Here is a 676,207-nt window from a genome sequence, read left to right as displayed (position 1 = left end):
ATCAGGAGTTCCTGGCGTTCCTGCGTCAACTCGACCGCGCCTACCCGGAGGTTGACCTGCACTTGGTGATGGACAACTACGCGACCCACAAGACCCCGGCGGTGAAGGTGTGGCTGGCACAGCATCCGCGGTTCCACGTGCACTTCACCCCGACGTCCGGATCCTGGCTCAACCTCGTGGAAGTCTGGTTCGGGATCATCGACCGGCAGGCCATCCGCCGTGGTGTCTTTACATCTGTCAAGGACCTCAATGCCAAGATTCGCCAGTTCATCACGGGCTGGAACGACCGCAAACACCCGTTCGTCTGGACTAAAACTCCCGAACAGATCCTCGCGAAAGCGAACCCTAAACCAACTTCAGAAACGCGACACTAGACAGTGTTGACGAAAACTGTCAATATCGTCGTCCCGGTCGAGGAGGCCGGGTCGGGTCCGTAGGCTCAGGCCATGAGCAGCAAGAAACCCTCCGGCAAGAGCGGCAGCAAGAGCGCGTCCAAGAGCGGTGCCAAGAGCGGTGCGAAGAAGAAGGACCTCCTGCCCAGCGGTCTGGAGAAGCTGCCGAAGAAGGCCTACGAGGCCGAGCTCGAGCGGCTGCAGGCGGAGCTGGTCGAGATGCAGGCCTGGCTCCGGGAGACCGGCAACCGGATGGTGGTGGTCTTCGAGGGGCGCGACGCCGCGGGCAAGGGCTCGGCCATCAAGCGGATCACGCAGTACCTCAACCCGAGGCACGCCCGGATCGTGGCATTGCCCGCCCCGACGGAGGTGCACAAGACGCAGTGGTACTTCCAGCGCTACATCGAGCACCTGCCGGCGGCCGGGGAGATCGTGATCTTCGACCGGTCCTGGTACAACCGGGCCGGGGTGGAGCGGGTGATGGGTTTCTGCACACCCGACGAGTACCGGCGGTTCCTGCACCAGGCTCCGATCTTCGAGCGGCTGCTGGTGGAGGACGGGATCATGCTCCGCAAGTACTGGTTCTCCGTGTCCGACGAGGAGCAGGAGCGCCGGTTCCGGTCGCGCCATGACGACCCGATGCGCCGCTGGAAGCTCTCGCCGATGGACCTGGAGTCCATCACCCGGTGGGAGGACTACAGCCGGGCCAAGGACGAGATGTTCGTCCACACCGACATCCCCGAGGCGCCGTGGTTCACGGTCGAGTCCGAGGACAAGAAGCGCTCGCGGATTAACGTCATCTCGCACCTGCTGTCGACCGTGCCGTGGGAGAAGCTCGACCCGCCGGAGCTGGAGATCCCCGAGCGGCCGAAGGGTGCGGACTCGAGCTACGACCGCCCGCCGCGCGAAGAGTTCAGGTACGTGCCGGACGTGGCCTCGCAGTTGTTGGAGGGCTGAGGCGGCGGGCCCGCATCGGGGGCAGTGAAGTAGGAATTCCTAGTATCCGTGCGACGGTCGGTGGGCGGCCTGACACTATGGGGTCATGAGCGAATTCGTCAGCAGCCGGCGTGATGGCCGGATACAGCACATCGTCCTGGACCGCCCCAAGGCCCTGAACTCGCTGGACCTGTCCATGTGCCGGGCCCTGCACACGGCGCTGGACCAGGCGTCCAAGGACGAGGACGTCGAGGCCGTCGTCACCACCAGCACCTCGGAGAAGGCGTTCTGTGCGGGTGGCGACATCCGCGCGCTGCGCGACGCCGCGGCGGCCGGTGAGCACGAGAGGAACCACGAGTTCTTCTCCGAGGAGTACGCGATGGATCTGGCGTACCACACGCACCGCGTCCCCACGGTCGCCGTGATCCACGGGGTGGCCATGGGCGGAGGCCTGGGAGTCTCGATCAACGGTTCGCACCGCGTGGTGACCAAGAAGGTCATGATGGCCATGCCGGAGACGGCGATCGGCTTCATCCCGGACGTCGGCGCCAGCCACTTCCTTCCGCGCCTGTGCGGCGGCGGCGCACGCGGCCTGGCCGTGGCGATCTACCTGGGCACGACGGGCGTGCGGATGAACTCCGCCGACGCCCTCTTCACCGGCCTGGCCACCCACCTGATCGACGACGACGAGCGCAACGCCTTCGTCGACGCCGTCGCTGCCATCGGCTTGGCCGACGCGCTGAAGAGGTTCGGTCTCGAGCGCGCCGAGGCGGGGGAGTCCGCCGTCGAGGCCCGTATCGAGCGCATCGAGGACGTCTTCTCCCGCGACACCGCGCAGGAGATGATCGCGGCGCTGGAGTCCGGTGAGCAGGACGAGTGGGCCACGTCCACTCTCGAGATGTTGCGGTCGCACTGCCCCACGTCGATCGTCGCCACCATCGAGCTGCTGCGCGCCGGGGCGAAGGCGGAGGACCTGCGGGAGTGCCTGGACAACGAGCTGGCCCTGGGCGCCTGGATCACCGCCCGCCCGGACTTCGTCGAGGGCGTGCGGGCCGTCGTGATCGACAAGGACCGCAACCCCACCTGGGATCCGGCGGATCTCGATTCGGTGGACGTCGACGCCATCCGTTCGGCGCTCGCCGGGAGCTGAGCGGTTTCTCCGCGGACTGATCGGGATACGCTGAGCGGCGTCCGGCGCACGGGGCGCCGCTCGTGAGGAGCGTCATGACTAGCAGCGGAGACAACGTGGGCCCTCCGGCGGCGCCGACGCCGGAGGCGCTCGCCCCCCACGAGGAACCCAAGGGCTGGGGCATCGCCGGCGTCACGGCGGTGTCCCTCGCGGCCCTGTTCGTGGTGGTGTGGGGACTGTCCGAACATGCGAGTCTGCTGATGCCGGCGTTTCTGGCGCTGAACCTGGTCATCGCCGCCCAGCCCCTGCAGCGGCTGCTGCAGCGGGCCGGGCTGCCCCGCTGGGGGGCGATGATCATCGTCCTGCTGGTGCTCTACCTGCTGCTGGCCGCGCTGGTCGGGATGCTGGTGTGGGCATTGTGGGTCGCAGCCGAGGAGATCCCGCAGTACCAGGACAAGTTCATCGAGCTGTACGAGCAGACGATCGCGTTCCTCGGCACTTTCGGCGTGAGCGAGGATCAGGTCACCTCGAGCCTCCAGGGCGTGGACCCCACCACGATCGTCGGTACCCTGCAGAACGTCGCCGGTCAGTTGTCCTCGGCCGGCGGTCAGCTCACCGTCCTGGTCATCGCGCTGACGTTCCTCGTGTTCGACGTCCCCGGCATCACGAGGCGTCGCGCGGTGATCGCCCGGCAGCGGCCCCGGCTCGCCGACGCCCTCGGGTCGTTCACCGACGGCGTGAAGTCGTACTGGATCGTCTCCACGGTCTTCGGCCTCATCGTGGCCGTGATCGACACGGTGGCCCTGATGATCCTCGGCGTGCCGCTGGCGCTGGTGTGGGGCGTGCTCGCGTTCGTCACCAACTACATCCCCAACATCGGCTTCGTGCTGGGGCTGGTACCGCCGGCACTGTTCGCGCTGCTCACCGGGGGGCCGGTCGAGGCCATCTGGGTGGTGGTGATCTACAGCGTCGTCAACCTGGTCATGCAGAGCTTCATCCAGCCCAAGTTCACGGGCGACGCCGTGGGGCTGACCCCCACCGTGACGTTCTTGTCGTTGGTGTTCTGGTCGGCGATCGCCGGTGCGCTGGGCGCGATCCTCGCCGTCCCGCTGACGCTGGCGGTCAAGGCGTTTCTCGTGGACGCCGACCCCCGGATGGCCTGGCTCTCCACGTTCCTCACGACCCCGGACGCGGACGCCAAGCGGGACCGGCGGCGCGCGGCGCGGCTGGAGGCGGCCCACGAGGGGTAGGTCCCGCCGGCGTCGGCACCAGCCGGTGGACCCTGGCGGCCCCGCGGTCAGTCGCCCGTCTCGTCCTCTCCGACGCGGGTGAAGGTGCCCAGGCCGTTGCCGTCGAGGAGATCCACGGTCACCGTGTCGCCGTCGACGGTGACGCTGCCGCGGGAGCCGGGCGGCCAGTTCTCACCGACCGGGCTCACGGCGAAGGTGTCGCCGTCCCAGTGTTCGAGCGGCCAGACCTGCGGCCCCGGGCCCACGTCCAGCGCGAGTGAGGGGCCCGCGACCGGCGGGGCGTCCGAAACCGGGTCGTCCGATCCCCGGTCAGCCTGTGAGGCGACGCGGCGGATCTCGATCTCGCCGAAGTAGTCGTTGCGGTAGACGCCCACCAGCTCATCCGCCGGGCGCGGCGGTGCGGGGGCGGAGGGTTGCCGAGTGGAGACCAGGTCGCCGACGGGGGCCAGCAGTGGGCCGAACGCCTCGCCGTACAGCTCCCGCCACTTCAGGGTGGGGTCGCCGAACTGCGCGTAGTCCGCGAAGCGCGAATTGATGGTCTCCGCCACCCCGACGGGCGAGGCGTTGGTCAGGGTGATGATGCCGAGGTCCAGCGACGGCATCATGAGCATCGCCGTCCCGGCGCCGAGCGCGAACGCCCCGGAGTGACTCCACTCGACGCGGCCGGAGGAACTGGTGGAGATGTTGAACCCGTAGCCGTAGGTCCCGGTCCGGTCCGCCGCGGACTGCGGGGGTGAGGACACGGCCTGCGGGGTCAGAGCCTGTCGGAGTGCGTCGGAGGGGACGACCTGCGAGCCGCCGGGCCCGGCGCCGTCGGCGAGCACCATCGACATCCACCGCGCCATGTCCGTGACCGACGAGCTCAGGCCCCCCGCGGGGGCCTGGGCGTCCGGGTCACGCGCGGGATCGGCCGGGACCCAGTCGCCGGACGACTCGCCCGACTCGTCGGCGGCGGCGCGGACGTGGCCGACGACGCGGTTGTCGCGGTCGAGGAGGTCTTCGTAGGAGTAGGAGGTGTCGTCCATGTCGAGGGGGTCGAAGAGCCGCTCGCGGGCCAGCTCCGGCCACGGGGTGCCGGCCGAAACGGCCACGGCTTCGGCTCCGGCGGTGAGCCCGAAGTTGGTGTACGCGTACGAGGCGCGGAACGGCTCCAGCGGCAGGTGGCGCAGGCCGTGCAGGATCGCCGGGCGGTCGTACCCGAGGTCCTCCAGGTCGTCGCCCGCGTGCTCGGGCAACCCGGAGCGGTGCGCGAACAGGTCGCCCACCGTCACGTCGGCGGTCACGCCCGGATCGGACAGGGCGAACCACGGGAGGTGCTCGCGCACGGGAGTCGACCAGTCGACCTCACCCGCAGCGGTCTCCGCGGCCACGACGGTGGCGCTGACCGGCTTGGAGACCGACGCCATGGGGAACACCGTCCGCGCGTCGACCTCCTCGCCGGTCTCGGTGCTGCGCACGCCGAACCCCTCGGCCAACGCCACCTCGCCACCGTGCACCACCGCCACTGCGACGCCCGGGATGCCCGAGGCCTCGAGCTCCTCCTCGACGATGTCGGTCACCTTGCCGATCGCGTACTCGACCCGGTCCTCCGAGACCTCCAGTCCGGAGTAGGCCGCGGGACTCTGGCCGGGCTCCGGGTCGGGGACCGGGGTGCCGCACGCCGAGGCGGACAGGGCCACGGTGAGCCCGAGCGCCGCTGCTCCGGCGATCCGCGGGCGCCGCGAGCGACGGGGAGGGGACGGGTCCGGGGTCATTGCCTCAGATTAGTCGTCCGGCGCCGCGAATCGCCGCAACAGCGCAGGACGAGCCGGTGGTCAGCGCGCCCGTTCCCAGTTGGCGGTCCACGCCTCGGCGCCGCCCATGAGCTGACGCTCCAGCTCGGCCCGGTCGGGCCCGGCGCGGTGCAGCACGTCGGCGGCCCAATCGGCGTAGAGGCCGTACTGGGCGACCCCGTCGGTGTTGAGGTCGTACACGCGGTCACCGAACCGCCACCGGTCCATCACCTCGCCGCTGGGCGCGGTGAACGGGTACACGAGCGGGTCGCTCGCCGCGCTCGGCAGGGGCTCGGCGAGGGCGGCCAGGCCGTTGACGTCGGAGCCGAAGCCGTAGCCGGTGAACGGCCGGGCGGCGCCGGCGGTGTTCGTGCGCCACTGCTCGAGGAAGCCGGTCTCGAAGTTCTCGGTGGCCTCGGCGGGCCAGGCGAACGCGGCCACGAACCCGCCCTGCTCGTGGACCCGGCGAGTGTTGCCCTGCGTGGCCCAGGCGTGGTCCACGACCAGGCCTGTGTACCCAGCCTCAGCGGCGATGTCGAGGGTGCGGTGGGCGGTCTTGACGCCCATGTGGTCGATGTTGATCACCATGCCGCGGGCCATCATCCCGCGGATCGCGTGCTCGCCCAGCGGCGTCAGCCCGCGCACGTTGCACAGCGGGGCCTCGGGGTAGACGGGCAGTGCCGCGCCCGCCGGGGCGTCCGAGGAGGCCACCGTCAGGCCGTCGGCGACGGGCGTGGAGGCCAGGGGTTGGGCGTGGTCGGCGTCGGGACCGGCGCACGGCTCGGTCTCCCAGAACCGCTGGGTGCCCAGTTTGTTGCCGATGTTGACCGCGAGGCCGGCCAGTTCCTCGTCCATGCGGGCGCCACCGAGGGCGTTGTCGAACTTGTGTACCGGGAACACGGTCGACACGCCCCACGAGGCGAACTCGTCGAGACCCCGGTCGATGTCCTCGGTCGTGCACATCGGCACGTCGTCGACCACCCGGCACCCGAACGGCTCGGATGCCTCGACGCCCAGCGTGACCGCGAGTTTCCCGTCCGCTGCGATGGCGCGGACGTCCTCCGGCGAGCGGGCGATCCGGAACCAGCCCCGCCCGGGACCGCCGTGCTCGGCGTCGATGTGGGCCTCCATCCGCTCGAGGTAGTCCACCTGCCGGCGCAGCTGCGCCATCTCGTCGCACGGGGAGCGCGCGGGCACCCCGATCCCGGCGAGGGCCTCGCAGAGCACGCGGTTGGCCACCAGATGGTTGGTGAGCACCCGCAGTCCACCGCGCCACGCCCGCTCTATACCGGTGTAGTAGGCCTGTTCGTGCAGTTGGGACTCGTGCGACGGCCACTGCGCGAAGGTGGGGAAGCCCTGGGTCCCGCCGGGCAGGGCGGTGCCCCCGAGAACCGATTCGAGCAACGCGAAGTGCCCGGTGCCCGAGTGGCTCGGACAGTCCGCCAGCGCCTCGCCGAGGCCGCCGGGGGAGAACGGCTCGCCGCAGCGCAGGGCCCCGCCGAACGCCTGCGACGCCGCGAGGTGCGCGTGGGCGTCGACCATGCCGCTGATGGGGGAGCCGTCGGTCGGGGTCGCCGCCCGGGTCGGTGCGGTGTTCAGGGGGGCGAGTAGGGCGACGACGACGAGGAGTGCCGTCGCGGCCCACGCACGGCCTCCGGGATGTGCTGCCCTCGTCGTCGTGTCTTGTGCCGCCATGGCGTGACACTAATCCCACTCCTCGGGCAGGGGAGGGCGTTTCGCCCGGCCGGCGGGTCGGCCGGCCGGCCGGGCAGGGCTCGCGTCAGAGCTGGCGCGCCACCTCGGAGGCGACCAGGTCGAGGTGGTCCAGGTCGGACATGTCGAGCACCTGCAGGTAGATGCGCCGGGCACCGATCGCCGCGTACCGGCCGATCGTGTCCACGACCTCGTCCGGGGTCCCGGCGGCGCCGTTGGCCCGCAGTTCGTCGACCTCGCGGTTGATGGCGTCCGCCCGCCGGGCGACCTGCGCCTCGTCGCGCCCGCAGCACAAGACGAGCGCCGCCGAGCGGATGATCTCCTCGGGGGCGCGGCCGCGCGCGGCGCAGGCCTCGTCGACCCGTCGGTACTGCGTCGCCACGGTGTCGAGGTCGGCGAACGGCACGTTGAACTCGTCGGCGAACCGGGCGGCCAGCGCCGGGGTCCGCTTCCTGCCGTGACCGCCGACGATCACCGGTGGGCGCTGCTGCACGGGCTTGGGCAGGCCGGGGGAGTCCAGCATTTCCATACGCTTCCCGTGGACGGAGACCGTCTCGCCTGCGGGCGTGGACCAGAAGCTCTCCAGTGCCCCGAGGGTGTCCTCCAGCAGGTCGAACCGCTCGCCCTGCGGCGGGAAGGGGATGCCGTAGGCGGTGTGCTCGTCGGCGTACCAGCCGGCGCCGAGTCCCACGTCGAGGCGGCCACCGGACATCTCGTCGACCTGGGCCATCGAGATCGCCAGCGGGCCCGGGTGGCGGAACGTCACCGAGGTGAGCAGCGTGCCGAGCCGGATGGTCGAGGTCTCGCGGGCCAGGGCGGCGAGGGTCAGCCACGCGTCGGTGGGGCCGGGCAGTCCGCTGATGTCGCCCATCTTGAGGTAGTGGTCCGACCGGAAGAAGGCCTCGTAGCCGAGGTCTTCCGCCGCGCGGGCGACGGCGAGCTGGTCGGCATACGTCGCGCCCTGCTGGGGCTCGACGAAGACGCGGAGGCTGACCGAGGGGTCGGCTCCGGGAGAGGGCGTGGCTGCGGTGGCTGCGGGATCTGCTGGCATGACTCCCAGGATGCCCGTCCGGCGGGCGGGCAGGCTAGTTGGTGTCGGCGACCAGCGGCTCGATGGTGAGGTGTTCCATCTCCTTGGTGATGTACTGCAGCCGCCACTTGTCACCGAACAGGGCCAACAGTTCGCCGTCGGTGCGCTGGAAGACCTCGACCCCGCGCTGGCGGCCGAGTTCGCCGGCCGACTCGGCGTCGGTGCGGCGGGCGATCGTGTACGGCAGGTTGTCCACCACGACCTCGACGTTGAACTCGGCCTTCATCCGGGCCGTGACCACCTCGAACTGCATGGGGCCGACCGCGGCCATGACCGGGTTGGCGTCGCCGCGGGTGTCGTTGCGCAGGATCTGCACCACGCCCTCGGCGGCCAGCTGGTCGATGGCCTTGCGGAACTGCTTGTACTTGCCCAGTGACTGGGCGCGGACCACCGCGAAGTGCTCGGGGGCGAACTGCGGGATCGGCGGGAACTGCACCTTCCTACCGCTGTAGAGGGTGTCGCCGGGGGCGAGGGCCGTGGCGTTGACCAGGCCCACCACGTCGCCGGGGTAGGCGGTCTCCACGGTGGTGCGGTCGCGGCCGAACACCGTCAGCGCGTACTTGGTGGTGAACGGCTTGCCCGTCTGGGCGTGCTGGACCACCATGCCGCGCTCGAACTCGCCGGAGACCACGCGCATGAACGCCAGGCGGTCGCGGTGCGCGGCATCCATGCCGGCCTGGACCTTGAACACCATGGCGGAGAACGGCTCCGAGGTCTTGCGGGGCTCGCCCGAGACGGTCGGCCACTCGCGCGGCGGCGGGGCCAACTCGACGAGCGCGTCGAGGATCTGGTGGACACCGAAGTTGAGCATCGCCGAGGCGAAGATCACCGGGCTGGTCTCACCGGCCAGGTATAGCTCCTGGTCGTGGTCCTGGCCCATCGCCGAGAGCAGCTCGGACTCCTCGACCGCGGTCTCCCACACGTCGCCCTCACGCTCGGCGGCGGTGTCCGGGTCGTAGTGCTCCTCGGGGGCGATCGTCGACCCGCCGGCGGTGCGGGTGAAGTGCACGTACTCCTCGGGGGCGCCGTCGTCGCCGCGCCGCAGCAGGCCGCGGTAGTCGCCGGCGATGCCCACGGGCATGAACAGGGGGGTGGGCACGAGGCCGATCTGCTCGGTGATCTCGTCGAGCAGTTCGAGCGGCGCCCGGCCGGGCCGGTCCCACTTGTTGATCACCGTGATGATCGGCAGACCGTTGTGCTTGCACACCTGGAAGAGCTTGAGGGTCTGCGGCTCGAGACCCTTGGCGGCGTCGATGAGCATGACCGCCGCGTCGACCGCGGTGAGGACGCGGTAGGTGTCCTCGGAGAAGTCGGCGTGGCCGGGGGTGTCGACCAGGTTGATGACGTACGGGTCGTCGCCGGGGTTCGAGCCCTCCGGTGCGTAGGTGAACTGCAGCGCGGTGGAGCTGACGGAGATGCCGCGGGCCTTCTCCATCTCCATCCAGTCCGACACTGTCGAGCGGCGGCCCGACTTGCCGTGGACGGCGCCGGCCTCGGTGATCACCCGGGCGTGCAGCGCGAGCGCCTCCGTGAGCGTGGACTTGCCGGCGTCCGGATGGGCGATCACCGCGAAGGTCCTGCGGCGCGCGACTTCGGATGTGACGTCCCCGGCGGCGTCCGCACCCGTGGCGTGCCCGCCCGTTCCGGTGTCCTCGGCGGTCTCGGTCACGCGCACTCCTTCTGGCAGTCGACGGCCCTCGTCGTCGTCATCCAGCGTACGTCCGCCCACGGGTGAGCACACAATCCGGCGGTGTGACCCGCGAGGTCGGTGTGGTGCGTGAAACGCGAGGTCAGGCGCGGCGCCGGCGGGGATCGAGCGCGCCGGTCGATAGCTTTCGTAACGAGTGAGCGTGCCCCGACCGATGAACCGTGAACGACGCTACGCGCGGCCGGGTGTCGTACCCGGTCGCTACGGTGCGCACGAGCCGCGTCGGACGACGCGCAGAGGCGGGGACTGGAATGGGCGAGGGCAGTGACCGGCACGAGCTGGAGGAGCGCAGGGCCGCGCTCCGGCGGCTGCTGCCCGTGGTCGAGCGGTTGCGCGGGCTGGACGGCGTGACGTGGGCGGGCGGCCAGCGGCACCGCAACGGCGTGTATCTGGTGCGGTACCCGACCTACGACGAGGACACCCTGGCCGTGATGGAGGCGTTCGGCGGGGGCGTGCTCACCCGGCACGGGTACCTCGACGAGTTGGAGCGGCGCGGGTTGTCGGACGGCTCGCTCACCGACCTCACCGGGCTGGCCGAGCGGTCGGACGAGGACCTGACCCGCGCGCTGCTCACCTGGGTGGTCCGGTCCGAGCGGTTCGTCGACGGTGCGATCGCGGAGTCGCTGACGGAGGGATCGCTCGTGGCGCTTCTCGACCGGCTGCAGGAGCTCTATGAACTGTGACGTTGCTGAACTGTGATGTCCACGCCGGGCGCCGCGGGTCAGGGCCGGTCGCGCAGGGCGGCGAGGTAGCGGCGGGTGATCCGCTCCTGTTCGAGTCGGGCGATGGGTGCACCCAGCCGGGCGAGCAGGGTGGCGTGCGCGGATTCACCGGTGAGGGTGAGGGCGACGGCGTCGGTGACGGAATCGTGCCGGACGAGGAACGTCTCCCATCCGCGCTCGGGGTGGCCGGGTAGGGCGCGGTAGGTGAACCCCCGCGCGTCGGGGCGGTCAACGACCTCCGTGACCTCGCAGGGCGCGGCCAGTCGCAGCCACGCCCCGGGGCCTGATCGCGGCCGGAGGATGACGGTGCGGCCGGGGGTGGCGGGCCCGGTGGCGACGACGACGAGGCCCGCCCGCCGGTGCAGGTCCCAGCTGACGAGTGCTGCACTCGCGCGGCGGAAGAGATCGGCACCGGAGCCCAGGTGGGCCTCGCGCTCGAACCGCCGGGAGCGCGTCACGCGGAGTGGACCTGGTTCTGGGCCGTCTCCAGCCCGTGCTTGAGGAGGAGTTCCACGGCGTCGGCGGCGTCCTGGATGAGGAACGGCACATCGGGTTGCTCGAGCTTGGAGAAGCGCTTGAGTACGAAGTCAGCCACCGCCATGCGGCCCGGCGGACGGCCGACCCCGGCGCGGACGCGGATGTAGTCGCGGGTGCCGAGGGAGCCGGACAGCGAGCGCAGGCCGTTGTGGCCGCCCTCGCCGCCGCCGCGCTTGAGGCGGACCTGTCCGAAGTCGATGTCGATCTCGTCGTGGATCACGATGATGTCGGTGGGCGTGACCGAGAAGTACTTGGCGACCGCGGCGACAGGCCCGCCCGAGAGGTTCATGTAGCTGCGGGGGCGGGCCAGGACCACGGGCTTGTCGGCGAGCCGGGTCTGGGCGATCTCGCAGTTGGTCCGCTTGTGGGTGGAGAAGCTCGCCGGCATCGGCAGGGCGCGGGACGCCAACTCCTGCAGGACGTTCCAGCCGATGTTGTGGCGGGTGCCCTCGTAGTCGGGTCCGGGGTTGGCCAGACCCACGATGAGCGTGGGGCCGGGCGTGGGGCCGGGCGTGGAAGCGGTAGTCACGGGCCCATGATCCCAGACGGCGCCGGCCCGCCCGGGCGCACCTGTCCGATCAGTTCCGCAGCTCGGTGCGGGCGGTGTCGAGGACGGCGGCGGTGAGGGCGTCGAGGTCGGGTGACTGCAATTTCCAGTGCTGCCAGAACAGGGGGACGTCGAGGAAGTGGTCGGGGGAGACGTCCACGATCTCGCCGGAGACCAGCCACGGGGTGGCGAGGTGCTCGGGGATCAAGCCCCAGCCCAGCCCGGCGACGATCGCCCGGACGTGATCGTGCGAGCTGGGGATGAAGTGCCGCGGCCCGGTGGGTTCCCGGCGGGCCAGGCGGCGATAGTGGTTGTTCTGGTGGCCGTCGCTGCGGTCGAAGTCGACGATGGGCGCCCGGCCGAGCGCGGCGGTGGTCGAGCCGTCACGCAGGTGCCGGGCGACGAACCCGGGGCTCGCGCAGGCCAGGTACCGCATGGATCCCAGGGGCTGCGAGCGGCAACCCTGGACCGGCCGGGACTGGCTGGTCACCGCGGCCATCACCTCGCCGCGCCGCAGCAACTCGCTGGACAGGGACTCGTCCTCGCGGCGGATGTCGAAGACCACCCGGCCGGCCGCGTGGACCTCGGTCATGGCATCGAGGAACCAGGTCGCCAGCGAGTCGGAGTTGCACGCCACGGCCAAGATCACGTGTTCCTGGGCCGACGCTGGGTCGTCGAGTTCGCCGGCGAGGGATTCCTCGAGGTGGAGCATCTGCCGCGCAGTGCGCAGCACGATCTCGCCGGAGGCGGTGGCGGAGATCGGCCGCTCGCGACGGACGAGGATCCGTCCCGCGGACTCCTCGAGTGCGCGGACCCGCTGGGACACCGCCGACTGGGTGATGTGCAGGTGGGCGGCGGCGGCCTCGAACGAGCCGAGGTCCACGACGGCGGCGAGGGTGCGGAGGTGGTCCAGCTGCAGGGTGTTCATAAGCATGGCTAATGTTAGTGCAGAAAGTGCAGTGGCACTACTGATGAAACCGGGCCTACGGTGACGTCGTGACCGCTACTTCCACACTTCTCATGGGCGTCGGCATGGGCCTCGGGCTCATCGCCGCCGTCGGCGCGCAGAACGCCTACGTCCTCCAGCGTTCGATCCGTGGCGATGTGGCGATGGTTCCCATCGTGGCCTTCTGCGTGATGTCCGAGGCCGCGCTCATCCTGCTCGGGGTGGCGGGCGTGGGGGTGCTCATCGAATCGGCGCCGGCGGCGATCACGGTCATGAAGTGGATCGGGGTCGTGTTCCTGCTGGCCTACGGGGCGTTCGCCGCGTCCCGCGCGATCCGGCCCGGCGACGGGTTGCAGGTCGACGGCAACGCGCGGGTCCCGTCGACGCTCGGGGCGCTGGCGGCGTGCGCGGCGTTCACCTGGCTCAACCCGCACGCCTACCTCGACTGCGTGGTGTTCCTCGGCACGCTCGCCAACCAACAGGGGACCGACCTGCGCTGGGTGTTCGCGGCCGGGGCCTTCATCGCGGGCGTGCTGTGGTTCTCGCTCATCGGGTTCGGTGGCAAGGCGTTGCGGGGGCTGTTCGCCAGGCCCGGGGCGTGGCGGGTGCTCGACGCCGGCATCGCCGTGATGATGCTGGTCCTGGCGATCGGCCTCGTCCGCGGCTGATGCCGAGCCCTCGGCGTGGAGGGGCCGGGCCGGCGAAATACGGGACGGGCCCGGCACGACGCTGTGGTCGTTCCGGGCCCGTGGCCGGGTGCCGCCGGTCAGGCGGCGTCCGCGTGATTCACGCGGGGGAGGATCAGCCCTCCTCGGCGGCCTTCGCGGCGTCCTCGGCGGCCTCGCCCTGGGGCGCAGCCTCCTCGTCTTCCTCGAGGTCGGACTCGGACGGCGCCTCGATCACGTTGACCAGCAGGGTCTCCGGGTCGGAGACCAGCGTGGCGCCGGCGGGAAGCGTGATGTCGGCGGCGGTGAACTGGGTGCCGGCCTCGACGTCCTCCACCGAGAGCGTGAACTCCTCGGGGATGTCGGTGGCCTCGACCTCGATCTCGATGTAGTCGGCGTCCGTCGTGACCAGGGTGCCGGGGGCGGCCTCACCCTCGAGGACGACGTAGACCTCGACGACGACCTTCTCGCCCTTGCGCACGACGAGAAGGTCGGTGTGCTCGATGATGCGGGTCAGCGGGTGCACGTCGATCTGCTTGGGCAGCGCGAGCTGCTCCTCGCCCTCGATGTCGAGGGTGAGCAGGGAGTTGGTGCCGTGCGCGCGGAGGACGGCGGCGAACTCGAGCGCGTCGAGCAGCAGGTGGCGGGGCTCGGTGTGGTGGCCGTACAGCACCGCGGGGACCTTGCCCTCACGACGGGCGCGGCGGGCGGAGCCCTTGCCGAACTCGGTGCGGGTGGAGGTCTTGAGGTTGTTGATTTCCTTGGCCATGACTGCCTTTTCGTCGGGTGGGAGAGCGGGACGCCCTGCGGGTGATGACCTCCTCGGCGATCGAGACGATCGCCGGGCCGGTCCACCGGGACCACGCCGACAATGATCGCGTCGATAACGGAGTAACCCGGGTTGATGCGGGTCCTCCCTCGCCGAGATGACCCGACCAGCCTAGCGCCGAGGGGTGCGGGGCCCAAAATCGCGTCGAGCCCGCCGCTCTCGGATGAGAGCGCAGCGGGCTCGACGCAGGCGAGGCGCCGTCAGCGATGGGACGTCAGAGGATCTCCTCGACCGCCGCCGTGGGACGCGCGAGGCGGGTGCCCTTGTCGGTGACGACGAAGGGCCGCTCGATGAGCCGGGGGTGGGCGACCATCGCGGCGAGCAGGTCGTCATCCGAGGCGTCGATGAGGCCGAGCTCGGTGAACTCGGCTTCCTTGACCCGCACCGCCTCCCGCACCGTCAGGCCGGCGTCGGCGATGAGGGTGCGCAGCTGCTCGACGTCCGGGGGAGTGTCGAGATACTTGATGACCGTCGGCTCCACACCCCGCTCGCGAAGCAGCTCCAGCGCCTGCCGGGACTTGGAGCAGCGGGGGTTGTGGTAGATCGTGGCGCGCCCCGCCGGGTCCGCGGTCATGTCAGGCGTTCCCGTTGAAGAGGCTGGTCACCGACCCGTTCTCGAAGACCTCGTGGATGGTCCGGGCCAGCAGCGGCGCGATGGACAGCACGGTGAGGTTCTCGAACCGCTTCTCCGGCGGGATCGGCAGCGTGTCGGTGGTGATGACCTCCTTGGCCCCGCAGTTGGCGAGACGCTCGGCGGCCGGATCGGAGAAGATGCCGTGGGTGGTGGCGATGATGACGTCGCCGGCACCGGCGTCCTTGAGGACCTTGACGGCGCCGGCGATGGTGCCACCGGTGTCGATCATGTCGTCCATCAGGACGCAGGTCTTGCCCTCTACGTCACCGACCACGCGGTTGGACTTCACCTGGTTGGGCACGTTGGGATCGCGGGTCTTGTGGACGAACGCGAGCGGCGCGCCGTCGAGGGCGTCGGCCCACTTCTCGCCCACCTTGACGCGGCCGGCGTCGGGGGAGACCACGACGATGTTGTCCGTCCCGTAGTGCTGCCGGACGTAGTCCGAGAGCTGGCCCTGGGCGTGCATGTGGTCCACGGGACCGTCGAAGAAGCCCTGGATCTGGTCGGTGTGCAGGTCGACCGTGATGATGCGGTCCGCGCCGGCGGCCTTGAGCAGGTCCGCGATGAGACGGGCCGAGATCGGCTCGCGGCCGCGGTGCTTCTTGTCCTGCCGCGCGTACGGGTAGAACGGCAGGACAGCGGTGATCCGCTTGGCGCTTCCCCGCTTGAGCGCGTCGATCATGATGAGCTGCTCCATGATCCACTTGTTCAGCGGCGCCGGGGCACTCTGCAGCACGAACGCATCACAGCCGCGGACGGACTCCTCGAAGCGGACGAAGATCTCGCCGTTGGCGAAGTCCCTGGCGGTCTGGGGGGTGACCTCGACGCCCAGTTCGGCGGCGACCTGGTCGGAGAGTTCGGGGTGCGCGCGCCCCGCGAAAAACATCAGGTTCTTCTGGTTGTCGATCCACTCGCTCACTGCGTGAGTCCGTCCTTCTGGGAGTCGTTCCGGGCACGACGGGCGGCCTCTGCCGAACCGGAATCGGGCCGGTTCTCGATCACCCAGTCGTCGATGTTCCTCTGTCGTCCGCCCGAGACCGCGAGGGCTCCGGGTGGGACGTCGTCCTTGATCACGGTACCCGCGCCCGAATAGGCCCCGTCTCCGACGGTCACAGGTGCGACGAACATGGTGTCCGAACCGGTGCGGCAGTGATCGCCGATCACTGTACGGTTCTTGTTCACCCCGTCGTAATTGACGAACACGCTCGACGCCCCGATGTTGGTGTGCTCGCCGATCGTCGCGTCGCCCACGTAGGTCAGGTGCGGCACCTTGGTGTTCGCCCCGATCGTCGACTTCTTGACCTCGACGAACGTGCCGATCTTGCTCCGCTCGCCCAGGTCCGCCTCGGGCCGCAGGTAGGCGAACGGGCCCACCTCCGCGCCAGCCCCGATTGTGGCGCGCACCGCATGTGAACGCACGACCGTGGCGCCCTCGCCGACCACGGTGTCCTGCAGCGTGGTGTCCGGTCCGACGGTCGCACCGTCGCCGATCTCGGTGGCGCCCGTCAGATGGGTGCCCGGCAGGATCGTCACGTCGCGGCCCGTGGCCACGCCGACGTCGAGCCACGTGCTGGACGGGTCGACGATCGTCGCGCCGCCCCGCATCGCCGACTCGCAGAGGCGACGGTTCATCTCGCCGGCCAGGGCTGCGAGCTGCACGCGATCATTGACGCCCGCGACCAGATCGGGGTCCTCGACACGGTGCCCGCGGATGAGGCCGTTGTCGCGCCGCGCGAGCTGGATGACGTCGGTGAGGTACAGCTCGCCCTGCGAATTGTCCGTGCCCAGCTGCCCGAGCTTGTCCCGCAGGACGAGGGCGTCGAAGGCGTAGATGCCGGAGTTGACCTCGTCGATCGCCCGCTCGTCCTCCGAGGCGTCCTTGTGCTCGACGATCCGCAGCACCTCGCCGTCGTCGTTCCTCACGATGCGGCCGTACCCCGTGGGGTCGGGCGCCGTCGACGTCAGGACGGTGACCGCGGCGCGCGGTCGCAGGTCGTGGCGCGTCACGACCTCGCGCAGGGTGTCGGCGTCGAGCAGGGGGATGTCCGAGGTGGTGACGAGCACGGTGCCCGAGAAGTCGGCGGGCAGTCCCGACATGCCGGCCGCCACGGCGTCGCCCGTCCCGTTCTGCTCCTCCTGCACCGCGGTGGAGACCGGAACGCCGAGCTCGGCCGACAACTCGTCGACCGCCGCCGAGACCTGGTCGCGCTGATGGCCGACGACCACGACGATCGCGTCCGGTTCGAGCCCCGCCGCGGCGTGCAGTGCGTGGCCGAGCATCGTCCGCCCGCACACCCGGTGCAGCATCTTGGGCGTGGCGCTCTTCATGCGGGTGCCGGAGCCGGCGGCCAGGACGATGACCGCGGTCTGCGTGTGTTCGGGCGCTGAACGGTCGGTCTCGGGTGTGGTCATCAAGTCTCCTCGGCGCGCGGCGCGCACGGTGGTGGTGATGGATGGGTCCGGGTACGTCCGGCGAGCGGACAGGGTCCCAAGGCGGACAGAGCCCCAAGGATAGAGGGTGACTCCGACGATTCGAACCGTCTTGAGGCGGAGTAGCCTGCCCCGCGTGTCAGTCCTGAGGCGCCAGTTGGCGGATACGCGGCCACTGCGGCAGCCGGACTTCCGCAGGCTGTGGCTCGCCAACATCGTCACGGTCATCGGGGCGCAGTTGTCGATCGTCGCGGTGCCGCAGCAGGTCTTCGAGATCACCCGCAGCTCTGCGTATGTGGGGCTCACCGGCGTGTTCGCGCTGGTGCCGCTCGTGGTGTTCGGCCTGTGGGGCGGTGCGCTGGCCGACGCCCTCGACCGGCGTCGCCTGCTCATGGTCACCACCACCGGGCTGATCGTGACCTCACTGCTGTTCTGGGCGCAGGCCGCGGCGGGCAACCGGAACGTCTGGGTGGTGATGGTGCTCCTGTCCGTGCAGCAGGCGTTCTTCGCGGTCAACCAGCCCACCCGCTCGGCGATCATCCCCCGGATCGTCCCCTCCGACCAGCTGGCCTCCGCCTCGGCCCTGAACATGACCGTGATGCAGTTCGGGGCGATCGTCGGGCCCCTGTCCGCGGGCATCCTCATCCCGGTCCTGGGACTGTCCACGATGTACCTGTTCACCGCCGTCGCGCTTCTGGCCACCCTGTACGCGGTGTTCCGGCTCCCGCCGCAGCCGGTGGCGGGGGAGCGGGGGTCGGTGGGGCTGCGGTCGGTGATCGACGGGTTCGCGTACCTGGCCACCCGCCGCATCCTCCTGGCCTCGTTCCTCGTGGACATCGTCGCGATGGTCTTCGGCATGCCGCGGGCACTGTTCCCGCAGATCGCCACCGAGTCCTTCGGCGACCCCGCGACGGGCGGGACCGCCCTCGGTCTGTTGTTCGCCGCGATGAGCGTGGGCGCCGTGGCCGGCGGGGTGTTCTCCGGGTGGATCCCTCGCGTGCGCCGGCAGGGCCTGGCGGTGCTGGTGTGCGTGGCGCTGTGGGGCGCGGCGATGGTCGCGTTCGGGGTGTTCGTGGGCGCGGCCTCGCCCGGCGGCTCCGCGTGGTGGCTGTGGCTGGCGCTCGCCGCGCTCGCGTTCGGCGGAGCCGTCGACATGATCTCGGCCGCGTTCCGCCAGGCGATCCTGCTGGATTCGGCCACCGACGAGATGCGCGGCCGTCTGCAGGGCGTGTTCATCGTGGTCGTGGCCGGTGGCCCGCGGATCGGCGACGTCGCGCACGGCGTGGCGGCGGCCTCGGTCGGCACGGCGGTCGCCGCGTCGGGTGGTGGCGTGCTGGTGGTGATCGGCGTGGTGATCTGCGCGATCGCTTTCCCGGCGTTCTTGCGCTACACCGTCCGCAGCGCGGTCGAGCGGAGCACCAAGGGTTAGACCGCCGGGTACTGCTCGCGGCGCAGGAACCGCGCCAGGTGCACCGCGTTGGACGACAGCGTGGTGATGGTCGAGGCCACGGCCGACGGCGTGGAGTCGAGGTCCTTGTAGTCCACCGGGTTCATGGCCTCGTTGTTCCAGTAGGTGCAGCCCTGCGCCGGGATCGTGAACCCGATGTCGTTGAGGCCCTGGAACATGTCGGCGACGATCTTGTGCGCGCCGTCCTCGTTGCCCACCACCGCGACCACGGCGACCTTGCCGAACATCGCGGGACGGCCCTCGTCGTCGGCGGCCGACAGCTGCGCGTCGAGACGCTCCAGCACCCGCTGCGCGATGCTGGACGGATTGCCGAGCCACGTCGGCGTGGACAACACGAGGACGTCGGCGGTTCGGACCTTCTCGAGGATGGCGGGCCACTCGTCGCCGTCGCCCATGTCGTCGTCGACCCCCGGACGGACGTCGAAGTCCGCGACCCGGACGGTCTCCCCGGTCACGCCGTGACCGGCGAGTTCGTCGAGGACCTGCCGGGCGATGAGGTCGCTGCTCGACTCGGCGGGCGAGGCCTTGAGCGAGCACACCAGGGCGAGTGCCTTGAGATCGGTGTCCATACCCGGACGATAGGACCACCCCACCCGCCGGACAACCGGTTCCGCGGGCCCGCGCCACCATGACCGGTGGAGGGCCGCGGGTGCGCCCCCTACGGTGGGGCCACTACGGCTGACGAGCGGAAGGGGCACGCGTATGACCACGGACAGGACGGTGGCCGACCTCGTCGTCGAACGACTGGTGGCCTGGGACGTCGAACGGATCTACGGCTACGCCGGAGACGGCAACAACCCCCTGCTCGGAGCGCTGCGCCGCTCCGACATCGCCCCGGCGTTCGGGCGCGCTCGGCACGAGGAGTCCGCCGCGTTCATGGCGGTGGCCGACGCCAAGTACTCGGGCGCGGTCGGCGTGGTGACCTCCACGCAGGGCCCCGGCGCGATGCACCTGATCAACGGGCTGTACGACGCCAAACTCGACAGCGTGCCGGTGGTGGCCCTGGTCGCGCAGCAGCACACCAGCGTGCTCGGCTCCGGCTACCAGCAGGAGATCAACCTCGGCAACGTGTTCGCGGACGTCGCCGGCCCGTACCTGCAGACCGTCGCGTCGGCCGAGCAGGTGCCGCTGGTGGTCGACCGGGCGTTCCGGTCCGCGCTCACGCACCGCACGCCGGTGGTGGTGATCCTTCCCCACGACGTGCAGAACGCGCCCGGGCCGGAGCTGGGCGAGGACCTCGGCCAGGAGCACGGGGTGGTGGTCACCGCTCCCGAGTGGACGCACGGGGTCACCGTCCCGCGCGATGACGACGTGGCGCGCGCGGTGGAGGTGCTCGACGCGGGGGAGCGGATCGCGATCCTCGCGGGGCGCGGCGCGGCCGGGGCCCAGGGCGAGCTCATGGAACTCGCGGACCGGCTGGGCGCCGGCGTGACGATGAGCCTGTTGGGCAAGCCGTACGTCGACGAATCGTCGCCGCTGGTGGGTGGGACCATGGGGCATCTGGGGACGACGGCGAGCGCGCGCATCCTCCAGAACTGCGACACCCTCCTGATCGTCGGTTCGAACGACCCCTGGACGGAGTTCTACCCGGAGCCCGGGCAGGCGCGGGCCGTGCAGATCGACCTGGACCCGGTACACCTGGCGAACCGGTACCCGATCGAGGTGGGCCTGGTCGGCGATGCCGCGCCCGCGCTGCGTGAGCTGCTCGGGCGGGTGGCCGGGAAGGACCGCTCCGCCTGGCGTCGCGACGTCGAGAAGTGGGTGCGCCAGTGGCGGGAGATCTCCCGGATGCGCTCCGAGGTGCCCGCACGCGGACTCAACCCCGAGCTGGTCGCCCGGCGGCTGGCCGACCACATACCGCACGACGCGCGCCTCGCCGTGGACGTGGGCAGCAGTGTCTACCACTACGTGCGTCAGATGGACCTGCCCACCTCCGTGCCCGCGCACCTGTCGTCGACGCTGGCCTCGATGGGCTGCGGTATCCCGTACGCGATCGCCGCCAAGGCCGCCGCACCCGCCAAGCCGGTGGCCGTGCTGGCCGGCGACGGCGCGGTGCAGATGCTCGGTATCAACGAGCTGATCACCGTGGCCGAGGCGTGGCCCGCCTGGGAGGACCCGACCATGGTGATCGTGGTGCTCAGCAACCGCGATCTGGCAGAGGTGAGCTGGGAGCAGCGGGAGAGCGAGTCGCAGCCGCGGTTCGCGCGGTCGCAGGAGGTGCCGGAGTTCGACATGGCCGCCTACGCCGAGCTGCTCGGCCTGCGGGGGATCCGGGTCGAGGACCCCGACCAGCTGGCGCCGGCGCTGGAGGAGGCGTTCTCCGCGGACCGGCCCACGGTCATCGACGCGATCACCGATCCGGACGTCCCGCTGCTGCCGCCGTTTCCGCACGGCCGCGAGATGCTCGAGTCGATGCGTACCGGCCTGCAGGCCGAGGGCGCCGCGGGCGAGCACGCCCTCGATCTACTGGAGACATATGCACGGATGGAGAAGGAGCGGTTCACGTGACGGGGACAAACGGACCAGGCCAGCCCGACGAGCCTGACTTCCGGCCCGACGCCGAGGTGGAGCGCACGCCGCGTCGCTCGCGGCAGCCCGCGCTGGCGGTGCTGGCAGTGGTGGCGATCCTGCTGCTCGTGCTGGCGGTGGGGATCTTCGGCGGGATCTTCTAGTACGCCGAAGACCCCCGGGCTACTGCGCGATCCGGATGACCGACCGTAGGACCGTGCCTTCGCGCAGCCGGTCGTACGCGGCCGCGCAGTCGTCTAGGGGCACGACTTCGCTGACGTAGCGTACGGCCATCCTCCTCGGCTCGAAAAGGAAGCGGCGGGAAACCTTGGGCGGTTCAAGGGCGAGGGCTGATCGTTTGCGCAGGTCACAAGTGGCTACATTGTGGGCTACAGTGCCCCGCCCGGGGGAGGTTGCGGGGCGCAAGCTGACGACCGCTTGCGGTGCTGGTGGCGGCAGGTTACCGGCTAGTGGCTCCCCCGCCAGGACTCGAACCTGAAATGCCTGAACCAAAATCAGGAGTGTTGCCAATTACACCATGGGGGAACGGCCCGCGCGCGGGCCACTCCCCAGTCTGGCATACGAGCACGGCCCCACTGCCGCCTACCTGTTCCCGGATGGGTGGCCTGGCCGGTAGCAGCCCACACGGGGGAGTCCGACCCCCTGATCGGTCGGCCGCGTTCACTGCTCCGACTAGGCTTTTCCGTCGAGGGAGGCGACACCACATGACAGGTCAGTCGGAAATGACGCCGGCGCCGCGTACCAGGATGTCAGCGGCGAAACGCCGGCAGCAGTTGGTCGAGGTGGGCCGTCGGATTTTCGCCGAGTACGGCTACGACGCGGCCACTGTCGAGGAGATCGCGTCGGTCGCAGGCGTGTCCAAGCCGGTCGTCTACGAGCACTTCGGCGGCAAGGAGGGCCTGTACGCGGTGGTGTGTGACCGCGAGCTGGCCTATCTGGGTGCCGAGATCACCGAGGCATTGGAGGGCGAGGGGTCGCGCCGCCGCATCGAGCGCGCCGCGATGGCGCTGCTTCGCTACGTGGAGGAGCGCACCGACGGGTTCCGGATCCTGGTGCGTGATTCGTCGCTGAACAACGGTGGCTCGTACTCGACGCTGCTCAACGATGCCACGGCCAGTGTCACCTACATCCTCGAGGAGGAGTTCGTGGCTCGCGGGTTCGACCCGATCACCACGAACGTCTATGCCCAGGCCCTGGTCGGCATGGTCTCCGGCACCGCGCAATGGTGGCTTGATGAGCGGACTCCGCCCAAGGAGGAGGTGGCCGCGCATATCGTCAATCTCTGCTTCAACGGCCTGTCGCACCTCGATCCCGCGCCGTCGCTCGAGTCAGGTGTCATGGCGAAATACTCCAGCCGCAGTCATCCGGCCGGCGACTCGGCCGGGCGCGATCTGCGCCCGGGGCCGGCTCGGCCCTGAGCGCAGAGAACGAAGCCCCCGCGGCCCTCGAATAGCGGGCAGCGGGGGCATCCGTGTCAGCAGGTTCGGCAGTAACGGCCTGCCTGAACGGTCGGCCCGAGAATCAGACCTCGTCGGCCACCGGGGCGCTCGAGAGCTTGGCGGCATCGCTGCGTAAACGGAACGAGACGGCGATCATGATCAAACCGACGATCACGCCGAACCAACCGGCGAACGGCAGGAAATTCTCGATGGTCGACGGCCCGAACAGCGCCAGGCCGAGTCCCACCACGGCGATCACAACGCCGACCGCACCCATAATCCACGCGTTGGCGACGACGGTCCGGAGGGTGGACGCGCCGTAGGCCAGCAACGCACCGGAGGCGATCAGCCAGATCGCGAAGAGCAGCACCAGCGCGGTCACGGTGATGGACGGCCAGAACAGCACGACCAGGCCGAGCACGATGAAGAGCGCGCCGGCCCCGATGAACAGGCTCGAGGAGCCACTGTGCCCGCGCAACCCCAGTCCCGTGGTGATGGTCATGGCGCCGTCGGCGATCGCGAACGCCGCCACGAGGAACACGGCGAGCGTGAGGCTCGAGCCGGGGGCGACCAGCGCGGTGATGCCGAGTACGAGCGCCAGGACACCGCGAATCAGCTGGACCCACCAGTTACGGGTGAGGGACGTGATCATTGCTTCCACCTCTCTGTCAGCGGGCTCTCAGCCCGTACGCCTAGTGATCATGCCCGTAATTCGGATCTACGGCAGTCCACTGTGAGGCATTGGACTCTAGTAGGTATCCGCCGGTGTGCGCGGGTGCCGGCAGCGCGCGCCGGTGCCTGCGGGTGACCGCCGACGCCGGTGGGAGCGCAGGGCGAGGCCGCCAGATCAGAGGTTGGCGAAGAAGTCCGCCCAGTAGAAGTCCCAGAAAGCCCACAGGATGATCCCGGCGACGGCCAGGTACCAGATCACGACGGGTACGAGGTGCCAGCTCTGCAGCACCCGCACCCAGCCGGCGCGGGTGAGCTTGCCCAGCACGTGCAGCAGCGTGTACCAGAACATGGGGATGGTGGCCGCCCACACCACCATGCACCACGGGCACAGGACCTGGATCTGGAAGATCGACTGGTAGGCCAGCCAGTGGACGAATCCGGCGGCGAACGTCAGCCCGAGCAGCGCACCCACCCAGTACCAGCGCGGGAACCGCACACCCGTGGCGGCGGCGACGCCGATCGCGATCACGATGCCGAACCCGATCAGCCCGATGAACGGGTTGGGGAACCCGAACGCCGCCCCCTGCTCGGAGTTGATGACGCTCTTGCAGCTCATGAGGATGGAGAAGTTGCACGCCGGCGTGTAGTCCGGGTTCTCCAGCAGCCGGATCTTGTCCAGGCTGAGCTGGAACGACGCGACCAGCGCGAGGGCCGAGCCGAGGGTGAGGAGCACGCCGATCCACCGGTCGGTGAACACGCGCGCGCCGATCGTGTCGTGGGCGGCGTCGTCGGCGGTGGCCGCGGCGGGGGAGATCGTCACCGGGCCGGCGGGGGCGCCCGTGGGGTCGTCGTGGGGGGCGTCTGAGGTCTCGCGCATGCGGCAAGCATACCGATGGCCGATCAGCCCGCGCGCTCCTGCGACGGTGGACGCTGCCCTTGGTGGCCGCGGGAGTGGTCGGCGTAGAACCGCATGTGCGCTGCGGCCGCCGCGTCCCAGGTCAGCGAGGCGGCCAGAGTGCTGCCGTCCCGGGCCCTGACGGGATCGGGGGAGAGTGCCGACTCCAGGCGGTCGGCGAGCTCAGGGATGGACGCGGCGTACTCCACGCAGGTGCCGAACACCTCTCGGAGGATCGGCAGGTCGCGGGCGACCACCGGCCGGCCGGCCGCGAGCGCCTCCATGGCGGCCAGCCCGAAGCCCTCCTTGGTGGAGGGGAAGGCGAAGACGTCGCACGCCGCGACGAGGCCTGGCAGGTCTCCCTCCGGTACCACCCCGAGGACGACGGGGTCGATCCCCAGCTCCACGCACCGCCGGTCGAAGCGCGCGCGGTAGTCGCGGTAGTCGAACAGGGTCTCCCCGCCGGCAAAGACGAGCGAGAGGTCCGGACGCCTCCGGCGCATCAGCGCGAACGCCTCGAGGAGATCGATGCTGCCCTTGCGGGGTTCGATGCCGCCGACGGCCAGCACGTACGGGCCGAGGTCGCTGCGCCACCGTTCGCGGGCGGAGACCGCCCCGGCCCCCTGGCCAGCGACCTGCGCGAAGCGGGCGTGGTCCACGCCGTTGGGGATCACCGTGGGGGACAGTCCCCACCCCCGCCGGACCTCGGTGGCGACGGCGTCGGAGACGCACACGTGCGCGTAGGGGGTGGTGATGGCCTTCTCGTGGCAGTCCACCAGTACGGGGGTGGTGAAGTCGTCGAGGTGGTGGATGGTGCGGATGCACCGGCCGACGGCGTTGGCGCTGATGCAGTCCTGGGCGTGGACGATGTCGAAGCCGTCCGGATCGACGAACTCGCGCAGGGTGGCGATCGAGCGCACGATGCGGTCGGTGACGGACTCGCCTGGGCGATCCGGGAACGGTGCGAGACGGACAGTGACGGCGGGGTCGACCTCTCGGAAGAAGCCGGCATCCGCGCCGCGGGCCAGCGAGTACACCGTCACGGCGGCTCCGGTCCGGGCCAGCGCCTCGGCCAGGTGCAGGGTGTGGACCACGCCTCCGCGCGGTCGGGTCGAGTAGGTGAGCAGGGCTATGCGCACGGCGGGTCCCCTTGCGGTGGCGGCGTGTAGGTCTCGGGTCGTCGCTCCGCGAGGTGGTTGAGGACCCTCCTTGATCGGCGGAGCTTCGTGTCGAGGTCCACCTCGACCCTCGCGATCCCGCCCTTGGACCGGGTGGCCGCGAGGACCTCGCCGCCGGGCCCCACGACCTTGGCCTGGCCGAGGAAGCGGAGGGAGCCCATGACTCCGGTCTGGTTGGAGGCCACCACGAACACCTGGTTCTCGGCGGCCCGCGCGCAGTCGTAGAGGTCGAACAGCCGGGATTGACGGTCCGCGGGGAGTCGCGCGGCGCGGTCGGTCACGCTGGCGGGCCACGCGGACAGGGTGGCCACCACCTGGGCGCCATCGAGGGCGAGCGATCGCGCCGACTCGGGGAAGGTCTTGTCGTAGTCGATGAGCATCCCCAGGCGCCCGACCGGGGTGTCGAACGCGCGGAACGTCTCCCCGGCGGCGTAGTGGGTGCCCTCGTCCACGGGCTGGTGGACCTTCCGGTGGACGCCGAGCACCCCGTCGCCGGTCAGGCAGACGGCGGTGTTGTAGCGCGTCCCGTCTCCGGCCTCGGTGTACCCGATGCAGACGGTCATGTCCCCCGCGGCGGCGGCGATGGCGGCCAGCTCCGGGCCGTCGGGATCGAGCGCCGGCGGGAGGGTCTCGGTCGAGGGCGAACGCAGGTCGCCGAGGTAGCCGCCGAGGGTCGCGTGCGGGAAGACGAGCAGGTCCACGCCGTCGCGGGCGGCGGCGTCGATGATCCCGACGGCCTTGCCGACGCACCGCGGGAGATCCCGTCCGAAGTTCCCGGCCAGCGCCCCCAGGGTCACCGTGCGCATCAGGCGGGGCCCAGCCCCGTGACGGTGCCGGCGACGGCGACGGTCACCTCGCCGTCGGGCCACCGCAGCCTCACCCCGGGCTCGGCGGTGAGGCGACCGCACGCCGCGCTGACCGCCGGCCCCGCGGGTGACGGGGCGGGGGCACGGTCCGTGGTGAGCATGGCGTAGCCCGGGAAGCAGGTGAGCCAGGCGCCGACGCTCGCCCCCCGGGGGCGCGGAATCGCAGCGACGTCGAGTTGGGCACCGGTCCCGGAGGCCTCGGCCAGCATTCCCGCCGTGCCGACGATCCCGGCCATGCTCACGTCCTTGGCGGCGGCGGGTGCGATCTGCGCCACGTGCCCGGAGAGCAGTCGAAGCTCCTCGGAGGTCCGGCTGCTGGAGGAGTCCCACTGCCGCTCGTGGTAGCCCGGGCGCCAGGAACCACCGAGGTCTGCGGTGAGGGACAGGGTGTGGCCGACGCGCCCGCCTCCGGCGGGGACCGGCCGGGAGGTGCGCCCGAGCGCGGTCACCGACAGCGCGGACGGGACACCGACCTGCGTGTGGCCGCCGAGCACGGGTACACCCCAGGCCGCGGCGGCCGCGGCCACGCCCTTGACGATCCGCTCGAGATGGGAGCTGGTCGGCGCGGCGACGGCGTCCAGCAGCCCCACGGGGTCGGCGCCCATGGCCGAGAGATCGCCGAGGTTGACCAGGACCGAACACCACCCCGCCCACTCGGGGTCACGCTCGACCATCGAGGGGAGGATGGCGTCGCACGCCGCGATGAGATCGGTGCCCGGCACCGGCGCCCCGTCGTCACCGCGGAACCCGGTCGCACCGAGGCCACCGGGCTGCCCGGCGAACGGGGACAGGAGTCCCGACAGCAGGGACTTGGTGGAGTCGGCGAGGCGCTGGATCCGGTCGACCGGCCACCTCATCCGGCGGTGGGCGCGACCGGCGACGACCGGCCCCGCCCCGGTGTCGACCCACCCCAGGGAGGTGAACAGCGGCGAGTAGCGGTCCTGGACGGTGGCGTCGAACCGCAGCACACCTCGGGCCTCCACGTGCGCGCAGGCGGAGCGGATCAGGGCTGGGCCGATGCCGCCGGAATGGGCAGTGTCGGCCACGACGAGTCGGCTGCCGGACCACCACCCGATGTCCGGCTGCGCGCACGGCGCGATCCGGACGCCGCCGAGGACCGTGCCGTCGGGGGCGACGGAGACGAGCACCAGAGTGCGGGGATCGGAGTCCACCTCGTCGAGGTCGCTCACGGTGAAGAGCCCCTGGCGGAGTACGAACTCCTCGTGCCGGAGCCGGTGGTAGGCGGCGACGGTACGTGGATCCTCGGCGATCCGCACCACCGGGCCCGGCTCCGCGCGGCGGCCTCCCGCGAGGAGGGACGCGGCGGCCGAGCCCAGGACGGACTCCACCGTGCGGGTCCGGCCCGGAAGGGCGGGGCCGGTGAGGTCTCGGATTTCGAGCATCGTCTCAGCCCCCGACCGACTGCAGCACGCTGCACGCCCCGCACGCCGCGCAGCCGGCCCGCTGGTCGGCCCCGGCCATCCCGATGCGCTCCAGGTGCGCGCCCACCTCGCGGCTGATGTACTCCACGCGTCGCTGATCGGGGGCGGGTGCCCCGTCGACGTCGACGGCCAGCGTCCCCGACTGGGGGCGGTACGGGACGATGAACGGATAGATGCCCGACTCGGCCAACTCCTTGGCCCCGGTGATCAGCTCGTCGGGGTCCTCGCCGAGTCCCACGAGCAGGTAGGTCGAGACCTGGTTGCGTCCGAACACGCGGACCGCCTCGTCCCACGCGGCCCGGTACTCCGCCAGGGGCACTGACGACTTGCCGGGCATCCACCGCCGGCGGGCGTCGTCGTCGAGCGACTCGACGTGGATGCCGATCGCGTCGGCACCGGCGTCGCGGAGGTCGGTGAGGACCGCCAGGTCGGCGGGTGGCTCGCACTGGACCTGGATCGGCAGCTCCGGGACCGCCTTTTTGACGGCGCGGACGCAGCGGGCCAGGTGGGCGGCTCCGCGGTCGCGGCCCGCCGAGGTCCCGGTGGTCATGACCATCTGGGTGATCCCGTCCAGGTCCACGGCGGCACGGGCGACCTCGGCAAGTTGCTCGGGTTGCTTGACTGGCACCGTCGTGCCCGCGCGCAGCGACTCCTCGATCGAGCAGAACCGGCAGCGCTCCTCCCGGCGGTAGCGGATGCAGGTTTGCACCACCGTCGTGGCCAGGACGTCCCGGCCGTGGAGGCGCGCGATCTTCTCGTAGGGCACCCCGTCGGAGGTCGTGCGGTCGTAGAACCGGGGTCGGCCGATCGCGGAGATCTCCAGCCCGGTGTCGACGCCGTCACGCAGGACCCGGTCGCCGTCGAAGACGAAGGGGCTGTCGGGATTGCGGGGGATCGCCGCGTCGCGCCCGGAGACGACGAGGTGCCCGTCGTCGCTGGGTCCCGCGCCCCCACTGCGGTGCAACGGAGGGGTGCCCCGGATGCCGAGGAGGGCCAGGTCGACCCGGGTCGAGGTGGATGCCCCGGTGGTGGAGGTGGTCATGATGCCTGTTCCTCTCTGGTGGCGTGACTGCGGGCGATGATGCCCTTGGCCAGGTGGGCCGCGTCGCGGTCGATGCCGAGGAAGCGGCCGGAGCCCCAGGTGTGCATCCAGGGCAGGCCGATGAACGACAGGCCGGGGACCTCCGTCACGCCGCGGGTCTGCATGGGGTGGCCGGCGCCGTCGAACGCGCTGGCCTCGATCCAGCGGTAGTCGGGCCGGTAGCCGATCGCCCAGATGATCGTGGTGATGCCCTCCGCGGCGAGGTCGAGTGACGTCGGGTCGGCCTCGGGCGCCCACACCGGCTCGTACCGCGACGGCGGCGGGGCGTCGATCCCGTGTGCGTCGATGTGTCGGTCGATGTCCGCGCAAATGGAGTTGTACACGCGGTCCGCGGAGTCCAGGGCGTCGGTCAGCGTCGGAGCGAAGCGCAGCCCGGAGTCCCGGCCCGAGGTGAGCGTGCCGTACAACCGCATGCCCTCTGCGGCGAAGCGCCGCAGGTCCACATCGCGTCCGCCGTCGCGGCCGGTGACGTAGTGGTTGGTCTTCTCTTGCGCGGCTTTGCCTCCGGGGTACTGCTGTGCTGGGGTGTCGTACAGGCCCATGCCCGCGAGCCAGGTCATGCAGTCCCGGCCCCGGTAGAACCGCGCGACCCGCGGGGCGCCCCCCACGGCCACGTGGACCCGGCGCCCGGCCAGGTGCAGGTCCTCGGCGATCTGAGCGCCGGACTGGCCGGAGCCCACCACAAGGACCGCGCCCTCGTCCAGCTGATCGGGGTTGCGGTATTGCTCGGAGTGCAGCTGCGTCACCGCGGGGTCGAGGAACGAAGCGTAGGGCGGGATCACGGGGACCGGGTAGCCGCCGGTAGCCACCACCACCTCGTCCGCGGTGATGGTCCGCTCGCCGATCGGCCCGGCGAGGGTCACCTCGAAGCCGGTGCCGGTCCGGCGGAGCCGGGTGGCCGCCGTGTGCTCGGCGAGCGGCGGGTCGAAGGTCTCCAGCCACCCGTGCAGCCACTCGACCACCTGGTCACGGGTCATGAACCCGTCGGGATCGGGGCCCTCGTAGTGGTAGCCCGGCAGTCGGCAGTGCCAGTTGGGCGTGACGAGCGTGAACGAGTCCCACCGGGTGTCGGCCCAGGCGTGGACGGCGGTCTGCTTCTCCACCACCAGGTGGTCGACACCCGCAGTGCCGAGGTGGTGGCTCACCGACAGTCCGGCCTGGCCGCCGCCGATGACGAGCACCGGGACATGGGCGACGGGGGAGACCTGCGTGGGGTTCATGGGTGCTCCTGGGGGTCCGGGGCGACGGATCGGAGGTCCGGCGCGGGGGGCTGGGACGCGGAAGGCAGCGGGGGGTGCATGGAGACGACCTCGACGAGGGCGTCCCCGGGGTGGACCCGGGACGCGGAGGCCACCTGGGCGGCGGTGTCCGCAGCGGAGCTACACAGGAAGCCGTAGCGCGCGCGGACCCGCTCGCCCGCCTCGGTGAGCCCGTCGGTGGCCCGGCGGCGGAACTCGGCCACGCTGAGGCGGTCGCCGACAGTGAGGTGATCGTGGATCACCAGACTGGGGGAGTAGTAGTCCCGGACCGTCCCGTCGGGCCACCGGACGGCGAAGCTCATCTCAGGCACTGGCGAGCGTCCTCTCCTCGGCCGGGTCGCTGACCTCGACCAGCGACCCGTAGACGTCGGGGCGCCGATCGCGCAGGTGGAACATCCCGGCGCGCATGGCCGCGAAGGTCCCCGCCACGTCGACCTCGGCGACCGCCAGGCCCTCGTCGAGGGTGGTGGTGGCCAGGATGTTCCCGCCGGGGTCGACGATCTTGGCGTTGCCGACATACCGCAGGGACCCGAAAGTCCCCGCCTGGTTGGAGGCCACCCAGAACACCTGGTTGTCCAACGCCCGTGCGGAATCGAAGAGGTTGAACCGGTAGGTCCAGCGGTCCTCCTGGAGGTTGGCGGCGGTCGCGGTACGTGCCGCCGGCCACGCGGACAGGGAGGCGATGATCTCGGCGCCCTGCAGTGCCATGACGCGCGCGGCCTCGGGGAACGCCTTGTCGTAACAGATCTGCAGGCCCACCCGCCCGACCGGAGTGTCGAACACCCGGTAGTCGCCGCCGGAGGCGTAGGACATGTTCTCCCCGAGGGGCTGGTGCACCTTGCGGTAGGTGCCGTAGACGCAGGTTCCGTCGAGGACAGCGGCCGCGTTGTAGCGGCTCACCCCGTCGTCGTCGAGTTCGCAGAACCCGATGGCCACCACCAGGTCTCCGATGATCTCCTGCACGCGGGCGATCTCGGGGCCGTCGAGTCGGATGGCGGGGGGCAGCGAGCCGGCGGTGGAGACGGTGTCACCGTGGTTGCCGAGGCTCGAGAGGTAGCCCCCGATGGCTGCCTCGGGAAAGACCAGGAAGTCGACGCCGCTCTCGCGGGCGATCCCCGTGTAGTGGGCGATGGTCCGGTAGTTCTCTTCCAGGTCGCGGCCGAAGTTGGCGGCGACCGAGCCGATGGTCGTCATGACGTCAGACCATGTAGGTGGAGTTGATGATCGCGCCCTTACGGGCGTAGTGGATCAGGGCGTCCTGCACGTCGAGCGGGTGCGCGGGAATCACGCCCTCGATCAGGTCCTCCTCGCGACCGCCGTGGAGTCCGAGCCCGAAGCGGCAGCAGAACACCGTCCCGCCCTCGGAGATGAACGACTCGAGGGACTCGTTGATGTTCTGCTCGCCGGGGAAGCCGGAGTCCCCGGTGGTCGGGAATCCGCGGGTGGCCAGGCAGTTGATCGCGCCGGGCCCGTAGAAGTAGATGGCCGACTCGAATCCCTTGCGCAGCGCGCGGGTGGCCTGGAGGACGGCGACGAAGGAGACGGAGGACTCGTGTGCGATGCCATGCACGAGCGTGAAGTACGACTCCCCCTCCTCGGCCTTGTAGTCCGGGAAGATCTTGGTGCCGCCGTAGATGTTGGTGCCCTTGGGCAGCGACGGGTGCGGGATCTCCTTGAGGGAGGCGGCGATGTTCTCGGTGATGGTGGTGTCGAACTCGGGCATGGTCGGCTCCTCGGGCACGAGGCCACCGGAGGGGTTCCGGTGACATGGCAGCGAGTACACGCCCGCACCGTTACCGTTGCGTGTCGGTCTGTTACCGGGTGGTTGCGATTGGAACAACGCATCCGTCGCCGACGAAACATTGCGACCGACGCCGCCACCCGGGGGTGGCACTGAGGCGGCTCTGCGCCACGACCGGGTGCGGCACCGTGGCGGCACCACGGGGGTCCTGAGGCTGCTCCGCGCAGCCCGTGGAGTCGCCCCCGCGCTCCGGCGCCGGATGCCGATTACACTGGTGCTTTCCGTGCGGCCACGTCCGCCGCGCCCACCCCACCTGGAGGACTCACACGCGTGACCACCACTGTCAGCAGCCCCACTACCGCCGCGCTGTCCGGTCTGGCCGGTGCGGTCATCTCCAACCCGGCGCTGGCCGATCTGCGCGCGAGCCTGGGCCGCGACACCGCCGTGGTGCGCGCGCCGGAGTCGCTGCGGCCGTTCCTGGTGGGTGCGCTGGCCGAGTGCGCGCCGCTGCTGGTGGTCACCGCCACCGAGCGCGAGTGCGAGGAGCTCGCCGACGAGCTGTCGGGGATGTACGACGGCGAGGTGGCGCAGTTCCCGAGCTGGGAGACGTTGCCGCACGAGCGTCTGTCGCCGGCGGCCGACACGATCGGTCGCCGCCTCGAGGTGCTGTCCGCCGTGATGGCCGGACGGGCGCCGAGGATCATCGTCGCGGCGGCGCGATCGGTGGTGCAGCCCATCTCCCCGGCGGCCGCCCGCCGCGAGCCCGTGCGCCTGACCCGGGGCGCCGAGGTCGACCCGACCGACCTCATGGCCCACCTGGCCGAGTTCGCCTACACCCGCGAGGACATGGTCGCCCGCCGGGGTGACATCGCCGTGCGCGGCGGCATCGTGGACGTCTTCCCGACCACGGCCGACCATCCCCTGCGCATAGAGTTCGACGGCGACGAGATCGCCGAGATCCGCGAGTTCTCCGTCGCCGACCAGCGTTCGCTGCCCGACGGCGAGGTCGAGCAGGTCGTGCTGTACCCGTGCCGCGAGCTGTTGCTCGACGACGACGTCCGCGCCCGGGCCGGTCAGCTGGCCGCCGAGCACCGCGCCAACTCGACGCTGGCCGAGCTGCTGGACTCGCTGGCCGAGGGCATCCCGCGCGACGGCATGGAGGCCCTGACCTCCGTGCTCGTGCCGGGCGAGATGGCCACCCTGCCGATGCTCATGCCCGCCGACACCCGTGTCGTGGTGTGCGACCCGGACAAGGTGCGCCGCCGCGCCGCCGACCTCGCCTCGGCGGGCCGTGAGTTCCTCGAGGCCTCGTGGACCGCCGCGACCATGGGCGGCGACGCCCCCGTCGACAGCGAGACCCTGGACCTGTCCGGCTCGGGCTACCGCACCTTCTCCGCCGTGCGCGACGAGGCCACCGAGGCGGGCCGCGCCTGGTGGCAGCTCGTCCCGCCCGGATTCCTCACCGACCCCGAGGACGGCCTCGTGGTGACCGTCGAGGCCGGCGACCCGCCCGCCCCGCGCGGCAAGGACTCCGAGATGGAGGCCACGTTCGTGCGGCTGCGCGCGCTCGTCGGCGCCGGCGGCCGGGCCGCGATGGTCGTCCCCGGCCACGGCACCGTCGCCCGCATCCTGGAACGCCTGTCCGAGGCCGAGGTCCCCGCCACCGCCGCGACGCCCGGCGCCGAGCCCGCCGACGGACTCGTGTCGGTCTACGAGGCTGTCCTGCACGGCGGGTTCTCGCTCACCACCGGCGCTGGCGCCGCCGGGGTGGCCGATGACCTCGTCGTCGTCTCCGAAACGGACCTCACCGGCAACCGCCTCGGCTCCACCACCCGCCCCAAGGCCCGCCACTCCAAGCGCCGCAACCAGGTCGACCCGCTGGCACTGAAGGCCGGCGACTGGGTGGTGCACGACCAGCACGGCATCGGCAAGTTCGTGGAGATGGTCGAGCGGCAGGTGCGCGGTGGCGACGGCTCCTCACGGCGCGAATACCTGGTCATCGAGTACGCGCCCGGCAAGCGCGGCGCGGCCGGGGACCGGCTCTACGTGCCCATGGAGTCGCTCGGGCAGCTCAGCCGCTACGTCGGCGGCGAAGCCCCGACGCTGTCCAAGATGGGCGGCGCCGACTGGCAGAACACCAAGCGCAAGGCCCGCAAGGCCGTCCGCGAGATCGCGACCGAGCTGGTCCAGCTGTACGCCAAGCGGCAGTCCGCGCCCGGGCGCGCCTTCGGCCCCGACACCCCGTGGCAGCGCGAGATGGAGGACGCGTTCCCCTTCACCGAGACCGTCGACCAGCTCACGGCGATCGAGGACGTCAAGGGCGACATGGAGAAGACCGCCCCCATGGACCGCGTGGTGGTGGGCGACGTCGGCTACGGCAAGACCGAGGTCGCCGTGCGCGCCGCGTTCAAGGCCGTGCAGGACGGCACCCAGGTCGCGGTGCTGGTGCCGACCACGCTGCTCGCGCAGCAGCACCTGGCCACGTTCGCCGAGCGGATGACCGGTTTCCCCGTGACGATCCGTGGACTGAGCCGCTTCACCTCCGACGCCGAGGCCAAGAAGATCCTCGCCGGGCTGGCGGACGGGACAGTGGACGTGGTGATCGGCACGCACCGGCTGCTCGCGACGGGCGTGCGGTGGAAGAACCTCGGCCTGGTGATCGTGGACGAGGAGCAGCGCTTCGGCGTGGAGCACAAGGAGCACATCACCTCCCTGCGCACCCACGTAGATGTGCTCACCATGTCCGCCACCCCGATCCCGCGAACCCTGGAGATGTCGCTCGCTGGCATCCGCGAGATGAGCCAGATCCTCACCCCGCCCGAGGAGCGCCTGCCCGTGCTGACGTACGTGGGCGCGCACTCGGACAAGCACGTCGCCGCCGCCATCCGGCGCGAGCTGCTGCGCGAGGGGCAGATCTTCTACGTCCACAACCGCGTGCGGACCATCGACTCCACCGCCGCGAAGATCCGCGACCTGGTGCCCGAGGCGCGCGTCGTGGTGGCGCACGGGCAGATGGGGGAGGAGCAGCTCGAACAGACCGTCGGCGGGTTCTGGAACCGCGAGTACGACGTGCTGGTGTGCACGACCATCGTCGAGACCGGCCTGGACATCTCCAACGCCAACACCCTCATCGTGGACCGCTCCGACCAGCTGGGCCTGTCGCAGATGCACCAGCTGCGAGGCCGCGTGGGCCGGTCACGGGAGCGCGGGTACGCCTACTTCCTCTACGACCCGGAGAAGCCGCTCACCGAGACCGCGTACGACCGGCTCGCGACGATCGCGCAGAACAACGACCTCGGTGCCGGCATGGCCGTGGCGATGAAGGACCTCGAGCTGCGTGGCGCCGGCAACGTGCTGGGCGCGGAGCAGTCGGGGCACATCGCGGGCGTCGGGTTCGACCTCTACATCCGTCTCGTGGGCGAGGCGGTGGAGGCGTACCGCGCGGTGGCCGACGGGGAGAAGGTGGAGGTCGAGGAGGAGGTCGGTGAGATCCGCATCGAGCTGCCCGTCGACGCGTACATCCCCGTGGAGTACGTCGACGGCGACCGGCTCCGGCTCGAGGCGTACCGCAAGCTGTCGCAGGCGCGGGAGGCCGCCGACATCGACGCCGTGGTCGAGGAGCTGCTCGACCGCTACGGGCCGCTACCCGCCGAGGCCCGCCGCGTGGTGTCCGTCTCGCGGCTGCGGTTGGTCGCGCAGAAGTACCGGGTCCGCGAGATCGTCCTGGCCGGCTCTCGCCTGCGCGTGGGCCCGCTCGACCTGCTGGACTCGCAGCAGATGCGGCTCAAGCGCATGTACCCGGCCGCCCAGTACCGGGCCACGCAGAAGACCGTGCTGCTCCCGCTGCCCAAGGCGGCCGGCGCGCGTGCGGGTGCCGGTGGGGAGAAGGCGCGCGACGACGAGATGCTGCAGTACGCCGCCGACTTCCTCACGGCGATGGCCGGGGATCCGGAGGGGTCGAACCCGGTGATCCAGCCGGAGACGGTGCCCGCGCGATGAGCCCGGGCGGCGGGCGGCCCGCCTCCGACGCGGACCCCGGCGGCGCGGCGCGCGGCCACAGTGGCCCCGGCGGCGCCCGCGGCCCCAGTGGCCCCAGTGGCCCCGGTGGCGCCGGCGGCCCCGGTGGCGCCGGCGGCGCCCGCGATCCCCGCCGAGAAGAGGATTTCGCACGAGTCCACTCGACCGATACGGGCGAAACCCTCTTCTCGACGGGCGGCGGCGACCGGCTGGCCGAGGCCGTCGAGGTTATGGCCCGCATCCGCCGCGACGGCGAGTGGGAGTCCGCCCAGACCCACGCCTCGCTCCTGCCGTACCTGCTCGAGGAGTCGTGGGAGCTGGTCGACGCGGTGGCCGACGGCGACCGCGACGAGCTGGTCTCCGAGCTCGGCGACCTGCTGCTCCAGGTGCTGTTCCACGCCGCGATCGGGGCCGAGCGGGACGAGTCGCCGTTCGACGTGCAGGACGTGGCCGGGGCGCTGCTCGACAAGCTCCGACGCCGGGCACCGTACTGGTTCACCGACGGGCCCGGTCGTGGGCTCGGGGCCCTCGATGCCGCCGAGCAGGACCGACTGTGGCAGGAGGCCAAGGCCGCCGAGCGCGCCGGTCGCCCGCCGCGCGGTGTGGTCGAGGGGATCTCCTGGGACATGCCCGCGCTGGCACTGGGGCAGAAGGTTCTCGAGCGCGTCCGGTCGGCCGGGATCCCCGACGATCTCGTGCCCGATCGGATGCGCGTCGTCCACGTCGATGCCGGGGGGTTGTTCCACGCCGCCGCCCACTCCGCCGACGAGGCCTCCGACGCCGACGGCTCCGGCTCGGCGGAGGTCGAGTATCGACGGGTGGTCCGCGAGTTCGCCGAGACCGTCAGGGCCGCGGAGTCGCGGCTGCCCGTGCCCGCGGCCGAGGCCGGCGCGGATGAGTGGCGTGCCGCGTGGCACCGCCGCACCGACCGGCACTGATCCACACCTCGGGAACACCCGCCTCCCGCACGCCGCCGACCAGCCCGCCGCCGACCCGCCCACGGGTGCGCCCGGCCGAGGGGCGTCCTCGCAGTCACCTGCTGAGGGATGTGAGCTCACTCTTAAGTTGACGGCGCTCGGTTCGCGGAGCGCACACTCGCCGGGGTCGACGGCTGCCGGTTGATCTTGAGTCGTCGGCGCAGGCAGGCACCGCAATGTTTGCGTCTATCCGCAACTTTCTGGGCCTCACTGATCTGGCAACATTCATCCACAACGTTCCCTGAGTATCGGCCTCGGTGGAGGGGGCCGTTTGGGGTTTCCCTCCATCCCGAAGCGGGGTTGTGGGCCGTCAATGGGTGGGAGCCGACTCCGTTTTGGATCTCCGGACAACGGCCGTGGCCTCGCCGATTCTCAGTTTCCCGTCAGGGTTCTCTATGCTGGGCCCGTTGTTCTGACAATAAAAGAGAGAAAGGCAGATATGGATTTGCTCGGCTCTCCCGCGCTGAGTGCGACTGCGCTTGTATTGCTACTGCTGCTGTTCTACGGCGGCACCATGGTCATGTCCATGCGGATCGCGCGCAAGGACGAGAACGCTGACAACTACATGACGGCCGGTCACCGGATCGGATTCGGCATCTCGGCGGCGTCGATGACGGCCACCTGGATCTGGGCCTCGTCGATGTACGCCTCGGTCAACTCCGGCTAACTCTACGGTGTGTCGGGACCGATCCACTACGGGCTCTGGGGTGCCCTGATGATCCTGTTCATCTACCCCTTCGGTCGACGCATCCGTAAGGTCGCGCCCCAGGCTCACACCCTGGCCGAGGTCATGTTCGCGCGCCACGGGCGCTCCTCCCAGCTGATGCTGGCCGGCTCCAACATCCTGGGCTCGGTCATCTCGCTGACGTCGAACTTCATCGCCGGTGGCGCCCTGATCGCCATGCTCAGCCCGTTCAGCTTCATGCAGGGCATCATCGTGATCGCCGCCGGTGTGCTGCTCTACACACTGTGGTCCGGCTTCCGCGCCTCGGTGCTCACGGACTTCGCCCAGGTGCTGGCCATGCTCGGCGCGGTCATCATCATCGTGCCGTCGATGTTCTTCTTCCTCGGCGGTGTCGAGGTGTTCTCGAGCGGTGCGGCCAACCTGACCCCGCAGCAGAGCAACTTCTTCTCCTCGGACGCGTTCCTCAACCAGGGCGCGCCCTACATCGCGGCCGTGCTGGCTTACGCGATCGGCAACCAGACCATCGCCCAGCGCCTGTTCGCGGTGCGCGAGGACCTGATCAAGCCGACCTTCATCACGGCGACGATCGGCTACGGCGCCACGATCATCGGCATCGGCATGGTGGGCGTGCTCGCCCTGTACGCGGGTATCGATCCCGTGGACGGCGACCCCAACAACATCCTGCCGCAGGTGGCCGCTGAGTACCTGCCGGGCGTCCTGGTCGCGGTGTTCTTCATCATGATCATCGGGTCGCTCTCGTCGACCGCGGACTCCGACCTGTCGGCCATGTCGTCGATCGCCATGACCGACGTCTACGGACAGAGCCTGCGCAGCAAGGGCAAGGTCCCCAATCCGCGCACGATGCTCATCGTGGGCCGGCTCACGATGGTCCTCGCCACCGCTGCGGCCCTGGTGTTCGCCAACATCCGGTTCAACATCCTGGACCTGCTGGTCTTCGTGGGTGCTCTGTGGGGTGCCCTGGTGTTCCCGGTGATCGCGAGCTTCTACTGGAAGAAGGTCACCAACATGGCCTTCACCGTGTCCGTGCTCGCGGCGCTCGCGGTGTTCCTGCCGACCCGTTTCGGTGCGATCCCGGACAGCGGCGTGCTCGCGTACGGCATCGAGGCGCTGGCAGTGGTCGGCGTGGGCGTGGTGCTCGGGCTGATGGTCTTCGGGTTCTTCGGCCTGCGCCCGGCGCTGGTCGTCGGCGCGGTCGCGGCCCTGGGCAGTGCGCCGTTCATCTTCGGCTTCCTGCGTGACTACGACACCCTGACCGCTTCGCTCGTGGCGTACGCGGTGAGCACGATCGTCTGTGCCGCGATGTCCTTCCGTAGCTCGATGGACTTCGACTTCGCCAAGATCGCCGCCCGCACCGCCGACTACGACACGGCGGAATCGGCGGAGGCCCTCGAGGCGCAGTCCGACGACGACGGCCGCGACCAGAACGTCCGAACCGATGACGACGACGACGACCTCGTCCGCGTCTAGGAAGGAAGGCAGCTGACAATGACACCGATCCTTCTCACGATCTACGTCCTGATCTGGCCCGTCATCGTGGCCGGCGTCCTCGCCGTCCTCGTCCGTGGCTTCGTCAAGGAGGCCGCCGAGGCCAGGCGCGAAGGCGACCCGATCATCTAGCCGATGCTCTCGGGGCGTACTTCCGTCATACTCGGAGGGGTAGAAGTTCTCTCTTCCAGACTTGGAGTGTGTGAAACACCCTGATGGGTACCCCCTCGAACAGGCCCGGGTCGTGTGACGACCCGGGCCTGAGACGTGTCCAGCGAGTTCGTCCCCTGCCCGCGCTGTCGTCAGGTGAGCCCGGCCGAGGGGAGGCGGGGAGATGGGCGTGACGATCCTGACGCTGCTCCTGGGGATCGTGGTGATCCTCGCGATCATCGCGGCGAACGGCTACTTCGTGGCGCAGGAGTTCGCCTACATGTCCGTCGACCGGAACCGGCTCTCGGCCAGGGCCGAGGCGGGGGACAAGGCCGCCAGCCGTGCGCTCAAGGTCACCAGGCGGACGTCGTTCATGCTCTCGGGCGCCCAGCTCGGGATCACGGTCACGGGCCTGCTCGTGGGCTACGTGGCCGAACCCCTCGTCGGGGAGTCGCTGGGGGAGCTGCTGGGTGGCGCCGGCGTTCCGGCTGCGGTCAGCGTGACGATCGGCACGACCCTGGCACTCGTCGTGGCGACCGTGGTGCAGATGATCTTCGGCGAGCTGTATCCCAAGAACCTGGCCATCGCCAATCCCGAACCCCTCGCGCGGGGCCTGGCCCGCTCCACGACCGCCTACCTCACGGTGTTCGGGTGGCTGATCGTGGTGTTCGACCGCGCGGCCAACCTGATCCTGCGCATGGTCGGCGTCAAGCCGGTGGAGGATCTGGACTCCACCGCCACCGCAGAGGACCTCGAGCGGATCGTCGCGGATGCGCGGGAGAGCGGAAATCTGCCGGAGAACCTCTCGGTCCTCCTCGATCGGATCCTGGACTTCCCGGAGCGGACGGTGGAGCACGCGATGGTGCCGAGGCCGCAGACCGGGGTAGTCACACCGGGCGCCAGTATCGGTGAGGTCCGTCAGCTGATGGCCACCGGTCACACGCGATATCCCGTCGTCACCGAGGATCAGGAGCCGGTCGGGGTGGTCGAGCTGGCTGACCTGCTGCGTGGCGGGATCGACGAGAACGCGGCGGTGTCCGAACTGATGCGGCCCGCCGTGGTGGTGCCCTCGCTGATGTCCCTGCCCGACGCCCTGCGCACGCTGACGCGCTCACGTGCCCAGCTGGCCGCGGTCGTCGACGAGTACGGCGGGTTCGCGGGAGTGCTGACCATCGAGGATCTCGCCGAGGAGCTGGTCGGCGAACTGACCGATGAGCACGATGTCGAGCCGGAGTCCGTCATCGCCGTCGAGGAGGACGGATGCTGGCGGATGGACGGCGACGTTCACGTCGACGAGGCCGAGAGGGCGCTCGGACGCGAACTCCCGCACGGCGACTACGAGACGGTGGCCGGACTGGCCATCGCGATCCACGGCGAGCTGCCGGAGGTGGGGCGGATCGTGACGGTCGAGCTGCCGATCGACCCGCGGGACCTGATCTCCGCGAACCCGGAGCAGTTCGCGTTGGAGATCGAGGTCCTCGAGGTGGAACGACTGGTGCCCAGCGAACTGCGGATGCGGTTGGTCGAAGTGCGCGGAAGCGGCTCCGACGAGGGACACCCCAGCGTCCCCGACGAGAAGGGTGATGCACTGTGATGGACAACCCGCTGGTGGTGACGGCGGTGACCGTCGCCCTGATCGTGCTGACCGCGTTCTTCGTGGTGATCGAGTTCGCGCTGCTGGGGGCGCGCCAGCACCGCCTGGAGAAGGATGCGGAGTCCAGCGCCTCGGCCCGCGCGGCGCTGCGGGGGATGAACGAGCTGACCATCATGCTCGCCGGTGCCCAGCTCGGGATCACGGCGTGCACGTTCGCCCTGGGCGCGGTGACCAAGCCGGCGGTGGACGGGTGGCTCGGCCCGGTGTTCTCCTCGTGGGGCGCGCCGGCCCAGCTCGCCGGCGGCGTGGCGTTTGCACTGTCACTGCTGTTCGTGACGTTCCTGCACCTGGTGGTGGGTGAGATGGCCCCCAAGTCGTGGGCGATCGCCCACCCTGAGTTCGCTGCCAAGTTCATCGGTCTGCCCGCCCGGGGATTCATCTGGATTTTCCGGCCGCTGCTGCGCTGGGTCAATGCGATGGCCAACAGGCTGGTCCTGGCCAGTGGTGTGACCCCGGTCGAACGCGCGGCAGTGGGCGGGCAGGACGCGGAGACCATCCGCCAGCTCGTCGAGCACTCGACCGAGACCGGTGCGCTCTCCGAGTCGTTCAGCTCGCCGCTGTCCGGGGCGCTGGGGCTGGAGGACCTGGACGTGGGCGAACTGGTGGACGGCTCCCGTGAGCCCACCGCGGTCCCCGCCGGTGGCACGGTGGCCCAGGTCCAGCAGGCGGCCGCCCGAACCGGGCACATGCGGATCCTGGTGATGGACGACGTCTCGTCCACCCCGGGGGTCGTGCACGTTCGCGACACGTTGATGGAACCCGAGGACGCCCCGGTCGGCCCCCTCACCCGGCCGGTGATGACGCTCGATGTGCGCACGCCGGTGTACGAGGCGCTGGGCGTCGCGCGGGAGCGCAGCGAGCAGCTCGCGGTGGTCCTGGACGAGGGCAGGATCGTCGGCGTGATCACCATCGCCGACATCCTGCGGCACCTCATGCCGGAGGATCCGGCTCCCGTCGGCTGAGGGCGTCCGGACCCGGGGCTGAGGACGCTCAGGCCAGCAGTGAGGCGTCGACCTCGTCCCACGAGCTGGCGCCGCTCAGCGACATGGTGAGGTCGATCTCGGCGAGCAGGTTGTCGAGCACCTCGCCGACGCCGTGTTCGCCGGCGATGGCCAGCCCGTAGACGTGGGGCCGGCCGATCGTCACCGCGTTCGCGCCGCACGCCATGGCCTTGACGACGTCGGTGCCGTTGCGGATGCCGGAGTCGAGCAGCAGTGTCGGCTCCGGGCCGACCGCCTCGCGGATCCGGACGAGGGCGTCGAGGGTGCCGATCGACCCGTCGACCTGGCGACCGCCGTGGTTGGACACCATGACCGCGTCGACACCGGCGTCGAACGCCTGCCGGGCATCGTCGGGGTGCAGGACGCCCTTGAGGACGATCGGCAGCCTCGTCCGGTCCCGCAGGGTCGCCAGGTGGTCCCAGCTCAGTGCCGGGTTGGAGAACGTGTCGAGGAACGTCTGCACGGCGGCACGGGTCTCGGGGGCGCGCAGGTTCTCCCGCGTCGAACCCGGGTGGTTGCGCGCCATCTCGAGCAGCGTCAGCGCCGCCTGCGGGGTGACCTTGACGGCATCGGCGTCCGCGCTGGCACCCGCCGCGGCCTCGCGCTCGACCCGCTCGGCGACCAACTGCCGGAAACGCGGGTCCGAGGTGTACTGCGCTATTCCGACGCCGCGGGTGAACGGCAGCGAACCGAGGTCGAGGTCCCACGGCCGCCAACCGAGGGTGGTGGTGTCGAGCGTGACGACCAGAGCCCCGGCGTCGATCGCCTCGGCGCGGGCGATGAAGCTGTCGACCAGTTGCTCGTCGCTACTCCAGTACAGCTGGAACCAGCGGGGGCTGTCCTGCATCGCCGCGGCCGTGGCCTCCATGGGCGACGAACCCTGCGAGGAGAAGATGTACGGCAGTCCGCAGCGGGCGGCGGCCCGGCCGACCATGACGTCGGCGTCGCGACGGATGAGTCCGGCGGCGCCGATCGGGGCGACCAGGACGGGCGCGGGGAGCGTCTGCCCGAGCACCGTGGTGGAGATGTCGCGCCGGGAGGTGTTGCGGAGCATGCGTGGCACCAGCCGACGGCGGTCGAAGGCCTCGCGGTTGGCGGCCATCGTCTGCCCCGAGCCGGCTCCTCCGTAGACGTAGGCCCAGGCCTTCTTCCCGCCGGGTCGTCGCAAGAGCGCGCGGCGGGCGGCGGCTTCGAGCTTCTCCGCGCCGGTCGGCACCGCGGGGGTGATCCCGGAGACTCCGGAGCGGTAGATGATGTTCTGGCGCGCGCGGCCGAGGGTGTCTGTGATGGGGGTCACGAAGTCTGCCGTCATAGCCGTGAGCGTACTGAGGCCTTCGTCGCGTGCGCGGAGGAGGTGCTGCCCGGCGGGTCTACTCCGCGCGTCCGTCGGGCCGGTCGGACCGGTCCGCGCTGTCGACGGGCCGACGGACCATGGCGGTCGAGGACTGACCGGGCAGCGTCGGCACGGAGCCCACTGCCTCGAACCCGAACCGCTCGTAGAGGCGACGGCTCGCCGGGGTGGTGGATTCGAGGAACGCCAGCGGGTTCGCGGAGTGGTCGACGACCCTCAGGCGGTGCTCCAGCAGTGCCGATCCGACGCCCTTGCCGCGGGCTCGGGGACCGGTGCCGATGTCGCGGATGTACCAGTGCGGTTCGGTGGGCCGGTAGGCCTCGATCTGGAGGGTGTGCCGGGCACCGCGGCCCAGGGGGAGCCGGCCCAGCGTCCACAGGGCCGCACCGGAGATCGCTCGCCGGGCGGTCCCCAGAGCGCCGGGGGCGGCAGGGGGCTGCCACAGGACCGCTCCGACGACACGGCCGTCGTCCATCGCGACGTCGACCCACTGGGGGTGTCGCCGCACCCGGCGGAGGTAGTACGAGGTGAGTTTGGTGTGCCGGGTCTCGTCCTCGGGCAGCGTGACCGACCATGCGGGGTCGTCGCGGAACGCGTCGCTGAGGATGCGGGCGATCGCGGGCGCGTCGGCACGCGTGGCGGTTCGGACGGTGACCATGGGCGGGCTCCTGGCGGGTGCGGGTCGGGTGCGGCGTCGGGCTCTTACGTCAGGTGCGCCGTGGTCAGACAGGTGAGGTCGTCGTCGCCGGTGGCGATCGGCACCGTCGAGGACTTTCCGTCGTGCTCGACGGTGAGGGTGCCGGTGAGGTCGCGGGGGAGCCACAGGCCGACGAACCCGTTGTCGTAGGCCGTGCGGGTCTCGTCGACGACCGTCCGCCCCGTCTCGTCGGTCACGGTGATGTCGACGGGCTCGCCGGCCATCTCGCCGAGGCAGGTCGTCAGACTGTGGAAGAGACAGTCATGGGTCTGGTCCTCGTAGGGCGCGACGGACAGGTAGAACTGCTCGTCCGGCATCGGCAGGGTCGCGATGGAGCCGCCGGCGGTGTCGGTGAGGACGAGCTCGGTCGGCTGGACCGAGGCGAGGAGGGTGGTGGGGCGCTCGGCGACGGGCATCGTGTCGAGGTGCTCGATCACCCCGCGGGCGTCCATATCGGCCAGCCCGTTCTGGTCGAGGACCTCGGTCGCCTCGGCCTGGCTCGACTCGCTCTGGTTCTGCCCGCTGGGGCTCTGGTCCGCCTGGTCCGATTGTGTGGTGCCACAGGCGGAGAGGGTGAGCCAGCTCGCGGTGACGACCGCGGCGAGGGCCCGGCGACGGAAACGAGGGGTGGTGGTCATTGCTGGGCGGGCTCCTTGTCGGGTATCACGCTGTCGGGTATCACGCCGTCGGGTGTCGCGTGGCCGGTCAGGCCTCACATCGCCGCGAGCATCTCACGCATGCGCGCGATCTCCTGCTGCTGGGTGTCGATGATCGACCGGGCCAGGGCGACGGTCGGCGGGTAGGTGCCGTCCGCCACCTCCCCCTGTGCCATGTCGATGGCGCCCTCGTGGTGGGCGATCATCTGCTCCAGGTACAGCCGCGCGGCGTCGGTGCCCTCGGCGTCGAACAACTGCTGGAGCTCGTCGGCGGAGAGCATGCCGTCCATCATCGACATGTCGTTGCCCATCACGGGCATGCCGCCGCCACCGTGGCCCCGGTGGCCGTCGCGCGGGCCGGGCGGTTGTCCCCACTGGTCGAGCCAGGTCGTCATCTGATCGATCTCGGGACCCTGTTCGGCCTTGATCTTCTCGGCGAGGGCTGTGGTGTCGGCGGGGATGTCTGATTTGGCCAGGATGATGTCGCTCATCTCGATCGCCTGCTCGTGGTGCGGGATCATCATCCGCACGAACATGACGTCGGCGGCCGAGCGCTCACCCTCATCGGCGGGAGCGTCGGCGCCGGGATCGGCCGGGGCGTTCGTGCCGGACTCCGCGCTGGCGTCGGCGGAGGTGCCGGCCGGGGCAGCCGCGGTCGCGGTGTCGTCCCCGCCCCCGCTGCATGCGGTCAGGGCCAGCGCGGACGCGGTCACGGCGGCGGAGACCAGGAGCGTCGTGCGGGTCATGGCGGGTGGCCTCTCCTCGGGGATCGGTAGGCGTGCTCAGCCCAGGGTATGCAGTATTGCGAGTCCGAGCGCCCCGCACGCCGCGGCGACGAGCAGGGAGGCGAGCGTGCCGATGATGAATCGCTCGCTCACCGCGGGGTTCTCGCGGATCTCGGGGTATCGGCCGAGGGCCTTGATGGCCACGACCACCGCGGCGAGCTCGAAGCGCCCGGCGAGGATGGCCGCGGTGAGTCCGACGCGTTCGAGGATCCCGATCCACATCCCCCCGCGCAGGACCTCGCGGACAGCCGGGGCGGGATCGTCTCGTCGGCGCATCACCGGGGTTCGCGCGTCACCGCTGACCTCGATGGTCGGGGGTTCGGGCACCCGTGCCGAGCGCAGGACGAGCGACGCGACGGGAGAACCGAGCGCGGCGGAGGCGATCAGGCTCAGCGCGACGACGATCGCGACCAGGATCCAGGCGGGCCAGCTGCTCATCGGTCGGCCTTCCCACGCGCGCCGTTCGTGGCCTTACCGCGTTGGCCGCTCGCCGGGCTGCCGGCCCCGCCCACGGCCGCGTCGTGTGCGCCGCCGAGCAACCGGTCGAGCACGGGGTACGCGGCGCGCTCCTCGCGGATCTGCGACAGCCGCAGCGCCCCGGTGACCGAGGCGGGCGTGATGCCCAACTCCTCGGCGGCGGCGACCTGGGTGGGGGAGCGGTCGACGGCGTCCACCACCCGCCACTGCGCGTCGGTGCGTCCGAGCACGAGTGGCGCCACCAGTGCCCACACCGCCTCGCAGTCGGCGGCCCACGCCGTCGCCGAGCCGCGGTCGTCCCGCGATCCGGGGTCGCCCGGCACCCGTATGGCCACCGAGCCGGGGAGGCCCTTCGCGGCGTCGACGGCGTCGCGGGCGGCGAGATAGGCGGCCCCGCGTCCGGCTCTGGTCCCGGAGGAGTAGGACTCGTCGTCGACCTCCCCCGCCCCGACACCGCAGTGCCAGTCACCTTCGCGCAGGGCGACGAGCAGCGCCGACCGCACCGCGGCAGGGTCGTCGAGCAGGCCCTGGACTTCGTCTCCGGCCGTGCGCTCGAACGCGGCCGCGGTCGGGATGTCCGCCAGTGCGTCGATCAGGGCGGGTACCCGGTCGGCGCTGCTGCGGCTGCGGCGTTGGTCGATGGTCACCACGTACATGGGGCGATCGTGCCACACACCGCCGACATAAGGCGAAAACACCTAAAGCTGCCGAATTAGCCATTGTCGGCTAATGGTGCGAACTGAGGCGTTCGGGCCTCACGCACGCGCGCCGTCTCCGCAGGTGCCGAGGGGATCCGCGCCGCCCGCAGCCCGTTGAGGATCACGATGACCTCGGCGATCTCGTGGACCAGGACCACCGCGGCGAGACCGAGGACGCCGGTGACAGCCAGCGGGACCAGGGCCGTGATGAGGACCAGTGAGAGGACGATGTTCTGGTTGATGATCCGGCCGCCCCGCCGGGCGTGGGCGAGTGCGCGGGGCAGGAGCCGCAGGTCGGTGCCGGTGAAGGCCACGTCCGCGGACTCGATGGCGGCGTCGGATCCGGCTGCGCCCATGGCGATCCCGACGTCTGCGGTCGCGAGCGCCGGGGCGTCGTTGATGCCGTCGCCGATCATCGCCGTGGGCCGGGACCGGGCCAGTTCGGCGACCGCATCGGCCTTGTCCGCGGGCGAGAGGTCGGCGCGTATGTCGCCGATGCCGGCCTGCGCGCCGAGAGCGGACGCGGTGCGTGGGTTGTCGCCGGTCAGCATGCTCACGCCGATGCGGTGGTCGGCCAGGGTGGCGACGACGACGAGGGCCTCGGGCCGCAACTCGTCGCGGATGCCGATGGCGCCGATCGGGCGGCCGTCGCGGTGGACCACCACCACGGTCATGCCCTCGTGCTCAAGGGCCGTGAGCTGGTCGGTGAGCTCCCCGGCCGCGAGCCGGCGCGGTGATCCCACGGTGACGAGGTGGCCGTCGACGGTGCCGCAGATCCCGTGCCCGGCGGACTCCTCGACGTGCTCGGCGTCTGCGATTCCCGGCGCGGAGACCCGCGGGTCTGCCGGGTCCTGCCGGGAGGCCCCGGCGAGGGCGGCGGAGGTGATGGCGGCCGCCAGCGGGTGGGTGCTGTGGCCCTCGACGGCCGCGGCCAGGGACAGCACCTCGGACTCGCTGGTGCCCGGGGTGGTGGGGACGCGGACGACCGAGGGCTCGTTGCGGGTGAGGGTCCCGGTCTTGTCCATCGCGAGGTGACGGATGGTGCCGAGCCGTTCGAACGCCGCCCCGGACTTCACGACGACACCGAACCGGCTGGCCGCGCCGATCGCGGAGACCACGGTGACGGGCACCGAGATCGCCAGTGCGCAGGGCGAGGCGGCGACCAGGACGATCAGCGCGCGGGTGATCCACAGCTCCGGGTCGCCGAGCAGTGAGCCGAGGCCCGCGACGAGCAGGGCCAGCACGAGGACCCCGGGGATCAGCGGGCGGGCGATCCGGTCGGCGAGGCGGGCCCGGTCGCCCTTCTCGGTCTGGGCGCGCTCGACGAGGCCGACGATCGTGGTGAGCGTGTTGTCGGTGCCCGGGGCGGTGGTGGTGAGGTCGAGGAGGCCGGAGGTGTTGATCGAACCGGCGAGGACGCGGTCGCCGGGCGTGACCTCGACGGGGATCGACTCGCCCGTGACCGCGGAGGCGTCGACGCTGCTACGGCCGCGGGCCACGATCCCGTCGGTGGCGACGCGCTCGCCCGGGGCCACGACGAGCATCTGGTCGACACGAAGCTCGGCGGTGGGGATCTCGATGGTGCGGGCACCCCGGCGGACGGTGGCGGTGTCCGGGACCAGCGTCAGCAGGGAACGCAGGCCGGAGCGGGCGCGGTCCATCGCCTTGTCCTCGAGCGCCTCGGCGATCGAGTAGAGGAAGGCCAGGGCTGCGGCCTCCTCGACGTAGCCGAGGATCACGGCGCCCACGGCGCTGATGGTCATGAGCAACCCGATGCCGAGCCGGCCGCTGGTGAGCAGCCCGCGGATCGCTGCCGGGGCGAACGTCGACCCGCCGAGCAGCAGGCCGATCCAGAACAGGGCCTGGCCGGCCGGTCCGGCTCCCGACCACTCTGCCCCCCACCACTCTGCCGCGAGGCCCGAGACGAACGCGACGCCGGACGCGGCCGGGATGAGGACCGCCGGGTCCTTCCACCACGGTCGATCCTTCTCCTCGGGGTCGGCGGGCGCCGGCGCCTCGCAGCCGCACGCGGAGGTCATGACGCCGCGCACGTGGGGCAGTCGGAGACCGCGCACTCGGCGTCGCGGTCCACGGCGAGTGTGATGTCGAGCAGCGCGGTGAGTGCGGCCTCGAGGTGCGGGTCGGCGATCTCGTAGCGCATCTGCCGCCCCTCGGGCGCGGCCACGGCGATCCCGCAGTCCCGCAGGCACCCGAGGTGGTTGGAGACGTTGGGCCGGGTCAGTTCGAGTTCGCGGGCGAGGTCGGCCGGGTACCGGGGCCCCTCGAGCAGGCACAGCAGGATCCGGGACCGGGTGGGGTCGGCCATCGCGCGGCCGAGCCGATGCATCACGTCGAGGCGGGTGGCACGCGTCAGCATACGCTGAACTGTACAACGCACGCTGAACTGACGTTGAGCCACCAGGCGCTGTCTGGCCTCCTCGCCGCCATAGCCCGCCGACAAGAGGAATTCGTGCACCCGTCTCTCGGGCGATACGCGCGAAATCCTCTGCTCGGCAGGCAGGCAGGCAGGCAGGCAGGCAGGCAGGCAGGCAGGCAGGCGGGAGGGCAGGCGGGCGCGGGTCGGGGCGGGCCCCTCGGGGGAGTCCGGCGTCAGGTGGTGGCGGGGCGGCCGATGTCGGGCCGGGAGTCGCCGAAGGTCTCCTTGCGCTCGCGGGCCCGAACTTTCTCGCCCCACGACTCGAGCCGGGCCCGGCCCCACGGCGTGCGGTAGCGCAGGGTGTTGAGCGGGACGAGGTAGGCGTGCGCCCACGGCGGCCGGACGGGCAGGCCGAACTCGCGCATCGACTCACGTCCCAGCAGCATGGTGAGCATGCTCAGCAGTCGCTCGTGGCCGATGCGGGCGCGCAGGCGAGGGAAGGGGCCGCTGCGATGCCGGGTGCGCTGCGCCTCGACCAGCGCCTGCGTGAGCTGCGGGCCCGCCTCGGACAGCCCGGCCTGCGCCAGGAGGATGTGGTAGTTGATGCGGTGGCGTTCGCTCTCGCGCTCGACGAGGAAGTCGTCGTCGACCCCGAGCAGCCAGCCGACGTAGCGCCACACGTGCATGACGTCGGCCGAGTCCTGTCGGCTCACCGGCACGCCGAGCGTCCGCACGCCCAGCAGGACCACGGCGTCGAACAGGCCCAGGGTGGCGGCGAGGTCGCTCTGGTTGATCGGCAGGCCCCAGTGGCCCGTGTCCCAGCGGGGCTCCATGGCGTGGTTGACCACCGCGTGCATCGCCCGCACGTGGCCGGTCAGTCGCCAGGCCTCGCCGCCCGGGCGCAGCCCGTCGGGGATCGACAGCGACATGGTCCAGTGGCTGGTCTCGGCCAGGCGACGCAGGGTCGTGTTGCCGGTCAGCCCGCCGGTGGCCACGAGCAGGTCGGTGGGGCCGCCGAAGCGGTAGCCGCCGATGAGCGAGAGCTGCAGCAGGATGTCGGCGGCGTTCTGGCCCAGCCGCAGGTAGACCTTCTGGCCGCGCTCGATCCTGGCCCAGTCGACCCAGTCCGGGGTGTCCTCGAGCCGCGCGATGTACTCGCGCAGGACGGGCGCGGTGTCCTCGGGCAGGCCGGCCGAGCCGGAGTGCAGCGCCTCGTCGAGCTGGCGGCGGGTCACCGCGCCGGGCTCGCCCGAGCGCAGGCGCATCGCGACGGCCAGCCTGTTGCCGAGCTCGTCGCGTTCGAGGTAGCCGCGGCCGAGGCGGTCCATGAGTTGCTCGTCGACCTCGTCCACGCGCGCGACGGCCTTGAGAGTGCGGCCGATGCGGCGGGAGCGGTCCTCGGCTTCGCGGAAGCGCGTGGGGTACGGCGGGGCGGGTTCGCCGGCCGGCGAACCGGTGGCGGTGGTGGGGCGTTCAGGCGTCACGGTCATGACATGACTATGACGCGAGTTTTTACTCGCATACAATTCGTGTCTATGAGAAGGGTGCCCAAGCAGGCGAGATCCCGCGCGATGGTGGAGCGGATCGTGGAGGCTGCTCGCGTTGTGCTCGTGCGCGACGGCTACGAGTCGTTCACCACCAACCGCGTCGCCGACGAGGCGGAGGTCAGCCCCGGCTCGCTGTACCAGTACTTCCCGGACAAATCCGCGCTGGTCGCGGTGGTCATGGACCGGTGGTCGGCGGAGATCTCCGACCGGGTCGCGGCATCGCTCTCGGCCGCGGGCCCGGTCGACGTGAAGAGCCTGGCGGCGGCCCGGTCGATCGCCGACGCCCTGCTCACCGCGCTCGAGGCCGACGCCGGACTGCTGCGCATCATGTGGGAGGAGCTGCCCGCGGTGCGGCACCGGGCGGCGCAGCACGCCCTCGAACAGCGGGTCCGCGAACTGTTGGCGGTCTACCTCGCGGCCGCCGGCGCCACGAGCGGGGACCCGGCGGCCCGGGCGTGGGTGATCGTCATGGCCGTGGAGAACATCGCCGTCCGCTGGGTCCTCGACCAGCCCGCCATCAGCCGCGACGCCCTGCTGGACGAGCTCACCTCGCTGGCCGGGGGATTCGGTGGGCGCGGCTGACACGGTCGCCCGCCGCTGACATCGGCGCCCGCAGCTGCCCGGACGCGCGAGGCTCCGGCCCGCCGGGAATCAGGGGATACCCCGACGCGCTGCGCGAGACCGCTCGGGCAGACTTGAGCGCGATGCCCACCCTGACCCCCCGCGCCACCGCGAGTCTCGCGGGCCTGGTCGCCGTTGCCGTGTTGTCGTCGTCGTGCTCCTATGGGCCCACCCGCGAGGCGCCGACCCCCATCCCCCCGGGCATTCCGCCTGCCGCCGGCGCCCCGGTGCCGAGCGTCGACATCAACGCGCCCGGTCGCACCTCCGACCAGCTGCGCGAGTGGGCGGCGGGACTCAACGAGCCGATGAACATCCCCGTCGCCGCGCTCGCCGCCTACGGCAACGCCGCCGAGACCATGCGGCAGACCCGACCCGAGTGCAACCTCGCCTGGACGACGCTCGCCGGGATCGGGCACGTGGAGACGCGGCACGGCCGGTACCGCGGGGCGTCATTGAGTGACGACGGCTACGCGCTCCCGCCGATCATCGGCATCAAACTCGACGGCTCGCCCGGCTTCGCCGACATCCCCGACACCGACGGCGGCGAGCTGGACGGCGACACCGAGAACGACCGGGCCGTCGGGCCGATGCAGTTCATCCCCGAATCGTGGCGCAAGTACGGCGTCGACGCCAACGGAGACGGGCGCGCCGATCCGAACCAGATCGACGACGCCGCCGTGTCCGCCGCGCGCCTGCTGTGCACGAACGGGGGAGACCTCTCGCAGGCCGAGAACTGGCAGCGGGCCGTGCTGTCCTACAACGCGTCGCGCGAATACGTCATGGACGTGCGCGACGCGGCGGCCGCCTACTCGGTGGGGACGACCGCGCCGTAGGCGGGCGGCGCCGTCCGCGCGACGTGGCCTGCGGGCGACGGAATCACGACCTGTGCCGTGGCCGGGCCGGGCTTCGAGAGCCGGCGGGGCGGGTTGGCGCCGATTCGCCCCGCCGGAGTCGATCTGCCCTCCGGCCCGCCGTGACGCGCCTCGTATTTCGTTCCACGCGCGGGCTCCCTGGGGCGCATCGCAATCTGAGGGGCAGATCGTGGGCCGGGCAGATCGTGGGCCGGGCAGATCGCGGGCCGGGAGGGCTGCCCGCGGCGGGCGATCTGGCAGCTGAGGTGTGGGCGCCACTGCGTGGGCGCCGCGAACTACGCTGCTGAGTCGGCCGAGTTTGCAGGCGATCACCAACGGCGGGAGTCCCACACCCATGTCAGCACCGACGTCGACGCGCCGGCAGTCCGCGGGCGCCCCGACCCCGGCGAATGCGCCGACCACCGCCAACGGGCTCCTGCTGCGCGCGGTCCGGCGCCGCCGGCACCTGGTGGTCCCCGGCCTGGTGCTCATGACCCTGTGGCAGTTGTGTGAGGCGCTGGTGCCCATCGCGATCGGCGTGATCGTCGACGTCGCGATCATCCCGCTCGACCGGTGGGCCCTGCTGTGGTCGGTCGTCGGGCTCATCGCGTTGTTCACCGTGCTCAGCCTCGGCTACCGGTTCGGCGCCCGGATGAGCAACCGGGCCCTGCAAGAGGAGGCGCACGATCTGCGGGTCGAGGTGACGCGGGTGCCGCTGACCCGGCGGCGAGCGATGGACGGTGCGAGCTCGGGCGACGTGCTCTCGGTGTGCTCGGCCGATGCCGATGTGGCCGCGTTGGTCTTCCGGCAGATCGCGCTGGGCGGGTCGGCGGTGATCAGCATCGTGGGGATCTCGGTCTACCTGTTGTGGACCGACTGGCTGGTCGGGCTCATCGTGCTCATCGGCGTCCCGCTCAGCCTGGTGTTGGTGGCCCTGCCCAGCCGCACCATCTCCCGGCACAGCACCGCCCAGCAGGCCGCGATCGGGCGGGCGAGCAGCCGCGCGACCGACATCATGGCGGGCCTGCGCGTGCTCAAGGCAGGCGGCGGGGAGCGCTGGGCCGCTGAGCAGTACCGCACGGCGTCCGAGGAGGCGGCCGCGGCGGGGATCGTCACCGCCGAGCGGACGGGGCGGGTCCAGGGGATCGGCTCGCTCGGGATGGCCGTGGTCCTGGCGCTGGTGCTGCTGGCCGCCGGCTACCGCGTCCTGGCCGGGGAGATGGAGATCGGCACGCTCGTCTCCGTGGTGGGCGTGGCCGTCTTCTTTGAGGAGCCGGTGCGGATGATCACCCAGATGGTGTCGATCTCCGCCCGGTCCCACGGCGCGGCGCAGCGGCTCGTCGACCTGCTGGGGTCGGCGCCGGTCGACGACTCCGGCGACGAGGTCCCCGCGGGGGTGCGGTTGGAGGTGCGCGGGCTGGCGCTGCCCGATGGTCGCTCCCTCGACTTGGAGGTCGCCGAGGGGGAGGTCGTCGCTCTCGTGGCCGATCAGCCCGCCGCCGCGAACGCCGTCGTCCTGGCGATCGCCGGGCACGGCGACGGGGCCGACGCCGTCCTGGTGGGCGGGCACCGACGCAGTCACCTGGCACCCGCCATCGCCGAGCATCTCGTCGCCGCGCCGCACCGCGTGGACCTGTTCGTCGGCACCATCCGTTCCAACATCGCGATGAAGCACGACGGCCCGGGGGTCGGCGGTTCGGGACATGGCGGCCCGGGGGACGACGACGAGCTCCGTGAGCCCGGTGCCGGTGGCGAGGCCGCCACCCCGATCTCCCATGAGGTCCTGCGCGCCTCGGCCGTCGCGGAGATCATCGAGCACCTGCCCGACGGGCTCGACCACGCGGTGCAGGAAGGCGGCCGGAACCTCTCCGGCGGTCAGCGCCAGCGGATCGCGCTCGCCCGCGCCCTCCACGCCGACCCGGACGTGCTGGTGCTCCACGAACCGACCAGTGCGGTCGACGCCGTCACCGAGTGGGAGATCGCCCAGGCCGTCCGCCGACTGCGGACGAGTCGGCCGCGGCAGGCCACGCTGATCGTCACGTCGTCGCCGCCGTTCCTCGCGACCGCCGATCGGGTGGTCCACCTGCCCCGCAGCGGCGAGGCGCGCTCGGGCACCCACCTCGAGCTGCGCGAGGCGTCGGCCTCCTACCGGACGGCGGTCGACCGATGAGCACAACCGAGACGGGGACGACCCGCGGGATGACGAACACCACCACCGCCACCGCCACCGCCACCACCGCCACCGCCGCGGACGGCCCGGACGCGGCAGGATCCTCCGGCGCGCTGCCGCTGGCGACGGGCCGCGAGTCCCTTGCTGTTCTCTGGCCGCTGCTCCGGCAGCGGCGCGGGTACCTGACGCTGGTGTGCCTGGCCGGGCTGATCGGATCCGTGGCGGGCCTCGTCGCGCCGTGGGTGATCGGCCGGCTCGTCGACGACCTGCCCGGCAGCGAGGACTACACCGCCGTGTGGATCGGCGCGGGCGCGATCGCCGTGGCCGGCGTCGTGGGCGCGGGCTGCACCTGGGCTGGCCAGGCCTGGCTCGCCCGGCTGACCGAACCTACAGTCGCCCGGCTGCGCGAGATGGTGATGGACCGCTCCCTGCGCCTGGGCGCGGCGCAGATGGAGACGACCGAGACCGGCGACCTCGTCTCCCGCGTCGCGGAGGACGCCCGCGAGATCAGCCAGGCCGCCACCGCCGTCATCCCGCTGGTCGTGCAGTCGGCGTTCACGGTGATCGTGTCCGGGGTGGGGCTGGCCACGGTCGACTGGCGCCTCGGGCTGGTGGGGCTGCTCGCGCTGCCGATGTACTGGACGACCCTGCGCTGGTACCTGCCCCGGTCCGGCCCCGTCTATGCCGCCGAGCGCGCCGCCTTCGGCACCCGGGCCAGCCGTCTCCTCGGGGGCATCTCCGGGTCCCGCACCCTGCACGCCTACGACGCCCAGGACTCCGAGCTGGAGCGGATCACCGCCTCCTCCGCCCGCGCCCGGGACCTGTCCATCCAGGTGTTCCACTTCGTCACCCGAGCCTTCAGCCGCAACAACCGCGCCGAGGTCACCGTCCTCGGGCTGCTGCTGGTCGTGGGGTTCTTCCTCGTGGACTCCGGCGCCATCACCGCCGGTGCCGTGACGACCGCCGCGTTGCTGTTCCATCGGCTGTTCAACCCGATCGGTGCGCTGGTCGGCATGGTCGATCAGGTCCACTCCGCCGGAGCCTCGCTGGTGCGGATGGTCGGAGTCATCACCATGCCCGTGCCCGAGCGCACCGCCGCGCTGCACTCCACCGCCGCCGGGGCCGGCCCGCTCGAGCTCACCGGCATCACGCACACCTATGGAGAGGGCGCTCCGGCACTCATCGACGTCGACCTGACGCTCGCGCCCGGCGAGGTGGTCGCGGTGGTCGGATCCACGGGCGCCGGCAAGAGCACGCTCGCGCTGGTCGCCGCCGGCTCGGTGGTTCCGACGCGGGGGAGTGCGCGACTGGGTGGGGTCCCGCTGACCGACGTCGACCCGGTGGAGCTGCGGCAGCACGTCACGATGGTCTCGCAAGAGGTGCACACCTTCGCGACCACCGTGGTCGAGAACGTCCGCGCGCCCCGGCCCGAGGCCGGCCTCGCCGAGGTCCGCGCCGCGCTGCGGACCGTCGGCGCGGACTGGGTCGACGCCCTGCCCGACGGCATCGACACCCTCATCGGCGAGGGCGGGCACGCGCTCGATCCCATGCAGAGTCAGATGATTGCCCTGGCCCGCGTCGAGCTGGCCGACCCGGACGTCGTGATCCTCGACGAGGCCACCGCCGAGGCCGGGTCCGCCGGAGCCCGTCGCCTCGACGCGGCTGCCGCTGCGGTGCTCCGCGACCGGGCGGGTCTGGTGGTGGCGCACCGGCTGAGCCAGGCTGAGGCCGCCGACCGCATCCTGGTGATGGACCACGGCCGGATCGTCGAATCCGGCACGCACGACGAGCTGCTCCGGGCGGACGGGCGGTACGCCGAGCTCAGCCGGGCGTGGTTCGGGGCGTGAGGTCGGTAGGTGGCGGACTGCGATGCCGGTGGTGGTGCGCGCGCCGCGAAGGGTGACGACATCCACGGCCGCAGCGGCCGGCCGGTGAAGAGTACGGACTCTGCGGCTCGAACAGAGCCGTGCTCACGTGGCTCGCGGTTCGCAGGAGCAGCGCCCGGCTGTCAGCGCGCCTAACCGAGCTCGTCCGCCACTCGGACGGCGGGGATCCAGTCGATCCCGAACACCCGCGCCACCTCGGAGAAGGTGGAGGCGTCCGCATCCGTGCTGGTCGCCGAGGCGATGAGACGGGACAGCATTACCGTCCCGGCCCGCTCCTCGATCGTGCCGGCCGCCGCCAGGAGCGACCAGGCGCAGACCTGATGGTTCCGGTGTGCGCGGCCCATCGTCTGCTCGGCCAGGAGGCCCGAGTAGCGGGCCTGGTGGAAGAAGCCCCTGCGCGGGGTGGCGGTCGCGAACGAGCCGTCGGCGAACTGCTCCCGGGCCTGCAGGTTGATCGCGGTGGGGGTGTTGAACACCACCACCGGCGCCTCGCCTCGCTGGAACCGCATCCGCTCGGACTCGGCCTGCGGGTTCGAGCCGTAGATCCGTGCGACCGGGATCCCGTCGGCCTCGAGCAACTCGGCCACCGGGTGCGCGGCGGTGGACACCATCTCGGTGGCGATCAGCACCTGGTAGCCGCGCTCGAGTTCGGCCTTCGCCGCCGCGACCGTGTGCTCGACCCGGATCATCGATGCCTTCTGGCGCAGCCGAACCAACGCAGCCAGCCCGCGGGCGACGTTGTTGCCAGTCCGGGCCAGCTGCATCTCCCGCTGGAAGTCGCCCCACTCCAGCTCGTAGGCACGCCACTGGTCCGGGGTCAGCTCCACCAGGTCCACATCAAACGGAGGCGGGCCCCACGGCGCTGACCGGGTGAGCATCAGCGGCGGATCGTGCCGCAGCAGGATGTCGCGCACGTCGCTGATCGCGGCCTGCTGCGTCGGTAGCGACTCCTTGGCCTCCGCGGTCCACGTCCACTTGCCGTACGAGGTCTCCAGGGGCACGCCCCGCTCGGACAGGGCCCGCCCGAAGTCCGACCACGCGGCCGGGGAATCGTCGTGGACCTGCGCGTACAGCGTCGACAGGTATCCCCATTCGCCCGGGTGATGGCCCGGGGTCGCGGTGATCGACAGCACGAACGGGGCCTTCTCGTGAGGGCCGTCCATGCGGGTTAGACGCCGCATGTAGCTGGTGCGCTTGCTGGCGTGCCGGAACTGGTGGGCCTCGTCGATCACCGCGACGTCGACCTTGAGCCGCGGGCGGCCGTTCCGGGCCATGAGTTTGCCGAGGCTGTCGGAGGACATGATGATCCACCGGAGGCCGTCATCGCCCAGCGCGGCGATGGTGCGACGCCATGACGGGATGGTGATGCGGGCCGGCCGGTCCACCGTCACCAGGACCGTGTGTGCGCCGCGCATCTTGGCGATGGCTTTCGCCGCGGCCACCGCCACCAGGGTCTTGCCGGTGCCCACATCGTTCGCCAGGTGGACCTGCCGAAACTGCTGCTCGGCGGCCATGGTGATCGCGTCCACGTCCGCGCGCTGCTCGGGTCGGAGCGTCATCGGGGCGGCGGTCGCGCCGGGGCCCTCGGTGCCGTTGAGCTCGTCCTCCTGCCACCGCAGGTAGGAGTACGGCTTGCTGGCGTAGGGGTCCAGCACCTCGGGCAGCGAGGTGCCGACGTACGCGTGCGCGGTGAGCGACTTGTAGTAGGTCACCCCGGCCGGCATCCCGCCGCCGAGCCCGCCCCACGGGAGCTCCAGCAGCCACACCCGCTGCCCGGGCGGGATCGTCGGAACCGCCGTCGCCGCGGTGGTCTTCTTCTTCGACGTCGTGCGCTTGGCGCTGGGCTTCTTCGCCGACGTCGTCCGCGTGGAGGTCGTCTTCCGCTTTTTGGTCGTCGAGCGCGAGGACCGGGTCGCCATCAGATCGCTGCCCTGGTGCGGGCGGGGATGGCGACGGGTGAGTCCACAGCATTCTCCTGGATTGTCCTGGTGGGGCCTGGCTCACTCTATGGGCTGGGTACCGCCGGTATCCGGACATCCTCAGCCGCCGAGGCGGGCGTGAGCACCGCGAGGCTGGGCACGAGTCCGCGTGACGTAAGCGAAGCCTGAGTACGTTTACGACGACTACCCGCTCCGGCCAAGTTTCCGGGCGCGGTCCGACGCGAGTGGGGCGCGGGGTCGCTCTGGCACCCCATGGTTGGCATGTTCGACCGGAGAGGCGTGCATTGCCGCCAAAGCCCGAGGGGCGCGCAACGCGACCGGCAAAGTCGCACAGCTACTCGTAATCGGGAACCAACGAACGGTGCAAGACGAAGTTGACGCCGAGCGGTCTAGCAACTTCCTTGTCGCGCTCTCGAACCACAGCCAGTCAGGTCCGGCGGACACGAAGGGACGAACCAGGTCTTACTTGTTGCCCTGCGAGTGAGGACCACCGCGATGGCCGCTAGGCTCGAAGCGGCAGCTTACTTCTGGCGGAGGCCTTTCTGGGAAGTCATTCGGCCCCTTCGTTGCTGGCTTCCTCTTGCTGCAATCGTACGATCCTGTGGTCGAAGTTCTCTTCTACCTGGCGGCTTAGCTCGGCTTCGATTGAGAAACGAATCTGTATATTCGTCGCCAAAAGTTGGAGATCGCTATGGAGAATCGCAAGCGCGGCGCCGTGGGTGGCAGCCGCCCCGTACTCGACCATCAGCGCTTTCACTTCCGCATCGGTGGGCCTTTGATTGACTTTCACATCCCAGTTGAGCGCGACGTCGACTTCGGATTGAACATTCCCGCTCTTTAACCAGAACCGGAGACGAAAGGAGACCATCTCAGGCGAGATCACGACGCCCCACTGGAACTGGGCACCGTCTACACGTTCGACATGGTCGCGCTGGAGTTCAGCGTCTTCTTGGTCCATTGGAATGGTGCGTACCAGGCTGGAGCGATGAGAAATAACCTGCAGCGAGGTGTTCTCGAGCTTCTCCAGCGCGGCAGCCGCTACAGGACTCAGCATGTGGCGGCGCCCCACCTCTTGCGCGAAGCAGTGGGTCGAGCGGGCGCTGGTTCGGCACTCACCACAGTGTCAACCCATTTTGACGTCTCCGGGAACTCATCAACGTCTCTGCGATCTAACTCGGCGTCCAGGTGCAGGATAGCGCCGATGGCGTGCGCGTAGCGGACCACGGTATCGAGACGTGGCGCGCTGTCGAACTTCTCAAACCGCGATACAAATGATCTGTCGATCCCCATTCGTTCAGCCACCTCAGTTTGACTGAGCTCCGCTTCGCGGCGTAGTTCGACCAAACGGCGCAGAAAGGCTCGCTCTTCACGTCGGAGCGCGATCCCCCGGGCCTCTTCGCCAGACCCATCTGAACCCGGTGTGGTATTGATCACCCTCAGAGCCACTGTCAGCCCCCTTCTTCTGCCCGTCAGGGCGTGTGCCTTCTCAGGCGGTATGTGCTCAATAGTGCATCAGTGTGACACTGTTGGCACACCCCTGGGGGGCGAACGTGACGTAAACGTCACAGTACTGGGTACGACCAGCCCTGCCCATCGAAGAGTTCCTTCACCCTCGCCATAGCCTCGCTGATCTGGGCGTCCTGGGCACTCGGCGACCTCTTATGGGTCTCCTTGTAGCCAGCGTGCACCAGGACGACAATGTCGGGGGTGTTGGTCGGCTCGGAGAAGTACAGCCTGTGGTGGCGCCGGTAGAGCGTTCCGTCCGATGTCCTCTTGTTCTTGCCCAACGCCTTGAACTCGCCCACCCACGGCATGCTAGGCGTTCTGAGGCGTTCCCCGAGGGGCGCTGAGTAGTGCGCAGCATCATCCAGCGGGTAGCCGTCTTCGTCGCGGATGTGGCTCAGGCCGCCTCCGCGGATCGCTTCGAACATTTGATCGTAGACGGTCCAGGCCATGAGATCGTTCCTCCTCAGGGCCTTCAGGTAGTCGTCTACTGGATCATCGATTTGTATCTGACATCGACCGCGAAGACAGTTTGGCTGGTAGGCGCTCAATCAGAACACCGCCGAGGCACCCGAAGTGCGGACTCGGCGACTATGCCAGCGCGCTCGATCGGCCTGTGGCTCGCTGGACGGGGTATGGCGTGGCAGGGCCGACGCGAACTGCTCATCCGCTGCTATCCCACTCTCTACCCGAGCTGTCGAGTGTCAAAACCCCGTATCAGTGGCCCGAAGTTGGCGGCGCTCTCACCCCCTAGAAATACCATTGCAGGCTAGGTTCCGGTTCTCGCATGTAAAGATCAGTGCGCCACGCGGATGACGGCCCATTAGAGGATCCCTGTTCGCCCAGGCTACCCGGCCGGCAGCGATCAGCAGGGCGGCGACCGGGGAGCGTGCGTCCACTGCCCCCGGCGCCGCCTCGGCACGCCGCGGAGGGGCTCGTGGAACAATGGCCAGCGGACTGCGCCCGCCTAGCGGCGCCGGCCACGCACACGAACCCACGAACTTCCCCCAAGGAGCACAGATGGCGCTTATCGAGCAGGTCGGAGCCCGGGAGATCCTCGATTCGCGAGGCAACCCCACCGTCGAGGTGGAGGTGCTTCTGGACGACGGCTCGTTCGGCCGCGCCGCCGTGCCGTCAGGCGCGTCGACGGGCGCCCACGAGGCCGTGGAGCTGCGCGACGAGGACGAGCGCTACATGGGGAAGGGCGTCACCAAGGCCGTCGAGGCCGTACTGGACGTCCTCGCCCCCGCCGTCATCGGCATCCCCGCCGAGGACCAGCGCGTGGTGGACGAGGCCCTCCTCGACGCCGACGGCACCCCCAACAAGTCGACCGTCGGCGCCAACGCCGTCCTCGGTGTCTCGCTGGCCGTGGCCCGCGCCGCGGCCGAGTCCTCGGGCCTCGAGCTGTACCGCTTCATCGGCGGTGCGAATGCCCACGTGCTGCCCGTGCCGATGATGAACATCCTCAACGGTGGCGCCCACGCCGACTCGGGCGTCGACGTCCAGGAGTTCATGATCGCCCCCATCGGCGCGCCCACGTTCCGTGAGGCCCTGCGCATGGGCACCGAGGTGTACCACCACCTCAAGACCGTCATCAAGGACCGTGGCCTGTCCACCGGCTTGGGCGACGAGGGCGGGTTCGCGCCCTCGGTTGAGTCCACCACCGCCGCACTCGACCTCATCGCCGAGGCCATCGAGAAAGCCGGCTACTCGCTCGGCACCGACGTCGCGCTCGCGCTGGACGTCGCGGCCACCGAGTTCTACTCCGGCGGCAAGTACCACTTCGAGGGCAAGCAGCTCTCCGCCGCCGAGATGGCCGACGTCTACGCCGAGCTCGTCAACAAGTACGCGCTGGTCTCCATCGAGGACCCGCTCGACGAGGACGACTGGGACGGCTGGAAGACCCTGACCGACATGATCGGCGACAAGGTCCAGCTGGTCGGCGACGACCTCTTTGTCACCAACCCGCAGCGCCTGGCCGAGGGCATCGAGAAAGGTCTGGCCAACGCCCTGCTGGTCAAGGTCAACCAGATCGGCACCCTCACCGAGACGCTGGACGCCGTGGACCTGGCCCACCGCAACCGCTACACCTCGATGATGTCGCACCGCTCCGGCGAGACCGAGGACACGACCATCGCCGACCTCGCCGTGGCCTGCAACTGTGGCCAGATCAAGACCGGCGCCCCGGCCCGCTCCGAGCGCGTGGCCAAGTACAACCAGCTGCTGCGCATCGAGGAAATGCTCGGCGACGCCGCCCGGTACGCCGGCGCCGAGGCGTTCCCGCGCTTCTCCGCCTGACGGCACCAACACCGCCCGTCGGCAGGTCAACGCTGACGGGCACGTAGTCGGAAAGGAAAGCGCATGGCCCGCCCGCCCCGCCCCTCGGACCGCCGGGGAGACGCACGCGATCGTGCGGCATCCCGGCGGCCCGGGGAGGCGTCGGGCGCCATCCGTCGCCGCGCGAACGGGACGGGCCGTGGGACCGCGGCGGACCGGGGGAGCAGCACTGGCCGCGGACCGGGTGCCGTCGGCCGCGACGGGGTCGATGGGCGGACGGGAGCCGACCAGCCCGCCGACCCCACCCGCCGGGAGCCGACCCGCCGGCGGACGCCGAGCCGCGAACGGGACCGGCCCGTCCCGGCCTCTGCCCGCTCCGGCCGGGTTGGCACCACCGCGCATCCGGAGGCCCACCGCCTCACCACGCGCACGGACCTGTCCGACACCCTGCTGGGCCCGCGGAACTACACCCCGCGGCGGATCGGACTCCTCGCCGTCGTCGCCATCATCCTGCTCGTCACCGTGTCGTTCCCGCTGCGCAATCACTACCAGTTCTTGCGCGACGAGAAGACCGTGGCGCAGGAGCGGGCCGCGCTGGAGGCGACGATCGCCGAGCTCGAGGCCGAGGAGCAGATGCTCTCGGACCCCGCGTACATCGAGCAGCAGGCCCGCATCCGCTTTGGCGCCGTGAAGCCGGGGGAGACCCCGTACCGCGTGTCCATGGTCGACCCGATCGAGCAGGCCGTGGCCGAGCAGAAGGCCGCCGAGCTGGCGGCGCAGCCGTGGCAGACGCGCGTGTGGAACTCCATCGCCGAGCCCGCCGACCCGATCATGCCGGAGGACTCGGCGGTGCTCGAGGGCACGTCCATCCCCGGCGGCCCCGACACCCCGCCGGTGCCGGTCGTGCCCGGCGTGCCCGGCGCCGATGACCCCGCCGCCCCCATCCCGGGCGGCGTCCAAGATCAATCACAGGAGGACCCCCCAGCGTGAGCGCCGAGCAGAGCGTGTCCAGCGAAGACCTCGACGCGATCCAGGCCCAGTTGGGCCGGCCGCCGCGGGGCGTGTTGGAGGTGTCCTACCGCAGCCCCGACGGCCAGCCCGGGGTGGTCAAGACCGCGCCGCGGCTGGAGGACGGCACCCCGTTCCCCACGCTGTACTACCTCACCGATCCGCGGCTCACCGCCGAGGCGAGTCGGCAGGAGTCCGCGGGGATCATGAGGGGGATGACGACGAGGTTGGCCCAGGAGCCCGAGTTGGCCGCCAACTATGTGCAGGCGCACGAGCGGTTCCTCGCCAAGCGCAACGAGATCGAGGACCTGGGCACCGACTTCAGCGGGGGCGGCATGCCCGAGCGCGTCAAGTGCCTACACGTGCTGATGGCGTACGCGCTCGCGGAGGGGCCGGGCGTGGTCTGGCTGGGCGACGAGTCCGTGGCGCTGGCCTGCGAGGCCGGGCTGCGCGGCACGGCGCTGCCGGAGGACTGGCCGACCCCCGAGGAGCTGGGCGTGCCCGACTACCTCGCGATGGACGAGCAGTGACCACCAATGCGCCGGGTAGCCCCGGCTCGGCTGGCTCCGGCGCCGTGCGCGTCGGGGCGATCGACTGCGGCACCAACTCCATCCGGTTGCTCGTCGCCGCGGGCGTCCCCGGCGAGGCCGGACTCACCGACGTCACGCGGGAGATGCGGATCATCCGGCTCGGCGAGGGCGTCGACGCGACCGGGCGACTCTCGGACGGGGCGCTGTCTCGCTGCCGCACCGCCCTGACGGACTACACGGCCACGATGGCTGAGCTCGGCGTGGAGTCGGTGCGCATGGTCGCCACCTCCGCCACCCGCGACGCCCGCAACAAGGACGAGTTCTTCGGTATGACCGCGGAGGTGCTCGGTCGGCACTTCCCAGGCGCGCAGGCCGAGGTGATCTCCGGGCAGACCGAGGCCGAGCTGACCTTCGCCGGCGGGGTGTCGGACCTTTCGCCCGCCGACGGGCCGTTCGTCGTGACCGACCTCGGCGGCGGCTCCACGGAGATCGTGGTGGGCGAGCTCGTCGGCGGCCAGGTGCAGCTGCTGGGCTCGCGCAGCCTGGACATCGGGTGCGTGCGGATCACCGAGCGGGTGCTGCACTCGGATCCGCCCACTGCGGCCGAGATCGCCGAGGCTCGGGCCGTGATCACCGACGCGCTGGCCGAGGCCGGCGACGTGCCGGTGGGACGCGCTGCCCGCTGGGTGGGCGTGGCTGGCACCTTCACGACGCTCTCGGCGTTGGCTCAGAACCTGGGGGAGTACGACCCGCAGAAGATCCACGGCAGCGTCATCCCGCTGGAGCGGATGCGCGAGGTGTGCGACCGTCTGGTGGCGTCCTCGGTGGCCGAGCGCCGCAACTTGGGGCCGATGCACCCGGGTCGCGCGGACGTGATCGGCGGGGGCTCCATTGTGGTCCAGGCACTGTGTGATGTGATGGCAGAGCGCGCCGGGTTGACCGAGCTCACGGTGAGTGAGAAGGACATCCTGGACGGCATCGCGATGTCGGTGCTGACCCGCTTGGCCGGGTAGCGTCAGCCCGGCGCTCCACGCGTCGCCCGGCCCCGCTCAGGCGGGTCGTTACCCCCCATAGCCCAATTGGCAGAGGCAGACGGCTTAAAACCGTCAAAGTGTCGGTTCGAGTCCGACTGGGGGGACCGACACCCACGACTTCAGAATAGGGTAACTTTCTTGCTGGAAGTTTGTAGCCACGACGCGAGGCCGCGAACAATTCAGGAGTGGGGACCCGCGAAGTCCTCGTGGTACATCTATCCGCGGAGTATTCTGGCTTTCTCCTGAGGTACATCGTCGAACCTTCGAGGTGCTGGAATTGAGCCCAACCTCACGTTTCAGACCGGGGCCGCCGACGGAACCGCGAGGTTTAGTACCGTAGGTTTCCGTAGGAGCTGGCAGCTTCGCTATCTTTCGAAGGCCGCTGGTCGCCCTGGCCGAGTGGATCTTTAGCTTCGCAAACCACCGACAAGGAAACCCCGCCCGCATGAGCACGTCAAAGGCCCAGCGCCTCGAACTGACTTGGTTCAACAAGGACAAGGCCCTGATTCCGACCGAGAACGGGAGGTACGGTTACTCTTGGGTCTCACCGCAGGATCCGCGCTACTGCCAGATTCGGCCCCTAGTTCTTGGCGAGACCGTGAATGGCGTGCAGGCCTCGAAGCAGGAGGGTGTGGTGTACTCCGCTCGGGCGGATCTGGAGCCGACGACGGGGAATCTTCTCATTAACGGTGAGTCCGGAGATGTCCTGGAGGCGCTGACACGAGTCCCTGAGCTGGCGGACCAGTACCTGGGAAAGGTGAAGCTGTGCTACATAGACCCGCCGTTCAACACCGAGAAGACCTTCGAGCACTACGAGGATAACCTGGAGCACTCAATCTGGCTCACGATGATGAGGGACAGACTGCTTCACATCAAGAAGCTACTGTCCCCTGATGGCTCCATTTGGGTGCACTTGGATGATTCCGAGAACCACCGGATGCGGGTGCTGCTGGACGAGGTGTTCGGGGCAGAGAACTTCGTGGCGGAGGTCGTTTGGCAGAAGGCAGATTCCCCACGATCTGATGGCGGGAAGATTTCGATTGATCAAGACGTCATTCTTGTCTTCGGAAGGTCTGCCAAGTTCTATGCAAAGAGACTCCCTCGCCTTGCCTCCCGGGATGCTCTCTACAAGTCGCCGGATGGCGATCCTGAGCGGTGGGTGTCGGGAGACCCCGCCGCCCCAGGGGCTGATCGAGGTTCTCGCCAGCACCCGGGCGTGTACGGAATACAGAATCCGGTCACGGGAGAAATGGTGTACCCGGCCAGAGGGAGAGTCTGGTCAAATACCCAGGCCGACGTTCTGAAAATGCTTGGAAAAACCACCGACTACCGGCCTTGTGAGGCCGACCTGAATCAGCGGGCCCAAGCGACCGGGATTGCACTCGAACGTTTGAGGGCGGATGTTCCCGACCTCGTTTTAGCCGGACCACGGCTCACCGGTGATGACATATACCGAGGTCGCGTGCTTCCCCGGCTCTACTTCACGAAGGGTGGGTCAGGCGGGTTGAAGATGAAGAAGTACCTCTCAGAGATTGCGCCGGATCGGGCCACCCAGTCGTGGTGGACAAAGGAAGACGTCGGTCATAATCGGGGAGCGAAGAAAGAACTAAGAGCGCTATTCCCCGAGCAAAATCCGTTCGCAACACCGAAGCCTGAACGGCTTCTAGAACGAGTAATCCACGTGGCCACGAATCCGAGCGACATTGTGCTCGATGTGTTCGCCGGGTCGGGTACGACGGCGGCAGTCGCCCACAAGATGGGTCGCCGGTGGGTGACGTGCGAGTTGCTGGAGTCGAATTTCTCGCAGTTCACCCTCCCCCGGTTGACGAAGGTCATTCACGGCGAGGACCCGGGCGGGATCACAACCACCGCTGGGGAGCGAGTGGACGCGACCGAGGACGGCCTGCCGGAGGGAATGGAGGCATCCGAGGCGTTTTCTCTGACTCAAGCACTAGGGAAGATCGCTGAAGTTGTCGCAGCTCCTGTCGACCTGGCCAAAGTGGTCGGAGCCGCTGTGCGCGCTGACTCCAAGACCGGCGAGCCAGTGCTGGGTGCTGATGAGGCCAAGGAGTTGCGCCGACTCATGCGCAAGCTCGCCACGTCGGAGGCCGACAACACTGACTTCTTGCCCCTTGTCCGTAAGGCCGCAGGCGACCAGCTCAAGACTCGTAAGTCGCCGGACATAGTCAACTGGCGCGGCGGTGGCAGTTTCCGCGTCGCCCATCTCGCGCCCGAGTGCTTTGACTACGAACCTGAGCTGGGCCTGGTCACGTTAACGTCCGCCGCCCTCGAGGGTGACAACCTGGAGCGGTCGGTCGCCGCACACCTGAGCTTCCACCTCACACCGGAGCACCCAGTGTTCACCGGGATCCGGGGACGGACCAGGTTGGTCGTGATGCGCTCCGCTGCCACTCCTGAACTGGTCGCAGAGATCGCCACGCACATTGGGGACGACGAGAAGATGGTCATCGCCGCGACGGCAGTCGACCCAGATACGGCGCAGGCGCTGCGTAACGCCCGCAAGGGCAGCCGCGTCCTGCACATCCCCGCCGACTTGTTCCGCGTTGACGAGATCGAGGACTGAGTTGATGATCCCGAACTTCCACTTCGATTCTGAGCTGGTCGATGAGATCGCCAGCGACTTCGATCTGCGTGGGCCGAACCGTGAGGCGCTGAAGGTACTGGTTGAACACCTGGCAGGCGACTTCGAGCCAGCGGTTCCTCAGGTGATGGACATGGCCACCGGTGCAGGCAAGACCTTCTTGATGGCTTCGTTCATCGAGTACATCCGCCGCGTCACCGGGCGGGCTGAGGTCATGGTCGTCACGCCTGGCCTAGTGGTGCAGAACAAGACGATCGCGAACTTCACCGAGGGAAATCGCAAGTACATTCCGGGTGCCGATCTGTCCCCGAAGGTGATCACCCCGGACAACTACATCACCGAGATCCAGCAAAGTCTCCACGACCAGGATCTGGGAGGTGAGCGCCGTGCCGAGGTATTCGTGTTTAACATCCAACAGCTCACCGCCCCATCAAGCTTGGACGGTGCGACGACCGAGGGGAAGGATGCGGAGCGACGAGGCATCCGGAAGCACAACGAGTTCGCGGGAGTGCTATACGACCAGCTCGCCGCCAACGACGACTTGGTGCTCATCGCCGACGAGCACCACCTCTACGGACCTAAAGCTCCGGTGTTCAACGCCGCTATCCGAGACCTCAAACCAGCTGCAGTCATCGGTCTGACCGCGACTGCTGATGCCGGTGATGAAGTCATCCACCGCTACCCACTGCACCAGGCGATCAAGGACCAGCACGTCAAGGTTCCGATCATCGCCTATCGCAAGGGCGGCTACGGCGAGCTGGGCGAGCACCAGCAGCTCCGCGACGCGGTCACCCTGCTCAAGGGCAAGGAGCAGGCTTACGCGGCGTACTTGGCCGAGAATCCTGGCGCCCCGGCGGTGCATCCTTTGCTGTTCGTGGTCTGCGCCGATATCGCGCACGCCATCGAGGTCTCAGAGAAGCTCCGCACGCCCGAGTTCTTCGGCGCCCCCACTGCAGTCCTCCAGGTCACCTCGGACAATATGACCCCAGAGGTGGAGCGGCTCCTGGCCACCCTCGACCGGCCCGAGACCCCGGTGCGCGCCGTGGTGAGCGTGAACAAGCTCAAGGAGGGCTGGGACGTGAAGAACATCGCGGTCATGGTCACTCTTCGCGCCATGGATTCGCAGGTGCTCACGCAGCAGACAATGGGGCGCGGACTACGGCTCCCGTTCGGCTACTGGGTCGACGACGATTCGATCAACGAGCTGGAAATCGTTGCCCACGAGTCGTTCCGCAAGCTCCTAGACGCCGAGAATGTCCTGCGCTCGTTCGGCCTGCTCGACGCAGTGCCCGAGACTGCGGAGCGCCACAAGGTCGTTCGCACCGATGACATGGTTAGCGAAGGCGCCGGCTCGTCCGCGGGTTCCTCCGGCAGCGCAGAGGAGCGGACCTTCGAAGGGAACAATGCCCAGACCCCTGGCCCCGGCGCGCCGGACGCCGAAGGTGAGGTCACAGAAGGCGATGCTGACAGCGCGACTGAGGTCAAGATCGGCGGACGCGAGGGTGTGAGCGCGAAGCAGATCGGCGGGGACGGACCTGGTGACATCCAGAAGCCTCCGCCTCCGTCTGCGCGGGAGTGGGTGCAGGTGCGCGACCACCTGGCCGGGCGCACGTTCACCTTTCCACGCTCGACCATGCGTCGCGTAGACGCGCTCTTCGAGCTGGACGACATCTCCGACGCCGAGGTAGAGGGCGCCGCGAAGTCCATCACTGCCGAGGGGGCGCGCATGGAGCGGGTGGCGCTCGACCCGAACGTGGTCGCTGGCAAGATTCTGACGCGCTCCCTGGTTCAGGCCGACGTGGAGGCGCTGACGACCAGCCGGGAGAACGTTGAGGCCGAGCTGCTTCGACAGCTCTTCGCCCTGCGCGGGATCACGCAGACTTCCGAGAACATCATCTATGCCCGTGGGCACCTCATTCCCCGTCTGCTCGACGCCGCGCCCATCACCAATTGGTCGGTGAAGGCGCTAGCCTCTGCGGTGGTCGTTCTGGCGGACTTAATTGCGCGCAAGACCGCTGAATACCGCAACAGCCTGAAAGTAACGGTCTACCTGGATCCGCTGGAGCTTCCAGTAGATAAGGGCTACTACCTGCGCCAGGGACAGACCATCAAAGATCGGGCGCTGGTGGACAGCCGTGCCGCGTTCATTGTGAATCAGCATTACGGGCAGTGGAACAGCTCGTTGTTCACTTCCGAGTCCTTTGACTCTTACTCGGGCGAGTTCAGGCTGGCCGAGCTTCTCGACACCTCCCCGCAGATCCAGTGGTGGAAGCGCCTTTACAAGCACCTCGACGACGCCTACGTCTCCTACTCACTCGACCGCCGTTACTACCCCGACTTTGCCGCCGAGGACGCCGACGGACGAATCTGGATCATCGAGGGCAAATCCGACTCTGGGCGCGATGATGACGAGGTCCAACGCAAGCGCGACGCTGCCGAGAAGACAATCCGCCGACTACGGACCGACGATAAGTTCAGCGGCAAGTCCTACGGTTACCTCATCGGCTACGAGAGCGACATCGCCTCATCGGACTCGTGGTCGGATCTGCGAGCCAAGGCCAAGCCAGTGACGACCTAGCCCAATCAACATGAGAAGCCAACCATGTCGTAGGCCAATCTCGCTATGAACAAGGCGCGCCCTCGGCGTTTTACCGCGTAAAGATGGCTTATGGTGGGTCCTGGGGTGTTCGATGCGTGGTGTTGGAACCAGCATCGTCACCCGCCCCCAGACCCCTATATCTTGTGCCTGACCGCGTCACGGGCGAACCCCCTAACGCACTTCGGATCGGGAAGGGCTAGCAAACGGTTACCCCAGGTGGGCGTCAATACTGTTGGAGCAGGCTGCGACGCGCCAACCCCGGAAAATACACCTAAGTTATGCAAATTCCGTCATACTTAAGTCATGATCGGGGCCCGAGTGTGACTCATCCACCCTTGTTGCCGACTGGTTCAAGGTCCGCGCATGCAGCAATTGCTGGCTACGAGTACCAGTTCGACAGGACGGCATTGGCACTCTTGGCCGCCGCCCACACGGACGTCGTGCACATCGAGGGGATTGAGGACATCGACCTTCATGCACCGCAAGCTAGCGAAGCTGTCCAAGTTAAGTACTTGGCTGGGCAGAAGTACGCTTCTCCGAAGAGCCTGCGTGAGCCGATTCGTTTAATGCTCGATCATTACAAGACCGGAGCTCGCTGGAATTACGTCCTGTACATCCATTTCAGCGATTTTGGCAATATGCCGGATCGTCTTGATGTCGCGCAGGTAAAGCAAAGCCTGACCAAGAAGACGCGCGATGAGGGGACGGTCGAGTATTTCGTGGGTGTCCACGATGCCGACCTGGAAGACTTCTGCTCGCGCTTGCGAATAATCCGTGGCGATGCGTTTGAAACGCAGGAGACCGCTCTGATTGACGCTCTCCGAGTGGCGATGGACTGCGATGGCGACGAAGTCCTGGCGATTTACATAGCAAAAGTTCGTGAGTTTATTCACGAGCGTGCAAGGAGTGATGACCCCTCAGTCAGAACTGTCACGCGGCACGAACTAATTGATTCGCTGACCGTCAAAGACTTCCTTTTCGATAAATGGCAGATGCAAAAGATCGGAGCAGACCGGTACCTGGCGGCACAAAAACGGAAGCTGCGTTCGAGCAATTTCCATGACCCCACGAAAAAGCGAGCCGTTTACTTGGAGATCTGTGAGAACAGTCTTGATGAGACCGTGCGGCTGTGTGAAGCACTAGCGGGCAAACAGCTAGGACGCCTGAAGAGCGCACATCCTTGGACGGTAATTGTCGAGGGTGCCCCTGATATCGTCCGAAGACTCAAGGTCGGGCTCGTCCGATCCGATATCGCCTTCAACGACGGTCATGAAGATCTAGAATTCCAATCGCAAGCCTTCACTGAACCTCCGATTATCAACACGCGCGGCGCAGGGGACAAGATACAGCGATCCTCCTTTGTCTTGCGGCTTGTCACCCAAAAGAGCTTCCGAGTACTGACTCCGACACAATTCAAGATTTCTCGACTCGTCTCGATCGGCGACGAACAGGCTTGGATGAACGGGGCGGCGGACCAGGTGATCACCTTGCGCCATTTTGAACCAGCCGCATACAGGCAGCTCATGGAGGAAATTGCATGAATATGAACGAAATGGCAAAGGTCGTCGCCGTTGGTCCTGACTTGATCGAGATCGAAGTAAGCTCTACCGCGGCTTACGCGGAGCTCGAAGAGAAGATTCAAATTGGAAGCTATCTGGAAATTTCCGATGACAAGGATTCGACGCTAGTTGCAGTTGTCCAAGGTTTTCGGATAAAGGACACTATCGGGGGCGAAGAGGTCCAGACAGAACCCAAATTCGTCCTTTCACTACAGCCGGTGGGCAGGCTGGACGGCGGCGTGTTTACGCGTGGTGGCAAGCAGATTACGATCCCGCCCCAGAACGTCTCGATCGCCGGCAAGGATCTGCTCGAGAATATATATAGTTCGGTCGACGAAAATGACCAATTTTCATTCGGCAGCTTGGTTCAGGACAACGAAGTGCGTGTCGCGCTACACGGAGATAAGTTTTTCGGGAAACATATCGGGGTCGTGGGATCCACGGGGTCCGGTAAATCATCCACCGTCGCCGCGATTCTGCAAGAAGGACTGCGAGCAGGGGGCGCTACACGGGCCCCTGGTGTTCTAAACAATTCGCACATCATCATCTTTGATATCCACGGTGAGTATGCGCCCGCTTTCCCGAATGCGCGTGTCATCGGAGCGGAGGAAATCAAGCTGCCTTACTGGTTGATGAACGCAGAGGAGCTTGAGGAAATGTTCATCGAGAGCAACGAACAGAACTCGCACAATCAGGTCTCGCAGTTTCGTAATGCGGTCATCGCGAACAAGCAACGGAACAATCCTCATATTGACCCAGTGCGGGTTTCTTACGATTCCCCGGTTTACTTCTCGCTCGAAGGAGTGACAAATTACCTACACAACCTCAACTCAGAGATGGTCAGCAAAGCCCCCAACGAGAGTGGCCCGAAAGCTAAAGATATTGGTCTAATTGCGAACCGTGAAGATTACTACTTCGATCGCCGACTGGATTTTGTCGATGCGTCTCAAACCTCGGCGACGAAGGCGACTGGGGGGCCCTTCGCCGGAGAATTCAACCGCTTCCTCATGCGACTTGAAACCCGAAAGAACGATCATCGATTGGATTTCTTGCTCGCTCCGAGAAAAGATGATGGAAGTGAGTATAAGACCGAAGAGTTTGCCGACCTGCTCGAGCAGTTTATGGGATACGGGGATGAGAATAGCAATGTCACAATTATTGACCTGAGCGGCATCCCGTTCGACGTCCTCAGCGTTGTCGTATCGCTCATTACCCGCCTAATATTTACCTTTAGTTTCCATTTCAAGAAGTTGCACGTGGGCGGTGAGTCTGAACTTCCTTATTTACTCGTCTACGAAGAGGCACATAACTACGTGCCTCGGAGCGAGGGCTCAAAGTACGGATCAGTCAAAAGGGCTATTGAGCGAGTAGCTAAGGAAGGCAGGAAGTACGGTATCTCATTGATGATCGTCAGTCAGAGACCTTCGGAAATTTCCGAGACAGTGTTCTCGCAGTGCAACAATTTCGTAGCGATGCGTCTCACCAATCCGAACGATCAGCACTATGTCAAGCGATTGTTGCCCGACAACTTGGCGGCTATCACGGATTCGTTGGCTTCCCTCGAGCAGAGGGAGGCCATCTTAATCGGAGATGCTGTCGCGCTTCCTTCGCTAACGAAAATCGATGAAATCAGCGACAAACCCGCCTCCAGCGACGTCAGATTTCACAAAGAGTGGAAGAAAGACTGGTTCGCGGATGCATTCAAGGGTGTCGTTGAACGATGGAGGGACTAGTGTCGCGTTTCTGAAGTTGGTTTAGGGTTCGCTTTCGCGAGGATCTGTTCGGGAGTTTTAGTCCAGACGAACGGGTGTTTGCGGTCGTTCCAGCCCGTGATGAACTGGCGAATCTTGGCATTGAGGTCCTTGACGGATGTAAAGACACCACGGCGGATGGCCTGCCGGTCAATGATCCCGAACCAGACTTCCACGAGGTTGAGCCAGGATCCGGACGTCGGGGTGAAGTGCACGTGGAACCGCGGATGCTGTGCCAGCCACACCTTCACCGCCGGGGTCTTGTGGGTCGCGTAGTTGTCCATCACCAAGTGCAGGTCAACCTCCGGGTAGGCGCGGTCGAGTTGACGCAGGAACGCCAGGAACTCCTGATGGCGATGCTTCGGCTTGACCGCACCGGTGACGTGCCCGGTCGCAATGTCCAACGCAGCGAACAGAGTCGTGGTGCCGTGCCGCTTGTAATCGTGGGTGTGCCTTTCGATGCTCCCGGTGCGCATCGGCAGCATCGGCGCGGTCCTATCCAGCGCCTGGATCTGACTCTTCTCATCAACACACAACACGATCGCGTTGTCCGGTGGCGCCAAGTACAACCCCACCACGTCGGTGACCTTCGCGACCAGTTCGGGATCGGTGGAGAACTTGAACGTTCCGGCCCGCCAAGGCTGCACCCCGAACTTGCGCCACGCCCTGGCCACGGTGGCGTTACCGATCTTCAGATGATCCGCCAGCAGGCGTGAGGACCAGTGCGTCACCCCGTACTTCTTCGGCGGAGGAGTCAACGTCGTGGTGATGATCTTCTGGTCATCTATCCGCTTCGGCCGGCCAGAGCGCGACTCGTCGAACAGGCCCGCGATCCCATCCGCCTCATACCTGCCTCGCCACTTCCACACCGTCGTCGGCGTCGTTCGCTCCCGGTCAGCGATCCGAGAGTTCGCCTGACCTTCCGCCGCGAGCAGGATGATCCGCGCCCGCATCGCCAACCCCGATTGGATCGACGTTGACCGCGTCCACGACTCCAACTCCTCGCGGTCACCATCACGAAGAATCAAAGCCGGAGCTGGGCTATTGGGCATAACCCATTCTCCCAAACGCCCAAGCATTTAGTAACTAACGACACGCGACACTAGAGCCTTAGCAATCTGCTGCGACTAGCGTTCGGCAAGCGGATGGATAGTGCTCGCTCATGGGAGGATCTATTCCTACGCGGGGGAGGTGCTCACCAAGCTTGTCTCACGATCAGGTTGGCAACAAACGTTCTCGGCAGGACGATTGCCCTAGTTGCGACCCTTGGCGGGAATGCCAGCGTTGCTGGGGCTGCGCCAGGCACCCTGGTCAGCTGACCGGGTCCCCTCCGCCCTCGCCCCGCCGCGCCCTCCTCACCCCCCACTCCTAGACTGTCCCCTCGGCGCACGAGCCGCCGTCAGGGACCGTCCACCCACACCGAGGAGCCCCACGTGGAGTACGCGCAGATCGAGGCGCTGCGCGAGCGGCATCCCGCCTGGCGGATGCTGCGCGCCACGCACGCGCCGCTGCTGCTCACGGTGCTGGGCCGGTTCTTCGTGGAGGAGGGCCGTGGCGCCAGCTCGGAGGGGGAGCTGGTGGCGGCGCTGGACGACCAGCTGTACGCCATCAACGCCCAGGATCGACGGAACCCGCGGTTCCTGCGCACTGCGGCCGAGTACCTGGCGGACTGGGCCGGCCCGGAGGCGGGCTTCCTGCGCCGCTTCTACCCGCTGGGCGCGGACGAGATCCACTACGACGCCACCCCGGCCCTGGAGAAGGCCTACGCCTGGGTGCAGGGCCTTGCCGAGACCTCGTTCGTGGGCACCGAGTCGCGCCTGCAGACCGCGGTGGACCTGCTGCGTCAGATCGCCCAGGGCACCGAGTCCGACCCCGCCAAGCGGCTGGACCAGCTCGAGCGCCGCAAGCAGGACATCGAGCGGGAGATCGACCAGCTGCGCCAGGACCCGAACTCCGGCCTGCTGGACCGCACCGCGGTGCGTGAGCGCTACCAGCAGTTCGCCACCACCGCCCGCGAGTTGCTGGCCGATTTCCGCCAGGTGGAGGAGAACTTCCGCGCCCTGGACCGCTCGGCGCGCGAACGCATCGCCACGTGGCAGGGCAGCAAGGGCGAGCTGCTGGCGGAGCTGGTGCACGGCCGCAGCATGATCGACTCCTCCGACCAGGGCCGCAGCTTCCAGGCCTTCTACGACCTGCTGCTGTCCACCTCGGGCCAGGAGGAGCTGTCCATGCTGCTCGAGCGCCTCACCGGCATCGACGAGCTCGGCGCGGACCGGCGTCTGCGCACCGTGCACCACGGCTGGGCGGAGGCCGCGGAGCGCACCCAGCAGACGGTCCGCAACATCTCCGAGCAGCTGCGCCGCTTCACCGACGACCAGGTGTGGCTGGAGAACCGCCGGGTACTGGACCTGGTGCGCCAGATCGAGACCTCGGCGCTGCAGGTCCGCGAGGGCGAGCTGCCGGACCTCGGGCTGGAGCTGGAGGAGACTGCCGTCGACGTCGCCCTGCCCACCGATCGTCCGCTGTTCACCGCCCGGCCCGCCGCGGAGGTCAACAGTCTGCTCGATCCTGTGGACACCGAGGAGGTCGACACCTCGGTGCTGACCGACCAGGTCGTCGTCGACCCCGCACGCCTGGCCTCCCGCATCCGGGCGCTGATCCCGGTCCGCGGCACCGCCCGCCTAAAGGACATCGTCACCATGTACCCCCTGCAGCACGGGGCGGCCGAGATCGTCGGCTACCTGGCGCTCAAGGACGACGACCTCGAGGTGACCACCAACGAGCACGAGGAGACCGAGCTACTGGTCTAGGGAATCGGGCGAACCAGCTTGTCCCGCACCGCCTTGGTCAGCCGCACATACCCGCCGGTGTCTGAATCGCGTATCCAGGTCCGCGGGCCGGCCTTCGGCAGCCCCCGGGCTGCGAGCGTCCTGGGGTCCGGCCGGTACCAGTTGGTCACCCGGATGTCTTTGACGACGTGGACGATGTCCGGTTGTCCGTCGGGCGGGACCGAGGCCAGCGCGCCACCGATGTCGGGCGCGGTAATGGGATCTGAGCCCCATAGGTTCACCGCGGCGACGGCGACCGGGCCCATGGCGCCACCCACCTCGTACACCACGGCCAGGTCTACCTCGGGCAGATCCCCGAGTGCGTCGGCGACCTGGATCGGGTAGACGGGACCATGCTCGGTGTGGACGACCGAGCTCGCTGAGCCGAGCAGCCAGAAGTCGCCGTCCCTGTCACGCTCGAAGATGTCATTGGTCGACACCCACGTGTCGCCGGGGCGGAACACCCCACGGAGTTGGCGCGCGGAAGCGTCCAATCCGAGCCTGGGCCGGGCGAGAAGTACGCCGGGTGCGTCGACCTCACTGGGTATGGCGAAGCCATCGGGGCCGGCGAGGATCGCGCCGGTGTCGGGATCGACCTCGACGAGACGCACGTCGGCGGTGCCGGGCAGTGGACGTCCGCGCGCGCCCGGCTTGGAGGTGGTGAGGTTGGCCAGGACCACATCGGACTCGGTACCGGCATAGAACTCAAGGACCCGCGTGCCCGGGTAGCGGTCCAGGACCCGCCGCCACAGACCACGGGGCATGCCTGACCCCATGAAGAGTGAGAGTGTCGGGAGCGTCTCGCGCGGATGCACTGGCCCGCGCACCAACTCGCGCATCATCGCCCAGGTGTAGGACACCACCGTCACGCCGTAGCGGCGGATCTCCTCGTCGAAGGTAGCCGGATCGAAACCGCGGGAGAGCGCGATTCGGGCTCCTCCCGCCACGGCGCCGCCGACGGTCGTGAGCAGCCCCGATGGGTGGTGGAGAGGGCTGAGGCAGTAGACGGTGGACTCGGTGGTGAGACGCGCGGCGCTGGCGGTGCCGAACGCGGACGCCGCCCACCGGTGATTGGTGATGAGCTTGGTCTGCCACGTGCCCGTGGAGCGGGTGAAGAACACAAAGGCCAGGTCGCCCCCTCGGCCGGGATTCGGCCGGTACCAGCGGGGCAACTCCACCGCCTCGGGGTCGATGCGCTCAAGGTCGACGACGTCCTCGCCGAGGTCCGCAGGCAGGTCCCGCTCACCGCCACCACCGCCGAGCACGAGCGCCCGCGCTCCGGCATCGGTGACCTTGGACGCGTGCTCGGGGTCGGCGACCACGTCGGTCACGGAACTGAGCTGGAGGAGTTCGGGCAAGGACTGGGAGGGGGGCAGCAGCACGGCCACGGCACCGAGACGCGACAGTGCGGCGATCGCGACCAGCGCCGAGGGCCGCGTCTCCATGACCACGCCGACGTGGTCGCCCTGGCGCACGCCGACCGTGATGAGGCCCTTGACCACGTTCGTGATCCGGGTGTCGACGGCCGAGTACGTGTGGACGCGGTCGGAGAAGAGGAAGCACGCGTCGTTCGGCTGGTTCCGGGCGCGTTCGGCGATGATCTTGGCGAACGAGATCCGGGTCGCGGGCTGGATCTGCCCCAGCCGGATAAGACGCGGTGCCGCGCGCACCGCCTCGTATCCGACGGCTCGCGTCGTCCGCAGGGCGCCCAAGGCGAGCTGCCCCGCACCGCGCACCACGCCGACCCCGAGTCCGGCGGCCTGGAACGCCCCGTCCGCCGCGAGCATGATCGCTTTGGTGGGGGAGGAGTCGATGACGGTGTCGGGGTCGACCTCGGTAATGCCGTCCGGTCGAGTCCCTCGGTCTTCGATCCAGTCGACCCACTTGGCGACGGTGGGCCACGTCAGCGAGGCGGCGGTCGAGCCCACGACGAGGCCGAAGTGCCCGGCGCGGACCGGAAAATCGTAGACATCGGCCGCGGGAGCGACGGACGCGATCTTGCGGACGCCGGCCGGGACGCCGATCTCGTCGACCTCGCCGAAGACGGCGAGGACGGGGCAGGTGATGTCGGCGAGGGAGACGACGTGGTCGCCGACGACGAAGCCGCCGACCATCATTCGGTTCTGGACGATCACCTGCTGCAACATGTCGACGAGCGCCGGGCCGGACCAGGCGACGAATCCCTCGCCCCCGATGAAGCGGCGCTGCCGTTCGTGGCCGAGGAGTGCTTCGCGGTTGTGGAGCTGGCGCAGGAAGTCCACCTGCGAACGGGCGGTCTTGATCGGATCGAGCAGACGGAACGCCGTCGAGGCCAACCACCCGGGCAGTGGGCGTTCGTTGAAGACGTAGTCGGCGACGAGGCGTGCGATGGTGACGACCACCTGCTCGGGAATGCCGAGCGGGGCGTTGCCGCGCCAGTCGACGGGCGAACCGAACGTCACGATGCTCTCCAGGTCGCGTGAGCGTCGGTAGGCCGCGGCCTGGTAGCAGAACATGCCGCCCTGGCTGTACCCACCGAGATGCACCGAACGGCCGGTGGCCGCGGTGACGAGGTCGACGGCGTCGCTCACGGCTACCACGTGGTCGGTGAGAGTGCGCTCGAGACCGCCGGTCTCGAGGTCCGGGGCGCCGAAGTCGATCACCCACGGGTCCATGCCGGCCTCGTGCAGCGCGGCCACTGCGCTGGTCGAGGGGGACACGTCCCAGACCTCCGCGGAGATCATCATCGGGGGAACGAGCACAATCGGCGGCCGCGGCGGCTCGTCCTCATCGATGTGGACGCTTCGGCCAGCGTCCCCCGCCGCCGGCGGGTAGTAGCGGCGCAGCCGGAACATCGGGCGCCGTGCGACGATCTCGAACGGAGATTGCTCTTCGTCTGTCTGAAGGCCGCCGAAACGCACGACTTCGACCGCGTTCAGGACGAACGACGTCGCTGTCTTGAGCGCGGCCGAGACGATGTCATGGTTGGGCGGCATGGTGCTTCCGAGGGTAGAGGGTGCGGCACGGGCACCGAGACGATCCAGCGGATAGCCCAGCGGGGGAACCCGCCCGCCGTGCCGACGTTGTCGTCGTCGTCCCTTCCACCCCGGCGACCACCACGCACCGCCCCAAAAACTGGAACCTGTTATAGACACCCGTCAACTCGGGCGTATCATCGTCGACGTGACGACCCTCACCGCTTTCCCTCGCCTCATGTCGCCCGGCCGCATCGGCCACATGGAGACGCCCAACCGCATCGTCCTGCCCGCGATGGACATGAACGTGTCCGAGGACGGCGAGATCGAGCAGCGGGAGATCGACCACTACGTCGCCCGCGCCGCCGGCGGCGCCGGGCTGATCATCACCGGCGCGTGCGCGATCGCGTTCCCGGTGGGCGCGGCGTCGTTGAAGGAGCCGGGCCTGTCGGATCACAAGTACATCCCGGGCCTCAAGGCGCTGGCCGACGCGGTGCACGCGGCCGGGTCCAAGCTGTGCGTGCAGTCCACGCACCACGGCAAGGTCGCGCGCGTGGACATCGCCAACGACCGCCCCCTCATCGCGCCGAGCACCCCGGACTACGACTACGACTACTCCGCCCTGGCCGACAGCACGGGCGAGGAGCTGGGTCGGATGGGCGCGGCGACCGGCGGCAAGAAGACGGTGTACAAGGAGATGGACCACGCCGACATCGCGTGGCTCATCGAGACGTGGGCCGACGCCGCCGAGCGGATCGCCAAGGCCGGCGCGGACGCGATCGAGATCCACGTGGCGCACGGCTACATCCTGGGCGTGTTCCTCAACCGCCGCGACAACCTGCGCACCGATGAGTACGGCGGGTCGCTGGCCAACCGGGCGCGGCTGACGTGCGAGGTCATCGCCGCGGTCAAGGCGCGGGTGGGCGACACGCTCGCCGTGCTGGTGCGCGTGTCCGGTGAGGAGTACGGCCAGGAGGGCGGGCTGACCCTGCCCGAGGCCACCGAGGCCGCGGTGCTGTTCGAGCGCGCGGGCGCCGACGCCATCCACGTGACCGGCTGGGGCCGCAACCCCTTCGACAACTTCACCGACGGCCCCCTCCCGGACACGATCGGCGCGTACGTGGACAACGCCGCGGCCATCAAGAAGGCCGTGTCGATCCCCGTCATCGCCGTGGGTCGCATGTTGCCGGAGGTGGCGGAAAAGGCGATCGACGACGACAAGGTCGACTTCGCCGCCATGGGCCGGCAGTTGCTCGCCGATCCGAACCTGCCCAACAAGTTGGCCGCCGGCACGCCGGAGCGCGTGCGCCCGTGCATCAACTGCTACCTCTGCGTGGCCGAGAACTTCTTCGACGACACCCCGTTCTGCGCGGTGAACCCGGCGCTCGGCAACGAGACCCTGCTGCCGCTGACGCCCGCACCCACGCGCGAGCACGTCGTGGTGGTGGGCGCCGGACCCGCCGGCCTCGAGTCGGCCCTGGTCCTGACCGAGCGTGGGCACCGTGTCACCGTGCTGGACAAGGCCGACCGCCTCGGCGGCACCATGTGGTTCTCCACCCTCACCACTCCCGACAATGAGCCGCTCATCCGCTTCTTCGAGGCTGAGATCAAACGACTGGGCATCGACGTGCGGCTGAAGGCCGAAGCCACGGTCGAGTCGATCCGCGCCCTCGGCGCCGACCGGGTGATCGTCGCGACCGGCGCCAAGCGTCCGGCCCCGGCCATCCCCGGCGGCGACCTTCCGCACGTGCATACCGGCGATTCGCTGCGCGCCACCATGCTGGGTACCGCCACCGCCGACGAGGCCGGGTTCTTCCTGCGGACCGTCGGGCGGCTGGGCAGACTCTCGACCATCACCAAGAGGCCGGCGTGGATTCGTCGATTGACCAAGATCGCACTGCCGATGGGCAAGAACGTCGTGGTGATCGGCGGCTCGCTGGTGGGCCTGGAGCTCGCGGAGTTCCTCGCCGAGCGCGGCCGCAAGGTCACCCTCCTGCACGAGTCTCAGCAGCTCGGGTTGCCGCTGGCTATGCCGCGCCGCTGGACTGCGGTGCGCCACGCCAAGGAGCACGGCGTCGACATCCAGCGCCGGGTGAAGGTCAGCCACATCACCGAGTCGACGGTGGCCTGGACCGATGCCAAGGGTCGCGCCCAGTCCGCCGCTGCCGACATGGTGATCTACGCCGACGGCACCACGGCCGCGGCCCCGCTAGCCGACGATCTCCGCGCCGCCGGCATCGACTGCGAGGTCATCGGCGACGCCGGCGAGGTGGGCTACATCCACGGCGCCATCCACTCGGCGTGGAAGGCCGTGGCGCAGGGCTGACCCCGATCTCTGGTCGAAAGCGGCCCATCGCACCCCAGTGGCCGTGGGCCCTGGCCACAGTCCGAATCCGCGCGTGAAAGCGAGAACAGCCGTTGACCCTGACTCTGGATACCCTGCCCGTGCGCCGCGGTGCGCGACCCGCGACGACCCCGTCGAACCCGCACACCCAGCTCGAGCAGATCGCCCCACCGGAACTGCAGGACATGGCGCGTGACCACGCCCTGTCTCTGCCTGGGGTGCGGCGAGGCGTGAGCACGGTGTCCGTTCCCGGTTCGGTGGCGTTCTACCTCGATTCACCCGTCGCGGCGCCCGCCCTGCCGGACCTGCTCGGGGGCGAATGGGGGCATATTCACCCGGCAACGGACGGCAGTCTGCACCTGAACGTCCCGACGGGCGTCGCGGAGAAGCTGATCGCGGCGGGCTGGGCGGAGTATCACAGTCTGGTGGGCAAGGGATATCTGCCGCCGATCGTGATCATGGTCTACGGGCCCCGCGACGAGGACGAGCTCGCCGTGGTCCGGTTCGCCATCGAGCAGAGCTACCTGGCGGCCGGCGGTTCGCTGGAGTAGCCGGGCCCGACGATTCGCCCCTCGGGCGGCGGAGGCCTCGGCACTCTCTGAGCTCGATGCGGACGGCGAGCACCAGGTTCTGGGTTTCGGCGGCGGCGAAGTCCTCGTCGGAAGACAGGGTTGAACTCTCGGCGAGGGATAGGCCCGGCCGTACCCTCCCGACGATTTGGAACCCTGTCGGACTGCACGTACTGTCGGTGAGGCAATCGACGCGGGGTGGAGCAGCTCGGTAGCTCGCTGGGCTCATAACCCAGAGGTCGCAGGTTCAAATCCTGTCCCCGCTACACACGCACTCGAGCCCGGTTCCCTGATGGGGGAGCCGGGCTCGAGTGCTTTCCGCGCCCCGGGCCCCGATCGACCGACGAGCGGAGGCGGTCAGAGCTGGGCAATAAGAGACGACTACGGCGCGCGAGCTCGTGCGGGAGTCCGAAGACGGCCTGTGACCTGGGGTGCCCTGCACGGGGCGTTCAGGGCACCCCTGGTCAGCGGCCTGGCGCTACGCCGCGAAGAGAAACCACACCCAGAGCCCGGCGGCGGCGACCGCAGCGAAGGACACTATCGCGGCGAGCGCACTGGAGAGCGTCACCTGTCCCCGCCGCTTGCCGCGGATTCTCATCACCACGACGCCGACGAGAGCCCCGAGTGCCATCGCCGGGAAAACCGGGGCGCTGACGTTCTCGGCCCCGTGAGTAGCGATCTGCCACGCCGTCCATGCGGTCGTGAGGAGAAAGAGGATCCCGTAGGTGCCCGCGAGCGCCGCGAACGTCTTCTTTCTCAACGCTGTGCCTCCTCCGGTCTGTCCCAGGCCTGAGTGACGCTAACAGTGCCGGGTCGGTGCCTTACGGCAATGCGGACGAATCGTGAGTCCGCCCACGGGTCTATCCATTCTGCTTGCCGCTGTGTCTGCCGACTGATGGCCTCTTCTGTTCTTGGGGCCGTCGGCTCGCTCAGGCGCCTCTATAGTGCGGCAATGGGGCCCGACGAATCTTCTGAGAAGTCACTCGATGCCGGACGCATGGGCAAAGCCGCGGAGCTGCTCGTCGCTGCCACCTGCATCCTGCAGTCCCGCGCAAAACTCAACGTGTCGACGTCGATCATCGACGACGAGGGCGTCGACCTGGTCTTTCACCTGCGCGAACACACCGCCACTCTGGCCGTCCAAGTCAAAGCGCGAATGTCGGATGGCGCAGTAGTTTAACGGGGGCGTTTCCAGGCCCACGTCCGCGACTCGTCCTTCTACCCTCGCAGCGACCTGGACATGCTGTTCGTCTACGTGAACGTGACGCGGGGCTCGATCGAGCAGTCATGGATGGTGCCGAGCCCCGTCTTCGAAGCGAACACCACTGTGAACGCACGGGGTCGGCGCGTCTTCTCGACGTCGATGTCCGCCGAGAGTGGCGACAAGTGGTCGAAGTACAGGCTCGCGGAAGGCGGGTTGGCTCCCCGGGTGGTGCAGCGTCTGAAGTCAGGCGACCTATGATCGCCCGGTGGCGATTCCGGCGACGGCGGGACAGGCGGTAGAGCGCATGGGTCTTCCGTCAGCTAATGCAGCCGATATTCTGAGGCTATGACGAGCACCGCCCCGACTCCCGAATCGCTCGCCGTGCGTGAGCTCATCGAGGCGCGTCGAGACGAGTTCCGAGCCCTCCTTGCCAAGTACGCTGCGACGAATCCGATGCTGTTCGGATCAGTCGCCCGTGGTACTGCGAACGGCGGGAGCGACGTGGACATCCTGGTCGATATGGACCCAGCCGACGGCAACCTCCTCATGCGAGCCTCCGGCTTATTGGAGGAAGTTCGTACGCTCTTCGGTCGCGAGGACATCGACATCTTCCCCGAGCAGTTGCTCAAGCGACCGATAGCTGAAACGGCGCTCGCCGACGCCGTAGCGCTATGAGTCGCGATTCCGGTCGGCGTATCGACGACATTCTGAACGCTATCGATCGATGCCAGCAGTACGTCCGCAGGCTGGACGACGACGCTGACGACCTCGTCCTCATGGCTGAGGACGCCATCGAACGGAACCTGCAGATAATCGGCGAGGCTGCGAATCACCTTCCACAACACGTAAGAGATGCACACCCGGAGATCGGCTGGCCGCAGATCCGTGGCTTCCGCAATATCCTGGTACATCGATACTTCGGGGTAGAACCGGAAGTTGTCCGCGACGTTGTGGTCACCTACCTCCCTCCTCTCGCCGCTGCCCTGAAGACGCACACACGCGGTTCGAATCAAGACGGCGCTCAGGGGTAAGAACGACCAACTGCTTCGTCGCCCGCGTCATCGCCACGTAGTGGTCGACTGCACCGGTGACGCCCGAGCCGAACGAACCCGGGTCGACAAGGACCACCAGGTCGAATTCGAGGCCCTTGGCCTGCTCGGCCCGCAGCGAGCGGACGCGGTCGGAACCGCTGAAGTCGGGGACGGTAGCGCCGGTCGCACAGATGATGCCGACCGTGCCCTCGGAGTGGGTGGCGAGCCACCCGTCGATCACGTGCTGGAGCTCGTCGATGCGGTCGTACTGGACGGGGATCCCGCTGCGGCGCACAGACTCGGGCACGTTGGCGTCGGGCCGCACCGACCGGATCACCGGAGCGGCGGCCTCCATGACCTCGGCGGGGGTGCGGTAATTGATGCTCAAGTGCACGGAAGTGATGCGGGCGGGGGAGAGGCCGATGCGTTCCAGTCGCTCGGGCCAGGATTCGTCGAAGTCGCGGCGGGACTGCGCGCAATCGCCGACCACCGTGAGGCTGCCCGAGGGGCAGCGGCGCAGGATCATCCGCCACTCGGCATCGGTGAGTTCTTGCGCCTCGTCGACGATGATGTGCCCAAACGGTCCTACGAGGCGGGCCGCGCTAGTAGTCGGTTCGTCGTCGGGTGACGTATCGAGCAGAGCCTCCTGCAGGTCGGCGTGGCGGAGCATGGGGGAGACGCCCTCGGGGTCGTCGTCGGCGGCGATGAGGTCGTCGATCACCAGCTGGCGCCTCGCGAGTTCTGTGGATCGCTCGGCCCGGCGACGCTGAGCCCTGCGCGCCCTGTCGGAGTTGCCCAGCCGGTGGTGGGCCGCGTCCAAGAGCGGCAGGTCCGCATTGGTCCATGTGTCGGGCACGGGTCGGTGAAGGAGTTGCAGCTGCTCGGGGGTCAGCCACGGTGCGCACAGGCGCAGGTACGCCGGGACGGTCCACAGGTCCCCGACAAGATCGGTGGCGTTGATCATCGGCCATGCCCGGTACAGGGCACGGTGCAGGTCCGGGTGTGCTGCGAGCTCTGCGCGGAGGATGTCCGCCGGCACGCCACCGCCTGCACTGTTATGGAGGGCCCGGTCAACGAGGATCTCGGCGAGCGTTTCGCGGATCTGCGGGTGAGCTTCGTTGTGTGGTGTGCCGTCCTCCACGGAGGCGAATGCCTCGGCCCAGTCGGCCGGCGTCAGGCGCAGGTCCAGCCACTCGGTCTGCATCACCATCGACTGCTCGGGCGGCTGCTCGTAGAAGCGCACCGCGGCCTCGATCGTCTCGACCATGCGGAGCTCTGACTTCAGTCGGGCGACCTCGGGATCGGGTTCGTCGGGCAGTCCGCCGGGCGGTGCCGCGATCGTCCCGCCGAGCGCGGCGACGCCGAGATCGGCCACGGTCGCCGTCTGCACGCTGTGCTCACCGAGGGAGGGGAGTACATCCGCCACGTAGTCCAGATACGGCCGGTGCGGCCCGACGAGGAGCAGGTTGCCGCGCCGCAGCCCGGTACGCGACTGTTCGTGGAGCAGGTAGGCCGCCCGGTGCAGGGCCACGACGGTCTTGCCGGTGCCGGGTCCGCCGTCCACGATGAGGGCTCCCCGGGAGTCCGCGCGGATGATGGCGTCCTGATCGGCCTGGATCGTGGTGAGCACATCCCGCATTCGGCCGGTCCGCGCCTCGGACAAGCTCGAGACGAACGCCGAGAGGTCGTCGGGGCTGACGTGAGCGAAGACCTCGTCGTCGTCGCCAAAAACCTCATCCCAGTAGTCCACGATGTGCCCGCCCGACCACCGGTACCGACGGCGATACGTCACGCCCCTCGGATCGGCGAGCGTCGCGGCGAAGAACGGCTCGGCGGCCGGGGCGCGCCAGTCCACGAGGAGGGGAGTGCCGGCCGCATCGGTGAGGCCGATGCGGCCCACGTACACCGGCGCGGACCCGGTCTGGTGGTGGTCGGGGTGGTGCGAGTCGGGGGCGGCGGGGTCTGACATGGCCACGGCGTAGTGGCCGATGCACACGTCCAGCCCGAACCGGCGCAGCGTGGCGAGCTCGGCGACCAGGCGGCGGATGTCGGCGTCGCGCTCGATGGTCTGGGCGCCCCGGCCGGCCGGGTCGCGGCGGCGGGCGTCCAGACGGGCGGACAGTAACACGACCTTCTGGTCGAGGGCGCGGGAGACGGCGGCGAGGTGGCGCTCGTCGGCGGCGATGTGCGCCGGGTCAGCCTTGTGGGCGAGGTGATCGGGGAGGGCGAAGATGCCGGGTGCCTCGGGGGACATGGCGACAGTGTGCGCCCCCACCGGGGTCTTGCCGCAAGGCCCCCTACCAGCTATAACTTGAGAAGGGGAGGCAATCAGAGTCCACGTTCGGGACTGGCGTGAGTGGATACTTCGGGGTCAGCTCTGAGTTTGGCTGAATCCTGCCCGCAAGTCGTGAGCGATGTCGGAGACATCGAGGTGGGAATCGCTTGCGCGGATCACCAGATCGTAGGCCGCGTCATCGCCGGCCACCCATATCGCCCCGAGGTTTCGGAAGTAGATCAGTTCGACAGCGATCCACGCACATCGCTTGTTGCCGTCGACAAGCGAGTGATTGCGGCAGAATGAGTCCAGAATCGATGCGGCCTTGTCGTGGATGCTTGGATACTGTTCGGCCCCGAACAGGGTCGTTCGGGGCCGTTCGACCGAACTCTGCAGAAGCCCCATGTCACGCACCTCAGGATGCTCAGGGTAGATCGCCGCGTAGGTCCGGAAAATGTCGATGATCTCAGGCGTCCAGATCACTGACATTCCCGAGACGGTCCAGTAGCGGCTTGCTGTTTCTGGCGATATGGGCGATGGCGTCATCCATAGAGCGCAGGCCCTGCTCGTCAAGCCCGCGCTTGATCTGTTCGGTGACGAAGCCGCTGACCTGCCCGGAGGGGACGGCTTCTGCAAGTCGACGGTCCACATCGTCAGGGATACTGATGAGTCGCTTCGCCACAATTGCCTCCTTAGACGAATATACAGAGTATATACGTGGTGGGGTTGTGGGCAAGGCGCTCTTACGCGCCAGCCTCATGGGCGCCATGTCGGAGGCCACTCCTAGACTGTCGGCACCGAGGAACCCCGACCCGAGTACCGCAGACCCGAGGAGAACGCGTGGACTACGCCCAGATCGAGGCGCTGCGCGAGCGGCACCCCGCCTGGCGGATGCTGCGCGCCACCCACGCGCCGCTGCTGCTGTCGTTCCTCGGGCGCTTCTTCGTGGACGAGGGGCGAGGCGCGAGCCCGGAGGGGCAACTCATCGACGCTCTGGACGACCAGCTCTACCAGCTCAACGCGGACGATCCGGACCATCCGCGGTTCCCGCGATCGGCTTCCGACTACCTCGCCGAATGGGCGGCGCCCGAGTCCGGTTTCCTGCGCCGCTTCTACCCGCTGGGCACCGACGAAATCCACTACGACGCCACCCCGGCGCTGGAGAAGGCCTACGCGTGGGTCCAGAGTCTGGCGGAGCGGTCCTTCGTCGGAACCGAATCGCGGCTGCAGACCGCAGTCGAGTTACTCCGGCAGATCGCTCAGGGCACCGAGGCCGACCCGGCGGTGCGGCTGGACGAGCTGGAGCGGCGCAAGCGGGAGATCGAGCGGGAGATCGAACAGATCAACCAGGACCCGGAGGCCGGACTGCTCGACATGACGGCCGTGCGCGATCGCTACCAACAGTTCGCCTCCACCGCCCGCGAGCTGCTCGCCGACTTCCGCGAGGTCGAGGAAAACTTCCGCGCGCTCGACCGGTCCGCCCGCGAACGCATCGCCACCTGGGAGGGGAGCAAAGGTGAGCTGCTGGCGGAGCTCGTCAGCGGGCGCAGCCGCATCGACTCCTCCGACCAGGGCCGCAGCTTCCAAGCGTTCTACGACCTGCTGCTGTCGGGGTCCAGTCAGGAGGAACTGTCCACGCTCCTCGAGCGGCTCACCTCGATCGAGGAGCTGGGGGCGGATCGCCGCATCCGCACCGTGCACCACAGCTGGGCCGAGGCCGCCGAACGCACCCAGCTGACGGTGCGGCAGATCTCCGAGCAACTCCGCCGGTTCACCGACGACCAGATCTGGCTGGAGAACCGTCGCGTCCTGGACCTGGTCCGCGAGATCGAGGGCACCGCGCTGCGTCTGCGTGACGGCGCCTCACCCGGCTTCGGGCTGGAGCTGGAGGAGACGAGCGTCGAGATCTCCCTGCCCACCGAACGACCCCTGCACAGTGTGCGGCCCGCCGCCGAGGTGGATAGCCTCCTGCCGCCGGCGGAGCAGGAGGACGTGGACACTTCCGTGCTGACCGACCAGGTGATCGTCGATCCCGCCAGGCTCGCCGCCCGACTGCGCTCCCTCATCCCGGCGCGCGGCACGGCACTGCTCGAGGACATCATCGATATGTACCCGGTCGAGCACGGCGCCGCGGAACTCGTCGGCTACCTGGCGTTGGATCATGACGAGCTCGAGGTGACCACCGACGAGCGTGAGGAGACGGTGATCGAGTACGACGAGGCCGGACGAACGATGCGGGCGCGCATGCCGCGGGTGGAGGTGAAGCGCCGGTGACACCGGAGGAACGCGCGATCGCGACCAGCGCCATCCGACTCATGCAGGGAGTCGTCTACCAGGAATCCGACGCGTGGGGTGACCTCCTGCGTCACCGGGGCGCCGTGCGCGACCACTTCGCCGTAGTGGGACTGGACGTCGTTATTGACGACGACGAGGGCTACGCCTACCTACGCACCGCAGAGACTCCCGACGGCGAGGAGGCGCTCCCACGCGTGATCAGACGCCGGGCGCTGACCTACTCCGACAGCCTCCTGTTGGTGCTGCTGCGCAAGAGGCTCGTAGAGTTCGAGTCGGCGGGCGGCCAAGGCCAGTTGGTGCTCACCCACGAGGAGATCGTGGAGATGGTCCAGCTCTTCCTGGCCCGCAGCACAGACGAGGCCCGCACGCTCAAACAGGTCGAGACCTCCATCAACCGGCTGGTCACCATGGGTTTCCTCCGCCAACTCCGGGGACGCAAGGACACCTGGGAGGTGCGCAGGATCCTCAAGGCCTACGTGGACGCCGAGACCCTGTCCGACTTCTCGGCCAAGCTCGCCGAGTACGCCGACGCGGTTGCCGGAAATGGGGAGGACGGCGATGAGTGATGGCCTGTTCTCCGCCGTCGCGCTCGAGACGAGCGGACGCCCCGGCTTCCGGCTGGCCCGGCTCGAGGTACTCAACTGGGGGACCTTCGACTCCCGGGTCTGGCAGTTGGATCCGGGCGGCGAGACCCTGCTGCTGACCGGAGACATCGGCAGCGGCAAATCCACGCTTGTCGACGCGGTGAGCACCCTCATGCTCCCGTCGCATCGGATCGACTACAACAAGGCCGCCGGCGCCGCGCGCAAGGAGCGCACCCTCCGGTCGTACGTCGAGGGCCATCACAAGACCGAGCGGAACGAGGCCACCGGCAGTGTCCGCCCGGTGGCGCTGCGGGACCGGCGTTCGTACTCGGTGATCCTCGGCGTCTTCGTCAACGAGGGATACAGCGACGAGGTGACCCTCGCCCAGGTGTTCCAGCAGCAGGACACCACGGGCCAGCCGTGGCGTCGCTTTGTCACCGCCAACAGGGCCCTGTCGATCGAGGCCGACTTCGCCGACTTCGGGTCGGACCTGAATGTCCTGCTCAAGCGGTTGCGCTCGGGCGGGGCGACGGTGGAGAAGGACTTCCCGACCTACGGGCGCACCATGCGCCGCCTGTTGGGGATCCGCTCCGAGCAGGCGATGGAACTGTTCCACCAGACCATCTCCATGAAGGCCGTCGGCGACCTCAACGACTTCGTCCGCACCCACATGCTCGAGCCGGCCGATGCGTCCGAGCGCATCGAGGGAATCATCCGGCACTTCGAGGACCTCACCCGCGCCTACGACGCCGTCCAGCGGGCCCGGGCACAGCTCGAGGCGCTGGAACCGCTGGTCCGGTCGATAAACAAGTACGACGCCGCCCTCGAACGCCGGGGGAGTCTCCACGAGGAACGCGTGGCGATCCGGCCGTACTTCGCCGAGCTACGGATAGAGCTGCGGCAGGCCGAGATCGACCGGATCGGCGTGGACGTCGAGGCCGCGACCGCCCGACTGGAGCAGATGCGGGCAGAGGCTGCGGACCTTGTCGCCGAGCGGGATCAGCTCGTCACCGCCCGCGCGGAGGCGGGCGGCAACCGCGTCGGGGAGCTGGAACGGGAGGCCCGGCAGGCGGGGGAGCACGCCGACGACCGGCTCCGCCGGCGGGAGCTGTTCGACGACGCCGTCGCCGGGGCAGGGCTGGACCCGGTCGGCGACGCCACCGGGTTCGCCGACCTCGCCGCCCACGTCACCCGTCGACGGTCGGAGCTCGAGGCCGAGGCCGCCGAGCTCAAGAGCCGGTACGACGCGTTGGTGCTGGACCACGGGGAGCAGAAGAAGCAGCTGCGTGAGGTGCAGGAGGAGCTGGACAGTCTCGCCGGCCGTCGGAGCAACCTGCCGGCCGAGCAGTTGCAGCTCCGCGCCGACCTGTGCGCGGAGCTCGGTGTGGACCAGGCGGACCTGCCGTTCGCGGGCGAGCTGCTCGACGTAGCCGAGGAGTACACGGAGTGGCGCGGCGCTGCCGAGCGCGTGCTGCGCGGATTCGCCGTCTCCCTGCTGGTGCCTCAGCGGCACTACGCCGATGTCGCCCGGTGGGTCAACGATCGTCGTCTGACCGCCCGGCGCTCCGACGGGCGCACGGTGGGTGTCCGCCTGCAGTACGAGCGGGTCCCGGACAGACACGTCTCGCTGCAGCGCCCGCAGATCGAGGGTCTGTTGCTGGCGGACACCATCGAGATCGCCGACACGCCCCTACGCGGGTACCTGTACAAGGAGTTGTTCGCCCGCGCGGACCACCGCTGCGCGGACACCCTGGAGGAGTTCCGGGCCGCAGAGCGCGCGGTGACCCGCGAGGGGCAGGTCCGGTCCCGCGACCGGCACGTCAAGGACGACCGGCAGTCGGCGACCGACCCGCGGGGCTGGGTGCTGGGCTGGCGCAACGAGCAGAAGGTCGCCGCTTTGCAGGAGCGTCGCGCGCAGCTCGACTCCGCGGTAGCCGAGCTGGGCACCCGACTCGAGGCCGCGTCCCGCGACCAGAAAGAGGCGGGTGCACGGCACACCGCGCTCGCGCGCCTGGCCGACTACCCGTCGTGGCGGGATCTGGACTGGGAGGAGGCCCGGGCCCGCGCCGAGGCCGCCGACGCAGAACGACGCCGCCTGGTCGAGGGCAGCAGCGAGCTCGCCGAGATCGATCGACGGCTCGCGGACGTCGACGAGCGGGTCCGCGTCCTGGGGGTCGACGAACGAGCGCTGGCAGACAAACACAGTCGGTGGCAGAGCCGCATCGAGCACGAGACCGAACAGATGCAGAACGACCAGCGCGGTCTCGACGAGCTGGACGAGGCGATCCGTGAGGCGGCCCGGGCCGTATACCCGCGCCTGCGCGACCGGCAGGGCCGCGCCGGGTCGGTCAAGGCGATGGCGACGAGCGCGGACGAGGCCCACCGGCAGGAGCGGGCGTTGTCCGACGCGATCGACTCCGAGACCGACCGCACCCAGCGTGAGCTCAACGGCTATACCACCAGCATCCAGCAGGCCATGGCCGAGATCCGGCGGCGGTGGCCCGAGCAGACCACCGAGATGGACGCCTCGGTTGACGCACGCGACGAGTACGTGCGGTTCCACGACCGTGTGGCCGGCGACGACCTGCCACGGTTCGTGGACGAGTTCGAGGACCAGCTGCGCAAGAACACCATCCGCGAGCTCGCCGGCTTCCACAACTGGCTCCTGCGCCAGGCCGACGAGATCGGCCAGAAGGTCGAGAAGATCAACGAGGCGCTCGGAGCGATCGACTTCAATCCCGGGAGGTACATCCGGCTGGACCGCGAGAACACGGTCAACCAGGACGTCCGGCAGTTCCGCGCGGACCTGCGGGCCGTCACCGACGACGCGCTCGGCGGTGGAGACGACCAGTACTCCGAACGGCGCTACCAGGACGTGCGCGCGATCCTCGAGCGCCTCCGCGGTCGCGAGGGGCACAGCGAGACCGACCGGACCTGGCGGTCCCGCGTGACCGACGTGCGCAACTGGTACACCTTCTCCGCCTCCGAGCGGGGCCGCGAGACCGACGAGGAGTGGGAGCACTACCGCGACTCGGACGGCAAATCGGGTGGACAGAAGGAGAAGCTCGCCTACACGATCCTGGCCGCCTCGCTCGCGTACCAGTTCGGGCTGGAGTGGGGCGCGGACAAGGCCCGCGACTTCCGGTTCGCGGTGATCGACGAGGCGTTCGGCCGCGGCTCGGATGCCTCCACCCGCTACGCCCTCGAGCTGTTCGCCAAACTCGGTATCCAGTTGCTCATCGTGACGCCGCTGCAGAAGGTGCACGTGATCGCGCCGTACGTCCGGTCCATCGGCTACGTGGACAATGTCGAGGGGCGGTACTCGCGGCTGGTCATGATGTCCACCGAGGAGTACCACCGGCAGAGCAGCGGTAACTGATGGCCGCTGCGACGCGCAGGTGGGCCACACCGGAGACCGTCCGCGACAAGGTGCGGCGCCGCTGGGACGACGGCACCCTGCTCCGGACGTTGGCCGAGGACCAACCAGTGGCGCCCATCGAGGTCCCACTCGCTGGACCCCGGGCCTCCGAGATCGGAGACCGACTCGGCGAGATCCAGGACTGGATCGGGGCGCTCGAGGCAGGCAGCCGCGGCGGTGCGCGCTACGAACTGCGGTACAAGACGATCGGCGGCCGGGCGGTCGGGCGCAACCAGATCCCGACGCATGCCGTGGTGTCCCGGCTGGCGCAGGCCTGGGACCTGCTGGGCGTCCGCGCGCAGGTAGTTGCTTTCGAGCAGATGATGCTTTCGGCCCCAGACCAGCGCGTACGTGAGTGGGTGCTCGCGAGGCCGGTCCCCGCGCTCGGCCACCACGCGGAGTGGTCCCAGCTCCTGACGGCCTACCGGTGGCTCGATGCCGCGCGGGGGAGCGGGAAGTACCTGCGGCAGATCGACGCCCCGGGCGTGGACACCAAGTTCGTGGAGGCCCGCAGGTCGGTGCTCGCCGACCTGCTCGGCGTCTCGCGTCAGGCCGGGCCGTTCCTGACCGACCTCGGGCTGCGCACCAAACCGGAGCACGTGCGGATCCGCCTCGCCGCGTCCATCGCCCCGATCCCTGTCTCGGAGCTGAGCGTGCGGGTGGGCGAGCTCGACGACCTCGACGTGCGATTCACTACAGCCGTCGTGGTGGAGAATGAGATCACCTACCTCACGCTTCCCGTGCCCGCCGACGGGGTGGTGATCTGGGGCAAGGGCTTCGACGTGGCGCGTCTCGGGCGGTGGGCGGCACTGCAGGAGGCGGAGGTGCACTACTGGGGCGACCTCGACACGCACGGTTTCGCGATCCTGCACCGGCTGCGGACCCACCTCCCGCACACCAGGTCCTTCCTGATGGACTCGGAGACCCTGCACGCCCATCGCGACCGGTGGGGACGGGAAAGCTCCCCGACCAACGCCACACTCGATCTGCTGACCGCCGGTGAGGCCGCCGTCTACGACGACCTCGTCTCCGATCGCTTCGGCGAGCAGGTCCGCCTGGAACAGGAGCGAGTCAACTGGGCCTGGACGCTGGATCGGCTGCCCTACGACTGGTCCTGAGCGTAGGGCGCCTCCACCGCGTCACACCCCGGGCGCGCGGGCCTCGACGACCCAGGTTCCGGCGCCCAGACGGACCTCGCCGTCGGTGACATGTTCACCCAGCGCGGCCGCGGCCGCAGCGACAGCGGAGTCGCGGGCATCGGGGTTGGCGGCCATCGCCATCATGGCCTGGGGGTTCTGTTCCAGCGCCTGCCGGGCGAGTTGTTCGAGGCGGTCGGCGGGGCCGAGGGTGACCTCGTCGGGGCCGGGGTTCACCTCGACAGACTCGAAGCCGGCGGTCTCCAGGACACTGCGCACGCGGTCCGGGTCGGCGAACGAGAACGGTCCCGGCGCGCCCGGCGGAGGCACGGGGGCACCGCCGAGCCGGGCCAACGCGGCGCCGGTGGGGACCGTGATGAACGGGTTCGCGGCGGGCGCGGCAAAGCAGACGAACGCGAGCCGGCCGCCCGGTTCGAGGGCCGCCCGGACGGCGGAGAACGCCACCTCGGGGCGGTCGAAGAACATCACGCCCATCCGCGAGAACGCGGCGTCGAACAGGCCGGGCAACGGCTCGCTCTCCACGTCGAGGGCGAGGAACTCGACGTTCTCCGCGCCCGTCTCGTCCACCAGGCGAGCCTGCGCGCACTCGGTCATCGGTCGCGACACGTCCACGCCGACCACCGACCCGTCCGGGCGCACTCGGCGTCCGATTTCCAACGTCGTTGTCCCGGTCCCGCACCCGATGTCCAGCACCCGCTGCGGTGGGCCGAGGTCCAGGCGGTCGAGGGCCGCGCGACCGAGCGGCTCGAGAATCGTGTCGTACGCGAGCGCATTGCGCACCCACGACTGCCCGACGGGACCACTCCAGAGGTCGGCCTGCGATGCACTCATGATGAGCTCCAATGCCTCGACTCCCATCGTAGAACCGAGGCAGGGAGACCGGAACCCTGAAGGCAGCGGCACCACACTCACAGGGCACGCGACTCTCCACAGGCTGCCCTGCCGGGGACCGTCGCGCGGGCGAGGACGCCGCCGACGGGTGTGACGCTGTCGGCCATGCACATCGCCACACCACTGACCGGCACCCGCTACGGCACGGTGCTCCGCCAAGCCCTCGCCCTCGTTCGCGCCGGGGACTACCGCGCTCGCCGAATCACTCTGACGGGAGCGCCCGGGGTCTTCGCCGACAGGACCGCGATCGTCACTCCCCATCGCGACAACTCCGGCAAGTTCGATGCCGACGATTTCGCGGCCCAGCTCTACGCGCTTGCCCACGGCATCCCCTCCGACACGGCCACCTACACCGACGGCTACTTCGTCAGCGGGGGACGGATGTACTCGGCCCGGGCCGAGGCGTATGAGATCGACTGGCCGTGACTGTTCGGCGGCGGAACTGAGACACTGGGTGCGGCCCGGTTCGCGGGCAACTTGCCCCCGCGCGTCATTCCTCCCCACGGTCGAGTGCGCGCCCGTCCGAAGGACTCACGTGTCTTCTCTTCTCCCTCACCCGGACCGCCCGTGACCACTGTCAGCTGGCGCGAGAAGGGCGAGGACCGCGCCGCCGGGTGGCGCTCGGAGAACGGCGCGGCGCCGCCGCGGGACATCGTGGTGATCCACGACGACATCGCCGCGGACAAGGCGCTTCGGATGATCCGGCGGGGCACCGGGCTGCTGTGGCGGGGCGACTTCCACAACGCCCGCCAACTCATGCGGGCCATTGACCGGCGTCTGAAGAAGCGCGAGGCCCGGGCGCCGCAGAGCTCCGAGCCCGGGGAGGTGTTCCTGGCCAACCGGAAGGCACGCGCGCAGCGGGCGGAGACGCTGGGAAAGGTCCTCATCCCACTGGAGCAGGACTACTCGGTTCGGCTGCGCCGGGCGCCCGACGTGAGCGACGCCTGCACCCATGCCTACGGGCCGCCGACCCACAACGGCAACGACTCGACCGGTCGGGACACGCTGGTCTCGCTGCCCGAGCTCCTCGGCGTCATCAGCGCCTACGAGTGGCACCTGGGCGGCAGCGAGGTGGCCGCGTTGGGGGCTCGGATCCATCCCGCCTACGGCGTGTTCGCCCCCACCCGAGACGAGTACATCGACCTGGTCGCCGACGCCCCCTGGCCGCAGGGCGTCGAGGATGCGATCGTGTGGGACATCGGCACCGGAACCGGCGTGCTCGCGGCCGTCCTGGCCCGGCGCGGGGCCCGGCAGGTCGTGGCGTCCGACATCAACCCGCGCGCTGTGCAGTGCGCGCGCGACAACGTGGGTCGGCTGGGGTGGGCCGACCGGGTGGACGTGGTGGAGGCCGATCTGTGGCCTTATGGGGACGACGACGAGGTGGGCGACTCCCGGCGGGCCGACGTGGTGGTGTGCAACCCGCCGTGGATTCCCGGTCATCCGACCTCGGCACTGGAGCAGGGGATCTACGACCCGGGCTCGGACGTGCTGGGCCGCTTCCTGGACGGGCTCGCGCAGCACCTCACGCCGCGGGGCGAAGGGTGGCTGATCCTGTCCGACCTCGCCGAGCAGCTCGGGCTGCGCAGCCGCGACGAATTCCTGCAGCGCATTACCGACGCCGGGCTGACCGTGATCGGCACTCACGAGACGACGCCCCGACACTCGCGCGCATCTGACACTGACGATCCACTCCACGCGGCGCGCTCACAGGAGCGCACGATCCTGTGGCGGCTGGGGGCGAGGCGGGACACGTAGAAGCGAATCACCTAGTAGCGAAACACCTCACGGGGGCGGCGCCCACCGAACGCCCAGACCAGCGCGTGCACCGCGAGTAACGGGGCGATGAGCACCACCGCGCCCCAGCCCGTGGTGGCGACGGGCACCCAGTCGTCCCACGACGCGCGCATGGCGGCGAGGAAGTCGCCGCGCTCGGGATCGGTCTGTTCGGGTGCGCCGTGCCCGGGGGCGGCGAGCTCGGGGTCGTCGTGTGGAGAGCCCGCCCACAGCCCTTCAATGTCAGAGCTGCCCGCCGCCAGTGGGAAGTCGGTGGGCCGAGCGGACTGCGAGGCGGAGTGCATGACAGGGGTTCGTCACCCAGGGGTGCCCGGATGGCCGGTTCGGCCGAGCGAGCAGTCGGCGGGTCTCCGGCGGCAGTGGAGCACCTCGTCGTCGTCGCACTTACCCCGCCACCACGGCGATTCCGGAACGTAGGCTGGCGGCGCCCGCACCCCACCCGAGGCCGAGGATGCCATGGACAGCATGACGGACAGGTCGGCTCCCGCCGCTGGCGGCGGACATCCCACCGAGGGCGAGCGCGCACCCCAGCTCCCACCCGGGCCCCGGCTACCCAGGCCAGTCCAGGGGGTGGGCTTCGGGATCGCCCGGCGGGAGACTCTCCGACTTCTGCACCAGCGGTACGGCACCGCGTTCACCGTGCACCTCCCCATCTACGGGCGCGCGGTGGTGATCTCGGACCCCGCGCTCGCCAAGGAGCTGTTCACCGCCCCGCAGGAGTCGCTGACCAACGTCGACCCCAACCTGGGCCGGGTCCTGGGGGAGAACTCGATGTTCGCGCTCGAGGGCGCCGACCACCGCCGGCGCCGGAAACTGCTCACGCCGCCACTGCACGGCAGACGCATCAAGGCCTACGAGGCGATCGTCGAGGAGGAGACCCGTCGCGAGCTCGACTCGTGGGTCGCCGGTCGACCGTTCGCCTCCATGCCCTCGATGACCCGCATCACGTTGGACGTCATCCTCCGGACCGTGTTCGGCGCCCGGGACGACGAGCTCGACACCCTGCGCCGCGTCATCCCGCCCATGGTCGAGGCAGGCTCGGCGGTGGTGATCACCCCGGAGCTGCCGGCACGGCTCGGCACGGTGGGCCCGCGCGCCCGGTTCGCCCGATACAAGACGGTGTACGACGAGGCGATCGGCGCCCTCATCACCCGGGGGCGCCGCGACGACCGGCTCGACGAGCGCGACGACATCCTCGCGATGATGCTGCAGAGCACCTACGACGACGGATCGTCCATGACGGATGACGAGATCCGCGACGAGCTCACCGCACTCCTCGTGGCCGGGCACGAGACCACGGCGACGACACTCGCCTGGGCGCTGGAGCGGCTCAGCCGCACCCCCGCGGTGCTACGCGAGCTGGTCGCCGAGGTCGATGCCGGGGGAACCGACTACCGCAGCGCCACGATCCTCGAGGTCCAGCGCAGCCGGCCGGTGATCGATCTCGCCGGACGCAACGTGCAGGTCCCGCACCTCGACCTGGGCCCGTGGCGGATCCCACGCGGGTACAACGTGCTGGTCGCGATCTCGCTACTGCACGACGACAGCACGCACTTCGCCGAACCCGAACGCTTCGACCCGACCCGCTTCCTCGGCACCACGCCACCGCCGGCGTGGCTGCCGTTCGGCGGCGGGACCCGGCGGTGCATCGGGGCGGCGTTCGCGGCCATGGAGATGGATGTCGTGTTGCGCACCGTGCTGAGCATGTACGAGATCGTCCCCACGACCGAGCCTGACGAGAAATGGCATTCGCGGGGGGTCGCGTTCGCACCCCGTCGCGGCGGGCGGATCACCGTCCGGCGTCGGTGACGCTAGTCGGACGGCGCCGGTGAGGCGGCGGCGTCCCGGGGATTGGCCTCCGGGGCCCTCGACTTCTGCCACGGCCACCGGCCCGAGATCTCCAGCTCCAACGACCAACTGAGGAAGGTCCTGATCACGACGATCGCCGCCAACACCGCCACGCTCTCCAGCGTCGGGGTCACCGCGACCGTCTTGATAATGTCCGCCGCCACCAGGATCTCCAGCCCCAACAGGATCGACCGACCGAGGAACCGGCGGAAGTGCCGGTAGGTGTCCGGCTGCCGGCTGAGCAGGCGCCACCCCGCGATGACCGTGGCCGCCACGATGCCGATGACGATCGCCGCCACCCCGAGCGCATCGATCACCTCGCCGACCGCCTCGATGTACTCCTTGGAAGGCACCCTGGACTCCTCTCACCCGGATCCGCACCGGGGCGACCCGGACGGCGTTGTCCGACGAGCCTAGGGGGACCCCCGCCGTGCGCCCGGGCGTTCGCCGATCTCGTAACCAGTTGCACTGAGACGGGTCTTGGGTACGTTTGTGGCCCACCGCCCTGGATTGATCGGCCCACGCAGATCGAACCCGCGCCTACTCGAGGAGGCACCGCACTTGCAGACGCCTACCGCAGAATCGACCACCGGAGCCACGGACCTTCGTCCGAACCCGACCCACGACCCCAACGAGCACCTGCGCGATCCCGACAAGGGATACGTCGCACTGCTGGGCTGGGTACCCAACGCCATCGACGCGCTCGACAAGTTCGACCGCCGCTACGTCGTGGTGGCACCGCCCTGGGCCGAGGAATACTGCAGTCAGCACCAGATCCCGTACGTCCCGTGGGACTTCGAGCGGCTCAACGACCGGTCCATGGAGATCGCCGAGACGCTGCAGGACATGGGCGTCGACGTGGCGATCCCGCTGTTCGAGGAGACCGTCGAGTGGGCGGGCGCCATCAACTCGATGCTGCTCGACAACCCCACCCTGTACGGGCAGTCGCTGCTGCTGCGGGACAAGGCGCTGATGAAGCGGCGCGCCCAGCTCGGCGGGATCCGCGTGGGCATCTTCGAGGAGGCGCACGAGCGGGACGACGTGATCCGGTTCCTCAAGCGCGTCAACCAGACCCTGCTCAAGCTCGACGGCGACCCCAACGACCCGATCCACCTCAAGGCCTTCGACAAGGCCGGGTGCCTCGGCCACCGCGTCATCCGCACGCCCGACGAGGTCGACACGATCCCCGAGGAGGAGTTCCCCGTCCTCATGGAGTCCCACCTCGACGGCTGGGAGTTCGCCGTGGAGGCCTGGGTGCACAACGGGAAGATCGTGTTCCTCAACATCTCCGAGTACGTCACGCTCGGCTACTCGGTGTTCGTGCCGGCCTCGCCAGAGCTGGAGAAGTACCGCCCGGAGATCACCCGGCAGATCGAGAAGCTCATCAAGACCTTCGACATCAAGTTCGGGTTCGTCCACCCCGAGTACTTCGTCACCAGCGACGGCGAGATGTACTTCGGCGAGGTCGCCTACCGGCCGCCGGGGTTCAAGGTCTTCGAACTGCTCGAGCGGACCTACGGGTTCAACGCCTACCAGGGCCTGGTGCTGGCGTTCGACCCCAAGACCACCGAGGACGAGATCGCGGCGTTCTTCCCGCGCGAGGTGGTCGACGCGAAGGGGCACGCCGGGTGCTTCGGCGTCTACCCGCGGCGACGGGTCGTCTCCACGCTCGAGATCCCGGAAGCCACAGAGGACCACGAGTACTTCGAGTCCCACGAGCTCACCGCACCGGTCGAGGAGACGGTTACCAAGCGCACCGCCTTCGGCACCCACTGGGGCCTGGTCTACTTCTTCGGCGACGACGCCTACGAGATGCGATCGGTCCTGCGCAACCAGGAGGACCTCGACTTCTACGTGTGACGCCTCGGCCGGGACCTGCCCGCGGGTACGGTACCGGCGGGCGGACGTGGAACGACCTGGGATGACCAGGCACGGCCTGGGACGGCCTGGGACGGCCTGGCACGACGCGGCACGACTCAGCGGCGAGAGACGGAGAGTGGATCGAAGTGGGAAACGACGAGCCCGGCGCGACGCGGGTCCTGGACAAACGGGTCGCCTCCCTGGCCGACGCGATCAGGGGGCTCGCCGAGGCCGGTGACGTGACCAAGTCGTCGCGTCTGCGGCGCGTGCTGGACGGGGCCCGGTTGGTGCTGCTCCAGGACGGGGGAGCCGGGGCCGTGCAGGCGATGGCCCGGGAGCTCGAGGCCGCCGGGATCTTCGAGGGCACCGACTGGGACTCGCCGGCGGCGCTGATCCCGGCCCTGAGCGTCGGCACGCTCCGCAGCTCCGACTCCGACAAGGTCGTCACCGAGATCGTCAGCGACCTGCGGCTGACGGCCGTGGCGCAGGGTCAGTACGAGCACCCCGAGGTGACGGCAGAGCAGGCGCGCCAGCACCTCGCCGAGGTGCTCGCCAACAACGCCTCACTGCTGTTCACCGTGGCCACCGAGGCCGAGCGCACGCAACAGGGCCGGATGGCGACCGTCACCCGCGCGGCCCTGGCGCACATCGCCTCGGAGATCGGCCTCGACGGCGTGCTCGACCAACTGGTCGAGGAGATCTGGCGCATCCTGCGCCAACGCCCCATCCAGGTGGACCAGATCAAGCAGACCATCACCCAGATCTCGATCGCCCGTCAGGACCCGCAGCTGGGCACCAGCGGCGGCGGCGTGGGCATCGACCGGCTCATCAGCAGCATCTACGGCACCACAGAGGCCAGCCGCGAGGACCCCGGCGTGGACGTCTACCTCTCCCGACTGGAGTCCATGGACGAGGGGACCCTGCAGTACGAGGCGGCCGGGTTCGCGCGGTCAATGCACGACACCGGCCTGGTGTCGCCGTACCACCCGGTGCTCGTGCGGTTCCTGCGGGAGAAGGGCAGCTTCCTGCTGAGCGAGGCGCTCGGGCTGTCCAGCACGGGCCGGGAGAGCCTGCTGTGCTTCCACGGTCTGGTCGACGCCCTGATCGACGCGGCCGTGCACCCCGAGACCGCGCAGTCCGTCTACGGGTTGGCGTTGCTGCTCGAGCGGGGGATCCTCTTCCAGCCGCCCGCGGCCCCCGCGCTGTGGCGGCTGCTGGCACTGCCGCTGTCCGGCTACGCGGCCGAGCGGCTCGCCCTCTCGTGCGGCCCCGCCCACGAGGGGCGCGTCTGGCTTCTCGCCGGGACGCTGTCGATGCTCGGTCAGCCGCTGGGCGTGGGGCAGGGCGACAACCCCACCTGCCAGTCCGCCCGGGCGCTGTCGATGTGGGCGTACAACGACCCCGACTACCTGCTGCAGATCATCGCGTGGGCGGCGCGCGACAACGAGGTGGTCATGCACTTCGAGGGCCGGCCGATCTCCTCCCGCGAACTCGACGCGGGCCTGGCCACCACGCTGCCGGTGGACCTCGACCCCGTGTCGCTGCTCGTGGTGCCGCACCTGGACCGGATCTACGCCGAGATGGGCCGCCTGTGCTCGGACCGCCCGGGCGACCCCCACCGGTGGGTCAACCCCGAGTTCCACGGCTGGTGGTCCGCCCGCGGCTTCAGCATCAACGTGGACGTCGAGTCCGGCAGGCTGACCGGGGTCGAGGACTTCCTGCGGCACTTCTACGGCAGCTACCACCCGTTCCACAACGGCAACCAGCCGCTCATCCACCCGCAGCCCGCCGGCGTCGCCGTCACCGATTCCTCCGCGCGGTTCGTCGGGTGGCACGCCATCACCATCCTGCGGGTCGCGCTGGACCCGGACGAGACCATGCGCGTCTACTTCTTCAACCCCAACAACGACAGCGGGCAGGACTGGGGCAACGGCGTGGTGGTGAGCACCGCCGGCAACGGCGAGCGTTTCGGTGAGTCGTCGCTGCCGTTCGAGGAGTTCGCCTCGCGGCTGTACATCTTCCACTTCGACGCCCTCGAGCCCGGCGAGACCGAGACCGTCTCCGCGGAGGAGATCGCCCGGGTGACCGGGCTGATCCACGGCAGTTGGGGCGCCGACCGACTACCGGAGATCTGAGGACTGCCGCGGCGCGAGGCGAGAGCGGCGTGAGGCGGCCCGACGCCGGGGTGCCGAGTGGATGCGCTGCGGGAATGGTCCAATCCGCGCACACAACTGCCGACAAGGTGTGCAGAGAGGACGCACAGGCCTGAGAGTGGGCGTGAGGGAGAGCATGCGCGCGAGCATGGAGTGGATGGAGCGGCACCAGGTGTCGCTCTACCTGGCGGGGCTCGTCCTGGGCGGCCTCGTCGGGTTGCTCGCGCCCGCGGTGGCCGGCCCGGCGGAGCTCGCGATCCAGCCCGTGCTCGCGCTGCTGCTGTACGCGACGTTCCTCGGCATCCCGTTCGCGCGCATCGGCGGGGCGTTCCGTGACGGGCGCTTCCTGGGCACGATCCTCGCGGTCAACTTTCTGCTGGTGCCGCCGATCGTCTGGCTGCTGACGCGGATCGTCGCCCACGACCGGGTGCTCCTGGTGGGCGTGTTGTTCGTCCTGCTGACCCCGTGTATCGACTACGTCCTCGTGTTTGCCGGCCTCGCCGGGGCCGACGTGCACCGACTCCTGGCCGCGACCCCGCTGCTCATGCTCGTGCAGATGGTGCTGCTGCCGCTGTACCTGTGGCTGTTCATCGGACCCGGGTTCGTCGATGCCGTGGAGTTCGACCCGTTCGTGCGGGCGTTCGTCCTGCTCATCGCGCTGCCCCTCGCTGGCGCGGCGCTGACGCAGTTCGTCGCCGGCCGCGGTGGGCCCGCCCGGGCCGGCCGCGTCAGCCGAGTCGGTCAGGCGGCGGAGCAGGGCGCGGCCGCGGCGATGGTCCCGCTCATGGTCGCCACGCTCGCGCTCGTGGTCGCCTCCCAGATCAGCGCGGTCAGCGAGCGGCTCGGCGCGCTGATGCAGGTGGTCCCGGTGTACGTGGCGTTCGTCATGGTCATGGTGCCGGTGGGCATGGCGGCCGGGCGGCTGGCGGGCCTCGATGTGCCGGGCAGGCGGGCGATCGCGTTCAGTGGCGCGACCCGAAATTCCCTGGTCGTCCTCCCGCTGGTCCTGGCACTGCCCTCGGCGTTCGATCTGGCGGCCCTCGTCGTCGTCACCCAGACCCTCGTCGAGCTCGTCGCCATGGTCGTCCTCGTCCGGCTCGTCCCGCGACTCATCCCCGAGGTAACGCCGGTCACTTGACGGGCGTCGGGCGCGTGGTTCCGGTAGCTTCATAGGGTTCCCGTGCGCGACTCCGCCGGCGCCGGATTCTGCTCTCTGCTCACACCGCAATCCCAGAGGACGACCGTGACGTCTGAAGTCTCCGCCACCCCCCATTCCGCACAGGCGGCCCGGGCCCCGCAGGCCTCCCCGCCGATGCCCGCCGCCACCGTGCGGCTCATCGCCCTGCTCGTCGGCGCCGCGTTCGTGGTGATCCTCAACGAGACCATCATGTCCGTGGCACTGCCCGAGCTCATGGGTGAGTTCGCGGTCACCGCCGCCACCGCGCAGTGGCTGACCACCGCGTTCATGCTCACGATGGCCGTGGTCATCCCGTTCACCGGGTGGCTGCTCGTGCGCCTGCCGCTGCGGTCCGTGTTCGTCATCGCGATGAGCACGTTCACCGCGGGCACCCTGCTGGCGTCGCTGGCCATGGTGTTCCCCATGCTCGTCGCCGGCCGGGTCGTCCAGGCGGTCGGCACCGCCATCATGATCCCGCTGCTCATGACCACCGTGCTCAACGTGGTTCCCGCCGACCGTCGCGGCCGCACCATGGGCGTCATCTCCATCGTGATCGCCGTCGCCCCGGCCATCGGCCCCACCGTGGGTGGCCTGGTGCTCGACGTGCTCAGCTGGCGCTGGATGTTCTGGTCCGTGCTGCCCATCGGTGTGCTGGCACTCGTGGCCGGAGCGGTGCTGATCCGCAACGTCACCGAGCCCCGGCGCATCCCGCTCGACATCCTCTCCGGCGTCCTCTCGGCGATCGGCTTCGCCGGCCTCATCTTCGGCCTCAGCTCGATCGGCGAGGCCGCCAGCGACAACGCCCTCATCTCGCCGTGGATCCCCGTGGCGATCGGCGTGGTCGCCCTGGCCGTGTTCGTCTGGCGCCAGCTCTCGCTCAAGGATTACGCGCTGCTCGACGTGCGGGCGTTCGCGTTCCCGACGTTCACCGTGAGCCTGGCCCTCATGCTCATCTCGATGATGTCGCTGTTCGGCACCCTCATCCTGCTGCCGCTCTACATGCAGCAGGTCGTGGGCACCAGCACCCTGAACTCCGGGCTGGCGCTGCTGCCCGGCGGCCTGATCATGGGGGTGCTCGGCTGGTTCGTCGGCCGCGCGTTCGACCGGATCGGCCCCCGGCCGCTCATCATCCCCGGCTCCATCCTCGCGTCCGCCGGCCTGTGGGGGATGTACACGTTCTTCTCCGCCGACAGCTCACTGGTCACGGTCGTCCTCTGGCACATCGTGCTCAGCGTGGGCCTGGCGTTCCTCTTCTCGCCGCTCATGACCTCCGCGCTCGGCTCCCTGCCGCCGCACCTGTACTCGCACGGCTCGGCGTTGCTCAACACCCTGCAGCAGGTCGCCGCCGCCGCGGGCACGGCGCTGTTCATCACCGTCATGACGCTGGGCATCGTCTCCGGCGCCGAGTCAGGCCTGGGCGACGTCGCCGCGCAGATGACCGGCGTCCACAACGCACTGCTGCTGGGCGCGTGCATCTCGCTCATCACCGTCGTCGGCGTGTGGTTCGTCCGCAACAGCGCGCAGACCGAGGGGCCGGCGGCGCGGGCGTCCGACGAGGTGGCGGCGGAGGCGTAGGCGCGACCCCCCTGCTCTGCGGCGTCCATCGCGCCCCCTTCTCGACCTGCCGCCCGCGTGTATGCCTCTCCGAGGGGCACGGGTCGGCCAGACTGGGGTCCGACGTTCAGTTCCGGGGGATCGGCGACCGACGGAGGCGAGTGCCATGACGCAGCAGGGCGGCCGGGATGACGACGGAGGCGTGGATTCGACCCGGGAGGCGTCGACCGGCGGCCCCACGCCGCCCCCGGTGTCGCGAAGGCGCATCGGCTTCGGCCTCCTGGGTGCCCTCGCCGGCGCGGTCGTTGTAGCGCTCCTCGTCCTGGGAGGTGTCGCCGCCCTCGGTGGTCACGACGATCCCGCCAAATCCGCCGAGCCCACCGCGTCCGTAGAGCCCACCGCGTCCGCCTCGGACCGGGCAGGGGGAGAGGCGGCGGACCCGCCGCCCCAGCCGTCGGAGGCGGAAGAGATGACCGCGCCGGCGCCGGGGGAGTCGAGCCCCGAGCAGGCCGGTCGCCCCGTCACCTCGGAGGCGCCCCGCCCCTGGTCGGCGTCCGAGGCAGCCCCGGACGGTGGTACCTACGCCGGGGTCGTGACCCAGCGCGGGTCCCAGCGACCCGACACGGACTACTCGGTGATCATGACCTTCACCTCGGCTGGGTCGTACGTCGACTATTCGACGCTCGGGTGCACCGGCACGCTCCGCCCGACCGGGGACGTCGACGGCGCCCGCGTCTACCAGGAGACGATCACCTCGGGGCCCTGCGACCAGGGCGGAACCTGGTACGTGACCCGCCAGGACGCGACCACCGTCACCGCCGTGCGCCGCCCCGCGGCCGGCGACGATGTGGTGGAGGGGCAGCTCACTCGGTGAGCCGGGCACGGCCGTCGAGCGTGCCGACCACCGACGACGGCCTTCCCTCGGACGTACGATCGCCGCCACAGTACCGACCGCGAGGAGTTGACGACGTGAAGCTGTCCATCGTCGACCTGGGCACGGTCGCGCCCGGCACCACCGAGAAGGACGCGCTCGCCGACAGTCTGGAAGCCGCACGGCAGGCCGAAACGGCGGGATACCACCGGATCTGGTTTGCCGAACACCACCTGAGTCGCTCGGGTGCCTCGCACCATCCGGAGCTGCTCATCGCCGCGGCGTCGGCCGTCACCTCCCGGATCCGGCTGGGATCCGGGGCGGTGCTGATGAACCACTACAGCCCGTTCAAGGTCGCCGAGATGTTCAAGCAGCTGGAGGCGATGGCGCCCGGCCGCATCGACCTCGGCATGGGTCGAGCCACCGCGGGTCCGGTGCTGGACGCCGCGCTCCAGCAGAACCGCCAGCACCCGGCACAGGCCGATCACCAGCAGCAGATCCTGGAAACCCTGGCCTGGCTCTACGAGAGCTTCCCCGCGGACCACCCGTTCGCCGAGCACCCGCTCATGACAACCGTCCCCGACATCCCGCAGACCTGGCTGCTGGGCTCCAGCCCCAACGGCTCGAACCTCGCGGCGGGGCTCGGGATCGGCTACACCTTCGCCGGTTTCATCAACCCCGCCGGCGCCGCGCCGGCGCTGCGCCACTACCGCGAGACCTTCACGCCGCAGGGCTTCGGGCTCGAGTCGCCGAGGGCGATCCTCGCCGTCAACGTGGCGGTGGGCGAGACGACCGCCGACGGACTGCACCTGGCGGGTTCGCCCAAGGGCTTCTACGCACGCCTGGGCAGGGCCGGCCGCAAGGCAGGGTCGGTCATGGTGCCCACCCCGGACGAGGCCGCCGCCGAGATGTCCCCGGCGGAGACGGACGAACCGGTCACCATCACCGACGGCCGCTGGCCCCGGTTCGTGGCGGGCGGCCCGGCCGACGTTCGCGCCACCCTGGAGCAGATGATCGCCGAGAGCGGGGCCGACGAGGTCATGATCCAGGACCTTATCGCCGACCCCGCCGACCGCCGGCGCTCACGCGAACTCCTCGCCCGAGAGTTCGGCCTGGCCACGCTGTGAGCTCTACCCTCAGGGCATGAAGGTCGATCTGACGGTCCTGGCCATCCCGGCGTTCGTCGGGGCGATGGCGGCCGAATACGCGTGGCAGAAGCGCAACCCGGCCGTCGGGGAGCGGGCGGGGGACTACGAGTTCGCCGACACCATGGCGAGCCTCTCGATGGGCGTGGGAAGTCTGCTCGCCCCCTACATCTCCGCCACGGTGCTCTCGCCGCTCACCCCGCGGACAGGCCGATTCGCGAAAGGCGTGATGGGCCTGTCCCTCGGGGCGGCGGCCGTGGCCACCGCCGGAGACGTTCTCCGACGCCATCGCGGGTCGGGTCTGGCCGAGGCGGGGTCGTTGTCGTCGTCGTCCTCCGGCCCCGGTCCCGACGCAGACGGTGCCACCGGCGCGGCGGTCCCTCCCGCCCTGCGTCGGATCACTGGCGGTTCTGCGGTGACCGCCGTGGCCTCGACCGTGGTGATGGTCTCCACGCTGTGGAGCGCGCAGACCGCGAGCTCGCGGCTCTTCCGGACGTCCCCGCTTGACCTGGGGTCCGGGCCGCTGGCGTACGCGGTAGGGATCCTCGGTTGGGACCTCATCTACTACTGCAACCACCGCCTCGCCCACGAATCGCGCTGGCTCTGGGCCATGCACGTCGTGCATCACTCGAGCGAGCGCTACAACCTGTCGACGGCGCTGCGCCAGCCCGTCGCCGAGGCGCTGACGATCTACGTGCCGTACGGGTTGCTCTCGCTGCTCGGGGTGCGGCCGGCGATCGTCATGGACGCCCGCGCGATCAACCTCATCTACCAGTTCTGGGTCCACACCGAGGCGGTGCGGTCGATCGGGCCGCTGGAGAAGGTGCTCAACTCGCCCTCGCACCACCGCGTGCACCACGGCAGCAACCGGCGGTACCTCGACCGCAACCACGGCAGCATCCTCATCATCTGGGACCGGCTGTTCGGTACCTACGAACCCGAGCGCGAGGACGTGGTCTACGGGCTGACCACCAACATCGACACGTTCAACCCGCTACGGATCGCCACGCATGAATGGGTCGCGATCGGGCGCGACATCTTCCGCGCGCAGACCTGGCGCGACCGCGCGGGGTACCTGGTGCGCGGGCCGGGGTGGGCCGGGGCGCGGAGGGCGTAGGGCCGCGGCGCGGGCGGACTCAGACGAGTCGGCGACCGACCATCCCGGCGGCATCGTCGAGCACCGCCCGGAACAGGGCGTCGTCGCGCAGTTCGAACCAACCCAGCGCCGCCCCGAACATCAGCGTCATCGCCTGCTCGGCCACCAGCACCACGTCGGCGTCCCACCGCAGGCCCGCACGCTCGGCCAGGCTGCTGAGCAGGGTCACGATGATCCGTCGGTACTCCTGGTGGGACTGCGCGGCGAGAGCCCGCAGCTGCTCGTCGCGGGCCGCCATCAAAGACAACTCGAAGTAGGCGATCTCCGTCTTCGGATCGGCGAGGACGGAATCCGCGTAGGCCGCGAAGAGCTCGGCCACGGCGGCGGTCACGTCGTCGGGTCCGTGTACCGGCCGGTCCTGCTGCGTCTGGACCAGGTCCGACAGGTGCGTCAGGTCCAGACGCAGCACCGAACGCATCAGCTCGTCCTTCGATGAGAACGCGTAGTGGACGGACCCGTGGGGCACCCCGGCCTCCTTCGCCAGGGCCCGCGTCGTGAGCGCCCACGCCCCGTCCCGCGCCATTACCGTCACCGCGGTCTCGGTGAGTTCCCGGCGGCGCTGTTCGATCGGGACCTGTGCTCGGCGAGAGTCAGCCACGGTTCACCTCCGACGCGGCGGAGTCCGCCCGCGCGGCTGGTGGCACGTATGGAAGGTTCGCCTCCGGCCCTCGCGCGGACGTGGCTGCTGCGGCGTCGTGCGCCTCTACCGGCGCCACCCCGGCCGCACCGGCCGCTCCGGCCGCTCGCGACTCCGAGCGCAGGCCACGCCAGGCCAGTATTAGAGTGATCGCCGCCGTCCCGATACCGATCGCGGCCACGAGATCCATGCCCGCCAGGAAGGCGGAATCGGCGATCTCCAGCAGACGAGCGCCGCCGCCGGGCAGCGTCTCCGCGACCTCGTGGGCACCCGCCAGGGTCTGGGAGGCGGCGATCGCGGAGTCGGCATCCATGCCGGGCAGGGTAGCGGTCTCGACCACGCGGCTCGAGTACACGGCCATCCCCGCGGTGCCGAGTACGGCGGTGCCCATCGCGCCGCCGAACTCGTAGCCGGTCTCGGAGATCGCCGCGGCGGCGCCGGCGCGGTCACTCGGGGCGGCAGTGAGGATGACGTCGTTCGTGAGGGGCTCGGCCAGGCCCACGCCGATGCCGAACAGGGCCGACAGGAGCGTGTAGAGGAGCATCGTCTCGGCGGTGTCCAACCGGGTGCCGATGACGAACCCGACGATCACGAGGGACAGGCCCGTCATGATCACGGTGCGCACCGAGACCGTTCGCGCCAGCACCGGGGCCAGCAGGGTGCCGACGACGGCGGCCACCGCGAGCGGCAGCATCCAGAGACCGGCCTCGGCCGAGCCCATGCCGCGCACGAGCATGAGGTATTGCGGGAGGAAGAACATCAGCCCCATGAACGCGAACACCGAGATCACGTTGATCGACACCGCCGAGGAGAACGCGAAGTTCCCGAACAGGGTCACGTCGATCATGGGGTTCTCGCGGCGGCGCTGACGGGACACGAACCAGACCAGCGCGGCAGCACCCAGAACGAAGGCGACGAGCACCGCCCCGTCGATTCCCTTCACACCGGTCTTGAGGGCGTAGACCAGGGAGATCATTCCCGCGATCGAGAGGATGACGGAGGTCGGGTCGAACGGGCCCGGGTTGGGGTCCTTCGCCTCGGGGAGCAGGAACGGGGCGGTCAGGAGGAACAGCGCGATGACCGGGACGTTCAGGAGGAAGACCGAGCCCCACCACAAATTCTCCAGCAGCAGCCCGCCGACCAGGGGGCCCAGTGCGGCGCCGCCGGAGAACGCGGTGGCCCATACGGCGATGGCGGTGCGTCGCTCGGTGCGGTCCGGGAAGATCGCGCGGATCAGTCCGAGCGTGGAGGGCATGAGGGTCGCGCCGCCGATGCCGAGCAGCGCACGGCCGACGATCAGCATCTCCGGACTGGTGGAGAACGCGGCCACGAGGGAGGCGACGCCGAACAGGGGTGCGCCGATCATGAGGATCCGTTTGCGGCCGATCCGGTCTCCGAGTGAGCCCGTGAAGATCAGCAGGCCCGCGAGCAGGAACGAGTAGAGGTCGATGATCCAGAGCAGTTGGTTCGACGTCGGCCGCAGGTCTGCGGACAGCGCGGGCACGGCGATGCCGAGCACGGACATGTCGATCGAGATCAGCAGAACGGGAAGGACGAGGACGAGCAGGGCCGTCCAGCGGCGTGCGGGGGACACGAGTGCCTCTCCAGGGCGGTCGGACTGCGGGCGGTCTGCACGCAGCGATGCCGGGGAGATCCGCACCCGGCGAAGACCATCCTGACACGGGGTTGGCCACCTGGCCAACCTGTTTTGGCCAGGTGGCCAGAACTGTGGGGCGTGCCACCGTCGGGAACGCTCGCGGTTCGCCCACTTGGGTCATTCCGCTGCCGTCTGCCGGGGTACTTCCTAGGGTTCACCCATGAGCGGACGCGCGGAATGGGCAGGGCATCCGACGATCATCCGGAGGGCGCTTCCGCTGCTGCTGGCGCTCGTCCTCGCCGTGGCGGTGGCCCCGCAGCTGCAGCCGAGCGCAGCGGCCCAGCCCGGTGGGCGACCGGCCGCACCGGGCTCCGGCTTCCACTGGGGCGTCGCCACGTCGGGCTTCCAGGTGGAGGGCTCGAACCCGGACTCCAACTGGAAGCGGTATGTCGACGCGACCTCGGCGACGGGTCAGACCGACCCGGTGGGTAACGCGGTGGACTTTTGGAACCGCTATGAGGAGGACATCGCCAACGCCGCGGCGATGGGCGTGAACACCTTCCGGCTGAGCGTGGAGTGGGCGCGGATCGAGCCCACGCCGGGGGAGTACGACGACGAGGCCCTCAGACACTACGACCGGATCATCGACACGGTCCGCCGACATGGCATGACCCCCATGATCACGATGGTGCACTTCGTCTACCCCGGGTGGCTGGCCGACCGGGGCGGGATGCTCGCGGACAACGCGGTGGAATCGTTCGGCCGCTTCGCCGACCTCATCACCGACCGGTGGGCCGGCGCCGGCACCATGTGGGTGACGTTCAACGAGCCGCTGGTGTTCTTCAAACACGAGATGACCATCGGCCGGGTCGCCTTCACCGACTTCTCCCGCTTCCTCGACACCATCGAGGCCGCCCACCGGCTCGGCTACGCTGCCGCCCACCGGGCCGACCCGGCCGCGATGGTCACCATGAACGAGGCCTATCTACCCATGGCCACCGAGTTCACCGACACGCTGATCGGGGACAGGGTGGCCGACGTCGTGGACTACGTGGGCATCGACTACTACTACGGTGTCGCGCTGAACAACCTCACCGCCATCAACGCGGCGTGGGACGACTTCGCGGCCGTGCGACCGCAGCCGGAGGGTATCTACGAGGCGATCGCGCACTACGCGAACGCCTACCCGGGCAAGCCGATCTACATCGTCGAGAACGGGATGCCGACTCTCAACGATGGGCGCGCAGACGGGATCGAGCGGGGCGACTTCCTGCGCGACACGGTCTTCTGGCTGCAGCGGGCCGCGGCGGACGGCTACCCGGTGATCGGCTACAACCACTGGTCACTGGTCGACAACTACGAATGGGGCGACTACTCGGCGCGGTTCGGGCTGTATCGGGTGGACGTGCTCACCGACCCGACGCTGACACGCCAACCCACGTCGGGCGTCGACGCCTACCGCGAGGTCATCGCGGGCGGGGGAGTGTCCGACGGATACCGTCCGGTGCTGCCGTCTGCGTGGTGTTCGCTGGCCACGATCCCGGACAGCTGCATCGGGCCGGTGTCGGCAGAAGGGCCCTTGACGACGCTGGCAGGGCGATAACAGGATCGACCTCACACGCGATTTCCCTAGTGGACCCGCCCGTTGACGACGAGAGGACCGATGAGATGTTTCCCGCTGGCTCGATCGAGAATCCGCTGCGTTTTCTGTTCGGCCCCGGGCCGGATGAGCCCGCGTGCCTCGCTCTCACACCGGAGTGCATGGGCCTGATCCCGTACTTCGCGGCCCGTTTCGGTATCCCCAGCTGACGAGCCCCGACTGACGAGCCCCGACTGACGGCCCCCGGCCGACGACTCCCGATAGTCCCTGTCCGAAACGCCCCGATCCGCCCGTCGGATTTTCTTCTGCGCGCGGGGGCCGCTGCGTGGATCGACATTCGAGGGGCGGATCGAATGCAGGTCGAAATCCGAGGGGCGGATCGAATGCAGGTCGAAATCCGAGGGGCGGATCGAATGCGGATCGAATTCCGCCAGGCTCGACGGCGGCGGCGGCCGGGACTACCTGCTGAACATCTTGGCGAAGAAGCCGTCCTTGACGGCGGGGACATCGGACTCGTGGCCCGGGCAGCGGTCGGCCTTGGGCACGCCGGCCATCACCTGGTCGACGTGCATTCCGCATCCGGCCCAGGTGGTCTTGCCGCACTTCTTGCAGGTGGCGGGACGGCACATGATGAGACTCCTCAGGGGGTGGGGTTGTCGTCGGCGTGAATCGCGCCGACCGCCGGCCGATGATCCGACTGGCTGATGCCCCGAGATTACATACCCCTAGGGGTATCGGTCAACCCTGCCGGTTCGGCACGCCCTGCACCTGCGGCGTGGGCGGGGTGGTCGACCTCGTCGTCGTCGTTCCCGTCGGGGCTCACCCCCGCCGGCGTCCAGCCCGGCTCACCAGTCGCCGCGGGTCAAGCCGTCGCCCCATTCCCGCGCGCGCTCCAGTTCGCCGGGTAGAAGCGGGCCCTCGTAGCCGTCCACGTAGAAGGTCTCGGGATCCGTCACGGGGTGGCAGCCGAGCTTGCGCAGCTTCTTGGCGGCCCTTTTGCCTGCATGGCCGGGGAGGTCGGGGTGGCGGACGTGGGTGTCGAGGGTGGCCACCGCGAAGGAGGCGGGCCCGGCGGCGTCGAGCCACTCGCGCACTCCCGACGGGATCAGCTCGCCGCCGCGGGTGTGGGCGTCCTCGCGGGTGCCGTCGCGGGGTAGCCCGAACGCGTGGGTCGGCGCGCCCACCACGAGCAGGTCCACCGTGAGTTCGGCGAGCGGCGGCGCTTCGTGGGCGGCCACCACCTCGGCGGTCAGGTGAGGGGACAGGCCGTCGCTGGTGCAGCTCGTCGGGGAGTTCTCGCGGCGCATCGTGACCGGGGAGTGGGCGGCCGGGGAGAAGATGCCCGGCGTCCGGGAGTTGGCGGCCGATCTCGGCGTCAACCCCAACACCGCCCAGCGGGCCCTCGCGGAACTGGAACGGCTCGAACTGTGCCGGTCCGAGCGGGCCACCGGGCGGTTCGTCACGCAGGACGAAGAACGGATCGACGAGGTCCGCGCCGACCTCGCCACCGACGCCGCCGACGCCTTCATCCGGCGCGTCCGCGGCCTGGGAATGGCGCACGACAAAGCCCGAACGCTGCTCGACCACAGATGGGACACCCATGAACACACCACTACCGATGAGCACGACGGAGGTGCCTGACATGAGCGCCACCGATCATGCCTCCACCGCGAGCCCCGCCACTACACTCGTTGAGGCCACCGGGCTCCGCATGACGTACGGCGCCACCACCGCTCTCGACGGCCTGGACATGGCCCTGGCCCCGGGGCAGATCGTGGGCCTGCTGGGCGAGAACGGCTGCGGCAAGACCACGCTGCTCAAGATCCTCGCCGGCGTCCTGGCCGGGTACTCCGGCGACGTGCGGATCGCCGGTCACGTCCCCGGTCCGGAGTCCAAGGCACTGGTGTCCTACCTGCCCGATACCAGCTTCCTCCCCGACGCCGCGCGGGTGAGCTACTGCCTCGAGCTGTACACGGACTTCTTCGCCGATTTCCAGCCCGAGAAGGCGCGCGACCTCATCGGCTTCTTCGGCCTGAGCGAGTCCGCGCGGCTCAAGCAGATGTCCAAGGGCATGCGCGAGAAGGTCCAGATCGCACTGGCCATGTCCCGCGACGCGCGCGTGTTCCTCCTCGACGAGCCCATCTCGGGCGTCGACCCGGCCGCGCGTCAGGTGATCCTCGACGGGATCGTACGCAACCTCTCCGAGGACTCGCTCCTGCTCATCACCACCCACCTCGTCCACGACCTCGAGCCGATCCTCGACGCCGCCGTCATGATGCGCCACGGCCGCGTCCTGCTCTCCGGCGACGCCGACGACCTCCGCGGCAGCCGCGGCGCCAGCCTCGACCAGATCTTCAGGGAGACCTACCGATGACCGCGACGACGACAACACTCCTCAAGCACGAGTGGCTGCGCACGCGCGGTCCGCTCGCGACCCTCTTCGGGTTGATCGCGCTGGTCGGCGTGCTGGGCAGCCTGCTCGGTGCCTCGGGATGGCCGCTGTTGTCCGAGCTCGGGCTGGCCGCGGGCATGCTCGCAGCGGTCGTGGCGGTCCCGGCCGTCCAGTTGGCCCTCGCCGCCGACTACTGGCGCTCCGGCTACGGCCGGACGGGGTACTTCACGCACTCGATCCCGGTGCGCGGGGCCCGCATCTTCCGGGCCAAGCTGGCGTGGACGATGCTCGCCTCGCTGGCGGCGATCGTCCTGACCCTCGTGCTGGCGCTGCTGGCGTGGTGGGCGAACTCGCAGCGGTCCGGGGGCTCCGCGCCGTCGTGGTCGACGCTGACCGAGGCGTGGTCCACGGTCACGGCCGTGACCCCGGGGTGGATGATCGCCGCCGGGTTGGCACTGGTGCTGGCCTGGTTCCTCGTCTGGCCGGTGTACTACTACTTCGCCGTCTCGGTGGGGCACGAGCGGCGACTGGCCGGACTCGGTGCCGGCGGGCCCGTGGTGGTGTTCGTCGCGGTCTACATCGCCAGCCAGGTCCTTGCCCTGCTCGGCATGCTCGTGATCCCGTTCGGGGTGGGGGAGGCAGAGGGCGAGACCCTGGGCCTCGTCCGGTTCGACCTTGTCGGCGAGCTCGCCGCGGGGCACACGACCAGCGAGGTCATGCCGGTCGGGTTCGTGGTCTCCCTGGTCGCGGTGGCGGCGTTCTGCCTCTGGCGCACCGCGCGATCGTGGAACCACAAGGTGGCGCTGGGGTAGTGGACCCTGCGCGGGGCCGACCCCGGTCTGGATAAGGGTTTCTTTGGCGGGCGGCACGCGGTGGAGTAGTGTTCACATCCTCACCGCGCGTCGTCCGTTGGCCGCCGCGGGCACCTCACCTCCCTCGAAAGACCGCGAGCATGCCGATCGTCCTGCCCTCCATGGCCCGTCCGACCCTGACCGAGCCCACCTACCTCACGCCTCCCGTCTGGAAGCCGGTCCTCGCCTGGGCCGGCCTGGTCATGGGCGGGATCATACTGGTGGGGGCGCTCGGAACGCTCGGCAGCGGCGTCCTCGAGTCGGTGGCGATGGCGCTCATCGGTCTGGCCATGGCCGTGGCGGGCGGGTGGTGGGTCTTCTGCGAGCGTGAGGACCGCACCCACGCCGAGGAGGACTTCCAACTCGACCGGCAGGCCGCTCTCGCCGCGCAGTCGATGTCCGGCTTCGTCGCCCCGGACGCGCTGAGCCCGCTGACCTGGAACACCCCGCTGCGCCCGTTCACCCGTCGCTGGCCGGTGGTCGGCTCCGTCTCGGTGGCCATGTTCATCGTCGGGGCGGCACTGATGCCCACCCCCGCGCCCACGCCGACCCCGGCCTCGAGCCCGGTGGCCGCGACCAGCACCGTCACCACCACGGCCCGGGCCGCGGCGCCGACGACCACCGTGACGCAGACCCCCACGAGTTCACCGGCCTCGGCGACCCCGGTCACGCCCGTCGCCGTCGAGTCGGAGTCCGCGCCCCGGCAGCCGGTGGCTCCCGAGCCCACGTACGCGCCCGCCCCGGTCCAGACGTACGCCCCGCCGCAGACCTACGCGCCCGCCCCGGTCGCCGAGCCGGTCCCGCAGGCGGCGTACTACGCCAACTGTTCGGCGGCCCGGGCCGCCGGCGTCGCGCCGCTGTACCGCGGGCAGCCGGGGTACGCCTCGAAACTGGACCGCGACGACGACGGTGTCGCCTGCGAATGATCCGCGGCGTCGGGGACCGCAGAATCGCTCGGCGCTGAAATCTTCGTCGTCGTCGTCGTTCCCGTGAGTCGTTCCGGGCCGGGCGAACGGATCGGGCAAGATGGGTATCGGCGCCGGGAACACACAGGTGAGCCCGCGCGTTGACTATGTACGAGTGATTCGTCGGTGACCCGGCGGGGACTCTCGACCAACGACCTTCCCCGACAATTCCGAAGGGACCTCGATGCGCACCAGTAGCAACCCGGTCTTCAGTTCACTGTCCACGGACAGTGCCCGCGGCGCCACCCATCTCGGTGGTGCCGGCCGTGGCGCCTTCCAGCAGGGCCAGTACGGCCAGCAGGGCTTCGGTGCCCAGGCCGGTTACGGTGCCCCGCAGGCGCACCCGCAGTTCGCCGCCGACACGCGGCCCATGACGATCGATGATGTGGTCGCGAAGACCGGCACGACCCTCGGTCTGCTCGCCATCGTCGGCACGATCTCCTTCTACCTGATCACGATGAACCCGGGGCTGCTGTTCCCGTTCATCCTGGTCGGCGGCATCGGCGGCCTGATCACCGTTCTGATCGCCACCTTCGCGCGCAAGATGGACTCCGCGCCCGTCACCCTGACCTACGGCGCCCTCGAGGGGCTGTTCGTCGGCGCGGCGACGTACCTGTTCACCATCGACCTGCAGGGGACCGGCGGTGTCCTCGGCGCGGTGGGTGCCGCGATCCTCGGCACCATCGGCGTCTTCGTGGGCATGCTGTTCGTCTACAAGACCGGCGCCGTGCGCGTGACGCCCAAGTTCACCCGCTTCATGTCCGCCGCGATCGTAGGCGTGCTGTTCGCGGCCCTGGGCAGCATCGTGCTGAGCCTGTTCACCGGCACCAACCCGCTCTACGACGGCGGCCCGATCGCGATCGGCTTCTCCCTCCTGGCCATCGGCCTGGCCGCGTTCAGCTTCCTGATGGACTTCGACAACGCCGACCGCCTCGTGCGCGCCGGTGCCCCGTCCAAGATGGCGTGGGGCGTCGCGCTCGGCCTCACGGTCACCCTGGTGTGGCTGTACGTCGAGATCCTCCGCCTCATGAGCTACTTCCGCGACTGACCGGCGCGCGCTGTAGCGCTGCCTGACTGATCAGGTCAGGTTCCGGCGAATCCCACGGCCCCGGCCCCCCGCGAGGGGAGCCGGGGTCGTCGGCATTTCGGGTGTGGCGGCGATGGGGTTCCGGCGGCGGCCGGCGTGCCCGGCCCGCCTCGTACACCCCGCGGGCGCCGCCGGGGTAGCCGGCTGCAAGACCAACGGCGAGAGCGCCCCGGGCACACTTCCTCGAGAGAAGCGTGCCCGGGGCGCTCGCAGTGCCGCGGGGTGGCGCGGGCTCAGGCCACGCCGGATGGGATCAGCTGAGGCGCTCGAGCACCATCGCCATGCCCTGGCCGCCGCCGACACACATGGTCTCGACGCCGAACTGCTTGTCCTCGGCCTGCAGGTTGTTGAGCAGCGACGCGGTGATGCGGGCGCCCGTCATACCGAAGGGGTGGCCGAGCGCGATGGCACCGCCGTTGATGTTGAGCTTGTCCTCCTCGATGCCGAGCTCGCGGGCCGAGCCGAGCACCTGCACGGCGAACGCCTCGTTGATCTCGAACAGGTCGATGTCGGAGATCGACTTGCCGGCGATCCGCAGGGCGTTCTTGACGGCCTCGATCGGGCCCAGGCCCATGATCTCGGGCGACAGGCCGGACACGCCGGTGGAGACGACGCGCGCGAGCGGGGTCAGGCCCAGCTCCTTGGCCTTGGTATCGGACATGATCACCAGGGCGGCAGCACCGTCGTTGAGCGGGCAGCAGTTGCCGGCCGCGATGGTGCCGTCGGGACGGAAGACCGGCTTGAGCTGCGAGATCTTCTCGTAGGTGGTGCCGGGCCGCGGGCCGTCGTCGGCGGAGACGACGGTGCCGTCGGGCATCGTCACCGGGGTGATCTCATTGGCGAAGTGGCCACGGTCGACGGCGGCCACGGCGCGCTCCTGCGAGCGCACGCCCCAGCGGTCCTGCTCCTCGCGGGTGATGCCGGTCATCTGGGCCACGTTCTCGGCGGTCTGGCCCATCGGGATGTACACGTCGGGCAGCAGGCCCTCGGCGCGCGGGTCGGTCCAGGTCTCGGCGCCGCCCTCTGCGCGCGTGGCGGTGCGGGCCTCGGCGTCGGCGAAGATCGGGTTGTGTGTGTCCGGCCAGTGGTCGGCGGTGCCCTTGGAGAAGTTGGAGACGGTCTCCACACCGGCGGAGATGAACACGTCACCCTCGCCGGCCTTGATCGCGTGCAGCGCCATACGGGTGGTCTGCAGCGAGGAGGAGCAGTAGCGGTTCACGGTGGTGCCCGGGACGGTGTCCAGGCCGGCGAGCACGGAGACGACACGGCCCATGTTGAAGCCCTGCTCGCCGCCCGGCAGGCCGCAGCCCAGCATGAGGTCGTCGATCTCGGTGGGGTCGAGCGCGGGGATCTTGTCCAGCGCGGCCCTGACCATCTGGGCAGTGAGGTCGTCGGAGCGGATGCCCACGAGGGAACCCTTGTTGGCGCGCCCGATGGGGGAACGGGCGTACGAGACGATCACGGCTTCCGGCATGGAAAGCTCCTTCGTTGCGGGTGAGTGCTGGTGTGGTCGGGTCAGTCCTGGGGATCCGGGTCGTCCCGCGTCGAGCGGGCCGGTGTCAGGATCCGGCTACGGCGTCGGAGGGTGTCCGCGGCCTAACGGGCCTCGCCCGTGCTCTCGGGGTCACCGTCCACGTCCTCATTATGCAGGAACGTGCTCCGGTCACCGTCGTCCGCATCCTCGTGAGTGCGGACGAAGTCGGTCAGGCGCTTGGTCAGCCGGGCCACCACGGACTCGCGGTGCTCGACGGGCGCGCCGGTGTCGGCAGTCTCGGCGGGCGCACCGGTGCCGGCGGTCGCGCCGGTGTCGGCAGTCTCGCCGGAGCTGCCGGAGACGGCGAGATCGGCGGCGCTCTCGGCGGCCTCAAGCGAGGCGGCGGCCTCCTCGGCATCGTGCGGCAGCTGCTCCTCGGGCACGTCCTCCCACACGCCCAGCGCCACGCACACGGCGGGCAGCAGCAGGCCGGCGGCGAGTTCGTATCCGGCCGAGTTGGGATGGAACCGGTCGGGCGAGAACAGGCTCTCGCCGCGACGGTGGAACTCGGGCGCGAGCGTCTCCGCCAGGGAGACGGGGATGCCGCCGGCCCTGCGGGCCTGCACGGCTTGCGCGCCGGCCAGGCGTCGGCTCAGGCCGGACATGACCGATCGCAACGGCTGGGGGACCGGCTTGATGATGCTCAGGTCGGGGCAGGTGCCCACGACGACGTGCGAACCGTTCTCCCGGAGCGCCCGCACCGCGTCGCCCACTCGCCGCGCCGAGGGACCGATCGCGTTGCGGGAGGTGATGTCGTTGCCGCCGACGAGGATCACCGAGATGTCGGGGTCGCCGTGCGCGATCTGCATCGCCTCGATCTGCCCGGGCAGTCCCTTGGACGTGGCGCCGACGATCGCCTTGATGCTCAGCCGCACGTCCCAGCCGGACTCCTCGGCCAGACCCCGCGCCAGCAGGACGCCGGGCAACTCGTCAGGGGAGTCGGCGCCGAGGCCGGCGGCGAGCGAGTCGCCGAAGATCATCATGTGCACATCGCACGTCATTCCGGGTCGCCACGGCTCGGGTGACCGGGCCCCGGGCCGGTAGAGCCCGTCGCCGGAGTAGGGCCGCGACGTCGGCTTGGGGATCACCCGGCGCGCGATCCGGGCCTGCTGCGTGAGCACCTCCTGGGCGCCGCGGAACGCCCCGACCGTGCCGACGGCAGCCAGCCCGAGGCTCATCCAGAGGCGTCGGGAGGCGTCGTCGGCGTCGGTCATCGGGCGTGTCGTCTCCCCTCTGGGTTGTGGTCGGACTCTGGGTTGTGGTCGAACTCTGCGTTGTGGTGGGACCCGGCGCTGTGGTGGGACCCGGCGTCGTGGCGTGAGCCCGTCCGGTGGCGTGCGGCGGACGGAGCGGCCAGCTCACGGGCGTGCTGGGCCAACTCGACGATAGCCCTCCTGCTCTCGGCCGGCCCGCGGGAGAGGTCGATCGGGTACTCCACGATCGAGATGTCGGTGTGGACGATCCGTCGGGGCTGGGGGGAATCGTCGCGCCGCTGGGCCGGGTAGACCAGGTACGCGCGGTCCACCCCGAGCGCGGTGCAGGCGGCCAACAGTCGGTAGTGCTCGGCGGCGCGGGCCCGGCGGTCCGTGGGATAGGTCGGGACGAACGTGGTGACGGGCTCGCCGTCGACCTCGTACACCAACCCCGTGCGCACGGAGATGTGGTCACCGTCGTCGGACGGCGCGCTGTGACGACCCGACGGCGCGTCGTCCGCCTCGGCACCGGAATCCAGGTTGACGACGGGGTTCTGCAGCAGCCGACCACCCCGGCCGTCGAGGGCGGCGGTCAGCTCGGCCTCCACGAAGCGTTCGAACAGTGCCGGCATCTCGGTGACGAAGGCCGCGGACGCGGCGTGGCCGTCCTCGACCTCCACCGAGATCCGTCGCACGATGCGGTCCGCCAACGCGAGCGCGTCCTGGTAGCGGGCGTTGAGCCTGCTGGGCGTCCACGCCGGCACGGGCGCGCCCTGGCCGATGAGCGTGGCGTCCGACAGGCGGGCGTCGACCATCGCCAGCCGGCGGCGGGTGGCATCGGGCAGCTCGGGCAGGAACTGCAGGCGGTGGGCGGCCGTGCGCAGGATGCGGTTCTCTGCGATGTCCGGGGTGAACTCGGAGTAGGTGACCTCGAGCGGGATGGTCATGCCCGGGTGGCGGCGGATCTGATCACCCAGTCGGATCCGGCCGCGCACGGTGGTCAGCGCCTCGTCCACCCTGCGGTACCCGCGCAGCAGCCCGGCGGACAGGGCCCGGTGCGCCAACCGGGCCATGGACTCGGCGACGGAGGTCCACAGCTCGTCGTCGTCCCTGGCCTGCACCGATGAGGACAGGAACGGGTCGTCGGCCGCGTGGTCGAGCAGGAAGAACAACTGCGTCAGGCCGAGGCTGGCGGCGGGCATGACCCGCACCGACAGACCTTCGACGCGGACCGAGCCCACCGCGCCGCAGGGGATGAGCCGCCACGTGTCGCGGCCGGCGGGCAGCACCTCCACGAGGCCGGTCTGCGACAGGTGCTGCGCACCCTCCCAGCTCAGGTTGACCAGTCGGCCGCGGCGGTCGAACTCGTCGAACTCGAGCGCCACCGGCGACGCCGGCGACTGTGCCGACGCCGGCGCGCCGGCGCGCGTCGGAGTCACGGTCACGCCCGCCCGATCTTGCGGCGCAACGCCGCGAGGCCGAACCGCTCGTGCACCTCGGCGCGGGTGAGCCGCCCGTAGTAGTGCTCCTCGAGCAGCGGGAGCAGGTCGAAGCGCCAGATCGCCTCGAGACCGCCCGGCTCGGTGGCCCGGTCCTTCATGAAGTACGACGGCCCGATCCGCAGGTCGCGGTCGGAGTCGTCGATCTCGGAGTTGAGCGCCTCGAGCAGCTCCGCGGGCTCGGTCGTCACGCCGCGCGCCTCGAGGTGGCGTCGGAGCACGCCGGCCACCGGCGGGGTGTCGGGGTGCAGTTCCATGAACGCGAAGCGTCGGCGGATGGCGGCGTCGACCATCGCGATCGACCGGTCGGCGGTGTTCATGGTCCCGATGATGAACAGGTTGCGCGGCAGCCGGAACGAGGTGTCGGGGGAGTACTGCGGCAGCACGGTCCGGTCCCGGTACTCCAGCAGGAAGTACATCTCGCCGAACACGCGGGCCAGGTCGGCGCGGTTCATCTCGTCGATGATGAGGAAGCTCGGGTGCTCGCGGCCCGACTCCGAGGTCGCCCGCGCGGCCTGGCGCCGCAGCGGCCCGGCCTGGAGAGCGAAGCCGGGCTGCCCGGACTCGGTGAGCGTGGGTCGGTAGCCCTCGAAGAAATCCTCGTAAGCGTAGCTGGGGTGGAACTGCACCAGCTGGACCCGGCTGGGGTCGTCGGGGCCGGCGAGGAAGCGGGCCAGTTCCTGGGCGAGGTAGGTCTTGCCGGTGCCGGGCGGGCCGTAGAACACGATCTGCTGACGCTGCTGCAGGGTGTCGACGATCTCCTGCAACTCCTCGCGGGGCATGTGCAGGCCGTCGGCCAGCTCATCGGTGACCTCGGGCAGGGTCGGCACCGCCCCGGCCGCGGGCGCCTCGGCGACCTGCGACTCCGCGGAGTGGCGCCCGGGGTGCATCGCCGAGAGCATCGCGTCCAGCCCGTCGGTGAGGTCGACGACCGTGCCGGGCTCGCCGATCAGCTCGGACAGGGGACTGGGCAGGGTCTCCAGGTCGAGGGTGACGGTGCTCCACAGCACCGAGCGCTCGAGTTGCTGTCCGCCGTCGTCGACGTAGCCGAGGTCGTCGGTGAGGGTGCCCAGATGCAGTTTGGCGTCGGCGACCGTGGTCACCACGTCCTGCGGGTTCATCCGGGACAGGAAGGTGTGCAGTTCGGCCGTGAGCTGGAACCGGGCCTGGTAGTCCAGGTGCGGATAACCCTGCTCGACGGCCTGGGACACCTCGAGCCGGCTGGCGTGCGCGGGGATCCGCGGCAGGTGCGAGGCGGGCAGCGCGATGCGGTTCTGGGCGACCCACTGGCCGGCCTGGCCGACGCCGCCGCGGCCGGGCCGCACGAGCCAGGCGCGCCGGGAGTGGTCGTCGCGGTGGCGCTGCCACTGGTTGGCCACGGAGCCGCGGTACCAGTCGACGGGCTGGCCGAGCTGCGCGGAGAGCACCTCGGAGATGCGGTGCAGGTCCTGGTCGATGTCCAGCTCGTCGATGCCAGACGGGCCGCCGATGAGGTCGGCGAACGCGTCGCGGATGCGGGTCTTGTGTTCGTGCTTGACGATCGGCTGGAAGTAGCCGGGCCACACGAGGTACTGGAGGCTGTAGCGGATGGCCCGCCAGTCACCGGGGGTGGAGCGGGCCGCGCGCTGGAACTCCCACGGGTCCGACAGCGCGGCGTCCCGGACGGACGCGTCGAGCTCCGCCCAGTGGATGACGAACGAGCACAGCCAGCGCAGGTGCTCGCGCATCTGCACGTTGAAACCCAGGCCCCCGGTGAGCGGGCCCTTCTCGCTGAGGACCTCGTCGAGATCGGCGGGGATCGCGGGCGCGTCCTCGATCCAGGAGAGCACGTCGCGGACGCGGCCGCGCTTGAGGCGGGCCGTGACCGTGGACAGGGGGAGCTGTTGGATGAAGAGCAGCTCGGCGGCGAGCAGGACCACGGGCCGTGGTGCGCCCTCGAGCTGGTCGTGCAGCGCCTGCATCACGGGGGAGCGTGTCGACCCGGGCGCCGCGCCGGCGGCCCCTTCCTCGGGGTCGGAGTCCAGACGGCGGGCCAGCTCCTCGGCCACCTCGGGCGTCCACGTGTAGAGGTCGTCCTCGAAGGGGGACTGACCGGTCCGCAGTGCCGGTCCCAGGACCCGCCCGGCCGCCGCTTCGATAGTCGGGGCCGGGCCGTGGGGCCTGTCCTGGGAACCGTCTGACACGTGGAACTCCTGCTACGCCGGGGCGGATTCGGGCCCGCCTGGAGGCGACCCGACATTCGTGAAGAACGTACCACCGGTCCCCGTCTTCAGCCGGTCAGCTGTGGTACGGCTCCGCGGTCACGATGGTGACGGCGACCTTCTTGCCGTTGGGGGCGGTGTACTCGCGGCTCTCCCCGTTCTTGGCGCCGAGGACGGCCTTGCCGAGCGGGGACTCGGGGGAGTAGATCTCGAGGTCGTCCTTGCCGGAGCCCTCGCCGCGGGTACCGATGAGGAAGGTCTCCTTGGTGTCCTCGTTGCCGTTGTAGTAGGCGCGGACGACGGAGCCGATGAGCGCGACACCGGACTCGGTGGGCGTCTCGCCGACCTGGGCGTTGGCCAGCAGGTCGTCGATGGTCCGGATGCGGGCCTCCTCCTGGCCCTGCTGCTCACGCGCGGCGTGGTAGCCGGCGTTCTCCTTGAGGTCGCCCTCCTCGCGCCGCTCGTTGATCTCGGCGGCGATGACCGGACGGTTGGCGATCAGCGCCTCCTTCTCGGCCATGAGGCGGTCGTACGATTCCTGGGTCAACCAGTGGACCTGGGTGTCGTTCGCCATGAGCGCACTCCAATCTGTTCGCGTGCGTGATGTAAGAAAAACACGGCCCCGCGAAAAAGGGAGCCGTGCTGAAGCGCCGATTCTAACACAGGCGCCGTGGCCCGCCGGCCGATACGCGCGGCCCTGACGGCCGCGCCGTCTGCGGCTCTACCTGCGCAGGTAGTCGGGGACGTCGTCACCACAGCCGTAGACGTCCGCGGCGAACGCGCGGGCGGTGGTGAAGATGGACGCGTCGATCTGGATCGTGGTGTTCTCCGACGGTGGGACGTACACCTCGCGTCGGCCGAGTTCGCCCTTCGACTCCTCCTGGGCCCGGATGATGCAGTAGGCGGGCGTGCCGGGCTCCTCGCGCGTCACGGTGAACGTCAGGTCGACCCGGGTCTCGTCGACGACCTCCACCCCGATCGCCTCACCGGTGATGTCCGGCGTCTGGTTGAGTCGCCACGTCGTGTAGACGCCGGCGACCACCAACCCGCCCACGAGCAGCGCCAGGATGACGGCGACGACCTTGCCGGTCAGGTTCGAGCCGCGGTCGGCGGTCGCGTACCGGTCCGCGGGCGGGCCCACGGGGGGCTGCGACGGGGCGTCCGACCTCGGCTCACTCATGGGAGCCAGGGTATCGGGGCACGCTGGCGGGGACGGCCGGGGGTCGCCGGCGGGCCCCGCCGGGGGCGGCGCCTGGGCCGACGCCCATAGAATGGTGCGGTCATCCACTCACGTGAGAAGAACGGCAGGTGCTCCCGATGGCCGGTCTGCGGCTGATGGCGGTCCACGCCCACCCCGACGACGAGTCGTCAAAGGGGTCGGCAACCATGGCCAGGTACGTCGCCGAGGGTGTCCACGTGCTGGTGGAGACGTGCACCGGGGGCGAGCGGGGCGACATCCTCAACCCCGCGATGGACCGCCCCGACATCGTCGCGGACCTGACGGGCGTCCGGGTGCGTGAGATGGCGCGCGCGGCCGACATCCTGGGGGTCGACCACCACTGGCTGGGATATGTGGACTCGGGGTTGCCGGAGGGTGACCCCACGCCACCCCTGCCGGAGGGATGTTTCGCCCTGGCCGACGACGACGAGGTCACCGAGTCCCTGGTCCGCAGGATCCGGGAGTTCCGTCCCCACGTGATGATCACCTACGACGAGAACGGTGGGTATCCCCATCCGGATCACCTGAAGGTGCACTCGGCGTCGATGGCCGCGTACGAGGCCGCCGCCGACCCCGCCCGGTATCCGGACGCCGGTGAGCCGTGGGCGATCGCCAAGGTCTACTACACCCACGGGTTCCCCAAGAGCCGCCTCCAGCTGCTGGACGACGAGCTGTTCGCCCGCGACGGTGTGCGCCACTTCGAGGAGTTCCTGTCGCGCTGGGGGGACCGCCCCGACATCATGGAGCGGGTCACCACGCGGGTCGAGTGCGCTGACTACTTCGAGCAGCGCAACTCGGCACTGCTGGCCCACGCCACCCAGATCGACCCCAACGGCTGGTTCTTCGCCGCACCCGTGGAGATGCAGCAGCGGGTGTGGCCCACCGAGGAGTTCGAGCTCGCCGCCAGCCGGGTGGGCTTTCCCGAGCTCGGTGAGGGAGAATACGAGACAGACCTGTTCGAGGGAGTCGACCCGTACGTCGCTCTCCCCGTCGGCCCGAGCACGAGTGAGGACCCACGATGATCACCCTGGGACCGGACGTCCAGATCCTGGCGTACCAGTCGGCGATGGTCCTCGCGCAGAACCAGTCGCCCGGTACGCCCGGGTACAACGACAACCCGGTGGGACCGGAGTTCGGCAAGGCATCGCCGATCGGTATCCCGGTGATCCTGCTGTTGCTCATCGCCACCGTGCTGCTCATCCGCAACATGAACAAGCACATCAAGAACCTGCCGGAGAGCTTCGACTCCGAGCATCCCGAGCCGGATCAGCTCGCGGACGAGGGCACCGACCGTGGCGCCGTCCCGCCCCTGGAGTCGACCGACGGGCAGCCCGACCCCCGCTGAGCCCGACCCCCGCTGAGCCCGCCCCCCGGCTGAGCCCGACCTCCGCTGAGCCCGCCCCCCGGCTGAGCCCGCCCCGAATCCAGCACACGGTCCGCCCCTCGGATGTCGATCCGCGTTGCGGGTCCCGCGGGCGGATCGACCTCCGAAGGGCGGACCGTGGTGAGGGCGAACCCGCCCGCCGGTTCAGCGGCCCAAGAGGTCGCCCATCGGAACGAAGTCGTTGAACTCGTCGTCGTCGGTCTTCCGTCCCCGGCCGGAGTCCGCGCGCGTCGGCGCCACCGCGCCGGCGGTGACCCCGGCGAACCGCAGCATGTAGTCCGACAGTTCGGTCCCCACTCGCGCGGTACGGGCGCGCAGCGAGTCCTCGTCGCCGTCGGTGGCCACGGCGCCGAAGTCCTCGGCCGCCGCGAACACGGTCGTGGGCACGATGTCGGCCTTGAGGTAGGCGAACATCGGCCGCAGGGCGTAGTCGACCGCCAGCGAGTGCCGCGCGGTTCCGCCGGTCGCGCCCAACGCCACCGGCACGCCGGCGATCGTGCCGGGTTCGATGACGTCGAACAGCGACTTGAACAGGCCCGAGAACGACTGGTTGTAGATGGGCGACACCGCGATCAGCCCGTCCGCCCGGCCGATCTCGTCGATCGCCGCGGCCAGTTTCTCCCCGGGGAACCTGGTGAAGGTGGCGTCGACGACCTCGTGCGCCAGTTCGCGGGCCTCGAGAACCGTCACGTCGACCCTCTGGCCGTGCCGCGCGAGCGCGTCGCGGGTCGCGGCGGTGAGCTGGTCGGCGAGCATCCGGGTGCTGGAGGGCACCGAGGTTCCGGCGGCGACGACGACGAGGTTGAGCGGCCGCCCGGCGGAGTGGCTGTTGTGGGGGTCGGTCACTTGGAGTCCTTCCCGGCCGGCGCCTCGGCGAGGCGGGCCTGGTTGAGGCGGGCGCGGGCCAGCGACTGCTCCTGGGCGAGCTGACCGCCCTCGGCGGTGAGTCCCGTCCAGTTGTCGCCGGTGCCGAAGCGGTACGCGTCGGAGTAGGCGGGGTCGCCGGCGGTGGCCAGGTCGGCGTCGCGGGCGGCGACCCGCCCGGCGTGGGTGGGCCCGTCCGGGACGTGGGCCGGGCGCAATGCGTCGAGTTCCCGCCGCAGGGTCGGCACGATCTCGGTGCCCAGGATCTCGATCTGCTCCAGCACGGTCTTGCGGGGCAGGCCGGCGTGGTCGATGAGGAACAGCTGACGCTGGTAGTCGCCCACGTGCTCGCGCATCGTCATGTATCGGTCGATGATCTGCTGCGGGGAGCCGACGGTCAGCGGGGTCTGGGCGGTGAAGTCCTCCAGTGACGGGCCGTGGCCGTAGACCGGGGCGTTGTCGAAGTAGGGGCGGAACTCGTTGACCGCGTCCTGGCTGTTGGCGCGGGCGAAGAACTGCCCGCCCAGGCCGACGATCGCCTGGTCCGCCGAGCCGTGACCGTAGTGCTCGTAGCGGCGGCGGTACAGCTCGACCATCTGCTTGGTGTGGTGGATCGGCCAGAAAATGTTGTTGTGGAAGAAGCCGTCGCCGTAGAACGCGGCCTGCTCGGCGATCTGCGGCGAGCGGATCGAGCCGTGCCACACGAAGGGCGCGACGCCGTCCAGCGGGCGCGGGGTCGAGGTGAACTGTTGGAGGGCCGTGCGGAACTTACCCTCCCAGTCCACGACGTCCTCGTGCCACAGGCGGTGGAGCAGTTCGTAGTTCTCGATCGCGATCGGCAGCCCCTGCCGGATGTCCTGACCGAACCACGGGTAGACCGGGCCGGTGTTGCCGCGGCCCATCGTCAGGTCGACCCGGCCGCCGGACAGGTGCTGCAGCATGGCGTAGTCCTCGGCGATCTTCACCGGGTCGTTGGTGGTGATCAGGGTGGTGGCCGTCGACAGGATGATCTCGGAGGTCCTGCCCGCGATGTAGCCCAGCGTCGTGGTGGGGGAGGACGTCACGAACGGCGGGTTGTGGTGTTCACCCAGCGCGAAGACGTCGAGGCCCACCTGCTCGGCCAGCGTGGCGTACTCGACGACGGCCTCCAGCCGCTCGTGCTCGGTGGGTATCCGCCCGGTGGTGGGGTCCGGGGTGATGTCGGCGATGCTGAAGATTCCGAACTGCATGATGGTGGCCTCTCGTCTGTTGGTGTCCCCATCTTAACTTGCTGACATGTCAAACAAAAGGGTGTGGGGCGGTATTCCCCCTCACATGGCGGGTGCCGTCCGGCCTGCTCCGGTGTGGACGGTTCCGCAGCCGCCCCTCGCGACGGCGTCTGGCCTGCGCAGCGGTGCACGCCAGACGCCATGGCGGGACGCGGCCGCGTCCTGGTCGAGCAGGCGCGGGAGCGACACGCCAGCCCCGCGGGCGACACGCCAGGCGCGGGAGCGGCTGTCGGGGTAGGGCTGCGAGGCGATTCCGGCCGGCCCGGGTCCGTCTGCTATCGTGTCCGGCATGTCGAACGCTCGCGCTTATTGGCGCTTTATGTGGGCTCCGGGTGGAGCCCGCGCCGCGAGCGCACGCGTCCGCTAGACGGACGTCTCGACACCCGGAGCCTAGAGGCGGTGACCACCATGGTCGCCGCCTTCCGCCTTTCCAGACGGCGGATCCGGGTGCGCGAGACACAGGGCACCGAAGAGATCACGGCACCCGGCCCGCCACGACCACATCGCCAGGAGTGCACAGCCGTGACCGTCACCGCCGAGAACCCCACCCAGACCGCCGACAGGCGAGTCCTGTCCTACTCCCCGCTGCCGACGCCGACCGAGATCCTCGGCGAGCTCCCGCTGGGCGAGGCCCGCGAGGCGCTGGTCGAGCGCAGTCGCGCCGAGGTCGCCGACGTGCTCGCCGGGCGCGACGACCGCCTCCTCGTGGTGGTCGGCCCGTGTTCGGTCCACGACACCGAGGCGGCTCTCGACTACGCGGCGCGACTCGCCGCGCTCGCCGCCGAGACGGCCGAGGACCTGCTGATCGTCATGCGTGTGTACTTCGAGAAGCCGCGCACCACCGTCGGGTGGAAAGGCCTCATCAACGACCCCGCGCTCGACGGGAGCTACGACATCCCGCGCGGCCTGCGCACCGCCCGCACCCTGCTGCTCGACGTGCTCGACCTGGGGCTACCCGTGGGGACCGAGTTCCTCGAGCCGACCAGCCCGCAGTACATCGCCGACGCCGTCTCGTGGGGCGCGATCGGCGCCCGCACCACGGAGAGCCAGGTACATCGTCAGCTGGTGTCCGGCCTGTCGATGCCGGTGGGCTTCAAGAACGGGACCGACGGCGAGGTCCAGGTCGCGGTCGACGGCTGCCGGTCGTCGGCGGCGCGGCACGTGTTCTTCGGCACCGACGCCGACGGCCGGGCCTCCGTCGTGGAGACCGCCGGCAACGCCGACTGCCACGTCATCCTCCGCGGCGGGACCGGTGGACCCAACCACGACGCCGAGTCCGTCGCGTCGGCCGTCGCGGCGGTCGGCAAGGTCGGCCTGCCCGGTCTGGTGATGGTGGACGCGAGCCACGCCAACTCGGGCAAGTCGCACGAGCGTCAGGCCGAGGTCGTGGCCGAGCTGGCCGAGCGGATCGGCGCGGGGGAGCAGGGCATCTCCGGACTGATGATCGAGAGCTTCCTCGAGCCCGGCGCCCAGTCCGTCGAGGCCGACGAGCTGGTGTACGGCCGGTCCGTGACGGACGCGTGCATCGGCTGGGACACCACCGCCGACAGCCTGCGCGCGCTCGCCGCGGCCGTCCGCCGGGGCCGACGAGGCTGACCGCCGCCACCCTCGCCGCCGGCCCCGCCGCGGCCCTCGCCGTCGGCCCCGCGCCCCTGTCGGCCCGGGGTCGGCGGCCCGAGGGGCACCACTGGGCGGGCGACGGCGCGCGGTACCCTTTCCGCGTGGCCGTCTCCTTCCCCCTGTACTCGCTGTACGAAGCGCGCCTCCGCGCCTCGTTGGACGAGTCGAGGCTGCCGAGGCACATCGCCGTGATGGCGGACGGGAACCGCCGGTGGGCACGCGAGGCGGGGTTCACCGACGTCGCGCACGGTCACCGGGCGGGCGCGGTCAAGATCGCCGAGATGCTGGGGTGGTGTGACGACCTCGGTGTGGACGTGGCCACCATCTACCTGCTCAGCACGGAGAACCTCGGTCGCGGTGCCGAGGAACTCGGAGAACTGCTGCAGATCATCGCGGACGTGGTGGACGAGATCACCGGCCCGGGGAAGAACTGGGAGGTCCGGATCGTCGGACGTCTCGAGGTACTGCCGGACTGGCTCGCCGAGCGACTGCGCCACGCCGAGCAGGTGAGCAGGGGCCGGCCGGGCGTCAAGGTCAACGTCGCGGTGGGGTACGGCGGCCGACAGGAGATCGCCGACGCCGCCCGCGAGCTGGTCCGGGAGCTGATCGACAAGGGCTGCAGCGGGCAGGAGCTGGTCGACGCGATCACCGTCGACGGCATCGGCGAGCACCTCTACACCTCGGGCCAGCCCGACCCGGACCTCGTGATCCGCACCTCCGGCGAGCAGCGGCTCTCGGGCTTCCTGCTGTGGCAGAGCGCGTATTCGGAAATCTGGTTCACCGAGGCGTACTGGCCGGCGTTCCGGCGGGTCGACTTCCTCCGGGCGATGCGCGAGTACGGAGCCCGCAACCGTCGGTTCGGTCAGTGATGGTCGGCGCGGAGGCGGAGCGCGGGCCGATCACCGTGGGCGAGGTGTTCACCGTCCGCGCCGTGTGCGTGGTGGACCAGCTGCTCGAGGTGCCCGGCCGGGTCGGCGTCACCGCGATCGACAAGCGGCCCGTCGACGGGCCCGTCCAGGTGCGCGAGTACGGCCTCCACGGCGACGTCCAGGCAGATCGCCAGCACCACGGCGGGGTGTGGAAGGCCGTCTACCTGCTCTCGGACTCCGACGTCGAGCAGTGGGAGCCCGAGTTCGGCGGCCCGATCCCGCCCGGGTACTTCGGCGAGAACCTTCGCGTGGCCGGGGTCGACACCTCGCAGTTGCAGATCGGCACCGTGCTGGAGGTGGGCCGCCTGCGCATGGAGGTCACGACGCCGCGGATCCCGTGTCAGACCTTCGGCCACCACGTGGGCAAGCCGCGCTGGGTGCGGCGCTTCACCGAGGGCGGGCGCCCGGGCGCGTACGCGCGGGTCCTCGCCGCGGGCCCCGTCGAGGCCGGGGACGAGATCCGGGTGGTCGCCGTGCCCACGCACGGGGTCACGATCGGGCGGGTCTTCGCAGGGGTCGACGACGACGAGGCCCGGCGGCTCCTCGACGAGTACGCGCTGTCCGACCTGGCGCCCAGTCTGGTCCGGAAGCTGGATCCGGCGACCGACGACAGGCCCGTGGACGCCGACTGACCGGGCCTGCGCCCGCGCGGGGTGGCTCGGCCGCGGAGTTGCCCAGCTGCAGAGTCGCTCAGCTGCAGAGTCGCTCAGTCGCGGGGCTCGGCCAGGTGGTCCCACACGTCGCCGGCGGTCGACCACACCTCGTGCGCCTCGGCCTCGGCGACGTCCGGCAGTCGGAACGCACCGCCGCCGCCGGCCGAAGTCGCCACCAGCGTCACCAGCCCGGCCCGGCGCTGGAACGGGGTGCGCCGCACGTTCCAGCCGAGGATCCCGTCGCGGTACAGGACATCGGTCCGTCTCAGGAGCGAACCCTTACGGACCGTGACCACCGTGCCGCCCACCGCGTGGCCGAGTCCGCGGTAGTTGTCGACCGCGGCCCACGCGGCGACCGTCCCACCGACCGCCGCCACGGTGACGGGAACCCACCACAGCCACGGCCACACGAGCGCGGGTACGAGGGCGATCCCGGCGAGGGCGAGGGTGGCGGCCACCGCGCGGACGGCTCGTCGTCGTCGCGCCACAGGCGGATGGGAGCGCAGCGCGTCCGGCCCCGGTGTGCCCGCCGCCGCCGTCTTCGCGGCCTCCGTCCTCACGGCTGCCGTGCCCGCCGCCGTACCCGGCACCGGTGTCCCGAGCATCTCCGCCGCCACGCCAGCCGCCACGTCGCGCGGCGAGGCCGGGACCAGCGCAGGGCTCTGCTTGGGCTTGCCGTTCTCGTCGTTGCCGATACCCACGCCGGTGGCGATCACGTCCAGCCGGGCGGCCCCGAGCGCGCGGAACCCCGGCGGCTCGTGCAGCGTGATGCCACGGACGCGTCGGCCGTCGAATGTCGCGTGCCGGCCCACGACCAGGCCTCGGCGAAGTTCGAGCGACCCGTCGCGGTGACGCTCGAGGCGCATGCCCCACCAGTTCTCCACGAACAGCACCGTGGCGGCGACTGTCCCGATGGCCAGGGTCAGGGCCACCACGCCGATGGCGAGGACGGGCAACGGCAGCCCGCCGACGCGGTCCCAGACCCACTCCAGCACCGCCGGCACCGCGTTGAACCAGTCGGCCACCTGGAGCACGATGCCGAAGCCCACCAGGCCGAACACCGGCGTCATGAGGCTGGCCGGGGCGTAGCGGACCCACCGGGGATCGAGGCGGGCGAGTTCGTGCGTGTCCGCGTCGGCGCGGTCGGCCAGCAGGCGGCGGCGCAGGATTTCGGCCTCGGCGCGGTCGAGGGCGGCCAACGTCATCCTCGACCCGTCTGTCTCACCGCTGGCCAGCTTGAGGGTGGCGATACCGAGGCGACGCTGGACGACGTCGGCGGTGATCTCCACGTTGCGGACCCGGTGCGTCGACAGTGACGACGTGGTGCTCGACAGGAAGCGGACCCGGCGCTCGATCCGGTGGGTGTCTACGCGGTAGCGGGTCACCGTCAGGCGGGCGGACTCGGCGATCGCGGTGGCGACGGTTCCGACTACCACCCCGCCCACCGTCCAGAGGAGTACCCAGCCGATGGCCAGGCCGCCCACCAGCATGCCGATCGCCGTCGGCACCGCCGCGGCGACGAGTGCCGCGGCGACCACCACGGTCGTGGAGGTGATCGTCCGACGGTCCAGCGGCAGCCAGTCGTCATGGCCCGCGCCGGCCGAGTGGTCCGCGCCCGCGGGGCCGTCCGGACCGGCGAGGTCGGAGGGGTGGTGCGGGCCGCCCGGATCGGCCGGGCCGGTCATGTGGCGTCCCGCTGATCGTCCTCGGCGAGGAGGGTGAGGCGGTCGGCCATCTCCTCGGCCTGCGTGGCGTCGAGGGCGCTGATGCGCACCGCGCCCTTCGACGAGGCGGTGGTGACCACGACGGTGGCGAGGCCGAACTGTCGTTGGAGCGGGCCGCGGGTCTTGTCGACGGTCTGGACGCGCGACAGGGGAGCCGCCCGCCACTCCTCCCAGAACAGTCCACTACGGCTGTAGACGGCGGTGTCGGTGGCCTCCCAGCGGTGGATCGCCCACCGCACCCGGGGCACCACTACCAGCGCCGCTGCTGTCAGCAACGCCCACCCGGCGGTGGCGAGGAGCATCCACGGGCCCACGATCAGCGTCGATGCCGCCAGCACGAGCAGCGGCCCGACCATCCACAGGGCGACCTGCGCCGTCCACCACCGCCGGCACCGGGGATCGACCCGTTCCCGAGGCGGACGGAGGCCGAGTTGAGTCGCATTCACGGCTCCACCCTAAGCCGATTATGGGACGCTGAACCCCATGGGACTCCTCCGGCGATACCGGGCGACCGGCGCAGACCTGCCCTTCGGCGATCCGCTCCGCGCACACGACGTGGCCATGGAGGGGTACTTCCTCCGCGTCACCGACCGGGAGCGCGGGCGCGTCGTGATCGCCCTCATCGGGGTCAACCGGGGACCCGACGGGCACTGGGCGACGCTCGGGCTCGCCTCCGATGAGGCGCCGATCCCGATCGAGGCCGGTGGATCGCGCCGGGACGGAGACGGGGGCTCTTCGTTGTCGTCGTCTTTCTCCTCGTCGTCCTCGTTGTCGTCCACCCTGCGCCTCATGGCCGCGCCCGACGGCTGGGCCGACCCGGACCGGATCGGCGCCCGCTCCGGCGAACTGTTCGAGTACCGACCCGACGGGGTCCGCGTGGACATGGGGGAGGGCGCTCGCCTGCACGTGAACATCACCGACCCGGTGCAGTGGCCGCACCACGCCGTCGGCGGTTCGAGCATCTTCCAGTCCGTCCCCGCCCTCAACCAGTACTGGCACCCCTGGCTGCTCGGCGGCCGCGCTTCTGGGTGGGCCGAACTCGACGGTGAGCACTGGGAGTTCGACGGCGCCGAGGTGTACGGCGAGAAGAACTGGGGCGCCGAGGGCTTCCCCGACTCGTGGTGGTGGGGCCAGGCGCAGGCGTTCTCCGAGCCGAACACGTGCGTGGCGTTCGCCGGCGGGCAGATCCACTCCGGGCCGCTGCGCACCGAGGTGACCGCAGTTGTCGTGCGACTGCCCGGCGGGAAGGTCATCCGGCTGGGCAACCCGGTCGTCTCGCCGGTCCGCGCCGAGGTGACCGACGAGCGGTGGGAGTTCGAGGGCCGCGGTTACGGCTGGCAGGTCCGGATCAGCGGGCGTTCGCCCCTGGACCGCGCGCACGTGCTGCCGGTCCCGCTGCCGTCGGAGAAGCGGAACTCCGCCGGGTCGATCGAACACCTCGCGGGCGAGCTCGAGGTGGAGGTGCGCCGGCACGGCCGACTGGTGTGGTCGGACCGCAGCGCCCTGGCCGCGCTCGAACACGGCGGGCTCGACCGCGCCGAGGCCGAGCTGCGGCGGCGTGGCGTCCCAGAGGGGGAGACGGGCACGCCGCCGCTCTAGATCTTGCGCAGGCGCAGCCGCTGGATGGAGTGGTCCGAGTTCTTACGGAGCACCAGCGTCGCGCGCGGCCGGGTGGGCAGGATGTTCTCCACCAGGTTCGGCCGGTTGATCGACGTCCAGATCTCGCGGGCGGCGAGCCGGGCCGCCTTGTCGGACAGGTCGGCGTAGTGCGCGAAGTGCGAGTTGGGGTTGGAGAACGACGTGCTCCGCAGTTCGAGGAAGCGCTCGACGTACCACTGCTCGATGTCCTCGATCCGCGCATCGACGTAGAGCGAGAAGTCGAACAGGTCCGAGACCATGAGGCGCGGACCCGTCTGCAGGACGTTGAGGCCCTCCACGATGAGGATGTCGGGTCGGCGGACCTCGATGAACTCGCCGGGCACGATGTCGTACTTGGTGTGTGAGTACACCGGCGCGCGCACGACCGGGGCTCCGGATTTGACCTCGGTGACGAACCGCAGCAGCGCGCGCCGGTCGTACGACTCGGGGTAGCCCTTGCGGTGCATCAGTCCGCGCCGCTGGAGTTCGCGGTTGGGGTGAAGGAAGCCGTCGGTGGTGATGAGGTCCACCCGGGGGTGGGAGTCCCAGCGGGTGAGCAGCGCGCGCAGCACACGGGCGGAGGTGGACTTGCCGACCGCCACCGATCCGGCCACGCCGATCACGAACGGCATGGGGGCGTCCACGGTCTCGCCGAGGAACAGATTGGTCGACTGGAACAACCGCTGTCTGGCGGATACCTGCAGGTGGATGAGCCGGCTCAGCGGCAGGTAGATCTCCGCGATCTCGTCGAGGTCGAGGTGTTCGCCCAGGCCCCGGAGGCCCTCGAGGTCCTGTTCGGTGAGCACCATGGGCATCGCACGCCGCAGGCGCCGCCAGCTCCGACGGTCGAACTCGACGTACGGCGTGTAGTCGCCGGCTTGTCTGCTCACGGTTCCCGATTGTGGCAGGTGGCCACGGGGGAGGGGGTGTCAGGGTGGCGTGGCACTAGACTGACGACGACGAGACGAGCCGTGGCCCCACACGATTCGTACGAAGTGCAAAGCCCACGTGCGAGGAGCAACGATGACCGACCCGAACACCGACGTGTTCACCGCCTCCCTGACCGAGCTCGATCCGGAGGTCGCCGAGGCGATGGCCGGCGAGCTCGCCCGACAGCGAGACACGCTCGAGATGATCGCGTCGGAGAACTTCGTGCCGCGTTCGGTCCTGCAGGCGCAGGGCTCCGTGCTCACGAACAAGTACGCCGAGGGGTACCCGGGTCGCCGTTACTACGGCGGCTGCGAGCACGTGGACGTGGTGGAGAACCTGGCTCGTGACCGCGCGAAGGAGGTCTTCGGCGCCAAGTACGCGAACGTCCAGCCGCACGCCGGTGCCCAGGCCAATGCCGCGGTGCTCATGGCGCTCGCGAAGCCGGGGTCCAAGATCATGGGCCTATCGCTCGCCCACGGCGGGCATCTCACGCACGGCATGAAGCTCAACTTCTCCGGCCAGCTCTACGAGGTCGCCGCCTACGAGGTGGATCCGGAGACCATGCAGGTCAACATGGACACCGTCCGCGAGATGGCGCTGGCGGAGAAGCCGGATGTCATCATCGCCGGCTGGTCGGCCTACCCGCGGACCCTGGATTTCGCGAAGTTCCGCGAGATCGCCGACGAGGTCGGCGCCAAGCTGTGGGTGGACATGGCCCACTTTGCCGGCCTGGTCGCCGCCGGCCTGCACCCGAGCCCCGTCCCGCACGCCGACGTCGTCTCCACGACCGTCCACAAGACGCTCGGCGGGCCGCGCTCCGGCATGATCCTCACCAACGACCTCGAGCTGTTCAAGAGGCTCAACTCGTCGGTGTTCCCGGGCCAGCAGGGCGGCCCGCTCATGCACGCGATCGCCGCCAAGGCCACCGCCATGAAGATCGCCGGGACGGAGCAGTTCCGCGAGCGTCAGCAGCGCACGATCGAGGGTGCCCAGATCCTCGCCGAGCGGCTCACCGCCCAGGATTGCCGGGACGCCGGCGTCTCCGTCCTCACCGGCGGCACGGACGTGCACCTCGTCCTGGTGGACCTGCGTGACTCCGAGCTCGACGGCCAGCAGGCGGAGGACCTCCTCCACGAGGTCGGGATCACGGTGAACCGCAACGCGGTGCCGTTCGACCCGCGTCCGCCGATGGTGACCTCCGGCCTGCGGATCGGCACGCCCGCCCTGGCCACCCGCGGGTTCGAAGCCGAGGACTTCCGCGAGGTCGCGGACATCATCGGCACCGCGCTGGCCGCGGGGACGGGCGCCGACGTCACCGCCCTGCGTGAACGCGTGTCCGCGCTGGCCGCGTCGAAGCCGCTGTACGAGGGTCTCGAGGACTGGAAGATCCTGGGCTGAGGCGGGTCGAGAAAACGACAGGCGGGGGCCGATGACCGACGAGAACACGGGCAACGGCCCCCGTCTACGGGTTGGCTACGTCCCCGGTGTCCAGCCGGACAAGTGGCTCGCGCGGTGGCGCGAGCGCAATCCACGCGTGCCGATCTCGGCCCGACGCACCGGTGACCCGTGGGCGGAGCTCGCGGACTCCGCCGGCGACGACGGCTTCGACGTGATCTTCCTCCGTGAACCCGACGACGCGCCGCGCTCGGCGCCGGCCGGACTGCTCCGGGTCCCGCTGTACACCGAGATGATGGCCGTGCTCGCCGAGAAGGACCACGAGCTCGCCGCCTTCGACTCGCTGGGGATCGCCGACCTCGAGGGGGAGCGGTGGGTCGAGCCGGTGGATCCGATCACGGCGACGCCCGACGAGGTGTCCGCCGCGGTGGACCTCGTCGCCGCCGGCGTGGGGCTGCTCGTTCTGCCGGCGCCGTACGCGCGGTCGCTGAGTCGGCGCGACGTGGTGGCGCGGCCCGTCGACGGGGTCCCCGCGACCCGGATGGGCATCGCCTGGTCACCTGAGCGGGAGAGCGACGAGTTGATCGACGAGTTCGTGGGGATCGTGCGGGGTCGCAGGGCGGGCACCTCGCGCGGAGCGGGCGAGCCCCCGCGCGAGAAACGGACCGCGAAGGAGAAGGCCGCCGCCAAGGCGAAGGCCCGCGCCGAACGTGCGCCGAAGCCGGTGGGTCGGGGGCAGCGCAGACGCTGACCGGGTGGGTCTCAGCCGCGTGCGGCGCCGTCGATCCCAGCCGCGTGCGGCGCCGTCGACCTCAGCCGCGTGCCGCGCCGACCATCCCGCGGGCGAACTCGAGGTGGCGGGCGACGACGTCGTCGGCCGACAGCGGCCCGTCTGGCCGGTACCAGGACGCGATCGACACACACAGTGAGGCGATGGCGCGGGCCGCGTCCTCGGGGTGGGCGCAGGAGAACTCCCCGGAGTCGACACCGGCGCGGATGGCGTCCTCGAGCATCTTCTGCTGCGCATCGCGCTGCGCGATGTGGCGTGCGCGCACGTCCGGGTCCATGCTGCGCATCTCGGTGGACGCCACGAACGCGTGGTCGCGCCGTGCCATGTGGAAGCGGGCGAGGCACTCCACGATGTTCTCGAACCTGGTGACGGTGCGGTCGCCGGCGTCGTCGGCCGCGGCCTGCGTATGCGTGAGCATTTCCGCCATGGCCTGGTCGACGACCGCTGCGAGGATGGCCTGCTTCGATCGGTAGTGATGATAGAGGCCCGGGACGGACAACCCGGCGGCCTCGGCGATCGACCGGATCGAGGCACCGTGATACCCGTGCCTTGCGAAGACCACCAGGGCCGCGCGGAGCGGAGGGGAGAGTTCGTCGGTGCCGAACTCGCGCCACTGCGCCAACGTCGCGGCCTCCAACGTCGCGGTCTCCTCACTCATCGTCACAACACTAGCCACCCTTCGCTTGACACCAGTTGTGGTGTGGGTAACACTATGGCACACCGAGCGATCGATCGGTCGGTGAACCGCACAACAATCGTGAACGAGAGGAGCGAGGATGAGCCAGGAAGACCCACGGCCGTGGCGCACGTTGTACCCACCGGGCCTCGACGAGAGCCTCGTGACGCGGCAGTCGACGCTAGTGGACGCCTGGCGTGAGCGAGTCGACTCCTCGCCGGACAGGGCGGCCGTCGCCTACTTCGACACCACGCTGTCGGCCCGCGAGGTCGACGCGATGGCGGATGCGCTCGCCACCGCACTGCAGGTCCGGGGGGTGGCGCCGGGTGACCGCGTCGGCATCCACCTGCAGAACATCCCGCAGTACGCGCTGGCGATGCTGGCGCTGTGGAAGATCGGCGCCGCCGCCGTGGTGCTCAACCCGATGTACTTCGGCCGGGAACTCAGGCTGCCCGTGGAGGACTCCGGTGCCGTGGGGATCATCGCCACCGACCGGGACGCCACGGCGATCCGCGACGCCGTGAGCGGTACGGACGTCGCATGGGTCGTCAGTACGAGCGAGCGCGACCTGCAGACCCGGAACGACCCCCGCGCGTTCGGCGACGACCAGCAGGTCGAGCCCTCGCCGGACGGCGACCTGATCTCCCTGATCCGCGAGTTCGAGGGACGCACCCCGGAGCCGGCGGAGGTCACCCCCGACGACCTCGCGCTTCTCACCTACACCTCGGGAACCACCGGGCCGCCCAAGGGGGCGATGAACTCGCATGCCAACGTCATCGCGGTCGCGCGGAGCTTCGCCGACTTCGTGGATCTCGTCCCGGGCGACGTGGTGCTGGCGATCGCCCCGCTGTTCCACATCACCGGCGCCGTCATCAACGCCACCGTCGCGCTGATCACCGACTCCACCCTCGTCTTCGCCGGACGTTTCCGGCCCGGCGTCATGCTCGACGCGTTCCGCGAACACGGGGTCACCTTCACCATCGGATCCATCACCGCCTACAACGCGCTCATGCGCCTCGACGAGGCGGGACCGGAGCACTTCGCGTCGGTCAAGACCCTCTACAGCGGGGGCGCGCCCATCCCGCCGTCGACGGTCGAGCGCTTCGCGGAGCGGTTCGGCCACTACATCCACAACGGATACGGCATGACCGAGACGACCTCCGGGGTCATCGCGGTGCCGCCCGGGTCGCGGGCGCCGGTCGACGAGACCAGCGGCACCCTGTCCATCGGCGTGCCGCTGCCGGGGATCGGCGCCGAGGTCGTCGGCGTCGACGACCAGCCGGTCGCCCCGGGCGAACAGGGCGAGCTCGTCCTGTCGGGACCGCAGATCGTGTCCGGCTACTGGCGCAACGAGGCCGCTACGGCCTCGACCATGCCCGGCGGCCGGCTGCACACCGGCGATGTCGCTGTCATGGACGCCGACGGCTGGGTGTACCTCGTGGACCGCCTCAAGGACCAGATCAACGCCTCCGGTTACAAGGTCTGGCCGCGGGAGGTCGAGGACGCCCTGTACGAGCACGACGCGGTGTTCGAGGCCGCCGTCGTGGGACTGCCGGACGAGTACCGCGGCGAGAAGGTCGTCGCGTTCGTCTCGCTCAAGGCCGGGCGGACGGCGACCGAGGACGAGCTGATCGCGTTCGCCTCGGATCGGCTCGCCGCCTACAAGCGGCCGGGCGAGGTCCACGTCGTCGGCGAGCTCCCCAAAACCCAGACCGGAAAGATCCGCCGTCGCGAACTCCGCGACGAACACACCCCCTCCCACTCCTCCACTCCCACCGAAGGGAACTGACATGGCCGAGGCCACCATCGACCCCGACGACCGCGGGCGGGCCGGCGCCACCGCCGCCACCGCCGCCACTGCCGCCACCGCAGCCCCACACCAGTCCGACAAGGCGAACCGTGGCAGCGTCCGCTCGTTGGCCGCCAGTACCACCGGGCAGCTGTTCGAGTGGTACGAGTGGACGGCCTATGCGGTCTTCGCCCCGTACATCGCCGCGGTGATGTTCAACAACGAGAACCCGGTCTCGGCGCTGCTGGCCACGTTCGCCGTCTTCGCGGTCGGGTTCCTCATGCGCCCGCTGGGCGGGATCGTCTTCGGCCGGATCGCGGACGTGCGCGGACGCAAGTTCGTCCTCATCACCACCATGCTCATGATGGCCGGCGCCAGCTTGCTCATCGGCCTGCTCCCGAGCTACGAGACGCTCGGGATCTTCGCCTCGGCGTTGCTGCTCCTGTGCCGCATGATCCAGGGCTTCGCCCACGGTGGCGAGTCGGCCACCGCCTACAGCTACGTCGCCGAGATCGCACCGCCGCACCGTCGCGGCATGTGGGGCAGCCTCGTGTTCGTCGCCATCATGGGCGGCACCGTGATCGCCTACGGCATCGGCGGCGGCATCACCGCCGTGCTCTCCGAGTCCGCCGTCGGCGAGTGGGGCTGGCGCGTGCCATTCCTGCTCGGCGCCGTGTTCGCGCTGTTCGTGCTGTACCTGCGGTCCGGCATGGAGGAGTCCGACGTCTTCGACAAGGCCGCCGAGGCCGCCGCCGCCGACCCGACCTCCCCGGTCGCCACGTTCTCGCGCCGCAAGCTCGCCGGTGCCATCGCGCTGGTCGTGGCCATGGTCTCCGGCATCACCGTCGCGCACTACACCTGGAGCTCCTACGCCTCGACGTTCGCCATCACGCAGCGTGACATGGACTCGGAGGCCGCGTTCTGGGCGATCTTCGGCAGCCAGCTCATCGCCCTGTGCACCCTCCCGCTGTGGGGTCTGCTCTCGGACCACATCGGCCGGCGCCCGGTCATCTTCATCTTCGCCATCGGCACGATCATCACCACGCCGATGCTCATGGGGATGATCGACGACCGCCCGTGGACGCTGTTCCTCGCCTCGCTCGTCGCCATGACCCTGGTCGCGGCCGCCGGCTCGATCCTGTCCTCCTTCATGTCGGAGGCGTTCCCCACCAAGATGCGCACGGCGGGCATCGGGTTCGCGTACTCCCTGTCCGTCGCGGTGTTCGGCGGCAGTGCGCCGTACCTCAACGCCCAGTTCATCGAGTGGGATCTGTACTGGATGATCAGCGCCTACATCATCGCCCTCTGCGTGGCGACGATGGTCGCGACCGCCTTCATGAAGGAGACCCGGGGTCACGACCTGCACCGTGTCGGCCACAACTGAGCGTCGGCCACAACTGATCCACCCGAACCGCCCGCCCGGTCGCCCATCAACCGCGAGGATCCACGCCATGACCACTTCATCGTCCGAGTCCACGGGACTGTCCGTCGACCAGTTGCTCCGCCCCGACGTCGTGGGGCCGAAGATCGCCGAGGCCACCGGTGACCAGGCCTGGGCGGACTTCGACGCCGACCTCATCGCCGGTGGCAAGTCCAACCTCACGTTCACGCTCCGCTCCGACGCGGGGGAGCTGATCCTGCGGCGACCGCCGACGGGCGAGCTGCTGCCCAGCGCGCACGACATGGGCCGCGAGGCGCGGATCCAGCTCGGGTTGGCGGACACGGACGTGCCGGTCGCGAAGGTGGTGCTCAATGAGACCACCGGTGAGGACCTGGGCGTGCCGTACTACGTGATGGAGAAGGTGGTCGGCCACGTCATCCGTGACGCGTTGCCGGCGGGCTTCGCCGAGTCCGACGACGACAAGGCGGCCATGGCGGACGCCCAGATCGACGCGATGGTCGCGCTTCACGCCGTGGACCAGAACGCGGTGGGCCTGGGGGATCTCGGCCGCCCGGACGGCTATCTGGAGCGGCAGTTGCGGCGCTGGCTCGGGCAATCCGAGAAGGCGTCCGACTCCGTTCGAGCCGACCGGTTGCCCGACCTGGCCGCCCGTCTCGGTCAGAGCATGCCCACCTCGCCGTCGTCGCGGATCATCCACGGTGACTACCGGCTCGACAACTACGTCGTCGACCCCGACGACCCGGGCCGCATCAAGGCGATCCTCGACTGGGAGCTGTCCACCCTCGGAGATCCGGTCGCCGACCTCGCGCAGACGGTTCTGTACTGGGGTGACCCGGATGGGCCGACGGTGCCGCTCATCCCCAGCATCACCACCGAACCGGGCTGGCCCGGACCGCAGCGGCTGCTCGACCGGTACTGCGCGGCCACCGGCACCGATCCGTCCCACATGCCGTGGTACCTGGCGTTCGCCACGTTCAAGTTCGCGGCGATCGCCCAGGGCGTGGCGACGCGCTCCGAGGCCGGTGACATGGCCGGTCAGAACTTCGGCGACATCGGCCCGCAGATCCGCGAGCTGGTCGACCACGGCCACTCGATCCTCGACTCCAGGAAGGTCACCAACTGATGGCTGAGTCCACCTCCGGCACGCCGGTATCCGCAGCGCCCACCCCGGTCGATCCCCGGACGGGTCCGCAGGCCGCGCTGCCCGTGCTCGACCGCTTCCGGCTGGACGGCCGCGTCGTGGTGATCACGGGCTCGTCGTCGGGGCTCGGGGCCGGCTTCGCGCGGGCCCTGTCCTCGGCAGGCGCCACGGTCGTGCTGGCCGCCCGACGCCGCGAGCGGCTCGACGCCCTCGCCGAGGAACTGCGTGCCGCCGGCGGCACCGCCTCGACCGTGGCGTGCGACGTCGCGGACCCCGAGGCGTGTGCGGCGATGGTCCGCGACACGATGGACACCCACGGACGCATCGACGTGCTGGTCAACAACGCCGGCATCGGGACCGCCGTGCCCGCGCTCAAGGAGACCCCCGAGCAGTTCCGCGGGGTGGTGGACGTCAACCTGAACGGCGCCTACTGGGCCGCCAAGGAGTGCGCGGCCGTCATGGAGCCGGGCGCGAGCATCGTGAACGTCGCGAGCGTCCTGGGCCTGACCGCCGGCTTCGCACCGCAGGCCGCCTACTCGGCGACCAAGGCGGCCGTGCTCGGACTGACCCGCGACCTCGCCGCGCAGTGGGGCAGCCGCCGCGGTATCCGCGTCAACGCGCTGGCCCCCGGGTACTTCGCCTCCGAGATGACCGACGAGATCCCGGAAAAGATGCTCGCGGACATCACCGGCAGCACGATCTTCGGCCGACTGGGGCTCCAGCCCGAGCTCGACTCCGCGCTGCTTTTCCTCGCCTCCGACGCATCATCGTTCATCACCGGGACCACGCTCGTGGTCGACGGTGGGATGACTATGCATTGAACCGACTCAGCACTGAACCAACTCAGCACTGACGCAGGCACCACTTCACTCATCCCGCCCGCGGCGGGCCGCCGCGGCACGCTTCTACAGGAGTAATGACATGGAATTCGCTCACAGTCAGCGCAGCATCGAGCTGCAGGAGAATATGTGGGAGTTCATGCGGGAGCACGTCTTCCCCGCCGAGCCCGTCTGGGCCGAGTACCTGCGTGAGCACGGGGACAACGCCTACCCGCCGGTCATGGAGGACCTCAAGGCCGAGGCCCGGCGCCGTGGGCTGTGGAACCTCTTCCTGCCCGAGTGGTCCGGGATCTCCAACCTCGAGTTCGCCGCCGTCTCGGAGATCACGGGGTGGTCGCCCGTCATCGCCCCGGAGGCGATCAACTCTCAGGCCCCGGACACCGGGAACATGGAGACCTTCCACCTGTTCGGCACCGACGAGCAGAAGGCGAAGTACCTCGAGCCGCTCAAGGAGGGCAGGATCCGCTCGGCGTACGCCATGACCGAGCCCGATGTCGCGTCCTCCGACGCCACGAACATCCAGACCGTGATCCGTCGCGAGGGCGACGAGTACGTGATCAACGGTCGCAAGTGGTGGATCACCGGCATCGCCGACACCCGCTGCGAGATCCTCATCGTCATGGGCAAGACCGACGAGTCTGCCGAGACCCACCGGCAGCAGTCGATGGTCCTCGTGCCCCGCGACACCCCGGGCCTGACCATCGAGCGCAACCTGCCGCTGTTCGGATACCAGGACCAGCACGGTCACTGTGAGATCGTGTTCTCCGACGTGCGGGTGCCCGTGTCGAATCTCCTCGGCGAGGAGGGCGCCGGGTTCGCGATCGCCCAGGCCCGTCTCGGGCCGGGCCGCATCCACCACGCGATGCGCGCCATCGGCATGGCCGAGCGGGCGCTGGCCCTGATGGTCGACCGCGCCAAGTCCCGGCACGCGTTCGGTGGGTCGCTGGCGAGCCAGGGCGTGGTGCAGGAGCACATCGCCAACTCGCGCATCGAGATCGACCAGGCGCGGCTGCAGGTGCAGCACTGCGCCTGGATGATCGACACCGTCGGCGCCAAGGAGGCGCGGTTCGAGATCTCCGCCATCAAGGTGATCGCCCCGCAGGTCGCCTGTGCCGTGATCGACCGGGCCATCGAGATCTTCGGCGGCGCCGGCGTCTCCGGCGACACCCCGCTGGCGTACTTCTACGCCTGGGCGCGCGCGCTGCGGATCGTCGACGGACCGGACGCCGTCCACCGTCGCACCATCGCGCGCGGAGAGCTGAAGAAGACCCCGCCGTACGTCGGATAAAACTAGGATGTCCCAGTAACGGTCGGTGCCGCCCGGCGCCGGGACCGCAGAGACAAGGAAGTGCAGAACATGGGTGCAGTAATCGTGGAGGCCGTGCGCAGCGCGGTGGGCAAGCGCAAGGGTGGACTGGCCGGGGTGCATCCCGCCGATCTGTCGGGGACCGTTCTCACGGCGCTGGCCGAGCGCGCCGGGATCGACGGATCGATCGTCGAGGACGTCATCTGGGGTTGTGTCACCCAGGCCGGGGAGCAGGCCGGGGACATCGCCCGGACCGCCGCCCTGTCGGCGGGATGGCCGGAGACGGTCAACGGCGTGACGATCGACCGGCAGTGTGGCTCGTCGCAGCAGGCGCTGAGTTTCGCGGTGGCCGTGGTGGAGGCAGGCTTCCACGACGTGGTGGTGGCCGGCGGCGTCGAGTCGATGACGCGGGTGCCGATGGGCTCGCACGTCTCCTCCGAGTCGTTCCCCTACGGTCAGGCGTTCCTCGACCGCTACGACGGCACGGCCCCCAACCAGGGCGTCGGTGCCGAGATGATCGCCGAGCGGTGGGGCTTTGACCGCACCCAGCTCGACGAGTTCGCCGTGGCGTCGCACGAGAAGGCCGCCGCCGCGCAGGACGCCGGGTTCTTCGCCGGGCACATCGTGCCGGTGACCACCCCGGACGGCGTCTTCGACACCGACCAGGGCATCCGCCGCGGCAGCACCGTCGAGGGGCTGGCCGGGCTCAAGACCCCGTTCAAGGAAGACGGCGTGATCCACGCCGGCAACGCCTCGCAGATCTCGGACGGCGCCGCGGCGATCCTCGTGATGAGCGAGGAGGCGGCCGCCAAGTACGGGTGCACCCCGATCGCGCGGGTGCACACCGCCACGCTCGCCGGTGACGACCCGGTCATCATGCTCACCGCTCCGATCCCCGCCACCGCCAAGGCGCTGGCCAAGTCCGGACTGTCCATCGACGACATCGGCGTGTACGAGGTCAACGAGGCGTTCGCGTCCGTGCCGATGGCGTGGCTGGCCGAGACCGGGGCGGACCCGGCGAAGCTCAACCCGAACGGCGGCGCCATCGCCCTCGGGCACCCGCTCGGTGGCTCCGGCGCCCGGATCTTCGCCGACCTCGTCCATCACATGAAGAACGAGGGCATCAAGTACGGCCTGCAGACGATGTGTGAGGGCGGCGGCCAGGCCAACGCCACCATCATCGAACTGCTCTGATCCGAGCCCCCACCGGGCAGCCGCGCGAGCGGCTGCCATTGGAGACACAGCCGCTCCCGACGATGGCGTCTGGCGTGCGCAGATGCGCAGGCCGGCGTTCAGCGTCGGGGGCGGCTGTGTTGTGGGCATACAGGCGCTCGTGCGGCTGCGGGCAGGGGCGCGCGCGGATGCCGCCGGGTGCGCGGGCGGCTCAGTCGCCGGGTGCGCGGGCGGCTCAGTCGCCGGTGAGGACTACTGCGCGGCCGAGCACCTCGCCACGGTCGAGGGCCTCGTAGGTCTCCGGTGCCTCGGTCAGCGGCACCCGGCGGGAGATCATCCCGCTCAGGTCGAGTTTCCCGGCGGCCAGCAGTCGGATGAGCGCCGGCACGTCCTGCCGGGCGCGCGCGCCGTAGGAGCCCTTGATCTGGATCTTGCGACGCACGATGCGGGCCAGGTCCACGTCGAGCGTGGTGCCCGCGGGGGGGATGCCCACGACCACGACCCGCCCGCCCTCGCGGGCGATGTCGGTCGCCTGCCGGGTGGTGGCCGCCGACCCCAGCGCCTCGAAGGCGACGTCCACCCCGCGTCCGCCGGTGATCTCCATGATCGCCTCGGTGGCGTCGGCCTCACGCGAGTTGACGGTGTGGGTGGCGCCCATGCGGCGCGCGAGGGCGAGCTTGTCGTCGTCCACGTCGATCGCGATCACCGACTCCGCGCCACTGACCGCCGACAGCTGGACGATGTTCTGACCGACCCCACCGACCGCCACCACCGCAACGGATTCCCCGGTCCGGACGTCGCCCACGTTGCGGACCGCTCCGTAGGCGGTGAACATCGAACACCCGAGGATGGCGGAATCGGTGAGGTCGAGCTGCTCGGGGAGGGCGAACACCGCGGTGGCGGGCGTGACGCTGTACTCGGCCAGCCCGCCCATCGAGTACATGGACAACGGTTCGCCGGAGGCCCGGTGCAGGCGCGTCTCGCCGTCGTACAGGGTGCCGCGCAGGCGGTTGTACTCGAAGAACGTGGAGCAGATGTCCTCCATGCCGCGGGCGCAGTTCTCGCACGATCCGCACGGCATGATGAACGAGCCGACCACCCGGTCGCCGGGCCGGACGTGGGTGACCCCGGCGCCGACCTCGGCGACGACGCCGGAGATCTCGTGGCCCAGGACTCCCGGCAGCGGGAACCCGACCTCGCCCTTCATCACGTGCAGGTCCGTGTGGCAGACCCCGCAGGCGTGGTTGTGGACCAGGACCTCGCCGGCGCGCGGTTCCGGGATCGGGATGTCCTCGATCACCAGCGGGGACCCGGTCTCAACGCACACCGCAGCTCTCATGGGGCCGACTGTACGCAGCGTTCAGCGGCCGAGGAGCTCGTCCGAGATGATCCGCATCTGGATTTCGCTAGTGCCCTCGAAGATCCTGGTGAGGCGGGCGTCGCGCCAGTGCCGTTCCACCTGAAAGTCGGTGGTGTAGCCGGCACCCCCGTGGATCTGGACGCCCTGCGACGTGACCCGCTCGGCCATCTCGGTGGCCACGAGCTTGCACATGGCGGCCTCGAGCGAACACCGCCGTCCCGAGTCGATCGCGGTGGCCACCGAGTACATGAGCTGACGCGCGGCTTCGATGTCCGCGGCCATCTTGGCGATCTCGAAGCGCAGATACTGGAACTGGCCGATCGGCTGACCGAACTGCTCCCGGGTGGCGACGTAGGCGATCGAGTCCTCCAGTGCGGCGCGGGCGAGTCCGATCGCGCGGGCCGCGGTGTGGGCACGCCCCACTTCGAGACCGGACACCGCCATGTAGAAGCCCTTGCCCTCCTCGCCGAGCAGCGACGACGCGGGGATCCGGAAGTCGTCGAAGGACAACTCCCAGGTCTGCCAGCCGAAGTAACCGATCTTGCGGACCGGGTTGCCGCTGATGCCGGAGGGGAAGGAGCCGCGCTCCTTCTCCACCAGGAAGGTCGAGATGCCCCGGTGCGGCTTGTCCGGGTCGCGGTCCGGATCGGTGCGGGCGAACAGGACGAGGTAGTCGGCCTGGTCGGCGTAGGTGCACCACATCTTGGTCCCGTTGATCACCCAGGCGTCGCCGTCGCGGACGGCGCGGCACGAGATGTTGGCGACGTCGGATCCCGCCTCGGCCTCCGAGAGCGCGTACGCACCCAGCCATTCGCCGCGGGCGACGCGGGGGAGCAGGCGGGCCTGCTGCTCGGCGGTGAACCCTCCGCCCATGCCGTTTCCCCGCGCGAGCAGACCGGACACCGACAGCCACCCGCGGGCCAGCTCTTCGGCGACCAGGCAGTACTCGAAGACGCCCAGTCCCAGGCCGCCGTGCTCCTCGTCGATCATGATCCCGAAGAAGCCCATGTCGGCCATCTTCTGCCGTAGCTCGTCCGGGATGTCGCCTTTCTCCGGGTCCAGGCGGTTCGCGACCGGGAGGACCTCTCTGGCGGTGAAGTCGCGTGCGAGGTCCCTGATCGCGAGGCGCTCCTCCGTGAGGTAGACGGGAACGTCCTCGCGGGCGGTGGGTTTGTGGGTCATCCGGATCGTCCTCCCGGTGTGAGTCGGTCGTTGTCCGCGCCGAGGGAGGGCGCCGGGCCCGTGGCGAGGTGGTCCCCGTCGAACGTCGCCGGATACGCGGCGGCCAGATAGGGGCCGATGCCGGGTTGGTCGAGGCGGGAGAAGAGGGGGTTGGCCTCGAGTTCGCCCTCCGAGACGACCTCGGCGAACGTGCGGTAGCGCTCGTGCAGCACCACCGAGTCGTCCAGGGCCCGCGCGACCTCGTCGGTGGTGTGGGCGGAGAACCAGCGGGCGAACAGTGCGGCGAGGACCTCGCGATAGGAGTAGCGGTCGGACTCTTCCGTGAAGTCGGCGCCGGTCGCGGTCTCGAGCGCGTCGACGGCCTCCCGGGTGCCCGTGAGGCGGGCCAGGTCGTGGAAGTGCCGGGCGGTCAGGGCGACGATCATGAACCGACCGCCGTCGCAGGTGGTGAAGTCCGTGCCGAAGGTCCCGTAGACGTGATTGCCCACGGCAGGCCGCGACGACCCGTCGAGCTGTGGTTCGGTGAGGTACCCGAGTGTCCCCGCGGTGGCCAGCGCGACGTCGTCGAGGGGCAGGACGATCCGCCGCCCGCGGCCGGTCCGCTCACGTTCGCGGACGGCGGCCACCACGGCCAGCGCCGCGTGCAGTCCGGCGGCCAGGTCCCAGGCCGGCAGGGCGTGGTTGACGACGCGGCCCGAGCCGGGGCCGGTGATGGCGGGGAAACCGAGGGCGGCGTTGACGGTGTAGTCGACCGCCGGGCGGCCATCGCGGCGACCGAGGAGCTCCAGGCTGATGAGGTCGGGTCGGGATCCGGCCAGGACGTCGTGACTCATCCACGACCGCCCGCCCGAGTTCGTCACGAGGATCCCCCCACCCTCGCCGGGCGCGGTGACGAGCTCGCGGAACGCCCGCCGGCCGTCGTCGGAGCGCAGATCGAGAGTGACCGAGGCCTTGCCCCGGTTGAGCCCGGTCCAGTAGATCGACGTCCCGTCGGGCGCAAGGGGCCACCGGTTCACGTCCGCCGCGCCACCCACCGGGTCGACCCGGATGATCTCGGCGCCGAGCTGCGCCAGCGTGAGTCCGCACAAGGGTGAGGCGACGAAGCTTGAGAGCTCGACGACGCGGATCCCGTCCAGCGGTCGGGACGCGGAGGGCTCTGTCATCAACGGCTCCCGGTGGTGCGGCGGGCCGGTTGCCCCGCGGTGCAAATCCTGATAATAGTTTGAAGCATACAGCGTGGATTGTGTTCCGCGACACCCATCGCCGGCGGACAGGGGCGAGACCATGAGCGAGCAGCCGAGCAGCGCGACCCCCGTGGTCGACACAGACACGGAGGTCGACGCGGAAGACTTCGCGGCCATCCTCGCGACCACGCGTGAATACATCCGTTCGGTGGTCGTGCCCCGAGAGCGGGAGATCGCCGACACCGACGCGGTCCCCGACGACATCCGTGCAGACCTGGCCGACATGGGCTTGTTCGGGTACGCGATCCCACAGCAGTGGGGCGGGTTGGGCCTCGACCTGACCCAGGATGTCGAGTTGGCGATTGAGTTCGGCTACACGACGCTGGCCATGAGGTCGTTGTTCGGAACCAACAACGGGATCGCCGGCCAGGTTCTCGTGAACTTCGGCACCGACGCCCAGAAGGCTGAATGGCTCGAGCGGATCGCCTCCGGCGAGGTCATCGCCTCGTTCGCCCTGACCGAGGACGGCGCCGGCTCGAACCCCGCCGGGCTGACCACGAAGGCCGTGCGAGACGGCGGTGCGGGCAGTGAGGGCGGTGACTGGATCATCGACGGCACCAAGCGTTTCATCACCAACGCCCCGCTGGCGGATCTGTTCATCGTGTTCGCACGTACCCGTCCCGCCGATGCCGGCGGGACGGGGATCGCCGTGTTCCTCGTCCCGGCGGACGCCCCGGGCGTGAGTGTCGGCCCCAGGGACAAGAAAATGGGGCAGGAGGGCGCGTGGACCGCCGAGGTGGACTTCCGGGGTGTGCGCGTACCCGCCACCGCCCTGGTGGGGGGCGACGAGGACGCCGGGTACCGGGCGGCGATGACCTCGCTGGCCCGCGGCCGCATCCACATCGCCGCCGTCGCCGTGGGATCGGCGCAGCGGGCGCTCGACGAGTCGCTCGCCTTCGCGGCGACCACCACCCAGGGTGGCGAGGCCATCGGCGGGTTCCAACTGGTCCAGGGGATGCTCGCCGACCAGCAGACCGGCGTCATGGCGGGCCGTGCCCTCGTCCGCGAGGCCGCCGCCAAGTACGTCTCCGGCGAGGACCGCAGGATCGCCCCCTCGGTGGCCAAGCTGTACTGCACCGAGATGGTCGCCGACGTCGCGGACAAGGCGGTCCAGATCCACGGCGGCACGGGCTACATGCGGGGCGTGGCGGTGGAGCGGATCTACCGTGACGTCCGACTGCTCCGCCTGTACGAGGGCACGAGCGAGATCCAGCGCCTCATCATCGGCGGTGGCCTCGTGCGCGGGGCGATGCGGGACGCGGGTCCCCGGTGACCGCCGAGCCCCTTCCGCTGGCGGGTATCACCGTGGTCGCGGTGGAGCAGGCCGTCGCCGCGCCCCTGGCCACCCGGCACCTGGCCGACCTCGGCGCGCGCGTCATCAAGATCGAACGCCCGGGGGAGGGTGACTTCGCCCGCGCCTATGACGACGCCGTGCACGGGCTGGCCTCCCACTTCGTGTGGCTGGGCCGGGGCAAGGAGTCGATCGAACTCGACCTCGCCTCGCCGGGCGGCAGGGAGACCGCGCTGGCCCTGGTCGACCGGGCAGACGTGGTGATCAGCAACCTGGCGCCCGGGGCGATGGACCGGTTGGGATTCGGGGCGACGGCGCTACGTGAGCGACGGAAGGACCTCGTCGTCGTCACCATCTCCGGCTACGGAGACGGCGGTCCGTACACGGACCGCAAGGCCTACGACATGCTCGTGCAGGCCGAGTCCGGGCTGTGCTCGATCACCGGCACCCCCGAGGCCGCCGCCAAGACCGGGGTCCCGGTGTCCGACATCGCCACCGGGATGTACGCCCTGTCGGCGATCCAGTCGGCGCTCTTCCGGCGGGAACGGACCGGGCGCGGGGCCACCGTCGAGGTGTCCATGTTCGAGGCCACCGCCGAGTGGATGGGCCACCCCATGTACACCCGGATGTATGCGGGGAGACAGGTCGAGCGGATGGGACTGTCCCACGCGTCGATCTGCCCGTACGACGCGTTCCCGACCCGCGACGGGCAGGTGTTGATCGGCGTCCAGAACGACCGGGGATGGGCCGCGCTGGTGCGCGATGTGTTGGGGCGGCCGGAGTTGGTCGACGACGAAAGGTACGCCACCAACATCGCTCGCGTCGCCCGGAGGGCCGAGGTGGACGCGCTGATCGGCTCCCTGACCATGGGGTACGGCTCGGTGGAGCTGGCCGACCGGCTCGACGAGTTCGGCGTCCCGGCGGGGCGGCTCAACGACGTCGCCGGGCTGGTCGACCACCCGCAACTCGCGGCGCGGGATCGGTGGCGGGACGTCGAGACGCCCGCGGGTCCGGTCCGCGGTCTGCTCCCGCCGATGACCTTCACCGATGTAGAGCTGCCGATGGGGCCCGTTCCCGCACTGGGGCAGCACACCGACGCGATCCTGGCGGAACTGGGCGCGAACGCACGAGAAGAGGACACGCATCATGGGACTACTTGAGGGCAAGACCGCAGTCGTCACCGGGGCCGCGCGCGGCATCGGGTTGGAGATCGCCCGGACGTTCATCGACCAGGGCGCGCGGGTGGTGATCGGTGACATCGACGACGAGGCGGGCGCCGCGGCCGTCGCCGACCTGGGCGGGCAGGACACCGCGCGCTACGTCCACTGCGACGTCCGGGACGGAGCGGCGGTCGAGGCGATGATCGACGTGGCCGAGGGGGCGTTCGGGCCGCTGGGGGTGTTCGTCAACAACGCGGGCATCACCCGTGACGCGACCATGCGCAAGATGACCGAGCAGCAGTTCGACGACATCATCGCCATCCACCTCAAGGGCACGTGGAACGGCACCCGCGCCGCCGCCGGCCGGATGCGCGGGCACGGGGGAGGGGCGATCGTCAACATCTCGTCGATCTCCGGCAAGGTCGGTCTCGTCGGCCAGACCAACTACTCCGCAGCCAAGGCCGGGATCGTGGGGCTCACCAAGGCGGCGGCCAAGGAGGTGGCGTTCGCGGGGGTGCGCGTCAACGCGGTCCAGCCGGGGCTCATCCGCACCGCCATGACACTGGCCATGCCCGAGCACTTCTGGGAGGAGAAGTTGGCCGAGATCCCCATGGGGCGCGCAGCCGAGCCGAGCGAGGTCGCGCAGGTGGTGCTGTTCCTCGCCAGCGACATGTCCAGCTACATGACCGGCACCGTCCTGGAGGTCACGGGCGGGCGGCACATCTGAGTGTGCGGGACCGGGCCGCTCAGCCGAGGTCCCAGCGGATCGGCTGGGCGAGCTCGGAGTGGAACCGCTTCTCGAGGTACGTGGTGTGCTCGTCGATGTGCACGGACATCAGCCGGGAGGCGGTGTCCGCGTCGCGATCGGCGATCGCGGCGTAGATGTCCCCGTGGATGTCGCAGGTCAGTTCGCGCTGGCGCTTCGGGTAGCTGATCCCCATCGAGGCGCCGGCGATGAGGCCCGTCAGCGCGTCGAAGAGATACCCGAAGAGGGCGTTGCCGGAGCTCCAGGCGATGAGTTCGTGAAACAGCTCGGAGTGGGCCGAGAAGGCCGCCGGGTCGCCCAGTCGGTCCCGGGTCTGACGCAGGTTCTCCGCGAGTCGTTCCAGACCGGCGTCGTCGATCCGCGTGGTGGCCAGCCGCGCGATACCCGGCTCGAGGGCCGCGCGGGCCTCCATGATCGTCGAGAACGGGGCGTTCTCGAACTGCAGGAGCAGGCTCAGGCTGGCGGCGAGGGTGCCGCCGTCGGGCTGCTGCACGACCGGGCCGCCGCCCGGGCCGGGCTTGAGCATGATGACGCCCTGGAGCTCCAGGTAGCGCAGCGATTCCCGGAGGGTGCCGCGCCCGACCCCGTACTCCTCCAACATGAGGTGCTCGGGGGGCAGCCGGTCGCCGACGGTGTTCCCGCGGCGGGAGATGTCCTCGACGATCTGCTGGGCGACGAGCAGGGCCGTCTTCTTGGGCCTGCCGACCCCCGGGCGACCGCCGCCGCTGCCTGAACTCATGACAACCATCATCCCCGTCTCCCGGCTCAGGGCATGAGCACGGTGTAGGTCCAGTCCAGGTCGGGCGCGTCGCCGTCCTGCCGGTGCGCGGTCACGAGCGACCGGAGGTCGAGCGCCGTGCCACCGCCTGCCACCTCCACCGCAGCGCCCACCACGACGTCACTGCTCAGGGTGTCGCCCTCGCGGACCGGGCCGACGTGATCGCACGAGTGCCACCCGAGCACCGTGAGCATGGACGGCAGGGCGCGCGTGGCCTGCGAGAGCGCGAGTCCGATGGTGTGGCCGCCGTAGACCAACCGACCGGAGCCCGAGGCGCGGCCGTCGTGATGGGTCTCAGCGATGTTCATGGTCAGTCGCGCCAGCTCCGGCGCGTCGGACACCACGTCGGCGCCGGCGCGCAGGACGGTGCCGGCCGCGGGGATCGGCGAGAGTCCGCGCGGGAGCGCGGCTCGGTAGGCGTCGAGGTCCCAGCCCTGCGGCGTCGCCCACGGCTGCCGGTGGTCCCCGCCGATGGCCGACAGGTCGTCGTCGTGGACGCAGGACCCGGGATCGACACCCGGCGACAGCGGCAGCATCGCGCAGCGGTGGAAGTCCAGGACGGTCCGGCGGTCCTGGTCGGTGGTGGTGATCCGGAGTGCGGCCAGCCCGGTGGCCGCGCGGCCGGGTCTGGGGGAGTTGGTCCTGAGACCGACCACCTCGGTCCGCGTCGAGAGGGTGTCACCGATCCGGGGAGCCGTGAGTAGGCGCAGGCCCCGATAGAACAGGTTGGCCTTGACCCGGTGGGTCACCACGGTGGACTGACCGATCGCGATGTCGGTCACCAGCCCGGGGTGCGCCACCGCGGCGCCGGTGACCGCGTGGGCCAGGTGGCGGTCCAGGGGCAGGCGCAGGCGGTCACCGAGGACGGCCTGATGCGCGGCCGCCAGCCCGTCGGTCAGGGTGACCGCCGGGGCCGTGTCGACGACCTGTCCCACCTCGAGCTGGTCGAAGTAGGGGCCGCCGATCTCCACGACGGGCCCCTGCGGGGAGGGGTTCCCGGTCATCGCGGCCTCCTTCCGGCGCGGGTGGCGTGCGTCGCGCGGCAGCGCGCCCGACGGCTGACCGTTCACACTCTACACAAAACCATGCGCATCATTATTGACTATTGGGCGGTGCGTTGCGACGATGAGGTCCGGAGCCCGCCTGACCGGCGGATCGAAGTGACGACGACGACGAGGTGTTCTGCGTGCCGGACCTGAACGATGACGAGGCCTACCTCGTCGCGACCGTGCGTCGGTTCATCGATCGCGAGGTCAAGCCGTCCGTGCGCGAGATGGAACACGCGAACGAGTACCCCGAACGCTGGATCGAGCAGATGAAGGCGATCGGCATCTACGGCCTGGCGGTGCCCGAGGAATTCGGGGGGACGCCGGTCTCGATGCCGTGCTACGTCCGCATCACCGAGGAACTCGCCCGCGGGTGGATGTCACTCGCCGGCGCCATGGGCGGGCACACCGTGGTCGCCACACTGCTCGCCGAGTTCGGCACCGAGGAGCAGAAAGCCACCTACCTTCCCCGGTTGGCGACCGGTGAGATCCGGGCCACCATGGCGCTGACGGAGCCCGGCGGGGGATCCGATCTCCAGGCGATGACCACCACCGCCACGACTCAGGGCGAGGAGCTCGTGATCACGGGCACCAAGACGTGGATCTCCAACGCGCGACGCTCCGGCCTCATCGCTCTGCTGTGCAAGACCGACCCGTCCGCGACGCCCAGACACCAGGGCATCTCTATCGTCCTGGTCGAGCACGGTCCCGGACTGACGGTCTCCGAGGACCTGTCCAAACTCGGGTACAAGGGAGTCGAGACGTGCGAACTCGCCTTCGACGGGTACCGCACCCCCGCCTCCCGAATCCTCGGAGCAGAACCGGGTAGGGGCTTCGCGCAGATGATGAAGGGCCTGGAGACCGGCCGGATCCAGGTGGCCAGCCGCGCGCTGGGCGTCGCGGCCGCGGCGCTCGAGGACTCCCTCGCGTACGCGCAGCAACGCGAATCCTTCGGACAACCCATCTGGAAGCACCAGGCCGTCGGGCATCACCTGGCCGACATGGCCACCAAGCTCACCGCCGCCCGCCAGCTCACCCTGTTCGCCGCCGAGAAGGCCGACGCCGGCGAGCGCTGCGACATGGAGGCGGGGATGGCCAAGCTCTTCGCCTCCGAGGTGGGGATGGAGATCGCGCTCGACGCCGTCCGGATCCACGGCGGCTACGGGTACTCCACGGAGTACGACATCGAGCGGTACTTCCGCGACGCCCCGCTCATGATCGTGGGCGAGGGGACCAACGAGATCCAGCGCAACGTCATCGCATCGCAACTGGTGGCACGTGGCGGGTTGGAATGAGGAGAGGACTGTCATGAAGGTGTTCGAGGGGCTGGAGCAGCTCGAGGCCGAGCTCGGCCGGCATGTCGGGTACAGCGACTGGATGGAGATCACCCAGGAGCGCATCGACGCGTTCGCGGAGGCCACCGGGGACCACCAGTGGATCCACGTCGACCCGGCGCGGGCGGCCGAGGGACCGTACGGCCGCACCATCGCGCACGGGTACCTCACCCTGTCGCTGTTGCCGGTGCTCGGCGCCGAGGTCATGGAGATCCGGGGCTTCGCCATGATGATCAACTACGGGGTGGACAAGGTGCGGTTCCCCGCCCCGGTACCGGTCGGGTCACGGATCCGTGCGGGGATCGAGTTGACGTCGCTCCAGCGGAAGTCGTCGGGGGTGCAACTCAACAGTCTGGTGACCGTCGAGGTCGAGGGCTCCGACCGGCCGGCGGTCGTGGCCGAGACCGTGCGGATGATGGTCGAGTGAGGCGACAGGCGCCGGGGCCCGGATCCAGGATGGCCGAGGCGCTGGCCGACGTGGTGATCTGTGAACCCGTGCGGACCGCGGTGGGCCGCCGGGGCGGTGTCCTGGCGCCACTGCAGGCCGCCGACCTCGCCGCGGTCGCGATAGCCGGACTCGTCGACCGCACCGGCCTCGGAACGACGGACATCGACGACGTGATCCTGGGCCAGTGCTACCCCAACGGTGAGGCGCCCGCGATCGGGCGGGTGGCGGCACTCGATGCCGGGCTCGACATCAGCACGCCGGGGATCCAGATCGACCGCCGCTGCGGATCGGGACTTCAGGCCGTGCTCAACGCGGCGATGCAGGTCGCCGTCGGCGTGAGCGAGGTGGTGATCGCCGGTGGCGCGGAGTCGATGTCGAACAGTGAGTTCTACTCCCTGGGTCTGCGCGGCGGGGTCCGCAGCGACCGGGTCGAGTTCATCGACCGCATCGCTCGTGGCCGGGTGACCTCCGGCGGCCGCGACCACCCGGTGGCGGGCGGCATGCTCGAGACCGCCGAGAACCTCCGCGCGGAGTACTCCATCTCCCGGACGGAGCAGGACGAACTGGCGGCCGAGAGCCAGCGGCGCGCGATCGCCGCCCAGGACTCGGGGGTGTTCGACGAGGAGATCGTGCCGGTGCAGGTCCCTCAGCGGAAGGGAGAGCTCGTCGTCGTCGACACCGACGAACACCCCCGGCGAGGCGTCACGGCCGAGTCCCTCGCCGCACTGCGCCCCGTCCGCCTCCGCGTCGACCCCGGCGCGACGGTGACGGCCGGCAACGCGTCGGGGGAGAACGACGGCGCGGCGGTGTGCGTGGTGACCACCCGCGGTCGCGCCGAGGAGCTGGGGCTGCGCGCCTACGTCCGACCGCTCGGTTGGGCGGTGGCCGGCGTCCACCCCGCGCGGATGGGCATCGGCCCCGTTCCCGCGACGGCCCGGTTACTCCGGCAACTCGACCTGCGGCTGGCGGACTTCGACCTCATCGAACTCAACGAGGCGTTCGCCGCGCAGGTGCTCGCGTGCCTGCGGGAATGGGAGTCGGACCACGGGTTCACCGCCGCCGATCGCGAGCGGCTCAACGTCCACGGTTCCGGGATCTCGCTCGGGCATCCCGTCGGGGCCACCGGTACGCGCATCCTCACCACCATGGCGCGCGAACTGGCGCGCCGGGAGGGCCGGCTCGCCCTGGAGACGATGTGCCTCGGCGGTGGGCAGGGGCTGGCGGCGGCCTTCGAGCGGGTGGCGTGACGGGTCACCTGATATTTCACCCAGACTTAACTACAGGGATGTGATTCGGGCGTAGCGTCATCGGCAACGGTCGGTGGGGAAGCCGACCGTCGGGAGGTCCCAGCCGATGATCGTCTGTCTCGATCGGGAGGGGGCCGGCACCCGGCCCCGTCACCACCAGGTGACCTGGGCCGGCCGGTCCAACCCAACACGCTCGCGGGTGCCGCGGGCGAGGAGCGCGCCGTGACCGACACCGTACGTACCTACGTCCTCGACACCTCGGTTCTGCTGTCCGACCCGTGGGCCGTCACCCGCTTCGCCGAGCACCGCGTGGTGCTCCCCATCGCGGTCATCAGCGAGCTGGAGGGCAAACGCAATCATCCCGAGCTGGGCTACTTCGCGCGGGAGGCCCTCCGGCTGCTCGAGGACCTGCGGCTGCGGCACGGGCGCCTCGACGGCGACATCACCGTCACCGACGTCGGCGGCACCCTGCGGGTCGAGCTCAACCACACCGACCAGGCGGTGCTGCCGTCCGGATTCCGTGACACCGGCAACGACTCCCGGATCCTGGCGTGTGCGCTCAATCTGCGGGCCGAGGGCGCCGACACCGTGCTCGTGTCCAAGGACGTCCCCCTGCGGGTCAAGGCGGGTTCGGTGGGCCTGCCGGCCGACGAGTACCACGCCCAGGACGTCGTGCTGACCGGGTACAGCGGGGTCGCCGACCTGCCGGCCACCCAGGACCTCGTCGACACCCTGTTCTCGGAGGGCCGCGCGTCGGGCTTCGCAGCCCGGGCCGCGGGACTGGAGAGCGGGACCCCGGTGCACTGCGGCGTCCGCGTCCAGACCGAGTCGTCGTCGGCTCTGGCGCGCGTCGCCGACGACGGCGGGCTCCGGCTGGTCCGCGGCGACGTCGAGGTCTTCGGCCTGCGCGGCCGCTCGGCCGAGCAGCGCATCGCGATCGACTGCCTGTTGGACGAATCGATCGGGATCGTCTCCCTGGGCGGCCGCGCGGGCACCGGCAAATCGGCGCTGGCCCTGTGCGCGGGCCTCGAGTCGGTGCTGGAGCGGCGTCGTCACCGCAAGATCGTCGTGTTCCGCCCGCTGTACGCCGTGGGCGGGCAGGAACTGGGGTACCTGCCCGGCAGCGAGTCGGAGAAGATGTCGCCGTGGTCCCAGGCCGTGTTCGACACCCTCGAGGGACTGGTCAGCGAGAACGTCATCGACGAGGTCATGGACCGGGACATCCTCGAGGTGCTGCCGCTGACCCATATCCGCGGCAGGAGCCTGCACGACTCGTTCGTGATCGTCGACGAGGCGCAGTCGCTCGAGCGGAACGTGCTGCTCACCGTGCTCTCGCGGCTGGGGACCGGGTCGCGGGTCGTCCTCACCCACGACGTGGCCCAGCGGGACAACCTCCGTGTCGGTCGGCACGACGGCATCCAGGCCGTGGTGGAGAAGCTCAAGGGGCACCCACTGTTCGCCCACGTCACCCTCAACCGCTCGGAGCGTTCCGCCATCGCCGAACTCGTCACCACGATGCTGGAGGAATTCCACCCCGAGGGAGCTTCCGGGGAGCTGCGACGCATCCACGCCGCCTGACTGCAGGCTCCGGCGACCGTGGGATGATGCGGGTCCGGGCGAGCGAGCCCGGGCCCGCATCAAGCATGCCGTATCGGAGGTCTCCCATGTCCCGACGCTCGTCACCGGCGCCCGCGCTCTGGTTGATCACCGCCTGCATCCTGGGGCTGGCCGCGTGTGGCGAGCAGACCCCGGGCGGGATGCCGGCCGAGGCGCAGTCCCAGACCGCTACGGACCAGGGCGCTGCGGACCAGGTCGGTGCGGGCCAGACCGGTGCGGGCCAGACCGGCGCGGACCCGGGCGCGGCCGCTCCCGCCGCGGGGGCCGATGCGGACGACCCGATCGTGGTGAAGATCGGCGAGGAGGAGTTCCTCACGAACATGGCCATTTATCGCCGATATGACGACGCCAAGGAGACCCCGCTCGCGCTCGGGGCCCCGGTCGCCCCGGCAGAGGCGCTCGAGGGTGGCAAGAAGCAGGACTTCGCCGACGGGGCCATCTTCTGGTCACCGCAGACCGGTGCGCGGATCGTCCGCGGGCAGATCCTCGCCACCTACCGCGACAACGGCGGACCCGCCGGTCGGTTGGGGTGGCCGGTGAGCGACGAGATCGCCGAGGGCGAGGTCATCTACTCGGACTTCCAACGCGGACAGATCCGCCTCGAGGACCAGGCCATCCGGGTGGTCGAGCACTCCGGCTGACCCCGGAACGCGACGCGCCGCGGGCCGGGCGCGCCGAGCCCGGGCCGCGGCGCACATCGCGGTGCGCACTCATGGCGAGACCGTCGGGTCAGCGCTCGCGGTCGAGGCCCGTCATCCCCAGGACGTCGAGGCGCCGGTCGAGCTCGGACTCGGACAGTGGATCGGGGACGAAGCCGAGCGCGATGACGGCCTCGCGGATGGTGATCCCCTCGGCGAGGGCGTGCTTAGCGACCCGGGCGGCCTCCTCGTAGCCGATCGCCGAGTTCAGCGGCGTGACGATCGAGGGGGAGGACTCGGCGAGCCGCCGCATGCGATCGGTGTCCGGCTCGATCCCGTCGATGCAGCGCTCGGCGAACAGCGTGGACGAGTTCGCGAGGATCCGGACCGACTCGAGCACGTTGCGCGCCATCACCGGGATCGCGGTGTTGAGCTCGAAGGCACCGCTGGCCCCGGCCCACGCCACGGCCGCGTCGTTCCCCACGACCTGGGCGGCGACCTGCGCGACCGTCTCACACAGCACCGGGTTGACCTTGCCGGGCATGATCGACGACCCCGGCTGCAGGTCCGGAAGGTGGATCTCCGACAGCCCGGTCATGGGGCCCGACCCCATCCACCGGATGTCGTTCGCGATCTTGGTGAGCGAGACGGCGACGGAACGCAGGGCCCCGGACAGCTCGACAAGGCCGTCGCGGGCGGCTTGGGCCTCGAACGGATCCGCCGCCAGACGGAGCTCCTCCAGACCGGTGAGGGAGCGCAGCTCCTCGACCACAGCGGAGCCGAAGCCGTCGGGGGCGTTGAGGCCCGTGCCGGCGGCGGTTCCACCGATCGGCAACTCGCCGACACGGGGCAACGTCCCGCAGACGCGCTCGACCCCGGCGCGGATCTGCCGGGCGTATCCGGCGAACTCCTGTCCGAGCGTCACCGGCACGGCGTCCATCAGGTGGGTGCGCCCGGGCTTGACCACCTCGCGCCACTGACCGGCCTTGGTCTCGAAGGACTCGGCGAGGGTGTTCAGCGCGGGCACGAGATCGGCGATCACGACCTCCGTGGCCGCGACGTGGGTCGCCGTCGGGAAGGTGTCATTGGACGACTGTGACATGTTCACGTCGTCGTTGGGGTGCACGGTGACGCCCTCTGCCGCGCAGAGCGAGGCGATGACCTCGTTGGTGTTCATGTTGGAACTCGTGCCCGAGCCGGTCTGGAACACGTCGACGGGGAAGTGCTCGTCCAGTTCACCCTCGGCGATGCGGCCGGCTGCGGCGACGATCACGTCGACCTTGTCCCGGTCGAGCAGTCCCAGCCGACCGTTGACCGTCGCACAGGCGGACTTGAGCAGACCGAGCGCGCGGATCTGCGCTCGTTCGAGCCCGCTGCCCGAGACGGGGAAGTTCTCGACGGCACGCTGGGTCTGTGCCCGCCAGAGAGCGTCGACGGGGACCCGGACCTCGCCCATCGTGTCGTGTTCGATACGGAATTCAGTTTGATCGGCCATACCGGTCAGACTAGGCGCGCCCGCCGCACCGTGCAGGAGGACGGAAGCGGCGGGCGCGGGGTGCCGGGAGGGATCAGTTGCCGCCGGCGGCCTGGCCGTAGTTGACGGCGGAGAACTCGCGGAGCTTCTCCATCTTGTGGCGCCCCTCGACGTGGCGGACGGTGCCCGACTTGGACCGCATCACCAACGAGCGGGTGACGGCGCCGTTGGCGCGGTAGCTCACACCGCGGACCATGTCGCCGTTGGTGATGCCGGTGGCGGCGAAGAAGCAGTTGTCGCCCTTGACCAGATCGTCCGTGCCGAGGATCGCGTCGACGTCGAGTCCGGCGTCGACCGCCTTCTGGCGCTCCGCCTCGTCCTGCGGCCACAGCTGGCCCTGGATCTCGCCGCCCATGCACTTCAGCGCGCACGCGGTGATGATCCCCTCCGGGGTACCGCCGATGCCCATGAGCATGTCCACCGAACTGTCGTCGGAGGCCGCCGCCACACCGCCGGCGACGTCGCCGTCCATGATGAGCCGGACCTTGGCGCCCGCGGCCCGGATCTCGGCGATGAGCTCGGCGTGGCGCGGCCGGTCGAGCACGCACACCGTCATGTCCCCGACGTCGATGTTCTTGGCCTCCGCGACCGAGCGGATGTTCCACTCGGTGGACTTGGCGAGGTCGATCCTGCCCACGGCGTCCGGGCCCACGGCGATCTTGCGCATGTAGAACACGGCCGACGGATCGAACATCGACCCGCGCTCGGCGACGGCGATCACCGCGATCGAGTTGGGCCGACCCTCCGCCATGAGCCGCGTGCCGTCGATCGGGTCCACGGCCACGTCGACGGCCGGCCCCTCGCCGGTGCCGACCTTCTCACCGTTGTAGAGCATGGGCGCCTCGTCCTTCTCGCCCTCACCGATCACCACGACGCCATCCATGTCGACGGTCGAGATGAGCTCGCGCATCGCGTCCACCGCGGCACCGTCGCCACCGTTCTTGTCGCCACGACCGACCCACCGCCCGGCGGCCAGGGCGGCGGCCTCGGTCACACGGACCAGCTCCATTGCGAGGTTTCGATCGGGACGCTTGGTGGGTGACATAGGTGGTCTGGCTCCTCGTGAACGCTGGCTGGGGTTGTGGGTGGCACGGGCGCGACGGGGTCGCGCACGGCCGCGGTGGGGTGTCGGCGCCCATTGTTCCACCTCGGCCACCCCGCCGGGGGCCACGCGCCGGACTCTCCCCGGGTGGGTGGGATACTCGCAGGCGTGGCCGAGGCGAAACCGAGAATCCTGCAGGGCAACCGCGACATGTTCTGGTCGGTGGTGGTGCTCATGGTGATCTGCGGCGTCTTCGCCGGAGTGGCCGGACTGTGCACTTTCAGCCCGTCCGGCCCGCAGCAGGGACAGATCCCCGACTTCGACGCGCGGGCCTCGCTGGAACAGGACGCCCGGAGCCTGGACTTCCCGATCCGCTCGCCCGAGGTCCCGGAGGGGTGGACCCCCAACTCCGGCCGTGTCCAGGGCTTCGCCGGGACCACCTCCAGCCACGTCGGCTGGGTGACGGGCGAGCGCAGCTACATCGAACTCGTCCAGTCCGACGCCCCCGAGGACGCGTTCCGGTCACTCGGCGGTGGGCCGCGGCCCAGCCGGACCATGGTGCCCGTCTCCGGGCGCGAGTGGGCCGTCCTCACCGGGGACGACGTCCGGCCGGTGTGGGTGCTCGACCTCGAGGACGTCCGGGTGGCCGTCACCGGCTCCGCGCCGACGTCCGACTTCGAGGCACTCGCCGCCGCCGTTCAGGACGTCGAGCCGCTGCCCGCGCCGTAGACGCCCGGCGTGCCGTGCCCGCGGTGATCGCACCGGGGCGGCGGTAGGCGTTCGCGCCCGGCCGGGCGACGGGATCACCCCCGGCCGGAGTCGCCCTCGTCGTCGTCACCCAGGACGGCGTCGATGCGCGCACGCGCGCCGTCGAGGTGTTCGGTGCACCGCTCGGCGAGTTCCTCGCCCCGCTCCCACAACGCCAGTGAGGCGTCCAGATCCTGACCGCCGGCCTCGAGGATGCGGACCACCTCGATCAACTCGTCGCGGGCCTGCTCGTATCCCAGCTCGGAGACGGGGGTCTGCTCGTCGGACATCAGGACTGCTCCTCGGTCGGTTCGGTGGAAGGGGTGGGGCGGCCGGCGGCGGGTGTCGACCCGAGTGCCGCCGCGGAGATGGAGCCGTCGGAGACGCGGATCCGCAGCTGCGATCCGGGTGGGGCGTCGGCGATCGACGAGACCACCCGGCCGTCGTGACTCCCGGCGACGGACTGCACCACGGCATAGCCACGGGCCAGGGTGGCGGCGGGCCCGAGCGTGGTGAGACGCGCCGACAGGTGGCCCAGCGACGTGGACTCCGAGTCGATGATCCGGGTGATGTCGCGTCGGGCCGCGCGCAGTGCCTCGGCGACGATCTCCGCCCGCGACTCGACGATCCCGTACGGGTTCGCCATGCACGGCCGCGACCGCACGGCCGCCAGCTGGTTGCGCTCCCGGTCCACCCAACCGCGCAGCGCCCGGGCGGTACGGGACCGGGCCTCGGCGATACGACGACGCTCCTCGATCACGTCGGGCACGACCCGCTTGGCCGCATCGGTCGGGGTGGCCGCCCGCAGGTCGGCGACGAGATCCGACAACGGCGAGTCGGGCTCGTGGCCGATCGCGGAGACCACCGGGGTGCGGCACCGCGAGATCGCGCGGATGAGAGCCTCGTCGGAGAAGGGGAGCAGGTCCTCGACCGACCCGCCGCCGCGGGCGAGGATGATGACGTCGACGACGGGGTCGGCGTCGAGCTCGGCCAGCGCGTCCAGGATCTGGGGCACAGCCGACACCCCCTGCACCGGGGTGTTGCGCACGGCGAAACGCACGTCCGGCCAGCGGCCGCGGGCCACCTCCACGACGTCGCGTTCGGCGGCGCTCGCCCGACCGGTGATCAGGCCGACGCACGTGGGCAGGAACGGCAGGGGCCGCTTGAGTCGGGGATCGAACAGCCCCTCCGCCGACAGCGCCTGCTTGAGCCGCTCGATGCGGGCGAGGAGCTCGCCCACGCCCACCGGGCGGATCTCCGAAACCTGCAGGGAGAACGACCCGCGGCCCGTGTAGAAGCGGGGCGTCCCCCGCACGACCACCCGGCTGCCCTCGGTGACCGGCACCGGCGACTCCGAGATGAGCCTGGGCGGACACGTGAGCGTCAGCGAGTTGTCGACGGAGGGGTCACGCAGGGTGAGGAACGCGGTGCGAGTGCCGGGGCGCAGGCTCAGCTGGGTGATCTGACCCTCGACCCACACCGCCCCGAGCCGGTGGATCCACGCCGCTATCTGGTCCGAGACCACCCGGACCGGCCACGGCTGCTCGGCGCTGCTCGGCGTGCGCGGGGACGAGGCCGTCACGCGTCGCGGGGGGCGACGCGGCCGGTCGGCACGTCGGGGTCGTCGTCCCGGTCGCGGGCGGCTCTCGAGGACGACCCGTAGACCCGGTAGGACACGTCCAAGACCTCGTCGGGGTCGGCCTCGTCCTCGTCGAACGTCGCCCACTCCGGCTGGTCGGACCGCGCCGGGAACACCGAGGCGAGCACCTTGTCGCCCTTGACGGCCAGGTCCGTGAGGGTCTGACCGGCGTGGAGATAGGACTGGACCAGGCCGCCGGCGACCCGCACGGGGATCGCGGGCAGCGTGGTGACCGCCTCGACCGCACGGCCGGGCAGGGCCACGACACGCTCCGCCGCGGTGGCAGCGAGACCGATCGAGGCACGGGTCAGGAACAGGGGTCGGAGCATGCGGACCTCTCTGCCGGGGGGCGTGAAGGGAGGCGTAATGGTCGAAATCCAGTATGAACCGTACCCTGGGGACATGACCGAGCAGACCGACATGATCGCCGAACCGGCAACCAAGCGGGTACTTCTCGCGGAACCGCGCGGCTACTGTGCCGGCGTCGACCGAGCCGTCGAGACGGTCGAGAAAGCCCTGGCCAAGCACGGGGCGCCGCTGTACGTCCGTAAGGAGATCGTCCACAACAAGCACGTGGTCGAGTCGTTCACCGACCAGGGCGTGATCTTCGTCGACGAGACCGACGAGGTCCCGCACGGGGCGAACCTGGTGTTCTCCGCGCACGGCGTCTCGCCCGCCGTCCGGGAGAGCGCTCTCCAGCTCGAACTCAAGACGTTCGACGCCACCTGCCCCCTGGTGACCAAGGTCCACACCGAGGTCAAGCGCTTCGCGCGCGAGGGTTACCTCATCCTGCTGGTGGGCCACGAGGGCCACGAGGAGGTCGAGGGGACCGCCGGTGAGGCGCCCGACGTGGTGACGCTGGTCGACGGCCCCGAGTCCGTGGACGCGCTGGACATCCCCGTGGACACCGAGAAGCTGATCTGGCTCTCGCAGACCACGCTCAGCGTGGACGAGACCATGGAGACGGTGCGCCGCCTCAAGCAGAAGTACCCCACGCTCATCGACCCGCCGTCCGACGACATCTGCTACGCCACGCAGAACCGTCAGGTCGCGGTCAAGACCATGGCCCCGCAGTGCGACCTGGTGATCGTGGTGGGGTCACAGAACTCGTCCAACTCCGTGCGACTGGTGGAGGTCGCGCTGCAGGCGGGAGCCCGCGACGCGCACCTGGTGGACTACGCCAAGGAGATCGACACGTCCTGGTTCGAGGGCGTCACCACCGTCGGCGTGACCTCGGGCGCGTCCGTGCCGGAGATCCTCGTCCGCGGAGTGGTGGACCTGCTCGCCGACCACGGCTTCGGTGACGTCTCCACCGTCCGGACGGCGCAGGAGACCATCACGTTCTCGCTGCCCCGCGAACTGCGGGTTCCCAAGAAGGTCTGATACGCGCCCCCGCCCGACGGTAGGTGGCGGGGAGGACGCGGTAGCCGTCAGCGCCCCGTCGCACCCCGCCTCAACGGCGGGCGTGTGCCGGGGCGCTGCGCTGGATGGGCGGCGCCGCGGGGCGGGCGACCCGCGGCCGCGGCTCCAGCACCAGAGCACGGATCAGGGCGATCGCCACCACCACGACGGTCGTGGTGATCATCAGAGGGAAGCGGGTCGCCAGCGGCAGGATGATCGACACGAGCTGGGACCGCGAGAAGACGTCCGCGCCCGAACCGACCCCGGAGACGACGTAGACCAGCGGGACCAGCAGGGCCATGATGATCGGTGGCTGCACCCCCGCGACGAACACCGAGCGCCGCGCGACCGCGAGCACGGACACCACGCAGCCGAGGAAGAACGCGACCGTGAAGCCCGCGCCGAGGTCCCCGGAAACCGAGTCGATGGCCACGCCGGTCAGCGAGATCGCCACCGCCAGGAGGACCGCGGTCCAGGCAGGCAGCCCCCGCGTCGAGGACAGCACGGACCGCTCGTCCGCGGGTACCCGTCCACTCCTGCGTCTAGTCACGGGAGAAGACTCTAACCTCCCAGTCGGCGGGCGAGGAAACGGCCGAACCGCCGTAGCGGGTTGGGCTTCTCCGCCTCCTGCTCCTGCGGGGACGGGCGGTAGCCGTCGACCGCCTTCGGATCGACGGGGCCCGCCGCCGGCGGGGGTTCATCCGACAACCCCGGGGCGGCGGTGGTGGAGCCGCCGCCCACCTCGTCGTCGTCGGCCTCCACGGTGACCCCTGCGCCCGCACTGGTGGGGACCGGGCGCCGGGGCCCGGCGATGTCGGGGCGCTCGTCGATCATCCCGGCCATGATCGCGGTACTGCTCTTGCGCAGAGGTGCGAAGCGCGAGCTCGACAGCTCGGCGAGCCACGCGGTCAGACGTCCCTCGTCTGTCGCCGACGCCAGATCCGACGCGGTCACATCACCGGTACGCAGATCGATCTGCTCGTTGATGTAGCGCAGCGCGACCGCCAGTACCGCGAGGAGCGGGACGGCCAGGAACGCGCCGATGATGCCGAACAGCGTGCTACCCGCGGCCACGCCGAGCAGGATGACCCCCGGGTGCAGGTTCATCGCGCGCGACTGGACGATCGGCTGGAGAACGTTGCCCTCGAGCTGCTGCACCAGAATGATCACGACCAGGACGATGATCGCGGTCGTGAAGCCGTTGGCGACCAGGGCGATGAGGACTGCGAGCGCACCCGCGGTGAAGGCGCCGACGATGGGGATGAACCCGGCGATGAACGTGATGACGGCCAACGCCCACGCCAGCGGTACGCCCAGGATCACCAGAGCCAGACCGATGAGCACCGCGTCGACGAACGACACGATCGCCTGGGCGCGGATGTAGCCGCCGAGGGTGTTCCAGGCGCGGGTCAGGACCTCGGTCAGGTGACGGCCGGCGGTGCGCCCGGAGATGCGGCGGACGAACGGGAGGAACCTCGGCCCGTCCTTGATGAAGAAGAACGTCAGGACCAGAACCAGCACGAGGGTGATCACGAAGGACCCCACCGCGCTGACACCGCTGAACACACCCGAGGCGATCTGGTCACCGCGGTCCTGCAGGGTGGAGCTGAGCTGCTCGAGGACCCCGTCGAGCTGCTCGTCCCGGATGTTCAGCGGCGGTCCGCGCAACCAGTCCTGGACCTGGGTGATCGCCTCCGAGGTCTGGTCGGCGAGCTGCACGCTCTGCTCGACGATCGACGGGGCGATGAGGGCGACCACGCCCGAGACGAGGCCGAGTGACGCGATGATGGACAACAGCGAGGCCAGCGTCTTGGGGACCCTGTGCCGCACCATCCACCCCGTCGGCGGCCACAGCACCGTGGAGACGATGAGCGCCAACAGGATCGGGAGGATGCCGACCCACAGGGCGCCACCGATCCTCGATACCAACCAGCCCGCGACGAGAAGGATGGCCAGTCGCAGGGCCCAGTCGGTGACCCAGCGCCCGCCCAGTCCGATGAGGACGGAACGGTCGACGTGCTGCTCCTGGTCCTCGACGGGGGGACGCGGTTTCGGCTCGTCGGTCATGGGTCACATGATGTCAGAGGTCACGGTGGTGTGCTCCCTGACGAGGCGCCCGACGGCCGCGGGGGAGGAGCCGGGGTGCTGTCCGTAGACTGTGCCCTCGTGAGCCTCACCCTCGGAATCGTCGGACTGCCCAACGTCGGTAAGTCGACCCTGTTCAACGCCCTGACGAACAACGACGTCCTCGCGGCGAACTACCCGTTCGCCACCATCGAGCCCAACGTCGGCGTGGTCGATCTGCCGGACCCACGCCTGAACCGACTCGCGGAGATCTTCGGCTCCGAGCGGATCCTGCCCGCCGTCGTGTCGTTCGTCGACATCGCGGGCATCGTCAAGGGCGCCAGCACCGGTGAGGGGATGGGCAACAAGTTCCTCGCCAACATCCGTGAGGCCGACGCGATCTGCCAGGTCGTCCGCGTCTTCGACGACCCGGACGTCATCCACGTCGACGGCAAGGTCGACCCGATGGCCGACATCGAGGTGATCGCCACCGAGCTGATCCTGGCCGACCTGGAGACCATCGAGAAGGCGATCCCGCGGCTCGAGAAGGACTCGCGCAAGGACAAGTCCCTCGTGGCGTTGCTGGACGAGGTCCGCAAGGCGCAGGCCTTGCTCGAGGACGGTCGGACCCTGTTCAAGGCGCAGGACGAGGTCGACCGCGGGCTGCTGCGTGACCTGCACCTGATGACCGCCAAGCCGTTCCTCTACGTGTTCAACGCCGACGAGTCAGTGCTGACCAGCGAGTCGCGTCAGGCCGAACTCCGCGCCGCGGTCGCCCCCGCCGACGCGGTCTTCCTCGATGCGAAGGTCGAGGCCGAGCTGCTCGAACTGGACGAGGACGACGCCATGGAGCTGCTGGAGTCGATCGGCCAGCACGAGCCGGGCCTGAACTCGCTCGCCCGCGCCGGGTTCCACACCCTGGGCCTGCAGACCTACCTCACCGCCGGCCCCAAGGAGTCGCGCGCCTGGACAATCCGCAAGGGCGACACCGCCCCCAAGGCCGCCGGCGTGATCCACACGGACTTCGAGAAGGGCTTCATCAAGGCCGAAATCGTCTCCTTTGCCGACCTCGACGCCGCCGGGTCGATGGCCGCAGCCAAGGCCGCCGGCAAGGTGCGCATGGAGGGCAAGGACTACGTGATGGCCGACGGCGACGTGGTGGAGTTCCGGTTCAACGTGTGAGTCGGCCGGTCACCGAGCATGCATGCCGACGTTGACCACATTGCCTGATGCGTCGCGGTAGAAGAACCGGACGACGCCCCACTTCTCTGATCTGAGCCGGTGCACGATCTGGAGACCTGCCGCCACGGTGCGGTCGTACGCGGTCTGAACGTCGTCCACGAAGATTGAGACGTCTGGGTTCTCCGGGGCTTGTGTCATCGGCGGTGATCAGACTCAGACCGTCAGATCGGGAACGATGCGTTCGATGTTCATGACAGTACCATCGCCCTCCGCGATTCGCCGCACAAGAGAACGGTGTGTGCCGGGGCTCGGTGGGATGCGGGTTTACCACGCGGAAACCGGGACATCGCACACCTCGGTCCGGATCCGATCACGCGGAACCGCCGCGCCTCAGGAGGGCTTCCATGACCCGCTACCGCTACTTCGCAGCCTCGACCCTCGATGGGTTCCTGGCCGACGATGAGCACTCCCTGGCCTGGCTTTTCTAGCACGATATCGACGAGAACGGGCCGGGCAGCACCGCGGCGTTCCTCGTCGATGTGGGAGCCCAGGTCATGGGCTCGTCCACGTATATGTGGGTGCTCGAGCACGACCGTGAGTGGCTGCCGGAGATCCCCACCTTCGTGTTCACCCACCGCAGTCTGGAGGCGGCGAACGAACATGTCTCCTTCGTCGCCGGGGACCCTGTGGATCATCGCGGAGCTCTTGAATCCGCGGCCGGCGGCCGCGATGTGTGGGTGATGGGGGGTGGTGGCATCGCGGCAGAATTCGCGGGGGCCGGGATGCTCGACGAGGTGGTGGTCTCGATCGCGCCCGTGACCCTCGGTTCAGGAAAGCCGCTGTTCGGCGGTGCCTTCGATCTCCAACTCACGGGGTGCGAGCGGAACCGTGACTTCGTGGTGGTCCGGTACGACGTCCAGGGGCCACTGACAAGCCCTTGAAATTGCGCGCGGTTCAGCCCAGCTGACGTGATGAACGCGCGAGCTGTGCCACGGGGTCGCCCGGGATCCGGATGACTGAACCCTGGCTACCTCACTGCCTCGGTGAGGGACGCGGCAGAAATCTCCTCGCGAACGATGCGAGCGCCCGCGCTGAGCGCGCTCAACTTCGCGAGCGCGATGTCCCGTGGGAAGGGCGCCATCCCGCAGTTCGTACTCGGCAGGAGTTTGTCCGCGTCGACGAACCCGAGTGCCCGCCGGAGAGTGGCGGCGACCTCGTGCGGGGTCTCGACGCGCTCGTCTGCCACGTCGATCGCCCCGAGCATGACCTTCTTGCCCCGGACTAGCTCGACGAGGTCAATCGGGACACGAGAGTTGTGGCACTCCAGCGAGATGATGTCGATGCTGGACTGCTGCAGTAGTGGAAACGACTCCTCGTACTGTCGCCATTCCGACCCGAGGGAGGCCTTCCAGTCGGTGTTGGCCTTGATCCCGTAGCCGTAGCAGATGTGTACCGCGGTCTCCGCGCGGAGTCCCTCGGCTGCTCGTTCCAGTGCCGCCACGCCCCAGTCCTTCATCTCGTCGAAGTAGACGTTGAACGCGGGCTCGTCGAACTGGATGATGTCGACCCCCGCGGCCTCGAGATCTCGGGCCTCCTGGTTGAGGATCGTCGCGAACTCCCACGCCAACTTCTCACGGCTCTTGTAGTGGCCGTCGTAGAGCGTGTCGATCATCGTCATGGGGCCGGGGAGCGCCCACTTGATCGGCTGATCGGTCTGCTGCCGGAGGAACCTCGCGTCGTCGACGAACACGGGCTTTGAGCGGCTCACGTCGCCGATTACTGTGGGCACGCTCGCGTCGTAGCGGTTGCGGATCCGGACGGTCTCGCGCCGATCGAAGTCGACGCCGTCGAGATGCTCGATGAAGGTCGTGACGAAGTGCTGACGGGTCTGCTCGCCGTCGCTGACGATGTCGATGCCGCGGTTGCTCTGTTCGTGGGCTGCGATACGCAGCGCGTCCTGTTTGCCCTCGCTCAGCTCGTCGCCCTGCAACCGCCAGGGCGACCAGAGGACTTCAGGCTGGGCGAGCCACGAGGGCTTGGGCAGGCTGCCGACGGTGGACGTGGGCAGGATCCGGTTCATGGTCGACTTTCCTCCGGTGGTCATCCGACGAGAACGGCGTGGCGGGCGGCCCACTGCTCGAGGAGTTCTCGGTGCGGCTTGATGAAGTGTTCTTCCGTGTACGCGCCCTGCTTCTTCGCGAGCTGACTGCGCTCGTCACGGTCGTAGACAATCGGGGTGCGCGAGTAGTCCTGTTGATCCAAGGACGGCCGGTAGACGTCAGTTGCGGCCGAGTGCGCGTTGTAGATCTCCGGCCGATAGATCTTCTGGAACGTCTCCATGACGCTGATCGTGCCGATGAGCTGCAGGTCCGAGTAGTCGTTGAGCAGTTCGCCGCGGAAATAGAACGCGAGCGGGGCGACCCCGCCGGGTGGCATGAAGTACCTGACCTGGAGCCCCATCTTGTGAAAGTACTCGTCGGTCAACGAGTAGTCGTTCTGCTGGTACTCGGCGCCGAGGACCGGGTGCTGGTAACCGGTCCGGTGGTAGGTCCTGCTCGTCGACACGCTGATGCAGATCACGGGATCCACCTCGAATCGTTCCCCGTACGCCGCGGAGTCGAGAAAGTGCTGAAACAGCTTTCCGTGCAGGACACCGAAGTCGCTGGGCACGGTGAACTCGGAGCTTCCTTCATTGACCGACGGCAGCCGAACGCTGAAGTCGTAGTCGCGGACGTAGGACGAGAAATTGTTGCCCACGATGCCCGGCAGGCGGTGCCCGGTCTGGTGATCGACGATCTGGATATCCAGTACCTCGATCAGGGGGAACCCGTGATCGGCATCGTCCGTATAGAACTGCAGGTCCGCGGAGACGATCTCGAGTTCGACCGAATAGCGGTCCCCGGTCGGGTTATCCCGGCGTGCGAGGTCGTTGAATCGGTGGTTGATCATCGACAGGGTTCGGCGGAGATTCTGCTGCCGATGCTCGCCGCGAGCCAGGTTCGCGAAGTTCGTGGTGGTCCGAGAGCTCTCCGACGGAGAGTAGTTCTCGTCGAAGCGGGTGGTGGTGATGCTGAACGTGAGTTCGTTCGACATGTACGTCCAATTCAGGGCTTGGTCGGCCGGGCTCGGCGCTGCGGAAATTCTGTATCCCCATCCTGCAGTCCCAGTTCAGGTATCGGGTAACTAACGTTTGCTATGGATCTCTATAGGCTGTAGCTATGCGCCGGGAATCCAGAGGTATCACACTCCAGCAGCTGCACTACTTCATCGAGGTCGCCGCGGAGGGCTCGATCACCGGCGCTGCGGAGTTGCTCTACGTCGCCCAGCCGACCATGTCCGCCGCGATGAAGGACCTCGAATCCAGGGTGGGGCGCACCCTGCTTGCCCGGTCCGCCCGGGGAGTGACGCTGACCGACGAGGGCGCGGAATTCCTCGGCTACGCCCGACAGGTCGTCGAACAGATGTCGCTGCTGGAGCAGCGCTACCTCGGCCAGCCACCCTCACGGCGGTTGCTCGGGGTATCCGCACAGCACTACTCGTTCGTCGTGGAGGCGTTCATCCGGATGGTCAGGTCCGGCGACGCGGAGCAGTACGAGTTCTCGCTCCGGGAGACCCGCACGTGGGACATCATCGAGGACGTCCGGACACTCCGCAGTGAGGTGGGAGTCCTCTACCGGAATGACTTCAACCGCAAGGTCATCGACAAGCTGTTGCGGGACTCCGGGCTGGTGTTCCACCCGCTGTTCACGGCGACCCCGCACGTGTTCATCTCCCGGCAGAACCCCCTGGCCACCAGGGACCACGTCACGCTCGAGGATCTCGCAGACCTTCCGCGGCTGACGTTCGACCAGGGCGCGAACAACTCGTTCTACTTCGCCGAGGAGATCCTCTCCACACTCTCCAGTGCCCGGGAGATCCGGGTGTCCGACCGTGCGACCATCTTCAACCTCATGATCGGGCTGGACGGCTACACGATCTCGACCGGCATCATCAGTGACGACCTGGATCCCGAGATCGTCGCCATCCCCCTCGAAGTGGACCAGAGCATCGAGATCGGATGGATCAGCCACTCCGGAATCCCGCTCACCGAACAGGCGCAGCGCTACCTGGCCGAGATGCGGGCCGTCGTGGCCGACTACGGAATCGACCTGCTCGACGCCCGTGAACGCCCGGGCGGGCCTAGTCGGAGTCGGGACGTCGGCGGTTCTCCTTGATGGCACCGCGCCGGCTCTTGGCTTCCAGTCGGCGGCGCTGCGAACCCCGGGTCGGGCGCGTCGGTCGACGGGGACCCGCCGGGGCAACGGCCTCACGAAGAAGCCCGGCGAGACGGACGCGGGCCGCGGCCCGGTTCCGCCGCTGGGAACGCTCCTCGGAGGCCGCGATCGTCAGTACCGTGTCGTCGAGCTGAGAGGCGAGATTGCGCAGCACCCGGGCCCGCTGCGTCTCTTCGAGTGCAGTGGTGGTGGCGAGATCGAGGCTGAGCTGGACCCGCGAATCTGTGGTGTTGACGCCCTGGCCGCCGGGGCCGGAGGAGCGGGAGAACTGCTCGACGAGCTCGACCGCCGGGATCCGGAGGCCGTGTGGTGCCCCGGGCCCCGGCGCGATGAGCAGATCGTCCATGGTGTCATTGTCCCCGCTCGTCCTCAGGCGCCTTTCGCCGCAGAGTCAGTCGACCTCCAGCTCGTACACGCCAGAGGTGTCAGTGAACAGTGCGGTGTCACCGGGGCGGGCAACGGCAAGGAAATCGGCGCCCCACCGGAACCGGTCGGTGAACGAGCACACGTCCCAGATCTCGTGGTTGGCCGCGTCGTCCATGTACTCCTCGGATTCCAGTCCGGTCACCGATTCGATGCTGTCCCCGACGAACGTCACCCACCGCGGCGGGTGCTGGGCGTGCAGCTTCGACAGGAACACGGGCAATCCGCTCGCTCCACCGGATGCCACGGTGCTCTCCCGGGTCACGTCGAGGAGGGCATCGACGGATCCGGCGGCGTCGACCAGCGCATCCCAGCCGTTGGTCGCCGCGAACCCGGCTTCGGCATCGGTGAGCAGGCGAAGGGTGCGCATGTGTCCGACGACTGTGCCGCCCTCGGTACGGACCTCGTCAAATGTCGAGCCCCAGCGCGATCCCGTCGCCATGATCGCGGAGATCCCGGTGCCGTTGAGAAACGGGCCGTCGTTGCGCCACGGCGCCTCGACGGGTGGCACGCGCCGGTGGGCGGCGATGTCGTCACAGACGATCTACAGGGCGACCTGCGCCGCCCCCTGCTGACCGTCGAGAACCTCGACGGCGAGTTCGACCCGCTCACCCGAGTCGGTCGGGAGTCTGGACACGCCGGCGGTCATCACGGTGATCGGTCCGTTCGCAGGACACTTCTCGATGACCCGGACAGCGCCCCCGATCAGCTCGGGATACATCGAGGGATCCACCCCGAACGCATCGAAGACGTGCATCGGGAAAGCCTCGTCGGCGGTCATGGGCACAGTCTGGCAAGCGACCTGAAGCCCTGCAAGGTGTCGAGACCGGTGCGCCGAGCCGGGACGCGTGAAAAGGGGTGCCGGCAGCTGCAGCCGTTCGGGTCGACGTGGCCGCCGGTGAAGTCGTCGTCGTCAAAAAACATCGCGGCCACGGATTCCGGGTCCGGCGACAGCTACCCCTGATGCTCGAGACGGGACCTGCGTCGAAGGGACTTGGGGGTCCTGCGGAGGAACACCGCGTCGGACTCATCGAAGGTCTCGGCCGTCCGCGGATCCGCCAGCGCCCACCCCAGGTACAGGTGCGGCATGATCGACGGCTTACGCCACACCCACACGCCGCGCATCGGCTCACCGAAGATCTCCACGCCACTGATCACATCGCGCTCGGCGAAGCTGTCGCCGAGGCGGATGGCCCTGTCGCGCTGCGAGGCCTCCAGAACCTCGTCGATCCACGCCGTCACCGCGGCGCGCTGGCGGCGCAACACCTCGGGCGGCACGATCGTCATGAACAGCGCCACATACACAAGCACCGGCCGCAGCCACCACGCCGGAAGGGAGGAGTAGTTCCTGCGGACCTCGGCTGCGGTCCCTGACGGAGGGAGATCGGCCAGCGATGGCACCCACAGATCGGCCAGATCGGGCCGGCGGCCGAGACGGTCGAATATGCCTCGCGGATCGCACGGCCAGGAAGACTTTACAGCCGTCGAAACAGCCTCTCCGCAAGGGGAGAAGCATTGTAGGGCCTTCGAAGTGGTTCGGCCCGGCGGCTCAGTGGGATTCGTCGTAGAGGGCCCGGGCTTCGAGGACGCTGGGGAGCTCGGACTCGATGATCGCCGTCAGTTGCTGGAGCGGATCGGCGACCCGGAGGCCGAGCGGGGCGAGTGCATAGGTGACGTGCGGCGGGATAGTGCTGTGCACCGTGCGGACGACCATGCCATCCCGTTCGAGGTCGCCCAGAGTCTGGGAGAGCATCCGGTCGCTGATGCCGTCGACGCGGCGCCGGACCTCACTGAAGCGCAGGGGCTCGTCGGCCAGCCGTAGCGCCACGATCGTGAGCGCGCCCCACCGGCCGGTGAGGTGCTGCAGGGCTCCCCGGGATGAGCAGCCCCGGGCGAACACGTCGGCCGGGAGGGGCTCGTGGGGCGCGTGGTCAGGGGAGGTCATACCCGCCATCATGGCATACGTAATTGCTAACAAATGGGTTGCGCTAATAGAAAGTTAGTGGCAAAGTGGGTGACGAATCACCAACCAACTAACCCAAGGAGTTCTTCCCATGCGTATCGCAGTAACCGGAGCAACCGGCCATCTCGGCGGTCTGGTCATCGACTCTCTGCTCGCCCGCGGCGTCGAAGCGTCCGACATCGTCGCCGTGGTCCGTGACGAAGCAAAGGCGGAGCCCCTTGCCGCGAAGGGCCTGAAGCTCGGCGTCGCCTCCTATGAGGACGAGGCGGCACTCACCGAGGCGCTCGAGGGCGTCGATCGACTCGTCCTGGTATCGGGTAGTGAGGTGGGCCAGCGCCTCGCGCAGCACACCAACATCATCAATGCCGCCAAGGCCGCCGGGGTCTCGCTGATCGCCTACACCAGCCTGCTCAACCTCGACACCTCCGAGCTGGGCCTGGCCCCCGAGCATCGTGGCACCGAGAAGCTGCTCGCCGACAGTGGAATCGACCACGTCCTGCTCCGCAACGGCTGGTACTGGGAGAACTACGCGTCCGCGCTCGACTCGGGACGAGCGGTCGGAAAATTCTTCGGCGCTGCCGGCGATGCGAAGGTCTCAGGCGCGGCCCGTCGCGACTACGCGGAGGCCGCTGCGGTGGTGGTGACCACCGACGGGCACGTCGGCAAGGTGTATGAGCTCGCCGGAGCGCCGGCTGTGACCTACCCGGAGATCGCTGCCGCGGTGGGCACCGTGATCGGAGCCGATGTCCAGTACGTCAACCAGGCGGTCGGGGAGTACGGGGAGACCCTCAAGGGCTTCGGTCTGCCCGCCGAGGTCGCGGAGATGTTCGCCGGGATGGACCCGGTGATCGCCGGTGGCGCCCTCTACTCGGACAGCACCGACCTGCAGGACCTCATCGGGCGCCCGTCGACCTCCGTGGCGGAGGCTCTCTCGCAGGGATGACGTCCTCGACGTAGTGCCGCGATGGGTCGGTGGCCCGCGTGGTTCCCCGCTCCACTGATGCTGACGAACGATGACGGCCCCGCTTCCTCCATGGGAAGCGGGGCTGTTCTGCTGGTAGTTGCCGCAGGCGAGGTGGCGTGCGGGGAAGTCGCGCGGCCCACCGTGCAGCGCAATCGTCCTCTGTAACGTGCTGGGGGAGCAGCAGTCGGTTCGCGGCGACACCGGCGTGACAGAGATCGGCGGAAGCAGATGGCGTCCCAGCATCAGTGGAGTTCAGCGTTCGAATGGAACCCGCCGGCGACCCCCGCTGAGATCGCGCTGGCGGAAGACGAGCACGGAAGGCCACTACCCGCGGCCTACGTCGCACTGGTGACAGTGCACAACGGTGGATTCACCCCGAGCAGCCTGAGCATCCTCGAGGTGGAGGAGATCGTCCAGCGAAACGCGGACTATGAAGTGTCGGAGTACATGCCCGGATACCTCATGATCGGCGACGACGGAGGCGGTACGGCAATCCTGCTCAACGAGGGGGACGGGCGCATCTAAGAAGTCGACATGGGGGTCATGGACGAGAGTGAGGCGACGCTGAGTGCGCACTCGCTCGACGAACTCCTGGAGTTCGGCACGGGTCTTGCCGATCGGGGTCCCCGGGCCAGCTGACCTACCGGGATTCGGCTGGGTGCGGGTCAACGACTAGCGTCCAGGGAAGGTGGCGTCCAGAGCTGGTGACGAGAACCGGCGCCACCGCACACAGGAGGACTGAGTCATGAGTTTTTCCGTCTACCTCGCCGGTGAGATCCACACCGACTGGCGCGAGGAGATCAGGCGCGGTGCCGAAGCCGCCGGTCTGGATGTGGTGTTCACCGCCCCCGTCACCGACCATCCGGCCAGCGACGCCGCCGGGGACCATCTGGGGGAGACCGGGAACCAGTTCTGGCGCGACCACCAGTCGGCCAAGGTGAACTCCATCCGCACACGAACCCTGATCGAGCAGGCGGACATGGTGGTGGTCCGTTTCGGGGACAAGTACAAGCAGTGGAACGCCGCCTTTGACGCGGGCCACTGCGCGGCGCTCGGCAAGCCTTACGTGACTCTCCACGATGCCGACATCATCCACCCGCTCAAGGAGGTCGACGCCGAGGCACAGGCGTGGTGTACGACCACCGATCAGGTGGTGGAGACGCTGCAGTACATCCTCAAGCCCTGACCGGGCGGTGCTCCCCGTGCAGCCCGGCCGCGAAGACGGTGCAGTCGTGACGGGTCCTCCGGCGCCTGCCGGGAGCCCGCGACGTCCTTCCCCTATGGGCGGCGCTCGCCCGCGGCGCGAGGATCTGGCCCGGTTCGCCACCGATGACCCGGACGCGATGGACGATGTGCTGCCCGTCGCGCCGGCGCGTCTCCGACTGCTCATCGTGGGAATCAACCCCGGATTGTGGACCGCTGCGGTCAACGCGCCGTTCGCCCGCCCGGGGAACCGCTTCTGGCCCTCACTCCACCGTGCAGGTCTGACCGATGAGCTCGTGGACGCCTCCGCAGGACTCTCGGCCCCGGACGAACGTCAGCTCACCTCGCGAGGGATCGGGGTGACCAACCTCGTCGGTCGTGCCACCGCCAGGGCCGATGAACTCTCCCGCGATGAGCTCCGCGCCGGAGGGGAACGATTGATCTCGCGGGTCCGCGACCTGAGGCCCGGTCTCGTGGCGATCGTGGGGATCACCGCCTACCGGGCGGCCTTCGTGCAGCCGCGGGCGACCACGGGCCCACAGGATGCGTCTGCGATTCGAGGCTGGCCGGCCGGTGTGGCGCTCTGGGTGGTGCCCCAGCCGAGCGGATTGAACGCGCACGAGACCGTCGATTCGCTGGCCGGGTACTGGCAAGAGGTCTGGCGTGTCGTTGAGGGCACGGGTGGTGATCACGGCACCGATGCCCGAGGCATGACGCTGTGAGTCGAGGGTGGCCGGATATCTGTTCACCGGCCGTAAGCACCAGATCCGCGTGCATCTCCAGCACGCCGGGCACCCGATCGCCGGTGACGACCGATACGGGGATCCCCGCTTCAACACTGTCGTGGCCTCTCGCGGCCGCACGCGGCCTCCATCTGCACGCCGCGACGATGCTGATCCCGCTGCCGGACGGGACGGACCTGATCGTGTCTGCTCCGATGCCGGGTACCTGGGATCGGCTGCTCACCCGCGGTCTCTAGCCTTCGGGGTCTCGGGGAGGTCCCGAGGATCAGCAGGGGTCGATGTGTTCCGCCGTGATGGTGAGCAGCCGCGCATTGCCTCCGCGGGCCGCCTTGTCGCGGCACACGGCCACGGTGTCGTGTCCGTGGTCGGTGAAGATGGGATAGACACGGGCGCCGTCCAGGCTGCCGCGCAGCGAGGGGCACCGGCCCGGCATGGCGAACTCGGCACCCGGGTGACGGTCCACGAGCGCGGCGATGCCCTCCTGGGGACCGGATGACTCCACGTACGAGTCGAGGATGAGGATCCCCCTGCCGTCACACGGCGGAACGGAGGCGGTGACCAGAGCGCCCGAGGCCGTGCGGACCCCGCTGACCATACCGCTGGCACCCATGTAGCCCGATGGATGTCCGCTGGCGGCGGTCGTGGAGGACGACGATGTGGTGCCGGATCCGGAGTCGGGATGATTGGAGTAGTCCCGCTCCGCGAGCACCGTGCCCGCCGTAGTGATGGCCCGGCCCGGGCCGCTGATGGTGAACGAGTTGCCGCCGGAACTGCACTCCAGGGTGGCGGCGTCCGGCTTGGCGCACCGCAGGTCGCCGAACTCCACGGACTGACCGGTCTCGAGCCGGGCGGACACCGGCGGCACTCCCTCGACAAACGTATAGCGCAGTCCTGCCGGGCCGAGTTCCATAGCGCCGGGACGGCCCGGGAAATACTCGGTGAGATCCGGAGCCTCCGCCCCCGGCACACCGGTGCAGGTCACCGCCCCGCCCCCGGACACGCACAGGCCCACGTACTGACCGCCGGTGGAGCACTTCCACACATACGTTCCCGCATGGTGCTGCGAGGCGAGAGAGGAGGGATCGATACTGGTCAGCGCGTCGGGGACGGCGGCGGGGGAGGACGCCGTGACCGTGATGGTCTCCGTGGCGGAGGAGGATGACCCCTCGGCCTGTTCCGACGCGTCCTGTCCGACCTGCCCGGACGAACACCCCGCCACTAGCAGGAGCGCGCCCGACACCACCAAGGCTCTCGAATTCCGACACACCTTTCACACAGCTGACCGGGGAGCCGCTCCGCACCTCGGGAGGCAGGACCGAACTGCACTATCGCACAGCCCTGCGACACTCCGGCCCGGCTCCCGACCCTCCCGACGACAAGGGCAGCGACTGTTAGCCTGACCAGGCACTTTCCGAATCGTCGAGGAGGACACCCGTGGAACTGAGCATGGACAAGGGCGACCAGTTCGTCGAGCAGACGCAGTCACCGGAGGGAGCGGCCGCCTGGAAGCAGCAGTTGGACGAGTTCGCGCCGGGTGCCTCCGACTGGGTGGTGGGCGCGGTGTTCGGCGGCACCTACCAGCGGCCGGGGATCGAGTTGCGCGACCGTCAGATGCTCACCATGGCGGCCCTCGCGGCGATGGGCGGCACCGAGCCCCAGTTGACCGGGCACATCCGGACCGCGGTCGAGGTGGCCGGCATGACCAAGGAAGAGGTCGCCGAGTGTTTCGTGCACCTCATGCCGTACATCGGCGTGCCCAAGACCCTGGCTGCGATGCGGTGTCTGAGCTCGGCGTTCGGCGAGTGACATGAGCTGAGTCGTCGTCGTAGTCCTCGTCCCACGACACACCGCGCCCCCGTCGGATCACTCCGGCGGGGGCGCGGTGGGGTGGTGCGGGTTCAGCGGGAGATCAGGCGAAGGCGCTGTCGAGGTGGTCGTTGAGCGTCTTGCTCGGACGCATCGCAGCCTTCAGCTTCTCGGTGTCGGGCTGGTAGTAGCCGCCGAGATCGACCGAGTGGCCCTGGACAACCGTCAGCTCCTCGAGGATTCTGTCCTTGTCGGCGTCCAGCTTCTCGGCGAGCGGGGCGAACCGCGCTGCGAGCTCGGCGTCCTCGGTCTGCGCCGCCAGCTCCTGCGCCCAGTACAACGCCAGCCAGAACTGGCTGCCCCGGTTGTCGAGCTCGCCGGTCACGCGCGAGGGCGACTTGCCGTTCTCCAGCAGCTTGCCGGTCGCGGTGTCCAGCGCTTGGGCGAGGATGGTGGCCTTCGGGTTGTCGTACTTGCGACCGAGGTCGTCGAGGCTCGCACCGATCGCGAGGAACTCCCCGAGCGAATCCCAGCGCAAGTGGTTCTCCTCCACCAGCTGCTGGACGTGCTTCGGCGCGGAACCGCCGGCACCCGTCTCGTAGAGCCCACCGCCGGCCATGAGCGGCACGATCGAGAGCATCTTGGCACTGGTGCCCAGCTCGAGGATCGGGAACAGATCCGTGAGGTAGTCGCGCAGGATATTGCCGGTCACCGAGATGGTGTCCAGGCCGCGCCACGCGCGCTCGAGGGTGTAGCGCATGGCGCGCACCTGCGACATGATCTGGATGTCCAGGCCCTCGGTGTCGTGATCCTGGAGGTACTTGTTGACCAGCGTGATCAGGTTGTTCTCGTGCGGCCGGTACGGGTCGAGCCAGAAGACGGCGGGCATGCCGGAGGCGCGGGCACGGTCCACGGCGAGCTTGACCCAGTCACGGATCGGCGCGTCGTTGACAGTGCACATGCGCCAGATGTCGCCGGCCTCGACCTCCTGAGAGACCAGGACCTCACCGGTCGCGGCGTCGACGATGTTGGCCACGCCGCCGGTCTCGACCTCGAAGGTCTTGTCGTGGCTGCCGTACTCCTCGGCCTTCTGCGCCATGAGTCCGACGTTCGGCACGGTGCCCATGGTGGTGGGGTCGAACGCGCCGTTGGTCTTGCAGAAGTTGATGATCTCCTGGTAGATCCGCGCGAAGGTGGATTCCGGGATGACCGCCTTGGTGTCCTTCTTGCGGCCGTCGGCGCCGTACATCTTGCCGCCGATGCGGATCATCGCGGGCATGGAAGCGTCGACGATCACATCCGAGGGGGAGTGGAAGTTGGAGATGCCGCGGGCCGAGTCGACCATCGCGAGCTCCGGCCGCTGCTCGTGGCAGCGGTGCAGCTCCTCGATGATCTCTTCCTTCTTGGCCGAGGGCAGGGTGTCGATCTTTGCGTACAGGTCGCCCATGCCGTTGTTGACGTTGATGCCGAGCTCATCGAACAGCTCGCCGTACTTTTCGAAGGCGTCCTTGTAGAACACGCGGACGGCGTGCCCGAACACGATCGGGTGGCTCACCTTCATCATGGTGGCCTTGACGTGCAGAGAGAACATGACGCCGGTCTCCTTGGCGTCATTGAGTTGTTCCTCGTAGAACTCCAGCAGAGCCTTCTTGCTCATGAACATGGAGTCCACGACGGTGCCCTTCTGCAGCGGCACGGTCTTGAGGACCTCGGTCTTCCCGTCGGGCGTCACGACCTCCATGCGGGCATCGCAGTCACGGTCGAGGATGATCGACTTCTCGCCGGCGTAGAAGTCGCCGTGGGTCATGTGCGCGACGTGGGTCTGCGAGGCCATGGACCACTTGCCCATGGAGTGCGGGTTGGCCTTGGCGTACTCCTTGACGGCCTTCGGGGCACGACGGTCGGAGTTGCCCTGGCGTAGGACCGGGTTGACCGCACTTCCGAGGATGCCGGAGTACCGCTTGGCGGTCTCCTTCTCCTCGTCGGTCTGCGGGTCCCACGGGAAGTCGGGAATGTCGTAACCCTGCGACTGCAGCTCTGCGATCGCCTTGGTGAGCTGCGGGACGGAGGCGCTGATGTTGGGCAGCTTGATGATGTTGGTGTCCGGGTCCTGAGTCAGACGACCGAGCTCGGCAAGGTTGTCCTGCACCTTCTGCTCGTCGGTGAGTCGCTCGGGGAACGCTCCGAGGATGCGCGCGGCCACCGAGATGTCACTGGTCTCGACGGCGATACCGGCGGGCTCGGCAAAAGTGCGGAGGACCGGGAGGAACGCCTCGGTCGCGAGTCGCGGGGCCTCATCGGTGAGGGTGTAAATGATCTTCTGGGGACCTTGGGTCATGGATGTCGACTCTTCTCGTTTCGGGCTGATCGTGTTCTTGTGGAACTGCGCCATCTGGCCGCCCACCATCATCCCCCAGGTCGGACCGACGGTGTCGGAGCCCGGGCGGGCCGATGGGCGCCCCGTTCCGCGCGTACGGACCGGGAGTCGGGGACGGCCTCCCCTGCAGTGTGGTCCAACTCGCGCTCGCTCGCCGGGTTTCCCGACGTCGCTCACCCCGGTCGGGCCCGTTCTAGGCCGGGCCCGGAGTGCTGTCCACGGCCGTCGCCCGCCGGCCGGCGGACCATGCGGCCCACAGTCGGTGGTAGATCCCGCCGTGAGCGACCAGGTCGTCGTGGGTGCCGCGCTCGACGATCCGTCCGGAGTCCATCACGAGGATGATGTCCGCGCGAGAGGCCTGATCGAGCCGGTGGGCGATCACGAGGGAGGACCTGTCGCGGATGACCTCGTCGGCTGCGCGCTCCAACGCCTCCGCGCCCGCCGAGCCGGCCTCGGCCGTGGCCTCGTCCATGACGATGACGGCCGGATCGAGCAGGAGGACGCGGGCCAGGGCCAGCTGCTGCGCGGCGACCGGATCCAGCTGGAGCCCGCGCGCCCCGACGATCGTGTCGAGCCCCTCCGGCAGGCGCTCGAACCACGCGGAGGCGTTGACCCGGCGCAGCGCGTCGAGCAGCTCGTCGTCGGTGGCCTTGGGCCGGGCCAGGGTGAGGTCGTGGCGCAGGGTCCCCGAGAACACGTGGACCTCCTGGCTGACGGTGGCCAGACGAGCGATGCGCTCCCGATCGGACAGCGATGACACCGGGTAACCGTCGACGAGCACCTCGCCGGCATCCGGCATCAGGAGGCCCGCCAGCAGAGCGGCGACCGTAGTCTTGCCGGCGCCCGACGCACCGACGATCGCGACGGTCCGACCCGGTTCGATGGAGAAGCTGATGTCGCGCACCGCCCACGAGTCGCCGTAGCTGAAGCTCACATCGCGCAGGTCGACCCGGCCCTGCGGCGGCTCGACACCGCTGTCGGGCACCGGTACGGGCGGGTCCACGACCACGCCGACGATCCGGGACAGCGACGCGTAGCCCGACTGGACCACGTCCAGGATGCGCATGAAGGTCATGAGCGGACCCCGCAGGCGGATGATCATGAGCACCGCCCCGGTCACCGCGCCCACGGTGAGGGAGCCGGTGGCGACGAGGCGGTAGCCCACCGTGAGAGCGATCGCGAGCATGAGGAACTCGCCCACCAGCATCCAGACGTTGAGCACGAGCATCGTCGTGCGCGCTCGGATGCCCTTGCGCACCACGTCCCAGGAGGCGTTGCCGATCCGGGTGTGCATCCGGTCTTCGAGCGAGAAGGCGCGTACGGTCGCCCGGCCACGGATGGCCTCGAGGACCCGTCGCGCCCGCTCGGCCATTGCCGCGCGCTCCGCGGCGTAGCGGTCCGGGGCCTTGGCGAGGTAACGACGCGCGGCGAGGTAGTAGACGGGCGCGACGACGAGGGGGACGACGAGGAACTGCCAGTCCAGGGCGAACAGCGCGATCACTGTCGCCACGACCGTCAGGGCCGAGGTGGACAGCGTCGGGACGGTCTCGGTGACCGCCGAGGACAGTTCGGCCACGTCATCGGTGGACCGGCTGACGAGGTCGCCGGAGCCCGCGTCCTCCACCCGGTGGGTGGGCAGTCCGAGTGCGGTGCCGACCATGTCCTGCCGCAGGTTGGCGATCACCCGCTCGGACAGCCGGGCCACCAGGTAGAAGCCGGATGCGCTGAGCGCCGCGCCGCCGACCGCCGCCGCCAACAGCAGTCCGCCGATCTGCCACAGCGACCCCCCGCGTTCACCGGTGACCAGGTCCACGATCCGACCCATCAGCTGGGGGATGAGCACACCCGCGGTCGCCCCGAGGCTCAGCAGGATCAACGCCAGCGCCAGCCACCGCCCGGCGTGGCGGACCCGGGAGAGCTGCCTGGCCACCTCGCGACGGACCTGGCCCGCGGAGGCGACCGGAAACCTCAGGGCGGTGTCGGTCTTCAGGGGTGGTGTCGAACTCGTCGTCGTCATCCCTCGGCCCCCACGAGCAGACCCTCCGCGGTCTCGCGCAGTCGCCGTGCGGTCAGCCGCGCGTCCGCGACGGCGTTCCACGCCGGGGCCGGGCTGAAGACGATCGTGGTCTTCCCGATCCGCTCACGGGCGATGTTGTCCGCGAGGTTCTGTTCGGTCACCGAGTCCACAGCGGTGGTGGGGTCCTGCAGTACGAGTACCTCCGGGGCGAGCGCGACGGCACGCGCGAGGGCGACGCGCTGCCGCTGACCGCCCGAGAGCATCCGCCCGCTCTCACCGACCCGCTTGTCGGGGCCGTCGGGGATGTCGTCGCAGCAGGCGACCCGCAGGGCGTGTTCCGCCGCCGCGCGATCGGGGTGGACGTTGTCCGCCACGCTGCCGTCGAACAGGTCGGCGGCGTGGGGCACGACCGCCACCCGCGTGCGGGGCAGTGACTCGAGGAGGCGGATCAGCTCGGCGTCGGTGCCGTCGACGACCGTCAGGCCTGACGGAAGGGCGCGGATGAACCGCTCCGTGGTGGCGGCGTCGGCCTCCGAGATACGCTCGAAATCCGCGCCGAGCACCTCGCGTATCCGTCGGCCGGACGCCTCCGCCGACGCCCAGCGGGAGGCGATGTTGCGGCCGAACATGGTCATGGGGACCACGAGGAACTGGGTGAGGCCGACCACCGTGATCAGCTCGCCGATGGTGACGTGCCCGGCGAGCGCCAACGCGCCCGCCGCGATCCCGAGCGTGGACACGAAGACGGCTCCGGTCGCCTCGGTGGCGCCGTTGAGCCGTGCCTCGGCGGCGTCGGCGTGAACGGTCTTGCGGTAGGCGTCGTCCGACACCTCGTCGTAGCGCCTCCGGACGGTGACGATGGCGCCCAGGCCCTTGAGGATCCGCAGCCCCTGCACCACGTCGGTCGCGGTGGCCGCGGCCTGGGCGATCGCCTGCTGACGCGCCACCGACCGGCGCTGCAGCGGCCGCGCCACCCGAAGCGCCACGATGACCAACACCGGGCCGCCGACCAGGGTGGCCAGGCTCAGCCACGGGTTGATCGTGAACATCATCGCCGCGCCGTACGTGATGGCCGCCGCCTCGGCGACGGGCATCACGGTCATCATGACGATGTCCCCGACGCGCGTGGTGTCCGACGAGGCGATGGACAGCAGGCCGCCTGCGGTGCGTTCCCGGCCCGCGAACCCGCGCGGGTCCTGGATGCGGTCGGTGACCGCGGTGCGCAGGTCGTGGCTGACGAGTTGCTGACTGCGGACCAACATGAAGCGTGCGGTCCAGTTGGCGACCATCGCCACCAGGAACACGCAGGCGAGCACGCCGATCCATAACCAGAGCCGGTTCAGACGGCCGGTGGCGATCGCGTCGTCGACTGCACGGCCCACGACGACGGGGGTGAGCCCGTTGCAGAGAAATCCCACGGCCATGCCGCCGGAGGCGATGAAGCTCCACGGACGCTGGGACAACGCCACTTTGAGGGTCCACCGCGGTGAGTCGACGGCGGGCAGCTTCGACCGGCGGCCCCCGGGCCCGGGAAGCGCCGAGTAGTCGACGATGCTGCCCGTTCCCGGGGTCTGCGAGTTGTCGGGCACGAGGGTCGATGGTAGCGGCGGGACGCCGGGTTCCTGTCATCCGCGAGCGGTGGTCAGAGGCGGCTCACCGGGCCGCGTGCCGCCCACTCACGCGCGGCTGCCGTTGCGCGCGGCGCGGCCGCCGACGATCTCCACGGTGTCCACGTCCGCCACCCCCAGCGCCAGGAGCGCCTGCCCCGTCGCATCCAGCTCGTCCTCGATCGTTCGCAGCCAGCCCCGCACCACTTCGTCGGGGAGGCGGCGCCTGGCGGACAGGCCGACGACGAATCCGGGCGACGCGATGGCTGGCAGGACGGCCATCGCGTCGCGGCGCTCGTGCGATGTGCACAGCCAGTCCACGTCGCTGATGAGGATGGGGGCGGCAAGGCCGACGTCGTGTTCGTCGCACGGGAGGATGAGCATCGTGTTCCGGCCGCGGTCGTGGTGACCGAGGACGAGGTCGATCACGCCGGCGGCGAGCGGGGCGTCGTCGAGCGGGAGCGTGTTCCAGTTGTCGGGGAGGTCCTCGAATCTCATGCCCCGAGTCTCGGCGCTCCCGAGCGCCGGCGACAGCCCCGCGGCGCGTTCTGTGTAGCCGCCGGAACGCCCTGTGGATAAAGGGATCCGCGGGAACCCGGAGGTGGCCGGACGCGTCTGGTCAGGACTCGTGCCGGAACCCCACCTTGATGGTCACCTGCCAGTGGGCGACCGCCCCGCCGTCGAGCTTGCCGCGGACGGACTGGACCTCGAACCACTCGAGGTTCCGCAAGGTCTTCGACGCTTCCGCGACCGCGTTGGCGATGGCCTGGTCCGTTCCGTCCGGCGAGGAGCCGACGATCTCGGTGACGCTGTAGACGTGGTTCATGGTGACCTCCGGAGTGCGCGCGGCGATGTGTGATACGGGTCACTCTACGGTGGTCCGCGCGCTCGGCCACCGGCGTAGGGTCGGGAGGCGAAAGTTCCCGTTCCAGAGGAGGATCGAGATGCCCGACGTCCGTGCACAAGCAACTACGCTGGCCGAGCTCCACGAATCGGGTGAGCTGACGGTCCTGCCGACCGTGTGGGACACCTGGAGCGCCCGGGTCGCCGCCGATGCCGGCTTCAAGGGACTGACGGTGGGCAGCCACCCCGTCGCCGACGCGATCGGCAGCGCGGACGGGGAGAAGATGGACTTCTCCGAGTACCTGCACGTGGTCAAGCGGATCACGGACGCGGTGTCCGTTCCCGTCAGCGCGGACGTCGAGTCGGGCTACGGTCTCGACCCCGCCGAGTTGATCACCCGCCTGCTCGAGGCCGGGGCCGTCGGCGCGAACATCGAGGACGTCGTGCACCGCGAGGGCAAACGCGTCCGGGACCGTCAGGAGCACGCTGACTACATCGCCGCCGCTCGCCGCGCGGCTGATGACGCCGGGGTCCCCTTCGTCATCAACGGACGCACCGATGCCGTCAAGCTGGGAACGGACGTCTTCCCGGACCCGGTGGCGGAAGCCGAGGCCCGTATCGCGCTCATGGAAGATGCCGGAGCGCGATCGGTGTACCCGGTGGGCGTGACGACCGCCGATCAGCTGACGCGTCTCGTGCAGGCGGTGACGATCCCCGTCAACGCGACCGCCCATCCGGTGAGGGGACACGGCGCCGGCGACCTGGCGGCCCTGAAGAAACTCGGTGTGCGCCGGGTGTCCTTCGGCCCGCTCTGGCAGATGTGGCTCGCCGAGGCCTCCACCCACCGGTTCGCCGACTGGCTCCCGGAGAACGGCTGACGTCGCCGACCGGGCCGATCAGGCCGCGGGCCCGGTGCCAGGGTGAGACGGTGGAGGCATGGACACCCCTCCCGAACCCTCGCTGCCGGACACGAAAGACTGGACGACCGTTCTCGAGTCTGGCTGTGACGACTGTGGATACCGGCCTCACGACCCGGCTTTCACGAGCGACCGACTGGCTTCCGCCCGCGACCGGTGGCTCGCCGTCCTCCGGCGGACCGGGGTCGAGCGGCGACCGTCGCCGCGGGTGTGGTCGCCGCTGGAGTACGCGGGCCACTGCCGTGACCTCATCGAAGTCCTGGGGGACCGCATAGCGGCGATGCTCGACCGAGCCGAGCCGACCTACGACGATTTCGACGGCGAGGCGGCGGTCGTCGAGCACGGGTACTGGCGCAGCGACCCGGACGATCTCGCCCGCCGACTCGACGCCACCACCGCTCGGACGCTGAAGGTTCTCGACCGCGTCGGCCCCGCGGACCGGGACAGGACCGGTCGACGCGGCGACGGCTACGTCTTCACCATCGCCTCTCTGTGCCAGTACATCGTGCACGACGTCGAACACCATCTGGGTGACGTCGACGGGTGAGAACGCGCGGTCCCTGTTTTCCGCCCCGGGGCCTCGCGGGCGGGCTCGCCGACCGGCCCGTGGTCGGCGCCCACGCCGTCGCCCAGCGGCGTCACGCACCTGACGTTCCAGCGGCGTCGCTGACGGGGGCGTGTGTGAGGGTCCGGCGCGTGGCGAACCGTCGGGGCTCGCCGGTGACTGGGTCGGTGAACCCGAGCTCGCGGGCGAGGAGTTGCAGCGGCAGGTCGGGGTCGTCGGGGGCCTCGGGCAGCAGGTCGGGGTAGCGCCGGTCGCCGAGGATGGGGATCCCCAGCGCGGCGAGGTGCACGCGCAGTTGGTGGAGCCGCCCCGTGCGGGGCCGTAGGAGAGTCTGGACGACGAGCCGCCCTGAGGCGCTGTGTCCGGTCCGGAGCACGTCGACGAGGGTCTCGGAATTGGGCGGTAGCTCGGGGTGGAGGGTGACGCGCAGCTCGCCGCGCCGCGACCGGATGTGCTCGCGGTGGGTCACGGGTGGCGCCGCGCGTGTCGGGGCGGGCGGAGAACATGACCACCCCGGCGGTCTCGCGGTCGAGGCGGTGGATCGGCGTGATGTCGTCGTTGCCCAAGCGGGTGCGTAGCCGGACCAGTGCGGTCTCGCGCAGGAAGTGGCCGGACGGGGTGGTGGGGAGGAAGTGCGGTTTGTCGACGACGACGAGGTGGTCGTCCCGGTACAGGATCTCCTCCCGGTAGGGCAGGACGGTCTCGTCGGGCAGGTCGCGGTGGTACCAGACGAACTCGTGGGTGCCCAGCGGAGTGTGGTGGTCGATCGCCCGGCCGTCGGCGCCGACGATCTCCCCGGCGGGGATCCGGCGCCGCAGCTCGCCCGGGTCGAGGTGGTCGAACCTCGTCTCGATGTAGTCGGCGATGCCCGCCCACGGGCCGGCGGCGGGGACTCGCAGGCGGGTGGGGCTGACGCCGTCCCGGACCGGTAGAGGCGGCGGTGCGGGCACGGTCACACGTCCTGTCCGGTGACCGCCCGCGCCGGCAGGAAGTCGTTGTCGAGACGGCTCGGGACGTACATGGTGTGCTCGGACCCGACCCCGGCGCGGCGGACGACCGCGGAGAAGAACACCCGCGCGGCCGGCAGACACTCCACGCACTGCTGTCCGACCGGCGTGTGTTGATCCACGGGAGGATCGTGTCACGGTTGCGACCGGTCCGCAGCGGGCCGCGCGCCGAATAGGGTGGAGGTCGCCCGGCAGGAGCGATGCAGAGGCGAGAACGGTGTGGGGTGGGGAGATGGCGCAGCGCGAGGCCGGGTCGGACCCCGCCGCCGAGCCGTCGGCGGGGGACCCGCCGCTGGTCGGCCCGGTGCCCGCGCCCGGCCTGCACGTCATGACGTGGAACATCCGGCGGCCGGTGCCCGCTGCGCTCACCCGGCCGGCGGACCGGTGGCATCACCGGGCGCCGCGCGTGCGGGCGCTTCTCACATCCGAGCGACCGACCGTTCTGTGCGCGCAGGAGGTGGCCGCCCGACAATTCGCCACCGTGCTCGAGGCCCTCGGCCCGGGCTACGACCACGTCGGTCGTGGCCGCTCGGCGGACGGCGGGGGAGAGGCGTGTCCGATCTTCTTCGACGCGACCCGTCTCGAGCTGCTGGGCTGGGAACAGTCCGCCCTGTCGGACACGCCTCACCGTGCCGGGTCGGTGTCCTGGGGCAACCTGTTCCCCCGGGTGATGGTCGAGGTGCACCTTCGCGACCGGGTCACCGGTCACGACCTGCTGGTGGTCAACACACACCTCGACCCGCTGTCCGGCCGGTCCCGGCTGCGCTCCGCCCGTGCCCTCCTGGAGGTGGTGGCCGCACGGGGCCTGCCGGCCGTCGTGACGGGCGACTTCAACGCGGGCCCGTCGAGCCCGGCCGTGCGCGCACTCCTCTCGGACGGGGTACTGGTGGACAGTTGGCGGGTCGCCCGCGCCCGGCACAGCGAGCAGTGGGGCACCTACGCCGACTACCGGCGCCCGCGACGGGACGGCGCCCGGATCGACTGGATCCTCACCACTCCCGATCTCTCGGTCACCGACGCCGCGATCAATCCGCTCCGCCACGAGGGCGGGTGGCCCTCGGACCATCTGCCGGTGCACGCTGTGGTGCACCCGGCCGGCCCGGGCGATGAGGAGCACAATGGGCGGCGAGACGAGACGCGAGGACAGTGAGGAGCCCGACGGACGTGATCGACAACTTCCTGCGCCCCGCCGGGAGCGCATTCCAGACGGTGGCGGACGCCCTGCGCCTGCTCGGCGTCCTTAGCGTGGTCTCGGCCCTGCTGTTCCACGGGGTGACGGACGCCGCCATCGTGGCCTTCGCCCTACCCGGACTCATGCTGCCCCGGTTCCTCGGCATGCGCGCGTGGGCGGACGTCACCGTGTCGGCCACGCTGCTCGTGGCGGCGTGGAGCAACGTCGTGGACCTCTACCGAACCGTCTGGTGGTGGGACATCCCGATCCACTTCTTCCTGGCCGGCGCCCTGTCTGTGGTGGCGTACGTGTTCTGTGCGCACCGCGGGATCGTGCGGGCGCCGGGTGCCCGCGGGTTCACCGTCACCGGCGCGGTCGTGCTCACCACGGCGTTCGGGCTCGCGCTGGGCGCGATGTGGGAGATGGTCGAGTGGTTCGGCTACGCCTACCTCGCAGACGAGATATACGTGACCTACGAGGACACCGTCGGGGACTTGGCGGCGGGCGGACTCGGCGCGCTGCTCGCCGGCGTGCTCATGGCCCGTGGCCCAGAGCTGCTGCTCCCCGCGGCCACGCCGCCCGCCCGGCCGGCGCCCGCCTACCGGCACAGGTAGATCTCGGCCCGCCCGTCCCCGGAGCGAGCTGCGCCGTTCGCGACGAGAGCCGGCCTCGTCGTCGTCGCCGTACCCGCGCAGGCTCGAGGCGCGGCCCACACCACCATCGCGATCCGGAAGAGGGAGACGAGTTCGGTCGAGGAGGGCTCCGCGGCCGGGCCGGCAGGCGGTGTCGCCCGGCGTGGCGGCACCGGGTGACCGTGGGCGTTCGGCCCGCCGTGCCGCCCGTGCCAAGGTGGAAGCCATGACCTCCTCGCCGTGCACCCGCTCCGACGGTGACCCCCGCGCCCTGCCGGGGTTCCGGCGCACCTACGCGCCCGGCCGACTCACGGTCGGCCTCGGGTTCCCGATGCGGAGCCGGACCGACAGCGACGACGTCCACGACCCGGCGGCCCAGGTGCGCCTCGCACGGGCCGCCGAAGCCGGCGGTTTCGCCGCCCTCTACGTCCGTGACATCCCGCTGCGCGTGCCGTCCTTCGGCGACGTCGGTCAGGTCTACGACCCGTGGATCTACCTCACCCACATCGCCGCCCACACCTCGCGGATCGCGCTGGGCACCGCGGGCATCGTCCTGCCGGTGCGGCACCCACTGCACGTGGCCAAGTCCGCGTCCAGCGTCGACCGGCTGTCGGGCGGACGGTTCCTGCTGGGATTGGCGTCCGGCGACAGGCCCGAGGAGTTCCGCGCGTTCGGCCTCGAGCAGGGCGAGCGCGGTGAGCGGTTCCGCGAGAACCTCCGCGTGATGACGCACGCCCTGACCACCGAGATGCGCGGGATCCGGTGGTCCGGCGGATGGATGCACAGCGCGGACGTGGTGCCCAAGCCCAGCGCCGCGTCGGTGCCGACGATCATGATCGGCTCGTGTCAGCAGAGCGTGGCGTACCTCGCCGCCCACGGCGACGGGTGGATGACCTACCCGCGGGACTTCGACGTCCAGCGGCGCACGGTCGAGCAGTGGCGGGAGATGGTGGTCGCCGCGGCCGGGGGAGCCGGGAGCGACGGCGGTGGTGGGAACGAGGGCGGTGGGAACGACGGCGAGGTGTTCAAACCCTTCGCACAGTCGCTCCGCATCGACCTGGCGGAGAACCCCGACGAGACCGCCTCCCCGATCGACTTCGGTTTCCGGATCGGTCGTCGGCGACTGGTCGACCACCTGGAGGACCTGCGGGGGATCGGTGTCAACCACGTACAGCTGGGGCTGGGGGCCTGCCGCCGACCGGTCCTCGAGGTGATCGCCGAGTTGGCCGAGTACGTCGTGCCCGGTTTCCCCGCGCTCGACTGAACGGGATCCCCGGCCCGGGTCTGCCACACTCGGGAGATCACTGCGCCGCCCGCCGCCCCGGGGGCGGTCGTGCCCGTCGACGAGGGAGGCCCTGTGGGGATCTCGATCCTGTGGTTCCGACGTGATCTGCGGCTGACCGATCACCCCGCCCTCCTCGAGGCCGTCGCCTCCGGGGACGAGGTCCTGCCGGTCTTCGTCCGGGACCCCGCGCTGCTGCGGCGGGCCGGTGTACGGGCGGGGCGGTTGGCGGCCTCCCTCGCCGCGCTCTCGGGGGACACGGGCGGTGCACTGGTCGTGCGGACCGGAGACCCCGCCGAGGTGATCGCGGGGCTCGCCCGCGAGGTCGGCGCCGGCCGCGTCCACATCAGCCGGGAATCCACCCCCTACGGACGATGTCGCGACGACCGCGTACGCGCCGCACTCGACGCCGACGGTCGCGAACTGGTGACCACCGGGTCTCCCTACGCCGTCGGTCCGGGCCGGGTCCTGAGCGGCAGCGGGGAGCCGTACAAGGTCTTCACACCGTTCTCCCGCGCCTGGCACGAGCACGGGTGGCCCCCGCCCGGCGAGCGGCCCGACCACATCCCGTGGACCACCGCGTCCGGGGAAGGCCCACCTGAGGTCCCGGCACGAGCGGGCGGGACCGCAGCAGCGGGGGAGGCCGCGGCTCTCACCCGGTGGCGGGAGTTCCTCCACGACGATCTCCAGGCATACGACGAGCAGCGGGACCGACCGGACCTCGACACCACCAGTCGGTTGTCCGCGTACCTGAAGTACGGGGAGATCCACCCACGCACGATCCTGGCCGAACTCGCCGACCACCCGGCCGCGGGCGGGGAGGGAGCCCGCCGCTTCGTCACCGAACTCGCATGGCGTGAGTTCTACGCCGACGTCCTGTGGCACCGGCCACGATCCGCGTGGCGCGACCTGCGCGACCCGCTCGCGGGCATGCCCTACGACCACGGCCCCGGGGTGGAGGACCTCGTCGAGGCGTGGCGGCAGGGCCGGACCGGGTACCCGTTCGTCGACGCCGGGATGCGGCAACTACTCGCCGAAGGGTGGATGCACAACCGGGTGCGGATGGTCACGGCCAGTTTCCTCGTCAAGGACCTCCACGTCTGGTGGCCGGTCGGGGCGCGGCACTTCCTCGACCACCTCGTCGACGGTGATCTCGCCTCCAACAACCACGGGTGGCAGTGGGTGGCCGGCACGGGAACCGACGCCTCCCCGTACTTCCGGGTGTTCAACCCGGTGACTCAGGGGCGGAGATTCGACCCCGACGGGGAGTACGTCCGGCGATGGGTGCCCGAACTCGCTCACCTGTCCGGGGCCGCCGCCCACGAGCCGTGGCGCGCCCCGGGCGGCTACGACGGTGGCTACCCGTCGCCGATCGTCGACCACGCCGAGGAACGCCGCGAGGCCCTACGTCGGTACGACCTGGCCAGGGACGCCGATCGCTGACCGGGCCGTGGGGCCGCCGGCCGTCACGCCCGATCCGGGCCCCGCTCGATCGTCGGCCCCCCGGGAGGGTCCGAGGGCGCCGACCGCGGGGAGTGCCTAGGCTGGCCCCATGACCTCCGGCACCGACACCCCCCGCTCCGATAACACGACCACCGGCCGTGAGGCCGACATCAAGCCCCGAAGCCGCGATGTGACCGACGGCCTGGAGAAGACGGCCGCGCGCGGGATGCTGCGCGCCGTGGGAATGGGCGACGACGACTGGGTCAAGCCGCAGATCGGTGTGGCCTCCTCGTGGAACGAGATCACCCCGTGCAACCTCTCGCTCGACCGGCTGGCCAAGGCCGTCAAGGAGGGGACTCACGCCGGAGGCGGTTACCCGCTGGAGTTCGGCACCATCTCGGTGTCCGACGGCATCTCGATGGGCCACGAGGGGATGCACTTCTCGCTGGTCTCGCGTGAGGTGATCGCCGACAGCGTCGAGACCGTCATGAGCGCCGAGCGGCTCGACGGCTCTGTGCTGCTCGCCGGCTGCGACAAGTCCCTGCCCGGCATGCTCATGGCCGCTGCGCGGCTGGATCTGGCGAGCGTGTTTCTCTATGCCGGGTCCACCCTTCCCGGCTTCGCCAAGCTCTCCGACGGAACGGAGAAGCAGGTCACGATCATCGACGCCTTCGAGGCCGTCGGGGCCTGCTCGCGCGGTCTCATGAGCCGGGAGGACGTCGACACGATCGAGCGGTCCATCTGCCCGGGCGAGGGCGCGTGCGGCGGTATGTACACCGCCAACACGATGGCGAGCGCCGCCGAGGCGCTGGGTATGTCCCTGCCGGGCAGCGCGTCGCCGCCGGCCCCGGACCGCCGGCGCGACGACTACGCCAAGGCGAGCGGCGAGGCCGTGGTCGAACTGCTGCGGCAGGGCATCACCGCGCGCGACATCATGACCAAGGAGGCGTTCGAGAACGCGATCGCCGTCGTCATGGCCTTCGGTGGGTCCACCAACGCGGTCCTACACCTGCTCGCGATCGCCAGCGAGGCCGAGGTCGAACTGACCCTCGACGACTTCGCTCGCATCGGCGCCACGGTGCCGCATCTGGCCGACGTCAAGCCGTTCGGTGCCCACGTTATGACCGACGTGGACAAGATCGGTGGCGTCCCGGTGGTCATGCGGGCCCTGCTCGACGCCGGTCTGCTCCACGGCGACTGCCTCACCGTCACCGGCCGCACCGTCGCCGAGAACCTCGCCGACATCGCTCCGCCGGACCCGGACGGCAAGGTGCTCCGAGCGATGTCCGAGCCGATCCACCCGACCGGCGGGATCACGATCCTGCGCGGGTCGCTCGCCCCCGAGGGTGCGGTTGTCAAGTCCGCCGGTTTCGACTCCGACGTCTTCGAGGGCACCGCGCGCGTCTTCGAGCGCGAGCGCGCTGCCATGGATGCTCTCGAGGACGGGACCATCACGGCGGGCGATGTCGTCGTGATCCGCTACGAGGGTCCCAAGGGCGGGCCCGGTATGCGTGAGATGCTCGCCATCACCGGTGCGATCAAGGGCGCGGGCCTGGGCAAGGACGTCCTGCTCATGACCGACGGGCGCTTCTCTGGTGGCACGACCGGGCTGTGCGTCGGCCACATCGCCCCGGAGGCCGTTGACGGGGGACCGATCGCGTTCGTGAGGGACGGCGACCGGATCCGACTGGACGTCTCGCAGGGGGCCCTCGAGCTGCTGGTGGACGAGTCCGAACTGCGGTCCCGGCGCGAGGGGTGGGAGCCCCTGCCGCCGCGATACACCCGCGGCGTCCTCGCCAAGTACTCGAAGTTGGTGCAGTCGGCGTCCACCGGGGCGATCTGCCGCTGACCCCGGATGGCACGACGACACCCGGCCGCGGTTCTCTCGCGACCGGGTGTCTACCGGCCTCCGGGTCAGGCTGGTGTAACCCGAACACATTGCCCTCGGTGTCGAGGAAGTAGCCCTGCCAGGCCATTCCCGGGAGCGCGTGCGTGTCCAGCGCCACGGTGCCCCCGGCCGACAGGATCATCCGGGCGGTGGCATCGAAGTCCTCGCACCCCACGGTGAGCACGGCGCCCCGGACCGGCGCCCCGGCCGCGGGCGGATCGCCGGTCCGCTGCTTGATCGCGCCGTTGATGCCGGGGGCGTCCTCGGGTCCGGTGGTCACCCCGAAGTAGGGGCTCCCGGCGTACTCGCTCCAGTCCTCGAACGTCCAGCCCAGCGCGTCACCGTAGAACGTGCAGGCCCGGGCCGGGTCGGAGGCGTGGATCTCGAAATGGACCGGTCGGGACATGGCGGTCTCCTCATCGGGTCGCGGAAACCCAGGATATCGCCGCGCGGAATCGTCCGGCAGTACTCAGTCCAGAACCGTGCCGTCATCGAGATGGGACAGCGACCCGCCCTCGGGGCGCTCGCCGGTCGCCAGGTACACGACCCGGTTGGCGATGCTCACGGTGTGGTCGCCGAAACGCTCGTAGTAACGGGCGAGTAGGGCCAGGTCCACGGCCGCCACCGAACCGTGCGGCCAGTCCTCGGCGGAGATCTGCTTCATGAGGTCCGCGTGGAGGCGGTCGACGGCGTCGTCCTCGGCGTCCAGGGTGCGTGCCCTGTCCGCATCCTTCTCGACGAGCAGGGCGGTGAGCTCGCGGGCCATCCGACCGTCGTGCTGCGACAGTTCCCGGATGAGCGGGACGAGCGGGGCGGGCACCACGGGGAGCGGGTGGCGTCGGCGGGCGACCCGCGCGATGTGGCCGGCCAGCGCGGCCATGCGGGTGAAGTGCTCGACGATGTAGATCCCCGAGACCACCTGACGTAGGTCGCCGGCCACCGGGGACTCGAGCAGGAGAAGCTCGAACGCGTGCTGCTCACTGGCCTCACGGAGATCCTCCAGTTCCGCGGCGCCGTCGATCACCTCGATGGCGGCGAGTTCGTCGCCGTCGAGCAGTGCCGCGGTGGCTCGGTCGAGCAGGCGGATGTTGGTCTCGCAGAAGCGAACCAGCTGGTCCGAGAATTCATCGAGCTTGGAATGGAAGACAGTGCGCATGACACGACTGTAGTGCCGGTGCGGTAACGGACGGCTTCCGTTCTCCCACTGTTCACCGCGCCGCCCTCCGGAAAGGGGGACCCGGCCCGGGAATGAATAGACAGAACGGTCCCCGACCAGGGTCGCCAGCGGCTGGGAGCGCCTGACCCGGGTCGTCATCCCCGCGGTCCGGCCGGCGATCCTGGGCGGCATCCGCCTCGCGCTCGGGACGGCCTGGATCGTGTTGGTGCCCGCGGAGATGCTCGGTGTGCGGTCCGGCCTGGTTATCAGATCCTCAACGCCCGCGACCAGTTGGCCTACGACCAGGTCATGGCGGTGATCCTCGTGATCGGCATCCTCGGATTCGCGCTGGATGGGCTGTCACGGCTGGTTCTGCGCGACCGCGCCGCGCGCTGACGCTCGCGGCTGGCCCCGGCGGCCGGTGGTCGCGCAGCGCCCGGATCAGTTCGTCGTTCCTCGTGACCGACCGGCCCTGTGCTGCGGTCTAGGCCCTGCGCAGCTCGGAACGCAGGTGGTGGGTGAGGGGCTGGCCGACCGCTGCCATGGCGAACGTGGTGGTGATCCGGTCGTCGACGGTCTCGTAGCGGCGGTGCGTGGTGTCGACCTGCTTGGCGCTCGCACTGTTGTGCACGCGTGAGTGGAACTCCAGCACCAGGGCGTCCGCCTCGGCGACGAGCGTTCCCTCGCAGAGTTCGGTCTGCCCGGTGGGTTGGGACAGGACGAGCTCGGCCGTACCGTCACCCGGGACCCGGAGGTATCCGGTCTCGGTGTGCATGGGGGATCCGGTGGGGCTCCACGTGCGCTGCACGTAGTGCAGGAAGGGCTTGCCCACGTCGGTGAACGTGATCTCCTCGGTGTAGGTGAAGTCGTCGATCGTCGGGTACGAACCGGCCCCCTCGCCTCGCCAGGTGCCCAGCAGGGCGGCGACGGGGGTCAGGTTGGCGGCGGGCGTCGAGGCGGGATACATGGCGCGAGACTAGGCCATCGGTGACGCCGGCCGCGCGGGGTCAGCCATCCCAGACCGGTTCGCCGTGCTCGTCGAGCCGCAGGCCCTCGCTCGGACTGTGCTCGGTGATCTTTCCGGTGTGCATCAGGTGCCCCACGGGCAGACCGTGGACCGTGGCGACGACGTCGGCGACGATCCGACGATGGCAGCGCCACCACACCGACTCCGAGCACATGACCGCGACCTGTCGCGATCGGGCGTCGGCCACGACCCGATCGAGGGCGGCGCGGAATGCAGGGTCCCGGGTCCAGGCGCTGTAGGCGCGGAACGCCTCGACCCGCCACCAGGTGTCGGGGGAGGCCCGGCGCCGGTCGGCGGTGAGGCTGCGGCGGCCGCCGAGGTCCTCTTCCCAGCGGTAGTCGATCCCCGCCTCGCCGACGATCTCGGGCACCGCGCCCTTGGCTGCGGCGGAGTTCGCGCGGCTCCCGGGAAAGCGCCGGATGTCCACGAGGAGTTCGACGCCGGCGCCGGTGAGCAACCGTGCCAGCTCGTCGCGATCCAACCTGCCGTGCCCCACCGTGAACAGCATCAGTGGCCGGTGTCCTCTCCCGTCCTCGTTCGGGTCGCCCCGCCGTGGTCACCGCGCGCGCCCCCGGCGTCGGTGCCGGACCCGGCGTCGGAGTCGGCGTCCGCCCCGGCGTGCGACCCGGAGCTCCGTCGCGGGATCAGGTGCATGATCGCCACGACCACCGCGCCCACCGCGAGGCCGAAGACCAGTGCGCACGCCGTGTCGACGAGCCAGGCGAGTACCGCGCCGACGCCCGCGACGCCCGCCGCGGGCTCGGTCAGGACGTGTACGAGGTGGTACGGCCCCGTCACGCCGAGTTCGTCGAGCCCCACGAGGAGGATGTGGCCACCGACCCACAGCATGGCCAGCATGCCGACGAAGGAGATCACCTCGAGCACCGTCGGCATGGCCTTGACCAGACCGTGGCCGAACCGCTGCACACCCGGGGACTCCCTCCCCGCCAGGTGGAGGCCGACGTCGTCCATCTTCACGATCACCGCGACGACGCCGTAGACGAGCGCGGTGATGCCCAGCCCCACGACGACCAGGATGATCGCCCGGGACCAGAAGGACTCCGATGCGACCTCGTTGAGGGAGATCACCATGATCTCGGCGCTGAGGATGAAGTCGGTGGTCACGGCGCCGCGGACCATCTTCGCCTCGGCGTCCGGGCCCCGGTCCACGACGGGGGCGGCCTCCTCGTGGTGTCCGGAGACCCGCTCCCAAACCTTCTCCGCCCCCTCGAAGCAGAGGTAGAGCCCGCCCAGCATGAGGATCGGGGTGAGGATCCACGGCACGAACTGGCTGAGCAGGAGTGCGAAGACGATGATGATCGCCTTGTTGCCCAGTGACCCGATGGCGATCTTGCGGATCATGGGCAGTTCGCGGGACGGGTCGACGTCGCGGACGTACTGGGGGGTCACGGCGGTGTCGTCGACCACCACGCCGGCGGCCTTCACGCCGGCGCGGCCTGCGGCGGCGGCGACGTCGTCGGTACTGGCCGCTGCCATGCGCGCGAGCACCGCGACGTCATCGAGCAGGGCGGCGAGTCCACCGGCCATCACAGACCTCACTTCTCAACGGGCGGGGGGAACCCGCGGACGACAGGGCCGACCCCGGAGGGTCGGATCGTCACAGGGTAGCGCCGCGTCACTCGGTCGCGTCGAGGACCCAGCGCAGTGAGGAGACACCGGCGCGTCCCAATGCCCGTCCGAGTCCGCTGGATCCGAGCGGCCCGTCGGGGAGTTCGAGCATCGTCCGGGCCCACCCCGGCAGCGCCGCGACGGCTCCCTCCCGCAGCAGCGCGTAGGCGGGCCTGTCGGTCAGTCCCATCGGTGGTCCGTCGAGCAGGAAGTGGCGCGCGTCGAGCGCGGCGGGCGAGGCCTCGAGCTCCGGCCGGTACCCCTCCAACGCCGCGTCGAGGTCGCGCACGGTGAGGGGCACCTCCCCGGCGCCCATCATGAGCCCGGTTCTCGAGGCCTGTCGTACGTAGTCGTCTCGTTCGGCCGGCGTCAGCGGCTCGCGCCAGTAGAGGCGGTGGCATTCGAGGAAGCTCCAGATCTCGGCGACGTGGACCCAGCGCAGGAGGTGGGGGTCGCGGGCGTCGTAGGGGCGCCCCCGGTAGTCGGTGCCCAATACCGCGCGGTGCGCACCGTTGATCTCCCGGATGAGCCGGGAGGCGTCGGTGATCGTGCCGAAGGTCGTGGTGGCGATGAACTGCGAGGTGCGCTGGAGGCGCCCCCACGGGTCGCCGCGGTAGTCGCTGTGGTCGGCCACCCCGGCCATGGCCAGCGGGTGCAGGGACTGTAGGAGGAGTGCGGTGAGTCCGCCGGCGAACATGGAGGCGTCTCCGTTGACGCGGCAGATGGCGTCGTCGGGGGAGTTCCAGCGTTCGCCCTCGGAGTGCCAGATCTGCTGGCGTCTCGCGTCGGCGTCGTCACCCGCCACCCGGGAATGGACCACTAGGCCCACCCTGCGGCGGGCGCCGGTCAGGGCGCGGGACGCGGTCGTCGTCACCGTTGCCATGGTGGACACCCCGTCACGTGACGTGGTCGTCCGTGTCACCATACCCCTGGTACGGACGGGCCGCGCGGTATCGTCGCGACTGATGACCACGACGTCGACGTCCCTGTCCGGCCGCTCCCGTGTGCGCGGGGTGGCGGGCGTCGCCGCGGTCCTGGCCACGCTGGTCGCCATCAATCTCACCGCCAACCTGGCGGGTCTGCCCTTCCGCGAGTGGATCGTGCCGCTGGCCGTTCTCGTGCTGGTCGTGGTCGCCAAGGCGCGGTGGATGCGGTGGTCGGACCTGGGGCTGGCGGCGCGGCACATGCCCCGCGGGCTGGCGTACGGTCTCGCGGCGACGGTGCTGGTGGCGGCCGTGGTCACGGCCGGGTGCCTGATCCCGGCGACGAGCCCGTTCTTCCTGTCCGAGCGCTACTCGGACCTGCGCATGGCGGTGTTCTCGGCGCTCGTGCTGATCCCCCTGATGACGGTCCTGCCCGAGGAGCTCGCGTTCCGCGGGGTCCTGCAGGGGGCGCTCGAGCGGACCTTCGGCACCACGGGCGTGTTCGTGATCGGGTCATCGGCGTTCGGACTGTGGCACGTCACGTCGTCTCTCGGGCTCACGGCCGGCAACGCCGGCCTCGCACAGGTCTTCGGTACCGGTCTGGCGGGTCAGCTCGCGGGGATCGGCCTGGCGGTGACCGCGACCTCGGTGGCCGGGGCCGGGTTCATCTGGATCCGTCGCCGCAGCAGCAGCCTCCTGGCCCCGATCGGGTTGCACTGGGCGTTCAACGCCGTCGGGGCGCTCGCCGCAGCGCTCACGTGGCGCGCACTGGCCGGCTGATCACCGCCCACGTCGCCGCGACGACCAGGACGGCGCACGCCCCCATCACGACGAGCAGCGGGATCACCGAGTGCGGTCCGGCGAGTCCGGTGAGCGGGGAGACCACGGCGGCGAGTCCGAACTGGGCGGCGCCGAGGAGCGCCGATCCGGAGCCCGAGCGGCCCCGGGTGGCCTGCATGGACAGTGCCGCGGCGTTGGGCAGGACCAACCCGACGGACAGGGTGAGCAGGACGAACCCCACGGTGACCGGTGCCAACCCCAGGGTGCCGGCGGGGGAGAGGGCGACGACGACGACGAGGTGGACGATCGCCGTCACCATGCCCACCACGCCGGTGCGCATGATCTTCTCCGGGGCGAACCGGCCGATCAGCCGGGCGCCCGCGAGGTTCGAGACCAGGATCCCCAGCGCGTTGACGGTGAACGCCACCGAGTACGCGGTGGGGGACAGGCCCACCATGTCCTGGTAGATGAACGGGCTGGCGGAGATGTAGGCGAACAGGACGCCGAAGGTGAACACGAACACCGACACGCGCGCGATGAACGGGCCATGGGTGGCGACGCCCCGCATGTCCGACACGGTGGACAGCACACTCCCGGTACGGCGGGACGCGGCCGGGAGCGACTCCGGCACGGCGACGAGGACCCCGACGACCGTGATGGCGGACAGGCCGGCCAGTAGCCAGAACACGCTCCGCCAGCCGCCGAACGGCACGACCGCGCCGCCGATGAGCGGTGCGATGACCGGGGCGACGGACTGGATCGCCATGAGGGTGGCGAACGCCTTGGCCACGCCCGCACCGCGCCCGACGTCCACCACGACGGCCTTGCTCAGGACGATCCCGGCCGCACCGGCGAAGCCCTGCGCGACGCGTCCGAGCACCAGGATCCAGATGGACGGGGCCAGCGCGCACACCACTGCCGCGAGTGCGGTGCCCACCGAGCCCAGGACGAGCAGCGTCCGCCGCCCCACCCGGTCGGAGAGGGGCCCGATCACGAGCTGCCCCGCCGCCAGCGAGACCATGAACGCCGTGAGGGTGAGCTGGGCGGTGGAGGCCGTGATCCGGAACTCCTCGACGATCAGCGGCAGCGCGGGCAAATAGGTGTCGGTCGCGAACGGCCCGATCGCCCCGGTGAGCGCGAGTGCGAGGAGCATCGTGGCGGGCACCGACGCGGTGGGTGTGGGTGTGGGGATCGGCGGCACGGCGGAGGGTCGTCGTTCCGCAGACCTCATTCCCGCACCCCCGCGGCCTCCGCGGCACTGTCGGCCAGACCGACCCCGGTGCCCTCGAAGATGTGGAAGGCCACGTCCGCTCCCCGTGCGATGAGTTCGTCCCTCTCGTCGTCGTACTGGGCGACCACCGCGACGGTGCCCTCGAAGTCCCGCGCGTCCACCTGCTCGAGAGCGATGAGGTTCGAGCCGTGGAACGGCATGGCCAGCACGATGATGTCCACCTTCTCGTCGTTCACGCAGCGGTCCCAGAAGTCGTCGTCGGTCGCGTCGGCCTCGATCACGTGGACATCCTGCTCGCGGAGCCTGGCGACCTTCACGGGGTCGTTCTCCACGCCGACGACCGTCAGACCATACTCGTCGGCCAGACGGTCCCGCACCGCGCGGCCCACCCGGCCCACCCCCAGGACCAGCACCCGGGCGTGACCGATGTCGAGCGGGGCGTCCTCCGGGTGGGTGCGCTCGTCCCGCAGGGTGGGTACGAGCGAGGACAACCGCGCCACGAGCCGCGTCCCGCGGTGGTTGACCAGCGTCGAGATCACGAAGCTCGCGGCGACCGCGACCGACACCACCACTAGCCAGTCCTGCTCGACGAGACCCGCATCGACCCCGGTCGCGGTGACGATGAGCCCGAATTCCGAAAAATTGGCCAGCGCGAGGCCCGCCAGGATCGAGGTCCGTTTGCGCAGCCCGAACGCCGCCAGCACCAGGGTGAACACGGCGGCCTCCAGGGGGAGCAACACCACGAGCAGGAGGCCCAGCAACAGAGTCTCCGGGGTGGGGGTGACGTGGAGACCGATCGAGACGAAGAAACCCACGAGCAGTAGCTCGCGGAGGCCGAAGAGAGTGCGGGACAACTCGGCGGCGCGCGGATGCGAGGCGAGGAGGACCCCCACCACCATCGCCCCGAAGTCGCCCTTTATGCCGACGCTCTCGAACAACCAGTACCCCGGCACCAGCGCCATGGTGATCCCGAACAACGCCTGCAATTCGCCGTGACCCAGCCTGCTCCAGGCCCGGCGGACAAGCCACACCGCGGGGAGCAACAATGGCAACGCCAACGCCCACGGGCTCGGCGGGGCGCCCGTCATCGCCGTGAGGAACGCGACCGCAACCACGTCCTGCAGGACGAGGATGCCGATCGCGACCCGGCCGTAGAGGGTGTGGGCGTCGGACCGCACGTCGAGCACCTGGACGACGAAGACGGTGCTGGAGAACGACAGCGCGAAGCCGAGCAGGGCCACCACCTGCCAGTCCGCGCCGGCCAGCAACCGCACCCCGATGATGGACAGCATCCCCAGGAAGCCGGCGGTCAGTCCCGCGACAGCCAGGAGGTTGGCGGCCGTCGTGGCGAGGACCTCACGCCGCAGGAGCATCCGCACGTCGAGTTTGAGCCCGATGGTGAAGAGCAGGATCGTCACGCCGAGGTCGGCGAGCGAGTCCACCACGGGCAGGGCCTCGATGCCGGGCGCGTGGAGGATGAACCCCGAGGCCAGATAACCGATGAGGGTGGGCAGGCGCATCATCCGGGCGACGAACCCGCACCCGAACACCACGACGAGGTAGATCGCGACGGTCTCCACGGGTGCTACTCGCCCGGCGCGGTGGTCGTCACCGCACCTCGACGACCGGCCGACCGTCCAGGAACGCGATCGTGCCGTTCTCGAACGCCGAGATCCACCCGCCGTCGGTCGTCGTCTCGTCCGAGACGGGGAAGCCCAGCTCACCGGCGGGGCCGCCCGCCTCGCGGTAGGCGGCGAGGATCTCGCCCTGGACCACGAACGCGTTCCCGGACGGCGTGAGCACGATCGCCCCCCGCTCGAAGTCGGTGACCGAGCCGCCCTCCACAGCCGTCGGCGGCCCCGTCACCCGGCCGAGATCGCCCTGCTCGCCGCCGAGCTCGTTCCAGCGGTCCGCAACGGCCACCGGGATGTCGACGCCCGAGTCCGCGGGCCCCGGGACGGGGGTCGACCTCGTCGTCGTCGCCGTCTCCGTCGAGGACACCGGGGCGGCGGACTCACCGGCGCCGCCACCGTCGTCGGCGGAGCAGGCGACCAGACCGGCACCGAGGGTGACGGCGAGAGCGAGGGGGGCGAGGACACGCATGATCCTGTCCATGCCGGAGATCCTAGCCGCCCACCCGTCGGGCCCACCCCGCCCACCGCCGCCGCCGATGCCGAACCGTGATGACCGAGTCCTTTCCAGGGGCGCCGGGCCGGTGGACACTGGGAGCGGGCGACCTGTCCGACCGGGCGAGCCCCGGGAGGAGGCCGCGATGGCCGTGATGACCACGTGTCTGTGGTTCGCCACCCAGGCGGAGGAGGCCGCCGAGTTCTACTGCTCGGTGTTCCCCGACTCGCGCGTGGTCGCCGTGGACACCAGTCCCGTCGACACTCCCGGGCCGAGGGCGGGGGACGTGCTCACCGTGGAGTTCGAGCTCGACGGGCGGCCGTTCATCGCGCTCAACGGCGGCTCGGAACCCGAGTACACCGACGCGATCTCCCTGGAGATCCGGTGCGCCGACCAGGCGGAGATTGACCACTACTGGAACGGCCTGCTCGCGGGAGGGGGCCGTGAGGTGCAGTGCGGGTGGCTGATCGACCGCTTCGGAGTGCGGTGGCAGGTCGCGCCGCAGTCCCTCTACGACTTGTGGCGCGGCGAGGACCGGGAGGCGGCGGCGCGCGCGTTCGCGGTGATGATGGACATGGTGAAGCTGGACGTGGCGGCCATCGACGCGGCGGCTGCGGGCGCCGACGCCTGACTCGGACTCCCACCCGTCGCCCCTACGAAATTCGCTATTCGCATTCCGGATCCGCTACTCGATATGGAGTAGCGGATCCGGAAAACGAGTAGCAGATCTGCGGGAACCCGGGAACGCGGGAACGCGGGCAGGTCAGAGGCCGGGGCGCTTGCCGATCGTCAGCGTGACCTCGCCGGTGTGGGCGAAGAAGTCCTCGCCCTTGTCGTCCACCACGATGAAGGCGGGGAAGTCCTCGACATCGATCTTCCACACCGCCTCCATGCCGAGCTCCTCGTACTCGACGATCTCCACGTGCTTGATGCAGTCCTGCGCCAGACGCGCGGCCGGACCACCGATCGAGCCCAGGTAGAACCCGCCGTGGGTCGCGCACGCGTCGGTGACCTGCTTGGAGCGGTTGCCCTTGGCGAGCATCACCATGGATCCGCCCGCCGCCTGGAACTGCTCGACGTAGGAGTCCATCCGGCCGGCGGTGGTGGGCCCGAACGACCCCGACGGCATGCCCTCCGGCGTCTTGGCCGGTCCGGCGTAGTAGACGGGGTGGTCCTTGAGGTACTGCGGCATCTCCTCGCCGGCGTCGAGCCGCTCCTTGATCTTGGAGTGCGCGATATCGCGGGCCACGACCAGCGGACCGGTCAGGGACAGGCGGGTCTTGACCGGGTGCCTGCTCAGCTCGGCGAGGATCTCCGGCATCGGCTTGTTGAGGTCGATCCGCACCGCGGCGCCCTTGCCGGTGCCGGAGATGCCGTCGGTTGCGGCGTCGAGCTCCGCGTCCGTGGTGGTGGGCAGGAACCGGCCCGGGTCGAACTCGAGCTGCTCGAGGAACACGCCCTCCGGGGTGATCTTGGCCCTGGCCTGACGGTCCGCCGAGCAGGACACCGCGATCGCGACGGGCAGCGAGGCGCCGTGGCGGGGCAGGCGGACGACGCGGACGTCGTGGCAGAAGTACTTGCCGCCGAACTGCGCGCCGATCCCGATCTGCTGGGTGAGCTCGAAGACCTTCTCCTCGAGCCCGACGTCGCGGAAGCCACGCCCGGTCATCGCGCCCTCGCGGGGGAGCTCGTCCAGGTAGTGCGCCGAGGCGAGCTTGGCGGTCTTCAGCGCGAACTCCGCCGAGGTACCGCCCACGACGATCGCCAGGTGGTACGGCGGGCAGGCGGCCGTCCCGAGCGAGCGGATCTTCTCCTCGATGAACTGCATCATCCGGTCGGGGTTCAGGATCGCCTTGGTCTCCTGGTACAGGAACGACTTGTTGGCCGACCCGCCACCCTTCGCCATGAAGAGGAACTTGTAGGCGTTCTCGCCGCCCGGGGTGGTGTTGGCGCCGATCTCGATCTGCGCGGGCAGGTTGGACCCGGTGTTCTTCTCGTCCCACATGGTGAGGGGGGCGTTCTGCGAGTAGCGCAGATTGAGCCGGGTGAAGGCGTCGTACACGCCGCGGGCGACGGCCTTCTCGTCCGGACCGGGCGTGAGCACGTGCTGGCCGCGCTCGCCCTTGACGATGGCCGTACCGGTGTCCTGGCACATCGGGAGCACGCCGCCCGCGGCGATGTTGGCGTTCTTGAGCAGGTCCAGGGCGACGAACTTGTCGTTGTCGCTGGCCTCGGGGTCGTCGAGGATCTTGGCGACCTGGGCCAGGTGGTCACTACGGAGGTAGTGGGAGATGTCGTGCATCGCCGTCTCGGTGAGCAGACGGATGGCCTCGGGATCCACCCGCAGGAAGGTCATCCCGTCGGGGCCCTCGACCGTCGACACGCCCTCGGTGGTGAGGAGGCGGTACTCGGTGGTGTCCTCCCCGACGGGAAGAAGGTCCTCGTAGAGGAAGTCGGCCATCAGGGGCTCCTGGTTCTGGAGGTGGACAAACTTCCCCCAGGATAGTGGCCGGGGTCACGGGGTCAGAATCGGGTGTGGAGCAGGGGGACGAACCGGTACCCGCCATGCTCGGTCACATCGATGCCGTCATCGGTCCGGCGTACGCGGTGCATCACCCCGGCCCAGGGCGCCACCATGACGCCGTCCACGGTGAGCTGGTCGACGAGCTCCGAGGGGAGGTCGTCGGCCATCGCGGAGACGAGGATGCGGTCGAACGGGGCGAGGGAGGGGAGGCCCAGCGTCCCGGGCTCGGCGGGGTGGACACGTACCCAGGGTTGTCGTATCGCCGCCCGGGAGCGTTCGACCAGCTCGGGGACGAGTTCGACAGCGGACACGGAGGAATCGGGCCCCCCGAGTTCGCCGAGGATCGCCGAGGTCCACCCGCTGCCCGAGCCCACGTCGAGCACCCGCATCCCGGGGAACGGCTCGAGGAGCGAGAGCATCGCCGCGACCGTCGACGGCTGTGAGTTGGTCTGCCCGAACCCGATCGGTAGCGGGGCGTCGAGTTCGTGGTCGGCCACGACCTCCGGCGGGAGGAATCGACGGCGATCCTGCGCGCGCATCGCCGCCGGGATGCTCGGGGTGCTCACCGCGAGACCTCCTCCCGCCGGGCATGGCGGCGGGGCTGATCGCCCCGCCCGGGCTCTATGCCTCGCCGAGGACGCGCGTCTCGCCGTCGGGGTCGAGGTCGTCGATCTGGTCGCGGGGCTCCTCGGCGACGCCCTTGTCCTCGGGCTCCGCGGTGTCGACGTCGGGGCGCTCGGCAGACAGCTTCTCGTCGAGGGAGTCGTTCTCCTCGACGGGCTTCCACGACTCCGGCGCGTCGACGGTGAGGTCCTCACCGTCGGTCGAGATGGTGTCGGCGTCGAGTCCTTCGCTGCCGTCGAGCGTGTTCTCGTCGTAGTCGCCGTCGGTGTCCTGGTCGTACTCGCGTTCGGTGCTCATGCCGTCGATTGTGCGTCGTCCGCCAGCTCTTCGCATCCGGTCGCCCCATACCCCGGGGGAGCCGGAGAGCCACCCGCTAACCGAGGGCTGTGGGGCGGACGATGCTCTCCAAGTGAGGTAAGCCATACTTAAGACTTGCCCAGGAGCCGCGAGGGTGTTTAAGGTGAGCCTAACCTTCCGAACCAACCTTGGAGTGACATGAAGCGATTCCCCAAGATCGTCGCAGCGACGGCCGCCATCGCCCTGACCGGTGGCGCATTGACCGCCTGCGGGAGCTCGGATGCACAGTCCGCCGGGAACGAGGGTGAGGGGCCGACCCGCGTCGTGCTCACCAGCCACGCCGCGGCCGACACGCTGGATGAGCTCGATCTCGAGGATCGCGTCGTCGGCCTGGTCAAGACCGGGGTCTTCCCGGAGGCGCTGGACGCCTACGCGGGCGACGAGTACACGGACATCGGCAGCCTCAAGGAGCCGAAGATGGATGTGATCGCGGAACTGGGGCCCGACCTCATCCTGTTCGGCAACCGCACCCGCGCGATGGAGCCCGAGTTCGCCAAGATCTCCGACCAGGTGATCGCCGGCGACCCGGACACCGCCGAGACGATCGCCTCCAACCGCGCCAAGGTGGAGGAGATCGCCGCGCTGTTCGGGGCCGAGGACAAGGCCGCGGACGAGCTCGCCGAGATCGACGAGATGGTCACCGAGACCCGCGCCAAGGCCGAGGGCGCGGGCACGGCGCTGGTGCTCATGACCTCCGGTGGCAAGGTCACGGGGTACGGACCGGGTTCACGCTTCGACCTCATCTTCAACGAGCTCGGCATGACGCCCGCTGGTGAGCTCGAGTCCGAGGGCAGCCACGGCGCGCCGCTGAGCTGGGAGCAGATCGCCGAGCTGAACCCCGACCACGTCTTCGTCATCGACCGCGACGCCGCGATCGGCGCCGAGGGAGAGGCCGCGACCGCCCTGCTCGACAACCCGCTGTTCAACCGGACCAACGCCGCGACCAACGACAACGTCCACTTCCTGGACGGCCAGAACTGGTACCTCGTCGGAGGCGGCATCGGCGTCCTCGAGTCGATGATCGACGAGATCGACTCCGCCGTCTCCTGACGGTGGGAGTCCACTTCTCATGACGACGACCCTGGTCGAGCGCCGACCGCAGCGCACCTCGCTGTGGCCGGCGCTCGGCGTCGTCGCGCTCGTGCTCTCGCTCGTCGCGAGCGTGTTCGTCGGCGCGGCCGACATCACCGTGTGGGACGCGCTCACCGGCGGGCTCACCGAGGCGCACCGCGTCTATCTCGTCGAGGCCCGTCTGCCCCGCACCGCCGCCGCCGCCCTCGCGGGGGCGTCGCTGGCGATCGCCGGTCTGCTCATGCAGTTGCTCACCCGCAACCGCTTCGTCGAACCGTCGACCGCGGGGACCGTCGAATCGGCGGGGCTGGGCCTGGTGGTGGTGGCGATCATCGCACCGGGCGCCCCGATCGTGGCCAAGATGCTCGTGGCCATGGTGTTCGCGCTCGCCGGGACCGCCCTGTTCCTCGCCTGCATCCGTCGCGTCCCCGTCTCGGACTCCTTCGTGGTGCCGCTCGTCGGCATCATGCTCGGGTCCGTGATCGGGGCGGTCGCAGCCTTCCTGGCCCTGTCGCGCGACCTTCTCCAGATGCTCAACTCGTGGATGCTCGCCGACTTCTCGGCGGTCCTGGCCGGGCGGTACGAGCTGCTGTGGCTGGTGGCGGTCCTCGGTGTCCTCGCCTACATCGCCGCTGACCGCTTCACCGTGGCGGGCCTGGGTGAGGACGTCTCGACCGGTCTCGGGCTCGACCACAAGACCGTCGTCGCCGCCGGGATGGCGATCGTGGCGGCGGTCGCCGCCGTCGTCGTGGTCACCGTCGGTGCCCTCCCGCTCCTCGGGCTCGTCGTTCCCAACGTCGTCTCACGACTGGTGGGTGACGACGCCCGACGGGGCCTGCCCCTCGTGGCACTGCTCGGGGCGGTCACCGTCCTGATCTGCGACATGGTGGGCCGGTCGCTGCCCGGGCTGTTCGCCGGCGGCGCCCCCGGTGCCGGCGAGGTCCCCGTCGGGACGATCGTCGGGATCCTCGGCGGCGCCGTGTTCCTGGCCATGATGCTGAGAGGGGTGCGCAATGCCTGAGACCGCCATCCTCGTCGCACCGCCGGAGAGCCTCACCCGGGGGCGGACGAAAGCGGAGGCCGACCGCCGTCGACGGTGGATCGTGACCCTCGTGTGTGCTGTCGCGGCCATCGCGGCGCTCGCCGCACTCGTCCTCTCCGGGTTGCCGGACACCGTCGGTTCGAGGGCGTGGTCCTACTCCCTCGACCGACTGTCGCGCCACGCGGTGGCGATCGTTCTGGTCTCGGTCGCGGTCGGGGTCTCGACGGTGATCTTCCAGACCGTCACCGGCAACCGGATCCTCACGCCGGCGCTGATGGGTTTCGACTCGCTGTACCTGCTCATCCAGACCATGCTCGTGTTCTTCATGATCCCGCGCGATGCCGCCGTCATCGGGGGCCTGACGAGCGGCGGTCTCTCCGGGTTCCTCGGTCAGACCGCGATCATGGTGGTCGCGTCGACCTCGCTGTACCTGTGGCTGCTCGGCGGTCGGAGGACGGACATCCACCTGCTGCTGCTGGTGGGTGTGGTGTTCGGCGTGTTCTTCCGCTCCGCCTCCTCGTTCTTCCAGCGCCTGCTGGACCCGGCTGCCTACCTGCAGATCCAGGACGCCATGTTCGCGAGTTTCCGGGGCGTCCAACTCGACGTGCTCGTGGCGTGCGGGGTCATCGTGGTGGGCGGGCTGGTGGCCGTGGCGATCCTCGGTCGTCGACTCGACGTGATGCTGCTGGGGCGCGATCCCGCCGTCGCGCTCGGCGTCGACCACCGCCGGGTCACGATCGTGGTCCTGGTGGTGGTCTCCTTCCTGGTGTCCGCCTCCACGGCCCTGATCGGGCCGGTGATGTTCTTCGGGCTCATCGTCGCCAACGCGGCGTACGCCCTGCTCGGCACCACCCTGCACCGGTTCACCCTGCCGGTGGCCTCGCTGCTGGGCGTGATCGCCCTGGCTGGGGGCGAGATGGTCCTCGGCGCCCTCGGCGTCGAGTCCGCCCTGAGCATCGTCATCGAGTTCGCCGGCGGCCTGCTGTTCCTGTTCCTGCTCCTGACCAACCGCGCACGCTGAAAGAGAGGCACATCATGTCCCTTCTCCCGTTCCGACGCCGTGACGACCGATCCGGTGAGAACCGGTGGTCGGCCGGGTGCGGTATCGAGGCGCGGTCGGTGTGTTCGTCCTACGGCGACACCCGGGTCCTGCACGACGTGACCGCGTGCTTCGCGCACGGTGGCGTGACGTCTCTCATCGGGCCCAACGGCGCAGGGAAGTCGACGCTGCTGGGTGTCATGAGCCGGCTCCAGGCGGCGGATTCCGGAACGGTGCTCGTCGACGGCGTCGACGTGTCGGTCAACGGTGGGCGTGAGCTGGCCCGCCGCCTCGCGGTGCTCCGCCAGGAGAACGCCGTCTCCATCCGGCTCACCGTGCGGGAGCTGGTCGGATTCGGCCGGTTCCCCCACAACGGTGGCAGGCCCGGCCCGGACGACGCCGAGCACGTCGACTACGCCCTGGGGGCGATGGAACTCGAGGACCTCGCCGACCGGTATCTCGACGAGTTGTCCGGTGGCCAGCGCCAACGGGCGCACATAGCGATGGTGCTGGCACAGGACACGGACTACGTCCTGCTGGACGAGCCTCTGAACAACCTCGACCTCCGGCACGCCACCTCGATCATGCGGTTGCTGCGTCGCACCGCCGCGGAGCGGGGCAAGACCATCGTGCTCGTCATCCACGACATCAACATCGCCGCCGCCTATTCCGACCGGATCATCGCCATGAAGGACGGGCGGATCGTCTCCGACGGCACCCCGGCCGAGATCATGCGCACTGATGTCCTCAAGGCTGTCTACGACATGGAGATGCAGGTCGCCGAGGTCGCCGGGCGGTACGTGGCCCTGTACTTCGACGGGGAGGACGAGTTGGAGGAGTGTGGCGCGGCGTTGTCCACCGCCTGAGCCCACCGCCTGATCCACCGCCTGAGCCCACCGCCTGATCCACCGCCTGATCCGCCGCGGCCTGATCCGGTCTCACGGTGCCGGGCGACCGGTGGGATGACGCCGCAGTCCGGTTAGAGTGTCGTACTCGCAAGGGGTGGGTAGTCCCACGCCTGACCGGAGAGGAGACCTCGCATGGCGCCGCTGTCGGTCGTCACCATAGTCCTCGCAGGTGGAGCCGGTTCCCGGCTCCGTGCGCTCACCCGGGACCGGGCCAAGCCGGCCGTTCCCTACGGGGCCGGATACCAGCTGGTGGACTTCTCCCTGAGCAATGCCGCCAACTCGGGCCTGAGGGATGTCTGGGTGGTGCAGCAGTTCCATCCGGTGTCCCTGGGGTCCCATCTGCGGAGCGGCCGCCCGTGGGATCTCGACCGACTCGACGGCGGTCTGCTGGTGCTGCACCCGTCGCAGGGCACGGGCCGGGACGGTTTCCACTCGGGGACCGCGGACGCACTGTGGAAGCAGATCGAGCCCCTGCGCGAGGCGGCCCCGGACGTCACGGTCGTGGTCAGTGCGGACGCGGTGTACCGCCTCGACTACGACGAACTGGTCCGCGATCACCTGGACTCGTTCGCCGAGCTCACCATGGTCACCACTCGCGTGGCCCCCGAGGACGCCTCCCGCTACGGCGTGGTCCGGGTGGGCGAGGACGGGGCCGTCACCGAGTACCGCTACAAGCCGGACGATCCGGACGGCGACCTGATCTGCGCGGAGATCTTCGTCTTCAACACGACCGCCCTCATCAGCTACCTCGAGCGGGCCCACGAGGACGTCGTCACCGCCGGCGGCGCCGGGGACCTGGGCGACATCGGGGACAACATCCTGCCCGCCATGGTCGGGGCGGGGCACGCCCGGGAGTGGCGGCACGAGGGGTACTGGCGGGACGTGGGGACCGTCGAGTCCTACTGGGCCGGCCACATGGACCTCCTCGGCGAGTCCCCGGTCCACGAGCTGGACGTCCCGGGGTGGTCCCTGCGGACCGCGTCGGCCTTCAGCGGTCCCGCCCGGACCGGGGAGGCGGCGCAGGTCGTCGGGTCACTGCTCGGCCACGGCGCGGTGGTCCACGGGACGGTCGAGCATTCCGTCGTGGGGCCCGGGGCGGTCATCGAAGCGGGTGCGAGGGTCCGCGACAGTGTCATCCTGCCGGGTGCCGTGGTCCGGTCCGGTGCGCACGTGGAGACCGCGGTCGTCGATGCCGACGTGGACGTCCCTGTCGACGCGAGGATCGGCGAACGGCAGCCCGGTGCGACCGAGTCGACGGTGCGCGTCGCGCTGTTGGGCAGCGCCCCGGACGGACCCCGTCCGGCCGGGTTCGTGCTCGCCGCCGGCACGCTGGACCCACCCGATGACGACGACGAGGACCGCAGCGTCTGATCTGGTAGCGCTGGCCTACCCGTCGGAACCGGTCGTGGGTCGGCCACCTGGGCCGGGTTCCGGGGCTAGGCTCGGCTCCATGCGATTCGGACTGTTCCTGCCCCAGGGTTGGCGCCTCGACCTGGTCGACGTGCCGGCCGCCCGTCACTGGCCGGTCATCTCCGACCTGGCCGCCCGCGCGGACGCCGGGCCGTGGGAGTCGGTGTGGGTGTACGACCACATGCACACCGCGCCCCTCACCTCGACCGAGGCGACGCACGAGGCATGGAGCCTGATGTCGGCGCTCGGTGCGACCACCTCCCGGGTCCGGCTGGGTCAGATGTGCACGTGCCTCGGATACCGCAACCCGGCATTGCTGGCGAAGATCGCCGCGACGGTCGACCACATCTCCGGCGGCCGGGTGGAGATGGGGATCGGCGCGGGCTGGTACGAGCACGAATGGCGAGCGTACGGCTACGGATTCCCTTCCGCGGGTGAGCGGTTGGCCATGCTCGACGAGGGTGTGCGCATCCTGTCCGAGGCGTGGTCCGACGGTGTGGTCTCACTCGACGGCGAGCACTACCGGGTCGACGGGGCGATCGTGCAGCCGACGCCTCTGCAGGAGAGCGGCATACCCCTGTGGATCGCGGGCGGGGGCGAGCGCAAGACCCTCCGCACCGCCGCGAGGTACGCGGATTACACCAATTTCGACGGCACCGCCGAGGGCTTCGACCATAAGTCGAAGGTGCTGTTCGGGCACTGTCGGGACCTCGGTCGTGACCCGGCGGAAATCACCCGGACCGCGAACTACAACGTGGCGATCGGGGAGACCGAGAAGGACGTCGCGGATCGGCTGGCGTACCTGAAGGACCGGATGGCGACGCACGTCGGTGAGGACGAGGCAGAGCTTCAGCTCGGCGCGTACCGCGGGCTCCCGGCGGTGGGGACGCCGGAGCAGATCGTCGAGAAGCTGACCGAGCTCGAGGCGCTGGGAATGGAGTACGGCATTTTCTACTTCCCCGAGATCGCCACCGACACCTCCGGACTCGAGTTGTTCGAGCGCGAGGTCATCCCGGCCCTGTCCTGAAACCGCCGGGGTGTGTCACCGCACCGCGACGTCCGGAACTACGAGAGCAGGGGTCAGTGACGAGGAACGTCGAGTACGAGGAGCGTCCGGCCGAGACGGTCCTCGACCACATCACGCCGGGGATGCACGTCATCGTGCCCATCCAGAACGCCGCCCCACCCGCGCTGCTGCGGGCGCTGGACGCGGGGGCCGCCGGACTGGACGACGTGACGGTCCACCACATGGACCCCTGGGAGTCGCTGCCGTTCATGGAGGGGGCCTACCCGGGCAGGCTCCGGCATGTCGACTACTTCCTGGGTCGCGGGTCGCGGGAGAACTTCCACCGGGGCCACTGCGACCTCATCCCCGTCGATTTCGCGCAGGTGCCGGCCACGCTGCGCGAGTTCTCTCCTCCCGGTCTGGCGATCGCCACGGTGTCGGAGATCGACGAGCACGGTTTCTTCTCGATGGGCACGAACGCCGACTACGTGGCCTCGTTCATCGGCCAGGTGCCGTTCTTCGTCGAGGTCAACTCCCACATGCCCCGCACCTTCGGGCGCAACCACATCCACATCTCCCAGGTGGTGGGCGTGACCCGTAACGACACCCCGATGATCACCATGCAGGCGCCGCCACCGGGGGAGACGGACAACGCGATAGCGGACGTCATCGCCGAGCGTGTCCCCGACGGGGCCTGTCTCCAACTCGGGGTCGGCAGGTTGCCGAACGCATTCCTGTCCCGGCTGACGGATCACCGTCATCTGGGGATCCACACCGAGGCGTTGTCCGACGGGGTGATGGACCTCGTCGAGGCCGGGGTGATCGACGGGTCGCGCAAGACGGGGCGGCCGTTCAAGCACGTCACCACCTTCGCCCTCGGGTCGCAGCGACTCATGGACTGGCTCCACAACAACCCGTCTGTGGCGATGCTCCCCGTGGATATCGTCAACGACCCGAGGGTGATCGGCCAGGAGCACAATCTCTACTCGATCAACGCGACCAGCGAGGTGGACCTGTTCGGGCAGGCGGCCTCGGAGACCATCGGCGGCCGGTACTGGTCGGGGGCCGGGGGACAGGCGGACTTCGCCCGGGGCTGCACGTTCTCCCCGGGAGGCCACGGGTTCATCGTCACCCCGTCGCAGACCTCCGGGGGCGCCAGCAGGATCTCCCTGTCGCTCACGCCCGGCAGTCCGGTCACCACCCACAAGAACATCATCGAGAACGTCGTCACGGAATTCGGTATCGCGGAGCTGAGGGGCAAGTCGGTCGCCGGGCGGGCCGCGGCGCTGATCGCTGTGGCGCACCCGGATCACCGGGAGCGGCTCAGCCGGGAGGCGCGGGAGGCGGGACTGCTCCCGCGGGCTCACCACTAGTCGCCCCCGGGCGCCGGGCCGGTGCCGCGGGTGCCGGACGGGCGCCTGTCGGGTGCCGGGCGGTTGCCGCCGCAGGCGCGACCGGTGGCACCCGTCTGGGGGCGGGGTTACGTTCCAGACGCAACCCGACCCCTGAAAGGGAGGCAGCTGTGGACCCCATCATCTGGATCATCATCGGGGTGATCGCGCTGATCATCGTGATCGCGCTCATCGCGATGGCCGTCAAGAGCAGCAACCGGAAGAAGCTCACCGAGGCCGCGGAACTGCGGCGCAGCGCACGAGAACGCGAGCAGCAGCTCGAGCAGCAGGACGCGGTCGTCCGCGAGCAGGAGCACAGGGCGGGCGCGGCTGAGCAGGAGGCCCGTGCGAAGGCCGCCGAGGCCGACAAGCTCCGGGTGGAGGCCGAGCGGCAGCGCGGCACCGTCGACGAGCAGAAGCATGATGTCCGGCGGATGGAACAGACCGCCGAGAAGCTCGATCCCAAGGGTCGTGCTGATGACCTCGACCGCGGTCGCGACCACGGCGACCGGGGTCTCACGCACGATCGCGACCACGGTGGCGACCGGGGTCTCACGCACGATCGCGACAGGGGCGGTGACCTCACCCATGACCGCGACCGCGGTGGCGACCTCACCCATGATCACGACCGCGGTGCGTTGCGCGGCGACCGGGTCCCCGACGAGGGGAGTGGCCGTGGCACCGACCACGGAGGGATGGCCACCGGGACCGGTATGGGCTCGTCCGCCACTTCCGGGTCCGGTATCGACTCCGGTGACCGGGGCCGCCACGGAGCGGGCGCCGGGGCCGCCGGAGCACCCGGCGCCGGAGTGGGTGACGCCGGCGGGCGGCACGCCCGGACCGACGATGTCCCCGGTGGTTCTGATCCGCAGGCGAGGTCGGGGCACCGGACCGGGACGCCCGGCGACACCGTCGATCCGGACCGTCATCCTGACGACAAGCCGGGCATCGTGGACAAGATGCTGGGCCGGACCCGCGGGGATGAACCCCGCCACTGACCGGAGGAGGCCTCGCGCCTCGGAGCGGCCGCATCGATGAGGGGCCCGTGGGAGGAAGTTGTCCCTCGGGCCCTTCGTGTTGACCCCGTCGGCGGTGCGTCAGGCCGAGACGGCCACGGATCGACCGTTGAGCCCGCGAGCGCCGAACAACGGGCCGTACAGGATTCCGGCGATCAGGGCGCCGACGATCGGTGCCACCCAGAACAGCCACAGCTGGCCCGGTGCGCCGCCCCCGTTGAAGAACGCCACGGCCGTCGACCGTGCCGGGTTCACCGATGTGTTGGTGATCGGGATGGAGATGAGGTGGATGAGCGTCAGTGTGAGGCCGATGGCCGCGGGCGCGAAGCCGGCGGGGGCCCGGCGATCGGTGGCGCCGAGGATGACCCACACGAAGAGGGCCGTGAGCACGATCTCGATGAGCAGCGCAGAGAGCAGGCCGTAGCCGTCGGGCGAGTTGGCCCCGTAGCCGTTGGCGGCCATGCTGCCGGTGGCCTCGAATCCGTCCTTTCCGCTCGCCACGACGAGGATCAGCGCGCCCGCGACCAGACCCCCGACGACCTGACTGACGATGTAGATGGGCACTTTCGCCCAGGGAAGTCGGCCCGCGACCGCGGCGCCGATGGTCACAGCCGGGTTGAAGTGACCGCCCGAGATGTGCCCGAACGCGTACGCGCCGGTGAGGACCGTGAGCCCGAACGCGATCGCGACCCCGAGGTATCCCACGCCGACGGGGACGTCGCCGGTATCGGCGGTGGCGATCTGGACCGCCGCGAACACGGCGGTGCCGCAACCGCCGAGGACGAGCCAGAACGTGCCGATCAACTCGGCGGCGATGACCGCGATGATGGCCGGGGCGGTAGACGGGGTTGTCGGGGACGAATCAGACATGAGGTGACCTCCGGTCCTGGCCTCCGTGCGAACGGAGGAGCGGGAACTCCGGGCGTGGGTCCCTGCGCGCTACGCTAGCGCGCTCTATCGGCCCCAGAGAGGTTTCCGCCAGCCGGTGTGTGGCAGGGCCGGAAGGGCGGCCCGAGGGGATCAGGGTGCCAAGAGGTGAGGAAGCGCCTGCCCTGCGGTGGCCCGGACGTGGACCGAGACCTCGGAGCCGAGTCCCGAGGGGCCCGGGTTCACCTCGACCACCGGGATCCGGGCGTCGGCGGCGAGCCCGGGTAGTGACGCCGCGGGGTGGACCAGGCCGGAGGTGCCGACGACGAGCACCGCCGCGGCCGAGGTGACCGCGTCGACCGCAGCGTCCCAGGGCCGGCCCGGGAGCATCTCGCCGAACCACACCACGCCCGGTCGGGCGCGCCCGCCACACCGGTCGCAGTTCGGCGGGGTGAGGCGGTCGACGGGCTCGGCGGGAGGAGGGCCGACCTCCATCGGCGCGTCGCAGGTGTCGCAGCGGTGGGCGAACAGACTCCCGTGGACGTGGTGCACCCGGTTCGATCCGGCGCGCTCATGGAGGTCGTCGACGTTCTGCGTGACCACCACCACGTCACGGTGGGCCTGGGCGCGGGCCACCGCGACGTGCCCGGCATTCGGCTTTGCGCCCGAGACCAGGCGCTCGCGCCAGCGGTACCAGGCCCAGACGGTGTCCCGGTCACGTGCCCAGGCCTCCGGCGTGGCCAGTGCGGACGGGTCGTACCGCTCCCACAGGCCGGTCTGGGCGTCGCGGAAGGTGGGCACACCACTCTCGGCGCTCATCCCGGCGCCGCTGAGAACGACCAGAGGCCCATCGCCGGCGAGGGCGAGACGGGCCTCGGTCAGGTCCTGGTCGGCGACGGGGTGGGGCCCGCTACCGTCGGCGGTCACCGGACGAACGCGGTCCCCACCGTGGGGAAGGCGACGCAGTTGGCGGTCCCGCCCTCCTCCAGGTTCGTGGTGACGCCACCCTGCAGGAGCATGAGGACCTGGCCCGGGCCCGTGTCGGCGACACCGTTGACGGTGGCGGGGCCCCCCTCGTTGAGGCCGTTGTACCCGAGGACGGTGGTACCGCGACGGCCGTTGTTGACGTTGAACCAGTCGACGGTCATGGGCTGGGCTTGCTGGGCCGCGACACCCTCGGTGCCTAGGGCGGTGAAGATGAAGCCGAGATGGCCGGGGGCGATGCCGGGCAGCGGCAGATCGGCCGGGCCGGGCACGGCGGTCGCGGCACCGACGGCGGTCTGCTCACCGCCGATGCACCGCTGCATGATCGTGGGGTAGGCGAACTGCGCGATGACCGGGCCGTTCTCGGGAATCGGGGTGCCGGGTTCGCCGGTGCCGCGGAAGAACCCGACGGCACGGGCGATGGTGCCCCGGGTCTCCTCGGGGATCCACTGCTGCTTGGCGAGGTTCTCGATCGCCTGGAGCACGGGCTCGGTCGGGCGTCCCAGTTCGTCGAGCGACTGCGCGCTGGCGGTGGCGGGTGCGGCGAGACCGACCGCGACGGCGGCGACGGCCCCGAGACCGATGGTCCGGAACGAGGTCCTGAGCGAGTGGCGGATCACTGGCGAGTCCATTCTTCGGATGGGGCGGGCGGACCGGCGGACGGGCCGACCGGTCGACCGCTAGATATTCTCATAAGTGTCCCGAGTCACGGGCACCGGGAGTCGGGCAGACGCGCGTTCTGGTGCTGATGTTACAGAAGTTATACGTGATGTAAATAACACACAGGGCGTCCGCACTGTCGGGGTGGTCTCAGGATGGGGGAATCGTCCGGATCAGCGGGTAAAGTGGATCCGCACGCGCGCTCGACCGGACGCGCCTGTGGATCGCGGCTGACTAGCGCCGTCGATTCCCACCACCAGCCCGGCGGCCCACGAGCCGCCCCGGGCGCCCGTAAGCCTCCGAGGGAGAACCCAGCGTATGGCCTTGACCGAGTTCCGCAACGTCGCAATCGTCGCCCACGTTGACCACGGGAAGACGACACTCGTCGACGCGATGCTGCGCCAGTCCGGCGCGTTCGACGAACGCGCGGAGCTCGTGGACCGGGTCATGGACTCGGGCGACCTCGAGCGTGAGAAGGGCATCACGATCCTCGCCAAGAACACCTCCGTGCGGCGACACGGCGCGGGTGCCGGTGGCGCGGACCTCGTCTTCAACATCATCGACACCCCGGGTCACGCTGACTTCGGCGGCGAGGTCGAGCGTGGCCTGAACATGGTCGACGGGGTCGTCCTGCTCATCGACTCCTCCGAGGGGCCGCTGCCGCAGACCCGCTTCGTGCTCCGCAAGGCGCTCGCCGCCTCCCTGCCGGTCATCATCGTCGTCAACAAGACCGACCGGCCGGACGCGCGGATCGACGAGGTCGTCGAGGAGGCCCAGGACCTGCTCCTCGATCTCGCGGCCGATCTGGAGGACCCCGCCGCCCAGGCCGCCGCCGAGCACGCGCTCGAGCTGCCCGTGGTCTTCGCCTCCGGCCGCGCCGGCAAGGCGTCCACCACCCAGCCGGCCAACGGCCAGGAGCCGGAGGGGGAGAACCTCGACGAGCTGTTCGCGCTCCTCTACGACGTGATCCCCGCCCCCCGCGGGGACGCCGACGCCCCGCTGCAGGCCCACGTCACCAACCTGGACGCCTCCAACTTCCTCGGTCGCATCGGTCTGGTGCGCATCCACAACGGCCGGCTGCGCAAGGGGCAGCAGGTCGCGTGGATCCACAACCTGCCGGGCGGCGAGCAGGAGACCAAGTCCGTCAAGATCTCGGAGCTGCTCAAGACCGACGGTGTCGAGCGGGTGCCCACCGAGGAGGCCGTCGCCGGCGACATCGTCGCGGTCGCCGGTATCAGCGACATCATGATCGGTGACACGCTGGCGGATCCGGAGAACCCGGTCGCCCTCCCGGCCATCACGGTCGACGAGCCCGCCATCTCCATGACCATCGGCGTCAACACCTCGCCCCTGGCCGGCCGGAACGGCGGCAAGAAGCTCACCGCGCGCATGGTCAAGGCGCGCCTCGACCAGGAACTCGTGGGCAACGTCTCACTCAAGGTGCTCGACACCGAGCGGCCCGACGACTGGGAGGTGCAGGGTCGTGGCGAGATGGCGCTGTCCATCCTCGTCGAGACCATGCGCCGCGAGGGGTTCGAGCTCACCGTCGGCAAGCCGCAGGTGGTCACCAAGACGATCGACGGCAAGCTCCACGAGCCGTTCGAGCACATGACCATCGACGTCCCCGAGGAGCACCTCGGCGCGGTCACCCAGCTCATGGCCGCCCGCAAGGGCCGCATGGAGCAGATGAGCAATCACGGCTCCGGCTGGGTGCGCATGGAGTTCACCGTCCCCGCGCGCGGCCTCATCGGTTTCCGGACCACCTTCATGACCGATACCCGGGGTGCGGGGATCGCCAACTCGTACTCCGCCGGGTACGAGCCGTGGGCCGGGGAGATCCGGGCCCGGCACACCGGTTCGCTGGTCGCGGACCGTGCGGGCAAGGCGACCACGTTCGCGCTGCTCGGGTTGGCCGACCGCGGTGACTTCTTCATCGAGCCCGGCTCCGAGGTCTACGAGGGTGTCGTCGTGGGGGAGAACCCGCGCTCGGAGGACATGGACGTCAACATCACCAAGGAGAAGAAGCTCACGAACATGCGTGCGGCCTCCTCCGACGCCACCGAGACGCTGTCCAAGCACAAGAACCTCTCCCTCGAGGAGGCCATGGAGTTCTGTGCCGTCGACGAGTGTGTCGAGGTGGCCCCCGAGGTGGTCCGTGTGCGCAAGGTCCTGCTCACCGCCAACGAGCGGGCCAAGGCCCGCAGCCGGTCCAAGTCGCGCGACCAGCAGACGGTCGGCTAGACCGGAAACAGATGACGACGAGGGGGGCGTCGGTGCGCCGGCGGGGTGCCGCCGCGGTGTGCGCCGCGCTGGCCCTCGTCGTCGTCACCGGGTGCGTCGCCGACCCGCCCCCACCGGCGGTGGTGGGCGAGGAGCGCACCGACGGCGCGTCGGTCACCCTCACGGAGGACGGTCTCCTGCTCGCGCTGAACCGGGTGGACCCGGGGTTCAACCCGCACCTCCTGGCCGACCAGGGGGTGGACACCGACCTCGTGGCCTCGCTGCTGCTGCCCAGCGCGTTCGACCCGGGCCCCGGTGGCGAACAGACGCTCAACCGGGATCTCCTGGTCTCCGCCGCGCGGGTCCCCGGGGCCCCCTCGACCATCCGGTACACGATCGATCAGCAGGCTCAATGGTCTGACGGTGTCCCCGTCGCGGCGGAGGACTTCGAGTACCTCTGGCGGCAGATGACCACCCAGCCCGGCGTGGTCGATCCGGCCGGGTACGAGAGGATCGTGGAGGTCCGTTCCGGTGCGGGCGGCAAGGTCGTCGACGTGGAGTTCGACGTCGTGCCGGAGCACTGGCGGGGCCTGTTCACCCACCTCCTCCCCGCGCACATCCTCAAGGGTGCGCCCGACGGGTTCCAGGGCTCGATGCAGTTCCTGCCCGTGACGAGCGCGGGTCCGTTCATGATCCGCACGGCCGACATCGGCCGGGGGCAGATCGAATTCGTGCGCAACGACCGGTACTGGGCCCGCGCGCCCGAGGTCGACCAGATCGTCGTGCGACGCGCCACCGGAGCCGGCCAGCTCGGCGAGGCGCTGAGGGGCGGTCCCGGGGTGATGGCGATCGTCTCGGCGAACCCGGTGGCGGCAGACGTGGCCGCCACGGTCCCGGGAGTGACCACCGCGCCCCTGGAGAGCGCGGCCCAGCTCGAACTCGGGCTGAACACGGTCGCGCCGGCGGTGGCCGATCCGGCGGTCCGTCGCGCGGTGGCCGCGGCGATCGACCCCGAGGTGGTCGGGCGCATCGTCACGCGGGAGGCCGATCCGTCCGTGTCATCCTTCCCGTTCCCGGCGGGATCGGCCGACACCGTCACCGCTGACGCGGACGCCGTCGAGCGCGCGCTGGGCGACGCCGGCTTCACCCGCACGGGCACGCGGTGGCGACGTGACGGGGCCCCGCTCGCCGTGACCCTGGGGGTCGAGGGTGCGGACGAGCGGGCCGTGACCGCTGCCTACACCGTCGCCGACCAACTGCGCGCTGCGGGGATCGGCGCCCGGGTGTGGGAGCTGGACGCGACCGCCCTGTACGCGGACGCCCTCCCGCACGGGCTCGTCGACGGGGTCGTGGGCTGGCAGCGGACCGACGGACGGCCCGAGGTCGCCGCGGTGTCGCGCTTCGCCTGCGCGACCCCCCCGGCCGCCACCGGGACGACGACCGCGGCCCCGTCCCGCACGCCGACGACCGTGTCGAGCCTCATCCCGCCCGACCCGGACACGGGCGAGACCCCCGATCGACGGACGAGTGCCACCTCCACCGTCACCACGACGCCCACCACCCCCTCGCGCACACTCGGCCGCGGCGCGGCCGCGCGGGCCGGTGACGTCACCGGAGTCTGCGACCCCGAGCTCAACCGGGCGCTCGGCGTGGCGGAGCCGGGGGGGTCGTCCGGTCAGGGCGCCCCGCCCGCCCCGGGTGCCGTGACCGATCTCGCCGCCGCGGGCGACAGGGTCGCCGAACTGGCCCTGCGGGTGCCGCTCGTGCGGCCGGCCCTGCTGCTGGCGGCCGACGGGGTCGACGTGAGCGGGACGGAGCCGGCCCGCGACGACCCGGACCAGAGGCCGGCCACCGACGTGTTCGACACCGCACCCGCCTGGAGGAGGACCGGATGACACCGACCACCGCTACCCCGCCCGCCGACGGCGTGCGCGCCCTGTTCGTCCACGCCCATCCCGACGACGAGGCGATCACCACCGGCGGCACGATCGCCGCGCTGGTCGCCGCCGGTGCCGACGTCCGGGTCGTCACCTGCACGCTCGGGGAGGAGGGCGAGGTACTCGGCGAGGAGTTCGCCGGCCTCGTCGCGGACCGCGCCGACCAACTCGGCGGATACCGGATCGGCGAGCTGGCGGGCGCCCTGCGCGCCCTCGGGGTCGACCGAACCCGCTTCCTCGGCGGCGCCGGCCGGTGGCGCGACTCCGGGATGGCGGGGACCGCCTCGGCCGACCACCCGCGTGCGTTCGTGCGGTCGGGCAGGGAGGCGGTGGACGAGGTGGTGGCCGTCCTCGACGACTTCAGGCCCCATCTCGTGGTGACCTACGACCCGCGGGGCGGCTACGGCCACCCCGACCACATCCGGGCCCACGAGGTGGTGCACGCCGCCATCGAGGACGCCGCCCACCGGCCGGAGCGCGTGGCCTGGACGGTCACCGCGCGGTCGGAGACCACCCGGACCCACCCTGCGCCGCCCGCGCACCTGCGGCACCCGGAGTCCGGCGAACTGCCGTCCGTCCCGGACTCGAGGCTGACCCACCGCGTCCCGCTGGACGACGCCGACTACGCCGCCAAACTGGCCGCCCTGACCGGACACGCCACCCAGCTCGAGCTGGTGCCCGGCCCCGAGGGGGAGCCCTGGTTCCTCGCCCTGACCAACGGGGTCCTGCAGTCCGTCCCCCAGGTGGAGTGGTACATCGCCCGTGACCGCGCCGAGGACGACGGCCCGTACGTCACGTGCCCGGCCGGGTCCGCGCATCTGCTCGACGGGCTGGGCGGGGAGCGACCGTGACGGCCGCGGCGCAGGGCGCGCAGGGGGCCTCCGTGGTACCGCGTGCGCGGGCGGCTTCCGTCGCCGAGTTGGGGACTGCGCTGGTGCTGCTCGCGATCGGTGCGGTGGCAAGCTGCGTGCTCGCCTCGGCGTGGCTGACCATGTATGTCGGTCTCGTGCCGGTCCCGATCAGTGTCCTCGCCGCCGGGGCGTGGTCGCTGTTCCTGGTGTGGGTCGGGTCGATGTGGTCGCAGCGGAAGATCGTGGCGGCGTTCCCCGCCCTCGTCTGGATCCTCACGTTGGTCGCGATCAATCTGGGCCCCGGGGGAGACATGCCCGTGCCGATCGGACTGCGCGGGCTCGCGCTCCTGGTGTTCGGGGGTCTGGTCCCGCTGTGGATGGCCACGCTGTGGCCGTCACCCGCGTCGGACGCCCATCGACGGTGAGACACGGCCCCCGGGCTCTCCGGTGTGGTGCCACACGTCGGTGATCCCCGGCGTCAGCGCCTCGGCGAGCGCCCACGCCTCGTCGGCGTCGATGTCGACCACCGAGTAGACGCCGTTCCCGGCCGGTGTGGCCGCGGAGACGGTCGCGACGCGCGCCGTGCGCTGGAACACCGACTGGGTGACGGTCCAGCCGATGATCCCGTCCGCCTCGAGAACGGATCGCTTGGCGGTCCACGACCCGTTCGAGGTCACCAACACCTCCGGCAGTAGCGCGTGTCCGAGCATGCGGATACGGTCCACCGACAGCACCACGAAGAACACCAGTGCGGCGGGGATGCCCCAGTGCACCCAGATGTCCGCCGACGGGCCCGAGTCGATCCGCACCAGCACGATGATCCCGGCGACGATCCAGAACGGGAGCAGGCCCCGGGTGACCCGCCGACGGGAGGCCTTCCACGGGTGCCGCCGCAGCGGGACGGTCACCGGCGTCTCGTTTCCGAGGATGCGGATCGCCACCCGACGCACGTCCGCGATCGGCGCCTGCGGCAGCAGGGTCGACGCGGTGGCGCCCTTCTTGGTGCCGGTCATGATGGGTTCCAGCCGGCCGCCGCCGAGCATCCGCAGGTAGACCGGCAGCCGCATCTCCACGCCGCGCAACCGGGCCTTGTCGAGGGCGATGTGCTTGCGCCGCAGGATGCCGTTCTGGACGTAGAGCAGCTGGCCCCGGTCGGTCAGCGCGTACTTGCCGTACCGGATGGCGTAGGTGATGATCGCCAGCACCCCGGCGACCAGCCAGATCGCGACCCCCTTGCCGACGAACGCCCAGGGTTGCCCCAGTGAATCCAGCCAGTCGATGGTCCCCTCGACCACCGCCAGGTCCATGATGCGGTCGTGCATGTCGCCCATCTGCCAGGTGATGAGCCACAGGGAGAACAGCACGCCGAACCCGATGAAGGAGAACGGCGCGAACCGCGACCAGGTGACCTTCCACCGGGCGATGTCCTCGCCGTATTTCGATCCCCACTGCTCCTCGTCCTCCACGTCGAGCGAGGGGTCCATGGCGCGTCGGTGTTTGAGGAGCTCGTCCCGCAGCGGGTCGACGAGTGTGGTGTCGATGGCGTCGAGGCGGAACCGCTCGGCGTCCGACTTCCCGGAGTCGGCCCGCCCGGTCCCCACCTCCACGATCGAGACCTTGAGGACCCGGTGGAACAGGTCGGACTCGGTGTCGACGCTCCGGATGCGCTGACGGGCGACAGTGACCACCTGTCGACTGAAGAAGCCCTTCTTCAGGATGATGTGGGTGCGGCCGACCTGATAGCTGGTCGACAGCCACCGCAGGACACCGCTGAGGATCACCAGCGAGACCACGATAATCTCGAACCAGTAGTTGCTCCGGTTGGAGCCCAACCACAGGGAGATGAGGAACAGCGGGAGCAGGCGCGTGAGCATGCCCAGCGGATACACGAGCAGCATGCGCCAGGACAGGCGCTCCCAGGGAGCCTCCGGGTCGATCGTCTCGGTGACCGCGGGATCGTCGGTGTCGGAGACCTCCTCCGCCGGTTCGGCCGCCGTCACCCCGGCCGCCGTCACCCCGGGCGCCGTCTCGGGCCCGGTCACGTCCCGTCCTCCGAGTCCAGGTTGGCGATCGCGATGAGGTGCTGGGCCAGCGCCTCGGCGTCGGCCAGGTTGAGCCCCCGGATCTCCACCGTGCCCTGGGCGGACGCGGTGGAGGCGTTGACGGTCGCCAGGCCGAACCACCGCTCGAACAGGGTGCGCGTCGTGTACACGGTCTGCAGACGGGCCAGCGGCGCGATGCGGAACTGGGTGGTCCACCACCCCTTGCGTGAGCACACCGCCGTGTCCGAGACGTCCCACCGGGCCACGATGTATCGCCACCACGGCGCCACGACGATGCCCATGAACGCGAACGGCACCGTCACCGCCAGCGCCACCCAGTTCCAGAACGCCATGACGTTGTCGCCCCAGAAGAACCAGCCAACCTGCAGGCCCGCGAGGACCGCCCAGGACCAGATTCCCTCGATCACGAAGAGGAACGGTGTGCGCTTCTCGATCCGGTGCCGCGGCGCGGTGACCAGCACCCGGTTGTTCGTCAGCAGTGCATCGCCGGTGTCCGGCAGTTCGCCGCCCGCGTCCCGCTCGTCGAGCGCCGGGCGCGGTGCGCGGAGAGCGTGCGCACCCCCGTCGGCTGCGGCCGGGCTGGACACCAGGGGGTCCCCGTTCGTGCGGAGGGGGACTGCGTGATCGGGCATGACGGTAAGACTAGTGGGCGGGAGCACGCGTCAGGCCCCTGACCACCCGTGGAGCACCGGCCGCTCGCCACGCACGCGAGGTGGGGCATCATCACGGGCATGGATCACGCACCGAACCCCGCCGATCCCCGGCCCACGGCGTCGGCCGTGCGGCGCGCCCTGCGCCGGGCCTCCGACGGGCTCACCCTGGACGTCACCGAGGCTGCCGTGCTGCTCGCCGCGCGGGGCGAGGACCTGGCGCGGCTGACCTCCCTCGCCGCCGGCCGCCGGGACGCCCGCCTCGTCGACGAGGGGCGCCCCGGGGTGGTGACGTACTCCCGCAAGGTGTTCGTCCCGCTGACCCGCCTGTGCCGGGACCGCTGCCACTACTGCACGTTCGTCACAATCCCCGGCAAGCTCCGGGCGGCGGGCGAGGGCATGTTCCTCGACCCGGACGAGGTCATCGACCTGTGCCGCCGCGGCGCGGAGGCCGGGTGCAAGGAGGCCCTGTTCACGCTCGGCGACCGTCCGGAGGACCGGTGGCCCGAGGCCCGGGAATGGCTCGAGTCCCGCGGCTTCTCCTCGACGCTGGACTACGTGCGCGCGATGGCGATCCGGGTGCTCGAGGAGACCGGGCTGCTGCCGCACCTCAACCCGGGCGTGATGAGCTGGTCCGAACTGTCCACGCTCAAGCCGGTCGCCCCGTCGATGGGCATGATGCTCGAGACCACCGCGACCCGGTTGTTCACCACCCCGGGCGAGTGCCACCACGGCAGCCCGGACAAGGACCCGGCCGTCCGCCTGCGCACCCTCACCGACGCGGGCCGCCTCGCCGTGCCGTTCACCACCGGGATCCTCGTGGGGATCGGCGAGAACCGCACCGAGCGCGCCGAGAGCCTGCTCGCGCTGGCCGGGCTCGCCCGCGAGTTCGGTCACCTGCAGGAGGTGATCGTCCAGAACTTCCGCGCCAAGCCGGACACCGCGATGCGCGCCGCGGACGACGCGGACACCGACGAGTTCCTCGCCGCGATCGCCGTCGCCCGACTGGTGCTCGACCCGCGCGTGGCGGTCCAGGCCCCGCCCAACCTCGTCGACCGCGACGACGTGCTGGCCCTGATCGACGCCGGTGTGGACGATCTGGGCGGGATCTCTCCGCTCACCCCGGACCACGTCAACCCCGAGCGGCCGTGGCCGCACCTCGACGAGCTCACCGCCGACCTCGCCGCGCGCGGGTGGACGCTCACCGAACGACTCACCGCGCATCCCCGCTACGTCGGTGCGGGAGACGCGTGGATCGACCCGCGGGTGGCGGGCCACGTCCGTGCGCTGGCGGACCCGTCGAGCGGGCTCGCCGTGGTGGGGGACGACGACGAGGTGGTGCAGCCGCAGGGACGGCCCTGGCAGGAGCCCGACGACGACTGGGACTCGAGCGGACGGACCGATCTGCACACGGCGATCGACTCCGAGGGCCGCAATACGGACACCCGGTCGGACATCGGCGAGGCCTTCGGCAACTGGGACGTCATCCGGGCCCGCGCGGCGGAACTGGGGGCGGCGGCACTCGTCCCCGAGCGGGCCGACGCCGAGGTCGTGGCCGCGCTGCGCGCCGCCGAGGCGGACCCCGCCGGCCTCACCGATGAGCAGTACCTCGCGCTGGCCACCGCCACCGGGGACGGCCTGGCGGCCGTCGCGGGGCTCGCCGACCGGATCCGCGCGGACGTGGTGGGGGACACCGTCACCTACGTCGTCAACCGGAACATCAATTTCTCCAACATCTGCTACACCGGTTGCCGCTTCTGCGCCTTCGCCCAGCGCAAGGGTGATGCCGACGCGTTCTCGTTGTCCGCCGCCGAGGTCGCCGACCGCGCGTACGAGGCGTACGTATCCGGAGCGTCCGAGGTGTGCATGCAGGGTGGCATCGACCCGGACCTGCCGGTGTCCGGGTACGCCGACCTGGTCCGCGCGGTCAAGGAGCGGGTGCCGTCCATGCACGTGCACGCGTTCAGCCCCATGGAGATCTCCAACGGCGCCTCGCGGTCGGGCGTGGGGGTCCGGGAGTGGCTCACCGAGCTCCGTGCGGCGGGGCTGGACACCATCCCCGGTACCGCGGCGGAGATCCTCGACGACGAGGTGCGCTGGGTGCTGACCAAGGGCAAACTCCCCGCCTCCGAGTGGATCGACATCGTCACCACCGCCCACGAGGTGGGGCTGCGGTCGAGTTCGACGATGATGTACGGCCACGTGGACACCCCGCGCCACTGGGTGGCCCACCTGCGGACCCTCCGCGGGATCCAGGAACGCACGGGCGGCTTCACCGAGTTCGTCCCGCTGCCCTTCGTGCACCGCAGCGCGCCGCTGTACCTGGCCGGCGCCTCACGGCCCGGACCGACCCGGGAGGAGAACGTCGCGGTCCACGCCCTGGCCCGCATCATGCTGCACGGGGCGATCGACCACGTGCAGACGAGCTGGGTCAAGCTCGGGGTCGCGGGGACGCGGACCATGTTGCGATCCGGCGCCGACGACCTGGGCGGGACCCTGATGGAGGAGACCATCTCGCGGATGGCCGGCGCAGAGAACGGCTCGGCCAAGACCCCGGAGGAGATCGAGGAGATCGCCACCGGGATCGGACGCCCGGTCCGCCGTCGTGACACCGTCTACGGACCCGCCCACCGACCCGTCGGGGTGACCGTCGTCACATAGGTCGATCGGCTCGCGGGGCGGCTTCCGCATCCGCGTGGCCTGTGACATACCATTCAGGTCATACCGCTACGAGGAAGGTGGCTGACGTGACCTACACGATCGCAGAGCCGTGCGTCGACGTGATGGACAAGTCCTGCGTCGAGGAGTGTCCTGTCGACTGCATCTACGAGGGTGGACGGATGTTGTACATCCACCCCGACGAGTGCGTCGACTGCGGGGCGTGTGAGCCGGTCTGCCCCGTGGAGGCCATCTTCTACGAGGACGACGTCCCGGACGAGTGGACCGAGTACAACGCCGCGAACGCGGACTTCTTCGTCGAGCTCGGATCGCCGGGCGGCGCGGCCAAGGTCGGCAAGGTCGACTACGACCACCCGATGGTCAAGGCGCTCCCGCCCATGAACCAGGAGTGACCCCGGTGGTGTCGCGCCCGGAGCGTCGACCGCCCGGGCGCGCGCTCCCGGTGTTCCCCTGGGACACCCTCTCGGACGCCCGCTCGCGCGCCTCCGCCCACCCGGACGGTCTCGTCGACCTCACCGTCGGTACGCCCGTGGATCCGGTCGCCCCGGTGATCCGCGAGGCGCTCGCCGCAGGCTCGGACCGGCCCGGGTACCCCACGACCGTCGGCACCCCCGCTCTGCGGCGGGCCGCGGTTGACGCGCTGGAGCGCCGGTACGGCGTCACGGGGCTCACTCCCGACGCCGTGCTACCGGCGATCGGCACAAAAGAACTCATCGCGGGCCTGCCCGCCCAGCTCGGACTGGGGCCGGGCCACTCGGTCGTCGTGCCCGAGGTCGCCTACCCGACCTATGAGGTCGGCGCACTGCTGGCGGGGGCCACGGTGGTTCGCGCCGACTCGCTCATGCAGCTCGGCCCGTCCTCGCCGACGTTGCTGTACCTCAACTCACCGTCGAACCCCAGTGGCAAGGTGCTCGGCGTGGATCACCTGCGCAAGGTGGTCGGCTGGGCCCGCGACCGCGGCGTGATCGTGGCCTCCGACGAGTGTTACCTCGGACTGGTGTGGGAGGGCGAGGCGCCCTCGATCCTCGATCCGCGTGTCTGCGACGGCGACCACACCGGTCTCCTCGCACTGCACTCGCTGTCCAAGACCTCGAACCTCGCGTCCTACCGCGCCGGGTTCGTCGCCGGTGACCCCGGCCTGGTCGCCGAGCTGCTCGAGGTGCGCAAGCACGCCGGGATGATGATGCCGCTGCCCGTCCAGGCGGCCATGACGGTCGCCCTGGACGATGACGCCCACGAGGCCGAGCAGCGTGAGCGGTACCGGGCCCGCCGTGCACGCCTGCTGCCCGCGGTCGAGGCGGCCGGGTTCCGGATCGACCACTCCGAGGCCGGCCTGTACCTGTGGGCCAGCCGCGACGAGGCATGCCGCGACACCGTGGACTGGTTCGCCGAGCGCGGCGTGCTCGTCGCGCCGGGCGAGTTCTACGGGCCCGCCGGGGCGCGGCACGTCCGCATCGCGCTGACCGCCACCGACGCCACGGTGGACGAGGCCGTTCGCCGACTGGGCTGAGCAGGCCGCCCGCGTCACCCGGCGTCCCGCCTCGTCCGGTGTCCGGCGTCGCCCGGCCGCCCGCGTCGCCCGGCCGCCCCATAGAGAAGGACGTTCCGCGCACCCGCCTCTCGGGCGACCTGTGCGGAACGTCCTTATCGACGGGGGGTGACACCGCCGATGAGCGTCGGCGTCAGTCGTTGGAGTGGAGATCCGCGTTGAGCTCGACGCCCTCGCGCTTCCACGGCACCGCCTCGACGGCACCGGTCAGGGAGTTCCGGCGGAAGAGCAGGTTGTCCATGCCCGAGAGCTGGCCGGCCTTCACGGGCTCCCGCTCGGCCCAGGCGCCCGCCCGGACGTCCACCTTGGTGCCCGCGGTGACGTACAGTCCGGCCTCGACCACGCAGTCGTCGCCCAGCGAGATGCCGACACCCGAGTTGGCCCCGAGCAGGCAGCGCTCACCGATCGAGATGGTCTCCTTGCCGCCGCCGGAGAGCGTGCCCATGATGGAGGCGCCGCCGCCGACATCGGAATCGGTGCCGACCACGACACCCGCGGAGATGCGACCCTCGACCATCGACGCGCCCAGCGTGCCGGCGTTGAAGTTGACGAACCCCTCGTGCATGACCGTGGTGCCCTCGGCCAGGTGGGCGCCCAGGCGGACGCGGTCGGCGTCGGCGATGCGGACGCCCGACGGGACCACGTAGTCCACCATGCGCGGGAACTTGTCCACGCCGTACACCGTGACCGGGCCGCGGGCCCGCAGCTTGGCGCGCACCAGCTCGAAGCCCGGGACCGCGCACGGTCCGAAGTTGGTCCACACGACGTTGCTCAGCTTGCCGAACAAGCCGTCCATGTTCGCGAAGTGCGGCTTGATGAGGCGATGGCTGATCAGGTGGAGCCGGAGATAGGCGTCGTAGGCGTCGGACGGCGGCTGGGTCAGGTCCTCGATCTCCACCCGCACGGCCACCCTCTCGACCCCCCGGTCGGCGTCGGGGCCGGTCAGCGGCGACAGCTCGGCGGGTACCTCGTCGCCGGACAGCACCCGGTGACCGCCGGCGGACGCGGCGCCCAGCTCCGGCTCTGGGTACCACACGTCGAGAACGGTGTGGTCGGACGTCAGGGTGGCGATTCCGGTGGCCACGGCTCCATGTGCACTCATGGCCCCGATGCTAGCGGTCTGCCCCGACGGGCACGGGTCACGGGCAACTAGGGTGGGGGCCGTGACCGCCGCCCTCGATCTGACCGCCGACCCGGTCGACCTCACCCGCGCCCTCGTCGACATCCCCAGTCCCTCACGGGAGGAGGATGCGATCGCCGCCGCCGTACAGGCCGCTCTCGAGGCGACCGTCGCGGGCTTCACCGGGCCGGCCGCGGGCCGGACGGAGGTGATCCGGGACGGCAACCGGGTCCTCGCCCGTACCTCCCGGGGCCTCCCGACCCGGGTCGTGCTCGCCGGACACCTCGATACGGTCCCCCTGGCGGACAACGTCCCGTGCCGGGTCACCGGCGAGGGGACGGAAAGGGTCCTGCACGGGTGCGGGACAGTGGACATGAAGTCCGGGGACGCGGTGTTTCTGCACCTGTTCGCCGCGCTGGCGGACTCCGACGAGCTGGCGCACGACCTCACCCTGGTGCTCTACGACTGCGAGGAGATCGAGGCCACGGCCAACGGTCTGGGTGTCCTCGAACGCACGCACCGCGACTGGCTGACGGGGGATGTGGCGATCCTCGGCGAGCCGACCGGCGGGCTCATCGAGGCCGGCTGCCAGGGGACCCTGCGGATCCGGGTCCACGCCCGCGGCGTGCGGGCCCACTCGGCGCGGAGCTGGCTGGGCGACAACGCCGTGCACCGGCTCGCGCCGGTGTTGGGGGCGCTCGCGACCTATGAGGCCCGGTCGGTGGACATCGACGGGTGCGTCTACCGCGAGGGGCTGCAGGCCGTGCGGATGTCGGCGGGGGTCGCCGGCAACACGGTCCCGGACGAGGCCTGGCTCGACGTGAACTTCCGGTCGGCCCCGGACCGGGACACCGATGCCGCCCTCGCGCACGCCCTCGACGCCCTGGGGCTGACCGGTCTCCCACGTGTGACGGAAGGGGAGACCCCGCCCGCCGAGCCCGGTCTGTACTGGGAACTCACCGACCTCTCGCCGGGGGCGCTTCCCGGCCTGGGGGCCCCGGCTGCGGCGGAGCTCGTCCGCGCGGCCGGTGGGCGGGTCCGTGCGAAGTACGGGTGGACCGACGTGTCCCGTTTCGCGGCGCTGGGCATCCCGGCGGTCAACCTCGGCCCCGGCGACCCCGGCATGGCCCACAAGCGCGACGAGTACTGTCCGGCGGCACAGATCACCGAGGTCGGCAGGGTCCTGCGCGCCTACCTCACCAGCTAGGGCGGCGAGCGCCCCGGGATCGCCCACGTCCCGGGTACCGCCGCTCCCGGCCCACCCCCAGATCATCGAAGGAGACCCCGGCCCATGGCCCCCAACGACCCCGTGCACATGCGAGGCCCCGTCCTCGTCCGTCGTGAAAAGGGTGGCGAACACACCACCACCGACCAGCGGCTGCTGGACAAGAACCAGGACACCGACTGGCTGCACACCGACCCGTGGCGGGTGCTGCGTATCCAGAGCGAGTTCGTCAACGGATTCGGCGCACTGGCCGAACTGTCGGACGCCGTCAGCGTGTTCGGTTCGGCCCGCACCCGGCCCGGGGACCCGGCGTACGAGCAGGCCGTGGAGCTGGGCCGTGCACTGGTGGAGGCCGGTTACGCAGTCGTGACCGGTGGCGGGCCCGGACAGATGGAGGCGGCGAACAAGGGGGCGTGGGAGGCGGATGGTGAGTCTGTCGGTCTCGGGATCGAGCTGCCCCACGAGCAGGGCCTGAACAGGTGGGTGGACCTGGGTCTGCACTTCCGCTACTTCTTCATCCGCAAGACGATGTTCGTCAAGTACACGCAGGCCTTCGTGTGCACGCCGGGCGGGTTCGGCACCCTCGACGAGTTCTTCGAGGCCATCACCCTCGTCCAGACGGACAAGATCACGAGGTTCCCGATCGTGCTGCTCGGCGTGGACTTCTGGGCCCCGCTGACCGACTGGATCCGCGGCACGCTGGCGGAGGAGGGGATGATCTCCGCGTCCGACCCCGACCTGTTCCTGGTGACGGACTCCGTGGCGGAGACCGTGGAGTACATCCGCGAGGCCCACCACAGGGCGGCGCTGACGTCCGAGGAGCGGGAGGACCTGTACGGCGAGGAGCACCGCGGGGTCGAGCGGTGACGGCGCCGGTCGCCGGTCGTCGTGTCTGCGTCTATTGCGCCTCCTCCACCTACGACCCGGAGTTGCTGGCCATCGCGACGGACGTGGGGGAGGGCATCGCCCGACGCGGGTGGTCGCTCGTGTCGGGCGGCGGCAACGTCTCGATGATGGGTGCGCTCGCCGAGGCGGCCCGGGCCGGTGGTGCACGCACCGTCGGGGTGATCCCCGAGGGGCTGCGGGTCCGCGAGGTCGCCGACACCGCGGCCGACGAACTCGTCGTCGTCACCACCATGCGGGAACGCAAACGGGAGATGGAGGAGCGATCCGACGCGTTCCTCACCCTGCCCGGCGGGATCGGGACCATGGAGGAGATGTTCGAGATGTGGACCTCGGCCTCCCTTGGCTTCCACCACAAGCCGGTGGTGCTCTACGACCCGATCGGGTTCTACCGCCCCTTACTGGACTGGGTCCGAGGGTTGGCGGAAGCCGGATTGGTCAAACCCGAGGCGCTGGCGCGCCTGGTCGTGTGTGACGACCTCGAGGCCGCGCTCGACGCCTGTGGAGGTCGCCGGTGATCGCCGCCGGTCCAGGTGCCGGTCCGGCGCCGGCGCCCACACTGTGTGGCCGCCCGGTCCCGGTCGACCGCCCGCTGGTGATGGCGATCGTCAACCGCACCCCGGACTCCTTCTACGACCGCGGGGCCACGTTCACCGACACGGCGGCGATGGCCCGCGTCGACGAGGTGGTGGCGGCCGGCGCGGACATCCTCGACATCGGCGGCGTCAAGGCCGGGCCCGGCGACCTCGTCGACGCCGCGGAGGAGACCCGCAGGGTCGTGCCGTTCGTGCAGGCCGTGCGTGACCGTCACCCGGGCGTGGTGATCTCGATCGACACCTGGCGGGGCGAGGTCGCCCGGCGCGCGTTGGCGGCCGGGGCGGACCTGGTCAACGACACGTGGGCGGGTCACGACCCCGGCGTCCTCACCGCGGCGGGGGAGGCGGGAGCCGGGTTCGTCTGTTCCCACACGGGCGGAGCGGTGCCACGGACGCGGCCGTTCCGCGTGGGGTATGCCGATGTCGTGTGCGACGTCGTCGACGAACTCACGGCGGCCGCCGACCGCGCACTGGCGGCAGGCGTGCCGCCGGACGGCATCCTCATCGACCCCACCCACGACTTCGGCAAGAACACCTTCCACGGCCTCGAGTTGTTGCGACGGATGGACGAGATCGTGGCGGTCGGGCACCCGGTCCTCATGGCGCTGAGCAACAAGGACTTCATCGGCGAGACACTGGACGCGGGCGTGGACGACCGCGCGGAGGGCACCCTCGCGGCGACTTCGGTCGCGGCCTACCTCGGTGCACGGGTGTTCCGCACCCACGACGTCCCGGGGACGTTGCGCGCCCTCGAGATGGTGGCGTCGATCGTGGGGACGCGCCGACCTGCGCGAACCGTACGCGGCCTGGCCTGACTTGCCGCCCCGCCGCGGGCGGGCCGTGTGCCAGACTGGTCCCGGCGCTAGTCACTACAGGAGGGGAGCACCGGAATGCTCACCATCGTCGTCTACGTGGTCGTCACCCTGGTCGTCGCGGCGGGGTTGTTCGGGCTGTCGCTCGTGGTGTTCGGCCGTTCCGAGGTGTTGCCGCCCGTGACCCGGGACCACACGGTCACCAAGCTGCCGAACGGACCCCTCGTCGGAGACGATATCCGCTCGGTGCGATTCGGCATGTCGGCCCGTGGATACACCATGGCAGAGGTCGACTGGGCACTCGAGCAGGCCGCGGTCGAGATCGACCGGCTCCGGGCCCGGTTGGGCGAGGACGTCACCGTGGCCGGGGACGCCGCAGCGGACGGGGCGCAGAACGGGGTGGACGGTCGTCCCGCTACGGCGTCGGGACGCGGCCGGACGCGCTAGAATCGACACCATCCACTCAGCAGTACCGATCGTGGGCACGGGCGCCCGTACAGTGCGCCGCCCCGCGGACAAGGACGAAGGGAAACGACTCGATGGCGGCTATGAAGCCCAGGACCGGTGACGGACCGATGGAGGCGGCCAAGGAAGGCCGTGGGATCGTCATGCGCGTCCCTCTGGAGGGTGGCGGGCGTCTCGTCGTCGAGCTGACCCCCGATGAGGCGAAGTCGCTCAGCGAGGAGCTGTCGCAGGCCATCTCCTGATCTCTTCGCCCCACCGATGCCGGCGCATCCGACCCTCGTGGCGGGTGCGCCGACTCATATCCCGGAAGGTCCTCCCGATGTCCGCCGTCCCCGGCCGCCCACTGCCCTCGGTCCGTGTCGTCTCCGGTCCCGTCCCCGATGCCGCGCTGGCGGTCGTCACGCGCGCACCCGACCCCGGTCGCACGCCGCTGGGGCGCGCCGACGAGGCGCGGGTCTCCGTCCACGACGGGCGTCCGGTGGTCGAGGTCGAGTTGGACGACTCCACGCCCCGTCCGGGCTGGTCGGGGACGGTGGATCACGGTCTGGCTCACCGGCGGGTGGGCGCCGCGCTGGCCCGCCACGCACGGGACTCGCGGGCCAAGGGGCCGATGACCGTCGCCGTGCCCCGGGCCCTACCGGCGGACCGGGTAGGCGATCTGGTCATCGGGTACCTCCTGGGTGCGCGGGGCCAGGACGTCTTCGCCGCGGACCCCGCACCGGTCGTTCCCGATCTGGTCGTGGAGGTGGCGGCCGGTCCGGGCAGTGGCGACGACGACGAGGTGATCGTCGCCCGCGCGGTGGCGGCGGCCGAGGAGGCCGCCCGGGCCACGGCGATGGCGCGCGATCTCGCCGGGGCCCCCTCCGATCTGAAGACACCCGAGTGGCTGGTGGCCCGGATGGCCGAGGCGCTGGGCGCGGCGGGCATGCGGACCGAGGTCATCGAGGGAGACGGGCTGGTCTCCGGCGGGTTCGGCGGCGTGCTCGCGGTGGGCGGGGGCTCGGCGGCCGGCCCGCGCGTGCTGGTGGCCCGTCGCCCCGGTCCGGGCCCGCGGGTGCTGCTGGTGGGCAAGGGCATCACCTTCGACACCGGGGGGATCTCGGTCAAGCCCGCCGACGGGATGCATCTCATGCGTACGGACATGGCGGGCTCGGCCGCGGTCGTGGCGGCGGCCGCGGCGTTCTGTTCGGACGGGTCGCCCGGGTACGCCGACGTCGACCTGACCGTGGTGGTGCCCTCCGCCGAGAACATGCTGTCCGGTTCCGCCTACCGCCCGGGTGACGTCGTCACGCACGTGGGCGGAACGACGTCCGAGGTCACGAACACCGACGCGGAGGGCCGGATGGTCCTCGCCGACGCGCTCGCCCACGGCATCGCCGAATGCGACCCGGAGGTCGTCGTGGACGTGGCCACCCTCACGGGTGCGATGAAGGTCGCGCTGGGGATGCGCACGGGAGCGGTCATGGCGAACGACGACGACCTCGCCGACCGGGTCGCCGCGGCGGGGGCGGCGGCGGGGGAGCGATGGTGGCGGCTGCCGCTCCCCGACGATCTGCGCCCGGCGGTCCGCTCCGATATCGCCGACCGTCGGCAGGCACCCACGGGGCCGGGTGCCATCACCGCGGCGTTGTTCCTCGAGGGCTTCGTGGACGGTCGGCCGTGGGCGCACCTCGACATCGCGGGGCCGGCCCGCTCGTCCGAGGAGATCGATGAGGTCGGGCCGGTGGCCACGGGGTTCGCGACGCGCACGCTCATGGCGTTGCTCCGCGACCTCGCGGACCGGCCCCGCCCGTGAGTTCCTCCCCGTCAGCACCTGCGGGCTCGGGGCCGGCCGCCCTCGACCGCGTCGTGCCGCTTTTGCGCTGTCCGGTCTGCGGACGGGGTATGGAGGCCGTGGACCGGGCGGTGGTGTGCGCTGCCGGGCATTCGTTCGACCGGGCCCGGCAGGGGCACCTCAGCCTCTTCGGTCCCCGCGGCCGGCGCTTCCCCGGCGACGGAGCGGACCAGGTCGCGGCGCGCGACCTGGTCCTCGGCTCGGGACTGTTCGACCCCCTCGTGGCGATCCTCGCCGGAGTCGCCCGCGAGGTGTTCGCGCCCGGGACCGGCGGCGTCCACGCGGGACCGGCCCGGCCGGTGGTGCTCGAGCCCGGCGCCGGCACGGGCTTCTACCTCGCCGGTGTCGTCGACGCGCTGGCGGGGGCCGGGCGACCGGCCGGCGCGCTCGGGGTCGGCACGGAGATCTCCACCGCGGCGGCGCGCCGACTCGCCAGGGTCCACGATGACGTCGCGGCCCTGGTCGCGGACACCTGGGACGGACTCCCGCTCGCGGACGACTGCGTCGACCTGGTGCAGGTGGTCTTCGCCCCGAGGAACCCGGCGGAGTTCGCCCGGGTGCTCCGGCCGGGTGGCACGTTGGTCGTCGCCGTTCCCGGGCCGGGCCATCTCGAGCCGCTGCGTTCGGCCGGCGGCATGCTGGAGCCGGCCCCGGACAAGTCGGACCGCCTGGACGCGGACCTCGCCGACCACTTCCGCCCCGGCGAGGTGCGTACCGTCGACGTGCTCACCGAGGTCCCCGCCCCGGTGGCCGTGGACCTGGCGCTCATGGGGCCGAGCGGCGTCCACCTCGACAGGTCCGGGCTCGAGGCCCGATTGGGCCCGCAGGACCGCCCGGTCCGGATACACGTCGAGGTGCACACCTACCGGGCGCTGCCGGCCGGGAGGCCGCCTCCACGGCCGGGGGAGCCTCTACAGCAGTGAGGCGTACATCCGATGGGTCTGCTCGGCGATCGCCTCCCACGAGAACCGGGTACGGGCCCGCTCCTTGCCCGCCAGCCCCATCCGGGCGGCCTTGCCCGGGTCCGCCACCAGGTCGTTGACGGCAGCCGCGAGCCCGGCCTCGAATGCGTCGGTCGCGGATGCGTCGTAGTGGACGAGGGTGCCCGTCTCGCCGTCGACGACCACCTCGGGGATCCCGCCGACATCGGACGCCACGACCGCCGTGTCGCACGCCATCGCCTCCAGGTTGACGATGCCCAGTGGCTCGTAGACCGACGGGCAGGCGAAGACCGTCGCGGCGGAGAGGATCTCGATGACCTCCTCGCGCGGCAGCATGTCGCGCAGCCAGAACACACCGTCGCGGGTGGACTGCAGCTCCGCCACCAGCGACTCCATCTCGGCGGCGATCTCGGGGGTGTCCGGGGCGCCGGCGCACAGCACCAGCTGGGCGTCAGGGTGGAAGTCCCGGGCGGCGCGCACCAGGTGGGGCACGCCCTTCTGCCGGGTGATCCGTCCGACGAACGCCACGATCGGCCGGTCCGGGTCCACCCCGTTCCGGCGCAGGACCGAACCCTCGCCGGCGAAGGTCTCGACGGGTGACCACACGGAGGTGTCGATGCCGTTGAGGATCACGTGGATGCGGTCCGGGTCGATCTCGGGGTAGACGCGCAGGATCTCGTCCTTCATCCGGGCGCTCACCGCGACCACCGCGTCGGCTCCCGCGAAGGCGGTGCGCTCCGACCACGACGAGACCCGGTATCCACCGCCGAGCTGCTCGGCCTTCCACGGCCGGCTGGGTTCCAGTGAATGCGCGGACACGACGTGCGGGATGCCGTAGAGCTGCCCCGCGAGGTGCCCGGCGAGCCCCGTGTACCAGGTGTGGGAGTGGACGAGGTCCGCGCCCTCGGCCGCGACGCTCATGCGCAACCCGGCGGAGAGAGTCTGGATCGCGGGGTTGGCGTCCGCGCCCAACTCGGGATCCGGTCGGAAAGCGCGGGCGGTGTCGCGGTCGGCCCCCATGCACAGCACGTCCACCTCGCACAGCGGCCGTAGGTTGGCCACCAGTTCGGTCACGTGCACTCCGGCACCGCCGTAGACCTCCGGCGGGTACTCCCTCGTCATCATCGCTACTCGCACACCGGCCAAGGTAGTCGCTCGGGCCCCCGCCCGAGGCGTGCCCGGCGAACACAGCCCGACCGCGGGGTTACGGTTCGGTACTGGGCGGGGGCAAACCCCACGATGACCGGTCCGGGTGAGGGCGGAGTCGATACGGTGGGGGCGTGAGGAATCAGCCGCACGTCCTAGCAATCGTCCTCGCCGGTGGCGAGGGCAAGCGACTCTTCCCGCTCACGGCGGACCGGGCCAAACCCGCGGTGCCGTTCGGGGGGTCCTACCGTCTCATCGACTTCGTGCTCAGCAACCTCGTCAACGCGGGGTTCATGCAGATCTTCGTCCTCACCCAGTACAAGTCCCACTCGCTGGACCGCCACATCGCCCAGGTGTGGCACATGCGCGGGATGGGCGGCGAGTACGTCGCACCGGTCCCCGCCCAGCAACGTCTGGGCCCCCGCTGGTACACCGGGTCGGCCGACGCGATCCTGCAGTCGCTCAACCTGGTCTACGACGAGAAGCCGGACCACATCGTCGTGTTCGGCGCGGACCACGTGTACCGGATGGACCCCAGGCAGATGCTGGACCACCACATCTCCACCGGCGCCGCCGTGACCGTCGCGGGGATCCGCGTCCCGCGCAGCGAGGCGTTCGCGTTCGGCTGCATCGACGCCGGCGACGACGACCTGATCCGCGGCTGGGTCGAGAAGCCCTCCGACCCCCCGGGAACGCCGGATGATCCGGACGCGACCTTCGCCTCCATGGGCAACTACATCTTCACCACCGACGCCCTCATCGAGGCGCTCAAGGCGGACGCGGAGAAGCCCGACTCCACCCACGACATGGGCGGCGACATCATCCCGGCCCTCGTCGAGCAGGAGCGGGCCTACGTCTACGACTTCGCCCTGAACAACGTCCCCGGCGAGACGGAGCGCGATGCCGGGTACTGGCGCGACGTGGGCACCATCGACGCGTTCTACGACGCGCATATGGACCTGGTGTCGGTGCACCCCGTTTTCAACCTCTACAACTCCCTGTGGCCCATCCGGACCCAGCAGGACAACCTGCCGCCGGCGAAGTTCGTCAACGGCGGCATGTCCCAGGAGTCCATGGTCGGCTCGGGGACGATCGTCTCCGCCGCCACCGTGCGCAACTCGGTGTTGTCGAACAACGTCATCGTCGAGGACGGGGCGGTCGTCGAGGGCAGTGTCCTCATGCCGGGCGTCCGCATCGGTCGCGGGGCCGTGGTCCGCAAGGCGATCGTCGACAAGAACTGCCACATCGGCGACGGGGACCTGATCGGTGTGGATCACGAACGCGATCGCAGCCGGTTCCCGGTCAGCGCGGGCGGCGTGGTGAGCGTCGCCAAGAACACCACCACCTCACTGCCGGGTTGACCTCGCGCCCGGGGGGTGAACCCTCGGGAGGGGACGACCGCTCAGAGGGTGACCACGGTCAGGCCGGTCCCCACGGGGAGCACCGTGACGTGCGCGCGCTCGGGCAGCCCCGCGTCCTCGGGCAGCGGGGCGTGCTCACCCATCAGGACCAGCGCGCCGCCGGCGCGCAACAGCTGGTGGGATCGGGAGATTACGCGCGGCACCGAATGCGCCGGGACGTCCGCGACCACGAGGTCGTAGGCGCCGTCCGCGAGCTTGTCCGCCACCTCGAGCGGCCGGGCGGCGATGTAGCGGGCGGAGGAGGCGGGATGGCCCGCGCCGCGGACGGCCGATCGCGCCGCCTCGAGGTGATGCGGGTCGTCGGTGATGCAGGTGACCACGGTTCCGGAGCCGGGCGCGGCCGCCGCGAGGATCGCCAGAGCGGGGACTCCCGGCGCGGGGGTGATGCACACGGCGGCGCGGGTGCCGTTCAAGCGGGCCACCAGGCGGATCGCGTCCGCGGTCAGGGCGTCCGGCGAGGCGGCCCCGAGTTCCTCGGCCTCGGCCCGTGCGGAGGCGTAGAGCGAGTCGTCGACGAGGGCGGCGCTGCGTTGCGCCATCCCGTCGAGACCGGAGCGATCGGTGGCGGGGACATCAGAGGAATCGGACACCTGAGCAGCGTATCCCCGACCGGGGAGGCAGCGGTGACCAACGCGCGGTGATCGGATCGGTATCAGACTCTCAGGGCTGTCTCAGTACGCGTATACCGTGAGGACAGCCCCGTAGGGAAGGGTGGGCACACGTCGCGCCACGAGGGCGCGGCCACCACCGCGCGGGCTCCCACAGGCCCGGGCCGGAAGGCGGCGGCAGCGCATGTACTCACGAACCGTGCACGGGACGGCAATCGCACCGGTCGCCCTCGGCGAGGCGGCCGGGACCGCTCGTTTCGACGCCACCGGCGAGGCTACGGACATGCCGTCCTGGTCCGAGCTCGTCGCGCAGCACGGTGACCATGTCTACCGCCTGGCGTACCGCCTCTGCGGGAACGCCCACGACGCCGAGGACATCACCCAGGAGGCGTTCATCAGGGTGTTCCGCTCGCTGGACCGCTACAAGCCGGGGACCTTCGAGGGCTGGATGCACCGCATCGTCACCAACCTGTTCCTCGATTCCGCACGCCGGCGCGGGCGCATCCGCTTCGAGGCGCTGCCCGAGGACGCCGAAAGGGTGCCCGGTCGTGAACGCAGCCCGGAGCAGGTGATCTCGGAGGAGACGTTCGACCCCGTCCTGCAGACCGCGCTGGCCAACCTGTCCCCGGAGTTCCGCGCCGCCGTGGTCCTCAGTGACATCGAGGACCTCAGCTACGAGGAGGTCGGACGCATCCTGGGCGTGAAGATGGGCACGGTCAGGAGCCGGATCCACCGCGGACGGGCCGCGTTGCGTGCGGAACTCGAGGCGGCCGGGGTCACCGGCGCCCACCAGCGCATCGACTGATCCCTCGGGCGATCGGCACAACCCGCGTCCGTACCGGGAACAGCGGGTGGCGGTGCGGGAACCCTACGAGTACGCCGGACGTTGACACCTCGACGGGGACTCAGACGAGCCCACGAGATGACCGGAGAAGGGGAGGGGCGTGGACAGACACCTCCACGGACGCGGACCCGGCCCCGAGTTCACGCTGTCGTTCGACTCGGCGCGGAAAGTGGTCGACAGGACCGGCCCGCCCCGCGCCAGAGAGAGCTTCCTGTCCACCGACCACCTCTCCACGGAAGCCGCCGCAGCCTATGTCGACGGTCGGCTACCGCCCTCGGGGCAGTCCCGGGCCGACGCCCACCTGGCCCGGTGTCCGCACTGTCGTCGGGAGGTCGAGGACCAGCGTGAGGCACGCCGCGCACTGCGCGGATCCGGCCCCATCCAGATGCCCCGCGAACTCCTCGAACGGCTGCGGTCACTCGAGGACGCACCCGATCCGGTCACGCGGACGGGCCCCGATCCGGTGGCCGGGTCCGAGGAGACCCACGGTTGGTCGAGACTGCTTCGCCGGCTGTGGCGACGCGGCAACTAGGGTGGGCCGGGTGGAGGACGACACAGGCGCGCCCGGGCACACGGCGCGGGACGGGGAACCGGACCGCCCGCTTCGTGAACCCGCCCCGATCCATCGGCCGGCCGTGGGCGAGGACGAAGTCGCCCGGTTCGCCCGACCCGACGGTGTCACCGGTGGATTCGACCCGTCCCGAGTCGGTGCCGCCGCGCACCCCGGCCCGCTCCTCAGCAGCGACGCCGACCCGGCCCTCGAGCAGGCCTTCGCCCCGGCCCCCGGGACCGCGCGGGGCATCGAGCGGCATCCGGCGTGGCAGGACGAGTCCGAGGTTTCACCGCCGCCCGCTCCGGACCCGTGGCGCGACCCCGACGCCCCGGTCGGGTACGGCGCACCCGCAGTGCCCGCCACTGCCGACCACGAGCCGGTCGACCTGTCGGGCGCGGCCGGGGCCCCCGCTGCCAGGCTCTCGCTGTCCGAGGCACTGTTCGAACGTCGGCTGAGCAGTCAGGCCGTGGCCGGCGCGACCGCGGCCGTCGCCGTCGTCGCCCTCGTCGCGGGCGCCATCGGCGCCGTCGTGGCGGACTCCGCGCGCGTCCTCACCACCTCCACCGTCCGGATCGCCGACGCCCCGGAGAACGTCCTTCGATCCGACAACCCGATCGGTGAGGTCGCCCAGCGCGTCCAACCCGCCGTCGTCAACATCTCGGTGTCCACGGCGTCAGCCCAGGGGGAGGGCTCCGGCATCGTCATCGACCCACAGGGCTACATCGTGACGAACAACCACGTCGTCACCATGGACGGCGCCGCCGACCGCGCGGACATCGATGTCATCTTCCCCGACGGCTCCAGGGCCTCGGCCGAGATGGTGGGGCGTGACCCCGCCACCGACCTCGCGGTCCTCAAGGTCGACGACGTCCAGAACCTCACCGTCGCCACCCTGGGGGACTCGGACGACGTCCAGGTGGGGGAGCAGGTCATCGCCATCGGCTCGCCCCTCGGACTCGCCCGCACCGTCACCGAGGGCATCGTCTCGGCGACCCGGCGCCCGATCGCCCTCGGGGAGTCCACCTCGGACGGCGACGTGGTGATCGACGCGATCCAGACGGACGCCGCCATCAACCCCGGCAACTCCGGGGGACCGCTCATCGACGGGACCGGAGCGGTCATCGGTATCAACACCTCCATCTTCACCCAGTCCGGGGGTTCCATCGGTCTCGGCTTCGCCATCCCGGTCAACGACGTCCGCGAGATCGCGACGTCGCTCATGACCGACGGGGCGGTCCGCCACGCCACGATCGGCGTCAACGCCCGCAAGGCGGACAACGGGTCGGTGGAGGGCGCCGAGATCGTCAACGTGCGTGAGGGCTCGCCCGCCGAGGAGGGCGGACTCCGGGAAGGGGACGTCGTGACCAGGGTCGGTGACCGGCAGGTGCGTTCCTCCGATGAACTGGTGGTGGCCGTCCGTCGCGCCGGGGCGGACGTCGACGTCCCGGTCGAGGTCATCCGCGGTGGAACGCGGGTCGAACTGACCGTGCGCCCCGCGCTGGGCTGACCGGGGGCACCGGACGACTCGGGTTCCCACCGGTGAGCCCGGCGACGTATCCTGGCTGCGATGTTCACAAACGTGGGGTGGTCCGAGCTCCTGGTGCTCGGCGTGGTGGCGTTGGTGGTCCTGGGGCCCGAGCGCCTACCCGAGGCCGCCCGTTGGCTGGCCTCGGCGATCCGCAAGGTCCGTGAGTTCGCCAGCAACGCCCAGCAGCAGCTCAGGGACGACTACGGGACGGAGTTCGAGGAGTTCCGCGAGCCCCTCAAGCAGCTCAACGACCTGCGTGGGCTGAGTCCGCGCGCGATGGTCACCAAGCATCTCCTGGACGGTGACGACTCCCTGTTCTCCGGGGACTTCGGAGCCGCTGCGCCGGCGGGCGCTCCCGCGGTCGCCGCCGGGGCGGGAACCGCGGGAACGGCCTCCGCCGACCCCCGCCGGTCGACGGCGCCGCGGACCGCCGGCACCGCACCCGTCCGGGACACCCCGGCGCCGCCGCCCCCGTCATCGGGACCCGTGTGGGACAGCGACGCCACCTGACCCGCCCTCACGACCGGGCCCGGCGTCGCGTCCGGCCCGACCCGCGGCGGACAGACGGCACGAACGGCTGGGGGCTGAGCCCCCGGCCGTCGCCGTCCGTCAGAGGTGCCGGGTGGTATCGATCCCGAGGTTCATCCCCGCCAGGCCCCGGGGGCGCACGGCCAGACCGTCCGCGATCTCGCGGTATGCGCGCCCGGACGGCGAATCCGGCTCGGCGAGGACGATGGGCGTGCCCTCGTCCCCGTGCTCGCGCACGGCCTGCTCCAGGGGGACCTGACCGAGCAACGTGACGGGTGCACCGACCGAGCGGGACAGATTGGCCGCCACCTCGGCACCGCCACCGGTTCCGAAGACATCCATCCTGGTGCCGTCGGGCAGCTCGAGCCATGACATGTTCTCGATGACACCCGCGATGCGCTGACGGGTCTGCAGCGCGATCGATCCGGCCCGCTCGGCCACCTCTGCGGCAGCCTGCTGGGGCGTGGTGACCACGAGGATCTCCGCGGAGGGGATGAGCTGCGCGATCGAGATCGCCACATCGCCCGTGCCGGGGGGCAGGTCCATCAGCAGGACGTCGAGATCACCCCAGTAGACATCCGCGAGGAACTGCTGCAACGCCCGGTGGAGCATGGGCCCGCGCCACACCACCGGGGTGTTGCCCTTCGTGAACTGTGCGATCGAGATGACCTTCACGTCGTGCGCGACGGGCGGCAGGATCATCTGCTCCACCTGGGTCGGTCGCGCGTCGGTCCCCAGCATCCGCGGGATCGAGTGGCCGTAGATGTCGGCGTCCAGTACACCCACGGAGAGCCCCCGCGAGGCGAGGGCCGTGGCGAGGTTGACCGTCGCGGTGGACTTGCCGACCCCTCCCTTGCCCGAGGCGACCGCGTAGACGCGGGTCAGGTTGCCGGGCTGGGCGAACGGGATGACGGGCTCCGCGGCATCCCCGCGCAGATGCTTGCGCAGTTCGGTGCGCTGCTCGTCGCTCATCACGTCGAGCTCGACAGCGATCTCGCCGACGCCCGGGACGTCGGCCACCGCCGTGCGGACGCGGTCGGTGATGGTGTCCCGCATCGGACAGGTGGCGACGGTCAGGTAGATGCCGATGTCGACCCGGCCCGTGGCGGGGTCCACCTCGACACCCTTGACCATGCCGAGCTCCGTGAGCGGCTTCCGGATCTCCGGGTCGTCGACCTTCGCCAGGGCGGCCCGGATCAGTTCTTCGCTGGGTGCACTCATGATGCCCCGAGTCTAGGCGTCACGGCACCGGGTGACGATTCAGGCAGGCGGCGGCGGCACGCAGAACGGAGGTATGCAGGGCAACTCGATCACGGGCAAACCCGGTAACGCGGGAGCCGGGGGCGCCACCGCCGGAGGCGCCGGGCGTTCGGGCGACGGCGCCGGAGTCGGCGTCGCCGACGGCGAAGGGGAGGCGCTGGGCGCGGGCGGGGCCGGAGTCGTCGGGGGCTCGACCTCCGTGCAACCGGGCACCGGGGCCTCGGGCTCACCCGGAGCAACGGGCTCGGCTGCCTCGGTGGGCTCGCCCTCCCACCCCTCGGGGCATCGCTCGGGCGGCTCCGGGGGTTCGATGGTGGGTTCGGGCTGGTGGATCTCCGGCAGGTCCGACGGCAGCGGGACGGCGTTGACCGCATAGCCGTGGGCCCAGGCGTTCACGTTGGCGACATAGGCCAGCGAGTTGTTGTAGGCCAGGACCGCCCGGGTGCGGGCGGCGGGATCGGCCATCGATCCCCCCTGCCCACACAGGAGGGACGCCGCCGACAGCGCGCCGTCGTAGATGTTGTTCGGATCGGCCACCCCGTCGTCGTTGGCGTCGCGACCGAGACCGGCCCAGGTCGAGGGAATGAACTGCACGGGGCCCACCGCGCGGTCGAACTCCGCATCGCCGTCGAACCGGCCCCCGTCCGTGTCGGTGATGACGGCGGTTCCCGGAAGGCTCCCATCGAGGCGGGGGCCCAGGATGCGGCCGATGGTGTTGCCGTGGACGTCGAACCGACCACGTCCCTGGTTGGACTCGACCTGGCCGATACCGGCCAGGAGAGTCCAGTCCATCTCGCAGGCGGGCTTCTCCGCATCGAGGCGGTCCGCGGCGCGGTGATAGGCGTCGAGGGCGATGCCGGGGATGCCCAGCGGCCCGTCCGGGATGGTCGCCGGCTCGATGTGGGCGGCGCCGGGGTCCTCCGGTGCGGCCGGTTCCTCCTCCGGGGACGGCTCTGTGGTGCGGGAGGTGGCGGGAGCCTCGGTCACCGTCGGCGTGCTGGGCGCGTACTCGGCCAGCGGAGTGATGTCCGGCGGCGCGGGGCGACTGGTGTCCATGTTCAGTCCCACGGCCGACAGCACAGCGATCGCGCTGGCGGTAACGGCGGCACTGGTCAGAACCCGGCGATCGGCGTTGTGCGCAAAACGGCGCAAGACTTCCCCCTACGACTTCCCGGTCGGCCCAGCGAACGTGCTGCGCCCCACGACGTTCCGTCCCGGCCGAGGCTACCCCCGGCCCTTGACGTCTGAATCGGTTTTGTTGTGATCGGCGTTACACGTCCCGGGTTCGAGGCCGGAGAGGAGGGTCTCGATCCGCTCGACGGAATCACGGAGGTCGTCGAGCTCCCGCCGGAGGTAGTCGCGGGTGACCGTCTCACCGACGGAGAGCCGGACCGAGGCGAGTTCCCGGGCGAGGAACTCGGTGTCCGCCTTGGTCTGCGTGGCGCGGAGGCGATCCTCCCTGACGGACTCCTTGTCGCGGTCCTCCTGCCGGTTCTGTGCGAGCAGGATCAGCGGAGCGGCGTAGGCGGCCTGCGTCGAGAACGCGAGGTTGAGCAGGATGAAGGGATACGGGTCGAAGCGCAGGGCGACCACCGCGACGTTGATGATGATCCAGACGATCACGATGATCGTCTGGATCAGCAGATATGTGCCGGTCCCGAAGAACCGCGCGACGGACTCGCTGTAGCGGCCGACCGCGTCTGCGTCGAAGCTGATCCTCGGTCTGCGCGAGGTCACCGGCATCGAGAGCGAGGACCGCACGGTGGGCTCGCTCATCGGGTCGCCTCCCTGTCGTCGTGCAGGTCCATGTCCCGCCAGTCGTCCGGGAGGACATGGTCTAGCAGATCGTCGACCGCCACCGCGCCGAGCAGGTGTCCCTCGTCGTCGACCACCGGCCCGCACACGAGATTGTAGGTGGCGAAGAACCTGGTCACGGCGTCCGTCGAGTCGGACGGGCGCAGCGTGGACAGGCTGGTGTCGACGGTCTCGGCCACCATCATCGACGGCAGCTCCCGCAACAGCGCCTGGATGTGGACGCATCCGAGGTACTTGCCCGTCGGTGTCGCGGTGGGGGGCCTCACGACGAAGACGAGGCTGGCCAGGGCCGGGCTGAGGTCGGGGTTGCGGCAGTGGGCGAGGGCCTCGGCCACCGTCGTCTGCGGAGACAGGATGATCGGCTCGGGGGTCATGAGCCCGCCCGCGGTGTCCGCGTCGAACGTGAGCAGACGCCGGACGGGAGCCGAGTCCTCGGGGTTCATGCGTTCCAAGAATGACTCGGCGTCCTGCTCCGGCAACTCGCCGAGCAGATCGGCCACGTCGTCGGGGTCCATCGCCTCGAGCACGTCCGCCGCGCGCTCCAGCTCGAGCCGGGTGACGATCTCGGTCTGCTCGTCGTGGGGCAGTTCCTGCAGGATGTCGGCCAATCGCTCGTCGTCCAGTGTCCTGGCGACCTCCAGCCGACGGACCTCCGGCAGTTCCCGCAGGGCGTTCGCGACGTCGGCCGGGCGCATGTCGGCGTAGTGCTCGACCAGGCTCTCGGCACTGTGTTCCGGGGTGCCGATCGCGTCGTCGTCGAGTCCTCGGATCCGGCTCCACGGATGGATCGACACCTCGCCGCGGCGGCCGAGCGAGGCGCGCCCGCGTCGTGCGCGTACGGCGAGTCGGGAGACGAGCCAGTCCCTCGAGCGCTGACGCTCGATCTCCACGTCGACCACCTGGTAACGGATGTCCTTCTGGACACCGCCCGACTTCTCCGAACCGAGCTGGTCCCGCTCGACTCCGATCACGGAGTCGACCAACGCTCCCAGCACGAGGTTCTCCCCGGGTCGGGACTGGAACCGGTGCAGATTGATGGTTCCCGAGACCAGGGAGACGGACCGGGGGTCGATCGAGGCGACCCTGAGCATCGGCACGAATATCCTGCGACGCGTGGGCAGCTCGACCACGAGTCCGATCACCCGGGGGGGCTTGTGCCGCGACCGCATCGTCACCACGACGTCCCGGATCCGTCCGATGTCGTCCCCGTCAGGGCCGATCACCGGGAGTCCGGCTAGCCTGGCGACGAAGGCCTTGTTGAGGTTCGCCATGTCGACCAGGCTAGTCACCCACGGGCGGCGCCCGCCCGCCATATCGGACGTAAGGGAGTGCCACTCACGATGACCGCAGCCCCCCACGCGACACCCGCGCCATCGGAGGACGCCGCCGCGGCGCTCTCCGAACTCCGTGCCCGTCCCCGGCGCACGGTACTGGCCGTGCCCGGCAGCAGTGTCAAGATGATCGACAAGGCCAGGGGACTGCCGGTGGACGAGGTCTTCCTGGATCTCGAGGACGCGGTGGCGGGTCCCGCCAAGGAGGAGGCCCGCCAGAACGTGGTGGCCGCCCTGAACGGCGGGGACTTCGCCGCGCCCACGGTCGTGGTGCGCGTCAACGCGTGGGACACCGAGTACACGGTGCGGGACGTCACCGAGATAGTCGGTCGCGCGGGTGCCCGCGTCGACGCACTGTTGCTGCCGAAGGCGCGCTCCGCGGCGGAGGTCGTCGCCCTCGACCTGGTGCTGACCCAGGTCGAGAAGGCGGCGGGACTACCGGTCGGGCACATCGGCATCGAACCCCAGATCGAGGACGCCCTGGGGTTGACCAACATCGATCAGATCGCCACGGCCAGTCCCCGTGTCCTGACGCTGGTGTTCGGTCCGGCCGATTTCATGGCCTCCGTCGGGATGCGCACCCTCACGGTCGGGGAGCAACCGGAGGGTTACGCCCCGGGTGACGCCTACCACCACGTACTCATGACCATCCTCGTCGCCGCCCGCGCCCACGGCCTCCAGGCGATCGACGGGCCCTTCCTCAAGGTGCGGGACGTGGAGGGGTTCCGCCGGGCGGCCGCCCGCACCGCAGCACTCGGCTTCGACGGCAAGTGGGTGTTGCACCCGGCGCAGGTCGACGCGGGCAACGAGGTGTTCAGCCCCCGCCAGGAGGAGTTCGACCAGGCCGAGGCCATCCTCGAGGCCTACGCGCGGTCGACGTCCGTCGAGGGAGGTGCTCGCGGTGCGGTGATGTTCGGCGACGAGATGCTCGACGAGGCCAGTCGTAAGATGGCGCTGGTCGTGTCCGCGCGGGGTCGTGCGGGCGGGATGACCGTGACGGATCAGGCCGACGTGGGAACGGACCCGGAAGGACGGACATCATGAGCTCTCCCGTGAATCCGGCAGGCGGTAGGACCCGGGGTGGACAGACCCCGGGCCTGCCCACGCCGCCGACCGGTTGGGTGGTCGGGTCGTACCTCACCTACGCGCAGGCCCAGGCCGCGGTCGACCATCTCGCGGACGAGGAGTTCCCCGTCCACGAGGTCACGATCGTGGGAGTGGACCTGATGCAGGTCGAGCGGGTGACCGGCCGGCTCACATGGCCCAAGGTCCTGCTCGGTGGCCTGGCCACCGGCGCCTGGCTCGGGCTGTTCATCGGCCTGTTGCTCGGCATCTTCACGCAGCCCATGTGGGGAGTCGTCCTGACGGGCCTGGTGGGCGGGTCGGTGTTCGGTGTCGTCTCGGCCTCGCTGTCCTACGCGGCCACCCGCGGCAAGCGTGACTTCGCGTCCACCTCGCAGCTCGTCGCGGGACGGTACGACGTCCTGTGCGAGCCCGCCAACGCGGAACGGGTGCGCGACGAGCTCGCCCGCCTCGGGCTGAAGTAGTGCTGCCCGGCGATCCGACGAGCTCCTCGGACGTGCTCTCCGCGGTGCGGGCGCATCTGATCGAGCACCACGGCCCGGAGCCCCAGGAGGCGTCGGTGACATTCCTCGGCGCGTCACCGATCAGGATCCTGCGGTTCGTGGACATCGAGTCCGGCGTGGTGCGGTATGTCTCGCTGGGGTGCTCAGCCGAACCGATGGGGGACCCCTCGGCCCTCGTTCCCGACCCCACCGCGCCGCGGGCGGAGCTGAGTCTGATCCTGCGTGGCGGGGTGGACGGTCTGGTCCGCGCGCTGGCGGTGCTCGCGGCCGCACCCGCGGTGGAGGGCCTCGTCCTGTCGGAGGGAGCACTGATCGACCTGGGCGAGCCGCTCTGGCCGGGCGCGTCGTTCACGGGGGTCGTCCTGCGGGCTCCGGAGATCCCGGACGTGCCGTTGCCCGGTGACGCCGCGCCGGTCACCGTGTTCCGGGCCGTTCCGGTCACCCACACGGAGGCGGCGTGGGTACGGATGAAGGGCGCGGCGGAACTGGAGGAGGCGTGGGCGGAGGCAGGCATCGATGTCACCGATCCCGGGCGCTCGGCGGTCAACCCCGGGCTGAACCGCTGATCACAACCAGCGGTTCCGGCGAAACAGCAGGAAGAGCCCGGCGCACATCGCCACCATGATCCCCAGCACCACGAAGTACCCGTATCGCGCCTCGAGCTCCGGCATGTGGCGGAAATTCATGCCGTAGACGCCCGCGATCATCGTCGGTACGGCCGCGATGGCGACCCAGGCGGAGATCTTGCGCATGTCGGTGTTCTGTTGGATCCCGACGATCGCCGCCGCCGCGCTGACGAGCGAGGTACTCTGCTCGTCCAGGGTCGCGACCACCGCTGCCGCCTGTGCGTGGTGGTCCTGGACGTCGCGGAAGTAGTGGCGGGCCTCGGCAGGGACGAGGTCGAGATGATCGACCGACAGGCGTCGCAGGGGCGTGGTCAACGGCCCGATGACGTGTTTGAGTTCGAGTAGCTCCCGCTTGAGGACGTAGATCTGTTCGATGTCCACCCGGGTGCGCGGCGTGAAGAGCGCCGACTCGAGTTCGTCGATGTCCGCGGCCATCCCCTCGGCGGCCTCGATGTAGCTGTCGACGACACGGTCCGCCACGGCGTGCATCACCGCCGCCGGCCCGATCGCGAACCGTTCCGGGGAGTACCCGAGGGCGCCGACGAGGTCCGTGGGGGTGATCTGGTCCCCGTGACGGACGGTCACCAGGAAGTCCCGGCCCAGGACCACCATCAGCTCGCCGGTGGACACGATGTCGCTGACCTGCGTGACCGTCTCGTGGGCCAGGTACCGCACGGTCGACATGTTGAGCACGAGAGCGTCGTCGTAGGCCTCCAACTTGGGACGCTGCCGGCCACTGGTCGCGTCCTCGGTGATGAGCTCGTGCAGCCCCAGGTCCCGGGACAGCGCCTCCATCTGGTCGTGCCCCGGGGCGTCGAGGCTGATCCAGACGAAGCCTCGACCGCTGTCGCGCACGCGGCGGATCGCCTCCCGGTGCGGGACCCGGCCGCGTTCACCGACACCGTCGATGTAGACGACGCAGTCCACGGTCGCGTGGTGCGCCGACCCGGCCGGGCCTCGTGGCGTGGCATCTGCTCGGATTGTCGACGGCCGTCGTGGTGGGATCGCGGGCACCCGGTCCCCTTTCCTCGTCTCGCCTGACAATATCCGCCGTGCGGGCCCTCGGAGTGACGACCGGCGGGCGTGGCTGGGAGACTGTCTATCGAGGTGATCCGCGCCGACCGGCGCGGCCGGGGTGAGGAAGGGCGTGGTCGGATGCTGCGGACGGGGGATCGGGCGGGGCGGTGCGCGATGGTGCTCGCGGGGGTCGGCGCGATGGCACTGTCCGGCTGCCAGGCGCAGTCGTCGATCGTTCCCGCGCACCGGGACGATCCGGTGGTGGTCGTCGAGACCGCGTCCTTCGGCGAGGCCGAGATCGTCGGTCACATCTACGGCAACGCCCTGGTGCGCTCCGGGTCGCGGGTGACCGCCCGCCCGCAGTCCGGGACCCAGGACGAGGTCGTGGAGTCCGTGGTGACCGGGCAGGCGACGTTCACGATCGGGTTCACCGGTGAGTTGCTCCGGACGTTCGACGAGAACTCCACCGAGGTCGAGGCCGATGAGGTGTACACCGCCATGATCGCCGCCCTCCCGGAGGGCGTGACCGCGGCGGATCCGGCGCCCGCCGAGGACGCCCCCGTGTACGCGGTCACCCGGCACACCTCGGAATCGCGAGGCCTGCGGACGATGTCCGACCTGGCCGGGAGGTGCGGTGAGTTCACCCTCGGCGCACGCGAGGAGGCGCTCGCGGACCGGGAGCTCGCCACATCCGTCGGTACCACCTACGACTGCGGTTTCGGCCGTCGCGTGGCGCTGGGGCCCAACCCCCGCGCGGTGTTCGACGCCCTGCGGGAGGGGGAGATCGGGGTGGGTCTGGTCCAGTCGGCCGACCCCGTCCTCCATCCGGAGGACATCGTCGCGTTGGACGACGACGAAGCTGCAGTCCTCGCCCAGCACCTCGTGCCCGTGTTCCGCAAGGGCTCGCTCTCGGAGGATCAGCTCGCCCTGGTGAACCGCATCAGCGGGGAGCTGACCACCGAGGACGTCCGCGAGCTCCTGCTGGGGGTCGAATTCGGTTCCGCGACCCCCGTCGCCTTGGCGAACTACTGGTTGGACGAGCACGGTTACTGACCTCCGCGAGGGGTGGAACACGAGGAAGGGCCCGACCTGGTGGTCGGGCCCTTCCTCCTACGCGGTCACTCGAGGTCCGCGGTCCTCCGATTCGGCGGTCACTCGAACGCCTGGTCCACCAGCGCCTTCTGCTCGACGGCGTGGACCTTGCTCAGACCCGTCGAGGTCGCGGCCATCGGGCGACGCGAGACCCGCTTGAGGGGCGGGAAGTCGTCGATGCGCTCGGGCAGCTCCAGGGCGAGGAAGCTCCACGCTCCCTGGTTCGCCGGCTCCTCCTGCACCCACCGGACCTCGGTGAGGTTCGGGTAGTGGTCCAACGCCTCGCGCAGGCGGCGGTGCGGCACCGGGTGGATCTGTTCGACCCGGACGATCGCGATGTCGTCGCGGCCCTCCTTCTCCTGGCGGGCGGCGAGCTCGTAGTAGAGCTTGCCGGACACCAGCAGCATGGTCTTGACCTTGCCCGGGTCCTTCGAACCGTCGGCGAACGTCGGGTCGTCGAGGACCGAACGGAACTTGCCGTTGGTGAAGTCCGAGATCGCGCTGACGGCCTTCTTGTTTCGCAGCATCGACTTCGGCGTGAAGACCACCTGCGGCCGCTTGATGCCGTCGGTGGCATGACGACGCATGAGGTGGAAGTAGTTCGCCGGGGTCGACGGCTGCGCGACGGTCATCGAGCCCTCGGCACACAGCTGGAGGAACCGCTCGATGCGGCCGGACGTGTGGTCCGGGCCCATCCCCTCGTGCCCGTGCGGCAGGAGAAGGGTGACGGAGGACTTCTGACCCCACTTGGCCTCGCCGGAGGAGATGTACTCGTCGATGATGGTCTGCGCGCCGTTGACGAAGTCACCGAACTGCGCCTCCCACAGCACCAGTGCCTCCGGGTCCCCGACCGAGTAGCCGTACTCGAATCCGACGCCCGCGTACTCGGTGAGTGCGGAGTTCCACACCTCGAAGCGGCCCTCGGCGTCCTCGAGGTTCTGCAGGGGCGAGTAGGGCTCCGACGTGGTCTTGTCGACCACCACGGCGTGGCGTTGCGTGAAGGTTCCGCGTTGCGAGTCCTGACCTGCGAGACGCACGGTCCGGCCCTCCAGGACGAGGGAACCGATCGCCAGCAACTCGGCGAATGCCCAGTCGATGTTGCCGTTGTAGGCCATCTTCTGGCGCGCCTCGTAGACCGGCTTCACCCGTGAGTGGATGTGGAAGTCCGCGGGCAGGTTGCCGAAGGCGTCGCCGATGGCGTGGACGACCGACTCGTCCACCGCCGTCACCAGGCGCTTGGGCAGCGGCTGGTTGGGCAGGATCGACTCGGATGCCTTCACCGGGTGCTTCTCGAGCTCGCGGACCTCGTTGAAGACCCGCTCGAGCTGACCCTGGAAGTCGCGGAGAGCGTTCTCCGCCTCCTTCTCGGTGATGTCGCCGCGACCGACCAGATCCTCGGTGTAGGACTGACGGACGCTCTTCTTGTCGTCGATGACCTCGTACATCCGCGGCTGCGTCATCGACGGGTCGTCGGCCTCGTTGTGACCGCGACGGCGGTAGCAGACGAGGTCGATCACGACGTCCTTCTTGAACTGCTGGCGGAAGTCCATCGCCAGCCGGGCGACCCGCACGCAGGCCTCGGGATCGTCACCGTTCACGTGGAAGATCGGCGAGCCGATCATCTTGGCGACGTCCGTGGAGTACTGGCTGGAGCGCCCGGCCTCGGGCGCCGTGGTGAACCCGATCTGGTTGTTGACGACTATGTGGATCGTGCCGCCGGTTCGGTAACCGTCGATCTGGGAGAGGTTGAGCGTCTCCGCGACCACTCCCTGTCCGGCGAACGCCGCGTCACCGTGCAGCATGAGCGGCACGACCGGGTACTCGGAGCGCCATTCCGGGTCCTCGATGAGGTCCTGCTTGGCGCGGACGATTCCCTCCAGGACCGGATCGACGGCCTCGAGGTGCGACGGGTTGGCGGTGAGAGACACCTTGATCTCGTTCTCGCCGAACATCTGGTACTGGATGCCCTCGGCCCCGAGGTGGTACTTGACGTCACCCGACCCGTGTGCGGCCGAGGGGTCCATGTTGCCCTCGAACTCGGTGAAGATCTGCCGGTAGGGCTTGCCCACGATGTTGGCGAGCACGTTGAGCCGCCCGCGGTGGGGCATGCCGATCACGACCTCGTCGAGGCCGAACTCGGCGGCCTCGTCGATCACCGCGTCCATCATCGGGATGACGGACTCGGCGCCCTCGAGCGAGAAGCGCTTCTGGCCGACGTACTTGGTCTGCAGGAACGTCTCGAAGGCCTCCGCGGCGTTCACCTTGGACAGGATGTACTTCTGCTCGGCGACGGTCGGCTTGTCGTCGACCCCCTCGAGGCGCTCCTGGATCCACTGGCGCTGCTCGTTCTCGAGGATGTGGGTGTACTCGATACCGATCTTGCGGCAGTAGGCCGCGCGCAAGGCGGACAGTACGTCCCGCAACCGCATCTTGTCCTTGCCGACGAAACCGCCGACGGAGAACTTGCGGTCGAGGTCCCACAGGGTGAGCTCGTGGGAGTTGACGTCGAGGTCCGGGTGGAACGTGCGACGCCGCTTGGCGTGCTTCCCGTCGAGCGGGTCGATGTCGGCCATGAGGTGGCCGCGATCGCGGTAGGCGGCGATCAGCTCGAGGACGCGTGCGTCTTTGTCCACCCGCGGGTCGGTGATGTCCTGACGCCACCGGACCGGCTCGTAGGGGATGCCGAGGACGTCGAAGATCTCGTCGTAGAACTCGTCCGCGATCAGCAGACGGTGGATCTCACGCAGGAACTCGCCGGATTCGGCGCCCTGGATGATCCGGTGATCGTACGTGGAGGTGAGGGTGGTGATCTTTCCGATGGCGTTGTTGGCCAACTGCTCGTCGCTCGCGCCCTGGAACTCGGCGGGGTACTCCATCGCGCCCACGCCGAGAATGGCGCCCTGGCCCACGGTGAGGCGCGGGACCGAGTGCACCGTGCCGATACCGCCGGGGTTCGTCAGCGAGATCGTGACGCCGGAGAAATCGTCCATCGTCAGCTTGCCCTCGCGGGCGCGGGCGACGATGTCCTCATAGGCGTCGAGGAATCCGCGGAAGTCGAGCTTCTCGCAGTTGCGGATCGCGGCCACGACCAGGGACCGGCCGGCCTTGGTCTTCATGTCGATCGCCAGACCGAGGTTGATCCCGTTCGGGGTGACGACGTTCGGCTTGCCGTCGACCTCCTCGTAGTGGTTGTTCAGGTTCGGGTAGGCCTTGACGGCCTGGACCATGGCGTACCCGATGAGGTGGGTGAAGGAGATCTTCCCGCCGTGGGTGCGCTTGAGGTGGTTGTTGATGACCACCCGGTTGTCGACCATCAGTTTCGCCGGGACCGCGCGGACCGAGGTCGCGGTGGGGAGGGACAGCGACGCGTTCATGTTCTTGACGATCGCGTTGGCCGCGCCCCGGATGACCTTGCTCTCCTGCTCCGCGGGGGGCTCGTACTCCGGGCGTGACGGCTTCTTCGTCGCCGCGGTGTCGGACTTCTTCCGCGTCTCCGACTTGTGCTCCGGGGCGGGCACCCCTTCCCCGCGGGCCTTGCGCTTGGGCGAGGCGTCGGCAGCGGGCTTCGCCGCGATGTCCTTGGCGGACGCCTCGGGGGTGGAATCGTCGACGGTGATCTCGGACGGCTTCTTGTCTGATGTGACCGATTCCCCGCTGCTCCCACCTCCCGATCGGGGCCGGCTGCTCTTGCCGGATCTACCGCCCGAGCTGCCGGGGGAGGTGCCGTTGGTCGAGTCACCACCGGAGGAGGAGGCGGCCTCCGGGTTGGCGTCGAAGAACTCGTGCCAGGACTTGTCCACGGAGGACGGGTCCTTGGCGAACCGCTCGTACATCTCGTCTACGAGCCACTGGTTCTGTCCGAACTGTGAGACGTTGTTGCTCACGATCTCTTGGTGCCTCTCTGGTTCTGTGGTGGGTTTCACACGTCAATGGATCCAGGCTAGACCTTCTGCCCGCGCCGGGCTCTTCGATCTCACCTGACAGGGGGATGCCCCCGGCCCGTCACGGCCGGTTCACGTGGCGGGCCACGAGTCCGGTGGCGTGCCGAACGCGGCATCAGCGGTCTCCACGACCGTCCGCCCCAGCTTCCGGTTGCCCCATCCACCCACAGCGGCGCCGAGCCCCGCGGGTGCCAGTTTGCCCACGGCGAGCCCTGCCCGCTTCACGGCGAACTTCCTGACGAAGCGGGTCATCATCCGACGGTTGATCTCCTTCAGCCCGGGTACCCGGAGTGCACGGCCGGCCAACGAGCCGCCCGTGGCCGCCCCTCCCGACGAGCTGACCGCGTTGGCCAGGATGGCGGTGCCGGACGCACCCAACATGACTGTCATGACCAGCAGTTCCTCGTGCTCGTCGTGGCGGACGTCCACACCGTGGACCTCGGCCACGGCGAGCGTGTAGAACGCGGCGGCCTCGAGGAACACCAGCGACTCCGCGCCGATCGCGCCGAAGGCGACGATGGTTCCGAGACCCGGCACCGCGGCCGTGGCACCCACGGCCGCACCGGACGCGGTGACGGTGTTCAGGAACCGCGCGTCGAGACGCTCGCGGATCCGGGCCGGGCTCTCGTCCGGGTGATGGGCCCGGAGTGTGCGTACGTAGGCGCGGGCGGCACCGGTCTGGCTCCGGATCGCCCGGCGCAGGGCGGCAGTGATCACCCCCGCGGCCGGGCCGGAGACGTCGGATTCAGCGGGCACTCGATCGGGCACTGGGCACTCCTGGAGGTCAAGGCGGCGCGGGGGCGGGCCGGGCTCGAACCTCCACCGTACGTAAGGCGCGCGGGGTGGTGGCTCAGGGCAGCACACGCTCGGTGTAGTCGTTGCCGAAGACACGCTCCGGGTCGAGACGGTCACGGACGGACACGAAGTCGTCGAAGCGGTCCACCATGGCGGACAGGTCCTCCGCGGTGCGGGTGTGCATCTTTCCCCAGTGCGGTCGCCCGCCGGCGGCGAGGAAGATCCCTTCCGCGAGACGGAACAGTTCGGTGTGATCCATCAGGTGGTACTGGTGCACGGCGATGTAGCAGACCTCGCGCCCGTACGCCGTGGACATCCACACGTCGTCGGCGGCGGCGAACCGCACCTCCACGGGGAACGGGGTGACGATGCCGGAGCGGTCGATGGTGTCGCGGAGGTCGCGCAACACCCCGGCCGCCGCCGCGACGGGCACGGCGTACTCCATCTCCCGGAAGCGGACCCGCCGCGGCGAGGCGAAGACCCGGTAGCTCCGGTCGGTGAAGTCCCGTGCGGACAGAGCCCGTGAGGCGACCCGGTTGAGCCGGGGGGTCAGCGCCGGACGTCGGGTCGCGGCCCGGCACACCACGTCGAAGACCTCGTTGGAGAGGAGTTCGTCGCCGATCAGACCCCGGATGCGTCCCACCGGGTGCAGCTCGGCGTCCCCGGGCAACCGGGTGTTGCGTTTGACGTTGATCGCGTCGGTGTGGGGGAACCAGAAGAACTCGGCGTGGTCCGCGGAACGTGCGAAACCCTCCAGGTCCGCCAGTGCGGCGGTCAGGGTCCACGGACGCTCCTCGGCCTGCAGTGCGAAGGCCGGGACGCATCGGACCGTCATCTTGGTGATGATCCCCAGTGCGCCGATCCCGAGGCGGGCCGCCTCGAACACCTCGGGGTCGGATTCGCGGGAACAGGTGAGAACGGAACCGTCGGCGGTGACGAGCTGGAGGCCGACGACCGTGGCGGGCAGGCCCGGTGCCGCACATCCCGTGCCGTGGGTCCCGGTCGACACCGCCCCGGCGAGGGACTGTTCGGCGAAGTCCCCGAGGTTCGGCTGTGCCAGACCGAGCTCCCACAGCAGCGGTCCCAGTCGGTGCAACCGGGTACCCGCCCAGACGGTCACGTCCGCGCCGTCGACGCGACCGTCAGCACCACGGGTCGGCACGATCGATTCCACACCGGCGAGGTCGTCCAACGACACGAGCACGCCGTCCGTCGCGGCCGCCGGCGTGAAGGAATGGCCCGCGCCGACACACTTGACCCTGGTTCCGCGCTCGGCCGCCCGCGTGACCACGTCGCTCACCTCGGCGACGGTCGTCGGGAGCGACCGGCCCGAGGGAGAGGCCAGGACATTGCCGGCCCAGTTCTGCCAGGGGGCCACCGAGGTCGTCATGGCAGGAGAGGGTACCCGCGCGAGGCGGGGCGGGAGGCGGTCCTGGACCATCGACCCGGAGTGGGGGCGGACGCCCGGCACGCCGGGGGAGCGGGTGCGGTGAACGGTGTGCACGTCCACCTCGTCGTCGTACCATGGACGGGTGACCAGACGACTTCCTGCCGATCAGCGCCGGGCGCAACTCCTCCAGGCCGCCCTCGAGATCGCCGAACACGACGGACTGGGTGCGGTGACCGTCCGCGGCGTGGCCGAACGGGCGGGCGTGTCGCTGGGGGTCGTCCACTACTGCTACACGGATAAGGAAGAGCTTCTCCGCGAGGTCATCGGCGCCGTCAACTCGGAGGTCCACCAGGCCGCCCGGGCCTTCGTGAGCGTCGACTTCGATTCCGGGATCCGGGGCACCGAGGGCCTGCGGCGACGGCTGTACGAGGCGATCGACCTGATCTGGGCGGTGATCTCCGCATCGCCCGACCGGCAGCTCCTCACCTACGAGATCGTGTCGTACTCGCTGAGGACCCACGGGTTGCCCGAAGTCGGCCTGGCCCGCGACCAGCAGGAATCCAACGAGGCCATCGTGCGATCCGTACTCGAGCGCACGGCGCAGTCCGCCGACGTGCAGTGGGCGATGGGCCTCGACGACATGGTGCGCGTCGTCCTGTCGATCATCACCGGCATCAGCCTGCGGTGGCAGATCTACCGGAACGACGACGAGGCCAACGACCTCCTCCACCGGGCGGTCGACCTCGTCGTACGGGACGCGCGACCGGTCGACGGTGCCTAGCACGGAGGCGGGCGGCCTCCCCGTGGTCGTCGACGCACTCCGGGTCGCGACCGCGGGCCTCGACGCGCCCCTCGCCGCTCTGTACCTGCCGAGTCTGCGGGCGAACGTGGACGATCTACGCCGCCGGGCAGGGGGCACCAGGATCCGGGTCGCGAGCAAATCCGTGAGATCCCGAGGCGTGCTGCGGGAGGTGCTCGGCGACCGGCTGCGGGGCGACGATTCCGTCCACGGGATCATGGCCTACTCGCTCACCGAGGCGTTGTGGTTGGTGGAGTCGGGGTGCGACGACGTCCTGATGGGGTACCCCACCGTCGACCGCTCGGCTCTGGGGCGCCTCGGATCGGATCCGCAGGCGTTGGAGTACGTGACACTCATGATCGACCATCCGCGCCAGCTGGAGATCGCACGGGAGGCGGGGGCGTCCGGGGCGCGGGTATGCATCGACGTCGACTGCTCCCTCCGGCTCGGGCCCGTCCACCTGGGCGTGCGCCGCTCCCCGCTACGCGGACCGGACGACGTCGAGCCGCTGGTACGGCGGGCCGTCGCCACCGGCTTCCGCGTGGTGGGCGCGATGTTCTACGAGGCGCAGGTGGCCGGGGTGCCCGATGACGTACCGGGGATCGGCGTCGTCAAACGGCTCTCGATGCGGCGGCTGCGGGATGTGCGACCGGCGGTGGCGTCCACGATCGAGTCGATCACCGGGACACCGCCGGAGATCATCAACTCCGGGGGATCCGGGTCCGTCGCCGAGAGCGCCGGAGCGCCCGCCGTCACCGAGGTCACCGCGGGATCGGGACTGTACGTGCCGGGGCTGTTCGACGCCTATCGGACCTTCACCCCGCGGCCGGCGCTGCTGTTCGCACTGCCCGCCGTGCGGACGCCGGCCCGTGGTCTCACCACGTTCCTGTACGGGGGATACGTCGCGTCCGGCGTCCCGGGGCGCGACCGGCTCCCGGTGCCCGCCGCCCCGGCGGGGTTGCGATACCTCGGTCGGGAGGGGGCCGGAGAGGTCCAGACGCCCGTGCGGGGGCAGGTGGCCATCGGCGAGAGCGCATGGTGGCGTCACGCGAAGGCGGGGGAACTGTGCGAGCGGTTCGACACTCTCCACGTGGTGGACGAGACTGCTGACGGGCCCGTCGTGGTGGATCGCTGGCCCACCTACCGTGGTGAAGGGAAGTGTTTCGGATGACCGACGCCCAGCAGATGTCCGGGCAGGCGCGGGAGCGGATGCATGCCGAGGCCGTCGCGATCACGGCGGACCTCGTGTCGATCGACTCGACCAACACCGGTGACCCCGCGACGATCGGCGACGGCGAGACGAGGGTGTGCCGCCGGATCGCCGAGTACCTCGACGAGGTCGGCATCTCCAGCGAACTCGTGGAGTCTGTTCCCGGACGAGGGAGCCTGTTCGCCCGGGTCGAGGGAGCCGACCCGGACGCGGGCGGACTGGTCGTGCACGGACACGTCGACGTCGTCCCCGCGGTCGCCGAGGACTGGACCGTCCCGCCGTTCGCCGGTGAGATCCGCGACGGCTGGCTCTACGGACGAGGCACCGTCGACATGAAGAACATGATCGGCATGATGCTCGCGGTGGTCCGCCACTACCGCCGGGAGGGGATCGTGCCCCGGCGGCCGCTGCTGCTCGCGTTCTTCGCGGATGAGGAGGCCGCGGGGATCATGGGTGCCAAGTGGGTGGTCCGGGAGCGGCCCGAGATCTTCGACGGCATGACCCAGGCGCTCAGCGAGGTCGGGGGCTGGTCGGTACCGGTCGACGGCCGCCGCCTCTACCCGATCGCCGTCGCCGAGAAGGGCGTCGCCTGGGCCACGGTGACCGCACACGGGACCGCCGCACACGCGTCCCGCCCGACCGGGGACAACGCCGTCGCCGCGATCGCCGGGGCGGTTCATCGCGTGGCCGATCTCGACTTTCCGGTGCAGCCGACCGAGGCAAACACCGCGCTGGCCGCGGCGGTCGGTCGGCTGGCCGGAGGAAGCGGCGAGGTCGCCGAACTGCCGGATCGGCTCGAGGTCCTCGGGCACTTCGGGCCCCTCGTCTCCGCCTCGCTGTCCCACACCGCCTCACCGACGGTCCTGTCCGCCGGGTACAAGACCAACGTCATCCCCACCGAGGCACGCGCGGAGATCGACTGCAGAGTACTCCCCGGAGGTGAGGACACGTTCCGTGCCGAGATCGAGCAGGAGCTCGGCCCCGACGTGACGGTCGAGTGGATCTGGGAACCACCGATCGCCGCACCGGCCGACGCCCCGTTCGTGGAGGTGATCCGCGAGGCCGTCAGGCAATCCGACCCCGATGCCATGGTCGTGCCGTACCTGTTGCCCGCCAGCACGGACAACAAGCATCTGGCCCCGCTCGGGATCGACGGCTACGGGTTCGTCCCACTGCGCGTGCCCGACGAGTTCGACGTCTTCGGCCATTTCCACGCCGTGGACGAGCGGGTACCGGTGGACGCACTGCATTTCGGTGCCGACGTGCTCGCCCGAGTGCTCCGATCCGCGTGAGGGGCGCGCTCACCGGACATCCGACGCCGTCTGCGCGGACCCGCCTGCCCGCGGACGTCTGGGTCCTCGTCGCGGCCGCGTTCGCCGTGGCGATCGGCTACGGTCTGGTCGCCCCGGTGCTGCCGCAGTTCGCCCGCAGCTTCGACGTGTCGGTCACGGCGGCGTCGGTCATCGTCAGCGCATTCGCGTTCTTCAGGTTGGTGTTCGCGCCGGCCGGTGGGTTCCTCGTCGACAAACTCGGCGAGCGGTGGGTCTACATGTCCGGTCTCCTCATCGTGGTGGTCTCCACGTTGGCGACCGGGCTGGCGCAGAACTACTGGCAGCTCCTGGTCTTCCGCGGTCTCGGCGGTCTCGGGTCGACGATGTTCACGATCTCCGCGATGGCCCTGCTCACCAGATTGTCCCCGCCCGGCGCCCGGGGACGGATCGCCGGCCTGTACGCGACCGCGTTCCTCATCGGCAATATCGGCGGTCCGGTTCTGGGCGGATTGTTGGCGGGCTTCGGCATGCGCATCCCGTTCTTCGTCTACGCCGGCACGCTGCTGGTGGCGACCGGCGTGGTGGCGGTCTTCCTCCGCGGGGGCCGACGGCCCTCACCCGACGACGGGTCCCCCGAGCAGGAACCCCTCCCGGTCGCCGAGGCGCTACGGCACAGCGGGTACCGTGCCGCGCTGATCTCCAGCTTCGTCAACGGGTGGACCTCGTTCGGTGTGCGGGTCGCCATCGTCCCGCTGTTCGCCGCGGCCAACTTCGATGCCGGCGCCGGTATCGCCGGCACCGCGCTGGCGTCGTTCGCGGTGGGGACCGCCTCGGTGGTCTCCGCGGCCGGGTGGTTGTCCGACAGGTACGGGCGACGTCCGATGGTGATCCTGGGTCTGGTGATCTCCGGTGTCACCACCCTCGTCCTGGGCTGGTGTGACACCGTGCCGTTGCTCGTGGCGGCCTCGGTCATCGCCGGGATGGGCGCCGGGATCCTCAACCCGTCGCAACAGGCCGCTGTCGCGGACGTGATCGGCGCGGACCGGGCAGGCGGCAAGGTCCTCGCCACCTTCCAGATGGCCAGCGACTCCGGAGCGATCCTGGGACCGGTCGTGGTGGGGCTGGTGGTGGACCTGCTGGGCTACAAGGCGGGGTTCGCGGTGTCCGGTGTGCTCCTATTGGGGGCCGCGATCCCGTGGATCATCGCCGAGGAGACCCGTGAGGCCACGAACCCGGTGACCACGGGGGAGTGACCTGCGGCAGCCGTGTCGCTCAACAGCCCCCGGACGCCGTAGAATGTAAAACCTCATGGAGAACAACGACGAGGACCGTACCGCCACCGCCGGCGACGAGGTCGACACCGACGCCAGCAATCCCGAACCAGCCTCCGCCGCGGACAACGGCGCCGCGAACAATGGCGCCGCGAACAATGGCGCCGCGGACAACGGCGCTGCGGACACGGTCGCGCCCGCGCGCACCGGCGCCGCCGCCCCTGCAGCCGGCGGTGAGGACGAGCCCGAGGTGACGTTCGCCGACATGGGGCTGGCCCCCGCGGTCGCGCAGGCGGTCAGGGACGTGGGTTACGAAGTCCCCTCCGCCATCCAGGCCGCGACGATCCCGCTGGTCCTCGAGGGGCGTGACGTGGTCGGCCTGGCACAGACCGGCACCGGTAAGACCGCCGCGTTCGCGCTGCCCATCCTGTCGCTGATCGACCCGGCGGTGAAGAGCCCCCAGGCCCTCATCCTGGCGCCGACCCGAGAGCTCGCCCTCCAGGTCGCCGAGGCCTGTGTCACGTACTCGGCGAACATGCCGCAGGTGAACGTCTTGCCCATCTACGGCGGGCAGGCCTACGGCATCCAGCTCTCGGGGCTGCGGCGCGGTGCGCAGATCATCGTCGGCACCCCGGGGCGTGTGATCGACCACCTGAAGAAGGGCACGTTGGACCTGTCGGGTCTGCGGCACCTCGTCCTGGACGAGGCCGACGAGATGCTCGCGATGGGGTTCCAGGAGGACGTCGAGCGGATCCTGTCGGACACCCCGGAGACGACCCAGGTGGCCCTGTTCTCGGCGACCATGCCCGCCGCCATCCGGCGGATCTCGCAGAAGTACCTCACCAATCCGACCGAGGTGAAGGTGGCGTCGAAGACGTCGACCGCGCCGAACATCACGCAGCGCTACGTCCTGGTCAACCACCGGGACAAGCTCGACGCTCTGACGAGGATCTTCGAGGTCGAGGACTTCGACGCGATGATCCTGTTCGTCCGGACGAAGTCCGCCACCGAGGAGCTGGCAGAGCGACTCCGTGCACGGGGGTTCTCCGCCGCGCCCATCAACGGCGACATCCCGCAGAACCTGCGTGAGCGCACGATCGAGGCGCTGAAGGACGGTCGCACGGACATCCTCGTCGCCACCGACGTGGCCGCCCGGGGTCTCGACGTCCCCCGGATCAGCCATGTCGTCAACTACGACATCCCGCACGACACCGAGTCCTACATCCACCGGATCGGCCGGACCGGTCGCGCCGGTAGGAGCGGTGAGGCGCTGCTCTTCGTCACCCCGCGCGAGCGCCGGCTCCTCTCCCAGATCGAGCGGGCCACCCGCCAACCGTTGACCGAGATCCAGCTCCCGAGCGTGGACGACGTCAACGAGATGCGGATGGCCAAGTTCGCACAGTCGATCACCGAGAGCCTCGAGGACCCGAGCATCGCGCTCTTCCGCCGACTGGTGGAGGAGTACGCCTCCGAGCACTCGGTCTCGATGTCCGACATCGCCGCCGCTCTGGCGACCCAGTCGCGGAACTCGGACGACTTCCTCATGCGGGAGCCCGAGCGCCCGCCGCGCCGGGACGACCGTCGCGAGCGGCCGGCACGCGACTTCTCGGACGGGCCGCGTCCGTCGCGGTCGGGGAAGAACATGGGGCAGTACCGGATCGCCGTGGGTAAGCGGAACAACGTCAAGCCCGGCTCGATCATGGGCGCCCTGGCCAACGAGGCCGGGCTCCGGGGCGGTGACATCGGACGCATCTCGATCCGGTTCGACCACTCGATCGTCGAGCTGCCGGCGGATCTCCCCGCGGACCAGCTCAACTCGATGAAGGGAATCCGGGTCGGGGGTTCCGAGATCGACATCCGCCCCGACTCCGGCGCTCCGACGGGTCGTCCGTCGTCGTTCCGGGACGACAGGGGCGGCAAGCCGCGTGGCGGCGGACCCCGTCGCGATGACCGTGGCGACCGAGGTGACCGTGGTGACCGGCGCGGCGGCCGTGACGAGAAGCGCGACGACCGTGGGGGCTTCCGCCGCGGTGACGACGACCGCCGCGGTGGCGGGTTCCGCGGGCGTTCCGGCGGGGGCCCGGACCGCCACTGACGCCGGGCCCTACGGGCCGGTCGGGCACCGCCGGACCGCACCGGCGAGAGCGTCATGGTCGGCCCTCGTCACCGGCAGGCCGTAGGCGACGGCCGCGGTGAGGTACCGGGAGGCGTAGAAGCAGTGTCGACCGGGATCCGGGGGTAGCCAGTCCGCCGGGGTCGAGTCGCTCTTGCCGGTGTTGACCGACGCTGTGACGGCGAGCAGGTTCCGGTCGATGTCGTTGGCGAACGCGGCACGGCGCCCGGCCGGCCACGACCACGCCCCCAGGTCCCACGCCGCCGAGAGCGGGTAGACGTGGTCGACGTGGATGCCGCGCACCCCCGTGGTGCCCGCGTCGACGAGCCTGCCGGTGTACGGATCGGTCAGGACTCCGCCAGACACCTCGCACCGTGCCCCGGGTGTCCTGGTGCCGCCGACGAGGTCGCGGGCCAGGACATCGTGACGGGTGGAGCACCCGTTTCCGGCCCCCGGCGCCCCGGTCGTGTCACTCCAGGCCGGGCCGAACACGCACCCTGACGCGCCCGAGCAGTCCCGCTCGTACCCGGGAGCGGGGTTCCGCGACTCCACCACCTCGACCGCGTCGAGCAGTGCCTCCACCGCGTCCCGCGGTGGGCTGCCCGGGACGGAGCGGGGCGGTTGGCCGGACCACCACACGGCGGCCAGCACGCCGAGCACGACGAGGGCCAGGGCGAGCGCCCGGGGTGCGGGCGGCGGCACGACTCGGCCAGCAAGGTGCCTCCGGGTACGGGGATCATGGCTCACGCCTCGAGTCTGACGCGGGGGGTCGCCGGCTCCCGCCCGCCGAGGGGGGCGGCAGGGCGGGACTGTGGACAGGTGGGCGCCTGTGGACGGCGGCCTCGCCCGTACCTCTCAGGGGAGCACGCCGGCCCGCTGTCGGACCCACGTGCTTACATGTGCACGTGACCCCGACCGCCGCACCCCGACTACACGCCGTGTGGCAGTCCGGGGTCGTCGGCTTGTGGTGCGAGACGGGATTGCGTAGGCCGGTATCGATCGCCCCCGCCGCCGAGGTCACGGCTGTGGGCCGGGCCGGAGCCCCGCCGGAGGTGATCCGGTTCCTGGAGCGCTACTCGCTGACGCACCGGATCGGGGTTCGTGCCCCGGTCGAGGGCCGGGTCCGGACCGCGACGGTGCCGGGGATCCGGGTCTCGGTCGGCGCGGCGGTGGATCTGTGCGGGATGGTCGACGCCACCGACCACTGGGTCGGATCCGGGCTGCGGGCCCTCGCGGCGCTCTCGTCGGGCGTGGCCGCCTTCGTGCGTGCGGGGCACGTCGTCCCCGTCCTCGGCCGTTCGGAGGGCGCATGGGACGCGTCATGGACTCTCGCCGCCTCACCCGTGGTGTCGGCGTGGGCAGCGGAGAGCCTGTCCCGGTGCCACGGGCTGGTGGCGAACCGCGAGGACCTCGACCGACTACTCGCCGCCCTGGCGGACCAGCACGCGCGGATGGCCCTGGCGCCCCTGGCGGGCGATCGCCGGAGCGACCTGGGCACGGCCTTGATCACGGGCGGGGGCGTGACGTCCGGGGGCCAGGCGTTGGCGGAAGCGATCGGCGAATTCGGACGGGCGGCGGCGGCACGGGACGTCGAGGTGGTGTTCCGGATCGTCGAGCCGACCGGCGGTGACGACGAGGGCCCGGGCGATTCCGACGGCGGGGCCGGGCACGCCGCGCCCGGGGAGATCCTGTGGCGGCTGGAGACGCTGGTGCGCACGGGCAACGATTCCCTTCGGCCCTTCACCGAGCTGCCCGATACGTCGGCCGTGGGTGACGCGGTGCGCGACGTCGTCGACCGGGCGGTCCGGTCGTGGCCACCGCTGGGGCGTGCCACCCACACCGCCGGCAGTCCGGACCTGATGATGCCCACCGACCTGGTGGTGCAGTTGGTCGACGAGGGGGTGGAGGCACTACGGGGGAGAGGAGTCGAGATCCTCCTGCCGCGAGCCTGGACCAGGGTGCGGACCGCCGTCCGGGTCGCGGTCACGGAGCCGGGCACCGAGAACGTCGACTCGGGTCGCCGGCTCGGGCTCGATCAGCTGGCGGACGTGAACTGGGAGATGGTCGTCGACGACGTCCCCCTCGACCCCGCCGAGGCCCAGATGCTCCTCGACGCCGCGTCCGATCTGGTCAGGCTCCGCGGACAATGGGTCCGGGCGGACCCCGGTGCACTGCGTCGGGCGGCCCGCTTCCTCGCCGCGCGGCGCGGGGGGCGGGTCACGGCACCCGCACTGGTCGCCGCCCTGATGTCCGAGGAAGGCGAGGGCGTCGAGGTGGAGGCGCCCACGACCATCGACTGGATCCCCTCGTCGTCGTCGATCCCGGTCGACCTCCCACCCTGGTTCCGCGCCACGCTCCGTCCGTACCAACTGGAGGGGGTGCGGTGGTTGACCGCGCTGTCCAGCGCCGATGTCGGCGCCGTGCTGGCCGATGACATGGGGCTCGGAAAGACCATGCAGGTGCTCGCGCTCACCGCGTCCGAGCACGCGGCGGGCCGGACCGGCCCCACTCTCGTCGTGGCGCCGCTCACCCTGGTGGCCACCTGGGCCCGGGAGTCGGCGACGTTCGCCCCGGAGCTGCGGATCCACGTCCATCACGGACCGGCCCGCGAACGGGGTGACGACGCGGCCACACTACTCGGAGCCGCCGACCTCGTGCTGACCTCCTACGGGACGGCGTCCCGGGACGCGGAACTCCTCGCCCGGGTGGCCTGGCGGCGGCTGGTCGCCGACGAGGCCCAGACCATCAAGAACCCCTCCACCTCGGTCGCGCGCGCCGTCGTCTCGATCCCGGCGGAGCACCGGATCGCGCTGACCGGGACACCGGTGGAGAACCGGTTGGACGAGCTCCGCGCCGTCCTGGACTTCGCCAATCCGGGGATGTTGGGTTCGGCCAGCACCTTCCGTGCCCGGTTCGCGATCCCCATCGAGTCCCACCGCGACGAGGCCGCGGCATCGAGGCTCCGGGCACTCGCCGCACCGTTCGTGCTGCGCCGCCTCAAATCCGACCCCCGCGTGGTCGCCGATCTCCCGGACAAGCAACACATCAGGGTCGATTCGCCCCTGACCCGTGAGCAGGCGACCCTGTACCGGGCGGTCGTCGAGGACATGATGGAACAGGTCAAGGAGTCCGAGGGGGCCGCCCGCAAGGGCGCCATCCTCTCGGGGCTCACAGCCCTGAAGCAGGTGTGCAACCACCCCGCCCACTACCTCGGGGACGGGTCCGCACTCCTGCGCGGCGGCCGCCACCGTTCGGGCAAACTCGCCGCACTCGACGAGGTCCTCACCGAGATCCTCGACGCGGGGGAGAAGGTGCTGCTGTTCACCCAGTACCGGGCGTTCGGCGATCTGATCCTGCCCCTACTCGAGCGTCGGGCCGCCACCGCCGTGCCATTCCTGCACGGCGGGGTCACCGCGGCCGGACGGGCTCAGATGGTCGAGGAGTTCCAGGCATCGCACGGCCCACCGGTGATGCTCGCGTCGCTACGCGCGGGAGGGACCGGACTGACCCTCACCGAGGCCAACCACGTCGTACACCTGGATCGCTGGTGGAACCCGGCGGTGGAGAACCAGGCCACCGACCGGGTCCACCGCATCGGCCAGACCCGGGTGGTCCAGGTGCGCACGCTCGTCGCACCGGGCACGGTCGAGGACCGTATCGACGAACTCCTCGAAGCCAAGCGGGACCTCGCGGAGTTGACGCTGGGACCGTTGGCAGGCGCGCTGACCGAGCTCGCGGACGCGGACCTGGCGGCACTCGTCGAGTTCACCGACGTGGGGCGGGACGAACCGTGAGCGGCGAAGCGGGCATCCGGGCGAGGTCCCGGGCCGGGCAGTTCGGCGCACACATGTGGAGCAGACGCTGGGCGAGTGACATCGAATCCGGGGTCTCCCGGGGTGACGCCCACATGGCCCGACAGGACGCCCGCAAGGACAAGGTCCTCTCCCTGCACCACTCGGGCCGGTCGGTCCGGATCGACGTCGACGGGAGCAGACCGGAACCCTTCACAGTGGAGTTCACGTTCGCCCCGCTTGACGACACCGACTCCGACGCCCTGCGCACCGCCCTCAGGCGGGAGGAACGGGGCGTGCTCGGCGCCCTGGCCGGGGACTTCTCCGACACCGTCGGGTTCCTCCTCCTGCCCGCGGTGCACGGGGCAACCGCGTTCACCTGCCACTGTCCGGTGCAACCCGGCCCCTGCCGACACGTGCTGGCGGCCGCCTACATCATGGTCGAGTGGTGGGACTCCCGGCCGGAGGTGTTGTTCGAGCTCAGGGGTCTGCGACCCGAGCAACTCGGCGCCGTCCTCCGGGGCGGAGGGGACGACGACGAGGTGTCCTTCGACGTGGAGGAGGCGCTGTGGGGTGGTGAGCCGATCCTGCCGGCGTCGCCGTCACCCGGACCGGCCGGTCTCGAGGACCTGCTGGACGCGCCCGTCACCCGCAGGCTCGCCGCGGCGGCGACCAACGACGCGCTCGAGCAACTCCGGGTGGTGGCGGACCTCGAGGACTTCCTCGACGCGTTCGGCCGGTACCGACCGCGGTGAGGCGGGCCGCCGATGCGTAGCCTGTCGGACCCGCGTCCTACGATGCGGCCATGACCAACCCACGGGACGGCGACGCCATCCGATTCCTCCACTCAGCCGATTGGCAGCTCGGTATGACCCGGCGGTTCCTCGGAGACGAGTCCCAGGCCGTCTTCACGGCGGACAGGCTCGCGGCCGTGGAGGCACTCGGTGGGTTGGCGGAGCGACACGGGGCACAGTTCGTGGTGGTCGCGGGCGACGTGTTCGAGGACAACGCGGTGCCCCGGTCGGTGGTACTCCGCGCGGTCGAGGCCCTGTCCGCGTTCCCGGTGCCGGTGCTGGTGCTGCCGGGCAACCACGACCCACTGGACGTGTCCTCGGTGTTCCGGTGCAGGGACTTCTCCCCGGCGCTCGAGGGCGGGGCCGTCGTGGTCCTCGACGGTTCGGGCCCGGTCGAGGTCGTCCCCGGCGTCGAGGTGGTCGGCGTCCCGTGGACGTCCAAGCGCCCGGACCCATCGCGGTTACCGGCGCTTCTGGCGTCTCTCGAACCCACTGACTCCGTGCGGGTCCTCGTGGCGCACGGGGGTACCGACGAGATCTACGGCGGGCACTCCCCGTCGGTCGAGGCGATCGCCGTGGCTTCGCTCGAGGAGGCGACCGAGTCCCGCCGCCTGGACTACGTGGCGCTCGGGGACAGGCACTCGGTCACCCGCGTGGGCTCCGGCGGGCGCATCTGGTTCTCGGGGAGTCCGGAGACCACGGACTTCAACGACGTGGAGAAGGACTCCGGCAACGTCCTGCTGGTCGAGCTCGGTGGGAGAGATCCGTCGGGCGAGAGGCGAGCGTGCGAGGTCACCCCGCTGGCGACGGGCCGGTGGTCCTTCCTGGCGGTGGACGCGGAGATCGATACGGACGGGGACCTCGACTCCCTCGCCGAGCGGATCGAGGCGGTGCAGGACAAGCCGCGCACCGTGTTGAAACTCGGGCTGACCGGCACCGTCGGGGTGGCCCTGCGCGCGCGGATCGATGCGCTCCTGGAGACCTGGGACGCGGTGTTCGCCTCCGCGTTTCTGCGCCAGTCACGCACCCACCTCGTGGTCCGCGCGGAGGACTCGGACTTCACGGATCTCGTGGACGGGTACGCGGGCCGCGCGGTCGCGGACCTCGTCGACATGGCGGCCACCGGCGGGGTGGACGCCGAGGACGCCGGGCACGCCCTGAGCTTGCTGTACCGGCTCGTGGACGGGGGAACGCGATGATCCTGCACCGGTTGACGATCGAGGACTTCCGCGGGGTGGTGCGCGAGGAGGTCGACCTGCCCCCGCGTGGGGTGCTGGTGATCGAGGGCCCCAACGAGTCGGGGAAGACCAGCCTCATGGACGCCCTGGAGATGCTTCTCGAGCACAAGGCCTCGTCCGGGCGTGCCGAGATCAAGGCCGCCAGCCCTGTCGGCAGGGACGTTCCCGTGGTGGTGGAGGCCGAGTTCTCCGTCGACGGCGAACGGATGCGCTACCGCAAGGAGTTCGTCCGCGGCAAACGCACCTCCCTCGAGTTCCCGGGTTCGGCACGCACGGCGATGGCGGGAGACGACGCCCACGACTTCGTCCGCGACCTGTTGGACCGTCAGGTCGACAGGTCACTGTGGCGCGCCCTGCGCATAGCCCAGGACGAACCTCTGGGCCAGGTCGACGCGGCCAAGGGTATGGACTCTCTCCGCCGCGCGTTGGACGCCGCGGCGGGCGGTGAGGACCCGACCGGCGACGACTCGCTGGTCGAGCGCGTCGCCGAGGAACGCAATCGCTATCTCACTGCGCGGCGGGGCGAGCCGACCGGCGACCTGGCGCGGTCGGAGTCCCGGCTCATCGAGGCGCGGGCCGCGCTGTCCGAGGCACGGGCCCGGCACTCGGAACTCGACGCGGCGGTCGCGGACCACGAAGCCCGGTCCGCCGTCCATCGCGCGCGACTCGACTCGCTCGCCACGCTCGAGAAGGAAGTCGGGCGTCTCGAGGCCGCGGGCCGGGCAGTCGCGGACCTCAGAGGGGTCAGCGCATCCGCCGATGCCGAGGTCGACCGGGCGGTGGCCGCGCATGACGCCGCGCTGCGCGAGCAACGAGAGCGTCGGGAACTCATCGACAGGGCGATGACCGAACAGCGGAGGGAGACCGATCTGCGGGCGGCCGCCGCCACCGCGGCCGAGAGGCTGGAACCCGCCCAGCAGCGGGCCCGTCGGGCGAGGGCCGAACTGGAGGCGGCGGAGAAGCGAGTGATCCGGGCCCGCACCCGCCTCGATGCCGCACGCGCGGTCGAGGAGGGCGACCGCAGGCGTGCGGACCTCGAGCACCTGGAACGACTCCTCGGGATCCTGACAGAGGTGGGGGACGAGCTGCGCCGCAAGGAGGCGGAGCTCGCCGCGGTCGACGTCGCCGATGACTCGGTCGACGCCATCCGCCGCGCGGACGAGACGCTGCGGGAGGCCGTCATCCGGTCCGCAGCCAGTGCTCCCCGGGTGGAGATCACCGGTGAGGGCGAGTTCCGGGTCGGAGGGGAGGGACTCGACGCCTCTGCGGGGTGGACGCACGAGATCGTGGAGGACACCGTCTTCGAGATCGGGACGGTCTCGCTGACTGTCGTCCCCGCGGGTGACACGGACTCCGTCCGACGGGACGAGCAGTCCGCTCGCCTCCGGCTGGACCACCTTCTCGCGGAGCTCGGTGTGGAGAACCCCACGGAGGCGGAGGAACGCTCCCGGCGGGCGGGCGCCCTGCGTGCCGAGATCGAGGCACTGCGTCGACGGCGATCGGACCTCCTCGGCGGCGAGACGGCGGATGATCTCACCGCGAGGCGGGACGACCTGCGCTCACGGGTCCCGGCCGGGACCGTGCCGTCCGGCCAGGTCGCGGAGGGGCGGGAAGGCGGGGCCGTCGCGGAGGGGGAGGGCGATCCGGAGACCGAGTACGCCGCCGCGGAGGAATCGGTCGTCCGCTGCAGGGCGGAGGATCGCGCCGCATCCGCCGAGGCCGAAACACTCCGCACCGAGTACGCGACCCGTATCGCACTGGCAGACGAGGCAGCCGGCCGGCACAGTGAGTGCGGGGAGGCGCTGTCGGCCGCGCGTGACGCCGCCCCGGACCTCAGCCTCGAGGAGAGGGCGGGGGAGGCGCGCCTCCGGGCAGAGACCGCCCGTGGGAAGGCACGGGAGGCGAAGGCGGAATTGGACGAGGCGCTCGCCGACGCGCCGCCCGGTCTGCTGGACAACGCCCGGGCCTCACTGTCCTCACTGGCCGCCGAGGAACGCGAATCGGCTGCTGCCGTCGCCACGTCGATGGGCCGGGTCAACGCGATCGGCGACCAGGGCCGGCTCGAGGGGGTCGCTTCCGCCGAGCGCGAACTCGAGGCGGCGGAGAGGGAGAACGCCGCGCTGTGGCGCCGAGCCCGTGCGGCGGACCTGCTCCACCGCACACTCGCGGCGCGTCGATCGGAGGCTCTGCTCGCGTACCAGGCCCCGTTCCACAGGGCGGTCGTCGAACTCGGTTCCCTCGTGTACGGGCGTGACTTCGACGTCAGGCTCGGCGAGGATCTGACCATCCTGTCCAGGCGGGTCGGGGATGTGACCGTCGACTACGAATCGCTGTCCGGGGGCGCCAGGGAGCAGTTGGCGGTGATCGTCCGGATCGCCTGTGCGCGACTCGTCGGTGACGACGGCGTCCCCGTTTTCCTCGACGACACCATGGGTTATACGGATCCCTCTCGCCGACTCACCATGGGAGCGGTCATCGCCGCGGCTGCGGCGACGTCACAGGTCATCGTGCTCACGTGCGACCGCGCCCGGTTCGCGGGCATCGGGGGCGCACACACCCACGTCATGCAGAGGTCTGGCGCCGATCGCGAGTGAACGCCGTTGACGGCGGCGGGCGCCCCGGAGCGGTGGTGGAGGAATGCCGAGTGGGTCGTCGTGCTGTAATAGCCCCATGACGGAGACACGCTGGTTGAGCGATGAAGAGCAGCGCATGTGGCGCCGGTACCGCGATGTGAACCAACTGCTCGAACTCGCCATGGAGCGCCAACTCCAGCGGGACGCCTCGATGTCTCAATCCGATTACTCGGTTCTGGTGAGCCTCAGTGAGGCCGACAACCGGGGACTCCGGGCGAGGGAACTCGGCGCCGCACTCGGCTGGGACCGCAGCCGGGTCTCTCACCAGGTCCGGCGTATGGAGGGGCGCGGCCTGGTGGCCAAGGGAGAATGCGCGGAGGACGGTCGCGGGACCGTCGTCACCCTCACCGAGGCGGGCGCCCAGGCGATCGCGTCAGTGGCCCCCAAGCACGTCGAGAAGGTCCGGGAGTTGTTCATCGACGTGCTCTCCGAGCACGAGGTACTCGCACTCACCGACATCTACGAGCGAGTCGTCGACCGCATCGGTGAGGTGGACGGAATCACCCGGCCCACCTGACGCGGAGCGGGAGAGACGAGAAGGGCCCGGGCAACCGCCCGGGCCCTTCTCGTCTTGCTTGTGCCCCCGAAGGGAATCGAACCCCTGACCTTTGGTACCGGAAACCAACGCTCTATCCCCTGAGCTACGAGGGCGGGATACCGACCCTCACGGGCCGGAGGCCGCTCCAGCGGACACCCCGCACTGGCGGGGATCGCTCGAACAGCGAGACTGATCGTAGCACCGGCGGTCAGGCAGGGCCGCATCGGGCCCGTCGGGGCTCGGACGGGTCGCCCGGACAGACGTCCGATTCCCCCCGCGACGTGCCGACACCTAGGATAGGAAGACGTGACTCCCGCCGATCTCGCCGCCGTCATCCGCGCCGCCCTCATCTCCGTTCTCGCCGACCGCGGGGCCGACACGTCGGTCGTTCCGGAGTCGGTGACGGTGGAGCGGCCGCGCAACCCCGAGCACGGGGACTACGCGACGAACATCGCTCTCCAACTGGCCAAGAAGGTGGGGTCGGCCCCTCGCGAGTTGGCGCAGGATCTCGCGACCGCGCTGGTGGCCGACCCGGGCGTGGCCTCGGCCGAGATCGCCGGACCGGGGTTCCTCAACATCCGTCTCGATTCCGGGGCCCAGGGCTCGCTCGTTGCCACCGTGCTCTCCGCGGGCGAGGAGTACGGCAACGGGGGCGCGATGGCCGGCCGCCGGGTGAACCTGGAGTTCGTCTCCGCGAACCCTACCGGGCCCATTCACCTGGGCGGAACACGCTGGGCGGCGGTCGGTGACGCCCTCGGTCGTGTGCTCGAGGCCTCCGGCGCAGCGGTCACGCGTGAGTACTACTTCAACGACCACGGTGCGCAGATCGACCGCTTCAGCCGTTCGCTGGCCGCGGCTGCTCGCGGCGAGGCGACCCCCGAGGACGGCTACGCGGGGGCGTACATCCAGGACATCGCGTCGAACGTGGTCGCCGAGCACCCGGACGTGCTGGAGCAGCCGGAGTCCGAGGCCCTCGAGACGTTCCGAGCGTTCGGCGTGGACCTGATGTTCAGCCACATCAAGAACTCGCTGGCCGAGTTCGGAACCGTCTTCGACGTCTACACCCACGAGAACTCGATGTTCACCTCCGGTGCGGTGGACCGCGCGATCGAGACGCTCAAGGGCAACGGGAACCTCTACGAGTCCGAGGGCGCCTGGTGGCTCCGGTCCACCGCGTTCGGTGACGACAAGGACCGGGTCGTGCTCAAGTCCGACGGCGACGCCGCCTACATCGCCGGCGACATCGCCTACTTCCTGGACAAGCGCGAACGCGGCTTCGACCTGTGCATCTACATGCTGGGAGCCGACCACCACGGGTACATCGCCCGGCTCAAGGCCGCCGCAGCGGCCCTGGGCGATGACCCGGCGACGATCGAGGTGCTCATCGGTCAGATGGTCAACCTCGTCAGGGACGGCGCCCCGGTCAAGATGAGCAAGCGGGCGGGAACCGTCATCACGCTCGACGACCTCGTCGACGCCATCGGCGTCGATGCCGCGCGGTACGCGCTGATCCGGTCCTCGGTCGACCAGACGATGGACATCGACCTGGCGCTGTGGACGTCGGCGACGAACGACAACCCCGTCTTCTACGTGCAGTACGCGCACGCCCGTCTCTGCTCCCTGGCGCGCAACGCCGCCGATCTGGGGGTCACCCCCGAGGGCGCGGACCTGGCGCTGCTCACCGAGGTCCGGGAGGGTGCGCTCATCCGCACCATCGGTGAGTTCCCCCGGGTCGTCGCCAGCGCCGCGGACCTGCGCGAGCCCCACCGCATCGCGCGCTACGTCGAGGAGTTGGCCGCCGCGTATCACCGCTTCTACGACACCTGTCGTGTGCTGCCGATGGGTGACGAGGAGCCGGGCCCGCTGCACGCCGCCCGGTTCGCGTTGAGTACGGCCACCCGGCAGACCCTCGCGAACGGCCTCCGCCTGATCGGCGTCAGCGCACCGGAGAAGATGTGAGCGCCCACCCCGCCGGGGCCCGGCACGAGGTCCCGCACGCGCCGGGGATCGGTGAGCGGCCCGCCGACGCGAACGACGTCATGGCACTGGCGCCCTCCGTGTGGCCACGCGGTGCCGACCGGCGCGACGACGGAGTGGTGGAGTTCGCGGGTGTCACCGCGAGCGAGCTCGCCGCGGAGTTCGGTACGCCACTGTTCGTGATCGACGAGGACGATTTCCGCTCCCGGTGCCGCGAGATGGCGGAAGCGTTCGGCGGGGCGGACCGCGTGCACTACGCATCCAAGGCGTTCCTGACCACGGAGACTGCTCGCTGGGTCGCCGAGGAGGGGCTGGGGCTGGACGTCGCCTCGGGCGGCGAGCTCGCGATCGCGCTGAGGGCCGGGTTCCCGCCCGAACGGATCACCGTCCACGGAAACAACAAGTCAGCGGACGAGCTGCGCCTGGCCGTCCGCAGTGGCGTCGCCCACGTCGTGATCGACGCGATGTCGGAGATCGAGATCCTCGACCGGATCGCCGGTGAGGAGGGCGTCGTCCAGGACGTGTTCATCCGGGTCACGGTCGGCGTCGAGGCCCACACCCACGAGTTCATCGCGACCGCCCACGAGGACCAGAAGTTCGGCTTCTCGCTCGCGGGCGGTGCGGCGATGCAGGCCGTCCGCGCGGTGTTCGACGCGCCGAACATCCGGCTGACCGGGCTGCACAGTCACATCGGGTCCCAGATCTTCGACATCGACGGGTTCGAACTCGCGGCGCGACGGGTGATCGGACTGCTGCGCGAGATCGTCGACGAGTTCGGCGCCGAGCGGACAGCTCAGCTCGACCACCTCGATCTCGGCGGCGGTCTCGGCATCAGCTACGTCTCATCGGACGATCCGCCGCCGGTGGCCCAGTTGGCGGCGTCCCTGCGGGAGATCGTCGAGGGTTTCGCCCGGGATGCCGGCCTCGTCCCTCCGACGCTGGTCGTCGAGCCCGGTCGTGCCATCGCCGGCCCGGGCACGGTCACGCTGTACGAGGTGGGCGTGGTCAAGGACGTCGAGCTCGCGGGCGGGGAGAACCGGCGCTACATCAGTGTCGACGGCGGGATGAGTGACAACATCCGCACGGCCCTGTACGACGCCGTCTACGACGCCCGGCTGGTGGGACGCTCGTCAGACGCCGAGCCAGTGGTGTCCAGGCTGGTCGGCAAACACTGCGAAAGCGGCGACGTGGTGGTGCGCGACCTGTGGATGCCGGAGGACGTGGGTGGCGGTGACCTGGTGGCCGTCGCGGCCACGGGCGCATACTGCTACTCCATGTCGAGCCGATACAACATGATCGGGCGACCCGCCGTGGTGGCGGTGCGCGACGGGCGGGCACGATTGGTGCTGCGCCGTGAGACCCTGGACGATCTGACGAGCCTGGAGGTGGGACAGTGAGCGACGCAAGCGCGTCAGGCGTGCGACCCGTGGGGGTGGCGGTGCTCGGGATGGGCACCGTCGGATCCGAGGTCATCCGCTACATGACCGAGAACGCCGACGCACTAGCGGCCCGCATCGGCGCGCCCCTGGCCCTCCGCGGCGTGGCGGTGCGCGATCTCACAAAGGATCGCGGGCTCGATCCGGACCTGCTCACCGCGGACCCGTCGTCGTTGGTCGCGCGCGACGACGTCGACGTCGTCGTCGAGCTCATGGGCGGCATCGACGTGCCGCGTCCGCTCCTCCTCGAGGCGCTGCGCCACGGCAAGGCCGTGGTGACGGCCAACAAGGCGCTGCTCGCGGAGTACACGGACGAACTGGCGGCGGTGGCCGACTCCACGCACACCGATCTGTACTTCGAGGCGGCCGTGGCCGGTGCTATCCCGGTGATCGGCCCGCTGCGCCGATCGATGGCCGGCGACCAGGTGGAGCGCGTGCTGGGGATCGTCAACGGCACCACCAACTACATCCTGTCGGAGATGGGTTCGACCGGGGCCGACTACTCGGAGACCCTCGCGGAGGCCTCCCGTCTCGGGTACGCCGAGGCCGACCCCACGGCCGATGTCGAGGGGTATGACGCGGCCGCCAAGGCCGCCATCCTCGCGTCGATCGCGTTCCACAGCCGCGTCACCGCCGGGGATGTCTACCGCGAGGGCATCTCGCGGATCTCGCCGGACGACTTCGAGTCGGCCCGCGACATGGACTGCACCATCAAGCTGCTCGCCATCTGCGAGAAGCTCACCCAGTCGGACGGGTCCGAGGCCGTGTCGGCGCGCGTGTACCCGGCGCTGCTGCCCAACACCCACCCGCTCGCCACGGTGAACGGGGCGTTCAACGCCGTCGTCGTCGAGGCGGAGGCCGCCGGTCGACTCATGTTCTACGGTCAGGGTGCGGGAGGTTCCCCGACCGCCTCCGCGGTCCTGGGCGACATGGTCGCCGCCGCCCGCAACAAGGTCGGTGCGGGTCGCGCCCCGGGGGAGTCGACGTACGCCGATCTTCCGGTCGCCTCCATGGACGAGATCTCGACGCGCTATCACGTGCGCATGCGGGTCGCCGACAAGCCGGGCGTGCTCGCCCTCGTCGCCGCCGAGTTCTCGCGGCACGGCGTCTCCATCGCACAGGTGCGACAGACCGAGGTCGAACTGCCGGAGACCGAGCTCGACGATGTCGAGCCCTCCGCGGAGCTCACCGTCCTGACCCACCGGGCGTCGGAGCGCGCGCTCTCCGACACCGTGGCAGCACTGTCGGATCAGGACGCCGTCACGGCCATCACCAGCGTCATCCGTCTCGAGGGAGTGGACACCGAATGAGCAACACCCACCAGCCCGTGCACAGCCGGTGGCCCGGCCTCATCGAGGCCTACCGCGACCGACTCCCGATCGGGGACGACTGGGAGCCGGTGACGCTCTACGAGGGCGGGACCCCGCTCATTCGCGCGACCCACCTGTCCGCCGTGACGGGTTGCGAGGTGTACCTCAAGGTCGAGGGCCTCAACCCGACCGGATCCTTCAAGGACCGGGGCATGACGATGGCGGTGACGGATGCCAAGGCTCGCGGCCAGAAGGCCGTCCTCTGCGCGTCGACTGGCAACACGTCCGCATCGGCGGCCGCCTATGCCACCCGTGCCGGGATGGAGTGCGCCGTGCTCATCCCGCAGGGCAAGATCGCCGCCGGCAAGCTCGCCCAGGCCGTGATGCACGGGGCCACCATCATCCAGGTCGACGGCAACTTCGACGACTGCCTGGAGTTGGCCCGCAAGACCACCGCCACCTACGCCGAGATCGGGTTGGTCAACTCGGTCAACCCGGTCCGGATCGAGGGACAGAAGACGGCGGCGTTCGAGATCGTCGATGTTCTCGGGCGCGCCCCCGACCTGCACTTCCTGCCCGTCGGCAACGCGGGCAACATCACCGCGTACTGGAAGGGTTACACCGAGTACCACGCCGATGGGATCATCTCGTCCCGCCCGCGGATGATGGGTGTGCAGGCCGCCGGCGCCGCACCGCTGGTCGACGGCGCCCCGGTCAAGAACCCCGAGACCATCGCCACCGCCATCCGGATCGGCTCCCCGGCGTCGTGGGACGGCGCGGTGACCGCCCGCGACGAGTCCGGGGGGACGTTCCGCAAGCGCACCGACGAGCAGATCCTCGAGGCGTACCGCATGGTCGCCGGCAAGGATGCCGTCTATGTCGAGCCCGCCTCCGCGGCCTCGGTGGCGGGGTTGCTCGACGCGCACGCGGGCGGTGAGCTGGAGGCGGGACAGACCATCGTGTGCACCGTGACCGGCAACGGACTCAAGGACCCCGACACCGCCCTACTGGGGATGCCCGAGGTCGAGGCCATCCCGGTGGATCCGTCGGCCGTCGCCGGCGCCCTCGGCCTGCAGTGAGCGAGGTGAGCGGTCCCGGCCCGGAGGTCTTCGGCAGCTCGGGTGGGCACATCCTGCCGGTCGGGCGCACGGTCACGATCGAGGTACCGGCGTCCAGCGCGAACCTCGGGCCGGGTTTCGACGCTCTCGGGGTGGCCCTGGGGCTGTACGACACGATCACGGTGACCACGATCGACTCCGGCCTCGAGTTGGAGGTGTCGGGGGAGGGCGCCGGTCAGGTTCCCGAGGACGCCTCGCACCTGGTGGCCAAGGCCGTCGAGGCCGGGCTGCGTGCCGGTGGCGTGGGTGTGCCGGGCGTACGGATCTCCTGCCGGAACGCGATCCCGCACTCCCGCGGTCTCGGGTCGTCGGCGTCCGCCGCGGTCGGCGGACTGGTCGCGGCGAACGGTCTGATGGGCGGGGTGCTGACGAACGACCACCTGGTCCAGCTCTCGAGCGAGTTCGAGGGCCACCCGGACAACGCGGCGGCCAGTGTCCTCGGCGGGGTCGTGGTGTCGTGGACGGAGCGCTCGGCGACCGGCGTGCACTACCGTGCGGTCCGCATGGAGGTGGATCCCTCGATCGTCGCCACCGTTCTGGTGCCGTCCGAGACGTCGTCGACCGCGCAGACCCGCGGCCTGCTCCCGGCCACCGTCCCGCACGAGGACGCGGCCTTCAACGCGAGCCGCGCCGCGCTGATGTCGGTCGCGCTCGCGGCCCATCCGGAGTTCCTGCTGGCCGCGACCGAGGATCGGCTCCACCAGTCCTACCGGGCCCCGGCCCTGGTCGGCACCACCGAGTGGGTCACCAGACTGCGTGAGCGGGGTCTCGCGGCGACGGTCTCCGGCGCCGGCCCGACCGTGCTGGTGTTGGGCACCGACGGGTTGCCGACCGACCTGCGCGCCGATGCCGAGGCGCAGGGATGGACGGTGCTGGACCTGCAGATCGCGGACGGTGCCCGGGTCGTGGCCGGAGACTGACACCCGGTCGGGCGACGCCCCGTCCGATCGGTAGAGCGTCCCTTCGAGACCCCGTCGGAGGGATTCAGTCGGACGCCTCCGGGGCGATCGTCGTGATCTCGTAGTCGCCCGCGGCGTGGCGCGCCCGGATCCTGATCTTGTCGAACTTTCCGACCGTGGTCTGCGGGATGTGGTCGACGAAAGCCCAGTGATCCGGGCGCTTCCAGTTCTCCACGACGCCCTCGAGACCCTCCCAGAGGGCGCGGGCGGACGCGGTCGCCCCGGTCTTGAGCTGGACCAGGACGAGCGGCCGGTTGCCCCAGCGTTCGTCCGGGACACCGACCACGGCCACCTCTGCGACCCGGTCGTCGAGCAGGACCGCGTGTTCGAGTTCGACCGTCGAGATCAGTTCACCGCCGGAGGCGATGATGTCGTCGACCCGGTCCACCACGTCGAGGTAGCCCTTGGGGGAGATGCTGGCCACGTCCCCGGTGCGTAGCCATCCGTCGACGAAGCGATCGGAGGCCTCGTCGCCGAGGTAGCGGGCCGTCACCCACGGGCCGCGGATCTGGAGTTCGCCGACGGACCACCCGTTGTTGTGCTGGACCCGGCCGCCGTCCACGATGCGTGCCTTCACTCCGGCGGGGAACCGTCCCTGACCGAGCATCTGTGCGCGTCGCCGGGTCGCGGAGGAGTGGGGGTCCGGTCGCGCGAACGTCGCGATGGGGCTGGACTCGGTGAGTCCGTAGGCCTGCATGATCGTGACCCCGTGACGCTCGACGAACGCGTCGAACAGGGCCTCGGGGACGGGTGATCCGCCGACGAGGACCTCGCTGAGATGGCCGATCGGCTGCGGGTGGGTCTCCAGCCGCCGGAGGAGTCGTTGGAGGGTCGCCGGCGTGGTGGCCATCTTGTTCGGCCGGAACTCGCGGAGGAGGTCGGCCATGTCGTGCCCAGTGTTGATCACCCGACCCGGGCGGGGCCGGGCGGTGATGAGGCCGGCGCCGGTCATGAAGGCGGCGTACGGCAGTCCCCAGGACATGACGTGATACATCGGGACGGTCGTCAGGACGGTGTCGCCACTGCGCAGGGCGGCGCTCTCGGCCATGGACATCTGCATCGAGTGGAGCCAGATGGACCTGTGGGTGTAGGCCACGCCCTTGGAGGCGCCCGTGGTGCCGGAGGTGTAGGCGATCGCGGCGGCGGAGCGTTCGTCGAGGTCGGGCCACGGGTAGGTGGTGGGCTGGCCGTCGAGGAGGGCCTCGAGGGCGTGGACCTCCGCGCCGATGTCACCGCAGTCGGTGGGTATCCGACTGTCGACGACGACGAGGTGGCGCAGCGACTCGACCTGTGCGGCCACCGGGAGGACCGCGGGCAGCAGTACGGGGTCCACGAGGACGACTCCGACCCGGTTGTCGCTCAGGACGGAGACCATGAACTCCACTGATCGGAGGACGTTCACCGGGAGGGCGACCGCGCCCATCGCGGGGAGGGCGAACATCGCCTCGACGACCTCGGTGCGGCTGCCGGACAGGATGCCCACCACATCGCCGGGTCGTACCCCGAGCCCGGCGAGGGCGTGCGCGGTGGCGGCCGCGCGGGAGGCCAGCACGTCGTATCGCACCGGACGGGGTTCCAGGTCGCCGACGAATCCGGTGACAGTGGACCCACCGTGTCGTTCCGCCGCGTGCTCGAGGATCCGGGACACGAGCAGTGGCGTGTCCAGCATCGTTCCGAGCACGGTCACCTCCGAGGTCGTGTGGCCCTTGTCGTGTGCTGTACGTTACCGCCCGCATCCGACGCGGTGACCGCCAGTCGCGACTCGCGGAAGGGGGACCTGCGCGCGATCGGCCACAGAGTAGTATGCTTGCACCCAGCCACGGGCGCCCGGTCGTCCCAGCATTCCGAGTCAATCCTCGCAGCACCCTCCGCACCAGGTCGGTGTGGTGTGGATCGGACTCGGTGGGACAGGCCGATCGGCGAGTGGCGTACAGGGATCCCCACTATCGAGCGGTTCTCCCCTCACGAGGATCCCCCTCAGACGAAAGATCCGTGTCCGGCCACGTTGCCGCCACGGAAGGCCCCAGCGGCCACCCCGGGACGCCGAGTCCGCTTCCCGGACACCTGCTCGATGCGAGGCGGCGTACACCGCCCCGGCCCCGGGCCCAGAAAGGATCCCCGTGACCTCGACGGACACCACTTCCACGCCAGCACAGGGTGCCTCGCTGTCGGCGATGCGCCTCAACGACCTCAAGTCGCTGGCCCAGCAGATGGGCCTCAAAGGCCTGTCGGGTAAGCGCAAGGGCGACCTCGTCGCGATGATCGAGGGCGCCCGGGGTGGCAGGCCCGCGCCGGCCCGTGAGCCCGCCCCGAAGACCGCGCCCGCCCCGAAAACCGAACCCGCGGTGGCCGACGAGCCTGCGGCGAAGGCCGAGTCGGCTCCGGAGAAGACGCCGGACCGCGATGAGGCGTCTGCACGAGACGAGGCGTCTGCACGGAGCGGGGCGCCCGCCCCGCCGACCGAGTCCGGCCGACGGGATCGTGGCGACAGGGCCGGGGGCGGTGCGGAGAACCCCCGGGGCGGGTCGGATGACTCCGACTCCGGTCGCCAGGGGGACCGCTCCAGTCGCGAGGACGGCAACCGCGGTGGCGGGCAGCGTCAGGGGCGCAACCAGCAGAACCGGGATCAGCAGGGCGGCCGCAACCGCGATCAGCAGGGCGGCCGCAACGACCAGGGCAACCAGGGCGGCAACCGCGATCAGCAGGGCGGACGCAACGACCAGTCCGACCAGGGCGGCGGCGACAACGGCCCCCGCGGTGACGGTCAGAACCGTGATGACGACGGAGGGGGCCGCGGCCGTCGCAGCCGCCGGCGCCGCGAGCGCAATCGCGGCGGGGGGCGCCCGGCCGAGGGTGAGACGGAGGTGCGGGACGACGACGTCCTGCAGCCGGTCGCGGGCATCCTCGACGTGCTGGACAACTACGCGTTCGTCCGCACGTCCGGCTACCTGGCGGGACCCAACGACGTCTACGTCTCCATGAACATGATCCGTCGTCACGGCCTGCGTCGCGGTGACGCGATCACCGGCGCGGTGAAGATGCCCCGCGACGGCCAGAACGACGGCCAGGGCGGCGGCCAAGGCGGCGGCGGGGGCCAGGGTGGCGGCGGGGGCCAGGGTGGCGGCAAGAACCGTCAGAAGTTCAACCCGCTGGTCCGCATCGACACCGTCAACGGTGGCCCGGTTGACCAGGTCCGCAATCGCCCGGACTTCGCGAAGCTCACCCCGCTGTACCCCAACCAGCGACTGCGCCTCGAGACCGAGAAGAACATCATCTCGACCCGCGTGATCGACCTGATCATGCCGATCGGCAAGGGGCAGCGCGCGCTGATCGTCTCCCCGCCCAAGGCCGGTAAGACCACGATCCTGCAGAACATCGCCAACTCGATCGCGGTCAACAACCCGGAGTGCCACCTCATGGTCGTCCTCGTCGACGAGCGGCCGGAGGAGGTCACCGACATGCAGCGTTCGGTGAAGGGCGAGGTCATCGCCTCGACCTTCGACCGTCCGCCGTCGGACCACACCCAGGTCGCGGAGCTCGCGATCGAGCGGGCCAAGCGTCTGGTGGAGATGGGGCAGGACGTCGTCGTCCTCCTCGACTCCATCACGCGACTCGGCCGCGCCTACAACAACTCCTCGCCCGCCTCGGGTCGCATCCTGTCCGGCGGCGTCGACTCCACGGCCCTGTACCCGCCCAAGCGGTTCCTCGGCGCGGCGCGCAACATCGAGAACGGTGGATCGCTGACGATCATCTCCACCGCGATGGTGGAGACCGGCTCGGCCGGCGACACGGTGATCTTCGAGGAGTTCAAGGGCACCGGCAACGCCGAGCTCAAACTGGACCGTCGCATCGCCGAGCGGCGGGTGTTCCCCGCGGTCGACGTGGGACCCTCGGGGACGCGCAAGGAAGAGCTGCTCATGACCCCCGAGGAAGCCGGGATCATGCACAAGTTGCGCCGCGTGCTCTCGGGGCTGGACTCCCACCAGGCCATCGACCTGCTCATGTCGCAGTTGCGCAAGACCAACAACAACTACGAATTCCTGCTGCAGGTGGCCAAGACGACGCCCACCCTGCCGCAGGACGAGGAGTGACCGGGAGCGAGGGACGGTCGCCGTCCTCGATCGACGACGTCCTGGCCGAGTACGGGGGCCTCGAGACGCAGTTGTCCGACCCCGCTCTGCACGAGGACGCCACCGCCGCCCGCCGGGTGGGCAAACGCTTCGCCGAGCTCACCCCGATCGTGCAGTGTCACCGTGCGCTGGTGTCCACGCGCGAGGACGCCGCCGCGGCGCGGGAGCTCGCCGGCGACGATTCCTCGTTCGCCGGGGAGGCCGAGGAGCTGGAGGCTGAGGCGGCCGAGCTCGAGACTCGCCTGGCCGACCTGCTGGCGCCCCGCGACCCACACGATCCGGACGACGTGGTCATGGAGATCAAGTCGGGGGAGGGCGGCGAGGAGTCCGCACTGTTCGCCGCCGACCTCGCCCGCATGTACACGCGGTACGCCGAGAAACACGGATGGGTGATCGAGGTCCTCGGCCTCACGGAGTCCGACCTCGGCGGGTACAAGGACGCGACCTTCTCCATCCGGGCTCGCCAGCCGTCTCGCGACGGGGTGTGGTCCCGCCTCAAGTTCGAGGGCGGGGTGCACCGGGTCCAGCGGGTGCCGGTCACCGAGTCCCAGGGCCGGGTCCACACCTCGGCCGCGGGCGTGTTCGTCTACCCGGAGCCCGAGGACGTGGGTCCGGTCGAGATCGACGAGTCCGACCTGCGCATCGACGTCTACCGCTCATCCGGCAAGGGCGGGCAGGGCGTCAACACCACCGACTCCGCGGTGCGGATCACCCACCTGCCCACCGGCACGGTCGTCACGTGTCAGAACGAACGCAGTCAGCTGCAGAACAAGCAACGCGCGCTACAGGTGCTCGCGGCGCGACTCCAGGCCGCCGCCGAGGAGGCCGCCAACGCCGAGGCGTCTGAAGGCCGGGCCACCCAGGTCCGCACCGTCGACCGGTCGGAGCGCATCCGCACCTACAACTTCCCGGAGAACCGCATCGCCGACCACCGGGTGGGTTTCAAGGCGCACAACCTCGACGCGGTGCTCGACGGGGACCTCGACGCGGTGCTCGACGCCCTCGCCACCGAGGAACGGCGGCGACGAATGGAAGAGGCCTAGTCCATGAACCCGCGCCCGGCCGGGGTGACCGGGGTCGTGCGCTCGGCCGCGCAGGCGCTCGGTGCGGCGGGCGTCGACTCCGCGCACGTCGAGGCCCAGCTCATCTGTGCGCACGTGCTCGGCATCGACCGCACCCGGCTCATGCTCGCCGACGACCTCGACGCCGCCGCGGTGAGCGAGGTCGAGCGGATCGTCGCCGCCCGCGCCCGCGACCGGACCCCCCTGCAGTACCTGCTCGGCCGCGCGGTCTCCGGACGGCTCGAGTTGGCCGTCGGGCCGGGGGTGTTCATCCCGCGACCGGAGACCGAGTTGCTGGTCGAGTCGACGCTCGCGGCCCTGCCCGCACCGGGCCCCGGCCCCGGCCCGGTCGTGGTGGACCTCTGCGCCGGCAGCGGCACCCTCGCGTTGGAGATCGCCCACGCCCGGCCCGACGCCCGCGTCCACGCCGTCGAACTGTACGAGGCCGCGCTGGAGTGGCTGCGCCGCAACGCCGCCGAGCGCGCCGCCGCCGGGGACACCCCGATCGAGGTCCACCACGCCGACGCCACCGACGCCGACGTCTTCTCGCACCTGCGGGGCAGCGCCGCCGCTGTGGTGTCCAACCCCCCGTACATCCCGGTCACCGATGATCTCCCCGCCGACGTCCTCGCGCACGAGCCGGCGACGGCGCTGTTCGGGGGACGGGACGGCCTCGTCGTCGTCACCCCCCTCGTCGGCGTGGCCGCCGCCCTCCTCGTCCCGGGAGGGCACCTCGCCGTCGAGCACGACGACACCACCGGCGCCGCGGTCGCCGCGGTCGTGGCCGCGCAGGGGGGCTTCGGTACCGTGGAGCAGCACACCGACCTCGCCGGCCGACCGCGATTCGTCACCGCGACGCGACTCGACGCGGGCCACGACGACACACACGACGACGACCACGACGACGACAACGGCGACGACGACGACAACGACGACGACGACAAGGTCGACACGACAGTCCGGAAGGGGACCACCCGGTGACCATCACCTACGACTGCACCGAGGACACCGGCCGCGAGGTCGGTCTCAGTTCCGCTGCCGGCGCCCTGCGCTCGGGCCGGCTGGTCGTGACCCCCACCGACACGCTCTACGGCATCGCCGCCGATGCCTTCGACCCGGACGCGGTGGTCTCGCTGCTGTCCGCCAAGCGCCGTGGCCCGGACATGCCGGTGCCGGTCCTGGTCGGCTCGTGGGAGACCATCGACGGCCTCGTCGTGAGCACCCCGGCCGCCGCCCGCGACCTCATCCGCGCCTTCTGGCCGGGGGGCTTGAGTCTCATCGTGCACCAGGCACCGTCCCTGGGCTGGGACCTCGGCCAGACCCGCGGCACGGTCATGCTCCGGATGCCGCTGCACCCCGTCGCCATCGAACTCCTGCGCGAGGTCGGCCCGCTCGCGGTGTCCAGTGCCAACGTCTCCGGTCAACCGCCGGCCACCACCGTGGCCCAGGCCCGGGAGCAGCTCGGCGACTCGGTGGCCGTGTACCTCGACGGCGGCCCGTGTGCGATCGGCCAGCCCTCGACGATCGTCGACCTCACCGGGCCCGGTCCGCGCATCGTCCGCGAGGGCGCGGTGACCGCCGAGCGCGTGGGAGAGGTCCTCGGCGTCGACCCCGCGGTCCTGCACGGCTGAACCATGGGTGCCGGGGTCCCGTTCCGGGAGCTGCTGCTCATCGCGGTCACCGCCGGACTGGTCACCTTCGTCGTCACCGGTCTGGTCAGGGGAGTGGCACCCGCGATCGGCGGGCTCGCCTACCCGCGGGAGCGGGACGTGCACCAGGTCCCCACCCCCCGGCTCGGCGGGGTGGGCATCTTCACCGGGATGCTCATCGCCGTCTACCTCGCCGCGCAGCTGCCGGCCCTGAACCGGGCCTTCCCGCCCTTCGCCCCCGACGTGGAGGCCACCATCGTCGCCGGCGGGGTGATCGTGCTGGTGGGGATCGTGGACGACATCCTCGGGCTCGGGGCCGTCACCAAACTCGCGGGCCAGGCCGCCGCGGCCGGGGTCCTGGTCGCGATGGGCGTGTCGTGGACGCTGCTGTACATCCCCTTCGGGGACGGCAACATCCTCGTCCTCGACCAGCTCCAGGCCGGACTGCTCACGGTCGTGTTCACACTGACGATCGTCAACGCGATGAACTTCGTGGACGGACTCGACGGGCTCGCCGCCGGACTCGGGGCCATCGCGGCCACGGCGATCTGCGTGTTCTCCGTGGGCATCATGCTGGACCAGGGCGGGACCGTCGGGGCCTACCCGCCGGCACTGGTCACCGCGGTCCTGGCCGGGGCGCTCATCGGGTTCCTGCCCCACAATTTCCAACCCGCCCGGATCTTCATGGGCGACTCCGGGTCCATGCTGATCGGACTGGTCCTCGCCGCGGCCTCGACGAGCGCCTCCGGGAAGATCTCGCAGAGCCTGTACGGGCCCCAGGACATGATCGTCCTGCTCTCGCCGGTGATCGTGGTCGCGGCCGCGATGTTCGTGCCGATGCTCGACCTGGTCATGGCGGTGGTGCGGCGGGTCGGGGCCGGCCGTAGCCCCTTCGCACCCGACAAGATGCACCTGCACCACCGGCTGCTCGCGCTGGGGCACTCCCACCGGAGGGTCGCGCTGGTCATCTACGCGTGGGTCTCCCTCATCGCGTTCGGGGCCGTCGGGGCGACGATGCTGCCCACCGAGGTGATCGTCCCCGCGATCGCGGCCGGTCTCCTCTCCGTCCTGGCGGCGACCCTCGTCCCTCGCCTCCGCAGTTCGCGCGGGAAGCACCGGACGGCCGACGGGCCCCGATCCCCGGGCGACTAGGCTGCGGGGTATGGACGACACCCCCGGACACGACGCCCCCGGACACCAGGTCGAGAGCGCCCACACCATCGGACTACGCAGGGCGGTGACCCTCGGCGCCGCCGCGCTCGCCGTGCTCATGGTGATCAGCGCAGGGCTGTGGTGGGCGGTGGATGGTCGCTCCGGCCTGTGGGGCGCCCTGCTCGGGGCCGCGATCGGTGGCGTGTTCGTCCTCCTCACCGCGGTGGTGGTGATCGCCACGGCCCGAACCTCACCCCAGGTGACCGGAGCCGTCCTGTTGGGAACGTGGCTCCTCAAGCTCATTGTGGCGATCGGGGTCGTCGCGGCTCTCAAGCCGCTCGACTTCTACTCCAAGCCCGCGTTCGCCACGACCATCGTCGTGGCCATGGTCGTGGTCCTCGCGTCGGAGACGGTGGCCATTCTGCGCACGCGCGCCCCGTACGTGGAGCCCTGAGCTGGGATTTTCCGGCACTCCCGATCGGTCACGGACTGGTTTCGGAAAGATGTGGAGCTGATAACGGCGTGAGGTGCCCCCAGGGGTCCGCAGGGGATGGCCTTTGCTACGATGCTCTGCGGAGGGAAACCGGAAAAGGGCGCGGCGGTACACGCCGCGAGAATCCCCGGGCCCTCCCGGGTTCCGCAGGTCGGAACGAAACACTGGACATGACCACCGTCTCTGCAGGCGGCCCGAACAGGGGAGAGAGCGCTGAGCACGTCACTGCTGGCATTCAAGGGCGAGTTCCATCCGCCGTCACTAAATGACTTCTTCCCGCCGGCCGTGCTCTTCGAGGGGACTCCGTTCGCTCTGGACCGGCTGATGATCATCCGGCTGATCGCGGCGGCCGTCGTCGCGGTGCTGTTCTACCTGGCGATGCGCCGGTCGGCCGTCGTGCCGCGCGGACTGCAGAACGTCGGCGAGATCGCGCTGGACTTCGTCAAGAACAACATCTCGGACGAGATCATCGGGAAGAAGGACGGTGACCGGTTCCTCCCGGTCATCGCGACGATCTTCTTCCTCACGCTGTTCATGAACCTGCCCGCCGTGATCCCGGGCTTCAACATCTCGCCCAACGCGCGGATCGGCATGCCGCTGGTCATGGCCGCGGTCGCGTATGTGGTCTTCATCTATGCGGGAGCCAAGAAGTACGGCTTCTTCTCCTTCGTGGGCAAGTCGGTCGTCGTGCCGAACCTTCCCCCGGCGCTGCACCTGCTGGTCGTGCCGATCGAGTTCGTGTCGACCTTCATCCTGCGGCCGGCCACGCTGACCATCCGTCTGATGGCCAACATGCTGGCCGGGCACATCATGATCGTGCTGCTGTTCTCCGCCACGAACTTCTTCTTCTGGCAGTTCAACGGGTGGACCGCGGTCAGCCTCGTGACCATCATCGTGTCGGTGGCGTTCACGTTCTTCGAGCTGCTGGTGATCTTCCTGCAGGCGTACATCTTCGCGCTGCTCACCGCGGTGTACATCGACCTGTCGTTGCACGCCGACAGTCACTAAAAGACTTCCGGCGCCGCGAGCGCCGGGACACCCAGACCACACCGACGACCGAGTGCGGACATCCCGCACCGGCCATCTGAAAGGGAACGGAAACCCACATGGATATCGTCACTCTCGCCCAGGCAACCGAGACGACCGCCCGCGGTTACGGCGCCATCGGCTACGGCCTCGCCGCGATCGGCCCCGGCATCGGCATCGGCATCGTCGTCGGCAAGGCGATCGAGGGCATGGCCCGCCAGCCCGAGATGGCCGGCCAGCTGCGCACCACGATGTTCCTGGGCATCGCCTTCACCGAGGCCCTGGCGCTCATCGGTATCGTCACCGGCTTCATTTTCTGATCGCCGGCTGGCGAAGGTCAACGACATGAATCCGATCCACATTCTCGCCGCGAGCGAGACCGAGGGGCTCCCGCTGGAGGAGACGCCCAACGTCCTCTCGCCGGCGCTGTACGACATCGTCTGGTCGCTGATCCCGTTCGCTGTCGTCCTGTTCGTGTTCTGGAAGTTCGTCCTCCCGATGTTCAAGCGGGTCCTGGACGAGCGCACCCAGCGCATCGAGGGCGGCATCGAGAAGGCGGAGGCCGCACAGGCCGAGGCGAAGGCGGCCCTGAACAAGTACAACGCCCAGCTCGCCGAGGCGCGTGGCGAAGCCGCGAAGATCCGCGACGACGCGCGTGCGCAGGGGCAGCAGATCCTCGCCGACATGAAGGCGGAGGCCCAGGCCGAGAGCGACCGCATCGTCGCCGCCGGGCAGCAGCAGCTCGCCGCGCAGCGTCAGCAGATCGTCACGGAGCTCCGTGGCGACCTCGGACGCCAGTCGGTCGAGCTCGCCGAGCGGCTCATGGGTGAGCAGCTGTCCGATCCGGTCCGCCGTTCGGGCACCATCGACCGTTTCCTCGCCGACCTGGACAAGGTCGCCGGGGCGGGCCAGAAGTAAGGAAGAAGCAGACTATGCACGCAGCAAGCCGCGACGCCCTCGAGCAGTCCCGGTCGGTCCTGCAGTCCACGCTCTCCGCGAACCCGGCCGGGGGCGCCACGGGCGCCAAGGTCGGTGCCGAGCTCTTCCGGGTCGTCGACGTCCTGGAGGGTGACCGCTCCCTGCGTGTCGCCGTCGCGGACTCGTCCGCACCGGTCGAGGCCCGCGAGGACCTCGCCCGTTCGGTGTTCGGCTGGAAGATCGACGAGTCGACCCTCGCGGTCGTGCTTGCTGCGGTCGCACTGTCCTGGTCCACCCCGCGGGATCTCCGTGAGGGCCTCGTCACCCTCGGCCGGGAAGCGCTCCTGCTCTCGGCCCGGGAGCAGGGTCAGCTCGGGACGGTCGAGGACGAACTGTTCAGATTGGGCCGCATCGTCGCGGGCGACGCGGAGTTCGAGCAGGCTCTGTCCGACCGCACGACCACCACGGAGTCCAAGCGCGCACTCCTCGGTCATGTCCTCTACGGCAAGGTGACCGCGGTCACCGAGGCGCTCGCCGGGCAGGCGATCGCCCGGCCGGACGCCATGCCCGCCGACGATCTGGACGCGCTGTCCAGGCAGGCGGCCGAACTCCAGGGACAGTCGGTGGCCGTGGTCACCAGTGCCACGGAACTCACCACCGAGCAGCGGGCCGCACTCGAGGGCAAGCTCGCCGAGATCTACGGACGGGAGATGGCGGTCCACGTCCAGGTCGACCAAGCGGTCCTCGGCGGCATGGTGATCCGCGTCGGTGACGAGATCATCGACGGTTCCGTCGCCGGGCGGCTCTCGGCCGTACGACGGGCGCTTCCCTAGGCCTCGACACCCGACGAGCAACGGTCGCACTCGGTCGATGCTCACCTGACAAGACACATCCAGACCACACTTAGTGAGAGCAGGAATGACATGGCGGAGCTGACTATCTCCTCCGACGAGATCCGCAGTGCGATTGCGAATTACACCTCGACGGTCTCCAACGAGGCGTCGCGCGAGGAGGTCGGAATCGTCACCGACACGGGCGACGGTATCGCCCACATCAGCGGACTCCCGTCCGCGATGGCCAACGAGCTGCTGGAGTTCCCGGGCGGCATCCTCGGCGTCGCACTGAACCTCGAGGACCGCGAGATCGGTGCGGTCGTGCTCGGCAACTTCGATGAGATCGCCCAGGGCCAGGAGGTGCGTCGCACCGGGGAGGTCCTCTCCGTTCCGGTCGGCGACGGCTTCCTCGGTCGCGTCGTCAACCCGCTCGGGCAGCCCATCGACGGCCTCGGCGACATCGAGTCGGAAGGCACCCGCGCCCTCGAGCTGCAGGCGCCGTCCGTTCTGGAGCGCCAGCCGGTCGAGGAGCCCATGCAGACCGGCATCAAGGCCATCGACGCCATGACGCCGATCGGTCGCGGTCAGCGCCAGCTCATCATCGGTGACCGCAAGACGGGCAAGACCGCGGTCTGCATCGACGCGATCCTCAACCAGAAGGCCAACTGGGAGTCGGGCGACAAGACCAAGCAGCTCCGGTGCATCTACGTCGCGATCGGCCAGAAGGGCTCCACCATCGCGGGTGTCAAGGCGACGCTCGAGGAGAACGGCGCGATGGAGTACACCACCATCGTCGCCGCCCCCGCCTCTGACTCGGCCGGCTTCAAGTGGCTCGCGCCGTTCACCGGTTCGGCCATCGGGCAGCACTGGATGTACGACGGTGCGCACGTCCTGGTCGTGTTCGACGACCTGTCCAAGCAGGCCGACGCGTACCGCGCGATCTCGCTGCTGCTCCGTCGCCCCCCGGGTCGCGAGGCGTACCCCGGCGACGTCTTCTACCTGCACTCCCGCCTGCTCGAGCGGTGCGCCAAGCTCTCGGACGAGATGGGCGGTGGGTCGCTGACGGGTCTCCCGATCATCGAGACCAAGGCCAATGACGTCTCGGCGTTCATCCCGACCAACGTCATCTCGATCACCGACGGTCAGGTCTTCCTCGAGTCCGACCTGTTCAACCGCGGTGTGCGTCCGGCCGTCAACGTCGGTATCTCCGTCTCCCGAGTCGGCGGTGCCGCGCAGACCAAGGGCATGAAGAAGGTCTCCGGCTCGCTGCGTCTGGACCTGGCCGCGTACCGCGACCTTGAGTCGTTCGCGACGTTCGCGTCCGACCTCGACGCCGCCTCGAAGGCGCAGCTCGAGCGTGGCCAGCGTCTGGTCGAGATCCTCAAGCAGGACCAGAACTCGCCGGTCGCCGTGGAGGACCAGATCGTCTCGATCTACCTCGCCGGTGAGGGTTTCTACGACTCCGTCCCGGTCGAGGACGTCCGTCGCTTCGAGGGCGAGCTGCTCGAGACCCTGCGGCACTCCGCCTCCGACGTCTACAGCCAGATCGAGGGGGGAGCCGCGCTCTCCGACGAGTCCAAGTCGACCCTCGAGGCCAAGACCAACGAGTTCAAGGAGGGCTTCGTCGCCACCGACGGTTCCCGTGTGGTCAACGAGCCCGAGGCCGAGGCGCTGTCCGAGGACGAGATCGATCGTGAGAAGCTCACGGTCACCAAGAAGAAGGCCTGAGGCCTGCGATGACAGCCATCCGATTCAAGGTCGAGAGGAGAGTGATCCACGCCCATGGCCAACATGCGTGAACTACGCGACCGGATCAAGTCGGTCAACTCGACCAAGAAGATCACCAAGGCCCAGGAGCTGATCGCGACCTCGCAGATCTCCAAGGCCCAGGCCCGGGTCGCGGAGGCCAAGCCCTTCGCGGACCAGATCACCGCGATCCTCACCGATCTCGCGAGTGCCTCGTCGCTCAAGCACCCGATGCTCAACGAGCCGGAGAACCCGAAGCGGTCCGCCGTGCTGGTGGTGACCTCCGACCGGGGCATGTGTGGTGGTTACAACCACAACGTGCTCAAGGAGGCCGCCGAGCTCATCGCCTACCTCGAGAGCGAGGGGCGTGAGGTCGACATCTACGTGATGGGCAACAAGGGGATCGTGTACTACACGTTCCGCGAGGTCGAGCTCGCCGGTGCCTGGCACGGGCATTCGCAGAAGCCGGACTACCAGGAAGCGCGTCCGGCGTTTCAGCTCCTGTCGGCGGCTTTCAAGGCCGGCGGCGAGTCGACGTTCGACGCCTCCGAGTTCCTCGAGGGGGACGGCACGGACACCACCCGCAAGGGCGTCGACGAGGTCCACATCGTCTACACCCAGTTCAAGTCGATGCTCACGCAGACCCCGCGGGCGCGTCGACTGGCCCCGATCGAGACCGAGGTCGAGATCGAGGAGCTGGACCTGGGCGACGGCATGATGGACGACAGCCCCAGGTCGGAGTCCGAATTCAAGCCGGAGGTCTCCTTCGAGCCGGATGCGGACACCCTCCTGGACAACATCCTCCCGAGGTACATGTCGACCCGTGCCTTCGCCTCGCTCCTCGAGGCGGCGGCGTCGGAGTCGGCGGCACGACGGACCGCCATGAAGTCGGCGACCGACAACGCCACCGAGCTGGTGGAGGGCCTGAGCCGCGAGGCGAACCAGGCACGCCAGGCACAGATCACCCAGGAAATCAGCGAGATTGTCGGTGGCGCTGGTGCGCTCGCCGCTAGCGCAGGAAGTGACTAAGCAATGACCACAGCTGTTACCGATCAGAGCACGACGGGCACGGCCGGTCTCACCGGTCGGGTCGCCCGCGTCCTGGGTGCGGTCGTCGACGTGGAGTTCCCGCGCGGCGCCCTCCCGGCCCTCTTCAACGCCCTCACCGCCGAGATCACCCTCGCGGCGGTCGCCAAGACCGTGACGTTCGAGGTCGCCCAGCACCTGGGCGACAACATGGTGCGCTGCATCTCGATGCAGTCCACCGACGGACTCGTCCGCGGTGCCGAGGTGGTCGACTCCGGTCAGCCGATCTCGGTTCCGGTCGGCGACGTCGTCAAGGGCCACGTCTTCAACGCCCTGGGCGACTGCCTCGACGCGCCCGGCACCGGCCGGGACGGCGAGCAGTGGGGTATTCACCGCGAGCCGCCGGCCTTCGACCAGCTCGAGGGCAAGACCGAGATCCTCGAGACCGGCGTCAAGGTGATCGACCTGCTGACCCCGTACGTCAAGGGCGGCAAGATCGGTCTGTTCGGTGGTGCCGGTGTCGGCAAGACGGTGCTCATCCAGGAGATGATCACCCGTATCGCGCGTGAGTTCTCCGGTACGTCGGTGTTCGCCGGCGTCGGTGAGCGCACCCGTGAGGGCACCGACCTCTTCCTCGAGATGGAGGAGATGGGCGTCCTCCAGGACACCGCCCTGGTGTTCGGTCAGATGGACGAGCCGCCGGGGACGCGTATGCGCGTCGCCCTCTCGGCCCTCACCATGGCCGAGTACTTCCGCGACGTGCAGGGCCAGGACGTCCTCCTGTTCATCGACAACATCTTCCGCTTCACGCAGGCCGGTTCCGAGGTCTCGACGCTGCTCGGCCGCATGCCGTCCGCCGTCGGTTACCAGCCGACCCTCGCGGACGAGATGGGTCAGCTGCAGGAGCGAATCACCTCGACGCGTGGTCGCTCGATCACGTCGCTGCAGGCGATCTACGTCCCCGCCGACGACTACACCGACCCGGCGCCGGCCACGACGTTCGCCCACCTCGACGCCACCACGGAGCTCTCCCGCTCCATCGCGTCGAAGGGCATCTACCCGGCCGTCGACCCGCTCACCTCGACCTCTCGGATCCTCGAGCCGGGCATCGTGGGCGAGGAGCACTACCGCGTCGCCCAGGAGGTCATCCAGATCCTCCAGAAGTACAAGGAACTCCAAGACATCATCGCCATCCTCGGTATGGACGAGCTGTCCGAGGAGGACAAGGTCACGGTTCAGCGTGCCCGTCGCCTCGAGCGCTTCCTCGGCCAGAACTTCCTGGTCGCCGAGAAGTTCACCGGTCAGGTCGGTTCGGTCGTCCCGCTGTCGGACACCATCGAGGCGTTCGACAAGCTCTGCAAGGGCGAGCTGGACCACCTTCCGGAGCAGGCGTTCAACGGCATCGGCGGTCTCGACGATGTCGAGGCCAACGCCAAGAAGCTCTCCGGGAAGTGACGGTCGTCCATGGCTGAGATCGAAGTCGAGTTCGTCACCGTCGAGCGCAGGTTCTGGTCCGGGACCGCATCCATGGTGGTCGCCAAGACCAGCGAGGGTGAGATCGGTATCCAGGCCGGTCACGAGCCTCTGCTCGGTGAGCTGGATGCCGCCGGTACCGTCACGGTGTACACGGACGAGGGGCGCAAGGTCGCTGCCGTCCAGGGCGGCTTCCTGTCGGTGACCGCGAACAAGGTCAGCATCCTCGGGGAGTCCGCAGAGTGGTCGGACGCGATCGATCGCGCCGCCGCGGAGCGGCAGCTGTCCGAGGCCGGCGATGACGCCTCCGCCGCGGCCACCGCCCGGGGCCGACTCCTCGCCATCGAGAAGGCCGGCGCCTAGTACGCACGGTCCGCCCGTCACACACGGCCGCGACCGCCGGAAGGGGATGAGCAGAGTGACGGCTCCCATCGAGATCATTCTCGGGCTCGTCATCCTGCTCGTGCTCGTCCCGGTGGTCGCGGCCGTCGTGTATCGACTGGTCGTCGTGCGTCGTAATTCCACGTCGGTCCTCGTTCGCAGGGCCGGGGAGGATGCGTGGGGATACGGCGCCGTCCGGTACTCGGATACCGAGGTCGCGTTATACCGTCTGCTGAGCGTGAAGTTCGGTGCCGACGTGCGGTTGGACCGGCGGACCCTCGTGCTGGGCCCGCGTCGACAGCCCACCGGTCCGGAGCTCGACGTGGCAGAGGAGGGCGAGGTGATCGTTCCGTTCTCCGGACACGACCGCCGCGCCCGTCCGGTCGAAGGTGAACTCTGCGTGGCCCTCGCAAAACTGACCGGGATGCTCGCGTGGGTCGAGGCCTGCTCCACCGAGCAGGTCCGCCCCCGGCGTCCCCACCGCTGACACCATCCGCGCCGCGTGCCGGGGGCGGTGCCCGTACCCAGGAGGAACCGTTGCGTCTCGTCGTAGCCACGTGCCAGGTCGACTACGTCGGTCGCCTCACGGCTCATCTTCCGATGGCCCCGCGGTTGTTGCTGGTCAAGGCCGACGGGTCGGTGAGCGTCCACGCGGACGACCGTGCCTACAAGCCGCTCAACTGGATGACCCCACCCTGTTCCCTCGTGGAGGGAGATCACCCGGAGAACCCGGAGCAGCAGCTGTGGGTGGTGGAGAACAAGGCGGGGGAGCAGCTACGGATCACCGTCGCCGAGGTGCACCACGACTCCCGACACGAACTGGGCGTGGACCCGGGACTGGTGAAGGACGGCGTCGAGGCACACCTGCAGGAACTGCTCGCCGAGCACATCGAGACGCTCGGGCAGGGGTACAGCCTGGTCCGCCGGGAGTACATGACGGCGATCGGCCCCGTCGACATCCTCGGCCGCGACGGTACGGGGACGACGGTCGCCGTCGAGATCAAACGCCGCGGTGAGATCGACGGCGTGGAGCAGCTGACCCGCTATCTGGAACTGCTCAACCGCGACCCGTTGCTCGCGCCGGTCAGTGGGATCTTCGCCGCCCAGATCATCAAGCCCCAGGCGCGCACGCTTGCCGAGGTCCGCGGGATCCGATGCGTGACCCTGGACTACGACTCGCTGCGCGGGATCGAGTCCACCGATCTCCGACTCTTCTGACCGCAGGCCATCGCGATGCCCAGGCGACACCGACGCGGCGAAGCCGACCGGCCGCTACCGCCGCGGCACGGACTCGGGGGCTCGGCGCTCGAACCCGGGCCGGCCGGTGACCCCGATTCGTACCACGTACGGCGGATCCCCGGGGCCAGAGCGGGCAAGGACTACCGGTGCCCCGGTTGCGATCACCTGGTGATGTCCGGGACCGCGCACATCGTGGCGTGGCCGGACCGTCCCGGTGGAGACGAGGAACGTCGCCACTGGCACACGGGGTGCTGGTCCGGTCGTGGCCGGAGGGGGCTCACCCGTCGCTGGAGTTGAGGTCCGGTTCCTCCGGCAGGTCGTACTCCCCGTCGTCGTGCGCCCCGGGGATGGGTTCGAGTGTCGCCCGGATGGCGCCGAGCTCGTCCAGCACACGCTCGCGGAGCACGCGCAGGTCGTCCACATGCCGTCGTGCACGGGAGACCAGACGCTCCGCCCGGCGGCGGGCGTCGTCGACGAGCCGACGGGCCTCCTCCTCGGCCTCGCGACGCGTGGACTCCGCGGCCGCCAGCGAGGCGTCATGGCGTTGCGTTGCCGCGCGCAGCTCCTCGCTCCGGCGCAGATCCGAGGCCAGTCGGTGGTCCTCATCGATCTCGTGCCGCCGGCGCGCCGCCTCGTCGTCCAGTCGCCGGGCCTCTCGTTCCGCGGCGAGGATGATCTCCCGGGCGCGGGCGCGTGCCGCATCGAGGACGGACGAGTGCTCGGTGCGGGCCGCCTCGGCACTCCTGCGGACTTCGGCCAATTCGGCGCCCGCGGTCTCCCGTAGCCGCCACGCGTCCTCCTCGGCCTCCGCGCGAATCCGGTCGGCGGTGGCGTGCGCGGAGTCACGGATGGACTCCGCTTCGGCGGTGGCCAGCGAGAGCATCGTCGACAACCTGTCCGACATCTGACCGCTGGTCACGGGAGCCCGACCGAGTTCGGCGACCCTGGCCTCGAGGTGTGCCACCCGTGCTCGTTCCCGGTCTGCGTCCGCCGCGGCCCGCTCAGCCCGGGCGACGGCGGCATCCCGGTCAGCGCGCAGTACCCCCGTCTCCGTCTCGAGACGGGTGAGTGCTCCCATCACCTGCTCACGGTCAAATCCCTTGCGCACCACCGCGAAGGACTCCGCGGTGGTGGGTGACGTGTGCATGCTCGACATGTCCCCACCCTAGCGGCGGGAGCCGGGCGAGCGACTAGTGCTGCCCGTCGGCCGGCTCGACGAGCTCAAGGAGCACGCCGCCCGCGTCCTTGGGGTGGACGAAGTTGATCCGCGAGTCCGCGGTGCCCCTCTTGGGTGCCGGGTAGAGGACCCTGACGCCCCGGCCCGTGAGATGGGCGGTGATCGCGTCGATGTCGGTCACGCGGACGGCCATCTGCTGGATGCCGGGGCCGTTGCGGTCGATGAACCTGGCGATCGTGGAGGACTCGTCCAGGGGCGCGAGGATCTGCAACAGGGCGCTGCCATCGGGACGACGGGGGGAGCCGAGCATCGCCTCGCGCACGCCCTGCTCCTCGTTCACCTCCTCGTGGAGATTCTCCATTCCCAGGTTGTCGCGATACCAGGCCACGGCGGCGTCGAAGTCGGGGACCGCGACGCCGACGTGGTCGATCGCCACGACGAGCTCGGAGGGGAGGAGGGGCTGGCCTGCTGGGGTAGTCGTCATACCTCCCACGCTAGTCGGTCCCCACTCGCGGTAGTTTGGCCCCACAGTCTCATCCCCTCCATCGGAAGGTGTCCCATGACCGCCGACCCCACCCGTACCGTCATCGTCTCCGGCGCCCGCACCCCCTTCGGCCGGCTCCAGGGCGGACTGTCCTCGCTGTCCGCCCCGGAGCTGGGCGGCATCGCGATCAGTGCGGCCCTCGAGCGGGGCGGTGTGTCCCCGGAGGCCGTCGACCAGGTCATCATGGGGCAGGTGCTCTCGGCCGGAAACGGCCAGATGCCCGCGCGGCAGGCCTCGCTCGCCGCAGGTCTGCCCAAGCGTGTCGACGCCCTGAGCATCAACAAGATGTGTCTGTCCGGCCTGACGGCGATCGCCCTGGCGGACCAGGCGATCCGATCCGGCTACTCCGAGGTCGTCGTGGCCGGCGGTCAGGAGTCGATGTCCCAGGCCCCGCACCTGCTTCCCAAGAGTCGCAGCGGGTACAAGTACGGCTCGATCGAGGTGCTCGATCACATGGCGTACGACGGCCTGCACGACGTTCCGACCGACCAGCCGATGGGTGCGCTCACGGAGGCGCGCAACGTCGAGCTGGAGATCACCCGTGAGCACCAGGACGAGTTCGCGGCGATCTCCCACCAGCGCGCGGCCGCGGCGGCGAAGGAGGGGCGGTTCGCCGACGAGATCGTGCCGGTGACGGTCAAGGGCCGCAAGGGCGACACCGTCGTGGACACCGACGAGGGCGTGCGCGCCGACTCGACCCCCGAGTCGATGAGCAAGCTCCGTCCGGCCTTCTCGAAGGACGGGACCATCACCGCCGGTTCGTCGTCGCAGATCTCGGACGGCGCCTCGGCGACCATCATCACGTCCGCGGCCCGTGCCGAGGCCGAGGGCTGGCCCGTGCTCGCCGAGATCGTCGGCTACGGCACCGTCGCGGGCCCCGACTCGACCCTCCAGCACCAGCCCGCCGACGCGGTGCTGAACGCGTGCGAGCGGGCGGGAGTCGACGTCTCCGACATCGACCTGTTCGAGTTCAACGAGGCCTTCGCCTCCGTCGGACTGCACTCGACCCGCATGCTCGACCTGACCCCCGACAAGGTGAACGTGAACGGCGGCGCCATCTCGATCGGTCACCCGATCGGGGTGTCCGGCAACCGCGTGGTGCTGACCCTGGCCCTCGAGCTCGCACGCCGCGGCGGCGGGCTCGGAGCGGCTGCCCTGTGCGGCGGCGGCGGCCAGGGTGACGCCCTGATCATCCGGGTGCCCGCGGCCGGCTGACACCCCCGCGCGCCCGTCGTGGCAGGATCGGAGCCGTGACGAGACCAGGTAACCGACCCCCGTCCGCCGCCGAACAGAAGCTCGCGGCGTCGCTCGCAGGCGCCGTCGACCTGTCCGGTCTGAAGAAGCGGGCCGAGACCCGCCGGGGCGCGACCGAGACCGGTCGCGCCCCGGGGCAGGGCGGCCCGCCGCCGGGCTCCGGTCCGGCGGTCCTGGTGGAGGTGGACGAGGCCTCCTTCGAGCAGGAGGTCCTGGCCCGGTCCGCCCAGGTTCCCGTGATCCTCGAGCTGGTGTCCCAGCGGGCGCCGACCGCGCTGACCAGCCTGCTGGACGCACTGGCGATGGAGGCCGGCGGTCAGTGGGTCCATGCGACCGTCGACGTCGACGTCTCCCCGGGCATCGCGCAGGCGCTGCAGGCCCGGGCGGTGCCGACCGTGTACGCGGTGGCGGCGGGCCGCCCGCTCGCCGACTTCGAGGGTGAGCAGCCGGAGGAGGCCCTACGTCAGTGGCTCGCGGCCGTGCTCCGGGCGACCGAGGGCAAGTTGGGTGGGCCCGCACCGGACACCGACGACGTGGAGCCGGAGGAGCCCACCGACCCCGAGCGGGATGCCGCCGAGGACGCGCTCGCCGAGGGCGACCTGGCGGCCGCGGAGGAGCGCTTCACGGCGCTCGTGGACTCCCGCCCGGGAGAGCACTCCCTGGTGGAGGCGCTGCGCTACGTCCAGGCCTCTCGCCGCTCGGTGGAGGCGGCCGACACGGGCGAGGGGTCCGTCCCCGACGCCCTGCGGGCCGCCGACGCCGCCCTGGTGGGCGGCGAGTACGAGGCCGCGTTCGCGACGCTGGTGAACGCGATCCGTGTCCACGGTGGTGACGAGCGGGCCACGTTGCGTGCGCGCCTGCTCGAGCTCCTCGAGGCGCTGCCGGTGGACGATGCACGCGTGCTGGCCGCGCGCCGGGACCTCGCGAGCGCGCTCTACTGACGCTCGGCTCCCGGCCGCTCAGGCGCCCGCGATCTCCGTCGTCGTCGGTGCCGCGTGTCGGAACCACACGGTGGCGCGGGGGCCGACCGTGATCGCCGCGGAATAGGGCCGTCCGTGGTGGGGTGCCGGCTCGGCGTGGACACCGCCGAGGTTGCCCGCGCCCGAGCCCTCGTAGGCCGAGGCGTCGGTGTTGAGGATCTCCTCCCAGTACCCGTCCTCGGGGAGCCCGATGCGGTAATCGCCGAGTGCGGCGCCGGAGAAGTTGACCACGCACGCGACGGTGTTGCCGGCGTGGTCGGTCCGCAGGAAGGACAGCGTGTTGTGGGCGGCGTCGTTGGCGTCGATCCACGAGAAGCCGGAGGGGTCGTCGTCGAGCGACCACAGGCCGGGATTGTCGGCGTAGCGGGCGTTGAGGTCCCGCACGCAGGCGAGGATGCCACGGTGATACTCGCCCTCCCAGCCCTCGAGATTCTCCCAGGCGACACCCTTGTCGGCGTCCCACTCGGTGGTCTGCCCGAACTCGAGGCCCTGGAAGAGCAGCTTCTTGCCGGGGTGCGCCCACATGTAGGCGTACAGGCTGCGGATGCCGGCCGCACGGTCCCACGAGGTGCCGGGCATACGCTCCCACATCGATCCCTTGCCGTGGACCACCTCGTCGTGGCTCAGGGGGAGGACGAAGCGCTCGCTCCAGGCGTACATCATCGAGAAGGTGATCTCGCCGTGGTGGAAACCGCGGTAGATCGGGTCGAGCCCCACGTAGCGCAGGGTGTCGTTCATCCAGCCCATGTTCCACTTCATGGAGAACCCGAGGCCGCCCGTGTAGGTGGGCGACGTGACGCCGCCCCAGGACGTGGACTCCTCGGCCACGGTGAGGAAACCGGGGTGCTCCCGGGCCAAGGTGGCGTTGACCTCCTGGAGGAACGAGATGGCCTCGAGGTTCTCCCGTCCACCGTGGATGTTGGGGGTCCACTCGCCGGCCTCGCGGGAGTAGTCGAGGTAGAGCATCGAGGCCACGGCGTCCACCCGCAGTCCGTCGATGTGGAACTCCTCGGCCCAGTACAGGGCGTTGGCGACGAGGAAGTTGCGCACCTCGTGGCGGCCGAAGTCGAAGACGTAGGTGCCCCAGTCGGGCTGTTCGCCGCGTCGGGGGTCGGCGTGCTCGTAGAGCGGGGTGCCGTCGAACCGGCCGAGCGACCACTCGTCCTTGGGGAAGTGGGCGGGTACCCAGTCCACCAGGACTCCGATACCGCGGGAGTGGAGGTGATCGATGACGTAGCGCAGGTCGTCCGGGGTGCCGAACCGGCTGGTCGGGGCGAAGTACGACGAGACCTGGTAGCCCCACGAGCCGCCGAAGGGGTGCTCGGCGACCGGCATCAACTCCACGTGGGTGAACCCGGTCTCGATGATGTGGTCGGCGAGTTCGTGCGCGAACTCGCGGTAGTCGAGGCCGGGCCGCCAGGAGCCGACGTGGACCTCGAGGACGGTCATCGGGGAGTGCGAGTGGTCGCGGGTCGCGCGGGCGGCGATCCACTCGTCGTCGTTCCACTCGTAGCCGGAGGTGAACACCTTCGACCCGGTCGAGGGCGGCACCTCGGTGGCCACCGCCATGGGGTCGGCGTGGTCGATGGTCCGGCCGTCGGCCCCGCGGACGCAGTACTTGTAGACGGCGCCGTCGGCGACGTCGGGGACGAACAACTCCCACACCCCGGAGGACCCGATCGAGCGCATGGGCAGCGCGGTGGGATTCCATCCGCAGAAGTCGCCGACGACGCTCATCCCGCGGGCGTTGGGCGCCCACACGGCGAATGACGTGCCGGTGACCGGTCCGCCCGCGGTCTCGTAGGTGCGCACGTGGGCGCCGAGGACATCCCACAGTCGTTCGTGGCGCCCTTCGCCGATGAGGTGCAGGTCGACCTCGCCCAGCGTCGGGAGGAAGCGGTAGCCGTCCGCGACGGTGCGCGTGTGGCCGTCGGGGTAGCGGACCCGGAAACGGTAGTCGGGCACCTCCGTCTCGGGCACCGCCGCGTGGAACAGTCCGTCGCCGACCGGGGTCATGGGGACGGTGCGGTCGTCGAACACGATCTCCACCTCCACCGCGCCCGGCTGGACGGTGCGGACGACCGAGCCGTCGCCGTCGCGGTGCGCGCCGTAGACGGAGTGCGGGTCGTGGTGGGTGCCGGACCGGAGCCGGCCGAGGACGTCGTGCGGGATCGGCGTCGGTTCCGTGGGAGTGACGGGCCCGGGGGACGCGACGGGCGCCGTGGCCGGCGCGGGCGGTGTCGGTGACGGCGGTGACGGCGGTGATGAAGACAGCGGCGACGACGACGAGGGCGACGACGACGAGGTCTGCTCCGGCTGGAGCCGGTCGGTGGAGCGGTCCTTCTTCTTGTGCTGTGCCATGGCCGTTCGCCTCAATCCACGGTGTGCGTGCGGTAGGACAGTTCGACCCTACGTGCTTCGTCGCAGGGCGGGATCGCGATGATGTGTGCGACGGCGGTCCACGGCTCGAGCCGGACGTAGTTGCTCGACCCCCAGTGGAACTCGGAGCCCGTCACCTCGTCGCGGACGCTGAACCGGGCGTCGGCGTCGTACCCCAGGGCCGCCATGTCGAGGTGGAGGGTGCCCTCCTGGACGCCGAGGGAGTCCAGGGAGACCACCGTGAGAACGCAGTCTCCGGTGGCCGGGTCGACCTTGGAGTAGGCGATGATCTGGTCGTTGTCCACGTCGTGGAACGTCAGGGTGCGCAGCTGCTGCAGGGCGGGGTGCTCGCGGCGGACCCGGTTGAGGGTGCGCAGCCACGGGGCGAGCGACTGCCCGGCGGCCTCCGCGGCGGCGAAGTCACGGGGCCGCAGCTCGTACTTCTCCGAGTCGAGGTACTCCTCGCTGCCGTCGGCGACGGGCTGCCATTCGTAGAGCTCGTAGCCGGAGTACACGCCCCACGCGGGCGAGAGCGTCGCGGCGAGCACCGCCCGGATCGCGAACATCGCCGGGCCGCCACGTTGGAGCGACTCGTGGAGGATGTCCGGGGTGTTGGTGAACATGTTGGGGCGGGCCTCGTCGACGTGGGCTAGCAACTGCTCGCAGAACTCCATCAACTCGGCCTTCGTGGTCTTCCACGTGAAGTAGGTGTAGGACTGCGAGAACCCGCGCTTGGCCAGTCCGAACAGCCGGGCCGGCCGGGTGAAGGCCTCCGCCAGGAACAGCACGTCCGGCTCGGTCCGCTTCACCTCGCTGATGAGGCGGTTCCAGAAGTCGGCCGGCTTGGTGTGCGGGTTGTCCACCCGGAAGATCCGTACCCCGAGGGACGTCCACAGCCGGACGACACGCAGCACCTCGGCGTAGATGCCCTCGGGGTCGGTGTCGAAGTTGACCGGGTAGATGTCCTGGTACTTCTTGGGCGGGTTCTCGGCGTAGGCGATGTGCCCGTCGGGCAGCACGGTGAACCACTCGGGGTGTTCGGCGGCCCACGGGTGGTCGGGCGCGCACTGCAGGGCAAGGTCCAGTGCGACCTCGACGCCGCGCTCCCCGGCGTAGGTCACCAGGTCCCGGAAGTCGTCGACGGTGCCGAGGTCGGGGTGGACCGCGTCGTGTCCGCCCTCGGCGGAGCCGATGGCCCACGGTGACCCGACGTCGTCGGGCCCGGGGGTCAGGGTGTTGTTGCGGCCCTTGCGGTTGATCTCGCCGATGGGGTGGATCGGCGGCAGGTACACGACGTCGAACCCGAGGTCGGCCGCGTGATCGACGTAGGAGCGCGAGGTGGTGAACGTCCCGTGGATGGGACGGCCCTCGTCGTCCCACCCGCCGGTGGAGCGGGGGAAGAACTCGTACCAGGAGCTGAACTGCGCCTCGCGACGGTCCACCCACACGCGGTGGGTCTGACCCACGGTCACGAGTTCGCGGACGGGATCGGCGGCCAGCGCGGCCGCGACCTCGTCCGACAGCGCCGGGGCGGTCCGGGTGGCCGCGTCGCCCGGGCCGCGCAGCGCGGCGGCAGCCCCGGTCAGCAGGTCGACCCGGGCGGCGGCGCCGGCGACCGTCGCCCGGGCGATCGCGGTGTCGAGCACGCGGGCGCCCACCTCGAACTCGTTGCCCAGCTCGCCCGAGTCCAGGCCCGCGGCCATCTTCTTGACGATGCCGCTGCGCCACGTGGCGAACGGGTCGGACCACGCCTCCACCCGGAACGACCACATCCCCGCCACATCCGTGGGCAGCAGCGCGTGGACGGTGTCCGGCTCGGTGCCGGGCACCATCGTGGTGCGGGAGGACGCGCCGCCGGGTCGGCGGACGACCAGGCTGGCGGACAGGGCGTCGTGGCCCTCGCGCCAGACGATCGCGGAGACGGGCAGGATCTCCCCGACCACGGACTTGGACGGGAACCTCCCGCAGGAGACGAGGGGGCGGACCTCATCGATGGCCAGACGGTCGTTCACGTCGGTGCTCCTCTCGGCGGGTGGGCGCCGCGGTGGGCGGCGTCACCTCCACGACGCTAGCGAAGTCGGGCCGATCCTTCAGGGGTGCCCGAGTCGGCGTTCACCTGCACGGCCGTGTTCTTCGCCACCCGTCCTCCCGATTACCGGTTAGATGGGCGTCGTGAGCACCCTGATCGACATCGACCCCGACCTCGTCCTCGACCTCCGCGACGTCTCGCTCCGGCGGGACGGCACGTCCCTCGTGGGGCCCCTGTCCTGGCAGGTGGAACTGGACGAGAGGTGGGTGGTGCTCGGCCCCAACGGCGCGGGCAAGACCTCGTTGCTGCGGATCGCCTCGGCCCTGGAGTACCCGAGCACGGGGACGGCCGTCATCCTCGGGGAGCAGCTGGGCCGGACGGAGGTGACCGAGCTGCGCAGCCGTGTCGGCCTGTCGTCGGTCGCGGTGGCCGGTCGCATCCCCGGCGACGAGGTGGTGCAGGATCTGGTCATCTCCGCCGGATACGCCGTGCTGGGCCGCTGGCGGGAGAAGTACGACCCGGAGGATTTCGAGCGCGCCGCGGACACCCTCGAGTCGATCGGGGCGGAGCACCTGGCCGAGCGAACCTGGGGCACCCTCTCCGAGGGGGAGCGCAAGCGCGTGCTCATCGCCCGCGCCATGATGACCGATCCCGAACTGCTGCTTCTCGACGAGCCGGGGGCGGGGCTGGACCTGGGCGGCCGGGAGGACCTGGTCGCCCGCCTCGGGGACATGGCGATGGATCCGGACGCCCCCGCCACGGTCCTGGTCACCCACCACGTGGAGGAGATCCCCCCGGGGTTCACCCACGCCATGCTCCTGGCGGAGGGCGAGGTCACCGCGATGGGGCTGATCGACGAGGTGATCACCTCCGACAATCTCAGCAGGGCCTTCTCCCAGTCGATCGTCGTGGACGCGATCGACGGACGCTACTTCGCGCGCCGGGCGCGCCGCTCGGGCCGGCACCGGCGGGCACCCCGGGCATGACGGCACGTGAGGCTCCCGCGGCGTTCGCGCCGGAGGCCGTGCCGGTCCGCGAGGCCGCCACGGTCGCCCTGGTCCGCGACGCGCGGGTCGGCGGGGGAGTGGAGGTCTTCCTGCAGCACCGGGTGGCGACCATGCAGTTCGCCGCCGGGATGTCGGTGTTCCCCGGCGGAGGCGTCGAACCGCGGGACTACCACGGCACCCGCCCCTGGCGCGGGCCCGAGCCGGAGTGGTGGGCCGGGCGGTTCGGGATCGACGCGGACCGCGCCGCCGCGGCCGTCCGCGGGGTGGCGCGGGAACTGTTCGAGGAGACCGGGGTGCTGCTCGCCGAGCCGGCGACCGGGCCGGGAGCCGCCGCACCGGCCGACCCGCCGGGCCCCGGCGAGCGACGCGCACTCGACGCGGGGGAGGGCGACCTGGATTCGCTGCTCGCCGCGCACGGCCTGGTGCTGTCCGCGCACCTGCTGCGCCCGTGGGACCGGTGGACCACCCCGGTCGGACCCCCGCGCCGGTACGACACCCTGTTCTTCGTGGCGGCCCTGCCCCACGGCGTCGAGCCGGACGGCGGCACGACCGAGGCGCGCGCGACCGAGTGGATCCGCGCCGACGACGCCGCGCAGGCGGGGACCCTCGGCCGGCTCGGCATGCTGCGCCCGACCCTCGACGTGCTGTCCGATCTGGCCGCCGCCGCCGATGTCGACGAGGTCCTGGCCACCCCGCGGGCCATCGCTCCGGGCGGGAACTAACGTTGCGTCGGTGACCCCCGACGACCTGGAGTTCCTGCGCACCGCCGCCGGACGCGACCTGCTCGACCTCGCCGCCGGCCTGGCGTGGTCCCGCGCGGACCTCGTGGCCTCGACAGCGGCCGTCCGGCGCGCGGATCCCGTGCATGCGGCGGCGGCGATCGACGTCGTCACCGCCCGGGCGCGCGCGAGGGGTCGAATCCGGGGTGCCGGGGCGATGTTGCTCACCGACGAAGCCGTCCAGCAGGCCACCGCGTGGCCCGTCGCGGCCCTGCGGGCCGGGCGCCTGGCAGGACGGGACGTCCACGACGTCACCTGCTCCGTCGGCGCCGAGCTCACCGAACTCGTCCGGACGGCCGACCGGGTGATCGGCTCGGATCTGGATCCGGTCCGCGCGCGGATGGCGGCCCACAACGTCCCCGACGCACTCGTGTGCGTGGCCGACGCGCTCGCCCCGCCCAGCCGCGACGCCGTCCTGGTGGCGGACCCCGCCCGCCGGTCCGGGGGCCGTCGGGTCCACGACCCGGCGTGGCTCAGCCCGCCGCTGCCCGACCTGCTCGCCGTCGCCGCCGACCGCGATCACGTCATCAAGTGCGCCCCGGGCCTCGACACCTCGGTGCTCGACCATGCCGGGGAGGTCGAACTGGTGTCCCTCGACGGTTCGGTGCGGGAGGCGTGCCTGTGGTCGCCGGGACTGTCCGCGGGTGTGCGCCGCCGTGCGACCGTGGTGCGCACGGCCGCCGCCGACGCGGCCGGGCCGTGGGGACCACCGCGCCTCGTCGCGGACGGGGTAGCGGTCCACGTGGAGGAGGTGACCGACGGCGACGACGACGAGGTCGACGCCCACGAGGAGGCCGAGCGGTTCATCGTGGACCCCGACGGGGCGGTCGTCCGCGCCGGACTCGTGCGGCACTGGGCCCGCCGCCACGGGCTCCGTCAGCTCGACCCGAGGATCGCCCACCTGACCGGCCCGCGGATCCCGGACGGCTACACCGGGTTCGAGGTGCTCGAGAAGTGCAGGCTCGACCGCAAGCAGCTGCGCCGCGTGCTGCGTCAGCGCGACTGCGGGTCGCTGGAGATCCTCGTCCGCGGCGTCGACACCGACCCGGACGTGCTGCGACGCTCGCTCTCGCTCAACGGGTCACGGCCGTTGGCCCTGGTGGTGACCCGGATCGGCAGCTCCGCCGTGGTGTTCGTGTGCGGGCCGCGCACTGCTCACTCGAACACGTAGAGGGCGCCCACCGCGGTCGTCAGCGCGATCCGGCCGTCCGCGTCGACGCTGAGTCCCGAGACCGGGCCCGTCGCGGCGGGCACCTCGATCCGGTGGAGGGTGGCGCCGTCGGTGCCGTCGAGCAGGTGGACCGCGATGCCGGGCTCGTCGTCGGATCCGCCCGAGCGCACGGCCACCAGCACCCGCCCGTCCGGCGTCGCGGCGGGGTTGGTGAGCTGGCGCAGGTCGTCCCGGCGCCAGACCACCCGGCCGGTTCCGTCCTGCCCGCGAACGGCCACCACCGGCGCCGGGCCCGCGTCGTCGTCGTGGTCGTCGTCGGGTCCTCTCCACACGGTCGTCGTGCGACCGCCGCTGACCACGGTGCCGTCGGGCAACAGGGCGGGAGGCGTGTCCGGTCGGTACCCGACGGGGGCGGTCCACAGTGCCGTGCCGTCGGACGTCGAGTACGCGGCGAGATCGCCGTCGGCCGCGTGGACGTAGACCTCGTCCCGGTCGTTCGACAGCACCACCGGCGTCCCCAGGCGCCCGTCGGGCAGGGGTGCACGCCACAGCACGTCGAGGGCAGTGAACTCACCGGCGACCAGTCGCACCGCCACCAACTCCGGATCGTCGGCGCCCGGCGTCCACGCGGTGAGGTAGGCGGTGGCCGTGTCCGTGTCCACGGCCGCGGGGGCGGGGACCGGGCAACCCCGCGCGCCGGTCGCGCACCACGGGAGCCCGTACGCCGGGTCGTCCGTGGAGATGTCGCCGGCGATCCGCAGTTCGGGCGTGACGTCCAGACCGGTGTGGGCGTTGATCACCCGTGCCGCCCCCAGGTGCGACACGAGCAGCAGGTGGCGTCCGTCCAGCAACGTCACGGTCGTGGGCACGCCCCGGGTCGCGGCGGTCCATCGGTTCTCGCCCTCGGCCGTCAGGGCGCCGACCCCGCCGTAGAGGGGCACGAACAGCGAACCGCGCCCGTCGACTGTCGCGGTGATCCGCGGCCCGTCGGTCGGCAGGCGCAGACACCACCGCTTGCGGCCGTCGTCGGCGGTCAGTGCGAAGAGGTTGCACCCGCGCTCGGAGATCGTGGCCTGGAACGACGTGCCGATGCCGTCCGAGGAGGCCACGCCGACCGCGGGCGCACCGAGGGCGCGTGACCACAGCAGTCCGGGGGCGTCCGAGACCCCGGAGTGTGCGCGACCGGAGTTCGGCGGGCCACCCGCGAGCGAGGACCAGCTCGCGGCCTGGCCCAGGCGGGCGCCGCCGCTCTCCGTATCCGAGGCGCAGCCGGCGGCCACCCCCGCCGCCAGCGCGACGGCGACCAAGGCCCGCGCGGTGCGCGGTGTCAGTGCCGGTGTCGGTGCCGGTGCCACAGGTCCCCCCCGTCGAGTCGAGACAGTCACACGAGAGAGTAGTCCGCCGCCCGCCGCCCACCCGACCGGCGCTCCGACGTGGCGGACGCGGGGACCGACGGGCAGGGGTGCGGGGCGGGGGAATCACGGATCTCGGAGTGCACTCCGCGGCTACCGTGACGGGCATCACCCGTGCCCACGGAAGGCGGCCACACCCCGATGACAGCGAACTCCGGACTCGACACCGCGATCACCCCGCTGAGCTTCCTCGAGAAGGCCGCGCGCGTCTCACCCGACGCCACCGCGGTCGTCGACGGCCCGCGCCGTCAGACCTACGCCGAGTTCGCCGACCGGGCCACCCGGCTGGCCTCCCTGCTGAAGATGCGCGGCGTGGCGCGCGGTGACCGGGTGGGCGTCCTGGCGCCGAACTCGGCCGAGGCGCTGCTCGCGCAGTTCGGCGTCCCCCTCGCGGGCGGCGCCGTGGTCGCCCTCAACACCCGCCTCGCCCCGGCCGAGATCGCCTACATCGTGGAGCACGCCGGGATCGCCGTCCTCATCGCCGACGCGGAACTCCTCGCGGGGCTGGGCGACGAGGTCCCCGACGCGCTGCGTCTCGTCCTGGTCGCCCCGGACGCCGACGGCACGCAACCCGACCCGGCCCGCTTCGGCCCGCGCGCCGAGGCCATGGAGGACGCCCTCGCGTCCGCCTCCCCGCAGCCGGTCTCGTGGACGGTCGCCGACGAGGACTCCGTCATCGCGGTCAACTACACCTCCGGCACCACCGGCCGACCCAAGGGCGTCATGTACACGCACCGGGGCGCCTACCTCAACTCCCTCGGCGAGATCGTCACCCAGGGCCTGGACGCCGACTCGAAGTACCTCTGGACGCTGCCCATGTTCCACTGCAACGGGTGGTGCACGACCTGGGCGCTGACCGGTGCGATGGGGACCCACGTGTGTCTGCGCGCCGTCCGCGGGGACGAGATCTGGAGACTGTTCGACGACGAGGGGGTCAACCGCCTGGCCGGCGCACCAGCAGTGTTGTCCACCATCGCCGACGACCCGGCCGCCCGGCCGATCGACGGGATCCGCATGGTCACCGCCGGGGCCCCGCCCTCGCCGACCATCCTGCGCCGCTTCGAGGAGCTCGGCATCGACGTCACCCAGGTGTACGGACTGACCGAGACCTACGGCCCGTTCACGGTGTGCACCCCGCAGCCCGGATGGGCCGACCTGGACCCTGACGAGCGGGCCGGGCTCAAGTCGCGCCAGGGCGTCGCCATGATCCACGCCGACACCGTGCGTGTGGTCGAGCGCACCTCACCGGGGGAGAGTCGGCTGGTCGACGTCCCCGCCGACGGCGTGACCATGGGCGAGGTCGTCATGACCGGCAACGGGGTCATGAAGGGGTACTTCGGCGACCCCGAGGCCACGGCCACCGCGTTCGCCGGCGGGTGGTTCCACTCCGGCGACCTGGGCGTCATGCACCCGGACGGATACGTGCAACTGCTGGACCGCGCCAAGGACGTCGTGGTCTCCGGCGGCGAGAACATCTCCACCATCGAGGTCGAGCAGGCGGTCGTGTCCCACCCCGACGTGGTCGACTGCGCGGTCGTGTCCATGCCCGACGAGAAGTGGGGCGAGCGTCCCAAGGCCTACGTCGTGGTCCGGCCGGGCTCCACGCTCGACGAGGCCGCCGTGATCGAGCACTGCCGGACCAGGATCGCGCGCTACAAGGTGCCCGGTGCGGTGGAGTTGACCGAGGCCCTGCCCCGGACGTCGACCGGAAAGGTCCGCAAGAACGAACTGCGCGACGCCGCCTGGTCCGGCTGGGACAAGCGCATCAACTGAACCACCCGCCCCACCCGGTGGCCGCCGACCGGGCGCCGTGCCCCGCCACCGACCGCCCCGGCACCGTCACCGCGGCCACGGCCGCGTTATTGTGTCTGGCAGGACCACAATCCGGTGCGCCCGGTCTAGACGGGGGCGCACCCCGCCCCGACTCGCAGGAGGTCGACGCAGGCCCATGACGAACATCGTCGTACTGATCAAGCAGGTTCCCGACACCTATTCCGAGCGCAAGCTCACGGACGGGGACTACACCCTGGACCGCGAGGCCGCGGACGCGGTCCTGGACGAGATCAACGAGAAGGCCGTCGAGCAGGCGCTCCAGATCAAGGAGGCCCACGGCGGCGAGGTGACCGTCCTGTGCGCCGGTCCGGACCGCGCCACCGAGGCCATCCGCAAGGCCCTGTCCATGGGCGCCGACAAGGCCGTCCACCTCAACGACGAGGCCCTGCACGGTTCCGACGTCGTCCAGACCTCGTGGGCGCTGGCCAACGTGCTGGGCACCATCGAGGGCACCGAGCTGGTCATCGCCGGCAACGAGGCCACCGACGGCCGCATGGGTGCCGTCCCGGCCATCCTCGCCGAGTACCTCGGCCTCCCGCAGCTGACGCACATGCGCACCCTGGAGATCGCCGACGGCGTCGCCAAGGGCGAGCGTGAGACCGACGAGGGCATCTTCGAGGTCGAGGCCACCCTGCCGTGCGTCGTCTCCGTCGGCGAGAAGATCAACGAGCCGCGGTTCCCGTCCTTCAAGGGCATCATGGCCGCCAAGAAGAAGCCGGTCGAGTCCCTCACGCTGGCCGACGCCGGCGTCGAGGCCGCCCAGGTGGGCAAGGACAACGCCGCGTCCAGCGTCACCTCCGCGAGCCCCAAGCCGCCGCGCGCCGCCGGCGAGAAGGTCACCGACGAGGGCGAAGGCGGCAACGACGTCGCCAAGTACCTCGTGTCGCAGAAGCTCATCTGACGCGAACTCACCCCGACCGACTCATCCCAGTCTTTTTCAAGGAGAATCCACCATGGCTGAAGTCCTCGTCGCGGTCGAGCACGTCGACGGCGAACTCAAGAAGGTGTCCCTCGAGCTGCTGACCGCCGCTCGTGTCCTCGGAGAGCCCTCCGCGGTCGTCTTCGGTGAGACCGGCACCGCCGCCGCGCTCACCGATGCCCTCAAGGAGGCCGGCGCGGAGAAGATCTACGTCGCCGAGGGTGACGCGGTCCAAAACTACCTCGTCACCCCCAAGGTCGACGTCCTGGCCGGCCTCGCCGAGCAGGGTGCGGCCGCGATCGTCCTGGCCGCCACGTTCGAGGGCAAGGAGGTCGCGGGTCGTCTCGCGGCCCGCACCGGCTCCGGCACCCTGTGTGACGTCGTGGAGATCAAGTCCGACGGTTCGGCCGTCCACTCGATCTTCGGTGGCGCCTTCACCGTCGAGGCGACCGTCTCCGGCGAGACCCCGATCTACACGCTGCGTCCGGGCTCCGTCGAGGCCGCCCCGGCCGCCGGCGCCGGCGAGGTCGTCGAGGTGCAGGTCCCCGAGCCCGAGAACGCCGCCAAGGTCATCTCGCGCAACCCGATCGTGGGCGGCGACCGCCCCGAGCTCACCGAGGCGACCGTCGTCGTCTCAGGTGGTCGTGGCGTCGGCTCCGCGGACAACTTCGAGAAGGTCGTCGAGCCGCTCGCCGACTCGCTCAAGGCCGCCGTCGGCGCGTCGCGCGCCGCTGTGGACTCGGGCTACTACCCGGGCCAGTTCCAGGTCGGCCAGACCGGCAAGACCGTGTCGCCGCAGCTGTACATCGCCCTCGGTATCTCGGGCGCCATCCAGCACCGCGCCGGCATGCAGACGTCGAAGACCATCGTCGCCGTCAACAAGGACGAGGAGGCCCCGATCTTCGAGATCGCGGACTACGGCATCGTCGGCGACCTGTTCAACGTCGCCCCGCAGCTCACCGAGGCCATCAACGCTCGTAAGTGAGCAGGACGCACCGCGTCCACCAGCGTCGCCCGGACCCCGGCACCCCTGCGGTGCCGGGGTCCGGCGCGTTCGTGCGTATCCTTGCCAGCGATATGCCCACCACCCGCTCTGTGCACTATCTCGACCACGCCGCGACCACCCCGATGCGCGCGGCGGCCGTCGACGCCTACGCCGAGGCGTCCTCCTCGGTCGGCAACGCGTCCTCGCTCCACGGCTCCGGACGCCGCGCCCGCCGCCGCGTCGAGGAGGCCCGCGAGTCCCTCGCGCACCACCTCGGCTGTCGACCGTCCGAGGTGGTGTTCACCTCAGGCGGGACGGAGTCCGACAATCTCGCCGTTCTCGGGCAGGTGGGTGCCTCGGCGGGCGACGTGGTGGCCGTGGGGGCGACCGAGCACCACTCCGTCCTCGACGCCGCCGCCCACCTGGCGACCGACCGTGGCGGTCGGAAGGCCGTCCGGGTGTTGCCCGTGGACCCCCGCGGCGCCGTCACCCCGGCAACGGTCCGCGACCTCGCCGACGAGCTCGGCCCGCGACTGGCCCTCGTCGCGGTGATGCTCGGCAACAACGAGATCGGCACCCTCACGGATGTCGCGGCGGCGGCCGGCCCGGCCCGCGCGGTGGGCGCGGCCGTCCACACCGATGCCGTCCAGGCCGTCGGGCACGTCCCGGTCGACTTCTCCGCCCTGGGCGTGACCTCTCTCAGTCTCTCCGCGCACAAGTTCGGTGGACCGCTCGGCGTCGGTGCGTTGCTCCTCGACCGCGGTGCCGACTGCGTGCCGATCGGGTACGGGGGTGGCCAGGAGCGGGACCTGCGGTCCGGATCCGTGGACGTGCCGGGGGTCGTCGCGATGGCCGCCGCGCTCGAGGAAGCGGTCCGCGAGATGGAGTCCGAGTCCCGGCGTCTGAGCCGGTTGCGCGATCGGCTCGTCGCAGGTGTGCTCGCCGAGGTCCCCGGCGCGATCGCCAACGGGGGCGGGGAGCGCCTGCCGGGCATCGCCAACCTCACCTTCCCGGGTTGTTCCGGCGAGTCACTCATCCTGCTGCTCGACGCCGCGGGGATCGAATGCTCCACGGGCTCGGCCTGTACGGCCGGTGTGGCAGAGCCGAGTCACGTCCTGCTGGCCCTCGGTGCCGACGAGGCCGCTGCCCGCAGCAGTCTGCGCCTGAGCCTGGGGCACACCACCACAGAGGACGACGTCGACGCCGCCGTCGCGGCCATCGGGCCCGCGGCCGAACGCGCCCGCGTCGCCGGCCTCGGGCTCGCCCGTACCGGGATGGCCCGCACCGGGGTGGCCGCGTCATGAGGGTCCTCGCCGCCATGAGCGGGGGAGTGGACTCCGCCGTTGCCGCCGCCCGAGCCGTCGCCGCCGGACACGACGTCGTGGGCGTCCACCTCGCACTCAGCGCGGATCCGGCGACCCTGCGAACGGGTTCGCGCGGGTGCTGTTCGCGGGAGGACGCGGGGGACGCCCGCCGGGTCGCCGATCTGCTGGGCATCCCGTTCTACGTGTGGGATTTCGCCGAGCGCTTCCGTGCCGACGTGATCGACGACTTCGTCGAGTCCTACGCCCGAGGCGAGACCCCCAACCCGTGCCTCCGGTGCAACGAGCGGATCAAGTTCGAGGCCCTCCTCGACCGGGGCATGGCGCTCGGCTTCGACGCCGTCGCCACCGGCCACTACGCGCGGTTGTCGTCCGAGGAACTGCCCGACGGCACCCGACGGCCGGTCCTACGACGCGCCGTGGACGACGCCAAGGACCAGTCGTACGTCCTCGGCGTGCTCACCCCGGAGCAGCTCGCGCACTCGATGTTCCCCCTCGGGGATTCACTCAAGTCGCAGGTCCGCGCCGAGGCCGAGGCCGCCGGGCTGCCCGTCGCCTCCAAGCCCGACAGCCATGACATCTGCTTCATCCCCTCGGGCGACACCCGCGCCTTTCTCGGGGCGCGCATCGGCATGCGTCCCGGCGCTGTCGTCGACGCCGACACCGGCGACGAGCTCGGCCGCCACGAGGGCATCCACGGGTTCACCATCGGCCAGCGCAAGGGCCTCGGGGTCAGCGGACCCGCGGCGGACGGTCGCCCCCGCTACGTCACCGCGATCGACGCCGACAGTGGCACCGTCACCGTCGGTGGCGCGGACCATCTGCTCTCGTCCGGCATGACCGCGTCCTCGCCCTACTGGCTCGTCGACGACGACATCCACGAGACCGACTGCCTGGTGCAGATCCGCGCCCACGGCGAAGCGACCCCGGGCCACGTCCGCCGCCTCGGCGACGGACCGGATGCCCGGCTCGAGATCACGCTCGAGAAGCCGATCCGCGGCGTCGCCCCCGGGCAGGCCGCCGTGCTGTACCGGCCCGAACCGGACGGCGACCGCGTTCTGGGCAGCGGCACCATCTCCGCGTCCCGTCCGGCCGCGGGAACCGAGTGACGCCGGTGGGACCGTCCAGCACCGGGGCCGGCCCCATGCCCGGCACCGACCCGCGGGAATCGGCGCGGGTGATCATGGGGGAATGCCACGCGCTGCCGTTCCTGCCCGAGCTTCCGGATCGCGGCCCCGGGGCCGACCAGGTCGGCCGCACGCTGGCGATGCTCGCCGACCTGCCGGTCGACGTCTCGCCACGCGGATGGCGACTCGCCGACGCCCCGGGCCGCCTCGCCCGTCGTGCCGCCGACTTCCTCGACCGGGACGCCGACGCCCTCGAGGAGGCCGACGAGCGGGCCCGTGATCCCGAGGGGGACCCCGCCATCGACTCCCGCCGCCTGCAGGTCCGTGTGGTGGGCCCGTGGTCTCTCGCGGCCGGGGTGGAACTGCCCGGCGGATTCCCCGTGCTCAGCGATCGCGGCGCCCGGCGAGACCTGGCCGCCTCCCTGGCGGAGGGCGCGAGTGCGCGAGCCGTGCGGCTGGCGGGCCGGATAGGGGCAGGCGCACGGATCCTGGTGGACGAGCCCCTGCTCTGGCATGTCGCCGCCGGGACGGTCCGCTCGCCCAGCCGTCTCGACCCGATCGCGGCCGTCCCGCCCGATCGACTCGCCCTGTCGCTCTGCCGGTTCGCCGCTGCGCTCCGCGACGCCGGGGCCGCAGAGGTCCTGATCCGGCTCCCGGTCACCTCCGACCCTGGGGCACCTCCGGTCTGGGAGGTCGTCAGCGACCCCCCGCGGGGTGAGACGCCTCTCGACGGGGTGTGCCTGGCGACCGCGCCGCTGCACACAGCCCGGTCGCATGCCGCGCTGGATGCAGCCGGGACGGTCCTCGGTAACGGCGGGATCCTCCACCTGGAGGGTCTACCCGGCGGCGGCCCGCCGCCACGCACCGTGGCGGAGGCCGAGGACACCGCAGTGGGACTGCTGGCTCTGCTCGACCGACTGAGCGCGCCCAGGTACTCCACCCTGGACCGCGTCATCCTCACGCCCACCGCCGAGGAGACCTCGACCGGTGAGGGCCGAGCCGCGGCCGCCCTCCGGGGCGCCCGTCTGGTGGCCGAGACCACCCCGCGGGTGGCGGAGTAACAGACAACGCGGCGCTACAGCACTGCCATCGGCCAGAGGGTGTTGACGTCGGACGAGTCCTTGCCGGACCGCTCGAGGTACGCGACGAAGTCCCGCTGGCGCGTCTCGTGCCAGCTCGCCTGGCGCGCATTGACCTCCCGCCAGTCCGGACCCGACAACTCCGGCTGTCCGCCGAGCATCTTCCACGCCAGCCGGGCGGCGGCGAGCGCATCCGCCGCGGCCTCGTGGGCGCTGTCGAGTCGTACCCCGTGTAGACCGCACAGGGCCTCGAGCGTCCGCTTGCCTTTCCGGTAGGGATCCACCGCGCGGTCCACGACGTACGGGTCGATCACGGGTCCCAGAATCTCGAACGACGGGTCCCACCGGCGCAGGATCGTCAGGTCGTAGCAAGCGTTGAACACCACCAGCGTGCGTCCCTCGCCCCATCCGCGGCGGATGGCCGCCACCGTCTCGGCGATGACCTCGGCGTGGGGGCGGCCGTTCTCGCGGGCATGGGCCGTGGTGATGCCGTGGACCGCCGTCGCCCCCTCGGGAATCTCTATGCCCGGGTCGGCGAGCCAGTTCCGTTCCTTCTTGTGCTGCCCGTCTATCGCGATGAGGGCGGAGGAGACGACGTGGGCGGTCCGGGGGTCCGGGCCCGTGGTCTCGAGGTCGAACGCGAGCAGTCGGTTCCGGTCGATGGCGAGGGGTGGCTGTGTGTGGGTTGTCATGGGCTCACCGTAGGGCAGCGCTCCGACATCGAGGCCCTGCCCGGCATTACCCTGTCCTCGTGAGCCTTCCCGATGACACCAGTCAGCCCGTCGGCACGGGGGACATCCCGCCCGAGGTGCGGCAGGAGTGGACCGAGCTCGCGGAGACGGTCCGCGATCACCAGTTCCGCTACTACGTCAAGGACGCGCCCATCGTCTCCGACGCCGAGTTCGACCGGCTCTTCGAGGAGTTGCAGGCGCTCGAGGTGACGCACCCGGGGCTGCGGACCGCCGATTCGCCGACCCAACTGGTCGGCGGTGGCTTCTCGACGGATTTCGCCCCGGTCGAGCACCTCGAGCGGATGACCAGCCTGGACGACGTGTTCTCCGAGGAGGAGCTGCGCGACTGGGTCGCCTCCGCCGTCGAGCAGGCGGGAGTATCGGAGGACCGGCTGCCGTTCCTGTGCGAGGTCAAGATCGACGGGGTGGCCCTGGACCTGGTCTACCGCGACGGGAGGTTGGTCAGCGCCGCCACCCGCGGTGACGGGCGTACGGGGGAGGACGTGACCCTCAACGCGCGGACCATCGACGACATCCCGGTCACGCTCACCCCGTCGGACGACCGCCCGCTGCCTTCGCTCATCGAGGTGCGGGGCGAGGTGTTCTTCCGGCTCGAGGACTTCGCCGAGCTCAACGCTCGTCTCGTGGCCGAGGGCAAGGCACCGTTCGCCAACCCGCGCAACAGTGCGGCCGGGTCACTGCGCCAGAAGAACCCCGCCATCACCGCCCAACGTCGACTCGGCATGTACTGCCACGGTCTCGGCGCGGTCGAGGGCGCGACCTTCGAGAGCCTCCACGACGTCTACCTCGCCCTCGCCGAGTGGGGCCTGCCCGTCTCACCGCACACCGCGCCCGCCACCGGGGTGGAGGAGGTGGTCGAGCGGATGAGGTTCTGGGGTGAGCACCGCAGCGACCCCGAACACGAGATCGACGGTCTCGTCGTGAAGATCGACGACCGCGCGGTCCAACGGCGACTCGGTCAGACCTCCCGCGCGCCGCGGTGGGCGATCGCCTACAAGTACCCACCGGAGGAGGTCATGACGGAACTCCTGGACATCCGGGTCTCCGTCGGGCGCACCGGGCGGGTCACCCCCTTCGCCCACATGCAGCCGGTCACGGTCGCCGGTTCGACGGTCTCGTTGGCCACCCTCCACAACCAGACCGAGGTGATCCGCAAGGGCGTGTTGATCGGCGACACCGTGGTGATCCGCAAGGCCGGTGACGTGATCCCCGAGGTCCTCGGCCCGGTGGTCGAGCGGCGCGACGGCACCGAGCGCGAGTTCGTCTTCCCCGAACGTTGTCCGGAGTGCGATACGGTCCTGGCCCCGGCGAAGGAGGGCGACGCCGACTGGCGCTGCCCCAACCAGCGTTCGTGTCCCGCCCAGCTGCGGGAGCGGCTGTTCTATCTGGCCTCGCGCAACGCCCTGGACATCGAGGCGCTCGGGTACGAGGGCGCCTCGGATCTGCTGACCAGCGGGGTGCTGGTCAACGAGGCCGGACTGTTCGATCTCACCGAAGCCGACCTGCTCAGGACAGACCTCTACACCCGCGTCGACAAGGCCACCCGCAAGCAGATCGAGGCGGGGGCCGAACCCGAACGCACCGTGCTCACCGAGAACGGTCGCAAGCTGCTGGCCAACCTCGCCACCGCCCGGGACCGACCGCTCTGGCGGGTACTGGTCGCGCTGTCGATCCGACACGTGGGCCCCACGGCCGCGCGCGCCCTGGCGACCCGGTTCGGGACCATGGAGGCCATCCGCGCCGCGTCCGAGGAGGAACTGGCGGAGACGGACGGGGTCGGGTCGACCATCGCGGCCTCGGTGGTCGAGTGGTTCGACGTCGACTGGCACCGCGAGATCGTCGACCGCTGGACCGCCGCAGGTGTCTCGATGGCCGACGAGCGTGACGAATCGATCCCGCGGACGCTGGAGGGACTGACGATCGTGGCGACCGGCTCACTCGAGGGCTTCACGCGCGACGGCATCAAGGAGGCGATCATCGCTCGCGGCGGCAAGGCCTCCGGGTCGGTCTCCAAGAAGACCGACTACGTCGTGGTGGGCGACAACCCGGGGTCCAAAGCGGCCAAGGCCGAGGAGTTGGGCCTGACGATCCTGGACGAGGCCGGCTTCGTCGACCTGATGGACAACGGTCCGGCCGGGGCGGGGGAAGGGGACCTGGACCCGGAGGTGGACGCGGAACCGGAGCAGACCGACCCGTGACCCCGATGACGCCCCTCGTCCAGTTCCCCTGGCCGTTGTTCCTCGGAGCGGGCGTCGGTCTCGCGCTCGCGGTCGGTGTCTCCCTCCGTGGTCTGCGGAGCGAGCGTCGCCGGCGCATCCTCGCGGTGTCGGCCTCCGCCGTGGCGGGGGCATCGACCGGAGCGTTCGCCGGACTGGTGTGGCTCTGGGTCGGCCCGATGTCGAACCCGGTCTCCTGCCTCTACTCCTGTAACGAAGTCGCGCAGTTCCTGTCGAACGAACAGTTCCGTCAGATCGTCCTCATGACGGACCTGGCATGGGTCCTGCCGGTCACGGCGTTCCTCTTCGCGGCGGTCGCGGTGTGGCCGTGGCGACGCGGACCCCGCCGCTGACCGACATCCGTGCCGGACCGGCGTCGAGGGAGCGGCGGGCCCGCCCGGTCAGCCGGCGTCGAGGGACCGCAGGATCCCCGTGAGGTACCCCAGCCGAGCGACCTCGGACGGCCTGAACGAGGGACCGCCCGGTCGGCCCACCACGAGGATGTGTCCCGAGTTCAACGGCGCGGCCGCGAGCGAGGTGTCCATGGCCGTCCACTCCGCCGGCACGCCGTCGTCGTCGTCGTCCAGTGCGGTCACCCGCTCCAGGCCGCACAGCACGGAGACCTCGCCGCCCTCCCACATCGGTGCGGACTCGCCCCGCGCGATCAGACGGCACCGCGCGTCCGCGGTCACCTCCACGACCAGCGCCCAGCCGACGCGCAGCGCGGCCGGGAGCTCGTCGGCGAGCAGTTGGGAAGCCCCGGCACCCGCCCCGGCGACGGCGTCGATGAGTTCGAGTTCCCGATGCGCGTCGAGGATCCCGCCGAACGGCCGGAGGGAGTCCACCATCACGCCGTCCAGGCGCTCGGCGGCGGTGATGAGGGCGTCCGGGAAGGTGCCGTGCGGGACCTCCACGACGATGTCGTCGACGGCGACCCCGTCGAACCGGTCCACCACGTCGAGGCTGATGATGTCCGCGTCCACGGTCCCCAGCGCCACCGCGAGGGAGCCGAGACTGCCCGGTCGGTCGGGCAGCATGACACGGAGCAGATAAGACATGACGCCCATTGTGCCGCACGCATTCGGGCTGACTAGGCTGGGCCGGTACCGACCACGTCACGGAAAGGGGCAGGCACGTGACCTCGATCTCACGCGGGGACGTCGCGCATCTGGCCAGGCTCTCCCGCCTGGAACTGAGCGACTCCGAGCTGGACTCGTTCGCACAGCAGCTCACCGACATCCTCGACCACGTGCAGGCGGTGTCCGAGGTCGCCGCGGAGGACGTGCCCGCGATGAGCCACCCCACCGCGATCACCAACGTCTACCGCGACGACGTGGTCACGCCCGGCCTCACCCCGGAGCAGGCACTCGACCAGGCCCCGGCAGCCGACGAACAGCGCTTCGAGGTTCCGCAGATCCTGGGGGAGGACGCATGACCGAGCTCACCACCGCCACCGCCGCCGAGCTGGCCGGGCGGATCGCCGCGCGGGAGGTGTCCTCGGAGGAGGTCACCCGGGCGCACCTGGACCGTATCGACGAGGTCGACGGCGAGATCAACGCGTTCCTCCACGTGGGCGCGGACGAGGCTCTCCGGGCGGCCCAAGACGTCGACACCCGACTGGCGGCCGGCGAGGAGCTCGGACCCCTGGCGGGCGTGCCCATCGCCCTCAAGGACGTGTTCACCACCACCGACGCCCCCACCACCTGTGGCTCACGGATCCTCGAGGGTTACCGTTCGCCGTACGACGCCACGGTCACCGCGCGACTGCGCGAGGCGGGGATCCCGATCCTCGGCAAGACCAACATGGACGAGTTCGCCATGGGGTCGTCGACCGAGAACTCGGCCTACGGCCCCACCCGCAACCCGTGGGATCCGAGCCGCACCCCCGGTGGTTCCGGCGGTGGTTCGGCCGCGGCGCTGGCCTCGCACCAGGCCCCGATCGCCATCGGTACCGACACCGGCGGGTCGATCCGCCAGCCCGCCGCGCTCACCGCGACGGTCGGTGTCAAGCCCACCTACGGGACGGTCTCGCGCTACGGGCTCGTCGCCTGCGCGTCGTCGCTCGACCAGGGCGGGCCCTGCGGCCGCACGGTCGAGGACACCGCGCTGCTGCACCAGGTCATCGCGGGGCACGACCCGCGCGACTCGACGAGCCTCGACGTGGCGGTCCCGGACGTCGTCGCCGCCGCGCGTGAGGGCGCGAAGGGTGACCTGACGGGCCTGCGGGTGGGCGTGGTCACGGAGTTCTCCGGCGAGGGCTACCAGCCCGGCGTCGAGGAGTCGTTCCGCGGCGCGGTGGACACCCTGCGCGACCTGGGTGCCGAGATCGTCGAGGTCTCGTGCCCCAACTTCCGCTACGCGCTGCCCGCCTACTACCTCATCCTCCCGTCCGAGGTCTCCAGCAACCTGGCACGCTTCGACGCCATGCGCTACGGCCTGCGGACCGGTGACGGGTCGGCCGACCAGGTCATGGCCGCCAGCCGCGAGGCGGGCTTCGGCCCCGAGGTCAAGCGCCGCATCATGCTCGGCACCTACGCGCTGTCGGCCGGCTACTACGACGCGTTCTACGGTCAGGCCCAGAAGGTACGCACGCTGATCGCGCGCGACTTCGATGCCGCCTACGAAAAGGTCGACGTCCTGATCTCGCCGACCACGCCGACGACCGCGTTCCCGCTCGGGGACAAGGTGGAGGACCCGGTCGCGATGTACCAGTTCGACCTGTGCACCCTGCCGCTGAACCTGGCCGGTCACTGCGGGATGTCCGTGCCGTCCGGTCTGGTGGAGGGCCTGCCCGCCGGTCTGCAGATCATGGCACCGGCACTCGCCGACGACCGTCTCTACCGGGTCGGGGCCGCCTACGAGGCCGCGAGAGGCGCGATAGCGTGACGACCGTCCCCGAGAGGGACGCATGGAAGGCGCTCGCGGCACTCGTCATCGGGTTCTTCATGATCCTGGTGGACCAGACGATCGTGGCGGTGGCCACCGACGCGTTCGTCACCCAGCTCGGCGCCACGACCAACCAGGTCATCTGGGTGACCAGCGCGTATCTGCTCGCCTACGTGGTGCCGTTGCTGTTCACCGGTCGGCTGGGGGACCAGATCGGGCCGCGACGGGTGTCGATCTCGGGCCTGGTGCTGTTCACCGGCGCCTCCCTGTGGTGCGGGTTGGCGCCCGACATCGAGACCCTCATCGTGGCGCGGGTGTTCCAGGGATTCGGCGCGGCACTGCTCACCCCTCAGTCGCTCAGCGTCATCACGCGCGTGTTCGCACCCGCGCGCCGCGGCGCGGCCATGGGTGCGTGGGGTGCGGTCGCGGGTATCGCCTCCGTGGTGGGTCCGGTCTTCGGCGGGGTGCTCATCGACGCGTTCGACTGGCGGTGGATCTTCTTCGTCAACATCCCGTTCGGTGTCCTCGCGGTGGTGTTGGTATGGCTCTGGGTCCCTGTACTGGAGACGAGGTCGCGCTCGTATGACGTAGCCGGGATCGTCCTGTCGGCCGTGGGCATGTTCCTGCTGGTGTTCGGGATCCAGCAGGGCGAGGAACACGGATGGGGCGGGACCACCGCCGGGTTCATCGCGGCGGGCGTGGTGGGTCTCGCCGTGTTCGTGTGGTGGCAGTCCCGCGTCCGCACCGAGCCGCTCGTTCCTCTACGACTGTTCCGGGATCGCAACTTCTCGATCGGGACGTTCGGCGTCTCGACGATCGGCTTCGTCACCGCCGGAACGATGGTGCCGCTCATGTTCTACCTCCAGGGGGTCAAGGAACTCAGCCCGACCCGCGCGGGGATGATGTTGCTGCCCATGGCCCTGATCGCGGGTGTGCTGGCGCCGTTGGTCGGACGCTGGGCGGATCGTCTCGATCCGCGGATCTTCACGGGCATCGGGTACTTCTCGTATGCGGTCTCCCTGTTCTGGCTCGCGCTGGTGATGGATGCCCAGACCTCGATCCCCGTCCTGCTCGGTCCGATCGCCCTCATGGGGGTGGCCAACGGGTGTGTGTGGGCGCCGACGTCATCGACCGCGATGCGGCGCCTCGAATTGGCGTCGGCGGGCGCGGGCTCCGGTGTCTACAACACCACCCGCCAGGTCGGGGCGGTGCTGGGGTCCGCCGCGATCGGCGCGGTGGTACAGGCCCGGTTCGTGGCCCACGGTGACATCGGCCAGGCGGTGGCCGACGCGATGTTCCTCCCCGCTGTTGTCGTCCTGCTGGGAGGTCTGGCCACCATGGCGTTCCGTACCGGTGAACAGTCGGTGAGCCCGGGGCGGTGACCGCCGCGATGCGGGGCGGGCGGACCTAGACTGCGGGGTAACCGAGAGGAGCTCGACGTGCGTATAGGTGTACTGACCGCCGGCGGCGACTGTCCGGGACTCAACGCGGTCATCCGCGCTTTGGTCCGCACCGCCAACTCGGAGTACGACTCCCCGGTCCTGGGCTTCCAGGACGGGTGGTCCGGGCTGGTGAACGACCGTGCCGTGCCGCTGTTCGACGACGAGGGCATCGATCGCATCCTGCTCCGCGGTGGCACGATCCTCGGAACCGGCCGACTGAACCCCGACATCCTCACTGCGAGCCTGCCGGTCATCCGCCAGACCCTCGAGCGGCACGCGATCGACGCGCTCGTCGCGATCGGCGGAGACGGCACGCTCAAGGCGGCCCGCTGGCTGACCGAGAACGGCATCCCCGTGGTGGGGGTGCCCAAGACCATCGACAACGACGTCGGCGGCACCGATTACACCTTCGGCTTCGACACCGCCGTCTCGATCGCCTCCGATGCCATCGACCGGCTGCACACGACGGCGGAGTCGCACGAGCGGGTCATGCTCGTCGAGGTGATGGGCAGACATGCCGGCTGGATAGCCCTGCACGCGGGCCTGGCGTCCGGTGCGCACATGATCGTGATCCCCGAGGTCCCGTTCGACATCGACTACGTGTGCAAGGTGATGAAGCGCCGGTTCCAGATGGGGGAGGCGTACGGGATCTGCGTGGTGGCCGAGGGCGCGACGCCGGTCGAGGGTTCCGGCATGACGCTGCGCCGGGGCGGCACCGACCAGTTCGGCCACGAGGTGTTCACCGGGGTGGCCGACCAGATGGCCGCGGCGATCAAGGAGCGGATGAACCGCGACGTCCGGACGACCGTGCTCGGCCACATCCAGCGCGGCGGTACGCCGACCGCGTACGACCGCGTGCTCGCGACCCGTTTCGGGGTGCACGCGGCGCACGCCGCGCACCGGGGGGATTTCGGGCAGATCGTCGCGCTCCGTGGGGAGTCGATCGAGATGGTGCCGGTAGAGGACGCGGTCGCCGTGCTCAAGACCGTCCCGGAGGACCGCTACCGCGAGGCCGCATGCCTCTTCGGCTAGATTGTTCCGCATGGAGTTCACCGAGGTCGTGTCACGTTTCGATCCCGTCATGGGCATGGAGGTGCACGTAGAGCTGCACACCAACACCAAGATGTTCTGCGGGTGTCCCACCGCGTTCGGGGCGGATCCCAACACCCAGGTGTGTCCGGTGTGCATCGGTCTGCCGGGCGCGTTGCCGGTGGCCAACCGCCAGGCGGTGGAGTGGGCCATCAAGATCGGTCTGGCGCTGAACTGCTCGATCGCGCCGTACAGCAGGTTCGCGCGGAAGAACTACTTCTACCCGGACCAGCCGAAGAACTACCAGATCTCGCAGTACGACGAGCCCATCGCCCACGACGGGTACCTCGACGTGCAGCTCGAGGACGGCAGCACGTGGCGCGTGGAGGTCGAGCGCGCGCACATGGAGGAGGACACCGGCAAGTCCACCCACGTCGGATCCGCCACCGGCCGCATCCACGGCGCCACCCATTCGCTGCTCGACTTCAACCGGGCGGGTGTACCGCTCATCGAGATCGTCTCCAAGCCGATCGTCGGTGCAGGGGAGCGGGCGCCCGAGATCGCGCGCGCCTACGTCACGACGCTGCGTGATCTGCTCCGGAGCCTCGACGTGTCCGACGTCCGGATGGACCAGGGCTCGATGCGCTGCGATGCGAACGTCTCGTTGATGCCGAAGGGCGCCACCGAGTTCGGCACCCGCACCGAGACCAAGAATGTCAACTCCCTCCGCAGCGTCGAGATCGCGGTCCGCCACGAGATGTGCCGCCAGGCGGACGTGCTCACCGCGGGTGACGAGGTCGTGCTCGAGACCCGGCACTTCCACGAGTCGGACGGCACCACCACCTCCGGCCGGCCGAAGGAGTCGGCGGAGGACTACCGCTACTTCCCGGAGCCGGATCTCGCGCCCGTCGAGCCGACCGAGGAGCTCATCGAGGAGATCCGCGCGACACTGCCGGAGCTGCCGTGGGTGCGCCGCGCACGGGTCCAGGCGGACTGGGGCGTCTCGGACGAGGAGATGCGCGACCTCGTCAACGCCGGGGCCCTCGACCTGATCCTCGCCACGGTGGACGCGGGCGCACCGGCCGCCGAGGCCCGCTCGTGGTGGGTGTCGTACCTGACCCAGCAGTCCAACAAGCGTGGCGTCGCGCTCACCGAACTCGAGATCTCGCCGGTGCAGCTGGCGCGCGTGATCGAGTTGGTCGCCGAGGGCAAGCTCACCAACAAGCTCGGCCGCCAGGTCGTCGACGCCGTCCTCGACGGCGAGGGCGAGCCGGACCAGATCGTCGCCGACAAGGGCCTCGAGGTGGTGCGAGACGACTCGGCGCTGCAGAAGGCCGTCGACGACGCCCTGGCCGCGCAGCCCGACATCGCGGAGAAGATCCGTTCGGGCAAGGTCCAGGCCGCCGGAGCGATCGTCGGTGCCGTCATGAAGGCGACCCGCGGTCAGGCCGACCCGGCGCGCGTGAAAGAGCTGGTCATCGCGGCGTGCAACTGAAACTCGCACGGTAGCTGAATCGGCACGGTAGCGAAATCGGCACGGTACCTGAATCGGCACGGCCATCCACGCCGACCGACCAAGGCTATGCGGACTGATCGCCCTCGGTCGCGTCATCAGGGCGGAGTCGCCGTTCGGTGCCGGTGGCGTTCGGCCGGGTGGTGCCTGGCGGGTTGGTGAGGTGGCCGTCGTCGGCGGTGAGGCGGTCGAGGTGTTCTCGCCATTGGTGTTCGAGGATGTGGTTGCGTGCCTGGGCCAGGGGGCCGGTGGGGTTGGTGTGGTGTTCGTGGCCGGTTTCGGTGATGATGGTCAGCTCGCCGAGGGGGCCGGGGCGGTAGGCGCAGTGGCCGAAGGTCTTCTCGCGGTGGTGTTTGCGGCAGAGGCACATCAGGTTCCACTCGGCGGTGGGGCCGCCCAGTTCGGGGCGCCTGTGATCGAACGCGATGACGTGGTCGATTTCACAGTCGTGGGCGTCGACGGTGCATCCGGGGTGGCGGCAGGTCCCGTCGCGTAGTCGGATCCGTTCGGCCAGGGCCGGGGTGATGAAGTATTTGAGGGGTGCTTCGGGGGCGTCGAGGGTGCCGGGGGCGGGGTCGATGAGTTCGAACCGGACGGTGGCGTCGCCACCGGAGAGGATCTCCTCGCACAGCCAGTCGAAGCTGGCGTAGGCGCCGTTGACGAACTGGACCTGGTTGGGCAGTCCTTCGGCGATGGTGTTGATGACCGAGATGCGGACGGGCTTGTCGGTGCCCCATGAGGCGCCCAGCGGGGGCAGGTGGCCGCGGTCGCCGTCGACGGTGTTCGCGGTGTCCTCGGGGTGGTGTGCGGGGTCGGCGATGTCGGTGGTGTTGGGGTCGCCCAGGGCGATGAGGGCGTCGGCGCGGAGTTGGTTGCGGCTGCGGGGATGGCACAGGTCTGCGGCGGCACGGGCGGCGGCCTCGATGCGGCGGCGCAGCTTCTCGGCGTCGCCGGAGGGCAGGTTGGCCCACATGGAGGTCATGCCGTTGCGTCCGGGGCGGAACCGCACGGTCCGTTCTTCGGCGGCGGCGTCTGCGGCGTCCTGGGCGGCTTGTGGGGCGTGGCGTGCGACCGCGTTGTCGACGGAGGTGTCCAGTGCGGAGCGGCTGGGCCGGTGGCCGCCGGCAAGGGCCCGGGTGAGGCGGCCGATGACATCGGACTCGACGGCGCCGACGACCTCGTCGGGCACGCCGGCCAGGCGGCAGGCGGCGTCGATGGCGAGTTGCTCGGGCAGTAGGCCGCGTTCGAGGGCGCCCCGCAGTAGCGGGAGCCGGGTGTGGGCCTGGATGGCGGCGGTGACCAGGTGGCCGGCGTGCCAGCAGGTCAGTGACATGGCCGCGGCCAGGTGGTCGCGGGCCCGGCCGGCCGGATCCAGGCGGGCGTGGGCGGGGCGGGTGTCGTCTTGCGTGTCGCCGTGGGTGGCCTCGTCCAGGCGGCGGAAGCTCTCCACCAGCAGGTACGCGGCGTGCAGCCGCCTCGCCGCGGCGAGGTTCTGCGCCAGCGTCACCGACCGGGCCACCTCGCTGAGCGCTGACGCGTCCAACGACTCCAACGGCTCATCCACCGCGCGCAGCGCCCAGAAGTCGGAAGGGCTCATCGTCGTCACCAAGGCCCTCACCCCCATGCGCCAGGCATTCCGAATCGAATGTGTGTACTACCCTACCCGGGGTGTCGTATTGGCACAAGCGTTCGACGAGCTAGGTCCGGGCGTCGCCGCCACCACCGGACTGGGGGAGGATCACGGCCCGGTCATCGGTGGGCACCGGTGATGCACCATCCTTGTTGGTGGTGCCCGCCAGCAGGACCCCCTCGCCGACGACGGACAACCCGGTCAGCCGCCCGTACCGGCCCTCAGCCAGCGCCTCGGGCTGACCACGAGCCGCGCCGCCGGCGGTCTGGAGGGTGTCGACCCGCTCGGCGTCCGGGAGGGCGATGGCGAGCGTGCCCTCGGATGCGGCGCACCCACCGGCGGAACGCTGGTCCGGCCACGTCCACACCGTGCGATCCGGTGTCCGGATCGCCGCACCGCGGTCGGTGACCGTGGAGAGGAAGAGGTCCTCGCCGAGAGGACACAACGCCTGGATGCGCCCGAGGTCGCGTCCGATCACCTCGGGGTCCTCCGCGCGGCCGATCCCGGTGAACGTCGGGAACCGGACGACCTCGGAGCCGGCGCCGACGGTCAGGATGTCGTCGACGAACGCGAGGCCACCGCTGTCCGCGGGTGCGAGCTCCGCGACCGTGCGGGGGGCGTCGCCGCGCGCCAGTCGTTCGACCCGGGTGGGTCCGTCGCCGACGACGAGGAGATACACCAACCGGTCCTGGGCGAAATCCGGGGACGGCGCGACCGCGGCCACCCGACCGGACCGGGGATCCACTCTGCCGAACTGCTCGGGGTCCGCATCGGCGGAGACGATCTTCACCCCGCCCGTGGACTCGGCGACCAGCGCTCGCTCACCGAGCCCGGCCACCGCGACGGCCGGCTCGAGGCAGGTCGCGATGACGGCGGGGTCGGGATCGACGCAGGGGCCCGTCTCGGCCGGGGGCTCCGGCTCCCCGGGGCGCGACGTCGGGGGAGGGGTCGGTGCGCCGGGAGGGCTCGGCGGAGCGGCACCCATCCCCGGCCCGGCCGCGGGCGTGAACGGGTCCTCGAGGCGGTCGTCGAACCTCGCGCAACCGGACACGGCGACGGCCAGTGCCAGCAGCAGCGGGAGCGATCTCATGCCGACCAGACTACGGCGCGCCGTGTCCTTCAGCGTCCGCGCACCGGCATCGGCCTACAGTCGATCCGTGACTTCCTCAAAGCGCGGAGACGACGACGCCCGTACCGAGATCATCCACGACGTCGATTACCCGCTCGACGTCCCCAACGCCCAGGGCGCGGGCGCCGGTTCGCGGGGCGGCCCGGGGGACGGCGCGACCACCGCGTTCCCCGCGGCCGGGCGCACCGACTACTCGCAGTTCGCCGAGTCCGGGGGGTACGACGTGTCCTCGCCCCTGCCCTTCGGTGACCAGCCCACCACCATCGCGCCCGCGTCGCGGGACACGATCGGCCGCCGGGGAACGGCCGACTTCGGGCTGTTCGTCCTGAGACTGGCCGTGGGCGTCCTCCTCGCGATGCGGGGACTGCAGAAGCTCGTCGGACTGTTCGGCGGGCCCGGGATCGACGGGTTCACGCAGACTCTCACCGACTCCGGATTCGACCAGGCCCGCATCCTGGCGATCGCTGGCGGCGCCGTCGAACTGGTGGCGGGCGTCATGCTCGTGGTGGGACTCGCCACCCCGGTGGCGGCGGGCGGTCTGCTGGGGCTCATCGGACTGGGGATAGCGATCCGACTGACCGGGACCGACCCCATCCCCGTGCTGAGTGACACCACCCGCGGACTCGAGGTGTCGATCCTCTACGCCGCGGCACTGGTGACCCTCCTCTTCTCCGGACCGGGACGATGGTCCGCCGACCGCAAGTGGGCATGGTCCCACCGTCCCCGCTTCAGCGGCGTCGTGTGGGTGATCGTCGTGGCGGTCATCGCCGGTCTGGTGTGGTACTTCCTCAACGGCACCAATCCGCTGACCTCCTCAGCCGACAGCGCCCCGGTCACCGCGGGCTGAGAGCCCGGGAGCCGGGGCGCGCGGCCCTGACCAGGCGCGTCAGTCGGGCAGGATGCGCACGGCACCCTTGTCCGCCGAGGACGCCATCGAGGCGTACGCGCGGAGAGCGGTGGACACTTTCCGATCACGCTTGACCGGCCGCCACGGGAGAGGGCCCCTCTCGGCGCGGCGGCGGGACAGCTCGTCGTCGTCGACATCCACCGAGATGGACCGCGTGGCGACATCAATGGTCACGATGTCACCGTCACGCACCAGGCCGATCGGGCCGCCCGAGGCGGCCTCCGGTGCGATGTGACCGATGGACAGCCCGGACGACCCGCCCGAGAAGCGGCCGTCGGTGATGAGCGCGCATTTCGTCCCGAGGCCGGCACCCTTGATGAACGCCGTGGGGTGCAGCATCTCCTGCATCCCCGGACCGCCGGCCGGGCCCTCGAAGAGCACCACCAGCACCTCGCCGGCCTGCAGCGTCTTGTCCAGGATGACCGAGACGGCCTCCTCCTGGGACTCGACCACCCTGGCCGGACCGGAGAAGTGGAAACTGTCCTCGGACACGCCGGCGGTCTTGAAGACGGACCCGTCCGGCGCGATGTTCCCGCGCAGGACCGCGAGCCCGCCCTCCGCGGTCGCCGGGTGCTCGACCGAGTGGATACAGCCGTTCTCGGCGTCCGTGTCGAGCGACTCCCAGCGGTTGTCGGTCGAGAACGGCTCGATCGTCCGCACCCCGCCCGGGGCCGCGTGGAACAACTCGATCGCCTTCTCGGTCGCGGTGCCGCTGCGGATGTCCCAGTCCGCGACGTGCTGCTCGAGCGACGGGGAGTGGACCGAGTGGACGTCCGTCTCCAGCAGGCCCCCGCGGTACAGCTCGCCCAGGATCGCGGGAATGCCGCCGGCCCGGTGGACGTGCTCCATGTAGTAGTCCGAGTTGGGCGCGACCTTGGCCAGGCAGGGGATCCGGCGGGAGATCTGCTCGATGTCGCCCAGGTCGAAGTCGACCTCGCCCTCCTGCGCGGCGGCGAGGATGTGGAGCACGGTGTTTGTGGAGCCGCCCATCGCGACATCCAGCGCCATGGCGTTGGTGAAGGCGGACTTGGTGGCCACCGAACGGGGGAGTACCGAGTCGTCCCCGTCCCGGTAGTGGCGAGTGCACAGATCGACGATGACGCGGCCGGCCTCGGCGAACAGCTCACGCCGCGCACTGTGGGTGGCGAGGGTCGAACCGTTGCCGGGCAGCGACAGCCCCAGCGCCTCGGTGAGGCAGTTCATCGAGTTGGCGGTGAACATCCCGGAGCAGGACCCGCACGTCGGGCAGGCCGAGCGCTCGATGGCGTCCAGGCCCTCGTCGTCCACGGCCGAGTTGGCGGACGCGGAGATCGCCGTGATGAGGTCCGAGCCCGCCTTGACCACGCCGTCGACGACGACGGAGAACCCCGACTCCATCGGCCCGCCGGAGACGAACACGGTGGGGATGTTCAACCGCATCGCGGCGTTGAGCATGCCCGGGGTGATCTTGTCGCAGTTCGAGATGCACACCAGCGCGTCCGCCGTGTGGGCGTTGACCATGTACTCCACCGAGTCCGCGATGATCTCCCGGCTGGGCAGCGAGTAGAGCATGCCCGCGTGGCCCATCGCGATCCCGTCGTCCACCGCGATGGTGTGGAACTCGCGGGCCACGCCGCCCGACGCCGCGATCTGCTCGGCGACGATCTCACCGACGTTCTTCAGGTGGACGTGGCCCGGCACGAACTGGGTGTACGAGTTCGCGATCGCGATGATCGGCTTACCGAAGTCCGAGTCCGTCATGCCGGTCGCGCGCCAGAGGGCACGCGCCCCCGCGGCGTTGCGTCCGGCGGTACTGGTTCGTGACCTCAGGGGCGGCATGGGACCTCGCTCCGACTCGATGGGGAGGGCGCATTCCGGGGGTCGTGCCGTACGGGGCCGCGGTGTGCGCGCGCCCCGCGGCGACACCCGATCGCGCCGTGACCACCACACAATACGCCCCGATGTGGGTCTACTCTTCTCACGGTCGGCCATCCGGCCGGCCTCGACGTGACGCGAATGGGGATGGACATGACCGACTCCGGTCATACGGGTGGGCTACGTGAGTTCCTCTCGCACTCGGCGGGGGCGGTGGCCCTGGTCTGTGGACTGTTCTTCCTCCTGTCGTTCATGTACCTGGGGGGCACCGCGGATCCGCAGTCCCATGCGAGGTACATCCCCGTGGCGGTGGTGGACGAGGACGTCGCCGCGACCCTGGAGACCCCGATCGGTCCGCGTGGTCTCGACATGGGGTCGCGGATCACCGCGGGGCTGCTCCAGAACAACGACTGGGGGAGGGTCCGGCTGCACGTGGTGGATCCGGAGGCCGCCGAGGAGGGCCTCCGCGACGGCACGTACTTCGGTGCGGTCCGTATCCCACCCGAACTGAGCGGGCGGGTGGCCGGGCTCGTCGAGGCCGCGGCGACGGAGGCGGGCGACGCGGCGGGGCCACCCGAACGCGCCCGCATCTCACTCGAGTACTCGCCACGCGTGTCCATCGTCTCCGGTCAGGTCATGAACACCATGGCGGACGCGATGCAGGAGTCGTTCCACGACCGGATGGGGACCGAACTGCTGTCGCAGTCCCGGCTGCTGGCCGAGGCCGAGGGCAGGACCGTCGGCGCCGCGGCCGCGGTCGCGCTCTCCGATCCGGTGGCGATCGACGTCGTCGCGTGGAACCCGCTGCCGGACGGGGTGTCGAACGCGTCGCTCCCGATGTTCTACGCGCTGGTCGTGATCCTGGCGGGATTCACCGGGGCGATGATCATCTCCGCCCTCCTGGACGCCCGTCTCGGCTTCATCCCGCTGGAGATCGGGCCGGTGGCGCTCCATGTCCACGTGGCGCCGTTCGGGCGGCTCCAGACACTGGCCCGCAAGTGGGTGGTCACGCTGATCACGGCGCCGCTCGTCTCGGGGCTCGTCCTGTGGGTGGCGGACATCATCGGTGTCACCGGGTACGACCCGTGGCACATGTTCTGGTTCTCGAACCTGGTCATCGTCGCGGTCGGGGTGTGTGCGCACACGATCATCGCTGCTGTCGGCAACGCCGGTCTGCTCGTGAACCTCGTGGTGTTCGTGGTGCTGGGCATCCCCACCTCGGGCGGCGCCACCCCGACCGAGATGCTCCCGCGGGTGTTCGTGGCCATCGGGACACTGCAGCCGATGCACCAGGCCTACCTCGGGCTGCGGTCGATCATGTTCTTCGACTCCGGGTGGGAGGCGGGTCTCGGACACGCGGTCTGGGTCCTCGGCGGCTGGGCGGTCGCAGGACTCGTCGTGGGTGTGGCGGTCACCCTCGTCTACGAGCGGATGGGTATGCGACGCCAGGCCGTGGCCGACCGGGTCCCCGCCGGCCGCGGGGTGACCGGCGGAGCGGGAGGGTCAGGCGGACTCGGGTCCGCTCGCGGCGTACGGGTCGCGGATACGGCCACGGCTGGCGCCGGACAGCCGCGGGAGGTCGTGGAACGAGACCCCGCCCATCGGGAGTGACGTGTCAGAGGTGGTCACGAGCCGGGTGAACCCACGCTTGGGGAACATCACACCCCGGACCTCATCCCACGGCACGGACCGTCGGGAGCGCCAGGACGACAGGTGGACACCGTCCTCGTCCAGGCGGGTCCAGGTCCGGGCCACCCACCAACCGAAGGCGACGGGGAGCAGCACCAGCCAGCCCAGGGCGACGGGGTAGGACGTGACGGGCCAGAGGATCGCCAGCACGAAAATGGCGATGACGACGTACGACATCGGGTTGACCCGGAAGAGGGCGTGATCGCGGGGGCTCGACTCCGGGACGGGAGCTCTGAAAGGGGCACTCATGATGCCTCCAGTCTGGCATGGCCCACATAGTGGGATCGATGTTCCACGAGTTGACGCTGCCGTCGACCGCGGCCTAGTCTGGGCCTCGTGAACACCTGGAACGGTCTCGTACTCGGCCGGCGCGTCGGCGCCTGAGCCCTACCTGGCTTTCCGTCGACGCGCACCCTCGCCGGCCTTTCGTGGCCGACGGGGGTTTTTTGTTGCCGGGTCAGACCGCGGTCAGAGAAATCCACGATCACGGCCGACCACGAACCACGGCTCCACGACCAGCATGAAGGACAGTTGAAGTGAGCGCACCAACGGCACAGCCCGGACCCCGTCCGGGTGCAGAGCAGAAGGCCCGGTCCGCGGCCCCAGAGCGGATGACGGGGGCCCAGGCCGTCGTCCGGTCCCTCGAGGAGATCGGCACCGAGGTCGTCTTCGGCATCCCCGGCGGGGCCATCCTGCCGGTCTACGACCCGCTCTACGACTCGGCCAAGGTCCGGCACGTCCTGGTCCGGCACGAGCAGGGCGCCGGTCACGCAGCGACCGGCTACGCCCAGGCGACCGGAAGGGTCGGCGTCTGCATGGCGACCTCGGGCCCCGGCGCCACCAACCTGGTGACCCCGCTCGCGGACGCGCAGATGGACTCGGTCCCGATCGTGGCGATCACGGGTCAGGTCGGGACCGCACTCATCGGCACGGACGGTTTCCAGGAAGCCGACATCTCGGGCATCACCATGCCGATCACCAAGCACAACTTCCTCGTGTCCCACGGCGAGGACATCCCGCGGATGATCGCCGAGGCGTTCCACATCGCGCAGACCGGTCGCCCCGGTGCCGTGCTCGTGGACATCCCCAAGGACGTCCTGCAGGCCGAGATGACGTTCTCGTGGCCGCCGGAGATGAAGCTGCCCGGCTACCGGCCCGTCACCAAGCCGCACGGCAAGCAGATCCGTGAGGCCGCCCGGATGATCGGCAAGGCCAGGCGCCCGGTGCTGTATGTCGGCGGCGGCGTCATCAAGGCCGACGCCTCCGCGGAGCTCATGGCGCTCGCCGAGCTGACCGGCATCCCGGTCGTGACCACGCTCATGGCGCGCGGGGCGTTCCCGGACTCCCACCGGCTGCACTACGGCATGCCGGGGATGCACGGAACCGTCGCCGCCGTCGCGGCGCTGCAGCGGTCCGACCTGCTGGTCACCCTGGGCGCCCGGTTCGACGACCGGGTCACCGGTCGCCTCGACACCTTCGCCCCGGACGCGAAGGTCATCCACGCCGACATCGACCCGGCCGAGATCGGCAAGAACCGGGCCGTCGACGTGCCGATCGTCGGCGACATCAAGGAGGTCCTCGTCGAGCTCGTCGAGACGCTGCGCGGCGAGCACGAATCCGGCACGCTGGGCGAGCCGGCCGTGTGGGTCGGTGAGCTGGACGAGATCCGCAGCGAGTTCCCGCTGGGCTACGGCCCGCAGTCGGACGGCTCCCTGTCTCCCGAGTACGTCATCGAGCGGCTGAGCGCCGCCGCCGGCCCGGACGCCGTGTACTGCGCGGGCGTCGGCCAGCACCAGATGTGGGCGGCCCAGTTCGTCCAGTACGAGAAGCCGCGCACGTGGCTGAACTCGGGCGGCCTGGGGACCATGGGGTACGCGGTCCCCGCGGCGATGGGTGCCAAGTTCGGCCGTCAGGACGCCGAGGTGTGGGCCATCGACGGCGACGGCTGCTTCCAGATGACGAACCAGGAGCTGGCCACCTGCGCCATCGAGGGGGCGCCCATCAAGGTGGCGCTGATCAACAACGGCAACCTCGGCATGGTCCGTCAGTGGCAGACACTGTTCTACGAGGAGCGGTACTCGCAGACCGACCTGTCGACCCACTCCATGCACATCCCCGACTTCGTCAAGCTCGGCGAGGCCCTGGGCTGCGTGGCGCTGCGGTGTGAACGCGCCGAGGACGTCGACGACGTGATCGCACAGGCCCGCGCGATCAACGACCGCCCGGTCCTCATCGACTTCATCGTGGGCAAGGACGCCCAGGTGTGGCCGATGGTCGCGGCGGGCACGTCCAACGACGAGATCATGGCGGCCCGGGACATCCGGCCGCTGTTCGACGACACCGATTCCGTGGCGGACGACGCCGCGGACATCCACGAGGCGACCGAGCGGATCGACGCCGCGGTGATCGCCGCCGAGGAGGAGGACCAGTGAGCGCTCGCTCCCACACCCTGAGCGTGCTGGTGGAGGACAAGCCTGGCGTGCTCGCGCGCGTCTCGTCGCTGTTCTCCCGGCGCGGGTTCAATATCGAGTCGCTGGCCGTGGGCCCGACCGAGACCGAAGGCCTGTCGCGCATGACCATCGTCGTGAACGTCGAGGACTTCCCGCTCGAGCAGGTGACCAAACAGCTCAACAAGCTCGTCAACGTCATCAAGATCGTCGAGCAGGATCCGGCCGGCTCGGTGGCCCGCGAGCTCACTCTCGTCAAGGTCCGCGCCGACGCCACCAACCGCGGTCAGATCGTGGAGATCGCGAGTCTGTTCCGCGCACACATCGTGGACGTCTCACCCGAGTCGCTCACTCTCGAGGCCACGGGTACCCCCGACAAGCTCGACGCGCTGCTGCGGATGCTCGACGGCTACGGGATCCGCGAGATCGTGCAGTCCGGCATGGTCGCGCTCGGACGCGGCCCCAAGTCCATCAACACCACTCGATAGTCTCGACTCCTACACAAGTCTCGACTTCACGAAACAACACGAAGGGAATCCACCATGGCAGTGGAGATGTTCTACGACGACTCGGCGGATCTGTCGCTGATCCAGGGCCGCAAGGTCGCCGTCATCGGGTACGGCTCGCAGGGGCACGCGCACTCGCTCAGCCTGCGCGACTCCGGAGTCGAGGTCGCGATCGGCCTGCGTGAGGGCTCCAAGTCCCGCGCGAAGGCCGAAGAGGCCGGCCTCAAGGTCATGACCGCCGCCGAGGCCACCAAGTGGGCCGACGTCATCATGCTGCTCGCCCCCGACACCTCGCAGGCGCAGATCTTCACCGAGGACATCGAGCCCAACCTGAACGACGGCGACGCGCTGTTCTTCGGTCACGGCCTCAACATCCACTTCGGCCTCATCAAGCCGGCGGAGAACATCACCATCGCGATGGTCGCCCCCAAGGGCCCCGGTCACCTCGTGCGTCGTCAGTTCGTCGACGGCAAGGGCGTCCCGGCGCTCATCGCCGTGGAGCAGGACCCGAAGGGCGAGGGCGAGGCGCTCGCGCTGTCCTACGCGAAGGCGATCGGTGGCACCCGCGCGGGCGTCATCAAGACCACCTTCAAGGACGAGACCGAGACCGACCTGTTCGGTGAGCAGGCCGTGCTGTGCGGCGGCACCGAGGAGCTCGTCAAGACGGGCTTCGAGGTCATGGTCGAGGCCGGCTACGAGCCGGAGCTCGCCTACTTCGAGGTGCTCCACGAGCTCAAGCTCATCGTCGATCTCATGTACGAGGGCGGCATCGCGCGCATGAACTACTCGGTGTCCGACACCGCGGAGTTCGGCGGCTACCTCTCCGGCCCGCGGGTCATCGACGCCGGCACCAAGGAGCGCATGAGGGAGATCCTGTCCGACATCCAGGACGGCACCTTCACCAAGCGCCTCGTGGCCAACGTCGAGGGCGGCAATAAGGAGCTCGAGCAGCTCCGCAAGGAGAACGCCGAGCACCCGATCGAGGTCACCGGCCAGAAGCTGCGCGACCTCATGAGCTGGGTCGACCGGCCGATCACGGAGACTGCCTGAGGGTCCTCGGGTCCGACCCGGTGAAGCCCCTGTAGGGTCCACCGGGATCGATTCCCGACTTCAGCAGGAGGACCGCCGTGCGCCACTTCAACCGAGGAGTGGGTGCGGCGGTCCTCGCCGTTTCCCTGGTGGGGACGACCGTGGCGTGTACGTCCGACCCCGGTGACGGCGGACCGAGAACCGAAGCCGCCCCGGTGGAGGGCACGCGGGTCGCCGCCGACGCCGACGGGTCCGGCGTGGAGACCACGAGACTGCTCATCGAGTCCGCCCCGGTGGTCGTGGTGGCAGCCCCGGACGCCGCCGCGCAGGCGCGCGCCGCCTCCGTCGCGGTCGGGTTGCACGCACCGATGCTCACCGCCGTCGAGGGCGGGGACGCGGCATTGGCCGACGAGGTGTCGCGACTCGGCGCCGAGCGGGTGTTGCGGGTCGGGCAGGTGGCCTTCACACCCGACGACGGCGAGGTGGTCGACGCCCCGGGAGGTCGGCCGGAGCTCGAGGAGCTGACCGGGATCACGTTCGACTCCGAGGTCGAGGTCCCGCCGGGGCGGATCGACGACGTCACCGTCCACCAGGTGCCGGGTACGCCTGCGCTGATGACGGCCGGGGAGATCACCGCTGCCGACGGCGCGGGCGCGGCCCCCGATCCGTTCGACAGCGGCGAACCCGCATGGGACGGCGAGGGCGCACCCAGCGTGCTCGTGTACGACGAGACGCCGGTCGCGGCGGTCGCGACGGCAGTGGCCGTCGGGGCGGCGGTGTCCCACCTCCGTACCCCGGACCCGCGGGTCGACGGCGGGTCCGTGGAGGCGGTGCGGGACGCCGAGGCGGTCTACGCGCTCGGGCCCGGGTGGGGCACCGAGGACGAACTCGGGGACCGGGTGGAGAAGGCGCGGACGGTTCCCGAACTGCCGGGCGGCGGACAGCTGCTGTTCCCGGGCCGGCGGTTCGTGGCCGCCTACGGGTCGCCGATCACCCCTGCCCTGGGTATCCTCGGCGAGCAGGGCCCCGAGGAGAGCGTGGCGCGGGTTCAGCAGTTGGTCGGGGAGTACCAGCCGCACTCCCCGGAACCGGTCATCCCGGCGTTCGAGATCATCGCGACGGTCGCCTCGACGTCCGCCGGACCCGACGGCAACTTCACCAACGAGTGGGACCCGCAGGAGTTCGTCCCGCTGATCGACGCCATCACCGACGCCGGCGGGTACGCGGTGATCGACCTCCAGCCCGGCATGGCCGACCTCCTCGATCAGGCGAGGATCTTCGAGGAGTTGCTCACCCGCCCGAACGTCGGACTCGCGCTCGACCCCGAGTGGAAGCTCGAGCCGGGACAACAGCCGGGCGCGCAGATCGGGTCGGTGGACGCCGAGGAGATCAACCGGGTCACCGACTGGCTGGCGGACCTGACCCGGGACAGCGGAGGGCCACAGAAGCTCCTCATCCTCCACCAGTTCAGCATGGCTATGATCGACGACCGCGACCAGATCGACACCTCCAGGCCGGAGGTGTCAATCGTCCTGCACGCCGACGGTCACGGCACCCCGGACCTGAAGATGGAGACGTGGGACGTCCTGCGCAGCGGGCTGCCGTCCGGCATCCGGATGGCGTGGAAGAACTTCTATGACGAGGACACCCCCACGTTCACGCCCGAGCAGACCATGGCGGTCGAGCCCCGGCCGTGGTTCGTGTCCTACCAGTGATTCGCTTCCTACCAGCGAGTCGGTAACCCGCCGAGGATGCGCTCCGCCACGTGCTGCCCGGCCATGCCGTGCACGCCCGGGCCGGGAGGGGTCGAGCCGGAGGCGTGCCACACCCCGGGAATGCCGGTCGCGAACGGGTCGGCCCGCGGCACCGGGCGGGCGATGAGCCCCCGCAGGTCCACGCGTCCCGCCGCGATGTCCCCACCGGCGTTGTTGGCGTTGTGCTCGGCCATCCGGTCCGCGGGCGTGCAGTGGGCGGCCACGACCACGTCCCGCACCCCCGGCGCGACCGCCTCGAGCGCGGCGAGCACCTGCTCGGTCTGGTCACGGTCGGAGAACGCGGGCACGTGCGCGTAGGTCCACAGTGGACGTCGACCGTCCGGGGCGATTCGTCCCGGGTCGGTCACCCACGGCTGGGAGACGAGGATCATGGGCCGATCGGCGTGCCGACCGGCGGCGACCTCGCGCTCGGCGGCCGCGATGGCATGGGAATCCCCACCCAGGTGGACGGTGCCGGCGTCGGCGAGCCGGCCGTCGCGCCACGGAACCGGGCCAGACAGGACCAGGTCGACCTTCGCCGCGGCCCCGCCGACCGGCGCCTCCAGGAGTCTGCGTGCGCGGCGGGCCACGGCCGGAGAGGGCGAGGATGCCATGAGAATCTCGCCGAGGATCCGGGAGGACGTGTTGAAGACGACGTCCCGGGCGTCGAGCCGTGCCAGCGAATCCACGCCGACTCCGGTGCGGATCTCCCCCCCGGCATCCCGGATCGCCTCGGCCAGTGCGGCGGTGATGGCCCCGCTGCCGCTGACCGGCAGCGTCCAGCCGAGCGGCGAGTGGAGCAACGAGCCCAGGACGAGGCCGACCCCCGTCGCGGCCGGGGAGGACAGCGGGGTGATCGCGTGGGCCGAGATCCCGGACAGCAGCGTCCGCCCGTCCGGACCGAGGGGATCGCCGACCACACTGCGGGGATGGGCGCGGACGAACGCCGCGCCGAGTGCCGCGGTCGCCCCCACGGGCGGGACCGAGCGCTGATCGGACAGGGCGGTCGCCACGACGTCCTCCGCCCTGCGGCCCAGGGGGCCCATGAGCTTCCACCACCGGTCCGCCTCGGCGCGTGACCCCAGGCCCTCGGCGAGGGCGGCGGGGGAGGGGGCCGCGGGCACCACGATCGCGTCGCGGGCCGGCAGTGCGTGAGCCAGTTGAACGGGGGGAGTGAGCATCTCGACCCCGTGGGCCGGCAGGTCGAACCCACGGAAGAACGGGGATGCCCCCGCCATGGGGTGCACGGCCGAGCACGGATCCACCAGCAACCCGTTCACGACGTCCTCCGGGATGCCGGTCGCGATATCGCCCATCGGCAGGGTTCGGCACCCGCCACCGATGGTCTCCTGGGCCTCCAGCACCACCACCCGCCGCCCGGCCCGCGCACACAACAGCGCGGCAGCCAGGCCGTTGGGGCCGGAGCCCACCACGACGACGTCCGCACGCACGGTCCCGGACGCGCTCACTCGAAAACCGCCAGACCGTAGGCGCGTCGCAGTTGCTCCAGCAGGTCCTCCTGTGACCGGGCCTGGTCGGCCAGTCCCAGCAGCAGCCGGCCGGTGTCGGGACCGCCGGGCTCGTCGTCGTCGCCGCTGTCTTCGTCGTCGCTGCTGTCATCGTCGTCGCAGTTGTCGTCGTTGCTGACGTCGGGTTCCGCTCCGGACCTCCCGGCAGCGGACGCCGGGCCGTCCGCGACCCACGACGCGGCGAGCAACTCCCACATCGAGCGCTTCGCAACCACGAGGGTGCGCAGCGCCTCCAGGACCGCGAGCCGGGCCAGAGGATCGCGCACCACCGGGCCCACCGGCAGTGCGGTGAGGCTGACCGCGGCGGACCACCGCACCAGCCGACGGCCCGGGGCCCCCAGAGGTGAGAGCCCCGCCAACAGGCGGGCGGCGGTGTCGATCTCCTCCTCGAACTCCCGGCGCAGCGGAACCAACCGCACCCGGTCCTCCGGATCGACCGCACTGATGCAGCGGTCCAGGACGCTGCGCCCCACCGCGGCGCCGTACAGGTGGGCCCGCAGATACATCGCCACCGCCGTCGGGCCGCGTGCCGGGGCCAGCACGGGCAACCAGGGGTCGGGGAAGCGGACCCGCGGCTGGGCCGACCGGGGAGTGCGGGGCATCGGTGCTCCGTTCGTCGCGCGGCGGTGGTCACGTCGGGTCGCCGACCCTCGTCACGGTAGGCGTCCGGGCGCGTACCGGCCACTGCTCGGCGCCGGTGACAGGTGCCCTAGACTGGCCGTGCCCGAAATGACACCGAGGAGAACCCACTGTGACAGCATCCGGACGGCCCGTCGTCCTCATCGCCGACAAGCTCGCCCAGTCGACCGTCGACGCGCTCGGCGACGCCGTGGAGGTCCGCTGGGTGGACGGCCCGGATCGCCCCAAGCTGCTCGAGGCGATCGCCGACGCCGACGCACTGCTCGTGCGCTCGGCCACCACCGTCGACGCCGAGGTGCTCGCCGCCGCGCCGAACCTCAAGATCATCGGGCGCGCGGGCGTCGGCCTGGACAACGTCGAGATCCCCGCCGCCACCGAGCGCGGCGTCATGGTGGTCAACGCGCCCACCTCCAACATCCACTCGGCCGCCGAGCACGCGGTCGCGCTGCTCATGTCCGCCTGCCGCCAGATCCCGGCCGCGGACCGCACCCTGCGCGAGCACACCTGGAAGCGCAGTTCCTTCAACGGCGTCGAGCTGCTCGGCAAGACCGTCGGCGTCGTGGGCCTGGGCCGCATCGGCCAGCTCGTGGCGCAGCGACTCGCCGCCTTCGAGACCAACCTCATCGCCTACGACCCCTACCTGCCCGCCGCCCGCGCGGCGCAGCTGGGAATCGAGCTGGTCGACATCGACGAGCTGGTCTCCCGCGCCGACATCATCACGATGCACCTGCCCAAGACCAAGGAGACCGCCGGTCTCTTCGACGCCGAGCGGCTGGCCCGTGCCAAGGACGGCGTCGTGATCGTCAACGCCGCCCGCGGCGGTCTGATCGTCGAGGACGCGCTCGTCGACGCACTGAAGTCCGGCAAGGTCCGCTCCGCGGCGCTCGACGTGTTCGACACCGAGCCGTGCACCGACTCGCCGCTCTTCGATCTCGAGAACACCGTCGTCACGCCGCACCTCGGAGCCTCCACCAGCGAGGCGCAGGACCGCGCCGGCACCGACGTCGCCCGCAGTGTGCTGCTCGCCCTGCGCGGGGAGTTCGTCCCCGACGCCGTCAACGTCACCGGTGGTCCCGTCGGCGACGAGGTCGCACCCTGGCTCGACCTCGTCCGCAAGCTCGGACTGGTCGCCGGCCACCTGTGCCCGGGTATCCCGACGACCGTCCGGATCGACGTCGCCGGCGAGCTCGCATCCGAGCAGGTCGACGTCCTCGGGCTGGCCGCCCTGCGCGGCATGTTCTCCGCGATCACCGATGAGCCCGCGACCTTCGTCAACGTCGGCCAGATGGCCGAGCAGCGGGGGGTCACCCACTCGGTGGAGACCCACAGCGAGTCCAAGTCCTACCGCAGCACCGTCACCGTCACGGCCGTGGCCGCGGACGGCGCGTCGGCCGATGTCACCGGCACGCTGGCCGGCCTGGACCAGGTGCAGAAGATCGTCCGGATCAACGAGCGAGGGTTCGACCTGCGCGCCGAGGGCCAGAACCTGTTCGTGCACTACTCCGACCGCCCGGGCGTGCTCGGCAAGGTGGGCTCCATCCTCGGCGGGGAGGGCATCGACATCCAGGCCGCCGCACTGAGCCAGGACGCCTCCGGCGAGGGCGCGTCGCTGATCCTGCGGGTCGACCGCACGGTCGCCGAGCCGACCGTCGACCGGATCGTCTCCGAGCTCGACGCCACCGCGACCCAGATCAACCTGGTCTGAGCGGGGGCGACGACATCATGAAGCTCGCAGTCATCCCCGGCGACGGTATCGGCGTCGAGGTCACGGCCGAGGCACTGAAGGTGCTCGACGCGCTGGTCCCCGGTGTCGAGAAGACCGAATACGACCTCGGCGCGCGCCGGTACCTCCGCAACGGCGAGACCCTCACGGACGCGGACGTGGAGAGCCTCAAGGGCCACGACGCGATCCTGCTGGGTGCCATCGGTGATCCCCGCTCCGTGCCGGCCGGCGTGCTCGAGAGGGGCATGCTGCTCCCGCTGCGGTTCGCGCTCGACCACCACGTCAACCTGCGGCCCTCCCGGCTCTTCCCCGGGTCGGCGACCCCGCTGAAGGACCCGGGCGAGATCGACTTCGTCGTCGTCCGCGAGGGCACCGAGGGGCTCTACACCGGTAACGGCGGTGCGATCCGTGTGGGGACACCGCACGAGATCGGTACCGAGACCTCGGTCAACACCCGGTACGGCGTGGAGCGCGTGGTCCGCGACGCGTTCTCCCGTGCGCAGTCGCGTCGCAACAAGCTCACCCTGGTCCACAAGACCAACGTCCTCGTGAACGCCGGTGGGCTGTGGCAGCGCACCGTCGACGAGGTGGCTCCGGAGTTCCCCGGGGTCGAGGTGGACTACTGCCACATCGACGCCGCCACCATCTACATGGTCACCGATCCGTCCCGGTTCGACGTGATCGTCACCGACAACCTCTTCGGCGACATCATCACCGACCTCGCGGCCGCGGTCACCGGAGGCATCGGCACCGCGGCGTCGGGCAACATCGACGCCTCCGGGACCAACCCGTCCATGTTCGAGCCCGTCCACGGTTCGGCCCCGGACATCGCCGGACAGGGCAAGGCCGACCCCACCGCCGCCATCCTGTCCGTGGCACTGCTGCTGCGCCACCTCGGTCACACGGCCGAGGCAGATCGCGTGGAGGAGGCCGTCGAGGCCGACCTCGGCTCGCGCGGCGACGCCCCGATCGTCACCTCCGAGGTGGGCGACCGGATCGTCGCGGCCGTCAGCGGTTAGTCCACCGCCCCGCTGACCCCACGTGCGGACCCCGGCCCGCGGGTGTGAATCGTGAGAAGTGATCACACCGCGGGCCGTGGGCGTCCACAGTGGTGGAATGGACGTCGAACTCGCCGAGGTGCGGGACTTCCTCGCGCGCTGCGCTCCTTTCGACGAGCTGCCCGGAGAGGTGCTCGACCGCCTGCCCGCGCGGCTCAGTCAGCGCTACCACCGGCGGGGGACCGTCATCCTGGAGGCGGGGGACGCGAACGACACGCTCCACATCATCCGTACGGGCGCCGTCGAGGTGTGCGACCCGGACGGTGCCCTGCTCGACGCGCGCGACGAGGGTGACTGCTTCGGCTACTCGACGCTGACCCGTTCCGGCCCGTCGCGGTACCGCATGGAGGCGGTCGCGGACACCCTGCTGCTCGAGATGCCGCGCGAGGTGTTCGACGAGCTCGCGGCCGCCCACCCCGGTATCCGGGACTTCTTCGGTGCGCGGAGCGATCGGATCCGCCAGGACCTCGCCTCCGCCCGGGTCGCCGCGGCCGGGGGAGACCCCCTGAGCACACCGGTGGGCGATCTCCTCACCCGCGACGCGGTCACCACGGGGCCCGGGACCACCATCCTCGAGGCGGCGCAGATCATGTCGCGGGAACGCGTCTCCGCGCTGCTCGTGGTGGAGGACGGACGCGTGGTCGGCATCTTCACCGATCGCGACCTGCGCTCGAAGGTGGTCGCGGTCGGCGGTGACACCGCGGCGCCGGTGTCGACGATCATGACCCACGACCCGGTCTCGGTGGACGCCCGGACCCGCGCGTTCGACGCGACCCTGCTCCAGATCGAACGGGGCGTCCATCACCTGCCGGTGTGCGAGGAGGGCGCCCCCGCGGGCATGGTCACGAGCGGGGACCTGCTCCGCCTGGCGCAGGCGGACCCCGTCTATCTGGCCGCGCGGATCTCGCGGGCCCCCGACACCGAGACGGTGGCGGAACTGTCGGCCCGGTTGCTGCCGCTGGTCGGGGAGTTCATCCGGCGGGGCACCACGCCGCGGGATATCGGCCGGGTCGTCACCGCCACCGCCGACGCGGCGACGCGGCGCCTGATAGCGCTGGCGGAGGCCGAACTCGGACGGCCTCCCGTGCCGTACTGCTGGGTGGGACTCGGTTCCCAGGCCCGGGGTGAGCTCGGGGTGTCCAGCGACCAGGACAACGCGCTGATCCTCGACGACGGGGCAGGCGGGGTCCCCGGCTCCGACGAGTACTTCGCGGAGCTCGCCGACCGCGTCTGCACGGGACTCGACCGGGCGGGCTTCCCGCTCTGCCCCGGTGGGGTGATGGCGACCAACCCCCGGTGGCGCCGGACCTGCGCGGAGTGGGAGGGGACGGTACGGGACTGGGTCGGGGCCCCCGAGGCCGACGCGGTGCTGCACAGTCAGGTGTTCTTCGACCTCCGTCCCGTCCACGGTGAGAGCGGACTCGCCGCCCGCGTCCAGCGCGAGATGCTCGTCCGCTCGAAGGGCAGTCCGCGCTTCCAGGCGCATCTGGCCCGGATCGCGTGTGAGTGGCAACCACCGCTCGGCTTCCTCCGCGGGCTCGTCGTCGCGCGCCGGGGCGAGTACCGCAACACCCTGGACCTCAAGGCCGGGGGGATCGCACCCGTCGTCCAGATCGCGCGTCTGTACGCCCTGTCCGCGGGACTGGACGAGGTGTCGACCCTCGGCCGGCTCGACGCGGCGGCCACCGCCGGGGTGATCGCCCGCTCGGATGCCGAGAACCTCACCGAGGCGTTCCGGTTCCTGCGCGGGCTGGCCTTGCGCCACCACGCACGTCAGATCCAGGAGCACTCGGACCTCGACAACAACGTGGACCCGTCGACCCTCGGCACCAAGGACCGCCATCGGCTCCGGGCGGCGTTCCGGATCATCGCGGGAGCGCAGAGCGCGCTGCAGATCCGATACCGGGTCGGGCAGATGTGATGGTCCTGCCACGGCTGACCGCGGCCGGCCGCCGGAGGAGTGCCGCCCGCCGGGCCCCCGACGGGCCACTGCGGCGATTTCTGGAGACACCGCCGCCGGATCCGACCACTCCGCTCGAGGACCTGTCCCTCCTCGCGGTGGACGTCGAGACCACCGGGCTCGATCCCCGGCACGACCGGGTCCTGGCGGTGGGGTTCGTCCCCGTCGACGGGGACCGGATCGTCCTGGGCGGAGCGGGATCGGTGCTGCTGCGTCCCGATCACGGTCCGGACGACGACGACGGGGTGGGGCAGAGTGCCACCGTGCACGGACTCACGGACGACACGATGGCCACCGGGGAGGATGTCGAGGACGTCCTGGACCGGGTGTTCACGGCTCTGACCGGGCGGGTGTTGGTCGCGCACTACTGCCCGATAGAGGTCGACTTCCTGCGAGCGTTGTGTCGGCGCACGTTCGGCATCCGGCCACCACTGGAGTCCGTCGACACCCTGGAACTGCACCGGCGGGTCCTGGGCGGGGGCGTCGACATGGGCTTCACCGCCGACCCGTCGCCCGAGAGGCTGCGGCTCTGGGGTGCTCGCGAGAGGTACGGGTTACCGCAGTACCGCGCACACGACCCGCTGGTCGACGCCCTCGCCTGCGCCGAGCTGTACCTCGCACAGGTCACCGAGCTCCGCGACCGTGGGGCGCGAACGCTGCGGGACCTGCGGACCGCCTAGGATCGCGGGTATGCGTCTCGCCCGTATCGCCCACCCGCAGGGATTCGCCTTCGTCGAGGTCCGCGGAGACATGTCCGACCCGTCCTCGCTGACCTGTGCCGAGATCTCCGAGCACCCCTTCGGTACCCCCGAGTTCACCGGCCGCGAATGGCCGCTGGCCGACGTGCGTCTGCTCGCCCCGATCCTGGCCTCCAAGATCGTGTGCGTCGGTAAGAACTACGCCGACCACGCCGAGGAGATGGGGTCGGAGGCCCCGGCCGAGCCCCTGATCTTCCTCAAGCCCAACACGTCGGTCGTCGGCCCCGAGGCATCGATCGCCTACCCGCCGAGTTCGGAGCGGGTCGACCACGAGGGCGAGCTGGCCGTGGTGATCGGGCAGCCGTGCCGGGACGTCGCCGCCGCGCGGGCCCACGAGGTCATCCTCGGCTACACCTGCGCCAACGACGTCACCGCCCGCGACCAGCAGCTCTCGGACGGTCAGTGGACGCGGGGCAAGGGGTACGACACCTTCTGCCCGCTGGGTCCGTGGATCGTCACCGACCTGGACCCCAACGGGCTCGACGTCCGGGTCACCCTCACCCACCCCGACGGCACGTCCGAGGTACGGCAGGACGGCAACACCTCCCAGTTCATGCACACCGTCGGCGAGATCGTCGAGTACGTCAGCCGGGTCATGACCCTCCTTCCCGGCGATGTGATCCTCACGGGTACCCCGGCAGGGGTCGGCCCGATGCTGCCCGGCGACCGTGTGACGGTCGAGATCGAGGGCATCGGCTCGCTGACGAACCCCGTCGTCGACCGGTAGGTCCGGGCCACCGGCGCGGACCATCGCCCTAGGACGCTCCGAACGCCCTCAGGATGGTGCGGAGTTTGGCGCCGGTCTCGGCGACCTCGTCGTCGGGTTGCGAGTCCGCGACCAGGCCGCCGCCGGCCCAGGCGATCGCTCCCGACCGGTCCGCGTCGATCTCGGCGCACCGGATGGTGACCATCCAGTCGCCGTCTCCGCCGGCGTCCGACCACCCGACGGCCCCGGCGTAGAACCCCCGTTCCCCTTCTATCGCGGCGATGAGCCTCCGGGCCTCGTCCGTCGGTGTCCCGCACACCGCCGGCGTGGGGTGCACGGCGAGGGCGAGGTCCAGAGAGGTGGTGCGGGGGTCGGCGACACGGCCCCGGATACGGGTCCCGAGGTGCCACATCTCGCGGGTGGACGTGAGGGTGGGACGGTCGGGGATCTCCAGATCCGTGCACAGTGGTTGCAGGGCCCGTGCCAGCGACTCCACCACGAAGGCATGCTCCGAGGCGTCCTTGCCCGACGCCCGCAGGGCGCGGCCCGCGGCCTGGTCCGCGACAGGGTCGGTGGAGCGGGGCGCGGACCCTGCCAGCGGGTGGCATTCCACCAGATCGCCTCGGCGGCGGACGAGGAGTTCGGGGCTCGAGCCCACCAGGACCCGCCCGGCGTGGACCCCGCCGGCGGGGGAGAGGTCGACGAGGTAGCCGTCCGCCGCCGGGCTGGAGTCGATGAGTGCGGCGCACACCGCGTGGGGGTCGATGGGCTGATCGGCAGACAGCCGGACCGCCCTGGCCAGCACCACCTTGTCGATCTCGCCGGAGCGCACCCCCGCGATCGCGGTCGACACCCTGGCGCGGTGCTCCGAGGACGTGGGGATCTCCCGGGTGACGTGGGCGCGGGTGCGCATCCGGCGGAAGTAGGCGGGGGGCTCCAGTGGGCCGTCGACGCGGACCACCACGTCGGGTTCGACCAGAGCGGCGGGCGCGTCGGGCTCGAAACCGATCGCGCCCACGATCAGACCACTGGCGCCGGACCGCAGGGCCAGGGCCGCGTCCGCCGGATCCGTGAACGAGTTCAGGGCACCCTGGGTGCGCAGCGAGCCGGTCGGACGGGACAGCAGGAAGTCCGGGGCGGTCACCGGGCGTGCGACGTCGGGTTGGTGCCCAGACGCCACGGCACGCCTCCCTCGATTCGGACTCCTGCGTGGATCGCGCCTCCTCGGACGGCGGCCACGGGTACCCGCCGATCCTAGGCCGGTCCTCGCCGGGGGTGCGAGCCGGGACCGTCACTAGGATGGGCTCCATGACCGCCTCGAACGTCCGCGTCCGCTTCTGTCCGTCCCCCACCGGCACACCCCATGTGGGTCTCGTCCGTACGGCCCTGTTCAACTGGGCCCACGCCCGGCACACGGGTGGCACGTTTGTCTTCCGCATCGAGGACACCGACGCCGCCCGGGATTCGGAGGAGTCGTACCAGTCGCTCCTCGACGCCCTCCGGTGGCTGGGCCTCGACTGGGACGAGGGCCCCGAGGTGGGTGGCCCGTACGCGCCCTACCGCCAGTCCGAGCGGCGCGATCTGCACCTGGACGTGGTGCGCAGGCTGGTCGAGGCGGGGGAGGCGTACGAGTCGTTCTCCACCCCCGAGGAGGTCGAGGCCCGCCACCGGGCCGCCGGGCGGGACCCCAAACTCGGGTACGACGGGTTCGATCGCGACCTCACGGAGGACCAGAAGCAGGCGTTCCGTGACGAGGGGCGCGGCGCGGTGATCCGGTTGCGGATGCCGGACGAGGATCTCGCCTGGGACGACCTGGTCCGCGGGGAGACCGTGTTCAGGGCGGGCACCGTGCCGGACTTCGCGCTCACGCGGGCCAACGGGATCCCGCTCTACACGTTGGTCAATCCGGTCGACGACGCACTGATGAAGATCACCCACGTCCTCCGGGGCGAGGATCTGCTCAGCTCCACCCCCCGACAGATCGCCCTCTACCGTGCCCTGATGCGGATCGGGGTGGCGGATGACGTCCCCGCGTTCGGGCACCTGCCGTTCGTCATGGGCGACGGCAACAAGAAGCTGTCCAAGCGTGACCCCGAGTCGGATCTGTTCCTCCACCGCGACCGCGGGATGTTGCCGGAGGGGTTGCTCAACTACCTGGCCCTGCTCGGGTGGGGGCTGTCGGATGACCGCGACGTGTTCTCCCTGCAGGAGATGGTCGAGGCGTTCGACGTGCGCCAGGTGAACGCCAACCCGGCCCGCTTCGACCAGAAGAAGGCCGACGCGATCAACGCCGAGCACATCCGGCAGCTGCCGGCCGAGGAGTTCGCCCGCCGCCTGCGCGAGTACCTCGTCGCGCACCCCGACGAGGACGGAGTGACCCTGCCGGAGAGTTTCGACGCCCAGCGGTGGGCGATCGTGGCAGATCTCCTCCAGACCCGCATCGTCGTCCTGTCGGATGCGTGGAAGCTCATCCGGTTCCTCCTCGTGGACGAGGCCGGGTTCACCGTCGACGCCCAGTCTGCGGCCAAGAACCTCAAAGCGGAGTCCCGAGAGGTCGTGGACGCGGCGATCGCGGCGCTGGAAGCAGTCGAGGAGTGGACGACCCCGGCCATCGAGGCCGCACTGTCCGGCGCGCTGGTGGAGGACCGGGGCATCAAGCCGCGCAAGGCCTACGGGCCCGTGCGGGTGGCGGTCACGGGATCGCACATCTCGCCGCCGCTGTTCGAGTCGTTGGAGCTGCTCGGTCGGCAGGCCACACTGTCGCGGCTTAGGTCCGCGCCCGTCGCCGACTAGCTCGGGGTCCGGAAACAGACGGATTGACCAGGCGATTTGCTATTCACCCTCGGTGGTTTGATAGTCTCTTCGAGGCGCCCCGCGAGGGGCGGAAAAGTGAATGCAGTGGCCTATGGTGTAATTGGCAACACAGCGGTTTCTGGTACCGTCGTTCTAGGTTCGAGTCCTGGTAGGCCAGCTGAGCGCGTCGCAGCGCTCGCTACAGCGGATCCCACGCGGATCCGTGTCCTAGCCCCCGTCGTCTAGCGGCCTAGGACGCCGCCCTCTCACGGCGGTAGCGTGGGTTCGAATCCCATCGGGGGTACAGCAGAAGGCGCCCGGAGCACAACGCTCCGGGCGCCTTCCTCGTTGCGGGGGACGGGGGCGGATTTCAGGGGTCGCGGTCGGCCGTCGGCCCCCGCATTCGCGTCGCCGTTCAGGCCGGGGCCCGGACCGGCCCGGTCACCCTGCCCCGCCCCCGGAGGCGGATGAGATGGCGGGCGTGCTCGTCCAGTGCGTGGTCCTCGGCGGACACCGGGGCCCACCGGGGCACCGGGGTGGGTCTACCGTCCGGCCCGAGTGCCGCACAGACGGTCAGGCAGTGGGTGGTGAGCGTCCTCTCCGGAGAGGTGGCCTCTCCGGAGCTCACATGGACCGAGACGTGCATGGTCTCGTGACCCGTGTGCAGCAGACGGGCCTCCACCTCCACGACGTGGCCGATCTTCACCGGGTGGTAGAACCGGACACCGCCGGCGTACACCGAGGTGCAGGGGGTACCCGACCACCGGGTGGCGCAGAGGTTCGCCGCGTCGTCGATCCAGGACATGATGCGCCCGCCGTGCGCGTTGCCGCCCCAGTTGACGTCCCCGGGTGCCGCGAGGAACCGCAGGGTCGAACGAGGCGCTGTGCCCGCGGCGGAATAGGTCTGCTCCGCCATCGCCCGTTCGATGTCCTTGCGCAGCCCGATGCGCATGACAGCCTCGTCGGACTCGTGGACCTCCAGGCGGGACGCGGGCGTCCAGGGAGGTACGGGGGTGGGCGCGCCGTCGCGGACGGCGATGAAGACCACGAGGCACTCGGCGCAGTGCCGGTAGTCGAGCGTCACGGGATCGCAGGCCCGGACGTCGCACTGGATGTGCATCGACGTCGAACCCGTGTGGACGAGTCGGGCCGAGACCTCGATGAGTTCGCCGGAGACGACCGGGCGGGAGAAGCGGATGTTCCCGACATAGGCGGTGACGGCGTATCCGCCGGACCACCCCGCCGCCAGGGCGTAGGCGGCCTTGTCGATCCACTCGAGGATGCGGCCGGTGTGCACCTGCGTGCCCGTGCCGACATCGGTGGGCGCAGCGAGGAACCGCAGGACGGTCTGACGAGGTGTGGTCACGCTCCGCACGCTAGTGACGGCGCGTGACGGGACGGTTGCCGCGCGTACGGATTCCGTGACGGACTCCTCACCCCCGCGCCGACGGACGGTGAGCCGGGACGCGGGGGCGTGGGAGGAGGATCAGTCCACCGTCTCCTTGAGGGTGTCCTCGCGCACGAACAGCAGAAGCACCGTGGCGACCAGGATGAGCGGCACCACGACGTGGTAGATCGGCACCAACGCGTCGTTGTAGGAGCTGACGATCGCGTCGTGCAGGGGCCCGGGCAACGCGGCCAGGATCTCCGGGCTCATGGAGTTGGCCGCACCCGAACCGTTCGAGAAGGTCTCGGCCACCGCGGCGCCCTCGGGACCGAGTTCCGCGGCCGCGGCGGGGACCCGCTCGCCCATGAGATCGGCGAGCCGGCTGACGAACAGCGAACCCACGATCGCCGAACCCATGGTGCCGCCGATCTGGCGGAAGAAGTTGTTGGACGCCGTGGCGGTGCCGACCATCGTGATCGGGAAGGTGTTCTGCACGATCAGCACGAGCAGTTGCATGCACAATCCGAGACCGAAGCCGAACACGAACAGCACCACGCCCAGGTGCACCAGGGTGTCTCCGGCCTCCAGCGAACCGATGAGCCACAGGCCCGCGGCCATGATCACGGTGCCGACCACCGGGTACCACTTATATCGGCCGGTCCGGCTGACGATGTTGCCCACGATGATGGACGTGCCCATCATGCCGGCCATCATCGGCGTCATCATCAGTCCGGCGGCGGTGGGGCCGAGCCCGTGGACCATCTGGATGTAGGTGGGCAGGTACGCCATGCAGCCGAACATCGCGACACCGACCAGGAGCCCGGCGCCGGTCGAGAGCGAGAAGTTCCGCTCGGCGAACAACGTCATGGGGATCAGCGGGTGTTCCGAGCGCAACTCGACCAGGACGAACGCGACCGCGCACACGACGAACAGGGCGCCCATGCCGAGGATCATCGGGTCCGTCCAGTCGTACCGGTTACCGCCCCAGGAGGAGATGAGGATCAGAGCGGTGGTGCCGGTGGCCATGAGGACCGTGCCGGGCCAGTCGGTTCGTCGACCGGCGCCACGATTCGGCAGGCGGAGCCAGACCACGGCCACGACGAGGGCGACCAGGCAGACGGGGAGGTTGAACCACAGGGCCCAGCGCCAGCCGGGGCCCTCGGTGAAGAACCCGCCGAGCAGGGGCCCGAGGACGGAGGACAGTCCGAAGACGGCGCCCAGCACGCCCATGTACCGGCCGCGCTGCCGGGCGGGGACGACGTCGGCGACGATCGCCTGGGAGAGCACCATGAGACCACCGCCACCGAGGCCCTGGATCGCGCGGGCCACGATGAGCAGGTCGATGTCCCACGCCACCGCGCCCAGCAGCGAGCCCGCGGAGAACAGGAGGATCGCGGTCACGAAGAGCGGCTTGCGCCCGATCTGGTCGCCGAGTTTGCCGTAGACCGGCAGGCCGATCGTCATGGTGAGCAGGTAGACGGTGATGACCCAGCTCATCCTGTCGACCCCACCGAGGTCGGCCACGATGGTCGGCAGTGCCGTGGCGAAGATCATCTGCCCGAGGGAGACGATGAGCATCCCGAGCAGCAGGGAGGTGAACACCAGCGGCACGTTGTGGGTCACCGGCGCCGGTGACGCGGAGGTCGTGGCCCCCGGATCGGCGCCGGGGGAGGGCGCGGTAGTGCGGATATCGGTTTCGCTCATGCGGGACTCCCGGCGGTATGCCAGGCGGAGGGTGCGGTGGGCGCCGTGGCGGAGGGTGCGGTGGGTGCGGTGGTGTCGGGCGCGGTGGTGTCGGGTGCACCGGCGAGGAGGGCGAGTTGCCGCAGCGCGGTGGCGCAGTCGGCGTCGAGGTCCTCGAAGGTGGCCGAGTCGCGGGTGAGCCACGCGGACAGCCCGAGGTTCGCCGATGCCGCGACCAGTGCGACGCAGGCCCGGGCCTCGGCCTCGACGGCGACCCCGGCCAGCCGGCGCAGCGACGGGTGCCGGTCGAGGTGTGCGATGACCAGGTCGACCAGCCGGAGTTGGAATCGTGACGAGGCGGTCATGCGCGCGGCCGCCAGCCCGGGCTCGGCGCGGAAGATCGCCCGGCGACGCTGGGCCAGCGTGGCGGTCTGGTCCCTGTCGGCGGTGCGGGTCGCCGCGAAGGCGGCGAGGTAGAGACGGAGAAGCGCGTCGAGGAGTCCCTCGTCGCCGCGGTCGAGGAAGCGGTCGCGGTCGGCGTCGGTGACGTCCTCGGGGGTGGCGCCGATGACGGCCGCCTCCTTGGAGGGGACGTAGTTGAAGAACGTCCGCTTGGAGACCTCGGCGGCGGCGCAGATCTGGTCGACCGTGACCGCGTCGAAGCCGTACTCGAGCACCAGGGAGGTCGCCGCGTTCTCGATGGACACCATGGTCGCGCGACGCTTCCGGTCGCGCAGTGAGTCGGGGTCGGGAGGAGAGGACATGTCAGTCACGGTAGCCGTTGACTTCACCGAGTGCATCTTTGCACCCGGTGTACGGGGGTGAAGTCGCGATTTGGTTCACCGTCCACCGTCCGGATATACTGGTCGAGCGCCAAGCCCCCGTCGTCTAGCGGCCTAGGACGCCGCCCTCTCACGGCGGTAGCGTGGGTTCGAATCCCATCGGGGGTACCAGGGAGATGTCCCGGTTCGTCTGCAACGACGAGCCGGGACATCTCGCATTTGTGGCCGTGGCAGGATCACCGGGGTGACCTCTCGCCGTGACCTCCTCCGCCTGGCCGTCGGTGGCGGGTTGACCCTCGCGGGGCTCACCGCGTGCGGCCCGGGAGGGGGGTCGACGACGACGACGACACCGGCTCCGACGGCGAGCGACCCGCTGACTCCCCCCAGTCCGATCCGTACCCCCACACCGGACGCTCCGCCACGCCGCCTCATCGCGCTCTCCTCGGCCGACCTCGACGTCCTGCACGCCCTCGACCGTGAGCCCACCGCCGCGTGGGCCGTCGACGGGACGGGCCCGCGACCGTGGCGCGACCACCCGGCACCGCCGTCGCCGGAGTGGGACGGCCCCGGACTGCCGAGCCTGCGGTCGCTGCTGCCGTTCGGGGTGGACGCGTTCGTCCTGGTCGCGGCCGACGTCACCGGGCCCGAGCTCCGTGGGTACGAGCAGCTCGCCACGGTGATCGTCGACCCGCAGGGGAGACCCGGGTGGCGGGACCACCTCGATCTCGTGGCCGGGGCCGTCGACCGCGATCCCACCCCGGCAGCCGAGACGGCCAAGAAGGCGCTCGAGGAGTGGTCGGAGGGGCAGCGTCACCTCGGGGTGGACGCCCTCGTCGTCGTCATCGGCACCGGCGCGCGGCCCGACACCCCCGTCGCCACCCTCGCGGCGACGTCGCCACTCGGCGCCGAGATCCGTGCGCTGGGCTTCGACGTGGACTCGCGCCCCGACCCCGTTCCGTACCGGGACCTCCGGCGGCCGGGCGTGCAGGTGGTGCGGGTGGACCCGCGCGACGACGATCTCGTGGCCGCGGCGCGCCAACCCAGCGTGGCCAGCCTGCCATGGGCGCTCGAGCGGCTCACCCGCGGCCGGCGGCCCGCGTAGGGCCGGCGCGGCGGCGTCCCTGTCGACTAGAGCCGTTTGTGGATCGCATCGGCGGCGGCGAGCAGATCGGCCGCCCACTTCACGCCGGGGCGGCGACCGATGCGGTCGACCGGGCCCGACACGGAGATCGCGGCGACCACCGTACCGGCGGCATCCCGGATCGGCGCGGAGATCGAGGCCACGCCCGCCTCCCGCTCGGCGACCGACTGCGCCCAGCCGCGCCGCCGGACGTCGGCGAGCTGGCGCTCGGTGTACGTGGCGTCGGCGAGCAGGGTGCGCTGGGTGGCGGGGTCGGCCCACGCCGCCAACACCTTCGCGCCCGAGCCCCGTGTCATGGGCAGGATCGCCCCGACGGGCACCGTGTCCCGCAGTCCCGTCGGTGGTTCCGCGGAGGCCACACAGATCCGGCGGTCACCGTCGCGCCGGTACACCTGCACGCTCTCCTCGGTCACCTCGCGCAGGCGGGGCAGCACGGAGGACGCGGCCTCGGCCAGGGAGTCCGACACGTGCGCGGCGAGCTTGGCCAGACCGGGCCCCAGGCTCCACACCCCGGCGTCGTCACGGGAGAGGAGTTGGTGGATCTCGAGCCCCACCGCCAGCCGGTGGGCGGTCGCGCGAGGCAGGCCCGTCCGCTCGCAGAGGTCGGCCAGGACGCACGGTTGCTCGGCCACGGCGTGGAGCACCGTCATCGCTTTGTCGAGAACCCCGATCCCGCTATACTGTCTCACAGTTCGACTATATCGTCCTACATGGTGAGAATCCATCGGATCCCATCAGGACGTGGAGTGGAGGCGTGATGAACGAGACCGTGTCCGGCGGCACGCGACCGCGGACCCTGGCCGAGAAGGTCTGGGACGACCACGTGGTGGTCGAGGGCGAGGGCGAGGGCGGGTCCCGGGGGCCCGACCTGCTGTTCATCGATCTCCACCTCGTCCACGAGGTCACCAGCCCTCAGGCCTTCGACGGTCTCCGCCTGGCCGGACGCCGGCTCCGCCGCCCGGACCTGACCCTGGCGACCGAGGACCACAACGTCCCGACCGACATCGTCGGCGGCGCGGTCAACCTCATCGCCGACCAGACCTCGCGGATCCAGATCGAGACGCTGCGTTCCAACTGCGAGGAGTTCGGTGTCCGGCTGTACCCGATGGGCGACCTCGAGCAGGGGATCGTCCACGTCGTGGGTCCGCAACTCGGCCTGACCCAGCCGGGCATGACCGTGGTATGCGGTGACTCGCACACCTCGACGCACGGGGCGTTCGGTTCCATCGCGATGGGCATCGGCACCTCCGAGGTCGAGCACGTCATGGCCACCCAGACGCTGGCCCTGCGCCCGTTCAAGACCATGGCCGTCACCGTCACCGGCGAGCTGCAGCCCGGCGTCACCGCCAAGGACCTCATCTTGGCCGTCATCGCCCAGATCGGCACCGGCGGCGGGCAGGGCTACATCATCGAGTACCGCGGCGAGGCCATCGAGAAGCTGTCGATGGAGGCGCGGATGACCATCTGCAACATGAGCATCGAGGCCGGTGCCAGGGCCGGCATGGTCGCCCCGGACCAGATCACCTACGACTACCTGCGCGGTCGCCCGCACGCGCCCGCGGGTGACGAGTGGGACGAGGCCGTGCGGTACTGGGACGGGCTCCGGACCGACGAGGACGCGGTGTTCGACACCGAGGTCGTCATCGACGGTGCCGCCCTCACCCCCTTCGTCACGTGGGGCACCAACCCCGGCCAGGGCGTGCCCCTGGGTGCGGCCGTCCCCGACCCCGAGTCGTTCACGGACGAGAGCGCGCGCATCGCCGCCGAGAGCGCACTGGAGTACATGGACCTCGAGGCCGGCACCCCCATGCGGGACGTGCCGGTGGACGTCGTGTTCGTCGGCTCGTGCACCAACGGCCGCATCGAGGACCTGCGCGCCGTCGCCGAGGTCGTCGACGGTCACACGGTGGCCGACGGGGTCCGGATGCTCATCGTGCCGGGCTCGATGCGCGTGCGCGAACAGGCCGAGGCGGAGGGCCTGGACAAGGTCTTCACCGCCTTCGGCGCCGAATGGCGCCAACCCGGCTGCTCCATGTGCCTGGGCATGAACCCGGACTCGTTGCTGCCGGGCCAGCGGTGCGCGTCCACATCGAACCGCAATTTCGAGGGCCGCCAGGGTAAGGGGGCCCGCACCCATCTGGTCAGTCCGTCGGTCGCCGCGGCCACCGCGGTGCTCGGACACTTCGCCTCACCCGTCGACCTCGAGCCCGCGAAGGGGGCCTGACACCTCATGGAGCCGATCACCACCCACACCGGCATCGGCGCCCCGCTGCGCCGCTCCAACGTGGACACCGACCAGATCATCCCGGCCGAGTACCTCAAGCGCGTCACGCGCACCGGCTTCGAGGACGGACTCTTCTCCTCCTGGCGGGCGAAGGAGCCCGACTTCGTCCTCAACCGGGCGCCCTACGACCGCGCCTCCGTCCTGGTCGCCGGACCGGACTTCGGCACCGGGTCCTCGCGCGAGCACGCCGTGTGGGCCCTGATGGATTTCGGGTTCCGTGTGGTCATCTCCTCGCGGTTCGCCGACATCTTCCGCGGCAACTCGGGGAAGTCCGGTCTCGTGGCCGCCCAGGTCGAGCAGGAGAACGTCGAACTCCTGTGGAAGGTCATGGACGAGCGACCGGGTATCGAGCTGACCGTCGACCTGGGGTCGCGCACCGTCACGGCCGGTGACGTCACGGTACCGTTCGACATCGACGACAACACCCGGTGGCGTCTCATGGAGGGGCTCGACGACATCGGCCTCACGCTGCGCGAAGCCCACCGGATCGAGGAGTTCGAGAGTCGGCGGCCCGCGTTCAAGCCGGTCACGACCCCGCGCTGATCGTGGGATAAGAAGTCGTTTCGGAGCAACCTCCGAAACACCCCCGTGTGGCGAAACCATGTGAGTATGCTTATGTCTAGTTCGGCGCGGACAGGTACCGCGCCCGCATACCTCACCCGAAGGGGGATCCCCACGTGAACAAAGCCGACCTGATCGCCGAACTGGCGGACCGGATGGGCGGAGATCACCAACTCGCCACCGAGGCACTGGAGAACACTCTCGACATCATCGTCCGGACCGTCGCGTCCGGGGAATCCATCACCATCATGGGTTTCGGCATCTTCGAGAAGAAATCCCGTGCGGCCCGGGTCGCCCGTAACCCCCATACCGGCGAGTCGATCCCGGTACCGCCGACCCACTCACCGGTGTTCCGGCCGGGCCAGTACTTCAAGTCCGTCATCCAGGGCACCGAGTCGCTCCCCGAGGACCGGCTCGCCGCGAAGCGCTCCAGCTCCCACCAGTCGTTCGGGGGCCTGCGCAAGAATGGTGTGAACCACCGCGAGAAGGTCAGCTGACCGACCGGCCCGCTACCGCAGCTCAGAACAGCGGTAGCGGGCTGGGGTAGTAGTCGGCGTAGGTCGGCCGCGTGCCGTCGAACCCCAGGGCCCACACGCCGGCCTTCTTGGTGGCGGCCTCGCCGACGTCGATGTCGGTCGAGCCCGCCAGGTCCCGGATCATCCCGGGGATGGCGGTTCCCTGCGAGGACACCACGGCGACGCCGTCGCCCGGGGCGATCGCGGCCAGCCGGGCCACGGCGGCTGCCGGGTCGTCGAGGTACGCCTCGTCGCTCAGCGCCGGTTCGATCGCGATCCCCACCCCGAGCTCGTCCGCCAGTGGCGCGAGTGTCTGTTCGCACCGGACCCTGGGCGCGCTGTACAACCGGGTCACGCCGAACGCCCGGAGCATCGGCACGAGCATCTCGGCCTGCGCCCGTCCGGACTTGTCGAGGGGACGCAGGTCGTCGTTCCCGCTCCACTGGCTCCTGCTGCCGGCCTTGGCGTGCCGGACGACGAGCAGGGTCTTTCCCTCGGGCGGGGCCGCGCAGAAGCGGGTGAGGATCTTACGGTCCAACGGGTAGGAGACCAGATCCTTGGCCTGCTCCACTGGGAGCCACCGGATCTCGTCGACCTCCGAGTTCGGCTCGAAGGTCCCCTCGCGGGCCATCGCCGACCAGTACGTGACCTCCTTGCGGGTGTTCTCCTTGAGGGGGTAGCCGGTGGTGCCGATGCGGGACTGCAGGACGGCGGTGAATCCCGTCTCCTCGGCGATCTCGCGGACAGCGGTGACCGGCAACGATTCGCCCGCGTCGACCTTGCCCTTGGGCAGGGACCAGTCGTCGTAGCGCGGGCGGTGGACCACCGCACACAGGCGCGAGTCGCCGTCCGTGCGGTACAGGACCGCACCCGCCGCCGGCACCACCCGGACCGTGGCCTTCTTGCTCATCGGTCCCGGAATCCCGCGTGCAGGGAGGCCGACCGCTCCTGATGGTCGACCGACTCGGCCCAGTCCTCCGGGGCGGGCATACGGGCCCAGCTGGCGTCGTGCCGGAGATGGAAGCTGCGCGTGGCCGGATCGAGGGCCGAGTCGAAGATGCGGTGGATCTGGGCCTTGAGCCGGGGATCGGTGACGGTGACCATCACCTCTACGCGGCGGTCCAGATTGCGGTGCATCATGTCCGCACTGCCGATGAGGGCCTCGTCGGCGCCCCGGAAGTGCAGGATCCGGGAGTGCTCGAGGAAGCGCCCGAGAATCGAGCGGACGTGGATGTTCTCGCTCAGGCCGGGGACGCCCGCCCGGAGGGAACAGATGCCACGGACCACGATGTCGACCGGAACCCCGGCCTGGGATGCGCGGTACAGGGCATCGATGACCTGCTCGTCGACCAGGGCGTTCGCCTTGAGCCGGATACCGGCCTCGCGTCCCTCGGCGGCCAGCTCGATCTCGCGGTCGATCCGCTCGATGATCCCCGACCGGATGCCCTCCGGCGCCACGAGGAGGCGGCGGTACTTGCTCACGTTGGAGAACCCGGTCAGGTGGTTGAACAGATCCGTCAGGTCCGACACGACGTCCTCGTCGGCGGTGAACAGGCCGACGTCCTCGTACAGGCGCGCCGTCTTGGGGTTGTAGTTGCCGGTCCCGATGTGCGCGTAGCGCTGGAGCCGGTCGCCCTCCTTGCGCACCACGAGGCACGTCTTGCAGTGGGTCTTCAGGCCCAGGAGGCCGTACACGACGTGGACTCCGGCCTGCTCGAGCTCGCGGGCCCACCGGATGTTGTTCTGTTCGTCGAAACGGGCCTTGATCTCCACCAGCGCGACGACCTGTTTGCCGGCCGCGGCGGCATCGACCAGCGCGTTGACGATGGGGGAGTCGCCGGAGGTCCGGTACAGGGTCTGTTTGATCGCCAGGACGTCGTCGTCGGCAGCGGCCTGCTCGATGAACCGCTGGACCGTGGTGGCGAACGACTCGTAGGGGTGCTCGACGAGGACGTCGCCCTCCTGGAGGGAGGCGAAGATGTTGCGGGCCGTCTCCCTCTCACCGAACGCCGGGGGAGTGGCCGGCACCATGGGCGGGTCCTTGAGATCCGGCAGGTCCAGCCCGTGGATCTGCCAGAGCCCCGTGAGGTCCAGCAGGCCCGAGAACCGGATGACGTCGGCCGAGTCCACGTCGAGCTCACGCTGCAGGATGCGGAGCATCCGCGGGGTGGTGTCCTCCGCTATCTCCAGCCGCACGGCCGATCCGAAGCGCCGGCGGGCGAGTTCGCGCTCGAGTGCCTGCAGCAGGTCCTCGTCGCGGTCCTCCTCGACCTCCATGTCCGCGTTGCGGGTCACCCGGAACACGTGGTGCTCGACGACCTCCATGCCCTGGAACAGATCCTGGAGGTGCGCGGCGATGATGTCCTCGGCGGGGACGAACGCGTACTCGTCCGGACCGCCGCGGTCGACCCGGACGAAGCGCGGGACGTTGTGCGGGATCTTCACCCGGGCGAAGTGCTCCTGGCCCGAGTCCAGGTCGCGGATGATCACCGCGAGGTTCAGGCTCAGCCCGGAGATGTACGGGAACGGGTGGGCGGGATCCACAGCGAGGGGCGTGAGGACGGGGAAGATCGAGTTACGGAACAGCTCCGCGAGGGTGAAGCGTTCCTCGGCCGTGAGGTCGGCCCAGGGCAGGATCCGGATCCCGTGCTCCTCCAGCGCCGGCCGGATCTCGTCCTCGAACAGGCGGGTCTGTTCGTCGCACAGTTCCCGCGTCCGTCGGCTGATCCGGCCCAGCTGCTCGGCGGGGGTCTGGCCGTCCGCGGAGCGTACGGACAATCCCGTCTTGTCGCGGCGCTGGAGACCGGCCACGCGGACCATGTAGAACTCGTCGAGGTTCGAGGCGAAGATCGCGAGGAACTTGGCTCTCTCCAGCAGCGGGAGGTCCTTCTCCCCGGCGAGTGCGAGGACCCGGGCGTTGAAGTCGAGCCAGCTCAGTTCGCGGTTGAGGTAGCGGTCGCGGGGCCGGGGCAATCCCTGGAGGGCGGTCGGTTCGGCGGTCACGGGACCATTGTGGCCGATACCCCGGTCGCGTGGGCGAGGAGGCGGACGGAGGGGTCACGGAGGGCCCCGGCGGTGGCGGGACCGACGGACCGCCCCGGCAACCTCGCGAGATCCTCCGGGACGTCGACATCCCGGGCGGCGGCGGCCAGATCGCCCACCGCCGCGATCGGTACCGCGCCGCCCTCGTCGCGGTACCGGGCGGCCGAATCGACACCGAACCGGCAGACGCGGGGAGCGGGCGCGCCCGTCCAGAACACCATCGTGGTCCCGGCTCCGCGGTGGTCCGTGACCGTGGCGTGCGGGTGCCGGCCGGCGATGTCCAGGATCCGCGCGAGGTGCTCGGGTCGCAGTTCCGGGAGATCCGCCGCGACCACTCCGACCGGACCCGGGACGTCGGCGAGTGCGTTGTCCAGGGCGAAATTGAGGGGGTCACCGTGGCGGGGATCCGTACGGGCGGGTTCGTCGACGAACTCCGCCCCCGCCCCCGAGGCCAGTTCCTCCACACGGGGGTCGGCGGAGACGACGCGAACGCGGGCGACTCCCGGGGTCTCCCGGCAGGCGGCCAGGACGTCCACGGCCATCGCCACCACGAGAGCCCTCCTGCCGTCCGCGGTGAGTGCGGGCACCAACCGGCTCTTGGCGCGCTCGAGCGCCTTGACGGGGACGACGATCGTCCACCCGTCAGCCGTCGACCCGCCGTGCCCCGCTGTGCTCATCGCCCGCCATCCTGCCAGCCGGGCCTCACGAGCGTCCTCCGCCGGGTAGCGTTTGACCACGATCCGCCTGAGGGTGGCGGTCGGGAGCAGGTCGACGGTCGGGAGGCGATGATGGCGCGGATCGCGGTGATGGGTGCGGGGTCCTGGGGGACCGCGGTCGGCAAGGTTCTCGCCGACGCCGGATCCGAGGTCGTGATGTGGGCCCGTCGGGACGAGGTGGCAGCCGGGATCAACGACGCGCACTGCAACTCCAAATACCTCCCCGACATCGTGCTGCCGGCGACGGTCACCGCGTCGACCGACCCGGCGCGCGTCCTGGCCGGCGCCGAGGAGGTCGTGCTGGCGGTCCCGTCCCAGAGTCTGCGGGGCAACCTCGAGCACTGGGTCGACCACCTCGAGCCGGAGGCCGGGGTGATCTCGCTGGCCAAGGGCATCGAGACAGGGACCCTGATGCGCATCAGCGAGGTCGTCGCGGAGGTCACCGGGCTCGACGATCGCCGGATCGCCGCGCTGTCCGGCCCCAACCTCGCGAGGGAAATCGCGGAGGGGCAGCCCGCAGCGACCGTGATCGCCTGCACGGACGACGAGCGTGCGGCCCGGCTCCAGGACGCCTTCTCCACCCCCTACTTCCGCCCGTACACCAACACCGACGTCGTGGGCTGCGAGATCGGTGGCGCCACCAAGAACGTCATCGCCCTCGTGTGCGGCATCGCCACCGGGATGGGGCTGGGCGACAACACCATGGCCACCCTCGTCACCCGAGGGCTGGCCGAGACCACCAGGCTCGGCGTGGCGCTGGGCGCCAACCAAATGACCTTCGCGGGGCTGGCGGGCCTCGGGGACCTCGTGGCGACCTGCACCTCGCCCCTATCCCGCAACCGGACCTTCGGCGAGCGTCTGGGCAGGGGAGAGACCCTGGAACAGGCCCAGCAGGCCACCAACGGTCAGGTCGCCGAGGGGGTCAAGTCGTGCACGTCGATCCGCGAGCTGTCCCGTAGGGTCGGGGTGGAGATGCCGCTGACGGAGGCGATCCACGAGATCTGTCACGAGGGGGGCGACGCCGTCGAGGTGGCGGTGCGCCTCATGAGGCGGAGCACCAAGCCCGAGTAGCCTCGGCCCGGTGAATCGCATCACCGTTGCCGTCCTCTACGGCGGTCGCAGCTCGGAGCACTCCGTGAGCTGCGTCTCCGCCGGCGCCGTCATGTCGCACCTCGACCCCGCGATCTATGAGGTCATCCCCGTCGGGATCACCGAATCCGGGACGTGGACGCTCGGCCCGGAGGACGTGTCCGACCTGCGGATCGTCGATCGCAACATGCCGGTCGTCGACCCGCACCGCCCCGGGGTCGCACTGGGGCTGTCCACCGACGACCGCGGGGTGCTGCGGTTCTCGGGCGGCGACCGGGCCGGGGAGGAACTCGCTCGGGTGGACGTCGTCTTCCCCGTCATGCACGGCACCCACGCGGAGGACGGGACCGTCCAGGGTTTGCTCGAACTCTCGGGCATCCCCTATGTCGGCCCGGGCGTGTTCGCCAGTGCCGCCGGCATGGACAAGGAGTTCACCAAGGTCGTCCTCGGCGCAGCGGGCCTGCCGATCGGTCAGCAGGTCGTGCTCCGGCCGGGCACCGCGACGCTCCCGGCGCCGGACCTCGACCGCTTGGGGCTTCCCTTGTTCGTCAAGCCGGCCCGCGGCGGCTCGTCCATCGGCATCACCAAGGTGTCGCGGGCGGAGGAACTCGATGCGGCGATCACCGAGGCGCGACGCTTCGACCCGAAGGTGATCGTCGAGGCCGCGATCGTCGGACGCGAGGTCGAGTGCGGGGTCCTCGAGTACCCCGATGGCCGGGTGGAGGCGAGTCTGCCCGCCGAACTGCACATCCCCGGCGAGCCCACCGGCGGGGAGGGTGGGACCGAGGGGGACGCCTTCTACGATTTCGACACCAAGTACCTCGACGACGTGACCACCTTCGACCTGCCCGCCGACCTTTCGGACGAGGAGACCGGGCGACTGCGCGCACTGGCGGTGGAGGCGTTCCACGCGCTGGACGCCCGGGGGCTGAGTCGGGTGGACTTCTTCGTCACCGCCGACGGGCCGGTGATCAACGAGGTCAACACCATTCCCGGGTTCACCCCGATCTCCATGTACCCGCAGATGTGGGCGGCGACGGGCGTCGACTACCCGACCCTGCTCGACACCCTGGTGCGGACCGCACTCGCCCGCGGCTGAGACGGCCGCACCCCGGCCCCGTCGGCCGGGTCAGCCGATCGGTGCGGGGTCCGGCTCGACGGCCTCGAGGCTCGCGGTGAGCGCGTCGGAGAGATCCTGGATCGGGCCGGTTCCACTGCCGTCGGGCAGTGTCACCGCGACGAACTGCAGACGGTCGACGGCGACCCAGGTCGACGCGGTGACCGCCGGGTCCGGATCGGGCTCGTTGAACCACTGGACGCCGTTGACCTCCTGCAGGCCCACCCCCACCGTGAAGGTCGGCGGAGCCGGCAGTCCACAGCGGACGATCACCGGTTCGGCATCGGGCATCCGGTATGCCGCCGTCCCCTCCGGCGCCGGTTCGGCCAGAGCGACGCGGCCGGCCTCCCCGAGGGACTCCGGGAGCGACTCGATCAATGCGGCGCACTCGTCAGACCCGGCTCCGGGCGAGGGGATGGGCACCGCGGCCACCGGCTCGCTCGCGGCCGCCTCCGTGGCCTCCTCACCCACCGAGCGGAACAGCACCAAGACGACGGCGAGCATGACCAGCGGGACGACCACCGCGAGGACCACCACGATGGTCGACACGGGGACCGCCCGCGCACCCGGGGTACCGGTGTCCCGCGGGCCGGCGTCATACCGCCCGGCCGGGTCCGAATCCGTCGAAGCCACGTCGTGTCGTCCTTCCTCCCACGATCGGCCGCCGACTCAGGCGGCCGCTAACCTGACGGCAACGCTACAGACCCCCGCCGGTGTGCCCGGCGACGAGACACCACGGGAAGCAGAGGTGGCCGCCGTGTCCGACCGCGCCCTCACCGTCGCCGAGGCGGGCGAGGCCGCGGTGCTCGCCGTCCTGAGCGGCGCGGCCGGGCACGCCGTGGACGACCCGGTCGGCAACGGCGACGACGCCGCGGTCCTGGGACCCGCCGCCGCCACCGTGGTCACCACCGACATGCTCGTCGAGGGCACCCACTTCCGTCTCGACCTCACCGGCTGGGGCGACGTGGGCAGGCGCGCGGTGGCGCAGAACGTCTCCGACGTCCTGGCGATGGGGGCCGAGTGCACACGTGTCCTGGTCGCCCTCGCCGTACCGGCCGCGACGACGATGGGGCAGATCGCGGACCTTGCGGAGGGTGTTCACGGGGAGGCCGCGCGATCCGGCGCCGTCGTGGTCGGCGGGGATCTCACCAGAGCGGACCTCGTCGTCGTCGGCGTGACGGCGATCGGCACCCTCCCGGACGGCGCCCGCCCCCTGCGGATCGACGGGGCGGAGCCCGGCGACACGGTCGCGCTCACCGGCGCGCCCGGACGCTCGGCCGCCGGGCTGGCGCTGCTCCTGGCCGGGCACGCCGACGGCCCGCTCCAGCGGTCGCACCGGGTACCCGTACCGCCGATCGGCTCCGGCACCGCCGCCCGGCTCGCAGGCGCGCGGGCTCTCACCGACGTCAGCGACGGGCTGCTGCGCGACCTGTCGGGGCTCGCGCGGGCATCGGGCGTCGCGGCCGACCTCGTCACCGACGCGCTGCCCGTCGACCCGGTCCTGACCGAGGCCGCGGGAACACTGGGCGTCGCGGACCCCGGGCGTCAGGTGCTGGACTGGGTCCTCGACGGTGGCGAGGACCACGGACTGCTCGGGACGTTCCCACCCGGGGCGGTGATCCCGCCCGGGTTCACGGCGATCGGCACCGTCCGGTCGGGAGAACCCGGCCTGGTCACCCTCGACGGTGAGCCCCGCACGCCGGGAGGCTGGGACTCCGCCCGCGGCGCGAACTAGGGTGATCCGCATGGCTGTCTACGCACTGGGAGACCTCGAACCCGACATCGCACCCGACGCCTGGGTGCACCCCGATGCGGTGGTCATCGGCCGGGTGACACTCGGCGCCGGCGCCTCGGTGTGGCCCACCGCCGTCCTGCGCGGCGACTACGGGCGCATCGAGATCGGCGCGATGAGCAATATCCAGGACGGCACGATCGTCCACTGCACGGCCACCGAACCGACGATCATCGGTGAACACTGCGTGGTGGGCCACAACGCGCACATCGAGGGGGCCACCATCGGGAACGGCGTCCTCATCTCGTCGGGCTCGATCGTGCTCAACGGTTCCGTGATCGGGGACGGGGCGGTCGTGGCCGCCGGCTGCCTGGTCCCGCCCCGGTTCGACCTCCCCGCCCGCCGCATGGCGATGGGGACGCCGGCGAAGATCCGCGAGGGCGTCGAGGTGGACCCCGCGATGCTCGAGGGCAACACGCAGATGTACCACGACAACGCCATGCGCTACCGCGCCGACCTGCGTCGGCTCGACTGACCGGTGGACGACCGACACACCCCGCCCGCACCGTTGTCCGACCTCCTCGACCCCGGCTGGGCACGCGCGCTCGCGCCGGTCGAGGAACGGATCCACCGGATGGGTGATTTCCTCCGCGCCGAGAACGCGGCGGGCCGGGGGTACCTCCCCGCCGCCGACCGGGTGCTGCGCGCGTTCACCCAGCCGTTCGACGACGTGCGCGTGCTGATCGTGGGGCAGGACCCGTACCCGACGCCCGGCCACGCGGTCGGACTGAGTTTCGCGGTCGACGGCGACGTGCGTCCGCTCCCGCGAAGCCTGGTCAACATCTATCGCGAGTACACGGACGACCTGGGACTGGCGGCCCCCGGTCACGGCGACCTCGGGGCCTGGAGCCGTGCAGGGGTCCTGCTGCTCAACAGGGTGCTCACCGTCGCGCCCGGGGAGCCCGCCTCCCACCGTCGCAAGGGGTGGGAGGAGGTCACCGGGCGGGCGATCGAGGCCCTGGTCGAGCGGGATCGCCCGATGGTGGCGATCCTGTGGGGGCGCCATGCGCAGTCGCTGGCGCCGATGCTGGGGGACACCCCCGTGATCGCCTCCGCGCACCCGTCGCCGCTCTCGGCGTCGCGCGGGTTCTTCGGCTCACGGCCGTTCAGCCGCGCCGACGAGGAACTGAGGCGACTCGGTGCCGAGCCGATGGACTGGCGACTACCGGAGGATCCGCTGCAGATGTAGCGGACCCGGCCGGTCCACGACGTGGCGTTCCCGGCTCAGCCCCGTCCGAACTCCGGACGACGTTTGGCGACGAACGCATCCACGCCCTCGATGCCGTCCGGCGAGACGGCGAGGCGGGCGATCGACTCGCGCTCGGCGTCGAGCTGATCCGACAGCGTGGCGTTCTCGGAGGCACGCAGGAGCGCCTTCGCGGCGGCGTGGGATTCGCGCGGTCCGGCCGCGAGACGCACCGCCAGCGACCGGGCGGCCTCCCGGACGTCGCCGTCGACGAAGGTCGTGAGCAGGCCCAACTGGAAGGCTCGCTCACCGTCCATCGGCTCGTTGCCGAGGATGAACGCCCGCGCGGCGGGCTGACCGACCGCGCGCGGCAGGCGCCACGACATCCCTCCGTCCGGCGACAGCCCGATGCCCGGATACGCCGCAAGCAGTCGGGTGTCGGGCCCGCCGACCGAGAAGTCCGCGGCCATGGCCAGCGAGGCGCCGGCGCCGGCCGCCCACCCCGCGACCGCGGCGACCACGGGCACGGTCACCTCGTCGAGCATCCGGACGACCCCGTGCAGCCGGTCCGCGAGCTCCCGCACGTGCTCCGAACGGTCCTCGGCCGCGGCGAAGCCCGGGACGTTGCCGCCGTTGCAGAAATTCTTGCCCAGGCCCACCAGCAGGACCGACCCGGCGTCGATCTCGCCGTCGAGGAGCGCACGGAGGGCGATGGCCGCCTGATCGACCGCGTCGGAATCGAGTGAGTTGCCCTTGCCCTCCAGCGAGACCGGGAGCGTGAGTACCCCATCGGTGAGAGTGACGAGGGGGGTGGCGGTGAGGTCTGCGGTCATCGTGGTGCTCCCGGGTCGTGTCGGCCGTCTCGGCTAGTCGGACGGCTGTCGAGTGCAGAGGGTACTAGGCTTGGCCGGGCCGACAGGGAAGATGGCCGCAGGGGTGGGCGCGCGGTGAGGAGGGGTGATGACGCAGGAGTCGACACGTGTCGAGGAACGTCCGTCGACCCTCGACGCGCACGGGCTGCTCACGTGGGCCCGGCGGTGCGTCGAGCAGCTCGCCGCCCGCCGCGAGGAGATCAACGCCCTCAACGTCTTCCCGGTCCCCGACGCCGACACCGGAACGAACCTGCTCTACACCATGCGGGCGGCCGTGGACCGGGCCGAGGGCGAGGACGCGTGGATCTCCGAGGGCGGGGGCACCGCCGGCGCCCGCGAGATCGCCGTCGCGCTGGGCCACGGGGCCGTGCACGGTGCGCGGGGGAACTCCGGCGTGATCCTGTCGCAGGTGTTGCGGGCGGTCGGCGAGGCGGCGACCTTCACCGTGGTCGACGCCTCCACCTACCGGCGCGCACTGCGGACCGCGGTGACCCTCGTGGACCACGCGTTGAGCGAGCCGGTCGAGGGGACCATCGTCACGGTCCTGCGGGAGGCCGCGACCGCGGCCGGACGGTCCTCCGCCTCCTCGCTGGTCGAGGTGGCCCGCGTGGCCGCCGACGCCGGCGCCGAGGCGCTCGACAGGACCACGTCACAACTGCCCGCGCTGAGCAGGGCCGGCGTCGTCGACGCCGGCGGGCGTGGGCTGCTCGTCCTGCTGGACGCCATGGTCGAGATCCTGGCGGGTCAGACCCCCGAACGGCCGGACTACTTCATCCCGAAGGACGGCGCAGAGGCGTCGTCAACGCCCGGGCACGATACGGACGAACCGCACGAGGACGCCGGGACCCGCTACGAGGTGATGTACTCGCTCACCCACTCCGACGACGCGCGCGCCGACGAGTTGCGGACCGCACTCCGGATGGTGGGCGACAGCGTGGGTGTCGTCGGCGACGGTGGCTCCGGAGCCAACGCCAGGTGGGCGGTGCACGTCCACACCGACGACATCGGCGCCGCGATCGAGGCGGCCCTGTCGCTCGGGCGGGTCACCGAGATCCGGGTGACCGACATGCTCGACCCCGTGGGCGATCGACCCGGGCAGCACCGGGCCCACGGCGCCGGGGACCCGCACGGTTCGGACCCGCGAACCGGCGACCCCGGGCTGCGCAAGGTCGTCGCCATCGTGCCGGAGGGGCCGCTGGCCGACCTGTTCTCCGAGGCCGGGGCGGAGACCGTCGACCCGGGGGACGACGGGGAGGGCGTGATCGACGCAGTGCTCGCCGTCGACGCCGACGAGCTCCTCGTCCTCCCCAACGGCGAACTGTCCCGCGACCAGATCGGCGCCATCGACGCCGCGCTGCGCGACGGCGAGGGGCACGCACTGATCCTGCCGACCGGATCCGTGGTCCAGGGCCTGGCTGCCCTGGCGGTGCACGACCCCACGACCACGCTGTCGCTGGACGGGTTCTCCATGGCCGACGCCGCGGCCGGGACCCGGCACGCCCACCTGATCCGGGCGGAACAGGACGCGCTGACCCTGGTGGGTCGGTGCGCGGCCGGCGACCTGCTCGGCGTGGTGGGACACGACGTCGCCCTGATCGAGTCCGACGCGGTCGACGCGGTGTGTGCGCTCGTCGACCGGGTGCTGTCCTCCGGAGGCGAACTCGTCACCGTGCTGTTCGGTGACGCCTACGACGAGGCGGCGACCGAGTCGGCGCTGTCCCGCGTGCGGTCCCGCCACCCCGACATCGAGGTGGTCGGGTACGCCGCCGGCCCCGGGCGGGCCGTGGCCCACGTCGGGGTCGAATGACCTCTCTCGCCACCACCGACACCCCGCTCGCCGAGGTCCTCGACCCCGGGCTGGCGGACCGGATCACCGCGGCGTTCGGGCACCGCAGCGTCGGCGACCTGTTACACACCCTGCCGCGCCGCTACCGCCAGCACGGACAGCGCTACGACAAGCGGGAGCTCGTCGACGGCGAGCGTGTCACGGTGATCGGCAAGGTCACCACCGCGCAGGCCCGCAACTACCAGACGAAGCAGCGGCAGACGCGTGAGATGCTCACGCTGACGGTGGAGGACGGCGACACCACGTTCCGGGTCGTGTTCTTCGCCGGTCGCAAGATCAAGTTCATGCTGCCGGTGGGGACGCTGGCGATGTTCGACGGGACCGTCTCCCGCTTCCGCCGGTCACTTGACCTCAAGCATCCCGAGTTCCTCGTCCTGCGTCCGGTGACCGGCCCGGGCGGCCAGCTCAAGGGGTCCGGCGACCTCGCCGCGCTGGCCCGCCTGGCCGCGGAGATCGACGCCGAGGGCGGACCGAGCCTGTTCGACCGGCCACTGTTGCCCGTGTACGCCGCCAAGGAGGGGGTCACCTCCTGGGACCTGCTCGGCGCGGTGGTCACCGCCCTTCGGGCGTTGGTGCCGGTGGTCGACCCGCTCGATGACACGGTCCGGTCGGTGGCGGGCCTCATGGACCTCGACGAGGCACTTCGTAAGGCCCACCTACCCGAGAACTCCCGCGACAAGGATCGGGCCGGGTACCGGCTGCGCTTCGACGAGGCACTCGCGCTGCAGTTGCTGCTCGGCGCCAGGCGCCGGTTCGTCGCGCGGGACCCGGCGCCGGCCAGCCCGGTGCGCGGGGACGGGCTCCGCGCGGCCATGGAGGCCCGGATGCCGTTCGAGCTCACCGGCGGACAGGCGTCGGTACTGGAGGAGATCTCGGCGGACCTCACCCGTGATGAGCCCATGAACCGGCTCCTGCAGGGCGAGGTCGGCTCGGGCAAGACCGTGGTGGCGTTGTTGGCGATGCTCCAGGTGGTCGACGCCGGGCGGCAGTGCGTGATGCTGGCCCCCACCGAGGTCCTGGCGGTCCAGCACCACCGTTCACTGACGGCGATGCTCGGCGATCTCGGTGAGCGCGGCAGGTTGGGAGCGGGCGAGCAGGCCACCCGCGTGGTGCTGCTCACCGGGTCGATGTCCACGGCCCAGCGGCGCGCGGCCCTGCTCGACATCGTCACCGGGGAGGCCGGAATCATCGTGGGGACCCACGCGTTGATCCAGGACTCGGTGGACTTCTTCGACCTGGGACTGGTGGTGGTCGACGAACAGCACCGCTTCGGCGTCAGACAGCGTGATCGCCTTCGGGCCAAGGGACGGGCGGGCTTGGTGCCGCACCTGTTGGTGATGACCGCGACCCCGATCCCGCGGACCATCGCGATGACCGTGTTCGGGGACCTGGAGGTCTCCGAACTCCAGGAGCTCCCCGGTGGGCGTCGCCCCATTTCCACCTCCGTCGTCCCGGCGAGGGAGAAGCCGCGCTGGCTCGAGCGGACCTGGGAGCGGGTCCGCGAGGAGGTGGAGGCCGGCCATCGTGCGTACGTCGTGTGCGCCAGGATCGACGCCGACGACCCCGAGAAGGGCGGCGACAACAAGGGCGACGACAACAAGGGCGGCGACGACAACGCCGGCGACCGACCGCCGTTGGCCGCGGCCGTGCACCTGCACCAGCACCTCTCCACCGGGCCCCTGTCCGGACTGAGGATCGGACTCATGCACGGCCGACTCCCGCCGGAGGAGAAGGACGCCACCATGGCGGCGTTCGCGACCGGCGCACTCGACGTCCTCGTCTCCACGACCGTGATCGAGGTCGGCGTGGACGTTCCCCAGGCCACCGTCATGGTGGTCATGGATGCCGAGCGCTTCGGCGTGAGCCAGCTGCACCAGCTGCGTGGCCGCGTAGGCCGGGGTGGGCTGCCCGGCCTGTGCCTGCTGGTGACCAACTCCCGCACCGGGGGCCGCTCGATGGAGCGGCTCGACGCGGTGGCGGCCACGACGGACGGTTTCGTGCTCGCGCAGCTGGACCTGGTGCAGCGTCGCGAGGGCGACGTCCTCGGGGACGCACAGTCCGGTGCCCTTTCGGCGTTGCGGCTGCTGTCGGTGGTGGACGACGGTGAGGTGATCGAGATCGCCCGGCGCCACGCCGAACAGATCCTGGAGACCGACCCGGGGCTGCACGCTCATCCGGCGCTCGCGGAGCGGGTCCGCCGCCTGGCCGGCTCCGAGGAATCCGACTACCTGTTCAGATACTGACCCACGACCACAGGGAAGACATGACCCGCATCATCTCCGGCCGCCTGCGCGGGCTGTCGATCACCGTGCCGCCAGCCGGCACCAGGCCCACCACGGACCGCGTCCGCGAGGCGCTCTTCAGTGCCATCGGAAGCCGGGTCGACCTGGACGGAGCGGCCGTTCTCGACCTGTTCGCGGGCTCCGGCGCACTCGGGCTCGAGGCGGTCTCGAGGGGAGCCGACGTGGCGTGGTTCGTCGAGGAGAACCAGCGCGCGGTGGCGTGTCTGAAGAAGAACACGGCGGGCGCGTCGTCGTTGTCGTCGTCCTCGTCGTCGTACCCGCTCCGCCTCACCGTGAAGCGCGCGGCGTTGCCCGCCGCGGTCCGTGGCCGGTGCCCCGTCGAGGGCGGATTCCACCTCGTCCTGGCCGACCCCCCGTACGAGCGGTCCGCGGAGCTGGACGAACCGGTGCTGGACGCCCTGCTCGCCGGGGGGTGGCTCGCGGAGGACGCGCTCGTCGTGTGGGAGCGGTCGAAGCGGGACCCGGCCGTGCGGTGGCCGGGCGGGTACGAGGTCGTGTTCGAGCGCACCTACGGCGAGACCGCCGTGGAGATGGCCCGGCCTGTTGATACGGTCGGGCCATGACGACCGTCGTGTGCCCAGGTTCCTTCGATCCGGTGACCCTCGGGCACCTCGACATCATCCGGCGGGCCGCCGCTCTGTTCGACGACGTGATCGTCTGCGTGGTCGCCAACCCCAACAAGCAGGGCACCTTCTCGATCGACGAACGCAAGGCGATGATCGACGAGGTCTGCGCCGACATCCCCGGGGTGCGGGTGGACAGTTTCTACGGCCTGCTCGTGGACTACTGCCGCGATCAGGGTGCCACCGCCGTGATCAAGGGGCTGCGCGACTCCACCGACTACGACTACGAGTTGCCGATGGCCCACATGAACCGCTCGATCGCGGGGATCGACACCGTCTTCCTGCCCACCCGGGCCGACCTGGCGTTCGTCTCCTCGTCGCTGTGCCGCGAGGTCACCCGACTCGGCGGCGACGTCTCCCACCTGCTCCCGGAGCAGGTCGCCCGGGCCCTGAGGGAGCGCCTGGGCTGACGGGGAGGGGCGGGGCGCGGGGCGTCGGCCCGCCGGACCTGCCGGACACACCGCCCACGCACCGGCCCGGCGCCGTGGGTTGCGGGCACACTGGTGGGACAAGAGTGACGATCCGGTGAAGGGACGAGCGTGTACCGAGTGTTCCAGGCCCTCGATGAGCTGAACGCGATGATCGAGGACGCCCGCAGTCTGCCCATGACCGCGAACTGCGTGGTGCCCCGGCACGAATCCCTGCTGTTGCTCGACGACATCCGTGACTCGTTCCCCGGCGAACTCGACGACGCCCAGGACGTGCTGGACCAGCGCGACAGGGTGCTCGCGGAAGCCGATGCCACCGCCCGGGAGACGGTCGCCGCCGCCGATGCCGAGGCGGACCGCACCCTGCGTGAGGCGCGCGAGGACGCGGACGCCATGCTCGCCGACGCCAAGGCCCGCGCCGACCGGATGGTCGCCGAGGCGACCACCCACGCCGACGGGCTGGTGGGCGACGCCCGCGCCGAGTCGGCGGAGCTCCTCGACCGCTCGCGTCGGGACGCCGAGTCCACCACGAGCCGCGCCCGCGCCGAGGCCGACCGGCTCGTCGAACAGGCCAACGTCCTCTACGACCGCACGATCACCGAGGCCCGGCAGGAGCAGCAGCGGATGTTGTCCGAGTCCGAGGTCGTCCGCATCGCCGACGAGGAGGCCGCGCGGGTGCGGGACGCCGCGCACGCCGAGAGCGAGCGTCGGCGCGAGGAATGCGACGCCTACATCGACGAGAAGATGGCCCGGTTCGAGGAGTTCCTCGGCACCACGATGCGCACCGTCAGCCGGGGTCGCGAGGAACTGCACGGTGTCGCCCCGGTCGGGCGACGGGAGCCCACCGGTCGGCGGGGGGTCCGCGAGGACGAGCGCCCGGGCGACGGGTACGGGGACTACTGACGTCGGCGGGTAGTCTGCTGGGCGTGTCCACCACCTCCCGTACCCCCCGCCACGGCCGCCCTGCCGCCGATTCGCTCGTCCTCGACACCCGCGTCCTCGGACGCGCGCCCGGTTCGATGGAGCCGGTGCAGCGTGCCGCCGTACTGCCCTCGGCCATCGGCGTGGAGTTCATCCGGATCCCCGAGGGCTCCGAGGTGGACCTAGACCTCATGCTGACCTACGTCGACGAGGGTGTGCTGGTCACCGGTTCCGTCACCGGGCGGGCCGAGGTCGAGTGCGCACGCTGCCTGGGCGAGTTCTCCGCCCGGGTGGGCGTCGACCTGACCGACATGTTCGCCGCCGAGGGCACCGCCGCGGCCGAGGCCGCCGAACAGGATGAGGTCCGTCTCCTCGACGGCGACCTGCTCGACCTCGAGCCCGCGCTCGTCGACGCGTTCGGTCTGGAGTTCCCCATGTCGCCGACGTGCACCGACTACGGTCACGACGAGTGCATCAACCCCGACACCCCCGCTCCCGACGGCGTTTCCGGCGACGCCGAGGGCCGGATCGACCCGCGCTGGGCCGGGTTGGCGGAGAAGTTCGGGTCCACCGGAGCCGGCGATGCCGGTGAGGACCGCGCGTGACGGACCAGCCGTCGCCCCTGGACTCGGTCCTGGGGGTCGCACTCCCCGCCGACCTCGCCACCCAGGCGCTGACCCACAGGTCGTACGCCTATGAGCACGGCGGTCTGCCCCACAACGAGAGGTTGGAGTTCCTCGGCGACGCGGTGCTCGAGTTGGTCGTGACGGAGTACCTCTACACGGCGTACCCGGACCGTCCCGAGGGGGACCTCGCCAAGATCCGCGCGAGCCTGGTCAACACCTACGTCCTGGCCGACATCGCGCGCGAGATCGGCCCCGGCGGCCTGGGAGATCACCTGCGGCTCGGCCGCGGTGAGGAACTGACGGGTGGCCGCGACAAGCACTCGATCCTCGCCGACACCCTCGAGGCGGTGTTCGGGTCGGTTTATCTGACCCACGGGCTCGAGACGGCCCGGGGTCTGATCGAACGGATCATCGGCGACCGACTGCAGGTGGTCCCGCATCTGGGGGCGGCGCTCGATTGGAAGACCAGCCTGCAGGAGAAGTGCGCGTCGACGGGCAGGCCCAGGGTGCGGTACGAGATCACCTCGACCGGGCCGGACCACGACAAGACCTTCGCCGCGGTGGTGCTCGTGGGCGATGAGTCCCTGGGCGAGGGGACCGGACGCACCAAGAAAGAGGCCGAGCAGAAGGCCGCCGAGCAGGCGTGGTCCGCCCTGGACGGGACCACCCGCTGACGTGCCCGAGCTACCCGAGGTCGAGGTCGTCCGAAGGGGCCTGGCCGATCACGTCGTCGGGCGTGCGATCACGGCCGTGGAGGTCAGCGGCGCCCGCACCGCGCGTCGGCAGCCGGGCGGCGCCCCCGAGATCGTCGCGCGTCTGACCGGCCGCACCGTGAGCGGCGCCCGGCGTCGCGGCAAGTACCTGTGGCTCACCCTGGACTCCGACCACGCGGCGGGCGCGGACTGTCTGCTCGTGCACCTGGGGATGAGCGGTCAGATGTTGGTCACCGCCGGTGGTGCGCCGCCGGTACGCCACCTGCACGCTCGCGCCGAGCTCGACGACGGCACGGAGCTGCGGTTCGTCGATCAGCGGACGTTCGGCGGGTGGACCGTCGTGCCGCTGGCGGAGGCCCTCGACGGCACGGGGCAGCTCCTGCCCGCGCCGGCCGTCCACATCGCGGCGGACCCGTTCGAGCCCGGGTTCGACCCCCTCGCCGCCGCCCGGACGATCCGACGCCGGGACACCGAGATCAAGCGCCTCCTGCTGGATCAGACCGTGGTCTCGGGGATCGGCAACATCTACGCCGACGAGGCCTTGTGGCGCTCCGGTCTCCACGGCCGCCGGCGGTCCGGCGCCGTGACACTCCGCGCGGTGACCGGGGTCCTCGAGCACGCCCGCGAGGTGATGGCGGACGCGCTGGCGGCCGGCGGCACTTCGTTCGACGCGCTGTACGTCAACGTCAACGGCGCCTCGGGGTACTTCGATCGGTCCCTCGACGTCTACGGCCGGGCGGGGCTGCCGTGCGCGCGGTGTGGGACGGCCGTGGTGCGGGAGGACTTCATGAACCGCGGTTCGCACTTCTGCCCGGTCTGCCAGCCCGCGCCACGCCGGTCCCGCCCGCCACATCGGTCCCGCGCGCCGCGGCGGGGCTGAGGTGGCCCGCGGACCGGTCGTACGATGACCGCATGACTGAGTCGACGCCGCCCACCCACTCGCAGACGTCCACACCGGCAGCCCCGCAGGCGGCGCACCCCGCTCCCGATCTCCGTGTCGAACGCACCGGGACCCGACGCTACGTGGGGACATCTTCCCGGGGAGCCCGGGTCGAGATCGGCTCCGCCGACGTCGAGGGGGTCTTCACCCCGGGCGAGTTGCTCAAGATCGCGCTCGGAGCCTGCACGGCCATGGCCTCGGATTTCACGATCTCCCGCCGGCTGGGAGACGACTACGCCGCGACCGTCCGCGTCTCCGGTGACGCCGACCGCGAGAACGAGCGGTACCCGCTGCTGGAGGAGACCTACGAGCTCGACCTGTCGGGGCTCGACCCGGCCATGGCCGAGCGGCTGGTGGCGATGATCCGGCGCTCGGTGGACTCCGCGTGCACGGTCGGCCGGACGCTCACCGCGGGCACCGAGATCGAGCTGGGCTTCGAGACCGGGGGCGGCGAGGCATGAGCGCCCCGGGATCCGACCGGGTCCGGCTGGTCGCCTGGGTCCACGGCCGCGTCCAGGGCGTGGGCTTCCGTTGGTGGACCCGCAGCCGGGCACTCGAACTGGGGCTGAGCGGGTACGCGGCCAACAAGCCGGACGGGCGTGTCCACGTGGTGGCGGAGGGACCGGAGCCCGCGTGCCGTGACCTGTTGGAACTCCTCCGCGGCGGCGGGACCCCCGGCCACGTGGACCTCGTCGTCGACACCTGGGAGCCGGCCCGGGGCGGACTCCCGGGATTCGTCGAACGCTGACCTAGGATCGACAACCGTGTATCTCAAGTCGCTGACGCTCAAGGGCTTCAAGTCCTTCGCGGCGCCGACGACCCTGAGATTCGAACCCGGGATCTGCTGCGTGGTGGGGCCCAACGGGTCGGGCAAGTCAAACGTCGTCGACGCCCTGACCTGGGTCATGGGCGAGCACAGCGCCAAATCGCTGCGCGGCGGCAAGATGCAGGACGTCATCTTCGCGGGGACCGCGGGAAAGCAGCCGCTCGGCCGCGCCGAGGTCACCCTCACCCTGGACAACTCCGACGGCGTGCTGCCGATCGACTACGCCGAGGTGTCGATCACCCGCCGGATGTTCCGCGACGGCGCCGCGGAGTACGAGATCAACGGCGACCGCGCCCGACTCATGGACGTGCAGGAACTGCTCTCGGACTCGGGCATCGGCCGCGAGATGCACGTGATCGTCGGCCAGGGCAAGCTCGCCGAGATCCTCGAGTCCAAGCCGGAGGAGCGCCGGGCGTTCATCGAGGAGGCCGCCGGCATCCTCAAGCACCGGCGCCGCAAGGAGAAGGCCCAGCGCAAGCTCGCGGGGATGCAGGGCAACCTGGACCGGTTGAACGATCTCACCACCGAACTGCGGCGCCAGCTCAAGCCGCTGGGGCGGCAGGCCGAGGTCGCGCGCCGGGCGCAGACCATCCAGGCGGACCTGCGCGACGCCACGTTCCGCCTCGCCGCCGACGACCTCGTCACCCGTCGACGCGAGCTCGCGGATGCCGAGAGTGTCCGCTCCCGGTTGGCGGACCAGGTCGCGCAGGCGGTCGACCGCAGGGACGAGCTGGTGAGATCCATCGCAGACACCCAGGCCGAGCTCGATCGCCTGACCCCGGACGCCGACGCCGCGCAGCAGCGGTGGTTCGCCCTGTCGACGTTGGCGGAGCGGGCCCGCGCCACCGCCCGGATCGCCGCCGACCGCGCGCGGTCGCTCGCCGCCGAGGTCGCGGTGCACCACGGCACCGACCCGGACGAGCTCGATCGCCAGGCCGAGCGGGCCGCCGCGCACGAGGAGGAACTCGCCGCCCAGGTCGACGCCGCCGCCGAGAAGGCCCGTCTCGCGACGGAGGCGCTCGGACAGGCCGAGTCGGCGCTCGCCGCGCTCGAGGCGGAGCATCTCAAGGCCGTCCGGGCGATCGCGGACCGCCGGGAGGGCGTGGCCAGGCTCGCGGGCAAGGTCGAGACCCTCGCCGCGAGAGTGGAGTCCACCCAGGCGGAGATCGCGCGGGTGGACGCCGAGGCGGAGGTCGCGCGCACCGCCGTGGTCGACGCCGAGGCCGAGTTCGACGCCGTCCACGCCAGGGTGGGGGCGCACGAGCAGAGCGAGCGGACCCTCGACGAACACCTGGGGCGGGCCGAGCGCGCCCACCTGGCGGCACGGGCCCGGCTGGCGGAGTTGCAGGGGATCGAGCGGGAGGCCGACCAGCGGATCGCGCGGCTGGCCGCACGGATCGAGACGCTCGAGCAGAACAAGGGCGCCCGGGACGGCGCCGAGTGGGTCCTGCGGCATCTCGGGGCCGACGCCGTCGCCGGGACGGTGGGGGAGATGCTCGGCGTCCGCGACGGGTGGGAACGCGCCGTGGGGGTCGCACTCGGACCGGCCGTCGACGCGGTGGTCGTGGACACCTCCGTGGACCGGCGCCAGGTACTTGCGGCGTTGCGCGAGGCCGACGCGGGCCGGGCCGGTCTCGTGGGAGCCGGGGCGCCGGGTGGCGACTACCGCCTGGAGGTCGACCTGGTCGGCGGGGCACGCTGGGCGCTGGACGTGGTGGACGTCCCGGAGGACCTCGTGGCGGCGGTGACCGCACTGTTGGTCGATGTGGTCGTGGTCGACGACCTCGACGCCGCCCACGCCCAGGTCGAGGCGGACCGCCGCGTGCGCGCGGTGACCCGCGACGGGGAGCTGGCCGGCGCTGGGTGGACCGTGGGCGGGTCCGCGTCGAGGCGGACGGGGTTGGAGATCCAGTCGGCGATCGACGCCGCGGTTGTCGAGCGCGACGCCGTTCGGGCCGAGATCGAGACCACCCGCGCCGAGTTGGCCGGCGCGGCGGCCGAGGACACCGAGCGGGCGGACCGGTTCTCCGAGACGCTCGCCGCCATCAGCGAGTCCGACGCCGCGATCGAGGAGATCTACGCGGAGCTCGCCCGCATCGGCCAGCGACGCAGTCGCGCCGAGGCCGAGGTGCGGCGCCTGGAGCAGACCCGCCGGATCTCGGTGGACAAGCTCGACGCCGCGCGCGCCGAACACGCCGAGCTGACCGACCGACTCGCCAGGGCCGGGGACGACGACGAGGTCCGGCCACCCGAGGACGACGGGCGTGGTGCCGCGCAGGCCGCGGTGGCAGCGGCCCGGGCCGCGGAACTCGAGGCCAGGCTCGCCCACCGGTCGGCCGAGGAGCGGGCCGCCGGCGTCCGCGGCAGGTCGGCGTCCCTGCGGCGGGCAGCGCAGGCGGAGCGCGAGTCCCGGGCCCGGGCGGCCAGGGCGGCGGCGCAGCGGCGCCGCGGCGCGGAGGTCGCCGGCGTGGTCGATGAACTCAGCGGGCGGCTGCTCGCCCGGCTCGATGAACTCATCGCCGCCGCCGGGGCGGAGCGGGACCGGCTCTCGGCCGCGCGCGCCGAGGCCACCGCCGGTGTCGCCACGCTGCGCGGTGATCTCGCGGCCGCCGAGTCCGAGGTGTCGAGGCTCGGCGACGCCGCCCACCGCGACGAGATCGTCCGGGCGCAGCTCCAGGTCAAGGTCTCGGAGCTCGAGGCGGCGGTGCTCGAGCGTCACGGTATCGAACCGCAGGCCCTCGTCGAGGAGTACGGCCCCGACGTGGACCTGCCGCCGTCGGCGCTGGAGATGCAGGAGTACGAGGCCGCCCGCGAGCGCGGCGAGGACGTGACCCCGCCGCCGCCGATGCCGTTCGTGCGCGCCGAACAGGAACGTCGACTCAGGTCGGCGCAGAAGGACCTGGCCACCCTGGGCAAGGTCAACCCGCTGGCCTTGGAGGAATTCGCTGCCCTGGAGGAGCGCTACGCGTTCCTGTCCACCCAGCTCGACGACGTCAAGAAGGCGCGGTCCGACCTGGAGGGGGTGATCGACGACGTCGACGAGCGCATCGAACAGATCTTCACCGAGGCGTGGATCGACGTCGAACGCGAGTTCCGTGGTGTCTTCGCAACGCTCTTCCCCGGCGGCGAGGGGCGACTGATCCTCACCGAGCCGGAGGACATGCTCACCACCGGCATCGAGGTGGAGGCGCGACCACCGGGAAAGAAGGTGAAGCGGTTGTCGCTGCTGTCCGGCGGCGAGAAGTCGCTCACCGCGGTCGCCATGCTGGTGGCGATCTTCAAGGCCCGCCCCAGCCCGTTCTACGTCATGGACGAGGTCGAGGCCGCGCTCGACGACACCAACCTGCGGCGCCTCATCGGGCTGTTCGAGCAGCTGCGGGAGACCAGCCAGCTCATCGTCATCACCCACCAGAAACTCACCATGGACGTCGCCGACGTGCTCTACGGCGTGTCGATGCAGGGCGACGGCATCTCCAAGGTCATCTCCCAACGCATGCGCTGAGGATCACGAGCGCCGGAAGACCGCACGGAGCCGTTCTCGGTTGACCGCGCCGATCGCCCGAAGCGGGATCCCCGCCGGGCACACCCGCGAGCACTCCCCGTAGAGCGAGCAGGGCCCGAACTCCTCGTCGGCCGCGCCGACCATCTCGCGGGCACGGGCCGCGCGGTCGGCGCTCGCGACAGGCATGAGGGCGAGGTGCCCGAGTTTGGCCCCCACGAACAGATTGGCCGAGCCGTTGGGGCAGGCCGCCACACACGCCCCGCACCCGATGCAGGCCGCGAAGTCCAGTGCGGTCTCCGCCGTGTCGTGGCCCTGCAGTGTCGAGTCCGCGTCCGGGGCGGCGCCGGCCGGGATCCCCACGTAAGCCCCGGCCTCGATGACCCCGTCCAGGGCTGAGCGGTCCACCACCAGATCGCGGATGACCGGGAACACGGCGGCGCGAAGTGGTTCGATGCGCAGGGTATCCCCGTCTGAGTAGGAGCTCAGCCGCTGGTGGCATGACGGGGTGTTCTCCGCGGGACCGTGGGGGCGCCCGTCGACGGTGATCCCGCAGGCCCCGCAGATCCCCTCGCGGCAGTCGGAGTCGAACGCCACCGGTTCGACGCCCGCGTCCACCAGGTCGGCATTGAGTACGTCGAGCAGCTCCAGCACACTCATCTCCGGCCGGGCGTCGCCGACCTCGAACTCCTCGTACCGGCCGGTCTCGTCGGGTCCGGCCTGTCGCCAGACGCGCAGGGTGAGCCTCATCGGTAATCCCTCGCGGTGGGGGCGACCGCCGAGAACTCCAGCGGTTCGGCGTGGCGGGTGAACGACCGTCGCCCGCCAAGGTCATCGCCCTCGGAGGCCCAGGCGGAGGCGAAAGCCCACTTCACGTCATCACGCAGGGCCTCGCCGTCAGGCGTCTGGTGCTCGTCGCGGAAGTGGGCGCCGCACGACTCGTCCCGGTCCAGCGCATCCACGCACATCAGTTCCGCGAGTTCGAGGAAGTCGGCGACCCGCCCGGCCAGTTCGAGCACCTGGTTGAGGTGACCGCCCGTGCCCGTGACCCGCAGGTCGTTCCAGAACCGGGCCCGCAGGTCACGGATGCGCCCGAGCGCCCGGGTCAGGCCGTCGGCCGTCCGGGTGACGCCGCAGCCCGAGTAGAGGATCTCGCCGAGTTCACGGTGGAAGTGTTCGGGCCCGGTCGAGCCGCCCACGGCGAGCAGGTTCCGCACACGCGTCCGGGCGCGGGCCACGGCGGTGACGACCACCTCGTCGTCGTCACCGGGTAGGTCGTCCCCGAGGCGGGTGGCCAGGTGCGCCGGCACCGAGTACGGAAGGGTGAACCACCCGTCGACGCTCGCGCTGAGCAGGGAGTTCGCCCCTAGCCGGTTGGCACTGTGATAACCCCAGCCGCACTCGCCGCCCACGAAGAGGCCCGGGATCGAGGTCTGCAGGTCGAAGTCGCTCCACAGCCCGCCCATCGTGAAGTGGCACGTCGGGGCGATGCGCATGGGCACGGCGTACGGGTCCTCACCGGTGGCGTGCGCGTACATCTCGAAGAGGTTGCCGTAGCGCTCGGAGATCGTCCCGCGACCCTCGCGGGCCAGGGCGTCACGGAAGTCGAGGTACACGGAGTTGCGACGCGGCCCCACCCCTCGCCCCGCGCGGACCTGGGCGGTGATCGCCCGCGAGGCCACGTCGCGGGGAACGAGGTTGCCGAAGGCGGGATAACGGCGCTCGAGGAAGAAGTCGCGGTCGGCGTCGGGGATCTCGCCGGGGGCGCGGTCGTCGCCCTCTCGCCGCGGGACCCAGACGCGGCCGTCGTTGCGCAGCGACTCACTCATGAGGATCGTCTTGGCCTGCCAGTCGTTGTCCTTGGGTAGCGCGGTGGGGTGGAACTGCACGAACGACGGTGAGGCGAACAGGGCCCCCCGCTGGTGCGCGCGCCACACCGCCGAGGCGTTGGAGTGGATCGCGAGCGTGGAGTCGTGGAAGACGGTCCCGTAGCCGCCGGTCTCGAGGACGACCGCGTGCGCGGTCTCGGCCCGGGTGTGGCCGGACACCAGGTCGCGCACCACCACGCCGTGGCACCCCGAGTCGTCGACGACGAGGTCGAGCATCTCGTGGCGGGTGTGCAGCGTCACGGCGCCGGCACGGATCTGCCGCTGCAGGGCCGAGACTCCCGCGAGCTGGAGTTGTTGGCCGGTCTGCCCCCGGGAGTAGTAGGTGCGCGAGACCTGTACGCCGCCGAAGGACCGGGTGGACAGGACGCCGCCGTACTCGCGTGCGAACGGGGTCCCGATAGCGGAGAAGTGGTCGATCACCCGCGCGGATTCCTCGCCCAGCCGGAACGCCTCGGCCTCCCGCCCGCGGAAGTCCCCGCCCGAGACGGTGTCGGCGACGAACCGTGCCACGGAGTCGCCGTCCACGCGGCGGCCGCGGGCCGCGTTGATCCCGCCCTGGGCCGCGACGGAGTGCGCGCGCCGGGCGGCGTCGTGGTAAGTGAAGGCGGTGACCCGGTAACCGAGTTCGCCGAGGGCGGCCGCGGCGCCGGCGCCGGCCAGGCCCGTGCCGACCACCACCACGTGGAGACGGCGACGGTTGGCCGGGGCGACCAGACGATAGGCGTCGCGGCGCCTGCCCCACGCAGTGGCGGGGTCGCCCCCGGGCGTGCCCGAGCTCAGCACACCTCCCTGCCGTGCGTCTGGGACGAGGACGGGGGGCGGGATGAAGCTCATGACACCCATCCGGCCTGGACCGCGATCGGGATAGCGGCGTTGCCCAGCAGCACGGCCACCGCGGCGATCCCACCCACGGTCGTGATCACCGCCCGGCTCCGGACGCCGGTCACCCCGAGGTCGCCGGCCGTCGTGCGGACCCCGTGGGCGACGTGCAGTGCCAGCAGCACCATGGTGATGCCGTAGAACGCCGCGACCCAGGGCCGCGAGAAACTGGCGACCAGATTGGCGTACGCCGTACCGGGCTCGAACGCGTCCGACGCGGCGGGGGCGGTGCCCGTGGTCATGTCGAGGACGTGGAAGACCACGAACAGCAGCAGCACCACTCCGGAGAGCAGCATCGAGCGGGCGCCGAACGAGCCGGCCGTCAGCCCCGTCCGCCGGCGGTGCGGGCCCGCGGACGCGTGGGAGCGCCGCACCAACACCGCCGCGCACCAGACGTGCGCCACCAGACTCAGCACCAGCACGACGCGTAACGCCCACAGGACGCCTTCGTGGGGGACGAGGGGGTACAGCAGCGTCCGCAGCCACCCGGCGTAGGCGTCGAAACCCGACGCCCCGCCGAACACCTTGAGGTTGCCGACCATGTGCGCCACCACGAAGGCGGTGAAGAGTAGTCCCGTCGCCGCCATGATGGTCTTGGCGAGCCAGGTGGGCAGGGCCGGGGCCCGGCGGAGGGGGCTGCGGCGTACGGACGTACCCCCTGGCTGGGCGGCGAGCTCGACCACGTGGGCTCCTCCCCTGACGGCGACAGGCGCCAGTCTAGGTCCGCCACAGCCCCCCGGGACCGAGATGGCGACGGGTGCGGTCGGCCATACTGGGCACCGTGACTACCACCACCTGGATCATCATCGCCGTCGCCGCGGTGCTGCTGCTGGCCATCATCGCCCTCATCGTGGGTCTGCAGCTACGCAAGAAGCGGCAGATCTCCCTCACCAGGGCCGCCGAGCGCAAGGAACTCACCCGCGAGGAGCGCTCCGGCAACTATCAGGCCGGGACGGGATTCTCGTTCGCCCAGGGAGGAGGCGGCGCCACGGCGGCCCCCCCCAGGGAGCCGGTGCGCCGCGACCCGACGCCGCGGGAGGACCTGCCGCCGGCGACACCGGCCCCACGGCCGCCCGCGCCGTCGTCCCCTGCGACGGGGGCCGCCCCCGCGGCCGAGCCCGCGACCGCGCCGGATGCGGCGCCCGAGACGGCCGCACCCGCGCCCGAGACGGCCGCCCCCGCGCCCGAGCCGGACGTCGACCCCGGCCCGACGGAGGCCACCGAGGTCGTCGAGGCCGCCCCGGTCGAACCCGTCGTGGTCCCGCCCGAGGTGCCCGACGAGGAGATTCCGGCGCCCCCGGAGAAGGTCACCGGGACCCCGGAGCCGGTCGCCCCGGTCGAGCGCATCGACCCGGCCGCCGGCCGCCTCGACCGCCTGCGGGGACGCCTCGCGCGCTCGCAGAACTCCGTGGGCCAGGGTCTGCTGGGTCTCCTCGGCGCCGGCGATCTCGACGAGGACGCCTGGGAGGAGATCGAGGACACGCTGATCATGGCCGACCTCGGTTCGGCCACCACCGAGCTCGTCGTGGACCGCCTGCGGGCGGAGATCGCCACCCGACAGGTCCGCACAGAGGCCGAGGTGCGCGATCTGCTGCGGCAGACCCTCATCGACAACCTCCACCCTGAACTCGACCGCTCTCTGCGTGCGCTGCCGAACAACGGGACGCCGGCCGTCCTCCTCGTCGTCGGCGTCAACGGCACCGGCAAGACCACCACCACCGGCAAACTCGCCCGCGTCCTCGTCGCCGACGGTCGCGAGATCCTCCTCGGCGCGGCGGACACGTTCCGCGCCGCCGCCGCGGATCAGCTCCAGACCTGGGCCGAGCGGGTGGGCGCCGAGGTCGTCCGCGGCAAGGAGGGCGCCGATCCCGCCTCCGTCGCCTTCGACGCGGTGACCCGCGGGGTCGAGACCGGCGTGGACGCCGTGCTCGTGGACACCGCCGGTCGGCTCCACACCAAGACCGGGCTCATGGACGAGCTCGGCAAGGTCAAACGAGTGGTGGAGAAGAAGACCCCGGTCGACGAGGTGCTGCTGGTGATCGACGCCACCACCGGACAGAACGGGCTCATGCAGGCGCGTGTGTTCAAGGAGGTCGTCGACATCACCGGCGTCGTGCTCACCAAGCTCGACGGCACCGCCAAGGGCGGCATCGTGTTCCAGGTCCAGCACGAGTTGGGGGTGCCCGTGAAGCTCGTCGGACTGGGCGAGGGTGCCGACGACCTCGCACCGTTCACCCCCGAGGCGTTCGTCGACGCTCTGCTCGGCACGTAGGTCCCTGCGACGCCCGCCCGGTCGGCCAGGACACACGACCGGAACCGGGGGCCCGAGCGCGTTACAACCCCGAAACATCACCGCACATCCGGTGCAACACGACCAAGGAAATCTTCACGTCGACGGGGAGCGAAGAGTCGCTCACCACGTACGAGACGAGGAGGACCGCACCGTGATAGGTGACAGTGTCGCGTTGCTCGCCCAGGAGGCGACGCCGGAGATCGATACGGGAGACACGGCCTGGATGCTCATCGCAGCATCCCTGGTACTGCTCATGACGCCCGCCCTGGCGCTCTTCTACGGCGGCATGTCCCGGCAGAAGTCCGTGTTGAACATGATGATGATGTCGTTCGGCGCGATGGGCGTGGTCGGCGTGATCTACCTGCTGTGGGGTTGGTCGATGTCCTACGGCAGCGAATCGGTCCTGGGGCTGTTCGCCAACCCCTTCGAACTGTTCGGACTCTCCGGGGTGATCGGTGACGCCACCGAATGGATGGTCTCCGGATCCGGCGCCTATCCGCAGGTCGTCGACGTCGCCTTCCAGGTGACCTTCGCGATCATCACCGTCGCGCTCATCTCGGGTGCGATCGCCGAGCGCGCCCGGTTCGGCACCTGGCTCGCCTTCGTCGCCGTCTGGGTGACCCTGGCGTACTTCCCGCTCGCCCACATGGTGTGGGGCGGCGGACTGCTCTCGCACTCGGACAGCGGACTGGCGGCCATGATCTTCGGGACCGTGGACGACGGCGAGGGCGGGCTGACCGCCGCCGTGGCGCCCGTCGACTTCGCCGGCGGAACCGTCGTGCACATCAACGCCGGTATGGCCGCGCTCGTCCTGGTCCTGCTTGTCGGCAAGCGGCTCGAGTTCGGTCGCACCGCCTACCGCCCGCACAACCTGCCGCTGGTCATGCTCGGCGCCGCCCTGCTGTGGTTCGGCTGGTTCGGGTTCAACGCCGGTTCCGCGTTCGGTGCCAACGGCGCGGCGGGCCTGGCGTGGGTCAACACCACCGCCGCCACCGCCGCCGCGATGCTCGGCTGGCTCCTAGCGGAGCGTATCCGTGACGGCCACGCCACCAGCCTCGGTGCCGCCTCCGGCGTGGTCGCCGGCCTCGTGGCCATCACCCCCGCCGCCGGCTCCGTCCACCCGCTCGGCGCGATCGCCCTCGGTGCGATCGCTGGCGCGCTGTCCGCGCTCGCCGTCGGCCTCAAGCACCGCTTCGGCTACGACGACGCCCTGGACGTGGTGGGCGTGCACCTGGTGGCAGGACTGTGGGGCACCATCGCCATCGGCCTGTTCGCCACCGGCACCTTCGGAACGGACGCGGGAGTGTTCTACTCCGCGGACGGCTGGCGACTCCTGGTGGTCCAGATCGTGATCGCCGTGGCCGCCCTCGTGTTCACCGGCATCATGACCGCGATCGCCTGGGCGATCTGCCGGCCGCTCGGCTGGAGGATCGACAAGGCCGACGAGCAGGCGGGCATCGACGGTGCCCAGCACGCCGAGAGCGCGTACGAGGCCTCCACCAACGCGCTCATCCGCTGAGCCGACCACTTCGAAAGGAACCCACGACATGAAGCTCGTCACCGCGATCGTCAAACCGTTCACGATCGACGACGTCAAGGCAGCACTGGAGCAGGCCGGCATCCACGGCCTCACCATCAGCGAGGTCCAGGGATACGGACGCCAGAAGGGCCACACCGAGGTCTACCGCGGCGCCGAGTACGCCGTGGACTTCGTCCCCAAGATCAGGGTGGAGGTGGTGGTCGACGACGAGACCGCCGAGACCGCGGTCCAACTGATCGTCGACGCGGCCCGGACCGGCAAGATCGGCGACGGCAAGGTATGGGTGACCCCCGTCGAGAGCATCGTGCGCGTCCGCACCGGTGAGGAGGGCACGTCCGCGATCTGACCCTCCGGTAACGCCCGGCGCGCGGTCGCCCCGTCACAGGGGTGGCCGCGCGCCGTCGTGTGCGGCGGGCGCCTTGCTCGCCCGGTCCCGCGCACCCCGTGAGCACCCGTTCACAAAGGTGAAACCTGTACGCACCGAGGCGGTGACACGGAGGCGACATTCTGGACCCCGACGGATGAGGGAAGGGGAGTGCCATGGCGGTCACGGCGGACGGCGAGCGCGCCACGGCGCTGCGGGCGGGACGCGAGCGGATCCTCTCCGCCCCGCGCGAGAGCCTGCCCGCCGCGCCGTTGAGGGACGCCCTGTGTGAGCTCTACGAGATGGAGCTGGGGCGGCTCGCCGACGAGGCCGGGATCGGCCCGGGATCGGGGTTCGCCCTGATCGCCTTCGGCGGGTTGGGGCGCCGGGAGGTCCTGCCACACTCGGACCTCGACCTCGTCCTGGTCCACGAGCGGCGCCCGGACCGCGACGTGGGTGAGCTGGCCGACGCCCTGTGGTACCCGCTGTGGGACTCCGGGGTCGGACTCGACCACAGTGTCCGCACCGTCGACCAGTGCCTGGCCGTGGCCGCCGCCGACGTCTCGGTCGGGCTGAGCCTGCTGGACGCCCGCGTGATCGCGGGAGACGCGGACCTGGGAGCGTTGGTCGTGGACGGCGCGCGCCGGCAGTGGCGGGACCAGATCGCCTCCCGCTTCGACGATCTCGTCGACGCGGCGGCCGCCCGGCGGCACCGGGCGGGGGTGATCGCGCACCGCAGCGAACCCGACCTGAAGAACGGGGCCGGTGGGCTCCGAGACGCGCAGCTCGTCGCGGCCCTGGGCCTGGCCCACCTCAGCGACGGTCGGCCCGTGGTCCCGGGTGGGATGGCGCGCGCGCACCGGCTGGTGCTGGACGCCCGGACCGAATTACACCGGGTGAGCGGACGCCCCCGCGAGGTGCTGCACGCCGAGTACGGCGACGAGGTCGGCGAGGCGTTGGGCCTGGGGGACCGGTTCGATCTCGCCCGGGCGCTGAGCGACGCCTCCCGCACGATCGCGTTCACCGCGGACCAGGCCATCCGTGGCTCGTGCGCGGCGCTGTCCTCCCGGGGACTGACCGGCCTGCTGCGGAGGTCGCCTGTCCGTCGGCCCCTCGACGACGGGGTGGTGGAACACGCGGGGGAGGTGACGCTCGCCCGCGCGGCCCGCGTGGCCGACGACCCCTGGCTGGCGCTGCGGGTGGCCGCGGCCGCGGCCCGGTTCGGGCTGCCGATCGCGACCTCCACCCTCGGCGTCCTCGTCGAACGCTGCCCCGTCCCGGACGGTCAGTGGCCGGCGGAGGCCCTGTCCGACCTGCTCGTGCTCCTGGGCTCGGGTGAGGCGCAGATCCCCGTCCACGAGGCTCTCGACCGGTGCGGGTTGTGGGAACGGCTGCTACCGGAATGGTCGGGGGTGCGGGATCTGCCCGCCCGCGACCGGGCGCACATCTACACGGTCGACAGGCACCTGGTGCAGACGTCGGTGGAGGCGTCCCGCCTCACTACCTCCGTCGCACGGGCGGACCTCCTGCTGCTCGCGGCGCTTCTACACGACCTCGGGAAGAGCCGTGACGGCGACCACAGCGAGAACGGGGCGGACATGATCCGCCCGATCTGTGCCCGGATGGGCCTCGGCGGCCGTGACACCGAGACCTTGACGCGCATCGTCAGGCACCACCTGCTGCTCCCCGCGACCGCCGCGAGACGCGACCCCGCCGACCCCGCCACCGCGGAGGCCGTCCTCACCGCGCTGGACCGGGACGCCGCCGCCCTCGACGTGTTGGCCGCCCTCACCGAGGCGGACTCGCTCGCGACCGGGCCGACGGTCTGGACCACCGGACGTGCCGGGGCCCACGCCGCGCTCGTGGCGGCGTGCCGCAAGGCGCTCGGCCCCCGGCCCGCCGCGGTGCAGGCGCCGACTGTGAACGCCTCGCGGCGACACGGGCCACCGGATGTCGTGGTGGACCTCCGGGCGGCGGACTCCGGGACCACGCACGAGGTCACCCTCGTCGTCCCCGGTGGAGGACGTTCGCTGGCGGTGACCACGGAGGTCCTGGCCGCCCACCGGTTGGAGATCGTGGATGCGGAGATCGACCTCCGTCCGCCGGGCGGGATGCGCGCGAGGATGACGGTCTCGACCCGCTTCGGTGACCCGGTGGACGGCCGCGTGCTCCGGCAGGATCTGCGCCGGTCGATCGACTCCGGGCTCCCCGCGCCACTGCGCGCCGCGCTGTCCCGGGGGGCGGCGCTACCGATCGGACCCCCGCAGGCCAGATCCTCCGTCCTGATCTCCCACCGGACCGACGCCGACGGTGTGCTGATGGAGGTGCGGTCGGAGGACCGGCCCGGCCTGTTCGCCCGGGTGGTGTCCGCGATCATCGACGCCGGCGCCCGGATCGACTGGGTGGTGGTGCGCACCAGGGGAGCGGCCGTGGAGGACGTGTTCGCGCTCTCCGGCCCCGGAGCGGTCCTGAGTACGGCCGGTCAGGTGGAGGCGCTACTGCCGCGACGTGATCCCACGACGCCCGCCGTGGCGCATGCCGATACCCTGTGATCAGTCGTCGCCGACGACGCCGGGAACCGTGCGCGCTCCCGGGCCGCGAACCAGGGAGCTGTTGCCGTGTTCGAATCCTTGTCCGACCGCCTCACAGGTGCGCTCAAGGACCTGCGCGGAAAGGGTCGGCTCAACGATGCCGACATCGACGCGACGGCCCGTGAAATCCGTCTGGCGCTGCTCGAGGCCGACGTCGCCCTGCCGGTGGTGCGCGAGTTCATCTCCCGGGTCAAGGAGCGCGCCAAGGGCGCCGAGGTCTCCGAGGCGCTCAACCCCGCCCAGCAGGTCGTCAAGATCGTCGACGCCGAACTCACCGGCATCCTCGGCGGCGAGGAGCGGCGGATCGAGTTCGCCAAACAGCCCCCGACGGTCATCATGCTGGCGGGCCTGCAGGGCGCGGGTAAGACCACCCTGGCGGGCAAATTGGCGCACTGGCTCAAGGCGCAGGGGCACACACCGCTCCTGGTGGCCTGCGACCTGCAGCGACCCGGAGCAGTCGACCAGCTGCAGATCGTCGGTGAGCGTGCCGGCGTTCCCACCTTCGCCCCGCACCCCGGGACCTCCGTCGGGGGCGACGGTGAGGTGATCGGCGTCCAGGAGCCGGTGTCAGTGGCGCAGCGCGGACTGGCTCACGCCCGCGCCAAGATGCACGACGTCGTGATCGTCGACACCGCCGGTCGACTCGGCATCGACGAGGAGATGATGGCCCAGGCCCGGGGTATCCGGGACGCCGTCCAGCCCCACGAGACCTTCTTCGTCCTTGACGCGATGATCGGTCAGGACGCGGTGGTCACGGCCGAGGCCTTCCGTGAGGGCGTCGGCTTCACGGGTGTCGTTCTCACCAAGCTCGATGGCGACGCCCGGGGTGGCGCCGCGCTGAGCGTCCGCGAACTCACCGGGACGCCGATCATGTTCGCGTCCGACGGCGAGAAGCTCGAGGACTTCGACGTCTTCCACCCCGACCGCATGGCCAGCCGGATCCTCGGGATGGGCGATGTGCTCTCGCTCATCGAACAGGCGGAGACGGTCTTCGATGCGCAGGAGGCGGAGAAGACCGCCGCGAAGATCGGCTCCGGCGAGCTCACGCTCGAGGACTTCCTCGACCAGATGTTGATGATCCGCAAGATGGGGCCCATCGGGAACCTGCTGGGCATGCTGCCCGGCGGCAAGGAGATGAAGGCCGCCGTCGGGGACATCGACGAGAAGTACCTGGACCGCATCCAGGCGATCATCCGCGGCATGACCCCCGAGGAGCGCGCGGACCCGAAGATCATCAACGGCTCGCGCCGTCAGCGCATCGCTAACGGTTCGGGGGTCACGGTCACCGACGTCAACCAGTTGGTCGACCGGTTCTTCGAGGCCCGCAAGATGATGAGCCGCATGGCGGGCCAGATGGGAATGCCCGGGGCGGGACGCAAGAACCAGCGCAAGAGCAAGAAGGGCAAGGGCAAGGGCAAGGGAAAGGGCCGCGGTCCCACCCCGCCCAAGCAGCGGGGGATGATGCCCGGGGGGATGCCGGGGATGCCGCCCGGGATGCCCGGTATGCCGCCGGGCGGGATGCCCGACCTGTCCCAGTTGCCGCCCGGACTCGACCAGCTCCCGCCGGGGCTGGAGGGGATCGATCTCAACGACCTGAAGTTCCCCAAGCGCTGACCGGTCCGCCCGACGCGTCGATTGGTGCCCACCGTCCCGGACTGTCTAGACTGGTCCGCTGGACGCCGTCACCGGTGGACCCTCGTGGGTCCGTGCCGAACGGCGGTCACCCGGAAGGCGAAACCGGGCTCCCGCCAGCAGGGCGGGCGCCGCTGAATCGCCACGTGACCCGCAACAGAAAGCGAGACGCCTCATGGCCGTCAAGATCAAGCTCACCCGCCTCGGCAAGATCCGCAACCCGCAGTACCGGGTCGTCGTCGCCGACGCCCGCACCCGTCGCGACGGGCGCGCCATCGAGACCATTGGTCTCTACCGCCCCAAGGAGGAGCCGAGCTTCATCCAGATCGACTCCGAGCGCGCGCAGTACTGGCTCGGTGTCGGCGCCCTGCCCACCGAGGCCGTCGAGCAGCTGCTCAAGATCACCGGCGACTGGCAGAAGTTCAAGGGGATCGAGGGCGCCGAGGGCACTCTGAAGACCGCCGAGCCCAAGCCCTCGAAGCTGGACCTGTTCAACAAGGCCCTCGAGGACGCCCAGGGTGAGCCGTCCGCCGAGGCCATCACCGCCAAGCGCAAGGCCGAGAAGGCGAAGAAGGACGAGGCCAAGGAGGCCGCCAAGGCCGCCGAGTCCGGCGAGGGCGAGGCCGCGTCGGCTGACGCCGAGACCGCCGAGGCCTGAGACAGATGAATGACATGGTCGTCGACGCCGTCGACCACCTCGTCCGCGGAATCGTGTCGGACCCCGACGCGGTGTCCGTCCGGTCGAGTGGTGGTCGGCGCGGCACCGTGATCCGTGTGGCCGTCGCGCCCGAGGATCTCGGCCGTGTCATCGGACGGGGTGGCCGTACCGCCTCCGCGATCCGGACGATCGTTTCCGCTGTCGGCGGCGAAGGCATCCGGGTCGACGTGGTCGACACCGACCGCTGATCCCGCCCGTACACGTCGGCAATCGGAGGACCTGGACCATCATGGAGCTCGTCGTGGGACGCGTCGTCAAATCGCACGGCGTCCGCGGCGAACTGGTGGTGGAGGTTCGCACCGATTCCCCCGAGGAGCGATTCGCCGTCGGGACCCGACTCGTCGGGCGGATCGGTCGGGGCGATCGGGCCACCGACCGCGACGTCACCATTGAAGCCGCCCGGCACCACTCCGGGCGGCTTCTGGTGCGTGTGGAAGGCGTCGGCGATCGGGACACCGCGGACGCACTGCGCGGCATGCTGCTACTCGTCGACTCGGATGCGCTGGAGGATCCGGAGGACCCGGACGAGTACCACGACCATCAACTGGTGGGCCTGCGGGTGCTCGATACCTCGGGTGCCACCCTCGGCGAGGTGACCGAGATCGTGCACACCGCGGCCGGCGAACTCCTCGCCATCCGGCTGGCCGACGGAGGCGACGCACTGGTCCCGTTCGTCTCCGAGATGGTCCCCGAGGTGGACGTCGTCTTGCGGACGTGCGTCATCGACCCGCCGGAGGGGCTGCTCGACCTGGGGACGTCGTGACCGCTCGCCCCGATGGTGGGGGCGGTCCGCTCATGCACCTCGACGTCATCACCGTCTTCCCCGAATACCTCGCCCCGCTGCGGTTGGCGCTGATCGGTCGGGCCGCGGACCGGGGCATAGTCGACGTCGCCGTTCACGACCTCCGGGACTGGACCCACGACGTCCACAAGTCGGTCGACGACACCCCGTTCGGTGGTGGGCCGGGCATGGTCATGCGCCCGACGGTGTGGGGCGAGGCGCTGGACGACCTCGTGCCGCCGCCGGAGACGGCGAAGAGCGGGCCGGAGGACGAGGAGACCCGCCCACTCCTGATCGTCCCGACGCCCGCCGGACGACCGTTCTCCCAGGCCGACGCGCACCGCTACGCCCGTCGACGCCACCTGCTGTTCGCGTGCGGTCGCTACGAGGGGATAGACCAGCGGGTCGTCGACGAGGCGTCCACGCGGATGGACGTCGAAGAGGTCAGCATCGGCGACTACGTCCTCATCGGGGGCGAGGTGGCGGTGCTCGTCATCGCGGAGGCCGTCATCCGCCTCCTACCCGGGGTGCTGGGGAACCGGCGCAGCCATGAGGAAGACTCCTTCTCCGACGGCCTACTCGAGGGCCCCAGTTTCACCCGACCCGAGGTGTGGCGTCACCGACCGGTACCCGAGATCCTCAAGAGCGGTGATCACGCCAGGATCGCGCGGTGGCGCAGGGACGAGTCGCTGAGACGCACAGCCGAGCGGAGGCCCGACCTCCTCGGGTCGGCCGAGCTGGACAGGGCCGACCTGGCGACGCTCTCGGACTTCGGTTGGGTTCCTCCGTCCGGGTGATTTGGGTCCTCCGAGTAGCGGATGGCACACTAGCGAGGTTGACCTTCCGGGCACCACGTGTGTCCGCTGACGGTCGCGCTGATCCGGGGCACGAACCGGTCGTCCCGCCTGCGGGCGGGCGCCAGGGTCCTCTGTCCTCATTCCTGACATGCAAGGAACACAATGAACACTCTCGACTTCATCGAAAACAAGTCGCTCCGCGACGACATCCCGGACTTCCGCCCCGGCGACACGCTCGACGTGCACGTCAAGGTCATCGAGGGCTCGAAGGAGCGCGTCCAGGTCTTCAAGGGCGTCGTTATCCGTCGCCAGGGCGGTGGCGTCCGCGAGACCTTCACCGTCCGCAAGGTCTCGTTCGGCGTCGGCGTCGAGCGCACGTTCCCCGTGCACTCGCCCACGATCGACCGAATCGACGTCCTGGTCCGCGGCGACGTGCGTCGCGCGAAGCTGTACTACCTGCGTGCACTCCGTGGCAAGGCCGCGAAGATCAAGGAGAAGCGCTGACCGTGTAGAGCCGGACGGACTCGGCCGCCGTCGGCGGGCCGGGATCGACTACGCTCATCCGGGTGAGCAGCACCGATACGCCTGGACATGACGCCGCCGAGCCGGGGTCCCGTAACGACGGGGCCCCGGCTCGCGGCGTCGAGAAGAAGGGCCAGCCCTGGTACATCGAGATCCCGCTGCTGGTGGTGATCGCACTCGTCCTGGTGTTCGTCTTCCAGACCTTCGTCGGACGCGTCTACCAGATCCCGTCGGAGTCCATGGAACCCACCCTGCACGGCTGCGCGGGCTGCACGGGGGACCGCATCTTCGTCGACAAGATCACCTACCGGTTCGGAGACCCCGAACCCGGGGACGTGGTGGTCTTCGAGGGGCCCGATTCGTGGAACGAGGGCTACCAGTCCATCCGGTCGGACAATCAGGTCATCAGGACCCTGCAGAACATCGGCGGCGTGATCGGCATCGTCCCACCCGATCAGAACGACATGGTCAAGCGCGTCGTCGCGGTGGGGGGCCAAACCGTCGGGGGCTGCTCCCCGGATGGTGCACTGCTCGTCGACGGTCAGCCGCTGGACGAGCCGTACCTCAACGAGGCCCCCTCGCCGGCCGGGAACCCGCTCAACTGTGCCTTCGGACCGGTCACGGTCCCCGAAGGCAACTACTGGGTGATGGGGGACAACCGCGGTAACTCCGCGGACTCCCGCTTCCACATGGGTGACGAGTTGCAGGGAACCGTGCCCGAGGAGAACATCATCGGCAAGGTCCGGGCGATCATCCTCCCGTTCAGCCGGATCGGGACGGTGTCCTCCCCGGATATCAACGCGGGGTGAGCCGGGCACGACCGCAGCGGCCCCGGGATGTCGCCCTTCCCGGCCGGGTCCGGGTGACCCGTCGCGACGGCCGCCTGGCGTTGGAGGCAGCCCTCGCCCGTCGAGGTCTCGGCCCGGTCGCCGGTGTCGACGAGGCCGGACGCGGTTCCTGTGCGGGCCCACTGGTGGTGGCGGCCTGCGTGTTGGGGAACCGGCTCCACCCCGACCTGGCCGACCTGGATGACTCGAAGAAGCTCACCGCCGCCAGCCGTGAGCGACTGCACGACGTCATCCTGCGCAGGGCGTCGGCGGTGAGTGTGGTGGTGATCGAGCCGGACCGGATCGACATGCGCGGGATCCACCGGTGCAATCTGGAGGGGATGCGCCGGGCGGTCGCCGCCCTCGACCCGGTACCCGGTTTCGTGCTGACCGACGGCTTCGCGGTCGACGGGCTCGGATGTCAGTCCACGTCCGTGATCGGGGGTGATGCAGTGGTCGCATCCATCGCCGCCGCGAGTGTCCTCGCGAAGGTCACGCGGGATCGGATTATGGTGGACCTCGACTCGCGGTACCCGGGGTACGGTTTCGCCGCCCACAAGGGGTACAGCACCGTGAGTCACGCCAGGGCGATCGAGCAGCTCGGTCCCAGCGGCATCCATCGGATGTCGTACGCCAACGTCCGTCGCGCCGCGCAGGCGCATTCGAGGAGCAGCACGAGATGAGCGCCGAGGATCTGGAGAACTACGAGACCGAGATGGAGCTCTCGCTCTACCGCGAGTACCGCGACATCGTCGGCCAGTTCACCTACGTCGTCGAGACGGAGCGGCGCTTCTACCTCGCCAATGCCGTCGAGTTGATCCCCCGGTCGGCGGACGGCGAGGTCTACTTCGACGTGAGGATGTCCGACGCGTGGGTGTGGGACATGTACCGACCTGCTCGTTTCGTCAAGTACGTTCGGGTGCTGACCTTCAAGGACGTCAACATCGAGGAACTCGACAAGCCTGAATTGCGGCTCCCGGAGTAGCACCCGGCCCCCGTTCTCCACAGCCCGCGCCGCCTCCACAGGGCGCCCCCGGCCCGATCCGCGACCAGCGGGTCGGGCCGTTTCCGTCCGGCAGGGTGAGCCCCGGCGGGCCCGGACGGACCGGGCGGCCGGGGAGGGCTGGCGATGACGGGGGACGAGGCGGTGGGCGGCGAGGCGGCCGGGGGTGGTGTGGATCCCCGCCGACGGACGGGGCAACTCGGTGAGGACCACGCTGCGGGGTTGATGCAGGCCCGGGGTGGAGTGGTCATCAGCCGGAACTGGCGGTGCCGGGCCGGCGAGCTCGACCTGGTGGTGCTGGACGCCGCGGGGCGGCTGCGATTCGTCGAGGTCCGGGCGCGCACGGGTACGGGCTTCGGCACCCCCGCCGAGTCGGTGACCCCGGACAAGCAACGGCGATTGCGGCGACTGGCCGCCCACTGGCTCTCCGAGAACCCGGGCCGCTGGCGCCAGGTCTGCTTCGACGTGGTGGGCGTGGACCTGGCGGACCCGACTCGGCCCCGTCTCGAGCTGTTCGAGGACGTGCTGTAACCGTGGCGCTCGGTCGGACGTGGGCTGTCACACTGCAGGGAGTCGGTGGACAGTTGGTGGAGGTCGAGGCCGACGTGGGCCGCGGGTTGCCCGGGGTCAGCATCGTGGGGTTGCCGGACTCGGCGGTCTTGCAGGCGCGCGAGCGGATGCGGGCTGCGGTGGTCAACAGCGGACTGACCTGGCCTCCGGGCAAGGTCGTGCTGTCGCTGTCCCCGGCGGCGCTGCCGAAGAGGGGTTCGGGGTTCGACCTGTCGCTCGCGGTGGGGACGCTGACCGCGTCCGGAGAGCTGCCCGGGGCGGGATTCGACGGCACCCTGCTGGTGGGGGAGCTGGCGTTGGACGGTCGGGTCCGGTCGGTACGCGGGGTGCTTCCCGCCGTGCTCGCGGCGCGGGACGCCGGGTTGACCCGGGCGATCGTCCCCGCCGCGAACCTCGCGGAGGCCCGCCTGGTCAGTGGCATCGACACCGCAGGGGTGGACTCGCTCGCGATGCTCGCGGCGTGGTGCCGGGGTGCGGGCGTCCTGGTCACGGACGCCCCGGAGCCCCGCGCGGTGAACGGACGGTCCCACACCGATCTCGCCGAGGTGCACGGGCAGGACGACTGTCGGCGCGCAGTCGAGGTGGCCGCCGCCGGAGGGCACGCCGTGCTACTGCGCGGGGCCCCCGGGACCGGTAAGACCATGTTGGCCCGGCGGCTGCCGGGGTTGCTGCCGGACCTGGGGGAGCGGGACGCCCTCGAGGCGACTGCGATCCACTCGGTGATGGGGCGGCTCGCGGCGCGCGACCCGCTGCTACGCCGACCGCCGTTCGTGGCGCCCCACCACTCGGCCTCGGTGGCCGCCCTCGTCGGCGGGGGCAACAACGTCGCACGCCCTGGCGCGGCGACGCTCGCGCATCGTGGGGTGCTGTTCCTCGACGAATGCGCGGAGTTTCCCGGCCGGGTGCTGGACAGCCTCCGCACTCCACTCGAGGACGGCGAGGTGCGGATCGCCAGGCGCGACGGCATCTCCGTCTTCCCGGCCCGATTCCAGCTGGTGCTGGCGGCGAACGACTGCCCGTGTGGCAGTGCGCGGCCAGATGCCTGTAGCTGCACCCCCGACGCCCGGCGGCGCTACGGACGGTCGCTGACCGGGCCGTTGCGGGACCGGATCGACATCGCCGCACGGACGCTGCCGCTCGGGTCCGGGCTGTTCGCCGTGGAAGAGGGCGAGGACACCGCCGCGGTGCGGCAGAGGGTGTCGACGGCGAGGGAGGCCGCCGCCGAGAGATGGGCGGGTTGCCCGGAGGCCGCCGGGGCGCGGGCGAACGCCGAGGTTCCCGGCCGCGTCCTGCGATCGGTGTGGGGGCTCGATCGTCGGGCGCTGCACCCTCTGGACCGGGCCCTGGCGCACGGTGTGCTGTCACCGCGCGGGGTCGACCGGTGCCTGCGCCTCGCATGGACGGTCGCGGACCTGGACGGGGCCACGGTGCCGGGGGAACCGCACGTCGCGGAGGCGCTCGTGCTGAGGGGAGAGGAGTGATGCCGGTGGAACGGGAACAGGGATCGGTGGTGTCGTCGGAGGTGCGCGCGGCCTACGCCTATCTGGGCGCGGTGACCGAGCGCCCGACCGCGCAGCTGTGGGACCTGGTGGACTCGGTGGGGCCGGTGCGCGCGCGAGAGTTGATCCGCGCAGGCCGAGCCGGTGACGCGGTCGGCGCCCAGACCGAGGCACGGCGGGACCTCATCGACGGGAATCGATTGCTGGAGGCCGCCCACGAGGTGGACGCCCGGCTCATCGTGCCCGGTGACCCGGGCTGGCCGGGTTTCGCGCTCGAACCCCTGGACCGTCCGCGCGGCCGACGCCGCGCCGGGACGGGCGGGGTGCCCACCGCGTTGCGCCCGCTGGGGCTGTGGTGGCGTGGCCCCGCAGACCCGGGCCTGGTGCTGAGTAGGTCCGTCGCACTCGTCGGGACCAGGGCACCCACTTCGTACGGCCGGGCGGTGACCGCCGACCTGAGCGCCGGGGTGTCCGCCGAGGGGTTCACTGTCGTCTCGGGTGGGGCTTTCGGGGTCGACGCAGCGGCGCACCGCGCAGTCCTCGGTGTCAGCGGCGACACGATCGCGGTCCTAGCCGGTGGAGTGGATCGGCTCTACCCGCGCGGGAACGACGCGATGCTGCGCGAGGTCGCGGAGACCGGCGCGGTGATCTCCGCGCAGCCGCCCGGGACCGGGGTGACGCGGTATCGCTTCCTCGACCGGAACCGGATCATCGCGGCGCTGGCCGGCGCCTCCGTGGTGGTGGAGGCGGCTGCCCGAAGCGGCGCACTGAGTACGGCGGCGTGGGCCGCTGCGCTGGATCGCCCGGTCGGCGCGGTGCCGGGGCCGGTCACGTCTGTCGCCTCGGTCGGGTGTCACCTGCTGCTCCGGGAGCGGGGCGCCGTGCTGGTCTCACGCACGTCGGACGTTGTCGAGCTCGCAGGTCGGATGGGGGAGACGGTGCCGCCCCCCAGGGGTGAGCCCGGCGTGTGGGACGGGTTGGACGATGCGACCAGGCGGATCCTGGAGGCGCTGCCCACCTCGGGTGGTGCCGAACCCGCCGAGATCGCGGCTTCGGCGGGAATCGCACCCGTCACCGCGAGGGCGGTGCTCGGCCGGCTCCTGTCCTCCGGGGCGGCCGTACGGAGCCCGGAGGGGTGGCGCAGGTCTCCGGACGGCGGGGTGCAGATGAGTTTTCCCGTGTCGTGACCCCGCTTCGTGGCGGCGGTCGCACCGACTGTCCCGACACCACCGCCCGACACCACCGCCCGGCGGCCCGCACGGTCGCCCGCCCGGTCGCCCGCCCGGCGTGCTTGCGCCGCCTCGGCGCGGGGGAGACAATTGGTACCCATGGGACCGGTGAGCATGCCTGAGGGTGGTTGGGACACTCGGTCCGAGCCGTTCGGTGGCGTGGTCGACGACTTCGCGGACTACCTGCGCACAGCTCGCTCCCGGTCCGAGGCCACCGTCCGCTCCTACCGGGCGGACGTCCTCGGTCTGCTCGCCCACCTCGCCCACGAGATCGACGGACCCACCACCGCGGCGGACCTGCGCGGGGCGCTCACCCTCCCCGCGCTGCGCGGGTGGCTCGCCGCCCAGGTCGGTGCGGGGGCCGCCAGGTCGACCGTCGCCCGCCGTGTCGCGGCAGCCCGGTCCTTCAGCGGGTGGGCCGCACGGACCGGCCTCGTGACGGCGGATGTCGCGGCCCGGCTCGAGGCACCGCGCGCCCGTCGTCACCTGCCCGAGGTTCTCGACATCGACCAGGCGGCCGAGACGATCCGTACCACCGAGCTCGGCGCGGCCGAGGGGGACCCGATCGCCCTGCGAGACCGGGTGGTCGTGGAACTGCTCTACTCCTGCGGGATCCGGGTCGCCGAACTGTGCGGGCTCGACGTGGACGACGTCGACACCGAGCGCCGCCTGCTTCGCGTGGTGGGTAAGGGCGACCGCGAGCGCGCCGTCCCGTACGGCCCGCCCGCGGACCGGGCACTGCGTGCCTGGCTCGACGGCGGTCGGCCGACGTTGGCCACCGCCCGGTCCGGCCCGTCCCTGTTGCTCGGGGCGCGCGGTGGGCGACTCGACCCCAGGGCTGCGCGGCGGATCGTCAACGAGGTCACCGCCGCCACGCCGGGCGCCCCCCGGGTGTCGCCCCACGCGCTGAGGCACAGTTCGGCGACTCATCTGCTGGAAGGCGGCGCGGATCTACGGCATGTACAGGAACTCCTCGGTCACTCCACCCCGGCGACCACCCAGATCTACACGCACGTCTCGGCCGACCGCCTCCGCGCCGCCTACCGCGGGGCCCACCCCCGCGCCTGAGCGGAGAACGGGGCCCTGACGTCAGCCGGCCCCGTCTCCGGGTCGCGTGGGCTTGAGCCGGATCGGCCGTTCGGCGTCCGCGAGCAGTGAAAGCGGATCGACGTAGTCGTCGTCGTCGTCACCGGACGGGTCGCCGGAGGTCACACGGGCGCCCCAGTGCAGGCACGCCGAGGCCGGACACCCGGGGTGGCCGGCGAGGAGCCGGCCCACCTCCCCGCCCGCGATGACGCGATCACCGGCCCGGACGGTGGCACGCACCGGCTCGTAGGTGGTGCGAAGGCCGCCACCGTGGTCGATCGACAAGACGGGTCGACCTCCCACGGCCCCGGCGAACAGGACCGTCCCGTCCGCGGGCGCCAGCACCGGGGCGAGCACCGTGCCGACCAGATCGACCCCGCGGTGCCCCCGGAGCCATCGCCGGGCGGGCGGATCGAACGGGGTCGATACCGAGACCGGACCCGGCAGGGGGCTGCCCATGCCCACCCGTGACCCGAACGGCGCGGCGTCGGCCACGGGGACGAGGGCGAGGATCCCCGCTGCCAGGCCGGCACAGGCGCGGTGGCGGAGCCGTCGTCGATCGATCCGGTTTGACTGCATACCGTGAGTCCACCGCACGCACCCCGGAGCCGACCATGGGGGATCGGAACCTGTGGACAGGATGGACGACCATCCCCAGCAACCGCCGCACACGGGCATCCCCGGGAGCCGCCACGCACGGGACTCACCCGCGACCGCGGTTCGCGGCGGCCGGAACCCGCCCGGGGCGGGCCGCCTTGGAGGGGCGCGCCCGAGAGGTTATGCTTCCGGTGCGGTCGACTCTGCGTCGATCGACTTCGCGTGTCCTGCGGCAGCCCGGTTCCCGGGAGCCGCATCCGGGCCCCGGGGCCACGAGCCCCGGCCCCCCGGACGCCGGACCAGCAGGTGCCCCCGCCCGACGGGGGTCCGGCCCGGCGCGGACACCAGGGCCCACGGCCACCCGGCTCGTGGGCGGAACCCGATACACAGAAAGCGAGGACGAGGGCCTCGCGGTCCGGCTGCTTCCAAGCCGGACGAGCCCTCAACCCATCATGGCAGTCATCTCCATGAAGCAGCTGCTCGACGCAGGTGCCCACTTCGGCCACCAGACCCGCCGCTGGAACCCGAAGATGCGTCGGTTCATCTTCACCGACCGCAACGGCATCTACATCATCGACCTGCGGCAGACCCTGACGTACATCGACCAGGCGTACGAGTTCGTCAAGGAGTCCGTCGCCCACGGCGGCACCGTCTTGTTCGTCGGCACCAAGAAGCAGGCCCAGGAGGCCATCGCCGAGGAGGCCGCCAAGGTCGGCATGCCGTATGTCAACCAGCGTTGGCTGGGTGGCATGCTCACCAACTTCCAGACCGTGCACCAGCGGCTCGTCCGCCTCAAGGAGCTCGAGTCCATGGAGCAGTCGGGCGGATTCGAGGGTCGCACCAAGAAGGAGATCCTCATGCTCACGCGTGAGAAGAACAAGCTCGAGCGCACGCTCGGCGGTATGCGTGACATGAGCAAGGTCCCCTCCGTGGTGTGGGTCGTCGACACCAACAAGGAGCACATCGCCGTCGGCGAGGCCCGCAAGCTGAACATCCCGGTCGTCGCGCTGCTCGACACCAACTGCGACCCGGACGTCGTCGACTACCCGATCCCGGCGAACGACGACGCCATCCGCTCGGTCACCGTGCTGACCCGCGTCATCGCCTCCGCCGTCGCCGAGGGCCTCAAAGCCCGCTCGCAGGCCGGCAAGGCCACCGGCGAAGAGGCCGAGCCGCTCGCCGAGTGGGAGACCGAGCAGCTGGACCAGGTCACCGGCGCCGCCACGGCAGAGGGTGCCGAGGCACCCGCCGAGGTCACCGGCACCGAGTCCCCCGTAGCCGAGGCCCCCGAGGCCGACGCCCAGGAGATCGCGGCCGCCACCTCCGAGGCGCCGGCCACCGAGGCCTGATCCTCACCACCAGCTCGAGCACCGTCGGGCCCGGCCGCCCACGATCCCCACGGGGATCATCCGGGGGCCGGGCCCGAGGTGTCGGAGGCGGTGGGCGGACGATCCACCGACGCCCCGGCGTCTAGGGTGGAGGCGATCGCCCGCCGACCGAATCAGAACACTTTTCCGACAGATCACGAACCCCTTTAAGGAGGGTCGCCCCACCATGGCGAACTACACCGCTGCCGACGTCAAGCGTCTGCGTGAGCTCACCGGCTCCGGGATGATGGACTGCAAGAAGGCTCTGGAGGAGACCGACGGCGACTTCGACAAGGCCGTCGAGGTGCTGCGCATCAAGGGCGCCAAGGACGTGGGCAAGCGCGCCGAGCGCACCACGGCCGAGGGCCTGGTCGCCATCAAGGACGGCGTCATGATCGAGCTCAACTCCGAGACCGACTTCGTCGCCAAGAGCGCCGAGTTCATCGCGCTGGCCGACAAGATCGTCGAGGTCGCCGCGACCCAGGGCATCTCCGACCTCGACGCGCTGAACGCCGCCGAGCTCGACGGCACCACCGTGGCCGACTCGGTCGTGTCCTTCTCCGCCAAGTCCGGCGAGAAGCTCGTCCTGCGCCGCGTGGGCAAGCTCGACGGTCCCGTGGCCGTCTACCTCCACAAGCGCTCCTCCGACCTGCCGCCCGCCGTCGGCGTCATGGTCGCCTACTCCGGTGAGGGCGAGGCCGCCGAGGCCGCCGCCCGTTCCGCCGCGATGCAGGTCGCCGCTCTGAAGGCCCAGTACGTCTCCCGCGAGGACGTGCCCGCCGACATCGTCGCCAAGGAGCGCGAGATCGCCGAGGCCACCGCCCGCGAGGAGGGCAAGCCCGAGCAGGCGCTGCAGAAGATCGTCGAGGGACGCCTCAACGGCTTCTACAAGGATGTCTGTCTGCTCGACCAGCCGTCGGTGACCGACAACAAGAAGACCGTCGGCGCCCTGCTGGACGAGGCCGGCGTCAAGGTCTCGGCGTTCCTGCGTTTCGAGGTCGGCCAGGCCTGACCACGGCCCGAACCCGCCGTAGCGGGTTCCCGAACGACGGCGGTACCCGGTTTCCCGGGTACCGCCGTCGCCGTCTGCACGGTCGGGTGTGCCCGTACCCGGCGGGCTGGAGTGTGGCGGTCGTGGCGATAGGGCAGAATGAACCCGGTCCCACCACGGACCACACGCCACTCCGGCCAATCGATGTCGGGGGCGTGAACGCGCGCGACACGGGCTGGATCCGCCCGGGACGAGGAGAGGGATGACCGACCCGCGGGACGGCTACAAACGTGTGATGCTCAAGCTCGGCGGCGAGATGTTCGGCGGCGGCAGCGTGGGGATCGACCCGGACGTGGTGCAGTCCGTCGCCCGGCAGATCGCCGATGTCTCCCGGACGGGGGCGCAGATCGCGATCGTGATCGGCGGCGGCAATTTCTTCCGGGGTGCCCAGTTGCAGCAGCGCGGGCTCGACCGGGCGCGCAGCGACTACATGGGGATGCTCGGCACCGTCATGAACTGCCTGGCGCTGCAGGACTTCCTCGAGCAGGAGGGTGTGTCGACCCGCGTCCAGACCGCCATCCACATGGGGCAGGTCGCGGAGCCGTACATCCCCCTACGCGCCGAACGGCACCTGGAGAAGGGCCGCGTCGTGATCTTCGGGGCGGGGATGGGCATGCCCTACTTCTCGACCGATACCACCGCAGCCCAGCGCGCGCTGGAGATCAAGGCCGACGTGCTGCTCATGGCCAAGGCAGTGGACGGCGTCTACTCGGACGATCCCCGTACCAATCCCGACGCCGAGCTCTTCAGCCGCATCGAGCACCGCGAATGCCTCGAGCGGGGCCTGAAGGTGGCCGATGCCACCGCGTTCAGCCTGTGCATGGACAACGACATGCCCATCCTCGTCTTCAACCTTCTCACCGAGGGCAACATCGCGCGCGCCGTCGCCGGTGAGCAGATCGGGACGCTGGTGGCCAGCACGGCCTGACACGTCCTCGACCCGACCACTGACACCGACCCCAACGAAAAGGGACAGACATGATCGACGACACTCTGCTCGAGGCCGAGGACAAGATGGAGAAGGCGATCGAGCACGTTCGCGATGAGCTCTCAGCCATCCGCACCGGCCGCGCCAACCCGGGCATGTTCAACCGCGTGTTCTGTGAGTACTACGGCAGCATGACGCCCATCACCCAGATGGCGACCATCTCGGCACCCGAACCGCGCATGCTCATCATCAAGCCGTACGAGATGTCGCAGATCGGCCCGATCGAGAACGCCATCCGCAACTCGGATCTGGGCGTCAACCCGACCAACGACGGCCAGGTCCTCCGCGTGACCGTGCCGCAGCTCACCGAGGAGCGGCGCCGGGATCTGGTCAAGCAGGCCAAGGGCAAGGCCGAGGACGGTCGCATCGCCGTCCGAGGCGTCCGGCGTAAGGCGATGGACGAGCTCAAGCGCATCGACAAGGACGGCGAGGCCGGCGAGGACGAGGTCAACGCGGCGGAGAAGGAGCTGGACAAGCTCACCCAGCGGTTCGTCGGCGAGGTGGACGAACTCGTCAAGGCCAAGGAAGGCGACCTGATGGAGGTCTGACCTCCGCGACACCCATCACCCGACAACCGAGGAGTATGCCGTGGACCCCGCTCCCCAGGGCCCGCCCGGGCCCACCGCCGCGGCCGCCGCACCTCCGTCGCGCGCCGGCCGTGACCTGACCCGGGCGATCCCGGTCGGGGTCGGCCTGGGCGCGCTCGTGATCGCGAGTATCGCGTTCACCCCGCGCGCGTGGTACTTCGTCGCCGCCGGCGCCGTCGCCATCGGCACCTGGGAGGTGTTCAAACGCCTCCGCCAGGCCCGGTTCGCGCTTCCACTGTTCCCGCTGCTCGCAGGCGGGCAGGCGATGGTCTGGGCGGGTTACCTCACGGGAGCGGAAGGCGCGTTCGCCGCGTTCGCCGTCACCGGCGTGGTCGTCCTGGTCTGGCGTCTGCTCATGGCCGGTCTGACCACCGCACCGAAGAACTACATGCGCGACGTGTCGGTCGCGGTGTTCGTGTTGGTGTGGATCGCAGTTCCGGGAGCCCTCGGCGCGATGCTGTCGGACGGCGATTACGGCGCGCAACGGGTCGTGGCCCTCATCCTGCTGGTCGTGTGCTCCGACGTCGGGGGGTACGTGGCGGGGGTGCTCTTCGGGAAGCACCCCATGGCCCCGGCGATCAGCCCCAAGAAGTCCTGGGAGGGATTCGCCGGGTCGATCCTGTTCGCGACGGTCGGCGGCGCACTCGTGGTCGCCCTGCTCTTCGACGACAGCGTCTGGAAGGGCATCCTGCTCGGCGTCCTGACGGTCTTCACCGCGACGCTCGGTGATCTGGTGGAATCGCAGGTGAAGCGGGACCTCGGCATCAAGGACATGGGCACGCTCCTGCCGGGGCACGGCGGATTCTTGGACCGCCTCGACTCCGTGCTGCCCACCGCGGTCGTCGTCTGGGTCATCTTCACCTACGTCGTCCCGACCTGATCCGTCGACCACCTCCGTTGGCACGGGTGACGTCGGCACGGGGCGAAGCCGCGAAGTGAGCGGACCCTCCGACCCCGCGCCGGGTGCCGCGCGTCGGTGTCGTGAGTCAGTGTCGGGCGGTCAGTTTGCGCGCCTTACGTGCGCGCATCCGCAGCTGGAGGATCCGGAAGCCGGCGAACAGGGCCATGATCAACGCGCCGGCGATCGCGGCGAAGAGGATCAGCACCCCCAGCGGGAGGGTGAACTCCAACCCGAGAAAACGGACGTCTGTCGAGGTCGTGTTCTGCGCGATGAAGATCAACAGCAGGATGGTGACGAGCGCGCCCAGGACCAGACCCACCCACGCGGAGCCCAGAAGTCCCCCCGACGAATCGGGGACAGCATCCTGCTCGTGAGTGCGTGTCGCAGGGGTCGACTCGTCGGCGGGGACGAGGGTGGAGTCCGCGTGGGTGTCCTCGAGGGGGATCTCGTCGCGCCCCTCGACGGGGGCGGCGTGACGACGGTCTGTCGGGTCGTGTGATCGCTGTGCCATACCTGGACTGTATGCCCTGGCGGCGTCGGACGGCACCGCTCGCGATGTGTTGCGGTCGGCCGTTTCTGACACAATGGCCGCATCATGGCTGAACCTCTCCCGCTTGTTTTTGACGCCCCCCGCCGAGGGCTGCCCCCTCGTCACTTCGCCGACCTCGACGCCGACGGTCGCGAGGCGGCGATGGGTGAGCTCGGTGTTCCCGCATTCCGCGGCAAGCAGCTGGCCAACCAGTACTTCGGGCGCCTCGAGGCGGACACCCGCGAGATGACCGACCTGCCGGCCGGCCTGCGGGAGAAGGTCGGAGAGGAACTGTTCCCCTCGCTGACCTCGTCGCTACGACACGTCACCACCGACGAGGGCACCACGCGTAAGACCCTGTGGAAACTGCACGACGGTTCGTTGGTCGAGAGCGTTCTCATGCGCTACCCCGACCGGGCGACCGTGTGCATCTCGAGTCAGGCCGGCTGCGGGATGGCGTGCCCGTTCTGTGCGACGGGGCAGGGCGGTCTGCAACGTAACCTCTCGGCAGCTGAGATCCTCGAGCAGGTCAGGGTCGCCGCCCGCGCCATGCGCGACGGTGAGATCCCGGGCGGGCCGGGGCGACTGTCCAACGTCGTGTTCATGGGCATGGGGGAGCCGCTCGCCAACTACAAGCGCGTCATGACCGCCGTGCGCGGCATCATCGCCCCGCCGCCGTCGGGATTCGGTCTGTCGCAACGCGCGGTCACCGTGTCGACGGTGGGCCTGGTCCCCGCCATCCACAAGCTGGCAGAGGAGGGACTCCAGGTCACCCTGGCGGTGTCCCTGCACACCCCGGACGACGAACTCCGGGACACCCTGGTGCCCGTCAACAACCGGTGGCCGGTCTCCGAGGTCATGGACGCGGCCCGCCACTACGCCGATGCCACGGGGCGGCGGGTGTCCATCGAGTACGCGTTGATCCGTGACGTCAATGATCAGACCTGGCGGGGCGAGATGCTCGGTCGACTGCTCGCCCAGCGTCTCGGGCCCATGGCGCACGTGAACCTCATCCCGCTCAACCCGACGCCGGGCAGCGAGTGGGACGCCAGCCCCCGCCATCAGCAGGACGCCTTCGTCACCGCCGTTCGCGCGGCCGGGGTCTCGTGCACGGTGCGCGACACCCGCGGCCAGGAGATCGACGCGGCGTGTGGTCAGCTCGCGGCCGAGGGGTGAGCGCGGGGGAGTGACCGCTGCGGAGTGACCACGGGCGAGTGACCGCGAGGCCACCCACTGAGGGCTCCGGAAGAAGAGAAGGGCCGTCACCACTCCATCGAGCGGTGACGGCCCTTCCCGGGTCGACCGGGATCAGTGCCTGGCCGGCGCCCGGCCCTGCGGGTTCCGGGCCGCCTCGGCCCCTACGTGACCCGAGGCGGCGGCGCCGACCACCGCGTAGTGGTCCGAGGAGACCTCGAAGACACGGTTCCGCTTGAGGGTGTCGTCCTTCTTGGGCCGAAGCGACAGGAACATCCAGATCGCGAGGAACACGGCGACCGCCACCAGCCAGATGTCCTCCACCCGTCCGATGTGGTTGCCGAACAGCATGGCCAGCAGGAACAGGACGAAGAAGCCGCCCGTCACGAGGCCGACCTTCCTGCTGTGCTGGTGCCAGCCCCACTCGACCGAGGGCTCGTCGAGGGTGCTGATCCCGTCGACGACGATCTCCTTGCTGGTGTGGTGCCCGTCCGCGCTCATGCTCCCCGGTTCTCCTCACGGCTCGCTGGCAGCCCTGCGGGCCGCCGACATCGTGCCCAGTTTGTCACACGCCGTCCGGCGGTCGACGGGTAACCCGCCGGCCTCCGCCACACCGGGGGCCGCTGATGCGGCATCAGGTGGCTCCGGCGTGGACAATGGCGGGGTGACCACGCGCGTTCTCGTCCTCGGCAGTACCGGCTCGATCGGTACCCAGGCTCTCGAGGTGACCTCGGAGGCCGGACCCGGCCGTTTCGAGGTCGTCGGTCTGGCGGCCGGCGGTGGCCGGATCGATCTGCTGGCGGAGCAGATCCGCCGAACCGGCGTCCGGTTCGTCGCGGTGTCCGACCCGGCCGCGGCCGAGCGGATCCGGTCGGGGTTCCCGGAGGCGACGGTTCTCGAAGGTCCCGGGGCCGCGACCGAGCTCGTGGGGGCGGTGGAGGCCGACGTGGTGCTCAACGGAATCGACGGGTCCATCGGCCTCGGGCCGACCCTGGCCGCATTGCGTACGGGTGCGCGGCTGGCGCTGGCGAACAAGGAGTCACTCGTGGCCGGGGGCGCCCTCGTCACCGGCGCCGCGGCCCCGGGCCAGCTCATCCCCGTCGACTCCGAGCACTCTGCGATGGCGCAGTGTCTGCGGGCGGGGACGGCGGACGAGGTGGCGTCTCTGGTGTTGACCGCCTCCGGCGGGCCCTTCAGGGGCCGTACCCGCGCCGAACTGGAAGGTGTCACCGCGGAGCAGGCGCTGCAGCACCCCACGTGGGCGATGGGCAGGATGATCACCCTGAACTCCGCGACCCTGGTGAACAAGTCCCTGGAGCTCATCGAGGCACACTTGCTGTTCGGAGTTCCCTACGATCGGATCGACGTGACCGTCCACCCCCAGTCGGTGGTGCACTCGGCGGTGACCTTCGTCGACGGCGCGACCGTGGCGAAGGCCTCCCCGCCGTCGATGAAGCTGCCCATCGCGTTGGCCCTGGGGTGGCCGTCACGGATTCCCGGGGCGTCGATCCCGTTGGACTTCTCGCAGTCACACACCTGGACCTTCGAGCCGGTGGACTCCGAGACGTTCCCGGCGATCTCGGTGGCCCGGGCTGCGGGCGAGGCGGGGGGTCTGCGGACCGCGGTGTTCAACGCGGCCAACGAGGAGGCCGCCCCGGCGTTCCTGGACGGCCGGATCGGGTTCACCGCCATCGTCGACGTCGTGGCGGAGACCGTGGGCGCAGCCGATCAGTGGTCGTCCGATCCCCGTGATCCGGATGATGTCGCGGCGGCGGAGTCCTGGGCGCGGCGGTACGCCGCGGCCCTCGTCACGAGCCTGGAGGGCTGAGTCGTGCTGGTGTTCGGGATCGTGCTGTTCGCCCTCGGGATCATGGTGTCGATCGTGCTGCACGAGTACGGCCACATGCGGGTCGCGCTGTGGTCGGGGATGAGGGTTCGCAGGTTCTTCGTCGGGTTCGGTCCCACCCTGTGGTCGGTCCGGCGTGGTGGGATCGAGTACGGGCTCAAGGCGATCCCGCTCGGTGGGTTCTGTGACATCGCCGGGATGACCGCGTACGACGAACTGTCCCCGGAGGACGAACCGCGGGCGATGTGGCGCCAGGCCTGGTGGAAGCGCGTCGCGGTGTTGTTGGCCGGGCCCTTCATGAACGTCGTCCTGGCGATCGCGTTGTTCTACACGGTCGCCCTCGGTTGGGGCCTGGTGAACCGGGACGTCCAGCCGATTCCCACCGACCGCGTCGCGGCCGTCGTGGGGGACACCTGCGAGGGGGCGGACCGGTGCGGGACCGGGGTGGGTCCGGCCGGCGAGGCGGGGATCCTGCCGGGCGACCGGATCACGTCGGTCGACGGGGTGCCGGTGGTCAGTTGGGACGACCTGTCGACCGTGGTCTCGGCGCGGCCTGGTGAGACCGTGCCGGTGGCGGTGGAACGCGGCGGGGAGACGATCACGACGACGACGACGTTGACCTCAACGGGCGGGGACGGCGAGCAGCGGGGTGCGCTCGGGGTCCGACTCTCGCAGGACGGGATCCCCCGGGAGATCCTCGATGATCCGGCCTATCAGACCGTCAACACCTACGACGCCCTCAGCGCGGTGCCCGCGACCTTCGTCTTCACCGGGGAGATGGTCGAGGCGACCGTCGATGGGCTGATCTCGTTCCCGGCCAAGATCCCGGCGGTGGCCGCGTCGATCTTCGGGGGCGAGCGGGCGGACGACTCCCCGGTGTCCGTGGTGGGTGCCAGCTACATCGGCGGCCAGGCGGTCGAACAGGGTCTGTGGAGCCTGTTCCTGCTGTTCCTGGCCGGCCTCAACCTGTTCCTGGGGGCGTTCAACCTCGTGCCCCTGACCCCGTTCGACGGCGGCCACATCGCGGTGGTGTTCTACGAGAAGATCCGGGACGCCCTCCGCCGGTTGCGTGGCCTCGCGCCGGGCGGCCCGGCGGACTACGAAAAGCTGGCGCCACTGACGATGGGGGTGTTCGTACTCCTCATCGGCGTCTCCGCGATCGTGATCACCGCCGACTTCGTCAACCCGATCCTGCTGCCCGGCTGAGCCGGGCGCACACCCACCTCGCACCCGTGCCCGGTTACCCGGATAATGGGATGCGGGACCTGCGAGCACCCGGCTGGCAGCCCCTACGGAAGGCCTGAAGTGAACGACTCATCCTCGATCCCAGTGGGACTGGGCATGCCCGACGGCCCGCCGCCGGTCCTCGCGCCCCGGCGCACGACCCGGCAGCTGTTCGTGGGCCAGGTGGGCGTGGGCAGTGATCATCCGGTCTCGGTCCAGTCCATGACCACCACCAAGACCCACGACGTCAACTCCACCCTCCAGCAGATCGCCGAGCTCACGGCGTCCGGGTGCGACATCGTCCGCGTGGCGTGTCCCCGGCAGGAGGACGCCGACGCGCTGGAGACCATCGCACGCAAGTCCCCGATCCCCGTGATCGCGGACATCCACTTCCAGCCCAAGTACATCTTCGCGGCGATCGATGCCGGGTGTGCCGCGGTGCGCGTCAACCCGGGCAACATCAAGGAGTTCGACGGACGCGTCAAGGAGGTCGCCAAGGCCGCCGGTGACGCGGGCATCCCCATCCGGATCGGTGTCAACGCCGGGTCGCTGGACCCGCGCCTCTTGGCCAAGTACGGCAAGGCGACCCCGGAGGCGCTCGTCGAGTCGGCGATGTGGGAGGCCTCGTTGTTCGAGGAGCACGGCTTCGGCGACATCAAGATCTCGGTCAAGCACAACGACCCGGTGATCATGGTCGAGGCCTACCGCCGGCTCGCCGCGCAGACCGATTACCCGTTGCACCTCGGCGTGACCGAGGCCGGGCCCGCGTTCCAGGGCACGATCAAGTCGGCCGTGGCGTTCGGTGCACTGCTCTCCGAGGGGATCGGGGACACCATCCGGGTCTCCCTCTCCGCCCCGCCGGTGGAGGAGATCAAGGTCGGTACGCAGATCCTGCAGTCGCTGAACCTGCGTCCGCGCAAGCTCGAGATCGTCTCGTGCCCGTCGTGTGGCCGCGCCCAGGTGGACGTGTACAAGCTCGCCGACGAGGTCACGGCCGGACTCGAGGGGATGAGCGTCCCTTTGCGGGTGGCCGTCATGGGCTGCGTCGTCAACGGGCCCGGCGAGGCCCGTGAGGCCGATCTGGGTGTCGCGTCCGGAAACGGCAAGGGCCAGATCTTCGTCAAGGGCGAGGTCATCAAGACCGTGCCGGAGGCGATGATAGTGGAGACCCTCATCGAGGAGGCCATGCGGATCGCCGAGGAGATGGGCGAGCCCGTGGGAGACGCCGCCGAGGGCCAGGGGCCCCAGGTCAAGGTCACGCGATAGACCGTGACCGACACGGCTGCCCCGGAGGCCGGGCTCGGCGGGTGCCGGGCGGTCGGTCGGGGAGAGTCGCGGGCGCTCGGCGACGTGCTCGCCGCCGACCCGTTGGTGTCCGCGCCGGCGGCGGAGAAGTTCGCCTCGTCGGGTGTGGCCGCCGGCGCGGACGGACGGTTCCTCACCCTGGGTGGGCCCGAGCGGTCGCTCGTGTTCATCGGTAGTTCGGTGTTGCCGCTCCGGGGGGACCCCGCTGATCAGCGCGCTCTCGGTGACGCGGTGGCCCGACTGGGACTCGGGCCCATGTCGGTGCACGGTCGGCGCGACCTGGTCGCCGGCATGTGGCCGGCGCTGCGTGGACGTTGGGGCGAGGCCCGGGAGTACCGGGCGCACCAGTTCCTCATGGCGCTCGAGGGCCCGCTCGATCCGGCGCTCGTCCTGGACGGGATCCGGCCCGCGACCTTGGAGGAGTTCGAACCGGTGCTCGCCGCCGCCGCGGCGATGTACCGCGAGGAACTGCGCGCCGACCCGTTCGCCGTGGGCTCCGGGATACCGTTCCGTCGCCGCGTGGCGCGGTCCCTCGCGCGGGGGAGGACCTGGGTGGGGATCGACGACGGCGAGGTGGTCTTCAAGGCCGATGTCGCCGCGATCTCCCCGGAGGTCGCCCAGATCCAGGGCGTATGGGTCCACCGCGACCGGCGGGACGCCGGGCTGGGGTCCGGCGGTACCGCCGCGGTGTGCGCCGCCCTCCGCTCACGGGGGCTCCGACCTTCCCTGGTGGTGAACGGGTCGAACGGCGCGGCCCGCGCCGCTTATCGGCGGGTGGGCATGGTCGACTCCGTCGAGTACGCGACGGTCCTGCTGTGAGTCGGCTCGCAGCGCCACCCCGGGCGGGGTGGCGTCGGCCCGCCGACTGCGGGATCGGCGGCGCCTGTGGAAAAGTGGAGCACAGTCAGACCGCGGACCCCGGAAGGTTCAAACCGATGACAGACAGTGCGGCAGTGCGCGCCGTGGGCGGCTCCCTCCGGGGGAGGGCCGTGTGAGTACCCCGATGACAGCACCGGTCACCCGGGCGCCCGCGGCCGCGACGGGGCCGACGGTGGTGGCGCCGGTGACCACGACGGGCCCGGTACGGGACGCGGCTGTCGACCCGGGCTTCCGTTCGCTGCGGCCGGCCGACCGGGCCATGCGGCGTCTGCTCGGCGTCCGGGGCGTCGACCGCGAGGCCGGCTCCGGCGCCCACCGGGCGTTCCGGATCTCGGTGATGGTCTCGGCCGTTCGGTGCCTCATCACCTACCTCGCGATCCCGATTCTCGTGCCGCTGCTCAGCCTGTCCGGCTGGGTCGCGGCGCCCGTCGGTATCGCGTTGTGTGTGGTCGCCGTGGTGAACGGTGTGGTCAGCGTCCGCCGGTTCTGGGCGTCCGACCACGCCAAGCGCTGGATGTACACCGGCTTCATGGCGGTCGTGTTCGCGATCCTCGCCGTGGCGATGGTCTCCGAGTTCCACCGTCTGGGGGTGATCTGATGGATCCGCGACAGGACTCCGACCCCGGTGTGGACACCGCGGCTGACGAGACCGGCCCGGTGATGCCCGACGATTCCGGCCCGCCCGAGAACCGCGAACCCGGCCAGTCGTCCGCGGACGTGATCACGATGTGCCTGTTCGGGGCGATGGTGCTCATCGCCTCCGTGTGCTTCGTCATCTGGTGACCGGACCGGGGCGACCGGTCGCGCCGGGCGGGCCTATCCTGGGGGCATGACCACCTCCACCCGTCAGCCTCTCGTCCCAGGCGAACCCACCCCGATCCGGACCGTTCCCGAGTCGATCCCCCGGCCGGAGTACGTCTGGCGCGACAGCGTCGACGAGGCCAACGGGGAGCCGTGGATACAGCCGGCTGAGGTCATCGACGTGATGCGCGTGGCCTCCAGGCTGGCCGCGGACGCCCTCGTGCTCGCCGGCGAGGCGGTCGAGCCCGGCGTGACGACCGATGAGATCGACCGGGTCGTACACGAGTTCCTGTGCGACAACGGGGCCTACCCGTCGACCCTGGGGTACAAGTCGTTCCCCAAGTCGAGCTGTGTCTCGCTCAACGAGGTGATCTGCCACGGCATCCCCGACACCACGGTGATCCGTGACGGGGACATCGTCAACGTCGACGTCACGGCGTTCATTCACGGTGTCCACGGTGACACCAACGCGACGTTCCTGGCAGGGGACGTCAACGAGGAGGTCAGGCTCCTGGTCGAGCGCACGGAAGAGGCGATGAACCGGGGGATCAAGGCCATCCGACCCGGTCGCGAGGTCAACGTCATCGGGCGGGTCATCGAATCCTATGCCCGGCGTTTCGACTACACGGTCGTGCGGGAGTTCACCGGCCACGGTGTCGGCCCGACCTTCCACAACGGTCTGGTCGTGCTGCACTACGACGAGCCGTCCCGGACCGAGGTCCTCGAGCCGGGCATGACGTTGACAGTCGAACCGATGATCTCCCTCGGCGGGCCGGGCTTCGACGTCTGGGACGACGACTGGACCGTCACCACCGCGGACAAGGCGTGGACCGCCCAGTTCGAGCACACCGTCGTCGTCACCGAGGACGGATACGAGATCCTCACCCTGCCGTCCGGCTCCTGAGCGCGTCCGGTGCCAGCGGGCGCACCCGGCCGGTCGGGAAGAGTGTATGGACGATCGTCCTGATGTGCCCCTCGGTCGTGGACAATCCGGGGCATACTGTCCACCATGATCGATACCCCTCGCGGACCCGTGGAGCAGATCGACCTGGTGGTGGTGGGCGCCGGCTTCGGCGGCATCGCCATGGCCGACCGTCTGTTGGGGGAGGGGCGTGGCCGGGACTTCCTCGTCGTGGAGGCCGCGGACTCGGTGGGGGGCACCTGGCGCGACAACACCTACCCGGGGTGCGCCTGCGACGTCCCCACCGCTCTCTACTCGCTGTCCCGACACGCCCACCCCGGGTGGTCCCACTCGTTCGGGAGGCAACCAGAGATCCGGGCCTATCTCGAGTCCGTGACGGACCGCATCGGTCTCCGTGACCGACTCGTCACCTCCTGCGAGGTGACCGCGGCGGTGTGGGACACCGAGTCGGCGCACTGGGTCGTCGACACGAGCCGCGGGCGGATCCGGGCGCGCGATCTCGTGGTGGCCTCGGGGGCGCTGTCCGCCCCCTCGATCCCCCGGCTACCCGGTCTGGAGTCGTTCGAGGGCCAGGTGTTCCACTCCGCGAGGTGGCGCCACGACATCGCGCTCGAGGGCCGGAGGGTCGCCGTCGTCGGGACGGGGGCCTCCGCGGTCCAGTTCGTCCCCGAGATCGCCGGGCCCGCCGAGCACGTCACGGTCTTCCAGCGGACCCCGGGCTGGATCCTGCCCAGGCTGGACCGATCGATCTCCGGACGCCGTCAGCGGCTCTACCGACGCTTCCCGTTGGTACAGCGGCTGGTCCGGGGTCGTATCTACCTGGGGCGTGAGCTCTACGTCGTGGTGTTCACGCGAGCCCAGTTCCTCTTGCGGTTCTTCGAGTGGTTCGCACGGTTCTACCTCTTCCTCAAGGTGCGGGACCGCGGGATGCGCCGTGCGCTCACCCCCGACTTCTCGATCGGGTGCAAACGGGTGTTGCTCACCAGTCAGTGGCTCCCCGCCCTCAGCCGGTCCGATGTGACCCTGGTGTCCGGCGCGGCGTCGGCTGTCACCCCGCGCGGGCTCGTGGCCGACGACGGCACGGAGCATCCGGCGGACGTCATCATCTTCGGTACGGGCTTCCAGCCGACCGAGCCGCCCATCTCCCGCGTGATCACCGGCGCGGACGGGCGCACCCTCGCCGAGCACTGGGATGGCAGTCCGCGAGCGCACAACGGCATCACCGTGGCGGGGTTCCCCAACCTGTTCCTGCTGTACGGCCCCAACACCAACCTGGGGCACTCGTCGATCGTGTACATGCTCGAGTCCCAGGCTGATCACGTTCTGCGGTTGCTCGACCTCGCCGGGCGGGAGGCCCGACGCACCATCGAGGTCCGTCCGGAGGTGGAGGAGTCCTACGCCGCCCGGATGGACCGCGAACTGGCGCACACGGTGTGGAACCAGGGGGGCTGCTCGAGCTGGTACATCGACTCGCGGGGACGTAATTCCCTGCAGTGGCCGACGTTCACCTTCCGGTACCGCGAGCAGGTCCGCACCGTCGATCCGGACGACTTCGTCCTCGCCTGAGGCCGGCGGGGAGCGGGTGTCACGCGCCTCGCGGCCCCGCCCCCGATCGTCGGCCCACCGACGTCGCCCCCGGTCGTCTGCCTTCCGGCATCGTCCGGTAGCTAGAAGCCGCGGTCCGGGAAGTCCAGACCCAGCAATGCGTTCTCGACGACCTCGGCCATCGCCGGGTGGATCCAGTACTGCTTGCGCGCGAGGTCCGGCACCGTGATCTCGAACTCCATGGCCTGGATGAGGATCTGCACGAGAGACGGGGCGTGGGCGCCCATGAGGTGGGCGCCCAGGAGCAACCCGGTGGCGCGGTCGGCGATGAGCTTGCAGCACCCGACCGAGTCCTCCATCGCCCATCCGTACGCCACGTCGCCGTAGTCCTGGGTCTTCACGGTCACGTCGTACCCGGCCGCGCGGGCCTCTGCTTCCGTCAGCCCGACCGACGCGATCTGTGGCCAGCTGAACACCGCGTACGGCACGTGACTGTGGTGGAACGGCTGCAGGTTCTCCGGGTGGTTGAGGTTGTGGCCCAACACCCGCTGCTCGTGGTTGGCCACGTGCTTGAGCTGGAACGGCGAGCTCACGTCGCCCAGCGCCCAGACGCCCTCCGCCGTGGTGCGGCCGAACTCGTCCACGCGGACCCGCTCGCCGTCCATCTCCACCCCCGCCGCGTCCAAACCGAGCAGGTCCCCGTTCGGGGTCCGACCCGTGGCGACCAGCAGCGCGTCGCCTGCACAGGTCGACCCGTCCTCGAACGTGATCTCCACGCCCCGGCAGTCGTCACCGGTCGCGGTCATCGAGGTGACGTGCTGGCCGAGGCGGACGTCCCACCGTCCCCGGGCGGCGTCCGTGAACCGCTCGGCGAGTTCGCGGTCGAGGTGCTTGAGCAGTACGTCCGACCGGCCGATCACGGTGACCTCGACGCCCAGCGCGGAGAACACGTGCGCGAACTCGCAGGCGATGAATCCTGAGCCCTGGATGACCATGGATTTCGGCAACTCGGGGATCCGCATGACGTCGTCGCTGGTGTGGTACGCGATGCCGGCCCCGGTGACGATCTCGGGGATCGACGGCCGTGCCCCCGCAGCGATCACGACGGAGTCCGCGGTGATGATCTCGCCGGTCCCCGTGTCGATGGTGCGGGGGCCGACGAAGGTCGCGTGTCCGTCGAACACCGTGACGTTGTCGCAACGGTTGCGCCGGTAGTCCTCCCCGCTCGACGCGATCGGGTCGATCCGCCGGTCGAAGACCCGCGAGACGATGTCCGGCCAACGGACCCCGTCCAGCGTCGAATCGACACCGTAGGCGGACGAGTGCCGGATCGAGGTGGCCGTGTCGGCGGCGTAGACGAACATCTTGGTGGGGATGCAGCCGACGTTGAGGCAGGTGCCGCCGAACGTCCCCTTCTCGCAGATCACCACGGACTTGTCGGCGAACGATTCGTCGATCAGCGAGTTGCCGCTGCCCGTGCCGATGACGACCAGGTCGAAGTGGCGGGAGGGGGTCTGGGTCATGGGGTTCAGGACTCCTTGGTGTGTGAGGACAGGGTCTGGTCCAGCCAGCGCCCGAGATGGTCGAAGACCACCTCGAGGACGTCGGCGCGGGAGAGGAAGACGTCGTGCCGGGCACCCGGTACGGGGACGTCGGTGACGTCACGGGAGACACGGTCGGCGAAGCGCTCCATCGACCGGACGTCCAGGATCAGATCGGTGTCCACGTCGAGCACGGCGCCCCGTGGGCGGGCCCCGACCGACGACGCCGTCGAGCGGAGCAACAGAACCGGGAGCGGTAGGTCGACCCCGGACTGTAGCCGCTTCTGGGCGCGCCGGACCGCGGCCAGCCACCCCGCCCGCACACCCACCCCGCCGGGGGGCTTGAGCGTGGTGTCGAAGTGGAAGTCACCGTCGTGGTCGACGTGCGTGCTGATCACATACCGGTCCGAGGTGGGTAGCGGCAGTCGGTAGAAGGGCCGGAGGGATCCGAGCGTGCGGATGACGGGGTCCAGCACGGGGCGGGCGCGCTCCGGGACGTCGAGCTGGAACCACGGGGAGTTCAGCACCACCCCCACGACGGGGGCGAGAGCGCCCCTGTCGCGACGCCTGCCCAGCCACAACGGCACCACCAGCCCCCCGGTCGAGTGGGCGGCCACGAGGACCGGCGTTCCCGGGTGCTCGGAGACGATCACGTCGAGAGCCTGATCCAGCTCGTCGTCGTACCTCTCCAGGTCAGTGGTGAAGTGCGGTGTCAGACCTTCCCTCCGGGACCGGCCACATTTGCGCAGGTCGATCCCGTAGGTCGCGAACCCGCTCGACGCGAGGAACTCGGCGAGATGGGTGTGGAAGAAGTAGTCCGACAGGCCGTGGACGACCAGGACGACGCCGGTGGGCTCGGTCGGTGCGTCCTCGTGGCGGACGAGGGTCGCGGAGATCTCACCCTCACCGTCGGGATCGGCACCGAGAGGCAGGTCGCGCCGTGTGTACGACGGCCCCAGCAGATCCGGGGCCCACTGCGGGTCGGATCCGTCGGGGGCGCCGGGATCTGGAGAGGGCGTCGACACGACGACCACCCTAGTCCGGTGTGTCCCACGCCCGGCGCGGTGAGTAGTCTGACAACCCTGTGGGCGCGGGCCTGTCGGGACGACCCGCGTCGACGAGAGATTCGGGTCCACGACCAATGAGCGAGGGTAGCCGGTGACTTCAGACCAGGTGGCAAAGCACGGAACGACGGATGTGGCGCTCATCGGCGCGGGCACCATGAGCGCGACTCTGGGTGCCCTGCTGCGGCGGCTCCAACCGGACTGGGACATCCAGGTGTTCGAACGGCTCGAGGGGCCCGCACTGGAATCCTCCGACGCCTGGAACAACGCCGGCACCGGGCATTCCGCCCTCTGCGAGCTCAACTACTCGCCCAAGACCGCCGACGGCGACGTCGACATCACCAAGGCCGTCAGCGTCAACGAGAAGTTCCAGGTCTCCCGGCAGTTCTGGTCCTATGCGGTCGAGAACACCATCCTCGGCGACCCCACCGAGTGGATCCGCCCCGTCCCGCACATGAGCTTCGTGGCGGGCAAGGACGGTCAGGACTACCTCCGGAAGCGTTACGACAAGCTCGCCGGGCACCCACTCTTCCCGGGAATGGGTCACACCACCGACTTCTCCGAGCTGGAGCGGCTCGTTCCGCTCATGGCCCGCGGTCGCTCGCCCGAGCAGCCCTTCGCCCTGAGCCACTTCTCGAACGGCACCGACGTCAACTTCGGTGCGCTCACCCGGCAGCTCATCAAGTACCTCACCCGCACGGGCACCGAGGTGCACTACCAGAACCAGGTCAAGGACCTCGAGCGCAACAGTGACGGCAGCTGGCGGCTGACCGTGGCCAACCGGCACACCGGTGACGAACGCACCGTCGACGCCAAGTTCGTGTTCGTCGGCGCGGGTGGCGGTGCGCTGCACCTGCTCCAGAAGTCCGGCATCCCCGAGATCAAGGGCATCGGCGGCTTCCCCGTGGGCGGCCAGTGGCTGCGATGCACCAACCCCGAGCTCATCGAGCAGCACCAGGCGAAGGTCTACAGCCAGGCCTCCGTGGGCGCGCCGCCCATGTCGGTGCCGCACCTGGACACCCGCGTCATCGACGGCAAGAAGGGTCTGCTGTTCGGGCCGTTCGCCGGGTGGACCCCCAAGTTCCTCAAGATGGGCAGTTTCCTCGACCTGCCGTCGAGCATCCGGGCCGGGAACCTGCTGCCCATGGCCAATATCGGCCTCACCGAGATGAGCCTGGTCAAGTACCTCATCACGGAGCTCGCCAAGAACCACGGCGCCCGGGTCGACGCGTTGCGCGACTTCGTGCCGTCGGCCCGGGACGGGGAGTGGGAGAAGGTCGTCGCCGGTCAGCGCGTCCAGGTGATCAAGCCCAACGGGCGGGGCGGGACCCTGGAGTTCGGCACCGCGGTGGTCAACGCGGCGGACGGGTCCATCGCGGGCCTCCTCGGTGCGTCCCCGGGCGCGTCCACGGCCGTTGACGCCATGGTCGACGTGCTCAAGCGTTGCTTCCCGAGCCGGTTCGCGGAGTGGACCCCCGCCCTCGAGGAGATGATCCCCTCGCTCGGCCGGGATCTCGCTGCGGAGCCGTCGCTGTTCACCGAGCAGTTCGAGCGCTCGACCCGCACGCTGAAGCTCGACCAGAAGGCCTGACGGAACGACGCTGATCCGCCACCACGCACCATTCCTCATCCCCCGCTCACCCGACGTGGTGGCCGGGGGATGAGTCGTGTCACGGGCCGCGGGCCGAGGCCGGGGGCGAAGCCGTGGGCGGATAGGATCAGCGCCATGATCCGGCCTGTGAACCCGTACCCCGTCGGTCTGGACCTCGAAGGCCGTCGTGTCGTGGTGATCGGCGGAGGGTCCGTTGCGCAACGACGCATCCCCGTCCTGCTCGCGGCGGGTGCGGTAGTGCACCTCGTGAGCCCCGACGTCACGCCCACGCTTCAGGGACTCGTGGACGCCGGACGAATCTGGTGGGAGCCACGAGAGTACGAATCAGGCGATCTCGAGAATGCGTGGTACGTGGTCGCCGCGACGCGGAACTCCCTGGTCAACGCCCGGGTCGCGGCCGAGGCCGAGCAGAACCGCACCTTCTGCGTCCGGGCTGACGCCGTGACGTCGGGTTCCGCGGTGACCCCGGCGGTGGTCCGCAGGGGCGAGATGCTCGTCGCAGTTCTCACCGGCGACCGCGCGCGTACCGCCGAGGCCCGGGACGTGGTCGCGCGGGCGCTCAGCGACGCGGGGGCGGAGGCACCCGAGGTCGACGAGGCGCTCCGGGGCACGGTGGCGTTGGTCGGCGGCGGGCCGGGAGCCGACGATCTCATGACGGTGCGTGGACGTCGACTGCTCGCCCGCGCCGACGTGGTCGTGGCCGACCGTCTCGCTCCCCAGCGCCCGCTGGCCGAGCTGCGGGCGGACGTCGAGATCGTCGATGCGGCCAAGATCCCCTACGGACGGGCCATGGCACAGGACGCGATCAACGAGGTGCTGGTGGACCGGGCACGCGCCGGCAAGTTCGTGGTACGCCTCAAGGGCGGGGACCCGTTCCTCTACGGGCGTGGCTACGAGGAGGCGCAGGCGTGCGCGGAGGCGGGAGTGCCGTGCACGGTCGTGCCGGGCGTCTCCAGCGCCCTCGCCGTCCCGGCCCTCGCGGGGATTCCCGTGACCAACCGCGGGATGACACATGAACTGACGGTCGTGTCCGGGCACCTCCCGCCCGGACACCCGGGCTCCCTCATCGACTGGGACGCCCTCGCGCGCATGCGCGGGACCCTGGTCGTGTTGATGGGAGTCAGGAACTCTCCGGCGATCGCCGAGACGCTCATGGCGGGGGGCCGCTCGTCGGACACCCCCTCCGCGGTGATCGTCGACGGCAGTCTCGACGGGCAGTCGACCTTTCGTTGCACGCTCGGCACCCTGACCGAGACGCTGGAGACCCACGACGTCAGGCCCCCGGCCATCGTGGTGGTCGGCGACGTGGCCGGGTTGCCGCAGGCGCTGTCCACGGACCTGCGGCACCGCTGACCCGTTCCGGCGCCGGGCGTTGTGCGCGCCCCGTCAGGAACCGACTCGGCGCCGCTCGGTCAGGAAGACGTCCGAGAAGGTGGCCGGATCCTGACCGCGTAGGCGCGAGGTGTGGTCCTGCATGACCAGCCGCGCCGAACAGACGTTGCGGACAGCCACCAGCTCGACCTCGACGCCGGGGAGTTCCTCCGCCAGGCGGCGCGCGATCGCCAGTCCCTCGCGGTACCAGCCGACCGGATCGACGCCGTCGGTCCAGACGGGCACGCCGTAGCCGTAGCCGAGGAAACCGAGGGCGGCGCCGCTGTCGTCGACGCTGCTCCCGTAGTCCACGAATCCGCGTCGCCAGTCGTCATTCCATCGCAGGATCCGGCTCTCCAGGCCAGGGGTCAGTCCGAGGCTGCGAGGCGTGGCGAAGTCCATGAACCCTTCCCTGAGGCGGGGAGGCTGGTAGTAGGGGAGCCGTCCCGCCCACAGTCCCCACGTGACGCCGTACTCGGGCATGAGTCGGATCGTCGGCGTGCGGTCGGGGTCGGGTCCGTTCCCCGGCGTCCGCCAGCCCTCGGTGCGCACGTACTCGCCTCGCAGGGGGTGGACGTAGTCCAGTTGCTCGGCGGCCAGCTCACACAGGACATACCGCTCGGCGGTGCAGAACACCGCTCTTCCGGGCAGGCTCACCTCGAGCTGGTCGGCGAGCTCGTGGCCGCGGTCGAACCAGACCATCTCGTCGAAGCCCTCGCGCCACACGGGTTGGTCGACGGGGCGGTCGCCGAGATGGACGAAGTTCTCCTCCCATTCCTCGATCCACCCCTCGAGGTCGTCCCGCAGCTCGCCGGGGATGTCGAGGTCGGCGGCCACGCCCTGATCGTGTCGCCGATGTCCGGGCGGGAAGGCGGAGGACGAACCGAAGAGGTACGCCCCGTAGTACTGGACCGGGGACAGGCACAGACGGAGCAACGAGGCGAGCCCCGGCTCCTCCTGAAGCCGCCAGGCGGCGCGGGAACCGTGCGAGGGGAGGACCCGTGGTGTGGCGGGGACGGCGTCGGGATCGGGACTCGAACTCACGGCTCCGTGACCATGGTGAGAACCGTATCCGAGGTGCGCTCGAGGGTGTGCCCGGCCCGACGGGCTACCCGGAGGAGCGCGGCTACGTCACCCATCTCGGCCCGGGACGTGGCGAGCGTCCGGGCGAGGAGACCCTTGTGATGCTTGGAGAAGTGCGAGACCACCTTGCGGGTGCCGTCGGGGTAGTCGGTGACGACGTCGACGGTGATCGCCCCCGGGACCGGCCCCAGCTGGTGGTAACCGCCGGAGCGCAGGTCCACCACGAGGTCGTCGCGCCACCCCGTGGTGGCGGCGGTGAGTGCCGGCTTCCAGGTCGAACGCAGGGTACCCAGTCCGGGCAACTGCGTCCCGGCAGAGAGGCGGTAGTGCGGAATGGGGTCGGTCGCACCGAGCAGTCCGAAGAGGGCCGAGCCGATCCACAGTCGCGACTCCGCTCGTGACCGGGTGGCCGCGGTGAACGAGGCGGTGTCGAGGGCGTCGAAGAGGACGCCGGTGTAGCGGCTCAGCGCCGACGCGGTGGGGGAGGTCCACAGGTCGGCGTTCAGTGTCACCTCGTGGCCGAGTTTCTCACTCAGCCCGAGCGCGTCGCGAGCTGCCGCCGCCTCGCCAGAGCACAGCGAGACGAGGGAGTCGGCGACGGTGCGGCGGGTTTCCTCGAGCTCGGGGAGCGAGAGCGCGGCCAGGTCGAGCGGTTCCCCGGACCCGCCGACGGATTTGGTCTCGGAAGGGGACAGGAGGATACGCACCCGGCTCAGGGTACCGAGGCCACCGGTAGCCCCGACGGCGGGCGGTGGGTCCGCGAGCAGGGGCGGCTAGGCTGGTGCATCGTGATCACGCGTCTGTCCCGCCTTTTCCTGCGCACGCTCCGCGATGACCCGGCCGATGCCGAGGTCCTCAGCCACAAACTGCTGGTCCGCGCCGGGTACGTCCGCCGCGTCGCTCCCGGCGTGTACTCCTGGCTGCCGCTGGGTCTGCGCACCCTCCGCAGAGTCGAGCAGGTGGTGCGCGAGGAGATGAACGCCTTCGGCGCGCAGGAGATCACGCTGCCCGCACTCCTGCCGCGGGAACCGTACGAGACCACCGGACGGTGGACCGAGTACGGCCCGGCGTTGTTCCGGCTGAAGGACCGCAAGGGCAACGACATGATGCTCGGCCCCACCCACGAGGAGCTCTTCACGCTCACCGTGCAGGGCGAGTACTCCTCGTACAAGGACCTGCCCGTCACGCTGTACCAGATCCAGACCAAGTACCGCGACGAGGAGCGACCCCGCGCCGGGATCCTGCGCGGTCGCGAATTCGTCATGAAGGACTCGTACTCGTTCGACGTCGACGATGCCGGACTCGAACGCTCCTATCGGGCCCACCGAGAGGCGTACCGACGCATCTTCGACCGTCTCGGGATCGAGTACGTCATCTGTGCCGCCACCTCCGGTGCGATGGGGGGGTCCGCCTCCGAGGAGTTCCTCGCGGTCTCCGCGGCGGGAGAGGACACGTTCGTCCGCTCCACCGACGGAAGCTACGCGGCCAATGTCGAGGCCGTCATCACCCCCGCACCCCCCGCTCTCCCGATCGAGGGTTCGCCGCGCGCGGTCGTGCACGACACCCCGGACGCGCCGACCATCGAGGCGCTCGTCGCCTGGGCGAACTCCGCCGACCTGGGCCGGGAGGTGACCGCCGCGGACACCCTCAAGAACGTGTTGCTCAAGGTGCGTCAGCCCGGTCAGGACTGGGAGTTGCTGGCCGTGGGCCTACCGGGTGACCGTGAGGTCGACATGAAGCGGGTCGAGGCCGCGCTCGAGCCGGCGGAGGTCGAGCTCCTCGACGAGGCCGATTTCAAGGCCAACCCGTTCCTCGTCAAGGGGTACATCGGCCCGCGCGCGCTGCAGGAGAACGAGGTCCGCTACCTGGTCGACCCGCGGGTGGTCGACGGCACGGCGTGGATCACCGGAGCCGACGAGCCCGGCAAGCACGTGGTGGACCTGGTGTGCGGCCGTGACTTCACCCCGGACGGCACCATCGAGGTCGCCGAGGTGAGGGAGGGCGACCCGGCACCGGACGGGCACGGCACCCTGACCCTGGCGCGCGGGATCGAGATCGGCCACATCTTCCAGCTGGGCCGGAAGTACACCGACGCCTTCAAGTTCGACGTGCTGGGCGAGAACGGCAAGCCCGCGAGGGTGACCATGGGGTCGTACGGCATCGGGGTATCGCGTCTCGTGGCGGTACTCGCGGAGCAGTTCGCCGACGACAAGGGTCTGGTCTGGCCCGCCGAGGCCGCTCCCGCGGACGTCCACGTGGTGATCGCCAACAAGGACGATGCCGCGATCTCCGGTGCCGCGACCCTGGTGGAGGCCTTCGACCGCGCCCGACTCGAAGTGCTCTTCGACGACCGCAAGGCCTCGCCCGGTGTGAAGTTCAAGGATGCCGAGCTGATCGGTGTGCCGTGGGTGGTCGTGGTGGGTCGCGGCTGGTCCGAGGGAACAGTCGAGCTGCGCGAGCGCGCCACCGGTGAGGTGACCCAGGTGCCGGTGGACGGTGCCGCGGAGGAGATCGTCCGGTTGATCGGCCCCGGCCGCCCCTGAGCCTCAGGCCGGCGGCGGGAACCCGGGCAGCGCCTCGAACGGCGCTCCCGGGACCAGGGTCCTCCACCGTGCCAGTTGCACCGCCGCCGCGGTGAGGGCGTCCACGCAGAAACGCCGGGTCTCCGGCGTCCGGGCGAGGCCGAGTTCGACGCGCCAGGCCTCGCAACAGTCCGATTCGATCCGGATCGCCAGAAGGACGGGGGCGCCGGGGGCCTCCGGATCGGGGACGTAGCCGACCGGCGCGGGGGGCGATTCCGGCCACAGCAATTCGGCCGCGTCCCGACGGGCTCGATGAGCCGCGAGTTCACGCCTGACAGCTGCTCGGATGGACCCGTCCGCCCGGGCGAGGACGAGTCCGTACCCGTAGACCGCCGCGTCCTCGGCGGCCAATCCGACCGGGGCGCTCACGCGAGCTCCACCTCGACCGCTGCGGTGCACGCCGCCGAGACCGCGCCGGCGATCTCCGCCTCTGCCCCCTCGGTCGCCGCGGCCACACCGGCGGCGTCGGCCGCGTCCGCACGGAGGCGAGAGCGCACCTCGTCGGCGGGTGGGCACACCGGCGGGGCCGACGGCACAGGTGTCGGTGTGGCGTCGTCCTCCGGGCCTTCCACGATCGCGGTGAGCCGTTCCGCATGGACCCTCCGCACGTCGGCGATCCGTCGCAGGGCGTCCACCCGGTCGCCGTGGGAGGCGTCCGCGGCCGCGAGTTCGCGTGCGTCTCGTTCGGCGGCCTCGAGCAGGCCGAGCAGGGGATCGGGACGGTCGGTGACCGTGGGCAGGGCACAGCCACCGGCGACGGCGAGCCCGGCGACGCCGGCGGCCGCGACGGCGAACTGACGGCGCGAGAGGACGACGGGGGCGGAAGGGTGCACTCCGACATCCTGCCAGGGGTCGGAGAAGGGGGCGGCGAGGCGGTACAGTGATGCGGCCCGTCCGCGTCCCGGAACGGGATCCGCCAGCCCGCAGTCCAGGAGCACAGTGATCGTCCCCGAGCCCGACCGGGCCCATATACGCAAGGCGGTCTCGGACCGCAGCCTCGACCTGGAGGACATCCGGGAGGACACCCGTTCGTCCACGTGGCACGTGACGATCGTCGTGGACGGGGACTCCGGCGTCGCCCTCGACGATCTCGCCGAACTGTCCGTCGATCTCGACCCCCTCGCCGAGCAGTGGGGAGGGGCGGGCCAGCCGGTCACGCTGGAGGTCACCAGCAGGGGCGTCGACGCGCCGCTGGAGCACCCCCGGCACTGGCTCCGTGCCCGAGGACGCCAGGTCGACCTGCTCTACATCGACGGAGCCGAGGGACCGACCCGCGGGCGGATCGGAGACCTCGACGAGGACTCGGGGACCGTCCGCATCGTGTCGAGGGCGGGCCGGGGAACGAGAGTGGACTCGGTAGCGTTGGATCAGGTGGCCCGCGCCGTGATCCGGGTCGAGTTCCGGCCAGCTCCACAGCAGGAGCTGGACCTGTTGTCCGAACCGGAGAACCCCGGGCACGGCGTGCGAGAAGGAGAAAACCGTTGAACATCGACATGGCAGCGCTGAACATGCTGTCCCGAGAGCGCGAGATCCCGCTGGACGACCTCGTGCAGACTCTCGAAAACGCCCTGCTCACCGCCTACAAGCGAACCGAGGGCTCGCATCGGGTGGCCCGGATCGCGCTGGACCGCAAAGCGGGCACGGTCGCCGTCATGGCCGCCGAGGTGGACGAGGACGGCAACCGCATCGGGGAGTTCGACGCGACCCCCTCGGACTTCGGGCGGGTGGCCGCGGCGACGGCCCGGCAGATCATCCTCCAGCGTCTGCGCGAAGCCGAGACCGACCGCATCTACGGTGATCTCGTCACGAGAGAGGGCGAGGTGGTCAGTGGCGTCATCCAGTCCGACTCCCGCGCCAACGCCCGCGGGATGGTGGTCGTGCACATCGGACCCGAGAACGGGGGCACCGAGGGGACCATCGCCCCGGCCGAGCAGGTACCGGGCGAGAGCTACACGCACGGGGAGCGCATCAAGTGCCACGTGATCGGGGTGCACAAGGGACCCCACGGCGCCTCCGTCTCGCTCTCCCGCACCCACCCGGACCTGGTCCGGGGACTGTTCGCGCTCGAGGTCCCGGAGATCGACGACGGCTCGGTGCGGATCGCGGCGATCGCCCGTGAGGCCGGCCACCGGACGAAGATCGCGGTGGAATCCTCCGTCTCGGGACTCAACGCGAAGGGCGCCTGTATCGGGCCGAACGGGGCCCGTGTGCGCGCGGTCATGGCCGAACTCAACGACGAGAAGATCGACATCGTCGACTACGACGACGACCCGACGGTGTTCGTCGGCAACGCCCTGTCCCCGGCGAAGGTGATCTCTGTCACCGTCGCCGATGCCACCAACAGGGCGGCCCGCGTCGTCGTCCCCGACTACCAGCTGTCCCTGGCGATCGGGAAGGAAGGCCAGAACGCACGTCTGGCACACCGCCTGACCCAGTGGCGGATCGACATCCACAGCGACGCGGAGTGACGCGCTGCGCCGCCCGCCGCCACGCGGTCGGGCGCGCCGTTAGTGTCGACACGGCATTGTCTGTAGACTGATCAGTTGTCACAGTGACTTCACGTCCACCCGTCCACTCGGGCCGGGCGGCGAGAGACCGAGGTGGCCGGATGCAGGGACGCGAGGACCAGCGGTTCGGTACCGCCGAGGCCGCTGGTCCGATCAGGACCTGTGTCGGTTGCCGGGGTCGGGACTCCGATTCCCGACTGCTGCGGATCGTTCACGATCCGGAGACGGCCGCGCTCTCGCCCGATCCGCGCCGACGGGCGGTCGGACGAGGGGCCTGGGTGCATCGCGAACCGCGCTGCATCACGACAGCGCTCGACCGCAAGGCCTTCACCAGGGCCCTGCGGATCGCCGGGAACGTGTCCCAGGACGCGATCACGGAGGTACTCGAGGCACTACGCCTCGGGCGCGACACCACCCGCCGACCGCTCGGTTCGGCAGGGGGAGCACAAGAGAAGGAACGGACCAGACACGATGAGCACACCGTGAAGCTCCAGCGATGAACGTCCATCGAATGTAGACCGAGGTCGCGCGGCCAGCCCTGCCGTGGAGACCTCGCAGTGAGGAGAGCAGTGGCAGGCAAGCCCCGGGTACACGAGCTGGCAAAAGAGTTCGGTATCACCAGTAAAGAACTTCTGACGAAACTCCGCGATCAGGGAGAGTTCGTCAAATCCGCTTCCTCGACGTTGGAGGCCCCGGTCGTCCGGCGCCTGCGCGAGGCACATGCACCGGCAGGCGGCGACTCCGCTCCGGCCCCGTCCACGTCCGCAGGAGGCGCTGCGCCCAAGCCGGGTGCACCCTCCAAGCCGGCGCCGGGTCCCCGCCCGGGCGGGGACCCGCGCTCCGCGGCTCCCAAGCCCGCGGCCGGACCCACACCGGGCGCGAAGCCCGCGGCCCCCGCGCCGGCTCCCAAGCCGACCCCGGGTGCCAAGCCCGCGGCCCCCGCGGCCCCCGCGCCGGCTGCCAAGCCGGAGTCGGGTCCGACCCCGGGCGCCAAGCCCGGTTCCCAGCGTCCGAGCCCGGGGGCGACCCCCGGCGCGGCCGCCGCAGCATCCCGCCCGGCTCCCGGGCCGCGCGCGTCGGGGCCGAAGCCCGGCCCCAAGGCGCCTCGCGTCGGGAACAACCCGTACTCCAGCGGCACCACGCCCGCGCCGCGTCCGCAGGGCGGTCCCCGCCCGGCACCCGGCCAGGGTGGGCCCCGTCCCGGAGGCGCCCGTCCGGGCGCACCCGGTCAGGGTGGGCCCCGTCCCCCGCAGCGGTCGGGGGCACCGGGTCAGGGCGGTCCCCGTCCCAACCCCGGCAACATGCCGGCGCGTCCCAGCCCCGGTCAGATGCCGGGTCAGGTCGCGCGTCCCGCGGCGGGTCGCGGCCGTCCGGGTGGCCCAGGTGGCCGTCCGGGTGGTGGTGGTTTCCGTCCCGGTGGTGGTGGCGGTGCACCCGCAGCCGGCGGCGGCGGTTTCCGCGGTCGTCCCGGCGGCGGCAACCGTGGCCGCGGTGGTGCCGCAGGCGCGTTCGGTCGTCCCGGTGGCGCCCCGCGTCGTGGTCGCAAGTCGAAGCGGCAGAAGCGTCAGGAATACGATTCGATGCGGGCCCCGGAGGTCGGCGGCGTCCGGCTTCCCGACGGTCGCGGGCAGGTCCTGCGGCTGGCACAGGGTGCTTCGCTGAGCGATTTCGCGGACAAGATCGACGTCAATCCCGCGCAGCTGGTCCAGGCCCTGTTCAACCTGGGTGAAATGGTCACGGCGACGCAGTCGGTCACCCCGGAGACCCTCCAGCTCCTCGGTGAGGAGATGGGCTACAAGGTCCAGATCGTCAGCCCCGAGGACGAGGACCGCGAGCTGCTCGAGGCCTTCGACCTGTCCTTCGGCGAGGACGAGGGCGGCGAAGAGGATCTCGAGCGTCGTCCCCCGGTTGTCACCGTCATGGGTCACGTCGACCACGGCAAGACCCGACTGCTCGACAGCATCCGGTCGGCGAAGGTCGGCGAGGGTGAGGCCGGCGGCATCACCCAGCACATCGGTGCCTACCAGGTCACCGCGCCGGTCGACGGGGTCGAGCGCACGATCACCTTCATCGACACCCCGGGTCACGAGGCGTTCACCGCCATGCGTGCCCGCGGCGCCAAGTCGACCGACATCGCGATCATCGTGGTGGCGGCGGACGACGGCGTGATGCCGCAGACGGTCGAGGCGATCAACCACGCACAGGCGGCAGAGGTGCCGGTCGTGGTGGCGGTCAACAAGATCGACAAGGAGGGCGCGCAGCCCGACAAGATCCGCGGCCAGATGACCGAGTACGGCCTCGTGCCGGAGGAGTACGGTGGCGACACCATGTTCGTCGACATCTCCGCCAAGCAGAACCTGAACATCGATTCGCTGCTCGAGGCCGTCGTCCTGACCGCCGATGCGTCTCTCGACCTCCGTGCGAACCCGGACATGGACGCGCAGGGCGTCGCGATCGAGGCGCACCTCGACCGCGGTCGTGGGCCTGTGGCCACAGTGCTCATCCAGCGCGGCACGCTGCGGGTCGGCGACTCGATCGTCGCCGGCGACGCCTACGGTCGCGTCCGACGCATGGTCGACGAGCACGGCGAGGACGTCACCGAGGCGACACCGTCGCGTCCGGTCCAGGTCATCGGTCTGACCAGCGTCTGTGGCGCCGGTGACACCCTGATGGTGGTCGAGGAGGATCGGACCGCACGGCAGATCGCCGACCGTCGTAACGCGCGCAAGCGCAACGCGATGGCCGCCCGTAGCCGTCGCCGGATCAGCCTCGAGGACCTGGATTCGCATCTCAAGGAGACGAGCCAGCTCAACCTCGTCATCAAGGGTGACAACTCCGGTACGGTCGAGGCCCTCGAAGAAGCCCTCCTGGGGATCGAGATCGACGACGAGGTGCAGCTGCGCGTCATCGACCGCGGTGTCGGTGCCGTCACCGAGACGAACGTCAACCTGGCGGCGGCGTCCGACGCGGTGATCATCGGGTTCAACGTCCGAGCTGAGGGTAAGGCCACCGAGATGGCCAACCGTGAGGGCGTGGACATCCGCTACTACTCGATCATCTACCAGGCGATCGACGAGATCGAGGCTGCGCTCAAGGGCATGCTCAAGCCGATCTACGAGGAGAAGCAGCTCGGTCAGGCGGAGATCCGCCAGCTGTTCCGTTCGTCGAAGGTCGGCACGATCGCCGGTTGTATGGTGCTCGACGGCATCATGCGGCGTAACGCGAAGGCCCGCCTCATCCGCGACGGCAACGTCGTCCAGGAGGAGATGTCCGTCACGTCGCTGCGTCGCGAGAAGGACGACGTCACCGAGGTCCGCGAGGGCTTCGAGTGTGGTCTGACGGTGTCGTACTCCGACATCAAGATCGGTGACATCATCGAGACGTACGAGCTCGTCGAGAAGCCCCGCGACTGACGTCGCAGGGCACTGTCGTGGGGGCGGGTTCCGTGGGAGACGGACCTGCCCCCGCGGTGCGCTCGTCAACTCGTGACCGCCCAGCGGTCGCACCATGTCAAGGAGGATCGCCATGACCGGTAGGGGACGCGCGGGACGGCTCGGTAAGCGGATCGGCGAGATCGTCGCGACGGCTATCGAGCACGAGATCAAGGACCCACGCCTGGAGTTCGTCACGATCACCGATTCGAGGATCACCGCGGATCTGCGGGTGGCGACCCTGTATTACACGGTTCGTGGCGTGACCCTCGACGAGGAGCCGGACCACGAGGCCGCGGAGGCGGCGTTGACCGCCGCCCGGGGCCGCCTGCGCACGATGGTCGGTAAACAGACCGGGGTGAAGTTCACCCCGGAGTTGACCTTCGTGCTGGACTCGGTCCCGGACGCGGCGCGCCAGATGGAAGAGCTGCTCGCCAAGGCCCGGGCGCAGGACGAACAGGTCCGGCGCGTGGCCGAGGGGGCCCGCCCGGCGGGCGACGAGGACCCCTACCGCAAGCCGGAGGAGGCGGATCGGCCGGAGGACGACGATCGGTGACCGAACCGGTGGACGCCGCCGGCGCGGCGGACGTGTTGGCCCGTCACCGCGAGGTGACCGTGCTGTGCCACGTCCGCCCGGACGCGGATGCACTGGGTAGCTCCTCCGGTCTCGCCCGCGCGTTGCGTGCGCGGGGCGTAACCGTCCACAACTCGTTCGATCCCGGCCTCGTCCCGCAGGCGATGGGGGCCATCCCGGGTACCGACCGGGTGGTGCCCCTCGCGCAGGTCCCCGCCCATCGGGGTCTCGTCGTGACGTTGGACTGCGCGAGCCCGGACCGGGTGGGCCGGTGGGACCGGCTCGCCGACGCGGCATCAGAGGTCCTCGTCGTCGACCACCACCGGTCCAATCCGGGATTCGGTTCCCACATGCTGCTGGACCCGGACGCCGCGTCCACGGCGTCGCTCGTCCTGGACGTGCTCGACGCCGGCGGGTTCCCCGTGGACGCCGTGACGGCCACGAGCCTCTACGCCGGGCTCGTCACCGACACCGGATCCTTCCGTTGGGGCGGCGCGGACTCGCACGAGACCGCCCGACGACTGCTGGCCGCGGGCGCGGAGTCCACCGAACTCACACATGCCCTGCTCGACGCGCACTCGTTTGCCTGGCTGCGGGTGCTGGGCGGGCTGTTGACGACGGTGCGTCTGGAAGCCGACGCGGTGGGCGGGCGCGGATCGGTGTGGCTGGCCGTCCCGTACGAGGTGATCTCGGCAGCGGACGAGGACGACGTGGAGTCCCTCGTCTCGCATCTCCGCGGCGTCCGGGAGGCCCGGGTGGCGGTGCTGTTGAAGGAGTATCTCCCCGGCGAGTGGGCCGTCTCCCTCCGCTCGCGTCCCGGTGGCCCGGGCGCAGACGTCGTGGACGTCTCGGCCATCGCGACAGAGCTCGGGGGCGGCGGTCATCCGTCGGCCGCCGGCTGCACGATGCGCGGTGATGTGGAGACCATCAGCTCGAGGCTCCGTGAACTCCTCGGCTGACGTGACGCACACCGGGCCCGATCCGGCTGTCGGTCTGGGAGCGATCGGACGCCGACTCTGGTCGATCGCGCTGCCCGTCCTGCCCGTGTTGTCCGCCGAGCCCGTCTATCTCCTGGTCGACGGGATCATCGTCGGTCGCCAGGGACCGGAGGACCTGGCCGCGCTCGGCGTGGGAGCCCTCGTCCTCCTGGTACTGGGCACCCAGATGAACTTCCTGTCCTACGGGACCACCGCGCGATCGGCGCGGTTGCACGGGGCGGGCCGCCGCGGCGACGCCGTGGCCGAGGGGGTGCAGGCGACGTGGATCGCCGTCGCCGTCGGCGCGTTGGTGGTGGCCGTCGTACTGGCGTTGCGGGGCCCGATCACCCGGGTGCTCGCCGCGGACGCGGACGTGGCCGCCGGGGCGGCCGAGTGGCTCGGGGTCGCCGTGTGGGGCATCCCGTGCATCCTCGTGGCGTCGGCGGGTCATGGCTGGATGCGGGGCGTCCAGCGCCTGCGCACCCCGCTCGTGCTCGTCGGTGTGGGCATCGGCGTGTCGACCGCCGGGTGCGTGGTGCTGGTCCCCGGTCTGGGGCCGGCGCCGGCGTTGGGGTTGGTCGGGAGTGCCTGGGCGAACCTCGCGGGCCAACTGCTCATGGCCGCCGGTTTCCTCGTGGCGCTCGTCCTCGAGCGCCCGGGGTCGCTTCGGCCACGCCGCTCCGTGATCGTCAGCCAGCTCCGCATGGGCGTGGACCTGATCATCCGTACCGCGTCGTTCCAGATCACCTTCGCCGTCGCCACCTCTGCGGCAGCCGCCGCCGGGGTCGACTCGCTCGCGGCGCACCACCTCGCACAGCAATTGTGGGCGCTGTACTCGCTCGTGTTGGACTCGGTCGCGATCGCGGCCCAGTCGCTGGTAGGCGCCGCGCTCGGGGCCGGACTCGCCGCCCACGGCCGGGCGCTGGCACGAGCGGTGGTGGTGTGGTCACTGGGCCTGGGAGCGGGGCTCGCCCTGCTGACGGCCGTGTTCAGAGCACCCCTGGCAGCACTGTTGTCCGGGGATCCCGGGGTGGCCGACCGACTGGTCGTCGCCCTGATCGGGATGGCGGTGGTGGTGATCCCGGCAGCGGTGGTGTTCGGTCTCGACGGTGTGCTGCTGGGCGCCGGTGACGCGGCGTACCTGCGCACCAGCACCGTTGTCGCGGCGCTGCTGGGATTCCTGCCCGTGCTTCTCGTCACCCGGTACCTCGGGTGGGGGCTGCCGGGGATCTGGGTCGGGATGGGTGTGTTCGTCGGTCTCCGACTGATCGCCGTGGTGGCCCGGGTGCGCGGCGACCGGTGGATGGTGCTGGGGGCGCAGACGCCGGGCTCACGGGCCCTGCAGGAGGTGGACGGATGACCGACGGGGCGACGGGCGTGCAACCGAGCCTGCGCGCGGTGTCCGACCTGCACGTGGGACACCGGGGCAACGCGGACGTCGTGGACGAGATCCACCCCGCGCACCCGGGGGACTGGCTCATCGTCGCCGGTGACGTCGCGGAAAAGGTCGACCACGTCGTGGACGCGCTCGAGCGACTGGCGGCGCGTTTCGAACGGGTGATCTGGGCGCCCGGCAACCACGAGCTGTGGATCGGCCGCGACGACGCGGGGATGACGTCCACCACCAAGTACGACCGGCTGGTGGAGGCGTGCCGGGCCATCGGGGTCGACACCCCGGAGGACGAGTACCCCCTGTGGACCGGACCGGGCGGGCCCGCGTGGGTGGTGCCGATGTTCCTGTTCTACGACTACAGCTGGAGGCCCGTCGTGGGGCAGTCGCGGTCGGAGGCCCTGGCCGGTGCACGGGAGCGTCGCGTCGTGGCCTCGGACGAGTTCCTCATCGACCCCGCCCCCTACGGTGACGCGGTCGCCTGGTGTCGGGAACGTCTCGTGGGCACGACGACGCGGCTGGCCCGCCTCGATCCCGCGCACCAGACGGTGCTCGTCAACCACTGGCCGCTGCTGCGGGACCCCACCCGGGTCCTGCGGCACCCGGACTTCGCGCTGTGGTGCGGGACCGATCAGACCGCCGACTGGCACCGCCGGTACCGCGCCACCGCGGCCGTCTACGGGCACCTGCACATCCCGCGCACCACGGTCCACGACGGCGTGCGCTTCGAGGAGGTCTCCCTGGGATACCCGAGGGAGTGGAACGGGCGTGGGCGGCCCGATCCGCTCACCCGTCAGATCCTCCCGGCACCGGACGGTCCGCAGGTCCGGTGGATCCGCGACGAGGGTGGGCTGCCGAGGATCGCCCGTCCCGGTGACCCCGGCCCCTACCTGGAGGACGGGCGGTGATCGACGACCTGTTCCCGCCCGATGTGGTGGGGGTGACCGACGCCGAGCTGGGCCTGGACGACGCGGCGCTGTTGGCGTCGCTGTACCCGGTGGAGGTCGAGCAGATCGGGGCCGCCGTCGAGCGGCGGCGGATCGACTTCGCGGGCGCGCGTGCGTGTGCCCGGGAGGCCATGTCGAGGCTCGGCGTCCCCGTCGGCCCCGTCCTTCGCGGGGGTCGGGGCATGCCGGTGTGGCCGCCGGGCCTGGTGGGCACGCTCACGCACACGGAGGGCCTGCGGGCCGCCGCGCTGGCGCCGACCGCCCGCGTCCGGTCGCTCGGGCTGGACGTGGAACGACACGCACCGCTGGCCGCGGGCGTCCTCGAGGCCGTTTCCCTGCCCGATGAGGCGGCGTGGGTGCGTGCGGCCCGCGCCGAGGTCGCGGACATCGCCTGGGATGCGCTGCTGTTCACGGCGAAGGAGGCCACGTACAAGGCGTGGTTCCCGCTCACCCACCGGTGGTTGGGGTTCGGTGACGCACACATCACCCTGGTCCCGGACGGCGACGACGACGAGGTGGTCACCGGCACGCTGCGATCGCGGATCCTCATCGACGGCCATGCCGTGGACGGGGGGCCCGATCTGGTCGAGTTCCGGGGCCGCTGGGCCGTCCGGGACGGGTATGTGGCCTCGGCGATCGTGCTGCGACCCGCCGGGGTCGATAGCGTGGGCCCGTGACGCCGCGCAGACCCGACCCCCGCCCCGCTCCCGACCCCGGCCTGGTGGTCGTCGACAAGCCGGGGGGGATGAGCAGCCACGACGTCGTCGGACGGCTCCGGCGCTACTTCGCTACCCGCAAGGTCGGCCACGCCGGAACGCTCGACCCGATGGCCACCGGGGTGCTCGTCGTGGGCATCGAACGCGCCACCAAGATGCTCGGACTGCTGGCACTGGAGACCAAGTCCTACGAGGCCACCATCCGTCTCGGCCAGACCACGACCACGGACGACGCCGAGGGGGAGACCACCTCGACCACCGACGCCTCCGCCGTGACCGACGAGGCGATCGACGCGGCCGTCGCGGCCCTGACCGGGGAGATCGACCAGGTCCCGTCCGCGGTGAGCGCGATCAAGGTGGACGGGAGGCGGGCCTACGACCGCGTGCGGGCGGGGGAGGAGGTCGAGCTCCGGCCACGGCGGGTCACCGTCTCCCGGTTCGACGTGCTCGAGCGGACCCGCTCCGGCGCGGTGGTCGACCTCGTCGTCGTCGTCGACTGCTCCACCGGAACCTACATCCGCGCGCTCGCCCGGGACCTCGGCTCCGCACTCGAGGTCGGCGGTCACCTCACGGCGCTGCGCCGCACCCACGTCGGGCCGTTCGGTCTCGACGTGGCACGGACCCTCGACCAGCTGGAGACCGATCCGACGCTGTCGCTGGACCTCGACGCCGCCGCACTGACCGCGTTCCCCCGACGCGACATCGACGCCGACGAGGCGGAGGGACTGCGCCACGGCCGATGGCTCGAGGCCCGCGGTGACGCCGGGGTCGTCGCCGCCGTCGGGCCGGACGGCCGGGTCGCGGCGCTGGTCTCGGAATCGGGGCGGCGTGCCGCTCCGGTCGTGGTCATGCGCCCGGCGGGCCTGTGAACGCCGCGCGTAAGGTGGTCGCCGTGCAATTGTGGCGGACGTTCGACGAGATCGTGATCCCCGACGGCGGGACCTCCGTCGCCCTCGGCGTGTTCGACGGGCTCCACCGGGGTCATCGGAGCCTGGTGGACCGCGCCGTCGGCCACGGCCGGGACCTGGGCGCGAGTCCCGTCCTCGTGACGTTCGACCCCCACCCCGTCGAGGTCGTCAGGCCGGGGACCCACCCGTCGGTCCTCACCCCCCTGGAGCGGCGTGCCGAACTCGCGGGCGGGTTCGGGATCGACGCCGTGTTCGCGTTGCCGTTCGACCGCGAGATGGCGTCGTGGGAGCCCGACGAGTTCGTGGACCGGGTCCTCGTCCGCGGCCTACGGACCCGCGCGGTCACCGTGGGGCGGAACTTCACGTTCGGTCGACGCGCGGCAGGTACCACGGAGACCCTGCGCGATCTGTGCGCCGAACGCGGCATCGTCTGCGAGATCGTCGACCTGCTCGAGGCCGGGGGAGAGACCGTCTCCTCCAGCCGTATCCGCCGGTTGCTGTCCGAGGCCGACGTGGCCGGCGCCGCCGAGGTCCTCGGCCGACCGCACCGGGTCTCGGGCGTCGTGATCCACGGTGCCGGGCGCGGGGGGCGGGACCTGGGTTACCCCACCGCCAACCTCGACCTTCCCGAGTACACCGCCGTGCCCGTCGACGGCGTGTACGCCGGGTGGTTCACCGTGCTCGACGACGGCCCCGTCGACGGCACGATCCTCCCGGGACGGCGCTACCCGTCCGCGATCTCCGTCGGCACCAACCCGACGTTCGGGGACTCCGCCCGCAGCGTCGAGGCGTTCGTCCTGGACGAGTCGGCCGACCTGTACGGACGCCTGGCGGCGGTCGACTTCGTCGACCACGTCCGCGACATGGTCAAGTTCGCCTCCGTCGACGAGCTGCTCGTGGCCATGGACCGCGACGTCACCACGACCCGGACCGTGCTCGGTGCGGACGCCGACCGACCGTGACCTCGGATTGGGCCGACACGTCCGCGGACTGGTAACGTCTCGCGTCGGCCCTCCTGTGGTCCGCGGCGGCGGGGCCCAACATTCACGCGGACTGGAACAACCAGGAGTCACCATGGCGCTGAGCACCGAAGACAAGAAGGCCGTCCTGGCCGAGTACGGCCTCCACGAGACCGACACCGGCTCGCCCGAGGCCCAGATCGCCATGCTCACCAAGCGAATCTCCCAGCTCACCGAGCACCTCAAGACCCACCAGCACGACCACCACTCGCGGCGCGGCCTGCTCCTCATGGTCGGCCGTCGGCGTCGTCTGCTCAAGTACATCGCCAAGACCGACATCGCGCGCTACCGCTCGCTGATCGAGCGTCTCGGCCTGCGTCGCTGACGCACGACGACGACCGCGTCACCGACCCCGCCCGGTCCATCCGGGCGGGGTCGGTGCATTTCCGCGAACCGGGCCGCCGGGTGTCGGGGGCGTCACCCGCGCGCGCCCGGTGACCCGGACGGTTTTCCCTGATAGCCTCGGTGGAGCCGGTGCACACGTGCCGGGGTGGTCGACAGGTCCGATTGACGGTCCTCGGTAGTGGCCGCCGGAACCCGACGCCCGGGAGCATCAGCATCCGTGGCACGCGTTCCGGCCGCTTCGATCGAAGACCGAGGTCGAACCGGGACCCCCTGACGTGACGCCCGGTGGCCCCGGCGGGACGATTCCGCCGTGCGGCCCATGCACCCGACACGACAGGAAACACATGCCACAGATCACGGCCGTCGAGGTCGAAGACGGGGTCTTCGAGACCGTCGCGACCATCGACAACGGCGACTTCGGTCGCCGCGAGCTCCGCTTCGAGACCGGCCGGCTGGCCAAGCAGGCCGCCGGTGCGGTCGTCGCCTACCTCGACGACGACACCATGCTGCTGTCCGCCACCACGGCGGGCAAGCACCCCAAGGAGCACTTCGACTTCTTCCCCCTGACGGTGGACGTCGAGGAGCGGATGTACGCCGCGGGACGGATCCCCGGTTCGTTCTTCCGCCGCGAGGGGCGTCCCAGCACGGACGCCATCCTCACCTGCCGGCTCATCGACCGGCCGCTCCGCCCCACCTTCGCGGACGGGGTCCGCAACGAGGTCCAGGTCGTCGTGACAGTCATGAGCCTCGACCCCAAGGACCTGTACGACGTGGTGGCCATCAACGCCGCGTCCGCCTCCACCCAGCTGTCCGGCCTGCCCTTCTCGGGCCCGGTCGGCGGCGTGCGCGTCGCGCTCATCCCGACGGCCGCCGACCCGGCCGGCCAGTGGGTCGCCTTCCCGACCGTCGAGCAGCTCGACGACGCCGTGTTCGACATGGTCGTCGCCGGCCGCGTCGTCGGCTCCGGTGACACCGCCGATGTCGCGATCATGATGGTCGAGGCCGAGGCCACCGACGACGTGATCGAGAAGGTCGCCGGCGGCGCGCAGGCCCCCACCGAGGACGTCGTGGCCCGGGGCCTCGAGGCCGCCAAGCCGTTCATCGCCGAGCTGTGCGCCGCACAGCAGGCGCTGGCCGACGCCGCGCCCGGCACGCCGCGGGAGTTCCCGCTGTTCCCGCCGTACGCCGATGACGTCTACGCCGCCGTCGCCGAGATCGCCGAGACCAAGCTCGCCGAGATCATGCAGATCGCCGACAAGCAGGATCGCGACGTCGCGACCGACGAGCTCAAGGCGGCCGTCCTCGAGCAGCTCACCGAGCGGTTCTCCGACCGCCTCGGCCAGGTGGGGGCCGCGTTCAAGTCGCTGACCAAGAAGGTCGTGCGCCAGCGCATCCTCACCGACCACTTCCGGATCGACGGCCGGGGCACGCGGGACATCCGCGCGCTGTCCGCCGAGGTCGAGGTCATCCCGCGCGCCCACGGCTCGGCGCTGTTCGAGCGCGGTGAGACCCAGATCCTCGGCGTGACCACGCTCGACATGGTCAAGATGGCCCAGCAGATCGACTCGCTCGGGCCCGAGACCAGCAAGCGCTACATGCACCACTACAACTTCCCGCCGTACTCCACCGGTGAGACCGGTCGCGTGGGGTCGCCCAAGCGTCGCGAGATCGGCCACGGCGCGCTCGCCGAGCGCGCGCTCATGCCGGTCCTGCCGAGCGTCGAGGAGTTCCCCTACGCGATCCGCCAGGTCTCCGAGGCGCTCAGCTCCAACGGCTCCACCTCCATGGGCTCCGTCTGCGCCTCGACGCTGTCGCTGCTCAACGCGGGTGTGCCGCTCAAGGCCCCCGTCGCGGGTATCGCGATGGGCCTGGTCTCCGACGAGATCACGAACGAGGCCGGTGAGTCGGAACGACGTTTTGTCGCGCTGACGGACATCCTCGGGGCCGAGGACGCCTTCGGCGACATGGACTTCAAGGTCGCCGGCACGGGCATGTTCGTCACCGCGCTCCAGCTCGACACCAAGCTCGACGGCATCCCGTCCGAGGTGCTGGCCGGCGCGCTGACCCAGGCCCGCGAGGCCCGGCTCACCATCCTCGACGTGATGGCCGAGGCGATCGACGAGCCCGACGAGCTCAGCCCGTTCGCGCCCCGCATCATCGCGATCAAGGTCCCGGTCGACAAGATCGGCGAGGTCATCGGGCCCAAGGGCAAGATGATCAACTCGATCACCGAGGAGACCGGCGCGTCCGTCTCGATCGAGGACGACGGCACCGTGTACATCGGGGCCACGGACGGCGAGTCGGCCCAGGCCGCGATCGACAAGATCAACGCCATCGCCAACCCGCAGCTGCCCAAGGTCGGGGAGCGCTTCCTCGGTACGGTCGTGAAGACCGCCCCGTTCGGCGCCTTCCTCTCGCTGCTGCCGGGCCGCGACGGTCTGGTCCACATCTCCAAGCTGGGCCAGGGCAAGCGCGTCGGCAAGGTCGAGGACGTGGTCAACGTCGGCGACAAGATGCAGGTCGAGATCGCCGACATCGACAACCGCGGCAAGATCAGTCTCGTCCCGGTCGGTGACGACTCGGACGGCGGAGCCGACGCGGACTCCGGTACCGACGACTGAGACCCCGCCGGTCCGCCCCCCCACGGCGCCCGGCACCCCACGAGGCACGCACCCCGCGCGCGGGGTGCGTGCCTCGTTCGTCGACAGAAGGGAAGGACCGTGAACCCGACGATCCGCGTGGACCGGTCGATCCCGGGCGTGCGTGTGGTGACCGAGGACCTACCGTGGTGCCACACCGCGGCGGTCGGTGTCTGGATAGGGTCCGGATCCGCGGACGAGGGCCCCGGGGAACACGGCGCCGCGCACTTCCTGGAGCACGTCCTGTTCAAGCGCACCAGCTCGGCGTCCGGTCTGGAGTTGTCCCAGCGTATCGACCTGCTGGGTGGTGACCTCAACGCCTTCACGGGACGCGAGCACACCTGCTATCACGTCCACGTCCCCGCCGAGGGGCTGGACACCGCGGTGGACGTCCTGGTGGACGTCGTCGCCAACGGGTCCTGTGACCCCGCCGACGTCGAGATCGAGCGTGACGTCGTGCTCGACGAGCTCGCCGGCCGTGCGGACGACCCGGAGGACCTCGCCTGCGAACTGGTCGCCACCGCGGCCCTCGGTAGCGACCCGCTCGCCCGCCCGATCATCGGGACCGAGGAGTCGGTGGAAGCACTGGACGCCGAGACCCTACGGGCATTCCACCGACGCATGCTCGGTGCCGGCGACGTCGTTGTCGCGGCGGCCGGGCGTCTCGACCACGACGCCCTCGTGCGCCGGATCGCCGCCGGGCCACTGGCGGCGGCGGTCTCCCGCCACGGAACGTGGCGGGACGGCGCCGATCTCGGGACCGCGACCGGCGGTGGCGACACCGGACCGGGCGCGGGGGTCCCCGGGTGGGCGGCGACGTCCGTGCTCACCGGTGAGGACGACGACTCCGAACAGGCGTTGATCGCCCTCGCCCGCAGAACCCCGGCCCGTGATCACCGGGACCGGGCCGCGGCGCAGGTCGGCACCGCGGTTCTCGGCGGGGGCCTGAGCTCCCGGTTGTTCCAACGCATCCGCGAGGAGCTCGGTCTGGCATACACGGTCTACGCGGGGATGGACCAGTTCCGGCCGACCGGTCTGCTCACGGTGGTGGCCGGCGCCCCGGTCGACCGGGTGGACGCACTGTGCGACGAGGTGGGCGAGGTCGTGTCCGGGATGCTGGCCGCGCCGCCCGCCGCCGACGAGGTGGGTCGGGCGATCGGCCACCTCACGGGGTCGATCAGGCTCGGGTTGGACGATCCACTCTCCCGCATGACGCGGATCGGTCGACACCTCCTGGACCGCGACACGGTGGTCCCCGTCGACGAATCGGTGGCCAGGCTCCGTCGGGTCACCCGCGACGAGGTCGCCGCCTACTGGACCGACGAGTCCGCCCCGTGGTGTCTGGCGGCGGTCGGCCCCGGGATGCCCGGCGACGGCGCGGCTGGACTGCTCGGGCGCGTCGGCGGATAGGCTGGACGGGCTCGACGAGGACCACGTGAGGAGACGATGACGGTGACGAAGGTCGGAGTGCTCGGCGCACGCGGCAAGGTGGGGACGGCGATCTGTGAGGCCGTCCGTGACGCGGAGGACCTCGAACTCGTCGCGGAGGTCGACCAGGGCGATCCGCTGGACGCGCTCGTCGACTCCGGTGCCGAGGTCGTGGTGGACTTCACCCACCCGGACGTGGTGATGGACAACCTCGAGTACTGCGTGGCCAACGGCATCCACGCGGTGGTCGGCACCACCGGGTTCACCGAGGACCGTCTCGCCACCCTCAGGGGGTGGCTGGAGGACAGTCCCGGGACCGGTGTACTGGTCGCGCCGAACTTCGCCATCGGCGCCATTCTGATGATGCGGTTCGCGGTCCAGGCCGCGAAGTACTTCCCGTCCGCCGAGATCGTCGAGCTGCATCATCCCAACAAGGCCGACGCGCCGTCGGGGACGGCCCACCGCACCGCCGCCATGATGGCGGCGGCTCGCCGGGAGGCGGGGCTCGGGCCGTCGCCCGATGCCACGTCCACGGAACTCGACGGGGCCCGCGGCGCCGACGTCGACGGGATCCGCGTGCACTCGGTGCGACTGTCGGGCCTCGTCGCCCACCAAGAGGTGCTGCTCGGGACGCAGGGGGAGACCCTCACCCTCCGGCACGACTCGCTGGACCGCACCTCGTTCGCGCCCGGGGTGCTTCTGGGGGTCCGCTCGATCGCCGGGGCCCCGGGCCTGACCGTCGGGCTCGACTCCTTCATGGACCTCTAGGACCACCGCCGTGGAGCGCATCGTCAAGCCCCTGGTCATGGCCCTCACGGCGCTGGGCCTGGTCGTGGCCTTCGGGTACCTGCTGTACCTCGGCTGGTCGATGGTCAGCGCCTCCGACTATCTGGCCGTGCGCGGGCTCGGGGCGGGGATCATCCTGCTCACCGGCGTCGGCGCCTGGGCAACCTGGGCCATCGTCCGCAACGGTCTCGAACTCCAGAGGATCTCGGCCGCCGCCGCGGCGGAAGGGATCGAGCTCGATGTCGCGGACATGGAGCGACGCCCCTCCGGTCGGCTCCAGCATGACGCGGCGGACGCGCTGTTCGACCGGGTCAGCGCCGAGTACCAGGCCGCCCCCGATGACTGGCGGACGACCTACCGGCTGGCGCGGGCCTACGACCACGCCGGCGACCGCGTCCGCGCCCGGGAGGTCATGAAGGCCGCCATCGGGCTGCGCGAGACGGAACTCACCTCGGGGAAGGGGCTGGGATGAGCACGGTACTGGTCGTGCACCACGCCCCGTCACCACGCCTGCGACGCATTCTCGAAGCACTCGTCACCGGTCTCGACCATCCCGAACTCGAAGGGATCGCGGTCGAGTCCGTCCCCGCGTTGGCCACCACCGACGACCACGTCCTGCGTGCCGACGGCTATGTCCTGCTCACCCCGGCCAATTTCGGGTACATGTCCGGCGCGCTCAAGCATTTCTTCGACCGCACCTACTACACCTGCGAAGGAGCGGTGGCAGGCCGGCCGTACGCCCTGTGCGTGCACGGGGACAACGACACCGCGGGAGCGGTCACCTCGGTCGAACGGATCGCCACCGGCTGGGGACTGCAGGCCGTCGCCCCCGCAGTCCGGTTGACCGGCGAACCCGGACGCCAGGATCTCGACACCGCCGCCGAGGTCGCGGCCACCGTCGCCGCACATCTGCTCGGCTGAACCGCCGGGCACATCACCGAAGGAGTCCCACGATGTCCGAGCTCGTCCGGCGGCAGGTCCGCCTGGTCGCGCACACCGAGTTCATCCCGCCCGACGAGGTCGAGTGGGAGACGGACGCCGAGGGCGGATCGGCGCTGGCCGAGTTCGCGGGGCGGGCCTGCTACCAGAGCTGGGAGAAGCCGAATCCGCGCACCGCGACCAACGCCGGGTATCTACGGCACATCCTCGAGGTCGGGCACCTGTCGGTGTTCGAGCACGCGAGTGTGTCGTTCTACATCACCGGGATCTCCCGCTCGTGCACCCACGAACTGATCCGGCACCGGCACTTCTCCTACAGCCAGTTGTCCCAGCGCTTCGTCCCCGAGCACGACTCGAAGGTGGTGCCCCCACCGGCGATAGCGGACGATCCCGAGCTCGTCGAGATCTTCCGGCGCGCGACCGACGCCTCCCGTGACGCCTACGCGGAGATGTTGGCGAAACTCGAGGACAGGTTCGCGGACGTACCCAACCCCATGCTGCGGCACAAGCAGGCCCGGCAGGCCGCCCGCTCCGTGCTACCGAACGCCACCGAGACCCGGATCGTCGTGACGGGGAACTACCGCTCGTGGCGCCACTTCATCGGGATGCGCGCCACCGAGCACGCCGACACCGAGATCCGGGGCCTGGCGATCGACGTACTCCGTCGTCTCCGCGAGGCGGCGCCGGCGGTGTTCTCGGACTTCGAGATCGCCACGCTGGAGGACGGCTCGGAGATCGCGGTCAGCCCCTACGTTCTCGAGGGATGACGACGCCCCCAGGGTGGGAATCGGGGTCTGCCGGGTACTGCGGGTAGTCTGGGAGACCATGACACACGTGACCACCGGGGGCCCTGTCGGTCGGCAATCGCCGACCGACCGTGGCCGGGCCCCCGCCGATACAGGGCGCCCTGCGCCGTTCGGCACGGTCGTCACGGCGATGGTGACCCCGTTCGGGTCCGACGGTTACGTCGATCTGAAGGCCGTCGCACGTGTCGCGCGGCATCTCGTGGACTCGGGGTGCGACGGTCTCGTCGTCTCCGGCACCACGGGGGAATCGCCCACCACCACCGACGCGGAGAAGATCGCGGTCCTCGAGACCGTCCTCGCCGAAGTGGGGGACCGGGCGACGATCGTCGCGGGTGTCGGTACGTACGACACCGCGCACTCGGTGCACGCGGCCAAGCAGGCCGCTGCCTCCGGGGCGCACGGACTGCTCGTGGTGACGCCGTACTACTCGAAGCCCACCCAGGCAGGTCTGGACGTCCACTTCCGGACGATCGCCGACGCGACCGACCGGCCCGTGATGCTCTACGATATCCCGCCGAGATCGGTGGTCCCCATCCAGGCGGACACCCTGATCGGTCTGTCCGACCACCCGAACATCGTGGCGGTCAAGGACGCGAAGGGCGACTTCCACGACGCCGTCACCGTCATGTCCCACTGCGACCTCGTCTACTACTCGGGGGACGACCAACTCAACCTCCCGTGGCTGGCCGTCGGAGCGACCGGGTTCGTCAGTGTGATCGGCCATGTGGCCGCGTCACGGCTGGTCGACCTGCGCCGTGCGTACCTGAGTGGCGACATCGAGACGGCACGACGTATCAACCTCGGACTCCTCCCTCTCTTCGACGCCCAGCGGGCGCTCGGAGGTGTGTCGATGTCCAAAGCAGCACTAGAACTTCTCGGGGTCCCGGCCGGTGTGCCGCGACTCCCGCAGTTACCACCAACCGACGAGCAGCGAGACGCCCTCGCGGCGCTGCTGCACAGAGCAGGAGTCACCAGATGACGGAAAGTACCTCCACCGGCCGCGGACGCGGCCGCACCCGACGTGCCGCAGGACGGCCCTCGGGAGAGCCGGCGGCCACGGCCGCCGTGCAGTTCACCGAGCCCACCTCGGTAGCCGACGCCCCCGCCGCAGACGCGGGGCAGGGACGCTCCGATCGGACCAAGGGTAGGCAGGACCAGCCCCAGCAGGGTAGGAACCAGCAGGGCGACGGCCCGAAGGACAGCGGCCAGAAGGACAGCGGCCAGAAGGATTCGTCCAGGGGCGGATCGCGTGGCCGGGGCAGGGGGTCGTCCTCGGGAGCCAAGGGCGGACCCGCGACCGGCGACCAGAACGGCGGCCAGAACTCGGGCGGCCAGAAGGGCGGTCGTGGTCGCAGCGGACGCGGCCGCGGTCGCGGCGACACCTCCACCGCCGAGTTCGGTGGTGTGAAGACCATGCAGGGCGGCGACATGACGGTCCGCCTGCCCAGCCCACCCAAGCCCCGCAAGGGTGCGCTGCGCATGGTGGCGCTCGGCGGCGTCACGGAGATCGGCCGCAACATGATGACCTTCGAGTACGACTCGAAGCTGCTCATCGTCGACTGCGGCGTCCTCTTCCCGAGCTCGACCGAGCCCGGCGTCGACCTCATCCTCCCGGACTTCGGCCACATCGAGGACCGCCTGGACCAGGTCGAGGCGCTCGTGCTGACCCACGCCCACGAGGACCACATCGGGGCGATCCCGTTCCTGCTCAAGCTGCGCCCGGACATCCCGGTCATCGGATCGCGGTTCACGCTCGCGCTGGTGGCCGCGAAGTGCCGCGAGCACCGCATCAAGCCGGTCTTCCGCGAGGTCGACGAGTCCAGCGTGAGCACCCTGGGCAAGTTCGAGGTGCGCTACTTCGACGTCAACCACTCGATCCCCGAGTGCCTCGGCCTGGTCATCCGCGCCGGTGGCCAGTCGGTGATGATGACGGGCGACATCAAGCTCGACCAGCTGCCCACGGACAAGCGCCCCACCGACCTGCCCAAGATGGGGCGATTCGGTGACGAGGGCATCGACCTGCTGCTGATGGATTCGACCAACGCCACCACTCCGGGGGTCAGTCGCTCGGAGTCGGAGATCGGTCCCGCGCTCCAGCGGCTCATCTCCGACGCGCGTCAGCTCGTCGTGGTGGCCTGCTTCGCCTCCAACGTCTACCGCGTCCAGTCCGTCATCGCGGCCGCCGCCGCGAGCGGTCGCAAGGTCGCGCTCACCGGTCGGTCGATGATCCGGAACATGGAGATCGCCCTCGAGATGGGCCTGCTCACCGATCCGAACAAGGTGATCGTGGACATGGACACGGCCGCCAAGCTCCCGTCGGAGAAGGTCGTCGTCATGACGACCGGGACCCAGGGTGAGTCCATGGCGGGGCTCTCCCGGATGGCCCGCCGCGAGCACCGGCAGATCAACCTCTCCGAGGGCGACACCGTGCTGTTCTCCTCGTCGATCGTGCCGGGCAACGAGGAGCCCGTCTTCAGCGTGCAGAACAGCCTGTCCCAGATGGGTGTGAACGTGGTGACCAGCCGCGAGGCCAACATCCACGTCTCCGGCCACGGGGACGCGGGCGAGCTGCTCTTCGTCTACAACGCCGTACGGCCGAAGAACGCCATGCCGGTCCACGGTGAGTGGCGGCACCTGCGCGCCAACAAGGCCCTGGCGATCGCCACCGGGGTGCCGGAGGAGAACGTCGTCCTCGCGCAGAACGGCGTCGTGGTCGACCTCGTGGACGGCAAGGCGTCCGTGGTCGGTCAGATCCCGGTCGGCAACCTGTACGTCGACGGCCTGTCCACCGGCGACGTCGGCGACACGGTCCTCGCGGACCGCACCGCGCTCGGCGAGGACGGCTTCATCGTCGCGACAGTCGTGGTGGACCCGCGTACCGGCCGGCCGGTGAGCAAGCCCCAGATCATCGGCAAGGGCTTCACCGACGAACCCGGCGCACTCGACCCGGTCGTCGAACTCGTGGAGAACGCCCTGTGGGACCTGGCCGGCGAGGGCGAGACCGATCCGTACCGCCTCGCCCAGGCCGTGCGACGCGTGGTCGGTCGGTGGGTGTCGGACAAGTGGCGCCGCAAGCCGATGATCGTGCCCACGGTCATCACCTCCGCCGTCGCGCAGGGCTGAGTCCGGTGAGTCCCGGCCGTCCGACCCTCGCGCAGCGGGAGCGCAGCGCTCTCGTGGAGAGCATGCGTGCCACCGGGCCCGATGCCCCGACGCTGTGCGAGGGCTGGACGACCAGGGACCTGGCCGCACACCTCGTCGTGCGGGAGTACCGCCCCGACGCCGCGGCGGGGATCGTCGTCCCCGCCCTCGCGGACCGCATGGAGCACCTGCGCCTGCGGGAGGCCGAGCGCCCGTGGGAGGACCTGCTCGACACGATCGCCGGGGGAGCCCCCTGGTACTCACCGCTGCGCTACGCGGACCGGGTCGCGAACCTGGCCGAGTACCTCGTCCACCACGAGGACGTGCGCAGGGGGCGCCCCGGGTGGGCGCCCCGCGAGTTCGAGGTGGACGACCTCGAGCGGGTCTGGTCCCTCGCCACGACTGTGGCGAAGACCTTCCTGCGCAAGGTCGCGGCCCGCGTCGACCTGCGCACCCCGGCCCACGTGGGATCGGCCACGATCGCGTCGGTCTCGACGGGCGCGGCGCTCGCCCCGCTGGTGAGCATCACGGCGGATCCCGTCGAGTTCCTCCTGTGGACGTTCGGTCGCGACGAGGTCGAGATCGACATCTCCGGTGCCCAGCGGGGGATCGACGCGCTCGAAGCCGTCCCACGCGGCATCTGAACCACCCCACCCCCGTGTGGCTGCTGTTACCAGTGGTGCTCCAGACGATAGAGTGACGGCCATGGCATCCAGCTCGAGCACGCGCTCCACCCGTGCCCCCGGCGGACGACGTCCGGCTTCGACCTCGGGAGCACAGCGATCGACCAAACCCGCCCCGTCGTCGTCGCGGGGTGGCGGTTCCCGTCGCGGTGCGGTCGTCTCGACCCCCAAGAAGGGGACCCGCAGCGGTCCTCGTACCGCCGTCCCGGCGCCGGAACGCACCACGGGTGCGTTCGGTGCCGTGGGGCGTGGGCTGCGCGGAGGGTGGTCCGCGATGGCGAAGGGTGTCGGCCACGGGGTCCGTGGCCTCGGGGGTGGGGACGACGACGACAAGGTGGTCCCGCCGCACCGCCGTGACGGTCTCGGCCTGATCCTCATCGGCGTGGCGATCGTGTTCGTCGGCGCCGTGTGGTTCGGCGCGGCCGGCCCGATCGGCCACTGGATCGACACCGGGATCCGGACGGTGGTCGGTACCCCCGGTGCCCTCCTGCCGCTCCTGCTGGGCGGATGGGGCGTGCTCGTCATGGCCCGCGAACCCCGTCCCGACGTGCACTCGCGCTGGCTGGTCGGAACGACCGTCGCCGCCCTCGGTGTGCTCGGACTGTGGCACCTGGGGTCCGGCTCGCCGACCGATCCCGACGGGGTGCGGTCCGGCGCCGGGGTGCTCGGCCGGATCGTCGGTGGAACGCTCGAAGCCGGCTTGTCCGTCTTCGTCGCGGTACCGCTCCTCGTGCTGCTCGTCGCGTTCGGGATCCTGGTGATGGTGGGGCGGCCCGCGCGCGAGATCCCCGGGATCGTCCGCGGGTTCTTCGGCTGGGACGGCAGCGGCGACATCGTCGACCACGACTACGTCGATTCCGACGAGGACTGGGACGACGAGATGACCACGGCGTACCCGATCGCGGAGACGACGCGGGCGTCCGAGACCGGGCGCTCGGCGACGCGGCGCAGCTCCCGCCGCCGGATCGCCGCGTGGTCCGATACCCCCACGGCGGGCGAGACGGTCGAGATGCCCCGCGCCTCGCGGCCATCCGCCGAGCCCGAGGCGGCACCGGAGGTCGCCGACCTCCCCCCGGAGGAACCGGCCCGGGCCCCGGCACGCCCGAAGCGCACCCCCCGCAGGACCGAGGTCCTGCCCGCGGGCGGCGACGCCGACGAGGCCCCCGCCGGCCCGCCGGCCTCGGCCACCCCGTCCTCGCCGGCCACCGCGCCCGGACGTGCCGCCTCGACACCGTCGGTGGACACCTCCGCGGTCCCGCAGACCAACGTCCCGTCCACCCACACCGCCTCCGAGAGCGACGTGGAGCGGCTCGACTCCCAGACCCAGCTGCTGAACGGCGTGGACTACGCCCTGCCGCCCGTCAGCCTGCTCACGGCCGGTGACCCGCCCAAGGCGCGCAGCGAGTCCAACGACCAGATGATCGAGGCCATCCAGGGCGTCCTGGAGCAGTTCAAGATCGACGCGGCCGTCACCGGATTCACCCGCGGCCCGACCGTCACGCGCTATGAGGTCGAACTGGGCCCCGGCGTGAAGGTCGAGAAGATCACCGCCCTGCACCGCAACATCGCCTACGCGGTCGCCACGGACAACGTGCGGCTGCTGGCGCCGATCCCCGGCAAGTCCGCGGTCGGCATCGAGGTGCCCAACCTCGACCGCGAACTGGTGCGGCTGGCGGACGTGCTGACCGACCCCAAGACCGCCAGCAAGCACAATCCGATGCTCATCGGACTGGGCAAGGACATCGAGGGTGACTTCGTCACCGCCGACCTGGCCAAGATGCCGCACCTCCTGGTGGCCGGCTCCACCGGTTCGGGCAAGTCGAGCTTCGTCAACTCGATGCTCGTGTCCCTGCTCACGCGGGCCACCCCGGACGAGGTCCGCCTCATCCTCGTCGACCCCAAGATGGTGGAGCTCACGCCGTACGAGGGCATCCCGCACCTCATCACGCCGATCATCACCCAACCCAAGAAGGCGGCCGCGGCGCTCGCGTGGCTCGTCGAGGAGATGGAGCAGCGCTACCAGGACATGAAGTCCACCCGCGTTCGCCACATCACCGACTTCAACGAGCGCGTGAAGTCGGGAGCCATCACGACGCCGCCCGGCAGCGAGCGCGTCTACCGGCCCTACCCGTACATCGTGGCGGTGGTCGACGAGCTGGCCGACCTCATGATGACCGCGCCCCGCGACATCGAGGACGCGATCGTCCGCATCACCCAGAAGGCCCGCGCCGCCGGCATCCACCTGGTCCTGGCCACGCAGCGGCCGTCCGTCGACGTGGTCACCGGCCTCATCAAGACCAACGTGCCGTCCCGTCTGGCGTTCGCCACGTCCTCGCTCACCGATTCCCGGGTCATCCTCGACCAGGCCGGGGCGGAGAAGCTCATCGGTATGGGCGACGGCCTCTTCATCCCGATGGGTGCCTCGCGTCCCATCCGTATGCAGGGTGCGTTCATCACCGACGAGGAGATCCACGAGGTCGTCGACTACGCCAAGAACCAGGCCGAGCCCGAGTACGACGAGTCCATCACCGCCGCCAAGGAGGACGGCAAGAAGGACATCGACGCCGACATCGGCGACGACCTCGACGACCTGCTCGCCGCCGTGGAGCTCGTGGTGTCCAGCCAGTTCGGCTCCACCTCGATGCTGCAGCGCAAGCTCCGGGTCGGCTTCGCCAAGGCCGGCCGACTCATGGACCTGATGGAGTCGCGCGACATCGTCGGACCCTCCGAGGGGTCCAAGGCCCGCGACGTGCTGGTCAAGCCCGAGGAACTCGCCTCGGTGCTCTGGATGATCAAGGGCGGGGCCCCGCCGGAGGAGGATCCGGACGACGAGCCGGCCGACCTCCGCGACCCGGCCGAGACCCCGGTGGGGTAGCGGCCGGGCGGGGTGCGCGTCAGGCGAGGGCGCCGAAGACCGGCGTCCACTCCCGGACCGTGATCTCCGAGACCATTCCGCGCAGGCAGTGGGGGTCGTCTCCCACGAGCGATCGTGCGGCCTCGTCGTCGTCGGCCTCCACCACCAGCAACGCCCCGGATCCGTCGACGAACGGTCCCACGGACCGGACGGACCCGTCGTCGACGCGGGCGGACAGCCACTCGCGGTGGGCGGGCTTGTTGGCCTCCCGCTCCTCGGTCTGGGCGTCGGAGTAGCGGTAGGTGACGACGAAGAGCGGCATCGTGGATCTCCTGGGATCGGGATCGGGGTCGGGGGTGCGTCGCGACCAAGGGTATTCCCGCCGTCCTCGCTAAGGTGAGGGGGTGACTGCTTCCACGCGCGAGAACGGGCGCCGGACCGACGAGGTCCCCGTCCTCAACATCGCCAACGTGCTCACGGTGGTGAGGATCCTCCTGGTCCCCGTCTTCGTGGTCCTGTTCTTCGTCGCCGACGCCCAGGATCCCTGGTGGCGGGTGGGGGCGTTCGTCGTCTTCGCCGTGGCGATGTTCACCGACTACGTCGACGGTTACCTGGCCCGCAAGCTCGGGCTGGTCACCGACTTCGGCAAGATCGCGGACCCGATCGCCGACAAGGCGCTCATCGCCGCCGCGCTCATCTCGCTCTCACTGGTGGACGAGCTGTTCTGGTGGGTGACCGTGGTGATCCTGGTCCGCGAGGTGGGCATCACGCTGTGGCGCCTGTTCGGGGTGGACTACGTCGTGGCCGCGAGCAGGGGCGGCAAGCTCAAGACCGTCACACAGACGGTCGGCATGGGAATGCTCATCCTGCCGCTGCCGCACTGGGTGTGGCCGGTGGAGTGGATCGTCGTCGGTGCGGCCGTGGTGCTCACCGTCTTCACCGGCATCGATTACCTGGTCAAGGCCCGCCGGGCCGCACGCACCGCGGACTGACCCCCGTGGATCCCTCCGGTGCGGTGTCCCCGCCGGCGTCCGCCGCCGTCACCGCACTGCGGGACCGCGGATGGACCCTGGCCACGGCCGAGTCCCTCACGGCCGGGCTGCTCGCGGCCACCGTGGCCGAGGTGCCGGGCGCCAGTACGGTGCTCCGCGGCGGGTTGATCGTCTACGCCACGGATCTCAAGCACGAGCTCGCCGGGGTGCCGACCGAGGTCCTGGAGCGGCACGGGGCGGTGTCCCCGGAGACCGCCCGCGCACTCGCGCGCGGTGCGGCGTTGCGCTGCGGCGCCGACGTCGGCGTGGGCCTGACGGGGGTGGCGGGGCCCGAGCCCCAGGAGGGCAGGCCGGTGGGGACGGTCCACGTCGGGCTGACGGTTCCCGGCATGGAGCCCTGGTCCGTGCCGCTCGCGTTGACCGGTGACCGGAGCCGTATCCGTACGGCGGCGTGCGCGGCGGCGCTGGAACTGGTCATCGCCGCGGCGACGGGGGAGGGGACCGGTGACGACGACGACGACGGGAACGAATCCGGGTCGTGATGCGTTGTACCCCGTGATGCCGAACATCCAGATGACCACCCTGCCCAGACCGGACCAGCCCGGCGGTGCCCCTCTGCTACGCGAGACGCTCGGGACGGTCCTGCGCGGGCTGCGCGGGGAATCCGGTCGGACCCTGCGGGACGTGGCCGACGCCGCCCGCGTGAGCCCCGGCTACCTCTCGGAGATCGAGCGCGGCCGCAAGGAGGCCTCGAGCGAACTGCTCGCCTCCATCTCGGGGGCGCTCGACGTCTCCCTGGGTGAGATCCTCATCCGCGCCGCCCTCGAGGTCTCCCCTCCGGGCACGTTCACCGAGCCGGTGCTCGCCGCCTGACCGCACGCCCGTCACGCCCGGTGGTCGCAACCGTGCGTTGTTCGGTACCGTTGAACAGACCCGTCGTCCGAATCGGCAGAAGGACACTACGCAGCGATGGCCAATCCGTTTACCAAGGCATGGCGCTACCTCATGGCGTTGTTCGATTCGAAGATCGACGAGAAGGCCGATCCCAAGGTCCAGATCCAGCAGGCCATCGCCGATGCGCAGCGTCAGCACCAGCAGCTCTCGCAGCAGGCTGCCGCGGTCATCGGCAACCAGCGCCAGTTGGAGATGAAGCTCAACCGGCAGCTCGCGGAGATCGAGAAGCTCCAGGGCTCCACCCGGCAGGCGTTGCAGATGTCGGAGCAGGCGCGCCAGAAGGGCGACGCGGCCAAGGCCACGGAGTACGAGAACGCCGCGGAGGCGTTCGCGGCCCAGTTGGTCACGGCCGAGCAGAGCGTGGAGGACCTCAAGGGCCTGCACGACCAGTCACTCCGGGCCGCGGCCCAGGCCAAGAAGGCCGTCGAGCAGAACGCGATGGTCCTCCAGCAGCGCGTGGCCGAGCGCACCAAGCTGCTCAGTCAGCTGGAGCAGGCCAAGATGCAGGAGCAGGTCAGCGCGTCCCTGCAGTCGATGTCGGAGATGTCCTCGGGTGGCAACACCCCGAACCTCGACCAGGTCCGCGACAAGATCGAGCGACGCTACGCCAACGCCCTGGGCTCGGCCGAACTCGCACAGAACTCGGTGCAGGGTCGCATGCTCGAGGTCGAGCAGGCCTCGACGCAGATGGCCGGCCACAGCCGCCTCGAGCAGATCCGCGCGTCGATGGCGGAGGGCGGCCAGCTCGGTTCCGGTACCGGCGCCACCGGCCAGCTCGGCCAGGGCCAGTCCGAGTCGGCCGCGCCGCCGCAGCAGCAGCAGGCGCAGACCGAACAGCAGTGATCTCACGGCAACGGGCCGTCGGCGACCACGCCGGCGGCCCGTCGTCGTCCGTAGGGGAGGGCGAGACGTGACCCTGACCGAGTTCCGCGCACGCACCGTGGAGGCCTTCGGTGAACTCCGTGCCGACAGTCTGACCAGATCGCACCATCTCGCGGAGTGTGGCGGGAGGACCGCCCTCGAGGCGATCGACGCCGGCCTCCCCGTCAAGCGCGTGTGGTTGGCGTTGTGCGCCGAGTTCGAGGTACCCGAACAGCTGCACTAGCGCTCCGTCCGCGGCGTGTCGGTCGACCTCGAACACCCGTTCGCCTACACTGGGTGTCACGTGCTGACGGTTCGCCCCGTCCACAGGGCGCCCTTCCTCCACAGGAAAACGGTCGCCGGGTTCGCGCCAGACGTTCGTGTCGTACCCGGCCCGTAACGTCCGCAACTGAATCACCACCCAGACCGATCGGCCGGACGCCGGGGGTCGCGCAGGAACGGAGAGCACCATGGCACCCAAGACCACCGCGAAGTCGGGGACCAAGACGGGCGTGGCCCAGAATCGCGAACAGGCGCTGGAACTGGCCCTCGCGCAGATCGACAAGGCCTACGGCAAGGGCTCGGTCATGCGGTTGGGTGACGACAACCGGCCGCCGGTCCAGGTCATCCCGACCGGGGCGCTGTCGCTCGACGTGGCACTGGGCGTGGGGGGCTTCCCCCGGGGACGCGTCGTGGAGATCTACGGCCCGGAGTCCTCGGGTAAGACCACGGTCGCGTTGCACGCCGTGGCCAACGCGCAGGCGGCCGGCGGGATCGCGGCGTTCATCGACGCGGAGCACGCCCTGGATCCGGAGTACGCCCGCAAGCTCGGCGTGGACACGGACAACCTCATCGTCTCCCAGCCGGACACGGGTGAGCAGGCCCTGGAGATCGCGGACATGCTCGTCCGGTCGGGGTCGATCGACATCCTGGTGATCGACTCCGTGGCGGCGCTCGTCCCGCGCGCCGAGATCGAGGGGGAGATGGGCGACAGCCACGTCGGCCTGCAGGCGCGACTCATGAGCCAGGCCCTGCGGAAGATGACGGGCGCGCTGCACAACACCGGCACCACCGCCATCTTCATCAACCAGCTGCGCGAGAAGATCGGCGTCATGTTCGGCTCGCCGGAGACCACCACCGGTGGTAAGGCGCTGAAGTTCTACGCGTCGGTGCGGTTGGACGTGCGCCGTATCGAGACGCTCAAGGACGGTGCCGACGCGGTCGGTAACCGCACCAAGTGCAAGGTCGTCAAGAACAAGGTCGCGCCGCCGTTCAAGATCGCGGAGTTCGACATCCTCTACGGCGAGGGGATCAGCCGCGAGGGGTCGCTCATCGACATGGGCGTGGACAACGGCTTCATCAAGAAGTCGGGGTCCTGGTTCACCTACGGACCGGACCAGTTGGGCCAGGGCAAGGAGAACGCCCGTCGGTACCTCAAGGAGAACCTGTCGGTGCGGGACGAGATCGAGCGCAAGATCCTCGACAAGCTGAATATCGGCGCGGGGGCGGAGATCGCCGAGATCGAGGCGGAGTCCGACGAGGACGCGCCGATCGACGTGGTGCCCGTCGAGTTCTGATGTCGGGCAGGGACACCCGCGGGCCCCACGGCGCCGGGGCGCCCGGGGCGGAGGAACTCCGTACGGCGATCGCCGCGGTGGAAGCCAGGCCCTCCGGGTCCTCGGACCTGCCGCCCCTGGCCCCTGAAGCGCACGAGGCCGCGAACGCCGCGCTCCGGCTCCTGCGCTACCGGCCGCGCAGTGAGCACGAGTTGCGCGAGCGGCTGCTCGACAAGGAGTACGCCGCGGAGGCCGTCGACGAGGCGCTCGGCAGGGTCAGGGCGTGGGGTCTGGTCGACGATGCCGACTTCGCCGAGGAGTGGGTGCGTGGCCGCAGGAGACGCCGCGGCCGTTCGCGCGGCGCCCTCGAGCGTGAGCTGCGGGACAAGGGCGTGGCCGAGGCGCACATCGCCCGGGCGGTCGGCGAGATCGACGAGTCGGATGACCGCCGGCAGGCCGCCGAACTGGTTCGCGGTCGGCTGGATCGCCGGCCGCGCGCCGCACTGTCCGGGCCGGACGTGCAGGGCGAGCGGCGCAGGCTCATCGCGTTCCTGGCCCGGCGGGGTTATCCGACGGGGTTGGCCGTGAAAGTCGTGGACGCCGAATTGGCGGCCCACGCATCGCCCTGAGTACCCTGGCCTGCGTGGATACTCTCGTGACCGACCTGCAGGCGGCGGCGCAGGACGCGCATGCCGAGGGCGACGCCCGCCGGACCTACCAGGTTCGCACCTTCGGATGTCAGATGAACGTCCATGACTCCGAGCGTCTGTCCGGGGTCCTCGACGCCGCGGGGTACGTCCCCTTCGAGGGCGACGCCGATCCGGCCGGAGGTCACCTTCCCGATCTGGTCGTGTTCAACACCTGCGCGGTCCGGGAGAACGCCGACAACCGGCTCTACGGCACCCTCGGTCACCTGCGGCCGTGGAAGGACGCGAACCCCCGCCTGCAGATCGCCGTCGGGGGGTGCCTCGCGCAGAAGGACAAGGATGTCGTCGTGTCCCGCGCACCGTGGGTCGACGTCGTGTTCGGCACCCACAACCTCGGACACCTGCCGACGCTCCTCGACCGCTCCCGCCACAACGAGCGGGCCGAGGTGGAGATCGCCGACTCCCTGCAGCACTTCCCGTCGACCCTGCCCGCCACCCGCGAGTCGTCGTACGCCGGGTGGGTCTCGGTGTCCGTGGGATGCAACAACACCTGCACGTTCTGCATCGTTCCGTCCCTGCGCGGCAAGGAAGTCGATCGTCGGCCCGGCGAGGTCCTGGCCGAGGTGCAGGCGCTCGCCGACGAGGGCGTCCTCGAGGTCACGCTGCTCGGCCAGAACGTCAACGCGTACGGGCGGTCCTTCCACGACCCCGACGAGCCCTCCGACAAGGGCGCCTTCGCCTCACTATTGCGGGCGGCCGGCCGGGTCGAGGGGATCGAACGGATCCGCTTCACCTCGCCGCACCCGGCGGAGTTCACCGACGACGTGATCGAGGCCATGGCCTCCACACCGACCGTCTGCCCCCAGCTGCACATGCCGCTGCAGTCCGGGTCCGACCGCGTCCTGCGCGCCATGCGACGCTCCTACCGGTCCGAGCGCTTCCTCGGGATCATCGAGCGCGTCCGCGCGGCCATGCCGCACGCGGCCATCACCACCGACATCATCGTCGGGTTCCCCGGGGAGACCGAGGAGGACTTCCAGGCCACCCTCGACGTGGTCGAGAAGGCGCGGTTCTCCAGCGCGTTCACCTTCCAGTACTCGCCCCGCCCGGGGACCCCCGCGGCCACCATGGAGGACCAGATCCCCAAGGCCGTGGTCCAGGAACGCTACGAGCGGCTGATCGAGCTCCAGGAGCACATCACGCTCGAGGAGAACGAGAAGCAGGTCGGGCGCGTCGTCGAGCTCCTCGTGACCGCCGACGAGGGTCGCAAGGACGCGGCCACCGCCCGGATGACGGGCCGGGCCCGCGACGGTCGGCTCGTACACTTCGCCCCCATCGGCGACCACGCCGACCGGGTGCGTCCGGGAGATGTGGTGACCACCCGCGTCACCGCCGCGGCCCCGCACCACCTGCTCGCCGATGACGGGGTGCTCAGCCACCGAGCAACCCGGGCCGGCGATCGTCACGAGGCGGGCCACAAGCCCGAGACCCCGCCCATCGGGGTCGGGCTCGGACTTCCCACGCTCCGGCGCGACACCGTCAGCGCCCCAGTCACCACCGAGAAGGGATGCCCCACGTGAGCACCGACGAGCGCCCCGATCCGATCGCGGGGATCATGGAAGTCACCCGGAACGCGGAATCGGAGATGCGGGACCGTGACCGCGTCCTCGGGCGCACCCTCGTGATCGGGCGGGCCTACCTGGCGTCCGCCGTCCTCATCGTGCTGTTGGCCGTGGCCCTGGCCCTGCCGCACAGCGAGGGGGTGCGGGGACTCGACGTCCTGTTCTTCACCGACGTGGCGCGTGAGCAGTACACGACCCTGCCGTCCCATCTGTTCGTCCTGCTGTACGCCGTGGGCACCATCGCGTTCGGGGCAGCGATGATCATGACGCAGAAGTGGTGGGCCGCCGGGATCGCCTGGAGCGCGACGTGCGTGTCCGCCGTGTACGGCGTGCTGGCGATCTGGCTCCGCCAGTCCGGTCGCGGCCCCAATCCCGATGTGCAGGACTTCGGCGGGCCCGGCATCGGCCTCTACGTCAGTGAGATCATCGTGTTCGCTCTGGTGATCACGCTGGCGAGTGTGCTGTGGGCGCGGACCCCGGAGCAGATCACGCTCGAGGAGAACGCCCGTCACGGAGACGGGCGCTGAACCGACCTCCCGGACGTCGCGCCGTCTGATGACCGGCGCGAGAAGAGCGCGGCCCCGTCGTGACGGGCCGGGCTCTTCTCGTCTGCGGGTTCTCGTCGCCCGTCGGCGGGTGGCCGCAGGTGGGGCGCGTCAGTGGGTGGCCGCCGGTGGGGCGCGTCAGCGGGTGTCGACCGCCTTCTCGGCTGCCTCCGCCCACTCCTTCCACTGGGCGGCCTGGGCCCGTGCGCTCTCGGCGTCCTTGTTCTTGCCCGCAGCGTCCGCCTTCGCGGCCTGCTCCTCGAAGTCATGGACCCGGTCCCAGAACTGGCCGGCGCGGGCCTTGGCCTCCGGGTCGGTACGACGCCATTCCGTGTCGGCCGCATCGGCGACACGCTTCTCCAGGGCCCGAATACGCCCCTCCAGCTGACCCATCCGCTCGCGCGGGACCTTGCCGATCTCCTCCCACCGCGACTGCAGTTGCCGAAGAGCGGACCGGGCGGCGCCCAGGTCTGCCGCAGGATCGATCCGGCCCTCGTACTCGGCGAGCAGGTCCTCCTTGGCCTGGGCGTTGGTCTCGAACTCGGCGTCCCGTTCCGCAGCGGCGGCGTGGCGGGCGTCGAAGAACGTGTCCTGGGCGGCCTTGAACCGCTTCCACAGGGCCTCATCGGCATCCCGCGGGGCCCGGCCGGCGGCCTTCCACTCGTCCATGAGACGACGGAACGCCGTGGCCGTGTCGTTCCAGTCGGTGGACCCGGACAGGGCCTCCGCCCTCTCCACCAGGTCCTCCTTGACCTTCTTGACCGAGGCGCGGTTGCGGTCCAGTTCGGCGAAGTGCGAGCCCCGGCGACGGTTGAACGCCTCCCGGGCCTTGGAGAACCTCTTCCACAGGGCGTCGTCCGTCTTGCGGTCGATTCCCCGGATCGTCTTCCACTCCTCGAGGATCTCGCGCAGACGGTCCCCGGCGGACTTCCACTGAGTCGACGACGCCCCGATCTCCTCGGCCTCGTCCGCCAACGCCTCCTTCCGCGCGATCGCGGCCGCCCGCTGCTCGTCCTTGCGCTGCTTCGACACGGCCTCGACCTCGCCGGAACGCTCGATCACCGCAGCCACACGCGCGGCGAGAGAATCGAGATCGCCCACGGCGGCGGCGGTGGGGATCTGTTCCGCCAGGGTCTCCGCCGAGGCGCGGGTCTTCCTGGCGTCCTGCGGATGGGACTCGAGACGGGTCTCGAGCAGGGCGACCTCGGCGGCGAGGTCATCGAAGCGCAGACCGAAGTGCGCGAGGCCCTCCTCGGGAGCACCGGCCTGCCACGACCCGACCTGACGCTCACCGTCGGAGGTCCGGACGAACACCGCGCCCGACTCGTCGACGCGACCCCACTGCGACGGGTCCGAGGCGCGCGTGACCCCTGGGGTACCCGCGGGGGTCGGCCGCGGTGCCACCTTGCGTGCCAGCGCGGCGGGGGATGGCGCACCCGGCCTCGGACCGGGGATCGGGGTCGCTCCGCCCGAACTCGCTCCGCCCTGGGCGGTGGGTGACTGCTCGGTCATGTCGTCCTCGTTTCCTTCTGCCGCGTGTCACGGCACCATCACCGGGATCGCACCGGTCATCGCCTCGCCGCCCCGTTTCGAGGAGACGGCATCCTCCTAGTGTGTACCAACCCCCGCCCGGGTGTCCGGCGTATCCCCGCGGTATCCCCGGACGGGTCCGTTCCGCGGTGTCGGGGGCGGTCAGTAGGGTTTCCGGGTGTGAGCCCCTCTGTCGTCCTGGTCCCCGGAGCGCCGGTCCTCGTGCCGGAGCTGTCCGGCTCTGCGGTCGCCGAGACCGAGGGCGGTGTGGCCTCGATATGCGAGATGCTCCGCCGGGCCGGGCGCGGCGCGGCACGGGTCGTCGTCCTGGGGACCGACCCCGCGGGCAGAAGCCTAGGGGAGATGCGCTCCTCGCTCTCCAGGTGGGGGGTCGACGTGCCCGTGGGCCCGCCCGGTTCCCCGCCGGCGCCGCAGGGGGCGGTTCCCGACCCGGCGTTGATCGCCTGGTGGCTGCTCGACCTGGCGGGTATCGACCTCCCGAGGAGGTTCATCGGCGTGACCGGGGGAGCGCAGCCCACCCCGACGCCGGTGTTGGACGACCTCGTCGTCGTCGTCGCCGACGGCCCCGCCTCCCTCACTCCGCGTGCTCCCGTACCGGAGGACCCCCGCGGTATCGCGCTCGACGGGCGGCTCGCCCGGTGGTTGCGCGTCTCGGGCGGGCTCCCCGACCCCGGCGAGCGAGTGGCTGACGAGATCGGCTGGTGGAGCCGGCCCTCGTGGCTCGTCCTGGCGGAGCTCGTCGCAGACCGAACGGCCGTCGAGTCGCTGTCCTGGGCACCGTTCGGCGTGGGGTATCACGGCGCGTGGTGGCCGCCGAAGGCCGCCGCGCATGCCACGGTGGTCGTCGACGCGCCGGCCGCCACGCCCGGCGAACCCGGGGCACCGTCATGACCGGGCGAAACCCCGTCGCCGTGGTGGGGCCGACCGGGACCGGAAAGTCCGAGCTGGCGCTCGGCCTGGCCGAGCGACTCGGCGGTGAGATCGTCAACTGCGATGCCATGCAGCAGTACCGCGGCATGGACATCGGCACCGCCAAACTGACACCGGCTCAGCGGCGGGGGATCCCGCACCACCGGCTCGACGTGCTGGACGTCACCGAGACCGCCAGCGTCGCGGACTTCCGCACCGAGGCGGAACGCGAGATCTCCGAGATCCGTGATCGCGGCCACGTGCCGATCCTGTGCGGAGGGTCGATGATGTACATCCAGGCGCTCGTCGACGGGTGGTCGATCCCGGACACGGACCCGGAGGTCCGGGCCCATTACGAACGTCGCCTCGAGCAGATCGGGGTGCAGGCCCTGCACGCCGAACTCGCCGTGGTGGACTCCGAGGCCGCGCAGACCATCCTCCCCAGCGACCCCAGGCGCACCGTGCGCGCATTGGAGGTCGTGGAACTCACCGGCAAGCCCTTCTCCGCCTCCCGACCGACGATCGGGGAGCCGCGCTGGGGCACGCGCATGCTGGGCCTGCGCTGCGGTCTGCCCGAACTGGACGAGAGGCTGACGACGCGTACGGCCGCGATGTTCGCCGGCGGGCTCGTCCCGGAGGTCCGCCGGCTCGTGGGAGTCGGGCTGCTCCGGGGCATCACCGCACGGCGCGCGATCGGTTACGCCCAGGTGCTCGACGAGATGGACGCACAGCAGCGGATCGACGACGCCGGGGCGGCCCGCGCCGAGGAACGGACGGTGATCGGGACCCGCCGCTACGTCCGGCGCCAGCGGTCGTGGTTCGGCCGGGATCACCGGATCCGGTGGATAGACACCGACACCCACGGACGCGACGCCGACGCACCCCGGCCGCTCGAGACCGCGCTGGGGATCCTCGGGGAGGGCCGACCGTGAGCAGCCCCGGATCCGGGCGCTCGCGGGTCCAGTCCGTCGACCGGGCCTTCGACCTACTCGACGCGCTGAGCATCCGCGGGGGCCGGGCGAGCCTCGGGGACCTCGTCGCCGACACGGGTCTGGCCGCCGCCACCGTCCACCGGTTGTGCGGCACGCTCGCCGAGAGCGGGCACCTCCGACGCGACGCGGGCCGCGACTACCTGCTCGGACCGCGCCTCCAGCGGATCGGCGACGTCGCCGGACGCGCCACCGCGTCCTGGGCCTTGCCGGTACTCACCGCCGTGGTCGAGGGCACCGGGGAGACCGCCAACCTCGCCGTCCGGGAGGGCGACGGGGTGGTCTACCTCGCCCAGGTCCCGTCGCCGCACTCGATGCGGATGTTCACCGAGGTGGGCCGACGGGTGGACGTGCACTGCACCGCGGTGGGCAAGGCCCTGGTCGCGGGCGACGACGACGACGAGGTCCGCAGCATGCTCGACAGGGCGGGCATGCGCCGCTTCACCGACTCGACCATCGTCGACCCAGACAGGTTGATCGAGGAGCTGCGGGTGGTGCGACAAGCGGGCTTCGCCACCGATGAGTCCGAGCAGGAGGAGGGCGTCCGCTGCGTCGCCATCGCGGTGGGTACCGGGGACGCCGCCTTCGCGGTGTCGGCATCCGGGCCCGAGGCCAGGTTCACGCGCGATCGCCGCGACGCCGCCGTCGCGATCCTTCGTGCGGCCGTGGCCGGGCTCGTCCCCTGATCTCGCGTCCGGCGATCACGCCCGCCCGCCGGACGCCATCGGGCCGGGCGCAGGACGCCCGCGGCCGTGAGGGCGGAGAATCCGCCACCCCCGCCCGGAACCGGCCCCACTGGCGTGGGATCGGAAGTCGGGCGGACGTGGCGGATTCTGCGGGTCGGCGGGTTGGGCCGACGCCGGTCTAGCCCGCGTTGGCGGCCTTGAACTCGCGACGACGGCGATGCAGGATCGGCTCGGTGTAGCCCGACGGCTGCTTGGTGCCCTCGAGGATCAGTTCCCGGGCCGCCTGCCAGGCGATGGACTTCTCGAAGTCCGGTGCCATGTTCCGGTAGGCGTCGTCGCCGGCGTTCTGCTTGTCGACGATCTCGGCCATCCGGCGCAGCGAGTCCTCGACGTCGTCGGCGGTGATGATGTCGTGACGGATCCAGTTGGCCAGCATCTGCGAGGAGATCCGCAGGGTGGCGCGGTCCTCCATGAGGTTGACGTCGTGGATGTCCGGCACCTTGGAGACGCCGATGCCCTGCTCGACCCACCGCACGACGTAGCCGAGGATGGTCTGGCAGGAGTTGTCGACCTCTTCCTTCTTCTCCTCGTCCGTCCAGTCCGTGGACGGGGCCAGGGGGACGGTGAGGATGTCGTCGACACTCGCGCGGGCACCCCCGGCGAGCAGCTCTTCCTGCCGGGTCATGACGTTGACCCGGTGGTAGTGGGTGGCGTGCAGCGTGGCGCCGGTCGGCGAGGGCACCCACGCGGTGTTGGCGCCGGCCTCGGGCTGGCCGATCTTCTCGGCGAGCATCTCGGCCATGAGGTCGGTCTTGGCCCACATGCCCTTGCCGATCTGGGCACGGCCACGCAGGCCGCACGCCAGACCCGTGTCGACGTTGAAGTCCTCGTAGGCCTTCATCCACCGCGCGCCCTTCATCTCGCCCTTGCGGATCATCGGCCCGGCCTCCATGGAGGTGTGGATCTCGTCGCCGGTCCGGTCGAGGAAGCCGGTGTTGATGAACACGACCCGTTCGGTGGCCTCGGCGATGCAGGCGGCGAGGTTGACGGAGGTGCGACGCTCCTCGTCCATGATGCCCACCTTGAGGGTGTTCTCGGGTAGCCCGAGGAGCTTCTCGACACGGCCGAACAGCTCGGTGGTGAACGCGACCTCCTCCGGCCCGTGCTGCTTGGGCTTCACGATGTAGATCGACCCGTGTCGGCTGTTCCGGCGCTCGTTGCCCTCGGCGATCCCGTGCATACCGGCGAGCGAGGTGATCAGTGCGTCCAGGATGCCCTCGGGCATCTCGTTGCCGTCGGCATCGAGCACCGCCGGGTTGGTCATCAGGTGGCCGACGTTGCGCACGAACAGCATCGAGCGGCCGTGGAGACGGACCTCACCCGAACCGTCGGGCGCGGTGAAGACCCGGTCGTCGTTGAGGACGCGGGTGAAGGTCTTGTCGCCCTTGCTGATCTCCTCGGACAGGTCTCCCTTCATGAGCCCGAGCCAGTTGCTGTAGCCCTGGGTCTTGTCCTCGGCGTCGACGGCGGCGACCGAGTCCTCGAAATCCATGATGGTGGACACGGCGGACTCCAGGACGACGTCCTTGACCCCGGCGCCGTCGGTCGAGCCGACGGGGGAGTCCGGGTCGATCTGGATCTCGATGTGCAGACCGTTGTTGCACAGCAGGACCGACGACGGGCTCGAGGGCTCGCCCAGGTAGCCCACGAACTTCTCCGGGGCCGCCAACCGGGCGGTCGACCCGTCGGACACGGTCACCTGCAGGCCACCGTCGACCACGGCGTAGCCCGTGGAACCCACGTGGCTGCCCGACGCCAGCGGTGCGGCGTCGTCGAGGAATTCACGGGCCCAGTCGATGACCTTGTCGCCGCGGACCTTGTTGTACCCCGAGCCCTGCTCGGCGCCGTCGGACTCCGGGATCGCATCGGTGCCGTAGAGCGCGTCGTAGAGCGAACCCCATCGGGCGTTGCCCGCATTGATAGCGAACCGGGCGTTCATGACCGGCACGACGAGCTGCGGGCCGGCGACCGTGGCGATCTCCGCGTCGACGTTCTCGGTCGTGACGGACACGGACTCGGGCTCGGGCACCAGGTACCCGATCTCCTGCAGGAACGCCTTGTAGGCGGTCGGGTCGATCGGCGCCGGATTCTCGTGGTGCCAGGCGTCGATCTCGGACTGCAACCGGTCGCGGGTGTCGAGTAGTTCGCGGTTGCGGGGGGCCAGCTCGGTGAAGATCTCGGAGGCGCCCGCCCAGAACGCGTCGGGATCGACCCCGGTGCCCGGGATCGCCTGGGAGTTGACGAAGTCGTACAGGACCTCGTCGACCTGGATTCCGCCGACAGTGATGCGTTCGGACATCGATGCTCTCCTGGAGGTAGGGGACCGTTCTCCGGGTCGACTCTAGTTGGCGTACCGTCCGGCATCATCCGACATTTCCACGGTGCGGAACGGTCCCCGCCGGCGAGTACGATTTCGCCATGACTTCGACGCGCCAGGCCTCGCAGCCCGACGGTATCGCCTTCCTCAAGGGCCACGGCACCCTCAACGACTTCGTGATCCTCCCGGACGATCAGGCCGACCTGGACCTCGACGTCGACCTGGTACGCGCACTGTGCGATCGGCGTGGCGGAATCGGCGCCGACGGGGTGCTGAGGATCGCGACCGCCGGAGCCCTCGTCGACCGGGGCGTGCTCGCGAGCCTGCCGCCCGGCGTGGACAGTGCGGACTGGTTCATGGACTACCGCAACGCCGATGGCTCCATCGCGGAGATGTGCGGCAACGGGGTCCGGGTCTTCACCCACGCCCTCGTCGCGACCGGGAGAGCGGAGGTCGGCTCGATCCCGGTGGGCACGCGGTCCGGGGCCCGCCCCGCCGAGGTCCTCTCACACTCGGGTGATGACGCCGTGGTGCGGGTGGACATGGGGGAGCCGCGACTGCTCGGACTGTCGTCGGCGGAGGTCGGTGGCCGGACGTTCGCCGGGCTCGCCGTCGACATGGGCAATCCGCACCTCGCCTGTGTGGTCCCCGATCTGGACGCCGCGGACCTCGCCGGGCTGCGGGTGCAGGAGGCCCCCGGGTACGACCGGGCCTTCTTTCCCGACGGCGTCAATGTCGAGATCGCCACCCCGATGGTGGACGGTCGGGTCGCCATGCGGGTCCACGAGCGGGGATCAGGGGAGACCATGTCCTGCGGAACCGGAATCGTCGCGACCGCGGTCGCCGCGCTGGCCGACTCGGGGGAGGCGACGGGCGACGTCGTCGTGGTGGTCCCGGGCGGCGAGGTGGAGGTATCACTGACCGGTGCCGGGTCCTCGCTCACCGGTCCGTCCACACTCGTCGCCCACGGTCATTACCACCGTGGTCGGTAGCACACCGTCTCGAACGGGACACCGGGGGGCCCGGTGTGAGAAGATGAACCCGAATGACTACTGATCACACGGCCGCTGACCGGCCGACACGCGACCTCGATCCATCCATCGGTGAATTCCAGCTCGAGGAGAGATCCTCGATGCGCCGGGTGGCGGGGCTCTCCACCGAACTCCAGGACGTCAACGACGCCGAGTACCGCCAGCTCCGACTCGAACGTGTCGTGCTCGTCGGTGTCTGGACCGAAGGGTCCGCCGCACAGGCGGACGCCGCGATGGACGAGCTCGCCCAGCTCGCCGAGACCGCGGGATCGGAGGTGTGCGACGCGCTCATCCAGCGCCGCGACAAGCCCGATGCCGCCACGTACATCGGGTCGGGCAAGGTCAGCGTCCTCAAGGACGTGATCGCGGCGACCGGCGCCGACACCGTCATCTGCGACGGCGAGCTCACCCCGGGGCAGCTGCTCGCGCTGGAGAAGGCGGTCAATGTCAAGGTCATCGACCGTACCGCGCTGATCCTCGACATCTTCGCGCAGCACGCCACCAGCCGTGAGGGCAAGGCCCAGGTGACGCTCGCCCAGATGGAGTACATGCTGCCCCGTCTGCGTGGTTGGGGCGAGTCGTTGTCCCGCCAGGCGGGCGGCCGTGCCGGCAGCAACGGCGGCGTCGGTCTTCGCGGCCCGGGTGAGACCAAGATCGAGACCGATCGGCGCCGGATCCGCGAGCGGATGGCCCGTCTGCGTCGCGACATCAAGGGGATGAAGCAGTCCCGGGACACCAAACGGCACCGTCGGCGTTCCACTCCGGTGCCGTCCATCGCCATCGCCGGATACACGAACGCCGGGAAGTCCAGCCTGCTCAACCGGATCACCGGAGCCGGCGTCCTGGTTCAGAACGCCCTGTTCGCCACCCTCGATCCGACGACGAGGAAGGCCGAGTTGCCCGACGGCAGGGCGGTCGTCTTCACGGACACCGTGGGATTCGTCAGGCATCTGCCGACCCAGTTGGTCGAGGCCTTCAGGTCGACTCTTGAAGAGGTCGTCGACTCCGAGTTGCTCCTCCACGTGGTGGATGGTTCGGATGCCTTCCCGCTCCGCCAGATCGAGGCGGTGCGCAAGGTGATCAACGAGGTGGTGGAAGAGCAGAACGCGGAGCGTCCCCGCGAACTTCTCGTCATCAACAAGATCGACGCCGCGGATCCCGTGGTCCTGACCGAATTGCACCACGCGCTACCCGACGCCGTGTTCGTCTCGGCGGTCACCGGGCAGGGCGTCGACGAGCTCCTCGAGAGGATCACCCAGATCGTCGCCTCCGGGGACACCGAGCTGACCCTGTCCGTTCCGTACTCCCGCGGGGACGTGGTGTCGCGGGTCCACGCCGAGGGCGCGGTGGTCGAGGAGGAACACACCCAGGACGGAACCCGGCTGGTGGTCCGGTTGCCCGCGTCCGTGGCCGGCGAACTGGACGAGTTCGCGGTCCGCGATCCACATGACGGCGCCGCCTGACCCCTGCGGGGACGGGCGGCGCGTCAATCGAACAACGGGCTCAGAGCTTCCGGAACACCGTCACGACCTTGCCGAGGATCGTCGCGTGCTCGCCCGGAATCGGGCTGAACGACGGATTGTGGGGCAACAACCAGACTCCGCTCGAGTCGTTCCGGAAGGTCTTGACCGTGGCCTCCCCGTCGATCATGGCGGCGACGATCTCCCCGTTGTCCGCGACGTTCTGCCGCCTGACCACCACGTAGTCGCCATCGCAGATGGCGGCGTCGATCATCGACTCGCCGACGACCTTGAGCATGAACAGATCACCTGACCCGACGAGGTCCGCCGGCAGGGGGAAGATCTCCTCGACGGCCTGTTCCGCGAGGATGGGCCCGCCCGCCGCGATCCGGCCGAGGACGGGTACGTAGACGGGTTCGACCGCGCCTCCCGGACGCTGGGGCTCCGGCGCAGGTGACCGGCGGCCCCGTGACTTCTGCCCCGGGACACCGTGGACGTCGACCGCGCGCGGCTTGTGAGGATCCCGCGTCAGGAAGCCCTTCTTCTCCAACGTGCGGAGTTGATGCGCCACCGACGACGTGGACTGTAAGCCGACCGCGTCCCCGATCTCGCGGATGCTCGGCGGATAACCACGCTCCTTGACGGTGTCGTGGATGTGCAGGAGAACGCTCTTCTGTCGGTCCGTCAGTGACTCGAAATCGGGCTTCGGCATCTCGTGGGGTCCCTTCGGCGAATGAATGTTCGACGCTGTGATCTGTCTACACCCTAGTGCCAACCACCGCCTTGCGCCACACACGTGTTCGAAGAAATTCCTCTGCGAATCGTGATTGTGTCGGAGTCGCGTGATACAACTCTAGGGGAGTTCGGATTCGAACAGATGTACTGAGACAGACATACAGGTGTGCGAACCCTGATCGCACACCGTATCGAGTAGGGAGCCACCATGACCGTTGTCGAGCTTCAGTCCCACCCACGTCCGGCCGTGCGGTGGACCGAGGTCTGCCCCGATGACCATCGTGGACAGGGCGCTCACCTCGACCGGCCGAGAGATGTGTCGGTGCTCGTGCGTCCCACGCCTGCGCCGCGGCGCACGCTGGTCCGACCCGAGGGCAATCGGCTGGCCGTCACGTCCGCCCGTGCGGGGAACCTCGTCCGGCCGCGGGTGGCGGCCCGTCCGGCCACCGTCACATCGGTCGCCCCCGGTCGGCGTGTACTCGTGCGCCCGGTCTCGACGGACCGCGCGCGGGCGTGCCACGTCGAGGCCCCGGTGTCCACCGGGGTGGTCGACGACGTGCCGGCCTGGGCACTGCTGGCGTGCGGGATCGCATTCGGCGTGATCATGCTTCTCGCAGTGGCCTTCCTCGGCGGACCCGCCTACGCGTGACCGGGCAGCGGGCCTCCTAGAATGGACCGCGGGCGGCGGTCTGCCACCCCCGCGTTCCGTCAGGCACGATCCGGGACGTGTGAACTCCGGTCGACGAAGGGCCCCACGGGAATGTACTGCCCGACATGCCATCACGAGGACTCCCGGGTGATCGACTCACGATCCGTCGACGAGGGACAGGCGATCCGGCGTCGACGGGAGTGCCCCCGGTGCGGACACCGGTTCACGACGCTCGAGACGCCACTGCTGACGGTTCTCAAGCGGAACGGGGTGACCGAGGCGTTCAGCCGGGACAAGGTCGTTCGCGGTGTCCGCCGCGCGTGCCAGGGACGATCGGTCGACGAGGACGCTCTCCGTCGCCTCGCCCAGCAGGTCGAGGACGCAGTGCGCTCCGGCGGTGTGTCCGAGGTTCCGGCCCACGAGATCGGGCTCGCCATCCTGGGCCCTCTGCAGGATCTGGACGAGGTCGCCTACCTGCGTTTTGCATCCGTGTACAAGCAGTTCAGCTCGGCCGACGACTTCGAACGCGAGATCATCGCCCTCCGAGAGCGTCGCGCGAGCCGCTGACCGCGCAACGTCATCTGGACGACCGTGGGGCGAGCGCAGACGCCACCGCCTTGTCGATCCGCTCTGCCGACACTGGACGGGCCGTACCCAGTGACTGCGCGAACAGCCCCACCCGGTACTCGGCGAGCATCCACCGCAGATCCCGGCACGCCCGCGCCCCGCCCGGCCGCCGTCGCAGGGCCGCGCATGCGTCCTCGACGGTCGACTCGGAGCGGCTCAACTTCGCCGTGAGCTCGCCGTGCCGGGCGGGAGACTTCTCCGCGAGGTCCAACCGGACACCGACCGCCCGCACATGCCGCTCCAGATGTGGGAGCACATCCGAGGGATGGCGTGCGAGGAATCCCTGTCCGACGAGGAAGTCCAGCGAGGGACGGACATCGTCGGCGACGTCTGCCGGCACCTCCGCCAAACGGCCCGACACGGACTGGGCGGCCATCAGCGCGGGAACCGCCGCCGAGATCGCGGACGCCACCGCACCGGGGACCTCCGCCCTCGCAGTGGCCTGGATATCCTGGAACTCCGCGACCGTGAGAACCGGTGAGCCCTTACGTCGGGCGATGATCCGCCCACTCGCGGCGAGCGACGCATCCGAGACCAGGGACTCCATCCCGCCATGCGGGTACTGGGTGAGCGCGAGCCGCTGCTGGACCGGGCGACCGCGCAGAATCGATGCCGTCGAGACCAGGCCGCCCGAGACCAGCGTGAGCACAGCCGACGCCTGTGTGGATCGACGCTCGTCCTCCGTGGCGCACGCCACGAGGTGAATTCCGTCCCCACCGACACGCAGGGCGGGGTAGACGGTCACCTCGACACCGTCCACCGAGCCGGTGACCGACTGCGGGAGGTCGCCGATGGTGTCGGATGTCCACTCCCGGCAGGGCCCCTTGTCGGGTACCAGACGGGCGTTGAGGGTCGCCCGTACCCTGTCCACCAACCGGGTCCTCAACTGCGCGAGATCCGTTCCGGAGGCCACGACCTCGTCCCCGTCGACCGCCTCGAAACGCATCCGGAGATGGCCCGATAGCTGGTTCTGATCGAAGTCACGCGGGTCGACCGTGGTACCGATCCGAGCAGACAGCGCCCGCGCGAGCGCAACGGACAGCGGGGCGGACCGGGGCGAGACGTCTCCCGCCAACAGCGACGCGAACTCGGCGGGAGGAGAACACAGTCGACGCAGATACTTGGGCAGCGTGCGGAGCATCTCCGTATAGAGCTCCTCCCGCAGCCCCGGCACCAGCCATTCGAACCCGGCGGTGGTGACCGAGGACAGCTGCGGCAGCGGGATGCGCACCGTGATCCCGTCGGTGGTGACGCCCGGATCGAACGCGTACCGCAGTTCGAAACTCCGCTCTCCCTGACGCCAGAAGGGCGGAAAATCGGCGGCATCGGGCACCGCCTCGGAGGTGCGTATGTCCTCGGGGGTGAGACGGAGGGACTCCTGGTCGCGATGACCACGCTTCTTCCACCAGGACTCCAGATGCCGGCCGGAGGTGATGTCCTCGGGCAGGCGGTCGAGATAGAAGGCCACCAGTGCCTCGTCGTCGATCACCAGATCCCGACGGCGGCTCCGCGTCTCCAGTTCACGGGCCTGCTCCACGGCCTCGGCGTTCTCGCGGATGACCGGGACCCGGGTATCCAGGCGCCCTTCCACGATCCCGTGGCGGACGAGCATCTCGCGGGCGAGCGGGGCGTCGACCCTGGAGAGCAGGATCCGCCGCGCCTCCACCACGGTCAATCCCAGCAGCAGCACCTTCTCATACGCCATCGCCGCACCCTGGGCGTCCGACCAGTGCGGTTCGGAGTACTGGGTGCGGGTGAGGTGACCCCCGAGTTGTTCGATCCACCCCGGATCGATCCGGGCGACATCACGCGCCCACAACCGGGACGTCTCGACGAGCTCGGATGCCATCACCCAGCGGGGAGGCTTCCTGGACAGATCCGACCCGGGGAACACCTGGAACCGGATACCGCGAGTGCCCCGGAACTCGCGGGTCTCCTCGTCTCGCATTCCGACATTGGTGAGCAGACCGGCCAGGATCGCCTTGTGGAGGTCGTCCTCCGCTGCGTGTCCGGACGCGGGATGCCACCCTCGTTCACGGCACATGCTCCGCAGCTGGGAGTTGAGGTCCTGCCACTCTCGGATGCGTAGCCAGTGGAGATACTCCGCCTTGCACATCTTGCGGAAGGCGCTGCCGGACAGCTCACGGCGCTGCTCGGTGATGTACCTCCACAGATTGAGATATCCGAGGAAGTCGGAGGTCTTGTCCGCGAAGCGGCGGTGCAGCAGGTCTGCCTTGTCCCGCTCCTCCGCGGGACGCTCGCGGACGTCCTGCACCGTCAGGGCGGCGACCACCACCAGCACGTCCGACAGCGAACCGTTGCGGTGGCCCTCGACCACCATCCGGGCGAGTCGGGGATCGAGGGGGAGTGCCGCCATGTCACGGCCCACCTCGGTCAGGTGAGGGCGCTCGTCGTCGTCGACCCTGACCGCCCCGAGTTCGGAGAGCAGAGTGAGCCCGTCCCGGACGGCCTTGCGGTCCGGGGGTTCCACGAACGGGAAGTCGTCGACGGGGCCCAGGTCCAGATCCGCCATCGACAGGATCACCGAGGCGAGGTTCGTGCGCAGGATCTCCGGGTCGGTGAACTCCGGTCGCGAGTCGAAGTCCTCCTCGGAGTAGAGGCGGATACAGATCCCGTCGGCGACGCGGCCGCAGCGTCCCGCGCGCTGCGCGGCGGAGGCCTGGGACACCGGCTCGATGGGCAGTCGCTGCACCTTCGTCCGGGTGGAGTAGCGGGAGATCCTCGCCAGGCCGGTGTCCACGACGTAACGGATGCCGGGCACGGTCACCGAGGTCTCGGCGATATTGGTCGACAGGACCACCCGCCGGGTGGAATGGGCCCGGAACGCGCGCTGCTGTTCTGCCGCCGTGAGGCGGGCGAACAGCGGGAAGATCTCGGTGCCCGGGAACTTCCGGCCCCGCAGCACCTCCTCGGCGTCGCGGATCTCACGCTCACCGGAGAGGAACACGAGTACGTCACCGTCGTCCTCGCGTAGGAGCTCCGCAACGGCGTCGGCGAGCGCGTCGAGGGGATCCAGGTCGACCACGCGATCGGCGTGTACGACCTGAAGGGGCCGGTACCGGACCTCCACGGGATAAGTGCGCCCCGAGACCTCGATGACCGGGGCCGGGCGCCCCTCCGCGCCGGCGAAGTGACGGGCGAACCGGTCCGGGTCGATCGTGGCGGAGGTGATGACGAGTTTGATGTCCGGGCGACGGGGCAGGATCTGCTTGAGATAACCCAGCAGGAAGTCGATGTTGAGACTGCGTTCGTGGGCCTCGTCGATGATGATCGTGTCGTAGGCCCGCAGCAGCCGGTCACGCCGGATCTCGGCGAGCAGCACACCGTCGGTCATGAGCTTGACCGCGGTCTCGGGGCTGGTGCGGTCGTCGAAGCGGACGGCGGACCCGACCGGGCCACCGATCTCCACCCCGAGCTCGTGCGCGATCCGCTCGGCGACGGAGCGGGCGGCCAACCTCCTCGGCTGGGTGTGGCCGATCATGCCCTTGACCCCGCGCCCGAGTTCCAGGCAGATCTTGGGGATCTGGGTGGTCTTGCCCGACCCCGTCTCGCCGGCGATCACCACCACCTGGTTGTCCCGGATCGCCTCGGCGATCTCGTCCTTGCGGGCGCTGACCGGGAGCTGTTCCGGGTATCGGGGGGTGGGGATCGACTCGGTTCGGCGCCGCACGCGCTCGGCGGCCTCGTCGATCCGCCGTCCGAGGTCATCCAGCTGGTCGACGCGGGCACGACGGACCCTGGACCGGAGACGATGGTCGTCGAGGGTGCCGACACCGTCGAGACGGGCGAGGAGGTCGTTTCGGGCGCGGCGGAGATCGGGAGTGGGTGAGGAGGACGACGGCATGGTGCCGCAAGGATAACGACTCGCGTCGCCGGGCTCCGACCGGCGCGGTCCCTAGTCGACGACGCCGTCCCGCCGACTCTGGATCCTCGCGTAGCGCTCGTGCAGCCGCTCCCGCACCTCATCGGGCTCGTAGGACCGCCGACGCCGCTCGGAACGGGCCGCCAGGATCCCCGTGGCGGCCACCCCCGCCGCACCCGCCGCGCCGATCACCTTGAGCCACTGCCGTCCCCTGGGAGCCATACGGCCGAGACTAGGCGGGGACGCACGGGCGGCCTGGCAGGATCGCGGTATGAGCGTCGACACCGTCCCCCTGGCCGCCGCGGCGCACCGCACCCGCACCGGGGACCTCTGGCTCTTCCGCGGCCGGAGTACGGCGGACCGGTTGATCCAGACCCTGACGAACGCACCCGTCAATCACGTGGGCGTCGCGGTGGTCCTGGACGACATGCCGCCGCTGCTGTGGCACGCCGAGATGGGACGGGCGCTGCCGGACGTGTGGACGGGTCGCCACCAGCGCGGCGTCCAGCTGCATGACCTCGAGTCCGCCGTCCGGCAGTGGGCCGGACCGTACGGCCAACGAGCGTGGTTCCGCCAGATCTCCCCGGAGGTGGGTGGGGACCACGAGGACGAGCTACTGGAGTCGATCGCCCGGTTGAACGGCGTGTCCTTCCCCTCCGCGGGACGTCTCACCGCGAGGTGGGCACGGGGACGGTGGGCGGCACGTGGGACACGGCGGGACGCCAGGGGTCGCAGCGTCCGTTCGGGATCCGATGCCGGTGCGGCGATGCGTATGGAGGCGGCGTACTGCGCGGAGGTCGTGGGGGTCACCCTGGAGGCGATGGGTGTACTCCTGCCTGCGGGTGAGGCGAGTTGGTACGACCCGGGCCGTTTCTGGAGCGGTGACGACCTGCCCCTGGCCCCGGGATGGGACTACGGCCGGGAGATCGCGGTGACGGTCACCCGCCCAGGACGACCTCGCTGATACCGGCCTCGACCTCCTCCGGCGCCACCACGAGCAGTTCGTCGCCGGGCTCGAACGGAACGTCGGGTTCGGGGACGATCACCCGCCCGCCGCGCAGGATCGCGACGAGTGCGGCGTCCCGGGGAAACCGAACGCGGGACACCGACCGCCCCGCCAACGGGGTCTGGTCCGGCAGCGTCACGCTCACGAGGTTCGCCCCTCCGCGGCGCAGGGTCATCAGACGGACCACGTCCCCGACGGAGACCGCCTCCTCGACGACCGAGACGATCAGCCGGGGCGTCGACACCGCCACGTCGACGCCCCAGCGCTCGTCGTAGAGCCACTCGTTGCGGGGATCGTTGACGCGGGCGACGACCCGGGAGACGGCGAATTCTGTCTTGGCCAACAGGCTCACCACCAGATTGGCCTTGTCATCACCCGTGGCGGCCACCACCACGTCCGCCGCCTGCACGTCCAACCGTTCGAGGACACTGAGCTCGCAGGCGTCGCCGACCTGTTGATCCGCCCCGTCGACCGGGTCGGCCGAGAACACGGTGGAGCGCTTGTCGATCAGCGTGACGGAATGGCCACCGGCCACGAGTTCGCGTGCGATCGACCGTCCGACGACCCCGGCCCCGGCCACCACCACCCTCATGGTCGCGGAGTACACGGTCCGGGCCGGGGCAGCGGCGAGCAGTCCCGACCCGTCGGCGTAGTCGGGGACGGAGTTCTCAGACATCCGAGGGTCCTTCCAGCATCAGGTCGTCCAGGTCCGCGACCGTCTGCGAGGGCACGATGATATGGAGGACATCGTCGGCCTGGACGAGCGTGCGAGCGTCCGGGAGGCGGCTCTCGCCGAAGCGGGTGACGGCCGCGGCACGTCCTCCGACCGCAGCGGCGAGCCGGTCGACCGGGAGCCCGACCCACGCCGCCGGTGGGTCGACGGCGACGAGGGACACGGAGTCCGTCTGGTCGCGCCACTCGACGGGACCCGACCCGGCGGTGATATAGCGGACCAGTCGACCGGTGGCCCACGGAACCGTGGCGATGGTCGGGATCCCCAGTCGTTCGTAGACCTCGGCCCGGCCCGCGTCGTAGATGCGCGCTATCACCCGCTCGACACCGAAGGTCTCCCGGGCCACCCGCGCGGCGATGATGTTCGAGTTGTCCCCGGAGGACACGGCGGCGAATGCGTCGGCCCCCTCGAGCCCGGCCTCGGTGAGCACAGTCTTGTCGAAGCCCTGGCCCGTCACCGTGCCTCCCGAGAACTCCGCCGACAACCTGGCGAACGCAGCCGGGTCGCGGTCGATCACCACGACCTGGTGGCCGGCTGCGTCGAGCTCGACGGACAACGCGGCCCCCACACGACCACAGCCCATGACGACGACCCTCATGACGAGTCCACTCCTCACGGCCCACGCACGTGAGCCAGTGACGGACACGCTACTCACACCCACGGATACTGCCCGGCGGGGCTCGCGGGCCCTACGATATGTCGGTGTCCAGGATCTCGAAGGTCTCCATGGGAACCAAGCGTCTCCTCGTGGGGCGCCCCTCCCGCAGCGACACGATCGGTGCCACCAGCCTCCGCAAACGGATCGCGTTGCCGGTGTTCGCGTCCGATGCGCTGTCCTCGGTGGCCTACGCCCCGCAGGAGATCTTCCTCGTGCTCTCCATCGCCGGGGTCTCGGCACTCACGTTCACCCCGTGGGTGGGACTGGCGGTGGCGGCGGTCCTGGTGGTCGTCATCGCCTGTTACCGGCAGAACGTCCGCGCCTACCCGTCGGGAGGGGGCGACTACGAGGTCGCCACCGTCAATCTGGGTCCGAGTGCGGGCCTGGCGGTCGGTGCGGCCCTGCTGTTCGACTATGTCCTCACGGTGGCCGTGTCGATTTCGGCCGCCGCCGCGACCATCGGATCGGCGATCCCCTTCGTCCAATCCAGGGAGATTCCGTTCGCCGTCCTGGCGATCATCCTCCTGGCGGCGCTCAACCTGCGTGGGCTCCGTGAGACCGGCGCGATGTTCGCCGTGCCCGTCTACGCGTTCCTCGCCTCCATGACCGCACTCATCGTCTGGGGGCTGTTCCAGGTGGAGATCCTGGGCCGCGACCTCCGGGCCGAATCCGCGGGATTCGAAATGGTGCCCGTGGACGGGGCGGAGTTGGCCGGACTCGCGCTCGCCTTCGTCGTCGCCAAGTCCTTCGCATCCGGATGTGCCGCCCTGACCGGTATCGAAGCCATCCACAACGGTGTCCCGGCCTTCCGGAAGCCGCGGGCCCGCAACGCCGCCGTGACGCTGGCCGTCCTCGGGGTTCTCGCGGTCTCGTTCCTCCTGGGGCTCATCGCCCTGGCCGGTCGGCTCGGGGTCCGGATCGCCGAGCAACCGGCGGCACAGTTGATCGGCGCTCCGGAGGGGTACCGGCAGAAGACGATGATCGCCCAGTTGGCGCGACCGGTCTTCGAGGGGTTGCCGCTCGCCTTCTACGCCGTCATCATCATCACCGCGCTGATCCTGGCACTCGCCGCCAACACGGCGTTCAACGGGTTCCCGGTGCTGGCCTCGGTCCTCGCTCGCGACAAGTATCTGCCCCGACAGCTCGCCACCCGCGGGGACAGGTTGGCGTTCTCCAACGGGATCGTCGTCCTCGCGATCGCGGCAGTCGTGTTGGTCGTGGCGTTCGACGCCCAGGTGTCACTCCTCATCCAGCTCTACATCGTGGGCGTGTTCGTCGCCTTCACCCTCGGCCAGCTCGGCATGGTCCGACACTGGACCCGGCGCCTGGACCACGAGCGGGTCCCGTCCGTGCGTCGGCGGATCCACAGGTCCCGGGCGATCAACGCCGTCGGGTTCCTCGTCACCGCCGGCGTCCTGGCGATCGTCATGGCGACCAAGTTCCTCTCCGGGGCCTACATCGCGGTTCTGGCGATGCTCGGAGCGTTCGGGATCATGCGACTCATCCACCGGCACTACGTCGCGGTCGCCCGCGAACTCGACGACTCCTCGTGGGAGGTCGTCCTGCCGAGCCGGACACACTGTGTGGTCTTGGTGTCCAAACTGCACCTGCCCACCCTGCGGGCCCTGGCCTACGCGCGGGCGGCACGCCCGGACTCGATCGAGGCGTTGACGGTGAACATCGATACCGCCGAGACCCGTGCCCTCGTGAGGGAATGGGATCGACGCGGCATCTCGGTTCCGCTCAAGGTGGTCGAGTCCCCGTACCGTGAGATCAACCGTCCCGTGGTGGACTACGTGAAGCGCCTTCGCGATCAGGCGCCGCGGGACGTGGTGACCGTGTACATCCCCGAGTACGTGGTGGGCCACTGGTGGGAGCAGATACTGCACAACCAGAGCGCGCTGCGCCTCAAGACCCGCCTGCTCTACGAGCGAGGTGTCATGGTGACCAGCGTCCCGTGGCAGTTGTCGTCCTCGGACGGCCGCGCGGAGCAGGCCCGCGACGAACCCATCGTCGGACGCTGGCGTGGACCGGAGGAAAGATGACCCAGGACCGAGCGACCGGCTGGACGGGCCGTGTGGTGCGCCTGCGCATGGAGGGACCGGCGCACGGCGGTGAGTTCGTCGCGCGCCACGAGGGCCGGGTGGTGTTCTGCCGCGGCGGGATCACCGGCGAACTGGTCGACGTCCTCATCGACGACGACCCCGGGCGCGCGTTCTGTCGAGGGACGGTCCAGGCGGTGGTCGAGGAATCCCCGGACCGGGTGGTCCCGACGTGCCCGGCGGCGGCCGCCGGCGCCGGCTGTTGCGACTGGAGCCACATCGCGTCCGATGCCGCCCGCGGTTTCGCCGGCAGGATCCTGGCCGAGCAGGTGCACCGGATCGGCCGGATCGCATACCTGGACGACGCGGTCCCGGTCGAGGTCCCCGCCGCGGATCCCGCGACGTCCGGCTGGCGTACCGTCGCCCGCTGGGTCACCGGCCCCGATGGTGTGCCGGGGGTCCGGAGGGCGCGCTCCCGTGAACTGGTGACCGAGCCCTGCATCCAGCCCGACCCGCGGCTGCGTGATGCGGTCTCCGCCACCACGCTCGGCCCGGGCCGTGAGGTGCTCGGAGTGCTCGGTGACGACGGAATGGTGCACATCGCCCACCGCCCGGCCGTCGGTGACACGCCGCGGGGCCGGAGCGGCCGATCCCGCCGGTCCTCGGCGACCCGCGCCAGGGCACGTCATTCGCGGGCGGCCGGTTGGGAGATCGTCGCCGGGGGACCGACCGTCGTGAGACGGGTGGGCGGCCACGAGTGGCGGCTGCCTCCCGACGCGTTCTGGCAGGCGCACCGCTCCGCCGCGAGCCACTACAGCCACGAGGTACGCACCGCGGTGACGCGCACCCCCGACCTGACCGACATCCCCGAGATCTGGGACCTCTACGGAGGCGCCGGGCTGTTCGCCGCCGGGGTTCGGGACGCGATCCCGGGCGCCCGCGTGACAGTCGTCGAATCCGCCACGGCGTCGCTGCACGCGGCCACGGACACCCTCGGCGGCCCGCCCGGGGACCCCGCCGGCGGGGGAGTGAGGACCCTGCGTTCCCGGGTCGAGACGTTCCTCGAGGACCGCGACGACCGGCCGGCGGACCACCCCGATCCGGAGGTCATCATCCTCGATCCCCCGCGCGGCGGAGCGGGGATCCCGGTCATGCGCCGGCTCGCGGCGTCAGGTGCGTCCCGGATCGTGCACGTGGGCTGCGATCCGGCGAGTCTGGCGCGGGACATCGGCGTCCTCGTGGCCGCCGGGTGGACGCTCACGGACCTCCACGGGGTGGCGGCCTTCCCGGGCACCCATCACGTCGAGGGGATCGCCGTACTGGACTCGCCGGGACGCTCCTGATCCAGCACCGCAGGTAGGGGCCCGAACGTCCGCCCGTGGACGAGGTCGCGCCGCGGCAGCCCGTAGACTGACGATTCGACCCAGCAGGGTGCCGGTCACGGAAGGGGCAGTCGACAGCAATGAGCGTGCTCGAACAGGTTGACGGCCCCTCCGATCTGCGGCGGCTCGGCCCCGGGGAGTTGGCGCGGCTGTGCGGGGAGATCCGTGAATTCCTCATCCGTAAGGTCGCCGCGACGGGCGGGCACCTCGGCCCGAATCTCGGCGTCGTCGAACTGACCGTGGCGTTGCACCGTGTCTTCGACTCCCCCCGCGATCCCGTCATCTTCGACACCGGACACCAGTCCTACGTCCACAAGATCCTCACCGGTCGTCGCGACCAGTTCGACGGGCTCCGCACCCGCGGGGGATTGTCCGGCTACCCGTGTCGCGCGGAGAGCGAGCACGACGTGGTCGAGTCCTCGCACGCCACGGCGTCCTTGTCGTACGCGGACGGGCTGGCCAAGGCGTTCTCGTTGCGCGGGGAGTCCGATCGGACCGTCGTCACGGTGATCGGTGACGGTGCGATGACCGGCGGCATGGCCTGGGAGGCGCTCAACAACATCGCCGCCGCCAAGGACCGCCCGATGGTCATCGTCGTCAACGACAACGGCCGCTCGTACTCGCCGACCATCGGAGGGCTCGCCGAGCGCCTCGGCGCGCTGCGGCTCCAGCCCGCGTACGAGAAGGCGATGGACCGAACGAAGAACGCGCTCACCGGCCGGAAGGACGTCGTCGGGAAGGCCGTGTACTCGGTCCTCCACGGCATCAAGACGGGAGTCAAGGACGTCGTCTCGCCGCAGGAACTGTTCGCGGACCTCGGGCTCAAGTACATGGGGCCGGTCGACGGACACAACCTCGCCGCCACGGAGGCGGCCCTGCGCCTCGCGAAGGACTTCGGCGGCCCGGTGGTGGTCCACGTCGTCACCCGCAAGGGGATGGGCTACGTACACGCCGAGAACAACGAGGCGGACCAGATGCACGCCACCGGGATCATCGATCCCGAGACCGGCAAACCGCTGGCGACCTCCTCCGCCGTGGACTGGACGTCGGTCTTCTCCGAGGAGCTGTGTGAGATCGGTGCCGAGCGCGATGACGTCGTGGCCATCACGGCCGCGATGGCCGGGCCGACCGGTCTGGCCGCGTTCGGGGAGCGGTTCCCGGAACGGATGTACGACGTGGGGATCGCCGAGCAGCACGCCGTGGCCTCGGCGGCGGGGCTCGCGCTCGGTGGGCTGCACCCCGTCGTCGCGGTCTATTCGACCTTCCTCAACCGGGCGTTCGACCAGCTGCTCATGGACGTCGCGCTACTCCGACAACCGGTCACCATGGTCCTGGACCGGTCCGGCGTCACCGGCCCGGACGGTGCGAGCCACAACGGGATGTGGGACCTGTCGCTCACCGGCATCATCCCCGGGGTACGCGTGGCCGCTCCCCGGGACGCGACCACCCTCCGGCAGGAACTGCGCGAGGCGGTGGCCTTCGACGACGGTCCGACCGTCGTCCGGTTCCCGAAGGGGTCGGTCGGTGATGCTCTGCCCGCCCTCGCCACGTCCGAGGACGGGGTCGACCGCGTGCACGGATCCGGTGACGCCGAGGTCCTCATCGTCGCGGTGGGGTCGATGGTCGCGCCCGCCATCGCCGCCGCCCGTGCCCTCGGGACAGAGGGCATCTCGGTCGACGTAGTGGACCCCAGATGGGTCTACCCGGTTCCCGCGTCGATCCTGGACGCCGCCCGTGGACGCCGTCTCGTGGTCACGGTCGAGGACAATGGTCTGCACGGTGGCGTCGGGTCGGCGGTGTCGGCATGCCTGGACAACGCCGCGGTGCGGGTCGATCGAATCGCGCTGGGCATCCCGCAGGAGTTCCTCGACCACGGCTCCCGGGGGGAGATCCTGGCCGACGCAGGCCTGACCCCCGAGGGGATCTCGGACAGCATCCGGACCCGACTGGGCTGACCCGGGCCGGATCGCCGGACGCGTGCACACGCGGGCCCGTACCCACGCGTGACAGGGGCCGCGCCGGCCGGTGCCGGTGGCCCGGACTCAGGAATCCGCGCGGAAGCTCCGCACCGCCTCGAGCAGGGGGTCGGTGGCCAGTTCGATCTGCCAGGCACGGGCGCTCTCGGTGAGCAGGACGTCGTGGAGCAGTTCCGCGTCGTCCCCGGACCGGGTCGTCGCCGCGCGCCACACCCACAGTCTCAGCGTCGAGGGTTTGAGCACGAGCCCGGGCTCCAGACCCAGGTCGTCGGCGAGTGCGCCGATCCGTTCGCGGGCGATCTCGAGCAACTCCGCGGCCTCGGGCTCGTTTCGCTTCCACGACGCGTGCGGCGGGTGCTCGGCGGGCGGCCCCTGCCGGGAGGGCAGGTCGGCCCGCCCCAGCCCGTCGGCCCACTCGAGGGCGGCGAGCCATTCCCCGACGAGCCGTCGGCGGTGAGGTCCGTCGAACCCCTCGATCGCCAGCAGTGCGGTTCTGTTCGTCGGCCCCACCCTGGCGGCCTCCACGATCGCCGCGTCACCGAGGAGCCGCTTGGGGGCGATGTCCCGCTCGGCCGCGACCCGGTCCCGGGCCATCCACAACTCCCTGGCGCGCGCCAGTTGCCGGCCGTCGCGCAGGCTCGACAGCCGGGACAGTCGACGCCAGGGGTCCGGCGCGGCAGGTGCCGGGCCGGACTCCACCAGGTACCGACACTCCGCCTCGAACCACTCACGGCGGCCGAGCTCGTCGAGCCGCGGCAGGACCTCGTCCGCCAGTTCGTGCAGGAACAGCACGTCATAGGCTGCGTAGTCCAACCACGCCGCCGGCAACGGGCGACGGGACCAGTCGGCGGCGGAGTGCGCCTTGGCCAGGCCGATCCCGAGGTGCTCCGAGATCATCGCCCCGAGGTTGACCCGCTCGGTGCCGAGGAAACGTCCGGCCAGCTCGGTGTCGACGAGCGAGGTCGGCGAGACCCCCAGCTCACGCAGCGACGGGAGGTCCTGACTCGCGGCGTGGAGCAGCAGGGGGCGGGTCGACAGGACGTCGGCGAGGGAGCCGATGGTCCGACCCGGGGTCTCCGGGTCCACGAGCAGGGCGGGGCCGGTGGGGGCGCGGAGTTGCAGGAGGAAGGCCCGGTCGGCATACCGGATCCCCGAAGCGCGTTCGACGTCGACCGCGACGGGGCCGGGCGAGGACCGCAGGGCGTCGGCGACCGCCTCGATGGCGGGGAGGGCGTCGACGAACTCGTACTCGGCCGGGGGTGGCTGTGCCCCGGGCGGGGTCTCGCCGCGGCGGCGCCCGCTCACGACCGCCGGTGCAGGGAGGTCACGCCGACGGGGGGGAGGCCGGCGGCCAGGGCGAGCGTCGTGCAGAAGGCGGACGCGTGGCCGGTCAGGTCGGGCTCGAGGGCGGTCCAGGACGCGCGCAGCTCGAGCTGGTGGGACTGGGGAGGACCGGCGATGTCGCCGTAGCGGACGGAGGCGGTGCTGGTCACGGTGCCACCGAGCGAGGTGTACGGCCCGGCCTGATCGCCGAGGGCCTCGGTGAGCCAGCTCCACGCCACCTGGGGCAGGAGCGGGTCACCTGCCAGCGAGGCCTCCATGTCGGCCTGGATGTAGGCCACGAGTCGGAGGGTGCCGTTCCACGCGTCGTCCCCGGAGGGGTCGTGCAGGAGGATGAGACGGCCGAAGGCGTCGCCGTCGGAGAATTCTGGGACGTCGTCGCCGGAGGGCGGGATGATCTCGACACCGAGCGCGTGACTGTAGGGCGCCAGTCGCTGCGGCGGGCGGATCGGGCCGACCGAGATCTCGGGGCGGACCTCGAGTCGCGACAGCGCCTCGACCGCCTCCCGGAAGACCTCGGGCTCGCCGTCATTGACCGATGTACTCACGGGTCGTCACGCTAGCGACCCCCCCGGCGTGCCCCGAGGAGGCGCGCCGTCGCCTGCGCGGGTGGGCTGACCGGCCGCGGCGGCGGCGTCATGGGACGATGGGGGTGTGTTGAACTCTGATGCGTCCTCGACCTCCCGTTCCGCCGACCCCGCCACGGATGCCGTCGCCGGCCGCCGCGCCGGGACCGGCCCGTACCTCGACGAGGTGACCGGAGTCGGTGGCGCCCACACGCCGGTGTGGTTCATGCGCCAGGCGGGCCGCTCGCTTCCGGAGTACAAGGAGGTCCGCGCCGGGTCCACCATGCTGGAGGCCTGTTTCGACCCGGCGATGACGTGTGAGATCACCCTGCAGCCGGTCCGTCGCCACGGGGTGGACGCCGCGATCTTCTTCTCCGACATCGTCATCCCGTTGGCCGCCGCCGGGGTGGACATCGACATCGTGCCCGGGACCGGGCCCGTGGTGGCGGAGCCGATCCGGGACGAGGCCGGTGTCGCCGCGCTGCCCGAGCTCACCCCGGACCGCCTCGAGAAGATCGGGGAGGCCGTGCGGCTGGTCGTGGCCGAGCTCGACCCGCGGGTGGCGCTCATCGGCTTCGCCGGCGCCCCCTTCACCCTGGCCTCCTACCTCATCGAGGGCGGTCCCAGCCGCAACCATGAGCACACCAAGTCACTGATGTACTCGCGCCCCGACGTGTGGAACGCGCTCATGGCCAAGCTGGCGGACCTGACCACGGTGTTCCTGCGCGCGCAGATCGATGCCGGGGTGGACGCCGTCCAGCTCTTCGATTCGTGGGCGGGCGCGCTCAGCCTGCGGGACTACCGGTCGCTGGTGCTCCCGCACTCGACCCGCATCTTCGCCGACGAGATCATCTCGACGGTTCCGCGCACGCACTTCGGCGTGGGCACCGGCGAGCTGCTCGGGGCGATGGGCGAGGCCGGCCCGGAGGTCGTCGGCGTGGACTGGCGCATCCCCCTGGACGACGCCGCCGGGCGGGTGCCGGGCAAGGTCCTGCAGGGCAATCTCGACCCCGCGATGCTCTTCGCGGACCGGTCGGCGCTGGACGGCGAGGTCCGCCGCATCCTCGACGAAGGCCAGCGGGCGCGCGACCTCGGCGCACGCGGCCACGTGTTCAACCTCGGCCACGGTGTCCTACCCACCACCGACCCGGGTGCGGTGACCCACGTGGTGGAGCTCGTCCACGAGCTGACCGGGAAGTGACGGTGGGCCGTCGCGTCGCCGTGGTGGGCGGTGGGCTCAGCGGGCTGACGGCCGCCTATCAGCTCTCGCGCGAGCTGCCGGACGCCCACATCACCGTCCTCGAGGCCTCGGACCGGCCGGGCGGGGCACTCCACACCGTCGACTTCCCGTCCGGTCCGATGGAGCTCGGCGCCGAGGCCTTCATCGGCCGCCGACCCGAGGCGAGCGACCTCGTCGCCGAACTCGGCCTGACCGGGTCGCTGCGTCATCCCGGGCCGCTCGGGCCGGCGATCCTCACCGGGGGTCGGATGGTCCCCATGCCCATCGGCACGCTGATGGGTCTGCCGTCCGACGTCGGGGCGTTGGCGGACGTGCTGAGCCCGCGGGAGCGCGCTGCGGCCGCGCGCGAGGCCGACCTGCCGCTGGACTGGGAGCCGGGCGGTGACGTCTCGCTCGGCTCGTTGGTCTCCGAGCGGTTCGGGCACGCGGTCGTCGCCCGGCTCGTCGACCCCATGCTCGGGGGCGTGTACGCCGCCCCCAGTACCGGGCTCGGGCTGCGACAGGTGATCCCTGGGCTGGCGCAGGCGTTGGACCGCGGCGCTCCCAGCCTCACAGCCGCCGCGCGGGAGCTCGTCGCGCACCGCGTGCCGGGCCCGGTGTTCGCCACCCTCGACGGGGGTTACCGGCTCCTCGTGGACGCCCTCATCCGGGCCTCCGGTGCCGTGATCCGTACACACGCCACCTGCACCGCTCTCCACCGGGACGGTTCGGGCTACTCGTTGGCGGTCGCCGGCGACCGCGGGTCGTGGTCCGAGGAGGCGGACCTCGTCGTCGTCGCCGTCCCCGTTCCCCACGCCGCCCCGCTCCTGGAGGGTGCCGGGGGTCTCGACGCCGCGACCCGGGGCCTGTCCGGGATCCGGACGGCGTCCTCGGCCGTCGTCGCGTTGGAGGTCGACCGGTCCCTGGACCTCCCGGAGCGTTCGGGGGTCCTGGTGGCGACCGACGAACCGGTGCCGTTCAAGGCGATGACCTTCACCAGCCGCAAGTGGCCGCACCTCGACACCCGGCCCGGGCACCTGGTCAGGGTGTCGTTCGGGAGGATCGACGACGACGAGGTGCTCGCCGCCGACGACGCCACCCTCACCCGCATGGCCGAATCCGCGCTGGGGGGACTGTGCGGCTCCGCGCCGACGGTCCTGCACTCGCGGGTGCGCCGCTGGTCCGACGCCCTCGCCGAGATCGGTCCCGGACACGACACGCGGATCTCGGGCGTGCGCGCCGAACTGGCCGAGCGGCTGCCCGGCGTGGAGCTCGTCGGCGGCGCGACCGAGGGCGTGGGGGTACCCGCCTGTATCGGCTCGGCGCGGGCCGCGGCCCGGCGACTCGCCGCGGGGTGGCAGGATTGAGCCATGGCACGCCTTGACTACAAGAAGCTCAACTCGACCCTGCGCTACCTGATGTTCTCCGTCTTCACGGTGACGCCGGGGCAGCTCGGGGAGGACCGGGACGCGGTCGCCGCGGACCTGGACGAGTTCCTCGCCCGCTACGACGGCACCGACGTGGTGGTCCGGGGTCTCTACGACATCTCGGGCCTGCGCGCCGAGGCCGACTTCATGATCTGGACCCACTCCGAGCACATCGAGGACCTACAGCGGTTCTACAACGAGTTTCGGCGCACCACCATCCTGGGCAGGGCCAGCACCGCCTACTGGTCCAACACCGCGCTGCACCGCCCCGCGGAGTTCAACAAGAGCCACATCCCGGCGTTCCTCGCCGAGGAGGAGCCGGGCGCGTACGTCTCGGTGTACCCGTTCGTGCGCTCCTACGAGTGGTACCTGCTCCCCGACGAGGAGCGGCGCCAGATCCTCGCCCAGCACGGCCGCGCCGCCCGCGAGTACCCGGACGTCCGCGCCAACACCGTGCCGTCCTTCACGCTGGGGGACTACGAGTGGATCCTCGCCTTCGAGGCCCCGCAGCTCGACCGGATCGTCGACCTGATGCGCGAGATGCGGGCGACCGAGGCCCGCCGCCACGTGCGCGAGGAGATCCCGTTCTTCACCGGACCGCGCGTCACCGCCGGGCAGCTGGCGGCATCGATGCCCTGAGGTCCACCGCGCGCCGACAGCTCGACTTGACGCGAGAGAGGGCCGACCGGGAGCAGTCCCGGTCGGCCCTCTCGTCTCTGTGGGCCGGATGCGGCCGGTCGAGTTCAGCTCTCGGCCGGCTCCAGCGTCATGCTCAGGGAGTTGATGCAGTACCGCAGGTCGGTGGGGGTGCCGTAGCCCTCCCCGGCGAACACGTGCCCCAGGTGACCGTGGCAGTTCGCGCAGATCACCTCGGTGCGCGTCATGCCGAGCGAGGAATCCGTGCGCTCGATGACGGCGCCGCCGGCCAGCGGCGTGAAGAACGAGGGCCACCCGCAGTTGGATTCGAACTTGGCGTCGCTGCGGAACAGTTCGGCACCGCATCCGCGGCAGCGGTACACGCCCTCGGTCTTGGTGTCGTTGTACTCACCGGTGAAGGGACGCTCGGTGCCGGCCTGCCGCAGGACCTGGTACTCCTCCGGGCTGAGTCGACGACGCCACTCGGTGTCGTCCAGCGTGAAGTCCGGCTGGGGGGTGTGGGTATCGGTGGGCTCGCTCATGCCCGCAGGCTACGCCGACGCGGCGGCCGGTGCGATCCGCTCGTGTCGGCGGGGGTCGCTTCGGCGCCACAGCAGCACCACGAGCACGGTGGCCAGCAGCAGCAACCATCCCAGGGTCGGGTGCGCGAACTCGAGTAGCCGCCCGTAGTAGGGCCAGCGCGCCGACTCCCAGAAGTCGAGGGTGAAGAACCCGTACGCGGCGAGCCACGCCGGCCAGTTGCGGACCAACGACTTGTCCAGCACCACCGTGAGCATGATCGGGATGAGCATCATCGAGTAGTACATCTGGCCGAGGGTGGAGACGAGGAACACACCGGCGAGCACGACCCCGGAGGTGGTGGCCAACCACAGCACCTCGTGGTTGTGGCGGTAGTCCAACAGCAGCCACACTGCGACCAGGGTGGCCACCACGACCAGGATGCGGGCCACCAGGATGACCGGCTCGGGTACGCCGTAGTACAGGCCCATCCCCGCGATCGAGCTGTTGTAGTAGTCGCGCACCTCACCCATGTACGTGAGCGTGGTGTCGAGGTAACTACGGGCGTCGACGGTGAGGGCCCACCCCGCGGCCATGGTGACGGCGGGGATCGCGGCCGCGGTGACGAACGGCTGCCACTGCTTGCGGATGAGAGGCAGCACGAGCAGCGGAGCGAGCATCGGTTTGACGGCCAGGGACAGGCCGATGGCCACGCCGGCCCACCAGAGGCGCCGTCGGTGCAGCAGGTAGAGGAACGCCACCTGGCACAGGAAGATCACGCCGTTGACGTTGGTGAATACCAGCGTGTTGGTGACCGCCTCGGTGCAGAACGCCGCCAGCAGGATGGCGGGGGCGGCGAACGAGCGGACGTCGAGGTCGAACAGCCGCATGAGCAGCCACAGCGCCGCGATGATCGCGGCGGTGTTGATTCCGATGAACAGCCAGCGCGCCAGCGTGTAGTTGTCGATCAGGCCGAACGGGGCGAGGACGAACGTCCCGCTGGGGGCGTAGAGATAGTGCGGTTGCACCGTCAGCAGGTTCTCGACGTACACCGGCTCACCTGCCAGGAAACGCCTGGTGGCGGCGTAGACGGTGCCGAAATCGTTCGTGATGGATCCGTTGACGGCCTTGATCAGGACGCGGTGGATGACGGTCATGATCGCCAGCGGCCACAACACGTGGGTGAGGACGCGGGGCACGGTCGATGTGCTTCGGGTGGGCAGCGGCACGACTCGCAGGGTACCGCCTGGCCTCCCGCGTCCCGGTGAGGCACCCCGGCCGGTCAGGACGGGCAGGCCGTGGACTGCTCAGCGGCATCCGGGTCGTCGAGGAAATCGACGACCGCGCCCCGGGCGCATCCGGAGTGCAGGATCACCTGTGCGCCCGGGGCGCCCCAGGTGACGATCCGCACGTCGGTGGCCCCGGCGGCGCTGAGGGCCCCGGCGGTGGGTTCGAGTGCGGCGGCACCGGCCCGGGGGTCGGCGATCCCTCCGACCAGGAGTACCGGCGTCTCGGCGGGAAAGGAGACCGGAGACTGCCCGGGCACGGGCCAGGTGGAGCAGGCGGAGAGCTGCGCGGCGATGATCTCCCCGAACGGCGGGGTCTGCTCCCATTCGGCCCGCAGTTCCTCGACACGGTTGACCGGGACGCGGCGCGACAGGTCGGAGCATCCGGCCACGTACAACAGCGACGTCCCGGCCAGTTCGGCGGCGCGGTCACGGACGCTGCCCGGGGTGTCCTCGGGGGCGGCGGCCGCGAGGTCGCCGAGGATGACGTCGCCTGGGGAGGCGTCGGCAGCGGAGGCGCCGGACAGGTCCGCCAACGCCGACCGGACCACGTCGGACAGCAACGCCGCCGGGACCGCCACGCCGGGTTCGCGGGCGCGGTCGAGCGCGCGGGTCACGGCCTCGACCTTCTCGTCGGCGTCGCCGGGTCCGCACTCGGTCCGGGTGCACGAGGCGGCCCACAGGCGCAGCGCCGCGTCGGAGCCGTCGAGGGCGGCGCGGGCCGCGGCCTCCTGGTCCCCGTCGGCGGGGGCGGGGGAGTCGAGCACGAGCAGGGAGAGGCGACCCGGGTGTGCGCCGGCGTAGGCGAGGGCGGTGCGGGCCCCGGTCCCGATCCCCATCACGGCGAGCCCGGGCACGTCCCACTGCTGGCGTAGGCGTTCGAGGTCCTCGGCGGCGCCGGCGGAGCCGAAGTCCAGTTCGCGGCCCTGGAGCTGGTCCGTGCAGGACTGTGAGGTGTCGGCGAGGTCGCCGCGCAGCGCGGGCGAATCGGGGTCGGTGCCCCGATCCGCGAGCCCGTCGAGGGTGCGGCGGGCCGGGAAGGTCAGGCACGTACCGGCCGGGCCGGTCCGTCCGCGGTGGTCCACGACGACCAGCGGTCGGGTGTCAATGAGTTCGGGGCCGGACGAGGCGAGTCGGGAGGCGAGGGTGTCGGCCGGTGTCTCGGGACCGGCGACGACGACGAGGGGCGCCGCGTCGTCGGGTGTCCCCGTCGCGGTGAGCCGCAGGACGGGGGTCTCCCCGAGGAGGGAACACTCCACGGCGGCGCCCTCCGGTATCCCGCCGGTCCGGCCGTCGGGACACGGGACCCAGGTGAGGTCGCTGCGCGGCGCGAGCCAGTCGGGTCGGTCGGCGGTCTCGGCCGCCTCGCCACCGCCGGAGGATCCCCCGGGGCCGTCGCCGGTCGCCAGGCGCGGCCCCGTCGCGGGCAGGGGCGCACACCCGGCGATCGTCACCGCCAGGGCCGCCAGCCCCACGCCGAGTGCCCGTACGTGCCGGTGCCGCGTGACCGCGCGTGTTCCCGCTCGACGGTTCCTCACCCGTCGGCCCCGGTGACGACCCAGCGGGTGTAGAGCCCGCCGCGGGGGCACGTGAAGGCCGCGGCGACGCGCAGCGGAACCCGGGTGGCGTCGGTTCCGACGGCCAGTCGCGAGTCGTCGCCGCCGACGATGATCTCGGGGGCGACCGACAGGACGAGTTCGTCGATCGCGCCCTCGCGCAACAAGGTCCCGAGCAGCTGCGGACCGCCCTCGAACGTCACCTCGGAGGCCCCGAAGTGTGTGGCGAGGGAACGGACGGAGGTGCGCAGTGGACCCGGATCGAGCACGTGCACCGTGACACCCCGCTCCCGGGCGGCCTCGAGTCGGTCGCCGGGCACTCCGTGGGCGGCGACCACCTGCAGTCCGTCGCCGGCGTCGGCGCAGTGCTCGATGAGCGCGTCGCCCAGCGCGCGGGTGAACACCAGGACGACGGGCGGGGGACCGGGTCGTCTGTCCGCCCACACGGCGGCGGTCCGGGCGGGGCCGTACCCCTCGGCCAGAACGGTGCCCGAGCCCACCAGGATCAGGTCGGCCCGGGCCCGCATGGCGTCGTAGACAAGCCGGTCCGTCGGGGTCCCCAGCCCGCCGCTGCGGCCGTCCACGGTGGTCGTGCCGTCGACCGAGGAGATCATCACCGCGCGGATGCACGGCACGGGCAGACCCGGTTCGGGGTCCAGCGCCGCCCACAAGGCCTCGAGGGCGGCGGGGTCGTCGTCGATCACGGTGGGCCGTGTAATGTGCACCGGGGACTCCTTCCGTTCTGACGCCGGGTGTCCCCACGATAGGCTCTGCCCATGGTCTCTCGCCTCGTTGACGTCACCCCGGTGGTTCCTGCCGATCAGCTCGTGGCACAGATGGTTCCCCCGTCGATGTTCGACGATGTCAGTTTCGACTCCTACATCCCGGACCCGGCCGAGCCCTCGCAGGCCGCCGCGGTCAAGGCGTGTCGCGAGTTCGCCGAGTCCGTGGTGGCCCGTCGCACTCCCAAGAAGGGGCTGTTCGGCCGGCGACCGAAGGCGGTGCAGGGGACCGGTATCTATCTCGACGGCGGCTTCGGGGTGGGCAAGACCCACCTGCTGACGTCGATTTACCACAATTGCCCCGAGCCCAAGGCGTTCGGGACGTTCGTCGAGCTGACGCACGTCGTGGGTGCTCTCGGCTTCAACCGGGCCGTCGAGGAGCTCTCCGGGCACTCCGTCCTGTGCATCGACGAGTTCGAGCTCGACGATCCGGGCGACACCATGCTGGTGTCCCGACTGCTCGCGGAGCTCACCACCGCCGGTGTCAGCGTCGCGGCCACCTCCAACACGCTGCCGGAGCAGCTGGGGGAGGGACGGTTCGCGGCCAAGGACTTCATGCGGGAGATCCGCAAGATGTCGGGAATCTTCGAGTCGATCCGGGTCGACGGCCCGGACTACCGGCACCGTAACCTGCCCCCCGCCCCGGACCCGATGGACGACAGCGGACTCGAGGCCGAGGCCGAGGCGGTGGAGGGTGCCACGCTCGACGACTTCGACGCCCTGTGCGAGCACCTGTCGACCCTTCACCCGTCCAAGTACAACCGCCTCGTCGACGGCGTCACGCGGGTCTGCCTCAGCGGGGTCAAGCCGCTGCCTGATCAGTCGATCGCCCTTCGTCTCGTCGTCCTCGCCGACCGGCTCTATGACGCGGGGATTCCCGTGCGCAACTCCGGAGACAAACTGGACGCGATCTTCACCGACGAGATGATCGCCGGCGGCTACCGCAAGAAGTACCTTCGTGCCACTTCCCGACTCCTGGCGCTGTCCCGGTTCGAGACCGTCGGCGGCTGACCTCCGGCCGTGGCGTCGCCGCGCACCCGGCGCCGCCCGCGCACCCGGCGCCGCCCGCGCACCCGGCGCCGCCGCCCCGTCCTCACCCGCCGGGGTTCCAGACCCCAGATAGGTGCACTGCACTCCCACGATGCGATGACCCGCACGCTCGTCCACTCATGGATCGCCGGCGATGAGATGGGCGGTGCTCCGCCCGGGGGACTCGCGCCAGACCGGCTTACTCGTGGGCCCGGCCTCATTCGCCGGCCCGGCGTTCTCGGCAGTCGGTCGGCGTCAGGGCGGCCGACGCCCGGCGGCGCCCGGAGACCTGGCTACCCCGACTGCGGAAGGATTGTTCAGAGAGGCAGTTCGTAGACGACGTCGGTGTTGGCGACGCCGCCCACGTCGAAGGTCCGGTTTCCCCGGGGCTCGAACCCGTGCTTGTCGTAAAACCTGCGGGCGCGGGTGTTGGCGACGTTCGTGGCCAACCAGATGCTCTGTGCACCCGCGTCCCGGCACCGCCGCGTCACCTCGTCGAGCATCCGCGACGCGATGCCCGCGCCGTGGTGGTCGGGGTGCACATAGAACTTGCTGATCCCCGTCGTCGGGCGGTGGACTATCTGGCGCGCGCAACCCGGATCCATCGCGGTCCCGGCGACGAGCAGCACGTATCCGACGATCGCGCCATCGGCTGAGCGGGCCACCAGTACGTCGTGGTCCGGGGCCTCCAGGTACGCCCTGAACGCGTGCTCGCTGAGGTGCTCGGCGACAAAGACACCGATCACCTGCTCGTCTAACCCGGGTGGGCACGCCAGCGGGAAGGTCAGGGCGGCCAGCTCCGATAGCGGGCCGAGGTCAGCCTCTACGGCCTCGTCGAGTCGCGCGGTCACCCGACCAGCCTAGGGCCACCGTTCGCGCACCCACACGCAGGACAGGTAGAGATGTGCGTCGGTGCTACCTCACCGCGGAACTCGGCTTGTATAGGTACTTCGCCCCGCTGTCCGGCGTAGGATGCCATGATCGTGCTCGTGGGGATCGGGGGATCCTGCGTCCGCGGACAGTGCGGAGAACGCATCGCGAAGGAGATGGAGCAGTGGAATCCCGATCCACCAGGAATGCGTTTCATTTGCGGAGTTGGGGAACGGTGCTCGTCGCGGTCGTCTCCTCGGTGGTGTTCGTTCTGGGAACCCTCATGGGCTACTCCCCGTTCACCGCGTTCCGCCCCGCCGCGGTAGAGACGCCACTCGGCACCCAGGCGCCGTGCATGGACATCGGGATGTCCGGCAACGCGGCCTGGGACCGCATGTCCTCCGACGAGTACGCCCGCGCGAACAGGCTCACCCGAGACCTGGGCATGGGGCGGGTGCGGATAGGCGCCAACTGGGGTGAGATCGAGCGCGCGAGAGGAACGGACGACTGGTCGCCGCTGGACACGAGGGTGCGGCGGGCCCGCGAAGCCGGGGTCACGCCACTACTGGTCATCCAGTCCGTGCCAGATTGGCTAGACGTTCCGACCGGGCCGGTCACGGCCGAGCACCGATCGGTAGCTGGGCTCTACGGCGAGTTCGCCGGGAAGGTAGCAGCGCGGTACGGGGATCAGGTAGATGGATACGAGATCTGGAACGAGCCGAACTTGCACCACTTCTGGCCCAACCCCGATGTCGCCTTCTATTTCGAGATCTTGAAGGCCGCGTACCCCGCGATACGCGCAGCGGATCCCGATGCCACCGTTATCAGCGGTGGCTTGGCACCTGTTGCGGACACCGACAGGTCGATCGCCCCGCTGTCCTTTCTCTCCAGGCTGTACGACATGGGCGGCCGCGAGTATCTGGACGCCGTCGGCATGCACCCCTACTCCTACCCGGAACTGCCGTCCGGGCAGTCCAGGTGGAACACGTTCAGGTCCCTCGATGAAGTCGAGCAACTGATGCGGTCTCACGGGGACGGTGACAAAAAGATCTGGCTCACCGAGTTCGGCGCCCCCACGGGCGGACTCAAGGCGGTCAGCCCGCAGCACCAGGCAGCGATGGTCGTCGAGGCGTTCCAACTCGCCAGAAGTGAGCGGGCACTGGGGCCGATCTTCATCTACACGCTGGTCGACGGCGATGCCCCGCGGACGGACTCGGAATACCATTTCGGCCTCTATTACGAGGACCGACGGCCCAAGCCCGTGGTCGGGGCGCTACAGGAAGCTGTGGCCGACTGCACCTCTACCGAAGACCGCGCTGAAGACCCGGCGCAGTCCCCAGGTGAGGGGCCACCGGGACAATTCCCGGGAGCCGGCGCCGGGGGCGTCGGCTTCGGCTCCTGACCCCCGGGGCGGTCACCTGTTCCGGGTCGGCTGCCTTCCGGCGGCCGCAGTCATATAGCAATCGCGATAGTCCGCGGCCATTCGACCGACAGAAAAGCGTTCCAGGCCCGCGGCCGCCTTCCCGCGCAACTCGGACCGAAGCTGGGGATTGTCAAGCACCCTGACGAGTGCTGATGCGAGAGCCTCCGGCTCCTCGACCGGCACCAGAATCCCTGCGGCACCTTGATCGAGACCTTCTCGAGACCCGTCAGTGTCCGTCGCGACGATCGCAGCGCACGTTTCTCGGGCCTCGAGCAGTGCGAGGGCCAGTCCCTCCCGACGGGACGGGACGGCCACAACGGTCGCCGCCGCGAGAAACGACCCAGGGTCGGTAGAGAGTCCCGGGAAGTGGATGCGGTCGGCGAACTCCGATGAGCGGGCTCGCTGTATGACGTCGGCCCAATCCGCGTTTCCCACGTACCAGAGGTGGGCTCCCGGTCGGGAGCCGGCCAAAGCGATAAAGGCGTCCAGGAGCACGTCGGCCCCCTTACGGTGGGAAACCGCGCCGACCGTCACTATGGACTCGGGGCCGAGAACTGCGCCATCGTCCTCGCTCCGGATCCCGCGTTTCGGTCGCCGGGGCGACGAGACGACGCCGTTGACCACTGTTTCCACGAGAGGTGAGTGCCACCGACGTCTGCGCACGGTCCGTGACACCGACTCGGCGACTCCGATCGTCATGTCAGCCGTGGCCATTAGCACCGACGACCGCTGGTAGACATTGTGCATCGTGGCCACGAGGACGAAGTCGGGAACCCCGGGGCTTCGACGGACCGCTGCCGCGATCGCGCAGGGCGCAGCGGTGTGCGCGTGGACGACGTCCGGTCGGAACTCGCGGACCCACCGCCTCAGCCGACCGAAGGAGCGCGCAGGCCGGTTTCGGAAATCGATGTCCACGTGTCGCACACCATGGGTGACGACCAGCTCGACGAAGCCGCCCCCGCTGGACGCGATGGCGACCTCGTCGCCGCGAGCAGCGCAGTCGATGGCCAGATCGACCGCGACATTGACGATTCCGTTCCCGGTGTCGACGAGTTCGTTGACCAGATGGAGTATCCGCATCGCGGTCAGCGCCGGTCAGCGGACGACGACCGGCGCGGCAGTGACCTCGCCGATCAAGCGGGAGACGTCCGCACGATCAACCCCGCCACTGTCTCGGCCCAACCGTACAGTGATCCTGCGTTCCGACACCGAGATCTCGGCCCCTGCGCACCGAGCATCCCGGGCCAACGCGTTCCGCACGCCCTCCAGTTCGACCCACGAGCCGTTCACCGCCACCCGATCCGAGGATTTTCCGCGGTATTCGATCGCCCCGTCCCGGCGAAGGGCCACGAGAAGGTCCGTGCGGTGCTCACCGCGAGGACTGTGGAGCGTGACCCGGCCCGGCGAGCCGATGACTGACGGGCGACCGAGCGCTGATCGCACCGATATCCCTGACGCCCCGGCGACCCCGGCCGCGGCCGCCAGATCCGCTACAGTGCACGGCTCTCGCCACCCCAGCGGGCTCGGCTCACCTGCCGCAGCGGTTGCCTCCAGCTCCGAATGGAACTTCTCCTCGTCCTCTGTGAGACAGACCAGATCCGCGAGGATTGCGCTGGTGTTCTCCACGATCTGTTCGAGCCACCTCCCCAGGCGGTCGGCGTGCTCCTGACGCGCTTGGGGGCCGTATAAATCCGGATTGAACAGGAATTTCGTCCTTATACCGTTGTCCGGACCCGGGATCATAGTCATGGCGAGGTCATCGATGGGCCCCTGGTCGATGACCTCGAGGCCGCTCTCAAGACTTCCGGCGGTCGAGGGCACCTCGAACGGGATCACATTGATCATCGGACCGTAGATCCGGCCGGTGCGCCATGCCACGGGGAGCTCGGCGCGCAAGGTGTGCGGAGCCTGACGTTGATGGTTTCGCGTGCTGCGGAACGTGGTCTGGAACAGCCGGACCAACTCCGGAAGCGGCGCCGAGTGGTCGACGGTCAGGTGGAGCGGCAACGCACCCATCGACTGCGATGGAGTGATTTTCTCCTCGGGAGCAAACCTCCCTGTCACAGGCAAGCCAACCACCACTGTCGGGTTCTCGACTAGTACCGATACATACCCGATCGCTGCGGCCGCAGCAACATGCGCCCAGTTGACGCCGTCGAGTGTCTCGGCGACCCGGGCGACGAAGTCCGGCGTGAGAACATCGATCATCGAGTGGAGGGGAGCCGGCGGGACGACACGGTCGGCGAAGCTGATCACCTCCGGCGCACCTTCGAGGTGCTGCCTCCAGAACTCCAGGTCAGCAGGGTCCGGCTCCGGCACTACGGCGATCATCTCCGCGATCCGTCCGAACCTGCAGTCAGGAACGTCATTCCCGTTGACGAGTGCGGCGAGGATTTCTCCCACACGGGACCGCAACAGGTTGGCGCCGTAGCCGTCGATCACGACGTGGTGGCACACGAGTAGCCATCCGAACGAATGCTCGCCGAGAACGAACAGGTATGACCGGAAGGGGAGTTCGGGGCCGCTGATCTGGAGCGCCCGTCGGATCTCTCGATCAGCGATAGTCAAGGCGGCGGCTCTCGGATCACCTTCCCCTGTGAGATCGATCCGGGTCATGGGAATCTCCTCGGCGGGATCGAACTGCTGGTACCAGTTGCCGCTCTCGTCGACGCCACACTTCAATAGCAGGGTCTCGCACTCCCGAAGCCCACGGTTGAACGCCTCGACGAGGACCTCTTCGGTCAGGTTCTCCCCGGAGTACCAGACGATCTGCGCCTGGGAGTACGCCGAACTCTGCGGGTCCTGGAGGTGCCCGTCCCGCATTGCCACCTGCGCTGGGGTTAGAGGAAGACGGGGGGACAGGGTCTCGGACATGACACACCTCGGGCTCTGGTCGCCAGAAGGGGTTGGTCCCACCGGCTGTGTGGGGATGGTAACCCCTCAGGGGCCCTGCGGGGAGGGCTACATGGAACAATGTTTATTTGCGGGTGCCGGGCGCTAGGATTTCGCGAGGACCGACGATCCCCGGCATGACCGGGGTGGCGACAACCGCCAGTTCGTCGGAAGGGGGTCCACATATGCCGTCATCAGCAATCGCGGAACGCGGTTCGCACTCGGTCGATTCCTCTAGACCATCGCGCCCTCCGGCCGTCGATCTTCGGCTGCTATTCGGCGCCTACCTCCGGTCGCTCCCGGTGGCACTCGTGGTGGGCGCGATAGTCGGAATCATCGTCGCGTTCTCTTACTCCAGGGCGACGCCCGTCTATTCCGTCGAGACGACGGTGACGGTCGGGACCGCCGCCCGGGCGGAGCGGGATGCCGTCGCCATGGACGCAGTCGCCGCCGGGATGTCCGAGTTCGTCACGGACGAGCGAGCGAAGGAGATCATCGAGGACCGCAGCGGTGAACCGGTAGTACTCGCCGGCAGGCGACCGACCGTTGAGGTGTCCACCGCGACGGTGCCCGGGCTGCTCAAAGTGGTGACCCGGTCCGAATCTGGCTCAGACGCGGCTGCACGGATGGGGACCGCTGTCGTGGAGGCGATGAACACTCGCGCCGGAGAACTCCGCGAACAGTTCCTCGCTCCGGTCGTCGACTCGGCCGACGAGGAGATTGCCGACCTCGAGGACCAGATAGCTGCTCGACGGCAGTCGGACAGAAACGCTGATACATCAGACCTCGCACGGCTCATTCAAGAAGCGCGGTCACGTACGGACACTCTGCGGGCGACCTACCCCACCGCGAATGTTATCGGGCAGGACGTCGGAAGCGGGAACCCAAGCTGGCCCACCCCGCTCCGGTCCGGGGCGGTGGCGGGAATCGTCGTCACCCTGGCGGCGGCGGCGGTACTCGGCGCGGTTCGGCTACGTAGAGGACGCCGAACAGACAAGACCTGGGCGCAGTCGGTGGGGCACCGCTACGGTTCAGTTGTGGACGTCGACGCCGCACCGCCGACCGGGCTACCCGCCTTGACGGAGGCGGCCGTGTCCGCCGTCCTCTCCTCCGGCGGGTCAGCCGTGCTCCTTGGTGACGTCGATCCGATCGTTCCGCCTCCCGATGACCGCTCCGAAGAGCACAGGCTACTCGTGGCCAGCCATGGCGAGCCGTGGTGGCGGGAGGTTGCCGCGTCCGCCGTGGATTTGGGAGTGGTGGTCGTCGACCACGGGTCCCGCAATGGGCGGGCTGCGGAGAAGGCACTAGCCGCTCTGGTCGAGGTCGGTGTACCGACGCGGGTGGTCGTCAGGAAGTCCGAGGCGGCCGGATGAACGCACTGGGAGCCGCCAGCGGGCGCCGGATGCCGAAGGTTGCACTGGTCCACGAGCGTCTGACCGACATCGCCGGCAGCGAACACGTGGTCGAGCAGATGGCCCGAGTCTGGCCGGACGCCCGGATCCATGTCCCGTTCTCGCGCCCGCAGGGCATCCCGAGCGGACTCGGCCCCCGCGTGCGCACCGGTCCGCTGCAGGCGGCGTATCGCATGACCGGCCAGGCCTCGTACGCGCACCTGATGCCGCTCGTCCCCTCGGTGCTGCAGCGGACCGCCATCGATCCCGAGGACACCGATGTGGTGGTGATCAGCCACCACGCGTTCGCGATCTCGGGGGCCGCGGTCGACAGTCCCTCGGTGGCCTACGTCCACAGTCCGGCCCGGTGGGCCTGGGATCAGGCCTTCCGGCACGGGGAGTCCGACTCCCGTGCCGGCCGGGTGGCGCTCGCGGTGTTGGCGGCCAGGGCCAGGGCCAACGAAACCCGCTGGGCGCACCGCCCGCAGATCGTCGTGGCGAACTCGACGGCCGTGCGGGACCGGATTCGAAACTGGTGGGGCCGGGACGCGGAGGTCTTACACCCACCGGTCGACACCGGATACTTCACCCCCGGGGACGCACCCCGTGGTGACTACTTCATCTCGGTGGGCAGATTAGTTCCATATAAGCGGGTCGACCTCGCCGTCGCGGCCGCGGTTGCCGCCGGCGTCCGACTTGTCGTGGTGGGCGAGGGGCGGGACATGGACCGCTGCCGGGCGCGATCAGGGCCCGGCGTGGAGTTTCTCGGACGTCTGCCCCGCTCCGAGATGAGGGACATGCTCCGCGGCGCCCGCGCCCTGGTCATGCCGGGGGAGGAGGATTTCGGGATAGTTCCCGTCGAGGCCATCGCCGCGGGTACGCCGGTCCTTGCGCTGGGTCGTGGTGGCGCCCTCGACACCGTCATTCCGGGTGTCAGCGGAGAACTTGTGAACGGGCGCGGCGACGACGAGGTGATAGCAGCCCTGGCCCGGGCGATGCGCGAGTGGAATGACTCCGACTACGCGACATCAGACCTCGTCGCCTTCGCAGCCGGGTTCTCCGAGGAATCGTTCCGCGGCAGGATCGCCGAGGTGGTCGAGCGGGTCGTCTAACGCTCCAGTATCCGCGGACGCGACGCCGGTTGCCGCCCCGTGACTCGGTCCCGCACCTTTCTGGACGTACTCGCCGCGACCGCGGGGAGCAGCCAGAAGTACGCATCCAGGGGAAAAATCTCCAGATAGGTCGCAAAGAATGCGGCCACGCAAGCAGCAAGCGCGACGGATGCGCCACCGGCCAGGAGCCCGCGTTCGAGGGGATCAGGGGTGTGGGGGATCATCCGGGTGAGCGTGAGAACCATAAGACCTACGATCAATGCATACGCGGCGAGTCCGATCGGCCCGAGTTCGAGCAGAATCTTCATGTAGTTGCTGTCCGGCTGGTATAAGGGGCTGGAGGGGTCGTGGCCCTCCGAGACCTTTGCCGCCGAGGAACCGGTCGTGCCCAGACCTGCTCCGAAGGGCTGGCTCAGCACAAGCGGGATGTTGACCGACCAGTGGCCTCCGCGCTCCTCGAGGCTGCTGCTCGAGACGAAGGTCCTAAGGATGTCCGACCCAGACAGGAAAACGAACGTCAGGACGACGGGGACCGCAACGCAGAAGGTGATGAGCAGCCGCACAAGGAACCGCCGGGACAGCAGGACGCCGACGGCGACGAGCCCCACGGCTACTCCGATATAGCTAGCGCGGACTACCGATAGAAGCATACCGGCGGCGAGCACGGGGAACACGGCGACGAAGAACTTCGATCGGAGCCGGTGAGGTTCCGCGAGAGCCGCGGCGGTGGCCACCACGATGACGAGCATGAGGAACAGACCGAACGGGAAAGGCTGGTTGAACGTCCCGATGCTTCGCATTATCGGCCCGGCACTGCGAATGTGCACGTTCCACTCGTATCCCAGGTCGACCAGCGCGGCCCCGCCGACAAACTGCTGCCAGATCCCGTAGGACGCCGCCACGACACCCGCTCCCAATAGGACCGAGACCAGGCGATCCTTGTCGGCGCGGTCGAACGGGAACATCATCACGATGAGAGGAAGCAGGACGTAGAAGAACGCGATCTTCAACGGGAAGAATGCCAGGACACCGAACGCCGCGATAGCCGACACGGTTCCGATCGGAATGAGCAGGATCAGCGGAATGATCCACGGCGCGACCACGGTGCGGTGCGAACCGACCCGGCGTGCGAAGGGGCAGGCCGCCAGCACGGCGAGGACGGCAGCTTCTTTCCACGAGTTCATCGACAGCGGGGTGATCAACAGGAGTCCGTGGAACGGCAGGAGCCCGGCGATGGCGATAACCCCCCACTGGGGTCGTCTGATCGAGAGCGCGAACAGTGCGATGCAGATCAGCAGAATGACGACCGCGCCACCGATCATGCGTTCACCGCGGGGGGTTGGCGGCGGAGATCCCGAACCGGCGGCCAGGTGCATCGTGGTCGGATCACAGTCGCGAGGAACTTCGCAGGGCTCAGCTCCTCATGCATCGCCAGCCGTGGCTGCGCGAATGGGTCGGTCGCCGGATGACAGCGTCCGTTGGTGAACGAATAACCGCATCGGTACCCGGCGTCCCTGGTCAGTTGTCTTACGTCGGAAGTCTGATGACCGAACGGATAACAGAGGTCCCGCACCTCGCGACCGGCCCAGGCAGACAGGGTCTCGCGGGATCGCCTTAGTTCGTCGAGCGCTTTGGCCGGAGGAATGTCGGGAAGCGACACGTGGGTGGCGGTGTGTCCACAGAGCGCCGCTCCCGAATCGAGGGCCTCGGCGATCTCGACACGCGTCATCGTGCGATCCGCCTCCGGCCACCAGTCGGGATCGACTCCTGTCCGGTCGGTGACGGGCAGCAGCGTCCACGGGATTGACCGTTCGGCCAACCTGGGCATCGCGATTCGATGCACACCGACGATCGCGTCGTCGAACACCACCGCTACCAGTCCGGAAGCGTCGCCGGCGAGCAGGTTGTCGGTGAATTCGGCAAGGGTCACCGGTCGAAGGCCGAGAGCTTGGACCATGTCGAGGTGGCGGAGAAACGTCGATTCACGGACCGCATACGGGTAGACGGCGCGCCGGTCGGGGAGTATGTCGTGGTAGGCGAGCACCAATCCCGAGCGTCCGAAGGCTGTCAGGAGCCCGCTGAGCCGTTCCATCATGACCCCTTCCCATTGCATCCTGAGTCGACGAACCGTCGACCGATGAACGGTGGCAGCACTCGGCCGATGAGTGAAACACCCTCTAGCGAGTCGCTGAGCTCCGCCAGGAGGAGGAATACGAGCAACGAACCGAGGACAACCGGGAGCCACGGCCAAGCCGAGTATGTGATGAGGACGACGGAGGGGGCGACAACCGCAGCAGCCAGAAGCGCCAGACGAACCAGTGGCCCCCACGGGACGACTCCGCGAATCCCGATGCTGCGCTGGACCAGCAGGAGCACCGAAACGAAAACGAGCGCCTCGGTGACGAGAGTGGCTGCGGCCGCGCCCTCGTAGGACCAGCGAGGGATCGCGACGAGGTTCAACGCAACGTTGAGTAGCACGCCCCCGGCGGCCACCCAGGGGAACACGGTCAGCTTTCGAGCGGCGATGAGGGCGACGAGGCCGATGTTCGTCGCGCCGGAGAGCGCGCTGGCCAGCACCAGCAGCTGTGCGGTCCCGGCCGCCTCGACGAACCTCTCTCCGTACAGGAGGCAGACGAAGAAGTCTGCCGTCGGCCAGAAGCCCACCACGGCGAGCAACCCCAGAACGCCGGCGATGATCATGGCCTGTCTCGTCCGTTGGCGAAAGGTCTCGTCGTCGTCGGGCCACGCCCGGACCAGCACCGTCGTGAAGGGTACCGAAATGGTGACGGCGACCATGATCACCAGGTCGGAGAACTTATAACCGATCGCGTACATACCGACCGACTCGAAGGTGTCCAACCTCTGAAGGATGAGGATGTCTACCTTGGTCAACAGCATAATCAGCGCGAACCCAATCGAGATGGGGACGGCCTCACGGAGCATTTCCCCCCAGTACGCCGTCCCCGCGCTGAACACCGGACGAGGTCCGAGCCTGCCCCGTAGAACACCCGCGGCGCGGGCCACGAGGACGGTTAGCTCCTTGGCCAACACCGGGACAATGAACCAGACGAGTGACGGTGCAGTGCGTGCGACTATCAGCACCAATGTCAATTGCACGATGTGGGCTACGGCGTCCCACACAGTGATCGTGACGAGCCGCAGTCTCGCCTGGTACAGCACCATCAGTGCGTTTGCAGGGGTGGCCAGGACCACACCGATCGCTGCGAACGCCACCACCGCGACGAGTTCCGTCGACATTCCCGTGATCGCCGCATAGGCCACCGCGACGGCGAATCCGATGAGACCGAGAACGAACCGCAGCAGGATGAACGACCCCGCCACCCGCCGGGACTCCTCGCACGACGCACCGGTAAGGCGAGCAAGCACAACTCGACCTACACCGAGATCGGTCACCAGGGACAGGACGCCGAGCAGGCCGAAGACGAACGAGTAACGCCCCCAGTCGTCTGGCGACAGGGAACGGGCTATCACCACGCTGCCTGCCCACCCGAGAACCGCCGTGAGGATCCGGCCAGCGACCATCGCGCCCGAGTTGGCGAGCAAGGAACGGCTCTCGCTGTCCGCACCCGGCCCCCGGACGTCCCCCCCGGGGCGATCGTCCAGGGTGCTCTTCGGAGTCATGACCGCGGCGCTGTCGCCGGTCCAGCTCCACCACCGAACACCGCGACCATCCGGGACCGGACCCGTCCCGCGCCGTCCGACGCCCGAGCGGCCCCGCCGCGGACCAGCCCCGCCGCGAGGTCGGCAGCGCCCATCCTCGTCCTGACCCCTCGCGAACCCGATGGAGCTGCTACCAGAGTTCCCACTTCGTACTCGCCGGTCTGCCAGTCGCTCTTATAGCCATTTCTACCGAGGAGGAGATCCACACGGGTGACGCCGAGCTCGTCATGGTTCTCGCAGATCGCTTCGATTAGGTGGTGGCCCGGCCGGCAACGCTTGTGGCGGGGATCGAACCGGGTGAACCACAGTTCCGCAGTCCCATGTGTCGCCAAGGTCGCGACGTGGGCTCCCCATCCGCCACCGAACGTCCCGCCCCAGATGATGAGGTGCCCGGTTTCGGCTTCACGACGTAGGAATTCGTTGGTGAAGCCGCTATAGGGAGGAGCGCATAGATTGAGCCGACTCACCTCCTCCTGTTCTTCCGCCGCCGCGGCCGTCGCGACGATGTCCGGCCATCGCCTGTCGAACTGGGCGGCGGTGCTCACAGTCTCCACTGCCAGTTCGAGCCCCTCCCTGGCGAGTTTGCGCCGGGAGGAGGCCGCCCGGGAGAGCGTGGACTTGCTACGCAGGTCGGACGCCCGGGTGCCCTCAGGCAGTGAGATCACCGGGCAGTAGTCGTCTCCAGTGAAGGTCGCGTCCCACCCTGGATCCGCCCGCACCGCGGCCACCAGCGGTGAATCGGACGGAAGGTGAGTCAGTTCGAGCGCTGCGCCCGAGCGTGCGAGCCCCGAGACTAGATCCGCTAGAGCCGCCTCATCTCGCGCGAGGGATTCCCCGATCGTACCGAGCCCGTGGCCGAGCAGTCGGTAGACCGCCACTCCCAGGCGCCGTCGGCTATGAAGTGGCAGCAGGGCCACCAGCCGGCCGTCCCGGCGCACGGTTGCGAGCCGGAGCGGCCCGCGCCCGAGGTGGCGGTGCCAGGACAACCCGTAGGACGGACGCGAGGCGAACCTCGTACCGACTTCCTCGGCCAGTTTCTGCCATTCGTGCAACAGTCGGTCGTCTACTGCTTCATAGATCCGGAAGCTCATGGCTCGCATTCCTCGGGGAAGGCGTCGACAGCCCTGTGGAGCGCGCAGACGATCGTGTCCGCGGACCGGACGATGTTGTAGTGCTCACGAACGTGCGCGCACCCTGCCTCGCCCATTCTCCGGCGCATCCCCGGGTCGGAGATCAGGGTGTCGAGCGCGCCGACCACCGCGCGTGGATCCGAGCCGTCCACCAGGAGCCCGGTAACGCCGTCGATCACCATCTCTGGAATGGCGCCCGCGGGGTGCGCGATGACCGGAAGCCCGGCGACAGCGGCCTCGAGAACCGCGTTCGGAGCCTGATCGATGATCGACGGAAAACACATGATGTCTGACCCGGCCAACAGTTCCCATAGCCGGTCGTCGCCGGGACGAAGGTCGCGGACGACCCGCAACCCAGGCTCCTCGGCGACGGCGTCGAGCGTGATCAGCAGTAGATCAGCGCGGTCCCGGAGGCATGATCGCCACGCCTCGAGAAGCAGTGTCCCCCCTTTGCGATCCATCGAGGTACCCAGGAAGACCACGGTGGGTCGGCGATCTGGCGGTCGTTTTGGTAGCTCTTTCGTCAAGAACGGAGACCAGATGCCCATCCGCAAGAGGGAGACCGAGTCCGGCGAAAGACCGTAGTCAGGTGAGGTGAGTGACTCGACGACGGGCAATGCGTTGGCCAGGACGTGGTGCGCGGCGTCGAGGACCGGTCGCTCGAATGGAAGAGCGGCCCTGCTGGCCTTGCGGGTGAATCGGGTCGGCGATCGATAAGGGATGCTGAAGGCGTTTCGCAGCCCGGTGCTATCGGTCGTGATGACCGTAGGCACGCGACGCACAATTCTCGTCCCGCCGAGCATCGCGTTCTGGGTGTAGAGGTGAATAGCATCGATGTCACCACGATTCAGCCGCTGCCGGACCCTCTTGTTGATCGCCCACGAGTGGACGAGCTGACCTCGCAGCGGCTGTAGGTCGAGGTCGGCCCGCGCCAGACCCGGCACCGGGGCTCTGAGCACCTTGCCCACGATCCCCGGCCCTTCCGCGTCGAGGAATTCCGCCGCGATATCGTCTCTGTCCGCCAATGCGCGGCGCAGCGCGAGGTGAACGGTGGCATGACCGCCGATGTTCTCGTTGACGAACAAGGCACGCAACGGTCTGTGCTCGCCTCTGACTGTGGGGAGGCCGAGTCGTGACCGCAGGGCGTCGGCTTCCTCTCGTATCAGCCGACGGGCGGCCTCCCGGGTGTCAGGCCTGTACAGGTCGTGATCCCCCTGCGGGCTGGGAATCCGTTCGATGCGTCCCCGATAGCCTCGTCGTCTCAGTCGCCGTAGGCCGGCGTCGCCTCGCTGTGCGACGAAGTGGTCGTCGTCCTGGGGCGTCAGCGCGACGGTAGTGCGGACACCGGCGCGCCACAGTTCGCCGAGGAGGGGCCCGGGCACCTGAGTGATTCCTCTGCGTCCCACTGCCTCCCACGCTGAGTAGGGGAGGAGGCGTCGGAGCAGAGGTTTGAGCCGTGTTCGCGCAGACTTCGTGGCCGCAGGAGACACATTCTCGGCGTCATACCCGAGAGCGCTGAGGAACTCGCGGGTCACGGGCTCGCGGACCCGTGACCATTGGATCATCCCGAACAGCAGCACCGTGCCGGCTCTCGCGCGGATCGCGGACTCCGCTGCCATCCAGGCGCCCGAACAGAGTCCGACCGACAAGGTGGCGCTCGAGGGCAGGCCCCGATCCGCTAGTGCGAGGAAGACCTCGTGGGCATCACGGCGCGATTCATGGGAGTACAGGACCGCGATCTCGCCGCCGTCGACAGTGCCGGCCTCACCGCCGCCCGCCTTGTCAAATCGAAAGCAAACGAGTCCACCGCCTGCGTTCTCGCGGGCGGAGTCGACCCATGCACGCGTCGGCCCCCACGCCGGCTCGAGCGCCGTGCTCTGGAAGACGACGGCGCCCAGTGCTGACTCACCCTCAACGCGCGTGGAGAACAACTGCAAGTCGCTCGAACCTCTGACGGACTCGATCTCCTCCACTATCGGAGAGCCGTCGGGTAAAACGCCGACGACTGCTCGACGCCGGATCAACGGGTGCAGTGTCAGGGTCGTATCGCCTGCGCGGTCGGCCAAGTGTGACACGATCGCGCCGATGTCCGACTCGGGAACGTGGTGTACGAAGGCCGGTGGAGCGGCGAAGAGCTCTGCCCCGACCAGAGAGACCGTCTCCGCTCGGCCGCCACCGATCGATCCGAAGTCCGGGCTCGACAGGACGTCTGGGCGTCCGGCTACGAGGCTGACCGAGTCGCCGTCGGACCACGTGGCGGACTTGAGCCGCTCGGCGGCGGCCCGTGAGAAGTGCCCTCCAAGTACGGACACCCCCGGATCGCACCCTACATCCCCGACACTGAGGCGGAATTTGGTCGTCTGCTCGCGCAGCCAACGCCGCCCCGAGCGCGGAGGGTCCCAATGCACCAGACGGGCATCGAGACCGTGGACCGAGCCGAGTGCGGCATCGGCGACGACACAGCCGGCACGGATCGCCACGAGCGTGACGTCGTTCACCCCCTGCGCCTGCACCATCGCAACGGCCTCGAGGACACCTTCGCGCCACTCGTCCCATGCCGTGTCCGAGAGCTGGTCACCGGTCGACGACCCAGTCCCCGGGTGGTCGTATCGCAGGGTGACGAAGCGCGCCCGGACGAGCTGTTCGGTGAGTCGACGAGCGCCCCGGTAGGTGGTGACCTGTTCGATCCCCAGAGACGGGACGACAATCACCCCCGCCCTGATCTCTCGGTCCGACGGGAACTCGAGGACTCCGAAGAGCGAGCGGTCCTCCGGGCCGAACCAGGTCGCCATCTTCGTGGGAGAGACCGTCATCGGAACAACGTCCGTTGGACCCCGGTGGGCCACTCTTCGTGATCGAACCCATGCTCGGCGAACAGAGCCAGCGTGATTCGTTCCAAGCCGAAGCCCACGCACGCGGTATGCGCGGTGGAGCCGTCCGGGAGGGTGAGGTCGAAGTTTTTTCCGAAGTGATCCTCCGCGAGGTTGCAGGAGGCGATCGCATCAGGCGGATGGGTATTGCCGTAGACGTGCGTGACAATTTCGGTCTTGAGATCGTTATTGAGTTGCTCGTTGGCGAGCAACTTTCCCGCGCGTCCGAAGAACGGATCGTTGGCGGCGACCGGACGGACCTCGAGACCCAACCCGGTCAGTAGGTCGACGGCCCGATCGACCCACGCTGCGCGGAATCGGGCGGCATCTTCGGGCGAGCCTGCCCGGACGAACTCGTGCATACGGAACATCTGCATCCGCATGGGGTCAGTCGACGGCTCGTGGCGGAAACAGAATCCACTGACATCGGCTGCGATCCCCCCTGCCGGAAGCGCCGACGGGATCGCCCCGTAAAGCGGGTGACATGCCGAGGAGACCATCACCGTGTCACCGGGGGAGAGGTGGTGGTCCCATGACCGGCCCTCCGCCCGGTCCGAGAGTAGTTGTCGATGGTCGGAACCCGTCCCGCCGAAGGTGTTGACCACACCCGTCAGGTCGGGGAACGACTCTATGTAGTCGGTCTTCTCGTAGGTATGCCGAGAAAAAACGGGTGGGAAGCGGAAGTACTCGTATCCGGCGCCCCCGGGCGTGAGAGCTCGGGCGTCGTCACCCGCACGGGTGATGGCGTCGTCGACGGCATCGAGTACCAACTCGAATCCCGCCCCCCGGGCATAGAGCCCGTCGACGCCTGCGGGGATGAGCAGTCCGGCGCCTACGAGCCCCTCACGGAACTCGTCTTTCATTCGGGCCAGTGATTCCAGGGTCACGACTCGCCACCTCTCGCCTCGTCACCCGAGGCTGCGTGCACGATGGGACATCGCGCGGAACAAGATGAGAGAATACCCACATGAAGGACGGATAGGGAAGTCCTCACTTCGCATTGCCCCTAATGCCGCGACGCAAGTGAAGTCGGAGGAGCTGGGACTGTTCAAAACTCGCTTCATGAGGGAAACTTCTCCTGGCTGCACGTTCGGTACACGCCTCCCGCGGCGATCCGGCAAGCGCGGCCGGGAGGCGTTCGGAGGAACGCCGGACACCGAATCAGGAATCCGGGGGGATCATGCACGAAATTGAGAAGCGCGTCCGACACGCACTACGAATGGCGCTGGGCGGAACGGTCGACGTGGGAGGGCTGGACAGATCCGACGATCTGTTCGCCGCCGGCATGACCTCGCACCAGACCGTGCAGGTCATGCTCCGGCTCGAGGACGAGTTCGATGTGGAGTTCGCCGATGAGGAACTGGTGAAGGCGACCTTCGCCACCATCGACTCGATGGTGGCGGCGCTCGCGGTTCACTCATGAAATTATTAGACTTTTCCGGAGCCGCGCCGTTGCCGCCGGCCTTCCACTCCCCACCTGCGTTTTACCTGAGAATTAGCGCCTTTGATACCGCCCGCGGGGCCCAAAGCGTCGACCGATGACGCCGTCCGGAAGCGCGCCGGTAGTATGGGGAGCTCTCGCCCTTCGGCCCGGGGGCAGCGGGGTTCAGACCTATCAGCGCGAATTTATGCGAGCCGCCGCACTGGCGGGGTCCGGCCACGCCTTCGCCGCCGTGGTTCAACGCGACGCGGTGGGGGAACTCCCGGCGTCCGTCCACCCGCTGACGCGCCCCATAACGAGCGGGGTGCGTCGAGCGCTCTCGGGTCTGCGGCCGGTACGTACCGAGGGAATCTTCCATTCCCTCGATGTCGATCTGCCTGTCGCCCAGCGCAGAGCGCGTGTGAGCACCGTGCATGACATGTCGGTGTTCGACGCGCCCTGGGCCTCCGGGCCGATACGAGCCCGGGGCGAGCGCGCGCTATTGCGCCGGTCCCTGAATTGCGCCGACGCGGTGATCGCGGTCTCAGCGTTCACCGCGGAGAGAGTGCAGGCCCTGACGGGTCGTATGTCGACCGTCATCCCGCTCGCGCCCGCCAGCTGGGCGAGGGTGCCCGCCCGGGCCGAGGTTAGAGCCGTCGTCGACCACTACGGTCTTCCCGATCGATTCGTCCTCCAACTCGGAACACTCGAGCCGAGGAAGTGCCCAGAGGTGGCCGCAGAGGCCGCACGGGTGCTCGGTCTGCCAATGGTCCTTGCTGGCGCCGGCACGGAGGCCCCAAACCTGGCGCCCGGGACCATGGGCCTGGGATATGTAGATCGAGCGCACGTCCCCGCCTTGTACAGGGCCGCGACCGTCGTGGCGTACGCGTCGAGGTACGAGGGGTTCGGCCTCCCTCCTCTGGAGGCGATGGCCTGTGGCGGCGTGGTGGCGGCCAGCGCGGTCGGTGGCATCCCCGAGGCGGTCGGTGCCGGGGCGGTGGTCGTTCGCGCAAACACTGTCGAATCCTGGGTCGACGCACTGAAAGAACTCGCGTTCGACGGCGATCGCAGGACGGAGCTTCTCCACCGGGCGGAACGCGTCGTGCGGAACCGCTCGTGGGACGCGGTCGCGGCGGAAACCCTCGCCGTGTACCGCACTGTGAGTTGACTGGGCCACATTGAGGAGTCGTCGATCCGTGAACACCAGAAATGTCGTATTGGTCAACGCCAGCGGAATGCGCTCTGGAGCCGAGAACGTACTTGCCGGGGTCGCTCAGACCCTTGCGGCCACGGGCGCTCAAATCATCCTGGTGAGTCCCCATGGTCCCGTCGTCGGAGCGTTCCCGTCCGGGACGGTTCATGTGGCCATCGACACCCTCGGATTGCAGGGTCGCTCCGGAGCGTCCCGGATGATCGCCGTCGCTCGGGTCGCGGCCGCCTGGATTCGAGCTGGCCGCACGCTACGCCGGGTCGTCGGCCCATCGGACACGGTCGTGGTCAACTCGCTCTTCGCTTTGCCAGCGCTGCCGGCGGCTTTCCCCAGAGGCAGACATACGGGCCTCACCACCTGGTTCGTCCATGACACGGTGGTCAGTCGGAAGCAGCGTGTCGCGGTGAGGTTAGGTGCCCGCCATCTCGACCGCGCGGTCGCGGTCTCCGGGGCCACCGCCGCCTCGGTCCGGGGCTTGGTGCGAGAGGTCGTCCTCCGGCCCCATGGGGTGGAGATCGGCGACGACGATGCCTTCGGATCGCCCGATCGCGGGCAGGTGATCGGCATCCTCGCCACACTAACCCCCTGGAAAGGGCACGATGTGCTTCTCGAGGCCGTCGCTCGCATTCCCCATCTCATCCTGGAGATCGCAGGGGGCGAACTGCCCGGAGAGTCCAGCTACGTCGCGACGTTGAAGGCCCGCGCTGAAGAAGACGACCTTCGAGGCAGGGTGGTGTTCCTCGGCCACGTCGACCGCTCCGAGGTGCTGTCGAGGTGGTCTGTGGCCGTCTCCGCCTCAATCCTTCCGGAGGCCGGCCCGTTGGTCGCGTTGGAGGCCATGGCAGCAGGGGTGCCGGTCGTCGCCACATCCCACGGCGGCGTTCGCGAATATCTTTCCGACGGTGCCGGCGTGTTGGTCGCACCTGGCGATGTCGATGCTCTCTCCCGTGCTCTGCAGGAGCTGACGGGGGACGCGCGACGCCGCGAGGAGATCGCGCGGGTTGCGCGAGCGCGAGTGAAACGCTCGCACGATATCCGCCGCACGCTGCCGGCGATGGTGGATGCCCTCACCATCGACAAACCCTGAAGGAGCTTAAAGCAGAGCGCCCCGGCCTGAGGCCGGGGCGTTGGTGGTGCGCGATACTGGGATTGAACCAGTGACCTCTTCCGTGTCAGGGAAGCGCTCTCCCGCTGAGCTAATCGCGCGGGTTTCTGCGACCGGACGAGTCCGGCCGTAGAGGTGGAGACGGGAATCGAACCCGTGTTGACGGCTTTGCAGGCCGCTGCCTCACCACTCGGCCACTCCACCGCAAAGGTATCGAGCCTGGTGAGGACGTCCTGGCTCCTCGATCCCTCCGAGCGGATGACGGGATTCGAACCCGCGACCCTCACCTTGGCAAGGTGATGCGCTACCAGCTGCGCCACATCCGCATCGCTTCCCGGCTCGCTGTTGCTCACCGCGTTGCGAGAATGAACATTAGCCGACGACTTCGACGGAACACAAATCCGGGGTCGGAAATGGTCGATGATCTGGGCATACGTCCGAAATCGCCCGACGACAGCACCTCCCGGCCGGGCGCCGACCGTCGCGAGGTCACACCTGCTCACGTCTCCCCAGGGCGCCTCGTCGGAGCAGCGTCATCTGTGACCACTCGCCGGTCGGCAGGGCCGCCGGCGGCCGGGGCAGTGCGGCATGGGCCCGCGAACAGGGCTGCGAGGGCCTCTCGGACCCCGAATTGGGCGGTGGCCCGGGGCTTGCTACAGTGTTCCGGTGCCGAGCGAGACAGCGCGGCGCGGTGGGGTCCTATAGCTCAGCGGAAGAGCGCTCCGTTCACACCGGAGAGGTCACTGGTTCGAACCCAGTTAGGACCACAACGAAGACAGAAGCCCTCCCGGGAACGGGAGGGCTTCTGTCGTCGCGGGGCCTACCCGTGACCGCGGGGTCGGCGCAGGCCTACGCCAGACCGCGGGGACTACCAATCTGGCGGGTCAGCGCTCGCCCGGCGGGCCGACGGCGATCAGACCGCGTCGGGGGACGCCTGTGTGCCGGACTCCAGTGCCTGCTCCAGCGCCTGGGTGAAGACTTCCACCGGCTGCGCACCGCTCACCGCGAGCCGGCCGTCGAACACGAAGAACGGCACCCCTCGGACCCCGAGGCCGCGGGCCGTCTCCGCGTCGCGCCGGACCTCGTCGGAGAAATCGTCACCGGCCAGCACCCGGTCGACCGCGTCGGAGGGCAGGCCGGCGTCGACACCGATCCGCCGCAGCACGGCGGGGTCTGAGATCACCTGACCCTCGGAGAAATGGGCGCGGCGCAGTCCCTCGTCGACCTCGTCCGCGCGCCCGCGCTCGGCCGCCAGCGCGGCGAGCCGGTGCGCGTCGAACGTCGAACAGACCCGCGCCGACCGCCAGTCGAACTCCAGGCCCAACTCGCGGAAGCGGGAAGCCATCTGCTCCTGACCGGCCTCGGCCTCGGCTAGGGACATCCCGTACTTGCGCGCGAGCATCTCGACGCTGGTCTCGCCCGGCTCGTCCCCCGTGACGCGAGGTGCGGACGGATCCAGTTCGTAGGCGCGCCACGCGACCTCGACCTCGGTGTCGGGATGGTCGACCCGGAAGGACTCCAACGCCGCCTCCAGGTGCCGTTTGCCGATCCAGCAGAACGGACAGATGACGTCGGACCAGATGTCGATGCGCATACCCGGGTGCAACGCCCCGGCGAGGTCCGGGATTCCGTCAGGGCCCCGGGTAGCATGGACCGGCCCGGTCCCTGCTGTGGACCGGTGTCAGCCCGGGTGGCCCGCCGTCACCCGACGTCCACTGCCCGAGGAGATCTCCCCCCGTGTCCGAGAACCGCATTCCGGAAACCGATGTCGACGCGACGGGTGCGGCGCCTGTGACGACCGTCGTCCCGGCCGGTGAGCCCGCGGGCAAGATCCTCGCCGAGCGGGAGCTGCAGTCGCGCAGCGGCCCGGAGACGATCGTCGTGGTGCGGGATCCGGAGGGGACCCTGCGGGATCTGTCCTGGGCGCCTGCCGAGGACACGGAGGTGGAGCTCGTCCGGGCCGACTCCGAGGACGGGCGGTCGGTGATCCGGCATTCGTGCGCACACGTGCTCGCCCAGGCGGTGCAGGACAAGTTCCCCGAGGCCAAGCTCGGGATCGGCCCGCCGATCGAGAACGGCTTCTACTACGACTTCGACGTGGCCGAGCCCTTCACGCCCGAGGACCTCAAGGACCTCGAGAAGCGGATGAAGAAGATCATCAAGGCCGGCCAGCGCTTCTCGCGGCGGGAGTACGCCTCGCTCGACGAGGCGCGCACCGAGCTGGCGGGCGAGCCGTACAAGCTCGAACTGGTCGAGGACAAGGGCCGGGCGGACGCCGGTGACGCCGACGGCGCGGTGGCGCTCGAGGACTCCGAGATCATGGAGGTCGGCGCGGGTGCGCTGACCGCCTACGACAACCTCAACCCCCGCACGGGCGAGGTCATCTGGTCGGATCTGTGCCGCGGCCCGCACACGCCCACCACCAAGTTCATCCCCGCGTTCACACTCACGCGCTCGTCCGCCGCCTACTGGCGGGGCGATCAGAACAACGCCGGTCTCCAGCGGATCTACGGCACGGCCTGGGAGAGCACCGAGGCCATGGACGCCTACCTCGACCGTCTGGCCGAGGCGGAGAAGCGGGATCACCGTCGGCTCGGGACCGAGCTGGACCTGTTCAGCTTCCCCGACGAGATCGGGTCCGGGTTCCCGGTGTTCCACCCCCGCGGCGGGATCATCCGCAACGAGATGGAGCAGCACTCCCTCAGGCGCCACCTGTCCGCCGGGTACTCGCTCGTCAACACCCCGCACGTGACCAAGGGCGACCTGTTCCGCAAGTCCCAGCACCTGAGCTGGTACTCGGAGGGGATGTTCCCCCCCATGGTCCTGGACGCGGAGTACGACGCGGACGGCAAGGAGACCAAGCCGGGGCAGGACTACTACGTCAAGCCGATGAACTGCCCCATGCACAACCTCGTCTTCGACTCCCGCGGCCGCTCGTACCGCGAGCTCCCGCTGCGAATGTTCGAGTTCGGCACCGTGTACCGGTACGAGAAGTCCGGGGTGATCCACGGCCTCACCCGCGCCCGCGGCTTCACCCAGGACGACGCGCACATCTACTGCACCGAGGAGCAGATGGAGGGCGAGATCGCCTCCGTGCTCTCCTTCATCATCTCGCTCCTGCGCGACTACGGCCTCGAGGACTTCTACCTCGAGCTGTCGACCAAGGATCCGGAGAAGTACGTCGGCGGCGACGAGATCTGGGAGCGCGCGACGGACACGCTGCGTCGGGTGGCCACGAACTCCGGCCTCGAGCTGGTCCCGGACCCGGGCGGGGCCGCCTTCTACGGCCCCAAGATCTCCGTCCAGGCACGCGACGCCATCGGGCGTACGTGGCAGATGTCGACGGTCCAGCTGGACTTCAACCTGCCCGAGCTGTTCGACCTGACCTACAACGCCGCGGACGGCACCAAGAAGAGGCCGGTGATGATCCACCGCGCGCTCTTCGGCTCGATCGAGCGGTTCTTCGCGGTCCTGCTCGAGCACTACGCCGGTCTGTTCCCGGCGTGGCTGGCGCCCGTGCAGGTGGTGGGCATCCCCGTGGCGGAGGCGCACGAGAAGCATCTCGAGGACGTGATCGACGAGCTCCGGGGGCGCGGTATCCGCGCCGAGCTCGACGTCTCCGACGAGCGGATGCAGAAGAAGATCCGCAACCACACCACCGGCAAGGTCCCGTTCATGCTCCTGGCCGGTGACCGCGACGTCGAGGCGGGCGCGGTGAGCTTCCGGTTCCCGGACGGGACGCAGCTCAACGGGGTCTCGCGGAACGCCGCGATGGACAAGATCTCGTACTGGGTCAACTCCCGACGCAACGACGTGCCGACCGCGGAGCGCGTGTGACGGCCGGAGATCCGTCCTCGACGGGCGTCTACCGCCAGTTCGGGGTGGGGGAGGACCACCTCCAGTTGCTGTGGGCGCCCTACCGGATGTCATATATCGCCGAGTCCCGTCCCGAGCCGGCCGAGGGGATGACGGGGGAGCCGTTCCTCGACATCCCGAGGATGAGCGACGAGGACGGGCTGGTGGTCGCCCGGGGCGAGCACGTCTACGTCGTGCTCAACCTGTTCCCCTACAACCCGGGTCACTCGATGGTGGTGCCGTACCGCAAGGTGGCGGACCTGGAGGACCTCGACGACGACGAGTCCCGCGAACTCATGTCGTACACGCAGCACCTGATCCGGGTCATCAAGGCGGTCTCGAACCCGGACTCGTTCAACGTGGGGCTCAATCTGGGTGGCGCGGCCGGCGGGTCCCTGTCCGAGCATCTGCACCAACACGTCGTGCCACGCTGGATCGGAGACGCGAACTTCATTACCGTGACCGGCGGAACCAAGGTGCTCCCGCAGCTCCTCCGACAGACGCGGCAGCTGCTCTCGGAGGCGTGGTCCACCACGATGTCACCGGGCGATGTGTCCGGACCAGACCGCACCTCGAAGTAGGCAGGGAGTCGAATGCTCAGCGAGTACGGAAGGTCGGGGGTCGCCAGGGTGGCCCACCCCCTGGCGGCGTTCCTCGTCCGCAGCGGCGTCACCGCCAACGGGATCACCCTCGCCGGCCTCCTGCTGACCTGCGCCGCGGCGATCACCCTGTTCGGACCCGGTCACCTGGTGGCCGGCGCGATCGTCATCGCACTGTGCACCCTGTTCGATCTGGTGGACGGGGCGGTCGCCCGCGCGAGCGGGGGCGGGTCACCGTACGGGGCCCTGGTCGACGCGGTCTCCGACCGGGTCGCGGACGGCGTGATCCTGGCGTCGCTGTTGTGGTGGCTGGTCTATACCGACCCCGACAACCGGTACGCGCTGGTCATGCTCCTGTCCTGCCTGATCCTGTCCCAGGTGGTGTCGTACTCCAAGGCCCGCGCCGACGCGGGCGGACTCCGCACACCGGGCGGGCTCATGGAGCGCGCCGATCGCCTGGTCCTCATCCTGCTCGGCGCCGGCCTCGAGGGGCTGGGGGTGCCGTGGGCACTCGAGGTCGGGCTGACCGCCGTCGCGGCGGGCAGTTTCGTCACGGTGATCCAGCGGGTGTGGGGCGGACGCACCGACTACCTCGAACGCGTGGCGCGTAGCGCCGCCCCCGCGGCGGGAGACCGATGAGCGCGCTCGGTGATCGCCTTTCCGATCTCGGGTACGCCGCCGGATGGGCAGTGGTGCGCGCCCTTCCGGAGCCGGCCGCGCGCGCCCTCTTCCGTGTGGGCGCCGATCTCGCGGCCCGCCGACAGGGTCCGGACTCGCAGCTGCGCAGGAACCTGGCCCGCGTCCTCGGGGTCGCCCCGGCCGAGGTCCCCGACGACCTCATCAGGGAGTCCTTCCGCTCCTATGCCCGCTACTGGCGCGAGGCCTTCCGTCTCCCCTCGATGGACCGCGAGGCCGTGGCCCGCGAGATGGACCGGACGATCGCCGGGGTCGAGAACCTCGACGCGGCGCTCGAGCAGGGGCGCGGGGTGGTCGTCGCGCTGCCGCACTCGGCCAACTGGGACCTGGGCGGCACCTGGCTGGCGCGACGCTACGGCGGGTTCGCCACCGTCGCCGAGAGACTCGAGCCGGAATCGCTGTACCAGCGCTTCCTGGACTTCCGCGAGGGCCTGGGCTTCACCATTTACCCGCACACGGGCGGACCCACCCCGCCGCTGGACGCCCTGCGCGAGTACCTCGCAGGGGGCGGGATCGTCTGCCTACCGGGGGAGCGGGACCTGCGCCGGACCGGGGTGCCCGTGACGTTCTTCGGCGAGCAGACGCGCATGCCCGCGGGTGCGGCCCGGCTCGCGGTGGAGACCGGCGCGCCGCTGCTGGTCGCCCAGTTCTGGTACGCCGACGAGGAGACGATGCGGGTCCGCATCACCCCGCCCATCGACGTCTCAGGTGGTATCGAACCGGCGGTCCAGGCGATGGCCGACCTGTTCGCCGAGGGGATCGCCCGGCACCCCGCGGACTGGCACATGCTCCAGCCACTGTGGCTGGACGACCTGCCGGCCGAGCGGCGTGCGCGGATCGAGCGCTGACCCCGCCGTGCGCATCGGCATGATCTGCCCCTACTCGTTCGACGCCCCGGGCGGGGTGCAGGCCCACGTCGTGGACCTGACCGAGGAGCTGCGACGCCGCGGACACACTGTCCGTGTCCTGGCCCCGGGCAGTCCCGGCAGCGCGCCGGTCTCCGGGATGACCCTGACGGGGCCGGGCGTCCCGATCCCCTACAACGGGTCCGTGGCCCGGCTCAGCTTCGGCCCCTCCACCTGGCGGGCCACCCGACAGTGGCTCCGCGAGCAACCGCTGGACGTCCTGCACATCCACGAGCCCAACGCCCCGGGCGTCGGCATGTTCGCCCTGGCGATGTCCTCTGGGCCCATCACGGCCACGTTCCACACCTCCACCACGGGGTCGATGATCCTCGGCGCCGCCGACGGGGTCCTGGCCCCGCTGCTCGAGAAGATCCGCGGGAGAATCGCGGTGTCGACCCTGGCGCGCCGCTGGCAGATGGAGGCCCTGGGCTCCGACGCCGTCGAGATCCCCAACGGCGTCGACGTGTCCGCGTTCACCGACGTCGACACCTCAGCCGAACCGACCGACACACCGACCGTGGCGTTCCTCGGCCGCTACGACGAACCCCGCAAGGGGATGGGCGTGCTCGCCGCAGCGCTCCCCGCCGTCCTGCGGGACGTCCCGGGCCTGCGGCTGCGGGTCATGGGCGACGGCGACGAGCGGACACTGCGCGCCGCCCTCCCGGCCGGGTTGGACGTGGAGTTCCTCGGCCGGGTCGACGACACCCGCAAGGCCGCGGTGCTGGCCGCGGCGGACGTCTACTGCGCACCCAACACCGGAGGGGAGAGCTTCGGCATCGTCCTCGTGGAGGCCATGGCCGCCGGGACCGCCGTCGTGGCCGCCGACCTCGACGCATTCCGCCGTGTCCTCCGGGACGGCGAGTGCGGGGAACTCGCCACGGTCGGCGACGCCGGTGCCCTCGCCGCAGCCCTCACGAGGGTCCTCACCGACCCCGGGCGCCGCGCCGACCTCCGCACCCGCGGTCTCCAGGCGGTCCGGGAGTACGACTGGCCCGTCGTCGCCGACCGGGTCGTGCGTGTGTACGAGACCATCCGCGGCCCGGGGGAGACGCTGCGTGTCCGCTGAGCTGATCGTCCTCGTCGTCGTCGTCCTCGTCGCCGCGCTCGCGGCGTTGTTCACCGCGTACCTCACCGCCCACCGCCTGGACCGGCTCCACATCCGCACCGACCTGGCCCGCGCCGCCCTGACCGGGGCCCTCGAACGACGCCACACGGTCGCCGCCGCCGTCGCCAGCGACCTCTCGGTGCGGGACCCGGCGGGCGCGGACCGCCTGGTGCGGGCGCTCGCGCACGCCCGCGCCCACCCCCCGGGGGCGATCGCCGGGCCGGACCCCGCGCCGCACCCCGACCACCGACGCCGTCGCGACGACGGCAGCGCGCCTGACGACGCCCCCGAGCCCGACGCCGAGGTCGCGGAGAACACCCTTGGCGTCGTCCTGTCCGGGGTCGACACGGACGCCCTGCCCGACGATCTCGCCGCCGAACTGGAGGACGCCTCGGATCGCGTGTCCATGGCCCGGCGCTTCTACAACGACGCCGTCCGCGACACCCGCAGTCTGCGGGAACAGGCCCCGGTCCGCCTCCTGCGACTGGCCGGCCGGGCCCCGATGCCCGGGTACGTCGAACTCGTCGACGCACCGCCACCGCAGGCCTGACCAACCCCGGTGGGGCGGCGGTTGGGGCGCCGGGGTGAGGGAGACCTACACTGGACCCCTGTCACACGTCGTCTGAGCCAGGAAAGGCCTATTTCGTGAGCGACCCGCAGTCCAGCGAGAACACCACCGGAACCGCACGCGTCAAGCGAGGTATGGCGGAGATGCTCAAGGGCGGCGTCATCATGGACGTCGTCACCGCCGAGCAGGCGAAGATCGCCGAGGACGCCGGCGCCGTGGCCGTGATGGCCCTCGAGCGCGTCCCCGCCGACATCCGGGCCCAGGGCGGCGTCGCCCGCATGAGCGACCCCGACCTCATCGACGGCATCATCGAGGCCGTCTCCATCCCCGTGATGGCCAAGGCCCGCATCGGGCACTTCGTCGAGGCGCAGATCCTCCAGGCCCTCGGCGTGGACTACGTCGACGAGTCCGAGGTCCTCACCCCGGCCGACTACGCCAACCACATCGACAAGTTCGGCTTCACCGTGCCGTTCGTCTGTGGCGCCACCAACCTCGGCGAGGCCCTGCGCCGCATCACCGAGGGCGCGGCGATGATCCGCTCCAAGGGCGAGGCCGGCACCGGTGACGTCTCCAACGCCACCACCCACATGCGCCAGATCCGGCAGCAGATCCGCAAGCTCCAGAGCCTGCCGTCCGACGAGCTGTACGTGGCCGCCAAGGAGCTGCAGGCGCCGTACGAGCTGGTCAAGGAGGTCGCCGAGACCGGCAAGCTCCCCGTGGTCCTGTTCACCGCGGGCGGCATCGCCACCCCGGCCGACGCCGCGATGATGATGCAGCTCGGTGCCGAGGGTGTGTTCGTCGGTTCCGGCATCTTCAAGTCCGGCAACCCCTCCGAGCGGGCCAAGGCGATCGTCAAGGCGACGACCTTCCACGACGATCCGGAGATGCTCGCGACCATCTCCCGCGGCCTCGGCGAGGCCATGGTCGGCATCAACGTCGACGACATCCCCGAGCCCCACCGGCTCGCCGAGCGGGGCTGGTGACCCGCCGGTGGCGAAGATCGAGGACATCCTCGAGATCGAGCGGATAGACCGCGACCTCTACCGGGGACCGGCCATCCGCACGCACCTGCAGCGGACCTTCGGCGGCCAGGTCGCCGGTCAGACCCTCGTCGCCGCGGTCCGGACCGTGGACTCCGACAAGCACGTCCACTCCCTGCATGGGTACTTCATCCGGCCGGGCATCCCCGACGTGCCGACCGTCTTCCAGGTCGACCGCCTCCGGGACGGTCGCAGCTTCGCCACCCGCCGTGTCACCGCCATCCAGGAGGGGGAGCCGATCTTCTCCATGTCGGCCTCCTTCCACCTGGTCGACCAGGAGGGCATCGAGCACCAGGACTCGATGCCCCGGGTCGTGGGGCCCGAGGAGATCGACGTCCCGAGAATCGAGGACCTCGACGAGGCCCACCGCGTCTTCGTGGAGGAATGGGCCCAGTGGGACATCCGGATCGTCCCCCGGGACCGCCTGGAGACGAGTTCGGTGCTGGCCTCGCAGCAGCGGGTGTGGTTCCGCAGCGTCGACACGCTGCCGGACGACCCCAATTTCCACGTGTGCACACTCGCGTACATGTCGGACATGACGTTGTTGGGCTCGGCCAAGGTCCCGCACCCCGACGAGCCCACCCAGGACGCCTCGCTCGACCACGCCATGTGGTTCATGCGCCCCTTCCGGGCCGATGACTGGTTGCTGTACGACCAGACCTCGCCGTCGGCGTTCGGGGGGCGCGCCCTCACCCAGGGGCGGATCTTCGACCGCTCCGGCAGGCTCGTCGCCGCCGTCACTCAGGAGGGACTGTCCCGGCGCCTGCGACCGGGAGCCCAGTCGTTCCCGGTGAGCACCACCGACGACCCGTCCAAGAAGTGAGCACGGACGCCCCGACCGTCGGTGTCCTCGCCCTCCAGGGCGATGTCGCCGAACACGTCCGCCACCTCGAGTCCGTCGGCGCGCGGGCCGTGGCCGTCCGCCGGCGCTCCGAGCTCGACGGCGTGGACGGACTCATCCTGCCCGGCGGGGAGTCCACCGCGATGAGTCGGCTGTTGGACGTCTACGAGATGTACGAACCGGTGGCCGAGAGGATCTCCGGCGGCATGCCGGTCTACGGCTCCTGCGCGGGCATGATCCTGCTGGCGTCGGTCGTCCTTGACACCCGGGCCGACGCCACCTGGTTCTCCGCGATCGACATGACCGTGCGACGGAACGCCTTCGGACGGCAGGTCGACTCGTTCGAGGCCGACCTCGTCGTCGACGCCCTCGGCGCCGACCCGGTCCGGACCGTGTTCATCCGCGCACCCTGGGTCGAGACGGTCGGCCCCGCCGTGGAGGTACTCGCCCGCGTCCGCGCCTCCGACGGCCACGATCACGTGGTCGCGGTGCGCCAGGGCAACGCCCTGGCGACCTCCTTCCACCCCGAGGTGACCGACGATGTGCGCGTTCACCGGTACTTCGTCGACATGGTGCGGCAGTCGACCTCGTAGACTGGCCAGTCAGCGACACATCGCACCGGGCCGCCAACCGAGGTCGGCCCGGACTGACACCCCCGGAGGGCGGAACATCCCATGTCAGGCCATTCCAAGTGGGCCACCACCAAGCACAAGAAGGCCGCGATCGACGCCAAGCGCGGCAAACTCTTCGCCAAGCTCGTCAAGAACATCGAGGTGGCGGCCCGTACGGGCGGCGGTGACCCAGCCGGCAACCCCACGCTCTACGACGCCATCCAGAAGGCCAAGAAGAACTCTGTCCCGGGCGACAACGTCGAGCGGGCGCGCAGACGTGGCGCCGGCGAGGAGGCGGGCGGCGCCGAGTGGGAGACCATCATGTACGAGGGGTACGGCCCGAACGGCGTGGCCCTGCTCATCGAGTGTCTGACCGACAACCGCAACCGCGCCGCGGGCGAGGTGCGCACGGCGATGACCCGCAACGGCGGCAACCTCGCCGACCCCGGTTCGGTGGCCTACCTGTTCACCCGCAAGGGCGAGATCGTGCTGGACAAGGGTGAGCTCGAGGAGGACGACGTCCTCATGGCCGTACTCGAGGCCGGGGCCGAGGAGGTCAACGACCTCGGCGAGCAGTTCGAGGTGGTCTGCGAACCCACCGACCTCGTCCGGGTGCGCACCGCGCTCCAGGAGGCCGGCATCGACTACGACTCGGCCGAGTCCGGGTTCCGCGCCTCGGTCGAGGTGACCGTCGACGCCGACGGCGCCGCAAAGGTCTTCAAGCTCATCGACGCGCTCGAGGACTCCGACGACGTCCAGAACGTCTACTCGAACCTCGACGTGCCGGACGACGTGCTGGCGGCGCTCAACGCCTGACGGGCGGCCCACTGGTAGGGTCTCGAACGTAGGTTCTACCACTGGTCGGCGAAAGGTCGCTATGCGCGTGATGGGTGTGGACCCGGGACTGACCCGGTGCGGGCTCGCGCTGATCGAGACCGAGCCGGGTCGGGCCGTCACGGCGTTGGACGTGGACGTGGTGCGGACGACCGCCCAGGAACCACTCGAGAGGCGCCTGCGGGCGGTCCACGCCGTTGCGGACGAGTGGATGGAGATCCACCGCCCGGACGTGGTCGCCATCGAGCGGGTCTTCGCCCAGAACCAGGTCTCCACCGCCATGGGCACTGCCCAGGCCGCCGGCGTCGTGGCACTGGCCGCCGCCTACCGCGACATCCCGGTGGCCTTCCACACGCCCTCCGAGGTCAAGGCGGCCATCACCGGCAGCGGGCGCGCGGACAAGAAGCAGATGACCCTGATGATCACCCGGATCCTCGGCCTGCAGAAGCCCCCCAGCCCGGCGGACGCGGCCGACGCCCTCGCGCTCGCCGTGTGCCACAGCTGGCGGGCGCCCATGCAGGGCCGGGTCGCCGCGCTGGACGGCCATGTCGCGCGGTCCCGGGCCGGGTTCGAGTCGAAGGTGGCGGCGGCACGGGACGCCGCCACGTCGAACGCACACGGTGGTCGCAGCGCGGCCGCCGATCAGGAGCGCGCCCGGGCCGCGGCCCGGGGCATGGCGCGGACGAAGGGAGTGCGCTGGTGATCGCCTCGATCCGGGGGACCGTGGCCGAGATCGGCCTGGACCGCTGCGTGGTGGAGACCGGGGGAGTCGGGGTGCTCGTTCACGCGACCCCCGCGGCGCTCGCCGGTCTCCGGCGCGGCGCGGAGGGGATGCTCCACACGGAGCTGGTGGTGCGCGAGGACTCGCTCACCCTGTACGGATTCGACTCGGTGGACGCGCGTCAGTTGTTCCTCACCGTGCAGACCGTCTCCGGCGTCGGACCACGACTGGCCCTGGCGATCGTCGCGACCCTCGAGCCGGAGGTTCTCGTCCGGGCCCTCGGAACCGGGGACGTCAGGGCGTTGACCCGCGTCCCCGGCGTGGGCAAGCGCACGGCCGAACGCATGGTGCTGGAACTCAAGGACAAGGTCGGTCCCGTGTCCGACGGTGGCTCCGTGGGGATCCAGGGCGGCGCGACAGGCGGGTCGGCCGCGACCGAGGTCGCAGAGGCACTCGAGGGCCTGGGCTTCTCCTCCGCGGAGGCCGAGAAGACCGCCACCGCGGTGCTCGCGGCCGAGCCGGACCTCGACCCGGCGCAGGCCCTGCGACTGGCCCTCAAGTCACTTGGTAGGCGCTGATGGCGGGACCGTTCGACGCGCCCGGCGACGGGCGTTCCCCCGACGTCGACGACGGGGCGGGCCACGAGGGCGAGCTGTCCGCGTCCGCGACCCCGTTCGACACCGACGTCGAGGGTGCCCTCCGACCCCGCAGCCTGGGCGAGTTCATCGGTCAGGAGACGGTCCGGGAGCAACTGGACCTGGTCCTCACCGCCGCCACCCGCCGCGGGGTCGTGCCCGACCACCTGCTCTTCTCCGGGCCGCCCGGGCTGGGCAAGACGAGTCTCGCGATGATCGTCGCGGCGGAACTCGGCGGCTCACTACGGATCACCTCCGGTCCCGCCCTCGAACGACCCGGCGACCTCGCCGCGATGCTGTCCAATCTCATCGAGGGCGACGTGCTGTTCATCGACGAGATCCACCGCATCGCGCGCCCGGCCGAGGAGATGCTCTATCTCGCGATGGAGGACTTCCGGATCGACATCATGGTGGGCAAGGGGCCCGGGGCCACCTCGATCCCGCTGGAGATCGCCCCGTTCACCCTGGTCGGTGCCACCACGCGATCCGGAGCGCTGACCGGTCCGCTGCGCGACAGGTTCGGGTTCACCGCGCACATGGACTTCTACACGGACACCGACCTCGCCAGGATCGTCACCCGCGCGGCGGACATCCTCGCCATTCCCGTGGAGCCCGATGCCGCGCTGGAGATCGCCGGCCGGTCGCGGGGCACACCCCGGATCGCCAACCGGCTCCTGCGACGGGTCCGCGACTTCGCCGAGGTCCGGGCCGACGGTCGCATCACCGTGCCCGTCGCCAGGGCCGCCCTCGAGGTGTACGAGGTGGACGAGCTGGGTCTCGACCGTCTCGACCGCGCGGTCCTCAGGGCGCTCCTCGTCCAGCACGAGGGGGGCCCGGTGGGGCTGAGCACTCTGGCCGTGGCGGTGGGGGAGGAGTCCACCACCCTCGAGGAGGTGTGCGAACCCTTCCTCGTCCGGGCGGGTCTGCTCGCACGCACCCCCCGCGGGCGCATCGCGACCGCCGCGGCGTGGGAGCACCTGGGCCTCACCCGGCCAGGGCCCGACAGGGCGGCCGGGGACCCGATGTTGCCGGTCGAGGTCGACCGGGGCCCCGGCGCGCGCGGCTGAGCCCCGGGCTGGCATCCTCGGACGAGACCGTCCGTAGCCCGGACCCGCCAGCGACCCGGAACCGGCGGGTCCATGTCAGGAGGACCCGAATGGGACTGGAACTGCTGCTGCCGTTGATGATCGTCGTGCTGATCGTGCTGATGGTCCTGCAGAGCACGAGACAACGCAGGGCGATGAAGGACATGCGGGAGATGCAGGCCTCACTGACGGCGGGCGATCGCGTGCTCACCACCTCGGGCCTGCGCGCGACCATCGTCTCCGTGGGCGACGAGACCGTGGAACTGGAGATCGCCGAGGGCGTCCACACCCAGTGGGACCGACGCGTCATCCGCGAGAAGATCGACGCCGGTACGACCCCCGGAGCCGACACCGGCACCGGTGCCGCGGATTCCCGGTAGGCCACGACCGGCGAGTAGTGTAATGGGGCCCTCCAGCCGGAGGCCCCAGACGAAGACCGAGAGAGATCACCTGTGTCACCAGCTCGTCCTCGAGGCGCCGACGCCCGCCCCAGACCGTGGGCGCTGCTGTCCGCGTTCTTCCTGGTGCTGTTCATCATCTTCCTCGGCGCCTTCGCCGTCGCCGAGCGCGGCCTGACGCCCAAGCTGGGCATCGATCTGCAGGGCGGTACCCGCGTCACGCTGATCCCCAAGGGGGACCCCGACGAGGCGGACCTGCGACTGGCCCAGGACATCATCCGCGACCGGGTCGACGGGCTCGGCGTCGCCGGGACCTCGGTCGTCATCGAGGGCAGCAACATCGTCCTCACGGTCCCCGGTGAGGACTCCAGCCAGGCCCGTGACCTCGGCACCACCTCGCAATTAACGATCCGTCCCGTGCTGCAGGTCCAGCCCGTCGCCGAGGGCGACGTCGAGCCCGTGCCCGCCGCCAAGGGGGACCGCGACGCCGTCGCCAGGGAGGTCGAGGAGGCCCGCGAGCTCCGCCAGGGCGACCCGCAGGAGCTCACCGAGACCCTCGCGACCTTCCGCTGCCCGGAGCGCGATGTCCTGGCCGGCTTCGATGACCCGTCCCAGGCCCTCATCGCCTGCGGTGAGGGCGCCAAGTACGTCCTCGGCCCGGTCCCGTTGCTCATCGGGGAACCGGAGGACGGGAAGCGACTCGACGGGCAACAGATCGTCAAGGACTCCGTCAGTTCCGGGTTCAACCAGCAGGCCGCCAAGAACGAGGTCTCCTTCCGGTTCAACGCCGGACCCGGTGAGCAGGGAAGCGCCACCTGGTCCCGCTTGACCCAGGAGAACCTCCAGCGGCAGATCGCCATCCTCCTCGACGGCGAGGTCATCAGCGCGCCCGTCGTCCAGGGCGTCACGCCGGTCGGTTCGGCGACCTCCATCACCGGTGACTTCAGCACGGACGAGGCGGCCTCTCTCGCCGCGAACCTGCGCTACGGTGCCCTACCCATCTCCTTCGAGGACCCCAACGTCGACAACGTCCCGGCGTCCCTCGGTCTGGCCTCGCTCGAGGCGGGCCTGCTCGCGGGCGCCATCGGATTCCTGCTGGTACTGGCGTACTCGGCCTTCTTCTACCGCCTGCTCGGTGTGTTGGCCTTCGTCTCGCTGGCCCTGTCGTTCCTGCTCACCTACATCCTGTTGGTGTTCCTCGGATACACCGTCGACTACAGCCTCGACCTCGCGGGCATCGCGGGCCTCGTCATCGGTATCGGCATGACCGCCGATTCCTACGTCGTGTTCTTCGAGCGCATCAAGGACGAACTGCGGGACGGCCACCGGTTCAGATCCGCGGTGCCACGGGCCTGGAAGAGCGCCAGCCGCACCATCGTCACCGGCAACATGGTCAGCCTCATCGGAGCGCTCGTGCTCTACCTGCTGGCCAGCGGCGAGGTGCGCGGATTCGCGTTCACCCTGGGCCTCACGACTATCATGGACGTCTTCGTCGCGTTCACCGTGACCTGGCCGCTCGTCTACCTCGCCTCCACCAAACCCACCTTCGCCAAGACCTGGGCGAACGGGATGGGACGGATGGAGAACCTCCAGGCAGCCGCGGCGGAACAGCGCCGCATCGACCGGAAGACCGAGAGCGATCTCGAGCAGGGCCAGGGCCGCGGGGTCACCGCGACCATCCGCGGCCCGGGCGGCGACACCATCACCGAGCCGCGCACCGAGCGTCCCGCCACCGATGAGGAGGAGGGCCGATGAGCACTCCCACGACCTCCGAGCCCGGGAGCGGCGCCGCCACCCCCGCCGGCCGGTCCGACAGTCTGTTCACGCGGCTCTACACGGGGACCGGGGCGTTCGGCATCGTCCCGAACCGCCGGAGGTTCTACGTCCTCACCACCGTGATCGTGTCGATCTGCCTGGCGAGCATCATCTTCCGTGGCTTCAGCTTCGGTATCGACTTCACCGGTGGCACCAAGCTCACCATGCCCGCAGCCGACCACGACAAGAGCCGCGTGGCCGCGGTGGTCGAGGAGTCCGTGGGCGAGGAACCCCAGACGGTCCAGATCGTCCGAGCCGGGGACGCCCGCATCGTCGAGGTGGAGACGCGGTTCCTCACCAGTGATGAGATCCGCGCGGCCAAAAACGCGCTCTACGAGGAGTTCCAGCCGGTCACGGCCGACGGAGACGCCTCGGTGGAGGCTATCGGCGACTCCGCGCGCTCGGAGAGCTGGGGAGGTCAGGTCACCGAGAACGCACTGATCGCCCTCGGCGTCTTCCTCGTCATCGTCTTCGGCTACATCGCCTTCCGCTTCGAATGGCGGATGGCCACCGCAGCGATCGTCGCCCTGCTGTTCGACGTGCTGACCACCGCCGGCGTCTACTCGCTCGTCGGCTTCGAGGTCACCCCCGCCACCGTGATCGGACTCCTGACCATTCTCGGTTTCTCCCTGTACGACACGGTGATCGTGTTCGACAAGGTCGAGGAGAACACCCGGGGCATCAGACACACCGCGAGCCGCACCTACGCCGAAGAGGCGAACCTGGGTGTCAACCAGACCCTCATGCGCTCGATCCACACCACGATCATCGGCGTGCTGCCCTTGCTGGCGCTGGTCGTGATCGCCGTGTGGATTCTCGGTGTGGGCACCCTGATGGACCTGGCGCTCGTGCAGATGGTCGGCATCATCACCGGCACCTTCTCCTCCGTCTTCCTCGCGACACCCCTGCTGGTGTCCCTCAAGAACCGCGATCCAGAGATCCGCCGCCAGACCGCCAAGGTCCTGGCCCGACGCGAGAAGGCCGAGGCCGCCGCATGACCGAACCTGCCCTCACCCCCGTCTCACCGGCGATCAGCTCTGCCGTGGAGCGGCTGATGCGTCGCGTCGAGGACTTCCCGTCCGCGGGGGTCCAGTTCTGTGACCTCACCCCGGTCCTCGCTGACGCCGACGGCTTCGACGCCGTCGTGGCCGGGCTCATCGCCGGACACGAGATCGGCAGCGTGGACTACGTCGCCGGACTCGACGCCCGCGGGTTCCTGCTGGCCGGCGCAGCGGCCGTGCGCCTGCACACCGGCATCCTCGCGATCCGCAAAGCCGGCAAGCTCCCGCCCCCGGTGCACTCGCGTTCCTACGAGCTCGAGTACGGCGCCGCCACGTTGGAACTCCCCGCGGACGGGCTCGACCTCAGCGGGAAGCGCGTCCTCGTCGTCGACGACGTCCTCGCCACAGGGGGGACGCTCACCGCAGCGGTCGGTCTACTCGAGGACTGCGGAGCGATCGTCGTGGGGCTGTCCGTGGTGCTCGAGGTCCCCGGCCTCGGGGGGCGGGATAGACTGGCCGCCACACCGCTGACCTGCCTCACGGTCGCGTGACCGCCGGCCGTTCCTGACGGCCCGGAACTGGAGGGAGGAGCCGGAGATGACGCAACGGCAGGACCCCGCCGGGCAGCCGGACGGGGGCGCGCGACCCGGACAGATGGATCAGCAGCAACCCTCGTCACCCCAACCCTCGTCACCCCAACTCTCGTCACCCCAGCCCTCGACCCAGCCGCTCCCGGTGATCCCGGGCAATCGACCGTCCGCCGGCCGACGGGTGCGCGCGCGGTGGGCTCGCCGCCTCACCTCCGGGCTGACCGTGACCTCCGCGCCGGCGGTTCTCGAGCCGCTGGTACGCGTCCACCGCATCCACCACCCCAAGGCCGACGTGGGTCTGCTGGCCCGCGCGTACACCCTCGCCGAGAAGCAACACGAGGGCGTCTACCGCAAGTCCGGCGACCCCTACATCACCCACCCGCTCGCCGTGGCGACCATCTGCGCCGAGATGGGCATGGACACCACCACCCTCGTCGCGGCGCTGCTGCACGACACCGTGGAGGACACCGACTACTCGCTCGCCCGGCTGGAGGCCGATTTCGGCGGCGAGGTCGCCCACCTCGTGGACGGTGTCACCAAGCTGGACAAGGTCGAGTTCGGTGAGGCCGCCGAAGCGGAGACCATCCGCAAGATGATCATCGCCATGGCACACGATCCCCGCGTCCTGGTGATCAAGGTGGCCGACCGCCTGCACAACATGCGGACGATGCGGTTCCTGCCGCCCGAGAAGCAGGTCAAAAAGGCGCGGGAGACCCTCGAGGTGATCGCCCCACTCGCGCACCGGCTCGGGATGGCGACCATCAAGTGGGAACTCGAGGACCTCGCCTTCGCAATCCTCGAGCCGAAGAAGTACCAGGAGATCGTGCGGCTCGTGGCCGACCGGGCCCCCAGCCGCGACGTCTACCTGCAAACGGTGACCAACCGGGTCAGGGCGGACCTCGAGAAAGCGCACATCCAGGCGCGGGTCGAGGGCCGACCCAAGCACTACTGGTCGATCTACCAGAAGATGATCGTGCGCGGTCGGGAGTTCGACGAGATCCACGACCTCGTGGGCATCCGCGTCCTGTGCGAGGACGTGCGCGACTGCTACGCCGCGATCGGGGTGGTCCACTCGACGTGGAAGCCGATGCCGGGGAGGTTCAAGGACTACATCGCCCAGCCCCGATTCGGCGTGTACCGGTCGTTGCACACCACCGTGATCGGACCCGACGGCAAACCCCTCGAGATCCAGATCCGCACCCACGAGATGCACCGCAACGCGGAGTACGGCATCGCGGCGCACTGGCGCTACAAGGAGACCCGCGGCAAGCACAACGGCGACCCCGCCGAGGTCGACGAGATGGCGTGGATGCGGCAACTGCTCAGCTGGCAGCGCGAGGCCGCCGATCCCGGCGAGTTCCTGGATTCCCTGCGTTTCGAGATGACCAGCAAGGAGATCTTCGTCTTCACCCCCAAGGGAGACGTCATCAACCTTCCGGTCGGTGCCACACCCGTGGACTTCGCCTACGCGGTCCACACCGAGGTCGGCCACCGCTGCATCGGGGCGCGGGTCAACGGCAAACTCGTCGCCCTCGAGCGCCCGCTCGAGAACGGCGAGGTGGTGGAGGTCTTCACCTCCAAGGACCTCAATGCCGGCCCCAGCCTGGACTGGCAGAAGTTCGTGGTCTCCGGCCGTGCCAAGAGCTCGATCCGGCAGTGGTTCGCCAAGGAGCGCCGCGAGGAGGCCCTGGAGCGGGGCAAGGACCTCATCACCCGTGAGGTCCGCCGGGGCGGCGTCCCCGTACACCGCATCTTCTCCAACGAGTCGATCGCCGGGGTGTCCCGCGAGCTCGGATTCGCCGACGTCACCGCTCTCTACACGGCGATCGGGGAGAACCACGTCTCCGCCAAGACCGTGGTCGGCCGCCTCATCGCCGCCCACGGCGGCGTGGACGAGGTCACCGAGGAACTCGCCGACCGGTCCCGTGACAAGACCATGACCCCGCCCCGCCCCACCACCTCCGGGGCCGGCGTACTCGTGGGCGGTGTGGAGGACGTCCACGCCAAGCTCGCCCGTTGCTGCACCCCGGTGCCGGGGGACCAGGTCCTGGGCTTCATCACGCGCGGCGGCTCGGTCAGCGTGCACCGCACCGACTGCACTAACGCCTCCGACCTGCACCGGGAGCCGGAGCGACTGGTCAAGGTCGAGTGGGCGCCCCAGCCGGGCGCGGTGTTCCTCGTCGCCATCCAGGTGGAGGCACTCGATCGCCACCGTCTGCTCTCCGACATCACCAAGGTCCTGGCCGACGAGAAGGTCAACATCCTGTCCGCCTCGGTGCAGACCGCGGGCGACGACAGGGTGGCGATCTCCCGGTTCACCTTCGAGATGGCCGACCCCAAACACCTGGGTCACGTCCTCGGTGCGGTCCGCAAGGTCGAAGGCGTCTTCGACGTCTACCGGATGACCTCGAACTGACCGACGCCTCCGCGGCTGACCGACCCTCCGCGGCCAGCGGTCGCGGACCCGGTGGGACGACGCCGGCCGCGGCCGGGAGGCCGGGGCCGGTGCTCACGGCCGGGTGCTACGGGTTCACGCCTCGGGCAGGCCCTCCTGGGCGCCGACCGTGACCTTCTCGATGACCACTGGGCGGCGCGGTGCCTCGTAGTCCGGATCGCTCTGGTCGTCGCTCTTGGTCCCGGCATCGGCGATCTCGTCGAGGACCTCCAGACCGGGCTCGCCGATCGTGCCCATCACGGAGTACTCGGGCGGCAGCATGGAGTCCTCGTACACGAGGAAGAACTGACTCCCGGCGCTGTTCGGCGCCTGTGACTTGGCCATGGCGACGGTGCCGCGCGGGTAGACCGACATCCCCGAACCGTCCTCGGCCACGGGGAGGTCGGTGGGCGGCTCGTCCACGATCGAGTACCCGGGGCCCGAGAGCCCGGTCCCCGTCGGGTCACCACACTGCAGGACGGAGAGCTGCGAACCCTCACCGCCCTGCGTCAGTCGATGGCACTCGGTGTCGTCGAAGTACTCCTGCTCGGCGAGGTGGACGAAGCTCGCGACGTTGCAGGGGGCGCCCTCACGGTCGAGGGTCAGGGGGATCTCACCGCTACCGGTGGTCACGACGATCTCGGCCGTGCCCCTCCTGGCCTGGTCCCCGGTGGGGGGGTCCATCTCACGCTTGGACTCCTCGATCTCGTCGACCTGTTCGTTGAAGCGACGCGCCTCGGCGACGATCTCGGGCCCCTGGTCCTCGAACTCCGCCGGGTCGACCTTCTCCATGGGACTGGTGTCCTGCGCGTACTCACAGGTCACCCAGTCGGCGGCGTACTGCTCGGCGCGGGACTGTTCCGCCTTGTTCCAGACCACGACGCCCACGATGCCGAGGAGGACCACCACCACGACCGAGGCACCGGCGATCTTCAGCTGCTTCTCGCGGCGCGCCTGCGCCTCCATCTGCTCACGCAGACGTTGGCGCGCCTCGGCTCGGCGTTCCTGGTTGGTGGACACTGACCCTCCTGGGGACCTGGACTAGGCTGGGACTCCACGGGCGGACCCGTACGGTGGGGCTCCGTGAAGAGCCCCACGCGGCGGTCCAGCCCAGGGTCCTTGTCTACCAGGTCGGGTAGTGACGGCCGAACGCCACTCCGGTGTCGGGCGCCGTTGCCCGGCACCGGGCGCCGAACGGCGCCGACAGTGTCGAGAAAGGGAGTACGGGACGTGCAGATCGTCGGTTTCCCCGCCGGGATGTTCCAGACCAACTGCTACATCGTGGCGGACGACGCGGGCGACTGTGTGGTCGTCGACCCGGGGCAGGACGCGGAAGAGCAGGTCCGTCGTCAGATCTCCGAGGCCGGGCTCCGGCCCCGCGCGGTGCTGCTCACGCACGGGCACCTCGACCACATCTGGAACGCGCGGCAGGTGGCGGATCACTACGGGGTCCCCGCCTACATCCACCCCGAGGACCGCGAGATGCTCTCCGACCCGGGCAAGGGGCTCTCGCTCGACCTGTCGGCGATGCTCAAGGGCGTCACCTTCACGGAGCCGGCCGAGGTCATCGAGGTGTTCGACGGCGACACCCTCACCCTCGGCTCGATGACCTTCGACGTGGACCACGTCCCGGGTCACAGCCCCGGCTCGGTCTCGTTCCGGATCACCGTGCAGACCGAGGACGGACCCCGGCTGGTCGTGCTCGGTGGCGACGTACTGTTCCAGGACGGTGTGGGACGCACCGATCTGCCCGCGGGGGACACCGAGGTGCTCATGCAGTCCATCGCCAAGAAGTTCCTCGTCCTGGACGACGACGCCGTGGTGTTGCCCGGGCACGGGCCGTCCACGACCATCGGTCGTGAGCGTCGGTCGAATCCGTTCCTGCGCGACCTCTAGACCCACCAGCCCCACCCGCCCCTCCAGACCCAAGGACGCCTCACCAGTGACCGGCAACGCCAAGAAGACCGCACTCAAGGCACCCAAGGGTGTTCCCGACTACGTGCCTCCGGCCTCCGCCGGGTTCGTGACGGTCCGGGACGCCATCACCACCGCCGCCCGTCGCGCCGGGTACGGGCACATCGAGTTGCCGATCTTCGAGGACACGGCGTTGTTCGCGCGCGGCGTGGGGGAGTCGACGGACGTGGTGTCCAAGGAGATGTACACGTTCTCCGACAGGGGCGGCCGGAGCGTCACCCTGCGCCCCGAGGGCACGGCCGGGGTCATGCGCGCGGTCATCGAACACGGGCTGGACCGGGGCCAGCTCCCGGTCAAGCTCTGCTACGCGGGGCCCTTCTTCCGGTACGAGCGCCCCCAGGCCGGCCGGTACCGCCAGCTCCAGCAGGTGGGCATCGAGGCGATCGGCGTCGACGACCCGGCCCTGGACGCCGAGGTGATCGCCGTGGCGGACGAGGCGTTCCGCTCCCTCGGACTCACCGGGTTCCGCCTCGAGCTCACCTCACTCGGGGACGAGACGTGCCGCCCCGACTACCGGGAACGGCTCCAGGATTTCCTCACCGGGCTGGACCTCGACGAGGCGACGCGGGAACGCGCTCGGGTCAATCCGCTGCGTGTCCTGGACGACAAGCGCCCCGAGGTGCGTGCCCAGCTCGAGGGCGCTCCTCTGATGATCGATCACCTGTCGGACGCGAGCGCCGAGCACTTCGCGACCGTTCGGGCGCACCTGGACGCGCTGGGCGTCGCGTACGAGGTCAATCCCCGCATGGTGCGGGGCCTGGACTACTACACCAAGACGACCTTCGAGTTCGTGCACGACGGCCTCGGCGCCCAGTCCGGGATCGGTGGCGGTGGCCGCTACGACGGCCTGATGGAACAGCTCGGCGGCCAGGCACTGTCCGGCATCGGGTTCGGTATCGGCGTGGACCGGACGGTGTTGGCACTGCAGGCCGAGGGGATCGACCCGGCGGCCGAGGGGCGCGTCGACGTGTACGCGGTGGCTCTCGGCGCGCAGGCCAAGGCGACTCTGGTGCCCGTCCTCGCCGAGTTCCGCCGCAGCGGGCTCCGCGCGGACATGGCGTACGGGGACCGCGGCATGAAAGGCGCCTTCAAGGCCGCGGACCGCTCCGGAGCGGCGGTCACCGTCGTCGTCGGGGAGAACGAACTGGCCACCTCGACGGCCGTCGTCAAGACGATGGCCACCGGCGAGCAGGAGCCGGTGCCGCTGGAGGGTCTCGTCGACCACGTCAGCAGGGCCGTCGCCCGGTGACCCCGGCGGTCCGGCCGCACTGACCGACCGGGGCCCCGCCCACGCGCCAGAGCCGGGCGCCTCAGAGCTGTGCGCCTCAGAGCTGTGCGCGGAAGGTGTCGCAGGCCTGCATCGAGCCCTGCTCGTAGCCCGTCAGGAACCACTGTCGGCGCATCTCCGATGACCCGTGGGTCCACGAGCCCGGATCGACACGGGCGCCGCCGGTGCGCTGGATGTGGTCGTCGCCGATCGCCTCGGCGGTCCGGATGATCGCGTCCACGTCGCTCCCGGTGAGGCTCTCCAGCAGCGGCGGGCCGCCGTCGGGCGCCGGGGTCGAGGTGGCGTAGTGGGCCCACAGCCCGGCGTAGCAGTCGGCCTGGAGTTCGACCCGGACCGCACCCGAGGAGGGGCCCTGCGGGTCCTGCTGCGACCGGCGGATGTCACCGAGCATGGTCTGCAGGTGGTGGCCGAACTCGTGGGCGACGACGTACATCTGCGCCGCACCGGAGGGTGAGCCACCGAGCTGGCCCACGAGAACCCGGTCGAAGAACGCGGGGTCTATGTACACGTTCTCGTCGGCCGGGCAGTAGAACGGCCCGATGTCGGAGGAGGCCGCACCACATCCGGTGTCGATGGCGCCGGTGAAGATGTTGGTGTGGGGCTGGACCCAGCGCATCCCGATCTGGTCGGGCAACTGGGCCGTCCAGACGTCCTCCAGACTCTCCGTGGTGGCGACGATGCGGCAGATGGTGTCCGTGTTGGCCTGCTGCAGGTCGCACTGGTCGATGTGGGTCTGGAACCGCCTCGCCGAGTCGGTGGACTGACCCTGGCCGCCCCCGGTGCTGGAGTCCAGGCCGAGCTGGCCCGGGTCCACGCCCAGGAACAGCGCGATGACGACGACGACGAGGCCTCCGACACCGCCGCCGACCGCCATCCCCCGACGTCCCCCCCGGCCTCCGCGTCCCCCGCCGGAGACCCCGCTGGTGTCCAGTCGCCCGCCCTGCCGGAACGTCATGTCGCCGCCTCTCGTCCGCGGGGCCGCCGGTCCACCCGGGCATGCCGCACCACCGCGATGCTCCGGGATCACTGTATGGGGCGCCGGGACGCGGCCGCAGCCGACACGGGGAACAGCCGAGGGGGGACGTAGACTGTGCCTCGTCCGAACCCGGGGCCGACCGCTCACGACGCGGTGGGTCCGTTCCGGAGTTCGCCGACCACACGACTTTTTCCCGACGAGAGGACAACCGCAGTGCTGCGCACCCATTCCGCCGGCCAGCTCCGAGCCGCCGACGCAGGGGAGACCATCACCCTGGCCGGCTGGGTCGCGCGCCGCCGGGATCACGGCGGGGTCATCTTCGTCGACCTCCGCGACTCGACCGGCGTCTGCCAGGTGGTGTTCCGCTCGGAGGACGTCGCCGAGCGCGCACACCGCCTCCGCAACGAGTACTGCGTGGCCGTCACCGGTGTGGTGGACCGCCGCCCGGAGGGGTCGGAGAACCCGAACCTCGCCTCGGGCGAGGTCGAGATCGACGTGACCTCGTTCGAGGTGCTCGGCGAGGCCGCGGCCCTGCCGTTCCAGCTCGACGACGAGGTCGGCGAGGAGGCGCGCCTGCGTCACCGCTACCTCGACCTGCGGCGTGAAGGCCCGGGGGCGGCGCTGCGTCTGCGGTCCGAAGTGAACGCCGCGGCGCGGGGCGTCATGGCCCGTCACGACTTCGTGGAGATCGAGACGCCCACGTTGACCCGCTCGACGCCCGAGGGGGCCCGCGACTTCCTCGTGCCCGCCCGCCTGCAGCCGGGGACGTTCTACGCCCTCCCGCAGTCTCCGCAGCTGTTCAAGCAGCTGCTCATGGTGGCCGGGATGGAGAAGTACTACCAGCTCGCCCGCTGCTACCGGGACGAGGACTTCCGCGCCGACCGGCAGCCGGAGTTCACGCAGCTGGACGTGGAGATGAGCTTCGTCGACCAGGACGACGTGATCGCCGTGGCCGAGGAGATCCTCACCGAGGTGTGGGCCACCGCCGGGCATCAGATCTCGACCCCCATCCCGCGGATGACCTACGACGAGGCGATGCGTCGCTACGGTTCGGACAAGCCCGACCTGCGGTTCGACATCCAACTGGTCGAGTGCACGGAGTTCTTCGCCGACACCCCGTTCCGGGTGTTCAAGGCGCCGTACGTCGGCGCGGTCGTCATGAAGGGCGGGGCGTCGCAGCCGCGTCGCCAGCTCGACGCCTGGCAGGAGTGGGCCAAGCAGCGCGGCGCCAAGGGGCTGGCCTACATCCTCGTCGGTGAGGACGGCGAGCTGGGCGGCCCCGTCGCCAAGAACCTGTCGGACTCCGAGCGCGCCGGGATCGCCGCGCACGTCGGCGCGGAGCCGGGGGACTGCATCTTCTTCGGCGCGGGAGCGGTCAAGTCCACCCGCGCTCTCCTCGGTGCGGCACGCGGTGAGATCGCCGAGAAGCTCGGACTGATCGACCCCACCCGGTGGGCGTTCACCTGGGTCGTCGATGCCCCGATGTTCGAGCCCGCGGACGACGCCACCGCCGCCGGCGATGTGGCCGTCGGTTCGGGTGCGTGGACCGCCGTGCACCACGCGTTCACCTCGCCCAAGCCCGAGCACCTCGACACGTTCGACACCGATCCGGGATCGGCGCTGGCCTACGCCTACGACATCGTGTGCAACGGCAACGAGATCGGTGGCGGGTCGATCCGTATCCACCGCAAGGACGTCCAGGAGCGGGTCTTCGGCGTCATGGGCATCTCGCAGGAGGAGGCGCAGGAGAAGTTCGGCTTCCTGCTCGACGCCTTCTCCTACGGCGCCCCGCCGCACGGTGGCATCGCCTTCGGCTGGGACCGCATCTGTGCGCTGCTGGCCGGAACCGAGTCCATCCGCGATGTCATCGCCTTCCCCAAGTCCGGCGGCGGGGTCGACCCGCTCACCGACGCTCCCGCGCCGATCACCACCCAGCAGCGCAAGGAGTCCGGCATCGACGCCAAGCCGGTCCAGCGCGGGCAGGCCGCCCAGGACGGGGCCGCAGCCGGGTAAGTACCCGAGGCGGGCGGCCCCGGGCGTCTCAGAGGTGGAACGCCTCGAGCGCCGGGCGCCCGTCCATCCCGGAATGGTCGAGTCCGAACAGCCGGGCCACCGTCGGCGCCACGTCGAGGGTGCGCACGGGACGGTCGACGACCTGCCCCCGGCGGACGATCCGGTGCCCGCCGGCGATGAAGAACGGGATGCCGAGCGTGACCTCGTGTCCGTGGTTGCCGGGGATGGGGTTGGAGAACGGGGTGGGGTCGGAGAACCGCCATCCCGGATGACAGGTGGCCACGAGGTCGCCACCGCGCTCGCCCAGGTCGAGTTCGGCCGGATCGTAGAGGCGGTTGACGCCCGGGAGCGCGCCGACCACCGCACGCAGGCGCGCCAGGGTCGCCTCGCGTTCTCCGGCGGGGCCGAGGTGGGCGAAGGTGTCGGCGCCCCCGTTCTGTGCGATCCCGACGCGCCCGCGCAGCGCGGGGTCGGCGTCGATCGCGCCGGCGGCACTGATGAGGCGCAGCGGCTCCGACCAGTCCATGCCGTGATCGGCCAGCACGATGAGCACCGACCGTTCCCACCGGCCGGTGGACCGCAGGAACTGCTCGAGGTCCCAGAGTTTGTGGTCCGAGTTGTACACCGCCTGGTTGCGGGCCAGTCGCAGTGAGGTGCCGGACAGGTCCATGTGGCCGAAGCGGTCCATGTCCCCGAGGTTGACGAACGTCATCCGCGGGGCGTGGTCGGTGATGGTCTGCTTGAGGGCCTCGACGGTGAACCAGTCGAGCGAGTGGTCGGTGACCGGCACCAGCGGGAAGGGTGCCCACTGCACGCTCGCGCGGCCACCGAACAGGCCGTGTAGGTAGTCCTTGCTGAGCACGCTCGCGGTGGTCAGACCCGCCTCGGTGCGGATGCGGTCCAGCACGGTGGCCGCCCGCAGGTCGTCGGGCCGGTCGAGGGTCCTCTCGTCCCCGATCGCGTGGTCCCAGATGGCGTTCGCGGGCACCCCGTTGCGCGCGGGCAGCACCCCGGTGACCATGGCGGCGTGGTTGGGCAGGGTCTCGGCGATCATCACGGAGGAGGCGTCGGTGAACCGCGTCCCCTCGGTGGCCCATCGGTGCAAAGTGGGCGCCTGGGCCGGGTTGAGTTCGTCGGGCCGCATGCCGTCGGTGACGATCACGTAGACGTCGAGGTCGTCGGCCACCGGGTGCACCGGGTTCGCCCACACGGGGGCGGGTTCGGCGAGCAGGGTCACCCCGATGGCGCCGGCGGCGGCGACCATGCCGGCGCCGGCGAGCGCCTCACGACGGGTGAGTGTGGGTCCGTGGGTGGGATTGTCGTCGCGGCACATGGGGCGGGGGTCCTGACGGTCGGGTGGTGGCTGGCGGGGCGGTGTGCCCGCCGGGGACGTGGCACACCTGCCCACCAGGGAACCCGACGACGACGAGGGCTGCCCACACTTTCGGTGATCGGACGCCGAATGTTCACCCGGGGGTCGGAGTCCGGGCCCGCCGGTAGCCTGGTCGGCGTGACAGACGATGCCGGGTTGTTCGCCGCCGGGGACGCGGGCGGACACGCGCCCCCCTCGCCCGCGGCGGGGGACGTGGACCCGTCCGCACCGCTGGCCGTGCGTATGCGGCCACGGACTCTCGACGAGGTGATCGGCCAGGAGCACCTGCTGCGGCCCAACTCCCCGCTGCGGCGGCTGGTGGAGGGGCGCGGCGGCTCCTCGCTGATCCTCTACGGTCCGCCGGGTACCGGGAAGACGACGCTCGCGAACCTCGTCGCGAGTACCTCGGGTCGGCACTTCGTGGCGCTGTCCGCGTTGAGTGCGGGGGTCAAGGACGTCCGCGCGGTCATCGACGACGCCCGCACCCGCCAGGTGCACGGTCAGCGCACGGTCCTGTTCATCGACGAGGTGCACCGGTTCTCGAAGAGTCAGCAGGACGCCCTGCTCGCCGCGGTGGAGAACGGCATCGTCCTCCTGGTCGCCGCGACCACGGAGAACCCCCACTTCTCCGTGATCGCCCCGTTGCTGAGCCGATCCCTCATCGCGGAGCTCCGGGGGCTGGACGACAGTGGTGTGGCCGGCGTGCTGAGGCGCGCGGTGGCCGAGGAGCGGGGCCTGGCCGGCGAGGTCGAGCTGACGGACGAGGCGGTCGAGGACATCGTCAGACTGTCGGGGGGCGACGCGAGGCGCAGCCTCACGATCCTCGAGGCGGCGGCGGGGGCAGCGGAGGACGGGGTGGTGACCCCGGAGATCGTGGAGCTGAGCCTGGACGCCGCGCCGGTGCGCTATGACCGCGACGGGGACCAGCACTACGACGTCACGAGCGCGTTCATCAAGTCCATCCGTGGGTCCGACGTGGACGCCGCGCTGCACTACCTCGCCCGGATGCTGGTCGCGGGGGAGGACCCGCGGTTCATCGCCCGGCGCCTCATGGTCCACGCCAGTGAGGACATCGGGATGGCCGACCCCACCGCGCTGTTGGCCGCCGGCGCCGCCGCCGAGATCGTGCAGAAGGTCGGACTGCCGGAGTGCAGGTTGGCGCTGGCGCAGGCCACCATCCACCTCGCCACGGCCCCCAAGTCCAAGGCGGTCATCGCCGCGATCGACGCCGCGATGGCCGATGTCCGCGCGGGCGGGGTGGGCGAGGTACCCAAGCATCTGCGGGACGGCCATCACGCCGGGGCGAAGGGCCTCGGCAACGGGGTGGGCTACCGCTACGCCCACAACGCGCCCGCCGGGGTCGTGGCGCAGCAGTACCCGCCCGACGAACTGGTGGGGCGTGACTACTACGAGCCGAGCCCCCACGGGCACGAGCGGGACCTGGGTGCGCGGGTGGACAAGCTCCGGAAGATCATACGAACAGAGACGTAGCCAGATCTTGAGAAATATGTGAGTATCGTTAATAAGTGCTTGACCAGGCACTTTAATCACGCCGCTCACCCTGGAGGAAACCATGGCCTATCTCCTGTCCACGCTCGTCAGTGTCGCGACCTCGATCGGGGTCTGGGGCACGGGGGCACACAGCATGGGGCTCCTGCCCCGGGAGGCGTTCATCACCGCCGCCAACTTCGGCATCGTCCTGCCCCCGATGCCGCGCTGACCTCCCATCAGGCAGGGCCCGCCCTGCACCGGGCGCCCATCCGCCGGTTCGGCCGGGTGGGCGCCCGCAGGCGTTCACGCGGCCGCCCACCTCGTCGTCGTCGTCAGGTCGTCCCGGCCCACCTCGTTCCCGGTCCCGCCCGGGCGCGGCGGTAGGCTGGGACCTCGCCCGAGACCACCAGTAGACGACCAGTGAGGCCCCCAGTGCAGACCCATGAGATCCGGCGCCGCTTCCTCGAGCACTTCGTCAGGGCCGGCCACGCCGAGGTCCCCAGTGCGTCTCTGGTGTTGGACGATCCCAACCTGCTGTTCGTCAACGCCGGGATGGTGCCGTTCAAGCCCTACTTCCTCGGCCAGGAGACCCCGCCGTACGCCACCGCGACCTCCATCCAGAAGTGCGTGCGCACCCTCGACATCGAGGAGGTGGGCATCACCACCCGCCATAACACCTTCTTCCAGATGGCCGGGAACTTCTCCTTCGGCGACTACTTCAAGGAAGGCGCCATCCGGCACGCGTGGTCGCTGCTGACCACCCCGGTCGAGGAGGACGGGTTCGGGATCGACCCCGCGCTGCTGTGGGTCACCGTGTACCTCGACGACGACGAGGCCCACGGCATCTGGCGGGACGTGATCGGGGTGCCCGAGGAGCGCATCCAACGCCGCGGTATGGCGGACAACTACTGGTCCATGGGCGTGCCCGGCCCGTGCGGACCGTGCTCGGAGATCTTCTACGACCGTGGGCCCGCCTACGGGGTGGACGGCGGGCCCGAGGCCGACGAGGACCGCTACATCGAGATCTGGAACCTCGTGTTCATGCAGAACGAGCGAGGGGAGGGCACCGGCAAGGACGCCTTCGAGATCCTCGGCCCGCTGCCCAAGCAGAACATCGACACCGGCATGGGCATCGAGCGCGTCGCGTTCCTGCTCCAGGGCGTGGAGAACGTCTACGAGACGGACCTGCTGCGCCCGGTCATCGAGACCGCCGAGCGACTGTCCGGCGCGAAGTACGGTGCGGACGGCGCCGCCGACGTGCGGTTCCGCGTCGTCGCCGACCATGCCCGCACCGCCTACATGCTCATCTCCGACGGCGTGACGCCCGGCAACGAGGGCCGCGGGTACATCCTGCGCCGTCTACTGCGTCGCATCGTCCGCTCCGTGCGACTGCTCGGGGCGACCGGCGAGACGATGGCCGAGTTCATGGCCACCGTCCGCGACGCGATCGGGCCGTCCTTCCCCGAGACCGTCTCCGGGTACGACCGGATCGAGCGGATCGCGGTGGCCGAGGAGGTCGCGTTCCTCAAGACCCTCGAGTCCGGGACGCAGCTGTTCGAGCGCGCCGCCTCCGACGCCCGGTCGTCGGGCGCCGCGGTGCTCACCGGCCGCCAGGCGTTCGCTCTGCACGACACGCACGGTTTCCCGATCGACCTCACCCTCGAGATGGCGTCCGAGGCCGGGCTGCGGGTGGACGAGGAGGGCTTCCGCTCGCTCATGTCCGAGCAGCGCGCCCGCGCCAAGGCCGACTCCCGGGCCAAGAAGCACGCCCACGCCGACCTGTCCGTCTACCGTGACTTTCTCGACGCCGGCGAGACCGTCTTCACCGGCTTCACCGGCCTGACCGACGAGTCGCGGCTGCTGGGCATCGTCTCCGGCGGCGAGGCCGTCCACGTCGCCCGCGAGGGGGACGCGGTGGAGTTCCTGCTCGACCGCACCCCGTTCTACGCCGAGTCCGGCGGACAGCTGGGCGACCGCGGCATGATCTCCACGGCCGGCTTCCAGATGCGGGTCGACGACGTCCAGAAGATCGGCAAGAAGCTCTGGGTGCACAAGGGCGTCCTCACCGGCGGCGAGGCCGAGGCCGGTCAGCTCGTCACCTCCGCCGTCGACCCCGAGTGGCGCAAGGGCGCCACCCAGGGGCACTCCGCCACCCACCTCGTCCACGCCGCACTGCGGCAGATCCTCGGCCCGGAGGCCGTCCAGGCCGGCTCGCTCAACAAGCCCGGCTACATGCGGTTCGACTTCAACTGGTCCGGCTCGATCCCCTCGGACGTCCTGGCGCAGGTCGAGGAGGTCACCAACACCGCCGTCGACGCCGACTACGGGGTCAACACCGTGGAGACCACCCTCGAGGAGGCCAAGCGCATGGGCGCCATGGCCCTGTTCGGCGAGAACTACGGCTCCCGGGTCCGCGTGGTGGAGATCGGTGGCCCCTTCTCCATGGAACTGTGCGGTGGGACCCACGTGTCCAGCTCCGCGCAGATCGGGCCCGTCAGCCTGCTGGGGGAGGCGTCCGTCGGCTCCGGGATCCGGCGTGTCGAGGCCTATGTGGGCATGGACGCCTACCGCCACCAGGCCCGCGAGCGGGCGCTCGTGTCCGGGCTGGCCGCCTCGCTCAAGGCGCCCACCGACGAGCTGCCCGACCGCGTGGCCGCCCTCACCGCGAAACTGCGTGAGGCCGAGAAGGCGCTCGAATCCCTGCGGGCCTCCCAGCTCGCGGCCCAGGCCGGCGACCTGCTGAACTCGGCCGAGGACCTCGGTGGCATCCGGTTCCTGGCGCACAGCACCCCCGGCGGCGCCGCGGGAGACCTGCGCACCCTCGCCTCCGATCTCAAGGGACGGCTCGGCTCGGACGCCGGGGTCGTGTTCCTCACCGCCCCGGCGCAGGACAAGGTCCCGTTCGTCATCGCCGTCAGCCCCGCCGCGCAGGATCGCGGACTCAAGGCCGGCGATCTCGTCAAGGCCATCGCGCCCGCGCTCGGTGCCCGCGGCGGCGGCAAACCGGACATGGCGCAGGGTGCCGGATCCGACCCGGCCGGGATCGACACCGCGGTGTCGGCGCTGCGCGACGCCGTCCGGGACGCCGGATGACCGACGCCCCGGGCGCACCGGCCGACCCGGCCGCGCCCGCCACGTCCGGCGGCGGATGGACCCGCGGCCGTCGGCTCGGACTGGACGTGGGCACCGCCCGCATCGGTGTGGCCTCCTGTGACCCCGACGGGATCCTCGCCACCCCCGTCGAGACCATCAAGGTCACCGACGGCGACCCCGGGTGGGCCGGCGAGCTCCGGCGTCTCGCCGAGCTCGTCGAGGAGTACGACGCCGTGGGAGTGGTGGTCGGGCTGCCCACCTCGCTCAAGGGCCGGGAGACCGCGTCCACCGCGATGGCCCGCTCGTTCGCCACCGCCCTGACGGTCGGGGCGCCGGACCTGCCGGTGGACCTCGTCGACGAGAGGCTGACGACGGTGACCGCGAGTTCGGCACTGCACGGCGCCGGCCGCAACACGCGGAAACAGCGCGACGTGATCGACCAGGCGGCCGCCGTGGTCCTGCTCCAGGCCTGGATCGACTCGCGGCACGCCCGCCGATGAGCGGCCCCTCGGCCTGCCCGCCTGGATAAACTGGCCGACGAGCACGATGCTGTCCGCGTGACAGCTCCCCTGACACCATGACCGAGGAGCACGATGTCTGCGGCACGAGGACGCTCGCGTACAGGAGCCACTACGAGGTTCATCCTCCTGGCGGCCGTGATCGGGGTGGTCCTCGCCTTCGGCGTGATGGTCTACCGCAACCAGAACACCGAGGTCGCGGCGGCGCCGGACTTCGACGGACAGGGCAGCGGGAACGCGCTGCTGCACGTGGAACCGGGGGACACCCTGGGGGTCGTCGGGGACCGCCTCTACGACATCGGCACCGTGGCCAGTACCCGCGCCTTCACCGGAGCGGCGGCGGGAACGACCGTGGAGGGCATCCAGCCCGGCTACTACCAGGTCCGGCAGGAGATGAGCGCGGCCGCCGCCGTGGACGCACTGGCGGACCCGCAGAACCGCGTCGGGTTCATCGAGGTCAAACCGGGCGGCCGGCTGCTCGACACGGTCGTGGTGGGCGGCGGCAGGGAGAAGGGCATCTACACCCTGATCGCCGACGCCACGTGCCTCCGCGATCTGGACGAGCCCGAGGCCGCCCCGATGTGTCGGCAGCCCCAGGAGATCGTCGACGCGGCCGTGCAGGCCGACCCGGCGGAACTCGCGGTCCCCGAGTGGGCCATCAACGAGGTACGGGGCGCCCCGGACCCGGTCCGTCGCCTCGAGGGGTTGATCGCCCCGGGGGTCCACAACATCAACCCGCAGTACGAGCCCGTCGAGATCCTGCGTCAGCTCATCGACGCCTCGACCGCCTCCTACGACGAGACCGGACTCGTCCCGGCCGCCGACCGTATCGGTCTCACCCCCTACGAGGTGGTCACCGCCGCGTCGCTGGTGGAGAAGGAGGGCAAGCTCCAGGACTTCGACAAGGTCGCGCGGGTCATCCTCAACCGCCTCGCCGAGCCCATGCGTCTCCAGTTCGACTCCACGGTCAACTACGCTCTCGCCGACCAGGAGATCGCCACCACCGACGCCGACCGGGCCGAGGTGACCCCGTGGAACACCTACGCGATGGACGGACTGCCCTACGGGCCGATCGGTTCACCGGGTCTCGACGCACTGCGCGCGATGGAGAACCCTGCCGACGGGCAGTGGAAGTACTTCGTCACGGTCGACATGGAGGGCACCACCAGATTCGCGGACGAATACCCGGAGCACGAGCGCTATCAGAGCGAGGCCATCGCCAACGGGGTCCTCGCCAGTGGTCGCTGATCCCACGGGCGCACCGCGCTCGGCGGCCGTCCTGGGGCACCCGGTGGACCACTCGCTGTCCCCGGTCCTGCACGGTGCCGCGTACCGGGCGCTCGGCCTCGACGACTGGACCTACGAGCGCATCGACTGCGACGCCGAACGACTGCCGTCTGTGGTCGACTCGTCGCCCGCCGACCGCATCGGTTACTCGGTCACGATGCCCGGCAAGTTCGCCGCCCTCGCCCACGCCGACGAGGTGAGTGAACGCGCCCGCATCGTCGGCAGCGCCAACACACTCGTCCGGCGGGCGGGCGGCTGGTTCGCCGACTGCACGGACGTCGACGGTGTGACCGGGGCGCTCGCCGCCTTCGGGGACCTCCCGGACCATCCGACGGCAGTCGTCCTGGGCGTGGGGGGAACCGCCAGACCGGTTCTCGCCGGGCTCGCCGAGGCCGGCGCCACGCAGGTGGTCCTGGCCTCCAGGCGCGACAACGCCGGGCCGGCGGCCGACTGCGGACGGGCCCTCGGGCTCGGGGTCCGCACCATGGGCCTCACCGACCCGGAACTGATCGGGGAGATCACGCGGGCCGATGTTCTGATCAACACCGTCCCCGAACCCGGCGTGCGGGAGCTCACCGACCTGGTCGCCGGCGCCCGACGGGTGTTCGACGTCCTCTACGACCCCTGGCCCACCGCGGCCGGCGCAGCAGCCCAGGCCGCGGGCATCCCCGTGGTCGGTGGCGACGTGATGTTGCTCCACCAGGCCTTCGGTCAGGTGGAGCTGTTCACCGGGCACCCGGCGCCGCGCGGGGAGATGGCCGCCGCGCTGTCGCAGGCGCTCGGTCGCTGACCGCGCGGACACGGGGACGCGGGGACGGCCACCGTGCCGGAGCCGCACGGCCGGATGATCGGTCAGATGCCCGAGGGCTCCGTGGCGCGACGGGGGGCGATCGTCTCGAAGTCGGCCGGGTCCGCGGTCCGGGTGCGACGCTGGTATTCGTGCACGAGCCCCGGCCAGTTCGTCGTGATCCGGCCTGAGTCCGCCTTGTACCAGGAGTCGCAGCCGCTCCACACCGACGCACCGAGGCGGCGCATCATCTCGTCGTCGTAGGCCTCGTGCACTTCGCGACGGACGTCCACGGCCACCGTCCGATCCGCCCGAGCCAGGTCCTCGACCACCTGGCGGATGTACCTGGCCTGCTGTTCGATCATGAGGATGATCGAGCTGCTCCCGAGATTGGTGTTGGGTCCGTAGATCACGAACATGTTGGGGAAGCCCGGCACTGCCATCCCGAGATACGCGCGCGCACCCTCTCGCCACTGCTCGTGCAGGTCCCGACCGCTGCGGCCACGCACGGTCATCGGCGCCAGGAAGTCGGTGGCCTGGAAACCCGTGCCGTACACCACGACATCGACGGGGCGCACCCGTCCGTCCGCGGTGACGATCCCCTCGGGGACGACCTCGGAGACGGTGTCGGTCACCACGTCGACGTTCGGCTGCGCGAGTGCGGGGTACCACTGGTTGCTGAACAGCATCCGCTTGCACCCGATCGGTTCCGTCGGGGTGAGGGCCTCGCGCAGCCGGGGGTCGCGGACGGTGAGCCGCAGGTTGGCGCGGGCGAGCCCGCTGAGGATCCTGGCAAGCGGCCGCGCGGAGGTCAGTGCCAGGCCGATGAGCTCCGTCGTCTCCCAGATCGTGCCGCGCATCGCGGTCATCAGGCCGGGGACACGGGCGAACGCCGCCCGGTGGGCGTCCGTGTAGGCGCGGTCCGGTTTGGGCACCACCCACGGCGCGGAGCGTTGGTAGACGGTCACGTGCGCGGCCACCTCGCGGATGCGGGGGACGAACTGGATGGCCGAGGCCCCGGTGCCGAGGACCGCGACCCGCTTACCGGTCAGATCGACGTCGTGCCGCCACTCGGCGGAGTGGAACGACGGGCCGGCGAACGTCTCCAGGCCGGGGATGTTCGGGTAGGCCGGACGGGACAGCTGACCCACCGCGGGCACGAGCACCTCGGCCTCGAACGATTCGCCGGAGGCGGTGTGTACCGTCCACGTGGCGCTGTCGTCGTCGAACTCCGCGGAGGTCACCTCGATGCCGGTGCGCACGAGCTCGCGCAGGCCGTACCTGTCGGCGGTCTCCCGGATGTAGGACAGGATGTCGGGTTGCTCGGCGTAGCGACGGCCCCAGTCCGTCCTGCGGTGGAAGGAGTACGAGTAGAGGTTCGACGGGACGTCGCAGGCCGCTCCGGGGTAGGTGTTGTCCCGCCACACCCCTCCGACGTCGTCGGCCTTCTCCAGGATCGTCACCTCGGCCAGGCCGTCACGGGTGAGCTCGTAGGCGGCGCCGAGGCCACCGAATCCGGCTCCGATGATGATCACGCGCGGTCGTCGACGCCGGGTCCCGGGGGAGGAGGAGGTCATGTCGTGACGGTAGTGCCCCGGCCCCGCGTGGCCGCAGACATTCACGGACGAATAATCCATAATTCCGGACATGACCACCTGGGACGACCCCGCGGTCCCACACTGGGACTTCCCCCGCTCGGCCATCGGGATCGGCGTGCTCGTCGAGGCCGGGGAGCGGCTCGGCGTGGAGGCCGGCCGGGTCCTACAGGGGATCGCGCTCTCCCCGGTCGACCTCGCCACCCCCGATCTACTCGTGACGCCGGACCAGGAACTGACCGCGATCCGCAACCTCCGCGCCGCCGCGGGCGCCCGGCCCGCCCTCGCCGCCGAGGTGGGCTCCACCTACCGGTTGACCACCTTCGGGATCTTCGGATACGCCCTGCTGTCGAGCCCGACGCTCCGCGACGTGATCGCCGTGACGCTCCGCTTCATCGACTTGAGCTACATCTTCAGCACGATCGGTGTGGAGTCGACGGGGGACAGGATCGTCGTGCGTCTGGAGGACACCGCGCTGCCGGACGACGTCCGCGAGTTCCTCGTGGACCGCGACCTGTTCGCGATCCACTCCGTCCTCGGCGAGCTCGTCCCCGGAGGTGTCCCGTTCACCGGGATCACCTTCGGTGGGGGGCGGTCATCCGGCACCCTGACCGCATACGGGGCACGGCTCGGCCTGGCGCCGTCGGAGTCCGACGACGGCACCGGCGTCACGATGGTCTTCGACGCCGCCCGCCTCGACGAACCGCTCCCGCAGGGGAGCCCCGCGGCGGTGACGGTGGCCGAGGCCATGTGCCGCGACCTGGCCGCCACCCGTCGGACCCGGGGGCCGGTGAGCAGCCGGGTCCGCGTCGAGATCACCGGTCGTCTCACGCAGGGGGCCTCCATGTCCTCGGTGGCCGCCGGCCTGGGGGTCAGTCCCCGGACCCTGCGCAGGCATCTGTCGGACGAGGGCACATCGTTCCAGCGCCTTCTCGACGATGTCCGGCTGGAACTGGCCAGGCGGATGCTGGCGACCGGTCTGCTGTCGGTGGAGGACGTCGCGTTGCGTCTGGGGTATGCCGAGGCCTCGAGCTTCATTCACGCGTTCCGGCGTCTCACCGGTGACACCCCGCACCGGGCCGTCGTCGCCTCGCGGGCGCGGCGGTCCGCGACGACCCGGGCCTGATGTGCCGGGCCGTACCCCGACGTGGGATGATCGGCGACGTGCTGAAGTGGACCACTGCCGGAGAATCGCACGGCCAGGCCCTGGTGACGATCGTCGAGGGCGTGATCGCCGGGGTCGAGGTGACGAGCGACGAGATCGCCTCGCAACTCGCCCGCCGTCGCCTGGGCTACGGCCGCGGGGCGCGGATGAAGTTCGAGGCGGACGCCGTCCGGGTCCTCGGCGGCGTCCGCCACGGCCGGACCATGGGATCGCCGGTGGCGATCGAGGTCGGCAACACCGAGTGGCCCAAGTGGGAGCAGATCATGTCGGCGGACCCCGTCGACCCGGAGGCGATCGACGACAAGGCCCGCGCCGCCCGCCTGACCCGCCCGCGGCCCGGTCACGCCGACTTCTCCGGGATGCTCAAGTACGACTTCGACGACGCCCGGATGGTCCTCGAGCGCGCGAGCGCCCGGGAGACAGCCGCCCGGGTCGCGGCCGGGACGGTCGCCCGTGCGGTGCTGCGGGACGTCCTCGGCGTCGAGGTCCTCTCGCACGTCATCTCCATCGGCGCGTCCGAGCCGTACGTCGGTCCCGAACCCGGGTACGCGGACCTCGAGGACATCGACGCCAGCCCTGTGCGGGCCTTCGATGCCGCCGCCGCGGAGTCGATGATCGCCGAGATCGAGGCCGCGAAGAAGGCCGGGGACACCCTCGGTGGCGTGGTCGAGGTGGTCGTCCACGGCCTCCCGATCGGTCTCGGCTCCCACGTGTCCGGCGACGATCGTCTCGACGCACAGCTCGCCGGCGCCCTCATGGGCATCCAGGCCATCAAGGGCGTCGAGGTCGGGGACGGCTTCGAGACCGCGCGCCGCCGTGGCAGCGTCGCCCACGACGAGATGGTCCGCGGGGACGACGGCATCGAGCGTCGTAGCAACCGGGCCGGGGGCCTCGAGGGCGGCATGACCAACGGTCAGCCCCTCCGGGTACGGGCCGCGATGAAGCCCATCTCCACGGTGCCCCGTGCGCTGAGCACGGTGGACATGGAGGACGGATCCGCGGCCACCGCCATCCACCAGCGCTCGGACGTGTGTGCGGTTCCGGCGGCGGGCGTCGTCGCGGAGTCGATGGTCGCCCTCGTGCTGGCCCGCGCGGTCCTGCAGAAGTTCGGTGGCGACTCGCTGGCGGAGACCCGCCGGAACGTCGGGGGATACCTCGACGCGGTCGCCGAGCGGCTGGACTGGGCGACGGACGAGGCATGAGCGAGCCGGCACGGCCGGTCGCCGTGCTCGTGGGGCCACCCGGTGCCGGCAAGACGACCATCGGCCGCAAACTCGCCCGGCGGCTCGACGTGCCGTTCCGCGACGCCGACCACCTCATCGAAGAGGCCGAGGGCCGGTCCATCCCCGAGATCTTCGCCTCCGACGGCGAGCCGCACTTCCGCGAGATCGAGGAGCGGATCATCGGTGACGCGCTCACATCGTTCGACGGGGTCCTGTCCCTGGGGGGCGGGGCGGTCCTGTCGGCGGTGACCCGGCGACGCCTGCGAGGCCACCGGGTCGTCCACCTCACGATCGGGGTGGCGGAGGGGGTGCGCCGATCCCAGGGTCCGGGTCGCCCGCTCCTGGCCGGGGGCGACGTCACAGCCCGGTACCAGGCACTGCTGACCGAACGCTCGCCGCTGTACCGGGAGGTCGCCTGGACCACCGTGAGCACCGAGCGGCGCAGTTCGGGCAAGGTGGTGACGGACATCGTCGACAGGCTCGACTCCGGCGACCCGCACCTGCGGGGCGGCGTTCGGAGATGAGTGACGACCAGACGCGTAGCGACACGAGCGATGAGCGGGAGCAGCAGATGAACCAGGACGAGAACACCACCGAGCCCGTCGTCGTGGAGGTGCGCGCCGCGGACCCGTACCCCGTGGTCATCGGCCGGGGCCTGCTCCCGGAGATCCTCGAGGCGTGTTCGTCCTCGCGAACCGTGGCGATCTTCTACCAACCGCCGCTGGCCCAGACCGCCGAGGCGCTCCGCGAGAAGCTCGCCGACGCCGGCATCGACGCCCACCGGATCGAGATCCCGGACGCGGAGGCCGGCAAGGACCTCGCCGTCGCCGGGTACTGCTGGGACGTCCTGGGCCAGATCGGGTTGAACCGCAAGGACACCGTCGTGAGCCTCGGCGGGGGCGCGGCCACCGACCTCGCCGGCTTCGTCGCCGCCACCTGGATGCGTGGCGTCCGGGTCGTGCACATCCCCACCACCCTGCTGGCGATGGTCGACGCCGCGGTCGGTGGCAAGACCGGCATCAACACCGACGCCGGGAAGAACCTCGTGGGCAGCTTCCACGAGCCCGCCGCCGTGTTCATCGACACCGCGACGCTCGAGACCGTCCCGCACAACGAGTTGGTCTCCGGAATGGCCGAGGTGGTCAAGTGCGGTTTCATCGCCGACCCGGAGATCCTCGACCTCATCGAGGCGGATCCCGCGGCGGCGCTCGATCCGGGCGGCGAGACGATCGTCGAGCTCATCCGCCGCAGCGTGCAGGTCAAGGCCGACGTGGTCGGCCAGGACCTCAAGGAGTCCGGCCTGCGGGAGATCCTCAACTACGGCCACACCCTCGGCCACGCCGTGGAGCGTCGCGAGCAGTACCGGTGGCGTCACGGCGCGGCGATCAGCGTCGGGATGTGCTTCGTCGCCGAGCTCGCCAGGCTGGCGGGCCGACTGGACGACGCGACGGCAGAGCGTCACGCCTCCGTCCTGGCCTCTCTCGGCCTGCCCACCGGGTACGACGAGGACGCCTTCCCGCGGTTGCTCGAGCTGATGGCCGGCGACAAGAAGAACCACTCGGGTTTCCTGCGCCTGGTCGTGCTGGACGGACTGGCCCGCCCGTCGCGCATGGAGGCCCCGGACCCGTCGCTGATGACGGCGGCGTACGCCACCATCTCGGAGGGCCGCAAGCCCAGCGGCGGGGGGATCCTGCTGTGATCGAGCGTCTCGCCCCACGTCGCCGCGCCGTCGCCGCCGCCCTCGCCGACGTCGGTGCCGACGCCCTGTTGGTGACCGATCCACGGAACATCGCCTACCTGACCGGGTTCTCCGGGTCGGGTGGGGCCGTCCTGGTGGAGGACGACGGCGAGGCGGTCCTCTGCACGGATTCCCGCTACGAACTCCAGGTCGTCGAGCAGGCCCCGGACGTGGGCCACGTGATCTCGCGCGAGTACGTCGCCGGCGTCCTCGGTCGTCGTCGCGGACCCGCCGACGCCCCGCTCGCCGTCGAGGCCGATCAACTGACCCTGTCCGCGGCCGCCGGACTGCGCCGTGCGCTCGCGGCGACCGGGGGAGCGGACGCCCGGATAGTGGAGACCAGCGGGTTGGTGGAGACGGTGCGCCGCGCCAAGGATCCCCACGAGCTCGCCCTCATCGCCAGGGCGTGCACGGTGGTCGACGAGGCGTGGACCCACGTGCTGGGCAGCGATCTGGTGGCGGCCGGTCGGACCGAACGAGAGGTCGCGGCGGACCTGGAGCACGCGATGCGGCGGGCCGGTTCGGACGGCGTGGCGTTCGAGACGATCGTGGCCTCCGGACCCAACGGAGCGCACCCGCACCACGTTCCCGGGGACCGGGTCCTGGCCGAGGGCGACCTGGTGGTGGTGGACTTCGGAGCCACGGTCTCGGGGTACGCGTCCGACTGCACCCGCACGGTCGCGTTGGGGACCGCCCCGGACCGTCTGGTGGAGGCCTACGAGGTCGTCCGCCGAGCTCAGATCGCGGGGGTCGAGGCCGTCCGCGCCGGCGTCCCGTGCGCCGAGCTCGACGCCGTCAGCCGCGACATCATCACCGACGCCGGGTTCGGCGACCACTTCGGCCACTCGCTGGGGCACGGGGTGGGGTTGGACGTGCACGAAGCGCCCGCGGTGTCGACCCGGTCCACGAGTACACTGTCCGACGGCGATGTGATCACCATCGAGCCGGGGATCTACCTCCCGGGCCTCGGCGGGATCCGAATCGAGGACACCGTGGCCGTCACCGGCGGTGGCGGACGGTCCCTGACCACCACGTCGAAGGACCTCAGGGTGCTCTGAGGATCCGACCCACGATCATGCGCGCGACGCCGCCCCCGGCTGCGGCGCGGACGACTTCCCGAAGGAGTACCGACTATGGCGTCCACCGCCGATTTCAAGAACGGCCTCGTCCTCAAGGAGGAGGGCCAACTCTGGCAGATCACCGAGTTCCAGCACGTCAAGCCCGGCAAGGGCCCCGCGTTCGTGCGGACCAAGATGAAGAACGTGGTCAGCGGCAAGACCATCGACAAGACGTTCAGTGCCGGCGTGAAGGTGGAGACCGCGACCGTCGACCGGCGCGACATGACCTTCCTCTACCGCGACGGCGAGGACTACGTCCTCATGGACGAGAAGGACTTCGAGCAGATCAACGTCACGCCGACGGTGATGGGTGACGGTGCCCGCTTCCTGCTCGAGAACACCTCGGTCCAGGTCTCCATCCACGAGGGTGTCCCGCTGTTCGCCGAGATGCCGGTCGCCGTCGACCTGCTGGTCCAGCACACCGACCCGGGCCTGCAGGGCGACCGTTCGACCGGTGGCACCAAGCCGGCGACCCTCGAGACGGGTGCCGAGGTCCAGGTGCCGCTGTTCATCAACACCGGCGACAAGCTGCGCATCGACACCCGTGACGGCCGCTACCTCAGCCGGGTGAACGACTGATCATGTCGGAAGACGTCGACCACCGCCGTCGCGGATCACGTTACCGGGCGCGTAGGCGCGCGGTCTCGCTGCTGTTCGAGGCGGAGCTACGTGACGCGGACGTGGTGGCGCTCGCCGAGGAGCGTCGGCAGATGGGCGAGGACTCCCAGGAGTTCCACGACGTCGCGCCCTACACGATGGAGATCGTCACCGGCGTCGCCGAGCGGCTCGACCGCCTCGACTCCACCATCACCGAGCACCTGAGGGAGTGGACGCTGGAGCGGCTGCCCGCCGTCGACCGCGCGGTCCTGCGCGCCGGTGCGTGGGAACTGCTCTTCGGCTCGGACGAGGTGGACGCCGCCGTCGTGATCGACCAGGCGGTCCTTCTGGTGTCCGACCTGTCCGCGGAGAAGTCGGTTCCGTACGTCAACGCGGTCCTCGACCGCGTGGCCGGCCTGGCCCAGCACATCAGGGCCGCCGAGCGGGCCGTGGCGGGCCTGGACACCCCGCCCGCCGACGCTGCCTCCGAGGCCGCCGGCGACGAGCCCGGAGACGTGTCGGAGGCCACGTCCACCGATCCCGGAACGGACACCGGGGACTGATAGAGTTCGGGACCGAAAGCTATCCCTTTAACGAGCCGTCCAGCGAGGCGGACAAGGAGGTGGTGATCGGTGAGCGCTGACGGTTCGCAAGAGAACTCGGTGTCACTCTTCACGTCCGACGACGTCGCCAGGACGGTGTCCCGCCTGGCACATCAGATCATCGAACGCACTGCTGCGGACGCGCCCGATTCGGGCCCCGTGGTGCTGCTCGGAATCCCCACCCGCGGGGTGCCGCTCGCCGCCCGACTCGCCGAGAGGATCCGTGAGTTCAGCGGCGCGGACGTCCACGCCGGGGCCCTCGACGTCACGCTCTACCGCGACGACCTCGCCGGGGGCCCGCACCGGCCGATGAACCCCACGCGGGTCCCGTCGGCCGGGATCGACGGCGCGACGGTGATCCTCGTGGATGACGTCCTGTTCTCGGGCCGGACCATCCGCGCGGCGTTCGACGCCCTGCGCGACCTCGGTCGACCGGCGCGGGTCCAGCTCGCCGTGCTGGTCGACCGCGGGCATCGTGAACTGCCGATCCGGGCCGACTACGTGGGCAAGAACGTCCCCACCTCCCGCGACGAGGGAGTGTCCGTCCGGCTCACCGAGGTCGACGGGGTCGACGCCGTGGTCCTGCGGCGTCCGGACGCGGAGAGGACGAGATGAAGCACCTGCTCTCGGCCGCCGACCTCGACCGCGACTCGGCCCTGTCCATCCTCGACGAGGCGGAACGACTCAAGGAGACGCTCCTCGGTCGCGAGGTCCGCAAATTGCCGACACTGCGGGGCAAGACCGTCCTCACCGTGTTCTACGAGAACTCCACCCGCACGCGGGTGTCGTTCGAGACGGCCGGCAAGTGGATGAGCGCGGACGTCATCAACGTCTCCGCCAGCGCCTCCTCGGTCCAGAAGGGCGAGTCGTTGCGCGACACGGCGCTCACCCTGACCGCCATCGGCGCGGACGCCCTCATCGTGCGTCACCCCGCCTCCGGGTCCGCTCAGCAGATCGCCGGGTGGGTCGCGCCGGGTGGCGTCGGCCCGTCGGTCATCAACGCCGGTGACGGGATGCACGAGCACCCCACCCAGGCCCTGCTCGACGCCATGACCCTGCGTGAACGCCTCGGCGGAATAGACGGACGCCGGGTGGTGATCGTCGGGGACATCCTGCACTCGCGCGTCGCCCGGTCCAACGCCCTGTTGCTGTCCACGTTGGGCGCCGAGGTGGTCCTCGTCGCCCCGCCGACCCTGCTCCCGGTGGGAGTCGACGGCTGGCCGGTCCGCGCGTCGACCGACCTCGACGCGGAGTTGGACGGTGCGGACGCCGTCATGATGCTGCGCGTCCAGGCCGAGCGGATGAACGGTGGGTTCTTCCCGTCCGCCCGCGAATACGCGGTGCGCTACGGGCTCGGGCCGACGCGCGCCGCCCGGCTCCGCGACGACGTCGTGGTCCTGCACCCGGGTCCGATGGTCCGTGGGATGGAGATCGGCTTCGACACCGCCGACGCGCCGTCCTCCGCGATCCTCCAGCAGGTCACCAACGGCGTGCACGTGCGCATGTCGGTCCTGCTCCACACTCTCGTCACGGCGGAAGGAACCCCTGAGTGAGCGCCCCCCACACACCGACCCTGTTGCTACGGCGGGTGCGTCCCTACGGCGAGGGCGACCCGGTCGACGTCCTCGTCCGCGACGGCGTCGTCGCCGCGATCGGTCCGGACGCGGGCGGGTCCGTGGACCTGTCCGCGCCGGGCACCGAAGTCCTCGATGCGGACGACGCCGTGCTGCTGCCGGGGTTCGTCGACCTGCACACCCACCTGCGTGAACCCGGTCGCGAGGACACCGAGACCATCGCCTCGGGTTCTGCCGCCGCGGCCCGCGGGGGGTACACGGCGGTGTTCGCCATGGCCAACACCCAACCCCCGCAGGACAACCAGACGGTGACCGACTCGGTCTGGCGGATCGGCCGCGAGGTCGGACTGTGCGACGTGCACCCCGTCGGCGCCGTCACCGTGGGTCTCCAGGGTGAGCAGCTCACCGAGATGGGGCAGATGGCCGCGGGGGAGGCCCGTGTCAGGGTGTTCTCCGACGACGGGATGTGCGTCCACGACCCGCTGGTGATGCGTCGAGCCCTGGAGTACTCGGCCGGATTGGGCGTCCTCGTCGCCCAGCACGCCGAGGAACCCCGACTGACCGGCGGCGCCGTGGCCCACGAGGGGCCCCACGCCGCACGCCTGGGACTGACCGGATGGCCGCGGTCGGCGGAGGAATCGATCGTCGCCCGAGACGCGATCCTGGCCCGCGACGCCGGCGCCCGCGTGCACATCTGCCACGCCTCCACGACCGGCACCGTCGAACTGCTGCAGTGGGCCAAGGACCAGGGGATCTCGATCACCGCCGAGGTCACCCCGCACCACCTGCTCCTCGACGACTCCCGGCTCGAGACCTACGACGGCGTCTACCGGGTCAACCCGCCCCTGCGCGAGGCACACGACACCCTCGCGCTGCGCGAGGCGCTGAGGTCCGGCGTGATCGACTGCGTCGCCACCGACCACGCCCCGCACGCCGCGCAGGAGAAGTGCTGCGAGTTCGCCGCCGCCCGGCCGGGCATGCTCGGACTCGAGACCGCCCTGCCGATCGTCGCCGCCCTGCTGGTCGAGACCGGGGACATGACCTGGCGGGACCTCGCCCGTGTCATGAGCACCCGGCCCGCCGAGATCGCCGGCCTGTCGGACCAGGGGCGACCGATCGCCGTAGGGGAGCCCGCGAACCTCGTCGTCGTCGACCCCGACTCCCCGTGGACCGTCGTCGGCGACGCGCTCGCAAGTCTGTCCGCCAACACCCCCTACGAGGGAATGACATTCGCGGCCAGGGTCGTCGGCACCGTGTACCGGGGCCGCCTGACCACCCGCGACGGAGAGGTACTCGCATGACCCAGGACTACTGGACCGTCATCATCGTCATCGCCGTGCTGCTCGCGCTGATCGGTCTGATGACGCTGGGATGGCGGAACCGTAGCCGGTCCCAGGCCGGGCTCTTCGACGAGCTCCCCACCCCGCCCGCCGACCCGGGCGAGATCGTCCTGGGGCCGCTGACCGGTGTGTACATCGGCAGCACCGTCGCGGGGGACTGGCAGGCCCGGATCGCCCGCCCGCCCCTCGGCCACCGCTCCGCCGGCACCCTGACCGCCCACACCGGCGGCATACGCCTCGAGCTGGCCGACGCCGTCGTGTGGATCCCCCGCGCCGACCTCGTCGACGTGCGCCGCGCCTCGGCGCTGGCCAACAAGACCGTGCCCGGCGGCGGCATCCTCGTCGCGCGATGGCAGGTGACGGGCACCGACGGCCGAACGCTCGTCGACTCCGGTTTCCGGGCGGACGACAAGGACACCTACCCCCGCTGGGAGGCGCTGCGCGGAGACGCCGACCCCTCCGACACGCCCACCGACTCCAGCTCCACCACCGAGGAGAACCAGTGACACCGCACAGCACCACGCCCGCGCCGCAGTCGGGCCCGCAACCCGCCGCGCTCGTCCTCGAGGACGGACGCATCCACCGCGGCACCTCCTTCGGCGCGACCGGGACCACCCTCGGGGAGGCCGTGTTCACCACCGGCATGTCCGGCTACCAGGAGACCCTCACCGACCCCTCCTACTGCCGGCAGATCGTCGTGGCCACCGCGCCGCAGATCGGCAACACCGGCTGGAACGACGAGGACGGCGAGTCCCTCCTCGACGGTGAGGCCCGCGGGGGCCGGATCTGGGTCTCCGGCTTCGTGATCCGCGACCTGTCGCGACAGCCCTCCAACCACCGGTCCAGCCGCAGCCTCGAAGACGAGATGGCCGCCCAGGGCGTGGTCGGCATCGCCGGTATCGACACGCGCGCCGTGGTCCGCCACATCCGGGAGCTCGGGGCCATGAAGGCCGGGATCTTCTCGGGCGACGACCTGACCGACGACGAGACCATGCTCACCGCGGTCCGGGCCCAGGAGTCCATGGCCGGCGCGTCGTTGTCCGACGAGGTCTCCACGCGCGAGGCCTACGTGGTGGAGCCGGAGGGCGAGGCGTCCTACACGATCGCCGCGCTGGACCTGGGGATCAAGACCAACACCCCCCGGATGCTCACCGAGCGCGGGGTCCGCGTCCACGTCCTGCCCGCCGACTCGACGCTGCAGGACATCCTCGACCTCGGCGTCGACGGGGTCTTCCTGTCCAACGGTCCGGGCGACCCGGCGACGGCCGACCACGCGGTACACCTCACCAAGGAGGTGCTGGGCCAGGGGATCCCCTTCTTCGGCATCTGCTTCGGAAACCAGATCCTCGGCCGGGCTCTGGGGCTGGAGACCTACAAGATGCAGTTCGGGCACCGCGGCATCAACATCCCGGTGATCGAGAAGGCCACCGGCGCCGTGGCCATCACCTCCCAGAACCACGGGTTCGCGCTGCGCGCCCCGGAAGGTGACACCTGGCAGACCCCGTGGGGCACGGCCGCCGTGACCCACGTGTGCGCCAACGACGGCACCGTCGAGGGCGTCGCCCTGGTCGACGGCAGCGCCTTCTCCGTCCAGTACCACCCCGAATCCGCGGCGGGCCCCCGGGACGCCGCCGACCTCTTCGACCGCTTCGTCAGCCTGCTCGAATCCTCCGACCTCGGCTCCGCAGACTCCAGAAAGGGTTCGAACTGATGCCCCGGCGCACAGACATCAACCACGTCCTCGTCATCGGCTCCGGGCCGATCGTCATCGGCCAGGCCTGCGAGTTCGACTACTCGGGCACCCAGGCGTGCCGCGTGCTCAAGTCCGAGGGCCTGCGTGTGACCCTGGTCAACTCCAACCCGGCCACGATCATGACCGACCCGGAGTTCGCCGACGCCACCTACGTCGAGCCCATCACGCCCGAGTTCATCGACAAGATCCTGACCAAGGAGGCCGCCGACGGCCACCCCGTGGACGCGGTGCTCGCGACCCTCGGCGGGCAGACCGCGCTGAACGCGGCCATGCAGCTGGACGCCCAGGGGCTCCTCGACAAGCACGGGGTCGAGCTCATCGGCGCGGACATCCCCGCCATCAACCGCGGCGAGGACCGGCAGACCTTCAAGGACATCGTTGCCAGCGTCGGCGGCGAGTCGGCCCGCAGCGCCGTCTGCCACACGATGGAGGAGGTCCATGCCACCGTCGCCGAGCTGGGGCTGCCGGTCGTGGTCCGGCCCTCCTTCACCATGGGCGGCCTCGGCTCGGGTCTGGCCTACACCACCGAGGACCTCGAGCGCATCGCCGGCGGCGGGCTGTCCGCCTCGCCGACCGCAAACGTTCTCATCGAGGAGTCCATCCTCGGGTGGAAGGAGTACGAGCTCGAGCTGATGCGCGACAACAAGGACAACGTCGTCGTGATCTGCTCGATCGAGAACGTGGACGCCCTGGGTGTGCACACCGGCGACTCCGTCACCGTCGCGCCGTCGATGACGCTGACCGACCGCGAGTTCCAGAACATGCGCGACCTGGGCATCGCGATCATCCGCGCCGTGGGCGTGGACACCGGTGGCTGCAACATCCAGTTCGCCATCAACCCCGTCGACGGCCGCCTGGTCGTGATCGAGATGAACCCCCGGGTCTCGCGGTCCTCCGCGCTGGCCTCCAAGGCCACCGGCTTCCCGATCGCCAAGATCGCCGCACGGCTGGCCATCGGGTACTCGCTCGACGAGATCACCAACGACATCACCGGCGAGACCCCCGCGTGCTTCGAGCCGACCCTCGACTACGTGGTGGTCAAGGCGCCCCGGTTCGCCTTCGAGAAGTTCCCGGGTGCCGACGACACCCTCACCACCACCATGAAGTCGGTGGGTGAGGCCATGAGCCTGGGGCGCAACTACCGGGAGGCCCTCGGCAAGGTCATGCGGTCGCTGGAGACCAAAGCCTCGGGATTCTGGACCCTGCCCGACGAGACCATCGCACCCGGGCGCTCCACCGACGTGGATGCGGTGCTCGCCGACCTGGTCCGTCCGACCGAGGGCCGGATGTACGACGTCGAGCTGGCGCTGCGCCTGGGGGCGACGGTCCAGCAGGTCCACGAGGCCTCCGGCATCGACCCGTGGTTCCTCGAGGAGGTGGCCGAGCTCGTGGACCTGCGCCGCGAGATCGTCGACGCCGCCGTGCTGGGCGCGGACCTGCTGCGTCGGGCCAAGCACAACGGTCTGTCGGACGCGCAGATCGCCGCCCTCCGGCCCGAGTTCGCCGGTGCCGAGGGCGTGCAGCGCCTGCGCCACAGGCTGGGGATCCGGCCCGTCTACAAGACGGTCGACACGTGTGCCGCGGAGTTCGAGGCCAAGACCCCGTACCACTACTCGACCTACGAGCTCGACCCCGCCGCCGAGTCCGAGGTCGCCCCGCAGACCGAGCGCGAGAAGGTGATCATCCTCGGTTCCGGGCCCAACCGCATCGGCCAGGGCATCGAGTTCGACTACTCCTGCGTGCACGCCGCCCTGACGCTGTCCGAGGCCGGGTACGAGACGGTCATGGTCAACTGCAACCCGGAGACGGTCTCGACCGACTACGACACGGCCGACCGGCTGTACTTCGAGCCCCTGACGTTCGAGGACGTCATGGAGGTCTACCACGCCGAGTCCGAGTCCGGCACGGTCGCCGGGGTGCTGGTGCAGCTCGGTGGCCAGACCCCGCTGGGGCTGGCCGCGCAGCTCGAGGCCGCCGGCGTGCCCATTGTGGGCACCAGCCCGTCCGCGATCGACCTGGCCGAGGACCGCCGCGAGTTCGGTGAGGTGCTGGTCCGGGCGGGGCTGCCGGCCCCGGCGTTCGGCACCGCGATCAACGCCGACGAGGCGACCGCCATCGCCGCCGACATCGGGTACCCGGTACTGGTGCGCCCGTCCTACGTGCTGGGCGGCCGGGGCATGGAGATCGTCTACGACGAGGGCTCCCTGCGCTCGTACATCGACCGCGCCACCGAGATCAGTCCGGACCGTCCGGTGCTGGTGGACCGCTTCCTCGACGACGCCGTGGAGATCGACGTCGACGTCCTGTGCGACGGCACCGAGGTGTACCTGGGCGGCGTCATGGAGCACATCGAGGAGGCCGGCATCCACTCCGGCGACTCCGCGTGCACGCTGCCGCCGATCACCCTCGGACAGGACGACATCGACAGGGTCCGCCGCTCCAGCGAGGCGCTGGCCATGGGCATCGGCGTCAAGGGCCTGATGAACGTGCAGTACGCCCTCAAGGACGACGTGCTCTACGTCCTCGAGGCCAACCCCCGGGCCAGCCGGACGGTGCCCTTCGTGTCCAAGGCGACCGGGGTGCACCTGGCCAAGGCGTGTGCCCGCATCATGCTGGGCGAGTCGATCGCCGACCTGCGCGCGGAGGGGCTGCTCCCGTCCGACCGGGACGGCGGCTCCCTTCCCGCGGACGCCCCCGTCGCCGTCAAGGAGGCGGTGCTGCCGTTCAACCGGTTCCGCACCCCGGAGGGCGACACCGTGGAGTCCCTGCTGAGCCCGGAGATGAAGTCGACGGGTGAGGTCATGGGCATCGGCCCGGACTTCGCCGTGGCCTTTGCCAAGGGCCAGCTGTCCGCCGACGGCGTGCTGCCGCTGTCGGGCACGGTGTTCGTCTCGGTGGCCAACCGGGACAAGCGGTCGATGGTGTTCCCGGCCCAGCGGCTGGCGGCGCTCGGGTTCACGGTGCTGGCCACCGAGGGCACGGCGCTCATGCTCCGCCGGTACGGCATCGCCTGCGAGACCGTGGCCAAGCTGACCGAGTCCGGCACCGGCCCGGTCGACGAGGACGGCCGGCCGATCCGCACGATCGTCGACCGCATCAACGCCGACGAGGTGGACCTCATCCTCAACATCGCCTCGTCGACCGGGGGCACCCGTGCCGACGGCCACGAGATCCGCTCCGCGGCGATCTCCCGCCGCGTGCCCTGCGTGACCACCGTCCAGGGTGCCACCGCGGCGGTCCACGGGATCGAGGCCATGCTGCGCGGCGACGTCAGCGTCAGCCCCCTGCAGGAGCTGCACGCCGGGTACGCGGCGCGGTGACGTCGACCGCGGCCCCGTTCGGTGCCCGACTGCGCAGGGCGGTCGCCGAGCGGGGCAACCTCTGCGTGGGCATCGACCCCCACCCGGCGCTGCTGGAGGCGTGGGGCCTGGGCGTCGACGCGGCGGGCGTCGCGGAGTTCTCGCGGCGGTCTCTCGAGGCCTTCGGTGACCTGGTCCCCGCGGTCAAGCCCCAGGTGGCGTTCTTCGAGGAGCACGGGTCCGCCGGGTTCCGGGTCCTGGAGGAGCTCCTGGCCGCCATCGGCGAGCGCGGGGCGCTGTCGGTGGCCGACGCCAAACGCGGCGACATCGGCTCCACCATGGCAGGGTACGCCCGCGCGTGGCTGCGGGACGGGTCCCCGCTGGCCTGCGACGCGCTCACGGTGTCCCCGTACCTCGGGGTGGGCGCACTGGACGCGGCGTTCGAGACGGCGGCCTCCACCGGCCGGGGCCTGTTCGTCCTGGCCCGGACCTCCAACCCCGAGGCCGGGCCCCTGCAGGGCTCGGCGGGCCCCGCCGGCACGGTCGCCCAGTCCGTCGTCGACGAGGTGGCTCTGCGGAACGCCCGCGCCGGGGATGGTGCACCGGGGTCCTTCGGCGTGGTCGTCGGGGCGACGGTGACCGACCCCCCGAGGCTCGACGAGCTCTCCGGCCCGGTCCTCATGCCCGGGGTGGGGGAGCAGGGCGGCACCCTCGCCGACGTCCGCAGGATCGCCGGGCCCGCGCTCCCGCTCACCCTGGTCAACGTCTCGCGGCACGTGCTCCGCGCCGGGCCGGACGTCGACGCGATGCGCGCGACGGTCGTCGAACTCGCCGCACAGTACAGGTTCTCCGACGACTCCTGAGTCGCCGCGTTCCACACGGGTGTACCGGCGTCCCACCGGTGACGGCCGCCCGGAGCCGGGCTCGCGGGAATCGGGCGGTTCGCGTCGCGCCCCCGGCCGGGCGGCGCTAGGGTGCCATACAACCTCGAACCGTCAATGCGCAGATCAGACGGGGTGCCACAGCGGGACCCCGTCTGGTACCCGGCCGGTCGGCCGCGTACTGTTGCTGAGGTCATCAGGCCCGGAGCCGTGGAAGTCCCCCTCGGGGGCGGCGGAACCGCCCGGGTACGGTGAGCACGAGGGAGCGCCCGCTCCCGGAGGTGTTCCGCAGCCCGCGGACGCGCCGGGGCCGGTCACCGCACACCAGGCGGGGGTGTCCTACGGTGGACATCCGCGTGAGTCATGAGACACACACGAACGAGACGGAGGAATTGTGGCCCTTCCCCAGTTGACCGATGAGCAGCGCGCTGCTGCTCTGGAGAAGGCGGCTGCCGCCCGTCGCGCCCGGGCTGAGCTCAAGGAGCGCCTGAAGCGTGGCGGCACCGACCTCAAGCAGGTGCTCAAGGATGCCGAGAGCGACGAGATCCTCGGCAAGATGAAGGTCTCGGCGCTGCTCGAGGCCCTGCCCAAGGTCGGCAAGGTCAAGGCTCAGGAGATCATGACCGAGCTCGAGATCGCGCCGACGCGTCGTCTGCGTGGTCTCGGTGACCGCCAGCGTCGCGCACTGCTCGAGCGGTTCGACTTCACGGTCGACTGATCGACGCATGAACACACCGTCATCCGGGGTCATCCCGGAGACGACGGCGAAGAGGGGCCGGCTGATCGTCTTGGCCGGCCCCTCCGCCGTCGGGAAGTCAACCGTCGTCGCCCGTCTCCGCGAGTGCGTCCCCGACCTCTACTTCAGCGTGTCGATGACCACACGGGACCCGCGGCCCGGGGAGGTCGACGGCCGCGACTACTACTTCGTGTCCACCGAGGACTTCCGGAAAGCCGTATCCGAGGGTCGGATGTTGGAGTGGGCGGAGATCCACCGCGGACTGCAGCTCTCCGGGACCCCCGCCGATCCGGTGCACCGCGCGCTCGAGGCGGGACGACCCGTCCTCATCGAGGTGGACCTCGCCGGGGTGCGCCAGATCCGCGAGTCGATCCCGGAGGGCAGGACCGTGTTCCTCGCCCCGCCGTCGTGGGAGGAACTCGAGGTCCGGCTGCGTGGCCGGGGCACCGAACCGCAGGACGTGGTGGACCGCCGACTCGAGACCGCGAAGGTCGAGATGGAGGCCCGCGGAGAGTTCGACGAGGTCGTCGTCAACGACGAACTCGAAAAGGCCGTGGACGAGTTGGTATCATTGCTGGTCGGCCGCGACTAGCGGCGAGCCCAGCGTCACCAGGGTGTCATCGACGACACCGACCCCAGGCAGTACCCCAGAGGAGAACCCATAGTGGCCACCACCGAAGCCGCAGCGGCCACCCCGCTGTACGACACCCCGATCGGCATCACGAACCCCCCGATCGACGAGCTGCTCGAGCGGGCGTCCTCGAAGTACGCACTCGTGATCTTCGCCGCCAAGCGGGCGCGCCAGATCAACTCGTACTACAACCAGATCGAGGAGGGCATCCTCGAGTACGTCGGCCCGCTGGTCGACCCGGGGCTGCACGAGAAGCCCCTGACCATCGCGCTGCGTGAGCTGCACTCCGACCTGCTCGATTGCGCCGAGGGCGAGTGAGCCCCTCCGGGGACGACATGCGCGGCCCGCGCGTCGTCGTCGGAGTCGGCGGCGGGATCGCCGCCTACAAAGCATGTGGCCTCATCCGGTTGCTCACCGAGTCCGGATGCCACGTCGACGTCGTCCCCACAGAGGCGGCCCTGCGATTCGTCGGGTCCGCCACCTTCGAGGCGCTGTCCGGGAACCCGGTGTCCACCGGGGTGTTCTCGGACGTGCCCTCGGTCCGCCACGTCGCCCTCGGGCAACGGGCGGACCTCGTCGTCGTCGCTCCCGCCACCGCGGACCTGCTGGCCCGCGCGGCGAGCGGGCGCGCCGACGATCTCCTCACCTCCACACTCCTCACCGCGCGGTGCCCGGTGCTCCTCGCCCCGGCCATGCACACCGAGATGTGGGAGCACCCCGCGACGCGTCGCAACGTCGACACCCTCCGGGGCGACGGCATCCACGTCATGCCGCCGGCGTCCGGCCGGCTCACCGGCGCCGACACCGGCGCGGGGCGTCTACCGGAGCCCGCCGACATCGCGCGGTTGGCCCGGCTCCTCCTCGACGGCGGATCACTGCCGTGGGACCTCGCCGACAAGCGCATCGTCGTCACCTCCGGAGGTACCCGTGAGGAGATCGACCCCGTGCGCTTCCTCGGTAACCGCAGCTCGGGCAAGCAGGGCCACGCGATCGCCGCGGTGGCCGCTGCCCGGGGTGCCAGGGTGACCCTGGTGACGTCCTCCGATCTGCCGACCCCGCCCGCCGTCGAGGTCGTCCACATCGAGTCCGCCCTCGAACTGCGGGAGCAGACCCTGCGCGCAGCGGCCCGGGCGGACGTGGTCGTCAAGGCCGCCGCCGTCGCCGACTTCCGGCCCACCGACGTCTCCGACTCCAAGCTCAAGAAGGGCAGCGGATCGGAGCCCGCGGAGATCCGCCTCCGGCGGAACCCGGACATCCTCGCCGACCTGGTCTCCGCGCGTGCGGCGGGGGACGTCCCGGCCGACTGCGTGCTCGTGGGTTTCGCCGCCGAGACCGGGGACGCGTCGGGCACGGTCCTCGAGCACGGCCGCGCCAAGCTCGCCCGGAAGGGGTGCGACCTCCTCGTCGTCAACGAGGTGGGACGGGACACCACCTTCGGACAGGACGTCAACGGCGGCTGGATCCTCGACTCGGGCGGCGGCGAGACGGCCCTCGAGCGCGCCAGCAAGGACCTCCTGGCCGACCGTCTACTCGACGCGATCGTGGGGATCGCTCGCGGGCGGACCGGGCGGAGTGACGCAGACCGCACCGACTAGTCTGTCCCCACGCGATCGGCAACGATCACACGCGATCCCACCATGGAAGAGAGAACCACTGTGACGCAGGCACGTCGGCTGTTCACCAGCGAGTCCGTGACCGAGGGGCATCCGGACAAGATCTGTGACGCGATCTCAGATTCGATCCTGGACGCGATGCTGGAGCAGGACCCGGCGGCCCGAGTGGCCGTGGAGACGATGGTCACCACCGGCATGGTCCACGTGGCCGGCGAGGTCAAGACCACCGGTTACGTGGAGATCCCGCAGCTCATCCGCGACAAGATCGTCGAGATCGGTTACGACTCCTCGGACAAGGGTTTCGACGGCGTCTCCTGCGGCGTGTCGATCTCGATCGGGCAGCAGTCGCCGGAGATCGCCCAGGGCGTGGACACCTCCCACGAGGCCCGCACCTCCACAGACTCGGTCGAGGACGCCATCGCCCGCCAGGGTGCCGGCGACCAGGGCCTGATGTTCGGCTACGCCTGCTCGGACACCCCCGAGCTCATGCCACTGCCCATCGCGCTGGCCCACCGCCTCTCGCGGCGGCTGACCGAGGTGCGCAAGGACGGCACGCTGGCCTACCTGCGCCCGGACGGCAAGACCCAGGTCACCATCGAGTACGACGGCGACCGCGCGGTCCGGCTGGACACCATCGTCATCTCCACCCAGCACGCCGACGGCATCGACCTGGAGACCACCCTGCGCGACGACCTCACGCAGCACGTGATCGACCCGGTCCTGACCGAGGCCGCCGGCGGGATCGACACCGCCGACTTCCGGCTGCTGGTCAACCCGACCGGCCGGTTCGTCCTCGGCGGCCCGATGGGCGACGCCGGCCTGACCGGACGCAAGATCATCGTCGACACCTACGGCGGCATGGCCCGCCACGGTGGCGGCGCCTTCTCCGGCAAGGACCCGTCCAAGGTGGACCGCTCCGCCGCCTACGCCATGCGCTGGGTCGCCAAGAACATCGTCGCCGCCGGCCTGGCCGAGCGCGTCGAGGTCCAGGTCGCCTACGCCATCGGCAAGGCCGCCCCGGTCGGACTGTTCGTCGAGGCGTTCGGCACCGAGAAGGTCGACATCGACCGACTCCAGCAGGCGGTGACCGAGGTGTTCGACCTGCGGCCCGGTGCGATCATCCGCGACCTGGACCTCAAGCGTCCGATCTACGCCCCCACGGCCGCCTACGGACACTTCGGCCGCACCGACATCGACCTGCCCTGGGAGCGCACCGACCGCGTCGACGAGCTCAAGCAGGCCGCCGGACTCTGACGCCGTCACCCCGTGTGTCGTAGCGGGGTGCGAGGATCCCGCACGTGACCACCACGCGCCCAGCGACCCGGGTCGCGGCGGCCGATGCCCCCGTGGCCCGGGTCCTGCCGTTGCTCGGGGTCTTCCATCTCGACCGGGAGTTCGACTACCTGGTCCCCGAGTCACTCTCCGCCGAGGCGGTCCCGGGGGTGCGGGTGCGGGTGAGGTTCGCCGGGCGGCTGGTCGACGGTTTCCTCGTCGAGCGGCGCGCGCAGACCGATCACCAGGGGGATCTCGCCTGGCTCGAGCGGGTCGTGTCACCCGAGCCCGTCCTCACCCCGGACCTGCTCCGGTTGGTCGACCTGGTGGCGCGGCGGTGGGTGGGCATGCGCTCGGACGTGATCCGGTTGGCGATCCCGCCGCGCCATGCCGCCGCCGAGAAGTCCGTTCCCGAGCCGGGGCCGCCCCTGGGAGTGTCGGTGGGGCCGGTAGAGATGCCGGAGGGGTGGGGCGACCACCCGATGGTCGCGAGGTTCCTCGAGGCCGCGACCGGCGCCGTCCCCGCCCGCGGGGTGTGGACGGTCCCGCCGGGACGGGACTGGGCCCGGGCCCTGGCGACCCTCGCCGACTCCCTGCGCCGTCGTGGGCTCCAGGTCCTCCTGATCGTCCCGGACCAGCGGGACGTCGACCGTCTCACCGCGGCCTGTCGCGAGGTCGTCGGGGGCGGCGCGGCCGGTCGGGACCTCGTCACGGATCTGTCCGCCGGGGTCGGGCCGTCCGCCCGGTACCGACGCTGGTTGCGGGCGATCCGCGGCCACGCCCGGATCGTCGTGGGCACCCGGAGCGCGGTCTTCGCCCCCCTGCCCGAACTCGGTCTCATCGTGCTGCACGACGACGGGGACGACTCGTTCGTCGAGCCGCGCGCCCCGTACCCCCACACGCGCGACGTCGCCGCACAGCGATCGGCCCTCGAGGGCGTACCCCTGTTGCTGTCGTCGGTGGACCGGACCCCCGAGGTCGCCGAGTACGTCCGCTCCGGGTGGGCACACGAGATCCGCCCGCGCCCCGGACTGACCCGCGAGCTCGCGCCCCGCGTGGTCGCCGTGACCGACGCCGACCCGGTGCAGGCCCGCGACGTCGCGGGGGGCCGCACGCGGCTGCCCGCCGTGGCGTTGACGATGGCCCGGGAGGCGATCGACGTGGACGCTCCGGTCCTCGTACAGGTGCCCCGCAAGGGGTACATCCCCACGCTGCTGTGTGGGTCGTGCCGGACCCCGGCGCGGTGTCGCCGGTGCAACGGCCCGCTCCGCGCCGGGCGGATGGACGAGGTCCACGGGCCGGTGGAATTGGCGTGCGGGTGGTGCGGGGCCCCCGAGCCGAGCTTCCGCTGCGTGGCCTGCGGATCGCGGGCGCTGCGGGCCGGGGTGGTGGGGGCAGGCCGCACCGCGGAAGAGCTGGGCCGGATGTTCCCCGGTGTCCGGATCCGCACGAGCGGGGGAGGGGAGATCCTGGACACCGTGCCCGCGAGCCCGGCGATCATCGTCGCCACCCCGGGAGCGGAACCCGTCGCCGAGGGCGGGTACGGGGCCGCACTGCTCCTGGACTCGTGGGCGCTTCTCGGCCGACCCGACCTGCGGGCCGTCCAGCACGCCCTGCGCCTGTGGATCGGGGCGGCCGGTCTCGTCCGTCCCGCCGACGAGGGGGGCAGGGTGTTCCTGTCCGCCGAATCCGAGTCCGCGGTCGCCCAGGCGCTGGTCCGGTGGGATCCCCAGGGCTGGGCGGAGCGCGAACTCGCGGACCGCGCCGAGGTCGGGTTCCCGCCGGCGGTGCACATGATCGCGGTCGACGGGCCGGCCGCCGCGCTCGCCGAGGTCCTCGAGGACTTCCGCCTCACGGACAGTGTCGAGGTACTGGGTCCGGTGGATCTGCCCGCCGGGGAGGAGCTCCCTGGTCATGACGAGGTGGAGGACCCGGAGCGTGTGCTGTTCCGGGTGCCCCCGCCCGTCCTCGCCGAGGTCGCGGCGGAGCTCCGGGCACTGGTCCTCCGGCGTTCCGGACGCCGCCACAGCCACTCGATCCGGGTTCGTCTGGACCCCGTCCACATCGGTTGACCGCCCCGCCGTGCGTCCGGCCGACCGCCGACGACGGCGCACGCCGACGGAGCGCCTAGAATGGCCGTTCAGCACCGACGCCTGCCAGGAGACCCATACGCATGTCCGTCCATCCCGTCCGGCTCTTCGGCGACCCGGTCCTCCGGACCCCCGCCGACCCCGTCACCTCCTTCGACGACAGGCTGGCACGCACCGTGGCGGACCTCATGGACACCGTCGCGCACGAGGAGGGGGCCGGGCTCGCGGCGCCCCAGATCGGGTTGTCCACCCGTGTGTTCGTCTACAGCTGCGGCGGGCGGGAGGGCCACCTGGTCAATCCCGAGTGGGAGCCGATCGGCGAGGAGAAGACCCACGTCAACGAGGGCTGCCTGTCCATCCCCGGGGTCTCCCTGCCCACCGAGCGGTTCGCCCGCGTCCGGGCGCGCGGTGTCGACGTGCACGGCGAGCCCGTCAGCTTCGAGGCCGAGGGCATCCTCGCCCGCGCCGTCCAGCATGAGACCGACCACCTGGACGGGGTGCTGTTCCTGCAGCGCCTCACCCCGGAGCGCCGACGCGAGGCGATGGCCGAGATCCGCTCGGCCAGCTGGTTCGGCAGCGCGGCGGTCAGCGGCGGCGTCATCTATGACACGCTCTCCGACGCGATGGCGGTGAGGTGAGAAGTGCGTCTCGTCTTCGCCGGCACCCCGGAGGTCGCCGTCCCGTCCCTGCAGGCGCTGCTCGACAGTGACCGTCACGAGGTCGTCGCCGTCGTCTCGCGTCCCGACGCCCGCACCGGCCGCGGTCGGGGACTGTCCCGCAGCCCCGTGGCGGCCGCGGCCGACGCAGCGGGCATCGAGGTCCTCACCCCGCCGAACGCCCGCGACCCCGAGTTCGCGGAGCGACTGCGCACGCTGACACCCGACGCGGTTCCGGTGGTCGCCTACGGCCACCTCGTTCCGCGCCCCGTCCTCGACATCCCCACCCACGGGTGGATCAACCTGCACTTCTCCCTGCTCCCCGCATGGCGGGGAGCCGCCCCGGTCAACGCCGCCGTCGCCGCCGGTGACGAGATCACCGGCGCGACCACCTTCCTGCTGGACGAGGGCATGGACACCGGCCCGGTGCTGGGGACGATGACCGAGACCGTCCGGCCCCGCGACACGGCCGGTGACCTGCTCGGCCGACTCGCCGTGTCCGGCGCCGGGCTGCTGGCGGCGACACTGGACGGGATCGAGACGGGAGAGCTCCGCGCTGTTCCCCAACCGGCCGACGGCGCCTCCCATGCACCGAAGCTCACGGTCGACGACGCGCGGGTGCGATGGAGTGATCCCGCCCTGGCCGTCGACCGGCACATCCGGTCGGTCACCCCGGCGCCGGGGGCCTGGACGACCCTCGGCGGCGAACGGGTGAAGATCGGCTCGGCCCGCCCTGCCGAGGATCCACCCACGGACCTCGGGCCCGGCCTCATCTCGTGGGACAAGCGGTCGTTCCTCGTGGGCACCGCGACGGTACCGATGGCGATCGAGACCATCCAGCCCCCCGGCAAGAAGATGATGAACGCACTGGACTGGGTGCGCGGCGCCCGCCTCGACGAGGGCGCGGTGTTCGAGTGAGCGCCGACGACCGACAGGGCCGCGGACAGGGGCCCGATTCCCGCCGCGGGGGCGGACAGGGACGCCCGAAGAGCGGTGGAGGAAACCGCCCGCAGTCGGACCGCCGGCGACGTCCGGACTCCCGTCCGCAGAAACAGCAGAAGCAGCAGAAGCAGCCCCGTCCCGACGCCAGGACCGTCGCGCTGGCGGTCATGGCGGCCGTGCGGGAACGCGCCGCCTACGCCAACCTGGCCCTGCCGGCGGAACTGCGCCGCGCCAAGCTGGACACACGCGACGCGGCGCTGGCCACGGAGTTGACCTACGGCACGCTCCGCGCACAGGGACTGCTCGACCGGGTGATCGTGCTTGCGGCGTCCCGGCCCGTCGAGGAGATCGATCCGCCGGTCCTCGATCTCGTGCGGCTGGGCGCCTACCAGCTGCTGTTCACCCGGATCGGTGCGCACGCCGCCGTCGACACCGCCGTCGAGGCCGCGCGCACCGCCGGCCTGGGCCGGGCGGGCGGGTTCGTCAACGCGGTCCTCCGCAAGGTCGCCGCCCGCGACCTCGACTCCTGGGTCGACGCGCTGCGCGACGGTGTGACCGACCCCGTGGCCCGGATGGCCATCGGCACCGCGCACCCGGAGTGGATCGCCCGAGCGTTCGCGGACTCGCTCGGCGCCGCCGCCGGAGAGCTTCCCGAGTTGCTCGCCGCCGACGACGCCCGGCCGAAGGTCCACCTGGCCGCCCGCCCCGGTGCAATCACGGGCGAGGAACTGGCACTGATCACCGGCGGTACGGAGGGTGAGCTGTCCCCGTACGCGGTCCACCTGGACTCCGGGGACCCCGGAGCGCTCGACGCCGTACGAGAAGGGCTCGCGGCGGTCCAGGACGAGGGCAGCCAGCTCGTGGCGCTGGCCGCCGCCCGCGCCCCCCTGACCGGTCCGGACTCCGGGAGGTGGCTCGATCTGGCCGCCGGGCCCGGCGGGAAGGCGGTCCTGCTGGGCGCGCTGGCGGAGATCGAGCAGGCGACGCTCACCGGGGTGGAGATCTCCGAGCACCGCGCCGACCTGGTCCGCGGCGCGACCAAGGACCTGCCGGTGACCGTGCACACGGCAGACGGACGCGACCCGGGTCTGGAGCCGGGGTTCGACCGGGTATTACTCGACGCCCCGTGTTCCGGCCTCGGCGCACTCCGCCGTCGTCCCGAGGCGCGGTGGCGCAAGACCGCCGCCGACATCCCGGGCCTGGTCACGCTCCAGCGCGAACTCCTCGAGTCGGCCCTGCGTCTGGTCCGACCGGGCGGGGTGGTGCTGTACGCGACCTGCTCGCCCCACCTCTCGGAGACAGTGTCGGTCATCCGCGAAGCCGCCCGGCGTGACGACGTCGAACTCCTCGACGTGCGTGACATCCTCGCGGAGGTGGTCGGCCGTCCGGTCAACGGACTGGGCGACGGCCCGTGGGTGCAGCTGTGGCCGCACCGGCACGGCACAGACGCGATGTTCATGGCGGCACTACGACGGGGTCACGATGCGTGAGGATGCGCAGTTCAGCTCGCACGGGGTTCGGTGCTCGGCCTGGGTCTATCGCCCGGACGCGCCGTCGGACGGCCCTGCGAGCCCGGCACCTGCCATCGTCATGGCACACGGCTTCGGGTGCATCCGGGACCTGCGCCTACCCGCGTACGCCGAGCGATTCCGGGACGCGGGCTTCGTCGTGGTGGTCTTCGACTACCGGCATTTCGGAGCCAGCGACGGACAACCCCGGCAACTCCTCGACATCGGCCGCCAACTCGACGACTGGCGGTCCGCGCTGGCCTTCACCCGGTCGCTGCCCGGCGTCGATCCGGATCGCGTCATCGCGTGGGGCACGTCGTTCTCTGGAGGTCACGTCCTCACCCTCGCCGGCACGGGGGAGCGGCTGGCGGGAGTCATCGCCCAGGTCCCCCACGTGAGCGGTCCGGCCGCGGTCCGGGCGACGGGGCTCGCCGCGGCGCTCCGACTCGCCCCGGCCATCCTCGACGACCTGTGGCGCTCGCTCCGGCGCCGGGAACCGCGGTACGTCCCTCTGGTCGGGCGACCGGGGGACACGGCGGTCATGACGAGTCCGGACGCCGATCCCGCGGTGAATCGGCTCGCGGCCGACTCGGGACTGCGCCGCAGTGAATTCCGCGACGACGTCGCGGCACGGATCCTGGCACGGATCGGCTTCTACTCGCCGATGCGGCACACGCGGCGGATCACCTGCCCGACGCTGGTGCAGATCGCGACGGAGGACGCCATCACCCCCGCGGCGACCGCGCGTCGGGCCGCGGAGCGGATTCCGGGCGGCCTGTACCTGGAGTACCCGTGCGAACACTTCGACCCCTACGTCGAGCCGCACTTCGAGCGCATCATCGCCGACCAGCTCGAGTTCCTGACCTCGGTCACCGGCTCCGTCGACTGACCGGTCCGTGGGCCGCCGTCCCATGTCGGCGGAGCAGCCCGGACGGGCCCGCCTAGACTGGTCGTCATGTCGTACCAGCCGCTCATCGCGCCGTCGATCCTGTCCGCCGACTTCGCCCGTCTGGACCGCGAGATCGAGCGCATCCCGTCCGCCGACTGGATCCACGTGGACGTCATGGACGGTCACTTCGTGCCCAACCTGTCCTTCGGTGCGCCGGTCGCGAAGGCGGTCGGGAAGGTCACGGACAAGCCGATGGACTGCCATCTCATGATCACCGACCCGGCGCGCTGGGTCGATGACTACGTGGACGCCGGCGCGTTCAACGTCACCTTCCACGTGGAGGCCACCGACGACCCGAAGGCCGTCGCCGACCTGCTGCACGCCAGGGGGTGCAAGGCGGGTATCTCCATCAAGCCCGGGACCGCCGTCGAGCCGTACCTCGACCTGCTCGACCACGTGGACCTGGTCCTGGTGATGAGCGTCGAGCCCGGCTTCGGCGGCCAGAAGTTCATGCCCGGGGTGTTGGACAAGGTCCGCACGCTGCGCGCCGAGATCGACCGCCGTGGCCTCGACGTGCACATCCAGATCGACGGTGGCATCGACGCGGGGACGATCGCCGAGTGCGCGGCGGCGGGGTGCGACGTGTTCGTGGCCGGTTCGGCCGTCTACGGTGCCCCGGATCCCGACGCGATGATCGGGACCCTGCGCTCCGGGGCCCTCGCCGCGCGGGCGTGACGGTGCCGGACGTGCCGGAAGTGCCACAGGGCCCGAACGGGCCCGGGGTGCCGAGCGGGCCCGGGGTATCAGCGACGGGCGGGGCCGACCCCGCCGACCGTCGTCGCGAGCGGGACGCCCTGGCCCGGGCTATCGCCGTGTCCGCCTCCGCGTTGGGGGTGTGCACCCCCAACCCGCCGGTCGGTGCGGTGGTGCTCGACGCCGCCGGAGAGGTCGTGGGCATCGGCGCGACCGAGGCCCCGGGCGGACGGCACGCCGAGGTGGTGGCGCTGGACTCCGCCGGGGACCGCGCGCGCGGTGGGACGATCGTGGTCACCCTCGAGCCGTGTGACCACCACGGGCGCACCGGTCCGTGCACCTCCCGCATCGTCGCCGCCGGGCTCGCCCGCGTGGTCTACGCGGTGTCCGACCCCAATCCGGTGGCCTCCGGCGGAGCCGGGACCCTGCGGCGCGAGGGGATCGAGGTGGCACGAGCCGACGACGACGAGGTGGGCGCCGCCCGCAGTGGCCCGCTGAGGGCGTGGCTCCACCGTCAGGACCACGGCCGACCCCTCGTCACCTGGAAGTACGCGGCGAGCCTGGACGGCAGGGTCGCGGCCGCGGACGGGTCGAGCAAGTGGATCACCGGGCCGGTTTCGCGCCGCCACGCCCACGCCAGACGGCAGGAGATCGACGCCCTCGTCGTCGGCACCGGAACGTTGCGCGCCGACGACCCCGCGCTGACCGCCCGCACCGACGACGGCCGGCCCGCCCCCCGCCAGCCCCTCCGGGCGGTGATGGGGCTGAGCCCCGTGCCCGCGGACGCGACGGTGCGCGGCACCGACGGCCGGTTCCGACACCTGGCCACCCGCGATCCCGCCGAGGCGCTGGGACTTCTCGGCGAGGTCTCCCACGTCCTCGTCGAGGGCGGCCCCAGGCTGGCGGGGGCGTTCCTCGCCGCCGGACTCGTCGACGAGATCGACGCGTACCTCGCGCCCCTGGTGCTCGGCGCCGGGCGGTCGGCGGTCTCCGGAGCCGGGGTGGACACGCTCGCGGCCGCCCACGGTTTCCGGATCCGAGGGACCACCGTCCTCGGCGACGACGTCCACCTGCGCTTGACACGACCCGGCCTGACACGACCCGCCACCGCGACCACGCCGACCGCACCGACGAGAGGACCCCGCTGATGTTCACCGGAATCGTGGAGGAGCTCGGAACCCTCGACTCGGTCGAGACGACCGGCGACTCCGCGCGCCTGCGCATACGGGGGCCCCTGGTCACCTCGGACGCCCACCACGGTGACTCGATCGCCGTCAACGGGGTGTGCCTGACCGTCACCGGCTGGGAGCCGGGGGAGTACTTCGAGGTGGACGTGATGGCCGAGTCGCTCGACCGGACCGCACTCGGTGCACTGTCACCGGGCGACCCCGTCAACCTGGAACGCGCCATGCGCGCGGACGCCCGGTTCGGCGGTCACATCGTCCAGGGCCACGTCGACGGCACAGGCCACGTGATCAGCCGCGACGAGCACGAGCACTGGCACGTCGTGCGCATCTCGCTGCCGGGTGACCTCGCCCGGTACGTGGTCGAGAAGGGGTCGATCACCGTCTCCGGGACCTCGCTGACGGTCTCGGCGGTCAGTGCCGCGGACGAGCCGGAGCCGTGGTTCGAGGTGTCCCTCATCCCCACGACGCTCGCCGACACGATCCTCGGGGGACTGGGCGCGGGCGACCCCGTCAACCTGGAGGTCGACGTGCTGGCCAAGTACGTCGAGCGGCTGCTGGGCGGACGCGGTGGGGGGTCCCACTGACCCGATGCGCCATACTTGAACCCGCGCCCGCGGCCTCCGCCCGGGCCCGCCAGACCTAGGAGAACCCGCAGCAGTGACCACCTTTGACGGCATCGAGCGAGCCATCGCCGACATCGCGGCGGGACGGGCCGTCGTGGTGGTGGACAGTGAGGACCGCGAGAACGAGGGCGACCTGATCTTCGCCGCCGAACTCGCGACGCCCGAGCTGATGGGCTTCCTCGTGCGGTACTCCTCCGGTTACGTGTGCGTCGCGCTCGAGGCGGAGGACTGCCTTCGGCTGGACCTGCCGCCCATGCGCGCCATCAACGAGGACCGCCACGACACCGCGTACACCGTGACGGTCGACGCGCGCACGGGGGTCTCCACCGGCATCTCGGCCGCCGACCGCGCCCGCACCGCGAGGCTGCTCGCCGCCGACGACACCGTGCCCGGCGACTTCACCCGGCCCGGCCACGTGGTGCCCCTGCGCGCCCGGCCCGGCGGCGTGCTCACCCGGCCCGGCCACACCGAGTCCGCCGTCGACCTCGCCCGGTTGGCCGGTCTGCGCCCGGCGGGCGTCATCTGCGAGATCGTGTCCGAGGACGACCCCACGACCATGGCGCGCACCCCCGAACTCCGGCGGTTCGCCGACGAGCACGGGCTGGCGATGATCACCATCGAGGCGCTCCAGGCGTGGCGCCGCGCGAACGAGGTCCAGGTGGTGCACGAGGTCGCCGCCCGGATCCCCACGCCGGCCGGGACCATGACCGCCCACGGGTACCGCGACATCCTCCAGGGAGTCGAACACGTCGCCATGGTGGCCGGCGACATAGCGGGGGACGATCCGGTCTCCGTCCGCATCCACTCCGAGTGCCTGACCGGCGACGTGTTCCACTCGCTGCGCTGTGACTGCGGCCCGCAACTCGACGCTGCCGTCGCCGCGGTGTGCGAGGAGGGGCGCGGGGTCGTGCTGTACATGCGTGGGCACGAGGGCCGGGGGATCGGCCTGGTGCAGAAACTGCGCGCCTACCAACTGCAGGACTCCGGACGCGACACCGTCGACGCCAATCTCGACCTGGGCCTGCCCGCCGACGCCCGCGACTTCAGCCTGGCCGCACAGATGCTGCGCGACCTCGGAGTGACCCGGGTACGACTGATGACCAACAACCCCGCCAAGGCCGACGCCCTGCGCGCCGGTGGCGTGGAGGTGGTGGCCCGGGTGCCCATGCCGACGGCGGTCACGCCCGAGAACCTGCGGTACCTGCGCACCAAGCGCGACCGGATGGGCCACCTGCTCGAGGGGCTCGACGAGGGACCCGCCGGCCCGGCCGGCGCCGACGTGGACGTGGACGTGGACGTGGACGGAGAGGATCAGCCATGAGCGGCAGCGGTAGACCGGAACTGGTGATCCCCGACGCCCGCGGGCTGCGGCTCGGGGTGGTGGCCTCCACCTGGCACCAGGAGATCTGCGCCCAACTGCTGGACCGGGCCCTGGCCGTCGCCGACGCCTCCGGCGCGGTGGTGACCCTGGCCCGCGTGACCGGAGCCGTGGAGCTACCGGTGGTGGCCCAGGAGCTCGCACGGACCCATGACGCCGTCGTGGCGCTCGGCGTGGTGATCCGGGGTGCGACCCCGCACTTCGACTACGTCTGTCGCTCGGTGACCGACGGGCTCACCCGGATCGCCCTCGACGAGGCCACCCCTGTCGCCCACGGGGTGCTCACCACCGAGAACGAGGGCCAGGCCCGAGACCGCGACGGCCACGAGGGTGCCTCCGAGGACAAGGGGGGAGAGGCCGTCGCCGCCGTGCTCGGCGCCGCCATCGCCCTGCGCGACCTGAGGACCGGTCGATGAACGAGAACTGGGAGTTCGAGCACCGGCCCCGTCGGATGCGCACCACCGCGATCGCCGTGGCGGTGCTCATCGTCATCGTCCACGTGGTGTGGGCGGTGATCCTCGTCCGCGGTGACACCGGGGTGACGATCGGGATCGCCGATCAGTTCGCCTTCGTAGTGATCGGGTTCATCTTCGCCGGGGTGCTGCTGACCCTCCTGCGGATCCGCGTCCGGGTCGGGCAGCAGGGCGTCGAGCTCCGCGGGCCGCTGCGCGTCCGGACCTGGGGCTGGGACGACGTCGTCGGGCTGACGTTCCCGCGCTCCAGCTACTGGCCCCGGCTCGAACTCCCGGCCTACGAGCACGCGGGGATCTGGGCTATCCAGTCCATCGACGGCCAGCACGGGATCGACGGCATGGCGCGCCTGCGCGAGGCCGTCCGCACCCACAAGCCCTCGGCCGCCGATCCCGAGACCGTCGCCGACCGCTGACCCGCCGTGGCCGATCCGCGAACCTACCGCCCGGCCCCCGGCTCGATCCCGACGGAGCCGGGGGTCTACCGCTTCCGTGACGAGCACGGGCGCGTCATCTACGTCGGCAAGGCGAAGAACCTGCGGAGCCGGCTGAGCTCGTACTTCGCGGACCTGTCCCTCCTCCACCCCCGTACCCGGCGAATGGTTCTCGCCGCGGCCGGCGTGCAGTGGACGGTCGTGTCCACCGAGGTCGAGGCGCTCCAGCTCGAGTACACGTGGATCAAGAAGTACGACCCCCGGTTCAACGTCCGGTACCGCGACGACAAGACGTATCCGATGCTGGCGGTCACCGTGGGGGAGGAGTTCCCCCGTGCCTTCGTCTACCGGGGACCCCGGCGCCCGGGGACCCGCTACTTCGGGCCCTACTCACACGCGTGGGCCATCCGCGACACCCTCGACACTCTGCAGCGGGTGTTCCCCGTCCGCTCGTGCTCCGCCGGGGTGTTCAAGCGGCAGGCGCAGCTCGGCAGGCCCTGTCTGCTGGGATACATCGACAAGTGCGCCGCCCCCTGCATCGGACGGGTGACCCCGGACGAGCACCGCGCGATTGTCAACGAGCTCATCGACTTCCTGGCCGGACGTACCGATGCGATCATGCGCCGCATCGAGAAGCGGATGCTCGAGGCCTCCGCGGACCTCGACTTCGAACGGGCCGCGCGGCTGCGTGACGACCTCGGCTCCATGCGGCGTGCGATGGAGAAGCAGGCCGTCGTGCTGGGTGACGGCACCGACGCCGACGTGGTGGGCGTCGAGGTCGACGAACTGCAGGTCTCCGTCCAGGTGTTCCACGTGCGCGGGGGCCGCATCCGCGGTCAGCGCGGCTGGGTGGTCGAACACGCCCACGGCGTCGACGCCGACGGCGAGTTCGACGCGGCCCGTGCCGTGCCCGGGGTCGTCTCCGACTATCTCGCGCAGTTCTACGGGGGAGAGGCCGACCTCGCCGAGGCGGCCGAATCCGGCGACATCTCGGCTGCCGTACCCCGCGAGGTGCTGGTGCCCGCCCTGCCCGAGGACTCGGACGAGCTCGCGGAGTGGCTCTCGGCACTGCGCGGCTCCCGTGTGTCGCTCCGGGTACCCCAGCGGGGTGACAAGCGGGCCCTGGCGGAGACGGTCCACCGCAACGCCGTCGAGGCCCTGACGCAGCACAAACTCCGGCGCAGCGGCGACCTCACCGCCCGCTCCGCGGCGCTCCAGGAGATCCAGGAGACCCTCGAGCTGGACTCAGCGCCCCTGCGCATCGAGTGCGTGGACATCTCCCACACCCAGGGCACCGACGTCATGGCCTCCCTCGTCGTCTTCGAGGACGGCATCCCGCGCAAGAGCGACTACCGGCTCTACCGCATCCGCGACGCCGCGGGTGGCGGCCACTCCGACGACGTCGGCAGCATCGCCGAGGTCACGCGTCGTCGCTTCCGGCGTCACCACGAGGACCCCTCCGTCACCCCGGACGAGGTCGACGGGCCGGTCGACGACGACGCGGGAACGGGGGACGCCGCCCCCGCGTCCCGCCGGTTCGCCTACCCGCCACAGCTCTTCGTCGTCGACGGTGGTCGGCCCCAGGTCGAGGCGGCCGCCGAGGTCCTCTCCGAGCTGGGGGTCACCGACGTACCGGTGGTCGGGATCGCCAAGCGACTCGAGGAGATCTGGCTCCCGGGAGAGGAGTACCCCGTGATCTTCCCGCGCCACGGGGAGGGGCTGTTCCTGCTCCAGCGGCTCCGCGACGAGGCCCACCGGTTCGCCATCCGTGCCCACCGGAGCGCGCGGTCCAGGCGGATGACGGCCTCCGTGCTCGACGACGTCCCCGGCCTCGGGCCCACCCGTCGGGCGGCGTTGGTGGAGACGTTCCCGACCGTGTCCGCACTGCGCGCCGCGAGCGCGGACGAGCTGTGCGCCGTGCCGGGGATCGGTCCGGGGGTCGCCGCCGCGATCCGGGCGACTCTCGGTGGTGCCGAGCCCGCGGACGCGGCCGCCGCCGACGTGGGAGACTCGGGCGGGCAGCCCGACCGGGGACAGACCGACCCGGGACTGACCGATGACACGAGGTGAGACGATGGACGCAGGTGACGACGACGGCCACGCCGCGCGGGGGCGCGAGCTCCTCCTGATCAGCGGCATGTCCGGGGCGGGCAAGGGGACCGCGTCCAAGGTCCTCGAGGAATTCGGCTGGTATGTCGTCGACAACCTCCCGTTGACCTTCGTTGGCGACCTGCTCGCCCGGTTCGAGGAGTCCGACGACGAGCCCCTCCGCCTGGCGATCGTCGCCGACACCCGCAGCCTCGGGTTCGACGAACACCTCGGCGACCTCCTCGACCTGTTCGACCGGCGCCCGCAGGCACGGATCCTGTTCCTCGAGGCCTCGGACGAGGCGCTGGTCAGCAGGTTCAACAACGTCCGTCGCTCCCATCCGCTGCAGTCGGGTGGCGGCCTGATCGACGGCATCACCCGGGAGCGCAGGATCCTCGAGGGGCTGCGGGGGCGTGCCGACGTCGTCGTGGACACCTCGGCGCTCAGTGTCCACGACCTCCGCCACCGGCTGGAGACCCCCTTCGGTGACCTCGGGTTCGACTTCCACCTCACCGTCGAGTCGTTCGGGTTCAAGTACGGCGTCCCCGTGGACGTCGACATGCTGATGGACATGCGGTTCCTGCCCAACCCGCACTGGATCCCCGAGCTCCAGCCGCACACGGGGCGCGACAAGCCCGTCCAGGACTACGTCCTCGCCGACGAATCCATCGAGGAGTACCTGCGCGCGGCGGTGTCCATGATCCGCCTGGCCATGACCGGCTACCGGCGCGAGGGCAAGCGCTACATGACGATCGCGGTCGGCTGCACCGGGGGCAAGCACCGGAGCGTGGCCATCTCCGAGTCGCTCGCCGGCAGACTGTCCGGCCTCGACTCGGTCGAGGTCCACGTACGCCACCGCGACCTCGGGCGGGAATGAGGCCGGCCATGACACACGACAGCGGTATCCCGTCCCTCGTCGCCCTCGGCGGCGGCCACGGCCTGTCGGCGACCCTCCGGGCCGCACGCCTCGTCGCCGACCACGTCACCGCGGTGGTGACGGTCGCCGACGACGGCGGCTCCTCGGGGCGACTGCGGCGCGAGCTGGGCATCCTCCCACCGGGCGACCTACGGATGGCCCTGTGCGCCCTCGCCGCCGAAGACGACGAGAAGGCGCTGCTCACCCGACTCTTCCAGCACCGCTACGGCGGCACCGGGGCGCTGGCCGGACACGCGGTGGGCAACCTCGTCTTCGCCGGCCTGTGGGAGCTGCTCGGAGACCCGGTCGACGCACTCGACGCGGTCGGGTCGATCCTCGGTGTCACCGGCCGTGTCCTGCCGATGTCCCCGGTCGCCCTCGACATCGCCGCAGAGGTCGTCGGTCTGGAAGCGGACCCCCGCGTCGTGCGGACCATCATCGGACAGGTCGCCGTCGCGACCACACCGGGCAGCGTTCGCCGGGTCACCCTCATCCCGGCCGCTCCGCCCGCCGCGGAGGGCGTGGTGGAGGCGATCACCGGAGCCGACCTCGTGGTCCTCGGACCCGGATCGTGGTTCACCAGCGTGATCCCCAACGTGCTCGTGCCCGAGATCGCGACCGCGCTCAAGAGGACGGCCGCGACCAAGGCCCTCGTGCTCAACCTCGCACCCCAGCCGGGGGAGACCGCCGGGTTCTCCGCCGAGCAACACCTCCACGTGTTGCGTCAACACGCTCCCGAGGTCGACATCGACGTCCTGCTCGTGGACCCGAGGATGCCGCTGAGCGCCACCGAACGCGAGCATCTCGAACGGGCCGCGGCGGGACTGGGGGCACGCGTGATGACCGCGGAGATAGCGAAGACCGCCGAAGATGGGACGATGAGGCCTGTCCACGACCCCGCACTGCTGGCCTCGGCGCTCGCCGACTCGGTGCGATGAGGGCCGGGTCGATGAGCCGAGAACGAAGGAGCAGGGCGTGTCGCTGACCGCACAGGTCAAGTCCGAACTGGTGAGGGTCCCCGTGGGGAACTCCGAGACCAGGAGGGCCGAGGTGTCCGCCCTGCTGAGGTTCGCCGGCACCCTCCAGGTCCTGTCCAACCGACTCGTGATCGAAGCGGAGGTGGACTCCGGCGAGATCGCGGACCGTCTCGCCGGCGAACTCGACGCCCTGTTCTCCGTCCCCTGTGAGATCCACCCGATCGGGGGTTCGGGCGGACGTCCCGCCCGCAAGTTCGTCCTGCGGGTCATCGACCGGGGTGCGGACCTGGCCCGTCAGCTCGGGCTGGTCGACAACGCCGGCCGGACGGTCCGAGGACTGCCGGCCGCGGTCGTCGGCGGCTCGGTCGCCGCCTCCGAGGCGGCGTGGCGGGGCGCGTTCCTCGCCCACGGTTCGCTCACCAAGCCCGGCCGCTCCTCGGCGTTGGAGGTCACCGCCCCGGGGGCGGAGGCGGCGATGGCGCTCGTGGGTGCGGCCCGCAGGTTGGGAGTGACGGCCAAGGCCCGCGAGGTCCGGGGAGGGGACCGCGTGGTGATCCGCGACGCCGAGGCGATCGGGGTCCTCCTCGCTCGACTGGGCGCGTCCTCCACCAGGGACATCTGGGAGGAGCGCCGCTCCCGCGGCGAGGTCCGCGCCACCGCCAACCGGCTGGCCAACTTCGACGACGCCAACCTGCGGCGCTCGGCCCGGGCCGCCGTGGCCGCGGCCGCCCGTGTCCAGCGCGCCCTCGAGATCCTCGCCGAGGACGTGCCGGACCATCTGCTCGCCGCCGGCGAACTGCGCGTCCAGCACCGCCAGTCGTCGCTGGAGGAGCTCGGGCAGCTCGCGGACCCGCCCATGACCAAGGACGCGGTCGCGGGGCGCATCCGGAGACTGCTGTCCATGGCGGACCGCAAAGCCGCCGAGCTCGGGATCCCCGACACCGAGTCCGTGGTGACCGAGGACATGCTCGACGAAGGCTGATCCACCCCGGCAGCACCCTGCGCGGGAGCGGTCCACGCCGGGTAGTCTGGGTCACGTCCCGGGCTCCACCCGGCCCCGGTGACATCAAGCGTTCTCGCACCACCAATAAGGAGACAACACGTGACCGTGCGCGTAGGCATCAACGGATTCGGACGTATCGGCCGCAACTTCTACCGCGCGGTGGAGGCTCTCAAGGCCGAGGGCAAGACGGACATCGAGATCGTGGCCGTCAACGACCTGACCACGAACGACATGCTCGCTCACCTGCTCAAGTACGACTCCATCCTGGGTCGCCTGGGCAAGGAGGTCACGTTCGACGACTCGTCAATCACGGTCGGTGGGACCAAGATCGGCGCCCTCGCGGTCAAGGAGGGCCCCGCGTCCGTGCCGTGGGGAGACTACGGTGTCGACGTCGTCGTCGAGTCCACCGGCATCTTCACCGACGCCGAGAAGGCCAAGGGCCACCTCGAGGGTGGTGCCAAGAAGGTCATCATCTCGGCGCCGGCCAAGAACGAGGACATCACCATCGTCATGGGGGTCAACGACCACGAGTACGACGGCTCGCAGACGATCATCTCCAACGCCTCCTGCACCACCAACTGCCTCGCGCCGGTCGCCAAGGTCCTCTCCGACGAGTTCGGGATCGTCAAGGGCCTCATGACCACGATCCACGCCTACACGCAGGACCAGAACCTCCAGGACGCGCCCCACAGCGACATGCGCCGCGCCCGCGCCGCCGGCATCAACATGGTGCCCACCTCCACCGGTGCGGCCAAGGCCGTCGCGCTGGTCCTGCCCGAGCTCAAGGGTAAGTTCGACGGCTACGCCGTGCGCGTCCCGCTGCCCACCGGCTCGCTCACCGACCTCACGGTCGAGCTCGAGAAGAAGGCCTCGGTCGACGAGGTCAACGCCGCGGTCAAGGCCGCCGCCGAGGGCGCGATGAAGGGCATCCTCAAGTACACCGAGGATCCCATCGTCTCCTCCGACATCGTCGGTGACCCGCACTCGTCCATCTTCGACGCGCCGCTGACCAAGGCGATCGACGGCCAGATCAAGATCGCCTCCTGGTACGACAACGAGTGGGGCTACTCCAACCGCCTCGCCGACATCATCGGCTTGGTCGGCAAGTCGCTCTAAGACCCCTCGGGACTGACATCCCCAGTACGACGATCCGGGCCCGGTCCGGGAACGCCCACAGCGTCCCGGCCGGGCCCGGAGCACATGGACCGGCAGCACCACCCACCATCACCACCGTTCTTCCGACAGGAGTCCCACCACATGGCCGTGAGCACGCTCAACGACCTGCTCGATGCCGGCGTAGAGGGTCGCAAGATCCTCGTCCGCTGCGACCTCAACGTCCCGCTCGACGGCTCGACCATCACCGATGCGGGCCGGATCACCGCCTCGCTGCCCACGCTCAACGCTCTTCTCGACGCCGGTGCAGCGCTGGTGATCACCGCGCATCTCGGCCGCCCGAAGGGTGAGCCCGGCCCCGAGTTCTCCCTCGCCCCCGTGGCGGAGAAGCTGGGTGACGAGCTCGGGCGCTACGTCCAGCTCGCCGGTGACGTGGTGGGGTCGGACGCCCGCGAGCGAGCCAACGGCCTGACCGACGGGGACGTGCTCCTGGTGGAGAACGTGCGGTTCGACCCGCGCGAGACGAGCAAGGACGAGGCGCAGCGGGCCGAGTTCGCGGCCGAGCTGGCGAGCCTGGTGGGCGAGGACGGGGCGTTCGTCTCCAACGGTTTCGGGGTGGTCCACCGCGCGCAGGCGTCGGTGTACGACGTCGCCAAGGTCCTCCCGGCCTACGCCGGCGACCTCGTCCAGAGCGAGGTCGAGGTCCTCGCGAACCTCAGCGGCGACCCGGAGCACCCCTACGCGGTCGTCTTGGGCGGCTCCAAGGTGTCCGACAAGCTCGCCGTGATCGAGGCCCTGGCGCCCAAGGTCGACACCCTGATCATCGGCGGCGGCATGTGCTTCACCTTCCTCGCCGCTCAGGGCCATGAGGTCGGCTCCTCACTGCTGCAGGAGGAGATGATCGACACCTGCAAGGACCTGCTCGCCAAGTTCGGCGACGTGATCAGCCTGCCCGTGGACGTGGTCGCCGCCGACGGCTTCGCCGCCGACGCCGCGCACTCCACGGTCTCCGCCGAGGCCATCCCGGAGGGGAAGATGGGCCTGGACATCGGCCCCGAGTCGGTGAAGGCGTTCAGCGAGAAGCTCTCCGCCGCCAAGACCGTCTTCTGGAACGGCCCCATGGGCGTGTTCGAGTTCGAGGCGTTCTCCGCCGGGACGCGCGGTGTCGCCGAGGCCATCATCACCGCGACGAAGAACGGCGCGTTCTCGGTGGTCGGCGGCGGCGACTCCGCCGCCGCCGTCCGCACCCTGGGTCTCGGGGAGGAGAACTTCTCCCACATCTCCACCGGGGGTGGCGCCTCGCTGGAGTACCTGGAGGGCAAGGAGCTGCCCGGCGTCACCGCCCTCGAGCGCAGCAACTGAAGACCGACGAGACCACAGGAGAGAACATGGCACGCACCCCGCTCATCGCCGGCAACTGGAAGATGAACCTCAACCACCTCGAGGCCATCGCACTCGTCCAAAAGGTCGCCTTCGCACTCCCGGACAAGTACCTGGAGAAGGTGGACGTGGCGTTCATCCCCCCGTTCACGGACATCCGTGGCGTCCAGATCGTCATCGAGGGCGACAAGCTGGGCTTCGCCTACGGCGCGCAGGACGTCTCGGTCCACGAGTCCGGTGCCTACACCGGCGAGATCTCGGCGGGGATGCTCGCCAAGCTCGGCTGCACCTATGTCGTCGTGGGCCATTCCGAGCGCCGTGACTACCACGCGGAGTCCGACGAACTCGTCGCGGCCAAGGCCGCCGCCTGCCACCGGCACGGGTTGACGCCGATCGTGTGTGTCGGCGAGAAGCTCGAGGTGCGGGAGGCAGGGGACCACGTCGACTTCGTCGTGAACCAGCTCTCCGAATCGCTCGCGGGACTGTCCACGGACCAGCTGGCCTCCACCGTGATCGCCTACGAGCCCGTGTGGGCGATCGGGACCGGCAAGACCGCGTCCGCCGCCGATGCCCAGGAGGTCTGCGCCGCCATCCGTTCCACGTTGGCCGATCTGGCCGATGACGCGACGGCCGAGCAGATGCGGGTCCTGTACGGCGGCAGCGTCAACGCCTCGACGATCGGCGAGCTGCTCGACCAGCCCGATGTCGACGGTGGTCTGGTCGGAGGCGCGTCGCTCAAGCCGGACGAGTTCGCCCAGCTGTCGGCGATCGCCGCCGGTGGCCCGTTGCCCTGACACCGCCCACACCGGCGCGCCCGGCCCCGCGGGGTCGGGCGTGCCGGGATTCGCCGCGGACACCCGACCGGGTAGTCTGTAGCGGTCGCACCCGACCGCCCGACCCGACGTGAGGCACGATCCCTACATGAAGCTCGCCCTGGACATCTTCCTCATCACCACCAGCCTGCTGCTGATGCTGTTCATCCTGCTGCACCGCGGCAAGGGAGGCGGCCTGTCGTCGCTCTTCGGTGGCGGTGTCCAGTCCAGTCTCTCCGGGTCCAGCGTGGTCGAGCGGAACCTCGACCGGGTCACCGTGGTCGTCGCGATCCTCTGGGTCATCGCCATCGTGGCGGTCGGCCTCATGGTCCGGTTCGGCTGACCGACCGGTCCCCGGCGCGGCCCCACCGCCCGGGCGGACGACGGGGCGCGTCTCTTCCACCGAGTGGAAGGGACGCGCCCCGTTCCTGTTCTCAGAGCACCATCGAGGCGGCCGGTCCGTCCAGGTGATACGTGGTCGACTCGGTGCCCACGGCACCGGCGACGGGCCAGTCCGCGGGGTCCGCCCCGCCCAGGCCCCTGGCCACCGCCTCCGCCTTCCCGTCCCCGGCGGCCACGACGAGCACGTGCCTCGACCTGCGCACCGCCGGGAGGGTGAAGGTCAGTCGCTCCGGTGGCGGCTTGGGGCAGTCACGCACGCCCACCGCGAGCCGCTCGGTCTCGGCGACCGCCGGAGTGTGCGGGAAGATCGAGTTCATGTGCCCCTCGGGTCCCATGCCCAGGAGGGTGACGTCGAACAGCGGCTCGTCGCCCTGGGGCAGGTCCACCGCGGCGAGGAACGCCTCGGCCGCGGCGTCGACGTCCTCGAACTCCGGTCCGCGGGCCGGCCAGCGGTGGACGGTGGCGCGGTCGCCCACGGTGCGGAGCAGGACGTCGTCGAGCTGCCCGTCGTTGCGCTCGGGGTCGTCTGCCGGGACGAAGCGTTCGTCCCCCAGGTAGAAGGTCACGCGTGACCAGTCGACATCGGCCCCGGCGAGTGCGGCGGCGGTCTTCACCCCCACCGAGCCGCCCGTCAGGGACAGCGTCGCGGTCCCGGCGGTGGCGATCCGTTCGTTGAGGTGCCCGACGACGGCGAGGGCTGCCGCTTCGGCGAGGGTGTCCGCATCCGGGTGTACGAGATGGCGTGTGACTGACATCGGCGCTCCTGTGGTGGTGGTCCGGTGGGGAAGTGACGTCGACCTCGGGCCTCCGGCTCAGCGAACCGAGGCAGAGGTGTAGATGACACGGTCATGATTGGCCAACGCATCGGCGTACACGCCGTCGGTGTCCATCCGCCGTAGCTCCTCTGAGAGACAGTCGGCGACGCTGCGGCCGACGAGCGCCACCCGTGTGGGCGCCTGACCCGTGATGCGGAGCTCGGCGGAGGTCGCGCTGATCTGCTCGAGGACGATGGAGCCCGAGGCCCGCTCCAGGACGACCATCCTGGGGCCGACGGCCCGCAGAACGTCGATCCCGAGCCGGGACGCCAGCCATCCACCGGCCAGGTCCACCGACGCCGCCCGCTCCGGGCCGCACACCGTCGCCCCGGTGATGCGCTCGAAGGGCGGACGGTCCAGGGTCGCCGCGAGCAGGGAACGCCAGTGGGTGATGCGCGCCCACGCCAGATCGGTGTCGCCCGGGGAGTAGCCGGCCGCCCGTTTCGCCAGCGCATCGGTGGGATGGCCCTCCGCGTCGGAGTCGACGATCCGGCGCTTCGCGAGCCTGCCCACCCTGTCCTCGGACAACAACGTGGGGGAGTGGCGGGGCCACCACACGGCGAGCGGGGTGTCCGGCAGCAGCAACGGCGTGACGAGGGAGGCCGACTGGGAGGCCATCGCACCGGAGGTGCGCAGCACGACGACCTCCGCCGCCCCGGCGTCACCGCCGACGCGGATCTGACCGTCGAGCCTGTCGGCGTCCGCTCGAGGTCCGCGGATCACCACGATGACCCGGCACGGATGCTCCCGGCTGGCCTCGTTGGCCGCCCCGATCGCGGACTCGCTGCCGCGGACGTGATCGGTGATCACGATCAGCGTGAGCACCCGTCCGATCGTGCTCAGCCCGGCCTCCTCGCGGATCTGCACGAGCTTCTTGGCGATCCCGCGGGTGGAGGTGTCGGGTAGGTCGATGATCACGGTCGCCTCCATGCGCGGCCACTCCGGGCCAGAATCTCGTCGGCGCCCTTCGGCCCCCAGGTCCCGGCCTGGTACTGCTCCGGCGTCCCGGCCGACTCCCATTCCTGCAGGACCGGGTCGAGGAGCTGCCAGCTCAGCTCGACCTCGCGGGAGACCGGGAAGAGCGAGGGCTCGCCCAGCAGGACGTCGAGGATGAGACGTTCGTAGGCCTCGGGGGAGGATTCCGTGAACGCCTCACCGTAGGCGAAGTCCATGTTGACGTCGCGGACCTCCATGGCGGTGCCCGGGACCTTGGAGCCGAAGCGCAACGTGACACCCTCGTCGGGCTGGACCCGGATGACCAGCGCGTTCTGCCCCAGCTCCTGGGTCATGGTCGCGTCGAACGGCAGGTGCGGAGCGCGCCGGAAGACCACCGCGATCTCGGTGACCCGTCGTCCCAACCGCTTGCCGGTGCGGAGATAGAAGGGGACCCCCGCCCATCGGCGGTTGTGGACCTCGAGGGTGATCGCAGCGTAGGTCTCGGTGGCCGAGGAGGGGTCGTACCCCTCCTCATCCTTCAGCCCCACGACCTGCTCGGACCCCTGCCAGCCACCCGCGTACTGACCACGCGCGGCCGTCTCGGCAATCGGCAGTGCCAACGAGGTCGACTCGAGGACCTTGGTTTTCTCCGCCCGCAACGCGGCAGCGGAGAAATCGGTCGGTTCCTCCATCGCGACCAACGCCATCAACTGGATGAGGTGGTTCTGTATGACGTCGCGGGCCGCGCCGATGCCGTCGTAGTAGCCGGCCCGACCACCCAGTCCGATGTCCTCGGCCATGGTGATCTGCACGTGATCCACGTGGTTGGCGTTCCACACCGGTTCGAAGAGCTGGTTGGCGAAACGCAATGCGAGGATGTTCTGGACGGTCTCCTTGCCCAGGTAATGATCGATCCGGAAGACCGAGTCCTCGGGGAAGACCGCACCCACCACCGCGTTGAGTTCGCGGGCGCTCGCCAGGTCGTGCCCGAAGGGCTTCTCGATGACCACCCGGCGCCAGGACCCCTCCGGGCCGCGGGTGCACCCCGTGCGATCGAGGTGCCGGCAGACGGTCGGGAAGTCATCCGGGGGGATGGACAGGTAGAACGCGTAGTTGCCGGCGGTCCCACGGTCGGCCTCGAGTGCCCCCAGCTGGTCCGCCAGATCGTCGAAGCCCTCGTCGTCGTCGAATGTCCCGGTGACGAACCGCAGTCCGGCGGCGAGCTGCTCCCACACGTCCTCGCGGAACGGGGTCCGGCACCGTTCGCGGGCCTGCTCGCGGGCGAACGCGGCGAACTCGTCGTGGGTCCACCGTCGGCGGCCGAAGCCGATCAGGGAGAACCCCGGCGGGAGCAGGCCACGGTTGGCCAGGTCGTAGATCGCGGGGATGAGCTTCTTCTTGGACAGGTCGCCCGTCACACCGAAGATCACGAGACCGGACGGTCCCGCGATGCGGGGGAGCCGACGATCCCGGGGATCACGGAGCGGGTTGGCCCACCCCTCCGGGGCGCCGCCGGGGACCTCGACGACCGGTGTCGCCCCGTCGTCCGGGCCGATCACGACCCCGTCGGGATCTCGTCGATCCGCGTCCTCACCGTGTCCACCAGGTCGTCCCAGGCGGTCACGAACTTCTGCACACCCTGCTTCTCGAGGAGGCTGAAGACGTCGTCCAGGTCGATCCCCTCGGCGCGCAGTGCGTCGAGGGTGGCCCGGGACTCCTCGGCGGTGCCCCGGACCGTGTCGCCCTCGACGACGCCGTGGTCCGCGAACGCCTCGATGGTGCCGAACGGCATGGTGTTGACCGTCCCGTGGGTCACCAGACCGGTCACGTACAGCGTGTCGGGGTACGCCGGTTCCTTGACCCCCGTCGAGGCCCACAGGAGACGCTGGGGACGGGCTCCGCGATCGGCGAGTGCCCCGAAGCGTCCCTCGGGGTCGAACAGTTCCTCGTAGACCTCCTGACAGAGGCGCGCATTGGCCAGACCGGCCTTGCCCCGCAGCTCTGACGACTCCGGGAGTCGCGAGTCGATCTCGGTGTCGAGCCGGGAGACGAACACGGACGCCACGGAGTGGATGGTGGACAGGTCGTGACCGGCGGCAGCGGCCTGCTCGAGTCCGGTCAGGTACGCCTCCGCCACCGTGCGGTACTGGTCCGCCGAGAAGATCAGCGTGACGTTGACGTCGATGCCCTTGCCGATGACATCGGTGATGGCCGGCAGCCCCGCCGACGTCGCGGGGATCTTGATCATGACGTTCGGGCGGTCCACCACCTCGGAGAGCTCCACCGCCTGCGTCACGGTCGCCGCTGTGTCGTGGGCCAGGCCGGGATCCACCTCGAGGGAGACGCGGCCGTCCACCCCGTCCGTCGCGCGGTGGACGTCGGCCAGGACGTCACACGCGTCGCGGACGTCGGACGTGGTCAGGGCCCGCACGACGGAATCCACGTCACGGTCGGCGCGGACCGCCTCGGTGAGCGCGCTCTCGTAGGCCGTCGAGTCGGCCAGCGCCGACTGGAAGATGGCCGGGTTGGTCGTCACGCCGACGATCGAATAGGCGGACATCCGCTTCTCGAGTTCGCCGGAGGACAGGAGCTGTCGGGACAGGTCGTCGAGCCACACGGAGACGCCGGCGGCGCTCAGGGCAGCGAGATTGGCGTTGGTCATGATGCCTCCCCGGCAGCGGCCGCGAGGGATTCGCGGGCCGCGGAGACCACCGCGTCGGCGGTGATCCCGAACTCGGTGAACAGGGTCTGGTAGGGCGCCGAGGCGCCGAAGTGCTCGAGCGAGACGGCTCGGCCGGCGTCGCCGAGGAACCGGTGCCACGGCATCGCGATGCCGGCCTCGACGCTGACCCGCGCGCGGACGGAGCGGGGGAGCACCGACTCGCGGTACCCGGCGTCCTGCTGATCGAAGAACTCGACACAGGGCATCGAGACCACACGGGTCGCCACGCCCTCCGCCTCGAGGACCTCGCGGGCCTGCACGGCCAGCTGCACCTCGGACCCGGTGCCCATGAGGATCACCTCGGGGGTCCCGGTCGAGGCCTCGGCGAGGACATAGCCCCCGCGCTCGACCCCCTCGCGGGCGAGCTCCTTGGTGCCCTCGAGCACCGGGACGTCCTGACGGGTCAGGCACAGGCCCTTGGGCCCGTCGAGTGCCTCGAGCATGGCGCGCCACGACGCCGCGGTCTCGTTGGCGTCGGCCGGACGCAGGATCGCCAGACCCGGGATGGCGCGCAGCGCCGCCAACTGTTCGACCGGCTGATGGGTGGGGCCGTCCTCGCCGAGCCCGATCGAGTCGTGGGTCCACACGTAGTACGCGTTGCTCCCCTGGAGCGCGGCGAGCCGGACGGCCGGACGCATGTACTCGCTGAAGATCAGGAACGTCCCGCCGTAGGGCCGGGTGGGACCGTGGAGGGCGATGCCGTTGAGGATCGCGCCCATGGCGTGCTCACGAACGCCGAAGTGCAGGTTGCGTCCGTACGGGGACGCGGTCCACGTGTCGGTCGAGATGGAGGACGGGCCGAAGGAGTCCGCGCCCTTGATGGGCGTGTTGTTGGAGCCGGCCAGGTCCGCGGAGCCGCCCCACAACTCGGGGAGGGTGGCACCCAGGGCCTGGATTGCCTCGGCGGACGCCTTACGCGTGGCGACGCCCTTGGAATCGGCGTCCCACGTGGGGAGCCCGGCATCCCATCCGTCGGGGAGCTCGCCCGAGTACAGGCGATCGAACAGGGTCTTGCGCTCCGGGTTCGCCTCTGCCCAGGCGTGGAACATGTCGCTCCACTGCGCGTGGACGCGGGCACCCCTGTCACGGGCGGCCCGGGTGTGGGAGATCACCTCGTCCTCCACCGTGAACGGCTCGGTGCCGCCCATGCCGAGCGCCTCCTTCACGGCGTCGACCTCGTCCTGGCCGAGCGCCGCGCCGTGCGAGGCCCCGGTGTTCATCATGGTGGGCGCCGGGAAGGCGATGACGGTGCGCAGGACGATCAGCGACGGCTTGTCGGTGACCGCACGCGCGTCGGCGATAGCCTCCTCGATGGCGGCCACGTCCTCACCGCCGTTCACCGTCTGGACGTGCCAGCCGTACGCCTCGTAGCGCGCCGCGACGTCCTCGTTGAGGGCGATCCGGGTGTTGTCCTCGATCGAGATCTCGTTGTCGTCGTAGATCGCGATGAGATTGCCGAGCTGCTGGGTGCCCGCGAGCGAGGAGGCCTCGGCGGTGACACCCTCCTGCACGTCGCCGTCGGAGGCGATCACGTAGATGAAGTGGTCGAACGGACTCTTGCCCGACGGCGTCTCCGGATCGAACAGTCCGCGCTCGTAGCGCGCGGCCATCGCCATGCCCACCGCGGAGGCCAGCCCCTGACCCAGCGGGCCGGTGGTGATCTCCACGCCGTCGGTGTGCCGCCACTCCGGGTGTCCGGGGGTCTTGGATCCCCAGGTCCGGAGCGCCTTGAGGTCGTCCAGCTCCAGCCCGAAGCCGGCGAGGTACAGCTGGATGTACTGGGTGAGAGAGGTGTGTCCACAGGACAGCACGAAGCGGTCCCGTCCGACCCACGTGGGATCGGAGGGATCGTGTCGCATGATGCGCTGGTAGAGCGTGTAGGCGAGCGGCGCGAGGCTCATCGCGGTGCCCGGGTGGCCGCTACCGCAACGCTGCACGGCCTCGGCGGCGAGGACCCTCGCGGTGTCGACGGCGCGGGTGTCGAGTTCGGTCCAGTCGGACGGGTGGCGTGCAGTGGTGAGCTCGGTGATCTCCGACGCGCTGGTCACTTGTGGTTCTCCCGGGTCTGAGGGTGCGGCGCGGATCCGCGCGTATGTCGTGAACCACCTTAGTGGTCGCGGGGACAGCGGGGCGTGCGGTCCCCGCCCCCGCTCTTTCGCGGACCGTGCAGGGGGGACGTAGTATCGGCTCAGTAGTGCGTTGACGTCTGCTGCGAGGAGTTCCGGTGCACGATTCCACCCCGACCCGGAGTGGGGGGCCATCAGTCTCCCCTCCAGAGTCCACGGGGCGGCCGGCTCCGGCGAGCGGGCGAGCCCGCGCGGTCGACGTGGTGATGGCGTACATCGCCCTCACCAAGCCGCGCGTCATCGAGTTGCTGCTCGTCGCCGCCATCCCCGCCCTCCTCCAGGCCGACCGCGGCAACGTCCACCTCTCACTGGTTCTGCTCACCCTGGTGGGCGGTTGGCTGGGCGCGGCGAGCGCCAACTCGCTCAACATGGTCGTCGACGCCGACATCGACAAGGTCATGAAGCGGACCGAGCGTCGGCCGTTGGCGCGTCACGCGATCAGTACCCGGGCCGCACTGGTCTTCGGTCTGCTGCTCGGCGTCTCGAGCATGCTGTGGCTGGGTCTGCTGGCCGGGAGCTGGCTGGCCGCGTTCTTCATCCTGCTGACCATCTGTTTCTACGTGTTCGTCTACACGATGATCCTCAAGCGCCGCACGGCCCAGAACGTCGTATGGGGCGGGGCCGCGGGATGTATGCCGGTACTGGTGTCGTGGGCCGTGATCACCGATCATCTCCCCGAGGGGCAGGCGCACAACTGGTGGCAGGCGATCGTCCTGTTCCTCATCATCTTCTTCTGGACGCCACCGCACACCTGGGCGCTCGCGATGCGCTACAAGGAGGACTACGAGGCCGCCGGAGTGCCGATGCTGCCGGTCATCATGTCCGCCGAGGGGGTCACCCGGCGCATCACCATCTACACCTGGGTGACCGTCCTGTGCACCTTCGCCCTGATCCCCGCCGCCGGCTGGGTGTACGCGGCCGGCGCCCTCGGCTTCGGCGTGTGGTTCATCGTCATGGCACACCGCCTCGAGGCCGGTGTGCGGCGCGGGGTGGAGGTCAAGCCCCTCAAGTTGTTCATCCTGTCGAACAACTACCTGGCGGGGGTGTTCGTCGCACTGTCCGTCGACGCGGTCCTCGGACTCCAGACGATCGCGGAGATCCTCCCGATCGCCTGATCACCCACCCCCGCCCTCCTCAGCGGGCGGGGTCGAGGGCGCTCAGCGGGCGGGGTCGAGGGCGCTCAGCGGGCGGGGTCGAGGACGACCGAACCCGTGGTCTGCCGGGACTGCAACGCCCGGTGCGCATCCGCCGCCTCCGACAATCCGAACGTCGCGCCAACCGTCAACCGGAGCGAGCCGTCGACGATCCCCTCGAGGACCTCGCCGGCCCGCTCACGAAATTCCCCGGTGCCGGCGATGAAGTCACCCAGGCTCGGCCGGGTGAGGAAGACCGAGCCGGCCGCGTTGAGTCGTTGCGGGTCCACCGGCGGGACCGGACCGCTCGCCGCACCGAACAGCACCAGGGTCCCACGGCGGGCCAGCGAGGCCAGGCTGTCGTCGAAGGTGTCGCGGCCCACGCCGTCGAACACCACGGAGACACCGCCGTGGGATAGCTCGCGGATCCTCTCCGGGGTCGCGTCGGGATAGAGCAGCACGTGGTGCGCCCCCAGTTCGCGACACAGGTCCGCCTTCTCCTCGGTCGAGGTCGTGGTGATCACCCGGTGGCCGTGGGCGACGGCCAGTTGGATGAGCAGCTGCCCGACCCCGCCCGCACCCGCGGTGATCAGCACGGTGTCGCCGGGTAGGGCCCGGTGGGTGTCGGTGATGAGGTAATGCGCTGTGAGCCCCTGCAGCAGCATCGAGGCCGCCACCTCGTCGTCGATGCCCTCCGGCACCGTCACCAGCGACTCGGCGGGCGCGACGACGTACTGGGCGTACGACCCGGGAACCTGGCACCACGCCACCCGGTCGCCGACCATCAGGTCGGGCGCCCCCTCGCCGAGCACCTCGACCACTCCCGTCCCCTCGCTGCCGGGGACGAACGGCAGGTCCCGGGCGTAGGTGCCCTCGCGGAAGTAGGTGTCGATGTAGTTGACCCCGATCGCGGTGGTGCGGACGACCACGTCGCCCGGTCCGGGTGAGGGGACACCCGCCTCGACCGGTGTGAGCACCTCGGGTCCGCCGTGCCTGGAGATCTCTATGGCTCTCATGGCGCCCAGTATCCGGAAGTGTGTCGTCCGCCGCAGCCGGTGCCCGGACTCCGGTTCGCCGGTTCGCGGGAGTCCCGGCGGAAGCGGGGCGGGGGAGGCGATAGGCTACCCCCATGAGCCTGCAGATCCTTTCCCAGTACGCCGGGGGGCCGCGAGTCCGGGCGACCGGCTGGCCCGAGATCACCACCAGTGGGTCCGGGGCGGCGGCCGCACCCGCCCGAGCCGATGCGGTCACCGAGGAGGCGCCGGCGCCGTCCGCGCCTGACACGCAGGCGCAGGCGCCGGCGGGGGCTCCCGGGGCGACCGAACCCGTGCAGAAGACGCCTGCCGCGACGCAGGAGGCGCCCGCCGAGGCGCGGCAGACCCCGGCCCCGGCGGCCGCCGGCGGCGCGGGCGGGGGGATCACCCTCGGTCGGCGCGCCCCGCGCGCCCCGGGTGGAGGGGCCTCCACGCTGCACGGCTCCCGGATCACCGAGGTCGACGGTGGCGCTCCCGCGGCGCACGCATCGACGGCGCCGGCCGCGGAGGTTCCCGCTTCGCCCGAGGCCCCGTCCGAGCCCGCTGCAGAGCCGGCGCCCTCAGCCCAGCCCGAATCCACCGAGCCGAGCACGGCCGCGAAGTCGTCGGACGAGCCGGTGGCCGCTCAGGCACCGTCCGCCCCGACGGCGTCCGCCCCGGCGACCACGTCCGGCGGCGGACTGAAGCTCGGGGGTGGGTCCAAGGCCAAGGCTCCCGGCGGGGGGTCGGCGGGCAAGCTCGTCCTGGGTGGCGCGGCCGGTGCCGCGGCAGCCGCGGGTGCGGCTGCCGCCTCCGCTGGCGACGAGAAAGACGACTCCCCGTCCACCGCGGCGCCGGACGCAGCACCCGCAGCTCAGGCGGACGCCGCTCCGACGACCGGGGCAGGGTCCGAGCCGGGGGCCGACTCCACGTCCGACTCCGACGCCGACTCCGACTCCGCCTCCGATGCGCCCGCCGTGTCGACGGAGAAGAAGTCCGGTGGCCTGACGCTCGGCGGCGGGAGCAAGGCCAAGGCGCCCGGTGGCGGTAAGTCGGGTGGCCTGACCCTCGGCGGCGGGAGCAAGGCCAAGGCGCCGGGCGGGGGCAAGAGCGGTGGCCTGACACTGGGCGGCGCCGCCGCCACCACGGACTCTTCCACCACGGACTCCGCGGCCGAGTCGAAGAGCGACGAGCCGACGGCGGGGAAGGCCGCTCCGGCGCCGTCCGCGACCGACCGCCCGGCGGATGCGCCGGCCGCGTCCCAGCCGGCGGCGGTGCCCCCGGCCGACGAGCCCGCGGCGCAGGAGTCGGAGAAGCCGGCCGCCGCGGAGGTCCAGCCGACCGAGAAGGCACCCGCCGAGAAGATCGAAGCGGCGCCGGTGCCGGCGGGTCCCACCCCACCGGCCAAGACGGTGAAGTTCGTCGAGAAGTTCCTGTCCCGGCACGGCGGCGCGGCGGACGTCGTCCTCCAGCCCGTGGGCCGCTGCGGGGTCCGCGTCACCCTGGTCGGCGCCGACGGCGTGCTGGGGGACACGATGGTCGACAGCCTGTCGCAGGCCGAGGCGGTCCGCGACGGGATCTCCGGCCTCACCGGATCGGACTGGACGCGCGAGCTGGTCTCGCGTACGGATGTCCCCGCCGGACACTGGAAGCGCATGGCCGGATCGGGCTCCCTGGTCTGACCTCCCGCGCGACAACAGCGGCCCCGCCGATCGGCGGGGCCGCCGTTGCTTCTTCGGTCGGCCTGGTGCGCGCCCCGAAGGGACCGGAGAGGACGCGCACCGGGCCATCACCCGTACAGAGGCGACGCGTACCCCGCGACCCTACCGGGGTCGGCGACCCTGTCAGGCCGGCACGCGGTCCCGGATGACCCCCGCCGCCCACAGGGCGCCGGTGACGGCGGTGATCGCACCCGCCAGGGTCACGTGCGCCACGACCAGTAGCTCGGGCACCCCGAGCTGGTACTGGGTGATCCCGATGACCGCCTGCGCCGCGATGAGTCCGATGAGGATCGTGCTCCGCCGGATCGCGGGGCCCTCCGTCCGCAGCGCGACGAGCCCGGCCAGCAACCCGATGAGCAGGCAGACGTAACCCACCATGAGTTCGGCGTGGAAGTGGACGAGCCACTGGATGGGCATCTGGAGTCGATCTGCCGCGGTGATGCGCGCGTCGCCGGCATGGGGTCCGGCCCCTGTCACCATCGTCCCGGTGGTGAGGACGCCGGTGAGCAGGACGGCCGACAGCACGGTCAGCCACGTCATCGGCTTGGGCATGACCCGCCGGGGCGGCGCGGTGTCGGCCTCGCCGATGCGGACGAAGAGGACGGCGGCGAGCCAGGCGAGGATCATCGAGGGCAGCAGGTGCAGCGCGACGGTCCACCACGCGAGGCCGGCCAGGACGGTGATCCCGCCGATCACGGCCTGGGCGAGGATGCCCGCCGGCATGGCCCAGGCGAGGACCTTGAGGCCGCGGCGGCGCCCGGCGCGGTACACCGCGAGGAGCAGCGCCACGGCGACCGCCGCCAGGACGAAGGTGAGCAGGCGGTTGCCGAACTCGACCGCCTGGTGCAGCGCCGGTGCGGCGCCGGGGACGGGCACGAAACTGGCCTCGTTGCACTGCGGCCAGGTCTCGCAACCCAGACCGGAGGCGGTCACGCGCACGGTGACGCCGGTGGTCATGATGCCGATCTGGGCGATGACGTTGGCGAGCGCGACACCCTTCTGGACCCGGATCGACGGAACGGGAAGGCGGGACAACGGTCCGGTCGATCGCCCGGGGTCGCTCGCGGCCGGGGTTCCGGAGGTCGGGGCGTGCGATGTCGAGGTCACGGCCCCGATTCTAGGCCGCGGCGCGCCGGGGTCTGCTATCAGGTGAACGAGAAGTGACGCACGGCAAATCCGCCACACACGGCCGTCCAGAGGACCAGGGACAGCGCGGCCAGGGCGGGGACGCCGCCGGCGAGCGCCGTGCCCAGCGCGGAGGTCAGCGCGTAGGAGGGGACGACGACGAGGAGGTCGGCCACCGCGGAGGGGAGATCGACCACCCCGATCGCGAGTCCGGCGCCCCCAATGAGGACGAACCAGATGAGGTTGGCCAGGGCCAGGACGATCTCCGCACGCAGGGTGCCCCCGAGTAGGAGCCCCATGGCGGAGAACGCCACCGATCCCAGGGCGATCACGAGCGCCCCCAGCGCCAGCCCCGGGAGTTCGGGCCGCCATCCCAGCAGCGCCGCGATGACGCCGAGGACGACCGCCTGGCCGGCCACCAGCACGAGCGTCGCGAGGATCTTGCCGAGGATGATGACCGCCGGCGGCAGGGGGGTGCCCCCGAGACGTTTGAGGGCGCCGTACCGGCGGTCGAAGCCCACGGCGATCGCCTGGCCGGTGAAGGCTGTCCCCATGACGGAGATGGTCAGTACCGCGGTGATCGCGTGATCGACCCGCGGATCCGGTACCGCACCGAAGTCGATCGCGGTGAGGCCGAAGAGGATGGCGACGGGGATGACCAGGGCCACGAGGAGCTGTTCACCGTTGCGCAGGAACAGGGCCAGCTCCATACGGGTCTGGGCGGCGGTCATCCGGGCCGGGGACGCCGGCGCCGACGGGCGGGCGAAGGTGCCGGGGGCGAAGCGGTTGCCGCCGGTCTGGGTGTGGGTCATCGCAGTTCCCGTCCGGTCAGGTCGAGGAAGACCTCCTCGAGACTCCTGGTGCGGGTGGCCAGGGAGGTGAGTTGGACGCCGGCACGCTCGAGGGCTGCACACATGGCGGTCATGAGTTCGGGGGAGACCGGGCCGTGGACCTCGAGGACGCCGGCGGCGGTCCCCGCCGCGACCGTGTGCTCCCCACCGAAAACGCCGGCGAGCAGCGACGGGGACACCTCGCCGTCGACGACGAGGGTGACGCCCTCCGCGGTCCCGGCGCGTTCGAGTTCGGCGGGCGTCCCGGAGGCGACGCGTCGGCCGTGGTCGACGATCACGACCTCGTCGGCGAGCGAGGCCGCCTCGTCCATGAGGTGGGTGGTGAGCAGCACCGCGGCGCCGTCGCGACGCAGCGCGTGTACGAGGTCCCACACGGCCCGGCGTGACTGGGCGTCGAGGCCGGCGGTCGGCTCGTCGAGGAAGACCAGCTCCGGCCGGCCGATGACCGCGATCGCCAGGGACAGCCGCTGTTGTTGGCCGCCGGACAGGCGCCGGTACGGGGTCCGGACGTGCTCGGTGAGCCCGAGTTCGCCCAGCAACCAGTCCGGATCGAGGGGATCGGCGTAGTAGGACGCCACCAGCCGGAGCATCTCGCCCACCCTGGCGGCGGGGTAGGAGCCGCCGCCCTGGAGCATCATCCCGATGCGGCTGCGGACCCGCTGGCGATCGATGACCGGGTCCAGGCCCAGCACCCGCACGGTGCCCGCGTCGGGACGGGCGAATCCCTCGCAGATCTCGACCGTGGTGGTCTTGCCCGCCCCGTTGGGTCCCAGCAGGGCCATGACCTGCCCGCGCTCGAGTCGCAGGTCCAGGCCGGCGACGGCGGTGGTCGCCCCGAACCTCTTGACGAGCCCCTCGACGTGCAGCGCGGGCGTATCCGTCGGAGAGGTCACGGGATCCGAGTGTAGGCCGGTCCGGCTAGCGGAAGCGCAACAGCCCCGGCCACCGGAACAGTGCGACGAGCAGGACGGCGACCACCGCCACGGTCGCCGCCCAGGCCTGGACGGTCACGAACGGGGGCAGTCCCGCACCCGGCGGGAGGGTGAAGCAGGCCAGCACCGCGCTGACGGCGACCACCGGGAGGCGGAATTCCACCCGTGAGGCCCACGCGGCCAACGGGACCAGCGCCCACAGGACGTACCAGGGCTGCACGACGGGGAAACACAGGACGATCGCGGCCATGGACACCCCCAGCCCGCCGACCGGGTTGATCCGACCCGCCTGGACCGCGAACAGCATGCGGACGGTGAACGCGCCGGCCGCGACCAGGGCGGCGGTCTGCACCATGACGAGGATCTGTTCGGTGTGGTCCCCGAGCCCGAGATACTGTCCGATCCCGCCGACGATCACACCGAGCGCGGTGGGCGGGGAGAGCCAGCTGCGCAGCGAGGTGGCCGCCCCGAGTTTGGTGATCCAGCCGAGGCCGGACGAGGTGACAACCATCGCCGCCCCGGTGGTCACACCGCTCACCGCCACCATGACCGACGCCGCGCGCAGGGTGGCGGACCAGCTCGCACCCCACCGGCGCGCCAGGGCCATGCCGATGAACCCCAACGCCACCACGGTGGGGAGTTTGACCAGGGCCGACCCGGTGACCAGGACGGTGCCCAGGATGAACAGCGAGGTGGTGCGCCACCCGGATCCGGGGGCGTCCACCGCGCGGAGCGCCAGAACCAGTCCGACCGCCAGCAGGCCCATCATCAGCGCCTCGGAGTGGATGCCGGAGACGAGGTGGAACAGGACCAGGGGGTTGGCCACGGCCAGCCAGAGGGCGGCGACGTCGGACACGCCGCAGTACTCGGCGAGCCGTGGGACGGCCCAGCCCAGCATGAGGATCCCGATCACGGCCACGACCCGGTGCAGGATGGTCCCGGCCACCACGTCGTCGCCGGTGAGCCCGTGGATGACCTTCTGCACCCCCAGGAACAGCGGTCCGTACTGGTTGGGCGTATCGCGCCAGATGTCCGGGACGTTGATGGTGAGCGCGTGGGAGGTCCCCAGTGCAGGGACCGGTCCGAGTTCGTAGGGATCGTCGAGCTCGTTGCCGATCGCTCCCTGTGCCAGGTAGCTGTAGACGTCCCGGCTGAACATCGGCGGCGCCAGCGCGAGGGGGAGCGCCCATGACGCGATCACCCGGTCGAGCGTCGCGCGGTCGATCCGACCACTGATCCGGCCCCGCCGATCCCGCCCGAGCACGTACGGGGCGAGCAGCAGCCAACACAGGGTCACCGTGACCATCCCCGCCATGACGACCGTCATCGAGGACTGCTGCAGGCGCAGCCACAGGCCGAACAGTCGCTCGCCGGCGATCGGGTTCTGCAGGACGGGCAACGCGCCGGCCCCGAGCGCCCCGATCGCCATCGCCACGGCGGCGGTGGTGCCGATCAGACGGATGCGGCGCAGGCGGGCCATCTCCGCGGACAACGGGGACCCGGTGGACAGTTCCTGCGCGTGGAGGCGGGAGGTGACCGACCCGGCACCACGCCTGGGGTAATCGCGTGCCACAGTCCCGACCCTTCCTCCACCGCCGCTGTCGTCGCACACCTCACCCCGGCGGCGCGCCCGGGGGTGGGGGGAATATTTCCGAAACAGAAGTGTTGCGTAATATCAGGAGGTGCGTCCCGACCGGGCGCACCGAGCATAACCGGAAGGGAGTGGCGTATGAGCGTGCAGCACGTGTTCGAGAGCAGCACGCGGCCCGACACCCGCTCGTCGATCCGGGAACTCCTGTTGGAGCGCGGAGCACTCACCGCCGTCGAGATCGGACACGAGCTGGGGCTCACCGCCGCCGGTGTCCGGCGACACCTGGACCATCTGGTCGAGGCCGGCGAGGTGGAGGCCGTCCGTTCGCGGCCGGCGGGAACCCGCGGTCGCCCGGCCAAGGCGTTCCAGATGACCGTCTCCGGTCGCAGCACCGCCCGCCACGGGTACGACCACCTGGCGGTCGAGGCCCTGACCGCCCTGCGTCGAATCGGCGGCACGGCCGCGGTCACGGAGTTCGCCCGCGAGCGGGTGCGCTCGGTGATCGGTCACGTCCGTCCGGCCGAGGGCCCGCACGACGTCGAGCGCGCCGCCACGGACATCGCCACCGCGCTGTCCGGTGCCGGCTACGCGTCCTCCGTAGAGGAGGCGGGCACCGGCCTGCAGATCTGCCAGCACCACTGCCCGGTGTGGAACGTCGCCTCCCGGTTCCCCGAACTGTGCGCTACCGAGCAGGAGGTGGTGTCCGAGATAGTGGGCACCCACGTCCAGCGGCTCGCCACCATCGCGGGCGGAAACTGCGCCTGCACCACCAACATCCCGACCGGGACCGTGACCGTGAGTGACCTCGCGGCCACGATCCCTGCACCGGCCGACGCGTCCGCGTCGGCACCGACCGCCGAAAGGACAGTGCGATGACCATCACCCCCGATCAGGTGACGGCCGACGTCACGGAGCCGACCACCGATGAGGAACGAATCGCCTCCATCGGCCAGTACAACTACGGCTGGCACGACTCCGACGACGCCGGTGCCACCGCGCAGCGCGGCCTGTCCGAGGCGGTCGTGCGTGACATCTCCGCCAAGAAGAGCGAATCCGACTGGATGCTCTCCAAGCGGCTCAAGGCCCTGAAGATCTTCGACAAGAAGCCGATGCCCACCTGGGGTTCGGATCTGTCCGGTATCGACTTCGACAACATCAAGTACTTCGTCCGTTCCACGGAGAAGCAGGCCACCAGCTGGGAGGACCTGCCCGAGGACATCAAGAACACCTACGACAAGCTCGGCATCCCCGAGGCGGAGAAGCAGCGGCTCGTGGCCGGCGTCGCCGCGCAGTACGAGTCCGAGGTGGTCTACCACCAGATCCGTGAGGACCTGGAGAGCCAGGGTGTCATCTTCATGGACACCGACACGGCGCTCAAGGAGCATCCCGAGTACTTCGAGGAGTACTTCGGCTCGGTCATCCCCTCCGGTGACAACAAGTTCTCCGCCCTCAACACGGCCGTCTGGTCCGGTGGCTCGTTCATCTACGTCCCGCCGGGCGTGCAGGTGGACATCCCGCTGCAGGCGTACTTCCGGATCAACACCGAGAACATGGGCCAGTTCGAGCGGACGCTGATCATCGTCGACGAGGGCGCCTACGTCCACTACGTCGAGGGCTGCACCGCGCCGATCTACAAGTCGGACTCCCTGCACTCCGCGGTCGTCGAGATCGTCGTCAAGAAGGGCGGCCGGTGCCGCTACACGACCATCCAGAACTGGTCGAACAACGTCTACAACCTCGTCACCAAGCGTGCCCGTGCCGAAGAGGGCGCCACCATGGAGTGGATCGACGGCAACATCGGCTCCAAGGTGACGATGAAGTACCCGGCGGTCTGGCTGACCGGTGAGCACGCCAAGGGCGAGGTCCTCTCCGTGGCGTTCGCCGGTGAGGGCCAGCACCAGGACACCGGTTCCAAGATGCTGCACCTGGCGCCCAACACGTCCTCGAACATCGTCTCCAAGTCGGTGGCTCGGGGCGGCGGGCGGTCCGCGTACCGCGGTCTGGTCCAGATCAACGCCGGCGCGAAGGGCTCGAAGTCCAACGTCGAGTGCGACGCGTTGCTGGTCGACAACATCAGCCGGTCCGACACCTACCCCTACATCGACATCCGGGAGGATGACGTCACGCTGGGGCACGAGGCCACGGTCTCCAAGGTGAGCCAGGACCAGCTGTTCTACCTCATGAGCCGCGGCCTGGCCGAGGACGAGGCGATGGCCATGATCGTGCGTGGTTTCGTCGAGCCGATCGCCAAGGAACTCCCGATGGAGTACGCGCTCGAGCTCAACCGCCTGATCGAACTGCAGATGGAAGGATCGGTGGGCTGACCACCATGACCGACACCACCGCACCCGAGACCGGGTCCACCCCGGCACCCCTGACGGACCGCTACGGCGTCCCCGTCGACGCCACCAAGGGCGACCAGTTCTCGTCGTTCGACGTGGGCGCCTTCGAGGTACCCAGCCACAAGGACGAGATCTGGCGGTTCACCCCGCTGCGTCGTCTGCGCGGTATCCACGACGGCTCCAACATCACCGCGACCGGTCGCCTGCTGGCGTCCGTCGCCGAGCACGACGGTCTGACCGTCGAGACGGTCGCCATGGACGACAAGCGCGTCGGCGAGGCCGGGGCACCCCGCGACCGCGTCGCCGCACAGGCGTTCAGCTCCGCCTCCGAGGCCACCGTCATCACGGTCGCCAAGGAGACCGTGATCGACGAGCCCGTCTACGTGACCGTCGACGGCCCGGGCGAGGGCGAACTGGCCTACGGCCACACCCAGGTCCGCCTCGAGGCGTTCGCCAACGCCACGTTCGTCGTGGACCAGCGTGGCGGCGGAACGATCGCCGAGAACGTCGAGTTCATCGTCGGCGACTCCGCCCACCTCGAGATCGTGCTCATCCAGGACTGGGACGACGACGCCCTGCACCTCGCGGGTCACCACCTACAGGTCGGCCGCGACGCGACACTGACCTACACGACGGTGACGTTCGGTGGCGAGCTCGTGCGCGTCTCCCCGTTCGCACGGTTCACCGCCCCCGGCGGCACGGTCACCCTCAACGGCCTGTACTACGCCGACGACGGGCAGCACCTCGAGCACCGTCTTCTCGTGGACCACTCGGAGCCCAACTGCACCTCGCGGATCCTCTACAAGGGTGCGCTGCAGGGCGACGCCAAGTCGAGCCTGCCGGACGCACACACCGTGTGGATCGGTGACGTGCTGATCCGCGCCCGGGCCGTGGGCACCGACACGTATGAGATGAACCGCAACCTTGTACTCACCGACGGTGCCCGCGCCGACTCGGTCCCGAACCTGGAGATCGAGACCGGCGAGATCGCCGGTGCGGGCCACGCCAGCGCCGTGGGACGGTTCGACGAGGAGCAGTTGTTCTACCTCATGTCCCGGGGCATTCCCGAGGACGTCGCACGGCGACTCGTGATCCGCGGGTTCTTCGGCGAGGTGATCAACCGCATCGGCGTTCCGGAGGTGCGCGAGCGGATCACCGAGGCCGTCGAGTTGGAGCTGGAGTCCTCCGGCATCTGACGAGCCCCGCCAGTACATCCCCCACGACTTCTCACACAGATTGCGAGCACTACCCATGACCACTCTCGAGATCAAGGGCCTCACGGCCCGCGTCGCCGCGACCGAGGACTCTCCCGAGACCGTCGAGATCCTCAAGGGAGTCGACCTGACCATCGAGTCGGGCCAGACCCACGCCATCATGGGGCCGAACGGCTCCGGCAAGTCCACCCTCGCCTACGTCATCGCCGGCCACCCCAAGTACGAGGTCACCGGCGGCACCGTGACGCTCGACGGCGAGGACGTCCTGTCGATGGAGGTCGACGAGCGGGCCCGCGCCGGCCTGTTCCTGGCCATGCAGTACCCGACCGAGATCCCCGGGGTCTCCACCGCGAACTTCCTGCGCTCCGCGGCCACCGCCGTCCGCGGTGAGGCCCCCAAGCTCCGCCACTGGGTGAAGGAGGTCAAGGAGGCCATGTCCGACCTCGACTTCGACCCGGCGTTCTCCGAGCGCAGCGTCAACGAGGGATTCTCCGGCGGCGAGAAGAAGCGTCACGAGATCCTGCAGCTGGACCTGCTCAAGCCGAAGATCGCCGTGCTCGACGAGACCGACTCCGGCCTCGACGTGGACGCGCTTCGCGTGGTCTCCGAGGGTGTCAACCGCTACAAGGCGGAGGAGAACGGCGGCATCCTGCTCATCACGCACTACACCCGCATCCTGAAGTACATCACCCCCGACAAGGTCCACGTGTTCGTCGACGGCCGCGTCGCCGCCTCCGGTGGCGCAGAACTGGCCGACGAGCTCGAGGCGAACGGGTACGAGAAGTACCTGACGCCGGCGAACGCCTGACCGGACAGCTGGGAGAACATGACCTCGACCCTCGATCTCACCGCCGTGCGCTCGGATTTCCCGATCCTGCAGCGCACGGTCCGTGACGGAAAGCCCCTGGTCTACCTCGACTCCGGGGCGACCTCGCAGCGCCCGATGCAGGTGTTGGACGCGGAGCGGGACTTCCTGCTGCACTCCAACGCGGCGGTCCACCGCGGTGCGCACCAACTCGCCGAGGAGGCGACGGACGCCTACGAGGGCGCCCGTGCCGACATCGCGCGGTTCGTGGGTGCCGACGTCGACGAGCTGGTCTTCACCAAGAACGCCACCGAGGCGCTCAACCTCGTGGCCTTCGCCCTTGGTGACCAGCGCTTCGGCGAGTACGCGGTGGGCCCCGGGGACGAGGTCGTCATCAGCGAGCTCGAGCACCACGCGAACCTCGTGCCGTGGCAGGAGCTATGCCGACGCACCGGCGCCACACTGCGTTGGTACGGCATGACCGACGACGGTCGGATCGACCTCGACTCGCTCGAGCTCACCGACGCCGTCAAGGTCGTCGCACTGACCCACCAGTCCAACGTCACCGGCGCGGTGACGGACGTCGCCCGCGTGGTGGAGTCCGCCCGGGCCGTCGGCGCGCTCGTCGTGCTGGACGCCTGCCAGTCGGTGCCGCACATGGCGGTGGACTTCCACGCCCTCGGCGTCGACTTCGCGGCGTTCTCCGGCCATAAGATGCTCGGGCCCACCGGCATCGGCGTCCTCTACGGCCGGCGCGAGTTGCTGCAGGCCATGCCCCCGGTCCTCACCGGCGGGTCGATGATCTCCACCGTCACCATGGAGGAGACGACCTACGCCGACCCGCCCCAGCGATTCGAGGCCGGGGTGCCCATGGTGTCCCAGGCGGTCGGGCTCGCCGCGGCGGTGCGCTACCTCGAGCAGGTCGGGATGGAGACCATCGCCCGCCACGAGGAGTCCCTCACCGTGGCCGCGCTCGACGCCCTCGGCCAGATCCCGGGGATCCGGATCGTCGGCCCGACGGACATGGTCTCGCGCGGCGGCGCCGTCTCCTTCGTCGTGGACGGCATCCACGCCCACGACGTGAGCCAGGTGCTCGACGACGACGGTGTGGCCGTCAGAGTGGGGCACCACTGCGCGTGGCCGCTGCACCGGCGTCTCGGCGTGCAGTCCACCGTGCGGGCCTCGTTCGCGCTGTACAACACCCTCGACGAGGTCGAGGCTCTCGCGAGGTCCCTGCGCCGAGCCCAGCAGTTCTTCGGAGTGGAAGGGGCACTCACGTGAAACTCGAGCAGATGTACCAGGAGGTCATCCTCGACCACTACCGCCGTCCGCAGCACAGCGGACTGCGGGAGCCCTTCGGCGCCGAGGTGCACCACGTCAATCCCACCTGTGGCGACGAGCTGACACTGCGGTTGCGGTTGTCCGACGATCTCGCCACCGTGGAGGACGTGTCCTACGACGCGCAGGGATGTTCCATCAGCCAGGCCTCGACCTCGATGATGGCCGAGTTGCTGGTCGGCCGTCCCGTGGCGGAGTCGCTGGAGGTGGTCGACGCCTTCCAGGCGATGATCTCCTCCCGCGGACAGGACGAGGGCGACGAGGAGATCCTCGACGATGCCGTGGCGCTGGCCGGGGTGTCGAGGTACCCCGCGCGCGTCAAGTGCGCACTGCTGGGCTGGATGGCGTTCAAGGACGCCCTCGGCCGACAGACCGAACACCATCAGGAGTGAGTGACATGACCGAGCAGATGACCCCTGCCAACGATCCGTCGGTCGACGAGTCCGCGTCGACCGAGGAGAACGCCACCCCGGCCGGAACCGTCTACAACGGCGAGTTCCGCCCCGACCCCAACCGGCCGGAGCAGTCCGAGGAGGACCTGGCCCTCGTCGCGGACCTCGAGGAGGCCATGCGCGACGTGGTCGACCCCGAGCTCGGGATCAACGTGGTCGACCTCGGGCTGGTCTACGACATCTGGGTTCGCCCGGGTGAGACCGAGGGCTCGACGATCGCCCGCGTCGACATGACGTTGACCTCCGCGGCCTGCCCCCTGACGGACGTCATCGAGGATCAGGCCCGCAGCGCGACGATCGGCGCCGATCTCGTCAACGACCTCGAGCTCAACTGGGTCTGGATGCCGCCGTGGGGACCGCAGATGATCACCGACGACGGCCGCGAGCAGCTCCGCGCCATCGGCTTCACGGTGTAGCCGCGCCCCGGTCACGCGACAGAGCGCCCGCCCCCTCGAGAGGGGGCGGGCGCTCTTCGTGTCCGGGTCGTTCTTCCGGCTGGGGGCCAGACGACCTGATTGGCTGTTCCGTTCACCGGCCGTTTACGCTGAATACATGTCTCGCCCCGCTGACCGACCGTCAGACCGTCCGGTCGGCGGACCCTCCGGTGGCCCGATCGACACCCCGTCGGATGAGGACCGCGGCGCGGCGGACGCCGCGGCCGGTTCTCAGGACCGGGCCCGGGCCCGGACGATGAGTCTCACCAAGGCGACCGCGTGGGTGGTGCTGCCCCCGTCGATCCTGCTCGCGCCGCTGTCCGGCTTCCTGCTCCTCATGGTCCACCGCACGGGCAGCGACCAGCCCTGGCACACCTGGAACCTCCTGTGGACGGCCTTCGACATCGGCGCCGAGGGCAACATCGCGGTGTGGTTCGCCTCGACGATCTGGCTCCTCGTCGGTATCTTCGCCGCCCTCGCCGCTCTCACCGCCGACAGGTTCCGGAAGTCGTGGTGGCTCTTCGCCGCGGTCGGCGTCACCGCCTCGGTGGACGAGGCCTCCGCCCTGCACGAGCGATTGTTCGTGGTGGGGGACAGGATGGCCCCGTACCTGCCGTTCGACACCTTCTACAACTGGGTGATCCCCGGCGCGATCATCGCGCTGGTCGTCGGAGCGCTGCTGATCCGCCTCGTGTTGGCGCTGAAGCGTCGGGGGGTTCTCGCACTGATCCTCTCGGCCGTGGTCTTCCTGACCGGCGCGATCGTCATCGAGAGCCTGACCGGTCTCGTCCATCGCGCGGACGCCGGCATGTCGACGCCCTATCTCGTCCTGATGTACATCGAGGAGACCTTCGAACTCGTGGCCGTGGCCGTCGCGGCCGTGGCGCTGTCGACCATGTTCCACCTCTCGCGGCGTCCGGGCGGCCTGTCACTCACCTTCGACGGGTACCGTCCGCGTTCCGGCTGAGGTGATCGGTACACCCCCGCCCGACGTACGAGCCGACGGGCGCAGCACCGCCGCGGCCATCCCGGCCTTGCCACGGACGGGCATGGAGATCCACATGCCCCACATGGCGGCGGCCACCTGGTAGGAGGGGCTGGCGGCGTCGAGGAACCAGCGCTGACGGCGACCGTCGAGTCGACCGAAGGCGTTGAACAGCGCCCGCAGGGTGCGCTCATCAGCCCGCAGGAGGACGCGCAGTCCGACACCGTGGAGGGCCGTGCTCAGCGGCGACCGCGGTGCCGGCAACGGGTATCCCGCCTCGATCGCGTGCACCGCCGCCGGCACCGCCGCCAACATCGCCGCCACCGAGTACCCCGTCGCCGCGTGCCCGTGGCCACCGGCGGTGCCGAACGCCTCGACCCGCGGGTCCTCCGTTAGCTCGGCGCGGGGCAGGAGCGGGATCCGTACGCGCTCGACGGACAGCGGCGACGCGATCGCCGCGGGGGACACCCCCCGGCCCGCCAGTCTCGAGCGGAGCCGGCTCGCCAGGACGGCGGGATCCGGAGCGGGCAGGCCCGCCAGACACGTCTCCTCCAGCAGTACCCGGTCCGGTCCCACGGGGATCGCGTACAGGAAGCTGGGCCCGACCTCGTCGTCGTCGCTGTCGTCGTCGTTCCGGCCGCGGACATAGTCGGTCCGCCAGTCCATGAACAGGGCGTTCTCCCCGCACAGCGCCGGCGCCGCATCGGCCGCGTCCACGACGATCCCGTAGGCCGTCTGGAGGGGGCCCCGGTTGAGCCGGCCGCCGGCGCCGCGGCAGTCCACCACGCGGTGCGCGCGAGCGGTCAGGGCCTGGACCCCTGTGTCGTCGACCTCCGCGAGTTCGACGGTGACGCCGGGGCCGAGCGGAAGCGCGCGGCGCAGGGCCTCGTTGTCCAGCACGGCGTACTCACGGCGCAGCACGGCTCTGTCGGGCGCGTACAGGGCGGCGGCCGGCACGGTGTGGGCGAGCACGTCCACCCCGCACGCCTCGGGCCGGAGCCACGGGGGGATCTGGTCGGCCCACACCGAGAGGGTCTGGCGCCACGGCGCATCCGGGCGCGGGTCCAGCGCCAACACGGTGAGACCGGCTGCGGCACAGCGGGAGGCGAGCGCGCGGCCGGCGGGACCGAGCCCGACGACAGCGACGTCGTACAGACCGCCACCCGTAGCATTCATCAGGATCGACACTACCGCCCGCACGAGAGGGGACCCATGTCCGACGCGTTCTACCAGCAGGTCGACGAGGCCCGCTTCGAGTCCACGGCACTCACCGCCGGGCCGTGGTCCGCCGAGGCCCAGCACGCCGGCCCGCCGAGCGCGCTGCTGGTGCGGGCCATGGAACGGGCCGGCTCCGGCTCCGACTCCGCCCCGGACATGAGACTGGCGAGGGTGTCCGTCGACGTCCTGGGCCCCGTGCCGGTGGCGCCCCTGGACATCGAGGTGCGCACGATCCGACCCGGGCGCAGCGTGGAGCTGCTCGAGGCGACCGCGTCCGTGGGCGGCCGGTCGACGTTGGTCGCGCGCGGCTGGCTGATGCGGCGCACGTCCGCGGACTATCCCGTGGTGGGCGATCACGCGGCGCCGCCGGTGCCCGAGAAGCGCGAGCGCGATCCCATGATGAGTTTCGCCCACGCCGGCGGGTACCTCTCGGTGGTCGACTTCTCCTACGAATCCGGCGGCGGGGACGAACTGGGTCCGGCCCGGGCGTGGGGGCGGGCGCGGGTCGACCTGGTCGCCGGGGAGCGGATGACCGGGTGGCAGCACACCGTGGTGGTGGCCGACTCCGCGAGCGGCGTCTCCCTGGCCACCGACCCGGTCGACCACCCGACGATCAACTGCGACCTGGTGGTCTCCCTGCACCGCGAGCCCGAGCCCGGCTGGGTGCGCCTGGATTCGGAGACGATCGGCGGGCCCGGCCACGGGGCACTCACCGACACGCTGCTCTCGGACGACCACGGTCCGATCGGCCGCAGCGTGCAGAACCTGTACGGGCGCAGCGCGGGTTGAAGGCAGGCCGGGCGGGGTGGCCAGGCTCTTGCAGTCGCCCCTCACGATGGCGTCTGGCCTGCCCCGATGCGCAGGCGAGACGCCATCGTGAGGGGCGAGGAGGGCTGTCGTGGCCATCTGCAGAAGCGAGGCGCCAGGGCCAGGAGCGGCTGCAGACAGCGGTCGGCCCGCGGCCAGCAGGACGCGACGCCGCCAAGGCGCCGACCTCATCCGACGTACGCCAGTCAGGCCGCCCACAGGTCGCAGCGACCGACGCGCGGCAAGAGAATCCGCCGGAAGGCGAACTCGGCGCACGCTCTCTGGTCGCGGAGACCCACGTCACCGGACTCGTCGGCGCACTCGCGCCGCAGGTAGAGTGGCAGGTCGGCCCGGACTCGTCAGCGGGCGGGCCGCCGACTCTTCCCCGAACGCTACAGCGAGGTACCCGCGCACGTGATCACCATCGACGACCTTGAGGTGCGCGCCGGCGTGCGCACCCTGCTCCACATGGACGGGTCCTCGCTGCGGGTCCAGCCCGGCGACCGGATCGGCCTGGTGGGACGGAACGGCGCGGGTAAGACGACGACGATGAGGATCCTCGCCGGCGAAGGTGAACCCTACGCCGGGAAGGTCGTCCGGACCGGTGACCTGGGATATCTGCCGCAGGACCCGCGTGAGGGCAACATGGACCAGCTCGCGCGCAGCCGGGTCCTCTCCGCCCGCGGGCTGGACGTGATCATGGCCGACATGACCGCCGCCCAGGAGCAGATGGTCTCCGCACCGGACGACAAGGCCATGGACAAGGCCGTGCGTAAGTACGGGCGCCTCGAGGACGAGTTCTCCGCCCGCGGCGGTTACGAGGCCGAGAGCGAGGCCGCACGCATCTGCAACAGCCTGGGGCTGGAGGACCGGATCCTCACCCAGAATCTGGGCACCTTGTCCGGCGGTCAGCGCCGCCGCGTGGAGTTGGCGCGGATCCTGTTCGCCGCCTCCGACGGTGCCGGCAAATCGCAGACCATGCTGCTGCTCGACGAGCCCACCAACCACCTCGACGCCGACTCCATCACCTGGCTGCGCCAGTTCCTCGAGAAGCACGAGGGCGGGCTGATCATCATCTCCCACGATGTCGAGCTGCTCGAGGCCGTGGTGAACAAGGTGTGGTTCCTCGACGCCGTGCGCGGGGAGATCGACGCCTACAACATGGGGTGGAAGAAGTACCTCGACGCCCGCGCCACGGACGAGGCCCGGCGCCGACGTGAGAAGGCGAATGCGGAGAAGAAGGCCTCGCAGCTCAAGATGCAGGCCGCCAAGCTGGGCGCCAAGGCCACCAAGGCGGCCGCCGCCAAGCAGATGATCCGGCGTGCCGACGCCATGATCGACAATCTCGACGAGGTCCGCGTCGCCGACAAGGCTGCGCGGATCAAGTTTCCCACTCCCGCGGCCTGTGGCAAGACGCCGCTGTTCGCCAAGGGCCTGACCAAGATGTACGGCTCGCTCGAGGTGTTCGCCGGAGTCGACCTGGCGATCGACAAGGGCAGCCGCGTGGTGGTGCTGGGTTACAACGGTGCCGGAAAGACGACTCTGCTCAAGCTGCTCGCCGGTGTGGAACGCACCGACGGCGAGGGCGGCGTCGTCTCCGGGTACGGGCTCAAGATCGGCTACTTCGCCCAGGAGCACGACACCCTGGACATGGACGCCAGCGTGTGGGAGAACATCCGCCACGCTGCGCCGGACGCGGGGGAGCAGGAACTGCGCAGCCTGCTGGGGGCGTTCATGTTCACCGGCCCCCAACTCGAGCAGCCGACAGGCACGCTCTCCGGTGGTGAGCGCACGCGTCTGGCGCTGGCCGGGCTGGTGTCCTCGGCAGCCAACGTCCTCCTGCTCGACGAGCCCACGAACAACCTGGACCCGATCTCGCGCGAGCAGGTCCTCGACGCTCTACGGACGTATGAGGGTGCGGTCGTGCTGGTCACGCACGACCCCGGCGCCGTCGAGGCGTTGGAGCCGGAGCGGGTCATCATCCTGCCGGACGGCACGGAGGACCTATGGAGCCAGGAGTACATGGAGATCGTCGAACTCGCGTAACCCAGCGCAGCGAGGGCACGCGGACGTTCGCGCATGTGACCGTCGAACTCGCGTAACCTCACGGGACCTCTCCGGCAGGTCTACGGTGGAAGGTGTCGTCGGTGCACGACAGTCCGGGGCACCGTCGGCATCTCGCCGGAGGAGGACAGCTCATGGACACCAGGCCAGTAGTCGTCGGAGTCGACGGCGGACCGGATTCGCTACGGGCCCTGAAGTGGGCAGCCGAGTACGCGGCAGCGCTCGACGCGCCACTGATCGCCCTGACCGCGTACCAATTGCCAGCGGTCTACGGCCCGTATGCAATGGCTGGGTGGGAGGACTCCTCCGAGTTGGAGAGCAGCGCGCGCGAGATGCTCGCGGACGCGGTGCGCAACGCCCTGGGGGAGGACGCCTCGTACAAGCCGGCCGTCCTGCAGGGCCACGCGGCCGAAGCGTTGATCGCTGCATCCGGGGACGCCCGGCTCGTGGTGGTCGGTAGCCGCGGACGAGACGGGTTCACCGGGATGCTGCTCGGCTCGGTCAGTCAGCACGTCGTGGCGCACGCGCACTGCCCCGTGGCCGTCCTGCCGCACTCGAGCCACGAAACCGACTAGCGGCGCCACCCGCCGGGGGGCGTCACATGCAGCATCCACGCCCCACCGAGTCAAGCGTCACACAGGAGACCCTTACCTGCAATGCTGTCGCGCTGACCTGAGACAATTCGCCCCATGGACACTGTCATCCAGATCATCCTCATCCTGCACTTCATCGGTCTCGCCGGGATCATCGGTGGTTGGCTCGCCACCATCAAGGCGCCTTACATGGCGAAGGGCATCCTCCACGGCGCGATCCTCCAGGTGGTGACCGGACTGCTGCTCGTGGGCCTGCGCGAGATGCAGGACGCCGACCTCAACCACATGAAGATCGGTATCAAGCTGCTGGTCGCGATCGTCATCCTCGTCGTCGCGATCATCGGCGTCCGCAAGGAGGCCAAGGCCCAGGGCAGCACCGCGACCCTGACCCACGTCGCCGGTGTCCTGGGCATCGTCAACGTCGCGGTCGCGGTCCTCGTCTGAGGCGTCGCCCCGTATGCCGACCGCGCCCCCCGATCTCGAGTCGGGGGGCGCTTGTCGTATGGGCCGCTCACACTGGGATTAAGACCGCAACCCGGAGTGGAGGGCGAGTAGATGGATGACGCGACCCGCGATGTCCCTGGTGCACGAGTGGCCGCGCCGGAGCTCGAGGACAAGGCGGATGTGCTGGCGGATGTCGCCGATGCGATCGCGACCGTTGGGCTTGACGAAGGCAGTCGGATACTCCGCCTCCGCTACCCGTTCGTGCCCGTGGAGAAGACGTCCCGGAGTTACACGGAGCGGAGGTCATTGCGTCTCTTCTACCGCGACGGGTTCGTCGACCGCTACAGCGGGACGCGTCTGGTCAACCCCGGGGCCCTACGGCTGCTCTCCGTACTGCTTCCGGAGGACTTCCCCGCGGATCCGAACTGGGCGATGTCGCGATCGCACTTCGCGTTCTGGGAGCTGTTCCCGACCATCGACCACCTGCAGCCGGTGTCCCGTGGGGGAGAGGACACCGAGGCGAACTGGGTGACGACATCCATGCTGCGCAACTCCGCCAAAGCGCACTGGACGCTCACCGAACTGGGATGGGGACTCCATCCCCCGGGCGATCACGCCCAGTGGGACGGGTTGACCGACTGGTTCGTGCGGTACCTCCGGGCGAATCCCGCTCCTATCGCGGTGCCGTACATCGGTCGGTGGTTCCGGGCGTCTGCCGAGATCCAGGCGGAGTTCGCCTGAATCACTCCATCACCGTCACTCCATCACCGCCGCGAGGTAGGCGCGGACCAGGCGGCCGCCCACGCCGGCGGGCAGCCGCTCGATCGCCGCGAGGAGCGGCGCCATCCCCGCATCGCCGCCACCCTCGGCCCCGGCCTCGTCGTCGGCGAGGACGCCACCCACGAGCGCATGGACCTCGTCCTCCGACAGGGCGAGCAGGTCGGCGGGGGAGAGGGCCCCTGTCTCGAGCGCGTCGAGCACGTCGGCGAACCCCGTTGGAGGAACTGGATCAGGCTGCCCGCGGACCTCGTCTGCGGCCTCAAACGCCACGCGGAGGATCTCCTCGACGAGCCGTTCGGTCACCGGGGTGATGGTGAGGTGGGACGACGACGACAAGGTCCCTCGCTTCTGGCGGTAGGCGGGCTGCGCCTGGACGGCGATGCCCCTCCGGGCGCAGGCATCCGCCCAGAGGTGCGGGTGAACGCGCCGGCCGTCTCCGGCGGACTCGTCGGCGACGACCGCCAGCAGTGGGCCGGGATCGCGGTCGAGGACTCGTAGCCCCTCGATGCCGGACAACCCGTCGACCAACCGATCGGTCGCCCGGGCGGTCCGGGCGACCAGTTCACGCTGCCCGCCGTCGCCGAGCGCCTCGAGCACCGTCCACGCCGCCGCGGCGGGTTCGAGCGGTTTGGATCCGGCGAGCGTCGGGTTGACCACCGGGTAACCGGGCCAGTCGACGGTGGCGAACCATGCCGCCCGGTGGCGTTCGCGGCCCCGGCTGAGCAGCACCGACGTGCCCTTGGGTGCGAAACCGTACTTGTGTACGTCCGCCGAGATGCTGGTGACCCGCGCGACACGGAGGTCCCAGAGCGGCATCGGGTTCGGCTCGGTGGCGTCCGGACCGGCGGGGTCCGGACCGGGCCAGAACGGCAGCACTAGGCCGCCGAGACAGGCGTCGACGTGCAACCCGATGCGCGGATCGTGCACGGCCTCGAGCCCGGCGGCGACCTCGGCCACGGGGTCGATCACGCCGTTCGGGTAGGCGGGCGCCGAACACACCACCAGCACCGTGTCCCCATCGACCGCCGCGAGGAGCTCGGCGGCGGTCACCCGCCCCGTCCCGGGATCGACCTCGACGCCGACGAACCTCAGGCCCAGCAGGTGCGCGGCCTTGCGGAACGCCGCGTGCACCGTCACCGGCGCGACGATCGTTCCACCGTCGCCCGGCTGTCGACCGGAGACCTCGCGGGCGGCGAGGCAGGCGAGCATGCAGCTCTCGGTGCCACCGGACGTGACGTTCCCGTAGATGTCGCGGCCTCGCGCGTCACCACCCTCGCCCCCCTCGCCACCCGCGCCCGCGGACCGTCCACGGAGAATGTCGCGCACACGGTCGACTATGCCGCCGTGGATCCGGGCGACCGAGGAGTACACCGTGGGGTCGAGGCCGTTGACGCCATGGGCGAGACGAGCCGCGCGGGTCGCCAGTTCGTCGAGTTCGGCGAGCCCGGAATCGTAGACGTACGAGAGGACCCGGCCCCCGGTGGTCGGCGGGTCCTGCGCCCGCATCGCGGCGAGGCGGGCCAGCGCGTGTTCCCCGCGATCGGTGATCTCCAGGGCGAGGGGATCGGGGGTCATGTTCGCTCCGTCCATCGGGGATAGGACCGGCCGAGAGTCCGGATCAGCAGCAGGCTCGCGCCGGCGAGGAGCGCGGGAACCAGGGAGAACGCGAGGACGATGGCCCAGTGCGCCGTCCCGGGCTGATCGGACACCCCGCCGGAGCGGAAACCACCGAATGCCAACAGGGCGAGCACGACTACCGGGCCCAGGGCCATCGCGCCGGTCTCCGACGCCGTCCACAGGCCGCTCATCGCGCCACTTCGTCGTCGTCCCCCCAACGAGCGATCCAGGTCGGTGCAGTCGGGCAGCATCGACATCGGTAGAGCCTGCATTCCCGCGTACGCGACACCCGCCATCGCCACCGGGAGGTGGACCCACGCGCCGGGGGAGAAGCCGGCCGGGATGAGCAGCAGGGTCGCCACCGTGAACAGCGCCGTGGCCGCGGCCAGCGCCGGCACCTTCCCGCGGGCGTGCGCGAGACGGGTCCACAGCGGCATCACGAGTAGCGCAGGGCCCACCAGTGCGAGGAAGAGCCCGGTCAGAGCGGTCTCGTCACCCAGCACGTAGGTCGCCACGTACTGGCCGCCCGCGAGCATCACGGCCGTCGCGACAGCCTGCAGACAGAACACCGCGACGAGCAGCCGGAACGGCCGCGTGACCCGCAGCGCGTCGAGTCCGTCGCGATACTCGTGCGCGAGCCCACCGGCCGGCGCGTCGGCCCGCATGATCGTGCTGCGGCCCGCCACGAACGTCGACCACAGCATGCCCATGAGCATCAGCGCGGCGACCCCGACGGCCATCACCACGTATCCGGTGGGCCCGCCGCCGGCGGCGTCGCGCAGCGCCGGGCCCCCGCCCCCGGTGAGCAGGATCGCCGCGGCGAGAACGGCCACCCGCCACGCCAGCAGCGTCACCCGGGCGGCGGCGTCATCGGTGAGCTCGGCCGGCAGTGCCAGATACGGCACCTGGAAGCACGAATACGCGATCGAGGCCAGGAGGAAGAAGCCCATCACCCACACCCCGGCCGCGCCCGTGCTCCAGCCGGGCGGCGCCGAGAAGGTCGCCACGAACAGCAGCGGCAGGGCCAGCGCGCCGAACAGCATCAGGCCCGTGCGATAGCCGCTGCGGTGGGACGCCCTGTCCGAGATCGCGCCGATGAGCGGGTAGGCCAGGACGTCGATGACCTTGGGCACCAGCACGAGCACCGTCGCGACGGCCGCCGCCACCCCGATCGAGTCCGTGAGGTAGTACGCCAGCACCAAACCGGGCAGGGTGCCGAACGCACCCGTGCCGAGGCTGCCCGCCGCGTACGAGGCGAGGACCGGAGCCGTGGTGGACCGGTCGGTCACTGTCCGGCCCGGCGCGCCGCGGGGAGCCCCGCCCGCGCCGGGCTCCCCGCCCGTGTCCGCGGTGGTGGTCATGGACCGACTCTAGGGCGCTTGCGGCCCGTCGCGCCGTCGAAAAGAGCGTTCCGCACACCTACCTCTCGGCAAACGTGTGCGGAACTGTCTTGTCGACGGGGTTGGGCGACGGGGTCGGGAGCCGGGGTCTGGCGGTGGGGTCTGGCGGTGGGGTCAGCCGCGCCAGTCGAAGGTGTCCGGGTCCGGGCCCGAACGGGTGCCGTTGTGCAGCGCGGTGATGGAAGCCATCTGCTCGTCCGACAGCTCGAAGTCGAACACCTCGAGGTTCTCGCGCATGCGGGCCGGGCTCGAGGACTTGGGGAAGACGATGTCGCCCCGCTGCAGCACCCACCGGAGCACGACCTGGGACACCGTGCGCCCGACCTGCTCGGCGAGCGCCTGCAACTGGGGGTCACCGAAGACCGCGCCCTGGGCCAGCGGACTCCACGCCTCCACAGCGATGCCCCGCTCGACGCACGCCGCGCGCAGGTCGTCGTTGACGAAGTACGGGTTGGACTCGATCTGGTCGACCGTCGGGGTGCTCAGGCCGGCCTCCGCCAGTCGCGCGAGGTTCGCCGCGGTGAAGTTGGAGACGCCGATCGAGTCGACGGCCAGGTCGGAGCGGATCTCCTCCATCGTCTCCCACACGGTGGCGACGTCGTTGTGCATCGCCAGTGGCCAGTGCACGAGGTAGAGGTCGATGCGCCCGCCCAGAGCCTCGAGCGAACGCTCGGTGGCTTCACGGGCGGCGGTGCGCTCGTGGAAGGTGTTGTTGAGTTTGGTGGTGATCCAGAACTCGTCGCGCGGGATGCCGGACGCCGCGACGGCCCGGCCCACGCCCTCCTCGTTGCCGTACATCTGAGCGGTGTCGAGGTGGCGGTAACCGGCTTCGATCGCGTCGGTGACGACCTTCTCGGTGTCGGCGGGCGGGACCTGGAAGGTGCCGAATCCGACCTGGGGGATCGAGCGGCCGTCGTTCAGGGTGAGCTGGGGGATCTGCGTGTCAGGTGTGGACATGCGACCAACGTACGCGCCGTTCCCGTGGCCCCGCCGAGAAGAGGATCTCGTGCACGCTCACTCGACCGATACGCGCGTTTTCCTCTTCTCGGCGGGAACCTGCGGAGGCGGCGGAGGCGGCGGAGGCGGCGGAGGCGGCGGGAACCTGCGGAGGCGGCGGAGGCGGCGGGAACCTGCGGAGGCGGCGGAGGCGGCGGAGGCGGCAGGCCCGGCGGGAGACCGGCTCCGGGTCACCCCTGCCCGGTCCGCAGGGACGCCTCGACGAGGTCGAGCATCTCGCTGACGTGCTCGGTGCCGCGACCCGTCGCCAGGTGAGTGATGAGGCCATCGAGCACGATGTCGAGGTACACACGCAGCACGTCCGCGGGGATGTCGGTGCGCATCCTTCCGGACGCCTTCTGTTCGCGGAGGCGGGCCACGACCGCCGCGTCGACCTCCGCCTGTCGGTCCGTCCACCGTTCCCGGAAGTCCGGGTCGGTGCGGATCCGCCGGGCGATCTCCAGACGCGTCCCGAGCCAGGAGAACCCCTGGGGGTCGGCGAGGATCTCCCGCATCACCTGGACCAGACCCTGCGCGGCCACGGTGGCGGCCATCGCCGCCGCGTCGTCGTGCGCGAGTGCGAGGAAGAGCGCGTCCTTGTCGTCGAAGTGGTGGAAGATGGCACCCCGGCTCAGTCCGGTGGCCTCTTCCAGACGACGCACCGTGGCGCCCTCGAACCCGTACTCGGCGAAGCACTCACGTGCGCCTGACAGGATCTGGTGTCGCCGGGCGTCCATGTGGTCCTGACTGACCCTGGGCATCTCGCTACCTTCCTTCGGAAACACCGCGGCGGTGCGCAGCCACCGTGCCTGAGCAGGGGAAACCGCGCACCGCCGTTGATGTGGGAGGCCGATCAGCCCTTGATCATGTTCCGCAGGACGTACTGCAGGATGCCGCCGTTGCGGTAGTAGTCCGCCTCACCGGGGGTGTCGATGCGCACCTTGGCGTCGAACTCGACGACCTGGCCGTCCTCCTTGGTGGCGGTGACCTTGACCGTCTTGGGCGTGGTGCCGTTGTTCAGCTCCTCGATGCCGGAGATGTCGAAGGTCTCCGTGCCGTCGAGCCCGAGCGTCTCGTGGGACTCGCCCTCGGGGAACTGCAGCGGGATGACGCCCATGCCGATGAGGTTGGAGCGGTGGATGCGCTCGAACGACTCGGTGATCACGGCGCGGACGCCGAGCAGGCGCGTGCCCTTGGCGGCCCAGTCACGCGAGGAGCCGGTCCCGTACTCCTTGCCGCCGAGCACGACGAGTGGGGTGTTCTGCTCGGCGTAGTTCTGCGCGGCGTCGTAGATGAACGCCTGCGGCGCACCCTCCTGGGTGAAGTCCCGGGTGTATCCGCCCGTCACGCCGTCCAGCAGCTGGTTCTGCAGCCGGATGTTGGCGAACGTGCCGCGGATCATGACCTCGTGGTTGCCGCGGCGGGAGCCGAAGGAGTTGTAGTCTTTGCGCTCCACACCATTGGCGTCGAGGTACTGCGCCGCCGGGGTGCCCGGCTTGATGGTCGACGCCGGCGAGATGTGGTCGGTGGTGACCGAGTCGCCGAGCTTGGCCAGGACGCGGGCGCCCTTGATGTCGGTGACGGGCTCCGGCTCCATCTCCATGCCCTCGAAGTACGGGGCCTTGCGGACGTAGGTCGACTTCTGGTCCCACTCGAAGGTCTTGCCGTCCGGGGTGCTGAGACCGCGCCAGCGCTCGTCACCGGCGAACACGTCGGCGTACTTGGACTTGTACTCGTTGGACGAGATGGAGGCCTTGATGGTCTCCTCGATCTCCTCGGAGGTGGGCCAGATGTCCTTGAGGAAGACGTCGTTGCCCTCCTTGTCCTTGCCCAGCGAGTCGTTCTCGAAGTCGAAGTCCATCGAGCCGGCGATCGCGTAGGCGATGACCAGCGGCGGGGACGCCAGGTAGTTCATCTTGACGTCCTGGTTGATCCGGCCCTCGAAGTTGCGGTTACCGGACAGGACGGCGGTCGCGGTGAGGTCGTTCTCCTGGATCGCGGCGGAGATCTCCTCCGGCAGCGGACCGGAGTTGCCGATGCAGGTGGTGCAGCCGTAGCCGACGAGGTGGAAGCCGAGAGCCTCCAGGTCGGGCCAGAGACCGGCACGCTCGTAGTACTCGGTGACGACCTGCGAGCCCGGGGCCATGGAGGTCTTGACCCACGGCTTGGCCGTGAGGCCCTTCTCGTGCGCCTTGCGGGCGACGAGCCCGGCGCCGATCATCACCGACGGGTTGGAGGTGTTGGTGCACGAGGTGATCGACGCGATGGACACGATGCCGTGGTCCAGCACCATCTCCGTGTCGCCGACCTTGACCTCGACCGGCTTCGACGGGCGGCCCTCGGAACGCGTGGACGCGTCGGCGCGGACCGCGCCTTCCTCGGCATGGGCGAGGGTCACCTTGCCGGCGTTGTCCGACGGGGCACCGCCCTCGGACTGCATCCGGCCCTTCTCGGTGTCACCGAGCGGCTTGGCCTCGCCGTCCACGTAGTTGTGGATGTCCTTGCGGAACGCGCTCTTGGAATCGGAGAGCTCGATGCGGTCCTGGGGACGCTTCGGGCCGGCGATCGACGGGACGACGTCCCCGAGGTCCAGCTCCAGGTACTCGGAGAAGACGGGCTCCTCGGAGTCCGGGTGGAGCCACATGCCCTGCTCCTTGGCGTAGGCCTCGACGAGGGCGAGCTGCTCCTCGTCGCGGCCGGTCAGGCGCAGGTAATCGATGGTCTCGCCGTCGATCGGGAACATGGCGCAGGTGGAGCCGAACTCCGGGCTCATGTTGCCGATAGTGGCGCGGTTGGCCAGCGGCACGGCCGCGACACCGGCGCCGTAGAACTCGACGAACTTGCCGACGACGCCGTGCTTGCGCAGCATCTCGGTGATCGTCAGCACCACGTCGGTGGCGGTGACGCCCGGCTTGATCGCACCGGTGAGCTTGAAGCCCACGACGCGGGGGATGAGCATGGAGATCGGCTGACCGAGCATCGCGGCCTCGGCCTCGATGCCGCCGACGCCCCAGCCGAGGACGCCGAGACCGTTCTCCATGGTGGTGTGCGAGTCGGTACCGACACAGGTGTCGGGGTAGGCCTGGCCGTTGCGGACCATCACCGTGCGCGCCAGGTACTCGATGTTGACCTGGTGGACGATGCCGGTGCCCGGGGGGACGACCTTGAAGTCGTCGAACGCGCCCTGACCCCAGCGCAGGAACTGGTACCGCTCCTCGTTGCGCTCGTACTCGATCTCCACGTTCTTCTCGAACGAACTGGCCTGACCGAAGGACTCGATGATCACCGAGTGGTCGATGACCATCTCGGCGGGGGCGAGGGGGTTGACCTTGTCCGGGTCTCCACCGAGCTTCTCGACGGCCTCACGCATGGTGGCGAGGTCGACGATGCAGGGCACGCCTGTGAAGTCCTGCATGATCACGCGGGCCGGCGTGAACTGGATCTCGGTGTCGGGCTCGGCACTGGGGTCCCAGCTCGCCAGGGCCTCGATGTGCGCCTTAGTGACGTTCTTGCCGTCCTCGGTGCGCAGGAGGTTCTCGGTGAGGACCTTGAGCGAGTAAGGGAGCTTCTCGGCCCCCGGAACCGCCGACAGGCGGTAGATGTCGTAGGTCTCGTCGCCGACCTCAAGGGTCCCCTTGGCGCCGAAACTATCAATGCTTGCTGTCACGTCAGCTCCACTCGTGGTGCGAATGTCGGTTCGTCATCCCTCCCGGTGTCACCGCGTCTGTCTCGGGCGGCGGCGCCGGGGCGGACACAGCATCCATTGTGGACCCTGTGATCCGTCTTCGGCCGCCAATTTACCAGTACGCCCGTCCTGTATAGCCCCCGGCACGCCCGAACGTGGGCACGCGACTGCGGTTATCGCCGACGAGCGGCGCGTGGGTTCGTGGGCGACGACGGAGAGATGGCACCATGTCGCACGTGGACACTCCCTCCGATCCCGTGACGGTGCTCGCGTATGCGGCCGAGCCGATCATGTCGTTACGGGAGGACGAGGTCCCGCCCTGGCTGGACTACCAGGCCGTGGTCGCCGACCTCGCCGACGACGGGGTCTCCGCACCTGCACCGTTCGTCGAGGGCCTCCGGACCGTGGTGGACGAGGCCGGTGATCGCGGTCTGGACCTGAAGGTGGTCTATACCGAGGCGCCGGCGACCGTCTACACGGACGCCCGTGACCTCGCGGCGTTCCTGGGCGAGGAGTACGACGGCACGATCCTCGTGCGCACCCCGGTGTTCATCGGCAGCTCCAGCGACTCGATCCCGCGCCACCAACTCGAGGCCGGACAGGACGACGCCTGGGAGGAGTTCGACCCGGTGGCCTCCGCCGCGGTCTTCGCTCACAAGGTCACCGCCCCCGCTCCGCCATGGGGCACCCTGACCGCGGCCGCGATCGTGGTCACCGTGCTCGCGCTCGTCGCCTTCGCGATCGTCCTGCGACGTCGCTCACGCTGAGAAGACGCCGAAACGTCGCTTTTCCGACAACGGTGTCCAGTTCGCGACACGCCGCCCGTCCTGCTGTTATGCAAGTTACAGCAGTGTATTTTGCCGACCGATGTTTCACATGTGTTCCCTGTGACCTACGGTGCTAAAGGAACACTAGGTTCTACCGAGTCGTGTTGAGGCTCCAGTGGCGCAGGGGAAGGCATCACCGGCCGCCGACACCGCCTCGGTCTCGCGTCCCGCCGTGCGGGTCGCGCGGTCAGCCGCACCCCGGTGCGGTCAGCGGAAGGTGAAACGTGGAGCCTGACCATTCGTCGAACCGTGCCCGAGGGGCGCGCACACGCAGGTATCCCGGAAGGGCACCCGGGCGGGCGGCACTGGCCGCGGTGCTGGTCCTGGGAACAGCCGCCGGTGCGGTGCAGGCGCCGGTGGCCGGAGCCCAGCAGGTCACCGCGGTCGCGCCCGGCGACATCTCCGGCCTTATCCGTGCCGTCGCCGATGCCAGCGCCCGACTGGACCAGACCCGCGAGGAGATCGCGGTCAGCCGGGAGAGCGTCAACAAGAGCCTGGTCGACCTCCAGATGGCCCGGATCGAACTCGACCGGGCCATCGCCGAGGCAGACCGCACCTCCGCCGAACGCGAGCAGGCGGAGTCCGGCGTCGAGTCCGCGCGCGGCACCCTCGACGATTATTCACGGCTGTTGCACCGGCAGGGAACCGCACCGGGCGCGGCGTCGGCGATCCTCGATCCCGGCGGGCCGGCGGATGCCGGGCTGCGCCAGGAGTATCTCCAGCGAGCCGCGGCCGACCAGCGCACCGTGGTGGGGGAGATGGTGGCGGCCGCCGATGAGGCCGCCCGGCGCGAGTCCGAGGCAGTGGCCGCCCGCGACTCCGCCGAGCAGCGTTACTCGGACGCCGCCGAGCGTCGGGCCTCCGCCGAGGCGGAGGTCTCCAGGGTCGCGGGCGACGTCACCGCTCTGGAGGTCCGGGTCGTCGCGCTGACCCGTGAACTGGACGAGCACCGCGCCGCCCTCGCGGAGTCGGGTGCCACCCCGGCGGGCCCACGGGTCGACGCCGCGGACGCGGTCGACGCAGAGGCGATGCGCGCGGAGGCCCTCAGTGTCCTCGCGGGCCAGCCGGAGGCCGGGGAGCAGGCGGCCGACATCGCCTCCGCGCTCCCGTCGCATCTCGACCTGGGTGCGGTCCGGCAGTTCGCCGGGGGCTCTTCGGACGAGGCGACCCGCGCCATCGGAGGGACCATCGACGCCGGCAGCGTGGGCGCGGCCGTCGACGCCGGCATCAACGGTGACACCGAGGCGATCGTGCAGCAGGTCGCCGACGCGATCAGCCGGGCCGACTTCGGCTCGATCGCCCAGGGGCCGGCGGCGCCCGGGCCGGGCGCCGGCCAGGGCGGGAATGCCGGGACCCCCTCGAACAGTGCTCGCGTGGAGACCGTCGTCAACCGCGCCCTCTCCCAGCTCGGGATGCCGTACGCGTGGGGAGGCGGCGATGCCAACGGGCCCACCCGTGGCATCCGCGACGGCGGGGTCGCCGACTGGCACGGTGACTACAACAAGATCGGCTTCGACTGTTCCGGGTTGATGATCTACGCGTTCGCCGGGATCGGCAAGGCGCTCCCGCACTACACCGGCTACCAGTACACCGCCGGGCCGCAGTTCCCGGTGGCCACGCGACAGCGGGGCGACATGCTGTTCTGGCCCGGCCACGTGGCCCTGTACCTCGGCGACGGCAAGATGGTCGAGGCACCCCAATCCGGTGACGTCGTGAAGATCTCGCCGGTGCGGATGGCCGGGATCTCGCCGATGGTGGTCCGGTTGGTCTGACCGCGGCACCGGTACTGTCGTCCCCAACCCGTTCGGACGGCCCCGGCAGGGCGCCCGGAACACCCGACCACGCGAAGGAGCCCTCCGCGGTGAGCGATCCCCATCCCGAACAGTCGAGCCGTCCCGGCGAGCCCCCCGTGAGCGCGTCGACGGCCGCGGAGGACGCACGTCTCCTCGAGCGAGCGGTCTACGAGGTCAAGAAGGTCGTGGTGGGCCAGGACCGACTGATCGAGATGATCCTCGTCGGCCTCCTCTCGCGGGGTCACATCCTGCTCGAGGGCGTCCCGGGCGTGGCCAAGACCCTCACCGTGGAGACCTTCGCCACCGTGGTGGGGGGGAGTTTCCGGCGGCTCCAGTTCACCCCGGACCTCGTCCCCGCCGACATCGTCGGCACCCGCATCTACCGGCAGGGCCGCGAGGAGTTCGATGTCGAGCTCGGCCCCATCCTGGCGAACTTCGTGCTCGCGGACGAGATCAACCGTGCACCCGCCAAGGTCCAGTCCGCGCTGCTCGAGGTCATGGCCGAGGGGCACGTCTCGATCGGCGGTCAGACCTTCCCCATGCCCAGCCCGTTCCTCGTCATGGCCACGCAGAACCCCATCGAGAGCGAGGGTGTCTACCAGCTGCCGGAGGCACAACGGGACCGCTTCCTGTTCAAGCTCGTCATGGATTACCCCACCCCGGAGGAGGAACGCGAGATCGTCTACCGGATGGGCTCGACCCCGCCGGAACCCACGCGGGTCCTCGGCGTCGACGCCCTCATCCGGTTGCAGAAGGCCGTCCGCGAGGTGTTCGTCCATCACGCGTTGGTCGACTACGTCGTCCGCGTCACGGTGGCCACCCGCGAACCCGCACGGCACGGACTGGAGGACGTCGCGCGGTGGCTCTCCTACGGCGCCTCTCCCCGTGCGACGCTCGGGGCCGTCACCGCAGCCCGTGCGCTCGCCCTGGTGCGGGGACGCGACTACGTGGTGCCGCAGGACGTGATCGACGTCCTGCCGGCCGTCCTCCGGCACCGTCTCGTTCTGACCTATGACGCGCTGGCCGACGAGGTCACCGCCGACACCGTGGTGCGACGCGTGCTCGAAGCCGTACCGCTCCCACAGATCAGCGCGGTTCCCGCCCAGGCCGGCCCGCCGCCGTCACGGTGACCGCCGCGGACGAGGGCAGACGCGACGACCCCGTCGACGCGTCGTCCCGTGCGGCCCTGGCCCAGCTGGAACTGCTCGTCACGCGCCGTCTCGACGGGGTACTCAACGGCGACCACCGCGGACTGCTGCCCGGGCCGGGCACCGAGCCCGGGGAGGCGCGGGCCTACGAACCCGGGGACGACGTCCGAACGATGGACTGGTCCGTCACCGCCAGGACCACCGTCCCGCACATCCGTCAGACCATCGCCGACCGCGAGCTCGAGACGTGGCTGGTCGTCGACCTCTCGCCGAGTCTCGACGTGGAGGGCCGGCACGGAGCCAAGCGGCGACTGGTCGAGGCCGCCGTCGCCACCGTCGGCTTCCTCTCGGCGGGCGGTGGTAGCCGGGTCGGCATGGTCCTCACCGGGGACGGACGCCCACGCGTCCTGCGGGCGACCGGCGGACGGGACCACGTCCGACGCCTACTGGAGGAGGTGGCGCGGTCGACACCACGCGTCACGCCGGGGGGCTCGCTCGACGATTGCCTCCACGCCGTCCGGAACGCCGCTCGCCGGCACGGCCTGGTGGTGGTGATTTCCGACTTCCTGTCCGAGGTGGACTGGGAACGGTCGCTGCGCGTCCTGGGCACCCGCCACGAGTTCCTCGCCGTCCACGTGGCGGACCCACTCGACATCGCACTCCCGGCCGTGGGCGCCGCCCTGCTGCAGGATCCCGCCACCGGGGAGGTCCTCGAACTCGACGTCGACGACGCGCTCGCCGCCGACTACCGCCGAACCGCCGGTGAGCACCGCGACCGCGTCCACTCCGCGCTCCGGCGGTGCGGTGCACCCGTCCTCGCCCTGCGGACCGACCGTGACTGGATCCGTGACGTCATCGACTTCGTCGGTGTGCGCCGCCAGGGCGGCCTGCCGACCGGCGACAATCTCGTCCGCGACCTCCCCGACGACCGGCCCGGCACGCAGGAGGTGGCGACGCGATGAGCCTGTCCGAGTTCCAGCATCCGCTCTGGCTGATCCTGCTGGTCGTTCCACTGGCACTCGCCGTGGGATACGTCATCGCGCTGCGGTCCAAGAAGCGCCGGACCGTGCGGTTCGGCAACTTCGGGGTCCTCCGGACCGTCGATCGTCGAGGACGCCGCTGGTTCACGCACGTCCCGGCCGTGCTCCTGGTGCTGTCACTGCTCACCCTCGTGGTGGCCCTCGCCGGCCCACAGCGAGAACAGAAGGTTCCACGTAACCGGGCGACCGTCATGCTCGTCGTCGACGTGTCCCTGTCCATGGAGGCCACCGACGTCTCCCCGTCGCGACTCGAGGCCGCACAGCAGGCCGCCACGACCTTCGCGAACAACCTCACCCAGGGCGTCAACCTGGGCCTGGTCTCCTACGCGGGCACCGCCTCGATGCTCGTCGCCCCCACCACGGACCGGGGACCGGTGGTCCGCGCGGTCGAGCGACTCAGGCTCGACGAGCGCACCGCCACAGGGGAGGCCATCTACACCGCCACCCAGGCGATCACCACGTTCACCGAAAGCCTGGGCGGACCTGACCAGGCACCCCCGGCGAGAATCGTCCTGCTCTCCGACGGCAAGGAGACCGTCCCCGCCGACCCCACCGAGGAGCGGGGCGCGTTCACCGCCGCCGAACGGGCCTCGGAAGCCGGCATCCCCGTCTCCACCATCTCGTTCGGCACCCTGTACGGCACCGTCGACATCCAGGGCAGACCGCAGCCCGTGCCCGTCGACGACGCGTCCCTGCGACAGATCGCCGACATCTCCGGGGGCGACTTCTTCACCGCCTCCAGTCTCGAGGAGCTCGACTCCGTGTACCGCACCCTCGAGGAACAGATCGGCTACGAGTGGAAGAAGGCCGACGCCTCCCGGCCCTGGCTCGTCATCGGCACCCTGCTGGCCATGCTCGCGGCGGCCGGGTCACTGACCGCGCACCGGCGGATCCCGTGACACCGACCGGGACACGAGTGCGGACCAGCGCCGGACCGCCCGCCCCGGCTCGCTAGGGTGGGGGACATGGTTTCCGAGAGCACGCCCGGCACCACCCCCCGAACGGTCCTCGTGACCGGAGGTAACCGCGGGATCGGGCGGGCGGTGGCCGAGCGGCTCCATGCCGACGGCCACCGCGTCGCCGTCACCCACCGCGGGTCCGGGGCCCCCGAAGGGCTCTTCGGGGTGCAGTGCGATGTGACCGACTCCGACTCGGTCGACGCCGCCTTCACCGCCGTCGAGGCCGAGTACGGCCCGGTGGAGGTGGTGGTCTCCAACGCGGGGACCACCGATGACACCCTGCTCATGCGGATGAAGGACGAGCAGTTCACCAGCGTGGTGGACGCCAACCTCTCGGGCGCGTTCCGGGTGGCCAAGCGTGCCTCCCGCGGGATGTTGCGGGCCCGGTTCGGTCGCCTGATCTTCATCGGTTCGGTGGTCGGGCAGTCGGGCACCGCGGGGCAGGTGAACTACGCCTCGTCGAAGGCCGGGCTGGTCGGCATGGCGCGCTCGCTCACCCGCGAACTCGGGTCCCGCAGCATCACCGCGAACGTCGTGGCGCCGGGTTTCATCGACACCGACATGACCGCCGGGCTCGACGACAAGACGCAGGAGCAGGCGATCGCCGCGATCCCGCTCGGACGCAAGGGGTCGGCCGGAGACGTGGCCGGGATCGTGAGTTTTCTCGCCGGTGACGACGCCGGCTACATCTCCGGGGCCGTGATCCCGGTCGACGGCGGAATGGGAATGGGGCACTGACATGAGCCAGACCGACACGGGCGAGAAGGTGGAGACCAGCTCCGGGCTGCTCTCCGGTAAGACGATCCTCGTCACGGGCGTCATCACCGACGCCTCCATCGCCTTCCACATCGCCAAGCACTGCCAACTGCACGGTGCGCAGGTCATCCTCACGGCCTTCGGCCGCCCGTCGTTGGTCAGGGCCATCGCCAAGCGCCTGCCCGAACGTCCCCCGGTGATCGAGTTGGACGTCCAGAGTGAGGACGACCTGGCCGCGCTGGCCGACCGGGTGCGGGAGCACGCCGACTCGGTGGACGGCGTCGTGCACTCGATCGGATTCGCGCCGCCCAGTTGTCTCGGGGATCCCTTCCTCGACGCGCCCTGGAAAGACGTGGCCGTCGCGCTCGAGGTCTCCGCCTACTCCTACGCCTCGCTGGCCAAGGCGGTACGCCCCCTGCTGAACCGCGGTGCGTCGATCATCGGCCTGGACTTCGACCCGCGGTTCTCCATGCCGTTCTACAACTGGATGTCGGTCGCCAAGAACGCACTCGAGGCGGTCAATCGCTATGTCGCCCGCGACCTGGGTCCAGAGGGGATCCGCTCGAACCTCATCGCGGCCGGGCCCGTCAAGACGCTCGCGGCGAAGGCGATCGCGGGCGAGGCCCTCGGACCCGGTGGCGAACTGGACCAGATGCAGGACGAGTGGGACCGGCGGGCCCCGCTGGGATGGGACGTCGACGACCCCACCGCGGTGGCCACGACGGCCGTCGCCCTGCTCTCGGACCTCATGACCGCCACGACCGGCACGGTGATCTACGCGGACGGCGGCGCGGGGACGGTCTCGTTCAGCGGACAGGAGAAGTGACATGACCGGAGCGACGGACGACACCGTGGGGCAGGACGACACAGTGGGGCAGGTCGACGCCCTGCTCGTGCTCTCGTTCGGCGGGCCCGAGGGACAGGAGGACGTGATCCCGTTCCTGGAGAACGTCACCCGGGGCCGGGGGATCCCGCAGGAGCGCCTCGAGGAGGTGGCCACCCACTACCGCCACCTGGGCGGCCGCAGCCCGATCAACGACCTCAACCGCGAGATCATCGCGAATGTCGAGGCCGAACTGGCCCGCCGCGGCCGCGACCTGCCCGTTTACTTCGGCAACCGCAACTGGACCCCGTATCTCGAGGACACCGTCACGCGGATGCGTGATGACGGCGTCCGCACCGCGGCGGTGTTCGCCACCTCGGCGTGGGGTGGATACTCCGGGTGCGGGCAGTACCACGAGGACATCGAGCGGGCACGCGGCGCGGTCGAGAACGCTCCCACGCTCGTGCGCCTGGGACAGTTCCACGACCATCCGAAGTTCGTCGAGCGCTTCGCGTCCGACCTGTCGCGTGCCCTCGACGACGCCCGGCAGCTGGCCCGCGACGCCGACTCCGACGGTGCCGGGGTCGGTACGGGGGGAGAACCCCGACTGGTGTTCACCGCACACTCCGTCCCGACCACTGCCGACGCCACCGCCGGCCCCAAGAGACTCGGCGGTCACCTCTACAGCCGTCAGGTCAAGGACGCCGCGCGTCTCGTCGCCGCGGCGGCCGGGGTGGACGAGTACGACGTCGTGTGGCAGTCCCGGTCGGGGCCGCCGAGCGTGCCGTGGCTCGAACCGGACGTCGTGGACCACGTTCGGAACCTCGCGACGCATCAGGGGATACGTGACGTCGTCGTGTGCCCGGTCGGTTTCATCTCCGACCATGTCGAGGTGATCTGGGATCTCGACACCGAACTCGTCGAGGACACCGAGGACCTCGGGGTGCGCATCACCCGGTGCGCGACCCCGGGCCCGTCGCGCGAGTTCACCGAGTTGATCCTGCAGATGCTCGACGAGGTCGAGACGGGGGAGCGGATCGATCGGCTCGGTGAGGTGCCGTCCCTGGGTTGCACCCGGAACGGCGCCCGGTGCGCGGTCGACTGTTGCCCGGCACCCTCGCGGAGAGCGTGACCTGACGCGCCGCCGGTCCCGGTCCCCGGGCGTGGTCAGAAAGTTCTCAGCGCCCCCTCGCCGGCCGCGGCCACCGCGGACCGACGGGCGGCGTCCTTCACCGCGACGAGTCGCCGGAGGACCGGCTCGCGCGCGGCGGGGTCCACCCCGACCTCCGGCTGTGCCAGCGCGACGGAGGTGATCGCCTCGACCCGGTCGATCCTGTCCACCAGTTCGAGGACGCGGGACGGGAGCCCGGCCGGCAGGCGGGTGACGTGGGAACGGATGTCGATCCGGGCCACGTCGTTTGTGCGCACGGCGGTGCGTTCGATGAGGTCGGCGGCCTCCACGACGGCTCCGCCCAGGTCGGCGAGCGCCTCCGAGGGGCCGGCCGGTTGGGGTGCGACCGGGCAGTCATGTATCCCGCGCGCTCGCCACCGCAGCACATCCGGATGCGGTTCGACGCAGGTCAGGCACACGGCGTCGCGTGACTCGGGGGCGCGGACGAGGATCCCCCACCCGGCGTCGGCCACGTCCGCGCGGACCGCCGGGACCGGCGGCAGGCTCGAGGTGTCCCCGGGCGCCGTCGTCAGCAGGGACAACGCCTCCGGCGCCGGGTACGAACGCCCCGCGCGCCGCAGCGTCGTGACGAGCCCGGGCAGGAGTCCTGCCGGGCCGGCGGCGGGGGAGACCTCGGCGAGCATCGGGACCGGCGCTCCGACGATCTCCAGCAGGTGCGACTCCGCAAGGCCGGAGACGTACGAGGTCAACTCGTCGAACGGTTGATCCGCCCACGCGGTGCGCAGGAGGTACAGCGGCAGCGGCCACGCCGGGGACAGCGCGGTACTGCGGGTGAGGGGTCGGGACATGACGATCGATCCTACCGGCGGTGTGCCGCCAGCACCCCCGGCGCGGCGACGGCTACCGTGTCTGGCCATGGCAGACATGTACGGCTCCGACATCCTGTCCGGTACGGCGCGACGCCGCCGCCCGGAGGTCCCCGTCGTCGACGCCGAACGGGACCTGGTGGTGGAGGACGCCGAATCCGGGTTCTGCGGCGCCGTGGTGGGTTTCGACCGGTCCTACGACGGCGAGTTCGTCAAACTCGAGGACCGGCGCGGTCGGGTGCGCCTCTTCGCGATGACCCCCTCGGCGTTCCTCATCGACGGCTCCCCGGTCACCCTGCGCAAGCCGGCGCCGGCAGCGCGGCGGGGGCCCGCGGTCACCGCGTCGGGGTCGCGGAAGGTCGAGGGTCTGCGGGCCCGCACGGCCCGCGCGGGGCGCATCTGGGTCGAGGGCATCCACGACGCAGCGCTCGTGGAGAAGATCTGGGGCCACGATCTGCGGGTCGAGGGCGTGGTGGTCGAGCCGCTGCACGGGATCGACGACCTGCATGCACTGGTCACCGAGTTCGGCCCCACCCGTCGGGCGAGACTCGGCGTGTTGGTGGACCACCTCGTCGAGGGCAGCAAGGAATCGCGGATCGTCGCGGGGCTGGGGCAGGACGTCCTCGTGACCGGCCACCCGTACGTGGACATCTGGCAGGCGGTCAAACCCTCCGCCGTGGGGATCCGCGAATGGCCGGTGGTCCCCCGCGGCGAGGACTGGAAGACGGGGATCTGCCGGCGGCTGGGCTGGGGCGAACCCGTCGACGGGTTCCGCCACGTGCTGGCCTCCGTGAGCACCTACCGGGACATCGAACCCGCGTTGCTCGGAGCGGTGGAGAGGTTGGTCGACTTCGTCACGGAGCCGGCCTGACCGGCAGCTTGGCGTCGAGGACCATTCCCACCAGTCCGACCAGGGCGAACCCTGCTGTGGCCCACAGGGCGGCCGTGCCGTCACCCTCGGTCAGTGAATTCCCCAGGAGGACCGCGGCAACGGTCCCGGGTGCACTGCCGATGAGGGTGGCCAGCAGGAACTGCGGGTAGGAGATCGAGGTCAGCGCGGCGGCGTAGTTGACCACCGAGAACGGCACCGCCGGTACCAGCCGCAGACTGCCCACCGAGAGCCACCCGCGCCGACGCAGTCGTGCGTCGATCGAGGCCACCCGCGGATCCGCGCGCAGCGCGGCTGTCCGGTCGTGACCGAGGCGACGGACCCCGGCGAACGCCAGTGTCGCCGCGATGCCGGTGGCCACGAGAGTCCACGGGATGGCCACGGCCGGGGTGAACAGGACCGCGGCGGTGTAGGTGAAGGTCGACCGGGGGATGGGCGAGACCGTGACGAGCGCGTAGGCGGCGAAGAAGGCAACGGGGAACCACGGACCCAGTCGCGTGGCCCATTCACGGAACTGCTCCAGCCCCGGGGTCGGCACGAGGGTCGCGACCAGGACCACCAGCGCGACGGCCGCCACCCACGCCAACACCCGGTTCCGCACCGGGACGACTGTAGTTGCCGTGGTGCGGACGTCGTCCCCCACAGGTCCCCCTCGCCGCGAGGGCGTGTTCCGGCCCCGGTGGGGCTGGACTAGAGTCCGGGGGTGACCCCCTTCACTCCACACGAGAACGAGGTACCGGTGACCAGTTCGACCACAGGCCCAGACCTTCGCTCCTGGTACGCCTCTGTGGGAGCCGTCCTCGCGAAGGCCGCCCGCAAGGATCCCGCCGACATGCCCGAGGACGCCTGGCGCGCACTGGTCGCCACCACACGCGACGGCATCGAGATCAACCCGCTGTACACGCGGGAAGACGAGATCGCCGAGCGCCCCGCGCCCGGGCAGTTCCCGTACGTCCGCGGCGGGGGCCGGTCGGGGCTGCCCGAGAGCGGCTGGCACGTCAGCTCGCGCATCGCGGTCACGGGGGAGGCCTCCGAGGTCAACACCGAGATCCTGGACCTGTTGAACCAGGGGGTCTCGGCACTGTGGCTCACCGCCGAGCCCGCCGCGCTGGCAGCGGTCCTCAAGGACGTCTACCTGGATCTGGCCCCGGTCACCTTCGATTCCGGTGCCGGCCTGGTCGAGGTCGCCGAGTCGTTCCTCACCCTGCTCGACGAGCGCCGCGAGGCGGGTGACGGGGTCGTCGACCGCGCCGCCGTCGTCGCCGACCTGGGGGCCGCGCCCGTGACCGCCGCCTACGCGGGGACCGGCACGATCGAGCTCGACGCCGCGGTGCAGCTGGCCACGCGCGTCACCGAGCGCGAGGAGACCATCCGGACCTTCGTCGCCGACGGCACGGTCTTCCACGCCGACGGCGCCGGCGACGCCCAGGAGTTGGCCTACGCCGTGGCCGCCGGACTGGAGTACGTGCGGGCGCTGATGTCGGCGGGACTGTCCGCCGCCGCCGCGCTGCGCCAGATCTCGTTCCGGCTCGCCGCCACCGATGACCAGTTCGCGTCGATCGCCAAGTTCCGCGCGGGACGGCTCATGTGGGCCCGCGTCGCCGAACTCCTCGGCGCTCCCGAGGCCGGTGGCGCTCCGCAGCACGCGGTGACCTCCATGGCGATGATGTCGCGCCGGGACCCGTGGGTGAACATGCTCCGGACCACCCTCGCCGCGTTCGGCGCCGGGGTCGGCGGCGCCACCTCGGTGACGGTCCTCCCGTTCGATGCCTTGGTGCCGGGGGGCCTCGAGAGCACCTCCCATGCCTTCGCCGCGCGTATCGCCCGCAACACCCAGCTCCTGCTGCTCGAGGAGTCGCATCTCGGACACGTCGTGGACCCGGCCGGTGGCTCCTGGTACGTCGAGTCGCTCACCGACGCGCTCGCCGACGCCGCGTGGTCGGCGTTGCAGACGATCGAGGCGGAGGGCGGCCTGACCGCCGCGATCTCCTCGGGGACCGTCGCCGACGCCATCGCCCGCGTACGCGAGGCACGCGACGCCGACATCGCCCACCGCACGGCTCCGATCACCGGTGTGTCCGAATTCCCCAATCTCGACGAGCAGCCCCTCGACGCCTCCCGCCGTGGCGGCGACGACTACCGCTACGGCCGCGCGTTCGAGGACCTGCGGGACCGGTCCGACGCGCACCTGGAGGCCACCGGCTCCCGCCCGACCGTCCTGATCGCGGGCCTCGGCCCCCAGGCCGAGACGACTCCCCGCGTGACGTTCGTGGCCAACCTGCTCGCCGCCGGCGGCATCGAGGCACGCAATCCGGTCGTCACCGAGGCCGGGCAGTACGCCGGGGCGCACGAGGGCGAGCGGATCGCCGTGCTCTGCGGCGCGGACAAGCGCTACGCGACCGAGGGCGCCGACGCCGTCCGCGCGCTCCGGGACGCCGGGGTGTCGACGGTGTACCTCGCCGGCGCCGAGAAGGGCTTCCCCGCCGACGCCACCGACCGCCCGGACGGGTACCTGGCCCTCGGCATCGATGCCGTCGCCGCCCTGACCACCCTCCTCGACCAGCTGGGAGTGCAGTGACATGACGACCTTCCCCGATTTCAGCACCACCCCGTTGCGGGAGACCTCCGAGGGGACGCCCCTGCCGGACGGTGTCGAGACCACGGCCGACCACGAGGTGGGTCCCGGCGTCGACGCGGACCCGACGTGGGAGACGCCGGAGGGTATCGACGTCAAGCGCGTCTACACCAAGGCCGACCGTGACGCCGTGGAGGCGGGCACCGCCCCGACCGACGACGGCGAGGAGGTCACCCCCTTCCCGTTGGACACGGTGCCGGGTGCGGCACCCTTCCTCCGCGGGCCCTACCCGTCGATGTACGTCAACCAGCCGTGGACCATCCGCCAGTACGCGGGGTTCTCCACGGCCGCCGAGTCCAACGCCTTCTACCGGCGCAACCTCGCAGCCGGCCAGAAGGGCCTGTCGGTCGCGTTCGACCTGGCCACGCACCGTGGGTACGACTCCGATCACCCGCGGGTCGCCGGCGACGTCGGCATGGCCGGGGTGGCGATCGACTCCATCCTGGACATGCGCGAGTTGTTCGACGGCATCGACCTGTCGTCGGTGTCGGTGTCGATGACGATGAACGGCGCCGTCCTGCCGATCCTCGCGTTCTACGTGGTGGCGGCCGAGGAGCAGGGGGTGACGCCGGACCAGCTCGCGGGGACCATCCAGAACGACATCCTCAAGGAGTTCATGGTCCGCAACACCTACATCTATCCGCCCAAGCCCTCCATGCGGATCATCTCGGACATCTTCGCCTACACGTCGAAGATGATGCCGCGCTTCAACTCGATCTCCATCTCCGGTTACCACATCCAGGAGGCCGGTGCGACGGCCGATCTCGAGCTGGCGTACACGCTGGCCGACGGCGTGGAGTACCTCCGCGCCGGTCTGGACGCCGGGTTGGACATCGACAAGTTCGCGCCCCGCCTGTCGTTCTTCTGGGCCATCGGCATGAACTTCTCCATGGAGATCGCCAAGCTGCGCGCGGGGCGTCTGCTGTGGAGCGAGCTGGTCGAGAAGTTCGGGCCGAAGAACGCCAAGTCCAAGTCGCTGCGGACCCACTCGCAGACGTCGGGGTGGTCCCTGACCGCGCAGGACGTCTTCAACAACGTCGCGCGGACCTGCATCGAGGCCATGGCGTCCACCCAGGGTCACACGCAGTCGCTGCACACCAACGCCCTCGACGAGGCGCTGGCTCTGCCCACCGATTTCTCCGCGCGGATCGCCCGCAACACGCAGTTGCTCCTGCAGCAGGAGTCCGGGACCACGCGGCCGATCGACCCGTGGGCCGGCTCGTACTACATCGAGTGGCTCACCGCCCAGCTCGCCGACAAGGCCCGTCTGCACCTCCTCGAGATCGAGGAGGCCGGCGGCATGGCCCAGGCGATCGGGGAGGGCATCCCCAAGCTCCGCATCGAGGAGGCCGCCGCCCGGACCCAGGCGCGCATCGACTCCGGTCGTCAGCCCGTGATCGGCGTGAACAAGTACGTTGTGACCGAGGACCAGGAGATCGACGTCCTCAAGGTCGACAACTCCCGGGTCCGCACCGAGCAGCTGGCGAAACTGGACAAGCTGCGGGCGGAACGGGACGAGGACGCCTGCCAGGCAGCCCTCACCCGCCTGACCGAGGCCGCCTCCGGCGGGGCGGCCAGCGATATGGACAACAACCTCCTCGCCCTCGCGATCGACGCGGCCCGCGCGTACGCCAGCATCGGGGAGATCTCCGACGCGCTGGAGAAGGTCTACGGTCGTCACAAAGCGGAGATCAAGACCCTGTCCGGTGTATACCGGCAGGAGGTCACCAAGGAGGGCGCCGTGGACAACGTCACCCGGGCCATGCGGATGGCCGACGCGTTCGCCGAGCAGGAGGGGCGCCGTCCCCGCATCCTGCTGGCCAAGATGGGACAGGACGGCCACGACCGCGGTCAGAAGGTCGTGGGCACCGCGTTCGCCGACCTCGGGTTCGACGTCGACATGGGCCCGTTGTTCCAGACGCCGGAGGAGGTGGCCCAGCAGGCCGCCGACGCCGACGTGCACGTTGTGGGCGTGTCCTCCCTGGCCGCGGGTCACCTGACCCTGGTACCCGCACTGCGTTCGGCGCTCGCCGGGGTGGGTCGCGAGGACATCATGGTCACGGTCGGTGGCGTCATCCCGCCGGGTGACTTCCAGGAGCTCTACGATGCCGGGGCCGCCGCGATCTACCCGCCGGGCACCGTGATCGCCGAGGCCGCGATCGGGCTGCTCGACGCGCTCGCCGGCGAGCTCGGCCACGACCTCTCGTCGGCCGCCTCGGGTGAGGGGGCCGGCTCGGAGGTGACGTCCTGACCCGCCTCGGCTCCGGACCCGACCCGGCCGGTTCGGGCAACCTGTCGGGCAGTCTGTCGACCACTGCCGGTACCGGCTCGGTGCGTGGCCCGGTGCCCTCGGCCACCGGGCCGCGTCCGCGGCGCGAGATCGATGTCGACGCACTGCTCGCCGGCGTGCTCGAAGACCACCGCCCGGTCCTTGCCCGCGCGATCACACTGCTGGAGTCCACGAACCCGGCGCACCGGGAGAAGGCCCAACAGCTCCTGTTGGGCGCGCTGCCGCACGCCGGTGGGGCGCTGCGGATCGGCATCACCGGGGTGCCGGGGGTCGGCAAGTCGACGTTCATCGAGTCCTTCGGCCTGTACCTGGTGGAGCAGGGCCTCAAGGTCGCGGTCCTCGCCGTCGACCCGTCGTCCACCCGCACCGGCGGCTCGATCCTCGGCGACAAGACCCGCATGGCCACCCTGTCCACGGAACCGAGGGCCTACATCCGGCCCTCGCCCACGTCCGGCACGCTCGGGGGCGTGGCCAAGGCCACGCGGGAGACGATGGTCCTGCTCGAGGCCGCCGGGTTCGACGTGATCCTCGTGGAGACCGTCGGCGTCGGCCAGTCCGAGGTGACGGTGGCCGGGATGGTCGACTGCTTCACGTTCCTCACCCTCGCCCGCACCGGCGACCAGCTGCAGGGCATCAAGAAGGGTGTCCTCGAGTTGGCGGACATCGTCGCGGTGAACAAAGCTGACGGCCCGCACGTCAAGGACGCCTCGCGGGCCGCCCGCGAACTCGGGGCCGCCCTACGGTTGGTGCGTCCTGCCGACGCGGTGTGGAAGGTGCCCGTCCTGACCATGTCGGGACTGGAGGCCGAGGGACTGGACCGCTTCTGGGACGCCGTCCGCTCGCATCAGGACACGATGAACGGGATCGGCGAGGTGGAGGCGCGGAGGGCGCGTCAGCAGGTGGACTGGACGTGGTCCATGGTCCACGACACGCTGATGGCCCGGCTGGCCGCCGATCCGGAGGTGCGCAGGATCGCCCCGGAAGTGGAGCAGCAGGTCCGCGAGGGCACGCTCACCGCGGCCCTCGCTGCGCAGGCGATCATCGACGCCTTCGACTCCTGAGCCCCGCCGGGCACCGCCTTGCGCAGTGCGCAGGCCGCGCACCCCCGGCCTGCCCCGGCGAGATCCGCTACTCTCCCTACCCGTTCGCTACCCCGATTCGGATAGCGGATCCGGAGGGAGAGTAGCGGATTTCGTGTGCCGCGGCGTGGTCAGCGTTTGCGCAGTACGAACCCGACCGCGCTCATGTGCTGGTCGTGCGCGACGAAGGTCCTGCGCATGGCGAGAACTCGTCGGCGGGCGTCCGCGTCGCGGAGGAGGTTTCGGACGATCCGGGCCACGCCGACGATGCCCTCGTCGGCGAGGACACGGCGGGGCTGGAGCAACGCCATCGGGCGGAGTTCGGTGCTCTCGACCTCGAAGCCGGCCTCGTCGAACAGGTGGGTCCACTCCGCTACGGTCAGTGGCCGCGCGTTCACTCGGATCGAACGGGCGAGGTCCTTGCGGATACCCGTCTTGATCTCGTCGTCCAGGGTGTCGGGGACCAGGCACAGTTCGTGGACCAGGTACCGCCCGTCCGTCCCGAGCACCCGGCTGGCCTCGGCCACGATCTGCCGCTTGGCGGAGTCGCCTTGCATGGTGAGCATGGCCTCGCCCACGACGATGTCGGCGGACGCGGTCTCCAGACCGGTTTCCTGGGCAGTCGCCACCACCAGTTCACCCCGGCCTCCGATTGCGTGGCGCGCGACCGCGACGGCGTCGGCATCCGAGTCCACGCCCACATACGAGGCCGGGCTCTCGTCGAGCAGCAGTGTCGCTGTCAACCCCAGTCCGGGAGCGAACTCCACTACGCGTTTGCCCGTCACGGTGGTGGCCGAGACGAGCCAGCCGGACAGTTCCTTACCGCCCGGACGAAGGACCTTCTTGCCCATACGCGCCAGGAGCCAGTGCCCGGCGACGGACTCGGGGTCCCGGTCGTGCTGGGGGAGCGGACTGGCGGTCATGTGGGAACCTCCTCGGGGATGCGGCGCCGACACCTAAAGGTCGCGGCGTGAGGTTAGCCTAACCTGCCTTGGGTCGAGGGGGAAGGGAAGGCGAGTCGAGCTACGCGACGCACGAGCTTCAGGCGTCCCACCAGCGCTGCAGGAGGTAGTCACGCTCGGCGTCGTTGCGGGCGAGTGCATGGGCGCGGACCCACGCCCGGCGCGCCTCCTCCGGACGCCCGAGCAACTCCAGGGTGACCGCCCTCGCCTCGTGGAACGGGTGGTGCTCGGCGAGCGCCGGGTCCGCGGACAACTCGTCCAGGTGGGCGATCCCCACCTCCGGCCCGTCTCGTCGTCCGATGGCCACCGCCCGCGCCATACGGACCACCGGGCCGGGAGCGAGGATCACGAGCACATCGTAGAGGGCCACGATCTGCCGCCAGTCCGTCGACGCGAAGTCCGGGGCCTCGGCGTGCACGGCGGCGATGGCGGCCTGAACGGAGTACGGGCCCGGGCCGCCCGCGGCAGCCTGCTCTGCGAGCGACAGGCCTTCCTCGAGCAGAAGACGGTCCCACGTGCGGCGGTCCTGGTCCGGCAGAGGAACGGGCATCCCGTCGCGACCGGTCCGTGCGGACGCCCGTGCCTCGATCAGCACCATCAACGCCAGCAACCCGGTGACCTCCGACTGCGTGGGCATCAACCGGTGGACGATGCGGGCCAGCCGGATCGCCTCCTGCGTCAGATCCGTCCTCAGGTGACTAGCCCCCTCGGTCGCGGCATACCCCTCGGAGAAGACGAGGTAGATCACGGTGAGAACGGCCGAGAGCCGGTCGGGAAGCTCCGCGCTCCCGGGCACCCGCACCGGGATCCGGGTGACCCGCATCCGCTTCTTCGCCCTGACCAGCCGCTGCTGCATCGTGGGCACCGGCACCAGGAACGCCTGGGCGATCTCGGCGGTGGTCAGCCCCGCCACGCACCGGAGCGTGAGCACGACCTGCTCCTCGACCTTCAGGGTGGGGTGGCAGCAGGCGAAGAACAGCTCGAGACGCTCATCCGGAATCTCGTCCGGGTCCGCGGGCGAGACCTCCACCGCACGGGCCGCCCGGTGTTCCTGCTCGACGTGCAGCCGGGCCAACCGCTCCGTCAGAGCCCGCTGTCGCCGGAGTCGGTCGATCGCCTTCCGCGCCGCGGTGGTCATGAGCCAGGCCAGGGGCTTGTCCGGCACACCGGTGACCGGCCACTTCTCCAGCGCGGCCGCGAAGGCGTCCTGCGTCGCGTCCTCCGCGAGGTCGAGGTCGCCGAACCGCGCCAAGAGAGCCGCGAGCAGTCGCGAGCGGTCCTCCCGGCGCAGCGCGCCGAGCACGTCGCGAACCGCCAGACCCGGGGCCGCGCTCTCGCACTCCCCGGGTCGGCGGTCACCGGGCGCCCCGCGCTCGGTGCCCACGGCGTCTCCTGGTCCCTCGGTCACCGGTGCCCGGCGTCCGTCAGTACTCTGCGATGGCCCGGACCTCGACCCGGCCACCATGCACTCCCGGGCATCGCCGCGCCCACGCGAGCGCCGCGTCGATGTCGGGCACGTCGATGATGATCGTGCCCCCGACGAACTCGCGGCTCTCCGCGAACGGACCCGAGGTGATGACGGGGTCGCCGCCACCGGCGGGGGCCGCGAGACTGACCGCGGTCTCCGGGTCGTGCAGGGCGAAACCGCCGGCGAGGACCCCCGCGGCCTCGAGTTCGGCATCGAACGCCATGAACGCCTCCGGTCCGGGCCCCTCGACGGCCCCCTCCGGCCCGGCCTCCCCGCACCGGACGTCGTCGATGTTGCCGAAGAGTAGAAGCACGTACTTCATGTCGATCTCCTGACTGTGACTGGTGGATGCCGGCCGCGGTGAAGTGCGCCGACACCTTCATGACGAACGGGCGCCCGAAGATCGACAGGTCCGCGGAAGGAATCTCCGCGCTCACGGATTCCGCTCCCGGGGCATCCGCGCAGGAGACGTCGCCCGCGGCTGTCTCAGAGGCCGCGCGACTTCACTCTCGCGGGCATACGAGGCTCACAGCCGTCAGGGTCGGATGCACACGCCGGCATGCTCACCCACACGCGACAGCTCGTCTGTGAACGACGCGGACGCGAATGGAGTCAGACAGGAGACGACGGGGGAGACGACAGATGCCGACTCCGAGCCCGCCGACGCTCCGGTTCAGTACCGTTCGTCCGGCACCCGACGGCTCCGCGAGCGCATCGCGAACAGCAGACCGATCACAAAGAGCACCACACCGGCCACCATCAGGATCACCGCGAGGGTGTTCGCGTCGATACCCGGAATGCTGATCTCGACCGCGTACATGAGTATCGCGCCGAGCACCACGAGGACCACTCCGCCGCCGATGTAACCCATAGCTGTTCTCCTTCGTCGTGAGCGTGCGCGTGTCCGCGCTTGTGCGCTCACCCTACGAGAACCCGGCGCCGAATTCAGGCGTGCGGGGAGAGCAGCTTTCGTGCCGGTTCCTCGATGAACCGGTGGCTCGCTGCGCCCGCGGCCAGCGAGCCGGCCACGGTGACGGGCCAGATGACCCCCATCCGCTGGTCCCATAACCGCGTGCGGGTGAGGGGGAACGCGGCGTGCAGGACGAGCTGATGCCACAGGAAGATTCCGTACGACCAGGTGCCGACCTTCTGCAACGGCGCGGACTCCAGGACCGGGAACCGCGTGCCCTCCGGGGCGAGGACCACCGGGGCCAGGACGAGGAACGCCATCGTGCCCGCCAGACCGGTCCGGGCCGCGAACTCGACGGGGCCCGGGTGGACGAATCCCTCGGAGAACCATCCGGGAACGGTGGTGGCGACCAGGGCAGCGCCGCCGGCGAGCCACCACCCCCACCTCGCGAGTCGATCGCGACACATCCGGGCGAGCGTGCCGGGGGGCGCGGTGACGACCTCGGCCAGCAGCATCCCCGCGGCGAACCAGGCGGCGAACGACGGCGGGAGGATCTGGACGTTGACGTCGGCCGGCAGGATGCCGAGGGCGTGCCACGGGAGCATCGGGAACACGAGACCCGAGGCACCGAACGCGGCGATCGCCGGGATACGCCACCGGGCGGAGTCGCCGCGCAGGTCCTTCATCGCGGTCCACAGCAGCGGGAAGGCGAGGTAGTACGCCATCTCCACGGCCAGCGACCACGCGTGCGTCAGCCCGGCGACGAGGAAGTTCGACGTGTAGATCTGCGTGAGGGTCAGGTTGGCGATCCAGGAATCCGGGCCGTTGACGTGGTTCTGCTCGAGCAGCAGCATCGCGGCGGCGACCAGCACCGCGTACGACGGCAGGATCCGCACGAGACGCGAGCGGAGGTACTCGCGGGTCGGCCGGGCGGTTCCCGGCTCGTCCCTGCGCGCGTGGGCGGCGTGGGCTCGCCACAGCAGGAACCCGGATTTGGCGAAGAAGACGGCGACCGCCAGGTCGAGTCGCCCGAACAGCCGTTTGACGGGTGACCCGGTGGACGCGCGGGTGACGAAGGCGACGTGGGTGGTCAGCACCCCGACGGCCGCGAGGCCACGGATCCCCTCGAGGGCGGGGACGAATCCCCGGGCCCCGGCGAGTCGGCGTGGCGCCGAGCCGGCCGAAGTCGCGTCCCTGCCCGCCGGGTATCCCGAACGGGTGGCCGTCGCGTGGCCCGCACCCTCGGAGGACGCCGCACCGGGGCCTGCCGCCGGTACGGTCACCTCGGCGCGTTGCCGGATCCGCCTACGCACGGTCTCGCGCGCGGTGGCCACGGCGTTCCGGACGGTGGCCACCGCAGGCTCGGCCTCGCCGGAGGCCACCGCTGCGCGACGTGCGGAGACCCCGGCGACGACCGCCCCGCCCGCGACGACGATCAGGGCGGTGGCGACAGACCTCATGGACTCTCCCGGGGCGGTGAGGTGGGATGACGGCGGTGTCCGGGAGGGCCCAGAGGCCGCCCGGAACATCCGGAGGAGCCTAACACCGGTTCTAGTTCCGTCCCTCGACCGCCCGCGCCTCCGTGTCCGATCACTCCGGGGGCGGGCCGGTGGTCGGTCGGCACCGGTTTTCGTAGGGTGGCATCACCCGTTTCCCGATCGGAGAGCCATGACCGACGCCCCCACCGACCCCGGGTCCGACGCCGTGGACGACCACCCGCCGGAGGCCGTGGACGTCCTGGTGATCGGCGGGGGCCCGGCGGGCCTGTCGGCCGCCACCTGGGTCGGCCGGTATCAGCGCTCCACCCTGCTCGTCGACGCCGGGTGCCAGCGCAATCTCGCGGCGCAGCGGATCCACGGCATGCTCGGCACCGGCCCCACCACACCCGCCGAGTTCTACGCCGACGTCGACGAGGGTCTTCGCGAGTACCCGACCGTCCGACGACTCGGTGGAGTCGTCACCGACCTGGTCAGGGAATCCGACGACCGGTTCGTCGCCCGAATCGCACCCGGCGCCACAACGGATGGTGGTGACGAGAACCCCGTCACGGTCACCGCCAGGCGGATCATCCTCGCCACCGGCGTGCGCGACCGGCTACCCGACCTCGCGGGGATCAACGACCACTACGGGGTCGACGTGCACCACTGTCCCGCCTGCGACGGCCTCACCGCCGCCGGCCGGCGGATCATCGTGCTCGGCGTGGGCGCGCACGTGCCCGCCTACGCGTCCGAATTGCTGGACTGGGCGTCGGAGGTGGTCATCGTCACCGAGAGCGACTCCGACCCGGCCTTCGACGACGACCAGCGGGCCGCCTGCGCCGAGCACGACATCGAGGTGGTCGACGGGGTCGCCCGGGAGCTCGTCGGCGACCCCGGCCAGCTGGAGGGGGTCCGGCTCGCGGACGGGAGGGTGATCGCGGGGTCGAAGGTGTTCTTCTCCTACGCGCACCACCCGACGAACGAGCTCGCGACGTCCCTGGGCTGCGAGCTGGACGACGAGGGCGGTCTCACCGTCAACGCGATGCAGCTGACCAGCGTCGACGGCGTGTACGCCGCCGGCGACATCGTGACCGGCCTGCAGCTCGTGCCGATCGCCGTGGGCACCGGCGCCGCGGCCGGCGTGGCGTGCGCGACCTCGCTGCGCGGGCACGCCACCGCCGAGTGCGTTCCCGACCCGGCACCGCCGACCCGGAACTTCACGCGGCCGGACAACTAGCCGGGCCGGCCCGCCACCGAGACGATCGCCGCGCAGATCTCGTCCAGGACCGCATCCGGCCCGCCCGGCACCAGCACGTCGGTCGCGATGCGGGCGTTGTCCACGCGGCGCCGGTGCCCGCGGACGTCCGCCACCGTCATGCCGCGAGTGTGCTCGCCCGAGCACTCGACCCGTACGTTCGCCGGCGCGGCCACCACCGCCTCCGGGTGCAGGGCCATCCACGCGACGAACGGGTCGTGGACCTGCGCCAGGTATCCCTCCCCGACGGAGTCGTGGAACTCGAAGTAGAACCGCAGGGCCTCGGTCAGCCGCCGCGCCAGCGGGGAATCCGTGGCCTCGAGGAGCCACTCCGACCGCTCGGGGGTCCATACCGCGCGTTCGGTGAAGTTCAACCCGCACCACAGCGGGGTCGGCACCGCGGGATCGGCGGTGCGCGCGTCCTCCCACGCCCGGCACACGCGGTCGGCGGCTTCGGGGTCCACGTCGACGTTCCATTCGCTGACCGGCGTGGTGTTGCCCGGATGCCCACGGAACGTCCCGCCCATCACCACCAGCCCGCCCAGCAACCGGGGGAGTGCGGGGTCGAGTGCCAGGGCATGGGCCAGCGTGGACGAGGGACCGGTCACGATCCCCACCAGCTCACCGGGGTGGGCGCGCGCCGCGTCCACCCAGAGTCGCGCACCGTCGCGCGGATCGACCGACCTCGTCGTCGTCGCCCTCGTCGTCGTCAGTTCGGCGTACCCGGCCCCGCGGGGGCCGTGCGTCTCGGGGGTGAGCACGTGGGGCACGGCGATCGGGCCGGGCGCGCCGGCGGCCACCGGGAGCCCCGGCGCGCCCGCGAGGTCCAGCCACGCACACGCGTTGGCGACCGTGTCCTCCGACCCGACGTTGCCGGCCGTGCACACCACGCCGGTCAGGTCGGTCCGCCCGGCACGGTGCTCGGCCACCAGGTAGGCGATCGCCAGGGCGTCGTCGATGCCCGGGTCGCAGTCGAGCAGCACCGGGGTGCGGCTCACCGCGAGCGGCCCCGGGACAGCAGGACGTCGCGGGTCAGTTGCAGCTGGCCGGTGTGGGCGGCGACCTCGTGCAGGATGTGGCCCACGACCCACTCCGGGGTGAAGGTCCCCGCCCGGCGCGCGGCGTCGACGTCGACCGTGGTCCCGGCGGGAGTGGCCAGATCGCCCCGTCCGACCGCCGCGGTGACCCACCCGGGAAGTCGGTCGATCAGGGCGCCAAGCCGGTCGAGCTCCGGCCCCACCGGTCCGGTGAAGGCGAACTCGGCGTCACGATCCCGGACGATGTCCTCACCACCCAGGCTGGCCGCACCCCAGGAGGCGAGCACCCCGCACAGGTGGTGGACGAGCGCGGCGGCGGAGTTGGTGGGCCACTCGGACCCCTCGTCGGTGGGCCGCGAGTGCACCAGCGTGTCGGGCCCGTCGCCGCCGAGATCGGCCACCGCGGCGCGGATCGTGGGCAGCAGCTCGTCGGCGAGTATCCGGCGGGCGGCGTCGACATTCACCACGGGCTGGGCTCGAAGTCCTTGAGGAAGCAGCCGTAGAGGTCCTCGCCGGCCTCGCCGCGGACGATCGGGTCCACCACGCGGGCGGCGCCGTCGACGAGGTCCAGGGGCGCGTGGAAGCCCTCCTCGTGCAGCCGGACCTTGGTGGTGTGCGGGCGCTCGTCGGTGATCCAGCCGGTGTCCACGGCGGTCATGAGGATGCCGTGTTCGGTGAACATCTCCTCGGCCGAGGTGCGCGTGAGCATGTTGAGGCCCGCCTTGGCCATGTTGGTGTGCGGGTGGCCGGCGCCCTTGTAGCGCCGCGAGAACTGTCCCTCCATGGCGGAGACGTTGACGACGTACTTGCGGCGCGCCTTCGAGGCCGCCATGGCGGGGCGCAGGCGGGAGACGAGGATGAACGGCGCCACCGAGTTGGCGAGCTGCACCTCGAGCATCTCCATCGGCTCGACCTGCTCGACCGTGGCCACCCAGCTGTTGTGGTCCACCACGTCCGGCAGCAGCCCGCCGGCGTCGATGGCGGTCCCGGCGGCCATCCGCTCCAGCGAGGACGAGCCGGCCTGCAGCGCCAGGGTCGCGATGTGGTCGGCCTCGCGCTCGGCCTCCTCGGACCCGATCAGCGCGGACTCGCCGCCCATGAGCGCGGCCGGGTGCAGTTCGGAGGTGCGGCCCATGGTGACCACGGGGATGTCGGCGGCGCGGCCGGTGAGGGCGGCCGACTCGCCCTCGACGAGCCCGGAGTACGACCCGGGGGAGCGGCGCACGGTCTGGGCCGCGTTGTTGATGAGGATGTCCAGCGGGCCGCCGGCGGCGACCTCGTCGGCCAGCGCCACGACCTGGGCGGGGTCGCGCAGGTCCACGCCGATCACGTGCACGCGGTCGGCCCACTCGGAGTGGTCGTCCATCGAGGCGAACCGGCGGGCGGCGTCGCGGGGGAAGCGGGTGGTGATGGTGACGTCGGCGCCGGCGCGCAGCAGCATCAGGGCGATGTACATGCCGATCTTCGCGCGGCCGCCGGTGAGCAGGGCCCGCCGGCCGGTCAGGTCCATCTCGGGATCCCGCCGGGCCCGGTTGAGCGCGGCGCACCTCGGGCACAGCTGGTGGTAGAAGGCGTCGACCTGGGTGAAGCGCTGCTTGCAGACGTAGCACGCCATCGCGCGCTGGAGGTGGCCGGCGACGGCGCCCGGAGTGGTGGAGACCAGTCGGATGCCGGCGGTCTCGTCGTCGATCCGGGTGGGTGAGCCGGTCGCGGTGGCCTCGATGACAGCCTTGTCCGCCTCCTGGCGGGCGCGACGCACCTCGGCGCGGCGCGTCTTCTTGAGGAGCTTGAACATGTGGCCGACCGACCGCTGCACCCGGATGGAGTCGGGGTGGTCCTCGCCGAGCGCGGCGGCCTGGTCGAGGACGCGCAGGCAGATCTCGAGGTCGCCCGGGTCGATACCGCTCGGGTCGATACCGCCTGGATCGAAACTGTCTGGGTCGATGCCGGTCACCCCGATACGGTACGACGACGAGGTGGTCAGCCCCTAAACCGTCCGCCCCCGCAGGGTGGACACGTCGCCGGCACGCAACCCGGTGAGCACGTGCTCCACCGCCCGCAGGTGATGGTCCCGCCCGGAGAGGACGGCGGTGGGGGCGAAGCCGTGGCCCGCGGCGTACGCCTCGGACACCAGCTGGGCGTGGGCCTCCACGGGCAGCACGCCCGGGCCCTGGCCGGCGGGGGCGTCGTGGGCGCCGCGGGCGAATGCCGCCCGCCAGTCGTAGGCGCGCCGGCCCAGGCGGATCTGCTCGCTCAACGCCCGCACCACGTAGCGCGGGCCGAGGTACCGGCCCTGCCAGATGTGGGTCAGTTCGTGCACCAGGGTCGGGGTGGCCCGTGGCCGCGTGGGGCCGGGGTCGGTCATGACCACGATCCCGGGGTCGGCGCCGAGATAGATCAGGCCCGGCAGCGCAAACGCACGCCGGTGTGGGACTCCCGGAACGTGGCCGCGGCGGATCACGACCGGCGTGGGGTCGATCGTGCCCGCGAAGAACCCGTCGAGATCGGCGCGGACCTCCGACGGCAGGTCCAGGGGCGGCGGAGCCAGCCCCAGGGCGTCCAGGCCCCGGTCTGCGGCGCGGGCGGCAGCTGCCAGGGCCCGTCCCGCCGCATCGCCCGGTCGGCCGGCGCTCGCCCTCACGGCGTCCCGCCGGTGACCGAACGGTTGTACTCCAGGGCCGGCGCGAGCCACCCGGCCAACTGATCGTCCGTCGCGATCGACGACGGCTCCACGGTAATCCACCCGGGCCCCATGTCCCGCCCGGCGCCCATCTCGGCCCGGATCGCGCCGGGCAGGGCCATGAGCTCATCGTGCCGGTCGGGGGAGACCCTCACGAGCAGTGACCCGTCCCGTCCGGCGCTGACCGCGATCCTCTCGGAAACCATGACGCAGTGGCCGCCGAACATCGACACCTCGCGGGTCACCGGCTCATCGACGAGGAGTTCGCGCAGGCGGTCGATGAGCTGCTGCTGAGCGGGGGGCGGTGTGCGGGGTGTGCGGGCCATCGGGCGACCTCCCCAGCAAAACTCACCCAGAAACAAGTGGGCCCCGGATCCTCACGGATCCGGGGCCACTTCTACTGTCTCGACACAGTGTGCGCGAGGGGGGACTTGAACCCCCACGTCCGTTAATAGGACACTAGCACCTCAAGCTAGCGCGTCTGCCATTCCGCCACTCGCGCTCGCACACTGGTGACCTCCACCGGCTCGTGTCCGGCTTGGTCGTGCGAGGAATGACATTAGCCGATGCCCGAACCGTGGACCAAATCGGGGTCCCGCCGCGGCTCCCACCGCCGGGTCATCGCTGGTAGACAGGGCTGGTAGACAGGGACGTGACCGGATGGAGGACCACTCCACACCGCCACGATCGCAGGAGGATGACGATGACCGACTTCCGTGTGCCCGACCCCTACGCCGCACTCCCGGATCTACCGGCCCTCGAGGTGACGAGCGAGTCGTTCACCGAGGGTGCCACCCTGTCGGCCGCGCAGCTCGGCGGGAAGATGGGTGTCGAGGGCGGCGAGGACAGGTCGCCACAGGTGAGCTGGAGCGCGGGTCCGGAGGGTACGAGGACCTACGTGGTCACCGTCTTCGACCCGGACGCCCCCACCGCGTCGGGCTTCTGGCACTGGTCGGTGGCCAACATCCCGGCAGAGGTGACCTCACTGCCCGAGGGCGCGTGCACGGGCGACGACACCTCGGGCCTCCCCGAGGGCGCGGTCGTGGTCCGCAACGACGCCGGCTTCAAGGGCTTCGTGGGCGCGGCCCCGCCGGCGGGCCACGGGCCGCACCGCTACATCCTCGCCGTCCACGCGGTGGGCGACGAGATCGAGCTCGGTGACGACGCCTCGTGCGCGTTCGTCGGGTTCAACCTGTTCGGCCAGGGCCTGGCCCGCGGCACGGTGACGGGGATCTTCGAGCAGTAGCGCTCAGTAGCGCTCAGCGCACCGCCGAGCCGACGGCCTCCGCCAGGGACCCGAACCCGCCCTGGCGGAGGCGCTTGGCCACCAACCGGTTGGTGCCGCGCAGGAGCGTGGGTCCGGTGAAGATGAACCCGGTGTAGGTCTGGACGAGGTTCGCGCCGTGGGTGATGCGGTCCCAGACGTCCTCGGGCGTCTCGATGCCACCGACGGAGATGATGACGATGCGGCCGCCTGCGCGTCCGTGGATCCGCGAGAGGACCTCCCGCGACCGGGCGGCGACCGGCGCGCCGGAGATGCCCCCGGCGCCCAGTGCCTCGACCGCCGCGGCGGGGGTCCGCAGTCCGTCACGCGAAATGGTGGTGTTGGTGGCGACGATGCCCGCCAGCCCCAGTTCCAGCACGAGGTCCGTCACCGCGTCGATGTCCGCGTCGTCCAGGTCGGGCGCGATCTTCACCAGGACGGGGATCGTGGCCACGTCCCGCACCGCCGCGAGGATGGGCCGGAGCGATTCGACGGCCTGCAGATCCCGTAGTCCCGGGGTGTTGGGGGAGCTGACGTTGACGACGAGGTAGTCGGCGAGACCCGTGAGCATCGTCGCCGAGGCAACGTAGTCGCGGACCGCGTCCTCCGCAGGGACCACCTTGGTCTTGCCGATGTTGATACCCACCGGGTCACTGCTGCGGCGCCGACGGAGGTTGTTGGCCGCGTTACCGGCCCCGTGGTTGTTGAACCCCATCCGGTTGAGGATCGCCCGGTCCTCGACGAGCCGGAACAGGCGTGGGGTGGGATTGCCCGGTTGGGGAGAGGCGGTCACGGTGCCCACCTCGCTGAACCCGAAGCCGATCGCGCCCCACGAGTCCACGGCGGCGGCGTTCTTGTCGAACCCGGCCGCCAACCCGAGCGGGCCGGGGAAGGTACGACCGAGCACCTCCTGGGCGAGCACGGGGTCCCGCACACCCAGGATCCGGCGAGCCACGGCACCGAGCGGGGGCACCAGGGTCAGGAGCTTGAGCAGGCCGAACACCAGGTGGTGGATCCGCTCCGCGGGAAAGCGGAACAGCACCTTCTTGAGCAGTGCGTACACGGTCCTCCTCGGTGAACGTCCCCGGGCGGGACGTGGGTCTTCTGGGCGATCAGCTCGCCGGCTCGGTGAGGGTCGGTCGGATGAGGTGCAGGCCCGCCCCATCCGCGGAACCGACCACCACCGTCCCCGAGTCGGTGACCGCCAGCGAGTCGGGCTGGCGCACCGTCGGGATGTCCGCGCGCTGGATACCGACGCCGTCGCCGAGATCGTACGCCTGGACGGTGTTCGTCCCCGTGGAGGTGACCCAGACGAGTCCTCTGGACGTGTCCTCCGCCACCGCCCACGGGGCCGCGGCGACGGGGAACTGCTGATGCAGCCGGACGGGCGAGGTCGAGTACACCAGCAGGGTCCCGCCGACCGTGTCGCTGGCCACCACGGAACGCTCGCCGAACTCGTCGAGCTGACCCGCCCCCTTGCCGGCACGCAGGAGCGGCCCGGCGTTGTCCGAGTCGAGGTCGATGCTGGCGATGACGGTGTCGGGGCGGCTCAGGGCCGTCACCGAGCCGTCCCGGGCGACGCTGATCCGGTCCACGGCGGTCAGCCCGCCGATGCGACGCTGCTCGGCACCGTCGGCGTCGCGCACGACGATCTCGCCCTCCGGGGTGCCGGTCAGTAGTCGACCGTCCGTGGTCAGCGCGGCCGCGGTGACCGGGCCCAGCCCGGTGATCTCACGGACCTGCCCGGTGGCCGACACCAGGACGACGCCGTCGGAGTGGGGGACCAGCACCGTGCCGTCGTGCGCGGCCGAGGCATCGCCGGCACCCGGGGGCAGCGGCACGGAGTCCTCCTCCACCCAGCGGGTGCCGTCGATTCGACCGATCTCCAGCGACGGCGGGTCGTCGACCCGGGCGATGACCCGGTCACCCACCGCGACGAGGGAGCGGACCGAGCCGGGAACCGGGATCACGTCACCCCCGGCGGGGTCGGAGACCTGCGGCGACTCCGCGGGGGAGGCGTTGCCCTGGGCGATTCTGTTCTGCTCCTCGAGCTCCGCGGTGGGCGAGGAGCAGGCGGTCAGTGCGATCGCCAGGGCGAGGAGGGCGGCGGGCATGCCGGAACGGTGGAGGACACGTCGGTGCACGGTGTTCCTTTCGACTGCCCGCCATTGTCCACCACGCGGGTGCTCGGGCACCGTCCAGGTCCGGGCGACTACTCTCGCTGGGTGCGGTGACGCGATCCGCGTCCGATCCGCCGGAACCCGAGAGGAAACAGCGCACGTGAACACATCGGTCCTCGCCGCGCCCACCGCGGAAGGGATGTCCTGGCTCCAGGTCGTCGTGCTCTCGGTGCTCCAGGGCCTCACCGAGTTCCTGCCGGTGTCGTCGTCCGGCCACCTACGGATCTTCTCCACCTGGTTCTTCGGCGAGGACGCAGGCGCGTCCTTCACCGCCGTGGTCCAGCTGGGCACCGAGGCCGCGGTGCTGGTGTTCTTCTTCAAGGACATCGTGCGCATCCTCGTCGCCTGGTTCCGGGGCGTGTTCGACTCCGAGCACCGCGCCGACCCGGATTACCGCCTGGGGTGGTTCGTCATCGTCGGCTCGGTTCCGATCGCGCTCATCGGTTTCGTCGGCAAGGACTTCATCCGTGACGCCGCGCGGAATCTCTGGATCACCGCCATCGTGCTCATCGTCTTCTCCTTCGTGTTCCTGCTCGCCGAGAGGTTCGGCCGGCAGGACCGCCCCGTCGACGCCAAATCGCTCGAGGGTCTGACGATGAAGGACGCGATCGTCATGGGGCTGGCCCAGTGTCTGGCGCTCATCCCGGGCGTGAGCCGCTCCGGGGGCACGATCTCCGCCGGCCTGTTCCTCAACATGTCGCGCGAGGCCGCGGCGCGGTTCTCGTTCCTGCTGGCCATCCCCGCAGTCCTCGCCTCGGGCCTGTTCAGCCTCCCCGACGCGTTCGAACCGTCGGTGGGGCAGTCGGCGAGCGGATTCCAGCTCCTCGTGGGGTCGGCGATCGCGTTCGTCATCGGGTACGCGGCCATCGCCTGGCTTCTGAGGTTCGTGCAGAACCACTCGCTCGCCTGGTTCGCCGGGTACCGCATCCTCCTCGGCGCCCTGGTGATGATCCTGCTCGGCACCGGCACGATCCCCGCGACCTGACCGGGGCCGCCGCCCGGCCGGTGACCGACCCGGCGGGCCGTCGGTAATCTTCCCGTATGACCGTCATCCTGCTCCGGCACGGCCGATCCACCGCCAACACCGCCCTCACGTTGGCAGGCCGTACACCGGGGGTCGGCCTCGACGACACCGGCCACGCCCAGGCCGCGGAACTCGGCCGTCGGCTCGGGGAACTGCCCGTCGAGGCGGTCGTCCGGTCGCCCCTCATGCGGTGCCGTCAGACGGTCGAACCCCTAGCGCGGTCGCTGGGCGTGGAGCCGCTGGTCGACGAGGGGCTGGTCGAGGTCGACTACGGCTCGTGGACGGGCCGGCCGCTCAAGGACCTCGCCTCCGAGCACCTGTGGTCGGTGGTCCAGCAGCACCCCTCGTCGGCGGTCTTCCCGGACGGAGAGTCCCTGGCCGGGATGGCCGGTCGGGCGGTGACCGCCATCCGTCGCCACGATCAGCGCCTGGCGGACGAGGCGGATCGCGACGTGCTGTGGGTGGCGTGTAGCCACGGCGACGTCATCAAGGCGGTGATCGCGGACGCCTACGGGATGCACCTGGACCAGTTCCAGCGGATCGTGGTGGAACCCGCATCGGTGTCCGTGGTGCGGTACACGCCACACCGCCCGTTCGTGCTCCGGGTCAACGACACCGGCGGCGACCTGGCGGGTCTCCGCGGGGACCCGGCCGGCCGGGTCGGCGACGCCACGGCGGGGCACGGCAGCTCGGACGCCGTCCCCGGCGGGAACGTAGCCTGATGATCCGCACCACCATCCACCCCACGAGGAGACCACCCGCATGAGCAGGGCAGTGCACGAGTTCCGCGACCCGACCCGGTTCGTGGTGGGCACGGTCGGTCAGCCGGGCGAGCGCGTCTTCTTCGTCCAGGCCACCGAGGCGGGCCGGACCATATCAGTGCGGTGCGAGAAGCAGCAGGCCCAGATCCTGTCCGAGAGGATGGGCGACCTGCTCGACGAGATCGCCGACAAGTCCGACGTCCCGATCCCGCCCGCCGGCGGCGTCGTGGATGATCTCGACCCGCTCGAGATGCCGGTCGACGCCGAGTTCCAGGTGGGCACCATGGGGCTCGGCTGGGACGGGGAGCACTCCAAGATCGTGGTGGAGTTGTTGGCGATGGACCCGTCCGCCACAGACGAGTCGGTGGTGCTGTCGGACGCCGAGGACGCGCCGGACGCGCTGCGTGTCTTCCTCACCCCACAGCGCGCCCGGCAGTTCGTGCTCCGCAGCGAGAAGGTCGTCTCCGCCGGGCGTGCCCCGTGCCCGCTGTGCGGCGAACCGATCGACACCACCGGTCACCTGTGCGTCCGCCTCAACGGTTATCTCCCGCGGTCCGGTGAGACGCTCACCGACCTCATCGACCCGTGACCGACCGCCCGGTCAGCCCCGAACTCACCGTGCTGTACCGGATCCCGTCCGGCAGCAACGCGGTCTACCACTGTGTGGACGCCCACGGGGACAGCTGGGTCTACAAACCGTCGGCGGGCGAGCGGCCGCTGATGGACTTCCCCGACGGCAGCCTCGCCGCGCGGGAGATCGCCGCACACGCGGTCTCCGAGGCGTTGGGCTGGGACCTCGTGCCACAGACCGTGTCCGCGCACGGCCCGGGAGGGCCGGGGATGGCCCAGCGCTGGATCGAGGAGGTCGATCGCGAGCAACGCTCCGGGCACGACCCGATCGACGTCCACCCCGCCGACGCCGTCCCGGGCGGTCGGGCAGTCGTGCTTCGGGGGGAGGGCGCGCGGGGAGAGGACGTGGTGGTCGCCCACGGCACCGACGACCGGCTGCGCCGGATCGCGGTGTTCGACCACGTGGTCAACAACGCCGACCGCAAGGGCGGACACGTCCTCGTCGACGCCGCGGGGGTCGTCTGGGCGATCGACCACGGCCTGTCCTTCCACACCGAGCCCAAGGTGCGCACCGTCCTGTGGGGGTGGGCGGGTCAACCCCTCACCGCCGACGACGTGGCGGGGTTGGAGCGTCTCCGGCGCGACCTGGCAGAGGGCGGCACCCTCGGCGCGGCCCTGTCCGACCTGCTCTCCTCCGCCGAGGTCGAGGCTCTCACCGATCGCGTCGACGCCCTCCTGGCGACGCGGGTGTTCCCCGTTCCCGGCCCCGGGTACCCCTTACCCTGGCCGCTCTTCTGACCGCGTGGTCTCTAGACTCGGCCGCATGCACTCGTGGTCCACGCCTGTCGTCCCCTCGGTCCCCGGCGACGGCGCCCCCCTGAGGTTGTTCGACACGGCCGGCGGGGAGGCCCGCGAGGTGGCGCCGGGGCCCGTCGCACGCATGTACGTCTGCGGGATCACCCCGTACGACACCACCCATCTCGGTCACGCGGCCACCTATCTCACGTTCGACCTCGTCTACCGTCAGCTGCTCGACGCCGGGCACGAGGTTCACTACGTCCAGAACACCACCGATGTCGACGACCCGCTGTTCGAGCGGGCAGAGCGAGACGGCGTCGACTGGCAGGAGCTGGGGGACCGCGAGACCGATCGGTTCCGCGGGGACATGGAGGCGCTCCGGGTCCTCCCGCCGCGTGACTACGTCGCGGCCACCGAGACCATCGACGAGGTCGTGGAGATGGTGGCCGAGCTCCTCGAGCGTGGTCACGCCTACTGCATCGACCCCGCCGTCGACGGCTACTCCGACGTCTACTACCGCCACCGCGCGACCGAGGAGTTCGGGTACGAGTCGGGCTACGACGACGACGAGATGGCCGTCGCCTTCGCCGAGCGCGGTGGCGACCCTGACCGAACCGGCAAGGAACACCCGCTGGATGCGCTGCTGTGGCGTGTCAATCGTCCCGGCGAACCGTCCTGGCCCTCCCCCTGGGGGGCGGGCCGACCCGGGTGGCACATCGAGTGCTCCGCGATCGCCCGCAACCGCCTGGGGATGGAGTTCGACATCCAGGGTGGCGGCAGCGACCTGGCCTTCCCCCACCACGAGTTCTCCGCCGCCCACGCCGAGGCGGCCACGGGGGAGGCGCCCTTCGCCCGTTTCTACGTCCACGCCGCGATGATCGGGCTCGACGGCGTGAAGATGAGCAAGTCGCTCGGCAACCTGGTGCGCGTGCAGGCGCTGCGGGAGGAGGGCGTCGACCCGGCGCTCATCAGGCTCGGCCTGTTCGCCGGGCACTACCGCGTGGACCGGTCCTGGTCCGGGGAGCTCCTCGAGGCCGCCCGTCTCCGGTACGACACGTGGAACCGGGCCGTCGCCCGCGGCGCCGGTGCGGACTCGGCGGCCGCGATCACGGCTCTGCGCGAGCGCCTCGCGGACGACCTGGACACGCCCGGCGCGTTGGCCGTGATCGACGCGTGGGCGGAGGCGACGCTGGGCGGTGACGAGGCGGACCCGGGCGCCGGTGTCGCGGTCGCGACCGCCCTGGACGCTCTTCTCGGCATCCCGTCGACCGCCGCCTGACCGGCCGGGCCGGCTGACCTGCTGACCGGCGGGGCCGCCTGGCCGGCGGCACACGCCTGCCTGCGGGACGCGCGTGCCGCGACCCGGCCGGCCGCGGGTCACCCGGCGTCGGGCTCGTCCCGCTCGCCCCGTAGGAAGCGCTCGAACTCGGCCGCGATCGCATCGCCGTCGACCAGCGGCATGGCCTCCCCACCCGACGCGCGGCCGCGGTCGGGCTCCGGGTCGACCCCCGGGGTCACCCCGGAGTCCTCGTCCATCCGGTCCTCGAGGGACTGGATGTAGTCGCGGAGGTCCTCATCCTCGCCCGCGGCGGCGTCGACACGGTCGGCCCACGTCCGCGCCTGCACGCGCAGCGCGTCCATCGGCACCGCCATGCCCAGGTTCTCCGCGATCCAGGACAGCATCGCCTCGGTACCGCGGGGGTTCGGCGGCGAGGCCACGTAGTGGGGGACCCCCGCGAACACGCTCAGCGTGGGCACCCCCGCCTCCGTGAGGAGTTGTTGGAGCACCCCGGACATCCCGGTGGGCCCCTCGTAGTCCGACGGTTCGACGCCCATCGTCGCCATCCGCTGCCGGCTGAACGCCGCGCCGGTGAGCGGGACCGGACGGGTGTGCGGCACGTCGGCGAGGTAGGCCCCCAGCAGGATCACCTGGGACACCCCGAGGGTGTCGACCAGGTCGACGAACTCCGAGGCGAACCGGCGCCACTTCAGGGCCGGCTCGGGCCCCCGCACCAACAACACGTCCGCGGCGAACCCGTCCGGTCGACACGCCGACACCACCACCCGGGGCCACTCGACCGAGCGGGACACCCCACCCGAGATCCGGACGACGGGCCGCTGGTCCAGGTAGTCGAAGAACTCGTCACCGCCGACCTCGGCGATCTGGCGGGCCTCCCAGTTCAGGGCGAGGTGTTCGATGGTGCCGGTCGCCACGTCCGCGGCGTCGTTCCAGCCCTCGAAGGCCACGATCATCACCGGGCTCTCCAGATCGAGATGCCCGTCGGGACTCCATTGGACAGTCATTAGTACAGCCTACGTTCGTCCGGTTGTTCCCCACCCATACACTGGGGCCATGTCTGTCGATTTCGATTCGCCCTTATTGGATGCCGCCCGTCGGCGAGTACTGATCGGTGACGGGGCGATGGGCACGATGTTGCAGGCCGTCGACCTTGATGTGGACGCGGACTTCCTGGGCCTGGAGGGCTGCAACGAGATCCTCAACGCCACGCGTCCGGACGTCGTGGAGGACATCCACCGGGCGTTCTTCACCGCTGGCGCCGATCTGGTGGAGACCAACACCTTCGGCTGCAACCTGTCCAACCTGGGCGACTACGACATCGTCGACCGGATCGGTGAGCTCGCGGAGAAGGGCGCGGCGATCGCCCGCAAGGTCGCCGACGAGATGGGTCCGTCCCAGGACGGGACCCCCCGGATGGTGCTGGGTTCCCTCGGGCCGGGCACCAAGTTGCCCTCCCTGGGGCAGACCACCTTCGAGGAAATGCGGGACGCCTACGCCCAGGCCGCCGAGGGGCTGGCACGCGGTGGCGCGGACGCCTACCTCATCGAGACGAGCCAGGACCTGCTCCAGGTCAAGGCCGCGGTGCTCGGGTGCCAGGACGGGATGGCCGCCGCCGACAGGCGGCTGCCGATCATCTCCCACGTCACCATCGAGACCACGGGCACCATGCTGCTCGGCTCGGACATCGGCGCGGCCCTGACCGCGTTGGAGCCGCTGGGCATCGACATGATCGGCCTCAACTGCGCCACGGGTCCGGCCGAGATGATCGAGCATTTGCGGTTCCTGTCCCGGCACGCCGGGATCCCCGTGTCGGTCATGCCCAACGCGGGACTGCCGGAGCTCGGTGAGCACGGCGCCGTCTACCCCCTGGGCGCCGACGCGTTCGCGCCGCAGGTGGCCGATTTCGTCTCCGAGTTCGGCCTGTCGATGGTGGGCGGGTGCTGCGGCACCACCCCCGAGCACATCACCCGCCTGCGCGACGAGGTCCTGGGCCGCGAGAAGGCCGAGCGTCGGGTGGAGCCCGTCAACGCGGTCGCCTCGCTGTACAGCTCGACCCCCCTGCGCGCCGACGCCGGGATCCTCATGATCGGTGAGCGCACCAACGCCAACGGTTCCAAGCGGTTCCGCGAGGCCATGCTCGCCGGCGACTGGGACACCTGCATGGACATCGCCAAGGAGCAGATGCGCGACGGTGCGCAGATGGTCGACCTCTGCGTGGACTACGTCGGCCGGGACGGCTCCGACGACATGAAGGAGTTGGCCGGCCGGCTCGCGACCTCCTCGACGCTGCCGATCATGCTCGACTCGACCGAGCCCGGTGTCATCGAGGCCGGTCTGGAGAAGCTGGGTGGCCGCTGCGCGGTCAACTCGGTCAACTACGAGGACGGCGACGGGCCGGAGTCCCGTTTCCAGCGGATCATGCAGCTGGTCTCCCGCCACGGCGCGGCTGTGGTCGGGCTGACCATCGACGAGGAGGGCCAGGCCCGGACCGCGGATCGCAAGGTCGAGATCGCCGAGCGGCTCATCTCCGACCTCACCGGTAACTGGGGGGTGGCGGAGGAGGACATCATCATCGACTGTCTGACCTTCCCCATCTCGACCGGCCAGGAGGAGGTCCGCCGCGACGGCATCGAGACAATCGAGGCCATCCGCCGGCTCACCGGGTCACACCCGAAGATCCACACCACGCTCGGCTTGTCGAACATCTCGTTCGGCCTCAACCCGGCCGCCCGCCAGGTGCTCAACTCGGTGTTCCTGCACGAGTGCATCCAGGCGGGTCTGGACACCGCGATCGCGCACAGTTCCAAGATCCTGCCCATGAGCAAGATCGACGAGCGGCAGCGGGAGGTCGCCCTCGACCTGGTCTACGACCGTCGCGGTGAGGGATATGACCCCCTCCAGGTGTTCATGGAGCTGTTCGAGGGCGTGTCCGCGGCCGGCGCCAAGGACGCGCGCGCGGCCGAGCTCGCCGCGATGCCGCTCATGGAGCGGCTGTCGGCCAGGATCGTCGACGGCGAGCGCAAGGGACTCGAGGCGGACCTCGACGCCGCGATGGCGGAGATCCCCCCTCTGGAGATCATCAACACCCACCTGCTCGGCGGGATGAAGACCGTGGGTGAGCTCTTCGGGTCCGGCCAGATGCAGCTGCCGTTCGTCCTGCAGTCGGCGGAGACCATGAAGGCCGCGGTCGCCCACCTCGAGCCCCACATGGAGGCCAGCGACGAGGACGGCAAGGGCCGCATCGTCCTGGCCACGGTCAAGGGCGATGTGCACGACATCGGCAAGAACCTCGTGGACATCATTCTGTCCAACAACGGTTACGACGTGGTCAACATCGGCATCAAGCAGCCGATCTCGGAGATCATCTCCGCGGCCCGCGAGCACAAGGCCGACGTGATCGGCATGTCCGGCCTGCTGGTGAAGTCCACCGTCGTGATGAAGGACAACCTCGCCGAGCTCAATTCGGAGGGGATCGCCGGGGAGTTCCCGGTCCTGCTCGGCGGTGCCGCGCTGACCCGGTCCTACGTCGAGGTCGATCTCGCCGGGATGTACCAGGGTGAGGTGTTCTACGCGCGGGACGCGTTCGAGGGCCTGCGGCTCATGGACGAGGTGATGACGTCCAAACGGACCGGGGTCCCGATGTCCCAGTCGTCGGAGTCCGCAGCCAAGGCAGAAGAACGCCGCGAGCGCCGCGCTCGCAGTGAGCGGATCGCCGCCAAACGAGCGGCCGAGGCCGAGCCCGTCGTGGTCCCCGAGCGGTCGGACGTCGCGGCCGACCAGCCGATCGCGACCCCTCCGTTCTGGGGGACCCGGATCGCCAAGGGGATCCCGGTTGCGGACTACGCCGGTCACCTGGACGAGCGTGCCCTGTTCTTCGGCCAGTGGGGCCTGCGGGGCACCCGCAGCGGCGACGGGCCGGACTACGAGGAGCTCGTGGCCACCGAGGGCAGGCCCCGCCTGCGTTCGTGGATCGACCGGCTGACCACCGAGAACATCCTGTCCCACTCGGCCGTCGTGTACGGCTACTTCCCGGCCTACTCGGTGGGCGAGGAGATCTGGGTGCTCGCCGAACCGCGCCCGGACGCCGAGGTGCTCCACAAGATCGCGTTCCCGCGCCAGCAGCGACCGCGCTTCCTGGCCATCCCCGACTTCCTGGCCTCCAAGGAGCGCTGCGAGGCCGAGGGAGTGGTGGACGTCCTGCCGTTCCAGCTGGTCACCATGGGCACGCCCATCGCGGACTTCGCCAACGAGCTGTTCGCCGCGGACAACTACCGGGACTACCTCGAGGTGCACGGCCTGTCCGTGCAGCTCACCGAGGCCCTCGCCGAGTTCTGGCACCGGCGGGTCCGCGACGAACTCCGCCTGCCCGAGGGCACGGTCTCCGACGAGGACCCGGACAGCATCGAGGAGTACTTCAACCTCAAGTACCGGGGTGCCCGGTACAGCTTCGGCTACGGCGCCTGCCCCGACCTGGAGTCCCGCAAGGTGGTCGTCGATCTGCTCGAGCCCGAGCGCATCGGCGTCGAACTCTCCGAGGAACTGCAGTTGCATCCCGAGCAGTCGACCGACGCGTTCGTGCTGTACCACCCGGAGGCGAAGTACTTCAACGTCTGAGGGGGCACGCAGGACAGCCTGTCCTTGCTGGTAGAGGACATACCCGACGGCGGATGATGAAGTCATGCACACCATCGGGCACCGATCTGGCGGTGAATCCACCAGCCCCGCGTCGGCATCGACGCGGGGCCGGGCGGACGGGCCACTCCGCACCTTCGTCGGCTCTCGCCAGGGGGTACTCGCGATGGCCACCGTCCTGGCCATCGCGATCCACCTCGTGTCGCGCGCGGTCACCGGTCCCGGCGTCTCCACGACGGTCGAGTGGTCGATCCGGGCGCCCCTGGTCGCGGTGGTCGTGGTCGGCGGGGTCCCACTCATCCTCGAGGTACTGCGCTCGGCGGTGAGGAGCGCGGGTGGGGCGGACATGCTCGCCGCCATCTCGATCATCACGGCGGTCGCTCTCGACGAGTGGCTGGTCGCCGCGATCGTCGTCCTCATGCTGTCCGGCGGCGAGGCGCTCGAGGCCGCGGCGTCGCGGAGGGCATCGGCCACCCTCGACGCCCTCGCGCGGCGCAGTCCCACGATCGCGCATCGACTCCGCGGGGACTCTACGGCCGCGGGCGTGGACGACATCCGCGCCGAGGAGGTCCGCGTGGATGACCTCCTCCTCGTCCTGCCTCATGAACTGTGCCCCGTCGACGGCGAGGTCGTGGGTGGCGACGGCGCCATGGACGAGTCGTTCCTGACCGGCGAACCGTACGTCGTGCCGAAGTCACCCGGCTCCCAGGTGCTCTCCGGGGCCGTCAACGGCGAGGTGGCGTTGACCGTCCGGGCCGAACGCCGGGCGGCAGACTCCCGGTACGCGCAGATCGTCGGCGTCCTGCGGGAGGCGGAGGAACACCGGCCCCCGATGCGTCGCCTGGCCGACCGTCTCGGCGCCTGGTACACGCTGGTCGCACTTGCCCTCGGCGTCCTCGGCTGGGTCATCTCGGGCGACCCGACCCGCTTCCTCGCCGTGGTGGTCGTCGCGACCCCGTGTCCACTGCTCATCGGCGTACCGGTCGCCATCATCGGCGCCATCTCGCTGTCCGCCAAGCGTGGGATCATCATCCGGAACCCGGCAATGCTCGAGAACGTCAGCCGGATCGAGACGATGATGTTCGACAAGACGGGCACACTGACCTACGGTCGCCCCGTCCTGACCGAGATCATTCCTCGACCGGGCACCGATCCGGATGGCGTGCTGGCGACCGCAGCAGCGGTCGAGGTCTACTCCCGTCATCCTCTTGCCCGAGCTGTCGTCGACGCCGCCACCGAACGAGGTCTCGCCATACCACCACTCAGCTCGGTCGCCGAGAAACCCGGCGCCGGACTGGTCGGTGAGGTGGGCGGCCACAGCCTTCGCCTGACCAACCGTCGTGGACTCGCCGCGGTCGACCCCGACGCCGTCGACCTCCTCCCGGGGACGGAGGCCGGTCTGGAATCGATCGTCCTCCTGGACGACCGGTACGCCGCCACCCTCCGGTTCCGGGACGAACCGCGGGCGACCGCAGGCGACTTCATCGCACATCTGCCGCGCTCGCACGGCGTCAAGCACATGATGATCATCTCGGGTGACCGCGAGACCGAGGTCCGCCGGTTGGCGGACCGGGTGGGCATCAGTGAGGTGCACGGCGGGGTCGGCCCCGAGGGCAAACTCGCGATCGTCCGCGAACGCACTGCCGCGGGGCCGACGCTGTTCCTCGGGGACGGCATCAACGACGCCCCGGCGATGACGGCCGCGACCGCAGGAGTCGCGTTCGGTGCCACCTCCGACGTGACGTCCGAGGCCGCCGACGCCGTGGTGCTGGATTCCTCACTGGAGCGCCTCGACGACCTGCTCCATATCGGAGCGCGTATGCGTCGGATCGCCCTGCAGTCAGCGGTGGGCGGGATGGCCGCCTCCGTGATCGGGATGCTCCTCGCCGTCTTCGGGTTGCTGAGCCCTCTCGCGGGGGCGATCGCGCAGGAGGTCATCGATGTGCTGGCGATCCTCAACTCGGCGCGCGTCGTGATGGCGCCACGGAAGCTCAGCGACTTCGATGCGATCCCGTCGCCATCGGCGCCTCGGGTCACCCCCGGTTCACCTGACTCGGGTAGACAGTAGTCCGTGACCAGCAATTCCTCCGACCGTGTTCCGTCCGCCGTCTGTCTCGACATGGACGGCACCCTCGTCGACACCGAGCGACTGTGGGACATCGCCGTGTACGAGCTCGCCGAGCACCTGGGGCGCCCCCTCGACGAGACGACGCGCGAGAGGACGCTGGGCAACTCCCTCCACGGGTTCTTCGAGATCCTCGGCGAGTACACGGGTCGCCGGATCGTGGGCGAGGAGTTCGACCGCCTCGCCCACCGCTTGAACTCCCGGGTCACCGAGTTGATGCGAACTGATATGAGGTGGCGGCCGGGCGCCGAGGATCTCCTCGCCGATATCGCGTCGACGAGGACTCCGGTCGCGTTGGTCACCAACACCACCGCCGATGTCGCGGTGGTGCCCCTCGAGTTCATCGACCGCTCCCGCTTCGACGTGGTGGTCACCGGGTGCATGGTCACCGAGGCCAAGCCCGCCCCGGACCCGTATCTCCTCGCGTGTGCCCGGCTCGGGGTGGAGCCCGGCTCGGCGGTGGCGGTGGAGGATTCCGTCACCGGCGCGACCGCGGCGGTCGCCGCCGGATGCCGGGTGCTGTACATCCCGTCGACCGACGGCCAGCCCGGCGTCGTCGGGGCCCACACCCACGACACCCTGGAGGGCATCGACACCGCGGCGCTCCACGGGCTCACCTCCGGCACACCCGTGGGTGCGGCTATGGGACAATCGAGCGTGTGAAGACCTTCGACTCGCTGTTCACCGAGCTGTCCGAGCGCATTACCGCGCGCCCCGAGGGGTCCGGCACCGTCGCCGCGTTCGACAAGGGTGTGCATCATCTGGGCAAGAAGGTCGTCGAAGAAGCCGGAGAGGTGTGGATCGCCGCCGAGTACCAGTCCGACGAGGAACTGGCGGAGGAGATCTCGCAGCTCCTGTACTGGACCCAGGTCATGATGCTCAGGCGCGGACTCGGCCTCGAGGACGTCTACCGACATCTCTAGACCCCGCCCCGCGTCCACCCTCACGCTCACAGATCCCGGAGCCCCCGTCATGCTGCGCGTCGCACTGCCCAACAAGGGCGCCCTGTCCGAGTCCGCCTCCGAGATGCTCGCCGAGGCGGGGTACCGTCGTCGGCACGAGGGGAGCAAAGACCTCACGCTGATCGACCCGGACAACGACGTCGAGTTCTTCTTCCTCCGTCCCAAGGACATCGCCGTCTATGTGGGCTCCGGCCGCCTCGAGATGGGCATCACCGGCCGGGATCTGGCCGCGGATTCCATGGCCGAGGTCGATGAGCTCCTCGATCTGGGCTTCGGCCACTCCACCTTCCGCTACGCCGGTCCCGCCGGGGCGGGATGGTCCACCGACCGGCTCGCCGGCGCGCGGATCGCGACCTCGTACCCCAATATCGTGCGTCGGGACCTCCAGCAGCGGGGGGTCGAGGCAGAGGTCATCCGCCTCGACGGCGCCGTGGAGATCTCGATCCAACTGGGAGTGGCCGACTGCATCGCCGACGTCGTGGGGTCCGGACGGACGCTCAAGGTCCACGGCCTGGAGGCGTTCGGCGACATCCTGTGCGACTCCTCGGGCGTGCTGATCTCCCGGGCGGACGCCGAGGTGTCCGCGGCGATGGCACAGCTCAGGGCGCGCCTGCAGGGCGTGGTGTTCGCCCAGCAGTACATGATGCTCGACTACAACTGCCCCAAGGATCTGCTCGACGAGGTCTCGGCGATCACGCCGGGCATCGAGTCGCCCACGGTCTCGCCGATGGCGGACCCGGCGTGGATCGCCGTCCGGTCGATGGTGCCGCGCAAGCGGGTCAATTCGATCATGGACGAGCTCGCCGCGTCCGGCGCGAAGTCGGTCATCGCGACCGACATCCGCTCCTGCCGGATGGGCTGACAACCAGAAGATCCGCTACCCTCCCTTCGAATCCGCTACCCGAACAGGGGTAGCGGATCCGCAGTCGGAGTAGCGGATCCTCGGGCTGGGACCGCGCCCGATCAGACCCGCTCGACCAGCAACGCCTGCAGGGTGTGGCCGATCGCGCCGACCTCGTCGAAGAGCGTTCCGGTGGTCGCGCCCACCCCGTCGGGACCGATCGAGGCCCGCGCTGTCACCCCGATCCACTGCCCGACGGGCCGGCGGTGCAGGTGCGTGACCACGTCGGTGTTGAGGAATCGCCACTCGTGGGGCTCGAGGACCGCTCCGACACCGTTGGCGATGTCCGCCACGCACATCACGTGCTCGGCGGGGGTCGTCTCCTCACCTGCCACCAGCGGCAGGGTGGGCCGCGCCCACACGGTGCCGTCCTCGGCACCCCGGATCTCGAGCGAGTCGATGTAGCCGCTGGTCCAGCGGTTGAAGAAATCACTGTTGTGATCAGCTCCCGGCAACTCGCGGGGCTGATCCAGCGTCTGCTCGACCTCCGCGGTGTCGCTGACGAGCATCCGCCACGCGCTCGCCCGGGCGACGATCCGTCCCCGCGCCTCGAGCTCGGACTCGACCAGCTGGATCCGCCGGCCCGGTCGGGTCACGCGCGCCCGCGTCCGCAACTCGCCCAGCGGGACCGGACCCAGCAGGTCGACCGCCACCCGCGCGATCCGCGTCTCCTCGGACGGGTCCAGCCGATCCATGGCCCGGGTGAGGATGGCAGAAGGCGGGGCCCCGTGCTGCAGGTCGGGGCCCCAGGCGCTCACGGTGTGCGGCGTTGCTCGGAAGACCTCCCAGCCGTCGTCGGTACCCAGCGGCTCGAAGTAGGCCTCCGTCATCACGTTCTCCTCGGTTCTCCCTGACCTGACAGCAGAGTGTCCGTCCCGGCTGGTACCACCCGCGTCCCGGGCCACCCCGGGTACTCCGGCGGGGTACCGCCGTACGCCGGACACAGGGCCTGATGATTGCACCAGTCGCACAGGCGGGACGTACGGGGGCGGAAGTCCCCGCTCTCCCCGGCCCGCTCGATCTCCGACCAGAGCGAGTCGAGGGACGCCTCGGTCTCACCGAGGGATGCATGATCCGGGGTGAGGGTGAGCCAGCTGCCGTTCTTGAGGTAGATGAGTTTGAGCTGCGCGGGGAGCACCCCGTGGACGCGGTGGTACATCAGGGCGTAGAAGCGCATCTGGAACATCGCCTGGTGCTGGTACCGCGGGTTCGGGGGTTTGCCGGTCTTGTAGTCGACGACCCTGACCTCGCCGGTCGGCGCCACGTCGACCCGGTCGAGGTAGCCGTGGAGCGGGGTCCCCGACTGAGTGGCCGTGAGCAGGTACTGCTCGCACGAGGCGGGGGAGAAGCGCTGCGGGTCCTCGACGCCGTAGAGGGCCGAGACCAGGCCCGCGACCTCGGCCTCGAACCCGGGGCGTTCGGCCACAGGTACCACGTCGGCGCCGTCCTCCGCCGCGTAGAAGTTCTCGACGGCGGCGGGGACGAGGTCCGCGGCGCGCTGCGGCGCCCGATCGGACTGCTCGAGGCCGTAGAGCTCCTCGAGCACCGAGTGGACGACGGTGCCCGTCACCTGGGCGCGTGTCTTGGGCTCCGGGATCCGGTCGATGGTGCGCAGGCGGTACAGCAGCGGGCACTGCCGGAAGTCCGCCGCGCGCGAGGCGGACAGGGCGAGGGGTTTGCGTTCCGGCAGGGGTACGTCGACCGCTGCCGGGATGCCGCCGATTTCCAGGGGATCCGTCACACCTGGCAGGGTAGACAACCGGTCGGACAACCGGCCCGTATGTCCCCCTGGAGGTCCCGTGCAGCGATCCGGTCCGTTCGTCGTGGGCGACCGCGTCCAACTCACCGACACCAAGGGGCGCAAGTACACGGTCGTCCTCGTCGAGGGCGCCGAGTTCTTCACCCACCACGGGGCCGTCCGCCATGACGACCTGATCGGTGCGCCGGAGGGGTCGATCGTCACCTCGACCAAGGACTCCCACTACCTCGCGCTCCGGCCGCTCCTCACCGACTACGTGCTGTCCATGCCGCGCGGCGCCCAGGTGATCTACCCCAAGGACGCCGCGCAGATCGTGCACGAGGGTGACGTGTTCCCCGGCGCCCGCGTCCTGGAGGCCGGTGCCGGTTCCGGCGCGCTGACCTGCTCGCTGCTCCGGGCCGTGGGCCCCGAGGGGCGGGTGTTCTCCTACGAGATCCGTGAGGACCACGCCGAGCACGCCGAGCGCAACGTCCGTACGTTCTACGGCGAGCACCCCGAGAACTGGGACCTGCGCGTCGCGGACCTGGCCGAGACCTCCGTGGAGGCGCTGGGGGGCCAGGTCGACCGCGTGGTGCTGGACATGCTCGCGCCCTGGGAGTGCCTGCCCACGGTGAGCGACGTGTTGGTGCCCGGCGGGGTGCTGGTCGCCTACGTGGCCACCACGACCCAGCTGTCGGACGTCGTGGAGGCCCTGCGGCGTCAGCAGTGCTGGACCGAGCCCCGGGCGTGGGAGTCGATCAACCGCGGCTGGCACGTGGTCGGCCTGGCCGTGCGTCCGGAGCACCGCATGCAGGGCCACACGGCGTTCCTCGTGACCGCCCGCCGGCTCGCCGAGGGCGTGACCACCCTCAAGCCCAAGCGGCGCAGCGGAAAGGGCTGACCGGCGGACTCGCAGGGACCTGCGCCCGCGTCCGCCGATAGGGTGGAGGGGACGACGACGAGGTGACTCGTCGACGACCAGGAGGGCAGGTGATCGCGTGACCGAGGGACGATCCCCGGCCGGCGACGGGCAGGACCGGGTCGCCATCGACCGGGCCGAGCTCGCACGGCTGCGCAAGGCCGTGGACGAGGGGGCCCGTTCGGACCGCGAGAAGACGATCAAGATCGACGCCCTCGGCGCCCGCAACGTCCGGCTCGCGGACCTGCTCAAGGACTCGCGCGACCAGCTCGAGGCGCTCAAGAGTGAGGTCGAACGACTCGGCACCCCGCCCAGCACCTACGGCGTGGTCCTGGCCCGACCCTCCGGCCCGGACACCGTGGAGGTCATGGCCGCGGGTAGGCGGATGCGCCTCGCGATCGCCCCGGGGGTGGACCCTGCCGAACTCACCGCCGGTACGACGGTGCGTCTCAACGAGGCCTTGACCGTGCTCGAGGTCTCCGGAGAGCTGCCCGTCACGGGCGTCACCGCCATGTTCCGTGACGTACTCGCCGACGGCGTCCGCGCCCGCGTCGTGATGGGCAACGACGAGGAGCACATCGTCGTGCTGGCCGCCGCGCTGCGGGGCGGTCGGACCGCCGAGCACCCCGCCCCGGTCCGTCCGGGCGACGCGGTGCTGGTCGACCCCAAGGCGGGCGTGGCGTATGAGGTCGTGCCCAAGGCCGAGGTCGACGAGCTCCTGCTCGAGGAGATCCCGATGGTGGAGTACTCCGACATCGGTGGACTCGGACCGCAGATCGAGCAGATCCGCGACGCCATCGAGCTGCCCTTCATCCACCACGACCTCTACCGCGAGTTCCACCTGGCCCCACCCAAGGGCGTCCTGCTCTACGGGCCCCCCGGCTGCGGCAAGACCCTCATCGCCAAGGCCGTCGCGCACTCATTGGCCCGCGCGTCGGCGGTCTCCCGGGGCGACGACGTCTCCGACGGTCGCTATCCCAACTCGTACTTCCTGTCCATCAAGGGCCCGGAACTGCTCAACAAGTACGTCGGCGAGACCGAGCGGCACATCCGCTCCATCTTCGAGCGGGCGCGTGAGAAGGCGACCGAGGGCAACCCGGTCATCGTGTTCTTCGACGAGATGGACTCGATCTTCCGCACCCGCGGTTCCGGTGTCTCCTCGGACATGGAGACCACGATCGTGCCCCAGCTACTCGCGGAGATCGACGGCGTGGAGGACCTGCGCAACGTCATCGTGATCGGCGCCTCCAACCGCGAGGACATGATCGACCCGGCCATCCTGCGCCCCGGCCGGCTCGACCTGAAGATCCGCATCGACCGGCCCGACCGCGACGCCGCGACCGATATCCTGGCGAAATACATCACCCCCGACCTGCGCTTCGACCCGGAGGAGGTCGGGGACGCGGACGAGCAGACGCACGTGGCGGACCTCATCGACCGGATCGTCGACAGGCTCTACACGCGCGACGCGTCCACCACGTACGTGCACCTGGTGTACGCCTCGGGCCGCCGATCCTCCCTGTACCTGGCCGACCTCACCTCCGGGGCGATGCTGCGCAACATCGTGGACCGGGCCAAGAAGCTGGCGATCAAGGACATCGTCCACGGCACCGGGCAGGGCCTGACCACAGACGACTTCCTCGACGCTGTCGACGCCGAGTTCGCCGAGAGCGCGGACCTGCCCAACACCTCCAACCCGCAGGAATGGGCGCGGCTGACCGGTGTCCGCGGTGAGCGCGTCGTCGACGTCTCCATCCCCAACAAGGGCGTGGACCAGTGACCCCTCCCGTTCGGAACGCGTCGGGTGAGGTCGGGCGAGGCCGGATCATCGGCACCGAGATCGAGTTCGGCATCGTCGCGGTCGGGCAGCCCCTGCTCAGCTCGGTGGTCACCTCCACCCAGGTGATCAAGGCCTACACCGACCCCGGGGAGTCCGCCGGCGGCGCCGACGAGACCCGCTGGGACTACGAGTCGGAATCGCCCCTGCGCGACGCCCGCGGTTTCGACCTGGGAGCCGTGCGCGCCTACGACCCCGGCGAGTTCGGGGTGACCAACCGGGTGCTGACCAACGGCGCGCGCTTCTACGTCGACCACGCGCACCCCGAGTACTCCGCGCCGGAGGTCGACTCCCCGCGCGACGCGGTGATCTGGGACAAGGCCGGCGAGCTCGTCATGCACCGCGCCGGGGTCGAGTCCTCGGCGACCGAGGGCAACGCCGAACTCAAGCTGTACAAGAACAACGTCGACGGTAAGGGCGCCTCGTACGGCGCGCACGAAAACTACCTCGTCCGCCGCGACGTCGACTTCGACGCCCTGACCCTGAGCCTGGCACCGCACCTGCTGTCCCGGCAGGTGTTCTGCGGCGCCGGACG

General features: G+C 70.4%; 614 protein-coding genes, 12 tRNA genes and 5 pseudogenes (1 of these 631 cut by a window edge). 411 read left to right on the top strand and 220 right to left on the bottom strand.

The window, feature by feature from the left end:
- The 4 genes from G6R20_RS08410 to G6R20_RS08395 all read left to right on the top strand — a co-directional run.
- A partial coding sequence (locus G6R20_RS08410) for a transposase (protein ID WP_205475768.1) occupies positions 1 to 374 on the top strand: 374 nt, incomplete at its 5' end.
- A 72-nt stretch (positions 375 to 446) separates the two neighbouring features.
- Entirely contained in the window at positions 447 to 1,349 is a 903-nt protein-coding gene (gene ppk2, locus G6R20_RS08405) for a polyphosphate kinase 2 (RefSeq protein WP_235027705.1), read from the top strand.
- An 85-nt stretch (positions 1,350 to 1,434) separates the two neighbouring features.
- Positions 1,435 to 2,478, top strand: coding sequence for an enoyl-CoA hydratase/isomerase family protein (locus G6R20_RS08400; RefSeq protein WP_069390334.1), 1,044 nt, complete (start codon positions 1,435 to 1,437; stop codon positions 2,476 to 2,478).
- A 74-nt stretch (positions 2,479 to 2,552) separates the two neighbouring features.
- Positions 2,553 to 3,707: an AI-2E family transporter gene (locus tag G6R20_RS08395; RefSeq protein ID WP_163376058.1), complete on the top strand. Its 1,155-nt coding sequence runs from the start codon at positions 2,553 to 2,555 to the stop codon at positions 3,705 to 3,707.
- Positions 3,708 to 3,754: 47 nt separating this feature from the next.
- Here G6R20_RS08395 and G6R20_RS08390 read toward each other — a convergent pair whose 3' ends face one another.
- The 4 genes from G6R20_RS08390 to G6R20_RS08375 all read right to left on the bottom strand — a co-directional run bounded on the left by G6R20_RS08390 (position 3,755) and on the right by G6R20_RS08375 (position 9,951).
- A complete protein-coding gene (locus tag G6R20_RS08390) occupies positions 3,755 to 5,461 on the bottom strand; it encodes a serine hydrolase domain-containing protein (protein ID WP_067713334.1) in 1,707 nt (568 codons plus the stop codon).
- A 60-nt stretch (positions 5,462 to 5,521) separates the two neighbouring features.
- On the bottom strand, positions 5,522 to 7,174 hold the full coding sequence (locus tag G6R20_RS08385) for a hypothetical protein (protein ID WP_240341328.1): 1,653 nt from the start codon (positions 7,172 to 7,174) through the stop codon (positions 5,522 to 5,524).
- A gap of 85 nt (positions 7,175 to 7,259) precedes the next feature.
- Positions 7,260 to 8,243: an LLM class F420-dependent oxidoreductase gene (locus G6R20_RS08380; RefSeq protein WP_163376057.1), complete on the bottom strand. Its 984-nt coding sequence runs from the start codon at positions 8,241 to 8,243 to the stop codon at positions 7,260 to 7,262.
- Positions 8,244 to 8,277: 34 nt separating this feature from the next.
- Entirely contained in the window at positions 8,278 to 9,951 is a 1,674-nt protein-coding gene (locus tag G6R20_RS08375) for a peptide chain release factor 3 (protein ID WP_069389947.1), read from the bottom strand.
- 290 nt (positions 9,952 to 10,241) lie between these two features.
- Between G6R20_RS08375 and G6R20_RS08370 the strand changes: the two genes are divergently transcribed.
- The gene (locus G6R20_RS08370) at positions 10,242 to 10,673 is read left to right on the top strand and encodes a DUF6508 domain-containing protein (RefSeq protein WP_069389948.1); all 432 of its coding nucleotides are present in this window, start codon (positions 10,242 to 10,244) and stop codon (positions 10,671 to 10,673) included.
- A 38-nt stretch (positions 10,674 to 10,711) separates the two neighbouring features.
- Here G6R20_RS08370 and G6R20_RS08365 read toward each other — a convergent pair whose 3' ends face one another.
- The 3 genes from G6R20_RS08365 to G6R20_RS08355 are packed head-to-tail and all read right to left on the bottom strand — an operon-like array spanning position 10,712 to position 12,724.
- Positions 10,712 to 11,170 carry a DUF1990 domain-containing protein gene (locus G6R20_RS08365; protein ID WP_120283914.1) on the bottom strand — a complete coding sequence of 153 codons (459 nt, stop codon included), beginning with the start codon at positions 11,168 to 11,170 and terminating at the stop codon, positions 10,712 to 10,714.
- A complete protein-coding gene (gene pth / locus G6R20_RS08360) occupies positions 11,167 to 11,778 on the bottom strand; it encodes an aminoacyl-tRNA hydrolase (RefSeq protein WP_120283912.1) in 612 nt (203 codons plus the stop codon). The genes G6R20_RS08365 and pth overlap by 4 nt, the downstream gene beginning before the upstream one ends.
- A 49-nt stretch (positions 11,779 to 11,827) precedes the next feature.
- Positions 11,828 to 12,724, bottom strand: a complete 897-nt coding sequence (locus G6R20_RS08355) for a LysR family transcriptional regulator ArgP (RefSeq protein ID WP_096907121.1) — start codon at positions 12,722 to 12,724, stop codon at positions 11,828 to 11,830.
- Positions 12,725 to 12,792: 68 nt separating this feature from the next.
- Between G6R20_RS08355 and G6R20_RS08350 the strand changes: the two genes are divergently transcribed.
- The gene (locus G6R20_RS08350) at positions 12,793 to 13,410 is read left to right on the top strand and encodes a LysE family transporter (RefSeq protein ID WP_163376056.1); all 618 of its coding nucleotides are present in this window, start codon (positions 12,793 to 12,795) and stop codon (positions 13,408 to 13,410) included.
- A gap of 133 nt (positions 13,411 to 13,543) precedes the next feature.
- On the opposite strand, the gene G6R20_RS08345 is transcribed toward G6R20_RS08350, so the two are convergent.
- From G6R20_RS08345 to glmU, 4 genes are all read right to left on the bottom strand, one after another.
- Complete coding sequence (locus tag G6R20_RS08345) at positions 13,544 to 14,176, bottom strand: 50S ribosomal protein L25/general stress protein Ctc (protein ID WP_069389953.1); 633 nt, start codon at positions 14,174 to 14,176, stop codon at positions 13,544 to 13,546.
- A gap of 274 nt (positions 14,177 to 14,450) precedes the next feature.
- Positions 14,451 to 14,810 (bottom strand): arsenate reductase (glutaredoxin), encoded by a 360-nt coding sequence (gene arsC, locus G6R20_RS08340; protein WP_132061728.1) that lies wholly within the window; start codon positions 14,808 to 14,810, stop codon positions 14,451 to 14,453.
- Position 14,811: 1 nt separating this feature from the next.
- Positions 14,812 to 15,789, bottom strand: coding sequence for a ribose-phosphate diphosphokinase (locus G6R20_RS08335; RefSeq protein WP_067713365.1), 978 nt, complete (start codon positions 15,787 to 15,789; stop codon positions 14,812 to 14,814).
- Positions 15,786 to 17,282, bottom strand: coding sequence for a bifunctional UDP-N-acetylglucosamine diphosphorylase/glucosamine-1-phosphate N-acetyltransferase GlmU (glmU, locus tag G6R20_RS08330; protein WP_154828257.1), 1,497 nt, complete (start codon positions 17,280 to 17,282; stop codon positions 15,786 to 15,788). The genes G6R20_RS08335 and glmU overlap by 4 nt, the downstream gene beginning before the upstream one ends.
- Positions 17,283 to 17,445: 163 nt before the next feature.
- Between glmU and G6R20_RS08325 the strand changes: the two genes are divergently transcribed.
- Positions 17,446 to 18,729 carry an MFS transporter gene (locus G6R20_RS08325; RefSeq protein ID WP_163376115.1) on the top strand — a complete coding sequence of 428 codons (1,284 nt, stop codon included), beginning with the start codon at positions 17,446 to 17,448 and terminating at the stop codon, positions 18,727 to 18,729.
- Here G6R20_RS08325 and G6R20_RS08320 read toward each other — a convergent pair.
- Entirely contained in the window at positions 18,726 to 19,337 is a 612-nt protein-coding gene (locus G6R20_RS08320; protein WP_096907125.1) for an NAD(P)H-dependent oxidoreductase, read from the bottom strand. The two genes, G6R20_RS08325 and G6R20_RS08320, sit on opposite strands and share 4 nt — an antisense overlap.
- A gap of 133 nt (positions 19,338 to 19,470) precedes the next feature.
- Here G6R20_RS08320 and G6R20_RS08315 point away from each other — a divergent pair, with 133 nt between their 5' ends.
- Positions 19,471 to 21,276 carry a thiamine pyrophosphate-requiring protein gene (locus G6R20_RS08315; protein WP_163376055.1) on the top strand — a complete coding sequence of 602 codons (1,806 nt, stop codon included), beginning with the start codon at positions 19,471 to 19,473 and terminating at the stop codon, positions 21,274 to 21,276.
- Complete coding sequence (locus tag G6R20_RS08310; protein WP_163376054.1) at positions 21,273 to 21,440, top strand: hypothetical protein; 168 nt, start codon at positions 21,273 to 21,275, stop codon at positions 21,438 to 21,440. Before G6R20_RS08315 ends, G6R20_RS08310 begins: the two co-directional genes overlap by 4 nt.
- A gap of 307 nt (positions 21,441 to 21,747) precedes the next feature.
- Here the strand turns inward: G6R20_RS08310 and G6R20_RS08305 are convergent.
- Positions 21,748 to 21,822, bottom strand: a tRNA-Gln gene (locus tag G6R20_RS08305).
- A gap of 179 nt (positions 21,823 to 22,001) precedes the next feature.
- Between G6R20_RS08305 and G6R20_RS08300 the strand changes: the two genes are divergently transcribed.
- Entirely contained in the window at positions 22,002 to 22,715 is a 714-nt protein-coding gene (locus G6R20_RS08300) for a TetR/AcrR family transcriptional regulator (RefSeq protein ID WP_240341327.1), read from the top strand.
- A gap of 103 nt (positions 22,716 to 22,818) precedes the next feature.
- Here the strand turns inward: G6R20_RS08300 and G6R20_RS08295 are convergent, their stop codons facing one another.
- From G6R20_RS08295 to G6R20_RS08250, 10 genes are all read right to left on the bottom strand, one after another.
- Positions 22,819 to 23,388 (bottom strand): DUF308 domain-containing protein, encoded by a 570-nt coding sequence (locus G6R20_RS08295; protein ID WP_163376053.1) that lies wholly within the window; start codon positions 23,386 to 23,388, stop codon positions 22,819 to 22,821.
- A gap of 195 nt (positions 23,389 to 23,583) precedes the next feature.
- Complete coding sequence (locus tag G6R20_RS08290) at positions 23,584 to 24,285, bottom strand: vitamin K epoxide reductase family protein (RefSeq protein WP_163376052.1); 702 nt, start codon at positions 24,283 to 24,285, stop codon at positions 23,584 to 23,586.
- A 23-nt stretch (positions 24,286 to 24,308) separates the two neighbouring features.
- Complete coding sequence (locus tag G6R20_RS08285; RefSeq protein ID WP_163376051.1) at positions 24,309 to 25,442, bottom strand: MSMEG_0565 family glycosyltransferase; 1,134 nt, start codon at positions 25,440 to 25,442, stop codon at positions 24,309 to 24,311.
- The gene (locus G6R20_RS08280; protein WP_061913868.1) at positions 25,433 to 26,287 is read right to left on the bottom strand and encodes a carbon-nitrogen hydrolase family protein; all 855 of its coding nucleotides are present in this window, start codon (positions 26,285 to 26,287) and stop codon (positions 25,433 to 25,435) included. Before G6R20_RS08280 ends, G6R20_RS08285 begins: the two co-directional genes overlap by 10 nt.
- Complete coding sequence (locus G6R20_RS08275; RefSeq protein WP_163376050.1) at positions 26,287 to 27,750, bottom strand: MSMEG_0567/sll0787 family protein; 1,464 nt, start codon at positions 27,748 to 27,750, stop codon at positions 26,287 to 26,289. Before G6R20_RS08275 ends, G6R20_RS08280 begins: the two co-directional genes overlap by 1 nt.
- A gap of 4 nt (positions 27,751 to 27,754) precedes the next feature.
- The gene (locus G6R20_RS08270; protein WP_163376049.1) at positions 27,755 to 28,831 is read right to left on the bottom strand and encodes an MSMEG_0568 family radical SAM protein; all 1,077 of its coding nucleotides are present in this window, start codon (positions 28,829 to 28,831) and stop codon (positions 27,755 to 27,757) included.
- On the bottom strand, positions 28,828 to 30,111 hold the full coding sequence (locus G6R20_RS08265) for an MSMEG_0569 family flavin-dependent oxidoreductase (RefSeq protein WP_163376048.1): 1,284 nt from the start codon (positions 30,109 to 30,111) through the stop codon (positions 28,828 to 28,830). Before G6R20_RS08265 ends, G6R20_RS08270 begins: the two co-directional genes overlap by 4 nt.
- Positions 30,108 to 30,452 carry an MSMEG_0570 family nitrogen starvation response protein gene (locus G6R20_RS08260; RefSeq protein ID WP_241261738.1) on the bottom strand — a complete coding sequence of 115 codons (345 nt, stop codon included), beginning with the start codon at positions 30,450 to 30,452 and terminating at the stop codon, positions 30,108 to 30,110. Before G6R20_RS08260 ends, G6R20_RS08265 begins: the two co-directional genes overlap by 4 nt.
- A 1-nt stretch (position 30,453) precedes the next feature.
- Complete coding sequence (locus tag G6R20_RS08255) at positions 30,454 to 31,344, bottom strand: carbon-nitrogen hydrolase family protein (RefSeq protein ID WP_061913876.1); 891 nt, start codon at positions 31,342 to 31,344, stop codon at positions 30,454 to 30,456.
- Between the two features lie 4 nt (positions 31,345 to 31,348).
- Entirely contained in the window at positions 31,349 to 31,873 is a 525-nt protein-coding gene (locus G6R20_RS08250; protein WP_061913878.1) for an MSMEG_0572/Sll0783 family nitrogen starvation response protein, read from the bottom strand.
- Positions 31,874 to 32,221: 348 nt separating this feature from the next.
- Between G6R20_RS08250 and mfd the strand changes: the two genes are divergently transcribed.
- From mfd to G6R20_RS08225, 6 genes and pseudogenes are all read left to right on the top strand, one after another.
- On the top strand, positions 32,222 to 35,890 hold the full coding sequence (gene mfd / locus G6R20_RS08245; protein WP_163376047.1) for a transcription-repair coupling factor: 3,669 nt from the start codon (positions 32,222 to 32,224) through the stop codon (positions 35,888 to 35,890).
- Positions 35,887 to 36,846, top strand: coding sequence for a MazG nucleotide pyrophosphohydrolase domain-containing protein (locus G6R20_RS08240; RefSeq protein WP_163376046.1), 960 nt, complete (start codon positions 35,887 to 35,889; stop codon positions 36,844 to 36,846). The genes mfd and G6R20_RS08240 overlap by 4 nt, the downstream gene beginning before the upstream one ends.
- 478 nt (positions 36,847 to 37,324) lie before the next feature.
- Positions 37,325 to 39,058 (top strand): annotated as a pseudogene (locus G6R20_RS08235) (sodium:solute symporter family protein).
- An 18-nt stretch (positions 39,059 to 39,076) separates the two neighbouring features.
- Positions 39,077 to 39,208, top strand: a complete 132-nt coding sequence (locus tag G6R20_RS18670) for a putative transporter small subunit (protein ID WP_096907137.1) — start codon at positions 39,077 to 39,079, stop codon at positions 39,206 to 39,208.
- A gap of 202 nt (positions 39,209 to 39,410) precedes the next feature.
- Positions 39,411 to 40,820: a hemolysin family protein gene (locus tag G6R20_RS08230; protein WP_163376045.1), complete on the top strand. Its 1,410-nt coding sequence runs from the start codon at positions 39,411 to 39,413 to the stop codon at positions 40,818 to 40,820.
- Positions 40,820 to 41,842, top strand: coding sequence for a hemolysin family protein (locus G6R20_RS08225; RefSeq protein WP_163376044.1), 1,023 nt, complete (start codon positions 40,820 to 40,822; stop codon positions 41,840 to 41,842). The genes G6R20_RS08230 and G6R20_RS08225 overlap by 1 nt, the downstream gene beginning before the upstream one ends.
- A 28-nt stretch (positions 41,843 to 41,870) precedes the next feature.
- On the opposite strand, the gene G6R20_RS08220 is transcribed toward G6R20_RS08225, so the two are convergent.
- From G6R20_RS08220 to G6R20_RS08180, 9 genes are all read right to left on the bottom strand, one after another.
- Positions 41,871 to 43,193, bottom strand: a complete 1,323-nt coding sequence (locus G6R20_RS08220) for an alpha-hydroxy-acid oxidizing protein (protein WP_163376043.1) — start codon at positions 43,191 to 43,193, stop codon at positions 41,871 to 41,873.
- A gap of 58 nt (positions 43,194 to 43,251) precedes the next feature.
- A complete protein-coding gene (locus tag G6R20_RS08215) occupies positions 43,252 to 43,890 on the bottom strand; it encodes a GNAT family N-acetyltransferase (RefSeq protein ID WP_163376042.1) in 639 nt (212 codons plus the stop codon).
- 44 nt (positions 43,891 to 43,934) lie between these two features.
- Positions 43,935 to 44,567 (bottom strand): CueP family metal-binding protein, encoded by a 633-nt coding sequence (locus G6R20_RS08210; RefSeq protein WP_205475767.1) that lies wholly within the window; start codon positions 44,565 to 44,567, stop codon positions 43,935 to 43,937.
- A gap of 74 nt (positions 44,568 to 44,641) precedes the next feature.
- Complete coding sequence (locus G6R20_RS08205; RefSeq protein ID WP_163376041.1) at positions 44,642 to 45,331, bottom strand: DUF305 domain-containing protein; 690 nt, start codon at positions 45,329 to 45,331, stop codon at positions 44,642 to 44,644.
- A 36-nt stretch (positions 45,332 to 45,367) separates the two neighbouring features.
- A complete protein-coding gene (locus tag G6R20_RS08200) occupies positions 45,368 to 45,808 on the bottom strand; it encodes a hypothetical protein (protein WP_163376040.1) in 441 nt (146 codons plus the stop codon).
- Positions 45,805 to 46,503: a hypothetical protein gene (locus tag G6R20_RS08195; RefSeq protein ID WP_163376039.1), complete on the bottom strand. Its 699-nt coding sequence runs from the start codon at positions 46,501 to 46,503 to the stop codon at positions 45,805 to 45,807. The genes G6R20_RS08200 and G6R20_RS08195 overlap by 4 nt, the downstream gene beginning before the upstream one ends.
- 56 nt (positions 46,504 to 46,559) lie before the next feature.
- Complete coding sequence (locus G6R20_RS08190; RefSeq protein ID WP_163376038.1) at positions 46,560 to 48,584, bottom strand: cation-translocating P-type ATPase; 2,025 nt, start codon at positions 48,582 to 48,584, stop codon at positions 46,560 to 46,562.
- Positions 48,581 to 48,922 (bottom strand): metalloregulator ArsR/SmtB family transcription factor, encoded by a 342-nt coding sequence (locus tag G6R20_RS08185; RefSeq protein ID WP_067713415.1) that lies wholly within the window; start codon positions 48,920 to 48,922, stop codon positions 48,581 to 48,583. Before G6R20_RS08185 ends, G6R20_RS08190 begins: the two co-directional genes overlap by 4 nt.
- 233 nt (positions 48,923 to 49,155) lie before the next feature.
- On the bottom strand, positions 49,156 to 50,412 hold the full coding sequence (locus tag G6R20_RS08180; protein ID WP_163376037.1) for an oxygenase MpaB family protein: 1,257 nt from the start codon (positions 50,410 to 50,412) through the stop codon (positions 49,156 to 49,158).
- A gap of 45 nt (positions 50,413 to 50,457) precedes the next feature.
- On the opposite strand from G6R20_RS08180, the gene G6R20_RS08175 reads away from it, so the two are divergent.
- From G6R20_RS08175 to G6R20_RS08160, 4 genes are all read left to right on the top strand, one after another.
- Positions 50,458 to 51,051: a TetR/AcrR family transcriptional regulator gene (locus G6R20_RS08175; protein WP_240341326.1), complete on the top strand. Its 594-nt coding sequence runs from the start codon at positions 50,458 to 50,460 to the stop codon at positions 51,049 to 51,051.
- A 122-nt stretch (positions 51,052 to 51,173) separates the two neighbouring features.
- On the top strand, positions 51,174 to 51,923 hold the full coding sequence (locus tag G6R20_RS08170; protein ID WP_096907146.1) for a lytic murein transglycosylase: 750 nt from the start codon (positions 51,174 to 51,176) through the stop codon (positions 51,921 to 51,923).
- A 373-nt stretch (positions 51,924 to 52,296) separates the two neighbouring features.
- The gene (locus tag G6R20_RS08165) at positions 52,297 to 54,111 is read left to right on the top strand and encodes an ABC transporter ATP-binding protein (RefSeq protein ID WP_163376036.1); all 1,815 of its coding nucleotides are present in this window, start codon (positions 52,297 to 52,299) and stop codon (positions 54,109 to 54,111) included.
- The gene (locus G6R20_RS08160; RefSeq protein ID WP_240341325.1) at positions 54,108 to 55,958 is read left to right on the top strand and encodes an ABC transporter ATP-binding protein; all 1,851 of its coding nucleotides are present in this window, start codon (positions 54,108 to 54,110) and stop codon (positions 55,956 to 55,958) included. Before G6R20_RS08165 ends, G6R20_RS08160 begins: the two co-directional genes overlap by 4 nt.
- Positions 55,959 to 56,128: 170 nt before the next feature.
- Here G6R20_RS08160 and G6R20_RS08155 read toward each other — a convergent pair whose 3' ends face one another.
- The 4 genes from G6R20_RS08155 to G6R20_RS08140 all read right to left on the bottom strand — a co-directional run bounded on the left by G6R20_RS08155 (position 56,129) and on the right by G6R20_RS08140 (position 59,991).
- Positions 56,129 to 57,916, bottom strand: a complete 1,788-nt coding sequence (locus G6R20_RS08155; RefSeq protein WP_163376035.1) for a DEAD/DEAH box helicase family protein — start codon at positions 57,914 to 57,916, stop codon at positions 56,129 to 56,131.
- Between the two features lie 571 nt (positions 57,917 to 58,487).
- Entirely contained in the window at positions 58,488 to 58,991 is a 504-nt protein-coding gene (locus G6R20_RS08150) for a hypothetical protein (protein ID WP_163376034.1), read from the bottom strand.
- Positions 58,985 to 59,371 carry a helix-turn-helix transcriptional regulator gene (locus G6R20_RS18985; RefSeq protein WP_163376033.1) on the bottom strand — a complete coding sequence of 129 codons (387 nt, stop codon included), beginning with the start codon at positions 59,369 to 59,371 and terminating at the stop codon, positions 58,985 to 58,987. Before G6R20_RS18985 ends, G6R20_RS08150 begins: the two co-directional genes overlap by 7 nt.
- Positions 59,372 to 59,499: 128 nt before the next feature.
- On the bottom strand, positions 59,500 to 59,991 hold the full coding sequence (locus G6R20_RS08140; RefSeq protein WP_163376032.1) for a hypothetical protein: 492 nt from the start codon (positions 59,989 to 59,991) through the stop codon (positions 59,500 to 59,502).
- A gap of 469 nt (positions 59,992 to 60,460) precedes the next feature.
- On the opposite strand from G6R20_RS08140, the gene eno reads away from it, so the two are divergent.
- From eno to G6R20_RS08095, 9 genes are all read left to right on the top strand, one after another.
- Complete coding sequence (eno, locus tag G6R20_RS08135) at positions 60,461 to 61,738, top strand: phosphopyruvate hydratase (RefSeq protein ID WP_163376031.1); 1,278 nt, start codon at positions 60,461 to 60,463, stop codon at positions 61,736 to 61,738.
- 63 nt (positions 61,739 to 61,801) lie between these two features.
- Positions 61,802 to 62,707, top strand: a complete 906-nt coding sequence (locus tag G6R20_RS08130; RefSeq protein WP_163376030.1) for a septum formation initiator family protein — start codon at positions 61,802 to 61,804, stop codon at positions 62,705 to 62,707.
- Positions 62,704 to 63,255, top strand: coding sequence for a DUF501 domain-containing protein (locus G6R20_RS08125; RefSeq protein WP_067712814.1), 552 nt, complete (start codon positions 62,704 to 62,706; stop codon positions 63,253 to 63,255). Before G6R20_RS08130 ends, G6R20_RS08125 begins: the two co-directional genes overlap by 4 nt.
- Entirely contained in the window at positions 63,252 to 64,268 is a 1,017-nt protein-coding gene (locus G6R20_RS08120; RefSeq protein ID WP_275898238.1) for a Ppx/GppA phosphatase family protein, read from the top strand. Before G6R20_RS08125 ends, G6R20_RS08120 begins: the two co-directional genes overlap by 4 nt.
- 51 nt (positions 64,269 to 64,319) lie before the next feature.
- Positions 64,320 to 64,393: transfer RNA gene (locus tag G6R20_RS08115), tRNA-Leu, on the top strand.
- 341 nt (positions 64,394 to 64,734) lie between these two features.
- Positions 64,735 to 66,873 carry a site-specific DNA-methyltransferase gene (locus G6R20_RS08110; protein ID WP_163376029.1) on the top strand — a complete coding sequence of 713 codons (2,139 nt, stop codon included), beginning with the start codon at positions 64,735 to 64,737 and terminating at the stop codon, positions 66,871 to 66,873.
- Positions 66,874 to 66,877: 4 nt separating this feature from the next.
- Positions 66,878 to 69,469, top strand: coding sequence for a DEAD/DEAH box helicase family protein (locus tag G6R20_RS08105; protein WP_163376028.1), 2,592 nt, complete (start codon positions 66,878 to 66,880; stop codon positions 69,467 to 69,469).
- A gap of 437 nt (positions 69,470 to 69,906) precedes the next feature.
- On the top strand, positions 69,907 to 71,031 hold the full coding sequence (locus tag G6R20_RS08100) for a hypothetical protein (protein WP_163376027.1): 1,125 nt from the start codon (positions 69,907 to 69,909) through the stop codon (positions 71,029 to 71,031).
- A complete protein-coding gene (locus G6R20_RS08095; protein WP_163376026.1) occupies positions 71,028 to 72,782 on the top strand; it encodes an ATP-binding protein in 1,755 nt (584 codons plus the stop codon). Before G6R20_RS08100 ends, G6R20_RS08095 begins: the two co-directional genes overlap by 4 nt.
- On the opposite strand, the gene G6R20_RS08090 is transcribed toward G6R20_RS08095, so the two are convergent.
- Positions 72,779 to 73,852: an IS630 family transposase gene (locus tag G6R20_RS08090; RefSeq protein WP_163376025.1), complete on the bottom strand. Its 1,074-nt coding sequence runs from the start codon at positions 73,850 to 73,852 to the stop codon at positions 72,779 to 72,781. The genes G6R20_RS08095 and G6R20_RS08090 overlap by 4 nt on opposite strands.
- Before the next feature lie 381 nt (positions 73,853 to 74,233).
- Here G6R20_RS08090 and G6R20_RS08085 point away from each other — a divergent pair, with 381 nt between their 5' ends.
- Positions 74,234 to 75,610 (top strand): DUF3375 domain-containing protein, encoded by a 1,377-nt coding sequence (locus G6R20_RS08085; protein WP_163376024.1) that lies wholly within the window; start codon positions 74,234 to 74,236, stop codon positions 75,608 to 75,610.
- Here the strand turns inward: G6R20_RS08085 and G6R20_RS08080 are convergent.
- On the bottom strand, positions 75,607 to 78,603 hold the full coding sequence (locus G6R20_RS08080) for an AMP-binding protein (protein ID WP_163376023.1): 2,997 nt from the start codon (positions 78,601 to 78,603) through the stop codon (positions 75,607 to 75,609). The two genes, G6R20_RS08085 and G6R20_RS08080, sit on opposite strands and share 4 nt — an antisense overlap.
- A gap of 217 nt (positions 78,604 to 78,820) precedes the next feature.
- Between G6R20_RS08080 and G6R20_RS08075 the strand changes: the two genes are divergently transcribed.
- From G6R20_RS08075 to G6R20_RS08065, 3 genes are all read left to right on the top strand, one after another.
- Entirely contained in the window at positions 78,821 to 80,908 is a 2,088-nt protein-coding gene (locus tag G6R20_RS08075) for an FAD-dependent oxidoreductase (RefSeq protein ID WP_163376110.1), read from the top strand.
- Between the two features lie 92 nt (positions 80,909 to 81,000).
- On the top strand, positions 81,001 to 81,477 hold the full coding sequence (locus tag G6R20_RS08070; protein WP_205475766.1) for a luciferase family protein: 477 nt from the start codon (positions 81,001 to 81,003) through the stop codon (positions 81,475 to 81,477).
- A gap of 210 nt (positions 81,478 to 81,687) precedes the next feature.
- Positions 81,688 to 81,761 (top strand) — tRNA-Met (locus G6R20_RS08065).
- Between the two features lie 212 nt (positions 81,762 to 81,973).
- On the opposite strand, the gene G6R20_RS08060 is transcribed toward G6R20_RS08065, so the two are convergent.
- The gene (locus G6R20_RS08060; RefSeq protein ID WP_163376022.1) at positions 81,974 to 82,255 is read right to left on the bottom strand and encodes a hypothetical protein; all 282 of its coding nucleotides are present in this window, start codon (positions 82,253 to 82,255) and stop codon (positions 81,974 to 81,976) included.
- Between the two features lie 192 nt (positions 82,256 to 82,447).
- Here G6R20_RS08060 and G6R20_RS18480 point away from each other — a divergent pair, with 192 nt between their 5' ends.
- From G6R20_RS18480 to G6R20_RS08045, 4 genes are all read left to right on the top strand, one after another.
- Positions 82,448 to 82,675, top strand: coding sequence for a hypothetical protein (locus G6R20_RS18480; protein WP_205475764.1), 228 nt, complete (start codon positions 82,448 to 82,450; stop codon positions 82,673 to 82,675).
- 60 nt (positions 82,676 to 82,735) lie between these two features.
- Complete coding sequence (locus G6R20_RS18475; protein ID WP_205475763.1) at positions 82,736 to 82,957, top strand: hypothetical protein; 222 nt, start codon at positions 82,736 to 82,738, stop codon at positions 82,955 to 82,957.
- Positions 82,958 to 83,044: 87 nt separating this feature from the next.
- The gene (locus G6R20_RS08050) at positions 83,045 to 83,374 is read left to right on the top strand and encodes a nucleotidyltransferase domain-containing protein (RefSeq protein WP_069390077.1); all 330 of its coding nucleotides are present in this window, start codon (positions 83,045 to 83,047) and stop codon (positions 83,372 to 83,374) included.
- Complete coding sequence (locus G6R20_RS08045; RefSeq protein WP_083249809.1) at positions 83,371 to 83,730, top strand: HepT-like ribonuclease domain-containing protein; 360 nt, start codon at positions 83,371 to 83,373, stop codon at positions 83,728 to 83,730. Before G6R20_RS08050 ends, G6R20_RS08045 begins: the two co-directional genes overlap by 4 nt.
- Here G6R20_RS08045 and helR read toward each other — a convergent pair.
- The 3 genes from helR to G6R20_RS08030 all read right to left on the bottom strand — a co-directional run bounded on the left by helR (position 83,654) and on the right by G6R20_RS08030 (position 86,687).
- A complete protein-coding gene (gene helR, locus G6R20_RS08040) occupies positions 83,654 to 85,984 on the bottom strand; it encodes an RNA polymerase recycling motor ATPase HelR (protein ID WP_163376021.1) in 2,331 nt (776 codons plus the stop codon). The two genes, G6R20_RS08045 and helR, sit on opposite strands and share 77 nt — an antisense overlap.
- A gap of 117 nt (positions 85,985 to 86,101) precedes the next feature.
- Positions 86,102 to 86,494 (bottom strand): Fic family protein, encoded by a 393-nt coding sequence (locus G6R20_RS08035; RefSeq protein WP_069390079.1) that lies wholly within the window; start codon positions 86,492 to 86,494, stop codon positions 86,102 to 86,104.
- Positions 86,472 to 86,687, bottom strand: a complete 216-nt coding sequence (locus G6R20_RS08030) for a hypothetical protein (protein WP_096905139.1) — start codon at positions 86,685 to 86,687, stop codon at positions 86,472 to 86,474. The genes G6R20_RS08035 and G6R20_RS08030 overlap by 23 nt, the downstream gene beginning before the upstream one ends.
- Before the next feature lie 158 nt (positions 86,688 to 86,845).
- On the opposite strand from G6R20_RS08030, the gene G6R20_RS08025 reads away from it, so the two are divergent.
- Genes G6R20_RS08025 through G6R20_RS08010 form a run of 4 tightly spaced genes read left to right on the top strand, consistent with a single transcriptional unit; the run spans position 86,846 to position 93,420 of the window.
- Positions 86,846 to 88,279, top strand: a complete 1,434-nt coding sequence (locus G6R20_RS08025) for a DUF3375 domain-containing protein (protein ID WP_163376020.1) — start codon at positions 86,846 to 86,848, stop codon at positions 88,277 to 88,279.
- Complete coding sequence (locus G6R20_RS08020; RefSeq protein ID WP_240341324.1) at positions 88,276 to 88,866, top strand: DUF4194 domain-containing protein; 591 nt, start codon at positions 88,276 to 88,278, stop codon at positions 88,864 to 88,866. The genes G6R20_RS08025 and G6R20_RS08020 overlap by 4 nt, the downstream gene beginning before the upstream one ends.
- Positions 88,859 to 92,263, top strand: a complete 3,405-nt coding sequence (locus G6R20_RS08015) for an SbcC/MukB-like Walker B domain-containing protein (RefSeq protein ID WP_163376019.1) — start codon at positions 88,859 to 88,861, stop codon at positions 92,261 to 92,263. The genes G6R20_RS08020 and G6R20_RS08015 overlap by 8 nt, the downstream gene beginning before the upstream one ends.
- Positions 92,263 to 93,420, top strand: coding sequence for a Wadjet anti-phage system protein JetD domain-containing protein (locus G6R20_RS08010; protein WP_132063371.1), 1,158 nt, complete (start codon positions 92,263 to 92,265; stop codon positions 93,418 to 93,420). The genes G6R20_RS08015 and G6R20_RS08010 overlap by 1 nt, the downstream gene beginning before the upstream one ends.
- A 21-nt stretch (positions 93,421 to 93,441) precedes the next feature.
- Here the strand turns inward: G6R20_RS08010 and G6R20_RS08005 are convergent, their stop codons facing one another.
- The gene (locus G6R20_RS08005; protein WP_163376018.1) at positions 93,442 to 94,290 is read right to left on the bottom strand and encodes a class I SAM-dependent methyltransferase; all 849 of its coding nucleotides are present in this window, start codon (positions 94,288 to 94,290) and stop codon (positions 93,442 to 93,444) included.
- A gap of 150 nt (positions 94,291 to 94,440) precedes the next feature.
- On the opposite strand from G6R20_RS08005, the gene G6R20_RS08000 reads away from it, so the two are divergent.
- Together G6R20_RS08000 and G6R20_RS07995 are read left to right on the top strand one after the other, a co-directional pair.
- A complete protein-coding gene (locus G6R20_RS08000) occupies positions 94,441 to 94,776 on the top strand; it encodes a hypothetical protein (protein ID WP_163376017.1) in 336 nt (111 codons plus the stop codon).
- 141 nt (positions 94,777 to 94,917) lie between these two features.
- Entirely contained in the window at positions 94,918 to 96,105 is a 1,188-nt protein-coding gene (locus tag G6R20_RS07995) for a class I SAM-dependent methyltransferase (RefSeq protein ID WP_163376016.1), read from the top strand.
- Between the two features lie 11 nt (positions 96,106 to 96,116).
- Here the strand turns inward: G6R20_RS07995 and G6R20_RS07990 are convergent, their stop codons facing one another.
- Positions 96,117 to 96,428, bottom strand: coding sequence for a hypothetical protein (locus G6R20_RS07990; protein ID WP_163376015.1), 312 nt, complete (start codon positions 96,426 to 96,428; stop codon positions 96,117 to 96,119).
- 172 nt (positions 96,429 to 96,600) lie between these two features.
- Between G6R20_RS07990 and G6R20_RS07985 the strand changes: the two genes are divergently transcribed.
- Entirely contained in the window at positions 96,601 to 97,953 is a 1,353-nt protein-coding gene (locus tag G6R20_RS07985; RefSeq protein WP_163376014.1) for a cytochrome P450, read from the top strand.
- Positions 97,954 to 97,955: 2 nt separating this feature from the next.
- Here G6R20_RS07985 and G6R20_RS07980 read toward each other — a convergent pair whose 3' ends face one another.
- Positions 97,956 to 98,345 (bottom strand): DUF1622 domain-containing protein, encoded by a 390-nt coding sequence (locus G6R20_RS07980; RefSeq protein ID WP_163376013.1) that lies wholly within the window; start codon positions 98,343 to 98,345, stop codon positions 97,956 to 97,958.
- Positions 98,346 to 98,553: 208 nt separating this feature from the next.
- On the opposite strand from G6R20_RS07980, the gene G6R20_RS07975 reads away from it, so the two are divergent.
- The 7 genes from G6R20_RS07975 (at position 98,554) to G6R20_RS07945 (ending at position 107,869) form a co-directional block, all read left to right on the top strand.
- Positions 98,554 to 99,852 (top strand): ATP-grasp domain-containing protein, encoded by a 1,299-nt coding sequence (locus tag G6R20_RS07975; protein WP_240341323.1) that lies wholly within the window; start codon positions 98,554 to 98,556, stop codon positions 99,850 to 99,852.
- A gap of 146 nt (positions 99,853 to 99,998) precedes the next feature.
- The gene (locus tag G6R20_RS07970; protein ID WP_240341322.1) at positions 99,999 to 101,987 is read left to right on the top strand and encodes a hypothetical protein; all 1,989 of its coding nucleotides are present in this window, start codon (positions 99,999 to 100,001) and stop codon (positions 101,985 to 101,987) included.
- Between the two features lie 154 nt (positions 101,988 to 102,141).
- Complete coding sequence (locus G6R20_RS07965; RefSeq protein WP_163376012.1) at positions 102,142 to 103,143, top strand: arsenic resistance protein; 1,002 nt, start codon at positions 102,142 to 102,144, stop codon at positions 103,141 to 103,143.
- 174 nt (positions 103,144 to 103,317) lie between these two features.
- Positions 103,318 to 104,757, top strand: coding sequence for an MDR family MFS transporter (locus G6R20_RS07960; protein ID WP_240341343.1), 1,440 nt, complete (start codon positions 103,318 to 103,320; stop codon positions 104,755 to 104,757).
- Between the two features lie 145 nt (positions 104,758 to 104,902).
- Positions 104,903 to 105,610, top strand: coding sequence for a hypothetical protein (locus G6R20_RS07955; RefSeq protein ID WP_163376010.1), 708 nt, complete (start codon positions 104,903 to 104,905; stop codon positions 105,608 to 105,610).
- A gap of 95 nt (positions 105,611 to 105,705) precedes the next feature.
- Positions 105,706 to 106,734: an MsnO8 family LLM class oxidoreductase gene (locus G6R20_RS07950; protein ID WP_163376009.1), complete on the top strand. Its 1,029-nt coding sequence runs from the start codon at positions 105,706 to 105,708 to the stop codon at positions 106,732 to 106,734.
- 16 nt (positions 106,735 to 106,750) lie between these two features.
- Positions 106,751 to 107,869, top strand: coding sequence for a sterol desaturase family protein (locus tag G6R20_RS07945; protein ID WP_163376008.1), 1,119 nt, complete (start codon positions 106,751 to 106,753; stop codon positions 107,867 to 107,869).
- Between the two features lie 19 nt (positions 107,870 to 107,888).
- On the opposite strand, the gene G6R20_RS07940 is transcribed toward G6R20_RS07945, so the two are convergent.
- The gene (locus G6R20_RS07940) at positions 107,889 to 108,506 is read right to left on the bottom strand and encodes a TetR/AcrR family transcriptional regulator (RefSeq protein WP_132063382.1); all 618 of its coding nucleotides are present in this window, start codon (positions 108,504 to 108,506) and stop codon (positions 107,889 to 107,891) included.
- A complete protein-coding gene (locus G6R20_RS07935) occupies positions 108,499 to 110,139 on the bottom strand; it encodes an MFS transporter (RefSeq protein ID WP_163376007.1) in 1,641 nt (546 codons plus the stop codon). The genes G6R20_RS07940 and G6R20_RS07935 overlap by 8 nt, the downstream gene beginning before the upstream one ends.
- A gap of 223 nt (positions 110,140 to 110,362) precedes the next feature.
- Between G6R20_RS07935 and G6R20_RS07930 the strand changes: the two genes are divergently transcribed.
- Entirely contained in the window at positions 110,363 to 111,745 is a 1,383-nt protein-coding gene (locus tag G6R20_RS07930) for a family 1 glycosylhydrolase (RefSeq protein ID WP_163376006.1), read from the top strand.
- A gap of 455 nt (positions 111,746 to 112,200) precedes the next feature.
- On the opposite strand, the gene G6R20_RS18470 is transcribed toward G6R20_RS07930, so the two are convergent.
- Positions 112,201 to 112,371: a hypothetical protein gene (locus G6R20_RS18470; protein ID WP_096905156.1), complete on the bottom strand. Its 171-nt coding sequence runs from the start codon at positions 112,369 to 112,371 to the stop codon at positions 112,201 to 112,203.
- A gap of 216 nt (positions 112,372 to 112,587) precedes the next feature.
- On the bottom strand, positions 112,588 to 112,980 hold the full coding sequence (locus tag G6R20_RS07925) for a flavodoxin (protein ID WP_163376005.1): 393 nt from the start codon (positions 112,978 to 112,980) through the stop codon (positions 112,588 to 112,590).
- Between the two features lie 37 nt (positions 112,981 to 113,017).
- On the opposite strand from G6R20_RS07925, the gene G6R20_RS07920 reads away from it, so the two are divergent.
- The 5 genes from G6R20_RS07920 (at position 113,018) to G6R20_RS07900 (ending at position 116,998) form a co-directional block, all read left to right on the top strand.
- Entirely contained in the window at positions 113,018 to 113,383 is a 366-nt protein-coding gene (locus G6R20_RS07920) for a GntR family transcriptional regulator (protein ID WP_240341321.1), read from the top strand.
- A gap of 1 nt (position 113,384) precedes the next feature.
- On the top strand, positions 113,385 to 114,116 hold the full coding sequence (locus G6R20_RS07915; protein ID WP_069390093.1) for an ABC transporter ATP-binding protein: 732 nt from the start codon (positions 113,385 to 113,387) through the stop codon (positions 114,114 to 114,116).
- Positions 114,113 to 114,946 (top strand): hypothetical protein, encoded by an 834-nt coding sequence (locus tag G6R20_RS07910; RefSeq protein WP_163376004.1) that lies wholly within the window; start codon positions 114,113 to 114,115, stop codon positions 114,944 to 114,946. Before G6R20_RS07915 ends, G6R20_RS07910 begins: the two co-directional genes overlap by 4 nt.
- Before the next feature lie 140 nt (positions 114,947 to 115,086).
- The gene (locus G6R20_RS07905) at positions 115,087 to 115,911 is read left to right on the top strand and encodes an excalibur calcium-binding domain-containing protein (protein ID WP_205475761.1); all 825 of its coding nucleotides are present in this window, start codon (positions 115,087 to 115,089) and stop codon (positions 115,909 to 115,911) included.
- A 223-nt stretch (positions 115,912 to 116,134) separates the two neighbouring features.
- Positions 116,135 to 116,998, top strand: a complete 864-nt coding sequence (locus G6R20_RS07900; RefSeq protein WP_067715698.1) for a Bax inhibitor-1/YccA family protein — start codon at positions 116,135 to 116,137, stop codon at positions 116,996 to 116,998.
- Between the two features lie 292 nt (positions 116,999 to 117,290).
- Here G6R20_RS07900 and G6R20_RS07895 read toward each other — a convergent pair whose 3' ends face one another.
- From G6R20_RS07895 to G6R20_RS07870, 6 genes are all read right to left on the bottom strand, one after another.
- Positions 117,291 to 118,511, bottom strand: coding sequence for an acetyl-CoA C-acetyltransferase (locus G6R20_RS07895; RefSeq protein ID WP_163376003.1), 1,221 nt, complete (start codon positions 118,509 to 118,511; stop codon positions 117,291 to 117,293).
- A 122-nt stretch (positions 118,512 to 118,633) separates the two neighbouring features.
- Entirely contained in the window at positions 118,634 to 119,785 is a 1,152-nt protein-coding gene (locus G6R20_RS07890; protein ID WP_163376002.1) for an SGNH/GDSL hydrolase family protein, read from the bottom strand.
- Positions 119,782 to 121,209, bottom strand: coding sequence for an McrC family protein (locus tag G6R20_RS07885; RefSeq protein WP_240341320.1), 1,428 nt, complete (start codon positions 121,207 to 121,209; stop codon positions 119,782 to 119,784). Before G6R20_RS07885 ends, G6R20_RS07890 begins: the two co-directional genes overlap by 4 nt.
- Positions 121,206 to 123,446 carry an AAA family ATPase gene (locus tag G6R20_RS07880; protein ID WP_163376001.1) on the bottom strand — a complete coding sequence of 747 codons (2,241 nt, stop codon included), beginning with the start codon at positions 123,444 to 123,446 and terminating at the stop codon, positions 121,206 to 121,208. Before G6R20_RS07880 ends, G6R20_RS07885 begins: the two co-directional genes overlap by 4 nt.
- A gap of 94 nt (positions 123,447 to 123,540) precedes the next feature.
- Positions 123,541 to 124,038 (bottom strand): transcription elongation factor GreA, encoded by a 498-nt coding sequence (gene greA / locus G6R20_RS07875; protein WP_067715687.1) that lies wholly within the window; start codon positions 124,036 to 124,038, stop codon positions 123,541 to 123,543.
- Between the two features lie 147 nt (positions 124,039 to 124,185).
- Positions 124,186 to 124,644, bottom strand: a complete 459-nt coding sequence (locus G6R20_RS07870) for a DUF4307 domain-containing protein (RefSeq protein WP_163376000.1) — start codon at positions 124,642 to 124,644, stop codon at positions 124,186 to 124,188.
- A gap of 137 nt (positions 124,645 to 124,781) precedes the next feature.
- On the opposite strand from G6R20_RS07870, the gene mca reads away from it, so the two are divergent.
- On the top strand, positions 124,782 to 125,705 hold the full coding sequence (gene mca, locus G6R20_RS07865; protein ID WP_096905165.1) for a mycothiol conjugate amidase Mca: 924 nt from the start codon (positions 124,782 to 124,784) through the stop codon (positions 125,703 to 125,705).
- The gene (locus G6R20_RS07860; protein WP_205475759.1) at positions 125,702 to 126,028 is read left to right on the top strand and encodes a hypothetical protein; all 327 of its coding nucleotides are present in this window, start codon (positions 125,702 to 125,704) and stop codon (positions 126,026 to 126,028) included. Before mca ends, G6R20_RS07860 begins: the two co-directional genes overlap by 4 nt.
- 183 nt (positions 126,029 to 126,211) lie before the next feature.
- Here the strand turns inward: G6R20_RS07860 and G6R20_RS07855 are convergent, their stop codons facing one another.
- Positions 126,212 to 126,913 (bottom strand): CE1759 family FMN reductase, encoded by a 702-nt coding sequence (locus G6R20_RS07855; RefSeq protein WP_163375999.1) that lies wholly within the window; start codon positions 126,911 to 126,913, stop codon positions 126,212 to 126,214.
- The gene (locus G6R20_RS07850) at positions 126,910 to 128,160 is read right to left on the bottom strand and encodes an LLM class flavin-dependent oxidoreductase (RefSeq protein ID WP_069389404.1); all 1,251 of its coding nucleotides are present in this window, start codon (positions 128,158 to 128,160) and stop codon (positions 126,910 to 126,912) included. Before G6R20_RS07850 ends, G6R20_RS07855 begins: the two co-directional genes overlap by 4 nt.
- Positions 128,161 to 128,721: 561 nt before the next feature.
- On the opposite strand from G6R20_RS07850, the gene G6R20_RS07845 reads away from it, so the two are divergent.
- The 3 genes from G6R20_RS07845 to G6R20_RS07835 all read left to right on the top strand — a co-directional run bounded on the left by G6R20_RS07845 (position 128,722) and on the right by G6R20_RS07835 (position 131,380).
- Positions 128,722 to 129,795 (top strand): 3-deoxy-7-phosphoheptulonate synthase, encoded by a 1,074-nt coding sequence (locus G6R20_RS07845; protein ID WP_163375998.1) that lies wholly within the window; start codon positions 128,722 to 128,724, stop codon positions 129,793 to 129,795.
- 125 nt (positions 129,796 to 129,920) lie between these two features.
- Positions 129,921 to 130,688, top strand: coding sequence for an isoprenyl transferase (locus G6R20_RS07840; protein WP_163375997.1), 768 nt, complete (start codon positions 129,921 to 129,923; stop codon positions 130,686 to 130,688).
- Positions 130,688 to 131,380 (top strand): MOSC domain-containing protein, encoded by a 693-nt coding sequence (locus G6R20_RS07835; protein WP_163375996.1) that lies wholly within the window; start codon positions 130,688 to 130,690, stop codon positions 131,378 to 131,380. The genes G6R20_RS07840 and G6R20_RS07835 overlap by 1 nt, the downstream gene beginning before the upstream one ends.
- Positions 131,381 to 131,454: 74 nt before the next feature.
- Here G6R20_RS07835 and G6R20_RS07830 read toward each other — a convergent pair whose 3' ends face one another.
- Positions 131,455 to 133,086, bottom strand: a complete 1,632-nt coding sequence (locus tag G6R20_RS07830) for a PH domain-containing protein (protein WP_163375995.1) — start codon at positions 133,084 to 133,086, stop codon at positions 131,455 to 131,457.
- Positions 133,083 to 133,571 carry a PH domain-containing protein gene (locus G6R20_RS07825; protein WP_163375994.1) on the bottom strand — a complete coding sequence of 163 codons (489 nt, stop codon included), beginning with the start codon at positions 133,569 to 133,571 and terminating at the stop codon, positions 133,083 to 133,085. Before G6R20_RS07825 ends, G6R20_RS07830 begins: the two co-directional genes overlap by 4 nt.
- Before the next feature lie 37 nt (positions 133,572 to 133,608).
- Here G6R20_RS07825 and G6R20_RS07820 point away from each other — a divergent pair, with 37 nt between their 5' ends.
- A complete protein-coding gene (locus G6R20_RS07820) occupies positions 133,609 to 134,724 on the top strand; it encodes a tocopherol cyclase family protein (protein WP_163375993.1) in 1,116 nt (371 codons plus the stop codon).
- On the opposite strand, the gene coaA is transcribed toward G6R20_RS07820, so the two are convergent.
- On the bottom strand, positions 134,721 to 135,653 hold the full coding sequence (gene coaA / locus G6R20_RS07815; protein ID WP_069388860.1) for a type I pantothenate kinase: 933 nt from the start codon (positions 135,651 to 135,653) through the stop codon (positions 134,721 to 134,723). The genes G6R20_RS07820 and coaA overlap by 4 nt on opposite strands.
- Before the next feature lie 133 nt (positions 135,654 to 135,786).
- Here coaA and glyA point away from each other — a divergent pair, with 133 nt between their 5' ends.
- The gene (glyA, locus tag G6R20_RS07810) at positions 135,787 to 137,091 is read left to right on the top strand and encodes a serine hydroxymethyltransferase (RefSeq protein ID WP_163375992.1); all 1,305 of its coding nucleotides are present in this window, start codon (positions 135,787 to 135,789) and stop codon (positions 137,089 to 137,091) included.
- A 31-nt stretch (positions 137,092 to 137,122) separates the two neighbouring features.
- Positions 137,123 to 137,839, top strand: a complete 717-nt coding sequence (locus G6R20_RS07805) for a LysR family transcriptional regulator substrate-binding protein (RefSeq protein ID WP_163375991.1) — start codon at positions 137,123 to 137,125, stop codon at positions 137,837 to 137,839.
- A gap of 61 nt (positions 137,840 to 137,900) precedes the next feature.
- On the opposite strand, the gene G6R20_RS07800 is transcribed toward G6R20_RS07805, so the two are convergent.
- On the bottom strand, positions 137,901 to 138,536 hold the full coding sequence (locus G6R20_RS07800) for a TetR/AcrR family transcriptional regulator (protein ID WP_163375990.1): 636 nt from the start codon (positions 138,534 to 138,536) through the stop codon (positions 137,901 to 137,903).
- Between the two features lie 118 nt (positions 138,537 to 138,654).
- Between G6R20_RS07800 and G6R20_RS07795 the strand changes: the two genes are divergently transcribed.
- The 6 genes from G6R20_RS07795 to G6R20_RS07770 all read left to right on the top strand — a co-directional run bounded on the left by G6R20_RS07795 (position 138,655) and on the right by G6R20_RS07770 (position 146,225).
- Positions 138,655 to 140,343 carry an AMP-binding protein gene (locus G6R20_RS07795; RefSeq protein ID WP_163375989.1) on the top strand — a complete coding sequence of 563 codons (1,689 nt, stop codon included), beginning with the start codon at positions 138,655 to 138,657 and terminating at the stop codon, positions 140,341 to 140,343.
- A 1-nt stretch (position 140,344) separates the two neighbouring features.
- Positions 140,345 to 141,727, top strand: coding sequence for an MFS transporter (locus G6R20_RS07790; protein ID WP_163375988.1), 1,383 nt, complete (start codon positions 140,345 to 140,347; stop codon positions 141,725 to 141,727).
- Between the two features lie 67 nt (positions 141,728 to 141,794).
- Positions 141,795 to 142,868, top strand: a complete 1,074-nt coding sequence (locus G6R20_RS07785) for a phosphotransferase family protein (protein ID WP_163375987.1) — start codon at positions 141,795 to 141,797, stop codon at positions 142,866 to 142,868.
- A 77-nt stretch (positions 142,869 to 142,945) separates the two neighbouring features.
- On the top strand, positions 142,946 to 143,707 hold the full coding sequence (locus G6R20_RS07780) for a glucose 1-dehydrogenase (RefSeq protein WP_067715710.1): 762 nt from the start codon (positions 142,946 to 142,948) through the stop codon (positions 143,705 to 143,707).
- Between the two features lie 100 nt (positions 143,708 to 143,807).
- Positions 143,808 to 145,013: an acyl-CoA dehydrogenase family protein gene (locus G6R20_RS07775; protein WP_067715648.1), complete on the top strand. Its 1,206-nt coding sequence runs from the start codon at positions 143,808 to 143,810 to the stop codon at positions 145,011 to 145,013.
- A 69-nt stretch (positions 145,014 to 145,082) separates the two neighbouring features.
- Complete coding sequence (locus G6R20_RS07770; protein ID WP_067715645.1) at positions 145,083 to 146,225, top strand: thiolase family protein; 1,143 nt, start codon at positions 145,083 to 145,085, stop codon at positions 146,223 to 146,225.
- Between the two features lie 214 nt (positions 146,226 to 146,439).
- Here the strand turns inward: G6R20_RS07770 and G6R20_RS07765 are convergent, their stop codons facing one another.
- The 3 genes from G6R20_RS07765 to G6R20_RS07755 are packed head-to-tail and all read right to left on the bottom strand — an operon-like array spanning position 146,440 to position 149,909.
- The gene (locus tag G6R20_RS07765) at positions 146,440 to 147,543 is read right to left on the bottom strand and encodes a zinc-binding dehydrogenase (RefSeq protein WP_163375986.1); all 1,104 of its coding nucleotides are present in this window, start codon (positions 147,541 to 147,543) and stop codon (positions 146,440 to 146,442) included.
- Between the two features lie 21 nt (positions 147,544 to 147,564).
- Positions 147,565 to 148,746 carry an acyl-CoA dehydrogenase family protein gene (locus tag G6R20_RS07760; RefSeq protein WP_067715640.1) on the bottom strand — a complete coding sequence of 394 codons (1,182 nt, stop codon included), beginning with the start codon at positions 148,744 to 148,746 and terminating at the stop codon, positions 147,565 to 147,567.
- Positions 148,743 to 149,909: a CoA transferase gene (locus G6R20_RS07755; protein WP_163375985.1), complete on the bottom strand. Its 1,167-nt coding sequence runs from the start codon at positions 149,907 to 149,909 to the stop codon at positions 148,743 to 148,745. Before G6R20_RS07755 ends, G6R20_RS07760 begins: the two co-directional genes overlap by 4 nt.
- Positions 149,910 to 150,030: 121 nt before the next feature.
- Here G6R20_RS07755 and G6R20_RS07750 point away from each other — a divergent pair, with 121 nt between their 5' ends.
- The 3 genes from G6R20_RS07750 to fabG are packed head-to-tail and all read left to right on the top strand — an operon-like array spanning position 150,031 to position 153,168.
- A complete protein-coding gene (locus G6R20_RS07750; RefSeq protein WP_163375984.1) occupies positions 150,031 to 151,263 on the top strand; it encodes an acyl-CoA dehydrogenase family protein in 1,233 nt (410 codons plus the stop codon).
- The gene (locus G6R20_RS07745) at positions 151,260 to 152,441 is read left to right on the top strand and encodes a CaiB/BaiF CoA-transferase family protein (protein WP_069390323.1); all 1,182 of its coding nucleotides are present in this window, start codon (positions 151,260 to 151,262) and stop codon (positions 152,439 to 152,441) included. The genes G6R20_RS07750 and G6R20_RS07745 overlap by 4 nt, the downstream gene beginning before the upstream one ends.
- Positions 152,428 to 153,168: a 3-oxoacyl-ACP reductase FabG gene (gene fabG / locus G6R20_RS07740; protein WP_163375983.1), complete on the top strand. Its 741-nt coding sequence runs from the start codon at positions 152,428 to 152,430 to the stop codon at positions 153,166 to 153,168. The genes G6R20_RS07745 and fabG overlap by 14 nt, the downstream gene beginning before the upstream one ends.
- A gap of 19 nt (positions 153,169 to 153,187) precedes the next feature.
- Here the strand turns inward: fabG and G6R20_RS07735 are convergent, their stop codons facing one another.
- Both G6R20_RS07735 and G6R20_RS07730 read right to left on the bottom strand, forming a co-directional pair.
- On the bottom strand, positions 153,188 to 153,946 hold the full coding sequence (locus G6R20_RS07735; protein WP_163375982.1) for an FCD domain-containing protein: 759 nt from the start codon (positions 153,944 to 153,946) through the stop codon (positions 153,188 to 153,190).
- 26 nt (positions 153,947 to 153,972) lie between these two features.
- Positions 153,973 to 154,989: a MaoC family dehydratase gene (locus tag G6R20_RS07730; RefSeq protein WP_163375981.1), complete on the bottom strand. Its 1,017-nt coding sequence runs from the start codon at positions 154,987 to 154,989 to the stop codon at positions 153,973 to 153,975.
- Positions 154,990 to 155,171: 182 nt separating this feature from the next.
- Between G6R20_RS07730 and G6R20_RS07725 the strand changes: the two genes are divergently transcribed.
- The 5 genes from G6R20_RS07725 to G6R20_RS07705 all read left to right on the top strand — a co-directional run bounded on the left by G6R20_RS07725 (position 155,172) and on the right by G6R20_RS07705 (position 160,318).
- Entirely contained in the window at positions 155,172 to 156,326 is a 1,155-nt protein-coding gene (locus G6R20_RS07725) for an acyl-CoA dehydrogenase family protein (RefSeq protein ID WP_069390329.1), read from the top strand.
- Positions 156,327 to 156,339: 13 nt separating this feature from the next.
- Positions 156,340 to 156,792: a MaoC family dehydratase gene (locus G6R20_RS07720; protein ID WP_069390320.1), complete on the top strand. Its 453-nt coding sequence runs from the start codon at positions 156,340 to 156,342 to the stop codon at positions 156,790 to 156,792.
- A gap of 29 nt (positions 156,793 to 156,821) precedes the next feature.
- On the top strand, positions 156,822 to 158,060 hold the full coding sequence (locus G6R20_RS07715; protein WP_119191742.1) for an acetyl-CoA C-acetyltransferase: 1,239 nt from the start codon (positions 156,822 to 156,824) through the stop codon (positions 158,058 to 158,060).
- A gap of 222 nt (positions 158,061 to 158,282) precedes the next feature.
- Positions 158,283 to 159,638: a PhoH family protein gene (locus G6R20_RS07710; RefSeq protein WP_163375980.1), complete on the top strand. Its 1,356-nt coding sequence runs from the start codon at positions 158,283 to 158,285 to the stop codon at positions 159,636 to 159,638.
- Between the two features lie 86 nt (positions 159,639 to 159,724).
- The gene (locus G6R20_RS07705; protein WP_163375979.1) at positions 159,725 to 160,318 is read left to right on the top strand and encodes a hypothetical protein; all 594 of its coding nucleotides are present in this window, start codon (positions 159,725 to 159,727) and stop codon (positions 160,316 to 160,318) included.
- A gap of 88 nt (positions 160,319 to 160,406) precedes the next feature.
- On the opposite strand, the gene G6R20_RS07700 is transcribed toward G6R20_RS07705, so the two are convergent.
- Together G6R20_RS07700 and glpX are read right to left on the bottom strand one after the other, a co-directional pair.
- Positions 160,407 to 161,810 (bottom strand): class II fumarate hydratase, encoded by a 1,404-nt coding sequence (locus G6R20_RS07700; protein ID WP_163375978.1) that lies wholly within the window; start codon positions 161,808 to 161,810, stop codon positions 160,407 to 160,409.
- A gap of 73 nt (positions 161,811 to 161,883) precedes the next feature.
- Positions 161,884 to 162,894 (bottom strand): class II fructose-bisphosphatase, encoded by a 1,011-nt coding sequence (gene glpX / locus G6R20_RS07695; protein ID WP_069390316.1) that lies wholly within the window; start codon positions 162,892 to 162,894, stop codon positions 161,884 to 161,886.
- Positions 162,895 to 163,059: 165 nt separating this feature from the next.
- On the opposite strand from glpX, the gene G6R20_RS07690 reads away from it, so the two are divergent.
- Entirely contained in the window at positions 163,060 to 163,620 is a 561-nt protein-coding gene (locus G6R20_RS07690; RefSeq protein ID WP_119191745.1) for a DUF4245 domain-containing protein, read from the top strand.
- 74 nt (positions 163,621 to 163,694) lie between these two features.
- Here G6R20_RS07690 and G6R20_RS07685 read toward each other — a convergent pair whose 3' ends face one another.
- From G6R20_RS07685 to G6R20_RS07675, 3 genes are read right to left on the bottom strand one after another with little or no spacing between them, the layout of a single operon-like run.
- Positions 163,695 to 163,928 (bottom strand): exodeoxyribonuclease VII small subunit, encoded by a 234-nt coding sequence (locus G6R20_RS07685; protein ID WP_067715599.1) that lies wholly within the window; start codon positions 163,926 to 163,928, stop codon positions 163,695 to 163,697.
- Complete coding sequence (xseA, locus tag G6R20_RS07680; protein WP_069390313.1) at positions 163,928 to 165,220, bottom strand: exodeoxyribonuclease VII large subunit; 1,293 nt, start codon at positions 165,218 to 165,220, stop codon at positions 163,928 to 163,930. The genes G6R20_RS07685 and xseA overlap by 1 nt, the downstream gene beginning before the upstream one ends.
- A complete protein-coding gene (locus tag G6R20_RS07675) occupies positions 165,217 to 165,606 on the bottom strand; it encodes a hypothetical protein (RefSeq protein WP_067715593.1) in 390 nt (129 codons plus the stop codon). The genes xseA and G6R20_RS07675 overlap by 4 nt, the downstream gene beginning before the upstream one ends.
- A gap of 73 nt (positions 165,607 to 165,679) precedes the next feature.
- Between G6R20_RS07675 and G6R20_RS07670 the strand changes: the two genes are divergently transcribed.
- The gene (locus G6R20_RS07670; RefSeq protein WP_069390312.1) at positions 165,680 to 166,660 is read left to right on the top strand and encodes a 4-hydroxy-3-methylbut-2-enyl diphosphate reductase; all 981 of its coding nucleotides are present in this window, start codon (positions 165,680 to 165,682) and stop codon (positions 166,658 to 166,660) included.
- A gap of 70 nt (positions 166,661 to 166,730) precedes the next feature.
- Here G6R20_RS07670 and G6R20_RS07665 read toward each other — a convergent pair whose 3' ends face one another.
- The gene (locus G6R20_RS07665; protein WP_181694249.1) at positions 166,731 to 167,228 is read right to left on the bottom strand and encodes a DUF6542 domain-containing protein; all 498 of its coding nucleotides are present in this window, start codon (positions 167,226 to 167,228) and stop codon (positions 166,731 to 166,733) included.
- 11 nt (positions 167,229 to 167,239) lie between these two features.
- Entirely contained in the window at positions 167,240 to 168,745 is a 1,506-nt protein-coding gene (locus tag G6R20_RS07660) for an AI-2E family transporter (RefSeq protein ID WP_067715587.1), read from the bottom strand.
- A gap of 99 nt (positions 168,746 to 168,844) precedes the next feature.
- Here G6R20_RS07660 and ychF point away from each other — a divergent pair, with 99 nt between their 5' ends.
- On the top strand, positions 168,845 to 169,924 hold the full coding sequence (gene ychF, locus G6R20_RS07655) for a redox-regulated ATPase YchF (protein ID WP_119191793.1): 1,080 nt from the start codon (positions 168,845 to 168,847) through the stop codon (positions 169,922 to 169,924).
- Positions 169,925 to 169,933: 9 nt separating this feature from the next.
- Here ychF and G6R20_RS07650 read toward each other — a convergent pair whose 3' ends face one another.
- Entirely contained in the window at positions 169,934 to 170,122 is a 189-nt protein-coding gene (locus G6R20_RS07650; RefSeq protein ID WP_143337675.1) for a VOC family protein, read from the bottom strand.
- A 356-nt stretch (positions 170,123 to 170,478) separates the two neighbouring features.
- Between G6R20_RS07650 and G6R20_RS07645 the strand changes: the two genes are divergently transcribed.
- A complete protein-coding gene (locus G6R20_RS07645; RefSeq protein ID WP_342358168.1) occupies positions 170,479 to 170,865 on the top strand; it encodes a dihydrofolate reductase family protein in 387 nt (128 codons plus the stop codon).
- Positions 170,866 to 170,951: 86 nt separating this feature from the next.
- On the opposite strand, the gene G6R20_RS07640 is transcribed toward G6R20_RS07645, so the two are convergent.
- The gene (locus G6R20_RS07640; protein ID WP_067715552.1) at positions 170,952 to 172,004 is read right to left on the bottom strand and encodes a methionine synthase; all 1,053 of its coding nucleotides are present in this window, start codon (positions 172,002 to 172,004) and stop codon (positions 170,952 to 170,954) included.
- A gap of 20 nt (positions 172,005 to 172,024) precedes the next feature.
- Positions 172,025 to 173,017, bottom strand: coding sequence for a putative oxygenase MesX (locus tag G6R20_RS07635; RefSeq protein ID WP_119191746.1), 993 nt, complete (start codon positions 173,015 to 173,017; stop codon positions 172,025 to 172,027).
- Positions 173,018 to 173,142: 125 nt separating this feature from the next.
- On the opposite strand from G6R20_RS07635, the gene G6R20_RS07630 reads away from it, so the two are divergent.
- Positions 173,143 to 174,138, top strand: coding sequence for a LysR family transcriptional regulator (locus tag G6R20_RS07630; RefSeq protein ID WP_096905197.1), 996 nt, complete (start codon positions 173,143 to 173,145; stop codon positions 174,136 to 174,138).
- Here G6R20_RS07630 and arfB read toward each other — a convergent pair.
- The 5 genes from arfB to G6R20_RS07610 form a co-directional block, all read right to left on the bottom strand.
- On the bottom strand, positions 174,104 to 174,544 hold the full coding sequence (arfB, locus tag G6R20_RS07625; protein ID WP_119191747.1) for an alternative ribosome rescue aminoacyl-tRNA hydrolase ArfB: 441 nt from the start codon (positions 174,542 to 174,544) through the stop codon (positions 174,104 to 174,106). The genes G6R20_RS07630 and arfB overlap by 35 nt on opposite strands.
- A gap of 45 nt (positions 174,545 to 174,589) precedes the next feature.
- Positions 174,590 to 175,132 (bottom strand): hypothetical protein, encoded by a 543-nt coding sequence (locus tag G6R20_RS07620; protein ID WP_200841553.1) that lies wholly within the window; start codon positions 175,130 to 175,132, stop codon positions 174,590 to 174,592.
- Positions 175,133 to 175,165: 33 nt separating this feature from the next.
- Positions 175,166 to 175,402 (bottom strand): hypothetical protein, encoded by a 237-nt coding sequence (locus tag G6R20_RS18465; RefSeq protein WP_200841554.1) that lies wholly within the window; start codon positions 175,400 to 175,402, stop codon positions 175,166 to 175,168.
- A 173-nt stretch (positions 175,403 to 175,575) separates the two neighbouring features.
- Entirely contained in the window at positions 175,576 to 175,932 is a 357-nt protein-coding gene (locus G6R20_RS07615; protein ID WP_159148180.1) for a hypothetical protein, read from the bottom strand.
- A gap of 238 nt (positions 175,933 to 176,170) precedes the next feature.
- Positions 176,171 to 176,566, bottom strand: coding sequence for a helix-turn-helix domain-containing protein (locus G6R20_RS07610; RefSeq protein WP_067719208.1), 396 nt, complete (start codon positions 176,564 to 176,566; stop codon positions 176,171 to 176,173).
- A gap of 109 nt (positions 176,567 to 176,675) precedes the next feature.
- Here G6R20_RS07610 and G6R20_RS07605 point away from each other — a divergent pair, with 109 nt between their 5' ends.
- The 5 genes and pseudogenes from G6R20_RS07605 to G6R20_RS19110 form a co-directional block, all read left to right on the top strand.
- A complete protein-coding gene (locus tag G6R20_RS07605; RefSeq protein ID WP_067719211.1) occupies positions 176,676 to 177,527 on the top strand; it encodes an SDR family oxidoreductase in 852 nt (283 codons plus the stop codon).
- Positions 177,528 to 177,776: 249 nt separating this feature from the next.
- Entirely contained in the window at positions 177,777 to 178,073 is a 297-nt protein-coding gene (locus G6R20_RS07600) for an SMI1/KNR4 family protein (protein ID WP_067719213.1), read from the top strand.
- Between the two features lie 220 nt (positions 178,074 to 178,293).
- The gene (locus tag G6R20_RS07595) at positions 178,294 to 178,734 is read left to right on the top strand and encodes a YtoQ family protein (RefSeq protein ID WP_067718552.1); all 441 of its coding nucleotides are present in this window, start codon (positions 178,294 to 178,296) and stop codon (positions 178,732 to 178,734) included.
- A gap of 94 nt (positions 178,735 to 178,828) precedes the next feature.
- Entirely contained in the window at positions 178,829 to 179,473 is a 645-nt protein-coding gene (locus G6R20_RS07590; RefSeq protein ID WP_119191749.1) for a mismatch-specific DNA-glycosylase, read from the top strand.
- 19 nt (positions 179,474 to 179,492) lie between these two features.
- A pseudogene (locus G6R20_RS19110) lies at positions 179,493 to 179,730 on the top strand (23S rRNA pseudouridine(955/2504/2580) synthase); the annotation flags it as partial.
- Between the two features lie 29 nt (positions 179,731 to 179,759).
- On the opposite strand, the gene G6R20_RS07585 reads toward G6R20_RS19110, so the two are convergent.
- Positions 179,760 to 180,734 carry a hypothetical protein gene (locus tag G6R20_RS07585; protein ID WP_163375977.1) on the bottom strand — a complete coding sequence of 325 codons (975 nt, stop codon included), beginning with the start codon at positions 180,732 to 180,734 and terminating at the stop codon, positions 179,760 to 179,762.
- Positions 180,735 to 180,928: 194 nt separating this feature from the next.
- Between G6R20_RS07585 and G6R20_RS07580 the strand changes: the two genes are divergently transcribed.
- The gene (locus G6R20_RS07580) at positions 180,929 to 181,300 is read left to right on the top strand and encodes a carboxymuconolactone decarboxylase family protein (RefSeq protein WP_067718544.1); all 372 of its coding nucleotides are present in this window, start codon (positions 180,929 to 180,931) and stop codon (positions 181,298 to 181,300) included.
- 103 nt (positions 181,301 to 181,403) lie between these two features.
- Here G6R20_RS07580 and G6R20_RS07575 read toward each other — a convergent pair whose 3' ends face one another.
- The 5 genes from G6R20_RS07575 to G6R20_RS07555 all read right to left on the bottom strand — a co-directional run bounded on the left by G6R20_RS07575 (position 181,404) and on the right by G6R20_RS07555 (position 188,127).
- Complete coding sequence (locus G6R20_RS07575; protein WP_067718640.1) at positions 181,404 to 183,638, bottom strand: NADP-dependent isocitrate dehydrogenase; 2,235 nt, start codon at positions 183,636 to 183,638, stop codon at positions 181,404 to 181,406.
- A gap of 232 nt (positions 183,639 to 183,870) precedes the next feature.
- Positions 183,871 to 185,694, bottom strand: a complete 1,824-nt coding sequence (locus G6R20_RS07570) for an ABC transporter ATP-binding protein (RefSeq protein WP_240341319.1) — start codon at positions 185,692 to 185,694, stop codon at positions 183,871 to 183,873.
- Entirely contained in the window at positions 185,691 to 187,283 is a 1,593-nt protein-coding gene (locus G6R20_RS07565) for an ABC transporter ATP-binding protein (protein ID WP_096905204.1), read from the bottom strand. Before G6R20_RS07565 ends, G6R20_RS07570 begins: the two co-directional genes overlap by 4 nt.
- 87 nt (positions 187,284 to 187,370) lie before the next feature.
- Positions 187,371 to 187,799 (bottom strand): hypothetical protein, encoded by a 429-nt coding sequence (locus G6R20_RS07560; protein ID WP_067718538.1) that lies wholly within the window; start codon positions 187,797 to 187,799, stop codon positions 187,371 to 187,373.
- A gap of 121 nt (positions 187,800 to 187,920) precedes the next feature.
- Positions 187,921 to 188,127, bottom strand: coding sequence for a dodecin (locus G6R20_RS07555; RefSeq protein WP_007629964.1), 207 nt, complete (start codon positions 188,125 to 188,127; stop codon positions 187,921 to 187,923).
- Positions 188,128 to 188,245: 118 nt separating this feature from the next.
- Here G6R20_RS07555 and G6R20_RS07550 point away from each other — a divergent pair, with 118 nt between their 5' ends.
- Both G6R20_RS07550 and G6R20_RS07545 read left to right on the top strand, forming a co-directional pair.
- The gene (locus G6R20_RS07550; protein WP_163375976.1) at positions 188,246 to 189,022 is read left to right on the top strand and encodes an isocitrate lyase/phosphoenolpyruvate mutase family protein; all 777 of its coding nucleotides are present in this window, start codon (positions 188,246 to 188,248) and stop codon (positions 189,020 to 189,022) included.
- A 58-nt stretch (positions 189,023 to 189,080) separates the two neighbouring features.
- Entirely contained in the window at positions 189,081 to 189,608 is a 528-nt protein-coding gene (locus tag G6R20_RS07545; RefSeq protein ID WP_067718532.1) for a DinB family protein, read from the top strand.
- Positions 189,609 to 189,699: 91 nt separating this feature from the next.
- On the opposite strand, the pseudogene G6R20_RS07540 reads toward G6R20_RS07545, so the two are convergent.
- Positions 189,700 to 190,582: pseudogene (locus tag G6R20_RS07540) on the bottom strand (pseudouridine synthase).
- The gene (locus tag G6R20_RS07535) at positions 190,579 to 190,755 is read right to left on the bottom strand and encodes a hypothetical protein (RefSeq protein WP_156523619.1); all 177 of its coding nucleotides are present in this window, start codon (positions 190,753 to 190,755) and stop codon (positions 190,579 to 190,581) included. Before G6R20_RS07535 ends, G6R20_RS07540 begins: the two are co-directional and overlap by 4 nt.
- A 110-nt stretch (positions 190,756 to 190,865) precedes the next feature.
- Here G6R20_RS07535 and G6R20_RS07530 point away from each other — a divergent pair, with 110 nt between their 5' ends.
- The 5 genes from G6R20_RS07530 to ilvD (G6R20_RS07510) all read left to right on the top strand — a co-directional run bounded on the left by G6R20_RS07530 (position 190,866) and on the right by ilvD (G6R20_RS07510) (position 197,010).
- On the top strand, positions 190,866 to 191,783 hold the full coding sequence (locus G6R20_RS07530; RefSeq protein WP_067718528.1) for an endonuclease/exonuclease/phosphatase family protein: 918 nt from the start codon (positions 190,866 to 190,868) through the stop codon (positions 191,781 to 191,783).
- Between the two features lie 14 nt (positions 191,784 to 191,797).
- On the top strand, positions 191,798 to 192,418 hold the full coding sequence (locus G6R20_RS07525) for a hypothetical protein (RefSeq protein WP_067718525.1): 621 nt from the start codon (positions 191,798 to 191,800) through the stop codon (positions 192,416 to 192,418).
- 244 nt (positions 192,419 to 192,662) lie between these two features.
- Positions 192,663 to 193,700, top strand: coding sequence for an LLM class oxidoreductase (locus tag G6R20_RS07520; protein ID WP_163375975.1), 1,038 nt, complete (start codon positions 192,663 to 192,665; stop codon positions 193,698 to 193,700).
- Between the two features lie 99 nt (positions 193,701 to 193,799).
- On the top strand, positions 193,800 to 195,161 hold the full coding sequence (locus tag G6R20_RS07515) for a deoxyribodipyrimidine photo-lyase (RefSeq protein ID WP_200841542.1): 1,362 nt from the start codon (positions 193,800 to 193,802) through the stop codon (positions 195,159 to 195,161).
- A 109-nt stretch (positions 195,162 to 195,270) separates the two neighbouring features.
- Complete coding sequence (ilvD, locus tag G6R20_RS07510) at positions 195,271 to 197,010, top strand: dihydroxy-acid dehydratase (protein WP_096905209.1); 1,740 nt, start codon at positions 195,271 to 195,273, stop codon at positions 197,008 to 197,010.
- Between the two features lie 88 nt (positions 197,011 to 197,098).
- Here the strand turns inward: ilvD (G6R20_RS07510) and G6R20_RS07505 are convergent.
- A pseudogene (locus G6R20_RS07505) lies at positions 197,099 to 197,455 on the bottom strand (VOC family protein); the annotation flags it as partial.
- A 63-nt stretch (positions 197,456 to 197,518) separates the two neighbouring features.
- The gene (locus G6R20_RS07500) at positions 197,519 to 198,205 is read right to left on the bottom strand and encodes a PhoU domain-containing protein (protein ID WP_096905210.1); all 687 of its coding nucleotides are present in this window, start codon (positions 198,203 to 198,205) and stop codon (positions 197,519 to 197,521) included.
- A 124-nt stretch (positions 198,206 to 198,329) separates the two neighbouring features.
- Here G6R20_RS07500 and G6R20_RS07495 point away from each other — a divergent pair.
- Positions 198,330 to 198,601, top strand: a pseudogene (locus G6R20_RS07495) (ABC transporter permease subunit); the annotation flags it as partial.
- An 88-nt stretch (positions 198,602 to 198,689) separates the two neighbouring features.
- Here G6R20_RS07495 and G6R20_RS07490 read toward each other — a convergent pair.
- From G6R20_RS07490 to G6R20_RS07475, 4 genes are all read right to left on the bottom strand, one after another.
- Complete coding sequence (locus G6R20_RS07490) at positions 198,690 to 199,172, bottom strand: FABP family protein (RefSeq protein WP_069389787.1); 483 nt, start codon at positions 199,170 to 199,172, stop codon at positions 198,690 to 198,692.
- 40 nt (positions 199,173 to 199,212) lie between these two features.
- Positions 199,213 to 199,740, bottom strand: a complete 528-nt coding sequence (locus G6R20_RS07485; protein ID WP_067718508.1) for a DUF488 domain-containing protein — start codon at positions 199,738 to 199,740, stop codon at positions 199,213 to 199,215.
- Positions 199,740 to 200,780, bottom strand: a complete 1,041-nt coding sequence (locus G6R20_RS07480; protein WP_067718505.1) for a DUF808 domain-containing protein — start codon at positions 200,778 to 200,780, stop codon at positions 199,740 to 199,742. The genes G6R20_RS07485 and G6R20_RS07480 overlap by 1 nt, the downstream gene beginning before the upstream one ends.
- 88 nt (positions 200,781 to 200,868) lie before the next feature.
- Positions 200,869 to 201,744 (bottom strand): oxygenase MpaB family protein, encoded by an 876-nt coding sequence (locus G6R20_RS07475; protein ID WP_119191756.1) that lies wholly within the window; start codon positions 201,742 to 201,744, stop codon positions 200,869 to 200,871.
- Between the two features lie 82 nt (positions 201,745 to 201,826).
- Here G6R20_RS07475 and G6R20_RS07470 point away from each other — a divergent pair, with 82 nt between their 5' ends.
- Positions 201,827 to 202,564 (top strand): CPBP family intramembrane glutamic endopeptidase, encoded by a 738-nt coding sequence (locus tag G6R20_RS07470; protein WP_067718502.1) that lies wholly within the window; start codon positions 201,827 to 201,829, stop codon positions 202,562 to 202,564.
- Here G6R20_RS07470 and G6R20_RS07465 read toward each other — a convergent pair.
- The 3 genes from G6R20_RS07465 to G6R20_RS07455 are packed head-to-tail and all read right to left on the bottom strand — an operon-like array spanning position 202,539 to position 205,910.
- Complete coding sequence (locus tag G6R20_RS07465) at positions 202,539 to 203,795, bottom strand: multidrug effflux MFS transporter (RefSeq protein ID WP_163375974.1); 1,257 nt, start codon at positions 203,793 to 203,795, stop codon at positions 202,539 to 202,541. The two genes, G6R20_RS07470 and G6R20_RS07465, sit on opposite strands and share 26 nt — an antisense overlap.
- Positions 203,792 to 205,375, bottom strand: coding sequence for a cation:proton antiporter family protein (locus tag G6R20_RS07460; RefSeq protein WP_163375973.1), 1,584 nt, complete (start codon positions 205,373 to 205,375; stop codon positions 203,792 to 203,794). The genes G6R20_RS07465 and G6R20_RS07460 overlap by 4 nt, the downstream gene beginning before the upstream one ends.
- 28 nt (positions 205,376 to 205,403) lie before the next feature.
- Complete coding sequence (locus tag G6R20_RS07455) at positions 205,404 to 205,910, bottom strand: hypothetical protein (protein ID WP_119191758.1); 507 nt, start codon at positions 205,908 to 205,910, stop codon at positions 205,404 to 205,406.
- Positions 205,911 to 206,067: 157 nt separating this feature from the next.
- On the opposite strand from G6R20_RS07455, the gene G6R20_RS07450 reads away from it, so the two are divergent.
- Positions 206,068 to 206,553 carry a VOC family protein gene (locus G6R20_RS07450; RefSeq protein ID WP_163375972.1) on the top strand — a complete coding sequence of 162 codons (486 nt, stop codon included), beginning with the start codon at positions 206,068 to 206,070 and terminating at the stop codon, positions 206,551 to 206,553.
- Positions 206,554 to 206,685: 132 nt separating this feature from the next.
- Here G6R20_RS07450 and G6R20_RS07445 read toward each other — a convergent pair whose 3' ends face one another.
- The 3 genes from G6R20_RS07445 to G6R20_RS07435 form a co-directional block, all read right to left on the bottom strand.
- On the bottom strand, positions 206,686 to 208,383 hold the full coding sequence (locus tag G6R20_RS07445; RefSeq protein WP_163375971.1) for a fumarate hydratase: 1,698 nt from the start codon (positions 208,381 to 208,383) through the stop codon (positions 206,686 to 206,688).
- Positions 208,384 to 208,445: 62 nt separating this feature from the next.
- The gene (locus tag G6R20_RS07440; RefSeq protein WP_240341318.1) at positions 208,446 to 209,012 is read right to left on the bottom strand and encodes a methyltransferase domain-containing protein; all 567 of its coding nucleotides are present in this window, start codon (positions 209,010 to 209,012) and stop codon (positions 208,446 to 208,448) included.
- Between the two features lie 55 nt (positions 209,013 to 209,067).
- Positions 209,068 to 209,367, bottom strand: a complete 300-nt coding sequence (locus G6R20_RS07435) for a hypothetical protein (protein WP_163375970.1) — start codon at positions 209,365 to 209,367, stop codon at positions 209,068 to 209,070.
- 198 nt (positions 209,368 to 209,565) lie between these two features.
- On the opposite strand from G6R20_RS07435, the gene G6R20_RS07430 reads away from it, so the two are divergent.
- The 8 genes from G6R20_RS07430 (at position 209,566) to G6R20_RS07395 (ending at position 218,292) form a co-directional block, all read left to right on the top strand.
- Entirely contained in the window at positions 209,566 to 210,477 is a 912-nt protein-coding gene (locus G6R20_RS07430; protein ID WP_119191761.1) for an ABC transporter substrate-binding protein, read from the top strand.
- Positions 210,478 to 210,496: 19 nt separating this feature from the next.
- The gene (locus G6R20_RS07425) at positions 210,497 to 211,519 is read left to right on the top strand and encodes a holin (RefSeq protein ID WP_163375969.1); all 1,023 of its coding nucleotides are present in this window, start codon (positions 210,497 to 210,499) and stop codon (positions 211,517 to 211,519) included.
- Positions 211,512 to 212,561 carry an iron chelate uptake ABC transporter family permease subunit gene (locus G6R20_RS07420; protein WP_163375968.1) on the top strand — a complete coding sequence of 350 codons (1,050 nt, stop codon included), beginning with the start codon at positions 211,512 to 211,514 and terminating at the stop codon, positions 212,559 to 212,561. Before G6R20_RS07425 ends, G6R20_RS07420 begins: the two co-directional genes overlap by 8 nt.
- Before the next feature lie 14 nt (positions 212,562 to 212,575).
- Positions 212,576 to 213,445, top strand: a complete 870-nt coding sequence (locus tag G6R20_RS07415; RefSeq protein ID WP_082924023.1) for an ATP-binding cassette domain-containing protein — start codon at positions 212,576 to 212,578, stop codon at positions 213,443 to 213,445.
- 174 nt (positions 213,446 to 213,619) lie between these two features.
- Entirely contained in the window at positions 213,620 to 214,858 is a 1,239-nt protein-coding gene (locus G6R20_RS07410; RefSeq protein WP_163375967.1) for a sugar phosphate nucleotidyltransferase, read from the top strand.
- A gap of 79 nt (positions 214,859 to 214,937) precedes the next feature.
- The gene (locus G6R20_RS07405) at positions 214,938 to 215,924 is read left to right on the top strand and encodes a TIGR03560 family F420-dependent LLM class oxidoreductase (protein WP_163375966.1); all 987 of its coding nucleotides are present in this window, start codon (positions 214,938 to 214,940) and stop codon (positions 215,922 to 215,924) included.
- A 122-nt stretch (positions 215,925 to 216,046) separates the two neighbouring features.
- Positions 216,047 to 217,276 (top strand): acetyl-CoA hydrolase/transferase family protein, encoded by a 1,230-nt coding sequence (locus G6R20_RS07400; RefSeq protein ID WP_163376101.1) that lies wholly within the window; start codon positions 216,047 to 216,049, stop codon positions 217,274 to 217,276.
- 149 nt (positions 217,277 to 217,425) lie between these two features.
- The gene (locus G6R20_RS07395; RefSeq protein WP_163375965.1) at positions 217,426 to 218,292 is read left to right on the top strand and encodes a hypothetical protein; all 867 of its coding nucleotides are present in this window, start codon (positions 217,426 to 217,428) and stop codon (positions 218,290 to 218,292) included.
- A gap of 99 nt (positions 218,293 to 218,391) precedes the next feature.
- Here the strand turns inward: G6R20_RS07395 and aqpZ are convergent, their stop codons facing one another.
- From aqpZ to G6R20_RS07380, 3 genes are all read right to left on the bottom strand, one after another.
- Positions 218,392 to 219,180: an aquaporin Z gene (gene aqpZ, locus G6R20_RS07390; protein ID WP_163375964.1), complete on the bottom strand. Its 789-nt coding sequence runs from the start codon at positions 219,178 to 219,180 to the stop codon at positions 218,392 to 218,394.
- Between the two features lie 150 nt (positions 219,181 to 219,330).
- Entirely contained in the window at positions 219,331 to 220,059 is a 729-nt protein-coding gene (locus G6R20_RS07385; protein WP_275898239.1) for an NAD-dependent deacylase, read from the bottom strand.
- Between the two features lie 41 nt (positions 220,060 to 220,100).
- Positions 220,101 to 220,781 (bottom strand): hypothetical protein, encoded by a 681-nt coding sequence (locus tag G6R20_RS07380; protein ID WP_163376100.1) that lies wholly within the window; start codon positions 220,779 to 220,781, stop codon positions 220,101 to 220,103.
- Positions 220,782 to 221,139: 358 nt separating this feature from the next.
- Between G6R20_RS07380 and typA the strand changes: the two genes are divergently transcribed.
- Genes typA through G6R20_RS07360 form a run of 4 tightly spaced genes read left to right on the top strand, consistent with a single transcriptional unit; the run spans position 221,140 to position 226,254 of the window.
- Positions 221,140 to 223,062 carry a translational GTPase TypA gene (gene typA, locus G6R20_RS07375; protein WP_067718464.1) on the top strand — a complete coding sequence of 641 codons (1,923 nt, stop codon included), beginning with the start codon at positions 221,140 to 221,142 and terminating at the stop codon, positions 223,060 to 223,062.
- A gap of 11 nt (positions 223,063 to 223,073) precedes the next feature.
- Positions 223,074 to 224,936: an ABC transporter substrate-binding protein gene (locus G6R20_RS07370; protein ID WP_067718461.1), complete on the top strand. Its 1,863-nt coding sequence runs from the start codon at positions 223,074 to 223,076 to the stop codon at positions 224,934 to 224,936.
- Positions 224,933 to 225,829 (top strand): N-acetyl-1-D-myo-inositol-2-amino-2-deoxy-alpha-D-glucopyranoside deacetylase, encoded by an 897-nt coding sequence (mshB, locus tag G6R20_RS07365; RefSeq protein WP_067718458.1) that lies wholly within the window; start codon positions 224,933 to 224,935, stop codon positions 225,827 to 225,829. Before G6R20_RS07370 ends, mshB begins: the two co-directional genes overlap by 4 nt.
- Entirely contained in the window at positions 225,826 to 226,254 is a 429-nt protein-coding gene (locus G6R20_RS07360; protein WP_235027784.1) for a hypothetical protein, read from the top strand. Before mshB ends, G6R20_RS07360 begins: the two co-directional genes overlap by 4 nt.
- On the opposite strand, the gene G6R20_RS07355 is transcribed toward G6R20_RS07360, so the two are convergent.
- Positions 226,225 to 227,871, bottom strand: a complete 1,647-nt coding sequence (locus G6R20_RS07355; RefSeq protein ID WP_163375962.1) for a PH domain-containing protein — start codon at positions 227,869 to 227,871, stop codon at positions 226,225 to 226,227. The two genes, G6R20_RS07360 and G6R20_RS07355, sit on opposite strands and share 30 nt — an antisense overlap.
- Positions 227,868 to 228,524, bottom strand: coding sequence for a PH domain-containing protein (locus G6R20_RS07350; protein ID WP_163375961.1), 657 nt, complete (start codon positions 228,522 to 228,524; stop codon positions 227,868 to 227,870). Before G6R20_RS07350 ends, G6R20_RS07355 begins: the two co-directional genes overlap by 4 nt.
- Before the next feature lie 99 nt (positions 228,525 to 228,623).
- On the opposite strand from G6R20_RS07350, the gene G6R20_RS07345 reads away from it, so the two are divergent.
- From G6R20_RS07345 to dapC, 3 genes are all read left to right on the top strand, one after another.
- Positions 228,624 to 231,203, top strand: a complete 2,580-nt coding sequence (locus G6R20_RS07345; RefSeq protein WP_163375960.1) for a bifunctional FO biosynthesis protein CofGH — start codon at positions 228,624 to 228,626, stop codon at positions 231,201 to 231,203.
- An 86-nt stretch (positions 231,204 to 231,289) separates the two neighbouring features.
- A complete protein-coding gene (gene fdxA / locus G6R20_RS07340; protein ID WP_067718452.1) occupies positions 231,290 to 231,613 on the top strand; it encodes a ferredoxin in 324 nt (107 codons plus the stop codon).
- Between the two features lie 5 nt (positions 231,614 to 231,618).
- Positions 231,619 to 232,731 (top strand): succinyldiaminopimelate transaminase, encoded by a 1,113-nt coding sequence (gene dapC / locus G6R20_RS07335; protein ID WP_205475757.1) that lies wholly within the window; start codon positions 231,619 to 231,621, stop codon positions 232,729 to 232,731.
- A 172-nt stretch (positions 232,732 to 232,903) separates the two neighbouring features.
- Here the strand turns inward: dapC and dapD are convergent, their stop codons facing one another.
- Complete coding sequence (gene dapD / locus G6R20_RS07330) at positions 232,904 to 233,872, bottom strand: 2,3,4,5-tetrahydropyridine-2,6-dicarboxylate N-succinyltransferase (protein ID WP_163375958.1); 969 nt, start codon at positions 233,870 to 233,872, stop codon at positions 232,904 to 232,906.
- A gap of 7 nt (positions 233,873 to 233,879) precedes the next feature.
- Between dapD and dapE the strand changes: the two genes are divergently transcribed.
- The 8 genes from dapE to G6R20_RS07290 all read left to right on the top strand — a co-directional run bounded on the left by dapE (position 233,880) and on the right by G6R20_RS07290 (position 240,648).
- The gene (gene dapE, locus G6R20_RS07325) at positions 233,880 to 235,097 is read left to right on the top strand and encodes a succinyl-diaminopimelate desuccinylase (protein ID WP_163376099.1); all 1,218 of its coding nucleotides are present in this window, start codon (positions 233,880 to 233,882) and stop codon (positions 235,095 to 235,097) included.
- Between the two features lie 84 nt (positions 235,098 to 235,181).
- Positions 235,182 to 235,982 (top strand): TIGR00730 family Rossman fold protein, encoded by an 801-nt coding sequence (locus G6R20_RS07320; RefSeq protein ID WP_067718445.1) that lies wholly within the window; start codon positions 235,182 to 235,184, stop codon positions 235,980 to 235,982.
- The gene (locus G6R20_RS07315) at positions 235,979 to 236,536 is read left to right on the top strand and encodes a TIGR00730 family Rossman fold protein (RefSeq protein ID WP_163375957.1); all 558 of its coding nucleotides are present in this window, start codon (positions 235,979 to 235,981) and stop codon (positions 236,534 to 236,536) included. The genes G6R20_RS07320 and G6R20_RS07315 overlap by 4 nt, the downstream gene beginning before the upstream one ends.
- 80 nt (positions 236,537 to 236,616) lie before the next feature.
- Entirely contained in the window at positions 236,617 to 237,429 is an 813-nt protein-coding gene (gene folP / locus G6R20_RS07310; RefSeq protein WP_163376098.1) for a dihydropteroate synthase, read from the top strand.
- Positions 237,430 to 237,504: 75 nt separating this feature from the next.
- Positions 237,505 to 237,873, top strand: a complete 369-nt coding sequence (locus tag G6R20_RS07305; protein WP_163375956.1) for a DivIVA domain-containing protein — start codon at positions 237,505 to 237,507, stop codon at positions 237,871 to 237,873.
- Positions 237,874 to 237,965: 92 nt separating this feature from the next.
- The gene (locus tag G6R20_RS07300) at positions 237,966 to 238,133 is read left to right on the top strand and encodes a DUF3117 domain-containing protein (RefSeq protein WP_067718434.1); all 168 of its coding nucleotides are present in this window, start codon (positions 237,966 to 237,968) and stop codon (positions 238,131 to 238,133) included.
- Between the two features lie 77 nt (positions 238,134 to 238,210).
- Positions 238,211 to 239,686 carry a M17 family metallopeptidase gene (locus G6R20_RS07295; protein ID WP_163375955.1) on the top strand — a complete coding sequence of 492 codons (1,476 nt, stop codon included), beginning with the start codon at positions 238,211 to 238,213 and terminating at the stop codon, positions 239,684 to 239,686.
- Positions 239,683 to 240,648, top strand: coding sequence for a putative RNA methyltransferase (locus G6R20_RS07290; RefSeq protein WP_346010033.1), 966 nt, complete (start codon positions 239,683 to 239,685; stop codon positions 240,646 to 240,648). Before G6R20_RS07295 ends, G6R20_RS07290 begins: the two co-directional genes overlap by 4 nt.
- On the opposite strand, the gene glgA is transcribed toward G6R20_RS07290, so the two are convergent.
- Positions 240,637 to 241,803, bottom strand: a complete 1,167-nt coding sequence (glgA, locus tag G6R20_RS07285) for a glycogen synthase (protein ID WP_069388937.1) — start codon at positions 241,801 to 241,803, stop codon at positions 240,637 to 240,639. The genes G6R20_RS07290 and glgA overlap by 12 nt on opposite strands.
- A gap of 143 nt (positions 241,804 to 241,946) precedes the next feature.
- Between glgA and glgC the strand changes: the two genes are divergently transcribed.
- A complete protein-coding gene (gene glgC, locus G6R20_RS07280) occupies positions 241,947 to 243,173 on the top strand; it encodes a glucose-1-phosphate adenylyltransferase (protein WP_163375953.1) in 1,227 nt (408 codons plus the stop codon).
- Positions 243,174 to 243,214: 41 nt separating this feature from the next.
- Here the strand turns inward: glgC and G6R20_RS07275 are convergent, their stop codons facing one another.
- A complete protein-coding gene (locus G6R20_RS07275; RefSeq protein ID WP_159148617.1) occupies positions 243,215 to 243,823 on the bottom strand; it encodes a hypothetical protein in 609 nt (202 codons plus the stop codon).
- A 202-nt stretch (positions 243,824 to 244,025) separates the two neighbouring features.
- On the opposite strand from G6R20_RS07275, the gene sigE reads away from it, so the two are divergent.
- The 4 genes from sigE to tatB all read left to right on the top strand — a co-directional run bounded on the left by sigE (position 244,026) and on the right by tatB (position 247,276).
- Complete coding sequence (sigE, locus tag G6R20_RS07270; protein ID WP_163375952.1) at positions 244,026 to 244,646, top strand: RNA polymerase sigma factor SigE; 621 nt, start codon at positions 244,026 to 244,028, stop codon at positions 244,644 to 244,646.
- Between the two features lie 139 nt (positions 244,647 to 244,785).
- Positions 244,786 to 245,217, top strand: coding sequence for a zf-HC2 domain-containing protein (locus G6R20_RS07265; protein ID WP_163375951.1), 432 nt, complete (start codon positions 244,786 to 244,788; stop codon positions 245,215 to 245,217).
- Between the two features lie 10 nt (positions 245,218 to 245,227).
- Positions 245,228 to 246,745 (top strand): trypsin-like peptidase domain-containing protein, encoded by a 1,518-nt coding sequence (locus G6R20_RS07260; RefSeq protein WP_163375950.1) that lies wholly within the window; start codon positions 245,228 to 245,230, stop codon positions 246,743 to 246,745.
- A gap of 60 nt (positions 246,746 to 246,805) precedes the next feature.
- On the top strand, positions 246,806 to 247,276 hold the full coding sequence (gene tatB, locus G6R20_RS07255; protein ID WP_119191777.1) for a Sec-independent protein translocase protein TatB: 471 nt from the start codon (positions 246,806 to 246,808) through the stop codon (positions 247,274 to 247,276).
- 99 nt (positions 247,277 to 247,375) lie between these two features.
- Here tatB and G6R20_RS07250 read toward each other — a convergent pair whose 3' ends face one another.
- The 4 genes from G6R20_RS07250 to G6R20_RS07235 all read right to left on the bottom strand — a co-directional run bounded on the left by G6R20_RS07250 (position 247,376) and on the right by G6R20_RS07235 (position 251,640).
- Positions 247,376 to 248,515, bottom strand: a complete 1,140-nt coding sequence (locus G6R20_RS07250; protein ID WP_067718407.1) for a P-loop NTPase — start codon at positions 248,513 to 248,515, stop codon at positions 247,376 to 247,378.
- A 39-nt stretch (positions 248,516 to 248,554) separates the two neighbouring features.
- On the bottom strand, positions 248,555 to 249,610 hold the full coding sequence (locus G6R20_RS07245) for a hypothetical protein (protein ID WP_240341317.1): 1,056 nt from the start codon (positions 249,608 to 249,610) through the stop codon (positions 248,555 to 248,557).
- 168 nt (positions 249,611 to 249,778) lie between these two features.
- Positions 249,779 to 250,330: a DUF1003 domain-containing protein gene (locus G6R20_RS07240; protein WP_067718401.1), complete on the bottom strand. Its 552-nt coding sequence runs from the start codon at positions 250,328 to 250,330 to the stop codon at positions 249,779 to 249,781.
- Positions 250,327 to 251,640: a CBS domain-containing protein gene (locus G6R20_RS07235; protein WP_120283632.1), complete on the bottom strand. Its 1,314-nt coding sequence runs from the start codon at positions 251,638 to 251,640 to the stop codon at positions 250,327 to 250,329. The genes G6R20_RS07240 and G6R20_RS07235 overlap by 4 nt, the downstream gene beginning before the upstream one ends.
- A 69-nt stretch (positions 251,641 to 251,709) precedes the next feature.
- Between G6R20_RS07235 and G6R20_RS07230 the strand changes: the two genes are divergently transcribed.
- The 3 genes from G6R20_RS07230 to G6R20_RS07220 are packed head-to-tail and all read left to right on the top strand — an operon-like array spanning position 251,710 to position 253,852.
- Entirely contained in the window at positions 251,710 to 252,744 is a 1,035-nt protein-coding gene (locus G6R20_RS07230; RefSeq protein ID WP_163375948.1) for a CoA ester lyase, read from the top strand.
- Positions 252,741 to 253,247 carry a general stress protein gene (locus G6R20_RS07225; protein WP_181694251.1) on the top strand — a complete coding sequence of 169 codons (507 nt, stop codon included), beginning with the start codon at positions 252,741 to 252,743 and terminating at the stop codon, positions 253,245 to 253,247. The genes G6R20_RS07230 and G6R20_RS07225 overlap by 4 nt, the downstream gene beginning before the upstream one ends.
- A gap of 32 nt (positions 253,248 to 253,279) precedes the next feature.
- Positions 253,280 to 253,852, top strand: coding sequence for a suppressor of fused domain protein (locus G6R20_RS07220; protein ID WP_096907204.1), 573 nt, complete (start codon positions 253,280 to 253,282; stop codon positions 253,850 to 253,852).
- Here G6R20_RS07220 and G6R20_RS07215 read toward each other — a convergent pair whose 3' ends face one another.
- Positions 253,853 to 254,839 (bottom strand): magnesium and cobalt transport protein CorA, encoded by a 987-nt coding sequence (locus G6R20_RS07215; protein ID WP_119191782.1) that lies wholly within the window; start codon positions 254,837 to 254,839, stop codon positions 253,853 to 253,855.
- 156 nt (positions 254,840 to 254,995) lie between these two features.
- Here G6R20_RS07215 and G6R20_RS07210 point away from each other — a divergent pair, with 156 nt between their 5' ends.
- On the top strand, positions 254,996 to 255,982 hold the full coding sequence (locus tag G6R20_RS07210; protein WP_240341316.1) for a glycine betaine ABC transporter substrate-binding protein: 987 nt from the start codon (positions 254,996 to 254,998) through the stop codon (positions 255,980 to 255,982).
- 98 nt (positions 255,983 to 256,080) lie between these two features.
- Here G6R20_RS07210 and G6R20_RS07205 read toward each other — a convergent pair whose 3' ends face one another.
- The 3 genes from G6R20_RS07205 to G6R20_RS07195 form a co-directional block, all read right to left on the bottom strand.
- The gene (locus G6R20_RS07205) at positions 256,081 to 259,905 is read right to left on the bottom strand and encodes a multifunctional oxoglutarate decarboxylase/oxoglutarate dehydrogenase thiamine pyrophosphate-binding subunit/dihydrolipoyllysine-residue succinyltransferase subunit (protein WP_181694252.1); all 3,825 of its coding nucleotides are present in this window, start codon (positions 259,903 to 259,905) and stop codon (positions 256,081 to 256,083) included.
- Positions 259,906 to 260,034: 129 nt separating this feature from the next.
- Positions 260,035 to 260,730, bottom strand: a complete 696-nt coding sequence (locus tag G6R20_RS07200) for a hypothetical protein (protein ID WP_067718393.1) — start codon at positions 260,728 to 260,730, stop codon at positions 260,035 to 260,037.
- 82 nt (positions 260,731 to 260,812) lie between these two features.
- Positions 260,813 to 262,147 carry a D-arabinono-1,4-lactone oxidase gene (locus G6R20_RS07195; protein ID WP_069389882.1) on the bottom strand — a complete coding sequence of 445 codons (1,335 nt, stop codon included), beginning with the start codon at positions 262,145 to 262,147 and terminating at the stop codon, positions 260,813 to 260,815.
- A 142-nt stretch (positions 262,148 to 262,289) separates the two neighbouring features.
- Between G6R20_RS07195 and G6R20_RS07190 the strand changes: the two genes are divergently transcribed.
- From G6R20_RS07190 to G6R20_RS07170, 5 genes are read left to right on the top strand one after another with little or no spacing between them, the layout of a single operon-like run.
- Entirely contained in the window at positions 262,290 to 262,928 is a 639-nt protein-coding gene (locus tag G6R20_RS07190) for a TetR family transcriptional regulator (protein WP_067718391.1), read from the top strand.
- Entirely contained in the window at positions 262,921 to 264,117 is a 1,197-nt protein-coding gene (locus G6R20_RS07185) for an amino acid deaminase/aldolase (protein WP_163375947.1), read from the top strand. Before G6R20_RS07190 ends, G6R20_RS07185 begins: the two co-directional genes overlap by 8 nt.
- Positions 264,114 to 265,448 carry a M20/M25/M40 family metallo-hydrolase gene (locus G6R20_RS07180; RefSeq protein ID WP_120283623.1) on the top strand — a complete coding sequence of 445 codons (1,335 nt, stop codon included), beginning with the start codon at positions 264,114 to 264,116 and terminating at the stop codon, positions 265,446 to 265,448. Before G6R20_RS07185 ends, G6R20_RS07180 begins: the two co-directional genes overlap by 4 nt.
- Positions 265,445 to 266,680, top strand: coding sequence for an MFS transporter (locus tag G6R20_RS07175; protein WP_067718383.1), 1,236 nt, complete (start codon positions 265,445 to 265,447; stop codon positions 266,678 to 266,680). Before G6R20_RS07180 ends, G6R20_RS07175 begins: the two co-directional genes overlap by 4 nt.
- A 55-nt stretch (positions 266,681 to 266,735) precedes the next feature.
- Complete coding sequence (locus tag G6R20_RS07170) at positions 266,736 to 268,793, top strand: DEAD/DEAH box helicase (RefSeq protein ID WP_163375946.1); 2,058 nt, start codon at positions 266,736 to 266,738, stop codon at positions 268,791 to 268,793.
- Between the two features lie 9 nt (positions 268,794 to 268,802).
- Here the strand turns inward: G6R20_RS07170 and G6R20_RS07165 are convergent, their stop codons facing one another.
- Entirely contained in the window at positions 268,803 to 269,558 is a 756-nt protein-coding gene (locus G6R20_RS07165) for an HNH endonuclease family protein (protein ID WP_173674748.1), read from the bottom strand.
- Positions 269,559 to 269,716: 158 nt separating this feature from the next.
- Between G6R20_RS07165 and G6R20_RS07160 the strand changes: the two genes are divergently transcribed.
- From G6R20_RS07160 to G6R20_RS07140, 5 genes are all read left to right on the top strand, one after another.
- The gene (locus tag G6R20_RS07160; protein ID WP_240341315.1) at positions 269,717 to 272,605 is read left to right on the top strand and encodes a DEAD/DEAH box helicase; all 2,889 of its coding nucleotides are present in this window, start codon (positions 269,717 to 269,719) and stop codon (positions 272,603 to 272,605) included.
- Complete coding sequence (locus tag G6R20_RS07155) at positions 272,602 to 273,357, top strand: hypothetical protein (protein ID WP_096905244.1); 756 nt, start codon at positions 272,602 to 272,604, stop codon at positions 273,355 to 273,357. The genes G6R20_RS07160 and G6R20_RS07155 overlap by 4 nt, the downstream gene beginning before the upstream one ends.
- Before the next feature lie 50 nt (positions 273,358 to 273,407).
- Positions 273,408 to 274,595 carry a metallophosphoesterase gene (locus tag G6R20_RS07150; RefSeq protein WP_119191787.1) on the top strand — a complete coding sequence of 396 codons (1,188 nt, stop codon included), beginning with the start codon at positions 273,408 to 273,410 and terminating at the stop codon, positions 274,593 to 274,595.
- Positions 274,592 to 277,228 carry an AAA family ATPase gene (locus G6R20_RS07145; protein WP_163375944.1) on the top strand — a complete coding sequence of 879 codons (2,637 nt, stop codon included), beginning with the start codon at positions 274,592 to 274,594 and terminating at the stop codon, positions 277,226 to 277,228. The genes G6R20_RS07150 and G6R20_RS07145 overlap by 4 nt, the downstream gene beginning before the upstream one ends.
- A 76-nt stretch (positions 277,229 to 277,304) precedes the next feature.
- Complete coding sequence (locus G6R20_RS07140; RefSeq protein ID WP_227022013.1) at positions 277,305 to 277,784, top strand: MarR family transcriptional regulator; 480 nt, start codon at positions 277,305 to 277,307, stop codon at positions 277,782 to 277,784.
- A 61-nt stretch (positions 277,785 to 277,845) separates the two neighbouring features.
- Here G6R20_RS07140 and G6R20_RS07135 read toward each other — a convergent pair.
- Positions 277,846 to 277,918, bottom strand: a tRNA-Arg gene (locus tag G6R20_RS07135).
- Positions 277,919 to 278,111: 193 nt separating this feature from the next.
- On the opposite strand from G6R20_RS07135, the gene argS reads away from it, so the two are divergent.
- From argS to thrB, 5 genes are read left to right on the top strand one after another with little or no spacing between them, the layout of a single operon-like run.
- Positions 278,112 to 279,764, top strand: a complete 1,653-nt coding sequence (argS, locus tag G6R20_RS07130; protein WP_163375943.1) for an arginine--tRNA ligase — start codon at positions 278,112 to 278,114, stop codon at positions 279,762 to 279,764.
- Positions 279,761 to 281,179, top strand: a complete 1,419-nt coding sequence (lysA, locus tag G6R20_RS07125; RefSeq protein WP_067718365.1) for a diaminopimelate decarboxylase — start codon at positions 279,761 to 279,763, stop codon at positions 281,177 to 281,179. Before argS ends, lysA begins: the two co-directional genes overlap by 4 nt.
- Positions 281,176 to 282,528 carry a homoserine dehydrogenase gene (locus G6R20_RS07120; protein ID WP_163375942.1) on the top strand — a complete coding sequence of 451 codons (1,353 nt, stop codon included), beginning with the start codon at positions 281,176 to 281,178 and terminating at the stop codon, positions 282,526 to 282,528. The genes lysA and G6R20_RS07120 overlap by 4 nt, the downstream gene beginning before the upstream one ends.
- The gene (gene thrC, locus G6R20_RS07115; protein WP_069389615.1) at positions 282,525 to 283,607 is read left to right on the top strand and encodes a threonine synthase; all 1,083 of its coding nucleotides are present in this window, start codon (positions 282,525 to 282,527) and stop codon (positions 283,605 to 283,607) included. Before G6R20_RS07120 ends, thrC begins: the two co-directional genes overlap by 4 nt.
- A complete protein-coding gene (gene thrB, locus G6R20_RS07110) occupies positions 283,604 to 284,566 on the top strand; it encodes a homoserine kinase (protein ID WP_096905249.1) in 963 nt (320 codons plus the stop codon). The genes thrC and thrB overlap by 4 nt, the downstream gene beginning before the upstream one ends.
- Before the next feature lie 64 nt (positions 284,567 to 284,630).
- Here the strand turns inward: thrB and G6R20_RS07105 are convergent, their stop codons facing one another.
- The gene (locus tag G6R20_RS07105; protein ID WP_240341314.1) at positions 284,631 to 286,292 is read right to left on the bottom strand and encodes an AMP-binding protein; all 1,662 of its coding nucleotides are present in this window, start codon (positions 286,290 to 286,292) and stop codon (positions 284,631 to 284,633) included.
- Between the two features lie 433 nt (positions 286,293 to 286,725).
- On the opposite strand from G6R20_RS07105, the gene rho reads away from it, so the two are divergent.
- The 17 genes from rho to G6R20_RS18665 all read left to right on the top strand — a co-directional run bounded on the left by rho (position 286,726) and on the right by G6R20_RS18665 (position 302,029).
- Complete coding sequence (gene rho / locus G6R20_RS07100; protein ID WP_163375941.1) at positions 286,726 to 288,696, top strand: transcription termination factor Rho; 1,971 nt, start codon at positions 286,726 to 286,728, stop codon at positions 288,694 to 288,696.
- A complete protein-coding gene (prfA, locus tag G6R20_RS07095; protein ID WP_163375940.1) occupies positions 288,693 to 289,778 on the top strand; it encodes a peptide chain release factor 1 in 1,086 nt (361 codons plus the stop codon). The genes rho and prfA overlap by 4 nt, the downstream gene beginning before the upstream one ends.
- A gap of 3 nt (positions 289,779 to 289,781) precedes the next feature.
- Positions 289,782 to 290,777: a peptide chain release factor N(5)-glutamine methyltransferase gene (gene prmC, locus G6R20_RS07090; protein WP_163375939.1), complete on the top strand. Its 996-nt coding sequence runs from the start codon at positions 289,782 to 289,784 to the stop codon at positions 290,775 to 290,777.
- Positions 290,774 to 291,427 carry an L-threonylcarbamoyladenylate synthase gene (locus tag G6R20_RS07085; RefSeq protein ID WP_159148354.1) on the top strand — a complete coding sequence of 218 codons (654 nt, stop codon included), beginning with the start codon at positions 290,774 to 290,776 and terminating at the stop codon, positions 291,425 to 291,427. The genes prmC and G6R20_RS07085 overlap by 4 nt, the downstream gene beginning before the upstream one ends.
- A gap of 3 nt (positions 291,428 to 291,430) precedes the next feature.
- Positions 291,431 to 292,597 (top strand): MraY family glycosyltransferase, encoded by a 1,167-nt coding sequence (locus tag G6R20_RS07080; protein ID WP_067718345.1) that lies wholly within the window; start codon positions 291,431 to 291,433, stop codon positions 292,595 to 292,597.
- A gap of 10 nt (positions 292,598 to 292,607) precedes the next feature.
- Positions 292,608 to 293,051: a hypothetical protein gene (locus G6R20_RS07075; RefSeq protein WP_067718342.1), complete on the top strand. Its 444-nt coding sequence runs from the start codon at positions 292,608 to 292,610 to the stop codon at positions 293,049 to 293,051.
- A 363-nt stretch (positions 293,052 to 293,414) separates the two neighbouring features.
- Positions 293,415 to 294,098, top strand: coding sequence for a F0F1 ATP synthase subunit A (gene atpB, locus G6R20_RS07070; protein ID WP_235027792.1), 684 nt, complete (start codon positions 293,415 to 293,417; stop codon positions 294,096 to 294,098).
- A gap of 98 nt (positions 294,099 to 294,196) precedes the next feature.
- Positions 294,197 to 294,436, top strand: coding sequence for an ATP synthase F0 subunit C (locus G6R20_RS07065; RefSeq protein WP_067718337.1), 240 nt, complete (start codon positions 294,197 to 294,199; stop codon positions 294,434 to 294,436).
- Between the two features lie 25 nt (positions 294,437 to 294,461).
- A complete protein-coding gene (locus tag G6R20_RS07060) occupies positions 294,462 to 295,034 on the top strand; it encodes a F0F1 ATP synthase subunit B (protein WP_096905256.1) in 573 nt (190 codons plus the stop codon).
- A 14-nt stretch (positions 295,035 to 295,048) separates the two neighbouring features.
- Positions 295,049 to 295,867, top strand: a complete 819-nt coding sequence (locus G6R20_RS07055) for a F0F1 ATP synthase subunit delta (RefSeq protein ID WP_069389645.1) — start codon at positions 295,049 to 295,051, stop codon at positions 295,865 to 295,867.
- A gap of 90 nt (positions 295,868 to 295,957) precedes the next feature.
- Positions 295,958 to 297,595, top strand: a complete 1,638-nt coding sequence (atpA, locus tag G6R20_RS07050; RefSeq protein ID WP_096905257.1) for a F0F1 ATP synthase subunit alpha — start codon at positions 295,958 to 295,960, stop codon at positions 297,593 to 297,595.
- A gap of 54 nt (positions 297,596 to 297,649) precedes the next feature.
- On the top strand, positions 297,650 to 298,642 hold the full coding sequence (locus G6R20_RS07045) for a F0F1 ATP synthase subunit gamma (protein WP_096905258.1): 993 nt from the start codon (positions 297,650 to 297,652) through the stop codon (positions 298,640 to 298,642).
- A 3-nt stretch (positions 298,643 to 298,645) separates the two neighbouring features.
- Positions 298,646 to 300,094, top strand: a complete 1,449-nt coding sequence (gene atpD / locus G6R20_RS07040; protein WP_067718325.1) for a F0F1 ATP synthase subunit beta — start codon at positions 298,646 to 298,648, stop codon at positions 300,092 to 300,094.
- Positions 300,095 to 300,103: 9 nt separating this feature from the next.
- Positions 300,104 to 300,475 carry a F0F1 ATP synthase subunit epsilon gene (locus tag G6R20_RS07035; RefSeq protein ID WP_067718322.1) on the top strand — a complete coding sequence of 124 codons (372 nt, stop codon included), beginning with the start codon at positions 300,104 to 300,106 and terminating at the stop codon, positions 300,473 to 300,475.
- A gap of 55 nt (positions 300,476 to 300,530) precedes the next feature.
- Positions 300,531 to 300,980, top strand: a complete 450-nt coding sequence (locus G6R20_RS07030) for a DUF2550 family protein (RefSeq protein WP_159148356.1) — start codon at positions 300,531 to 300,533, stop codon at positions 300,978 to 300,980.
- 50 nt (positions 300,981 to 301,030) lie between these two features.
- Positions 301,031 to 301,711 (top strand): endonuclease NucS, encoded by a 681-nt coding sequence (gene nucS, locus G6R20_RS07025; protein WP_096905260.1) that lies wholly within the window; start codon positions 301,031 to 301,033, stop codon positions 301,709 to 301,711.
- Between the two features lie 15 nt (positions 301,712 to 301,726).
- Positions 301,727 to 302,029, top strand: coding sequence for an ATP/GTP-binding protein (locus tag G6R20_RS18665; protein WP_235027793.1), 303 nt, complete (start codon positions 301,727 to 301,729; stop codon positions 302,027 to 302,029).
- On the opposite strand, the gene G6R20_RS07020 is transcribed toward G6R20_RS18665, so the two are convergent.
- Both G6R20_RS07020 and mce read right to left on the bottom strand, forming a co-directional pair.
- The gene (locus G6R20_RS07020) at positions 302,010 to 302,888 is read right to left on the bottom strand and encodes a hypothetical protein (protein ID WP_240341313.1); all 879 of its coding nucleotides are present in this window, start codon (positions 302,886 to 302,888) and stop codon (positions 302,010 to 302,012) included. The two genes, G6R20_RS18665 and G6R20_RS07020, sit on opposite strands and share 20 nt — an antisense overlap.
- Before the next feature lie 34 nt (positions 302,889 to 302,922).
- The gene (mce, locus tag G6R20_RS07015) at positions 302,923 to 303,393 is read right to left on the bottom strand and encodes a methylmalonyl-CoA epimerase (protein WP_163375938.1); all 471 of its coding nucleotides are present in this window, start codon (positions 303,391 to 303,393) and stop codon (positions 302,923 to 302,925) included.
- A gap of 75 nt (positions 303,394 to 303,468) precedes the next feature.
- On the opposite strand from mce, the gene G6R20_RS07010 reads away from it, so the two are divergent.
- Together G6R20_RS07010 and G6R20_RS07005 are read left to right on the top strand one after the other, a co-directional pair.
- Positions 303,469 to 304,668: an acetyl-CoA C-acetyltransferase gene (locus G6R20_RS07010; protein ID WP_163375937.1), complete on the top strand. Its 1,200-nt coding sequence runs from the start codon at positions 303,469 to 303,471 to the stop codon at positions 304,666 to 304,668.
- 35 nt (positions 304,669 to 304,703) lie between these two features.
- Positions 304,704 to 305,648, top strand: coding sequence for a tetratricopeptide repeat protein (locus tag G6R20_RS07005; RefSeq protein WP_154827822.1), 945 nt, complete (start codon positions 304,704 to 304,706; stop codon positions 305,646 to 305,648).
- A gap of 18 nt (positions 305,649 to 305,666) precedes the next feature.
- Here the strand turns inward: G6R20_RS07005 and glgB are convergent, their stop codons facing one another.
- Together glgB and G6R20_RS06995 are read right to left on the bottom strand one after the other, a co-directional pair.
- On the bottom strand, positions 305,667 to 308,048 hold the full coding sequence (glgB, locus tag G6R20_RS07000) for a 1,4-alpha-glucan branching protein GlgB (RefSeq protein ID WP_240341312.1): 2,382 nt from the start codon (positions 308,046 to 308,048) through the stop codon (positions 305,667 to 305,669).
- An 11-nt stretch (positions 308,049 to 308,059) separates the two neighbouring features.
- A complete protein-coding gene (locus tag G6R20_RS06995; protein ID WP_163375936.1) occupies positions 308,060 to 310,078 on the bottom strand; it encodes a maltotransferase domain-containing protein in 2,019 nt (672 codons plus the stop codon).
- A gap of 151 nt (positions 310,079 to 310,229) precedes the next feature.
- On the opposite strand from G6R20_RS06995, the gene G6R20_RS06990 reads away from it, so the two are divergent.
- The 3 genes from G6R20_RS06990 to G6R20_RS06980 are packed head-to-tail and all read left to right on the top strand — an operon-like array spanning position 310,230 to position 313,052.
- Entirely contained in the window at positions 310,230 to 311,081 is an 852-nt protein-coding gene (locus G6R20_RS06990; RefSeq protein ID WP_067718305.1) for an ABC transporter ATP-binding protein, read from the top strand.
- Positions 311,078 to 311,824 carry an NUDIX hydrolase gene (locus tag G6R20_RS06985; protein ID WP_163375935.1) on the top strand — a complete coding sequence of 249 codons (747 nt, stop codon included), beginning with the start codon at positions 311,078 to 311,080 and terminating at the stop codon, positions 311,822 to 311,824. Before G6R20_RS06990 ends, G6R20_RS06985 begins: the two co-directional genes overlap by 4 nt.
- 10 nt (positions 311,825 to 311,834) lie before the next feature.
- Positions 311,835 to 313,052, top strand: coding sequence for a class I SAM-dependent methyltransferase (locus tag G6R20_RS06980; RefSeq protein WP_163375934.1), 1,218 nt, complete (start codon positions 311,835 to 311,837; stop codon positions 313,050 to 313,052).
- Here G6R20_RS06980 and G6R20_RS06975 read toward each other — a convergent pair.
- Positions 313,037 to 314,407, bottom strand: coding sequence for a PQQ-binding-like beta-propeller repeat protein (locus G6R20_RS06975; protein WP_240341311.1), 1,371 nt, complete (start codon positions 314,405 to 314,407; stop codon positions 313,037 to 313,039). The genes G6R20_RS06980 and G6R20_RS06975 overlap by 16 nt on opposite strands.
- A gap of 198 nt (positions 314,408 to 314,605) precedes the next feature.
- Between G6R20_RS06975 and G6R20_RS06970 the strand changes: the two genes are divergently transcribed.
- The 6 genes from G6R20_RS06970 to G6R20_RS06945 all read left to right on the top strand — a co-directional run bounded on the left by G6R20_RS06970 (position 314,606) and on the right by G6R20_RS06945 (position 321,711).
- Positions 314,606 to 316,237, top strand: a complete 1,632-nt coding sequence (locus G6R20_RS06970; protein ID WP_163375933.1) for an AMP-binding protein — start codon at positions 314,606 to 314,608, stop codon at positions 316,235 to 316,237.
- 175 nt (positions 316,238 to 316,412) lie between these two features.
- A complete protein-coding gene (locus tag G6R20_RS06965) occupies positions 316,413 to 317,198 on the top strand; it encodes an electron transfer flavoprotein subunit beta/FixA family protein (RefSeq protein ID WP_067718293.1) in 786 nt (261 codons plus the stop codon).
- 52 nt (positions 317,199 to 317,250) lie between these two features.
- The gene (locus tag G6R20_RS06960; protein WP_163375932.1) at positions 317,251 to 318,201 is read left to right on the top strand and encodes an electron transfer flavoprotein subunit alpha/FixB family protein; all 951 of its coding nucleotides are present in this window, start codon (positions 317,251 to 317,253) and stop codon (positions 318,199 to 318,201) included.
- A gap of 92 nt (positions 318,202 to 318,293) precedes the next feature.
- On the top strand, positions 318,294 to 319,505 hold the full coding sequence (locus G6R20_RS06955; RefSeq protein WP_096905271.1) for a cysteine desulfurase family protein: 1,212 nt from the start codon (positions 318,294 to 318,296) through the stop codon (positions 319,503 to 319,505).
- Positions 319,502 to 320,632 carry a tRNA 2-thiouridine(34) synthase MnmA gene (mnmA, locus tag G6R20_RS06950; protein ID WP_163375931.1) on the top strand — a complete coding sequence of 377 codons (1,131 nt, stop codon included), beginning with the start codon at positions 319,502 to 319,504 and terminating at the stop codon, positions 320,630 to 320,632. Before G6R20_RS06955 ends, mnmA begins: the two co-directional genes overlap by 4 nt.
- A 5-nt stretch (positions 320,633 to 320,637) precedes the next feature.
- Complete coding sequence (locus G6R20_RS06945) at positions 320,638 to 321,711, top strand: cobalamin-independent methionine synthase (protein ID WP_240341310.1); 1,074 nt, start codon at positions 320,638 to 320,640, stop codon at positions 321,709 to 321,711.
- A gap of 14 nt (positions 321,712 to 321,725) precedes the next feature.
- Here G6R20_RS06945 and G6R20_RS06940 read toward each other — a convergent pair whose 3' ends face one another.
- Positions 321,726 to 322,421 carry an exonuclease domain-containing protein gene (locus tag G6R20_RS06940; RefSeq protein WP_096905274.1) on the bottom strand — a complete coding sequence of 232 codons (696 nt, stop codon included), beginning with the start codon at positions 322,419 to 322,421 and terminating at the stop codon, positions 321,726 to 321,728.
- Positions 322,422 to 322,480: 59 nt separating this feature from the next.
- Here G6R20_RS06940 and ligA point away from each other — a divergent pair, with 59 nt between their 5' ends.
- Positions 322,481 to 324,679, top strand: coding sequence for an NAD-dependent DNA ligase LigA (gene ligA / locus G6R20_RS06935; RefSeq protein ID WP_163375930.1), 2,199 nt, complete (start codon positions 322,481 to 322,483; stop codon positions 324,677 to 324,679).
- Positions 324,680 to 324,684: 5 nt separating this feature from the next.
- Positions 324,685 to 325,050 (top strand): hypothetical protein, encoded by a 366-nt coding sequence (locus tag G6R20_RS06930; protein WP_143337678.1) that lies wholly within the window; start codon positions 324,685 to 324,687, stop codon positions 325,048 to 325,050.
- A 48-nt stretch (positions 325,051 to 325,098) separates the two neighbouring features.
- Here G6R20_RS06930 and G6R20_RS06925 read toward each other — a convergent pair whose 3' ends face one another.
- A complete protein-coding gene (locus G6R20_RS06925; protein ID WP_096907214.1) occupies positions 325,099 to 325,755 on the bottom strand; it encodes an amino acid-binding protein in 657 nt (218 codons plus the stop codon).
- 77 nt (positions 325,756 to 325,832) lie between these two features.
- Between G6R20_RS06925 and gatC the strand changes: the two genes are divergently transcribed.
- Genes gatC through gatB form a run of 5 tightly spaced genes read left to right on the top strand, consistent with a single transcriptional unit; the run spans position 325,833 to position 331,549 of the window.
- Positions 325,833 to 326,132, top strand: a complete 300-nt coding sequence (gene gatC / locus G6R20_RS06920; RefSeq protein ID WP_067718272.1) for an Asp-tRNA(Asn)/Glu-tRNA(Gln) amidotransferase subunit GatC — start codon at positions 325,833 to 325,835, stop codon at positions 326,130 to 326,132.
- On the top strand, positions 326,129 to 327,583 hold the full coding sequence (gatA, locus tag G6R20_RS06915; protein ID WP_132061005.1) for an Asp-tRNA(Asn)/Glu-tRNA(Gln) amidotransferase subunit GatA: 1,455 nt from the start codon (positions 326,129 to 326,131) through the stop codon (positions 327,581 to 327,583). Before gatC ends, gatA begins: the two co-directional genes overlap by 4 nt.
- A complete protein-coding gene (locus G6R20_RS06910; RefSeq protein ID WP_096905278.1) occupies positions 327,580 to 328,965 on the top strand; it encodes a DHA2 family efflux MFS transporter permease subunit in 1,386 nt (461 codons plus the stop codon). The genes gatA and G6R20_RS06910 overlap by 4 nt, the downstream gene beginning before the upstream one ends.
- A gap of 57 nt (positions 328,966 to 329,022) precedes the next feature.
- Complete coding sequence (locus G6R20_RS06905; protein WP_067718264.1) at positions 329,023 to 330,057, top strand: ATP-dependent 6-phosphofructokinase; 1,035 nt, start codon at positions 329,023 to 329,025, stop codon at positions 330,055 to 330,057.
- 10 nt (positions 330,058 to 330,067) lie between these two features.
- A complete protein-coding gene (gene gatB, locus G6R20_RS06900; RefSeq protein ID WP_067718563.1) occupies positions 330,068 to 331,549 on the top strand; it encodes an Asp-tRNA(Asn)/Glu-tRNA(Gln) amidotransferase subunit GatB in 1,482 nt (493 codons plus the stop codon).
- Positions 331,550 to 331,634: 85 nt separating this feature from the next.
- Here gatB and G6R20_RS06895 read toward each other — a convergent pair whose 3' ends face one another.
- Positions 331,635 to 333,164, bottom strand: a complete 1,530-nt coding sequence (locus G6R20_RS06895; protein WP_163375929.1) for an HNH endonuclease signature motif containing protein — start codon at positions 333,162 to 333,164, stop codon at positions 331,635 to 331,637.
- Between the two features lie 100 nt (positions 333,165 to 333,264).
- Complete coding sequence (locus G6R20_RS06890) at positions 333,265 to 334,287, bottom strand: oxidoreductase (protein ID WP_067718261.1); 1,023 nt, start codon at positions 334,285 to 334,287, stop codon at positions 333,265 to 333,267.
- 67 nt (positions 334,288 to 334,354) lie between these two features.
- On the opposite strand from G6R20_RS06890, the gene G6R20_RS06885 reads away from it, so the two are divergent.
- Positions 334,355 to 335,173 carry a DoxX family protein gene (locus G6R20_RS06885; protein WP_067718259.1) on the top strand — a complete coding sequence of 273 codons (819 nt, stop codon included), beginning with the start codon at positions 334,355 to 334,357 and terminating at the stop codon, positions 335,171 to 335,173.
- Between the two features lie 39 nt (positions 335,174 to 335,212).
- On the opposite strand, the gene ilvD (G6R20_RS06880) is transcribed toward G6R20_RS06885, so the two are convergent.
- Entirely contained in the window at positions 335,213 to 337,051 is a 1,839-nt protein-coding gene (gene ilvD / locus G6R20_RS06880) for a dihydroxy-acid dehydratase (RefSeq protein ID WP_163375928.1), read from the bottom strand.
- A gap of 189 nt (positions 337,052 to 337,240) precedes the next feature.
- Between ilvD (G6R20_RS06880) and G6R20_RS06875 the strand changes: the two genes are divergently transcribed.
- Positions 337,241 to 338,698: a DUF3533 domain-containing protein gene (locus G6R20_RS06875; RefSeq protein ID WP_240341309.1), complete on the top strand. Its 1,458-nt coding sequence runs from the start codon at positions 337,241 to 337,243 to the stop codon at positions 338,696 to 338,698.
- On the opposite strand, the gene G6R20_RS06870 is transcribed toward G6R20_RS06875, so the two are convergent.
- The gene (locus G6R20_RS06870) at positions 338,591 to 339,025 is read right to left on the bottom strand and encodes a PH domain-containing protein (protein ID WP_163375927.1); all 435 of its coding nucleotides are present in this window, start codon (positions 339,023 to 339,025) and stop codon (positions 338,591 to 338,593) included. The two genes, G6R20_RS06875 and G6R20_RS06870, sit on opposite strands and share 108 nt — an antisense overlap.
- A gap of 287 nt (positions 339,026 to 339,312) precedes the next feature.
- Here G6R20_RS06870 and G6R20_RS06865 point away from each other — a divergent pair, with 287 nt between their 5' ends.
- From G6R20_RS06865 to G6R20_RS06850, 4 genes are all read left to right on the top strand, one after another.
- A complete protein-coding gene (locus G6R20_RS06865) occupies positions 339,313 to 341,208 on the top strand; it encodes an acetolactate synthase large subunit (protein WP_163375926.1) in 1,896 nt (631 codons plus the stop codon).
- Positions 341,205 to 341,711 (top strand): acetolactate synthase small subunit, encoded by a 507-nt coding sequence (gene ilvN / locus G6R20_RS06860; RefSeq protein WP_067718247.1) that lies wholly within the window; start codon positions 341,205 to 341,207, stop codon positions 341,709 to 341,711. The genes G6R20_RS06865 and ilvN overlap by 4 nt, the downstream gene beginning before the upstream one ends.
- A gap of 54 nt (positions 341,712 to 341,765) precedes the next feature.
- The gene (gene ilvC / locus G6R20_RS06855; RefSeq protein WP_163375925.1) at positions 341,766 to 342,779 is read left to right on the top strand and encodes a ketol-acid reductoisomerase; all 1,014 of its coding nucleotides are present in this window, start codon (positions 341,766 to 341,768) and stop codon (positions 342,777 to 342,779) included.
- A 77-nt stretch (positions 342,780 to 342,856) separates the two neighbouring features.
- Positions 342,857 to 344,473, top strand: a complete 1,617-nt coding sequence (locus G6R20_RS06850) for a hypothetical protein (protein ID WP_163375924.1) — start codon at positions 342,857 to 342,859, stop codon at positions 344,471 to 344,473.
- An 8-nt stretch (positions 344,474 to 344,481) separates the two neighbouring features.
- On the opposite strand, the gene G6R20_RS06845 is transcribed toward G6R20_RS06850, so the two are convergent.
- Both G6R20_RS06845 and G6R20_RS06840 read right to left on the bottom strand, forming a co-directional pair.
- Positions 344,482 to 345,981: an NAD(P)/FAD-dependent oxidoreductase gene (locus G6R20_RS06845; RefSeq protein WP_163375923.1), complete on the bottom strand. Its 1,500-nt coding sequence runs from the start codon at positions 345,979 to 345,981 to the stop codon at positions 344,482 to 344,484.
- The gene (locus G6R20_RS06840; RefSeq protein WP_163375922.1) at positions 345,978 to 346,643 is read right to left on the bottom strand and encodes a hypothetical protein; all 666 of its coding nucleotides are present in this window, start codon (positions 346,641 to 346,643) and stop codon (positions 345,978 to 345,980) included. Before G6R20_RS06840 ends, G6R20_RS06845 begins: the two co-directional genes overlap by 4 nt.
- Positions 346,644 to 346,792: 149 nt before the next feature.
- Here G6R20_RS06840 and serA point away from each other — a divergent pair, with 149 nt between their 5' ends.
- From serA to G6R20_RS06815, 5 genes are all read left to right on the top strand, one after another.
- Positions 346,793 to 348,385: a phosphoglycerate dehydrogenase gene (serA, locus tag G6R20_RS06835; protein ID WP_163375921.1), complete on the top strand. Its 1,593-nt coding sequence runs from the start codon at positions 346,793 to 346,795 to the stop codon at positions 348,383 to 348,385.
- A gap of 17 nt (positions 348,386 to 348,402) precedes the next feature.
- Positions 348,403 to 349,422, top strand: a complete 1,020-nt coding sequence (locus G6R20_RS06830; RefSeq protein ID WP_163375920.1) for a 3-isopropylmalate dehydrogenase — start codon at positions 348,403 to 348,405, stop codon at positions 349,420 to 349,422.
- 97 nt (positions 349,423 to 349,519) lie between these two features.
- A complete protein-coding gene (locus G6R20_RS06825) occupies positions 349,520 to 351,382 on the top strand; it encodes a putative nucleotidyltransferase substrate binding domain-containing protein (RefSeq protein ID WP_163375919.1) in 1,863 nt (620 codons plus the stop codon).
- On the top strand, positions 351,382 to 352,101 hold the full coding sequence (locus G6R20_RS06820; protein WP_119192420.1) for an exonuclease domain-containing protein: 720 nt from the start codon (positions 351,382 to 351,384) through the stop codon (positions 352,099 to 352,101). Before G6R20_RS06825 ends, G6R20_RS06820 begins: the two co-directional genes overlap by 1 nt.
- Before the next feature lie 10 nt (positions 352,102 to 352,111).
- Entirely contained in the window at positions 352,112 to 352,906 is a 795-nt protein-coding gene (locus G6R20_RS06815; RefSeq protein ID WP_067718227.1) for a fumarylacetoacetate hydrolase family protein, read from the top strand.
- Positions 352,907 to 352,934: 28 nt separating this feature from the next.
- Here the strand turns inward: G6R20_RS06815 and G6R20_RS06810 are convergent, their stop codons facing one another.
- The gene (locus G6R20_RS06810) at positions 352,935 to 354,065 is read right to left on the bottom strand and encodes an isochorismate synthase (RefSeq protein WP_163375918.1); all 1,131 of its coding nucleotides are present in this window, start codon (positions 354,063 to 354,065) and stop codon (positions 352,935 to 352,937) included.
- Positions 354,066 to 354,193: 128 nt separating this feature from the next.
- On the opposite strand from G6R20_RS06810, the gene gltX reads away from it, so the two are divergent.
- From gltX to G6R20_RS06795, 3 genes are all read left to right on the top strand, one after another.
- The gene (gene gltX / locus G6R20_RS06805; RefSeq protein WP_163375917.1) at positions 354,194 to 355,678 is read left to right on the top strand and encodes a glutamate--tRNA ligase; all 1,485 of its coding nucleotides are present in this window, start codon (positions 354,194 to 354,196) and stop codon (positions 355,676 to 355,678) included.
- 106 nt (positions 355,679 to 355,784) lie between these two features.
- A tRNA-Gln gene (locus G6R20_RS06800) sits at positions 355,785 to 355,856 on the top strand.
- A gap of 53 nt (positions 355,857 to 355,909) precedes the next feature.
- A tRNA-Glu gene (locus G6R20_RS06795) sits at positions 355,910 to 355,982 on the top strand.
- A gap of 111 nt (positions 355,983 to 356,093) precedes the next feature.
- Here G6R20_RS06795 and G6R20_RS06790 read toward each other — a convergent pair.
- The 3 genes from G6R20_RS06790 to G6R20_RS06780 form a co-directional block, all read right to left on the bottom strand.
- Positions 356,094 to 357,044, bottom strand: a complete 951-nt coding sequence (locus G6R20_RS06790; RefSeq protein WP_069390252.1) for a hotdog domain-containing protein — start codon at positions 357,042 to 357,044, stop codon at positions 356,094 to 356,096.
- Positions 357,045 to 357,164: 120 nt separating this feature from the next.
- Positions 357,165 to 358,769: an MDR family MFS transporter gene (locus G6R20_RS06785; RefSeq protein ID WP_163375916.1), complete on the bottom strand. Its 1,605-nt coding sequence runs from the start codon at positions 358,767 to 358,769 to the stop codon at positions 357,165 to 357,167.
- Positions 358,766 to 359,512 (bottom strand): TetR/AcrR family transcriptional regulator, encoded by a 747-nt coding sequence (locus G6R20_RS06780; RefSeq protein WP_163375915.1) that lies wholly within the window; start codon positions 359,510 to 359,512, stop codon positions 358,766 to 358,768. Before G6R20_RS06780 ends, G6R20_RS06785 begins: the two co-directional genes overlap by 4 nt.
- 113 nt (positions 359,513 to 359,625) lie before the next feature.
- On the opposite strand from G6R20_RS06780, the gene G6R20_RS06775 reads away from it, so the two are divergent.
- Positions 359,626 to 359,701: transfer RNA gene (locus G6R20_RS06775), tRNA-Glu, on the top strand.
- A 73-nt stretch (positions 359,702 to 359,774) separates the two neighbouring features.
- Positions 359,775 to 360,632 carry an ABC transporter substrate-binding protein gene (locus G6R20_RS06770; RefSeq protein WP_163375914.1) on the top strand — a complete coding sequence of 286 codons (858 nt, stop codon included), beginning with the start codon at positions 359,775 to 359,777 and terminating at the stop codon, positions 360,630 to 360,632.
- 26 nt (positions 360,633 to 360,658) lie between these two features.
- On the opposite strand, the gene G6R20_RS06765 is transcribed toward G6R20_RS06770, so the two are convergent.
- Positions 360,659 to 361,360 (bottom strand): IclR family transcriptional regulator, encoded by a 702-nt coding sequence (locus tag G6R20_RS06765; protein ID WP_067717512.1) that lies wholly within the window; start codon positions 361,358 to 361,360, stop codon positions 360,659 to 360,661.
- Between the two features lie 68 nt (positions 361,361 to 361,428).
- Between G6R20_RS06765 and leuC the strand changes: the two genes are divergently transcribed.
- The 3 genes from leuC to G6R20_RS06750 all read left to right on the top strand — a co-directional run bounded on the left by leuC (position 361,429) and on the right by G6R20_RS06750 (position 364,013).
- Positions 361,429 to 362,895: a 3-isopropylmalate dehydratase large subunit gene (leuC, locus tag G6R20_RS06760; protein ID WP_067717515.1), complete on the top strand. Its 1,467-nt coding sequence runs from the start codon at positions 361,429 to 361,431 to the stop codon at positions 362,893 to 362,895.
- A gap of 6 nt (positions 362,896 to 362,901) precedes the next feature.
- Entirely contained in the window at positions 362,902 to 363,498 is a 597-nt protein-coding gene (leuD, locus tag G6R20_RS06755; RefSeq protein ID WP_067717524.1) for a 3-isopropylmalate dehydratase small subunit, read from the top strand.
- A gap of 134 nt (positions 363,499 to 363,632) precedes the next feature.
- Positions 363,633 to 364,013: an HU family DNA-binding protein gene (locus tag G6R20_RS06750; protein ID WP_067717527.1), complete on the top strand. Its 381-nt coding sequence runs from the start codon at positions 363,633 to 363,635 to the stop codon at positions 364,011 to 364,013.
- A 22-nt stretch (positions 364,014 to 364,035) separates the two neighbouring features.
- Here the strand turns inward: G6R20_RS06750 and G6R20_RS06745 are convergent, their stop codons facing one another.
- Genes G6R20_RS06745 through cofC form a run of 3 tightly spaced genes read right to left on the bottom strand, consistent with a single transcriptional unit; the run spans position 364,036 to position 367,750 of the window.
- Positions 364,036 to 364,941 (bottom strand): NUDIX hydrolase, encoded by a 906-nt coding sequence (locus G6R20_RS06745; protein ID WP_067717529.1) that lies wholly within the window; start codon positions 364,939 to 364,941, stop codon positions 364,036 to 364,038.
- Entirely contained in the window at positions 364,938 to 367,034 is a 2,097-nt protein-coding gene (locus tag G6R20_RS06740) for an RNA degradosome polyphosphate kinase (RefSeq protein ID WP_067717532.1), read from the bottom strand. The genes G6R20_RS06745 and G6R20_RS06740 overlap by 4 nt, the downstream gene beginning before the upstream one ends.
- Complete coding sequence (gene cofC / locus G6R20_RS06735) at positions 367,031 to 367,750, bottom strand: 2-phospho-L-lactate guanylyltransferase (RefSeq protein WP_163375913.1); 720 nt, start codon at positions 367,748 to 367,750, stop codon at positions 367,031 to 367,033. The genes G6R20_RS06740 and cofC overlap by 4 nt, the downstream gene beginning before the upstream one ends.
- A 111-nt stretch (positions 367,751 to 367,861) precedes the next feature.
- Between cofC and G6R20_RS06730 the strand changes: the two genes are divergently transcribed.
- Both G6R20_RS06730 and G6R20_RS06725 read left to right on the top strand, forming a co-directional pair.
- Complete coding sequence (locus tag G6R20_RS06730; protein ID WP_096907217.1) at positions 367,862 to 368,860, top strand: NAD(P)H-dependent glycerol-3-phosphate dehydrogenase; 999 nt, start codon at positions 367,862 to 367,864, stop codon at positions 368,858 to 368,860.
- A 10-nt stretch (positions 368,861 to 368,870) separates the two neighbouring features.
- Positions 368,871 to 369,977: a D-alanine--D-alanine ligase family protein gene (locus G6R20_RS06725; protein ID WP_067717538.1), complete on the top strand. Its 1,107-nt coding sequence runs from the start codon at positions 368,871 to 368,873 to the stop codon at positions 369,975 to 369,977.
- Positions 369,978 to 370,007: 30 nt separating this feature from the next.
- On the opposite strand, the gene G6R20_RS06720 is transcribed toward G6R20_RS06725, so the two are convergent.
- On the bottom strand, positions 370,008 to 370,628 hold the full coding sequence (locus G6R20_RS06720; protein ID WP_119192428.1) for a DUF3515 domain-containing protein: 621 nt from the start codon (positions 370,626 to 370,628) through the stop codon (positions 370,008 to 370,010).
- A gap of 124 nt (positions 370,629 to 370,752) precedes the next feature.
- Here G6R20_RS06720 and thiL point away from each other — a divergent pair, with 124 nt between their 5' ends.
- Genes thiL through G6R20_RS06705 form a run of 3 tightly spaced genes read left to right on the top strand, consistent with a single transcriptional unit; the run spans position 370,753 to position 372,976 of the window.
- Positions 370,753 to 371,730 (top strand): thiamine-phosphate kinase, encoded by a 978-nt coding sequence (gene thiL / locus G6R20_RS06715; protein WP_240341308.1) that lies wholly within the window; start codon positions 370,753 to 370,755, stop codon positions 371,728 to 371,730.
- Between the two features lie 10 nt (positions 371,731 to 371,740).
- A complete protein-coding gene (locus G6R20_RS06710; RefSeq protein WP_067717980.1) occupies positions 371,741 to 372,262 on the top strand; it encodes a gamma carbonic anhydrase family protein in 522 nt (173 codons plus the stop codon).
- A 3-nt stretch (positions 372,263 to 372,265) separates the two neighbouring features.
- Positions 372,266 to 372,976, top strand: a complete 711-nt coding sequence (locus G6R20_RS06705; protein WP_067717544.1) for a uracil-DNA glycosylase — start codon at positions 372,266 to 372,268, stop codon at positions 372,974 to 372,976.
- 35 nt (positions 372,977 to 373,011) lie between these two features.
- Here the strand turns inward: G6R20_RS06705 and G6R20_RS06700 are convergent, their stop codons facing one another.
- Entirely contained in the window at positions 373,012 to 373,806 is a 795-nt protein-coding gene (locus G6R20_RS06700; RefSeq protein ID WP_163375911.1) for an enoyl-CoA hydratase-related protein, read from the bottom strand.
- A gap of 127 nt (positions 373,807 to 373,933) precedes the next feature.
- Here G6R20_RS06700 and G6R20_RS06695 point away from each other — a divergent pair, with 127 nt between their 5' ends.
- From G6R20_RS06695 to smc, 11 genes are all read left to right on the top strand, one after another.
- Positions 373,934 to 375,652: a DAK2 domain-containing protein gene (locus tag G6R20_RS06695; protein WP_163375910.1), complete on the top strand. Its 1,719-nt coding sequence runs from the start codon at positions 373,934 to 373,936 to the stop codon at positions 375,650 to 375,652.
- Positions 375,649 to 377,934 (top strand): ATP-dependent DNA helicase RecG, encoded by a 2,286-nt coding sequence (recG, locus tag G6R20_RS06690; protein ID WP_163375909.1) that lies wholly within the window; start codon positions 375,649 to 375,651, stop codon positions 377,932 to 377,934. The genes G6R20_RS06695 and recG overlap by 4 nt, the downstream gene beginning before the upstream one ends.
- A gap of 20 nt (positions 377,935 to 377,954) precedes the next feature.
- Positions 377,955 to 378,557, top strand: coding sequence for a 16S rRNA (guanine(966)-N(2))-methyltransferase RsmD (gene rsmD, locus G6R20_RS06685; protein ID WP_163375908.1), 603 nt, complete (start codon positions 377,955 to 377,957; stop codon positions 378,555 to 378,557).
- Positions 378,554 to 379,027, top strand: coding sequence for a pantetheine-phosphate adenylyltransferase (gene coaD / locus G6R20_RS06680; protein ID WP_154827719.1), 474 nt, complete (start codon positions 378,554 to 378,556; stop codon positions 379,025 to 379,027). The genes rsmD and coaD overlap by 4 nt, the downstream gene beginning before the upstream one ends.
- A 138-nt stretch (positions 379,028 to 379,165) precedes the next feature.
- Positions 379,166 to 379,948: a DivIVA domain-containing protein gene (locus tag G6R20_RS06675; protein ID WP_205475753.1), complete on the top strand. Its 783-nt coding sequence runs from the start codon at positions 379,166 to 379,168 to the stop codon at positions 379,946 to 379,948.
- Between the two features lie 23 nt (positions 379,949 to 379,971).
- Positions 379,972 to 380,571, top strand: coding sequence for a DUF177 domain-containing protein (locus G6R20_RS06670; RefSeq protein ID WP_163375906.1), 600 nt, complete (start codon positions 379,972 to 379,974; stop codon positions 380,569 to 380,571).
- Positions 380,568 to 381,266: a ribonuclease III gene (gene rnc, locus G6R20_RS06665; protein ID WP_163375905.1), complete on the top strand. Its 699-nt coding sequence runs from the start codon at positions 380,568 to 380,570 to the stop codon at positions 381,264 to 381,266. The genes G6R20_RS06670 and rnc overlap by 4 nt, the downstream gene beginning before the upstream one ends.
- Before the next feature lies 1 nt (position 381,267).
- Complete coding sequence (gene mutM, locus G6R20_RS06660) at positions 381,268 to 382,185, top strand: bifunctional DNA-formamidopyrimidine glycosylase/DNA-(apurinic or apyrimidinic site) lyase (RefSeq protein WP_163375904.1); 918 nt, start codon at positions 381,268 to 381,270, stop codon at positions 382,183 to 382,185.
- 32 nt (positions 382,186 to 382,217) lie between these two features.
- A complete protein-coding gene (locus tag G6R20_RS06655; protein ID WP_163375903.1) occupies positions 382,218 to 382,706 on the top strand; it encodes an OsmC family protein in 489 nt (162 codons plus the stop codon).
- Entirely contained in the window at positions 382,703 to 382,993 is a 291-nt protein-coding gene (locus G6R20_RS06650) for an acylphosphatase (RefSeq protein WP_163375902.1), read from the top strand. The genes G6R20_RS06655 and G6R20_RS06650 overlap by 4 nt, the downstream gene beginning before the upstream one ends.
- A 16-nt stretch (positions 382,994 to 383,009) precedes the next feature.
- On the top strand, positions 383,010 to 386,573 hold the full coding sequence (gene smc / locus G6R20_RS06645; RefSeq protein WP_163375901.1) for a chromosome segregation protein SMC: 3,564 nt from the start codon (positions 383,010 to 383,012) through the stop codon (positions 386,571 to 386,573).
- Between the two features lie 3 nt (positions 386,574 to 386,576).
- Here smc and G6R20_RS06640 read toward each other — a convergent pair whose 3' ends face one another.
- Genes G6R20_RS06640 through G6R20_RS06630 form a run of 3 tightly spaced genes read right to left on the bottom strand, consistent with a single transcriptional unit; the run spans position 386,577 to position 389,925 of the window.
- On the bottom strand, positions 386,577 to 387,320 hold the full coding sequence (locus tag G6R20_RS06640) for a succinate dehydrogenase/fumarate reductase iron-sulfur subunit (RefSeq protein WP_163375900.1): 744 nt from the start codon (positions 387,318 to 387,320) through the stop codon (positions 386,577 to 386,579).
- Positions 387,317 to 389,293, bottom strand: coding sequence for a fumarate reductase/succinate dehydrogenase flavoprotein subunit (locus G6R20_RS06635; protein ID WP_163375899.1), 1,977 nt, complete (start codon positions 389,291 to 389,293; stop codon positions 387,317 to 387,319). Before G6R20_RS06635 ends, G6R20_RS06640 begins: the two co-directional genes overlap by 4 nt.
- Positions 389,290 to 389,925 carry a succinate dehydrogenase cytochrome b subunit gene (locus G6R20_RS06630; RefSeq protein ID WP_163376093.1) on the bottom strand — a complete coding sequence of 212 codons (636 nt, stop codon included), beginning with the start codon at positions 389,923 to 389,925 and terminating at the stop codon, positions 389,290 to 389,292. Before G6R20_RS06630 ends, G6R20_RS06635 begins: the two co-directional genes overlap by 4 nt.
- A 194-nt stretch (positions 389,926 to 390,119) precedes the next feature.
- Here G6R20_RS06630 and ftsY point away from each other — a divergent pair, with 194 nt between their 5' ends.
- From ftsY to G6R20_RS06545, 17 genes are all read left to right on the top strand, one after another.
- On the top strand, positions 390,120 to 391,610 hold the full coding sequence (gene ftsY / locus G6R20_RS06625) for a signal recognition particle-docking protein FtsY (protein ID WP_163375898.1): 1,491 nt from the start codon (positions 390,120 to 390,122) through the stop codon (positions 391,608 to 391,610).
- Positions 391,611 to 391,782: 172 nt separating this feature from the next.
- The gene (locus tag G6R20_RS06620; RefSeq protein ID WP_240341307.1) at positions 391,783 to 393,150 is read left to right on the top strand and encodes an ammonium transporter; all 1,368 of its coding nucleotides are present in this window, start codon (positions 391,783 to 391,785) and stop codon (positions 393,148 to 393,150) included.
- A 28-nt stretch (positions 393,151 to 393,178) separates the two neighbouring features.
- Positions 393,179 to 393,517, top strand: coding sequence for a P-II family nitrogen regulator (locus tag G6R20_RS06615; protein ID WP_163375897.1), 339 nt, complete (start codon positions 393,179 to 393,181; stop codon positions 393,515 to 393,517).
- Positions 393,518 to 393,711: 194 nt separating this feature from the next.
- Positions 393,712 to 396,087: a [protein-PII] uridylyltransferase gene (locus tag G6R20_RS06610; protein ID WP_163375896.1), complete on the top strand. Its 2,376-nt coding sequence runs from the start codon at positions 393,712 to 393,714 to the stop codon at positions 396,085 to 396,087.
- Positions 396,088 to 396,153: 66 nt separating this feature from the next.
- Positions 396,154 to 397,740 (top strand): signal recognition particle protein, encoded by a 1,587-nt coding sequence (gene ffh / locus G6R20_RS06605; RefSeq protein WP_163375895.1) that lies wholly within the window; start codon positions 396,154 to 396,156, stop codon positions 397,738 to 397,740.
- A 193-nt stretch (positions 397,741 to 397,933) separates the two neighbouring features.
- On the top strand, positions 397,934 to 398,416 hold the full coding sequence (gene rpsP / locus G6R20_RS06600) for a 30S ribosomal protein S16 (RefSeq protein WP_163375894.1): 483 nt from the start codon (positions 397,934 to 397,936) through the stop codon (positions 398,414 to 398,416).
- Between the two features lie 5 nt (positions 398,417 to 398,421).
- The gene (locus G6R20_RS06595; protein WP_007632879.1) at positions 398,422 to 398,664 is read left to right on the top strand and encodes an RNA-binding protein; all 243 of its coding nucleotides are present in this window, start codon (positions 398,422 to 398,424) and stop codon (positions 398,662 to 398,664) included.
- Positions 398,665 to 398,705: 41 nt separating this feature from the next.
- Positions 398,706 to 399,239 carry a ribosome maturation factor RimM gene (gene rimM / locus G6R20_RS06590; RefSeq protein WP_163375893.1) on the top strand — a complete coding sequence of 178 codons (534 nt, stop codon included), beginning with the start codon at positions 398,706 to 398,708 and terminating at the stop codon, positions 399,237 to 399,239.
- A 32-nt stretch (positions 399,240 to 399,271) separates the two neighbouring features.
- On the top strand, positions 399,272 to 400,054 hold the full coding sequence (gene trmD, locus G6R20_RS06585) for a tRNA (guanosine(37)-N1)-methyltransferase TrmD (RefSeq protein ID WP_163376091.1): 783 nt from the start codon (positions 399,272 to 399,274) through the stop codon (positions 400,052 to 400,054).
- Positions 400,055 to 400,216: 162 nt separating this feature from the next.
- Positions 400,217 to 400,558: a 50S ribosomal protein L19 gene (gene rplS / locus G6R20_RS06580; RefSeq protein WP_163375892.1), complete on the top strand. Its 342-nt coding sequence runs from the start codon at positions 400,217 to 400,219 to the stop codon at positions 400,556 to 400,558.
- A 164-nt stretch (positions 400,559 to 400,722) separates the two neighbouring features.
- Positions 400,723 to 401,385 (top strand): signal peptidase I, encoded by a 663-nt coding sequence (gene lepB / locus G6R20_RS06575; protein ID WP_240341340.1) that lies wholly within the window; start codon positions 400,723 to 400,725, stop codon positions 401,383 to 401,385.
- 53 nt (positions 401,386 to 401,438) lie between these two features.
- On the top strand, positions 401,439 to 402,086 hold the full coding sequence (locus G6R20_RS06570; protein ID WP_240341339.1) for a ribonuclease HII: 648 nt from the start codon (positions 401,439 to 401,441) through the stop codon (positions 402,084 to 402,086).
- Complete coding sequence (locus tag G6R20_RS06565; protein ID WP_007632861.1) at positions 402,083 to 402,388, top strand: DUF2469 domain-containing protein; 306 nt, start codon at positions 402,083 to 402,085, stop codon at positions 402,386 to 402,388. Before G6R20_RS06570 ends, G6R20_RS06565 begins: the two co-directional genes overlap by 4 nt.
- 144 nt (positions 402,389 to 402,532) lie before the next feature.
- Positions 402,533 to 402,937, top strand: a complete 405-nt coding sequence (locus tag G6R20_RS06560; RefSeq protein WP_163375889.1) for a YraN family protein — start codon at positions 402,533 to 402,535, stop codon at positions 402,935 to 402,937.
- Between the two features lie 2 nt (positions 402,938 to 402,939).
- Positions 402,940 to 404,457, top strand: a complete 1,518-nt coding sequence (locus G6R20_RS06555) for a YifB family Mg chelatase-like AAA ATPase (protein ID WP_163375888.1) — start codon at positions 402,940 to 402,942, stop codon at positions 404,455 to 404,457.
- 5 nt (positions 404,458 to 404,462) lie between these two features.
- On the top strand, positions 404,463 to 405,662 hold the full coding sequence (dprA, locus tag G6R20_RS06550) for a DNA-processing protein DprA (RefSeq protein WP_240341306.1): 1,200 nt from the start codon (positions 404,463 to 404,465) through the stop codon (positions 405,660 to 405,662).
- A gap of 156 nt (positions 405,663 to 405,818) precedes the next feature.
- Positions 405,819 to 406,772, top strand: a complete 954-nt coding sequence (locus G6R20_RS06545; protein ID WP_163376090.1) for a tyrosine recombinase XerC — start codon at positions 405,819 to 405,821, stop codon at positions 406,770 to 406,772.
- Between the two features lie 21 nt (positions 406,773 to 406,793).
- On the opposite strand, the gene G6R20_RS06540 is transcribed toward G6R20_RS06545, so the two are convergent.
- A complete protein-coding gene (locus tag G6R20_RS06540; protein ID WP_240341305.1) occupies positions 406,794 to 407,369 on the bottom strand; it encodes a M23 family metallopeptidase in 576 nt (191 codons plus the stop codon).
- A gap of 470 nt (positions 407,370 to 407,839) precedes the next feature.
- Between G6R20_RS06540 and rpsB the strand changes: the two genes are divergently transcribed.
- The 5 genes from rpsB (at position 407,840) to G6R20_RS06515 (ending at position 412,260) form a co-directional block, all read left to right on the top strand.
- A complete protein-coding gene (gene rpsB / locus G6R20_RS06535) occupies positions 407,840 to 408,736 on the top strand; it encodes a 30S ribosomal protein S2 (protein ID WP_163375886.1) in 897 nt (298 codons plus the stop codon).
- 205 nt (positions 408,737 to 408,941) lie between these two features.
- Entirely contained in the window at positions 408,942 to 409,766 is an 825-nt protein-coding gene (gene tsf, locus G6R20_RS06530; RefSeq protein WP_163375885.1) for a translation elongation factor Ts, read from the top strand.
- A gap of 241 nt (positions 409,767 to 410,007) precedes the next feature.
- Positions 410,008 to 410,733, top strand: coding sequence for a UMP kinase (gene pyrH / locus G6R20_RS06525; protein WP_163375884.1), 726 nt, complete (start codon positions 410,008 to 410,010; stop codon positions 410,731 to 410,733).
- Between the two features lie 50 nt (positions 410,734 to 410,783).
- The gene (gene frr / locus G6R20_RS06520) at positions 410,784 to 411,341 is read left to right on the top strand and encodes a ribosome recycling factor (protein ID WP_159148644.1); all 558 of its coding nucleotides are present in this window, start codon (positions 410,784 to 410,786) and stop codon (positions 411,339 to 411,341) included.
- A 40-nt stretch (positions 411,342 to 411,381) separates the two neighbouring features.
- Positions 411,382 to 412,260, top strand: a complete 879-nt coding sequence (locus G6R20_RS06515) for a phosphatidate cytidylyltransferase (protein ID WP_163375883.1) — start codon at positions 411,382 to 411,384, stop codon at positions 412,258 to 412,260.
- Positions 412,261 to 412,366: 106 nt separating this feature from the next.
- On the opposite strand, the gene G6R20_RS06510 is transcribed toward G6R20_RS06515, so the two are convergent.
- Positions 412,367 to 412,792 carry a lipopolysaccharide assembly protein LapA domain-containing protein gene (locus G6R20_RS06510; RefSeq protein ID WP_132061113.1) on the bottom strand — a complete coding sequence of 142 codons (426 nt, stop codon included), beginning with the start codon at positions 412,790 to 412,792 and terminating at the stop codon, positions 412,367 to 412,369.
- 84 nt (positions 412,793 to 412,876) lie between these two features.
- Between G6R20_RS06510 and rlmN the strand changes: the two genes are divergently transcribed.
- A complete protein-coding gene (rlmN, locus tag G6R20_RS06505) occupies positions 412,877 to 413,986 on the top strand; it encodes a 23S rRNA (adenine(2503)-C(2))-methyltransferase RlmN (RefSeq protein ID WP_163375882.1) in 1,110 nt (369 codons plus the stop codon).
- Between the two features lie 132 nt (positions 413,987 to 414,118).
- Here the strand turns inward: rlmN and G6R20_RS06500 are convergent, their stop codons facing one another.
- A complete protein-coding gene (locus G6R20_RS06500; protein ID WP_096905327.1) occupies positions 414,119 to 414,505 on the bottom strand; it encodes a DUF2631 domain-containing protein in 387 nt (128 codons plus the stop codon).
- Between the two features lie 163 nt (positions 414,506 to 414,668).
- Here G6R20_RS06500 and dxr point away from each other — a divergent pair, with 163 nt between their 5' ends.
- From dxr to G6R20_RS06460, 8 genes are all read left to right on the top strand, one after another.
- Positions 414,669 to 415,832 carry a 1-deoxy-D-xylulose-5-phosphate reductoisomerase gene (gene dxr, locus G6R20_RS06495; RefSeq protein ID WP_240341304.1) on the top strand — a complete coding sequence of 388 codons (1,164 nt, stop codon included), beginning with the start codon at positions 414,669 to 414,671 and terminating at the stop codon, positions 415,830 to 415,832.
- A 3-nt stretch (positions 415,833 to 415,835) separates the two neighbouring features.
- The gene (locus tag G6R20_RS06490) at positions 415,836 to 417,056 is read left to right on the top strand and encodes a M50 family metallopeptidase (protein WP_275898237.1); all 1,221 of its coding nucleotides are present in this window, start codon (positions 415,836 to 415,838) and stop codon (positions 417,054 to 417,056) included.
- 135 nt (positions 417,057 to 417,191) lie between these two features.
- Positions 417,192 to 418,340 carry a flavodoxin-dependent (E)-4-hydroxy-3-methylbut-2-enyl-diphosphate synthase gene (ispG, locus tag G6R20_RS06485; protein WP_082923994.1) on the top strand — a complete coding sequence of 383 codons (1,149 nt, stop codon included), beginning with the start codon at positions 417,192 to 417,194 and terminating at the stop codon, positions 418,338 to 418,340.
- Positions 418,341 to 418,343: 3 nt separating this feature from the next.
- Positions 418,344 to 419,198 (top strand): GNAT family N-acetyltransferase, encoded by an 855-nt coding sequence (locus G6R20_RS06480; protein ID WP_163375880.1) that lies wholly within the window; start codon positions 418,344 to 418,346, stop codon positions 419,196 to 419,198.
- A 172-nt stretch (positions 419,199 to 419,370) separates the two neighbouring features.
- Positions 419,371 to 419,856, top strand: a complete 486-nt coding sequence (locus G6R20_RS06475; RefSeq protein ID WP_240341303.1) for a hypothetical protein — start codon at positions 419,371 to 419,373, stop codon at positions 419,854 to 419,856.
- Complete coding sequence (locus G6R20_RS06470) at positions 419,856 to 420,041, top strand: hypothetical protein (protein WP_163375879.1); 186 nt, start codon at positions 419,856 to 419,858, stop codon at positions 420,039 to 420,041. Before G6R20_RS06475 ends, G6R20_RS06470 begins: the two co-directional genes overlap by 1 nt.
- A 46-nt stretch (positions 420,042 to 420,087) precedes the next feature.
- Positions 420,088 to 420,963 (top strand): type I methionyl aminopeptidase, encoded by an 876-nt coding sequence (gene map, locus G6R20_RS06465; RefSeq protein ID WP_163375878.1) that lies wholly within the window; start codon positions 420,088 to 420,090, stop codon positions 420,961 to 420,963.
- Between the two features lie 105 nt (positions 420,964 to 421,068).
- Positions 421,069 to 422,547: an NAD(P)/FAD-dependent oxidoreductase gene (locus tag G6R20_RS06460; protein ID WP_119192735.1), complete on the top strand. Its 1,479-nt coding sequence runs from the start codon at positions 421,069 to 421,071 to the stop codon at positions 422,545 to 422,547.
- A 101-nt stretch (positions 422,548 to 422,648) separates the two neighbouring features.
- Here G6R20_RS06460 and mtr read toward each other — a convergent pair whose 3' ends face one another.
- On the bottom strand, positions 422,649 to 424,049 hold the full coding sequence (gene mtr / locus G6R20_RS06455) for a mycothione reductase (protein WP_119192734.1): 1,401 nt from the start codon (positions 424,047 to 424,049) through the stop codon (positions 422,649 to 422,651).
- A 5-nt stretch (positions 424,050 to 424,054) separates the two neighbouring features.
- Complete coding sequence (locus tag G6R20_RS06450) at positions 424,055 to 425,092, bottom strand: alpha/beta hydrolase (protein WP_240341302.1); 1,038 nt, start codon at positions 425,090 to 425,092, stop codon at positions 424,055 to 424,057.
- 133 nt (positions 425,093 to 425,225) lie between these two features.
- Between G6R20_RS06450 and mqo the strand changes: the two genes are divergently transcribed.
- Both mqo and cobA read left to right on the top strand, forming a co-directional pair.
- Positions 425,226 to 426,722 carry a malate dehydrogenase (quinone) gene (mqo, locus tag G6R20_RS06445; protein WP_163375877.1) on the top strand — a complete coding sequence of 499 codons (1,497 nt, stop codon included), beginning with the start codon at positions 425,226 to 425,228 and terminating at the stop codon, positions 426,720 to 426,722.
- A gap of 135 nt (positions 426,723 to 426,857) precedes the next feature.
- Positions 426,858 to 428,096 carry a uroporphyrinogen-III C-methyltransferase gene (cobA, locus tag G6R20_RS06440; protein ID WP_163375876.1) on the top strand — a complete coding sequence of 413 codons (1,239 nt, stop codon included), beginning with the start codon at positions 426,858 to 426,860 and terminating at the stop codon, positions 428,094 to 428,096.
- A gap of 33 nt (positions 428,097 to 428,129) precedes the next feature.
- Here the strand turns inward: cobA and G6R20_RS06435 are convergent, their stop codons facing one another.
- Positions 428,130 to 429,158, bottom strand: coding sequence for a hypothetical protein (locus G6R20_RS06435; protein WP_163375875.1), 1,029 nt, complete (start codon positions 429,156 to 429,158; stop codon positions 428,130 to 428,132).
- Positions 429,155 to 429,904, bottom strand: a complete 750-nt coding sequence (locus tag G6R20_RS06430) for a peroxide stress protein YaaA (RefSeq protein ID WP_163375874.1) — start codon at positions 429,902 to 429,904, stop codon at positions 429,155 to 429,157. The genes G6R20_RS06435 and G6R20_RS06430 overlap by 4 nt, the downstream gene beginning before the upstream one ends.
- Positions 429,905 to 429,985: 81 nt before the next feature.
- Here G6R20_RS06430 and G6R20_RS06425 point away from each other — a divergent pair, with 81 nt between their 5' ends.
- Positions 429,986 to 431,740, top strand: a complete 1,755-nt coding sequence (locus tag G6R20_RS06425) for a proline--tRNA ligase (protein ID WP_163375873.1) — start codon at positions 429,986 to 429,988, stop codon at positions 431,738 to 431,740.
- A 3-nt stretch (positions 431,741 to 431,743) separates the two neighbouring features.
- Here the strand turns inward: G6R20_RS06425 and G6R20_RS06420 are convergent, their stop codons facing one another.
- Complete coding sequence (locus G6R20_RS06420; protein WP_163375872.1) at positions 431,744 to 432,148, bottom strand: DUF4439 domain-containing protein; 405 nt, start codon at positions 432,146 to 432,148, stop codon at positions 431,744 to 431,746.
- Complete coding sequence (locus tag G6R20_RS06415) at positions 432,145 to 432,612, bottom strand: hypothetical protein (RefSeq protein WP_163375871.1); 468 nt, start codon at positions 432,610 to 432,612, stop codon at positions 432,145 to 432,147. The genes G6R20_RS06420 and G6R20_RS06415 overlap by 4 nt, the downstream gene beginning before the upstream one ends.
- Positions 432,613 to 432,718: 106 nt before the next feature.
- Between G6R20_RS06415 and G6R20_RS06410 the strand changes: the two genes are divergently transcribed.
- The 22 genes from G6R20_RS06410 to G6R20_RS06305 all read left to right on the top strand — a co-directional run bounded on the left by G6R20_RS06410 (position 432,719) and on the right by G6R20_RS06305 (position 457,890).
- The gene (locus G6R20_RS06410; protein WP_163375870.1) at positions 432,719 to 433,264 is read left to right on the top strand and encodes a ribosome maturation protein RimP; all 546 of its coding nucleotides are present in this window, start codon (positions 432,719 to 432,721) and stop codon (positions 433,262 to 433,264) included.
- Positions 433,261 to 434,247, top strand: a complete 987-nt coding sequence (nusA, locus tag G6R20_RS06405) for a transcription termination factor NusA (protein WP_163375869.1) — start codon at positions 433,261 to 433,263, stop codon at positions 434,245 to 434,247. The genes G6R20_RS06410 and nusA overlap by 4 nt, the downstream gene beginning before the upstream one ends.
- Positions 434,248 to 434,387: 140 nt before the next feature.
- Positions 434,388 to 434,786 (top strand): YlxR family protein, encoded by a 399-nt coding sequence (locus G6R20_RS06400; protein WP_163375868.1) that lies wholly within the window; start codon positions 434,388 to 434,390, stop codon positions 434,784 to 434,786.
- A gap of 69 nt (positions 434,787 to 434,855) precedes the next feature.
- Positions 434,856 to 437,699, top strand: coding sequence for a translation initiation factor IF-2 (infB, locus tag G6R20_RS06395; protein WP_163375867.1), 2,844 nt, complete (start codon positions 434,856 to 434,858; stop codon positions 437,697 to 437,699).
- Between the two features lie 112 nt (positions 437,700 to 437,811).
- Positions 437,812 to 438,273, top strand: coding sequence for a 30S ribosome-binding factor RbfA (gene rbfA, locus G6R20_RS06390; protein WP_163375866.1), 462 nt, complete (start codon positions 437,812 to 437,814; stop codon positions 438,271 to 438,273).
- Positions 438,270 to 439,250 carry a bifunctional oligoribonuclease/PAP phosphatase NrnA gene (locus tag G6R20_RS06385; RefSeq protein ID WP_163375865.1) on the top strand — a complete coding sequence of 327 codons (981 nt, stop codon included), beginning with the start codon at positions 438,270 to 438,272 and terminating at the stop codon, positions 439,248 to 439,250. The genes rbfA and G6R20_RS06385 overlap by 4 nt, the downstream gene beginning before the upstream one ends.
- Entirely contained in the window at positions 439,234 to 440,628 is a 1,395-nt protein-coding gene (locus tag G6R20_RS06380) for an MATE family efflux transporter (RefSeq protein ID WP_240341301.1), read from the top strand. The genes G6R20_RS06385 and G6R20_RS06380 overlap by 17 nt, the downstream gene beginning before the upstream one ends.
- Complete coding sequence (locus G6R20_RS06375) at positions 440,625 to 441,566, top strand: metallophosphoesterase (protein WP_163375863.1); 942 nt, start codon at positions 440,625 to 440,627, stop codon at positions 441,564 to 441,566. The genes G6R20_RS06380 and G6R20_RS06375 overlap by 4 nt, the downstream gene beginning before the upstream one ends.
- Positions 441,563 to 442,282: a 4'-phosphopantetheinyl transferase superfamily protein gene (locus G6R20_RS06370; RefSeq protein WP_163375862.1), complete on the top strand. Its 720-nt coding sequence runs from the start codon at positions 441,563 to 441,565 to the stop codon at positions 442,280 to 442,282. The genes G6R20_RS06375 and G6R20_RS06370 overlap by 4 nt, the downstream gene beginning before the upstream one ends.
- Positions 442,279 to 443,190, top strand: a complete 912-nt coding sequence (gene truB / locus G6R20_RS06365; protein WP_163375861.1) for a tRNA pseudouridine(55) synthase TruB — start codon at positions 442,279 to 442,281, stop codon at positions 443,188 to 443,190. Before G6R20_RS06370 ends, truB begins: the two co-directional genes overlap by 4 nt.
- Entirely contained in the window at positions 443,187 to 444,191 is a 1,005-nt protein-coding gene (locus tag G6R20_RS06360; RefSeq protein ID WP_163375860.1) for a bifunctional riboflavin kinase/FAD synthetase, read from the top strand. Before truB ends, G6R20_RS06360 begins: the two co-directional genes overlap by 4 nt.
- A gap of 112 nt (positions 444,192 to 444,303) precedes the next feature.
- Complete coding sequence (rpsO, locus tag G6R20_RS06355; RefSeq protein ID WP_067717704.1) at positions 444,304 to 444,573, top strand: 30S ribosomal protein S15; 270 nt, start codon at positions 444,304 to 444,306, stop codon at positions 444,571 to 444,573.
- Positions 444,574 to 444,946: 373 nt separating this feature from the next.
- Entirely contained in the window at positions 444,947 to 447,214 is a 2,268-nt protein-coding gene (locus G6R20_RS06350) for a polyribonucleotide nucleotidyltransferase (protein WP_205475778.1), read from the top strand.
- Positions 447,215 to 447,313: 99 nt separating this feature from the next.
- A complete protein-coding gene (locus tag G6R20_RS06345) occupies positions 447,314 to 448,642 on the top strand; it encodes a pitrilysin family protein (RefSeq protein ID WP_163375858.1) in 1,329 nt (442 codons plus the stop codon).
- 36 nt (positions 448,643 to 448,678) lie between these two features.
- Entirely contained in the window at positions 448,679 to 449,428 is a 750-nt protein-coding gene (gene dapB / locus G6R20_RS06340) for a 4-hydroxy-tetrahydrodipicolinate reductase (RefSeq protein WP_119192158.1), read from the top strand.
- Between the two features lie 10 nt (positions 449,429 to 449,438).
- A complete protein-coding gene (locus G6R20_RS06335; protein ID WP_096905350.1) occupies positions 449,439 to 449,918 on the top strand; it encodes a hypothetical protein in 480 nt (159 codons plus the stop codon).
- Positions 449,915 to 450,367 (top strand): NAD(P)H-dependent oxidoreductase, encoded by a 453-nt coding sequence (locus tag G6R20_RS06330; RefSeq protein ID WP_069388843.1) that lies wholly within the window; start codon positions 449,915 to 449,917, stop codon positions 450,365 to 450,367. Before G6R20_RS06335 ends, G6R20_RS06330 begins: the two co-directional genes overlap by 4 nt.
- Positions 450,368 to 450,399: 32 nt before the next feature.
- Positions 450,400 to 451,152 carry an FAD-dependent thymidylate synthase gene (thyX, locus tag G6R20_RS06325; RefSeq protein WP_067717719.1) on the top strand — a complete coding sequence of 251 codons (753 nt, stop codon included), beginning with the start codon at positions 450,400 to 450,402 and terminating at the stop codon, positions 451,150 to 451,152.
- Between the two features lie 58 nt (positions 451,153 to 451,210).
- On the top strand, positions 451,211 to 452,170 hold the full coding sequence (dapA, locus tag G6R20_RS06320) for a 4-hydroxy-tetrahydrodipicolinate synthase (RefSeq protein WP_163375857.1): 960 nt from the start codon (positions 451,211 to 451,213) through the stop codon (positions 452,168 to 452,170).
- The gene (locus tag G6R20_RS06315; protein ID WP_163375856.1) at positions 452,167 to 454,314 is read left to right on the top strand and encodes a ribonuclease J; all 2,148 of its coding nucleotides are present in this window, start codon (positions 452,167 to 452,169) and stop codon (positions 454,312 to 454,314) included. The genes dapA and G6R20_RS06315 overlap by 4 nt, the downstream gene beginning before the upstream one ends.
- Positions 454,315 to 454,319: 5 nt before the next feature.
- Positions 454,320 to 454,976, top strand: coding sequence for a TIGR03085 family metal-binding protein (locus tag G6R20_RS06310; protein ID WP_119192155.1), 657 nt, complete (start codon positions 454,320 to 454,322; stop codon positions 454,974 to 454,976).
- A gap of 313 nt (positions 454,977 to 455,289) precedes the next feature.
- A complete protein-coding gene (locus tag G6R20_RS06305; protein ID WP_163375855.1) occupies positions 455,290 to 457,890 on the top strand; it encodes a DNA translocase FtsK in 2,601 nt (866 codons plus the stop codon).
- Between the two features lie 19 nt (positions 457,891 to 457,909).
- Here the strand turns inward: G6R20_RS06305 and G6R20_RS06300 are convergent, their stop codons facing one another.
- Positions 457,910 to 458,191: a YciI family protein gene (locus G6R20_RS06300; protein WP_069389096.1), complete on the bottom strand. Its 282-nt coding sequence runs from the start codon at positions 458,189 to 458,191 to the stop codon at positions 457,910 to 457,912.
- Positions 458,192 to 458,273: 82 nt separating this feature from the next.
- On the opposite strand from G6R20_RS06300, the gene pgsA (G6R20_RS06295) reads away from it, so the two are divergent.
- The 9 genes from pgsA (G6R20_RS06295) to G6R20_RS06255 all read left to right on the top strand — a co-directional run bounded on the left by pgsA (G6R20_RS06295) (position 458,274) and on the right by G6R20_RS06255 (position 465,028).
- Complete coding sequence (gene pgsA / locus G6R20_RS06295) at positions 458,274 to 458,861, top strand: CDP-diacylglycerol--glycerol-3-phosphate 3-phosphatidyltransferase (protein WP_163375854.1); 588 nt, start codon at positions 458,274 to 458,276, stop codon at positions 458,859 to 458,861.
- A 5-nt stretch (positions 458,862 to 458,866) separates the two neighbouring features.
- Entirely contained in the window at positions 458,867 to 459,403 is a 537-nt protein-coding gene (locus tag G6R20_RS06290) for a nicotinamide-nucleotide amidohydrolase family protein (protein ID WP_205475751.1), read from the top strand.
- 16 nt (positions 459,404 to 459,419) lie between these two features.
- Positions 459,420 to 459,734: a helix-turn-helix transcriptional regulator gene (locus tag G6R20_RS06285; RefSeq protein ID WP_067717740.1), complete on the top strand. Its 315-nt coding sequence runs from the start codon at positions 459,420 to 459,422 to the stop codon at positions 459,732 to 459,734.
- Positions 459,735 to 459,830: 96 nt separating this feature from the next.
- Positions 459,831 to 460,658 carry a phage shock protein PspA gene (gene pspA, locus G6R20_RS06280; RefSeq protein WP_163375853.1) on the top strand — a complete coding sequence of 276 codons (828 nt, stop codon included), beginning with the start codon at positions 459,831 to 459,833 and terminating at the stop codon, positions 460,656 to 460,658.
- Between the two features lie 67 nt (positions 460,659 to 460,725).
- On the top strand, positions 460,726 to 460,920 hold the full coding sequence (locus tag G6R20_RS06275; protein WP_067717747.1) for a DUF3046 domain-containing protein: 195 nt from the start codon (positions 460,726 to 460,728) through the stop codon (positions 460,918 to 460,920).
- Positions 460,921 to 461,146: 226 nt separating this feature from the next.
- A complete protein-coding gene (recA, locus tag G6R20_RS06270) occupies positions 461,147 to 462,253 on the top strand; it encodes a recombinase RecA (RefSeq protein ID WP_163375852.1) in 1,107 nt (368 codons plus the stop codon).
- A complete protein-coding gene (locus G6R20_RS06265; RefSeq protein WP_069389091.1) occupies positions 462,253 to 462,861 on the top strand; it encodes a regulatory protein RecX in 609 nt (202 codons plus the stop codon). Before recA ends, G6R20_RS06265 begins: the two co-directional genes overlap by 1 nt.
- A gap of 113 nt (positions 462,862 to 462,974) precedes the next feature.
- Positions 462,975 to 464,459 carry a tRNA (N6-isopentenyl adenosine(37)-C2)-methylthiotransferase MiaB gene (gene miaB, locus G6R20_RS06260; protein ID WP_240341338.1) on the top strand — a complete coding sequence of 495 codons (1,485 nt, stop codon included), beginning with the start codon at positions 462,975 to 462,977 and terminating at the stop codon, positions 464,457 to 464,459.
- Positions 464,447 to 465,028, top strand: a complete 582-nt coding sequence (locus G6R20_RS06255) for a hypothetical protein (RefSeq protein ID WP_163375851.1) — start codon at positions 464,447 to 464,449, stop codon at positions 465,026 to 465,028. The genes miaB and G6R20_RS06255 overlap by 13 nt, the downstream gene beginning before the upstream one ends.
- A gap of 156 nt (positions 465,029 to 465,184) precedes the next feature.
- On the opposite strand, the gene G6R20_RS06250 is transcribed toward G6R20_RS06255, so the two are convergent.
- Complete coding sequence (locus tag G6R20_RS06250) at positions 465,185 to 466,558, bottom strand: DUF349 domain-containing protein (RefSeq protein WP_163375850.1); 1,374 nt, start codon at positions 466,556 to 466,558, stop codon at positions 465,185 to 465,187.
- Positions 466,559 to 466,756: 198 nt separating this feature from the next.
- On the opposite strand from G6R20_RS06250, the gene G6R20_RS06245 reads away from it, so the two are divergent.
- The 3 genes from G6R20_RS06245 to G6R20_RS18980 are packed head-to-tail and all read left to right on the top strand — an operon-like array spanning position 466,757 to position 469,181.
- Entirely contained in the window at positions 466,757 to 467,488 is a 732-nt protein-coding gene (locus tag G6R20_RS06245; RefSeq protein ID WP_163375849.1) for a hypothetical protein, read from the top strand.
- Positions 467,485 to 468,438 carry a tRNA (adenosine(37)-N6)-dimethylallyltransferase MiaA gene (gene miaA, locus G6R20_RS06240; protein ID WP_163375848.1) on the top strand — a complete coding sequence of 318 codons (954 nt, stop codon included), beginning with the start codon at positions 467,485 to 467,487 and terminating at the stop codon, positions 468,436 to 468,438. Before G6R20_RS06245 ends, miaA begins: the two co-directional genes overlap by 4 nt.
- Positions 468,435 to 469,181, top strand: coding sequence for an IclR family transcriptional regulator (locus tag G6R20_RS18980; protein ID WP_163375847.1), 747 nt, complete (start codon positions 468,435 to 468,437; stop codon positions 469,179 to 469,181). Before miaA ends, G6R20_RS18980 begins: the two co-directional genes overlap by 4 nt.
- Positions 469,182 to 469,359: 178 nt before the next feature.
- Here G6R20_RS18980 and G6R20_RS06230 read toward each other — a convergent pair whose 3' ends face one another.
- Positions 469,360 to 471,540 (bottom strand): malate synthase G, encoded by a 2,181-nt coding sequence (locus G6R20_RS06230; protein WP_163375846.1) that lies wholly within the window; start codon positions 471,538 to 471,540, stop codon positions 469,360 to 469,362.
- 119 nt (positions 471,541 to 471,659) lie between these two features.
- Between G6R20_RS06230 and dapF the strand changes: the two genes are divergently transcribed.
- Both dapF and hflX read left to right on the top strand, forming a co-directional pair.
- Positions 471,660 to 472,550: a diaminopimelate epimerase gene (gene dapF / locus G6R20_RS06225; RefSeq protein ID WP_205475748.1), complete on the top strand. Its 891-nt coding sequence runs from the start codon at positions 471,660 to 471,662 to the stop codon at positions 472,548 to 472,550.
- A gap of 53 nt (positions 472,551 to 472,603) precedes the next feature.
- Entirely contained in the window at positions 472,604 to 474,052 is a 1,449-nt protein-coding gene (hflX, locus tag G6R20_RS06220; RefSeq protein ID WP_163375845.1) for a GTPase HflX, read from the top strand.
- Between the two features lie 40 nt (positions 474,053 to 474,092).
- Here hflX and lexA read toward each other — a convergent pair whose 3' ends face one another.
- Positions 474,093 to 474,761: a transcriptional repressor LexA gene (gene lexA, locus G6R20_RS06215; RefSeq protein WP_096905361.1), complete on the bottom strand. Its 669-nt coding sequence runs from the start codon at positions 474,759 to 474,761 to the stop codon at positions 474,093 to 474,095.
- A 231-nt stretch (positions 474,762 to 474,992) separates the two neighbouring features.
- On the opposite strand from lexA, the gene G6R20_RS06210 reads away from it, so the two are divergent.
- Together G6R20_RS06210 and nrdR are read left to right on the top strand one after the other, a co-directional pair.
- Positions 474,993 to 475,433, top strand: coding sequence for a hypothetical protein (locus tag G6R20_RS06210; RefSeq protein WP_143337680.1), 441 nt, complete (start codon positions 474,993 to 474,995; stop codon positions 475,431 to 475,433).
- Between the two features lie 111 nt (positions 475,434 to 475,544).
- Entirely contained in the window at positions 475,545 to 476,000 is a 456-nt protein-coding gene (gene nrdR, locus G6R20_RS06205) for a transcriptional regulator NrdR (protein ID WP_096905363.1), read from the top strand.
- Between the two features lie 10 nt (positions 476,001 to 476,010).
- On the opposite strand, the gene hrpA is transcribed toward nrdR, so the two are convergent.
- Positions 476,011 to 479,925 carry an ATP-dependent RNA helicase HrpA gene (gene hrpA, locus G6R20_RS06200; protein ID WP_163375844.1) on the bottom strand — a complete coding sequence of 1,305 codons (3,915 nt, stop codon included), beginning with the start codon at positions 479,923 to 479,925 and terminating at the stop codon, positions 476,011 to 476,013.
- Positions 479,926 to 479,976: 51 nt separating this feature from the next.
- Positions 479,977 to 480,165 (bottom strand): hypothetical protein, encoded by a 189-nt coding sequence (locus G6R20_RS06195; RefSeq protein WP_067717794.1) that lies wholly within the window; start codon positions 480,163 to 480,165, stop codon positions 479,977 to 479,979.
- 49 nt (positions 480,166 to 480,214) lie between these two features.
- On the opposite strand from G6R20_RS06195, the gene G6R20_RS06190 reads away from it, so the two are divergent.
- A complete protein-coding gene (locus G6R20_RS06190) occupies positions 480,215 to 480,907 on the top strand; it encodes a hypothetical protein (protein WP_163375843.1) in 693 nt (230 codons plus the stop codon).
- Here the strand turns inward: G6R20_RS06190 and G6R20_RS06185 are convergent.
- Positions 480,882 to 481,541, bottom strand: a complete 660-nt coding sequence (locus tag G6R20_RS06185; protein WP_163376083.1) for a TrkA family potassium uptake protein — start codon at positions 481,539 to 481,541, stop codon at positions 480,882 to 480,884. The two genes, G6R20_RS06190 and G6R20_RS06185, sit on opposite strands and share 26 nt — an antisense overlap.
- 76 nt (positions 481,542 to 481,617) lie before the next feature.
- On the bottom strand, positions 481,618 to 482,280 hold the full coding sequence (locus tag G6R20_RS06180) for a TrkA family potassium uptake protein (protein ID WP_163375842.1): 663 nt from the start codon (positions 482,278 to 482,280) through the stop codon (positions 481,618 to 481,620).
- 98 nt (positions 482,281 to 482,378) lie between these two features.
- Between G6R20_RS06180 and G6R20_RS06175 the strand changes: the two genes are divergently transcribed.
- The 3 genes from G6R20_RS06175 (at position 482,379) to dxs (ending at position 487,719) form a co-directional block, all read left to right on the top strand.
- The gene (locus G6R20_RS06175; protein WP_240341299.1) at positions 482,379 to 484,385 is read left to right on the top strand and encodes an APC family permease; all 2,007 of its coding nucleotides are present in this window, start codon (positions 482,379 to 482,381) and stop codon (positions 484,383 to 484,385) included.
- Positions 484,382 to 485,725, top strand: coding sequence for a class I SAM-dependent RNA methyltransferase (locus G6R20_RS06170; protein WP_163375841.1), 1,344 nt, complete (start codon positions 484,382 to 484,384; stop codon positions 485,723 to 485,725). Before G6R20_RS06175 ends, G6R20_RS06170 begins: the two co-directional genes overlap by 4 nt.
- Before the next feature lie 119 nt (positions 485,726 to 485,844).
- Complete coding sequence (gene dxs / locus G6R20_RS06165; protein ID WP_163375840.1) at positions 485,845 to 487,719, top strand: 1-deoxy-D-xylulose-5-phosphate synthase; 1,875 nt, start codon at positions 485,845 to 485,847, stop codon at positions 487,717 to 487,719.
- Positions 487,720 to 487,806: 87 nt separating this feature from the next.
- On the opposite strand, the gene G6R20_RS06160 is transcribed toward dxs, so the two are convergent.
- Together G6R20_RS06160 and G6R20_RS06155 are read right to left on the bottom strand one after the other, a co-directional pair.
- On the bottom strand, positions 487,807 to 489,045 hold the full coding sequence (locus G6R20_RS06160; protein ID WP_163375839.1) for an HRDC domain-containing protein: 1,239 nt from the start codon (positions 489,043 to 489,045) through the stop codon (positions 487,807 to 487,809).
- The gene (locus tag G6R20_RS06155) at positions 489,042 to 489,629 is read right to left on the bottom strand and encodes a DUF3000 domain-containing protein (protein WP_163375838.1); all 588 of its coding nucleotides are present in this window, start codon (positions 489,627 to 489,629) and stop codon (positions 489,042 to 489,044) included. Before G6R20_RS06155 ends, G6R20_RS06160 begins: the two co-directional genes overlap by 4 nt.
- Before the next feature lie 205 nt (positions 489,630 to 489,834).
- On the opposite strand from G6R20_RS06155, the gene hemE reads away from it, so the two are divergent.
- From hemE to hemQ, 3 genes are read left to right on the top strand one after another with little or no spacing between them, the layout of a single operon-like run.
- Entirely contained in the window at positions 489,835 to 490,848 is a 1,014-nt protein-coding gene (hemE, locus tag G6R20_RS06150; RefSeq protein ID WP_240341337.1) for a uroporphyrinogen decarboxylase, read from the top strand.
- Positions 490,845 to 492,233 (top strand): protoporphyrinogen oxidase, encoded by a 1,389-nt coding sequence (gene hemG / locus G6R20_RS06145; protein WP_240341298.1) that lies wholly within the window; start codon positions 490,845 to 490,847, stop codon positions 492,231 to 492,233. The genes hemE and hemG overlap by 4 nt, the downstream gene beginning before the upstream one ends.
- 3 nt (positions 492,234 to 492,236) lie before the next feature.
- Positions 492,237 to 492,932 carry a hydrogen peroxide-dependent heme synthase gene (hemQ, locus tag G6R20_RS06140; RefSeq protein WP_163375836.1) on the top strand — a complete coding sequence of 232 codons (696 nt, stop codon included), beginning with the start codon at positions 492,237 to 492,239 and terminating at the stop codon, positions 492,930 to 492,932.
- A 104-nt stretch (positions 492,933 to 493,036) separates the two neighbouring features.
- Here the strand turns inward: hemQ and msrB are convergent, their stop codons facing one another.
- From msrB to G6R20_RS06120, 4 genes are read right to left on the bottom strand one after another with little or no spacing between them, the layout of a single operon-like run.
- Positions 493,037 to 493,471, bottom strand: coding sequence for a peptide-methionine (R)-S-oxide reductase MsrB (gene msrB, locus G6R20_RS06135; RefSeq protein WP_069389058.1), 435 nt, complete (start codon positions 493,469 to 493,471; stop codon positions 493,037 to 493,039).
- Between the two features lie 9 nt (positions 493,472 to 493,480).
- Positions 493,481 to 494,677 carry a glycosyltransferase family 87 protein gene (locus G6R20_RS06130; RefSeq protein WP_240341297.1) on the bottom strand — a complete coding sequence of 399 codons (1,197 nt, stop codon included), beginning with the start codon at positions 494,675 to 494,677 and terminating at the stop codon, positions 493,481 to 493,483.
- A gap of 53 nt (positions 494,678 to 494,730) precedes the next feature.
- Positions 494,731 to 496,272, bottom strand: a complete 1,542-nt coding sequence (locus tag G6R20_RS06125) for an alpha/beta hydrolase (protein WP_163375835.1) — start codon at positions 496,270 to 496,272, stop codon at positions 494,731 to 494,733.
- On the bottom strand, positions 496,269 to 497,015 hold the full coding sequence (locus G6R20_RS06120) for a dihydrofolate reductase family protein (protein WP_163375834.1): 747 nt from the start codon (positions 497,013 to 497,015) through the stop codon (positions 496,269 to 496,271). The genes G6R20_RS06125 and G6R20_RS06120 overlap by 4 nt, the downstream gene beginning before the upstream one ends.
- 51 nt (positions 497,016 to 497,066) lie before the next feature.
- Here G6R20_RS06120 and zapE point away from each other — a divergent pair, with 51 nt between their 5' ends.
- Positions 497,067 to 498,083, top strand: a complete 1,017-nt coding sequence (zapE, locus tag G6R20_RS06115; RefSeq protein ID WP_120283392.1) for a cell division protein ZapE — start codon at positions 497,067 to 497,069, stop codon at positions 498,081 to 498,083.
- A 335-nt stretch (positions 498,084 to 498,418) separates the two neighbouring features.
- Here the strand turns inward: zapE and G6R20_RS06110 are convergent, their stop codons facing one another.
- The gene (locus G6R20_RS06110) at positions 498,419 to 498,952 is read right to left on the bottom strand and encodes a GNAT family N-acetyltransferase (protein ID WP_096905377.1); all 534 of its coding nucleotides are present in this window, start codon (positions 498,950 to 498,952) and stop codon (positions 498,419 to 498,421) included.
- A gap of 374 nt (positions 498,953 to 499,326) precedes the next feature.
- On the opposite strand from G6R20_RS06110, the gene G6R20_RS06105 reads away from it, so the two are divergent.
- On the top strand, positions 499,327 to 500,373 hold the full coding sequence (locus tag G6R20_RS06105; protein ID WP_163375833.1) for a cellulase family glycosylhydrolase: 1,047 nt from the start codon (positions 499,327 to 499,329) through the stop codon (positions 500,371 to 500,373).
- A gap of 12 nt (positions 500,374 to 500,385) precedes the next feature.
- Here the strand turns inward: G6R20_RS06105 and G6R20_RS06100 are convergent, their stop codons facing one another.
- Both G6R20_RS06100 and G6R20_RS06095 read right to left on the bottom strand, forming a co-directional pair.
- Positions 500,386 to 501,474: a glycosyltransferase family 4 protein gene (locus G6R20_RS06100; RefSeq protein WP_096905379.1), complete on the bottom strand. Its 1,089-nt coding sequence runs from the start codon at positions 501,472 to 501,474 to the stop codon at positions 500,386 to 500,388.
- 15 nt (positions 501,475 to 501,489) lie between these two features.
- Positions 501,490 to 503,268: a condensation domain-containing protein gene (locus G6R20_RS06095; protein WP_096905380.1), complete on the bottom strand. Its 1,779-nt coding sequence runs from the start codon at positions 503,266 to 503,268 to the stop codon at positions 501,490 to 501,492.
- Between the two features lie 155 nt (positions 503,269 to 503,423).
- On the opposite strand from G6R20_RS06095, the gene G6R20_RS06090 reads away from it, so the two are divergent.
- Positions 503,424 to 504,659, top strand: coding sequence for a hypothetical protein (locus tag G6R20_RS06090; protein ID WP_163375832.1), 1,236 nt, complete (start codon positions 503,424 to 503,426; stop codon positions 504,657 to 504,659).
- A gap of 29 nt (positions 504,660 to 504,688) precedes the next feature.
- On the top strand, positions 504,689 to 505,789 hold the full coding sequence (locus tag G6R20_RS06085) for a glycosyltransferase (RefSeq protein ID WP_163376079.1): 1,101 nt from the start codon (positions 504,689 to 504,691) through the stop codon (positions 505,787 to 505,789).
- Here the strand turns inward: G6R20_RS06085 and G6R20_RS06080 are convergent.
- The 6 genes from G6R20_RS06080 to G6R20_RS06055 all read right to left on the bottom strand — a co-directional run bounded on the left by G6R20_RS06080 (position 505,786) and on the right by G6R20_RS06055 (position 514,357).
- Positions 505,786 to 507,111, bottom strand: a complete 1,326-nt coding sequence (locus G6R20_RS06080) for an O-antigen ligase family protein (protein WP_163375831.1) — start codon at positions 507,109 to 507,111, stop codon at positions 505,786 to 505,788. The genes G6R20_RS06085 and G6R20_RS06080 overlap by 4 nt on opposite strands.
- On the bottom strand, positions 507,108 to 507,884 hold the full coding sequence (locus G6R20_RS06075; protein ID WP_240341296.1) for a polysaccharide deacetylase family protein: 777 nt from the start codon (positions 507,882 to 507,884) through the stop codon (positions 507,108 to 507,110). Before G6R20_RS06075 ends, G6R20_RS06080 begins: the two co-directional genes overlap by 4 nt.
- Entirely contained in the window at positions 507,881 to 509,353 is a 1,473-nt protein-coding gene (locus G6R20_RS06070; protein WP_240341295.1) for a flippase, read from the bottom strand. Before G6R20_RS06070 ends, G6R20_RS06075 begins: the two co-directional genes overlap by 4 nt.
- Before the next feature lie 74 nt (positions 509,354 to 509,427).
- Positions 509,428 to 510,561, bottom strand: coding sequence for a GNAT family N-acetyltransferase (locus G6R20_RS06065; RefSeq protein ID WP_159981061.1), 1,134 nt, complete (start codon positions 510,559 to 510,561; stop codon positions 509,428 to 509,430).
- Positions 510,558 to 513,413, bottom strand: coding sequence for a glycosyltransferase (locus G6R20_RS06060; RefSeq protein WP_163375829.1), 2,856 nt, complete (start codon positions 513,411 to 513,413; stop codon positions 510,558 to 510,560). The genes G6R20_RS06065 and G6R20_RS06060 overlap by 4 nt, the downstream gene beginning before the upstream one ends.
- Complete coding sequence (locus G6R20_RS06055; RefSeq protein WP_240341294.1) at positions 513,410 to 514,357, bottom strand: amino acid--[acyl-carrier-protein] ligase; 948 nt, start codon at positions 514,355 to 514,357, stop codon at positions 513,410 to 513,412. Before G6R20_RS06055 ends, G6R20_RS06060 begins: the two co-directional genes overlap by 4 nt.
- 293 nt (positions 514,358 to 514,650) lie before the next feature.
- On the opposite strand from G6R20_RS06055, the gene G6R20_RS06050 reads away from it, so the two are divergent.
- The 3 genes from G6R20_RS06050 (at position 514,651) to G6R20_RS06040 (ending at position 517,187) form a co-directional block, all read left to right on the top strand.
- A complete protein-coding gene (locus G6R20_RS06050) occupies positions 514,651 to 514,893 on the top strand; it encodes a phosphopantetheine-binding protein (RefSeq protein ID WP_240341293.1) in 243 nt (80 codons plus the stop codon).
- Positions 514,894 to 515,329: 436 nt separating this feature from the next.
- Positions 515,330 to 516,058 carry a glycosyltransferase family 1 protein gene (locus tag G6R20_RS06045; protein ID WP_240341292.1) on the top strand — a complete coding sequence of 243 codons (729 nt, stop codon included), beginning with the start codon at positions 515,330 to 515,332 and terminating at the stop codon, positions 516,056 to 516,058.
- A gap of 28 nt (positions 516,059 to 516,086) precedes the next feature.
- Positions 516,087 to 517,187, top strand: a complete 1,101-nt coding sequence (locus G6R20_RS06040) for a glycosyltransferase family 4 protein (RefSeq protein ID WP_163375827.1) — start codon at positions 516,087 to 516,089, stop codon at positions 517,185 to 517,187.
- A gap of 44 nt (positions 517,188 to 517,231) precedes the next feature.
- Here G6R20_RS06040 and G6R20_RS06035 read toward each other — a convergent pair.
- The 3 genes from G6R20_RS06035 to G6R20_RS06025 all read right to left on the bottom strand — a co-directional run bounded on the left by G6R20_RS06035 (position 517,232) and on the right by G6R20_RS06025 (position 517,531).
- A tRNA-Val gene (locus tag G6R20_RS06035) sits at positions 517,232 to 517,306 on the bottom strand.
- Positions 517,307 to 517,338: 32 nt separating this feature from the next.
- Positions 517,339 to 517,409 (bottom strand) — tRNA-Cys (locus G6R20_RS06030).
- 49 nt (positions 517,410 to 517,458) lie between these two features.
- Positions 517,459 to 517,531, bottom strand: a tRNA-Gly gene (locus G6R20_RS06025).
- Positions 517,532 to 517,900: 369 nt separating this feature from the next.
- Here G6R20_RS06025 and G6R20_RS06020 point away from each other — a divergent pair.
- Positions 517,901 to 517,972: transfer RNA gene (locus tag G6R20_RS06020), tRNA-Val, on the top strand.
- 146 nt (positions 517,973 to 518,118) lie between these two features.
- On the opposite strand, the gene G6R20_RS06015 is transcribed toward G6R20_RS06020, so the two are convergent.
- Positions 518,119 to 518,799 carry a DsbA family oxidoreductase gene (locus tag G6R20_RS06015; RefSeq protein WP_163375826.1) on the bottom strand — a complete coding sequence of 227 codons (681 nt, stop codon included), beginning with the start codon at positions 518,797 to 518,799 and terminating at the stop codon, positions 518,119 to 518,121.
- A 158-nt stretch (positions 518,800 to 518,957) separates the two neighbouring features.
- On the opposite strand from G6R20_RS06015, the gene thrS reads away from it, so the two are divergent.
- The 18 genes from thrS (at position 518,958) to G6R20_RS05925 (ending at position 536,920) form a co-directional block, all read left to right on the top strand.
- On the top strand, positions 518,958 to 521,042 hold the full coding sequence (gene thrS / locus G6R20_RS06010) for a threonine--tRNA ligase (protein WP_163376077.1): 2,085 nt from the start codon (positions 518,958 to 518,960) through the stop codon (positions 521,040 to 521,042).
- Positions 521,043 to 521,128: 86 nt separating this feature from the next.
- Positions 521,129 to 521,641: an HIT domain-containing protein gene (locus tag G6R20_RS06005; RefSeq protein WP_240341336.1), complete on the top strand. Its 513-nt coding sequence runs from the start codon at positions 521,129 to 521,131 to the stop codon at positions 521,639 to 521,641.
- Between the two features lie 12 nt (positions 521,642 to 521,653).
- Complete coding sequence (pgsA, locus tag G6R20_RS06000; RefSeq protein ID WP_163375824.1) at positions 521,654 to 522,298, top strand: phosphatidylinositol phosphate synthase; 645 nt, start codon at positions 521,654 to 521,656, stop codon at positions 522,296 to 522,298.
- Positions 522,295 to 523,203 carry a phosphatidylinositol mannoside acyltransferase gene (locus G6R20_RS05995; protein WP_163375823.1) on the top strand — a complete coding sequence of 303 codons (909 nt, stop codon included), beginning with the start codon at positions 522,295 to 522,297 and terminating at the stop codon, positions 523,201 to 523,203. The genes pgsA (G6R20_RS06000) and G6R20_RS05995 overlap by 4 nt, the downstream gene beginning before the upstream one ends.
- A gap of 7 nt (positions 523,204 to 523,210) precedes the next feature.
- The gene (locus tag G6R20_RS05990) at positions 523,211 to 524,326 is read left to right on the top strand and encodes a glycosyltransferase family 4 protein (protein ID WP_163376076.1); all 1,116 of its coding nucleotides are present in this window, start codon (positions 523,211 to 523,213) and stop codon (positions 524,324 to 524,326) included.
- Positions 524,316 to 524,915 (top strand): NUDIX hydrolase, encoded by a 600-nt coding sequence (locus tag G6R20_RS05985; protein WP_163375822.1) that lies wholly within the window; start codon positions 524,316 to 524,318, stop codon positions 524,913 to 524,915. Before G6R20_RS05990 ends, G6R20_RS05985 begins: the two co-directional genes overlap by 11 nt.
- A 95-nt stretch (positions 524,916 to 525,010) precedes the next feature.
- Complete coding sequence (gene pdxS, locus G6R20_RS05980; RefSeq protein WP_120283374.1) at positions 525,011 to 525,916, top strand: pyridoxal 5'-phosphate synthase lyase subunit PdxS; 906 nt, start codon at positions 525,011 to 525,013, stop codon at positions 525,914 to 525,916.
- A gap of 7 nt (positions 525,917 to 525,923) precedes the next feature.
- Complete coding sequence (locus G6R20_RS05975) at positions 525,924 to 526,796, top strand: acyl-CoA thioesterase II (RefSeq protein WP_163375821.1); 873 nt, start codon at positions 525,924 to 525,926, stop codon at positions 526,794 to 526,796.
- On the top strand, positions 526,793 to 527,407 hold the full coding sequence (gene pdxT / locus G6R20_RS05970) for a pyridoxal 5'-phosphate synthase glutaminase subunit PdxT (RefSeq protein WP_119193230.1): 615 nt from the start codon (positions 526,793 to 526,795) through the stop codon (positions 527,405 to 527,407). The genes G6R20_RS05975 and pdxT overlap by 4 nt, the downstream gene beginning before the upstream one ends.
- A gap of 81 nt (positions 527,408 to 527,488) precedes the next feature.
- Positions 527,489 to 528,241 carry a YebC/PmpR family DNA-binding transcriptional regulator gene (locus G6R20_RS05965; protein WP_096905400.1) on the top strand — a complete coding sequence of 251 codons (753 nt, stop codon included), beginning with the start codon at positions 527,489 to 527,491 and terminating at the stop codon, positions 528,239 to 528,241.
- Between the two features lie 61 nt (positions 528,242 to 528,302).
- Complete coding sequence (locus G6R20_RS05960) at positions 528,303 to 528,962, top strand: crossover junction endodeoxyribonuclease RuvC (RefSeq protein WP_067717868.1); 660 nt, start codon at positions 528,303 to 528,305, stop codon at positions 528,960 to 528,962.
- The gene (gene ruvA / locus G6R20_RS05955) at positions 528,959 to 529,558 is read left to right on the top strand and encodes a Holliday junction branch migration protein RuvA (RefSeq protein WP_119193231.1); all 600 of its coding nucleotides are present in this window, start codon (positions 528,959 to 528,961) and stop codon (positions 529,556 to 529,558) included. The genes G6R20_RS05960 and ruvA overlap by 4 nt, the downstream gene beginning before the upstream one ends.
- Positions 529,558 to 530,682 carry a Holliday junction branch migration DNA helicase RuvB gene (gene ruvB, locus G6R20_RS05950; RefSeq protein WP_096905403.1) on the top strand — a complete coding sequence of 375 codons (1,125 nt, stop codon included), beginning with the start codon at positions 529,558 to 529,560 and terminating at the stop codon, positions 530,680 to 530,682. The genes ruvA and ruvB overlap by 1 nt, the downstream gene beginning before the upstream one ends.
- Positions 530,683 to 530,771: 89 nt before the next feature.
- Positions 530,772 to 531,080: a preprotein translocase subunit YajC gene (gene yajC / locus G6R20_RS05945; RefSeq protein WP_119193232.1), complete on the top strand. Its 309-nt coding sequence runs from the start codon at positions 530,772 to 530,774 to the stop codon at positions 531,078 to 531,080.
- Between the two features lie 144 nt (positions 531,081 to 531,224).
- Positions 531,225 to 532,853, top strand: a complete 1,629-nt coding sequence (gene secD, locus G6R20_RS05940; RefSeq protein WP_119193233.1) for a protein translocase subunit SecD — start codon at positions 531,225 to 531,227, stop codon at positions 532,851 to 532,853.
- Positions 532,850 to 533,911: a protein translocase subunit SecF gene (gene secF, locus G6R20_RS05935; protein WP_163375820.1), complete on the top strand. Its 1,062-nt coding sequence runs from the start codon at positions 532,850 to 532,852 to the stop codon at positions 533,909 to 533,911. The genes secD and secF overlap by 4 nt, the downstream gene beginning before the upstream one ends.
- Positions 533,908 to 534,465 carry an adenine phosphoribosyltransferase gene (locus tag G6R20_RS05930; protein WP_163375819.1) on the top strand — a complete coding sequence of 186 codons (558 nt, stop codon included), beginning with the start codon at positions 533,908 to 533,910 and terminating at the stop codon, positions 534,463 to 534,465. Before secF ends, G6R20_RS05930 begins: the two co-directional genes overlap by 4 nt.
- Before the next feature lie 103 nt (positions 534,466 to 534,568).
- Positions 534,569 to 536,920: a bifunctional (p)ppGpp synthetase/guanosine-3',5'-bis(diphosphate) 3'-pyrophosphohydrolase gene (locus tag G6R20_RS05925; RefSeq protein ID WP_163376075.1), complete on the top strand. Its 2,352-nt coding sequence runs from the start codon at positions 534,569 to 534,571 to the stop codon at positions 536,918 to 536,920.
- 114 nt (positions 536,921 to 537,034) lie between these two features.
- Here the strand turns inward: G6R20_RS05925 and G6R20_RS05920 are convergent, their stop codons facing one another.
- A complete protein-coding gene (locus G6R20_RS05920; RefSeq protein WP_163375818.1) occupies positions 537,035 to 537,958 on the bottom strand; it encodes a peptidylprolyl isomerase in 924 nt (307 codons plus the stop codon).
- A gap of 210 nt (positions 537,959 to 538,168) precedes the next feature.
- Between G6R20_RS05920 and G6R20_RS05915 the strand changes: the two genes are divergently transcribed.
- Positions 538,169 to 538,834 (top strand): MBL fold metallo-hydrolase, encoded by a 666-nt coding sequence (locus G6R20_RS05915; protein ID WP_096905410.1) that lies wholly within the window; start codon positions 538,169 to 538,171, stop codon positions 538,832 to 538,834.
- A gap of 46 nt (positions 538,835 to 538,880) precedes the next feature.
- Positions 538,881 to 540,161 carry a histidine--tRNA ligase gene (hisS, locus tag G6R20_RS05910; RefSeq protein WP_163375817.1) on the top strand — a complete coding sequence of 427 codons (1,281 nt, stop codon included), beginning with the start codon at positions 538,881 to 538,883 and terminating at the stop codon, positions 540,159 to 540,161.
- 76 nt (positions 540,162 to 540,237) lie between these two features.
- Here hisS and G6R20_RS05905 read toward each other — a convergent pair whose 3' ends face one another.
- Positions 540,238 to 541,155: a neutral zinc metallopeptidase gene (locus G6R20_RS05905; protein ID WP_163375816.1), complete on the bottom strand. Its 918-nt coding sequence runs from the start codon at positions 541,153 to 541,155 to the stop codon at positions 540,238 to 540,240.
- A gap of 234 nt (positions 541,156 to 541,389) precedes the next feature.
- On the opposite strand from G6R20_RS05905, the gene aspS reads away from it, so the two are divergent.
- A complete protein-coding gene (gene aspS / locus G6R20_RS05900) occupies positions 541,390 to 543,189 on the top strand; it encodes an aspartate--tRNA ligase (RefSeq protein WP_163375815.1) in 1,800 nt (599 codons plus the stop codon).
- 28 nt (positions 543,190 to 543,217) lie between these two features.
- Here the strand turns inward: aspS and G6R20_RS05895 are convergent, their stop codons facing one another.
- Entirely contained in the window at positions 543,218 to 544,522 is a 1,305-nt protein-coding gene (locus G6R20_RS05895) for an alkaline phosphatase family protein (protein ID WP_163375814.1), read from the bottom strand.
- Between the two features lie 129 nt (positions 544,523 to 544,651).
- Between G6R20_RS05895 and G6R20_RS05890 the strand changes: the two genes are divergently transcribed.
- The 6 genes from G6R20_RS05890 (at position 544,652) to G6R20_RS05870 (ending at position 551,740) form a co-directional block, all read left to right on the top strand.
- Positions 544,652 to 546,052: a replication-associated recombination protein A gene (locus G6R20_RS05890; RefSeq protein ID WP_163376074.1), complete on the top strand. Its 1,401-nt coding sequence runs from the start codon at positions 544,652 to 544,654 to the stop codon at positions 546,050 to 546,052.
- 82 nt (positions 546,053 to 546,134) lie between these two features.
- On the top strand, positions 546,135 to 546,281 hold the full coding sequence (locus G6R20_RS18460) for a hypothetical protein (protein ID WP_167457804.1): 147 nt from the start codon (positions 546,135 to 546,137) through the stop codon (positions 546,279 to 546,281).
- 203 nt (positions 546,282 to 546,484) lie between these two features.
- On the top strand, positions 546,485 to 549,145 hold the full coding sequence (gene alaS / locus G6R20_RS05885; RefSeq protein WP_163375813.1) for an alanine--tRNA ligase: 2,661 nt from the start codon (positions 546,485 to 546,487) through the stop codon (positions 549,143 to 549,145).
- Complete coding sequence (ruvX, locus tag G6R20_RS05880) at positions 549,142 to 549,645, top strand: Holliday junction resolvase RuvX (RefSeq protein ID WP_163375812.1); 504 nt, start codon at positions 549,142 to 549,144, stop codon at positions 549,643 to 549,645. The genes alaS and ruvX overlap by 4 nt, the downstream gene beginning before the upstream one ends.
- A 93-nt stretch (positions 549,646 to 549,738) precedes the next feature.
- A complete protein-coding gene (locus G6R20_RS05875; protein WP_120283340.1) occupies positions 549,739 to 550,911 on the top strand; it encodes an endolytic transglycosylase MltG in 1,173 nt (390 codons plus the stop codon).
- Positions 550,901 to 551,740, top strand: coding sequence for a shikimate dehydrogenase (locus G6R20_RS05870; protein ID WP_096905419.1), 840 nt, complete (start codon positions 550,901 to 550,903; stop codon positions 551,738 to 551,740). Before G6R20_RS05875 ends, G6R20_RS05870 begins: the two co-directional genes overlap by 11 nt.
- Before the next feature lie 62 nt (positions 551,741 to 551,802).
- Here the strand turns inward: G6R20_RS05870 and G6R20_RS05865 are convergent, their stop codons facing one another.
- A complete protein-coding gene (locus G6R20_RS05865) occupies positions 551,803 to 553,314 on the bottom strand; it encodes an NAD(P)/FAD-dependent oxidoreductase (RefSeq protein WP_163375811.1) in 1,512 nt (503 codons plus the stop codon).
- A gap of 70 nt (positions 553,315 to 553,384) precedes the next feature.
- On the opposite strand from G6R20_RS05865, the gene G6R20_RS05860 reads away from it, so the two are divergent.
- The 38 genes from G6R20_RS05860 (at position 553,385) to secG (ending at position 592,436) form a co-directional block, all read left to right on the top strand.
- Positions 553,385 to 554,458 carry an AraC family transcriptional regulator gene (locus G6R20_RS05860; RefSeq protein ID WP_163375810.1) on the top strand — a complete coding sequence of 358 codons (1,074 nt, stop codon included), beginning with the start codon at positions 553,385 to 553,387 and terminating at the stop codon, positions 554,456 to 554,458.
- Between the two features lie 26 nt (positions 554,459 to 554,484).
- Positions 554,485 to 555,699 (top strand): chorismate synthase, encoded by a 1,215-nt coding sequence (gene aroC / locus G6R20_RS05855; RefSeq protein WP_163375809.1) that lies wholly within the window; start codon positions 554,485 to 554,487, stop codon positions 555,697 to 555,699.
- Positions 555,696 to 556,244 carry a shikimate kinase gene (locus tag G6R20_RS05850; protein ID WP_163375808.1) on the top strand — a complete coding sequence of 183 codons (549 nt, stop codon included), beginning with the start codon at positions 555,696 to 555,698 and terminating at the stop codon, positions 556,242 to 556,244. Before aroC ends, G6R20_RS05850 begins: the two co-directional genes overlap by 4 nt.
- 47 nt (positions 556,245 to 556,291) lie before the next feature.
- Positions 556,292 to 557,419, top strand: a complete 1,128-nt coding sequence (aroB, locus tag G6R20_RS05845; RefSeq protein ID WP_163376073.1) for a 3-dehydroquinate synthase — start codon at positions 556,292 to 556,294, stop codon at positions 557,417 to 557,419.
- Entirely contained in the window at positions 557,416 to 558,516 is a 1,101-nt protein-coding gene (locus G6R20_RS05840) for an aminopeptidase P family protein (protein WP_163375807.1), read from the top strand. Before aroB ends, G6R20_RS05840 begins: the two co-directional genes overlap by 4 nt.
- Positions 558,517 to 558,591: 75 nt before the next feature.
- The gene (efp, locus tag G6R20_RS05835; RefSeq protein WP_067717936.1) at positions 558,592 to 559,155 is read left to right on the top strand and encodes an elongation factor P; all 564 of its coding nucleotides are present in this window, start codon (positions 558,592 to 558,594) and stop codon (positions 559,153 to 559,155) included.
- Between the two features lie 2 nt (positions 559,156 to 559,157).
- Complete coding sequence (gene nusB / locus G6R20_RS05830) at positions 559,158 to 559,736, top strand: transcription antitermination factor NusB (protein ID WP_069389334.1); 579 nt, start codon at positions 559,158 to 559,160, stop codon at positions 559,734 to 559,736.
- A 69-nt stretch (positions 559,737 to 559,805) separates the two neighbouring features.
- Positions 559,806 to 560,390, top strand: a complete 585-nt coding sequence (gene pyrR / locus G6R20_RS05825; protein WP_067717941.1) for a bifunctional pyr operon transcriptional regulator/uracil phosphoribosyltransferase PyrR — start codon at positions 559,806 to 559,808, stop codon at positions 560,388 to 560,390.
- Positions 560,387 to 561,328: an aspartate carbamoyltransferase catalytic subunit gene (locus G6R20_RS05820; RefSeq protein WP_067717943.1), complete on the top strand. Its 942-nt coding sequence runs from the start codon at positions 560,387 to 560,389 to the stop codon at positions 561,326 to 561,328. Before pyrR ends, G6R20_RS05820 begins: the two co-directional genes overlap by 4 nt.
- Positions 561,325 to 562,650, top strand: a complete 1,326-nt coding sequence (locus G6R20_RS05815; protein ID WP_163375806.1) for a dihydroorotase — start codon at positions 561,325 to 561,327, stop codon at positions 562,648 to 562,650. Before G6R20_RS05820 ends, G6R20_RS05815 begins: the two co-directional genes overlap by 4 nt.
- Positions 562,647 to 563,195, top strand: a complete 549-nt coding sequence (locus tag G6R20_RS05810) for a hypothetical protein (RefSeq protein WP_067717949.1) — start codon at positions 562,647 to 562,649, stop codon at positions 563,193 to 563,195. Before G6R20_RS05815 ends, G6R20_RS05810 begins: the two co-directional genes overlap by 4 nt.
- Positions 563,192 to 564,400: a glutamine-hydrolyzing carbamoyl-phosphate synthase small subunit gene (gene carA, locus G6R20_RS05805; protein WP_163375805.1), complete on the top strand. Its 1,209-nt coding sequence runs from the start codon at positions 563,192 to 563,194 to the stop codon at positions 564,398 to 564,400. The genes G6R20_RS05810 and carA overlap by 4 nt, the downstream gene beginning before the upstream one ends.
- Complete coding sequence (gene carB / locus G6R20_RS05800; RefSeq protein ID WP_067717954.1) at positions 564,400 to 567,762, top strand: carbamoyl-phosphate synthase large subunit; 3,363 nt, start codon at positions 564,400 to 564,402, stop codon at positions 567,760 to 567,762. The genes carA and carB overlap by 1 nt, the downstream gene beginning before the upstream one ends.
- Positions 567,759 to 568,604 (top strand): orotidine-5'-phosphate decarboxylase, encoded by an 846-nt coding sequence (gene pyrF, locus G6R20_RS05795; protein WP_163375804.1) that lies wholly within the window; start codon positions 567,759 to 567,761, stop codon positions 568,602 to 568,604. Before carB ends, pyrF begins: the two co-directional genes overlap by 4 nt.
- A gap of 412 nt (positions 568,605 to 569,016) precedes the next feature.
- Positions 569,017 to 569,340, top strand: coding sequence for an integration host factor, actinobacterial type (mihF, locus tag G6R20_RS05790; RefSeq protein WP_007631925.1), 324 nt, complete (start codon positions 569,017 to 569,019; stop codon positions 569,338 to 569,340).
- Positions 569,341 to 569,347: 7 nt separating this feature from the next.
- Complete coding sequence (gene gmk, locus G6R20_RS05785; protein ID WP_163375803.1) at positions 569,348 to 569,950, top strand: guanylate kinase; 603 nt, start codon at positions 569,348 to 569,350, stop codon at positions 569,948 to 569,950.
- Positions 569,951 to 570,022: 72 nt separating this feature from the next.
- On the top strand, positions 570,023 to 570,307 hold the full coding sequence (gene rpoZ / locus G6R20_RS05780; RefSeq protein WP_061228655.1) for a DNA-directed RNA polymerase subunit omega: 285 nt from the start codon (positions 570,023 to 570,025) through the stop codon (positions 570,305 to 570,307).
- Positions 570,304 to 571,584 carry a bifunctional phosphopantothenoylcysteine decarboxylase/phosphopantothenate--cysteine ligase CoaBC gene (coaBC, locus tag G6R20_RS05775; protein ID WP_205475747.1) on the top strand — a complete coding sequence of 427 codons (1,281 nt, stop codon included), beginning with the start codon at positions 570,304 to 570,306 and terminating at the stop codon, positions 571,582 to 571,584. Before rpoZ ends, coaBC begins: the two co-directional genes overlap by 4 nt.
- A 60-nt stretch (positions 571,585 to 571,644) precedes the next feature.
- Positions 571,645 to 572,856: a methionine adenosyltransferase gene (gene metK, locus G6R20_RS05770; RefSeq protein WP_172812164.1), complete on the top strand. Its 1,212-nt coding sequence runs from the start codon at positions 571,645 to 571,647 to the stop codon at positions 572,854 to 572,856.
- A 44-nt stretch (positions 572,857 to 572,900) separates the two neighbouring features.
- Complete coding sequence (locus tag G6R20_RS05765) at positions 572,901 to 574,946, top strand: primosomal protein N' (protein WP_163375802.1); 2,046 nt, start codon at positions 572,901 to 572,903, stop codon at positions 574,944 to 574,946.
- A 101-nt stretch (positions 574,947 to 575,047) separates the two neighbouring features.
- Positions 575,048 to 575,602, top strand: coding sequence for a peptide deformylase (gene def / locus G6R20_RS05760; RefSeq protein ID WP_163375801.1), 555 nt, complete (start codon positions 575,048 to 575,050; stop codon positions 575,600 to 575,602).
- Between the two features lie 3 nt (positions 575,603 to 575,605).
- Positions 575,606 to 576,538 carry a methionyl-tRNA formyltransferase gene (fmt, locus tag G6R20_RS05755; RefSeq protein WP_163375800.1) on the top strand — a complete coding sequence of 311 codons (933 nt, stop codon included), beginning with the start codon at positions 575,606 to 575,608 and terminating at the stop codon, positions 576,536 to 576,538.
- On the top strand, positions 576,535 to 578,052 hold the full coding sequence (locus G6R20_RS05750; RefSeq protein WP_163375799.1) for a transcription antitermination factor NusB: 1,518 nt from the start codon (positions 576,535 to 576,537) through the stop codon (positions 578,050 to 578,052). Before fmt ends, G6R20_RS05750 begins: the two co-directional genes overlap by 4 nt.
- Positions 578,045 to 578,959, top strand: a complete 915-nt coding sequence (locus G6R20_RS05745) for an alpha/beta hydrolase (RefSeq protein WP_163375798.1) — start codon at positions 578,045 to 578,047, stop codon at positions 578,957 to 578,959. Before G6R20_RS05750 ends, G6R20_RS05745 begins: the two co-directional genes overlap by 8 nt.
- Before the next feature lie 66 nt (positions 578,960 to 579,025).
- A complete protein-coding gene (rpe, locus tag G6R20_RS05740) occupies positions 579,026 to 579,694 on the top strand; it encodes a ribulose-phosphate 3-epimerase (RefSeq protein ID WP_163375797.1) in 669 nt (222 codons plus the stop codon).
- A 119-nt stretch (positions 579,695 to 579,813) separates the two neighbouring features.
- Positions 579,814 to 580,860: a bifunctional diaminohydroxyphosphoribosylaminopyrimidine deaminase/5-amino-6-(5-phosphoribosylamino)uracil reductase RibD gene (gene ribD, locus G6R20_RS05735; RefSeq protein ID WP_163376071.1), complete on the top strand. Its 1,047-nt coding sequence runs from the start codon at positions 579,814 to 579,816 to the stop codon at positions 580,858 to 580,860.
- Positions 580,860 to 581,483 (top strand): riboflavin synthase, encoded by a 624-nt coding sequence (locus G6R20_RS05730; RefSeq protein WP_067716372.1) that lies wholly within the window; start codon positions 580,860 to 580,862, stop codon positions 581,481 to 581,483. Before ribD ends, G6R20_RS05730 begins: the two co-directional genes overlap by 1 nt.
- Positions 581,484 to 581,556: 73 nt before the next feature.
- Positions 581,557 to 582,843 (top strand): bifunctional 3,4-dihydroxy-2-butanone-4-phosphate synthase/GTP cyclohydrolase II, encoded by a 1,287-nt coding sequence (locus G6R20_RS05725; protein ID WP_163375796.1) that lies wholly within the window; start codon positions 581,557 to 581,559, stop codon positions 582,841 to 582,843.
- Positions 582,840 to 583,316: a 6,7-dimethyl-8-ribityllumazine synthase gene (ribH, locus tag G6R20_RS05720; protein ID WP_067716367.1), complete on the top strand. Its 477-nt coding sequence runs from the start codon at positions 582,840 to 582,842 to the stop codon at positions 583,314 to 583,316. Before G6R20_RS05725 ends, ribH begins: the two co-directional genes overlap by 4 nt.
- Positions 583,313 to 583,786 carry a PH domain-containing protein gene (locus G6R20_RS05715; RefSeq protein ID WP_067716366.1) on the top strand — a complete coding sequence of 158 codons (474 nt, stop codon included), beginning with the start codon at positions 583,313 to 583,315 and terminating at the stop codon, positions 583,784 to 583,786. The genes ribH and G6R20_RS05715 overlap by 4 nt, the downstream gene beginning before the upstream one ends.
- A gap of 6 nt (positions 583,787 to 583,792) precedes the next feature.
- Positions 583,793 to 585,874 (top strand): excinuclease ABC subunit UvrC, encoded by a 2,082-nt coding sequence (gene uvrC, locus G6R20_RS05710; protein ID WP_067716363.1) that lies wholly within the window; start codon positions 583,793 to 583,795, stop codon positions 585,872 to 585,874.
- A 4-nt stretch (positions 585,875 to 585,878) separates the two neighbouring features.
- On the top strand, positions 585,879 to 586,769 hold the full coding sequence (gene rapZ, locus G6R20_RS05705; RefSeq protein WP_067716361.1) for an RNase adapter RapZ: 891 nt from the start codon (positions 585,879 to 585,881) through the stop codon (positions 586,767 to 586,769).
- 8 nt (positions 586,770 to 586,777) lie between these two features.
- Complete coding sequence (gene yvcK / locus G6R20_RS05700) at positions 586,778 to 587,746, top strand: uridine diphosphate-N-acetylglucosamine-binding protein YvcK (RefSeq protein ID WP_067716358.1); 969 nt, start codon at positions 586,778 to 586,780, stop codon at positions 587,744 to 587,746.
- 37 nt (positions 587,747 to 587,783) lie between these two features.
- Positions 587,784 to 588,767 (top strand): DNA-binding protein WhiA, encoded by a 984-nt coding sequence (gene whiA, locus G6R20_RS05695; RefSeq protein ID WP_067716356.1) that lies wholly within the window; start codon positions 587,784 to 587,786, stop codon positions 588,765 to 588,767.
- A gap of 120 nt (positions 588,768 to 588,887) precedes the next feature.
- The gene (gap, locus tag G6R20_RS05690) at positions 588,888 to 589,904 is read left to right on the top strand and encodes a type I glyceraldehyde-3-phosphate dehydrogenase (RefSeq protein WP_067716354.1); all 1,017 of its coding nucleotides are present in this window, start codon (positions 588,888 to 588,890) and stop codon (positions 589,902 to 589,904) included.
- Between the two features lie 141 nt (positions 589,905 to 590,045).
- Entirely contained in the window at positions 590,046 to 591,263 is a 1,218-nt protein-coding gene (locus tag G6R20_RS05685) for a phosphoglycerate kinase (RefSeq protein ID WP_067716350.1), read from the top strand.
- Between the two features lie 26 nt (positions 591,264 to 591,289).
- Positions 591,290 to 592,075 (top strand): triose-phosphate isomerase, encoded by a 786-nt coding sequence (gene tpiA / locus G6R20_RS05680; RefSeq protein ID WP_067716347.1) that lies wholly within the window; start codon positions 591,290 to 591,292, stop codon positions 592,073 to 592,075.
- 127 nt (positions 592,076 to 592,202) lie between these two features.
- Positions 592,203 to 592,436: a preprotein translocase subunit SecG gene (gene secG, locus G6R20_RS05675; protein WP_067716343.1), complete on the top strand. Its 234-nt coding sequence runs from the start codon at positions 592,203 to 592,205 to the stop codon at positions 592,434 to 592,436.
- 91 nt (positions 592,437 to 592,527) lie between these two features.
- Here the strand turns inward: secG and pgl are convergent, their stop codons facing one another.
- The 5 genes from pgl to tkt form a co-directional block, all read right to left on the bottom strand.
- A complete protein-coding gene (pgl, locus tag G6R20_RS05670; protein WP_067716341.1) occupies positions 592,528 to 593,250 on the bottom strand; it encodes a 6-phosphogluconolactonase in 723 nt (240 codons plus the stop codon).
- Positions 593,251 to 593,307: 57 nt separating this feature from the next.
- The gene (locus G6R20_RS05665; protein WP_067716337.1) at positions 593,308 to 594,240 is read right to left on the bottom strand and encodes a glucose-6-phosphate dehydrogenase assembly protein OpcA; all 933 of its coding nucleotides are present in this window, start codon (positions 594,238 to 594,240) and stop codon (positions 593,308 to 593,310) included.
- On the bottom strand, positions 594,225 to 595,697 hold the full coding sequence (gene zwf, locus G6R20_RS05660) for a glucose-6-phosphate dehydrogenase (protein WP_227022042.1): 1,473 nt from the start codon (positions 595,695 to 595,697) through the stop codon (positions 594,225 to 594,227). The genes G6R20_RS05665 and zwf overlap by 16 nt, the downstream gene beginning before the upstream one ends.
- 104 nt (positions 595,698 to 595,801) lie before the next feature.
- Positions 595,802 to 596,908 (bottom strand): transaldolase, encoded by a 1,107-nt coding sequence (gene tal / locus G6R20_RS05655; RefSeq protein ID WP_067716335.1) that lies wholly within the window; start codon positions 596,906 to 596,908, stop codon positions 595,802 to 595,804.
- Positions 596,905 to 599,016 carry a transketolase gene (gene tkt / locus G6R20_RS05650; protein ID WP_067716333.1) on the bottom strand — a complete coding sequence of 704 codons (2,112 nt, stop codon included), beginning with the start codon at positions 599,014 to 599,016 and terminating at the stop codon, positions 596,905 to 596,907. The genes tal and tkt overlap by 4 nt, the downstream gene beginning before the upstream one ends.
- Positions 599,017 to 599,192: 176 nt before the next feature.
- Between tkt and G6R20_RS05645 the strand changes: the two genes are divergently transcribed.
- Positions 599,193 to 600,209 (top strand): heme o synthase, encoded by a 1,017-nt coding sequence (locus G6R20_RS05645; protein WP_082923910.1) that lies wholly within the window; start codon positions 599,193 to 599,195, stop codon positions 600,207 to 600,209.
- Between the two features lie 65 nt (positions 600,210 to 600,274).
- Here G6R20_RS05645 and G6R20_RS05640 read toward each other — a convergent pair whose 3' ends face one another.
- On the bottom strand, positions 600,275 to 601,243 hold the full coding sequence (locus G6R20_RS05640; protein WP_163375795.1) for a quinone oxidoreductase: 969 nt from the start codon (positions 601,241 to 601,243) through the stop codon (positions 600,275 to 600,277).
- Positions 601,244 to 601,356: 113 nt separating this feature from the next.
- Here G6R20_RS05640 and G6R20_RS19105 point away from each other — a divergent pair, with 113 nt between their 5' ends.
- Positions 601,357 to 602,922, top strand: coding sequence for a hypothetical protein (locus G6R20_RS19105; protein ID WP_346010029.1), 1,566 nt, complete (start codon positions 601,357 to 601,359; stop codon positions 602,920 to 602,922).
- A 162-nt stretch (positions 602,923 to 603,084) separates the two neighbouring features.
- On the opposite strand, the gene G6R20_RS05630 is transcribed toward G6R20_RS19105, so the two are convergent.
- The 4 genes from G6R20_RS05630 to mptB are packed head-to-tail and all read right to left on the bottom strand — an operon-like array spanning position 603,085 to position 607,442.
- On the bottom strand, positions 603,085 to 604,068 hold the full coding sequence (locus G6R20_RS05630) for a COX15/CtaA family protein (protein WP_163375794.1): 984 nt from the start codon (positions 604,066 to 604,068) through the stop codon (positions 603,085 to 603,087).
- A 38-nt stretch (positions 604,069 to 604,106) separates the two neighbouring features.
- Positions 604,107 to 604,898: an ABC transporter permease gene (locus G6R20_RS05625; protein ID WP_120283288.1), complete on the bottom strand. Its 792-nt coding sequence runs from the start codon at positions 604,896 to 604,898 to the stop codon at positions 604,107 to 604,109.
- The gene (locus tag G6R20_RS05620) at positions 604,895 to 605,830 is read right to left on the bottom strand and encodes an ABC transporter ATP-binding protein (RefSeq protein ID WP_096905450.1); all 936 of its coding nucleotides are present in this window, start codon (positions 605,828 to 605,830) and stop codon (positions 604,895 to 604,897) included. The genes G6R20_RS05625 and G6R20_RS05620 overlap by 4 nt, the downstream gene beginning before the upstream one ends.
- Positions 605,831 to 605,855: 25 nt before the next feature.
- Positions 605,856 to 607,442: a polyprenol phosphomannose-dependent alpha 1,6 mannosyltransferase MptB gene (mptB, locus tag G6R20_RS05615; protein ID WP_163375793.1), complete on the bottom strand. Its 1,587-nt coding sequence runs from the start codon at positions 607,440 to 607,442 to the stop codon at positions 605,856 to 605,858.
- A 156-nt stretch (positions 607,443 to 607,598) separates the two neighbouring features.
- On the opposite strand from mptB, the gene G6R20_RS05610 reads away from it, so the two are divergent.
- The 8 genes from G6R20_RS05610 (at position 607,599) to G6R20_RS05575 (ending at position 615,012) form a co-directional block, all read left to right on the top strand.
- Positions 607,599 to 608,336, top strand: coding sequence for a metalloregulator ArsR/SmtB family transcription factor (locus G6R20_RS05610; protein ID WP_163375792.1), 738 nt, complete (start codon positions 607,599 to 607,601; stop codon positions 608,334 to 608,336).
- A complete protein-coding gene (sufB, locus tag G6R20_RS05605; protein WP_119191701.1) occupies positions 608,333 to 609,784 on the top strand; it encodes a Fe-S cluster assembly protein SufB in 1,452 nt (483 codons plus the stop codon). The genes G6R20_RS05610 and sufB overlap by 4 nt, the downstream gene beginning before the upstream one ends.
- Before the next feature lie 5 nt (positions 609,785 to 609,789).
- Positions 609,790 to 610,998, top strand: coding sequence for a Fe-S cluster assembly protein SufD (sufD, locus tag G6R20_RS05600; RefSeq protein WP_154827474.1), 1,209 nt, complete (start codon positions 609,790 to 609,792; stop codon positions 610,996 to 610,998).
- A 55-nt stretch (positions 610,999 to 611,053) separates the two neighbouring features.
- On the top strand, positions 611,054 to 611,824 hold the full coding sequence (gene sufC, locus G6R20_RS05595) for a Fe-S cluster assembly ATPase SufC (RefSeq protein ID WP_067716304.1): 771 nt from the start codon (positions 611,054 to 611,056) through the stop codon (positions 611,822 to 611,824).
- Between the two features lie 18 nt (positions 611,825 to 611,842).
- On the top strand, positions 611,843 to 613,102 hold the full coding sequence (locus tag G6R20_RS05590; protein WP_163375791.1) for a cysteine desulfurase: 1,260 nt from the start codon (positions 611,843 to 611,845) through the stop codon (positions 613,100 to 613,102).
- Positions 613,099 to 613,551, top strand: coding sequence for a Fe-S cluster assembly sulfur transfer protein SufU (sufU, locus tag G6R20_RS05585; RefSeq protein ID WP_120283272.1), 453 nt, complete (start codon positions 613,099 to 613,101; stop codon positions 613,549 to 613,551). Before G6R20_RS05590 ends, sufU begins: the two co-directional genes overlap by 4 nt.
- Before the next feature lie 5 nt (positions 613,552 to 613,556).
- The gene (locus tag G6R20_RS05580; protein ID WP_067716296.1) at positions 613,557 to 614,027 is read left to right on the top strand and encodes a metal-sulfur cluster assembly factor; all 471 of its coding nucleotides are present in this window, start codon (positions 613,557 to 613,559) and stop codon (positions 614,025 to 614,027) included.
- Positions 614,028 to 614,163: 136 nt separating this feature from the next.
- Positions 614,164 to 615,012, top strand: coding sequence for a hypothetical protein (locus G6R20_RS05575; RefSeq protein ID WP_240341290.1), 849 nt, complete (start codon positions 614,164 to 614,166; stop codon positions 615,010 to 615,012).
- Here the strand turns inward: G6R20_RS05575 and G6R20_RS05570 are convergent.
- Entirely contained in the window at positions 614,974 to 616,206 is a 1,233-nt protein-coding gene (locus G6R20_RS05570; protein ID WP_163375790.1) for a lycopene cyclase family protein, read from the bottom strand. The two genes, G6R20_RS05575 and G6R20_RS05570, sit on opposite strands and share 39 nt — an antisense overlap.
- A gap of 36 nt (positions 616,207 to 616,242) precedes the next feature.
- Here G6R20_RS05570 and G6R20_RS05565 point away from each other — a divergent pair, with 36 nt between their 5' ends.
- The 5 genes from G6R20_RS05565 (at position 616,243) to G6R20_RS05545 (ending at position 620,897) form a co-directional block, all read left to right on the top strand.
- Entirely contained in the window at positions 616,243 to 617,037 is a 795-nt protein-coding gene (locus tag G6R20_RS05565) for a thioesterase family protein (protein ID WP_163375789.1), read from the top strand.
- Between the two features lie 432 nt (positions 617,038 to 617,469).
- Positions 617,470 to 619,101 (top strand): ABC-F family ATP-binding cassette domain-containing protein, encoded by a 1,632-nt coding sequence (locus G6R20_RS05560; protein ID WP_163375788.1) that lies wholly within the window; start codon positions 617,470 to 617,472, stop codon positions 619,099 to 619,101.
- Positions 619,102 to 619,253: 152 nt separating this feature from the next.
- The gene (locus tag G6R20_RS05555) at positions 619,254 to 619,694 is read left to right on the top strand and encodes a universal stress protein (protein ID WP_163375787.1); all 441 of its coding nucleotides are present in this window, start codon (positions 619,254 to 619,256) and stop codon (positions 619,692 to 619,694) included.
- Positions 619,695 to 619,808: 114 nt separating this feature from the next.
- Positions 619,809 to 620,156, top strand: coding sequence for a hypothetical protein (locus tag G6R20_RS05550; RefSeq protein WP_069390489.1), 348 nt, complete (start codon positions 619,809 to 619,811; stop codon positions 620,154 to 620,156).
- 111 nt (positions 620,157 to 620,267) lie between these two features.
- A complete protein-coding gene (locus tag G6R20_RS05545; protein WP_163375786.1) occupies positions 620,268 to 620,897 on the top strand; it encodes an HNH endonuclease in 630 nt (209 codons plus the stop codon).
- A gap of 15 nt (positions 620,898 to 620,912) precedes the next feature.
- On the opposite strand, the gene G6R20_RS05540 is transcribed toward G6R20_RS05545, so the two are convergent.
- The 5 genes from G6R20_RS05540 to G6R20_RS05520 all read right to left on the bottom strand — a co-directional run bounded on the left by G6R20_RS05540 (position 620,913) and on the right by G6R20_RS05520 (position 628,616).
- A complete protein-coding gene (locus tag G6R20_RS05540; RefSeq protein ID WP_163375785.1) occupies positions 620,913 to 622,511 on the bottom strand; it encodes a pyridoxal-dependent decarboxylase in 1,599 nt (532 codons plus the stop codon).
- Entirely contained in the window at positions 622,508 to 623,914 is a 1,407-nt protein-coding gene (locus tag G6R20_RS05535; RefSeq protein ID WP_240341289.1) for an MFS transporter, read from the bottom strand. The genes G6R20_RS05540 and G6R20_RS05535 overlap by 4 nt, the downstream gene beginning before the upstream one ends.
- A gap of 153 nt (positions 623,915 to 624,067) precedes the next feature.
- Positions 624,068 to 624,910, bottom strand: coding sequence for an aldo/keto reductase (locus G6R20_RS05530; RefSeq protein WP_163375784.1), 843 nt, complete (start codon positions 624,908 to 624,910; stop codon positions 624,068 to 624,070).
- 230 nt (positions 624,911 to 625,140) lie between these two features.
- Positions 625,141 to 625,710: a TetR/AcrR family transcriptional regulator gene (locus G6R20_RS05525; RefSeq protein ID WP_163375783.1), complete on the bottom strand. Its 570-nt coding sequence runs from the start codon at positions 625,708 to 625,710 to the stop codon at positions 625,141 to 625,143.
- A 92-nt stretch (positions 625,711 to 625,802) separates the two neighbouring features.
- Positions 625,803 to 628,616 (bottom strand): aconitate hydratase, encoded by a 2,814-nt coding sequence (locus G6R20_RS05520; protein ID WP_067714358.1) that lies wholly within the window; start codon positions 628,614 to 628,616, stop codon positions 625,803 to 625,805.
- 254 nt (positions 628,617 to 628,870) lie between these two features.
- Between G6R20_RS05520 and G6R20_RS05515 the strand changes: the two genes are divergently transcribed.
- The 8 genes from G6R20_RS05515 to G6R20_RS05480 all read left to right on the top strand — a co-directional run bounded on the left by G6R20_RS05515 (position 628,871) and on the right by G6R20_RS05480 (position 637,112).
- Entirely contained in the window at positions 628,871 to 629,401 is a 531-nt protein-coding gene (locus G6R20_RS05515) for a DUF6676 family protein (RefSeq protein ID WP_163375782.1), read from the top strand.
- 284 nt (positions 629,402 to 629,685) lie between these two features.
- Positions 629,686 to 631,233: an NlpC/P60 family protein gene (locus G6R20_RS18650; protein WP_240341287.1), complete on the top strand. Its 1,548-nt coding sequence runs from the start codon at positions 629,686 to 629,688 to the stop codon at positions 631,231 to 631,233.
- 137 nt (positions 631,234 to 631,370) lie between these two features.
- Positions 631,371 to 632,384, top strand: coding sequence for a MoxR family ATPase (locus G6R20_RS05505; RefSeq protein WP_067714538.1), 1,014 nt, complete (start codon positions 631,371 to 631,373; stop codon positions 632,382 to 632,384).
- A complete protein-coding gene (locus G6R20_RS05500; protein ID WP_067714363.1) occupies positions 632,381 to 633,364 on the top strand; it encodes a DUF58 domain-containing protein in 984 nt (327 codons plus the stop codon). The genes G6R20_RS05505 and G6R20_RS05500 overlap by 4 nt, the downstream gene beginning before the upstream one ends.
- The gene (locus tag G6R20_RS05495) at positions 633,361 to 634,341 is read left to right on the top strand and encodes a VWA domain-containing protein (protein ID WP_067714366.1); all 981 of its coding nucleotides are present in this window, start codon (positions 633,361 to 633,363) and stop codon (positions 634,339 to 634,341) included. The genes G6R20_RS05500 and G6R20_RS05495 overlap by 4 nt, the downstream gene beginning before the upstream one ends.
- Positions 634,342 to 634,407: 66 nt before the next feature.
- Complete coding sequence (fabG1, locus tag G6R20_RS05490; RefSeq protein WP_163375781.1) at positions 634,408 to 635,139, top strand: 3-oxoacyl-ACP reductase FabG1; 732 nt, start codon at positions 634,408 to 634,410, stop codon at positions 635,137 to 635,139.
- A gap of 1 nt (position 635,140) precedes the next feature.
- Positions 635,141 to 635,983, top strand: coding sequence for an NADH-dependent enoyl-ACP reductase InhA (gene inhA, locus G6R20_RS05485; RefSeq protein ID WP_163375780.1), 843 nt, complete (start codon positions 635,141 to 635,143; stop codon positions 635,981 to 635,983).
- 1 nt (position 635,984) lies between these two features.
- Positions 635,985 to 637,112 carry a ferrochelatase gene (locus G6R20_RS05480; RefSeq protein ID WP_163375779.1) on the top strand — a complete coding sequence of 376 codons (1,128 nt, stop codon included), beginning with the start codon at positions 635,985 to 635,987 and terminating at the stop codon, positions 637,110 to 637,112.
- A 35-nt stretch (positions 637,113 to 637,147) separates the two neighbouring features.
- Here G6R20_RS05480 and G6R20_RS05475 read toward each other — a convergent pair whose 3' ends face one another.
- Positions 637,148 to 637,960: a hypothetical protein gene (locus G6R20_RS05475; RefSeq protein ID WP_163375778.1), complete on the bottom strand. Its 813-nt coding sequence runs from the start codon at positions 637,958 to 637,960 to the stop codon at positions 637,148 to 637,150.
- Positions 637,961 to 638,027: 67 nt separating this feature from the next.
- Between G6R20_RS05475 and G6R20_RS05470 the strand changes: the two genes are divergently transcribed.
- On the top strand, positions 638,028 to 638,849 hold the full coding sequence (locus G6R20_RS05470) for a DUF3097 domain-containing protein (protein ID WP_205475745.1): 822 nt from the start codon (positions 638,028 to 638,030) through the stop codon (positions 638,847 to 638,849).
- On the opposite strand, the gene G6R20_RS05465 is transcribed toward G6R20_RS05470, so the two are convergent.
- Positions 638,833 to 639,468, bottom strand: a complete 636-nt coding sequence (locus G6R20_RS05465) for a TVP38/TMEM64 family protein (RefSeq protein ID WP_240341286.1) — start codon at positions 639,466 to 639,468, stop codon at positions 638,833 to 638,835. The genes G6R20_RS05470 and G6R20_RS05465 overlap by 17 nt on opposite strands.
- A 138-nt stretch (positions 639,469 to 639,606) precedes the next feature.
- Here G6R20_RS05465 and G6R20_RS05460 point away from each other — a divergent pair, with 138 nt between their 5' ends.
- The 3 genes from G6R20_RS05460 (at position 639,607) to meaB (ending at position 644,853) form a co-directional block, all read left to right on the top strand.
- Complete coding sequence (locus G6R20_RS05460) at positions 639,607 to 641,445, top strand: methylmalonyl-CoA mutase family protein (RefSeq protein ID WP_205475773.1); 1,839 nt, start codon at positions 639,607 to 639,609, stop codon at positions 641,443 to 641,445.
- Position 641,446: 1 nt separating this feature from the next.
- Positions 641,447 to 643,753 (top strand): methylmalonyl-CoA mutase, encoded by a 2,307-nt coding sequence (gene scpA, locus G6R20_RS05455; RefSeq protein WP_163375777.1) that lies wholly within the window; start codon positions 641,447 to 641,449, stop codon positions 643,751 to 643,753.
- Between the two features lie 92 nt (positions 643,754 to 643,845).
- On the top strand, positions 643,846 to 644,853 hold the full coding sequence (gene meaB / locus G6R20_RS05450) for a methylmalonyl Co-A mutase-associated GTPase MeaB (RefSeq protein WP_163375776.1): 1,008 nt from the start codon (positions 643,846 to 643,848) through the stop codon (positions 644,851 to 644,853).
- Between the two features lie 149 nt (positions 644,854 to 645,002).
- Here the strand turns inward: meaB and G6R20_RS05445 are convergent, their stop codons facing one another.
- The 5 genes from G6R20_RS05445 to G6R20_RS05425 all read right to left on the bottom strand — a co-directional run bounded on the left by G6R20_RS05445 (position 645,003) and on the right by G6R20_RS05425 (position 649,671).
- A complete protein-coding gene (locus G6R20_RS05445; protein WP_069390477.1) occupies positions 645,003 to 645,794 on the bottom strand; it encodes a class I SAM-dependent methyltransferase in 792 nt (263 codons plus the stop codon).
- A gap of 118 nt (positions 645,795 to 645,912) precedes the next feature.
- Entirely contained in the window at positions 645,913 to 647,151 is a 1,239-nt protein-coding gene (locus G6R20_RS05440) for a sigma-70 family RNA polymerase sigma factor (RefSeq protein ID WP_240341334.1), read from the bottom strand.
- Between the two features lie 106 nt (positions 647,152 to 647,257).
- A complete protein-coding gene (locus tag G6R20_RS05435; RefSeq protein WP_069390476.1) occupies positions 647,258 to 647,623 on the bottom strand; it encodes a YciI family protein in 366 nt (121 codons plus the stop codon).
- A 351-nt stretch (positions 647,624 to 647,974) separates the two neighbouring features.
- A complete protein-coding gene (locus tag G6R20_RS05430) occupies positions 647,975 to 648,172 on the bottom strand; it encodes a hypothetical protein (RefSeq protein WP_163375774.1) in 198 nt (65 codons plus the stop codon).
- Between the two features lie 74 nt (positions 648,173 to 648,246).
- Positions 648,247 to 649,671 (bottom strand): acyltransferase, encoded by a 1,425-nt coding sequence (locus G6R20_RS05425; RefSeq protein WP_163375773.1) that lies wholly within the window; start codon positions 649,669 to 649,671, stop codon positions 648,247 to 648,249.
- Between the two features lie 208 nt (positions 649,672 to 649,879).
- Between G6R20_RS05425 and G6R20_RS05420 the strand changes: the two genes are divergently transcribed.
- On the top strand, positions 649,880 to 650,926 hold the full coding sequence (locus G6R20_RS05420) for an NAD(P)/FAD-dependent oxidoreductase (RefSeq protein ID WP_163375772.1): 1,047 nt from the start codon (positions 649,880 to 649,882) through the stop codon (positions 650,924 to 650,926).
- Here the strand turns inward: G6R20_RS05420 and G6R20_RS05415 are convergent.
- The 6 genes from G6R20_RS05415 to G6R20_RS05390 all read right to left on the bottom strand — a co-directional run bounded on the left by G6R20_RS05415 (position 650,923) and on the right by G6R20_RS05390 (position 655,163).
- On the bottom strand, positions 650,923 to 651,942 hold the full coding sequence (locus G6R20_RS05415; RefSeq protein ID WP_163375771.1) for a nucleoside hydrolase: 1,020 nt from the start codon (positions 651,940 to 651,942) through the stop codon (positions 650,923 to 650,925). The two genes, G6R20_RS05420 and G6R20_RS05415, sit on opposite strands and share 4 nt — an antisense overlap.
- Entirely contained in the window at positions 651,939 to 652,448 is a 510-nt protein-coding gene (locus G6R20_RS05410) for a DUF664 domain-containing protein (RefSeq protein WP_163375770.1), read from the bottom strand. Before G6R20_RS05410 ends, G6R20_RS05415 begins: the two co-directional genes overlap by 4 nt.
- Positions 652,442 to 653,896 (bottom strand): SDR family oxidoreductase, encoded by a 1,455-nt coding sequence (locus tag G6R20_RS05405; RefSeq protein ID WP_067714552.1) that lies wholly within the window; start codon positions 653,894 to 653,896, stop codon positions 652,442 to 652,444. The genes G6R20_RS05410 and G6R20_RS05405 overlap by 7 nt, the downstream gene beginning before the upstream one ends.
- A 72-nt stretch (positions 653,897 to 653,968) precedes the next feature.
- Complete coding sequence (locus G6R20_RS05400) at positions 653,969 to 654,622, bottom strand: hypothetical protein (protein ID WP_132063327.1); 654 nt, start codon at positions 654,620 to 654,622, stop codon at positions 653,969 to 653,971.
- Positions 654,619 to 654,987, bottom strand: a complete 369-nt coding sequence (locus tag G6R20_RS05395; protein WP_163375769.1) for a TfoX/Sxy family protein — start codon at positions 654,985 to 654,987, stop codon at positions 654,619 to 654,621. The genes G6R20_RS05400 and G6R20_RS05395 overlap by 4 nt, the downstream gene beginning before the upstream one ends.
- A 90-nt stretch (positions 654,988 to 655,077) precedes the next feature.
- Positions 655,078 to 655,163 (bottom strand) — tRNA-Leu (locus G6R20_RS05390).
- Between the two features lie 201 nt (positions 655,164 to 655,364).
- On the opposite strand from G6R20_RS05390, the gene G6R20_RS05385 reads away from it, so the two are divergent.
- Positions 655,365 to 655,907: a YbhB/YbcL family Raf kinase inhibitor-like protein gene (locus G6R20_RS05385; protein WP_067714407.1), complete on the top strand. Its 543-nt coding sequence runs from the start codon at positions 655,365 to 655,367 to the stop codon at positions 655,905 to 655,907.
- A 13-nt stretch (positions 655,908 to 655,920) separates the two neighbouring features.
- Here the strand turns inward: G6R20_RS05385 and G6R20_RS05380 are convergent, their stop codons facing one another.
- Positions 655,921 to 656,988, bottom strand: a complete 1,068-nt coding sequence (locus G6R20_RS05380) for a quinone-dependent dihydroorotate dehydrogenase (protein ID WP_096905474.1) — start codon at positions 656,986 to 656,988, stop codon at positions 655,921 to 655,923.
- Between the two features lie 49 nt (positions 656,989 to 657,037).
- Positions 657,038 to 658,039, bottom strand: coding sequence for a hypothetical protein (locus G6R20_RS05375; protein ID WP_067714412.1), 1,002 nt, complete (start codon positions 658,037 to 658,039; stop codon positions 657,038 to 657,040).
- A gap of 205 nt (positions 658,040 to 658,244) precedes the next feature.
- Between G6R20_RS05375 and G6R20_RS05370 the strand changes: the two genes are divergently transcribed.
- The 5 genes from G6R20_RS05370 to mshC are packed head-to-tail and all read left to right on the top strand — an operon-like array spanning position 658,245 to position 662,537.
- The gene (locus G6R20_RS05370; RefSeq protein WP_194307203.1) at positions 658,245 to 659,090 is read left to right on the top strand and encodes an undecaprenyl-diphosphate phosphatase; all 846 of its coding nucleotides are present in this window, start codon (positions 658,245 to 658,247) and stop codon (positions 659,088 to 659,090) included.
- A 56-nt stretch (positions 659,091 to 659,146) separates the two neighbouring features.
- Positions 659,147 to 659,851, top strand: coding sequence for a histidine phosphatase family protein (locus tag G6R20_RS05365; protein WP_163375768.1), 705 nt, complete (start codon positions 659,147 to 659,149; stop codon positions 659,849 to 659,851).
- A gap of 40 nt (positions 659,852 to 659,891) precedes the next feature.
- The gene (locus tag G6R20_RS05360) at positions 659,892 to 660,479 is read left to right on the top strand and encodes a DUF3090 domain-containing protein (protein WP_067714421.1); all 588 of its coding nucleotides are present in this window, start codon (positions 659,892 to 659,894) and stop codon (positions 660,477 to 660,479) included.
- Positions 660,476 to 661,258, top strand: a complete 783-nt coding sequence (locus G6R20_RS05355) for an SCO1664 family protein (protein ID WP_067714424.1) — start codon at positions 660,476 to 660,478, stop codon at positions 661,256 to 661,258. The genes G6R20_RS05360 and G6R20_RS05355 overlap by 4 nt, the downstream gene beginning before the upstream one ends.
- A gap of 25 nt (positions 661,259 to 661,283) precedes the next feature.
- Complete coding sequence (mshC, locus tag G6R20_RS05350; RefSeq protein ID WP_067714426.1) at positions 661,284 to 662,537, top strand: cysteine--1-D-myo-inosityl 2-amino-2-deoxy-alpha-D-glucopyranoside ligase; 1,254 nt, start codon at positions 661,284 to 661,286, stop codon at positions 662,535 to 662,537.
- Between the two features lie 98 nt (positions 662,538 to 662,635).
- Here mshC and G6R20_RS05345 read toward each other — a convergent pair whose 3' ends face one another.
- Positions 662,636 to 663,562: a PAC2 family protein gene (locus G6R20_RS05345; protein WP_067714429.1), complete on the bottom strand. Its 927-nt coding sequence runs from the start codon at positions 663,560 to 663,562 to the stop codon at positions 662,636 to 662,638.
- A gap of 49 nt (positions 663,563 to 663,611) precedes the next feature.
- Here G6R20_RS05345 and metH point away from each other — a divergent pair, with 49 nt between their 5' ends.
- From metH to hisG, 5 genes are all read left to right on the top strand, one after another.
- Positions 663,612 to 667,172: a methionine synthase gene (gene metH / locus G6R20_RS05340; RefSeq protein WP_069390065.1), complete on the top strand. Its 3,561-nt coding sequence runs from the start codon at positions 663,612 to 663,614 to the stop codon at positions 667,170 to 667,172.
- Between the two features lie 184 nt (positions 667,173 to 667,356).
- The gene (locus tag G6R20_RS05335; RefSeq protein ID WP_240341285.1) at positions 667,357 to 669,258 is read left to right on the top strand and encodes a heavy metal translocating P-type ATPase; all 1,902 of its coding nucleotides are present in this window, start codon (positions 667,357 to 667,359) and stop codon (positions 669,256 to 669,258) included.
- A 3-nt stretch (positions 669,259 to 669,261) separates the two neighbouring features.
- Positions 669,262 to 669,978, top strand: coding sequence for an HAD family hydrolase (locus G6R20_RS05330; protein WP_069390066.1), 717 nt, complete (start codon positions 669,262 to 669,264; stop codon positions 669,976 to 669,978).
- On the top strand, positions 669,975 to 670,238 hold the full coding sequence (locus tag G6R20_RS05325; protein WP_067714437.1) for a phosphoribosyl-ATP diphosphatase: 264 nt from the start codon (positions 669,975 to 669,977) through the stop codon (positions 670,236 to 670,238). The genes G6R20_RS05330 and G6R20_RS05325 overlap by 4 nt, the downstream gene beginning before the upstream one ends.
- A gap of 49 nt (positions 670,239 to 670,287) precedes the next feature.
- The gene (gene hisG / locus G6R20_RS05320) at positions 670,288 to 671,139 is read left to right on the top strand and encodes an ATP phosphoribosyltransferase (RefSeq protein WP_067714440.1); all 852 of its coding nucleotides are present in this window, start codon (positions 670,288 to 670,290) and stop codon (positions 671,137 to 671,139) included.
- 101 nt (positions 671,140 to 671,240) lie between these two features.
- Here the strand turns inward: hisG and G6R20_RS05315 are convergent, their stop codons facing one another.
- Together G6R20_RS05315 and G6R20_RS05310 are read right to left on the bottom strand one after the other, a co-directional pair.
- A complete protein-coding gene (locus G6R20_RS05315; RefSeq protein ID WP_163375766.1) occupies positions 671,241 to 672,008 on the bottom strand; it encodes a thioesterase family protein in 768 nt (255 codons plus the stop codon).
- Entirely contained in the window at positions 672,008 to 672,919 is a 912-nt protein-coding gene (locus tag G6R20_RS05310; protein ID WP_163375765.1) for a RecB family exonuclease, read from the bottom strand. Before G6R20_RS05310 ends, G6R20_RS05315 begins: the two co-directional genes overlap by 1 nt.
- 58 nt (positions 672,920 to 672,977) lie before the next feature.
- On the opposite strand from G6R20_RS05310, the gene G6R20_RS05305 reads away from it, so the two are divergent.
- The 3 genes from G6R20_RS05305 to dop form a co-directional block, all read left to right on the top strand.
- A complete protein-coding gene (locus G6R20_RS05305; RefSeq protein WP_069390069.1) occupies positions 672,978 to 673,817 on the top strand; it encodes a tRNA (adenine-N1)-methyltransferase in 840 nt (279 codons plus the stop codon).
- A 97-nt stretch (positions 673,818 to 673,914) separates the two neighbouring features.
- Entirely contained in the window at positions 673,915 to 675,615 is a 1,701-nt protein-coding gene (gene arc / locus G6R20_RS05300; protein WP_163375764.1) for a proteasome ATPase, read from the top strand.
- Positions 675,612 to 676,207, top strand: partial view of a depupylase/deamidase Dop gene (gene dop / locus G6R20_RS05295; protein WP_163375763.1) — the start only. 922 nt of this gene lie beyond the right edge of the window; only the first 596 of its 1,518 coding nucleotides appear in the window; its start codon is at positions 675,612 to 675,614; its stop codon lies off the right edge, out of view. The genes arc and dop overlap by 4 nt, the downstream gene beginning before the upstream one ends.

Source organism: Dietzia sp. Alg238-R159 (assembly GCF_900537145.1).
GTDB lineage: Bacteria > Actinomycetota > Actinomycetes > Mycobacteriales > Mycobacteriaceae > Dietzia > Dietzia kunjamensis.
This window is presented reverse-complemented; position numbering and strand designations above follow the sequence as displayed.

Coding starts and splice junctions, on each gene's coding strand:
- ppk2 (WP_235027705.1), top strand. CDS start 447: ATGAGCAGCAAGAAACCCTCCGGCAAGAGCGGCAGCAAGAGCGCGTCC.
- G6R20_RS08400 (WP_069390334.1), top strand. CDS start 1,435: ATGAGCGAATTCGTCAGCAGCCGGCGTGATGGCCGGATACAGCACATC.
- G6R20_RS08395 (WP_163376058.1), top strand. CDS start 2,553: ATGACTAGCAGCGGAGACAACGTGGGCCCTCCGGCGGCGCCGACGCCG.
- G6R20_RS08390 (WP_067713334.1), bottom strand. CDS start 5,461: ATGACCCCGGACCCGTCCCCTCCCCGTCGCTCGCGGCGCCCGCGGATC.
- G6R20_RS08385 (WP_240341328.1), bottom strand. CDS start 7,174: ATGGCGGCACAAGACACGACGACGAGGGCAGCACATCCCGGAGGCCGT.
- G6R20_RS08380 (WP_163376057.1), bottom strand. CDS start 8,243: ATGCCAGCAGATCCCGCAGCCACCGCAGCCACGCCCTCTCCCGGAGCC.
- G6R20_RS08370 (WP_069389948.1), top strand. CDS start 10,242: ATGGGCGAGGGCAGTGACCGGCACGAGCTGGAGGAGCGCAGGGCCGCG.
- G6R20_RS08355 (WP_096907121.1), bottom strand. CDS start 12,724: ATGAACACCCTGCAGCTGGACCACCTCCGCACCCTCGCCGCCGTCGTG.
- G6R20_RS08345 (WP_069389953.1), bottom strand. CDS start 14,176: ATGGCCAAGGAAATCAACAACCTCAAGACCTCCACCCGCACCGAGTTC.
- arsC (WP_132061728.1), bottom strand. CDS start 14,810: ATGACCGCGGACCCGGCGGGGCGCGCCACGATCTACCACAACCCCCGC.
- glmU (WP_154828257.1), bottom strand. CDS start 17,282: ATGACCACACCCGAGACCGACCGTTCAGCGCCCGAACACACGCAGACC.
- G6R20_RS08320 (WP_096907125.1), bottom strand. CDS start 19,337: ATGGACACCGATCTCAAGGCACTCGCCCTGGTGTGCTCGCTCAAGGCC.
- G6R20_RS08315 (WP_163376055.1), top strand. CDS start 19,471: ATGACCACGGACAGGACGGTGGCCGACCTCGTCGTCGAACGACTGGTG.
- G6R20_RS08300 (WP_240341327.1), top strand. CDS start 22,002: ATGACAGGTCAGTCGGAAATGACGCCGGCGCCGCGTACCAGGATGTCA.
- G6R20_RS08295 (WP_163376053.1), bottom strand. CDS start 23,388: ATGATCACGTCCCTCACCCGTAACTGGTGGGTCCAGCTGATTCGCGGT.
- G6R20_RS08290 (WP_163376052.1), bottom strand. CDS start 24,285: ATGCGCGAGACCTCAGACGCCCCCCACGACGACCCCACGGGCGCCCCC.
- G6R20_RS08280 (WP_061913868.1), bottom strand. CDS start 26,287: ATGCGCACGGTGACCCTGGGGGCGCTGGCCGGGAACTTCGGACGGGAT.
- G6R20_RS08275 (WP_163376050.1), bottom strand. CDS start 27,750: ATGCTCGAAATCCGAGACCTCACCGGCCCCGCCCTTCCGGGCCGGACC.
- G6R20_RS08270 (WP_163376049.1), bottom strand. CDS start 28,831: ATGACCACCTCCACCACCGGGGCATCCACCTCGACCCGGGTCGACCTG.
- G6R20_RS08265 (WP_163376048.1), bottom strand. CDS start 30,111: ATGAACCCCACGCAGGTCTCCCCCGTCGCCCATGTCCCGGTGCTCGTC.
- G6R20_RS08260 (WP_241261738.1), bottom strand. CDS start 30,452: ATGAGCTTCGCCGTCCGGTGGCCCGACGGGACGGTCCGGGACTACTAC.
- G6R20_RS08255 (WP_061913876.1), bottom strand. CDS start 31,344: ATGACGACCATCGGCTCGGTCGCCGCCAACTTCGGCCGCGACCTGGAA.
- G6R20_RS08250 (WP_061913878.1), bottom strand. CDS start 31,873: ATGCCCGAGTTCGACACCACCATCACCGAGAACATCGCCGCCTCCCTC.
- G6R20_RS08240 (WP_163376046.1), top strand. CDS start 35,887: ATGAGCCCGGGCGGCGGGCGGCCCGCCTCCGACGCGGACCCCGGCGGC.
- G6R20_RS18670 (WP_096907137.1), top strand. CDS start 39,077: ATGACACCGATCCTTCTCACGATCTACGTCCTGATCTGGCCCGTCATC.
- G6R20_RS08230 (WP_163376045.1), top strand. CDS start 39,411: ATGGGCGTGACGATCCTGACGCTGCTCCTGGGGATCGTGGTGATCCTC.
- G6R20_RS08225 (WP_163376044.1), top strand. CDS start 40,820: ATGGACAACCCGCTGGTGGTGACGGCGGTGACCGTCGCCCTGATCGTG.
- G6R20_RS08220 (WP_163376043.1), bottom strand. CDS start 43,193: ATGACGGCAGACTTCGTGACCCCCATCACAGACACCCTCGGCCGCGCG.
- G6R20_RS08215 (WP_163376042.1), bottom strand. CDS start 43,890: ATGGTCACCGTCCGAACCGCCACGCGTGCCGACGCGCCCGCGATCGCC.
- G6R20_RS08210 (WP_205475767.1), bottom strand. CDS start 44,567: ATGACCACCACCCCTCGTTTCCGTCGCCGGGCCCTCGCCGCGGTCGTC.
- G6R20_RS08205 (WP_163376041.1), bottom strand. CDS start 45,331: ATGACCCGCACGACGCTCCTGGTCTCCGCCGCCGTGACCGCGTCCGCG.
- G6R20_RS08200 (WP_163376040.1), bottom strand. CDS start 45,808: ATGAGCAGCTGGCCCGCCTGGATCCTGGTCGCGATCGTCGTCGCGCTG.
- G6R20_RS08195 (WP_163376039.1), bottom strand. CDS start 46,503: ATGTACGTGGTGACCATCGACCAACGCCGCAGCCGCAGCAGCGCCGAC.
- G6R20_RS08190 (WP_163376038.1), bottom strand. CDS start 48,584: ATGACCTCCGCGTGCGGCTGCGAGGCGCCGGCGCCCGCCGACCCCGAG.
- G6R20_RS08185 (WP_067713415.1), bottom strand. CDS start 48,922: ATGCTGACGCGTGCCACCCGCCTCGACGTGATGCATCGGCTCGGCCGC.
- G6R20_RS08180 (WP_163376037.1), bottom strand. CDS start 50,412: ATGACCGTGACGCCTGAACGCCCCACCACCGCCACCGGTTCGCCGGCC.
- G6R20_RS08175 (WP_240341326.1), top strand. CDS start 50,458: ATGAGAAGGGTGCCCAAGCAGGCGAGATCCCGCGCGATGGTGGAGCGG.
- G6R20_RS08170 (WP_096907146.1), top strand. CDS start 51,174: ATGCCCACCCTGACCCCCCGCGCCACCGCGAGTCTCGCGGGCCTGGTC.
- G6R20_RS08165 (WP_163376036.1), top strand. CDS start 52,297: ATGTCAGCACCGACGTCGACGCGCCGGCAGTCCGCGGGCGCCCCGACC.
- G6R20_RS08160 (WP_240341325.1), top strand. CDS start 54,108: ATGAGCACAACCGAGACGGGGACGACCCGCGGGATGACGAACACCACC.
- G6R20_RS08155 (WP_163376035.1), bottom strand. CDS start 57,916: ATGGCGACCCGGTCCTCGCGCTCGACGACCAAAAAGCGGAAGACGACC.
- G6R20_RS08150 (WP_163376034.1), bottom strand. CDS start 58,991: ATGCTGAGTCCTGTAGCGGCTGCCGCGCTGGAGAAGCTCGAGAACACC.
- eno (WP_163376031.1), top strand. CDS start 60,461: ATGGCGCTTATCGAGCAGGTCGGAGCCCGGGAGATCCTCGATTCGCGA.
- G6R20_RS08130 (WP_163376030.1), top strand. CDS start 61,802: ATGGCCCGCCCGCCCCGCCCCTCGGACCGCCGGGGAGACGCACGCGAT.
- G6R20_RS08110 (WP_163376029.1), top strand. CDS start 64,735: ATGAGCACGTCAAAGGCCCAGCGCCTCGAACTGACTTGGTTCAACAAG.
- G6R20_RS08105 (WP_163376028.1), top strand. CDS start 66,878: ATGATCCCGAACTTCCACTTCGATTCTGAGCTGGTCGATGAGATCGCC.
- G6R20_RS08095 (WP_163376026.1), top strand. CDS start 71,028: ATGAATATGAACGAAATGGCAAAGGTCGTCGCCGTTGGTCCTGACTTG.
- G6R20_RS08090 (WP_163376025.1), bottom strand. CDS start 73,852: ATGCCCAATAGCCCAGCTCCGGCTTTGATTCTTCGTGATGGTGACCGC.
- G6R20_RS08080 (WP_163376023.1), bottom strand. CDS start 78,603: ATGCCGCCCAACCATGACATCGTCTCGGCCGCGCTCAAGACAGCGACG.
- G6R20_RS08075 (WP_163376110.1), top strand. CDS start 78,821: ATGTCGCCCGGCCGCATCGGCCACATGGAGACGCCCAACCGCATCGTC.
- G6R20_RS18480 (WP_205475764.1), top strand. CDS start 82,448: ATGGGGCCCGACGAATCTTCTGAGAAGTCACTCGATGCCGGACGCATG.
- G6R20_RS18475 (WP_205475763.1), top strand. CDS start 82,736: ATGCTGTTCGTCTACGTGAACGTGACGCGGGGCTCGATCGAGCAGTCA.
- G6R20_RS08050 (WP_069390077.1), top strand. CDS start 83,045: ATGACGAGCACCGCCCCGACTCCCGAATCGCTCGCCGTGCGTGAGCTC.
- G6R20_RS08045 (WP_083249809.1), top strand. CDS start 83,371: ATGAGTCGCGATTCCGGTCGGCGTATCGACGACATTCTGAACGCTATC.
- helR (WP_163376021.1), bottom strand. CDS start 85,984: ATGTCCCCCGAGGCACCCGGCATCTTCGCCCTCCCCGATCACCTCGCC.
- G6R20_RS08035 (WP_069390079.1), bottom strand. CDS start 86,494: ATGTCAGTGATCTGGACGCCTGAGATCATCGACATTTTCCGGACCTAC.
- G6R20_RS08015 (WP_163376019.1), top strand. CDS start 88,859: ATGAGTGATGGCCTGTTCTCCGCCGTCGCGCTCGAGACGAGCGGACGC.
- G6R20_RS08010 (WP_132063371.1), top strand. CDS start 92,263: ATGGCCGCTGCGACGCGCAGGTGGGCCACACCGGAGACCGTCCGCGAC.
- G6R20_RS08005 (WP_163376018.1), bottom strand. CDS start 94,290: ATGAGTGCATCGCAGGCCGACCTCTGGAGTGGTCCCGTCGGGCAGTCG.
- G6R20_RS07990 (WP_163376015.1), bottom strand. CDS start 96,428: ATGCACTCCGCCTCGCAGTCCGCTCGGCCCACCGACTTCCCACTGGCG.
- G6R20_RS07985 (WP_163376014.1), top strand. CDS start 96,601: ATGGACAGCATGACGGACAGGTCGGCTCCCGCCGCTGGCGGCGGACAT.
- G6R20_RS07965 (WP_163376012.1), top strand. CDS start 102,142: ATGCGCGCGAGCATGGAGTGGATGGAGCGGCACCAGGTGTCGCTCTAC.
- G6R20_RS07960 (WP_240341343.1), top strand. CDS start 103,318: ATGCCCGCCGCCACCGTGCGGCTCATCGCCCTGCTCGTCGGCGCCGCG.
- G6R20_RS07955 (WP_163376010.1), top strand. CDS start 104,903: ATGACGCAGCAGGGCGGCCGGGATGACGACGGAGGCGTGGATTCGACC.
- G6R20_RS07945 (WP_163376008.1), top strand. CDS start 106,751: ATGAAGGTCGATCTGACGGTCCTGGCCATCCCGGCGTTCGTCGGGGCG.
- G6R20_RS07930 (WP_163376006.1), top strand. CDS start 110,363: ATGAGCGGACGCGCGGAATGGGCAGGGCATCCGACGATCATCCGGAGG.
- G6R20_RS18470 (WP_096905156.1), bottom strand. CDS start 112,371: ATGTGCCGTCCCGCCACCTGCAAGAAGTGCGGCAAGACCACCTGGGCC.
- G6R20_RS07915 (WP_069390093.1), top strand. CDS start 113,385: ATGAGCGCCACCGATCATGCCTCCACCGCGAGCCCCGCCACTACACTC.
- G6R20_RS07910 (WP_163376004.1), top strand. CDS start 114,113: ATGACCGCGACGACGACAACACTCCTCAAGCACGAGTGGCTGCGCACG.
- G6R20_RS07905 (WP_205475761.1), top strand. CDS start 115,087: ATGCCGATCGTCCTGCCCTCCATGGCCCGTCCGACCCTGACCGAGCCC.
- G6R20_RS07900 (WP_067715698.1), top strand. CDS start 116,135: ATGCGCACCAGTAGCAACCCGGTCTTCAGTTCACTGTCCACGGACAGT.
- G6R20_RS07895 (WP_163376003.1), bottom strand. CDS start 118,511: ATGCCGGAAGCCGTGATCGTCTCGTACGCCCGTTCCCCCATCGGGCGC.
- G6R20_RS07890 (WP_163376002.1), bottom strand. CDS start 119,785: ATGACCGACGCCGACGACGCCTCCCGACGCCTCTGGATGAGCCTCGGG.
- greA (WP_067715687.1), bottom strand. CDS start 124,038: ATGGCGAACGACACCCAGGTCCACTGGTTGACCCAGGAATCGTACGAC.
- G6R20_RS07870 (WP_163376000.1), bottom strand. CDS start 124,644: ATGAGTGAGCCGAGGTCGGACGCCCCGTCGCAGCCCCCCGTGGGCCCG.
- mca (WP_096905165.1), top strand. CDS start 124,782: ATGGCCGGTCTGCGGCTGATGGCGGTCCACGCCCACCCCGACGACGAG.
- G6R20_RS07860 (WP_205475759.1), top strand. CDS start 125,702: ATGATCACCCTGGGACCGGACGTCCAGATCCTGGCGTACCAGTCGGCG.
- G6R20_RS07850 (WP_069389404.1), bottom strand. CDS start 128,160: ATGCAGTTCGGAATCTTCAGCATCGCCGACATCACCCCGGACCCCACC.
- G6R20_RS07835 (WP_163375996.1), top strand. CDS start 130,688: ATGGTCGGCGCGGAGGCGGAGCGCGGGCCGATCACCGTGGGCGAGGTG.
- G6R20_RS07830 (WP_163375995.1), bottom strand. CDS start 133,086: ATGACCGGCCCGGCCGATCCGGGCGGCCCGCACCACCCCTCCGACCTC.
- G6R20_RS07820 (WP_163375993.1), top strand. CDS start 133,609: ATGGGACTCCTCCGGCGATACCGGGCGACCGGCGCAGACCTGCCCTTC.
- glyA (WP_163375992.1), top strand. CDS start 135,787: ATGACCGACCCGAACACCGACGTGTTCACCGCCTCCCTGACCGAGCTC.
- G6R20_RS07805 (WP_163375991.1), top strand. CDS start 137,123: ATGACCGACGAGAACACGGGCAACGGCCCCCGTCTACGGGTTGGCTAC.
- G6R20_RS07800 (WP_163375990.1), bottom strand. CDS start 138,536: ATGAGTGAGGAGACCGCGACGTTGGAGGCCGCGACGTTGGCGCAGTGG.
- G6R20_RS07795 (WP_163375989.1), top strand. CDS start 138,655: ATGAGCCAGGAAGACCCACGGCCGTGGCGCACGTTGTACCCACCGGGC.
- G6R20_RS07790 (WP_163375988.1), top strand. CDS start 140,345: ATGGCCGAGGCCACCATCGACCCCGACGACCGCGGGCGGGCCGGCGCC.
- G6R20_RS07785 (WP_163375987.1), top strand. CDS start 141,795: ATGACCACTTCATCGTCCGAGTCCACGGGACTGTCCGTCGACCAGTTG.
- G6R20_RS07775 (WP_067715648.1), top strand. CDS start 143,808: ATGGAATTCGCTCACAGTCAGCGCAGCATCGAGCTGCAGGAGAATATG.
- G6R20_RS07770 (WP_067715645.1), top strand. CDS start 145,083: ATGGGTGCAGTAATCGTGGAGGCCGTGCGCAGCGCGGTGGGCAAGCGC.
- G6R20_RS07765 (WP_163375986.1), bottom strand. CDS start 147,543: ATGAGAGCTGCGGTGTGCGTTGAGACCGGGTCCCCGCTGGTGATCGAG.
- G6R20_RS07760 (WP_067715640.1), bottom strand. CDS start 148,746: ATGACCCACAAACCCACCGCCCGCGAGGACGTTCCCGTCTACCTCACG.
- G6R20_RS07755 (WP_163375985.1), bottom strand. CDS start 149,909: ATGACAGAGCCCTCCGCGTCCCGACCGCTGGACGGGATCCGCGTCGTC.
- G6R20_RS07750 (WP_163375984.1), top strand. CDS start 150,031: ATGAGCGAGCAGCCGAGCAGCGCGACCCCCGTGGTCGACACAGACACG.
- fabG (WP_163375983.1), top strand. CDS start 152,428: ATGGGACTACTTGAGGGCAAGACCGCAGTCGTCACCGGGGCCGCGCGC.
- G6R20_RS07735 (WP_163375982.1), bottom strand. CDS start 153,946: ATGAGTTCAGGCAGCGGCGGCGGTCGCCCGGGGGTCGGCAGGCCCAAG.
- G6R20_RS07730 (WP_163375981.1), bottom strand. CDS start 154,989: ATGACCGGGAACCCCTCCCCGCAGGGGCCCGTCGTGGAGATCGGCGGC.
- G6R20_RS07720 (WP_069390320.1), top strand. CDS start 156,340: ATGAAGGTGTTCGAGGGGCTGGAGCAGCTCGAGGCCGAGCTCGGCCGG.
- G6R20_RS07715 (WP_119191742.1), top strand. CDS start 156,822: ATGGCCGAGGCGCTGGCCGACGTGGTGATCTGTGAACCCGTGCGGACC.
- G6R20_RS07705 (WP_163375979.1), top strand. CDS start 159,725: ATGTCCCGACGCTCGTCACCGGCGCCCGCGCTCTGGTTGATCACCGCC.
- G6R20_RS07700 (WP_163375978.1), bottom strand. CDS start 161,810: ATGGCCGATCAAACTGAATTCCGTATCGAACACGACACGATGGGCGAG.
- glpX (WP_069390316.1), bottom strand. CDS start 162,894: ATGTCACCCACCAAGCGTCCCGATCGAAACCTCGCAATGGAGCTGGTC.
- G6R20_RS07685 (WP_067715599.1), bottom strand. CDS start 163,928: ATGTCCGACGAGCAGACCCCCGTCTCCGAGCTGGGATACGAGCAGGCC.
- G6R20_RS07675 (WP_067715593.1), bottom strand. CDS start 165,606: ATGCTCCGACCCCTGTTCCTGACCCGTGCCTCGATCGGTCTCGCTGCC.
- G6R20_RS07670 (WP_069390312.1), top strand. CDS start 165,680: ATGACCGAGCAGACCGACATGATCGCCGAACCGGCAACCAAGCGGGTA.
- G6R20_RS07660 (WP_067715587.1), bottom strand. CDS start 168,745: ATGACCGACGAGCCGAAACCGCGTCCCCCCGTCGAGGACCAGGAGCAG.
- G6R20_RS07650 (WP_143337675.1), bottom strand. CDS start 170,122: ATGACACAAGCCCCGGAGAACCCAGACGTCTCAATCTTCGTGGACGAC.
- G6R20_RS07645 (WP_342358168.1), top strand. CDS start 170,479: ATGGGCTCGTCCACGTATATGTGGGTGCTCGAGCACGACCGTGAGTGG.
- G6R20_RS07640 (WP_067715552.1), bottom strand. CDS start 172,004: ATGAACCGGATCCTGCCCACGTCCACCGTCGGCAGCCTGCCCAAGCCC.
- G6R20_RS07635 (WP_119191746.1), bottom strand. CDS start 173,017: ATGTCGAACGAACTCACGTTCAGCATCACCACCACCCGCTTCGACGAG.
- G6R20_RS07630 (WP_096905197.1), top strand. CDS start 173,143: ATGCGCCGGGAATCCAGAGGTATCACACTCCAGCAGCTGCACTACTTC.
- arfB (WP_119191747.1), bottom strand. CDS start 174,544: ATGGACGATCTGCTCATCGCGCCGGGGCCCGGGGCACCACACGGCCTC.
- G6R20_RS18465 (WP_200841554.1), bottom strand. CDS start 175,402: ATGACCGCCGACGAGGCTTTCCCGATGCACGTCTTCGATGCGTTCGGG.
- G6R20_RS07610 (WP_067719208.1), bottom strand. CDS start 176,566: ATGACCTCCCCTGACCACGCGCCCCACGAGCCCCTCCCGGCCGACGTG.
- G6R20_RS07605 (WP_067719211.1), top strand. CDS start 176,676: ATGCGTATCGCAGTAACCGGAGCAACCGGCCATCTCGGCGGTCTGGTC.
- G6R20_RS07600 (WP_067719213.1), top strand. CDS start 177,777: ATGGCGTCCCAGCATCAGTGGAGTTCAGCGTTCGAATGGAACCCGCCG.
- G6R20_RS07595 (WP_067718552.1), top strand. CDS start 178,294: ATGAGTTTTTCCGTCTACCTCGCCGGTGAGATCCACACCGACTGGCGC.
- G6R20_RS07590 (WP_119191749.1), top strand. CDS start 178,829: ATGGGCGGCGCTCGCCCGCGGCGCGAGGATCTGGCCCGGTTCGCCACC.
- G6R20_RS07575 (WP_067718640.1), bottom strand. CDS start 183,638: ATGACCCAAGGTCCCCAGAAGATCATTTACACCCTCACCGATGAGGCC.
- G6R20_RS07570 (WP_240341319.1), bottom strand. CDS start 185,694: ATGACGACGACGAGTTCGACACCACCCCTGAAGACCGACACCGCCCTG.
- G6R20_RS07560 (WP_067718538.1), bottom strand. CDS start 187,799: ATGAGATTCGAGGACCTCCCCGACAACTGGAACACGCTCCCGCTCGAC.
- G6R20_RS07555 (WP_007629964.1), bottom strand. CDS start 188,127: ATGAACCACGTCTACAGCGTCACCGAGATCGTCGGCTCCTCGCCGGAC.
- G6R20_RS07550 (WP_163375976.1), top strand. CDS start 188,246: ATGCCCGACGTCCGTGCACAAGCAACTACGCTGGCCGAGCTCCACGAA.
- G6R20_RS07545 (WP_067718532.1), top strand. CDS start 189,081: ATGGACACCCCTCCCGAACCCTCGCTGCCGGACACGAAAGACTGGACG.
- G6R20_RS07530 (WP_067718528.1), top strand. CDS start 190,866: ATGGCGCAGCGCGAGGCCGGGTCGGACCCCGCCGCCGAGCCGTCGGCG.
- G6R20_RS07520 (WP_163375975.1), top strand. CDS start 192,663: ATGACCTCCTCGCCGTGCACCCGCTCCGACGGTGACCCCCGCGCCCTG.
- ilvD (WP_096905209.1), top strand. CDS start 195,271: ATGACCTCCGGCACCGACACCCCCCGCTCCGATAACACGACCACCGGC.
- G6R20_RS07500 (WP_096905210.1), bottom strand. CDS start 198,205: ATGCGCACTGTCTTCCATTCCAAGCTCGATGAATTCTCGGACCAGCTG.
- G6R20_RS07490 (WP_069389787.1), bottom strand. CDS start 199,172: ATGTATCCCGCCTCGACGCCCGCCGCCAACCTGACCCCCGTCGCCGCC.
- G6R20_RS07485 (WP_067718508.1), bottom strand. CDS start 199,740: ATGCTGTTCACGGTGGGGCACGGCAGGTTGGATCGCGACGAGCTGGCA.
- G6R20_RS07480 (WP_067718505.1), bottom strand. CDS start 200,780: ATGGCCGGTGGACTCGCCGCCCTGCTCGATGACGTCGCGGTGCTCGCG.
- G6R20_RS07475 (WP_119191756.1), bottom strand. CDS start 201,744: ATGGCAACGGTGACGACGACCGCGTCCCGCGCCCTGACCGGCGCCCGC.
- G6R20_RS07470 (WP_067718502.1), top strand. CDS start 201,827: ATGACCACGACGTCGACGTCCCTGTCCGGCCGCTCCCGTGTGCGCGGG.
- G6R20_RS07465 (WP_163375974.1), bottom strand. CDS start 203,795: ATGAGGTCTGCGGAACGACGACCCTCCGCCGTGCCGCCGATCCCCACA.
- G6R20_RS07455 (WP_119191758.1), bottom strand. CDS start 205,910: ATGGACAGGATCATGCGTGTCCTCGCCCCCCTCGCTCTCGCCGTCACC.
- G6R20_RS07450 (WP_163375972.1), top strand. CDS start 206,068: ATGGCCGTGATGACCACGTGTCTGTGGTTCGCCACCCAGGCGGAGGAG.
- G6R20_RS07445 (WP_163375971.1), bottom strand. CDS start 208,383: ATGGCCGACTTCCTCTACGAGGACCTTCTTCCCGTCGGGGAGGACACC.
- G6R20_RS07435 (WP_163375970.1), bottom strand. CDS start 209,367: ATGAGCACCGAACGCGAGTACGACCAGGACACCGACGGCGACTACGAC.
- G6R20_RS07430 (WP_119191761.1), top strand. CDS start 209,566: ATGAAGCGATTCCCCAAGATCGTCGCAGCGACGGCCGCCATCGCCCTG.
- G6R20_RS07425 (WP_163375969.1), top strand. CDS start 210,497: ATGACGACGACCCTGGTCGAGCGCCGACCGCAGCGCACCTCGCTGTGG.
- G6R20_RS07420 (WP_163375968.1), top strand. CDS start 211,512: ATGCCTGAGACCGCCATCCTCGTCGCACCGCCGGAGAGCCTCACCCGG.
- G6R20_RS07415 (WP_082924023.1), top strand. CDS start 212,576: ATGTCCCTTCTCCCGTTCCGACGCCGTGACGACCGATCCGGTGAGAAC.
- G6R20_RS07410 (WP_163375967.1), top strand. CDS start 213,620: ATGGCGCCGCTGTCGGTCGTCACCATAGTCCTCGCAGGTGGAGCCGGT.
- G6R20_RS07405 (WP_163375966.1), top strand. CDS start 214,938: ATGCGATTCGGACTGTTCCTGCCCCAGGGTTGGCGCCTCGACCTGGTC.
- G6R20_RS07400 (WP_163376101.1), top strand. CDS start 216,047: ATGCACGTCATCGTGCCCATCCAGAACGCCGCCCCACCCGCGCTGCTG.
- aqpZ (WP_163375964.1), bottom strand. CDS start 219,180: ATGTCTGATTCGTCCCCGACAACCCCGTCTACCGCCCCGGCCATCATC.
- typA (WP_067718464.1), top strand. CDS start 221,140: ATGGCCTTGACCGAGTTCCGCAACGTCGCAATCGTCGCCCACGTTGAC.
- G6R20_RS07370 (WP_067718461.1), top strand. CDS start 223,074: ATGACGACGAGGGGGGCGTCGGTGCGCCGGCGGGGTGCCGCCGCGGTG.
- mshB (WP_067718458.1), top strand. CDS start 224,933: ATGACACCGACCACCGCTACCCCGCCCGCCGACGGCGTGCGCGCCCTG.
- G6R20_RS07350 (WP_163375961.1), bottom strand. CDS start 228,524: ATGCCCGATCACGCAGTCCCCCTCCGCACGAACGGGGACCCCCTGGTG.
- G6R20_RS07345 (WP_163375960.1), top strand. CDS start 228,624: ATGGATCACGCACCGAACCCCGCCGATCCCCGGCCCACGGCGTCGGCC.
- dapD (WP_163375958.1), bottom strand. CDS start 233,872: ATGAGTGCACATGGAGCCGTGGCCACCGGAATCGCCACCCTGACGTCC.
- dapE (WP_163376099.1), top strand. CDS start 233,880: ATGCTAGCGGTCTGCCCCGACGGGCACGGGTCACGGGCAACTAGGGTG.
- G6R20_RS07320 (WP_067718445.1), top strand. CDS start 235,182: ATGGCCCCCAACGACCCCGTGCACATGCGAGGCCCCGTCCTCGTCCGT.
- folP (WP_163376098.1), top strand. CDS start 236,617: ATGGCGATCGTCAACCGCACCCCGGACTCCTTCTACGACCGCGGGGCC.
- G6R20_RS07305 (WP_163375956.1), top strand. CDS start 237,505: ATGCTCACCATCGTCGTCTACGTGGTCGTCACCCTGGTCGTCGCGGCG.
- G6R20_RS07300 (WP_067718434.1), top strand. CDS start 237,966: ATGGCGGCTATGAAGCCCAGGACCGGTGACGGACCGATGGAGGCGGCC.
- G6R20_RS07295 (WP_163375955.1), top strand. CDS start 238,211: ATGTCCGCCGTCCCCGGCCGCCCACTGCCCTCGGTCCGTGTCGTCTCC.
- sigE (WP_163375952.1), top strand. CDS start 244,026: ATGTACTCACGAACCGTGCACGGGACGGCAATCGCACCGGTCGCCCTC.
- tatB (WP_119191777.1), top strand. CDS start 246,806: ATGTTCACAAACGTGGGGTGGTCCGAGCTCCTGGTGCTCGGCGTGGTG.
- G6R20_RS07250 (WP_067718407.1), bottom strand. CDS start 248,515: ATGAGTGCACCCAGCGAAGAACTGATCCGGGCCGCCCTGGCGAAGGTC.
- G6R20_RS07245 (WP_240341317.1), bottom strand. CDS start 249,610: ATGGACACCAGTCGCCCCGCGCCGCCGGACATCACTCCGCTGGCCGAG.
- G6R20_RS07240 (WP_067718401.1), bottom strand. CDS start 250,330: ATGAGCGAGCCCACCGTGCGGTCCTCGCTCTCGATGCCGGTGACCTCG.
- G6R20_RS07235 (WP_120283632.1), bottom strand. CDS start 251,640: ATGGCGAACCTCAACAAGGCCTTCGTCGCCAGGCTAGCCGGACTCCCG.
- G6R20_RS07230 (WP_163375948.1), top strand. CDS start 251,710: ATGACCGCAGCCCCCCACGCGACACCCGCGCCATCGGAGGACGCCGCC.
- G6R20_RS07225 (WP_181694251.1), top strand. CDS start 252,741: ATGAGCTCTCCCGTGAATCCGGCAGGCGGTAGGACCCGGGGTGGACAG.
- G6R20_RS07195 (WP_069389882.1), bottom strand. CDS start 262,147: ATGACGACCTCGGTGGCCCCCTGGCAGAACTGGGCCGGCAATGTCCTG.
- G6R20_RS07180 (WP_120283623.1), top strand. CDS start 264,114: ATGACCGACGCCCAGCAGATGTCCGGGCAGGCGCGGGAGCGGATGCAT.
- G6R20_RS07170 (WP_163375946.1), top strand. CDS start 266,736: ATGGAGAACAACGACGAGGACCGTACCGCCACCGCCGGCGACGAGGTC.
- G6R20_RS07150 (WP_119191787.1), top strand. CDS start 273,408: ATGACCAACCCACGGGACGGCGACGCCATCCGATTCCTCCACTCAGCC.
- G6R20_RS07145 (WP_163375944.1), top strand. CDS start 274,592: ATGATCCTGCACCGGTTGACGATCGAGGACTTCCGCGGGGTGGTGCGC.
- G6R20_RS07140 (WP_227022013.1), top strand. CDS start 277,305: ATGACGGAGACACGCTGGTTGAGCGATGAAGAGCAGCGCATGTGGCGC.
- thrC (WP_069389615.1), top strand. CDS start 282,525: ATGAGCAACACCCACCAGCCCGTGCACAGCCGGTGGCCCGGCCTCATC.
- prmC (WP_163375939.1), top strand. CDS start 289,782: ATGAACCCGCGCCCGGCCGGGGTGACCGGGGTCGTGCGCTCGGCCGCG.
- G6R20_RS07080 (WP_067718345.1), top strand. CDS start 291,431: ATGGGTGCCGGGGTCCCGTTCCGGGAGCTGCTGCTCATCGCGGTCACC.
- G6R20_RS07075 (WP_067718342.1), top strand. CDS start 292,608: ATGGACGACACCCCCGGACACGACGCCCCCGGACACCAGGTCGAGAGC.
- atpB (WP_235027792.1), top strand. CDS start 293,415: ATGATCATCCGGCTGATCGCGGCGGCCGTCGTCGCGGTGCTGTTCTAC.
- G6R20_RS07065 (WP_067718337.1), top strand. CDS start 294,197: ATGGATATCGTCACTCTCGCCCAGGCAACCGAGACGACCGCCCGCGGT.
- G6R20_RS07060 (WP_096905256.1), top strand. CDS start 294,462: ATGAATCCGATCCACATTCTCGCCGCGAGCGAGACCGAGGGGCTCCCG.
- G6R20_RS07055 (WP_069389645.1), top strand. CDS start 295,049: ATGCACGCAGCAAGCCGCGACGCCCTCGAGCAGTCCCGGTCGGTCCTG.
- atpA (WP_096905257.1), top strand. CDS start 295,958: ATGGCGGAGCTGACTATCTCCTCCGACGAGATCCGCAGTGCGATTGCG.
- G6R20_RS07045 (WP_096905258.1), top strand. CDS start 297,650: ATGGCCAACATGCGTGAACTACGCGACCGGATCAAGTCGGTCAACTCG.
- atpD (WP_067718325.1), top strand. CDS start 298,646: ATGACCACAGCTGTTACCGATCAGAGCACGACGGGCACGGCCGGTCTC.
- G6R20_RS07035 (WP_067718322.1), top strand. CDS start 300,104: ATGGCTGAGATCGAAGTCGAGTTCGTCACCGTCGAGCGCAGGTTCTGG.
- G6R20_RS18665 (WP_235027793.1), top strand. CDS start 301,727: ATGCCCAGGCGACACCGACGCGGCGAAGCCGACCGGCCGCTACCGCCG.
- G6R20_RS07020 (WP_240341313.1), bottom strand. CDS start 302,888: ATGTCGAGCATGCACACGTCACCCACCACCGCGGAGTCCTTCGCGGTG.
- mce (WP_163375938.1), bottom strand. CDS start 303,393: ATGACGACTACCCCAGCAGGCCAGCCCCTCCTCCCCTCCGAGCTCGTC.
- G6R20_RS07010 (WP_163375937.1), top strand. CDS start 303,469: ATGACCGCCGACCCCACCCGTACCGTCATCGTCTCCGGCGCCCGCACC.
- glgB (WP_240341312.1), bottom strand. CDS start 308,048: ATGGCACAGCACAAGAAGAAGGACCGCTCCACCGACCGGCTCCAGCCG.
- G6R20_RS06990 (WP_067718305.1), top strand. CDS start 310,230: ATGGGCGTCGTGAGCACCCTGATCGACATCGACCCCGACCTCGTCCTC.
- G6R20_RS06985 (WP_163375935.1), top strand. CDS start 311,078: ATGACGGCACGTGAGGCTCCCGCGGCGTTCGCGCCGGAGGCCGTGCCG.
- G6R20_RS06970 (WP_163375933.1), top strand. CDS start 314,606: ATGACAGCGAACTCCGGACTCGACACCGCGATCACCCCGCTGAGCTTC.
- G6R20_RS06965 (WP_067718293.1), top strand. CDS start 316,413: ATGACGAACATCGTCGTACTGATCAAGCAGGTTCCCGACACCTATTCC.
- G6R20_RS06960 (WP_163375932.1), top strand. CDS start 317,251: ATGGCTGAAGTCCTCGTCGCGGTCGAGCACGTCGACGGCGAACTCAAG.
- G6R20_RS06955 (WP_096905271.1), top strand. CDS start 318,294: ATGCCCACCACCCGCTCTGTGCACTATCTCGACCACGCCGCGACCACC.
- mnmA (WP_163375931.1), top strand. CDS start 319,502: ATGAGGGTCCTCGCCGCCATGAGCGGGGGAGTGGACTCCGCCGTTGCC.
- G6R20_RS06940 (WP_096905274.1), bottom strand. CDS start 322,421: ATGACAACCCACACACAGCCACCCCTCGCCATCGACCGGAACCGACTG.
- G6R20_RS06930 (WP_143337678.1), top strand. CDS start 324,685: ATGACGCCCCTCGTCCAGTTCCCCTGGCCGTTGTTCCTCGGAGCGGGC.
- G6R20_RS06925 (WP_096907214.1), bottom strand. CDS start 325,755: ATGTCTTATCTGCTCCGTGTCATGCTGCCCGACCGACCGGGCAGTCTC.
- gatA (WP_132061005.1), top strand. CDS start 326,129: ATGACCGAGCTCACCACCGCCACCGCCGCCGAGCTGGCCGGGCGGATC.
- gatB (WP_067718563.1), top strand. CDS start 330,068: ATGGAGTTCACCGAGGTCGTGTCACGTTTCGATCCCGTCATGGGCATG.
- G6R20_RS06895 (WP_163375929.1), bottom strand. CDS start 333,164: ATGAGCCCTTCCGACTTCTGGGCGCTGCGCGCGGTGGATGAGCCGTTG.
- G6R20_RS06890 (WP_067718261.1), bottom strand. CDS start 334,287: ATGAGATCGCTCCCGCTGCTGCTGGCACTGGCCGTCGCCGTGTCCGGT.
- ilvD (WP_163375928.1), bottom strand. CDS start 337,051: ATGCCGCCCCTGAGGTCACGAACCAGTACCGCCGGACGCAACGCCGCG.
- G6R20_RS06875 (WP_240341309.1), top strand. CDS start 337,241: ATGACCGACTCCGGTCATACGGGTGGGCTACGTGAGTTCCTCTCGCAC.
- G6R20_RS06870 (WP_163375927.1), bottom strand. CDS start 339,025: ATGAGTGCCCCTTTCAGAGCTCCCGTCCCGGAGTCGAGCCCCCGCGAT.
- ilvC (WP_163375925.1), top strand. CDS start 341,766: ATGGCAGTGGAGATGTTCTACGACGACTCGGCGGATCTGTCGCTGATC.
- G6R20_RS06840 (WP_163375922.1), bottom strand. CDS start 346,643: ATGCCCCGCACTCCCCGGTCGGCCCAGCCGCGGGTCCGCTTCCCCGAC.
- G6R20_RS06830 (WP_163375920.1), top strand. CDS start 348,403: ATGAAGCTCGCAGTCATCCCCGGCGACGGTATCGGCGTCGAGGTCACG.
- G6R20_RS06825 (WP_163375919.1), top strand. CDS start 349,520: ATGGACGTCGAACTCGCCGAGGTGCGGGACTTCCTCGCGCGCTGCGCT.
- G6R20_RS06820 (WP_119192420.1), top strand. CDS start 351,382: ATGGTCCTGCCACGGCTGACCGCGGCCGGCCGCCGGAGGAGTGCCGCC.
- G6R20_RS06815 (WP_067718227.1), top strand. CDS start 352,112: ATGCGTCTCGCCCGTATCGCCCACCCGCAGGGATTCGCCTTCGTCGAG.
- gltX (WP_163375917.1), top strand. CDS start 354,194: ATGACCGCCTCGAACGTCCGCGTCCGCTTCTGTCCGTCCCCCACCGGC.
- G6R20_RS06785 (WP_163375916.1), bottom strand. CDS start 358,769: ATGAGCGAAACCGATATCCGCACTACCGCGCCCTCCCCCGGCGCCGAT.
- G6R20_RS06780 (WP_163375915.1), bottom strand. CDS start 359,512: ATGTCCTCTCCTCCCGACCCCGACTCACTGCGCGACCGGAAGCGTCGC.
- leuC (WP_067717515.1), top strand. CDS start 361,429: ATGAACGAGACCGTGTCCGGCGGCACGCGACCGCGGACCCTGGCCGAG.
- leuD (WP_067717524.1), top strand. CDS start 362,902: ATGGAGCCGATCACCACCCACACCGGCATCGGCGCCCCGCTGCGCCGC.
- G6R20_RS06745 (WP_067717529.1), bottom strand. CDS start 364,941: ATGAGCAAGAAGGCCACGGTCCGGGTGGTGCCGGCGGCGGGTGCGGTC.
- cofC (WP_163375913.1), bottom strand. CDS start 367,750: ATGAGCACAGCGGGGCACGGCGGGTCGACGGCTGACGGGTGGACGATC.
- G6R20_RS06730 (WP_096907217.1), top strand. CDS start 367,862: ATGGCGCGGATCGCGGTGATGGGTGCGGGGTCCTGGGGGACCGCGGTC.
- G6R20_RS06710 (WP_067717980.1), top strand. CDS start 371,741: ATGGCTGTCTACGCACTGGGAGACCTCGAACCCGACATCGCACCCGAC.
- G6R20_RS06700 (WP_163375911.1), bottom strand. CDS start 373,806: ATGACCGCAGACCTCACCGCCACCCCCCTCGTCACTCTCACCGATGGG.
- G6R20_RS06695 (WP_163375910.1), top strand. CDS start 373,934: ATGACGCAGGAGTCGACACGTGTCGAGGAACGTCCGTCGACCCTCGAC.
- recG (WP_163375909.1), top strand. CDS start 375,649: ATGACCTCTCTCGCCACCACCGACACCCCGCTCGCCGAGGTCCTCGAC.
- rsmD (WP_163375908.1), top strand. CDS start 377,955: ATGACCCGCATCATCTCCGGCCGCCTGCGCGGGCTGTCGATCACCGTG.
- coaD (WP_154827719.1), top strand. CDS start 378,554: ATGACGACCGTCGTGTGCCCAGGTTCCTTCGATCCGGTGACCCTCGGG.
- G6R20_RS06655 (WP_163375903.1), top strand. CDS start 382,218: ATGACTGAGTCGACGCCGCCCACCCACTCGCAGACGTCCACACCGGCA.
- G6R20_RS06650 (WP_163375902.1), top strand. CDS start 382,703: ATGAGCGCCCCGGGATCCGACCGGGTCCGGCTGGTCGCCTGGGTCCAC.
- G6R20_RS06640 (WP_163375900.1), bottom strand. CDS start 387,320: ATGAGGCTCACCCTGCGCGTCTGGCGACAGGCCGGACCCGACGAGACC.
- G6R20_RS06635 (WP_163375899.1), bottom strand. CDS start 389,293: ATGAGCTTCATCCCGCCCCCCGTCCTCGTCCCAGACGCACGGCAGGGA.
- G6R20_RS06630 (WP_163376093.1), bottom strand. CDS start 389,925: ATGGCGGCGACGGGACTACTCTTCACCGCCTTCGTGGTGGCGCACATG.
- G6R20_RS06615 (WP_163375897.1), top strand. CDS start 393,179: ATGAAGCTCGTCACCGCGATCGTCAAACCGTTCACGATCGACGACGTC.
- G6R20_RS06610 (WP_163375896.1), top strand. CDS start 393,712: ATGGCGGTCACGGCGGACGGCGAGCGCGCCACGGCGCTGCGGGCGGGA.
- rpsP (WP_163375894.1), top strand. CDS start 397,934: ATGGCCGTCAAGATCAAGCTCACCCGCCTCGGCAAGATCCGCAACCCG.
- G6R20_RS06595 (WP_007632879.1), top strand. CDS start 398,422: ATGAATGACATGGTCGTCGACGCCGTCGACCACCTCGTCCGCGGAATC.
- rimM (WP_163375893.1), top strand. CDS start 398,706: ATGGAGCTCGTCGTGGGACGCGTCGTCAAATCGCACGGCGTCCGCGGC.
- trmD (WP_163376091.1), top strand. CDS start 399,272: ATGCACCTCGACGTCATCACCGTCTTCCCCGAATACCTCGCCCCGCTG.
- rplS (WP_163375892.1), top strand. CDS start 400,217: ATGAACACTCTCGACTTCATCGAAAACAAGTCGCTCCGCGACGACATC.
- G6R20_RS06565 (WP_007632861.1), top strand. CDS start 402,083: ATGAGCGCCGAGGATCTGGAGAACTACGAGACCGAGATGGAGCTCTCG.
- G6R20_RS06560 (WP_163375889.1), top strand. CDS start 402,533: ATGACGGGGGACGAGGCGGTGGGCGGCGAGGCGGCCGGGGGTGGTGTG.
- G6R20_RS06545 (WP_163376090.1), top strand. CDS start 405,819: ATGCCTGAGGGTGGTTGGGACACTCGGTCCGAGCCGTTCGGTGGCGTG.
- G6R20_RS06540 (WP_240341305.1), bottom strand. CDS start 407,369: ATGCAGTCAAACCGGATCGATCGACGACGGCTCCGCCACCGCGCCTGT.
- rpsB (WP_163375886.1), top strand. CDS start 407,840: ATGGCAGTCATCTCCATGAAGCAGCTGCTCGACGCAGGTGCCCACTTC.
- tsf (WP_163375885.1), top strand. CDS start 408,942: ATGGCGAACTACACCGCTGCCGACGTCAAGCGTCTGCGTGAGCTCACC.
- pyrH (WP_163375884.1), top strand. CDS start 410,008: ATGACCGACCCGCGGGACGGCTACAAACGTGTGATGCTCAAGCTCGGC.
- frr (WP_159148644.1), top strand. CDS start 410,784: ATGATCGACGACACTCTGCTCGAGGCCGAGGACAAGATGGAGAAGGCG.
- G6R20_RS06510 (WP_132061113.1), bottom strand. CDS start 412,792: ATGGCACAGCGATCACACGACCCGACAGACCGTCGTCACGCCGCCCCC.
- rlmN (WP_163375882.1), top strand. CDS start 412,877: ATGGCTGAACCTCTCCCGCTTGTTTTTGACGCCCCCCGCCGAGGGCTG.
- G6R20_RS06500 (WP_096905327.1), bottom strand. CDS start 414,505: ATGAGCGCGGACGGGCACCACACCAGCAAGGAGATCGTCGTCGACGGG.
- ispG (WP_082923994.1), top strand. CDS start 417,192: ATGCCCGACGGCCCGCCGCCGGTCCTCGCGCCCCGGCGCACGACCCGG.
- G6R20_RS06470 (WP_163375879.1), top strand. CDS start 419,856: ATGGATCCGCGACAGGACTCCGACCCCGGTGTGGACACCGCGGCTGAC.
- map (WP_163375878.1), top strand. CDS start 420,088: ATGACCACCTCCACCCGTCAGCCTCTCGTCCCAGGCGAACCCACCCCG.
- G6R20_RS06460 (WP_119192735.1), top strand. CDS start 421,069: ATGATCGATACCCCTCGCGGACCCGTGGAGCAGATCGACCTGGTGGTG.
- mtr (WP_119192734.1), bottom strand. CDS start 424,049: ATGACCCAGACCCCCTCCCGCCACTTCGACCTGGTCGTCATCGGCACG.
- cobA (WP_163375876.1), top strand. CDS start 426,858: ATGATCCGGCCTGTGAACCCGTACCCCGTCGGTCTGGACCTCGAAGGC.
- G6R20_RS06400 (WP_163375868.1), top strand. CDS start 434,388: ATGCAGGGACGCGAGGACCAGCGGTTCGGTACCGCCGAGGCCGCTGGT.
- rbfA (WP_163375866.1), top strand. CDS start 437,812: ATGACCGGTAGGGGACGCGCGGGACGGCTCGGTAAGCGGATCGGCGAG.
- G6R20_RS06375 (WP_163375863.1), top strand. CDS start 440,625: ATGACCGACGGGGCGACGGGCGTGCAACCGAGCCTGCGCGCGGTGTCC.
- rpsO (WP_067717704.1), top strand. CDS start 444,304: ATGGCGCTGAGCACCGAAGACAAGAAGGCCGTCCTGGCCGAGTACGGC.
- dapB (WP_119192158.1), top strand. CDS start 448,679: ATGACGGTGACGAAGGTCGGAGTGCTCGGCGCACGCGGCAAGGTGGGG.
- G6R20_RS06330 (WP_069388843.1), top strand. CDS start 449,915: ATGAGCACGGTACTGGTCGTGCACCACGCCCCGTCACCACGCCTGCGA.
- thyX (WP_067717719.1), top strand. CDS start 450,400: ATGTCCGAGCTCGTCCGGCGGCAGGTCCGCCTGGTCGCGCACACCGAG.
- dapA (WP_163375857.1), top strand. CDS start 451,211: ATGACACACGTGACCACCGGGGGCCCTGTCGGTCGGCAATCGCCGACC.
- G6R20_RS06315 (WP_163375856.1), top strand. CDS start 452,167: ATGACGGAAAGTACCTCCACCGGCCGCGGACGCGGCCGCACCCGACGT.
- G6R20_RS06305 (WP_163375855.1), top strand. CDS start 455,290: ATGGCGAAGGGTGTCGGCCACGGGGTCCGTGGCCTCGGGGGTGGGGAC.
- G6R20_RS06300 (WP_069389096.1), bottom strand. CDS start 458,191: ATGCCGCTCTTCGTCGTCACCTACCGCTACTCCGACGCCCAGACCGAG.
- G6R20_RS06285 (WP_067717740.1), top strand. CDS start 459,420: ATGCCGAACATCCAGATGACCACCCTGCCCAGACCGGACCAGCCCGGC.
- pspA (WP_163375853.1), top strand. CDS start 459,831: ATGGCCAATCCGTTTACCAAGGCATGGCGCTACCTCATGGCGTTGTTC.
- recA (WP_163375852.1), top strand. CDS start 461,147: ATGGCACCCAAGACCACCGCGAAGTCGGGGACCAAGACGGGCGTGGCC.
- G6R20_RS06265 (WP_069389091.1), top strand. CDS start 462,253: ATGTCGGGCAGGGACACCCGCGGGCCCCACGGCGCCGGGGCGCCCGGG.
- miaB (WP_240341338.1), top strand. CDS start 462,975: ATGAACGTCCATGACTCCGAGCGTCTGTCCGGGGTCCTCGACGCCGCG.
- G6R20_RS06255 (WP_163375851.1), top strand. CDS start 464,447: ATGCCCCACGTGAGCACCGACGAGCGCCCCGATCCGATCGCGGGGATC.
- G6R20_RS06250 (WP_163375850.1), bottom strand. CDS start 466,558: ATGACCGAGCAGTCACCCACCGCCCAGGGCGGAGCGAGTTCGGGCGGA.
- miaA (WP_163375848.1), top strand. CDS start 467,485: ATGACCGGGCGAAACCCCGTCGCCGTGGTGGGGCCGACCGGGACCGGA.
- G6R20_RS06230 (WP_163375846.1), bottom strand. CDS start 471,540: ATGTCCGAACGCATCACTGTCGGCGGAATCCAGGTCGACGAGGTCCTG.
- dapF (WP_205475748.1), top strand. CDS start 471,660: ATGACTTCGACGCGCCAGGCCTCGCAGCCCGACGGTATCGCCTTCCTC.
- hflX (WP_163375845.1), top strand. CDS start 472,604: ATGACTACTGATCACACGGCCGCTGACCGGCCGACACGCGACCTCGAT.
- lexA (WP_096905361.1), bottom strand. CDS start 474,761: ATGCCGAAGCCCGATTTCGAGTCACTGACGGACCGACAGAAGAGCGTT.
- G6R20_RS06210 (WP_143337680.1), top strand. CDS start 474,993: ATGACCGTTGTCGAGCTTCAGTCCCACCCACGTCCGGCCGTGCGGTGG.
- nrdR (WP_096905363.1), top strand. CDS start 475,545: ATGTACTGCCCGACATGCCATCACGAGGACTCCCGGGTGATCGACTCA.
- hrpA (WP_163375844.1), bottom strand. CDS start 479,925: ATGCCGTCGTCCTCCTCACCCACTCCCGATCTCCGCCGCGCCCGAAAC.
- G6R20_RS06195 (WP_067717794.1), bottom strand. CDS start 480,165: ATGGCTCCCAGGGGACGGCAGTGGCTCAAGGTGATCGGCGCGGCGGGT.
- G6R20_RS06190 (WP_163375843.1), top strand. CDS start 480,215: ATGAGCGTCGACACCGTCCCCCTGGCCGCCGCGGCGCACCGCACCCGC.
- G6R20_RS06185 (WP_163376083.1), bottom strand. CDS start 481,541: ATGAGGGTGGTGGTGGCCGGGGCCGGGGTCGTCGGACGGTCGATCGCA.
- G6R20_RS06180 (WP_163375842.1), bottom strand. CDS start 482,280: ATGAGGGTCGTCGTCATGGGCTGTGGTCGTGTGGGGGCCGCGTTGTCC.
- G6R20_RS06175 (WP_240341299.1), top strand. CDS start 482,379: ATGTCGGTGTCCAGGATCTCGAAGGTCTCCATGGGAACCAAGCGTCTC.
- G6R20_RS06170 (WP_163375841.1), top strand. CDS start 484,382: ATGACCCAGGACCGAGCGACCGGCTGGACGGGCCGTGTGGTGCGCCTG.
- dxs (WP_163375840.1), top strand. CDS start 485,845: ATGAGCGTGCTCGAACAGGTTGACGGCCCCTCCGATCTGCGGCGGCTC.
- hemQ (WP_163375836.1), top strand. CDS start 492,237: ATGGCACGCCTTGACTACAAGAAGCTCAACTCGACCCTGCGCTACCTG.
- msrB (WP_069389058.1), bottom strand. CDS start 493,471: ATGAGCGAGCCCACCGATACCCACACCCCCCAGCCGGACTTCACGCTG.
- zapE (WP_120283392.1), top strand. CDS start 497,067: ATGGTCTCTCGCCTCGTTGACGTCACCCCGGTGGTTCCTGCCGATCAG.
- G6R20_RS06105 (WP_163375833.1), top strand. CDS start 499,327: ATGGACATCGGGATGTCCGGCAACGCGGCCTGGGACCGCATGTCCTCC.
- G6R20_RS06100 (WP_096905379.1), bottom strand. CDS start 501,474: ATGCGGATACTCCATCTGGTCAACGAACTCGTCGACACCGGGAACGGA.
- G6R20_RS06095 (WP_096905380.1), bottom strand. CDS start 503,268: ATGTCCGAGACCCTGTCCCCCCGTCTTCCTCTAACCCCAGCGCAGGTG.
- G6R20_RS06090 (WP_163375832.1), top strand. CDS start 503,424: ATGACCGGGGTGGCGACAACCGCCAGTTCGTCGGAAGGGGGTCCACAT.
- G6R20_RS06085 (WP_163376079.1), top strand. CDS start 504,689: ATGCCGAAGGTTGCACTGGTCCACGAGCGTCTGACCGACATCGCCGGC.
- G6R20_RS06080 (WP_163375831.1), bottom strand. CDS start 507,111: ATGATCGGTGGCGCGGTCGTCATTCTGCTGATCTGCATCGCACTGTTC.
- G6R20_RS06075 (WP_240341296.1), bottom strand. CDS start 507,884: ATGATGGAACGGCTCAGCGGGCTCCTGACAGCCTTCGGACGCTCGGGA.
- G6R20_RS06065 (WP_159981061.1), bottom strand. CDS start 510,561: ATGAGCTTCCGGATCTATGAAGCAGTAGACGACCGACTGTTGCACGAA.
- G6R20_RS06060 (WP_163375829.1), bottom strand. CDS start 513,413: ATGACGGTCTCTCCCACGAAGATGGCGACCTGGTTCGGCCCGGAGGAC.
- G6R20_RS06050 (WP_240341293.1), top strand. CDS start 514,651: ATGCACGAAATTGAGAAGCGCGTCCGACACGCACTACGAATGGCGCTG.
- G6R20_RS06045 (WP_240341292.1), top strand. CDS start 515,330: ATGTCGGTGTTCGACGCGCCCTGGGCCTCCGGGCCGATACGAGCCCGG.
- G6R20_RS06015 (WP_163375826.1), bottom strand. CDS start 518,799: ATGCGCATCGACATCTGGTCCGACGTCATCTGTCCGTTCTGCTGGATC.
- G6R20_RS06005 (WP_240341336.1), top strand. CDS start 521,129: ATGTCATATATCGCCGAGTCCCGTCCCGAGCCGGCCGAGGGGATGACG.
- pgsA (WP_163375824.1), top strand. CDS start 521,654: ATGCTCAGCGAGTACGGAAGGTCGGGGGTCGCCAGGGTGGCCCACCCC.
- G6R20_RS05995 (WP_163375823.1), top strand. CDS start 522,295: ATGAGCGCGCTCGGTGATCGCCTTTCCGATCTCGGGTACGCCGCCGGA.
- G6R20_RS05965 (WP_096905400.1), top strand. CDS start 527,489: ATGTCAGGCCATTCCAAGTGGGCCACCACCAAGCACAAGAAGGCCGCG.
- G6R20_RS05960 (WP_067717868.1), top strand. CDS start 528,303: ATGCGCGTGATGGGTGTGGACCCGGGACTGACCCGGTGCGGGCTCGCG.
- ruvB (WP_096905403.1), top strand. CDS start 529,558: ATGGCGGGACCGTTCGACGCGCCCGGCGACGGGCGTTCCCCCGACGTC.
- yajC (WP_119193232.1), top strand. CDS start 530,772: ATGGGACTGGAACTGCTGCTGCCGTTGATGATCGTCGTGCTGATCGTG.
- secF (WP_163375820.1), top strand. CDS start 532,850: ATGAGCACTCCCACGACCTCCGAGCCCGGGAGCGGCGCCGCCACCCCC.
- G6R20_RS05930 (WP_163375819.1), top strand. CDS start 533,908: ATGACCGAACCTGCCCTCACCCCCGTCTCACCGGCGATCAGCTCTGCC.
- G6R20_RS05925 (WP_163376075.1), top strand. CDS start 534,569: ATGGATCAGCAGCAACCCTCGTCACCCCAACCCTCGTCACCCCAACTC.
- G6R20_RS05905 (WP_163375816.1), bottom strand. CDS start 541,155: ATGACGTTCCGGCAGGGCGGGCGACTGGACACCAGCGGGGTCTCCGGC.
- G6R20_RS05895 (WP_163375814.1), bottom strand. CDS start 544,522: ATGTGCCGCGACGACAATCCCACCCACGGACCCACACTCACCCGTCGT.
- G6R20_RS05890 (WP_163376074.1), top strand. CDS start 544,652: ATGTTCACCCGGGGGTCGGAGTCCGGGCCCGCCGGTAGCCTGGTCGGC.
- G6R20_RS18460 (WP_167457804.1), top strand. CDS start 546,135: ATGGCCTATCTCCTGTCCACGCTCGTCAGTGTCGCGACCTCGATCGGG.
- ruvX (WP_163375812.1), top strand. CDS start 549,142: ATGACCGACGCCCCGGGCGCACCGGCCGACCCGGCCGCGCCCGCCACG.
- G6R20_RS05875 (WP_120283340.1), top strand. CDS start 549,739: ATGTCTGCGGCACGAGGACGCTCGCGTACAGGAGCCACTACGAGGTTC.
- G6R20_RS05865 (WP_163375811.1), bottom strand. CDS start 553,314: ATGACCTCCTCCTCCCCCGGGACCCGGCGTCGACGACCGCGCGTGATC.
- G6R20_RS05860 (WP_163375810.1), top strand. CDS start 553,385: ATGACCACCTGGGACGACCCCGCGGTCCCACACTGGGACTTCCCCCGC.
- aroC (WP_163375809.1), top strand. CDS start 554,485: ATGATCGGCGACGTGCTGAAGTGGACCACTGCCGGAGAATCGCACGGC.
- G6R20_RS05850 (WP_163375808.1), top strand. CDS start 555,696: ATGAGCGAGCCGGCACGGCCGGTCGCCGTGCTCGTGGGGCCACCCGGT.
- aroB (WP_163376073.1), top strand. CDS start 556,292: ATGAACCAGGACGAGAACACCACCGAGCCCGTCGTCGTGGAGGTGCGC.
- efp (WP_067717936.1), top strand. CDS start 558,592: ATGGCGTCCACCGCCGATTTCAAGAACGGCCTCGTCCTCAAGGAGGAG.
- nusB (WP_069389334.1), top strand. CDS start 559,158: ATGTCGGAAGACGTCGACCACCGCCGTCGCGGATCACGTTACCGGGCG.
- G6R20_RS05820 (WP_067717943.1), top strand. CDS start 560,387: ATGAAGCACCTGCTCTCGGCCGCCGACCTCGACCGCGACTCGGCCCTG.
- G6R20_RS05810 (WP_067717949.1), top strand. CDS start 562,647: ATGACCCAGGACTACTGGACCGTCATCATCGTCATCGCCGTGCTGCTC.
- carB (WP_067717954.1), top strand. CDS start 564,400: ATGCCCCGGCGCACAGACATCAACCACGTCCTCGTCATCGGCTCCGGG.
- gmk (WP_163375803.1), top strand. CDS start 569,348: ATGAACACACCGTCATCCGGGGTCATCCCGGAGACGACGGCGAAGAGG.
- def (WP_163375801.1), top strand. CDS start 575,048: ATGTCCGTCCATCCCGTCCGGCTCTTCGGCGACCCGGTCCTCCGGACC.
- G6R20_RS05745 (WP_163375798.1), top strand. CDS start 578,045: ATGCGTGAGGATGCGCAGTTCAGCTCGCACGGGGTTCGGTGCTCGGCC.
- rpe (WP_163375797.1), top strand. CDS start 579,026: ATGTCGTACCAGCCGCTCATCGCGCCGTCGATCCTGTCCGCCGACTTC.
- G6R20_RS05730 (WP_067716372.1), top strand. CDS start 580,860: ATGTTCACCGGAATCGTGGAGGAGCTCGGAACCCTCGACTCGGTCGAG.
- ribH (WP_067716367.1), top strand. CDS start 582,840: ATGAGCGGCAGCGGTAGACCGGAACTGGTGATCCCCGACGCCCGCGGG.
- G6R20_RS05715 (WP_067716366.1), top strand. CDS start 583,313: ATGAACGAGAACTGGGAGTTCGAGCACCGGCCCCGTCGGATGCGCACC.
- rapZ (WP_067716361.1), top strand. CDS start 585,879: ATGGACGCAGGTGACGACGACGGCCACGCCGCGCGGGGGCGCGAGCTC.
- yvcK (WP_067716358.1), top strand. CDS start 586,778: ATGACACACGACAGCGGTATCCCGTCCCTCGTCGCCCTCGGCGGCGGC.
- G6R20_RS05685 (WP_067716350.1), top strand. CDS start 590,046: ATGGCCGTGAGCACGCTCAACGACCTGCTCGATGCCGGCGTAGAGGGT.
- tpiA (WP_067716347.1), top strand. CDS start 591,290: ATGGCACGCACCCCGCTCATCGCCGGCAACTGGAAGATGAACCTCAAC.
- secG (WP_067716343.1), top strand. CDS start 592,203: ATGAAGCTCGCCCTGGACATCTTCCTCATCACCACCAGCCTGCTGCTG.
- pgl (WP_067716341.1), bottom strand. CDS start 593,250: ATGTCAGTCACACGCCATCTCGTACACCCGGATGCGGACACCCTCGCC.
- G6R20_RS05665 (WP_067716337.1), bottom strand. CDS start 594,240: ATGGAGGCGACCGTGATCATCGACCTACCCGACACCTCCACCCGCGGG.
- tal (WP_067716335.1), bottom strand. CDS start 596,908: ATGACCAACGCCAATCTCGCTGCCCTGAGCGCCGCCGGCGTCTCCGTG.
- G6R20_RS05640 (WP_163375795.1), bottom strand. CDS start 601,243: ATGAGAGCCATAGAGATCTCCAGGCACGGCGGACCCGAGGTGCTCACA.
- G6R20_RS19105 (WP_346010029.1), top strand. CDS start 601,357: ATGAGCCTGCAGATCCTTTCCCAGTACGCCGGGGGGCCGCGAGTCCGG.
- G6R20_RS05625 (WP_120283288.1), bottom strand. CDS start 604,898: ATGACCCACACCCAGACCGGCGGCAACCGCTTCGCCCCCGGCACCTTC.
- G6R20_RS05610 (WP_163375792.1), top strand. CDS start 607,599: ATGAGCGTGCAGCACGTGTTCGAGAGCAGCACGCGGCCCGACACCCGC.
- sufB (WP_119191701.1), top strand. CDS start 608,333: ATGACCATCACCCCCGATCAGGTGACGGCCGACGTCACGGAGCCGACC.
- sufD (WP_154827474.1), top strand. CDS start 609,790: ATGACCGACACCACCGCACCCGAGACCGGGTCCACCCCGGCACCCCTG.
- sufC (WP_067716304.1), top strand. CDS start 611,054: ATGACCACTCTCGAGATCAAGGGCCTCACGGCCCGCGTCGCCGCGACC.
- G6R20_RS05590 (WP_163375791.1), top strand. CDS start 611,843: ATGACCTCGACCCTCGATCTCACCGCCGTGCGCTCGGATTTCCCGATC.
- G6R20_RS05580 (WP_067716296.1), top strand. CDS start 613,557: ATGACCGAGCAGATGACCCCTGCCAACGATCCGTCGGTCGACGAGTCC.
- G6R20_RS05575 (WP_240341290.1), top strand. CDS start 614,164: ATGTCTCGCCCCGCTGACCGACCGTCAGACCGTCCGGTCGGCGGACCC.
- G6R20_RS05570 (WP_163375790.1), bottom strand. CDS start 616,206: ATGAATGCTACGGGTGGCGGTCTGTACGACGTCGCTGTCGTCGGGCTC.
- G6R20_RS05565 (WP_163375789.1), top strand. CDS start 616,243: ATGTCCGACGCGTTCTACCAGCAGGTCGACGAGGCCCGCTTCGAGTCC.
- G6R20_RS05555 (WP_163375787.1), top strand. CDS start 619,254: ATGGACACCAGGCCAGTAGTCGTCGGAGTCGACGGCGGACCGGATTCG.
- G6R20_RS05550 (WP_069390489.1), top strand. CDS start 619,809: ATGGACACTGTCATCCAGATCATCCTCATCCTGCACTTCATCGGTCTC.
- G6R20_RS05545 (WP_163375786.1), top strand. CDS start 620,268: ATGGATGACGCGACCCGCGATGTCCCTGGTGCACGAGTGGCCGCGCCG.
- G6R20_RS05540 (WP_163375785.1), bottom strand. CDS start 622,511: ATGACCCCCGATCCCCTCGCCCTGGAGATCACCGATCGCGGGGAACAC.
- G6R20_RS05535 (WP_240341289.1), bottom strand. CDS start 623,914: ATGACCACCACCGCGGACACGGGCGGGGAGCCCGGCGCGGGCGGGGCT.
- G6R20_RS05530 (WP_163375784.1), bottom strand. CDS start 624,910: ATGTCCACACCTGACACGCAGATCCCCCAGCTCACCCTGAACGACGGC.
- G6R20_RS05525 (WP_163375783.1), bottom strand. CDS start 625,710: ATGCCCAGGGTCAGTCAGGACCACATGGACGCCCGGCGACACCAGATC.
- G6R20_RS05495 (WP_067714366.1), top strand. CDS start 633,361: ATGAGCCTGTCCGAGTTCCAGCATCCGCTCTGGCTGATCCTGCTGGTC.
- fabG1 (WP_163375781.1), top strand. CDS start 634,408: ATGGTTTCCGAGAGCACGCCCGGCACCACCCCCCGAACGGTCCTCGTG.
- inhA (WP_163375780.1), top strand. CDS start 635,141: ATGAGCCAGACCGACACGGGCGAGAAGGTGGAGACCAGCTCCGGGCTG.
- G6R20_RS05480 (WP_163375779.1), top strand. CDS start 635,985: ATGACCGGAGCGACGGACGACACCGTGGGGCAGGACGACACAGTGGGG.
- G6R20_RS05475 (WP_163375778.1), bottom strand. CDS start 637,960: ATGTCCCGACCCCTCACCCGCAGTACCGCGCTGTCCCCGGCGTGGCCG.
- G6R20_RS05470 (WP_205475745.1), top strand. CDS start 638,028: ATGGCAGACATGTACGGCTCCGACATCCTGTCCGGTACGGCGCGACGC.
- scpA (WP_163375777.1), top strand. CDS start 641,447: ATGACGACCTTCCCCGATTTCAGCACCACCCCGTTGCGGGAGACCTCC.
- G6R20_RS05445 (WP_069390477.1), bottom strand. CDS start 645,794: ATGACCGCCAGTCCGCTCCCCCAGCACGACCGGGACCCCGAGTCCGTC.
- G6R20_RS05435 (WP_069390476.1), bottom strand. CDS start 647,623: ATGAAGTACGTGCTTCTACTCTTCGGCAACATCGACGACGTCCGGTGC.
- G6R20_RS05430 (WP_163375774.1), bottom strand. CDS start 648,172: ATGGGTTACATCGGCGGCGGAGTGGTCCTCGTGGTGCTCGGCGCGATA.
- G6R20_RS05425 (WP_163375773.1), bottom strand. CDS start 649,671: ATGAGGTCTGTCGCCACCGCCCTGATCGTCGTCGCGGGCGGGGCGGTC.
- G6R20_RS05420 (WP_163375772.1), top strand. CDS start 649,880: ATGACCGACGCCCCCACCGACCCCGGGTCCGACGCCGTGGACGACCAC.
- G6R20_RS05395 (WP_163375769.1), bottom strand. CDS start 654,987: ATGGCCCGCACACCCCGCACACCGCCCCCCGCTCAGCAGCAGCTCATC.
- G6R20_RS05385 (WP_067714407.1), top strand. CDS start 655,365: ATGACCGACTTCCGTGTGCCCGACCCCTACGCCGCACTCCCGGATCTA.
- G6R20_RS05375 (WP_067714412.1), bottom strand. CDS start 658,039: ATGCCCGCCGCCCTCCTCGCCCTGGCGATCGCACTGACCGCCTGCTCC.
- G6R20_RS05370 (WP_194307203.1), top strand. CDS start 658,245: ATGTCCTGGCTCCAGGTCGTCGTGCTCTCGGTGCTCCAGGGCCTCACC.
- G6R20_RS05365 (WP_163375768.1), top strand. CDS start 659,147: ATGACCGTCATCCTGCTCCGGCACGGCCGATCCACCGCCAACACCGCC.
- G6R20_RS05360 (WP_067714421.1), top strand. CDS start 659,892: ATGAGCAGGGCAGTGCACGAGTTCCGCGACCCGACCCGGTTCGTGGTG.
- mshC (WP_067714426.1), top strand. CDS start 661,284: ATGCACTCGTGGTCCACGCCTGTCGTCCCCTCGGTCCCCGGCGACGGC.
- G6R20_RS05345 (WP_067714429.1), bottom strand. CDS start 663,562: ATGACTGTCCAATGGAGTCCCGACGGGCATCTCGATCTGGAGAGCCCG.
- metH (WP_069390065.1), top strand. CDS start 663,612: ATGTCTGTCGATTTCGATTCGCCCTTATTGGATGCCGCCCGTCGGCGA.
- G6R20_RS05335 (WP_240341285.1), top strand. CDS start 667,357: ATGGCCACCGTCCTGGCCATCGCGATCCACCTCGTGTCGCGCGCGGTC.
- hisG (WP_067714440.1), top strand. CDS start 670,288: ATGCTGCGCGTCGCACTGCCCAACAAGGGCGCCCTGTCCGAGTCCGCC.
- G6R20_RS05315 (WP_163375766.1), bottom strand. CDS start 672,008: ATGACGGAGGCCTACTTCGAGCCGCTGGGTACCGACGACGGCTGGGAG.